The following is a 922746-nucleotide window of genomic DNA, read 5'->3' as shown; positions in this document are numbered from 1 at the left end:
CTGCTCACCTGGAAGCCGCTCACCGAGCTCGGCAGGCGCTCCTACGCCCTCTACCTGTGGCACTGGCCGGTCCTGGTCTGCTACCTGGAGGTCACCGGCAGGTCCCTGGCCACGCCGCTCGGCGGACTGGGGGTCCTCGGGGCGTCCCTGGTCCTGGCCTGGCTCACCCACCGGTTCGTGGAGGGCGGCCTGGACCGCCTCACCCGGCCCGCCGCCCGCCGCACCCCCGCGTGGTCGCTGGGGATCGCGGCCGCGCTGATCGTCCCGGTCCTGGCCGCCTCACTGCTGTGGACGGACCGTATCGACCGCGACCGCGCCCAGCGCGCCCAGGAACTGGCCGCCCCCGAGAGCTACCCGGGGGCCGGGGTGGTCGCGGACCCCACCACGGTCCTGGCCGACGTCCCGGTCCGGCCGGACCCGGCCGACGCCAGACAGGATCTGTCCTGGCACCACCAGGAGGGCTGCCACGTCACCCTCACCTCCTCGGAGCTGGTGGTCTGCGACTCCGGACCGGCCGACGCCGAGCACACGCTCGCCCTGGTCGGCGCCTCGCGGGTCGCCCACTGGTATCCGGCCGTGCGGGCCGCGGCCGACGCCCGGGGATGGCGCCTGGTCTCGTTCAGCAAGAGCGGCTGCCAGTTCAGCACCGACACCTCCCACCGCGACGGCGCGGTCTTCGACGAGTGCGAGGAGTGGAAGGCCGAGGCGATGGCCGAACTGGAGGAGCTAAGCCCGGACGCCGTCCTGACCTCCTCCACCCGCGCCACACTCAACGGCGAGCGGGTCCACGACGGCTTCCTCGACATGTGGGAGTGGCTGGACGGGCTGGGCGTCGAGGTGATCGGCCTGCGGGACCTGCCCCGGCTCACCTACCAGGGTGCCGAGTGCGTGGAGTCCGGGCCGGTCGACCGGTGCGTGTCCCCGGTCTCGGCCAGCCAGGAGGAGGTGGACCCCGCCACCAGGGTCGCGTTGCCGCCCAACGTCACCCTGATGGACCTCACCGACCAGGTGTGCCCCGACGGTTACTGCGACGCGGTGGTCGGCAACATCCTGGTGTTCTGGGACCACTCCCACGTCACCGCGACCTACGCGCGCACCCTCGCCCCGGCGATGGAGGAGGCCCTGGTCGAGGCCACCGGCTGGTGAACCCGGCCCGCGGCACGGGGGAATGGTTTCCGCGCGCGGACGGAAAAGTGTCCGGACGGGAAACCGCGGTGATGCGTCGGTGAACGCCGGGGGAATTGATTCCCGTTCGGGTTTCGATTTCCCCGGCGAACAACTCCGCGGGCACTTTGAGGAGTTAGTGTCGAAAGTGTCCGGGACTTTCTCGTAAAAACCCGGACCTCCCCCCTGATCCCGCTGCCACGCGACCCCCGTGGAGGTCCCCCTTGCGCACGCTCCGCCGCCGAGCCAAACCCCTCCTGGCGATCGGTGCCGTCCTCGGCCTGACCGTGCTCGCCCTCCCGGCCGTGCTCGGGGTCCTGGCCGTACTGAGCTGGGCGGAGGCCGTCATCGCCACCGCCGTGCTCCTGCTCGGCGGACTGGTCTGCGCCCTCGGCGCCGGACTGTGGACGCTTCGGCGCTCACTGCGGGCCCTGTCCGCCTCCGTCGACGGACACGGCCAGAGGGTCACCGAGGCGCTCGGCCGGGACCGCCTGGAGATCACCCGCTCCCTGGACGGGGTGGGCGAACGCCTGTCCCGGCTCCAGGACCACGCCCTGCCCCGGGCCAGCCGGGAGATCCAGCGGGCCGTCACCGTGCAGGGCCGCCACGACTACGAACAGCAGGTCGCCTGGGCCGAGCTGCGCGCGTACCTGGACGTCGCCCCCTTCATGCCGCCGCTGCGCGGCTGGGCCGCATCGCCGGACGTCCTGCGCCTGCTCGTACGGCTGATCGACCGCCACCGGCCCGAACTCGTCGTGGAGTGCGGCAGCGGCGCCTCCAGCGTGTGGATCGGCTACGCACTGCGCCGGGCGGGCACCGGCCGCCTGGTCGCGATCGAGCACGAGGAGCGCTACGTCGAGCTCAGCCGGGACCTGGTCGCCGCGCACGGACTCGACGACGTCGTCGAGGTCCGATACGCCCCGCTCACCGAGGTCAAGCCCGAGCTGGCCGGGGCCGAACCCGACGGCCCGGTCACGTCCCAGCCGCTCTGGTACGACCCCTCCCGGCTGACCGGCCTGGACCGCGTCGGCCTGCTGTTCGTGGACGGGCCACCCCAGGCCACCGGTGTCCAGGCCAGGTACCCGGCGGTCCCGGCACTGCTGCCGCACTGCACCGACGACGCCGTGGTCGTCCTGGACGACGCCGACCGGCCGGACGAGCGGGCCCTGGGGGACCGCTGGGTCGCCGAGTACCGCCTGCACCGCACCGAGGAACCGTCGGAGAAGGGCGCCCACGTGTTCACCCGCCAGGCTCCCTGACCCGCACCGCACCAGCCCTTCCCCGCCACCGCCCGGCAGCCCGCCCCCAGGCGCCGCCCGACCTCGAAGGCCACCCGATGATCACCACCGTCCTTCGGAACGCCCTGCGCGCTCGCGGCAAGGAACCGGCCGTGCTCTGCCACACCGGCACCGACACCCGGGCCGAGCTGGCCGGACTGCCCACCGCCCCGGGCGACGTGCTCCTGGACCTGGACGCCCGCCCCCACGGCGGGCCCGTCCTCGACGACGAACGCGTGGCCGGGCTGGTCGCGGTGGTCGCGGCCACCACCACCGACCTCAACCGCGTGCTCACCGCCGCCGTCCACCTGCCCCGGGCCGTGCACGTGGTGGTGGCGCTGATCGCCACCCCCGGCCACCAGGAGCCTCCGGTCCCGGCGGGCCCCGGCATGGGCCAGTGGCGCGACCTCCAGGAGCTCCGGGTCCGCCGGGTGGGCGGCCGGGGCTGGGTGTGCGAACTGTTCTTCCCCAACGCCATCGAGTCCGCCCCGGTCCTGGACGCGGTCCTGCACGGCACCCGGGGCCGCCGCCGGGGCCCGGCCGTCACGCCCCTGGCCGCCCTGAACGGTGCCGAGGCCGCCCTGTGGCGGCCCGGCGACACGGGCGCCCACGGGGTGCCCCAGGAGGGACCCGTTCCCCTGCGCCGGGTCACCCCGGTGGGCGACGTCGCCCTGCGCGTCCACGGTGCCACGGCCCCGCCCGCCTGGACCGACGCGACCGTGCCCGTCCTCGACCGGGCCACCACCGGCACCGACTCCTGGGAGGCGCTGACCGGACCGGACGGCCACGAACGGGCGGTCCGCTCCGCCCTCCTGGCCACCGACCGGCCCGGCGCCGACCCCGTCCAGCGGATCGCGCCCATCGACGAGACCACCGTCAACCCCACCGGCTTCAGCAAGGCCGAGAAGGGGCCCCTGGCCGACCTCACGCTGCGCGGCGGCCGCGCCGTCATCGCGGACGGCGGGAAGGACCTGGTCGCGGTCGCCCCGGACGGAACGGTCACGGACGTGGACCTGTCCCGCCTGCGCCACCTGCGCGGCGTGCGGGTGGACTGGTCCGGCCACAGGGGGCCGCACGCCGCCGTGCGCGCCGTCGCCTCCCTCGCCGCCGGTGGCGTCCCGCTGGTCAGCGGCCCGGTCCCCGCCTGGGCCGCCGGACTGGGCGCCCCGCTCACCGCACTGCTCGACACCGCGACCGAGGCCGACCTGTCCGACCGGCTGGCCCGCGAGGAGCACAGCGTCCGCCTGCGCCGCGCCGCCCTGTACACGCACGGCCTGCGCTCCCGCTGGCGCGCGCTCGCGGCCGAGGCCGGGGTCCCCGTGCCCCCGGCGCCCCGGGTCTCCGTCATCCTGTGCACCCGCCGCCCCGACATGGTGGGGTTCGCGCTCGCCCAGATCGCCCGTCAGCGCGGGGTGGAGACGGAGACCGTCCTCACCCTGCACGGCTTCCCCGCGTCGCTGCCCGAGGTGCGTTCCGCGATCGACGCGTACCGCTCCACCGGCCTGTCCCTGGTCGTCCACGAGGCGCCCGCCGACCGGATCTTCGGCGCCGTGCTCAACGACTCCGTCGCCCTGGCCTCCGGCGACCTCATCGCCAAGTGGGACGACGACGACTGGTACGGCCCCGAGCACCTGGCCGACCTGGTCCTGGCACGCACCTACTCCGGGGCGGAGCTGGTCGGCACCGGCCAGGACTTCGTCTTCCTCCAGGAGATCGACCTCATGGTCTGGCGCAGCCGGGAGTCGGAGACCGCCACCCGCTTCATCGCCGGGGGCACCATCCTCACCGACCGCGTGGTGCTGGAGGAGACCGGCGGATTCCGCCCGCTGCCCCGCGCCATCGACACCCAGCTGCTCATCGCCGTCACCCGGGGCGGTGGCCGCGTCCACCGCACCCACGGGCTGGGCTACGTGCTGCGCCGCACCGGCGGCGGACACACCTGGTCCGAGGACATGGCCTACTTCCTGCACAACTACGCCCGACAGTGGTCCGGCTGGCGGCCCAGCTCCCTCCTGGAGGGCGCACCCGCCCCGCTGGGGAGCGGCGCCGACGCCGGACGACCGGCCGGGACCACACAGCACACGGGGGGACACCCTTGACCAGTACCGAAGAACACACCGCCCCGGCCGTGAGCCCGGCCCCCGCGGGCCCTGTGGTCGTCCCCGGAGAGCCCCTGCCCCGGGGCACGGTGGACTTCGGCGGCCAGCCCCGGCTGCGCCGCAACGACTACGCCCCGCTGACCCCGCCGCCGCTGGGGGAGTGGACGCCGACGCTGTCGGTGAGCGTGGTGATCCCGGCGCACGGTCAGCCCGAGAAGCTGGCGCTGGTGCTGGCCTCGTTGGCGGGGCAGAGCTATCCGGGCCACCTCATGGAGGTGGTCGTGGTGGACGACGGTTCACCCGAGCCGCTCACCCTGCCCGAGGTGCGTCCCGAGAACACCCGTCTGATCACCTCGGCGCCCGGTGGTTGGGGTTCGGCGCACGCGGTCAACACGGGGGTCGCGGCGTCCTCGGGCCAGGTGATCCTGCGCCTGGACGCCGACATGCTCGTCTACCGCGAGCACGTGGAGTCCCAGATGCGCTGGCACCACCAGATCGACTACGGGGTCGCCCTCGGCCACAAGCTGTTCGTGGACTTCGACCCGGCCGCGATGACCCCGGAGCACGTCCGGGACGAGGTCGCCGCCGGACGCGCCGGGGAGCTCTTCGACGCGGAGAGCGCCGACCCGCACTGGGTCGAGCGGCTGATCAACAAGAACGACCGGCTGCGGACCGCCGGACGCCTGTCCTACAAGGTGTTCATCGGCGCCACCGGATCGCTGCACCGGAGCCTGTTCGACGCGGCGGGCGGCCTGGACGCCGCGCTCATCCTCGGCGGCGACACCGAGTTCGCCTACCGGGTGGCCCAGCGCGGCGCGGTGTTCGTCCCGGACCTGGACACCAGCAGCTGGCACCTGGGCCGCTCCCAGATGCAGACCCGGCGCGACGCGGGCACCCGCTACCGCATGCCGTACGTGTCCAACCGCGTCCCCGACTTCCACCTGCGCCGCAAGCAGCCCGAACGCCAGTGGGAGGTCCCGCTCGTCGACGTCGTGCTGGACGCCGAGGGCCACACCCTGGAGGAGGTCGACACCACCGCCAGGGCGCTGCTGTCCGGCACCACCCCGGACCTGCGCCTCTGGCTGGTGGGGCCCTGGGACTCGCTGGACGAGGGCCGCCGCTCCCCGCTCGACGAGGACGCCCTCGACCTGCGCCTGGTCCGGGAGACCTTCCGGGGCGACCCGCGCGTGCGGTTCGTCGCGACCGTCCCCGACCGCGACCCGTGCGTCACCTTCCGCCTCACCGTGGGCGCCGGAACGGTCCCGGCCGCCGACGCCCTGCGCGACCTGGTCAAGGAGATCGACAAGGACGGCGCCGGACTGCTCTGCGCCCCCCTGCCCGGCGCCACCCGGGGCGACGGGGTCCTGCGCCTGGAGCGGGCCTCCTCCTACGCCCGCGCCCTGCACCTGGAGCCGGAGGCGACCGGTACCGACCTGGACCGGGTGGTGGAGCGGACCCACGGGACGCACTGGATCCCCGGAGAGGGGTTCGTGGCCGACCCGGAGGCCGGTGACGCCCCCAAGGACAGACCCGAGGTGATCCGGAAGCGGCTGGACCGCGCCCTGGCCGAGGCCGACCGCCTCCGTGCCCGGGCCGAGCGCGCCGAACGCAAGCTGCGCTGGTTCACCCCCGGGCTGACCAGGAGGGTTCTGCGCAAGCTGGCCCGCTAGCGCGCCGCCGGGCGCGCCCCCGGGGTGGTTCTGTCCCCGTGACAGACACGCCGTGACGGTAAGTCACGATGTGTAACCGGAGTGGCTAGGGTGGGCGGCGTGACCGGTCAGGACCGGTTCGTGCCTTCACCCACTCCGAACCCCGGGGTCGCCCGATGATCCACTCAGTCCTACGCCAGGCCTTGCGCACACGCGGTGACGAACCGGCGGTCCTCTGCCACACCGGGGACCACGAGTCGACCCTGAGGGAACTCTCCGGGTTGCGGCTGCGCTCCGACGACCTCGTGGTCGATCTCGACGCCCACCCGCTCGGGGAACCGTTCGAGGTCGCCCGGGTGGGCGGGGAGGACCAGCCCGAGGCTGTCGGGCTCGTCGCCGTGGTCGCGGCCAGCCTCACCGACCTGCGCCGCAGCCTCATCACCGTCAACGCCCTGCCTCCCACCGTCCACCTCGTCGCGGTGGTCGCCGACACCCCGGGGCACCACGGTCCGCTCGTCCCGTGCCCGCCGGGCATCGACGAGTGGAACGACCTGCTGGAGATGCGCGTCCGCCGCCTGGGCAAACGCGGCTGGATCTGCGAGCTGTACTTCCCGAACTCCGTCGAGACCGGCCAGGCCCTCGACTGCGTCCTGCACGGGACCACCGGCGGGCGGCGCGGCCTCCGGCCCACACCCCTGGCGGGGGTGCACGGTGCGGCCGGGGCGCGGTGGCGGCCGGGCGACGTCGCCGCCACCGGGGTGAGCGCGACCGGCCCCGTTCCGCTGCGCCGGGTCTCGCCCGTGGTCGACCTCGTGGTCCGCACCTCGGACCGGGAACTCCCGCTGTGGGAGGACGCAGTCGTCCCGCACCTGGACCTCCCGCGCTCCGGGGTCGGGGTCGACGAACCCGACCCCGTCACCTCGCTGGCGCCCGTCGACGAGCAGAGCGTGAACCCCATCGGCTTCACCAAGAAGGCCGGCGGCCCCATGGGCGACCTGTCGGTCCGGGGCGGACGCACCGTCGTCCGCGAGGGGGAGAAGGTCGTGTTCGCCGTTCCCGGGGACGGCACACTCACCGACCTGGACATCGGTCGGGCCCGCTACCTGCGCGGGGTGCGCGTGGACTGGTCCGGGCACGCCAGGCCGGTCACCGTCGTCCGGGCGGTCGTCGCCCTGGCCGCCGGAGGGATTCCCGTGGTCAGCGGGCCGGTACCCGAGTGGGCGGCCGGACTCGGGCCGGAGCTCACCGCCGTGCTCACGGGTCTGGACGCCACGGCGCTGGCCGACCCCCTCAGCAGGGAGGAGCACAGCGTCCGGCTGCGCCGCGCCGCGCTGGGCACCCACGGCCAGCTGGCCCGATGGCGCGCCCTGTCCGAACGGGCGGGGGTCCCGGTGCCGCCGGAACCCCTGGTGTCGGTGATGCTGTGCACCCGGCGGCCGGAACTGGTGGGGTTCGCGCTGGCCCAGGTGGCCCGGCAGCGCGGGGTGCGGTTCGAGCTGGTCCTGGCCCTGCACGGGTTCTCCGCCGAGCGTCCCGAGGTCCGTTCGGCCGTCGCGGAGTTCGCGGCGACGGGCATTCCGATCACCGTGCACGAGGCACCGGCGGACCAGGTGTTCGGCGCGGTGCTCAACGACGCGGTGGACCGCACGTCCGGCAGCGTGATCGCCAAGTGGGACGACGACGACTGGTACGGCCCCGAACACCTCGCGGACATGCTCATGGCCCGCACCTACGCCTGCGCCGACCTGGTCGGCGTCACCCAGGACCTGGTGTACCTGGAGGAACTCGACCTCACGGTGTGGCGGAGCTACCAGACCGAGAAGCCGTCCCCGGACGTGGTGGGCAGCACGATCGTGGTCGACCGCTCCGTGCTGCGCGACGTCGGCGGGTTCCGCCCCCTGCCCCGGGCGATCGACAGCCAGCTGCTGCTGGCGGTCCGCCGGAACAGCGGGCGGATCTACCGGACCCACGGCCTCGGCTACCTGCTGCGGCGGGCCGGTCAGGGGCACACCTGGGGCGCCGACATGGGCTACTTCCTTCGCAGGAGCACCCGGCAGTGGTCCGGCTGGCGGCCGAGTTCCCTGCTGGAGGGCGAACCCGCCCCGCTGGGTCAGCCGGACCCGCGCCCCGCGCGGACTCTGCTCCGGACCACCGAGTACACGGGAGGACAGTCGTGACCAGTGCGGACAACGTCTCGGAACGTCAGTCGGGGGAACGCCCCGATACCCGGGTACGGGTGGGGATGGTCCCGGAACAGAGCCAGCCCCGGGGAGGGAAGCGCATGGTGCGGCAGACGGCGCCACAGGGCCAGCCCCTGGTGTTCCGCAACGACTACGCACGGCTGGAACCGCCCGACAACGGAGCCTGGACGCCGACGCTGTCGGTGAGCGTGGTGATCCCGGCGCACGGTCAGCCCGAGAAGCTGGCGCTGGTGCTGGCCTCGTTGGCGGGGCAGAGCTATCCGGCCCACCTCATGGAGGTGGTCGTGGTGGACGACGGCACGCCCGTGCCCCTCGCGCTGCCGCCCGTACGCCCGGAGAACACCCGCCTGATCACCTCCGACCCCGGTGGCTGGGGATCGGCGCACGCGGTCAACACCGGGGTCGCGGCCTCGACGGGGCAGGTGATCCTGCGCCTGGACGCCGACATGCTCGTCTACCGCGAGCACGTGGAGTCGCAGATGCGCTGGCACCACGTGGTGGACTACGCCGTGGTCATGGGCCACAAGATGTTCGTGGACTTCGACCCGGCCGCGATGACCCCGGAGCACGTCCGGGACGAGGTCGCCGCCGGACGCGCCGACGGCCTCTTCGACCTGGAGAGCGCCGACCCGCACTGGGTCGAGCGGTTCATCGACCGGCACGACCGGCTGCGCTCGGCCCACCACGAGGCCTTCAAGGTGTTCGTCGGTGCGACCGGTTCGCTGCACCGGAGCCTGTTCGACGCGGCGGGCGGCCTGGACCCGGCCATGATTCTGGGCGGTGACAGCGAGTTCGGCCACCGGGTGGCGCAGCGCGGCGCGGTGTTCGTCCCGGACCTGGAGACCAGCAGCTGGCACCTGGGCCGCTCCCAGATGCAGGAGAAGCGGGACGCCGGGACCCGTTACCGGATGCCGTACGTGTCCAACCGCGTCCCCGACTTCCACCTGCGCCGCAAGCAGCCCGAGCGCCAGTGGGAGGTGCCGCTGGTCGACGTCGTGCTGGACGTCTCGGGGCACGCCCTGGAGGAGGTCGACACCACCGCCAGGGCGCTGCTGGCCGGGACCACCCCGGACCTGCGCCTGTGGATGGTGGGCCCGTGGAGCGAGCTGCACGAGGAACGCCGCTCCCCGCTGGAGGAGGACGCCCTCGACCTGCGGCTGGCCCACGAGAGCTTCCGGGGCGACCCGCGCGTGCGGTTCGTCGAGAGCGAGCCGGGCACGGACCCGCGCGTGCCCTTCCGGCTGTACCTGGAGGCGGGGTCCGAACCCTTCCCCAAGGCCCTGGCGGAGATGGTCCACGCCTGCGACACCCACGCGGTGGGGCTGCTGTGCGCGCCCATGCCGGGCGCTCTCACGGCGGAGGAGGGGATGCTCCGCCTGGAGCGGACCGCCGCGTTCGCCCGCGCCCGCCACCTCGACCCCGAGGCGAGCGGCCGGGACCTGGACCGTCTGGTGGAGGAGGTCCACGGCATCCACTGGATGCCCGCGACGGACCTGGTCCACGCCACGGACCAGGAGGAGGCCCGGTTGGAGGCCCCGGCGGCCGCGCAGCCGGAGGAGGACACCGAGCGGGACGTGGCCCGGCTCCGCGCCGACCTGGAACAGGCCAGGGCCCGGAGCGACCGCATGCGCCGCAGGGCGGAGCGGGCCGAACGCAAGCTGCGCTGGTTCACCCCGGGGCTGGTCCGCCGTGCCCTGCGGCGCGTGGCCCGCTAGGGCGCCCGGTAGGCGGGGCGGGCTCAGCCGCCGAAGGAGGTGAGGGCTCCCCGGTCGTCGAACCGGGCGCCGGGGGCCCACGCGATCTCCCAGCGGTTGCCCTCCGGGTCCGCGACGTAGGCGGACCGCCCTCCCCAGGGCCGGTCCGTCGGTTCGGCCACGACCTCGGCGCCCGCCCGGACGGCGGAGGCGAACGCCCGGTCGACCTGGGCGCGCTCGTCCACGTTGCAGGCCAGGGTGAACCCGGACCATCCGGTCGGGGCGGGCAGCACGCCGTCGGAAGCCTCGGCGGCCAGTTCCGCCACGGGGAACAGGGACAGCAGGACACCGCCCACCAGGAACCCCGTCCACGCGTCGGAACCGGATGGCAACTCCTCCCAGCCCAGGGCCAGGTAGAACCGGCGCAGCTCCGGGAGGTCGCGGGCGCCGAGGGTGACCACGGTCAGGCGCGGCGGAAGGTCGTCCATACCGCGAGGGTACGTCGAGGGCCCCTACTAGGGAACCCAGAGGCCCAGGGCCTCCGCGACCAGGGCGGGGCGCTCCTGGCCCTCGATCTCCACGGTGTGCCCGGTGGAGACCAGGTAGCCCTTGGGGGTCCGCCGCACCTCCCCGAGCGTCACCGCGTCCCGCACGCGTGAGCCCACCGTGACCGGCTGGAGGAACCGCACCTTGTTGAGGCCGTAGTTGATGGACATCCGCGGCTTCTCGGTGAGGGCGAAAACGCTCTGGGAGAAGTACGCCAGCAGCGACAGCGACAGGTAGCCGTGCGCGATGGTGGCTCCGAAGGGACCCTCGGCGGCGCGCTCGGCGTCCTGGTGGATCCACTGGTGGTCGTCGGTCGCGTCAGCGAAGAGGTCGACGCGGTCCTGGGTGATGGTCAGCCAGTCGGTACGGCCCAGGTGTTCACCCTGGGCGGCGGCTACCTCATGGACGTCTGCGAATACGCGCACCGCGCCTCCACGTGCGTCGGGGTCCGGTGTCGGGGCCGGACACGGGGAGCGCCAGGATACCTAACGGTGTTCGGTTATGGGGCGGTGCCCGGCGCCCGATCCGAACGCGCGTCCAGCACCAGCGTCCTCGCGGTGTACCCGGACAGCGCCACCCGGTCCACGTCGTGCCCCAGACCGCTCTCGGCGAGCGGCACCGGAACCACGCCGTCGTGCGCGCGCACCGGGGGAGTCACCAGGTCACGGCCGCGCGAAGCGGAACTGGGCATCTCCACGGGCAGGGTCGCGCCGGACAGCGCGCCCAGCGCGACCGTCGCCGCACGGCCCACCCCGGTCACCGCCGAGGAACCGCACCACACCTCCCAGCCCGCGTCCACCGCCCGGTCCACCGCGCGCCGCGCCGCCGTCAACCCGCCCAGCCGGGCCGGGTCCACGTTCACCGCGCGCCCCGCCTCGGCCAGGACCGCCTCGCCCAGGTCCTCCACCGAGGACAGAGACCGGTACAGGGCCACGGGGGTGCGCAGCTCGGCCGTCAGACGCGCGTGCGCGCCCAGGTCACCGGGGGCGAACGGGTCCTCGATCGCCAGCAGCCCGAGCGTGTCCATCGACCGCAGCGCGTCCAGGTCGGCGGGGGACTCCGTGTAGCGCCCACCCGCGTCCACCTGGAGGACCAGGAAAGGGAAACTCGTCTGCGCGGCCCGGATCACGTCGGTGTCCCAGCCCGGTTCGACCTCCAGCCGGATCCGGCGGAACCCCGCCCCGACGCGCCGGTTCACCTCCGTGACCACCGACTCCAGGGTCACCTGCCGGGGCAGGGTCACCCCCGCAGTGAGGGCCGTGCGCTCCCCGCCCAGGGCGTGCGCCAGCGGCGTGGAGCGCTGACGGCTCCACAGGTCCCAGCAGGCGGTGTCCAGGGCCCCGGTCAGCGCCGGGTCCCAGGGCAGGTCCGCGAAGGCGTCGGCCACCTCGGTCGGGCGGCGCCAGGCGTGGTCCAGGAGGGCGGGCGCGAAGTCGCGCGCGAGCGCCTCCCACTGCTCCGGGCTGGCGCGGGACACCTCACCCCAGCCGCTCACCCGGCCGTCCGACACCCGGACCAGCACCGGAACGGAGCCATCGGAGCCTCGCCCGGCCAGGGACGGCCGCAGCCGCACCAGTTCGAGCTCGACGATCCGGGTCACCGTTACCGCTCCGGTGTGTGTCACTACAGTCCCCACCTCATGTGTTCGGGCCCCGGTCACGGGCCCCGCCGTCGGAGGGGCCACCCCTCGACGGTACCCCCGCCCGACCCACCCGACCACCCCGCGCGCAGGCGCGGATCCGACCGGTGACCCCAGGTCGAACGGGTGCGCCGGGCGCCGACACCGAGGAGGGGGCCGCCCGTACGGACGACCCCCTCCCCACACTTCCGCCGACGCGCGCCTAGGAGGCGAGCACCTCGGAGAGCTCGCGGTACTTCATCTCGTGCGCCTCGGCCACCGGGGCGTAGACCAGCTCACCCTCGAAGGTGTTGAGGCCCTCGGCCAGGGCGGGGTCCTCGCGCAGGGCCTGCTTCCACCCCTTCTCCGCCAGGGCCACCGTGTACTTCAGGGTGTCCTTGGTCAGGGCGTGGGTCGAGGTGTTCGGCACCGCTCCCGGCATGTTGGCCACGCAGTAGAACACGGTGTCGTGCACGGCGAAGGTCGGGTCGTCGTGCGTGGTGGGCCGGGAGTCCTCGAAGCAGCCGCCCTGGTCGATGGCGATGTCGACCAGCACCGCGCCCGGACGCATCCGGGACACCAGCTCGTTGGAGATGAGCTTGGGGGCCTTGGCGCCGGGCACCAGGACCGCGCCGATCACCATGTCGGACTCCAGGACGGACAGCTCCAGCTCGAAGGCGTTGGAGACCACCGTCTTGACCTGCCCCCGGTACAGCGAGTCCACGTGGCGCAGCTTGTGGACGTTCAGGTCCAGCACGGTCACGTTCGCGCCCATGCCCACCGCGATCTGGGTGGCGTTGAGCCCGGACACCCCGGCGCCGATCACGGTCACGTTGGCCGGGCGCACTCCCGGCACCCCGCCCATCAGCACGCCCCGGCCGCCGTTGGGGCGCTGGAGCGTCACCGAACCCACCTGCGGGGCGAGCCGACCGGCCACCTCGGACATGGGGGCCAGCAGCGGAAGCGAACCGTCGGGCAGCTGCACGGTCTCGTAGGCGATACCGGTGACCCCGCGCTCCAGCAGCGCGTCCGTGCACTCGCGGGAGGCGGCCAGGTGCAGGTAGGTGAACAGGGTCTGGCCCGCGCGCATGCGGTGGTACTCGGCCGGGACGGGCTCCTTGACCTTGAGGATCAGGTCGCCCGCGGCCCACACCTCGTCGGCGGTGGGCAGGATGGTGGCCCCCGCCGCGAGGTACTCCTCGTTGGTGATGGAGGAACCGAACCCGGCGTCGTGTTCGACGAAGACCTCATGACCCCGGCGGGTCAGTTCGTGGACACCCGCAGGGGTGATCGCCACCCGGTACTCGTGGTTCTTGATCTCGCGGGGCACGCCGATGCGCACGATTCCTCCAACTGGTATCGCCATTGATACCTCCCACTGTGACCTGCGAAGGCGCGTCCACGCTATCGCCAATGTGCATAGCCATCCGTTGCCATGTTGACAGGCTGTAAGCCGGATGTGTGTGGTGTGACACGGGTCTAGTGCTGATGTACTCCGGAGCGGGTCGGTCGCCCCGCCACCCACGTCCTGCGCACCCTCCCGGTGAGGCGCATCCCGGCGTAGGGGCTCGGGTCGGTCCGCGGCACCGCGAGGGTCGTCTGGTCGTCGAAGGCCACCAGGTCGGCCTCGTACCCCTCCTGGACCCGGCCCCGGCCGCCCAGCCCCAGCAGCTCCGCCGGGGCCGACGCGGTCCACCGGGCCAGGTCGGTCAGGGAACGGCCGCGTCTGCGGGCCGCCGTCCAGAGCGCGGACAGGCTCCACTCCAGGGTGAACAGCCCGATGGCGGGCAGGTGGCCCGAGCCGACGGTGCGGATCGGGGAGTCGGGTTCCAACAGGGAGCTCCACAGCGCCTTGCGGTTGGCGTCCGACCGCAACGGGGGACGGCAGGCGTGCGCGGGGGACTCCGGGCCGGGGAACTCCGAGGGAAGGCACAGGTAGTGCGGGCAGGTGTGCGCGGTCAGGCCGACCCCCACCGCGCCCGCGGCGGCCAGCAGGGCCGCGCACTCGGCCGCGGTGAAGGGGGCCACGTGGGTGCGCGCGCCCACCACGCGCGCCGCCGCGATCACCCGTTCCAGACCCCGCCGCTCCGCCCGGGGCGGACGCTGCTCCGCCGACACCGGCGGGGTGCCGAGTTCGTGGGCGTCCTCGGCGTGCATGACCAACAGACCGTTGAGGGTGGCGATCTCCGCCATGGCCTTGCGCAGCTGCGCGTCGCCCAGGGCGGCCATGTCCGGTGCGCCGCCGTCCGACAGCGACCCCTGGAAGGCCACCACCCCGCCCGCGTGCAGGTCCGCCAGATCCAACGGGCCGGTCCCCTGGGTGACCCCGCCCAGGAAGAGCACCGACACGTCGGCCCCCGCCGCCGCCCGCTGGTGCACCTGGAGGGAGTCGGCGCAGGTGATCGCGGGGCGCGCCGGAGCGGGGGAGACCACCACACAGGTGACGCCGCCGCGCAGGGCGGCGTCACTCACCCTCCGGTAGGAGTCGGGCAGTTCCTCCCCGGGGGCGTGCACCCCGGTGCCGAGGTCGATCGCGCCGGGCAACAGGGCGGTGCGGCCGAGCTCGACCACCTCGCGCGCCGACATCCTGGCCGAGTAGGGGCGGACCGCCTCGATACGGCCGTCCCGAATCCCCACACTGGCCGACCTGATCCCCTCGGGGACCACCGTCCGCATGGAACGGATGACTCTGTCGAACTCGGGCATCGCCCTCCCCCTTCGTACGCTTCTCTGCGTTCGTGGAACTGAGTGGCCGTGGAGGGGGCACGGCGACGAGGGGCGACGGGCACGAGGGGGCGGTCCGCGACCTCCTGTAGGGAGAACGAGCGTATCGCGAAGGCCCTCCGTCGAAGGGGGAAACGTCACTTCTGGTCCCCGTGGACACGCGCGGCGAAAGGGATTTCCGGCACAAGGGGGGTGGGCGAGCGGACCCAAGTCCGACACTGTGTAGTAAACGGACTAACCTTGGTCGAGGTGTCCCCCTCCGCGCCAGGTCCCCGCCGGAGTCCGACGGACGGCAGTGCGGTGGCCATCGCGGCCGAGGGCGCTGACCTGCAAGATGACCAACTCGACGACGGAGTGGCGCGTGGCTCCTCCCGCCCAGAACGACACATCCCCCAAGGAACTACAGGACCAGGCCCCCGGCACCGAGAACGCCCCCGTCTACGCCCTGATCGCCGTGCTGGTGTGCACGGTGGCCCTGGGCGCCACCCTCATCCTGGGCGGCGCGGTCTTCGCGCAGATCATCCCCGGCATGGAGCGGTTCGACTCCGGCGAGGTGGTCCGCTGGGGCATGCCCATCGCCAAGACGGTCATGGACACGGCCGCGGTGCTGACCATCGGCCTCATGCTCATGGCGGTCGTCCTGCTCGGCTCGGCGAAGGGCCAGCTGTCCGCCCAGGCCGTCGGCTACGTGCGCGCCGGCACCTGGACCGCCCTGGCGTGGGTTCTCGGGGCCGTGGGCACGCTCTACTTCCAGACCGCCGAGTTCCTCGGCAGGCGCGCGGGCCAGGTGACCATCGACGAGGTCAGCTCGTTCGCCGGGTCGGTGGGCTCGGGCGTCTCCCTGATGTTCGTCATCCTCATCACCACCGGCATCGCGCTGTTCGGGCGCACCATCACCACGGCCACCGGCGGCCTCTGGCTGCTGGTCGCGTCCCTGGCGGCGGTCACCCCGCCCGCGCTCACAGGCCACGCGGCCTCCTCGGGGGCGCACGAGCTCGCCGTCACCGGTCTGGCGCTGCACCTGATCTCGATCTGCGCCTGGGTCGGCGGGCTGGTCGTGGTCACGTACCACGCCATGCGCAGGGACGCCCAGGAACCGGCCGTCGCCGCCCACCGGTTCAGCCGGATGGCCCTGTGGGCCTACGTCGGGGTGGCGATCAGCGGTGCCGCGAGCGCCATGGCCCGCCTGTACTCCCTGGACGACCTGTTCGGCACCGACTACGGCCGGATCATCCTCGTCAAGATCGCGTTGTTCGTCGTGCTGGGCTTCCTCGGGAACGCCCACCGCACCCGGGTGCTGACCCGGATCGACGCCGCTCCCGGAGGGAAGGCGGGCTACTCGTTCCGCCGCCGGAGCTTCCTGCGCCTGGCCGGGGCGGAGGTCATGATCATGGCCGCCGTCATCGGTGTGTCCGTGGGTCTGGGCCGTACGCCTCCGCCGTCACCGCCGGTCGAGACCACCATCGACCCGGCCGCGGCGATCCTCGGCTTCGCCATCCCGCCCGCGATGAGCCTGGAGAACGTCCTCACCCTGTGGCGTCCGGACCTGTTCTTCATCATGTTCGTCGTGGTTGCCGGGTTCCTGTACCTCGGAGGCGTGCGACGCCTGGTCAAGCGCGGTGACAAGTGGCCCGTCGGCCGCACCGCCGCCTTCCTCCTGGGGTTGCTGACCATCGTCGCGGTGCAGCTCAGCGGGTTCGCGACCTACGCGATGATCATGTTCTCCATGCACATGATCCAGCACATGGTGCTGGCCATGGTCACCCCGATCCTCCTGGTGCTGGGGGCACCGGTCACCCTGGCGCTGCGCGCGCTGCGGCCCGCCGAGACCCGAGGCGACCGGGGGCCGCGTGAGTGGCTCAACGCGTTCCTGAACAGCCGCTTCTCCCAGATCGTGACGCATCCGGCCGTCGCTGGGCCGATCTTCGTGTTCAGCCCGTACGCGCTGTACTTCACCCCGCTGTTCCCGACCCTGATGAACGACCACCTCGGTCACCTGTTCATGGGCGTGCACTTCCTGGTCTCGGGCTTCCTCTTCTACTGGGTGATCGTCGGTATCGACCCGGCGCCCAGGAGGGTCCCGTTCCTGCTGCGCATCCTGCTCCTCCTCGTGGCGATGGGCTTCCACGCCTTCTTCGGCATCGCGATCATGGAGCAGGCCACCCCGATGGCCATGCAGTACTACGGGCAGTTCGACATCCCGTGGATGACCGACCAGGCCGCCGACCAGTACGCGGGCGGAGGCATCGCCTGGGCGCTGGGCGAGATCCCCACGGTCATGGTGATGCTGGCGCTGGTGGTGCAGTGGTCGCGTGACGACGAGCGCCAGGAGCGCCGCCGTGAGCGGCACAGCCGTCGCGGTGGTTCCGACGATGCTGACATGGACGACTACAACGCCTACCTGGCCGATCTCGACCGCCGCTCCCGCGCGGCGGCGGGTGGGGCTTCTGCGGGTGGGGGCGGTAAGGAGGTCCCCGCTGGTGAGGCAGCTGGTGAGGCGCCGGAAAGCACCGCCAAGGACTGATCAGCCGCAGGTGGAGCAGTAGGTGGAAAGGGGGCGTGCCCGACTGGGTACGTCCCCGTTCGTTCGGTCAACGGCCCCCGGTCCCAGCCGGTCATTCGGTATAGGAGACACGTTGTCCTGCTCGCTGCTTGTGAAGGTGCCGATTGCGGAACGGAGTAGTCGTGAGTGCCGGATGGGTGGTAGAAGAGCGGGGGAGCTCGTGAGTGGCGTGGGTGGAATGTCTGTTTCTCAACAACTTGCAGATTTGAGGACTTGCGGCTGACAAACGCGCAGGTCAAAGAGACTGCTCCCCGCGCACGCGGGGATGGACCCGCGCCCGTGTGCTCGGGCATCTCGACCGAGGCGCTGCTCCCCGCGCACGCGGGGATGGACCCGTGACGTCCCAGCCCCTGGCCCCGGCCTGCTCCTGCTCCCCGCGCACGCGGGGATGGACCCGACTACTACGCGCGCCTTCCGGCCGCGGCCCGCTGCTCCCCGCGCACGCGGGGATGGACCCGCGATTCTTCACGCGGGGCCCTATCACGTCGGCTGCTCCCCGCGCACGCGGGGATGGACCCGACGCCGGTCTCGGCGCGGGTTCCGATGGATCCTGCTCCCCGCGCACGCGGGGATGGACCCACGGCGCTCGCCCAGTAGTTCCTCGGCCGGACCTGCTCCCCGCGCACGCGGGGATGGACCCACCCACACGCGCCGCCTGCTCTCCTCTGCGGGCTGCTCCCCGCGCACGCGGGGATGGACCCATCCATGAGCGTCTGACGCTCACTACAGCCCCCTGCTCCCCGCGCACGCGGGGATGGACCCACCCACACGCGCCGCCTGCTCTCCTCTGCGGGCTGCTCCCCGCGCACGCGGGGATGGACCCGGTCAGCGGCCCTCTGGGCCTGCGACAAGAAACTGCTCCCTGCGCACGCGGGGATGGACCCCCAGCGCGAGCTGAGGCACGGCCCCCCATGGACTGCTCCCCGCGCACGTGGGGATGGACCCAGGTCCGGGCCCTGATCGAGCACGGGCTCCTCCTGCTCCCCGCCCACGCGGGGATGGACCCCATATCGGGAGCTCCAGCGGACGTGATCAACGCTGCTCCCCGCGCATGCGGGGATGGATCGGTGGTCAGGCCGACCGGTGTCCTGATCCGGCCACTGCTGTCGTCCTTCGGGTGAGGCAGAGGGGGTAGGGAGCAGACCACCGTCACATCGCAGAGGTCCCCATGCCGTTGATGCTGCTGATCGTGGCCGGATGTGCCCTCGCGTGCGCCTGGCCGCTGTGGATCCTGGTCGACTTCTACAACAAGATGATCAGTTCCTCCGAGGAGGAACTCCTGAAGGATCGCAACGACGTACTCGCGCTTGTGGCGGCGGCCGCCGCTGGTGGCAATGTGTCCATGGCCCTGCTCGTTTTCGCGCTCGGGCAGCCGGAGAGTGCGGGCGCGAAGGTCCTCCTGGTGCTGCTGACCGTGCAGGCGCTGGTCTGCGCCGCTTGTGTCTGGTGGACCGATGACTTGGACCAAGCTCGCCACTGGAGTCGCATCCGTGAGCTCCTGACGATCGCCAAGTGGACCGCCATCGCATCCGTGTTCCTGGCCTTGGTCGGAGCCATCGCCCATCCAGACGCTCAGGAGACGGTCGATGGCGTGGTCGACACGGTCGGCACGATTTTCGAGGGTCTGCTGATCCTGGGGGCCATAGTCGTGGCGATCATCGTGGGGGTTGGGTTCGGGGTTCTCATGAGCTGGGAGGACCCGGACACTCCTAAGCGTCCCAAGGGGATGAGTAAACAGGTGTGGAACCGGCAGCAGCGGCAGTGGCGTGAGTACAAGCGCAAACACGGCATCGACCGCAGCGGCGGGGCGGGCTACAGCGGTGACGGGGGTGATGGGGGCGATGGAGGTGGCGGTGGGGACTGAGCTCTGCCAGCAAGCTGACCTGGAGACCATCCGCTCTTCCTCTTGGCCCGTTCCTGTTGCTCCCCGCCCCGTGGGGATCGGGCCGGGCGACGGCCTCGTCGCCCGGCCCGTTTCCTCACCGGGTCAGGCCAGGATGCCGATGGCGTGGGTCAGGTTCCGCCCCACGGCCTCCAGGGTGGTGAGTCCCAGGAAGAGCGTGGAGCTGATGGCGGTGGCGGGCCATCCCCACCACCGGCGGGGTGCGCGGTGGCGCCCCCGGGGAAGGACGGGTTCCGATTCGGCCCGAGTGGCGGAAACGGCTTCCCGGGCCTCCCTGGCCCTCTGTTCACGCTGATGGCGAGCCACGAGCATCCAGTGCGGCACCGGGCCGTGTTCGAGCATGTGGGCCACCCGGGGGTTGCCCTGCATCTGGCGCAGTAGGCGTGCGTACCTGTCCTGGGGCGCCTCGACCCGCGGGGGCATCGGAGGCGCAGGTGATTCCGGTGGATTCGGGACGGCCCGCAGGGGACGGGCGGCGGTGTGAGGGAAACGGTGGCCTCGGGGAGCGGTCAGGACCGACCGCACGCCGGGGTCGAGTTCGTGACCGGTCACAGGGCACCCCCACCAGCGCAGGCACCGCCGCAGTTCAGCACGGGGAGGGTGAACTCGGCCCAGATGACGGTGCCCAGACCCGCGCAGAACGGGAAGTCCAGCACCGGCCGGAACCCCCACCGCGTGGCGAGATGGCCGAGCAGGAGGAGGCCCCGGCCGCGTTCGGCCTGATCCCACTCCTTCCGGGTACGCCTGCGCGGGACCTTCGGGGAGGAGTCCGAGGCAGCGTCGGTGCGGGTGCCGTCGTCGATGACCGAGATCCGGACGGTTCCCGGGCGAGGCGTGTCCAGGGTGCGAACCACCCTCCCCTCAGGGTCCTGCCCGGAACGGGAGTGGGCGCAGGCGTTGGCGAACATCTCGCTCACGCACAACACCATGCTCTCCCTCGCTTCGACCGGCAGGGTGGGCAGGCAGGCGAGGTCGGTGTCCAGGTCGGCGCGGACCTGGCGGGCCTGGGAGAGCTGACCCGGGTAGACGCGGCTCTGCCATCGGTGCTCGTTGTCGAACGGGCTGATCGTGCGGTCCGGGGCATGGGTGTGCGGCACAATGGCCATGTCGGCAATCTGCTTTCTCTGAAGTGATGGTTCGTTGTCGGCCTGCTCTGGGGGTGTTGTCGCACCCGCCAGAGCTTTTTCATGAGGTGACTTCAGTCAGTGACTCGAAGTCGGGGGTCGCTCGCGAGAACCCAGGTGGCGGCGGGGCACATGGATCTCGTGGGGAGCCGTGCCCTCCAGGGTCTCCGGAGCGGGCTCGTCACGCGTGCGGGATCGCTCCCGGCACTGGGTGACCGGTAGGGGTCGGGTGGTCGTGGACGGCCTGGTCGACCAACCCCATTGCTCGTTCCGCGTCTCCTTCCTCACGGACGATCCGTAGTGCTTCGCGGATGAGGGGGAGACGGTCCTTCAGGGTCTGGGACTGCCACTCAGCGAGCAGGGCCGGGGGCAGGTGGGCGGGGGCGGTCAGGGCGTCCTCGGCCACGGCCAGCAGGTCCCGGGTGTCGATGTCCAGCATCAGCGATCCGCCTCGTCCACGTCGGTGTAGATCCGGTTCCAGGGGTTGTGGGTGAGGTCGTAGGAGAGGTGGAACCAGACCTGTCGGAACCTGGGGTTGCCGTTGTCTCCCCACTGGTCCGCCAACGCGTTCACCAGTCCCAGGCCGATGCCCTGGCCGTTGCCCGGACCCGACTCAGGGTCGAGCGTGGCCAGGTCAGTCGCGGTGAACGGGCCTGGTTCAAGGGGGCTCCGGGTGCCCTGGTCCTGGCAGGTCAGTGTCATCCCGGTCGCGCCCCGGTCGACGGTGAGCGTGTAGGTGCTGCCGTGTTCACTCGACAGGGAGTGGGTGAGGGAGTTGTTGGCCAGTTCCGAGCCGAGCAGGGTGAACAGGAACCGGAAGTCGGTGGAGCGTTCGGCGGCGCTGGTGTCCAGGAATGCCCGGACCAGGGGCATGAGGCCGGGGAGTCCAGCGAAGGCGTACTTGCGCTTGCGGAAGGGCGGGCCCTCGGCGCGGGAGAAGTAGTGGGCGTGGAAGGGCTTGATGAAGCTCGCCAGGGGGACCGTCGCCTCGCGGTGGGCCAGATCGGGGGAGAACACGCTCACGCGGCCACCGCCAACCGCCGGTTTCCGGCGAGGACGACCCGCCGGATCCCCTGGGGAGCGGTGTCGATCGGCCTCCTCGGGAAGGGGATCACGGGTTCCCGAGATGCCTGAGGGGTGCTGTGTCGGATGTGGTCGTGAGTGTTCGTGGTGAAGGAGTGCACCTGGGTGCACGGATCTGCGGATGCTCGGGTGCGCCGCTCTGGTCGGGGCGACAAGAGGTCAGCATTCATGTTCGACCGGCTCTCCTGAAGGTTGTCGTGGGTTGATGGCGTGAGCTGAGGGCACGGGGCTTCGCGCCGGGTGTTCGGGCTTCGGTTCTGTTTCAGGGGGTGCTGCGAGGTAGAGGTGGCTCGTGTGTCAGCTGAGGTCGAGGACGGCCTCGACGGTGGTCTGCTGGATGCGGTGGCCGTCCCAGGTCCAGGAGGGGGTCCAGGACAGGGCGAGGTGGTTGAGGACTGCCAGGCCAGACGTGCTTGAGCCGTGGTGCAGCTGTGGGAACTGGAGGGAGTCCGGGTTCCGTGGCCCCTGGTCAGTGACGTAGAGGTGGGGGAGGAGCAGGCGGGTCTGGTCCAGGACGACGCGGACGGTTCCGCCGGGCAGGCCCGATCGGGAGTGCTGGTGTGCGTTGTTCACGAGAATGCGCGCGATGCGGGCCAGCCGGGTGCCCTGGACCGGCAGCATGTTCCGGCACCAGGAGGAGAGAGCTCGGTACTCACGGCATGGTCCGAGCAGGATGCCGTGGCGGGCGGGTTCGGAGAACAGGAGCGCACGGGGATATCGCCCGAAATGGACGATTGGAGCCCTGGGGTAATTCTGGATAGATCGCATATGTCTCACCTCGGGGGCTTCGGGGTGGGGCTCTAACTCCGGGTGGCCACTCTTGGCTTGGGCCGCCGGGGGTTTTGGGATTTCTGGACACCGATTGGCGTCTCGAACCCACCATGAAAGATCGAACACGCTCTGCGCTAGGGACATCACTGAGCGGTCACGATTACGTGAAGTGAGTGGATCTTGGTGAAGACTTCACGCAGAATTGGTGCACCGGGTAGACCTCACGGTGAATCAGGAGTCCAATGTCTCGCTCCCTCAAGCCCGAACTGGTAGAGCTTGGAAGTGTGCTAAAGAAGGTCCGCGCTAATGCCGACGTCAAGCAGAAGGACCTGGCCAGCGCCCTGAACGTCGTCCCCTCCACGCTTTCCTCGTGGGAGAAGGGAACGCGGGCTATGACCGAAACGATGGCTCGAAATATCGACCAAGCTCTTGAAAGCCCGGGTGTAGTGCACCGTGCGTGGAAGGGGGCACACGAAGCAGCAGGCGTTCCCTCGTGGTATCCAGAGGTAGAGCAGCTGGAACGGATGATGACTGAGCTTCGTGAGTACCAGAGCCAGATGATCCCGGGCCTGATCCAGACTGAGGACTATGCGCGTGCCGCGAACCGCGACACGTCTCCAGGTGTCAGTGCAGCGGAGCTGGCGGAGATGGTCAAGGCTCGCATGAGGCGACAGGTGATTCTGGGGAACAACCCGCCTCTGATCTACATGGTTCTTGAAGCAACTGCTGTGACCAGGGTGATTGGGGGCCGCCGAATCCTCTCCGAACAGCTCGCTCGTGTGCTGATGCTGATGGAGAAACGGGTAGTACGACTACAGGTGGTACCACCCAACCCGGGGACTCACCCGGGAGCAGCCGGGCCGTTCCGCGTATATTCCTTCTCGGATAAACCAATGGTGGCATCGGCTGAGTACCAGCAAGGTGAGTATCAGATGGATGACAGCCGCAAGGTCCAGGCCTGTCTGGCAGTGTTCAGCGCTGTCCAGGCTGAGGCCCTGTCCCCGGGGCAGTCCGCAGAGTTCATCAGGAAGGTCAAGGAAGAGCTTGATGAGTAGTACAGAGCAACCGCAGCGTGAGTGGTACAAGAGCAGCTACAGCGCGGCCAACGGGAGTTGTGTTGAGGTGGCGAACGGGAGAACCGTTCTCGTGCGGGACACCGAGAACCGGCCACTGGGGCATCTCGACACCCCATCGGCAGAGTGGACGGCCTTCCTGAAGGCCGCGATCTCCTAGCTGGGCACATAGGCCGGACCTCGCCAGGGTCCGCCCTTCCAGTGTCAGTGTCGGGACCATGGCTGGGAGAGATATGAGGCAGCATCACATGATGACTGATCAGTGGCACAAGTCGAGCTACAGCGACGGTGGCGGCGGCAACTGCGTAGAGGCTCGTGCCAGCGAGCAGGGCGCTGCGGTGCGCGACACCCAGAACCGCAACCTGGGTCACCTGGAGGCGCCTGCTCCTGAGTGGAAGGCGTTCGTGGAGGCTGTGCGCCTCTGAGGCGAAGTGAACCGGACCTCGCCAGGGATATTGGCGAGGTCCGGTTCGTGTTGTGCCTGTTCAGGCTACCTGTAGAGGAAGTGCAACTCCAGGACCAAAGGGCCTGAAAGTATCGTGCACAACAATCACCCCATCTACCTCATCGCCACGGTGCTCAATGGCCTAAGAACTCGCTCTTCCGCAAGTACCTGAAAGGGTGAGATTGTGGTCAAGGCGATCGAGAAGTCGCTGCTGGTCTACTGGGATCCGGGGAGCTCGCTCCCTGGATGCAACGCTGAACTTGATGAGGACGAAAGCGGAGGAATTCCGATGACGGGCTGGCGCAAGTCGACTTACAGCTCAGGTTCCCAGAACTGCGTAGAAGCCCGGGAGCACCAGGGTGGAGCTGCCGTGCGTGACACACAGAACATGGAACTCGGCCACCTCACCTTTGGTGCCGATGAGTGGTCTGCGCTCCTCGACACGGTGAGCGCCAACTAGAGCCCGCTCTCCGGCCACAACGCTAGACCTGCTGAGGAAGAAGGAGGAGGAATTCCGATGGTCGAGTGGCAAAAGTCGAGCTACAGCGCCAACGGTGCCAACTGCGTGGAGGCCCGTGCCACCGAGGAGGGTGCAGCGGTGCGCGACACACAGAACCGCAACCTGTGTCATCTCGAAGCGTCCGCTGCTGAGTGGAAGGCGTTCGTGGCGGCCGTACGTCTCTGATCGAAGTGACCTGGCCCAACCGACAGTGAGCAGTCGGGGTGGTGCCGATCCTGTGGGGCAGCCAGCACTCTGCGGCGTCAGTGATCGTAGGTACGTGACATCACCGGTCCACTGCTACCGGGCGGGCGGAGGACGGCGATCTGAGCCGAAGCGCGAGGTCACTCCGCACCTGTTCCGGACGCCCGTGAACGGCCCTGTTCGCCGGTTCGAGCTCAGGGCAACCTACTGGCCGGTCGGCGCCTGACTCACGGCGGCCGACGGCGTGTGGCCCTTTCCGTCAAACGCCGCTAGCGAACTGATGAAGCGCTCGGCCGCAGCGTCAACCTCGGAGGTCGGGCTCAGCAGCCTTTGCAGCAGCAGCCCTCGCAGGCATGCGGTCGCGATGATGCTCTGCTGCCTGGCATCGGTCTCCGTGGCTCCGTCGCGCAGCGCCGCCGCCTCCAGAAGACGCTCCAGGTGGTCGATGTCGACGACGAGCTCCTGGAAGGCTTCCCGCTCGTAGACCGCGAGCCCGACCAGGTGGAAGAAAGCGTGGGTCCGGTCCTCGTGCGCGGGGTCCGAGTAGAAGCTCCACACGGCTCGGCACAGGGCCACGAACCCGAGTTCGTCGCCGGTCGCGGCAATGACCAGGTTGTCGCGGCGGCGCGCCTCCAACAACACCGCACGCAGCAACCCCGGCCGCGACCCGAAGTGGTACGTCAGCAACGTGTGGTGCACACCGAGCCGTTCCGCCACCTGCCGCATCGACAAGTTCGGGCTGGGGCCGTTCTGGCCGAACTCGTCGAACAGCGCGTCCAGAAGACGCTGCTTCCCTTCCCCCACCGGCGCTCTCACGTTGCCTCCGTTGACAGTTTCACCACTGTTGAGTACGTTATCGCACATCCAATTCACCACTGTTGAGTTCGGCGGCACGGGGGCCCGCGACGGACGTCCGGAGACCGGCACGGGTGTCGTTCACCGGCGTCGACTCCGGGACCCTCGGTCCAGGCGAGACGGACGGCAGGATCCACGTCGGGACGCGGGCCGACAGGGCAGCCCGACGACAGGACCCGCCTCCACGGCCCCAGGGTGTTCGCTGAGCCAGACCTGGCCGCCCTCGTCATCAAGGGCGGCCGCATCATCAAGGGGGAGACTCGATGAGCGAGTTGTTGCACGGCTGCTTGCAGGACACGGAGTACCTGGAGGTCACCGCGAAGTCAGGACGCCGCTACGCCGTCTGGGTGACCACACCCCCCGGCTACGCGGACTCCACGGAACCCCTGCCGCTCATCTACGTGCTGGACGGCAACTGGACCGTCGGCCTGACCGCGCCCCTCATCGTCACCCAGTCGGACCCGTATCTGACCATCGCCCCGTACATCCAGGTCAGCATCGGGTACGCGGGTGAGGAGGCCGCGAACTGGGCGCAGATTCGCAACCGCGACCTCGTGCCGCCCGGGGAACCCGCCGGAGACGCCATGCTGGCCACCCTTGAGTCAGCTCGCGAGTCGGGTGCGATGACCCAGGAGGAGGTGGACGCCTACCTCGCCGAGCTCGCGGAATGCCGCGCCGACCTCTTCCTCGACTTCCTGACCGACGAACTCCACCCTCACCTGCGGTCGAAGCTGCGGGTCAGTGAGTCCGGGCACGGCCTCTTCGGATACTCCTACGGAGGTCTCTTCGCCCTCTACGCGTGGCTGCGCGACACGGGGCTCTTCACGAGCGTCGGTGCGGGCAGCCCGGGTGTGGCCAGCGCGGACAGCCAGATCTTCGCCCTCGTGGACGCCCTGCCGGAACTCGGTGAGGACGCGTCCGCTCCACGGCTGCACGTCACGCTGAACGAAGCCGAACTGCTGGGGGATGTTCCGTTCTACCGAGGGATGGCCCGTCACGTTCTCACGGCGTTGGAACAGCTGCACGCCAAGGGACGTTCGGAGCAGCTGTCGAAGGCGCTGTTGCAGGGGACGCACGTCACCGGGTTGCAACCGTCGTTCCTCAGCTATCTGAAGACCTCCCACAGCCGCTGATCGTCCGGGCCGCACGCGCACGCCCTCACGAGCGGGCCCAACGGCATTGTGCGGGCGGGCGTCAGGTGGGGGCTGGCGATCCGTTTTTCGTCCGGCGAGCACGGGAGGCTGATGTGTCCCGTACGGCAGATGAGATCAGGAGGTGGGGCGCACGAGGATGTCGTAGGTGTCGGTCGTGCGCTCCAGATTCACCCCGAGGTTGCGGGCCCAGACGTCGAGGTCTTCCTGGGCGGCCCGGCCGTCCCGGTCGTCATCGACCAGGATCTCCAGTTCCAGGAACACCCCGGCCTTCTCCACCTCGTCGACGCAGACGGAGACCTGCCCCGCGGTTCCGACACGGCGGGTCTTGGCGATGCGCACGCTGGGCACGTAGCCCAAGCTCATGAGAACGCCGTGCATCGCCTCTCGGTCACCGACGGTCGTCTCGTGCTCGATGCACTCCATGGCAGTGGCCATGGGCGTCTTGGTCGTGACGACGTGCTCTCCGTCCTGGGTGCGAAGCCGAGCGAACGTGAATCCCAGCTTGCCCTGTGAGGGGTCCCAGCCCTGGGGAGCGTACGCCAGGTCGTCCTGGTGAACGGGGTCGCTCACCCTCACACCGGCCTCCTTGAGCGCCACCAGTAGCGCCTCTAGGTCCCGTACCCGGTACTTCGTCTCGATCTCGCGCATCGGTGGGCCCCCGGTTTCACGCTGTCGTCGCTGCTCCCCGGAGGCTACCGACGTCTCGCCTCACACGGGGTGCATTCACGAATCCCATGTGTTCAGGCGAGGAGGTTCGCTCTCGGCTCGCTTCGCTCGACTAAAGCACCGGACAGGTGAAACCCAGAATCACCGGTCCATCCCCGCGTGCGCGGGGCTTACGTCAATGGCTACCGGGATCAGGGACGCGACCCAGGTCCATCCCCGCGTGCGCGGGGCTTACAGTTCACGACCTGCGGAAACGTGGGCCGTTATCTCCGCTTGACCTTTGCATTAATCCACCCCTGGGCCAAGGATGACAGATAGCGGGGCGCGGCATCAGGTGTCCTGGGTGTTGGTGATCGCGGTGCGGGCCACCTCAACCGCCACCTCGCACGCCGCGTCGGCGCTGACCTGCACGTAGAACGAGTGCTCATCGGAAACAGCCACGGTGAGGTTGCAGGATTCCGGGAACTCCGTGGTTACGCCCGGATAGCCCTCCACGCTGACGAACTCCTGGTCGTCGGCTTCAGAGAACGCAGCGGCAACGGTGTCCTCGACGGCGTCCTTCTTCTCATGAACCTCCACGCGGAGGTCCACGCTGGCATCAACCCGGTTCGTGTAGAAGCAGTTCGCGTCGGACTGGGGGCTGCCCTCGCCCTCCTGGTCCAGGATGCCGAGTTCGACGGCGGCGGCATCGGGGAGCAAAACACAGGGGTGCGTGTGGGTGGGGTCCAGCGCGGCCACCTCGAACTGCCGGATGGAGTCGCGCTCCTCCAGCTCCACCGCGCATCCACTGAGCAGAAGCGCCGCCACCACGGCGACCCGTGCACGCATACGCCGCTCCGTTCGCAGGGTGCCGGGACCCGGTGGGGCCCCGGCACGAAGCTACAGAGCGGCGTCTCGGAAGTGGCGCGTGTGGCCGGAAACGGTCAGACGACGAAGGCGGTCACGCCCGTGACCAGCAGACCCACGCCCAGGCAGATCACCAGCCCGCCGAGCAGCACCGAGGCCGACGGGCGCAGGTCACCCAGACCGGTGCGCCCGCTGACCATGGCCTGACGGCGCGCCAGGACGGGCAGGAGGGCGACGTTGACCGCGTACATCACGGCGGCCACCACGCTCGCGGAGGCGAAGCCCACCCAGAAACCACCGCCGCCGGACATCACGTTGAACGCGGCCAGCGACGGAAGCATCACCAGCAGCAGCACCGATGCGGCACCGAAGGCGGTGAGCAACCGGGGCGAGGACCCGCGCGCGCTCCCTGAGACCACGAGGAGAAGACCGATCAGGGCCGCCACCATGATGGCGCCCCCGATTCCGAACACGGCGATGTTGACCAGCGAATTCACGCTGGTCATTGTCGCACCGACCGGCAGCGGCCCCAACCCGGGGTGGGCTCAGCCGTGGTGCTCCAGTCTGGACCCGCCAGCGGCCTTCACGACACGGAGACGGGTCGTGACGCGTTGGCGGAGGTCCGCGACGTGGCTCACCACCCCGACGGCACGCCCGCCGTCACGAAGCCGGTCCAACACGTCCAGGACCTCCTCCAGGGTGTCCTCGTCCAGGGTCCCGAAGCCTTCATCCACGAAGAGGGTGTCGATCTCCGTCCCACCCGCCTCGGCGGTGGCCACGTCACCCAGGCCCAAGGCCAGGGCGAGGGAACTGAAGAAGGTCTCCCCGCCGGAGAGCGTCGCCGGGTCTCGCTCCACCCCCGTCCAGGCGTCCACCACACGCATACCCAGACCCCCGGCGGAACGGGCCCTGCCGTCGCCCGCCGCCTTGTCCACCGTGTAGCGCAGCTCGTAGCGGCCGTCCGACATGGTCAGCAACCGGTGGTTGGCCGCCTCCACCACCTGTTCCAGGCGGGCCGCCAGTACGTAGGCGGACAGCCGGACGCTGTCGGTGTTGTCCGGCGAGGTACCCGCCGCCAGGGTGCTCAGCCCCTGAGCCACCGCGTAGCGGCGCAGGACGGGCTCCGAACCGGACAGCTGTCCATCGAGTTCCGCCCGCAGGGTCGCCAGGCGGCGGGCCCGGTCGGAGAGCATCCCCTGCCAGGCCACCGCCCGGTCCGCGGCCCGGTCGGCGGTCTGCGCGGCCGACTCCAGGGCCGTGGGGTCCGGTGCCGGGGCGAGCTCGGCGGCGGCCAGCTCCGGGTCGGCCAGCCGGGCCTCGACCGCCGCCCACTGGTCGTCGAAGTCGCGCGCCCGGGACCTGAGGTCCGCGCGTCCGCGCTCGTCCAGGGCCGCCGCCACCACCTGGGCCTCGTCCTCGAAGCCCACCTCGGCCAGGGACCGCCCGGCCTCGGTGACGGCGGTGCGCAGCTCCTCGGCGGCCCGGCCACGCAGCTCGACGGCGTCGGCCGCGTCGCGCAGCACCTCGGCCTCGCCGCGCAGGCGGGCGATCCGCTCGGCCAGTCCGGCGTCCTCACCGCGTGCCCGGTCCAGCAACGCGGTCAACCGCTCGTGTTCTCTGGCGCCCTCCTCGCGGCGGGCGGCCAGTTCGCTCTCCTCGCGCACCAGCTCGCCCTCGCGCTGGCGGGCCCGCTCCAGGTCCGCCGTGGCCTGGGCCAGCTCCTCCTCCAGCCGGTGCAGCTCACGGGCGGCGGCGCGGGCGTCGGCCAGTTCCCGTTTGCGGGCGGTCACCTCCTCGGCGGCGGCCTCCACGGTGCGGCCCTCGGCCCGCTCGGCGGCGGCCGTGTGCCGCTCCCGCAGCGCCACCAGGGTGTTCTCCGCCTCGGTGCGCCGGGCGGCGGCGGTGTCCGCGGTCTGCTGGGCGGCCCGCTCCTCCTCGGCCGAGACCAGTCCCCGCGCGCTCGGTTCGGCGGGGGAGGGGTGCTCGGTGGACCCGCACACCGTGCAGGGCGTGCCGTCGGCCAGGTCGGCGGCGAGCTCGGCGGCCATGTGCGCGATCCGCCGCTCGCGCAGGTCCTGGGACCGGTCGCGGGCGGCCTGGGCGGTGTCCACCGCGCGCCGCCGCTCCTCCTCGGCCCGCTCCACCGCGTCACCCAGGCGCCGGTGCTCCTCGGCGGCCGTGCGGCGCCGTTCGGCCAGGTCGAGGGCGGCCTTCGCGGGGTCGGTGAGCCCGGACTGCTCCTGGGCCCGGCGCAGCTCCTCGGTGATCGTCCCGACCCGGGCGGGCAGCGCCGTCACCCGTTCGCGGGCCCGGACCGCCTCGGTGCGCACGGCGGCGATCCGCCGGTCGAGCCCGGCCAGGTCGCGCTGGAGGGAACGGCGGCGTTCGGCGTCCCCGCGCAGGTGGTCCAGGCGGGCGAGCTCGTCGTGGCGGGACCTCTCGGCGGCTCGCAGCGTGGCGGGAAGACCGGTGCTGAGGTCCGCGAGTTCGGCGGCGTCGACGTCCGTGATCCCGCTGACCAGGGCCAGGCGGTCGGTGACGGCCAGCTCGGCCTTGTCCAGTTCGGTGCGGCGGTGGTCGCGGGCGCGCAGCGACGGCAGCACCGCGTCGGCCCGCTCGGCGGCGGCCAGGCGAGTGTCGATCCCGGTCCGCCACTCGCGCCGTTCGGCCAGGTGGGCGCGGTGCTCCCGGGCGCCGGCCAGCCTTTCCTTGCGGGAGAGCAGCTCGCGACCGGCGACCAGGGCCTCCCTGGCCTCGTCCCGGGCCCGCGTGAATCCGGCGGTGACCGCCTCCGCGTCGCGGGCGGTGGCGGCCTGTACCGAGGCCAACTCGGCGGCCCAGGCGGTGAGCTCCTCCGGGTCCTGCGGGGCGGCGGACCCACCGACCTCCGCGATCCTTCCGGAGACCGCCCGCACCCGCTCGTCGGCGGCGCGCACCTCGCGCTCCAGCTTCCGGGCGTGCCCACCGAACCACTCCTCCACGTCCCGGAACACCCGGGTGTTGAAGATGCGCTCCAGGGACTTGCGCCGGTCGTCGGACTTGGCCCGCAGGAACCGGGCGAAGTCGCCCTGGGGCAGCATGACGATCTGGCAGAACTGGGTGATGGTGAGCCCGACCAGGTCGCCCACGAACTGCCCGGCCTCGTCCGGGCGGGTGGTCACGCCCTCCCAGCGGTCGCCCCGCCAGTCGAGGACGCGCACCTTCTGGTTCTCCGTGACGGTGCCGCTTCCGCGCTTCTTGGGCCGCTCCCACCGCGGGTTGCGCTCGATCCGCACGCGGCGACCCCGGACGGTGAACTCCAGAGTGACCTCCGGCCGGACCCCGGGCGCCGCGTGGTCGCTCCTGGGGGAGCGGTCCTTGCCGCGCGCACCGGGCACGTCGCCGTAGAGCGCGAAGCAGACCGCGTCCAGCACGGAGGTCTTGCCCGCGCCCGTGGGCCCGTGGATCAGGAACAGCCCGCCTCCGCCGAGCCGGTCGAAGTCGACCGTCTCGGTTCCGGCGAAGGGCCCGAAGGCGGTCATGGTGAGGGTGTGCAGCCGCATCTAGAGAGTCCCTTCCTGGACGCGGACCTCTTCGACCGCGCGGTCCACCAGCGCGCGTTCCTCCGGGGTCGCGGCACTGCCCCGGGCCCACTCGACGAAGTCCGCGACCACCTCGCGTTCGGGCCGGTCCGCGACGGCGACGGTGACCGGCCGCCGCTCCGCGTCCCCGTCGTCGGGGTCGAACTCCAGCATCAGGGTGTGCGGGAAGCGCTCTCGGAGCCGGTCCATGGGCTGGGCGGGGCGCCGGGGGTCGGTGAGGGTGACGTGGAGCCAGTGCCCGGTGTGGCGCTCCCACCGGTCATCGGTGAGCAGGTCGTCGAGGCGGCCCCTGACACGGGAGAGCGGCCGGGGGACCGGGGCGTCGGCGAACTCCGCCCCGGCGAAGCCGTCCGCGTCCAGGTCCACCAACCAGAACCCCTTGCGGTGGTGCTCCTCGGAGAAGGAGTAGGCCAGCGGACTGCCCGGGTAGCGCACCGACGGCGTGATGGTCTGGCGGCCGTGCAGGTGGCCCAGGGCCACGTAGTCCACACCGTCGTAGACCGAGGCGGGCACGTGCGAGGCGCCGCCCACGGAGATGTCGCGCTCGCTGTCGGAGGGCTCCCCGCCGGTGACGAAGGCGTGCGAGAGCACCACGGAGCGGGTGCCCGGACGCTGGGCGAGATCGGCCCTGACCAGGTCCATCGCGTGGCCGATCGCCGCAGGGTGACCGCGTCCGGGCAGGTCCCAGTGGTGGCGGGCGATCTCCGGCTCCAGGTAGGGGATGCCGTAGAAGGCCACCGGGCCGTGCTCGTCCTCGATCACCACGGGGGTGCCGATCCCGTCCAGGGAACTGCGCAGGTGTACCCCGGAGGCGTCGATCAGGTCGGTGGCGAAGGACATCCGCGCCATGGAGTCGTGGTTGCCGCTGATCAGCACCGCTCTGGCCCCGGTCTCCCGGATGCGGCCGAGGGCGCGGTCGAACAGGCGCACGGCGTCGACCGGCGGCAGGGCGCGGTCGTAGAGGTCACCGGCGACCACCACGACGTCGATCCGTTCCGCGTGGATGGTGTCGACGAGGTGGTCGAGGAAGGCGGCCTGGGCGTCGACGAGGTTCTCCCGGTGGAAGGAGCGACCCAGGTGCCAGTCCGAAGTGTGCAGCAGGCGCATGGAACTGGACATTACCCAAGATCACTCCCTCCCCGCCGGGAGAACCGTGTGGCCTGTGGACAACTCCGGCGGGGGAGCGGAGGGCTCAGAGCCTGCGGGCCAGCGTCAGGCCGTCTCCGATGGGGAGCAGGACCTGTTCGACGCGGTCGTCCGCGACGAGCCTGTCGTTGAAGTCACGGATGCCCTGGACGTGCGCGGCGGTCTGCTCGGGGTCCACCACCCGCCCGTGGGACAGGGTGTTGTCGGCCAACAGCAGCCCGCCGGGGCGCATGCGGGGGACCAGTTCCTCCCAGTAGTCCACGTAGCCGGTCTTGTCCGCGTCCAGGAAGGCCAGGTCGAACTGGGGTTCCCTCGGCAGTTCCCGCAGAGAGTCCAGCGCCGGACCGATCCGCAGGGTGATCTTCCGCGCGACCCCGGCCCGCTCCCAGTACCTTCTGGCCACCGACGTCCACTCCTCGCTGATGTCCAGCGCGAGCAGGGTGCCGTCCTCGGGCAGGCCCCGGGCGAAGCAGATAGAGGAGTACCCGGTGAAGGTGCCGATCTCCACCGCGTTCCGCGCCCCCGACAGCCGGGTGAGGAGGGTGGAGAAGACGCCCTGTTCGGGGCCGATCTGCATCCCCTGGGACTCGGGGAACAGCTCGGCGGTCTCCGCGGCCAGGTCCGACAGGACCGGGTCCACCGGCTGGCTGTGGGCGACGACGTAGGCGTGCAGTTCGGGGCTGATGCCCTCTGTGGTTCGAGTCACGCCCGCAACCCTAGAAGGCTCCGCCGCTCCGGCCAAGCGTCCCGCCCGCGTGCGAGCGCGGCGGGTGTCGGCCCGCCCGCGGCGGCCGCGACTAATGGTCGGGGAGCAGGGTGGGCCAGTCGAACAGGTACACCGAGCCGATGATGACGCCGATGGTGAGCAGCGGGGTGACCACCTTCTGCTCCACCGGGCCGTTGGTGACGAAGCCCTGGCCCTGGCCGATGCGCTTCTTCCAGAACGGCCAGAAGATCGGCACGCCCATCTTGGTGATCATGTCCCCGAAGAAGTGCAGGACGATGCCGAAGGCCACCGCCAGACCCAGCCACGTGTAGTTCACACCCACCGAGAACAGGGTGAGGGTGATCGCCGCCGTTCCCAACGCGTTGATGATCCCCGAGGCCGTCCGGTTCTTGTCCATGCCGAATCCCAGCCCCTGGAGAGCGATTCCGACCAGCAGGAACACGAAGATCTGCACGGCCAGTTCCGACCACAGGGCCAGTGCCTGGACCAGGACACCCATGAGGACCGCGAAGAAGAACGAGTGGGTGCCCATCCGGTGCCCGCCGAAGGCCCAGTTGAGGATGTCACTCAGGATCTCGGTGGCCTTGCCGTAGGTCTTGGTCACCGTCGCGCTCTTGTGGTCCACGTCCGGCAGCAGGGCCGCACCCGCGCACACCAGGGATCCGGCGATGATCTCACCGGGGCCCAGGTCGAAACTGAGTCCAAGGAATTCCGTGCCCTGGACCAGCGGTACGACCGCCATCCAGCCGACCACGCCACTGAGTGCGTGCGAGTGCCCCATCATGGCGGGAACCGTAGCGGAGTCTGCCAATCGCCGCGAATCAGAGACCGGTTTCGGACAGGGAACAAAAGCCACTTCATCCTCAGGAAACACGAACGCTCCTGACACAGGAGTCGAATGCGTTGCGATATCCCGCCTCACCTCGGAGATCGTTGACGCTCATCGCGCCAAGTTGGTAGACAACCAACAACCCCCAGGTGGCCATGCCACCAACCCCACGAAACCTGACAGGGGCCGTTATGAAAACCCACCATCCTCCCTCCGGCACCCTTCTCCGGCGGACGGCGGCGTCCGGCAGTGCGCTCCTTCTCCTCGGAAGTCTCACGGTGGCCCCCGCGGCCGCCGACGAGGCGAGCGGCAACACCCTCACCGTCGCCATCGCCCAGCAGGTGGACTCCTTCAACCCCTTCACCGCGCAGCTCGCGGTCACCACGAACATCCTCCGGCACGTCTACGACAGCCTCACCACCGTGGACCCCGAGACCGGAGAGCCCGCCCCCTCGCTCGCGGAGAGCTGGGAGACCTCCGACGACGGCCTCACCTGGACCTTCAACCTCCGTGACGACGCCCTCTTCAGCGACGGCGAACAGCTCACCGCCGACGACGTGGCGTGGACGTTCACCACGATGATGGAGAACGACGCCGCCGCCGTCGCCAACGGCAACTACGTCTCCGGGTTCGAGAGCGTCACGGCCGAGGACGACACGACCGTCGTCATCCAGCTGGACGAGCCGCAGGCCACCATGGAGTCCCTGCGCGTGCCGATCGTCCCCCGGCACGTCTGGGAGCCGATCATCGAGGAGGAGGGCGAGGCCTTCTCCGACTACACCGGCGACGACCTCCCCACCGTCGGCAGCGGCCCCTTCGTCCTCACCGAGCACGCGCGCGGCGAGCACATCCGCCTGGCGGCCAACCCCGACCACTGGCGGGGAGCACCCGGCTTCGACGAGCTGTACTTCCGCTACTACTCGGAGAAGGACGCCGCCGTCGAGGCGCTGCGCAGCGGCGAGGTCTCCTTCGTCTACGAGCTCACCGACGCCCAGATCACCTCCCTGGAGACGCTGGACAACGTCGCCGTCAACATCGCGGACGGCAAGCGGTTCCAGGCCTTCAGCATCAACCCCGGCGCCGTCACCCAGGACGGCGAGGAGTTCGGTGACGGGCACCCGGCGCTGAAGGACCGCACCCTGCGCCAGGCCATCGTCATGGGCATCGACAACGAGGAGATCGTCCAACAGGGCGCCAACGGCCAGGCCGTCGCGGCGGGCGGCTACGTCCCGCCCCGCTACACCGACTTCCACTGGGCGCCCGAGGGCGAGGAGGCCATCCTCGACTTCGACCCGGACGCCGCCAACGCGATGCTCGACGAGGCCGGGTACGAGCGGGGCGACGACGGCGTACGCGTCTCGCCCGACGGCGACCGGCTCGAACTGCGCATGCACGTCCACGCCGACCGGCCGGACAACGTCCAGGCCGGACAGGTCATCGACGAGCGACTCGCGGACCTCGGCATCGAGATCGACAACCAGACCGTCGACCCCGGCATCCTGAGCGACGCCCTCTACGACGCCGAGTACGACCTCATCTTCACCGGGTGGACGGTCAACCCGGACCCGGACTACGTGTTCAGCATCCACACCTGTGACGCGCTGCCCACCGAACCCGGCACCATGCAGGGCGACGCCTACTTCTGTGACGAGGAGTACGACGAGCTCTACGCCGCCCAACTGGGCGAGTACGACCGCGAGGCCCGCGCCGAGATCATCCATCAGCTCCAGGAGGTCCTGTACCGGGAGGCCGTGGTCAACGTCCTGACCTACCCGAACATCATGGAGGCCTACCGGACCGACCACGTCGCCAGCCTCCAGCTGGAGCCCGCCGAGGGCGGGAACATCTGGGGCCAGGACGGCTACTGGGCCTGGTGGTCGGCCGAGCCCGCCGAAGGCGCCGCAGGAGGCGGCTCCGGCGTGTCCACAGGGGCGCTCATCGGCATCGGCGCCGGCGTGCTGGTGCTGGTGGTCGCGGGTGCCTTCGTCTTCTTCCGTCGACGCTCCACCGTGGAGGACCGCGAGTGACCATGACGCCCACCGAGGCGGACGAACCGACCGGGGCGGGGACCACCGACGTCCCCGCCCCGGCGGGCCCCACGGGGTTCGGCCGCGTGGCCCCCGTGGCCACCTACGTCCTCGGCCGCCTGACCACAGCCGTGGTCTCCCTGTTCGCCGTGATCGTCGCCGGGTTCTTCCTCTTCCGGATCCTGCCGGGCGACCCCGTCCGAGCCATGACCGAGGGCCGCGAGGTCTCCGCCGAACAGCGTGAGGAGCTGCGCCGCCAGTTCGGCCTCGACCAGCCCCTCTGGCAGCAGTTCCTCGACTACGCCGCCGGACTGGTCCGGATGGACCTCGGGATCTCCTTCCAGTACCGGGAGCCGGTGGTCGACCTCATCCTCGAACGCCTGGGCCCGACGATCCTGCTCGCCGGGACCGGCACGGTCATCGCCGCGCTCCTCGGCCTGTTCCTCGGCGCCCGCGCCGGGTGGCGGCCGGGCGGACGCGGGGACCGGATCAACACGGCGGTGGCGCTGTTCTTCTGGTCGGTGCCCACGTTCTGGCTCGGCCTGCTGCTGATCGTGCTGCTCGCCTCGGGACGCGGGTTCATGCCCGGCCTGTTCCCGACCGGCGGCATGGTCTCGCCCGGAGTCAGCGGCCCGGTGGAGACCGCGCTGAGCACCGCCCGGCACATGGTGCTGCCGGTCCTGACCATGGTCGCGGTGATCTACGCGCAGTACCTCATGATCATGCGCTCCTCGCTGATGGACGAGAAGGGCGCCGACTACCTGGTCACCGCCCGCGCCAAGGGACTGCGCGACGCCCTGGTGCGCCGCAGGCACGCCGTGCCCAACGCACTGCTGCCGACCGTGACGCTCATCTTCCTCAACCTCGGGCAGGTCGTCTCCGGGGTCATCCTCGTGGAGACGGTCTTCTCCTGGCCCGGACTCGGCCAGCTCTTCTACTCCGGCCTGCGCGTACCCGACCTCGGCCTCGTCCAGGGGCTGTTCGTGGTGTTCGCGGCCTCGGTGATCCTCATGAACCTCCTGGCCGACCTGGTGTATCCGCTGCTCGACCCGAGGGTGCGCCCATGAACACACCCACCGGACCCGCGACGGCCGGACCGTCGGCGGACGGCACGCCGCCGGTCCCGACGCCCTCCCCGAGCGCGCTGGCCCGCAGACGCCGCCGCGAGGCCCTGGTCGGCTTCGCCCGTGAGTACGCGCGCAACCGGGCCGGGCTCCTCGGCCTGGGGCTGCTCCTCACCATCGGCGTGCTCGCCGTGACGGCCCCGCTGTTCATCGACCAGGCCCACCTGACCATCACCGGCGCCCCCGGCGAGTCCCACGAGCCGCCGAGCTGGCAGTTCCCCCTGGGAACCGACAACTTCGGCCGCTCGATCCTCGACCTGGTGATCTGGGGCGCGCGGGTCTCGCTGACGGTCGGCCTGCTGGCCACGTTCGTGTCGGTCACTCTCGGCACCCTGGTGGGCGTCACCGCCGGGCACTTCGGCTCGTCCGGCGGCGTCGGCGGCCGGATCGTGTCCACGGTGCTCATGCGGGTCACCGACTGGTTCCTGGTCCTGCCCACCCTGGTCCTGGCGGTGGCGCTGGCCGCCGTCCTGCCGCGCGGCACCGGCACCATCATCATCGCGATCGGCCTCACCGTCTGGCCGCCCACCGCACGCCTGGTGCGCGCGCAGACCCTGGCCGTGGAGGCACGCCCGTTCGTGGAGCGCGCCCGCGCCCTCGGCGGCGGCCACGCGCACGTGATGGGCTGGCACGTGCTGCCCAACGTCATGCCGGTGGTGCTCGCCCAGACCACGCTGCTGGTGGCCACCTCCATCATCGCGGAGTCCACCCTGGCCTTCCTCGGCATGGGCGACCCCACCACCATCTCCTGGGGCGGGATCCTGGAGGCGGCCCGCACCGCCGGAGCGATCAGCGCCGGTATCTGGTGGTACATCGTCCCGCCCGGCCTGGCCATCGCCGTGGTCGCGCTCTCCTTCACCCTGTGCGGACGCGCGGTCGAGTCCGTCATCAACCCACGGCTCAGGGGGCAGAGTTGACCAGCCTTCTCGACGTCAGCGACCTGCGCGTCACCTACTCCGGGAGCGGCGGCGACGTCCCCGCCGTGCGCGGCGTGAGCCTGTCCCTGGACCCCGGCGACACCCTCGGGGTGGCGGGGGAGTCCGGCAGCGGCAAGTCCACGGTGGCCCTCGCGCTGCTGCGCCTGCTGCCCGCGAGCGCGAAGGTCACCGGAAGCATCCTGCTGGAGGGCGAGGACGTCCTCCGGATGAAGTGGGGCCGCCTGCGCGCCGTGCGCTGGGTGGGCGCCTCGGTGGTCTTCCAGGGCGCCATGCACTCGCTCAACCCGGTGAAGCGGATCGGTGACCAGATCGCCGAACCGCTGCTCATCCACGAACTGGTCCGACCGGCCCGGGTGGACGCGCGCGTGGCCGAGCTCCTCGAACAGGTGGGACTGCCCGCCTCCCGTCGACGCGACTACCCCCACCAGCTGTCCGGCGGTCAGCGCCAGCGGGTGATGATCGCGATGGCGCTGGCCTGCGAGCCGCGCCTGATCATCGCGGACGAGGCGACCACCGCCCTGGACGTGATGATCCAGGCGCAGATCCTGGGACTGCTGGAACGGCTGGTGGACGAGACCGGGATCGGCATGCTGATGATCAGTCACGACCTGTCCGTCCTCGCGGCCACCTGTGACCGGGTCGCGGTGATGTACGCGGGGCGGATCGTCGAGCAGGGGCCCGCGCGCGAGGTCGTGCACGCCCCGGCGCACCCCTACGCGAGCGCGCTCAGCGCGGCCTTCCCGAAGATCGGTGACCCGGCCTCGCGCCTGGCACCCCGGGGTCTGCCCGGCGACCCGCCCGATCCGGCCGACCCGCCCTCGGGCTGTGTGTTCCGGCCGCGCTGTGCCGTGGCGGAGACGGTGTGCGCCTCCGTCGATCCTCCGCTGTGGCCGGTCCGTCCCGACCGCGACGGGCACGCGGACCGGCACGCCGCCTGCGTGCACGTGGGCACGGGGCCGGGCCTGGCGGACTGGGGCGGGGCCACGGGAGACGGCGACGCCGGCGGTTCCCACGACACGAGCGGTTCCCACGACACCGAGGAGACGAGCCGTTGAGCGCCGACACCGACTCACGACAGCCCGCCTCCCCTTCCGAACCGAAGGAGGACACCGGGCCGATCCTGCGCGCCGACGACGTGAGGGTGGCCTTCCCCGCCGGGGCCGCCCCGGGCGGCGGCCGGGGCACGGCCCGGGCCGTTGACGGCGTCAACCTCGACGTGGCGGCGGGGGAGATCGTCGCCCTCGTGGGGGAGTCCGGCTGCGGCAAGACCACCCTCGCCCGGGCCCTGCTCGGGCTGGAGCGGCCCACCGGCGGCCGGGTCCTGTTCGAGGGCGCGCCGCTGGGCTACCGCTCGCGTGACCTGCGCTCCTACCGGCGCCGGGTCCAGCTCGTTCAGCAGGACCCGATGGGATCGCTCAACCCCCGACGCACCGTCTACGAGTCCGTCGTTGAGGGGTTGCGCATCCACGAGGGCACGACCGCCGACGAGACCGAACGGGTCTCCCGGGCCCTGTCCCAGGCCGGGCTGCGTCCGCCCGAGCGGTTCTTCGCCCGCTACCCGCACGAGCTCTCCGGCGGCCAGCGCCAGCGCGTGGTGATCGCCGGGGCGCTGGTCCTGGACCCCGAGGTGCTGGTGGCCGACGAGCCGGTGGCGTCCCTGGACGCGTCGGTACGCGGCGAGATCCTGCGGCTGCTGCTGGAGCTGCGCGACGAACTGGGCCTGTCCGCGCTGGTGGCCACGCACGACCTCGGGCTGGCGTGGAACATCGCGGACCGGGTCGCCGTGATGTACCTCGGGCGCGTGGTGGAGCTCGGCACCGTGGAGGAGGTCCTGTCCGCTCCCGCCCACCCGTACACGCGGGCGCTGCTGTCGGTCCTGCCCGACTCCGGGGCGGAGGAGGGGCCCGTGGTGCTCTCCGGCGAGCCGCCGGACCCCAAGCAGGTGCCGACGGGCTGCCGGTTCCACCCGCGCTGCCCGGTGCTGGCCTCGGGCGAGGCCGAGCGGGCCGGGGTGGCCGACCTGTGCACCACGGTGGACCCGGCGGTCCTGGGCGGCGGCGCCGAGCGGCGGGTGGCCTGCCACTGGGCGGCCGAGGACGCGACCGGGCGCCTGCGGGCGGACGGTCCGCCCGGTCCCGTCACCGTGTAGGGGGTAGGGGAGCCCCGGCCGACGCCCGGTCACGGTACGCGCGGTTCCTGGTGACCGAGGAGCCGTGTGTACCCGCTGGTGCGGTTCGTGCCGTGCGTGGGCTGCCACCAGGGACAGGAGTGTCCCCGAGTGACCAGGGGGCCGTGAGTGCTACGCGTGGGTGCCGTGACGGTGCCAACCCGGTTCGTTGTTCACGCGGGGCCGCGTGTGTTCGCCACGTGAGTCCGGAGACCGGAGTGTGCGCGGGTGCCATGCGGATGAAGAGGAGGGCTTCCACACGGGTGACGGAGTCCGCGCGTGGTGCGCGGGTGCAGTGGCGGTGTCAGCTCGGTCCGTTGTCTCACGCGGGGCCGGGTGTGTCCGCCAGGAGCGGTCAGGAGAGTCGGGCACGCGCGGCTGCCAGGGGCCATGTACGCCCCCGCACGGGCCGTCCGGGGCGCGCGTGGTGCGCAGACGCCGTGAGGAGAAGGGCCGCTCGTGGCGCGCGGGTGCCGTTCGGACCACGGCCCCTCGATCGCGGACGCCCCTGAGATCCGTACCAGTTCTCCCCTGCCCCACGGCACCTCCGGGGCGGGGAGAACGGCGCTGGCCACGTGCCGGAACAGTCCCGGCACGGGTGTCGTTGGCACGGACATGTCGACCAACGAACACTCCGCACGGCCCGTCCCCCTGGCGGAACCGGGTCCGGCGCCAGCGCCCGAACCGGCCCTCACCGACCGCGACCTCTGGCACGGCGCCGACCTCGACCTGGACGCCTACCTGGCGCGCCTGGGCCTGTCCGGGGACCTGCCGCCGACCCTGGACACCCTCACCGCCGTGCACCGGGCCCACCTGGCGGCCATCCCCTTCGAGAACCTCCAGCTGCTCCTGGGGCGCCCCGTCCCGCTGGACGTCCCCGCGCTGACGGACAAGATGGTCCACCACCGGCGGGGTGGCTACTGCTACGAGCAGAACCTGCTCCTGGCCGCCGCCCTGGACCGTCTGGGGTTCAGCGTGACCGCCTTCGCCGCCCGGGTTCTGATGGGCGGCGACGGCCGCCCCCGGCCCTCCACGCACGCCCTCCTGCGGGTCCGGGTGGACGGTGAGCCCTGGTTGGCCGACGTCGGCTTCGGCGGCGGGGGCCTCGTGGAACCCCTCCGGTTCGCGGACGGGCAGCAGGTCTCGCAGGGCGGTTGGAACCTGCGGCTGGACCGGGTGTCGGAGATCGGTGACGAGGAGTGGCTGCTGCGCGGATTCGACGGTCGGCGCTGGCGGAACCTGTACTCCTTCGCCGCCGCGGGGGTGCTCCCGCAGGACTACGCGGTGTTCAGCCACTACCTCACGACCCACCCGCGGTCGCCCTTCCGCAACCGTCTGATGGTCGCGCGGACGGTCGGCGGGACCCGGTACGCGCTCAACGACACGACCCTGTCCGTCGTGCGGGTGGACGGCACCGGCGAGACACGGGAGTTGGCCCTGGGAGAGGTGGGAACAGTGTTGCGTGAGGTGTTCGACATCGCCCTTGACCAGGAGGAACGCCAGATCGTTGAAGGTCGGGTGAAGGGGTTCCTGGAGGTCTGAGTCGGGCCCGTGGGCTGTGATCGTCATCACGTTTGATGACGGCGTTGGGGAGGCTCCGTCGCGAACCCCGATGCCAGCGGGTGTGTCATCCACGCGGTGACGCACCCGCGGAACGGGCCCGCGCCGGTCGCCACGATTTGGGGTGATCGCACACGTTCGTGACCGTGAGTGTCGGGGCAGGACCTGTGGGGCGCGACCCAGAGGAGCTGCTCATGGCGCACATGACCACCGAAGACGTCCACGACTACATCAACGGTGTCTGTTTCAAGACCGGACCGCCCGGAAAGGTCGGGGCCGAGACCGAATGGCTCGTCACCGACCCCGAGCACCCCACCGCACCCGTCACCATCGACCGCCTCGCGGAGCTGCTGGAGGCCTGTGGCCCCCCGCCCGCGGGAAGCCGGATCACCTTCGAACCCGGCGGCCAGATCGAGCTCAGCTCGGCGGCCCTTCCCGGCCCGGCGCGCGCCCACGAGGCCCTCGCCCGGGACCTCGACCACATCCGCAAGACCCTCGCGGACGACGGACTGCACCTGGCCGAGACCGCACTCGACCCGGTACGGCCCCCCGTCCGCCAGCTCCGCCTGCCCCGCTACACGGCCATGGCGCGGTTCTTCGCCAACCGCCGCCAGCCCAGCGGACACACCATGATGTGCAGCACCGCGTCGCTCCAGGTGTGCCTGGACACCGGGGCCGACGCCGCCGACGCCGGAGCCCGCTGGGAACTCGCGCACCGGCTCGGACCCGTCCTGGTGGCGGCCTTCGCCAACTCCGCCGTGTGGCGCGGACGGCCCACCGGCTGGAAGTCCACCCGCTGGGCCATCTGGGCGGCCACCGACGGCACCCGCACCCGCCCGGCCCTGGAGTCCCACACCCACCCCGACCCCGCCACCGCGTGGGCCGAGTACGCCCTCGGCGCCAACCTCCTGGCCGTACCGGAGGTCCCCGGCGGGGGAGGGGAGTGGACGGCGGACCCCGGCATCACCCTGGCCGACTGGATCGACGGGCGCGGAGCCCGCCCCGTCACCCTGGCCGACCTGGAGTTCCACCTGTCCACGCTCTTCCCGCCCGTGCGCCCGCGCGGTTGGTGGGAACTGCGGATGATCGACGCCCTGCCGCTCGACTGGTGGCCGGTCCCGGTGGCGCTCGCCGCCGCGCTGTTCGACGAACCCCGCGCCCGCGCCGTCGCGGAGGAGGCTACCGAGCGCCTGTGCCGGGGCCGCTTCCCCGACCCCGCGCTGTGGCGGCGCTCGGCCAGCCTGGGACCGGCCGACCCCGAGATCGACGCCTGCGCGCGGATCTGCTTCGACGCCGCCGTGGAGGCGCTGCCGAGGATGGGCGCGGCCGGGCTCGCCCACCTGGTGGACGCCTACGCGGACCGGTACGTCCGGCGCGGCCGGTGCCCGGCCGACGGCGCTCTCGGGGCACTGGTGCCCGAACCGCGTACCGAGGCCGGGGCCCGGGAAAGCCACGGCGGCGTCCGCGCCGCGCGAGGGGGAGACACGCCATGAGTCGGGAACAGGACCGCGCCAAGGAGCGCATCGCCGCCGAACTGGACCGGAGCAGACGCCGCAGCAACGGGCTGACCCTGGACTCCCTGGACGAGGCGGACCTGCTCGCCCAACACTCCCCGCTGATGTCCCCGCTGGTGTGGGACCTGGCGCACATCGGCAACTACGAGGAGCAGTGGCTGCTGAGAGCCGCCGGGGGACGCCAGGCGCTGCGCCCCGACATCGACGGCCTGTACGACGCCTTCGAGAACCCCCGGGCCGACCGGGTCGCCCTGCCCCTGCTGCGGCCGGAGGAGGCCCGCCAGTACAACGACCGGGTACGCCGGGAGGTCCTGGACGCCCTCGACTCCGTCGACCTGGAGACGGTCCCCGCTCCCCGGAGCCCGGGGGAGCGGTCCCTGCTGGAGGCGGGGTTCGTGTTCCACATGGTGATCCAGCACGAGCACATGCACGACGAGACCATGCTCGCCACCCACCAGCTCCGCCGGGGCGCCCCCGTACTGCTGGAGGAGGAGAGCGGGACACCGCGGCCGAGCCCGCCCCCGGCCGAGGAGGTCCTGGTCCCCGCCGGGCCCTTCACCATGGGCACCGACGACGACCCCTGGTCCTACGACAACGAGCGCTCCGCCCACACCGTGGACCTGGACGCCTACTGGATCGACACCGACCCGGTCACCAACGGCGCCTACCTGCGGTTCGTCGCGGACGGCGGCTACCAGGACCCCCGCTGGTGGTCCGAGGAGGGATGGGAGTGGCGGCAGCGGCGCGACGCCGTGGCCCCGGCCTTCTGGACGCGGGACGGCGACGGCTGGGCCCGGCGCCGCTTCGGACGGGTCGAGGAGGTCCCGCCGGACCAGCCCGTCCAGCACGTGTCCTTCCACGAGGCCCAGGCGTACGCCCGCTGGGCGGGGAAACGCCTGCCCACCGAGGCCGAGTGGGAGAAGGCCGCCCGCTTCGACCCCGCCAGCGGACGCTCGCGGCGCTTCCCCTGGGGCGACGAGGAGCCCACCGGCGGCCACGCCAACCTCGGCCAGCGGGCGCTCGGCCCGCACCCCGTCGGCAGCCACCCGGAGGGGGTATCGCCCCTGGGGGTGCGGCACCTGATCGGTGACGTGTGGGAGTGGACCTCCACCACCTTCCACGGCTACCCCGGGTTCACCGCGTTCCCCTACCGCGAGTACTCGGAGGTCTTCTTCGACAGCGGGTACAAGGTCCTGCGCGGAGGATCCTGGGCCACCCACCCCACTGCGGTCCGTTCCACCTTCCGCAACTGGGACCACCCGATCCGGCGGCAGATCTTCAGCGGGTTCCGCTGCGCGCGCGACGCGGGCCGCGCCTGATGTGCCGACACCTCGCCTACCTGGGGCCGCCGCGTACGGTGCACGAACTGCTGTACGCGGCGCCCCACTCGCTGCACGTCCAGTCCTGGGCCCCGCGACAGCAGCGGTACGGGACGGTCAACGCCGACGGCTTCGGTGTCGGCTGGTACCCGGAGGGGGCCGAAACCCGACCGCTCCGCTACCGGCGGGCCATGCCGATCTGGGGTGACTCCTCCTTCGCGGACGCGGCCCGGTCCATCAGCTCCGGCTGCGTGGTCGCCGCGGTCCGCGACGCCACCGTCGGCTTCGGGTCGGAGGAGTCCGGGGCGCAGCCCTTCCGCGCCGACCGCCTGCTGTTCAGCCACAACGGGGCCGCCCGGGACGACCAGGCGCTCCTGGCCGGCCTGTCGGCGCCCTTCCCGGCAGACGCCCTGGACGCCCGCGCGCCGGTGGACTCCGCTCCGCTGTTCGCGCACGCCGTCCGGGCCTGGCGGGCTTCCCGGGACCTCGCCGAGGCGCTGGTCTCGGTGGTCCACCGAGCGAGGGAACTCTCCGAGGGGCGGTACAACCTGCTGGCCAGCGACGGCGAGGTGATCGTCGGGACCACGGCGGGGGACACCCTCTACACCCTGCGCCGAGAGGGCGCCTGGCTGGCCTCCGAGCCCTTCGACGACGGGCGCGGCTGGCGGCAGGTCCCGGAGAACTCCGTGGTCGTGGCCACCCGCGAGCGCACCGACATCCACCCGCTCGGCTGATCCCGGGGCGCGCCCCGCTGGTTTCACCCGCCCCGGGTACATCCGTAAGGGACACAGGAGGCACCATGTTCCGGATTGACCGCAACCTGACCGCTGACGAGCTCGACAAGGCGCTGCGCACCGACGTCGCGGAGGGCCTCACCGCGCGGCCCAAACAACTGCCGCCCAAGTGGTTCTACGACGAACGCGGCAGCGGGCTCTTCGAGGACATCACGCGGCTTCCGGAGTACTACCCGACCCGCGCCGAGCGCTCCATCCTGGAGACGCACGCCGACGACATCGCGGAGGCGGCCGGGGCGGTCGCCCTGATCGAGCTCGGATCCGGTTCCGGGGTCAAGACCCGGCTGCTCCTGGACGCCATGCGCCGCCAGGGCGACCTGACCCGGTTCGTGCCCGTGGACGTCAGCGGGGAGTTCCTCGCCGCCTCGGCGCGTCCGGTCGCGGACGACTACCCCGGCCTGGACGTACACGCCGTCGTCGGGGACTTCGAGCACCACCTGGGCCTGCTGCCGGTCAGCGAGAGCGGCCGCCAGCTCCTCGCGGTCCTGGGATCGACCATCGGCAACCAGGAACCCGGACCGCGCGCCTCCTTCCTGCGCGACATCCACGACGTGCTGCACCCGGGGGACTCCCTGCTGCTCGGCGCCGACCTGGTCAAGGACCCGGACCGCCTGGTGGCCGCCTACGACGATTCCCAGGGGGTGACCGCCGCCTTCAACCGCAACGTGCTCTCGGTGATCAACCAGCAGCTGGGCGGCGACTTCGACCCCACCGCCTTCGAGCACCTGGCGGTGTGGAACGCCCGGTGCGAGTGGATCGAGATGCGCCTGCGGGCCCGCTCCGACCAGCACGTGCGCGTCGCGGACCTCGACCTGGAGGTGGACTTCTCCGAGGGCGAGGAGATGCGCACGGAGATCTCCGCCAAGTTCCGCCGTGAAGGACTCTCCGCCGAACTCGACGCCGCGGGGTTCGACCTCACCCACTGGTGGACCGACGCCGAGGGGGACTTCGCGCTCACCCTGGCCACCGTGCGCTGAACGTCAGGCCGCCGCCACACCGATCAGCGTGCCGACCGTGTACGTCACCAGCATGGCGAACGACCCGCCGAGCACGCACCGCACCGCCGCCCGCACCGGCAGGGCGCCGCCCATCCGCGCGCTGACCGCCCCCAGCAGGCCCGTGGCCACCAGCACCGCGACCACCGTCACCGCCAGACGCCAGGAGTCGGGGCTCAGCAGCATGGCCGACAGCGGGATCATCGCGCCCAGCAGGAAGGAGAACATGCTCGCGAAGGCGGCCTGCCACGGATTGGCCCGGTAGCGGTTCAGACCCAGCTCCACCTCCACGTGGGCGCTGAGGGCGTCGTGTTCGGTGAGCTCCCTGGCGACCTCGCGGGACAGCTTCTCGCTGAGGCCGCGCTCCCGGTACATCCCGGCCAGCTCCTCCAGCTCACCCGCCGGGTCGTCGGAGAGCTCCCGCCGCTCCCTGGCGATCGCCGCCCTCTCGGTGTCCCGTTGCGTGCTCACCGAGACGTACTCGCCCGCCGCCATGGACAGCGCGCCCGCCAGGGTCCCGGCCACACCCGCGACCAGCAGGGTGTCCCGCTCGGGCGTGGCGCCCGCCACGCCCACCACGAGACCCGCCGTGGAGACGATGCCGTCGTTGGCGCCCAGGACCGCCGCCCGGAGCCCGTTCAACAGCGATCCCAGCCGCTTCTGCGAGTGCTCCGAGTTCGGTTCCATGGGGTCAGAGTGACACGTGTGACGCGCCCCGACCCGCCCCACCACGCCGAACTCCGCTACGCTCGTGCCGTGTTCAAGGTAGGAGTTTTCGGCGCCGATGGGCGCATGGGGTCAGAGGTCGTCAAGGCGGTTCAGGCCGCCGACGACATGGAACTCGTCGCGGGCGTGGACAGCGCCGCCGACCGTGATGCGGTGCTGGGGGCCGACTACGTCGTCGACTTCACGCACCCCGACGTGGTGATGGACAACCTCGCGTGGTTGATCGACCACGGGATCCACGCCGTCGTCGGGACGAGCGGTTTCGACGAGGCCCGTCTGGCGAAGGTGCGCGCCCTCCAGGAGGCCAAGCCCGGGGCGAAGGTGCTCATCGCGCCCAACTTCGGCATCGCCGCCGTCCTGATGATGCACTTCGCGAAGAAGGCCGCGCCCTACTTCGACTCCACGGAGATCATCGAGCTGCACCACCCGAACAAGGCCGACGCCCCCAGCGGTACGGCCTACCGGACCGCCGAGCTGGTGGCCGAGGCCCGCCGCGAGGCCGGGACCCAGCCGATGCCCGACGCCACCACCTCGGAGATCCCCGGTGCCCGTGGCGCCGACGTCGAGGGCGTCCGCGTGCACGCGCTGCGCATCCAGGGCCTGATCGCCCACCAGGAAGTGGTGTTCGGCATCGACGGTGAGACCCTGAAGATCCGCCACGACTCCATGAACCGCACCTCGTTCATGCCCGGTGTCCTTCTCGGCGTCCGCAGGACCGCTGATCTTCCCGAGCCCCTCACCCTGGGCCTGGAGCCGCTCCTCGGCCTGGACTAGCCATCTGAGACAACGAGGGGGACCGCCACCAGGCGGTCCCCCTTAGTCATGTCCCATCCCCGCAACGCGGGGAGCACGGATGCCGAGCGATCGTCGCCAGAGTGCGAAGGGGACCATCCCCGCGTGCGCGGGGAGCACGATCTCTGCGTAGGCGTGGTGCTGCCACCGGGGGGACCATCCCCGCGTGCGCGGGGAGCACAACTCCACACGTCTATCCAGCATCTGGGCGACGGGACCATCCCCGCGTGCGCGGGGAGCACTTCACCGCACGCCCGACCCTGGCCGACGGAATGGGACCATCCCCGCGTGCGCGGGGAGCACTGCTCGACGGCGAGCGCGTAGGCGGACGCGCCGGGACCATCCCCGCGTGTGCGGGGAGCACCACTCGACGATCCGGAGCCCGGGATGGACTTCGGGACCATCCCCGCGTGTGCGGGGAGCACACTTTTTCACCTGGGAACTTACCGGTGGCAGGGGTCCATTTTTCCAACTTCCCGAGAAATGGACATTTCCGGCTAGGCGCCTCGGCGGCAGGTGAGGAAGATCTGCACCTCGGGGTGGGCGCCCTCGGGGTTGTAGGAGACCACGCGCTCGTCCTCGATGATGAGCCCGGCCCGCTCCACGACCTCTCTCAGCTCGTCGCGAGGGTACCCGGACACCCGGATCTCGTTCCCCAGGAAGGAGATGGGTTGGTCGTCCAGGTCCGCCTCGACCATCGACAGGCACACCAGGCCGCCGGGGACCAGCGAGGCGCGTACGCGGCCCAGGGCCTGGGGGATGCGGTCCTTCGGCAGGCACAGCAGGGAGAAGAAGGCCACGATGGCGTCGTACGAGCACTCCACCGGGTCGAGGTCGACGATGTCGGCCTGACGGAACCTCGCCTCCGGGACGTTCTCGCGGGCGAGCGCGATCATCTGCTCGGAGATCTCGAAGCCGGTCACCTGGGCGCCCGAACTGACCAGCTGACGGGCGGTCGGCAGGCCGGTGCCCGAGCCGAGGTCGAGCACCTGTGCGTTCGGTGGCAGCAGGCTCAGCAGCCTGCGAACGCAGTCCTCCTGGCCTTCCTTGTTGGGAAAGGCCTCGTCGTAGCGTTCTCCGATCGTGTCGAACGCGTTCGCCTGGCGGGCGTTGCGTTCGGCCCAGGCCACCGGGTCGGGGGCGAGCTCGAGGGGATCGGTGGGGTGGTCGCTCGGCACGGTTCTCCAAGGGGGTACATAGGCGGGGCAGGCATCGTAACCGGAGCGGCGTCCGCGCTCAGGTCTGCCCAGGCAGGACGGCGTGTCCGTCCTCCAGGTAGACCAGACCGCCACCCTGGTCGTCCACCGACACGGCCGCCTCCAGGCGTCGGGCCGTCCCAGCGGGGAGGTAGTCGGTCAGCCGCGAGGGCGGGACCCATTCCCAGCCGGACAGTTCGTCCGCCTGCAGACGGAAGTCGGTGTGCGGGACCTCCACGCGGAACAGCCACTGGTTGGCGGCCGTGCGGGGCGGTCGGGGCGGCACCCAGTCGACGACGAGCGGGGCCAGCACACGCGCGGTCACCCCCAGCTCCTCGGCGATCTCCCGGCGGCAGGCGGCCACGGGGGACTCCTCGGCCTCCATGATCCCGCCGGGGATGCCCCAGGGCCGCTCGGGGTCGTACACGCGCCGTACCAGGAGCACGTCGCCAGCAGCCGAACGGATGAGTCCGCCCGCCGCACCCCGGGTCGCGGGCAGGTTCGCGAAGAAGTCGTCGTCGCTCTGATCCACCCGACGACCCTAACCCGCCTAGCCCAGGGCGAGCGCCACCGAGAACAGCACGCCGAAGGCCATCTGGAGTTTCCCGGTCTCACCCAGGCCCAGCACCAGGTCCCGGCCGACCTGCCCGCCGAGCACCCGGCGCAGCGGGGGCACCGCCAGAGGCGCGCACAACAGGACGAGCGGCACCCACCAGGACACCGTGGTCAGCACGAGGGCGACCAGGAAGGACGCCACGACCATGCCCGCGTAGAGGCGGCGGGTGCCGGTCTCGCCCAGACGGACGGCCAGGGTGATCTTGCCGGTCTCCCGGTCCGTGGGGATGTCGCGCAGGTTGTTGATCACCAGCACGGAGCAGGAGAGGAGACCCACCGGCACCGACGCCACCCAGGCCTGCCAGGGCAGCGACCCCATCTGCACGAACACCGTGCCCACCACGGCCACCACGCCGAAGAACACGAACACCGAGACCTCGCCCAGGCCCCGGTACCCGTACGGGGTGTTCCCGCCGGTGTAGTACCAGGCGGCGGCGATGGCGGCCGCGCCGATCAACAGGAGCCACCACGAACTGGTCGCCACCAGGACCAGCCCGATGACACCGGCGAACGCGAAACTCCCCAGCGCGGCGGCCAGCACCTGCTTCGGAGCCGCCAGCCCGCTCGCGGTCAGCCGCGTGGGCCCGGTGCGCTCCTCGGTGTCGGTGCCCTTGACCCCGTCGCTGTAGTCGTTGGCGAAGTTCACGCCCACCTGGAGCGCCATGGACACCACCAGGGCCAGCAGCGCCTTCCACCACACGAACCCGTCCAGGGAGAAGGCCAGCGCGGTACCGACCGCCACCGGGACGATCGAGTTCGGAAGCGTGCGGGGGCGCAGCCCCGAGACCCATTCACTGACCGTGGCCACGCGCCGGTCCTCCAGATTCGAGACGGTGGCGCGCCCTGGGGGCGCGCCGGACAACTACCCAACGGTAGTGCCTGGCCGACGCGCCGCCGAACTACTCGGACACGGCCGCGTGCAACCGCACCATCGGAAGCAGGCGACCCATGTCGATCTCCCGCCGGGCACCGTCCGCGCGCCACCCCGAGGCCTCGAAGAACGACCGCAGCGCGTTCTCCTCCTCCGGGACCCACACGTGCACCGTGCCGAACCCGCCCTCCACCAGGTGGTCCACGCACGCGTTCACCAGACGGCTGCCGTGCCCCTCCCGCACCCGCTCCGGGTCCACGTGCAGCGCGAACACCTCCGCGTCCTTGGCGGGCCACAGGTCCGGGTCCCCACCCGGGCCGAACGCCGCGAACCCGACGACCGTGCGCACCCCGCCGTCCTCGTCGGTGGCCACCACCAGCCGGTGCTTCGAGGTGGGCGGCGACTCCAACGCCGCCGTCCACTGCTCACGGAAGCTCTCACGGGCCTGGTCGCCCGAGAGCTCCGCCGCCACCTCCTCGGGCAACAGCTCCCCGTACACCGACCGCCACGACGCGACCTGGAGGTCCACCACCCTGTCCACGTCGGCGGCACGGGCGGGACGGACGAACTGCGCACTGGACACGAGGGGGCCTCTCGGTTGGTTCCGGAACCCGGCGGGCGCGGGTGTGCGACACGCCGGACGCGAAGATCACCCACGCCGGAGTTTCCGGACCTTGCACCGGCATGGGAACATCTACGTTGTGAGCCTCATTATCAGAGTTATCGCGAACGCGCTGGCCCTTTGGGCCGCTGTCCTCCTCGTCGACGGGATCGACGTCACGGCGCAGGACACCGCCGGTCAGATCGTCGTCTACCTCGTGGTCGGCGCGATCTTCGGTGTGGTCAACGCGGTCATCAAACCGATCGTCAAGACGGTCGGCTGCCTGTTCTACGCCCTCACCCTCGGGCTGATCGGGCTCGTGGTGAACGCGCTGCTGTTCATGCTCACCGAGTGGATCGCCGGGCTGTTCAACGTCCCGTTCCACGTGGACGGATTCTGGCCCGCCTTCTGGGGCGCCATCGTCGTCACCATCGTGAGCTGGGTCGTCAGCATGTTCCTGCCCGACGCCAAGGACGACTGAGACACGCCCGAACGACACCCGCGCGCCGTTCTCCGACCACGGTGACACCGGGCCCCGTCCGAGTGACGAGGGCCCGGTGCGGGTAGGTTCACACTTCCGGGCACCGGTCGAGCGCGTAGGCTCCAGGTGACCTGGTCGGTCACACCCGTGACGGTCCCTCACCTCAACCCACGAGGACGGGGACCGAACCGGACCCGCTCCCGCGCACTCACAGGTGCGAGGACACAACAGACTTTCCCGCTTCCGGTGGCCCGCGTTCACCGGTCGCGGCGACGGACGTTCAACGCCGTCTTCACCCGTTGCACGGAGGAAAGCACCCGGCTCGGGACACACACCCGTTTCACGCACATGGAGAGGAGGAAGGGCAACCCAGGGCCCCGACGCCTTCCGGCTGGGGCCCGAGAGCCTTTCACACACGATGGTGGAACCCAAGAACCGCCCGTTCGGCAAGATGCTGACCGCGATGGTCACCCCGATGCTCGAGGACGGGGAACTCGACTACGACGGCGCCGCCCGGCTCGCCACCTACCTGGTGGACGAGCAGCACAACGACGGACTGGTCATCAGCGGCACGACCGGCGAGTCGCCCACGACCAGCGACGACGAGAAGGACCGTCTGCTGCGCTCGGTGGTCGAGGCCGTCGGTGACCGCGCCCAGATCATCGCGGGGGTCGGCACCAACGACACCCGTCACAGCGTCAAGCTGGCCAGGGCCGCCGAGAAGGCGGGCGCGCACGGCCTGCTGGCCGTCACGCCCTACTACAACAAGCCCCCGCAGGAGGGGCTGATCCGGCACTTCACCGAGATCGCCGACACCACCGACCTGCCGGTCATGCTCTACGACATCCCGCACCGCACCGGGACGCCGATCGCCTCCGAGACCCTGGTCCGGCTGGCCGAGCACCCGCGCATCGTCGCCAACAAGGACGCCAAGGACAACGTCGGCGCCAGCTCCTGGGTCATGGAGCGCACCGACCTGGCCTACTACTGCGGCACGGACATCCTGAACCTGCCGCTGCTGTCGGTCGGCGCGGCCGGTTTCGTGAGCGTCGTCGGCCACATCGTCGGCAGCGACCTCAAGGACATGATCGACGCCTTCGAGGCGGGCGAGGTCGGCCAGGCGCTGGCCATCCACCGCCGCCTCACCCCGGTCTACACCGGCATGTTCCGCACCCAGGGCGTCATCACCACCAAGGCGATCCTGAACCTGTTCGGGCTGCCCTCCGGGCCGGTCCGCACTCCGCTCGCGGACGCGTCCTCGGAGCTCCAGGCCCTCCTGCGCGAGGACCTGGCCGCCGCCGGGGTCAAGGGCCCGATCGGGCTCGCCCCGCACCAGGCCGTGCCCGCCAGCGCCGTGCGCGTCGAACGTCTGACGGAGGGTTCCGTATGAGTCACCCGCACCCCGAACTCGGCCCGCCCCCGCCCCAGGGCAAGGGCGTCCTTCGCATCGTCCCGCTCGGCGGACTCGGTGAGATCGGCCGCAACATGACGGTCTTCGAGTACGGCGGCCGTCTGCTCATCGTCGACTGCGGCGTGCTCTTCCCGGAGGAGGAGCAGCCCGGCGTCGACCTGATCCTGCCGGACTTCGACTACATCCGGGACCGTCTCGACGACATCGAGGCGATCGTGCTCACCCACGGGCACGAGGACCACATCGGCGGCGTGCCGTTCCTGCTGCGCGAGCGGGCCGACATCCCGATCGTCGGTTCCAAGCTCACCCTGGCGCTGATCAGCGCCAAGCTCGGAGAGCACCGGATCAAGCCGGAGACCGTCCTGGTGGAGGAGGGGGAGCGCCACGACTTCGGCCCCTTCAACCTGGAGTTCTTCGCGGTCAACCACTCCATCCCGGACGCGCTCGCCGTGGGCATCCGCACGCCCGGCGGCACGGTACTGCACACGGGCGACTTCAAGATGGACCAGCTGCCGCTGGACAGCCGCCTCACCGACCTGGCCGGGTTCGCCCGCTTCGGTGACGAGGGTGTGGACATCCTGCTGTCGGACTCCACCAACGCCGAGCAGCCCGGGTTCGTGGTCAACGAGCGCAACCTGACCGAGGCCATCGACAAGGTGTTCCGGCAGGCGAAGAAGCGCATCGTCGTGGCCTGCTTCGCCTCGCACGTGCACCGCGTCCAGCAGGTCATCGACTCCGCGACCGCGCACGGCCGCAAGATCGCGTTCGTGGGCCGCTCCATGGTCCGCAACATGAACATCGCGCGCGACCTGGGCTACCTGAGCATCCCCGGCGACACCATCGTCGACGTCAAGCAGCTCGACAAGATGCCCGCCGACGAGGTCGTGCTGATCTGCACCGGCTCCCAGGGCGAGCCCATGGCGGCGCTGAGCCGCATGGCCAACCGGGACCACCAGATCCGCATCGAGGAGGGCGACACCATCCTGCTCGCCTCGTCGCTCATCCCGGGCAACGAGAACTCGGTCAACCGGGTCATCAACGGCCTGACCCGCTGGGGCGCCAAGGTCGTGCACAAGGGCAACGCGCTCGTGCACGTGTCCGGCCACGCCTCCGCGGGTGAGCTGCTGTACGTGCTCAACATGGTGCGTCCGCGCAACTTCATGCCGGTGCACGGCGAGTGGCGGCACATGCGCGCCCACGCCGACCTGGCCAAGCTCACGGGCGTGCCGAGCGACCGCATCGTCATCGCCGAGGACGGCGTGGTCGTGGACGTCCACAAGAACCGCGCCAAGATCGTCGGCGCGGTGCAGGCCGGGTACGTCTACGTGGACGGCTCCTCGGTCGGGGACGTCACCGACGCCGCCCTGAAGGACCGCCGCATCCTGGGCGAGGAGGGCTTCATCTCCGTCGTCGTCGCGGTGGACTCCAACTCCGGGAAGATCCTCGGTGACCCCGAGATCCACACCCGGGGCGCGGGCATGGGCGCCGAGGCCTACGACGACGTCATCGACAAGATCCAGGACGCCCTGGACAAGGCGGCCGCCGACGGCGTCAACGACCCGCACCAGCTGCGTCAGCTCATCCGCCGCAGCACGGGACGCTGGGTCAACGAGACCTACCGCCGACGTCCCATGATCATCCCCGTCCTGGTCGAGGTCTGACCGTAGGGGAAGCAGGGACACGGCCCGGGAACGTACGCGTTCCCGGGCCATATTTTCTTGGGCCTCCGCTTCGCTTCGGCCCGTGTTCGGGCGCCCGGAAGGCCAGGGATTCTTCATCCTCGTCTACGCCTGGCTCGTTCCTCGCTGGCGGCTTGACTCGTCTTGCTGAACCCTGGCGGCGCCCGAACGCAAGCACCCCCCCTGGTAGCCAAGGCCCCAGGCGGGACACGATTGGGGCTGGGGCGGAGCGGAAGTGTGGAAAGCCGGGACACGCCGTGCCCCCTGGATGCTTCGGGCTGGACGGCTTAGTAGGCTTCCCGCCGTGCCGGGTCGCTGTGCCCGCACCTCGGAATCGACCCCGTCCCCGGTGGAGGTGACCCCCGATGGCCACGCGTGCCTCCTCAGGTGGTGCTGGGCGCAAGAAGCCCGCCGCGCGCAAACCCGCGGCGAAGAAGCGCATGCCCGACGGGCCCATCGCCTACGTGGTCACCCTCTTCGGCCAGTTCCTCCTGGTGATGTGGAAGCTCGTCGCGCACACCGTGGGCGGGGCGGCCCGGGCGGTCGGCCGCAGTGCCCGCGGCCTCGACCCCGACCTGCGGCGCGACGGCGCCGGGTTGATCCTGCTGGCCCTGGGCATCCTGGTCGCCGCAGCGGTGTGGTGGCAGAGCGAGGGCCCCCTCCTGGAGGCCACCCGCTTCGTGGTGGTCGGCGGCGTCGGCACCTTCTCCCCGATCCTGCCGCTGCTCTTCCTGCCCATCGCGGTCAAGCTGATGCGCACCCCGAGCACCAGCAAGGAGGGTGACGCAGGACGGCTGTTCATCGGGGTCACCTCGATCATGCTCGGCCTGCTCGGGCTCATCCACATCGCCCACGGCATCCCGCAGCCCGCGGACGGCATCGAGGGGCTCCAGGAGGCGGGCGGTGTCGTCGGCTTCGTCGCCTCCGGCCCGCTCAGCGCCGTGGTCACCCCCTGGCTCACCGGCCTGCTGCTGGCCCTGATCCTGATCTTCGGCATCCTCGTGGTGACCGCCACCCCCATCCGCCGCATCCCGGACCGCCTCCAGACTCTGTTCGGCGCCCTCATGGAGCGCGACACCGGACCCGACTCCGGGATCGGCCTCCTCGGCGCGGACCCGGAGAAGCCCGCCAAGCCGCGCAAGCGCAGGCCGAAGGCGCGGACCTCCGAGGCCGAGACCGTCGCGGGGGACCACGAGCGCCCCTACGACAGCCCGGTCCTGCCCAGCGAACCCGAGTCGGGGTCGATCGCCCCCGCCCTCACCGACGAGGAGGAGGCGGAGGCCGCGGCGGCGAAGAAGCCCGCCCGCAAGAAGGCCAAGGCCCCGGTCCCCGACCCCACGCCGGCTCCGGTCACCACCGAGCAGCTCTCCATCCCCTCCCGTGTGGTCGAGGGCGACTACGAGCTGCCCGCGCCGACCATGCTCAAGCCGGGCACGCCGGTCAAGCCCCGCACACAGGCCAACGACGACGTCGTCGCGGCCCTGAGCGGGGTCATGGAGCAGTTCAAGATCGACGCCGAGGTCACCGGGTTCACCCGGGGACCGACGGTCACCCGGTACGAGATCGAGCTCGGCCCCGCGGTGAAGGTCGAGAAGGTCACCGCGCTCTCCAAGAACATCTCGCTCGCGGTCAAGAGCGCCGACGTGCGCATCCAGTCGCCCATCCCCGGCAAGTCCGCGATCGGGGTGGAGATCCCCAACACGGACAAGGACATAGTGAGTCTGGGCGACGTCCTGCGCTCCCCGGCGGCCACCTCGGACGACCACCCCATGCTGGTGGGCCTGGGCAAGGACGTCGAGGGCAGCAACGTCGTGGCCAACCTCGCCAAGATGCCGCACGTGCTGGTCGCCGGTGCCACCGGCGCCGGTAAGTCCACCTGCATCAACGGGCTCATCACCTCGTTGATGATGCGCGCCACCCCCGACGAGGTCCGCATGATCCTGGTCGACCCCAAGCGGGTCGAGCTGACCATGTACGAGGGCATCCCCCACCTGATCACGCCCATCATCACCAACCCGAAGAAGGCCGCCGAGGCCCTCCAGTGGGTGGTGGGGGAGATGGACCGGCGCTACGACGACCTCGCCGCCTCCGGGTACCGGCACGTCGACGACTTCAACGCCGCCGTGCGCACCGGGGAGCTCACGGCCCCGCTGGGCAGCGAACGCGTCTACGAGCCCTACCCCTACCTCCTGGTGATCGTCGACGAGCTGGCCGACCTCATGATGGTCGCCCCCCGCGACGTCGAGGACGCGGTCGTGCGCATCACCCAGCTGGCCCGTGCCGCGGGCATCCACCTGGTCCTGGCCACCCAGCGCCCCAGCGTCGACGTGGTCACCGGCCTGATCAAGGCCAACGTCCCCTCCCGGCTGGCCTTCGCGACCTCCAGCCTCGCCGACAGCCGCGTCATCCTCGACCAGCCCGGCGCGGAGAAGCTGGTCGGCAAGGGTGACTCGCTCTTCCTCCCGATGGGCGCGGGCAAGCCCATCCGCCTCCAGAACGCGTGGGTGGGGGAGAAGGAGATCCGGGGGATCGTCGACCACTGCAAGAAGCAGTCCGAGCCCAGCTACCGCGAGGACGTCGCGGTCGTCGACACCAAGAAGAAGGAGATCGACGAGGACATCGGCGACGACATGGACCTGCTGCTCCAGGCGGTCGAGCTGGTCGTCACCACCCAGTTCGGGTCCACGTCGATGCTTCAGCGCAAGCTCAGGGTCGGGTTCGCCAAGGCGGGCCGCCTGATGGACCTCATGGAGAGCCGCGACGTCGTCGGCCCCAGTGAGGGCTCCAAGGCACGCGACGTCCTCGTGCAGCCCGACGAACTCGCCGCCGTACTCACCGACATTCGGGGCGGATGAGACCGACACCACGTCCGTGACGCCCGATTTGGCGCGATCTTGAGCCCTTCATGGGGCGTGGTGACCTGCGTTGTCCGTGTCCTAGTAGCAGAGTGGGTAAACGTAGGCACAGACAGTCGCGGGGGGAGTGCGCATGGCGACGATCGGCCAGACCCTGTCCGCCGCACGGATCGCGGCGGGTTGCTCCTTGGAGAACCTGAGCACACGTACACGCATCCGTATGCAGGTCCTGAGAGGGATCGAGAACGAGGACTTCGTCCCCTGCGGAGGGGACTTCTACGCCCGCGGGCACATCCGGAGGATCTGCAAGCTCTTCGGGTTGGACCCCGCACCGTTGCTGGAGGAGTTCGACAGGGACCACGCCTCGCCTGAGAAGGCCACCTTCATCCCCCCACCCCGGCACCCGTCCGCGAAGCCGAAGGCGGCCAGGGTCGCCGCGGCCCAGGGCGGACGGGCCCACACCAGGACCACCGACGAACACGAGACGCCCCAGGGCGTACCCCGCAGCTTCGGGGACGAGGGAGCCGACCCGGAGCAGCGGGCCGAGAACTGGGGCCACTTCGAACGCAACCAGCGGCTGGCCCGGCCGCCGCAGCGCAACAGACCCCGGGGGGCCCAGTCGGCCGGGGCCAACGCCGGGGCCAACAGAGAGGCCGCCGTGCCGGGACCGCGTCGGCCCGGTCGGCACAGCAGACCGGAGAGCCCGCCGCCGGGCGCCCGGCCGGGCGCGGCCCGAGCCGCCGCGCCCCGCAGCGGGGTCAGCGGCACCAGCACCCGCCGCGCGGAGGCGTTCCGGCGGCACTGGCCCTGGGCCGTGGTCGGACTCATCCTGATCGCCGCCGTGTTCGTGGGCGTACGCACCTGGCAGGGCTGGGACGAGGGCAACCCCGTCCGGACCGCCTTCGAGTATGCGCGGGCGGGCGGCGAGCAGGGTTCCGACTCGGTGATGCTCCCGGAGGACGCGGCGGTGCCCGTCGAGCGCGCCGAGGCCGTGGAGGAGGACGCCGCCGAGGCGGAGCCGGTCGAGTTCACCGTCTCCTTCACCGCCAGCGACCGCAGCTGGATCGAGGTCAGTGAGGCCGACGGCGAGGCGATCTACACCGGGTTCCTCCTGGAGGGCGAGACCCAGGACTACACCACCAGGACGCCGCTGAAACTGTGGGTCGGCAACGCGGGCTCGATCGACGTGGCCGTTGACGGCGAGGACCACGGCCCCAGCGGCGAGATCGGAGAGGTCCGGGAGGTCACCATCGGGGCCGAGGGTCTGGAGGACTGACGGGCTCCCACGGCGCGGCACGGCACCACGTGCGACGAGGCCGGGGTACGGGCGGGTAGGTCATCCACGGTAGTGTGGGGGGCTGCGGGCGGCGACCATCGACGCCTTCGTGCGACAGCACGACCCGACCGGTACCCCGGCCTTCGGCCGCGCCGCGCCCGCTGCACCCGTAGCTCTCCCACACGCTTGGAAGCCATGTCATCGCGCCGTACTGTCTCACTCGTCACCCTGGGGTGTGCGCGTAACGAGGTCGACTCCGAAGAGCTCGCCGGACGCCTTGCCGCTGGCGGCTGGGACCTCGTCGACGACGACACCAAGGCCGACGTGACCGTCGTCAACACCTGCGGGTTCATCGACGCCGCCAAACAGGACTCCATCGAGACCCTTCTGGAGGCGGCCGAGGGCGGCGGAAAGGTCATCGCCGCCGGCTGCATGGCCGAGCGCTACGGCTCCGAGCTGGCCGACGCCCTCCCCGAGGCCAACGTCATCGGGTTCGACGACTACGCCACCATCACCGACCGTCTCGACGACGTCGTCGCCGGCCGCAAGCTGGCCCCGCACGATCCGCGCGACCGCCGGACCCTGCTGCCGATCAGCCCGGCCGAGCGCGACGCCTCCCAGGTCCACGTGCCCGGGCACGCCGCTTTCACCGACTCCGAGGGCGCCGAGGGCACCGAGCTGCCCTACCGTGCGGCCACCCCGCGCCGCCGCCTGACCGGCGGCCCCGTCGCCAACCTCAAGATCGCCTCCGGCTGTGACAGACGGTGCACCTTCTGCGCCATCCCCGCCTTCCGGGGCGCCTACATCTCCCGGCAGCCCGACGAGATCGTCCGCGAGGCCGAGTGGCTGGCCAGCGAGGGCGTGCGCGAGGTCTTCCTCGTCAGCGAGAACTCCACGTCCTACGGCAAGGACCTGGGCGACGTGCGCGCGCTCGAGAAGCTGCTGCCGCGCCTGGCCGCCGTCGAGGGCCTGGAGCGGGTCCGGGTGAGCTACCTCCAGCCCGCCGAGGTCCGCCCCGGGCTGGTGGACGTGCTCACCGACACCCCCGGCGTGGTGCCCTACTTCGACCTCTCCTTCCAGCACGCCAGCGGCCCGCTGCTGCGCCGCATGCGCCGTTTCGGTGACCGCGAGCGTTTCCTGGAGCTGCTGGAGACCGCCCGCAAGGGCGCCCCGGAGGCCGGTGCGCGCTCCAACTTCATCGTCGGCTTCCCCGGCGAGACGGAGGAGGAGTTCCAGGAGCTGGTGGCCTTCCTCAGCGAGGCCCGCCTGGACGCCATCGGCGTGTTCGGCTACTCCGACGAGGACGGCACCGAGGCCCTGACCCACGAGGGCAAGGTGTCCGAGGAGGTCGTCCAGGAGCGCGTGGACACCCTCAACCGCCTGGCCGAGGAGCTCATGGTCCAGCGGGCCGAGGAGCGGATCGGCACCGAGGTGACCGTCCTGGTGGAGACCGTCCTGGAGGACGGCGCCTACGAGGGCCGCGCCGAGCACCAGGCGCCCGAGGTCGACGGCAGCACCATCCTGTACGGCGAGGGCCTGGCCGTCGGTGACCTCGTGCGCGCCACCGTCATCCAGTCGATGGGGGCCGACCTCGTCGCTGAGCAGGACGGGGAAGCCGCCGACAGATGAGCACCAACGACCCCGCGGCCTCGTCCGCCCCCCAAGCTCCACTGTGGAACATCGCGAACATCCTCACGATGAGCCGCCTGGTCATGGTGCCGGTCTTCGTCTGGTTCATGTTCCTGGACGGGCTCGGCTGGCAGCTCGCCGCGTTCTCCGTCTTCGTGATCGCCGCCATCACGGACCGGGTGGACGGTGAGCTGGCCCGCCGCCGGAACCTGGTCACCGACTTCGGCAAGATCGCCGATCCCATCGCGGACAAGGCGCTGACCGGAGCCGCGCTGATCGTGCTCTCCGTCCAGGGCGACCTGTGGTGGTGGGTCACCATCGCGATCCTGCTCCGCGAGTGGGGGATCACCGCCCTGCGCTTCGCGGTGCTGCGCTACGGCGTCATGCCCGCCAGCAGCGGAGGCAAGCTCAAGACCGTCCTCCAGATCGTGGCGATCAGCATCTACCTGTTCCCGCTGGGGCTGCTGCCCTTCACCGGCGTGTTCACCTGGATCGCGCACGGGGTCATGGCGGCCGCCCTGGCCGTCACCCTCTGGACCGGCCTGACCTACGTGGCCGACGCCGTCCGCCTCGTCCGTGCCAAGGGCGCCGACGGCGGGAAGCAGTAGGGCCGTGGGCCAGGCGGGGGACACCCGGATCGGGGGAGAGGCGCTGGAGGCCGCGCAGGCCGCCCACCGCGCCCTCCTGGAGGTCGGGGCCACCGCCGCCACCGCCGAGTCCCTCACCGGCGGGCTCATCGGCGCCCACCTGACCGCCGTCCCCGGTGCCTCCGCCACCTACCGGGGCGGGGCCGTCACCTACGCCACGGACACCAAGTCCTCCGTCCTGGGCGTCCCCGAGGCGCTGCTGGCCGAGCACGGCGCCGTCCACCCCGACGTCGCCGCCCACATGGCGCGCGGGGCGCGCCGACTCACCGGAGCCGACTTCGGGGTCGCGGTCACGGGCGTGGCCGGGCCCGAACCGCAGGACGGACAGCCCGTCGGCACCGTCTACGCGGCGGTCGCGGGACCGGACTCACACACCCGGGTCGTCCGGTTCAGTTTCACCGGGGATCGTTCGGGTATCCGCCTTGACACGGTCACGGGTGCGCTGAGGCTCCTGGGGGCCGCCGTTCGCGGGGACGTGACGGGAAACACCCGGGCCTGATCCCTCCGGCTGGTCCACCTCCCCCCGGGGTGGGGGAACAAAACCACCCCCGGGTGCGGTTCCCCCTCCAGCGAACAGGACGGCAAGAGGTGCCCGAATCGGGCGTGGGGCAGGTACGGTGTTGTATATGAAGGTCGTTACCGGTGGGAGGGAGCGCGAATGATGGTCCTGCTTCGTCACCTACTTGGTGACGTGCTCAGGCGGCTGCGTCAGCGCCAGGGTCGCACCCTCCGCGAGGTGTCGGCCGATGCACGGGTCTCCCTCGGATACCTGTCCGAGGTCGAACGGGGACAGAAGGAAGCATCTTCCGAATTGCTCTCCTCGATCTGTGGGGCCCTCGGGGTCCCGCTCTCGCAGGTCCTCAGGGAGGTCTCCGACCAGCTGGCACTGGCCGAGCTCCAGGAGGCCGCACTGCTGGGCGACGCGGTCACGACCGACCCCGTTCCCGCGCAGGACCTCGGCATCGCGCCCGTTCCGGACCGTGTTCCCCAGGTCGCAGACATGGCCGGTGTGTGACACCCGGCCCCACCCGCACACGTCAGCGTGGACCGTACGAGTCCTCACTCAGGAAGCCGGTCACCCCTCGGGGTGACCGGCTTCCGGTGTTCTGGGCGGAGCCCCGGCGGGGCGTCCGTCAACGGTGGGTGTGGTTGACCCAGGACTCGGGGTCCTCTGCCAGCACACGCACCTGTTCGGGGAGTTCGTTGGTGACCAGGTGCTGGAGGTTGACCCCCTCCAGGATGGAGCGCTCGCTGGCGCGCAGGGCGATCCACACCTGTTGCAGGCTGCGGGCGGCCCCGTCGTAGTCGACGTGCTCGGGGCGTTCCCCGCGCACGTTGGCGAGCGGTCCGTCGACCGCTCGGATGATGTCGGCGAGGGAGATCTCCGCCGCTGGTCGGGCCAGCCAGTAACCACCGACGGGACCCCGTTGGCTGCGTACCAGACCGGCACGGCGTAGCTGGGTGAGGATGTTCTCTAGGAATTTTCCGGGGATGGCCTGCGCGCGTGCGAGCTGCTCGGCCGTCACCGGACCGTCGCTGGCGACAGCGAGCTCTGCGGCCGCGCGAAGCGCGTAGTCGACCCGGGCTGAAAGGCGCATGCTGTGATTATGCCGTGGTTAGAAGGGCGAATGGGGCACCGGGCGCCGACGAGTGTTGCCAGCGGCCGGGATGCTACACGCCAAGGGTACTTCTCCTACCGACTTTCGGGGACATGGGCGGCGTGCGCCCTCGTGTCGGAACCGGAGAACACCCTCGGCCCGGTCCCTGGTGGAGTGGTGGGGACCGGGCCGAGGCGGAGCGTACGGGGTGGGTACGCCCTGGGAGGGGTCGAGGGCGGGTGGCCTACCGTGCGGCCTCCAGCGCGCCCGTGGCGCCCAGGAGCTCCGCGGCGCTGAGTCCGTTGACGTGCGCGGCGCCGTAGGTGCTCACGTAGGCCCCGCAGGCGGGGCGCCAGATGGGCAGGCCCATCTCGACCACCACGGCCTTCGGGTAGGCGCTGAGCAGGGCGTTCACGAACGCCTGGGCGGTCGGGTACCGGTGCGCGTCGCGCACCACGACGACAAGGTCGCGGCCGGAGGCGGCGGCCAGCACGGCGGCGGGCTCGTCGGTCTCGGGGGAGACCCGCACGGTGTCGCTGAACCAGGGGCCCAGACCCCACGGCACGTCACCGACGGCCACCCCGGCGGGGGCGTCCACCTCGATCACGTACGGGTTCTCCAGCGGCGGGAGGTCCCCGTCCACGCGGACGGCGCGGCGGGCCCCGGTGAGGCCGACCTGCTCGGAGTCCTCCGTGGCGGAGCCGCCCTCGGCGGAGTCCTTGATCCACTGACGCAGCCGGGCGTTGCGGTCGGCCGCCTCCTCCAGGCGCTCCCCGGCCAGGCGGCCCTCACGGACGGCCTCGACCAGCGCCGTGCGGACCTGGGCGACCTGGTCCGCGTAGACGAACCGGCCCAGGCACAGCAGGTCGCACCCGGCCGCCACCGCGAGCACGCTGGCCTCGGGGATGCCGATCTCGCCGCTGACCCCGCGCATGTCCATGGCGTCGCTCACCACGACCCCGTCGAACCCGAGCTCGCCGCGCAGCAGGTCGTTGAGCACGGCCTGGTTGAGCGTGGCCGGGCCGTCGCCGCCGCCCAGACCGGGCAGCTCGATGTGCGCGGTCAGGATGGAGCGGACCCCGGCGTCGATGGCGGCCCGGAACGGCAGCAGCTCACGGCGGTGCAGCAGCTCGGCGTCGGCCTCGACACGGGGCAGGGTGTGGTGCGAGTCCTGGGAGGTGGCGCCGTGGCCGGGGAAGTGCTTGGCGCACGCGGCCACCCCGGCCTCCTGGAGACCGCGAACGGAGGCGGCGGCGTGGCGGGCGACCAGCTCGGGGTCGGCCCCGAAGGAACGGGTGCCGATCACCGGGTTGTCGTCCGCGACGTTGACGTCCACCGACGGGGCCAGGTCCAGGTTGAAGCCCAGACCGGAGAGCTGGTGGCCGAGCGCGCGCAGGGTGGCCCGGGTGAGTTCGGGGTCGTCCACCGCGCCCAGGGCGGCGTTGCCGGGGTAGTCACTGCCCCGGGCCTGGCCGATGCGGGTGACGTCGCCGCCCTCCTCGTCCAGGGAGATCAGCGGGGTGTCCGTGGCCTCGCACAGGCTCGCGTTGAGCGCGGTGACCTGCTCGGGGCTCTCCAGGTTGTTGTGGAAGAGACAGACGCCGGAGATCCCGTCCGCCAGCCCGTCCAAGATCCATCGGGGGGCCTGGAGGGACTCGAAGGGCACCAGCAGCGTGGCGTTGGCCAGACGCTCCAGTGTCGGGTCGTGCGGCATGACGAACTCCGTTCGGTGAGCAAGGGTGCCCAGGGGAGGGCAGACGCGTGGCGGGGATGAGGTGGTGTGGCGGCCGGTGGTGGCGGGCGGTCAGCCCTTGACGGCCCCCATGGTCAGGCCGGAGACCATGCGGCGCTGGACGAAGAGGAAGAAGAGCATCACCGGGATGGTCAGCAGGGTCGAGGCGGCCATGATCGGACCCCACTCCGTGCCGAAGCGGCCGAAGTAGTAGGAGAGGGTCAGCGGCAGCGTGTAGTTGTCCGTGCTCCGGCCCAGGAAGGTCAGGGCGACGATGAACTCGTTCCACGCCGTGATGAACGCGAAGATGCTGGCCGCCACCAGACCAGGGGCGACGAGCGGCATCAGGATGCGCCAGAAGATGGTCCAGCCGCTGGCACCGTCGATGGCCGCGGCCTCCTCCAGCTCCTTGGGGACGGCGGCGACGAAGCCGCGGAGCATCAGGATGGTGATCGGCAGCGACACGGCGGTGTAGACGATCAGCAGACCGGAGAGGTTGCCGAGTAGCTGCACCCCGGTGGCCTCCGAGAGCGACCGGAAGTTGATGAAGATCGAGATGATCATCGCTTCCATCGGCACCATCTGGATGACGATGAGCAGCATGATGAAGGCCGAGCGGAGCTTGAACCGGAACCTGGCGACGGCGACCGCCGCCAGCAGGGAGAACAGGGCTCCCATGGCCACGGCGCCGAGGGTGACCAGGAGGCTGTTGGCGAGGAAGGTCCCGAAGTTCACCCCCGGGATCAGCTGGCCGTTGATCACCCGGTCGAAGTGTTCGAGCGTGGGCGCCTGGGGGAACAGCCGCTGGTCCCGGGTGAAGATCTCCCCGGTCGGCTTGAAGGCCGTCGAGACCATCCAGTAGACGGGGAAGACCGAGAACAGGAAGACGGCGATCCCGGCCAGGTACAGGGGGAGTTCGCGCAGGCGGCGGAGCGGGCTGCGGCGGTGGACGCGTCGCGGGGTCCCGGTGCCGCCGGAACCACCCGACGCGGAGCCGCGGGCGGCGGCGGTCGAGGTTCGGGCGGTCTTGTCGACGGCGGTCATCGGGTCTCCCCCTGGCGGATCATGATGCGCAGGTAGTACGCGGTGACGGCGAGGATCATGACGGTCATGACCACCGCGATGGCGGAACCCATGCCGTAGTTGGCCGGGCTGGCGCTGAACCCCTGCTGGTAGATGTAGTAGGAGAGCAGGTAGACGTCCTTGTTCTGGAAGCTGTTCGCCAGGATGTACAGCTGGGTGAACACGCGCAGGTCCCAGATGATCTGGAGGACCAGCAGGAGCGCGAACAGCGGCCGCAGCATCGGGAAGGTGACGTTCCAGAACGACTTCCAGGCGTTGGCGCCGTCCATCCGGGCCGCCTCGTAGAGCTCGGACGGGATGCTCTTGAGTCCGGCGAGCACCGACACCGCGACGAACGGGAACGACTGCCAGACGATCACCATGACGAGGATGCTGAACAGCGACAGCGGTTCGAGGAACCAGTTGTACTGGAGCCATCCGTCACCGACGAGCCAGTCCGGCAGGCGGTCGAGGACGACGTTGACGAGGCCGCGCTCGGGCAGGAACAGCCACCGGAAGACCAGGGAGGCGCTCAGGGCCGGGGTCGACCAGGCCAGCATCATGCCGATGGCCACGAAGGTGGAGAACCACTTGGGCAGCTTGTGCAGCAGGATGCCGATCAGCGTCCCGAGCACCATGGTGATGCCGACCATGAGGACGCAGACGACGACCGTGTTGCGCAGGATCGACCAGAACGCGGGGTCGGTGAGCAGGCTCTGGTAGTGAGCGAAGTTGTTCCACTCCGGACCCGGCTGGTTGGGCATCAGGTTGCGGGTGGTGAAACTCGTGAACGAGTACCAGACCATCTGGACGATCGGCCAGAGCAGGACGACCGCCAGCAGGATCACCGACGGGATGATGAGCAGGTACGGGATCGGCTTGGGCCGCCTGGTTCGGGCGGGGGCCTGACCTACGGCGCCGTCCGGTTCGGCTGACGCTTTGTCGACGGTTCTCGGCATGGGCTTCTCAATCAGGGCGGGTTCGACCGGAAGGGGCGGGCGCGGGGTCCGCGCCCGCCCCTCACGGCTGTGCTCAGAAGGGACGGGCTCTTACTCGACCGGCTCGTTGAGGATGGTGGTCAGCTGCTCGTTGGCGCCTTCCATGACCTCTTCGGGGTCGCCGCCCCGCACGATGTCGAGCACGGCGCCGGGCAGGATCTTGTTGTCCAGGTCGGCGGCGTTCCAGCGCGGGGTGCTGGGGAAGAAGCGCGTGTTCTGCATGCTCGTGGCCGCGGCGGCGCGGGCGGGGTCGTTCTGGTACTCGTCCGCCTGGAGCAGCTCCGGGTAGGCCGGGAAGAAGCCCGCGACGTCGGCGTAGGCCTTGCCGCCCTCCTGGTCGCCCAGGATGCCGAGCAGGTCGAAGGCCTGGTCCGGGTACTCGGTGAGGCCGAAGACGGTCAGGGCCGAACCGCCGGCGAAGACCGGGGCCATACCCTCCGAGCCGGGGATCGGGGCGGAGGCGATGTTCTCCAGGACCTCCGGGTCCTCGGCCTGCTCCTCGATGGAGCCCAGGGCCCAGTTGCCGTCGATGTACATGCCGAGCTGGCTGTTGGCGATGTCGGCCAGCGCGACCAGCTCGGTCTCACCGACGTAGCTCTGCGGGGAGACGCCGTCCTCGGTGAGTCCGGCGTAGAACTCGACGGCCTCGACGGTCTCGGGGTCGGTGAGCCGACCGGTCCACTCCTCGCCGTCCTGGACGGCGATCTCGCTGCCGTTGCCCCAGATGAAGCTGGCGATACCGTTGGTGAAGTCGGTGGGCGCGGCGAAACCGGGGACGCCGTACTCCTCCTCGATCGCCTCGGAGACCTCGATCAGCTCGTCCCAGGTCGCGGGCGGCTCGTGGCCGATCTCCTGGAGCCAGTCGGCGCGGTAGTAGAGGGTGCGCACGCCGGAGAACCACGGGACGCCGTACTGGACGCCGTTGTAGGTGCCGTACTCCAGGGCCTCCTGGTCCATGTCGGCGGCGGGGGCCCACTCGCTGACGTGGTCACCGATGTCGAGCAGCGCGCCCTGGGACGCCCAGCTGGAGACCTGGTCGTTGCCGACCTCCAGGACGTCGGGAGCGTCACCGCCCGCGATGGCGTTGGTGATCGACTCCTGGGCGTCGCCCCACGGGATGAACTCGACGTTGACGGCGGTGTCCGGGTACTGCTCCTGGAAGCGGCTCTCCGCGTCGTCGAAGTACGCGACCAGGTTGTCCTGGGAGGTGCCCATGACCCACACGGTCAGGGAATCAGGAGTCTCGCCGGAAGAACTGTCGTCGCCACCGCCGCAGGCGGCCGCGAGCATCACCACGGCCGAGGCCAGAGCGATCTTGGGGAACCTCATGTGAACGTATCTCCCTTCGCACGTCACGCCGGGGCTCGGCGCCTGTGCTCGAAACGACCTGGGATCATGAACGGACCCGGGCGCCTCGACGTCTCTTATGGGGGTGTGCTGGGACAGCACTGGTTGTGACCGCCCCGCCGGCGCGGGTACCGGTGGCCCGAATACAGCCTCGGACCTGCCGGGACGTGACCTCCTGTGAGGTTGTCAGCTAAATTAACAGGAAACTTTCCTAATAAAAACAGGGTGAGGTGTCACGGTTATGTCTCAACGTCCGGGGACTCCCCGGCTGCTGCGCCAGCTCAACGATCGCGCGGCACTGGAACTCCTCTTGTCCGGCGGTCCGCTCACCAGGACCCAACTCGGCACGAGGACGGGCCTGTCCAAGGTGACGGCGTCCCAGCTCCTCTCCCGTCTGGAGGAACGCGACCTCGTCCGGGTCGTCGGCAGCCAGGCGGGGGGCAGGGGACCCAACGCGGCCCTCTACGCGGTCGTCCCGGAGAGCGCCTACGTGGCCGCGCTCGACGTCAGCGCGGGGCGGGTCACGGCCACCATCGCGGACATCACCGGCCGGGTCATCAGCGAGGTGACGGTCGACCCCAGCGCCTCCGACGACCCCGTCGCCCTGGTGCACACCGCCGTGATGCGCCTGGCCGAGACCGCCGAGGTCCCGCTGGACAAGGTCCGCGCCTGCGTGATCGGCACCCCCGGGGTGGTCGATCCGCGCACCGGTGACATCCGGTTCTCCTTCGACCTCATGTCCTGGCACGAGGGCGTCCTGGAGGCCCTGCGCAGCGACCTCAAGCGCTCGGTCATGCTGGAGAACGACGTCAACCTGGCCGCCCTGGCCGAGTACTCCGAGGGCGCGGCCGAGGGCGCGGACGAGTTCGTGCTCATCTGGCTCAGCGCGGCGGGCGGCGTCGGCATGTCCACGATGATCGACGGCCGTATCCTCCGGGGCCGCTCCGGCGGCGCGGGGGAGATCGGCTACCTGCCGGTGCCCGGTGCCCCGATGCCGGTCGACGTCGGCCTGTCCGGGAGCTACGACTCCCACCTGCAGGAGGGCAACCGGGACCTCCCGCACGGTTTCCAGGCGTTGGTCAAGGCCAAGCAGGTGGTCCAGCTCGCCGCCGAGCACGGCATCCCCGGCGACGACGTCACCGAGGTCGTGGCCACCGCCTCCGCCGGTGACAGCCCCGAGAGCGACGCCTTCCTCGACGCCTTCGCCGACCGCCTCGCCCGGGGCGTGGCGGCGGTCAGCGTCATCGTCGACCCGGGTCTGGTGGTCCTGGGCGGCGACGTCGCCAAGGCGGGCGGCCCCAAGCTCGCGGAGCGGGTCCAGGCGGCCACAGCGCGGATAGCACCCAACGTCACCGAGGTGGCCATGGGCACCGTCGAGGGCAGTCCGGTGGTGCGGGGCGCCCTGCTGCACGCCCTGGAACGCGCCCGGGACGAGGTCTTCTCCTCCACGGTCTGAAACCCCCGTCCCCCACCGCCTCCGCGCCCCGGCACCCTCACCCGCCGGGGCGCGCGGCCGTGGCCTTACGGCGGGGTCAGTCCCCGCCGGTGTCGGGGCCGAAGGAGTCGAGGACGGCCTGGAACTCGTCCTGGTGCGCGTCACGGAGGTCGGCCGGGAAGTTGAAGCTGATCCGGTAGGAGATCCCCCGGGCCTCGTCGGTGATCTCCCGTGTGAACATCCACCGCTCCGGGGACTCGCGCTCCTCGTGGCGGAACAGCACCTCGTAGACGGCGCTCTGGAGGCGGCCCTCCAGCTGCTCGGTCTCCAGCCGCTGCTGCCGGACGTCGCTGAATTCCTCGTCCTCCTGGAGCAGCTGCTCCATCCGCACCATGGCGCCCTCGGCGTCGCGGACCAGGAAGTCGTACTCGGTGGCGACGACCGTGACGGACCCGTCCCCGTCACCGGTGACCAGGTCGTACGAGGACAGCCGGGTGGCCGACTCGCCGCCGCCCTGGAGGTCCCCGTCGCGTACCGTCCAGTCCTCCGGCATGACCAGCCCCACCACGCCGTCGCTCAGGCGGACGTGCCCCTCGGGCGCGTCGTCGTCGGAGAGGGTCTCGGGGAGGGCGTCGGACGATCCCTCGGAGTCGGAGGGGGCACCGCTCGGCTCCGGAACCGGCCCCTCCTCGGTGAGCTGGGCCTCCGCCTCGCTCCAGTCCCCGTCGGCCAGCAGGCCGGGGAGGGTGAGCCCGCCCACCACCAGCAGGGCCGCGAGCGCGGCGGCGCCGATCCACAGCGGGACGCGGGAACGCCGGGGCCGGGACGCCGCAGCCGCGGGCGGCGGTACCGGGAACGCCTGAGCCGCCGAGGCGGCGGGAACGGGTGAGTCGAGCAGTTCCAGCGCCCGTTCCGGGAGCAGGCGCCGCCGGGGGTCGCGCACCAGCAGCCCGGCGACCACGGCGGCCACCGGCCCACGGGCGGGCACCGGGGGGACGGGCTGGGTGAGCACCGCCGTGAGGGTCCCTGTGAGCGTGTCCCGCTTGAACGGGGACTCCCCGGCCAGCGCCGCGAACAGGGTGGCGCCCAGGCTCCACAGGTCCGAGACCGCGCTCGTCTCGTCGTCCTCCAACCGCTCGGGAGCCGCGTAGGCGGCCGTGCCGAGGATGGTCCCGGTCCCGGTGAGCGCGGTGCCCTCGTGGTCGGGCAGGTTGGCGATCCCGAAGTCGGTCAGGACCGGTCGGGCGCCGTCCTCGCTCAGCATGATGTTGGCGGGCTTGACGTCGCGGTGGATCACCCCGGCCCGGTGGGCGGCCCACAGTGCGCCCAGCAGCGGACGTGCGATCCGCTCCACCTCGGCTTCGGACAGGGGCCCGGTACGCCGGAGCCGGTCCCGCAGCGACTCACCGTCCAGCAGCTCCATGACGATGAACGTGACGCCGCCCTCGTCCAGGACGTCGTGCACGGTCACCACCGAGGGGTGGGAGACCCGCGCCGCCGCCTGCGCCTCGCGCACCATCCGGGCCCGGGCGCGTTCGCGCTCACGCGGCGGCATGTCGTGGGGGAGGTGGACCTCCTTGACCGCGACCTCCCGGTTCAGCCCGGTGTCGTGGGCCCGCCACACCGTCCCCATGGCCCCGCTGCCCAGTTCACCGAGGAACGTGTAACGCCCGACCGACCCGCGCGGGGAGGCCTGGCTGAGGTCGGCGGTCGGGCCCGAGGGGTCGGAGGGATCGGTGGGGTGCATACCCCCATACTCTCAACACCGCGAAGCGGGACGAAAGCGAAGGCCGGGATTCGGGGCGGACCGCCCACCGTCAACCGCGCCCGAGCGGCCGCACCATCGCGATCCTGGGCCGGACGAGGATCCCCGCCTCCGCCTCGACCTCCCACTGCCGCTCCAGCTCGTGACCCCACCGTTCCCGCGGCAGCTCCTCGAAGCCCCGGCGCTCGTACCAGGGGCCGTTCCAGGGAAGGTCCCGGAAGGTGGTGAGGGTGACCCGGTCGTGCCCGTCCTCCTCGGCGCGGGAGCTGACGGCCTCCAGCAGCGCCCCGCCGATCCCGCGCCGCCCGTGCTCCGGGTGGACGGCGAGCTGTTCGAGGTGGACGGCGCCGTCCAGGGTGATCGTGGCGGCCAGACCGCACACGCCCCGGTCCGTGACGGCCACGAGGACCCGCTCCACGTGGTCGAGCATCTCCCGGGGGTCGTCCGGCGGGAGTTCCAGTCCGGCCTCGGCGAAGAGCGTGTCCGCGGCAAGGGACACCTCCACCAGCGCGTCGGCGTCCTCCGGCTCCATGGGACGGATCACGAGTGACAAGGCCACCTCCTGTGTACGAGTGCGTGCGGTCGAGGTGATCCTCGCGCACCACGGCGCGGCTCGGCCAGTGGTTTCACGGCCGCGCCGCGCTCAGCGGCGCAGGCGCAGCCCCTTCGGGGTGACGTGGAACCCGGCCGAGACCAGCGCGGTGTCCACGGGGGTCCCGAACACCTCCGCGCCGTCCGCGCGCTCCACCGTCAGCGACTCCACCTCGCCCGAGGCCACCAGCCCGGCCACCGCGCGCGCGGCCCGCTCCAGCAGCGCCGGGGTGGAGCCGAAGGTCAGCACCGACCGCCCTCCCCGGCCCACGAACAGGGTCAGGCGCCCGCCGTCCAGCACCACCAGCGCGCCCGCGACCCGCCCCGGACGGTGGGACGCCTCCACGCCCGCCGCGCCCGCGGGCCAGGACAGCGCCGCGCCGAACGGGTTGGCCGGATCCGTGGCGGCCAGCACCACGGGCGGAGTCGGGCCGCCGGGCTCCTCACCGGACAGCGCCCTCAGCCGGTCCACCGCCCCGGGCAGCGCGAACTGCGCCCCGCCCAACCCCTCCACGAAGTAGCCCCGGCGGACCCGCCCCGACTCCTCCATGGACCGCAGCACCCGGTACTCGTCCGACGAGATGCCCCGCCCCTGCTGCCCCTTGAGCAGGATCCCGTCGCGTTCGAGCCGTGCCTCCACCCGCGCCAGCGTGCGCCGGGTCGGGTCCGGATCGGGCACCGGCAGGGCCGACCAGCGGCCCGCCGCCGTGGGCGGACCGGACCGCGTGGGCATCACCGGGCGGCGCCGGGCGCGGGACGAGCCCCGGCGCGTGACGGGCCCCGCCCCGAGCACGGCGCGCAGCGGGGCCAGGGTGTCGTTGGTGACGCACCCCGCCCACACCAGCCGCCACACGGCCGCCACCAGGTCCGCGTCGGAGACCACCGCCCCGCCCAGGGCGCGGGCGACGCGGTCGGACACGTCCCGGAAGAACAGGGCACCGCCCTCCCGCAGCACCCCCAGGACGGTCTCGGCCAGGGAACCCTCCTCCGGCGGGACCGGATCGGGCAACAGCAGCGGAGCCTCGTCCGCCGGGGCCAGCGCCAGCCAGCCGTCCTCACCCGGCAGGGCCCCGGTCCCCGCCCACACGACCTCACCGGCCTGGGTGAGCGCGTCCAGGGACACGGGGGAGTAGCCCTCCACCCGGGCGGGCAGCACCGTCGACTCCAACGAGGAGGCGACCAGAGCGGTCCCGCGCAACGACTCCACCGCCTCGAACACCGCGTCGGGGCCGCGCAGCCGCGCGTCCGGGACGGCCCGCTGCCACAGCGGCACGAACCGGGCCAGCGCCCGGGGTTCGACCGGCTCGACCTCCCTGCGCAGCCGGGCGACCGAGCCGCGCCGCAGACGGCGCAGCACGTCGTCGTCGCACCACTCGGTACCGCTGCCGCCGGGCCGGAACCCGCCCCTGACCACCCGTCCGCGCCCCGCCAGCTCCCGCAGGGCACCCTCCACCGCGTCACGCCCCAGTCCCAGCCGCCGGGCCGCCTCCGCCGAGGTGAACGGCGCGTGCGTGCGCGCGTACCGCGACACCAGGTCGACCAGCGGCTCCTCCACCGGCTCCAGGAACACCTCCGGCACACCGGACGGGGGCTCCGCGCCCAGGGCGTCACGCAGCCGGGCCGTGTCCTCCACCGCGCACCACCGCTCGGCCCCGGCCACCCGCATCCGGACTACGCGGCCCGAACCCTCCAGCCCGGCCAGCCACTCCCGTCGCACACCCCGCTCGGCCGCCTCGGCGGTGGTCAGCGGACCCACCTCCCGCAGCAGGTCGGCGGCGCCCTCCAGGTCCCGCACCGGGGCGGCGGTCCGCTGCAACAGGGCGTCAGTGTGCTCCACCACCTCCGGGTCCAGCAGCTCCCGCAGGTCGGCGCTGCCCAACAGGTCCGCCAACAGCGACGGGTCCAGGGTGAGCGCCTGCGCGCGCAGCTCGGCGGCGGGGGCGTCCCCCTCGTACAGGAACGCCGCTGTGTACTCCATCAGCAGCGACCGGGCGAACGGCGAGGCCTGCGGGGTCTCCACCTCCACCACCCGCACCCGCCGCGCCCGCACGTCGGTGAGCACCTCGGCCAGCGCGGGCACGTCGAACACGTCCCGCAGGCACTCGCGCACCGTCTCCAACACGATCGGGAACGACCCGTACCGGCCCGCCACCGACAACAGGTGCTGGGCCCGCAACCGCTGCTGCCACAGCGGCATCCGCCGGTCCGGGCGCTGGCGGGGCAACAGCAGCGCCCGCGCCGCGCACTCACGGAACCGGGACGCGAACAGCGCCGACCCGGTGAGCTCGTCGGTGACCACGGCCTCCACGGTCTCGGGGTCCAACGACACCAGGTCGGTCAGCTCTCCCGCACGCAGGAGGCCGCCCGCCTCCACGTCCGGCAGCCGCAGCACGATCCCGTCGTCACCGTGCACCACCTGCGCGTCCGTCCCGAACCGCTCCCGTGCCCGACCGGCGATCGCCAGCGCCCACGGGGCGTGCACCCGGGCCCCCAGCGGCGAGTGCACCACCGCCCGCCAGTCGCCCACCTGGTCACGGAAGCGCTCGATCACCACCGTGCGGTCGTCGGGCACGCTCCCGGTCGCCTCCCGCTGGTCGGCCACGTACTCCACGAGGTTGTCCGCGGCCCAGTCGTCCAGCCCCGCGTCCGAGGCCAGCTCACGACCGGCCACCTGGTCGCGGTCGGCCAGCTCGCGGGTCATCGCGCCCACCGCCCGGCCCAGCTCCGCCGGACGGCCCAGGGCGTCCGCCTTCCAGAACGGCATCCGGCCCGGCCTGCCAGGGGCGGGGGAGACCATCACGCGGTCGGCGGTGATCGCCTCGATCCGCCACGAGGTCGAACCCAGCACGAACACGTCGCCCACCCGCGACTCGTACACCATCTCCTCGTCCAGCTCACCGACACGGGTCGGCGCCCTGCTCGACGACTCCGAGGCCAGGTGCACGCCGTACATGCCCCGGTCCGGGATGGTGCCGCCGCTGATCACCGCCAGCCGCTGGGCGCCGGGCCGGGCCCGCAGCACGTCCTCCTCGCGGTCCCACACCAGACGCGGTCGCAGCTCGGCGAACTCGTCCGAGGGGTAGCGGCCCGACAACATGTCCAGCACCGACTCCAGGACCGCGTTGCTCAGGCGGGCGAAGGGCGCCGCCCGGCGCACCAGCGCCGCCAGCCCGGACACCGTCCATTCGTCCATCGCCACCATCGCCACGACCTGCTGTGACAGCACGTCCAGGGGATCGCTGGGCATCTCCAGCCGTTCGATCCCGCCCGCGCGCATGCGCTCGGTCACCACGGTGGTCGCCAGCAGGTCGCCCCGGTACTGCGGCAGGAACACCCCGTGCGAGGTCTCACCCACCTGGTGCCCCGCGCGGCCGACCCGCTGGAGGCCGCTGGCCACCGACGGGGGAGCGGCCACCTGGACCACCAGGTCCACCGCGCCCATGTCCACCCCGAGTTCGAGGCTGGAGGTGGCCACCACGCACCGCAGCCGCCCCGCCTTGAGGTCGTCCTCGATGAGCTCCCGTTCGGCCTTGGACACGGACCCGTGGTGGGCGCGCGCGATCACCGGAGCGCCGCCCCGGCTCTGCTCGGACTGGCCGGTGACCTGGGCGGCGACCTCCTCGCCGGGCAGGCCGCCGTCGACGCGTTCGGCGTGGAGGTCGTTGAGCCGGGCGCACAGCTTCTCGGCGGTGCGGCGGCCGTTGGTGAACACGATGGTGGAGCGGTTGGCCTCGACCAGGTCCAGGACCCGGCGCTCCATGTGCGGCCACACCGAACCGCGGCTCATGGTGTTGCCCGCGCGCGGGTCCGGGGGAAGCCCCTCGGCGGTGGCGGGCGGGCTCCCGGGTTCGTCGAGGTCGGGGACGGACGCCTCCACCCGAAGGTCCATGCGCGGGGTGTCCGGCGGGGCCACGATCACGGCGCCCGCCTCGGCGGCACCCCCGCCGGTGCCGGTCAGGTAGGCGGCGACGGTCTCACGCGGGCGCACGGTGGCGGACAGGCCGATCCGCTGCGCCGGGCGGTCCAGCAGGGCGGACAGGCGTTCCAGACTCAGTGCCAGGTGGGCGCCGCGCTTGGTCCCGGCCAGGGCGTGCACCTCGTCCACGATGACGGTCTCCACCCCCGCCAGACCCTCGCGGGCCCGGGAGGTCAGGACCAGGAAGAGGGACTCGGGCGTGGTGATGAGGACGTCCGGCGGGTGGGTGGCCATCCGACGCCGCTCCTGGGCGGGGGTGTCGCCGGTGCGCACCCCCACGGTGACCGGGGACAGGGCCTCCCCGCCGCGCTCGGCGGCGGCCGCGATTCCGGCCAGCGGCTGGCGGAGGTTGCGCTCCACGTCCACGGCCAGCGCCTTGAGGGGCGACACGTACAGGACCCGGCAGCGCTTCGACCGGTCCGTCGGCACCGGGGCGTGGGTGAGCCGGTCCAGGGACCACAGGAAGGCCGACAGCGTCTTGCCCGACCCGGTCGGCGCCACCACCAGCGTGTCCCGGCCGGAGGCGATCGTCCGCCAGGCCTCGGTCTGGGCGGCCGTGGGACCGTTCGGGAAGGCCCCTTCGAACCAGGCCCGGGTCGCCGCTCCGAAGGGTGCCAGGGGGTCGGTCGCTCCGCTCATCGCACCAGTCTGCCCAAGGGGTCCGACAGATCGTCGGAGGACACCCGGGCGCGCGGACCGGGTGGAATCCGTCCTGTGGACGAGTCCCCGCGGCTCCCTCCGGTCACTCATACTGGGGCCGATGAGACTCACTGTTTTCTGGCACAACATGCACGCCCAGTTCGGCGAGGCCTACGCGGACAGCCTGGCCAAGGACTACGTCATCGAGAAGCTCGGTTCCCGCACGGTCAACCAGGCGCTGGCCGACGGGATCTCGGCCAAGGAGGTGTGGCGGGCCGTGTGTGACGCGTTCGACCTTCCCGCCTCCGTCCGCTGACCCGGCCTTCGCCAAGCCCGCGTAAAAACCCGGACGCCAGGGGTTCGTGCCGGATTTCGAACATGAGTTCGGGTAGTCTGGGTTCTCGACGGGCGGACGCCGAGCGTCGCGATTGTCGTACCGACCGCGTAGCGTCATGCGCATCATGAAGAAAAAGGCATCAACCCAACAGGGGAATCCCGTGGCATCTGGAGACCGAGACAAGGCTCTCGAAACAGCGCTCGCGCAGATCGAGCGGCAGTTCGGCAAGGGCTCCGTCATGCGCTTGGGGGACGACGACCGTCCGCCGATCGAGGCGATCCCCACCGGCGCCATCGCGCTGGACGTCGCCCTGGGTATCGGCGGCCTGCCCAAGGGCCGGGTCGTCGAGGTCTACGGCCCCGAGTCCAGCGGTAAGACCACCGTCGCCCTGCACGCGGTGGCCAGCGCCCAGAAGATGGGCGGCATCGCCGCCTTCGTCGACGCCGAGCACGCGCTCGACCCCGAGTACGCCAAGAAGATCGGCGTCGACACCGACAACCTCCTCCTCTCCCAGCCGGACACCGGTGAGCAGGCGCTGGAGATCGTCGACATGCTCATCCGCTCCGGCGCCGTCTCGATCATCGTGATCGACTCCGTGGCGGCCCTGGTGCCCCGCGCCGAGATCGAGGGCGAGATGGGCGACAGCCACGTCGGCCTCCAGGCCCGGCTCATGTCCCAGGCGCTGCGCAAGATCGCCGGTGCCCTGCACTCCACCGGCACCACCGCGATCTTCATCAACCAGCTCCGCGAGAAGGTCGGCGTCATGTTCGGCTCGCCGGAGACCACCACCGGTGGCAAGGCGCTGAAGTTCTACGCCTCGGTCCGCCTGGACGTGCGCCGCATCGAGACGCTCAAGGACGGCACCGACGCGGTCGGCAACCGCACCCGCGTCAAGGTCGTCAAGAACAAGGTCGCGCCGCCCTTCAAGCAGGCCGAGTTCGACATCCTCTACGGTGTCGGCGTCTCCCGCGAGGGCAGCCTCATCGACCTGGGCGTGGAGCACGCCATCGTGCGCAAGTCCGGCGCCTGGTACACCTACGACGGCACCCAGCTCGGGCAGGGCAAGGAGAACGCCCGCAACTTCCTGCGCGAGAACGTGGACGTGGCCAAGGAGATCGAGAAGAAGATCAAGGAGAAGCTGGGCATCCCCGGTCAGGGTGACGACAGCGCCTCCGGCCCCGCCGAGCCCAAGGCCGCCGACCCGGTCAAGGCCGAGGAGCCCAAGGCCCCCGCCAAGCGGGCCGCCGCCAAGACCACCAAGGCCGCCGCCCCGGATGCGTGAGGGGCGCCGGTCACCTGACCGCACCGGACCGGCCGAAGCCGATCCGGTGAGCGCCGACGAGGAGGCCGCTCCGGGTGGGCAGCCCGGAGCGGACCTCGAGAACAAGGCCAGGAACCTGGTCCTGAGGATGCTCACCCACTCCCCGCGCACCCGCGCCCAGCTGGAACGCTCCCTGCACCGCAGGGAGTACCCGGACGAGGTGGTGGAGCAGGTCCTCAACGGCCTCGACGAGGCCGGGCTGATCGACGACGCCGCCTTCGCCCAGGCCTGGGTCTCCTCCCGGCAGCACGGCAGACACCTGTCCCGCCGCGCCCTGACCCAGGAGCTGCGCACCCGGGGCGTGGAGGAGGAGACCGTCCGCGAGGCGGTCTCCGAGGTCAGCGACGAGGACGAGCAGGAGGCGGCCCGCGCCCTGGCCCGCAAGAGCCTGCGCGGAAGCCGCAGCAAGGACAAGGAGGCCCGGATCCGCCGCGCCCTGGGCGTCCTGGGCCGCAAGGGATACCCGGGAGGCCTGTCCTACCGCATCGTCCGCGAGGAGATGGAGCAGGAAGGCCTGGAGGCCGACCTGGACCACCCCGACTTCTAGCCTCCCGCCGCCCGGTTCGGGACGGTCGGCCCGAGTGGCGGGGCGAGCAGAGCGCCGGGAGCCTCGTGTTCCCCGCGCGCCTCGACCAACGGTGAACACGGTGCCGGAGCACGCGTGACGGTCATGTCGCCCCTGCGCGGATGGGTGACTCCGGGCGTGATTCGACCAGGTCGTTGGCTCCGCGTGTGTTCTGGACGGGCTGTTCGGGGCGAGGAGCCGGGCTGCCTTGAGTCATGCCTTCGGAGCCGATCCGATCACCCGTGGACACCACGGAGCCGGGGAGCGCCGGTCCGGGACCACCTCGACGATGCGCGTGTACGTGCGACCGGGTGAGATCCGGCCGGACGGGTGATCACGCGGTGCCGGGTCCGCTCTCGGGTCGCGCTGGTCCGCGCGGTGCGAGTGGAGGGACACCGGAGGACCGGGGCCTGGTCCGGAGCGGATTTCGGGTGCCGTGAGCCTTCGCGGGCGTTGGCCGGTTCGACCGCCCAGGCGACGCGGGGATCCGTGCGGATGCTAGCTTCCCTTCCCATGACGGAGCACCAGGACCAGACCAGGGCGGCCTATGACGGGGTCGTCGAGTTGTACGCGTCGATGTTCGCCGGTCGGCTGGAGACACAACCGTTCTCGCGGAACATGATCGGCACCTTCGCCGAGCTGGTGCGCGGGACGGGGAACCCACGCGCGGCCGACGTCGGCTGCGGCCCCGGACATCTGACGGCCATGCTGCACGACCTGGGGCTGGACGCCTTCGGCCTGGACCTCTCCCCGGCCATGGTCGAGCACGCACGGCGGGCGCACCCGTCCCTGCGGTTCGACGAGGCGCGGATGGAGGTCCTGCCGGTCGAGGACGGCGCGCTCGGCGGCGTGCTGGCCCACTACTCGATGATCCACACCCCGCCCGAGGAGCTGCCCGCGCTGCTGGCCGAGCAGGCGCGCGTACTGGCGCCCGGGGGTCTGCTGCTGGTCTCGTTCTTCGGCACGGACGGCCCGGAGACGATCCGCTTCGACCACAAGGTGGCGCCCGCCCACAGCTGGCCCGCGGATCGATTCGCCGAACTGCTGGCCGACGCCGGGTTCACCGTGTTCGCGCGGCTGCTCCACGATCCGGCCTCCGAACGGGGCTTCCTCGACGCCCACCTCCTCGCCCGCCTCGGTTAGACGGACCGTGCCCGGTTCCGGAGGGCGGGGTTCAGGAAGGTCCGTTCCCGCTCATCGAACAGGGCCCGGTCGGCGCCCGCACTCGGCCCTGGAAGGCGGGGCGAGTTCGATTCCGGTGCAGCGCGTCGAGCAGGACTCCAGCGCCGGGTCCGCCTCGGTGAGACGCCCGAACTCGGCCCTGGAGGGCGGAGCTGGGGAAGTCCCTGTTCCCGCTCATCGAACAGGGCCCGGTCGGCGCACAGGCGCTCTCCCCACAGGCGTCGGCTGCGGCGACTCCGTGCACCCCTTCGGCGGAGGGGTGACCTTTCCGGCGCCCTCTCCGTGCGGGCCCGAACTCCGACAGGGTGACGACCCGGCTCCGCGCGCGAGGGTCAGGTCGGTTCCGTGCCTTCCCGGACCACGGGCTCGCCGGTCACGGCGGTCACACCAGCCTCCGGGGTCACCTCCGGAAGCTGCTCCACCACCGGGAGGTCGTCCTCCGGTTCCTCGCGCGGCGCGGGGGGATCGGTGGTGAGTTCCAGCGGGGCCACGTCCGGCGTGAAACCGAACACCCCCGCGTAGAAGGCCAGCTCCGCCTCCAGGGTGCGGACACGCGCGGCCTCGGACCGGAAGCCGTGCGCCTCGCCCTCGAACTCCAGTAGCGCGTGCGGCACCTGGCGCCTGCTGAGCCCCGTGGCCATGCGGGTCGCCTGGTCGGGGGTGACCACCCTGTCCTCCAGTCCCTGGAAGAGCAGCACCGGGGCCTTGATCTCACCGATCCGGTTGATCGGTGACCGCTCCCGGTAGGTCTCCACGAAGCCCGGCAGGGTCCCGACCAGCGTGTCCGTGAAGCGTGACTCGAAGTCGTGGGTGGACTTGACCAGCCCCAGCAGGTCCGTGACGCCGAAGTACGACACCCCACAGGCGAAGGTGTCACCGGTCAGGGCGAGCAGCGCGGTGAGCCCGCCCGCGCTCGGCCCCCGGATCGCCAGGCGCTCGGGGTCGGCCAGCCCCTGCTCCACCAGGGCGCGGGCGGCGGCGGTGCAGTCCTCGACGTCCACCGCGCCCCACTCCTTGTGCAGGCGCTTGCGGTAGGAGCGCCCGTAGCCCGTGGAACCGCCGTAGTCCACGTCCACGACGCCGATCCCACGGCTGGTGAAGTAGGCCTTGACCAGGTCCAGCGAGCGCGAGGCCTGCCCGACCGGGCCGCCGTGCGCCCACACCACGTAGGGGGCCGGGCCGTCCGAGGAGACCCTGGGATTGGTGGGCGGGTACACGTTGGCGTGCACCGTCGCCCCGTAGCGGCCGGGCAGCGTCTCCTTGCGGGGGACGGGCAGGTACGCGGGGTCCACCGCCGTGTCGGTGCCCACGAGGACCTCCACGGTGCGGCGGTCCGGGTCCAGCCGCACCAGGCACCCGGCGGTGTCCGCCGAGGCGGCGATGGCCACCACGCTGGTCCCGTCGGAGTCCAGGTGCGACCACGCGGTCAGGTCGGTGCTGACCGGCTCCAGCTCCAGGGTGTCGGGGTCGTACACGCTCGGCCGCATCGCGGTGTCGCCGTGCAGGGTCACGATCCGTCCGTCGTCCAGCAGGCGGAAGCAGCGTTCGCCAAGGCGCCACGGCGGGGAGTGGAACTCCTCCTCCGCCGGGTACAGGGCGATGGCCTGGCCCTTCAGACCCGCCTGGTAGAGGTTCCAGAAGCCCGGCCAGTCCGAGGCCACGTACAGCGTGGAGTCGTCCGCCCAGACGGGGGCGAGCACGGACTCGTCCACCCCGCCCTTGAGCGTGTACTCCCCGAGCAGCCCGTTCTCGGTGATCTCGCCCACCCGCAGCTCGGTCCCGTCCCAGGGCATCCTCGGGTGGTTCCACCGCACGTAGGCCAGGTGGGTGCCGTCCGGGGAGAGCGTGGGGGAGGCGTAGAAGTGCGCGCCGGAGACCAGCTCGCGGATCGCGGACGGGTCGTGACCGCCCCGCCCCGAGAGCGGGACCGCCACGATGGAACGGCGCACGCCGCCGTCGACGTGCTGTTCCCGCACGCACAGCAGCTGCTTGCCGTCGGAGCCCAGCGCCGGGTCGGCGTAGCGCAGGGCCCCGGGCGACCCGGGCTCGGGGGTCAGCGGGACCGGATCCTTGGCCCCGCGTTCGAGCAGGTAGAGGCGCTGGTCCTCGGAGTTGGCGAAGACCACGCCCACCCGGGCGATGGCCTTGTCGTCGCGGCGGGGGACCGGCAGGTGGGAGCGGCCGCCGTACTCGTGCACCCTCGTGCCCACGCTCCACGGGGCGGGGAGCAGGTCGCGCACGGTGCCGTCCGCGTCCCGGCGCACGAGCGTGGTGCGCCCCTCCTCGTCCGGTCGGTACTCCTCCCACCAGACCTCCTCGCCCAGGACGGACGGGTACGCCATCTGGCGCACTCCTCGGGCGACGTCACCGGCACTGATGGGTGATGGCCAGGAGCCGTGGGGGCTCGACAGTTCAGACATGTCCCGCTCAGGATGGGTCGTGGGTGTGATCAGATGACATGTCGACCTTAGTGCTCCGTGGGCTTCGTGTGCAGTCCCGGTGGGGCCGCCTGTGGGCAGACGGGGTCGGCCGGAGGTCGGTGACGGCGGTGTGGACCCCCGGTGACGCCGCCGAACGGAGCCGGACACCGGTGCCACCCACGACGAAGGCCCCGTGGAACGCACTCGGGGTGCGTCCACGGGGCCTTCGCGGGTGTGGCCGGGGAGCTCGGTTACGAGCTCGAACCCCCGTCGCCGCCGGAGTCGGAGTCCCCGCTGGAACCGGAGTCCCCGTCAGGGTCGGAACCTCCGTCGTCCGAGGCGGGTTCGTTCCGCTCGGGACCCTCGTCGGTCTCGGTGGCGACCGAACCGGACGCCGCCGCCGCGCCACCGGACACCGGCGCGCCGCCGGGGGCGCCGGTCACGGCGGTGGGCGCGCCGCCCGCCGCCGTCGCCTTGGCGGAGGGCCTGCCCCGTCGGGCGTTGCGGCGCTCCAGCCAGATCGCGAACCGGCTGAGCGACAGGTTGATGATGATGTAGATGATCGCGCAGATGATCGCCGCGGGGATCACGTTGCTCTCCCGGGTGGCGACCAGCGTGAAACTGCGCAGGAGCTCCGGGAAGGCGATGATGTAACCCAGCGCGGAGTCCTTGAGCAGGACCACCAGCTGGGCCACGATCGCGGGCATCATCGAGGTGATGGCCTGCGGGATCAGGATGGTCCACATCGTCTGGGTCCGGCTCATACCGATGGACTGCGCTGCCTCGGCCTGACCCTTCGGCACGGCGAGGATGCCCGCGCGGAACACCTCGGCCAGCACCGAACCGTTGTACAGCGTCAGGCCCGTGACCACCGCGACCAGCGCGGTCACCTGGAAGGTGCCGGTCGGGATGTCGAAGAGCTGCCAGGCCACGATGGGCAGCGCCATCGTGAAGAAGATCAGCATCAGCAGCGGGATGCCGCGGAAGAACTCCACGACGGCCCCGGACGGGATGCGGATCCACCACCGCTCGGACAGCCGGCCGATACCGAAGACCAGGCCGAACAGCACCGCCAGCACCGACGCGGTCAGCGCCGCCGTCAGCGTGTTCTGGAGACCGGGGAGGACGTAGCCCGTCCACGTCTCCGGCCGCAGGAACGGTTCCCACTTCTCCGCGGCCCACTGCCCCGACGGGTTGACCGCCCAGGTCTGCGCCGAGAACAGGGGTGACTCGCGCTCGCTCAGGGTCCGGTTGAACCCCAGGTACAGCACGGCCAGCCCGACCAGCCCGAGGGCCACGGTGAAGATCGTGTAGAGGACGTTGCGCGCCTTGGCCTTGGGCCCAGGAGCGTCGAACAGAACGGCCTGCGCGCTCATCGGACCACCGCCACTCGCTTGGCGAGCCAGCCGAAGAAGTAACCCATCGGCAGGGTCAGGATCAGGAACCCGATCGCGAATCCGACGAAGGTCGGCAGGACCGGGGCGATGCCCTGGTCGAACATGAGCTTCATCTCCCGGGACGCCTCCTGGACGCCCAGCCCCGCGACGGAGGCGACGGTGGTGTTCTTGGTCAGCGCGATCAGCACGCTGCCCAGCGGACCGACGACGGTCCGCAGCGCCTGCGGGATGACGATCAGACGCAGGTTCTGGGTGAAGGTCAGGCCCAGGGAACGGGCCGCCTCGACCTGGCCCAGCGGGATGGTGTTGATACCGGCGCGCAGCGATTCGGACACGAAGCACGCGGTGTAGGCGGACAGTCCGATGACCGCCCACCAGAACACGTCCCAGGCCACGGTGTCGGCCAGGCTCAGCCCGAGGGCGCTGTTCAGGCCCAGTCCGCAGAAGAGCAGGACCAGAGTCAGGGGTGAGTTCCGGATGCCCTCGACGTAGGCGGTGGACAGACCGCGCAGCAGCGGGACGGGGGACACCCGCATCGCGGTGAGCAGGATGCCGAGGATGAACGAGAAGACGGCACTGAACAGGGTGAGCCGGACGGTCCATGAGAAACCGTCGACGACCCTGTCGATGTTGCTGAGAAAGGCTTCCATAGGTCCCAGCCGGTCAAGGCTCGGAAGGTGGGGCCGGGCGGTCCCGGCCCCACCTTCCGAACAAGGTCAGATGACGTTTTTAGGCGCAGGCCTCGAGCTCGGGGACGGACTCCTCGTAGGCGAAGTCGGTCGCGCCGAAGGCGTCCTCCAGGTACTCGACGGCCGAGCCGTCCTCCCACATCTTGGTGATGGCCGCGTTGATCTCCTCGCAGCGGTCCGTGGAGCCAGCGGGCAGGCCGACGCCGTACTTCTCCTCACCGAACGGGTTGTTCACCATCCGGAAGTCGTCCGGGTTCTGGGCGGCGAAGCCCGCGAGGATGGTGTTGTCGGTGGTGACGGCGTCGACGGTGCCGTTGCTGAGCAGCTCCAGGCACTCGGAGTAGTTGCCCGCCTCGCGCAGCTCGGCGTCGATCTCCATCTCCTCGGTGATGTTGTGCGCCGAGCGGGAGCCGGAGGCCGAGCACAGGATCTTGCCGCTGAGGTCCTCGGGGCTGTTGATGTCCGAGTTGTCGGCCTGAGTCAGGATGTCCTGCTTGGCGACGTAGTACGGGCCACCGAAGTCGACCACCTGGCGGCGCTCGTCGGTGATCGAGTAGGTCGCGAGGATCATGTCGACCGTGCCCTGCTGGAGGAAGGACTCACGGTTGGCGGAGGCCGCCTCGGTCCACTCGATCTGCTCCGGGGAGTAGCCGAGCTCACCCGCGATGTAGGTGGCGACGTCGACGTCGAAACCGGCGGGGGTGCCGCCCTCGCTCAGGCCCAGGCCCGGCTGGTCGTACTTGACACCGATGGTGATGGTGTCGCCGCCGCCGTCGCCGGAGCCGCCGTCACCCTCACCGCCGACCTCGGCGGTGCCACAGGCGGACAGGGCCAGGGCGAGGACGGCGGCGCCGCCCAGGATGGTGTTGAAACGACGTGCTCGCATGTGGGGTACCTCTTCCTTGAGCGTGCGAAGAACGCGAAGATCTGGGGGAGCCCGGGGCTCGGGGAACCTAGTGGGTCAGGATCTTCGACAGGAAGTCCTGGGCCCGCTCCGACTGGGGGTTGGTGAAGAACTCGTCGGGCGTGTTCTCCTCGACGATCTGGCCGTCGGCCATGAACACGACCCGGTTCGCGGCGCGTCGGGCGAAGCCCATCTCGTGCGTGACCACGACCATGGTCATGCCCTCGCTGGCGAGGTCGGTCATGACGTCGAGGACCTCCTGGACCATCTCGGGGTCCAGGGCGGAGGTCGGCTCGTCGAAGAGGATCACCTTCGGGTTCATCGCCAGGGCGCGGGCGATGGCCACGCGCTGCTGCTGCCCGCCGGAGAGCTGCGCGGGGTACTTGTGCGCCTGGTTGCCGATCCGTACACGGTCGAGGAGCTCCATGCCGCGGGCATCGGCGTCGGCCTTGGACTGGCGGAGCACCTTCATCGGGCCGAGCGTCACGTTCTGGAGCACGGTCTTGTGCGCGAACAGGTTGAACGACTGGAACACCATGCCGACGTCGCTGCGCAGCTTGGCCAGGCCTCGGCCCTCGGCGGGCAGGGGCTGGCCGTCCAGGGAGATGACACCGGAGTCGATCGTCTCGAGCCGGTTCATGGTGCGGCAGAGCGTCGACTTGCCGGACCCGGACGGGCCGATGACGACTACCACCTCGCCGGAGTTAACCGTCAGATCGATGTCGCGGAGCACGTGCAGGTCGCCGAAGTGCTTGTTGACGTTCTCCAGCACGACGAGAGGAGTTGAAGTCATGCATCGGAACCTAATGGGTCCAAGTTGCCGTGTCATCACGAAAACGCTGCTTGACCCAGGAGTAGCTGAGTTGTTACGGCGTGATTGGTAAAACCGTTATCGGTTTCGCTGTGTAAGAAGGCTTTTGTCGCGCGGAGTGTCGGAGTCGCTCTCCAGAGTTTCCGTCGGTCGCTCTCAGTGACGGAGTCGGAACTCCGGGCCTGCTCGCTGTTGGTGTCGTCCCTCCAGGTCACACGGGAGGTTCTGGCCCGGGGGTCGGGGCGGAGATTACTGGTGTGTTACGGAGCGTCCCTTTTCTCGGAAACAGACTTTCCGCCTTAAGGAGCTCTTCAGGAAGAGGGGCGGCGGCCCAGAGCTCGCCCCGGAAACCGTGCCCCCGGTAACCGGTCACCCGACCTGTCCATAACGGTCCCCGGCGGCCGAATCCGCTCCGGTTCCGGTGGCCGTCACCGGTGGGCCGGGCGGCTCCGCCCGGTGCCCCCGGGTCGGGCGCCGCGCGAGCGTCCTGGACGCCGCCGCGAAGCGGATAGCCTGGAACGGTGAGCCAGAGTCGTACCTACCAAGTGCGGACCTACGGCTGCCAGATGAACGTCCACGACTCCGAGCGCCTCTCCGGTCTGCTGGAGGACGCTGGGTACGATCGCGCAGCTGAGGACACCACCGCAGACATCGTCGTCTTCAACACCTGTGCGGTCCGTGAGAACGCGGACAACCGCCTCTACGGCAACCTCGGTCACCTGCGCCCGGTCAAGGACGCCAACCCCGGGATGCAGATCGCCGTGGGCGGCTGCCTCGCCCAGAAGGACCGCGGAGAGATCGTGCGCCGCGCCCCCTGGGTGGACGTGGTGTTCGGGACCCACAACATCGGCTCCCTGCCCACGCTGCTGGAGCGCGCCCGCGTCCAGCGCGAGGCGCAGGTCGAGATCGCGGAGGCGTTGGAGCACTTCCCGTCCACGCTGCCGAGCCGTCGCGAGTCCGCCTACGCGGCCTGGGTCTCGATCTCGGTCGGCTGCAACAACACCTGCACCTTCTGCATCGTGCCCGCGCTGCGCGGCAAGGAGAAGGACCGGCGCCCCGGTGACGTGCTCGCCGAGGTCCGAGCCCTGGTCGACGAGGGCGTCACCGAGGTGACGCTGCTCGGCCAGAACGTCAACGCCTACGGCAGCGAGTTCGGAGACCGGCAGGCCTTCTCCAAGCTGCTGCGCGCCTGCGGCGAGATCGAGGGGTTGGAGCGGGTCCGCTTCACCTCCCCGCACCCGCGCGACTTCACCGACGACGTCATCGAGGCCATGGCCGAGACGCCCAACGTGATGCCGCAGCTGCACATGCCGCTGCAGTCCGGATCCAGCAAGGTCCTCAAGGACATGCGCCGCTCCTACCGCCAGGAGCGTTTCCTCGGCATCGTGGAGAAGGTGCGCGCGGCGATGCCCCGCGCCGCCATCACCACGGACATCATCGTGGGCTTCCCCGGTGAGACCGAGGAGGACTTCGAGCAGACCCTGCACGTGGTCCGCGAGTCCCGGTTCGCGATGGCGTTCACCTTCCAGTACTCCAAGCGCCCCGGCACCCCGGCCGCCACCATGGACGGCCAGATCCCGCCGGAGGTCGTCAAGGAGCGCTACCAGCGGCTCGTCGAGCTCCAGGACCAGATCTCCTGGGAGGAGAACCAGAAGCTGGTCGGCCGCGAGGTCGAACTGATGGTCTCCGAGGGCGAGGGCAAGAAGGACGGCGAGCACCGTCGCCTCTCCGGCCGCGCCCCCGACAACCGCCTCGTGCACTTCGCCGTGGGCGACTCCGAGGAGCCCCGCCCGGGCGACATGGTCACCGTCGAGGTCACCTACGCCGCCCCGCACCACCTGGTCGCCGACTCCGGCATCGGGAACCTGCGCCGCACCCGCGCCGGTGACGCCTGGGACGCCCGCCAGGGCAGGCCGGTCCAGGTCACCAAGCCGGACGTGCTGCTGGGTATGCCGAAGATCGGTGTTCCGGACGAGCAGCCCGCCCCCGCCGGCGGCTGCTGCGACGCCTGATCCGCACGCCACCGAGGCCCCCGGCGCACACGCGCCGGGGGCCTCGTGCCGTTCGTACGCGGCTCACGCCCCCGCGGGCCGGAGCCGGATCGGCAGTTCCCTCAGTCGCAGCATCCCGGGGACGGCGTCGGGCACCGGCGGGCGGCCGGGCACCAGGGACAGCTCCGGGTAGGTGGTGAGCAGGGCGCCGAACGCGACCTCGCCCTCCTGGCGGGCCAGGGCCGCGCCCAGGCAGTAGTGCGCGCCGTGCCCGAAGGCCACGTGCGCCTCGCCGGGCCTGCCCTGGTGCCGGGTGACGTCGAACCGGTGCGGCTCGGGGTGGGTGGCCGGGTCGTGGTTGGCTCCGGCGACCAGCGCCACCGCCCGTTCTCCGGCGGCCACCGTCCCACGGGTGAGCCGGACCTCCTCCGTCGCGTACCGGGCCTTGACCGCGACCGCGGTCCCGCCGACGCGGAGCATCTCGTGAACGGCGGACGGCAGCAGCCCGGGGTCGGAGCCGAGCCGGGCGAGCTGGTCCGGGTGTTCCAGGAGCGCGCGGGTACCGTTGCCCAGCAGGTGCGCGGTGGTCTCGTGGCCCGCGATGACCAGGGTGAAGACCAGCGTCACCAGTTCGCTCTGGGAGAGTCGGCCGCCGCCCTCGTCCCGGGCCCGCACCAGCGCGTCGAGCAGGTCCTCGCGCGGGTGCTCCCGGCGTTCGCTGATCATCGCCTGGATGTGGTCGATCATCGCGCCGAGGGTCTCGTTCATCACCTCGGGCCGGGACGGGTCGAACTGGGTGAGCTGGTGGCTCCAGACGTGCCACTGGGCGCGGTCGGCCACCGGGACCCCCACCAGGTCGCAGATGACCGTGATGGGCAGCGGGTAGGCGAAGTGCTCGATCAGGTCGACCACACCGTCCTCGTCCGCGTGCCCGGGGAGCTCCGCGAGCAGGTCGGCGGCGATCCGTTCGACCCTCGGGCGCATCTCGTTGACGCGGCGCACGGTGAACGTGCGGGAGACGAGTTTGCGCAGGCGGGCGTGGTCGGAGCCGTCCTTGTCCAGCATCGACTCGGTCAGGTAGGTGACGAGGTCGCGGCGCAGGCCCTGGGCGACCAGGGCGTCCGAACGCCGGGTCTTCTCCAACCCCTCGGGCACGTTCTCAGGGTCGACGACGAACCGCCGGTCGCTGAGGATGGTGCGCACGTCGTCGTCGTCGACGAAGGCCCGACCCGGCTGGCCGTCGAGGAAGAGGACCGGCGCGGAACCGCCCGCGGCCCGGATCCGCTCGATCACCTCCAGCGGCCGTGCGGCGAACTCCTCGTCGCGCATGTTGACGGGTTCGGGGTCGCGGGAGTGGTCCGTGACGGGTGCGGCGGTAGGCATGTGCCCCTCCTGGGGTCTACGTGCTGCGTTTGACGCGCTTCTGTTCCTCGATCTCGCCGGTCAGGATCTGGTCGAGTCCGGAGAAGAGGGTGATGGTCCCCGCCTGCACCGCCCTCATGGCGGCCTCGGTCACGTCCTGTTCCAGGAGCAGGCGGATGCTGCGTGCGGCCAGGTCGGCCCGGGCGGTGCGGTCGGGGACGGGGTAGCCCTGCCGGGCGAGCAGGGGCTCGGAGAGCATGTGTCCGATGACCGTGGAGCTGTAGGCGTACAACTGCTGTTCGGTGGGGATCAGCGGGCTCAGGACCCCGTGCGCCTCCAGCAGGTCCCAGTACTCGCTCAGGGCCTTCTGGCGGGCCTCGGAGAGGTCCCTGACCAGCTTGGGGAAGGCACGGGAGAAGGAGTTGAGGTCCTCGTTGCCGTTGTTGTAGAGCGCGTGGATGACGGGGGAGTCGAACTGGAGGAGGTAGATGTGGCGCGCGATCTCGCTGGGTCGGGCGGCCTCCGGGTCCTCGCGCATACGGTCCAGCAGGCGGCCGACGATGTCGTGCTGGGCGCGCATCACGACGGTGAGGAAGAGCCGTTCCTTGGTGGGGAAGTGCAGGTAGACGGTCCCCTTGCCGACCCCCGCCCGGCGGGCGACGTCGTCGATGGTGGTCTTGCGGTGACCCCAGGACACCATCAGCTCCTCCGTGGCGTCGAGGATGCGGTCGGCCCGTAGCTCGCGTCCGGAGGCGGGTCGGTCCTGGGTGTTGTGGTCGGCGGACGGGGACACGTACGGCTCCTTCGGTGCGGGGGCCGCCGGTGAGGGCACTCACCAGCCTTGACGCGAAGACCATATCCAGACCTCCGTTCCCGGTCCGCATCCTTCTGACTCTGTGACTGGATTTCAAATCCGGTCACACAGTCAAAGCTAGGCCAGATCGCGTCGCGGGACAAGCCCCCGGGAGGGAAACCGGTGGCGCGCGCCGGAGGGGACGGGAAACCGGAGCGGACGGGAACGATAGCCTCGCCCTTGTGTTGATCGCCGCCGCCGTGTGCCCGCATCCGCCCGTGCTGTTCCCCGAGGTCGCCCGGGGGGCGGCGCCGGACCTCGACGCCCTGCGCGCGGCCTGCGACCGCGCCGTCGCCGGGCTGGTCCGCGCCGGGGCCGACCGCCTGCTCGTGGTGGGTCGGGGCCCGCGCGAGCACCTGTTCGGGCCCGAGGCGGGGGGAGACCTCGCCAGCTTCGGAGTCGCCCTGCGGGTGGGACCGGAACCCGCCGTCCTGGACCTGGCCGCCACGACCGGGCGCTGGTTGGCCGAACGCGGCGGCCTGACATCGGACGGCTACCTGGAGGTATCCTCCGGGACCACGCCGGAGCGCGCGGCGGAGCTCGGCGCGGAACTCGCCGGTTCGGCGGACCGGGTCGCGCTGCTGGTCATGGGGGACGGAAGCGCCCGCAGGACCGAGCACTCACCGGGGTACGTGGACGAACGGGCCGTCCCCCACGACGACGCCGTCGCCGAGGCCCTGGGCAAGGCGGACACCGCCCACCTGGCCGGGCTCGACCCCGAGCTGGCCCTCGAACTCATGGTGGCCGGACGCCCCGCCTGGCAGGTCCTGGCCGGGGCGGCCCCGGAGGGCGCCCTCAGCGGGGACCTCCTCGCCTACGAGGCGCCCTACGGCGTGGGGTACTTCGTGGCCGCCTGGGCGTGAGCCCGGACGGCGCTCAGCGCTGGGAGTTCGGCAGCAGCGTGGCGATGTCCACCAGGGCCTCGCCCGGCTCCTCGGTGCGCCCCGACAGCGCCGACTCCACCTGGGTCATCGCCCGCTCCAGCAGGTTCGGGGCGTCGTAGGGGAGCCAGTGCACCCGGGGGTCACGGCGGAACCACGACTCCTGGCGGCGGGCGAACCGGCGCGTGGCCTGGGCGGTCTGCTCCTTGGCCTCGGTCTCGGTGATCTCCCCGTCCAGCTGGGCGATCGCCTGCGCGTAGCCGAGCGCCTTGGACGCGGTGCGCCCCTCGCGCAGACCCTGCTTGTCGAGGCGGCGGACCTCCTCCAGCAGGCCCTGGTCCCACATGCGCTCGACCCGCAGGTCGATGCGCTCGTCGAGTTCGGGGCGCGGGGCGGTCAGCCCGAGCTGCACACACGGGTAGAAGGAGGTGTGGTCGGGCAGGTTCGCGGTGAACGGGCGCCCGGTCAGCTCGATGACCTCCAGCGCACGCACGATCCGCCGTCCGTTGCCGGGCAGGATGGTGCGGGCGGCCTCGGGGTCGGCCTCGGCCAGGCGGGCGTGCATCAGTCCGGGGCCGACGTCGGCCAGCTCGTTCTCCAGCCGGGCCCGCACGCGGGGATTGGTGCCCGGGAACTCCATGTGGTCCAGGACGGCGCGCACGTACAGCCCGGAACCGCCCACCAGGACGGGGATGACGTCGCGGTCGGCGCAGTCGTCCACCCGCTCGCGGGCGAGCGTCTGGTAGGTGGCGACATCGGCGGGTTCGTGCACGTCCCAGATGTCCAGCAGATGGTGCGGCACGCCCCGGCGCTCGTCCACGGGGAGCTTGGCGGTACCGATGTCCATGCCCCGGTAGAGCTGCATGGAGTCGGCGTTGATCACCTCGCCCCGACGCCCGGTGCGTTCCTCCAACCACTCCGCCAGATCGACGGCCAGGTCCGACTTGCCCACAGCGGTCGGGCCCACGACCGCGATCACCTTGATCATCCCCCCAGCGTAGCCACGTCCGGCCCGCTCCGGGGCCAGAGCGGGTGAGAGAACGGTGGGAGTTCGGTGGGACGGCGCTCCGTTCGATGACCTGGGTGCGCGCGTCTAGGATGGCCAGCATGCGATTCGCCAAGGGCCACGGAACCGAGAACGACTTCGTGATCCTCCCCGACCCGGACGGGGAGCTCCAGCTCACGGAGGAGACCGTACGTTCGCTGTGCGACCGACGGGCCGGAATCGGGGGTGACGGCGTCCTCCGGGTGGTGCGCACGAGCGCGCTGGGCGAGGCGCTCGCCCCGGCCGCCCGCACCGCCGAGCGGACCGAGTGGTTCATGGACTACCGCAACTCCGACGGCAGCGTCGCGGAGATGTGCGGCAACGGTGTGCGGGTCTTCGCCCACTACCTGCGGCACGCGGGACTCGTCACGGACGACCGGTTCGAGGTCGGCAGCCGCGACGGTGCCAAGGGCGTCGTGATCGAGTCCGACGGTGCCGTCACCGTGGACATGGGCCGGGTGGAGCGGCTGGGCACCTCCTCGGCCAAGCTCGCCCGACAGGTCGTGCACGGCGCCCGCATCTCCGTGGGCAACCCGCACCTGGCCTGCGAGGTCGACGCCCCGGTGGCCGGGATCGACCTGACCGAGCTTCCGGTGCTCGACACCGAGGCCTTCCCCGAGGGGGCCAACGTCGAGGTGTACTCCCAGGCGGGCCCCGGCGTGCTGGAGATGCGCGTGTACGAGCGCGGTTCCGGCGAGACCCGCTCGTGCGGCACCGGCATCGTGGCGGCGGCGGCCGCCGCCACCCCCGAGGGCGAGGACGCCACGTGGCGGGTCCGCGTTCCCGGCGGTGAGTGCACGGTCCACGTGGACGCCTCGGGCGCCCGCCTGACCGGCCCCGCCGTGATCGTCGCCGAGGGCGAGACCATCCTGCTCTGACGGGACCCGGCGGTTCAGCGCGGGGAGGAGAGCGCGTTCCGCGCCGCGACGTCGAAGGCGTCGTCGCAGGCGTCGCGGACGGTGTCGTCGTGCGTGGCGCCCTCGGGGCTGACGTGCGGGAATCCCCCGTCTCGTCTCCGGGACATCGGAGGAAAGGGACAGGCGGCGATCGGTGCTCTCCCCGCCGCCGCCCGGTCCCCGCACGGTTCACCCGCCTCCGTGTGCCCCCGTGAACCGGCCCGCGTCCAGGCCGCGCAGGGACGCGTCCAGGATCTGGGCGGTGTGGGTCACCGCCACCGACGAACCCGCGCGCTCCATGGCGGAGGCGATCTGGAGGGAGCAGCCGGGGTTGCCCGACACCAGCACCCGGGCCCCGGTGGAGGCCACGTCCGCGCCCTTGCGGTCGCCCAGCTCGCTCGCGGCCTCCGGCTTGAACAGGTTGTACACGCCCGCCGAACCGCAGCAGACCTCCTTGTTGGGCAGGTCCACCACCTCCAGCCCGGGGATCTGCCGAAGCAGCTCACGCGGCTGGCCCGTGACGCCCTGACCGTGGGACAGGTGACAGGCGTCGTGGTAGGCCACGCGGAGCGGGATCGGGTGGCGTTCGGCGCGCGGGCCCAGGGCCACCAGGTACTCGGTCAGGTCCACCACCTTCGACGAGACCGCCCGCGCCCGCCCCACCCACGCCGGTCCCGCCCCCGCCTCGTCCAGGGTCCGGTCGAAGTGCTTCATGCTGGACCCGCACCCGGCGGAGTTCACCACGATCCGCTCCACCTGGCGGGCCTCGAAGACCTCGATCAGGCCCTTCGCGAACTCCGCCGCCTCGCTGAGTCGCCCCGAGTGCCCCGACAGCGCCCCGCAGCACCCCTGGGCACGCGGGATCACCACCTCACAGCCCTCCAGGGCCAGCACCCGGGCCGTGGCCGTGTTGACCTCGGGGAAGAACGCGCCCTGCACGCAGCCCACGAGCATGCCCACCCGGGCGCGCCGCTCACCGACCGCCGGGACGAGTTCGGGCAGCGGGGGAGGGGGAGCCGACAGGGGCGGGGCGATCCGCTCCATGGTGGCCAGGGTCGGTGAGATCCGGTCCAGGAACCCGGACCTGCGGACCAACGCGGAGACCCCGCTCGCCTGGTAGGCGCGCAAGGGCCCGCGCAGCGCCCTGAGCCGCCCGCGGTGGGGGAAGAGCGAGAACACGGCCCCGCGCAGCGCCCGCTCGCCCGGGGTGCGCCGGTGCTCCTCCTCCACCCGGTACCGGGTGTGCTCGATGAGGGCGTCGTAGGCCACCCCGGAGGGGCACGAGGACACGCACGCCAGACAGCCCAGGCAGTTGTCGAAGTGCCCGACCGCCGTTCCGGTGAGCACGTCCTCCTCGTGCATCTGGCCCATGAGGTGGATGCGCCCGCGCGGGGAGTCCATCTCCTGGCCCCACAGGACGTTGGTGGGGCAGGTGGGCAGACAGAACCCGCAGTGCACGCAGTCGTTCAGCAGGTCACCGAAGAGCCGTTCTCGCTCGCCGGGACCACCACTGGCCGGATCGGTCGGTAGGTCGGTCACGCGGGCTCCCTGGGATCGAGGCGAACGGGTGGGGTCGGGTGGCTCAGATCCCCCCGGCGAACCGGCCGGGGGAGAGGCGGTGCCCGGGGTCGAGGGAGTCCTTCACCGCGCGCATCAGGCCCAGGCCCGGGACCTCGCCCCACGGGCTGATCCCGGCGGCGCGCACGTCCGGTTCGGAGCGCAGCAGGACCAGCGGGTGCTCGGTGGCCGAGCGCACGCCGTCGACCACCAGCCCGATCCTCTCCGGGTCGGTACCCGGGGGGAAGGAGACGACCAGGGACCCGGTGGACGCCGACCCGTGCGTGTGGGCGCCCGCGTCGACCGCGCCGGACACCTCCGACACCCACGCGGCGGCCGCGACGCTCTCCGCCGGCGGGGTCGTGACCAGGGCGAGGGTGCCCTCGGCGGGAAGCAGGCCCCAGCCGTCGGGCAGCTCCTCGGAGACGGTGGGCGGGCCGTCGGCACCGTACTCGGCCAGGGCCCGCACCGTCCGCTCCGCACGTGCCTCCAGCCCGGCCGGGGTGCCCTCCAACACCACGTCCAACCGCCCCGGCCCCTCGGCGGGCCAGTCCAGCTCCACGGCTGAGGGCACCACGGAGGTCGACCTCAGCGCGGCCAGGGCCTCCTCGGCCCGCGACCGGGAGGACACGCGCGCGCTCACGACCCGGAGGGACTCCGGGAGGGGGTGCAGGCGGAAGGCGACCGACGCGATCACGCCGAGCGTGCCGTACCCGCCGGTGTGCAGCTTGGCGAGGTCGTACCCGGCCACGTTCTTGACCACCCGGCCGCCGCTGCTGGCCACCACCCCGTCCGCGCGCACCACCGTCATCCCGATCACGAGGTCGCGCAGGGCACCGGAGAGCAGACGGCGCGGCCCGCTCACCCCCGTGGCCACCGCCCCGCCCACCGTGCCGCCGAGCCGGACCGGGTCGTAGGACAGCCGCTGTCCGGCGGAGGCGAGCGCGGCGTACAGCTCGGCCACCGGGGTGCCCGCGCCGACCTCCACCACCAGGTCACCGGCGATGTGGTCGATCCAGGAGAGCGCGGAGACGTCCACCACCAGGTCCAGGGAGCGGGGCGGCCCACCCCAGTCCAGGGCGGTGCCGCCACCACGCACGGTCACCGAGAGCGCGCTCCGGTGCGCCGCCGCCATCACCCCCGCGAGGGCGTCGGTGTCGGACGGCGCCGCCACGTACCGGGGCACGACCCCGCACACGGCGTCCTCAACGGTCGCCTCCCGCAGGTCACAGCCATCGACATCCAGGTTCACCCTCGGCCTCCCGGCCCTCGTCGTCTCCGCCGCGGCCCGGCGGCTCAGAACTGCTCGGCCTCTCCGGACTCCACCAGCGGGTGCACCCCGGTGCGCACCCCCGGCCTCTCACCGCACAGGCGCGGCGTGGGCAACAGCTTCTCCGGGTTGGCGATCCCGTCCGGGTCGAAGGCCCGCCGGAACAGGTCGAAGGTCTCCAGCGAGGCGTCGTCGAACATGCGGGGCATCTTGCACGCCTTGTCCACGCCCACCCCGTGCTCCCCGGTGATGGAGCCGCCGTGCTCGATGCACAGGTCCAGGATCGCGCCCGACACCCGCTCGGCGCGTTCGCCCGCGCCGGGCTCGGAGTCGTCGAACAGCACGAGCGGGTGCAGGTTGCCGTCGCCGGCGTGGAACACGTTGGCCACCCGGATCCCGGACTCCTCCGACAGCGCGGCGATCCGGCCCAGGACCTCGCCCAGGGCGGTGCGCGGCACCACCCCGTCCTGGACGATGTAGGCCGGGCTGATCCGGCCCACGGCGGCGAAGGCCGACTTGCGTCCCTTCCAGATGAGGGCGCGCTCCTCGGCACCGCTGGCCGCCCGGGTCTCGAAGGAACCGGCGTCCGCGCACAGGGCGGTGACCCGCTCCAGCTGGGCGTCGACCTCCTCGGCGGGGCCGTCCAGCTCCACCACCAGCACGGCGGCCGCGCCCTCGGGGTAGTCGCAGGCCACGGCGCGTTCGGCGGCCTCGATGGCCAGGGCGTCCATCATCTCGATGGCGGACGGCAGCACCCCGGCGGAGATGATCGCGCTCACCGCCTCGCCGCCCGCGTCCAGCGAGGTGAACGCCGACAGCAGGGTGACGGTCTTCTCGGGGGAGCGGGTCAGGGACACGGTGACGCGGGTGGCCACGCCCAGGGTGCCCTCCGAGCCGACGAACGCCCCGATGAGGTCGTAGCCGTGCGCGCCCGGTGCCTTGCCGCCGAGCTCGACGATCTCGCCCGCCGGGGTGACGATCTGGAGTCCGCGCACGTGGTTGACGGTGAACCCGTACTTGAGGCAGTGGGCGCCGCCGGAGTTCTCCGCGACGTTGCCGCCCACCGAGCACACCTGCTGGCTGGAGGGGTCGGGCGCGTAGTAGTAGCCGTGGGGGCTCGCGGCCCGGGTGATGTCGAGGTTGGCCACGCCCGGCTCGACCACCGCGCACTCGTTCTCGACGTCGATCTCGACGATGCGGCGCATCCGCGAGGTGACGAGGAGGACGCCCTCGGTGTGGGGGAGCGCGCCCGCCGACAGGCCGGTGCCCGCCCCGCGCGGGACGTAGGGGACGCGGTGCTCGGCGCAGAGGCGGATCACGGCGGCGACCTGCTCGGCGGTGGTCGGCATGACCACGACTCCGGGGGTGGCGCGGTGGTAGGTGAGGCCGTCGCTCTCGTAGACGCGCCGTTGGGAGGGGTCGGTGAGGACCCCGTCGTCACCGCAGATCTCGCGCAGCCGGGGGACCAGGGCGGTCAGCACCGTGGGCGTGTCGGGTGCGGACGTGGTCATGGGCGCCTCCCGGTTCCGTACGGAGAACACGGCTGGGGGTGGCGCTCTCCGACTGCGGCTCGCAAGGGGACCGTACGACCGTGCCCCCTGCGGAAGCAAGGGGCACGGTGGAAACGGCATTTCGTTGTGTGAAACCGGTGCTGGGCAGGTCCGTGAGGCGAACTCCGCGGACCGGCCCGATCCGTCCAGGTTGGCCGCGCTGGACGGGGGTCCGGTCCGCTACGGCATGCGCTCGTAGGCGGGCAGGGTCAGGAAGTCGACGTAGTCGTCGTCCAGCGCGACCTCGGTGAAGAGCTCGCTGGCCTGCTTGTACAGGTCCTCGTTGAAGCCGGTGCCGAGCGCCTCGCGGATGGCGGCCAGCTCCTCACCGATGATCTGCCTGACCAGCTCGGCGGTGACCTTCTCGCCGCCGTCCAGGGTGACGTCGTTGTGCAGCCACTGCCAGATCTGGGACCGGGAGATCTCGGCGGTGGCGGCGTCCTCCATGAGGTTGTGGATCGCCACCGCGCCGTTGCCGCCCATCCACGCCGCCAGGTACTGGAGGGCGACGTTGACGTTGCCGCGCAGCCCGGCGAGCGTCACGCCGCCCGGGGTCTGGTCCACGGCGAGCAGGTCGGCGGCGGACACCTCGACCTCGGGGCGCTGCTTGTCGATCTGGTTGGGACGGTCGCCCAGGACGCCGTCGAAGATCTCGCGGGCGATCGGGACCAGGTCGGGGTGGGCGACCCAGGAGCCGTCGAAGCCGTCGCCGGACTCACGGGACTTGTCGTCGCGGACCTTCGCGAACGCGTTCCGGTTGACCTCCTCGTCCCTGCGGGACGGGATGAAGGCGGCCATGCCGCCGATCGCGTGGGCGCCGCGCTTGTGGCAGGTACTGACCAGCAGCTCGGTGTAGGCGCGCATCATCGGGGCGGTCATGGTGACGGCGTTGCGCTCGGGCAGCAGGAACTTGCGGCCACGGGTGCGGTGGGTCTTGATGATGCTGAAGAGGTAGTCCCAGCGGCCCGCGTTGAGACCGGCGGAGTGCTCGCGCAGCTCGTAGAGGATCTCCTCCATCTCGAACGCGGCCGGGATGGTCTCGATCAGGCAGGTGGCGCGGATGGTGCCGCGGGGGATCTCCAGGCGCTCCTGGGCCAGCACGAAGATGTCGTTCCAGAGGCGGGCCTCCAGGTGGCTCTGCATCTTCGGCAGGTAGAAGTAGGGACCCTTGCCCTTGGCGATCTGGCGCCTGGCGCTGTGGAAGAAGTACAGCGCGAAGTCGACGATGCCGCCGCTGGCGCGCTGGCCGTCGACGAGGATGTGCTTCTCGTCCAGGTGCCAGCCGCGCGGGCGGACCACGATCGTGGCCAGCTCGGAGTCGTCCTTGAGGGCGTAGGTCTTGCCCTGCGGGGAGGTGAAGTCGATCTCGCGGTCCAGGGAGTCACGCAGGTTGAGCTGCCCCTGGATCATGTTCTCCCACAGCGGGGTGTTGGCGTCCTCGAAGTCGGCCAGCCACACCTTCGCGCCGGAGTTGAGCGCGTTGATGGTCATCTTGCGGTCCGTGGGCCCGGTGATCTCGACGCGGCGGTCGGTGATGCCGGGGGCGGGCGGAGCGACCTTCCAGCTGTCGTCCTCGCGGATGTGCCTGGTCTCGGGGAGGAAGTCGAGGTCCTCTCCGGCGGCGATCCGCTCCTCGCGGGTCCGGCGCGCGGCCAGCAGCTCCTGGCGGCGCGACTCGAAGGTGCGGTGCAGCTCGGCGACGAGGGCGAGGGCGTCCTCGGTGAGGATCTCGTCGAACCGATCGTTGAGGGGGCCGGTGATCTCGACCCCGTGCGTGGCGCCCATGGAAAACCTTCCGCAATACGAAACAAGCTTCTGGGATGTGGAAATGAAGCTACTATCTTGATGTCGAGCGGTCAACGTCACTCACGCGCTTGATCAGTGGAGTTCTTCCTGAAGGCGGAAGGATCTCGAAAGTTCCGACGAAAGATCCGCGCTTCTTGAGTATCCGATCTACTCCAAGAGTCTCACGCGCCCGCGCGGAGGAATGGCCTGTGTCACGTTCCCTGCGATAATTCGGATGCCCTGCCCGGGCGGAAGTGCGAGCATCGTGACCACGGGCCGTCGTACCCGCTCCGGGAAGAACCATGGCGGCACATGCGTTGACCCACCTGGAGGGATATGAATACAGCTGACACCCACGGAAGCGACCACGCGGGGCACGAGGCCCACGTCGGGGACGACTTCCGTGAGGAGAGCACCGTCGGCGGCCGAGCCGCTGGCGGTGACCACTACGAGGACCAGGGCCCCGCGCCCGACCAGGGTGAGATGGAGCTGGCCGAACGGCACGCGCTCCGCCGCGTCCAGGGGCTCTCCACCGAGCTCACCGACGTCACCGAGGTCGAGTACCGGAAGCTGCGCCTGGAACGGGTCGTGCTCATCGGCGTCTGGACCAGGGGGACCCAGACCGACGCCGACAACTCACTGACCGAGCTGGCCGCGCTCGCCGAGACGGCGGGCGCCCTCGTCCTCGAAGGACTCACCCAGCGCCGCTCCAAGCCCGACCCCGCGACCTACGTCGGCAAGGGCAAGGCCGCGGAACTGCGCGACATCGTCGAGGCCACCGGCGCCGACACCGTCATCTGCGACGGCGAGCTCACCCCGGGCCAGCTGCGCCAGCTGGAGGACGTCGTCAAGGTCAAGGTGGTCGACCGGACCGCCCTGATCCTCGACATCTTCGCCCAGCACGCCAGCAGCAGCGAGGGCAAGGCCCAGGTCGAACTCGCCCAGCTCAACTACCTGCTCCCGCGACTGCGCGGCTGGGGCGACTCCCTGTCCCGACAGGCGGGCGGCTCCGGCGGTGGCGGCGCGGGCGGCGGCGTCGGCCTGCGCGGTCCCGGTGAGACCAAGATCGAGACCGACCGGCGGCGCATCAACGACAAGATGGCGAAGCTGCGCCGTCAACTCGCCCACATGCGCACCGCGCGCGAGGTCAAGAAGGACGTCCGCCGCACCCGCGAGGTGCCCTCGGTGGCGATCGCCGGGTACACCAACGCGGGCAAGTCGAGCCTGCTCAACCGGCTCACCGGTGCGGGCGTGCTGGTGGAGAACGCGCTGTTCGCCACCCTGGACCCGACCGTCCGTCAGGCCCGCACGCCCGACGGTCGCGGCTTCACCCTGAGCGACACCGTCGGCTTCGTCCGGCACCTGCCGCACCAGCTGGTCGAGGCGTTCCGCTCCACCCTGGAGGAGGTGGCCGACTCCGACCTGATCCTGCACGTGGTCGACGGCTCCCACCCCGACCCGGAGCAGCAGATCAGCGCGGTCCGCGAGGTGTTCGCGGAGATCGAGGCCGTGGACGTGCCCGAGCTCATCGTGGTGAACAAGGTCGACGCCGCCGACCCGGACACGCTCAGGACGCTGCGCACCCGCTACCCCGACCTCGTCGAGGTGTCGGCGCGCACCGGAGAAGGGGTGTCCGATCTGGTCACCGCGCTGGCCGAGGCGCTGCCGGAGCTCGCCAAGGAGGTGCGCGCCCTGGTCCCGTACTCACGGGGCGACCTCATCGCCAGGGTGCACGAGGAAGGCCGCATCATCAGCGAGGAGCACACCGGAGACGGGACGGCGCTGCACGCCTTCGTCCCCGAGCTGCTCGCGGCCAAGCTCGACGAGTACACGCCCAGCAACGCCTGAGACCGGGCGTCGGGAACCGCACGGCCGGAACGTCCACGGGACGTTCCGGCCGCGTCGTGTCGAAACCACCGTGTTCCGGGAGCCGAGCCCGGGGCCCTCACGTTTCCCCTGAACCGCGCCGAGTCATCGCACCCGAGAGGGGAATACCAGTTCAGCAAGGGTCCGGGTGGTCTTCATCACTCTGCGGGCTTGCGAGTTTCGCTCGATAACGCTCGCATTCGTCCTCTCGGGGAGGTGTACACGGGCTCCGAGGATGGACTACGGTTTTGGAGCACTGGCCGGCAGTGATCGCTATCCCCCCGGGCCGATGCGAACCCCCACTGTCACGGCACCGCGAGGCGACTCCGGGTCGCCCACGGCCTGTCGGAATCGCATCCAGATACGAGGTCGCCATGCCCGCCCGTGCACGCCACGTCCCTGCTCCGCGCGTCCCGCGGCGGATCTGACCGGCGAGGGCGGACCACCCCATGACGGTAGTACTCCTCACCAACATCGGTCGGCTGTGGACCGGGATCGAGCTGCTCACCAAGGCCGCCATCCTGATGGACAACGACCGGATCGCCTGGGTCGGACACGCGGCGGAGCTCCCCCAGCGCATCCCCGGAGTGATGGAGGACCTCACCGAGGTCGACGAGGTCGTCAACATCGGCGGCGGACTCGTCACCCCCGGCCTGGTCGACGCCCACTGCCACCCCGTCTACGCGGGCGACCGCTACGCCGAGGTCAACATGTGGGCCAAGGGCGCCACCCGCGCGGACATCTTCGCCGCGGGCGGCGGGGTGTCCACCACCGTCACCATCACGCGGGGGACCGACCCCTGGACGCTGTGCAACGCGGTCCGGGAACGGCTCCGGCACTGGGTGCTCTCCGGCAGCACCACCGTGGAGGCCAAGACCGGCTACCACCTCACCCGGGACGGCGAGCTCGCCGACGTGCGCCTGCTGCGCTCCCTGGAGGAGGAACCCGGGATGCCCCGCCTGCACGTCACGTTCTTCCCCGCGCACGGGGTCCCGCCCGAGTTCTTCGGCCGCCCCAAGGAGTACGTGGCCACCGCCGCCTCCTGGCTCAGCGACGCGGCCATGGCCGGGGCCGACGGCGTGGACGTCTACTGCGACAACCAGCAGTTCACCACGGAGGACGCCCACATGCTCCTGGGCGTGGGTCAGTCCGTGGGCCTGCGCACCACCCTGCACGCCTGCTCGCGGCCCCGGCACGGCGCGGTCCGGATGGCCGCCGAACTGGGCTGCTCCTCGGTCGACCTCGTCCACGAGGCCGACGACGAGGACCTGCTCGCCCTGGCGTCCACACGTACGCCCGTGGTGGCCTGCCCGACCACCGCCCTGCACGAGCGCCGCACCCCGCCGGTGCGCGCCCTGCTCGACCACGGCGTCCCCGTGGGTCTGGGCACCGACCACAACCCGGGGCAGTCCGGCACCACGTCCATGCCGCTGGTCATCTCCCTGGCGGTGTCCATGTTCGAGATGACCGTCCAGGAGGCGCTCAACGCCGCCACGGCGGGCAGCGCGCACGCCCTGGGCCTCAACGACCGGGGCATGATCGCCCCGGGCATGCTGGCCGACCTGGTGCAGTGGGACGCCGACCACGAGGGTGCCTTCGCGTGGTCGATGGGCCTGCACACGCTGCGCGTGTGGCAGGGCGGCCGCACCATCCACTGAGAGCCACCCGGGTCCCCAGGGTTCGTGTTCGGGAGGTCTCCGGACACACCCAGGAAGCGGCGACCGGCGGTCTCCGAAGGCCACGGGGCCGGTTCGATCGTTCCTGGAGTGCGTGCTCGCGCCGTCTGCGGGGCCAGGAAGGGCGCAGCTTCCCGGGCCCTGCGAACCCGAGCTCGGGGCCTCGAGTTCCACCCGGGGTTGCGTGATGACCGGCGCCCCGAGATCCACTCGGTGGCTGCCCGGGCGCGGGCGATCTCCATGGTGCCCGGAAGGTCAAGCTCTCTGGGACTCCCGGGGCTCCGCAGGGGGGAGTCTTCGTCGAACCCAGATCGGCTCGCCACGCCGGCCCGCCGCGCTCAGGGCCCGGCGGGCACCGGTTCCGCTCAGCGGGTGCCCCGGGCGCGGGCGATCTCGATCACCGCGCGCTCCAGCGCGTACTCGGGATCGCGTCCGGCACCCTTGATCAGCGCGTCGGTCTCCGCGATCACCGCCATCGCGCGGGTCACCCCGGCGGCGCTCCACCCGCGCGCCTGCTGGCGCAGGGTGCGCAGCTTCCACGGCGGAACCTTGGCCCGCTTGGCCAGCTCCGCCTCGTTCACGCCGCGCGGAGGCTGGGCGGCCACCGCGATCCCGCGCACGGCACCCGCCAGGGCGCTGTTGATGAGCACCGGGGCGGTGCCCACGGCCAGGGACCAGCGCAGCTGCTCCAGGGCCTCGGGCAGACGCCCCTCCACGGCGCGGTCCGCGACGGTGAAACCGGAGGCCTCCGCCTTGCCGGAGTGGTACTTGGCCACCGCCGCCGCGTCCACCCTGCCCTCGGTGTCCGCGATCAGCTGGGTGCAGGCCGCGGCGATCTCGCGCAGCTCGGTGCCGACCGCGTCCACCAGCGCCTGGGCGGCGTCCCCGGTGATCTGCCGTCCGGCCGAGGAGAACTCGCTCTTGACGAAGGCCACCCGCTCGGGTCCCTTGGTGGGTCCCTTGCAGTCCACCCGCTGGGCCCCGGCCTTGACCGCCGCCTGGAGCAACGCCTTGCCCTTGGCGCCGCCCGCGTGGGTGAGCACCATGAACACGTCGTCGGCGGGGGCCCTGAGGTAGTCGGTGACGGTCGCCGCCAGGTCCTTGACCAGGTCCTGGGAGGAACGGAGTACCACCACCCGGCGGTCACCGAAGAGCGAGGGGGACGTGACCTCCACGAGGGTGGTCAGGCCGACCTGGGAGGGAACGAGGTCGTGGACGTCCACCTCGGGGTCCTCCTCGCGGGCCGAGGCGACGACGGAGGCCACGGCACGGTCGACGAGGAGCTCCTCGTCGCCGACGATGAGCGTGATGAGGGCGGGTGCAGGCATACAACGAGGATGCCACGCCCCACCGACCAACCGGTGCCCGATCACCGGTCCGCGCCACGGATCACCCTGGGCCTACGGATCGGGTCCCGGGCCACGGCTGGCCACCCGCACCGGCCCGCCCAGGACGGCCACGTCCCCGTCGAGGTCGGTACGGGCGTGCACCCGGGCCATCCCCTCCAGCACACCCACCGTGAACGGGGTCGGGTGGCCGTAGGAGTTCTCCCGTCCGGCGGAGGTGACCGCCACCGTCGCCTCCGTGGCGGCGAGGAAGGCCGGGACCTGGGTGTTCGCGCCGTGGTGCGGGGTGGTCAGCACCGTCACCGACAGCAGCTCCCGCTCCGGCTCGCGCAGCAGCGCGCTCTGGGCCTCCATCTCGATGTCCCCGGTGAGCAGCACCGACATGTGCGGCCCGTCGGCGCGCACGACCACGGAGGTGTCGTTCACCGATCCCACGAACCCGGCCTTCGGCCAGAGCACCCGCAGCAGCCACGGGCCCACCCGGAACCGCTGCCCCCGCTCGGCCTCGTTCAGCTCCACCCCCTCCTCGGCCAGCAGTCGGCCCGCCGCGCCCGCACCGAAACCCGGCGGGGCCAGCGCCGCCGGAACCCTCCGGTGCCGCAGCACACCGGGCGTGCCGTCGACGTGGTCGGCGTGGTCGTGGCTGAGGACCAGCAGCGGCACCGCGCGCACCCCCAACCGGTCCAGGCAGCCGTCCACCAGGTCCGGGTCGTCCCCGGTGTCGAAGACCACCGCCTCCCCTCGTCCCACGGACAGCACGAACGCGTCCCCCTGGCCCACGTCGCAGGCGACCACGGCCCAGCCCGGGGGCGGCCACCCTCCCGGCACACAGCGCGCGGCCAGCCCCAGGACCAGTACGGCGACCGCCACGGCGGCGAGTACGCGCCGGGTCAGACCTCGGGCCAGGAGGAGCACCACCAGCACCACGGCCAACAACAGGCCGCCCACCACGTCCGACCGCCAGGGCAGTGCGCCATAGGGGACCCGTGCGCCGGTCTCGGCCACGAAGGCGATCCAGGACACCCCCAGACCGGGCAGGGGCACCAGGAACGCGGCGGCCCCGGGCCACACCGAGGCCAGGGCGGTCAGCACCGAACCCGCCACGGTCACCACCGCCACCACGGGCGCGGCCAGCACGTTGGCCGGGACCGCCACCCAGGACACCTCTCCGGAGAGCAGCACCAACACCGGCGCGACCGCCACCTGGGCGGCCACCGCGACGGCGAAGGCCTCCGCCACCGGGCGCGGCCAGCGCTCGGACCAGGCCCGTGACCATCCGGGCACGAGCACCAGGATCCCCGCCGTGGCCAGAACCGACAGCGCGAACCCGTAGGACGAGGCCAGGCCGGGGGCCACGAACAGCACCCCCACCACGGTGACGCACAGGGCTCTCATCCCCGCGTGCGCCCGCCCGGTGGCCAAGGCCAGCAGACCCAGCGAACCCATGAACGCCGCCCGCACCACACTCGGCTCCGGTCGGCACACCAGGACGAACACCCAGATCATCAGGGCGCCACCCAACACCGAGCACCAGGTGGGAGCACGGACCCACCGCGCCACCCCCAGGACGAACCCTGTGAGGATCGCGAGGTTGGCACCGCTGACGGTCAGCAGATGGGTCATCCCGGTGGCCCGGAAGTCCTCGGCCGTGCGTTCCGGCAGCGCCGACACGTCACCGACGATCAGCGCCGGGAGCAGACCCCTCTCGGGCTGGGACAACCCCGCCGAGGCCTCGCGCAGACCGGCCCGGACCCCGTCGGCGAACTCCTGGAGCCGACCGGGCGCGCCGACCTCCTCCGGGGGACCCCGCACGAGCACCAGGGCGGCGGTCAGCTGGTCGTCGTCCGAGCCCAGGAAGGTGCCGCGCGCCTCGAAGGACTGCCCGGGGAGCAGGTCCTCCCACTCGGGCCCGGAGGCCAGTACCACCACCGGCGCGCGCGACACGCGCTCCACCCCGTCCACCCGGACCCACGCGGTGCGCGCCCGCACCACCCACTCGGCCCGGCCGGGACGCGGCAGCCCCGCCCTGGAACGGGGATCGGTGGAGACCACCGCGCGGAAGGCCGTCTCACCACCGTGTTCCACGGCGGCCGATGCGGCGCTGACGGCCGTCCGGTGCACGTGGACACCGGCCACCGCCGCCACCGTCGCGCCACAGGCCAACGTGGCGACCAGCGCCAACGCCGACGACTCCCACGCGGGATGGGTCACCAGGAGCGCCACCAGCGCGGCGCAACCCAGTACTCCAGCGAACGACCACGCCAACCACGGCGGGGCGGCCAGTGCGCCGAGGGCGGCCAACCAGGCGGCGACGGCGGGGAGGAGCAGCCTGAGGTCCGGTGGCCGGTCCAGACCGTGGGCGTCGGTCCCCAGCCAGCTGACCACGCCGCCTCACCCCACCGTCACGTGGGGTTCGAGAGTCCGGAACGTCTTCTCCGCGATGCCGTCGACACCCAGCAGGTCCTCGGTGGAGCCGAACCTGCCGCCGAGCGACTCCCGGTGCGCCAGGATCTGTTGGGCCTTCTTCTGTCCGATCCCGGGAAGCGTCTCCAACTCCGACTGCCCGGCGAGGTTGATGTCGACGAGGGGCCCGCCGCCCTCGGGTCCCTCACCCGATCCGCCGTCCGGTTGGGGGACCCCCACCAGGACACGCTCTCCGTCCGTCAACGGCCGGGCGAGGTTGACCAGGTCGAGGTCGGCCTCGGGCAGCGGACCGCCCGCCTCCTCCACCGCGTCGGCCACGCGTGATCCGCCAGGCATGGTGTACAGACCGGGCTCGACGACCTCACCGCCCACGTGCACCACCACGTCCCCGCCCGGTTCCCCGGCTGCCCCGTCACCTCCGGGCGCGGGCTCCTCGGACGCGTCCTGTCCGGCGGGGGAGGCCTGGCCCGCCAGCTCGGGCACGACCACCTCTTCGGGACGATCGCGCACGACCAGGAGGGCCCCGGCCACGGCGAGCAGTCCGAGCACCAGCAGGGCCACCACCGCACGCCGGGACAGCGACGAGCGGGAGCCCCAACTCTCGGCCACCCGCTCCAGGACCGAGTCGGGTGTCTCCGGGGTCAGCTCCGTGTACCCGGACGGCGGTCGGACCGCCGCGCCCCGTCGCTGCCGTCCGCCCGGGTCCTCGTCGGGGATGGATTCCGGCGTCCCCGCTGCCGCGACAGTCGTGTGTCCCCCGAGGCTCCTGTCGCGTTTGTCGGGATCGTTGATGCGAGGGGCGGGGCTGGGCCCGGTGACCGGGTCGTGGACGGAAGGTGTGACCCCACCGTGCTGCTGTCCTGCCGCGTTGTTCCGGACCTTCGGTGGATCCCCGGGACCCCGGCTCGTGTGGTCGTCCGCCGGGTCACCTTGGGGGCCTTCGTCGTGCCGCTCGGAGGCGCTGTTCCAGAGGGCTGAGGAGAACGCGCCGTTCGCGCCGGTGAGCTCACGGGCCCAGGGGGACGGGCCTCCCTCCGCATCCGTCGGGGGCGGGGCCTCCCGGGCAGACAGCGGGGGAGGGGGTTCGGCCACGGGGTTCGGCGTGATCCGGACGGTGGGCGCCGTCTCCGGGTCCAGAGGGTCCCCCGGCGGCCGCTCCGTCTCGCTCGGGGGCCCGGCGGTTCCGTTCCAGAGCGGGCCGGGTGGAGACAGGGAAGTCCAGTGCCCGCTGCGTCCCGAGGGCCGCTCCTCGGGGATGTAGGGGCTCTCGGCCCCGTCCACCGCGTAGGGAGGCCGGGGGAGCACCACCGCAGGGGCGGGATCGGAGAGGCTGCCTGAGGCGTGGTCGCGTGGGGGTTGGACGGCGGGGGAGGAGTCCAGCCCGAGGCCGCGGAGACGTTCCTCGGGGGCTGACAGGGGAGGTGTGCGCCGTGACCGGCGCGAAGCGGTCATGCATCCAACGCTAGGGACGCCGGATCGCCCTGTCATCGGCCGGTTTCCACCTGTGGATAACTCCCCGGCGCGGGGTCGGAGTTGTTTCCGGGCAGGCCTGTGCGGGCGGAGAAGGAGGCTCCCCCGATATCGAGCCAACCAGGATCCGCGCCCCGGCTCCAGGGGCACTGACGCAACCTGTGGACAACTCCCTCGCGGTTGGGTCTCACAAGGCCCCGAACCCGTGGGGCTCAGGAATGGGTACGGATCGGAGCGGTGACTGTCGGGTGGGTTCCCGGTGCCTCAGGTGGCGCTCGCCTGACAGGGGCGGGTCTCTCGTGACCGGGTACCAGTGCCTCAGGGGCGGTCGGCCGCCGGTCCGGGACACCCGGGCACGACGAAGGGCCCGGTCCTGGTGGACCGGGCCCTCGCGAAGCCTTGTGCCTTGAGCCCCTTAGGCGGACTGAAGGTCGTGCAGGCGCTTGGCGATCGCGCTCTTGCGGTTCGCGGCCTGGTTCTTGTGGATAACGCCCTTGCTGCTGGCCTTGTCCAGGGCGCGAGCGGCCTCGCGCTGCGCGACGACGGCCTGCTCGACGTTCCCGCCCTCGGCAGCTTCGCGGAACTTCCGAACGGCCGTCTTCAGGGAAGAGCGCACCGCCTGGTTGCGGACACGAGCCTTCTCGTTCTGCCGAATGCGCTTCTTCTGCGACTTGATGTTCGCCATGCGAAAACGTGCTCCAGTTACTGTGATCTTCGCGTCGGTCGAACAGGCGGCTCATCCCATGGGCAGCCGTTCCATGAGAGGCCTGCGTGGGCGCCGACGCAGGGTGTGTGTGAGTCCACAGGGCTCAAATTCGAACGTGGAAGTCCGAGACACGGACTTCTCAGTATGCCGTACCGGGCGGACCACTCGGAACCGTCACGGCTCGCCCACCGGGGACAGCCAGGCGGTCCGGTAGGCGGTCAGGTCGTCCTCGTCCGCCTCGTCCACCAGGTACAGGGACACACCCAGGGCCATGCTCTCCGGGACCTCCTCCACACGGGACATCCCCAGCCGGACGGCGGCCAGGGCCGTCAGCGCGGTCTCGTTCTCGGTGACCGGCCCCCACTGGTCGCTCTCGTAGGCGGGCACACCGAACCTCACGGTGACGTCCTCGCGGGTGCGCAGCGCCGTCACCGCCTCGGTCACCTGCCGCACCATGAATCCGCCGTACAGCCCCGCCGTGGGCATGTCCGCCCCCACCCCGGGCAGCACCACCTGGTCCGCGTGCTCCGTCACCCGGTCCAGGTACCCCTTCGACCAGTACTTCTCCTCGCCACCCGCGACGAAGGACGGCACCCTGCCGCCCGGAGCCAGCTCCACGTGGTGGGCCTGCACCGACAGCAGCGCGTCCTCGTCCAGTTCCTCGCGCACCATCTCCATGAGGGTGGGCAGGGACGGGTCGTTCACCGTCACCGGGCGGATCTCCAGGTGCACCCCGTCGAACCCGTCCGCGCCGACCTCCGCGACGGCTGGGGCCAGGGCCTCCCGGGCCGGGGCGTCGAACCGGTCCCGGATGAGCGAGGAGCCCGACTCCACGTGCCGCAGCCAGGCCAGCGCCTCCACCTCGGGGTGGTTCGCGTCCAGCCACGACAGCAGCGCCCCGGTGTCCGGCACCCGCTCCACGGCGCCCTCCGCGTCCACCTCACCGGCGTACACGTACAGCGTGCTCACCGCGCCGGTGCCCAGCAGCGTCTCCAGCGCCCCGGTGTCCTCCCACGAGCCCACCCACGCCGCGTCAGCATTCTGCGAGGCGGCCCACTCCTCGGGCGACCCCGAGTACTGGTAGGCCAGCAGCGCACCGGCGCCCACCACCACGACCAGGACCGCCGCCACACCCGCCAGCAACCGCTTCAGAAGCCACTTCACCCGTACGCCACCCGCTCTCGTCCGGCGCCCTCGTCCCCTGGGCACCCGCATCGCCCGTTTCCGGTCCCAGGTCGCATAATCTGGACCCAGGTCCCGCGCTCGCGCCCATACTGCCGTATCCTCACCGGCCGCTTCCGGTGAGGACGGTCTCGGCGCCGTGGGATGATGGACGATGCCGTGGCCGGATGGACATTCCACCGACGAGCCCGGCGGGGCGGCGCCACCCCAGGCGCACGACGACCCACACCCAACCCTGTGAACGGAGCACGGTGGCACAGCCGAACTGGACCGATCCCGCGCTGATCCGCAACTTCTGCATCATCGCGCACATCGACCATGGCAAGTCGACGCTGGCCGACCGGATGCTCCAGATCACCGGCGTCGTCGAGGACCGTCAGATGCGCGCCCAGTACCTGGACCGCATGGACATCGAGCGCGAGCGCGGCATCACGATCAAGTCGCAGGCCGTGCGCATCCCGTTCACCGCGCTGGACGACCGGACGTACACGCTCGACCTCATCGACACCCCCGGCCACGTGGACTTCACCTACGAGGTGTCGCGCTCCCTGGCCGCCTGTGAGGGCGCGGTCCTGCTGGTCGACGCCGCGCAGGGCATCGAGGCCCAGACCCTCGCCAACCTCTACATGGCGCTGGACAACGACCTCACCATCATCCCGGTCCTGAACAAGATCGACCTCCCCGCGGCGCAGCCCGAGAAGTACGCCGAGGAACTCGCCGGAATCATCGGCTGCGAGGCCTCCGACGTGCTCAAGGTCAGCGCGAAGACCGGTGAGGGCGTCGAGGACCTGCTCAACGAGATCGTCAACCAGATCCCGCCACCCGTCGGCCAGGCCGACGCCCCTGCCCGCGCGATGATCTTCGACTCGGTCTACGACACCTACCGCGGCGTGGTCACCTACGTGCGGGTCGTGGACGGTCACCTCAGCCCGCGCGAGCGCATCCAGATGATGTCCACCAAGGCCTCCCACGAGATCCTGGAGATCGGTGTCAGCTCGCCCGAGCCCACCAAGAGCCAGGGCCTGGGCGTGGGCGAGGTCGGCTACATCATCACCGGCGTGAAGGACGTGCGCCAGTCCAAGGTGGGTGACACCATCACCTCCCTGTCCAAGCCCGCCTCCGAGATGCTCGGCGGCTACCAGGAACCCAAGCCGATGGTGTTCTCGGGGCTGTACCCGATCGAGGGCACCGACTACCCGGTGCTGCGGGACGCCCTGGACAAGCTCCAGCTCAACGACGCGGCCCTGGCCTTCGAGCCGGAGACCTCCGCCGCCCTCGGCTTCGGCTTCCGCTGCGGCTTCCTGGGCCTGCTCCACCTGGAGATCACCCGGGCCCGGCTGGAGCGCGAGTTCAACCTCGACCTCATCTCCACCGCGCCCAACGTGATCTACCGCGTGGACATGGAGGACGGCGCCGAGCACGTGGTGACCAACCCCAGCGAGTTCCCCACGGGCAAGATCGACGGGATCTACGAGCCGATGGTCAAGGCCACGGTCCTGAGCCCCTCGGACTACATCGGTCAGATCATGGAGCTGTGCCAGGACCGCCGCGGCGAGCTCCAGGGCATGGACTACCTGTCCGAGGACCGCGTCGAGATGCGGTACACGCTGCCCATGGCGGAGATCGTCTTCGACTTCTTCGACGCCCTCAAGTCCCGCACCAAGGGGTACGCCTCCCTGGACTACGAGCCCATCGGAGAGCAGAAGGCCGACCTGGTCAAGGTCGACATCCTCCTCCAGGGCGAGCCGGTCGACGCGTTCTCCGCGATCGTCCACAAGGAGAAGTCGTACGCCTACGGCGTGGAGATGACCAAGAAGCTGCGCGAGCTCATCCCGAGGCAGCAGTTCGAGGTCCCGGTCCAGGCCGCCATCGGCGCCCGGGTCATCGCCCGTGAGAACATCCGCGCCATCCGCAAGGACGTGCTCTCCAAGTGCTACGGCGGCGACATCAGCCGTAAGCGCAAGCTGCTGGAGAAGCAGAAGGAGGGCAAGAAGCGGATGAAGATGGTCGGCCGGGTCGAGGTGCCCCAGGAGGCCTTCATCTCCGCGCTGTCCACCGACACCAGCGGCGCCGAGGACAAGAAGAAGAAGTAGTGGCCGGGCCCGCCGACCGGGCCGGTGCACAGTGAGAGGGGCGCTCCCACGCGGGGGCGCCCCTCTCGTCGTGTGCCGGGCGTTCGCTACCCCTTGACCGCCCCGGCGGTCAGGCCGTCGCTGATGTAGCGCTGGAGGAACCAGAACACGATCAGCGTGGGCAGGGACAGCATCACCGCGCCCACCGCGAACATCCCGAAGTTGGCGTTGCGCTGCGAGGCGACCAGTTGGTACAGCCCCAGGCCCAGCGTCTTGGCGTCGGTGTCCCGCAGGAACACGCTGGCCATCAGGAACTCGTTGATGGTGGAGACGAACACCAGCAGGGCGACGATCGCCAGCACCGGGGTCACCAGCGGCAGCATGATCCGGAAGAACACCTGCGCGTGGGTCGCGCCGTCGATCTGCGCCGACTCGTCCAGCTCCTTCGGCACCGTGTCGAAGAAGCCCTTCATCAGCCACGTGTTGATGCTCAGCGCACCGCCCAGGTACACCAGCAGCAGACCCCACCGGGTGTCGAAGCCGATCGCCGGGTAGAGCTCACCGATGTTGGAGAACATCAGGTAGATGGCCACGATCGCCAGGAACTGCGGGAACATCTGGATGACGAGCAGGCCGACCAGGCCCACCCTTCGCCCCCTGAACCGCATCCGGCTGAAGGTGTACGCCGCCAGCGCCGAGAACAGCACCGTCACCGCCGCGTTGGCGGTCGCGAAGAACAGCGAGTTCGCGTACCAGGTGGTGAACGGCGTGTTCCGGAACAGGTCCCGGGCGTTGTCCAGACTCGCCCCGGTCGGCCACAGCTGGGCACTGCTCAGTGTGCCGAGGGGGTTGAGCGCGGCCGAGACCACGAACAGCACGGGGAAGACCGCGAAGGCCACGACCACCACCATGACCGCGTGCCGCCACCCCAGCCGCCGGGCCCACAGCGCGAACCGGGTGGCGCCGCTCCGGGTGTGGGGCGCGCGCACCGCTTCGGGAACGCCGACCGTCATCGGTCCACCTCCTTGAGGGCCTTGCTCCGGCTCAGGCTGACCACGGAGATCACGGAGACGATGAGGAAGATCATCACCGACAGCGCCGCCGCGTACCCGTACTGGGCCGTGGCCTCGTTGAACGCCAGCCGGTAGGTGTAGGTGATGAGCAGGTCCGTGCCGCCCGCCGTCGGGTTGTCCGGCGAGAACGGACCGCCCCTGGTGATCAGCCACACCGCGTTGAAGTTGTTGAAGTTGAACGCGAACGTGGCGATGAGGATCGGGGTCATGGCGACCATCAGCAGCGGCAGGGTCACGTGCCGGAAGGCCTGCCAGGGGCCCGCGCCGTCGATCTGCGCCGCCTGCCCCAGCTCGCGCGGGATGGCCTGCAGCGCCCCGGTGGCCACGAGGAACATGTACGGGTAGCCCAGCCACACGTTGGCGAGGATGACGGCGGCCCTGGCGGTCCACACGTCGCCCAGCCAGTCGACCTGGAGCCCCAGCATCCGGTTGAACAGGCCGAAGTCGGTGTTGAACATGTCCCGCCACAGCAGGAACATGGCCAGCGAACTCATCGCGTAGGGCAGGATCACCAGCACTCGGTAGAGCACCTTGCCGCGCATCCTGGGCACGTGCAGGGTCAGGGCGATCGCCAGCCCCACCACGAACACCAGGCCGGTGACGGACGCCGCGAACACCAGGTTCCACAGCAGGATCCCGAAGAACGAGCTGGCGAAGGTCGGGTTGAGCAGGAAGCGGGCGAAGTTGTCGAGGCCCACGTTCACCTGCCAGCCCTGGGCCAGCCGCTGTCCGTTTTCGTTGTAGAAGGCGCCGCGTTCGTCGTCGGCCGTGTGGACCTCGCCGGTCTCGGTGTCGGTCACGCAGTCGCAGCCCTGGTCGTAGACCCGGACGGCGCTGCCCTCGAACGCGCTGGACAGCCCGCTGGAGCGGATGCCCGAACCGTCGCCGGTGGGGACCGCGAACTCCTGGAGCTCGTCGCTGCGCGCGTTCACCTCGGCGGGGGTGAGGATCGTGTACCCGAACGCGTCGGTGACCTTTCCCGCCGGGTCGACGTCGGCGCCGCCGAGGTCGGCCAGACCGTCCGCGGTGCCCACGTACGCGTGGCCCTCGCCGTCGGTGAGCAGGAAGGCCAGCTCACCGGTGCCGGGGTCGCCGGTGGTGGCGACCGTGAGCACGTACTCGGGGGAGTCGGGGTCCCGGGTGACCGAGAACGCCTCGATGGCGGCGACGGCCTGGGCCTTGTCGCCCCGGTGGCCGTCGCTGAGGTTGGTCACCGAGGTGCTCATCGTGTAGAGCACCGGCAGGATCTGGAAGGCCAGGAGGAACACCACACCCGGGACCAGGTACTTCGCCGGGACGGTGCGCTTGGACAGGTAGACGTGGTAGACCAGGCCGACCGCCGCGGCGACCAGGCCCATGCCCCACCAGTTGCCCGCCACGTACAGGGGCAGGACCGCCCACACGCCGAACGCGGTGAAGACGCTGAGCAGGGCGATCTTGACGAGTTGGCCGACGAGCGACCCGTTGGCGGCGAACCGACCCCCGGGCAGCGGGGGACGCGCGGGCGCCCCTGGGGAGGGGGCGCCCGCTCCGTCGCGGTTGGAAGCGGCCACCTCTACTGACCGATCTGCTCAGCGATGGTGTCGTGGGCGGCCTCCATGGCCTCACGGACGTCCCCGCCCGCGATGGCCTGGGCCTGCGCCTGACCCAGCGGGTCCCACGTCTCACCCATCTCGGGGATGGACGGCATCGGCATGCCGTCGGCGCCGGCCTCCGCGATCGCGGCGATGGCGGCGTCGTCGGCGGAGACGGACTCCAGGGCCTCGTTCTGCACCGGGGTGCGCGGGTCGGCCTCGTAGAGGCTGAGGATGAACTCGGTGGAGGTGACGTAGTTGGTCACGAACTCCTGGGCCAGGGCGCTGTTGGGGCTGCCCTCGGTGACGAAGAAGGCGTGGTAGCCGATGTAGGGGCTGGCCGGGTCCCCGCCCTCGAAGCCGGGGATGGCGCTGATCTCGAAGTCGATGCCCGCGTCGTTGGCGTCACCGACGTTCCATGGCCCGGCGATGAAGAAGGGGGCCTCCTCCTCGTAGAAGAGGTTGGCGTCGTTCTCGGTGTCGATGGAGCGGCGCAGCACGCCCTCGCCGTCCTCGCCGTACTCCGCGATCCTCTCCATGGCCGCGACGGACTCGTCCGATCCCACCCCCAGGTCCGCGGGGTCCCAGGTGCCGGTGTCGTCCTGCCCGAACAGGTACCCGCCCGCCGAGGTGAACAGGGCGTTCATCCGGAAGGGCTCGCCCTCCTGGCCGACGGCCATGGCCAGGACCTCGCTGGTGTCGCCCGCGTCCTTGAGCTCGGTGCCGACCTCGACGAGCTCCTCGAAGGTCTCGGGGGCGTCGGGGGCCAGCGCCGTGTTGCGCATCAGGAAGATGTTCTCCTGCGAGTACGGGACGCCGAAGAGCTGCCCGTCGAAGGAGAGCGCCTCGACGGCGGTCTCGTCCACACCCCCGGCCTGGTCGCCGGTGAGCTCGATCGGGGAGACCGCGCCGTTGCGGACGAGGTTGCCGGTCCAGTCGTGCGCGCCGATGAAGACGTCGGGGGCGTTGCCCGCCTGGTGGGCGTTGAGGAGGTCGCCCTGGATGTCGTCGAAGGCCAGCCCCTGGACGTCCACCTCGATGCCGTTGGCCTCCGCGAACTCGGCGGCCGCGCTCTGGATGGCGTCGGCCCGCTCGGGGTCGGACCAGATGACGAGGGTGCCCTCGGCGGCCCCGCCGTCGTCCCCTTCGGAACCGTCGCCGCTGCACGCGGTCGCCGTCAGGGCGATCGCGGCGATACCGGCGACCGCTGAAGCGCTGCGGGATCTCATGGTGTCTTCCTTCCGGGAGGACTGGAGGAGGTGGGGTGCACGCGGTTCACCGGCCGACCGGGTCCGTCGCGGGCGTGCGTGGTGATGTGACGTTAGCAATAACTTGCAGTCTTTGAAAGGCTTTGCAGAAGCCCTGGATAAAGATGTGGAAACACCCCGGAAACGGAAGGGGCGCCGCGTGCGGAGAGTCGCTTCGCGCTCGCCCTGGGTGGGGGCGTCGTCCCTCGGCCGACCGGGTCAGCCGTGCGACCTCGGCCATCGTCTCCGCTCGTCCCGGCCCGCCGGCCCGCAGGGGCGGGGTCGGCCACGGGGGCGGGAGACGGGAGCGGTCGGGGGTGCGGTACGCGGGTGGAAGGAAGAACCCGCGTGGGGGGCGGGTGCCGGACGGTGCGCGCACCGTCCGGCACCCCGGGCTCACGGCCCGATCAGACGCGCAGCCACGCCGAGGTCTCGGCGGCCAGGGTCAGCGTGCCCCCGGTCAGCAGGGCGCCGGGGCCGCTGGCCACCAGGAGCTCACCGGAGGCGGGCAGTTCGACCGCGTCACCGGTCAGGTTCACCGCCACCCGGACCCCGGGCTCACGCTCGAAGTACAGGACACCCTCGGGCGCCTCCAGCCAGCTCATCGAGCCGTCGCCCAGGGCCTCCAGCTCACGCCGCAGACGGAGGGCGGCGGTGTACAGCTCCAGGGTCGAACCCTGCACGCCGCGCTGACCGGCGCGGGTCAGCCCAGCCCACGCCTCGGGGACCGGCAGCCACGGGGTGCTGCCCTCGGGGCCGAACCCGAACGGGGCGGTGTCGCCCTCCCAGGGCAGGGGCACGCGACAGCCGTCGCGACCGCGCTCGGTGCGGCCCGAACGCTCCCAGGTGGGGTCCTGGAGGGACTCCTCCGGCAGGTCGGTGACCTCGGGAAGGCCCAGTTCCTCGCCCTGGTAGAGGTAGACCGAACCGGGCAGGCCCAGCATCAGCAGGGTGGCCGCGCGCGCACGCCGCAGGCCCTGCTCGCCACCGCCGAAGCGGGTCACGTGCCGGGTGACGTCGTGGTTGGACAGCACCCACGTGGTCGTCGCGCCCACGGCGCCGTTGGCGGCCAGGGAACCGTCGATCACCTCACGCAGGCGCGCGGCGTCCCACGGTGCGGTGAGGTACTCGAAGTTGAACGCCTGGTGCAGCTCGTCCGGGCGCAGGTAACGGGCCACTCGCTGGGCGTCCTCCACCCAGGCCTCCGCCACCAGCGTCCGGTCGCCCGGGTACCCGGCGGCGATGCGCGACCAGCGGCGGTAGATGTCGTGGACACCGTCCTGGTCGAAGTAGGGCAGAGAGGTGCTGCCGTCGAGCAGGTCGGCCTTGGCGTCCGGGTCGATGTCGGGCAGCGCCGGATCCTTGACCATGCCGTGCGCGACGTCGATCCGGAACCCGTCCACCCCGCGGTCCAGCCAGAAGCGCAGGACGTCGTCGAACTCGTCGTGCACCTCCTGGTTGCTCCAGTCGAAGTCGGGCTGCTCGGAGTCGAACAGGTGCAGGTACCACTGCTCGGGGGTGCCGTCGGCGGTCTTGAGGCGGGTCCAGGCCGGACCGCCGAAGATCGACTTCCAGTTGTTGGGCGGCTCCTCGCCGTCGGCGCCACGGCCCTCGCGGAAGACGTACCGGGAACGCGCGGCGCTGCCGGGTTCGGCGGCCACGGCCTCGCGGAACCAGCGGTGCGCTGAGGAGGAGTGGTTGGGGACCACGTCGATGATCATGCGGATGCCCAGCTCGTGGGCGGCCGACAGGAGGGCGTCGAAGTCCTCCAGGGTGCCGAACCGGGGGTCGACGTCGCGGTAGTCGGCGACGTCGTAGCCGCCGTCGGCCAGGGGTGAGACGTAGAAGGGGGTCAGCCAGATCGCGTCCACACCGAGCTCGGCCAGGTGGGGGAGTCGCTCGCGGATGCCGGTGAGGTCGCCTTCGCCGTCGCCGTTGGAGTCAGCGAAGCTGCGCACGTAGATCTGGTAGATGGCCGCCTCGCGCCACCAGTGCGACTGGTCCTTCATCTGTGGGGGTCCTTCCGGATCATGGCTGCAAGTTCTTGCGCAAGATTACCGTTTACTTTCGTCCTTGTGACGGCAATCTCGACTAGAGTTGCCCACATGGGTCCACGACTTGCCGACATCGCACGGCACGCAGGCGTCAGCGAGGCCACCGTCTCGCGGGTGCTCAACGACAAGCCCGGCGTCGGAAGTGACACACGCAAGGCCGTCCTCACCGCGCTCGACGTGCTCGGATACGAACGCCCCGCCCGGCTGCGCCAGCGCTCCGCCGGACTGGTCGGCATGGTCATCCCCGAGCTGGAGAACCCGGTCTTCCCGATGTTCGCCCAGGCGGCCGAGGGCGCCCTCGCCCAGCGCGGGTACACCCCGGTCCTGTGCACCCAGACCCCCGGCGGGATATCAGAGGACGAGTACGTGGAACTCCTCCTGGAGCGCAACGTCTCCGGCATCCTCTTCGTCTCCGGCAAGCACGCCGACACCACCGCCTCACACGAGCGCTACCAGGCCCTCGTCTCCCGGCGGCTGCCGATCGTGCTGGTCAACGGCTACACCGAGTCCATCCCGGCGGCCTTCATCTCCGCCGACGACCGCGAGGCCGGGCGCCTGGCCGTCAACCACCTGGTCGCCCTCGGCCACACCCGGATCGGCTTCACCAGCGGGCCCGAGCGCTACGTCCCGGTCCGCCGCAAGCTGGAGGGCTACCACCAGGCCCTGGCCGAGCACGGCCTGGACGGCGACGACCTCGTCCAGCTCTCACTCTTCGGCGTGGAGGGCGGCCACGCGGCCGCCGGACGCCTCATCGAACGCGGCGTCACCGCCATGGTCTGCGGCTCCGACATCATGGCCCTCGGCGCCATCCGCGCCGCCCGCCAGCACGGCCTGCGCGTCCCCCAGGACTTCTCCGTGGTCGGCTACGACGACTCCCAGCTCATCGCCTTCACCGACCCGCCGCTGACCACCGTGCGCCAGCCCGTCAACGCGATGGCCATGGCCGCGGTGCGGGCCCTGTGCGACGAGATCGCCGGCCACTCCGTCTCCCACGCCGAGTACGTCTTCGACCCCGAACTGGTCGTACGCGGCTCCACCGCGGCCGCCCCCGCCACGGTGCCCGGCCCGCCCGCGCCGCCGAGCCACCTGGACGTCCCCTCCACACTGAGCCGCGACCCCCAGGACGCCGCCCACGGGGTCTGACCCCGGGGTGTCAGGGCACGTCGTCCGGTCGGTGACACTGGAGTCATGCCATCCGTAGCCCTCGACGGCGAACCCGTGCCCCGGACCGGGGAGCTCCCCGAAGCCTCACTCAGCGAGCTCGGCGGACGCCCGCTCGGGTTCTACGTCCACGTGCCCTTCTGCGTCACCCGCTGCGGCTACTGCGACTTCAACACCTACACCGCCGACGAACTCGTCTCCCGGGACGGCACCGCCACGGCTTCCCGCGAGACCTACGCCGGGCAGGCGGCGGCCGAGGTCGCCCTCGCCGACCGGGTGCTGACCGGCGCACGGCCCCCGGTCAGCACCGTGTTCGTGGGCGGCGGCACACCCACCCTGCTCTCTCCCGAGGACCTCGGGCTCGTCCTCGGTGAGATCCGCGACCGTTTCGGGCTCACCCCCGACGCGGAGATCACCACCGAGGCCAACCCGGAGACGGTCGACCCCGACTACCTCGCCCGTCTCAGGGCGGCCGGGTTCACCCGTGTCTCCTTCGGTATGCAGAGCGCCCGCCCCCACGTGCTGCGCGTCCTGGAGCGCGGCCACACCCCCGGCCGCCCCGAACAGTGCGTGACCTGGGCGCGCGAGGCCGGGTTCGAGCACGTCAACCTCGACCTCATCTACGGCACACCGGGGGAGAGCGACGACGACTGGGCCGCCTCCCTGGAGGCCGCCATCGGCGCCGGGCCCGACCACGTCTCCGCCTACTCCCTGATCGTGGAGGACGGCACCCGGCTGGCCGCCCGCGTCCGCAGGGGTGAGCTCACCGAGCCCGACGACGACGCCATGGCCGACCGCTACCTCATGGCCGACGAGGCCCTGGCCAAGGCCGGGTACAGCCCCTACGAGGTGTCGAACTGGGCCCGCACCGTCGAGGGGCGCAGCGCGCACAACATGCTCTACTGGACCGGCGGTCACTGGTGGGGGGTCGGCCCCGGGGCTCACAGCCACGTGGGCGGTACCCGCTGGTGGAACGTCAAGCACCCGGCCGCCTACGCCGCCCGCCTGGCCGCCGGGGACAGCCCGGCCCAGGCCCGCGAGGTGCTCACCGAGGCCGAGCGCAGGTTCGAGCGCGTCCTGCTGGAACTGCGCGTGGACGGCGGCTGCTCGCTGGAACTGCTGGACAGCGCAGGTCTGGCCGCAGCGGAACGCCTGGTCGGTGAAGGGCTCCTGGACCCGCGAGCGCACTCCGAGGGGCGGGCCGCGCTGACCCGGCGGGGCCGCCTGCTCGCGGACGCCGTGGTCCGCGACCTCACCTGAGGCAGACACGAAGGAGGGGCCCGGCAGGAAGCCGGGCCCCTCCTTCACGTGTGGAACGTCGGGCTACTTCACCCAGGTGACGTCCATCGGGTAGCGGGCCCACTCGCCCCGGTCCACCGCCGACGCCGCGCGGAAACCGGAGACGATCGAGAAGATCACCAGGCCGATCAACGCGAGGAAACCGATCAGGATGAACGCCAGGATCCACGAGATGACGTAGCCGATCAGCATCACCAGCTGGAAGCTGAGCGCCCGGGCGGCCTGGTCCCGGACGTAGGGCGACTCGTCCTTCTTCGAGATGTAGACGATGAGCGGCAGGATCCAGCCGAGGAATCCGCCGCCGATGTGCGCGAGCTTCGCCGAGCTGCGCTCCTCCGGGGTCGGCACGTAGGCGCCGTAGCCCTGGGCGCCCGGCTGCTGGTAGCCGCCGTACTGACCGCCGTGGGGAGGCGGGTAACCACCGGGCTGGTGGTAGCCGCCCTGGGGGTAGCCGCCGGGATGCTGGTAGCCGCCCTGGGGCGGCGGCGGGTAGCCACCGCTCTGCGGACCGTTGTACGGGACGGGAGGACCACCGGGGACGCCACCCTGCTGCGGGTAACCGGGAGGGGGCGGGTAGCCCCCGGACTCACCCTGACCGTAGGGGTCGTGGGGGTTCGGGTTGTTCGGATAGGACATGGTGGTTCCTTGGTGTGTGGGCGCGGGTGACTACTTCAGGAGCCGGATGCTCACGGGGTAGCGGGACCAGGCTCCCCTGTTGGCTCCGGAGGCTCCCAGAACGCCGAAGACGATGGAGATGATCCACACGAGGGCGATGAGAAGGTAGCCGATCCAGGACAGGCTGGGGAAAAAGATACCCAAGCCGAAGAATGCCACGCCAGCGATGACGTACGGGATCAGCATAGTGATCTGGAAGTTCGCCGCTTCCGACGCGTGGTGGCGGACGAACGGTGACAGCTTGCGCTTGGCGAAGTAGATCGCCAACGGCGGGATCCAGCCGAGGAAGGCGATGACGAACCCGGACAGGTGCGCGAGCATCGAGACCAGGACGTCGTTGTCGCCACCGGCGGGCTGCTGAGCCGGGGGCTGGCCGTAGGCCTGCTGCGGCTGCTGGAACTGCTGCCCGTAGCTGGCCTGCGGCTGGAACTGCGGCTGCTGGGGCTGACCGTAGGACGGGGGCTGCTGGACGTAGCCGGGCTGACCGTGCACCTGCTCCTGGGGCTGTCCCCAGGCGGGCTGGGCGCCGCTGGTCTGCTGAGCCTCGGGGGGCTGGATCTGCGGTTGGCCGCCGGTGTGCTGCGCCCATCCCGGCTGCGCCTGTTCGGGGGCCTGACCCCATCCGGGCTGCTGGGGCGTGTGAGGCTGGCCACCGGGGACCTGCCCCCAACCGGTCTGCGCGCCGCTCTGCTGTGCCTGGACGTCCTGGGGCTGCTGGGGCGCGCCAGGTGCCTGCTCCTGGGGTTGTCCCCAGGCGGGCTGGGCCCCGCTGGCCTGCTGAGCCTCGGGGGGCTGAATCTGCGGTTGGCCGCCGGTGTGCTGTGCCCATCCCGGCTGCGCCTGCCCCTGGCCGTGGGGCTGACCCCATCCGGGCTGCTGCGGTGGGGCGGGCTGTGCCTGCTGCTGTGGTTGTCCCCAGGCGGACTGATCGCCGTACATCGGGACCTGGGCCTGGGGCTGGCCGTACGCCGGGGGCTGCTGAGGTTGGGCGGCCTGGGCCCCGGGCTGCCCCCATCCGGGCTGCTGAGGCGCCTGCGCGGGGGCCTGCTCCCACCCGGTCTGGGCGCCGCCGGTCTGCTGCGCTCCGTGGGGCTGCGCCTGCGGTTGGCCGCCGGTGTGCTGCGCCCATCCCGGCTGCGCCTGTTCGGGGGCCTGACCCCATCCGGGCTGCTGCGGGGCCTGGGGCTGGCCACCGGGGGCCTGACCCCAGCCGGGCTGGAACTGGGGCTGCTGGGGCGCGGCCGGTGTCTGCTCGTAGGCCTGTCCCCAGGCGGGCTGGGCGCCACTGGCCTGCTGCGCGTGGGGCTGACCGTGCGCCTCGGGCTGTCCCCATCCGGGCTGTGCCCCGCTGACCCGCACTGTCTCGGTGTCAGGACGCACCTGCGGCTGGCCGCCGGTCGTCCGCTCCCACCCGGGCTGGGCGCCGCTCTGCGGGTCGGGCTCCTGCGGCTGCTGCTGTCCCTGCGCGTCGTCCGGCGACGGACGGCTGGACGGGGTCTCGCTCATGCTCTTCCCTGACTCCGCTGTTGGGGGCGCTTGCTGTGCCCGAACGAGTCGGGCCGTACCGACGACCGCGGAGGGCCGGAGGCCGTGATGCCTGAAGGAAACGGAAAACGGGGTTCCGGGGGTCCCATCAGACCATGTGATCGGGACAATCCTAGTGTTACGGAGCGTGCGGGCCCGTGACGAAGTCGATGAGCTCCTCCACCCGCCCCAGCAGGGAGGGTTCGAGGTCACCGTAGCCACGGACCGAACCCAGGATGCGGCGCCAGGCCTCACCCGTCTCCATCCGCCAGCCCAGGGCGTCCACGACGCCCTCCTTCCAGGGCAGGCCCCGGGGGACCTCGGGCCAGGAGCCGATGCCCACCGCACCCGGACGCACGGCCTGCCACACGTCCACATAGGGATGACCGACCACGAGGACGTCCGCGCCCCGGACGCGCTCCGCGATCCGGCTCTCCTTGGACCCCGGCACCAGGTGGTCCACCAGGACCCCCAGCCGACGTCCCGGCCCCGGCGCGAACTCCGCCACCACCGAGGGAAGGTCGTCGACACCCTCCAGGAACTCGACGGCCACCCCCTCCACGCGCAGGTCGTGGCCCCACACCTTCTCGACCAGCTCGGCGTCGTGGGCGCCCTCCACGTAGATCCGGCTCTCCCGGGCCGTGCGCGCCCGCGCGTCGGTCACCGCGATCGAACCCGAGGCGCTGCGCAGGGGAGCCCTGGGTGCCGCCGCCGGACGCACCAGCGTCACCGGCTCACCGTCCACCAGGAACGCGGCCGGTCCCAGCTCGAACACCCTGCGGCGCCCGTCCCGGTCCTCCAGGGTCACGGCGGCCTTGTCCCAGGACACCACCGCCCCGCAGAAGGTCTCGTCGGCGTCCTCCACGACCAGGTCATGGCTGAGGGGTATCTCGCGTACCGCGCCCTTCCGGGGTCGTCGCCAGTCTCCCGCCAGAACGTCGCGGCCGTATCGGCCGGTTCCCTTGGTAACCACGGTGGTGCAGTCTACTGGTGACGGACCCGGGAAACCCGTTGGCGGTGGCGCACGTCGCCGCTCGGGTAGGGAAGAAGCACCCCCCGTCCCCGTGTTACCGCCTGCGGGTAGCCGTGTGGGTTTGCGGCCGGGCATAGAATTAGCACTGAGGACCTTGGAGTGCCAGGAGGTGGCGAGTTGCTGGATGAGCGCAAGCTCGCAGTCCTGCGTGCGGTCGTCGAGGACTTCGTCAACACCAACGAACCCGTGGGTTCGCGGGCGTTGGCGGACCGTCACCCCCTTGGTGTCTCCCCGGCGACCATTCGCAACGACATGGTCGCCCTGGAGGAGGACGGCTACATCGCCCAACCCCACACCAGTGCGGGACGGGTGCCCACCGACAAGGGGTACCGGCTCTTCGTCGACCGGCTCTCCTCCGTCAAGCCGCTCTCGGCGGCCGAACGGCGTGCCATCGAGTCGTTCCTCGGCGGTGCCGTGGACCTCGACGAGATCGTCGCCCGCACGGTGCGGCTGCTCGCGCAGCTCACCCGGCAGGTCGCGATCGTCCAGTACCCGTCGCTGACCCGCTCGTCGGTGCAGCACGTGGAACTGGTGCCGCTCGGCGGCCAGCGCATCATGATGGTCGTCATCACCGACACCGGACGGGTCGAACAGCGCGTCATCGACGGGCTGGGATCGGTCAGTGAGACCGTGGTGGACGACCTGCGCAGCATGCTCAACCGCGCCATCGCAGGCAGACACCTCGGCGACGTGCCGGACGCGGTGGAGGACCTGCCCGCCCAGGTCGCACCGGAGGACCGTCCCGTCGCGGTCGCGATCCTCTCCGTCCTGCTGGAGAGCCTCGTGGAACGTCACGAGGAGAAGATCGTGCTGGCTGGCACCGCCAACCTCGCCGCGGTCGACTTCGCGGCCAGCCTGCGCGACGTGCTTGAGGCACTGGAAGAGAACATGGTCCTCATACGACTCCTCGGTGAGGCCAAGGACCCCTCCATGCTGACGGTGCGCATCGGCGCGGAGAACTTCCACGAGGGCCTTCGATCCACTTCCATCGTGTCGGCTGACTACGGCGTGGGAAACCAGTCGCTGGCCAAGATCGGAGTGGTGGGCCCCACCCGTATGGACTACCCAGGGACGATGGGCGCCGTCCGTGCGGTGGCCCGGTATGTCGGACAGATTTTGGCAGGACAGTAACTCAGTGGCCAGAGACTATTACCAGGTTCTCGGGGTGCGTCGCGACGCGTCCAAGGACGAGATCAAGAAGGCGTACCGGCGGCTCGCGCGCGAGCTCCACCCGGACATCAACCCGGACCCCGCCACCCAGGAGCGCTTCAAGGAAGTGACCCAGGCCTACGAGGTCCTCTCCGACGAGAACAAGCGTCGGATGTTCGACATGGGTCAGGACCCCTTCGCCCCAGGTGGCGGCGGCGGTGCCGGAGGCTTCGGCAACGCGGGCGGGTTCGCCTTCGACGACATCATGAACGCCTTCTTCGGCGGTGGACAGCCCGGCGGCCGCGGCCCCCGGGAGCGGGTCCGGCGCGGGCGCAGCATCAAGATTCGTATCGAGCTCGACCTCGTCGAGACAGCGTTCGGGGTCAGCCGGGAGATCACCTTCCCGACCGCGATCCTGTGCGAGACGTGCCAGGGCGAGGGCACCGCGGCCGGTTCGCACCGGACCACCTGCGACATGTGCCACGGCCAGGGCGAGGTCTCCCAGGTCACGCGCTCCTTCCTCGGTCAGGTCATGACCTCGCGTCCCTGCCCGCAGTGCTCCGGCCAGGGTTCGGTCATCACCAACCCCTGCGGCGACTGCGCGGGCGAGGGCCGGGTCCGGGAGAAGGTCACCCGTACCGTCAAGATCCCCGCCGGTGTCGACGACGGCACCCGCATCCAGCTCGCCGGCGAGGGCGAGGTCGGCCCCAACGGCGGGCCGCGCGGTGACATCATCCTGGAGATCGTCCAGAAGCCGCACCCGACCTTCGAGCGTCGCGGCGACGACCTGCACTGCACCATCACCGTCCCCATGACGGCGGCGGCGCTGGGCGCCTCGTGCGCGTTCGACACCCTCGACGGCACCGAGAACATCGACCTGCGTCCGGGCACCAACTCGGGCCACGTCATCACCCTGCCGGGCAAGGGCGTCACCCACCTCGACGGCGGCGGCCGGGGAGACCTGCGCATCCGCGTCGACGTGGAGACCCCGAGCAAGCTCGACGAGGAGCAGGAGGCCCTGCTGCGCAAGTTCGCGGAGCTGCGCGGGGAGGACCAGAACCCGGGCCGCTTCAGCCCCGGCCACGGCGGGTTCTTCTCCAAGATCCGTGACGCCTTCGGAGCCAAGTGACCCCGCCGGTCTTCCTGGTCGAAACCGCGGCGCTGGCGGGTGACCGGATCCGTCTCGACGGTCCGGAGGGCCGCCACGCCGTGGCGGTGCGACGCGTCCGCGAGGGCGAGACCGTCGACCTGTCCGACGGTCTCGGCCTGCGTGCGCGCTGCGAGGTCGACGAGGTCGTCGGCAAGGACACGCTGGTCTGCCGTGTGGTGGAACGCCGGAGCGAACCCGAGCCGCGGCCCCGGATCACCGTGGTGCAGGCCCTGCCCAAACGGGACCGGGGCGAGCTCGCGGTCGAGATGATGACCGAGGCCGGGGTGGACGCCATCGTGCCCTGGTCGGCCGAGCGCTGCGTCACGCAGTGGAAGGGCGACCGGGGGGCCAAGGCCCTCGCCAAGTGGCGGGCGAGCGCCCGGGAGGCGGCCAAGCAGGCCCGCCGCGCCCGGACGCCCGAGGTCACCGAGCCGATGGACCGCAAGGGGGTGTCCGCCCTGCTGGCCGGGGCGGACCTCGCCGCGGTCCTGCACGAGGAGGGGGCGGGGCGGCTGTCCGAACTGCCCCTGCCGGAGGAGCCCCACGGTACGGGGATCGTGCTGGTGGTCGGCCCGGAGGGCGGGATCTCCGAGGCGGAACTGGCCGCCTTCGACGAGGCCGGGGCGGTCCGGGCCCTGCTGGGGCCCTCGGTCCTGCGCACCTCCACCGCCGGGGTGGCCGCGCTGTCGGTCCTCCAGGCCCGTACGGGACGCTGGTGAGCGGACACGGGCCGGTGCCGCGGCGCCGCTCCTGAAGAACACGACGAAGGGCCCGTGGGAGATCCCACGGGCCCTTCGTCACGTCCGTCCGAGTGCGGCCCGGGGTCAGCTCACGCTGGCCCCGTCCTCCTCACCGTTGTTCCCGGTGCCGTTGCCGGGCTCCTCGGTGCCCTCACCCGGTTCGGGGTCGCCACCGCTGCCGGGGCTGGTGGGTTCGTCGGTGGGCTCTTCCCTGGGTTCGTCGGTGGGGGCGCAGGTCTCCCTGACCTCCCGCTCGTCGTCCTTGCTCTTCTTGTCCTCTTCACGGGGGCCGTCGGTCGGGACCGGCGTGAGCTCCTCACCGGGCGGGCACGAGGCGGTGGCCTCGAACCCGTCGTCCTCGGAGGAGGAGGGCGAGCTGTCCGGGCTGGGGGAGCCCTCGGGGTCCTCGTCCGTCTCCTCCGCCGGTTTGCTGGTGCCGGTGGTGGAGTCCGTCGAGGGGCCGGGGGCCGCGACGCCGCCGCTCCCGTTGCTCTCGGCCTCGGGCGGGGTGCCCTCGCGGTCGGCCCCCGCCGGGACGATCTCCAGGACCTGTTCACGGACCTGGGGGCTCGACATGATCACCGAGGCGACGATGAGCACGGCCGCCGCCACCGCTGTCGCGGGACGCAGCCACGGCAGCCCGAACCACGCCGAGCCGCGCTGACGCTCGGTGCGCTCACGGATGAGGTTGAGTCCTTCGGCCGACGGGGTCACGTCGTCGGCCTCGGCGCGGAGTATCTGACGGAGCTGGTCCTCGAACTCCGTTTCGTTCCGATCGTTGGGGCTACTCATGACGTCTGCTCCAGTACAGAGCGAAGGGAGGAGATGCCACGCGAGGTGTGGCTCTTGACCGCGCCTCGGCTGATGCCCATGGCGTCCGCGATCTGTGCCTCAGACAGATCGCCGTAGTACCGGAGCACGATGGCCTCTCGCTGACGGGTGGGTAGCTTGCGCAGCGCGGTGATGACCGCCTCGCGTTCCAGCAGGTTCATGGCCCCGTGCTCGGCACTGGGTGCGTCGGGCAGGGCCTTCGGGGCGTGCTTCTCGACGACGGCCCTGTGGCGCAGCACCGACCTGGCCTTGTTCACCACCGCCTGGCGGAGGTAGGAGAGGGCCTTGTTCGGGTCCCTGAGGCGGCGCCAGGCGCCGTGCATGGCGACGAAGGCGTCCTGGACGACCTCCTCGGCGGTCGCGTGGTCCCTCACGAGCAGGGCGGCGAGCCGAACGAGCGGACGGTAGTGCTCCCGGTAGAGCTCCGTCACCGCGTGGTCAGCGTCCCACTCGACCGAGAGTGGCGCCGTGGCGGCTTTGGCCACCAAGGTTTCTGTCGTCACATCAGTTCGACGCACACCCTTGTCGCGGGGTTTACGAAAGGGCATACCTCTTCATTTCCAGTAGACGTGCGTTCCGATCCGAACACGTCGGACGTGGCCGAACGGCGGGCGTGCCCACAGCCTGACGCGCACGGGGACAAAGACTATCGCGCCCCGCTCGGTCGCCGGAGGGGATCGTGGATCGGAACGGTTGCGGAAAGGTTGAGGGTTCATCTCCTCGCGGTTCGTGTACCTGCGGTGTTCCACGCACCTGCGGCATCATGGGCACCGGACAATTCCGATGACCCGAGAAGCGGTGCCGCCACGAAGTGCGGGCCGCGTGACGGAAGGCGAGCGATGGTCGACCCCGACTGCCTCTTCTGCAAGATCGTGAAGGGCGAGGTCCCCGCGGACATCGTCCGCGAGGGGGAGCGCACGGTGGCGTTCCGCGACATCAACCCCCAGGCGCCAACCCACATCCTGGTCGTCCCCCGCGAACACCACGCCGACGCCGCCTCCGCGGCCGCCACCGACACCGGGCTGATGGACGCCCTGGTCCGGGAGGCCCACGAGGTGGCCAAGGCCGAGGACGTGGTGGAGTCCGGCTACCGGATGGTCTTCAACACCGGGGCCGGTGCCGGGCAGACCGTCTTCCACCTGCACGCCCACGTGCTCGGCGGACGCGGCCTGAACTGGCCCCCCGGATAGCGGACGAAATAACCCATCGAGCCCGCCGGGCCCCCGTTGGTAGACTCGGGGACGGGCCCCACCGGCCACTTCGGTTGTCCCACACACCCGTGGTGACCGTGCTCGACACCGTCGGACCCGGTGTGCGGCCCGTCCGCGAGGAGCCCCGGGCGACCGAAGCCCCGGGGCCGTGACCGAAGGGTAGGACAGCGGCCGCAAGGCCACACCATGGCCGAGTCAACTCACACGCACCAGGACCCGGAGACCCAGGTCAAGGTCGTGGTGCCGGACGAACACACGATGATCAGCCTGCTGGGCTCGGGGGACGAGCTCCTCCGCGCGCTGGAGCGGTCCTTCAAGAGCGACATCCACGTCCGCGGCAACGAGTTCACGATCAGCGGGACCCCCGAGGAGACGGCCGTGGTGGTCCGCCTCGTGGAGGAACTGATCGAGCTCGCCAAGAGCGGCACCCACGTCACCCCCGACACCATCGAGCGCATGATCCACATGCTGCGCTCGCCGGGCAAGGAACGCCCCGCGGACGTGCTGACCACCAACATCCTGTCGAACCGGGGCAAGACCATCCGCCCCAAGACGCTGAACCAGAAGCGCTACGTCGACATCATCGACGAGCGCACCGTGGTGTTCGGCATCGGCCCGGCGGGCACCGGCAAGACCTACCTGGCGATGGCCAAGGCGGTGAAGGCCCTCCAGGACAAGGAGGTCAACCGGATCATCCTGACCCGGCCCGCCGTCGAGGCCGGTGAGCGCCTGGGCTTCCTGCCCGGCACGCTCTACGACAAGATCGACCCCTACCTGCGTCCGCTCTACGACGCCCTGCACGACATGCTCGACCCGGACTCCATCCCCAAACTGATGGCCGCCGGAACCATCGAGGTCGCCCCCCTGGCGTACATGCGTGGCCGTACCCTTAATGACTCCTTCATCATCCTGGACGAGGCGCAGAACACCTCGCCCGAGCAGATGAAGATGTTCCTGACACGGCTCGGCTTCGGCTCCAAGATCGTGGTCACCGGTGACGTCACCCAGGTGGACCTGCCCGGCGGGCAGACCAGCGGGCTCCGGACGATCGAGAACATCCTGCGTGATATCGACGACATCGCCTTCTGTCGACTGACCAGTGAGGACGTCGTCCGGCACCGGCTGGTGGGCCAGATCGTCGACGCCTACGGCCGCTACGACGCCGCTCAGGGCGGACCGGGCGGCGGCGACCGGGGCCGATCGGGACCGCGCGGCGGACGCCGCCGGGGCGGCGACACCCCGAAGGACCGCGCTGACGGCGCCGAGGGCCCCGAAGACCGGGCAGACTGAGAAGAAGTACGTAGTGACACCGGCCGGTGGGCCCGCCTCGTGCGGGCCCACCGCTGTCGGTAGGGTGCCCTTCCCCGGGTACCGGGCGGAGCGACACCGCCCACCCACACCGAATCCAAGTGAGGCAGCCCCAACCGATGAGTATCGACGTCGCCAACGAGTCCGGCGTCAGCACCGTGGACGAGGAGCGACTCTCCCGTCTGGCCCGGCACGTGCTCGACGCCATGCGGGTGCACCCGTTGGCCGAGCTGTCGGTCGTGCTGGTGGACGAAGGACCCATGACCGACCTCCACGTGCGCTGGATGGACGAGCCCGGCCCCACCGACGTGCTCTCGTTCCCCATGGACGAGCTGCGCCCCGGCGGCCCCGGGCGCACCAGCGAGCCGGGTGTGCTCGGTGACGTGATCATCTGCCCGCAGGTGGCCGAGCGCCAGGGCGAGCAGGCCGGCCACGGGACCCGCGCCGAGATCGACCTGCTGTGCACGCACGGCATCCTGCACCTGCTCGGCTACGACCACGCCGAGCCCGAGGAGCACAAGGAGATGTTCGGTCTCCAGGGTGAGATCCTCGCCGCCTGGAACGAGCGCGAGGCCGCCGCCGAGGGGACGACCGAAGGGGACGAGAGCGCCCGATGAGCGCGTCGCTGGCCACGGGTGACCCCGTGGTGTGGGCGGTGGCCTTCGCGGTCGCCCTCCTCCTGACCGCAGTGGCCGGGTTCCTGGTGGCGGCGGAGGTCGCCGTCACCCGCGTGATCTCCATGGGCATGGAGGACTCCCACGCCGAGCGCTCCGCACGGGTGCGCGCCGCGTGGGAGCGGGTGCGCGTGAACCCCACCGCCCACCTGAACATGCTGCTCTTCCTGCGGGTGGTGTGCGAGGTCTGCGCCGTCCTCGCCGCCGCCGTGGGCATGCTCTTCCTGCTGGGCGCGGGCTGGCCCGCCCTGGCGCTCACCGCCGTGGCGATGGTCGTGGTGGAGTGCGTCCTGATCGCGGTCACCCCGCGCATCCTCGGCCGCCAGTTCGCCGGTCCGCTCGCCCGGGCCAGCGCCACGGTCGTCTACCCGCTCCAGGTGGTGCTGGGTCCGCTGGCCCGCCTGCTGGTGGGGGCGGGCCGCGCGCTCACCCCGCGCGGCAAGGGCGACCGGGACGGCCCCTTCAGCACCGAGGTGGAACTGCGCCAGCTCGTGGACCTGGCCGAGCAGGGGGAGGTGATCGACCCCGAGGAGCGCCAGATGATCCACTCGGTGTTCAAGCTGGACGACACCTCGGTGCGCGAGGTCATGGTGCCCCGGCCCGACATCGTGTTCACCGGCCGGGACGCCGACGCCGACGCGGTCCTCTCGCTCGCCATGGCCAGCGGCTACTCGCGTATCCCGGTCACGGGCGAGGACGAGGACGACGTGGTGGGCATCGTCTACCTCAAGGACCTGGTGGAACGGTTGCGTGACCGCTGGGCCGCGACCGCCGGGGGCGCGGACGACGTGCCGCTCACCGCTGGCGACGTGATGCGCGACGCCACCTTCGTGCCCGACACCAAGCCCATCGACGAGCTCCTGCGGGAGATGCAGAAGCGCCGCAACCACGTGGCGGTGGCGATCGACGAGTACGGCGGCACCGCCGGACTGGTCACGCTGGAGGACATCGTGGAGGAGATCGTCGGGGAGATCACCGACGAGTACGACCACGAGATCGCCCCGGTGGACCGGCTGGACGACGACCGTGTGCGGGTGACCGCGCGGCTGCCGCTGGGTGAGCTGGCCGAACTCTTCCCCGAGCGCGACCTGGAGGTCTCCGACGTGGAGACCGTGGGCGGCCTGGTGGCGTTCGTGCTGGGTCGCGTCCCGGCGGGCGGCGCCCAGGCAGAATACGCTGGACTCAGGCTCACCCTGGAGGGCAAGAGCAGCCGCCGCAACCGGATGACCACGGTGCTGGTGGAGCGTCTGCCCGCCGAGCGGGCCCAGGGCCTCGACCACGACGTAAGGAGCACGGACCAGTGACGGACACGACGGGACTCGGCCCCGAGGACACCAAGCTGATCACCCTCGCGCGGGCCTCCCGGGCACGGAACGCGGCGGCCGAGGGCGCCGCGGTGCGCGACGAGACGGGGCGCACGTACGTGGCCACCACGGTGGCGCTGCCCTCCCTGCGGTTGAGCGCGCTCCAGGCCGCCGTGGCCGCGGCCGCCTCCAGTGAGGCCGCCGCGTTGGAGGCCGCCGTGGTCGTCACCGAGGCCAAGGAGCTGACCGAGGCCGACCGCGCGGTGGCGGACGACCTGAAGACCCACCTGGTGGTGATCGCGGCCCCCGACGGGGTGCCCGCGAGCGTCACCCGGCGTTGAGAAGGACAGATGAACGACCTCGACCTTGAGAAGCTCCGCGTGCCGCTGGAGCCGCTCTCCTACCCGGAGGGCTTCCGGAGCGGTTTCGCCTGCTTCGTGGGCCGCCCCAACGTGGGCAAGTCCACCCTGATGAACGCGCTGGTCGGGCAGAAGGTGGCGATCACCAGCAACCGGCCGCAGACCACGCGGCGGACGGTGCGCGGGATCGTGCACCGGCCCGACGCGCAGCTGATCATCGTGGACACGCCCGGTCTGCACAAGCCCCGCACCCTCCTGGGGGAGCGGCTGGACTCGCTGGTGCGGTCCACGTTGGTCGAGGTGGACGTGATCGCGTTCTGTCTGCCCGCCAACGAGCCGATCGGGCGCGGTGACACCTACATCGCCAAGGAGCTCGCGGAGCAGACCAACACCCCGGTGGTGGCGCTCGTGACCAAGACCGACCTGGTGGACCGGGCGGCGGTCGGTGAGCACCTGATGGCCGTGAACGAGCTGGGTGACTGGGCCGACATCGTCCCGGTGTCCGCGCGCGGCGAGTTCCAGCTGGACACCGTCACGGACGTGCTCTGCTCGCACCTGCCGAAGGGGCCGCCGCTGTACCCGGACGGCGACCTCACCGACGAGCCGGACGAGATGCTGGTGGCGGAACTGGTCCGCGAGGCCGCCCTGGAGGGGGTCCGGGACGAGCTCCCGCACTCGATCGCGGTGGTCGTCGACGAGATGTACGAGCGGGAGAACACCAAGCCCGGCAAGGAGCTGGTGGACATCTACGCGTCGCTGTACGTGGAGCGGCCCAGCCAGAAGGCGATCGTGATCGGCTCCAAGGGCTCACGCCTGCGGGACGTGGGTTCGCGGGCCCGCAAGCAGATCGAGGGGCTGCTCGGGCAGCGGGTGTTCCTGGACCTGCGGGTACGGGTGGCCAAGGACTGGCAGCGCGACCCCAAGCAGCTGCGCAAGCTGGGCTTCGACCAGCAGACGTAGGTCGGAGCGGACGAGGGGGCGTGACCACATGTGGTCACGCCCCCTCGTCGTGTCCGCGACGGCGCTGGTCAGCTCTGGTTGTTGAGGTCGGTGGCCAGGACCCGGGCGCACCGCCGCACGATGGGGGCGGCGTGGTCCACGAAGTCCCAGCTCACGCGGGCCTCGGGGCCGGAGACCGACACGGCCATGCCGGAGGGGGCGTCCTTGACGGGTACCGCCACGCAGCGCACGCCCACCTCCTGTTCGCCGTCGTCGATGGCGTACCCGGTCTCGCGGATGCGCCGGAGTTCGGCGAGGAAGGCGTCGTGGTCGGTGATGGTGCGCTCGGTGGCGGCGGGCATCCCGGTGCGGCGGACGGTGGCCAGGGCCTCCTCGTCGCTGAGCTGGGACAGCAGGGCCTTGCCGACTCCGGCGGAGTGCGGCAGGACGCGGCGGCCGACCTCGGTGAACATGCGCATGGCGTGGGGTGAGGGGACCTGGGCGACGTAGATGACCTTGTCCCCGTCGAGCATCGCGAGGTTGGCGGTCTCTCCGAGGTCCTCCACGAGCTGGGCCAGGTGGGGGCGGGCCCAGGTACCGAGCATGCGGGCGGCCTTGTCACCGAGTCCGATCAGACGCGGGCCCAGGGCGTAGCGGCGGGAGGGGAGTTGGCGCACGTATCCGTTGCCGACGAGGGTGCGGATGATGCGGTGGATGGTCGGCAGGGGCAGTCCGGAGGAGTCGGCGAGCTGGCTCAGGGAGGCCTCGCCGCCCGCCTCCGCCATGATCTCCAACAGGGCGAAGGCGCGGTCGAGGGACTGCACGCCACCTGAGCGCCGGGCCGTCTCCTCTGGAGGGCGTGGCTGGTCCGTTTGGGGGATCTGTGAGGCTGACAAGGGTCGTGCTCCCATGCTGAGGGCCGCTGCGGTCACGCCCATCATTCTGCAATACGAAAGGAGGTTTTCGCTCTCTGTTGCGAAGGGGAAGCTTCGCGCCCCGGGGTGCGAGGGCGCCAGAACCCTTGTTCTTCCGAATCGCAGAAGTTATTATCCGCATATAGAAATTAGTGACCGGACTCTCATCGACCCCCGAGAGTCGGCACCGACGACGGAGGAGGACACGACACGTGGCGAGTGACAGCCTTGCTGGCCTGACCGACCTGGTCACCGAACTCGACACCCGGCTGGCCGAGGCCGACGCCCGACTGGACCGTGAGTACCCCGGGACCAGCGGCGGCCGCCAGCCCGTCCACAGCGTCTACGTTCCCGCCGACCGCATCCAGCCCGGCCTCGCCGCCGCCTGGGGCGAGGAGGCGATCGCCTCCCTCGACGAGTACGCGCCCAAGGCGGCCGACCTGGCCGAGATCACCGGCCTGAGCGAGGCCGCCGTGGCCGACGCGATCCCGCTGGTGCGCGCCAAGCTCGCCCGCGAGCCCATCGAGGACCTGCGCGCCGACTTCGAGGACGGCTACGGGGCGCCCGGCGACGAGACCGAGGACGCCCACGTCCTCGCCACCGCGAACGCGTTCGTCTCGGACCTCGAGCAGGGGACGGCCACCCCCTACTTCGGAATCCGGATGAAGGGCATGGAGGCCGCCGGGCGCCACCGCGGCGTCCGCACGCTCACCCTGTTCCTCCAGACCCTGTTGGAGGGACACGGCTCCCTCCCGGACAACCTCGTCCTCACCCTGCCCAAGATCACCTCGGTCGAGCAGGTCGAGGCGATGGTGTGGGTCAGCGAGCGGCTGGAGGAGCGCTTCGGCCTGCCCGCGGGACGCCTGCGGTTCGAGCTCCAGATCGAGACCCCCCAGTCCATCCTGCTCACCGACGGCACCGTCGCGGTCTCCCGCATGATCCAGGCGGGCCAGGGCCGGGTGACCGCCCTGCACTACGGCACCTACGACTACAGCGCGGCCTGCGGGATCACCGCCGCCCACCAGAGCCTGGCCCACCCCGCCGCCGACTACGCGAAGTCGGTCATGCAGGTCGCCGCCGCCGGAACCGGTGTGTGGCTCTCCGACGGCGGCAGCAACATCCTGCCCACGGGCACCCCCGAGGACGTGCGCTCCGCGTGGAACCTGCACGCCGGACTGGTTCGCCGCTCCCTGGAGCGCGGCTTCTACCAGGGCTGGGACCTGCACCCCAACCAGCTGCCCATCCGGTACCTGGCCACCTACGCCTTCTACCGTGAGGCCTTCGCGCCCGCCGCCGCCCGCCTCAAGGCCTACCTCGGCCAGGCCGGGGGCAACGTCATGGACGAACCCGCCACCGCCCAGGCGCTGGCCTCCGTGCTGGCCAGCGGCCTGCGCTGCGGCGCCCTGGAGGAGTCCGAGGTGGTCACCGCCGCCGGCGCGGACGCCGGTACCATCGTCGCCCTGGCCACCCGCCGTGTCGGACAGGAGCAGTGAGTTGACCGAACACGCACTCGTCGTACGCGCCCACCGCGCACTCACCCCCGAGGGTGAGCGCGCCGTCAGCGTGGTCGTCGACGACGGAAGGATCACCGAGGTCCTGGCCGGGGACGACGCCCCGGTCAGCGCCGCCCGCGAGATCCGCCTGGCCGAGGACGAGATTCTCCTGCCCGGCCTCGTGGACAGCCACGTGCACGTCAACGAGCCCGGACGCACCGAGTGGGAGGGCTTCGCCAGCGCCACCCGCGCCGCCGCCCTGGGCGGTGTGACCACCCTGGTGGACATGCCGCTCAACAGCGTGCCGCCCACCACCACGCTCGACGGCCTCAAGGCCAAGCGCGCGGTGGCCGAGGGCAAGCTCGCCGTGGACGTCGGTTTCTGGGGCGGGGCCGTCCCGGAGAACTCCGGCGCGGACACCACGGGCACCCTCTCCGACCTCTGGTCCGAGGGAGTGTTCGGGTTCAAGGCGTTCCTGTCGCCCTCGGGCGTGGACGAGTTCGGGCACCTGTCCCCGGAACAGCTGAACACCGCTGCCACGGCCATCAAGGCGTTCGGCGGCAGGTTGATCGTGCACGCGGAGGACCCGAAGGTGCTGGACTCGGCGCCCGCCGCGTCCGGGCGCGACTACGCGGACTTCCTGGCCTCCCGCCCCGACGAGGCCGAGAACGCCGCGATCGCCCTGGTGATCGACACGGCCCGCCGCACCGGGGTGCGGGCGCATATCCTGCACCTGTCCAGCGCCTCGGCCCTGCCGCTGATCGCGCAGGCCAAGGAGGAGGGCGTCCCCCTCACGGTGGAGAGCTGCCCGCACTACCTCACGCTGGCCGCCGAGGAGATCCCGGCCGGGGGGACCAGCTACAAGTGCTGCCCGCCGATCCGCGACGGCGCCAACCGCGACCTCCTCTGGCGCGCGCTCCAGGACGGTCTGATCGACTGCGTGGTCAGCGACCACTCTCCGAGCACCCCGGACCTGAAGGACCTGGACACCGGTGACTTCGGTACCGCCTGGGGAGGCGTCGCCGGGCTCCAGGTGGGTCTGTCCGCCATGTGGACCGAGGCCCGCGGCCGGGGCGTTCCGCTCGCGGAGGTCGTCCAGTGGATGTCCGCCCGGCCCGCCCGCGTGGCCGGTGTGTCCGGCAAGGGTTCCATCGCCCCGGGCATGGACGCCGACCTGGCGGTCTTCGCCCCCGACGAGCCCTTCCACGTGGAGGCGAGCTCCCTGGCCCACCGCAACCCGGTGAGCGCCTACGACGGAGCCGACCTCCACGGCCGTGTCCGCCGCACCCTCCTGCGCGGCGCCGAGGTCACCTCGGACAGCGTGACCGGCCGGATGATCACCCGGGACTGACCCGGTCCCGTCACGGGCGCCCCGCCACCCACGGGGCGCCCGTTCGCATACGCGGAGTCGTTGGCCAGGCCGTGGGCGTGCGCAACCCCGTCACGTGCCGTAACAAGCGGTACGGCCTCGACCCCCTGCACCCCTGGGGGACTCAGCCATGCGCCGTTGTGACCGGTACGGCGCCATTCCCCTCAGCCACGGGGGGCGTGGACGCGCAGGTACGCGCTTCGCGGGGTGGTGCGGGTTTGGAAGCTCCGCCATCCGCTGTAGTAACCAGCCAGGCACCACCCCCCTCAACCACCGGGGGGGGTGCGAACGTACAGGAGCGCAGCTTCCTCAGCCCCAGAGGGTTTGCTTGAACCTTCACCCCCGGTGGTTGAACGTGCACGGCGCCATTCCCCTCAGACACAGCGGGGTACAGAGGTGAGGGTGCGCGCTTTGCTGGGTGGTGCGGGTTGGCGGGAGTGCGGTGGGCGGCGCTCGGACGGCGGGGGTTTTCGCCAGTGGTGGGGACACGCATCTCTAGAACACATCGGTTGTCCTGGGGGGTGGCCCGTGTCCGTACTTGGCCTTGAACTACCAGTCGTGCCACTGTTCCGCTCATCCGCCAAGTGCGGTGCGGGCAGAGCACCATCCACCCACCCCGCCCTGAATAGACCGAGAAACCCCAAGGGGTACGGTGTAAGCGGTACCTGACTGCCTTTAGCTAACGGGAGAAGCGGGTTGGCCGTAGAGGATTACCGCCTCAGTAACCCCAGCCGTAGAACCCGCGCACCCGCAGCAACCACAGACCATAGAGCGGACAACGGCGCCCAGCCCCGTCCGGTTCTCCGGTGCAGGAGACACGTTGTCCCTCCCGCCGCTTAGGAAGCTGCTGATTGCGGAACGGAGTGGCCGTGAGCGTCGGGCGGGCGGTAGAAAGAGTGGGGGAGGTTGCGAGTGGCGTGGGTGAAATGTCTGTTTCTCAACAACTTGCAGTTTTGAGGCCTTGCGGCTGACAAACACGCAGGTCAAAGAGACTGCTCCCCGCGCACGCGGGGATGGACCCGCAATTCCCCTGTTCGGCGCTGTAGCTGCTTTCTGCTCCCCGCGCACGCGGGGATGGACCCATCACCCCGCGCGAGTGGGGAAAGCTGCGCGTCTGCTCCCCGCGCACGCGGGGATGGACCCGCTGCGTCCTGTAGATGAGTAAACATGTTGGCCTGCTCCCCGCGCACGCGGGGATGGACCCTCGATCACGTCGAATAGACGCGAGAGTAGCGCCTGCTCCCCGCGCACGCGGGGATGGACCCAGGCGACCGACCGGGGGGTGCACTACGGGGTCCTGCTCCCCGCGCACGCGGGGATGGACCCGTCGCCCAGATGCTGGATGGACGTGTGGAGTTCTGCTCCCCGCGCACGCGGGGATGGACCCGCTCTGACCTGCGGGTGTACCCACTGTTCCCACTGCTCCCCGCGCACGCGGGGATGGACCCTACCCCATCCTGATGAGGAGCCGCATCGAACCCTGCTCCCCGCGCACGCGGGGATGGACCCTCCCGCATGCCGATTCCATACCTGTGGGCGACCCACCAGCTGCTCCCCGCGCACGCGGGGATGGACCCACGAGCCGGGTCGTGAACGAGTGAAGGTCTTCCTGCTCCCCGCGCACGCGGGGATGGACCCTTGTACGTAGAGGGTTACCGCCGTGCGGAGGACTGCTCCCCGCGCACGCGGGGATGGACCCTCCAGCTGCCACACCCGGCCCGGGGTGGACTCCTGCTCCCCGCGCACGCGGGGATGGACCCGAAGCGATCGCGGAGTTGAAGCGCGCGTTCGGCTGCTCCCCGCGCACGCGGGGATGGACCCCGTCGCCCCAAGGACGTGCGAGAGGCCAAAGCCTGCTCCCCGCGCACGCGGGGATGGCCCCAGGGTCGGCCCGGTGATGTTGGGCATGGCCACCTGCTCCCCGCGCACGCGGGGATGGACCTCGGCGGCCGTGGGTGTCGGCTTGGTCTCTCGTCTGCTCCCCGCGCATGCGGGGATGGACCCGTGACCGAGGCGCCCGTCGAGGGCACGCTCGGCTGCTCCCCGCGCACGCGGGGATGGACTCGGAATTGCTGTCGGCCACCGCTACTTATCTCACGGGACATGCTCCAGAAGAACATGTCTCCAGCAAAAGCAAAACCCTAGATCCTGGGCGCAGTTGTCCGCTCTACGGTTGTGGTTGCTGTCCTGCAGCCTTTCTACGGCCAACCCGCTTCTCCCGTTAGCTAAAGGCAGTCAGGTACCGCTTACACCGTACCCCTTGGGGTTTCTCGGTCTATTCAGGGCGGGGTGGGTGGATGGTGCTCTGCCCGCACCGCACTTGGCGGATGAGCGGAACAGTGGCACGACTGGTAGTTCAAGGCCAAGTACGGACACGGGCCACCCCCCAGGACAACCGATGTGTTCTAGAGATGCGTGTCCCCACCACTGGCGAAAACCCCCGCCGTCCGAGCGCCGCCCACCGCACTCCCGCCAACCCGCACCACCCAGCAAAGCGCGCACCCTCACCTCTGTACCCCGCTGTGTCTGAGGGGAATGGCGCCGTGCACGTTCAACCACCGGGGGTGAAGGTTCAAGCAAACCCTCTGGGGCTGAGGAAGCTGCGCTCCTGTACGTTCGCACCCCCCCCGGTGGTTGAGGGGGGTGGTTGGTGGCATGCGGGTTACTACAGCGGATGGCTGGGGTTCCAGACCCCCTGTGGTTGAGGGGTCTGCGCTCCGGGCGTGTGGAAGGGCGGGCACGCTGACGCGTGCCCGCCCTGGTCTCTGTGTGGCGACTAGCCCCGGGTGGCTTCCCAGCGGGTGCGGAGGTCGGCGGAGCCGGTCTCGGTGAGGGAGCCGTACACGTTCAGGCGGGCCATGCCGCCGTCGGGGAACACGTCGGTGCGCACGTGGGTCGTGGTGACCGGGGCGTCCAGCACGAAGCGGTGGGCGCTGTCGGGCTGGAGCTTCGTGCGGCCGACGATCTCGAACCACTCGTCCGGGGTGTCCGAGTGCGTGTCGCGGCCCAGGATGGTCACCCACCCGGCCGAGTTGCCCTTGAGGTAGGCGGTGTCGAGCTCGATGGCGCGGACGGAGGCCTGGGCGGTGAGGCGGAAGCGCACCCAGTCGTTGCCGGTGTCGCGGCGGCGGCGGTTCTCCCAGCCGTCGTCCATCTTGTGCGAGCGGCCCGGCAGGATGATGTTCTCCGGCGAGGAGTAGAAGCGGTCCGACGCGTCCTCGACCGTGCCGCCGTTGACCAGCGCGGCCAGGTCGAAGCCGCCGAGGGCGGACAGCCAGGCCGGGTCGGCGACGGGCTCGCCGTACACGCGCAGGCGGGCGACACCGCCGTCGGGGAACTGCTTGAGGCGCAGGTGGGTCCAGCGGCGCTCGACGTCGATCCTGTAGCCGTTCTCGGCGTGGCCGTAGACCGGCGTGCGCGCCACGATCTCGGTCCAGTCGGCGGCCAGGAGCTCCTCGGTGGTGGGGGTCCCGTCGAGGTGCGTCACCTCGACGCTGATCTCCGTGGGGTGGTTGCCGCGGAAGTGCGCGGTGTCCACGACGATGCCGCGGATCACGCCGGGCAGAGCGAGACGGACCAGGGCCCAGTCGTGGTCGTCGGCGGTGGGGTGCGGCTGCTCGGCGCTCACACCACGGCGACGGCGGGTCTCCCACCCGTCCATGACCTTGCCCTTGTGCCCGAAGTGGTGCGGGTCGAACAGCGCGGGCTCGGTCCGCAGCATGTTCTCGCGGTGGGCGAAGAACTCGTCGTTGGCGGCGACGACACCGGCGCCCAGACGACGGTCGGCGAGGTCCACCAGCCCGGCGAAGTCCAGTTCGGTCTTCTTGAAGTCGGCGTAGGGGTCGCCGCCGGGGTACGGCTGGGCGTTGTAGGCACGGGGGTCGAAGGACGGGTCCTGGCTCACGTTGCTCCTGTCGGTCGGGGTCTTCCTTCAGACTCGCAGGAGAAACCGGTTAATTCCAGCGAAAGTTTTTGATCATTATGTTCGCTTTGGCTGAACATTGGTCAGGCGTGCTGCGGCGTCGGCCAGAGCCCCCAGGGCGAGGGCGATCTGGGGGCGTTCGCCGGAACCGGACCGCACGGCGGTGACGACGTGGCGGCGGGGCTGCTCCGAGTGGGGCACGCGCAGGGTGACCCCCGGTGCGTCGCGGGCGGCGGCCAGCCGGGGGATCAGCGCGATCCCCATCCCGGCGGCGACCATGTCGAGGATGGCCCGCCAGTCGGAGGCCACGTGCGCCTGCTCGGGCACGAACCCCGCCTGTGCGCAGGCCGAGAGGGTGATGTCCCGCCACGGTCCGGAGGCGCCGTAGATCCAGGGCTCCTCGGCGAGGTCCCTCATGCGCAGCGCCGGAGCGGTGGCCAGCCGGTGCTGTGCGGGCAGCGCCACGTCGAGGGGATCGGTCAGCAGCTCGGTGCGGTCGTAACGGCCGTCGTTACGGGTGGGGGCCTGGGCGGCCAGGGAGAGGCCGATGTCGATCTCCCCGGCGGAGAGGAGGTCGTAGACCTCCGCTGCCTCGGCCTGGTGCACCCGTGTGCGCAGCCCCGGGTGGTCGGCGCGCAGCGCGTTCAGGGCGGGGACCACCAGCCCGGGGATCGCGGTGGCGAAGGTGCCCACGCGCACCCGTCCGGCCTCGCCCCGGACGAACCCGTCCAGTTCGGCCTCGGCCCTTTCCAACTGGGCCAGCACCACGTCGGTGTGCCGCAGCAGCACGTGCGCGGCGTCGGTGAGGCGGACGCGGCGCCCGTGCGCCTCCAGGAGCGCCACCCCCACCTGCTGGGAGAGCGACGAGAGCTGCTGGGAGACGGCTGAGGGGGTCATGGACAGGGCCTCGGCGGTCGCCCGGACGGTGCCGAGCTCTTCGAGGGTGCGGAGTACGCGCAGCTTGCGCAGGTCCCAGTCGGTCACCCTCACAGGCATACCATTCACCGTCACTTAACAGAAGTGGGGCGGGCGCGTGGTCACGGCGCTCCGCCCCCGGGGAAAGGGACCCGGGTCAGGTCCGGTCGGCGTCCGAGCTCCGGTAGGTGGCGCCCGCCTGGTCCGTGTACTTGGCCTCACCGGGCCCCGCGCTGCCGATGTCGGCCCGGTCGATGTCGGCGGGGTCGGCGGAGGGGCCGCGGCCGATCACGTTGAAGCAGATGTTCAGCAGGATCGAGACGATGGCCGCGCCGATGATGCCCGAGTGGGCGATCAGCTCGACGGACTCCGGCAGGAACGCGTAGAAGGTCGGGTAGGCCAGCGGGATGATGGCCACGCCGATGGAGGCGGCGACCAGGATGAGGTTGAGGTTGTTGGTGAAGTCCACCTTGGCGAGCGTCTTGATGCCGCTGGCCGCGACGCTGCCGAACAGCACGAGGCCCGCGCCGCCCAGGACCGGGGTGGGGATGGCGGCCATGACCCCGCCGAGCACCGGGAACATGCCCAGGACCAGCAGGATGCCCGCGCCGGTGGCCACCACGTAGCGGCTGCGGATGCCGGTGAGGGCGAGCAGCCCGATGTTCTGCGCGAACGAGCTGGTGGGGGTGGCGCTGAAGATCGGACCGATGATCGAGCCGCTCACGTCGGCGCGCAGACCGGCCGAGATGCGCTTGGCGTCCACCTTGGAACCGGTGATCTCACCGACCGCGATGATGTGCGAGGCGCCCTCGGTCAGGACCACGAGCATGATGATGCACATGGTGATGATCGCGGCGACCTCGATCTGCGGGGCGCCGAAGTAGAACACCGAGGTGGGGTTGAAGACGATGTCGGCCTCGCCCACCCGGCTGAAGTCGGCCATGCCGAGCGGGACCGCCACGAGCGTGCCCACCACCAGGCCGAGCAGGATGGACAGACGGCCCCAGATCCCCGGGAACAGGCGGGAACCGACGAGGATGACGATCAGGGTCAGCGCTGCCAGGCCGAGGTTGGCCACGGGGGCGGCCGGGACCTCGGCGCCGTCCTCCATGACGCGCACGGAGCCGTCCATGATCCAGCGCGCGGCCACCGGCATCAGGCTGACACCGATCACCGTGATGATCGTGCCAGTGACGATCGGGGGGAAGAAGCGGATGAGCTGCCCGAAGAAGGGGGTCAGGAACAGCGCGAACACACCGGCGGCCATGGACGCGCCGAAGGCGATGGGGAGGTTCTCCCCGTCCTGGCCGGCCGCGAGGGCGGTGATCGCGCTGACGGGCACGAAGGAACAGGCCACCACGATCGGCATCTGCGCGCCGATCCGCTTGTGGCCGACGGTCTGCATGAGGGTGGCGATACCCGCCACCAGGAGCGCGCCGCTGACGAGGATTCCCATGGCGGCGGGGTCGTTCGCGAGCCCAGCGGCGGCGCCGATGACGAGGGCCGGTGCCACCGCACCGGCGTACATGGTGAGGATGTGCTGGAGCCCGTAGACGAGCATGAGCCGCACGGGCAGCTTCTCGTCCTCGGGGCGGGAGGGGGTAGTGGCGGTTGTTGTGGCCGAGTCCTTCGCGGACGGACTGTTCGACATGGCCAGTTTCCAGCCTTTGCGATCGGCGGTCACCGAGAGAGGGGGGTGACCGGGTTCTCCGGGGCGGGTGCCCGGTGGTGTCGCGCCGGCCTCGAACGCCCTGTTTTCGGGCATGACGAAGGCCGGTGTGGCCCTGGGGACGGGCAGGCGAGGAAGACCTCGGATGGGGAGGGTCCGGGGCCCGGCCGCACGCACGGGCCCCGGCGTTCAGGAAGCTCCGAAGAGCACCGGGGGCGACCCGGGGGAGCACGCGGCACGCCCCGGGGTCGTCACCGGACGGGGGTTAGATGAAGCCCGGGACGGCCTTCCAGGCGTCTCCGGCGTCGGGGGCGTCGTCGCGCTCGACCGTGGCCTCGATCTTGCCGTAGGGCCGGTCGGCGGCGAAGAAGACCTCGTTGGGGTTGTCCAGGCCGAACGCGGAGAGGTCCACCAGGAAGTGGTGGTTGTTCGGCATGGAGAAGCGGATCTCGGCGATCTCGGGGTGGGCCTCGAGGACGGCCGTGCCCATCGCGTACAGCGTCTGCTGGAGGGCGAGGCTGTGCGTCTCCGCGAAGAGCTCCAGGCAGAGGGCCCGGACGGAGTCGTAGGCCTTGTCGAAGTCGTGGTCGACGCCGACGTAGCGCCAGCGGGCCGTCACATCGGTGGCCAGGATGCGGTCGTTGGTCTCGGCGAGGGTCGTGTACCGGGTCCGGGGGTATCCGTGGAACTCCGAGCCGGTGGACTTGAGGACGGTCAGGCCCTCGAATCCGGAGACCACCCACTCCTTGTCGCCGTCCTTGTTGACGACGGTGGTGCGGGTCTCGGCGCCTCTGCGGGAGAACGCGTGGTCGTGCGGGCCCTTCGAGGTGGCGATCCGGTCCCAGGAGTACTCCTCGATCTCCTGGCGGGCGCCGTACACGTACTCGTGCTCGTCCACGAAGTGGCGGGCCAGCCGCAGGGCGAAGTCCTCGATCGCGCCGACGCCGCCCCACTCGCGGGCCTTGGCGTAGACGGTGTTCTTCTGTGTGTCCGTCGGCAGACACTTGGAGTTGTCGCCCACGGTGTGGACTTCCTCCAGGTCCCCGCGGAGCTGGGAGGTGACGTTGACGTCCTTGATCTGGTGGACGTCGGTGTCGCGCTGGACGTGGACGAGGCGGACCTCCGCCTTGCCGTACTGGTTGTCTCCGAGCCTGATGCCCATCAGGGTGAACTCCATCCGTGTGGATTCGGTTTCATCGCTTGCGCCGCGCGTCGTTCCCGCGTCGGTGCGCCGTGCGTATGAGGGAGGACCGCTGTGGTCATGCGGAAGGACCTGTCACGCACTCGAAGAGGTTGAGGGTGCTACGTGGTGGGTGCCGCCAGGCGGGGCTCCTTCGTCCGTGGGGAGGGGACCGGGAACGTGGTCTCGCGGGCGGGACGGCCCGGTCTACGAGCCCCGGTAGGTCGAGTAGGCGAACGGGCTCAGGAGCAGCGGCACGTGGTAGTGCTGGTCCTCCTCAGCGAGGTCGAACACGATGCTGACCTCGGGGTAGAAGCCCTTCTGGCCCGTCGCGGCGAAGTAGGCCCCGGTGTCGAAGACGACCCGGTAGTACCCGGCGGAGAGCTGGTCGGGTCCGAGGTCGGGCACGCGGCCGTCGCTGTTGGTGCGGCCCTCCGCGACGGTGGTCCACGAGGTGCGGCCCGGGTCGGCGGCGGCCTCCAGGCGCACCGGGACGTCGCGGGCGGGAGAGCCCAGGGCGGCGTCCAGGATGTGGGTGGTCACGTGGCTCATGCTGCCTCCAGGAGTTTGACCAGGCGGAGTCCGGAGATCCTGCGGAGCTCCTCACCGACCACGGTCAGCTCGGTCTCGGGGTCGTTGTCCAGCCGGGCGACCAGGTCCGCGAGGAGTTCGCGTCCGCTGCGGCCGCTGGCGCAGACGAGGTAGATCTGTCCGAATCTTCCCTCGTACTCACCCTGGGCGAACGTGAAGATCCGCTGGACCCTGGCGGAGGCGTCGTCGGTGTCGGCCGCGAACGCCGCCTGTTCCCCGCGGGACCAGGCCGACTCGGTGTCCTGTCCCTTGGCCTTCTCCCCGATCCGGGGGTGGCGGGCCAGCGCGGTGGCCACCTCCTCGGAGGTGATGCCGCGCGCGTGGGTGTCGGCCACCGAGAGCAGGCTCCGGCGGTCGGCGTAGGGCGCCTCGGACGCCACTGCCTCGACCCAGCGGTCCACGTTCAGGCACTGGGCGAGTTCGGTGCGCAGGTCCTGCGGAGGCAGGGCGTTCAGGCGCGCCAGACCCGGCTCGGGGGTGTCCCCCGACGGGGCCGGGGTGGTCTCGGGCATGTGTTCTCCCGTGGCTCGGCCGGTACCCGTCCTCACGCCGTGTGAGGCGCTGGGTCGTCGTACCGGCCTGGGCTTTCGTAGTGCAGATACCTGATTCCGTATTACGGATTGCAGGGACTCTAGTTGATGGCAGTGTGACCTTGTCAACACTCGCAAGGGGAGAAATCGGAAAAACAGTCGAATCTGTGGCCTGGTGCGAAGAAAACAGGAAGTTCCTGTTCCCTCGTGGGGCCTCCGGGGTGGGTGGGGTCGTGACCTCGGGGTTCGTCGGCGGCGGGGGAGGGGGTTCGCGCGGGCGGGGTTCGGGGGTTGGTCCGGCAGGGTGGTTGACAAGTGGCGGTGGTCCGGCCCACACTCAGATCATTCCTTAAAGTGAAAACTACTTTCCGCAATACGGAAGTGGATCTCGGAGGCAACGCATGAGCCACACGCTCGGGTACACGGTGAACTGCTCCCTGCTGTTCACCGAGCTCCCCGTCAACGAGCGCCCCCGGGCCGCACGCGACGCGGGCTTCCACGCCGTCGAGTTCTGGTGGCCCTTCGAGAGCGCCACCCCGGCGCAGGCGGAGATCGACGCCTTCGTCGCCGCCCTCGACGACGCGGACGTGCGTCTGAGCGGCCTCAACTTCTTCGCCGGGCAGCTCCCCGGCCCCGACCGCGGCGTCCTCTCCCACCCCTCCCGCACCGACGAGTTCCTCGCCAACGCCGAAGTGGTCGCCCAGATCGCGGAGCGCACCGGCACCACCGGTTTCAACGCCCTCTACGGCCTGCGCCAGGACGGCGTGGACCCGGCCGAGCAGGACCGCCTCGCCGTACGCAACGCGGTGGCCGCGGCCGACGCGGTGGCCAAGGTCGGCGGCACCGTCCTCGTCGAGCCCATCAGCGGCTCCGAGGACTACCCGCTCAAGACCGCCGCCGACGGCCTCGCCTTCGTCGCTAAGGTCAAGGAGGCCGGGGCCGAGAACGTCGCCCTCCTCGCGGACCTCTTCCACCTGGCCGTCAACGGCGAGGACGTCGCCGCGGTCGTCCGCGACCACGCGGCCGAGTTCGGGCACGTCCAGATCGCGGACGCCCCCGGACGCGGCGAGCCCGGCACCGGCGACCTGCCCATCGACGAACTCCTCTCCGCCGCCCAGGCGGGCGGCTACCGGGGGCTGGTCGGCCTGGAGTACAAGCCGACCGTGCCCAGTGCCGAGAGCTTCGGCTGGCGCGACTGACCCCCACCGGTCACGGCGGCCCTGACCGCCGCACCAGCCCACCGCACGAACAGCCACACCACAGCCTGAAAGGGGCCGTCATGGCCGCCAAGAAGATCGCCTTCATCGGCCTGGGCATCATGGGCCTGCCCATGGCCGTCAACCTCGTCCGCGCGGGCCACACCGTCACCGGCGTCAACCGCAGCAGCGCCAGGGTGGACGCCCTGGTCGCCGAGGGCGGCCTGCGCGGCGGAAGCGTCGCCGAGGCCGTCTCCGACGCCGACGCGGTCATCACGATGGTTCCGGACTCCCCGGACGTCGACCAGGTCCTGCGCGGTGAGGGCGGCGTCTACGACCACGCCAAGCCCGGCACCCTGGTCATCGACATGAGCACCATCCGCCCCGACGTCGCCCGCGAGCTCGCGGAGGCCGGCGCCGAACGCGGCCTGCGCGTCCTGGACGCCCCGGTCAGCGGCGGCGAGGCCGGTGCGATCGAGGCCAAGCTGTCCATCATGGTCGGCGGCGCCGCCGAGGACTTCGAGGCGGCGCGTCCCCTCTTCGACGTCCTGGGCACCACCCCGGTCCTGGTCGGCCCCAGCGGCTCCGGGCAGACCGTCAAGGCCGCCAACCAGCTCATCGTGGCGGGCAACATCCAGCTCCTCGCCGAGGCCCTCGTCTTCCTGGAGGCCCACGGCGTGGACACCGAGTCCGGCCTGGAGGTCCTGGGCGGCGGGCTCGCGGGCAGCACCGTGCTCCAGCGCAAGGGCCGGGGCATGCGCGAGCGCGACTTCGCTCCCGGCTTCCGGATCGCCCTGCACGACAAGGACATGCGCATCATCACCGACTCCGCGAGCGCCGCCGGTGTGGCGATCCCGCTGGGCTCCCAGGTGGCGCAGTACGTGGCCGCGCTCAAGAACCAGGGCCACGGCGGCCTCGACCACTCCGCCCTGCTCAAGATCGTCGAGCAGCTCTCCGGCCGCGACGGCGAGTAGGGCCCGGACCGCCCCCGGCGGTTCCGCGAACACGCGTCACCTCCGGACACGGAACTCCGTATGACCGGGGCTGTGCGCCGCCCCCGGGTGTTGGCCCACCCGGGAGGCAGGCGGTCGCACCGCCCCACCCCTGGCACTCACCCCCGGCGTCCGGGGCGTCCACCACCCCGGACGCCCCGGCACTCCAACCACCCCAGCACTGAAGGGTTCGCTCCCATGGCGAAAATGCCCGCGATGAACGCCGTCGTGGAGGTTCTCAAGGACGAGGGCGTCGACACCGCCTTCGGCTGCCCCGGCGCGGCGATCCTCCCCCTCTACAAGGCGATGGAGGAGGTGGGCGGCATCGAGCACCTGACCGTCCGCCACGAGGAGGGCGCCACCCACATGGCCGACGGCTGGTCGCGCACGACCGGCAGGGTCGGCGTGGCCATCGGCACCTCCGGCCCCGCCGGAACCAACATGATCACCGGCCTGTACACCGCCATCGCCGACTCCGTCCCGATCGTGTGCATCACCGGCCAGCAGCGCACCGACCTGCTGGACAAGGAGGGCTTCCAGGCGGTCGACATCGTCGAGATCGCCAAGCCCGTCACCAAGTGGGCCGTCCAGATCAAGGAGGCGGCCACCGCCCCGTGGATCTTCCGTGAGGCCTTCCGGATCGCGCAGGAGGGCCGCCCGGGCCCCGTGCTCGTCGACATCCCGGTGGACGTCGCCCAGGAGCTCATCGAGTACGACCCCGAGCTGGACGCCGCGCTCAAGATCAACACGGTCGAGCCGCACCTGCCCCGGGTCGAGCGCGCCCTGGACCTGCTGCTCGCGGCCGAGCGCCCGCTCATCCTCGCCGGTGGCGGCGTGATCCTGGCCGAGGCCTCCGACGACCTGCGCGCGCTGGCCGAACACCTCCAGGTCCCGGTCCAGGTCACCCTCATGGGCAAGGGCTCCTTCGACGAGGACTCGCCCCTGTACTCCGGCATGACCGGCGTGCAGACCTCCCAGCGCTACGGCAACGCCTCCTTCCTGGAGTCGGACCTGGTCCTGGCCGTGGGCGCGCGTTTCGCTGACCGCCACACCGGCCAGATCGACGTCTACCGGGGCGAGCGCACGTTCATCCACGTGGACATCGAGGCCACCCAGATCGGCCGTGTCTTCGAGCCCGACCTCGGCGTGGTCTCCGACGCCCGACTGTTCCTCCGGGAACTCCTGGCCGCGGCCAGGCGCCGTGACGCCAGGGCGAAGGTGGGCGCGTGGATCGAACGGGTCAACGAGCTCAAGTCGACCCTGACCCGCCGCGAGGACTTCGACACCGTCCCCGTGAAGGCGCCCCGCGTCTACAAGGAGATCAACGAGGTCTTCGACGAGGACACCTACTTCGTCACCGCCATCGGCCTCTACCAGATCTGGGGCGGCCAGCACCAGAAGGCGTACAAGCCGCGCCACTACCAGATCTGCGGTCAGGCGGGCCCGCTCGGCTGGGAGATCCCGGCGGCCATCGGCGTCAAGAAGGCCCTCAAGCACACCGAGCCGGACGCCGAGGTGGTCGGCATCGTCGGTGACTACGGCTTCCAGTACATGGTCGAGGAGCTCGCGGTCGCGGCCCAGTACAACGTGCCGTACGTGATCATCATGCTCAACAACGAGTACCTGGGCCTGATCCGCCAGGCGTCGATCCCGTTCGACATGAACTACCAGGTGGACATCCACTACGACGAGTACGGCACCGACAGCGTGAAGCTGATGGAGGCCTACGGCTGCTCCGGCCGCCGCGTCTGGGAGCCGGGGGAGATCCGGGAGTCCCTGGAGTGGGCCCGCAAGGAGGCGCAGTCCACCTCCCGCCCGGTGCTGGTGGAGATCATGATCGAGCGCGAGGCCAACACCCCGCACGGCCCGGCCATCGACGCAGTCAAGGAGTTCGAGCCGCTGCCCGGCGAGTAGCTCCGTGGTCCGGGTGCGACTGCACCCGGACCCCACAGACCGCCACGGGGTCGGACCTGCACCCCGACCCCGTGGCACGGGCCCCCTCCGCGACCGGCAGGAGGGGGCCCCACCGGCCCCGGGGGGTGGTGACGTTCTTCGCTGGCTCAGCGCCACCCCCCGGTTCCCCGTACCGGACCCGGGCACCGTCCCGGGGCCGGACACGGTCGAACCCCCTCGCACGTGCGGACCTTATCTCGGCACGTGCGAGGGGGCGTTCTGTTCGCCCGGGCCCCGACCGCGGGGTCAGGAGCAGTAGGCCTCCTCCTCGCCGATGATGCGGTACGGGCAGTCCGCGTAGTCGAGCAGGCGCAGCACGGCCTCCTCGTTGCGGGCGGTCTCGCGTTCGATCACCGAGGAGGGCGGGTAGAAGCCGCCGTCCTGGGGCGACTTCGGGTACATCTCGTACGTGTAGTTCACGATGCCCTGGTCGGCCCAGAGCCAGTCGTTGATGGAGCCGTCAGTGACGTAGAGGTCGCTGGACTGCTGGGGCGTGTAGCCGTTGGCCTCGGCCATGTACTCGCCCAGGGCGCGGTGGGTGTCGTACTCCTCGCGGTTCATGCCGTCGGTGACCTCGTCGTACGTGTATCCGTACGGCCACAGGATGAGCTCGCTGTAGGTGTGGAAGTCGATGGCGCTGGTGATCTGCTGTTCGCCGTCCACCACGCGTCCGCGCACGAAGTCCGCGACGGCCTGGACCTCGGGGGCCGACTCCGCGGAGTCACCTCGGTAGGTGATGCTGCTCGGGTCGCCGGACGAGCCGTTGCAGCAGCCCCAGTTGTGGGCCCAGTTGCGGTTCAGGTCGGTGCCGATCGCGGAGGAGCCCTCGTTGGGGGAGCGGTTCTTGCGCCAGTTCCGCCAGGTGTCGCCCGCCATGTCGTACTCGCTGCCGTCCGGGTTGACGTTCGGCAGGATCCAGATCTCCCGGCTGTCCACCAGCCCGGTCACCCGCTCGTCCTCGCCGTACCCGTCCGTGAGCAGGCGCATCAGGTAGATCGCCATCTCCACGGTCAGGTGCTCGCGGGCGTGCTGGGAGTGGGTGAACAGCACCTCGGGCTGGTCCTCGTCCACGGACACGTTGTCGCTGATCTTCACCGCGACGAGGTCCTGGCCCTCGTAGGACTGCCCGTACACCTCCTTGGCGGCGAGGTCGGGGTTGGCGGCGACGAGGTCGTCGATGATCTCCAGCAGCTCCGGGTAGGTCGTGTAGCCCGGATCGGGGTTGGCGAAGGCCTCGGGCAGCGCGTGGGGCTCGGCGGAGTAGCCGAGGTCGCTGAGCTCCGCCATGTCGTGCACCGAGCCGGTGACCAGGACGGAGTCCTCTCCGACGTGGTCGATGGCCACACCGGACGCGGCGATCCGGGACCGCTCCTCGGCGGTGCTCACACCGGTGATCTCGTACAGGTCGTAGGAGGGTTCGGCGGTCGCGCCGCCGGGGGTCAGCAGCCCGAGCAGGAGGGCGCTCGCGGCGACCGGGACCAGTGTTCTTCGGACGGGGGTGAGGGACACGATGCCTCCGTTGAGCGGGGGTGAGGCTTCGGATATGTGGCGATATTGGAGATCGGGGCGCCGTGGACTGTCAATGTGGCAGGCCCCGTGCCGCAGGGGTGCGGAATCGTCTGGTTTGACGGCATTGCCACGTGAAGCCCGCTTTTCCTGTCACCACTCACTCGCTCTCCGTGTCCGGATGTGGCCACGGCGGAACTCCGTTCCCCGACGGTGGGGGAGGGGGAGGAGTGAACGTGAGTCGTCCCGTGGCCAACGGGCCACGGGACGCGCTGCGGGTGGAGTGAGGAGAGCGGTCCGCTCCGACGGGAGAAGGGGCGGGTGCGTGCCCGGATCGGAGTCGCCGGTGGGCGGCGCGGTGGGCGGCGCGGTGGGCGGCGCGGGGGGTGTCCGCCGCACCGGTGCGCACACGTCGGTGTGCCGCCGGATGTCCCGGGCGGCCCGCCCTCGGCGTCCGGGTCAGGGACGGCGCGGTGGCGGGTCCGGGCCAGTCGTCCCAGCCCGGTGGGAACCGCCCCCGAACCGCTCCGTCACCTCCGCGCCGAGGCCCGGTTCCGTGGTGGCGACGACCACGGCGTCGGCCCCTTCCGTGGGCTGGCGGACGGAGGGCGGGGCGGGGGCCCCGGCCCCCGGGGCTTCGCGACCCGTGCGCAGGGTTCGAGCCTCCCCGGAGAGTTTCGGGAAAACGCGGACACGGGCGGGTCCCGGGGGTTAGGTTGTGGATGAGGCCGTGGGAACTCCCACGGCTCGATCGCGGCCGTGCCTTTCAGAGGCGTGGCCAGGCTGAACAGAGTTCTCGGTGTCCGCGTCGGAGACTCCTCGGTGGGCCGTGGGGGAGGGGTGAGGGGTGAGCCACGCAGGTGGTCCTCAGCCGCGTCGCACGCCGTCCGGCCAGATGACCTCGACCGGAAGACCCCGCAGACGGGCGGTCTCCACAGCGTCCCCGGTTCCGCCGTGGCCGTCGGCCGGTTGGCCGTCCCACACGGCGAAGAGCCGGTCCGCCTGGGAGATCAGGGTCTGGTTCGCGGCCTCGTACGCCGCCCGGCCCGCACTGCGGTGCGGCATGTAGCGGACCGAGTCGGCGCGGATGAGCAGCTCGTCGAAGGAGTCCCGCTCGTGCGGCTTGACCTTGTTCTCACGGTAGTCGGCCGACGGCAGGACGACCTCGACGCGACCGCCCACCTCCAGGACGGCCGAGGCGAAGAGCTGGTCCGCGCCGCGTGCCAGGCAGGAGATCCCGACCAGGTCCGCGTCCCGGTACGGGGCGAGCGCGTCGGCCAGAGCCCCCCTCACCACCTGGGCGCTGTTCCCTGTCAGGTTCGAATGTCCGGTGATTCCTATCCGTGTCACAGCATCCCTTTCATCTGCGGGGCAGTGGAAGCAGGGTAAAGGAGAGCTCCTCGCGGAGCTGCGCCACGTCCGGGTCCCGGTGCATGGCTGCGGCTTCGGAGTGCCAGTCCTCGAGCCTCCTGCGCACGCGCCCCGAGCCGATGGCGGAGCGGGAGCGCAGCACACTGCGAACGGCCGCCGCGGAGGCGGTGGGATCGCCGAGCACGAGATAGGTCCGGCCCAGCCCGACGTGGTCGAACGCGCGCCCTTTCTCCTGGGCCTCGGGCCGTGTCTCCAGGGCCCGCAGGATGTACTCCGCCGACAGCTCCGCGTAGCGTCGCCTCTCCGCGGGTTCGTGCTGACGACGGCCCAGGTCCCGGTAGCGGGCGCCGACCACCCCCGAGAGTTCGGCGTGGTCGAAGCTCCTCGCCCACAGGGGCAGGTCGTCCCCTCCCTGTTCGAACAGGTCCTCGGCCTGGTGGACGGAGCGGCGGAAGGCCTCGGCCCGGCCCATGTGCGCGTACGACCAGGCCTCCCGCGTGCGTAACAGTGACCGGGCGACGGGCGGCAGTCCGAGGGAGTCGGACTTGTCCAGGGCCAGTCGGATGATGTCGAGCGCGTCCTCAGGGCGGTGCAGGTCGAGCATCTGGCGTGCCATGTCGGCCAGGACGCCGATGCCGTAGGCCCGGTGCTCGGGTCCGGCCTGTTGCAGGGCCCGGAGCGAGATTCCGTAGTAGCGCTGCGCGGTGGCGTGGTCCCCGGAGTCGAAGGACATCGACGCCACGATCTTGGCGAGTTCGGCCATGACGGCGAAGAGCCTCGACTGGACCTGTGCCCCCTGAGGGTTCTCCACGAGTTCGGAGACCTCCGAGAGCTGCCCGATCACCGCCTTCCTCCGAGTCCCCATCCGCCACCGCTCGCTCCAGTGCCTCAGACAGACCGTGGCCGCCTCGATCCTTTCGAGTTCCAGTTCCCCGATCGAATTCCTTCCGTTCACCAGCCCTCCGGCGCGCGGCGCCAACCAGTGTTCGACCAGCTCCGTCAGGGCGGCGCCAGCGATCAATCCTCCGCCGACCGCGAAAGCGTCTCTGCGTTTCATGAGGTCCCTCAACGTGATCTCGGCGATGTCCCCCGCCGTTGTGGTGGAGGGAGAGAATTCGCCATGCCGTAGAGACAGTTCTGTCCCGGGATCCACATGATCATGCTTTTCCGGGCCATCGGCGAGTCCCAGAGCACGTCTGGCCTGGGTGGGCATCTCCAGGCCGTCCGCCACACGCAGCCACGTGTTGAGCGCGGTGACGGATCTGCGCCCGGACATGATCGCGCTCACGTGGGGTTGTGCCATGTCCACGGCGGATCCGATGACCTGTTGGCTCGCACCGGTGTGCTGCCGGAGAAGACCGAAGAGCCTCCCCGCGTCCCGTTCCGTGAGGGAGCGGCGGACGTCCAGGCGGCTCCAGAAAGGAAGTGGTGGCCTCAGTGGCGCGTGGGCCAGGTGTTTTGGCATTCATACCACCGGTGTATATCCGTTCGGGATTCCGCGAGGAAGGGTGATCGGGTTCCCATGTCCCTGTTCATCCTTACCCAGAACGAACGGCCGTGTAATGGACTCAAGACCCTGATTGGGTCCGGATCGCGGCGGATGGAGTCCGTCCACCTTGAAAACCGAGACACGGTGTCGAACGCGTCAGCGCATCAGCCCCTCGCGAGAAACGGCCCTCCACCTGTCAGGGCTGGTGAACGGGGGGCGTCCGTGACCTCCCACGGGAAGGACCTCGTCGGGCGGCTCCTGACGCGGGGCCGGTTACCGATGGAGTGGCAGCCCTCGTTCGAGTCGGTGCCACGTCACCTCTTCGTCCCCGAGCGGTTCGAGGACTCCGAGGGAGTACGGCTCGACCGGTACGAGGACGAGGACGGGTGGCTTCGTGGGGCCTACGCCGACTCCCAGATCCTGGAACCGCCGGGGCCGGGGGAGGAACTGACGCGGCGGGTCCGTGTCTCGGTGTGCTCCCCCTCACTGGCGGCCGAGGTCCTGGACGCCTCCCGGGCCACGCCGGGGATGCAGGTCCTGGAGATCGGCTCCGGAAGCGGCTACTGCGCCGGACTCCTCACGATGCGGCTGGGCGACGACAGCGTCACCACGGTGGAGTCCGGTTTCGCGCGATCCGAACACGTCCGGGTCCGTCTGGCCTCCGCCGGCCTCGAACCGCGGGTGGTCAGCGTCGACACGGCGGAGGGTTGGTCGGATCAGAGCCCCTGCGACCGGGTGCTGAGCTTCGCTCCGGTCGACCGGGTTCCCTACGGCTGGATACGCCGGTGCCAGCCCGGCGGACGGGTTCTCGTGCCCTGGGGGGACGCGTCCCGTCAGCTGGCCCTGGTCGACCTCCGTGTGGGCGGGGACGGCCTGGCGCGGGGCCGGTTCTCGCCGTTGCGGGGGAGCGGTGGCCAGCAGTGCGGGCTCGCTCTCTGGCGTCGTCTCTCACGGAGTCTGCGTCCCGAGGCGGACCGCGCCGTCCGCGGATCGGAGCTGGGCCGCGGCGACCTCCTCGACGACTCCGCCGTGTTCGCGGCGGGGATCCTTCTCCCCGGGGTGGGCTGGGCCGTGCGTCACGGAGCCGGCCGCTCCGTCTCCCTGTGCCTCGTGGACCCGGCCACGGGTTCCTGGGCGCTCCTGCGCACGCCGGCCGAACCAGGGGTCGGAAGGTCCGAGGTCCGTCAGAAGGGTCCCCGGTTCCTGGCCGACGAACTCGAACGGGTTCACGGTCTCTGGCGGGAGGCCGGTCGCCCGGCCCCGGACCGGTTCGGTCTGACGGTGACGCCCGACTGGCAGAGCGTGTGGATCGATGACGAGTCGTCGGTCCTGAGTGTTTCCCCATCATCCTGAGGAGTGAGCCGTGAACCGAACCCGCGTCCACCCGAACGAACCCCGCACCGAGCAGCGCTGGAAGTCCCGTTGGTATCCGGGTGACCCCCGCCGGATCGGCGCGGCCCGCGGCGACCTGGTGCAGGACCTCTCCCGCCTCCCCGGTGTGGGTGAGGAGGCCGTGGACGCCCTGCGCCTCTGCCTGAGCGAGATGTTCACCGGGGCCCTGACCCGGGCCTCCTGGGCCGGTCGGGGGGTCATCGTGTTCCGGAGCCTGTCCCTGCGCCGGAGAGGCCCCTCCCAGCGTGTCTTACGCCTGTCCGTCGGGGAGTGGGAGTCCGTCGACGCGGCACGGGTTCCACCGTTGTGGGGAAGCGTCGAGCAGGCGGAGGGAACCGGGCTCACGCTCATCGCGCACTTCGCCAGCCGGTGGGGAAGCAGGCGGATCGGCACCGAGGAGGAGTGGGCGTATCTCATGTGGGTCGAGTTCGACCTCGACGACCACTGACGCCGGGAGGATGTCCGTCGGCGGTACCGGCCCTGCGGTGGCTGGGCTTACCTGCCTGTCGGGGGCCTCGGGTGTTGGCCGCACCCTGGGTCCCGCCGACGGACTCCGTATGACCCCCCTAGCACTGAAGGGTTCGCCTCCAGGGTAACTGCTCGCGGCTGTATCTTGAAGTCGAGGTACCTGATTTCGAGGATCGGTCGATATCCATGGAAACCGGTCAGTGCGTCCCAGTTCAGGCGGGGCGTGTCCCACCATGTGGACGTCGGGTACCAGAATTCTTGCCCCGTCTGCTAGCGTGACGATCGTTATGCTGCGCGAGCTTCTCCTTCTTAGTGGCCGCGGCGGGGATCGTTAGAAGGTCGGCCCCTCGCCGCGGGACTTCGGCTTGCCGTGTCGACCACGACATCACGCGCCACACTTTTCCGAGGAGCCACACCGTTATGGTGCCGCAGCAGCAGACCAGCCCCATGCCGTTCCACCGCTACCAGCCGTTCCAGTCGGTGGACCTGCCCGACCGCACCTGGCCCGCCAAGAGCATCACCGAGGCGCCGCGCTGGCTGTCCACCGACCTGCGTGACGGCAACCAGGCGCTGATCGAGCCCATGGACGCCACCCGCAAGCACGAGATCTTCCAGCTGCTGGTCAAGATGGGCTACAAGGAGATCGAGGTCGGCTTCCCCTCTGCCAGCCAGACCGACTTCGACTTCGTCCGGTCGCTGATCGAGGACGACCTGATCCCCGACGACGTGCAGATCTCCGTCCTGACCCAGGCCCGCGAGGACCTGATCGAGCGCACCGTGCAGAGCCTGGTCGGCGCCAAGCGCTCCACCGTGCACCTGTACAACGCCACCGCTCCCACGTTCCGCCGCGTGGTCTTCCGGGTCGACCGCGAGGCCTGCAAGAACATCGCCGTCGAGGGCACCCGCCACGTGGTGCGCTACGCCGAGCAGTACCTGGGCGAGACCGAGTACTTCGGCTACCAGTACTCCCCGGAGATCTTCGTCGACACCGAGCTGGACTTCGCCCTGGAGGTCTGCGAGGCCGTCATGGACGTGTGGCGGCCCGGCCCCGGGCGCGAGATCATCCTGAACCTGCCCGCCACGGTGGAGCGCTCCACCCCCAACGTCTACGCCGACCAGATCGAGTGGATGAGCCGCAACCTGTCGCGGCGCGAGCACGTGGTCCTGTCCGTCCACCCGCACAACGACCGCGGTACCGGCGTGGCCTCCGCCGAACTGGCCGTCATGGCCGGGGCCGACCGCGTCGAGGGCTGCCTGTTCGGCCACGGCGAGCGCACCGGCAACGTCTGCCTGGTCACCCTGGGCATGAACCTGTTCAGCCAGGGCGTCGACCCGAAGATCGACTTCTCCGACATCGACGAGATCCGCCGCACGGTCGAGCACTGCACCCAGCTGCCGGTCGCGCCCCGTCACCCCTACGGCGGCGACCTGGTGTACACGGCCTTCTCCGGCTCCCACCAGGACGCCATCAAGAAGGGCTTCACCGACCTGGAGGCCCGCGCCGAGGAGGTCGGGAAGGCGGTCGAGGAGTACCCGTGGGACGTCCCGTACCTGCCCATCGACCCCAAGGACGTGGGCCGCAACTACGAGGCGGTCATCCGGGTCAACAGCCAGTCCGGCAAGGGCGGCGTCTCCTACATCATGCAGCGTGACCACTCTCTGGACCTGCCGCGCCGCCTGCAGATCGAGTTCTCACAGGTCATCCAGCAGTTCACCGACGCCGAGGGCGGCGAGTTCCCGGCCGACCGGATCTGGGACATCTTCTCGCAGACCTACCTGGCCGAGACCGGCCCGGTGGCGGTCCTGGCCCACCGCTCCAGCACCGCCGAGGACGGCACCTACTCGATCCACGCCGACGCCCGCGTCAACGGAGAGATCCGCGAGCTGAAGGGCACCGGCAACGGCCCCATCTCCGCGTTCGGGGACGCGCTGGCCGACGTGGACGTGAAGGTCCGGGTCATCGACTACGTCGAGCACTCCATGGGTGAGGACGGCAACGCCCGGGCCGCCGCCTACGTGGAGGCCGAGATCGACGGCCGGGTCGTGTGGGGCGTCGGTATCCACAGCAGCATCACCACGGCCTCGCTGAAGGCCATGTGCAGCGCCATCAGCCGCGCCTGATCCACCACCGCCGGCGCTCCAGGCACAGGGCGCCCGGCACCTCCCCGGCACTGGGAGAACGGGGCCCGCGACACGCGTCGCGGGCCCCGTTCCGCGTGAGAACGCCGTGGCGGCACCAAGGGCGGAATGCCATCGTTCCCCCATGTACCGAGAGATCATCCAGCGCGGCCTGCGCGTTCCGCCGCCGACGGGACACCCAGGGAGGGCGCTGCCCATGCGGTGGTGCCGCTGGTGTTCAGCCGTACGGAGGAGGGGTGGGTGGCGCGCTGGACGCACCTGTTCCTGCGGGGCGCGGACTTCGGCAACCGGGTGGAGGGCACGGCGGTGTCCGCGAGTGAACAGGCCCGTGCGGTGGTCGAGCGGCGTCACCTCACCGTAGGGGACCTCGTGGACACGGCGTCCTCTCCTCGCCCGGTGGGCACCGTTCCGGCTTCCTTCTTCTCCTCAAAGAATCAGCCGGAACACTCTCCCACCACACACGACGACGGCGGGCCGCGTCCCCACTGGGAACGCGGCCCGCCGTGTCGGTCGGCCGGGTCACTGGTAGCCGAACTTCTGGGTCCAGGCGTTGCCGGACTCACCGACCCCGATGGCCACCAGGTCGCAGTTGAGGATGTTGTCCCGGTGCCCGGGGCTGTTCATCCAGGCGTCCATGACCTGTTCGGCGCTGGTCTGACCCTTGGCGACGTTCTCCGCGCCCCAGGAGCCGTAGCCGTGCCGCTCCGCCCGGTCACCCGGACCCTCGCCCTCGGGGTTGTCGTGGGACATGTAGTCGCGGGCGTCCATGTCCTCGCTGTGCTCCTGCGCGGCGGAGGTCAGCTGGGAGTCCACACGCAGGGCACCGCATCCGTTGGCGGCCCGCTCGCTGTTGACCAGGGTCACCACGGCGGCGGTCCGGGGCCCTCCGGTGGACTGCCCACCGCCGCCGCTTCCGCCGCTGTTCCCGCCACCACCAGCGTTGCCCGAGCCGCCACCGCTTCCGCCGCTGCCGCCCCCGTCGTCGGGAGCCGACTCCTCGGCCTCCTCGGCGGAGGAGGAGGCGGTGACCGTGGAGGTCCGCGGACCGCCGTCCCCCTGGGGGTCGGCGGCGCTCGGCGTCGCTGTCGGCTCGTCGAAGAAGTCGTCCTCCGCGTCCGTGCCGGGGGCGTTGGCGTCGTCGCTCACCGCGCTCCCGACCCCGCCCGCGTCAGCGGCGGCCGTGCCGTCCGCCGGGTCCGCCGGGTCTCCGGCACCGGAGAGCACCAGTGCGCCGGCCAGGGTCAGCCCCACCGGGACCGCCACCATGGCGGCCACGACCGGCACCCTCCCGCGTCGTGCCTCGCGGTCCGGGCGCTGTTCGCGGGCGCTCGTCCTGCGTCTGCCTCGACGACCTCGCGCCATATCGGTCTGCCTTCCGGGTTGGGGAATTCTTCGGGCACCCACCTGGGGTTACGGTCACGGTCGTCAGTGCCGCAGGGGAAGGGCGGCGGGACCGAAACCGTCAGGCCCTAGCGCGTGAGAGTAGAGCAAATGCCGAGAAAAGGGAATCCAAACCGTAATAAACCAGTTCAGGGTCGTGCGCGTCGCGGGGCCCCGGGGAGGCGGAGGTGGTGGATCCGGTCCGGTCGGTGCCATCCGCGACAATGGGAGGGTGAGTCTCTACCGCGACGAGGGCGTCGTCCTGCGCAACCAGAAGCTGGGCGAGGCCGACCGCATCGTCACCCTCCTGACCCGGCGCACCGGTCTGGTCCGCGCCGTCGGCAAGGGCGTGCGCCGGACCAGGTCGCGCTTCGGCGCCCGACTGGAACCGTGCACCCACGTCGACCTCCAGCTGCACACCGGCCGGACCCTCGACGTCATCACCCAGGCCGAGACGGTGCGCTCCTACGGTGCCGCCGTGGTCTCCGACTACTCCCGCTACACCGCCGCCACCGCCATGCTGGAGACCGCCGAGAAGGTCGTGGCGGTGGAGAAGGACCCGGCCCTGCGCCAGTTCCTCCTGCTCATCGGCGCCCTGCGTACCCTGGGGGAGGGGAGCCACGACTCCCGTCTGGTCCTGGACGCCTACCTCCTGCGCTCCCTGGCCGTGGCCGGGTACGCGCCCGCCCTCACCGAGTGCGCCCGCTGCGGCAGCCGGGGGGAGCACCGTGCGTTCGCGGTGCACGCCGGGGGTATGGTCTGCTCGGTGTGCCGTCCCCACGGTTCCACGCATCCCGCGCCCGACACGCTCCGGCTGATGTCGGCGCTGCTCGGGGGCGACTGGGACAGCGCGGACGCCAGCGACGGCAGGCAGCGCTCCGAGTGCAGCGGGCTGGTCGCGGCCTACCTACAGTGGCACCTGGAAAACGGAATCCGATCACTGCGCCATGTGGAGCGTTCTTGAGTCTGTTCAGCTTCGACAACGGTAGGCGGCGCGAGCCGGACTACGCCCCGCCCGTCCCGCACCCCAGCGGGGCCCGGCCCCCGGAGGTACCGGCCGACCTGGTGCCACGGCACGTGGCCGTGGTCATGGACGGCAACGGTCGTTGGGCGAAGGAACGCGGTCTGGCGCGTACCGAGGGGCACAAGGCCGGTGAGTCCTCGCTCTTCGACGTGATCGAGGGCGCCTTGGAGATGGGCATCCCCAACCTCTCCGCCTACGCCTTCTCCACCGAGAACTGGAAGCGCTCGCCCGACGAGGTGCGGTTCCTCCTCGGCTTCAACCGCGACACCATCCGCAACCGCCGCGACGAGCTCCACGCCCGAGGTGTGCGCGTCAAGTGGGCCGGACGCCCCGGGATGCTCTGGAAGAGCGTCATCAAGGAGCTCAAGGACGCGGAGGAGATGACCCGGGACAACACCCGGCTCACCCTCCAGTTCTGCGTGAACTACGGCGGCCAGGCCGAGATCGTGGACGCCGCCCGCGAGCTGGCCCGCCAGGCCGCCGAGGGGCGGATCTCCCCGGAGAAGATCACCGAGGACACCCTCGCGCAGCACCTGTACGCCCCGGACGTGCCTCCGGTGGACCTGTTCGTGCGCTCCTCCGGCGAGCAGCGCCTGTCCAACTTCCTCCTGTGGCAGTCCGCCTACGCCGAGTTCGTCTTCCTGGAGACGCTCTGGCCCGACTTCGACCGCCGCGACCTGTGGCGGGCCTGCGAGATCTACGCGAGCCGGGACCGCCGGTACGGCGGTGCCGTGCCCAACCCGGTGACGGGGGAGGAGAAGTGATGGAGGAGACCGACGGCGCGCTGGTCAGGCCGGGGATGTCTCTCGTCTCGGTCGGTGACAGCTTCACCGAGGGGGTGGGCGACCCCTGTCCGGACGGCAGCGGTGTGTTCCGCGGCTGGGCGGACCGGCTGGCCGAGCACCTGGCCGACCACGTGGGCGAGATCGAGTACGCCAACCTGGCCGTGCGCGGCAAGCTCATCCGCCAGATCGTCACCGACCAGGTCCCGCCCACCCTGGAGATGGCGCCGGACCTGGTCACCCTGTGCGCGGGCGGCAATGACCTCCTGCGCCCCGCCGGTGACCCCGAGCGCCTGGCGAAGATCCTCGACCACACGGTGTCCCGCCTGCGCGCCCAGGGCAGCAGGGTGGTCCTGTTCACCGGTGTGAACGTCTCCTCCGGGTACATGCGCGGCACCATCGGGCTGTTCGCGCGCTACTACATGAACGTGCGCGCGATCGCGGACAGGTACGACTGCTTCCTGGTCGACCAGTGGTCCATGGACGTCCTCACCGACTCCCGCGCCTGGGACGAGGACCGGCTGCACATGTCGCCGGAGGGCCACCGCCGCCTGGCGCTGCGCGTGGCCGAGGTCCTGGGCGTGCCCACCGGGGAGCGCTGGGACGAGCCGTGGCCGGAGGCGGAGCCGGTCAGCTGGACCGACGCGCGCCGGGACGACCTGCACTGGGTCAAGGACTCCCTGGGGCCGTGGATCGGCCGCCGCCTCGCGGGGAAGTCCTCGGGGGACACGGTGACCGCCAAGCGTCCCGAGCTCACCCCGCTCACCAAGGACCGCTGACTCCTCCTCCGACACCGTTCCGGGCACACCGCGCATGGTGTGAGCTCTGCCCCAAAACGCGACGAAACCGCAACCTACTGTCGCGTAACCGTGGCTTCGAGTTGCATCATCGAACACCATGAGCGGTGTGCCGACCGGATCTCCCGGTGACCTGAAAAGCAAGGACATCCTGTCCTACGTCGCCCTCGGGGACAGCTTCACCGAGGGCATGAGCGACCCCTACCCGGACAGCGACAGCGTGCCCAACGGCCGCTACCGGGGCTGGGCCGACCGTGTGGCCGAACACCTCGCGGACCACGTGCCCGTCCGCTACGCCAACCTCGCCATCCGGGGGCGCCTCATCGCGCAGATCCGCGACGAGCAGGTGCCGCGCGCGGTCGAGATGAAGCCCGACCTGATCACCCTGTGCGCGGGCGGCAACGACATCATCCGCCCCGGCAGCGACCCGGACCAGGTCGTGGAGATCTTCGAGTCGATGGTGGCCGACCTGCGCGCCACCGGCGCCCGGGTGGTCATCTTCACCGGCTTCGACACCAACTGGCAGCCGGTCATGCGCCACCTGCGCGGCAAGATCGCCACCTACAACATGCACATGCGCGCCGTCGCCGACCGGTACGGGTGCGACGTCGTCGACGTGTGGAGCATGAAGGTGTTCTCCGAGGCCCAGTCCTGGAACTGGGACCGCCTCCACCTGTCCTCCGAGGGACACCGCAGGCTCGCCCTGCGGGTGTGCGAGGTCCTGGGCCTGCCGGTGGACTCCGACTGGAACGCGCCCTTCCCGCCGCTGGAGCCGCGCGACTGGCGTACGGCGCGCCAGGAGGACCTGCACTGGGCCCGCGAGTTCCTCGTGCCGTGGATCCACCGGCGCCTGACCGGCCGTTCCTCGGGTGACGGGGTCGACGCCAAGCGGCCCACGCTGGAACGCTGCGACCGGTCCCAGGACGGTCACTGACCCCGGGCCGCGCTGACGACGAGGCCCCCGCCGCACGTCGCGGCGGGGGCCTCTCCGCCACGTTCAGGAGGCTGTGACCAGGTCCTGTGCGGCGGCCATGTTCACCCGGCTCGGCTGGTCGTCGACCGGCCAGTTCGGGGTGGCGCCGCCCGCCGCGTGGATCGCGGTGCGGATGAGGTCCAGGGCCCGGCGCAGCACCCGCGGGGGGTCGCCCTCGTCCAGGACCAGGATCTCCACGGTGACGGTCCGCTCCAGGGCGTCGGTGCTCACGGTGGAGTCGGTGAAGTCGGGGTTGTGCCGCTCCAACTCGAGCAGCTCCCGCATCACGGTCTCCCCGTGCGCGTGGACCATCTCCGGGGTGCTCGCGGGGTCGGTGCCCAACCGGAACTGAAGGGACAACTGGGTGGCGGTCCGCACGCTCACATGTCCTCCTGCTGTTCGGGCGGGCACACTCGTCTCACGAAGCGTACGGTCTGGGTCCAGTAGTTCGGGTTGGAGGGCGACAGGTGGACCTGTCGCTGGTGGGCTCCGCAGGGGCACTTGATCGTGTAGTAGGTGGGCGGGTCCTCGATCCGCCACCCGAGCTCCGCGATCAGCCGGAGCGCCTCCTCACCCTCCTTCTTCGGATGCTTGGTCCAGTCGCCCAACGGCGTTCCTTCCCAGGTTCCCCCATGGTCCGGGGGTCTGTCGAGGGTGCTTCCCCGCCGGGGGTCAGGGGCGCGGGGTGGATCCGAACACCGGGTAGTGGTCCGAGTAGTCGTCGTAGGTGTAGGAACGGCCCCAGGAGCGTACAGTCCAGGGTTCGCTCTTCACCGCACGGGTCTCGTTGACGTAGGACGTCGGGGCGGCGCCGTTGCGGATCGGCAGGACGTGGTCCAGCTGCTGGGCGTCCCAGTCGGAGTAGTCGTGGGCGGCGATCGAGTTGCCCGAGGGGTCCCAGGAGGGCGCGTCCCCGGTGTAGGCGGGCGCCACGGCGTCCAGCCGCTCGACGGCCCGCTCCCACTCGGCGCCGCCGCCGACGATGTTCAGGTCGCCGGCGAGGTAGATCCGCTCGTCGTCGGGGACGGCCTTGGCGTCCAGCAGCGCGACGATCTGGTCGAGCTGGGCCTCCCGGACGCGCGCGTCCTCGCCGGACCCGCACGCGCCGTCCTCGGACTGCATGTGGGTGCCCACCACGTGCAGGCGGCCGTCGGGGGTGTCCAGCTCGACGTAGGCGAAGCCCTTGTTGGAGAACCAGTCGGCCCCGCAGGAGCGGGAGAAGACGTGCTGTTCGGCCCGGACGATCGGCCAGACGCTGTGCACGCTGACGCCGCCGTTGGTGGTGGTGCCGTTCCGGAAGCCGGAGGTGTGGTCCCACCCGGCCTTGGAGCGGCCCACGACGGGGGTGCCGTGCGGGTACTCCCCGGCCAGCCCCGCGCGGAGGCGGTCGGCGCTGGAGTTCTCGAAGAGCTCCTGGAGCACCACCACGTCCTGTCCGGAGAGGAGGCCGTCCTCGACGGTCAGGTCGGCGCGGACGTCCTGCCCCCAGTTGGGGTAGAGGGCCTTGGGCAGGAGGAAGGCGTTGTGGGTGACGATGCGGGGATCGGCCCGGTCCTCCTGGGCCGAGGCGGGGCTGACGGACAGGAGCGGGGAGATCAGCAGCGCGGTGAGCAGCGCGGCCGTGGTTCGTCTGTACACGAAGGCACAGCCTGGCCGAGTCATGACACGACACGGCTACCAGCCGGTAACCACCGGGTGGAGACCGCGTGCACTCTGCCGCTCCCCGAGCCTCCCGGCGCCTACGGGGCCCTCCGCCAGCGGGCCGACACGCGACGAGGGCCCCGCGCGATCGCGCGGGGCCCTCGGGCGTCGTCGGTCAGACCTGCTGTGCGCTGCCCTGTTGGGCCAGACGCAGCGAGCAGGCGCCGCAGGTACCGAACACCTCGACCGTGTGCGTCACGCCGGTGAAGCCGTGCTTGGCCCCCACCTCGGCGGCCCACCGCTCCACGGTGGGACCCTCGATCTCCACGGCGGTGGAGCAGGTACGGCACACCAGGTGGTGGTGGTGGCTCTCGGTGTCGCACGCACGGTAGACGGCCTCGCCGTCGTCGGTGCGCAGGACGTCGACCTCACCCGAGTCGCTCAGGGCCTGAAGGGCCCGGTACACGGTGGTCAGACCGATCTTGGAGCCGTCGGCTCGCAGGTCCGCGTACAGGTCCTGCGCGCTGCGGAAACCGGAGGACTCGGTCAGTGCCTGACGGACGGCCTCGCGACGTGTACTCATGGTGTCACCCTCCCCCGATCTGTCTGGGGCATCGTATCCGCCGGACCCTCCGCAACGGGATGCAGGGGTGCCGGTGTCCGCCGCTTGGTCACGCGGCGCAGGACCCCGCCGACCAACACGGCGAGGCAGAAGACGGCCAGGGCGAGCAGCACGATCGTGGCCCCCGGCGCGAGGTCGGAGTAGAAGGCCGTGGTCAGCCCGCCGAGCGAGGAGACCAGACCGATCAGCACCGCCAGACCCATCGTCACCCGGAAGCTGCGGCTCAGCTGCTGTGCGGCGGCGACCGGGACGATCATCAGCGCGCTCACCATGAGCACACCCACCACACGCATCGCGATCACCACTGTCAGCGCGGCGGTCACCGCCAGCAGGATGCTCAGGAAGCGCACCGGCAGCCCGTGGGCCCTGGCCACCTCCTCGTCCTGACACAGGACGAACAGCTCCCGGCCGAAGACGGCCAGCACCGCGACCACGCCCACCGCGAGCACGCCCACGATCCAGATGTCCTGCTCGCCCACGGTGCTGACCGAACCGAACAGGTACGAGGTGAGGGTGGCGTTGCTCGCCCCCGGCGTCATCCCGATGAGCAGCACACCGCCCGCGATGCCGCCGTAGAACAGCAGCGCCAGCGCCACGTCGCCGCTGGTGCGCGTGCGCACCCGGACCATCTCCATGAGGATGGCGCCCAGGGTGGCCACGACCGCGGCCGTGAGCACCGGTGATGTGCTCGTGAGCAGGCCCAGGGCCACCCCGGTCAGGGCGATGTGGCCGATGCCGTCGCCCAGCAGGGCGAGCCGCCGCTGGACCAGGAAGGTGCCGATGATCGGGGTGACCAGGCCGACCAGCACCGCGGCGAGCAGCGCGCGCCGCATGAACTCGTACTGGAGCAGCTCAGTCACGGCGGGGAACCTCCAGGCGGACCATCTCCGTCGGCGCGGTGGCGTGCGCGGAGCCGTGGTCGGGGTCGTTGGGGTCGGGGTGCGGATGCTGGTGCTCGTGCCCGGGGCGCGCGCACTCACCGGTGGCCTCGGGAGGCGGCCCGTCGTGCACGATCCGGCCGTGCTCCAGCACGACCGCGCGTTCGATGACCTCTTCCAGGGGGCCGAGCTCGTGCAGCACCAGGACCACGGTGCTGCCCTGGTCGCGCAGGCGGGCGATGGCCCGGGCCAGGGCGCGCTGGTTCTCCGCGTCCACTCCGGCCATGGGCTCGTCCATCACGAACGTGTCCGGGCGTCCGGCCAGCGCGCGGGCGATCAGCACCCGCTGCTGCTGGCCGCCCGAGAGCTCCCGCACGGCGTCCCCGGCGCGGTCGGACAGGTCCACGGCGGCGAGCGCGTCGTCGACGGCGGCGCGGTCGGCCCGCGTGGGCAGGGAGAGACGGCGGCGCCGGGCGACCTGCCCGGAGGCGACGATCTCGCGCACGGTGGCGGGCACGGCGCCCCCGGCGGTGAGCCGCTGGGGCACGTAGCCGATCCGCCGCCAGTCCCGGAACCGGCGCAGGGGAGTCCCGTGGAGGAGGATCCGGCCGGAGGTGAGGGGCACGATGCCGAGCATCGCGCGCATCAGCGTGGACTTGCCCGAACCGTTGGGTCCGAGAACGGCCATGGTCTGACCCACGGGGACGTCGAGGCTCACGCCGTCGAGGACGGTGACGCCGTCGTAGGCGGCGTGCGCGTCGACGGCCTGGAAGGCGGGCGGGGTGTCGGGGCCCGGGGCCCCGTCCTCCGTGAACTGGGCAGACACTGCTTCATTATCACGAAAACGAAAATGATTGTCAAAACTGGCAAGGGTGACGAGAGTCCCCCCGCCTCAGAAGCCCAGCATCCTCGCCACGGCCAACACCAGCACCACCACGATCATCAGGACCCGGGGCACCCGCTGCTGACGCTGGAGCGAGGGCCAGGTGAGGAAGGCCAACCACCCGAAGACCGCCGCCACCAACAGCAGACACGGTGCGCCCAGCCAGCCCGGGGCCATCAGCCCCGCGAGGAACAGTGCCCCCAACACCACCGGCGGAAGCCACCCCGGGCGCTGGTGCAGCCACACCAGGGGCACCGCGCTGCGCCGCTCCACCTCGCCGCGCAACCTTCCCGCGCCCGGGGTGAACAGGGAGTCACCCGGGGGGAGGGGCCGCCCGGAGGCGGGCCGCCGCTGTTCGTCCTCGTGCTCGGGAGAGGCCATCGCCGCCTGTTCCTCTTCGCTGTGTCCCGGTTCCCGCGACGTCCTCGCGACCCCGACCGGACGTCTCGGGGGCGGTCGGTGTGCGCACCGTGTCCCGGGGCCTGTGATAATCCTGGATCAGACCCTAGTGCAGGGCCCTGGCACAGCGCCGGGCACAGGCGCGGCGAACACCGCGCATCTCCCCTCGTACCCGCACCCCCGACTGTTCCGGGTTCGACACGAGACGGGTCGAACCGTCTACATTCAGTTACTGACCGTCTGTTCCATGCGGACCGTCCGCACCACGGTGCCCGCACGTCGTGTAGAGACGAACCCTCCGGAGGGTGTCAACTTCCGTGCCCGAACCCACAGTCATCGTGACGTTCGACGTCACCGAACCACACTTGCAGAACTGCCTCGACTCGCTGGCCCGTCAACGCGACGAGAGCCAGACCGGGGCGGCGGCGCGCGAGGGCGCCGCACGACCGGACGTCGAGGTCGTCCTCGCGCCGGTCCGAACCACCAACGGCGGCCCCGGGCCGACACCCGCCGACCCGGCGACCGCCGACCCGGACACGAACGGGGACGACGAGGCGGCCGCCTCCGGTACCTCCGACGAGTCCCTCCCGGAGGAGAACGACCAGGGGGACGAGGCCGTCGCGTCCGCGCGCGAGGACGGGCTGGCCACCGCCACCGCCTTCGCGGCGACACCTCCCGCCGGGCTGCGCGTCACCCTCCTGCCCGGAGAGCCGGCCCCGGACCACGCCGGGGCGCGCTCGCTGGGGGCCGCCGCCGCCACCGGCAGCCACCTGCTCTTCCTCACGGGCTCCGACGCGCTCACCGCCTACGCGCTCGCCCACCTGGCCCAGAGCGCCGCCGACACCCGCTCCGACCTGGTCATCGGCAACGTCCACCAGTTCAACGAGCTCGGAGCCGCGCCCTCCAAGGCCCACCGCAAGTTCGGCCGCCAACGGCTCGCGGAGGACCCCAGGTCGGTCCCCGGCCTGATCGCGGACGCCACCCTGGGCAACCGTCTCTGGCGTCGGGAGTTCTGGGACTCCCTGCCCGAGCACGACGTCGCCAAGGAGGACACCGACCTCGCCATCGGCCGGGCGACCCTGCTCGCCCAGGCCGTCGACGTCCTGCCCGCGCCCGTGCTGCTGATGCGCGAACGCGAGAAGGTCGGCACACCCCTGGAGAGCGCGGCCCTCACACGCCGCGTCACGGCCATGCGCGAACTCGGCGCGGACCTCACCACCGCGGACCGCGAGCTGTGGGACCGCATCCGCCTCCAGGGCGAACTCCACCGTCTCCTCCTGCGGCTCGACGACGCGGACCAGGAGGTCCGCGAGACCGTCCTCGACCTGCTCAACGCCTACCTCGACCACGTCCCGGACAGCCTCCTGCGCGGCCTCAACGTGCTGGACCGCCTCCTGTACCACCTGGTGCGCAAGCGGCGGCTGGACGACGTGCTGGAGGTCGCCACCTTCGCCAAGAGCGTCGAGATCAAGAAGGCCACGGTCGTCCGGCAGGGGCTCGGCTACTACGTCCGCTACCCCTTCTTCGACGTGAAGGACCCGGCCAAGGCGGTCCCCAAGGAGATCTACCGCCTCGAGGACGAGATCAAGGTCCGGCAGAAGACCGAGGACATCCACTGGGAGGACGGCCGCCTGCACGTCAGCGGCCGGATCGGCATCCGGAACCTGCGGGCCCGCAAACGCTGGCAGCAGCACGTGGTCGCCTTCGTGGTCAACACCGCCACCAAGCGCCGCGTCCGCGTCCCCGTACGGACCCGCCTGGCCGCCGAGTACCGGCTGCCCGACCTGCCCGACTCCGCCCGCCACGACTACGGCGGCTTCACGGTCGTCGTGGACCCGCGCCGCCTGCGCGGCTCCGGCGGCTGGGAGCCCGGTGAGTGGAAGATCGAGCTGGTGGTGTTCAACCGCAGCCTCGCCCGCCGCCGCATCGTCTCCAGCCCCGTTCCCGGACCGCCCGAGCGGCCCGGGTACCAGAGCGTCGGCGACGACGTCTGGGTGCGACCGCACTGGAACCGCGACCGGCACCTGGTCATCGCCGTCGAACCCGCGCGTGCCCAGGTCACCGAGCACCACTTCGACGTCCGCACCGCCGAACTCACCGTGGGCGGAGAACTGCTGTCCGCGCCCGCCGCCGAGGCCACCGAGCTCCGGCTGGTGCGGCGCCCCGGCACAGCACGGCTCAGCTACCCGGTCACCATCCAGAGCGGCCGCTTCGAGGCCAGGGTGCGGGCCGAGGAGCTCTTCGCCCGCAGTCTCAGCGAGTGCGGCGGCGTGATCCGGCAGGAGGAGTGGGACGCCCACCTGGTCACCCCCGACCAGCGCACCGTCCCCCTGGTCCTGCCCGACGAGGTCCGCACCACCGCCTACGACTCCGAGGGCGCGCAGCAGCAGCTCGCGGTGCAGCGCACCTTCACCGGACACCTCAAACTGCGTGCGGGTCGGGCCCACCCCTGGGTGGACCGCGCGGAGTGGCAGGAGCGCGTCCTGGTCCTCGGGGGCGAGTTCTCCCCGGCCAACGAGCTGAGCGTGGTGGCCAAGGCACGCGGCCGCGACGAGGAGCACGAGCTCACCGTGGAGCGGTCCGGGAACCGGTTCACCTCCCGGTTCGACCCCTCCCGCATCGCCACCCTGTCCGGCGAACTGTCCCTGTCCACCGGGTCCTACCAGCTGTGGGCGCGGGTCAGCGAGGAGTCCGCGGGAGAGGGCGACGAGTCCACCAGCGTGGACGTGGGCGTGGAGTTCACCGACTCGCTCATCCACGACCTGCCCATCGAGACCGAGAGCCCCGAACGCTCCTACACGCTCTCCTACCAGGGCCGCGGCATCCCGGTGCTCCAGGTCGGCACCGACCTGCACCCCGCCGAACGCGGCGCCTTCGCCCAGCGTGAGCTCCGTGAGACGTTCTACCCGGCCCAGCGCGCCGAACCGGTCACCGAGGGCATCCTCTTCGACACCTACACCGGGCGCCAGTACTCGGACAGCCCGCAGAGCCTCTACGCCGAGCTGCGCAAACGCGCCAAGTGGGCCGACTACCCGATGTCCTGGCTGGTCGCGGACGGACAGGTCCGCCTGCCCGACGACCTCACCCCGGTCCGGCACAAGGGCGAGGAGTACTTCCGGGAACTGGCCCGCAGCCGGTACCTGGTCAGCAACTCCCGGCAGCCCGCCTGGTTCCACCGCCACCCGGACCAGGTGGTCGTGCAGACCTGGCACGGATCCATGCTCAAGCGCATCGGCTTCGACGTGGAGAACATCCGGGGCAAGTCCCGCGACTACTTCGACAAGCTCGCGTGGGAGACCCGGCAGTGGGACTACCTGGTCTCCCCGAGCCCCTGGGCCACCCCGATCCTGCGCAGCGCCTTCCGCTTCGAGGGTGAGGTCCTGGAGACCGGATACCCGCGCAACGACATCTTCTTCTCACCGGAGCGCGAGGCCATCGCGGACCGCACCCGGCGCCTGCTCGGCCTGCCCGAGGGCAAGAAGGTGGTCCTCTACGCGCCCACCTGGCGGGACGACAAGTACTACACGCGCGGCAAGCACAAGCTGGACCTGCACCTGGACCTGCGCCGCATGTACGAGAAGCTCGGGGACGACCACGTGCTGCTGGTGCGCCGCCACCCCCGCGTGGTGGACAGCGTGCCGATCGTGGGGGAGGACTTCGTCTACGACGTGTCCCTGTACCCGGAGATCATGGAGCTCTTCCTGATCACCGACGTGCTGATCACGGACTACTCGTCGATGATGTTCGACTTCGCCAACACCGGCCGCCCGATGCTCTTCTTCACCTACGACCTGGAGAGCTACCGGGACAACCTGCGCGGGTTCTACTTCGACTTCGAGGAGACCGCGCCCGGACCGCTGCTGACCCGCTCCGACGACGTCATCGAGTCCCTGCTGGACATCGACGGGGTCGCCGAGCGCAGCGGCGCCTCCTACCGGTCGTTCGTGGACCAGTTCTGCCCCCTGGACGACGGGCACGCGTCCGCCAGGGTCGTGGACCGCGTCTTCGGCAAGGAGTAGCGAGCGGTGGGTGGGCCGCCTCCGAGCACCTTCGGGGCGGCCCACTCCCGTGTCTGCGCCACAATGGGCGGGTGATCGTCATCACCCGATACTCCGTGCCCGAGGCCGACACCGAGGCCTTCCGAACCGACGCCGACGCCGCCGTGGCGGTCCTGGCCCAGCGTCCGGGGTTCCGGTGCCACCGCATCGGCCGCGCCGCCGACGAACCCACGCTGTGGACCGTGGTCACCGAGTGGGACGGCGCCGGGTTCTACCGGCGGGCCCTGTCCGACTTCGACGTCAAGGTCACCGCCGTCCCGCTGCTCTCCCGGGCCATCGACGAACCCACCGCGTTCGAGATCCTCGGTCGCGGCGAGGGGCCGTCCTGACCCCCGGGGCCCTCCGCTCCGAGGGGAGCGGGCGGGCCCCGCACAAAGAGTGCTCGCCCGCCTCCGGATTGCTCTAGCCTGGTGGGAAGCGGTCTCCCGGAGCGCCACACCCGTGGCTCCGCGCGCGGACCGCCCCCCAACAGAACCGACGATGTATCGCGAACAGCGATCCACCGACCGCCAGCCGGATGGAGAGTCACCCCATGGCCGCCAAGTCAGAGGCAATGGACGCACTGGTCAACCTCGCCAAGCGCCGAGGTCTGGTCTACCCCTCCAGCGAGATCTACGGAGGTCTGCGCGCCGCCTGGGACTACGGCCCCCTGGGCGTGGAGCTGAAGAACAACGTCAAGCGCCAGTGGTGGCGTTCGATGGTGCAGGAGCGGGACGACATCGTCGGCCTCGACTCCAGCGTGATCCTGGCCCGTGAGGTCTGGGAGGCCTCCGGCCACGTGACGGCCTTCGTGGACCCGCTCACCGAGTGCCAGTCCTGCCACAAGCGCTTCCGGGCCGACCACCTCATCGAGGCCTACGAGGAGAAGCACGGCAAGGAGCCCGCCGAGGGCCTGGCCGCGATCGCCTGCCCCAACTGCGGCGCCAAGGCCTCCTTCACCGAGCCGCGCATGTTCAACGGTCTCCTGCGCACCTACCTGGGCCCGGTCCAGGACGAGAAGGGCCTGGCCTACCTGCGTCCGGAGACGGCGCAGGGCATCTTCATCAACTACAAGAACGTCGAGCAGAGCGCCCGCCGCAAGGTCCCCTTCGGCATCGGCCAGATCGGCAAGTCCTTCCGCAACGAGATCACTCCCGGAAACTTCATCTTCCGGACCCGTGAGTTCGAGCAGATGGAGATGGAGTTCTTCGTCAAGCCGGGCAGCGACGAGGAGTGGCACCAGTACTGGATCGACCAGCGCCACCAGTGGTACCTGGACCTGGGCATCGCCAAGGACAACCTGCGGCTGTACGAGCACCCCCAGGACAAGCTCTCCCACTACTCCAAGCGGACCGTGGACATCGAGTACCGGTTCAACTTCCAGGGCAGTGAGTGGGGCGAGCTGGAGGGCGTCGCCAACCGGACCGACTACGACCTCAAGACGCACGCCGAGGCCTCCGGTGTCGACCTGTCGTACTTCGACCAGGAGAACAACGAGCGCTACATCCCCTACGTGATCGAGCCCGCGGCCGGTGTCGACCGGGCGGTGCTCACGTTCATGCTGGACGCGTACAACGTCGACGAGGCGCCCAACGCCAAGGGCAAGCTGGAGAAGCGCGCCGTGATGCGTCTGGACCCGCGCCTGTCGCCGGTCAAGGCCGCCGTGCTGCCGCTCTCGCGCAACGCCGACCTCTCGCCCAAGGCCCGCGACCTCGCCGCCCTGCTGCGCAAGCGCTGGAACGTGGAGTTCGACGACGCCGGCGCGATCGGCCGCCGCTACCGCCGCCAGGACGAGATCGGTACCCCGTTCTGCGTGACGGTGGACTTCGACACCCTTGAGGACAACGCGGTGACCGTGCGCGAGCGCGACACCATGTCGCAGGAGCGCGTGTCCCTGGACCGCGTGGAGATGTACCTGCTGGAGCGCCTGCCCGGCTGCTAGCTCCGGAGCCCGCGACACCCGCGGCCGTCCCTCCCCGACCAGGGGAGGGGCGGCCGTTCGGCGTTCTCCGGGCTTCGGGTGGAACAGCAGAGACGGCCGGACCCGGGGGGATGTGGTTTCCGACCGTCTCTTCGGTGCCCCGGCCGCACACGGCCGGAGCACCGGCTCTCAACCTAACGTCAGCACCCGGGGCCGGTGGGGCGGTTTCGGCCCGGTTGTCCCATCGCGTGAGTAAATCGTGACGACCGGAAGCGGCCGGGTCGTCGTGCCCGCGACCATCATGCCTAGAACAGCTATGCCTAGAGCTGCTAGGGTACCTCGCGTCGGAACACCGAGGTACGAGGACACGCATGCACATAGACAAGGACCTGGTGGCCGCTTCGGCCACCCCGATGGTCCTGGGAATCCTGTCCGAGGGCGAGTCCTACGGCTACGCGATCGTCAAACGGGTCAACGAGCTCTCCGACGGGCGGATGAACTGGACGGACGGGATGCTGTACCCGCTGCTGCACCGGTTGGAGCGCAACGGCCTCGTCCGGGCGTCCTGGGGCAGGTCGGAGACGGGCAGACGCCGCAAGCACTACGCGATCACCGAAGCGGGGCTGGAGGCGCTGGCCGAGCGGCGCGAACAGTGGAGCGTGGTCGAGGAGGCGCTTCGGCGGGTCTGGTCGGCGGTGCCGCGCCCCGAGTACCCGGGTCCGGCTCCGGCGGGAGGGTTCGCGTGACGGGCGAGAACGCGCGCGGTGACGTGCTCGAGGAACAGATCGACCAGTGGCGCGGCTTCGTGACCCGCCGTCGGGCCATCTCCGCCCCGGACGTGGAGGAGATGGAGGACCACCTGCGCGAGCAGATCACCGAGCTGGAGTCGGGCGGTCTGGACAGCGAGGAGGCCTTCCTCGTCGCGGTCAAGCGCATGGGCGGCCTGGACGCGGTCTCGCGCGAGTTCGCGCGGGAACACTCCCACCGGCTCTGGAAGCAGCTGGTCCTGGTCCCCGACGCCGAGGAGGAGTCCGGTGCGTCGCGCTGGCGCGAGCTCGGGGTGACGCTGCTCTTCGCGCTCGGCGCGGGGGCGGCGGTCAAGCTGCTGGAGACCTCGGTCGAGGGCCTGCTGGTGACCCGCAACCTCCCCTTCGTGGTCCTGCCCTTCCTGGCGGGGTGGTTCGCCTGGAAGCGCCGTGCCCCCTGGCAGGTGGGCGCTCTGACGGCGGCCCTCGCGGCGGTTCCGGCCCTGGCGGTCAACCTCTACCCGTTCCAGGAGACCCCCGGCCCCTACCCGGTGCCCGGGATGACCTTCGTCCTCGCCCTGACGCACGCGCCGATCCTCCTGTGGCTGCTCGTGGGGGTGCTGCACACGGGCGGCCGGTGGCGCTCCCACGAGCGGCGGATGGACTTCGTGCGGTTCACCGGCGAGCTCGTGATGTACCTCGTGCTGATCGCCCTGGGCTCCCTGGTCCTGGTGGGCCTGACCGCCGCGGTGCTCGGCCTGGCCGAGGTCGACATCGGACCGTTCTTCGCCGACTGGCTCGTGCCGTTCGGCGTGCCGGGGTCCCTGCTGGTGGCCGCGTGGCTGGTGGAGGCCAAGAAGAGCGTGGTGGAGAACATCACGCCGGTCCTGACCAAGGTCTTCACCCCGTTGGCGCTGCTGATGCTGGTCGCCGACCTCGTGGCGATGCTGGTGAACGGACCCCTGGCCAGCGTCGACCGCGAGCTGCTGATCGTGATGGACGCGGTCCTCGTGCTGGTCCTGTTCCTCCTGCTCTACTCGATCTCGGCGCGCGACCCGCTGCTCCGGCCGGGGGCCTTCGACTGGCTCCAGCTGGCCCTGGTGGGCACGGCGCTGGCGGTGAACGCCGTCGCGCTGACGGCCATGCTCACCCGGATCGCGGAGTTCGGCTTCACCGCCAACAAGACGGCGGCGCTCGGCCTGAACCTCGTGCTGTTGGTGCACCTGGCGTGGTCGGCGTGGCTGCTGCTGGGCTTCGTGCGGGGCACGCGACCGTTCGCGGCCGTCGAGCGGTGGCAGACCGCCTACCTGCCGGTCTACGCGGTGTGGGCCGCCGTGGTGGTGCTGGTGTTCCCGCCGCTGTTCGCCTTCGCCTGACATCCGTCGGCGGCCGGGCCCCGTGGGGGACCGGCCGCCGACCGGGGGCGTCCGCGTCGGTCAGGTGGCCGTGTAGACGACGAACGAGACCGCGATGTAGTGGCAGACGAAGGCCGCGATGGTCAGCGAGTGGAAGATCTCGTGGAACCCGAACCACCGGGGCGCGGGGTCGGGCCGCTTGAGCCCGTAGACCACGGCGCCGACGCTGTAGAGCACGCCGCCGACGAGGATGAGGATCCAGGTGGCCGGGTGGGTGCCGTTGACCAGGTCCGGGATGAACAGCACCGCGACCCAGCCGATGGCCAGGTAGAGGGCGGTGGACAGCCAGCGCGGAGCGTTCAGCCACAGGAGCTTGAACGTGACCCCGGCGATCGCCCCGCCCCAGACCAGCGCGAGCATGGCCGTGCGCAGGGTGCCCTCCAGCACGAGCATGATGAACGGCGTGTAGGTGCCCGCGATGATCAGGTAGATGTTCGAGTGGTCCATGCGGCGCAGGACCTGCTGGGCGCGCGGTGACCAGCGGCCCACGTGGTAGATGGCCGAGGTGCTGAACAGCAGCACCGAGCTGAGCGCGTACACCGCGCTGGCCGCCATGGCGAGTGCGGTGGGGGAGAGTGCCACCAGGACGATGCCCGCCGCCAGGGCGAGCGGGGCGGTCCCCAGATGAAGCCATCCCCGGAGCCGGGGCTTGACCGCCTCCAGCAGGTCCCCGGCGGCCGCAGCGGCTCGCACGCTCCCTGTCTCCCGCGCCTTCGACACCGTTCGCACCCCTCAGATCCAGCGACCCCGCTCCATGGCGGGCCACACCGAGAAGCCTAACTTACGGATGCGTAGGTTACTTGATGGTAATGCTGTGTCGCGCGGCACAGTGCGCTCCCGGGGGAGGGGTGGGGTAGGGGATTGGTCGTGTTCCGGTTCCGGCCCGTTCGAGCCCGGTCGGCGCCGTGGGCCGGGTGTGGTCGAGCGGCCGTGACCAGCGAAGTCACGGTCGGAGTCGCCTCGGTGTACTCGTTCTCGCGGGTGGGGGACGTGTTCTGGTCCTGGACCATTGGTATAGACCTCTTTAACCTCCATGAACAGGCACTATGTCGAAACAGGGTGGTTCATGGAGGGGCGCTTGTGCGGACTGTGGATAGGGTCGCGCCCAACAGGGGCCGACCCCACGCCGAACGGCCGCGAGAGAACGAGGGAGCACCCCCGTGACCAAGTACGTCTACAAGTTCACCGAGGGCAACAAGGACCTGAAGGACCTGCTCGGCGGCAAGGGGGCCAACCTCGCCGAGATGACCAACATCGGTCTCCCGGTTCCCCCCGGTTTCACCATCACCACGCAGGCGTGCCGTCACTACCTGGAGAACGGTGCCCTTCCCGACGGGCTCGACGCCGAGATCGAGGCCGACCTCAAGGACCTGGAGAAGGCCATGGGGCGCCGCCTCGGCCAACCCGACGACCCCCTCCTGGTGAGCGTGCGGTCCGGAGCCCGCTTCTCCATGCCCGGCATGATGGAGACCGTCCTCAACATCGGCCTCAACGACGAGTCCGTGGTCGGCCTGGCCGCGCAGGGCGGCGACGAGCGCTTCGCCTGGGACTCCTACCGGCGCCTCATCCAGATGTTCGGCCGGACCGTCCAGGACATCGACGGCGACCTGTTCGAGGAGGCCATCGACGAGCTCAAGGCCGCCAAGGGAATCACCGACGACCTCGACCTGGACGCCGCCGACTTCCGCCAGCTGGTGGAACGGTTCAAGGAGATCGTCACCGAGCAGACCGGACGCCCCTTCCCGGCCGACCCCCGCGAACAGATGAACCTCGCGGTCAGGGCCGTCTTCGACTCCTGGAACGCCCCCCGCGCCGTGCTGTACCGCCGCCAGGAGCGCATCCCCGCCGACCTCGGCACCGCCGTCAACATCTGCTCCATGGTCTTCGGCAACCTCGGCATGGACTCCGGCACCGGCGTGGCCTTCACCCGCGACCCCGCCACCGGGCAGACCGGCGTCTACGGCGACTACCTCCAGAACGCCCAGGGCGAGGACGTGGTGGCGGGCATCCGCAACACCGTCCCCCTCACCGAGCTGGAGCGGATCGACCCCCGCAGCCACGAGGAACTCCTGGGGATCATGGACACCCTGGAGAACCACTACCGCGACCTGTGCGACATCGAGTTCACCATCGAGCGCGGCAGGCTGTGGATGCTCCAGACCCGCGTGGGCAAGCGCACAGCGGCGGCCGCCTTCCGCATCGCGGACCAGCTCGTGGACCAGGGCATGATCGGCCTGGACGAGGCGGTCCAGCGCGTCACCGGCGACCAGCTCGCCCAGCTGATGTTCCCCCGCTTCGACGACGAGGCCACGGCAGGGGAGGACGTCCACCACCTCGGGCGCGGCATGAACGCCTCACCCGGGGCCGCCGTCGGCAAGGCCGTCTTCGACTCCTACACCGCCGTGAAGTGGTCGCGCAGCGGGGAGAGGGTCATCCTCTGCCGCCGCGAGACCAACCCCGACGACCTCGAGGGCATGATCGCGGCCGAGGGCATCCTCACCAGCCGGGGAGGCAAGACCTCGCACGCCGCCGTGGTCGCCCGGGGGATGGGCAAGACCTGCGTGTGCGGGGCCGAGGAACTCGACGTCGACACCAAGAACCGGCGCATGACAGCCCCGGGCGGCGAGGTGGTCGAGGAGGGCGACGTCATCTCCATCGACGGCACCAGCGGCCGGGTCTACCTCGGTGAGGTACCGGTCGTCGACTCCCCGGTGGTCCGCTACTTCGAGGGGGAGATCGACCCCGCCTCCGACCAGGCCGACGACCTCGTGCGCTCCGTGCACCGCCTCATGCACTACGTCGACGCGGCCCGCCGCCTGTACGTGCGCGCCAACGCCGACACCCCCGAGGACGCCGCCCGCGCCCGCCGCATGGGCGCCCAGGGCATCGGCCTGTGCCGCACCGAGCACATGTTCCTCGGTGACCGCCGCCAGCTGGTCGAGCGCCTCATCCTGGCCGACACCCCCGACGAACAGCAGGACTCGCTGGACGCCCTGCTGCCCCTCCAGCGGGAGGACTTCGGGGGGATCCTGGAGGCCATGGACGGGCTGCCCGTCACGGTCCGCCTCCTCGACCCGCCGCTGCACGAGTTCCTGCCCGACATCACGGAACTCTCGGTGCGCGTGGCGGTGGCCGAGGCCCGGGGCGAGAGCCACGAGAACGACCTGCGCGTCCTCCAGGCCGTACACAGGCTCCACGAGCAGAACCCGATGCTGGGGCTGCGCGGGGTACGCCTCGGGCTGGTCGTCCCGGGGCTGTTCACCATGCAGGTGCGGGCCGTCGCCCAGGCCGCTGTGGACCGGATCAGGGCGGGCGGCAGCCCCCGGCCGGAGATCATGATCCCGCTGGTGGGCACGGTGCAGGAACTGGAGATCATCCGGGACGACGCGCTGCGGGTCCTGCGCGAGGTGGGGGAGGAGAACGGCATGGAGCTGGACTTCCCGGTCGGCACCATGATCGAACTGCCCCGCGCCGCGCTCACCGCGGGGCAGATCGCCGAGCACGCCGAGTTCTTCTCCTTCGGCACCAACGACCTCACCCAGACCGTGTGGGGCTTCTCCCGTGACGACGTGGAGGCCTCCTTCTTCTCCGCCTACCTGGAGAAGGGCGTCTTCGGGGTGTCGCCGTTCGAGTCCCTGGACGTGGACGGGGTGGGCCGCCTGGTCCGCATCGCAGCCGAGGAGGGACGCGCCGCGCGGCCCGGCATCAAGCTCGGTGTGTGCGGTGAGCACGGCGGCGACCCGGCCTCGGTGCACTTCTTCCACCAGGTGGGGCTGGACTACGTCTCGTGCTCCCCGTTCCGGGTGCCGGTGGCCCGTCTGGAGGCCGGGCGGGCCGCCGGGCGCGCCGTGTAGCGGCCCACCGAACGCCCGTGGCGGCGCCCGTGTGCCAAGGGCGCCGCCACGGGCGTTCCACGGGGTCGGGGACACTAGAATCGGGCGTCACGGCCGAGGTCGACGGAAAAGTCAACCGTGACCTTTTCGTGATATATTTTCGACGTCGGTACGCTCCCGAGCACGACGCCCCGATCCCCCTCCACTCAGTCGGGGCTCCGGGTATCCACCGGCCACCCGTTCCACGTCGGCTCCCCCTTCCCGGTGTCCCCGCTCACATGGGGAGACCACGAACCCGCGGTGGGTGCCGGGCGTCCCAGTGGGGGTACCGCGTCATGATCCAAACCAAGCGGAGGTGGGCCGGTGCGAACGGCGAGTGACGGTCGCGGCGACGAGCCGTGGGACGACCCGGCCACGGCCCCCGCTGACCACGAGGCCACACAGGTCTTCTCCCGGGACGGACTGGCCGGTGCCGTCCCGGCCGCCGAGAGCACCCGGCGGTTCACCCGACCCGAACCCGGACCCACCGGCCCGGACGAGAGCACCCAGGAGTTCGGCCGCGTCGACCCGGCCGACACCGGTGACCAGGGCGCCGCCTTCACACGCAGGTTCGTCCGCGACCGGCCCCCGGCGCGCCGTGGCCGGGACCTCCCCGTGTACCCGGACACCGCCGACGGCCACGGCCACGACGTCCCGGGGGGCGGGTACGAGGACCCCCTCGACCCGCCCTTCGAGGAACCGTACGAGGAGCCGCCCGCGCGTGAGCGCGGCGGCCGACGCACCCCGCCGCCCCGGGGCCCCCGCACCCACACGCCCAGGCGTCGCAGGCGCCGCCGTTTCCGCGTGCGCTGGATCCTCGCCCTCATCCTGGTCGCCGCGCTGGCGATCCCGCCCGGCACCTGGGGGTGGGTCTGGTACACCGCGCGCCAGGACGACCGCACGCCCTCCGACGCCATCGTGGTCCTGGGCGCCAGCCAGTACAACGGCGTGCCCTCGCCCGTCTTCGAGGCCCGACTGCGCCAGGCCCAGGTCCTGTTCCTGGACGGAGTGGCACCCCACATCGTCACGGTCGGCGGCAAACAGCCCGACGACGCCTTCACCGAGGCGGCGGCGGGCCGGAACTGGCTCATCGAGGTGGGCGTCCCGGCCGACCGGGTCACCGCGGTCGAGGAGGGCAGCGACACCCTCCAGAGCTTCCAGGCCATGGAGGGGGTCTTCGAGTCCAACGGCTGGGAGACCGCCATCCTGGTCTCCGACCCCTGGCACAGCCTGCGCACCAAGGTGATGGCCGCGGACCACGGCATCGAGGCGGGCACCTCGCCCGCGCGCTCCGGACCCGCCGTCATCGAGCGCCGTACCCAGCTCTGGTACATCACGAGGGAAACCGCCTCCCTCTGGTACTACTGGATCTTCAACGACAGCAGCGACATCCGTGTCAACGCGGCCTGACCAGGGCCAATGACATGATTCGTCGTTGCCGGGAAGTAGGCTCGGGGCCATGACGACCATCCCCGGAGAGACCGTGACCCCGGAGAGCGGCACCCACGGGTACACCGCACGCGACACCGAGCGCTACTCCCAGGAGTCACGTAAGAGCAGGCGACGCGGCCCCTTCGAGAGGGACCGCGCCCGTGTCCTGCACAGCTCCGCGCTGCGTCGGCTCTCCGCCAAGACCCAGGTCGTCCAGCCCGGGGTGAGCGACTTCCCGCGCACCCGGCTGACCCACTCCCTGGAGTGCGCCCAGATCGGCCGGGAACTCGGCCAGGCCCTGGGCTGCGACCCCGACCTCGTCGAGGCCGCCTGCCTCTCCCACGACCTCGGCCACCCTCCCTTCGGCCACAACGGGGAACGCGCCCTGGACGAGGCCGCCGCCGCGTGCGGCGGTTTCGAGGGCAACGCCCAGAGCCTGCGCCTGCTCATCCGCCTGGAGGGCAAGGTCATCGACCCCGACGGCCGCAGCGCCGGGCTCAACCTCACCCGCGCCACCCTGGACGCCACCGTCAAGTACCCCTGGAGACGCGGCGAGGGCGGCGACACCCACAAGTTCAACTGCTATCCCGATGACTCCGAGGCCTTCGCCTGGCTGCGCGAGGGAGCCCCCGTCGGACGCACCTGCTTCGAGGCGCAGGTCATGGACTGGGCCGACGACGTCGCCTACTCCGTGCACGACGTCGAGGACGCCCTGCACGCCGGGCTGGTCAGCATGGCCGCCCTGCGCGACCCCGTCCAGCGCGCCGAGGTCTGCCGGATCGCCGCCGCCTTCTACTGCGACGCCGAACCGGCCGAACTCGACGAGGTGCTCGGTGACCTGCTCGCCGAACCCGTCTGGCCCACCGAGTTCACCGGGGACCTCGCCTCCCTCGCCGCCCTCAAGAACCTCACCAGCGAACTCATCGGCCGGTTCTGCCGCGCCGCCGAGGGCGCCACCCGCCGCGCCCACGGCCCCGGTCGGCTCACCCGCTACCGTGCCGACCTCGTCCTGCCGCGCCGCGCCCTCCTGGAGTGCGCCCTGCTCAAGGCGGTGGCGGCGCACTTCGTCATGTCCCGCGAGGAGGCCCGGGCCTACCAGGCCGAGGAGCGCCGCACCATCACCGAACTGGTCGCCGCCCTGTGGGGGTCGCCCGGATCCCTGGACCCCCAGTTCCGCGCCGTTTACGAGAACGCCGCCGACGACACGGCGGCCCTGCGCGTGGTCGTGGACCAGGTCGCCTCCCTCACGGACACCTCCGCCACCGCCCTGCACACGCGCCTCGTCCGCTGACACGCCCCTCACCAGGGGCGGACGAATTCATCGCGTTCACCGGTCTTGACGCGCCCCACGGGAGCGCACACACTGCTCAGTGCGCCCGGCGCCCGCGTGGCGGGCGCCCAGGAGCGCACCGGTACGAGCGAGGGACCAGGGCATGCCCCCACGGCCTGGACGCGGCCCCGTCATGAACGACGTCGCCAGGCTGGCCGGTGTCTCGCACCAGACCGTCTCCCGCGTCCTCAACGCCCACCCCGGAGTGCTCCCCGAGACCGAGGCCCGCGTACGCGCGGCCATCTCCGAACTCGGCTACCGCCGCAACTCCTCCGCGCGCGCCCTGGTCACCCGCCGCTCCGCGCTGGTCGGCGTCCTCACCACCGTCCCCGACCACCCGGACACCGTCCGCGCGGTGGTCGGGATCGAACGCGCCCTGGGCGCCACCGGCCGCACCCTGCTGTACGCCGGAGCCGCGCCCGAGGACCTGTCGGCCGTGGCCGAACGCCTGCTGGAACACGCTCCCGAGGGCTGTGTGGCCCTCGTCCCCGGCCAGGAGGGGGAGCTGGCCGCCCTCCACCACCCGCCCCCGACCGTCGTGATCGACCCCGGTGGCACCCCGCACCACCCCCTGGCGGCGGTGGGGACCGACCACCTCGGCGGCGCCCGCGCCCTCACCCGCCATCTGCTCGGGCTCGGACACCGCACCGTGCACCACGTCGCGGACGGCTCACCGGGGCACGCGGCACGGACCAGGGGATGGCGCGCCGCCCTGGCGGAGGCCGGGGCACCGGTCCCCGTGCCCGAGCTCTCCGCCCGGACCGGCCCCGACGCCGGTCACGCCGCCGGACTCGCACTCGCGACCCGGCGCGCGGAGGGGGAGGAGGTCACCGCGGTGCTCGCCGCCGACGACCTCGTCGCCCTCGGCGTTCTGCGCGCCCTCGCGGAGTCCGGCCTGCGCGTTCCCGGGCAGGTCAGCGTCGCCGGGTTCGGTGACCGCCCGGAGGCGGCCCACCTCGTCCCCGCGTTGACCACCGCCACCGGCGACCCCGCCGAGGTGGGCGAGGCCGCCGTGGGTCTGCTCCTGGACCTGCTCGACGGTCGCGGAACCGCCGCGCCACTGCGGGTCCCGGCCCGCCTGCGCGTGCGCCACAGCACCGGACCGCCACCCCTGCGCCGACGCTGAAGCCCGGCGCCGGGCCCCGCGATGATCACCGTCACTCCGAACGGCCGGACCACCCGCGAACGGGTGACTTGGGAGACCCGCCCTGTGGACGGTGGTCGGAACGTCCCGGGGGAGAACTACCCTGAAAACCGTGGCAGGCCGGATCAAAGACGAAGACATCGCCCTCGTACGCGAGCGCACACCCATCGCTGACGTGATCGGTGAGTACCTCCAGCTGCGCAATGCCGGAGGTGGCTCGCTCAAGGGGCTCTGCCCCTTCCACGACGAGAAGTCCCCCTCCTTCAACGTCACCCCCGCCAAGAACCTCTTCTACTGTCTGGCGGGGGAGACCCGGGTGCTGACCCGGGACGGGGTCAGGCCCATCCGGGAGCTGGCCGGGGGCAGACACACGATCCTCACCAGGAGTGCCACCTGGGTGGAGGCTCCCTTCTACTCCTTCGGTGAGCAGCGGCTGATGCGGCTCACCCTCAGCAGGAACGGCCAGCACAAGGAGATCCACGCCACCCCCGAGCACCGGTGGTTCGTGCAGTCCGGCAAGGACCGGTCGGAGGTGCGTGAGGTCACCACCGAGGAACTGCGCCCCGAGCACCGGCTCGCCCACGTCTTCCCGCCGAACAAGGTCACCCGGACCACGCCCTCGCCGTTCGGTATCGCGCACGGGATCACCTTCGGTGACGGCACCCGCCACGGGCGCGGCAGCATGGCCCAACTGGACGTGGAGAAGGACCCCGCGCTGCTCAAGTGGTTCCCCAACAGTGAGACGTCGCAGAGCGGTCGCCAGATCCTTGTCCACCACCTGCCCGGGCACTTCAAGGACCTGCCGTCATTGGAGGAGTCCCACAGCTACCTCTACGGGTGGCTCGCCGGGTACCTTGCCGCCGACGGTCACGTCGCCAAGGACGGAACGGTCCTGCTCAACTGCGCGGACCGCTCCGTGCTGGAGCACGTCCGCGCGGTCGCGACCAGGCTCGGGATCGGCACCTACGGCATCACCGAGCAGGTACGCGAGGGATTTCCCGGCCGGGAGCCCTCCTCGATCTTCCGGGTGCACCTCGTCAACGAGGACCTGACCGAGGAGTTCCTCCTTCACGAGGAGCACCGTCTGCGCTTCACGAGTGCGGAGAAGAAGTTCGCCCGCAGGGGCTGGACCGTGCGCTCGGTGGAGGACACCGACCGGTTCGAGGAGGTCTTCTGCGCTGTTGTGGACAACGGTCACGCCTTCGTCCTGGAAGACAACATCCTCACCGGAAACTGCTTCGGTTGCGGGGAGGGCGGGGACGTCATCTCCTTCGTGCAGCGGATCGACAGCCTCAGCTTCGCGGAGGCGGTCGAGTCCCTGGCGCGACAGACCGGGATCGTCCTGCGGTACGAGGAGGGCGGGCGCAGCACCCCGCGCAGGGACGAGGGCAAGCGGCAGCGCATGCTGGACGCGCACCGGGCGGCGGCCCAGTTCTACTCCGAACAGCTCCTGTCACCCGGGGCGGTCGCCGCGCGGCGGTTCCTGGGGGAGCGCGGGTTCAACCGGGTGCACGCCGAGCAGTTCGGGCTGGGGTTCGCTCCCGGAGGCTGGCAGAACCTCACCGACCATTTGCGGCAGAAGGGGTTCACCGACGCCGAGATCATCGAGGGCGGCCTGGCCAGCCAGGGGCGGCGCGGGGCCTACGACCGGTTCCGCAACCGCCTGCTCTGGCCGGTACGGGAGGTGACCGGCGAGGTCGTCGGGTTCGGGGCGCGCAAGCTCGACCCCGAGGAGGACGGCCCCAAGTACCTCAACTCCCCGGAGAGCCCCATCTTCCACAAGGGGCGTCTCCTCTACGGCCTGGACCTCGCCAAGCGGGAGATCTCCCGGCAGGGCAAGGCGGTCATCGTCGAGGGCTACACCGACGTCATGGCCTGCCACGAGGCCGGTGTGACGACGGCGGTCGCCACCTGCGGCACCTCCTTCGGTGAGGACCACCTCAAGATCCTGCGCCGGATGCTGCACGGGCGGCCCAACCACGAGACCCGGGTCGTGTTCACCTTCGACGGCGACAAGGCCGGGCAGAAGGCGGCCGTGCGGGCCTTCGCGGAGGAGCACGGGTTCTCCTCCGAGACCTTCGTGGCCGTCCAGCCCGACGGGCTCGACCCCTGCGACCTGCGTCTCCAGAACGGACCCCAGGCGGTGGTCGACCTCGTGGAGGACGCCACCCCGCTGTACGAGTTCATGGTCCGCAAGACCTTCGAGAATTACGACCTGTCCACGGTGGAGGGCCGGATCGCCGCCCTGGACGCCGCCGCGCCGGTGGTGGCCAGCATCCGCAACGCGGGCACCCGGGAGGCCTACGCCAAGAACCTGGACCGCTGGCTCGGGTTCCTGGACGAGGCCTTCGTGGTGCGCCGCGTCCGCCAGCACATGCGCCAGGGCGGGGCCCGGCCCGCGCCCCGGGCGCCGGTGCCCACCCCCGACGCCCAGAGCGCCCCCTACGACCTGCGCGACCCGTCGGTGCAGCGGGAGCGGGAGGCCCTCAAGATCGCGGTCAAGCTCCCCAACCTGGCCCGGGGCTTCGACACCCTCACGGACGAGGACTTCACCGTTCCCCAGCACCGCGCGGTGCTCCAGCTCATCCGGCAGCAGGGCGGCATCGCCGCGGTGGGCGATCCCGAGACGTGGGCGCTGACTCTGCGGGACGCCGCTCCCAATGACGCACAACGCGATTTCGTCACGCGCCTGGGTGTAGAGGAGATCAAGTTCTATGGAGAACTCGACGAGCATTTCGCCCAGCAAATCCTGAGCACAATCAGGACTCATTCCATCAACCGGAGGGAGTCAAACCTCAAATCCGAGCTGCACCGGATTGACCAGGTCGCCCAGCCGGAGGAATACAACCGGGTCTTCGTCGAACTCATGCAGCTCGGCCAGCAGAAACGCGCTCTCCAGTAGTCGGTTCACAGCGGTATGTAGCACCGGGGTGACAATAGTAGTTCTCCTAATGCGGTAGGTGTCCGGGCACAATGAAGTGGTGCCTCCCACAGTTGTGACCAACGAAATTCCGCCCGTCCGCCAGGTCGTTCCGCTCCTCCCCGACTCCGGCCGGGGAACGGTGAGTCGTGGGGAGGTCGCGTCGGCGTTGGAACGCCTCGACGCGCCGCCCGACTCCCTGGACCAGACCATCAGCGAGCTCGCGCACGCCGGGGTCGACGTGGCCGAGCCGCCCGAGGAGGCGGTCCTGGTCACCGACCCGGGTCGCCGCTCCGGTTCGGACCTGGTCCGCATGTACCTGCGCGAGATCGGCCGGGTCCCGCTCCTGACCGCACAGGAGGAGGTGGACCTGGCCAAGGCCGTCGAGGCGGGCCTGTACGCGCAGCGCCACGAGCCGGCGCCGGGACACTGCGCGACCGACGAACTCGCCGTCCTGGTGGAGGAGGGCCGACGGGCCAAGCGGCGGCTGATCGAGTCCAACCTGCGCCTGGTCGTCTCCATCGCCAAGCGCTACATGGGGCGCGGGCTCCTGTTCCTGGACCTCATCCAGGAGGGCAACCTCGGCCTCATCCGGGCGGTGGAGAAGTTCGACTACGCCAAGGGCTTCAAGTTCTCCACCTACGCCACCTGGTGGATCCGCCAGGCCATCACCCGGGCCATCGCGGACCAGGCCCGCACCATCCGTATCCCGGTGCACATGGTCGAGACCATCAACAAACTCGTCCGGGTCCAGCACCAGCTGCACCAACAGCTGGGGCGCGAGCCCAGCGTCGCCGAGATCTCCGCCGCCGCCGGGTTCGTCGGAGAGCGCGTCCTGGAGATCCAGCGGATCGCCCGCGAACCCGTCTCCCTCCAGGCGCCCATCGGTGAGGAGGAGTCCGATTTCGGTGACTTCATCGAGGACTCCGACGCGGTCACGCCGGTCGAGGCGGCCGCGTTCACCCTGCTCCAGGAACAGCTGCGGGTCCTGCTGGGCGACCTCTCCGATCGCGAGAGGCGGATCATCCGGCTGCGCTTCGGTCTGGCCGACGGCCAGCCGCGCACCCTGGAGGAGGTCGGCCGCGAGTTCGGGGTCACCCGGGAGCGCATCCGCCAGATCGAGGCCAAGACCCTCGCCAAGCTCCGCCACCCCTCGCGCGCGGGCACCCTGAAGGACTTCCTGCACAGCGGCTGAGCCACCTTCAACGTCCGGGACCCACCGTGGGTTCCCCCGGACCGTGGAACGGCCTCATCTGGCCGACATGGGACGAACACCCGGCCCGCGCCCCTCCGTGCCCCTACGGTCGAGGTGTGAACGCCTCGCCGCCCCCGTCCGAGTCCCGGTCGCCCCTCGGACGGCGTCCGCTGCTGGTGCTGGGCGCGGCCGCCACCGCCGTCGTCCTGCTCGCGGGGGCCGCCGTCGTCCTCAGGAACCAACGCGAACCCGAGCGGATCGGGTACTTCGCGGACTGGAACGTGGCCAACCGGGGCTACACGGTCAACGAACTCCGCAGGAGCGGGGCCCCGGCCGACCTCACCCGGATCATGTGGGCCTTCGGCAGCATCGACGACGACGGCCTGTGCCACATCCCCGAGGGCCGCCACGACCAGCCCTGGGAGCTCTACCAACGGCGCTACGCGGCCGACGAGAGCGTGAACGGGCGGGCCGACGAGTACGAGCAGGAGCTCGCGGGCGGCCTCAACCAGCTGCGCCAGCTCCGGGGGGAGTACCAGGACCTGGGCGCCAGCCTGTCCCTGGGCGGCTGGAACTGGTCGGTGAACTTCTCCACCGCCGCGCGCACCGAGGAGTCCCGGGAGGCCTTCGTCGCCTCCTGCCTCGACCTGTGGCTGCGCGGGAACCTTCCGGTGCGCGGTGACGAGCCCCAGGGCGGCGAGGGCGTCGGCGCGGGTGTCTTCGACGGCATCGACCTGGACTGGGAGTGGCCGGGCGGGCAGGGCAACGCCGACAACGTGGTGCACGCCGACGACCCCGCCAACTTCACGCTGCTGGCCGCCGAGTTCCGTCGCCAGATGGACGCCCTCTCCCGGGAGACCGGGGAGGACTACGTGCTGTCCGCCTCCCTGCCCGGAGGGTCGGAGCACGCCGAGGTCTACGAACCCGAGCTGTTCGACCACGTCGACTTCGCCACGGTGCAGGGGTACGACTTCTCCGGTCCCTGGAGCGCGTACACCGCCCACCACTCCAACCTGTACACCCCCGACCACGACGAACAGGCCAACAGCGTGGACCAGGCGGTCCGGCGCTACCTGGACCTGGGCGCCGACCCCGGGCAGATCGTGATGGGCGTCCCGGCCTTCGGCCGCGGTTGGCAGGGGGTCCCGGCGCAGGACGACGGCCGCGGCCAGTTGGCCGAACGGGCGGCCGACGACGACTACGACGGCCCCACCCGCCCCTTCGACCAGCTGGAGGAGATGGACGGGCGCCGCTTCCTGGACGAGGAGTCCGGCGCCTACTGGGTCTACGACGGCGACGAGTGGTGGACCTACGACAACCCCGAGGTGATCGGGCTCAAGGGCGACTACGTCCGCGAGCACGGCCTCGCCGGGATGATGGTGTGGAACCTCGACATGGATCCCGACGGCACGCTGGTCCGCGCCATGCGCGAGTCCCTGGACTGAGCGCACCGCGCCGCGCGCCGAGGTTGCCACCCCACACCGCCCGCGCCACGCTGAGGGCATGGCCGATCCGCACAGCACCACCCCACACCCGGTCCTTCCCGCACTCCGCCGCGACCTGGAGGAGGGAGTCCGGGGCACCGTCGCCCTGGACGCGGGCACGCTCGCCCTCTACACCTCCGACGCCTCGAACTACCGGCGCGTCCCACTCGCCGTGGTCATCCCCGAGACCGTCGACGACTGCGTGGCCGCCGTCCGAGCGTGCGCCGCGCACCGGGTGCCGATCATCCCGCGCGGCGGCGGCACCTCCATCGCCGGGAACGCCATCGGCACCGGCGTGGTCATCGACACCTCACGCCACCTGCGCGGCATCCTCGACATCGACCCGGAAGCACGCACCGCCACGGTCCAGCCCGGGGTCATCCTCGACGACCTGCGCGCCGCCACCGCCGAACACGGGCTCACCTTCGCGCCGGACCCCTCCACCCACAGCCGCTGCACCATCGGCGGCATGATCGGCAACAACGCCTGCGGCTCCCACTCGGTGGCCTGGGGCACGACCGCCGACAACGTGGTCTCCCTCGACCTGCTGCTCTCCGACGGCACCCGGATCACCGTCGGCTCCGAGCACACCGAGGCGGAGTTCGAGGAACTGGCCGCCCGCCCCGGACGCGAGGGGGAGATCCACGCGGCGCTGGCCCGCCTCGTCGAGGCGCACCGCGCGGAGATGCGCACCGCCATGCCCGAGTTCCGGCGCCGCGTCTCCGGCTACGCCATCGACCGCCTGCTGCCGGAGAAGGGCCGCGACGTCGCCGCCTCCCTGGTGGGCACCGAGGGCACCTGCGCCCTGGTCGTGGGCGCCACCGTGCGCCTGGTCGAGTCGCCCCCGGCCCGCGCCCTGGCGGTCCTGGGCTACGACGACGCCCCCTCGGCCGCCGACGCCGTGCCCGGGCTGCTGGAGCACTCGCCCCTCACGGTCGAGGGCATCAACGACCGCATCGTGGCGGCCCTGGACCGCCACGGGTCGAAGTCACGGGTGCCGCTGCCGCTCGGCCACGCCTGGCTGCTGGTGGAGATCGCGGGCGCGACACCGGACGAGGCGGCCGCCGCCGCGCGGACGATGATCGACTCCCTGGGCGAGGGCACCCGCCCGCGCGACTCCGCCGTGGTCACCGACACCGCCCACCAGAAGGCGCTCTGGCGCATCCGCGAGGAGGGCGCCGGACTCACCTCGCGCACCCCCACCGGGGCCGAGGCGTGGTCGGGCTGGGAGGACGCCGCGGTCCCGCCGGAGAACCTCGGTGACTACCTGCGCGACTTCGAGGCACTGATGGCCCGCCACGACCGCTACGGGGTCGTCTACGGGCACTTCGGTGACGGCTGCCTGCACGTGCGCATCGACTTCGAGCTCACGCACGAGCGCGGACGCCGCGAGTACCGGGCCTTCATGGAGGAGGCCGCCGGGATCGTGGTGCGGCACGGGGGATCGCTCTCCGGCGAGCACGGTGACGGCCAGGCGCGCTCGGAGCTCCTCTCCCGCATGTACCCGAAGGGCCTCATCCGCGCCTTCGGTGAGTTCAAGCGGGCCTGGGACCCCGACAACCTGATGAACCCGGGCATCATCGTCGACCCGCTCCCACTGGACGCCGACATCCGGGTCGCCACCGACGTCCGCCCGGAACTTCCGCTGCTGTCCCAGACCACCCTGGCCTACGGGGAGGACGACGGGGACTTCGCCAAGGCGCTGCGCCGCTGCTCGGGGGTGGGCAAGTGCCGCCGCCAGAGCGGTCCGGGGGTGATGTGCCCCAGCTACCAGGTGACCCAGGAGGAGAAGCACTCCACGCGCGGCCGCGCCCACCTGCTGTTCGAGATGGCCAACGGCGAGGTGATCACGGACGGGTGGCGCTCGGAGGAGGTCCGGGAGTCCCTGGACCTGTGCCTGTCCTGCAAGGGGTGCCTGAGCGACTGCCCCGTCAACGTGGACATGGCCTCCTACAAGTCCGAGTTCCTGCACCAGCACTACAAGGGGCGGATCCGCCCGGCCGCGCACTACTCGATGGGCTGGCTGCCGGTCCTGGCCCGCCTGGCCTCCCTGGCCCCGATGGAGGCCAACCGGGCGGTCCGCCTGCCCGGGGTGTCCTCGCTGGCCAAGCGGATGGCCGGGGTGGCCGCCGAACGCGACCTCCCCGCCTTCGCCCCGACCACGTTCACCCGCGCCCACCGGCGCCGTCTCAACCGGGGCGAGGGCCGCGCGGGCGGTCCCAAGGTGGTGCTGTGGCCGGACACCTTCGGCAACCTGTTCAACCCGAACGTCCTGGTCTCGGCCGTCCGTGTGCTGGAGGACGCCGGGTTCTCCGTGGTGCTGCCCAAGGGGCAGGTCTGCTGCGGACTCACCTGGGTCTCCACCGGGCAGCTGGACGTGGCCCGGGCGGTGATGCGCCGCGCGGTGGCCGCCTTGGCGCCGCTGGTGTCCCAGGGGCTTCCCGTGGTCGGCCTGGAGCCGAGCTGCACCGCCGCGCTCAAGCACGACCTCGTGGAGCTGCTGCCGGGGGAGGAGAGCTCACGGGTCGCGGCCGCCGTGCACACCTTCGCCGGGTTCCTCAACGAGCACGCCCCGGAGTGGCGGCCGCCGCGCGTGGACGCCTCGGCTCTGGCGCAGGTGCACTGCCACCAGCACGCCGTGTCCGGGTTCGACGCGGACCGGGAGCTGATTGCCCGCGCCGGGATCGACGGCGAGGTGCTGGACTCGGGCTGCTGTGGTCTGGCGGGCGACTTCGGCTTCACCGAGGGGCACTACGAGGTGTCCTCGGCCATCGGTGAGCGCGAGCTCCTGCCCCGGGTGCGCGCGGCCGCGCCCGAGACCCTGGTGCTCGCGGACGGCTACAGCTGCCGCACCCAGATCGAGCAGGGGACCGGGCGCCGGGCCCTGCACCTGGCCGAGGCGCTCGCGCTGGGCCTGGACCGCGGGGACCGGGCCCAGCGCGACTGACGCGTACGGGTACGCGGTGGGCTCACACGCCCATCTGTTCGTGGAGGAGGGCCAGGGCCCGGGAGACGGCGTCGGTCAGGCGCGGGTCCTCGGGGTCCAGGTCCTCGCCCAGGTGCACCCGCCAGTCGATCTCACTGCCCAGGGGCGCGCGCCGGGCCACGAGCCGGAAACCGGTGGCGGACTCGGCGTTGGGGAAGGGGACGAAGCGGTTCACCAGGATGGTGGAGGTGACCCGTTCGGCGACGGTCTCGGCGATCCGCCGGTAGTCCACCGGGTCGCCGGTGAGTTCGGTGCGCAGCCGCACGGTGTGCTCGCCCACCCCCTCCTCGACGAACGTGAGCGTGTCCGGGCTCCACCGGGCCCGGTCGATGTCCTGCCAGGGCACGCTGCGCCCGTCGGGCAGGTACAGGGCCCGGGTGGTCGCCACCAGCACGGCGGCGGTCCCGGAGCCCTCGGCGGCGGGGGCGCTCCCCGCCGGGGCGGCGACCCGGGCCTGGGAGAGCACCCGCTCGCCGCGCTCCAGTCGGGAACGTATGTCCTCGGGGACGTTCTGGCCGAACAGTGCCATCCTCAGACGTCCCGGCCCTCGGCCCCGCCGCCGTTGGCGCCGGTCCCGGGGCGGGTGCCGTTGGACGGGCTGGTCTCCCACTCGACGAGTTCGATCTCCTCTTCGGTGGGTCGCGCCAGGAAGTCGCGCACGGAGGTGATGGGCATCTTGTCGACGGCCTTGTCGTAGACGGCGCGGCCCGCCCTGCTGGTCTGCGCGCCGACGACCCCGGCCACCTCCTGGACCAGGGGGCTGTCGGCCACCTTGCGTGCGGTGCGGGCGAGCTGCTCGTAGCGGGCCCGGCCCGCCTTGGCGCCCAGCACGTATCCGATGGCGAGTCCGGCGACGAACGTGATCCGGTAGCGCATGGGTTCCTCTTTACGGCCTTGGTGACGGTCGGCGTGGTCCGTGCCCCGACGTTACCCGGTCGTGCCGCGGGCCACACGGGCCGACACCGGTCACGAGCACTCCCGAAGCGCGCTAGTCTGTTCATGTCGACGAGGCCGCAGGCCCCGGAGGCACGCGATCCCGCGTAGCTCAATCGGCAGAGCAGCCGGCTGTTAACCGGCAGGTTACTGGTTCGAGTCCAGTCGCGGGAGCGTTGGAGGAAGGCCCATCGGAGGAGTCCGGTGGGCCTTCGTCGTGTGCGTCCCTCCGGCGTCGCGGAAGCTGCGCCGAGGTCCGGGAAAACGTCACGAGCACCCTTGCGGACGCGCTAGGATTGGTGCTGTCGCCAAGGCCGCAGGGCCTGGGGGAGACGCGATCCCGCGTAGCTCAATCGGCAGAGCAGCCGGCTGTTAACCGGCAGGTTACTGGTTCGAGTCCAGTCGCGGGAGCGTTGGAGGAAGGCCCATCGGAGGAGTCCGGTGGGCCTTCGTCGTGTGGGTGGACGCGGGCGACCCCCGCCCGCTGCCGGGCCCGTGGGCTCCAACGCGGGGACGAGGGTGGACCGTACTCAGACGCGTCCCACGCCGCCGATGATCAGTTGCCGGTTGCGGTGCGGCATCTGGTAGCTCCCCGGGATGGGGGGAGCGACCGGCAGGGTCCGCCACTTCTGGGCCTGGAGCAGGCCCGGAGGCACCGACTCCCAGCCGTCGAAGAGCGAGGCGACGTCGGCTTCGTCGCGCCAGTACCCGTGCCCGAGCTGCTCGGTGAACAGCTGCTGGAGCTGGTCGGCCCGGAGTGCGTCCTTGGGGTGGCGGACGGGGTCGGGGCGACAGTAGTGGCTGAGGACCATGTGGCTGCCGGGAGCCAGGGCATCGCGGAGCTCCGCGACGCCGCGAGCGGCCGCGTCGAGGTCGCCCAGGTGCGAGACCACCCCGGTGAGCAGGAGGCCGACCGGCCGGTCCAGGTCGAGGAGGCTCGTCTCCGGGTCGCGGAGGAGGCTCGGGACGTCCTCCAGCCCGCCGCGCACGGCGGTGGTGGTGCGGCCGTCGCGGATCAGGGCCAGGTGGTGGGCGAGCACCACGGGGTCGTGGCTGGCGTAGACGACCCGGGCGTCGGGGACGCTCTCGTGCGCGATCTCGTGCGGATCCCCCGGAGCGGGCATGCCCGCACCCACCTGGAGGAACTGACGGATGCCCAGATCGGCGGAGAGGTGACGCACCGCCCGCTGGAGGAAGGCGCGTTCCCCCAGGACGAGGTCGACGAACCCGGCCGCGGTGTTCTCGGCCTTCGCCGCCAGGTCCCGGTCCACCTGGAAGTGGTCCTTGCCCTTGAGGTGGAAGGAGTGGAGCCGGTGGATGTTGGCCCTGGCCAGGTTGACGGGCGGCGGGGGCTTGGCCCGGACGTGATTGTCCCCCGCCTGCCTCAGGAAGTCGGGGGAGGTGAAACGAGACATCGCCGTCCTCTTGTCTGAGGTGGGGAAGTGCGGTCGACTCCCAAGATTGGGATGACCCCTCGCGGGGTCGCGTCAAAGGATTCTATTCCGCGTTGGCGCGGTTGTTAACAGAGTCCACGATACAGGTGGTAAAAATCGTCGCCCGGGCTCGTCCTTGGAGGTGTGGACGTCACACGTTAAGACGGGCTTGCGTGAACTTGCGCTTATACACCTAATGTCCATTTTGCGAGGAATGGGGGTGGGGTCGTGTCTCCTTCGCCCCGGACACCCGCCGCGGAGGGAGCCGCATCCCCCTTCCCTCAGGCCTCACCGGGACCTCCGCCGCCGCCGTTCCGGCCCCCACGCGTCCGGCCGCTCCGCGTGGGTGGTGCCCGAAGGGCCCGGGTCATCGGTCCCGAACGGTTCGGGCGTGAAATCGGGCGGTGCCACTATTGGAAAGGCGGTGGACAATTTCCCTAACGCCCCCGCCTGCCTGCGAGAATCCACTGAAGCGCCGTTAGGTCATTCGTCGTCCCCAGTCGAGGGAAGCGTCGGGAAAGGGGGTGCTCGGGGAAGGGGGCGCGCATCCTCGGAGCCCGGCTCCCCGACCCCCGTTAACCTGGTGCCATGGACCGTCCCCACACCATCCTGAGCTGCGCGATGTCGATCGACGGACGCATCGACGACACCAGCCCCGAACGCCTCCGCCTGTCCAACGAGGCCGACTTCGCCGAGATCGACGAACTGCGCGCCGGGTGCGACGCCATCCTGGTCGGCGCGGGCACCCTGCGGGCCGACGACCCGCGCCTCCTCGTGCGCTCACCGGTCCTGAGGGAACGCCGACGCGCACAGGGGCGCACCGAGAACCTGCTCAAGGCCGTGGTCACCCGGAGCGGCGGCGTGGACCCCGGCGCACGCCTCTTCTCCACCGGGGACGCTGGCGCGGTCGTCTACACGGGCGGTGCCGGGGTGGCCACCGCCACCCGCCTCCTGGCCGGACGCCCCGACACCGATCCGCCCGCCGAGGTCGTAGACGCCGGTGAGCCGCCCACCGCCGAGGCGATCCTGGCCGACCTCGCGGCGCGCGGTGTCTCCCGCCTGCTGGTCGAGGGCGGCGGCCACATCCACACCCTCTTCCTCACGTCGGGGCTGGTCGACGAGCTCCGGCTCGCGGTCGCCCCGTTCCTGGTGGGGGAGGAGGACGCCCCGCGCTTCGTCATGCCGGGCGCCTACCCCTACACCCCCGGGTCGCCCATGCGCCTCGTGGAGGCCCGCGCCCTCGGAGAGATCGCGGTGCTCCGGTACGTCCTCGGCCCAGGGGAGCGGTGATGGAACGGAACGGGACCACGGGCGGACCGGCGCCGGAGGAGGGTGCGGCCGACGCGTTCTGGCTCGCGGAGACGGTGCGGCTGTCCCGCTCCTGCCCGCCCTCGACCACCGCCTACTCGGTGGGGGCCGTCGTGGTGGCCGAGGACGGTCTGGTCCTCGGTGCGGGGTACTCCCGCCGCGACGACCCGCACGACCACGCCGAGGAGGTCGCGCTGCGCGGGATCGACCCCGAGGACCCGCGCCTGGCCGGGGCGACCGTCTACTCGTCCCTGGAACCGTGCAGCTCCCGCGCCTCGCGGCCGCGCTCGTGCACGGAGCTCATCCTGGCCACACCCGTGCGACGGGTGGTCCTGGCCTGGCGCGAACCGGCGCTGTTCGTGGACTGCGACGGCGCCGAGCGGTTGGCCGCCGCGGGGGTCACCGTGGTCGAACGCCCCGACCTCGCGGAGGGCGTCCGCGAGGTCAACGCCCACCTGCTCGGCTGAGGGGGACCTCCCGCGCGGAGGTCCCCGCCCGTCTACAGCCGGTTCACGTCCGTCACGTGCACCACGGCTCGGCCCTCGGCGTTGGACGCGGCCAGGTCGACCTCGGCGCTGATGCCCCAGTCGTGGTCACCGGCCGGGTCCGCGAGGATCTGCCGCACCCGCCACATGTCGTCCTCCTCCTCGATGAGGAGCATCTTCGGGCCGCGCGCGTCCGGGCCCGTGCCGATCTGGTCGTGTTCGGCGTAGTACGCCTCCACGGCCTCGGCCCACTCCTCGCCGCTCCACTCGTCGTCCTCGGACAGCTTGCCGAGGTCGCCGTAGCGCCGACGGGAGGCCAGCTCCACGCGGCGGAACATCTCGTTGCGGACCAGGACCCGGAAGGCGCGGGCGTTGGAGGTGACCGGGCGGACCCTCTCCTCGGCCTCGGCGGTCTCGCCCTCGGCCTCCTCCTCGGGGTTGGTGAGCTGCTCCCACTCGTCCAGCAGGCTGGAGTCCACCTGGCGCACCAGCTCGCCCAGCCACTCGATGAGGTCCCGCAGCTCCTCGGTCTTGGAGTCGTCCGGCACCGTCTGGTTGAGGGCCTTGTAGGCGCTGGCCAGGTACCGCAGCACGAGACCCTCGGAGCGGGCCAGCTCGTAGTAGCCGACGTACTCCACGAAGTTCATCGCCCGCTCGTACATGTCGCGGGCCACGGTCTTGGGCCGCAGCGGGTGGTCGCCCACCCACGGGTGGCCGCGCCGGTAGACCTCGTACGCGTGGTCGAGGAGCTCCTCCAGCGGCTTGGGGTAGTCGATCTCCTCCAGCCGCTCCATGCGCTCGTCGTACTCGATGCCGTCCATCTTCATCTGCTGGACGGCCTCGCCCCGGGCCTTGTTGAGCTGGGCGCCGAGGATCTGACGCGGGTCGTCCAGCGTGGACTCCACCACGGTGAGGGCGTCCAGCGGGTACGTCGGGGACTCGGTGTCCAGCAGCTCCAGCGCGGCCAGGGCGAACGTGGACAGCGGCTGGTTGAGGGCGAAGTCGGCCTGGAGGTCCACGGTGAGCCGGGCCGTGCGGCCCTGGCCGTCCGGTTCGGGCAGGGCCTCGACGATCCCGCCGTCCAGCAGCGACCGGTAGATGGCGATCGCCTCACGGATGTGCCGCCGCTGCGACTTGCGGTCGTCGTGGTTCTCGGTGAGCAGGTGCTTCATGGCGGCGAAGCAGTTGCCCGGCCGCGCGATGACGCTCAGCAGCATCGCGTTACTCACCCGGAAGCGCGAGTTCAACGGCTCGGGGTCGGCGTCGATCAGCTTGCGGAAGGTGGCCTCGTCCCACGAGACGAACCCCTCGGGGGCCTTCTTGCGCACCACCTTGCGCCGCTTCTTGCTGTCGTCGCCCGCCTTGGCCAGCGCCTTCTCGTTCTCGATGACGTGCTCGGGGGCCTGGGCGACCACGTTGCCGACCGTGTCGAACCCCGCCCGCCCGGCGCGGCCGGCGATCTGGTGGAACTCTCGTGCGCGCAGCCTGCGCACGCGGACGCCGTCGTACTTGCTCAGGGCGGTGAACAGCACCGTGCGGATGGGCACGTTCACGCCCACCCCCAGGGTGTCGGTGCCGCAGATGACCTTGAGCAGCCCGGCCTGGGCCAGCCGCTCCACGAGGCGCCGGTACTTGGGCAGCATCCCCGCGTGGTGCACGCCGATGCCGTGCCGCACGTAGCGGGACAGGTTGCGGCCGAACTTGGTGGTGAAGCGGAAGTTGCCGATTTCGTCGGCGATCCGCGCCTTCTCCTCCTTGGTGCACATGTTGATGCTGGTCAACGACTGTGCGCGCTCGATCGCCTGCGCCTGGGTGAAGTGCACGATGTACACGGGCGCGTCCCCGTTGCCGAGGAGCTCCTCCAGGGTCTCGTGCAGGGGGGTGGTCCGGTAGTCGTAGTAGAGGGGGACGGGGCGCTCGGCTGAGGTGACCACGGCGGTCGACCGGCCCGTGCGCTTCTCCAGGTCCTCCTCGAACCGGCTGACGTCCCCGAGGGTGGCCGACATCAGCAGGAACTGCGCCTGGGGCATCTCCAGCAGGGGCACCTGCCAGGCCCAGCCCCGGTCGGGTTCGGCGTAGAAGTGGAACTCGTCCATCACGACGGTGTTGATGTCGGCGTCGCGGCCCTCGGCCAGGGCGATCTGGGCGAGGACCTCCGCCGTGCAGCACACGATGGGCGCGTCGGCGTTGACGCTGGCGTCACCGGTCATCATGCCGACGTTCTCGGTGCCGAAGATCTTGCACAGGTCGAAGAACTTCTCCGACACCAGCGCCTTGATGGGCGCGGTGTAGAACGCGCACTCGTTCCGTGCCAGGGCGGCGAAGAGCGCGCCCGTGGCGACCATGCTCTTGCCGGAGCCGGTGGGGGTGTTGAGGATGACGTTCGACCCGGAGACGACCTCGATAAGGGCCTCCTCCTGGTGCGGGTAGAGGGTGAGGCCCCGCTCCTCGGCCCACAAAGCGAACGCCTCGAAGAGGGAGTCGGGTTCTGGTTCGGCCGGAAGCACATCAATGAGACTCACGGTCTCTATACTGCCCGCTCCCCGACCCCCTTCGGGACACGGCGGGGTGTTCGTCCCCTCACCGGCGCCCGCAACACGGACGGGCACGTCCCCGAGGGGGAACGTGCCCGTCACCGTGGTACCGCTCCGAACCTAGACGAGGCCGAGCTGCTTGACGGTGTCGCGCTCCTCGACGAGCTCCTGCACCGAAGCGTCGATACGGCCGCGCGAGAACTCGTCGATCTCCAGGCCCTGGACGATCTCCCACTTGCCGTTCCTGGAGGTGACGGGGAACGAGGAGATGAGGCCCTCGGGGACGCCGTAGGAGCCGTCGGACGGGATGGCCGCCGAGGTCCAGTCGCCCTCGGGGGTGCCGTTCACCCAGTCGTACACGTGGTCGATGGCGGCGTTGGCGGCCGAGGCGGCCGAGGACGCGCCACGGGCCTCGATGATCGCGGCGCCGCGCTTGGCGACGGTCGGGATGAAGTCGTTCTCCAGCCAGGCCTGGTCACCGACGGCCTTGGCGGCGTTGGCGCCGTTGACCTCGGCGTTGAACAGGTCCGGGTACTGGGTGGCGGAGTGGTTGCCCCAGATCGTGAGCTTCTTGATGTCGTTGATCGACACGTCGAGCTTCTTGGCGAGCTGGGTCAGCGCGCGGTTGTGGTCCAGACGCGTCATCGCGGTGAAGCGCTCGGCCGGGACGTCCGGGGCGTGGCTCTGCGCGATGAGGGCGTTGGTGTTGGCCGGGTTGCCGACCACCAGGACGCGGATGTCGTCGGCGGCGCCGGCGTTGATGGCCTCGCCCTGGGGCTTGAAGATGCCGCCGTTGGCCTGGAGCAGGTCACCGCGCTCCATGCCCTTGCCACGCGGGCGGGCGCCGACCAGCAGGCCGACGTTGGCACCCTCGAACGCCTTGGTGGCGTCGTCGAAGATGTCGATGCCCTGGAGCAGCGGGAAGGCGCAGTCGTCGAGCTCCATCGCCGTGCCCTCGGCGGCCTTGACGGCCTGCGGGATCTCCAGCAGGCGCAGCTTCACCGGGGTGTCGGCGCCGAGCAGCTGGCCGGAGGCGATCCGGAACAGCAGTGCGTAGCCGATCTGACCGGCGGCGCCGGTGACGGTGACGTTGACGGGTGCGTTGGACATGCGTGAACTCTCCTGACGACGTTGTGCGACCCGCGATGTTACCAACGGGTTCGTGACGGCTCCGGTGCCGGGCCCAGGGGGTACGGCCAGGCGCGCGCCGCACCATCACACCCTAGACCGCCCCCCGGTGCCGCTCGCGACCAAGGTGCGCCCAAGCGCTTCGCGCGTCGTCACAGGTGCGGGCAAGCCTTGCGGAGCAACGGATTTCGGGCGAGGAAACGCCGGACGCATCCTGTTAGGATGACGTTTGCTGACGACGGAGGGCCGGTAGCTCAGTTGGTTAGAGCAGGGGACTCATAATCCCTGGGTCGCGGGTTCGAGTCCTGCCCGGCCTACCCCTTCCGAACATACGAAAAGCGCCGCCAGCCTGCACAGACAGGCCAGCGGCGCTTTCTTTCTCTTCCGGCCGTGTGCGGTCGGTTACGGCCCCGTCCCGGTGGCTCCGGGGAATGCGCGTTGAAGTTCCGCGCGCTCGAACCCGTCGAAACCGCCCTTCATGCGCGTGCGGGATTCCTCTTCACTCCCGCTCGTGATTCGGGCATAAAACCCAAGAAGGACATGAAGTCCGTGGCCAGCCCATTCCGCAGTCCGGTGTGGAGGGACACCACTGCTCCGGCTGGCGGACGCACCGACGCGGTGAGGTGTGCACCGTCCTGGTTCGCCCTAGAGAACCGCCCTCAAGTCCCGAAGCCCTTCAACCACCACAGGCCCGGCATCCTCGCCCACTGCTCCCGTTGGGCGGCGGAACGTTCCCGTGCACGCTGGTACCAGGCCTGGGCCTCCTCCTCCGGCAGGGGCGGCGGGTCGGGCAGGTAGGCCAGGTGGACGGTCTGGATCTGTTCCCGGGTCAGTGGACTGGACACCCCGGCCTGGGCCAGGCTCACGGCGGCGGCCACCAGTGCGTGGCCGCGCGGGTGGCCGCTCTCGGGGCCCTGTCACGTTCCCACTCCGCGACGCGGGTCCACCGGGGCGGCGACGGCCGGTCGCGACCGGCCGTCGCCTTCGCCCCGGACGAGGGTCAGTCGTCTCCGACCAGCCCCCGCACGAAGGCGCGGTGGTCGCGCAGGGTCACGCGCAGGGCCTCGGTGTCCCCGTCCGCGTCCTCCAGCGCGGTGCGCAGGGCCTCGCGGCGCGCCTCGATCTCCGCGATCACGGCGTCCGCCACCTCCGAGGCCAGGGTGTCCGCCGCGCGCACCGAACCCGGCGGGTCGTCCACGAACGCGCCCTGGGCCTCGTCCCAGCGTTCACGTACCTCGCCTGGGACCAGGCCACGGGGGTGCGGCCGCCAGCTCCGGGAGGGGTCGGGGGTCTTCCGGGGGCTGCCCTGCCGGGGCACTCTGACCTCGGCGGGCTCGGGGGTTTCCGACTGTTCCGTCGGAGCGGGGGGCTCCACGGGTCCGGGGTCGATCCGCTTCGCACCCGGACGGTGCCTGGGCCGTACTGGGCGATCCGCCATGTGTACCTCCCTCGTGTGCTTACTCCACCTGTGCGGTGCGGGTGGTCTCGGTGCCGAGCAGGGCCTCCACGAGGCCCCGGTAGGCGATCAGGGCCTCGCGCAGGTTCTCGGTGGCCGCCTGGTCGGCCTCCGCGAGGTGCCCGGCGGCCCCGGCGGCGCGGTACCGGGCGACCGCCCCGGGATGGTCCACGGACAGGTCCCGGGCCCGCCGCTCGAAGCTCGCGTCGTCGTGGACGCCGTCCTCCGCGACGGGACCGTCGGGGTATCCGAGGTCCCGCATGATGGTGTCGGTGAGTCTTCGGGCTCCCCGGACCGCTCCGACCGGGTCGTCGACGAACCCCTTCTGTACGTCGGTCCAGGCACGCGCGTAGTCCGAGCGTTCCTCCTCGGTGGGTGCGCGCAGATCCGTGCCCCGGCGCTGGCGCAGCCGTCCGGAGAGGTCCTGTTCGGCCCCCTCCCTGCCGCCGTACGCCTCCAGGGCCTGCTCGTACTCCGGGCCGAACCGCTCCCTGAGCCGCCGCGTGCGCAGGGCGGGGAGGACCGCCAGCCACGCGATGATCGCGGCTCCTCCGATGACGATGACCACGGCCGCGACGATGATGACGATCGTTCCGGTCTCCACGGGGGGTACCTCCTGACGAGCCTGTGCCCCCGGGTACCGGGCGCGAAACGCCACGTTCCGTGTTGGGGACGACTGGGGCCGCTCACGGCAGGTCCGGAACCCGATTGGTCCGATACGCCCTAGACTGGCCGCCGGTCGGAGGGGCACCGTGGCCCACGTCTCGGCAACCACCGCGCCGCGGGGACCGTCGAACACGTGTGGTGAACGGACGGAACCGGTGAGGAAGGCGTGCGGTGGACGGGGGGAGAACGGCGGTGTACGGCACGGACCGGCCCGCCACGGTCTGGGACCATGTCCTGAGGGTGGTCTCCGTCGGCACCGTGGCCGTCCTGCTGCTGGTCGCCTTCAACGCCAGCGTCTCCCGCGACGTCGCCATGCGGCCCGCCGAGGACCGTGACGAGTCCGGCGCGCTCCCGCTCTCCGAAGTCCTCGACGAGACCGGTGTCTCCCAGGACGGCACGGTGGGCTCCGCCGACCTCGACGGCGCGGGCAACAGCCTCTCCGCGCGCACCCTGGCGGCGGCGGGCTGGAACCCCGGGGAGGAGGTGGTCCTCCTGGACACGCCGCTCGAACTCCCCGCCTACGGCCCGGGCCGCCCCGACCACGTGACCGCCGACGGCCAGTCCGTGGCCCTGTCGGCCGAACCCGCCCGGTGGGACTCCCTCACCTTCCTGGCCACCGGCACCCGCACCGACGGCACCGGCGCCGACGTCCGGGGCGAGGGCCGCGTCGTCTACACGGACGGCACCACCCAGGACTTCCCGCTCTCCGTCCCCGACTGGGCGGCCGGTCCGGCCGGGGACTCCGCCCTGTCCCTGCCCTACGCCAACTCGGCCACGGGATTCGGGCAGGGCGCCATCGGGTCCGTCCGCCTCTACGCCCGCTCGGTACCGCTCGACCAGGGACGCGAGGTCGACCACGTCGTCCTGCCCACCGTCGCCGACGACGACGCCAGCCTGCACGTGTTCTCCCTGGGCGGGCGGGCCGCGCAGGCCTGGACCGGCACCTGGGCGCGGGCCGTCTCCGGGTACGCGTCGGTCGGCCCCTGGGAGGACCAGACGCTGCGGATGACCGTCCGCACGACCACCGGCGGACACCAGGCGCGCCTCCGGTTCGACAACACCTTCGCCTCCCGCCCGGTCGCTCTCGGGGCGGTCTCGGTCTCGTTGCGCGGCGAGGGCGCGGCCACCCATGGGGCGCCGGTCCCGCTGACCTTCGACGGGGCGCCCGGCGCGGTCATCCCCGCTGGGGGGAGACTGGTCACCGACCCCGTCGACATCCTCCTGCCACCGCAGACCGAACTCCTGGTCAGCGTCCACCTGCCCGAGCGGGTGACCGCCGCCCCCATCCACTACGCGTCGGTCGACACCAACTACACGAGCGTCCCCGGCAGCGGCGACCAGACCCTGGACCGCACGGGGGAACCCTTCACCGGCCTGGTGGAGCAGTGGCCCTTCCTCACGGGCGTCGAGGTGATGGACGGGCCCGGAGCTGTGGTGACCTACGGCGACTCCATCACCGACGGCCTGCGCTCCACCCGGGACGGACACGCGCGCTGGCCGGACGTGCTGAGCGCACGGCTGCACCGGAGTGAGGACCTGCCGAACCTGGGCGTTCTCAACCTCGGGGTGGCGGGCAACCGGATCACCTCGGACGGCTACCCGGGCGAGGGCGTGTCCACCTACGCCAGCGGTGTGAGCATGCTGCACCGGGCCCAGCGGGACGTGTTCGCGCAGAACGGAGTGGAGGCCCTGGTGCTCTTCGCCGGGATCAACGACCTGCGCTGGGGCGCCACCCCGGACGTGGTGGTCGCCGGGCTCGGACGGCTGGCCCTGACCGCCGAGGAGCACGGGGTGCGGGTGTTCGTGGCCACGCTCGCCCCGTGCGCGGGGGGTTCCCGGTGCACTCCGGAGGTGGAGCAGGCGCGCCAGCGGGTCAACGCGTACCTGCGCTCGGAGGCGGGGGACCCGGAATCGGTCTTCACCGGGGTGTGGGACTTCGACGCGGTGCTGCGGGACCCCGATGTCCCGGAGCGGATACGCCCGGAGTTCGACTCCGGCGACCACCTGCACCCCAACGACGCCGGGCTTCGGGCCGTCGCGGAGTCCGTGGACCTGTACGAGCTGGTCGGCGGCTGAGCCGACGCGGTCAGCGCGGACAGCGCAGATGGTGGTGGATCACCAGGTCCACGTACACGCCGCCGAGGTCGCTGAGGCTGAGCCCGGCCTCGGGGTCGTACCAGTGCAGGAGCGAGTCGAAGGTCTCCAGGACGCTGTCGGTGGCCCTGCCGGTGTCCCGTATCCGGAACTGGTCGGCGGTCACCCCGGCCACGATGATCTCGCGGACGTGCTCGCGGTAGGTCCGGTGCAGCGAGCTGATCTCCCGGTGCCGGACGGGGTGGATGGCGCGCAGGGTGGGCAGCAGTTCCTGGCTCAGTGCGATGGCGGAGCGGTGCCGCCAGCCGGAGTTCACGTGTCTGCGGACCAGGCTGGACATGCGTTCGGTGGGGGCGTTCCCGGGCGCGTCCGCGGCCAGCTGGCCGTTGACCCGCTCGCGGGTGGCGCGTAAGACCACCGCGTAGGAGAGGTCGAACCGGGTGGGGAAGGCACGCCTGAGGCACGCCGCGTCGGTGCGCGTCTCGGTGGCGATGAGCCGCGTCAGGTCGGACATGGCGATCCCGCGCGAACCGTGCTCGGCGAACAGCCGGGCCGCGCAGTCCAGGACGGGTGCCGTCGTGCGAAGTGCGTTCGGGGGGTGATCGGCCGTCATTCGTCGTTTCTCGTCGGTCGGTGTGCACCGCGGACGTCAGGGGGAGACAAGGATATCCGCGAACGGTCGACACACAGTGTGGAACGGAGGAATTGACCGGAGAAGATGTCATTCAGGGTGCGCGTGGTGTTGATGTTCCCGCCGTCACCGAGTGGGGGAGACGTCGTTCGTTCCCCCAGGTCGTCCCCTGGGACACGCGAATGGCGCACCGGATATTCCGGTGCCTTCCCGGAAGGGGACGGGAATTGTCGCCGTGCCGTTCCGTGCCGCGCGCACCATTGTTCACGGCGGCCCCGGTGCCGTTTCCTGGGCACGGCCCGAAGTCAGGGAAACGAGGTCGTCGACGCGATCGGTGGCGAGCGCGTCCACGCCCATTCCCATGAGTCGGGCCATCTCCGGGAACTCGTTCACGGTCCAGGCCACCACCCCGAAACCGTGCCGGTGGAGGTCGGCCACCCGCTCCCGGTCCACCAGGGAGAAGTGCATCCCCAGGAACGTCGGGCGCAGCGTGCGGGCCACCTCCTCCGGCGGCGGTCCGGGCTGTTCCCAGGCGAGCATCATCCGGGCGCCGGGGCTGCGGGCGCGCAGCGCCTGGAGCGTCTCCAACGGCCCGGTGAACAGCGCCAGGTCGCCGAACCCGTGTTCGCGCAGGACGGTGTCGGCGGCCAGCGCCGCCTGTGGAGAGGCCGCGTCGACCAGCAGCGGCGCGGTGTTCCCGCCGCCGAACTCCGCGATGACCTCCATGAGGGTGGGTATCCGGCGCTCCACGTCGTCCCTGGCGGAGGCGAGTTCGGCCAGAGTCAGGTCCGCGACCTGGCGCGGCGGGGAACCCGGGAGGGCCACGACACGTTCGTCCACCAGGACGGGATACCCGTCCGAGGTCAGGTGGACGTCGATCTTGACCAGGTCGGCTCCGGCACGCAGGGCCGAGCGCAGTGCCGGGAGCGTGTTCCCGGGGAATCGTGCGGTGTCTCCGCGTAGTGCGATGGACAACGTCATGGAGTCAAGAGTGGCAAAGACCCCGCGGTTACGTGGTGCAAACAGGAAAAACGCCCACCAAGGCGTCCCGGACCGCAGGCGGGGGGATCGCGCACGGGTCGTTCGCGCCCCGATTGCGAGCGGTCTCACGTCGTGGGGGCACGTCCTGGGTACGGCTACCTGGGAAACTTCGATAAGGGGTGTCGTATCCGAACGGCACCCGCAGGCCAGGCCCCCGAGTGTGAGGCGAACGATGATCCCGGACCAGCGGCGAGAGCACATCCTGAAGCTCCTCCAGGAGCGCCACGTGCTGAGTATCAACGAGCTCACGTCGATGCTGTCCGTGTCCCACATGACCGTGCGTCGCGACATCCAGGCCCTGGAGAACGACGGCAAGGTCCTGTCGGTCACCGGAGGCGTGCGGCTGGCGGCCCGGCTCAAGAGCGAACCCTCCTACCTGGCCAAGGCCCAGCTGGAGGTGCCCGCCAAGCGGGCGATCGCGCGCGCCGCCGCCGAGCTCGTACGCGAGAACTTCACCATCTACCTGGACGCGGGGACGACCACCCTCCAGATGGTGCCGCTGCTCACCGACAAGGTCGGGCTGACCGTCATCACCAGCGACTTCAACGTCGTCGGCCACCTGATGGAGTACCCCGGGATCGAACTGATCCACACCGGGGGCGTGGTGTCGCACTCCGACCACTCCTCCGTCGGACAGTTCACCGCCGACTTCCTGCGGCAGGTCAACGTGGACCTCGCGTTCATCGCGAGCAGCTCCTGGGACGCCGAGCGCGGCTCGACCACGCCCTCCGAGGCCAAGGTGATCGCCAAGCAGGAACTGCTGCGCATCGCCTCCAAGAGCGTCCTGGTGGTGGACAGCACCAAGTACGGGAAGTTCGGCACCTTCCGGGTGGCCCGCCTGGAGGAGTTCGACCTGATCGTCACCGACGACCGCCTGCCGCGTTCGGCGGTGGACGAGCTCGGTGAGCGCGACATCCGGCTCAAGACCGTCCCGAGCGAGTAGCGGCGCGCCCGGCCCCTCCGGGCCGGGCCGACTAGTCCTCGCCGGTGTCGGGGTCGGCGGGCACGAACAGGGCGAGCTCGGTGCCGTCGGGGTCCTGGAAGGCCAGGATGGACCCCTCCTCGGTGTGCGCGACCGGGGTGTGCTCCACGTCCATCCGGGTGAAGCGGTCCTCCCAGGCCTCCAGGACGCCGAGGTTGGCGGCGGCCAGCGTGAGGCGGCCCAGACCGCAGCGGCGGCTGTCGAAGCGTCCCTTGAAGTTGTCCCGTTGCTGGACGAGGGCGACGGTCAGCCCGTCTGGGAGGGGGAAGACGGTCGGGGGCGGCCCGTCGGTGTGCGCGGGGTGCTCCGGCCTCAGGCCCAGGACGGAGCGGTAGAAGCGCACGCTGACGTCGAGGTCGCGCACGGACAGGGTCACGCGGGCGATCCCGGCGATCGGAGGAGGCGGGGAGGCCTCGCGGCGGAGACTGGCGCGGGGGGACAGCGCCTTGAACAGATCGAGCACGATCGACAAGCCTACGCACACCTCGGGACCGCCGCCCGACGTCTTGACGCGCGCTTAACACCTTGCACGCTGGATACGGCGTCGTCGCAGGTCAGACCCCGGAACTGAGTCCCGTGTCCTTGGTCACGGGCGGTTCGGAGGCAGCTCCGTCCGGGGAGGCGGGACGCTCGTACCACCGGGCGCGCAGCACCAGCGTGGTCACCGCCAACGAGATCACCCCGCCCGCCGTGGCCAGCGCGAACGCGCCCTGGTGCCCGTAGGAGTCGGCGAGCGAGCCGGAGATCATCGAGCCCAGGGCCTGTCCCAGGATCAGGCTGCTCAGGATGATCGACATCGACTGCGAGAGGCGGCTGGGCGGGGCGGCGCGCTCGATCAGGCCGAACAGGCTCACCAGGTGCGGACCGATCGCGATGCCCAGGGCGAGGATGGTGACCGCGAGGGTCGCGGGACCGTGCTCCAGGTACAGCGGCAGGGTGAGCAGCGCGAGGCCGCCCGCCGCCACCCGGGTCCGCGCGGTCAGCGTGAAGCCCACCGGCAGCGAGGCCATCATCAGTCCCGCGAGGGCGCTGCTGGAGCCCATCACCGCGTACATCAGCCCGGACAGGTCGCCGTGCCCGGCGTTGTCCGCGAACGCCGTCACACCCGTCGACATCCCGCCGAAGAACAGCCCCTGGCAGAACATCGGCACGGCGAGCAGCAGCAGGGCGGGCCGGGTGATGCGCCCCTCGGCGCCGCGTACGGGTGCCGACCCGGGCGGGGCCGTGGGGTGCAGGGCGAAGACGGTGCCGAACACGCCGATCAGGACGGCCGCGCCGAGCACGCTCGCGGAGGGGGACAGGGTGAGGGTGAGGACACCGACCAGCGCCGGACCCAGGACGAACGAGGCCTCGTCCAGGACCCCCTCCACCGACATCACGGCGGACACCGAGCGCTCGCGCTCCAGCCCGCGGTCGGGGCCCTTGCGGATCAGCACCACCCAGCGGGTGCGGGCCATCGGCCCCACCTGGGGCATGCACAGACCGCCGACGGCCGCCAGCGCGACCAGCGCGGTCAGCGGGGCGTCCGCCGTGACGGCGGCCACCAGGGCACCGATGAGGGCGGCGTCCACGATCGCCATGACCAGGACGGGGACGCGCTGACCGTGGCGGTCCGCGAAGCGCGCGATGATCGGTCCGCCGATCGCCTCACCGAGCGCGAACGCCCCGGAGACCAGTCCGGCGGCGCCGACGCTGCCGGTGGTGCTGGTGACCAGGGTCAGGAGCCCGATCAGGGTCATGGACACGGGGAGCCGGGCCAGGAAGGTGGCGAGGAGCAGGGGCCAGCCCGCGATCCGGTGCATCCGTCGCAGGGTCTCCAGGGGTGACATTCAGCCTCGTTCTGTCTCGTGGTGCCGCGCCGTCGCCCTCGGCCGCAAACCATCCCATGATAGGTGGATCTCTCCAGGAGGAGGACGAACCCTGACTTTCGTGGGTGCCCCGAGACCGGTACCCCTGTGTAGGTTCACCAGCATGGACTTCGACCCGCGCCGGTTCCCGGCACCCGGACGGCCCACCCGGGGCGCCCTCGCGCGCGACCTCCTGCTGTGGCTCGGGACCTCTCTCGTCCTGCTGGCCGAGGCCTACGCCCTCACGGTCGCCGGGTACGAACCCGCCCTGCCCGTCCTGGTGCTGGTGGCCCTGGCGGGGGTGGTGGTCGTGCTCAGCCGCACCCACCCCCTGCTGGCCCCGTGCGTGGCCGTGTTCGTGTGCACGTGGTCCCAGGCCTTCACGGTCCTCCTGGTGTGCGCGGCCTACCTGGCCGGACGCCGGTCCGCACGGATCGGGCCCGCGGTGGCGCTCTTCGCGGGCCTCTGCCTGGCCATGGCGGTGCTCGTGCTCAACTACGTGGACGAGACCCCCGGACTGTGGGTCACCGCCGGGTCCACCCTGGTGTTCTGCACGGCACTGCCCTGGCTGGTGGGCGTCTACCGACGCCAGCACAGGGAACTGGGCCAGGCGGGCTGGGAGCACGCCCGTCAGCTGGAGCTCGAACAGCGGCTCACCGCCGACCGGGCCAGGCTGCGCGAACGCGCCCGGATCGCCCAGGACATGCACGATTCGCTGGGCCACGACCTCAGCCTGATCGCGCTGCGCGCCGGGGCCCTGGAGGTCGCGCCGGACCTGGCCGAGCACCACCGCGAGGAGGTCGCCCGGCTGCGCGCCGGCGCGGTGGAGGCCACCGCCGGACTGCGCGAGATCATCGGCGTCCTGCGCCCCGGCACCGGAGCCGGACCCGCCCCCACCGCCCCGGCCGGCGAGGACGTCCCGGCGCTGGTCGCACGGGCCCGTGACTCGGGGGTGGACGTCACCCTGGTCAGTGCGGGACCACTCGACGCGCTCCCGCCGATGGTGGACCGCGCCGTGCACCGGGTGGTGCAGGAGTCCCTGACCAACGCCACCAAGTACGCGCCCGGCGCCCCCGTCGAGGTGCGGCTGACCGCCGACGACACCCGGGTGGAGGCGTGCGTCACCAACCGCCCACCGGACGAGCCGGGCCAGGAACCGTGCTCCGGCGGCGGGCACGGCCTCACCGGGCTGGGGGAGCGGGTGCGGTTGGCACGCGGGGCGCTGACCACGGGTCCCCACGAGGGCGGCTGGCGGGTGCGCGCCATCCTTCCGCTGGACGGCGCCGAGGTGGTGGAGGGCGAGGTGATCGACCAGCTCCACAGGGCGGCCCGCAGACGCGTCCAGCCGTGGACCCTGGCCCTGGTGGCCGCCCCCGTGGCCGTGGTCGTCCTCGTGGTCGCCACGGTCTACTACGTCCTCGCCGAGAGCCTCGCGGACAGCACCCTCCCACCGGAGGAGTTCGCGGCGGTCTCCGTGGGCGCGCACCGCGAGGACCTTCCCCTCCCGGCCCAGCCGATGCGGATCACGGAGGCGCACCTGGCGGAGTTCGGTTCCGCCGACCCCGCCTGCGAGCAGTACCGAAGCTCGGCGGGGATGTTCGACGACGACGTGGACTTCTACCAGCTGTGCTTCGAGGACGGGGCGCTGGTGACCAAGGAGAGACTGACGAGATGAGCCGTGGGACGCCGCGACCGGGACCGGAGATGGGGAGACTGTGATCAGGGTGCTGCTCGCCGACGACGAGGCGATGATCCGCGCGGGTGTACGGGCGATCCTGCGGAGCGATCCGGGGATCGAGGTCGTCGCGGAGGCCGCCGACGGACGCCAGGCGGTGGAGCTGGTGCTCTCCCACCGCCCCGACGTCGTCCTCCTGGACATCCGCATGCCGCGCATGGACGGGCTCGCGGCCTGCGCCGAGATCCTGCGGGTGGCCCCCGGCACCAGGGTCGTCGTCCTGACGACCTTCGGGGAGGACGCCTACATCTCCCAGGCGCTCGGGGACGGCGCCAGCGGGTTCCTGCTCAAGGCGGGGGACCCCCGTGAGCTCATCGCCGGGGTGCACGCGGTCGCGGAAGGCGGCGCCTACCTGTCGCCTCGGGTGGCCCGGCAGGTGATCGAGCGGTTCGGCGGAGGCAGAGCGGCGAAGGAGGCCGCCGCGGCGGCACGCCTGGCCGACCTCACCGACCGCGAGAGGGAGGTGCTCGCCCTGGTCGGCGCGGGCCTGTCCAACGCCGACATCGCGGAACGCCTCTTCCTCGTGGAGGGCACGGTCAAGAGCTACGTGAGCGCCATCCTCAGCCGCCTGGGCATGCGGAACCGGGTCCAGGCGGCCGTCCTCGCCTACGAGGCCGGGCTGGTCGAGGACGCCGCGCGCTGACCTTTTGGGCCGGGGCCCCGGCGGGAAGACTGGTGGCATGAGCTCCGAGGACCGTTTCCACCCCCTGCGGCAGGAGGACGCCGTCCTCCTCGCCGCGTCCTGGCGCCAGCTCGCCGGTGAGGACTGCGAGGCGCGCGCCGTGGGGGACGAACTCCTCGGCCGCTGGAGCGAGGACCACCGCCGCTACCACACCCTCTCCCACCTGTGGAGCACGCTGCGGGCCGTGGACGTGCTCCAGGAGGAGGCCCGCGACGTTGACGCCGTGCGGTACGCGGTCTGGTTCCACGACGCCGTGTACGAGGGCAACCCCGGCCACGACGAGGACCAGAGCGAGGCCCTGGCGCACCGTCTGCTCGCGCTCCTGGGGAAGGACCCGGTGCTGATCTCCGAGGTGGTGCGGCTGGTGGGTGTCACCAGGGACCACCGGCCCGAGCCGGGGGACGCCAACGGCGCGGTGCTCTCCGACGCCGACCTGTCCACCCTGGCCGGGGCCCCGGAGAAGTACCTGGCCTACACCTCGGCGGTCCGCGCCGAGTACTGGCGCTACCCCGACCGGGTGTTCCGGGCCGGACGGCTGCGGGTCCTGCGTTCGCTGCTGGAGAGCCCGCACCTGTTCCACACGGAGTTCGGTCGGGCGCACTGGGAGCCCCGGGCCCGGTCCAACATGCTGGCCGAGGTGGACCGGCTCAGCCGCGAGCTCTCGGAGGAGCCTGCCCCGACCCGCCGCGCTTGGGGCGGCGCAGTCCCGCCGCCCGCAGACGGGTGACCAGTTCACGGCCGCTGACGAGCTCGGCCCCCAGCTCCAGAGCACGCGGGTGCAGGTGCTCGGGGACGTCGTAGTGGTCCCTCTCGAAGGCCCGTGCGGGGACCCCCAGCTCTCGCGCGAAGGAATGCAGTTCCTCGAAGGAGCTGTCGCTCACCAGGTGGGCGAAGCGCCACCCACGGGGGCCCGGCCAGACGGGGCTGTCGATCAGTACACTCACCGGTCAACCCTAGACGCGCGGCCCCGTGCTCTTCACGGCCTGTTCGCTGACCCCCGCCATCTGGCTTGCTGTCGACCGCGTCCGAGGGCCACGGAGGTGAGAACCGAGGAGAGCCCGTCATCGCAGGACGTTCACCGTGGGCCCCGCAAGCTCGGGGGAGGCCGACTCTCGTTAGTCCCCGCGCCGCTCCTCACCTGTGAGACCCGCGCACGCGGCTCTGGTCGCGCCGGGTCTCCTTCTCCGTGAGACCCGCTTCTCCGTGAGACCCGCGTACCCGGGGATGGGCCGGGGGTCCTCACCCACATCGCCCGGATCCACTCGTGAGCCCAGCGGTCGCGGGGATGGACGGCGTGGCAGCCGGACGGGCCCCGACGGACCTCGGTGAGCCCCGCACCTGCGGGGGAGGGCTGGCGGGTGCGGGGTTGGCCGTCAGCGGGTCTGGGGCGCGGTGACGGCGCGCCAGGGGACCGGGCTCGACAGGATCATGGTGCTGGAGGGACGGCCGTGCTCCGCGAGCTGGTCGATGACCTCCTCGAAGTGCTCCATGGAGCGCACCGCGATGAGCAGCACACAGCAGGCGTCGCCGGTGACCCGGTGCACCTGGAGGATCTCCGGCAGCTCCAGGGAGGACTGCTCGCGCAACAGGCAGTGGGCGCCGAAACACTCCATACGTACGAGCGCGGTGACCGGGAGACCGGCGGCGGCCGGGTCCACGTGGGCGTGGTAGCCGGTGATCACCCCCCGGTCGGTCAGACGGCGGACCCGGTCCGCGACGGCGGGCGCGGAGAGGTTCACCCGCCGGGACAGCTCGTTGAAGGACAGGCGCCCGTCCCGTTGGAGCTCGTCGAGGATGCGCTGGTCAACGCTGTCCAGTGGGGTTTCCAGTCGTGAGGCCATACTTCACGTTCCCAAGGCCGATGTCGGATTCCTGTTACGAATGCTAGGTCAGTGCCCGACTTGCGTGGTCGACGTCCCTTCCTTATCGGGGTCAATTGTTCGAGTATGTGAGTTCACGTACACGCAGGTTCGTGAGACCACCGCAGTCACGCAGTACACGAGGGGTACACCCGATGCTCTCCACCACGTCCGCCCAGCAGTGCCCCTACGCCCCGACTGGCGTCGGCGCGGCCGAGGCCCGCGCCACGAAGGCGGAGAGCAACGAAGGCAAGCCCACCCTGAGCTTCGACAGGAACACGCCCTACGCCGACTACCTGGGTGTGGACACCCTGCTCGGTCTCCAGAACCCGCGCACCAAGGAGCCCGCCGAGTCGGCCTTCATCATCGGCACCCAGGTGATGGAGCTCCTGTTCACCCTCGTCCAGGAGCGCTGGGAGGCGGCCCGGGACGCGCTGGAGGTGGACGATGTCCCCGGCGCCGTGGCCTGGCTGCGCAGCGCCTGCAACGCCCAGGACGTGCTCAACAGCACCTGGGGCCTGTTCGGGGACATGACGCCCACCCAGTTCAACCGGTTCCGGGACGCCTTCGGTGAGGCCTCCGGCTTCCAGTCCTACAGCTACCGCAAGCTGGAGTTCGTCCTCGGCCACAAGTCCGCCGCCATGATCCGCCCGCACAAGGCCATGACCGGTGTCGTCGACGACCTCACCGCCCTGATCGAGCGCCCCAGCCTGTACGACGCCGCGCTGCGCCTGCTGCACCGCCGGGGCCTGCCCGTACCGGACGCCCGCGCCGAGCGGGACTGGAGCGAGGACTACGAGCCCTCCCCCGAGGTCGAGGCCGCCTGGATCGAGGTCTACGCCGACGACCGCCCCGGGAACGACCTGTACCTGTTGGCCGAGGCGCTGGTGGACGTCGCGGAGCGGGTGACACGATGGCGTCAGCTCCACCTGGTCGCGGTCAAGCGCACGATGGGCGGCAAACCGGGCAGCGGCGGATCCAACGGTCTCAACTGGCTGGCCCGCAACGCCGAGAAGGACGTCTTCCCGGAACTGTGGTCCCTGCGCAGCACCATCTAGACCAGGACACCACGGCACTAGGAAGCAGGACCCGATGACGCCCATCTCCCGTGAGGAGTGCGCCGCCCTGGACGCGGCCGACCCCCTCGCCCCCCTCCGCGAGGAGTTCGTCCTCCCCGAAGGGGTGATCTACCTCGACGGCAACTCGCTGGGCGCCCTGCCGCGCTCCACCCCCGCCCGGGTCGCCGACATGATCGAGCGCGAGTGGGGCCAGAACCTCATCCGCAGCTGGAACGACGCGGGCTGGTGGGACAAGCCGCGCACCCTCGGCGCCAAGGTCGCCCCGCTGGTCGGGGCCGGTGCCGACGAGGTGGTCGTCGGTGACGGCACCTCCGCCAACCTCTTCAAGACCCTGGTCACGGCCCTGCGCCTGTCCGACCGCACGGTGGTGCTGGGGGAGTCGGGCAACTTCCCGACCGACCTGTACGTCACCGAGGGCGCGGTCGGTCTCGCCGGGGCCGAACAGCGCCGTGTGGACCCCGACGGCCCCGAATTGGCCGAGGCCCTGTCCCGTGGCGACGTGGCCGTCCTGCTGCTGAGCCACGTGGACTACCGCAGCGGGGTGCTGCGTGACATGGCCGGGATCACCCGCCTGGCGCACGAGCACGGCGCCCTCGTGATCTGGGACCTCTGCCACAGCGTGGGCGCGGTGCCCATCGACCTGTCCGGGAACGACGTGGACTTCGCGGTGGGGTGCACGTACAAGTACCTCAACGCGGGCCCCGGCGCCCCCGCGTTCCTGTACGCGGCCCGCCGCCACCACGCGGCCTCGGACCAGCCGCTCAGCGGATGGCACGGGCACGCCCGGCCCTTCGACTTCGCCCCCGACTACGAGCCGGCCACGGGAGTCTCGCGCTTCCTCAGCGGATCGCAGCCCCTGGTGGCGGACGCGGCCCTGGAGGCGGGGCTGGACGTGTGGGCCAAGGCCGACCTGTCCCGGGTCCGGGCCAAGAGCCTGGCCATGACCGACCTGTTCCTGGCCAGGGCCGCCTCGGTGGGGCTGGCCTCGATCACCCCGGCGGAGCACGACCGGCGCGGCAGCCAGGTCTCCCTCGTCCAGCCGGAGGAGGGCGCCGGGTACCCGATCGTGCAGGCGCTGATCGAGCGCGGTGTGATCGGGGACTTCCGGGCCCCCGACGTCATGCGCTTCGGCTTCACGCCGCTCTACCTGCGCCACGTGGACGTGTACGACGCCGCGACGGCACTGGTGGAGGTCGTGGAGTCCGGCGAGTGGCGGGCCGAACGGTTCAACCAGAGGTCACAGGTCACCTGACCGACACGTACTCCCCGGTGGGGCAACCTACCGGGGAGTTCTTTGTGTCCACGGGGCCTCGGGCGCCTTCCGGTGACCCTCCCCAGTGCCGGGATGGCCCGGTCTTTGCCATGGCGGAGATGCCACGCCGACTCCCCGGCGGTCCGCTTCTTCGTGACCTTTCGACGTGTCCGTGGCCCTTTGAGAGGGTTTGGTCCACCCCGTGCCGGTACTTTCTGGTTTATGACGACGGCCACTCATAGAGCCGTCCGAGACGCCCCCTTGGGCCCGGGATCCCCTGCGGTTAGGGCAATCCTGTGACCTGCGGGTTCTCCGAGAAGGACGTCGTTTCGTGTTCGTCGAAACACGCCCTGTCATTTTACCCGGAATCCTTCGGCACTTTGCCAAAGCCTGGGTTAGTGTCCTTCGTGACCGGTTCGTTATGGACCTTTAGCGATCCGGTGCCGAGCCCTTGACCGGCCTGCGAGCCGGAAGGGAAATCGAGACCTCTTCATCTCTCTCGGGAACGAGCAGCGCGAATCCACGCGCAGCTGTCCGGCGGAGCCGATCCGGCCCCCCGTTCCCACCCCGCCACTCGCCGCCAGCGACGCGGGGCGCGCCATGGCATGACACCAGTCCGGAACACGGACCCTTTCCGTCCGTGTGCCCCGACGCGCCATGGCCCGGTCTTCTCGGCTTCTGTCGTCAACCTGGCTATCACACATGAGCAACGACACTCCCATTCAGTACGGCGAAGTCACCGCGACCTATTTCTGGGACGACGGTTCCGGCATCAACGGAGACACCGGGATGCCCGCCGGAGGCGAGCCCATGCAGAAGGGGCTGTTCTCCAGCCCCAGCTGGCCGCTGGGCACCGAGGGATTCATCGTCCACGAGGGCGAGGAGTACGAGTTCTTCATCGGTGACCGTGGTCCCGGCGTTCCCTCTGAGAACTGCGACGTCCTCCTGGACATCGACGGCAAGACCTTCGCCGACATGATGGGCGAGAGCTTCGACGAGAACTCGCTCGTCGTCAGCGGCGGCAACGGTCACGCTGAGGTCGAGTACTTCATCACCAAGTGGGGCGACGGGAACGGCACCGAGGGTGCTCCCCACCCGTTCAACCAGTCCGGCAACAAGTGCGAGAACGCGGTCTCCGACATCCCCGCCAAGTACCTCCCCGAGGAGAAGGCGGAGAAGGAGGAGAAGAAGGACGAGGAGAAGAAGGAGGAGAAGAAGGAGGAGCCCAAGGACGCCTCCGACGAGACCTCCGAGGAGGAGCAGCAGGACGAGGCTCCCGCCGCCGCCGAGCAGGAGGACCAGGACCCCGGCGTCACCGCCGAGACCGCGGCCAACGACCTGTCCGGCTTCGGGCTGACGGGCGCCGAGGGTACTCCCTCCGCCGCCGGTCTGCTCACCCTGGCGATCATCCCCGCGATCCTCATCGCGATGTTCTTCGCCTGGACCCGCCGTCCGTCCGGTGCCCACGCCGGTGCCGAGGACGAGGGCGGCAAGGGTCTGATGGCTGAGAGCGACGGCCGCCACGGCATCGCCACGCTGTTCGACAAGCTGCTCGGACGCTAGCTCCGACACGACCACCCCCGGACCCACCCCGGTCATCCGTGACCACGGGAGTCCGACAGCCAGGTGTTCCTTCTGGCGGGGGGAAACAATGAGACTCCCGTAGGGCGCTGACCCTCGGAGAGTGGGTAGGCCAGGGGCCGCGATCGACGATCGCGGCCCCTGTGCTGTGCGCACCCCGTTGCCGAATATACCCCCAGTGGGTATGTTCGGGGCGCTGGCCGAGCCACGGCACGCACACGGACGGAGGGGGCGCCATGCCTGTCGACGGGTACGCGGAGTACGGCTACGAAGGGGTGCGCGAGGTCTTCCGGGAACTGGTGGACGACGGCCGGGAGACCGGAGCGGGGCTCTCGGTGTGGCGGGACGGCCGCGAGGTGGTCCGGCTGAGCGGTGGCTGGGTCGACACCGAACGCCGCCGCCCCTGGGGCCACGACACCCTGGTCCAGCCCTACTCGGTCTCCAAGCCCTTCGCCGCGCTGGCCGCCCTGGTCGCGACCGGTGGGGGAGTGCTCGACCTGGACACGCCCGTCGCCCGCCACTGGAAGGAGTACGGGGTCGCGGGCAAGGAACACACCACCCTGCGCCACGTGCTCACCCACAGCGCGGGGCTGCCCCGCTTTCCCCCGACCGCAGCGGCGTCGGACCCCCTCGACGACGCCGGGCTCCGGGCCGCCCTCGCGGACACGGAGCCCGAGTACGCCCCCGGCACCCGGATGGGTGAGCACGCGCTGACCCATGGACACCTGATCGACGGCGTCCTGCGCGCGGCGGCCGGGACCACCCTCGGCGCGGCCTTCAACGAGGTGGTCAGACCCGCCCTGGGGCTGGACGCGTGGTTCGGGGTGCCCGAACACGCGCTCGCCCGCGTCGCGGACATCGAGTACGCGCACCCGGACTGGCCCCGGGCCCAGCCCGCCGCCGACTGGCTCTCCGTCCCGGACGGGCCCCTGGACCCCGCCGTGGTCAACTCCGACGCCTGGCGCGGGTCCGTGTTCGGCGCGGTCAACCTGCACGCGAGCGCCACCGGTCTGGCCGGTTTCCTGGACGGGATCACGGACGGGGACGGTCCGCTGCGCGCGCTCCTCGGGCGCGAGGCACACGAGGAGTACCTCGCCCCCCAGGCCACCGGGTACGACGAGGTCTTCGGCACGGAGCTCACCTGGACCCTGGGGTTCCTGCGGGACGACGCCAAGATCGCCAAGGGCGGGATCGGGGGATCGGCCGTGTGGAGGTCCCTGTGCCACGGCCACTCCTGCGCCTACCTCACCCGGAGACTCGACGACCACTCCAGGGCGGCCGCGATCGCCGCTGCCCTGGGCGACGACCTCTCCGTGGCGCCCGTGCGCTCCGGCCGCCCCTGAACGGTCGGCGCCCTCCGAGCCCCGGAAGGCGGGACACCGCCCGGGGCCGTCCGGAGACGAGGGGAGGTGGGGCGGGCCTCCGGTCACCGTTGACGCGGAGGGCCCGCCCGTCCCGTGGACACGGCGGCGTGTGGGCCGCGTGCCCTCACCCGTGCCGGGACCCCCGGGACGGCACCCGAACCCGCGTCGTTCCGGCGGCGCCGTTGCCGCCCGCGGATGCGGAGCCCTCCCGTGTGTCCGGCGCGGTGGTCCCTAGGGGGCCGAACCCCGCGGGTACGCGGCGGTTCCGGCCCGCTGGCCGCAGCGGTGGCCGACGACCGCGGCGCGGTGGGGTCCGGTGGGAGCCGCGTGGTCGGGCCCGGAGAACGGGGGGAGCTCCTGACGTCGGCCGTGCCGGTCCACCGAGCACACCGGCCCCCGCGAGGACGGAGGAGGAACCGGACGAGGCCGATCATCGGTGCGCTTCATGTCTTGAATATGAGGCGAATCACCCCATATTGTCGATGCCTCCGGGGTGATGCTGGACGAACTGCTCGGTAGGACGCCCGTCATCGCACATCATCTAACGTGTCCACGACGCGGACGGTATGAGGTAAGACACATGGCCGTGCAGCTGGACGACACCGACCGCCGGATCATCGCGCTCCTGTGCGACGACGGCCGCATGTCGATCCGTGCCGTCGCAGAGAACGCGCACATCTCGCGGGCCAACGCCTACTCCCGTCTCGAACGCCTGCGCGACGAGGGCGTGATCAGGGGCTTCACCGCCGTCATCGACCCCGAGAAGTACGGCACCGCGCTGTCCGCCTACGTCTCCGTGCGGATCGAGCAGCACTCCTGGGAGAGGTTTCGCGGCTATCTGCGCGACATCCCCGAGGTCGACCACGCGGCACTGGTCTCCGGTGACGTCGACCTCCTGCTCCTCGTCAGGGTGGCCGACGCCGCCGCCCTGCGCACCTTCGTCCTGGAGCGGCTCCAGCGCCTGCCCGAGGTGAAGAGCACCCAGACCATGTTCATCCTGGACGAGCCCCACCTCCAGTAGGAGGAGGACCTCCGGTCGCGGTGAATAGGGTCCATTTCACCCAGGACCGGACCTTGTTCGGTCGGGGCCACTTGGAAGAATGGACCCATGCCCGAGTACCGCGTCATCGACGCCTTCACCGACCGGCCCCTCGCGGGTAACCCCGCCGCAGTCCTCGTGCTGGACGACGTCTACCCCGACGCCTGGGCGCAGGGGATCGCCGCCGAGTTCAACCTCTCGGAGACCGCCTTCGCGCGCCGGATCGAGGCCCCCGACGCCGACTTCGAGCTGCGCTGGTTCACCCCGGTCACCGAGATCGACCTGTGCGGACACGCCACCCTCGCCACCGCGCACGCCCTCACCGAACTCGGCGTGGAGGGACCGATCCGCTTCAGCACCCGCAGCGGCGTGCTCACCGTCCGGAACCGGGACGGCAAGCTCTGGATGGACTTCCCCGCCCGCCCCGCCACCGCCACCGAGGCCCCCGAGGGCCTGGCCGAGGCCCTGGGCGCCGAACCCCTGTGGACCGGGATCGGCGGCAACAACGACCTCCTCGTCGAGTTGGCCGACGCCGCCACCGTCCGTGCGCTGGACCCCGACCCCACCGCCATCCGGGCCCTGCCTGCCCGCATGGTGATCGCCACCGCCCCCGGTGACGGCGGATACGACACGGTCTCCCGGTGCTTCGCTCCGTCCATGGGCGTCCCCGAGGACCCGGTCACCGGAGCCGCCCACACCGTGATCGCGCCGTTCTGGGCCGAGCGGCTCGGCCGGACCGAGTTCCTGGCCCGCCAGGCCTCCAGGCGCGGTGGTGACCTGCACCTGCGCCTGGACGGCGACCGCGTGCTCATCGGGGGCGACGCCGTCACCGTCGCCACCGGCGACCTGAACCTGTAGAGGAGATCCCCATGGAGCAGTGGGCCACCAGGGAAGAGATCAACGCCGCGCGCGAGAGGCTCGAAGCCGGCCACCCCGGCTGGCGGCGCCCGGCGGCCTACGGGGTCGGCGTGCACCAGGACGGCCGGACGGTCTTCGGGCTGACCAACGTCGGCACGAGCCCCCTGCCCGCCGTCGTCCTGGCCATCGTGTGCGGACACACCTCGGGTACCGCCACCCACGAACTCACACCCGCGCGCCTCACAGCGGCCGCCGACGCCCTGGCTCCGGCGGCGGCGTGCACCGAGCTGCGGCACCCCAACCTGGTCGAGTGGCGACGGCTGCTCAAGGAGATCGAGGAGAGGGGCGGGCGGCCCGTGGCGGTGTTCGTCGGAGACCTGGCCGAGGACCCCGTGGACCCGCACGACCGGGCGTTCCGGGCGGCTATCGCCTGATACACACCACCGGGTGGGAAGCCGATCCCGTCGAATTCCCGGTTTTCCCCGTGCGGCCACCCCTGGTCCGGTAAGAATAGTTCCACGACACCCCCCACCCCCCTCCGTGGAGGTGTCGGGACGGCGGCCCGACCGGAGCACCCCTTGATTCCGGACGGGCCGCGTCCTCCCCGCCGATCGGTGCCGGTCCCCCTCCAGCCCGGTCGGCGTCCTCTGGCGGTCGGGCCGAGAACCCCGTACCCGGCTCGACCCCAGAGGCCGGGAGGCCTCAGGGGACGTCGACGCCGGGCGAGTCCAGCATCCGGGGGAACAGCGCCTCGATCTCCGCGAGACCCATCCGGTTGATCCGGTCCTTGGCCGCCTGGGCCCGGGCCGTCGTGGGCAGGTCACCGGAGAGCAGCCGGGGCAGCAGCAGCCGCCGGACCAGGAGCTCGCGCTCGGAGACCCCCTGCGGGCGGCGCACCACCGAGACGTTCACCCGGACCGCGTGTTCGTTCCCCGGCACGGCTCCCGGCCGGTCCGTCTCGACCGCCGCGTAGCGGAACCCGTGCGCGAGTTCGCACGGCCCGCACCCCACCGGCCCCCGGCTCGACGGGTATCCGCACTCCGCGCACACCAGTCGGTCCAGCGCCGCGTCCACCACCCGCCAGTCGTACCGGTCCGGTTCCCCGACGACCAGCGCGGCCACCTCGGGCCCGTCCTCCAGCCCCTCACGGAGGAGGAACGCCTCCCACTCCTCCTCCAGGACCGCGTCCACCAGCCCCCGGCACCGAGCACAGTCCGGAGCCCCGCTGTACTCGGGCCCGGGGCACTCCGGGCACGCCCTCAGGGCGTCCCCCACAGCAGGGCGCACGGGCCTCACCTCCGGGACCATTCAATCCGCCCGGGTCCCCGCGCCTCCACCCCTTTTCCGGGAGGGCCCCGGCTGTTCGCACTCCGGAGTCCGTCACCTGGGCGGTGTCACGAGGACCCGACCAGGGCGTGGATGTGGTCGGCGGCGTTCCTGGCGCCGTCGACGCCGGTCAGGCGGCTCTGGAGCTCCCCGGCACGGGAGCGCAGGCGGGGGTCGCGGAGCAGGGTCTCCAGGGCACGGCGGAGCCGTTCCCCCTGGGCCTGGTGGGGAGGGAGGCCCACGGCGTTGCCGAAGCGCACGCATTCGTCGACGTTCCAGCGCTGTTCCATCTGGAGGCCGATGCCGAGGAACGGTTTTCCCGAGGCCACGGCGGTCTGGACGGTGCCCTCGCCGCCGTGGATGACGGAGGCGTCGATGAGGTCCCCGAGCCGGTGGGCGGGGAGCAGGTCGAACACGTGCACGTGGGGGCCGAGGCGCTCGCGGTCGCCGGGCTCCAGGTAGCGGGCGACCGGGGCGATCACCGTGACGGGCAGGCGGGAGAGCTCGTGGAGGACCCGCAGGACGATGTCGCGGTGACCCGAGCTCCCCATCGCGCAGTAGACGACGCGTCGGTCGGCCCCACGGGCGGTGTCCGCCAGGTGCCGTACCTCCGGGGGCACCTCGTGGGGCAGCCGGGCGTAGACGGGTCCGACCCAGCGGTAGTGGGGCGGGAGCAGGTAGGGGCGCGGCTGGCCGGAGATCGAGGCGACCAGGTTGAGGTCGCCGTCCAGGGCCTCCACGGTACGGCGGGGGAGCCGCACCCCGTTCTCGCGGGCGACCTGGGAGAAGCCCCGGGGTTTGAGGGTGGTGTACCGGGCGGCCTCGCGCAGGAGGACGGCGGCGCCGGTGTTGACCATCCGGGACAGGCGGCCGTCCCCCTGGAGGAGCGGCACCGATCCGGTCTGGCGCAGGTGCGGCCACGAGTAGGCGAACGGTCTGACGTAGACCAGGGGGACTCCGCTGGCGCGCGCGGAGATCATCTGGCTGAGCGTGGTGCCGATGACCGTGGCGGACGGCCGGAGCACCTTGTTCAGGGCCAGTTCGCTCTGGACCCGGGCCCGGACCAGCTCCGTGGTGAAGGGGTGGCTCACGCCGCGTCCCTGGTCGAAGCGGACCAGCTGGTCGGCCTGTTCGTCGGTGAGCCCGGGGGAGAGCGGGTGGTACTCGAACCCCTCGTCCTCGATCAGCCGCGCGTACCGCTCGGAGTATCCGGCGAACACGCACTCGTGCCGGTCCCTGAGCTGCCGCGCGACCTCGATCGCCCGTGTCGTCTCAGCGAGGTTGAAGGTTTCCGGTGCGAACAGGACCGTGCTCATGGTGCGGACTCCTCGGGAGAGGGGGGCTCATCGCAACCTAGCGGCAGGGGGAGGCGCCGGGCAAAGGGCGGTCGGGGAGGGTGTCGTGCGTCACTTCGGCTTGCCACGGGAGTTCCCCGGAAAGAAACTGGGACGGGCGTCCCAATTGTTTGGGGCGCAACGAACCACGAGGGGACCACCATGCCCAATCCGTACGCCCGGATCTTCGCCGTGCCGGGGACGCGGGGCTTCACCGTCGCCGGGATCATCGGCCGCATGCCCGTGGCCATGACCAACGTCGGCGTCATCACCATGCTCGCCGCCACCCACGGCAGCTACGCGCTGGCCGGAGCCGTCGCCGCCACCTTCACCCTGTCCATGGCCCTCATCACCCCCCAGGTCTCCCGGCTGGCCGACCGTCACGGCCAGCGCCGCGTCCTGCCCCCGGCCGCCGCCGTCAGCGTGGCCTCCCTGCTGCTGATGCTGCTCTGCGTCCAGGTGGAGGCCCCGGTGTGGACGCTGTTCGCCTGCGCCGTGCCCAGCGGGGCCATGCCGAGCATGTCCGCGATGGCCCGTGCCCGCTGGACCGGGATCCACCGGGGCACGCCCCTGCTGCACACCGCCTACTCCTTCGAGTCAGTGGCCGACGAGCTCACCTTCATCACCGGCCCGGCGCTGTCCGTGGCCCTCAGCACCATGGTGTTCGCGCAGGCCGGACCCCTCGCGGCGGCCGCCTTCCTCGCCGTGGGCGTGAGCCTGTTCGTCGCCCAGCGCGGCACCGAACCGCCGGTCCGCGAACCGGAACCCGCCACGGAACGGGGGCCGCGCGGGCTCGGGGCGCGCGTCGTGGTGCTGGTGCTGGTCCTGGCCGCCGGTGGGGTGATCGTCGGTGCGGTCGACGTGGTGGCGGTGGCCTTCGCGGAGGACCTCGGCGTCCCCGGGGCGACCGGGATCGTGCTCTCCGCCTACGCCCTCGGCTCCGCGGTCTCCGGCCTGGCCTTCGGAGCCCTGAACCCGCCCTGGAGCGCCCACGCCACGCTGGTGCTGGCGGTGGCCGGAACCGCGCTCACCACGCTGCCCCTGCTCCTGGTCGGCGGGATCGCCGCGCTGGCCGTGTCGGTCTTCGCGGCGGGGGTCTTCTTCGCCCCGACCATGATCCTGGTGATGACCCTGATCGAACGCTCCGTCCCGCCCGCCCGCCTCACGGAGGGGATGACCTGGGCCCTGACCGGACTCACCGTGGGAACGGCGGTCGGAACCCTCACGGCCGGGCTCACCGTGGAGTCCTCCGGCACCACCGGCGGCTTCCTCGTGGCGGTGGTCGCGGGCCTGACCGCCCTGACCGTCACGGTCGCGGGCACGCCACTGCTGCGCGGAGCCGCCGCGACACGGCACGAGACGGAGGCTCCGCTACCCTCGGCGCAGGAACCGAGGAGGACACCTGAAACAGACGGACGGGCGCCGCGCCAAGGGTGAGCTGCGCCGGAAGGCCCTGATCGAAGCCACCCTGCGCGTGGTCGAACGCGACGGGGTGGCGGGGGTCAGCCACCGCACGGTCTCCCAGGAGGCCGGGTTGCCCACCTCCGCCACCACCTACTACTTCACCGGGTTGGGCGACCTCCTGACCGCGGCCCTGACCAGCGTGATGGACGAGGACTCCGAGCGCATGCGCCGCCTGTCCGGCGACGGGGACCGACGGCGCGAGCTCGCTGAGCTGATGGCCCGGGTCGCGGCCGAACCCGGTCACCTGCTGGCCGAGTACGAGCTCTTCCTCCTCGCCGCGCGCCGTCCGCACCTGCGCGGGTCCACGGACACCTGGCTCGCGGCCGTGCGGGCGTTCGCTGGCCGCTACACGGACGACCCGGTGCGGACGCGTGTGGTCTCCGCCGTGGTCGACGGGGTCCTGCTGCACTCCCTCCTGACGGAGGCCAAGCCGAGCGCGGACGAGTTCGAGGCGATCCTCACCGACGTGCTCCCCGACCCGCAGGACTGACCGCTGTCGGTGGACCGCGCGGACACGGTTGTCCACAGGGTCGGAGCGGGATTCGCACAGAAGTCCTAATCTGGCGGGGGCACCAGTACGTAGCGACACCGGGGGAGACGATGACGGAGCGGCGGGGGAACGGCGGCCAGGGGCGCCGGTACGGCGGTGGCGGCGGTGGTCGGGGCGGCTCCGGCCGCAGGCCCGAACCCGAACCCATCCGGGGGGTGCGCGACGAGGCGCGGCTGTCCCAGGAACTCCTCGGGATGCAGGGCGCCTCCTACGGCCGCTACAAGTCCCTCAAGGGCGACTGGGACTTCGGGGACTTCACTCTGACGGTGCAGCGGGTCCAGGCCGACCCCTTCGCCCCGCCCTCGCGCGTCCGCGTCCTTCGGCCCGACGCCGGTATCCCCGCGAGCGCCCACGCCGATCCGGTGCGCCGCCGGGCCACCGCCGACTACCTCGGACGGCGCGCCCGCCGACTGCTGCGGGGGTCGCTGCTGAAGATCGACACCGGGGGCCAGGAGGTCATCGCCCGCTCCTCGTGCCAGATCACCGAGGACGGCGCCCTCGACCTGCGGATCGGGGTGGACCTGCCCGGCCACGGCCGCCGGATCGACGGGCGCACCGCCGAACGCGAGCTGTGCCGCACCCTCCCGGCGCTGGTCGACGACCTCGACTGGGACGAGATCGACCACGCGGAGGCGGCGGCCTTCGCCGACACCGTGGCCGACGCCGTCGCCCTCAGGGCGAGCCTGGCCGACCGCGGTCTGGTCGCCTTCGTCGCGGACGGGGCGGTCCTGCCCCGGCGCAGCGGAGTGAGCGACGAACCCATGGCGGGGGAGGGCGTGGTGCCCTTCGCGGCCCCGGAGAGCCTGCGCGTGAGCGTGGACCTCCCGCACGCGGGCACGGTCACCGGCATGGGGGTGCCCGAGGGCATCACCCTGATCGTCGGCGGCGGTTTCCACGGCAAGTCCACCCTGCTGCACGCCCTGGAACGCGGCGTCTACGACCACGTGCCCGGCGACGGCCGCGAACTGGTCGTGACCCGGGGGGACGCGGTGAAGATCAGGGCGGAGGAGGGGCGCCGTGTGGAACGGGTGGACGTCAGCCCCTTCGTGCGCAACCTGCCGACCGGCGCCGACACCCGCGACTTCCGCACCGAGAACGCCTCGGGCTCCACCTCACAGGCGGCCAACATCTGCGAGGCGGTGGAGGCCGGGTCGCGCACCCTGCTGGTGGACGAGGACTCCACCGCCACCAACCTGATGATCCGCGACGAGCGCATGCAGGCCCTGGTCCACGGCGACCGGGAACCCCTGGTGCCCTTCGTGGACCTGGTCCGCCCCCTGCACCGCGAGCACCGGGTCTCCACCGTCCTGGTCATGGGTGGCAGCGGTGACTACTTCGACGTCGCCGACCAGGTGATCATGCTGGACGCCTACCACCCGCACGACGTCACCGAGCGGGCCCGGGCGCTGGCGCACGACCGCGCCGACGCCGAGTTCACCCTGCCCCGGGCCCGGGTGGTCGACCCCGGCTCGGTGGACGACGACACCGCCAAGGGACGGAGCCGGATCAAGCGCCGGGACATGGACGTACTGGTCTACGGGGAGAGCGACGTCGACGTGCGCTCGGTGGAGCAGTTCGTGGACCCCGGACAGATCACCGGCGCCGGTCTGGCCCTGCGCGCCCTGGTCAGGGGACGGCACCTGGACGGGAACCGGACCGTGGCCGAGGCCCTGGACTCCCTGGAGGAGGCGCTGGCCAAGGAGGGCGTGACCCTGCTCGGCGCCGACTTCGGCGGTGACTACGCCCTGCCGCGCAGGCACGAGACGGTCGCGGTCCTCAACCGGCTGCGGACCCTGAGAGTGCTCCGCCAGGGCTGACCGAGACCGTCAGGACGCGGATCGCGGGACCATCGGGACGGCGGCGCCCAGAGCGGTGTGGGCGTCGTCACCTCCGGGGTCGCGGGGTCCGGACCCACCCGCCCCGGGTCGGTATTGTGGAAAAGCAGGGCACAGCGACCCCGTCAGGGGCCACCGGAACCTTCCGGGCAGGCCGACACGGGTGTGTCGCGGCCCCTGCGAACCCGACCAGTTTTGGAGACGAGAACCCGGTGCGCGACCCCGCAGAACTGTACGAACTCCACCCCGGCTTCGACGACGTCACCGGGCTGGTGATGCTCGTCTGCCTGGACGGCTTCGTCGACGCCGGAAACGCTGGCAGCCAGTTGTCCGAGTCGCTGTTCGAGCGGTTCACCGCCGAGGAGGTCGCGACCTTCGACGTCGACCGCCTGGTGGACTATCGCCGCCGCAGGCCGCAGATGACCTTCGTCGAGAACACCTGGACCGACTACACGCCGCACAAGCTGGCCCTGTACCGGATGCACGACGCCGAGGGCCACCCCTTCCTCGTCCTGCACGGTCCCGAGCCGGACGGCGAGTGGGAGGCGTTCATCGCGGCCGTGACCGGCCTCGCGGAACGCTTCTCCGTCTCGCTCTCCATCAGCGTCAACGGCATTCCCATGGCGGTGCCGCACACCCGACCGGTGACGGTCACGCCGCACTCCACCCGCCCCGAGCTGATCGAGGGACACACCCCCTGGATCGGCCGGGTCGAGGTGCCCGCCAGCGTGTCCGCGCTGATGGAGTACCGCTTCGGGGAGAACGACCACGACTTCGTGGGCTACGCCATCCACGTGCCCAGCTACCTGGCCCAGTCCACCTACCCGCGGGCGGCCATCGCCGCCCTGGAGTACGTGGCCGGGGCCACCGGGCTCGCCCTGCCGAGCGAGGAGCTGGAGGAGGTCGCCGCCACCACGGACGTGGAGATCGCGGAGCAGGTCGCGGCGTCCGAGGAGGTCCAGCGCGTGGTCGCCAACCTGGAACGCCAGTACGACGACATCATGTCCTCGCGCGCGGAGGAGGGCGGCGGGCCGGTCCCGCTGTCCGACGACGGCGCGGGGCTGCCCACCGCCGACGAGCTCGGCGCGGAACTCGAACGCTTCCTCGCTGAACGCGAGGGAGACGGAAACGGATGACCGTGTTCTACCAGATCCTCTTCAGCTCGGTCCTGCGCCACATGGACGCGGAGACGGTGCACAAGCTGAGCTTCGCCGCGCTGCGCGGCGTCACGGCCGTCCCCGGTGTGGCCGAGACCATGGGCAGGGTCCTGGGCCCGCGCGAACCCGAGCTGACCGTGCACGCCTTCGGCCGCGAGTTCCCCGGCCCGCTCGGCATGGCCGCCGGGTTCGACAAGAACGCCGAGAGCCCGCGCGGTCTGGCCGCCCTGGGCTTCGGCTACGTCGAGGTGGGCACCGTGACCGCCCACCCGCAGCCCGGCAACCCCAAACCGCGCCTGTTCCGGCTGGTGGCCGACCGCGCCATCGTCAACCGCATGGGCTTCAACAACGAGGGTTCCGCGCTGGTCGCGGAGCGCCTGCACCACCAGCGCCGTGGCCCGCTGCTCGGGATCAACATCGGCAAGACCAAGGTCACGCCGGAGGCGGAGGCGCCCGCCGACTACGCGCTCAGCGCGCTGCGGCTGGCCCCCTACGCCGACTACATGGTCATCAACGTCAGCTCGCCCAACACGCCGGGGCTGCGCAACCTCCAGGGTGTCGAGCAGCTGCTGCCCCTGGTCAGCGCCGTCCGCGCGTCCCTGGCCGAGGCGGGCCGCCCCGAGCTGCCGCTCCTGGTGAAGATCGCCCCGGACCTGGCCGACGAGGACGTCGACGCCGTCGCGGACCTCGCGCTGGCCGAGGGCCTGGACGGGATCATCGCCACCAACACCACGATCTCCCGTTCCGGACTCGACACCTCCGACGAGGATGTCGAGGCGGCCGGAGCCGGGGGCCTGTCGGGCGCCCCGCTCAAGGAGCGCTCGCTGGAGGTCCTGCGCCGCCTGCGCTCCCGCGTGGGCGACCGGGTCACCCTGGTCGCGGTCGGTGGCATCGAGACCCCCGAGGACGCCTGGGCCCGCGTCCGCGCCGGCGCCACCCTGGTCCAGGGGTACACCGGGCTGATCTACGGCGGTCCGCTGTGGCCCCGCCGCATCCACCGGGGCCTGGCCCGCCTGGTCCGCGAGGCCGGGTACCGGTCCGTCCAGGAGGCCGTGGGGTCGGACGCCCCGGCTCCGGCGCTCACGGTGGTCCGGGAGACCCACGAGGCCAGCTGATCGACGCGCGGGCGGCCGGTGGGGGTTCCCACCGGCCGCCCGCGCGTGTACGCCCTACCAGTCGCCGTCCCAGTCGGGAGGGTAGACGTTGCCGGGTTCCGGGCCGCCGAGCGCCTGGCTGCTGGTGACGAACACGTAGTCCTCCGCGCGCAGCCGTTCGACGATCTCCGGGACCGCCGCGAGCGTGGCGGGCCGGGGGTCGTGCAGCAGCACCACCGCGCCCGGTTCGACCCCGTCGAGGACGGTCTCCACGATCTCGTCCCGGTCGTGCCCCTTCCAGTCCCCGCTGTCCACCGTCCACGCGACCTCCGCCATGTCCTGCGCGGTGATCTCCTCGTGCACGTCGTGGTTGGTGGCGCCGAACGGCGGCCGGAACTGCTCGACCGTGAACCCGGTCTGCCTGCGGACCATCGCGCTCACCGCGGCCGTCTGCGCGGCCAGGCGCCCGGGGTCCATCTTGTTCATGTGCTCGTGTTCGTCGCCGTGGCTGGCGATCTCGTGCCCCTCGGCGTAGGCGCGCCGCAGCACGCTTGGCCGGGTCAGGGTCGGGCCGCCGTTGAGGAAGAAGGAGGCCGTCACCCCCTCCTCCGCGAGGACGTCCAGCAGGTGCGGGGTGGCGTCCACCGGTCCGTCGTCGAAGGTCAGGGCCACGCACCTGGTCTCGCCGTCCTGGCAGTCCACCTCGGGGTCACCGGCGGTGACCACTCCGGGCGGGGGACCGTCCCCGGCGTCATCGGACCGGGCCGCGGGCAGGGCCAGGTCGGGTTCCGCCACCAGGGCGGCCTCCCGGGCGCGCTCACCCAGGTCCGACAGCAGCGGTGCGGCCCGCTCGTGCCCGACCACCACGGCCCTGCGACCGGGGGCGCTGTCGGGGACGTGGCCGTCGACGATCGGTGACAGGTGCCCGTCGTCGAACTCGACCACCAGGTCCCCCGACGCGTTGAACCCGATCGAGTCGTAGGTCCGCAGCACCGGGTGGAACGCGTCGGGGTCGACGTCCTCGTCGTCCGCCAGCTCCTCGCGCGCGATGGCGTTGAGCCGGACCAGCTCCTCCTGCCCGCGCAGCAGTTCGGTGGAGGAGGACACGGAGAGGTCGTGGGCGTCGTACCAGTACGTCGCGTAGCCCTCCCGCAGGCCGTGCATGTCCTCCTCGGTGCGGACCAGCCGGACCCCGAGGACCCCGTCCCCGGCGGCGACCAGCTCCCAGTCGACGTCCAGCCGCACGGGATCGCGGGTCCCGGCACGGAAGTCCCGCACCTCCTGGTCCACCCGCGCGGCAAGGCCCTCCGCGAAGGCGTCGGCGCCCTCGAACTCCGGGTAGGCGACGCTGACCTCCACGCCCTCGGGCTCGTGGGGGTGGCCGGTGAAGTCCCGGGCGTCGCCCCGCCACTCCCCGACACCGTCCCCGACCTCGTCGGCCAGCACGGTGAGCCGCTCGGGGTCGCCCTCGTCCACGCTCACCGCCCCGTTCCCGCACGCGGCGAGCGTGAGGGACAGCAGCACCAGGGCGGTCCCCGGCCGGAACGGCCGTGCCCGGACCGGGCCGGGTGGGGGAACGGTCCGGCCCGGCCCAACTCTCCTCGACGCCAAGACCCGACTCCCTCGTCCCTGGGGATGCTCCTCACGACTGCTGGGAGCAACATAGGGGACAACACCCCGGCCCCTCTGGCGGTGTCCACATGTGGACACCGCCAGAGGGGCCGGGGTGCGGGTGGGTCACTCCGAGTCGCTCGGAGCCTCCTCCGGGGCCTCCTCCTCGGGGACGCCGTCGACGTAGGTGCGGCCCGGCTCGGTGGTGCCGAGCAGCTGCGACACCGTGACCATCGAGTACCCGCGTTCGTCCAGTTCACGGATGATGTCGATCGACGCGTCGATGGTGGTGGGGTGGATGTCGTGCATCAGGATGATCGCGCCGTCGGACGCGCCGTCCAGCGCGCGATCGCGCACCACGTTCGCCTTGCGGTCCCGCCAGTCGTTGGTGTCCACGCTCCACAGGATCTGCGCCAGCCCGAGCTCCGCCGTCACCTCCGCGACCGTGTCGTCGGTGGCCCCGTACGGAGGCCGCATCAGGTCCATGGTGTATCCGGTCTCCCGGTACACCAGCGCCTGCGTCGCCTCCAGGTTCTCGCGGACACCGTCCGCCGAGAGCTCGGTCAGGTTGGGGTGGTCCAGAGTGTGGTTGGCCACCTCGTGCCCCTCGGCGTAGGTGCGCCGCACCACCCACGGGTGCTCCCTGACCGGGAGGCCGGTGACGAAGAAGGTGGCCTTGGCGTCGTGCGCGGCCAGGGCGTCCAGCAGCTCGGGGGTGCGCCCGCCGGGGCCGTCGTCGTAGGTGAGCGCCACGCACTTGGTGTCGGGCGCGGAGCAGTCGACCGAGTCGTCACGCGGGGCCAGCACGCCGGGCGCAGCCGAGGCCGAGCCGTCCTTGTCCGCCTCCGGGGCCTCGTCGATCGAGAAGGCGCGCACGCCCGTGGTCGCCGCCTCGCGCACCCGCAGGCCGAGGTCGGAGAGCAGCGACTCGGCCTCGTCCCGGGGCAGTACCGCGTGCACGCGGCCCGCACCGGCCGGGGCGACCTGGCCCTCGTCGAACTCCACCACGAGGTCACCGTCCGGGTTGAAGCCCACCGAGTCGTAGAGGGAACTGATCGGGTGCAGCGCCGAGGGAACGGCGTCCGTGCCGGACACCGCCTCGCGCACCCGCTCGTTCAGTTCGGCCAGCTCCTCCTGTCCGGCGAAGAGGTGGCTGGAGCCGTGGACCGCGCCCGTGCCGGTCTCGTACCAGTAGGTGCTGTGCCCCTCCCTGGTCTCCTCGGAGTCCGTCTCGGTGGTGGTCATCCGCACCCCCACGATCCCTTCGTCGGCGGCGGTCAGGCCCCACTCCCCGAGGAACGTGCGCGCCCCGGGGTTGGCCGCCTCGAAGGAGCGCGCCTGGGCGCCGAGGGTCCTCTCCAGGAAATCGGTCAGCGGTCCGGCGTTCGGAATGGACGGGTAGGTGACGGAGACGTCCGCCCCGCCCTCGTAGGCGAGAGTGATCTCCTCTGTTCCGGGGACCGCGTCGGGGGAGACCGTGGTCAGTTGGTCGGGTTCGCCGGTGGCCGGGGTCCGTGTCCCGTCACCGGATGACTGGTCGCCGTCGCCCGCCAAGGCACTGTCCTCCAACAGTCCGATCGGTCGGGACGCCGACAGCACCAGTCCCAGCAGGACGACCATCGCGATCGCGACCGTGAGGAGGGGCTGGTCGGGAGCCATGGTCTGCCGGTCTTGCTGCTTCACCTGGGGTTCTCCACGTTCATCGTCTGACGAACGTTCGTGGGGGAGGAGGGGGAGCGCTCCCCCACGTAACGCTGATTGTCGGTTGGGATGCCGCGAACCCGACGCGGGTTCACGCCGAGTGGGCGAGGACCACGCCGGGTGCATGGGCGGAGGGGGCGCTCCCTATACTTGCAGCCGTGGAAGGTACACGCTCCACCCTTGGTCACCCCGGAAGCCTTCCGGGGCGGGCGTTGCGTGTCGAAAGAGGGAACCCGGTGCGAGTCCGGGACTGCCCCGCAGCGGTGAGTGGGAACGAACGTCGTCATAAGCACTGGTGATCCGACCGGAAAAGTCGGAAACCGGGAAGCGGCGACCAGTAGGAGGGCCGGCGGTCACGCCGGAGCACGCCCACGAGTCCGAAGACCTGCCTCCGCCCGGCGGCGCACCCGTGCCGTCGGTGGTCCCGTGCCCCGAGGGAGGGCCGAGGGCGGAGACAGCCGTGCGCCGTCGGGCGCCTCCTCGGCGTGTCCGCGTCCTCGCTCGCCTCGTGGCCGGTACCCGGCTTTCGACGAGGGAGAGAAGCTCCATGCCCAGCACCCCGGCCGCCAGGCCGTCCGTGCGTTCCACCGTGCACGGCTATCCGCGCATCGGCCCCGACCGCGAACTCAAGCGCGCCAGCGAGTCCTACTGGAAGGGCGGCACCACCGCCGCCGAACTCGACGCCGTCGCCGCCGAACTCCGCCTGGGCGTCTACGCCCAGCTGCGGGAGGCGGGCGTGGACGACCTGCCGTCCAACACCTTCTCCTACTACGACCAGGTGCTGGACACGGCGGTCCTGTTCGACCTCGTGCCCTCCCGCTTCGCCTCCCCGGCCCAGGCCGGTGAACGGGACGAGCAGCTGCGCCGCTACTTCGCGCTCGCCCGGGGCGAGCAGGGCGCCCCGCCGCTGGAGATGACCAAGTGGTTCGACACCAACTACCACTACCTCGTCCCCGAGCTCTCCCCCAGCACCCGGCCGCGCCTGGTCGGTGACAAGCCCGTCACCGAGTTCCGTGAGGCCTCCGAGGCCGGGTTCCAGACCCGCCCCGTGCTGGTCGGCCCGCTGACCTTCCTCCTGCTGGCCAAGGCCGCCGACGACGCCCCCGAGGGTTGGGAGCCCATCGAGCTCCTCGACCAGCTCCTGGACGCCTACGCCCGGCTGCTGTCCGACCTCAGGGCCGCCGGCGCCACCGAGGTCCAGCTCGACGAGCCGATCCTGGCCACCGACGAGGGCCGCTCGGCCGTCGGCCACCTGGAGCGCGTCTACCAGCGCCTGGGTGCCCTCACCGACCGCCCCTCCCTCCTGGTCTCCACCTACTTCGGCTCCATCGGCGCCGCCGCCCTGCGCGTCCTCAAGGACTCCCCGGTGGAGGCGGTCGGCCTCGACCTGGTCACCGACGCCGAGGGCGTCGAGGACCTGGCCGCGGTCTCCGGCCTCGGCTCCACCCGCCTGGTTGCGGGCGTCGTCGACGGGCGCAACGTGTGGCGTACGGACCTGCCCGCCGCCGTGGCGGAGCTGGGCACCCTGCTCGCCCTCACCGACGAGCTCACCGTGAGCACCTCCTGCTCACTGCTGCACGTGCCGATCGACCTCGACGCCGAGACCTCGCTCGCTCCCGAGCTGCGCGCGGCCCTGGCCTTCGCCAAGCAGAAGGCGGGGGAGGTGGCCCTGCTCGGCCGCGTCCTCACCGAGGGCGAGGACGCCGACTTCGACGCTGCCGCCACCGGGAACCCGTCGTTCACCGACGCCCGGGTGCGCGCCCGCCTGGACGCGCTGGGTCAGGACGCCTACGAGCGCCCCGAGGACCGCGGCGCGCCCACCGACGTCACCCTCACCACGACCACCATCGGCTCCTTCCCGCAGACCCCCGAGCTGCGCCGCGCCCGCGCCGCGCACCGCAGGGGCGAGCTGGCCACGGAGGAGTACGAGCGCACTCTGCGTTCGGAGATCGACCGTGTCATCGCGCTCCAGGAGGAGATCGGCCTGGACGTCCTCGTCCACGGCGAGCCCGAGCGCAACGACATGGTCCAGTACTTCGCCGAGCAGCTGGAGGGCTACGCCACCACCGAACGCGGGTGGGTGCAGTCCTACGGTTCGCGCTGCGTGCGCCCGCCGATCCTGTTCGGTGACGTCTCGCGCCCCGAGCCGATGACGGTCGAGTGGATCACCTACGCCCAGTCGCGCACCGACAAGCCGGTCAAGGGCATGCTGACCGGTCCGGTCACCATGCTCGCGTGGTCCTTCGTCCGCACCGACCAGCCGCTCGGGGAGACCGCCCGCCAGGTGGGTCTGGCCCTGCGCGACGAGGTCGCGGACCTGGAGCGGGCGGGCATCCGCCACATCCAGGTGGACGAGGCGGCCCTGCGTGAGCTGCTGCCCCTGCGCGAGGAGCAGCGCCAGGCCTACCTGGACTGGGCGGTGAACTCCTTCCGCCTGGCCACGTCCGGGGTGGCGGCGAGTACCACCATCCACACGCACATGTGCTACTCGGAGTTCAACCAGATCGTCGGCGGCATCGAGGCGCTGGACGCCGACGTCACCAGCGTCGAGGCCGCCCGTTCGCGCATGGAGCTCGTCGAGGCCCTGGGCGCGCGCGGCTACAAGCGGGGCATCGGTCCGGGCGTGTACGACATCCACTCGCCCCGGGTGCCGTCGGTCGAGGAGATCGAGGCCTCCCTGCGGCTGGCGGCCACGCACGTGGACGCCGGGAACCTCTGGGTGAACCCGGACTGCGGTCTGAAGACCCGTGGTTACGCGGAGACCGAGCAGGCGCTGCGGAACATGGTCGAGGCGGCCCGCCGGGTCCGCGCCGACCTCCCGTAGCAGCGGGGGCCGGACACGAGGAAGGGGGCCGCGGCGATGCCGCGGCCCCCTTCGGTGTTCCCGGCCGCTACACGGCCCGCACGGGTCAGCCCCCGACGATGGCCAGCGCCTCGTTGGCGGCGTTGACCATGATGTCCTGGGTGTTGTCCGGCAGGGCGAGGTCCTCGTGGTCACCCTGGGTGGTGTCGAGGTAGTAGGTCACCGAGATGATCAGGTTGTCCTGGCGCATCAGCAGACTGGCCTCGGGAAGCTTCTCCCCGAGCAGGTCGGTCTTGGTGACGACCAGGTACGCCTCGCTGCCGAGGCCGTCCAGCTCCTCGTCGATCTCGATGTCGTCGGCGTCGTAGCGGTCCGACTCGGCGCCGCCGCGGATGCGGTCCAGCGTGTACTCGATGTCCTCGGCGGCGGCCTCCGGGGAGTCGCTGGCGCTGTAGGGGAGCTTGAAGCCCACCTCCAGCGAGCCGAAGCCCTCGGTGGAGCTGCTGTCGGGGAGGTCACCGAGGTTGGAGCAGCTCGACGTGTTGTCGGAGACGTACTTGCTGCCGCTGTCGCGGAGGACGAAGTCCGTCTGCACCTGGTCGGTGAAGGACTCGCAGGGCTCGGTGGGCAGGGCGTGGGGCGGGTCGCCGAGGGCGCCGTTCGAGGCGGGGGTCTCCTCCTCGGCGGGCTCCTCCTCCGCGGGCTCCTCTTCCACGACCTCGGAGGACTCGTCGGGGCCGGAGGCGATCTCGTCGCCGTCGTTGCCGTTGGTGACGAGCATGACGAACACGGCGATCACCAGGACGATGATGACCGCGCCGCCGCCGATGACCACCCAGAGCCCGGCCTTGCTGCCGCCGCCGCCCTGGGGCGGCGGGGCGGGCGGGTATCCGCCGGGTCCGCCGGGTCCGCCCGGGCCCGGGCCGTAGGGCGGCTGTCCGCCCGCGTACATGCCCTGGTCGGGTCCGGGCGCGCCCGGGTAGGGGCCCTGACCGTAGCCGGGCTGACCGCCGGTGGCGGCGTCACCGTAGGGGTGCCCCTGCGGCGGGCCGTAGGGCGGCTGTCCGCCGGTGCCGTCCCCGCCACCGTAAGGGTTCTGCGGTGGCTGGTTGTAAGGTCCGTTTTCGCTCATGGCTCCCCTCGCCCGGTGATGTGGTGACCGTGTTGTGTGAGGCGCGCGTTCGCGCCCGTGGGTTCTCACGAGTTCCCGTGGTGGCCACCGGCGGATCGCCGGGTGTGTGACAGCACGGGGAACCGTGGGGGAGGTGGGCCCGCCTCGGACGCCGTGACCGCGGGCGAGAGCGGACGGGCGAGGGCGGGAGTTCCCCGTGTTCGTGAGGAGGTCCCCGGTTCGAACGGGGCGCCGACCGCCGTGTGTGGAGCCAGCGGGTCGGTTCCCCGCCGGCCAGGGGTCGGGACGCCTTGCATCATAGCCCTGACCGGTGTCAACAGGGCAGGCCGGACCTGGGGTAGGAGGGTGAATCGTCACCGTTTCGTGCTTCTGACACACCAGTCCGTCATTTGCGTGACTTAATCGTGATGTCAGTGCATGGACAGGGTGGCGGGCATTCGGGTATCAGGACCGCCGGAATGAGGGCCCTTGGTCCCGTAAGGCGTGTGCGGAGACACCCCCTGTGACCTGCGTGACCGTTCCGGGAACCCGACCGGTGCGCGGGGCGCGGCGTGTGTGGCCGGTTGTGGCCAGGGAGAACACGGCTCGCAGCCGTGCCCCGGAGGGTCAGAACATCGAGATGTGCACGTGGTCGAAGTGGTTCTCGGTCATGTTGCCCCGGTCGGACATCGCCCGCCAGCCCTCGTCACCGCGCCGTACGTCCCAGATCTGCTGGCGGTAGATGACGTACATGATCCCCAGGTCGTCGGCGTTCTCCATGGCCCACTCCGAGATCTCCCAGCCCCGGTCGATCTCCTCCTGGCTGGGCATGCCGCCGTTCGGGTCCAGCATGAAGTCGCAGGCCCGGCCCTTGGGGTGCTCACCGACAACGAAACCGCCGTCGGGCCGGTAGCAGCCGACCCCGCCCACGTCGTCCCCGCGCCCGAACTTCTCGATCACCAGGTCACGCATCTGCTCCGTGCGCGGGGTGATGCTGTTGTGCGACTGCATGGGCTGGCTCGGGTGGTCCGCGATCAGGACGTGCACCTCCGACCGGCGGTCCTCCAGCTCGGTGAGGTCGTCCGAGGCCGCGTCCAGCCGCTCCTGCGCGTTCTCCTGGGCCACCTCGTCACGCGAGAGCGCCTGGTTCAGGTGGTCGATCTTCTCCTGGTTGGTGGTGGTCAGGTAGTCGATCACCACGGCACGGTCGATGACCTCGTCCGGCTCGGCCTCCACGAACAGCGACATGGACGGGTCGATCCCGCTGCTGGTGTAGGTGGCCACGGCCAGGGAGACCACCTGGTCGCGGGCGTCCCGCACCTCCTCGCGGGTGGCGTCGGCGCGGCCCTCGGCCCGTTCGGCCTCCTCCATCACCGCCTCCATGTCGCGCAGCTCGCCCTCGTACTCCTCAGTGAGGGTCTCGGCCCGGGACTTGAGGTCGCTCATGCTCTCCGGTTCCCGGGGCGGGGTCGGGGCGGCCGAGGCGGGCAGGGCGACCAGTGCCGTGGCGGAGAACAGGGAGAGGGAGAGCGCGGTCACCCGCGCACCACGGGACGGCACCAGCCGGGACAGCCCGGAACCCGCCGCGGCGGACAGCGCACGCGCGCCCTCCGCCAGGTCGGCCAGGGCCTCCCGCCGGGTGCGGGCCGGGGGGTCGGGCGCCCAGAAGTCGGCGTGCTCGCCGCCGGTGCGCCCTGGACGGCCGGACCCCACCGCACCACGCGGGTGCGCTGCGTCTGCGGTCTGCGCTGTGTCCTCGAAGTCCTCGAACTGCACGGTGTGGTCGCTCCTCGGGCCCACGCGCGGCCCCCTGCGGGCACGGGGCGCTGTGGGTGCGTCTGCTCGTCTTTCCCGGGCGGGCGCGGCGGCCGTGGGGCTGCGGCGGCCCTCGGTACTCACGGCGCGTGTGCGCCAATGAAGAGTCACGGGACGGTAATGAGTGTAGGCACTCACGAGGACCTTCGGGCGGGAGAGGAACGGACGTCACTCCAACAAAAGCCTCGATGTGTTGTAAATAACCACATTCAGGTCAAGTATTTTGCTGAACGGACCCGGTCAACCATGGTTGAGTTGGTGCCGTGAAGGCTCCTGAGCACGGCAAAGCGACCCCCGCCACCATGGCGGACACCACCCGGCGGTGCGTTCCGCTGCCCGGCGGCCGCTGTCGCATGCCCCGTTAGCCACCTCTGACACCGAGCCGCGCCCGGCGCCCCGCGCCGGAGCCACCTCCCCGGGGGCCGTCCTCCACGCTCCCCGTGACCGCCGGACGTACCGGCGCGTCGCCGCCGCCCGCCAGGTGAGCGCTTCGTACGCTCGGGTGTGGGCGTCAAACCCACGCTGAGTCCAGAGCCCTCCTGTGTCCGCGAGCGGTCTCCGGGACACCACCGCCAGACGTCGATGGGAAAACCGTGATTGACGCAGTGGGTCTACACAAGACCTACAGGTTGAAGAAACGCCAGGTGCACGCCCTGAACGGGGTGGACCTGCATGTCGAGTCCGGCGAGATCTTCGGGGTCGTGGGCCAGAGCGGTGCCGGGAAGAGCACCCTCCTGCGCTCGGTGAACCTGTTGGAGCGCCCCGACAGCGGCACCGTGCGCGTGGGGGAGGAGGAACTCACCTCCCTGCGCGGTGCCCGTCTGCGCGCGGCCCGGAGGGGGATCGGCATGGTGCACCAGCACTTCGCCCTGCTCTCCTCCCGCACGGTCGCGGGCAACGTCGGCTTCCCCCTGGAGGTCGCCGGGGTCTCCCGCACCAAGCGGGCCACCCGGGTGGGTGAGCTCCTGGAGCTGGTGGGCCTGGGCGACAAGGCGCGCGCCTACCCCTCCCAGCTCTCGGGCGGGCAGAAGCAGCGCGTGGGCATCGCCCGCGCCCTGGCCTCCGACCCCCACGTCCTGCTGAGCGACGAGGCCACCTCCGCCCTGGACCCGGCCACCACCGACTCGATCCTGTCCCTGCTGCGCCGCCTGCGCGACGAACTGGGCCTGACCATCCTGCTGATCACCCACGAGATGGACGTGATCAAGCGGATCTGCGACTCCGCCGCGATCATGGAGAACGGCGAGTTCCGCGAGTCCGGCCGCGTGCTGGACCTCATCGGCACCCCGGGATCCCTGCTGGCGCGCTCCCTCTTCCCCCTGCCGGACAACGGCGGGCCCGAGAGCGTGGTCATCACCTACCCGCGTTCCTTCGACGAGCCCTTCATGTCCGAACTCACCCGCCGCTTCGACGTGGACGTGAACATCCTCGGCGGCGGCGTGGAGCAGGTCGCCGGGCAGTCGGTGGGGCGCCTCAGCGTCGACATGCGCGGGGAGCGCCGCCGTGAGGCGCTCAACTACCTGTCCGAGCACGGCCTGCTGGTCGAGGAGGCCGGAAAGTGACCATCAACCCCTCCGACGTCCTCGTCCTCGCCCAGGAGGGCAACGCCCTCACCGCCATCGGGGACTTCATCGCGGCCTGGCCGGAGATGTGGCCCAGCCTGTGGCTCGGGACCCAGGACACCATCTACATGGTGGTGTGGGCGACCGTCTTCAGCGTCCTGGTCGGCCTCCCGCTGGGCGTGCTGCTGGTCGCCACCGACCGGGGCGGGCTCGTCCCGGCCCCGGCGGTGCGCGCCGTGCTCAGCGCGATCGTCAACGTCGGCCGTTCGCTGCCCTTCATCGTCCTCATGGTGGCGGTGCTGACGCTCACCCGCTTCCTGGTCGGCACGACGCTGGGCCCCACGGCCGCGATCGTCCCGCTGAGCATCGGCGCCATCCCGTTCTTCGCCCGCCTGGTGGAGACCTCCCTGCGTGAGGTCGACCGCGGGGTGATCGAGGCCGCGCACGCGATGGGCACCCGCAAGTCCACCATCGTGGGCAAGGTGATGCTGCCCGAGGCCATGCCCGGCCTGATCGCCGGTCTGGTGATGACCGTGGTCACGCTCATCTCGTACTCCGCGATGGCCGGTGCCATCGGCGGCGGCGGTCTGGGCGACCTCGCCATCCGCGAGGGCTACCAGCGCTTCAACGACCACTACCTGTGGGCCACCGTGATCCTGCTGATCGTCATCGTGCAGGTCGCGCAGAGTCTGGGCGACCTGCTCGTGCGCAGGCTGTCCCGGCGCTGAGACATCCGGCCCCGACCCCCCGACACACCCCTCGCCCCCCTCCAGAGTTGACCGGAACCGACGGCAAGGAGACAGCGATGACAGGGACGAACGTGCTTCGGGGGGTCGCCGCGGCGGGTGCCGCCGCGGTCCTCCTGGCGGGCTGCGGCAGCCCCAGCGAGCGGGCCGGCGACGACGGCGGCGGAGAGGAGGGCGTCGTGACCCTGCGGGTCGGCGCCACCCCGCTGCCGCACGCGGAGATCCTGGAGTTCGTCAACGACGAGCTGGCGGCCGACGCCGGCCTGGCCGTCGAGGTGGTCGAGTACACCGACTACAACCAGCCGAACGCGGCCCTGGCCGAGGGCGAGCTCGACGCGAACTACTACCAGACGTTCCCCTTCCTGGAGGAGTACCTGGCGGGGAACCCGGACACGGACCTGTCCTACGTCGCGGACGTGCACCTGGAGGCCTTCGGCCTGTACTCCGAGAGCCTCACGGACCTGGACGACCTCCCGGAGGGCGCGAGCATCGCGGTGCCCAACGACGCCTCGAACATGGACCGGGCCCTGCACCTGCTCGACGAGGAGGACGTGATCACCCTGGCCGAGGGCGCGAGCGGCCAGGTGTCGGAGTCCGACATCGAGGACAACCCGCTGAACGTCACCGTCACCCCGGTGGAGGCGGCCCAGCTGCCGCGCTCCCTCCAGGACGTGGACGCGGCCGTGGTGAACGGCAACTACGCCCTGGAGGCGAACCTCACCGAGACCGCCAACGCGCTGGCCTGGGAGGAGACCGAGGACAACCCGTACGCCAACGGCCTGGTGGTGCGCTCGGAGGACGTGGAGTCCGAGGACCTGGTCCGCCTCAACGACCTCCTGCACAGCCAGGAGGTGCGCGACTTCATGGAGGAGCGCTGGCAGGGGGTCGTGATCCCGCTCGGTCCCGGCACGGACTAGCCGGCCCGACGTTTCCGCTCTCCCGAGGGCCCGGTGGGACTCCCCACCGGGGCCCTCGCCCGTGCGGGACGGACGGTAACGGTTGAATCTCGGGGAGGCGTCACTCCGTTGACTCGCGTGAGGGTGTCTGCTTCGGTGAATGGGAGCGCTCCCAGTGAGGTCCACCCACCACGGAAGGTGCGTAACGAAGCAGTGAGCAACCCCAACGACTTCCCCGAAGGCTTCCTCTGGGGGGCGGCGACCGCCTCCTTCCAGATCGAGGGCGCCACCACCGCCGACGGTCGAGGCCGCAGCATCTGGGACACCTTCGCCGAGACCCCCGGCAAGGTCCTCAACGGGGACACCGGTGACCCCGCCGACGACCACTACCACCGCTACGCCGAGGACGTCGCCCTCATGCGGCGGCTCAACCTCGGCGCCTACCGCTTCTCCGTCGCCTGGCCGCGCGTCGTCCCCGACGGCACCGGTCCCGTCAACCAGGCCGGGATCGACTTCTACGACCGCCTGGTCGACAGCCTCCTGGAGGCGGGTGTCCAACCCTGGGCCACCCTCTACCACTGGGACCTGCCCCAGCCCCTGGAGGACGCCGGAGGCTGGCCCGCCCGGGACACCGCGTACCGCTTCGCCGACTACTCACGGGTCGTCGCGGAGGCACTCGGAGACCGGGTCACCCACTGGATGACCATCAACGAACCCTGGTGCGCCGCCTTCCTCGGCTACGAGAACGGCCACCACGCCCCCGGCCGCAGGGACCCCGCCGCCGCCCTGGCCGCCACCCACCACCTGCTGCTCGGCCACGGCCTGGCCGCCGAGGCCATCCGCTCCACCGGTCACCCCGCCAAGATCGGGCTGGCGCACAACCAGGCGGTCATCCGGCCGCACGGCGCCAACGCCGCCGACGCCCGGGCGGCGCGCCGCGCGGACGGGGTGCGCAACCGCATCTTCACCGACCCCCTGCTCAAGGGCGCCTACCCGGCCGACGTGGTGGCCGACCTCGTCGACGTCAGCGACTTCTCGTTCGTGCGCGACGGCGACCTGGAGACCATCTCCACGCCCCTGGACTTCCTCGGCGTCAACTACTACTCGCCCGAGTTCGTCGCCGGCTCGGCCAAGGGCATCGACCCCGCCCTGGTCAGCGGTGACGGCGACGCCTGGCTGGGCGCGGGCCCCGACGAGGTGCACGTCTCCCAGGGACTGCCCGTCACGCACATGGGCTGGGAGATCGACCCCACCGGCCTGTACGACGTGCTCCAACGGCTGGCGGGCGAGAGCGGCGGCATCGACCTGTACGTGACCGAGAACGGCTGCGCGTTCGAGGACACCGTCAGCGAGGACGGCGCCGTCCACGACCCCGACCGGACCGACTACTACGAGGGTCACCTCCGGGCCGCGAGGGAGGCCATCCACGCCGGGGTACCGTTGCGCGGTTACTTCGCCTGGTCACTTCTGGATAATTTCGAGTGGGCATGGGGATACTCCCGCCGGTTCGGGATCGTCCACGTGGACTACGAGACGCAGGAGCGCGTGGTCAAGGACACCGGACACTGGTACGCGGAGCTGGCCAGGACCGGACGGTTCCCCGAGCGGTAGACCACCGGTGGTGGACCGCGAGCGTTCGCGGGGAGCCCGTACGACGGGACCCCGCGAACGCTCGCGTGGTCGACCCGTGCCCGACCGCACACACAACCGCCGCCCGGGCGACCGGCGGCACGACGTCCAAGGAGCCCACAAGTGGCCAAGAGTGGCGGTCGGCAGCGGCCGACCCTGGAGATGGTGGCGGAACGGGCTGGGGTCGGCCGCGGCACCGTGTCCCGGGTGATCAACGGGTCGTCCCAGGTCAGTCCGAGGACCCGTGAGGCCGTGCACGCCGCGATCGCCGAGCTCGGGTACAGCCCCAACCAGGCGGCGCGGACCCTGGTCACGCGACGTACGGACACGATCGCGCTGGTCGTCTCCGAGGCGCGGGACCGCCTGTTCGCGGACCCCTTCTTCGCGGACATCATCCGGGGGGTGAGCTCGGTGCTGCACGAGCGGGACCTCCAGCTCATGCTCACCACCGCCCGGGGCGAGGCCGAGCACAAGCGCGTGGGCGAGTACCTCAGCGGCTCGCACGTGGACGGCGCCCTCCTGGTGTCGCTGCACCGGGACGACCCGCTCACCTCGCGCCTGGCCGAGTCCGGTGTGCCCGTGGTGCACGGCGGACGCCCCTACTCCGAGGCCCAGCCCGCGCCGTTCTGCGTCGACATCGACAACCTCGACGGAGCCCGGGTGGCCATCCGCCACCTGCTGGACGCCGGGTACTCCAGGATCGCCACCATCACCGGGCCGCAGGACATGAACGCCGGTGTGGAACGCCTGCGCGGCTACCGCGACAGCATGGCCGCGGCGGGCCGTGAGGTGGACGAGCGCCTGGTGGTCCAGGGCGACTTCAGCGTGGAGGGCGGAGCCGAGGCCATGGCCCGGCTGCTGGACCAGGGAGGCGAGCCCGACGCGGTCTTCGCCGCCTCCGACATGATGGCCGTCGGTGCCATCCGCGCGCTGCGCGAACGCGGCCTCAGCGTGCCCGAGGACGTCGCCCTCGTCGGTTTCGACGACACCCTCATGGCGCGGCACAGCGACCCGCCGCTGACCACCGTCCACCAGCCCACGGTCCAGATGGGCCAGGAGATGGCCCGGCTGCTCGTGGACGTGGCGATCCCGCGCACGGCGGAGGCCGAGACCATCCTGCTCGACACCCGGCTGGTGGTGCGCGACTCCGCCTGAGGGCTGGCGCGGCCCCGCTCACCGGCACGTTCACGCCCGTGGCCGCTGGACTCCCGTGTGCCGCCTGTGCGAGGCTGGTCGCGATTTCGCGGAGGACGGTGGGGGCACATGAAGTCGACGCGGGAACCGACCCACGCCAGGTGCGCGATCTCCGCGTGCGGTTGGTGCGACCGGAACGGCGACCTCTGCCGGTTCTGCGCCGGGACGGGGTGGTGGCGGCCGGAGCGGCCGCACCGGGAGGTCAACGGACTGGTCGTCTGGCACCGGGTGGAGGAGCCCTGCCGCGGGTGCGCCGGGACCGGCAAGGAACACGGGTCGACGGCCGCGTCCTGACCCGCGCCACGGGGGGTACGGCCCCCGCGCCAACGGGCGCCCCCAGCCCGACTTCAGCGAGCCCGACGGAGCTCGCGAACCGAACGTGGAGGAACTGTGCGCTGGGTCACCTACCTGTCACCGAGCGGTGGCGGTGCGCGCGTGGGCGCGCTGGACGACGGTGACGTGATGGGCAGCCCCGGGGGCCGGAGCCTCGGTGAGCTGCTGGAGGGCGGCGACGACGCCCTGGCGGTCGCGCACGAGCGGGCCGTGGACGGCGCGATCGAGATCATCGTCGAACCCGAGGCGCGCATGTGCGCCCCGGTCCGGCCCGCCGGTCCGGTGCCGGTGCGGGTGGGGGAGCGCGAGTACGCGATCGCCCCCGAACTGGTGCGGGGGGTCGACGACCCCGTGGCCCCCGAGGCCCGGTCCGCCCGGGTGGGCGTGGCCGCCCTGGCAGGGGGATCGGGGCACGCGAGCGCCTACACCCCGGCCTGCCTGTGGCTGGACGAGGCGGGCGAGCCCGTGGAGCTGATCCTCGGTCCCGTCCTGACCACCTCCGACGAGCTGTCCGGCGACGCCCTGGAGCTCAGCACCTCGGTGGACGACGAGGAGAACGGGCGCGGCCGGGTCGAGCCCCACCACGACTGGCTGGTGTCGGGGCCGGGAGGGGTCCGCGCGCTGCTGCCCGTCGCCACCACCGACCTGGAGGCGGACGACGAGCTCTTCGTGGACGCCGGTGAGCTGGGCACCTACGAGGTCAGGGTGGGTTCCCAGGTCTGAGCGGTCCGCTCGGGCCCCGGCTCAGGGGGTGTACTCCCAGTGCCAGGGCTCGAAGCCGCCCCGGGCCCACTCCGGGTTGTCCCATCCCCGCTCCGGCGCGTGGTCGAGCATCCACCGGTGCTCCGGGGACCCGAGCTCGTTCACGCCGCCGCACAGGTCCACGGCGACGCCGAGGCCGTGCGCGCTGGTGCCCGGCCTGGCCGCCATCCCGGGGAGCATCTCCTGGAAGAGTCGCACCTGCTCGTGGTACGGGCGGTAGGAATCGGTCACGCACATCGGGCGCCCGAACTCTGACCGGAAATCACCGTCGAGCTCGATGAACGCGGCGGCCGCATCGGCCCTCAGCCGCTCGCCCGGCTGCGGCAGCGGGCAGAGCAGCGTGTCCGGCACCCGCCCGTTCTCGACGTTCGCCGCGCCGTCCCCGGCGCAGCCGCCGAGGCCGTCCTCCACCGGGACCGCGTCGTCCCCTCCGGTGGCGCCCCATCCGGCGCCGCCGGTGCCTTCCACGGCCTCACGGGCCTCCGCCAGCGCCGCCTTGCGGCGCGCCTCCTCGTTCCCGGGGTCCCGGGTGTCGGCCAGGGCGTCCTCCAGCCGGGTCTGCTGCTCCAGGAGTTTCTCGGTCCGCCCCTCCTGAGCCTCGATGGCCTCCAGGGCCGTCTCGCGCGCGGTCTCCGCCGCCTCTGTGGCCTCGGCCTGCTCCTGTTCGGCGGTCTCCGCCGCCTCCGCCAGGGTGTCGGTGGCCACCTGGGAGGCCCGGGCGCGGGCGAGGTCGGCGGAGCGGTGCTCCCCGAACAACACGAGGTAGGAGCCGCGTTCGAGGGCGTGGGCGGGCCCCTCGGGGCTGGTCCAGGCCTGCATGAGGCTCAGGTCCGCGCCCTTGTAGGCGCTGGCGGCCTGACGGGCCGCGCCCAGCCGGGTGCCCTCGTGGCGCAGGTCGGCCGCCTCCGCGCGGGAGTCGGCGGCCTCGCGCTCACCGGTGAGCTCGTCCAGCCGCGCGCTCTCCTCCTCGTAGGCCCGGATCTTCTCGGTGGCGCCCTCCCGGAGGGCGGCGACCTCCGCGCGCGCCGTCGCGAGCTCCACACGCAGCCGGTCCAGTTCACCCGGGCCGGGGTCGGTGACGTCGGCGGCGCCGGGGGCGGCGCAGGTGAGGGAGAACAGCAGCGCCGTGCTCAGTGGGAGCAGTGTGTGGACCGAAAAGCGGCGAAGCGCGTGATTCTCCTGTGAACTGGGAGAAGTGCCGTGGGCGATGAATGGGTGACTCTGGGTGCTCGAACCTGGGCGCGACGAGGTGCGCATTTCCGCCTCCCCCTCAGGGCCTGCGTATACGTGACAGTCACGATGTCACGGAGCGGCGGCGCGGAAGTGGATGCTGGCGGTGTGTCCAAATAGTTACCTCAATGTCCGGCCGGTTTTCGGTCGCCCAGTCTGACCTGGGGGATTGGCCCTAATGCGGACAGGGTGGGGATTACGGCCACGGTTGGCGTCGGATGATCTTGCTTGATGGGCATCAATCGCCCGAAGCGAGCCCTTCTCGCCCATTGGTACGCTATGCACCGCACGCGCACCACGACAGTGTCGGTGCGCGGCGCCTCTCCTCCCAGGCGAGTCCGGCGGACAGTCTTCACATCTCCCCACATTCCCACTGCTTCCTGCTTCTGGTGGACCACTGTGGTCATGCCGACCTTCCGGTCTGGAGCGGTCCGATCCCTGGGTTCAACAGCCGTTCGAGGCGGTGACACGAAAGGTTGCGAGGGTCCGTGTCGACACGAGCGACGAAAAGCGGGGCCAGCGCTCAGAGCGAGGCAGCGCAGGCCGAAAACGCCGATGCCAAGCCCCGGCGCAGAGCCAACTGGTGGCGGCCACGTAACTGGCGGGTGCGCTCCCGACTGGTGGCCCTCATCGTCATCCCGACCGCCGTCGCGCTAGCGCTCGGCGGACTGCGGGTCTACGAGGCCTCGGTCTCCACCGTCACCCACGCGCACATCGAGGACCGCGCCCAGGTGGGCGTCCTCATCGTGGACCTGGCCAACCAGCTGGGCCGCGAGCGCACGGCCAGCGCCGTCTACATCTCCGACAACGCGGACCCGGACCGGCGATCCGCCGACCTCCGCCAGGAGATGGACACCGAGCGAGCCGCCACACTCGACCTCCAGAGCACCCTGAACGCCCGCCTGGACGACATGGGCACGATGGACGGCGACCTGGCGCAGACCCGACTCGCCGCGATGCGCAGCCAGCTCTCCACGCTGGAGTCGCTGCGCACCGAGGTCGACACCACCCGCATCACGGTCCTTCCCGTCGTGACCAAGTACCGGACCATCGCCCGGTCGCTCTCCGACTTCAACCAGACCATCGCGGACGAGACCAACGACACCGAGCTCCGTGAGGCCGTCCGCGCCCTCACCGCGCTGTCGAACGCCCGCGACCAGCTCTCCTACGAGACCGCGCTGATGGGCCACTCGCTGGCCCGCAACACGATGACCGGCGGCATCTCCGAGGCCATCGACTCCAGCCGGGCCCGCTACGAGAACGAGATCTCGAACTTCATCCAGGCGGCCTCGCCCCAGCAGCGCGCGGTCTTCGACGAGAACTTCACCGGCCTGGAGGTCAGCCAGGTCTCCACCATGCGTATGCGCGTCATGTACCGCGCCGACCGTGGCGACCCCCTGACCAACGTCACCCCCAACGACGGCCCCGAGGACTACGCGGCCATCGCGGACACGGCCCTGGAGCGCCTCCAGACCGTCGAGTCCAGCCTGGCCGAGGGCATCGCCGCCGACGCCAACGACCTGCGCGGCCAGGCCCTGGTCCGCACGATCATGGACCTCATCATCGTCGCGGGCGTGCTCCTGGCGGTCTTCATCCTGACCTCCCTCGTGGTCCGCTCCCTCGTGCGCCCGCTGCGCACCCTGGAGGACGGCGCCCGCCGCGTCGCGGAACGCGACCTGCCCGAGGCGATCAACCGGATGCAGGAGGCCGGTACGGCCCCCGAGTCCGTCAAGGTCACCCCCATCGAGGTGCACACCCACGACGAGATCGGTGAGGTGGCCCGCGCCTTCGACGACGTCCACCGCGTCGCCCTGACCCTGGCCTCCGACGAGGCCGGACTGCGCAGCAACGTCAACGCGATGTTCGTCAACCTGTCCCGCCGAAGCCAGACCCTGGTGGAGCGGCAGCTGCGCCTCATCGACGGTCTGGAGCAGTCCGAGCAGGACGCCGACCGCCTCTCCGACCTCTTCCAGCTGGACCACCTCGCCACGCGCATGCGGCGCAACAACGAGAACCTGCTGGTCCTGTCCGGTCAGGACAACACCCGCAAGTGGGCTCAGCCCGTCCCGCTGGTCGACGTCCTCCGAGGCGCCGTCTCCGAGGTCGAGCAGTACGAGCGCGTCAACGTGCGCGCCCCCTCCCACATCTCGGTGCTCGGCCGCCCGGTCAACGACGTCATCCACCTCGTCGCGGAGCTGGTGGAGAACGCCACCTCGTTCTCCCCGCACGACACCGAGGTGCTGGTCAGCGCCAAGATCATGGACAACGGATCCGTGCAGGTCGACGTGACCGACAGCGGCATCGGCATGGCCCCGGAGGACCTGGCGGCGGTCAACGCCCGCCTGGCCGCCCCGCCGGTCATCGACGTCGCGGTCTCGCGCCGCATGGGCCTGTTCGTGGTCTCGCGCCTGGCGCACCGCCACGGCATCCGCATGAGCCTCAAGGAGGCGCACGGCGGCGGCACCACCGCCAGCGTCGTCTTCCCGCCGGACCTGCTCATCACCCCGGTCGAGGGCCAGCACGCCCTGGGCGGGGCCGACAGCCGTCCCGAGCTGTCCGCCGGGGCCCCCGACACCTTCGCCGAGGCCGAGGCGGCCTTCGCCGCCAGCCCCGCCGCGGAGGAGCCGGGCGACCCCTGGAACAGCCAGGAGTCCGGCGACCTCGCGGGCGACCTGGGCGGCCTGCCCAAGCGCAAGCCCGTCGGCGGTCGGCCGGAGGAGCACCCGCCCAGCGGCCAGGACCTGTGGAACACCACCAGTACCGGCTCGGTCTGGGAGGCGCCCAACCGCGCCGAGGGCCTGTCGCCCAACAGCGGCCTGACCGACAACGCCAACCCGGTCGTGGACCCCTACGACGTGCCCGAGGAGGACGAGCCGAAGCAGGAGGGGCCCACCGGTCGCAGCCTGTTCGACCCGGCCCCCCGCAACAGCGCCGACACGGGTTCGTTCAGCGCCCCGGACACCGGCTCGTTCCGCCGGCCCACCGACACGGGCGCCTTCGGCCGCCCCGCCTCGGACACGGGCTCCTTCGGGCGGTCCGCCGAGCCCGAGAACCGGAGCACGGAGTCCTACGACGCCTTCGGCACCGGTACCCACCGGAGCGGGGCCTTCGACACCGGCTCCGGCAGGTCGGAGACCCCGGCGGCACCGGCGCGCGGCGAGGACAACACCGAGACCTTCCCGGCGATCTCCTCCTGGGACACCGGCGCCCAGCAGCCCGACCAGGCGCCGCCGCAGGCCCAGCAGCCCCAGCAGCCCGAACCCAACACCACGGGCAACTGGCGCGGCGGGGGCGACTCGCGGGAGGGCTACGGTTCCACGGCCTACCTGTCGCGCCGCTACGGTGGTGCCCAGGGCCCGAACAACACCGTCGTCCCGGCGGCGCCGTCCGGTGAGGACGCCGACTCGCTGCCGATCTTCGACGCGATCGAGTCCAACTGGTTCAAGCGCCGGACCGGCGGTCCCACCGTGGACACCACCGAGACCGGTCCGATCCAGCAGGTGCCTCCGGCGCCCAAGGACACGCCGGAGCCCCAGCGCACGCGCAGGGACACCGCCCAGCAGCAGCCCGCGGCCAACCCCCGCTCCGACCAGGAGTGGAACTCGGCGGCGGACCGCGGCTGGAAGGCCGCACGCACCGCGGCCGAGCCGCTCGCCGGTGGTCTGACCACCTCGGGCTTGCCAAAACGGGTTCCCAAGGCAAACCTTGTTCCTGGTACCGCACCCAAGCCGGAGAACTTCAAGCAGATGCCCACCCGAAGCGCGGACCGTGTCCGCAACCGCTTCTCGGGCTTCCAGAAGGGTGTCCGGGACGGTCGGAACCGGCTCGGCGACAGTTCGACAGAGGAGTGACCCAAGTGGCCAGTGGTGGGACGGGGTCCCTCACAGCCCCGGAAGCCGGATGCAATAGCATCTACCGAGCTTCTCGGACGCACCACACCCATCGCTTGACGAGAGCGGAACACCAGACTCCCGGTCACCCCCACGGGAGGGGCCGGGTGGTTCGCAAAGGCAGTGCTGTCACATGCCGTGCCGGCGGTAGCAGTGCCCACAGATCGACCGGCGAACTTGGACAGGAGATCAGATGAGTCGACAGGTGAATGAACTCAACTGGTTGATCACTGACTTTGCCGACCGGGTACCCGATGTCGCCCACGCGATCGTCGTCTCCTCTGACGGCCTTCCGTTGGCTTCGTCCGCGGGCTTCCCGGCCGACCGGGCCGACCAGCTGGCCGCAATCGCCTCTGGTCTGTCCAGCCTGACGCAGGGCGCGGCCCGGGTGTTCGAGGGTGGAGCGGTCGCCCAGACCGTCGTCGAGATGGAGCGGGGGCTGATGCTCATCATGGCCATCAGCGACGGCTCCTGTCTCGCCGTCCTCGCGGCGGCCGAGAGCGACCTGGGTCTGGTCGCGTACGAGATGACCCTGCTCGTCGAGCGGGCGGGGCGGGCGCTGACACCAACGGCGCGCACCTCGGGAATCCACTGATCCACCACCGACAGGAGGAAGTGGTGGCACCTCACAGTAGAGATGCCGGGAGCGCCTCGTGGTTCGGACAACAGCCGGGCCATCCCCCCACGGGAGGGATGCCGGCCGTTCCGGGCGGCGGAGATGTTCCTCGACCAATCCAACAACCGTATGACCAACGACCCGCGCCGGGCAGCGCCCCCAGTTCGCTGGTGCGCCCCTACGCGGTCACCAAGGGCCGTACCAAGCCGAAGTCTCAGCTTCCACTGGAGGCGCTGATCTCGGCCACCGCGGCGGCCCGGAACGAGTCAGGGACGCTGACGCCTGAATGGCAGGCGATCAGTGACCTGTGTCGGGAATGGCGATCCGTGGCGGAGATCTCCGCGCTGTTGCGGATGCCTCTCGGTGTGGCGCGGGTGCTTGTGGCGGACATGTCCGAGCAGGGACTGGTCCAGATCAGGTCTTCGCTCAACAACGACGCTCGCCCCAACACCAACCTGCTTGAAAGGGTGCTCAGTGGACTTCGCAAGCTCTAGCCCAGCCGAGGAAGGCGGTGCTGGGGGGAACGCGATGACGTCGGTCAAGATCGTCGTCGCCGGGGGCTTCGGTGTCGGGAAGACGACATTCGTTGGCTCCGTCTCCGAGATCGTGCCGCTGACGACCGAGGCGGTCATGACCAGCGCCAGCGTCGGGGTGGACGACCTCGCCAAGACGCCGGACAAGCAGACCACGACCGTCGCCATGGACTTCGGCCGTGTCTCCCTCGACTCCGACCTGATCCTGTACCTGTTCGGCACCCCCGGACAGCACCGGTTCTGGTTCATGTGGGACGACCTGGTCAAGGGTGCCATCGGCGCGGTCGTGCTGGTGGACACGCGCCGCCTGGCCGACTGCTTCCCCGCGATCGACTACTTCGAAGAGGCACGTCTGCCCTTCATCGTGGGCATCAACGGGTTCGACGGCTACTACCCCCACGCCGCGGACGAGGTCCGGGACGCGCTCACGCTCAGCCCGGAGATTCCCATCGTCCAGGTGGACGCCCGTGACAAGGCCTCCACCAAGACGACGCTCATCACCCTCGTCGAGCACGCGATCACGGTGGGGGACCCCGAGGGCGCCGCCGGGCAGCAGCCCACCTCCACCGGGGGCCAGAACTCCTGGCGCTGACCAGGACCTGCCCCGGGCCCGGGGTCCCGCACGGAGTACGGCCCGGTTCCCGCACGTCGGGAACCGGGCGTCCGTGTCCCCCCTGAACTGGCATCATGGCGGTATGACCTCCTCCTCCCAGCCTGACGCGGCCGAGATGACCCGACGCTTCCGAGACGTGGCCGAACGGGTGCTCGACGCCCTGTTGTCGGACGCGCCCGAGTGGGCACTGGACCTGGGGGACACCCGGGGAGCGCGTCGGCTGACCGACCACTCCGTCGAGGCCGACTCCCGCCGCGTCGGCGTCCTCACCGACGCCCTGGGTGCCCTGGACGAGATCGACGCGGACCTGCTCACCGCCGACGACCTGGTCGACCTGGAGATGCTCCGGACCAGGATCAGCGCCGACCTGTGGCACACCACCGAACTGCGCCCGCACACGTGGAACCCCCTGGTCCACTCCCCGGGCGAGGCCCTGCACGGCCTCCTCGAACGGGAGACCCTGCCCGCGGAGGAGCGCCTGGCGGCCCTGACCGCCCGCTGCGCCGCCCTGCCGGCCTACCTGGACACGGCGCGCGTCCGCCTGTCCGAAGGGCCCGGAATGCCCCGCGTGCACGTGGAGACCGCCCTGGGGCAGCTGGAGGGCGCCCGGACGATGCTCGACGAGGACGTCCCCGCCCTGGCCGCCCGGCACCCCGAACACGCCTCGGAGCTCGAACCCGCGCGCGCCGCCGCCCTGGCCGCGCTCGACGAGTACACCTCCTGGATGCGCGCCGAGCTGGAGTTCGCCACCGGGAACCCGCGTCTGGGCGCCCGGGCGTTCGCCGCCCAGCTCTGGTACACGCTCGACTCCGAACTCTCCCCGGAGGCGCTCCTGGTGCGCGCCGAGAGCGACCTCCTGGCCACGGAGGAGGCCCTGGCCGAGGCCGCCGCCGAGTACGCGGGCGAGCCGCGCCGTCCCGGTCAGGTGGCCGAGGTGCTCTCCGCCCTGGCCGACGGGTTCGAGATCGGCCCGGAGGGGGTCGTCCCGTCCTGCACGGACGCCCTCGCGCACCTCTACGCCCGGGTCCGGGAACTGGACCTCGCGACCGTCCACGACGACCCGGTCGAGGTCATCCCGATGCCGACCTCCCGACGGGGCGTGGCCGTGGCCTACTGCGACGCGCCCGGGGCGCTCGACCCCGACGCCTCCTCGCAGCCCACCTTCATCGCCGTGGCACCGCCGCCCGAGGAGTGGCCCGCCGAGCGCCGGGCGTCCTTCCTGCGCGAGTACAACGCGGGCATGCTGCGCAACCTGATGGTCCACGAGGCCCTGCCCGGGCACGCCCTCCAGCTCGCCCACGCCGGGCGCCACCGGGGCCACACCCGGGTGCGCTCGGCGCTGAGCAGCGGCACCTTCGTCGAGGGGTGGGCGGTGCACGCCGAGGGCGTCCTGGCCGCGCACGGGTGGTCCGGCGGCTCCGATCCCGCCACCCGCCGCGCCAACCTGGGGCTGCGTCTGGTCCAGCTCAAGATGCGGCTGCGGGCCGTCCTCAATGCCATCCTCGACGTGCGGGTGCACACCGGGGACCTCACCGAGTCCGAGGCCGTCGCCCTGCTGACCGAACGCGGTCACCAGGAGGAGGGCGAGGCCGTCGGCAAGTGGCGGCGCGCCCTGCTCACCAGCGCCCAGCTGTCCACCTACTACGTGGGCTACGCGGAGGTCTCCGACATCGCCCGCGACCTGGCGCTGGCGCGCCCCGACGAGCCGGTCGGCCGCCTGCACGACGCCATGCTGGCCCACGGCAACCCGTCCCCGCGCCACCTGCGCACCCTGCTCGGGCTCTGAGACCGAGGACCGTGGCGCGCCCCCGGGCGCGCCACGGTCCCGCCGCGCCACCCCCGGGGCGCCGGGTCCGGCGCTTCACCCACCGGGCGCTCCTATGCTGGACGCGCGGCACGAAGCGGTCAGGCGAGGGGAGCGGACGAGCCATGCGCGGTACCCACGACGAACCCGTGAGCGGTGCGGGCGCGCCTCCCGGCGCCGGAACCGGAACCCCGGACGGCCACGAACGGCTCTGGACACCCCACCGCATGGCCTACGTCAAGGGCGAGGGGAAGCCGACCGGACCCGGGTCCGACGACGGCTGCCCCTTCTGCCGCGCCCCCGGACTGCCGGACGAGGAGGGCCTGGTGGTCGCGCGCGGCCGGTCCGCCTTCGCGGTCCTCAACCTGTACCCGTACAACAGCGGTCACCTGCTGGTCTGCCCCTACCGGCACGTCTCCGAGTACACGGCGCTGGACGGGACGGAGACCGCCGAGGTCGCCGCGCTCACCCAGGCCGGGATCCGGGCGCTCACCGAGGCCTACGGCCCCGGGGGCTTCAACGTCGGCATGAACCTCGGTACCGTGGCCGGTGCCGGGATCGCCGCCCACCTCCACCAGCACGTCGTGCCCCGCTGGGGCGGCGACACCAACTTCATGCCCGTGATCGGACAGACCCGGGTCCTGCCCGAGATGCTGGAGCGGACCCGTTCCAGGCTGGCCGAGCTCTGGCCCCGGAAGTGAGGCCGGGACCACCCGAACCCCCCATCCCACCGACTCCCCGTGGTCGACGCCACCCCCAGTGGGTGCGGCTCCCACCCCGACGACCGTTCCCGCCCTACGATCACTAGAAGACATGCTGAGAATCCTTCGCCCCTTGACCTCCCGGGTCACCGCTCCGCTCGGCCGGAGCCTGGCCCGCATCGGCCTGACGCCCAACATCGTCACCATCGTCGGTGCCACCGGTGTCGTCGTCAGTGCCCTCTACTTCTATCCCCGAGGCCAGCTCTACGCGGGCTCGGTCGTCATCACCGTCTTCGCGCTCTTCGACATGCTCGACGGGGCGGTGGCCCGGGCCAAGGACAGCGCCAGCGCCTTCGGGGCCTTCCTCGACTCCAGCCTCGACCGTGTGGCCGACGCCGCGATCCTCGCCGGGCTCATGTGGTGGTTCGTGGGTGAGGGCGACGATCCCATGCTCGCCGGGCTCACCCTGTTCTGCCTGATCAGCGGCTTCATGGTCTCCTACATCAAGGCGCGGGCGGAGGGCCTGGGCGTCAACTGCGACGTCGGCGTGGCCGAACGCACCGAACGCCTGATCATCGTGCTCGTGGCGGTCGGCCTCAGCGAGCTCGGCGTGCCGTACATCCTCGCGGGCGGCCTTTGGCTGCTGGCCGTGATGAGCCTGCTCACCGTCCTCCAGCGCCTCGTCGAGACCCGCGCCCGCCTCAACGACCCCGGCTTCGTCGAGGACAAGGGCGAGGGCGACGGCGAGAAGACCAGCAACGGCGCCTGACCACACCCCCGAAGGGACCGAAGCACCAGAGGACGAGGAAGACGACGTGGACGAACGCATGGCCGACCTGGCCTACTCGGCGGGGTGGACCCTCGTCCGCCGCGCACCCGAGGCGGCGGGCCGGGCGGTGTTCCAGGGGCTGGCCGACCGGGCCTGGCGCACCCACAACGACGGCACCCGGGGGCTGGAGCGCAACCTGCGCAGGCCGGTCGGGCCGCACGCCACGGACGCGCAGCTCAGGGCGTTGTCCAAGGCGGGGATGCGCTCCTACATGCGCTACTACTACGAGATGTTCCGGCTGCCCGTCATGGACCGGGAGCACCTCCTCGCCCGCACCCGCCAGACCGGGATCGAGGTGCTGGAGGAGCACGTCCGGTCCGGGCGCGGCGTGGTGGCGGCACTGCCGCACATGGGCAACTGGGACCACGCCGGGGCGTGGATGGCCGCGCGCGGCACCCCGCTCACCACCGTGGCCCAGCGGCTGCGCCCCGAGAGCCTCTACCAGCGGTTCACCTCCTACCGGGAGTCCCTGGGGATGGAGGTCCTGCCACTGACCGGAGGCGCCGCCAACACCGTCGGGGTGCTCTCCCGCCGCCTGCGCGAGGGCGGTCTGGTGTGCCTGCTCGCGGACCGCGACGTCAACGGCACCGGGCTGGAGGTGGACCTCTTCGGTGAGAGGGCGCGCGTCCCCTCCGGGCCCGCCGCGCTCGCCCTGAACACCGGGGCCGCCCTCATGCCGGTCTCCCTCTGGTACGACGGCCCGTACTGGAACATCCGCGTCCACGACGAGGTCCCCGTCGCCACCGAGGGCTCCCGCACCCGGCGCGTCCACGACACCACCCAGGCGCTGGTCCGGGTCTTCGAGGGCGCCATCGCGGAGCACCCCGAGAACTGGCACATGCTCCAGGCCGTCTTCAGCGCCGACCACGACGCCGACCGCGTCCGCCGCCACGAGGCCGAGGCGGCGGTCGCGCCCGCACTGGAAGCGCGGCGGTGATCCGGGCGCTGACGCGGACCGGACCCCCGGACGACACGACCCCAGAGGAGGAAGGGAGCGGGATGCGCGTCGGGATCGTCTGCCCCTACGCCTGGGACGTGCCCGGCGGGGTGCAGCAGCACGTGGGCGACCTCGCGGAGGCGCTGGGCGCGATGGGCCACGAGGTCTCCGTCCTGGCGCCGCTCGGTGACCCCGACCACCCGATCCCGCCGTACCTGGTCCCGGCCGGACGCCCGGTCCCGGTGCCCTACAACGGTTCGGTGGCCCGCCTCAGTTTCGGGCCGCGCACGGCCGCGCGGGTCCGCCGGTGGATCACCGAGGGCCGCTTCGACCTGCTGCACATCCACGAACCCGCCGCGCCCAGCGTCTCCCTCCTGGCCTGCTGGGCGGCGGACGGACCCGTCGTGGCGACCTTCCACACCTCGAACCCGCGCTCACGCGCCATGGCCGCGAGCTCGGGCGCCCTCCGCTCGGCGCTGGAGAAGATCAACGCCCGCGTGGCCGTCTCCGAGGCGGCCCGGCGCACCCTGGTCGAACACGTGGGCGGAGACGCCGTGCTCATCCCCAACGGGGTGTCCGTGCGCCGCTTCGCGCAGGCCGAACCGCTGCCCGGCTGGCCGGGGCGGGGCGGCTCCATCGGGTTCCTGGGCCGACTCGACGAACCCCGCAAGGGCCTGGCCGTACTCCTGGAGGCCTTCTCCCGGATGGCCCCGCACCGCCCCGGGCTGCGGCTGCTCGTGGCCGGACCGGGGGAGGCCGACCTGTCCGGGGTCCCCGACTCCGTGCGTGAGCGCGTGGTGCTCCTCGGGCGGCTCGACGACGCCGACAAGGTCCGCGCCTACCACTCCACCGACGTCTTCTGCGCGCCCAACCTGGGCGGGGAGAGCTTCGGCATCGTCCTGACCGAGGCGATGGCGTCCGGGGCCGCGATCGTCGCCAGCGACATCCCCGCCTTCGCCGCCGTCCTGAACGGCGGCGCCGCGGGGGAGCTCTTCCGGGTCGGTGACCCCGACCACCTGGCCGAACGCGCCGGGGCCCTGCTCGACTCGCCCGAACGCCGGGCCGCGCTGTCGGAGGCCGCGCGCGGCGCGGTGCGCGCCTACGACTGGGCCACGGTCGCCGCCGACATCGCCCACGTGTACGAGACCGTCCTGTCGTGGGACGACCGGGGCCACCCCGGGGTACGGGCGGACGGCGGCCCCCGTGCCCCCGGCGCGGCGCGGCGCGGACACCCGAGGCCTCGGGGTGAGCGGCCCTGATCGAGGACGTTCGCTTCGTCACACTGGTCGCGTCGATCCTGCTCGTGCTGGTCCTGCTCGGCTTCTACCTGTCGTGGCGGGCCACCCGGCTCGACCGACTCCACCACCGGGTGGAGACCGCGCGCGCCGCCCTGGACGCCGCCCTGTTGCGCCGGGCCGCCGCCGTCCTGGACCTGGCGGCCGACCCCGGCCTGGAGCCGGGGGAGGCGCGGGAACTGGCCGCCGCCGCCAACAGCGCGCGCCGGGCCGGGGAGGGAGGGCGCGAACTCGCGGAGAGCCGACTCTCCCAGGCACTGCGCGCCGCCCTGGACCGTCCGCACGGCGGACCCGACCCGGAGCGGTTGGACGAGGTGACGGTGGCCGCGCGCGGCGTGTACCTGGCCCGGGTGTTCCACAACGACGCCGTGTCCGACACGCGTCGCGCGCGCCGCTCCCGACTGGTCCGGCTCCTGCGTCTGGCGGGCACCGCGGCGCTGCCCGACTACTTCGAGATGGACGACCGGCCGCCCCGGCGCTGAACCGGGGCCCGGTCCCCTCGTGCGGACGGGGTGGCCACACGTCACACACCGATACTCCAGCCTGGCCAAAGGCGGCGAATCGGGTGGAACTAGGATGGGACGTTGGTCGACCCGGTGCGCGCCACCGACGGTGCCCGCGTGTGCGCGTGCGGTCGTCGGGAGCGCCGCGCCGCGTCGCACCCAGGTCGTGCTCCCGGCCGCGCGGGCGTCCGGAGAGCGGGTCCTGGCCCCCAGTCAGCCGAACGAACGGGAGACCACCACCGTGGCCACCAACGCAGCGAACACCTCCGACAACGCCGTCGGTACCCAGCGCGTCAAGCGCGGCATGGCCGAGCAGCTCAAGAACGGCGTCATCATGGACGTCGTCACGCCCGAGCAGGCCAAGATCGCGGAGGACGCCGGTGCCGTCGCCGTCATGGCCCTGGAGCGGGTCCCCGCCGACATCCGCAAGGACGGCGGCGTCGCCCGGATGTCCGACCCCGACATGATCGACGGCATCGTCGAGGCGGTCTCCATCCCGGTCATGGCCAAGGTCCGGATCGGACACTTCGTCGAGGCGCAGGTCCTGGAGTCGCTCGGCGTCGACTTCATCGACGAGTCCGAGGTCCTCACCCCCGCCGACGAGGCGTACCACATCGACAAGTGGGCGTTCACCGTCCCCTTCGTCTGCGGCGCCACCAACCTCGGTGAGGCCCTGCGCCGGATCGCCGAGGGCGCGGCCATGATCCGCTCCAAGGGCGAGGCCGGTACCGGCAACGTCGTCGAGGCCACCCGCCACATGCGCTCCATCAACGGTGAGATCAAGCGCCTGGGCACCCTGGACGAGCCCGAGCTGTTCGGCGCCGCCAAGGAGCTGCGCGCCCCGTACGAGATCGTCAAGGAGGTGGCGCGCCTGGGCAAGCTGCCCGTCCCGCTGTTCTCCGCCGGCGGCGTGGCCACCCCCGCCGACGCCGCGCTCATGCGCCAGCTGGGGGCCCAGAGCGTGTTCGTCGGCTCGGGCATCTTCAAGTCCGGCGACCCCGCCAAGCGCGCCGACGCCATCGTGCAGGCCACCCTGCACTACGAGGACCCGGCCGTGATCGCCCGCGTCTCGCGCGGCCTGGGCGAGGCCATGGTCGGCATCAACCTGGACGAGCTCTCGGACTCCCAGCGCTACGCCGGTCGTGGCTGGTAGCCGGAGCCCCGACCGCCGAACCCACGACCGACGAGGCAGTACGTGACCGCCAACCCCACCATCGGTGTGCTCGCCCTCCAGGGCGACGTGGCCGAACACACGCACATGCTGCGGGACCTGGGCGCCCGCACCGCGCGGGTCCTGTCCGCCGACCAGCTCGACACCGTCGACGGCCTGGTGATCCCGGGCGGCGAGTCGACCACCATGTCCAAGCTCGCCGTCCGGTACGACCTGATGAAGCCGCTGCGCGCACGGGTCGCGGACGGTATGCCCGTCTACGGGACGTGCGCCGGGATGATCATGCTGGCCGACCGTGTTCTGGGGGGAACGGCGGACCAGGAGACCGTGGGCGGCATCGACATGACGGTGCGCCGCAACGCCTTCGGACGCCAGACGGAGTCCTTCGAGACCGGCGTGCGGATCGACGGGATCGGCGACGACCCCTTCGACGCCGTGTTCATCCGCGCGCCCTGGGTGGAGTCGGTCGGCCCGCGGGTGTCGGTCCTCGGTAGCGTCTCCGGCCCGAACGAGGCCGGTAGGATCGTCGCCGTACGACAGGGCGGCCTGATGGCGACGTCCTTCCATCCCGAACTCACCGGCGACACGCGTATCCACCGCCTCTTCGTCGACATCGTGAAAGGACTTGCATGAGCGGCCACTCCAAGTGGGCCACCACCAAGCACAAGAAAGCCGTCATCGATGCCAAGCGCGGCAAGCTGTTCGCCAAGCTGATCAAGAACATCGAGGTGGCCGCGCGTACCGGTGGTGGGGACCCCGAAGGGAACCCGACGCTCTACGACGCCATCCAGAAGGCGAAGAAGAACTCGGTGCCCGCCGACAACATCGAGCGCGCCCGCAAGCGCGGCTCCGGTGAGGAGGCCGGTGGCGCCGAGTGGCAGACCATCATGTACGAGGGGTACGCCCCCGGCGGCGTGGCTCTGCTCGTGGAGTGCCTGACGGACAACCGCAACCGCGCCGCCTCCGAGGTGCGCGTGGCGGTCACCCGTAACGGCGGCAACATGGCCGACGCCGGTTCGGTGTCGTACATGTTCAACCGCAAGGGCGTCGTGATCGTGCCCAAGGAGGGCACCACCGAGGACGACGTGACCATGGCGGTGCTGGAGGCCGGTGCCGAGGAGGTCGAGGACCTCGGAGAGGCCTTCGAGATCGTCTGCGAGGCCACCGACCTGGTCCCGGTCCGCACCGCGCTCCAGGAGGCGGGCATCGACTACGAGTCCGCCGACTCCAGCTTCCTGCCGACCATGGAGGTCCCGGTCGACGCCGAGGGCGCCAAGAAGGTCATGCGGGTCGTGGACGCGCTGGAGGACTCCGACGACGTCCAGAACGTCTTCACCAACGCCGACATCCCCGACGAGGTCATGGCCGAGCTCTGAGGCCCGGGCCCGCACGGGACCACGCGTCGACGCCCGTGGCCGCACCCCCGAAACGGGGGCGCGGCCACGGGCGTTCCCGTGTCCGGAAACGGAAGGGCGGGGGCGGTGTCCGATTGAGTACAGTACGTGGTACCGCGCACCACCCCCGACAGGGGCGCGGCGATTCCCCCGACAACCGGCGAAGGAACCCCCATGAGCCAACCCCCGGAGTACACCCCGGACCCCTCGCAGCAGCCCTACGGGCAGCAGCCTCCCCAGCAGCCCCAGTCCGGCGGCTACCCGGGCGGCCAGTACTACCAGCAGCCCGCGCAGCAGCCCGGTGCCTACGCCCAGCCCGTGCAGAAGACCCCGGGCTTCTTCGGCGCGCTCTTCGACTTCTCCTTCCAGGAGTTCATCACCTCCCGGATCATCAGGATCGTCTACATCCTGTGGCTGGTCCTGATCGCCTTCGGGTTCCTGGCGGGCCTGGTCAGCTCCATCTCGCTCATGGGTGACCAGGACTTCGGCGTCCTCGGCTTCTTCATGCTGATCGGGACCTTCATCGGTACGGCGGTCTCCGTGCTGGTCGCCCGGATCACCCTGGAACTGCTCATCGTGGTCTTCCGCATCAGCGAGGACCTCAGCGCCCTGCGCAAGCGCGGCGGCCTCTAGGGCGTCTCCCTGATCCGGTGGGTCGGCGGCTGAAGGCCGCCGACCCGGGGACGTCAGGGGAGGCGGCGCAGGACCTCGGCGGTGAACTCGTCGGTCCCCGCCTCGCCGCCCAGGTCGCGGGTGCGCACCCGGCCCTCGGCCAGGACGGCGCGCACCGCGTCCATCATCTGCCCTCCCGCCTCGGGACGGCCCAGGTGGTCCAGCATCATCGACGCCGACCACAGCGCCCCCAGCGGGTTGGCCACCCCCTGACCCGCGATGTCGGGCGCCGAGCCGTGCACCGGCTCGAACATCGACGGGTACTCGCGTTCGGGGTTGAGGTTGGCCGACGGGGCGATCCCGATCCCGCCGGCGACCGCCGCCGCGAGGTCGCTGAGGATGTCACCGAACAGGTTGGAGCCGACGATCACGTCGAACCTGGCCGGGTCCAGCACGACCTTGGCGGCCAGGGCGTCGATGTGCTCCTGGTCCCAGACCACGTCCGGGTGCAGCGCCGCCCGCTCCGCCACCAGCTCGTCCCAGAACGGCATGGTGTGCACGATCCCGTTGGACTTGGTGGCCGAGGTCAGCCGGCCGCCGCGGCGCTCCGCGAGGTCGAAGCCGTACTCCAGGACCCGCTCCACGCCCTTCCGGGTGAAGACCGACTCCTGCACGGCGCGCTCCCGGGGGGTGCCCCGGTCGAAGCGGCCGCCCTCACGGGAGTACTCGCCCTCGTTGTTCTCCCGCACCACCACGAAGTCCACCTCGCCGGGCAGCGCGCGCGTCACCGGGCTGGGCACGCCCTCCAGGACGGTGATCGGCCGCAGGTTGACGTACTGGTGGAACTCGCGGCGGATGGGGATGAGCAGGCCCCACAGGGACACGTGGTCGGGCACGCCCGGCCAGCCCACCGCTCCCAGGAGGATGGCGTCGTGGTGGCGGATCCGGTCCAGGCCGTCCTCGGGCATCATCGCGCCGGTGTGCGCGAACCGCTCGCAGGACCAGTCGAACTCGTCGTAGGTCAGGGCGAACCCGTGGTGGGCCGCGACCCGGTCCAGGACGGCGGTCGCGGGGGCGACGACCTCACCGCCGATGCCGTCTCCGGGGATCGTGGCGATGCGGTACTGCTTCATGGGGTCTCCATCGGATGAGGTGGGCGGTCGAGGGGCGGGGGAGGGGCAGGGAACCCGGGGTCAGGCCCGGGCGGTGTGCTCGCCCAGGAAGGCGCGCAGGGAGGCGGCGGTGGCCTCGGGCGCCTCCTCGGGCACGTAGTGGTCGCAGTCCAGGCCATGTCCGCGCAGGTCAGAGGCGTACTCGGACCATGCGCCGGGCACGTCGTAGTGGCGTCCGACGAAGCTGTGGTCGCCCCACAGGAGCAGGACGGGGCACTCCAGTCGGCGCCCCGCGTCCGCCCGGTCGTGTTCGAGGTCGACGGTGGCCGCGGCCCGGTAGTCCTCGCAGGACGCGTGGATGGCGGCGGGGTCGCCGAAGCAGCGCACGTACTCGTCCACGGCCTCGGGGTCGAACGCGGAACCGCCGTGGTGGCGGGCGTTCATACGGGTCCGGACCCAGAACCCGGGGTCCCGCCCGATGAGGTGTTCGGGGATGCCGTGGCCCGCCGTCAGGAAGAACCAGTGGTAGTAGCCCGTGGCGAAGTCCGCGTCGGCGTGCTCGAACGCGTACCGGGTGGGCACCACGTCCAGGGCGGCGAAGGCGGTGACCGACTCGGGGTGGTCGAGCGCCAGCCGGTGTCCGACCCGCGCCCCCCGGTCGTGTCCCACGACGGCGAAGCGGTCGAAGCCCAGCTCACGCATGAGGAGGTACTGGTCCCGGGCCATGGCCCGCTTGGAGTAGGTCAGGTGCCGGGGGTCGGAGGGCGGTTTGTCGCTGTCCCCGTAGCCGCGCAGGTCCGCCAGCACGACGCTGAAACCGTCGGCCAGGAGCGGGGCGACCCGGTGCCAGATCAGGTGGGTCTGGGGGTAGCCGTGCAGGAACAGGACGGGGGGTCCCTCTCCGGCCCGGCGGACGTTGAGGCGCAGCCCCTCGACCTCCACGTCGTGCCGGGTGAAACCGGGGAGAAGTCGGTCGTTCATGTCCTGATCACAGCAGCCCGGCACGGCGCCCGTCCAAGACCGGTTGTCGATAGCGCTGATAGGCACGGCCTATAGGATCGGACAGCGAAGGACGAACCGGGCGGAGGGGTGACGTGGACGTGCGTCAGCTGGAGTACTTCCTCGCCGTCGTCGACCACGGCGGGGTGAACCGCGCCGCGGCCGCCCTCCACCTGTCCCAGCCCTCCCTCTCCCAGGCGATCCGCACGCTGGAACGTGACCTGGGCAGCGACCTCTTCCACCGGATCGGCCGCCGCCTCGTGCTCAGCGACGCCGGACACGCGCTCGTTGAACCCGCCCGCGAGGCCGTGCGCGGACTCGACCTGGCCCGCTCGGCGGTGGAGGCGGTCCGGGGGCTGCGCCGGGGCCGCGTGGACGTGGCCGCCCTGCCCACCCAGTCCATCGAACCCCTCACCGGGCTGGTCGCGGGCTTCACCGAACGCCACCCCGAGGTGTCGGTGTCCATCCGGGGCGCCCTGACCAACCGGGACGCCGTCCAGATGGTCCGCACGGGTGCCTGCGAGCTCGGCGTGGTCGCCACCGACACCCCGCTCCGGGACACCGAGGTGCACGTCCACCCGCTGGTCCGGCAGGCCTTCGTCCTCCTCGCGCCCCGGGGCGGCCCGTTCTCCCCGGGTGCCCCGGTCCCCGTCGACGAGCTGACCGGGCACCGCCTGATCGTCGGCCACGAGGGCTCGGGCATGCGCCGGTTCGCCGACCGCCTGCTGGCCGAGGGCCTGGACGCCCACATCGCCGTGGAGAGCGAGCACCGGGTGTCGATCCTGCCGCTGGTCCTGGGCGGTGCGGGGCTGGCCGTGGTCACCGACGCCTGGCGCGGCCTCGCCGAGCAGGCCGGGGTGCTCGTCCTGGACCTGGTCCCCACCGACCACCTGCACGTGGCCCTGATCAGCCGCCGGGGCCCGCTCACCGCCGCCGCCCGGGCCTTCGTCGAGCACGCCGCCGCCCGGCCGTGAACCGGGCCGTTCAGCCGGTCATGTCCATCTCCGCGACGACCCTGGTCGGACGCACCCGCACCACCAGCTCACCGGCCACGCCGTTGCGGCGACCGTACTCCTCGGCCAGGTCCGCGCCCATGTACCGGGCGGCGATGGCGGTGGCCGTCCGGAGGAGCTCGCCGGGATCCTCGGACACCTCGGCCACGCCCTGGACCTGGACGAAGCCGTACGGGGGCTCCTCGCGGTCCACCACCAGCGTCAGCCGGGGGTCGCGCGCGAACGCGTGCCCCTTCGCACTGTTCCGGCCGGTGTTGAACACCAGGCCGTCCTCGTCGATGGTGAACCAGATCGGCGCGGCCAGCGGGCGGCCGTCGGAGGCCGTGTAGGCCACCTTGCCCGTGCGCGTGCCGTACAGCAGGAAGTCGCGGACCTCGGGATCAGTCAGGGAGCTCATGGCCCCAAGGTAGGACGCGATCCGCCGCGCCTCCGGTCCGACACGCTCACACCGCTGCGGGGAGACGCCGGGGCAGGGGCCCCACGCGTGGGGCCCGGCGCACCGGTACGTGGGCGTCGGCCCTGGTCGGGCCGGAGAACACCGCCTCCAGCGGCAGCCCCAGGGCGTCGGAGACCGCACCCGGCGCGTCCCCCGGCACCGGCTCCAGCACCGGGCGCGCGGCGCCCAGCAGACCGGTGAGCCGGGCCTGGCGGGCCAGGTCGGGGGAGGCCCCCGGCGCGATCCGCACCGGGCTCCCGTCCGCGAGCTCGTAGCCCACGCACCAGCGCAGGTCCCGCCCGAGCCGGGCGGGGGCGTCCGCGTGCGTGACCACCAGCGCGTCCACCCCCGCCGTGGCCTCCAGCGCGTACCGGAGCGCCACCAGGTCCAGGTGGCCCACCCGGAACCCGCCCTGCCACGGGTGCGCGAGGTTGTGCCGGTCGGCCAACCGCTCGGTGAGCCCGGCGTCCTCGGTCACCAGCGGCCCCGCCCCGTGGCGGGTCGCGAAGGTGCGCGTCACCCCGATCCGCCGGGCCCGCCCCGCCATCCCCGCCTCCGCCAGCAGCGCCAGCGGGTTCACGGCGGTGGTCGTGGACCAGGTGGTGTACGGGTGGAAGCCGTGCCACTCGTCCAGCAGCACGCCCTGCGCACCCTCGAAGACCACCGGTGTCCGGGCCAGCAGCCGGGGCAGGTACCGCTCGTCCACCAGCCGGACCCGCTCGGCGAAGGCACGGTAGGCGGCCAGGCACGCGTCCGGGTCGGGCCGGGGCTCCCGATCCGCGCCGCCGCCCCCGTCCTCCGCCTCGGACAGCACCGGCGCCAGCCGCTCCGCCAACCGGTCCAACTTGCGGCGGAGCACCGCCGGGGACGCGCAGTCACCCACGGTGGGCGCGTCCTCCGGGTGCTCCAGGGAGTAGGCCATCGTCTCGCCCACGCCCATCCCGCACGAACCGTGCCGGTCCCGGCCGCGGGCCCGCTCGCGGGCGCGGTTGGCGGCCGCGTGCCAGGGAGTGCTGATCAGCGCGCGCCGGTCCACCGTCACCAGGGAGAGCGGATCCGCCACCCCCAGGGAGGACAGGTGCTCCGCCTCGGCGGCCAACGCGAAGGGGTCCACCACCGCGAACCGGGACAGGTGTGTGGGCACCGGACGGCCCGGGGCGAGCGTGCCCGCCCCGAACTGCGCGAACGTGTGGTGCCGACCGTCCGGGGTCACCACGTTGTGCGCCGCCTGCGCGCCGCCGTTGGCCCGCACCACCGCGCCGTACCCGCCCCCCGAACACAGGAGGTCCACGGTCACGCCCTTGCCCGCGTCGCCGAACCCCAGGTCCACCACGATCGCGTGCTCGCCGGGTCCAGTCCGGTCGTTCACAGCCGGTCCACCCCCGCGCCGTCACCGGCCAGCCCCTCCAGGCCCGAGGAGGTGGCGACCGCTCCGCGCCCGCGAGCCAGCGGCCGCAGGGCCCGGCCCACCACGTCGGCCTGGTCCGATCCGGCGTCGGCCAGGTCCCGCAGCCCCTCCTCCAGATCGATGGCCTCCTCACCCAGGCCCACCGTGACCGCGATCGTCTCGCAGACCGCGTCGAGGTCGTCCAGCAGGACGAGGTTCTGGCCCAGGTGCCCCTCCCAGAACTCCCGGACCCGGTCGTCCCGGAAGTGGTGGCTGCCGGTCGGCATGAGGAAGTACACCTCGTACTTGCGCCGCAGCTCCTCCAGGATCGCCGGGAGGGTGACGTTCTCGTCGAGGTCGTCACCGATCACGTCCCGGACCTCCCGCGACTTGACCGCGCCGTAGGCCATCTCGTCGCCCACGATGAACAGGTAGCCGCGCCGCCCCCGCTTCTCCAGGCAGTCCAGGGCGGTGTGCCGGGCCATGAAGTACATCGCCAGCTCGTAGGACTCGGTCATCTGACCGCCGCCCCCGCCCTCCAACAGGATGTTGCCGAGGTCGTCCTCCAGCTCGTTGCCGGACTCGAACTGGCCGACCTGGAGCGGCACGCGGTCACAGGTGGCGTCACCGATCGCGCCGAACAGGATCTGCGGGTCCTCCACGTACCCCCGGCGCAGCAGCAGTCCGAACAGGTCGGGGAGCTTGGCCTGGAGGGCGCGGGGCACGCGCCCCATGGAGCCGGTGACGTCGAAGAGGACCGACACCGCCAGCGAGTTGGGGTGGGCGTCGGAGTCACGGCTCTCACGGACGCCCACGCCGTGCGGGTCGAGCGACGGGTGGGCCCGCCACTGGTCGCGCGGGGCGGTGGTGACGTCGTCGTGGTAGTCGAACCCGCTGCTGCCGGCCGAGGCCTGGTAGGCCCGTCGGGCGTGGTGGGCGTCGGTGGACCAGTTACTGCTTCCCATCGTGGTCTCCTTCTGTTCCTGTGTGGGGGTGGGTCGGGATCTGGGCGGGCATGGAGAAGGGGCGGAACCGGCGCGGGCCGAAGCACCGCTCCAGCGCCTCGTCGACCTCGTCGAGCAGGGCGAACGCGTCCCCGGGCCGCCGGTCGGGGGAGGTCAGCGTGCAACCGCGCGCCAGGGCCCGCAACGGTCCGGGCAGGCGGCCGCCGGTCACGAACTCCACGCACCGGGTGGCCATGTACACGTCGGTGGCGGGCACGGCCGGGCCGCGCCGGGTGACCTCGGGCGGATACGCCTCCTCGCGGTGCGGCACCATCGCGGGCACGTGCGGCGCGGTGCGCGCCTCGGCGAAGGTGACGGAGTAGCACCAGTCCACGAGGACGACACCGTGCGCCTCGGGGTGGACGAGGACGTGTTCGGGGACGACCGCGCCGTGCACGACCCCGGACCGGTGGGCGTTGCCCAGCGCGACCAGCAGGCGCCGCCACATCCACGCGGCGTCGCGCGGGTCGATCCCGTCCGGGTACGCCCGCCGCACCCCGGCCAGGCTGTGGAAGCCGGTCAGGAGGCCCAGGACGTTGCCGCGCCGCTCCACCCCGGTGGCCGCGTCGCGGTGGCGGACCGACTCCACCAGTTCCGGGACGAACGCGCGGTACGCCGCGGCACCGCGTTCCCTGATCCGGCGCAGCGCGGTGGCCTCGGCCAGGATCAGGTCGTTGTCGCGCGTGGCCCGGGGGAGTTTGAGTACCCCGTCCCGCCAAGGGCCGTCACGGTCGCCCTCCCGCCACCGGACCGGGTGGAGGTCGGCCACGTCGCCGCTGGCCAGAGCCCCGCCCCGGCTGACGTGGTAGGCGCGCTTCCGGGTCACCAGGGTGAGGTCGTCGAGTCCCAGGTCCCCTTCGGCGGCCAGCCGGTAGCGCCGCCAGGCCTCGGTGAGCCCGGAGAACCCGGCCGCGGCCTCGGCCGTACGGGTGGCGGGAGCGGTGTCCGGGTGGAGCAGCCGGGCCAGGCGCCGGTACGCGGCCGTGGCGGCCGGGGGGACCGCCCCGCCGTCGACGGGCAGGGGGCCGAACAGCGCGCCGGGGTCGGCCGCGAGGGCGAGGTCGCGCAGGGCGGAGTCGAATCCGTCATGGGGGTGTCGCTCCTGGTCCATCCTTCTCCCTTCCGAGGGTGTGGCCCGGCGAGTGTTCACCGGTCCGGGCTCACTGGGCGCCGCGCAGCAGCGGCGGGTGGAGGAGGGCCGCGCCGCCCGCCCGGTACAGCCGGGCACGGCGCCCGCCCCCCGCGCCCCCGCGCTCGGCCAGCTCCCCGGTGTCCTCCACGAACCCCGGGGTGGCCTGGATCTTGCGGTGGAAGTTGGCGGCGTGCAGGGTGCGCCCCCACACCGCCTCGTACACCCCGCGCAGCGCGGAGACGGTGAAGGTGGGGGGGAGGAAGGCGGCGGCCAGGGCGGTGTACTCCAGCTTGGAACGGGCGCGCTCGACCGCGTCACCGAGGACGCGCGCGTGGTCGAAGGCGAGGTCGTGCCGCTCCTGGGAACCGTCTCCGTGGCCGAGCGCGGTCCACGGCACCCAGGCCGCCTCGGCCGTGTCGCGGCCGGTGTGCGGGTCGGGCAGGTCGGGGGCGAGCACCATGTACGCCACCGAGACCACCCGCATGCGCGGGTCCCGGTCGATCGCGCCGTAGGTGCCGAGCTGTTCGAGGTGGAGCTCGGCGGGCAGCGGGGTCTTCTCCGTGAGCACGCGCAGGGCGGCGTCGGGCAGGTCGCGGTCGGCCGGGCCCCGCGGACCGTCCTCGGCCCGGACGAACCCGCCGGGCAGGGCCCACCGTCCGAGCTGGGGCTGTCGGGTGCGTCGGCCGAGCAGGACGTGGGGGAGGCCGTCGCGGATCGTCATCGCCACCACGTCCACGGTGACGGCGACGGGCGCGAAGGCGTGCGGGTCGTAGCCGTCGAGGTACCTGCGCTCGTCGGCCGCGTCGTAGCGGTCCGTCCCCGCGCCCGTCGGCTCGTCGATCCCCTCGGACACTGCTTCCCCCAAGTTGTTCTCATTCTGAGTTTTTCTCGATGTGAGTCGAACTTAGCACCGACCGGTCCGTCCGTCCACCCCCCGAGTCCACGGGCCGACACGCCGCCCGTGGCGGACGATCCCGTCGGAGCCCGCCGCTAGCATGGTGCGAACGGACGTTCGAGAACGGCGTCCGCGAGACGGTCGAACGAAGGAGCGGGTGGGGACGTGCGCGTGCTGGGGATCGACCCGGGGCTGACCCGCTGCGGGGTCGGGGCCGTGGAGGGCGCCATCGGCCGCCCCCTGCGCCTCCTGGCGGCCGACGCCATCCGCACCAGCCCCGACACCCCGCTCCCGCAGCGCCTGGTGGAGGTCGAGCGCGGCATCGAGGAGTGGCTGGACACCTACGAACCGGACGCCGTCGCCGTCGAACGCGTCTTCGCCCAGCACAACCTCAGCACCGTCATGGGCACCGCCCAGGCCAGCGGCATCGCCCTGGTCTGCGCCGCCCGGCGGGGCCTCCCCGTGGCCACCCACACCCCCAGCGAGGCCAAGGCCGCCATCACCGGCAGCGGCCGCGCCGACAAGAAACAGGTCGGCGGCATGGTGGCGCGTATCCTCGGACTCGACGGGCCGCCGAAACCGGCCGACGCCGCGGACGCCGTGGCCCTGGCCATCTGCCACATCTGGCGCGGCGGGGCCCAGGCCCGGGTCGCCCAGGCCCAACAGGACTTCGCCCGCAAGGTGGAACTGGCCCGCCGCACACGCGGCCGCTAGCCCCCGAGCGGCGATCGCCACAGGCAGCAGCACCCCCAGGAAGGAGACGGGCACCCCTCCCGGTGCCCCACACGAGATGATCGCGTTCCTCACCGGCCGGGTGGCCGCACGCGGCGCGGCCAGCGCCGTGATCGACGTCGGCGGGGTCGGCATGACCGTCCAGTGCACCCCCTCCGCACTCTCCCGACTCCACGTGGGGGAGGAGGGCACCGTCGCCACCAGCCTCGTAGTCCGCGAGGACTCCCTCACCCTCTTCGGGTTCGCCGACGACGACGAGCGGAACCTCTTCGAACAGGTGCAGACAGCCTCCGGCATCGGACCCCGCATCGCCCTGGCCATGCTCGCCGTGCACAGCCCCGACAGCCTCCGCCAGGCCGTGGCCACCGAGGACACCACGGCCCTGACCCGCGTGCCCGGCATCGGCAAGAAGGGCGCCCAGCGCATCGTCCTGGAACTGCGCGGCAAGCTCGACGCCCCGGTCATGACCGACGGCACCCTGCCGCCCGCCGACGGACCCCAGGGCATGGAACCCCACGGGGCCTGGCGCGGACAGGTCGTCTCCGGCCTGGTCAACCTCGGCTGGTCCAGCAAGGACGCCGAGGCCGCGGCCGCCGCCGTGGCCGCCGAGGCCGAGGACACCAACGACGTCACCGTGCTGCTGCGCAGCGCCCTGCGCAGGCTCAGCCGCGCCTAGCCCCCAACGGGAACCGGAGGGAGAACACCCGTGTACGAGCGTGACGCCGTCTCACCCGAGGCCGACGTCGAGGAACACCAGATCGAGGGTGCGCTGCGCCCGAGGAACCTGGACGAGTTCGTCGGCCAGCACCGGGTGCGCGAACAGCTCTCCCTGGTCCTGCACAGCGCCCAGCGCCGGGGCCGCGCCCCCGACCACATCCTCATGTCCGGCGGCCCGGGCCTGGGCAAGACCACCCTGGCCATGATCATCGCCGCCGAACTCGGCGCGCCCCTGCGCATCACCTCGGGCCCGGCCATCGAACGCTCCGGCGACCTGGCCGCAGTGCTCTCCACCCTCCAGGAGGGAGAGGTCCTCTTCCTCGACGAGATCCACCGCATGGCCCGCCCCGCGGAGGAGATGCTCTACGTCGCCATGGAGGACTACCGGGTGGACGTCGTGGTCGGCAAGGGGCCCGGCGCCACCGCCATCCCGCTCGACATCGCCCCGTTCACCCTGGTCGGGGCGACCACCCGCGCGGGCATGCTCCCGGCACCGCTGCGCGACCGCTTCGGCTTCACCGCGCACATGGACTTCTACGAGCCCGACGAGCTGGAACAGATCCTGCACCGCTCCGCCGGGCTCCTCGGCGCCCCGCTGGAGGGCGACGCGGCCCGCGAGATCGCCGGTCGCTCGCGCGGCACCCCCCGGATCGCCAACCGCCTGCTGCGCCGCGTACGCGACTACGCGGAGGTGCGCGGAGGCGGGCACCTCACCCTGGGCAACGCCCGGGCCGCCCTGGAGCTGTACGAGGTGGACGCCCTGGGGCTGGACCGCCTGGACCGGGCCATCCTGGACGTGCTCATGAACCGCTTCCGGGGCGGGCCGGTGGGGCTGTCCACGCTCGCCGTGTCCGTGGGCGAGGAGGCCGAGACGGTGGAGGTGGTCGCGGAGCCCTTCCTGGTCCGCTCCGGCTTCCTCGCCCGGACCCCGCGCGGCCGCGTGGCGACCCCGATGGCCTGGGCGCACATGGGGATCACCCCGCCGCCGGACGCCGCCTTCGGCGCCGCTGCCGACCCCGCCGCCAACGGCGCCGGGAGGGCCGGTCAGGGCACCCCGGCCCCCTGACCGGGGCGGGAGGCCTCCCCGCGGGTCCCCGCCGGGGCGCGTGGGGGCGCGTGCGCGAACCGGGTCCGAACCGTTAGCGCTCCGACCCCGGGCGGTGGGTCGCCGGTGACCGGCGCCACGTAAACTGTGTCGAACCAGCCACGACGGGGCAGCGTCCCCGTCCTGGCGTCGTCGGACACCGGCGGAACGAGTTGGCTCCCCCGAGCGTTGTAGGCATCGGGTACGACTCCGGCCGCCGTGGTCGGTCGGCCCGAGAAGGTGGTCGTCGCGGTGTCCGAACCGGCAGACGTCGGCCACACGAAACGTCAGGAAGGACGCCCCCGTGCAGGGCATTTACACTCTCGCCGACGCGGCCCAGCAGGAGGGCAGCATCTTCAGCATGATGCTCCCGTTCGTGCTGATCCTCCTGGTCTTCTGGCTCCTCTTCTGGCGCCCGAACCAGAAGCGCCGCCAGCAGGAGACGCAGATGCAGAGCTCCCTGGTCCCCGGCGTCGAGGTCATGACCAAGGCGGGCATCTTCGCCACCGTGGTGGAGATCCACGACCAGGACGTGCTGCTGGAGATCTCCCCGGGCACCCGTATCCGGATGCTCAAGGCCGGTGTCGGCGAGGTCATCACGCCCGCCGCCGACGACACCCCGGTCGAGGACCGTCCCGACTTCGGCGACGACGACAAGCCCAAGGGATAACACCGGGCCGGGCCGTGCCCCGGCTCGCCACAGACTTCGGTACCGGCCCCCTCCCGGGGCCGGTACCGCTGTGTCCCGGCCACCTCCGCCCGCAGTTCCGCCAGACCGGACCCACCACAGAAGGCCCCGCCACCCATGTCCCACGACACCGCGACCCCGGACGTCCCGGACGCCGCCGACCTCGACCTGATCAGGGCCCACGTCCGCGACGTCCCGGACTTCCCGCACCCGGGCATCCTGTTCAAGGACATCACGCCCCTGCTCAACCACCCGGAGGCGTTCGCCGTCGCGGTGCGGGCCCTGGCCGCGCCGTTCCTCGACAGCGGGATCGACCATGTCGTCGGGCTGGAGGCGCGCGGGTTCATCTTCGGCGCCCCCGTCGCCATGGCACTGGACGCGGGCTTCGTTCCGGCGCGCAAAGCCGGGAAACTGCCCTCGGAGACCATCGACCAGGCCTATGATCTGGAGTACGGCACCGCGACCGTCGAGATCCACGCCGACGCGATCACCCCGGGCGGCCGTGTGCTCATCGTCGACGACGTCCTCGCGACCGGCGGGACCGGCAGGGCCGCGGTGGACCTGGTCCGCAAGGCGGGTGGTACGGTCGTGGGATTCTCCGTCCTGATGGAGCTCTCCGCACTGCGGGGGCGGGAGAAGATGCCCGACGTGGAGCCGCGCACCCTCCTTTCGGTCTGAGGCCGACCTCGCCTGACTGTCGCCCCCCACGGGGGAATACCTCGACAGTTCGTCCTTGTTGACGTACTCCAGCACTCGGTGTGACGCACCTGGTGATCTGCGTCACCAGGCGTACCTACGAGTCGGTACCGGGGACACGAGGCGCCTGACCGCTCCCCGCGCAGGTGGGGAGTGGTCCCCACTAGACTGGCGGGCGAGGGGACCGCGGCGGCCGCGTCAACGACTGGCCCTGATGACACGCACGTGCACCGGAGGCGAGCCGGACGGCGACGTCGGCTCCACCGGGAGGAACCGCGGGAGGTAGGCATGCCAAGCGAAGTGGTCTCGACCGGGGCTGTGTCCGATCAGGGGTCGGGCGGGCAGACCCCCGAGACGCGGACGGCCGCCACCCCCCAGGAAGAAGCCACCACCACGCGGTCGGAGCGTGCGCAGGGCACCGACAGACCACAGAAGGACCGCCCGGAGGGCGCCGCGCGTGACGCGGCGCCCTCCGACGTCTCGGGGCCGGGTGCCCCGGGGGGTCAGGCGGCCACCACACCCTCCACCGTGCGAGTACGCCGAAGGCTCGCCCGACTCGGGGCCCAGCGGGGAGTGACGATGAACCCGGTGCTCGAACCACTGATCAAGACCGTGCGCGCCACCCATCCCAAGGTGGACGTGCGGCTGATCGAACGCGCCTACGAGGTCGCGGCCCACCATCATCGCCACCAGAAACGCAAGAGCGGCGACCCCTACATCACGCACCCCCTCGCCGTGGCCACCATCCTCGCGGAGCTCGGCATGCAGGAGGCCACCCTGGCCGCCGCCCTCCTGCACGACACCGTCGAGGACACCGACTACTCCCTCGACGAGCTGCGCGCCGACTTCGGTGACGAGATCGCGGAGCTGGTCGACGGAGTCACCAAGCTGGACAAGGTCAAGTACGGCGAGGCCACCCAGGCCGAGACGGTCCGCAAGATGGTCGTGGCGATGGCCCGCGACATCCGCGTGCTGGTCATCAAGCTGTGCGACCGCCTGCACAACATGCGCACCCTGCGCTACCTCCCGGCCCGGGCCAAGCGGGAGAAGAAGGCCCGCGAGACCCTGGAGATCTTCGCTCCGCTCGCCCACCGCCTGGGCATGAACACCATCAAGTGGGAGCTGGAGGACCTGGCCTTCGCCACCCTCTACCCCAAGCGCTTCGACGAGATCGCCCGCCTGGTCTCCGAGCGGGCCCCCCGCCGCGACGTGTACCTCCAGGAGGTCATCGAGGCGGTCTCGGCCGACCTGCGCGAGTCCAAGCTCAAGGCGACCGTGCGTGGCCGACCCAAGCACTACTACTCGATCTACCAGAAGATGATCGCCCGCAACGTGGGCTTCGACGAGATCTACGACCTCATCGCGGTGCGGGTCCTGGTGGACAGCGTCCGGGACTGCTACGCGGCCCTGGGCACGATCCACGCGCGGTGGAACCCGGTCCCCGGCCGGTTCAAGGACTACATCGCGATGCCGAAGTTCAACATGTACCAGTCGTTGCACACGACGGTCATCGGCCCCTCCGGCAACCCGGTCGAGCTCCAGATCCGCACCCGCGCGATGCACCGCCGCGCCGAGTACGGCATCGCCGCGCACTGGAAGTACAAGGAGGACCGCAACTCCTCCGGTGCCGAGGCCAAGCCCAAGGGCACCACCGACATGCAGTGGCTGCGCCAGCTCATCGACTGGCAGCAGGAGACCAAGGACCCGGGCGAGTTCCTGGAGTCGCTGCGCTTCGACCTGTCCGTGCAGGAGGTGTTCGTCTTCACCCCGGGCGGCGACGTCATCTCCCTGCCGCAGGGCGCCACGGCGGTCGACTTCGCGTACGCCGTGCACACCGAAGTCGGCCACCGCACCGTGGGCGCCCGGATCAACGGACGCCTGGTGCCGCTGGAGAACGAGCTGCACAACGGCGAGACCGTGGAGATCCTCACCTCCAAGGACCCCGACGCCGGGCCCAGCCGCGACTGGCTCAACTTCGTCAAGAGCGCGCGCGCCCGCAACAAGATCCGGCACTGGTTCACCAAGGAACGCCGCGAGGCCGCGATCGAGCAGGGCAAGGACGAGATCGCCAAGTACATGCGCAAGCAGGAGCTGCCGGTCAAGCGCCTGTTCAACGGGGAGGCCATCATCGCCCTCGCCCGCGACCTGCGCTATCCGGACGTCGACTCCCTGTACGCGGCCGTGGGCGAACGCCAGGTCAGCGCGCAGAGCGTGGTGGGCAAGCTCGTGGAGTCCATGGGCGGGCTGGACAGCCACGCGGAGGACCTCGCGGAGTCCTCACTGCCGACCAAGGTGGCGACCAGCCGCCAGCGCGCGGGCAACCCGGGCGTGGTCGTGGCCGGAGGCGACGCCGACGTGTGGGCGCGCCTGTCCAAGTGTTGTACGCCCGTGCCCGGTGACGAGATCGTGGGCTTCGTGACCCGGGGCAACGGGGTCTCGGTGCACCGCGCGGACTGCGTCAACGCCGCGAGCCTGGACCGCGAGCGCATGGTGGACGTCGAGTGGCGCCCCACCGAGGACTCGATGTTCCTGGTGGCGCTGCACGTGGAGGCCCTGGACCGCTCCCGTCTGCTGTCCGACATCACCCGGGTGCTCTCCGACCAGCACGTGAACATCCTGTCCGCGACGGTGCAGACCAGCCGGGACCGGGTGGCGCAGAGCCGCTTCACCTTCGAGATGGCCGACCCCACGCACCTGGGCAGCGTGCTGCGCGCGGTCCGCGGGGTCGACGGCGTCTACGACGTCTTCCGCGTCCGCAACTGACCCGCGGCCGCCCCGCGAGGGCGGTGCGGCCCGGAAAACCGGTGGAGCGGGGAGGTCCCGGGAGCTAACGTGCCTGGGACCACTCCGAGGGAAGGCAGCCCCCCATGCTCCACATCCGTCCGCTCCGCCCCGAAGACGGGCGTTCCCTGGAGGCGCTGGCCCAGCGCCTGTGGCCGACGGCCCCGCACCCGGGCGGGCTCGGCTGGCAGCTGGCCACCGAGGAGTTCACCGGTGGGAACGCGGCCGTGGCCGAACGGGACGGTGAGATCGCGGGCTGGGCCGTGATCGAAGGGCCCGACGCCCTGCGTGCGCTGGCCACCGTCTCGGCCGTGGGTGCCTCCCGCGATCCGGAGGCCGGGGCCGCGCTCCTGGACTGGGCTCTGACCCGAACCGGTGACGCCGCCGTGGAACTCCTGGCCTTCGAGGGGGACACCGTGCTCCGCGACCTCGCGGAGAAGGCCGGTTTCGCCCTCGGGAAGGACAACACCTTCGGTGAGTGGATGGGCCGCGCCGCCACCGAGGAGGAGATCCGCCTCCCCGACGGGTACCGGATCCGCCCCGTCCGTGAGGACGAGGAGGAGGCCCGCGTGGCGTGTCACCGCACCGCCTGGAAGCCCTCCGACCTCCCCTGGCCCGAGCGCGTGGGCACGGTGAACCCGGACCTGACCAGCCGGTTCAGCCGGGAACGGTACGACAGCACCCGCGCCGCGCTGCTGTACGACCGCGAACTCGACCTGGTGGTGGAGGCCCCCGACGGGTCGCTGGCCGCCTGCTGCGTCGTCTGGTGGGACCCGGAGAACCGCTGCTCGGAGATCGAACCCCTCGGCGTGGTCCCCGCGCACCGGCGCCGGGGCCTGGCCGTCGCGCTCGCCCTCACGGCGTGCGCCCTGACCGCGCGTCGGGGCGGCGACCGGGTGTACATCAACACCACACCGAACGAGGCCTACCCGACCCCGGCCATGACCTACGCGACCGTGGGCTACACAACGCTCGACCGGGGCACGGCCCTGCTGCGCCCCGCGCGCTGAGCCCCCACGGCGGAGCCCCGGCCACCCGCTTCGGGTGACCGGGGCTCCGTGCGCGGTACTACAGACGGATCGTCGTGGACCGCACGATCTGGAAGACCGGGTGCCGGTCGGCCTCGGCCTCGAACGCCTGCTCCGGGGCCTCCGGAGGAGCGTCGAAGTACGGGCCGACGACCGCGGACCGGGGGTTGTCCAGGTACTCCTTGAGTACCGGAGCCGCCTCGGCCGGGCCCAGCTCCCGCACGCTCACCAGCTCGATCCAGCCGCCCTGGCGCAGGGTCGCGAAACCGTCCTTGCGGATGTTGCGCACCCAGTCGACCTCCCCGTACGGGGAGACCAGGTACCGGCCGCTCTCACTGTCCAGGACACTGAGCGGGATGGTGCGCAGGAAACCGGAGGTGCGCCCACGCGTGGTGAGCAGGTGCAGCTCCGGCGGGCAGGCCCCGTACTTGACGAAGCCGCTGACGAAGGCGTTGGCGGTCCGCCGCAGTTTCGTCATCTCGAACCGCTTCGTCGGTTCGTTCACCATCTTCGGCAACTCCCTCGATCGGATGCTCCCATTGTGATGGTTTCCGGCGACCGATGGCACCCGTGGGCGCGCCCCCGGTCTAGCGGAACGCCGAGACGCCGGTCACGGACTGGCCGATGCTCAGCGCGTGGATCTCCTCCGTGCCCTCGTACGTGGCCACGGTCTCCAGGTTCACCATGTGCCGCATCACCGGGTACTCCAGGGTGATCCCGTTGGCGCCGTGGATGCCGCGCGCCGTCCGGGCCACCCTCTGGGCCGCCGCCACGTTCGCGAACTTGCCGAAGCTCACGTGGTTGTGGTGGCAGTTCCCCTCGTCCTTGAGGCGACCGATCCGCAGCGCCGTCATCGCGGCGTGGTTGACGTCCACGACCATGTCGGCCAGCTTGCGCTGGGTGAGCTGGAACCCGCCGATCGGCCTGCCGAACTGCTCCCGCGTCCTCGCGTAGTCCAGGGACGCCTCGTAGCAGGCGCGGGCGGCGCCGGCCACGCCCCACACGATCCCGTAGCGGGCCTCGTTCAGGCAGGAGAGCGGGGAGCCGAGACCCTTCGACCCGGGCATGACGGCGTCGGCGGGCAGCCGCACGTCCTCCAGGACCAGCTCGGAGGTGATCGAGGCGCGCAGCGACAGCTTCCTGTGGATCACGTTGGCGGAGAACCCGGGGGTGTCCGTGGGCACCACGAAGCCGCGGATGCCGTCCTCGGTGGCGGCCCACACCACGGCGACGTCCGCGACCGAGCCGTTGGTGATCCACATCTTGGTGCCGTTGAGGACCCAGTCCGACCCGTCGCGGCGGGCGCGCGTGCGCATGGAGCCGGGGTCGGAGCCGGAGTCGGGCTCGGTCAGCCCGAAGCAGCCGATCGCGTCACCGGCGGCCATCCTCGGCAGCCACTCGTTCTTGTGCTCCTCCGAGCCGAACTTGTGGATGGCGGCCATGGCCAGCGAGCCCTGCACGGACACGAAGCTCCGCAGCCCCGAGTCCACGGCCTCCAGCTCCCTACAGGCCAGGCCGTAGGCGACCGCGCTGGAGCCGCCGCAGCCGTACCCGTCCAGGTGCATGCCGAGCACGCCGAGGTCACCGAAGGCCTTGGCCAGACCGCGCGGGTCCGGGAGGGTTCCGGCCTCGAACCAGTCGGCCACGTTGGGCAGGAGCTCACGGGTGGAGAACTCGCGGACGGCGTCGCGGATGTCGCGCTCGGTGTCGGAGAGCTCGGCGTCCACCGCCAGGAAGTCGAGGGGGTCGGGGGCGGCGGCCCTGCGCTGGGAGTCGCTCATGGTGGGTGTCCCTTCGTGGTGCTTGCGTGTGCGGGGTCGGTGCCGGGGCGGGGCCCGGCTCAGCCGACGTCGGTCTGTTGGACGGCGCCACTGGTCAGGAGCGCCGCGATCCGCTCCGGGGTGAGGCCGAGCTCGGTCAGGACCTGTGCCGAGTGCTGTCCGAGCAGCGGCGGCGCGGTCATCGGCACGGGGGTGTGCTCCATGCGGAACCCCGCGCGGACCTGCTCCAACGGCCCGGCGGTGGGGTGCTCCACGGTGCGCAGGACGTCGTCGCCGTTGGCGTCCGCGGTGCGCAGGGCGTCCAGCACCCCGCGGACCCGGCCGGCCGGGACCCCGGCCTCGACCAGGACCCGCATCCAGTCCTCGGCGGGCCGCTCCCGCAGAGTCGCGGACAGCTCCGCGACCAGTTCCCCCCGGTGCGCCACCCGCTCCGGGTTGGTGGCGTACCGGGGGTCCGCGCCCAGGTCGGGGCGGTCGATCGCGGCGCACAGACGCTGGTAGAGGGCGTCGTTCCCGGCGGCGATCACCACCTCGGCGTCCTTGGTGGGGAACACCTGGTACGGCACGATGGTCGTGTGGGCGTTGCCCACGCGCGCCGGTTCGGCCCCGGTGACCAGCGCCTGCTGCGCGAGGTTGACCAGGCTGGACAGGGTGGAGTTGACCAGGGAGACGCTGATGTTCTCACCGCGCCCGGTCACCCGGGCCCGCATGAGCGCGCCGAGGATGCCCACGGCAGCGTTCAGGCCGGTCAGGACGTCGGTGAGCGCCACACCCACCTTGCTCGCCGGACCGTCGGCGGGACCGGTGGTGGCCATCAGCCCGCTCTCGGCCTGGACGACGATGTCGAACCCCGGGCGGGTGGCGGGTTCGTGTTCGGGGCCGAAGCCGCTCACGGAGCAGTACACGACGGCCGGATTGCGCGCGCTCACCTGCTCGTAGCCCAGTCCGAGCCGGTCGATCACCCCGGGCCGGAAGTTCTGGATCACCACGTCCGAGGTCGCGCACAGCTCCTGGACGGCGGCCAGCCCCTCGGGGTCCTTCAGGTCGACGGCCAGGCTGCGCTTGTTCCGGTTGACGGACAGGAAGTAGGCGGCCTCGCCGGGGGAGTGGTCCGCCCGGTGCTCCTCGGTGGGTTCGGCGTAGGGCGGGCCCCAGGACCGGGTGTCGTCACCCCGGCCGGGCTGCTCCACCTTCACCACCTCGGCGCCCATGTCAGCGAGCAGCATGGTGGCGTAGGGGCCCGCGAGCACCCGGGACAGGTCGGCGATCCGCACCCCGGCCAGCGGGAGCGGGGCTCCCGGACCGGGAGCGGGATCGGGTGGGGAACTGGTCTCACGCATGGGGGGTCACTCCTCGCCGTCGGACGGGCTCTCGGGGTCCACGGGGCCGCAGGGCAGCTGGTCGCCGTCCCGCAGCTGGTAGTAGGTCTCCAGGCAGCGGCGCAGCGCGGTGGTGAGCGCGGCGCCGGACTGGCCCGCGTAGCGCGTCTGGACCCGCTGGACGATCTCCGCGATGTCCTCGGTCACCGAGGCGCCCTCGACCAGGGCACGGAAGAAGTCCTTGGCCAGGTCGGTCAGGAGGGTGGTGTCCGCGGCCACGATCCGGCCGTCCGCGGAGTCCACCGCGAGCACGACACCGAGCCGCTGGTACTGGGAATGGCTCGCCACCGAGTCGGGAAGACGGGCGTAGCCGGAGATGAGCACGACCCTGGGGTCGCGGAGAAGCTGCTGAACACGGTCGTCGCCGTACAACGGAAAAGCACCTCTTGTCTGCGGGCACGCGAAAACTCCAACTCACTGGAGTCTCGCGTCTGAAGGGCGGCCGGGGGAAACCGGACACCCGCGACGTGAGGGCAGTTCTCGATCAGTATGGCCCAGCCGGGACGGTCGGTGTCAAGGGCGGGGGTGGTCCAGGGCACACGAGCACACGGATGCGCGCCACGGGAGCCCTGTGTTACATTTCCGCTCAGGTCACGAGTACCAGCGACAAGCCCCGGCTAGCTGGTCGGCAACCCTCCTTCCGCGGTGGGGTGCCCCGGGTGAGGACCAGGTCCCGACACGACCGTGTCAGACAAGCGCGGACCCCTGAGGCGCAGCCGTCATCGGCGTACCCCGTGGGTCCCACGACCCGCAGAAGAGGTGCCCCATGACCACTGTCATCCCGTTCGACTCCACGCGCTCCAGCCGTTCCGCCGCCCGGGACGCGGCCCGCGAGGCCGAGGCCCGTACCGAGTGCGCGATCGTCACCGCCGAGGGCGGGGTCCCCCTGGTCACCGGTGAGCGCGTCGACTATGCCAACTTCGACTACGCCGCCAGCGCCCCCTGCCTGACCAGCGTCGCGGACGCGCTCGCCGCCGCCCTGCCCTACTACGCCAGCGTCCACCGGGGCGCCGGGCACCACTCGCAGGTCAGCACCGACGCCTACGAGCGCGCCCGCCGGAGCGTCTCCCGGTTCCTGGGCGTGCGCACCGAGGCCGACGCGTACGGCTCCGCCGACGCCGTCGTGTTCGTGCGCGGCACGACCGACGCCGTCAACCTGCTGGCCCGCGCCGTTCCCGAGGGCTGCACCGTGGTGGTCTTCGAGTCCGAGCACCACGCGAGCCTCCTCCCGTGGGAGCACCCGGCCTCACGCGCCGGGAAGGTCGTCCGGCTGCCCCTGCCCGCGTCGCCCGAGACCGCCGTCACCGCCGCCCGGACCGCGCTCGCGGAGGCGCCCGAGGGGCCCCGGCTGCTGTGCGTCACCGCCGCCTCCAACGTCACCGGCGAGATCTGGCCGGTCGAGGAGCTGGTCGAGGCCGCCCACGCCGAGGGCGCCCGCGTGGTGGTGGACGCCGCCCAGTACGTGCCGCACCTGCCGTTCAGTCTCTCCGGGACCGGGGCCGACTACGTGGCGCTGTCCGGGCACAAGCTCTACGCCCCCTTCGGGTCCGGGGTGCTGGCGGGCCGCGCCGACTGGCTCGGCGACGCCGCCCCCTACCTCGCCGGCGGGGGAGCGACGCGCCGGGTGACCGAGCACGACGTCCAGTGGAACGACCTGCCCGCGCGGCACGAGGCGGGCAGCCCGAACGTGCTGGGCGCCGTGGCGCTGGCGGCGGCCTGCGACACCTTCACCACCGAGACGCTCTCGCTCCAGCACATCCGCGAGGCCGCCCTGCTGGAGCGCCTGCGCTCCGGGCTGGGCGAGATCGACGGCGTGCGCGAACTGTCCCTGTGGGACGCCGAACACGCGCGGGTGGGGATCGTGTCCTTCGTGGTCGACGGCCTGCCCGCCGACCTCCTGGCCGCCGCCCTCTCCGCCGAGTACGGGATCGGCGTGCGCGACGGCCTGTTCTGCGCCCACCCGCTCACCACCCACCTGCTGCCCGAGGGGCACGAGCAGGCCGTGCGGGCGAGCCTGGGCGTGGGGACCACCGAGGAGCACGTCGACCGTCTGGTCGGCGCGGTGGCGGACCTCGTGGCCCGTGGCCCGCGCTGGGAGTACGCCGACTGCGACGGCCGCCTCGCCCCGGTTCCGGACCCCCGCAACGTCCTCTGAGGCCCCCTTCTCGCCCGGAGTGTCCGGAATCGGAGTATTCGGGACCTCGGACTCATGGAACTTCACTACGCATGACCCCACATTCGACGCACTGGGTCACATTTCACGCGGGGGTGTGCCGGGGATCACGTTCCCAGGCGGTACTATCGGGCCCTGACGGTGGGGCGCGCCGTCGCCGGGCCCGACCGGTCCGTACCGACGCGGCGTCCCGCCTCCCGCGAGCGAACCGGCTGGGGGAGCGTGATCGTGACGGACGTACGAGGACCCAAGACAGGTCCCCTCACGGCCGTGTTCCGAGCGTCCGAACCCCCGCGCGTCCCCGAGCAGCCCTCACCGGTGGTCAGCCTCGGCTCGCGCACCCGCCCGCCGGACCCGGCCGAGGCCGAACGGGTCCGCGTGCACCAGGCCTTCCTGGGCCGCGTCGTCGACTACCTCTGCGCGGACGCCGGGATCCGCCAGTTCGTGGACTGGGGCTGTCCGGTGCCCGGCACCGCCGAGCGCGTCCGCCGGGCCAGCGCCGACGCCACCCTGGTGCACCTGGCGCCGACCGGGACGGCGGGGGTGCTGGCCGCCCCCGCGCGCAACGCGACCGTCCTGGCCGGGGACGGCTCCGGCGACTCCGGGACGGACGCCGTGCTCCGACGCCTCCACACCAGCGGGCTCGTCGACTTCGACGAGCCCGTCGCCGTACTGATGACCCGTCCCGGCACGGAGCAGGACCCGCCCGCCGGGCTCGACACCCTGCACGGCATGATGCGCGGCGGCGGATACGTCGCCCTCACGTCCACGGCTCCCCGCCCCACGGCGGAGCGGGCCTTCGCCCCCTTCCTCCCCGTCGAACCGGGGGTCGCCGACCTGACCTGGTGGCCCTACCCGGACGAGGACGTGTCCGCCCCGGGGTGTGGAACCCTGGGCGGACTGGGCCGCGTGCCCAGGCGAGGAAGGGGAGCGACGCGATGGCGCTGAACTGGAACGGTGAGATCCTGGCCCAGATGAGGTTCTACTGGGACTTCTCCCTGTGGCCCAGGCTGGAGGGGCTGACGGACGCCGAGTTCTACTGGGAGCCCGTCCCCGACTGCTGGACGGTGCGCCAGCTGCCCGACGGCCGCCACGCCCCGGACGGTGCCTATCCGGAACCCGTGCCGCCGCCGGTCACCACCATCGCCTGGCGGCTGGGACACATCGTGGTGGACGTGCTGGAGGCCAGGATCAACTGGCACTTCGGGGACCGGACCGCCAGCCGCGACAACATCGACTGGCCCTCCACCGCGGCCGAGGCCAGACAGCGGCTGCGCAGGGCCTACGTGACCTGGTCCGACCACGTCCAGGAACTCGACGACGACGACCTGGCCGAACCGGTGGGCGGCGCCGAGGCGGCTCAGTGGTCGGACTTCCCGCTGGTCGTGCTCATCCTGCACCTGAACCGCGAGTTCATCCACCACGGCGCCGAGGTCGCCCTCCTGCGCGACCTGTACCGGGCCCGCTTCGGGGAGAGCGCCGGTCCGTGGTCGGAACCGGTCGCCTAGAGCACGTGCGGCGGGTCCACCCGGACCTGCACGAGGTGTTCGTCCCGGCGCGCGCTGCGCGCCGAGGCGGCAGCCTTCAACGCGCGGGAGAGGTCACCGATCGCCCCGCGCGGCACACGCAACAGCGCCCGCTCGGTCACGTGGTCACCGTTCTCGCCGGTCTCGGAACCGACCGGCACCGGTCCCAGCAGTTCGGCGGACTCGGGCAGCCGGATCTGGTCCAGCAGCTCACGCACGTGCTCGGGGGCCCCGGTGATCGAGGCCATCGACACCGCCGGAGGGAAGCCCAGCCCGCGCCGCTCGGCCAGCTCCCGTTCGGCGAACCCGCCCGGGTCCCAGCGCACGAGCGACTGCACCACCGGAAGTGACGCGTCGGCCGAGACCACCACGGTGCCGCCCGGCCGCACGAGCGCGGCCGCGTTCAGCCAGCGGCGCAGCGCCTCCTCCGAGGCGCGCAGGTCCGCCCGGTTGAGCAGTGCCCAGCCGTCCAGGAGCACCGCGGCCGCGTACCCGCCCTCCGGGACGACCGGCTCCGCGCCGGGGGTGGAGACCACCAGCGACGGCCGGTTCGGCACCTCGGCCAGGACCTCGTCCCGTCCCGAGGTGCGCACGGTCAGGGACGGGAAGGCCCGGCCGAGCTCCTCGGCGGTCCGGCGGGCACCCACCACCACCGCCCGCATACGGGTCACCCCGCACTCGGAGCAGGCCCACTGCCCGGCCACCCGGCCGCACCACCCGCAGGAGGGCACGGCGTGCGCCTCGCGGATGGCCAGCGGCCCGTGACAGGCCCCGCAGCGGGCCGGTTCGCGGCATCCGGCGCAGGCCAGGGCGTTGAGATAGCCCCGACGCGGCACCTGGAACAGCACCGGGCCCTCCCGCGCCCCCTCCCGGGCCGCCTTGAGCGCCAGGCTCGGCAGCCGGGCGGAGCGCGCCGCCTCGTCCCGGGCCAGTTCGCGGTCGTCACCGGCGGGTTTGACCACCGGCGCCCGGCCGCGCAGGGTCGTCCGGTCGGAGACCAGCGGGAGCGCCCACCCGGACTCCACCAGCAGCTGGGCGTCGGTGGTGCGGGTGTGTCCGCCGAAGAGCGCTCCGGCACCCGACATGTGCGCGCGCATCGCGAGGACCGTGCGGGCGTGCGGATAGGGCGCGTGCGGGTCCACGTGCACGTCGTCCCCGTCGTCCCACAGCACCACCAGGCCCAGATCGCGCACGGGCGCCAGCAGGGCCAGGCGCGAGCCCACCACCACCCTGGTCCGCCCGTGCAGCACCGACAACCAGCGCCGATAGCGCGGGGTCGGGCCCAGGTCGGCGGGGAGCGCGGCGTGGCGTCCCTCGCCCAGGAGGCGCGTCAGAGCGGCGTCCACGGCCTGCACGTCACGGCTGTTGGGGACCACGATCACCGTGCCGCGACCGGCGTCCAGTGCGGCCCCGGCGGCCACCGCGATGGCGTCGGCCCACTCCGGGCCGGGCAGGGCGTTCCAGACAGCGCGGGCCGGACGCCCCTCACGCAGGGCCTCGACGAACGCCGGACCCTCCGGATAGTCCCGCCAGGGCCCCGGGTCCGCCGCCGTGTCGTCCCGCTCCGGGCCGGTCTCCTCCTCCGGCGGGGCCTCCCGCTCCACCTTGACCCTGCGCGGCGGTATGGCCAGCTTGGCCACCTCGTTGAGGGTGCCCGCGTACCGGTCCGCCACGGCCCGGGCCAGCTCCAGGATCTCCGGGGACAGGACCGGTTCCGAGGAGACGACCGAGTCCAGATAGGCGAGCCGCCCGGCGAAGTCCGACCGCTCCACCCGCTCCGCGAGCAGCCCCGCCAACAGGCGCCCGTTGAACATGACCTTCACCCGGCAGCCGGGCACCGCGTCGGCGTCCTGGTCGCTGGAGACCTGGTAGTCGAAGTAGCGGTCCAAGTGGGGGAGCGGTGTGTCCACGATGACGCGCGCCACCGGAAGGCTCGCGGCGGGCCTTCGCGGTTCGGGGCGGGACGCCTCCCTGGCCCTGGCCTTGGCCAGCGCCTTGGGGTCCAGCAGTTCCGACACGTCGAAGAGGCCGTCGTCGGGCTGGTCGGGCTGCTCAGTCATCACCCTTGGTTTACCAGAACCCGCCGACAACACCGCCTTTCCCGCTCGGGAGACCCCGCTGGTACTGGTAGAACAGTGATCCGTAGGCGCAGCGGAGGGGACCCGAACATGAAGCTTGTCTTTGCCGGAACGCCGGAGGTGGCGGTGCCCTCGCTCCGGGCGCTCATCGACTCCGAGCACGAGGTCGTGGCGGTGGTCACCCGACCCGACGCGCGCTCCGGCCGTGGGCGGAGGGTCTCCGCCAGCCCCGTCGCGGAACTCGCCGAGAGTGAGGGCATCGAGGTCCTCAAGCCCGCCAAGGCCGGGGACCCCGAGTTCCTGGCCCGCCTGTCGGAGATCGCCCCCGACTGCTGCCCGGTGGTGGCCTACGGGGCCCTGCTGCCGCAGTCCGCGCTGGACGTCCCCAAGCACGGCTGGGTGAACCTGCACTTCTCGCTGCTGCCCGCGTGGCGCGGCGCCGCCCCGGTCCAGCACGCCGTCCTGCACGGCGACGACGTCACCGGAGCCTCCACCTTCCGGATCGTCAAGGAGCTCGACGCCGGACCGGTCTACGGCACCCTCGCGGAGACGGTCCGCTCCACCGACACCAGCGGAGAACTGCTCGGGCGCCTCGCGGAGTCCGGCGCGGGACTCCTGCTCCGCACCGTCGACGGCATCGCCTCCGGGGAGCTCAGCCCGGTCCCGCAGCCGGACGCCGACGTGTCCTACGCGGGCAAGCTCACCACCCTGGACGCCGAACTCGACTTCACCGCGCCCGCCCAGCGCGTGGACCGGGTCGCCCGCGCCTGCACGCCCGCTCCCGGCGCCTGGACCACCTTCCGGGGCACGCGCCTCAAGCTCGGCGCGGTGCGGCCCGTCACCGACGCCGACCGGCCCGACCTCGACCCCGGCCAGCTGCACGCGGACAAGAAGCGCGTCATCGTCGGCACCAGCACCCACCCCGTGGAGCTCGGCCTGGTGCAGCCGCAGGGCAAGAAGGAGATGGCCGCCGTGGACTGGGCCCGTGGCGTGCGTCCCACCGACGACGACCGACTCGGCCGCTGAGCTGCCGTACTCTCGGATCTGGCGTGCGTGAGCGTGCGTCGGCACCCGTCCCCGGCTTGTTGAGGCAGAGCACACGTTGAGCGAGCAGTCCCGGTCCCGGAACCAGCGTCCCCGTAAGGGTGGAAAACCCAGGCAGGGCGGTGGCCACCGGACCGCTCCGCCCCAGCCCCGGGACCCGGCCCGCCGGGTCGCCTACGACGTGCTGCGCGCGGTGGAGCAGCGGGACGCCTACGCGAACCTGCTCCTGCCCGCCCAGCTCGGTGAGCGCGGCATCCACGGCCGGGACGCGGCGCTGGCCACCGAGCTCACCTACGGGACCCTGCGCCACCAGGGCACCTACGACGCGATCCTGGAGACCTGCGTCGACCGTTCGCTGGCCTCGGTGGACGCCGAGGTGCTGCCCCTGCTGCGGCTCGGCTCCCACCAGCTGCTGTCCACGAACATCCCGCCGCACGCCGCCGTCAGCGAGACCGTGGACCTGGCCCGCCGCGTGGTGGGCCAGCACCGGGGCAAGTTCGTGAACGCGATCCTGCGCAAGGTGAGCGCCCGCGACCTGGACGCGTGGATCGCGATCGTCGCCCCCGACCGCGAGCGCGACCCCAGCGGCTACCTGTCCGTCGTGCGGAGCCACCCGCGCTGGGTGGTCAAGGAGCTGGCGCGCGCCCTGGGGGAGCGGGCCAAGGACGGCCTGGAGCAGACCGAGAGGCTGCTGGTCGCGCACAACGACCGCCCGAGGGTCACCCTCGTGGCCAAGCCGGGCCGGGCCAAGGTCGCGGACCTGGAGGAGTCCGGGGCGCTGCCGGGCCGCTACTCGCCCTTCGCCGCCTACCTGCCCGAGGGGGATCCGGGGCTGATCCGCGAGGTCCGCCAGAACCGGGCCGCCGTCCAGGACGAGGCCAGCCAGCTGGTGGCCCTCGCGCTGACCCGGGTGGACGCCAAGGGCAGCGACGGCCTGTGGCTGGACATGTGCGCGGGTCCCGGCGGCAAGGCCGGTCTGCTGGCCAGCATCGCGGGCCAGGGTGAGGCCCGCCTGGTCGCCTCGGAGCTCCAGCCCGCCCGTGCGGGCCTGGTCGCCGACGCCGTGCGCCGCGCCCCCCGCGACGCGGGCCGCGCAGTCGTCGCCGACGGCACCCGGCCCGCCTGGAAGCCGGGCTCCTTCGACCGCGTGCTCGCCGACGTGCCGTGCACCGGCCTGGGCGCCCTGCGCCGCCGTCCGGAGTCCCGCTGGCGCCGGGGCCCGGAGAACGTCACCCAGCTCGCCCCGCTCCAGCACGACCTGCTCACCCGGGCGGTCGAGTCCGCGCGCCCCGGCGGCGTGGTCGCCTACGTGACCTGCTCGCCGCACCTGGACGAGACGGACGGGATCGTCCGGAAGGTGCTGGCCGAACGCGAGGACCTCGAACTCCTTCGCGCCCCGGACTACCTCGACGAGGTCCCCGACCTCGCCGCCGGGCCCGAGGGGAAGTACGTCCAGTTCTGGCCGCACGTCCACGGTACGGACGCCATGTTCCTCGCCCTCCTCCGCCGCAAGCCGGAGTAGCGGACCGACCGTACGCGCCCCTTGGGACGGTGTTCCCAGGGGGCGCGTTTCGGACATTCAGGAATCTACGCCGTAAAGGTGGCGGTCACGCCCCGCCGGTCGCGACGACCACGCAGATCATGCAGGAGTTCCCCGCCTCCCGCAGCAGGTACCGGTACGACTCGGCCCGGACCTCCTCGCCGCGCGCGTCCCGATAGGACCAGCGCACGTCCGTCCACACCAGCCTCCCGGTGAGCTCCTCCACCCTGCGGATCTCGGGGGAGGCGTCGACCATCCCCTGCTTCCGGTAGCTCTCGGCCGCTCCCGTGAAGGCAGCCCTGACGTCCTCGGGCGAGGCCACCGCGATGCTCTCGACGTCCCCCGCGACGTAGGCCGGATAGCTGTAGCGCGCCGCGATCCCGTCCAGGTCACCGGCGACCAGCTCCCGGCTGTAGGCCTCCAGGAAGTCCCGCAGCCCGTCCTCGTCCAGCATGTCTCCCCCTGACTCGGTGGTACCCCCGAGGCACACCTGCCCCGAACCGGCCCGGATACACTGCTGACGTGGCAATCCAGATCTCTCCCAGCATCCTCAGCGCCGACTTCGCGCACCTCGCCGACGAGGCCGCCCGCGTCCCCAACGCGGACTGGCTGCACGTCGACGTCATGGACGGACACTTCGTCCCCAACCTCACCCTGGGCCTGCCCATCGTGGAGTCCCTCCTCAAGGCGACGCCCACCCCGCTGGACTGCCATCTGATGATCGAGGACCCCGACCGCTGGGCCCCCGCGTACGCCGAGGCGGGCGCCGGAAGCGTCACCATCCACGCCAAGGCAGCCGACGCCCCCGTGCGGACCCTGCGCGAGATCCGCAGGCACGGCGCCCGCGCCGGGCTGGCGCTCAACCCCGCCGAGCCGGTCGACCCCTACGAGGACCTCATCGGTGAGATGGACATGCTCCTGCTCATGACCGTCGAACCGGGATTCGGCGGTCAGCGGTTCCTGGACCTGGTGCTGCCCAAGATCCGCCGCGCCCGTGAACTCCTGGACAACCGCGACGCCTCGGTCTGGCTCCAGGTCGACGGCGGCGTGAGCGACGAGACCATCGAGCGCGCCGCCGAGGCCGGAGCGGACGTGTTCGTGGCCGGATCCGCCGTCTACGGGGCCCAGGACCCGGACAGGGCCATCGAGTCCCTGCGCGCCCAGGCCCGCAAGGCCAGTGCGCTCGCCTGAACCCTCCGGTAACGATCGCGGCGCGCCGGACCCGGGGGCCTGGCCACCGCGGGCGGTCCGCCCTATGCTGCCCGCTGTAGTCGTCGATTTCGCTTGGTCGCGGCTCCGTCTTCCCCTCGGGGGAGCGGCGCGGCGGGAGCGCGTTGCCAGGCGCGGACCCGTGGAGTACGCGTGAACGCTTGGACCACCGAGCACCTGGCCGTGGACGCCCTCTGGGAGGCGGAGAGCGCGGCGATCCGCTGGTTGCAGGGGCTGGCCGGGTGGCTCGCCCCGCCCTTGGAGATCGTCACCTTCCTCGGCTCCCAGGCCGTGATCGTCGTCCTGCTGGTGACCGTCTTCTGGTGCGTCCACGCGAGCCTGGGCGCCCGGCTCTTCGTGGTGGTCATCGCCTCGGCGGTGGTCAACAACCTGCTCAAGTCGGTGCTCTACGGCTCCCGTCCCTACTGGTTCGACGCGCGGGTCACCGGATACTCCCAGCACGGCGGCTTCGGGATGCCCTCGGGGCACAGCCAGGCGGCGATGGTGACCTACGGCTATCTCGCGGCCAGGTCCGGCCGCCGGAGCCTGGTGTGGGCGGCGATCGCGGTGATCGCGCTGGTGGCCCTGTCCCGTGTGTTCCTGGGCGTGCACTATTTCAGTGACGTCGTGGTCGGTCTGGCGGTGGGCGGTGCCCTGCTGTGGCTGGTGCTGCGCTACGAGGACCGGGTCCTGGCCTGGTGGCTCTCCCTGGACACGGTGCGCTGGGTGTCGTGGCTGCTGGCCGTGTCGCTGGTGCCGTGCGCGGTGGCGACCGCCTGGCAGTTCGGCGTGCGGGGGGACTGGGTGGTGCCCACCGCCGAGTGGATCGGCGCGACACCCTCCGACCCCGCCGGACACACGCTGGCCGGGCTCTACACGACCTGCGGGGCGCTGCTCGGCGGGGTCCTGGGCTTCACCCTGCTGCACCGGCGCGGTTGGTACAGCGCCGCGGGCACGCTCACGGCACGCGCGGCGCGGTTCGCCCTCGGGATCTCCGTGGTCCTGCTCGTCCTGGTGGTGGAGCGGATCCTCTTCCGGGACCTGGCCGGGCTGCCGTCGGCCTTTGTGTCGTACGCGGTGTACGGCGCCGTGGCCCTCTGGGCGTCCTTCGGGGCGCCGGAGATGTTCGTGCGCGCGGGCCTGGCCACCCGACCCGAACGGCCCGCGGTCCCCGGTCGGGAATGACCCCCGTCACACCGGCTATGCGCCGCGTGGGGGAGGGGTTAGGATCGAGTCGTTAGACAACAGTCAAACGCGTGCTCCGGGGTCGGTGAAAGTCCGAACCGGCGGTGACAGTCCGCGACCCGGTCGATTCCATCGACCGGTTGAACCGGTGGAATTCCGGTACCGACGGTTAAAGTCCGGATGGGAGGCAGTGCGCGTTGGGGCGGGTCCGAGCCGTGCCGATCCTTGGTGACGGCTCCGTGTTCCGCTCCTGTCGTGGACCCGTTTTCCACACCCTTTTCCCCGGAGCCGTGCCAGGCGAAGGGATGTAGGGCGTGTTCACCGGAATCGTCGAGGAACTCGGCAAGGTCGTCTCCATCGAACCCGCCGGGAGCAGTGGTGAGGCGGTCCTGCTCACTCTGGACGGCCCCCTGGTCAGCTCCGACGCCGGTCTCGGCGACTCCATCGCGGTCAACGGCGTGTGCCTGACCGTCGTCGCGCTCGGCGAGGGCACCTTCACCGCCGACGTGATGAAGGAGTCCCTGGACCGCTCCTCTCTCGGCGCCCTCACCCCCGGCGCCCCCGTGAACCTCGAACGCGCCGCCCGCACCGACGGCCGCCTGGGCGGCCACATCGTGCAGGGCCACGTCGACGGCACCGCCACCCTCCTCTCCCGGAACCCCGGCGACAACTGGGACGTCCTGCGGTTCGGCCTGTCCCCGCAGCTCTCCCCGTACGTGGTCGAGAAGGGCTCCGTCACGGTGGACGGCACCAGCCTCACCGTGTCCGCCGTGAGCGCCCCCGGCGCCGAGGACGAGTTCTTCGAGGTCAGCCTCATCCCGGCCACCCTGGAGGCCACCACGCTGGGCGCCCTGGCGGTCGGCGCCACCGTGAACGTCGAGGTGGACGTCATCGCCAAGTACGTGGAGCGCATCACCGCCGTCTCGCGTGCCCGCGCGCAGGACGGCACCCGCGCCTAGCGCACCCCGCCACCACCCACCGGACCCACCCACGACGCACCTTCAGGAGCGGGCATGACCGTCACCGACACCACCCCGGCCGCCGACACCGGACAGGCCGTCGTCCTCGACCGCATCGAGGACGCCATCGCGGAGTTCGCCCAGGGCAGGGCCATCGTGGTGGTGGACGACGAGGACCGTGAGAACGAGGGCGACATCATCTTCGCCGCCGAGCTCGCCACCCCCGAGCTGCTGGCCTTCATGATCCGCTACACCTCCGGCGTGGTGTGCGTCCCCATGGAGGGGGAGGACCTGGACCGCCTCGACCTGCCGCTGATGACCGCGCGCAACGAGGAGAGCCTGCGCACCGCCTACACGGTGACGGTGGACGCGCGGGAGGGTGTCAGCACCGGCATCTCCGCCGCCGACCGCGCCCGCACCATCCGCCTGCTGGCCTCCGACGACAGCCGCCCCGTGGACTTCGTGCGCCCCGGCCACATCCTGCCGCTGCGCGCCCGTCCGGGCGGCGTCCTGGCCCGCCGCGGCCACACCGAGGCCTCCGTGGACTTCGCCCGTCTGGCCGGTCTGCGCCCCGCCGGTGTGCTTGCTGAGGTGGTCAACGACGACGGCACCATGGCCCGCCTGCCCCGGCTGCGCGAGTTCGCGGACGAGCACGGCCTGAAGCTGGTGTCGGTCGAGCAGCTGGCCGCCCACCGCGCCGCCCTCGGTGAGTCCCTCACCGAGGAGGAGGCCAACCCCGCCCTGGTCACGCGCATGGTGGAGACCCGTATGCCCAACCAGTACGGCGAGTGGCGCGCGGTCGGCTTCAAGGGCACGGCCGACGGCGCCGAGCACGTCGCCCTGGTCCTCGGTGACCTGTCCGACGGCGACGACGTCCTGGCCCGCCTGCACTCGGAGTGCCTCACCGGCGACGCCTTCGGCTCCCACCGCTGCGACTGCGGCGCCCAGCTGGACGCGGCCATGGCGGCCGTCGCGGAGGAGGGGCGCGGGGTCATCGTGTACATGGGCGGCCACGAGGGCCGGGGGATCGGCCTGCTGCACAAGCTGCGCGCCTACAGCCTCCAGGACGAGGGCGTGGACACCGTCGACGCGAACCTGCGTCTGGGCCTGCCCGCCGACGCGCGCGAGTTCGGCGCCGGCGCGCGCATCCTCACCGACCTGGGAGTGGCCTCGGTGCGGCTGCTGTCCAACAACCCGGCCAAGGCCGAGGGCCTGGAGCACCACGGGGTGCGGGTGAACGAGCGGGTGGCCATGCCGACCTTCGTCACCGACGACAACCTCTCCTACCTGCTGACCAAGCGCGACCGGATGGGCCACGACCTGGCCGGTGTCGCACAGTAGGACCACCCCCCCGGTACCACCATCACACCCATCCAGAAAGGCCGGTCATGAGCGGCACAGGACGTCCGGACGAACACCAGGTCGACGCGTCGGGGCTCTCGGTGGGCCTCGTCGTCACCCGCTGGAACGAGGCGATCGTCGAGCCCATGCTCGCCAACGCGCTCGCCGTGGTGAAGGCCTCGGGGGCCGCCGAGCCCGTCGTGGTGAGGGTCGCCGGGGCGGTGGAGATCCCGGTGGTGGCCCAGGAGCTGGCCCGCAGGCACGACGCGGTGATCGCCCTGGGCGCGGTCATCCGCGGCGGCACCCCGCACTTCGACTACGTGTGCCAGTCGGTCACCCACGGTCTGACCGAGGTGGCCCTGCGCGAGTCCACCCCCGTGGGCAACGGTGTGCTCACGTGTGACACCCTGGAACAGGCGCGTGACCGCGCCGGACTTCCGGGAAGCGTCGAGGACAAGGGCGCCGAGGCCGCGCAGGCCGCCCTGGACACGGCGGTCGCGCTGCGCGGACTGCGTCGCTGATCCCACCCTGCTGGTGCGCGCGACCGCGCCTGGCCGGACGGTGACCGGGTGAGTCACGCCTGAGCGCGTGGAGATGGAGCAGTTGGTGCGGACGAGGGAACTACCTGTGGACGAGGCGTCGAGCAAGGCGGCCCTGCCGAGGACCTGGCGGCCCCGCGCGGTGCGGCTGGTCGCCTACGGCCTGGGCCTGCTGATCGTGGCGACCATGGTCGTGCTGGCCGTGATCCTGCCCGCCGAGTGGCGGACGATGGACCGCTTCCTGGTCGTGGGGCTCGGGCTCGCTGTGGCCGCGGGGCTGCACATGCTGGGCCGTCCCCGGCTGATCGCCACGGAGCGGAACGTGGTGGTCGTCAACGGCATCCGCACGCACCACCTGGCCTGGCCGGAGGTCCTGGACATCCGGATGCCGGTGGGTGAGCCGTGGCCCTGCCTGGACCTGTCGGACGGCACGTCGCTGCCGGTGATGGGCATCCAGAGCACCGACGGAGAGTTCGCCCAGCGCGCCCTCGCGGAGTTCCGTTCGATGCTGGACCGGGGCGAGGGCCGGGAGCCCGACCCTGCGGAGGACCCGCGTTCGTAGACGAAACCGAATCGAGCCCCCGTTTCCTGGAGGAACGGGGGCTCTTCTGTGTTGCGTTGGGCACATAGGTTGGTATCAGGGCCCATGAGCGGACCGTCGCGGCCCGCCAGGGGATTCGTGGAAGAGGTGCCGCGTGCGTGATGTCCGAGCGAGCGTGTCCGAGCTGTACGCGTCGGGGGAGACCTTCGCGGTGGCCACGGTGATCGACACCTTCAAGAGCGCGCCGCGTGACGCGGGCGCCGCCATGCTGGTGAGCGCCTCCGGTGAGGTCACCGGAAGCGTGTCGGGCGGCTGCGTGGAGGGGGCCGTCTACGAGGAGGCCCTGGAGGCGATCCGCACGGGTGTGCCGGTGCGCCGCACCTACGGGGTCAACGACGACGACGCCTTCAGTGTGGGACTCACGTGCGGGGGGACCCTGCACGTGTTCGTCGAGCCGGTGAGCCGCGCGACCTACCCCCAGCTGGGCGCGGTGATCGGCGCCGTGGACGAGCACCAGCCGGTGGCGGTGGCCACCGTCGTGGCCGATCCCTCCGACGCCTCCCGGGTGGGTCGTCGCCGGATCGTGTGGCCCGGGCACGCCGAGGGTGACCTGGGCGGGGGCGGTGAGCGCCTGGCCGCGGCCCTGGACGACGACGTGCGCGGCATGCTGGCCCAGGGCAGCACGGGCCTGCTGCACTACGGCGTGGACGGCCAGCGGCGCGGTGACGAGCTGGAGGTGTTCGTCCAGTCGTTCGCCCCGGCTCCCCGCATGCTGGTGTTCGGCGCCATCGACTTCGCGGCGGCCGTGGCCGACCTCGGCTCCTACCTGGGCTACCGGGTGACGGTGTGCGACGCCCGCCCGGTGTTCGCCACGGCCAGGCGGTTCCCCACCGCCGAGGAGGTGGTGGTGAAGTGGCCGCACGTGTACCTGGACGAGGTCGCTGACGAGATCGACCAGCGCACGGCGATCTGCGTGCTCACCCACGACCCCAAGTTCGACGTCCCGGTGCTCAAGCGGGCGCTGTCCACCGAGGCCGGGTACATCGGTGCGATGGGTTCGCGGCGCACGCACGAGGACCGGTTGGAACGGCTCCGCGAGGCCGGTGTGGAGGAGGGGGCGCTGGCGCGCCTGCACTCGCCCATCGGTCTCGACCTGGGCGCGCGCACCCCGGAGGAGACGGCGGTGTCCATCGCCGCCGAGCTGGTGCGCAGCAGGTGGGGCGGCAGTGGCAGGGCCCTGAGCGAGACCCGTGGGCGGATCCACCGGGACACGCCCCCGGTACCCCTGGTTCCGGCCGGATTCGGCCACTCCAAGGGGTGATCCGAAACCGCCCCGATGCTGTAGTCCCAGCTCACGGTGGTGATCCCTGGGCGGGGGCCGGTGCGTCGCCCGCGACCTCGCCGAGGTGGCCCACCCGGGGACCGCGTCCGTGGCATCATCGCGTCATGGGTACGGGGGAGCGAGGGGACGGGCGTTCGGGCGCGGTCGCGGGACTGCTGCTGGCGGCGGGTGCGGGGAGCAGACTCGGCCGCCCCAAGGCCCTGGTCGAACTCGGGGGTGAACGCCTCGTCGACCGTGGCGCGCGCATCCTCTCCGAGGGCGGCTGCGCCCCGGTCCTGGTCGTGCTCGGCGCCGCCGACACCACCGTGTCCGGGGCGGTGACCGTGCACAATCCCGACTGGTCCACGGGGATGGGCTCCTCCGTCCGCGCCGGGATCGACGCGATGCCGGACACCGTCGACGCCCTTCTGGTCGCCCTCGCCGACCAGCCGCTGGTCACGTCCGAGGCGGTCCGGCGCCTGGTCGAGGCCCACACCCAGGGCGCCCGGGCGGCGGTGGCCACCTACCACGGCAATCCGCGCAACCCCGTGCTGCTGGGCCGCGAGCACTGGTCCACGGTGTACTCGATGGCCGAGCGGGACGTGGGCGCCCGCCCCTTCCTGCGGGCCTACTCCCACCTGGTCACGGCGGTGCCCTGCGACGACGTCGCCAGCCCCGAGGACATCGACACCGAGGAGGACCTGGTGAGGCTGACGGAGACACTCGGGGGAGTGTGAGCCGGGGCCGCGCGCCGATCAGTCCAGCGGCTCCGCGAGGATGCCGAAGGTGTGCTCCACGCTCTCGCCCGGAGCCAGGACGATCAGGTCCGTGCCGCTGTTGAGGGCGTCGGGCGGGCAGGTCATGGGCTCGGCGGCCAGGTGGGCCCGGTGGAGGTCGCCGCCAAGGGAGTCGGAGCTGAACAGCTGGAGCCAGCCGTAGCCCGGTCCCGCCCACAGACACACCCGGTGCTCGGGGCCGCTCAGCCGGACCCAGGCGCGTTCGTTCCGGTCGCGGTCGAGATCGGTGAAGGCCGTGTCCAGCTCCGTGGCGCCCGGGTTCCGGCCGGGCGGGCGCAGGTCGTACTCGGTCCCGGACACCGGAACCGGGGCGCCCACGGGCACCAGGTCGGCGTCGGCGGGCTGGCGGCTCCCGGCCGTGGCCTCCAGCCGCACCTCGTCCCGCTCGACCAGGTCCCGGAGGGGCGTGCCCAGCGTGAGGTAGGGGTGGAAGCCCAGTCCGTACGGGGCGTCGGAGTCCCCGGTGTTGCGCGCCCCGACGGTGACGGTGAGCCCGTGCCCGTCCGAGGCCCCGGAGGTCAGGCGGTAGGTGGCGGTCAGCTCCAGCGGGAACGGGTACCCGGGGGTGCCGGGGAAGTCCAGGCGCAGGGTCACGTCCTCCTCGGAACGCTCCTGCGTGGACCACACCGCCTCGCTGACCAGGCCGTGGATCGCGGATCCGGTCTCCGGGTCGTTGACGTCCAGCCGGTACTCCGTGCCCTGGAAGGTGTAGCGGGCCGAGGCGACCCGGTTGGGCCAGGGGGCCAGCAGCTGCCCCTGTGAGGCGATGGGGCCCGACTGGCGCGTGTACGGCCAGACGAGGTCGTGTCCCCGCCAGGAGAGCGCCTGCAACCCGGCTCCGGTCCGGTCGACGCGCGCCCGGTACTCACCGGCGCGCAGATCGAACACCTCAGCCACCCGTCCACCCCTCTCCCCGTGGTCCGGCACACCGCCGAACCGGGAGATCATAGCGTGTCCGACGCCTCACCCGCGGTGTCGGCCCGCGGTGCTCAGCCGAGCAGTCCGTCCAGGGGGATGAGCACACCGGAGCCCAGGGCCAGCAGTCCGGTGGAGAACAGGACCACGAGCATGAGCAGGGATCCCGCGACGGCCAGGCGGAAGGCGCCCAGTCGGCGGCGGGCCTTGAGCGTGGACTTCGCCGCGGTACGGCCCAGCACGATCAGTACCACCGACAGCAGGACCGGGAACCACCAGGCCGCGCCGATCCCGCCGGGCAGCAGACCGGTGAGCGCGGCGGCCCCGTCGGTCAGGGGGTTGTCACCGAACTCCAGCAGGCCCGTGTAGGCGTCGGTCACGAACGGGCTCTCGGGGAAGAAGCCCTCCCCGGGCCGCAGCGCCCGTCCCAGACCGTCCAGCAGACCCAGCAGCGCGGCCGGGTAGGCGAACCGGCGGCACCGGCCCGCCCTCATCGCGCGCTGGATCTGGCCCATCGTCCGGTCGACCCGCCGGGACGCCCGCTCCTGCTGACGCCGCTCCTTGGCGGTCACGGGCTCCTGCGGCCGGTGGGGGTCGCCGGGCAGCGCGGGGTTGTCGGGCCGGGTGGCGGCCACCGCGCGGCGCTGCCGGGCCGTGGCCACCTTCTCCTGTGCGCCCTCCCAGCGCGCCCGGGCGGAACCGGCCAGGGAGGCCCAGCGGTCCTGGCGGCGGGCGCGGCCGTCGGCGCGCTCGCGCTCGGCGATCGAGCCGCCGACCCGCGCGGCCTCCGGCAGCAGGAGGAGGGCCGCGAGCGTGGCGCTCCGGCTGGCCAGCTGGTCGCCGCCGTCGCGCAGCGCCGCCTTGCGCTGCTCGGACCACCACGGCGCGTTCGGCGCGGAGCTGCGCTGCTGGGGGTGCCAGGACTGTCGGCGCAGCAGGGACCGGTGCTGCGCGGCGGTCTCGGGTGAGAGCACCAGTTCCACGGCGCGTGCCCAGGTGGAGTCGATCTCGTGGGCGGCGGGGTGGCGGGGCGCGTCGGGGTTCCGGGTGGGCTCGGGGCGCGCGTCCACCACGCGTTCCAGGGTCTCGTTCACCCGCGCCATCAGCAGTGGGACCTCGTGCTGGACCCGCTCCAGCAGCGCGCAGCGTCCGGAGCCGCCCGAGCGGCACTCGGGGTGCGGGCACCAGTGCTGGGCGCCCAGGCCCACCACACCGGACTCCACGGCCTCGCGCACCACCGAGTGGCGGCTGGCGTCACCCGCCGCCAGGGCCAGGAGGCCGTCCGCGCTGATCTCGTGGCCCCGGAAGCGCGGCGGCATACCGGGCACGTAGCGGGCGGCCAGGGCGCTGATCGCCACGTGCGCGAGGTCGGGACGGGCCTCCAGACCGGTGAGATAGGCGCGGTCGAAGGTGTAGTCGTTGACCTCGCGGTCCAGCCAGGTACGGAGCTCGGGCCAGTGGCTGCGCAGCCACATCGCACCGGTGTCGGAGCGGTCCAGCAGGTCGAAGGCGAGACTGGGCGGGTCCTCGTGGGAGGTCCCGGCGAAGTTGATGGGGCGCCGACGGCTCGCGGTGCGGATCGGCGGGCGCTCACCGGCCAGCCACGCGGCGACCTCGTCGTGTCCCCACCGGGCGGAGGGGGCCAGGGTGAGCAGGCCCCGGGCGAGCAGGCGCCAGCGCTCGTCGGTGATGGCCGAGATGTCCACCTCGGTGTTGCGTGCGGTCAGCCAGTTGCCGCCGCGATCGGGGCGGCGGCCGGTGACGAGCTCGTGCACCATGACGCCCAGGGACCACCAGGCGGCGGGGGCCTCACGGCGCCCCTCCACCACCTCGGGGGAGGCGTAGGCCTCGGTGACGGCCTGGCCGCCGTAGACACGGCTCATGGTGGCGCGCACGGCACCGCCGAAGTCGGTGAGGGCGACCACCGGCGGGTCCAGAGAGCGGACCAGCAGGTTCTCGGGTTTGACGTCGGTGTGGTTGTGCTGGAGCTCGCTCTGCCAGTGGTGCAGGCAGTCGGAGACGGCGCGGACCACGGCGCGGGCGCCCTCGTCGTCCATGGGGGACTGGTTGATGACCTCGCGCAGGGTGCCGAGGGAGAAGGACTCCTGCGCCTCCCAGGCCAGGTCCTCGCCCCAGGAGCTGGCGGCGGTCCCGTAGCCCTGGATGGCGGGTGTGTGGGGGGAGGCGGTGCCCCGTGCGCGCAGCCGGTCCAGGAGTTCGCGGTTGATGTCGTGGCCGGGCCGGTACACCTTCAGCGCCAGTTGGCGCCCGGGGGAGTCGGTGGGTTCGGCGAGGTAGACGACGGCCTCGCCGCCCGCGCCGATGTGGTCCAGGACCTGGTAGCGGCGGCGGAGTTCGGCGGGCACGGCGTAGTCGAGGTCGCCCGCGGGGCCCACGACCACGCGGGAGACCAGACGCGCCATCCAGTCCAGGAGGGGGCCGAGGAGCACCCGCCACCACGGGGTGCGGTCTCCGGAGGGGCCGGGTGCGGCGCCGACGGGTCGGCTCGCGCCCGGACGCGCCGTGGGGGAGGAGACGGGCCGCTGGACCCGGGTGCCGTCTACGGCGGGGCCCGGGGCGGCGTCGCCGGGCAGGACGGTGGTGCGGTCCGCCCCGGACGGCGCGCCCGGCGGGACCACCCGGGTGGGTGCGTCGTCGGACGCGGGGGGCGGGCCCGGGTGCGCCGACCCCGGCTCGGGCGGAGGCGCGGCCCCCGGCCGGAACACGCGTGTGACCCAGCGCGTGGCGCCCACCGCCGGGTTGGTGCGCGTGGTGGGCGTCGTGGGGTCGATCCGCTGGGTGGGTGCGTTCTCGTCACCGGGGTCGGGCGTGACCATCGAGGCCGGAGCCATCCTTCGGATAGGTGGTCGTCTGCGTGTCCGGGGGATGCCGTGGCGGGGCGGACCCCTCCAGGTTAGGTCGTTCACGGGCCCGGTCCGGGTGGTGGAGCCCACCGCGTCGCGGACCTGTGAACGGTCTTCCCCCGTCACCTGGTGGGACTCCTCCGAGGCCGTTCGGGTTCCCCTTTTCGTGACCCTTCGTCACCGGACCACTCGGCGGTGTCCGGGGCGGGGTCGGATCAGTGCTGGCCGCGCGGGGTGATCCCCAGGGCGGCGCAGGCCTCCTGGTACATGCGGACGACCTCGACGCGGATCTGCGCGCGCTCGGTCAGCGGGGCGGCCCAGGGGATGCGCACGTCCTCCTCGGTGCCGTTCACGGTGACCGCGTAGTCTCCTCCGTCGCCGTCCAGCCCGGTCATGCGGGCGGCGGTGGCCTCGGGGCGGTCTCCCAGGGCACGGCAGATGATCAGGGTGTCCTCGGGGTGGTCGCCGTTCATGTGGGCGGTGACGGCGGTGACGACCTCGGGGGCGAAGGGCTGGGACGGCACGGTGGCTTCTCCTGGGGTCGGTGGTCGTTGCCGGACATACGAGACGGGGGAGGGTCCGCGGACCCTCCCCCGTCGACGATATCCGAGGCCTCACCGGGTTTCTGACGAGGTGACGTCAAAACCGGGGGCGGTGGTCACTCCCCTCGGGTGGCCACGCCCGGACACCGCCGTTCCCACCGGAGCCGGTGCGGCTCAGGCCTGGCGGGTGAACTCGGCGTCGATCTCGATGGAGATCTTGTCGCCGACGACCACGCCGCCGCCGTCCATCGGCATCTCGATGTCGACGCCGAACTTCTTGCGGCTGATGGTGGTGGAGGCGGCGAACCCGGCGCGGTCCAGGCCGTAGGGGTCGACGGTGGATCCGTTGAACTCCAGGGCCAGCTCGATCGGGTGGGTGTTCTTCTTGATGGTCAGGTCACCCTTGAGGACGAAGTCCTCGCCCCTGGCCTCCAGGCCGGTGGAGCGGAAGCTGAACTCGGGGTGGTTGTCGGCCTCGAAGAAGTCGTTGGACCGGATGTGGTTGTCGCGGTCGGTGTTGTCGGTGTTGATCGAGCTGGCCTCGATGGTGGCCTCGACCGAGGACTGGGTGGGGTCCTCGGGCACGGTCAGCGTGGCGTCGAAGCTCTCGAAGCGGCCACGGACCTTGCTCACCATCATGTGGCGGACGGAGAAGCCGACCACGCTGTGGGCGGCGTCGATCTTCCAGGTGCCGGGCTTGAGTTCCTGAGCGGCCATGGTGTCTCTCCCTGTGTTCGGGCGACCCGGGTTCTGGGCCGTCCCACTGTGCGGTTCGTTGTCTAGCAACAAAGTACCTTAGAAGTATCTTCCTGGGAAGTAGATTAGGTGTTCGTCCCCGAGGACGCAAGGGCCCTCGCCGTCCCGGGGCCGCGACCCGGGCCGGCGGGCTAGAATCAGGCCATGGAGAAGGCCTGGCTCGAAGCCGACGAACAGGACGTCTGGCGCGGGTTCCTGCGGATGAACGCCTGGATCTACGACGAACTCGAACACGACCTGCGCTCCCGGGACGGCCTCTCCCTCATCGAGTACGGGATCCTCGCCCACCTCTCCGAAGCCCCGGAACAGCGCATGCGGATGCGCGACCTGGCCGAGACCGTCATCGTCTCCAAGAGCCGCCTCTCCCACCAGATCGCCCGCCTCGAACGCGACGGCCACGTGCGGCGGGAGAGCTGCGAGGACGACCGGCGCGGACTGTGGGCGGTCCTCACCGACGATGGTGCCACCGCCCTCCGCGCGGCCGCGCCGGGCCACGCCACCAGAGTGCGCTCACTGATGTTCGACCGGCTCACCTCCGAGCAGGTCGTCCAGCTCAGGGGGATCGTCGACGCGCTCGACGGCGCGCGCCCCTGATCCACGGCGGCGGCGCGCCGCCGGAACAGGGGAGAGGTCACATGGTTCTGTCCGGGAAGCGACCCCGGAACGGACACACACCCCGGGTAGAGTCGGAGCCCGTGAGCAGACCATCGATCATCGGCGCCCAGAACTTCCGTGACGACGACGGCAGCGCCGACCCGGACGTCGAGGCGTGCCTGCGTGAGCACGCCGCGGGCCGGACCGGCGACCGGCAGGTCCTCGCCGCCCTCAGCGGCTCCCGGGTCCTCATCCCCGTGGTGTCCGTGGCCACCGAGACCGAGCAGGGCGTGGGCGGGCTCACCAAGGACAAGAACAGCGAGGTGGCCATCCCCATCATGACCGGCAAGGACGGTCGTCGCGGGGTCCTGGCCTTCACCTCCGTGGACGCCGTCCGGCGCTGGCGTCCGGACGCCCGACCGGTCCCCTTCACCACGCGGGACGCCTGCCAGGCCACCCTGGAGGAGAACGCCGACGCGCTGGTCATCGACGTGTCCGGGCCGGTTCCGCACACCATCCAGGGCCGCTTCCTCACCGTGCTCGCGGAGCAGGGGTCGGTACCCGAGCCCAAGGACGACCCTCAGGTCCTGTCGATCGTCTACCGGGTGACGCACGCCGAGTTCGGGATCGAACGCGTGCGCATCCACCCCTCCGAACGCGCGGACCTCGGCATCCGCCTCGAACTGGACGAGCGCGACGACGAGTCGCTGCGCAGGGTCGCGGAGCGGCTCAGCACCGAACTCCAGCACGTGCTGCCCGGCGGGGTCGAACTCAGCGCGGTCGTGCGGGCCCGGCGCGACGACGAGTGACCCCGGGGTTGTCCACAGGCAGCCGCACACCCTGTCGCCGGGCCCCGCCAGCAGGTAGTTTCCGAACATGCCCACCCCCCTGGCGCTCACGTCGTCCCCGCTTCCGTGGGCGGTCCTCGCGGCCGCCGTGCTCTTCGCCCTCGGCCTCGTGGTGGGCCGCACCGGCGGCCGACTGGTCCCCCTCTTCGGCCCGGGGCAGGTCGCTCACCAGGACGTTGTCACAGGTGGAATCGGAGAACGGGCAGGCGCGCCCGACACACCGACGGCACCCGCCACCGCGACGGTCGACCCCGAAGAGGCGTACGAAGGGCCGCCGCCGCCCCGCTGTCCGCACTGCCTGACCCGCCTCCGCTTCGCCCGGGGCCTGCCGGTCGTCGCCTCCCGCGCCTTCCGGCGGAGCGGCGCCTGCCCCCACTGCTCGGACCGGGTCCGCCCCGACCCGGCCGTCGTCGGCACCACGGCGCTGCTCTTCGCGCTGGTCGGCGCCCTCGCCCCCGCCCACCTGGCCCACTGGTCGCCCTTCGGCCTCCTCGCCCTGCTCTGGCTCGTCGCGCTCGGCGTCCCCCTCTCCGCCGTCGACCTGCGCGTCATGCGCCTGCCCGACGCCCTCGTCGCCCCCGCCTACCCCGTGGCCGCGCTCCTCCTGGCCGCCGCGGTCCTCCTCCCGCCCTTCGGCCCCGACCTCGAACGCGGCACCGGGGCCCTGGTCGGCATGGCGCTCATCACGGTTCTCTACTGGCTGCTGTGGCGGATCAGACCGGGCGGGCTCGGGTTCGGGGACGTCAAGCTCTCCGGGCTCACCGGCCTCTACGCGGGCTGGGCGGCCGGACCGGTGGGCGCTCTGGTCGCCGCCTTCTGGGCCTTCGCGGCCTTCTCCCTGCTGGGGGTGGTCCTGCTGCTCCTGCGCCGGATCACCCGGACCGAACCGCTCCCGCTCGGCCCGTTCATGCTCGCCGCCACCCTCGCGACCGTCCTGGCCGGTCACCCCCTGCTCCCCCAACCCTGAGCCCGGTGACCACGCCTCCACCCGATCCGTGGGAGGATCGTGGACATGTTGCGTTGGCTGACCGCGGGGGAGTCCCACGGACCTGCACTCGTCGCGATCCTGGAGGGCCTTCCGGCCGGTGTGTCCGTCACCTCTGACGACATCGCCGCCGCGCTGCTCCGACGTCGCGCCGGGTACGGTCGGGGCGCCCGGATGAAGTTCGAGAAGGACCAGGTCTCCGTCATCGGAGGCATCCGGCACGGCATCACCCAGGGTGGGCCGGTCGCGATCGAGGTCGGAAACACCGAGTGGCCCAAGTGGGAGAAGGTGATGTCGCCCGACCCGGTTCCCGCCGAGGAACTGGACGGCGTGGCGCGCAACGCGCCGCTCACCCGCCCCCGCCCCGGGCACGCCGACCTCGTGGGCATGCAGAAGTACGGGCACGAGGAGTCCCGCCCGATCCTGGAGCGCGCCAGCGCCCGCGAGACCGCGGCCCGGGTCGCGGTCGGTGAGGTCGCCCGGCAGTTCTGCCGCCAGGCGCTCGGGATCGAGATCCTCAGCCACGTGGTCTCCATGGGCCCCGTGGCCGTTCCCGAGGGCGCCCCCGAGCCGCGCCCCGAGGACCTCGCCGCCATCGACGAGGACCCGCTGCGCTGCTTCGACCCGGAGACCAGCGCCCGGATGGTCGAGGAGGTCGACGACACCAAGAAGTCCGGGGACACCCTGGGCGGCGTCGTCGAGGTGCTCGCCTACAACCTGCCGCCCGGCCTGGGCAGCCATGTGCACTGGGACCGCCGCCTGGACTCCCGCCTGGCCGGGGCCCTCATGGGCATCCAGGCCATCAAGGGCGTGGAGGTCGGAGACGGGTTCCGCACCGCCGCCCGCCGCGGCTCCGAGGCCCACGACGAGATCGAGCCCGGCACCGACGGCGTCCGCCGCCGGACCAACCGCGCCGGAGGGGTCGAGGGCGGCATGTCCACCGGCGACCCCCTGCGGGTGCGCGCCGCGATGAAGCCCATCGCCACGGTGCCCAAGGCGCTGGACACCATCGACACCGAGACCGGCGAGCCCACCAAGGCCCACCACCAGCGCAGCGACGTCACCGCGGTCCCCGCCGCCGGTGTCGTGGCCGAGGCCATGGTCGCCCTGGTCATCGCCGAGGCCGCCATCGAGAAGTTCGGCGGCGACTCGGTCCCCGAGACCGCCCGCAACCTCCGGGGCTACCTGGACTCGCTGACGATCCGCTAGCACGACCGCACTGGCCGCTGGCACCACCCCACTGGCCCGCCCTCCTCGGAGCGCGGGCCAGTTCGCTTCCATCCCCAGGAGTTCCCCCATGCGCCACCCTCGCCTCGCCACCGTCTGGTGGGACCTGTCCCAGTCCGACCAGACCATCGAGTCCCTGCGCGCGTACCTGAAGGAGACGTCCGTCGACGCCTTCGCGGAGGTGCCCGGTCTGCGCCTCAAAGCCTGGATCGCCGACCCCGAGACCAATCGGTGGGGAGCGGTCCTGCTGTGGGAGTCCGCCGCGGCCTCCGAAGGCCCGGTCCCCAGCCGCGCGCTTCAGCTCATCGGCTATCCGCCCACCGAGCAGCACGTCTTCGACGTGGAGGCCACCGTCGAGGGACGCTGCGAGGACACTCGGCTCAGTCACCGGGGCCTCGCCTTCGATCCGGAAGCGTCCTGACGGCCGATGGATCAGGGGCCTTGGCCGCCGTCGTGCCGGGTGCCTCCCCGCAGCTGGGGATAGGCGCCGAAAATACCGGTACTTTTGGTTGGGTAGAGCCTGCTCCCCGTGAACGCGGGGATGGGCCGTCAGGCGCGGCCCCGAGCAGGCGGTCAGAACGTTCCCCGTGAGTGCGGGGGTGACCCCCAGAGGTAGGCAGAGCGTGGCAAGAGCGATCGCGGTGCTCATCGGTTCGCCCGGTTCGGGCAAGTCCACCGTCGGTGAGGCCCTGGCCCGCCGACTGGACGCGGACCTGTTGTGCACCGACACCGAGATCGAGAGGCGTGCGGGCAAGCCCATCAGCGACATCTTCGTCCAGGACGGCGAGGAGCACTTCCGCGCCCTGGAGCGCGAGGTCGTCGCGGAGGGTCTGCGCTCCTGGGAGGGGGTCGTCGCGGTCGGCGGCGGCGCCGTCCTCAACGAGGACACCCGGAAGGAACTCGCGGACCACCACGTGGTCTACCTCCAGGTGGAGTTCGGCGAGGCCGCCAAGCGCGTCGGTATGGACGTCGCCCGCCCGCTGCTGTCCGGGAACCCCCGCACCCAGCTGCGCAAGCTCCTCAACGAACGGCTCCCGGTCTACGAGGGCCTCGCCTCGGTGACCGTGCCCACCACCGAGTACCACCCCGAGGAGATCGTGGACGCGATCGTCGACTCCCTCCCCACCGGAAAGGCCGCCCAGTGACCGTGACCCGGCTCGGTGTGGGGGAGCCCACCGGACGCTACGACGTGGTGGTCGGCAGCGGCGTCCTCTCCGAACTGCCCTCCCTGGTCGGCGGCGCCGCGCAGGTGGCCGTCATCCACCCCGAGGGCCTGGGCGAGATCGCCCGCCCCGTGGCCGGGGTCCTGGAGGAGGCCGGATACACCGTCCGGCCCATGCCGGTGCCCGACGGCGAGGCCGCCAAGACCGCCGCGGTCGCCACCGGGCTGTGGTCGCGGCTGGGCTCGTTCAACTTCACCCGCACCGACGCGGTGGTGGGCCTGGGCGGCGGGGCCGCCACCGACCTCGCCGGGTTCGTCGCGGCCACCTGGCTGCGCGGGGTGCGTTCGGTCCTGGTGCCCACCACCCTGCTGGGCATGGTGGACGCCGCCGTGGGCGGCAAGACCGGCATCAACACCCCCGAGGGCAAGAACCTCGTGGGCGCCTTCCACCCCCCGGCCGGGGTGCTGTGCGACCTCGCCACCCTGCCGAGCCTGCCCCGGGCGGACTACGTCGGCGGGCTGGCCGAGATCATCAAGGCCGGGTTCATCGACGACCCCGTCATCCTCGACCTGGTCGAGGACGACCCCGAGGGCGCCACCCTCCCGGAGGGTCGGCACACGCGCGAACTCATCGAGCGCGCCATCCGGGTCAAGGCCGACGTCGTCTCGGGCGACCTCAAGGAGAGCGGCCGCCGCGAGATCCTCAACTACGGCCACACCCTCGCGCACGCCGTCGAGCGCGCCGAGAACTACACCTTCCGGCACGGTTACGCGGTCTCCATCGGCATGGTCTTCGTCGCCGAACTCGCCCGCCTGGACGGGCGGATCGACGAGGACCTGGTGCGTCGGCACCGCACCGTGCTCACCTCGGTGGGGCTGCCCGTCAGCTACACCGCCGAGGCCTGGCCGGAGCTGCGCGCCACCATGGCCGTGGACAAGAAGGCCCGCGGATCCACACTGCGATTCGTGGTCCTGGACGGTCTGGCCAGGACCGCGATCCTGAGCGGACCCGCCCCCGAGCTGCTGGACGAGGCCTATCAGGCGGTCGTGAGCGGTTCCTGAGTCCCCGGGAGCCACTAGACTGATCGAAGGCGAGGAGTGCCCGGGAGCCGGTCGGCACGGCCATCGGCGGCCACGGGAACCACGCCTCGCCCCACTGACCACCGACCGGACCAGCGAGTCCGGTCTCCGACGTGTCACACCCCTGGGAGAGACGACCGAAGTGGCCACGACGAACGACATCAAGAACGGCACGACCCTGCGGCTCGACGGCGGCGTCCTCTGGAACGTCCTGGAGTTCCAGCACGTCAAGCCGGGCAAGGGCGGCGCGTTCGTCCGCACCAAGCTCAAGAACGTCCTCACGGGCAAGATCGTCGACAAGACCTTCAACGCCGGCTCCAAGATCGAGTTCGCGAGCGTCGACCGCCGTGACATGGAGTACCTGTACCACGACGGTGACTCCTTCATCTTCATGGACACCCAGACCTACGACCAGATCCCGGTGGGCGACGCCGTGGTCGGGGACGCCAAGGGCTTCCTCCTGGAGAACACCAAGGTCACGGTGGCCACCAACGAGGGCAACCCGCTCTACATCGAGATGCCCGCCGCGGTCGAGCTCGAGATCTCCGAGACCGACCCGGGCGTCCAGGGCGACCGCTCCACCGGCGGGACCAAGCCCGCCAAGGTCCAGACCGGCGCCACCATCCAGGTGCCCCTGTTCGTCACCACCGGTGAGCGCGTCAAGGTCGACACCCGCACGGGCGACTACCTCGGGCGTGTCAACTGATGAGTGGTGCACGGCGCAAGGCCCGTCGGCGCGCGGTGGAGGTCCTCTACGAGGCCGAGGTGCGCTCCACCTCGGTGGAAGACGTCATCAAGCGTCGCCGGGCCCAGCCCGAACCGCCGATCAACGAGTTCACCGAGCTGCTGGCCCGCTCCGTCGACGAGCGGCGCGAGCGGATCGACTCGCTCCTCGACGAGTACGCCATCGGGTGGACCCTGGAGCGCATGCCGGTCGTCGACCGCAACATCCTCCGGATGGGCGCCTACGAACTCCTGTGGGCCGAGGACATCCCCGACGGCGTCGCGATCGCGGAGGCCGTCGGTGTCGCCAAGGAGCTCTCCACCGACGAGTCGCCCAACTTCATCAGCGGACTTCTGTCTAGGCTGATGGAGAACAAGTCGACGCTCTCGCTCTGAGACCTCGCGCCGAGGCCGGGCACTAGCTGATTGAGGGAACGCAGGTGACTGACAGGAGCGGCACGCCCGTGACCGGTTTCGGTACGGGGACCGGCCCCGTGCGGGCGGCCAACGCGGCCCGGACCGCCGTGGTGTGGGACGCCCTCTCACGGCTGCTGGACCGTCTCTTCGACGGTGAGCCCCTGGAGATCGTCGACGCGGGCGGTGGCACCGGCGGCGCCGCCGTCCCGCTCGCGGAGCTCGGTCACCGCGTGACCGTCGTCGAACCCAGCCCCGACTCCCTGGCCGCCCTGGAGCGCCGCGCCGCCGAGAGCGGTGTCATGGTGCGCGGCGTCCAGGGGGAGACCCAGGACCTGGCCTCGCTCTTCCCGGCCGCCAGCGCGGACCTCGTGCTGGTGCACAACGTGCTGGAGTACGTCGACGACCCCGCCGCCGCACTGGCCGACGTCGCCGGGGTCACCCGCCCCGGCGGCGCGGTCAGCCTCCTGGTCACCAACGCCGTGGCCGGTGCCCTGCACAGGGTCCTGGCCGGGCACATCACCGAGGCCCGGCACCTGCTGGAGGACCCGGACGGCCGTTGGGGCGAGGCCGACCCCATGCCCCGCCGCTTCACCCGTCAGCAGCTCCTCGACCTGGTCGGCCACTCCGGCCTGACCGGGGAGAGCGTGCGCGGGGTGCGTGTGTTCGCGGACATCCTGCCCGGACAGGCCTGGGAGGGTGACGCCCAGGCCGGGCAGCACCTGGTGGAGCTGGAGCGGGCCGCCGCCGACCACCCGGAGCTGATCGGCGTCGCCACGCAGCTGCACGCCGTCGCCCTCAAGCCCTAGGGTCGGGGCGGGACGCTGCGGACAGGGCATAACCTGGCCTTATGAGCCGACGTCAACTGGAGCGCGGTGCCGCTCTGCGGGGTGTGGTCACCCCTGAGGGGATCGCCCCCCTGCGGTCGGACTTCCCCTTGGACGGCTCCGGTCCGGACGACGACTGCAACATCCTGCACCTGGACATGGACGCGTTCTTCGCGAGCGTGGAGCAGCTGCGCCACCCCGAGGCGCGCGGCCGTCCGGTGATCGTGGGCGGCACCGGTCCGCGCAGCGTGGTCTCCTCCGCCGACTACATCGCCCGCCGCCACGGCGTGCACTCCGCGATGCCCATGGCCCAGGCGATGCGGCTGTGTCCGGAGGCCCTGGTCTACCCGCCGGACGGGGCCGCCTACCGGCAGGCCTCCGAGGCGGTCATGGACATCCTGGGTTCGGTGACGCCCCTGGTGCAGCCGCTGTCGTTGGACGAGGCCTTCCTGGACGTCTCCGGGGCCCGCCGCCGTCTCGGCGGTCCGGTGCGCATCGCCGCGATGATCCGCGAACGCGTCCGCCGTGAGCAGCGGCTCACCTGTTCGGTCGGGGTGGCCGCCACCCGTTTCGTGGCCAAGCTCGGTTCCACCCACTGCAAGCCCGACGGTCTGCTGCTGGTGCCCACGCGGGAGGTGCACGGCTTCCTGGACCCCCTGCCGATCGGCGCCCTGCCCGGGGTGGGGGACAAGACCGAGCGCACACTCGTCCGGCTGGGCCTGCGCACGGTGGGCGCCCTGTCCCGGTCCGATCCCGACCTGCTGCGCATGGAACTCGGGGAGAAGGCCGGTGCCCGCCTGACCGCGCTGTCCCGGGGCGAGGACCCCAGCGCGGTCGTCCCGGACACCCCGGACAAGAGCGTCGGCGCGGAGGAGACCTTCGCCGAGGACGTGGACGACCCCGGCCTGATCGACCGCGAGCTGCTGCGGCTGTCGGAGAAGGTGGCGCACCGTCTGCGCGTCTCGGGACAGGTGGGGCGCACGGTGAGCGTGAAGCTGCGCCGGGCCGACTTCTCCACGATCACCAGGGCGCGGACCCTCTCCGAGAGCACGGACGTGGCCCGGGAGATCAGCGCGGTGGCGCGTGCGCTCTACGCGGCGTCGGGGTTGAAGGGCACCCCGCTGCGTCTGGTGGGGGTCCGACTGGAGGGTGTCGCCCCGGTGGAGCAGGCGCACCACCAACTCGCCTTGGGGGAGGAGGACTCGGGTTGGCGGGACGTTGAACGGGTTATGGACCGGGTGAAGGCCCGTTTCGGTCCAGGCGCGATACAGTCGGCAGTATTGGCCAAGCGTGACGAAAACGACGTATGATGCGGCAACTTCCGGGGGCCTCTGAGCGTTCTCAGAGTACAACCGGAGTAAGGGTTAGAAGAGAGGCATGGAAGCCGGTGTTTCCGATACAGGGCGAGGGTATCGTGGCCGTAGTGGGTCAGGTACACACGCAGCTTTTCTTTCCACTAGGCGCTAGTGCACCGTATTCTGGGCATACCACTGACCAAGAGACTGTTCATCAGTACCCGTCACCCCAACCGGGGACTGCCGTAGGGAGGCACCGTGCCGCTCTCTGAACACGAGCAGCGCATGCTCGACCAGATCGAGCAGGCGCTGTATGCCGAGGACCCGAAGTTCGCGAACACTGTTCGGCAGACGAACCCCGGAGTCCATTACAAGCGCTGGATCATCAAGGCCGTCATCGGCTTCGTACTCGGTATGGTGTTGCTCCTCCTGGGGCTGCTGCTGAGTAGTCCGGACTCGTCGCTGGCGGTTCCGGTCACCATCAGCGTCCTCGGGTTCATCTTCATGCTGGCCTCCTTCCTGCTGGGCGCCAACGCCTGGCGCAAGGCCGCCGGGGGCGGTGCGGAGGCGATGTTGGCCGAGGCCGAGACGGAGACCAAACACAAGCGCAGGGGCGCCAAGCGTCCTGGGATGATGAACCGCTTCGAGGAGCGGTGGCGCCGTCGCCAGGAGGGCGAGGAGTAACAGCCCGCTCGGGACGGACACCGGTCCTCCCAGGTGACGGATGCCCAGAACGCTCGCCCGTTCGCAACGGTGGGGCCCGCACACGCCAGTCGTGTGTGGGCCCCACCGTTTTCCGTGCGCCCCGCCCGAGCGGAGGCGCGTGCTCCGCGCCCCGCGCCGCCCCCGACCCGGGAGGGTCAGGCGGGGGCGGGGACGGCGTCAGCGGCGGTCCGGGGACGGTGCCACGGGGCGAGGGAGCGCGGCAGCAGGAGCGCCCGACAGCGGTCACCACGGGTGGCGGCGGCCTTCGCCCCCGTCCGTGCCGTGGCGAGGTCGGCGGTGATCCGGTCGCCGTCCGTGTGCTGGGCGTCCCCCGGTTCCGGGGCGTAGCGCGCGGACTCCTCCGCCAGGGCCAGCCGCCACACGGCGGCGTGGGCCTCTGAGGGCAGCAGCGTCCCGTCGGGGCGGACGGCGCCCAGCCGGGCGGCGGTCGCCCGGGGGCTCTCGGTGAGCGTCCACTCCACACCCAGGTCGAGGCAGGTGTCCCGCAGCTCGCGCCACGCGGTGTGCGCGGCCGCGGTCCCGCCCGCGGCCACCGCGGCCCGACGCGACCAGCGGATCACGGACCGGACCAGGGCGGGGCCTGCCAGCAGCAGGAGCCCGCCGAGCAGGCCCGCGGCCACCGGCCACCACGGGGCCGCGCCGGAACCCGCGCCGCCCTCCCCAGTGCCCGCGGCGGAGTCGGCGGACTCCTCCTCGTCTTCCTCGGGGGTCGGGCTCGCGGCCTCGGAGGGGCTGGCGGAGGGCTCGTCCTCGGGGCTCTGGGTGGGCTCGGGGGAGTCCGAGGGGCTGGGTTCGGGATCGGGGCGGGGCTCCGGCACCGCGTCGCCCCCGGCGTACTCGGGGACCGTGGCCGTGCCCTGCCCCTGGGTGGAGGCGGGGGTGGGTTCGAAACGCACCCACCCGGAACCCTCGAAGTACAGCTCCGGCCAGGCGTGCGCGTCACCGACCGACACCGACCAGCGGCCGTCGCCGCCCTGCTGCCCGGCCGTGTAACCCACCGCGACCCGGGCGGGGATGTCCGCCTGGCGGGCCATGACCGCCATCGCCCCCGCGAACTGCTCGCAGTAGCCGATCCGGTCCTCAAGGAGGAAGTGGGAGAGCGGGTCGGCGCCGTTCGGGACGGAGGGCGGGCTGAGGTCGTAGGTGAAGTCGCCGCTGGTGAAGAAGTCCTGGAGCGCGACGGCCCGCCCGTAAGCGGAGTCGGCGTCCCCGGTCACGGAGTCGGTGAGCTCCTGGACACGGCCGTCGACGCCGTTCGGGAGGTCGAGGTGGTCGTCGGACAGGGAGCTCGGTGGCCCGGCGTCGGCCAGGTCCTGGGCCTCGGGGCTGTTCTCGGCGGACTCCACGGTGAAGTCGAACCCGGTCGGCGGGGTGTCGGTGGTGAACACCATCAGGGTGTCGGGGTCCACGTACCAGTCACCGGTCACGTCCACCGAGCGCGCGGGGTAGGGCAGAGGCAGGAACTCCGTGCCGGGCGCGTCCGAGTCCATCACCACCCGCGTGGTGACCGAGGCGGAGGAGTCACCGCTGCGTCCCGGGGGCGGCGGGAGGGGGTCCTCCAGGGCGGAGTCGCGGCCGGTGTACACCGGTGACATCGTCCAGTTCTCGCCGCTGAACTCGTCCAGAACGTAGGTGCGCAGGTAGTCGGGCGCCTCGGCGTCGCTGCGGTAGGTCAGCACCGCGCGGTTGGAGGAGGCGGCCAGGTCGCGGCGGAGCGAGACCAGGGGGTGGGTGGTGGTCACGCTGCCGCCGGCGCCGAACTCGACGCCGTCCGCCATCGTGTGGACGGCGTCGGTGCGCAGGGACGGCACCATCAACGGCAGGGACAGGGCCAGGAGGATCGCGACGGAGGCGGCGGCCACCACGGTGCCCAGCTGCGCGGCGCCCGCCGCGAAGCGGCTCCCCGGGGTGTGCCCGTCCGGCACCCGGACCCCCCACTCACGCCCCCGGACCCACATGTCCGTGGCCAGCAGAGCGACGTAGCCCGCCGCGCAGACGGCGGCCTGCACCCAGGTCAGCCCGGCGCCGTCCACGGCCAACGGCACCACGATCAGCGCCAGTACCAGCCCGCCGACCATCCCCGGGCAGCGGGCGGTCACCGCGAGGAAGTCCGCCGTCATCATGAACACCAGGAACGTCAGCGCGATGATCAGCTGGAGCCCGGCGGTGGTCGGGATCGGGGGAGCGCTGGTGTTGATGCTGTTGACGCCCTGCTCGAACAGCACCCACGTCCGCTCGAAGGTGGCCGAGGTCGGCACGACACCGAGGAACCCGGTGCCGGGGGTGAGGATCGGGGTGAACAGCAGCGCCGCCACCAGCAGCTGGAGGAACGGCACCGGGAACGAGGTGCGGCCGCTCAGGCGGTACACGGCGGACACCAGGGACACCGCGACCATGAGGACGACGGCGGGCCCCCACCAGCCGTCGCCGCGGATGAGTCCGCCGAGCAGCGGCAGCGCGGCCAGCATCGAGACGAGGGCGGCCAGGGGCATCAGTGCGTTCGTCAGTCTCAACGGGAACCCTCCCAGGAAACACGGGCGCCGGCCGGGGCCGGGGGTGACCCACCGGTGACGGCCCGCCCCCACAGCGGTGGGAGCTCGGCGGCCTCACCGACCTGGACCACACTCCAGCCGTTGGCGGTCAGCAGTTCGGCGGTGCGCCGCGTGTGTTCGGTGTCGGTCCACGCCGCCCCCGTGCACAGGACCGCGACGTGCAGTCCGGACCCGCGCACCCGGGACAGGGCCGAGGCGTCCTCGGGCGACACCGCGCCCAGGACCGCCACCACCAGGCTGGACGAGGAACCCCGCGCACCCTCCAGAGTGCTGATCCCTCCGTACAGGCCGTCCGCCTCGGAGGCCTCCACGGTCGCCAGACCGTCCAGCACGCCGGACGTGTGGGCGGTGTGCAGCTGGCCCCGCTCGGTGTGCAGACGCAGTTCGTGCCCGCTGTCCAGCAGGTTCACCGCAACGGAGGCGGCGACGCTGACCGCCGTCTCCAACGAGTTCCAGGCGCCCTCACCCGCGTGTGCCCCGAACCTGGTGTCCAGGAGCAGGGTGCTGTGCTCGCGCCAGTGCTGTTCGTCCCGGCGCACCATGAGCTCACCGTGCTTGGCCGTGGAACGCCAGTGCACCCGGCGCATCTCGTCGCCGTGGCGGTACTCGCGCGGGATGGGGTCCCGCTCCCCGGCACCCGTCACCGAACGGCGCGGGGAGTTCTCGCCCTGGGAACCGTCGGAGGCGCCGAGGGTGGGGAGCGGGACCACGGGCGGGGTCACCAGCAGGGGGGAGGGGGCACCGACCTGACGGGTCACCCGGACACAGCCCAGCGGATCCACCACGCTCACCTTCAGCGGACCGACCGGATACCGGCCGCGGACCGCCGGACGCACCAGGTAGGTGACGTCGCGGACCGCCCGCGCGGCCAGGAACCCCACCGTGTAGCGGGGTTCGTACCCGAGCCGGACCGGCAGGGTGTCCTCGATCCGCACCCAGATCACCGGCCAGGTGGGGGAGGAGTTGCCGATCCGCACCAGGACCCGGGTGTCGGTACCGGCGGAGATCCGGCTCGGCTGCAGCGCTCGGCTCTGCACCACCCGTCCCGTCGCGCCCAGAATCGTCAGCGCCGAGATCGGGGGCACCAGGAGCAGGAAGAGACCCACCCCCGCGAGCTCCCGCTGGCCGATGACGAAACCGCACACGAGCGCGACGACACCGGAGAACAACATCAGACCACCGCGTGCGGTGAGGGTACGTTGCGGGCGCATGGTCCGTCTCTAGTGGTTCCGAGGGGAGGAGGGTCAGCGGGGGCCGGGCACGGGCAGCCGGGAGACCAGCTTGGCGACGATCTGCTCGGCGCTGAGCCTCTCCATCTGCGCCTCGGGGCCGGGCAGCAGCCGGTGGGCGAGGACCGGGACGGCCAGGGCCTGCACGTCGTCGGGGACGACGTAGTGGCGGCCCTCCAGGGCGGCGTGCGCCCGCGCGGCGCGGACCAGGTGCAGGGTGGCCCGGGGCGAGGCGCCCAGCTTGAGCTCGGGGGCGGTCCGGGTGGAGTTGACCAGGTCCACGACGTAGCGGCGCATGCCCGGAGCCATGTGCACGTTGTGCACGTGGTCCACCAGGGAGCGGATCTCCGCGGCGTTGGTGACCGGGGCCAGCTGGTCCAGCGGCGAACCGGCGCTGTGGCTGTCGATCATGTCGAGCTCGGCCTGGGGGGAGGGGTAGCCCACCGAGACGCGGGCCATGAAGCGGTCCCGCTGCGCCTCGGGGAGAGCGTAGGTGCCCTCCATGTCGGCAGGGTTCTGCGTGGCCACGACCATGAACGGCCGCTCCAGGGCGCGGGTCTGGCCGTCCACGCTGACCTGGCGCTCCTCCATGCACTCCAGGAGGGCCGACTGCGTCTTGGGTGAGGCGCGGTTGATCTCGTCACCGAGCACGATGTTGGCGAAGACCGGGCCCGGGTTGAACTCGAACTCGTTGCGGTCCTGGTGGTAGACGCTCACCCCGGTGATGTCGCTCGGGAGCAGGTCCGGGGTGAACTGGACGCGCTGCACCGAGCAGTCCACGGCGCGGCCCAGGGCCTTGGCCATCATCGTCTTGCCCACACCGGGGACGTCCTCGACGAGGAGGTGGCCCTCCGCGAGCAGGACGGTCAGCGCGATGCGCAGCACGTCGGGTTTGCCCTCGATGACCGTCTCGATCGCGCCGCGGACGCGTCCGGCGACGGCGACAACGGCACCGACGTCTCCTCGGACGCCGCCCCCGTGACCGTCATGCTGTGTGCCGAGTGACACGAGAACCCTCTCGCTCGGTGTGCCTGCGTGTTTCGCTCCGAGGCTAGGGCCAATCAGATCCCTTGCAAACCAAAATGCCGGAATCGGTCGCCGAACCGCCGCCCCGGCGACGGGGGAGGGGTGCGACGCACGCGGGCGTCACGGTGCCCCTCTCGGCCACCGCTCCGAACTCAACTTTCTGACCTGCGCATTTGTCGATTCTTCAGCGTCCGAATGCGGATTGAAGCTGTTGACGGTGGGGAAGAGTGGAGTAAGGTGGAGCACCGTGGAGAGGGTGAATTCTCCGCATAGGGGTGAGGGGGTGAGTGTGTGTTCCTCGGCACCCACACACCTCGCCTCGACCAGAAGGGACGGCTGTTCCTTCCCGCGAAGTACCGCGACGAACTGTCGGGGGGTCTGGTGATCACGAAGGGCCAGGAGCGCTGCCTCTACGTCTTTCCGGCGGACGAGTTCCGCCGCGTCACCGACGCCCTGCGCTCCGCACCGGTCACCGCCAAGGCGGTCCGCGACTACAGCCGCGTCCTCTTCGCCAGCGCGTCCGACGAGTCCTGCGACAAGCAGGGCAGGGTCACGATCCCGTCGAAGCTGCGCGTCTACGCGGGCCTGGACCGCGAGTGCGTCGTCATCGGGGCCAACACACGCCTGGAGATCTGGGACGCCGCGGCGTGGTCGGAGTACGAGACCGAGCAGGAGCAGGCGTTCTCGCAACTCTCAGAGGAGGTGCTGCCCGGGGTGCTGTGACGGCGGGGCGGGCGCTGGAACGCCCCGAACCACCAGCACGCAGTCCATGCAACGCCGGGACCGGGGGCGGTCTCCGGAGACGGTCACACGAGCTGGCGCGACTTCCCCGGTGCCAGGTCGTGAGCGTTCGTCCGCTGAAAGGTGGACAATAGCGGCCGTGTCCGGAGGCCCTCCGGTTACTTCGGAGGGGCCACGCGAAGGACACCGTGAAGCGCACCCGGTGCGCGGCACGGACCCAGGGGGAGATCGCGACAGCGTGGAGGAACAGCAGCGCATGGGGGACAACCGGCAGCACGAGCGGCCCGACGGGGACGGCTCGGCGCACCAAGGGGCCACGCAGGACGACATCGCCGCCCGTGTCCAGGCGGCGAGAGCGGGAATCGACCCGCTGCACGTACCGGTCATGCTCGACCGGATCGTGGAACTGCTCGCACCGGCGCTCAGCAGGCCCGGGGCGGTGTTCGTCGACGGCACCCTCGGACTGGGCGGCCACTCCGAGGCCCTGCTCAAGGCCTGCCCCACCATGCGACTGGTCGGTGTGGACCGGGACACCACCGCCCTGGAGCGCAGCGCCAAGCGCCTCGCGCCCTACGCGGACCGGACCCACTTCGTCCACGCCGTCTACTCCGACATCCCGCGCGCCCTCGACGAGGCCGGGGCGGAGCACGCCGACGCGGTCCTGCTCGACCTCGGCGTCTCCTCGCCGCAGCTGGACGAGACCGAACGCGGGTTCGCCTACGCCCACGACGCGCCCCTCGACATGCGCATGGACGGCACCCAGGCGCTCACCGCCGCCGAGGTCGTCAACGACTACCCCGTCGCCGAACTCACCCGGGTCCTGCGCACCTACGGCGAGGAGCGCTTCGCCTCCCGCGTCGCCAGGGCGATCGAACGCCGCCGCGCCCAGGGCCGCATCGACTCCACCCGGGAACTGGCCGAACTGGTGCGCGAGGCCATCCCCGCCGCCACCCGCCGCACCGGCGGTCACCCCGCCAAGCGCACCTTCCAGGGCCTGCGCATCGAGGTCAACGCCGAGCTCTCCATCCTCAAGGAGACCCTGCCCGCCGCGATCTCCCGCCTGGACGTCGGTGGCCGCATCGCGGTGCTGTCCTACCACTCGCTGGAGGACCGGATGACCAAGAGGGCCCTCGCCGCCCTGGCCACCGACACCACGCCCGCCGACCTTCCGGTCCCCCTCCCGGACCGCCAACCGGAACTCCGACTCCTCACCAGGGGCTCGGAACTCCCCACGGACGAAGAGAACGAACGCAACCCGCGCGCACAGTCGGCACGCCTCCGGGCGGCCGAACGCGTGCGCTGGCCGTCGCGGCAGTAGGGAGACCAGAGATGGGCACGAAGACGGACACACGCCGCACCACCAAGGGGCGGGCGACGACCACGAGGCGTACCGGGGCCACCAAACGCCCCACGGCGCCCAAGCGTCCAGCGCGTCCCGCGGCGACCACACGCACCACCCGCCAAGGCGGTACCGGCCCCGCGCCGAAGATCCCCTTCGTCCTGCTCATCCTGTGCCTGCTCGGCGGCGCACTGGTGTCGCTGCTGGTGCTCCGCAGCGTCGTCGCCCAGGAGGCGTACACCATCACCAGTCTCCAGTCGGAGAACCGGGAGATGTCCTACGTGGAACAGGAGCTGGAGAAGTCGGTGGCCCACATGGAGACCTCCGAGCGGATCGCGAACGAGGCCGAGGACATGGGGATGGAGCAGGGGGACGCTCCGCTCTTCCTCGACCTCGACAGCGGTGAGATCAGCGGTGACAACGGTACGGACACCGGGAACGCTGGGAGCGGAGAGTGAGCAACCCCCGGGACCGCCGCCCCCGTGACCCCCGAGGACCCGGAGCGGCGGGACGCTCCGGGTCCCGGCCCAGCAAGCGTCCCCAACGCGAACCCCGGCGCCCCGCCAGCGGGGCCCGCGCGAGCTCCGGATCGAAGCGTGGAGGGTCCGCTCGCGAGGTGAGGAGGGGCGGTGACCGGGCGCGGCGCAGGAGCCCGGCCCCGCCGCCCCCGCCGCCGCTCCTGCGGCGCACCTTCCAGCCGGGTGATCCGAACAAGAGGATCAAAATCGGCGGGGCGATCATCGTGGTGATCCTCATGCTGTTCGCCGGGCGGCTCACCCAGATCCAGGGGGTGGACGCCGAGCGCTACGCCGAGGCCGCCGCCAACCTGCGGCTCCAGACCATCGACATCCCCACCCTGCGCGGGCAGATCACCGACGCCGGGGGGAACCCCTTCGCGCTGTCCGCCGAGGTCCGCACCGTCTTCGTCGACCCCGAAGAGGTCGAGGCGGAGGAGCGCGACCAGCTCGTGGACGAACTGGTCACCCGCTTCGACCTGGAGCAGGAGGAGGTCGAGGCCAAGGTCGACGCCGCCCCCAGCCGCTACCAGGTGGTGGCCGACAAGGTGTCGCCGGGGGACTGGCAGGAGATGCGCGACCTCGGCCTGTCCGGGGTGGGCGCCGAGGTGGCCTACGAACGCGTCTACCCGGACGAGACCGGCGCCGCCGACCTGGTCGGGTTCGTCGGCTCGGAGGGGCACGGCCTCGAAGGGCTGGAGGGCTACCTGGACTCGACGCTCGCCGGTGAGGCCGGCAAGCGGCAGGTCGAGGTGGGCAACGACGGAACGCAGATCCCCATGGCGGGCGGTCTGGTGCGTGAGCCCGAGCCCGGGCAGGACGTGCGCCTGACCCTGGACCGCGACCTCCAGTGGTTCGTCCAGCAGGCGCTGGCGGAACGCGTGGAGGAGTTGGACGCCGAGGGCGGAAGCGCCATCGTCACCAACACCGACCAGGAGATCCTCGCGATGGCGGACTACCCGTCCTACTCGCAGAACGACATCGCGGCCACCGGTCCGGAGGAGTGGTCCAACGGAGCCGTGGCCGAGACCTTCGAGCCGGGCAGTACCAACAAGGTGATCACGGTCGCCGCCGCGCTGGAGGAGGAGCTGACCACACCGGAGACGGTGTACACGGTGCCGTACACCCTCCAGTACTACGACCAGACCTTCCGCAACTCCACGAACAACGGCACCCAGCGGCTGACCGTCAACGGCATCATGGCGCAGTCCAGCAACGTGGGCACCATCAAGATCGCGGACCAGGTCAAGGCCGGGGTGCTGCACTCCTACATGAAGGACTTCGGTCTGGGACAGCCCACCGGTCTTGCCCTGCCGGGTGAGGAGTCGGGGGTGCTCACCGAGCCCGACGACTGGTGGGGGACCCAGCTGCCGTCGGTGTCCATCGGGCACGGCCTGTCGGTGAACGCCGCCCAGATGGCCTCCGTCTACGCGACCATCGCCAACGACGGGGTCCGCGTGGAGCCCCGGCTCATCGCCGGGACCGTCGACACGGACGGGGAGTTCACCCCCTCCGAGGAGCCCGAGAAGACCAGGGTGGTCAGCAAGGAGACCGCCGACCGGCTCGCCCTGATGCTCGAGGCCGTCACCGGCGACGAGGGCACCGCGCCCCAGGCCCGCATCGAGGGGTACCGCGTCGCGGGCAAGACCGGTACCGCCAACCGGATCAACCCGGAGACCGGCGGTTACGACGGCGGCGGCTACACGGCGACGTTCGCGGGCTTCGCCCCCGCCGACGACCCCGAGCTCGTCGTCCAAGTGGTTCTGCACAACCCGAAGGAGACCTACTACGGCGGCGAGGCCGCGGGACCGGTGTTCAACGACATCATGTCCTTCGCCCTCAAGACCATGAAGGTCCCTCCGACGGACACCGAGCCCCCGGCCATCCGACTCTTCGAGGACGAAGAGGACCGCTGACCCACGGGCGGGAGCCGCCACCCGGCGGCTCCCGCCCGATCTGGAGGATGCGGCCGGGGCCATCCCCGCGTGCGCGGGGAGCAGGACGTCGACGGGCCCGAGCGGCGCAAGACCGCGGGGCCATCCCCGCGTGCGCGGGGAGCAGACTTTTTCACCTGGGAACTTACCGGTGGCAAGTGCTCATTTTTCCAACTTGTCGAGAAACAGACAAAACCGACATCCACCTTCGTTTGTTGCTGTCACTGGTGAGCCTACGGCGAGAGTGACCTCCATGCCCGCGTTGACCGGGTTCATGGGCTGGCCTCCTCTCCCGAGGTGTGGATGGGTGGATAGCCCGCGAAAGCCATCCGACATTGACCAGCCGCGACACGAAGGACGATCCGGGCAGAGGGACTAAGAACCGGCAGGGAGGGAGTCCACGAGGGACCGGATGGCGCGGACGTGTTCGGGGCCGGTGCGGCAGCAGCCTCCCACGAGCGCGGCGCCGTCGGTGATCCACCGGGCGGCGGCGCGGCCGAAGTCCTCGGGGTCGGTGGTCCCGGTCCACCGCTGGGCCCCGGCGTCCCAGAACTCACCGGAGTTCGGGTAGGCGACCCCGGGCAGGCCGGTGCTGGCGACCTCGCGGAGGAGGGAGGACACGTCGCCGGGCGGCACACAGTTCACGCCCACGGCCAGCAGGCGGTCGTGGAGCGGGGCGAGCTCGGCCGCGACCCGGCGGAGGGGAGTGCCGTCGCTGATGTGCTCGGCGTCGGCACAGGAGAAGCTGAACCACGCGCGGACGTGGGGGGTCCCCTCCAGGAGGCGGGCGAGGGCCCGTGCCTCGGGGAGGGAGGGCAGGGTCTCGCAGGCCATCAGGTCGGCGCCGCTGTCGGTGAGGATCCGCCAGCGTTCGCGGTGCCACTGGTAGAGCTGGTCCTCGGTGAGACCGTAGGCGCCGGTGTACTCGGAGCCGTCCGCGAGAGTGGCGCCGTAGGGGCCCACACTGGCGGCCACGAGGCCTCGGCCGAAGGCGTCGCGCTCGGTGCGGGCGAGTTCCACCGAGCGGGAGAGAAGGCCCTGGGCGTCGGCGCGGGAGTGGCCGCGCCGGGTGAGGGCGGCGACGCTGGCCTGGTAGCTGGCGGTGATGGCGACGTCCGCGCCAGCCTGGAAGTACTCCCGATGGACCCGGGCGACGAGTTCGGGCTCCTCCGCGAGGAGACGGGCGGACCACAGGCCCCCGCCGAGGTCGCGGCCGTGGGCCTCCAGGCTCGTGGCCAGGCCTCCGTCCAGTACGAGTGGGCGTGTCATGGTGGCACCTCCTTCGGGTGAAGTATCGCCCCCGGGCAGCGTGGAAATTACCGAGAGGTCCCCCGCAGCCGTTAACCTCCACACGTGCCACCGGTAATGCGACCTGAACACGCCAAACTCCGTCCACTGTCCGCCCTCGCAGCGCTGCTGGGGTCGGACGCCACACTCCTGCGCCCCGACCTCGGCGCGGACCGTCCAGCGGACATGCCCGAACGGGAGATCCATGTCCGCGGTATCACCCACGACTCGCGCAGGGTGCGGCAGGGCGACCTGTACGCCGCCCTGCCGGGGACCCGCGCGCACGGCGCCGACTTCTCCAAGCAGGTGGCCGTGGCCGAGGCCGCGGCGATCCTGACCGACGCCGCGGGCGCCGACCGCGCCGCCGAGTCCGGCCTGCCCGTGCTGGTCGTGCCGGACGCGCGCGCCGCGCTGGGAACGGTCGCGGCCTGGGTCTACGACGACCCGGCCCAGGACCTGCTCCTGGTCGGTACCACGGGGACCAGTGGCAAGACCACGGTCACCTACCTGATCGAGTCCGGCATGCGCCACGCCGGGATGAGCACGGGCCTGGTCGGCACCGTGGAGATGCGTGTGGGCGACGAACGCGTCGCCTCCTCGCTGACCACGCCGGAGGCCACGGACCTGCACGGTCTGTTCGCGGTCATGCGCGAGCACGGGACGACCGCCGCCGCCATGGAGGTCTCCAGCCACGCCCTGGCCCTGGGCCGCGTGGGCGGGACCCGCTACGACGTGGCGATCTTCACGAACCTGTCCCAGGACCACCTGGACTTCCACTCGGACCTGCGCGACTACTTCGACACCAAGGCGCGCCTGTTCTCGCCCGAGTACTGCGACATCGCCGTGGTCAACGCCGACGACCGGTTCGGCCGCGCGCTGGTGGACATGGTCCAGGGGCGCGGCGCGGTCCCGGTGACCACCTTCGCGGTGGAGGGCGCCTCGGACGCGGGCCCGGAGAACGCCATGGCGGCGGACTGGACGGCGGTGGACGTCGTCCTCGGCGCCACCGGCAGCACCTTCCGCATCGTGGGCCCCGGCGGCATGGAGGCCCGTGCCTCGGTGGCGCTGCCCGGTCCGTTCAACGTCTCCAACGCCATGGCGGCCGTCGTGGGCCTGGTCGAGGCCGGGATCCCGTTGGAGACGGCGATCGCCGGCGTGGCCGCCGCTCCCGGTGTGCCGGGCCGCATGGAGCCGGTCGAGGTGCGCGGCTCGTCGGGGTCGCAGGACTTCGCGGCCCTGGTGGACTACTCGCACAAGCCCGGCGCCATCGAGGCCGTGCTCAGCGCCCTGAGGGAGACCACCGACGGCCAGGTCACCATGGTGGTCGGCTGCGGCGGCGACCGGGACCGGGCCAAGCGTCCGCTGATGGGCGAGGCCGCCGCGCGCCTGGCCGACCAGCTGATCATCACCAACGACAACCCGCGCACCGAGGACCCGGTCTCCATCGCCTCCGCGATGCTGGACGGCGTCGCCAAGGTCCCCGAGGACCAGCGGGCGCGGGTCACCGTGGAGTTCGACCGCGCCGAGGCGATCGGCCTGGGCGTGCACCGGACCGGCCCCGGCGACGTCGTGGTGGTCGCGGGCAAGGGCCACGAGACCGGCCAGTACGTCAAGGGCGAGGTCCTGCCCTTCGACGACCGCGAGGTCCTGCGGGGCGCCATCGAGGACGCCCTGCGCACCCGGGCCAGCGAGCGGCTGGGCAACGCCCTCCAGAACGTCCACCGGGTGCCCGACGAGGGCTGACGCCACGACACACCCGAGGCGCGCCGAAACTTGGTGCCGACCTCTTTCCGGGACGCGGTCCCAGACCGCGTCCCGGTGGTGTGCCCCTCCGTGACGTGCACGAATCACACGCGCGGTGCGTGTCGACGGTCACGAAGTGGAGCATATTGCTCCGCACAGGGCCCTGCCGGGACCCCAGACACCCCAACATGTTCTAAGGTAGGTCCGGCAATCGCAGCCCGACACGTGCCGCCCACCCAGGCGCCCTCGGCCCGGCACCAGCCGGAGTCCGTGGCCCGGCGCGGCACCGCGCGCACGGTATCCGCGGTGCCATCCCCTGACCCGATCCCGAGGCCGGGTGGCCAATGCCCCTGGGGCGCCGTGGGCCGGGCCTGACATGAGGAGTGGATTTGATCGCGCTCACGCTCGATCGGATCGCTGAGATCACCCAAACCGCCATCGGCGGATCAGCGCGCCCCGACGCCGTCGTCGACGGCCCCGTCGTCATCGACTCCCGACAGGTGGCGCCAGGAGCGCTCTTCGTCGCCCTGAGCGGCGAGCGGGTCGACGGACACGACTTCGCCGCGTCCGCCGTGGCGGCCGGAGCCGTCGCGGTCCTGGCCTCGCGCCCGGTCGACGCCCCCCACCTGCTGGTGGACGGCGGCGACGACGAGGTCGTGACGGCCCTGGCCCGACTCGCCCGGCACGTGGCCATCGAACTCAGCGACCCCGCGCGCGGAACGGCCACCACGGAGGTCGTGGGGGTCACCGGCTCCTCCGGAAAGACCACCACCAAGGACCTCATCGCCCAGGTCGTCGGAGAACTGGGCCCCACCGTCGCCCCCGCGGGCTCGTTCAACAACGAGATCGGCCACCCGCTCACGGTGCTCCGCGCGGACACCGACACCAGGAACCTCGTGCTGGAGGTCGCCGCACGCGGGATCGGGCACATCGCCCACCTGTGCCGCGTCGCCCCGCCCCGGATCGGTGTCGTCCTCAACGTCGGCAGCGCCCACATGGGCGAGTTCGGCGGCCGCGACGCCATCGCCAAGGCCAAGGGCGAACTCGTGGAGTCCCTGCCGCCCGGCGGCGAACGGCGCGGTGAGGGCGGCGTGGCCGTCCTCAACGCCGACGACCCGCTCGTGCGCGCCATGCACTCCCGCACCGAGGCCCGCGTGGTGCTCTACGGCACCGCGGAGGACGCCCAGGTGCGCGCCACGGACATCGCCATCGGTACCGACGGCGCCCCGTCCTTCACCCTGAACCTGCGCGGCCGCACGGCCCCGGTCCGGTTGGGACTGGTCGGCGCCCACCAGGTCAGCAACGCGCTGGCCGCCGCGGCCGTCGCCGACGACCTCGGGATGGACATCGAAGACATCGCCGCCGCCCTGGGCGCGGCGACCCCGGTCAGCCGCTGGCGCATGGAGGTCACCGAACACCACGGTGTCACCCTCGTCAACGACGCCTACAACGCCAACCCCGAGTCGATGCGGGCGGCGCTGACCACCCTGGGCGCGCTCGCCCGGGACAGCCGGTCCATCGCGGTGCTCGCCCACATGGCCGAGCTCGGTGACGACGGCGGGGCCGAGCACGAGAACGTGGGTGAGCTCGCCGCCGAGACCGGGGTGGCCCACCTGGTCGTGGTCGGAGCGGCGGCCGAGGGGATCGCAGTCGGCGCCGAACGCGCCGCCCAGCAGGGGCGGTGGCGCGGTGAGAGCATCCGGGTTCCCGACGCGGAGGCGGCAGCCGACGCGGTGCGCGAACGGATGCGCACAGGAGACGTTGTCATTGTGAAGGGATCGCGCGTGGCTGCGCTCGAAAGGGTCATCGACCTCATCACCAAGGGTGATGTCCAGTGATCGGCATCACCATAGCGGCGGGGCTCTCGCTGATCATCTCCATGGTGCTGATGCCGCCGCTCATCAAGCTCCTGTACCGGTTCAAGTTCGGCCAGGAGGTCCGCGACGACGGACCCGAGGGCCACAAGACCAAGCAGGGCACGCCCACCATGGGCGGCATCGTGATCATCCTCGGCGCGGTGGTGGGCTACTTCGGCTCCCACCTGCTCCTCTGGGCGATCCAGCCGGCCGCCTCCGGGCCCACGGCCTCCGGCCTGCTCGTGATGTTCCTGTTCGTCGGCATGGGCTGTGTCGGCTTCCTGGACGACTTCATCAAGATCTACAAGCGCCGCAGCCTCGGTCTGCGCAGCGGCGCCAAGATGGTCGGCCAGGCCGTCATCGGCGTCGGCTTCGCCTACGGCGTCACCCAGTTCCCCAACGGCTACGGCTACACCCCCGCCGCCCCCCAGCTGTCGTTCCTCCGCGACTTCGGACCGCCGCTGATGATCGGCGTGTTCGTGATCTGGGCGCTGTTCCTCATCGTGGGCTTCTCCAACGCGGTGAACCTCACCGACGGCCTGGACGGTCTGGCCACCGGCGCGACCATCCTGTCGCTGGCCGCGTACGTCATCATCGGCAACTGGCAGCTGCGTCAGTCCTGCGTGGAGGCGCTCACCTCCAGCTGCTACACGGTCCGCGACCCCCTGGACCTGGCCGTGGTGGCCTCCGCCGTGCTCGGCTCGTGCATCGGCTTCCTGTGGTTCAACGCCCCGCCCGCCAAGATCTTCATGGGCGACACCGGGTCGCTGGCCCTGGGCGGCCTCATCGTGGGTCTGGCCATCACCACCCGCACGCAGCTCCTGCTGCTGCTCATCGGCGGCCTGTTCGTCATCATCACCATGTCCGTGATGATCCAGATCACCTCGTTCCGCCTCACCGGCAAACGGGTGTTCCGCATGGCGCCGCTCCAGCACCACTTCGAACTGAAGGGCTGGGCGGAGACCACCATCGTCATCCGGTTCTGGATCATCCAGGGCCTGTTCATGGCGATCGCCATCGGGCTCTTCTACCTGGAATGGATGCCAAGCTAGAGGCATGCCGCACCTCCATCCTTCCGACCCGTCCCGCACCGCCGCCCCCGCAGGGGGAGACGACCCCCTCGCGGGCGCTCGGGTCTGCGTCGCCGGTCTGGGTGTCTCCGGGCCCCCCGTCGCCAGGGCCCTCCTGGCCCGGGGTGCCCGGGTGGTCGTCGTCGACGGCCGCGACGACGACACCACCCGCCCTGTGGCCGCCGCACTGACCGAGGCCGGTGCCGAGGTCGTCCTGGGCGACACCCCGCTGCCCGAGGACTGCGACCTCGTGGTCACCTCGCCCGGCTGGCGTCCCGACTCCCCGCTCCTGCTCCGCGCCGCCGAGGCCGGAGTGGAGGTCATCGGGGACGTGGAGCTGGCCTGGCGGCTCAAGCCCGCCGACCAGGTGTGGCTCGCCATCACCGGCACCAACGGCAAGACCACCACCGTGCGCATGCTGGAGTCCATCCTGCGCGCGGACGGCCGCGACGCGCTCGCGGTGGGCAACGTCGGCACCCCGATCGTGGACGCGGTGCTGCCCGACGCCGACGGCCACGTGCACGACGTCCTCGCGGTGGAGCTGTCCAGCTTCCAGCTGCACTGGTCGAACAGCGTCCGCCCCCACGCCGCCACCGTCCTCAACGTCGCCCCCGACCACCTGGACTGGCACGGCGGACTGGAGCCCTACGCACGCGCCAAGGGCAGGGTGTTCGCCCGGGGCACGATCCGCGTGGTCAACACCGCCGACGCGTGGTCGGTCCGGCTGGCCGAGGAGGAGGGCGACCCGCACACCCCGGTGGTGGGCCTGCGCCTGGACACACCGCGCGCCGGTGAGCTCGGCGTGGTCGAGGACCTGCTGGTGGACCGCGCCTTCGTGGACGAGCCGAGCAGCGCCGAGGAGCTCGCCACCCTGGGCGACGTACGGCCGGCCGCGCCGCACAACGTCGCCAACGCCCTGGCCGCCGCGGCCCTGGCCCGTTCGCTGGGGGTCGCGCCCGCCTCGGTCCGGGCGGGGCTGACCGCCTTCGTGCCCGAACCCCACCGCATCGCGCACGTGGCCTCGGTCGCGGGCGTGGACTACGTGGACGACTCCAAGGCCACCAACCCGCACGCCGCCGCCGCGTCGCTGAACTCCTACGACTCGGTGGTGTGGATCGCGGGCGGCCTGCTCAAGGGGGCCGAGGTGGGCGGACTCGTCGCCGGGGCCGCCGCCCGTCTGCGCGGCGCGGTGCTGATCGGCGCCGACCGCGAGCGGATCCGCGAGGCCCTGGCCGAACACGCCCCGGAGGTCCCGGTGGTGGAGGTGGAGGGCCCCGAGCCCGACGCGCCCGCCGGGCACACGGTGATGGACGCGGTGGTCGCCCGGGCCGCCGCCCTGGCCGAGGAGGGCGACACGGTGCTGCTGGCCCCGGCCGCCGCCTCCATGGACATGTTCACCAACTACCCGGAGCGGGGCCGCTTCTTCGCCGAGGCCGTCCACCGCCTGTCCTGAGCGGCACCGGACACGGGCCGGGCGGAACGGCGGCCCGAAGCTGGCGCTGAGTCACCGGAGGCCACCCCTGCGTCATTTCGGACGTGCGGGTGGCCTCCTGTGTGTCGCGTGGCACCCCGCGCAGCGCCAAAGATGGCCAACACGCGGGAAATGTCCACGGTTCCCGACCCGCCGGTACGCAAGTATTGAGGCGCGAATCGTGCGGAGGGTGTGGATGGCGGCGACGACAACGGTTCCCGGGGTGTCCCGCACCCGGGAGCGCACGGCGGCCGGTGGCCGCGAACGGGGCGTCTGGCGTGAGTGGGCCCGGTCCCTGGACCGACCCCTCACCTCCTACTACCTGATCCTCAGTACCGCGGTGATGCTCATCTCCCTGGGCCTCGTCATGGTGCTGTCCTCGACGATGGTCAACTCCATCACCGAGACCGGCTCGGCCTTCTCCGTGGTCCAGCGCCAGATGGTGTCGGCCATGATCGGCCTGCCGCTCATGGTGATCGCCTCCCAGCTGCCCCTGTGGGTCTTCCGCATGGTCGGCTACCCGGCGATGATCCTGTCCGTGGCGCTGCTGCTGCTCACCGCGTTCCAGGGCACCGAGGTCAACGGCGCCATGCGGTGGCTGGAGATCGGCGGCCTGGTCATCCAGCCCTCCGAACCGGCCAAGCTCGCCTTCGCCCTGTGGGGCGCCAACATCCTGGCCCGCAAGGAGGAGCTGAAGGACCTCACCGAGTGGCGGCACCTGCTGATCCCGCTGGTGCCGGGCTGTGGTCTCCTCGTGCTCCTCGTGCTCCTGGGCTCGGACCTGTCCACGTCGCTGGTGCTGCTGCTCATCTTCCTGAGCCTGCTCTGGGTGGTGGGCGCGCCCGCGCGGCTCTTCGTGGTCATGTTCGGCCTGGTCCTGGGCCTGGCCGCGATCGTCATCGCGATCGAGCCCTTCCGCATGACCCGTATCGCCGTGTTCCTCGACCCCGAGTCGGACCCGAGCGGTTCCGGATTCCAGTCCCTGCACGGCCTGTACGCCCTGGGCACCGGGGGGCTCTTCGGGGTCGGTATCGGCGCCAGCCGTGAGAAGTGGGGTTTCCTGCCCTTCGCCGAGTCCGACTTCATCTTCGCCATCATCGGTGAGGAGTTCGGGCTCCTCGGCTCTCTGCTGGTCCTCGGCCTGTTCGGCATGCTGGGCTACGCCGGTCTGCGGGTGGCCTTCCGGGTGAAGGACCCGTTCTCCCGGCTCGCCGCCTTCGCCATCGTGACCTGGATCATCGGCCAGTCCATGATCAACATCGCGGCCGTCATCGGCCTGGTCCCCGTGACCGGCATCCCGCTGCCCCTCGTCTCCTACGGCGGCTCCGCGCTCATCCCGACGATGATCTCGCTCGGGGTGCTGCTCGCCATCGCCCGGAACGAGCCCGAGGCCCAGAAGGCCCTGGCCGCCCGGGGTCCCACTCGGGTCCAAAGGGCTCTAAGCTGGCTTGGCCTGGAGAACATCGTCGCTTCCGTCCGTAATCAGAGCGGTTCGACGCCCTCCAAGCGCACCACAGCGTCGCGCACCCCGCGCAAGTCGGGTGAGCGCGGCGCCAGGACTGGTGCCAAGACCACGGCCAAGAACAACAGCGGACCGGTCCCGGCGGGTGACCGGCCAAGGAGGAATCGGCGACGATGAGGGTAGCCCTCGCCGGAGGCGGCACGGCCGGGCATATCGAGCCCGCACTCTCCCTAGCGGACGCGCTGCGGCGCGTGGAACCCAACACGGAGATCCTCTGCCTGGGAACGGAGCGGGGTCTGGAGACCCGGCTGGTTCCCATGCGCGGCTACGAACTGGGCCTGATCCCGGCGGTTCCCCTGCCGCGCAGGCTCACCCCGCAACTGCTCACGGTCCCCGGCAAGCTGGCCGGTGCCCTCAGCGCGGCGGGTGAACAACTGGACAAGCTCCAGGCCGACGTCCTCGTCGGCTTCGGCGGCTACGTGGCCACCCCCGGCTACCTGGCGGCACGGCGCCGACGCATCCCCATCGTGGTGCACGAGGCCAACCCGCTCCCGGGCCTGGCCAACCGGCTCGGCGCGCGGCTCACCCCGCACGTGTTCACCGGACACCCGCACACCCAGATCCGCAACGGCCGGTTCATCGGTATCCCGCTGCGCCAGCAGATCACCTCGCTGGACCGGCTGGCCATGGGCGACAAGGCCCGCGCCTACTTCGGCCTCCGCCCCGACCTCCCCACCCTGCTGATCTTCGGCGGCTCCCAGGGCGCCCAGCGCATCAACGAGACCGCCTTCCAGGCCGCCGCGGCCTTCCGCCAGGCGGGCGTGCAGGTCCTGCACGTGGTCGGCCCCAAGAACGCCGACGAGCCCCGGGACCTCACCCAGGACGGCATCCCCTACGTCGCCGTCCCCTACGTGGACCGCATGGACATGGCCTACGCCGCCGCCGACGTGGCGATGTGCCGGTCCGGTGCCATGACCTGCGCCGAACTCACCGCCGTGGGCCTGCCCGGCGCCTTCGTGCCACTGGCCATCGGCAACGGTGAGCAGGCCCTGAACGCGGAACCGATCGTCCAGGCGGGCGGCGGCCTGATGGTCGACAACGCCGACGTCTCGGTCGAGTGGATCACCGGCCAGCTCATCCCGCTGCTCACCGACACCGACCGCGTCGTGGCCATGTCGGAGGCGGCCGCCCGGATGGGTCGCCGCGACGCCGACACCGAACTGGCCCGGGAGGTCCTCGCGATCGCCCGCGGCGACAAGCCCACCCCTGAGATGCAACTGTCCGACGACGACGGCGAAGACGCCTTCTACGACGACGGGAAGGACGCGCGATGAGCCTGGTCACACCGACCGACCCGGTCCCCGTCGACGAACTCGGCCGCACCCACTTCATCGGCCTGGGCGGGGCCGGCATGTCCGGCATCGCCCGCGTGCTGCTCCAGTCCGGGGTCGAGGTCTCGGGCAGCGACGCCCGTGACAGCGAGACCCTGCGCGAACTCGAGCAGATGGGCGCCCAGGTCTTCGTGGGCCACGCCGCCGAGAACCTGGGCAAGGCCGAGACGCTGGTGGTCTCCTCCGCCATCCGCGAGGACAACCCCGAACTCGCGGAGGCGCGCGCCCGAGGCATCCGCGTCCTGCCCCGGGCCGCAGCCCTGGGCGCCCTCCTGCTGGGCCGCGAGGGGATCGCGGTCTCGGGCACCCACGGCAAGACCACCACCACCTCCATGGTCACCGTGGTCCTCCAGCACCTGGGCGTCGACCCGGGGTACGTCATCGGCGGCAAGCTGGTCACCACCGGTCTGGGCGCGGACGCAGGTGTCGGAGAGGTCATCGCGGTGGAGGCGGACGAGAGCGACGGGTCCTTCCTGATGCTCTCGCCCAAGGTCGCCGTGGTCACCAACGTCGAGGCCGACCACCTGGACAACTACAGCGGCATCGACGAGATCCACGCGAACTTCGCGAACTTCGTCGACCGGGTGGAGCGCACCCTCATCGTCGGGATCGACGACCCGGGCGCCCGCACCGTCGCGGAGCTCGCCCGTGAGCGCGGCAAGAGGGTGCTCACCTACGGAGAGGCCGAGGACGCGGACTACCGGATCACCCGTATCCGCGCACGCGGCTTCACCACGGAGTTCACGCTCACCACCGCGGACGGCGAGCCGATCGACGGCACCCTGGCCGTCCCCGGGCGCCACAACGTCCTGAACGCGGCCGCGTCCGTGGCCGTGGCCGACGAGCTCGGCCACGACCTGGAGGTCGCGGTCGAGGGGATCGCGGACTTCGCGGGCGCCGCCCGCCGCTTCGAGCTCAAGGGCGAGGGCGACGGCGTGGGCGTCTACGACAGCTACGCCCACCACCCCACCGAGATCGACGCGGACCTGCGCGCCACGCGCGCCGCACTGCGCTCCTTCTCCGAGGACTCCGACGAGGAGATCCCCGAGGGCCGGGTCGTGGCCCTGTTCCAGCCGCACCTGTACAGCCGGACCCGGATCTTCGCGGAGGAGTTCGCCGCCGCCCTGAGCCTGGCCGACGAGGTCGTGGTGATGGAGGTCTACGCCGCCCGCGAGGACCCCGAGCCCGGGGTGACGGGGGAGCTCATCACCTCGAAGGTGTCCCACGACGGCGTCCGGTACGTGCCGGACCGCGCGGACGCCGTGCGCACGGTGGCCGCGCTGGCCCGCCCCGGGGACATCGTCCTCACCATGGGCGCCGGTGACGTCACCGAGCTGGGGCCGCTGATCGTGGAGGAGCTGGCGCGGAACGCCGAAGGTACCGAAACCAGCTAGAGGAGCACACACGTGGCCGCTGACCGCAACAGGGCGAAGACCACGGAACAGGACGAGGCGGGGCCCGAGGCCGCCGTCCGCAAGGGGTCGGACCCCTGGAAGGTCGCCTTCGCGGTCCTGCTCGTCGTGTCGCTGGTCTGCGTGGTCACGTGGGTGCTGCTCGGCTCCCGTCTGCTGGTGGTGCGCGACGTCGCGGTCACCGGTCTGGACCGGGTGCCGAAGGAGGAGGTGGTCGCGGCCGTGTCCGTCGAGACGGGCACACCCCTGATCCGGGTGGACCTGGATCAGGGCCGCGACCGCGCCGAGGGCCTCGACCTGGTCGAGTCCGCCGAGGTGAGCCGGGGCTGGCCCGCCACCCTCAGGGTGGAGGTGGTCGAGCGCCGTCCCCTGCTCGCCCTCCGGGTGGGGGAGGAGTACCGGCTCGTGGACGGCGACGGCGTACGGATCGAGGACTCCGCCACACGGCCTGGCACACACCCGCTGGTCCGGGTCACGGGGGAGATCGAGGGCAACACGGCGGTCCGGGCCGCCGCCGAGATCGTCGAGGAGGCCCCGGACTCCCTCATCGCGCAGATACAGCTGATCGACGCCACCGACACCGACGACATCACCATCGAACTCGGTGACGGCTCGGTCGTGGAGTGGGGTGACTCGCACGACACCGCCGGGAAGAGCGCGGTGCTGCGCGTGCTGATGCGCGAGCACCCGCCCGAGACGGGGCGTGTCTACGACGTCGGAACCCCCGATCTCGCCATCGTCCGGTGAAGCGGGCCCCAAGGAACGGGATGCTCGTAGAGGAGTCGGGTCAAGAGCCGCGAGTGGGGACAAGGGGTGCGAGTGGGAGCTCGACGCCGCGAACCGAATCCCTCGTGAGGACATTCCAGACGCGACGCGCCGAGTGCGCACTTCGCTTCCTCGCGTTATACGCCGTTAGGCTGAAGTCGTCACCGGTTGCCCGCACCCGACGGTCCGCTTACTGTCGGGAAGCACAACCAACGTCAACAACGCAGTAAGACACGCTTTCAGGGGTACACGGGAACCGTTCGAGAACGGTCTTCGGTGGCCCCGGGTCCCCCACACACGGTCGCCTCCGGGCGCTGTGCGCGGGTACCCGAAACGCACACTGTAGAACCGGATGCCGGACCGCCGGCGCACCCGTTGGCCCCAGGGCCAGCGGACGCGGAGACGGAACGGCGTAAGCGAGCGGAAAGGCCCCTCGTCGTGGCAGCACCGCAGAACTACCTCGCGGTCATCAAAGTCGTCGGTATCGGCGGCGGCGGTGTCAACGCCGTCAACCGAATGATCGAAGAGGGGCTCAAGGGCGTCGAGTTCATCGCGATCAATACCGATGCCCAAGCGCTGCTGATGAGCGACGCGGACGTCAAGCTCGACGTCGGCCGTGAGCTCACCCGTGGCCTTGGCGCAGGCGCCAACCCCGATGTCGGCCGCAAGGCCGCCGAGGACCACCGCGAGGAGATCGAGGAGGTCCTCAAGGGGGCCGACATGGTCTTCGTCACGGCTGGTGAGGGCGGTGGCACCGGCACGGGGGGAGCCCCGGTCGTCGCCAACATCGCCCGCTCCCTCGGGGCGCTCACCATCGGTGTGGTCACCCGCCCCTTCGGTTTCGAGGGCAAGCGGCGGGCGACCCAGGCCGAGTCGGGGATAGCGATGCTCCGTGAGGAGGTCGACACCCTCATCGTCATCCCGAACGACCGACTGCTGTCCATCTCGGACCGCCAGGTCAGCGTCCTGGACGCCTTCAAGGCGGCCGACCAGGTCCTGCTCTCCGGTGTCCAGGGCATCACCGACCTGATCACCACGCCGGGCCTGATCAACCTGGACTTCGCCGACGTCAAGTCGGTCATGTCCGGGGCCGGATCGGCGCTGATGGGGATCGGATCAGCGAGAGGCGACGACAGGGCCGTGGCAGCGGCCGAACTGGCGATCTCCTCACCACTGCTGGAAGCGAGCATCGACGGCGCCCACGGTGTGCTGCTGTCCATCCAGGGCGGCTCCGACCTCGGACTGTTCGAGATCAACGAGGCGGCACAGCTGGTCGCCAACTCGGCGGCGCCCGAGGCCAACATCATCTTCGGCGCCGTCATCGACGACGCCCTGGGTGACGAGGTCCGCGTCACCGTGATCGCGGCGGGATTCGACGAGCCCGAGGTGTCCGGCCCCGCCACGCGGGAGCGCCAGCAGGTGGACCCTCCTGAGGCCGTCGCCCCCACGGCAGGCATCACGTCCGGCAGGGAGGAGTCGTCCGCGAAGGCGACGCCCCCCGGCGCGGACGCGAGCGGGGCGCCGGCCACCAGCATGCCGTGGATCGCTCCGTCCCGCCCGGCCCAGCCGGTGCAGGAGGCTCCCCGGCCCGCCATGCCGCCGGTCCAGCCCGTCGTGACCCCGGAACCGGTCCGGCCCGAGCCCCAGCAGGCCCCGGCCGAGCCGGTCCAGGGCAACGGGCACCCGGCCCCGCACGGCGAGTCCGCGCCGGTCGAGCAGGAGCCGGTGCAGGCGGTCCAGGCTGAGGAGACCGTCGTCCCGGAGCCCGAGGCCGCCGAGCCGGAGGAGCAGGCGAACCACATCCACGCGGTCTCGGAGGCCTCCGAGCGCCGCAGCGAGGTTCCCACGCCCCGTCGCCGGGTCATCTTCGACGACCCCGACGACCTGGACGTCCCGGAGTTCCTCAAGTAGTCCCGCACCACCCCGGTACCATCGACGTGTCAGCGGCCCCGACCGATCTGCGGCGGGGCCGTCGCCGCCCTCGGTGGGGCGCGGCGGAGGACGGCGGGGGCGAACCGCCCGCCGTCACTCCTCCGTCCACGGGGCAGAGGGAAGGACCACGTCGGACCGATGGGCAACGTCATCGACCTGGGGCACGGTGTCCGTGCCGCCGTCACCGAACGCAAGGGCGGCGTGAGTCGGCCGCCGTTCGACTCGCTCAACCTCGGGCTGGGGACCGGTGACACCCGGGAGGCGGTCACCGCCAACCGCCGACGCGCCGCCGAGGAGTTCGGGTTCGACGTCGACCGCGTCGTCTGGATGAACCAGGTGCACAGCGCCGACGTGCTCGTGGCGACCGAACCCGGCGGGGTCGGTACCTGCGACGGCGTGGTCACCACCCGGTCGGACCTGGTCCTGGCCTCGATGGCCGCCGACTGCCTGCCGGTGCTCGCCGCCGACGCCCGCGCCGGGGTGCTGGGGGCGGCCCACTCGGGCCGTCTGGGCACCGCGAACGGGGTCGCCGCCAACCTGGTCGACACGATGGCCGCCCAGGGCGCCACCCCCGCGCACACCACCGTCTTCCTCGGCCCCGCCATCTGCGGCAGCTGCTACGAGGTCCCGCCCGAGCTCCAGGCCCAGACCGCCGCGCTCACCCCCGAGGCCGCCTCCACGACACGCCAGGGCACCACGGGCGTGGACATGGTCGCCGCCGTCACCGCCCAGCTGCGCCGGGCGGGCGTCACCGACATCGTCACCGACGGCCGCTGCACCCTGGAGAGCCCCGAACTCTTCTCCCATCGGGGCGACGCGCCCACCGGCCGGTTCGCCTCCTTCCTCTGGCGCACCTGACCTCCGACCCGCCCGACCGGGCCGCTCCTCGCGGCCGGTTCCGGTCACGCGCCGCCCCACCGACACCAGAAGGAACGAACGACCGTGTCACAGACCGACCCCGAGCGCACCGAGCAGATCCGCGCCAACCTCACGGCCGCGCGGGCCAGGATCGAGGCGGCCTGCCACAGGGCCGACCGCGACCCCTCGGAGGTGTCGCTGATCGGCGTGACCAAGACCTATCCCGCCAGTGATGTGCGCATTCTCGCCTCGCTCGGTGTCAACGACGTGGGGGAGAACCGCGACCAGGAGGCGGCCCCGAAGGCGGCGGACACCGCCGACCTCGGCCTGACCTGGCACTTCGTCGGCCAGCTCCAGACCAACAAGGCGCGTTCCGTGGCCTCCTACGCCGACGTGGTGCACTCGGTGGACCGGGCGAAGCTGGCCAGGGCCCTGGGGGACCGGGCCGCGGCCGCCGAACGGCGCCTGACCTGTCTGGTCCAGGTCAACCTGGACGCCGACTCCCAGGCGGGGGTGATCGGCCCGCGCGGAGGTGTGGACCCCGCCGACGCGCCGACGCTCGCGGAGAGTATCGACGAGCACGAGGCGCTCACTCTCGGAGGGGTCATGGCGGTGGCGCCGCTCGGGGGCGACCCCGACGCGGCCTTCGCGGTCCTCGACGAGGTGGCGGGGCGGATTCGGGATCGCTACCCTCAGGCAACGGTGGTCTCCGCGGGGATGAGCGGGGACCTGGAGGCCGCGATCGCAAGAGGCGCGACACACCTGCGACTCGGCACGGCGTTGCTTGGCGCTCGGGGACCGATCGTGGGGTAATGTCCCCACATAGACCTTGGGGCCCGTCTGTGGCGTTCGCCCGAATGGACGAACACCCCGTTGAGGCGGGGCGCAGGGGCCGGAAACGACGGAGGAGTCGGCTGCGGTGAGAACGCCGCGGGGACGACGGAGGACATGAGATGGCCGGCGCGATGCGCAAGATGGCGGTCTACCTCGGCCTCGTGGAGGACGACCGTTACGATCACCGCTATGCGGACGAATATGATGAGTTCGACGATTTCGACGAGGGCGTGGAGGAGCAGCGTGACCGCGACGCCGACACTCCGCGAGGCGAGGAAACACGAGGCGACGCTGTGACGGACACCGGCGACTACCTGGGAACGGGTGAACGGCGCGGTGGAACGACCACGACAGCCTCAACCGCCGACCTCGCTCGGATCACCACGCTCCATCCACGCACCTACAACGAGGCGCGTACGATCGGAGAGCACTTCCGGGAAGGTACACCGGTGATCATGAACCTGACCGAGATGGTCGACAGCGACGCCAAGCGTCTGGTCGACTTCGCGGCTGGTCTGATCTTCGGTCTCCATGGCAGTATCGAACGCGTGACCAACAAGGTGTTCCTGCTGTCCCCGGCCAACGTCGAGGTGACCGCCGAAGACAAGGCGCGGATCGCCGAGCGAGGGTTCTTCAATCAGAGCTAGATCATCACATTTGTCCAGAGATTGGGTCGGGGAACGACCGTGAGTATGGTCCTGTACGTGCTGCTGCTTCTGCTTCAGCTGTTTGTCTTCGTGCTGATAGCGCGGGTGGTGTTGGAGATGGTGATGTCCTTCTCCAGGACCTGGCGGCCTACCGGCTTCGTGCTCGTGCTCGCTGAGATCGTGTACACGATCACCGACCCGCCACTGAGGTTCCTACGCAGGTTCATCAAGCCGATCCGGCTGGGAAGCGTCGCACTCGACCTGAGTGTGCTGATTCTCTTCTTCGCCGTGATCATCCTTCAGAGCATTCTGAGGGGCATGATGGCAAGCTTCGCGTAGGGGAACGCGGGCGGAAAAGACGCCCCGGATTCCGATATGTGGTCTTGGTCATGATCTGGATTGCCGTAAGGTCACGATCAGGTAGCGTCCCTACGGACAGACTCCAAGCGCGCCAAGGAGACGAACATGCCGCTGACACCCGCTGATGTGCGGAACAAGCAGTTCAGTACCACCCGGCTCCGGCCGGGGTACGACGAAGAAGAGGTCGACGCCTTTCTCGACGAGGTCGAGTCCGAGCTGGACCGACTCATCCAGGAGAACGAGGAACTGCGCGGCAAGCTGGCCGAGTGCCTGAGGGGCAAGGTCCCCAACGCCGGTATGCAGGACTTCCAGCAGCAGGAGCAGGCCCCTGAGGCCCCGCAGCAGATGGAGCAGATGCGCCCGGAGCCCGTCCAGGCGCAGCAGCCCGTCGAGCCGCAGCCCCAGCCGCCCGCGCCGCAGCCGCAGATGGGCATGACCGGCGCCAACCTGGCCATGGGTGGCGAGGAGAACATGGACACGGCCGCCCGCGTCCTGGCCCTCGCCCAGCAGACCGCCGACCAGGCGATCTCCGACGCCCGCCGTGAGGCGGACGAGACCCTCGGCCGCGCCCGCCACGAGTCCGAGGACATCCTCGGCAAGGCGCGCCGCCAGGCCGACCAGATCATCGGTGAGGCCCGGGCCCGCTCCGAGAACCTCGACCGTGACGCGCAGGAGCGCCACCGTCAGGTCATGGGCAGCCTGGTCCAGCAGCGCGAGGAGCTGGAGCACAAGGTCAACGTGCTCAAGGACTTCGAGCGCGAGTACCGCAGCCGCCTGAAGGACTACTTCGAGCGTCAGCTGCGTGAGCTCAACGAGGAGGGCAAGTCCATCGAGCCCAACCCGAACACCACGGGTGGGTTCCAGACGATGGCCCCCCAGTCCGGTGGGACCCCCGCGCTCCAGCAGCACGGCCCCGGCGGTAACCCGTTCGGTCAGCCCGAGCCCGCCCAGCACGGTGGTTTCCACCCGGGCGAGGCCCCGCACGAGCGTCGCTGACCTGTCAGCGGCTGCGGCTCCGAACAACTGAAAACTCCGGCTCCACACGTGTAAAGGCCCTGGTCGACCCGTGATCCTTAGCCTCCTCGCCACCGTGGCGGTACTGGCGGCCCTTGTCGTCATCGCGGCAGCCCTGGCACTCGCTGAGCCCACCCTGGTGTACATCGCCCTGGGACTCGGCGGGTTGAGCGTCCTCCTGTTGTTGGGCGCTCTGGTCCAGGGACGACGGTTCGGCGGGAGCGGATCGGACACGGCACGGACGGACGGTTTGGGGAAGTCGTCCGTCCCCGTGGTGGCCGCCTCGACAGCGGTCGGCACGGTACCGGGCACACAGTGGGAACCGGAGCACTCCGGGCGCGTACCCGCACCGGCTCAGCAGCCGGTGCGGGAATCCGCCGTTACGGAGCCCCCCGTGTCCCCGGGGCACGAGGTCGACGCGTCGCGTGTGACGTCGGCCGAGGAGAACGAAGAGGAAGCGGAGTTCGAGGTTCCCCGCTGGCAGACCCCCACCATGGGGAGCTGGCCGGATCCGGCTGTCGGGCCGGACGCCGCGCCGAAGCCGGAAGAGGACTCCGAGAGGGCCGAGACCGTCCCCGAACCCGACGGCTCGGACGAACCCCCGCAGGAGGGGGAGACCCCCGCGAGGGAGGCACTCCACGAGGACGCGCCGGTCCCGACCGAGGTCGAGGCGGCGCCGGAGCCCGTGGTCGCCGAGGAGCACCCCCGTGAGGCCGTGGCCGAGGCCGAGCCCGCCACGGAGCCCGAGAGGGAGGCGGTCGAGGAGACCGCCGTCAACGAGACTTCCGCCGGGGAGGCCGCGTCGCCTCCCGTGAGCGATGACGACGCACGGGCGGAGGAGCAGGTCCGGGAGGACCGGGCCCCCGTCGAGGACGAGGAAGCGGCCGTCGCCTACGCCGCCCTCCTCGACACGCGGGACGAGTACGTCGAGCCCGACCCGAACACACCGGTCGACGAGACCGACGCGACGCCGGAGAGACCCCACGAGGACGGGGCCGAGCCCGTTCACGAGGAGTCCGACGAGGTCCGAGCCGAGGCGGCGGACGCCCCCGAGGAGTCCACCGCGGTTCCGGGCACCTCCGACGAGGCCGAGCCGGTCCACGCGGAGTCCGAGGAGGACCTCCCCGAGATCTCGCACGAGACCGACGCCGAGGCGGCGGACGCCCCCGAGGAGTCCACAGTGGTTCCGGGCACCTCCGACGAGGCCGAGGACGCCCCGGCAGCGGACACCCGGGTCGACGAGTCCGACACGGAGCCCGCGGCCCTCCACGAGGACGGGGCCGAGCCCGTCGGGGAGGGATCCGATGAGGACACCCGCGCCGAGGAGCCCGAGAAGGCCGCTGCCGCCGAGCCCACCGAGGTCTCCGAACAGGCACAGGACCGGGCCGAAGGCTCCGAGGCCGCCAGGGAACGGGACTCCTCCTACAGCGCCTGACCCCCGGAACACGTAAGGGCCCCGCTCGGTGAGCGGGGCCCTTCGTCGTCCCTGGGACGTGACGGGTCAGGCGCGGCGGAAGGCGAAGACCACGTCGAACTCGTCCGACTCCGCCGAGTGCGGGGCGTCCTCGGACACACCGGCCACGAAGGCGTCGGCGAGCACCTCACCGGCGATCAGCGACCCGTGCTCGGTGAGCGCCTGCCGGATCGACTCGTCATCCGTCGTCCACCACACGTGGATGCGGTCCGAGACGTCCAGACCGCTGTTCTTGCGGGCCTCCTGGAGCATCCGGACCATCTCGCGGGCCAGACCGGCACGGCGCAGCTCCGGGGTCAGCTCCAGGTCCAGGGCCACGGTCTCACCGCCCTCGGAGGCCACCGCCCAGCCCTCACGGGGCTGCTCGGTCACCAGCACCTCGTCGGCGCTGACCTCGACCGGCTCGTCCTCGACCCGCACCTGCGCCCAACCGCTGTCGCGGACCTGAGCGACCAGGGCGGCCGGGTCGGCGGCCTGGATGGCCTTGGCCACCAGCGGCGTGCGCTTGGCGAACCGCTTGCCCAGAGCGCGGAAGTTCGGCTTGACCACGTAGTCCACGAGGTCGCCGCCGACCGACGACAGCGCGTCCAGTCCGGCCACGTTGAGCTCCTCGGCGACCTGGGCGCGCAGCTGCTCCGGCAGGTCCGCGAAGCCCGGGGCGCCCACCAGGGCGCGGGCCAGCGGCTGGCGGGTGCGCATCGCGGAGTCGACCCGCGCGGAACGGCCCAGCTCCACCAGACGGCGGGTGAGCGCCATGTTCCTGGACAGCTCGGGGTCGATCAGGTCCTCGTTCACCTGCGGCCAGGAGGCCAGGTGGACGGACTCGGCGGCCTCCGGGCGGCGCAGCGCCGACCACACGTGGTCGGTCAGGAACGGGACGATCGGCGCCATCAGCAGGGTGACGGTCTCCAGGGCCTCGAACAGCGTCGCGAACGCGGACGCGCCCTCCGGGGTGTCGGCCCCGCCCCAGAACCGGCGGCGGGAGCGGCGCACGTACCAGTTGGAGACGTCGTCCACGAAGGCGGTCAGGCGGCGCCCGGCCCCGGTCGTGTCGAACTCCTCCATCGCCCTGGTGACGTCCCGGACGACCTCGTTCAGCTCGGACAGCAGCCAGCGGTCCAGCACCGGGCGGTCCTGCGGTGCGGGAGCGTCCGCCAGCTTCGAGTGGTCCCAGCCCTCACCGGCGTTGGCGTACAGGGTGAGGAACGACGTGGTGCTGTAGTAGGTCAGCAGCACCTTCCGGACGATCTCCTCCAGGGCGGCGTGGCCGACCCGCCGGGCGGTCCACGGCGAGCCGCTGGCCAGCATGAACCAGCGCAGGGCGTCGGCGCCGTGCCGGTCCATGACCGCGATGGGCTCCATGACGTTGCCCAGGTGCTTGCTCATCTTGCGGCCGTCCTCGGCCAGGATGTGGCCGAGCACCACCACGTTCTCGAACGAGTTGCGGCCGAACACCAGGGTGCTCACCGCGAGCAGGGAGTAGAACCAGCCGCGGGTCTGGTCGATCGCCTCGGAGATGTACTGCGCGGGGAAGTTCTCCTCGAACGTCTCCTTGTTCTGGTGCGGTGCGCCCCACTGGGCGAACGGCATGGAACCGGAGTCGAACCAGGCGTCGATGACCTCGGGCACGCGGCGGGCGACCCGCTCCTCCTCGGGCAGGGACGGGTCCGCGTCGGGGTCGGGGATGACGACGTCGTCGACGTAGGGGCGGTGCGGGTCCAGGTTGGACAGGTCCTGGCCGCTGAGCTCGCTCAGCTCCTCCAGGGATCCCACGCAGATCTGGCGGCCGTCGGGGAACTCCCAGATCGGCAGCGGGGTGCCCCAGTAGCGGTTGCGGGACAGCGCCCAGTCGACGTTGCCGCGCAGCCACTCCCCGAAGCGGCCCTCCTTGACGTTCTCCGGCACCCAGTTGGTGCGGTCGTTCTGCGCGAGGAGTTCGTCCTTGACGGCGGTCGTGCGGATGTACCAGGACGGGACCGCGTAGTAGAGCAACGCGGTGTGGCAGCGCCAGCAGTGCGGGTAGGAGTGCTCGTAGTTCAGGTGGCGGAAGAGCAGGCCGCGGTCCTTGAGGTCCCGGACCAGCGTCTTGTCGGCCTCCTTGAAGAACACCCCGCCCACGAGGGGGAGGTCGGCCTCGAAGGTGCCGTCCGGGCGGACCGGGTTGACCACGGGCAGGCCGTAGGAGCGGCACACCAGCATGTCGTCGGCGCCGAAGGCGGGGGACTGGTGGACCAGACCGGTGCCGTCCTCGACGGTGACGTAGTCCGCGAGCACCACGTAGTGCGCGGGCTCGTCGAAGGGAACGAGGTCGAAGGGGCGCTGGTAGGTCCACCGCTCCATCTCGTCGCCCTCGAAGCTCTCACCGGTGAGCTCCCAGCCCTCTCCGAGGACCTTCTCGAACAGCGGTTCCGCGACCACGAGCCGCTCGTCGCCGTTGGTGGCCACCACGTACCGGACGTCCGGGTGCACGGCCACGGCGGTGTTGGACACCAGGGTCCACGGGGTCGTGGTCCACACCAGCAGCGAGGTGGGGTGCTCGGGGGCGGCCAGCGGTCCCGAGGTGATGGGGAAGCGCACGTACACCGACGGGTCGGTGACGGTCTCGTAGCCCTGGGCCAGCTCGTGGTCGGAGAGCGTCGTGCCGCAGCGGGGGCAGTAGGGGCTGATCCGGTAGTCGCGGACCAGCAGTTCCCGGTCCCAGATCTGCTTGAGCGCCCACCAGACGGACTCCACGTACTGCGGGTCCATGGTGCGGTAGGCGTCGTCCATGTTGACCCAGTAGCCCATGCGCTCGGTCATGGACGTGAACGCGTCCACGTTGCGCAGGACGGACTCGCGGCAGCGCTGGTTGAACTCGGCGATGCCGAAGGCCTCGATGTCCTTCTTGCCGCTCAGGCCGAGTTCCTTCTCCACGGCGACCTCGACCGGCAGGCCGTGGCAGTCCCAGCCGGCCTTGCGGTCCACGTGGTAGCCGCGCATGGTGCGGAAGCGGGGGAAGACGTCCTTGAAGGCGCGGGCCTCGACGTGGTGCACGCCGGGCTGGCCGTTCGCGGTGGGCGGGCCCTCGTAGAACACCCAGTTCTCGTTGCCGCGCGTCTGGTCGAGCGAGCGCTGGAAGACGTTCTCCTTCGACCAGCGGCCGAGGATCTCGCGCTCCGTCGCGGGCAGGTCGATCTGAGCGGGCAGCTGGGGCAGCGCGCGGGATTCGGGCCGGGGGTCGTCGGTCACCGTCGTACCTTTCTCCATCAGGGGTGTTCCTGACGGAGGGACGAGGCGGAGCCCCGCGGTACCACCCTCCTTGGAGCCGCGTCCGAGTCCGCTGGGCGGGTCGGTGGCGGGTCCCACTTCGTTGGGTTCGTGCCGGTTCTACTGGGGTGCGCGCGGTCGCGCGGCCCGTTCTTCCGGCGGCTCCGGGGTGATCTTCGCGCTGGTCGTTGCCCCCGGGCTCACACCGTCCCCGGGTCGCTTGGCCGGTCCAGCCCCCTCTAGGCTGTGTCCGTCCGGTCGGGGCCAGCGTTACTCGTCCCCATCGACACGACTTCAGGATAACGCAGTGCGGCCAGGCGCGCCGCGCTTTAGGTGGGGGTGCGGCCATGGCGGAGCGGACACGGGGCGCGGTCCTGGTGACCCTGCCCGACCGCGACGACGCGGAGGAGCTCGCGGAGCAGCTGCTGGAGCAGGGCTACGAGCCGTGCAGGGTGTACCGGGACATGCTCGCGGGGGAGGACGACGCCGAGGACGTCGACTGGGTGATCGAGGTGCTGACCGGACCGCACGGCGGCTCGGCGGTCTTCGACGAACCCCACCTGCTGCTGCTCGCCGAGGACTACGGCGGGTTCGCCGTGGCCGAGTGAGTAGCGCCCGCCTCCGGCACCGCACCGCCGGGATCGTTGCCATGGGCGGGTGGATTGCCTAGGCTCACGGCACCACTCACGGCCGCCCCGAAGGGGGAGACCCCCAGTTCAGCGGGGGTGCGGGGGTCGTGGGGCACGCGGAGGGGGAGTGCGATGAAGGCCACCGAGGCGGCGGCGCTGCCGGTGCGACCGGGCGAGGAGCCCTGGACGTCGGCGGAGCTCGCGCAGGTCCGGAAGCAGCTGGAGGGCGAGATCGCGGCCCAGCGGGAGGAACTGCGGGACAGCGAGAGGGAACTCGCGGAGCGGCTCACCGACCCGGTCGAGGGCGCGGGGGACGACCCCGCGGACGCCGGGGCCAAGACCTTCCAGCGCGAACACGATCTGGCGTTGGCCTACAATACTCGTGACCTGCTCGCCAAGAGCGAGCGGGCGATCGAACGGATGGACGCGGGGACCTACGGGGTCTGTGAGTCATGCGGCCAGGCCATCGGGAAGGCACGTCTACAGGCCTTCCCGCGCGCCACCCTGTGCGTCACCTGCAAACAGCGCGAGGAGCGTCGCTGACTGAGGTAGAGCCCTCCGGGGACAGCAACATGACCACGACCGACAACACCGCTGCCCGGCCGCGCAGGTACGTACTCCTGTTGTCGGTCGCGCTGATCGCGATCGTCGCCGACTTCCTCACCAAGGAGTGGGTGCTGGCCGCCTTCTCCCCGGGTGAGCGCCTCGACGTCGTCGGCAGCTTCGTCCAGTTCACCCTGGTCTACAACACCGGCGCCGCGTTCTCGCTCGGCACCGGCTACACCTGGGTGTTCACCGCCATCGCCACCGTCGTGGTCCTCGCGATCGCCTGGATCGGCTGGCGCGTGCGCAGCCTGTGGTGGGGTGCGACGCTCGGCCTGATGATGGGCGGCGCCGCCGGGAACCTGGTCGACCGCTACTTCCGGGGCGAGACGCCCGGGACCGGCGCGGTCGTCGACTTCATCAGCGTCGGGACCTTCCCGGTCTTCAACCTGGCCGACTCCTGCGTGGTGGTCGGGGCCTGCCTGGTGGTGGCGCTCACGTTCAAGGGGCTCAACCTGGACGGGACGAGGGCCGAGGACGAGGAGACCGGTCCCGACGAGGGTTCCGCGAAGGACAACGAGGACAACGACGAAGGGAAGGGCGCATGAGCGACACCCGGAGCCTGCCCGTCCCTGACGGGCTCGAGGGCGACCGGCTCGACGCCGCCATCGCGCGGATGTTCGGGCTCTCCCGGACCCGTGCCGCCGAGATCATCGGGGACGGCGGGGTCCTCCTCGACGGCGCCGAGGCGGCCAAGTCCGACCGGGTGAGCGCCGGTGCCTGGCTGGAGGTCACCCTCCCGCCGCCGCCCACCGCCCCGGTGCCCCGGGCGGAGGCGGTCCCCGGCATGCGGATCGTGCACGAGGACGCCGACATCATCGTGGTGGACAAGCCGGTCGGCGTGGTCGCGCACCCCACGGTCGGCTGGACCGGCCCCAGCGTGCTGGAGGGCCTGCTGGCCTCAGGTGTGCAGCTGGCCACCAGCGGCGCCGCCGAGCGCCAGGGCATCGTGCACCGCCTGGACGCCAACACCACCGGTCTGATGGTCGTCGCCAAGAGCGAGACCGCCTACAGCGTGCTCAAGCGGGCGTTCAAGGAGCGCACCGTGGACAAGCGGTACCACACGCTGGTCCAGGGCCACCCGGACCCGCTGCGCGGCACCGTCGACGCCCCGATCGACCGCCACCCGGCCGGTGACGGCCGCTGGGCCGTGGTCGCGGGCGGGCGCCCCTCGGTGACGCACTACGACACCCAGGAGGCCTTCCGGGCCGCCAGTCTGTTGGAGATCAGGCTGGAGACGGGCCGCACCCACCAGATCCGGGTGCACATGTCCGCGCTGCGCCACCCGTGCGTGGGCGACCACCTGTACGGAGCCGACCCGACCCTCGCCGAGCGGCTGGGGGTCAGGAGGCAGTGGCTGCACGCGGTGCGTCTGGGCTTCGACCACCCCACCGAGCACCGCCCGGTGGAGTTCTCCAGCCCCTACCCCGATGACCTGCGCGCCGCCGTGGAGCTGCTCCGCGAGGACTAGGCCCACCCGGACCACTCCCTCCTCAGACCCTTCCGCCGTCCTGCCCCACCGGGGCCGGGCGGCGGACGTGCAGGACCCGCTGGCAGAGCGCCGCGCCCAGGATGATCACGAGGGCTCCCACGGGCTGGTTCCAGGTCAGGGTCTCACCGAGCAGGACCACTCCGGCGGTGACGGCGACCACCGGGACCACGTACGTGACGGTGGTGGCCACGGTCGCGCCCGCGGCGCGGACGATCGCGTAGTTGAGGATGTAGGCGAACCCGGTGCCGAACACCCCCAGGGCGGTCACGGCGAGCGCGGCCCGCCAGGTGAGTTCGGTGGGGAGCCCGGTGAACAGTGGGGCCAGCACCAGCAGGGGCAGGGTGCCGAGCAGCATCTGGAGGGAGCTCAGCTCCAGCGCCGTGTGCGGGCTTCCGGCCACGAACCGGCGCAGGTAGGGGGTGCCGATCCCGTAGCAGACGGTGGCGCCCACGACCAGGAGCATGCCGAGCAGGGCGTCGTCGTCGGAGGCGTTGACCTGTCCCAGGGAGTTCCAGACGCCGAAGACCGTGAGGACCCCGAGGAAGCCGATGCCCAGGCCGAGGAGGCGGGTCCGGTCGGGTCTCTCGTCGGTGAGGATCACCATGGCGAACACCACGCCGAAGAGCGGGGTGGCGGCGTTGACGATCCCCATCAGGGCGGACGGGATGAGCTGGGCCGCGTAGCCGAACAGGGTGAACGGGACGGTGTTCAGCAACAGGGCGGCCACGAACACGTGTCCCCAGAGCCGGGGCGAGGAGGGGAGCCGTCCACGGGTCAGGAACAGGAGGGTGAGCAGGGCCAGGGCTCCGGTGGCCATGCGGCCCAGGGCGAGCTGGAGCGGGGCGAGGACCTCCGCGCCGACCCGGATCAGGACGAAGCTCATGCCCCAGATGAGCGCGAGCAGCACGAACTTGGCGCGCCAGCTCAGGAGTGGGGCGCGGTGCGGTGCGACGACCGACGGGGCGGACGCGACGGCGCCGGGAAGAGTGGACATGGGATGTTTCTATCTGTGCACGATCCCTTAGGTCTACTTCGTATCTCTAAACCCATGCCTTAGCGTTGCTTACATGCTCAGTGTCGACCGGCTCCGGGTCCTGCACGCGATCGCCGCCCACGGATCCCTCAGCGCGGCCTCCCAGGCCCTGCACGTCACCAACTCCGCCGTCTCCCAGCAGCTGACCAAACTCGAACGCGAGGTCGGCCAGCCCCTGGTCGAACGCAACGGGCGGGGAGTGCGCCTCACGGACGCCGCCGAACTCCTGGTGGAGCACACCTCCCGCATCCTGTCCCTGGTCCACCGCGCCGAGGCTGACCTGGAGGCCCACCGGGGCGAGGTCACCGGTCACCTGCGCCTGTCCGCCACCCCCACGGCGGTGCGCGGCCTGCTGCCCGCCGCCCTGCCCGCCCTGCGTGAGGCACACCCGGGGCTGAGGGTGGAACTGCACGAGGACGAACCCCAGGAGAGCGTCCCGGCCATGGCGCGCGGCGACGCCGACCTGGCCCTGGTCGTGGACTGGATGGGCGCGCCCCTGCAACTGCCCCAGGGGATGACGCGCACCTCCCTCATGGAGGACGTCGGTGACATCGCGCTGCCCTCGGACCACCCCCTGGCCCACCGGGAGATCCTGGAGCTCGACGAGATCCTGGACCTGCCGTGGATCAGCTGGACCAAGGGGTCCATCTGCGACGACTGGCTGCACGACATCATCCGTGGGCGCGGGGCCGAGCCCCACGTCATCCACTCCGTGGAGGAGCACCAGACCAAGCTGGCCCTGATCGCGGCCGGGATCGGTGCCGCCGTCATGCCCCGCCTGGGGCGGGGGCCCGTGCCCGAGGGGGTGACGGTGGTCCCGGTACAGCCCGCGATGGTCCGCCAGGTCTACGTGTTCTGGCGCACCGACGCCTCCCGGCGCCCGGCCATCCGCGCCGTGGTCCGGGCCCTGCGCGAGGCGGCCGCCGCCTACGCGGAGTGAACCGGTGGGGCGGCCCCGGAGGCCGCCCCACCGCTCAGGCGTCTCCGAGCAGGTCCGTCATGGTGGCGGTCGGGCTGATCACCTCCGGGTCGGTGCGCACGTCCACCAGGGTGGGCAGATCCGCGCCCACCGCCTCGGACAGGGCCTTCTCCAACTCCTCACGGGTGTGCACGGTGGCGCCCCGGGCACCCAGCGCGCGGGCGTACCCGGCCAGGTCGAGGGGGCCGCTGATCTCCGTCCCCGCGATCCTGCCCAGTTCACGGGCCTGGTGCATGGCGATCGTGCCGTAGAGCCCGTTCTGGAACACCACCACCGTGATCGCCGCACCGTGGCGCACCGCCGTCTCCAGCTCCTGCCCGGTCATCAGGGCGCCGCCGTCCCCGGCCACCGCCACCACCGTCCGCTCGGGTGCGGCGAGCTTGGCGGCCACGGCGGCGGGCACCGCGTAGCCCATGGCGCCGCTGGTCGGCGCCAGCTGGGTGTCCGCGTGCCGGTACCACCAGCCCCGGTGCAGGAAGGAGGCGAAGTTGCCCGCGTCGTTGGTGATCAGGGCGTCCTCGGGCAGGGCCTCGCGCATGCCCGCGATCACCGACCACGGGTGCATGCGCGGGCCGCGGTGCCGCTCGGCCTCGGGCGGGACGGTGGCGCTCTCGACCCAGAGCCGGCGTGCCGCGCTCCAGTCCCGGTAGGGCACCTTGACCGGCGCCCCGGCCAGGGCGCGCAGCGCCTCACCGGAGTCGGCCACCGCGCCGAGCCACACGTCCTTGGTCGCGCCCACCTGCGCCGGGTCGATGTCGATCTGGGCCACCCTGGTACGCCCGTCCGACTCGGGCAGACGGTACCCCTGGGTGGTGGTCTCGCTCATCCGGCAACCCACCACCAGGACCGCGTCGGCGTCCGCGAGGGCGCCCAGCACCGCGCTGGGGGCGCCCAGACCCAGGTGCCCGAGGTGGAGCGGGTGGTCGTTGGGGAAGACGTCCTGGCGGCGCCAGGCGGCGTACACCCCGGCGCTGTACCGCTCGGCCACGCGCACGAGGTCCTCCCGCGCGGCCCGTGCCCCGCCGCCCGCGATGATCACCGGGCGCACGGCCCTGGCCAGCCAGGCGGCCAGCCGGTCCCGGTCGCCCTCGCTCAGGGGCGGCCGGGGGACGAGCGGGGCGTGCGGGGCGGGCGGTGCACCGACCCGTTGACCGAACAGGTCACCGGGGACGGCGATGGCCACCGGTCCCGGCCGCCCGGTGGTGGCGATCCGGACCGCCCGCGCGGTCACCTCCGCCAGCCGGTCCGCCCGGTGCACGGTGGTGGACCACTTGGTGATGGGCGCGTAGAAGGCGGTCAGGTCCACCTCCTGGAAGGCCTCCCGTCCCAGGTGCTCGGTCTCGGCCTGGCCCAGGAAGACGATCATCGGGGTGGAGTCCTGCATGGCGGTGTGCACGCCCACCGCCAGGTTGGCCGCGCCGGGGCCCCGGGTGGCGGCGGCCACGGCGGGGACACCGGTGAGCTTGGCCTCGGCCTCGGCCATGAAGGCGGCGCCGCCCTCGTGCCGGGTGGAGACCAGGGCCATCTCCGGGTGCTGGTCGATGGCGTCGGCCAGTTCGAGGAAGCTCTCACCGGGAACGGTGTAGCACCGTCTGATCCCGGCGGCGGCCAGGACCGACACCGTCGCGTGCGCGGCGGTGTCGGTGGGGGGCTGGGGCCGTGGTGCGGCAGGGGCCATGGAGGCGGGTCCTTCCATCGTCGCAAGGTCCACTCAGCGCGCCCCGGGGCCGGGGTGTGCCCCGGAACACATGCGGCTGACTCTGGCAGGCGGCCCAGAGCCGGTCAAGGCCGGGAGCCGTGGCCTGTGGACAACTCCGCCCGAGCCGCCCCAACCCGCCCCTACACCCCGAGGGCCCGCAGCGCGGCGGTGGTACCGGCGGCGGCCACGACCACCAACAGGAACGGCGCGCGCAGCACCAGGGCGAGCACGGCGGCCCCCACCCCGGCCATGCGGGCGGTGTCCCAGTGCAGCGCCTGGCCGTCGCCCAGGGCCTGCACGGCGATCAGCGCGGCCAGCAGGGCGAGGGGCACGGCCATGGCGAAGCGGCGCAGCCACGGGTCGTCCAGCAGGCGGCGCGGGGCCGCCAACCCGGCGTACTTGAGCAGGTAGCACCCGGCGGCGGTGGCGACCAGCGCGATCCACAGGGTCATGGACGCACCTCCTGGGAACCCGTGCCCTCGGCGGACGTCCCCTGTTCCGCGTGGTCCTCAGGCCCGTGCGACCGGTCGTCGCCGCCCACGAACACCAGCAGGGCGGCGGAGGCCGCCAGCAGCACCGGCACCCCCGGCGGGAGGAACGGGGTCGTGGCCAGCGCCAGCCCCGCGCCCAGCCCCGCGATCAGCCAGGTGCGCGGACCGCCCTCGCGCAGGCGGGGCCACAGCAGCCCGAGGAAGACGGCCGGTCCCACGGCGTCCAGGCCGAACGCGTCGATGTTGTCCACGCGGTCCGTGGCCAGCGCGCCCACCAGGGTCGTGGTCACCCAGAACCCGCCCAGGACCAGGTAGGTCGTCATGAACGCCGTGCGGGCGGACTCGCGGTCCGGTTGGACCAGCGTCACCGCCGTGGTCTCGTCGATCACCCCGTGCGCGGCCAGCGCCCGCCGCGCGCCCCGGTACCCCAGGACGTCGGCCAGCCGCAGCCCGTACAGGGTGTTGCGGGCCCCCAGCAGGAGGGCGCCCAACGCTCCGGCGACGAGGCTGCCGCCGCCCGCGATCACCCCGACCAGGGCGAACTGGGAGGCGCCGGTGAACATGAACAGGCTGAGGAACACCGCCTGGGCGGGGGACAGCCCGGCGGCGACGGCCGCGGTGCCGAAGGCCAGACCGGCGGCGCCGACGGCGACACCGATCCCGAGGCTGTCCCGCACCGCTGGCGAACGGAGTACGGAGAAGGTCTTCACGTTCGCCCACGCTAGGCGGGCCCCGGCCCGGAGTCTTGAACGTTCTTGCGCGCCTCCGGGAGGGTCAGTCGCGCAGGGCGCGCTGGTAGGCGACCGGCGGGACGCCCAGGTGTCGGCGGAAGTGCCGGGTGAGGTGCGACTGGTCGGCGAAGCCCACCAGCGCGGCCACCTCGCCCGCCCTCCAGCCCTGGAGGAGCAGGGCCCGCGCCCGGTCCACCCGCAGCTGGTTCAGGTAGGCGTGCGGGGGCAGCCCGTAGGCGGCCCGGAAGGCCCTGGCCAGGGTGAACGGTCCGATCCCCACCTGCGCGGCCAGCTCCTCCAGCGTCGGCGGGTCCACGAGGCGCCCGGTCAGCAGCTCCCGGGCCAGCGCCACCTCGGGCCGGGCGGTGTGCGCTCCGGCCCCGGCCCCGCGTTCACGTCCGTGCGAGCGCAGCAGCATCGCGATGCCCTCGCGGGCCAGCGATGACGCGGTGAGCCGCTCCCCCCGCTCGGCGGCCATGTGCGCGCCCACCAGCACGCGCGAGACCTCCGGGGCGTGGATACCGGAGTGGGTGAATCCCGGGGTTCCACGCATCCCCAGTTCCCGCCCGATGTCCTCCACCACCTCGGGTGCGGGGTAGAACACCCGGTAGCCCCATCCCTCGGGAACCCCGGCGTGCCCGGTGTGCACCTCGTCCGGAGCCACCACGGCGAGCCCTCCCGGTCCCACGCGGGAGCTACCGCCCGCGTGGGAGTACTCCTCGATCCCGGCGGTGATCATGCCGATGGTGTAGGTGGAGTGGGTGTGCCGGGTGAAGGCCGTGGTGACGAAACGCGCGGTGAGCAGTTCGGTGTCGGGCAGCCCGGAGAAACGCCAGTACCGAGCGCGCTCCACGCGCGGGTCCTCGACCGTGGGGTGAACGTCGCTGGGCAGTTCCATATGTCCAGGTTAGAGCGGGTCGGGTGTGGTCGCCGGTGGCAGGGCGGGGGACCGGCCCCGCACGGGTCACGGCGGGTCCGCCGGAGTGCGTGGTGTCGGCGCGCGGATAGTCTGCGCCCATGAGCAAGCCACAGATCCGCCGGGCCGAGGGCGCGCGCGACCGCGCTGCCGTCTTCGTGATCCGGGGAGCCGTCTTCGTCGCCGAACAGCAGGTCCCCATCGAGGAGGAGTGGGACGACCGCGACTCCACCGCCTCCTTCCTCCTCGCCCTCGTGGACGGAAACCCCGTGGGCACGGTCCGACTCGTGGACCAGGGGGACGGTTCCGGCCTCCTGGGCCGGATGGCCGTCCTGCCCGCCGGGCGGGGGAAGGGGACCGGCGCCGCGCTGGTGCGCGCCGCGGAGGACCTGGCCCGTGAGTCGGGGCTCGAACGGGTGGAACTGCACGCGCAGACGCACGCGCTGGGCTTCTACGAGCGGCTGGGCTACTCCGCCCACGGCGAGGAGTTCATGGACGCCGGGATTCCGCACCTGCACATGGAGCACAAGCTCGGCTGACCGGGCCTGACGGGGCGCGCTCCCGGTCCGGTGTGACAGGGAGCGCACACCCTCGGACCACCCCGTCCGGGTACTACCGAGTAGGATTCGGTTTTGGTGTCGGCCCCGCCGACGTGCCGAGCACGTCGCCGCCGACGAGCACGAACACCGATCCGACGAGGAACACATGACGGTCAACACGCAGACGGCCACCGAGAGCCCCGACGACCCGCGAGCCTACGGACTCCCGCTCGTCGACGCCCACGCGCTCCCCGCCGAACTGCGCACGTTGGTCTCCCGCGTCCACGACCTCGTCGACGCCGTCGCCAACACCGAGGTCGACTCCGACACCCTCGCCGAGACCGCCGCCGTGGTCGAGGGCCTCACCGACCGCCTCAACGTCGCCCGCCGCGAGATCGGCACCATGGTCAGACGTGAACTGGGCGACGGCACCACCGTGATCGGCACCATCACCAACATCGTCGAGGGCGAGACCAACCCGGCGGCCCCGAGGCTCTTCCTCGACCGCACCGAGGAAGGCCTGCGCGCCGAGGTCACCCTCAACACCGTCTACCAGGGCCCTCCCGGCCTGGTCCACGGCGGCTGGATCGCCGCCATGCTCGACCAGGCCGTCGGCAGCGTCTCCTCGGTCGAGACCAGCCCGGGGCTGACCGCGCGGCTGGAGATCGACTACCGCCGCCCCACGCCGCTGTTCACCCCCCTGGAGATCACCTCCTGGGTGGAGCGGGTCGAGGGCCGCAAGGTCTTCGTGGCCGGCCGGATCCGCGCCCACGGAGAGGTCACCGCCGAGGCCAGCGGCCTCATGATCCAGGTCGAGGTCCCCGAGTGAGCCGCGGCGCCCCCTCGGCGTGTAGTAGCATCACGACCGTGACCCACCGCTATTTCGTGTTTAGCCAGCCGACGCACCCGTCGGCCGCTCGCACGTAGGCGGAAACGGGAACGTCGGCAACAGAGCACTCGGGCACCGGCCCGGTGCTCTTTCGTCTTTTCGGGCGGCCGACGTCCCAGTCCCACTTCCCCGACGGGTCGTACGGCCGCGCCGCCTCCGCGAACGCATCCACACCCGAGAGGGACCTCCGTGCACGACCGCCACAGCGAACCCGCGCCCCCCGCCGAGCAGATCCTGCGCCTGCGCGGCCGGATCGACCAGATGGACGCCGAGCTCGCCGCGCTCCTCGAACGCCGCGCCCTGGTCGCCGCCCAGGTCCAGCGCCTCAAACCGGTCGGATACTTCGCCGGACGCGACATGGACCGCGAGCGCCGCCTCGTCGAGCGCATGGCCGAACACGCCCCCCGGCTGGGCGCGGACCGCCTCGCCGAGATCATGGACAGCGTGATCAGTGCCGGTCTGGCCGCCGCCCAGGAGGAGGCGGTCCGCACCGGAGGCCCCGGCGACGCCTGACGGACGACGAGGTGGCGGCGGGCCCGGCCCGCCGCCGTTCCGCTACGGCCGCAGCAGGTCGACCCACACCAGACGGTGGTCGGAGCTGGGGAACGGGTAGTCGCCGGTCAGCCGGAACAGCGGGTCGTCCAGGGTCGGCCAGAACACGCCCGAACCCCGCGCGGGCAGCGACCGCGACGGCAGGACGTAGTCCACCCGCAGGTTGCCCGGGCCGGGCACGTCGTTGAAGTCGGCGCTGTCCTGCTCCGGGTCGCCCTCGTGGTCCTCGTTCGCGCCGCCCTGCCGCTGTGCCGCGCCGCGCCCGCCCTGGCTGGAGGGGCGCACGTCCACGACGTGCCGGTGCTCCAGCAGCTGGGCGACGGCGTCGGGGTGCCCGTCGCCGTCGTTGGGGTCGGCGTTGAGGTCGCCCGCGATCACGAACGGGGAGCCCGGCGCGAGCCCGCCCCGCACACCCTGGTCGTCGTAGACGTACGAGCTCCCGCGCGGGGTCACGTAGTCGGCCCAGAACCGGATCTCGTCGTGGTTGCGTGCCACGTTGCGCTTCTCCGGACCGTCGAAGGACGGCGGCGTCGGGTGGCTGGCCAACAGGTGCACCGGGCGGCCGCGCCCCGTGTCGATCGGGACGTCCCAGTGGCTCTTGGAGGACAGCCGCAGCACCTCCAGGGCCTCCTCCGAGTAGTACGGCTCACCGGTCTCCGGGTCGGTGGGCAGCAACGCGTCCGGCATGTCCGCCCAGCGGAAGTCCTGGAAGGTGCGCACCTCGTCCGTGACGATCGGGTACTTCGAGTACACGACCATCCCGTACTGACCCGGGAAGAGGCCGTAGCCGAAGGCGTCCTCGGCGTACTCGGGGCTGCCCGGCTCGGTCACCGCCCGGCCGTCTCCGTTGAGGTCCACACCCGAGGACACGCCCGTGTTGACCGGGGCGGTGTACACGTACGGGTACTCGATCGGCTCGGCGCCGGACTGGCCCACGGACAGGTAGTTGTCCTGGAAGAGCCGGGGCCCCGCGCCCTCCTCGTCGTAGTCGAACTCGTTGACCAGCAGCACGTCGGGACGCACGTGCTGGATGATCTCGGCCACGTTGCGCGCCTGTTCGCTGTCGGGGGTGGCCAGCTCCTCGACGAGGGCGCCCTGCTCGCCCCGTTCCAGAGCGGTGTTGAAGGTCGCGAAGCGCACCTCGTGCGCTCCGGGCGGGGACGGGACCGACGGTGACTCGGCCGCCGACGAGGGCAGGGCGGTCAGCGCCGACGCGGCCAGCACCAGCGTGGCGGTGGAGGCGATCCGGCGGGGCGTGGTGGTCACGGAAGGGGATCCTCTCGGCGGGGGAGGGGGGTCGACCGCCGGAGGCTAACAGGCCCGCGTGTCCGAACGGTGTACCAGCACCGTCCGAACGGCGGCCGGATCCACCTGGGGCCCGCACCAGCCCTTTCGCCGCTCCTCTGACGGACCCGCCCGGACCCGGGTCAGGAGGGGCGGAGGCGTCGGCCGCTGTCCACAGGCGTCCGCGAAAGTCGTGGGGAAGTCGTAGGCTCAGGGGACACCACCCGTCCGTCTACCCGCCTGGGGGCACCCGCGTCATGGCCGACTCCTTCGCACACCTGCACGTCCACACCGAGTACTCGATGCTCGACGGGGCGGCGAAGCTGAAGCCCCTCTTCAAGGAGGCCGCGCGGCTGGAGATGCCAGCCGTGGCCATGACCGACCACGGCAACATGTTCGGGGCCTACGAGTTCTACCAACAGTCCAAGGGATCGGGCGTCAAGCCGATCATCGGGATCGAGGCCTACGTCGCACCCGAGTCGCGCTTCCACAAGAAGCGGGTCTTCTGGGGGCGTTCCAACACCTCGGACGACGCCTCGGCCGAGGGCGGCAAGGACATCTCCGGTGGCGGCCGGTACCTGCACATGACCATGCTCGCGCGGAACGCGCAGGGATTGCGCAACCTCTTCCGGATGTCGTCCCTGGCCTCAGCCGAGGGCTACTACATGAAGCCCCGCATGGACCTCGAACTCATGCAGCAGTACAACGAGGGCATCATCGTCTCAACCGGCTGCCCCTCCGGTGGTGTGCAGACACGGCTGAGGCTGGGGCAGGAGAAGGAGGCGATCGAATACGCGGCCGGGCTCCAGGACATCTTCGGCAAGGAGAACGTCTTCCTGGAGCTGATGGACCACGGCGTACCGATCGAGAAGGAGGTCCGGGACGGCCTGCTCAAGGTCGGTCGTGAGCTGAGCATCCCGCCGCTGGTCACCAACGACTCGCACTACGTCTACGAGTCCCAGTCCTCGGCGCACGACGCACTGCTTGCGGTGGGCGTGGGCAAGAACCTGGACGACCCGACCAGGTTCCGGTTCAACGGTTCGGGCTACTACCTGAAGACCGCCGATGAGATGCGCGGTCTGCTTAACTTCGACGAGTGGGCGCAGGGGTGCAAGAACACCCTGCTCATCGCGGAGCGGGTCGAGGCTGGTGCCTACGATGAGGTCTTCGCCCACCGCGACCTCATGCCGGAGTTCCCCATCCCAGAAGGGGAGACCCAGGCCTCATGGTTGGCCAAGGAGGTCGAACGGCTGCTCCCGACCCGCTATCCGGACGGCGCGGGCGACGACGTTCGCCGCCGGGTGGAGTTCGAACTCGGCATCATCAACGAGATGGGCTTCCCCGCCTACTTCCTTGTGGTCTCCGACATCTGCCAGCACGCCCGCAAGAACGGGATCGCCCTGGGCCCAGGCCGTGGGTCGGCGGCGGGCTCGATGATCGCCTACGTCCTGGGAATCACCGACCTGGACCCGCTGGAGCACGGTCTGCTGTTCGAGCGGTTCCTCAACCCCGAGCGTGTGACGATGCCCGATGTCGACCTGGACTTCGACGAGCGTCGGCGCGGCGAGATGATCGATTACGTCACCCATTTGTACGGCGAGGAGCGAGTCGCGCAGATCCTCACCTTCGGCACCATCAAGGCCAAGGCTGCGGTGAAGGACTCCACCCGGATCCTGGGCATGCCCTACTCGGTGGGCGACCAGATCACCAAGGCCTTCCCCGCAGCGGTCGGCGGCAAGGAGATCGCGCTCGACGCGGTGTTCAACACCGAGAACGAGCGCTACAGCGAGACCACCGAGCTGCGCGGCCTGGTGGACAACGACCCGCAGGTCGCCAAGGTCATGGAGACCGCGCGCGGGATCGAGGGCCTGACCCGGGGCACCGGTGTGCACGCGGCGGGAGTCATCCTGTCCAAGGAGCCCCTGCTCGACGTGATCCCGCTGCACAAGCGCGACTCCGACGGCGCCATCATCACCGGCTTTCCCTACCCTCAGTGCGAGGACATGGGCCTGCTCAAGATGGACTTCCTGGGCCTTCGCAACCTCACGATCATGGACGACGCGGTCAAGAGCATCAAGGAGGCCGAGGGGACCGACATCGATCTCGCCCAGCTTCCGCTCGACGACCGGAAGACCTACCAGCTGCTCTCCCGGGGCGACACCCTGGGCGTCTTCCAGCTGGACGGCGGCGCGATGCGCAACCTCCTCAAGCGCATGGAACCGAAGAAGTTCGGTGACATCGCGGCCGTCCTCTCCCTGTACCGGCCGGGCCCGATGGCCGCGAACGCGCACAACGACTACGCGGACCGTTCGAACGGGCGCCAGGAGATCACCCCGATCCACCCGGACCTCAAGGACGCCCTGGAGCCGATCCTGGGGGAGACCTTCCATCTGCTCGTGTACCAAGAGCAGATCATGGCCATCGCGCAGCAGCTGGCCGGGTACACGCTGGGCGGCGCCGACCTGATGCGTCGCGCCATGGGCAAGAAGAAGAAGGAGGCCCTGGAAGAGGAGGAGGCCAAGTTCTTCCCCGGGGCGAAGAAGCGCGGCTTCTCCCAGGAGGCCATCCAGGCCCTCTGGGACGTCATGCTTCCCTTCGCGGGCTACGCCTTCAACAAGTCCCACGCCGCCGGGTACGCGCTGGTCTCCTACTGGACCGCCTACCTCAAGGCGAACTACCCGGCCGCGTACATGGCCGCGCTGTTGACATCCGTCAGTGACGACAAGGACAAGATGGCGGTGTACCTGGCCGAGTGTCGGGCCCAGGGCATCAAGGTGCTCCCGCCGGACGTCAACGAGTCGGGTCTGCGCTTCACCCCGGTCGGCAAGGACATCCGCTTCGGTATGGGCGCGGTGCGCAACGTGGGCGCGAACGTGGTGAACTCGATTGTCAAGACCCGCACGGAGAAGGGCAAGTACTCGTCCTTCACGGACTTCCTCTCCAAGATCGAGCTGGCGGCGTGCAACAAGCGCGTGATCGAGTCATTGGTCAAGGCGGGCGGTTTCGACTCGCTGGGTCAGCCCCGGCGTGAGCTGTACCGGCACCACGAGGTGGCGGTGGACGGGATGATCAGCTCCAAGAAGCAGGAGGCGCACGGCCAGTTCGACCTGTTCGGCGGCGGTGACGACGACGGCGACTCCACGCCGATCGGGTTGAACATCCAGTGGGGCGAGGAGGAGTGGGACCGCAAGACCAAGCTGGCCTTCGAGCGGGAGATGCTGGGTCTGTACGTGTCCAGCCACCCCCTCGCTGGGGCCGAGCGGGTGCTGGCGCGTTCGCGCGACACCTCGATCGCGCAGATCGTCGCCGGTGAGTTGGCGCGCGAGCGCGGTGAGGTGCGGATCTCCGGGTTGATCTCCAAGGTGGACAAGCGCACCAACAAGGCGGGCAACCAGTGGGCCATCGCCACGGTGGAGGACCTGGACGCCAGCATGGAGGTGCTGTTCTTCCCCAAGACGTATCCGCTGTACGTGGAGGCGCTGCTGGAGGACACGGCGGTCACGGTCAAGGGGCGGCTCAACGACCGGGACGGCACCTGGTCGATGTTCGCCTCCGAGATGTCCATCCTCGACATCTCCCACGTCACCGAGGGCGAACCGCCCGTCCTGCTCACCGTTGCCGAGGACCGGCTGAACTCCGAGCTCGTCGACGACCTGCGACAGGTGCTGAGCACGCACAAGGGGGACACCCCCGTGCGGATCCGGGTGGACAACCCGGTGCGCTCCCGGATCTACGCGGTGGACCGTTACTCGGTGCGGATCTCCCCGGAGTTCAACGGTGAGATGAAGAGCCTGTTGGGGGCGTACTCGGTCGACTACTGACCGGTCAGCGACCTCCAGGGATCCCCGTGTGCGACACCGCACACGGGGATCCTTCTGTCTGCGCCCTTGCCATGATCGAGTTAGCGATATATCTTTGAGCTATCGGATCACGGAATGACAGTCGTGAACGATCAGGATGACTCGACAGCAAGGAGACGACATGACCGCGATGGCACTTCCCGGCCCCTGGCCCTGGGGCGGACGCACCGAACGTCCCCGACTCCCCTGGGCCTGGGGCCCCACTGACAGCCCCCGCGCACACCACGACCCGCGACAGGCGCACGACGAGCACCGGGGTCCGCGACGGGACGGGTTCGGCCACCCGCCGCCCCCGCCCGGGCCGCCCGGGTCGCCGCCCCCGCCGTGGGGAGGGGCCCCGGGCGGGCCCTTCGGCCCCGGAGGCCCGGGAGCACCGTTCGGTCCGGGCTTCCCCTTCGGGGGCGGACACGGACCCCGCCGAGGAGGCACCCGGGCACGGCGCGGCGACGTCCGCACCGGAATCCTCATGCTGCTGGCGGAGGAACCGCGCAGCGGATACGAGATCATCCGCGAGGGCCGCGAACGCAGCGGCGGGGTCTGGCGCCCCAGCCCCGGCTCCGTCTACCCCATGCTCCAACAGCTGGAGGACGAGGGCCTGGTCGCGCAGATCGAGGGGGAGGGGCGCCGTCGCCCCTACCAGCTCACCGACGAGGGCATCGCCTACCTGGAGGAGAACGGTGCCGACCTCACCCCGCCCTGGGAGGCGGGGGCGGACGCCCACGCCGACGCCAGGTCCCGCTACGAGGAGATCGGCGCGCTGGCCTACCAGCTCTCGGCCGCCGCGTCCCAGGTCGCCCAGGCGGGGACCCCGGAGCAGCTGGAGCGCGCCAAGCGTCTGCTGGCCGAGACCCGGCGGGGTCTCTACCTGATCCTCGCCGACGAGGACGCCGACACCACCGAGGACGGCGACGAGGACTGATCCGCGCGTGACCCGGGCCCGGGACGGTACGCACCGTCCCGGGCCCGAACACGCCGGAGGGCTAGTGGCCCGTGGCGCCGTCGGCCAGCTCGCGGAGGACGTCCAGGTGCCCGTTGTGCCGGGCGGTCTCCTCGATCATGTGCAGGACCACCCAGCGCAGGGTCACCCGCCCGCGTTCCCTGAGCACGCGGCGGGCGGAGTTGCCGAGCTCCAGGTGGGAGGTGACCTCCCGGGAACGCCCGCACTGGTCGGCGTACTCGGAGAGGAGCTCCTCCAGGGGCCGTTCCGCCCCCACCCTGAACTCGGCGTCCGGGTCCTCGGCCGAGTACGGCGCCCGGTCGGGTTGGTTGAGCATCACCACGTCGAACCAGTACGCCTCCACCCAGCGCAGGTGGGAGACGATCCCGCCGATGGTGGTCATCGGTGAGCTCGGGACCGGTGCGGACGCGGAGAGGCCGGCGGCCAGGTCGGCGCACTTGCGGTGCACCGTCGCCCGTTGCCAGTCCAGCGAGGCCAGGAGCATCGTGCGCTCGTCGGCGGCTGTGGGAGCATCGACACGCTCGGGGAGGCTCGGGAGGCTGCTCTTGTCACTCATGGCGGTATTCTCCTTCGGGCCATGTCCGGTATCCACTGGTTTTCGGTGGGGCCGGGTGGCGATGATGAGGAGCGGTTGATGGCGGAACAGAGCGGTGGCGCGCCGGTACGCGGCCTGGTCACGGGCGCGGCCTTCCTCGGGGGTGTCGCCCTGCTGGGCGCCCTCCTGGCGCCGTTGTGGTGGTGGCTCGCCCCACGGCCCGAAGTGGTGGTCCTGCCGGACGGCGGGGTCTTCACCGGCGCCTCCGAGGTGGTCTTCGCGGGGGAGGGCTACTACGTCGTCATCACCGCGCTGGCCGGGCTCGTCACCGGCTACGTCACCTACATGGTCCAGTTCTCGCTGGCCCGGCGCCGGTTCCAGGACCTGCGGATGGCCGGGCTCGTCGGAGGCACGCTCGGTGCGGCGGCCGCGTCCCTGCTGGTCTGGCGGATCGGTGTCGCCCTGGACGCCCCCGCCCGGGAGGCCGTGCTGGCCACCGACCCCGGCGGCACCGTGGTCGCGGCCCTCCAGCTCCAGGCCGTCGCGTTCCTGGTCGTGTGGCCCTTCGTGCACGTCCTCCAGTACGGGCTGCTGGACGCCTTCAGCCTGATGCGCGGCGACCAGCCGGGCGTTCCCGAACCCGTTCGGACCCGGATCCCGGCCGAGGACGCCGTCCCCCTGACCGGTGGCCCCCACCCGGGGGGAGCGGGGACCGCCGGAACCGGCTGACGGTCTCCTCCGGGCTCCGCGCGGCGCTCACAGGGTCTGGACCGAGTCCCCGTACATGCCGTCGAGCAGGTCCCGGTACCGCTCCTCCACCGCTCTGCGGCGCATCTTCAGGCTCGGCGTGATCTCGCCCTGTTCCACCGTGAGCTCGTTCGGCAGGATGGCGAAGTCCTTGACGGACTCGTGCCGGGGCAGACCGCGGTTGAGCTCGTCGATGGCCTCCTGGAGCATCGCCCGCACCCTGGGTTCCCTGGTCAGACCGAGGTAGTTCAGCGCGCCCAGACCGTTGGCCTCGGCCCAGACCTCGATCGCCTCGGCGTCCAGGGTCACCAGGGCCACGCAGTAGGGGCGACGGTCGCCGTGCACCACCAGGTTGCCCACGTAGGGGCACAGGGACTTGAACCGGCTCTCGATGCTCTGCGGGGCCACGTACTTGCCGCCCGAGGTCTTGATCAGTTCCTTCTTGCGGTCGGTGATCCGCAGGCGGCCGTTCTCCAGGGCGCCGATGTCACCGGTGGCGAACCAGCCGGCCTCGTCGAGGACCTCCTGGGTGGCGCCGGACAGGTTGTGGTAGCCGCGCATCACGCTTCCACCGCGCAGCAGGACCTCGCCGTCCTCCGCGATCCGCACCTCCGTCCCGGGCAGGGGCAGGCCCACCGAGCCGAACCGCACGTCACCCGGCCGGGTGAGGAAGGCGCCCGCCGAGGTCTCGGTCAGTCCGTAGCCCTCCAGGATGGTGATCCCCGCGCCGTAGAAGAACCGCCCGATCTCGGGGGCCAGCGGCGCGCTGCCGGACACGAAGAACTTCAGCCGGTCACCGAAACGGGCACGCAGCCTGGCGAACACCAGGCGGTCGGCCACCCTGTAGCGGGCGGCGAGCAGCCCTCCGGGCTCCCGGCCCTCCTCCCGCAGACGGGCCACCTGGTCGCCCACGCCGACGGCCCACCTGAAGATCCGGTACTTGGCCGCACCGCCCTCCTTGGCCTGCATGACGACCCGGTTGAACACCTTCTCGAAGATGCGCGGGGCGGCGGCCATGAAGGTGGGCCGCACGACGGCGAGGTTGTCGACGATCCGTTCCACACGGCCGTCGACGGCGGTCGTGAACCCCAGGCGCAACTGGGCGACCTGCATGACCTTGCCGAAGCTGTGCGCGAGCGGCAGCCACAGGTACTGGACGTCGTCGGCGTCGAGCATCTCCCAGCCCTGGGCGCGCATCTCGTCGCCCATGACCCGCAGCGCCTCGGCCTCGTAGAGCCAGTTGGCGTGGTCGAGGCGCACGCCCTTGGGGCGGCCGGTGGTACCGGAGGTGTAGATCAGCGTCGCCAGGTGGTCGGACCGGACGGCGGAGACCAGTTCGTCGAAGAGTTCGGGCCGCTCGGCGTGCACGCCGGCCCCGACCTCCTCCAGCTGGGACAGGCTCATCACCCAGTCGTCGTCGCCCCCGGCCGCCCCCTCGAAGGCGATGACCCGCGACAGCCCGGGCATGGCGCCGCGCTGCTCCACCAGTTTGGCGACCTGCTCGTCGTTCTCGGCGAAGGCCACCATGCTGCCGGAGTCGGACACGATGAACGCGCAGTCGGGCGGCCCGGAGGAGGGGTAGATCGTGGTGGAGGCGCCGCCCGCGCACAGGATCGCGAGGTCGGCCAGGACCCACTCGACGCGGGTGCTCGACGCGATCGCGCACCGGGCCTGGGAGGTCAGGCCCAGGGAGTGCAGGCCCAACGCCAGGGCGCGGACGCGGTCACGGGTCTGGTTCCAGGTCAGGGACTCCCACTTCTCGCTGCCACCGGTGGGGGAGGGGATCGGATAGGTGAACGCCTCCCGGTCGCCGGATTCGGCGACGCGGGAGACGAACATGTCGGGAACGGACCGATAGGGGGATGAAGTGTTGCCCATGTCACAAAGCTACCCCTGGGTAGGGGGTCGGGCAACACTCCGTGCGCGAATGTGTGCGGGTCCACGGACCCCTGTGACCCAGCGGATTCCGGGTCCGGACACGGGACCACGGGACCTCGTCACCGGGTCGGTGGCGCCCCCGGAACCCGGGGCCGCTCAGTCCGTCCCGATGGGGGCGAGGGACGCCTCGGTCAGGGCGATGAGGTCCTTGGGGGTCAGCTCCATCTGGAGGCCCCGCCGTCCGGCCGAGACGTACACCGAACGCAGCTCCGTCACCGAGGAGTCGATCACCGTCCGCAGCCGTTTGCGCTGCCCCAACGGGCTGATGCCGCCGCGCACGTACCCGGTGATCTTCTCCGCCCGGGCCGGGTCGGCCATCGCCGCCCGTTTGCCACCGACCGCCGCGGCCAGTGCCTTCAGGTCCAGCGACGCGCTCACCGGCACCACTCCGACGGTGAACACTCCGTCCACCTCGGCCACCAGCGTCTTGAACACCTGCTCGTGCGGCACCCCGATCGCGTCGGCGGCGTCCGCGCCGTAGGAGTGGCCCTCGCCCCCGTCCACCTCATAGGGGTGCAACGTGTAGGTGGTCTTGGTCCTGCTGGCGGCCACGGTCGCGGGCGTGGATCTTCCACTCATGGGTCACCTGGGCCTTCCACTTCGTACTTCCGACCTCAGGGCAGGCTACTCCTCCGTAGGCGGGGCGCCGCACCAGGTGAGCCGGGTGTCCCCGGTCGGGCCCCGGCGTCCCGGGGACGGCTCCCTAGTTGAAGGAGACCCCGTTGTCGAGGAAGGGGCCCGCGGGGAGGTTGGGCAGGTCGGGCGCGGCCACGATCCGGTTCTCCCTGCGCAGGAAGCGCGCGGCCACCGCCAGCCGGGTCGCCGCGTCCTCGGCCTCCAGCAGACGCTGCTTCTCCGCGGAGTCCAGCACCACCGAGATCGCCACGGAGTACGACAGCGCGATCGGGTCGCGCGGCAGGTCACCCGAGGTCTCCGACGCCATCCCGATCTCCGCGAGCCGTCTCTCGTACACCTCGTACAGGTCCCGCACCCGGTCGGCGTGCTCCTGGACGTCGGGGCCCAGGGGTTCGGGGAGCAGGGAGACCGCCGCCGTGGAGTAGTCGTCGGTGGAGGAGGTGTCGACGTCCGACAGGTCCGTGATGGCGAACCGCGTGCCGCCCTCGATCACCAGGTCGTACCGGCCGTCCTCGTAGGTGCGCACGTCGCGCACCACGGCCGTGCACCCGGTCGCGCTCACCAGGGGGAGGGAGGCCGGCGCGCCGGGTCCGGAGGTGTTGGGCACCCCGGTGTCCGCGCCTGCCGATCCCTGCCCGGACTCACCGGCCACCTCGTGGCCCAGCTCGATCCACACGACGCCGAAGCGGGCGGGACCGTGGTCCCGGCCGCCCGTCTCGCCCCCGGCCAGGGACGGACCGAGCAGCTCCGAGACCAGTCGACGGTACCTCTTCTCGAACACGTGGAGAGGGATCGTCATACCGGGGAACAGCACGGTGTTCAGCGGGAAGATCGGCAGCGCCTCTGGCATGGTCCCAGTATGCCCCCGCCGGGGCGCGGACGCGGGCGCCCCGCCCGGGGTGCTCCGGGCGGGGCGGGTGCGCGGGCGGCGCCGGGGGCGCGGCCGGTCAGGAGACCGCGGGGCCCGCGGTGCCCGGAGCGCCCTGGCTGCCGTTGTCCTCGCTCGGCATGTCGCGGGCGACGAAGGTCTCCACGTCGAACAGGTTGCCGTTGGCGCGGTCCACGACGTTCAGGAGGGTCGACATCGTGGCGACCTCCTCCACCTGCTCCTGGATGAACCACTGGAGGAACTGCTCTCCGGTGTAGTCGTCCTCGTCGCGGGCGACCCTGGCCAGACGCTGGAAGTTGTCGGTCACCTCACGCTCCTGGCGCAGAGCCAGGGCGACCAGGTCGCGGGCCACGGCGAAATCGGTCTCGATCTCGTCCACGCCGGGAAGGGCGAAGGTGACGTCGTTGTCGAGCAGGTACCGCACGATCATCATCGCGTGGTCGCGCTCCTCCAGGGACTGCTCGTAGAAGACCCTGGCCAGCTGGGGCAGGTCCTGGTCGTCGAACCAGGCGGCGATCGCCACGTACTGGTGCGAGGCGGTGAACTCGTGCCGCACCTGGTCGATGAGGAGACGGTGGAACTTGGAATGGCTGCTATCGCCGGTCTTGTTCGAAGTCATGCCACCACGATAACCCATTCAAAAGCGTTTTACGAAACCCCTTCGAGTGGTGTCCCAATGAATTAGGCAAGCCTTTCTTCCGCCAAATTAGGTAAGGTGTCCCAAACTTAGGTGACGCTTATTCGCGCGTACTCGGAGTGGTGGGGGCGCGGGGGCCGGGGAGCGGGGTTCGCGCCGGTCGCGCGGGTGTGGTGTCCATCATCCGGACTCCGCCACCCACGGATTGGGCCGAGCCCCCTAGACTGGGACCGTGATCAGTCGAATCGACCTCCGAGGCTCCCAGGACGACCCGCGCGACGCCCTTCCGCGCGCCGAAATCGATGTGGCGGACGCCACCGAGCGCGTGCGGCCGCTCTGCGAGGACGTCCGCCATCGCGGGACCGAGGCACTGGTCGAACTCACCGAACGCTTCGACGGCGTGCGGCTCACCGACGTCCGCGTCCCCAAGGACGCCATCGACGCCGCCCTGGTCGACCTCGACCCCGCCGTGCGCGCCGCGCTGGAGGAGTCCATCCGCCGCGCCCGCAAGGTGCACCGCGCGCAGCGCCGCCAGGACCACACCACCCAGGTCGTCCCCGGCGGCACCGTCACCGAGAAGTGGATCCCGGTCAACCGCGTCGGCCTCTACGTGCCGGGCGGCCGCGCCGTCTACCCGTCCAGCGTCATCATGAACGTCGTCCCCGCCCAGGAGGCCGGCGTGTCCTCCCTCGCGGTGACCTCGCCGCCGCAGAAGGACTTCGGCGGGCTGCCCCACCCGACCATCCTCGCCGCCTGCGCGCTGCTCGGCGTCGACGAGGTGTACGCGGTCGGAGGCGCCCAGGCCGTCGCGATGTTCGCCTACGGCACCGACGACTGCGAGCGCGCCGACATGGTCACCGGACCCGGCAACATCTGGGTCGCCGCCGCCAAGCGCCTCCTCAAGGGCGTCATCGGCATCGACGCCGAGGCCGGGCCCACCGAGATCGCGATCCTCGCCGACTCCACCGCCAACCCCGACTACGTCGCGGCCGACCTCATCAGCCAGGCCGAGCACGACGTCGTCGCCGCCTCCGTGCTGGTGACCCCGGACGAGGCCCTGGCCGAGGCGGTCACCGAACGCCTCGCCGCGCGCGTCGCCACCACCAAGCACGGCGAACGCGTCCGCGAGGCCCTGTCCGGCCCGCAGTCCGGCATCGTCCTGGTGGACGACCTCGAACAGGGGCTGGCCGTCGTCGACGCCTACGCGGCCGAACACCTGCAGATCATGACCGCCGACGCCCCGGCCCGGGCGGCGCGCGTGCGCAACGCCGGAGCCATCTTCGTCGGTGACCACTCCCCGGTCTCCCTCGGTGACTACGCCGCGGGCTCCAACCACGTGCTGCCCACCGGCGGCTGCGCCTGCCACAGCGGCGGCCTGAGCGTGCAGACCTTCCTGCGCGGGGTGCACGTCGTCGAGTACGACCGCGACGCGCTGGCCGACGTCGCCCATCACGTCATCACCCTGTCCCAGGCCGAGGACCTGCCCGCGCACGGCGAGGCCGTGGCCGCGCGCACCGAGGAGGGGAACACGCCCTGACCCGGGGGTGTTCCAGCAGTTCCGGGGAGGTGCCGGGGGTGACCGCCCCCGGCGGCGCCCGAACAACGGCCGAAGCGAACCGGAGGCCGTCAGACGCCCGCCCCGGCGGGGCGACCGGACACGGGGACCCGTGTGACCACGGCGGTCACAGCGGCCCCGGTGGCCCGTCCCGCCATAACCGACCACGAGTGTGAACCCAGTGAGCTTCACCCTGAACGACCTGCCGCTCCGCGACGACCTGCGCGGACACGCGCCCTACGGCGCACCCCAGCTGGACGTGCCGGTGGTCCTCAACACCAACGAGAACCCCCACGCGCCCTCCCCGCGTCTGGCGAAGGCCCTGGCCGAGGCGGTGGCGGACACCGCGCTGGGGCTCAACAGGTATCCCGACCGGGACGCGGTCCGCCTGCGCGAGGGACTGGCCGCCTACCTCGGCCACGGCCTGACCGCCGCCAACATCTGGGCGGCCAACGGCTCCAACGAGGTCCTCCAACAGCTGCTCCAGGCCTTCGGCGGCCCCGGGCGCACGGCGATGGGCTTCGAGCCCTCCTACTCCATGCACCCGATCATCTCCCGGGGGACCGGGACGAACTGGGTGCCGGTCCCGCGCGACGCCGACTTCCGGATCGACATGGACGCGGCCCTGGCCGCCATCGAGGAGCACCAGCCCAGCGTCGTCTTCCTCACCTCGCCCAACAACCCCACCGGTACCGCCCTGGAGATCGTCGACATCGAGCGCGTCGTCCGGGCCGCCCCCGGTGTCGTGGTCGTCGACGAGGCCTACGCCGAGTTCCGCCGCGAGGACACGCCCAGCGCCCTGTCCCTGCTGCCGGACCACCCCCGGGTGATCGTCTCGCGCACCATGTCCAAGGCCTTCGCCCTGGCCGGGGCGCGCGTGGGCTACCTCGCGGCGCACCCCGCCGTGGTGGACGCCCTCCAGCTGGTCCGCCTGCCCTACCACCTGTCCGCCGTCACCCAGACGGTGGCCGTCACCGCCCTGGAGCACGCCGAGGAGCTCCTCGGCGCCGTCGCGGACCTGCGCGCCGAACGCGACGCCCTCGTCGTCTGGCTCCGGGAACAGGGGTTCTCCGTGGCCGACTCCGACGCGAACTTCGTCCTGTTCGGTGAGTTCGAGGACCGGAACCGGGTCTGGCGGGACCTGCTCGACCAGGACGTCCTCATCCGAGAGACCGGCCCCGACGGCTGGCTGCGCGTCACCGTCGGCACCAGCGAGGAGATGGCCGCCTTCCGCGCGGCACTCCTGAAGGTCACCGGCCGGTAGCCGCGCCGGGCCCGCCCGGCACCACCGCACCGCACCACCACCACAGCACCACCAAGGATCAGGCACCATGAGCCGCATCGGGCGCGTCGAACGCGCAACCAAGGAAACCAAGGTCATGGTCGAGGTCGACCTGGACGGCACCGGCGTCGCCGACGTCTCCACCGGGGTCGGCTTCTTCGACCACATGCTCGACCAGCTCGCCAAGCACGGGCTCTTCGATCTCACCGTGCGCACCGAGGGCGACCTGCACATCGACTCGCACCACACCATGGAGGACACCGCCCTCGCCCTGGGCGCCGCCTTCAGCGAGGCCCTCGGTGACCGCGCGGGCATCCGCCGCTTCGCCGACGCCAAGGTGCCCCTCGACGAGGCCCTGGCCGAGGTCACCGTCGACGTCTCCGGCCGTCCCTACCTCGTGCACACCGAGCCCGAGGGCATGGCGCCGATCATCGGCCGCGACTACGACACGACCATGACCCGCCACATCTTCGAGTCGTTCGTGGCCCAGGCCCGTGTGGCCCTGCACGTCCACGTGCCCTACGGCCGCAACGCCCACCACATCGTGGAGGCGCAGTTCAAGGCGTTCGCCCGCGCGCTGCGCACGGCCACCGAGAACGACCCGCGCGTGGACTGGGTGCCCTCCACCAAGGGCGTCCTGTAGATGGACACCGACCTCTGGGGCCTGTTCCTGCTCGTCCTGGGCGGCTTCCTCGCCGGCGGCGTGTACGCGCTGTGGGGGAGGAACCGCCTCATCGCCGGAGCCCTGGCCGGATGCGTCGCCCTCGCCGTGGTCTCCGGCGTGCTACGGCTGGGCTACTTCTAGTCAGCCCGCTCCCAGGGCCGCTCACCTCACCAACGGAAGGGCACACACTCGAATGTCACGTGTGGTCGTCTTCGACTACGGGTCGGGCAACCTCCGCTCGGCCCAGCGCGCCATGGAGCGCACCGGTGCCGACGTCACCGTCACCTCCGACCCGCACGCCGCGCTCGACGCGGACGGGCTGGTCGTTCCCGGGGTGGGTGCCTTCAGCGCCTGCATGGCCAGCCTCAGGGCGGCCGGGGGAGACCGGATCATCGGTCGCCGCGTGGCCGGGGGCCGCCCCGTCCTGGGGATCTGCGTGGGCATGCAGGTCCTCTTCGACCGGGGCGTCGAACAGGCCGACGTCCACGCCGAGGACCGCGCCACCGAGGGCTGCGGCGAGTGGCCGGGCACGGTCGAACGCCTCAGGGCGCCCGTCGTCCCCCATATGGGCTGGAACACCGTCACCCCGCCCGAGGACACGCGCCTGTTCGCGGGCGTGGGCCCCGAGGAGCGCTTCTACTTCGTGCACTCCTACGCGGTCCGCCGCTGGGAGTTCGTCAGCCACAGCGACCGCATCCGCGGTCCCGGGGTGACCTGGTCCGAACACGGCGAGCCCTTCGTGGCGGCCGTGGAGAACGGTCCGCTCAGCGCGACCCAGTTCCACCCGGAGAAGTCCGGTGACGCCGGAGCCCGCGTCCTGGCCAACTGGGTCGGCACACTGTGACCGCCGTGTCTCCTTGGGCCCCCGCTTCGCTCCGGCCCGGGTTCGGCGCCTTCGCAGAGGGATGTGGGTCAAGGCAACACGGCATCGTCGTCCACGCCTGACGCTCGTTCCTCGCCAGCGGCTTGACCCGTCTTGCACTGTGTTGCTTGAACCCGGACTCTCCGGCGCCGAACAGAACACCCCCCTGCCCAGCGCAACCCACATGACCCCGAACCGAACCGAGCACGAGAAGGCACCATGACCGGCGAACACACCCCGTCGACCCCCGTACTCGAACTGCTGCCCGCCGTGGACGTGTCGGGCGGGCAGGCCGTCCAGCTCGTCCAGGGCAGGGCCGGCTCCGGCGGCCAGTACGGCGACCCCTTCGAGGCCGCCCGCGCCTGGCGTGACGCCGGGGCCGAGTGGATCCACCTGGTGGACCTGGACGCGGCCTTCGGCCGGGGCCACAACCGCGACCTGCTGCGCGACATCGTCGACCGCCTGGACGTGAAGGTCGAGATGTCCGGCGGCATCCGCGACGACGAGTCCCTGACCGCCGCCCTGGCCACGGGCTGCACGCGCGTGAACATCGGCACCGCCGCCCTGGAGAACCCGGAGTGGTGCGCCCGGATCATCGGGGAACACGGCGACCGGATCGCGATCGGCCTGGACGTGCGCGGCACGACCCTCGCCGCCCGGGGCTGGACCCGCGACGGCGGCGACCTGCTGCAGACCCTCGAACGCCTGGAGTCCGAGGGCTGCGCCCGTTACGTGGTCACCGACGTCAACAAGGACGGCACCCTCAAGGGCCCCAACCTGGACCTGCTGCGCACCGTGTGCGAGCGCACCGACAAGCCGGTGGTCGCCAGCGGCGGCGTGTCCAGCCTCGCCGACCTGGAGGCGATCTCCTCCCTGGTCCCGCTGGGAGTGGAGGGCGCCATCATGGGCACCGCCCTGTACGAGGGCGCCTTCACCCTGGAGGACGCCCTGACCACGGTGCGGGGTGCGGATCGGTGAGCCTGGCCATCCGAGTCATCCCGTGCCTGGACGTCGACGCCGGGCGCGTGGTCAAGGGCGTCAACTTCGAGAACCTGCGCGACGCCGGTGACCCGGTGGAGCTCGCGGGCACCTACGACGCCGGGGGCGCGGACGAGCTGACCTTCCTGGACGTCACCGCCTCCAGCGGCAACCGCGAGACCACCTTCGACGTGGTGCGCCGCACCGCCGACCAGGTGTTCATCCCGCTCACCGTCGGGGGAGGGGTCCGCACCACCGAGGACGTGGACCGGCTGCTGCGCGCCGGTGCCGACAAGGTGGGGGTGAACACCGCCGCGATCGCCCGTCCGGAGCTGATCGGGGAGATCGCCGAGCGGTTCGGCCGCCAGGTCCTGGTGCTCTCCGCCGACGTGCGCCGGGTGCGTGAGGGCGGCCGTCCCACACCCAGCGGGTTCGAGGTCACCACGCACGGCGGCCGGGAGAGCGCGGGTCTCGACGCGCTGGAGTGGTGCGAGCGCGCCGCCGAGCTGGGCGCCGGGGAGATCCTGCTCAACTCCATGGACGCCGACGGCACCCGGGCCGGGTTCGACCTGGAGCTGATCCGCGCGGTGCGCGCGAGGGTGGACGTCCCGCTGATCGCCTCGGGCGGTGCGGGCGCGGTGGAGCACTTCGTCCCGGCGGTGGCGGCGGGCGCGGACGCGGTGCTGGCCGCGACCGTCTTCCACTTCGGGGAGTTCACCATCTCCGACGTCAAGCGGAGCCTGCGTGAGGCCGGATATCCGGTCCGGTAGGAGGAAAGCGGTCACGACACGCCGCCATGACTGACAGCAGGCCCCGAGCGAACTCGCTCGGGGCCTGTGACCTGCACAACCATGTCAATGATTACTGTCAGTAATCAAAGCGTGTCATGGCGTTGACCAAGCTGTGATCCGTGTGAGCATGAGCGCGTCTTACCAGCCACGACAGGGAGATAGTCGCCCATCATGTCCAAGCACGTCTTCACCGGCCTTGCTCGCCGGTTCGCCTCCCTCGCCACCGCCGGAGCCATCGCGATCGGCGGAATGGCCCTCATGGCGCCGACCGCCGCGGCCGACGACTTCGAGCGCACTCCGGACGAGGTCATCCAGCTGATCCAGGCCCAGGTCTGGCCGAACTACTCGCTCCAGAACCCCGGCCCCAGCGTCGACATCCTGGCCGCGCAGTACTTCCTGAACCACCTCGGCTACATCACCGACAACCCGAGCGAGACGTTCACGCGTGGGTTCGACCGCACGCTCCGCGACTTCGAGAACCGTGAGGGCATCGACGTCAACGGCGTCCTGGAGTCGCAGAGCTGGATCAAGATCCGGAACGAGCTGTTCCCGAGCCAGGCCGACGGCTTCCAGCGCGACGACCGCGGCTACGGCGTCCGCGCCGTGCAGGTGCTGCTCAACGAGAAGGACAACGCCGGGCTGACCGTCAACGGCCACTACAACTCCGCCACGGAGCGGGCCGTCCGCAACTTCCAGCGCAAGAAGTGCATCGGCGTCGACGGCGTCTACGGCTGGCTGACCTACAAGGCCAGCATCACCGGGGTCGACAGCTGCTCCAACAGGGCTCAGGCCCCGGGCGAGGAGGCCGCCGAGCAGGCTCCGGCCGAGGGCGCCGCCGAGCAGGCTCCCGCGGAGCAGGCCCCGAGCGAGGAAGCCGCTGAGCAGGCTCCCACGGAGCAGGTGCGTCCGGCCGGTCAGGGCCGTCCCGCGGAGCAGGTGCGTCCCGCCGGTCAGGGCCGTCCTGCCGAGCAGGCCCCGGCCCAGGACGCTCCCGTGGAGGAGGGCGACCAGGCCCGTGAGCTGGAGGCGGTGCGCGGCTCCTAGCCCGCACCCGCACCACCTGACGTAACGAAGGTCGGGTCCGGAACGCCACCCGCGGCGTACCGGGCCCGACGCGTGTGTACGCCCCGGGACCTCCGGGAAGTTCCCGTTGTACGGAATAGCACGGATGTGTCCCGCGCTGAAACAATCCGGTGGCGGCTGTCGGTGCCGCTGGATAGGTTGGCCCAAACACGCGACCCGTGCCCGTCGGCATGCCCGGGAACGGACGGAACGCGGGCCGGGCGGTCGGAGCGAGCCGGTCAAGAAGAGGAAGCGGGGGCGTATGGCGCAGGGCACCACGACGGCGAACCAGGCGACACGGGAGGCGGACCCGCCCGGCGAACCCACCGCCGAGAGCGCCGACACCACCAGCCCCGACCAGGCCACCGACCCCCACAAGGGCGTCTTCGCCCGGGGGATGCGCGTGCTGGGCGTCGCCGCCCGCACCGAACCGTGGATCTTCCTCGCCGCCGTCGCCGGGGCCATGCTGCACGCGGGTGTGTCCGTGGGCTCCGCCTCCGTGCTGGGACACCTCACCGACAACACCATCCTCCCCGCCTTCTCCGCCGGGGAGACCACGGCGGCCGCGCTCGTCGCCGCCGCAGCCCTGCTCATGGCGGTCGGACTCGGCAAGGCCGTGGGGCTCGCCCTGCGCCGCCTGCTCGCCGGGCTCATGCAGTACCGCATGCAGGCCCGCTACCGCCGCGCCGTCGCCCGCAAGTACCTCGAACTCCCGCTCTCCTGGCACCACCGCCACCCCACCGGCCAGCTCCTGTCCAACGCCAACGCCGACGTCGAAGCCGCCTGGCAGCCCCTCGCACCACTCCCCATGGCAGTCGGCAGCGTGTTCATGCTGGTCATCGCCTCCGTCGCGATGATCGTCACCGACCCGGTCCTCGCCCTGGTCGCCTTCGTGGTCTTCCCGATCCTGGCCGCCGCCAACGTCGTCTTCCAGCGCCGCGTCTCCCCGATGGCCTCCCGGGCCCAGGCCCTGCGCGCCGAGGTCAGCGGGGTCGCCCACGAGTCCTTCGACGGCGCCCTCGTCGTCAAGACCCTCGGCCGCGAGGACACCGAGACCGAACGCTTCACCCGGTCCGCCCACCGCCTGCGCGACGCCCTCATCCAGGTCGGCCGCATGCGCTCCATCTTCGACCCCTTCACCGAGGCCCTGCCCAACTTCGGTGTGCTCGCCGTGCTCCTCCTCGGTATGTGGCGCCTGTCCACCGGCGCCATCGAACCCGGCGAGCTCGTCCAGATCGCCTTCCTCTTCACGCTCCTCGCCCTGCCCATCCGCTCCTTCGGATGGATCCTCGGTGACCTGCCCCGCAGCGTCGTCGGCTGGGACCGCGTCCAGTCCGTGCTCAACTCCGACGGCGCCATGGAACACGGCGACCAGACCCTGGAGACCACCGAGCGCGGCCTCGCGCTCAGCGTCCGCGACGTCACCTTCTCCTACGCGGACGCCTACGAAGCCGACACCGACGCCGACGGCGGGGGCCGCGACCTCCTGGACCACACCGTCACCGGGGCCCGCACCACCGTGCTCAACGGCGTCGACCTCGACATCGCCCCCGGGCGCACCGTCGCCCTCGTCGGGCCCACCGGGTCGGGCAAGTCCACCCTCACCACCGTCCTCATGCGCCTGGTCGACCCCGAGTCCGGCGCCGTCCGCTACGACGGCGTCGACGTGCGCGACCTCGCCCGGGGCCAGATCCCGCGCCACGCGGCCCTCGTGCCCCAGGGCACCTTCGTGTTCGAGGACTCCGTCCGCGACAACGTCTCCCTGGGCGCGGCCGGTGTCGACGACGAACAGATCTGGGCCGCGCTCCGTCTGGCACGCGCCGACGGGTTCATCGCGGAACTCGACGGCGGCCTCGACGCCCGCCTCGGGGAGAAGGGCACCACGCTGTCCGGCGGCCAGCGCCAGCGCCTCGCCCTGGCCCGCGCCATCGTCCGCCGCCCCCGCCTGCTGATCATGGACGACGCCACCTCGGCCGTGGACCCGCAGGTCGAGGCGCAGATCCTGGCCGGACTCCGTGAACGCGACGACGCCGCCACCGTGGTCGTCGTGGCCTACCGCAGGGCCACCATCGAGCTCGCGGACGAGGTCCTCTACATGGAGGGAGGCCGCGTCCTGGCGCGCGGCACCCACTCCGAGCTTCTGGTGACCTCCAGCGGTTACAACAGGCTCGTCACCGCCTACGAGCGCGCCTCGGCCGAGAACGAGAGCGAGCGCGCCCCCATACCGGAGGAGCCCGGACCCGCGGAACCGCACCTGCCCACCGGAGGACACGCCACCGACGCCGCCGAGGAGACCAGCCGATGAGCGCACCGACCCAGCCCCGTACCGACGACAGGTCGGAACAGGCGGAGGCGGGGGCGGGGCGCCCCGAACGCGACCCCGTCCTCTCCCTGCACCGGAACCAGGACTCCGCGCTCGGCACCATCCGGCGCGGCCTCCAGCTGTCCCCTGAGTTCGCCCGGGGTCTGTGGCTCACACTGCTCTTCGCCCTGGTCGCCACCGCGGGCAAGGTGATCGTCCCCGTCGCCGTCCAGCAGATCATCGACAACGGGCTCACCGGGGAGGGCGGCCCCGACCTCGGCTTCGTGACCCGTATGGTGACGGTCTGCGCCGGGCTGCTCGTGGTCACCATGTTCTGCTCGTACCTGATGAACCTGCGCCTGTACCGGGCCACCGAGTCCGGGCTGGCCACCCTGCGCCGCAAGGCCTTCCGCCACGTCCACGACCTGTCCGTGCTCACCCAGAACAGCGAGCGCAAGGGCGCCCTGGTCTCCCGGGTCACCGGCGACGTCGACCAGATCAGCACCTTCATGCAGTGGGGCGGTCTGCTCCTGCTGGTCAGCGTCGGCCAGCTCCTGGTCGCCACCACCCTCATGGCGGTCTACTCCTGGCAGCTGACCCTCGTGGTGTGGATCTGCTTCCTGCCGCTGCTGTTCGGGGTCCGCTGGCTCCAGAAGCTGCTGTCCAAGGCCTACCTCACGGTCCGCGAGCGCACCGGCGACATGCTCGGCGCCATCGGCGAGACCGTGATGGGCGCCGCCGTCATCCGCGCCCACGGAACCGAGGAGCGCACCGCCGGACGCATCGACACCACGGTGCTGGCCACCCGGCACGCCCAGGTCAGGGCGCAGCGGCTGTCCATGGCCGTCTCGCCCTTCGCGGAGATCATCGCCGCCCTCGGCAACGTCGCCGTGGTCCTGGTCGGCGTCTGGCTGGGCGTCGGGGGAGACCTCACCGCGGGTCAGCTCATCGCCTTCCTCTTCCTCATGACGCTGTTCATCCAGCCCATGATGATGGCCACGGAGATCTTCAACGAGGCCCAGAACGCCATCGCGGGCTGGCGGCGCGTCCTCGGGGTGCTGGACACGGTCCCCGACATCGCGGACCCCGGCGAGGCCGGGCGCGTGCTGCCGCGCGGGCCGGTCCGGGTCGGGTTCGACCGGGTCACCTACTCCTACCCCGAGGGCCCCGTCGTCCTGGACGACGTGGACGTCGAGATCACCCCGGGCACCAGGGTCGCGGTCGTCGGAGAGACCGGGTCCGGGAAGACCACCTTCGTCAAGCTCCTCACCCGCCTCATGGACCCCGCGTCCGGCACCGTCCGCCTGGACGGGGCGGACCTGCGCGAGGTCTCCTTCTCCTCACTGCGGAGCCGCGTCGTCATGGTCCCCCAGGAGGGGTTCCTGTTCGACAGCTCCCTGGGCGACAACATCCGCTTCGCCCGCCCCGAGAGCACCGACGCCGAGCTGGAGGCGGCCATCACCGAGCTCGGCCTGGCGGACTGGCTGGGCAGCCTCGCGCACGGCCTGGACACCCCGGTGGGCCAACGCGGGGAGTCCCTGTCAGCGGGGGAGCGCCAGCTCGTGGCCCTTGTGCGCGCCTACATCGCGGACCCGGACCTCCTCGTCCTGGACGAGGCCACCTCGGCTGTGGACCCGCACACCGAGGTCCGCATCCAGCGGGCCCTGGACCGGCTGACCCGGGGCCGCACGTCCGTCGCCATCGCCCACCGCCTGTCCACGGCCGAGGCCGCCGACCGGGTCCTGGTGTTCGACGGCGGCCGCATCGTCCAGAGCGGATCCCACGACGAACTGGTGGACCGGCCCGGCGTGTACGCGGACCTCTACGCCTCCTGGGTCCGCTCCTCCGCCTGACGCTCCCGACCCCTCCACCAGTGGGCCGCCAGCAGCTCCGCGACCAGCGGTTCGGTCAGCAGGCTCACGTCGGGGTCGCCGTCACCCGGGTAGCGCACGCTCAGCGCCACCCCCGGAACGCGCTCGCGTCCGGGGGTGGCTCCCACCGCCACGAACGAACCGCGCAGCTGCCCGAGGTGCTCCGCGAAACGCTGGTCGTAGGCGGAACCCGCGAACAGCAGGGCCCGGTAGTCCGACACCGCCGCCAGGTACCGGTCCGAGTGCGACCACTCACCGGTCTCCGCGGCGTGCGCCACCCGGATCGGCCCCCTGCGCAGCACCCGGACCCCCTGCTCGGCGGAGGCCAACCGCTCGGCGGGGGCCACCAGCCGCACCCCGTCGGGGGAGTCCAGGACCCGCGCCGCCTCGGGCACCCACTCCGGAGCGCCCTCCAACAGCACCCGCGAAGCGTTGGCGACCCGCTGGAGCAGCCCCGGGAAGTTGGCGCTGCCGCCCGTCGCCGGCGCCCCCAGCCGGTGCCCCAGCAACAGCAGCAACGCCAGGGCGTGCTGGTAGGCGCGGCACCCCAGCCCGGACCGCTCCTCGCCCGCCCGCAGCGGCACCAGCAGGTCCGCGTACCGACCCACCACCGCGTCCTCGTCCGGCGCCAGCACGATCACCGGTGAACGCCCCACGTACCGGTCGAGCGCCGAGTGCAGCTCCCGCTGGCCGTCGCCCAGACTCACCGCCACCACGAGCGTCTCCGGCCCGGCGGGCGGCTCCTCGACCGAGGAGGAGAAGTCGGCGTGCGCGGCCACGCCCCCGCGCCGCAGCCGCGCCGCCGCCACCTCGCACGCGCGCCGCGCCGGACCCAGCGCGAGGAACCGCACCGACCCGGGTTCGTCCCCCAACAGCGCGGGCAGCGCGGCGTAGGGGTCCCAGCGAGGGAAGCGCTGGGCGAGCTCGGTCAACGCGGCGGGTTTCCCCGCCAGGTCGGCGGACAGGTGCTCGGCGGTCACGGGAGCTCCCAAGCTGGCAGAACCGTCGGAACGGCGACGTCACGGACGCACGCACTCTAATCCCCCCACCCGCGCCCGGGGGGATCGAGGGGAGTGACCGGCGTCAACCCGCACCCGGTGGGCAGAGCGCGGACGGCGGCCATAACCTGGAGGCATGAGCGCCACCAACCTCGATCCGGACATCGCCGCACGCCTGAAGCGCACCGCGGACGGCCTGGTCCCCGCCGTCGTGCAGCAGCACGACACCGGGGAGGTCCTCATGCTGGCCTGGATGGACGACGAGGCCCTGCACCGCACCCTCACCACCCGCGACGCCACCTACTGGTCGCGCAGCCGGGGCGAGTACTGGGTCAAGGGCGCCACCTCCGGAAACACCCAGCGCGTGGTCTCCGTCGCACTCGACTGCGACGGCGACACCCTCCTGGTCCGCGTCGACCAGACCGGAGCCGCCTGCCACACCGGGGACCGCACCTGCTTCGACGCCGGGCAGCTGCTGTGACCCGCGCCACCGCCCGCGCCCGGCGCGAGTACGGCGTGGCCACGCTCGCCCTGGCCGCCGGGGCCGCGCTCATGCTGGCCGCCTCCGGGCGCGTGTGGGTCACCGGCGAGCTCGCCTCGCCCGGACCGGTCGCCGCCGTCCCCGTGGACCTCACCGGAGGTGACCTCACCGGGGCCCTGCGCGGCCTGGGCTGGGCCGGGCTCGCCGGGATCGTGGGCCTGTACGCGGCCCGCTCCTGGGCCCGTCGCGTCGTGGCGCTGCTCATCGCGGCCTGCGGTGTGTTCGCACTCACCTCCCTGTGGTCGGCCACCCGCCCCGGCGTCCTGGCCGACGCCGTCACCCGGCTGGCCTCCGACACCGGGGGCGCCGCGCAGAGCGCCGGAGCGCCGGAGATCCACGCCCTCGGCCCCGTGATGGGCGCGGCCGGGGCGGTCCTGCTGGTCCTGAGCGGCCTGGTCTCGGTAGCGCGTGCCCCTGCCTGGCCCGGCATGGGAAACCGGTACGATCGGGACGCCGCACCGCGTCCGCGCCAGGCGGAGACACCAGCCGACCTGTGGAAATCGCTGGACGCCGGTGACGACCCCACTCTTGGCGCCCCGGAGTCCGGCGGGTCCGCCGGAACCGAACCGGCGGCCCGCACCGAAGCCGGTGGCGACACCGAACCCGCACCGCTGGCCGAGTCGCCAGCCCAACCCAAGGAGAGCCCCTGATGGCCGACGCCCACCACGAAGAGCACGACGACCACGGCAACACCGTGTCCGCCTGGTTCCTCACCGTCTCCTGGATCGTCGCCTGGACCGTGGCCGCCGTCGCCATCATCTTCGGCGGCGCCCTGATCACCTGGACCGTCATCGCCCTGGTCGCCAGCATCGCCCTGGCCGCCGTCGCCGGTGTCATGAAGAAGGTCGGCCTGGGCCGCAAGGAGCCCCGCCCGGTCCCGCCGACGCGCGAGGAGTGGGAGGCCGGCCGCGAGGCCGCCGTCACCGCTCAGTAGTCCCCTCCGTCCGGAGCGTCCGTGGCCCACCGCGCGTGGGCCACGGAAATGGACGGGTGCCTCCGGGGCGGGTACATTCACCTCACCGGCTCCGCCGCCGACCCGCAGGTCGAGCGGGTTCCGGTCTCCCCCTCGCCCCTCGGCCGACACATGTCCGGAAGGACACCACCCATGAGTTACGGTCCTCCGCCCCCGGGCGATCCCTCGGGCTACGACCAGTCCACCGGCGGCTACGGTCCGCCGGTCCCGCAGTACGGCCAGCCGCAGGGGCACTACGGTCCGCCCGTGCCGCCCTACGGCGTGCCCGGACCCTACGGGGCGCAGCCGCCCGCGTCCGACCCGCCCAAGAACTACCTGGTCTTCAACATCCTGGGTATCTTCGGGTGTCTCGGCATGACGAGCATCATCGGCATCATCGGCCTGATCTTCGCGCTCCAGGTCAGCAGCAAGTGGCACATCGGTGACTACGTCGGTGCGGAGTCCGCGGCCAACACCGCGAAGATCCTCGGCATCATCGGCCTCTGCTGCTTCGTGGTCACGGCGCTCTTCTTCCTCTTCTACCTGCTGATGTTCCTCGGCTTCGGTGTCTCCGCGCTCATGATGTGACCCGGGTGCGCGGACGCGGCCGCCGGTAGGGTGGGCACGTGCAGCACGACGACGAACCCGCCCGCCGGTCGGCCCCCGCCCCGTCCCTCCCGGACGTGCCCGCGGCCCCGGCCGGGGAGGGCGCCCCGGGCAGGGTCTCCCGTCTCGTCCAGCGGATCCACCCCGCGACCTGGCCGGTCTCCCTGGGGCTGCTCGGGCTGTCCGGGCTCGTCCTCCTCCACCTGGTGGACCCCAATGAACCGGGCAACTACCCCACCTGCCCCTGGCTGCTCCTCACCGGCACGTTCTGCCCCGGCTGCGGAACCATGCGCGCCGTCGCCCTCCTCACCCACCTGGACGTCGTCGGCGCCCTCGGCATGAACCCGCTCCTGGTGCTGCTCCTGCCCTACCTCGCCCTCACCTACGCGGCCTGGCTGATCGGCACCCTGCGCCCGCGCGCGAGACCGCCCCTACCGGCCCCCACCTGGTTCGTCTGGACGCTCCTCGTCGCCTTCGTGGTCTTCTGGATCGCCCGCAACCTCCCGTGGTTCTCCTTCCTCGCCCCAGGCACCCCGCTTCTGCCGACCTGGTGAGGCCGGGCCCGCCCCGATGGGGCGGGTTCCTGCCCCATCGCACGGATTCCTCCGGCGTGGTGACCCGGGGGCGGCGGCCCCACGGCCGCCGAGGGTGGATACGATGACCAGCACACGGTGTGACGGCCCCGAGCCCGCACCCGATCGGACCGGCCGCGTCCGCCTCCGGACCGGCCACCGCGAACCGCAACCATGGACGAGGGAGCTAGAACCTGTGAGCGTGCTCGACGAGATCCTCGACGGAGTACGCGCTGACCTGGCGCAGCGACAGGCGGAACTGCCCCTGGACCGCCTCAAGGCCCAAGCCGAGTCGGTGCCCGTCCCCAAGGACGCCGAGGCCGCCCTGCGCCGCCCGGGCGTCCACGTCATCGCGGAGGTCAAGCGGGCCAGCCCCTCCAAGGGCCCGCTCGCCTCCATCACGGACCCCGCCTCGCTGGCCCGCGACTACGAGGCCGGCGGCGCCAGCTGGATCAGCGTGCTCACCGAGGGGCGCCGGTTCAACGGCAGCCTGGACGACCTGCGCACCGTGCACGCCGCCGTCGATACCCCTCTGCTGCGCAAGGACTTCGTCGTCAGCTCCTACCAGCTGTGGGAGGCCCGCGTCTTCGGCGCCTCCGCGATCCTCCTCATCGTCGCCGCCCTGCCCCAGGACGCCCTGGTCTCCCTCGTCGAACGCGCCCGCTCGCTGGGCCTGACCCCGCTGGTCGAGGTCCACGACGAGGAGGAGGTCGCCCGCGCCCTGGACGCCGGAGCGACCGTCATCGGCGTCAACGCGCGCAACCTCAAGACCCTGGAGGTCGACCGGGACACCTTCGCCCGGCTCGCCCCCCTCATCCCGGCCGACCGCGTCAGAATCGCGGAGTCCGGCATCCGGGGCCCGCACGACCTGCTGGCCTACGCCGGTGCCGGAGCGGGAGCCGTCCTCGTGGGCGAGAGCCTCGTCCGGGGACGGAACCCGCGCGAGGCCGTCGCCGACCTGGTGACCGCCGGTGCCCACCCCGCGCTGCGCGACCGGAACTGACGGGACGAACACGATGGGACCGACGAAGGCGTACACGGAGCCCGCGCGGCACACGCCCGCGCGCACGCTCCGGCGCCGATGGCGATGGCTCTAGGGAGCCCGTAGGCACGTCCCACGGGTTCCCGTCGCCGCGTCGACCCGAACCAACCCGCGCCGCCCGAGCCAGGCGGCGCACGGCCGGTCGGCGCGCGGCTCCCGTGGCGCGACGCCCCGGGCCGACCCGCGCGCTCGGCCTCCTCTTCCCAGGAGAACTTCCCATGAGCCACGCCCAACCGGTACCCGACGAGCGCGGGCACTACGGCCGCTTCGGCGGCCGGTTCGCCCCCGAAGCCCTCATCGCGGCCCTCGACGAGGTCGAGGCCGAGTGGGCCAGGGCCAAGGACGACCCCGCCTTCCACGCCGAGTTCGACGAACTCCTCAAGAGCTACGCGGGCCGCCCCAGCCTCCTCACCGAGGCCCGCAACTTCTCCGAGCACGCGGGCGGCGCGCGCGTCCTGCTCAAGCGCGAGGACCTCAACCACACCGGCTCGCACAAGATCAACAACGTGCTGGGCCAGGCGCTGCTCACCAAGCGCATGGGCAAGACCCGCGTGATCGCGGAGACCGGCGCGGGACAGCACGGCGTGGCCACCGCCACCGCCTGCGCCCTCATGGGCCTGGACTGCGTCATCTACATGGGGGAGGAGGACACCAGGCGGCAGGCGCTCAACGTCGCCCGCATGCGCATGCTGGGCGCCGAGGTCGTCCCGGTCACCATCGGCAGCCGCACCCTCAAGGACGCGATCAACGAGACCTTCCGCGACTGGGTGGCCAACGTCGACCACACCCACTACCTCTTCGGCACCGCCGCCGGTCCACACCCCTTCCCCAAGCTCGTCCGCGACCTGCACTTCACCGTGGGCGCCGAGGCCCGCCAGCAGGTCCTCGACCTCACCGGCAGGCTCCCCGACGCCGTCGCCGCCTGCGTCGGCGGCGGCTCCAACGCCATCGCGATCTTCGCGGCCTTCATCCCCGACGAGAGCGTGGCCCTCTACGGGTTCGAGGCCGGGGGAGCGGGTGCCGACACCGACGAGACCGCCGCCTCCATCACCGCGGGCAGCCACGGCGTCTTCCACGGAGCGCGTACCTTCGTCCTCCAGGACGAGTTCGGGCAGACCCTGCCCAGCCACTCCATCTCCGCCGGGCTCGACTACCCGGCGGTGGGCCCCGAACACGCCTACCTGGCGGACACCGGCCGGGCGACCTACGAGCCCGTCACCGACACCGAGGCCATGGAGGCCTTCCGGCTGCTCTGCCGCACCGAGGGCATCATCCCCGCGATCGAGAGCGCCCACGCCCTGGCCGGGGCGATCCGGCTCGGCCGGCGCCTCGGGCCCGAAGCCGTGATCCTGGTGAACCTCTCCGGGCGCGGCGACAAGGACGTCAACACCGCGGCCGCCTACTTCGGCCTCGTCGACTCGGAGGGACAGGCCTGATGCCCGCGACCACACTCCAGAACAGGCTCGCCCAGGCCCGAGAGGCCGACCGCGCCGCGCTCATCGGCTACATGCCCGCCGGGTTCCCCGACGTCGAGTCCTCGATCCGGGTCATCGAGGCCATGGTCGAGGGCGGGTGCGACGTCGTCGAGGTCGGCCTGCCCTACTCCGACCCCATGATGGACGGACCCACCATCCAGCGGGCCGCCGACCGGGCGCTGGCCTCGGGCACCACCACCGACGACGTCTTCCGCGTCGTGGAGGCGACCGCCGCCACCGGCGCCGCCGCCCTGGTCATGTCGTACTGGAACCCGATCGAGCGCTACGGCGTCGAGCGCTTCGCCACCGAACTCGCCAACGCGGGCGGGGCCGGGGTCATCACCCCCGACCTCATCCCCGAGGAGGCCGAGGAGTGGTACGCCGCCTCCGAGAAGGCCGGGCTCGACCGGATCTTCCTGGTGGCCCCTTCCTCCACGGACCGGCGCCTCGCACTCACCACCGGCGCGTGCAGCGGGTTCGTCTACGCGGCCTCGCTCATGGGCGTCACCGGCACCCGCGCCCAGGTGGCCGACACCGCCGAGACCCTGGTGCGCCGCACCCGTGAGGTCACCCGCGAGTCCGGGCTGCCGATCTGCGTGGGGCTGGGGATCTCCACGGCCGCGCAGGCCGCCGAGGTCGCCGGCTACGCCGACGGCGTCATCGTGGGCGCCGGGTTCTGCCAGCGCGTCCTGGACGCCCCGGACCTGGAGACCGGACTCGTCGCCGTCCGTTCCTTCGCGGAGGAGCTCGCCGCCGGAGTGCGCTCCCGCTAGTCCCTCGGAAGGGCCGACCGGCCACGCGTCAGGAACCCCACGGTGGGTCGCGCCGACACGGCGCGGCCCACCGTTCCCGTGTCCGCGCCCTCAGCCTCCGAGCAGGTCAAGCGCAGGGTTAAGAGGGTGAGAATCGGGTGAGAGGGGACGCCCGATCCCCGCGAACCGGTCACCCGCAAGGTCTCCGGGTGGTGTGATGGCGGGGTCCCGGAAGCGCGGCCCCCGCCGCACTCCCCGGTTCCGATGCCCCGTGCCACCAACTCACTACACACAGTAGGCTTTGTTCCAACACGAAGAGCGACAAGGCACGCACCCAGTGCCATGAGCGCGGACGACCGACCCCCACTCCCGAAGGCCTCGCAGATGACGGACACCCACGACGACGCCCCCACCACCCAGCCCGCCGGGCGCTGGGAGACCGTCCAACCCTGGCTCACCCTCGCCTGCCGGGTCGGCCTCGCCGCCGTCCTCATCACCGCGGCCGTCACCAAGTTCCCGCCCGCCCTCTCCGTCCAGGCGGTCGAGGCCTACGACCTCTTCCCCGCCGAGATCGCGGAACTCATCGGTTACCTCCTGCCGCTCTTCGAGCTCGCCCTCGCCCTGCTCCTCCTCGCGGGCCTGGCCACCCGGCAGGTCGGCGCCGTCGGCGCCCTCCTCATGGTCGTCTTCATCGCCGGGATCCTCTCCGCCATGGCCCGCGGCCTCAACATCGACTGCGGCTGCTTCGGCGGCGGCGGACAGGTCGACCCCGGCGAGACCACCTACGGGCTCTCCATCGCACGCGACGTCGCCTTCGCGGCCATGGGCGCCTTCATCGCGCTCTGGCCCCGGTCCCCCTTCGCCCTTGACCGCGCGCTCGGCCTCTTCCGCTAGTCCCGGAGAACCGGTGCCCCCGGCACCCCGAACGCGACGGTCGACCACCTCCAGAAAGCCAGAAACAGAGGAACACCATGGGGAGTGAAGCGCGCAAGCGCTCCCGCGAGAAGCTCAGGGAACAGCGGGAGAAGGAGAAGCGGGCCGCCAAACGCAACCGGACCCTCATCGTCGTCGGCGCCGCCGCGGCCGTGGTCCTGCTCGTCGTCGGGATCGGCTACGCCGTCCTCACCTCCGAACGCAGCGAGGGCTACGAGGGCCCGCTGGCCGACCAGACCCTCCAGGAGGACGGCAGCGTCGTGATGGCCGAGCCGGACGCCTCCGCTCCCGTCGTCGAGGTCTACGCCGACTACCAGTGCCCCGCCTGCCGCCAGTTCGAGCACTTCGGCGGCGACGTCCTCAAGGAACAGGCCGCCGCGGGCGCCGCCATCGTCCACTACCGGCCCGTGAGTATCTTCGCCCAGCAGCCCGTCCCCATCAGCTCGAACTCACTGCGCGCCGGTGCCGCCGCCCGCGCCTCCGCCGACTACGGCGTCTTCGTCGAGTACAACGACACCCTGTTCGAGAATCAGCCCACCGAGGGCAAGGAGGGCTTCAACGTCGACGAGCTCAAGCAGTGGTTCCGCGACACCGGGGCCTCCGACGAGGACGCCCAGGCCTTCGACGACCGCGTCGACGCTGAGGCCGAGGTCGTCAAGGAGTTCACCGAGGAGTACCTGCCCGCCCTCACCGCCGACGCCACCGAGCAGATCGGCCAGGAGAACATCGGGACCATGGTCCTGTCCGACCTCATCAGCTGGGGAGAGGGCAACGGACACGACGCGTCCTTCCTGGAGGGCACCTACACGGGCGAGATCATCGACGCCACAGGGAAGGCCTACACTCGCTACAGCGGAGCCAACGAGTTCCGCGCCACGCCTTCCGTCTACATCAACGGCGAGTTGCTCGACGGCAACACCGCCATGAGCACCAGGGGCCTGGCCGACGCGATCGCCGCCGCGGGCGACGGCGAGGTCAGCACCGAGCCCAGGGATGCCGACGGCGGGGGTGACGCGGAGGAGAACCCCTGATCACCACCCCCGCACGCGGGGCGAACCCGAGAGCAGAGCAGTGACATTGTCGTCGACAGCTTCCGAGGGCGCGGCCGAGGTCGGCCGCGCCCTCGCGGCCATTCCCAGCCCCGAGATCAACTCGATCCCCATCGGGCCGTTCCAGATCCACTTCTACGCCCTGTGCATCCTGGCCGGGGTCATCGTCGCGGTCTACTGGAGCGAGCGCCGCTGGAAGGCGATGGGCGGTGAGCCCGGCACCATCATGGACATGGCCGTCTGGGCCGTGATCCTGGGTCTGGTCGGCGGTCGCCTCTACCACGTCATCAGTGACGCCCACCTGTACTTCGGGCCGGACCGCGAGGCCATCCGCGCCCTGTACGTGTGGGAGGGCGGCCTGGGCATCTGGGGCGCCATCCCGCTCGGCGCCGTCGGCGTGTGGCTGGTCGCCCGCAAACGCGGGCTGTCCATGTCCAAGCTCTCCTTCGCGATCGCCCCCACCCTCCCCCTGGCGCAGGCCATCGGCCGCTGGGGCAACTACTTCAACCAGGAGCTCTTCGGGCGCCCCACCGACCTGCCCTGGGCCCTGGAGATCTACCCCACACCCGAGGGCCACATGCGGGCGGGCATGGAGGTCGGCGTCACCACCTACCACCCGACCTTCCTCTACGAGTCCCTGTGGTGCCTGGTCCTCGCGGTCCTGCTGGCCTACCTCGGCCGCCGCTTCGAGGGCTCCCTCCAGGGCGGACGCCTCTTCGCCGTCTACGTCATGGGTTACTGCGTCGGCCGCTTCTGGATCGAGTACCTGCGCGTCGACCCGGCCAACGACTTCTTCGGCCTGCGCCTGAACAACTGGACCTCCATCGCGGTGTTCCTCGGCGCCCTCGCCTACTTCGTCTGGGCCGGCCGCCGCCTCGACTCCTTCTCCGCCTCCGTCGTCCCCCACGGGCAGGACGCCGGGACCCAGGTGTTCGGAGACACATCCTCCGACGAGAAGGCCGACGAAGGCACCGTCTACAGCGCCGTCGACGGCGACGACTCGGTGTTCGACCAGGCCACGGGCTCATCCGAGGGGGCCGGGACGGAATACCACCCGAGCCCTGAGCGATCTAGTAGCGAGGGCTCGGCGGAGGACGGCGCCGACGGCGCGGAAGGCAACTCCGGGTCGAAGCCCGAGTAGAGCGGGACATTCCGAAAACCGGCGCACCGGCCCGTGGCCGAGCGCGCCGTACGACGAAGCCCGCACCAGTCGAGCAGACCACGGGTTGACGATTGAGAAAGACCGTGAGCAGAGCCGATTCCGGTCACGGACGCAGACGTCGGCGCGGCGGGTCACGTCGCGCCGACAGCGCCCACACCGAAGAGCACGTCGACGACTACGGCCCCGAGGACGGGTACGAGGAGCAGTACGACCCGGAGGAGGACTTCTCCGCCGAGTACGGCCACACCCAGCCCCGCCCTGACGCCGAGTACGACGACCACGAGGACGACCCGGACACCGGGTACGAGGACGACCACGAGGGCGAGGAGGGCTCGGAGCAGGAGGCCGGGCGTTCCGCCGGCCGCAAGGGCCGCCGCAAGGACAGGAAGGGCGTGGGACGCGTCTCCGCCTTCTCCGCGTCCGCGATCAAGAAGGTGTCGGTCCTGGGCGACCGGCCCAACCAGATCGTCTACACCCTCGCTGAACAGAGCAAGCGCAAGCGCGGCACCGCCGTGCTCGGAGTGCTCCTGGGCGCCTTCAGTATCGCCCTGGTCGCACTCCTGGGCCTGCTGACCTACCAGCTCGTCACCGGGACCGGCGGCAACACCGACCGGGGTGAGGAGAGCATCGTCGCGCCGCCCGAGGGGCACAGCACCATCACTCCGGAGCTGTACCTGTTCGAGCCGGACCGGCCCGAGGTGTTCGGCGCCATCGCGAACCGCCCCGACGACGTCGAGCCCATGACCGACGAGTCCGTCTTCGGACCGGTCGAGGAACTCGACATGGCCGGGATGAAGCTGGAGCTCCAGGAGTCCGAGGTCACCGACTCCTGCACCTCGCTGGTGTGGGGCGAGGAGCTCGGTCAGAGCCTCCTGGACGCCAACTGCCTCAACGCGGCCTCCGGGGTGTACACCGACTCCAAGGACGACTACGTCGCCCAGGTGACCCTGTTCGACCTCTCCGACACCGAGGGCGCGGCCGAGGTGGCGGCCGCCATGGACCCGACCAACGTCGAGACCGGGGCCGGCTTCCTGCTGTCCCGTGAGATCGACGGCGTCGAGGGCCTCCAGGAGGGCTACAGCCAGGCCACGACCCAGGTGATGGGCCACTACCTGGCCGTCTACTGGGTCGCGCGCACCGACGGTTCCCTGCCCGGGGACGACTCGGGTCTGGCCACCGCCAGCGTGGTCTCGCAGAGCGCCTTCAGCTTCGTCTACGACGAGGTCGTCGCGCACAAGCCGGAGGAGGAGGGCGAGTAGGAGCCGGTCTGTCCGGCCCCGTCGGACGCCCCGATAGGATCTCGGACAGATCGACCCGCCCGCCGGGGTGTGTTCCCCTGATTTCAGGGAACACGGCCCCGGGGTCGACACCAGGCGGGAGGCGTCCCCCCGCCGTTCCCGAGCGCAGCCGGGCCGGTCACGTCACGTGACCGGCCCGCATCCACGGAAAGGTCCTTTGGGTGTCCCCTTCTGAACCGTCGACGCCTGGCAGGCCGGGCCGCCGGAGGAAAGACAGCGAGCCAGCCGAACTCCCCGCCCAGGCGGACCGGAGCCGGTCCGAGAACCGCGAGGGCGGACGCCGCAAGGGCGGAGGCCGACGCAAGAAGGAGGCCCGCCGCTTCGGCGGGATGCTGACTATCCTGGTCGGCGTGCTGGTCGTGGCGCTCATCGCCCTGGGCACGGTGCTCTTCTTCCAGTTCTCCGGAGACGGCGGGGAGGAGCAGGCCGCCCAGGAGACCCGACCGGCCCTGTACAAGGTCCAGGACTCCCAGGACAGCAACATGAACGCGGTGCTGTCCTCCCGGGAGAAGGACACCCGGCCGCTCAACGAGGGCGAGCTCTTCGAGCGCCACAACTCCGAGATCTCCGGTCAGAGCCTGGACTTCACCCTGCGCGACTCGGACCTGACCGAGGACTGCTCGGCGGCGGTCTGGGGCGACCAGGTGCGGCAGGCGCTCTCCGACGCGGACTGCACGCAGGCGGGCCGCGCCACCTACATGTCCGAGGACGACGTCTTCGGTGTGGTCGCGGTGTTCAACCTCGCCGACATCGAGGGCAGCCGTGCCGTGGCCGAGGCCATGGAACTGCCCGAGGCCGAGGAGGACGAGCAGCCCGTCGACCCCGGCTTCGTGCTCTCCCCGTCCGGTGAGGACCCCCTCGACCGCCTCGGGAGCGGCTACAGCGCCGCCGACGCCATCATCACCGGCCACTACCTGGTGGTGATCTGGGTCCAGCCCACCGACTCCGAGTCGGTCGACGAGCGGGTCAGCCTGGTCACCCCGCTGGTGACCCTGGCCAACTTCCGCAACCCGTTCTTCCGCCGGATCGGTGAGCTCGGCGGCGAGGAGACCGCGCCCGGAGCCGGTGAGGGCACGGGAACCGAGGACGGCACCGGGGACGGAACCGGTACGGGTGAGGGCGCCGTGGAGGGCACCGACCAGGAACTGGTCGAGGACCCGCCCCCGGCCGACGGCACGGTCGAGACGCCGACGCAGCCCGGCCAGTAGCGGCGCCACCCCCCAGAACACACGGGCGGGGCCCGGTGGGAACGACCTCCCACCGGGCCCCGCCCGCGTTCGTGGACCGGACCGGCTCAGTCCGCGCCGTCGGCCCGGCTCGGGTCCGCCCCCGCCTCGTCGACCCGGGAGACCAGGTCCGAGGCCACCGCGCGCAGCTCCGCGAACCGGTGTTCGGGCAGGTCCAGCAGGGTGTGCCCGGCCACCCAGCCCGGGACCGCGGCCACCGCGTGCCGGGCCGTGCGCTTGTTGATGGGTCGTCCCCGCTGGGCCGCCGCCTCCACCAGGCCCGTGCGCAGCGTCGCCGTCAGCGTCCCGTGGGACCTGCCCTGGACGTGGGCCAGCAGACGGTCGGCGCCCGCGCCGGGCGCGGCGCGGGTGCACCGGATCGCGGTGAGGTCCGCGGCGCCCACGCCCCGCAGGAACCGGACCCGGAACGCGGGCTCCACCAGGGCACGGAACCCCTTCTGGCCCGCCTCGTCACGCACCCAGCGCGAGGACGAGGGCACCAGCACGAAGGTGTCGTCGGCGGTGGCCGCCAGCGCCACACGGGGCGCCAACCGCTCCCAACCGCCGGTGAGGTTGACCACGGCCCGGGGGCCGACGGCGGTGGGGGAGTCCATCCACGTGGACAGGCGCACCCGGGGGTCCCCGGCCACCTCACGCGGCCAGTCCCCGACCAGCGAGGGAGCCTCCGCCGTGTCGCCGTCCTCGGCGCCGTCACGCGCGGGGACGGAGCCGGTCAGCTCCGCGACCCGCTCCAGCACGGCGGTGGCCCGCTCCGCGTCCAGACCGCCGCGCGCCTCCTTGGCGTTGACCCCCTGGCTGTACACCCGAGAGGAGTCACCGCCGGGGGAGGGCAGGGTGCGCGCGAGCGGACGCAGCACGTACAGGTCGCTGGCCGCACCGATGGACTCCGCGCCCAGGTAGCGGTTGAAGTCCGGCCACACCGCCTCCAGGAGCAGCCCCGAGCGCACCATGCGCGCCTGGGTCGCCGCCGCCAGCTTGGGCGTGGTCTCGCTGGCGCCGTAGGCCACCAGCACACGCCCCCGCCGGGGGTCGGCCAGCCCCTCCACCCCGCGCCGCACGAACAGGTCCACCCCGTCGGGGGTGTACGGCGGATCGGTGAAGACCAGGTCGGCGCCCTCCCGCAGCGACGCGGGCAGCCCCAGCCGCAGGTCGGCGGTGTGGGTGCGCACCGGCAGGCCCAACCGCGCGGCCACCGCGTCGATGTGGGCCAGCACCCGCTCGTCCAGGTCCACCACCAGGACCCGTGCCTCCGGCCGCACTAGGGCCACCGCCAGGGACGTGAGGTCGTGGTCGCCCACGCACAGGAGCGTGCGATGGCGCAGGTCGAACCGGGTGGCCAGGAACAGGGCCCGGCGCAGCGCGGTCTCGGCGGTCGCGGACACGTGGTCCAGGTCCAGGTCGGAGGCGGGCCCCTCGGCCACCGCCCGCGCCAGTTCCTCGGCGGCCCGGGAATGGGCGGGGAGCAGGTGGGCCACCGGGTCGGCCAGCGTGGGCCCGGCCGCGCCGGTGTACGGGACGGGGCTCGACAGACGGCGCCGGTCGCCCCCGGGCTCGCGCTCCACTTCCCCCGCGGTCTCCAGGGCCCTGAAGAGGGACGCCACCACGGCGTGCGCCACACCGCTGGCGCGCACGAGGTCGTTGGCGCTCCACCAACGGCCGTCGGAGAGCAGCTCCAGGACCATCCTGGGCCGGGCCGCGTCGGGCCCGTGCTCGCGCAGGAAGTCCTCCGCCGCCTCGGGGAGGGACGGGTGGTCGTCGCGCCGAGGGGCCGCGTGGGTCTCCGGCACCGGGGTGCCGGGCACGCGGGCGGCCTCGGGGGAGTCGGCTCCGGGATCGACCGGGCCGGGGGAAGTCGGGTGTCCTGCCATTCCGTGATCCTCCCACGTCGAGGACGCCCCGGAGGTGCCACGGCCGGGGCCGCCCGCCTCGGATGAGGGGGATGTCACTCCCCGGTGTGATCCGTCCTCCCTTGGGAGAGGTGTCGGCCCCGGGGTATCGTGGGAAAGCGGTGGTCAGGCGCGGTCTCACGCCCGGTGAAGATCCGACCGGCGAACGGTCCTCCATCCCCTTTGGGAGGTTTAGCGGATTTCCCTCGTGGAACAACCCGCAAGGCCAGCTCTCATCGGACCCCGGTCCGAGAGGGACCCGCGCCCCTCCGCAGGGAGCGGGCACACCACGGGCCACGGCGCACCGCGGCGCCACCTGGTCTAGACCTCCGATTCGCATCGGGGCCGGACCAGCCTGTATAAGAGAACCTGCCCGACAACGGGACGCCCACCGACACCGGCGACACGAGGACGTGTACGCGACACGGTGACACGGACCGGGCGACCCACGGTCGGGACCCGCCCCCGGGCGGACACAACAGCATCACGCACGCAGCAGGGCCAACGTCGTCCCGATGCGCTTTTCACGAAGCCGACGAGAGACGACTGGAGGGCAGATGCCCGCTGGAAACGTGCGGCGTTCGTCCGTCCGAACGAACGCAGAAGCCACACCCCAGGGCCTGTACGACCCCGCCTTCGAGCACGACGCCTGCGGAGTGGGCTTCGTCGCCGACCTCACCGGTCGCCAGAGCCACGACATCGTCAGCAAGGCCCTGACCGTCCTGCGCAACCTCGACCACCGGGGCGCCTCCGGAGCCGACCCCGACGACGGCGACGGCGCGGGCATCCTCACCCAGATCCCGCACGCCCTCTACACCGAGGTCTGCGACTTCGCCCTCCCCGCCGCGGGCGCCTACGCCACCGGCATCGGCTTCCTCCCCTCCGACGCCGCCGAGCGCGCCGCCGCCGTGGAGACCATCAACGCCATCGTCGCCGACGAGGGCCTCACCCTCCTCGGCTGGCGCGAGGTCCCCTTCGAGCCCCAGTACAGCGGCCCGGCCGCCCGCGAGGCCATGCCCTACTTCGGGCAGCTCTTCCTCACCGGCACCCCCGGCACCGCCACCGACGGCCTCACCGGCATCGACCTCGAACGCCACGCGTACTGCGTCCGCAAGCGCGCGGAGCACGAGGCCGACGTCTACTTTCCGAGCCTGTCCCCGCGCACCATCGCGTACAAGGGCATGCTCACCACCCCGCAGCTGGAGCCGTTCTTCCCGGACCTGTCCGACCGGCGCTACGCCTCCGGCCTGGCCCTGGTGCACTCCCGGTTCTCCACCAACACCTTCCCGTCCTGGCCGCTCGCCCACCCGTTCCGCTACGTGGCCCACAACGGCGAGATCAACACGGTCAAGGGCAACCGGAACATGATGCGGTCCCGGGAGGCCAAGCTCGCCACCGAGCTCATCCCCGGCGACCTGTCCCGCGTCTTCCCGATCGTCGACCCCGACGACTCCGACACCGCCTCCTTCGACGACGCCCTCGAACTGCTCCACCTGGGCGGGCGCTCGCTGCCGCACGCGGTCCTCATGATGATCCCGGAGCCCTGGGAGAACCACACCGAGATGGACCCGGCCGTCCGGGCCTTCTACGAGTACCACTCCACCCTCATGGAGCCCTGGGACGGCCCCGCCTCGGTGTCCTTCACCGACGGCACCGTCGTCGGCTCCGTCCTGGACCGCAACGGCCTGCGCCCCGGCCGCTACTGGGTCACCGAGGACGGCCTCGTCGTCCTCGCCTCCGAGGCCGGCGTCCTCGACATCGACCCCGCCACCGTCGTGCGCAAGGGACGCCTCCAGCCCGGCCGCATCTTCGTCGTCGACACCGCCCAGGGGCGGATCATCGAGGACGAGGAGATCAAGGCCGAACTCGCCGCCGAACACCCCTACCAGGAGTGGATCGACTCCGGCGTCCTGCGCCTCGCCGACCTCCCCGCCGCCGAACCCACCCCGGTCACCGAACTCAACCTCGCCCAGCAGGTGTTCGGCTACACCGAGGAGGAACTGCGGATCATCCTCACCCCGATGGCCCGCACCGGCGCCGAACCCATCGGCTCCATGGGCACCGACACCCCGGTGGCCGCGCTGTCCGCGCGCTCGCGCCAGCTCTTCGACTACTTCTCGCAGAACTTCGCGCAGGTCACCAACCCGCCGCTGGACGCTATCCGCGAGGAGATGGTCACCAGCCTCTCCACGCTCCTCGGCGCCGAGGGCAACCTCCTCCAGGCGTCCCCGGGCGACACCCAGCGCCTCGTCCTGCCGACCCCGGTCGTCGACCAGGCCCAGCTCGCCGCCATCGTCGCCGCCGGGCGCGACAACCCCGCGCTGCGCACCTTCACCGTCGACGGCACCTACCCCGTCGACGGCGGCGGCCGGTCCCTGTCCGCCCGACTGGACGAGATCAACGCCGAGGTCTCCGAGGCCATCGACGGCGGCGCGCACATCCTCGTGCTCAGCGACCGCCGCGCCGACGCCGCACGCGCGCCCATCCCGTCGCTGCTGCTCACCGGCTCCGTCCACCACCACCTCGTCCGCGAGAAGACCCGCACCGAGGTCGGCCTCCTCGTCGAGGCCGCCGACGTCCGCGAGTGCCACCACGTGGCCCTCCTCGTCGGCTACGGCGCCTCCGCCGTCAACCCGTACCTGGCCCTGGAGACCGTCCGGGACCTGGTCGAACGCGGCACCCTCGGCGGCGTCGACGACGCCGACACGGCCGTCCGCAACACCGTCAAGGCGTTCGGCAAGGGCGTCCTCAAGGTCATGTCGAAGATCGGCGTGTCCACGGTCAGCTCCTACACCGGCGCCCAGATCTTCGAGGCGCTCGGCCTGGGCCAGGAGGTCATCGACCGCTGCTTCACCGGCACCACCTCCCGCCTGGGCGGCGTCGGCTTCGACGTCCTCGCGGAGGAGGTCGCGCTCCGGCACCGCCGCGCCCACACCGCCAACCCCAACGCCCACCGGCGCCTGGAGGTCGGCGGCGAGTACCAGTGGCGGCGCGAGGGTGAGCCCCACCTGTTCGACCCCGAGACCGTCTTCCGGCTCCAGCACTCCACGCGCAGCCGCAAGTACGAGATCTTCAAGGAGTACACGAACAGGGTCGACGACCAGTCCGCCCGGCTCATGACCCTCCGCGGCCTCTTCCGCCTCAAGGAGGGCGTGCGCGAACCCGTCTCCATCGACGAGGTCGAGCCCGTCTCGGAGATCGTCAGGCGCTTCTCCACCGGCGCCATGTCCTACGGCTCCATCTCCGCCGAGGCGCACGAGACCCTCGCCATCGCCATGAACCGCCTCGGCGGCAAGTCCAACACCGGAGAGGGCGGCGAGGACCCGGCCCGCTTCACCCCGGACGCCAACGGGGACCTGCGCCGCAGCGCCATCAAGCAGGTCGCCTCCGGCCGCTTCGGCGTCACCTCGCACTACCTCAGCAACGCCGACGACATCCAGATCAAGATGGCGCAGGGCGCCAAGCCCGGCGAGGGCGGCCAGCTGCCCGGCCACAAGGTCTACCCGTGGGTCGCCAACACCCGCCACTCCACGCCCGGCGTCGGCCTCATCTCGCCGCCGCCCCACCACGACATCTACTCCATCGAGGACCTCGCCCAGCTCATCCACGACCTCAAGAACGCGAACCCGTCCGCGCGGGTCCACGTCAAGCTGGTCTCCGAAGCGGGCGTCGGCACCGTCGCCACCGGCGTGTCCAAGGCCCACGCCGACGTCGTCCTCATCTCCGGCCACGACGGGGGCACCGGCGCCTCGCCGCTCACCTCCCTCAAGCACGCGGGCACCCCCTGGGAGCTCGGCCTCGCCGAGACCCAGCAGACCCTGCTGCTGAACGGCCTGCGCGACCGCATCGTCGTCCAGGCCGACGGCCAGATGAAGACCGGACGCGACGTCGTCGTCGCCGCCCTGCTCGGCGCCGAGGAGTACGGTTTCGCCACCGCGCCCCTCGTCGTCTCCGGCTGCGTCATGATGCGCGTCTGCCACCTCGACACCTGCCCCGTGGGCGTGGCCACCCAGAACCCCGCCCTGCGCGAGCGGTTCTCGGGCAAGGCCGAGTACGTCGTCAACTTCTTCGAGTTCATCGCCCAGGAGGTCCGCGAGTACCTGGCCCAGCTCGGCTTCCGCAGCCTCGACGAGGCCATCGGCTCCGTCGACCTGCTCGACACCGTCGAGGCCGTCGACCACTGGAAGGCCCAGGGCCTGGACCTCTCCCCGATCCTGCACGAGGTCGAGCCTATCGCCGGAGACCACCGCGCCCGGCGGCGCACCCAGGACCACGGCCTGGACAAGGCGCTCGACAACACCCTCATCCAGCTCAGCGAGGGAGCGCTCGACTTCGGCCAGCCGGTCCGCCTCGAACTGCCCGTGCGCAACGTCAACCGGACCGTGGGCACCATGCTCGGGCACGAGGTCACCAAGCGCTACGGCGCCGACGGCCTGCCCGACGGCACCATCGACGTGTCCTTCACCGGATCCGCCGGACAGTCCTTCGGCGCCTTCGTGCCCCGGGGCGTCACCCTGCGGCTGTCCGGTGACGCCAACGACTACGTCGGCAAGGGCCTGTCCGGCGGCCGCGTCATCGTCCGCCCCGCGGCGACCTCCACCCTGGCCGCCGAGGAACACATCATCGCCGGGAACGTCATCGGCTACGGCGCCACCTCCGGGGAGATCCTCCTCCGAGGCGTCGTCGGTGAACGCTTCTGCGTCCGCAACTCCGGCGCCCTCGCGGTCGTCGAGGGCATCGGTGACCACGGCTGCGAGTACATGACCGGCGGGCGCGCCGTCATCCTCGGCCGTACCGGACGCAACTTCGCGGCGGGCATGTCCGGCGGTATCGCCTACGTCCTCGACCTGGACACCGAACGCGTCAACCCCGAGATGGTCGAGATCGAGGACCTCACCGGCGAGGACCGCGAGTTCCTCACCGGCGTCCTCACCCGCCACCACGCCGAGACCGGCTCCACCGTCGCCGAACGCCTCCTGGCCGAGGGGACCAAGGGGCTCGACCGCGTCGCCAAGGTCATGCCGCGCGACTTCAAGCGCGTCCTGCTCGCCCAGGCCGAGGCCGAACGCGAGGGGCGCGACGTCGACGAGGCCGTCATGGCCTCCGCGCAGTCCTGAAGTCAGCACACGAGAGGAGGAGGAACCATGGCTGACCCCAAGGGTTTCCTGAAGATCACCGAGCGCGAGCTCCCCGGGCACCGCCCCGTCGACGTCCGCATCCAGGACTGGCGCGAGGTCCAGGAGGACCTCGACCGCGGCACCGTCACCAAGCAGGCCTCGCGCTGCATGGACTGCGGCATCCCGTTCTGCCACAACGGGTGCCCCCTCGGGAACCTCATCCCCGAGTGGAACCACCTCGTGTACACGCACGACTGGGCCGAGGCCATCGAACGGCTCCACGCCACCAACAACTTCCCCGAGTTCACCGGCCGCCTGTGCCCCGCGCCCTGCGAGTCCGCCTGCGTGCTCGGCATCAACCAGCCCGCCGTCACCATCAAGAACGTCGAGGTCTCCATCATCGACCGCGCGTGGGAGGAGGGCTGGGTCAAGCCCCTGCCCCCCACCCACCGCACCGGCCGCACCGTCGCCGTCGTCGGCTCCGGCCCCGCCGGGCTGGCCGCCGCACAGCAGCTCACCCGCGCCGGACACGACGTCACCGTCTACGAGCGCGCCGACCGCGTCGGCGGCCTGCTCCGCTACGGCATCCCCGAGTTCAAGATGGAGAAGCGGCACATCGACCGCCGCCTCGCCCAGATGACCGCCGAGGGCACCGCCTTCCGCACCGGCGTCAACGTCGGCGTCGACGTCACCGTCGACCAGCTCAGGGCCGACCACGACGCCGTCGTCCTCACCGGCGGAGCCACCCAGTGGCGCGACCTCCCCGCCACCGGCCGTGAACTCAACGGCATCCACCAGGCCATGGAGTACCTGCCCCTGGCCAACCGGGTGCAGGAGGGCGACCTCGACCGCGCCCCCATCCACGCCGAGGGCAAGCACGTCGTCGTCATCGGCGGCGGCGACACCGGCGCCGACTGCGTCGGCACCGCCCACCGGCAGGGGGCCGCCTCGGTCACCCAGCTGGAGATCATGCCCAAGCCCCCCGCCACGCGCCCCGACCACCAGCCCTGGCCCACCATGCCGATGCTGTACAAGGTCACCAGCGCCCACGAGGAGGGCGGTCGGCGGATCTACTCCGTCAACACCCTGGAGTTCGTCGGGGACGAGGACGGCAACGTCCGCGCCCTGAGGCTGGTCGAGGTCAAGCGCGGCCCCAACGGCTTCGAACCGGTCGAGGGCACCGAGCGGGAGATCCCCGCCGACCTCGTCACCCTCGCCATGGGCTTCGTCGGCCCCGAGAAGGAGGGCCTGCTCGACCAGCTCGGCGTCGAACTCGACGGGCGGGGCAACGTGGTCCGCGACAGCGACTACCGCACCACCGTCGACGGCGTCTTCTGCGCCGGGGACATGGGCCGCGGCCAGTCGCTCATCGTCTGGGCCATCGCGGAGGGCCGCTCCGCCGCGGCCGGGGTGGACCGCCACCTGACGCAGGACACCGTCCTGCCGGTGGCCATCCCGCCCACCGAGCGCCCGCTCGTGTAGGAGACGACACCACCCGGGCGCGGGGGCCTGTCCCCGCGCCCGGCACGCGCCCTACGATCGACCCATGGTGTACCGCGTCATCGGTGAGGGCGCCATGGTCCTGCACCTGCTCTTCCTCGCCTACGTCGCGCTCGGCGGCTTCCCGGCCTGGCGCTGGCCCCGCATGTTCTGGCCCCACCTGGCCTGCGCCCTCTACGGCCTCGGCGTCACCGTCATCGGCTGGCCGTGCCCCCTCACCCACCTGGAGGACTGGGGCCGCCGGAACGCCGGACTGGCCGGGCTCCCACCCGAGGGCTTCATCGAGCACTACCTCACCGGCGTCGTCTACCCCGCCGAACACCTCCTCACGGCCCAACTCCTCGTGGCCCTGAGCGTCGCCCTGTCCTGGGCCGGAGCCCTTTACCTCCACCTCCAACGCAAGCGACCCGAGAACGCCGCGTAAAGATCGCGAATGGATCAGGGCCGGGCTGTTCTCCCCGTCCGGACACGGTCGTACCGTCGAATCATGACCGTTGTGACCTGGGATTCGTACCGCGCAGCAGAACACTTCACCATGCGCAGCGCCCGGCTCGTCGACCGGCACCGCTTCGCCTACCTCTTCCAGAGCGGACCAGCCGAACCCGTCCGCGCCACACTCTCCGCCTACCGCAACCTCGACGGAGGCTACGGCAACGGCCTCGACCCCGACCTGCGGGGCCACGCCAGCCAGCCCGTGGCCACCGAGATCGCCCTGCGCTACCTCGACGAACTCGGCCCAGTCCCCGCACAGATCGGTGTCGGCGTGTGCCGGTACCTCGCCACCATCAGCAACGACGACGGCGGGCTGCCGATCTCGCTCCCCAGCGCCCGCTACACCGAATCCGCGCCCTGGTACCGCCACAACGACGACTTCCGCAGCCGACTCGACGTCACCTCGATGATCACCGGGCTCCTGCACAAGAACAACATCACCCACCCCTGGCGCGACCTCGCCACGGCCTACTGCTGGAAGCACATCGACGCCCTCAAGTGGACCAACCCGCACGAGGCCATCGGACTCTGCTGCTTCCTCCAGCACGTCCCGGACCGTCCCCGCGCCGTCGTCGCGATGAACCACCTCGCCCACATGATCCGCGCCGTCATCGACGTCCACCCGCGCGCCACCGGACACGTCCACACGCCGCTGGACCTCGCCTCCCACCCGGGCCACATCGCCCGGCCGCTCTTCACCGACCAGGAGATCGAACGCAACCTCCAGGCCTTCGAGGACCAACAGCGCCCCGACGGGGGCTGGGACGCCTGCTGGGACGACTGGGACACCGTCGCCACCCTCGAACGCGAGGGCATGCGCACCATCCAGCGGCTCCGCATCCTGCGGGCCTACGGCCACGTGCAGCCCGACCTGCCCCGCCCCCGCCACTCCGCCTGAGGATTCCGAGGGACGGCGCCGGGGGAGCGCCGACCAGGGGAGGGGCGGCGGTCAGGGCCACCGGACCGCCGCCCGCGGCGACGAGCGGGCCACACGAGGCACCGGCGCCGCTCAGCCCAACGCCAGGAAGGTCACCCCGGCCGCCTCCAACACCGCCCGGTCCACCTCGGAACCCGACCGCCCGGTCACCGCGCGCACCGCCACCAGCGAGGCACCCTCCGCGCCCACCCCGTCCGGCAGCACCCGCGCCAGCTCCTCCCGGGCCACCGACCCGAACAGCACCTCACGGACCACGTCCAACGCGGCCCCCGCCGTCCACAGCTCCCGGCCCAGCGCGTCCGCCAGGTCCACCCCGTGCAGCACCAACTCCACCACACGGGTCACCAGGTAGTCCGTCAACAGCATCGGGTCCCCGTGCCGCGTCACGATCCGCCGCGTCTCCGGTTCACCCGCCAACCGGTCCGCCAACGCGCCCCAGGTCCCGCGCAGCACCCGACCAGGCTCGGCCGCGTCCGCGCGCCGGGCCGCCCGCTCCACGGCGCCCTCCACCCGCGCCGAGTTCACCGCCGGAGAGAACCGCACCTCCGGCACGTAGTACCCCGCCGCCGACACCAGCGGAGCCGACACGCCCGGCGCGTCCCCGTCCAGGGCCACCGTCACCTGGCGCAACGAACCCACCGTGTGCACCGACAGCGCCGCCACGTCCCACGGCGCACACCGTGTGGGCAACACCACCTCGGGCTCCGACAGGCCCAGCAGAACCCCCTCCAGAACCTCGACCTCCGCACGCAGAGCGGACACCACCACAGCACGATCGAACACGGAAACCCCTTCACCGGACGCCGAACGCGGCCACGCGGCCACGACCCCCATCCCACACCGGTCACGCAGGGTCACCGCGTTCGCCCCAGCTCCACCTCAGATACGTGCATTCGCAACCTGGTTTAGACCACTCCATCCCCCAGACGCTCTAAAGTGATAGACGTGACACGTCGAGCAAAAATCGTTGCGACCCTTGGCCCCGCCACCTCGAGCCCGGAGACCCTCCGGCGCCTCGTCGACGCGGGCCTCGACGTCGCCCGTCTGAACCTCAGCCACGGAACCCACGACGACCACCGCGCGAGCCTCGCCAACCTCAGGCAGGCCGCGGCGGACGCCAACCGAGCAGTGGGGGTCCTCGCGGACCTCCAAGGACCCAAGATCCGCGTGGGAACCTTCCCCGACGGACCCGTCGAACTCGCCGCCGGAGACGAGTTCACCATCACCATCGAAGACGTGCCCGGCGACCGCCAGCGCGTCTCCACCACCTACAAGGGGCTCCCCGGCGACGTCCGCCCCGGCGACCGCGTCCTCATCGACGACGGCCGTGTCGTGCTGGAGTGCACCAAGACCACCAGCACCGACATCCAGACCCGCGTCATCTTCGGCGGCACCGTCTCCAACCACAAGGGGCTCAACCTCCCCGGAGTCGCCGTCAGCGTGCCCGCCCTCACCGACAAGGACGAGGCCGACCTGCGCTGGGCCCTCGCCCAGGGCGTCGACATGGTGGCCCTCTCCTTCGTCCGCAGCCCCGCGGACGCCGAGGAGTGCCACCGCATCATGGACGAGGAGGGCGTCACCGTCCCCCTCATCGCCAAGATCGAGAAGCCCCAGGCGGTCGAGCGCCTCCAGGACATCATCGAGGTCTTCGACGGCGTCATGGTCGCCCGCGGCGACCTCGGCGTCGAACTGCCCCTCGAGAACGTCCCGATGGTGCAGAAGCGCGCCATCGAACGCTGCCGCGACAAGGCCAAGCCGGTCATCGTCGCCACGCAGATGCTCGAGTCCATGATCAGCGCGCCCCGCCCCACCCGGGCCGAGGCCTCCGACGTCGCCAACGCCGTCCTCGACGGCGCCGACGCCGTCATGCTCTCCGGCGAGACCAGCGTCGGCCAGTACCCCATCGAGACCGTCGAGACCATGGCGCGCATCGTCAGCGCCGCCGAGCAGGAGTCCCTGCGCGCCTCGCACATCCTCAACCGGGTGCCGGAGACCACCGGCGGGGCCATCGCCCGCGCCGCCGCGGAGATCGGCGCCACCGTCGGCGCCAAGGCCCTGGTCGCCTTCACCATGTCCGGTGAGACCGCCCGGCGCCTGGCCCGCTACCGTTCACCCATCCCGCTCATGGCCTTCACCACCGAGGCCGAGACCCGGGGCACGCTTTCCCTGACCTGGGGCACCGAGTGCAACCTGGTCCCGTGGGTCGACAACACCGACGACATGGTCCGCCAGGTCGAGACCGAACTCCTCCAGATCGGCGACTACCACAAGGGTGACAAGGTCGTCATCGTCGCTGGTAGCCCGCCCGGAACCACCGGTTCCACCAACTCCCTGCGTGTCCACCGACTCGGCGACGCCGTCGCCCTCGGTGCCGGCTGAACCAGCTGACGCGTGAACGGGCGCCCCGGACGGGCGCCACCTGACGGGCCGCATCAGGTCCGGCCCGGGGGAAGGCGTACTGAGCCGCGCCGACCTCTCCGGGCCGACCGGTGCGGCCGATGTCGTGTCAGGGGAGGGGACCACGAGGAGCGCGGGGGAGCGCGGGACGATCCCCGCTACTCCTGGTTGGAGGAGACCCCGCCCTCGAACGTCACCCGGTCCAACGGCATGTCCCACGGCAGCAGGTTCCAGGGGCTCCTCGGGTCCTCGTCCAACAGACCCAGCGCCACCCACACGCGGTCGGCGTCCGGCCGGTCGGACTCCGCGGGGGCACCGTCCACACCCTTGTCGGGCCAGAGCAGGTACCCGGCGTGGAAGGCCGTGCACAACTGCCCCCACGACGAGTAGCGGCGCTGGAGGTCGGAGGCCACCCGCCGCAGCAGCGTCTGCGTCTCCACCGGGCTCAGCCAGTCAAGGGTCGCCCCACCGCACACCAGCCGGATGACGTGCACCGACTTCCACCACTGGTAGGCGCCGATGATCACCGTCTCGTCGCCCTCGGCCACACCCGTGACCGCACGCAACCGGGCCACCTGCTCCGGGGACAGTTCCACCGTCTCGCCGGTGTCCAGACCGCCCTGGTCCAGGGGCAGCCGCGACCGGGCCGTACCCGTGCGCAGGTCCACCGCCAGGTCCAGGCTCGGCCCCTGGTGCAGACCGGCCAACAGGGTGTCCACCGCGGCCAGCAGCGACTCACGGTCCACCACCGACCACTGGCGCTCCAGCATCCGCCGGTAGCGGCGGCGCAGACTCGGCCGCGCCACCACGTCCCAGGGCTCGGCCAGCGCCACCCGGAAGGGGGCCGCCGCCGCGGCGGCCCACCGCTCGGTGCTCAACGGGGCGTCGGGGGACTTGGTGCGGATCGTGGGCGACTCACGCGACCCCACCACCAGCTCGGCGAAGGAACCCGCCGCCAGGACCGCCAGCGGCAGGAACGACCAGCCGGGCAGGTCCACCGCGACGAGCAGGACCGCCAGCAGGGCCACCGGGGTCCACAACCACGGCTGCCGACGCCGGGAACCCCAGGCCACCACGACCCAGGCCCCGATCACCAGCGCGCCGATCACCCCGGCCACCGCGGTCAACAACCGTCGCCCCTCTCTCGCTGCGAGCCCCTTCCGACAGGGCTTTCCGCCATCCAGGATCAGGGACGCGACGGCTTCCAGGCGACCGAACCCACGGGTTGTGCTCAGGTTGTGGCCGTGATGTGACCGGTTCAGCCAGCTTGTAGCTACATAAAATGACAAAAGGCCTATTTAGGGTCGAATGGGTCGGGTAGTTACAGAGGTTCTGGCCAGTCTGTCCCGACCCGGCCAGAACCCCCGCGACAACCGCCGAAAACCCCTAGCCCAGGGCCTCCACGACCACCTCGGTCGCCTCCGCGACCAACGCGTCGTCATATTCCGCGTCCTCGACGTCACGGCTCGACAGCACGGCCAGCACGATCGGGTCGCCCTCGCCCCCCTCCGGCCACAGCACCGCGATGTCGTTGCGCGTCCCGTGACCGCCACCACCGGTCTTGTCGCCCACGACCCAGCCCTCCGGCACACCCGCACGGATCAGATCGTCACCCGTCGTGTTCCGCACCAGCAGATCCACCAGCACCTCACGGCGGTCCTCCGGCAGAACCTCACCCAGGGTGAACGCCTCCAGGGTCCCCGCCAGGGCCTCCGGGGTGCTGGTGTCGCGCTCGTCACCCGGAACGGCCTCGTTGAGCTCCGGCTCCCACCGCACCGGGTTGGTCACCTCGTCGCCGGTCAACTCCTTCAGCGCGGCACCGAACCCCTCCGGGCCGCCGATCTCCTCCAACAACAGGTTCGCCGCCGCGTTGTCGCTGAACCGCACCGTCGCGTCGCACAGCTCCAACAACGACATCCCCGACTCCAGGTTCTCCTCCACCACCGGCGAGTGCGGCACCAGCACGCTCTCGTCGAAGGTCACCACCCGCTCCATCTCCTCCAACGAGTTCTCCGACAACACCACCCCCGCCAACAACGCCTTGAACGTCGAGGCGAACGCGAACCGCTCACCCTCCTGGAACGCCACCTCCTCGCCCGAACCCGTGTCCAACGCGTACACACCCAACCGGGCGTCGAACTCCTCCTCCAGGGCCTCGAACTCCGCCGCGAAGTCCACCGTCACCGAGGCCGACTCCGCGGGGACCCCCGCATCCCCACCGCCCTCGGCCGCGCCACACCCCACCACGGGCACCAACGCCACCGACGCAACGAAACCGCGCCACCACACACCGCGCACAGCAAAGCTCACGAAAGCCCCCAAAAGAACAGGAATCAGAAGAGAGGCGAGCCAGAACCGGCCCGCCCCCGCAGTCTCACCAACCACCACCCATGCTGTCCAAGACACAAACAGCCACACCCATGCTCTTTCGACATAACCTCAGACCATGGACCTCGTCGGAGCCTGCACCGCCTTCATCCACGTCAGCGACCGAGGCAGCTTCACCCTCGGAGCCGCCGCCGCGCGCATCCCCCAACCCGTCGCCAGCCGCCGCATCGCCGCCCTCGAACGACACCTCGGGGCCGCCCTCTTCGACCGCACCACACGACGCGCCACCCTCACCCAGTTCGGCCACACCGTCCTGCCCACCGCACGGCGCCTCGTCGACCTCGCCCACACCCTCGAACACGACGCGGCCCAGGCCCGCCGCACACCCCTGCGCCTCGCCGTCCCCACCACCTGCACCACCCACGACCTCGCCCACCTCACCGCCCAGGCCCGCCACCACGACCTCCACCTCGACCCCCACCCCGCACCACCCGCCCAACGCGAGGAACTCCTCCACACCCGACAGGTCCGCACCGCCATCACCGCCGTCCCACCCGACCGCGCGCACTGGACCGTCCCCCTCGGCCTCGCCACCCACCACCCGCCCCACGCCAACACCCACTACCTCGAAACCCTCCGCCCCCACCGCGACGACACCACCCCGCCCCGCCGCCTCTGGATCCAGCCCGAGGACGACACCCCCCACATCCGCGACCCGCTCACCCACACCGGCGACACCATCGGCCTCCAACCCACCCAGATCACCCGCGCCACCACCCTCACCACCGCCACCGCCGAAGTCCTCACCACCGACGACCTCCTCCTCTGCTCACCCCGCCAGGCGGACGACCTCAACCTCCACTGGCGCCCCATCGGAGAGATCCGACCCACCCGCTGCTACACCGCCACCGGAGAACAGTCCGAGACCCTCCGCACACACCTCCACCCACACATCGCCCAATGCCTCGGAGCCACCCCGTGATCACCCAACGACTCCAGACCGAACTCGAACAGGCCGGACTCCAGGCCTCCCTCCTCGTCCGCGACCTCAACACCGGCCACGAGATCGGCATCGAACCCGACACCGAGTACGCCACCGCCTCCCTCGTCAAGATCCCCCTCGCCCTGGCCACCCTCGAACGCCTCCAGCAGGGCGAACTCGACGGCACCACCCCCGTCCGCGTCGAACCCGGCGGCCCCACCACCGGACCCATCGGCCTCGGCCGCTTCCGCCACCCCGCCACCGTCGCGGTCGACGACCTCATCTACCTCGCCATGTGCCTCAGCGACAACGTCGCCGCCGACACCCTCTTCGACCTCACCCCGCCCACCCGGGTCACGAAGACCCTCCGCGCCCACGGCGTCCACGGCATCACCGTCCGCCACCGCGTCCGCGACCTCAACGAGACGCCCGCCGAACGCCTCGCCCCCGACGAGACCCACCTCGCCCACACCCTCGCCATCCAGGCGGCCAGCGCCGGACGCGGACACCGCATCCCCCAACTCGACGTCACCCGTGCCAACTCCGGTTCCGCCCGCGCCCACGTCGACCTCCTCCAGGCCCTGTGGAAACCCACCACCATCCACCCGGACACCGCCGCCCGCCTGCGCTCCCTCATGGCCGACAACGTCATCCGCCACCGCCTCGCCCCCGAGTTCAGCACCGACGCCAGCACCTGGTCCTCCAAGACCGGCAGCGTCCTCAACCACCGCCACGAGGTCGGCGTCGTCGAACACAAGGGCGGCGAGGCCTACGCCATCGCCGCCCTCACCGCCTCCTCCGTCCCGGCCCGCCACCAACCCGCCGCCGAAGCCCTCATCGGACGCGCCGCACGCACCCTCCGCGACCACCTCCGCGCCACCTGACCAGACCCGAAACTGACGTGCCGTAGAAACACAACAGACCAGCTCAGACGTAGCGTTGAGGCATGCTCACACAGATCGCCATCCACTCCGTGACCGTGCTCGACCAGGACGAGGCCCTCGACTTCTACGTCGGCAAACTCGGCTTCGAGGTCGGAGACGACGTCGACATGGGGTTCATGCGGTGGCTCACCATCACCCTGCCCGCCGACCCGGACCGCCACATCCTCCTGGAGGTGCCCTCCCAGGACGAGAACGGCGCCAAGGTCCGCGAACTCCTCACCCAGGGCGCCCTCGGCGTCGCCGCCATCATCAACACCGACGACTGCCGGGCCACCTACGACACCCTGCGCGCACGCGGGGTCGAGTTCACCGAGGAACCGACCGAGCAGCCCTACGGCATCGACTGCGCCCTGCGCGACCCCTTCGGCAACCACCTCCGCATCACCCAGCCCACACCGATGCAGGAGATCACCGAGGAGGATCTCAGGCGCTGGCGGGGCGAGGAGTAGGCCACACCCGCCCGCGCCCACCGCGCGGGCGTCTCAGTACTTGGGCCCCACGAACGCGTCCATCCGCGCCACCGCGTCCCGCTGTGACACCGACACCACGTGCTTGTCGCGGCGGCTTCCGTTGCCCTTGATGGTGTGGACCCTCCAGGGGACGCCCAGCAGGTCCAGGGCGTCGGTGAACAGCCCGGTGATGTCGGCGGAGACGTTGGTGAAGTGGTAGCGCGGGTACTCGTAGTGCTTCACTCCACCGTCGGGCAGGGGCCTTCTGATCCGGTTGAGCACCCGGCTGCCGTCGGAGTGCACCAGCCCCCGCACGAACTCCTCGGGATGCTCCTCGACAATGGTCCGCTGCCAGGGCTCCAGGGCGATGGTGCGGTCGTGCTTCTTGCCCGGCCCGTGCTGGGGGAACAGGCACGGCCAGTGCTTCCAGTTGCTGTGCACTTCCGTGCAGCCCGTGGAGGGGACACGGGAGACCTTGTGGTCGGGACGGATGGCAGCCATGCTCCCTGCGCAGAGCTCGATGAGACCCGGCCAGGTGTCCGAGCACATCACCCGTAGCCGCCAGACCTTCTTCGCGGGATCTCCTGCCGGGGTGAGGCACCCGTCCCCGAGGTAGAGGCCCAGCAGGTAGCCGTACGCGTCTGGCCGCCTGGGCGAGCCGGGTATCGGCTCGCAGCGAGGGCAGAGATCAGTGTCGGTGTACCTGTCCACGAGGGAACGATCGAGTGTCCACGCCCGCAGGGTGGAACGGTTGATTCCCATCCGACGGCCGACCTCCGCGTAGGAGATCCCGGAGTCAATGAGGGAGACGGCCTCGCGCCTGACATGCGGTGAGTACATACGGTGCATGTTCGCTCACGCTTCGGACATTTTCGGGCGCAGGGCGTCCGCCAACAGAAAAGCCACCCGCGAGGGTGGCTACTGGTGCCCCGAGTGGGATTCGAACCCACACTTTATGGTGTTTGAGACCATTGGCTCTGCCTGTTGGCCTATCGGGGCCTTTGGGTTGTTGGTTCTGCTTGTCCGGTTTGCCTGTTCGGCGTCCCGGGGGCATCGCTCCGTCAACGGTGGAGTCACGATTGACGCGCATTGCCGGGGCCAACGGTCAGCATACTAGCGGATCTCGGTAACCTCGTGTACGTGACGAGGACGCAGAGCCGTGTGGTGATCGCGGAAGACGAGGCCCTGATTCGCCTGGATCTCAAGGAGATGCTCGAAGAGGACGGTTACGCCGTCGTCGGGGAGGCGGGCGATGGTGAGGCCGCCATCCGGCTTGCCCAGGAGCTCAAACCCGACCTGGTGATCACCGACATCAAGATGCCGGTGCTCGACGGCCTCTCGGCCGCCGAGCGGATCGCCGGGGAGCGCATCGCCCCGGTCGTGATCCTGACCGCCTTCTCCCAGCGGGAGCTGGTGGAGCGGGCCCGCGAGGCCGGAGCGATGGCCTACCTGGTCAAGCCGTTCAGCAAGTCGGACCTGGTTCCGGCGATCGAGATGGCCACCTCGCGCTACGCCGAGCTGGCCGCGCTGGAGGCCGAGGTCAGCAGCCTCCAGGATCGCCTGGAGACCCGCAAGCTCGTGGAGCAGGCGAAGGGTCTGCTCCAGACCCGCCACGGGATGAGTGAGCCCGAGGCGTTCCGCTGGATCCAGAAGAACTCCATGGACCGTCGGCTGACCATGCGCAAGGTCGCTGAGACGGTCGTCGAGACGCTCGGGGGACAGTCCTCCTAACGGACCGACCCCCGCCGCGCTGAACCGGGGCCGCACCCGACCGGGTGCGGCCCCTTCCTGTGTCCAGGGGGCACCGGGCCCGGGAAAGCCTACAGATCGGCAGGTTGCGGCTCCGGAACGTGGACATGTGTTCAGCGTCAACGCGTATCTCGTACCAGTTTGATCTCGCTTGCGCACAATGGGGTGACGGTTGGGTCACGTGGCTTAAGCGGCACTGAATGACCGGCATAAATCGGGCTAAACTCACCGCACCGAACAGCTAAAGGACAGCGGCCCCCGAATGCCTCCCATCCGGGTGCCGTCAACCTCAGATGCGCAAGGAGCGCGCGTGCGCACACGCCTCGTGACCGTGTTGCTCGCCCTGATCACCGCATTCCTGGTGATCCCCGGGGCAGCGGCGACGGCAGACGAACAGGGCGGTGAGTCGCTGCACGGTCAGATCGGTCAGCCGGACGACCGGGACCAGGGTGTCGAGGGCATCCTGATCACGGTCTTCCAGGGTGATGACGAGATCGATGCGGTGGAAACCGACTCTGATGGAATGTGGGAAGTGGAGTTGCCCGGACCGGGTGACTACCGCCTAGTGGTGGACCAGGAGTCCGTCCCCAGCGAGTTCGCCGTACGCGAGACGAGCCTCATCGTCGAGGGTGAGGCCGAGGTCGAGGTCGAACCGAACCAGCAGCGGCTGCTCCTCATCGGGTTGGAACTCCCCGGCGGACCGGCGGACCAGGACGAGAGCTCCCCCTCTCCGGACGCCGAGGCGACCGAGGACGCGGAGGAGGACACGGCCTCCGAGGACGAGGCGGTCGCGGTCGAGGGCGTCAGCGGCGGGTTCGGTGAGCGCTTCGCGCAGCTCACCGCGGCCGGTCTGCTGTTCGGCCTGGTCATCGCGATCTCCGCGATCGGCCTCTCCCTGATCTTCGGTACGACGCAGGTCATCAACTTCTCGCACGGTGACATGGTCACCTTCGGCGCGATGATGGCCCTGCTGTTCAGTACCGGCGCCGCGGGACTGGGCAACTCCCTGCTGGTGATCTTCGCCGGTCTGGGTGCCGCCGTCCTGGTGGGCGCCTTCCTGGAGGACCGGTTCAACCGGACGACGCTGATCATCCTCCAGTGGTCCTCCGTCATCGGCGGTATCGCGCTGGCGACGCTCATGGGCCTGTTCGGTCTCGACCCCGGCTGGCAGGTGCCACTGTGGGTGGCGGCCGGTATCGCGGTGGTCATGGGCGGTGTGCTGGGCAGCACCATGGAGCGCTACCTGTGGCGCCCGCTGCGCAGGCGCAACGTCGCCCTGATCCAGATGTTCATCGTCTCCATCGGTCTGGCCCTGGTGCTGCGGCACGTGCTGCTGGTGCTCTTCGGCGCCAACCGGCAGCGGTACGCCGGGTACCAGGTGCAGGAGCTGGTGCACATCGGCCCGATCTCGATGCCCCCGCGCGACCTGGTGATCATGGGTGTCGCGGTCGTGGTCCTGGTGCTGGTGGCCTGCATGCTCCAGTTCACCCGCATCGGCAAGGCGATGCGCGCGGTCTCGGACAACCGGGACCTGGCGGAGTCGTCGGGTATCGACGTGGACCGGGTGACGCTGTACGTGTGGTTCCTCGGCGGCGGTCTGGCGTCCCTGGGCGGCGTGCTCTTCGGCCTCAACCAGGTCGTGGACTACGAGATGGGCTTCCGTCTGCTGCTGCTCATGTTCGCCGCGGTGATCCTGGGCGGTCTGGGCACGGCCTACGGCGCGATGGTCGGCGGTGTCGCCGTGGGTCTGGTGGCGATGCTGTCCACCCTGTGGTTCCCCGCACAGCTCATGCAAGCGTGGGCTCTGGCCCTGATGATCCTCATGCTGCTGATCAGGCCCCAGGGTCTGCTCGGTCGGCGCGAGCGGGTCGGCTAGGAGAGGTAGACGATGGATATTTTCTTGATCCTCGCCGAGTCCGCCCGATCCGCGGTGGGACCGGTGGCCGCGATCTACGCGCTGGCCGCGATCGGCCTGAACATGCACTTCGGCTACGCCGGGCTGCTGAACTTCGGCCAGGTCGGCTTCATGCTGGTGGGCGCCTACGGCGTGGGTATCAGCGTCGCGGTGTTCGAGTTGCCGTTGCTGGTCGGGTTCCTGGTGGGCCTGGCCTGTGCGGTGGTGCTGGCGCTGTTGCTGGGTGTTCCGACGCTCCGGTTGCGGGCGGACTACCTGTCGATCACGACGATCGCCGCGGCCGAGGTGCTGCGGTTGGTGTACCGAGCGGGCTTCGCGGAGCCGCTGACCAACGGTGTGTACGGGTTGCAGAACCTGTCGACGGAGTTCCGTGAGTGGAACCTGGCGCTGGGGCTGTTCGACCCGGCCGAACGCTACGGGATCGGTTCGTTCTCGTTCAGCGGCAGCCACATGTGGCTGATGACGGTCACGTGGGGTCTGGTGGCGCTCATGGCGGCGCTGACCTGGGTGCTGATCCACAGCCCGTGGGGGCGTGTGGTGAAGGGCATCCGCGAGGACGAGGACGCGGTGCGCAGCCTCGGCAAGAACGTGTTCGCGTACAAGATGCAGGCGCTGGTCCTGGGCGGCCTGATCGGTTCGCTGGCCGGTTGCATGATGGCGGTGCACCAGGGCGCGATCGCGCCGGACCAGTTCAAGCCGCAGGTGACGTTCTTCCTGTGGGTGATCCTGCTGTTGGGCGGTGCGGGCCGTGTGCTCGGTCCGATCGTGGGTTCGATGGTGTTCTGGTTCCTGATGAACTTCACGGACAAGTTGCTGCGTGGCCTGGGCAGTGAGGGTTACCTCCCGTTCCTGTCGGGTCCGGACTTCGGTGCGATCCAGCTGGCGTTCGTCGGTGTGTTGCTGGTGCTGCTGATCGTCTTCCGGCCGCAGGGTCTGATCGGTGACCGCAAGGAGATGTTGATCAATGTCAAGTGACGAGGTGATCGGCTCCGAGGCGGGTGCCGAGGTCGACCGGATGGCCGGGGCGGTCCCGGAGCCGGGTTCGGCCAAGCAGGACCCGATCCTGGTGGCGGACGGGGTGAAGCGTTCGTTCGGTGGTCTGACCGCCGTGGACGTGGAGCACCTGGAGGTGCAGCGGGGGACGATCACGGCGCTGATCGGTCCGAACGGCGCGGGCAAGTCCACGCTGTTCAACCTGTTGACGGGGTTCGACCGGGTCGACGGCGGTGAGTGGTCGTTCGAGGGTCGTGGGATCAACGGCCGTCGCGGTCACCAGGTGGCGCGGGCCGGGATGGTGCGGACCTTCCAGCTGACCAAGGCGCTCACGCGGATGACGGTGCTCGACAACATGTTGTTGGGCGCTCCCGGTCAGACGGGTGAGCGGATGGCGGGTGCGTTCCTGCGTCCGGTGTGGGGCCGTCAGGAGAAGGCCAACACCGCGAGGGCGTTGGAGTTGTTGGAGCGGTTCAAGCTGATCGACAAGCGCCGGGACATGGCGGGCGCGTTGTCGGGCGGTCAGCGCAAGCTGCTGGAGATGGCGCGCGCGCTGATGACCGATCCGAGCATGATCATGCTGGACGAGCCGATGGCGGGTGTGAACCCGGCGTTGGTGCAGTCGCTCCTGCACCACATCACGTCGTTGCGTGACGAGGGCAAGACGGTCCTGTTCGTGGAGCACGACATGGACGTGATCATGGGGATCAGTGACTGGATCGTGGTGTTGGCGCAGGGTCAGGTGATCGCGGAGGGCCGTCCTTCGGACATCCGGTCCAACCAGCAGGTGATCGACGCCTACCTGGGTGCCCAGGACGTGGAGGGCGAGGACCAGGGGAGTGGCGATGAGTGAGGGGAACGACGGGATCCGTCCGGAGCCGGAGGAGGTTCCGGCCGTGGCCGAGGAGGCCGCCGCCGTGCAGGAGCACCGTGAGGAGGTCCTGGAGCAGGCGCGGGCGGAGGCTCTGGAGGTGGGTGGTCCGGACGACTACCTGCTGTTGGCCAGGGACCTGGTCGCCGGCTACGTGCCCGGGGTGAACATCCTGAACGGGTGCACGCTGACCCTCACCGAGGGTGAGGTGGTGGCGATCATCGGGCCGAACGGTGCGGGCAAGTCGACGCTGATCAAGACGATCTTCGGGTTGATCCCGGTGCGTGAGGGCGGTCTGACGCTGCGGGGTTCGAGTATCGCGGGGTTGGCGGCGCACTCGTTGGTGGAGCGGGGCGTGGGTTACGTCCCGCAGACGCGCAACGTGTTCCCGTCGCTGACGATCGAGGAGAACCTCCAGATGGGGGCGTTCCTGCGGCCGAAGTCGTTCTCGGAGCGGTTCGAGGTGGTGGCGGGGCTGTTCCCGCTGCTGGCGGACCGGCGCCGGGCGAAGGCGGGTTCGCTGTCGGGCGGTCAGCGGCAGATGGTGGCCATGGGTCGGGCGCTGATGATGGACCCGTCGGTGCTGTTGTTGGACGAGCCGACCGCCGGGTTGTCCCCGATCTACCAGGAGGAGGTCTTCCAGCGGGTGAAGGAGGTCAACGCCGCGGGGGTCTCGGTGATCATGGTGGAGCAGAACGCGCGGAGGTGCCTCCAGATCTGTGACCGGGGGTACGTGTTGGACCAGGGCCGGAACGCGTACACGGGTTCGGGCCGGGACCTGCTGAACGATCCGAACGTGATCGAGCTGTACCTGGGGACGCTCGCGAAGGGCTGATCCGGGCGTGTGTGGGGGGCGGGACCCGTCGTGGGTCCCGCCCCCTCGTCGTGTTCCGGGTCCGGTGCGGGGTCAGTCGTTGGTGAACTCGACGTACTCCAGGATCTCGTAGCCGTTCTCACCGAAGTGGAAGACCTCGAAGGTGGCGGAGGTGGGGTCGCCGTTGTCGTCGAGGTCGATCTTGCCGCTCATGCCCTGGTAGTCGATGGGTTGACCGTCGTCGAGGAGGTCGCGGCACTGCTCGAAGGTGGTGCACTCGGTGCCGTCGGGGCGGGTGACCTCGCCGACGTGGTCGACGTACTGGGCGGGGTCGGTGGAGCCCGCGGACTCGGCGGCGAGGGCGATGGCGGTGACGCAGTCGAAGATGTGCGGTGCGAACTGGAAGGCGTCGAGTTCGGGGTCGAAGGCGCGTAGGTCCTCGTTGAACCGCGGGTTGTTGGCGCTGGGTGCGACGCCGGTGGTGCCGGTGACCGCGTCGGTGGAGGCGGCGCCGATGGTCGCCTCCAGGTCGGGGTCGTTGAGGCCGTCGGTGAGGTAGAACTGGCTCTCGGTGCCGCTCTCGATGAGGGCGGCCATGAGCTGGGTGCCCTCCTGGAAGGAGATGAGGGCGACGGCGTCGGCTCCGGAGGTGGCGGCGGTGCTGACGACGGCGCCGAAGTTGGTGGCGTCGGGGTCGTAGGTCTCGGCGAGGACGACGTTGGCGCCGAGGGCGTTGAGTTCGGCCTCGACGGCGTTGAGGTAGCCGTTGCCGTAGTCGTCGGCTCGGGCGATGACGGCGACGTCGAGGTGGCCGTCGTCGACGATGCGCTGGGCGAGGACGGGTCCGGCGAGGAGGTCGCTGGGGGCGGTGCGGAAGAAGTATCCGTTGTCGTCGACGCGGGTGAGGTCGGGGGCGGTGCTGGAGCCGGAGCACTGGGCGATCCCGGCGCCGGTGATGGTGGCGTAGCTGGCCTGGGTCATGACGGAGGCGGCGGCGCCGATGACGGCGTTGACGTCGGCGGAGACGAGGTCGTTGGCGGCCTGTTGGGCCTGTGCGGCGTCTCCGGCCTCGTCGGCCACGACGGGTGGCGGGACCTGGGCGCCGAGGATGCCGCCGGCGGAGTTGATCTCGTCGATGGCGTACTCGACGGCGGCGGTCTGGGGGCGGCCGAGGAAGCTGAGGCTGCCGGTCTGGGGGTAGAGGAGTCCGAAGGTGAACGCGGTGTCGTCCTCGGTGTCGTCACCGAGGTCGAGGGTGTCGCCGCAGCCGGTGAGCGTGAGGCTGAGGGCGAGGGCGGCCGCTGGGAGGGCGAGGGACCGGTGGGTGGGCATGGCGTGGTCGTCCGTTCGAGTGGCGTGTGGTGTGGTGCCGTGCGGCCGCCCGGTCCGTGTACGACGAGGCACGGCGCGCGGGGTGGCGGCCGTGCCGGGGTCTCGCGGTGGTCGTGTCCAGACGGGTCCGGGGGTGCGGGGCTGGTGCCCCGCACCCCCGGACGGTTCGCTCGGTGTGTGGAGGATGGTGCCCCTCACTCACGGACGCTGTGGTCCGTGGTGGGGGACGGGGTCATCCGTCGTCACTCGTTGACGGAGTACTCCTCGAAGCCGAGGGTCTCGTAGCCCTCGTCACCGAAGTGGAAGACCTCGAAGGTGGCGGAGGTGGGGTCGCCGTTGTCGTCGAAGTCGATGTTGCCGCTGGTGCCCTGGAAGTCGATCTCCTCGCCGTCGTTGAGGAGGTCGCGGCACTCCTCGAAGCTGCCGCACTCGGTGCCGTCGGGGCGGCTGATCTCCGGGAGGTGCTCGACGTAGTCGGCGGGGGAGACGGATCCGGCGGACTCGGCGGCCAGGGCGATCGCGGTGACGCAGTCGAAGACCTGGGGGGCGAACTGGAAGACGTCGAGTTCGGAGTCGAAGGCGCGCAGACCCTCGTTGAACTCGGGGTTGTCCGCGCCGGGGGCGACACCGGTGACGCCGGTGACGACGTCGGGGTCGTCGGCGTTGACGGTGGTGCCGAGCTCGGGGTCGTTGAGGCCGTCGGTGATGTAGAGCTGGTCGCCCTCGATGCCGGACTCGATGAGTTCGGCGATGACCTGGGCGCCCTCCTGGAAGGAGATCAGGGCGACGGCGTCGGGCTCGGCTCCGGAGACGGCGTTGACGACGGAGTCGAAGTTGGTGGCGTCGGGGTCGTAGTTCTCGGTCGCGACGACGTTCGCTCCGAGGGCTTCGAGCTCGGCCTCCACGGCGCTGCGGTAGCCGTCGCCGTAGTCGTCGGCGCGGGCGACGACGGCGATGTCGAAGGCGCCGTCGTCCACCATCTGGCGGGCCAGGACCGGACCCGAGAGGAGGTCGCTGGGGGCGGTGCGGAAGAAGTAGCCGTTGTCGTCGATCTCGCTGAGGTCGGGGGCGGTGTTGGAGCCGGAGCACTGGACGATGCTGGCGGCGGTGACGGTGTCGTAGCTGGCCTGCGTCATCGCGGAGGCCGCGGCGCCGATGACGGCGTTGACGTCGGCGGAGACGAGGTCGTTGGCGGCCTGGTTGGCCTGGGCGGCGTCTCCGGCCTCGTCGGCCTCGACGATGGCGGGGACGTCGGTGCCGAGGATGCCGCCGGCCGCGTTGATCTCCTCGATGGCGTACTGGGCGGCGGTGATCTGGGGCGGGCCGAGGAAGGCGAGGCTGCCGGTCTGCGGGTAGAGGATGCCGAAGGTGAACTCCTCGCCGGAGCCGTCGCCTCCGTCCGCGCTGCCGCCGTCTCCGTTGCCACACGCGGTGAGCCCAAGAACGAGGGCCGCGGTTGCGGCAGTGAGGCTCAGGAACTTCTTGCTTGCCATGTTCGTGGTCACTCCGTTCAACCGGCTGGTCTGCGCAGCCGTGCCGATAGCGCTTATGCGTCCTGTTGCCCGTTATGTGTGGCATGACTTAATCAGGAGCGTTAGCGGAGCTTAATCCGGTATCGGGTTCCGGTGGAAGCTGCGGGGAGCGGTTGCGTCTCAGTCGCCTTCTGCTCGTTATGACTCTGTAGCCGTGTGGCGGGGCGTGACTGGACGGACGCCGGGTGTGGTGGGGGTTGGGGTGGCCGGTTGTCGCGGCGCGGGGGTGCGGGGGTGTCGGTTCGTCCAGCGTTCGCGCCCGGGCGGAGGCGTTAGGCGGGCTTCACTCCAGGCGGAGGCGCACCTAAAGGGCGGGGCGGGGTGCCGGGGCGCCCCGCCCCGGACCGCTACTGGGGGGCGTCGCGCAGCATGCAGGTGAGGCGGGAGGTGCAGACCTTGTGGCCCTGGTCGTCGGTGATGGTGATGTCCCAGGTGGCGAGGGTGCGGCCCAGGTGGACCGGGGTGGCCACCCCGGTGACGTGTCCCTCGGTGGCCGAGCGGTGGTGGGTCGCGTTGATCTCGATGCCCACGGCGACGCGCCCGAACCCCTGGGCGTGGACGGTGGAGCCGATGGACCCCAGGGTCTCCGCGAGCACGCACGAGGCGCCGCCGTGCAGCAGCCCGAAGGGCTGGCGGTTGCCCTCGACCGGCATGCGGCCCACGACGCGCTCGGCGGAGGCCTCGGTGATCTCGATGCCCATCCTGTCGACCAGGCCGTCGGAGAGCGCCCCGGAGTCCAGGAGTTCGCGCATTCCCTCGGCGTCAGTGGTCATGGTGTTGCCTTCCGATCCGGTCAGGTGGCCCCGTAACCGGTCGAACCGACCGGTGCGGGGAGGTGTTCCCGTGGTGATGGCCGCGGGGTGTCCGTAGCGCATCCTAGGATTCGTTCTGTGGTGACCAAGCGAGAGACCCCTGAACAGACATCCCAGGCCGACGGCGGGCGCGCCCGGCTGCTCCTCCTGGACGGCCACTCGATGGCCTTCCGCGCGTTCTTCGCGCTCCCCGTGGAGAAGTTCGGTACCAGCACCGGGCAGTCCACGAACGCGGTGTACGGCTTCGCCTCCATGCTGGTGAAGCTGCTGCGCGACGAGGAGCCCACGCACGTCGCGGTGGCGTGGGACCTGTCCGGCCCCACCTTCAGGGACGAGGAGTACGACGGCTACAAGGGCGGCCGGTCGGAGACCCCTCCGGAGTTCCCCTCCCAGGTTCCGCTGACCCAGGACCTGATGCGGCTGATCGGTGTCGCCAACCTGTCGGCGCCCGGCTTCGAGGCCGACGACGTGATCGCCACGCTCGCGCACCAGGGCGGTGAGGCGGGCATGGAGGTGCTGATCGCCTCCGGTGACCGGGACGCCTTCCAGCTGGTGACCGAGGACTGCACGGTGCTGTACCCGGGCAAGAGCCTGTCCGACATGCGCCGGATGGACCCGGAGGCGGTGGAGGACAAGTACGGGGTCACCCCGGAGCGGTACCGCGACCTCGCCGCCCTGGTGGGGGAGAAGGCCGACAACCTCCCCGGGGTCCCCGGGGTGGGCCCCAAGACCGCCGCCAAGTGGATCACCAAGTTCGGTTCCCTGGAGGAACTGGTGGCCCGGGCGGACGAGGTCCCGGGCAAGGCCGGGCAGAACTTCCGCGACCACCTGGACGACGTGCTCCGCAACCAGCGGCTCAACAAGCTGGTCACCGACGTGGAGCTGGACACCGGGGTGCGGGAGCTGGGCCTGGGCGAGGCCGACCGCGCGGGGGTCGACGCGCTCTTCGACAACCTGGAGTTCGCCTCCAACCTGCGCGAGCGCCTGTACGCGGTGATCCGCGCGGGTGAGAGCGAGGAGCCCACGGAGGACGGAGGGGCCGTCGAGGGCTTCACCGTGGACGTGACGGTGGCGGCCACCGGCGGGGTGGCGGCCTGGATCACCGAGCACGCCTCCGCCGAGGCGCTCACGGAGCGGGCCCCGGCGGGGCTGGCGATCGACGGCGCCTGGGGCGCGGGGACCGGGCGGGTGGACGCGCTCGCCGTCACCGTTCCGAGCGGGGCCTCGCTGTTCGTGGACCCCGCGGTGCTGGACGCCGACGACACCGAGGCTCTGGCGGCCTTCCTGGCCGACGCCGGACGGCCCAAGGCCGTGCACGAGTACAAGGGCGCACTGCTCGCGCTGGGCGCGCACGGCTGGGACCTGAACGGGGTGATCAGCGACACCGCGCTGGCGGCCTACCTGGCGCAGCCGGGGCAGCGCCGGTTCGACCTCGCGGACCTGTGCCGCAAGTACCTGGGCCGGGAGCTGGAGGAGGACACCGACGGCGCCCAGATGACCCTGGACCTGGGGGAGGAGGGCGGCAGCGGACGCGGGCACGGCCTCGCCGTGCGGGCCGCCGCCACCCGGGACCTGGCGGGTGTGCTCGCCGCGGAGCTGGACAAGAGGGGCGGCACCCACCTGCTGGCCGAGGTGGAGCTGCCGCTGGTGGACGTGCTGGCGCGGTTGGAGCGCGCCGGGATCGCCGCGGACCGCGAGTACCTGGAGGGTCTCCAGGGGGAGTTCGCCTCGGCGGCGCGCGGCGCGGTGGAGCGGGCGCACGAGATCGTGGGCCGGGAGTTCAACCTGGGTTCGCCCAAGCAGTTGCAGCAGGTGCTGTTCGAGGACCTGGAGCTGCCCCGGACCAAGAAGATCAAGACGGGCTACACGACCGACGCGGACGCGCTGGCGTGGCTGGCGGAGCGGACCGAGAACGAGCTGCCGGGCGTGCTGCTGCACCACCGGGACCAGACGAAGCTGCGTACGACGGTCGAGGGCCTGATCAAGACGGTCGCCGACGACGGGCGCATCCACACCACGTTCAACCAGACGGTGGCCGCGACGGGGCGGCTGAGCTCCACGGAGCCCAACCTCCAGAACATCCCGGTGCGCACGGACGTGGGTCGGCGGATCCGGCGCGCGTTCGTGGTCGGTGAGGGCTACGAGGAACTGCTCACGGCGGACTACAGCCAGATCGAGCTGCGCATCATGGCGCACCTGTCGGGCGAACAGGCGCTGATCGACGCGTTCAACAGCGGGTACGACTTCCACGCGCACATGGCGGCCCAGGTCTTCGACATCGGGGTGGAGGAGGTCGACGGCGAGGCGCGGTCCAGGATCAAGGCGATGAGCTACGGACTGGCGTACGGGCTGAGCGCCTACGGCCTGTCCCAGCAGCTGGGGATCACCCCGGACGAGGCGAAGAGGCTGATGGAGGACTACTTCGCCAGCTTCGGCGGGGTGCGCGACTACCTGAACCGGGTCGTGGACGAGGCCCGCAAGGTGGGGTACACGGAGACGATCCTGGGGCGCCGCCGCTACCTGCCCGACCTGACGAGCGACAACCGTCAGCGGCGTGAGATGGCGGAGCGGATGGCGTTGAACGCGCCGATCCAGGGTTCGGCCGCCGACATCATCAAGGTGGCGATGCTCCAGGTGGACGCGGCGCTCACCGAGGGCGGGTTCCGCTCCCGGGTGCTCCTCCAGGTGCACGACGAGCTCGTGGTGGAGGTCGCCCCGGGAGAGCGCGAGGCGGTCGAAAACCTCGTGACGCACGAGATGGGCTCCGCCTATGCTCTGCGTGTTCCGCTGGGCGTCTCGGTCGGCAGCGGGCAGAACTGGCACGACGCCGCGCACTAGGGCGCGGCGCTGAACTCGGAGGTGGGGACGGTGGCGGGGCAGGAAGAGACCACGGGTGGTCTGGCCGTGGGGCCCGTGACCGTCCCCGCCGACGCGTTGACGTGGCGGTTCTCGCGGTCCTCGGGGCCGGGCGGGCAGCACGTGAACACGTCGGACACCCGGGTGTCGCTGTCGTTGGACGTGGCGTCCTGCCGGGCGCTGGGAGCGACGCGTCGGGCCCGTGCCCTGGAACGGCTGTCGGGGCGCCTGGTGGACGGGGTGCTGACGGTGTCGGCGCAGACGCACCGTTCGCAGGTGCGCAACCGGGTCGAGGCGAGGGAGCGGCTGGCGGCGATCCTCGCGGAGGCGATCGCGCCCCCGCCGCCGGAGCGGCGCGGCACGCGGCCGAGCCGGGCGTCCAAGCGGCGTCGGCTGGAGGCCAAGCGTCGGCGGAGTGACGTGAAGAAGTCGCGTTCGCGGCCTCCGATGGACTGACGGACGTCCGGAGAAGCACGTGATTCGGACTTTTTTCCGGACGTCCCGCCCCCGCCCCGCCGGAGTGGCGCGCGGGGCGCGTCAGCCCCTGGCAGACATGGCCGGGGGCCTAGTTGATCTTCCCCACCCGGCTCGGGTAAATTGCGGCCACGACAGCCTTGTACGGTGCCCTCTCCCCGGATTCCGATTGACCTGCGCGCTCTCGTCTCATATTCTGGCGTCAGCGTTGTGGGTTCGTGCGGGCGTCCGCTGTCTCCGGTAGGGGGCAGGAGGGTTGCACCGCTTCGGTCTCCACTCTGGACCGGCGGCTGGCGGTCACGGACGGCTCGTTCCGTACATGTGACCTTCGCTTCTTACTTCTGGACTGCGGATCGACGGGCTCGAACCTGCGGCGTGCCCATTTCCTGTTCCTGTCCGTATCCGGAGTCCACCCACAAATGACGAGCAGCACCGAGGCCACCTCGACACCCCAGGTAGCGGTCAACGACATCGGGTCCGAGGAAGCCTTCCTCGCGGCGATCGACGAGACCATCAAGTACTTCAACGACGGTGACATCGTCGAGGGCACCATCGTGAAGGTCGATCGAGACGAGGTCTTGCTCGACATCGGCTACAAGACCGAGGGTGTCATCCCCTCTCGGGAACTGTCGATCAAGCACGACGTCGACCCCGGTGAGGTCGTTGCCGTCGGCGACCAGGTCGAAGCCCTCGTTCTCCAGAAGGAGGACAAGGAAGGCCGTCTGATCCTGTCCAAGAAGCGCGCTCAGTACGAGCGGGCCTGGGGCACGATCGAGAAGATCAAGGAAGAGGACGGCGTCGTCACCGGCACCGTCATCGAGGTCGTCAAGGGTGGTCTCATCCTCGACATCGGCCTCCGCGGCTTCCTTCCGGCGTCCCTGGTCGAGATGCGTCGCGTCCGCGACCTTCAGCCCTACGTCGGCCGCGAGCTCGAGGCGAAGATCATCGAGCTGGACAAGAACCGCAACAACGTGGTCCTGTCCCGTCGCGCCTGGCTGGAGCAGACCCAGTCCGAGGTCCGTCAGACGTTCCTCAACACCCTCCAGAAGGGCCAGATCCGCAAGGGCGTCGTCTCCTCGATCGTCAACTTCGGTGCCTTCGTGGACCTGGGTGGCGTCGACGGCCTGGTGCACGTCTCCGAGCTGTCCTGGAAGCACATCGACCACCCGAGCGAGGTTGTCGAGGTCGGCCAGGAGGTCACCGTCGAGGTTCTCGACGTGGACATGGAGCGCGAGCGCGTCTCCCTGTCGCTCAAGGCGACCCAGGAAGACCCGTGGCAGCAGTTCGCCCGGACCCACCAGATCGGTCAGGTCGTTCCCGGCAAGGTCACCAAGCTCGTCCCGTTCGGTGCGTTCGTGCGCGTCGAGGAGGGCATCGAGGGCCTGGTCCACATCTCCGAGCTGGCCGAGCGCCACGTCGAGGTGCCGGAGCAGGTCGTCCAGGTCGGCACCGAGATCTTCGTCAAGATCATCGACATCGACCTCGACCGCCGTCGCATCAGCCTCTCGCTGAAGCAGGCCAACGAGAGCGTCTCGCCCGACCAGGTGGACTTCGACCCCACCCTGTACGGCATGGCCGCCGACTACGACGAGCAGGGCAACTACAAGTACCCCGAGGGCTTCGACGCGGACAGCGGCGAGTGGCTCGAGGGCTTCGAGGCCCAGCGCGACGAGTGGGAGCGCAGCTACGCCGAGGCGCAGGCCCGCTTCGAGGCTCACCGCAAGCAGGTCGAGGAGGCGCGTGCGGCCGAGGCCGACGCCGCCAACGCCCCTGCTCCGGAGGAGGACGAGGAGGACTACACCGGTGGTGCGCAGAGCGCCGGCGGTTCGTCGTCCAGCTCGGACTCCACCAGCGGCGCGCTCGCCTCTGACGAGGCTCTGGCCGCCCTCCGCGAGAAGCTCGCGGGCGGCGAGGCCTGAGGGTCTCCTCGCCGGGCTCCGGCCCGAGTGACGGTTTAGCGAAGGGCCGTCCCCACCCAGGTGGGGGCGGCCCTTCCTCGTGTCAGCGGGCCGGACCGCGGGTGGCGGCGGTGGCCCGCAGCAGGTCACGCACCAGGTCGAGGTCGACCGCCCCGGGGTTGCGGAAGCGCAGGCACCCCTTGCCCATGTCCTGGCCCGCGAGCCGGTCGGCGAGGGCGGCGGTGACGTCCTCGCGCATCAGGTAGACGGAGACGTACCGCTTCTGGCGGGCGAAACCCACCTCCAGGACCCCGTCCCTGCGGTAGCCGGGCATCCCGTACGCCATCACCTCCTCGAACCCCGGGAGTTCGGCCCGGCACAGGTCCCGGAGGCGGCTCAGCACGGCCCGGTCGGGTTCGGGAAGTTCCGCCAGATAGGCGTCCACATCGACTGCGTTGCTGCTCACCATGGGTCAAGGCTACGTACCGGGGGCTAGGGTTGCCTGGTACCCGCCGCGGGCGGGGACCAGTTGAGGAGGCGACGTGTTCGACATCCACCCGGCCACCCCCGACGACGCCGGTGAGATCTTCACCCTGCAACGTGCCGCCTACGTGGACGAGGCCCAGGCCTACGGGGACCCGTTCATCCTGCCGCTCACCGAAGGGCTGACCCGGATCGAGAAGCTGCTCTCCGACGCCGACGCCGTGGTGCTCAAGGCCGTGGTCGGGCACCGGCTGGTCGGGGCGGTCCGGGCCGGGATCACCGAGACCACCGGGGTGGTGGGCCGTCTGGTGGTCGCACCGGACATGCGTCGGAGGGGGATCGCCGGGGCGCTGCTGGTCCGGGTCGAGGACGACCTGCGCGAGCGCAGGCCCGAACTGACGGCGCTCACCCTGTTCACGGGGGCGCAGAGCCCGAAGAACCAGCGCCTGTACCGCACCCTCGGGTACGCGGAGACCCACCGTGAGCGGGTCGCGGAGCACCTGGTGATGGTGCACATGCGCAAGGAACTGGACCGGGTGGGGGCGGGGTCGGCGTGACGCCTCCCGGCCGCGCCCCCTAGGGTGTGGCCCATGCTGAAAGTGGGCCTCACCGGCGGTATCGGTTCGGGCAAGAGCGCGGTCGCGTCCGCGCTGTCCTCCTACGGCGCCGTGGTGATCGACGCCGACGCCATCGCCCGTGAGGTGGTCGCGCCCGGGACGCCGGGGCTGGCCGAGGTGGTCACCGCGTTCGGAGAGCGGGTGCTCGCCGCCGACGGAAGCCTGGACCGGCCCGCGCTGGGCGAGATCGTCTTCGCTGACGAGGACCGCCTGGCCAGCCTCAACGCCATCGTCCACCCCCGGGTGGCCGAGCGCAGCGGACGGCTGATGGCGGAGGCCGAGGCCTCCGGCGCCAGGGTGGTGGTCTACGACGTGCCCCTCCTGGTGGAGAACGGGCTGGAGTCCCTCTACGACGTGGTGGTCGTGGTGGACACCCCCGACGACCTCCGGGTCGAGCGGGTCTCACGGGACCGGGGCATGCCCCCCGAGCAGGTGCGGGCCCGGATCGCCGCCCAGGCCGACCGGGCGACCCGCCTCGCCGCCGCCGACCTGGTGGTGGACAACTCCGGAACCCGTGAGGACCTCGACGCCCGTGTGGCGGAGCTGTGGGGCGAACTCCTGGAGCGCGCCGCCTAGGAACCCCGCGACCCCGCACCACCCCTCGGCGGCGCTCCGTGCCCTCTCCGGGGCCCTGGGTGTCCACGAAGCGCCCCGCGGAAGCGTGTGGCGGACCGTGTACGCACCGGTGACGACGATCCGGCCTGGGCCCGTTGGGGAGCTTTCCGGGACGTCGGGATGTCGTGGGCGGTCTGTAGCGTTGGGGGTAGGGACACGTGGGCGAGGGAGCGGCCCGACGTTCGTAGGGGAGAAGAGGGCAAGTGCGACCGGTCAGTGACATCAAGCGCAGCGAGGCACCCTTCGAGGTCGTCTCGGAGATGACCCCGGCGGGGGACCAGCCCCGGGCGATCGAGCAGATCACCAAGAGGGTGCGGGAGGGCGACCAGCACACGGTGCTGCTGGGCGCGACCGGTACGGGCAAGACGGCCACTGTGGCGTGGACGGTGGAACAGCTCCAGCGCCCCACGCTGGTGATGCAGCCCAACAAGACCCTGGCGGCGCAGTTCGCCAACGAGTTGCGGCAGATGCTGCCGAACAACGCCGTCGAGTACTTCGTCTCCTACTACGACTACTACCAGCCCGAGGCCTACGTCCCGCAGAGCGACACCTACATCGAGAAGGACTCCTCGATCAACGACGAGGTGGAGCGGCTGCGGCACTCCGCGACCAACTCCCTGCTCACCCGGCGGGACACGATCGTGGTGGCGTCCGTGTCGTGCATCTACGGTCTGGGCACCCCGCAGGAGTACGTGGACCGCATGGCCCAGCTCGCGGTCGGCATGGAGGTCGACCGCGACGACCTGCTGCGCCGACTGGTGGAGATGCAGTACACGCGCAACGACGTGGCGTTCACGCGGGGGACGTTCCGGGTGCGCGGGGACACCATCGAGATCATCCCGGTCTACGAGGAGCTGGCGATCCGCATCGAGATGTTCGGTGACGAGATCGAGCGGCTGCTCACGCTGCACCCCCTGACCGGCGAGGTGCTGGGGGAGAGCGAGGAGATGTTCATCTTCCCGGCCTCCCACTACGTGGCCGGTGAGGAGCGCACCGAACGGGCGATCGGCACGATCGAGGCGGAGCTGGGCGAGCGGCTGGCCGAGCTGGAGGGCCAGGGCAAGCTGCTGGAGGCACAGCGGCTGCGGATGCGCACCACCCACGACCTGGAGATGATGCGCCAGCTCGGCACCTGCTCGGGGATCGAGAACTACTCGCGGCACTTCGACGGCCGTGACCCGGGCAGCGCTCCCAACACGCTGCTGGACTACTTCCCCGAGGACTTCCTCCTGGTCCTGGACGAGTCGCACGTGACGGTCCCGCAGATCGGCGCCATGTACGAGGGCGACGCGGCGCGCAAGCGCACCCTGGTCGACCACGGCTTCCGGCTGCCGTCGGCCATGGACAACCGGCCGCTGAAGTGGGAGGAGTTCACGAAGCGGATCGGGCAGTCGGTCTACCTGTCTGCCACGCCGGGCAAGTACGAGCTGCGCCAGTCCGGCGGGGACGTGGTCGAGCAGGTCATCCGCCCGACCGGGCTGGTCGACCCCCAGGTGGTGGTCAAGCCGACCGACGGGCAGATCGACGACCTGGTGCACGAGATCCGCGAGCGGGCGGAGCGCTCCGAGCGGGTCCTGGTGACCACGCTGACCAAGAAGATGGCCGAGGACCTCACGGACTACTTCGCGGAGCTGGGCATCCGGGTGCGGTACCTGCACAGCGAGGTGGACACGCTGCGCCGGGTGGAGCTCCTGCGTGAGCTGCGGGTGGGTGAGTTCGACGTCCTGGTCGGCATCAACCTGCTGCGTGAGGGCCTGGACCTGCCGGAGGTGTCGTTGGTGGCGATCCTGGACGCGGACAAGGAGGGCTTCCTGCGTTCGGAGACCTCGCTGATCCAGACGATCGGCCGCGCGGCGCGCAACGTGGACGGCCAGGTGCACATGTACGCGGACAACGTCACGGACTCCATGCGGGCGGCGATCGACGAGACCACGCGGCGCCGGGACAAGCAGCTGGCGTACAACGCGGAGCACGGGATCGACCCGACGCCGCTGCGCAAGCAGATCGCGGACATCCTGGACACCCTGAACCGCGAGGACGTGGACACCGAGGAGCTCATGTCGACCGGCTACCGCCAGGGCGCCCAGACGTCCAGGGCCCCGGTGCCCGCGCTGGGCGAGCGCGCGGACGTGGCGAACATGCCGCGCGCGGAGCTGGCCGGGCTGATCGACCAGTTGAGCACGCAGATGCACCAGGCGGCGACCGACCTCCAGTTCGAGCTCGCGGCCCGGCTGCGGGACGAGATCGGTGAGCTGAAGCGGGAGCTCCGGGGGATGGACGCGGCCGGGTTGAAGTGACCCCGGCGGGTGCCGGTAGGGTGCCGTTCAGGCCCCGTGGTGCGGGGGTTCCGAGCGCGGAATCCCCACGGTGAGCACGGTTCCCGTCTCGAATCGGGCACGATCCCAGTACGGTTGGGTCGCATAGTTACCTTCACGTGACATATTCTTGTGCTTTGCGTAAGTCGAATGTCGCTTTTGCCTTTTTCGGGTGTGGGGGAGTTCATGGTCAGTCGGGTTCTGGGCGTCGCGGGTGCCGCGGTGCTGACGGGTCTCCTGGTGGCCGGGTGCGGGATCGACCGGGGCGGTGAGGACCCGGAGGAGATCGCGCCCACCCCCGACCTCGGGCAGGGGCCGGAGGAGGAGCCGGTGGACGGTGTCTCCAACGACGAGGTGATCGTGGTGGTCGACGACGGAGTCGAGGTGCACGAGGACTGCGCCAACCGCGAGGTCGTGGTCAAGGCCGACGACGCCGTCGTGATACTGGACGGCGACTGCGGACTGGTCCGCGCCACCGGGCGCAACTCCGTCGTCGAGGTGGGCACCGCCGAGAAGATCGTCCTCGTGGGCGTGGACAACCAGGTCTCCTTCGCCTCCGGGGACCCCGAGGTGATCAACCACGGGCGCAACACCACCGTCAGCGAGGGCGGCACCGCCAGCCCCGAGCCCGAGTAGGACCCCGAGGTGGAGGGCCTCCCCGCCCTCACGGCGCGAACCCCCGTCCGTTACCGTGGTGCCCGTTCGCGCACCGTGTCAGCGTGCCCGAGGCCTCTGCCGGTGGCGGCGACCGGAGACGGAAGGGCCCGTGTTCTCCGGCTTCCGTTCACCCGTACCGCTTCGAGGAGGTACGGTCGATCCTGTCCCGACACGTCGGGTGGTTCGGACGACGTTCCGGTGCCCCCTGCGGGTGCCGAGACACGACCGCACCCGTCAGTCCGGTCGGGGCACGCTCTTGACGAATGGAGGGGTGGGGCGGGTGAGTGGTTATGTCGCTCGGGTGCGGCATGATGAGTCGCCTGGCGGCGACATCGGACTCGATCCGCTGGTGCACTCCGCTGCCCAGCGCTGGGCGGAGTCGGACCCCCTGCTGCCCGAACCCGTGGGGTTCGCGGCCAACTCCTACCCCCTGCTGACCGTCAGCGACGAGGACGGCCGCACCGTCGCCGCGGGCAGCATGCACTACACCTGGTACCAGCCGGGCGAGGTGGGCCGCATCTGGGGCGTGCCCGACCAGCACTGGCTCACCCCCATCGTCGGCGGACCCGAACCCGCCCGCGCCCTGGACTCCCTGCTGACCAGCTGGCGCGACCAGATCGAGGACCTGCCCACGGGCACCGGCTCGGAGTCGGCCGCCCTGGTGAGCTGGCCCGCGCGCGACGTCGCCGGGATCATCCCGCTGCAACGCCACGGCCTCCAGCCCTACACCGTGCTCGCCGCCCGCCAGCGCCGCCGTGGCGTGCCGCCCTCGCTGCCCCCGCGCGACGTCGCCATCCGGCTGGCCGACATCAGCGACCTGACCCAGGTGGTGGGTCTGCTCATGGAGGAGCACCGCTACGAGCAGCACTTCGGCGGGGTGTTCCTCCAGCCCGACACCGCCGAGCAGACCCGCAAGGTCGCGGCGCGGGCGCTCAACCGTTCGCGTTCGTGGATCTGGTTGGCCGAGCGCCGGGGCCGGGCCGTGGGGCTGCTGTGGGTGTCGCCGCCCGAACGCTCCCGCTGGGCGAAGTCCCTGGTGCGGGCGCGCCCGATCGCGCACATCGGGTACGGGGTGGTCTCGGCCGCCGAGCGCGGCCGCGGGATCGGCACCGCCCTGGTGAGCCAGGCGCACCAGGCGCTGGACAGCCACGGTGTGGGGGTGTCGGTGCTCAACTACGCCGCCATGAACCCGCTCTCCGGGCCGTTCTGGCACCGGATGGGCTACCGCCCGGTGTGGACGACCTGGGAGGTCCGTCCCGCTCTCGCCCTGCGCTGACCCGGGTACGCGCCTCCGAACGACCGCCGCCCCGGTGACGGAGTTCACCTCGCGGGCTGGCTAGCCTGGGCGCGCAAGCGCAGTGTGGCGTGGAGAGGTGGAGCCGATGAGCGCGGACGACCGCGGACCCGAGGGTGCCGAGCACGTGGAGATCGTGGAGGTGGGGCCGCGTGACGGCCTCCAGAACGAGTCCACCGTGCTGTCGGTCGAGGACCGGGTGGAGCTGATCGACCGGGCCGTGGCCGCCGGGGTACGGCGGATCGAGGCGGTCAGCTTCGTCCATCCCAGGCGGGTGCCGCAGATGGCCGGGGCCGAGGAGGTCATGGCCGGGGTCACACGGGTGCCCGGGGTGTCCTTCATCGGTCTGGCGCTCAACCGGCGCGGCCTGGACCGGGCGTTGGAGGCCGGGGTGTCCGAGGTCAACGTGGCGGTTCCGGCCACGGACGGGTTCAGCACCCGCAACCAGGGCAGCACCGTCGACGCGATGCTGGACTCCCTGGTGGAGATGGACCGGGCGCTGGAGGGCACGGGGGTGCCGTTGAGCGTCACGGTCTCCACTGCCTTCGGGTGCCCCTTCGACGGAGAGGTCGCGCCGGAGCGGGTGGTGGAGGTGGTCCGCCGGATCGCGGACACCGGGGCCGTGGAGATCGCGCTGGCCGACACGATCGGCGTGGGCGTCCCCGCCCAGGTGCGCGACCTGCTGCGTCGCACCGCCGAGGTGGCGGGCGGGCGGACCCTGCGCTGTCATTTCCACAACACCCGCAACACCGGCTACGCGAACGCCCTGGCCGCGGTGGAGGAGGGGGTCCGGGTCCTGGACTCCAGCCTGGGCGGCTTCGGCGGGTGCCCGTTCGCCCCCGCCGCCACGGGCAACATCGGCACCGAGGACCTGCTGTACATGCTGCACCGCAGCGGCCTGCGCACCGGGGTGAGCCTGTCCGGAGCGGCCGCGCTGGGTGACTGGATGGGGGAGCGGCTCGGTAAGCGGCCGCCCGCCTACCTCGGGCGCGCGGGGGGCTTCCCCGCCTGACCGCGGCCCCGTCGTCCGCCCGTGTCCGAGTCCCGCCTGTCGGGTGCGCGGCGGTGTTGCCTTCGCCACCCGGCGGGCGACGGGCCGCGCCGGAGTCCCCTGCCACCAGGGGTTCGCGGTAACCGTGCAGGTGGGGATGGGGAACACCGGGGGTCGAGTGGACGTTCCCAGGTGTGGGCGAACGAGGGGCCTGTTATTCTGGTGCCCCGTGGAGTCCGACGCGCTGGAACGGCATCGCCGCCGCTCGGATCCGGACCGCCGCACGGCCGCCCAGCTCGCCCGAGCCAGCCGTAGCCACTCAAACCACGGGAGCAACACTTTGGCATTCGCCGCGAGTACCAAGCACCTTTTCGTTACTGGCGGCGTCGCCTCCAGTCTTGGCAAGGGCCTGACCGCCTCCAGCCTGGGACGACTCCTGAAGTCGCGTGGGCTTCGGGTCACCATGCAGAAGCTGGACCCCTACCTCAACGTCGATCCCGGAACGATGAACCCGTTCCAGCACGGTGAGGTCTTCGTGACCGACGACGGCGCCGAGACCGACCTGGACGTCGGCCACTACGAGCGCTTCCTCGACGTCGAGCTCTCCGCCTCGGCCAACGTCACCACCGGGCAGATCTACTCCAGCGTCATCGCCAAGGAGCGCCAGGGCGCCTACCTCGGTGACACCGTGCAGGTCATCCCGCACATCACCAACGAGATCAAGTCGCGCATCTACGCGATGGACGCGCCCGACGTCGACATCGTCATCACCGAGATCGGCGGCACCGTCGGCGACATCGAGTCGCAGCCCTTCCTCGAGGCCGTCCGCCAGATCCGGCACGAGATCGGCCGGGAGAACTGCTTCTTCCTGCACGTCTCCCTCATCCCCTTCCTCGGCCCGTCCGGCGAGATGAAGACCAAGCCCACCCAGCACTCGGTCGCCGCCCTGCGCAGCATCGGCATCCAGCCCGACGCCATCGTGTGCCGCTCCGACCGGCCCATCACGCAGAGCCTGAAGTCCAAGATCAGCCTCATGTGCGACGTGGACGAGGCGGGCGTGGTCTCCACCCCCGACGCCCCCTCCATCTACGACATCCCCAAGGTCCTGCACCGCGAGGGCCTGGACGCCTACGTCGTCCGCCGTCTCGGCATGCCCTTCCGCGACGTCGACTGGACCGAGTGGGACGAGCTGCTGCGCCGCGTGCACCAGCCCGACCACGAGGTCACCATCGCCATGGTCGGCAAGTACATCGACCTGCCCGACGCCTACCTCTCGGTCAGCGAGGCCCTGCGCGCCGGCGGATTCGCCACCGACACGCGGGTGAACATCCGTTGGGTGGCCAGCGACAACTGCGCCAGCCCCTCCGGCGCGGCCGCCGAGCTCGACGGCGCGGACGGCATCCTCATCCCGGGCGGCTTCGGCGTGCGCGGCATCGAGGGCAAGCTCGGCGCGATCCGCTACGCCCGTGAGAAGGGCGTGCCGCTGCTCGGCATCTGCCTGGGTCTCCAGGGCATGGTCATCGAGTACGCGCGCAACGTGCTCGGCCTCGAGGGCGCCAACAGCCTGGAGTTCGACGACAAGGCGATCGACCCGGTCATCGCGACCATGGCCGACCAGGAGGACGTCGTCGCGGGCGACCGCGACATGGGCGGCACGATGCGGCTGGGCCTGTACCCGGCGGACCTGGGCGAGGGCACCCTGGCCCGCGACCTGTACGACGGCGCCGAGCAGGTCTCCGAGCGCCACCGCCACCGGTTCGAGGTCAACAACGCCTACCGGCCCAAGCTGGAGGAGGCGGGTCTGGTGTTCTCCGGCCTCTCCCCGGATGGCAAGCTGGTGGAGTACGTGGAACTGCCCCGGGACGTGCACCCGTTCTTCATCGCGACGCAGGCGCACCCGGAGCTGCGCTCCCGCCCGACCAACGCGAACCCGCTCTTCCGGGGCCTGATCTCCGCCTCGCTGGAGCACAAGGTCTCCTAGCGGCGACGACCAGGCGGGTGGGGCCCGAGCCTGAGAGGGGCCGCATGGCCAACCACACCCGCCCGGTCGAGGACGAGACGACGGGGGCGTTCGCGAAGGTGGCGGACGCCCCCGAGTCGTGGCCGGTGGAGCGGTCCGAGGAGCGGTACCGGGGCGCCAAGTGCTCGATGCGCACGGACTGGGTGGAGATGCCCGGCGCCCACGGTCAGGGCCGGACGGTGGCGGCCCGCGACTACATGGACCACCCGGGCGCCTCCGCGATCGTCGCCCTCGACGACCGGGGGCGGGTGCTCCTGCAACGCCAGTACCGGCACCCCACCCTGCACACGCTCTGGGAACTGCCCGCCGGTCTGATCGACGGTGACGGTGAGGGGCCGCTGGCCACCGCCCGCCGTGAGCTGGTGGAGGAGGCCTCGCTGCGCGCCGCCACCTGGCACAGACTCCCCGACTTCTACCCCAGCACGGGTTTCTCCAACGAGCGCATCCACGTCTTCCTCGCCCGCGACCTCACCGAGGTGCCGGAGGAGGAGATCGACTTCGTGCGCGAACACGAGGAGACCGACCTGGCCAGCGCGTGGCTGCCGCTGCCGGAGGCGGTGCGCGCCGTGATGGAGGGCCGACTGCACAACGGGGCGACGGTCATCGGGATCCTCGCCGCCCACACCGCGTCCCAGGACGGGTTCGCCTCCCTGCTCGCGGCCTCGGACGACTGAGCCGCGGGTGGGAACGGACGCAGTGGAGGAGGGACCGGGCCGGTCCGAGCTCGATGAGGGCCCCCTGGGCCGGGTCCGCGCCGCCTTCCTGGACCACCTGAGCGCCGAGCGGGCCCTGGCTGACAACACCCTGCTGGCCTACCGCCGTGACCTGTGGCGCTACGTCGAGTACCTGGACGGACAGGGTGTCACCGACCTCGCCGGGGCGACCCCCGGGCACGTCGGCGCGTTCCTGGCGGCCCTGCGCGACGGCGACGACGCCCACGCCCCGTTGAGCGCCTCCTCCGCCGGGCGGACGCTGGCCGCCGTGCGGGGGCTGCACCGGTTCGCGGTGCGTGAGGGGTGGGCCGGCACCGACCCGGCTGTCGAGGTCGCGCCGCCGTCGCCGCCCATGCGCCTGCCCAAGGCCGTGCCCCTGGACCAGGTGGAACGGTTGCTGGACGCGGCCGGTCCGGTGGCGGCTCCGGCCTCCGACGCGCGGGCCGACCTCCTGGCCCAGCGCGACCGCGCCCTGTTGGAGGTGCTGTACGGCACGGGTGCGCGGGTGTCGGAGGCGGTGGGTCTGGACGTGGACGACGTCGCGGAGGCGGTGGACGCGAACGGGTCGGTCGGCCTCGTGCGGTTTCGGGGCAAGGGCGGGAAGGAACGCCTGGTGCCGCTGGGTTCGTACGCGCGACGTGCCCTGTCCGGTTACCTGACGCTGGTGCGGCCGGTTCTGGCCGCTTCCGGTCGGGGCGGCCCGGCGCTGTTCCTGAACACGCGGGGTGGTCGGCTGACCCGGCAGGGCGGGTGGGTGCTGCTGTCGGCGGTGGCGGAGCGGGCCGGGGTCGAGGGTGTGTCGCCGCACACCCTGAGGCACTCCTTCGCGACCCACCTGATCGACGGCGGCGCGGACATCCGTGTGGTGCAGGAGCTGCTGGGGCACAGTTCGGTCACCACCACGCAGGTGTACACCCTGGTGACCGTGGAGCGGCTGCGTGAGGTGTACGCCTCCAGCCACCCGAGGGCGCGGCGCGGGCCGGAACCGGGGGGCCGGGGGTGAGGCGCGGGCGCCGCTCGCGGGGGAGGCCGCAGGCGTTCGGGACGAGTCCGACGTGTGTCGTGTGTACCCTTCTCCTACGAGAGAAATGGGTACGAGCGTGCGGTTCCTCCCGGTTGCAGAGGGTGGGGAATCCTGGTCGGATCATGTTGAAGTGCGCCGTGTCGTCGTTCTAGAGTCGCCGCACAGAGGTACGTTGCTGTCGACATATTGAGTTTCCGACGGCGGCCAGTCGTGGGAGACGTCAAGAGTCCCATCGGGCCGTGGCCGGTCCGTAGGGGAGGTCAAGGGTTGTGAACTGGTCGGAGAACGGCGAGGCGGCGAACACCGCACCCGTCGGCGAGGAGGGCTTCGCCGATCCGGTGAGCAACCCGTGGGGGACGACACGCAACACGGGGGCGGATCTGCACACCAAGAGACCCGTGCGTACATATCCGGAGCCAGCACCGCTCGACGAACACGGTCCGGCACGGATTGTAGCACTCTGTAACCAGAAGGGTGGGGTCGGTAAGACCACCACCACCATCAACCTCGGTGCCGCCATCGCGGAGTTCGGCAGGCGGGTACTGCTGGTCGACTTCGACCCGCAGGGCGCGCTGTCGGTGGGCCTGGGCCGACTGGACCCGCGCGAGCTGGACCTGACCGTCTACAACCTGCTCATGCAGCGTGACGTGACGGTCGAGGACGTCCTGCTCAAGACGGACATCGACGGTCTGGACCTCATTCCGAGCAACATCGACCTGTCGGCCGCCGAGGTGCAGCTGGTCGGGGAGGTGGCCCGTGAGCAGATGCTGGGACGCGCGCTGCGCCCGGTCATCAACGACTACGACGTCATCCTCATCGACTGCCAGCCGTCGCTGGGCCTGCTGACCGTCAACGCGCTGACCGCGGCGGACGGGGTCATCGTGCCGCTGGAGTGCGAGTTCTTCGCGCTGCGCGGTGTGGCCCTGCTGATGGACACCATCCAGAAGGTGCAGGAGCGCCTGAACGAGGACCTCGTCATCGACGGCTTCCTCGGCACCATGTACGACCCGCGCACCCTGCACGCCCGCGAGGTGCTGTCCACGATCGTGGACGGCTTCGGCGACAAGGTGTACGGCACGGTCATCAACCGCACCGTGCGCTTCCCGGACGCCACCGTGGCGGGCGAGCCCATCACCAGGTTCGACTCGTCCTCGGCCGGGGCCAACGCCTACCGGTCGCTGGCCAAGGAGGTGCTGGCGAGGTGGCCTCTCAGCGGTCACGACGTGTGACGCTACCCGGGGCGGACGAGCTGTTCTTCCGCCCCTCCGGTCCCGAAGAGGAACCGGTCGAGACCGAACGCCAGTACCAGGTACCGGAACAGGATCGACAGAGCACCACCGAGGCCTCGTCGGAGCGGCCCGCGCGCAAGTCGAACGGCAGGGGGCGGAGCAAGGTACGCCGCGCTCCGAAGCCGAGCGGGCGCCAACGCCACGACGAGAAGATCACCGTCTACGTCTCCGGGCCGGAGCTGCTGGCCCTGGAGCAGACCCGGCTCTCGCTGCGCGCGGAGCACGGGTTGTCGGCCGACCGCGGCCGCCTCGTGCGCGAGGCCGTCGCCGTGCTGCTCGCCGACTTCGAGGAGCACGGTTCCAGCAGCATGCTGGTACGCCGGCTGACCGAGGACTGACGTCTCCGGGCCGACCGCCGGGGGAGCGGACGGAGAGTCCGGGGACCGGGAGGTGAGGGTGTCACCGGCGGGTCCCAGCCGGTGACACCCTTGTGTCATGAGCGAGAAGACGTGGACCCGTCATGGTGACTGACCAGGAGGGCGCGCCGCCGGGGGCGGAGGGCGCCGACGAGGTCGACGAGAACGCCTTCCAGGTGCACCTGGACAACTTCGAGGGCCCCTTCGACCTGCTCCTCGGGCTGATCTCCAAGCACAAGCTGGACATCACCGAGGTGTCGCTGTCGAAGGTCACCGACGAGTTCATCGCGCACATCCGCAGGTTCGGCGACGACTGGGACCTGGACCAGGCCAGCAACTTCCTGCTGGTCGCGGCCACCCTGCTCGACCTCAAGGCCGCACGTCTGCTGCCGCGCGGCGACGTGGAGGACGAGGCGGACCTGGCGCTGCTGGAGGCGCGCGACCTGCTGTTCGCCCGGCTGCTCCAGTACCGTGCCTACAAGGAGGTCGCCTCCTTCATGCGCGAACGCCTGGCCACGCAGGGCCGCAGGTACGCGCGGGCGGTGCCGCTGGAGGAACGGTTCGCGGGGATGCGCCCGGACGTGCTGTTCAGGCTCGGCCCGGAGGAGTTCGCGGCCCTGGCGGGGCTGGTGTTCACGCCGAGGGAGCCGCCGAGCGTCTCGGTCACCCACATCCACCTGACCAAGACCTCCGTCAAGGAGCAGGGTGAGCTGATGGTGGCCGAACTCCGTGAGCACGGCCAGCTGACGTTCGCCCAGCTGACGGCCGAGTGCGACGGTACCTTCGAGGTCGTCGCCCGGTTCCTGGCCCTGCTGGAGCTCTACCGGGCCGCGAACGTGGGCTTCGACCAGCCCGTTCCGCTGGGGGAGCTGACCGTGACCTGGACCGGCGGCGACGAGGACGTCGAGCTGGAGTCCGACTACGACGACGCGGCACCGACCGCCGAGACGACACCGGGGGAGCAGTGATGACCGCAGAGCACACCGCCGAGGCGGAGGACCTCTCCGCACCCCCGGGCCTGCGCCGCGACCTGGAGGCGGTGCTGATGGTGGTCGACCAGCCGGTGTCCGAGTACGACCTGGCCCGTGCCATGGACGTACCGTTGGAGCTGGTGACCCGCACCCTGGAGGAGCTCTCCCGGGAATACACCGAACAGGGGCGTGGTTTCGACCTACGGGCGGTGGCCGAGGGGTGGCGTGTGTACACGCGCCCCGAGTGCGCCGACATCGTCGAGCACTTCCTCAGGGAGGGGCAGGAGGTGCGGCTCACGCAGGCCGCACTGGAGACGATGGCCGTCGTCGCCTACCGCCAGCCGGTCTCACGTGGCAGGGTCTCCGCCGTGCGCGGGGTCAACTGCGACGGGGTTATGCGTACCCTCGTACTGAGGGGCCTGATCGAAGAGGCCGGACACGATTCCGAGTCCGGTGCGCTGCTGTATCGGACCACTTCCTATTTCCTGGAACGGCTGGGCCTGCGTGGCCTGGACGAGCTGCCTGATCTGGCGCCGTTCCTCCCCGACGACATCGAAGGTCTTGACGACACCGGTGAGCACACCTAACAGAGAACGTTCCCGTGGTGAGCGGGACGGACACGCCCCGCGCGGTGAGCGCGGCGACTATGACAACCGCGGCGGCCGAGGCCCCCGCGACGACCGAGGCGGGAACGACCGCCGTGGCGGCGGACGCTACGACCGGGACGACCGTCCCCGTCGTGATGACAACCGTGGCGGCTACCAGGGCCGGGACGACCGTCCCCGCCGTGACGACAGCCGTGGCGGCTACCAGGGCCGGGACGACCGTCCCCGTCGCGAAGACAGCCGTGGCGGCTACCAGGGCCGGGACGACCGTCCCCGCCGTGACGACAGCCGTGGCGGCTACCAGGGTCGCGACGACCGTGGTGGTCGCTCCTACGACCGTCGCGACGACAACCGTGGCGGTCGCTTCGACCGCGACGACCGGCGCGGCGGCAACCAGAACCGCGACGACCGCGGGGGTCGCTCCTACGACCGCCGTGACGACAGCCGTGGTGGTTACCAGGGTCGCGACGACCGACGTGGTGGGTACCAGGGTCGCGACGACCGTGGTGGTCGCTCCTTCGACCGCCGTGACGACAGCCGCGGTGGCCGTCCGCAGGGTCGGGACGACCGTCCCCGCCGTGACGAGCGCGGACGCGACGACAACCGTGGCGGTCGCTTCGACCGCGACGACCGACGTGGTGGCTACCAGGGTCGCGACGACCGTGGGGGCCGTTCCTTCGACCGTCGTGACGACAACCGTGGTGGCCGTCCGCAGGGTCGGGACGACCGTCCCCGCCGTGACGACCGCAACCGTGACGACCGGCGCGGTGGTTTCCAGAACCGTGGCGACAGCCGTGGCGGCCGTTTCGACCGGGACGACCGTCCCCGTCGCGACGACCGCAACCGCGACGATCGCAACCGTGACGACCGGCGCGGTGGCTACCAGGGCGCCCGTGACGACAAGCGCGGCGGCTTCCGCGAGGAGCGTCCCCGCCGTGACGCCCAGGGGCGCCGCCTCCAGGGCCGTGACGACAAGCGCGGCGGCTACCAGCGCCGTGACGACAACCGCGGCGGCCGTCCCCAGGGCCGTGACGACCGGGCACGCCGTGACCCGGACCAGCGTCCGGCCCGCCGCGACCACGAGCCCGTCCGTGACGTCAAGAGCGAGAGCCAGCTCTCCAAGGCGGCGCGCGAGCGTCTCCAGGCCCTGCGCGCGGACTTCAACCCGCGCGACGAGGACCGCCACGAGGGTGACTCCCGTGACACCTACACGGACGTCCCCGACGGCATCCGGCTCCAGAAGGCGCTGGCCGCGGCCGGTGTCGCCAGTCGTCGGGCCAGCGAGGAGATGATCGCGGCCGGTCGGGTCAGCGTCGACGGCCAGATCGTCAAGCGCTTCGGCGCCCGGGTCGACCCCGAGGCCTCGGAGATCCGTGTCGACGGCATGCGCGTGGTCACCGCCCCGGACAAGCTGTACTTCGCGCTGAACAAGCCGCGCGGCGTGGTCAGCACCATGTGGGACCCGGAGGGTCGCCCGACCCTGGCCGACTACGCCGGCCAGACCGACGAGCGCATCTTCCACGTGGGTCGGCTGGACACCGAGACCGAGGGTCTCATCCTGCTGACCAACGACGGTGACCTGGCCAACCGCCTCACGCACCCGCGTTACAAGGTCGTCAAGACCTACATCGCGAAGGTGCCGGGCCCGGTTCCGCACCGCGTGGTGCGCGAGATCCAGAAGGGTGTGGAGCTGGAGGACGGACCGGTCCAGGTCGACTCCTTCCGCGTGGTCGACAACGACGACACCCAGGCCATGGTGGAGATCCGTCTGCACGAGGGGCGCAAGCACATCGTGCGTCGCCTCATGGAGGCGGTGGGCCACCCGGTCGCGGACCTGGCCCGCACCCAGGTCGGTCCGATCGACCTCAACACCCTGCGTCTGGGCACCATGCGCGCGCTCAGCTCGCGTGAGGTCGGCGAACTCTACAAGGCCGCCGGTCTCTGACCCGGAGGTCTGTCGATACAGTTGACGGCGGTCGCGCCCCACTCGGGGAGCGGCCGCCGTCTCCTGTCTTCCCCGGGCGACGGCACCACCGACGAGGACGAAAGCGGGATCGAACGTGGCGGTACGGGCCATTCGCGGTGCGGTGCAGGTCGACGCGGACGAACGCGAGCAGGTGCTGGAGGCCACGACCGAACTGGTCTCCGAGGTGATGCGGCGCAACGGGCTCACCACCGACGACGTGATCAGCGTGCTGTTCACGGCCACTCCGGATCTGACCAGTGAGTTCCCCGCGCTGGCGGCGCGGGGTGTCGGTTTCACGGACGTCCCGCTGATGTGCGCGTCCGAGATCGACGTCCCCGGCGCCCTGCCGCGCGTGGTGCGGCTGATGGCCCATGTGGAGACCGACCTCCCGCGCGCCGAGGTCCAGCACGTCTACCTGCGCGGCGCCCAGGCACTGCGCCTGGACATCGCCCAGTAGCCGACCGCGGCGTCATCGCCGCCCGTCCGGGCCCCTCGCCGCGATCACGGCGGGAGGCCAGGTCAGGAGGTCGTACCCTGGGACCGTGCCCGCGACAGGCGTGGGCACGGTGACTCGGGGGAGTGCTGTGGGCGAGGAAGCGGCCGGGACGGGCCGGACGGAGCCGCGTCGGGTCACGGTGGTCGGGACCGGACTGATCGGAACGTCGATCGCCCTGGCCCTGCGCGCCCGCGACGTGGACGTCACGCTCAGCGACCCCGACCCCGCCTCCCTCCGCCTGGCCTGTGACCTCGGCGCCGGGCGCCCGCTGACGGAGGCCGGGGACGGTTCCCCTGTGGACGTCGCGGTGATCGCCGCTCCGCCCGCCGTGGTCCCGGAGGTGCTGCGCGACGTCCAGCAGCGCAAACTGGCCCAGGTGTACACCGACGCGGCCAGTGTGAAGACGAGTGTGCTGGAGGGCGCCGAGCGGCTCGGCTGCGACATGGCGACCTTCGTGCCCGGCCACCCCATGGGCGGCCGTGAGAAGCACGGTCCCGGCGCCGCCCGCGCCGACCTGTTCCTCGGCCGGTCCTGGGCGCTCTGCCCCACCCCGGAGGCCGACCACGGTTCCGTCGAGGCGGTGGCCGGTCTGGCCCGCATGTGCGGCGCGGACCCGCTGGTGCTGGACGCCCGCGCGCACGACCGCGCGGTGGCCCTGGTCTCGCACACCCCGCACGTGGCCGCCGCCGCGGTGGCCGCCCGGCTGCTCTCCGGTGACGGGGACGCGCTGACCCTGGCGGGTCAGGGGGTGCGCGACGTCACGCGGATCGCCGGAGGGGACCCGGTGATGTGGGAGGAGATCCTCACCCACAACGCGGGTCCGGTCGCGGAGGTGCTGCACGGGGTCGCCCGGGACCTGACCGCCGCCGCCGACGCCCTGCGGTCCTGGAGCGGTACCGGGCACGGAGCCACCTCCCGGGACGGCCTGGAACCCGTTCGCGACCTGTTGGCGCGCGGGCGTTCGGGGCAGGCCCGGATCCCCGGCAAGCACGGGACCGTCCGCCGCCCGGAGTACACCGTGATCCCCGTGGTCATCCCGGACGCACCCGGTGCCCTGGGCCGCCTGTTCGCGGCCGCCGCCACCGTCGGAGTGAACATCGAGGACGTGCGGATCGAGCACAGCCCCGGCCTGCCGCTGGGCGTGGCCGAGCTGTACGTGCTCCCGGAGGCCGTGGACACGTTGGCCGGCGAGCTGTCGGCCGACGGCTGGTCGGTGCACCCCGGCCTGTGACCCCGCCCCCGGGCACATGGTGCCGGGCGTGTCGGCGCGAAGGTAGGCTGAGGCGTCGGCGACAGCAGACGCCGACGCAGGCACAGTGATCTCGGGAGTCAGCAGCAGTGAGTGCGCAGGGCAAGGGCATCGTCATCGCCATCGACGGTCCCTCCGGGTCGGGCAAGTCGAGCACGGCCAGGGGTGTCGCCAAGGCGCGGGAGCTGCGCTACCTCGACACCGGAGCCATGTACCGGGCCCTGACCTGGTGGATGCTGGACAACGGCGTGGACGTCGAGGACGCCGCCGCGGTGGCCGCCAACGTCGAGCGCCCGGTCATCTCGATGGGCACCGACCCGTCCGCCCCCTCCGTGACGGTGGACGGTCGTGACGTGGCCGCCGAGATCCGCAGCAAGGAGGTCACCACCAGCGTCAGCGCCGTCTCGGCCGTGCCCGAGGCCCGTGAGCTGCTGGTGCGGACCCAGCGCGAGGTCATCGAGACCGCCCGCGTGGAGAGCGCCGGTATCGTGGTGGAGGGCCGTGACATCACGACGGTCGTCGCCCCCGACGCTCCCGTCAAGCTGTTCCTGACCGCCAGCGCCGAGGCGCGCGCGCAGCGGCGCAGCAAGGAGGTCCGGACCGTCGACGTCGCGGCGACCCAGGCCGACCTGGCCCGCCGGGACAAGCTCGACTCCAGCCGGGCCCACTCGCCGCTGACGCAGACCGCCGACGCCACCGAGCTCGACACCACCGGCCTCAGCCTCGACGAGGTCGTCGCCCTGGTCGTCAAGCTGGCCGACGAGGCCCGCGACAGCTAGCGCGGACCCGCCGGAGACGGCGGGAGGCCGGGGAGAGACCGGCCACACCACCCCCGTCAGGGGGAACACACGAACATCCACGGGGGTTGCCCCCCGTGGCAGGACACGGGCGCCCGCAGCGGCGCCCGTGGGTGATTCACGTGGCGATCGCGTCGAATCCTTCGACATCCTCGCGGCACGCATCCTGGGCGCGTGAGGACCTGGAACCGGGAGTACGAGTACATGAGTGAGTTCGACGTGTCCGACGTGGGCGAGGGGCCCGAGGGCGAGGAGGCGGCACTGCCCGTCGTCGCCGTGGTCGGCCGACCCAACGTCGGCAAGTCAAGCCTGGTCAACCGGATCATCGGCCGCCGTGAGGCGGTCGTGGAGGACGTCCCGGGCGTGACCCGTGACCGGGTGGCCTACGACGCCGAGTGGCAGAACCACCGCTTCACGCTGGTGGACACCGGCGGCTGGGAGACCAGCGTCAGCGGGCTGGCCGCGATGGTCGCCCGGCAGGCCGAGTACGCCGCGCAGACCGCCGACGTCATCCTGTTCGTGGTCGACGCGACCGTGGGCATCACCGACGCCGACGCCGCCGTGACGCGGGTCCTGCGCGCCACCAAGAAGCCCGTGGTGCTGGCCGCCAACAAGGTGGACGGCGGGCAGCAGGAGGCCGACGCGCTCGACCTGTGGAACCTGGGTGTGGGCCAGCCGTTCCCGATCAGCGCCCTGCACGGTCGCGGTACCGGCGACATGCTGGACGCCATCGTGGAGGCCTTCCCCGAGACCCCCGTGGGCGACGCCGAGGACGACGAGGACGGTCCGTCCCGCATCGCCCTGCTGGGCCGCCCGAACGTGGGCAAGTCCAGCCTGCTCAACCGGCTCGCCGGTGAGGACCGCGTGGTCGTGGACTCGGTCGCGGGTACCACCCGTGACGCCGTCGACGAGCTGATCGAGCTGGGCGGCCAGACCTGGAAGTTCATCGACACCGCCGGCATCCGCCGCCGGTTCCGTGCGCTCCAGGGCGCCGACTACTACGCGACGATGCGCACCGGCAGCGCTCTGGAGCGGGCCGAGGTGGCCGTGGTGCTGATGGACGTCAGCGAGCCGCTGGCCGAGCAGGACATCCGGGTCGTGGAACAGGTCGTGGAGGCCGGTCGCGGTCTGGTCCTGGCGTTCAACAAGTGGGACATCCTCGACGAGGAGCGCCGCACGTACCTGGAGAAGGAGATCGACCGCCAGCTGGCGCGGGTCTCCTGGGCCCCCCGGGTGAACATCTCCGCGATGACCGGCCGCCACATGGAGCGTCTGGTTCCGGCGATCGAGACCAGCCTGGCCGGGTGGAACCAGCGCATCTCCACGGGTCAGCTCAACAACTGGCTCAAGGAGCTGGTGGCGGCCACCCCGCCGCCGGTGCGCGGCGGCAAGCAGCCCAAGATCCTGTTCGCGACGCAGGCCGGTGCGCGTCCGCCGCACTTCATCCTGTTCACGACCGGTTTCCTCGAGGAGAACTACCGCCGGTTCATCGAGCGCCGTCTGCGCGAGGACTTCGGTTTCGAGGGGACCCCGGTGCACATCAGTATGCGTATCCGGGAGAAGAAGAACGGGACCCCGGGCCGCGCCTCCAAGGGCAGTGTGCGTCCGGACCGCAAGCCGCGCGGCGGCGGTCGCCGCTGACGGCGGCCCCGGCCACCGCAGGGTTCGAGAAAACACGATGAGGGGGCGTTCCGTACGGGACGCCCCCTCATCGTGCGTGCCTATGGGGCGGGGGACGGGTCCCGCCGGTCCGGCTCGGAGACGGCCCCGGGGCGGACCGGGCCGACCAGGCGGCGGAGCAGCCGCTCCGCCGGGCCCCGATGGCCCCGGCGGCGCATGAGGTCGGCGGCGACCAACGACACCAGCCAGGTCAGGGCGGCCACGCCCAGGGACGCGGCGAGCCCCGTGCGGTCCTGCAGGCCGAGGGCGACCGGTGAGAAGACCGCCACGAACACCACGCTCTGGACCAGGTAGAAGGTCATCGAGCGCTGTCCCAGGGCGGCCACGGCGGTGGTGACCGGTCCCTGGGAGCGGGCGGCCCGGAGGGACACCAGCGCGATGGCCCCGACCAGGCCGAAGCCACCGAAGTAGCCGGTGAGCGGCTGGAGGAGCGCGGTACCCCACACCGAGGCCGTCGAGGCGGGTGTCCACAGCCCGGTCTGGGCGAGGATCGACGGCAGGGCCCCCAGGGCGGAGACCGCCGTGGTCACCACCACGGCCCGGACCAGGAACGCGCGGTGGCTCCCGGGGTCGTCCAGCAGCCCGCGTCGGGCCGCCCACATCCCCGCGATCACACCGGGGACCACCAGGACCGTTCCGACCACGAGCCCGAACGGCGCGGCGGGCAGCCGCTGGACGTACTGGGCGGCGAGGTCGGCTCCGACGGGAGTGGCCAGCGTCCCCACATCGAAGGTGGTCACCCCTCGCCCCAGGGCGAGGAGCATCGGTACTGCGGAAAGCAGTGTGCCGGGGAGCAGGCTGAGGGCGCCGAGCCGCAGCAGGGTGCGGTCACGCGCCCTGAGCAGACCCACGAGCAGCAGTGACGCGAGGCCGTAGGCGGCCAGGATGTCGATGGGCACCAGCAGCAGGTGGACCAGGCCGAAGACCATCAGCCACAGGCCCCGGCGGCGCAGCATGGCGCGGACGTCGGCGGGCTCGTCACCGCGCCCGGTCCTCTGGTTCAGCGTCTGCACGAGGGCGTAGCCGAAGAGGAAGGCGAACATGGGGCGGGCGGTGTTGTTGACGAACAGGTCGTGGAAGGCGAGCGAGAGTCCGTTGGCCAGCGCCGGTCCGTGGTCGACGGCGAGGACGAACAGCGGGGCGTGGGCGAAGGCGATGGCCAGCAGCATGGTGCCCCTGGCCAGGTCGGGGGCGAGCGCTCGCGACGCGGTTGGGGTCACGGCTCCTCCTCAGTCGGGTACGGCATACATGTTAGTACATGTAAATCATGCAGAACATGTCAAGGTGTCATCGTTGGGGCGTGCATGATCCGCTTGATACGCTGTGTGAAACGTGCGCAGAAGGTGGTGGCCAGGTGGCCGAAAAGGCGGACGGCGCGCCCTACGGGCCCGGCGGCCGGGGTTTCTACGGTGCGGTGACGGTCAGCGAACGCGGCCAGATCTCGTTGCCCGCTAAGGCCCGCCGCGACCTCGGGATCTCCCCCGGGGACAAGCTCCTCGTCCTGGGCGACCCCCAGCAGGGTCTGGCCCTCATGACGGTCGACCGGCTCATGGGCAACCTGGAGGCCTCCTCCCTCCTGATGTCCGCGATCCAGGACCAGGTGGACGACGACGGGGACGCCGCGGCCGGTTCCGGTTCAGACTCCTAGACACACGACGGAGGGGGCGTTCCGTACGGAACGCCCCCTCCGTCGTGTGCGCGGACAGTCCGCTCAGGTGTCCGTCGGCAGACGGCGGACGTTGCTGCCCCGGATGCCCGAACCGGACTCGCCGCTCCGCCTCGGGTAGGGCAGGTGCCCGGAGGAACCCGGGCCGGGTTCGGGCACCGGGATGGCCGGGGCGCCGGGCAGCGGCTTCCCCGCGCTCTCCTTCATCCGCCACACCACGACCAGACCGATGACGCTGGCCCCCATCACCAGCCAGGCGGGGGAGTACGGGTTCCCCGTGGCCTGCACCAGCGACTCGGAGATCAGCGGGGTGGTACCGCCGAACAGCGCCACCGAGACGTTGAAGCTGATGGCCAGGGCGCCGTAGCGGACCTTGGTCGGGAAGAAAGCCGGGAGCGATGCGGGGCCCGCGCCGGAGAAGTGCACCAGGGTGACGGCCAGGACCAGCACACCCAGGGCCGCCGTCCACGCGTTGCCCTGTTGCAGGAGCCAGAAGGCGGGCAGGGACAGCACGAGCCCGAAGACGCACCCGGACATCAGGACCGGCTTGCGGCCCACCCGGTCGCTCATGAATCCGAACAGGGTCACGCTGGCCAGCATGAACACCATGGCGCCCAGGGTCACCACCAGGGCCAGGGTCGAACCGTACCCCAGCACCGCCTCCAGGTACGTGGGCATGTACGCGGTCACCATGTAGTTGTTGACGTTGAACACCATGACCAGGCCGATGCAGAGCACGATGGCGTGCCACTGGCCCACGATCGTCTCCTTGAGCTGGCCCTTGCGGCGCTCGCCCTCCTCGTCCTTGGCGAAACCGTCGGTGTTCTCGTTGTAGACCGGGGTCTCCTCCAGCTTCACTCGCAGGTAGAGACCGATGGCGCCCAGCGGCAGCGCGAGCAGGAACGGGATGCGCCATCCCCAGGCCTGCATGGTGTCGGGGCCCAGCAGCAGGGTCATCACGGTGACGATGGCCGCGCCGCCCACGTAGCCGCTGACGGTGCCGAACTCCAGCCACGACGAGAGGAACCCCCGTCGCTTGTCGGGGGCGTACTCCGCGATGAACGTCGTGGCGCCGCCGTACTCACCGCCCGTGGAGAAGCCCTGGAGCATACGGGCGAGCAGGAGCAGGATCGGCGCGGCGATGCCGATGGTCGCGGCGGACGGGATGAGGCCGATCGAGAAGGTGCTGACCGCCATGAGCAGCATGGTGGCGGCCAGGACGCGCTTGCGGCCGATCCGGTCGCCGAGCGGGCCGAAGAACACGCCGCCGAGCGGACGGACGAGGAAGGCCGCCGCGAAGGTGGTGAAGGTGGCGATGAGCTGTACCCCGCCGGACTGCGACGGGTAGAAGACCAGGCCGATCGTCACGGCGAGGTAGCTGTAGACACCGAAGTCGTACCACTCGGTCGCGTTGCCGATCGCGGCCGCGACGACGGCCTTGCGGGTGGTCCCGCGCTCCGTCTTCAGGGTCGGCTGGGCCGGTTGTTCGCTCACGTCTCCCCCTCGGTGAAATCACCTGAAGTACATAGATAAACACTTGGGGTGGTGAAAGCGTGGGAGGCGTACCTGTCGGCCGACGGTAGCGTGGCACCATGCGCAAAGTGCTGGTCAGCGCCTGTCTGATGGGGCGCAGGGTCCGTTACGACGGTAGGGCCAAACCGGTGGGGGACGACACGGTCACCCGCTGGCGGGAGGAGGGGCGCCTGGTCGTGCACTGCCCGGAGGTCGCCGGGGGACTCCCGGTCCCCAGGCCGCCCGCCGAGATCGAGCCCGGCGCGGACGCCGCCGACGTGCTCGCCGGCCGGGCCCGTATCCGCACCCCGGAGGGCGCGGACGTGACCGAGTACTTCGTCGCGGGTGCGCGGGCGGCCCTGTCCTTCGCACGTGCGCACGGAGTGGCGGTGGCACTGCTCAAGGAGTCCAGCCCCTCGTGTGGGACGCGCGAGGTGTACGACGGGGCCTTCGAGGGGCGCAGGGTGTCCGGTGAGGGCGTGACCGCGTACCTGCTCCGTGAGAACGGGGTGGCGGTGTTCAACGAGGACCAGGTCGCGCGGGCGGCCGAGCACCTGCGCGACCTGGAGGCCTGAGGGCCACGGGGAACCCCCCGTGGCCCCCTCGGGTCAGTCCTTGACCACCGCGTAGCGCAGACAGGCGAAGGCCCCCACCGGCTTGACCTCCAGCGGGCGCAGCTGGACCCGTCCGTCCAGCAGGGGCGCGCCGCCGCCCAGGCTCACCGGGGCCACGGACACCGACACCTCGTCCAACAGGCCCAGCCGGGCGAGGTTCGCGGCGATCCGTCCACCGCCGACCACCCACACGTCATGGCCGTCCGCGACCCGCACCATCTCGGCGTGCAGGTCCCGCAGCTCCTGGTCGGTGTCTGCGCTGGTGAAACGCAGGTCGCCCTCGATCCGGGGGAGCTCCCGGTGGGTGAGCACCCAGGTGGGCGCCTCGTACGGCCAGGGCTTGTGCCCCTCGTACTCCTGGATCCACTCGTAGGTGGTCGCCCCCATGACGATCGCCCCGGCGTTCCTGATGAACTCGGCGGTCTCGTCGATCGCCTCTCCCTCCTGTGCGCCCTCCACGGCGAACAGCCAGTCCAGAGAGTTGTCCTGGTCGGCGATGAACCCGTCCAGACTCGTGGCGGTCTCGTACACGGTCCTCATGCTGTGTCTCCCCGTTTCCTTGATTCGTAGCGTTCCGGCAACCACTCCAGGGGGTCGCCCTGGTCGACCTCCACCCCCGCCTCGCGCAGCATGTGCCGGACGTTCAGCCTGCGGTACGCGGAGTAGGTGAGCACGTGCGCCACCACCCCGCCGAGGAGGAAGCTCTCCGGCGGGTCGCACAGGGCGTCGATCAGCCGGTCGCCCCAGGCGTCCCGCCGACCGATGTCGGTGACCGCGGCGATCCACCGCGCCCCCGCCTCCGCGTGCCTGACCCGCAGTGACTCCGGGTCGTCGGCGCCGTGTTCGGGTGTGTCCGCGCCCGCGATGGAGGCGAGCCACGACTCCTTGGTGCCCACCAGGTGGCCCAGGGTCGCGGCGATGGAACCCTCGGGTCCGTCCCAGGACAGGACGGTCCGGGTGTCCCGGACCCGGCGGTACTCCTCCTCGGGCAGATCGGCGGCGAGCCGGATCAGCCGGTCGGTGTCGTCCACGTCGTGGTGGGTCTGGAGCGCTGTCACGTCCATGCTGGGGCGGTTCCTCGGGTTCTCCTCCACCCACAGGTGGAGCGGTGGGTGGAAGTGGACGCCGTTCGGTGCGGGCAGCCAGCGGCCGCTGCCCGCCGTGGTGGCGCTCGGAGGATGGCCGAACGCCCGTGCGAAGGCGCGGGTGAACCCCTCCACGGAGGAGTACCCGGCCTCGAAGGCGGCGTCGGTGACGCTGCAGCCCTGACCGATCCGCCAGGCGGCCCGTTCCATCAGGACCCTCCGGCGCAGAGCCACCGGTGACTCACCGGTGTCCCGGGTCAGCTGGCGGCTGAAGTGGAACGGTGAGGCGTGCGCCTGCCCGGCCATCTCGCTCAGCCGGGTGTTGTCCTCGTCCAGGACCGCGTCGAGCAGTTCCCGCAGGCGGTCCCGTCCGGTGGTGGGTTCGGTCATGTGACCAGTATGTTCCGGGGGCCCTCGTCTCCGCTTGACCGTTCTTGCGCAGTGTCCGCCCGCGCCCTGGGCGTCGACGGCGGCGTCGCGGCCGGGGCGACGCGCTCCTCGTCGAACCGGCGCGGTCGCCTGGGCCGGCCGCCCACCGGAGCCCCGAGGGGGCACGCATCGTGGTGCGAACCCCCCGGGAGATGCGATAGAGTCTTCCCCGTTGGCGACGCCGGAGACGGCGCCGCCCAGCGGCCGGGACGTAGCGCAGTTTGGTAGCGCACTTGACTGGGGGTCAAGGGGTCGTGGGTTCAAATCCCGCCGTCCCGACAAAGGAAAGCCCTGGTGAGACAGGAAGTTCTCACCAGGGCTTCGTCATGTCCGGGGGGCGTTCCCAGGCGGGGGTCGTGGTGGGCGTTCACACCTTCGGGGGGCGGAGCGTGATCGCGGCGATGACGGCCCCGGTGAGGGCGGTCGCGGCGCCGATGGCGAACCCGAGGCTCCACCCGGCGGTGGCCGCGGCCGTCGCCGACTCTCCCTCGGACACGAGCCGAGCCGTCCTGGTGGCGCTGGCCGTGGTGAGGACCGCGAGGCCGATGGCCCCACCGAGCTGCTGACCGGCGTTGAACAGGGCCGACGCGATCCCGCTGTCCGAGGGGTCAGCGGAGGAGACCGCCGCCGTGGTCAGCGGTACGAACGCCAGGCCCAGCCCGAACCCGGCCAGCACGACGCCGGGGAGGACGGTGTCCGCGTAGCCCGCGTCGGGCCCGACCCGGGTGAGCACCGCGAGCCCGGCGGCCACGAGCAGCGAGCCCGTGACGGCGAGCCGGTCGGGTCGGACGGCGGCCAGTGGTCCTCCCGCCAACCGTGCCGCGATCGCGATCGCGACGGTCATCGGCAGGAACGCCAGGCCGACACTGACGGGGCCGTACTCGAGGGCGGTGGCGAGGAAGAGGCTGAGGAAGAAGAACAGCGCGTAGATGGCGACCCCGAAGATCAGCCCGATCACGTCGGCTCCCCAGACGCCGCGGATCCGCATCAGGCGCGGGGGCACGAGCGGGTGGGCGCCGCGCGCCTGGAGCACGCCGAAGGCCACGAGGAGGACCAGCGCCGCCCCGAGCGCCCCGAGTGTGCCAGGTGACGTCCATCCGGCCTCGGTGGAGCGGACCAGGCCGTAGACCAGGGCGATCAGGCCGCCCGTCACGGTGACGGCGCCCGCCACGTCCATCCCCTCGCCGCGCTCGCCCCGTCCGGCGGGCAGCACGGCGACGGCCAGCGCGACCGCGGCGGCCGCGACCGGGACGTTGATCCAGAACACCCAGGGCCAGGAGAGGGCCTGTGTCAGCACGCCGCCGAGGATCAGGCCGAGCGCCGTGCCCCCCGCGGTCACGCCCGCCCACACGCCCAGCGCCATCGTTCGTTCGCGACCGACGGGAAAGACCGCCATCAGCAGGGCCAGTGCCGCCGGAGCCATCACCGCGGCGCCGACACCCTGCGCGGCGCGGGCCGCCACCAGCACCACCGACGTCTCCGCCCATCCGCCCAGGAGCGACGCGACGGCGAAGACCAGCGAACCGACGACGAACATCCGTCGGCGTCCGAAACGGTCGGCCAGGCGGCCACCGAGCACCAGGAGTCCGCCGAATGCCAGTGTGTAGGCGGTGATCACCCACTGGAGGTCGTGTGCCGCGAACCCCAGGTCGTCGCGGATCGCCGCCAGCGCGACGTTCACGATCGTCGCGTCGACCACGATCAGCAGCTGACTGACGGCCAGCACCGTCAGGGCCCACCACCGCCGCCGCCCCGACCCGCGCCGCTTCTCCCGGCGTGGTGCCGGGCTTGTGTCACTCATCATCGTCTTCCTCTCGTTCACTCAACGAACGTAGAGCGAAAGTTCATTTCGGTCAATGCGTGTAGAGTGAAACCCATGGCGGAGGCAGACTCGGCGCGGTTGTCGCGCGCGGAACGGCGGAAGCGCACCGAAGCGGCGGTCCTCGCGGCCGCGCGGAGGCAGTTCGCCGAACACGGATTCGAGCGCACGACGATCCGGAGCATCGCCACTGACGCGGGCGTCGATCCCGCACTGGTGATGCAGCTCTACGGCAACAAGGAGCAGCTCTTCGGAGCCGCCGCCAAGGTGGGCTTCGATCCGCCGGGCGCCGTGGAGACGCCCGACGACCTGGCGAAGGCGGCGGCGTCGCACCTGTTCGCGGGCTTCGAGGACCCCGATCGCCGGGCGGGCTCGGAGGCCCTGTTGCGCAGCTCCCTGACACACCCCCTGGCGGGGCGGATCCTGCGTGACGAGGTCGTGGCGCCGGCCCAGGCCGCGGTCGCGGACCTGATGGGCGGCGACGACGCCGAACTGCGCGCGGCCGTGCTGAACGCCTGCACCCTCGGGGTCGCCATCTCCCGGTACCTGCTGAAGGTGCCGGCTATCGCCGGTGTCGACCAGGCCGAGATCGAGCGTGTGCTCGAACCGGCGTTGCGGGCCCTCATCGAGACGCCGCCGACTCCCGACGGCACCTGACGGGCGCGCACACCCGAGGGTGGCTCTGGTGGAGGGTGTCCAGCTGCTCTGGGGTCAGTCCGGACGCGTGTCCTCAGCGGGCGGCGGCGTCGAGGTGGGTGACGTAGGCGTTCATGGCGTGGTCGCTCAGGGCGTCGGCCCCGGGGGAGAAGAGGTCGGCCGTGTGCCCCTTCACCGAGTCCGCCAGGCCGCCCAGGACGGACATCGGCGTCTCGCGCACCCGTCCGTCGGCGTCGATGTGCGGGACCTCGGAGATATGGCGGTGGGGCGGCTCGGGCGGGACCTGGGCGGTGACGTCGTTGCGCGCGGCGTGGCCCGGGAGCGCGCGTGCGACAGCTCGTGGCCCTTGGTGGCGTGGTCGAGGGTGATCGTGGTCATCCCGGAACTCCCGAACGCGTCGATGTCGTCACTATCGGTTGCACCCTTGCTTCGTTCCAAGGAGTCGGGATGCGCGGGTTCGGGCGGTGAACATGAAAATCGATGGTCGGCGTCCCTCTCCGACGCTAGGGTTCCGGGGGTTCGACGCTTCCCATTGGAGACCCTTCTTGAACAGTGCAGTCACCCTCATCCGTTCCGCCGCCCTCTCCGACGCCGCCGAGTACGCCTACGCGGCGACCGTGCCGTCGGGGGTGCGCCTGATCTTCCCCGCAGGATCGTGCCCGCTCAACGAGGACGGCTCCACCGCCGCGGTGGGCGACTACGCGGGGCAGGCGGCCGTGTGCGTGGCCAACCTGCGGACCGCCCTGGCCGAGGCGGGTGCCGAGCTCACGGACGTGGTCAACACCCGGGTGCTCGTCGCCTCCACCTCCCAGGACGACCTGGTCGCCGCCTGGGAGGTGGTCCGGGACGCCTTCGGGGAGCACGACGTGCCCAGCACGCTCATGGGCGTCACCGTCCTGGGCTACGACGACCAGCTCGTGGAGATCGAGGCCGTGGCCGCCGTGCGCGAGTGATCAGTCCTCGTCGGGGACCCGGCGCAGGACGTCGCCGGGCTGGCAGTCCAGTACGCGGCAGATCGCGTCCAGGGTGGTGAACCGCACCGCCTTGGCGCGGCCGTTCTTCAGGACGGCCACGTTGGCGGGGGTGATCCCGACGGCCTCCGCGAACTCCCCGACCGACATGCCGCTCCGGGCGAGCTGGACGTCGAGGTCGACGATGATCGCCATCAGACCACCCCGGCCATCTCGGTCTGGAGGTGGGTCGCCTTGCGCAGGAGGCCGCGCATCAGGACGACCAGCATGGCGAACGCGGCGCCCACGGCGGTGGCCAGGGAGGCGGCGCCGAGTGCGGCGACCGCCTCCATGGCGCCGTTGGCGAACGGCATGTCGGTCACGACCAGGTGCGCCGCGACCCCGGCGGAGAGCAGCGTCGCCACGAGGCTGGCGCCGATGATGACGTCCACCCACAGGAAGGCGCCGGGGTCGAAGAGCGCGTCGCGGCGCAGCATGCCGAGCAGCTTCCATGTGGCGACCAGCGCGACCTGGACGCAGGCGACGCCGAGGATGCCCAGGACCGTGTACGGAACGACGATCCTCTCGTACGACGGGAAGTAGGCGGCCTCGTCCGCGATGGCCCCGGGGATGACGACGATCTGCCCGAAGAGGCCGACCAGGACGGCCACGAGGATCGCGGCGCGCAGGATGAGGGTGAGGTAGCGGTGCATAGATCGATTATCGATAGATAGCTATCGATAGTCAATAGGCCCCGCTTGCTCTCAGAGGGTGAGCATCACCTTGGTGGCCCGGCGCTCGTCCATGGCCCGGTACGCCTCCGCCGCCTCCTCGATCGGGAGGGTGAGGTCGAAGACCGCCCCGGGGTCGATCTGGTCCGTCATGATCAGCTCGACCAGGTCGGGCAGGAACCGCCGCACCGGGGCGGGGCCGCCGAGCAGGCTCACGGTGGAGAAGAACAGGTCCATGCCGTCGAGTTCGACCCCGTGGGCCACTCCGACGTAGCCGACGTGCCCGCCCGGCCGCGTGGAGTGGATGGCCTGCTCCATGGACTCCTGGGTGCCGACCGCCTCGACCGTCGAGTGGGCCCCCAGGCCGCCGGTGAGCTCCCGCACCCTCTCGGCCCCCGCCCGGCCCCGCTCCTCCACGATGTCGGTGGCGCCGAACCGCCGGGCCAGCGCCTGGCGGTCGGCGTGGCGCGACACCGCGATGATCCGCTCCGCGCCGAGGCGGCTCGCGGCCAGGACCGCCGACAGGCCGACGGCGCCGTCACCCACCACCGCGACGCTGCGGCCCGGTCCCGCCTCGGCCGCGACCGCGCCGAACCAGCCGGTGCCCAGCACGTCGGAGGCGGCCAGCAGGCCGCGGGTCTGTTCCGGAGTGGGTTCCCCCGGCACCCTGACCAGGGTGCCGTCGGCCAGCGGAACGCGGGCGTAGTCCGCCTGGGTGCCGATGGAGCCCATCATCACCTGGTGGACGCAGCGCGATTGGAAGCCCGCCTGGCAGATCTCGCAGGTGTTGTCGGAGGCCACGAACGAACCGACGACGAAGTCGCCCACCCGGATGTCCCGCACCGCGGGCCCGACCTGCTCCACCACGCCGATGTACTCGTGGCCCATGCGGGTGGGCCCGTCTTGCTGTTCGACGCCTCGGTAGGGCCACAGGTCCGATCCGCAGACGCATGCGGCGGTGACCCGGATGACGGCGTCGGTCGGCTCGATGATCGCCGGTTCCCGGACTTCCTCGACCCGGACGTCGCCGGGTCCGTGCATCACTACGGCTCGCATGGCCACTCCCATCGTTGACTCTCTGTTCTGCCCACTAGAGCACCACGATTCACGTCAGGGAGGGAGTCCCGCCTGGTGGGGGTACCACGAGGGACCCCCAGGCCAGGCGGGGGCCGGGGCGCTACTCCCGTTCGGCGGCGCAGCAGGCGGAGGCCTCGCCCGTGACGGTGGCGGGCGCGGCGCCCCTCTGGTCGCTGTCGCCCTTGACCACGTACACCTCCCACGGTTCCCGGCCGGGCCCGTGGACCCACACCTTGTCCTGGACGGCGTAGCAGCACGAGGTGTCGTTCTCCTCGAAGGTCGCCAGGCCCGAGGCCCGGAAGCGGCCGGTGGCCGCGTCGACCTGCGCGCTCTCCTCCACCTCGACACCCAGGTGGTCCAGACGGGTCTCCTGGCCGGGCTCTCCCTCGATGAGGACCAGCTTGAGCGGGGGCTCGGCCACGGCGAAGTTGGCGTAGCCGGGGCGGCGCTTGGCGGGTTCGACGCCGAAGAGGGTCGAGTAGAAGGTCACCGACGCGTCGAGGTCGGCGACGTTGAGGGCCAGCTGGATGCGGGACATGGTGTCCTCTCGGGTTGTATTGATGCTTGTCTATGCAAGGCGCGTCCACTCTTGCCTTCTGTATCGAAGTTTGTCAACATAGGCGCATGTCGAATCAAGAGGAGGGCGCCCCCGGCCGGGGCGGCGCCGACTGCTGTCCCAGGTTGTTGCAGTCCCCGTTGGAGGACGGAGAGTCGGTCGAGCTCGCCCGGGTCTTCAAGGCCCTGGGTGACCCGGTGCGGCTGCGGCTGTTGTCGATGATCGCCACGTCACGCGGTGACGAGGTGTGCGTCTGCGATCTGACGCCCGCCTTCGACCTCTCGCAGCCGACCATCTCCCACCACCTCAGACTGCTCCGTGAGGCCGGACTCATCTCGTCCGAGCGGCGCGGCACCTGGGTTTACTACCGGTTGATCCCCGCGACGACCGACCGCCTGGCCTCGGTCCTGAGTCGGGCCGGACTCCCCGAGGGGGCCGACGCGTGAGCGCCCCCGCGCGTGAGGACGCCGCTCCGGGCGTGGTCGGACGCCTCTCGTCCCTGGACCGCTTCCTGACGGTGTGGATCCTGGCGGCCATGGTCGCCGGTCTGGCGCTGGGCCGCCTGGTGCCCGGCCTGGGCGAGGCGCTGTCCGGAGCGGGTGTGGCCGGGGTGTCCCTGCCGATCGCACTGGGGCTGCTGGTGATGCTGTTCCCACCGCTGGCCAAGGTCCGCTACGACCGGTTGGGATCGGTCACCGGTGACCGGCGGCTGCTGGTCACCTCCCTGGCGGTGAACTGGCTGGTCGGCCCGGCGCTCATGTTCGCCCTTGCCTGGCTGTTCCTGCCGGACCTGCCGGAGTACCGCACCGGACTGATCATCGTGGGCCTGGCGAGGTGCATCGCCATGGTGATCGTCTGGAACGACCTCGCGTGCGGTGACCGCGAGGCCGCCGCCGTCCTCGTGGCCATCAACTCCGTGTTCCAGGTGGTGGCGTTCGGCGCGCTCGGCTGGTTCTACCTGTCGGTCCTGCCCGGGTGGCTGGGGCTGGAACAGGCCTCCCTCGACGTGTCGTTCGTCGACATCTCCGTCTCCGTCCTGGTCTTCCTCGGGATTCCCCTCCTGGCCGGATACCTGACGCGGCGCCTCGGGGAGCGGGCGCGCGGACGGGAGTGGTACGAGACCCGCCTGCTGCCCCGGTTGGGGCCGTGGGGCCTGTACGGGCTGTTGTTCACCATCGTGATGCTCTTCGCCCTCCAGGGAGAGGCGATCACCTCGCGGCCCTGGGACGTGGCGCGCATCGCGCTGCCGCTGCTGGTCTACTTCGTGGTCATGTGGGCGGGCACGCTCGCCCTGGGACGGGCCCTGGGCATGGCGTACCCGCGTTCGGTCACGCTCGCCTTCACGGCGGCGGGCAACAACTTCGAGTTGGCGATCGCGGTGGCCATCGCCTCCTTCGGCGCCACCTCGGGCCAGGCTCTGGCCGGAGTGGTTGGCCCGTTGATCGAGGTGCCGGTGCTCATCGCCCTCGTGTACGTGGCCCTGGCCGCGCGACGCTGGTTCCCGGGAGAACTCCCCGCCGAGGCGAAGGGGGACGACGGTGGCTGAGTCGACGGACGAGATCCCGCGGGTGCTGTTCGTCTGCGTGCACAACGCGGGACGGTCCCAGATGGCGGCGGCGTTCCTGGACCGCCTGGGCGCCGGACGGGTACGGGTGCTCTCGGCCGGTTCCGTTCCCGCCGAGCAGGTCAACCCGGCGGTGGTGGAAGCCATGGCGGAGGTCGGCGTCGACATCGCCGCGAACACCCCGAAGGTCCTCACCGAGGACGCGGTCCGCGCCTCGGACGTGGTGATCACGATGGGTTGCGGCGACGCCTGCCCGTTCTTCCCCGGTAGGCGCTACCTGGACTGGGACCTGCCCGACCCGGCGGGGCGGGGCGTGGAGGCCGTGCGGCCGATCCGGGACAGGATCCGGAGACTCGTCGAGGACCTGCTGGAGGAGTTGTTCCCCGGCTGACCCCGGCGAGGGTGGCGCACGCCACTGACGTCCCCACCGCGCGCCCCGGCATGAACCGGGGCGCGCGGTTGTTCCCGGCTGTTGGCGGACGAACGTGAGGAGCGGTCGTGGAGGGTGTTCGGGGCGCGACGCCGCCCGGTGCGGCGGACGTGGTGGTCATCGGTGCGGGCCAGGCCGGGCTCTCGGTCGCCTGGCACCTGCGCAGGCTCGGGCTCGAACCCGGGACGGGGTTCGTGGTCCTGGACCGCGGACCCGACGCCGGCGGGGCGTGGCAGTTCCGCTGGGAGTCGCTGCGGCTGGACGACGCGCACAAGGTCGACGACCTGCCCGGGATGCGCGAGATGGGCCTGAGCTTCGCCACCGCCGACGCCTCCCGCCCCGCGCGGGACGTGGTGCGCGACTACTACGAACGCTACGAGCGGTGGTTCGGGCTGGACGTGGCGCGGCCGGTCCGGGTCACCTCGGTGCGCGAGGACGGAACCGGCCTCCTGGTCACCACGGACAAGGGTGACGTCGCGGGGCGTGTGGTGGTCAACGCCAGCGGCACCTGGGCACGGCCCTTCCGTCCCTACTTCGCCGGGGCCGCGGACTTCCGAGGCGTGCAGGTCTCCACGCCCGGGTACCGGGCGGCCGAGGACTTCGCCGGGGCGCGGGTCCTGGTGGTGGGCGGCGGCACCTCGGCGGTGGGGTTCCTGCGTGAACTGGAGGGGGTCGCCGCGAGCACGGTCTGGGCCACCCGCCGACCGGTCGAGTTCGTCGTCGACCCCGAGGGCGGGGTCCGTGCGGTGCGGAGGGCGGACGAGGCGGCCCGAGCGGGGCTGCCCCTGCCCAGCATCATCAGCGGCACCGGCCTGCCCGCCACCCCCGGGAACCTCGCCGCGCGGGACCGGGGGCTCCTCGTGTCCCGGCCCATGTTCACCGCGATCGAGCCCGACGGGGTCCGCTGGCCCGACGGCACCTTCGAGCCCGTGGACGCCATCGTCTGGGCCACCGGGTTCCGCTCCGAACTCACCCACCTGGCACCCCTGCGTCTGCGCGAACCCGGGGGAGGGGTGCGGGTCGAGAACGGCCGCGCCGTCCACGAGCCGCGCCTGTTCCTCGCCGGGTTCGGCCCGCAGGCCAGCACGATCGGGGCGAACCGGGCCGGGCGCGCCATCGCCCGCCGGGTCGTGGCGGAGCTGCGCGACGACTCCTGAGGAGGCGGCGAAAGGGCCTGTGGACAACCGGTCCGGCGGGCGGTCCGGGAGTTAGTGTCGGTTCCGGACCCAGTTGATGCACAGCGTCGGAGGTAGCCGGTATGAGGGCCAACAAGCTTCCCACCGAGGAGATCGAACGGGACCCGGCGGCCTTCGCCGACCGGGTCACCGCCGACGCCCGCTTCGGGCGCGCGGCCGAGGCGGGGCGCTACCGGCTGGTCGTCAACCGGGCCTGCCCGTGGGCCCACCGCGTGGTGATGACCCGGCGGCTCATGGGACTGGAGGGGGCCGTCTCCCTGGCCGTCACCGACCCGGTCCAGGAGATCATCGAGGGGGATCCGCACTGGGTGTTCACCGAGCGCACCGGCAGTCCCGGAGACCGAGACCCGGTGCTGGGCATCCACGCCCTGCGCGAGGCCTACCTCGCCCGTGACCGCGCCTACGAGGGCGGCGTGAGCGTGCCCGGCCTGGTCGACGTGCCCAGCGGACACCTGGTGTCCAACGACTACGACCAGATCAGCGTGGACATGGCCACCGAGTGGGGCGACCTGGCCCGGGAGGGCGCTCCGGAGCTGTACCCCGAGGCCCTGCGCGCGGAGATCGACGCGGTCAGCGCCGAGGTCTACCGTGACCTCAACAACGGCGTCTACCGGTCCGGGTTCGCCCCCGACCAGCGGCGCTACGACCGGGCGGTCTCCGCCGTCTTCGCCCGGCTGGACGCCCTGGAGAACCGCCTCACCGACCGCCGGTACCTGGTGGGCGACCACGTCACCCTGGCCGACCTGCGGCTGTGGGCCACCCTGGTGCGGTTCGACGCGGTCTACCACGGCCACTTCAAGTGCAACCGGCGCAAGCTCACGGAGTACCCGGCGCTGTGGGCGTACGCGCGGGACCTGTTCCAGACCCCGGGCTTTGGGGACACCACCGAGTTCGAGCACATCAGGGTCCACTACTACCGCGTGCACACGGCCCTCAACCCGTCCGGTGTGGTGGCGATCGGCCCGGACCCCCGCGCCTGGCTCACCCCGCACGGCAGGGAGGTCCTCGGCGGCGGCCCCTTCGGCAGGGGTACGGCGCCCGGCCCGGTGCCCGCGTCCGAACGGGTCCCGCTACTGGAGGCCCAGGACCGTGCGGCCGGGGGGACCTGGGACGCCCCGGTGGGCTGACCACCGACGGGCTCCGGCCTCAGCGGAGGACGGTGTGTTCGCGCAGGAGGCGGACGGCCTCGGTGACGGCGGGCCGCCGGGAGGTGCCCTCCCGCCACAGGGCGGACACCCCGCGCACCGGTACGGGCTCCAGCGGCTTGACCACCAGGGAGTCGGGCACGGCGCCCCGCCCCAGGCGGGGGACCAGGGCGATGCCCAGCCCGACCTCCACCAGAGCGAGCTGGGTCTGGAACTCGGCCACGAAGTGGGCGATGTCGGGCTCGCCGCGCACCGGGCGCAGCGTGCGGGTCAGCCAGTCGTGGCAGACGGTTCCGGGCGGCTGACAGATCCAGCGTTCCGAGGCCACGTCCCGGCGGCTCAGCACGGGGAGTTCGACGAGGGGGTGGTCGCGGGGAAGGACGACGTCGCACCGGTCCTCACCGAGCGCGGTGCGGGCCACCCCCTCGGGGACGGTCATCGGCGCGATGTCCCAGTCGTGCACGACGGCGAGGTCCACGGTTCCCTGCGCGACCATGTGCGGGGACGTGTGCGGGTCCTCCTCGACGACGCGCAGGTCGAGGTCGGGGTACCTCCGGGCCAGTTCGGCCAGGGGGCGGGGGAGCAGGCCCCGGGCGGCGGTGGCGAAGGCGGCCACGGTGAGGCGGCCCGAGGGTTGGCCGCGCCGTTCCTCGAGGGTGACCTCGGCGGTTTCCATGAGGGCGAGCATCCGGGCCGCGGTGTCCACGAGCATTCCGGCGGCGTCGGTGAGCACCACACCGCGCCCCTGACGTTCCAGGAGAGGGGTGCCGGTCTCACGTTCGAGCTTGGTGACCTGCTGGGAGACGGCGGAGGGGGTGTAGCCCAGCGCCTTGGCGGCGGCGCTGACCGAGCCGTGGACGTGGACGGCGTGCAACGCCCGGAGCCGAGACAGGTCGAGCACGGGGGCTCCTCACGGATCATCGTTAAGCAATGGTGAAACCAATCTAGTAGAAGGTTTCGCTGGTGCTAAAGCGTGGTCGGCGCCATGATCGGAGGCATGCGTCCCACCCACTCCCTGCTCGCCGTGCTGGTCGCCGCCGTGTGGGGGCTCAACTTCGTGGTGATCGAGGTCGGCCTCGACCACTTCCCGCCGCTGCTGTTCTCCGCCCTGCGGTTCGTCGTGGCCGCCCTCCCCGCGATCTTCTTCGTACGCCGCCCCGCTGTCGCGTTCGGCTGGGTCGTCCTCGTGGGCCTGGTGCTGGGAGTGGCCAAGTTCGGGCTGCTCTTCACCGGCATGGACCTCGGGATGCCCGCCGGACTGAGCTCGTTGGTCCTCCAGGTGCAGGCGGTGTTCACGGCGCTCTTCGCGGTGCTCTTCCTCCGGGAGGATCTGCGCCCGGTCCGCTACCTCGGCATGGCCGTCGCCCTGGTGGGGATCGGCCTCGCCGCCCACGACCACGGCGGATCGGGTCCGCTGACCGCGTTCCTGCTGGTCGTGGCGGCTGCCGCGTTCTGGGGGCTGTCCAACGTGATCACCCGGAGGGCGGCCCCGCCGGACGCGCTGAGCTGGATGGTCTGGGTCAGCGTGGTGCCGCCGCTACCGCTCTTCGCGCTGTCGATGCTGCTGGAGGGCCCCGAGGCCGGGCTGGCCGCCGTCCGGGAACTGGACCTGGCCGGGGCGGGGGCCATCCTCTACGTGGCCTGGGCGGCCACGGTGTTCGGCTTCGGCGCGTGGGGCTACCTGCTGCGGCGGAACGAGGCCTCGGCCGTCGCGCCGTACTCACTCCTGGTCCCGGTGTTCGGGATGGCCTCGGCGGCGGTGTTCCTCGGGGAGGCGGTCCGGCCGCTGAGCCTGGTGGCGGCCGGGCTCCTCGTGGGCGGCGTGGCGCTCACGGCCCTGGGCGGCCGGTCCGGGAGGGCGAAGGCGGTGGACGCGGGTTCCCCGCACTCGTCGGGGAACCCGGGGAACCCGCACAGGACCTAGCGCCCCGGGTGGTGGGCGGCGACCAGGAGTTCCACGTTGCGGTCCAGCGGCTCGCCGTAGTTGGCCGGGTCCGCGTACAGGTCGTTCACGGACAGCTCCCGGTACAGCGAGGCCAGCCCGTCCGCCGAGAAGTCGCCGTGGTCGACCTGGTACGGGCTGTCCGCCTCCAGGAGCGTGGTGAACAGCGACATCGTGCCGTCCGCGTTGTCCACGATCTCGATGCTGCGGGCCATCTGCGGGTGGTCGATGTGCGAGGCGGTGTTGATCTCCCAGAACCCGCGCTCGGGCGTGCCGGAGGTGTGGGCCCGCACCTTGTTGTAGTGGGTGTGCCCGTTCACCCAGGCCAGCACGTTGGGGTACCGCTTGAGCATGCGCACCAGGATGTCACCGATGTAGCGGATCTCGGCCGGGCGGCGCCGGTCCGGAAGGGGGTTGGTCATGGTGTCGCTGGTGTGGTGGCTGAACAGGACGAACAGCTCGTCACCGACCTGCTGGGTGCGGCGACGACCGAGCAGGTCGTAGTAGACCGAACTGGAGGCGCGCAGGGTCCGCTCCAGCCAGTCGTACTGCGTCTTGCCGATGGAGCCGTTGGCCAGGCCGGCGAGCGTGGTCGTGTCCATGCTGATCCCGGTGATGCCCTCGGCGATCCGGAAGCTGTAGAAGCAGTTCACCCCGTCAGCGTTGTCCTCGGTGAACCCGTGCCCGACCGGCCCGGGGCCGGTGTTGGCCTCCGCCAGGTGGGCGGCGACGAAGCCCGCCGTGTCGAAGGGTGTCCGCCGCTCGTCCGGGGTGACGGTGGAGGTCAGCGCGGCGGTGGTCACCGCGTCGGGGTCGGGGTGCTCGACCTCGTCGGGGACCGCTCCGAGCTGGTCCTCGTCGGTCATGGCCTCGGCCATCTCCGCCGTCACCCGGTCGTCCGCGAACATCAGCTTGCGGTCACCCACGTAGACGTCACCGAGGGTGCCCGCCGGAAGGGTGCCCGCAGGGGTGTTGTCGTGGTTGCCCACGGTGCAGTACCAGGGGACGTCCAGGCCGGGGCTGCTGAACTCGGCCGTGGCGGCGGCCAGGAACCCGGGCAGGTGGGGGAACCCGCCCCGTGACTTGTACCGGTCGCTCCGCTCACTCTCGGGCTGCCAGTACAGCTCGGAGCCGCAGTTCTGCACTCCCTCGAACCGGTGGGGGTCGCCGGTGTCGGGGGTGAGCGAGCCGCCGTTGAGGATCGACATCAGCCATTCGAGCTCGATCTGCTCGTGGTTGTCGGTGTTGTCGCCGGTGGTCATCATGAAGTCGAAGGGGCGTCCGGTCACCGGACCGTTCCTGAGCGAGTTCACCCGGGCGACCAGCGCCGACGCCCCGACCATGGCGAGCGCCTCCTGGGGGCGGTGGGCGCTGGAGCCGAGGATCGGGTGCGTGTACTCGAACCGTACGGGGCTCTGCACGTCGAGGATGTGCAGGTCCGTGAACTGGACGAAGGCGCTCAGGGGTACGCGGCGCTCGTCACGGCCCGACTGCGCGGGGACCAGGTCCTCTCGGACGTGCAGCGGCCAGCCCGGACCGGCGGTGAGGAGACGGTAGCCGTCTCCGACGGGGGAGGCGACCTCGGCGAAGGTGGTGCCCTCGGGGTTGGCGACCCGGTCGAGGGTCTCCCGGACGAGCCGGTCGTGGGTCGCGGCGGAGACGGGGAGGGCGGGCAGACCGAGGGCGAACCCCAGTCCTGCGGAGGCGGTGAGGAAACCGCGCCGGTTGAGGGAGGCCATGGTGGCGGCGTCCTTTCGGCCCTGCGGGGGCCTGAGGGGAGAGCGGGGCGCCGTCATTAAAGGCCGAAGTCAGTGCTGGCGGCAACGGGTGCACGGCCACGGGTACCGGACCCGGTCCGGTGGGTTTCGGGGGCCGGTGGGTACGATCATCGGTTCGGTCCCTTCCGCTTACGGGAGCGCGGGAGGGTGATCACCGAGAGTGATCACCCGTCGTCCGCCCGCGCGTCATCGGCGCGTGGCGGGCCGTTCCCCTGGGCTGTGGTGAGCCGTCACAAAGATGAGTACTTCTCATGTTTGGCCGGATGCGGTCAATCTGGGTGCGCTTCCGGCGGTGGGACTCGACGCACCCGGGCCGTTCCACCGACCTCCTCCTCCCAGAGGTTGCTGGTCCCACGGCCCGTCCCGGGACACGGCCTCGTTCGCGACCTCGCTCCCGCCACCCGAGAGGTTCAGCCGTGATCCTTCGCTCGCTAGGGTGGCCGGGGGCGGAGCCTTCCGATGGATCGCGGGCCCCTCCGCGACGGTCGTCGAGATTGCCGCCGTCGCCCACCCGGCCGGTGACGACGACTGACGGGTCACCGCGCCCTTCCTCGTGGACGGCGGGATCCGGCGCCCACGTCACCGCGCTCCAGCCGTCCGAACCCGTACCCGGAACCACAGGAGGTCGCCCATGCCACCCGTCGTCGGGATCACCGCCTACGCGGAGCGTGCCCGCTGGGGACCGGCCTGGGACCTGCCCGCGACGCTGCTGCCGCAGTACTACACGGATTCCGTGGCGGCGAGCGGCGCGGTCCCGCTGCTGCTCCCCCCGGTGGCCGGGATCGCCGGGGCGTTGGACCGGCTGGACGGCCTGCTGCTGGCCGGGGGCGGCGACATCGACCCCGACCGGTACGGCGCACCGACCGGCGAGCACACCGACGGAGTCCGGGTGGGCCGGGACGCCGCCGAGGTGGACCTGCTCTCCGGGGCGCTCGCCCGGGGCCTGCCCGTCCTCGGCGTGTGCCGGGGCATGCAGCTGCTCAACGTCGGCCGGGGCGGGACCCTCCACCAGCACCTGCCCGACCTCGTGGGGCACTCCGGACACTGTCAGCGGGTCGGCGTCTTCGACACCCACCCGGTCACCGTCGCCGAGCACTCCCGCACCGCGCGGGTTCTGGGGCGCACCCTGCTGGACGTGCCCACCTACCACCACCAGGCCGTGGCGGACCTGGGCCGGAACGTGTCCGCCACCGCCTGGGCCGAGGACGGAACGGTCGAGGCTCTGGAGTACACGGACGTGTCCGACGTGCTCGGCGTCCAGTGGCACCCGGAGATGGGGGCCGACCCCAGCCTGTTCGACTGGCTGACCGAACGCGCCGCTGAGCGCTGAGCACCCTCTCCGACCTGCGGGGGATGAACCCGTCGGTCCGCGCTGGCACACTTTGCTGGCGCCCGTGGGCCGGGACGACGGGTCCCGGCCAGGGCCGGAAACGAACGGGGAGACCATGGAGAGGACCACGTGGACGGGGCGGACCCGGGGGGTGCGGCCGTGAGCTGGCCAGCGCAGGACGGGGGACGGAACGGAGGGCACCCGCCCCAAGGGCACCCGGGCCAGTACGGGCAGCCGCAGCAGCCGTACCCCCAGCAGCCGCACCCACGGCAGCCGCAGGCTCCGTACGGGCAGCCATATCAGGGACACCCTCCGCAGCACTTCGAGCAGCAGCAACCCCGGTTTCACCACCCCCACGGACACCAGGGGCACGCCCAGCAGCAGGGCCACCAGCAGCACGTCCCGGTGGAGGGCCTGCCCCACGGATGGACGCGCGCACCGGGATGGGCGCTGCCGGGCGAGCCCGGAACCCTCACGGCGCGACCCGAGGGCGACGCGGGCACCTACCTGCGCTACCTGGTGGCGTTCAGCCCGCTCCTGGGCGTGTTCTTCCTCGTCGTCCTGGTCCTGTCGTCCATCTTCTTCGAGACGGCCAACCCGGGGAGCGGGGTGACCGGCGGCATCGTCGTCGGCGCCCTCGCCGCGCTCTGCCTGGCCGTCCTCCCCGTCGTCAAGACCCGGCGCATGCTCAACGGCACCGTCGTGGTGATCTCCCCGGCGGGTGTGGAGCTGCGCGACCACATCGGCTTCGAGGTGCGCCTGCGCTGGCGGGACGCCACGCAGGTCGGCAAGACCGTCGACCGCGTCGCCGCGGGTCCGGGCGTCGACGTCGGCGGCCAACAGGTGCAGGTCAAGGATCTGGAGTCCCGTGGCCTGGTGGGCTGGGGCGAACGCGTCATCCCCGACCAGGCCGCGCGCATGCGCACCGTCCTGGCCTCCCAGCCCCGCCACCCCGGGACCGGCGCCGAGTTGGTGGCCGTCTCCTTCCAGGCCGCCGGGTCCAGCGGGTGGGACAACCCGCTGGTCACCGAGGCCCGCCGCCACCGCCCCGACCTCTTCGGCTAGCGGTCGGTCAGCGACCCGGAACCCCGCCGGAGGACTGCGGGCGCCCCGGGCAGCCGCGACACCGGCGTCGCTGCTACTTTTTCGTGTCGTTGCGGGCTCTCGGGGCCTCAGACCACGAACGGGGCGGTGCGGGTTGGCGGGCGAACGGCGCATGGAGGGCGTCCTGGCGTGGACCGGGGCGGGAGTGGTCGCGGGGGCGCTGGCCCTGGCCGCGGTGACCCTGGCCCTGCACCCGGCGGGCCGGGACACGGGGTTGTTCGCGACCACCGGCTGGGGCTGGTTCTGGGCCTGTCTGATCGGTGCGTTCGCCCTGATGGTCTGCGTCCGCTGGCGCCGCCCGCCGTTCGACGAGGATCCGAACGCGGAGGGCGGCTGGGACCACGTGATCCTGGTGGGTGCCGGAGCGGTCGTCGTGTGCCTCGTCGCGGCCAACGGCGTGTTCCTGGGCGCTGACGCCTCCGGGCCGACCACCCTGACGCCGAGCGGGTTCCGCACCGGCCTGGTGGTCTGCGCGGTGGCGCTCGGCCTGCTGCTCCTGCTCACCTCCGTTCGGCGCCCCGCCGCCCCCCGTGTCCGTTCCCTGACCGCTCTCGGCGCGGGCGCGCTCACCGTGGTCCTGATCGGGGTTCTCACACCGGTGTTCGTCGGGCCGGGTGACGGGACCGGGGCCCGGCACACCGTCGCTGAGGAACGGCCCGACACGGCCCCGGTCCCGGACCGGGTGCGCGGGACGGGGTGGACCTGGCGTCCGGACCACGACGCCGAGATCGATCGGATCGCGGCTGGGGCCCACGGCCCCCTGGTGGTGCTCGGGGACGGTGTGGTGTCCCTGGACGGCACCGACGGCGCGGAGGTGTGGTCGTACCGGCGCCCCTCCGGTGACGCCGACGACGAGGACATCTCGCTGTGGGTCGGCTACGACCGCGCGTATCTCACGTACACGCCGGTGACGGGAGACGACACCGAGGCGGCCCCCGTCACGGAGGCGTTCGACCTGGTCACCGGGGAACGGAAGGCCGAGTACGCCATGCCCCTGGAGGGGGGCGACACCGGTCGCCTCCTGGGGTGGTCGGATGGTGTCCGCGTCCACCAGGACTGGCGGGCCCAGAGGAGGGCCGACCGGGCCCCGGGCCTGAGCGCCTGGGACGCGGTGACCGGTGAGGAACTGTGGCACCGGACGCTGGGGTCGGACGGGGACCAGTTCTGTGACGGCGGCCGACCCCGGGTGCGCCGGGACACGGTCGACTACGCGGTCGTCTGTGTGAGCGGGGACGTCGACGCCGAGGGAGGGGCGGAGATCCGTGAACTCGTCTGGCGCGGCGAGGTCCCCACGGAGTTCCGCGTGGTCTCCGTGGACCTGAGGACCGGCGAGGAGTCGTGGAGCCACGAGCGCGAGGACTGGGGGGACGTCTTCGTCCCCAGCCGATCCTGGACGGCGCGGAGGACCGGCGATTCGGGGAGGGCGATGGTCGTGGAGTCGTCGTTGGGTGCGCGGGGCCTGTTGTTGGACCTGGACTCCGGTGAGGTGCTCCTGGACTTCGCGAACGGAGCCCTGGAACAGGACGACGCCCTCTCTCCTGAGCGCGTGGTCGCGGCGGACCCCGGGGGCGTGGACGTGCTCGTCACCCGGGCCGACCAGGGGGCCGAGATCCATCGTGTCGACGCCTCGGGGGAGCGCACCGTGGTGGTCGGGGCGGGCGGGTTCCTCAAGGACGTCTTCGTCGAGGACCACGTGGCCCTGGCGGACCAGGTGCTGTTCACGGACGGAGGGCAGGACGTCGAGGGACGTGAGCCGGTCAGCGTCCTGGCCGTCTCATCGGGGGAGCGGCTGGGCACGGGGCTGGACAACAGGATCTTCCTCGGCGCTCCGGGGGAGGTACGGCAGCTCGCGGGGGTCTACGGGGCGGTCGTGGCCCTGGTGGACGAGCACGAGGGCGGCACGCGAGTGGAGGGGCTGGTTCCGTGACGCGTCGGATCCGAGTGGAGGGGCTGTGGGCGCCGCTCGCGTGGGCGGGAACCGGATCCGCCCTCGCCGGAGGTCTGCTGCTGGTCGTTCTGCTGGCGGCGGGTCCGGCGGAGTGGGCCCGGCCGGGCCCACTGCACCGGGCTCTGGGAGGCGCCGTGCTCCTGCTCGGCGCGGCCTGGGCCCTGGGCGGACGCTCACGGCGCTCCGCGAAGGACGACCCGCTCTCCGGGCCCGGTGAGGGGTCGGGTCCGGTGCGGGCGGTCGCCACACTGGTGTTCGGACTGGCCCTCGCGCTGGCCCTGCGTGAGGCGCCGGGCTCCCGGGAGGGGCGGGAGCCTCCCGTCCCCGACGTCCTGACCGACGTCGGCTGGCTCTCCCACCTGTGGTTCCTCTCGGCCGTGGCTCTGGTGGCGGGTGCCGCCGCGCTCGCGGTGACCGGCCGCCCCGAGCCTCCGGCCCCGGGCCGCCCCGAGCCTCCGGCCCCGGGCCGCCCCCGGAGCGCGGCCCCGCTGGCCGCGCTCGCACCGTTCGTCGCCCTGGCGGTGTTCGCCGTTCCCACGGTCCTCGACCGAGACCGGCTGACGCACACACTCGCCGCTCCGCTCGCGGAGGCGGAGGAGCCGGTCGCCGGGACCGAGGTGACCTGGGTGTGGGAACACCCGCAGGAGGGCGCGGTCGACGTGGAGGCCACCGCCACCGGGGTGCTGGTGCTCGGTGACGGCGGCGTGTGGGCGCTGGACAGCGGTGACGGCACCGAACGCTGGAACTTCCGGCCGGTGGGTGAGGTCCTGTGGTCGGGCGTCTCCCCGGACACGGGGCGCGTCGGGGTGCTGTACCGGGACGACAGCGGGACCGACCGGGGGCGGGCCCTGACGATCCTGGAGACCGACACCGGCGGGCTGGTCGGACACCATGGCGTCCCCGACCCCGTGGAGCGCGTGTCGCTCACCAACGCCACGTTCGTCCAGACGGGGGCGGACGGCGCGTTCACCCTCCGGGACCACGAGTCGGGGGAGGAGCAGCCGCACGCGGGCACCCCGGACGGATGCGTTCCAGTGGGGGCGCCGGTGGTCGCGGGTACCAGGATCCTGGTCCCGGACACCTGCGAGGAGGCCGGTCCGCACTGGGGAGAGAACCCGGTCCGCGTCCTGGGTGCGCGCGGTGACTGGTACGAGCGCGCCGAGCTCCCCGGTCCCGTGGAGGAACTGGCGTCGGCCCCGGACGGCTGGGCGGTGGTGGCCCACCACGGTGGCGACGAGCCCGGTGCGCTGGCCCTCCGAGGGAGGGACGGCGCGCTGATCGCCTCGGACCTGAGCGAGGACGGCACGGCGCGGGTGGACCCCGTCGACGGTGAGCGGCTGCTGTTCACCGAGTCCGGTGAGGGCGCCCGACGGGTGGAGTACCGCCTCGAACGGCCGGTGGTGGTCCCGCCGGGCGAGGGAGACCCGACCACCGAACCCGTGGCGTCCCTGGTGTTCGAGTTCGCGGACGGGCTCTCACCCGAGGAGGCCGAGCGGGCCCTGGACCCGGACGCCGTCGCGGCGGGGCCCGACCTGTTCGCCGCCGTCCACGGCGTCGAGCGCACGACGGTCGACGGCGGATCCCCGGGGCTCCACCTGCTGGTCGGCACGTGGGGTTCGGAGGGCACGGCGGTCCGGCTCGACACCGCGGCCGAGGGACTGGCTCCGGACGGATCGGCCTTCGGTGTGGCCCTGGCCCCGGGGGCGGTCGTGGTGTCCGGGCTCGCGGTGGGGGAGCGGGCCCACGTCGTCGGCGTGGGCCCCGGACCCCGGGACTGACTGGTTCGAGCGCCCTCCCACATGCGGTAAAGTTTCACCTGTTGGCGGGGCGGAGACGCACCGCCCAGCGGCCGGGACGTAGCGCAGTTTGGTAGCGCACTTGACTGGGGGTCAAGGGGTCGTGGGTTCAAATCCCGCCGTCCCGACTGGCGAAGGGCGTTCACTCAGGTGGACGCCCTTCTTCGTGTCTGGGAGCGGCCGGTGTGGGCGGCCACCAGCTCGGGCGTCCACTGGACGTACTCGACGGCGATGCCGTCGGCATGGCGGGCGTACGCGAAACGGCCGGTCGGACCGGTCGTCGGCGGGATCGTGACGACGGCTCCGGCCGCGGTCAGCTCCGCCAGGAGGGCGTCAAGGTCGGACACGACGACGGTGGCGCTCGCGTGGGCGTGGCGCTCGCGCTCCTCGGCGGGACCGGCGATCACCAGGAAGTCACCGATCGCCGCCAGTTCCACGGACTCGAAGGCCATGCGCAGGTGCGGTCGTTCTCCGGTGATCCGCTCCAGGAGGGGAAGGGCCGCCTCGGCGTCGTCGCTCCACACACGGGCGTAGGTCCTCAGGACGGTCATGGCGCTCCCTCTGCTCGGGCGTTCCCGATGGTCGTTCGCGGACGACGCTAGGGCAGTAGGGTGACGCGCGGAAGTACGCACCTTCTGTTGACTGGGGCACCGTATGGAAAGCGAACAGGTCGGCGGTTCGGTCGACCAGGGGGATGTGACACGCGCCAACTCGCTCGCGCGCAGTGTCTTCTCCGACATCGCGGACAAGTGGTCCCTGTTGGTCGTGAACGTGCTGGGCGACCGCACTCTGCGCTTCACCGAGCTGCACCGGTCGATCGAGGGCGTCAGCCACAAGATGCTGACCCAGACCCTGCGACGCCTGGAGCGGAACGGGTTGGTCGAGCGGACGGTCCACCCGGTCGTCCCGCCCCAGGTCGACTACCGGCTGACGGAGGCCGGGCGGGACCTCAGGGACACCGTCAACGGCCTGTGCGGGTGGGCGCGCCGCCACCTCGACGTGATCGAGGAGGCCCGTCGGCTCCACGGGTGAAGCGGAGGGGCGGACGCCTCGTGCGCCGCGCCCGCCCCCGGGCGCCCTGGGGAACCGGCGTTCAGCGCTGGCCCTGGCCGAGGTAGCGGCCCAGAACCTCGCTGCGGGTCGGATGTGCGGCGGCGTGGATCTCCCGGCCTGCGGCGGTGATCGCGATGGAGACGGCCCGACGGTCGGAGCCCTGCATGCGGCGGACCACCAGACCGCGTTTGTCGAGGCGGGCGACGCTACGGGACAGTCCGCTCTGGCTCAGGTACATGCGGTCGCTGAGGTCGCGCATAGGGACCTCGGCACCGCCGGACTCGGCGAGGACGTCGAGGAGGATGTCGAGGACCTCGAAGTCGGTGATGCCGATGTCGTGCCGCGCCACGAGCTCGCGGTCGATCGCGCACGAGGTCTCGTAGTAGTCCTTCAGGAGTCCGTGCCACTGGTTGATCAGGTCGGCCTCGGGAGGGGGGTCGATGCCAGCGTCGCCACCCGCACGCGTGATTTCGATGGCCTGATCCATACACAGAAGCTAGCACGGCCACCGGATGTACCACCATGCATTAGATGCTTGCGCATTAAATGCGTGTGCATGTAAGTTCGTGCATCGTGAGTACCGAAGCCGCACCCCCCAGTCCCGAAACCACACCCCACCCGCCGGGCTCTCCGTCCTCGGAGGACGAACGGCGCTGGACCCCTCGGCTGGTGATCCTGCTCGTCATCCTCAGCCTCGCCCTCTTCCTCGACATCCTGGACGCGTCGATGGTCGCCATCGCGCTTCCCTCCATCGGGGCCGAACTGGGCATGGAGACAGCCCAGCTCCAGTGGATCGTCACCGGTTACGTCCTCGGTTTCGGTGGCCTTCTGCTGCTGGGCGGGCGCGCCGGTGACCTGCTGGGACGTCGCAACGTCTTCCTCGTCTCCATGGCGGTCTTCGCCCTGGCCTCCCTGGTCGGCACGATCGCCGTCGACCCGAACCTGCTGATCGCCACCCGGTTCATCAAGGGGATCGCGGCGGCCTTCAGCGCTCCGGCGGCGCTGTCGATCATCGTCACCACCTTCGCGGAGGGAAAGCAGCGCAACCAGGCGGTGTCGATCTACACCGTGTTCGGTGCCTTCGGCTTCTCCTCCGGGATGATCTTCGGAGGGCTCCTCACCAGCCTGGGATGGCGCTGGACCTTCTTCTTCCCCGTGCCGATCGCACTCGCGGCGGTCGTCATCGGCTTCTTCCTCATCCCGCGCGTCCGCTCCACCGTCAGGAGCGGGTTCGACATCCCCGGCGCGGTCACCCTCGCCGCGGCCATGCTGCTGCTCGTCCACACCGTGGTGACGGCGCCCGAGAACGGCTGGGCCCACCCGATCACGCTGCTGTCGTTCGCCGGGGCCGCCCTGCTGTTCGCGGCCTTCGTCGTCATCGAGCAGAGGGTGCGCAACCCGCTGGTCCGGCTGGGGATCCTGCGCAACGGCGCGCTGCTGCGCGCCAACGTCGGCATGCTGACCCTGATCGGCTCCTTCGCCACGTTCCAGTTCCTGCTCACGCTCTACCTCCAGCAGGCGGTCGGGCAGTCCCCGATCCAGGTCGCCATGGCCCTGCTGCCGGTCGGTGTGCTGGTCGCGCTGAGCGTGTTCGTCGCCGGACGGATCATCGGCCGCTTCGGCACCGAAACGCTCATCACCGTGGGCCTGATGGCTCTGGCCGTCGGATACCTCCTCTTCCTCAGGATCGACACCGATCCCTCCTACCTGACCATGCTGCTGCCCACCACGCTGCTGCTGGGAGTCGGCTTCGCGCTGGCCTTCCCCTCGGTCAACGTGCAGGCCACGGCCGGAGTGGCCCCGGAGGAGCAGGGGCTCGCCGCCGGACTGGTGCAGACCTCCGGCCAGCTCGGCGCGGCGATCTTCCTGGCGATCACGACGGCGCTGATCGCCGTCGACCACGCCACCGGAGAGGGAGCCGCGCAGGTCAGCGCCGACCAGATGCTGAGCCAGTTCCAGCCCGGTCTCCACGTGGTCGTCGGAGTCGGTCTGGGCGGCGTCCTGCTCACCCTCGTCCCGAGGCTGCTCTCGCGGCGCAAGATCAAGGAGGGGGCATGAAGCGGTGCCCTTCTCGGCCTGGTGACCCTTGGCCACGCGCGATACCGTGAGCCGGTGCCTTCACCGATACCTCCCCCCTTCTCCGACTTCACTGACATCGACGCCTTCACACGGATCCCCAGGATCTCCGCGGTGGCCGCGGGGCCCGACAGTCAGGTGGTCGCCTCCCTCGACGATGTCGACGAACACGGGTCGAAACGCAGGTCGGCGCTGTGGGCACTCGATCCGGAGGGAGCGCGGCCAGCCCGGAGGCTGACGTTCTCCGCGGACGGGGAGGACGCGCCGAGGTTCGCTCCGGACGGGTCGCTGCTGTTCACCTCCCGTCGCCTGGACGACGGGTCCGCTGAGGGCACGGCGGCCGTCTGGCGCCTGCCCGCACAGGGCGAGGCGAACGTCGTCGCCCGGCTCCCCGGCGGGCTGAGCCTCTCCGGTGTCGCGAAGGACGGCTCGATCCTCGCGAAGACGAGTGTGCTCGCGGGGGCCAGCCTGGAAGACGACGCCGAACGTCGTCAGGCCCGGAAGGACGCCAAACGGAGCACCATCTGGCACACCGGCATGCCGATCCGCCGCTGGGACCACGAGCTGGGGGACGCCAGCCCCCGACTGGTGCTCGTCGCCCCTGACGGTGAGATCGGCGATCTGACCGAAGACGCCGGCACCCTGGCGCTGTCGGGTGCGTCAGCGGACCTGTCGTCGGACGGTCGGACCGTCGCGACGACCTGGACCGAACGGGTCAGGGGCGGGCAGACCCGGACCAGCGTCGTTCTGATCGACACCGAGAGCCGTGAGCGGACCACCGCGTTGGCCGCCGACGACGACCAGGAGTACGGCTCACCGCTCTTCTCTCCCGACGGCGCCCATCTCGCGGTCACGCGGATCACGATCTCCACGCCCGCCGACACCGGTTACGGCTACCTGGAGATCCACCCGCTGTCGGGCGGGAAGCCGGTGAGCGTCGACCTCGGGGACCTCACGGTCAACGAGTACGTGTGGAGCCATGACGGAACCCTGCTGGTCTCCGGTGACCTGCACTCCTCCGGGGCCGTGCTCGCCGTCGACCCGCGTACCGCGGAGGTACGGACCCTCGCGGACACCGGTGTGTTCACCTCTCTGGCCCCCGCGCCGGACGGCTCCCTGTACGCGCTGCGTTCCGACGTCGGCACACCGCCACGCCCGGTGCGGCTGGCCCCCGGTGAGTGGGCCGAACTCCCGGCTCCGGGTCGGGTCGACGGGTTGCCGGGAAGCCTGGAACGGGTGTGGACCGACGTCGACGGTGTACGGGTCGGCGGATGGCTGTGCCTGCCCCACCATGCCTCCGAGGGCGACCCGGCCCCGGTGATGCTGTGGATCCATGGCGGCCCGCACAGCTCCTTCAACGCCTGGTCCTGGCGGTGGTGTCCGTGGCTGGCCGTCGCCCGGGGCTACGCCGTGCTGATGCCTGACCCCGCCATGTCCACCGGCTACGGGAACGCGGGCCTGAACCGGGGTTGGCCCAGGCTCCCGGACGTGGTCTACGGAGAGTGTGCAGCGCTCCTGGACGAGGTGCTGGTGCGTCCGGAACTGGACGGTTCGCGCACCGCGCTGCTCGGTGCGTCCTTCGGTGGTTTCATGGTCAGCTGGATCGCGGGGCACACCGACCGCTTCTCGGCGGTCGTCACCCATGCCGGGTCGTGGGCCATGGGCCAGCAGCACCGGACCACCGACGCGGCCGCGAAGAAGATGCGTGTACACGGCCACGAGGAGGAGCAGCCCGGGTGGTACCGCGACAACTCCCCGCACCGGAGCGCGTCGCGTGTGGTCACGCCGGTGCTGATCACCCACGGGAACCGGGACTACAGGGTGCCGATCAGCGAGGCCCTGCGGATGTGGTGGGACCTGGTCTCGGCCTGGGACGGCCCTCCCGAGACCATGCCGCACCGGTTCCTGCAACTGACCGGCGAGAACCACTGGGTGCTCACGCCCTCCAACAGCCGTGTGTGGAACGAGACCGTCCTGGCCTTCTGCGACCAGCACCTCCTCGGTGCCGACCCGATCCCCGAGACCCTGCCGTGGTGACGACTCCACGGTCACAGTGAGGCGAACATCTGAGAGGACGGGACATCTTGTCGAACAGATCAACCGTAGGAAACGGGGGCGCGCCGCCATGGCGGCCCGGACCCCGTGTCGCCGCGTCGGTACTCCTCATGGCCCCCGCCCTGGCGCTCGCGGCCCCCGCGCACGCCGAGCGGGCGGACGGCTGCGTGGCTGAGGAGGGCGCGACCGTCGAGGAGGCACGGGTCGAGCAGGAGGTCCCGCAGGAGATCCTCCGCCGGTCCGGTTTCGACACCGCCGTGGACCGTTTCGAAGAGGAGCTGTGCGGGGCGACCGACCTGGACGGTGCGGGTGCGATCGTCCAGAGCCACGGGGACGCGCTCTGGAGGGACGCGGTGGAGCGCGTCCAGGCCCCCGGGGAGGTCGAGGGGGACCTGAGTGCCGAGGACGACCGGCCGCTCTACTGGGCGAGGCTCGCCATGACCTCCGCGCTCAACCGTTGGGACCCCGGCTTCGCGCTGAGCGGGGCGGAGCGCGCCGAACTCGTGGCCGAACTGGAACGGCGCTCCCGGGGCCAGAACGGCGAGGACTTCGCCGAGGTCCCCGGGGAGCCCGACGTCAGCCATGTGGTCGTCACCGGGTTCGACCCGTTCCTCCTCGACGACGACATCCGCCAGGCCAACCCCTCCGGTGCGGCGGCCCTGGCCCTCGACGGCGCGGTGCTGGAGACCGCCGACGGCGTCGCGGTGGTCAAGGCGATGCTCTACCCGGTGCGCTGGCGGGACTTCACCGACGGCATGGTCGAGCAGTCCCTCCTGCCCTTCCACACCGGTGACCAGACCGCCGACGCGATCATCACGGTCAGCCAGGGCTCGCCGGGACGGTTCGACCTCGAAGCCCACAACGGCGCCTGGCGCGGTGGGTTCGAGGACAACGAGGTGCTCGGCACGCCCGGGATCATCCCCGTTCCCGAGGGCGTCCCCACCGTCACCCCCCAACCCCAGTGGTCCGACTCCTCCCTGGACCGCACCGCCATCGCAGAGGAGACCACCGGGGCACCCTTCCCCGTGGTCGACAACACCCAGGTGACCGAGATCCCGGCGGGCGAGACCACACCGGTGGTGCGTCCGGACGGACCCACCCCGGGTTCCGAGGCGCGGTCCGGCGGCGGAGGGAACTACCTCTCCAACGAGATCGCGTACCGCAACACCCTGCTGCGGGACGCCACCGAAAGGGATGTCCCCGCAGGTCACGTCCACACCCCGGTGCTGAACCTCGGTCCCGGTGGAAACATCACCGATCCGGCCTTCGAGGAGGAGCGCGCGGCGATCGTCCAGCAGGTCGAGGACATCGTCGCGGCCTCGATCCGCTAGCGGCTGGATCGCCCTCCGGACCCGCCCGCGTGCGGCGGGCCCGGAGGGGCGCCCACTCCCGTCCGGACTCAGACGACGACCTCCTGGCAGACCTCGATGAAGGCCTGGGTCCGCCGGATCGGCGCGCGGTCGGTGAGCTGGACGATCTCGATCCCGAGCCCCTCGGGTTCGACGTCCAGCTCCCGGGTGGCGTACGGCAGGTCCTCGTAGCTGCGTTCCAGCACGGTGCGCTGGGTGAGCAGCGCGTTGCCCAGGCCGCGGGCTACCAGGGCCCGGACCATCTCGAAGCTGGTCGTGCGGAAGCGTACGTTCGGGGTGAGTCCGGCCCGGGTGAACAGGCCCAGGAAGTACTCTCCGCCGGGCGGCAGGTCGAACAGGATCAGCGGTTCGGCCGCCAGGTCGGCCAGGCCCGGCCGCTCCTTCGCGCTCACCGCCCCGCCCACGGGGGCGAGGACGTACGGGGGGTCCGACCGCAGCGGGAGCGCCGTCACCCCGGTCGTGGCGCGTACCGAGGCCAGCTTGTAGTCGTAGGTGATGGCCAGGTCGATCCGCGTGTTGAGCAGGTCGTCCAACAGCCTCTCGTGCGCGGCCTCGACGAAGGAGAGCTGGACGTGGGGGTGGCGGCGGGAGAACTCCGCGATCACCCTCGGCAGCAGGATCGGCGCGATCGTGGCGTAGCAGCCGATGGTGAGCGTGCCCTCGATCTGCTCCCGTTCCTGTCGGGCGGACTCCCGGAACTGGTCGAGCCCGGCCAGCACGTTGTCGGCGGCGGCGATCGCCCGCTGCCCCGACGTGGTGAGCCGCATCCCCTTCTGCGACCGCACGAACAGGGTGATGCCCAGGGTCGACTCCAGCTCGGCCAGGGCGGTCGAGACCGCCGACTGCGAGACGAAGAGATCCCGCGCGGCGGCGGTCACCGAACCGCGACGCGCGACGGCCGTCAGGTACTCCAGTTGTCGCAGGCTCACGTCCGACATGCCCGTCCCACTCCCGGTTATCAGTTTTTCTGATGGTGAAGTTCAGATCTATGTGTTGTACAGATCGTACTCCGCGCCCCGATACTCGTGACCCAGGCCACAGGCAGGGCGTCCCCCGGGCCCGTCCGTGCCTTGAGAACCGTCCCCAGGAGGCGAGATGACCGGTGCGACCCCGGATTCAGTGGACCGGAAGGACCTGCGGCGCAGCGTCTTCGCCGGAGCGGTGGGCGTCTTCGTCCACTGGTTCGACTGGGCCGTCTACGCGTATCTGGCCACCACGATGGCCAAGGTCTTCTTCCCCGAGCAGGACGGCACGACCGGACTGCTCTCGGTGTTCGCGGTCTTCGCCGTGGCGTTCTTCGTCCGCCCGCTCGGCTCGGTGCTGTTCGGCCACCTCGGAGACCGCTTCGGACGCAAGACCACCCTCTCGATCGTCATCATCTCGATGGCGGCGGGCACGCTCATGCTCGGGCTGCTGCCCACCTACGACTCCGTCGGCGTCCTCGCGCCGATCCTGCTCGTGGTCGCCCGCGTCATCCAGGGACTCGCGGCGGGCGGGGAGTTCGGCAGCGCCGCCGCCTTCCTCGCGGAGTTCTCGCCGCCCAAGCGGCGCGGCTTCGGGTGCTCGTGGATCGAGTTCGGCTCGGTCGGCGGCTTCCTGTGCGCGTCGTTCGCGGTGTGGGCGCTCCACGCGGCCTTCCCGGCCGAGGTCGTCCTCGACTGGGCCTGGCGGATCCCCTTCCTGCTGACGGTGCCCATGGCGGCGGTCGGCCTCTACATCCGCCTGAAGATCGAGGACACGCCCGAGTACCGCGCGCTGGAGGACATGAACAACGTCCCGAGCCAGCCGGTCGTGGAGGTGTTCCGCTCCAACGGGAAGCAGTTCCTCCAGACCGTGGGCATCGAGACCTTCATGAACTCGACCTTCTACATCGTCCTCGTGTACCTGATCACCTACCAGGAGGAGATCGTGGGGGTCCCGGCCGACCGGGCGGCCCTGCTCTCCGCCGCGGCCTCGGTGGTCGCCATGGGCGTGATCCCGCTGTCGGGCATGATCTCCGACCGGGTGGGCCGCAAGCCGGTGCTGTACACCGCCGCTGGCGCGATGATCATCGGCGCGGTGCCCCTCTTCCTGCTGATGCAGGCGAACACGTCGTGGGCGGCCTTCCTCGCCACCTTCGGGCTGGCGGTGATCCTGGCGATCATCCTCGGCACGCACGCGTCGACCGTGGCGGAGCTCTTCCCGACCCGGACCCGGCAGAGCGGACTGTCCATGGCCTACAGCGTGGCGGGCGCCTTCTTCGCGGGAACCCTGCCGTACCTGATGACCTGGCTGATCTCGCTCACGGGCAGCTCCATGGTCCCCGGCTTCACGATGATCGTGATCGGCGTCATCGGCGCCGTCACCCTGCGGACCATGCCCGAGACCAGGGGCTCCGACCTTCTGCACGAGAGCGACCGCGCGCGGGTCTGACCCGTTCCCGGCCCCGTGCCCGGGGCTCGCGCCGACGAGCCCCCCCCGTACCTCGCAACCGTCCATGGGAGTGGAGAGCAGTATGTCCGTTGAGGAGATCGAAGCCGTCGTCGTCGGAGGGGGGCAGGCCGGGATCGCGATGAGCGAGCACCTGCGCGACCGCCGGATTCCGCACGTCGTCCTCGAACGGCACCGCGTCGCGGAGCGCTGGCGTTCGGAGCGGTGGGACTCGCTGGTCACCAACGGGCCCGTCTGGCACGACCGGTTCCCCGGCATGGAGTTCGACGGCCTCGGCCCCGAGGACTTCGCCACGAAGGAACAGGTGGCGGACTACCTCACCGCCTACGCGGAGATGATCGGCGCCCCGCTGCGCTGCGGGGTCGAGGTGACCTCGGTGCGCAGGCACGAGGGCCGCCGGGGCTTTCGCGTGGAGACCTCCGGCGGCGACTACGACGCGCGTTACGTCGTGGCCGCCACCGGACCGTTCCAGCGCCCGGTGATCCCGGACATCGTCCCCGAGGGGCAGGTCCCGGCGCAGATCCACTCCAGCGGTTACCGCAACCCCGCGCAGCTGCCCGAGGGCGGCGTCCTCGTGGTCGGGGCCGGGTCGTCGGGAGTTCAGATCGCGGACGAACTCCGCGCCTCCGGACGCTCGGTGTACCTCTCCGTCGGTCCGCACGACCGTCCCCCGCGCCGGTACCGGGGACACGACTTCGTCTGGTGGCTGGGCGTGCTCGGCAAGTGGGAGGCCTCGACCCCGCCCCAGGGCGCCGAGCACGTGACGATCGCGGTCAGCGGCGCGCACGGAGGCCACACCGTGGACTTCCGTGCCCTGGCGGAGCGGGGCGTCACCCTCGTCGGCCGGACCGAGGCCCACGACGGCGGCACCGTCCGCTTCGCCCCCGACCTGCGCGACAACATCGCCGGTGGCGACGCCAACTACCTGTCGCTGCTGGACGAGGCCGACGCCTACGTCGCCCGCAACGGCCTCGACCTGCCGGAGGAGCCGGAGGCCAGGGTCCTGGGGGACCTCCCGGCCTCGGTGACCGACCCCGTCCGCGAACTCGACCTCGCCGCCGCCGGGGTCACCTCGGTCGTGTGGGCCACCGGCTTCACCGCCGACTACGGCTGGCTGCCCGCGAACGCCTGCGACGAACACGGCAGGCCCCGGCACCAGCGAGGGGTCTCCGGCGAGCCCGGCGTCTACTTCGTGGGGCTGCCCTGGCAGTCGCGCCGGGGATCGAGCTTCCTCTGGGGCGCCTGGCACGACGCGAGCTACGTGGCCGACCAGATCTCCATCCAGAGGGGATACATGGAACACAACGACGCCCACCCGCGCCTGACCCACGTCCAGAGGTGAGAGCACCCATGACCACGCACACCCGCATCCGCAAGTTCAACACCAGGGACACCTACCCCGAGCAGAACCTCGACAACGACCTCTGCCAGGCCGTCGTCGCCGGGGGAGTCGTCTACCTGCGCGGCCAGATCGGCCAGGACCTGGACACCCGCGAGTCCGTGGGCGTCGGCGACGTCCGCGCGCAGACCGAGAAGGCCATGGCCAACATCGACCTCCTCCTGCGTGAGGCGGGCAGCGGCCTCCGGGACATCGTCAAGGTGACGGTCTACCTCGTCGACCCGCGCTACCGAGAGGACGTGTACCGGGAGATGGGGCGCTGGCTCAAGGGCGTCCACCCCGTCTCCACCGGGATCGTCGTCCAGGCGCTGGCCCGGCCGGAGTGGCTGGTGGAGATCGACGCCACCGCCGTGATCTCGGGAGGCCGGGAGTGACCTTCTCCATCGCGGCACACCAGGACGGCAGGTTCGGCGTCGCGGCGGTGTCCTCCTCACCGGCGGTCGCGGCGCGCGTCGTCCACCTGCGGGACTCCGTCGGCGCCGTCGCGTCGCAGAACATCACCGACCCCCGGCTGGGCGCGGCCCTGCTGGACCGGTTGGAGGCGGGAAGAGGCCCCGAGGCGGCCCTGGAGGAGGTCGTCGGGAACACGCCGAACGCCGACTTCCGCCAGCTCACCGTGGTGGACGCCTCGGGTGCGGCGGCGACCTTCAGCGGCGGCCTCACCCTCGGCGTGCACGGTGCGGCCACCGGGCCGCACTGCGCCGCCGCCGGGAACATGCTCTCCCGCGCGGACCTCCCCGCGATCATGTGCGAGACCTTCGCCTCCGCCGGGGGAGAGCTGGAGGAGCGTCTGCTCACCGCGCTCTCGGCCGCCCTGGCCGCGGGCGGCGAGGCCGGTCCGGTGTACTCGGCGGGGCTGTCCACCGTCTCCGGCCACGGCTGGCGCGACACGGACCTCCGGGTGGACTGGCAGGAGGAGCCGGTCCAGGCGCTGGGCCGACTGCTCGACGTCTGGCTGCCCCAGCGCGACGACTACGTCCAGCGCGGCCTGGACCCGGCCGCCTCACCCGGATACGGGGTGCCCGGCGATGACCGCTGAGACGCACCGCCCGCCCGATGTCTCCGATCAGCTCGCGCGGCTGATCGCCTACTCCGAGGCGCTGCACGCGCACCCGGAGACCGCCTGGCGGGAACACCGCGCCGCCGCGTGGACGGCCGAACTGCTCGACGAGTTCGGCTTCGAGGTGACCCCCTCCTACCTCGGCTTCCCCACGGCGGTACACGCCTCCTACGGATCGGGAAGCCGCCGGGTCGGGCTGGTCGTGGAGTACGACGCGCTGCCCGGCCTCGGCCACGCGTGCGGGCACAACCTCATCGCCGCGATGTCGGCGGGCGCCGCGATCGCCCTCCGGCCGTGGGCGGACCAGCTCGACCTCACGGTCGAGGTGGTCGGCGCCCCGGCCGAGGAGGGTGGCGGGGGCAAGGTCGAGCTGCTGGACGCGGGCGCCTTCCACGGACTGGACCTGGCGCTCATGGCCCATCCGGGGCCGGTGGACGCGCCCCGGGCCGAGCCGTACGCGGTCGCCCACGACCACGTCCGGTTCACGGGGCGGACCGCCCACGCCGCCGCCTACCCGCACGAGGGCCGTAACGCCAACGACGCGTTCGTCATCTCCCAGGTCGCCCTGGGGCTGCTGCGGCAGCAGCTGCCGCCCGCCACCCGGGTCCACGGCATCCAGACGGTCGGTGGCGAGGCGCCCAACGCCATCCCCGGTGTCACGGAGGGCCGCTGGTACACCCGGGCCCGGACCCTGGCCGAGCTGGAGCCGCTGCGGGCACGGGTGGAGCGGTGCTTCGAGGCGGGGGCGCTGGCGACCGACACCGAGCTGGAGTTCACGTCCGAGTCCCAGCCCTACTCCGAGTTCCGCACGGACGAACGCGCCCTGGAGATCTACACGCGCCACGCCCTGGCGATCGGCCGCAGGTTCGACGCTCCGGTGGAACACCAGACGATGAACCGCGCCTCGACCGACATGGGCAACGTCTCCCAGCACGTGCCCGCCATCCACCCCTACATCGGCCTGGACTGCTTCCCGGTCAGCAACCACCAGCCGGAGTTCGCCGCCGTGTGCGTGGGGGAGGCCGCCAACCGGGTCATCGGGGACGGCGCCACGCTGCTCGCGCGGACCGCCCACGAGTACTTCTCCTAGACACGGGCCGCCCCGGCGCGGGGCGGACCGTCAGTAGCGGGCCACCCCGGGCTTCCACAGGGTGGCCCGCTCCACCACGTACACCTCCAGGTTGCCGACGCTCGCGCCGCACGCGCCGTGCCGCTCGGTGGCGACCAGGGCCGAGGCGATCAGCTCCGCGCGGTGCCGTTCCTCGGGCTCGGTGTCGCCCACCGGGATCACCTGGCGCACGTGGTGGCAGCGCGACCGGCCGTCGCCGTGCACCAGGCCCACCACGTACGTGCGCTTCCAGCGACGCAGGGCGGCCTGGCGCGGGATCTCGTACAGGTAGCGGCAGCGCACCCGGACGCCGCCGGGCAGGTCGGCCTCGGCCTGGTAGGTGATCGACCACCAGTTCTCGGCCACGGGCACGACCGTCGCGCGCATGGCGCGCGCCCACGCCTCCAGGGTCGACCGGTCCTCGACCACGATGACGGCGGCGTCGCTCACGACGCCCCCTCGCACTGGTCGGGGATCTGACATGGGGTCACTCTAGGTATCCAGGTGGGTTCGAAGGGTACAGTTTGTGCCCCTCGTGTCGGGGCCGTGCGCTCCGCTCATCCCAGCAGCCCGATCCGTTCGGCCAGGCCCCCCGCCCCGTCGCGGCGCCGGGGATCGCGCGACTCCAGTTCCTCCAACACCATGCGGCGGGCGAACCCGTTGTACCGGACGGTCTCCGGAGCCGCCGCGTGCGCCGCCGCCAATACCCGCAGAGCCTCGTCCCGCTGCCCGGCCAGGTGGTGGGCGCGGGCCTGCTCGATCCGGTGCCGGGCCCCGCGCGGCCGCGACGGGATCGCCTCCGCCGGGGCCCGACCCGCCTGGCGGACCGCCTCGTGCCCGCTGCGCAGCTCCACCGCCACGGTCACCGCGTGCGCCGCGATCACCGGCCGGGAGAACGAGGTCATCGGGTGGTAGTAGGAGGCGGGCAGCCGCTCGGCGGCCTTCCGGGCGGTGTCCCAGTGCCGCCAGGCCGTCCCCGCCTGTCCGCGCCGCGCCGCCGTGTACCCCGCCTCGAACCGCAGCGCGCCCCACACCGCGAGCACGTCACGGTCGCCGTCGGGCAGGTGGCGCACCAGGTGGCGGCTGGCGTCCTCGGTCACCGCGTCCGCCGCCTCCCAGTCACCCGCGTCCCGGTGCGCCTGCGCCAGCAGCCAGGCCGCCACACCCAGGGCGTGCGGGTCCTCCGCCTCCTGGGCGGCGACCATGCCGCGTTCGGCCACCCGCCACAGGAGGCTCTGCGCGGGCTGGTAAGCGATGAAGAACTGCGCCAGCGAGCACACCTCCGACAGCACCGACCGCGCCGCGCGCCGGGCGGTGGCGTCCTCGGCCCGCCGGACCGCCCGCTGGGCGTCCTCGAAGAGCGCGGGGAGCAGCCGCCCCACCACGTCGCGGTGGTGGGGCGCCGAGTGCCGGGCCCGCCAGGCCGCCGCCAGCCGGGCGCGCAGCCGCTCCACGGTGGGAGCGGGCCGGTCGTCGCCCAGCGTCAGGGCGTTGACCGACGCGCGGACACGCGGCAGCAGTGTGTGCCCCGGTCCGGTGAACAGCTCCACGGGTACGGACTGCTCTCCGGTGAGTTCGGCCAGGTCGCGGATGCGCAGCGCCTCCACCAGGCGCAGCAGGATCGGGAGTTTGGGGGTGCCCAGCCGCCCGGTCTCCACGGCCTTGACCCACGACGCCGAACGACCCACGAGACCACCCAGCACCTCCCTGGTCAGGCCTCTCCTGGTGCGGTTCAGCTTGAGACGGGTACCGAAGGGGATCTCGACCTCGTACGGGTCCGGGGTGCCGTCCACGGGCATCGGGTCGTCCTTCCCTGGGGGAGTCGCGGAGACCAGGCTACGAGCCGGTTCCCGACCCCAGGGCGGAAACCGGGCCACCTCCCCCGGTCGGGCCCCGTCCACCGCGTATGGCCCGGTCGGGCCCCCTCCGAACTGGGACGACGCCGCTCAGTTGCGTGTGCTGACGGAGGGAAGGGGAGCCACCTGGGGTCCGCCGGGGCTGCGCAGACGCTCGAAGACGAGGTCGAAGGTGAACCCCGCGGTGAACCCCACCGGCACCACGAAGAACAGCAGGCGCCGAGCGTCCAGCTCCACCAGCAGCTCCGGGACGGTCAGCAGCTGGGCCGCCACGTACAGCAGGACCGAGACCGCCCCAGCGCCGAGTCCGCGCGCGCAGGCGCGCAGCGCGGAGGGGGTCCGACCGAACGAGTCCCTGATCAGCGCACCCGACACGGCCGCGCACATCGGACCGGCCAACAACAGGGACAGACTGGTCGGGTCGGTCGGCCCGGGGCCTCCGGCCAGCACGATCGACGCCAGCGCGGCCAGCAGCAGCAGGATCGCGGAGACCAACCCGGCCGACTCACGCCAGCGACCCCACCGCCGGGCCCGCTCCTCGCGGCGGCGGCTCTCGGCCCGACGCTCCATCTGGCGGCGCAGCACCTCCGCCATCCGTCGGGCCGATCCGGACGACCACGACTCGCCCAGGGCGCGCACGTCCTCGCGGTCCACGTGGTCACCGGATCCGTCCAGGTACACCCACACCTGCCGTGCCGCCCCGCCGAACACCGCCAGCGGCACCACGGGGACGCCGTGGGCCAGCGCGACGACCCCGGTGACCCGGGTGGACCGACCGCCCCCGGCCAGTACGATCCCGTCCACCTCGAACAGCGTCCGGTAGTACGGCACCTCCCACTCCGCGCCGGTGTCGCGGACCGTGGTCACACGCACCCGCGACCCCTCGGGCAGGTCGGGCGCGTAGTCCTGGTGCCGGGGCGGATGGGCGATGATCTGGGAGTCGGGCGCGGAGGCCGCCGCGTACCCGCGCGCGACCAGCGTCTCGACGTAGTGCTCGTCGTCGGCGAAGACCACGAGGTCGTACCCGGCCAGGGCCAGTTCACGGCCGAGCTCGTGGCAGGCCTCGCGCACCTGGTCGGTGGCGCTCAGGGGCGGTTCGTACTCGCGGGAGGCGTCGACGCTGCCGACCACGGCGATCCGCGGCCGTCTCGCTGGGGCTGGTGCCTGCTTCACGGGGCCTCCGTCACGGTGCGGGGAGGGTCGGTCGGGTGGTCCTCCACGGAGGGCCGGTCCTGGGGGAGGAGGGCGCGCAGCGCCGTCGCCGCGTCGGGGTCACCGGCGGTCTCGGAGACGGCCCGGGCGAGCCAGGCGAGGGCGTGGGAGTCGGGGTGCTGGGCCCGCAGGTGGGACACGAGGCGGTCGTGGCGCTCGGCGGCGGGAACGGTGACCCGCCAGTACAGGGGGTTGAGGGCCCGGTCCCGGCGGAGCTCCCCGAGCCTGCGCAGGAACGCCGCCCAACAGGCGGGATCGTCCAACGCGGGGACCGTGAGCAGCACACGGACGGCCCGCTCACCGACCGACCCGCGCGGGTCCTGATCCTCGGGCCCGTCGGGCCCCTCGGGCGGAGCGGCCTCCTCCAGACAGGGAGGAGGTCCGTCCGGGTCTCCTCCCGCCCTCCGGGCCACCGCGTCCCAGGCGGGGACCGCCTCCCGGGCGACGGCCTCGGGCAGGGGCGGAAGCGCGGCGGCCGAGGAGCGGGCCACCAGCGCGCCGATCCGGTAACACAGGGCCCGGTAGGCGGCCGGGTCCGTGAGCATCAGCTCCAGGACCCCGGCGTCCGCGTGCCCGGGGACGCCCACCCAGTCCAGCCGCTGGCGCTCCCGCACCACGCGGGGGAGCGGTCCGCTGAGTGGCTGCCACACCAGCGGCAGGATGTGGTGGGGCGGGGCGCCGTCGTTCCGGAAACGTCGGATCCGCTCCTCCACGATCCACCACTCCCGGGCGCACCAGGCGCTGTTGAGGTGGGTCTCGCTCAGCAGGACCACCAGGGTGCGGGTGGTGGCGCAGTGCCGGAGCAGTTCGGAGCGCCAGCCGCCGCCCGGTTCCAGGGTCGGCCCGGTCGCGCCGAAGGCGTGGTCGTCGGTGTGCAGCCGGACCATGCCCTCCAGGTCCGCGTGGAAGCGCAGCACGTGTTCCCGGTCGGCCCTGCGACCGCCGTAGCTCGTGAAGAAGGCGCTGGTCCCGCCCGCCCCGGTGCCCTCCGTCCCGGCCGTCTCCACCCCCGTCACCTCCACTCGGACCCCCTGCTCCCCGCCGGTCCCGTCCCGTCACCGGTGTCCGCGCTCAGATCTCCGGCACCTCCAGGTCGATGTGTCCGCGTTCGCTGACCGAGTCGCCCATGTGCCGGGCGGTGCTGTTCAGGTAGTTGGCGTAGGCGAGCTCGTAGTGCGGGTGCTGGGTGCCGCACACCTGGTGGAGTTCCTCCTGGGTGCGCACGTCCAACGCCACGGCCTCGCTGATCTCCCCCTTGGCCACCAGGGCGTTGGCCAGGTTGACCGCCGCGCCGAGCGACAGGGGGTGCACCTCGCCCACCTGGGGGTCGGCGCGCAGCCCCTCGTGCGCCCGCCGGGCCTGGGTCTCCGCCTCCTGGACGTACCCGGTGCGGCAGGCGTAGGCGGCCAGGTTGGCCCTGGCCACGAGGGTGAAGGGGTGGTCCGGACCGAACACGCCCGTGTAGCCGTCGACGCACGTACGGGCCTGGCGGAGCGCCAGGTCGTAGCGGTCGGCGGCGGCCAGGCAGGCCGCCACTTCCAGGGCCATCGCGAGGCTGCGGGGGTGCTCGTCCCCGTACTCGCCCCGGTGCTGTTCGTGCGTGCGGCGGATCCGCTCCAGCGCCTGCTCGGGGTCGCCCACCAGCCGTTCGTTCACCGCCAGTTCCTTGCGGGCGTGCAGTGTGTGGGAGGACAGCTCACCGATGGTGCGGCGCAGCATCTGCGCGGCCTGGTGGATCTGCCGGTGCGCCATCACGTACTCGCCCGTGCGGCGACGGTAGGTCGCGGTCGCCGAGGACAGGATCCAGGTGTAGGGGTGACGGTGGCCCAGGATCTCCCTGGTGACCCGGTGCGCCCCCTCACCGACACGCAGGGCCTGCGCGTAGTCCCCGGCCGCCGACAGCGACAGCGCCAGGTTGTGCTCGGCCAGCAGGGTGTGCTGGTGGTGGGGACCGCGACCGGCCAGGTAGGCGGAGTAGGTCTCCCGGTCGTGTTCGAGGGCTGACGCGAACCGGCCCAGCGCCCGCAGGTCCGCGCCCATGCCCCGCCGCGTGAGCAGCGTGAACGGGTGCCGCTCGCCCAGGACCTCCCGCTGGAGTTCGAGGGTCCGTCCGTTCAGCCGCCCCGCCTCGCGGTGTTCGCCGCGCGAGCGGTGGACGTTGGCCAGCTGGGTGGCCAGGTGCAGACGGAGCCGGTCGCGCTCACCGAAGGCGTCGGTCCAGGCCCGCAGCAGCGGTGTGCCCAGCTCCAGCGCCGCCTCCAGCTCGCCCTTGCGGTGGTGGTAGCGCACCTGGTTGACCAGCCAACGGCGTACCTCGTCGTCCCCGCTCACGCTGGCCTCGGAGGGCACGATCTGCCAGCGCAGGTTCTGGTACCGGTGGTCGTGGCGGGGGTCGTCCGCCTCCTCGTCGTGCGGCGCGTAGGAGGCCAGCACCTGCCGCACGGACTCGCGGACCCCGGCGCGCTCCTCGGCGGGGATGCGGTCCCGGACCACCTCCTGCACCGCGGGGTGCACCGAGAACATCTTCAGCTGCCGGTCGAAGTCCATCAACAGGACCCGGGTGAGCTGGAAGTGGACGTGGTTGAAGTTGACCCGTCCGGTCCGGTACTGCGGGTCGGCCTCGGTGTACTCGCTGACGGCGCGCGGCGAACGGAGCAGGTCCTCGGGAACGCCGTCGGGTGACAGGTGCGCGGCCAACCGGATCAGGCACAGGCTCGCCGGGTGGTACTGCTCCAGTTCGTCCAGGGCGAGGGAGCTGCTCAGCCGCTCCTCGAAGGAGCCCGCGCCCCGGACCACCGAGGGTTCGCGTTCGTCGAGCAGCCGCGTGTACTCCGCGACCGCCTCGGCGGGGCCGTCCAGCCGCTGTCCGGAGTTCAGCCACTCCAGGGCGCGGTGCAGCTGGGCGGGCAGGTGCCCGAGTCGCCGTGAGAGGGCCAGCGCCGTCTCCGCGTCGATCTCCGGGAGGCGGTCCCGGAAGAGTTCCACCACCTCTCCCTCGCTGAACGGCCCCACCTGGAGGCAGCGCCGGTGACCGTAGGCCTCCCAGTCCCGGTGGTAGGAGGTGATGATGACGTGTCCGTGGTCGTGGGGGATCAGCGCGTCCAGCCCGCCGGGCGGCCCCGCGTTGTCGTAGACCAGCAGCCACCGGTTGAGCGGTCGGCCCGTCCGGAGGGCGGACAGCACGGGGTCGGCCTCGGGGGAGCGGTGATTCGGGAAGCGTTCGGCCAGGGTCGCCGCCAGTTCCTCCAGGGACGACTCGACCTTCTCCGGGCGGTCCGCCGAGATCCACCAGATGAGGTCGTAGTCGCTGCGGAAGCGCCGGACGAACTCGCGGACGATCTCCGACTTCCCGCTGCCCTGCATCCCCACCAGCACCACCGGGGGCTTGTCCTCCATCCCCTGTCCGAGGAGGTCGCGCAGGCGCTCCAGGAACCCCTCGCGGCCGCTGAAGTTCTGGTTGCCGTGCGGGGCGTTGCTGATCAGCTCCGGGTTGGGCGCCCCCGGGTAGCTGGGCCCCTGCCCGGGTCCGCGCGAACGGTGGCTGGGGAACCTCGGGTCGAACCGGGCCAGCAGGGCGCCGCGGGCGTCCTCCTCCTCCCGGATGCGCAGGTTGATCCACTCGGCGTCCGGGAAGCCGTCCGGCGGGGCGCCCTCGTCGATCGTCACCCCCAGCACCCGGTGCGCGCCGTTGCCGCCCTGCGGCGGCGCGGTCTCCAGCAGACGGTGCAGCAGCCCGAACGCGGTGGACCCGTGCAGGTGGGCCGAGACCAGCACCATGATGATCCCCTGCCCGCCGGTGTCGGGCAGCGGCGCGCCGTCCGTCCGGGGCCGCACCACCCGGATGCCGACCCATTCCAGCTGGGGCTGGACCCAGTCCGCCCACGAACGGTCCCGGGAGTCGGCCAGCAGGATCACCGAGGCGACCGCGCCGTGCCTGATCTGCTCGAAGACCAGCTTGACCTGCTCGCTCTGCTCCTGTGTGAGGTGGCGCCCCCGGGGGACCGCGCCGCCGGTGAGGATGGAGGTCAGCCTCTCGTAGGCGTGGAACAGGGAGCTGGGCATCCAGGTGCGTTCGAGGAAGGCCGCCAGGGTGAGCCGTTCCGCGATCCGCGCCTTGTAGGGGATCTCGGCACGCCCCCAGTACTGCCACGGGTCGTCCTGGGAGGCCTCGACCCAGGACGCGAACGTCTCGTACGCCCGGTCCCGGAGCTCGTCCAGGTTGGGGAGCTCCAGGTCCACGCGGGTCAGGATCGGTCGGACCGGCACGTGCGGGGCCTCGGCGCGCAGCGCGGCGGCGATGCGGGCCGACTTGTGGATGGCGGTGGTGTTGAGGGTCAGGCAGAGGGCGACCTGGTCGGCCAGGACCGCCGCGCAGCGCCGCCCCAGGAGCCCGTTGCCGGGGGCGGTGTCGACCAGGACGTGGTCGTAGCCGCTGTCCAGCAGCGCGGACCGGAGTTCGCGCAGGAAACGCGTGGAGAGGTCGCCCCGGGCGAACCCGGAACCGTGGATGGTGTCCAGCTGGGTGAGACGGGCGGCGTGGTGGGAGCCGGGTCCGAGGTAGCCGATCTCGCCCTCCGGTACACCGGGGATGACCGGCCACCGGCTCAGGTGCTCGACCTGGTCGCTGAGGTCGGCGCCGCGCGCGCACACCTCGGCGGGGTCGGCCCCCGGGGCGTGGCAGCCCTCGATGACGCCGGTGATCATGTCGACCAGCCCCTGGGGGCGTCCGCCGCGGAGCCCGAACAGCGGGGAGAAGTACTCGCGCAGCTCGGGGGAGTGCAGGTTGAAGTCGACGAGCAGGACACTCCGACCGGTGCTGGCGATGTTCCAGGCCACGTTGGCCAGGGACGTGGTGCAGCTGCTTCCCGACAGGGGCGAATGGAACACGAGTATCTGTGCGGCGGAGTTCGTGTCCCCGATTTCTTTGCTGGTCAACGCGGCTCCGGGGGGATGGAGTTTCCTTTTCTCGTTCCTTCCCGCAGGCCCGTGCGTCCCGTGCGCACGGGCTTTCGGCTTGGGAGAGGGGATGTTCCCACTTTTCACGGGAAGGAACCCCGGGAAACCTGGGTGGGTGGAGCGGGAAAACGGCAGTCGTGAATTCAGGGGCCGTTGTTGCCGTTGTTGCTGAGGTCGGCCTGAAGAAGAACCGGCGACACGGCGAAGCCCCCGGGGCGGTCCTCACCGCGCCGGGGGCTCACGAGAACCCGCCGCCTCAGACCCGGTACTCCAGGGCCCGGTCCTCGGCGGTGGCCACCATCTGTTCCTGGCGTTCGCGGACGGCGGGTCGCTCCGGGGCCGCCACCCGGCCCAGCTCCCGGTGCCGACCGTGCCGACTGGCCAGGGCCACCGCCGCGGACCGGCGCATACCGAGTTCCTCGCCCTGTTCGGCCAGGGAGCGGCGGACCCGGCGGCGGTGGGCGTGCCGCGCCACGAAGTACACGGCCACCGCGCTCAGGAACACCACCAGCGTCTTGACCAGCACACCGAGGAGGCCGACCAGTACCGGGGCGTCGAAGAACCAGTGGACGCCCATCGCCAACAGGAACAGGAGCAGGGCCCCCGTGGCCCGGCCCGCTCCGGGACGCCAGGCCGAGGCGGCCAGCAGCCCGACCGCAGTGCCCGCGATCGCGGACATCGCCCAGTGCGAACCCAGGCCGGTCAGGCCGACCCGCAGGAACAGCGTCTGGAGTACCGAGGTGACCCCGTCCGTGGCCCCCTGCATCATGATCGAGTTGAGCGCGTAGGTGAAGTCCTCCGCGATCTGGAAGCCCAACCCCACCAGTGCCCCCATGACGAAGCCGTCGACGGGGCCGCGCACCACGCGCGGCGCCATCACGGCGATCAGCACCACCCCGATGGTCTTGACCAGCTCCTCGTTGAGCGGTGCGGTCAGCGACGCGCCCCACGCCGAACCGAAGTCGACGCCGCCCATCCGGGACCACGCCGACATCAGCTGGGAGTTCGAGAACAGCGCCAGGCCGATCGCCCCGGTCAGGCCCCAGACCAGGGCCACGAGCGAGAACGTGGCGCTCGGTGCCCGGACCGGGCGGATCCGGCGCAGGATCCAGAAGCCGATCACACCGGACACGGCCAGCACGACGGCGGAGGCCAGCGTTTCCGTGGGGAAGACCCGTATCGCCCCGAAGAAGCTGGTCAGGGTGTAGACGAACCCACCCAGGCAGACCACGGCCACGGCCACCGTGGCGACCAGGGCGGAGACGCGCTGCGGACCGGGCGGCTCCGGGGGCGGCGGGGTCGGGCGCTCGGCTCCCACCTGCTCCTGGCCGGAGCTCCGGGGCGTGGGGACCTGGCCGCTCACGGTCGACGGAACGTCGGGTTCGGGTCGTGCGTGGCTCATGGTGTCCCTCCCGTGTCCTGATCGAACCGGATCGACTGGACTATCCGTTCGGCCTCGACGATGTCGGCCGCGCTGGCCTCGGCGCCGATGGCCTGGGTCTCCACGGCGAAGCCGCCGTTCGGGGAGGGGAACACCGTCGCGACCCCGGTGTGCTCCTGCATGTGCAGGTCTCCCGTGAGGCCCTCCGCGCCGCCCTCGGAGGTGGTCGGCTCCGGTTCTCCGAGGGTGGCCGAGGCGTCTCCGACCCTGACCGTCTCGCGCATGCCGTCCCAGAGCTCCTGGGAGTCGGCGTCCGCGTTCGGTTCCACCACGCTCACCTGGAGGTTGACCGGCCCCTTCGCGAAGAGGAACTGCTGGTCGCTGGTGCTGGAGCCGGTGTTGAGCTCCCAGCCCTCGTCGAAGGTGAGCGAGGCCCTGTAGCCCTCGCTCGATCCGAGGGTCATGGCCTGCCCCGGGGGTACCGCCTCGGACGCGGGCAGCGCCGCGTTCACCAGCGCCCATCCGCCCGTCAGCACCACGACCACCGCGGCCGACACCCCCAGTGGGACCCAGTTGCTCCGTGGACCCCGCGCCCTGGCGTGGCGTAGTTCCACGCGCTCGTTCACCATCGTGCCCCCGTCCGCCGCGTTCGTTCGTCCTGGGGACAGCGAAACACCCGCAAAGGTGTCGAACAGTGAAAAGTGGGACACTTGGCGCGATTTTGCGCTGATTTCACCGACAGCGGGAGTGGGGGCGGTCCGATGCCCCGGACCACCACGCACGCCGTGAGGACGATGTGGCCGAAAGTGGCCCCACTTTCCGGCACGCACCCCCTTGGCGAATCAGCCCTCCCGTGATGGGATGCCACCTTCAGCGTGACACCCACCGACGGAAGAGCACGGGCGACCGATGCCGAAGCAGAGCAAAGACCAACTCACCACGGACCGTTCCTCCCTGGTCCACCGGATCCGCTACGCGCTTCGGAACCCGGGCCGGATAGCGCCCTACGTGCTGCGGTCCGCGCGGGACCTGCGTCTGCGCCTCACCCATCGGGATCACGTCTCCTACTACCGTGCGGTGATGGCCTCCGACGCCGCCCGCGACCCCAAGGCGGCGGTCGGCAGCCGCAACGAGGAGCGCTGGCTCGCGCTGGGCCAGATGCAGTTCGACTACCTCGTCGAGCACGGCCTCAAGCCCAGCCACCGGATGCTGGACATCGGCTGCGGCAACCTGCGGGCCGGGTGGCGGTTCATCGACCACCTGGACACCGGCGGCTACTACGGCATCGACATCTCCCCGGACATCCTGATCGCGGGCAAGAAGGTCCTGGCCGAACGCGGACTCCAGCACAAGCTGCCGCACCTGACCCTCACCCAGGACCTCACCTTCGACTTCCTCCCCGACGACTCCTTCGACGTCGTCCACGCCCACAGCGTGTTCTCGCACTCGCCCGTCGAGGTCATCGACGAGTGCCTGAGCCACGTGGGCCGCGTACTCGCCCCGGGCGGGTTCTTCGACTTCACCTTCGACCGCACGGAGGGCACCGAGCACCACGTGCTGCGCGAGGACTTCTACTACCGCACGGAGACGCTCGTCGCCCTAGCGGAGAGGCACGGCCTGCGCGCCCGCTTCATGGAGGACTGGGAGGAGCGCCCGCACGGGCAGTCGAAGATCCGGGTCACCGTGCCCGAGTGAGTGCCCGACGCTCCGCCGAACGACTCCTCCCACCCTCGGTCCGCGCCTGAAGGAGGAGGAACGGCCGAGCCATCGCGGTACGGGGGGCGGAGGAACGCCACCCGGCCTGGATCGCGGCCCGGCGTGGCGCCCTGCTCTCCGACGACCCCGAGCCGCGCGCCTTCACCGTGCCCGGGTGGCGGGGACGACCAACGGTTGGAGCGGGTCGTGCGGCACTTCACCGCCGTGGAGGACGCCGAACGCAAACCGGGGCCCGGTCACCCGGGCCCTGGGCCATGCGGGCGTTGACTCCTTCCTCCCGGTCGCTTCTCGCGGCGCCACGTCGTGGGCCCGCACTGATCGGACGAGAGGCCTTCCTGGCGGCCATGCGTGAACTCCACGCGCACAGCGCCGTCCACGCCGCCAGACCGGGACCGCAGGGGCGGGCCACGGCCCGCCGCGCGTTGACAGAGCCCTGAGCGGCCCCGCTGAGTCGGGGCTGGTCATCCGCCTCGCAGAGGCTGCCTGATTCGCCTGATTCCCAGGGGGCCCGTGTGACACGGGCCCCCTTCTGTCTGCATTCACTATCTACGGCTGGTTTGGCTTAATTGTCGTAAGTATTATGAATTCTCATAACAGAACAATAAAGCGCGGGATATTCCTTGAGGATGGGTTTTTCCGGTGCAAGGATCGGTCGTGTCCTCGACGCGGGAGAAAGGGAACTTTTGCCCAATCACGATCGTGAGTTTCGGCTGCTCGAACTGGTCCTGCACTGTGCCTCGTGGCCGAAGCCGCGAGATTTCGACCTGAATCACTCGATCATCCACGTCCACGGCCCGGTCAACACCGGAAAGTCGACCTTGGTGGACGCGATCGCCTTCGCGCTCGGCCAGAGTGTCAGGTGGAAACTGGCGGCTGAGCGCGAACTCACCCAGGTGGAACTCACGCTGCGGATCCAGGGGAACCCAGTGACCCTGCGGCGCGCCACCCGGCGTCCGGGTACGGTCGACCTGCTCGACGCCGAGGGGAGGCTGGAACGCACCATTCCGGTGGTTCGACGTGCCGGGGACGAGAGGCTCACCCTGTCCGAGGAACTCCTCGCATGGAGTGGACTCCGGGACATCCTGGCCCCCGAACAGGCGCGGAGTCTGGGGCAGAAGGGGTTCACCTTCGGCCAGGTCTGGCCCTACCTCTGTCGCTCCCAGGGGGCCATGGACCAGCACGTCGTCATGTCCTCCAACACGGTGCGCAGAGAACTCTTCGAACTCCTGCTGGGCCTGAGCGAACCGGTCAAGCAGGTGCTCCAGGCACGGATGAAGGAGAGCAGGAAACACCGAGACCAGCGTCAACGCGAACTGTCCGCGATCAGGGAGCACTTCGAGAACGTCGACGCACCCCTCCCGGGAGAGGCGCGACGACTCACGGAGGAGGCGCGCGCCCAGATCGCCGCGGTCAACGCCGAACTCGAACCACTGCGCGCCCGTGAGGCCGAGGTGCTGCGCGGGGCCGCATCGCTCCGTCTGCTCGTGGAGGAGACCCACGCCCGCTATGTCAGGGCCACGGTCGAGCACCGCGAGGCCTGTTCCGACGTGCGGAAGCTGATGGACCGTCTCGCTGATCTGAACCGTGGGGCCCACCCGCCAGGGACGGGCTCCTGCCCCGCCTGTCAGCAGGGGCTCGACAGGGTGGTCCCCGACGGCCACTGTCACCTGTGTCTCCAGGCGGCGGAATCGGCTCGGAAGTCGGCCGGAGCACACGCTCCCCGAGCGGAGCTCGAACGCGTGCGCGGTGCCCTGTCCCGAGCGGAGGAGCGGGCCGCGTCCGCGTCCGCGACCGTCGACGCGGCTGTCGCACGCGCCCAGGAGGCCGAGGCGGAACTCTCACGCCACGACGGCGCGGAACTGGTACCGCTGCGTGGGAAGATCGCGGAACTCGTTCGGGCCCAGGCGGGCCTGGAGGAACGGTTGGTCTCGCTCGGTCAGCTCCAGGCCCACTACGTTCGTTGGCAGGAACTGGAGTCCGACATCCTGACGGCCAGGGGTGAGATCGAGGAGCTCCAGGACGAGTTGGACGGTGTGGACCAACGGGTGGCCGAGAACCGCTCGGGGCTGAGCGACCTCGACGAGGAGTTCCTGGCCACCATCGAAGGATTCGCTCCTCCCTGGTTCGCGGGCCGGGCCCATGTGGACCGAAAGACCTACTTGCCGGTGGTCGACGGGCAGGGCTTCTCCGATCTCGGCGGGGGCACCGTCGCGGCGGTGAACGCCGCCTACAGCCTCGCGCTGCTCGCCTACGGTTCCGTGGCGCACGCGTCCTCGCTGCCACAGCTGCTCATCCTCGACTCACCCACCAAGAACATCGGTGGGAACGAGGTGGACAAGGAGTTCACCGACCGGATCCTCTCGGCCGTGGTCAAACTCGTGGACATCCTGAGGACGGGAGAGGAACTGGGCCGGGCCACTCCGCAGGTCATCATCCTGGACAACGACGGGCCCGAGGTGGATGGGATGCACAGGGTCCCCCTGAGCAGGGAGGAACCCCTCCTGCCCGGGATCACGCACGAGGACACCGGGGAGAACCCCGACGCCGCCTAACGGAACGTGCGCCCGCTCCCGGGACCCGTGTGACACGGGCCCCGGGAGTCCGCGGTCTAGCCGAGGCGGCGGATGTCGCCTCTGACGCGGTAGAAGCCGCCGCTGCCGGAGGTGAGCACCTCGCTCACGACGTAGCGGGCGCCGGCACGCCGGATGTCCTTGGGGAACTGCACCCGAAGGGTCGGGTCGAAGCCCTCGGAGACCACACGGATCCGCAGGCGGCCGCCGTCGTCCACGCACTCGACGATGATCCCGTCGTCGTCCACGAGCTCGCTGGAGCGCACCGTCTCCAGCTCGGTGGCGGGGGTGACCGCGTCCCAGGAGGGGGCCTTGACGCTGACCGGCTCCGGGACGGTGCCGCGCTCGGCCGCCAGGATCGCCTCCTCGGAGGCGTCGACGCAGGCCAGCGAGCCGTCGGTGGTGACGATGTACAGGCGGTCCTGGTGGAACTGCATCGAGTAGGCCGAACCGCATCCGGTGGCCAGCTTCCACAGACGGCGTCCGTCCCTGGAGAAGCAGTAGACCGAGGAGTGGTTGTCACCCGCGAACACGTAGCGGCCGTCCGGGGAGGCCGCGCAGGAGAAGACCGCCCCGTCGCAGCGGTAGGTGGAGCGGTGCACCCCCTCCTTGCTGATGCGGTCCACGGAGTTGTGTGCCGTGGCGGCGAAGACCTCGTCGCCCTCCTGCCAGCCGAACAGCACCGCGCCGCTGGTCGGCACCGTCCAGCGCTCGTCCCCGGTGCCCGCGTCGTACATCGTGACGCCCCGGGAGTGCCCGTGGTAGACGCCCGCCTCGTCGTGGCGGACCATCCACGCGGAGTTTCCCGAGCTGCGCCGGGACCACTGGAACTCGTCCTCGTGGTCGATCACGGTGATCCGTCCGGCGACGTCGGAGACGCCGAGCACCCCGTCGTGGATGTCCAGCCAGAAGATGTCCACGTCCTCGGAGATCTCGTACGCCACGTGCGGGATCTTCGCGCCCAGGTCGTAGACCTTGCCGTCGTCGCACCCCGCGTAGATCCAGAAGTCGTCGGCCACGATGCACTTGACACCGTCCGGGAGCCCGTAGCGGGCGGTGACGGTGCCCTGGTGGGACAGGGTGTACACGTCTCCGCGCTCGTTGCCGACCCAGCAGCGCTCGTCGTCCACGAAGATGCCGAAGGCGGGGCTGCCCGAGCGGAACCGCCACAGCACCGGGGCCAGGTTGGCGGTCGACCGCTGGCTGACGATCGTCCGCCTGGTCACCGCACGCCGCTTGCGCACCCCGACCACGGCGGGCTCGTAGCCCTTGCGCCGTTTCTCCGCGATCTTCCGCGCCGCCGTGGCCTCGGCCTTGGCGACGGTGGGGTGGCTCGCGGTGCGCGACTGACCGCTCTCCCCGATCCGCCCGTACCGGATGGTGACGTCGGTGCCGTTGATGGAGACCTCGTAGAACTTGTGTGCGCCGCCGCCCTCTTCCGAGAGCTCCAGGTAGGTGGTGCTGGTCATGGCAGGCCCTTCGACGATCGGATTCCGGGCACGCCGGGGGAGGGGTGCCGGGCAGGGGAGAGGGAGTCGGTCTCCCGAGGGAGGCCGTGTCGACTGGTTCCGAATCTATCGGCGGGCACCGACAATCCGGGTCAGAGGGTGGTGGGCATCGGTCCGCCGTTCCACTCCACGGCGTCGGACAGGGCCCGGGCCAGGTCCATCGGCACGCCGGCGAGGTCGGCCTGGGCGCGGTGCAGGTTCATGACGATCCGCTCCGCGTCCGCCCACGCGCCGAACTCACCGAGGTCGATGCCGCGCGCGCTCTCCAAGGGGGTGCGACCCTCCCGGAGGGCCTTCCCGGCGGTTTCGAGGACGAACCGGTAGTACCGCTCGTGCACGGTCAGTACGCCGTCGAGTTCGGCGCCGGTCAGCACCGGGCCGTGGCCGGGTACCACGTGGTCCGGGGCGAAGGAGCGGACCCACTCCAGGGAGCGCAGCGCGCCGTCGAGCGACCCCATGAGCAGCAGCGGGGTCAGCCCGTGGAAGATCAGGTCCCCGGCGAACAACACCTTTTCCCGTGGGAGCCAGGCCACGACGTCACCGACGGTGTGCGCGGTGTACCCCGGGTGGTGGAGGTCGACGCGGCGACCGCCCAGGTGCAGGGTGAGTTCGCGGTCGAAGGTGACGGAGGGCAGTCTCCGGGTGACGTCGCCCCAGACGGGGAGGGGTTCCCAGACCGGTGGGGGGTTCTCGAACAGCGGGTCGGTGTCGAGCGCCTCGCGCATGCCGGTCTGGCCGATCAGCACGGTGGAGTCGGGCAGCAGGCTGTTGCCGTAGGTGTGGTCGCCGTGCTGGTGGGTGTTGACCGCCCACCGGACCGGGGCGCCCTCCGTGACGGACGCGAGCGCGCCCAGGAACCGCCGGGTCCGGGTTGCGGTGGCACAGGTGTCCACCACGAGGACTCCGTCGTCTCCGGACACGGCGCCCGCGTTGTTCACCCACCAGGTGCCGTCGGGCTGCACCCACGCGTACACGCCGTCGACGACCTCGCTGAGCGCCCCGGCCTCCGGGCCGGTCCGTGCGGTCTCTGCCATGGTGATCCCCTTGTCAGACGGCGGTTCGGGGGTGTTTCCCCGACGGGCAGCGTATTCGTTGGCCCGGGGCGGGAGCCCACTCCACTGGAGTCCGCCAGCCGGTGGGGAAAGGATCTCCCGGTGCCCTGACCGGGTCCGCCTTCCGAGAATCCAGCTTGTGGATATCCGGACTTCGGCCAGCGCCGGGTGCTAGCGTCCCGAACATGGACACCCCTCGACACCTCACGGTCCTCCGCGAGAGCGGCACCCTCATCGCTGACGCCGCCGAGGACCGCCCGCACGCGCACGTACCCACCTGCCCCGAGTGGAACGTCCTGGACCTGGTCTGGCACGTCGGCGAGACCCACCACTTCTGGAGGTCCATCGCCTCCGGGGAGATCAGGGACCCCGACGACGGGTACGTGCAGCCGGAGCGCCCCGACGACGAGGAACTGCTGGGCTGGTACCGGGAGGGGCTGGCCGAGACCCTGACCGTGCTCACCGCGCTGGACCCCGAGGTACCACGCTGGACCTGGTCCCCGCAGAAGGACGGGGCGTTCATTCTCAGACGCATGGCCCAGGAGACCGCCGTGCACGCCTGGGACGCGCTCAACGCCGTCGGCGGCCCGGCGGCGCTGCCCGCCGACGTCGCCGCGGACGGCGTGGACGAGTTCCTCGCCTTCTTCCTCGGTCTGGCCGAGATGCTGGACCTGCCCCGCGAACCGGTCGGACCGATCGGCGCGGTGCTGCTGACCGCCACCGATGTCGGCCGCTCCTGGTCGGTGGACCACACCGGCCAGCACTGGCGGGTCAGCCACGGCGTGAACCGCGCCAACACCGAGGTGGAGGGCACCGCCTCCGACCTGTTGCTCACCCTGTGGAGACGGACCGGTCCCGAGTCACTGAGGATCACCGGCGACGCGCAGGCCTTCACACGGTTCCTCAGGGTCGCGGAGACCGAGTGACCGACCGGCGTCGCACGCCCGTCCGGTCACACGAGCGCCCGGGGGCGGTGACACCCCCGGGAAAACACCGTGCGCCATCCGTGGGCGGGCTGTTAGCGTCGCTGCCATGTTGGACAGGCCCGTGGACTTCGACGACCACCAGATCAAGGACGCGCTGGCGGACTGGGGTATCCACCCCGAGGTGCTGACACACGTGCCGCTGGGTTTCGGTGACCACCACTGGAGCGCCACCGACACCTCCGGGCGGCGCTGGTTCCTCACCCTGGCGGACCTCGAACACAAACCCTTCCTCGGCGGCGAGCCCGACACCGCCCTGCGCAACCTGCGCCGGGCCATGGACACCGCCGCCGAGCTCCACGACGCGCACGGGCTCGGCTTCGTCGTGGCCCCGCTCCGCTCCACCGGGGGAACCACCGCCCGGCGGATCGGTGACCGCTACGCGCTCAGCGTCTTCCCGCACACGGAGGGCGACCCGGGTGACTTCGGACAGGAGCTCACGCCCGAACAGCGGGCCCAGGTCCTGGACACCCTCGCCCGGCTGCACGGACGCACCCCGCCCACCGGCATCCGGTCCACCCCGCCGACCCTGGACGGGGCCGAACGACTGGCGGAGCTCACCGAGGACCCTGGGAAGATCGGTGACCACGGACCCTTCGCGGAGCCGACCGCCGAGCTGCTCGCCGCGCACGGCGCCGCGCTGCGGGCCCGCCTGGACGAGTTCGGCCGCCGCGCCGCGCGGGCCGACGCCTCACGTGCGGTCACCACCCACGGCGAACCGCACCCGGGCAACCTGCTGTGGCGCCGTTCGGGCCCGCTCCTCGTGGACTGGGACACCGTGGGTCTGGCCGTTCCCGAACGCGACCTGTGGCTGGTCACCGACGACCCCGACGAACTCGCCCGCTACGCCGAGGCCACCGGGCACCGGCCCGACCCCGCGCTCCTGTCCCTGTACGGGTTGCGCTGGGACCTCCAGGACGTCGTGGAGTTCGTCGACTGGTTCGCGGCCCCGCACCGTCGGGGCACCGACACCGAACAGGCCTGGCGGGACCTGGGAGCCATCCTGCGCCGCCTGGCCCACTGAGCCCGGTGGGCCGTGGGGCCCGGTGGGACCGTGCTCAGCCGTTGAGCAGCGGCACGAACACGCGCAGTGCCGCCGGGCGCTTGCGGAAGACCACCTCGGCCGACCCCTCCACGACCTCGCCGTCCACGGCCAGGAGACGGGGCTCGTCCGGGATCGACAGGGTGAGCGACTCGGTCAGCCGCTCGGTGTAGCCCGCCCCGGACACCGCCCGCGCGAACAGCACGTCCGCCAGGGCGCGCAACCGGGGGAAGGGCGAACGCGCGCACAGCACCCGCACGTCCAACCGCCCGTCGTCCAGGTGCTCCCGCAGGCCCGGCACCCGGGCGTGCGTCCGGTACCGGCAGTTGCCCACGAACGCCCACCACACCTTCGCCGGGCGCCCGTCCACCAGAGCCGGAGTGGGCTGGACCTCCCGCAGGTCGCGCCAGAGGGCCAGGGCGAACGCGGGCCACTTGCCGATCCGGTCCGCCCAGCGGTCACGCCGCTCCACCATGCGCGGGTACGACCCGAACGACGACGTGTTCAGGAAGACGCGCCCGTCCACCTCGCCCACGTCCACCCGGGCCAGCCGGGCACCGGAGTAGGCGCGCAGGGCGATCTCCACCGAGGTCAGCCCCAGGGTGCGGGCGAAGTTGTTCAGGGTGCCGTCCGGCAGCACCAGGAGCGGACGGTCGTGGGCGAGGGCCGCCGTGGCTCCGGCGTTGACGGTCCCGTCACCGCCCGCCACCGCGAGCACCGAGCAGTCGCGGGCCGCCTCGTCCATCACCGAGGCGACGTCGTCGTCGGCGGAGAGCGGAACGATCCGGGCCCGGGGCAGTTGGCGGGCCACCCGGGTCGTGGTGTCCGCGGTGGTCAGGGTGGGCACCCCGGTGTCACCGCCGCGCGGGTTGACCACCACGGTCACCCCGGCGCCCTCTTGGTCCACCTCCGCCTCCCCCACGGGGGTGGTGCTCGCCCCGAAGACGAGTTCGGGACGCGGTGGCAGGAGCGTGCGGGAGAGCAGGGCGGAGGCGGCGCCGATCGCGACCCCGCCGAGCACGTCGCCCGGGTAGTGGACCCCGCTGTGCACGCGGGAGAAGCCCACGGCACCCGCCATCGCGGACACCAGGAGGGACAGCGGCAGCGGTGCGTCGGACACGACGCCGCCCGCGTAGCCCACCGCGGCGGCGGTGTGCCCGGAGGGGAAGGAGGAACTGAGGTAGGAACGATAGGGAACCCGGGCGGCGGGAACCGCCGAGCTGTCCGGGCGGGGACGGCGCACCAGGTACTTGACCGCGGTGGCGCCGACGTTGGCGATCCCGGCCGCGACGATCGCCCGCAGCGCGGTGCGGCGCAGACGCGGGCCGCCGGTGACGGCGAGCGTGGCCGAGACCAGGACCCACGGCGCCATGTTGTCGGTGCTCTGGACGAACTTCGGCGTGTAGCCGTCCAGGTGGGGGGTCCCCACCCGGGTCACCCGGTCGTAGACGCGCTGGTCGAGGCGTTGGAGTCGAGGGAGCAGTCTCATGGGCCCCAGCCTGGTGGTCATCGGATGAGTTGTCCATAAGGCGCGCTTCGCCCGTGACGGGGCCGGAGCGGGACGGTGCCCGGGGGTGACGACTGGGGAAGGGCCGTCGCCCCCGGGCGCACGGCAGGCGGTTCGCGCACCGCCGGAACTCCCGTGGTCCCGTTCTGAGGCTAGCCTGTCCCGCTCGGCTTGGGGTGGGATCCCCGTCACTGTCCGGGGTCGCCCCTGGATGGCCGGTTCCGGCCCTGTGGAGGACGTTTCGGAGGGGGTGCGGGAGAGTAGGTCTTCGGACGTCCCCCTTTGAGGAAAGGCGCCCATGTCCACCACTGAGACCCCCGACCAGATCCACGTCGTGGTCCTGCACTCCGAGCAGCCGCTCACCGTCGACCTCTCCGAACTCCACCCCGACCGCCGGGTCACCGTGCTCACCGACGGCGCCCCGGGCGCGGTCAGTGAGGGGGTCGAACCCCCGGACGTCGTGTCCATGCCGCGTTCGGAGTGGGCCGACCAGCTCGCCCGGTGGGCGCGGGGCGGCGAGGTGGACGTGGTGAGCAGGGACGAGTCCTGCCAGGACGTGTGCGCCGAACTCCGCGCGGGGCTGGGGCTGGACCCCCGTCCCGCCGCCCCCGCCGACCACTGATCCCACGTCCTCGCAGGCCCCCGGCCCCTTCGTGAGGGCCCTTCCACCGCTGCTAGGTTGTCGTTCGCGCGACGGACCGTCGGTGTCCGGGCACACGAAGCGGCCGACCGCGGGGGGCGGGTGAACGGTGGACGAGCAGGGTGGCGACGCGCGCCCGCGACGGCCCCGGCGCGGTTCCGGCACCCGGACCACCGTCGTCGCGGCCGCCTCCGGTGCCGTGGCCGTGGCGCTCCTCGCGGGGCTGGTCTGGGCGCTCACACCTCCGCGCCTGATCCACACGGTCGCCTCGGGCGACCCCGGTGAACCACTGGCGGTCCCCTCCGGCGTCGACGGAGTGGGATGGACCTGGTCGCCCCCGTCGGGTGTGCGGGTGGAGAGCGTGGCGGCCGGTCCCCGCGGGCCGATCCTGGTGCTGTCGGACGGGGTCGTCGCCCTCGACGGCGCGAGCGGGGAGGAGGTGTGGACCTACCGTGAGCCGCACGGCTGGGACGCGGAGGCACTGCTCTTCGAGGACGTCGTCCTCCTGACCCGGGACCTCGGGGTGGCCACCGTGACGGCCACCCCGCTGGACCCCGCGACCGGCGAGGCCGTCGGTGGTGAACGCCGCCTGGAGGGACTGGTGGGGTACGCGCCGTCGACCACTCTCCACGAGTACCGCGACGGCGCCGGGACCAGGGGAGTCCAGGCACGGGAGTTCGACGGCACGGCGACCGGCAGCGGCGGGGCGCGGTGGACCTTCGTCCCGCGGGGGGAGGGCCTGTTCTGCGAGCTCCAACGCGTCCTGTGGCCGACGACCGACCCGGACACCGGAGACGGACGGGTCGTGGTCGCCCACACCTGCGCGGACGCACGCGAGTACGAGGAGCGGACGCTCCAGCCAGCACTGCCCGGCGAATCCGGCGACGGCTCCGACGACATCCTCGCCCACGGGGGATCCCTGGACACGGCGGTCGCCACCGTCGCCGCCCTCGACCTCACCAGCGGTGAGGAGGTGTGGCGGTACGAGTACCCGGTCCGCCGCTCGTGGGGCCGCTTCGACCTGGACCTCGCGGACGGGACGGTGCACTCCGAAGGCGGGGCGCCCGCCCTCCGGTTCCGGGCTGACTCCGAGCTGCACCTGCTCGACCCGCGTACCGGAGAACCCCTCGGCCACCCCGAGGAGGCGCGCGACGCCCGCGGGCGGTTCGGGCCCAGGGTGGACCGGGTCCTCCGGGCGGACACCGCTGGCACGGTCATCGCCGTGGAGGGCCGCTACCCCGGGAGCGGGGAGCCCCTGGAGGTCCTCACCACCGACCCCGAGGGCGGGGTGACCGCCCGTGTGACGGTCGACCCGGACGGTCCGGTACCCGAACCCCTCGACCTCGCGGTCGTCCTCGACGACACCCTCCTGATCCCCTACACGGATCGGGAGAACGGTGAACGCGGTGTGCACTCCCTCGCGCTGGCCGCCGGCGACCTCGGTGGGGAGCGCGTGGAGATCGGTTCACCCGCGAACGACGTACCCGGGGAGCACCGGCTGGTCGCCGTCCCCGGCGCCGTGGTCTCCTACGGCACCGGCGCGGCCGACGTCCACGGCCTGGTGCCCTGACCTCCGTCCATCCTCCAGAGAACAGCGGTGAGAAGAACCCGTGAGTACCACCTCCACGACGCAGGACTCCGCCCACGCGGGCGCCGCACCAGACCAGGGAAACCGGACCGAGCGCCTGCGGGAGGTGGTGGGCTGGGCCGGGTTCGGGCTGCTCCTCGGTACCGTTCCGGCCGCCTTCCTCGTCCTGCGGCGGTTGGAGGGCAGCGGCTTCGGCCCGGAGCTGCTGGTCCCGGCGGAGGGGCGCGGCGTCTGGCAGATTCCGGTCCTGACCGCCGTCGTGGTGGCCGTCAGCCTCCTCCGCCGGGACCGTCGGGAACCGAACCCGGACCCGGAGGGGCCGGTCACCCCCGGATTCCCCTTCCTCCTCGGATCCGCGCTGGTGGTCCTGCTGCTCGTCCTCTGGACGCACCTGCCCCGGGCCTCGTTCGTGTTGACAGCGGGGCTCTTCGACACGGGCTACGGTGTCCGGCCGGGGGAGGTGGCCCTCTGGGGGATCGGTCTTCCGCCGCTGCTCGGCCTCGTCCTGCTGTTGGTCTCACACCGCTGGCCGCGGACCCGCACGCGAACCCCGCGTTGGTGGCTGACGCCGCTCGCGGTCGGCGCGTCGCTGGCGCTGCTCGCCGACCCCGCGGTGCGGGCGCTGTCCGAGCACGTCCCCACCCGGCACTCCGTCCTGGACGGGTCCCCGGCGGACCCCGCCCCCTACCCCGCCTCCGTCGAACGGCTGGGCTGGGAGTGGCGGCCACCGGAGGGGACCGCGGTGGCCGACGTCGAACGCGGCCCGCTCGGTCCCGTCGTCGCGACCACGGACGGCGTGTTCGGTCTGGACGGTGCCACCGGTGCGGAACTGTGGAGCTACCGGCGCCCGCGCGGCGACGTCCTCGTCACCCTGCATCCGGGCGCCGACCGCGCCCAGGTGATCCTCCGCTCGCGGGAGTCGTTGGGCAGGGGGAGCCCGGCCGAGGACCCGTTGCGAGGCGGCGACGTGGTGCTCCTGGACACGGCCACGGGAGGAGTCGTCGACGCGTTCGAGACCGACACCGTCGATTCTCGGAACGCGCACGACCACTCCCTGCCCGGGCTCCGGTTGTCGATCCGCGACGACTACGACGGTGTCGGCCTCGGTGTCCGCGCGGAGGAGGGCACCGACCACCTGTGGTGGTTCACGCTGGAGGACGAACCGGGAGCGGTCGAGGACGGCATGGTCTGCGGGACCGACGAACTCCGGTTGCGCTCCGACACGTGGGGGGAGAACCTCCTGGTCCAGGGTGACCAGCTGTTGCTCTCCTACCGCTGCGCCGACCCCGCCGACTTCGAGCACGAACGGGAGGCGAGGGAGCACCTCGACCGCGACAACGACCGGTTCGTCTCCCACCTGCTCGCCCTGGACCTGTACACCGGCGAGGAGAACTGGCGCCGTACCTGGGACGCCTCCGACGGAGCGACGTCCTCGTGGGTGGCGCTGAGCGACGGCGGCCCGGTCCTGAACCCCGGCGCGGCGCCGGCCGTGGTGGTGTGGAGCCTGCTGGACGAGGTGCACGTGGTCCTGGACGCCGAGGACGGGTCGGACGCCTTGGTGGCCGCACCTGACTCCTGGTCGTCGTCGGTCGTGCACGCGGACACCGGTGGTGCGGTGACGTCCATGTCAGAGCGGGAGACGGACGACCAGGGAGAGAAACGGGGTGACACCGTCACCGTCCTCGAACGCCTGGACGCCTCCGGTTCGATCACCGGGGTGGTCCGCGTCCCCTCCCCTGACCTGACCGGAGGACACTCCGACGCCCCGAGCGGTTCCCCGGTGGCCCCCACGGGCGGGGTGGCCCTGCCCTTCGTCGGGGTGGAGGGGGTACTGAACCGGGGAGACCTCTCCCTGACGACCGCCCCCTTCCAGGGCTCCGCCCCGGGGCCGGGCGAACCGACCGCGGGTGTCGCCTCGTTGGTCGGCGGGGAGGAGCGCTGGAGGTACCAGCTCAAGTGGGAGGCGAGCTGGCCCCAGGCGGAGGTGGTCCCCGGCGCGGTGGTCTCCTACCTGAGAGAGGAGGGCTCCGGCGTGTACGGCTGGCAGCCCTGACCGACCGCGCAGGCGCCCTCTCGCATTCCGTGAATCTTTTTTTCCCAACTACCACCAATCCGCTCCCCGACCTGCTCCGAATCACTGGTGTCAGCCAGACACCTGATTCGCGAGAGGACGCATGAGCACACACCACACCGGGCGTCGCAGGGTCGCGGTCATCGGTAGCGGCGTCTCCGGACTGACGGCCGCGTACATCCTCGGCCGACACGACGACGTCACCCTGTTCGAGGCCGACGACCGTCCCGGGGGCCACGCGCACACCCACCGCGTCCCCGGGGCGGACGGCGGAGAACTGGCCGTGGACTCCGGCTTCATCGTGCACAACCGCCGCACGTACCCCCACCTCCTGCGGCTCTTCGACGAACTCGGCGTGACCACCCGGCCCACCGAGATGAGCCTGTCGGTCAGCTGCGAGGGCTGCGGTCTGGAGTACGCGGGCGCACGGGGGGTGCGCGCGCTGTGGCCCAGCGGGTCCCGGCGCGGCGCCGACCACGTCCGCATGCTCCTCGACATCCCGCGTTTCCACCGGGCGGCCCGACGCCTGGTCTCCGTGGCCCGCAGGGTCGATCCCGGGGGCACGGTGGTCGGCCCCACCCTGGGGGAGTTCGCGGACCGCCACCGCTTCTCCCCCTTCTTCACCGCGCACTTCCTCCTGCCGCTGGTGTCGGCGGTCTGGTCCTGCCCGGCCGGGACCGCCCTGGACTACCCGGCGCGCCACCTGTTCGGCTTCCTGGAGCACCACGGCATGCTCGGCGTCTGGGGGTCCCCGCGCTGGCGCACGGTGGAGGGCGGCTCCCACACCTACGTGGAACGCGTGCTGGCGGGCCTGCACTCCGTCCGCCTCGGCACGCCCGTCCGCGCCCTCTCCCGTGACGAGGACGGGGTGCGGCTGAGCACCGGCGCCGAGGTGCTGGAGTTCGACGCCGCCGTGGTCGCCACCCACGCCGACCAGGCCCTGGCGCTCCTCGACCGCCCCTCCGCGGACGAACGGGAGATCCTGGGCAGCTTCACCTACACACGCAACCGCACCGTGCTGCACACGGACACCTCGGTCCTGCCCTCGGACCGGGACACCTGGGCCTCCTGGAACCACCGACTGGACTCCTGCGACCCGGGCGGCTCGCCGGTACGGGTCAGCTACCACATGAACCGGCTCCAGGGCCTGCCCGAAGGCACCGACTACGTGGTCACGCTCAACGCCGGTGACGGCCTGAAACCCGACCGGGTGGTGGCGGCCATGGACTACTCCCACCCCGTCTTCACCCCGGAGTCGGTGGCGGCGCAGCGCAGGCTCCGTTCCCTCGACACCCCCGTCCTCGCCTTCGCCGGGGCCCACCACGGCTGGGGCTTCCACGAGGACGGCTGCCGCTCCGGGGTCGAGGCGGCCGCCGCCCTGGGGAGGCGGTGGTGATCCCCGCCCTGTACGAGGCCACGGTGCGGCACGCCCGTGCCGAGCCCGTCCGGTACGCCTTCGCGCACCGCACGTACTACTGGCTGATCGACCTCGACGCCCCGCCGCGCCTCCCGTGGCCTCTGCGAGCCCTGGCCGGGTTCCACCCCGCCGACCACGGTGACGGGCGGGCCGCCACCCTGCGCGCCGACATCATCCTCCACCTGCGCGAACACGGGATCGACCTGAACGGCGGCCCGGTGTTCATGCTCGCGCACGCCCGGGTGTTCGGCCACGTCTTCAACCCGCTGACCGTCTACTGGTGCCACGACCCCGACGGTTCGCCTCGCGCGGTGGTCGCGGAGGTGCACAACACCTACGGCGACCGCCACCGCTACCTCCTCCACCCGGACCGGCGGGGGCGGGCCACCGTCCCCAAGGCCCTGTTCGTGTCCCCGTTCAACGAGGTCGACGGCGAGTACCGGCTCAGCCTGCCCGAACCAGGCGAACGGCTCGCGCTCACCGTCGCCCTCCACCGTGAGGGACGCCCTCCCTTCACGGCGTCCGTGCGCGGCCGCCGCCGCCCCGCGACCCTCGCCCGGCTGCTCCGCATGTCCGTACGCCACCCGCTGGCGCCGCTGGTCAACGCGGCCCGCATCAGGGTCCACGGCCTCCGGCTCCACCTGCGCGGCCTCCCGTTCCGGGAACGCCCCGAGCCCGACCGCCCGCGTACCGGGGAGCGCGGACCGCGGGCACGAGCCCCCGGCAGCGTCCGCCCCAGTCCCGGCCGTCCCCAACCACGAGGAACACGACCATGACCGCGACCAGCCCCCACCCGCCCGGTGCCGTCGACCCGCACCGCTGGCCCGACGTCGCCAGGGTCCCGAGCGGCCCGCTGCGCACCGCCGTGGCCCGCCTGCTCTCCGCCCGCGCCGTCCCGGCGGCGGGGATCCGCGCACACGTCGGCCACACGGCACCGCCCGCCGAGCTCACCGACGGGGACGCCCCCGTCCTGTGGCTCCGCGACCCCGACGCCTTCCACGCCCGCCTGGCCCACGACGGCCTCATCGGGTTCGGGGAGTCGTACATGGCGGGGGAGTGGGACTCACCCGACCCCGTCGCCGTACTCACCCGCTTCGCCGAGCACTACGAGGAACTGGTTCCCAGACCGCTCCAGCCGCTGCGCCACCTCACCCTGCCGCGCCGCCCCGCCTCGGACCGCAACACCCGTGCCGGGGCCCGTCGGCACATCAGCCACCACTACGACCTGTCCAACGAGCTCTTCGCCCTCTTCCTCGACCGCACCATGACCTACTCGTCTGCGCTGTTCACCGACGACGACCCGCGTGACACGGACGGCCTGGCCCGCGCCCAGGCACGCAAGACCGACCGGCTCCTGGACGCCGCGGGGGTCGGGGACGGCACCCGGCTGCTGGAGATCGGCACCGGCTGGGGTGAACTGGCCGTGCGCGCCGCCCGCAGGGGCGCCCACGTCACCTCCCTCACCCTCTCCACCGAACAGCGCGACCACGCCCGTGAGCGCGTGGCCGCCGAGGGTCTCTCCGACCGGGTCTCCGTCGAGCTGTGCGACTACCGGGACGCCACCGGCACCCACGACGCGTTGGTCAGCTGCGAGATGGTCGAGGCGGTCGGTGAACGCTACTGGCCCGACTACTTCACCGCGCTGGACCGGCTGGTCCGGCCGGGCGGACGGGTCGCCCTCCAGACCATCACCATGGACCACCGCCTGATGCGGGCCTCCCGGGGCTCCTACACCTGGATGCACAAGTACGTGTTCCCCGGCGGACTCATCCCCTCGGTCACCGCCGTCCGCGAACAGCTCGCCGCCCGGACCGGACTGCGGATCACCGACCGCCTCGCCTTCGGCCGGGACTACGCCGACACCCTGCGCGTGTGGCGCGAGACCTTCGCCGGAGCGGCGGAACAGGTGCGTTCGCTCGGCTTCGACGACACCTTCCGCCGTATGTGGACCTTCTACCTCTCCTACTGCGAGGCCGGGTTCCGATCCGGGCTCATCGACGTCGAACAGATCGCCATGGAGCGTGCCGCATGACGACCACCCACCCGCGCCCCCGGGGCGTCGCCCACCTGCTCGGCCCCCTGGTCGCCGCCTTCCTCAACGGGGTCCTCCCGGTCCGGCTCCGCGCCTGGGACGGCAGCGAGACCGGGCCGGTCGACGCCCCGCGCGTCACCGTCCGCGACCGTGACGCCCTGCGGCGCGTCCTGGCCCGCCCCGGCGAACTCGGGCTGTCCCGGGCCTACGTCACCGGTGGCATCGAGGTCGAAGGGGACCTCACCGACGCGCTGCGCCGGGTCTGGGCGTCGGTCGGGACCCACGGCACCTCGGTCCCCGGTCCGCGCACCTGGGCGAGGATCGCCCGCACCGCCGTGGTCCTGGGCGTGGTCGGACCGCCGCCGCCCCCTCCGGCCTCCGAAGCGCGTATCGGGGGACGGCGCCACTCCCGGGAACGCGACGCCGCTGCGATCTCCCACCACTACGACGCGGGCAACGACCTCTACGAACTGCTGCTCGACGAGACCATGGCCTACTCGTGCGCGCTCTGGGACGACGACGAGCCCGGGCAGACCCTGGCCGACGCCCAGCGCGCCAAGCTCGACCTGGTCTGCGACACCCTCCGACTGCACAAGGGGGACCGGCTGCTCGACGTCGGATGCGGGTGGGGATCGCTCGCCCTGCACGCGGCCCGGTGGTACGGGGCGCACGTCTCGGCGCTCACCCTGTCCGCACGACAGCGGGACCACGTGCTCGCACGCGCGGAGGAGGAAGGGCTCGAACAGCTGGTGGACGTGCGCCTGATGGACTACCGCGACGTCGCCCCCGACACCTTCGGGCCCGGTGGCTTCGACGCGGTCGCCTCCGTGGAGATGGGCGAGCACGTGGGCCGCGACGGCTACGCGCCGTTCACCCGGCAGCTCCACGACCTGCTGCGTCCCGGCGGATCGCTGCTGGTCCAGCAGATGTCCCGGCGCGGCCCCCACCCCGGCGGCGGCCCCTTCATCGAGCGCTACGTCGCGCCCGACATGCACATGCGCCCGCTCGGTGAGACCGTCGGCCTCCTGGAGGACGCGGGATTCGAGGTGCGCGGCGTCCGGGCGATGCGGGAGCACTACGTGCGCACCGCCCGAGCCTGGTCGGACGTGCTGGAGCGCCGGATCGACGAACTGGTCGCCCTCGCCGGTCCGGAGGCGGCCCGGATGTGGCGGCTCTACCTGGCCGGAGGGTCACTCGCCTTCGAGGAGGGGCGCATGGGCGTGGACCAGATCCTGGCGGTCCGACCGGACCCGGTCACCCGAGGAGGGGCCGGGTCCGAACCGGGCACCGAGGCGGTGACGCCCCGATGAGCGTCCTCGCCGCCGTCCTGCTCAACCTCGCCGTCGCCGCGGTCGTGGTGGGCGCGGTCATGCTCACCACCTTCGCGGTCGCGGTCCGGGTGGGCCGCCACGGCGTCGTGGACGTCGCCTGGGGGCTCGGCTTCGTCGGGGTGGCGGTGTCCACCGCCGCGGTCGCCACCGCCACCGGGACCGGCGACCCCGCCCGGACCTGGTTGCTGGCCGCCCTCACCTCGGTGTGGGGCGTGCGCCTGGCCGTCCACATCGGGCTGCGCGGCCGCGGCAAGGGCGAGGACCCCCGGTACGAACGGTTCCTCTCCAACGCCCCGGGGAGCCGGAACCTGTACGCCCTGCGGGTGGTGTACCTGCTCCAGGGCTCGATACTCCTCCTGGTCTCACTCCCGTTGCAGGTCGCCGCCCACACCGCCGGCCCCCTCGGCTGGCTGGCGTTCCTGGGCGTGCTGGTCTGGCTCACCGGGTTCGTGTTCGAGTCCGTCGGTGACGCCCAGCTCGCCCGGTTCAGGGCCGACCCCGCCAACCGGGGCCGGATCATGGACCGGGGACTGTGGGCCTGGACCCGGCACCCGAACTACTTCGGAGACGCCGTCGTGTGGTGGGGCCTGTTCCTGGTCGCCGCCGGGTCCTGGTGGGTCCTGCTCACCCTGCCCGCGCCTCTGCTGATGACCTACCTGCTCACCCGGGGCTCGGGGCAGCGACTGCTCGACGAGCACATGTCCGCCCGGCCCGGCTGGTCGGAGTACGCCGCCCGGACGAGCTCCTTCGTCCCCCTGCCCCCGAAGAGGGCGGCCGCCCGGGAGTGAGCCCGGACCCGCCCGAACGGTCTCGCGCGGGAACGAGGAACCCCCGGCCGGAAGGTGTGGAGTGGCCCCGGCCGGGGGCGGTTCGGGCGGCGGACGGGGTCAGGCGGCCCCGTCCGGTCGAGGGACCTCACTGATCCGCATCACCACGGCCTTGGGCTCGGTGAAGAACTCGCGGCTGTGGGCGCCGCCCTCGCGGCCCAGCCCGGAGCGGCCCGCCCCGCCGAAGGGCGCGCGCAGGTCGCGGACGAAGAAGCAGTTCACCCACACCGTGCCCACCCGCAGCGAAGCGGCCACGCGGTGGGCGCGGGACAGGTCCTCGGTGAACAGCATGGCGTTGAGGCCGTAGGGGGTGTCGTTGACCTCCGCCACCACCTCGTCCTCGGTGTCGAAGGGAGTGACCGTCACGAGGGGGCCGAAGATCTCCTCGTTGCGGTGCGGGGCCTCCTTCGGCAGGCCGGTGATCACGGTGGGCCGCACGAACAGCCCCGGCCCGGCCGAGCCGGTTGCCACGGTGCCACCCCACTCCGTCACGGAGTCGAGGTAGCCCGACACCTTGCGGTGGTGCGCCTCGGAGGACAGCGGCCCGAGCAGCGTGTCCGGGTCCTTCGGGTCACCGGGCACCAGCTGGTCGGCGGCCTCGCACAGACGGCGGGTGAACTCCCCGGCCACGGACCGGTGCACGTACAGGCGTGACCCGGCCAGGCACACCTGACCGGCGTTGGTGAAGGCCGCGCGCACCGCCCACTCCACGGCCTGGTCGAGGTCGGCGTCGGCGAACACCACGTTCGCCCCCTTGCCGCCCAGCTCCAGGCTGACCGGGGTCAGGTGTGTGGCGGCCGCGCGCGCCACGGCGGTCCCGGTGGCGCTCTCCCCGGTGAAGGTGATCCGGTCCACCCGGGCGTGGGCGGTCAGCGCCGCCCCCACCGATTCCGGGCCGTGGCCGTGCACCACGTTGAGCACCCCGGGCGGCATCCCGGCCGCCAACGCCAGCCGGGCCAGGAGCGTGACCGACGCGGGGGAGTCCTCCGCCGGTTTCAGCACGACCGTGTTGCCCCAGGCCAGTGCGGGAGCGATCTTCCAGCTCGCCAGCATCAGCGGGAAGTTCCACGGGGCGATGGCCACCACCACACCGGCCGGTTCGTAGCGGGTGTAGGCGTGGTGACCGGTGTCGGAGGGGTACAGCTCGGCGGGGGTGAGGGCGGCGTGGTCCGCGAAGAAGCGGAGGTTCTCGGCAGTGCGCGGAACGTCCTTGGCCATGCTCTGCGCCACGGGTTTGCCCATGTCGCGGGTGTCGGCCAGGGCCAGGTCCCCCCGGTTCTCCAGCACGAGGTCGGCCAGCCGGTGCAGGATCGCCCGCCGCTCGGAACGGCTCATCCTCGGCCACGGTCCGGAGTCGAAGGCCCGGCGGGCGGCGGCCACGGCCAGGTCCGCCTCGGCCCCGCCGCCCAGAGGGAAACGCGCCCAGGGGCGCCCCGTGTAGGGATCGACGCTGTCGAAGGCGGGCCCGTCCCCGGCGGTGAGCTCCTCCCCGTCGATGACGTGCCCGAACTCCTCGACGTCCGGCTGTGCCCCGGCCATGTCAGTTCCCCTCAGGGGCGCGGCCGGTACCAACGGCGTCGGCGGTGCGGCCGGTGGCGGGACGGTCCAGCCCCCGCTGCTCGGCCAGGGTGGTGCCCCCGGCCGACCACAGGGCGGGCGGCACCTCGCGGACGATGACGCGGATGCTCTGGGCGGGCGCGTCCAGGCTGGTCTCGACCGCCGCGTGCACGGACCGCATGAGCTCGCGCAGCCGCGCGGGGTCCCGGCCCTCGGTGAGGGTCACTTCGATCAGGGGCAAGGGAACTCTCCTGTGGGGGTGCGGGCCCGGCGGGGGCGGCGCCAGCGGAGGCGCCCCCGCCGGGGGAGGGGAATCAGTCCTGGAGGGTCAGCTCGGACATCTCGATGGGCTCGTGCAGGACCCCGGTGGCCAGCAGCAGGTCGTTCCAGCGGCCCAGCTCGTCCACGTCCACCGAACCCCCGGTCCACACCGGGAGCTCCATGGCCTCGGCCTGCTCCTCGGTGGTCTCGGAGTAGGTCTGCACGATCTCGGCGGCGATCGCGGGGTCCTCCGCGAGCATCCCGTTGGCGCGCTCGATCGCCCGGGTGAAGCCCTCGACGGTGGTCGGGTTGGCCGCCACGAACTCGTCGGCCATCCCGATCCCCGAGACCGGGATGGCCTCCGCGATCCCGGTGTAGGAGGAGAACACCTTGCGGGCGCCGTCCTTCTCGGCGCCGCTGCGGAACGGCTCCACCAGCCAGACCGCGTCCACGGCCTCCTGTTCGAGGGCGGGCACCATGTCGGGGAAGGGGTACTCCACGAACTCGATCCCTGCGGTCTCCACCCCCTGCTCCTCCAACGACGCGGCGATGCTCACGTCACCGATGTTGTTCAGGGTGTTGACCGCGATGGTCCGTCCCGCGAGGTCCGCGGGGGACTCGATGGGGGAGTCGTCGTTGACGTAGATCCCCGCGGTCTCCTCGGTGCCGCGCACCCCCTCCGCGACGATGGTGACGCCGATGTACTGGCTCTCGGCCAGGAAGAAGGACGGGTAGCTCGCGAAGGCCGCCTGGAGGTCGTCGGAGACCATCGCCGGTACGGCGGCCGCACCGCCCTGCACGGGCTGGGCGGACACACTGAGGCCCTCCTCGTCGAAGAAGCCCTCCTCGATGGCGATGAACACGGAGGCGTGGTCGATGATGGGCGTGATGCCCACGACCAGCGTGGTGGCCTCGTCGGTGGGGCCGTCGTCGGCCTCGGAGGATCCGGAGCAGGCGGTGGCGGCGAGGACGAGGGCCACACCGGCGCAGGCGAAGGTCCAGCGCCCGCTGGTCGACGGATTGTCGGTCATAATCATCATGATGGATTAGCGCCTAGGGGGTGGGCGGGGCACGGTCAGGGGGCCGTGATCCCGGCAGGTGGCTCGGTCAGTGGTTGCTGGGCTGGCTGTGGATCGGTTCCGGCGTCCGCTCGGAGGAGGGGCGCCGGATCAGGCGTGCGACCTCGCCGCGCAGGGCGACGAACTCCCGCAGTTCCTTGGTGTCGATCTGGTCCCTCGGCTGGGGGAGCGGCACGTCGATGGTGGTGACGACGGTGGTGGGCGGGCCCGAGAGCACGACCACCCGGTCAGCGAGGTAGACGCTCTCGTCGATGTCGTGCGTGACGAAGACGATGGTCATGTCGTAGCGTTCCCGAACCCGCAGGACCAGGTCCTCCAGGTCCTCGCGCGTCTGTGCGTCGATGGAGGCGAAGGGCTCGTCCATCAGCAGGACCCCGGGCTGGTAGGCCAGCGCCCGCGCGATGGCCACCCGCTGCTGCATGCCACCGGAGAGCTGGCTGGGGTACCTGTCGGCGTGGCCCTCCAGGCCCACGGCGGCCAGTGACTCCGCCACCCGGCGCTGGGCCTCGGGACGGCCCAGGCGCAGGTGGCGCAGGGGGAAGCGGACGTTGCCCGCCACCGTCTGCCACGGGTACAGGGACCGGGCGTAGTCCTGGAAGACCATCGCCAGTCCCTCGGGCACCCCGTCCACGGGCCGCCCCTGGAAGGAGACCTCACCGCCGGTGGGGCGCTGGAGCCCGGAGAGGATGCGCAGCAGCGTGGTCTTGCCGCAGCCGGAGGGGCCCACCACGGAGACCAGCTCACCCTCGGCGACCGAGAAGCTGATGTCCGCGAGCGCGGTGTGCGCCGTGGCACCACTGCCGTAGGTGTGCGTCAGACCGCTGACGTCGAGCATGGGTGTGGTCCTCATGGTCGGGGCCTTCATTGGCCCGCGGGTTCGGAACTGGTGCGGTTGGCGATCCGGTGCCAGGCCAGCAGCCGGTGCTCCACCAGGGTCAGGGCGAGGTTGAGCAGGTAGCCGAGGACGCCCAGGAGAGCGATCCCCGCCCACATGTCGAGGACCTGGAAGCCGCGCTGGGCCTGGACGATGTGGTAGCCGATCCCGCCCGTCGCGGCGACCATCTCGGAGATCACCATCAGGATCAGGCCGAGCGCGAGGGCGGTGCGCACGCCCGCGAGGACCTTCTGGGCGGCACCCGGCAGGACGATGCGGGTCAGGCGCCGGTGCAGCGGCACTCCGAACACGCGGGCGGTGGCGTGCTTGAGGGGGTCGATGGAGCGCACCCCCTCGATGGTGTTGATGAGGATCGGCCAGGACGCGCCGAAGGCGATCAGCAGTACCCGCATCAGGTCGTCGCGGCCGAACAGCACCAGGAACAGCGGGATGAGCGCGGGCGGCGGCAGGGCCCGGGCGAACTGGATGACGGGGTCGACGTAGTCTCCGACGCGCCGGTTGAGGGCGATCGCCACCCCCAACGCGACCGCGGTGACGGTGGCCAGGGCCAGGCCCGCGAGCATGCGCGCCAGACTCGGCAGGACGTCGTCGCGCATGCTGTCGGTCAGCCAGGCCTCGGTCGAGGGCAGCCACAGCTCACCGGCACGGGCCAGGAACTCCGAGGGCGGGGGGAAGAACGGCGAGCGCGCGTTCTGCGCCGCCAGTTCCCAGACCAGCAACAGCCCGGCCAGGACGGCCCAGCGCAGCAGGAACGATCCCAGGGTGCGCCCGGCGCGACCGGCCCTGCCGGGGTGCGCCCGCCCCGGGGAACCCCGGCCGGGGGGCACGGGCGCGGGTCGCACCACGCCGGGACCCCGTGTGTCCGAGGGCGGCTCCACCGTCGGGAACGTCTTCACGTCTGTTCCTCCATGAGGCGCTTCCAGCGGAAGAGCCGCTGTTCGACGGAGCGCAGGAGTCCGTTCACGGCCAGCCCCAGGAGCCCGGCCACGATCGTCCCCGCGTAGACCATGTCGGTGTTGGCGCCGCCCGAGCTCATCCTCAGGATCCAGCTGCCCAGGCCCTCGGCGGCACCGGCGAGCAGTTCGGCGCTGACGGTGACGATCAGCGCGATCGCGGCGGAGATGCGCACCCCGGCGGCGACGAAGGGTGCGGTGGACGGCAGGACCACGCGCGCCAGGACCGCGAGCCGGGGCACCCCGAACACCCGGGCCGACTCCCGGGCCAGGGGTTCCACGGCCCGCACCCCGTACAGGGTGTTGAACAGGATCGGCCACAGCGCCGCGTAGGTCACCAGGGCCACCTTCATCTCGGCGCCCTGGCCGAACACGAGGATGGCGACCGGGATGAGCGCCACGGAGGGGATCGGGCGGAGGAACTCCACCACCACCGAGGAGGCGCGTTCGACCCAGCGCAGGGAACCCAGGAGCAGCCCCAGGCCGACCCCGGCGAGCGCCGCGAGACCGAGGCCGGTGAGGGCGGCGGTCAGTGTGGCGGCGACCTCGGCCAGGAAGGCCGGATCGGCCAGCAGCCGGGCCGTGTTGGCCAGGACCACCGAGACCGGCGGCAGGGCGGCGGAGTCCACACCCCAGCGGGCCACGGCCTCAGCGAGGCACAGCGCGACGACGACGCCGACGAGACCTCGGCGTAGGGTGCCGAAGGTCGACGCGCGCGGACTGTGGCCCAGGCGACCACGCCGCGTGAGGATGTTCAGGGGGGTCACGTCGGAACGCTCCTGGGGGATGACGGAATGCAATCACTCTATTGATTATGGTTAATATGTCAACGTGCGTCCCCCGAACTCCACGAAGCCCGCCCCGTCGGCCCTCCCGTCCGGTTCAGCCCGGCGGCGTACGGGTGCTGCTGCGCGGCGGAGTGTGCTCGTCGGCCGCCCGTCTGGCCCGCCGCGCGTCACCCGAGGCGATGGCGTCCACCAGGTCGCGGTGCAGCTGGAGGTTGGCCTCGAAGCCCGCCTCGAAGCCGGGGTCCGCCGCGATCTCGCGCACCGACTCGCGCGCGGTGTCGAGCAGCGAGACGTACAGGGTGCGCAACAGCTGGTTGGAGGAGATCCTCGCGATCTCCTCGTGCAGCTCCCAGTTGCGCGCCAGGTAGCCCGCCGGGTCGTCCCTGAGGTCCGCCATCAGCGCCACGATCTCCCGCAGCCGCCTGATCTGCTCCTGGCCCGCCTCCCGCGCCGCGTGTTCGGCGATGGTGGCCTCCAGAGCCTCACGGACCTCCAGGCTGTTGGCGACCGACAGCGCGTCGTCACCCAGCCCCAGGATGAGGTGACTCAGCCGGATGTGCGCACTCGGGGAACTGACGAAGATGCCCCCGCGCGGACCGGGACGGGCCTCCACCAGACCACGCGTCTCCAGGAGTCGGACCACCTCGTTGAAGGTGCCGACCGAGACCTCGAACCGCTGGCGCAACTCCTCCTTGGTGCCGAGGCGGTCACCCGGGCTGACCTGCTTGTTCATGATGATGTCGCTGATGTGGCGCACCACGCCCTCAGCCTTGGACACGCGTTCGGGCAGGGGGCCGCCGATGGTGGGCCAGCCGCTGAAACGATTCGCCATAATGATCATAACTATAGGACCCTCCGGCGAACCGCGCAGGTGAGGGGCCTGATCCCAGCCCCCTCAGGCGGTTCGGCGGCCTCCGCTGCTCCTCGCGGATCCCCTGACGGCACCCTCGTTCCCCCTCTCTCCGGCGCCTCCGCGCGCACCCCCCGATCCGCCCCCTCAGGAGACCCCGTGGACCCCACGACGACCGAAGCACTGATCGCGGCCGGGGCCGCCCTCGCCCGGCACGGCCTGGTCGACGCCTTCGGCCACGTGTCGACCCGCACCCGCGACGGAGGCTGGGCCATGACCCGGGGCGTTCCCCTCGGCGCGCTCACCCCCGACGACGTCCGGCCCTTCGACCCCACCGCCGACACCCTCGCGCCGTCCCTGCCCAAGGAGGGGTGGATCCACCGTGCCGTCCTCCGTGCCCGCCCCGACGTCGGGGCGGTCTGCCGGGCCCAGCCGCCCACCGCGACCGCGCTGGCCTCGGCGGGGGTCCCCGTCGTCCCGCTGCACGGACAGGGCGCCTTCCTGGGCCCGGAGGTCCCGGTGCACGAGGACCCCCGGCTGGTCCGCGACCCCGACCACGCCGAACGGCTCGCCCACGACCTGGGCCGGGGCCCGGCGGTCCTGATGCGCGGGAACGGGGCCGTCACGGTCGGCGACTCGGTCGCTGAGGCGGTCGCGCTCATGTGGGTACTGGAACGCTCGGCCGTCATGAACGCCACGGCCTCGGCCGCCGGAACCCCCCGCCCCCTGGCCGACGACGAACAGCGGGCCTGGCGCGAGGTGGCGCCGGAACTCTGCCTGCGCGTCTGGCTGTACCTCGCCAACGAGGAAACCCCCCAAAGGAGATCCACCAGCACATGATCGAACTCAAGGACATCGCCTACGTGCGCTCCGGCGCCGCCGACCTGCGCGCCGCCGTCGACTTCGCCACCGACGTCGTCGGTATGGAACTGGTCCAGGAACAGGACGGGATCGCCTACCTGCGGGTGGACCACCGCCACCACTGCCTGGCCTTCGTCGAGGGCGAGTCCGGGGTGATCAGCTCCGGGTTCACCGTCGCGGACCTCGACGCCCTGGCGTCCGCGGAGACCGAACTCGAGTCCGCCGGGCTGCCCGTCCGGCGCGGCAGCAAGGAGGGCGCGCGCTCCCGGAGGGTCCACGACTACCTGACCTTCGAGGACCCCTTCGGCAACAGGATCGACCTGGTCGTCGGTCAGACCCACCTGACCACCCCGGTCGCCTTCTCGCGCCCCGCCGGGATCACCGAGTTCGGGCACATCTGCTTCGACGCCCCCGACATCTACGAGGCCGGACGCTTCTGGACCACCCGGTTCAACGCGAAGGTCTCGGACTGGGTGAGCGACGTCGCCTGCCTGATGCGCATCGACCCGGTGCACCACAAACTCGCCGTGTTCCACGGTGAGCGGCCGGGGCTCTGCCACATCAACTTCCAGGTGGAGTCGATCGACGACGTCATGCGCTCCTGGAACTTCCTCAAGAGCAAGGGCGTGGAGATCGAGCAGGGGCCGGGCCGCCACCCCCAGTCCACCGCGATCTTCCTGTACTTCAAGGGACCGGAGGGCCTCACCTACGAGTACTCCTTCGGCGTGCGGCGCATCCCCGAGGACGAGGACTGGCAGCCCCGCTGGTTCGACCTCAACGAGCCCGGCGCCATCGACATGTGGCTCGGTGAGAACAAGCGGGTGAGCACCCAGTACCAGGTGTCGTCGGACAGCGTCCCGCTGTCCGACTGACCCCCGCCCGGCCGAACGGGGGAGAGGGGCGGCCGTGTCCCGCCCCTCCCCGTCCGTCCGGCCCCGGACTCAGACCGACGGGATCTGGCCGCCGTCGACGCGGACGACCGAACCGTTGACGTAGGCGGCCTGCCTGCTGGCCAGGAACGCCGCCACCGCGCCGTACTCCTCCGGGTCGCCGTAGCGGCCCGCGGGGACCGTCGCCCGGCCCTTGGCCTGGGTCTCCTCCAGCGACAGCCCCTCACGCTCGGCGCGGGCGCGGTCCAGCGACTCCACCCGCGGGGTGGCGATCCGGCCCGGGACGATGACGTTGGCGGTCACCCCGTCGGCGGCCACCTCGCTCGCGACCGTCTTGGACCAGGAGTGCAGTGATGCGCGCAGGGTGTTGGACACCCCCAGGTTCGGGATGGGCGCGATCGGCCCGCCCGACGTGCTGGTGATGATCCGGCCCCAGCCGCGCTCGCGCATCCCGCCGACGACCGCGTCGGTCAGCCTGATGACCGGCAGCACCATCGCCGCGTACATGTCCTCCCACAGCGCCGGGTCCTGGCCCAGGGCGGGGGTGGGCGGCGGGCCACCGGTGTTGTTGACCAGGATGTCCACCGGGCCCAGCTCCTCGACCACACGGGCCACGACCTCGCCCGCGCGCCCGTGCTCGGCCAGGTCCCAGACGACGCCGACCGCGTCCACCCCGTGGGCGCGGCACGCCTCGACCGTCGAGTCCAGACGCTCCTCGTCGCGTCCGGTCACGGCGACCCGGACCCCCTCGGCGGCCAGCGCGACGGCCATCGCGCGGCCCAGCCCGGAGCTGGCCGCGGTCACGAGCGCGACCTTGCCAGCGATTCCCAGATCCATTGTTCTCCTCAGACTTCCGACGATTGCTGACGGCATCTTGGCAGCAAGGGGGAGACGTGGGACACGCGGGGGCCTGGTCAGCGGGGATCCCGGGGAGCGGTGGCCGTGCCCGGCCCCGGTAACCTCGACACCGAGGTCCCGCCCCCCGGGTGGGGTCGTACGCGCCGGACCCCCTTCCTGAAGGACGCCCTCCCATGAGTGAGCCGCAGGTCATCGAGGTCCCCGACGCCCTGGCGGCGTCCCACGGGAGTGGTGAGGGGGAACGGGCCTGGATCGCGCGCCTGCCCGCACAGGTGAGGGACCTGCTCGATCTCTGGGACCTGGAACGCGACGGGAGCGTGGTCTCCGGGCAGGCCGCACTCGTGGTGCCGGTGCGACGCGCGGACGGCTCCCGCGCGGTGCTCAGGGTCCAGATGCCACGCCAGGAGACGACCGCCGCACTGATCGGCCTGCGGATGTGGAACGGCGACGGCGTCGTGCGGCTGCTCGACCACGCCCCGGAGAGCGGCGCCCTGCTGCTGGAACGCCTGGACGGGTCACGCTCCCTGGCCTCCGTCGAGGACGACGACGAAGCCGTGGCCACCCTGGCCGGGCTGATGGCCCGGCTGCACTCCGCCCGTGCGCCCGAGGGTCTGCCCGGCCTCGGTGACGTCGTGCGGGACCTGCTGGTGTCCGTGCCCGACGCGCTTTCCGCCCTGTCCGAGCCCGACCGGTGGCGGGTGCGCGGCTGGGCGGCGGTCGTCACCGAACTGGTCGACGAGCCCGGGGACCGGATGCTGCACTGGGACCTGCACTACGACAACGTGCTCGCCGCCGAGCGGGAGCCGTGGTTGGCCATCGACCCCGAACCCCTCGTCGGTGACCCGGGGTTCGACCTGTGGCCCGCGCTCGACACCGGCTGGGAGAGGTTCCACACCGACGACGTGCCCCGGGTGGTGCGGCGCCGGTTCGACCTCCTGACCGAGGCGCTCGGGCTGGACCGCGAGCGCGCGGTCGGCTGGACCCTGGCCCGCCTGCTCCAGAACACCCTGTGGGACGTCGAGGACGGTCGGACCAGCATCGACACCTCCCAGGCCGTCGTGGCGGAGGCGCTGTCCCGCCACTGAGTCCGGTCATCCCGGGGAGCGGGCCGCGCCGGTGGAGTGACCCACCGGGGCGACCGGCCGTTTCGCCACTCCCGACTGATCCGCTCGCGGTGGGCGGCCAGGCGGGAGGGCACCTCGTCGACACCTTGGGAACGGCACCCGGCGCCGGTGCTCCATCGGGCCGCGGCAACCGCGCGAAGGCCGCCCGGCACCACACCGCGAACGGGTGGTCCGGACGGCCCGACCACGAACCCCGCGCCCCGGTTCGGCACCGGGACGCGACGGGACCTCAGCTCTCGTTGGGCACCACGACCGCGCGCCCGTCGATCTCGCCCGCCTCCAGCCTCCGGTACGCCTCCAGGGCGTCCTCCAGGGAGAACAGCTCGACGTCCGGGCGGATCTGCCCCGCCCTGTACATGTCCACCACCTCCCACAGCTCCGCCACGGAGCCCCAGTAGGTGTTGGTCAGGTACGACTCGTACGGGTTGGTGAAGAACGAGAACTCGTGGGTGCCGCCCCCGATGCCCACGATGCTCACCCGGCCGCCCTGGGCCACGGACGCCGCGGCCGCCGCCACGGTCGGCCCCGCGCCCACGAAGTCGAAGACCGCGTCCACGCCCCGGCCCCCGGTGAGCTCCCGGACCCGCTCCACCTGGCCCTCCCCGGCCTCGACCGTGATCGCTCCGTTGGCCTCCGCGCGGGCGCGCGCCCTCTCCTTGACGTCCGTGGCGATCACCGTCGCCCCGGTCAGCGCGCGCAGGATCTGGACGCCGATCTGCCCCAGCCCGCCCAGGCCGATCACCAGTGCGGTCCGGCCTCCGCCGCCCAGGTGCGGAAGGGCGGCCCTGATCGCGTGGTACGGAGTCAGCCCGGCGTCGGCCAGCGGAGCCGCTGCCACCGGGTCGGCGTCGCCCAACGGGATGAGGTGGCGCTCGGGAACGGTCATGTACTCGGCCATCCCGCCGTCGCGGCCCAGCCCGACCGCCAGATAGGGCATGGTCGCCGCGTTCTCGCAGTAGGTCTCCAACCCCGCGGCGCACTTGCGGCAGTGCTGGCAGCCGATCGGCCCGTACACCATGTAGGAGCCGCCCACCTGGACGCGGTCGCTCACCCCGCTCCCGACGGACTCCACCCAGCCGGCGTTCTCGTGCCCCAGGACGAACGGCGGCTTCTGCGCGCCCGGCTGCCCCTCCTTGAACAGGCGGTACACGCTGATGTCGGAGTGGCACGCGCCCGCCCCCGCGACGCGGAGGAGGACCTCCCCGGGGCCTGGTTCCGGCACGGGGACCTCCGTGAGTGAGGGGAACTCCCCATAGTTCTCGAACACCACTGCGCGCATGTGCGGTCTCCCCCCGCGTGAGGCGCGGTGCCCGTACGGGGGCACCGAGGACGGGACACGCTCGGTGCCCCGGCAGTCCCCGCGAAGCTAACACCGGGCTGATTCCCCCGTCACCCAAGGGGCGTGCACGGAACCGTCCGCATTGTTTGACCCCGATCCACCGATCCCGTCGATGAGTTCCGGGAACGACGCTGGTCAGTACGGGTGAAGACACCGCGACCTCCAAGGAGGACACCATGTTCGACAGCACGAGGGCCTTCGGGTCCTTCGCGGTCCCCGACGCCGAGACGGCCCGCGCCTTCTACCGCGACACCCTCGGCCTCACCGTCAGGGACGTCCCCGGCATGGAGGAGTACGGCCTGCTGGAGATCGACCTGGGCAACGACCGCAGCATCCTCGTCTACCCGAAACCCGACCACCGGCCCGCCGTGTTCACCGTCCTCAACCTGACCGTGGACGACATCGACGCCGCCGTGGACGGGCTGGTCGACCGTGGGATCACTCTGCTCCGGTACGACGACTTCGACCAGGACGAGAAGGGGGTGGTCCGTGGCGGACGCCCCCTCGTCGCCTGGTTCACCGACCCGGCCGGGAACGTCATCGGCCTCATCCAGGAGTAGGCCGAGCACGGCGCACCCACGGGGGAGGGCGTCCGGGTACCATCACCCGGATGCCCTCCCCCCGTGTGGACAGCGTCGGCCAACACCCCGGCTTCCGCCGTCTGTCACGCGGCCCTGGGCCCCGCACCGCTACTCGACCGGTGCGTACCGGTCGATGGCGGCGAGCTCCTCGGTGGAGAACTCCAGGTTGCCGACGGCGGCCACGTTGTCCTCCAACTGCGCCACACTGCTCGCGCCCACCACCGCGGAGGTCACCCGACCGCCGCGCAGCACCCACGCCAGCGCCATCTGCGCCAGGGTCTGTCCGCGCCGGTCCGCGATCTCGCTCAGCCCTCTGACCCGGTCGAGCACCGTGTCGGTGATGCCGTCCTCACTCAGGAACGGGCTGGCGCCCGCGGCCCGCGAACCTTCCGGCACCCCGTTCAGGTACCGGTCGGTCAGCAGCCCCTGGGCCAGCGGCGAGTACGCGATCGACCCGGCGCCCACCTCGTCCAGCACGTCCAGCAGCCCGTTCTCGACCCACCGGTTGAACATCGAGTACGAGGGCTGGTGGATCAGCAGCGGTGTACCCATCTCGCGCAGGAGGTGCGCGGCCTCCAGGGTCTGCTCGGGGGAGTAGTTGGAGACCCCGGCGTACAGTGCCTTGCCCTGCCGCACCGCCGTGTCCAACGCGCCCATGGTCTCCTCCAGGGGTGTGTCCGGGTCGGGACGGTGCGAGTAGAAGACGTCCACGTGGTCCAGACCCATGCGCTCCAGGCTCTGATCCAGACTGGCCAGCAGTCCCTTACGAGACCCCCACTCGCCGTACGGCCCCGGCCACATCAGGTGCCCGGCCTTGGTGGACACGACGAACTCGTGCCGGTACCGCCGCAGGTCCGAGGCGACCACGCGGCCGAAGTTCTCCTCGGCAGCCCCGGGCGGAGGACCGTAGTTGTTGGCCAGGTCGAAGTGGACGACCCCCAGGTCGAAGGCGCGCAACAGGATGTCGCGCTGCGTCTCCAGCCCGCGTTCTCCGCCGAAGTTGTGCCACAGGCCCAGGGACAGGGCCGGCAGGCGCAGACCGCTACGGCCACAGCGTCGGTAGGGCATGGTGTCGTAGCGCGTGGGTGCGGCGACGTAGGTCATGGTGGCCCCTCGTGGCTGGTGGGAAAGGGTGGCTGGGCCCACATTCTGGCACGTGCGTCACGCCCGGGACCGTTGTCCACAGGGCCTCTTCCCGTGAAGACCACCCTCCCCGCGCGCTGTTTCCGCCCGGCGGTCCAACGCGTCACCCCGCGCCGATGAGTTCCCCGCGCCCGAACGGTCCGTACATGTGAACGAATCAGATCGTTCGACCCCTGACCGAGGAACGGACCCCCATGAACCCGACACCATCGCTCCGCCGGACGGCGGAACCACGGGCCACCAGACGTGAGTGGCTCGGGCTCGGTGTGCTCGCCCTGCCCACACTGCTGCTGTCCCTGGACATGAGCGTGCTGTACCTCGCACTTCCACACCTGGCCGCCGACCTGCGGCCCACCGGCGCGCAGACCCTGTGGATCATGGACGTGTACGGGTTCATGATCGCCGGGTTCCTCATCACCATGGGCACCCTCGGAGACCGGATCGGGCGCCGCCGACTCCTGATGATCGGAGCCGCCGCCTTCGGGCTGGCCTCCGTGGCGGCCGCCTTCTCCAGCAGCGCCGAGACGCTCATCGCCACCCGCACCCTCATGGGGGTGGCCGGGGCCACGCTCATGCCCTCCACCCTGGCCCTGATCAGCAACATGTTCCGCGACCCCGCACAGCGCGCGGTGGCGATCTCGGTATGGACCAGCTGCTTCATGGGCGGGACCGCCATCGGACCACTGGTGGGCGGCCTGTTCCTCCAGTGGTTCTGGTGGGGGTCGGTCTTCCTCCTCGGCGTCCCGGTGATGCTCCTGCTCCTGGTCTGCGCACCCCTGCTCCTGCCCGAGTACCGTGACCCCGGCGCAGGCCGACTGGACCTGTTCAGCGTCACCCTGTCCCTGGCCGCGATCCTGCCGGTGGTCTACGGGCTGAAGACCGCCGCCGAGGGCGGTTCCGGCCCCGTCTCCCTGATGGCCGTGCTGTTCGGCGCGGCGACGGGGACGTGGTTCGTGCGCAGGCAGCTGCGCCTGCCCGACCCGCTCCTGGACCTCAGCCTGTTCCGGTCGCGCTCCTTCAGCGCGGCGCTGGGGGTCATGCTGGTCGGCGCGGTCGCGATGGGCGGCATGTTCCTCCTACTCAGCCAGTACCTCCAACTGGTCGCCGGGAACTCCCCGCTGGCCGCCGGTCTCTGGTTGCTCCCCCCGACCCTGGCGATGATCGTCGTCACCATGTTCTGCGCACCCCTGGCCCAGCGGTTCGGCAGGGGCACGGTGATCGGCGGCGGCATGTTCGTCAGCGCCCTCGGCTTCCTGGTGCTGGTGTTCGTCCCCGTCGACGGCGGTAGCGTCCCGGTGGTCCTCGGCCTGCTGCTCACCTCCGTGGGGGTGGGGCCGGGCGCGGCCCTGATCGCGGACATCGTGGTGGGAACCGCGCCCCGGGAGAAGGCCGGTTCGGCGGCGGCCATGTCCGAGACCAGTGGCGAGTTCGGCATCGCGATCGGTGTGGCGGTGCTGGGCAGCCTGGCCGCCGCCGTCTACCGAACCCGGGTGGAGGTCCCCGAGGGCGTCGCGGACCCGGGCGCGGTCGAGGTCGCACGTCAGACCCTCGCGGGGGCCGCCAGCGTCGCCGGGGACCTGCCCGCTCAGCAGGGGGCGGTGCTGCTGGAGTCCGCTCGGGAGGCCTTCACCACGGGCGTCAACATCACCGCCGTGTTCGGTCTGGTCGCGATGGCGTTGTTCGGGGCGTTGGCCCTGTGGCTGCTGCGCGGCGCGGGGGAGCCCGCCCCGTCTCCAGCGGTGCCGGAGAAAGTCGATCCGAGGTCCGAGGCGACCGATGACTCTCCGGGCGGGGACGGGTCGGTACGGGTGAGGGAACACGACGACACCATCGGGAGGACACCATGAAGCGCCCCAACCTCGACAGCATGCTGCTCGCCAGCACCGATCCGGACCGCCTGCGCGACTGGTACGCCGCCGTCCTGGACCCCGTCAGCAACGACGACATGGACGGCTACCGGGTGCTCCGGTTCGGCACGTTCCACATGCTGATCGACCAGCGTGACGACGTCGGCGCCGAGGCGGCCGACCCCACCCGGATGATCCTCAACTTCGACGTCGGTGACGCCCGCGCCGTCGCCGCGCTCATGGACGAGCGGGGCACCGAGTGGGTGGCGCCGCTGGAGGACCGTGACGGGAGCCTGTTCGCCACCGCCAAGGACCCGGACGGCAACTACGTGCAGATCATCCAGATGAGCGAGGAGGCCCTCGCCGCCATGGAACGCGGTGACCTCGGTGGCTAGGTCCGATCCCGGGCGGACCGTCCCGGTTCGCCCGGAGCCGAGGTACAGAACTTCACCTGCTTGATTGGCGAGGAGGCCGGGGCGTTCACGCCCGGGAGGAATTGGTCTTGCCTGCTGGATCATGAGCGCGAAGGGCGGTGTGTGGCGGGTTTCGGGGGAGTTTGTGGTTCCCAGCTGAAGGCCGAGTTCGATCTCTCGGCGCAGCCCGCGGTCCGGGTGATCGGCAAGGTCGCTGACGCCTACACCACCCGTGCCGTGAACCTTCGGGCCGCGAACCTTCGGGCCGGGAACCTGGGCCGGAAGGGATCACCCACCCGCAAACGGGTGGAGGCCACCCCGATCAGCTTCCGCCCGGACGCCGCCCAACCCTTCGACGATCGGTGTGTGTCCTGGCAGATGGACGCCCGCACGGTCTCGATCTGGACCACCCAGGGGCGGTTGAAGAACCTTCCTTTCACCAGCTCCCCGGACCGGCTCAAACTTCTGGCCGAGTACCGCCGGGGTGAGAGTGACCTGATCTGCCACGGCGGGGCCTGGTTCCTCGCCGCAGTGTGCGAGGTGCCCGAAGAGCCCTTGAACGAAGAACCGGAGGGGTTCGTCCGGGTGGATCTGGGGATCGTGGAGATCGCCACCACCTCCACTGGAGCAACATGCCGGACGGCAGCTGAACCGGTACCGGCGCTGCCAGATGTGGCTTCGCGCCACACTCCAGGCCAAGGGCACCAAGAGCGCCCTACGGGTGCTCAAACGCCAGCGCCGCAAGGAGTCCCGGCGGGCGCGGGATGTGAACCACCGGATTTCGAAGAGCATCGTGGACCAGGCCGAACGCACCGGCCACGGGATCGCCCTGGAGGACCTTCGGGGCATCCGTGGCCGGGTACGGCAGGCCAGGAAACAACGCGCCACGCTGCATGCGTGGAGTTTCGCGCAACTGCGCGACTTCATCACATACAAGGCGCGCAGGGCGGGGGTGCCGGTCGTGGTCGTGGACCCGGCCTACACCTCCCAGACCTGCTCGGAGTGCGCCCACACGTGCAGAGGCAACCGGCCCTCGCGGGCCCGGTTCGTCTGTCGGGGTTGTGGTGTGGTGCTGCACGCCGATGTCAATGCTTCACGCAATCTCGCCCGCCGGGGTGAGGCGGTGTGGACCGCGGGGCGGCAGTCAACCGTCCCTGTGCCCTCCACCTGAGGAGAGTGCTGGACGCGGGAGGTCGGATCCACCTGCCAGGTGGGTGCCTACCTGCAAGCCCATGGATTCAGCCACGGGCAGTTGGCAAAGGAACTACATGGAGCCGTGCGTTCTGTCGTAGGTGGGGCGTAGCGTGACGTCCGTGGCCGAACACACGACTGACCAGGACTTCGAGCGGCTCGTCTCTCCCTACCGACGGGAGCTGTACGCGCACTGTTACCGCATGCTCGGTTCGGCGCACGACGCCGAGGACCTGGTCCAGGAGACGTACCTGCGCGCCTGGAAGGGCTACGACCGCTTCGAGGGCCGCTCCAGCCTGCGTACCTGGCTGCACCGGATCGCGACCACGGCCTGCCTCACGGCGTTGGACAGACGCGGCCGCCGCCCCCTCCCCACCGGACTCGGCGGCCCCACGGACACCCCCGAGGCCGCGCTCGCGGAACACGGCGACGTGCCCTGGCTCGAACCGATGCCGGACGTCCTCGGCGGCCCCGACGACACCACCGATCCGGGCGCGGTGGTGGCCGCGCGTGAGAGCGTGCGGCTCGCCCTGATCGCGGCGCTCCAGTACCTCCCGCCCCGCCAGCGCGGCGTGCTGCTCCTCCGCGACGTGCTCCGCTTCAGCGCGGCGGAGGTCGCCCGGACCCTGGACATCTCCGTCCCGGCGGTGAACAGTCTCCTGCAACGGGCCCGCGCCCAGCTGGGGCGGATCACCCCAGACGAGGACACCGTCCCCGAGCCCCGTTCCGACCAGCGCGAGACCCTCGACCGCTACGTGGCCGCCTTCGAGACCTACGACATCGGTGCGCTCACTGACCTCTTCACCGCCGAGGCGTCCTTCGAGATGCCTCCGTTCGCCACCTGGGTGCGCGGTGCGGAGAACATCGGGCGGCTCATCGACGCGCACTGCCCGGCCAAGGGGCCCGGGGACCTGGCCCTGGTGCCGACCTCGGCCAACGGGCAGCCCGCGTTCGGCATGTACCTCAGAGGGGAGGACGGCTCGTACCGCGCGTTCGGCATCCACGCCCTGACCCTGGTCGAGGAGGGGATCGGCCACTGCGCGGTCTTCTTCGACACCGCGCTGTTCCGCCTCTTCGGCCTGCCCGCCCTTCACGGTCCCGCGAGCTCGTAGCCGGCCGCCTCCACGGCGGCGCGGACCTCGTCGGCCTCCAGTTCGCGGTCACTGCCGACGGTCACCCGGTCCAGTTCGACCTCCACGGTGACCGAGAGGACGCCCTCGACCCGCTCCAGCTCCTCGGACACCCAGCCCGCGCAGTGCGCGCAGGCCATGCCGAGCACGGTGTAGGTTCGTTCGATCATGCCGGGACCCCGTCCTTCTCCATGCGGGTGAGCGAGTGGGACTCGCGCAGGCGGCCGTCGGGTGTGAACCTGCCGAAGAAGTACACGTCGATCGAGAAGGACTTCCCCCTCATGGTCACGTGCATGGTGTAGCGGGCGGTGAGCAGGTCCCCGTCACTCGTGGCATCGTGCACGTCCATCCTGGACGTGGGCTTGTTCCTGCGAATGGGGCCCAGGTGCGTGATGAGCCTGCTCCGGTCCATGCGGTGGCCGTCGTTGATCTGTTCCATGTCCGGGGTGTGGAACCGGTCGACGATCGTCGCGAGATCCTCCTCCGTATCGGTGACCGCGCCCCCGAAGTCATCCAGGAAACCGACGATGAACCGCCCGGGGTCGCCTGCGAAGGTGTCCACTGTTCCTCCCTGAGTCCATAACTCTGACTCGATGTAAGATATGCCACCCGTTCAATTCTGACAAGGTGTAAGAGATGTCCCCAGCTCCGAACCGTCGGGCCGACGCGCAGCGCAGCCGGGCCGCGATCCTCGACGCCGCGATCCGCCTCCTCAACGACCAGCCCGAGGCCAGGATGGACACCATCGCGGCCGAGGCCGGGGTCACCCGTCAGACCGTGTACGCCCACTTCCCCTCACGGGCCCAGCTCCGGTCGGCGGCGCTCGACCGGATCACCGAGGAGGCCGTGGCCGCGATGGACGCCGCCGACCTCGATGCCGGGCCCGCCGCCGACGCCCTGCTGCGCCTGGTGGACGCCGCCGCCCGGACCGTCGGCAGGTACCCCCACCTGGTGCTCTGGTCCGACGCCCGGACAGACACCTCCGAGGAGGTCCGGCACGCCCCGGTCGTCGAGCGGCTCAGGAGGGTGATCCACCGGGGACAGCTCGCCGGAGAGTTCGACGACACGCTTCCCACCGACTGGCTGGTCTCGGTCGTCATCGCGGTCGGTCACGTCGAGGCCGAAACCGAGGAGGAGACCCACCGGGCGCGGCACACCACGCTCCTCCGTGTCCTCGGCCACCAAGGGCCCGTGTGACCAGGGGCCCAGTCCGATTCGTCCCGCCCACTGGCACAAAGGGCTCCCGAACGCGACTACCGTGCTGATGGGCCGTGTCAGTGCGCGGCCCTCCTTCTGACCATTTCTCCCACCCGCGGCAGCGGGCAGCCAGATGGGAAACGTGTGAACAGCACCCATGACCGATCGCCCCGGAACCTGCGCCTCATCGTGACCGGAGGGGGTACGGGAGGCCACACCTACCCCGCACTGACCGCGGTCAACGCTCTGCGGGCCCGCCTGGAGTCGACCGGCAACTCCCTCGAGGTGCTGTGGGTGGGCGCGGCGGACAGCCTCGAGCAGCGCGTGGCCACCAGCAACGGCATCGCCTTCGAGTCGGTGGCCACCGGCAAGATCCGCCGGTCCAAGAACCCGATCAAGATGGTCTCCCCGGCCAACGTCAAGGACATGACCAACGTCCCCCGAGGCGTGGCGCAGGCCCGGTCGCTGGTGTCCGACTTCGCGCCCGACGTGGTCCTGGCCACCGGCGGATACGTCGCCGTGCCCGTCGGCCTGGCCGCGCGCATGTGCCGTCGTCCCCTCGTGGTGCACGAGCAGACCGTCCGCCTCGGCCTGGCCAACAAGGTCCTCGCCCGGGCCGGCGCGCAGATCGCCGTGTCCGCGCAGTCCTCCGTGGCGCTGCTGCCCGAGGGTTCCCAGGACACCGCCGTGGTGACGGGTAACCCCGTGCGCCCCGAGGTCCTCACCGGCCAGCCGGAACTCGCGGCCAAGGGCCTGGGCTTCGCCGGGTACGACCCCGAGCTGCCCACCGTCTACGTGACCGGCGGCGCCCAGGGTTCGGCGCAGATCAACACCAACGTCAGCGACATCCTCCCGTGGCTCCTCACCAGGGCCAATGTCGTTCACCAGTGCGGTGCGAACAACGTCGACGCCCTCCGTGAGAGCGCCCGGGCTCTGGACCCGGCCCTCGCCCGGCGGTACCACCTGACCGCCTTCGTCGGCCCGGAACTCCCCGACGTCCTGGCCCTCGCCGACGTGGTGATCTCCCGCAGCGGAGCCGGAACCATCGCCGAACTCACCGCCCTCGGCAAGGCCGCGGTGTTCATCCCGCTGGCCTCCTCGGCGGGGAACGAGCAGGCGCACAACGCCCGCCACCTCCAGGAGTCCGGCGCCGCCGTGGCCCTCCTCGGTGAGGTCAACCCGGCCAACCTCCAGGCCGCCGTCGAGCCGTTGCTCGCGGACCCGGCCACCCGGGAGGCCATCGCCTCCCAGGCCCGTTCCAAGGGCATGCCCGACGCCGCCGAACGCCTCGTCGACGTCCTCCTCACCGCCGCCAACTGAGCCATTTCCTGAAACATGTCTCCATTCATGCAGAAGAATCACGTTCGTCCATGGAAATCACCAGTGTCCAACTTTCGAGAAGTTGGAAAAGCGACCCCTTGCCACTGGTAAGTTCCCTGTTCAAGAAGTCTGCTCCCCGCGCACGCGGGGATGGACCCGCCACCGCCACCGGCATCCAGTGGCTCGCGATCTGCTCCCCGCGCACGCGGGGATGGACCCCGCCTGGACGTCATCGCCTGGACCAAGCCGGACTGCTCCCCGCGCACGCGGGGATGGACCCTGTTGAGCGCGTCCAAATGCAGGACGGTAAGACTGCTCCCCGCGCACGCGGGGATGGGAACGGCCTGCTTGACTGGGGCGGTCAAGGTAGGGGGAAGTTGTGGGCGGTCGGGTTTGGTGGGTGGCGGGTCTCTCCCTGCTGCTCGCGGGGTGTGGTGCTGAGGTCCTACCGGAGGGCGGGGTCGACTATCAGTTGGGCGGTGCCTACCCGCCGCCGGACGGGGTGACCACGGTGGTGCGTGACTCCACGGCGGAGCCGGAGCCGGGAATCTATTCGGTCTGTTACGTCAACGGCTTCCAGACGCAGCCCGGGGAACTGGACTTCTGGCTCGGAACCGATCTGTTGCTGCTGGACGAGGGCGGGGAACCGGTCGCGGATCCGGGATGGCCCGACGAGATGATCCTGGACACCTCGACGGAGGAGAAGCGGGGGCGGATCGCGGAGATCCTGGGGGAGACCATCGACCGCTGCTCTGAGGCGGGGTTCGACGCCGTCGAGTTCGACAACCTGGACTCCTACCTGCGGTCGAACGGGGCGCTGACCGTGGACGACAACCTGGCGCTGGCCGAGGAGATCGTCGGGTTGGCACACGAGGGCGGGCTCGACGCCGGGCAGAAGAACGCGGCCGAGGTGGCCCAGCAGGGCAGGGACGAGGCCGGATTCGACTTCGCGGTCGCCGAGTCCTGTGCGGCGTGGGCGGAGTGCCCCGCCTACACGGACGTCTACGGGAGCGACGTGATCGCCGTCGAATACCCCGGGGACCTGGACGACGCCGGGACCAACTTCGACGTGGAGTGCGAGAATCCCGACGTGCCGTCCAGGTTCGTGCTGCGGGACCTCGACCTGGTCGAGCCCGGGGACCCCGAGTACGTGTACGCGGAGTGCTAGCCGAAGGCGGCGGCTTCCAGGCTCAGCCCGATCAGTGGTCGGCCACGGAGTCTGTCCCGGGGGTGGTCGTAGGCCGTCACCCTGGGAGCTGAAGTTTGGTTGAGGTCAAGACAAGGAGGGTTGGATGAGTTTCCCCGGCACGCTGGACCACCTCGTGTACGCGGTGCCCGACCTCGAGGAGGCGGTCACCGACTTCGCCCGGTGGAGCGGGGTGACGCCCGCCCGCGGCGGCTCGCACCCGGTGGGGTCGGCCAACGCCCTGGTGGCGCTGACCGTGGACGGTCGGCGCGCGCCCTACTACCTGGAGATCGTCGGCCCCGATCCCGAGCAGGTGGGGCCGGTGCGTGTCTTCGGGCTGGCCGACCTGGACCGTCCCCACCTGGCGACCTTCGCGGTGCGCGTCGACGGTGACCTGGAGACCGTCGTCGATCGGGCCCGAGCGGTGGGCCACGATCCCGGTGACGTGGATCCGTGGTCCCGGACCACTCCGGACGGGACCGTGCTGCGGTGGCTTCTGGCCAAACGGGAGCCCGACGAGTATCCGGCGCCGGTGCCGTTCCTCATCGACTGGGGGCGGACCCCGCAGCCCGGTCTGGGAGACCTGCCCTCGCTCGAACTGCTGGCCCTGCGCGCGGAGCACCCCGATCCCGAGTCGCTGGCGCCCGCCTTGGAGGCGTTGGGTGTCGACCTCGACCTCCGCCGGGGGCCGCGGCCCCTGTTGGAGGCGGACCTGCGCGGTCCGCGAGGTCTTCTCGTCCTGCGCTGACCAACGGGGGAACCCGGATTCCCCCATCTCTTCCCAGCCGTCGTTTTCGACCCACTCATGTCGGGTACCGCAGCACCCACATCCCCCCGCCGTAACCGACGAACAGGGGAGCACATGCCGCAGGCCCAGCACACGCCCGCTGACCGGGAGGGCGCACGGTGAGCGGCTGGAAGGTACCCCTCGCGCTGGCCGGACTCCGGTGGGTGTGGTCCCGCCGCGAGCGGGCGCCCGAGCCCGAGCCCGGGAACCACGGGGAACTCCTCCTCTGGGGCGCGGCCGGGGCCGCTCTCGGGGTCGGCGCCTCGGCGCTGTCCGAACGCCGTCGATCCGGGCTGATGAACGGCAAGGTCGTGCTGATCACCGGCGGCTCCCGGGGACTCGGCCTCCAGCTGGCCCGCGAGTTCGGCGCCAGCGGGGCCTCCGTGGTGATCTGCGCGCGCGGCCAGGAGGGCCTGGACCGCGCGGTGGCCGAGCTCTCCGGCAGGGGAGTGCGGGCGCACGGCGTGGTCTGCGACGTCACCGACGCGGACGCGGTCGAGGATCTGCTCGACGAGGCCGAACGGCACTTCGGCCGTCTGGACGCGGTGGTCAACTCGGCCGGGATCATGCGGGTGGGCCCTCAGGAGACCCTGACGGAGGACCACTTCCGGCAGGCCATGGACGTCATGTTCTGGGGCCCGTTCCACCTGTCCCGAGCGGCGGTGGACCGCCTGCGTCGCACCCGGGGCACCATCGTCAACATCACCTCGATCGGCGCCTACCTGTCCGTGCCGCACCTGCTGCCCTACTCCACCGCCAAGCACGCCTGGGCCGCGCTGTCCGAGGGCATGGCGGCGGAGACCGCCGGCAGCGGCGTGCGGGTGACCACCGTGGTGCCCGGGCTGATGCGCACCGGCTCCCACCGGGGCGTGGTCTTCACCGGGGACCCCGAACGCGAGTACGCGTGGTTCGCGCTGGCCGCCGGGCTGCCCCTGGTGAGCGTGAGCGCCGAACACGCGGCCCGGCGCATCGTGCGCGCCACGGCCGGGCGCCGGGGCTTCCTCGTGATCTCCCCCATGGCCCGGGCGGGGATGGCGGTGCACGGTGTCGCGCCCGGACTCACCCAGGGGGCGATGCGGCTGGTCGGCCGACTGCTGCCCGACGCGCCCCGGCACGTGGAGGAGCGCCCCGGCTCCGAGGCGGGTCAGAGCAGGCTGGGACGCCTGGTCGGCGCCGTCACCGTGCTCAACGAGCGGGCGGGCCGCCGCATGAACCAGCGCTCCCGAGTCGAACGGATCTCCCAACGGAACGAGGAGGACACCCCATGAGTGAGAACTCCGCCCCGACACAGCGGCAACCCGACCCCATGCCGCCGGACCCCTTCCCTCCGGCGCCGATGCCGCCCGAGCCCGTGCCGCCGGAGCCGAGCCCGACCCCGGTCCCCGAACCGGGCCCCATGCCGATTCCCGAGCCGCCCGGACCCGAGCCCCAGCCCGAACCCGCCTGAGCGGCGGCTCCGGGGCGTGCCCGACCGGGTACTCCCCGGAGCAGGTGATCACCATGGGTCACCACTCTTGACGTCTGAGCGACCGGAGCCTAGCTTCTTCAGATAACACTCCTTCCGGATCCGGACCGCGTGAACCCCCTCGCGCGGCGCCGGTCCGTACCCCGCTGGAGGTCCTCCATGGCGCGTCACCGCTCCACCCCCCGCAGACACCCCTTCAGGACCCTCGGGATCACCGCTCTGGGAGCGCTCCTGATGGGCGCCGCCCTGTTCCCGGGCGGCTCCACGGACGAGGTCGCCCCCGTCTCCGACGAGACCGCGCTCAGCGCGGTCGACGAGCACGGGCAGCTCCGGGTGTGCGGCCTCAAGCTCTGCGACGAGAGCGGCCAGCCGATCCAACTCACCGGTATGAGCTCGCACGGGCTCCAGTGGTACGACCAGTGTCTGACGGACGCCTCGCTCGACGCCCTGGCCCAGGACTGGCGGGCCGACGTCCTGCGGGTGTCCATGTACATCCAGGAGGGCGGATACGAGACCGACCCGCGCGGCTTCACCGACCGGGTGCACGAGCTCATCGAGGAGGGCACCGCGCGCGGCCTCTACGTGATCGTCGACTGGCACATGCTCACGCCCGGCGACCCGAACCACAACACGGACCGCGCGAAGGAGTTCTTCGCCGAGATCGCCGCCGAGCACGCCGACAAGGACAACGTCCTCTACGAGATCGCCAACGAACCCAACGGGGTCTCCTGGAACTCGGTGAAGGGCTACTCCGAGGAGGTCATCCCGGTGATCCGGGCGCAGGACCCCGAGGCGGTCGTGCTGGTGGGCACCCGCGCCTGGTCCTCACTGGGCGTCTCGGAGGGCTCGGACCACTCCGAGATCGTGGACAACCCGGTGGACGCCGACAACATCATGTACGTCTACCACTTCTACGCCGCCTCGCACAGCGGCGGGCACTTCGACGTCTTCCGTGAGGCCGCCCAGGAGCTGCCCCTGTTCGTGACCGAGTTCGGCACCCAGGAGCACACCGGTGACGGTCCCAACGACTTCGCCGCCGCCCAGGCCTACCTCGACTTCATGGCCGAAGAGCAGATCAGCTGGGTGAACTGGAACTTCTCGGACGACTTCCGCTCCGGCGCGGTCTTCGAGACCGGCACCTGCGACGCGGGCGGGCCGTTCACCGGCACCGACTCGCTGAAGCCCGCGGGGGAGTGGATCCGCGACCAGATCCGCACCAGCGGACTGTCCGCCTGACCGGCCCGGGTCCCGGGGGGAGCCCCCGGGACCCGGTGCGTCAGCTCGGCGGAACGGTGGACACGCTCAGCTGGTCCTCACCGTCCACGTCGACCACCACCTGGTCGCCGGGGAGCACCTGGCGGTCCAGCACCATGCGGGAGAGCCGGTTGCCCACGTTGCGCTGGATGGTCCTGGCCAGGGGGCGTGCGCCGAACTCCGGCTGGTAGCCGCGTCGGGACAGCCAGTCGATGGCCTCGTCGGTGAAGCGCACCTGGATGTCCTGGGCGCGCAGCCGCTCCTCGGTCCCCTCCAGCATCAGCGTCGTGATCTGCCTGATCTCGTCCTCGCCCAGCTGCTTGAAGACGATGATCTCGTCCACCCGGTTCAGGAACTCCGGGCGGAACTCCTCCTTCAGACGGCGCATCACCCGGCGCTCGGTGTCGGGGTCCATCTGCCCGTCCGAGGTGAAGCCCATCGGGCCGCCGCCGGTGATGGCCTCCGAGCCCAGGTTGCTCGTCATGATGACCACCGTGTTCCGGAAGTCCACGGTCCGGCCCTGTCCGTCGGTGAGCCGACCGTCGTCCAGGAGCTGCAACAGGAGGTTGAACACGTCCGGGTGGGCCTTCTCGATCTCGTCGAGCAGCAGCACCGAGTACGGGTGGCGGCGGACCGCCTCGGTCAGCTGCCCCGCCTCCTCGTAGCCCACGAACCCGGGCGGCGCCCCCGTGAGCCTGCTGGTGGTGTGCCGTTCCTGGAACTCGCTCATGTCGATCCGGACCATGGCCTCCTCGGCCCCGAACAGCGCCTCCGCCAGGGCCCGTGCCAGTTCCGTCTTCCCCACGCCGGTCGGCCCCAGGAACAGGAAGCTGCCCACGGGCCGGTCCGGGTCGCCGAGCCCGGCGCGGTTGCGGCGGATCGCCTCCGAGACGGCGGTGACCGCCTCGTTCTGGCCGACCACGCGGTCGTGCAGCACCTCCTCCAGGTTGACCAGCCGCTCCCGCTCCTCCTGGGTCAGCTGGGCCACCGGGATGCCAGTGCTACGTGAGACCACCTCGGCGATGTCGGCCGGGCTCACCTCGGGCACCGCCGAACCGGTGCCGCGCGCCTGGTGCACCTCGCTCTTGGACGCGTTGATCTCGTCGCGCAGCGCCGAGGCCCGCTCGTAGTCCTCGTCCTGCACCGCCCGGTCCTTGCGTTCCTCCAGCTCCTTGAGCTTGCGTTCCAGGTCGCGCAGGGCCGAGCTGGAGGTCTTCAGACGCAGCCGGACCCTGGCTCCGGCCTGGTCGACGAGGTCGATGGCCTTGTCGGGCAGGAACCGGTCGGTGACGTAGCGGTCGGAGAGCTCCGCCGCCGCCACGAGGCTGTCGTCGCTGAACCTCACCTGGTGGTGCGCCTCGTAACGGTCCCGGAGGCCGCGCAGGATCTCGACGGTGTCCTGGACGGACGGCTCGGGCACCTGGATCGGCTGGAACCGGCGTTCCAGGGCCGCGTCCTTCTCTATGTTCTTGCGGTACTCGTCGACGGTGGTCGCGCCGATGATGTGCAGTTCCCCCCGGGCCAGCGCGGGCTTGAGCATGTTCCCGGCGCTGGTCGACCCCTCGGAGGCACCCGCCCCGACCAGGGTGTGGATCTCGTCGATGAAGATCAGCAGCTCGTCCGAACGCGCGCGGATCTCGTCCACGATGGCGTTGAGCCGTTCCTCGAAGTCGCCCCGGTACCGGGTGCCCGCGACGATGCCGGACAGGTCGAGCTGGACCAGTCGACGGCCGCGCAGGGTCTCGGGGACGTCGTCGTCGAAGATGCGCTGGGCGATGCCCTCCACGATGGCGGTTTTGCCCACGCCCGGGTCACCGATGAGCACCGGGTTGTTCTTGCGCCGTCGTGCCAGCACCTCGATGCACTGTTCGACCTCGTCCTCACGGCCGATCACCGGGTCCAGGCGCCCCTCCCGGGCGAGCGCGGTCATGTCGGTGCCGAACTCGTCCAGTTGCGGGGTGTCGGAGGGCGCGGTCTCGCCCTGTTCGCTCGGCGGCACCGCCCCGGCGGCCTTCTGAAGCGCCTGCGGGGTGATCCCGGAGTCGCGCAGGAGTTGGCCGACCGGTGCGCCGGGGTTGACCGCCAGCGCGAACAGCAGGTGTTCGGGCGTGATGCTGGTGCTGCCGGTGGCGCGGGCGATCTGGAGGGAGTCGAGGAAGGCGCGCTTGGCGGCGGGCGTGAGCCGGGGGGAGCCACCGCGCGCCGCCCGGGGCGTCTGGGCGACGGCCTGGTCGACCACGTCCCCCAGCGGGGCCAGGTCCGTGTCGGTGCGGCCCAGCAGTTCACGGATCGGCGGGTAGCGCAGGAGCGACCACAGCAGGTGGACGGAGTCGACGTCGGCCCCGCCGCTCTCCAGGGTGCGGCGGACCGCCGAGTCGGCCACCCTCTGCGCCTCGGGGTCCATCAGTTTGGAGAGGTCGACGCGGCGGACGGGCCCCCGTGACCCGCTGAGGAACCGCGCGAGGAACTCGTCGAAGGAGCCCGGGTCGTCACCCGGGCCGTCGGGAAGGTCGGTGCTCATGTCGTGTCGTCCCCCGTGGTGTTGACGGACGGGCGGTGCGGTGGCCCGTCGGAGTCGCACAATCACCCTAAGTGAAACCACCTGAATCGGGCGGTACCACCCGCGCATGGGGAGGGTTCGGCTGATCCCTGGCCAGGGTCGGCGGGGGAGTGCTAGCCTCGAAACGATTCCCTACTTTTCCAGTCGGCTTTATGCGTAAAGGGGCGTTCGTTGAGCACCGACACCACCCGGATCCGGACCTGGTCCTTCGAGACCCAGCAGATCCACGCCGGGGCCGAGCCCGACCCCGCGACCCTCGCGCGGGCCACCCCGATCTACCAGACCACCTCGTACGTCTTCCGGGACAGCCAGCACGGCGCGGACCTGTTCAGCCTGGCCGAGCCCGGCAACATCTACACCCGCATCGGCAACCCCACCCAGGACGTCCTCGAACAGCGCGTCGCCGCCCTGGAGGGCGGTGTGGGGGCGGTCGCCTTCGCCTCCGGTTCGGCCGCCGTCACCGCGGCGCTGCTCAACCTGGTCGGCGCGGGTGACCACCTGGTCGCCAGCTCGCTGCTGTACGGCGGCACCTACAACCTCCTCCACCACACGCTGCCCAAACTCGGCGTCCAGGTGTCCTTCGTCGAGGACCAGGACGACCCCGACTCGTGGCGCGCCGCCACCCGCCCCGAGACCAAGCTCTACTTCGCGGAGACCCTCGCCAACCCCGGCGGCAACGTCCTGGACGTGCGCGCGGTGGCCGACACCGCCCACGAGACCGGCGTCCCGCTGATCGTCGACAACACCGTGCCCACCCCCTACCTGCTGCGTCCCATCGACTTTGGCGCCGACATCGTCGTGCACTCCGCCACCAAGTACCTCGGCGGGCACGGCACCACCGTCGCCGGGGCGGTCGTGGACGCGGGCAGCTTCGACTTCGGCGCGCACGGGGACCGCTTCCCCGGATTCGTGGAGCCCGACCCCAGCTACCACGGGCTCAGGTACTGGGACGCGCTCGGCCCCGGCGCCTACGCCGCCAAGCTCCGTGTCCAGCTGCTGCGCGACACCGGCGCCGCCATCGCCCCGCTCAACTCCTTCCTCGTGTTGCAGGGAGTGGAGACCCTCTCACTGCGGATCGACCGCCACGTCAGCAACACCCAGGCGCTGGCCGAGTGGCTGGAGGGGCGGGACGAGGTCGAACGCGTCCACTACGCGGGCCTGCCCTCCAGCCCCTTCCACACCCTGGCCCGGAAGTACCTGCCCCGGGGTGCGGGGGCGGTCCTGTCCTTCGAGCTGCGCGGGGGAGTGGACGCCGGAAGGGCCTTCGTCGACGGCACCGAACTGTTCAGCCAGCTCGTCAACATCGGTGACGTGCGCAGCCTCATCGTGCACCCGGCCAGCACCACCCACAGCCAGCTCGCCCCCGAGGAACAGGCCACCGCGGGGGTCACGCCCGGGCTGGTCCGGCTGGCGGTGGGCCTGGAACACGTCGACGACCTGCGCGCGGATCTCGAACTCGGCTTCCGCGCCGCCAAGGCGCACCAGTGACCGGTCGTCCGCGACCGGCGGGTCCGGCCGCGACCCGGCCGGCCCGGGGCGGCTGGCGTGAGGGCGACCCGGTCGGACGGCGCCGCTGGGTCCGGCTGGACCGACCCCTGGAGCTGGAGTCGGGGGAGCACCTGCCCGGGGTGCGCCTGGCCTACCAGACCTGGGGGCGCCTCAACCCCGAGGGCACCAACGCGGTGCTGGTCCTGCACGCCCTCACCGGCGACGCCCACCTGGCCGGACCGCCCGGCCCCGGCCAGCCCAGCCCCGGCTGGTGGGAGGGGATCGTCGGTCCCGGACGGGCGCTGGACACCGACCGCTACCTGGTGGTGGCCCCCAACGTCCTGGGCGGCTGCCAGGGCAGCACCGGTCCGTCCTCGGACGCCCCCGACGGTCGGCCGTGGGGGAGCCGGTTCCCCCGGATCACCCTGCGCGACACCGTCCGCGCCGAGGAGGCGCTCGCGGACGCGCTGGGCGTGGACGCGTGGGCGGCCGTGCTCGGCGGATCCATGGGCGGGATGCGCGCCCTGGAGTGGGCGATCACCCTCCCAGGGCGGGTCCGCCGGGCCCTGGTCCTGGCCTGCCCCGCGGCCACCACGGCCTGGCAGATCGCCTGGGCCGCCCCGCAGCTGCACGCCGTACGAGCGGACCCGGACTGGTTCGGCGGCGACTACCACTCCACCGGCCGCGCGCCGGTGGACGGCCTCGGGGTCGCGCGCCGGATCGCCCACGTCACCTATCGCGGGGCGGGCGAGTTCGACGCGCGCTTCGGCCGGTCCGCGCAGCGGGGCGAGGACCCCGGCTCCGAGGGGCGGTACGCGGTGGAGTCCTACCTCGACCACCAGGCGTGGAAGCTGGCCCGCCGCTTCGACCCGGCCAGCTACGTACTGCTCACCGAGGCGATGAACGGGCACGACGTCGGACGCGGCCGTGGCGGGGTCGCTGCCGCGCTGGCCGCGATGCCGGAGCGGACGATCGTGGCGGGGGTCGACAGCGACCACCTGTATCCGCTCTCGCAGCAGCGGGAGATCGCCCGCCACCTGCCCCGGCCCGGTCAGGTACGGGTGATCGGGTCGGCGCACGGCCACGACGGCTTCCTCGTCGAGACCGAGCAGGTCGCCGCGCTGGTCGGGGAACTGCTCTCCGACACCGGGTGAGCGGCGCGGGCCGAGACCCGCACGCCTGCCCCGGGCCGAAGGGCTCAGGCCGAGGCCGCGTCCAGGAGCGCCGACTCCTCGGCGGTCAGACGCAGGTCCGCCAGGGCCAGCAACCCCTCCAACTGCCCCAGGTCACGCGCGCTGGAGAGCACCCGGCCAGGTCTGGATAGGCTGCCGGTGCCCCCGGCAGTGACGCACCCGTGAGGTGGACCCGAGGGCGCTGCACATCATGGTGCGCAAGGAGGGCGTGTGCCACCTGGGTGCCGGTCGGCTGACACAGGCCGAGCCGCTCATCCTCCGGGCCCTGGGTCTGCTCTCCGAGGACGACCACCAGAACCGGGCCCGCGCGCACAAGGCCCTGGCCGACCTGCGGGTCCGCCAGGGGCGGATCGACGAGGCACTGGAGGAGTACGAGGAAGCGGTCGCTTCGCACCGCCACCTCGGAGACCAGCGCCGGGTCGGAGACGTGTACGTGGCGCGCGCGGACGCCGTCGAGGACCGCGACCCGGCGGCCGCCCGCGCGGAACTGGGCCGAGCCCTGGAAGCGTACGAGAGCGCCGAGGCCGTTCGGGAGGCCGCCGAGGTCCGGGAGCGGATCGGCGCCTGACCCCCCCCGGGGTCACTCACCTTCCCGGTGGACGGTGAAGGTGAGCCGCTGCTCGCCCAGGAACACCGCGAGGTCCCGCTCGGGTGCCCGTCCCCCGACCCACAGGTGCCAGTAGGCGGAGGCCGCCGCGGTGGGGTCGGCCCCGTGCCGGGGGGAGTCCGCCACGAGGCGTACCCGCGCCCCGTCGCGGTCGACGACCAGGCAGTCGGGGCCGTCCGCCGCCACCGCCAGGTGGGCGCGCGGGTGATCGGCCAGCCGAACCCGCAGCCGTTCCCAGGAGACGGCCCCCCGGGGGCCCTCCGACCCGGGACCGCACAGGAGGAGGCAGGCCGCCTCGGACCAACGCGCCTGGGTCTCGTCCGCGTGGGCGGCCAGGTGGGGCCGGTCCAGCGGCAGCCTCCCGGCGTCGACGGCCTCCGCGGGGAGTCGGCGGACCCGGAGTCCGTCCTCCTCCTCGAGGACCGTGCACCACAGCGGCGTGGTGTCCGCGGCGTCGGGCCAGCCGCGTCGGTAGGGGATCGGCGGGTCCGGCGGCAGGACGCGCAGGGGCTGCTCGGGCTCGGACAGGTTCAGGAGCCGGTAGAAGGTCGCACGCAGGATCTGCCCCGACCGGCCGGGTACGGAGTTGAGCAGGTCGGTGTGGGCGGAGAACCGGTCGGGCTTGTGCCCGGCGGCGTCGGCCAGCAACTGGGGCAGCAGAGGCCGGTCCGCGCGCAGCCGGGTGGCGTCCCTGCCGAACGCGGCGATGGGGGAGCCGTCGGCCATCTCGTGGTGGGGGAAGGCGGCCAGCATGGTGTGGGTGCCCTGGGCGGCGCCGTAGAAGGTGACCGAACCGTGGTCACCGATCACGTGGTCGGCGGCGACCAGTGCCGCCTGCCAGCCCTGCCGGGGAGGCAGGACGCGGAGCCCGGCGCGTTCGGCCGTGGCCAGCCAGGACCGTACCTGCCAGGTTCCGTGTCCGTGCCAGACGTTGGGGTGCAGGGCGAGGGCCACGCGGTACTCGTCCACCGGGAGTTCGGTGAGGAGGGTGCCGAGGAAGCCGGGCCAGGCGCCCAGGAGGGAGGTGGGCCCCCAGGTGGAACTGACCAGGACCAGCCTGCGCGCGCCCGTCTCCAGGTGGTCGCGGTAGCGTTCGCGCCAGGGCAGCCCGGCCAGGATGCGGTCGTGGGTGGGGTCTCCGGCGACGACCGCGGAGCCGACCGCCTCGGGGCAGGCGGCGCGGAGCCGGTCGAGCTGCTCGGTGTGGGAGAGCACGAGGGCCTCGGGGACCAGCTCCCCGTCCCGCAGCAGGGTGGGGGCGGCCAGACCGAACACGGCGTCGGTTTCCGGGGAGTCCGTCACGTCACGGTTTCCGGTTTCCGGTTTCCGGTTTCCGGTTTCCGGTTTCCGGTTTCCGGTTTCCGGTTTCCGGTTTCATTAGTTTATTGTATCCGGCACCATGGGAGAAGACGACCAATGGGGCCTTGATCAGGTGCAGGTCGTCGCCGTAGCTCGCGGCGATCGCGAGATCGAATTCCTCCTCCACCGCCTGTTCCCACGGGGCGACGACGGCGCCGATGTCACCGAGGAATTCGGTGACGCCCTCGCGGAAATTGGACGTGCGCGCGCGGGTGAAGACGATCTGGATTCGGGGATCGGATTCGAGTAGCGGAAGAATGTCGAGCAGGCGCGTGAGGGTGGTGACGGTGTGCGCCACGACCAGCACGCGGCGGCAGTCGGGCGCCGTCGACCAGCCGGGGGCCGATCCGATGGGTACCCTCAGCCGCTCCTCGACCGACATGTGCTCTCCCGCTACTCGTGTCCGTTCTGCCCGGCCCGCGACGGGACAGAGTACCGAATCCCCGCCTCCTTGTCGGGGGCCGGTCAGACCCCGTGGGTGGCGCGGCGGTGCTCCGCGTAGCGCTCACGGACCCGTCGGCCCACGTCGGGCTCGTGGCTGGACTCCTCATCCGGGGCGCCCAGGGGCCACACCGGGGGTTCGGCGGTTCCGGCGAGGGTCCAGGCGGCCTGGCGGGCCGCACCGATGGCCACGTACTCGGCCGCGGGCGGCACCACGATGGGAGCGCCCAGCACGAGCGGTGCCACGGCCCGTACGGCCGCCGACCGGGCGCCCCCGCCGACGAGCAGGACGCGCTCGACCGGGACCCCGCTCGCGGTCATCGCGGCCAGGCCGTCGGCCAGTCCGCAGAGCATGCCCTCGACGGCGGCGCGCGCGATGTTCTCCGGACGCATGTTGTCCCGTGTCAGCCCGTGCAGTGAGCCGGTGGCGTGCGGCAGTTCCGGGGTGCGCTCCCCGTCCAGGTAGGGCAGCAGGACCACCCCGCCCGCCCCCGGTTCGGCGTTCAGGGCGAGGGCGTCCAGTCCGGCCAGGCCGGTGCCGAGCATCGCGGCGGTGGCGCTCAGTACCCGCGCCGCGTTCAGGGTGCAGGCCAGCGGAAGGAACCCGCCGGTGGCGTCGGCGAACCCGCACACGGTGCCGGTGGGGTCGTGGGCGGGCCGGTCGTGCGCCGCGAACACGGTTCCGCTGGTGCCGAGGGAGACCACGGCGTCACCCGGCCGCAGCCCCAGACCCAGCGCGGTCCCCATGTTGTCGCCGGTGCCGGGGGCGATGACGGCGCCCTCGGGCGTGTGGCCCACCGGCTCCGAGGGGGCCGCCACCCGGGGCAGGTCGAGTTCGCGGCCGAAGGCGCGGACCAGCAGGTCGGTGCGGTAGGCGTCCTCGGACGGCGACCAGTACCCGGTACCCGAGGCGTCGCCCCGGTCGGTGGTCGGCGCGGTACGGGCGCCGCCCAGCCGCCAGGTCAACCAGTCGTGGGGGAGCATCACCCCGCGCACCCGGGCGGCGTTGTCCGGTTCGTTTCGGGCGAGCCAGCGGAGCTTGGTGACGGTCAGGCTGGCCACGGGCACGTTGCTCACCGCGTCCGCCCAGGCCCCGGGGCCGCCGAGCTCCTCGACCAGGTCGCGCGCGGCGCCGGCGGAGCGGGCGTCGTTCCACAGCAGTGCGGGCCGCACGACCCGGCCGTCCTCGTCGACCACCACCATGCCGTGCTGTTGACCGGCCACGGACACGGCCGCGACGCCGTCGAGCAGCCCGGAGGAGGCGGTGGTCAGCGCCGTCCACCAGTGCGCGGGATCGGTCTCGGTTCCGTCGGGGTGCGGCGCGCGGCCCTCGCGCACCACCTTGCCGGTGGTGGCGTCGCAGACCACGATCTTGCAGGACTGGGTCGAACTGTCGATTCCGGCAACCAGCGTCATGTGTGCTCCGTGTGAGTGAGGGGTCGAAGCGGTCGTGGAGGTCAGGTCATGGCTGACTCGAGGAGGATGTGCGCGGTCGTGGTGTCGGTGACCAGTGAGGAGATCACCCCGGTCTTGAGGGTGGAGTGGATGGCCTGGGCCTTGCCCGAGCCCCCGGCCACGGCGATGACCTCGGGGACCGCGCGGAGCTGGTCCAGGGTGATGGCGATGACGCGTGAGGTCAGCTCGGGTGCGATGGGGGAGCCGTGCACGTCCACGGTGCGTGCGCACACCTCCGCCTGGACCCCCTCGCGTTCGAGGGAGGCGCCCTCGGCGGGGGAGAGGGCGTCGCGGACCAGGGAGAGCGTGGGGGACCACGAACCGATGGCGACCACGGCCTTGTCGAGTTCGCCGTAGCGCTGCATGGCGTCGGCCACCTGGGGTTGGCTGCGCAACGCCTCCGCCGTACCGGGGTCGGACACGACCAGAGGCGCGTAGACGGGGAAGGCCGGGCCGCGCGCGAGGCTGGCCACCCGCCGCACGAGTTCCACCGAGTTCTCCTCCACGCCTCCGGGCAGCACGCCGGTGAGCTGCACGACCGTGCACCGGGGCAGGTCGCCCAGGGCGAGGGTCATCGCGTTGAGGGTACGGGAGCAGGCCAGCCCGAGGGTGTCGCCCTCCTCGAGGATCTCGGTGAGGTACTCGGCGGCGATGCGCCCGAGGCTGCGGTGCAGGGCCTCGCCCTCCCCGGCGTGGGCGACCACCACCGCCTGCTTGAGGCCGTAGGCGGTGCTCAGCCGCTGGGAGAGGTCGGTGTCCACCTCGGTGGGCTCCGCGATCTCGATGCGGACGATCCCGACGTCGCGGGCCTCCTCGAGGATGCGTGCGACCTTGAACCGGCTGATGCCGAAGTCCTCCGCGATGCGGATCTTGGAGTCGCCCGCCAGGTAGTACCTGCGGGCGACCGCGGTGGCGCGGATCAGTTCCGCGGGTCGGAACGCGTGCTTCATCTACGCCCTCCAGTGGTGTCGCTCAAATGAGCGGAGTATCGCCCATTATTGCACCACGGGTTGACCGGTGACACCCGTCACAACTTAAATAAGGCCCGGGCCGCTCATGTGTTATCCAGAACGCTCATATGAGCGGCCGGTGCTCGGAGGAGGCCGCACGGGATCCCCCTCGCGTGGTCCCGCGGTCCTCGCCTGCCTACCCCCAGGAGGAAGTCATGATCACGAACGCACCGCGAGGCGTGCCGCTGGTGGCGGCGGCCACCGGGCTGGCCCTGGTCGCCACCGGCTGCTCGGGGGCCGGGGGCGCCGGGGCGGACGGCGACCGGATCGTCACCGTCGCCACGGTCTCCAACCCGCAGATGGAGGACATCGAGGCGCTCGCGTCGGAGTTCAACGACGCGCATCCCGACATCACGGTCGAGTTCGTGGTCCTGCCCGAGAACCAGCTCCGCGACCGCGTGACCCAGGACATCGCCACCCAGGGCGGCCAGTACGACGTCGTCACCATCGGGACCTACGAGGTGCCGATCTGGGCCGAGAACCAGTGGATCCTCAGCCTCGACGAGTACGCCGCCGACCCCGGCTACGAGATCGACGACATCATCCCCACCGTCCGCTCCGCCCTCTCCCACGAGGACCAGATGTACGGGGCCCCCTTCTACGGGGAGTCCTCCTTCCTCATGTACCGGGAGGACCTCTTCGAGGAGGCGGGCCTGGACATGCCGGACCGGCCCACCTGGGAGGAGGTCGCCGGGTTCGCGGCCGAACTGGACGACCCGGACGCCGGCACCGCCGGGATCTGCCTGCGCGGGGTCCCGGGCTGGGGCGAACTCCTGGCGCCGCTCAACTCCGTGATCCTCACCTACGGCGGCCAGTGGTACGACGAGGACTGGAACGCCCACCTCGACTCGCCCGAGGTGGAGGAGGCCGTCCAGACGTACGTGGACCTCGTCCGCGACCACGGACAGTCGGGCGCCCCCAACGCGGGCTTCACCGAGTGCCTCACGACCATGGCCCAGGGCGACGCCGCCATGTTCTACGACTCCACCGTCGCGGCGGGCAACCTGGAGGACCCGGACTCCAGCAGCGTCGTCGGTGACATCGGCTACGTCGCCGCGCCGACCATGGAGACCGACCACGCGGGCTGGCTGTGGGCCTGGGCCCTGTCGATCCCCTCCACCTCCACCGACCCCGAGGCCGCGTGGGAGTTCGTCTCCTGGGCCACGTCGAAGGAGTACCACCAGCTCGTCGGTGAGGAACTGGGCTGGGAGCGCGTCCCGCCCGGCTCCCGGATCTCGACCTACGACATCCCCGAGTACCAGGAGGCCGCCGAGGCCTTCGCCGGACCCACCTACGACGCCATCGACAACGTCGACGTGGAGCAGCCCGGAGTGCACCCGCAGCCCTGGACCGGGGTCCAGTACGTGTCCATCCCCGAGTTCCAGGACCTGGGGACCCTCGTCTCCCAGGAGATCTCCGCGGCCATCGCGGGACAGCAGACCGTGGAGGAGGCCCTGGCCAAGTCGCAGGAGTACGCGGACCAGACCGCCGAGTCCGGCGGCTACCGCGACTGAGAACCGCCGGTGCCGGGCGCCGAACCCGGCACCGGCACCGGAGCCCTCCCCACCCCGACCCCCGCAAGGAAGGCCATGAGCGCTCAGACCCCGCCGGACACGGCGCGGCGCGGGCCCCGGACCCGGGACCTGACCCGGACGGAGCGATGGATCCGGCGCGGCCCGCTGCTGCCGGGACTGCTGTTCGTCATCGCGATGACCCAGATCCCGTTCCTGTTCACCGTCTACTACAGCTTCCAGAGCAGCAACCTGCTGCGCCCCGACTCGGACTCCTTCGCGGGGTTCGCCAACTACGGCAGCGTCCTGGGCGACCCGCTCTTCCACAACGCCGTCGCCAACACCGTCCTGCTGACCGTCGGCGCGGTTCTGGCCTCCCTGGTCCTCGGGCTGGGGCTGGCCCTCCTGCTGGACCGCGCCTTCCTCGGCCGGGGGATCGTCCGGACCCTGATGATCACGCCGTTCCTGGTCATGCCGGTCGCCGCCGCGCTGCTGTGGAAGACCTCGATGTACCACCCGGTGTACGGCCTGCTCAACTGGGTGCTCTCGCCGTTCGGAGTCCAGGCGGACTGGGTCAACGACTTCCCGCTGCTGTCCATCGTCATGGTGCTGACCTGGCAGTGGACCCCGTTCATGATGCTCATCATGCTCGCCGGGCTCCAGAGCCAGTCACCCGAGGTGCTGGAGGCCGCGCGGGTGGACGGCGCCGGACCCCTCGCGGTCTTCCGCCGGATCACCTTCCCGCACCTGCGCCGCTTCGTGGAGCTGGCGATCCTGCTCGGCACGATCTACATCGTCCAGACCTTCGACGCGATCTACATGATCACCCAGGGCGGGCCGGGCCAGTCGACCACCAACCTGCCCTACTTCATCTACCTTCAGGCCTTCCGCTCCTTCGACGTGGGGGAGGCGGCCGCCGCCGGAGTGATCGTGGTCGTCGCGACCCTGGTCGTCGCCATGTTCGCCCTGCGCGTGGTCTCCAGCCTGTTCGAGGAGGAGTCGTGACCCCCGTGACCGCACCTCCGGCCGCCCCGTCCGTGGTGACCTCGCCCCGGGGCGGTTCGGCCCGGCGCAGGCGTCGGCGCCGACCCGTACGCCCCCTGCCGGGCATCCTCGCGTGGGCGCTGGGACTGCTGTTCTTCTTCCCCGTGCTGTGGATGTTCCTCACCGGTTTCAAGCAGGAGTCCCAGGCCTCCACCAACCCGCCCACCTTCTTCTTCCAGCCGACCCTGGACCAGTACTCGGCGGTGATCGGGCGCGACTTCGTCCCCTACCTGCTGAACTCCCTCCAGGCGTCGGTGCTGTCCACCATCCTCGCCATCGTCCTGGGGCTGCCCGCCGCCTACGCGCTCTCCCTGGTGCGCGTCCCCGCGTGGCGCGACTCGCTGTTCTTCTTCCTGTCCACCAAGCTCCTGCCGCCGGTGGCCATGATCCTGCCGCTGTACGTCATCGCCAGGAACCTCGGCGCGCTGGACGACGCCCGCACCCTCACCCTCGTGTACACGGCCATGAACCTGCCGATCGCGATCTGGATGATCCGGTCGTTCCTCGTCGAGCTGCCCAAGGAGGTCCTCGAGGCCGCCCGGATGGACGGAGCGCGCCGACTCACGGAGATGCGGCGCGTCATCCTGCCGATGATCGCCCCCGGTCTGGCCGCCACAGCCCTGATCTGCTTCATCTTCGCCTGGAACGAGTTCTTCTTCGCGGTCAACCTGACCGCGTCCCAGGCCTCCACCGTCCCGGTCTTCCTCGTCGGCTTCATCAGCGGCGAGGGCCTGTACTGGGCCCGACTCTCGGCCGCCTCCACCATGGCGGCCCTGCCCGTGATCCTCGCCGGATGGGCCGCCCAACGGTGGCTGGTCCGCGGCCTTTCCCTAGGAGCCGTGAAGTAATGCGCGCACTCGTCGTCAGCGAACCCGGTCACTACTCCGTCCAGCAGGTGGACGACCCCAAGCCCGGCCCCGGGGACGTGGTCGTCGCCCCGGCCGCCGTGGGCATCTGCGGAACCGACCTGCACATCATCGACGGGGAGTTCGCCCCCACCCCCTACCCGATCGTCCCCGGACACGAGTTCGCCGGAACCGTGGTCGCGGTCGGCTCGGAGGTCACCGACGTGGCCGTCGACGACCGGGTCGCGGTGGACCCCTCCCTGTTCTGCGGGGAGTGCGCCAAGTGCCTGGTGGGCCGGGGCAACCTGTGCGCGCGGTGGAACGCGGTGGGCGTGACCCGGCCCGGAGCCAGCGCCGAGTTCGTCCCGGTGCCCGCGTCCTCCTGCTACCGCATCCCCGACTCCATGCCCTTCGAGCACGCCGCGCTCATCGAACCCCTCTCCTGCGCGGTACACGGGTTCGACCTGCTGCCCGGCCGGGTGGGCGAGCACTACCTGGTCTACGGAGCGGGGACCATGGGGCTTCTCATGGCGCAGCTCGCCGCCTCGGCCGGGGCCGCCAGCGTGTCCGTGGTCGACCCCAACACCGACCGCCTCGCGGTGGCCGCCTCCCTGGCGGCGGACGCGGTCGCCGTCGGCGCCGACGAGCTGGACCGCTCCGACTGGGAGGTGGTCATCGACTGCACCGGTGTGGTCCCGGCGATCGAGGACGGCCTGACCCGGGTGGCCCGGGGCGGCACCTTCCAGGTGTTCGGCGTGGCCCCGGCCGAGGCCACCGCGACCTTCTCGCCCTTCCGGATCTACAACGACGAGATCACCGTGGTCGGCTCCATGGCGGTCCTGCACAGCTACGGGCGGGCCGTGGACATCATGGCCAAGGGGGTCGTGGACGCCGACACCATGGTCACCGACTCCTTCGCCCTCGACGACTACGGTCTCGCCGTCGAGGCCTTCCGCGCCGGTCGCGGCCGCAAGCTCCAGGTCAACCCGCAGCTGTAGAGGAGTGATGCCACGTGGCATCGGTCAGTTTCGAGAAGGCCACCCACTTCTACCCGGGCTCGGACGCGCCCGCCGTGGACGAGCTGAGCCTGGAGATCGAGGACGGGGAGTTCCTGGTCCTGGTCGGTCCGTCCGGCTGCGGGAAGTCCACCTCACTGCGCATGCTCGCCGGGTTGGAGGAGGTGGACCACGGGACCATCCGGATCGGGGACACCGACGTCACCGACCTCAGCCCCATGGACCGCGACATCGCGATGGTCTTCCAGTCCTACGCGCTCTACCCGCACATGACCGTCGGGCAGAACATGGGCTTCGCCCTGGAGATGGCCAGGGTCGGCAAGGAGGAACGGGCGCGCCGGGTGGCCGAGGCCGCCGAGCTGCTGGACCTGACCCCGCTGCTCGACCGCAGACCCAAGGCGCTCTCGGGCGGCCAGCGCCAGCGTGTGGCGATGGGCCGCGCGATCGTGCGGGAGCCCCGGGTCTTCCTGATGGACGAGCCGCTGTCCAACCTGGACGCCAAGCTCCGGGTGTCCACCCGCACCCAGATCGCCGAACTCCAGCGCAGGCTGGGCGTCACGACCGTCTACGTCACCCATGACCAGGTCGAGGCCATGACCATGGGCGACCGGGTCGCGGTGCTCAAGGACGGGCTGCTCCAGCAGTGCGACACCCCGCTCGGGCTGTACGAGCGCCCGGCCAACGCCTTCGTCGCCGGTTTCATGGGTTCACCCGCGATGAACCTGCGGGAGTTCCCCGTCACGGGCGAGGCGGTCCGGGTCGGCGGTCACGACCTCCCGCTGGGCGCCGGGCAGCGGGCGCGTCTGGCCCGGGAGGGCGCGGACTCGGTCCTGTTGGGGTTCCGTCCCGAGGCGGTGGACCTGGTGGGTGACACCGACGGCTTCCCGATGGAGATCGGACTGGTCGAGAACCTGGGCGCGGACTGCTACCTGTACGGGGGGATCCCCGGACATCCGGCCGACGGCGACCTGGTGGTCCGGGTGGCCCCGGACCGCGCCCCGACCAGCGGTCAGGTCGTCCACCTGCGGGTCCGGCCCGGGCAGGTGCACGTCTTCTCACCGGGGACGGGGGAGCGCCTGGACGAGTGACCTGGACCATGGCCGCGACGGACACTTCTCCCTTGCCCTGGTAAAGACGCGTCAATAAACTTGAGCGCAGACAACTCAAGGACGAGGGGAAGTGGTCCGATGCGCGTCACGGATGTCTTCGCGGGTACCGGCGAGCGGATCGACGAGCACCTGTGGGCCCAGTTCGAGGCCGAGCCCGTGGCCCGTGTGGACAGCGGCCGCCGTGGCGGAGACCTCGTGGTCGAGGTCGAACTCGCCCCGGGCGTCGATCCCCGAGGGGTGCGGGTCCGCCACGAGGGCGGCACCCTCGTCCTCGTGCGGAGCGCGGACCGCGCACCCCTGTACCGCGTGCCCCTGGACGCCCCGGTCGGTCGTGCCTCCCTGCGCCGCATGCCGCGCGGGCTCACCGTCACCGCGCCCCTCACCGGTCCCGCGCCCGCGGCCGTCCGGCCCGGGCTGAGCCCCGTCTCCCGCCCCACCCGGGCGCGGGCCGCCCTGGCCGGTCTCGCCGCCCGGATCCGGGCCCTGTTCAGCCGCTGACCCGCCTTCCTCCGTTCCCACCCGCGCCCCCGGATCCGACACGTCGGGGAGAGCCCGGGCGCGCGGACCGCACGACGAAAGGGCGCCCCGAACCGTTCGGGGACGCCCCTCTTCCCGGGCGAGGGGAAGTCTCGTGGAGCCGTGCCTACTCCGACGGGGCCACCGTGGCGAACCCGCCCCGGTGGTAGAGGAGCGGCGGTCGCGGGTCCTCCAGGACCAGGGTGTGGGTCACCTCGCCGACGACCAGCCAGTGGTCACCGATCAGCCGGGTGTCGAAACGCGTGCAGACCAGGTGCGCCACCGCCCCGTCCAGCAGCGGCACCCCGTCCGGTCCCGGACGCCAGGCCGTGGGCGGGGCGAACCGGTCGACGTCCCGGCTCGCGAACCGCACCGCGACGTCCGTCTGCTCCTCGCTGAGCAGCTGCACCCCGAACTCGCCCGCGCGGCGCAGCGTCGGCCAGGTGGTGGACGTGTCGGCCACGTAGAAGGAGACGAGCGGGGGTTCCAGACTCACACTGGTGAAGGACGTGGCGGTCAGCCCCACCGGCCTTCCCCCGACGTTCGCGGTGATGACGACGACACCGGCCGGGTGGTGGCGCATCGTCGCGCGGAACCGGTCGGCCTCGGCCCGTCTCCGGGACGGGGACGAGGTCTCGGTGACACTCATCGGACTCTCCCTTCTGGGCGGCGGTCAGACGGCGGTGGTCCTGGACCGGACGGCGGCGCGCAGGGCCGGGGCGGCTCCGTGGGCCCACGGCTCCAGCACCGCGTCCAGCCGCGGGGCGTGGTCCTCGTCGGCGGGCACGGTGTCCTGGAGCAGGGCCAGCCCCGAGGTGGGCACCGTGGCCCCGAGCTCCAGGAGCAGCGGGCGCAGGTGCACGTCCACGGCCAGGGTGTGCGCGGGGGAGGCCATCACCAAAACGGGGACGGCCGTCACGCCCGCCAGGCCGCCGGACGGCAGCAGGTCCAGGAAGACCTTCAGCAGCCCGGTGTAGGTCGCCTTGTAGGTGGGGCTGGCCACCACCAGCAGGTCGGATCCGCTCACCCGTTCCAACGCCGACCGCACGTCCAGGGTGGGGCCGGGGGTGAGCAGCAGGGGCGACAGGTCCGCCAGTTCCAGGACCTCCTGCTCCGGAGGCAGCCCGGTGGCGCGTGCGGCGTGGTGCGCCACGGCCCGGGCGGCGGTGGCGGTGCGGGAACCCCGGTGCGGGTTCCCGACGAGGACGGTCGTGGTCATGACGGCTCCGGAACGGAAGGAGGGGCGGACTCAGGTGGTGGCGGGCTCCGCCACCGCGAAGGGGACGAGGGTGGGGGCGTCGGTGGCCTCGTCCCCGTCGGGATGCCGCCACAGGCCGCGTTCCCGAAGCAGGGGCAGCACGCCCTCACCGAACCAGTACGCCTCCTCCAGGTGCGGGTAGCCCGACAGCACGAACTCGCTGACGCCCACCCGGTGGTACTCCTCGATCAGGTCCGCGACCTGTTCGTGGCTGCCGACCATCGCCGTACCCGCTCCGCCGCGCGCCAGACCCACACCGGCCCAGAGATGGGGGTGGATCTCCAGGTCGTCGGCGCGGCCGCCGTGCAGCTCCAACATGCGCCGCTGCCCCTCGGACTCGCTCCGGCGCAGACCGCTCTGCACCTGGGCGACGGTCTCGGGGGAGATCCCGTCGAGCAGACGTCGGGCCTGCGCCCACGCCTCCTCCTCGGTGTCGCGGCTGATCACGTGCAGTCGGATCCCGTACTCCAGGGTCCGGCCCCGTTCGGCGGCCAGTGCGGTGACCCGGCCGATCTTCTCCTCGACGGCGGCCGGGGGTTCACCCCAGGTCAGGTAGGTGTCCACGTGGGAGGCGGCGACCTCCAGGGCGGCGGGTGAGGAGCCGCCGAAGTACACGGGTGGGCGTGGGTCGGGCGTCCGCTGGAGCACGGCCCCCTCCACGGTGACGTGCTCGCCCCGGTGGTCCACGGTCCGGCCGCGCCACAGGGCGTCCACCACGCCCAGGAACTCCGCGGTGCGCCGGTACCGGGCGTCCTTGTCGAGGAAGTCGCCGTGCTGGCGCTGCTCGGCGGACTCACCGCCGGTCACCACGTTCAGCAACAGGCGCCCCCCGCTGAGCCGCTGGTAGGTGCTGGCCATCTGCGCGGCCAGGGTGGGGGAGAGCAGGCCCGGGCGGAAGGCCACCAGGAACTTGAGCCGCCTCGTGCCCCCGACCAGCATCGCCGTGGTCAGCCAGGCGTCCTCGCACCACGAACCGGTGGGGGTGAGGACGCCCTCGAACCCCAGCTGTTCGGCGGCCTGGGCGATCTGGCCGAGGTACTCCAGGGAGGGTTCGCGCGTCCGCCAGGCGGAGGAGGACACGACGTCCGCGCCGTGGCCTCCGCCGACGACGCCTCTGCTGTCTCCCTGCGTGGGCAGGAACCAGTGGAAGGTCAGGGGCATGAGGGTGTCAGTCCTTGCTCTCGTGGTGCTAGATCTGTCCGTGCCGGGGAGGACGGCGACGGTTGAGGGAGTACTCCCCGACGTGCTGGACCTTCCAGCGCACCGGGTCGTGGACGGTGTGGGTGCGGGCGTCGCGCCAGTGGCGGTGCAGGTTGGCCTCGTCCGCCGTGGCGCGGGTGCCCGCCGCCTCGAACAGGGCGGAGGAGACCTCCACGGCGGCCCGGCCGCCGACGACCTTGGCGGCGGCCACCGCGATGGAGGCCTCTGCGGTGGCGTCCTCCGCGTCGGAGGCGCCCTCGGCCAGGAGCGCGTCGGCCGCCTCCACGCGGTCGGCGGCGGTGCCGAGCAGGGCCTCGGCGGAGCGGACCTGGATCTCCAGCTCACCGAAGCCCTGCACCAGCAGGAGGTCCTCGCTGGCGTCGTCCACGCCGCTCTCGAACCAGGGGCGGCTCTTGGTGCGCACGAATTCCGAGGTCTCCTCCAGCGCCCCGCGCGCGGCGCCGACGTCGATGGCGGCGTGCAGGAGCTGGGCGAGGGCGCCGTAGGTGGTGGGGCCCTCGAAGGTCCGGTACTGCTCCAGGAGGAGCTCGGGGGAGACCGTCACCCCGGCCAGGTGCACGGTCCCGCTGGCGGTGGTGCGCTGGCCCATGCCCGCCCAGTCGTCCTCGATCCGGACCCCGGGGTGGTCGGCGGGGACGAACGCCAGGTGCGGACGGGGCCCGTCCGGGGTGGCGGCGGGGGCGACCACGGCGAGCCAGTCGGCGAACAGCGACCCGGTGGCGTAGTACTTCGTGCCGTCGATCCGGTACGCCTCCCCGTCGCGTTCGATCCGGGTGGCGTGGGTGTGCGCGTTCCTGCCGGAGCGCTCGGCCTGCGCGTTGCTGACCAGGGCGCCCGCGAGGACGTCGGAGTACACGCGGCGCCGGGCCTCGGAGCCGCCGCGCAGGCGCAGGGCGTTGAGGAACGCGAAGTGCGGCTGGAGGATCTGGGCCAGGCTCAGGTCGGCGGTGCCGAGCAGGCGCAGGACCTCCGCGACGGTGGTGGCGCCCACGGCCGCCCCGCCGAGGTCGCGGGGGACGGTCACCCCCAGCAGGCCGGAGCGGGAGACCGCGCGGACCACGTCGTGGGGCAGACGGCGTTCCCTGTCGCGGGCGGAGGCCTCGCGCGCGACCAGGGGGACGAGGGAACGGGCCACGCGGACGGCTTCGGCGGCGGAGGACAGTACGGGAACCGGCGCGGCGTCGGGGGACGTGCCGGGGGTGGGCCCGGTGATGGTCTCGGACAAGGGGAACCTCCTGAGCTGGGGCGCGACCGACACGCCCGGTAATCCTGAATGCCTACTGGAATTACCCGGAATCAAAGCACGGGTGGGGCGGGTCGGTCGTGAGGCGCCGATCGTCGGTGTGGCGCGGCGGTTCCCGGGGGTGTCCGGGCCGAGGGTTCGGGCGGCTCCGCGCATGGCAGCCCCCTCGGCCCGGAACGTGGACCGGCCTCGCGCTCGTGATGTCCGTCCGGCGGGGTGGCCCGGGCGGCGCGAGGGTTCGGCGGGTCCGTGCCGACCGGCTCCGCGATCCGGTCGGCGTGGTGTCCACTGTGGTCTCCGGAACCCGATTTTGTCAACCAATAAAGTAGGGATTCAAGGAAGTGGGAGGTCACGGCGGTTGATGGTGGAGTATCGCGTGGTGCTGGTGGGGTGGATGTGGCGCGCGGCGACACGCCACTACCGACTAAACCTGTAGGGAATATGGTTTACTGGCGGGCATGGCAGTCAGCGCATCACCACACCTCCGGCCCTGGTGGCGACCGCTCACCTTCGACGAACGCTGTCAGTGACCCCGTCCAGCACGACCACTGACACCGCCCGGAGAGAAGCAAGAAGCCCATGACCGTCGACGACGCCGCCGGACGCACCGCAGCACCCACCCCGCTCACCCTGGACCGCCTGTCCGAGCTGACCGCGAAGGTCGCGGACGAGGTCCGCCAGGGAATCCACGAGATCCGCTTCGACGCCGAGAACCGTTGGTCCGTCCGGCTCCACGCCGACGACTACACCGACGTCTGGCTCATCTCCTGGACCCCCGACCAGTCCACCCGGCTGCACGACCACGCGGGCTCCCTCGGCGCCCTGACCGTCGTCACCGGTGAGCTGGTCGAGCACTACTGGGACGGAGAGCTGCGCGAACGCGTCCTCGCGGAACACGGGGGCGGCCGCTTCCCCCTCGGCCACGTGCACGACGTCATCAACACCTCGGACCGTCCGTCCGTGAGCGTGCACGCCTACTCGCCGCCGCTGACCGCCATGCACTACTACGAGGTCACCGGGGACGACGCGCTGCGCCGTACCGGCAGCATCCTCACCACCGATCCCGAGCCCGACGTCCCCACGCTGGAGTCGGTGCCCTCGGCTGAGGGGGTGGGCCGGTGAGCCTCATCGAGCGCGTCCTCAACAGCAAGCGTGCCCACCTGGAGCGGCTCACCCCGGCCGAGGCGCTGCGCGCCCAGCGCGAGGGCGCGCTCCTGGTCGACACCCGGCCGGTCGTCAACCGCGCGTCGGAGGGGGAGATCCCCGGCGCCCTGGTGATCGACCGCAACGTCCTGGAGTGGCGGCTCGACCCCACCAGTCCGGACCGGGTGCCCGAGGCCGACGCGCCGGACCGGCACGTCGTGCTGTTCTGCAACGAGGGCTACGCTTCCAGCCTGGCCGCCGCCCAGCTTCAGGAGCTGGGGCTGGCGCGCGCCACCGACCTGGTCGGTGGTTTCCGGGCCTGGCGCGCGGCCGGACTGCCCGTGACCGAACCCGTGCGGGAGTCCGCTCCCGTCTCCTGACCCGTCCGCGGGCGGCCCCGACCCCGCCGCCAGTGTCCGGTGTCGCCGCATGTGTCTTATCCATACTAAACAAGTCGGTTTGATGATGAAGGGTCGCCGGCCCCGCGACCCTCCGCCGTGCCCCACCGCTCCGTCCCCCGACCCAGGGCGCCCCGGGCGCCCGGAGGAGAAGCGTCATGAGTGAAACACCCTCCACACCGTCACCCACCACCCCCGCGCGGACCGGTCTCAGGATCAGCGAGGACTGGGCCGCCACCCTCACGGGTCTCGTGCTGCTCGGCCTGTGCCTGCTCGGCGTGATCCCCGAGGGGCTGATCCCGTGAGCACCGGAACCCCCGATCCCCACGGCCCCGCCGACGTCCCGGAGGAGGGCCCGGCGGAGGCGGCCACCTCCACCGCCGCCGAGGTCCCCGCTCCGGAGGCCTCCCGCGCCGACACGCCACCGCCCTCCTCCCGGGGCTGGACCGCGCTCGGTCTGCTCGTCGTGCTGGCGCTGGCCGCCGCCACCAGGTTCCTGGAGTCCTGGGTCCCCGAGGCCGCCGAGGGCACCGCGCTGTCCGGGTTCGCCAGCGCGGTCGAGTACCCCGTCTACGCGATCCTCCTCGGCCTGGCCGGGAACCTGGTCCTCTCCCTGACCGGACTCCTCGACCGCCTCTCCCCGGCGTTCCGGACCGAGTTCCTCATCAAGACCGGTCTGGTGCTCCTGGGCTCCACGGTCCTGTTCGACGTCATCATCCGCGCCGCCGGACCGGCCGTCCTCCAGGCCCTGGTGCTGGTCACCTCCGTGTTCCTGTTCACCTGGTGGCTCGGCGGCAGGCTCGGGCTCGACGACCGCCTGCGCGCCCTGCTGGCCTCGTCGGTGTCCATCTGCGGAGTCAGCGCCGCCATCGCGGCGGCCGGAGCCGTGCAGGCCAGGAAGGAGCAGCTGGCCTACACGGCGAGCCTGGTCATCCTCTTCGCCGTGCCCTCGATCTTCCTGCTTCCCTGGCTGGTCCAGGTGATCGGGCTCAGTGACGCCCAGGCGGGCGCGTGGATCGGCGGCAACATCGACACCACCGCCGCCGTCGCGGCCTCGGGGGCGATCGTGGGCGAGGACGCGCTCCAGATCGCCTCCATCGTCAAGGCCACCCAGAACGTCCTGATGGGCGTGGTCGCGGTCCTGCTCACGGCCTACTTCGCCTTCCGCGTGGCCCCCACGGAGGGGAGGGACAACGAGGGACGCCCCGGGGTGCGCACCCTCTGGGACCGCTTCCCCAAGTTCGTGCTGGGCTTCCTGGTCGCCTCGGTGGTGGCCACGCTGTGGGCCAACAACGCGGCGGAGGACGCCCAGGCGGGGCTGGACACCGCCAAGGCGCTGCGGGACTGGTTCCTCATCGCGGCCTTCACCAGTATCGGCCTGGAGTTCCGGCTCGGCTCCCTGCGCGAGGCGGGGTGGCGTCCGATCGGCGTCTTCGGCGCCGCCACCGCGTTCAACCTGCTGGTCGGACTGTTGCTGGCGATGCTGCTGTTCCGGGGCTTCTCCTTCTGACCCGGACGGACGAGGGGCGCGGCACCACACGGTGCCGCGCCCCTCGTCGTGCGCGTGGGATCGGAGCGGGCCGCCGCGCCTCAGGGGACTCCGCCCGGCGGTCCGACCGGTCAGTCCCTCCGCACGGGGACCGACGTCGAGGGGCCGTGGTAGATGTATCCGACCTTGCGCACCGTGGCGATGCGGCCCCCGGCCCGGCCGAGCTTGCGGCGGAGGCGGTGGATGTGCACGTCGATGGTGCGTGAGTGGAGTTCGCGGCTGGAACCCCAGACCCGTTCCATGAGCTCGCCCCGGGTGACCGCGCGGCCGGGAGAGGCGGTCAGGCACTCCAGGAGCTCGTACTCCTGGAAGGTCAGCTCGACCTCGGTGCCCTGGGACCACACGCGGCGGGAGTCCCGGTCCAGGAGCAGGTCGCCGCCGACCTCCGGCACGGGGCGGACCCCGGGGTGCGGTTCGTCCACGACGACCCCGTACACCAGCATGTACCGGCCGCTCTCGGGGAGGGGGAGCACGCCGAGGAGGGAGTGCTCGCCTTCCGTGGCCTCCGGGGTGGGGGAGGCCGCGGGTACGGACACGGCGGTCAGGGCCGGGTGGCTCCGCGTCGAGGTGGTGCGGGCGTCGGCTCGGGGAGGTGCGGTGTGTGCGCTGAGCATGTACCCATCATGCTTCCGGTTTCCTTCAAAAGCTACCTGATTAGTGGGTAATCTTTCCCGCTGTGGGGAAGGCCACGATTGGTGTCGGGCAAAACGGAGTTTTCCTACCAAGAAGGTGGTCTAGTCTCTGGTATCAGCGCGCCCGGGTCCCACGAGGACACCGGGCCGTCCCGGTGCCGGTCCCGCCGTCGCCGGACGCCCCCCGCGATCCTCCGTCCCACGACCACGAAGGAGTGCACCATGCGCACGACCTCGACCCTCATCGGCGCGGCCGCCCTGGCTCTGACCCTCGCCGCCTGCGGTTCCCCCAGCGAGCAGGCCTCCGGGTCCGCCGACGCCGAGGCCGGGGAGGGGCCGCTCCGGGTCGGAGTCAGCCCGGTGCCGCACGGTGACATCCTCGCCTTCATCGACGAGAACCTCGCGGAGGAGGCCGGGCTGGAGCTGGAGATCGAGGAGATCGCCGACTACAACACGCCCAACGCCGGGCTCGTCAACGGTGACCTGGACGCCAACTACTTCCAGCACCGTTCGTTCCTGAACGAGTGGGTGGAGAACGGCCCCGACGCGGAACTAACCTACGTCACGGACGTCCACATCGAGCGGCTGGGGCTCTACTCCGAGACCTACGAGGGCGCGGACGACCTGCCCACCGGTGCCAAGATCGCGGTCCCCAACGACCCGGCCAACCTCTACCGCGCGTTGACGATCCTGGAGACCGAGGGTCTGATCACCGTGGACCCCGACGCCGGTGAGACCGCCACCGAGAAGGACGTCGTCGACAACCCGAACGACCTCGTCATCACGCCGCTGGAGGCAGCGCAGCTGCCGCGCTCCATCGCCGACGTCGACGCGGCGGTCATCAACGGCAACTACGCCATCGAGGCCGGGGTCACCGAGGACGCCAACGTCCTGGCCTGGGAGCCCGAGGGCGACGACTACGTCGAGAAGTACGCCAACGGCCTGGTCGCCCTGGAGGAGAACGCCGACGACGAGCGCGTCCAGCTGCTGGCCGAGCTGCTGCACGACGAGCGGGTCCTGGAGTACGTCCAGGAGACCTGGCAGGGCGTGGTGCTGCCGGTCGACGCCGACGGCTCCGTCGCGGAGTAGCGTCCCCACGGGCCCGCGGGTCCGTCGCGCCCCTGGCGCCCTTCCCTCCCCTCGGGGCGGTGGAGCCTTCCGGCTCCGCCGCCCCTTTCGTGTTCCCTGGCGAGCACTGGGATGATGACTCTCCGTAGTCAGGACGGGTAAAGTGTCCTGAGTCACAGGAAACCTCCGCGCCTCCTGTTCCACAAAACCTACTTATTAAGTAGAGTTTGGCCCGTTCGCCCCTCTGATCACCCGAAAAGGACCCTCATGAGCCTGCGCAAGACCGTGCTTTCGGCCGCCGCCACGGTACTGGCGATCGGGATGGTCGCGACCGCCTGCGGCGGGTCGGCCGACGGTGGCGGGGGCGGGGACGCCGACACCCTGACCCTCGGCTACTTCCCGAACATCACCCACGCGCCCGCCCTGGTCGGCGTGGAGAACGGCACCTTCGACGACGCCCTGGGCGACGTCGAGCTGGACACCCAGACCTTCAACGCGGGCCCGGACGCCATCAACGCGCTGTTCGCCGGGGAGGTCGACGCCACCTTCATCGGACCCAACCCGGCCATCAACGGGTGGTCCCAGTCCGACGGCACGGCCCTGCGCGTCATCGCGGGTTCCACCTCGCGCGGTGCGGGGCTCGTGGTCCGTCCCGGGATCGACTCCGTGGACGACCTGCCCGGCACCACGCTGTCCACGCCGCAACTGGCCAACACCCAGGACGTGGCGCTGCGCTGGTTCGCCCAGGAGCAGGGTTGGGACGTCGACACCGAGGGCGGCGGCGACCTCTCGATCATCCCGCAGGACAACTCGGACATCATCAACGCCTTCGAGCTCGGGGAGATCGACGGCGCCTGGGTACCCGAGCCGCACCTGAGCCGCCTGCTGGTGGAGCTCGGCGGGGAACTGCTGGTGGACGAGACGGACCTCTGGGAGGAGACCGGTGGCGAGTTCGTCACCACGCACCTGATCGTCAGCGCCGAGTTCCTGGAGGCCCACCCCGACGTGGTGGAGGACCTGCTGCGCGGCCACATCGAGACCGTCGACTGGATCAACGACAATTCCGAGGAGGCGCAGGCGGCCGCCATCGCCCACCTGGAGTCGGTCTCCGGCAGCGGGCCCAGCCCCGAGGTGGTCGCCTCGGCCTTCGAGAACACGGTCTTCACCGTGGACCCGATCGCCCCCTCGCTCCGGGGCGGTGCGGAACACGCCGAGGGCGTGGGCCTGCTCGAGCCGGTCGATCTGGAGGGCATCTACGCCCTGGACCCGCTCAACAAGCTCCTCTCCGAGGGCGGCGGCGAGGCGGTCGCGGGGCTGTAGCGGCCCCCCTTGGAGCGGGGGTGGCGGAGTCGGACGGGGGCCGCCACCCCGGCTCGCGCCACCCCGGTGCTTTCACAAAACCTACTTATTAAGTAGAGTTTTCCCCGTCCCTCCGCAGACGCCCCGACAAGGACCCTGAGATGCGCGTTTCCCCGACCCCGCTGAGAACCACCGCGGCCGCCCTGGCCCTGGGGCTGGTCGCCACCGGGTGCGGGGGCGAGGGGGGAGGTGGCTCCGCCGCCACCCTGACCCTCGGCTACTTCCCGAACATCACCCACGCGCCCGCGCTCGTGGGCGTGGAACGGGGCATCCTCGACGAGGCCCTGGGCGACGTCGAGTTCGCCACCCAGACCTTCCACAACGGGCCCGACGCCGTCAACGCGGTCTTCTCCGGAGAGATCGACGCCGCCTTCCTCGGTCCCAACCCCGCCGTCAACGGCTGGTCGCAGTCCGAGGGCGAGGCCCTGCACGTCATCGCGGGGGCCGCCACCCAGGGCACCGGCCTGGTGGTCCGCGACGACATCGAGACCATCGACGACCTGCCCGGACACACCTTCTCCACACCGATGCTCGGCGGCACCCAGGACGTGGCGCTGCGCTGGTTCGCCCAGGAACAGGGCTGGGAGGTCGACACCGCGGGCGGTGGCGACCTCTCGATCATCCCGCAGGACAACCCCGACACCGTGGACGCGTTCCGGCTCGGGGAGATCGACGGCGCCTGGATCCCCGAACCCCACCTGAGCCGGGTCCTGGCCGAGGACGACGCCCACCTGCTCATCGACGAACCCGAGCTGTGGGAGGAGACCGACGGCCAGTACGTGACCACCCTCCTCGTCGTCAGCGCCGAGTTCCTGGAGAACGACCCCGGAGCCGTGGCCGACCTGCTGCGCGGCCACGTCGCTTCGGTCGACTGGATCAACGACAACCCGGAGGAGGCGGCCGAGACCTCCCGCGCCCACCTGGAGGCCCTCACCGGCGGTGAACTCGATCCCGGGCTCACCACCGCGGCCTTCGAGAACGTCACGTTCACCGTGGACCCGGTCGCGCCGTCGCTCCTGGTCCAGGCGGAGCAGGCCGAGGCCATCGGACTGCTGGACCCCGTCGACCTCAACGGAATCTACGCCCTCGACCCGCTGAACGACGTCCTGGCCGAGGCCGGACACGCGCGGGTCGCCGGGCTGGAAGGGTAAGGGCACCATGACCGCCATCACCGAACCCCGGACGACCGGGACGAACGCCGTGGAGATCGACGCCATCTCCAAGGTCTTTGGCCGGGGCAGGGGCGCCGTGACCGCCATCGACGGCATGTCGATCAGCGTCGGCGCCGGGGAGTTCCTGTCCATCGTCGGCGCCTCGGGCTGCGGCAAGAGCACCCTGCTGTCACTGGTCGCGGGACTGGAGGAGCCCACCACCGGGGCCGTGGACGTCGGGGACCACCGCGTGGCCATGATGTTCCAGGAGGCCGCGTTGTTCCCGTGGCTCACCGTGGGGGCCAACATCGAGGTCCCCATGAAGGTGAACCGGGTCCCCAGGGCCGAGCGCCGCAGGCGCGCCATGGAACTCCTGGACCTGGTCCGTCTGACCGGCTTCGAGCGCAAGCGCCCCCACGAGCTCTCCGGCGGCATGCGCCAGCGCGTGGCCCTGGCCCGCGCCCTGGCACAGGACGCCGACGTCCTGCTCATGGACGAGCCGTTCGGCGCGCTCGACGCCATGACCCGCGACATCCTCCACGACGAGCTGGAACGGATCTGGCGGGAGAAGTCGCTGACCGTCCTGTTCGTCACCCACAACGTGCGGGAGGCCGTGCGCCTGGGGGACCGGGTCGTGCTCCTGTCCAGCCGCCCGGGCCGCGTCATCGAGGAGTTCACGGTGGACGGCGAACGCCCCCGCCGGATCGACTCCGTGCCCATCGCGGAGCAGGCCGCCGCCATCACCGACCGACTGCGTGAGGAGGTCTCGCGCCATGCCTGAGACCGACGTGCGGGACCGCCAGGTCCAGGGGCTCGACGCCCTCGAACTCCAGCCGCGACGCGGCGTCGACGAACGCGGCGCCGGGGAGGTCGCCCGCGGGATCTGGGCCGCCACCTGGCCCAAACTGGCCGCCGTGGTCATCGTGCTCGCCGCCTGGCAGGCGGTCGTGTGGTCCGGGTGGCGCACGGAGTTCGTGTTCCCCGGCCCGGACCGGGTGCTGCCCACGCTGTTCAACGAGGTGACCAGCCCCGAGTTCTGGACCGCCGTCCAGGTCACCATGCGCCGCGCCTTCGTCGGGTTCGCGCTGGCCCTGGCCGTGGGCGTGGTCGTCGGACTGGCGGTGTCGCAGTTCAAACCGCTGCGGGCGGCGATCGGCTCACTGATCACCGGGCTCCAGACCATGCCGTCGATCGTGTGGTTCCCGTTCGCGATGCTGCTGTACGGCATCAGCGAGTCCGCGATCATGTTCGTGATCATCCTGGGCGCCGCACCCTCGATCGCGGGCGGCCTGACCTCGGGCATCGACTACGTGTCCCCGTCGCTGCTGCGGGCGGGCAAGGTCATGGGCCTGCGCGGGGTCCAGCGCTACACGCTGCTGGTCGTCCCGGCCGCGCTGCCGATGTTCGTGACCGGCCTCAAACAGGGCTGGGCGTTCGCCTGGCGTTCGCTGATGGCCGGCGAACTGCTGGTCATCATCAACCAGCAGAACTCGATCGGCTGGGCGCTGAGCCAGGCCCGCCAGCTCAACGACGCCGAACGGCTGCTCAGCTACATCATCATCGTGCTGGTCATCGGCATCATGATCGACGTCTTCTTCAGCTGGGCGGACCGCTCCCTGCGCCGCCGCTGGGGTATCACGCAGTAGCCCGAGGACCCGGGGAGGGGAAGGGGCGGGGCCGGGCGTTCGCGAGAGCGCGCGGCCCCACCGCGTTCGGGGCCGGGACCCACCGGTCAGGCCAGCAGGCCGAGCAGGTAGGCGACGCCGGTGAGCGACACCAGACCGCCGAGCAGGAACCGCAGCGGACGCTCTCCCATACGACGTCCGAGCCCGACGCCCACCAGGGCCCCCAGCGCGCCGCCCACCCCCAGCGCGAGGCCCACCCCCCAGTCCGGGGCGGCCGGGGCCGCGCCGAAACCGATCCGGTCGAAGGCGGCGTAGGCGCTCAGTCCCACCGCCGAGGTGACCAGGGTGGTGGTCAGCCCCACCAGGGCCGCGCGGGAGGTGTGCCAGCCGCCCACCGTGATCAGCAGCGGGGCCAGGAGCGATCCTCCGCCGATCCCCACGGCGGCGCCGAGGAGCGCGGCACCTCCGGCCGCGAGGGCGAGCGGGGCACCGCCCGCGCGGTCCCGCCCCACCGCTGGTTCGGGACGGGTGCGCGCCCTGGTGACCAGCAGGCGGGCGCCCATGCCGAGCATGAGCACCGCGAGCAGGCCCCGGAACAGCGCCGGGTCCGACAGCCACGTCACGCGGACGGCCGCCCCGGCGACCGCGCACGGGATCGCCGCCCCGGCGGCGACCAGAGCCCCGGTGCCGTGGCCGCGTACGGAGCGCGCCAGACGGCTCAGCCCGAGCGGGGTGGCGACGACGTTGTAGAGCAGGTTGGTGGCGCTGACCGCGGGGCCGTACAGGCCCAGCACGCTGAGCTGGACGGGCAGGAGGAGCACGGCCCCGGACACGCCCACCGGCGTGGTGGCGGCGGCGACGGCGAATCCGGCCAGGACGGCGAGGAACAGGGTCACCCGAAAACCCTACTGCATCAGTAGGAAAAAGGGCGGTCGTCCTCAGGTCATCCGTACACCGCGTGGTACAGCTCCACGATCTCCTCGGCCCCGGGCACCCGGGGGTTGTTGTCGGGCGACCCCGAGGCGAGCGCCTGCTCCGCCATGAGCGGGGCCAGCTCCCACCAGCGCTCGGCCCCGATCCCGTACTCGCGCGGGGTCGGCACCTCCAGCTCCTGGTTGAGCAGGCGCAGCTCCCACACCAGGGCCCCCGTGGCCTCACCGGTGGTGCTGTCCGGGGCGGCCAACCCCATCGCGCGGGCGCAGTCGGCGTAGCGCTCGGGCGCGGAGGTCACCGAGAACTCCGTGACGGCGGGCAGGAGCATGGCGTTGGAGAGCCCGTGCGCCACGCCGAAGTGCGCGCCGACCGGCCGACTCATCCCGTGCACCAGGGCGACGCTGGAGTTGGAGAAGGCCATCCCCGCCTGGGTGGCGCCCACCATCACCGCCTCGCGCGCGGTCCGGTCGTCCGGGTCGGAGTACACGGTCCGCAGGTGGGTGAAGATCGTGCGCATCGCCTCGCGAGCGAACCCGTCCGAGACCGGGTTGGCCCTGGCGCTCACGTACGCCTCGATCGCGTGGGTCAGGGCGTCCACCCCGGTGTCGGCGGTCAGCCGTCGGGGCATGCCCAGCGTGAGCTCGAAGTCCACCAGCGCGGCTCGTGGCAGCATCGCCAACCCCGCGCAGAGCATCTTCTCGCCGGTCTCCGCGTCGGTGATGATGCTGTAGCGCGTGCACTCCGAGCCGCTGCCCGCCGTGGTCGGCACCGCCACCACGGGCAGGGCGGGGGCGTCGGTGACCACCGGCGCCCGGTAGTCGCGCATCCGCCCGCCGTGCGCGCCCACCAGGGCCACGGCCTTGGCGGTGTCGATGGGGCTGCCGCCGCCCACCGCGACCAGGGAGTCGAAGGCGCCCTCCTCCAGCGCCCGCACCCCCTCCTCCACCACGGCGGTCGTGGGGTCGGGGACGGTGTCGGCGAACACTCCGGGGGAGGCGCCCGCGCCCTCCAGGTCGGCCAGGAGCCGCCGGAAGAACGGCTGTCGCGCGATGAAGGGGTCGGTCACCAGGAGCGGTCGGGACAGGCCGAGGGAGTCCAGGGTCCCGGCCAGTTCGGCCGAGGCCCCCGCACCCACGCGGATGATCTGGGGCAGGACGATGGAAGCGGACACTCGGGGTACCTCCGGGGGCGGGAGTACGGGCACGGTCGGACACCCCCGGGTGCCGGGGGCCGTGACGCCCGGTACCTACCCCGCTCTCCGATTCGACTCCTCCCGGACCGTACCGATTTCGTACCGCCTCCGTGACGCACCGTCCCGGCACGGGCGGAGGGCCGGGCACGGAGCCCGGCCCTCCGGCACGGTCCTACGGCGGGCGGATCCGGTCAGGCGTGCACGAGTGGAGTGTCCACCAGGTGCTCGGCCACGAACCAGGCCTCCAGTTCGTTGGTGCGGATCACGTCCGACACCAGGACGTCGTTGGTGCCGTCGTCGCCCAGTTCCTGCACGCGCGCGGCGGCGTCGTGGGCGTCCTCCAGGATCGACTCGTGCGCCTCCAGGAGCCGGGAGAGCATCGCCGGAACCTCCTCCACGCCGTTCGGCGGGCGGGGGATGCTGGTCAGCTCCGCGACGTGCCTCGGGTCGCCCACGGCCACCCCGCCCAGGGTCTGGACGCGCTCCGCGACGGTGTCGATCAGCTCCGTCAGCTCCCCGGCGTGCTTGTCCATCAGCAGGTGCAGCTGGTAGAACGTGTGACCGCGCATGAGCCAGTGGTGCTTCTTGTACATGTCGTGCAGGATGCGGAGATCGCACAACACCTGGTTGAGCCGCTGACACGAGTACATGCGCGCGTCGTAGGACAGACCGACCGGCAGCTGACGGACCGTCCCGAACTTCTGGATCTCCTCACCCCTCTGGTGGAGCCACGGCTGGCTGTTGCGCGGCTTGGGTGTCTGGCTCGAACTCTGGTCGGCGGTGGTCACTGCGGGTTCCCCCTCCGGGTCGGTGCACTGCGTGGAGCAGGAGGCTCCGCCAGCCAGTCTTGGTCACGGACCGTTGTCGGGAGAGAAAACGAACGCCATGTGGTGGCAAGGATTCAGGCGACCCTCCGGTCGAAGGTGACGGGCAGCTCGAACAGACCGTGCATGATCATGCTCGGCCACCACCGCAGCTCGCTCTCGTCCACGGCCAGGCGCAGGCCCGGGAGGCCTTCCAGGACGGCGGTGACGGCCACCCGGGCCTCCACCCGGGCCAGCCGCGCCCCCACACAGAAGTGCGCGCCGTGCCCGAAGGACAGGTGCGAGGCCGCACGCCGGGGATCGAAGACGTCCGGGTCCTCGTACCGACGCGGGTCGCGCCCGGCCGCCAGCAGCGACACCAGGACCGGTTCCCCCGCCTCCAGGCGGACCCCGCCCACCGTCGTGGGCTCAGCGGGGAAGCGCCAGGTCGCGTTCTGGAGGGGGCTCTCCAGTCGCAGCGACTCCTCGATCGCCGGTCCCACCAGCTCGGGGTCCTCGCGCAGCCGCGCCAGTTCCCCGGGGTCGCGCAGGAGGATCAGCAGCATGTTGCCGATCAGCGCGACCGTCGTCTCGTGCCCCGCCACCAGCAGCAGGAACGCCGTCGAGGTCACCTCGTCGCGGGTGAGCTCGCCGGCGCGGTGGGCCTCCACCAGGTCGCCCAGGAGGTCGTCGGAGGGCGCGCGCAGCCGGGCCTCCACCAGCCCGCCCAGGTAGGCGTCGAACCAGTCCGTGGCCGCGCCGATCGCCTCGTACTCGTCCGGGGAGGAGGAGTCGATCACCGCCGCCTGGCGGTGGAACTCGGGCCGGTCCGCCTCCGGCACCCCGAGGATGTCGCAGATGATCGCGATGGGCAGCGGGTAGGCCAGGTCACGCACCAGGTCCGGTGCGGCCTCCTTCCCCAACGCGGCCACGAGCTCCCCGGCGATCCGTTCGGCGCTCTCCTCCAGTGCCCGGACCCGGCGCGGGCTGAACGCCGCGCCGGTCACCCTCCGAAGCCGGGAGTGGTCGGGCGCGTCCACGTTGACCATGCTGCGCACCAGGCTGGGCCGGTGGTCGAAGGGCAGCCCCAGACCGGCGCGGTACCAGGTCCCGTCGGCGCGCCGGGGGTCCTTGAGCATGGCGGGGTCGGCCAGCACCGAACGGGCGTCGCCGTACCGGGTCACCAGCCACGCCCAGGCGCCGCCGGGGAGGTCGACGCGGTGGACGGGATCGTGCTCGCGCAGCCACCGGTAGGCCGAGTGGGGGTCCGCCTCGAACTCGGGTCCGTGCAGGGCGGGGGGTGTGTGGGTCATCGCCGGTCTCTCCTTGGGGGTACGGTTCGCCCGGTTCCTACCCACCTGGGGACGGCGGTGTCGCGGGGGCCGTTCAGGGCGACACGGCGCAGGCCGTCTCCAGGACGAACCTCGGCCAGGGGCGGTGCGGGTCGTGGCCGGTGAGTTCCCGGACCCGTCGCAGCCGGTACCGCAGGGTCTGGGCGTGGACGTGCAGCGACTCCGCCGCCGTGGTCGCCGCGCCGGTACGGAAGTAGGCGCGCAGCGTGTCCAGCAGGTGCCGGTTGTCGTGGGCCAGCAGCGGTCCCAGGACCACCCGGCGCACGGTCGTCGGCGCGACCCCGCCCCCGTTGAGCAGCGCGAGCACGTACGCGTCGGAGTCCCGCAGCAGGCCGTCCGCGCCGAAGGCGTGCGGAGGAGCGGTCTCCACGGCCCCGTCCGCCAGCCGGTACGCGGCGGACAGGTCGGCCAGCCCGCGCGGTTCCAGGGCACAGCCCCGCCACCCCCGTGCCACGAGCGCCTCCGTGAGTCGTCCGGCGTCCTCGGGAGCGGCCAGGACGACCACCCGTCCCGACCGGGTGGTCACCAGGGGGTCCGCTCCGTCAGGGGACGCCTCCGCCACCAGTTCCAGACCCACGGCCACCGTGACGTCGTCCGCGCGCACGGGTTCGGTGACCACCAGCACCGCCGGGTCGGGCGGTGCGATGCCCAGGGTGCGGGCCCGGTCCCGGATGGCGCCCTGGGAGGCCTGGCGGCCGATCAGCAGGTCGTCGAGGAGCGCGCGCCGGGCGCGTTCACGGTCCGCGTCCAGCCGTTCGGCGGCCTCGGCGTGGCCGGTCTCCAGGCTCTCGGAGATCTGGTCGAGGGAGGCCAACCACAGTTCGCTCAGAGCGAACACGTCGGCGGCGTCGAGCCTGTCGCCCGCCTGAGCGCGCAGCAACCGCACGGCGGCGGCCGAACCGACCCGGTGCGCCCGGACCACGGCGCCGATCGAACGTCCGTCGGCGGCCCGTGCCCGGCCGATCCCACGGAGCCGCTCCACGTCCTCCGGGGGCAGGCGGCGTTCCCCGCGCACCCACAGCTCCAGGGACCGGGTGACCAGCCAGCCGGTGATCGCCCGGACCTCCCCGAGCTGGGAGCCGTGCAGCGCCCGGTAGGCGGGCACCTCCGCGTAGACCTCGGAGACGATCCGCTCCACCAGTCCGGCCCGGTCGCGCTCCAGCTCCGCGCTGACCCGCATGCGCTCCGTACGCCCCATGCGCCTCCTCCGTCCCACGCCGTCGGTCCCCGGCGTCTCCCTCGGGAGCGCCGTCGCGCCCACACGGGGCGGGCAGCCTATCGCCCCCTCCCGCACCCGGCCGAGACCGGCCATCCGGGTAAAAACCGTGCACATGTGCGGCGCAGCCTCAGAGGCCGACCTCTGCTGACATGGCAGTATGCGCACACAGGCCCGGGAGAGAGCACGTGTCCAACACCGAGCGCCGGCGTGCCGGGCGCGCCGGGCACACCGGTCGGCCGGTGGAACGGCAGAGCCGGACGGGGAAGACGGGGGATGAGGACGATGACGGTTCCCGGCATCGCGCTGAACAACGGGCTGCAAATGCCGCAGCTGGGTTTCGGCGTGTGGCAGGTGCCCGACGACGCCGTGGGCGAGGCGGTCTCACACGCCCTCGCGGCGGGTTACCGCAGTATCGACACCGCCGCCGCGTACGGCAACGAGGAGGGGGTGGGCGAGGCGCTGCGCAGTTCGGGGCTCCAGCGGGAGGACGTGTTCGTCACCACCAAGCTCGCCAACGCCGACCAGGGCTACGACGCCGCACTGCGCGCCTTCGACGCCAGCCTGGAGCGGCTCGGCCTGGACGTGGTGGACCTCTACCTCATCCACTGGCCACTGCCCGAACGCGACCTCTACGTGCCCACCTGGAAGGCGTTGGAGCGCCTGTACGCGGAGGGCCGGGCCCGTGCGATCGGCGTCTGCAACTTCAAACGCCCGCACCTGGAGCGGGTCATGAAGGAGGGCGGGATCGCTCCCATGGTCAACCAGATCGAACTGCACCCGCTGCTCTCGCAGGAGAAGACGCGGGCCTTCGACTCCGACCACAACATCGCCACGGAGGCCTGGAGCCCGCTGGGGCAGGGCGAACTCCTCCGCCACCCGCTGATCACCGAGATCGCCGAGGAGATCGAACGTACGCCCGCGCAGGTGCTGCTGCGGTGGCACGTCCAGCTGGGCAACGTGGTCATCCCGAAGTCAGTGACGCCCGAGCGCATCCGCGCCAACTTCGAGATCTTCGACTTCGAGCTCTCGGAGGAGGACATGGCCCGGATCAACGGCCTCGACGAGGGCCACCGGTTCGGACCCGACCCGGACACCTTCGACGGGGAGTGAGCCGCGCGGCCGACCACTGACCGGGGGCGGCGCGGCTCGCGGTGCCTAGCGGAGCTCGCGGAGCCTGCGGGCACCGGCCAGGGTGGCGTCGATGCCGTCGCGGCGCACACGGGCGACGTACACGCCACCGCCGACGAAGATCGCGAGGAAGAGCCCGACCACAGCGGTCAGGGCCAGGACGGACAGCACGGAAGAGATCATGCGGTCATGGTAGCCGCATGTCGGACGACGCTCTCACCGGGGGAGTCCCGGGTGCGCGCCGAGCGAGACGGAGGGTCCGCCGATGGACCAGACACCGCACGAGATCATCAACCCGCTCTCCCTTCCCGACCCCGTGGGCTACGCACACGCCCTCGTGGTGACCCCGGGCCGCACCGTGTACGTGGGCGGAGAGGCCTCCCTGCGCTCCGACGGGGCACTGGCCGGCGACTCGCTGGTCCAGCAGTTCGACCACGCGCTCGCCAACCTGGTGGAGGCGCTGCGGACGGCGGGGGCCGAACCCGCCCACGTGGTGAGCATGCGCGTCTACACCACCTCTGTCGGTGTCTACCGGGTCAACCTCAAGACGCTTGGCTCGGTCTACCGGCGCCACATGGGCCGCTACTACCCGCCGATGGCCGTCCTGGGAGTCACCGAACTCCTGAAGGAGGGGGCCCAGGTCGAACTGGAGTGCGTGGCCGTGATCCCGGACGCGCGTGACGACGCCGAGCTGGACGCGGAGAGGCCCCGCGGTCTCGTGGAGGAGGTCGACGACCCGTTCGTGGACGATCCCGGAACCGACGAGCCCGAGGAACCCGAGGAGGCGCGGGCCTGAGCCGCGCCGGGCCGCGCCCCGACCCCGACGGTCGGGGGCGCGCCCGCTCGGTCACCGTTCCGGGGACCGCACCAGGAGCACCGCGACCACGCACACGCCCATCCCGGCCAGTGCGCCCGCGCCCACCGGGTCCCCGAACATCAGCCAGGTCCACACCAGCGTGGTCGGCGGTGTCAGGTAAAGCAGCGCCGAGACCCGCGCCACGCTGGTCCGGGCCAGGTTGACCCAGTACAGCCCGTAGCCGCCCAGCGTGGACAGCAGGACCACCCACGCCACCGCGGCCCAGAACCCCGGCGCGGCCGGTGGGGCCAGGGTCCCCGTCGCGGCGGCCAGACCGGTGAACAGGACCGCGCTCACCGCGCACTGCACGGCCAGGGCCTCCACCAGGCTCCCTCCGGGACGTGCCCGCCGCTCCACCAGGGTGGCGGCCACCAACGAGAGCATGGCGCCGAACGGGAGCGCGTACGCCCACCAGGGGGCGGATCCGGTCCGGAGCAGGTCCGCGCCGACCACCATCCCCACACCCGCCAGGCCCACCAGAAGCCCCAGGACCTGGCGTCCGCGCACCCGCTCCCCGAGCAGGGGAACGGCGAGCGCGGTGGCGACCATCGGCTGGAGAGCGGCGACCAGCGCGCTGGTCCCGGCGGCCACCCCCGCCTCGGCGGCCGCCACCACCCCGTACAGGTACCCGGCCTGGGCCAGTGCCCCGAGCACCGCGTGCAGGGCCAGGTCGCGGCCGCTCATCCGGGTCCCCCGCCACAGGCACCAGGCCACCAGCAGCCCGCCGACGATGAGGAACCTCCAGGCCAGCAGGGTGGTGGCCGGGGCCTGCCGGGTGCCCAGCTCGGCCCCGACGAACCCCGAACTCCACATCACCACCAGTCCCGCGGCCAACAGGAACGGGAGGAGGGAACGGGTGGTGGTCGGGCGAGTCCGTGTGCGCGAAGTGATGACGTCCATGGCGCGAGGTAAACACACCGGTCGGTATACTCACAATGTAGTCACCGACCCCGGGAGGAAACGATGACCGGCATCACCGAGGCACCCCGGCTCACCCCCGCCGCGCGCCGCGTACTGGAGGTGGCCACCGAGCTCTTCTACACCCAGGGGATCAACACCGTGGGCATGGAGTTGGTCGCGGAGCGAGCCGGGGTCACCAAGAAGACCATCTACGACCGGTTCGGCTCCAAACAGCGGCTGGTCGTCGCCTACCTGCGCGCCCGGGACACCCGCTGGCGCGACTTCCTCGACACCCACCAGGACCCGGACGCCTCACCCCGTGCCCGAATCGGGGCGACCTTCGAGGCCCTGGACGCGTGGATGCGGCAGGAGAACCAGCGCGGCTGCGCCATGGTCAACGCCTACGCCGAACTCTCCGACCCCGAGCACCCCGGTCGAGCCGTGGCCGAGGAGCAGAAGAGGTGGCTGCGCGACCTGTACACCGACCTCGCCCGGGAGTGCGGGGCGACCGCTCCCGAAGAGCTGGGCGGCGTCCTGGCGATGCTGCACGAGGGAGCCGTCGTCGCGCGCAACGTCACCGGGGACCCCGACGCCGCCCTGACGGCCCGCGCGGCCGCCGACACCCTGCTCACCGCCCACGGGGTCCCCGGCGAGACGGTCTAGAGGTACCCCAGCCGGGAGAGTTCGTGGCGGGCCACCTCGTGCACGTCACCGTGGTCCCTGCGGGTCAACCTCTCCCGCCACGCGCCCACGCCCCACGAGTGGTCGGTCAGCAGTTCGCTGGCCGAAACCCGGGCGCCGGTGAACTCCAGGAGGCGTTCGGCGGTCTCGACCTCCTGACCGTGCACGTCCTCGTAGCGCAGGGTCATCAGCTGCTCGGGGCCGATCTCCTTGCGCAGCCGCGCGGACATGCGCACCGCGCCCCGCCAGCGCATCGCGCACTTGGTCGCCACCGACCCGTCGGTGAAGTCGCCCAGGTCCGACTCCTCCTCCAGGCCGAAGAAGTGGTTGGGGAACTCGTGGTCCAGCTTCATGAAGCTGGGCTTGAGCCAGGCCAGCGACCGCTCGTCCTCCATCATGTCCGCCACCACGTCGCGGCCGTCGCGGATGATCTGGACGAAGCGCGCGTCGGGGAACGCGGTGTGCAGGGCGCTGGCCGAGTACAGGAGGTCCGGGCTGGCGTCGCCGTAACGGCGCGCCGCGGCGCTGTGCTCGCAGGGTTCGGCGGAGGCGTTGGCGGGCACCCGGGCGCCGGGCCCGGGGCACCTGGGGCAGGTCAGGGGGGTGAGATGCCAGATCTCGGCGTAGGCCTCGCGCAGCAGGGTGGCGGTGCCCGACACCTTCTCCTGAGCCAGGGAGGGGCGTCTGGCCACGGCGTAGACGGCGTTGAGCACGCCCGGGGAGCCGGCACCCAGATGGAAGCCGGGCGCGCGGGCCAGGGCGCGGGCGATCACCGGAACCCCGGAGTGGGGCGCGCCGAGCACGAACACCGGGCGCTCGACCTTGGTCCCGTTGACCACGAGGATGTAGGAGGGCTGCTTCATGATTGTGTCGTATTTTTGCACCCTTTGCCCTTCTCGTGTGCATCGGTCGGGGCCTGGTGGCACCCGCCCCACACGTTCCCCGAGGTTAAGGGCAGGATCAGTCCGGAAAGCGCCGTGCTGGGCCAAGACCGGGGAAAGCCGTGCAAAGACGTTGTAAGAATGGGGTATGGCCTCGATGACCGACGACACCACGCCGTTCGCTGACCCCGAGGGGTTCGAACACGCGGCGGACCTGCTCGCCTCCGCGCGACGCATCACCGTCCTGACCGGCGCCGGAGTGTCCACCGACTCCGGCATCCCGGACTTCCGCGGTCCCCAGGGGCTGTGGACCACCGATCCGGACGCCGAGGCGATGTCGGACATCGACAGCTACATGGGCGACGTGGACGTACGCCGTCGCACCTGGCTGGCCCGCCGCTCCCACCAGGTGTGGAAGGCCGAACCCAACGCGGCCCACCTCGCCCTGGCCGACCTGGCCGCCGCCGGTCGCCTCCACGCGCTGGTCACCCAGAACATCGACGGCCTGCACCAGCGCGCCGGAGTGCCCGAGGACGAGGTCATCGAGGTCCACGGGACGATGCTCCGGGTCATGTGCATGACCTGCGGGCTGCGCACACCCAGTCCGGAGGTGCTCGGCCGCCTGGACGAGGAGTCCGACCCCCGGTGTCCGGTGTGCGGCGGCATCCAGAAGACGGACACCATCTCCTTCGGCCAGCGCCTGGACCCCGAGGTCATCGAACGCGCCGCCCAGGCGGCCCGCGAGTGCGAGGTGTTCGTGGCGATCGGTACCTCGCTCACGGTCCACCCGGTGGCCGGGCTGTGCGACGTCGCCATGATGGGGCGGGCCGCGCTGGTCGTGGTCAACGCCGAGCCCACCCCGTACGACGACTACGCCAGCGCGGTCCTGCACGACCCCATCGGTGACGTCCTTCCGTCCCTGGTCAGGCGGGCCCTGGCGGTCTAGGGGGCGGGTTCCCCCGTTCCGAGTACGCCCCGTCGAGCAGCGGTTTGACGTCCATGACGCTGTTCTCCGAGCCCTGGAGGTGGGCGTCCGGACCGAAGGTCTCGTCGGACGGCCCGGACCCGCCGTCAAGAGTCCCGAGCACACGCCGCAGCTGCTCGACGAGCGACGGCGGCAGGTCCGGGGCGAGTTGGTCGAGGACCGCTCGGGTCTCACCGTCGCGGGGGTGGACGCGCCCGAGGTCGATCGTCCTCCACAGGCCGACCGCCAGCTCGTCTCGCAGACCGAGCCGGTAGTCCTCGCCCGCCAGCGGACTCCTGAGGTCCTCGACCGCCTGCCTGAGGGTCGACAGTGTGGACGCGCTCATCGAGGGATCCGTCAGAACCCTTCGGTAGGCGTCCAGTCTGCGCTGGGGCAGCTCCGTGACCGGGGACAGCCGCAGCAGGAGGAGCTCGTGGGCGAGTGACCACAGGTCGTCGGAGCGCGTGTCGCCCGTCCACGCCCCCAGGTGGGACACGTGCTGTTCGATGAAGGGGAAGAGGTCGATGGTCAGTCTGGCGGCGGTGCCGTTGATGCGCAGCGCGATGGAACGCAGCAGCTGACCGGCGGGACCGGTGTGTGACACCAGGTGCGAGTGGTGGTCGATCGCCGGGGTGTGGCCCCGCGTGGAGCGGGTGAGTTCCGGCAGGTCGAACCTGATGCTCTCACCGACGTCCACGGGGGATCCGCTCTCCAACTCCACGCAGGAGCGCCCGTCCCGGTGGTGCCGCATCCTCAACGTGTCCAGGACGGTGAACCAGTCGGCCGAGGGCAGGGCACGCCACAGAGCCGCCGCCGAACGCCACTGGTGCAGGGCGGGAGCCTCCCCGTCGTGGTCGGGGAAGAGCTCACGGACGTCCACCGGCCCCTCCCGTGCGAGCAGGAGCAGGGACAGCAGGTTCACCGTGTAGTACGCCTGCCTGACGGTCAGCGGTAGGCGTCGGGGCTGGTAGGCGGAGTGCAGGTGATCAGCGGACGGGTAGGGAGCCCGTCGGAAGAGTTCGACGAGCAGCTCACCGTAGTGTGCGCGGCGTTCCTCGCTCCCGGAGACGTCCTCCGTGATCAGCTCCCTGAGGAAGTCGGTGGTCCGTTCCCGGTCCGCGTAGCAGGCGAAGGACGACGTCGCGTACAGGAGGCCGTCACCGGGCGGCTCGCTCCAGGGATCGTCCTCCCGATTGCGCGCGTGGTGGTCGACCAGGGTTCTGAGAGTCCTGGAGACCAGACGGGCCACCAGGTACTCCCCGAACGTGCCGTGCAGGAACTCGTACGCGCTGAGCGGGGTCTGGTCCCGCCCGCTGACTCTGGCCTGGGACACGTGCACGAAGAAGAAGCGGCCCAGCAACAGGTCGGCGGCCCGGACGGGGAAGCCGGAGTGGGACTCCTGTTGGGGGCCGTCCAGCCTGAGCGTCCTGAGGTCGTCGCCCACCTCCTCGGAGCCCACCGTCTGCCTCTGGCGGGTGAACATCGCCAGCGCCGTGGCCTCCAGACGGCGCAGCTCGCCCTGGACCTCCCGCCTCAGGTCCCTCTCACTGAGCGCGTCGCGGTGTTTGCGCACCTGGCGCCGGACGAAGGTGGTCAACAACCGTTCGTACAGCTGCCCGAGGGACATCGACCTCGGTGACCGCCGCAGGTCGTTGTCCTGCGCGTCGTAGACCAGCAGTAGCAACAGCAGCAGGGGCTGCTGGCTCAGCTCCGGATAGTGCATCAGGCGGTCCAGGTCCAACGGGCGCAGCCCGGGGGAGCGGAACCGTTCCCGGTTCGCCCGGTTCCAGGCCTCCAGTACCCGTCCGATCCGCTCCCGGCCGAACGGTTCGAGCCGGATCACCGTGCTGCGTTCGGGAAACCGGACCCGGCTGGCACTGAGCGTGCGGCTGGTGACGATCACCGCCACGGGCTGTCCCATGACCTCCTGGTGGGTCTGGAAGTCCCGGATCTGTTCCAGGTAGTTGTGCCGCTCCACACCGGCGGCCTGGAGGAGTTCGTCGAACCCGTCCAGGATGACCACCGGCAGGGCTCCCTGGGCCTCGGCCAGCAGCTTCGTCCAGCTGACCCGTTGGAGGAGGTCGAGTTCGAGCCCCTCCTCGATCTGGGTGTGGACGGCCGCGTCCGCGCTGACCGAGCGCAGCTCCACACGGATCGCCAGGAAGTCCTCCTCCGGCAGCCGCGCGGCCAACACCTCGGTGAGCTTGGACTTGCCCGCGCCCGGTTCGCCCAGCAGCACGGTCGGGTACCGCGTCGTGTCCGGGTGTGTGAGGCGGACGGCCAGGAACTGTTGCAGATCCGGGAGGAGCTCGCGTGTCTTCCACCATTCCCTGACCGAGGGGGTGTCGCCCTGGGCCACCCGGGCCACCCGTGCGCTCGGCGGCACGTAGCAGTCGCTCAGGGCGGGGATGACCATCCCGGAGGGCAGGTCCTCCGGGAGCACGTCGTCCACGGGGAGTACCGGCCTGCGCAGCAGTGCCTGGTACTTGCGGGAGAGGCGGATCCGCAGATCGCCCACCGACCTGCCCGAGGAAATCCGGGACAGCCGCTCGTGCAGCTCGGCGAAGGCGTCGCCCACCTGCCTGACCTCGTGCCGCGTCCTCTGGTGCTCACGCAGGTTCGCCCACATGCCGAACTCGGGGGCCTCGGCGCACAGCTTCAGGTAGTGGGCCCGATAGGCCGCGAGCGCCCGCCGCGGAAGGCTCTCGCACAGCGCCGCCTCCAACCTGCCGCCCCGCCCGGTGTCGACTCCGGCCCGTTCGGTGGCCTCCAGTCCCCTGGTCAACTGGTGCAGTCCGAGCGCGCTGTTCGCGAAGACCCGCTCCGCCCGTTCGAAGAGATCCTCCCGCCCCCACAGGAAGTCCTCCGCCGGGGCGTGGACCTCCTCCGACCTCAGGGCGCGCTCCAGGATCAGGGCCTGTTCCTCCGGGCTCACCTCCAGCTCGGTGGCGCGCAGGCGCAGCCCGGCGTCGGCCAGGCACGCGTCCAGGGGTTCGAAGAAGGAGACGATCAGCAGGATCCGGTGAGCCGCCTCGATCCGCTGCGTCCGGGAGTACCTGTCGGTGCCCCGGAGTTTGGCGCCCAGGTCGGCCAGGGCCCTGTGACCCTGGCCGACCACGAACGACCGCAGCCCGAATAGGCCGGGTACCCCGACCGCGTCCAGTCCCTCCTCGGTCATCTTCTCCGCGAGGTTCCACAAGGTGCTGTCGTTCCCGCTGAGCTCTTTCAGGGCGCTGGCGTAGGTGACCGGCTTAGCCATCGAGGGGGTGGCCTCTCCATATCCGCTGGGGGAGGAAGCGTGACTCGGACATCACGCTACGTGTGATGGGAGGGGCGCGGAAGGGGTTCAGCCCACCTGTGGACGACTCCGCGCCACCCCGGGACTCCGGTCGCCGGACCCGGCCACCGGGCCGAGGCTCCGGGGACCCCGGTCCGTGTCCGGTTCAGGGGCCGGCCGAGCCCCCGGGCACGGTCGGGTGGGTCTCCCCGGTGGCGGCCTGCGCGACGGGTACGGAGGCCGTGGCGCCCTGTCCGAGCACGGGTCCGTTCGCCTGGCTGCCGAGCAGCAACAGCAGTTCCCGCCTGAGCCGCTGGAAGGAGTCCCACACCTCCGGGGGAGTGGTCTCGCTCCGACGCATCGCGCGGAGTGCCTCCTGCACCATTCGGGACAGCGCGAGATGGGGGTCCGCGCCCAGCCGGTCCGGCCAGGACCGCAGGTCCTCCACGGCCTGCCTCAGAACGGTGAGCACCACCTGGTCCGGTGCGCCGCGGAAGATGAGACGGGAGTAGCTGTTCAGGCGGTCGGTGACCATGGCCTCCGGGATCTGGTCGATCGGTTCCAGGCGCAGCCGCAGGACCTCGTGGGTCTCGACCCAGGACTTGTGGTCTCCGCTGGTGTACCAGGTGCCCAGGTCGTCGGAGACGTAGCGCAGGTACGGAGTCAGCAGCAGGGCCATGCGAGAGGCCGTCCCGTTGGCGCGCATCGCCGTGGACCGGAGCAGTCGGGAGACCACCGTCGAGTACGGCACCTCCACCTCGTAGGGGTTGAGGGTCGCGGGGTCGCCCGGGGAGTCCGCGCGGAGCTCGAAGCCGACGCACTCACCGACGTTCACGGGTTCACCGCGGTCGCGGCTGAGCGCGCTGAAGGGCTGTTCGCCCCTCCAGTACCCCAGGTGGCGCATCCGCATGAAGTCGATGATCCCGAACCACTGGGTGGCGGACAGGGCGCGCCAGAGGGAGACCGTCCGCCGCCAGGCGTGCCAGGGGTCGTCCGTGTCCGGATAGAGGCTCTCCAGGGGCACCGGCTCCTCGCTGACCAGGATCAGGAGGGTGATCAGGTTCGCGGTGTAGCGGGCCTCCCGCGAAGTGACGGGTATCCGCAGGGGTTCGTACCCGGAGAACGAGCGGTTGGCCGCGGGGAAGGGCGCCTCCCGGAAGAGCTCCAGGACCAGGTCCCGGAACTCCTCCCGCAGGTCGGGTTCCTCCTCCAGCCGCCGGGCCAGCAGCTCGTCCAGGAAGGTCACCACCCGGTCGCGGCCCGCGTACGCCGCGAAGGAGGCCAGGGCGTACAGCTCGCCGTCGTCCAGCTGCAGGGCCCGGCTCCGACGGCGGGACACCCGGGCGCGGTCCTCGACCAGTTCCGTCAGGGCCGCGACCACCATGCGGGCCACCAGGTACTCGCCGAAGGTGGCGTGCAGGAACTCGAAGGCGCTGCTGGTGCCGTCCGTGGTCCTGGACCGCGCCTCGTGGACGAAGAAGAACCGTCCCAGCACCTGGTGGGCGGGGGCGATCTGGCCGTGTAGGTCGGCGTCGGCGGGGTTCTCCGCCGCCTCGGGCATGAGGACGGCCAGGTCCGCGTCCAGCTCCTCCGCGCGCACGCTCTGGCGCCCCCGGGCGAACATCGCCATCGCGGCCACCTCCAGCCGCCGCAGCTCGTCCTCGATCGCCCGGTCGAGGTCACGGCCGCCCAGGTGGGCCCGGTGCTTGTCGACCTCGCGCCGGGCGAACATGGTGAGCAGCCGCTCGTACAGCTCACCGTGGGAGAGGCTGTCCGAGGCGTTGAGCAGGGCGTTGCCGTGGGCGTCGTAGATGAGCAGCATGATCAGGAGCAGGGGCTGCTCGGCCAGGTCGCGGTAGCGGAGCACCGCCTCCGGGGTGAGCGGCCTCAGCTTCGTGGACCCGAAAACGCGGGTGTTGGCGCGGGTCCACACGCCGAGCATCTGCTCGATCTGGGTGTCGTCGAAGGCCTCCAGACGGATGACCGTGGTCAGCGGGGGGAACCGGGTCCGGTCCGCCACCAGGGTCCGGCTGGTCACGATCACGACCACCGGCTGCCCCAGCGCCTCCTGGCGCTGCTGGAACTCCTGGACCCGCTCCAGGTAGTCAGAGCGGTCCACTCCCGTCGCCTGGAGGAGTTCGTCGAAGCCGTCCAGGATGACGACCGGCAGCGCGCCGTCAGCGTCGTCGGCCAGTTCCCGCCAGGACACGCTGGTGTGCAGGTCGGCCCGCAGCCCCTCCTCGATCTGGACGTGCAGGGGCGCGTTGGGGCTGACGGCGCGCAGCTCCACGCGGATGGGGAGGAAGTCCTCCGGCGGCAGCTGGGCGGCGAGCATCTCGGTGAACTTGGACTTGCCGGCGCCGGGGTGGCCGAGGATCACCGTGGGGTACTCGGTGGCCCTGGGGTGCGTGATCAGGGAGGCGACGATCGTCTGGAGGTCGTCCTGGACGGGAAACTCCCGCCACCATTCGTCACTGGCCGCGTTGTGGGTCTCGCGTGCCATGGTGACCCGTCCGCGCGGCGGGATGTAGGCCGTGCGGAGCGAGGGGAGCACGAGCCCGGCCGGGGCGTCGTCGGAGCGCAGTACCGGCCGGTTGAGCACCGCCTGGTAGGAGGCGGTGAGCTCCTGCCTCCTCCGGGTGACCGGACGCGAGGAGCTGATGCGGGCCAGTTGTTCGTGCAGGTCGGACAGGCCGGTGCCGATCTCCTGCCGGGTCCGTTCGTGCTCCCCGACATGCAGCCACATACCGAACTCGGGGATGTCTGCTCCCAAATGTCGGATGTTCTCGTCCAGACGTCCGGGAGCCACCTGGGCCATGGCGCTCCTGAATTTTCTCATCAGGTGGTGTTCCCAGGTGATTCCATGCCGTTCGGCGACCGCGAGAGCACAGAAGAAGTCAGTGAGGTGCGCGGCCACACCCTTCATGTACTCAGCCGTCACCGTGCCGTGTTCCCTGCGATGGCCGGAGTGCGTAATGGGAAAGGACAAGCCGGGGCCGGGGAGTTCGACAAGGCGATCACGCAACAACGCGAACTGTTCGTCCGAGGTGATCTCCAGATCGTCCAGCCCGAAGGGCATCCCGACCCGTGTGAACACCTCGTCGGCGGCCTCGAAGACGGACGTGACCACCAGGATCTGGTGGGCGGCCTGGATCTTCTCGGACCGGGACAGGCGGCTCTCGTTCCGGAGCCTGCCGCCCAGGCCCTCCAGCAGCTGGCGGCCCTTGCTCACCAGGGCGCCGCGCATCCCGAACAGGTCGGGGACACCCACCAGGCCCAGGCCGCCGTCGGCCACCTTCTCCGCGAGGTCCAGGGCCTCCGAGTCGCCACTGCCGAGGATCTTGAGCGCGTCACTGTAGGTGAGCCGTCTGGCCATCGGTCGGGTGCCTCTTCCACGTCCGGGGGTGTCTGGGGCGGGAACGCGATCGGACCCGACACCGGGGGTGGCGTCGAGTCCGCACGTCAGAAGGGTTTCGCGAGTATGGGGTTGTGCGTTGCCCGGGCGTCCGCGGGGGAGCGGACGCTCACGGGCGGTGAGACGCCCTAGGGCAGCTGCCAGTTCACCGGATCGGCGCCCTGTTCCCGGAGCAGCTCGTTGGTCCTGCTGAACGGCCTGGAACCGAAGAAGCCGTTGCGGGCCGAGAGCGGGCTCGGGTGCGCGGACTCCACGCACGGGACGCCCGGCATCATCGGTCGGAGGTTGCGGGCGTCGCGGCCCCACAGGATCGACACGAGCGGCTTGCCGCGCTCGGCCAGGGCGCGGATGGCCTGCTCGGTGACGGCCTCCCAGCCCTTGCCCCGATGGGATCCGGCGTTGCCCGGGGCCACCGTCAGGACCCTGTTGAGCAGCAGGACGCCCTGCTCCGTCCACGGCGTGAGGTCACCGTTGGAGGGCATCGGAGTGCCCAGGTCCTCGCCCATCTCCTTGTAGATGTTGCGCAGGCTCGCGGGAAGACGGACCTCCGGCGCCACCGAGAAGCTCAGCCCGACGGCGTTCCCGGGGGTGGGGTAGGGGTCCTGCCCCACGATCAGCACGCGCACGTCGTCGAAGGGCTGTTGGAACGCACGTAGGACGTGGTCCCCGGCGGGCAGGTAGGTGCGGCCCCCGGCGACCTCCTGGCGGAGGAAGTCGCCCATAGCGGCGATCTGCGGGGCGACGGGCTCCAGCGCCTTCGCCCAACCGCTGTCCATGATCTCGTGCAGGTCCTTGTTCGACATGGCCAGAACACTAGCGGCAGCCACGGACATCCAGACCCGTTTCGGTCCCCGCGGCCGTCACACCCGCGTCACGGCTCCTGGCGCGCGCGGGTCAGGCGCGGACGCGCTCCCGCCATCGGTCCAGGTGGGAGCGGACGGCCCGGGTCCGGGAGGACTCCTCGCCGTGCAGTCGGGCGTGGTGGACCACCAGTGCCTCGTAGCGGCGGACGGCCTCCGCCGCGCGGCCGGAGTGCCCCAGGTAGGCGGCCTGGTAGTGGCGGGCGCGCAGGGTCAGGGAGTCGTCCTCACCGCGCGTTCGGGCCAGGTCCGGGACCAGCGCGGACAGCTCCCGCACCGCGCCCTCCGGATCCCCGGACTCACCGAGCTCGAAGGCGAGGTGCAACCGTGTGGTCTGCACCCGCTCCGCGTCCGCTCCGTGCGCCGACACCAGGTCCGGGACCAGACCGGCGTGGGCCCGGGCGGCCAGGGCGTGGTCACCGGCGCGGCCCGCGTTGGTGGCCAGGTAGTAGCGGGCCGCGAGGGTCTCGGGGTGGCGGGCCCCGTACGTCCGGAGCAGGTCGGGGAGGAGAGCTCGGAACCCGCGCACCGCGCGCGCGTGGTCCCCGCCCTTGCCCGTCGCGTAGGCCTCCCGGCGCCGGGCGCGCAGGGTGTCGGGGTGGTCGGGGCCGAGCACGGCGCCCAGAGCGGGCAGCAGACCGCGCAGGTCCTCGGCGGCCGCTCCGAACTCGCCCGCCTCCGCCCGCGCGCGGGCGGCCTCCACCAGCTCGCGCAGGCGGGCGGGGGAGAGGTCCGGCCCGGGCGGCACCGCGGCCTCGGTGTACACGAGAGTCGGCGTCGCAGGGGTGGGTGCGGACCGGCGCGGCGGCGGAAGGAAGGCCGACAACCGTTCCCCGACCTCCTCCGCGTTCGCGGGCCGCTCCTCGGGACGCTTCGCCAACATCGCCGTGACCAGCTGTGACAGTCCCACGGGGACCTCCGGGCGCAGCGTCGCCACCGAGCGCGGAGGATCGGTGAGGTGCATCCGCAGCACCGTCAGCGGGTTGGGGTCGTGGAACGGCGGGCGCCCCGTCAGCAGCTGGAACAGGATCGCTCCCAGCGAGTACAGGTCGCTCGGCCGGTCGACGCGGTCGCCGCGCACCTGCTCCGGCGACATGTAGAGGGGTGTCCCCACGACCTGGCCGGTCCGGGTGATGCGGTCGTTGCGGGTCGCCTCGGTGAACGCCGCGATCCCGAAGTCCAGCACCTTCAGGGTGCCGTTCCCGGTGCCCCGCTCGACCACCATCAGGTTGCCGGGCTTGACGTCGCGGTGCACGATCCCGGCGGCGTGCGCCGCGCCCAGCCCGGACGCCGCCTGGGAGACCAGGTCGACGGCGCGCCCCAGCGGCGCGGGCCCGCCCTCCCGGAGCACGGCGGTCAGGGATCGCCCGGTGACCAGTTCCATCACCGCGAACACCGAGCCCGTGTCGGCGTCCTGTCCGAAGTCGTACAGGATGACCACGTTGGGGTGGCCCGCCAGACGCGCGGTGAGCCGGGCCTCGCGGCGGAACCGCGCCACGGCCTCGGACGAGTCCGCCCTCCCGGGCCGGATCAGCTTGACCGCGACCGGGCGGTCCAGCAGTTCGTCGACGGCTCGCCATACCTCGCCCATCCCGCCCTCGCCCAGGAGGGAGAGGAGCCGGTACCGCCCGCTCAGGACCCTGTCCTCCGCCACCGGCACCCTCACCTTCGGACTGTGTTCGACGGTCGCCCCAACGGCCGTCGGCCCCGGTCTCGGGGCGGTACGGGGCATGGGGGTACAGCCGTTGAGGCTACTGTGTTGCCTGTGCCGACGGCACCCTGAACCCCTGATCCCCCTGTGTGGAAAGAGTGTCAGAGCCGTGAGCCTGAATCTCTACGTCGGTCCGGACGCGCAGCCGGACAAGTACCGTCTGGTCCGTCTCGTGGGACGCGGTGGCGAGGCCACCCTCTACCTGGCGGAGGTGAGCCTGGCCGGGCAGACCGAACCCGTCGTGGTGAAGGTCCTCAACTCCGACGTCACCTCCAACGACGAGCAGTTCGCCGAACTCAGCGCCAAGTGGGGCGAGCAGGCCGAACTCCTCCGCTTCATCAACCGGCTCGGGGTCGTGGGGGTCCGGGAGCACTTCGAGGGCGCCCCCGAGCACCCCGCCGACGGGGCGGCCGGGAACGGCGACGAGCGCGCCCTCTACCTGGTCATGAACTACGTCGAGGGACTGGACCTGCGCGACTGGCGGGCGGAGAACGTGGTGGAGGGGCCCCGCGGTCGGCGCGAGGTACTGCGGTGCCTGGAGCAGATCGCCCAGGTGCTGGACGTCCTCCACTCGGGTCGCGCCACCCCGTCGAAGCGCGTGGTGGTGCACGGCGACCTCTCGCCCGGCAACATCATGATCAGCGTCGAGGGTCAGGCCACCCTGGTGGACTTCGGGCTGAGCCGGATCGCCGCGCGGCACATGACCGCGCGCCCCTGGTTCACTCCCGGGTACGCGGCCCCGGAGATCTTCAACGGCGAGTACTCGCCCGCGACGGACCGGTACGCCTTCGGCGCGATCGCGTACTTCGCCCTGACCGGCGAGGACCCGCCGCCCGCACCGGAGCAGCTGCGCGAGAGGCTCGGCGCGCTGCCGGTGCTGGCCGAGGCGGGAGAGGCGCGGCGCGAGTTCGTCCTGCGCATGTTCTCGGTCGAGCCCTCCGAACGCCCCGAGGCCTCGGAGTGGGTGCGCGCCCTGCGCTCGCTGGCGACCTCCTCGGTGCCCTGGACCGCCCCGGCCTCCGAACCCGCGGGCTTCGGAGGTCCGGGAGACGCCCTCGGCGCGGCCAGCCCGGTGAGTCCGGACTCCGGGGACGGGGTGACCGGAGGCTCGGCCCCGCCGGAGGGCGCGCGCTTCGCGGGTCCGCCACCGGTCAGCACCCCCGCCGACGGTGCGACCGGCGGTGACACCGGCACGGCGCCCGGCACCGACGGCCCCCCACAGGAGCCCAGGCGTCCCGTCGGCGGTATGCGGGGCGTTCCCACGGCCCAGCCCCCGGCCGCGCGGATCCCGTCCCAGCCCGGCGCCCCGCAGGGCGACCCCCCGACGGCGGCCGCCCCGTCCGGAGGGAGCGTCCCCGGTCCCCGCCGTCCCCCGGTCGGACCGCCGCCCCCGAACCCCGCCGGGCCGCCTCGGCCACGCGGTGCGATGGACGGCGGCCCCGCCCCGTACGGCGTCGCGGCGCACAGCGGACCGATGACGAACCACCCGGGCCAGGCGCCCGGTCCGCACCCCAGCGGTCCGGTGTACGGCGGACCGCGGGCGACCGGCGCCTTCGCGGCCCCGCCCCGGCCGCCCGCCTCCGAGAAGCCGAAGCGCGGGTCCCGCAGGCCCGTGGTGGTGGGGTTGGCGATCCTCGCGGTCGTGTTCACGACTCTCGGTGCCGGAGGTACCTACGTGGTCATGGACCGGGTCGTCCCGCTGTTCTCCGAATCGAACGGCACCAACCTCGCGGAGGTGGCCTCCGAACCCTCGGACGACCCCGAACCCTCCGAGCCCGTCACCGACGACGTCCCCGTGGACGCCGACAAGGAGACCGGCGTCCCCGAACCCTCCGGGACCCCGTCCCCGGACGCGGACGGTCCCTACTCCCTCTCCCAGCTGAACTGGGTGGACTCGGAGGACGCCTGGGAGTGGGGGCGCGCCGAGATGGACGGCGAGGTCCACAACAACGCGTTGGTCACCGAGGCGGGTTGCAGCGTCTGCGACCACTGGGTCGAGTACAACCTCAGCCGGTCCTGGGGGACGTTCGACGCCACGGTCGGACTGGACGACAACTCCAGGTCGGGGAAGAACATGACCTTCACGGTCTACGCGGACGGTGAGCGGGTGGCCACCGAGACGGTGACCCTGGGTGAGACCGTCGACATCGAGGCCGATGTCAGCGGAGCCCTGCGTCTGCGTCTCGAGGTGGAGTCCGACGACACGGACCTGGTCGCGGTGTGGGCCGCTCCCACGCTGGTCGGGGACTGACCCGGCGCCCCGGGTACCGGTCGCCGGACACACCCGGTGGGAGTGTTCTCCCACGGGCGCGATGGTTCGTGTGCTGCCGGATCGTTCGGCCCGCTCCTCGGACGGCTCCGCCCCGTCACGAGAACAGGCCGACCAGCAAGGACGTGAGAACGAACAGGACCGTGACGAGCAGGACCACACGCAGGACCGCCGCCGAGACGCTCAGGGCGCGGTCGACCGCGCGGAAGCGGTGGTTCAGGGTCCGGATCCGGTCCCGCTCCTCTTCCAGGTGCCGCTCCAGGTCCTCCCGCTGCTTCCCGGCGAGCCGTTCCGCCTCGTCGTAGGACCTCCGCAACTCGTCCAGGTGTTCCCTGGCCTGCTCAGGACCGACGGCGGCCCTGAGCTGTTCAGGGTGATCGCTGCTGGGCATGTACCCGTAGATGCGGCTCTCGCAGTTCCGGACCGCTACCAGGCGCTTCCGGAAGGATTCACGGTCGATCTCCAGGCCCCGTTCCTTCCGCTCCCGAACGAGTCCGGTGACGACCAGGTCGTCGGTCGCGTGCACGGACCTCCTGCGGGCGTCGCCGTGAACCCAGCTCAGTGCCAGGAGGGCCGGTACGGAAAGCGCGATCAGAAGTGTGCTCCAGATGGCGTCGGACACGGCTAGTAACCCATTCCCATTTCCTGGCTTCTCTGTCGCGGAACCGATGTCTGAGCCCGCGAAGCCAGCTCGACGAGTCGTTCACCCGGCGATGTGACCACGGATCCCCGAGCGCCTTCGTCAGTGTGCTTCGGGGGGACCGTGCCCTCCCGGGGGGCTGTCTCCTGGGGCGAGACCGGATGCGTCGGTGTTCCCTGCCTCCGGGGAGCCGGGCCGTCCTGTGCCGAACCCTGCGGCTCCTTCCCGGCTCGCTCGGGTCGGTAGGCTTCGATGATCTCGGCGAGTGCCTCCTGGTACAGCTCCTCAGGAGACCTGCTCTTCTGGAGAAGCTCCTGCGGAGTGCTGGTGGTGATGTCCTCCAGTTCGCTCCTCCTTTCGTTGACGACGGTCGTCATCCTTTCGATGGCGGACCTGACGTTGTGTGACTTCGCGATGTACGCGTTGTCCTGTTCGATGGCCAGGCGTGCCATCCGCTCCTGGGACTCGGTCAGCCCCGAGAGGTCGACGATCTCGAAGGTCCCGTCGGTCCGACTCCGGACGTTTCCGGCCTCGACGAGTTTCGCGTAGTTCTCCGTGATCCTCGCCAGCTGGAAATCGATCCTTTTCCTGGACTCCTCCAGGGCCTCGGGAAGAGGCTCCGCCCGGTCGGCGAGCCTTTCCGCGCGGTTCTTCTTCTCCTGGGTGAGGGAGTCCCTGATCTCCTCGATCTCGATGAGGAGCTCGGTTGTTTCGTCGAGGGATCTCTCAGCTCTTCTCTTTTCCGCGGATCGGTGTTCTCCGTCCTCCCTCATACGCTGTCGGATCTTCTCTTGGATGACCGTGCGGATCGCGGCGGTGGCCAGCGCGACCATGACCCCCACGATGGCTGTCGGCAGAGCGACGACGGCGGGCTCCTCTGTTCGGTGGTCGGCGTGCGCGATGGGTCCGTACTAGTGGGACGAGCCGCTGTCGAGGTGCGGGACCGCGGCGGCCTCGGAGCTCTCCCTGACCTGCAGGAGGTTCTTGGTGACGTAGTCCGTGCCGAGGCGATCTCCTTCTCTCGCCACTTCCCGGACCGCGCTCTCGAGCGCCCCGACTCTTCCTCCGAGGAATCCCTCCGCGCCGGCGATCTCACCACGGGTTCTCTGGATTCCGTCCAGGTCCTGTTCGAGGCGGTTCATGTAGTCCATGTCGGGAACGAGGACGGCGGACCCGGCTCTCGCTCTGTGGAGTGTGTGGGCGAAGGTCACCGCCGCAGATGCCGCCAGGATCAGCAACAGGATGACCGAAGGGGTCGGCACGTCATCTTTCCCATTCTCGCGTCGATTCGATACCGGTGGGCTTCGGCTTCGTCCGGGGGAGGGTGTTCCCGGGCCTCCTGTGGCCCTTGCCCGCTGGTGTGGCCGGTTCCGTCCCGGGTGATTCCTGTTGTCCTGCCCCGGACTGGCGCCCTCGTGCCTCTGCGGCGACGTCGAAGATCTCCTGGACCGCCTGCGAGTTCGAGGCGAGCCTGGATTCGGAGAACTTCTCGATCCGTTTCGCCAGGGTCTCCATGTCGTCGAGTTCCGCCTTCCTGCTGCCGAAGCTCTGGTCCTCCTCCTTCCTCACGGCCCTGAGCTTGAAGACGACGTCACTCAGTTTGTCCTTGATGCTCTTCCTGGGGCCGTCGAGAGCCACTCTCCGGGTCTCCAGTTGTCTCTGCTTGCCCTTCTCGGACTCCTTCCCTAGAAGACTGGCCGTGATGGTGGCCGCCGCCGTGACGGCGACGGCGGATATGCGCGCTGCGGTGAGCCAATTCTGTGCCACGGGTGCCTTCTCATGCTGTGCGGTGAGCGGCTTCGTTCCGAAGGCCGGACTTCTGGCTGGGGGAGGGGACACCAACAGGTTTTTTACCAGGGTTTCGCAGCGGGAGGCGACACCCTGTATGGCCGCTTTCGGTCATCCGCTTGACGCACGGGAACGCCCCCGCGCTCGGGCGCGGGGGCGGGGGCGTTCCGGGGTGGTGCCTAGTCGGCGCGCCAGCCGCCCTGGCGGTCCGCGAGGTTGAGCGCCGTGGTCACCAGGGGCACGTGGCTGAAGGCCTGCGGGAAGTTCCCCACCTGGCGGCCGCCCCTCGGGTCCCACTCCTCAGCGAGCAGGCCAACGTCGTTGCGCAGGGACAGCAGCCGCTCGAACAGTTCCCGGGCCTCGTTCTGGCGGCCGATGGACAGCAGGGCGTTGGCCATCCAGAAGCTGCACGCCAGGAAGGCGCCCTCGTCGCCGGGGAGCTGGTCGGCGGAGTTCTCCAGGTCGGTGCGGTAGCGGAGCACGAACCCGTCCACCATCAGGTCCTCGCGGATCGCCTCGATGGTGCCGACCACGCGGGGGTCGTCGTAGGGGAGGAAGCCGACCTCGGGGATGAGCAGCAGGGCCGCGTCCAGCTCCTTGCTGCCGTAGTACTGGGTGAAGGTGTTGCGCTGGGGGTCGTAGCCGTACTCGCACACCTCCGCGTGGATGGTGTCGCGCAGCGCCCGCCACCGTTCGATGGGCCCCTCGGTGCCGAACTCCTCGATGCTGCGCACCGCCCGGTCGGCCGCCACCCAGGCCATCACCTTCGAGTGGACGAAGTGCTGCCGGGGGCCGCGCACCTCCCACAGGCCCTCGTCGGGCTCGTCCCAGCACCACTCCAGGTAGTTGACCAGGGAGCGCTGGAGACCCCACAGGTGCTCACCGCCCTGGATACCCGAGCGTCGGGCCAGGTGCAGCACGTCCATGACCTCGCCGTACACGTCCAGCTGGTACTGGCCCACGGCGGCGTTGCCGATCCGGACCGGGCTGGAGGACTCGTATCCCGGAAGCCACTCGGCCTCCCACTCGGTGAGGCGGCGTTCGCCCCGGATGCCGTACATGATCTGCATCAGCTGAGGTTCACCCGCGACGGCACGGGCCAGCCACTCGCGCCATGCCATGGCCTCGTCCGTGTACCCCGAGCGGATCAGCGCCTCCAGGGTGATGGTGGCGTCGCGCAGCCAGCAGTACCGGTAGTCCCAGTTGCGGACCCCGCCGATCTCCTCGGGGAGGGAGGTGGTGGGCGCGGCCACGATCCCGCCGGTGGGGCGGTAGGTCAGGCCCTTCAGCGTGATGAGGGAGCGCACCACGGCCTCGCGGTAGGGGCCGTCGTAGGTGCACTGGTCCACCCACTTCTCCCAGAAGCGCTCGGTGCGGGAGAGGGCCTTCTCCGCGTCCAGGTGGTCGGACTCCTCCACCTGGGAGGGGTGCCAGGTCATCACGAACGGCACGCGCTGCCCGGCCGTGACGTCGAAGGTGGTGTCGTGGGTGAAGTTGTGGCCCTTGAGGGCCACGGGGGCGCTGAGCCAGATCGCGTCCGGACCGGCGATGGCGACCAGCTCGGTTCCGGCACGGTGCATCCACGGGACGACGTGCCCGTAGTCGAAACGGATGCGCATGGTGGTGCTCATGCGGACGGTACCGCTCAGCCCCTCCACGATCCGCACGATGTGCGGGGCGCCGCCCCGGGGCGGCATGAAGTCGATGACCCGGACGGACCCGGTGTCGGTGTCCCACTCCTGTTCCAGGATGAGGGTCTCGCCCCGGTAGTGCCTCCGTTCCGCCTTCTCCGACCCGTCGGCCGGACGCAGGGTCCAGTGCCCGTTCTGTTCGTCGCCCAGGATCGCGGAGAAGCAGGCCGAGGAGTCGAAGTCGGGAAGGCACGCCCAGTCGATGGACCCGTCCCGCCCGACCAGCGCGGCGGTCTGCATGTCGCCGATCATTGCGTAGTCTTCAATCCAGCCGGGCACGCGGCTCACCCCCAACACGTCGTCTTCGTCTGTGCGGTGGCGCGAGCCGCCCCGTCGCCACGGGGGTGTCGCGTCCGCGCGCACGCCCGTGTGCGCCCCCTCGTCGGGGACCCGTCGCCCGACCCTCCTGGCCGGGGCGCCGTTCCGGTCATGTCTCCCCCCGGACCGCCCGCAGCTGCCTCGTACCCGGTTATGTGCCCAGGCGCGGGCAGGCGAAAAGGCCGGATGTGGAAAGGACCCGTCCCGCACCGGTCACCGCGGTCCCCATCTTCCATGCTCCACGGGGGCCTGGCTACGGGTGGATGCACGTGCATCCGGGCGTGCGGGAAGTATGTCGCGGTATGGGTGGCTTCCGCCGGGGAGAAGTTATGACGCGGTGATCAACGGGAGGTGACGGGTCGGCTAACGGCCCGACAGAGTGGGGCTTTCCGGCGTTTCCTCCGGCATCCGCAGCATCGGGAGGAACACCTGGGCCAGGGGGCCGATCGTCACCATGAACACCACGGTCCCCACGCCGACGGTTCCACCGAGCAGGAACCCGGACAGCGCCACGGTCACCTCGATGAGGGTGCGGGCCCGCCGGATCGACAACCCGCGCGCGGCCAGTCCCGTCATCAGGCCGTCACGGGGCCCGGGTCCCAGTCCCACGCCGATGTAGAGGCCGGTGGCGACCGCGCACACCAGGACCCCGGACGCCAGGAGGAGGATCCTGACGGCCAGTGCCTCGGGCACGGGCAGCAGCCAGAGGGACAGGTCCACGGACGCGCCGACCACCACCACGTTACTCAGGGTGCCGAGTCCCGCCCTCTGGCGCAGCGGGATCCACAGCAGGATCAGGAGGGCGCCGACGATGACGCTCCAGGTGCCGATCGACAGGCCGGTCTGGAGCGACAGCCCCTGGTGCAGCACGTCCCAGGGCATGGCGCCGAGGTCGGAGCGGATGAGCAGGGCGCCGCTCAATCCGTACATGGAGAGGCCGAGGTAGAGCTGGGTGAGGCGGCGCAGTCGCGGGCGCGGCAGGACCGGGGTGATCAGAACGCGTCGGACCAGGGCCGACACGGGGCTCAGGGGTCGTTCGGGCAAGGCCGGCCTCCACTTTCACGCGTACCGGTGAAGAGATACATGGGGTGGTTGGATGACCGTCCGCAGAGGGGGCCACATCGGTATCGTGGCCCAGGTGGTGCTCGGATTGAAGAGCCAATCCTGGCAACTGGCCCGATTTCTCCCCCGGTGAGGTGAATCCCATGGCGAGGCAGCGCACCGACCACCCCGGAACCGGTGGCGGCACACGGCGGATCAACGGTCGGCTGCTCGCCCGGCTGATCGGTGAGGCCCCGGTCGAACGCCCCTTCTACCTCGCGATCGCCCGTGCCGTGAGCGGGCTGGTCCTGGACGGACGGGTCCCCACGCACACCCGGCTGCCCGCCGAGCGCGACCTCGCCTCCGCGCTGGGGGTCAGTCGCAACACCGTCACCGCCGCCTACGCCTGGCTCCGGGACAACAGCTTCCTCGACAGCCGACAGGGCGCGGGCAGCTGGACCGTCCTGCCGGACTCGGGAACCCGGGGTCCGGCGCCCTTCGTCCCCGCCGCCGAACAGATCGACCTCGGCGTGGCCGCGCCCCCGGCGGTCGACGGACTGCGCGCCGCCTCCTTCCACGCCTCCGAACAGCTCGCGGCCCACGTGGGCGGGATCGGCTACTACCCCTACGGCCTCCCCGAGCTGCGGCACGCCATCGCCCGGCGGTACGTGGAGCGCGGGCTGCCCACCACGCCCGAGCAGATCTTCGTCACCAGCGGCGCCCAGCAGGGCGTCACCCTGGCGATGGAACTGCTGGTCAACGAGGGGGACGAGGTCCTGCTGGAATCGCCCACCTACCCGCACGGCCTGGACGCGGCCCGCCGCAACGGCGCCCGCGTCCGCACCACCGGGGTGACCCCGCAGGGCTGGGACATGGAGTACCTGGTGGACGCCTTCCGCCAGCGCCGACCCTCGGTGGCGTACATGATCCCCGACTTCCACAACCCGACCGGCGCGCTCATGGACGACGACGAACGCCGGGTCCTGGTCCGGGAGGCCCGCCGCGCGGGCAGCCACCTGATCATCGACGAGTCCGGGGCGGAACTGGCCATCGACTCCGGCGACCTGCCCGCCCCGGTGGCCGCGTACGACACCGACGGGCGCGTGCTGACGGTGGGTTCGGTGGCGAAGCTGTTCTGGGGCGGGCTGCGGGTGGGCTGGGTGCGCGCGACCCCGCCCATGGTCACCCGGATCATGGCGATCCGTCAGCGCGTGGACCTGGCCGGGTCGGTGCACGACCAGCTCACCGCGACCCACCTGCTGTCCGACGTGCTGCGTATCCGGGCCGAGCGCAGCCGCCAGCTGCGCCGTAACCGGGACGCGCTGCTGTCCGCGCTGCGGGAGCGCCTGCCGGACTGGCGGCCCAGCGTGCCCGGCGGCGGTCTGGTGCTGTGGGCCGCGATGCCCCAGCCGGTCGCGACGGCGCTGTCGGAGGCCGCGATCCGGCACGGCGTCCACCCGGCGGCCGGGCCGGTGTTCGGCGTGGACGGCACCCTGGAGCGGTACCTGCGCCTGGCCTACACCCGACCGCCGGACGTGCTGGTGGACGCGGTGGAGCGGCTGACGGCGGCCTACGCCGAGACCCTCGCCCACCCCTCGCAGCCACGCGGCCAGTTGTACGTCTGAGTTCCCGGACCGGACACCGGGGCTCGCGCCGTCCGGTCAGACGGCGAAGCGCCGCGCGAAGCGGACCACCTCGTCGATGACCTCGTCGCGGTTGGTCTCGTTGAACACCTCGTGCCGGGCGCCGGGGAACACGCGCACGGTGACGTCCTCTCCCGCCACCGCCTCGATGCCCACCCTGGTGTCGGAGAGCGGCACCAGTCGGTCCTCGTGGCCGTGCACCCACAGCAGGGGGAGCGAGCCGAGGCTGCCCGCGTCGTTGCCCCGCCTCAACTCGGTGAGCAGGGCGTTCACGGTGGCGCGTTTGAACGGGCCGTGCCAGACCAGTTCGTCGGCCACGTAGGCCGCGCCGACGGCGGGGTCGCGCGAGAGCGTGGCCGGGTCGATGGGGGCGTCCGGGATCACCTCGGCGGCGGCGATCTCCTCCAGGGCGGTCCAGCGTCCCAGGACCGGGCCGGTCAGCGCCAGGGCCTGCACCGCCCCCGGGTTCACCTGGGCGTAGCGGGTGGCGATCAGGCCGCCCATGGAGTGGCCGACCATCACGAGGGGGAGGCTGCGGTAGGCGGTGCGGGCCTGGGTGACGACGCGGTGGACGTCCTCGACCACACCCGCGTAGTCCTCGATCAGCGCTCTCTCCCCGGAGGAGCCGCCGTGGCCCCGGTGGTCGGCCCCGTAGACCACCGCTCCGGCGGCGCACAGGTCCCTGGCGACCTGGTCGTAGCGGCCGAGGTGTTCGCCGTAGCCGTGCACGAGCACGGCGAGCCAGGTCGGTTCGCCCTCGGTCGGGGCCCAGGCCCGTGCCGCCAGCTTCCCGGAACCGTCGGGTCCTCCGGCCAGCCCCCACTCACGTGTGCTGATCACCGTGTCCTGCCTCCTCGTTGCCGCGGCCGTCTGCGACGATCGGGTGGTCGCCGCCCGGAGTGGTCACCCTAGAACATCCCGCGGGCGGCGCCGGGGCCCGCGGCGGGGGCCGTGGTCGCGGCGCGCGTTTGGGGTATCGGTCGGAGACGGCGGTGTGATCTCGTGCGAGTTGACGAAATATGCCAAATGGTGCGATCGCGACGACTTGCCGTGAAACTGGATCTTCTACGCTTAAGAGCGGGTATCCCTCTCCTGGGTGTACCCCCGTGCTTTTCCCGACAGCCAATCCAGACTGGAGAGGAGGATGACGCTCGTGCTGGCTGACTCCTATGGCCGCGTGGCGACGGACCTGCGTGTGTCGCTCACCGATCGGTGCAACCTCAGGTGTACCTACTGCATGCCGCCGGAGGGACTGGAGTGGCTTCCCAAACCCGAGCTGCTCACGGACGACGAACTCCTCCGCCTGATCCGTATCGGCGTCACCCGCCTCGGGATCGACGAGGTCCGCTTCACCGGCGGTGAACCCCTGCTGCGACGCGGCCTGGTGAACATCGTCGCGGGCACCACCGCCCTCGACCCCCGCCCGCAGACCGCGCTGACCACCAACGGGATCGGGCTCGCCCGGACCGCGCCCGCCCTGGCCGAGGCCGGGCTGGACCGGGTCAACGTCTCCCTCGACACCCTCGACCCCGTCGTCTTCGAGAAACTGGCCCGGCGCCGCCGCCTGCCCGACGTCCTGGACGGGATGGCCGCCGCCGCGAGCGCCGGACTCACCCCGGTCAAGGTCAACGCCGTGCTCATGCGCGACGCCAACGACCACGAGGCCGCCGACCTTCTCCGCTTCTGCGTGGAGCACGGCTACGAGCTGCGCTTCATCGAACAGATGCCCCTGGACGCCCAGCACGGCTGGCGCCGGGACACCATGATCACCGCCGACGAGATCCTGGCGCGGCTGGAGACCGAGTTCGACCTCGACCCGGCCGACGCCGACACCCGGGGCAGCGCCCCCGCAGAGCTCTTCCGCCTGCGCGGCCAGAGCTTCCCCAACGGCGAACCGGCCACGGTCGGCGTGATCGGTTCGGTCACCCGCCCGTTCTGCGGTGCCTGCGACCGGGTCCGGCTCACCGCCGACGGGCAGATCCGCAACTGCCTCTTCGCCCGCGAGGAGTCCGACCTGCGCACACCGTTGCGCGAGGGCGCCACCGACGACGAGATCGCCGACCGCTGGCGTGCCGCCGTCGCCTCCAAGCTGCCCGGCCACGGCATCAACGACCCGAGCTTCCTCCAGCCCGCCCGCCCGATGTCCGCCATCGGCGGCTGATCCGAACCGGCCACCGAGGGGACCTACCGGGATAAACCGGTTGCCGTCCTCCCGCCGCTCTGGCTTGATGTTCCGGGGCACCGACACCGCAGAACGGCGGTGCCCCGGGGCGGGAACGAGAGAACGGGAGGTGCCCCCATGCCCTACACCGAAGTCCCCGGCGACCTGGTACCGATCCGCATGTGGGCCGACCCCGCGCAGGTCGAGTCCGCCGCCATGGACCAGCTCCGCAACGTGACGCGCATGCCCTGGACGCACGGCCTGGCCGTCATGCCCGACGTCCACTACGGCAAGGGCGCCACGGTCGGTTCCGTGATCGCGATGCGCGACGCCGTCAGCCCGGCGGCCGTGGGCGTCGACATCGGCTGCGGCATGACCGCCGTGCGCACCGGCCTGACCGCCGAGCGCCTTCCCGACGACCTCGGGGCCCTGCGCTCGGCCCTGGAGGCCGCCATCCCGGTCGGCTTCCACGCCCATGACGAACCCGTCGACCCCGCGCGGGTCCCCGGGCTCGGCGGTTCCGGGTGGGACCGCTTCTGGGACGGTTTCGACGGGCTCGCCTCCGCCGTGCACCCCCGGAACGAACGCGCCCGGCGCCAGATGGGAACCCTCGGCGGCGGCAACCACTTCCTGGAGGTGTGCCTCGACGACGACGGCGCCGTCTGGATGGTCCTGCACTCGGGCTCGCGCAACATCGGCAAGGAACTGGCCGACCACCACATCACCCAGGCGCAGGCCCTTCCGCACAACCAGGACCTGCCCGACCGCGACCTCTCCGTGTTCGTGACCGGAACCCCCGAGATGGACGCCTACCGGCGCGACCTGTTCTGGGCGCAGGACTACGCCCGCCGCAACCGGGACGTCATGATGGCCCTCGCCTGCCAGGTCCTGGCCGAACGCGTCCCCGGTACCACGTTCGAGCAGCGGATCTCCTGCCACCACAACTACGTGGCGGAGGAGACCTACGACGGCGTGGACGTGCTCGTCACCCGCAAGGGGGCGATTCGTGCTGGTTCGGGTGAGTTTGGTGTGATTCCAGGCAGCATGGCCACCGGGACGTACATCGTGAAGGGCCTCGGCAACCCCGCCTCCTTCAACTCCGCCTCGCACGGCGCCGGACGCCGCATGAGCCGGAACAAGGCCCGCAAGACCTTCACCCGGGCCGACCTCGTCGAGCAGACCCAGGGCGTGGAGTGCCGCAAGGACCTCGGCGTCGTGGACGAGATCCCCGCCGCCTACAAGGACCTGGAGTCGGTGATCGAGGCCCAGACCGACCTGGTCGAGGTGGTCGCCCACCTGCGCCAGGTGGTGTGCGTCAAGGGGTGAGCCCCCGCCCTCCCGGCGGCCGCCGCGTGCGGCATGCTGGGAGGGTGACCGAGAACCTCGACGCGGTGGTGCTGGCCGGGGGAGCGGCGACCCGTATGGGCGGCGCCGACAAGCCCGGCCTCACCGTCGCCGGACGCACCCTGCTGGAACACGTGGTGGGCGCCGTGCGCGCCCACGCACCGCACGCCGACGTGACCGTGGTGGGGCCCGAACGCGACCGCCCCCGGGCCCGCTACGTCCGTGAGGACCCGCCCGGCGCGGGCCCCGTCCCCGCCCTGCGCACCGGCCTGGCCCGGGTGCGCGCCGCCCGGGTGGCGCTGCTCGCGGCCGACCTGCCCCACCTGGCCCCGAGTCACCTCGCCGCCCTGTGCGCCGCGCTCGGTGGCGGGGGCACGGGGGAGGCCCGCGGGGCGGTGTTCGTGGACGCCACCGGCCGCGAACAGTGGCTCACCGGGGTCTGGGACACCGCCGCGCTGCGCACCGCCCTCGACGACTACACGGGGCGCTCGCTCCACCGGCTGCTCGGCCCCCTCGACCCCGTGCGGGTGCCGCTCACCGACGCCCCGGAGGAGTTCGACGTGGACACCCCCGAGGCCCTGGAACGCGCCCGCGCCGTCTGGACCCCCAGGGATCCGGAGCCGAGCTGACCGGCCCCGCCGCACCGGAGGGAGCGGACCCGGACGCACCACGTGGCCTGCGGGGCTTGCCCGGCTCGGGGAGCTGGGCCATCATGGCCGTCATGACGATCAGGAAGGGCGGAATCCGCCCGGGCCGTTGAGCCCCACCGCGCCGACGTACGGGTCGGCCGCCGAAATCCTCGCCTCCCTTGAGGGCCTGAGCCCCCACGCGCGCACGCGCGCGCTGGCCCGCCACGCCCGACTCCGCGCCGCCACACCGCGACTGGCCCCGCTCCTGCACGGCCTGTCCGAGCTCGGCCACCACCGCGACGCCCTGCACGTCGCGATCGTGGCCAAGCACCTCGACACCGTCGCCCGGTACCTGGGCGGACCCGACACCGAACTGCGCGGAGCCGCCCTGCGCGCCGTCCGCACCCTCCCCCTCCCGGACCCGGTGGTCCTGACAGCCCTCGACGACGCCCCCGGCGGACTGCGCCGCGCCCTGTACCGCGCCCTTTTCCAGGGCCGCCGTACGGAGCTCTCCGACTCCCTGCTGGACCGGGTCCGGGCCCGGTCCGGCGACGCCGAGGCGGCCGCCCTGCTGCCCGCCTGCTCCCGCGACACGGTACGGCGCCGTCTGCCCGGCCTCGTCCACGCCCTGCGCTCCTGGCGCCGACTGGCCCGCCGCCACCCGGACACCCTCGCCGACCACATCGCCGACCGCTTCGGCGCCATGGACGCCGACCGGTCCACCCATCACCGCTGGAACCGCGCCCTCACGGCCCTGGACCCCGTACGCCCCGCCCGGGTGGCGCAGATCGTCGGTCCCGACCGGCTGAACGGCTACCCGCACGCGCTTCGGGTCTCCGCCCCCGACCGCCTCAGTGCACCCCACCCGGAGGTCTCCCGGGGCCGGGTCGGACGCGAACTGAGCCGGGGGACGCGCACCCGCCCGGCCACCGCCCGGTGCGTCCTCCGGTCCCTGCCCGCGAAGGAGGCCGCCGTCCTCCTGGACCGGGCGGTGGCCCGGTGGGACCGTTCCCGCACCCCCGAGGCCCTGCTGCCCTACCTGGGACTGCTGCCCCGCGACCGGGCGGCGGAACTGGCCCGCGAGGCCCTGACCGAACTGGCGGTCTTCCAACGGGTCAACAGCCGAACCCTCGTCCCCGACCAGGATCTCGACGCCATCGCGCACCTGCCCTACGCCGAGGCCTCCGTGCGGCTGGAGGAGGCCGCCTCCTGCGGCGACCCCGAGCGCAGGGCCCGGGGACTGTCCCGACTCGTCGAGGCCACGGCCCGCACCGGTGACCCGACACTGCTGGCCCGGATCCTGGCGGAGCGGGTCGAACGCCACGGCGCCGACCGCGACCCCGTCCGCCGCGCCCTCCTGCTCGCCCTGTCTGAGGTCGGCCCCCGCCTGCTCGTGTCGTGCCTGCCGTCCCTGCACCGCCTGACGGAGGACACGGTGCGGGCCCGCGACACCTCGGCCGCCACCCGCGACGTCCTGCGGCACCTGGCCTCCCGTCTCCTGCGCCACTCAGGTACCCGCGACCACGAACCCGCCGTGCTCTGGGGGACCGGCGTCTACCGGAGACTGGTCGAACGGTTCGGCGCCGACGGGCTGGGCGACCCCGACCGGCCCCGGCACAACGCCCCCTGGTGGGCGGTGCGGCGCCGCCGGACCCCGCCCTGGTGGGTCACCGAGGAACACGGCGCGCACCGGCACGGGCCCGAACCCCGCCTGCACCAGGTCCTGCCGCCCGGAGCGGAGGACCTCCTCCTCGAACAGCTGGGCGGCTTCCTGGCCGGGGCCGGTCGCCGGGGCGACCACGGGCCCGCCGTCGCGCTGGCCGCCGAACTCGGCCACCGGGGACGCCGTGCGACCGCGCTCGACGGCCACCTGCGTGCCGCCGTGCTGGCCGACCCCGGCTCCGCCACCGCCGCCCGCGCCGCGGCCCTGTACCTGACCGGCCCCGACCGGGACCGGCGGGCGCTGCGCCTGTTCGAGGAGGACCCCGCCACCGCGCGCCTCCCGCGTGTGTGGGAGCTCCTGACCCGCCGACACCCCGCGTCGGTGGCCCTGCGGGCCCTGGAGTCCGCCGCGCCCGCTCCGGGCGGAGGCGATCACGGCACCGCCGTGTGGGTGCCCCGCGTCAGCCGTGCGCTGCTCCTGGAATGGCCGACCGCCCCGCGTGACGGGCTGCGCGCACACCTGCTCGCCGTCGCCGGGGAACCGGCCCTGGCCGCCGCCGACCGTGAGGCGGCCCTGCGGTCGCTCAGCGCCCTCCCTGGCGCACACCGGCACCTGACCGTCTTCCTGGACGACGGCGAGGTCGTGCTCCGCGAGGCGGCCATGTCCGCGCTCGGCCGCTCCGACCAGCCCGAGCTCGCGCTGGAACTGCTGGCCGCGCACTCCGACGGTCCCCGCTCGCGGGCGGCCGGACCGGCCCTGTCCCGCTGTGCGGAGCGGGCACGCCCGTCCGCCCTCGGACCGCTCCTGTCCCGCCTGTTGGAGGGGCCCGGGAAGGTGACCGTGCGCCGGACCGCCGCGCGGCTGCTGGCCCGGCACCGACCGCCCGGAGCGGTGGCGGCCCTGGTCCGCGTTCTGCGCCGACCGGACGAACACCGCGACGTGCTCGCCGCCGTGGCGGCGGCCCTGCTGGTCCTCGCGGATCTGCCGGGGGCCCTCCACGCGCTGGCCCAGCGGGTCCCGGACTTCATCGAGGAGGAGATCCAGGTGGCCCTGTTGGGGGTGGACCCCGAGCGGCTGTCCCCGGGCCTGAGGCGAACGGCGGCCGACACCCTCGCCGCCCTGCCCCCGCCCCGCCGCACGCACTGGCGGATGAACGGCTGGTGGGGGCGGTGGACGGCATGGGGGTCGGAGACGGTGGACGACGTCGTGGCGGCCGTCTGCGATCCCGACCAGCCGTTCGAGCGCGCGCTGGCCACGCTCCGACAGGTCCTCGCCCGAGGCAGGGGGCATGACCGGCTCGCCGGGGCGCTCGAACGCCTCCTGGGCCAGCTGCCCGCCCCCGGGCAGCTGGCCCAGGACGCGGGGACGGGTGCCCTCGAACGCGTCAGGGACGCGCACCGGAGGGCGCGCGAGGTGGTGGGCCTCCTGCGGTCCGCCCTCCTCTCCGCTCCGTCAGGGGACACGGTGGTGCGAGACCAGGCCGACCGCGCCGTGGACCTGCTCACCGCGCGCCCCGAACTCGTCGGGCTCGCGCTCCGCCTGCTCGACGCCGAACTGGTGCGTGCCGTCAGAACGGCCGAGGACACCCACGAGTCGGAACCGCTGGTGGACTGTCTGCTCCGGACGGCGCGACTGCTCGCCACGCGCCCCGGGCACGACGGGCACCGGTGGATCTCCGTGGTCCGTCCGGTGTGCGACCGGTCCGGAGATCCGCGCGTCGGAGAGGAGACCGCGGCCCGGGTGGCGCGCCGTCTCCTGGAGGAGGCCGAGGCGGACGGAGGTCGGGTCGGTCAGGGGGCGGGTCTGCTCGGGCTGACCCTGGTCCAGAACGCACTGAGCGGCGGCGCCTGGGCCCGGCCCTGGCCCGAGCTGCTGGCCGTCGCGGGGAGCTGCCGTCACGAGGAGGTCCGTCTGAGGGCCTGGGGCACCGCCGTGGAGTGACGGTTCAGGGGCGGGCGCCGGGCCCGTCCCCACCGTCCTGACCAGCGTCGCCGTCCAGGAACTCGGCCATCGGAACCGTCTCACGCAGGAACCCGCGCAGGCCGAGGAAGTTGGCGAGGTAGTCGCGGTGCTCGTCGCAGGCCACCCACACCTTGCGGCGGTCGGGGGTGTGCAGCTTGGGGTTGTTCCACACGAGCGCCCAGTCGGCGGGGGCGCGGCAGCCCCTGCGCGAGCAGTGTGTGTCCGGTGCGGTATTACCCAATGCTGGTCCCCAGGCGACAAAGCGGATTCGGCGGTCAAGCCCCGGCCACGGCCGGGTATTCCCGCCGACCGGGTGCGGACAAAAGGCGACGCCGGGTGGTTACGGGGGCAAACCACCCGGCGTCGCGCGATGTTTCGACGGGGGCTCGAAACATCGTCCCGCGCTTCGACGGGGGATCGAAGCGCTAGACCCAATGTACACCGACGCCCCCCGGGGTACGTCAAGAGTGAGTTACGACGTTGTCTCGGGACAGTCCCGCCAGGGCGGGTCCTAAGTCCCAGGTCAGGTCTTACCTGACACTTCACCCGCCGTTCCGGGCCCATTCCCTGGTCGGAACCGCTGTCCCGCTGGCCAAGGGCGCCCCAACCGGGACCAAAGGCCGCAGAAACAATCAGCAAAGTCCACCGATCCGTTCTCCGGAAAGGTTCAGGGAGTAAATCAGGGGGCCCGTGTGGCCGGTGGGGATTGAGGGCAGGCAGGGAGCGGGGCCGGGTTCGCGAGGCCCCAGCCACCGACTACACAGGGGGTCACCCATGACCGGCCACACCTACCGCGTCACGGAAATCGTCGGAACCTCTCCCGAGGGCGTCGACCAGGCGATCCGCAACGGCATCCAGCGGGCCTCGGCCACGCTGCGCGGGCTCGACTGGTTCGAGGTCACCGAGGTCCGGGGCCACATCGAGGACGGCGACGTCGCCCACTTCCAGGTGGGCCTCAAGGTCGGTTTCCGGTTGGACGACTGACCTCCCCCGACGGCTCCGGACCGGCGACACCGTCCGTGCGTGGCGAGGGGCCGGGGCCGTGGGGGTTCGGTCCCGGCCCCTCGCTCAGGAATCGTCGTCGTCCGGCGCCGGACCGCGCAGCACGTCCACGTGCACGTGGTCCAGGTGCCGCAGGATCTCGTTGTCCGGGTCGGCCTCGTAGTGGCGCCAGCCCATCGACGGGTACCGGGTGCTCCAGATCTTGTCGTCGAAGATGATCACGTCGATCTGGTAGTCGGGCGCGTGCGCGATCAGCCAGTGCGCCAGCAGCCACCCCTCGCGGCGGTTGTCCTCGTTGACCGGACGGTAGAAGACGTCGAGCGCCCGGCCCTCGTAGTGGGCGGAGTCCTCGCCGTGGCCGGTGTCGTACCCGCCGGCCACGAACCCGCCGATCTCGGTGTCGGCGAAGTCGTTCTCGATCCCCTTCTTGAGGGTCTTGGCGCGCGGGGTCAGCCCGGAGCCCAGCTCCTCCTCGAACTCGACCTCCTCGCCCGAGTAGCGGCAGCTCATCGAGGGTCCGGCGTCGTCCTCGGGCCCGTTGACCAGGGCGTCCATCACCTCGTCGGGGATGTCCTCCACGTCGGGCCGCGAGATGGGCGCGTCCTCACCCTGGGCGATCACGGCGGCCGCGGTGCTGGCCCGCTTGGCCTCGTCGCGGTCGAGCCTGACCTGCTCCTCACCGGTCCACACCGAGCAGTCCGGCCCCCACGGCGTCGACGTGGGGAAGCTCCGGTTCTGGTTGGCCACCACCCACTGGGTGCCCAGCACGGCGATCACGGCCAGGACGGCCAGGGCCGCCACGGACAGGACCAGTCCGTGCCATCGTCGGTGGACCCGGGAGGCCCCGGGAATCCTGTGGGTCATGCACTCCGCCCCTCCACGCCGGAGACGGGGCGGCCGTGCCGCCGTCGACGTCCCGGGCGCCCGTCACTGTCCGGCTCCCTCGCACACTCCTCCGTCTATGGGACACAACGGGAACAACTCTCATTCCCGGCAGTGACACGGATCAAGCGCGGGCGGCCGTGCCGGATGCGGGGGACGCGTCGGTCACCACACCGACCACAGGACCATCACACCGCCCAGGAGCAGGGTCAACGCCCAGATCCGGTCCATGGTCACGCCCTTCCAGCGCAGCGCGTGCACGCCGAGGAAGTCGTGGGCGATCAGCGCGGCCACCCCCGCCGCGCCGAGCATGGCCAGCGAGTGCACCCCGGTCGCGGCGAGCCCGAGCAGGGTGGCGTCCCACAGGCTCCACGCCCCCTCGGCGGCCACCGACGCTCCCGCGGTCGCCTCGGCGGCGGCCTCGGGGCCGGTCCCGCCTCCGGCGGCCCCGTGTCCCGCGTGGGCGCCGCCCTCCGCGTGCGTGTGGTCGAGCTGCCCCGAGAGCACCGGCATGACCATGAGGCCGGCCCCGTGCGCCGAGGACATCAGGAAGGACCAGGCGGTCAGCTGCCACAGCGACAGGCGCACGTCCCGCCAGTGGAAGTGCTGGCGCGACAGCAGGATCACCATTCCCACCAGTACGATCAGCCCCCCGCCCAGGACGGGGAAGAGGACCGACGCGGTGGCCGACCCCGTGACGGTGATCGCCACCGCCGCGACGGCGACGCTGACCGCGTGCCCCACGGCGATCGCGGGCAGGGCCGCCAGCACCTGACGGCGTCCGCCCTCCTGGAGGCCCCTGCTGACGGCGAGCAACCACCCCATGCCGGGGTGTAGCCCGTGGAAGGCGCCCAAAGCGACGAGAGTCCAGAGCTGAGCTGTGGTCACCGCGCCAGGTTCACACGCCCGCAGGGGGCGGACAACGGTCCGTGGCCAACTGTCCGACACCGGTCACCCTGCGTCGCCGGGGTTTGCCGGAACCCCCCAGGGGCATCGGTCCAGGGCGAAGGGCAGGTCACCGCCGCGTCGCCCAGGGCACGAACGAGCGCGGCCGCCCCGACGGGGTCGGGGCGGCCGCGGACTCCGGCACCGAGGGGTTCGGCGGACCGAACCGGTGCCTCAGGGGCAGATCGAACCGAGGTCGGTGGCCTCCGAACCGACCTGGCGGCCCGGGTCGGCGGGGGAGGGCTCGTCCAGACCGGTGTAGCGCTGCCACTCGGTCCGCTCGTCGTCCTCCCACTCCTCCCACTCCTCCGGGGTCGGGTTCTCGACGTCCTCGGGACCGTCACCGTCCGGGGAGGCGGAGGGGTCGACCGGCGGCGCCTCGTCCCCGCGCTCCTCGCTGGCCCCGATCGCCTCCGCGACCAGCTCCTTGATCTCGTCCCAGTCCGGGTTGCCGGTGGACACCTGCGGCGGGGACAGCTGGAGCGCGCTCATGTCACCGTGGTCGGTGAGCTCGTCGGCCAGCTCGATGAAGGCGGGCACCTTCGACTGCGGGATGTCGGTGGTGAGCGTCCGCTTGGTGGCCCCGGCCAACCGCCGGTAACTCGTCAGGATCGTGGTCGGGTCGACCTGTTCCGCGACGTACTTGACCAGGCACCCCTGGCGGCCCATCCGCCCGTAGTCGTCGGAGCCGATCCGGGACCGCCCGTACCAGAGCGCCTCGTGGCCGTCGAGGCGGCGCACCCCGGGCTCCAGCACCCCGCCGTGCACCCCGTACGGGATGGGCTCCTCGATCCGCACCCGCACGCCGCCCACGGCGTCGATCAGGTCGCGGAAGCCCATCATGTCGACCATCGTGTAGTACTCGACCTCCAGGCCGAGGTTGTACCCGATCACCTTCTTCAGGGTGTCCGCCGCGGGGTCCTGGGCGATCGGGTTGAGGGCCAGTTCGTCGGGCTCCTCGGCGATCGTCTGGTACACGTCGTTGAGCAGCAGGTCGAAGCCGTACGGCTCGGGGTAGCGCTCCGCGAGGGCGCTGTCCTCGGGGAAGTGCACGTTCTCCAGGTTGCGGGGCAGCCCCACCAGGACCGAGTCGCCGGTCTCGGTGTCGATGCTCGCCACCATCATGGTGTCGGTGCGCACGCCGTACCGGTTGTCGGCGGAGTCCGCGCCGATCAGCAGCACGTTGACGCGGTCCGCGCCGTACCAGGGGTCGGCCGCGTCGTGCGGGGGCAGGTCGTCGCGCTCGGGGGCGTCGAAGACCTCGGCCAGCGTCTCGTAGGCGGTGTAGCCGCCGTGGAGCGCCCAGGCGGCGGGCGCGCCGACGGTCAGGCACAGCAGCAGGACCACGACCCCGCCGAGGAGGCGATGGCCGAACCGGGCGCCCTCGGGGCGGGTGATGGTCCACGAGTGCACGATCACGGTCAACCACAGCACCACGACCACGAACACGGCGCCCATCAGGCCCAGCAGCCAGCGGTCCTGCACGGCCATCCCGGCCAGCACGGTCATCGCGCCGGACTCGTGGGTGCCGATCCGGAACAGCCAGAAGACCAGGGCGGCGATCCCCGCCAGGTAGGCGCCGAGGAGCACGGTCCCGGCGAACCGGCGCCTCATGCGCAGGTGCGCCACACCGGGGAGGGGAAGCGACGCGGCGGTCCACAGCAGCGCCCTTCCCGTGCTCAGGCGCGTGGGCGCCTTGTCCCGCCGCTCGTCCTCCGCTGCCACCAGCGTTTCCTCTCAAGCCGCGGGGCGATCAGGGCCGCCCCGTCCTCTACTCCTGATTGTTCGCGCCACGGTCTCCGTGGGCGGTCACTTTCTGTGCTTATGCCCTTTCCCAGGTGTGCGCGGGGGCTCGGCCCGTCGGTCGTCCCGCGCGGTGTGCCGTGGGCGCCCGCGGCGGGCGTCACGCGGACCCGTGTGATCAGTGTGGCGCTTTGTCGGGGTTGTGTGCACAGTGGCCACCTCATAAGGGGTGTTCTATACAAGTCTGTTATGTGGTCGAGAGTTGCCTGATGGGGCATTGGACGGCGCTGTCCGGCCGGTCAAAGGGGTGAATCAACCGATTTCTTTGGCGATCAGTAGTGAAGCGGCTCCACAACTGCGATGATCTGGCCGGAGGAGGGGGCGTCGTCCGGGGGTAAGGGCGGCGTCATGGGAACGAAAGGCAACCATCGTGCTCGATGCGGTTGACGCCGCGCTCATGCGGGCGTTGCAGGGGGACGGCAGAGCGACGTTCCAGGCCCTGGCGGACGGGGTGGGCCTGTCCAGGACGGCGGTCCGCGCCAGAGTCCGCCAGTTGGTGCAGTCGGGGGCGATCAGGATCGTCGGCGTGCTGCACGCCGGGGTCGTGGGTATGGAGGTCCTCGGTCACGTGTCGTTCCGGGTCAGCGGACCGGTCGGTCCGATGCTCGAGGCGCTGGGGGAACGCGAGGCCGTGACCTTCGCCGCGCAGGCCGCCGGGAGGTTCCCGGCCGTCGCGCAGGTCAGGGTCGCCGACGACGCGGCCCTGACCAAGGAGCTCACCGAACTGCGCTCACTGCCGGGTGTGGAGGGCGCGGAGGTCTTCCGCGCCAACGCCGTGTACAAGGACGCCCACAGCAGTGTGCGTGAACTCCGCGACATCGAGTTGGACGCGCTGGACTGGCGTCTGGTTCGGAGGCTGCTGAAGGACGGTCGGGCCTCGTACGCCGACCTGGCCCGGCAGGTGGGGCTGTCGCAGGCGGCGGCCCGGTCCCGGGTGGTGCGCCTGCTCAACTCGGGCGTGGTGCACGTGACCGCGCTGGTGGAACCGTCGGCGGTGGGCGCCAACGAACAGCTCGGCTTCGGACTCCGTTGCCGGGGTGACGCGGACGCGCTGGGCACGGCCATGGCGAACATGGGGCGGATCTCGTTCCTGGCCAGCGGCTTCGGTCGTTACGACGTGGTCGGGACGCTCACGGCGCCGGACCGTTTCCAACTGGTGGAGGCGCTGGAGCGGATCCGGGGCACGGCCGGGGTCGCGCACGTGGAGACCTGGGACCACCTCCAGGTCCGCAAGGAGCGCCGGGGCGGTGAGCGCTCGCTCGGCTGGGGCCCCGGCTGATCCCGGGCGGAACGTGAGGGCCGGTTCACGGCGCGGGGCACGGGTCCCGGGTCGTGAGCGGGTGGGGCGGGTGGTCGTCCGCCCCACCCGTACCCGAGGATGGAGTCATGGTGACGGACGGTCCAAAGACGCCGGAGACAGCAGCCAAGCGCGAACCGGGCACACTGCGGTTGCGCGGGCGGACCTTCGCGGGTCGGCGCTTCGCGGTGATGGGGGTGATCAACCGGACCCCCGACTCGTTCTACGACAGGGGCGCCACCTACGCCCTGGAGGCCGCGCTGGCCTCCGCCGACCACGCCGTGGCGGCCGGGGTGGACGTGATCGACGTCGGCGGGGTCAAGGCGGGGTACGGCGCGCACGTGGACGAGGCGGAGGAGGTCCGCCGCACCGTGCCGTTCGTCCGCGAGCTCCGGGACCGCCACCCCGACGTGGTGATCTCGGTGGACACCTGGCGGGCCGGGGTGGGCCGGGCCTGCGCCGAGGCCGGGGCGGACATGATCAACGACACCTGGGCAGGGGCCGACCCGGACCTCGCCCGGGTCGCGGCGGAGTTCGGCACCGGCCTGGTGTGCAGCCACAGCGGGGGGCTGGCCCCGCGCACCGACCCCCACCGCGTGCGCTACGACGACGTGGTCGCGGACGTGGTGTCCGGGGTGTGCGAGCTGGCCGAACGCGCGGTGTCGGTGGGCGTGCGTCCGGACGGGGTGATGATCGACCCCACGCACGACTTCGGCAAGAACACCTACCACTCCCTCGAACTCACCCGCCGTCTCGGTGAACTGGCGGCCACCGGATGGCCGGTGCTGGTGGCGGTCTCCAACAAGGACTTCGTGGGGGAGACCCTCAGCGCCGGGCTGACCGAGCGCGGTGACGGGACCCTGGCGACGTTGGCGGTGTCCGCCCGCGAGGGGGCCCGGGTCTTCCGGGTCCACGACGTCGCGGCCGCACGCGCCGCCCTGGACGCGGTGGCGTCGGTGGTCTGACGCGGCGCCGGTCACCCTGCCTGGGAGGGGCCACCGCGGGTGGCCGGACGGACACGGTCCCGGCCCAGATGTAACCATCGGTAGCATTTTTACGTGTTTCGGGCTCGCATGCCTTGCGTCACGTTTAAGTTACCCGCGAGTATAGAAGGGGTCGGTCCGAACCGACCGCACCGGGCGCGGGTGTAATGGAGGCTGACGTGGCGCTTGCGAAGACGTTGACGGCTGTGGGGACGGTGGCCCTGGCCCGCTGTGGGGGGCGTCCCTTCGGGACCCACCTCTTCTCCGTCTGGCCGGGGGCGGCGTTCGCCGCGAGCGCCTTCCCCGTCCGCTGCGCACCGGGGGACAACCTCGCGCTGCACGTCGCGATCGCCCAGGCCCCGCCGGGCTCCGCCCTGGTGGTGGACGTCTCCGGAGAGTCCGAGTACGGCTACGTGGACGAGATCCTCGCCGTGGCCGCCCGCACCCGGGGCGTGGCCGGGATCGTCCTGGACGGCTGCGTGCGCGACATCGCCGCGATCGCCCGCTGTGAGCTGCCGGTCTTCGGTGCCGGGGTGGCGGTCCGCGAGGCCGGGCACGACGCGGGCGGCTCCGTGGGCCAGCAGGTGTTCATGGACGCGAGCGGCCCCGCCCCGCTGCCGGTCCGGCGCGGCGACTGGATCGTGGCCGACGACGACGGTGTCGTCTGCCTGCCGCGCGGCCAGGTGAGCACCATCATCGCCGAGACCATGGACAGCGTCTCCCGGGACCGGGAACTCATCGACGCCGTCTGCGCGGGGGAGAGCACCCTCGACCTCCTGGACCTGGACCCGTCCAGGGTGACCGGTTGGGAGGGGGCCGCCGACCGGGGGACCCGGCGCGGCCGTCCGAGGTCGATAGGGTCGCGGCGCGACGGTCGCGGGGTGCCGGAGGGGCACTCCCGTCCGAGGCTGGGCCCGCGCTCGGCGGTGGGCGACGTCTACGGCGGCGACTGAGTCCGCGCCGCCCCGGCGGGATCCACGGCGCGGGCCCGGAACCAGCACTGGCTCCGGGCCCGCACACGCGTTCGTCCCCGGCGCTCAGTCCTCGGTGAGCGAGAGGAGCTCGTCGAGGTAACAGGTGGCCTCGCGGGCGGCACGGACGGGGTCCGCCTCCCGGACGGCCTCGGTGAGGCCGCTGTGGTCGATCCCCTCGGTGGCGGAGGAGGGGCGGTCGGAGGCCTCGGCGCTCTGCTCGTAGGCGGTGTGCGCGATGCTGGCGTAGACGACCTGGGCGATGTCGTCGTACAGGTCGATCAGCAGGGTGTTGTGCGTGGCGTTGACCACCGCGCGGTGGAAGGTGAAGTCGGCCTCCACGAAGGCGCCCATGTCCTTGGTCCGCCAGGCCTCCTCGCGCAGGGCCATGGCGCGGTCGATGTCGGCCATGTCCTCCTTGCTGTGGCGCATGGCGGCCAGGCGCGCGGCCTCCACCTCCAGGGCGCGGCGCACCTCCAGGTTCTCCCGCAGCCGGGAGCGTTCGAGGCGGCGGCGCAGGGCCCCGCCGAGCTCACTGGAGGCGCGGACGAAGGTCCCCGCGCCCTGGCGGATCTCCAGCAGACCCGCGTGGGCCAGGGCTCTGACCGCCTCGCGGACGGTGTTGCGGCCGACCTCCAGTTGTTCGGACAGTTCGGACTCGGTGGGGATGCGATCACCGACGCCCCACTCACCGGAGTCGATCTGGGCTCGTAGCTGACTGATGACCTGGTCGACGAGACCGGTCCGGCGTGTCGACGCGAGGGGCACGCTCATACCTCCTAGGGGCGGGTCGCCGGATGACAGGCCCAGCGCACGGGTAGGGAACGGTTAAGGACGGAGCCTAGACCAGTTGGGCGCAGGAATAGGCCCTGAACGTCAATGCGTTATCCTCATGAAGTACATAGGGTCATCCTACGAATTTGTGAGCCACGTCCTATGAGCGTCACCCCCACGCGCGAGAACGCCGCGCAGGGCACCCCTCCTTCCGGCACCGACCAGCACCGAGCCGCGTCCCGCGCGGCTCTCCTGCTGATCGCCGTCGCGATCGCCCTCGCCGCGCTCAACCTGCGCACCGCGATCACCAGCGTGGGGCCCGTCCTCGGCGAGGTCACCCAGGGACTGGGCATGACCGCCGTGGGCGCCGGTGTCCTCACGACGCTCCCCGTCCTGTGCTTCGCGGTCTTCGGCGGGCTCACCCCACTGCTCAGCCGCCGTCTCGGCTCCCACCGCCTGCTCGTCCTCGCCCTGACCGCCGTCACCCTCGGCCTCGTCACGCGGGCCATGGCCCCCGAACCCTGGCTCTTCCTCGCCCTGAGCGTCGTGGCGCTCTCCGGCGGAGCCGTCGGCAACGTCATCCTCCCGGCCCTGGTGAAGCAGCACTTCCCGCACCGCGTGGGCCTGATGACCACCGTGTACACCACCGGTCTGGCCGTGGGCACCGCGATCGCGGCCGCTGCCACCGTCCCCCTGGAACAGGCCACGGGTGACTGGCGGATCGCCCTCGGCGCCTACGCCCTCTTCGGGCTCGTCGCGGCCCTGCCGTGGCTGCTGGCCCTGCGCCACGAACCCGCCCCCGGCGACGCCCGCGAGGCCCTCAGCGTCCGACAGGTACTCGGCACCGGGATCGGCTGGCAGTCCGTCCTGTACTTCGGCACCCAGTCCTCGATCGCCTACATCATGTTCGGCTGGTTCGCGCAGATGCTCCGCGACCAGGGCCTGGACGCCCAGTCCGCCGGGGTGATGCTCGCCTACCTCACCGCCCTGGGCATCCCGATGTCGCTGATCATGCCCTCGATCATCGTCCGTGTGCGCGACCAGCGCCCCTTCGTGCTGCTCTTCGTCACCGCGTACCTGATCGGCTTCGCCGGGATGTGGGTGTCCCCGCTCAACGGCACCTGGGTGTGGACGACCTTCGTCGGGATCGGCCTGGGCAGCTTCGTCATGGCGCTGACCATCTTCGCCGTACGCACCCGCACCGCCGAGGGCACCGCGGCCATGTCCGCCTCCAGCCAGAGTCTCGGCTACCTGCTCGGCGGAGCCGGGCCGTTCCTGTTCGGGCTCCTGCACGAGGTGAGCGGCGGCTGGCACGCCCCGATGGCGATGGTCATCGGTCTGGTGCTCCTCAACCTCGTCGTGGGCCTCCTGCTCGGCCGTCCCCGCTATCTGGAGGACGCCATCGCCGCCCGGGCGGCGGCGCGCCGGTCCTGAGCCCCCCGCCGGGTCAGACCGGCAGCCAGTCGATGCGGCCGATGAGGTACACGGCGCCCACGAACGCCACGACGTCGATCACCGTGTGGGCCACCACCAACGGCATCACCCGTCCGTAGCGCAGGTAGAACCAGCCGAACACCAGCCCCATGACCAGGTTGCCGAAGAACATCCCCACACCCTGGTACAGGTGGTAGAAGGCGCGCAGGACCGAACTGGCCAGCACCGCCTTCCACGGCGCCCACCCCATCTGTCCCAGCCGGTGCAGCAGGTAGCCCACCACGATCACCTCCTCCAGGACGCCGTTCTTCAGCGCCTGGAGCACCAGGACCGGGGTGTCCCACCAGTTGCCGTCCAGCGTGCTGGGCACGATGGTGCGGGTGAGCCCGAGCTGCCAGGAGACCAGGTACACGACGAGCCCGCCGGTGCCGATCAGCGCGGCCAGGGCCAGCCCGCTCCAGGTGTCGAACACCGGTCGGCGCAGGTCGAAGCCGACGGTGCGCGCGGACTCGCCGCCCCGGTGCAGCAGGTACACCACCAGCGCGACGGGGGCGAAGGCGAAGACCACCGAGTACAGCTGGAAGGACAGGTCCAGCCACGGCCGGTCCTCGGCGCGCGAGCGGATGAGGTTGGCGGTCTGGTCGGCCATCGACTCGGGCGAGGTGAGCACGCCCAGGAACGAGATGACCGCCGACACGGCGGCGGCGCCCAGCGACAGGGCGAGGACGCACAGCACCTCCCAGCGCATCAGGGAGCGGCTGGCGAGCTGGTGCTGGACGGTGGTTCCCGCGCGCGTCCCCTCGGCGGGCCCGGCGGAGCCGGTGGGGGAGGGGCGGGGAGCGCGCGGGTTCGGGTCGGTTCTGTCGGTCACGCGTCGAATCTACGCGCTGTCGACGGAGAGGTGAGCGACCTACTCGTCGTCGCCCTCGTCACCGTCCTCGTCGCCGTCACCCCCGCCTTCACCGTCGCCGCCCTCGTCATCGCCGCCGATGGCGTCGTCGATGCCCTGCTCGATGTTCTCCTCGACCTCCTGCTCGATCCCGTCCTTGACCTCCTGCTCGAGGTCGTCGGTGTTCTCGCAGGCGGCCGCGCCGAAGACGGCGACGGCGGCGATCGCGCCGGCCGCCACCACCCGTCGGGTCGTGGAGAGGGTCACTCTGCTGATGTCGTCGAGTTTCACGTCGGCTCCGTGTGCTTGGCGAAAGGGTGCTCGGGGCGGTCGGTCGGAACGTCCCGAGGCCGTGGGGGCGGGCTCGACGGTTCCGTCACCCGTTGCTTGGAGCCACCGTATACGCGCACCGCTCCCACGCGGGCGGGCGCGGGGGTTTCGGACACACGAAGGCCGCCGACCATGCGCGAGTGACACGGACCGCGCATGGCCGACGGCCAGGGGGAGGCCGTCCCGCCCCGCCCCAGCCACGAAAGCGGGGAGGGACGGCCTCAGGGAACGAAGACCAGGGTCAGTGAGCCGCTGAGAACTGGTCTTCTTCGGTGGAGCCGGTGAGAGCCGTGGTGCTGGCCTCGGGGGAGATGGTCGTGCTGATCGCGTCGAAGTAGCCGGTGCCGACCTCGCGCTGGTGGCGGGTGGCGGTGTAACCGTCGGCCTCGGACGCGAACTCGGCCTCCTGGAGCTCGACGTACGACGTCATGCCGTTCTGGGCGTAGCCCTTGGCCAGGTTGAACATCGAGTGGTTGAGCGAGTGGAAGCCCGCCAGGGTGATGAACTGGAACTTGTAGCCCATGTGGCCGAGCTCGCGCTGGAACTTCGCGATGGTCGCGTCGTCGAGGTGACGCTTCCAGTTGAAGGACGGCGAGCAGTTGTAGGCCAGCATCTGGTCCGGGTACTCGGCCTTGATGCGCTCGGCGAAGTCGCGGGCGACCTCCAGGTCCGGGGTCGCGGTCTCCATCCAGAGCAGGTCGGAGTGCGGGGCGTAGGCGAGGCCGCGGGCCACGCAGGCCTCGACGCCGTTGCGGAAGCGGTAGAAGCCCTCGGCGGTGCGCTCACCGGTGGTGAAGGCCTGGTCGCGCTCGTCGATGTCGCTGGTGATCAGGGTCGCGGCCTGGGCGTCGGTCCGCGCGATGACCAGGGAGGGGACACCGGCGACGTCCGCGGCGAGGCGGGCGGCGTTCAGGGTCTTGACGTGCTGGCTGGTCGGGATGAGGACCTTCCCGCCCAGGTGGCCGCACTTCTTCTCGGAGGCGAGCTGGTCCTCCCAGTGGACACCGGCCGCGCCCGAGGCGATCATGCCCTTCATGAGCTCGTAGGCGTTGAGGACGCCGCCGAAGCCGGCCTCGGCGTCGGCCACGATCGGGGCCAGCCACTCGGGGGCGGTGTCGTCACCCTCGGACCAGGTGATCTGGTCGGCGCGCAGGAGCGCGTTGTTGATGCGGCGGACGACGGCCGGGACCGAGTTGGCCGGGTAGAGGCTCTGGTCCGGGTAGGTGCTGCCGGAGAGGTTGGCGTCGGCCGCGACCTGCCACCCGGAGAGGTAGATGGCCTTGAGGCCGGCGCGGACCTGCTGGACCGCCTGGTTGCCGGTGAGCGCGCCCAGGCTGTTGACGTAGTCCTCGGTGTGGAGCAGGTCCCACAGGCGCTCGGCGCCGCGCCGGGCCAGGGTGTGCTCCTCGGTGACCGAACCGCGCAGCTTGACGACGTCGTCGGCGGAGTAGGTGCGCTCGATACCGGCCCACCGGGGGTTGGTCTCCCAGTCGCGCTGGAGTGCGGCGCTGGCTTCCTGACGTCGAGCGCTGGTGCTCATGTTCGTTCCCGCCTTACGTGTAGTCCCCAAGGTCTTCGCGCCGGTCGAGAGTCCTCCCAAGGGCCAGGGGGTGAGCCCCTGAGCGGTAAGTTCCCCGCCGGTAACTATGATTCTTGGGCAAGATCCAAGGGTTTTCCACTCGAAATCGGGTGAAGATCGTTGTTTCTTTCCGTAAGATGAAGCCATGGCGTACTTTGGTGCTGAAGAAATACCGTCTTTGACAGGTGACCTGGATCTCGTCACGTTTGGCCAGAGGCTCCGACATCTGCGCAAGGCGCGCGGGATGACCCTGTCCGACCTGGGGGAGCGCGTCGGGCGGGCGCCCTCGCAGCTCTCCCTGCTGGAGAACGGGAAACGTGAGCCGAAGCTCTCCCTGCTCACGTCCCTGGCCTCCGCCCTCGACGTGTCCGTCGAGGAACTCCTGTCGAAGCAGCCCCCGAGCCGCCGCGCGCAGCTGGAGATCGCGGTGGAGGAGGCCCAGCGCGACTCCCTGTACCAGGGCCTCAACCTCCCGCACCTGAAGGTGGGCAAGCGGGTCCCCAACGACGTCCTCGAACACATCGTCGGGCTCTACGACGAGCTCAAGAGGCGCAACGCCAAGCCGACCGCCACCCCCGAGGAGGCGCGCCGGGCCAACGCCGACCTGCGCCGCCAGATGCGGGAGCGGGGCAACTACTTCGAGACCATCGAGGCCGCGGCCGCCGACACCCTCTCGGCGGTCAACTACACGGCCGGGCCCCTCTCCCAGGGGCAGATCCTCGCGATCGCCACCCACCACGGGTTCTCCCTGAGGTACGTCCAGGACCTCCCCCGCTCGGTGCGCTCCCTGACCGACCACGTCAACCGGCGCATCTACCTCAAGCGCGAGACCACGCTGGGCATGCACAGCCCGCGCACGATCCTCCTCCAGACGCTCGGCCACGTGATCCTCGGCCACAACCAGCCCCGCGACTTCGGTGACTTCCTCCGCCAGCGCGTGGAGGCCAACTACTTCGCCGCCGCCGTCCTCATCCCCGAGACCACGGCGGTCACCTACCTCCAGGAGGCGAAGAAGGCGCGCGACCTGTCCGTGGAGGACCTGCGGGACGTCTACTCCGTCTCCTACGAGATGGCGGCGCACCGGTTCACCAACCTGGCCCACCGCCACCTGGACCTGGTCTGCCACTTCATCCGCAACGACGAGACCGGCATCATCTACAAGGCCTACGAGAACGACGGCCTGGTCTTCCCCACCGACGACAGCGGTGCCATCGAGGGTCAGCGCATGTGCCGCCAGTGGTCGGGCCGCCAGGTGTTCCAGTCACCCGACCGGTACTCGATCTACTACCAGTACACGGACAAGCCCAACGGCACCCACTGGTGCGTCGCCCACGTGGACCCCAGCCGCGAGCGCAACTTCGCCATCACCCTGGGCGTGCCCTACAAGGAGTCCCGCTGGTTCCGAGGACGCGAGACCACCAACCGCACCAAGTCCAACTGCCCCAACGGCGAGTGCTGCGTGCGTCCGCCCGCCCAGCTCGCCAGCCGCTGGGAGGGCAACGTGTGGCCCTCGGCCCGCGCCCACTCCCACGTCCTGTCGGCCCTGCCGTCGGGCACCTTCCCCGGCGTGGACGAGCACGACGTCTACACCTTCCTGGAGGGCCACAGCCAGGACTGAGCCCCGGACCCTCCACCGGTACCCGTGTGAGGGGGCCGACGCGTACGGCGTCGGTCCCCGCACGGTCTCTTCGCCCCGTACCCGGAACCGCTCAGGCGCGCAGGTCCCGCAGCGCCTCCGGGGTGAGGTCGGCCAACGACGGGTAGCCGTCGACCGCCATGAGCAGGTCCGCCTCGGCCAGCAGGGACCGCAGCACGTGCACGATCCCGTCCGCCCCGCCCAGGGCCAGCCCGTAGACGTAGGGGCGGCCGACCGCCACCGCCGTGGCCCCCAGCGCCAGGGCCTTGACCGCGTCGCTGCCGGACCGCACCCCGGAGTCGAAGACCACCGGCAGGTCCGTGGCGGCGGCCACGTCCGGCAGGCACTCCAGGGCCGGGATGCCGCCGTTGGCCTGTCGGCCGCCGTGGTTGGAGACGTAGACGGCGTCCACGCCCCCGTCCGCGGCCCGCCGGGCGTCGTCGGGGTGGCACACGCCCTTCACGATCAGCGGCAGGTCGGTCAGGGACCGCAACCACGGCAGGTCGTCCCAGGTCAAGGGGTTGCCGAAGACACCGGCCCAGTGCGCCACCACGGCGTCGCGCGGGGCGTCCGCGCCCACCCGCTCCTGGAAGACGGGGTCGGACGTGTAGTTGGCCAGGCAGTGGCCGCGCAGCATCGGCATGTTCGCGGTGGCCAGGTCACGCGGGCGCCAGCCGGTGACCCAGGTGTCCAGGGTGACGACGATCCCCGCGAACCCGGCCGCCTCGGCGCGGCGGACCAGGCTGGCCGCCAGCTCGCGGTCGGTCGGCGTGTACAGCTGGAAGAACCCGGGAGTGTCACCGAACCGCGCGGCGACCTCCTCCATCGGGTCCTGGGACAGGGTGGAGGCGATCATCGGGACCCCGGTGCGCGCCGCGGCCTCCGCCGTGGCCAGGTCCCCGTGCCCGTCCTGGGAACAGAGGCCGACCACCCCGACCGGGGCCATCATGAGCGGCGAGGGCAGGCGGATCCCGCACAGTTCGACGCTGGTGTCGCGCTCCTTGGCGCCCACGAACATGCGGGGGTACAGGCCCCACCTCCGGAACGCGGCGGTGTTGGCGTCCTGGGTGTGCTCGTCGCCCGCGCCGCCCGCCACGTAGGACCACACCCACGGTGGGAGCGCCTCGGCCGCCCTGCGCTCCAGTTCGGCGAAGGCCACGGGGTGGGAGGGAACGACACCGGTGAGGCCGTTGAGGTAGATCTCCAGCTGGTAGTCGCCGTAGTGCGAAGCCATGGTCGCCTCCGGAAGGGGGTGGGGTGGGACCCGCATCATTCAGACGGGCACGCGCGCGTGTCAAGTGCCGCGGGGGACGGGAGAGCACCGTGGAATGACGGGTCCCACCCACCCTTAGCTGGGTGTTGGTCTCCCGATGAGCTGGTGCGGGGTAGGGGGCGGGCGTGGAACCGATGCTTGCGAGCGCCGTCGATCATTTCCCCACGGGTGAGAGCCTGCTCTACGAGCCGAAGTGGGACGGCTTCCGGTGCCTGGCCGAGACCGGGCCCGTGCGCATGGACAGCAGGCAGGGGAGGTCGCTGTCACAGCGCTTCCCCGAGATCGTGGAGGCCCTGGACAGCCAGCTCCCCGAGGGCATCCTGCTGGACGGGGAGATCATCCGGTGGGCGGACGACGGGCGGCTGGACTTCGGGGCCCTGCTGAGGCGGAACGGTGCCTCGGTCCGCCACGCCCGCGCCCTGGCGCGCACCGACCCGTGCCACCTCGTGGTGTTCGACCTGCTGAGGGCCGGTGGCCGGGACCTCACGCACCGGGCGCTCTCCCACCGGCGCGGGGAACTGGAACGTCTCATGGAGCTGGTCGAGCAGCCCTCGCCGCTCACGCTCGGCTGGCAGACCGACAACCCGGAGGTCGCCATGCAGTGGTGGGACGAGATGCCCGCCGTGGGAGTGGAGGGCGTGATGATCAAGGACGCGCGCCGCTCCTACCGTCCGGGCCGCAGGGACTGGCGCAAGTGGAAGCACCGCGTCACCACCGAGGCGATCGTGGGCGGGATCGTCGGGCACGCGCGGGCCCCCCGCGCGCTCATCCTGGGCCGCGTGGACTCCGCGACCGGCGAGCTGCGGGTGGCGGGGCGGACCTCGGACCTCTCCCCGGACGAGTCCGAGGAGGTCGCGGGGCACGTGGTCAAGACCGACGACCACCCCTGGCCCCGGCTCCTCGCCGCGACATGGGGCGGGGACGCCTCCCGCCAGACCTACACACGGGTCGTACCGGACCTGGTGGTGGAGGTGTGCCCGGACTCGGCCGAGGTGTCCGGCCGGTGGCGGCACGTCGTCCAGTTCCTCCGCGCGCGCACCGACCTGGTGCCCGAGGACGTGCCCCGGGACCTGGACACGGAGTAGTCAGCCGGCGTCCGCGACCGCGTCGGCCAGTTCGTCCCTGGTCATGCGTGAACGACCGGGGATGTCGAGCTTCCTGGCCTGCTCCATGAGCTCGCCCTTGGTGGGCCGGTGGTCTTCGGAGGAGCGCGGCGCCGGAGCGCGGCCGCGGCGTCCGGACTTCGCGGCCCGCTTCTCGCGCCTCTGCTTCAACGACGCGCGGAGAGCGTCGTCGAGCGCGATGACCTTGCCCTCGCCCTTCTCCTCGGGCTCCCTGCCCTCGTAGCTGACGGTGCCGCCCCGCGCCTTCGTGGCGATCAGGTCCTCCAGCCGCCGCTCGTACTCGTCGGAGTACTGTGAGGGCTCCCAGTCGGCGGTCATCGCGTCGATCAGCTGGGAGGCGAGCTTGAGCTCTCCCTGGTCGACCTCGCCCGTCGGAGGGCGCATGACGTCCTCGGGGTCGCGGATCTCGTCCGGCCAGTAGAGGGTGCTCGCCGTCAGGACGCCCTGCTGCGGAGCGATCAGGGCCAGGTGCTGCCGGTTGCGCATGACCAGCGTTCCGAGACCCGCCCGGCCGGACTCCTCCAGCGCGGCCAGGAGCAACCGGTACGGCTTCGACGAACTCTTGTCCGGTCCCAGGTAGTAGGTGGACGAGAACCACAGCGGATCGACGTCCTCGGCGGAGATGAACCCGGTGATCTCCAGCGTCCTGCTCCGCCCGGGCTGGATCTGCTCCAGGTCCGCGGGTTCCAGGAGCACGTAGGAGTCGGAGTCGTCGACCTCGGCTCCCTTGACGATGTCCTCGTTGGCCACGCGTTCGCCGGTGTCCTCGTTGACCCGCTGGTAACGCACGCGCGCGTTGGTGCCGCGCACGAACTGGTGGACGGTCGGTCCGTGCCTCTCGCGTGCGGAGTACATGCGCACGCCGACCGACACCAGTCCGAAGCTGATCGTTCCGGTCCACACGGTTCCAGGCACTGCTCACACCCCCTCCCTCCAGTGTGGGAGCGGGGCGGCAAACACCGGACAGGTGTGTGTCAGGACTCTTCCCCGTTCCGCGTGGGAGCGCGTCGTTGTGCCTGTCCAGACTGACTGTTACCGTTGGTAGCACTTCATGGTCGCCCCTCCGTCCCCCGGAGGATCCAACAAAGGACGCAATCGCATGAGTGAGGCCACCGCTCCCGCCTTCAGCCTGGAACTGAGCGAGGACGTTCGCGACGTCCGGGACTGGGCCCACGGGTTCGCCGCCGACGTCATCCGCCCCGCCGCCGCCGAGTGGGACGAGCGGGAGGAGACCCCCTGGCCGATCATCCAGGAGGCCGCCAAGATCGGCCTGTACTCGCTGGACTTCTTCGCCAACCAGTGGTTGGAGCCCACCGGACTCGGTATCCCCGTCGCCTTCGAGGAGCTGTACTGGGGTGACCCGGGTATCGCCCTGGCGATCACTGGAACCGGTCTGGCCGCCGTCTCCGTCGCCTCCAACGGCACCCAGGAACAGCTCTTCGAATGGGTGCCGCAGATGTTCGGTAGCGCCGACGACGTCAAACTCGGCGCCTTCTGTTCCTCCGAGCCCGACGCGGGTTCGGACGTCTCCGCCATCCGCACCCACGCGGTCTACGACCAGGCCAAGGACGAGTGGGTGATCAACGGCGTCAAGACCTGGGCCACCAACGGCGGCATCGCCCACGTCCACGTCGTCGTGGCCTCCGTGGAACCCGAGCTGGGCTCGCGCGGGCAGGCGTCCTTCGTCATCCCGCCGAACACCCCCGGCCTGTCCCAGGGCCAGAAGTTCGCCAAGCACGGCATCCGCGCCTCACACACCGCCGAGGTCGTCCTGGACGACGTGCGCGTCCCCGGCTCCTGCCTCCTGGGCGGCAAGGAGAAACTGGACGAGCGGATCGCCCGCGCCAGGGAGGGCAGGCGCTCCAAGGGCCAGGCCGCCATGAAGACCTTCGAGGCCTCCCGTCCGAGCGTCGGTGTCATGGCGGTGGGCTGCGCGCGGGCGGCGTACGAGTACGCGCGGGACTACTCCGTCCAGCGCGAGCAGTTCGGCAGGCCGATCGGGGACAACCAGGGCGTGGCCTTCCTCCTGGCCGACATGGCCACCCGGATCGACGCCGCCCGGTTGCTGGTGTGGCGAGCCGCCTGGATGGCGCGCAACGGCAAGGACTTCACCAACGCCGAGGGCTCCATGAGCAAGCTCTACGCCTCCGAGACCGCCACCTACGTCACCCAGAACTCCCTGCGCATCCTCGGCGGCAACGGCTACACCCGGGACTACCCCGTGGAACGCTGGCACCGCGACGCCTCCATCTTCACCATCTTCGAGGGCGCCAGCGAGATCCAGAAACTCATCATCGGCCGCACCATCACCGGCCTGCCGATCCGTTAGGAACGGCGGCGGCCGGACGTCCCGGGCCGGCGGGCCTGGCGGGCGCGGGGTGAGGACACCCCGCGCCCGCGCACCGCCTACTCGGGGAAGTGGCAGGCCACCGGGTGCCCCGCCCCCCGGTCCACCAGCTCCGGCACCTCCTCGGCGCACAGGTCCCGTGCCTTCCAACAGCGGGTGCGGAACCGGCAGCCGCTGGGCGGGTCCACCGGGCTCGGCACGTCGCCCGTGAGGACGATCCGCTCCCGTACCCGCTCCGTACGCGGGTCGGCCCAGGGCGCCGCCGACAGCAGGGCGATCGTGTACGGGTGCGAGGCCCGGTCGTAGACGTCCTCACGGGTGCCGGTCTCCACCACCCCGCCCAGGTACATCACCGCCACCCGGTCCGAGATGTGCCGCACCACCGACAGGTCGTGCGCGATGAACACGTACGACAACCCCAGCCGCTCCTGGAGCTCCGCCAGCAGGTTCACCACTCCGGCCTGCACCGAGACGTCCAGCGCGGAGACGGGCTCGTCGAGCACCAGGAGGCTGGGTTCCAGCGCCAGGGCCCGGGCGATTCCCACCCTCTGCCGCTGGCCTCCGGAGAACTCGTGCGGGTAGCGGTTCCCGTGCTCGGGGCTCAGACCCACCATCCGCAGGAGCTCGGCCACCCGCTCGGGGCCGCCGTCACTCCAGCGGCGGTGCACCTTCAACGGTTCCGCGATGATGTCGTTCACCGGGAGTCGGGGGTTGAGCGAGGCGTAGGGGTCCTGGAAGACCATGCCCACCTCGCGCCTGACCCGCTGCATCCTCGCCGGGGACATCGTGGTGAGCTCCTCCCCCCGGAAGCGCACCGACCCCGCGGTGGGCGCGACCAGTTGGAGGATGGCCCGGCCCGTTGTGGACTTCCCGCAGCCGGACTCCCCGACCACGCCGAGGGTCTCCCGCTCGGCCAGTCGCAGACTGACCCCGTTGACCGCGTGGACCTGGCCGATCACGCGGCGCAGGAACCCGGAGCCGTGCACGGGGAAGCGCACCTCCAGATCCCGGACCTCGAGCAGTGGGGCGTCGGGGGCGCCCAGGGCGCCGCGTTCCCCTGCGACGGTCGTCATCGTTCCGTCCCCCCGTCACGGAAGAAGGCCGTCGGGTCCGCCACGTCCACCAGCCGGTCACCGTGGTGACAGGAGGCCAGGTGCCCGCTGTCGGGCCCGTCCACCCTGACCAGCGCGGGCTCGGCCGACCGGCACGTGGCGTCGGCCAGCGGACAGCGCGGGGAGAACGGACAGCCCGGGGGCAGGCGGATCAGGGACGGCGGGGTGCCGCGGATCGGCCGGAGGCGTTCGCCGCGCACCGAGGTCATGGACGGTGTCGAGCCCAGCAGCCCCGCCGTGTACGGCATCCGGGTCCGGTAGAACACCTCGTCGGTGTCCCCGATCTCCACCGGTCGGCCCGCGTACATGACCAGGACCCGGTGGGCCAGACCCGCCACCACCCCCAGGTCGTGCGTGATCAGCAGGATCGCGGCGTTGACGGTGTCCTTGACCTCCAGCAGCTTCTCCAGGATCTGGGCCTGGACGGTGACGTCCAGCGCCGTGGTCGGTTCGTCGGCGATGATCACGTCGGGGTCGTTGATGATCGCCATGGCGATCATGACCCGCTGGCGCATGCCCCCGGAGAACTCGTGCGGGTAACTGCGCAGACGTTGCGCGGCCTGGGGGATGCCCACCAGGTCGAGCATCTCCCGGGCGCGTTCGAGCGCCTGCCTGGGCGGCACCAGCGCGTGCGCCAGGACCGCCTCGGCCAGCTGGTCCCCGACGGTGTGCACCGGGTTGAGCGCGGTCATGGGGTCCTGGAAGACCATCGAGATCCGTCGGCCGCGCAGGGAGCGCAGCTCCTTCCGGCGCATCGCCAGCAGGTCCCGTCCCCGGTAGAGCACACGGCCGGTGACGCGCGCGCTTCGGGGGAGCAGGCCCAGCAGCGCCATGGAGGAGACCGACTTCCCCGAGCCGGACTCCCCGACGATGGACAGGACCTCGCGCTCGCGCAGCGTGTACGAGACGTCGCGCACGGCCCTGACCACGCCGTCGTCGGTGGGGAACTCCACGCTGAGGTTCTCCACCCGCAGCACCTCGTGTTCGGTGGGCTCGCGCGCGTCGGCCAGGGTGCGCGCGGTGTGGACCTCACCGGCGGCGTCGGTGAGCGGGGCGTCGAGAGCCGGGTCCGCGGCGGCGCCCGGCGGTGGCATGGGGGGTGTCCGGGTCATCAGTCACGCACCCTGTTCTGTCGTGGGTCGAAGGCGTCGCGCAGGCCGTCTCCGATGAAGTTGACGGAGAGCGCGATGAGGATGATGAAGAGGCCGGGCCAGTAGAACAGCCAGGGGCGGGTGCCCATCGCGCTCCGGTAGTCGGTGATCAGACGGCCCAGGGAGGTGTCCGGCGGTTGCACGCCCATGCCCAGGAAGGACAGGGCGGACTCCAGCAGGACCGCCGCCGCGATCGCGAGCGTCACGCTGACGATGATCACGCCCACCGTGTTCGGCAGGATGTGCTTGAAGATGATGCGGCTCGAGGAGGTGCCCACCGAGCGGGCCGCCTCCACGAACTCCTTCTCCCGCAGGGACAGCACCGAACCGCGCACCAGGCGGGCGGTCTGGGTCCAGGTCACCAGCCCCAGGACGACGCCCAGATAGAGGATCCCCGCCTGACCGGCGATCTTCGCGGCCGCGGCGGCGATGGCCAGGAGCGGGATCGCGATGAGGACGTCGGTGACCCGCATCAGCACCGTCTCGGTCCAGCCCCGGAAGTAGCCCGCGCAGGCGCCGACGACCGTCCCCACGACGGTGGCCACGACCCCGACGAGGAAGGCCACGGTGAGGGAGACCTGGGTGCCGCGCATGGTGAGCGCGAAGTAGTCCTTGCCGACGTTGTCCTGCCCGAAGGGGTGTTCACCCAGGGACAGGCCCGCCCCGCCGAGGAACCCCGGCACGAGGCTGAGCGTGGGGTCGCCCCCGTCGGTGAGGGGGCCGGTCGCTGAGGGGGACTTGTCCCACCAGCCCGGGACGGGACCGAACCCGATCGAGCTGAAGGACAGCAGGACCACCCCGGCCAGCAGCACCATGCCGAGCAGGGCGGCGCGGTGACGGAGGAAGCGGGAGCGGACCAGCTGCCACTGGGTGCGGGCCGCGATGTCCAGGCCCTGGGCGGCGTCGGAGTCCGGGTGTCCGGGCCCCGGCGGACCGTCCTCGGGGTGCGGTGGCGGAGCGTCGTGGTGCGTCGTCATCGAGTGTCTCCCTCGGTCATGACAGCCGGATCCGGGGGTCGAGATAGGCGTAGGTGATGTCGGCGACCATGTTGAACAGGACGATCGCGCCGCCCGCCACCACGAAGAACGCCATGACGGGTGCCGGGTCGGCCTCGTTGAGCCCGGTGAGCAGCAGGTGCCCCATCGCGCGCCAGCCGAAGACCGTCTCCGTGACCACCGCCCCGCCGATCACGGTCCCGAAGTCGTAGGCGGCCAGGGTCGTGATGGGGATGAGCCCGTTGCGGAAGGCGTGCCGGGTCATCACCGTGCGTTCGGGCAGGCCCTTGGCCCGCGCCGTGCGCACGTAGTCCTGGTTCATCACCTCCAGCATGCTGGCGCGGCTGTAGCGGGTGTAGGTCGCCAGGGAGACCAGGATCAGGGCCAGGGTGGGCAGCGCCAGGTGGCCCGCCGAGTCCAGTGACAGCTCCCAGAACGTTCCCTGGTAGTTGGGGGTGCGGGCGCCCACCGTGGAGATCGGGCGGCCCTGCATGGAGGCGCTGTAGGAGGCGAAGGAGCGCAGCATCCGGTCGACGAAGATGACGCCGCCGGTGAACAGGCCCGTCCACAGCGCCGTCGCGACGGCCTCGCGCCGGTACAGCACACCGCCGATCCCGTGGCCGAGCGCCACGCACACGACCACGGTGGCCAGGGCCAGGCCGCCGATGACGGCCAGGTCGGGGTCGGCCAGGACCGGCGACAGCGCGAAGTACAGGAACGTGCCCAACGCCGCCGACGCCAACGCGGCGTACATCGGCCGGTTCGGACGCGGCCCCGAGATCAGCACGCTGAAACCGACGGCGGCGCCGAAGGCGCTGACCGCCACCACCACCGGGCCCAGCCCGGGGTCGGTGAACCACTGGGTCACCGAGACGAACGTGAGGATTCCCGCCGTGGCGGCCGAGGCTCCGGCGAAGGCGATGATCCGGGTACGGCGGTCGCCCACGACCAAGGAGCTCCAGGCCAGCCCGGCGAGCAGGGACACCACGGCGATGACCGGGGGAGGGATGACCGGTTGCGCCAGCCAGTCGTTGAACTCGATGGCTCCGTACTGCTTGAGCAGCACCCCGACCCAGAAGATGGGCAGGGAGAAGGCGACGAAGGCGCCGAAGGTCACCGAGTGGTCGAACCCGCTGTACTGGCGCAGCGCGGACACGACACCGATGGCGATGCCGATGATGATGGCGAGGAGGGTGGCGGCCACCACCAGCTGCATCGTGGCCGAGACGGCGTCGGTGAGCAGGACGTTGACGTCCTGACCCTGCCGGTTCACTCCGAAGTCACCGGTGAGGGCGCCAACGAGCCAGAGGAAGTAACGGGAGTAGACGGGGAGGTCGAGGCGCATCCGCTCGATCCGCTCCGCCATGGCGGCCTCGCGGGCGTTCTCCGGTAGTTCCCGGAGGTCGGCGAGCGGGTCACCGGTGTTGGTCGCGAGGACGAACATCACGAAGGTCGCGGCGAAGAGCACGAAGACCGAGACGACGAGTCTTCGCGCGATGAAGACGAGCACGGGTGCTGACTCCTGGAGGCTGGGGGACGTTCGCGCGCGGGTGGCGGGTCGGCCCTTCCGGCCAGGGGCCGGGGCCGTGCCGTCCGGGTGGGTCCGGACGGCACGGGTGTCCGCGCGCGTTGGGTGCGGTGCGGCCTACTGGACCGACCAGTCCCACACGTTCCAGACGATGTCGGTCTGCGCCGGGTTGGGGACGACGTTCTCCACGTTGTCGCTCCACGCGGCGGTGCCGGGGTGGCTGAACAGCGGGATCGTCACCAGGTCGTCCCAGAGGATCGTCTCGATCTCGTTGATGATCTCCAACTGGGCGTCCGGGTCGGCCTCCTGGAGGACGTCGGCCAGCAGACCGTCCAGTTCGTCGTTGGCGTAGCAGCCGTTGTTGTTGCCCTTGGCCTCGCCGGTGCACTCGTCGGGCGAGCGGAAGGTGGAGTTCCAGCTGCTCACCTCGGCGGAGCCGGACCAGGCGTACATGGCCACGTCATAGGTGTTCTGCGACAGCCCGCCGTCGGTGTCGAAGAAGGTGTCCTCGCCGTTGATCTGGACGTCGAACCCGGCCTGGTCACAGGAGTCCTTGATCAGTTCCGCGGTCTGCTGGCGGCGGGGGTTGCCACCGATGAAGCCGAGCCGCACCTCCTGGCCGACCATGTCGAGCTCTTCGAGCAGTTCCCGCGAGCGGTCGAGGTCCACCTCGCCCCACTGGTCGCCGCCGCTGGCCGCGACGGCCTCCGCGTAGCCCGGGTCGAAGGGGGCGATGTTGCGCACGTCCATGGTCTCGGCCTCGGGCTGGACCGGCTTGATGAGGTTGTCCACGATCAACTGGCGGGGCACGCACTGCGCGAAGGCCTCGCGCAGGTCGTACTCCTCGAAGGGGCTGGAGTCGAAGTTGAAGTCGAGGTGCTCGTAGATGTACTCGTCGTAGACCTGGACCTCGACGCCCTCCAGGGCCTCGACCTGGTTGATCAGATCGACCGTGGGCTGGGGCCGCATGATGTTGATCTCGCGGTTCTCCAGGGCCTGGGTCTGCTCGTCGGAGGCGATCCAGCGCACGACGATGTTGGAGGTGGCCGGAGCCGCACCCCACCAGCTCTCGTTCGGCTCCAGGGTCAGCGACTGCCCGGCCTCGTAACCGGCGAGCTGGTAGGGGCCGGAGGAGGGGGTGAGGGAGGAGTCCGGCAGGGCGCCGCTGACGGTCCAGCCCTCGTTGAAGAACTCGACTGACCCGGCGAGGGCGTCGTGATCCTCGTCGCGGATGGCCTCCACGAGTTCCTCGACGGTGAGCCCGCCCTGTTCCGCGACCACGTGGGCGGGCATGAGCGTGTTGTTGCCGTTGCCCGGGCCGTTGCTGGACCAGTCGGAGAAGGGGACCTCGTACTCCAGCGCGAAGTCCTTGTCACCGATCTCGCAGTCGGGCATCACCGTGTCCTCGACACCCGCCGTGCCGTTGGAGGAGAACTCGAAGCGTCCGCTCTGCTGCGCCCACCAGAGCAGCGCGTCGGAGCAGTCGATGACCTCCCCGTCGGACCACACGGCATCCGGGTGGATCGAGTACTCGACGACCTGCGGATCCTCGGAGACCTGTTCGTAGGTCCCGAAGTCGGTGTTGGCGGTGACCGCGCCGCCCTCACCGAAGTACCAGAAGCCGCTGGTCAGCTGGTGGTTGACGATCGCGTTCTTGCTGGAGTTGGCCCCGGCCGTGGTGTTGTTGAAGCTGTCGTACTCCTGGTCCCACGCCAGGGTGATCGTGGAGGAGTCGGAGGAGGCGGCGCCGCCTCCTCCGTCCGACGTCGAGCACGCGGAGAGCGCGAGCGCTCCCGCCGCGACCACGGCCGTGGCCTTGGTGATGTTCCCGGTGATTCTCACGCAGTGGTTCCTCTGCCGTTGGGGGATGAATCCAGGATCGAAGTAGAACGGATTCTGGGCAGCGGGTGGACGCGTGGCAATAGTCCGCGACCGGCTGTTATCCAGCTGAGGCACATTTGGCCCCAAAGCTAGCCAAAAATGGAACTTAAGGGAGGAAATCGGGCTGAGATTGATCCCCTGACCCGCTGATCATCCCTGCCATATTCAGGGCTCCGACCTGCCATGTCATGGAAAAGGCCCATGGCCATCTCATCCCATGAAGGGACTCGACGCTCCGGTGGGCGGCGTCCTCCATTCCCTCGTGTTCCGAGGTGCGTGTGTGCTCAGCGCGGGAAAGGGTGCGAAGGAAAGGGGCCTCCGCGTTTCCTGTGCATTGGCCCCGGGGTATGCCCTTTCACGGAGTGCGAGACCCGTTTCCCCTCCGGGCACTCGCGTCCTCACCACGGGACCCCGGGCGGCTCCGCGCCCGCCGGGGCGGGACCTTCCGCCCACGCCACCCCCGTTACCCTGTGGCCCATGACACCAGGCAACGGCGCCCCCACCCTCACCATCCCGGCGGCCTTCAACGGCCCCGACGGCTCCGGCAACGGCGGCTACAGCGCGGGCCTGCTCGCCGCGCGACTGACCGCTCCGGGCGGCCCGGCCGTCCAGGTCACGCTGCGCAACCCGCCGCCGCTGGACCGCCCGTTGACGGTGGAGGGCTCCCCGGAGGAGGGCCTGCGCCTGGTCGACCCCACGGCAGAGGACCGAGCCCGCCTGGTGGCCGAGGCCGTGACCGCCGACCCCCTCGACCCCGGACTGATCCCCGGCGGACCGGTCGGTGCCGCCGAGGCCGAGGAGGCCCGGAAGCGGTACGGCGGGTGGGACGCGCACCCCTTCCCCCGCTGCTACAGCTGCGGCCCCGAACGCGCCGAGGGTGACGGCCTGCGCCTGTTCGCGGGACGGGTCCGCCCGGGGGAGGGGCCCGACGGGGTCGGCAACACCGTCGCCTGCACCTGGGAGGTCCGCCCGGAGGTGGACGGCGGCGACGGCACGGCCGCCCTCGCCCAGGTCTGGGCGGCGCTGGACTGCCCCGGCGGCTGGTCCAGCGACGTCTCCGGCCGCCCCATCGTCCTCGGCCGGTTCACCGTCCAGGTCCTGGCGCTCCCGCCGGTCGGCTCCACCCAGGTCGTCATGGGCCACCTGGAGTCCGTCGACGGCCGCAAGGTCCACACCGGCAGCACCCTCCACGACGGAGAGGGCCGCCTGTTCGCCCTGGCCCGCGCGACCTGGATCGCGATCCGGACCTGAGGGGCGCGCCGGGACCGCCGAGCTCCGCCCTCCAGTACGGTGAACCCTTGTGGCCTTCGAAAACTCACAGCAGACCGCGCCCGACGACGACACCCCCGCGCCGGCGCCCCGGCGGGGACGGAGCGGGCGCGGCCGCGACCCCGAGCGGCGGCGGGCCATCCTGGACGCCGCCGACCGGGTGATCCAGCGTGACGGCCCCGACGCCTCCATGCTCGCCATCGCCACCGAGGCGGGGATCAGCAAACCCATCCTCTACCGGCACTTCGGTGACAAGGGCGGCCTCTACCAGGCGCTGGCCCGGCGCCACGTGGACCCGCTCATCGAGGCCATCCGCTCCGAGCTGTACCAGCACACCGACTTCGACGTGCGCGCACGGGCCACGGTCGGCGCCTACCTGTCGATGATCTCGCAGAACCTCAACCTCTACCGGTTCCTGATGGACCGGGCCACCTCGGAGGACGTGCGTACCCGCAGCGACCTCGGGCTGATGGTGCGCCGCCTGGGCGAGGAGCTCGCGGACCTGCTGATCACCGAGGGACGGATCAGCGGCCGTCTGAGGGCCCAGATCGCCGCGCACGCCGTCGTGGGCATGGTCCAGGCGGCGGGGGAGTGGTGGCTCGAACACCCCGAGGTGAGCGAGCGGGAGATCATCGACGACCTCACCGACGCCGTGGTCGGCGCCATCCGGGGCAGCGGCGGCTGACCCCCGGGGGGATCGCCGCCTCGGACTTGACCTGGAGTGCGGTCCAGGTCGCATGCTTACGGGATGACGGACTACCACACCCCCGGCGAGGTGGCCGAGCGCTTCGGGGTCACGCTCGACACCCTGCGGTACTACGAGAGGGCGGGCCTGCTCCGGAGGGTGGACCGCGCCCCCAACGGCCACCGCCGCTACCGCACCGACGACGTCGAACTTCTGGACATGCTCCGCTGCCTGCGCGAGACCGACATGCCCATCGCTCAGCTGCGCGACTTCGCCGAGCTGGTCCGCGACGGCGACCACACGGTCCCCGACCGCCTCGAGGTGTTGCAGGGCCACCAGCGGCTCCTCGACACCCGTGTCGCGGAGCTGCGGGCACGCCAGATCACCATCCAGCACAAGATCGACCACTACCTGGGCGTACTCTCCGACGGCGCCCCGGAGGCGGCCTCCCCGGAGAACGCCTGACCCGGCCCGGTTGCCCCCGCTGATCACAGAACCGACAAAGCTCGTATATGCCCGCATAACTCCGCTTTCGCGGTTTCCTGACGCTTCGGGCGGATACCTTCCCTAGGAAGGCGCTCGGCGGGGCCGAGCGCACCGGAGATCCGCGAACCACGGGGAGGGGCTCAGTTGCCCGAGAGCACGACGGCGTTGGAAGCGGACTCCGGTGCCTACCACCAGATCCACTTCGCCTGGGCCGAACCCACCCTCCTCGGCCGCGTCGGACCGGGGCCGTCGGCCACCTCCCTCCCCGACCGGGACCAGCCCGTACTGCGCTCCTGGCGCGACCGCCTCATCCCCGCACTCACCGCCGACTACCGGTCGGCGCTGCCCGGCACCGACCCGGCCGCCTACCCGGAGACCCTCTGGGCCCACCACTACCCCGACGGACAGAGCGCCCTCGTGTACCGGTGGCCCGGCGACGTCCGCGAGGCCCACGCCTGGGCGATCGTCGGGCCCACCCGCGGTCTGGACTTCCCCCGGGTCCTCGCCCTGCACGAGAACCCCAACACCCGGCCCGCCGCGAGCAGGCCCCCCAAACCGGGCTGGGCCGCGATGCGGACCCTGCCCGCCCCCGAGCCCTGGGAACTCACCGCCGCCCCCGGCGCCCTGCGCACCCGCGACCGGCGCGCCGCCGAGACCCGGATCGAGGGCGAGCCCATCCTCGTCGGGGCCGTGGCCCACGCGCTCGCGCACCCCGACCGCCCCCTCCGCCTGACCCTCGACCCGGACCGCGCCGACCTGTGGCAGGCCACCCAGCTGCGCTTCCTGTGGGGCATGCACCGCGTGCTGCACGACGTTCTCACCCCGCGTGCCGCCCTGCCCGCGGCCGGATGGAGCTGGTCCTTCTCCACCTACGAGCCGGTCCCGGACCCGGAGGACGGCCCCCACCTGGCCTTCGCTCCACCCGCCGCAGCGGGATCGCCCTTCCTCTCACCGGTCCCGGAGGAGCACCTCAGAATCGCGGAGGGCCTGGTCACCGTCCTGAGGGAGGAGGGCGGCGACGCCTTGGCCGATCACCTCAGGGAGCGGGGCGTACCGGAGGCCGCCACCTTCGGTGAGCGCCGCGACCTCCTCCGCGACTGGCTGGATCCCGCCCCTCGCCCCGCGCCGCAGGAGGAGCCCGACCAGCCCGCCACGGCGGGGATCCCCGAGGGCGGACCGGTCGCGGAGCAGGTCAGCACCCCGCCCCCCGCTCCCTCGCCGCCGACCTGGATCGACCCCACCCCCGCCCCGTTGGCGGACGAACCGGTGCCCGACCCCACCCCCGCCCCGTTGGCGGACGAACCGGTGCCCGATCCCGAGGACGACCTGGAGGAGGCCCCCGACCCCTTCGCCGACGACGACTCCCAGGACACCGCCGAGCAGGAGACCTGGGCCGGAGGCAGGCGGGGGCCCACCTTCCTGGGGGTGGCACGGCGCCAACCCGCCCCTGAACCGGAGCACGACCCCCTCTCGATCTTCGGGCGACCCGCACGCCCCGCGTCCTCGGAGGACACGAGCACCGAACCCGAGCCATCCGGGTTCCGGGACGAGGCCCCACGGGCCCCGGTGGCCGACGAGGGGCCCCGCGAGACCTGGACCATCTCCGCCTCCGCCGACCGTCCCGAGCCAAAGGCCCCGGAGGACGCCCCGCCCCTCGCCGTCCGCCCCCTCGAAGAGGAACCCGTCGACTACGCGGCCGAGACCGAGCCCGAGACCGACGAGAACTTCGACGACCCCGACGACAACTGGCCCACCCAGTACGCCGACCTGCCCCTCGCGCGCCTGGAGCGGTGGCACTCCAAACGCGGGCCCGAGGGCGCCCACGTCGACGTCGTCGACGCCCGCGCCGCCGTGAGGGCCGAACGCGCCGAACTCCAGCGGGTCCGCGACGAGCGCGACCGCTACCACACCGAGGTCCAGGACCTCCGCCGGGAGATCGCCCGCCTGGACCAGTCCTGGATCGACGCGGAACCCTTCTCCGAGACCCCGGAACGGAACCGGCGCTGGCCGCTGGTCCTGCTCGTCTCGGCCCTCGCCGTGACCGCCCTCGTGATCGGCCTGGAGGTCGGCTCCGGCACCCAGCTGGGAGTCCTCGACCTCCTGGGCCGCGTCACCCCGTGGGGCTGACTGCCCGTGTGACGGGCAGCACCCACCGGACACGCTCTAACCTGGAAGGATGACCGACACTTCCCCGGCCCCCACGGCGGTCCCGCAACCGCTGTGGGACGCGATCCGCGACCTGGACCTGCCCAAGCGACACCTCAGGGACCTCACCGCCCACCCCGAGGAGGCCGGTGAGATCCTCCTCGAAGCGGTGGACGTCCTGCGCGGACGGGACGAACGCGCGGCGCGCGCACTCGCCCAGGCGTTGCGTGAGCACGCGCCGAAGGCCGGGCACCGCCAGTTCGCGACCAACCAGATCGTCACGATGCTCCGTGCCGAGGGCCGGACCGACGAGGCCGACGCCCTGCTCGACGAACTCATGGACTCCGGTCCGGACCGCGGCGTGGCCGTGCTCCTGGCCGAGGACCTGGCGTCGCGAGGCGACTACGCCAAGGCCCTGCACTGCTACAACGTCGTCTGCCGGGGCATGCTCGCCCAGCCCCCGGAGACCGTGGCCGAGCTCAACCGGCTCGGCCTGATGCCGCTGCTCGGTCGCGCCCGCATGCGCGAGGCGCTCGGCATGGCCCCGGACGCCCACGACCTGGCCACCCGCTCCACCGACGCCTACCTGCCGCCGCTGGACGCCCGCACCGACCTCGGGGGCGCGCCGAACCGGTCCGTCGACACCACCCCGCGGCCCGGCCGCAACGATCCCTGTTCCTGCGGTTCGGGCCGCAAGTTCAAGAAGTGCTGCGATTCGCCCCTGGCCCGCTGAATCGATGCGAACCGGACACCGCTTTCGGGAGTCACATCCCGCGTCGGTGCGCGCTCGGCGCACCGGGAGAAGAGGTGGCGGTTCGTGTTCGGAATCCTGCGGCCCTGTCGGCACACGTTGTCCGAGGACCTGGCTCGGGAGTGGATGTCCCACATGTGCGGGCTGTGCCTCGCCCTGAGGGACGACCACGGCCAGGCCTCCAGGGTCGCCACCAACTACGACGGCCTGGTCGTGTCGGTACTGACCGCCGCCCAGTCCCGTGACCAGGCAGGAACCCGTGCGGCCGGCCGCTGCCTCCTGCGCGGCATGCGCGGTGCCGACGTGGCCGACGGGTCCGGCGCCCACCTGGCCGCGGCGGTCTCCCTGATGCTCGCGTCGGCCAAGATCAGCGACCACATCGAGGACGGCGACGGAGCCTACGCCCGCCCCGGAGTGCGCGCCGTGGCCGGTCGCGTGGCCACCCGATGGCGGAACGGAGCCCAACGCACCGGAAGCGGACTCGGCTTCGAGGGCACCGCCCTGGCCACGGTGGTCGACCGCCAGCGCGAGGCCGAGCTCTCCGCCACCGAGGGCACCGACGTCCTCACCGTCACCCGGCCGACCGAGGAGGCCACCGGAGAGGCCTTCGCGCACACCGCCGCCCTGGCGGGGATCCCGGGGAACGCCGCCCCGCTCCAGGAGGCGGGACGCCTCTTCGGTCGGGTGGCGCACCTGTTGGACGCGGTCGAGGACCGCGAGGAGGACCTCGCCAACGGTTCATGGAACCCGCTCACCGCCACCGGCACCCCGGTCGGCCGCGCGCGGGAACTCTGCGACGACGCCGTCCTCGGTGTGGACCTGGCCCTGAGGGAAGCCGAGTTCACCGACGACCGCCTGGTCCGCGTGCTCCTCGTCCAGGAACTCAACCGCGCCGTCGCCCGTACCTTCGCCCACGGCGGCCACCCCGGCCACGGTCAGCACCCCGGCCAGGGCCCGTACCCGGGCCACGGTCCGCACCCTGGTCATGTCGGGCATCCGGGTCACCCGGGCCACGGTGCGCACTCGGGCCACGGCGGACACAGCGGCCATCCCGGTCATGGCGGCCACGTCGACTACCCCGGCGACGGCGGCCAGCCCCACGACCCCGGCCACGGCGGGCACTCCGGTCACGGCGGGAAGGGCTCGAAGCGCTCCGGCAAGGGCGGCTGCTGCGGCGCCTGCTCCTGCGACACCCCCGGGTTCCGGGAACCGCAGCGCGGCCGGGGCCTCCTCGCAGGCTGCGCCGCGGCGCTGTTCATGTGCTGCACGTGCCAGTTCTGCTGCCGCGACCCCCACCCCGGCCCGTGGTCGGGCGAACCCCGGGACTCCTGGTGCGAGGCCTGCGCCTGCGTGTCCGACACCTGCGGCACCTGCTGCCAGGCGTGCAACTGCTGTAGTAACTGTTCCTGCTGTGAGGGGTGCGACTGCAACTGTGGCTGACCCGGTCCCGGGACGGCTTCACGGAACCCGTCCCGGTGTCCGTCAGTGGTCGCAGCTCCGGCACCGCCGGGTGGCCGCGCGCTTGGTGTTGCCCCCGGTGGCGCGGAGCGGCGAGGTCTCACTGATCCGCTGCCACAGCCCCGGGTCCGGGTAGTTGATCCAGCCCCACAACGGGGCCCTGACGTCCGAGCCGGACTGGTGGGAGCAGCCCAGCCGGTGGGCCACTCCCCGAAGGGAGATGAGGATGGCGTCGCCGGACGGGTACGGTCTCACGGTCGAGAACGGCGTCCCGGTCCCACAGCTACCGATGTAGTCCCGTGGCAGCGCACAGGCGCAGCCCTCCCCGACAGGGAGCTCACAGAAATCGCAGCGCTTCATTCTCTTACAGTGCACCCACGTGGTGACGATCCGGCAACTTTCGGTGCCCAACCCGCCACCAGTTCCAAGAACCTCGCCCCGAAGTCCTCCCGCAACCCCTGTCTTCCTGATCCGCAGGCCCTCTTCCACGACGGCCGAGCGCCACCGTCGGGTGCCTAGCCGATGCCACTGGCGGTTGTCGCGCTCGACGCATTCGGCCCCACCTTCGTTCGACAACGCCTGTACCAGCGTGCAGAGATCCGCGGTTGCTCGAACGAGGGCCATCAGCCTGCAGGAGGCTTGAGTTCGGGCGGTGAGCTTGCGGTGACGGGGTGCACTCGGATGGCTTCAGGGCCAGTGCCGAGCGCGGAAGCGTCTCGGCAGCGCACGCTAACCGTCAGGGTTGAGAGTCCTCAGGAGGTCGACGAAACCGTTCAGCCTGTCGATCTGATCCGAAGTCAGGGGATCTGGGCTGAAGTGCATCGTTTCGTTGCGGATGGCTGTCACGGCCTTCAACATGTCAAGGAACATACTGTGGTCCACCGTCCACCCGAGTTTGTTCCACTCCTTTTCCTCCTTGAGCAGGTGCCAGTAGCTTCCCAAGGTCAGGTCGGCGGCCGACTTCACCTTGTTCGGATTCTTGTTGGTGGCGGCGCAGATCTCTTCCGCATCGAAGCACTCGTCAATGCACTGACGCAGACGTCTCTCAGCTTCTTCAATGAGGACGAAAGGTCGAGCCAGATCACCGAACTGGAGGGTGAGGTCGGCGGCAGTGATGATGCCGGACATGCTCTTCTTGTCACTGCTGCGCACAAGCACGAAGCCGTGTTCGAAGATATGGGAGATCTGGTTCAACAGCAGGTCATCGTGCTCGACGATCGGAACGGATTTCGTGACCTGATCCACGATAGTGGGCTCCGAACCGCCCATACGCGCCTTGCCAAGCGATTCCCAACTGATAACGCCGTGACAGAGATTGTCCTCTGAGATCACTGCCAGTTGAGAGAAGTTGCGGGTGATCATATGAGTGATGGCAGTAGGAACCGGGTCCCCTGGCAGAACCGAAACTACCGGACGGTTGGCGGCTTCCAGGTCACCTACGCGCAACGTGATCGAGCTGACTTCGGGGGTGTTGTCCTCAGTTGCGACTTCGGTGACCTGCTCGGATGAGGTCTCGTCCGCTGTGGGTTCCTCGCCGACAGGAACGATCGCGATGGTGTTGTCGATCCACCCCTCTGTGAAAGGGGGATCTGTGGTCAAGCCCTGGGCATCGAGGTCCTTCTCGATCTGTGCCTCTGTGGCCGGGGTGCGGCGAGCCACGTCCCAGTACTCCAGGAACTTTCGGATCGTCAGCTGGATGGGCTTGTCATGCCCTCGTTCGAGCGCCTGAGTCAACAGCTCGGCGTGGCCTTTGGCGGAGTGCCACTCTTCCTGCTCCACGGTGTTGGGTGCGCCCGGATCCTTACCCTTCTCGGCCAGAACCGCGACACGTGCGGCGGCGTCGAATCGAGTCAACCCGCACACGGTCAGCAGTGAGCCCATACTGTCACGAAGGTCCTGCTGAATGTCCGACCTACGAATGTCCGTGCGGAGCCATTCAACGGGACGGGTGTGGCGAACTCCTTCGGGAGCTTCCATGCGGAACTGGTATTCGTCGACCACGCGTCCGATCGCGACCTTGGGCGAGGACTTGGAGGACGTCTTGAGGGGAAGTACGACGTGGTCCCCCACCTGGAGGATGCGGGCGAAACGCCACAGCTGTCCGGTCCAGTTGGACACACTTCGTTTGCCAGCCTCTGGATAGGCGGCACGTACTCGGCGCCGTAGCTCTTCCTTGTTGCGGCATTCACCGATGTCTCCGATGTTCCGCCAGCCGACGATGATCAAGCCCTGGTCCAGGCACATCTTCTCGCGCTCGCCGTGTCGGCCACCTCGCACCAGCCATGCGGCTGGACCTGCCTCAATCATGTGTTCGTGCTTCCTTTGCCAGACGAGAAGACCAGAGTGTTGCCCGGGTAATGACAGGATGTGGGCTTCTGTCATGATGCCCGTCGGTAGGGGTCAGAGCAAAGCCTTCCCGGAAGGTCCACGACCGCAGGCCGGTCACGATTCCCGCTCCATCCGAACCGAGCCGCAACCTGTGAAGGGATTGCAGAGCCCCATCCTGGGATTCCTGGAGGCCGAGAACACGATGGTCCACGTGTTCGAGAGCTTGGTTGAGGGAAGGGAGACGTTCCGATCGGCTCGCTGAACTGTACGACCATGCGGCCAGCCGGTACGAGGCTGCGCCGCCCAGTCTCCGGTGCCGGAGGAGTCGGGCGTGCGTTCACCCCCTGTCGATGTGCGCTGCCGCACCACTTCCTTGAGCAAGTCACGGGCACGGGTCGCTGGTCGGTGGCTCAAGGGCCTAGGAACGCTGTTCCGCCGCCTTTCCAATGCGCAGCGACTGGATCTGTTCCCCCGTTGCGGTCAGCCTCCAGAAGACCCAGCCGTTGCGCGAGGTACTCACCCTGTTCTCGCGGGGAAGCAGCGAGTTGGCCCGTTCCACTACCGCGCCGGCTGCAGGGCTGGGATCGTCGAACACCTGGCCGTCCCACGGCGGCGAGACGATACCGAGCATGTGCGTCGCCGGGTCGAACCACCCCTCGACACGCTGTTTCTTGTAGTTGGCGTACACGGGGACCTTCACGCCCTCTTTCGCGGACCCCAGGGACGCCTCCTCCACGGACAGTCTGGTCAGGAGCCGGGCGATGATCTCGCCCTTACTGCATCCCTCCCAGTGAGCGAGAAGCGCGAGTTGGTGATCCGCATCCTGTGACACCTCGACGTGGGGCATACGCCCACGATTCCAGAGCTCGATCGTCCACGTGAACCGTTCTGGCGTGTCACTTGAGGGCCCCTCCCTCCCACGGGTGTGCCCACAGTGGCCGCATGTGGCCAGAGTTCCGAAAGGGACTTTGGTCCCGGATCAGTGTGCAGGTCAGCGGCGATAGCCTGGGTCCGCAGACCGTGTGCTCCCTCGACTCACGCGCGGCTCCCGAGGTATTGGCAGGTCCCCCAGTGCAGTCACTCACCCCCGCAGACCCCCGTATGCTCGGCGGGATCGAAATCCTGGGCAGGCTCGGTAGGGGCGGCATGGGCGTGGTCTACGCGGGGCGTACCGATGACGACTCGCTGGTTGCGGTCAAGACCCTGCATGTCGGGGGCCTCGAACAGAGTGATCTGCGGGAGCGGTTCGACCGCGAGTCCACGGCCCTGGGCATGGTGCAGGGGCCGGGTGTGGCCGCGCTCGTGGATTCCGGACAGGACGCCGACGAGATCCCCTGGCTCGCCCTGGAGTATGTTCCGGGTCTTGACCTGGCCACCTACCTCAAGCGGCACGATCCCCTGGACGAGGTGACCGGAACGGCGCTGGGCCTCGTGCTGGCGAACGCGCTCACGGACATTCACACCGCTGGCCTGCTCCACCGCGACCTCAAGCCCGCCAATGTCATGCTCGGCCCCGACGGCCCCAAAGTGGTCGACTTCGGGCTGGTCGCCATCGGCGGCGCTGGAGGCGACCTGACGCACACCAACATGCGTCTGGGTACCCCTCGCTTCATGGCACCGGAACAGTTCACCGCCCCGACGTCGGTGGGCGCCGGGGCAGACGTGTACGCCCTTGGCGCGCTGCTGGTCTTCGCCACCTCTGGTCAGTACCTGTACGAGGGTGCCACCCCGGAAGCCCTGGGCTTCGCTGCGGCCAACCCGGTCATCGAGCCGAACCTGTCCGGGGTCCCCATCGGGCTTACCCCACTGGTCACCGAGCTCCTGGCGTTCAAGTCGGAGGATCGGCCGAGTCTGGCGGACGTGCGTGCGCAGCTCACCGAACAGCTCGCCGCCGCGCACCTGTCACCCGCGGCTGCTCGGGCACGTCTCGCGGAGCGGACGTACGTCCCGGGCACGGGTCTCACCGACGAGGTTCCGCCAGCCAAGCGGCACGCCCCCGTCACCCGAGTGGAGACGGTCGACCCCTCCCGCACGGTCGGGCCCTGGGCAGGGAAGCGGGGCAGCCTCGCGGCACGTACGGCTGAGCGGTTGCGCAAGGCCTATGCCCGTCCCGCCGCCTGACAGTTCGCCGCTGCCCGAAACCCAGTGCTTCCGGGACCCGGGGCTTCGTCACCGACTGATGGACACCTGATAACAAGGCGCTCCCGATTCCCGCGTATGCGGCGGGTGGGACAACCGGGACCACCCTTGGCGCGTGACCTCTCAGGGATCCACGTGCCACAACCAACCCAGGTCGGATCGCAGGGCGATCCGGATATCTCGATTCGCAGCGGACAGTGAGGGTCGTTCAGTGACCGAAGGCGCAGACGCGACGCAGACGAGCCCGTTCGCCCCCGGGGCTCGGGTGGAGGTACGTGACGCGGAGTGGATGGTGCGCACCTGCACCCCGGCCGCCTCGGCGGTGGACGGGCACATGGTCAGGGCCGTCGGGGTCTCGGAGTTCGTCCGCGGTGAGGATGCGGTGTTCTTCACCGGGATCGAGGAGGTCACCGCCCTGGACCCCGAGCGGACCAGGCTGGTGCACGACGATTCTTCGGGCTACGCGCACAGCCGCCTCTACCTGGAGTCGGTGTTGCGCCGTACGCCGTTGCCCCAGTCCGAGCGACGCCTGGCGATGCCGGACAAGTTCCTCCTCAAGGACCTCGTCTATCAGCGCCGCCCTGCCGAACTCGCGCTCCGGGAACTGCGCCCGCGCGTGCTCATCGCCGACGTGGTGGGCCTGGGCAAGACCCTGGAGATCGGCCTGATCCTCGCGGAGCTTATCCGCCGCGGCCGGGGCGAGCGTATCCTCGTCGTCACCCCGCAGCAGGTCCTGGAGCAGTTCCAGCAGGAACTGTGGACCCGCTTCGCCATCCCGCTGGTCCGCCTGGACTCGGTGGGCCTGGAACGCGTCCAGCGCGACATCCCCGCGGGCCGCAACCCCTTCCTGTACTTCAAGCGCGCGATCATCTCCGTGGACACCCTCAAGAATCAGGGCAAGTACGGCCAGCACCTGCGCAGCATGCACTGGGACGCGGTGGTGATCGACGAATCGCACAACCTCATCAACGAGGGCAACCTCCGCAACCAGCTCGCCCGGCTTTTGGCGGCCCAGACCGACGCCCTGCTGCTGGCCTCCGCCACTCCGCACAACGGAAACTCCGAGTCCTTCGCCGAGCTGATTCGCCTGCTCGACCCGGCCGCCATCGCCGACCCGAAGGACTACTCCGCCAAGGACATCGAGCACCTCTACATCCGCCGCACCAAGGTGCATCCCGAGGTGCGCGCGGAGATGGGCGACGACTGGCCCGAGCGGGGCCCCTCGGTGTCGGTGCGGGTACCTGCCACCCCCGCCGAGGAGAAGGTCTTCGCCGAACTCACCCAGGTGTGGCTGGCGGGCGAGGAACGCGAGGGCGGACCCGTGGTCCGCAAGGAACGCCGCCTGTTCCCATACACCCTGCTCAAGGCTTTCCTGTCCTCGCACGTCGCCCTGGCCACCACGGTCGAGAACCGGCTGAAGACCATCACCAGCGGCAAGGGTGCGCTCAAGGACGGCGAGGACGAGCGCGAACACCAGGCCCTGCTCAACCTTCGTGACCTGGCAGGGGAAATCGGCGACGCCGACTCCGCCAAGCTCAAGGGCCTGGTGGAGGAGCTCAAGGAAATCGGGGTCGGCGCGAAGAGTCCCACCCGGGCCGTGGTCTTCTCCGAGTCCGTGCCCACCCTGGAGTGGTTGAACGAGACCCTGCCCAAGGCACTCGGGCTCAAGCCCGAGCAGGTGGCGCTCATGCACGGCGGCCTCTCCGACACTGAGCAGCAGCGCATCATCAGCAACTTCGCCCTGGAGACCAGCAAGGTCCGCGTCCTGGTCACCGGTGACGTCGCCTCCGAGGGCGTCAACCTGCACCGCCAGTGCCACCACATCGTGCACTACGACCTGCCGTGGTCGCTGATCCGTATCGAACAGCGCAACGGCCGCATCGACCGCTTCGGGCAGAAACACCGCCCCCAGTTCCGAGCCCTCGTCCTCACCTCCGCCGTCGAGGGCGCCAAGGACGACACCAGCGTCTCCGAGAGGCTGCTCGACCGAGAGGAGAAGGCCCACCGGGCCATGGGCACCGCCGAAACGGTCACCGGCCTGTTCAACGCGAAGAAGGAGGAGGACCGGCTCATCCAGGACCTCCTCAAGGGCCGCACCGTGGACGAGTCCCTGGACGCCGCGCACCAACAGCAGGAAGAGGGCCCGGCCTGGGCCGGAGACGTGCTCTTCGGCGATGTGGGCGTACCGGAGGGGGAGGCCGCGCCTGAGCGGGCACCCGAACCGCAGCTCTTCGGCTCCACAGAGGAGTTCGTCCGCGCCGCGCTGAGCACGGTCGCCGGCGAGGTCTCCGTCGACGAGGACGAACGCATCCTCGCCTTCGAACCGCCTCGGGACCTGGCCCACCGCCTCAGCGCACTGCCCGTCGACTACCTGCGCGAGCTCAAGGTCAAGGAGCGGCTGCGCGTCACCTTCGACCGCGAGCACGCCCAGAAACGGCTCGACGAGGCCCGCGCCACCAAGACCACCTGGCCGGACACCAGCTACGTCAGTGACCTGCACCCGCTGGTGGAGTGGCTGGTGGACAAGGTCCAGGTCCAGACCCACCGCAACGAGGCCCCTGTGATTCGCGGAGACGTCGACGCCCCGGTCTTCCTGGTCCAGGGGACCTATTCCAACGAGCTGGGCCAGCCCACGGTGGTGGAGTGGATGGCCGTCACCGGCCTGCCCGGCGAGCCCCGGGTGGAGGACATGTTCGAGGCCGTCCGGCGGGCGGGGGTGGGCACCGGCATGGTCAACACCGGCCAGCTCGGGGACCTGACTGGTCTTCAGGAGCTGGTCCCGGCGGCGGTCCGCGCGGCCCGGGCCCACCTGGAGGAGCGCAGCGCCGAGTACGACGCCCGTATCAAGGAGGACCTGGCCCGTCCCCAGCAACGGCTCGAGCAGTGGCAACAGCTCAGCCTCCAGGGTCTGGGTGAGGACCTGCGCGGCCAGCGGAAGAAGGAACGGGTGCACGACACCTACACCGAACAGCAGCGCCTGATGCGCAGGATGAGCACCGCGGGCGAACCGCTGCTGCGCGTCCTCGCCGTGGTGAAGGGGGAGAACTGATGGGTTACGACTCGCTGGCCAACCGGGGAGAGTACTTCTCCGCCCACTACCTGGCCGAGGTACTGCCCAAGCAGCTCAAGGGCAAGGACGGCCCCTTCAAGGGCTGGACCGAGCTGGAGCAACAGGAGAACGCCCGGGCCCGGGACGAGAAGAGGAGCCCCGAACCCGTCACCCCGCGCCTGGGCCTGCGCCAGCTCAAGGCGCGGTACTTCAAGGTCCGCCCGGCACTGGCCGACCACGTCGAACAGGTGCGTGAGGGTACCGAGCCCAGCGAGGCCGAGGTCGAGGCCCACCACAGTCTTCTGCGCGCCCTGCACCGCGACGTGCTCACCGCGCTCGGCTTCAGCCCCAAGGACGAGCCGCTGGAGCCGCCCTTCTCCCATGGCGACAACCTGGTCCCGGTGCGGCTGGCACTGTACGAGGGCACCGTCGCCGCCGTCGAGTGCGGTTGGGCCCCCGACCCCGACGCCGCTCTGGACGAGAACGGCGCGGGCTGGCTCATCGATCCCGTGGAATTGGGCGGCCGCGAGCAGATCACCCTCGGCACCAAACTGGTCTCCTGGTTGTTCGCCCGGGACGAGAACCTGCGCTACGTGCTGATCCTGTCCGGGGGCGTGGTGGTCCTCGCCGACCGCTCGGTGTGGGGCGAAGGCCGCTACCTCGCGGCCAGCCTGGACACCGCGCTCGGACGCAACGACACCGATGAACTCGGCACCATCGGCGCGCTCTTCGGCGCCCAGGCGCTCCTGCCCTCGGAGGAGGGCGGCAACGAACCCATCGCGACGCTCGTCGACGCCTCCCGCCAGCACGCCGTGGGTGTGTCAAAGGAGCTGCGGGAAGGGCTGCGGGACTCGGTCGAGATCATCGCCAACGAGGTCCTGGCCCGGCTACGGGATCAGGATGTGGACCCCGAGCGGATCGACACCAAGTCGAACCGCACCTTCGCTGACGAACTGGCCCGCCAGTCTCTGAGGTACCTGTACCGGATCCTCTTCCTGCTGTACGCGGAGGCCCGACCCGAGCTGGGTGTGGTACCCGCCGATGACGAGGCCTATGTCCAGGGCTACAGCATGACGCGGCTCGGCGACCTGGTCGTCAACGACCTGGTGGGCGAGGAGGCCCGGCGCAGCACACACCTGTACCAGTCGTTGGACCTGCTGTTCCGCATGGTCAACGAGGGCCATAACCCGCGCGGGCGCCAGCTCTCCGATGAGGAAGCGGCGGGGCTCTCGGAGGGGGACGGGCTTCGCTTCGAGCCGCTCAAGGCCGACCTGTTCGACCCCGAGCGCACCCGGTTGATCGGTGCCCGGCTGCCGCACCCGGACGACGACCCGGACGAGCCGGGCGTGCGGATGCTGGACACCCGGCTGCGCAACGAAGCGCTGTACAAGGTGCTGCGCAAGCTGATGATCTCGCGCGGGAGCCGTAAAGGCCGGGGCGGGTTCATCTCCTACGCGCAGCTCGGCATCAACCAGCTGGGCGCGGTGTACGAGGGGCTGATGTCCTACACCGGGTTCATCGCTCAGGAGGAGTTGTACGAGGCAGCCAGGAACGGTGACTCGTCGGGTGGCTCGTGGATGATTCCGGCGTCCAAGGTCGACGACTACGGCGACGACGTGTGGGTGCGCGTCAAGGACGAGAACGGCAAGTCCGGCAAGGACCGCCCGATCGTGGTCTACAAGCCTGGGTCGTTCGTGTACCGCCTGGCCGGGCGCGACCGGGAGACCAGCGCGTCCTACTACACACCGGAGTCGCTGACTCAGTTGACCGTCCAGCTCACCCTGCGGGAACGGCTCGACCAGAACGGCGAGACGACTCCTGCGAGGGAGCTGCTGGAGTGGACCATCTGCGAGCCTGCTCTGGGTTCGGGCGCCTTCCTTAACGAGGCGATCAATCAGGTAGCCACTGAGTACCTCAAGCGGGCTCAGAAGGAGTGCGGGGAAGAGCTGGACCCTGAGCGCTACGCGGTGGAGCTGCAGAAGGTCAAGGCCTACATCGCCCTGCACCGGGCGTACGGGGTGGACCTCAACGGGACGGCCGTGGAGCTGGCTGAGGTCTCACTCTGGTTGAACGTGATGTACCCGGGTTTGCAGGCGCCGTGGTTCGGCCTGCACCTGAGGCGCGGAAATTCGCTGATCGGAGCCGGAAGGAGGTTGTACGACCCCGAGACAGTGAAGAAGGGCGAGTGGCTCAAGTCAGCGCCGGAGGACCAGCCGTTCCGGGATGGAGACATCAAGGCCGGATACATCCACCACTTCCTACTGCCCGCCCAGGGTTGGGGGAGTGTTGCTTCAGAGAAGGAAGCGAAGAACCTCGCTCCGGAGGACACCGCCAAGCTGAACGTTTGGCGCAAGGCGATGCGCAAGAGGCCGAAGACGACGGGGAAGAATTCCCAGTTCCGGCGCTTGCAGGCCCTGTCGAAGCGGGCGGAGTTCTTGTGGGGCTTGGTGATCCGGCGCCTGGAACTGTCCGAGCGCGAGATCAGCCGGAGCATTGATGTCTATGGCGCGGATTGGATCGATCAGCCCGAGGAGGTCATGCCGCGTGAGGAAGTGCTCGCCAACCTGACCGAGAAGGGCACCCCGTACTGGCGTCTCAAGACTCTGATGGATGCCTGGTGCGCGCTGTGGTTCTGGCCAGTACAGAAGGCCGGGCTGCTGGATGGCAGCGACGAGGTGTATGAGCGCCTTGGAAACACCCTGGAGCTGAGCAGCGCCGGAGGAGACGGATCTCTCTTCGGTGAAGCCCGAGAGAGCTTGCCACTGTCCGAGGTAGAGAACTGGCTCAAGTTCGCTGAGGCGCTCCTGGGTTGCCACGACATCCCGAGCGATTCTCTCTTCGGTGAGATTCAGAGCCTCTCCGAACTCGATGACGCTGAAGACTCACTTCCTGGCCTCATGGGCATGAAGGATGAGTTCCGCTTGGGTGAGAAATTCCCCTGGTTGCGCGATGTGGAGATTCTCGCTAATCGCCACGGGTTCTTTCACTGGGAACTCCAGTTCGCTCACCTTTTTAATAGTCGGGGTGGTTTTGATATCCAGGTTGGTAACCCTCCGTGGGTCCGACCAAACTGGGACGAGGATGCTGTCCTTGCCGAGTTTGATTCCTGGTTTAAGTTGGTTGAAAAGGTTCCCGCCGAAGATAAGCGAGCGCGAAAAGTTGATACTTTGGAGGTGCCTGAGGCACGAGAAAAGTTCCTTGAGGAAATGGCTGGAGTATCTGGAAATAGCGATTTTCTGGCCAGTGTTGCAACCTTTATGATTCTGTCTGGAACGCGTCCAGATCTATACCGAGCGTTTATGTGCAGAACGTGGTCTAACCTTGGGTTGCGCGGGTCTGCAGGGTTGATTCATCCAGATTCGCATTTTTCAGGGGTCAGAGAGGGCCGACTTCGGGCTGAAGCTTACCAGCGTCTCTGCTTTCATGCTCATTTTCATAACAGGGCCCTAATTTTCCCTGAAGTCCATGCAAATACTGAATTTGGGATACATATTTATGGAGATCTGGGGGAGGTTGATTTTTGGAATTCGAGTTGGTTGTTTAGTGTGGAAACGCTGGAGCTTTCGATTCGAGGGGAATCTTCGGAGGAGCTTCCCGGAATCAAGCATCAAGGAAGCTGGGATTTGCGTCCACATGCCGATCGTCTTGTTCGCGTGAATCGGGACCTCCTGGTCGAATGGGGGGCGCTTGCGGGGGGTGTGAAGGAGGGGGCGGCTCAAGCTCAGATGCTTTATCCGGTGACGAAAGCGGAGGCTGGAGTGGTGCGTGCATTTTCAAAGTATCCTTTTAAGGTAAAGGATGAGCGTCCATTCATTACAATTGGCATGGATGAGGCGAAGTCGAGGAAAAATGGACTGATAGAGTGGGGGACCGTTGTTCCTGAGTCGCTTGATTCAGTTATCCTACAGGGTCCTCATGTTTCCCATGCGAACCCATTTTTCAAGCAGCCAAATATTCCTTGTAAAACCAATCGCGACTGGTCTTCGCTGAATCTTGTTGATCTTCCTTCCGACGTAGTTGTTTCGACCAATTACAAGAGGTCCAGTGATGCAGTATCCTTTTCGCTCGCTCAAGCTGATTGGGATGGTCGCCCTAGTACTGATTACTATAGAGTTGCCTGGCGGGCCATGATTCCCTTTGATACTGAAAGGAGCCTTCATGCCGCATTGATTCCGCCCGGCCCCTCTCATGTTAATTTGGTGCATACTCTTTCATTTTCTAATGTCCGGTTAGTCGTTTTGAATTCTGGATTCTGGGCGTCGCTGCCGTTGGATTACCTGCTGCGAATTTCTGGGCGTTCGGATGTTCATCAAACTGAAGCCCGAAAAATGCCCGCCCCAAATCTGGGACATCCACTGGAGGTGTCCTTGATTGTGCGTTCGATGCGTCTTAATTGTCTCAGTCGTTCCTATGTGAAACTTTGGGATGGTATTTATGAGGAATCTTGGCCTCGTGAAGGGTGGGCTTTGAAGTGGCCCGGACTTTGTGGGTTGGGTGATGTGGAAAGTGAATGGAATGAATCCTCTCCTCTGCGTACCGAGTATGAGCGACGTGCTGCTCTTGTTGAAATTGACGCGCTAGTTGCTGTCTGGTTGGGGATTGATGTAGATGAACTGATTGCCGTCTATAAATCTCGCTATCCAATTTTGCGAGATTATGAGGCGGATGTATTTTTCGACGCCAAGGGCCGCAAGATCGCCAAGAATCACAACACCTACGGCTACGGGCAAACAAAGGAAGACTTCCTCCGGCTTCAGAAGTACCTGGAGACCAGTACCCCCACCGACCTCCCCGACGGCTACTCCGCCCCCTTCTACAAGGCCGACCGCGAGCGCGAGTACCGCGAGGCCCACGCGCACTTCACTGAAATCGTTGAGCGCGCCAAGCGTGACGGCACCTGGGACGGGGAGGTCTGACCATGCAGCCCACACTCGCCGCCGCAGAGGTAAAGCGGAACATCACCCAGTACCTCTCCACCACCTTCGCGCTTGCTGACGAACCGGTCCGGGAGAGCCTCGAAGCCTTCTTCACCGACCCTGTTCAGGGCATCTTCCGGGGGCCCTACCTTCGGGTCCGCACGCCCTTCCGCTCCTCGGACGACTCCTGGCAGAACCATCTCGAATGGCACCCGCCCGGCTTCAGCCCCTTCCTCCACCAGGCCCGGGCCTGGGAACGCCTTTCCACGTTGGACAGCCCTGCCGCGCCCACCCTCATCACCACGGGCACCGGTTCCGGTAAGACCGAGTCCTTCCTGATTCCCCTCCTGGACCACTGCCGTCGTGAGCGCGCCGCTGGGAACAACGGCATCAAGGCCGTTTTGCTCTACCCGATGAACGCGCTCGCCACCGACCAGGCACAGCGGCTCAACGAACTCCTGCTCGACCCCGCCCTGTCCCAGGTCACCGCAGGTCTCTACATCGGCGACACCCCGGAGACCGGATACCAGCGGGTGAGTACGGCCCGAGCCCAGATCCGCCGCCAGCGCCCCGACATCCTCATCACCAACTACAAGATGCTCGACCTGCTCCTCCAGCGCGAGCAGGACCTTTCGCTCTGGAAGGACTCCTCCCTCACTTATGTCGTGGTCGACGAGTTCCACACCTACGACGGCGCCCAGGGCACTGACGTCGCCATGTTGCTCCGCCGTCTGGCCGCCGCCACCGGAAACTCCCGTCCGGGCCGTCCGCTCGGTGACATCTGCCCGGTGGCCACCAGCGCCACCCTCGGACAGGACGGGCCCGACAGCCTGGCAACCCCCGGCCCCTCCGGTGCCCGCGTCACTCCGGGAGCCCCTGCCGCCAAGGACCACGACCCCACCGATCGCATTCGGGAGGTGGCCTCCACCGTCTTCGGTACCGAGTTCGGTCCGGACTCCGTCGTCGGTGAGGACCGCCTGGCCATCAACGAGTTCATGGGCAAGATCGAGTACGAGTACCCGGTGCCCGACCCGGTCTACGTCGCGCAGATCAAGGACCCGCACTCCGACCCCACCGCGATGGGGCGGATCATGGCCGAGTTCACCGGCCGCGACGATCTCACCCCGCCTGAACTCGGTGAGGTCCTGCGCAAGCACATCCTCACCAAGGCCGTGCTCAGCATCCTCGACGGCACGGTCGCGCCGCTCACCGCCGTCCTGGAAGAGCTCCCCGAACGGGGCGCCTACGCCTGGGGTATCGCGCTGAGGAGCGCCCCCGAACACGCGGCCGAGGCCCTGGCCCGCTACATCGCCCTGCTTTCGATCGCCCGCCACCCCGACACTCCAACAGGGGAGCCGGACCGCCCCCTGGTGACCATCGAGACCCACCTGTGGGTCCGCTCGGTCTCCCGGCTTCTGCGCGCGGTCGCTGACAAGCCCTCCTTCGCCTGGCACGGCGAAACTCCGCCTGCCCTCGGCTCGGAGACCACCACCTCCGACCTGGGTCGGGTCAGTCTGCCCGCCGTGTACTGCCGTCACTGCGGCCGCTCGGGCTGGGCGGCGCTCTCCCAGGAGTCCGCCCCCGCCGACCTGTTGACCGACCCGGACAAGGTGTACCGGGGTGCGATCGCCAGCAAGAAGTTCGTCCGGTCCCTCATCCGCGCCAGCCGCGCCGAGGCCGCGCAGAACCCCGCCGCCACCCTGGTGCTGCGCTCCGCCGGAAACCACGTGCGTCCGGTTGACCCCGCCACCGACCTCGCCAAACACGAGGCCGGTCAGCTCGACGGCGTGTTCGTGCTCGCCGATATCTCGCACACCAAGGAGTCCTTCAGGGCCGCCGAGAACGACCGCTGCCCGGCCTGCGCCGCCGACCAGGGCACCCGGTTCCTCGGTTCGGGTCTGGCCGCGCTCGCCTCGGTCTCTGTCACCGAACTCTTCACCGGCGGCCAGCTCGCCCACGACGGCCAGACCCCCAAGACGCTGATGTTCAGCGACTCGGTGCAGGACGCCGCCCACCGGGCCGGGTTCGTCTCCAACCGCTCCTACACCTTCTCCGCCCGTGCCCTGCTCGCCTCCCGGCTGCGCGAACACCACGAGGAGACCGGCGGCGCACCGCTGGACCTCAACGACCTCATCGCCGACACCGTCGCTCGCGCCGAGGATCCCGCCTACCTGGCCTGTGTGGTCCCCCCGGACATGCACGACCTGCCCGGCATGGACCGCCTCCTGGCAGGGGAGAGCGCCGGCGGCGCCCGTGAGTGGGCCCTGGTGGGGGAGCGGTTGGCCTTCACCTCCGTTCTGGAGTTCGGGCTGCGCTCCCGGCAGGGCCGCACTCTCGAACTCACCCGGACCGCCGTCGCCCAGGTCCGACTGGACGAACCCGACCGGATCGCCGCCCTCGCCGCCGACCTGCTCCAGCACAGCGGAGATCAGATCGAGGGCCGCCGCCCCTCTCCGGCAGTCTTCCGCGGCTACGTGCGCGGGCTCCTCGAACGCCTGCGCACCCGGGGCGGGATCAGCCACGAGTGGCTCGACCCCTGGATCAGGAACGTCGGGGCCAAGCGCTTCGGCACCATCTGGGGCAAACGCCCCGACGGCATGCCCGCCTTCCCCCGAGGGCTGCCCGCCCCGCGCTTCCTCACCGACGACCGCAAGGAACGCAGCGAGTTCGACTCGGTCACCGGTCGCGGAACCTGGTACCAGGACTGGACCACGCGCTGTCTGGGTCTCCCGCCGGAGGCCGCGCCCCGCTATCTGCGGCGTCTCCTGGAGCTCCTCCACGAGGAGGGCGTGCTCACCCGCACCGCGACCGACGCGGGTGTCAACGTCTACGGTCTCACTCCCGGACACGTCCAGGTCCGGCTCCTGGACGACGAACAGGTGGTCAACGGCGGACTTCGCTGCCACGTGTGCAACTGGCGCCAGAGCGCCCACCCCGCCCATCTGGACGACTGGGACGCTGTGGCCTGCCCCCGCTACCGGTGCACCGGCCACCTCGCCGTGGACGAGGACCGCCGGTTCCGCCAGGATTACTACCGGCGCCTCTACCGGGAGGCCGAGCCCTTCCGGATCACCACCGCCGAACACACCGGCCAGCTCACCCGCGCCCAGCGCGAACGGGTCGAGGAGTCGTTCAAACGCGGAAGCCGCTACACCGACCCCAACGTCCTCTCCGCCACCCCCACCCTGGAACTGGGCATCGACATCGGTGCCCTGTCCGCCGTGGTCCTGGGCTCCCTGCCCACCGGTCCGGCCAACTACGTGCAGCGCGCCGGTCGCGCCGGACGCCGTTCGGGCAACGCCTTCCTGCTGACCCTGGTCGGCCGCCGCGCCCGCGAGCGCTACTACCTGGAGGAGCCGCTCGACATGATCGCGGGGGAGATCGCCCCGCCCGGCAGCTTCCCCTCCGCGGTGGAGATCCTGCGCCGCCAGTACGCCGCGCACCTGCTCGACCTCGCCGCCCGCGGCGACCTGCCCGGGGTTCCGGCGCTGCCCGGCCGTGCCGCCGACCTCTTCGGCGACCTCGGCTGGCTTTCGGGCTTCACCGAGAGTGCCCTCGCGCACGGTGACCGCCTCGTCTCCGGCTTCCTCGACCTGTTCACCGGGGCCGGGCAGGACGTGGACGACGTCGCCGCGGGCCAGCTGCGCCACTACGCCACCGTCGGCCTCAAGGAGACCGTCACCCGGGCCGAGGAGGTCTGGGCGGCCCGCCTGGCCGACCTGCGCGAGCGGGTGGAGACCGTCGGCCGCTCCATCGACGCCCTCATCGAGTCCGACCCCGAGCAGAAGCGCCGCAAACGCGCACTCCAGGCCGAACGCAACGCCGTGCGCAGGCGCATCGGGGAGATCGGCCGCACAAGTGCCCACGGCGCTCTGGTCGACCTCGGTGTGCTGCCCAACTACTCCCTCGTGGACAGCGCCACCGAGCTGGAGGCCACCCTCACCTGGGAGGAGCGCGACGCCGACGGCGACTCCAGGTTCCACAGCGAGGTCCGCGAGTACAAGCGCCCCACCGCCCGGGCCCTCACCGAGCTTGCCCCCGGCAACCACTACTACGTGCGCGGCTACCGGCACACCGTCGACGGCCTCGACATCGGCTCGATGCACCGGCCCGCCTGGCGGGACTGGCGGGTCTGCCCCGCCTGCGGATACGTGCGCACCCACGACGCTGCCACGGACACCTCGCCCTGCCCCCGCTGTTCCAGCGCGGTCATCGCGGACCGGGGCAGCCTGTACCGGGTCCTGGAACCCACCCGGGTGTACGCGCGGGACCGCCGGGACGACGCCCTCATCCGGGACGAGCACGACGAGCGCCAGCGCGTTTTCTACGAGACCGCCACCGCCGTGGACATTCCCGAGGAGGCCATCGCCCCCGGCGCCTGGCGCCACACCGGGCGGGTGTTCGGCGTGGAGTTCACCCGGGAGGCGGTCATCCGCCGGTTCAACCTCGGCGCTTTGCGGATGAACCGGCCCGCCACCGTCACCTTCGCCGGGAACGAGGTCACCCCCACCCCGTTCCAGGTCTGCCGGGGCTGTGGCGGTGCCACCCTCGACGAACCCGTCAACGCCGTGAGCAACGTCCTCGGCAGCTCCTACGACTCCGGCCGCAGCTACCACCGGCCCTGGTGCCCGCAGCGTCGAGGCGACCAGGTGGAGCACGAGAAGATCGTGCTCGCCCACTCACTGCGCACCGAGGCCCTGCGCATCCTGCTGCCGGTGGCCACCGTGCACACCGCCGAGCGCATCATCAGCTTCAAGGCCGCGCTCATGGCGGGGTTCGCCCGCGTCTACGGTGGGGCCCTGGACCACCTGACCGCCACTGTCGCCGCCATGCCCGACCACGAGACCGGCCACCAGCGCCGCTACCTGGTCATCCACGACACCCTGCCCGGCGGCAGCGGCTACCTGAACCCCCGCTCCGGGGCTGAGGGCATCCGTGAGATCCTCACCGCCGCCCACGAAGTCGTAGCGCACTGCCGCTGCCAGGCCGACGAGGGCCGGGCCGCCTGCCACCGCTGCCTGCTCGCTCACGTCAGCGACCACGAGTTCCCAGACGCCGACCGGGCCCTGGCCGAGGAGATGCTCACGGATCTGCTGGAGGGCTGGGCGACCGACAGTGTCGCCCGCACCGACGACATCTCCCTGTGGGACCAGGTCGAGAGCGAACTGGAAGCCCGCTTCCTCCAGGCCCTCCAGCTCTGGGCCAAGACCCCTGACTCCGGCCGTTCGTTCGAACTGGGCGGCAAGGTCAACGGCCGACGCAGCGCGGTCCTGCGCCTCATCGGTGGAGACGAGAAGGTCATCGGTTGGGAGGTGCTGTTCCAGAACAGCATCAAGGGAACCCGGCCCGACGTGGTCTTCCGCCGTCTGGACACCACCCGCCAGCAGGTCGCCCTCTACCTGGACGGCTACTCCTACCACGCCTCGGAGCAGTACAACCGGATCGCCGACGACGCCGACAAACGCGCCCGGCTGCGCGCCCACGGCATCACCGTCTTCCAGCTCAACTGGGACGACCTCGACCACCTGGACGGCAAGAAGGTCCCGCACCCCGCCTGGTTGCCCTACGGACCCAACGGACGCATGCAGGTCCAACAGGCCTACGGGCAGCAGGGAGGGGATCCCAAGGAGCTCGACGCGACGGTCTGGAACAGCCCCGCCGAGACCCTGTTCGCCTACCTCGGCGATCCCGAGCCGACGCGCTGGGCCCAGCGGTCCCAGGCGGCGGTCACCGGGATCATGCGCACCGCCGGGGCCGAGAAGACCGGTGGCGGGGCCGTTGAACTCGCACCGCACATCACCTCCGCCCTGCGCGGCGACCAGCTGCCCGGTCCGGTCGGAGGAACGGGCTGCGTCCTGATCCGCGGCGCCGACGACGCCGGGTGCCGCTTGGTACTCGTCGCCAACCAGGCCGAGCGCACGGTCAGCGCGTTCACCGTGCTCGACGACAGCGAGGAGACCGTGGCGGAAGGCGGCGACGACCACAAACGCCGTTGGAAGGCCTGGCTGTACTGGGGCAACCTGGTCCAGTTCCTCACGCACGAAGGCGGTGACGGCGGCCAGTTCGCGCTCAGCGCGCTGAAGACGCTGGACGTGTCCGTGCTGTCCGCGGTGGGAGGTGACGGCCTCGACAGCACCCTGGCGCTGGAGGCGATGGACCCGTTCGAGGTGACGGAACTCTTCGGGGATACCCTCACCAGCACTCGGGTGCTGACCAGTGACCTCGAACGAGGGCTGGTCACCCTGCTCGACACCACGGTCGCCGAGGAGACCTCCTCCGGACCGGAGCACCCCGGACACAGCCTGGACGTCACCGTCGACCCCGCGTGGGTTCAGGTGTGGGAGCTGATGGACCCGGACGAGCCCGGGCTGGAGACCCTGGCCGGTGAGCTCCAGCGGCGCGGTACCCCCGCACCCGAGGTCGGCTACGAACTGGGGACGGGCATGTGGCCCGCCGAACTCGCCTGGCCCGACCACAAGGTGGCCGTCGTGCTCTCCTCCGAGCTCATCGGCAACGCCGAGGACAAGGCCAGGGGTGAGACCGCCTACATCGAGGCGGGTTGGCACGTTCGGGAGGCCGACCAGTGGGAGGTGTCCGAACTGGTGCGGATACTGACCACGGGCGCAGCGAGCATCGACGACGGGCACCACGCCGTCGGCGATGACGACACGACGATCGCGAAGGGATGAGCATGCAGGACAAGGCCACACTGCGGCTACTGGACAAGGCCGACAAGGAGATCCGCAAGCTCCCCCGCAACGTCAAGGGGGCCCTGTACGACTTCCAGTACAAGTTCCGGGAGAACCCCGCCAACCCCACGAACGGGTTCAAGCAGCTCAAGGGTGAGCGGCTGTTCGCCGCGCGGGTGGGGGAGTACCGCGCGATCCTCTTCCATGTCGGCAACCAGGACTACATCCTCGTCGCCCTGCGCCCGCGCGGGCAGGTGTACGAGCACCTGGAGCGGTACCGCTTCGACATCAACCAGGTGACCGGTGCCCTGGAGATCTTCGATGTGGTGGCTTCCGAGGAGGCGACCAGAACCGAGCCCGCCATCCCGGATCCCGCAGCCGCGACGGCCGAAGGGGATCCGCTTTCCGCCGAGCCGACGCCCGTCGAAGCCGGACCCGAGCCTGCCCGTCCCCTCCTTGCCGACTACACCGAGGACCAGCTGCGCGAGCTCGGTGTGGCAGACGGTCTGGTCTCCCTCGCCCTGACCATCACCACCGAGAGCAGGCTCCTCGGGCTGGTCGAGTTCGCACCCAAACACACCGAGGAAGTCCTCCTCGCCCTCGCTGACGGGCGCGGCTTCGACGAGGTCATGGAAGAGGTCACTCGGCCGGTCGCCGCCGCCGAACCCGTCGACACCACGGACTACGACACCGCCTTCTCCCGCCCGGCCACCCGGGTCACCACCGCCGACACCGATCTCCAGCAGGTCCTCGAGGACGACTTCGCGGCGTGGAAGGTGTTCCTGCACCCCACCCAGCGCAAGCTCGTCACCCGCGGGTACAAGGGGCCAGCCCGGGTCAGCGGCGGTCCCGGTACCGGCAAGACCATCGTCGCCCTGCACCGGGTGAAGTACCTGGTGGACCGGCTGGGCCCCGGCTACACCAAGCCCGTTCTGCTCACCACCTTCAACAAGAACCTCGCCGCGGACCTGCGCCGCCGCCTGCTCGACCTCGGCGGGCAACAGCTCCTGGACCGGGTCGACGTCGTCAACATCGACCAGCTCGCCTCCCGCATCGTCAGCGAGAGCGGCCAGGGCCGCCAACGCCGCCGCACCATCAACGACCAGCAGGCCGCGCGCGAATGGCGGGACATGCTCACCGAACTCGGTGAGAGCACCTGGGACGCGGACTTCCTCAACGCCGAGTGGAGCCAGGTCATCCTCGGCCAGAGCGTGCGCACCCGTGGCGAGTACTACCGCGCGCGCAGAGCCGGACGCGGGCAGCGAGTGAGCCGCGCCCAACGGGCCGAGATCTGGCAGCTGGTGGAGCGGTTCACCATGCGCCTGGAGGAACGGGGAGTCTGGACCTTCCGCCAGGTCGCCGAGGCGGCTGCCAGGGTGGAGGGCGACCGCGCCGCCAAGATCGCCGCCAACCGCGAGCGCGAAGCCAACGCCGGCGGGCAGATGATCCACCACCAGGACCAGTCCTTCGCCAGCCTGCGGTTCCGCTACGAGCACGTGGTCGTGGACGAGGCACAGGACCTCAACCCGGCCCACTGGACGCTGCTGCGTTCCATGGTGGACCACACCGACAACGACATCTTCCTGGTCGGGGACACCCACCAGCGGATCTACGGCAATCAGGTGTCCCTGGGCAGCCTCGGCATCAACATCGTCGGCCGTTCCGCGCGTCTGACCCTCAGTTACCGCACCACACGTGAGATTCTCGGCTCCGCCCTGGGCCTGCTGGGTGAGGAGACCTGGGACGACCTCGACGAGGGCACCGACACCCTCCGAGGCTACCGCTCGGTCCTGCGTGGTCCCCGCCCGTTCTTCCACGGATCCGGCACCTGGGAGGCCGAGATCGATGCTCTGGTCGCCCGGATCGGAGCGATCAGGGAACAGGCCCAGGCCGAGGGGAAGTTCGCGTCCGTCGCAGTGGCGGTTCCCATGAGGGACATGGTCGGCGAGGTTGAGCGCGAGCTCGTCCGCGCCGGTATCAGCGCCGCCACCCTGGGTCCCGAAGGGCCTCCCCCCGGCCACGAGGAGTCCGTCCACGTGGGCACACTGCACCGGTACAAGGGGCTGGAGTACCAGCACATGATCGTCGCCGGTGTTTCCGACGCCCTGGTGCCCAACGCCAACGTGGATCGCCACAAGGACAGCGACCCGGCCCGGTACCGCCGCGAACTCCAGATGGCCCGTTCGCTGCTGTTCGTCGCCGCCACCCGCGCCAGGGACTCTTTGGTGCTCTCCTGGCACGGCGAGCCCAGCCGTTTCCTGCCCAAGCAGACGGAGAAGGCCGCGCAGGAGACGCAGGTCGAGCAGACGCCTGTCCCCGAGGAGGGGTTCGAGGACGACGGCCTCTTCAAGCCCCCGAACGCCCTGCTGTAGGCGGCCTGCTGGAGAACGTCCGGCCCCGGTTCCCGAATAGGGGGCCAGGGCCGGAGCGCTGTTCGGATGAGTGTCCTAACGCCGCTTCACCAGCACGTCCATGCCATCAGGGACGATGACCTCCGTCGTCGAGGGAGGCCGGACCGTCATGGTGGTCGAGGGAGTGTCCGTTTCCCTGGAGGGAGTCCTGCCGGGACCTGAATCGGTTCTGGTCGCAGAGGTAGTTTTCTGAAGTTCTTCGATCGACATGCACTTCAGCGCGACCCCCTCGCCCTGCCTCCACGTGACGGGGGATTCTGCTCCGACCAGGTGAGCCCACCCGGTCGACGGCACTCCGATCCACCGGATGCGATGCGGATCGTAGCTGGTCAGCCAGTTCACACCGTGCTCATCAACTTCGAAAGCCGCCAGGAGGTGTCCTTTGCGATAGGCCAGGACCAGGGCGACGTCGTCTGGCTCGAACGCGAGGAGGGACCGGGAATTGGAATTGTAGGGGTTCCAGTCGCCGAGCGTGACCTCGGCTTCCGTGAGGTTGCCCTGTTCCACCGAGGGCCAGGTGCGGTTGACGTTGACGAAAACGACAGTCTGGCGTGGGCGTTGTGCAGGGGGCGTGGTCATCGGAGCTCCTCGCGTTCGGGCTCCCTCACCTGGAAGCCGACGCGATCGAGCGTAGTATTTGGGAGCGGCACTTTCTGGGTGAACGGGAGCCGTGTGGCCACACACGCGCACCGTGCGGTCCAAGGGGCGCCATGGGATCCTGGTCCGGATATGAGTACTGAACCCGGAAGCCTCAGTACCTACCTGCTGATCCTCAGCGAACGCGAGGCCGTGGCCTGGGTGTTGGCCCACGAACGGATGGCCTTCCCTGCCACTCGGCGTGCGGAGGTGGATCGGCTCGCGTAGGTCCGAGAATCCGTCGCCATTGAACCGGTGTCTCCGCATGAGTGCCGTGGCTGGAGCGGGTTCATCGGATTCCCCGTTCAGCGCGGCCGGGACTGATAGCCGGGAGTCAGCCCGAGCGTGTGAATACCACGCCGCTCGACCGTAATCCGTGGACCAACATCCATGTACTGGTTAGCGTCCTGCTCGCCCATACCTGAGCCGGACCCGCGGAGCCGTGAAGTCAACGGACAACGGTGCTAGGTGTACTGACCACAGAGGTTAGGAACAGCCCGGCAGCGATTTGACAACAAGAGAGGGCCTCCAACATAGGTGTGGATTGTCTAGATCAACACCTGAAGTAAGTCAGGAGGCCCTCCGGGGCCCACATTACCCATGCCAACGCCCTTCTCATACCCGCCGGGCGCCTCGGGTTGCCCGCTGCGTGGTCTCGTCGACCGATGGCCGCTGCGCAGGGCCGCAGAACGCTTCCAGGCCAGTGTGAGCACCACCAAACGCTGGGCCGACCGCTACCGCACCCACGGCCCGGCGGGCATGGTCGACGCTTCCAGCCGCCCCCACCAGAGCCCTCGAGGTACCCTCACCCGCCGCGAGCGACGCGTCATCAAACTCCGTGTCACCAAGCGGTGGGGACCCGCCCGGATCGGCGGCCACCTGGGTATGTGCGCCTCGACTGTGCATCGGATCCTGACCCGCTACCGCATGCCCCGCCTGTCCCACCTGGACCGGGCCACCGGGCGTGTGGTGCGCCGCTACGAACGTGAGCGGCCCGGCGAGTTGGTGCACGTGGACATCAAGAAGCTCGGCAACATCCCCGATGGGGGCGCTCCCAAGGCCGCAAGAACCGGTCCGGGGCCGGTTACGCCTACCTGCACAACGCCGTGGACGACCACTCCCGGCTGGCCTACACCGAGATCCTGGCCGACGAGAGGAAGGAGACCGCCCTCGCCTTCTTCGAACGCGCCCGCACCCACTTCGCCTCGGTCGGCATCACCGTGGAGCGGGTACTGACCGACAACGGGTCCTGCTACAGATCCCACGCCTGGCGTGATCTGCTCCGTGACCAGGGCATCAAGCACAAACGCACCCGCCCCTACCGGCCCGAGACCAACGGCAAGGTCGAGCGGTTCAACCGCACCCTGGTCGACGAATGGGCCTACGCCCGCCCCTGCACCAGCGAGACCGAGAAGGGGGAGGCGTTCCCGGGATGGCTGCACGAGTACAATCACCACCGGTTCCCCACCGCGATCAGCGGCCCTCCCGCCTCCCGCGTACCTAACCTCTGTGGTCAGTACAGCTAGGGCGCTTCTCCGCTGCCAGCAGGCTCTTCTGACGGTTCGTGGTCATCGAAGAGTTCCATGTCGACATCGCCGAGCCTCCAGTGCTCGGAGAGCGAGTCCAGACGTTCCTGGCCGGCCGGGTGCCCCTCCTGGATCGCGGCGTGGTAGAAGTGCTCAGGCCCACCACCGATTCCCCGATACAGGTCACCGGCCTCGATGAGTACGCTGACCCCAGCAGTGGCGAGAGCTCGTTCGTACCATTTCCGGGAGGCGGTCGCCTGGCCTCGCATGGTCAGGTCGGATGACAGGAGCACCATGCCCAGGGGATCTCCTCTCTTCGCGGCTTCCCGCCAATAGCGTTCCCCTTCGTCTTCCTCGCCCATTCCTTCGTACAGGGTTCCCAGGTGAGAGAGCGCCTTGACGAACCCCTTAGCGGCGGACTGGAGGAACCAGGTCTCGGCTTCGTCGAACCTCTCGGTCTCGTGGAGGACTTTGCCGAGTTCGAAAGCGATCTCCGGTATGTCGAGGGAAACCATGGCTTCGCGGAGTAGGCGTTCAGCGACACGGTATTGGCGAGAGCCTGACAGGAAGGTGCCGAGCATCATCTTGCTGACGGGGTCGCCTTCTTTGGCGGCGTAACGGAGGACGATGAGGGCAGACCTTGTGTCGCCTTCATTCAAGGCGTTCAACGCGACACTTGACGGGTCCTTGGTGTTGGCCGCGGCGATAAGCCGGAGCTCAACGGGGATAGCAACCGCACGGGTGCTTTCGAACAGGAGTTCCGTTGGTTGCCAGCCTCTGCCCTCGAGGTGAAACAGGAGACCACCGCCCTCCGGGTACGGTTGAGCCGCCCACTCGAGCTCTGCCGTGTACGAGATCCCCGCGGGGATCTCGACGCCGGACCGGAGAAAGAAGTGGGACTCGAGTAGCAGCGCATCACTGACGTGAGGCAAGCCCGCGCGAACGAGCGCGGCCGCGGTCGCGGCGATGTGCTTCCCCAGTCTGTGCTCTGCCTGAGCCCGGGTAAGAGCGCTGTCCGGTGCGGGGAGCGGAGTGCCGTCTTCCATCTCGGGGAGGTCACTGTCCTCACCGAAAAAGGCATCCCAGACATCAGTCTCCTCGCTCGGCCGCTCCAAACGAGTTCGGGGAACAGAGCCGTGCACAGGAAGCGATGGCGCTGCCGCGTTCCGTCCAGAGGGTAGAGGAAGTGTGGTCACCCTCATCAGAAGTTCCTGTGCGCTTGGCCTGGCCGCGGGGTCCTTGGCCAGACAGTCTCTGACGATGCCCAGGAAGGGTTCCTCGAGGCCGTCGAGAACGGGTTCACCCTCAACCAACTGGCGCATCCACGCGGCGACCGAGCTTACGGGGAACGCCTGTCGGCCGGTCGCGGCGAACACGAGCACGGTCCCCCAAGCGAAGACATCGACAGCGGGGGTGAGAGGCACGTTGTTCAACTGCTCCGGCGCCATATAGCCAGGTGTGCCGATCTGCCCGCTCGGGAGCACAGACGCGGACTCGAGAATTCTGGAGATGCCGAAGTCGATGACCCTGGGGCCGTCCGCCGCCAACATGATGTTGTCCGGTTTGAGGTCCCGGTGCAGCACACCGGCCGAGTGGATCGCGGTGAGAGCGGTGGCCGTGGTGACAGCGAGCCGGTGGAGGTCAACCCCTCGTCTGGGACCGTCGTTCAGAACAGCGTCACTCAGGGACGGACCTCTGATGTACTCCGTCGCGATCCAGGGGACCGGGCCGTGCGGATCAGCGTCCAGCACCGGAGCGATGCAGAAGGAACTGACTCGTTGGATCTGTTCAAGCTCCTGTTCGAAACGTGTCCGCGCTGCCGCGTCCCCTGTCAGCTGAGAGTGCAGGATCTTGACCGCTGCGCATTCACCATCTCCCTTCTCACCGAGGTACACCTCGCCGAACCCGCCTTTACCCAACTGCCTGAGCAGGCGGTAGCCTCCGACGCTCGGTGGAGGCCAGGCGGGGGAGTTCGACACGATGTGCCTTTCCGGGTCAGGATCGCGGACGTGCACGATAAGCCGTGTGGGGTTTGTTTATTGATGCCCTGGAGGGATTGCCTGCCCTTCGCCGGGCGGGGGATCACCTTGTCCCGAAGGCATCCGAGGTACTGGAGGCAGGTGACGGCCACAGATCCCGGCCGGTCAGGTGAGGCAGGAGCCCTGACAGCAGGCCGGAGCCCGGCTGGTCGGGCAAGAGCGTCCGCAACCCGGAAAGAGCCCATCCCCGGAGCGCTTCAGCTGTTGCCGTGTCGAGTTTGAAGTGCCGGATGCCTATGAAGCGGTCAGGATTGGCCGCGTCCACGGCATCATCGGCGGGTCGCACGATGAACTCGGCACAGACATGGCCCCGCCGGGCCATGGCCAGCAGTTGGCAGAGCTCCTGTGCGTGCCGGGGGTAGAACCAGAAACTGGCGGTGGCTCCGACTGACGCCAGCACCGGTGCGTCGATGCTGAGGATCAGCGGAGCCTCGTCGGTCTCGGGATACTTGACCACGAGGGGGTGGGTGCCCCACTCCAGGACCCTTCGAGCGGCCTCCACTTGGTTCGGTTCCTCGAGAACGACCGACAACCAGGGGAGCGTCCCCCAAGAGCTCGGTCCGGTCTCGTCCTGGACGAAGCGTGTGCTCTGGGAAATGTGTGTGGTGTACACGTTGAGGCAGTCGTCCTCGAACACCTGGTCCGTATTGCGGTCCATCAACAGGGTGCGCTCGTAGTCGGATAGGAGGTTGACAGCCGCGAACGAGGTGTCCCTCGTGCGGATGAAGGCGTCACGGAGGCTGGTCCAAACGGAGTGCTCCAGTGGTGGAAGCCCAGTCAGTTCGGAGGCCTCTTCTTGTGCCGCCAAGGCGAACTGCGCTCGCTCCATCGCTTCGCCCAGCGAGTACAGGTGCCCGATCTCAGCAGTGGCCCAGGCGAACGACTCCTCCCATCGGGCAACCTCGAGATCTGCAACCGGGTGGGCGAGATACTTCTGTGCGTGATCATCGACGGCCTTGTTACCCGTGATCAGGCGGATGGGGCTTCCCTGGATGTTGTCGAAGGGGCGAGCACTCAGACAGGTCCAGGCTTGGAGTGTCTTCTCGTCCCGCACCCCCCAACAACCGATGAGCTCATGCCGGAGGCGTTCCCGGTTGACGATCGCGCCGCGCTGGGAAGCCCAGTACTGCAGGAGACAGTCGGCCACTCCCTCCGGGTTCCAAGCGTGAATGCCCAGCTCCCAAGGCCGTGGATGGCCCCACACCGTCTGCGATTCGAACCGGCTCCGGACAAGGCGCACCAGAGAATTCCGAATTTTGCCTCCCGGGGCGGGTGCCACGAACACCTCACGCGATCCCAACCATGCCGCGACGTCGGCGTCGGACTCACCGGAAACCAGTCGTTGGAGCACACGGGTGACGAGGGTGGCACGAAGGAGGTCCAGATCGCCCAGGTCGTTCCGGAACTTCTCCGACACCAGTACGGGATGCCCTTCCAGTCCCTCAAGGATCACGGTACTCACCTGTGCGAACCATGCCGCACGGAGTTGGGCCAACGGGGCCGCCGCATTCGTGCTCATGGGACCTTTCCAGAGGGGAGGATAGGAGTAAACCAGAACGGCTCACGGTCCTGGTACCTGATACCGGTATGGCAGGCATCGTCTGAGCGGCCAGTGACGGGAACCCGCTCTGAGAGATGGGCGCCTGGGGGCGGCCCGCCAACCGGGCTTTACCAACGGTTTGGCTGACTGGCGTGTGGCCGCTGACCGCCCTCGATTCGGACTCGTTCGTTATCCGGAGGCACGGGCCGCGCCGGAGTGGGCCCAGGCACTGGACCGGAACGAGTTGTGAGCCCTGGTGGAGGAGCCCTGGGGTTCGACCGCAAGACCGTCCGCCGCTATACGCATGCCCCGACCCTGGAGGACTTGCCCGTCGGCGTCGGCCGCTGGGGCACTCCCAACCAGCTCTACCTGGCCTGCCTGCACCAACGGTGGAATGAGGGGTGCACGGACGTGGTTCGGCTGTGCGTGGAGATCCGCGAGCGGGGATTCAAGGATCCGAATGGTTTGGTGATTGTCCGAAAGCGGTCACACCCGAGTCGGTTCGGGAGAACGCGGGTTCTCTAATGTGACCAGGTGTGAGTAACTCAGAACCCCCTCGTGACTACGCGTCCTGGATCAGGGACTTCGACAACCTTGTGGGCCGGGTGTTCGCCCTGGGCTCGGAGGCGGTGGCCGACGAGATCGCCGCCCGGATGCCCGAGAGCGCCGAACCCGGGACCCCGCTCGGGCAGTTGAGGTCGCTGCTGCTGAACCGTGCCCGCCTGCTCGTGCGGCCCTGGGACCGGGCCGAGGCGGCCTGCACCCTGCACGAGATCGTCAGGCATCGGCCCGAGGTACTGGAGTGGCTGACCCGCGTGGAGCGGGCACTGCCTCCGGTGCGGTTGGCGCTGCGCGGGCCGGATCCGACACCGGACGATCCCCGCCTCGTGCGGACACTGACCGGCCACCGCGCCCCGGTGTGTGCGGTGACCTGGTCTCCCGACGGCGAGCGTCTGGCCACGGTCGGCGCCTACGACGCCTCCGTGCGGATTTGGCATCGCGATGGCTGGCGGGAGGAACATCGGATCGACATCGAGGGGGCCGCGCTGGACGACGGCCAGTGGAGCCCCGACGGTCGGTGGCTCGCGGTGCTGGGCAGAAGCAACCGGTTCCCCGACATCGGTGAGTGCGACCCGGATGACATCCACGGTTGGGAGTCTCGCGTCGAGCACGTGAGCATGGTTCTGGTGTTCGATACCGGTACCTGGCAGGAGGTCGCCGCGACCCCCACCGCACCGCGACCGAACCACGGGGACCATCCGGTCTTCAGCTGGTCGCCCGACTCACGCACCATCGCCATCGGGGAGAACAGCAGCGTACGCCTGTGGGAGTTCGGGGCAGTGGAGGAAACACCTCGGACCGAGCCCCTGCCCGGCTCGGAAGTCGGCCCCCTGCCCGCCGGGGCGAAAAGGGTCGAGGAGATTCACTGGCGCCCTGACGGAGTTCTGGGAGCCCGGGTCTGGACGGAGCGACCGGCAACTGAAGGACACAGGCCGCCGGTATTCGTACACGTGGACGTGGCCTGGCCGGATCCGCTTTCGGCTCCCGATCACTGGACTCTGGGTGAGGACGTCGAACCAGGGGACGGGTACCAGGAGCCCCGCATTAAAGCCGTGGCCTGGTCACCCGACAGGAGCAGGCGGGCCGTGCTGCGCTCACGCAATCGGGGGTGGTCGGACCTCGTCCTGTGGGACACCCGCGAGACGGATGAACCCGCGGAGTTCGCCCGCATCGACATCGCCCCGGAGGAAACGACCGCGCTGGCCTGGTCGCCCAGAGGAGACCTCCTGGCCACCGGCGGGGAGAGTGGTGCACGCCTGTGGCGGCCGGAAGCGGGGGAGAGCCTTCCCCACGGCTTCGACATGTCGGTCAGAAGGCCGGTGTGGAGCCCGGACGGCGCTCAGGTGGCCGTGCATGCCTGGGAGGGGAACGACGAGTGGTTCGTGTTTGACATCCGGGACCCGGCGCACCCCACCGCGGTGGGGGAGGAGTGCCCCTTCCCCCGACGGGACCCGGAGGAAGAGCGGGAGCGGATCAGCGAGGCACGGATGGAGGGCCGGGGCTTCGACAAGTACACGAGCTATTACGGACACTACGCTCCTGACGCGGTCAGCTCTGACGGTGAGTTGTACGCCACGACCGGGGGTCGCGCCATCTTCCTCCTGGACCTGGTCAAAGGGCGCAACCGAAAGATGGCGGAGGACGAGAGCTGGGCCCGGTGGGGAGAGCTCGCGTTCTCCCCGAACGCGGACCACGTGGTCAGTTCGCAGCAGGGCTCGGCCGCCGTCGAGGGAAACGATGACTGGGTGAAGGAGGTGGTGTTGACCGTGTGGGAGGTTTCCACCGGCCGGATACTGGCCCGCGAGCGCATCCGGGGAGACCTCGCTGAGAAGGGCCGCCTGCACGACTTCCCCGTAGGGCTCGCCGTGAGCCGGACCCACCTGGCCTGGTGCGGCGGACACGGCACGATCGCGCTGCACGACCTCGAGACCCTCCGACCCCTGAGCCGGACCAGGCTCGGCGAGGAGACGCGATCGGTTTCCTTCTCCCCGGACGGTTCCACCCTCGTCGCGATGGGCCACTACGGGGTACGCGTCGCCAGCGTGGTGGGTGCGGATACGTGAGTTCCCGCTTGCATTGCTGAACAGAGTGGTGGGGGTTCCTCGCGCTACGAGGGGCTCTCCTCGGTCCACGCTCTGAGGCGTTCTCGCCCCACCTCACTGCCTTCGCGAACCGCGGCTCGATAGAAGTCTTCCGCTTCCGGTGCCCCCAGAGAACGGTAGAAGTCTCCTGTTTCGACGAAGGCTCGGACTCCGTGAGCCTCCAACACACGCTGGTACCACAGGCGCGCTTCTTCGGGAAAACCGCACAGACTTCGGTCGAAAGACCACAGGACCATGCCCATGGGGTCGCTCTCTTCGGCCGATTTCAGCAGCCAACCTCTGGCTTGCTCCTCTTCCCGTTGCTGTTGATAGAGCACAGCTAGTTGCCCCATCGCCCTGGTCGAACCGGCGTGGGCGGCTTTCCGGTACCAGTGCTCAGCCTCGTCGTCCCTTTCCGTTCTGTGCAGGAGGGTGCCGAGGTCGAGCATGTGCGCCGGCATACCGGTCTCGGCGACCAAGGAACGCAGGAGGGGCTCGGCGCGTCGATGATCCTCGGCGTTCAGGGCGATGAGCGCCAACAACCCCTTCGAGGCAAGGTCGCCCTGTTCGGAGGCCTGAGTGAGGATGGACAGGGCGATGTCGAACTGGTTCTCGGTGATGGCGTTCATCGCGATCTCGGCGACTGCTCCCTCGCCGGTGGTGTGGTTCGCGGCCGCGAACCACAACTCGCGTGGAACAGGCTCGGTGGCCTGGGCCAGGAGGCTTTCGGTGGGGCGCCAGTCCTTGCCCAGCGCGCTGAGTAGCAGTCCTCCTCCTGCCGGGGCGGGTTGATAAGCCCAGTCGAGTTCTTCGACGAACGAGGAGTCCTCGGACAGGCTCACGCCGCGAAGATGCACGGAGTGCGTGTCGGAGAGCAGAGTGGTGGGAACCTCGGACAACCCGGCCCGCACCAGGTCGGTGACGGTGCGGGCCAGCGCGTACGCCAGGGGGTGTTCCGTGGGCGGTCGGGTGACCGGAACAGTGGGCGGTGCTTCGGAGGGCTGCGTGGGAACCGGACCGTACAACCACACCTGGGGCAGGCCGACCTGGCCTGCTGACTGGTGGTTGGTGGGGGCCGCCTGCCCTACTGGTGGGGGGCGGGCCCGGTCGAGGTCAGTCGGAGCGTGGGCGGGACATCCTGTCCCCTGGTGGGTGAAGCCTCCGCGGCTGAAGTGTCGTACCACCCCGCCGAATGAGTTTCCACCAGCCGGTCCATGAGGTCCCTGGCGATGGGCCGTTGGGCTGGGTCCCTGTGTAGGCAGTCCAGCACGATTTTGAGCAGCGGTTCCCTGGTAGCGCCGGTCTCCGGGCTTCCGTGCAGAACCTGTTCCCGCCACGCTTCTCCGTTCCCCGCGGAGAACGGAGAGCGCCCCGTCGCCGCGAACACCATGACACAACCCCAGGCGAAGACGTCCACCGCTGTGCTGAGCGGCGCATTTTGCAACTGCTCGGGGGCCGCGTATCCCCTCGTGCCCAGAAGACCGCTGGGCGTCACAGACGTCGCCTCCAGGAAACGGGAGATCCCGAAGTCGATGACGCGAGGTCCCTCGGGTGGAAGCAGGATGTTGGCGGGTTTGAAGTCGCGGTGAATCACCCCGCGGCTGTGGATCACGGCCAGAGCATGGGATGTGCGTGAAGCCAGTCGGTACAGGTCCGCTCCGGAGCGCGGCCCCTCCGTCCGTACCGCTTTCTGCAGGGTTGGGCCATCGACGAACTCGGTGGCGATCCAGGGCACCGGGCCATCCGCATCCGCTGCGATGATCCCCACGACGTCGGGACCTTGGACATGCTGTAGCTGGGCGATCTCGCCTCGGAAACGCCTTCGCACCTCAAGGTCCTCCACCAGGTCCCAATGGAGGAGCTTGACCGCGGCGCGCTGCCCGCTCTTGTGCTGGCCGAGGTACACGGAGCCGAAGCCTCCCCGCCCCAACCAACGGACGAAGTGGTAGCCGCCGACCGGGGGAGGGGACCATTGATCGCTGACAGACACCGAAGGCCTTTCCAGGGCTGGGCCGGGGAGTCGGATTTCCGTGTCAGAGCCTACTGGCCTCGTGAGTAGTGAACGGAGTCAGGTTGAACAGAAGTGGCACCGGCATCAGGACCAGGGGTCCAGGTGGGTCGGTCGGCGCAGAAGCTCCGCCAGGGGCCCGTGACCCGGACGGATGAAGCTCAGCAGTTGATCGTTGGACATCGGCCCCTCGGGCAGGAGGCGCCGAAGACGGGAGAGAGTCCACGGGAGGACCTTGTCCACGGTGTCCTCATCCAAGGGCAGGTTGTAGGTACCGATGGGGAAGGCCTCGTCGTGCTCCAGTTCCTCGTTCCAGCGGAGTTCGACAAACTCGAGGCAGAAGCTCCGGCGCTGGATGATGAGCAGAAGCCGACACAGGTCGTGGGCCTCACGGGGGGAGAACGTGAAACCCGCATCGACACCGGCGTCGTTCAGGGGGCGCATGTCGAGGAAAAGCCGCGGGGAGGCGGACGCCCCCGCGGGAAGCGAGAACCCGACCTTGAGGACACGATGCCCCAGAACCTTCCGCGCGGCTGCGACCTGCTCCTCCCCTCGGACCACGATCGATCCCCAGGGAACCTTCCCCCACATCCCCACAGCGGTCCGTTCGGGATCCTCCCGGGTGTTCTCCACATTCTGAGCGATGTATACGGTGGCGCAAGCTTCCGTGAAAAGGCGGTCTTCATCGCGATCGCCCAGCAGAAACACCTCGTGCGCGGTCAGGGCGCTGAGAGTGCGGCGATGATGTTGTTCCTGTTCCGCCATGAGCTCGCGCACCCGCCGGGAAGGGATGATCAGGTTCTCAGGGAACCCGTCCGTCTTCATGCTGAGGTCGAGGAAGATCCGGGCTTCCCTGAGCTGTCGGATCTGGCGTCCGAACTTGACCAGATACGTCTGACGGCTGTAATCCCAGGTGAGGGATTCAGCCCACTGCCTGGAGCTTCTGCGGGCCAAGGTCGAATGCAGGCAGGCCCTGCCGAGCCCGGCGACCTTGCGTTCCTCCCCGTCGAAGACGTCGAAATTCTCCACGTGGTCATCGAACGGCCCGAGGGGGCGCTCCAACCAGGCATCGATGAGTTCGGGGATTTCGATCCCCAGGCCCCAACAGCCGACCAGCTCCCGCCGGAGCCTTTCCCGAGGAACAACGGCGGCTCGTTGCGAGGTCCAGTACTCGGTCAGGGCATCGGACACCCTGCGCGGATCCCAAAGGCCCGTCCCGCCCATACTCATGTTCACGAGACTCCACAGGGTGTGGTTCTCCCAGCGCCGGTGGATCTCTTGAACCAGGGAGGAGAGTTCCTCCATGGGGACCGGGGAAGCGAAGACCTCCAGAGGGTGAAGCCACTTCGTGATGGAGTCCGGTGCCTCACCGTTGAGATGCCTCTCGGCGATGAGTGCCACCAGAACGGCCCGTGTGATGTCGATGTCGCCGAGGTCCGCTCGGTATTGGTGGGCGGCGAGCGCGGGGTGCTCGCCTGCCCCCTTCAACACTGTCGAGCTCAACTCCGAGAACCAGCCTGAACGTTCGGTGTCGAAGTACTGTTCCATGGTTCCTTTCCGTAGGAGTGTCGGGTGAAGTACAGCAGATCCAGAGGCTTCTGCCGAACCCGGAAGGCGAATCCGGAGCCGTCGTGTGGTCCAGAAGCGAGCAGGAACAGAGATGTCCCCCTAACGGAGGACAAGTCATCTGTCTGAGACCTGCGGGGGCGCCTGTTGTTGGTGGATGCCAGAAGTTTTTCCTTTTTAGTGGTTTTGCGGAGTTGGATGGACCGAACTACGTGAAAGGATAAAAAGTGGACGCCGGGCTAGGAAAATCCGAGCGTTAAGGGAAAAATGGTTCCGATGTCCCTGAACCCTGACGTTGCACGTCTGGTGACGGATGCCTCAAAACGCTGGCGGGCCGTCCCGCGACGACACGGACCCACGCAACATCCTGCTCGTTGCCGAAGTGGCCTACACCGTCAACGTGAACGGGATGGGGCGGGTAACCAGGATCGTTGAGATGTTCACTCCCTGAAGCCCGGTGGCAGCCCCCAGGTGAGCCCGGTGAAGGGAACCGGTTACGACGGTTTGCGGGTGTGCGGCTGACGAGTCACTCCCGGCGCAGGGCTGAGGCACCCCTGACCTCCTCGACGAGGGATCTCGCCGCCGGGTCGTCGAACCCTTCCAACAGCTCCAATGCCTCGGTCCAGTGCTCTCGGGCCCGCTCGGCCTCGCCCAGTGCTGCCACGGTGAGCGCCAGCCGGTGCAGGCATGCCGCCAGACGCCAGTGGTCGCCGCACCCCCGGTAGCCGGACGCCTCCTGGCGGAGGAAACGCGCCGACTCCTCCCGCAGTCCCAGCGCCGCGTACACCTCGCCCACACTCTCGAAGCACTCCGCCTCGCGTCGCCGGTCGGCGATCCTGCGGTGCAGGGCCGCCGAGTGGTGGAAGCACGCCAGGCCTCCTCCTGGTCGGCCAGCTCGGCCCGGACCCGACCCAGCTGCAACAGGGCGTAGGCCTCCTCGGTGAGGTCGCCGGGGTCGCGGGCCACCTCCAGAGCCTCTTCGAGACAGCTCAGGGCCCGGGGTTGGTCGCCCAGTCGCTGCCAGGCCATGCCCAGGCAGGCCAGCGTCGCGAACTCGGTGATCCGGTCGCAGGTCTCCCGTTGGATGGCCACGGCCCATTCGGCGAGGTTGATCGCCTCGCCCGGTTCGTTGAGCTCCAGGAGCACAGCGGCGAGGTTTCCGAGAGCGATCCCCTCCCAGAGCCGTTCCCCGAGGTCCCGTGCCAGGCGCAGACTCTGCTGGAAGTGTTCGCGGGCCGCATCGAGCCGATGGGTGCGCAGGCGCACCAGCCCGACGGAGTTCAGCGACATTGCCACGCCGTAGCCGTCGTTCAGTGAGCGGGGCAGGTCCAGGGCCCGCAGCTGGAAGGTCTTATAAGTCGGGTCCGAGTTTTCGCGCGACAGCAGGTGAGAACTGGTGAACCCGATGGCGGCCGTTGAGATCCTTAGTATGGTCGTCTACCTATGTCCGGATGGCGTGGTCGCTGTCGCCGCTGCGGGAGTCCTTTCTCGCCCCCGACGGCCCATCGACCGGCGACGGTGGTCAGCGGAATCCCTGGGATGCGGTTGCGGATGACGAGCCGCCGGTCCGTGAGCCCTGGGCCGCCCGATAGGGCGAAGCGGCGGGGCCGAAACCGGCCGCGCTGACGGGGATCTTTCCGCCGAAAGGAGACGGAACCGCGGCAACGGTCACCGCATTGCTCCTTTGGTGGATCTCCGACGTCCGAGCCTGGGTAACCACGACCCATGACCACGACACAGACCGAGCAGAGCACGGAACCCGTCACGACCCGGATCGTCGACTACTACGACGGTCGCAAACGGGCCTGGGTGAAGGAAGCCGTGCGCCTGTTGCACGCGGACGCCACGCGCTCGGCGGACACGCACGTCTTCCGATTCCCGCTTCCAGTGGAGTGGGGCATCGACCTCTACGTCAAGGACGAGTCGGTGCATCCCTCCGGGAGCCTCAAGCACCGCATGGCGCGTGCGCTGTACTTGCACGCCCTGTGCACTGGCTGGATCGAGGCCGACACGCACGTGTTCGAGGCCTCCAGCGGGTCCACGGCGGTCTCCGAGGCCTATTTCGCCCAGCTTCTGGGGCTGAAGTTCACGGCTGTGGTGCCCAAGAACACCAGCGTGGAGAAGGTGGAGCTCATCAAGGCCTACGGGGGCGAAGTGAAGAACCCCGGACCCGACGGCGACATCGAGAAGGAAGCCGCACGGCTGGTCAAGGAGACCCCGAAGGGGCACTTCATGGACCAGTTCACCTACGCGGAGCGCGCCTACGACTACCGGGACGACCACAACGTCGCGGCGACCGTCTTCCAGCAGATCTCTGAGGAGCGCCACCCCGACCCCAAGTGGTTCGTGGTGGGAGCGGGCACCGGCGGCACCGGTGCGACCATCGGCCGACACATCCGCTTCAGTCGTCGCGACGCCCGTGTGTGCGTCGTGGACCCGCAGAACTCCGCGTTCTTCCCCAACTGGGTGGCCAACCAGGGCCACCCCAAGAGCCAGTGGCCGGAGGACCCCTCGACGTGGATCAAGGGGAGCCCGTCGCACATCGAGGGGATCGGGCGCCCTACGGTCGAGCCCTCGTTCCTGCCCGCCGTCGTCGACCGGATGATCTCAGTGCCCGACGCCGCCTCGATTGCCGCCATGCGGCTGCTCCTGTCCCGCCTGCGCCACCGCGCGGGCCCCTCCACCGGGACCAACCTGTGGGGAGCACTGCGGATTGTCGCGGAGATGCTGTCCGACGGTGAGCAGGGCAGCGTGGTCATGCTCATGTGTGACCAGGGTGAGCGGTACATGAAGAGCTACTACGACGACACATGGGTCGAGCAGACGCTCAAGCTGGATCTCGTGCCCTACACGAGGGCGCTGGAGGACTTCCTCGCGACCGGTCGCTGGAACGAGCCGGTGGTCGCCGCCGTGCCCGCCGCGAGGGATGCCTGAGCGAAATCAGCGCACGAGGCTTCGCGAAGCGAGCTCCAGGCGGGCCCCTGCGGTGTCGCGGGGGCCCGCCCGGGGTTTGCTGTCCGAGCTTCATCGGCGCAGCGAGAGGCAGCCTGGTTGTCGCGAGCGGGGAATGATCCAAAAATCACGACCTAGCTCCGCGAGTGTCAGGGTGACTTGAGACGGTCGGAGCTATCGCGCCGCATGGCCGGTTCCGGGCAGTGGTCGAAAGTCCCTGACGAACGACGTATCCGGCTGGTAAATCTGCGTGGCGGAGTGTCAGCGGGTCGTGACGGAGCGGCCCCTTGCCGGGGAATCGGGAGAACGCGCGCGTGGAGCCGAGCGAGCTTGTGGCCAGGATCGTCTTTGAAGAGGACGTGACAGAGGAAGAGGCGGAGCAGCACACCCGGGACCTGGTTCTCCTGTTGGAGGACCTGGACGTCGACGAGGTGGGTGTGCCAGAGGGCGATGCGGGGGCGGGAACCAGGTCAGCCGATCCTGCTTGGCTCGCGGGGGCGGTGGTGGTGGCCGGTGCGATCCTCAAACCGGTGCTCTCCGCTCTGGTGGAGCTCCTGGGGAAGTGGATCGAACAGAGCGGTCAGCGGTCGGTGACGGTGGAGCTCGGCGACGCCAAGGTCACCGTGAAGGGTCGCGTGGCCACGAAGGACGTCGAGTCCTATGTGCGGGCCCTCAACGAGGGGCGCAAGCTCCAGGGGACCGGTGACTGATGCGTCGGACAGCGATCCTCATCGGGGTCAACCGCTACGACGACCTGGCCCCGCTCGACTCACCGCACGAGGACGTCAACGCCATCGAACGGGTCCTGAAGGCCAACGGGCACTACAACCGGGTCCAGCCCCTGCTGGATCCCACCCGAAACGAGGCCATGGAGGCCCTGGAGACGGCGCTGTCGGAGGGCAAGCCCGACGACCTCCTCCTCGTCTCCTTCTCCGGGCACGGGGTCAAGGACAAGCGGGGACGGCTGCACCTGGCCCTTCGGGACACGCGCCGCAAGCGCCTGGAAACGACGGCGCTGTCCGCGGAGGTCCTCAAGCGGTTGCTGGAGGACTCCCGGATGCGCAGCAAGGTGCTGTTGCTGGACTGCTGCCACGGAGGGGCGTTCGCCGACGGTTTCGCGACCCGGTCCGGTGGTGGGGAGGAGGCCGAGCCCCTGGATCTGGAACGCCAGCTCAGCGATGGAGCCGGGACCTACGTGATCGCGGCCTCGGGCGCCCTGGAACTGGCTCGGGAGGGTGACAACAGCGCGGGTGTGCGTCCGTCCCCGTTCAGTGCCTCCGTGGTGCGCGGGCTGGCAGGGGCGGCCACCGACTCCAACGGCGACGGGTGGATCGACGCGGTCGACCTCTACCAGCACGTCCACCGCGAGGTCGACCACGTGGAGGGCCAACGCGTCACGGTCTCCTCCCTGGGGGTGCGCGGTTCCCTGGTGCTGGCCCGGCACACGGGGTCGGCGACCGCCGCCGACCTGCCGAAGGCCCAGGCCGGTACAGGGAAGGAGGGTAGTGCGGAGGAACGCGTCGAAGCTCCCGCCGGGGAGGCGGGCCGGGGCGAGCACCGTGCTGGCGGTGTGTGGGGCTGGGGCCCCTACCTCGACTACCTGCGCGACTGCCTGGTGAAGCAGAGCGTGTTGCAGCAGCTGCCGGACGCGAGCGGACGGGACGCGGCGGTCTGCGACATGGGCTCGGAGGTGCTCCTGAGCAGGGCGGAGGACCGGTGGCGACTGACCGGCCGGGCCGAGGGCCTGGCCCGGGAGGCGGTCGACGAGGGCCGCTCCCTGCGTTACGGCTATCCGGCGGTGCTCTTCGACCCGGTGCGGTCCGAGCGCGGCCGTGGCCGTAGGGCCAAACTCGCCCCGCTGTTCGTGATGGACGTGGAGGTCGAGGAGGAGGACGGTGAGCACTTCCTGGTTCCGGTCGGCGAGCCGGAGCTCAACCGGGAACTGCTGGTCTCGGCAGCCGACCTCGATGAGGGGGACATCGAGGAACTGGTCACCTGGTTCGAGGCCGACTGGGACGGCGGTGGGGTCTCGGGCCTGGCGGACAAGGCGCGCACGGTCTGCGTCAAGCTGGACCTGACCAGGGTCGACGATCTGGTCGCCGGGGAACTGCGCTCGTCGTGGGACGTGCGGCACGGTGCCCGCAGGGGGGCACAGAACGCCGCCGTCCTCTACCGGGGGGACCCCGCCGCGACGGCCGTCAAACAGTTGCTCGGCGATCTGGACCGGAGGAGTGGAGGGATCCGCCTCGAGAAGATCGACGGGACCGCGCTCGCGACCCTGTCCGGTGCCCCGCCGACCACCGGTGGTGCGAGGCCGGTGCTGCCCGTCGTGACCGGTCGCAGCAACACCGCGCAGGAGGAGATCCTCGCCTCCGCCATGAGCCAGGTGCTGACCGTGGCCACCGGCGCTCCCGGAACCGGTAAGAGCGAACTCATCACCTCCGTGGTCACCACGGCCATCGCTGCCGGGCAGTCGGTCCTGGTCGCCTCCACCAACAACACGGCCGTGGACGAGGTGGTCACGAGGGTCAACAAGCTCGGCCCGGACGTGGATCTGATGGTGCGCACCGGGAAGCAGGAGCATCGTGCACGTGAATCCGAAAAGCTCAACGCCCTGTTGGCCGCCGAGTGGGGCGCGGCGGACACGGCCACCGCGCACGCGCGTCTGGCGGTCCACCAGAGGGGGTTGGACGCGGGACGTGACGAGCTGGCGGAGGCGGAGCGGACGGAGCGGCGGTTGGCGCTGCTGGCCGAGGCACGGAACCGGCTGCGGCGCGGCCTGCCGACGGCGGTCGCCGCGTCCGCTTTCGAGAGGCCGCAGGACCGGGGCCGCTGGACCCGCAGGGTGGAGGCGTCCCTGGAGTCACGTTGGACGGGCTGGTGGCACCGGTGGTTGACGCGTCGGGGGCTCGGCGTCTCGGGGACGGACCAGGAACTGTCCAGCATCCTGGCGTACCTGACCACGGAGAACGAGTGGTGGGAGCTGCGCGAGCGGTCGGAGCGGGGACCGGGCCCAGAGCAGACGGCGGACAGGATGCGTGGCCTGCGCGAGGAGCGGCGCGAAGCCAGCACCGAGTACCTGCTGGGTCGGGTCGCGGACTCGCTGCGCCGGGGGAGGACCGTCGTCGAGGGGCGTCTACGCAACCTCGCCTCCGGGCAGAACGGGTGGAAGGGCATGAAGGCGTTGGTGCGCACCGTGCCCGCGTGGGCCACCACGTCCCGGTCGGTGCGCGGGGTCTTCCCACCCGAACCCGGGCTGTTCGACCTGGTGGTGATCGACGAGGCCAGTCAGTGCACGGTCGCGGACCTGGTGCCGCTGCTCTACCGGTCGCGTCGGGCCCTGGTGATCGGCGATCCCTACCAGCTGCAACCGGTCAACCCCATGACCGCGCAGGACGACCGTCGTATCCTCTCCGTCCACGGGCTGCCCGCAGGGGAGACCGAGGAGCGGTCTCTCTCCTTTGGCGGCTCCTCTGCCTACCACGCGGCAGCGTCCGCGCTGGTCGCGGGCGGTGGCGAGGTCCTGTGGCTCGACGAGCACTACCGCTGCCACCCCGACATCGTCGCGCCGGTGAACCGCCGTTTCTACGGCGAGCGTCTGGCGGTGCGCACCAACAGCGCGGCTCTCGCCGCTCCGGGCGACCCCGCCGTGCAGTGGATCGACGTGCGTGGTGCCTGCGAACGTCCCGGAGGACGCTCCTGCCTCAACCGGGAGGAGGCGGAGTCGGTGCTCGACCTGCTCCGTAAGCTGTGGCGGTCCCTGCCCCCGGAGGCGAGCATCGGAGTGGTCTCGCCGTTCGCCCCGCAGGTTCGTCTCATCGAGGACAAGCTCGGGGACGCTGCCACCGACCGCATCCGCGTGGGCACGGCGCACCGGTTCCAGGGTGGAGAGCGTGACGTCGTCGTCATCTCACCCGCGGCGGCCGCCGGTGTGCACCGGAGCAGCGGGAACTGGGCGCGCCAGCAGCAGAACCTGTGGAACGTGGCGGTCACCCGCGCCCGCTCGCGCTTGTACGTGGTCGGCGACCGCGAGTACTGGGCCGACCAGGGCGGGCTGTTGGGCGACCTCGCGGCACAGGAGGAGGTCTCGGGCGTCGGTGCGCTCGACGAGGCCGGCAGCCTGCTGTTCGAGGCGCTGACCGTGCGCGGAAGCAGCCCGAGGGTCGGCCACCGTGTCGAGGGGTACTCCTGTGACCTCCTGGTGCCGGGGGAGCACACGGATACGGCGGTGATCGTCGATCGTGCCGGGGTCGCATCCACCGCCGCTCCTGCTCCGGGACGGACACTCCAGCGCGTCCTGGACCGGACGGCCCTGTTCGAGGGGGTCTCCGGCGCACGCACGGTACGCGTACCCGCCTGGCGATGCCTCGCCGAACCCGAGACGGTGGCGGGCGAGCTCATCGGTGGTTGAGCCGGGCCGAGCTCCTGGAACGTCTGGCCATCCATCCGCCCCGCAGGGCGAAGGTGACGGTCAGCGCGGGTTGGGAGCGCCGTTCCAGTAGTGGCCGCAGACCCCGCCCACCTCCTCGGAGAGCGTGGTGGTGAGGTCGGGGTCCCAGCCCTGCTCCATGAGCCAGGCGCGGACGTCGTCGCGTTCCTCGCGGACGCGCCGGTAGGCGTCCCGAACCCTCGAATACCGCTCCTTGCGCTCAGGGCGTTTGCGCCTGAGGTCGCGGCGGGCCTTGGTGATCCTGCGCCCGTAGTACTCCTCGATTACCGCGGCTGCGTTGAGGTGGCTGAGGAAACCGTCCTCCTGCCAGTCGGACAGTTCCCTGGCGCGGAGTTCCTCCAGTTCCTTACCGGTGCCGCCTGGATCGCCGCCGGAGGCGCGCGCGGCGCGTGCCACGCCCTGGGTGTTCTCCAGGCGGCCGGTGAGGAACTCCTCGATGGCGGCCAGTGCGGTGGATTGCGTGGCCTGTCCGTCCGACGCCATGGTCGCCTCCGGTCTCGGTCCTGTTCGGTACGGGTGATGAGCTACGCGTCACCCTCGAACAGGTTCGCACGCGGGCGGTGCCGAGTGGTCGGCGAGACGGGCCACGGAGTCGGACGGCCGGTGGTCAACTCCCCGTGTTGAGCGACCAGATGGAGAAGTTGAGCGCGGTCGCGAACGCCACCCAGGCCCAGTAGGGCACCAGCAGGGCCGCGGCCCAACGGGACACGCGCGCGAACAGGAGCATGGTCACCGCTAGGGCGACCAACAGCAGCACGATGTCCACCAGGGCGGTTCCCCGGAGTCCGGCGGTGAAGAACAGCGGCGACCACGCCGCGTTCAGGAGCAACTGGGCGGCGAACAGGGACAGTTCCGTGCGGGCTCCCTGCCAGCCTCGCTGGCGCCAGACCAGCCAGCCGGACACGGCGATCATCGCGTACAGCACTGTCCACACCGGGCCGAACAGCCAGGACGGTGGTGCCCACGACGGTTGTTGGAGAGCCGCGTAGTCCCCGGCCGTTCCGGGATTGGAGAGCACCCCCACCAGCGCGGCCGCGGTCACGGCGGCGGCGAACACCAGGGCCGCGAGGAGTGCGGACGCGGTCGACGGGGTGATTCTGGGCGTGGCGGTGGTCATGGCTTCCCTTCGAGCGCAGGAGCGCTGGCTTGTGGTCGGCTGGCGCACTGAGGTGGCGGCGCCGACATCATTGGCTCATTGCTCGTATACCGAGTAACTCGTTTTCCAAACGTTTATCTGTCAGAGAGTACGTGTCCCTGAGCGCAGCGTCCCGCCTCTGTGCCTCCCACTCCCAGGGCGGAGTCGGCCACATACTGTCCCCGTGGGCGATGCGGTCGTCGAGGGAGAGCCCGCGGGAGTGGAGGACTCCACCGCTCGTCGGCGTGTGGGTGGAGCCCTCCTCGCGCGTTTCCCCGCGTGATGGGTGCGATCACCGTCGGGTACGCCCTCGTCATGGGCGTCGGCCTGCCCACCGACGCCGACCGCTGCGCCGCGTTCGCGGTCGCGGGAGGGTTCGGTGTGCTGTGCGCGCTGAGCGCCGTCGGAGCGCGTCGCCCGCAGCGGTCCGGCCGCGAAGCCATGTTGAGCGCGTCCCAACACGACACCGAAGGAACTGGTGCATATGACCCAGGACAGGCCTCTGTGGTTGTTCGGTGACCAGCTCGGCGGGCACTTCCACGGCACCCACCGGAACCGGGGCCGACCGATCCTGTTGATCGAGTCCGAGCTGGCCCTGCGGCGGCGGCCGTACCACCGGCAGAAGCTGCACGTGGTCCTGGCGGCCATGCGGCGGTTGGCGCAGGACCTGGGGGACCGGGTCACCTACGTCCGGGCGGCGACCTACCGGGAGGGGCTGCGCCGGTTCGGTCGGACGGTTGACGTGCACGAACCCGGGTCGCACGCGGCGTCGGCGCTGGTCGAACGCCTTCGGGACGAGGGGCTGGTCGGCGAGGTCCTGCCCACTCCGGGGTTCGTGTTGGGGAAGGCCGAGTTCGCCGAGTGGGCGCAGGGCCGGTCGGGGTTCCGGATGGAGGACTTCTACCGGGACCAGCGCCGCAGGTTCGGGGTCCTGCTGGAACCGGACGGCGGCCCCGTGGGTGGCGGGTGGAACTTCGACAGGCACAACCGAGAGGGGCCGCCCGAAGCCGCGACGCTGGGGGTGCCCGCGCCGTGGCGCCCCCGGGAGAACTCCATCGACCGGGGGGTCCGGCGGGACCTGGACGCGTTGTGCGGCGAGACCGGGAGCAGGGTGGTGGGCGGGGACGGTCCCCGCCTGTTCGCGGTGGGCCGCGCCGAGGCGGGGCGGGCGCTGCGCCGGTTCCTCGACGAGCGGTTGCCGACGTTCGGCGCGTACCAGGACGCCATGTTGGAGGACGACTGGAGCATGTCGCACTCGCTCCTTTCCGTCCCGCTCAACCTGGGACTGTTGGATCCGCTCAGGGTCGTCGGGGCCGCCGAGCGCCGGTACCGGGAGGGCGCCGCGCCGCTGGCGTCGGCCGAGGGGTTCGTTCGGCAGGTGCTGGGGTGGCGGGAGTGGACCTGGCACCTGTACTGGCACCTGGGCCCGGACTACCTGCGGTCGAACCACTTCGGGGCGACGACGGAGCTGCCCGGGTGGTGGCGCGCACTCGACTCCGAGGGGACCGAGGCCCGGTGCCTGAGCCGGACCATGGCGGGGGTGCGCGAGCGGGGCTACGCCCACCACATCGAGCGGCTCATGGTGCTGGGCAGTCACGCCCTCCAGCGGGGGTACCGGCCCGACCAGTTGAGCGCGTGGTTCGCCACCTCGTTCGTGGACGGCTTCCCCTGGGTGATGGCCACCAACGTCATCGGGATGAGCCAGTACGCCGACGGCGGGCAGGTGGCCACCAAGCCCTACACCTCCGGTGGGGCCTACATCCGTCGCATGAGTGACCACTGCGACTCGTGCCGGTTCGACCCCGGGGTGCGGGTGGGACCCCGGGCCTGCCCGTTCACCGCCGGGTACTGGGCGTGGATGAGCCGCAACGAGGAGGCGCTCGCCGGCAACCACCGGATGGCGCGACCCCTCGCGACGATGCGGCGGCTGCCGGATCTGGAGGCACTCGTCGAACAGGAGCGGCAACGGGAGTAGCCGTGGGTGATTTGGGCCTTTGGGGTGGTTTCTTCGGTGACCGAAAAGGGGCGAGTTCGGTGGTCTTGGATCCCCGAATGAACCCGGCCTTGGTCCGATTTTTGATCATTTCTGGGTTGCTTGGGTGATTATGTCCGCGTGTTGTGGGTGCTGGGCAGCGGGAGGGGTCGGGGTCTCATTGATGCTGATCATGTGGGGTGCTTCGCTGATCGGGGTGGGCGATCTGTGGCGAAGATCCCGATTTGGGAATCGGAGATTTGCGGGTTGCTCTTCTTGTGTCTGAAAATGGGATTCCTGTGATTTCGCGGTGGTGTTTCTCGTAAGGTGGGCCGCGGTTTGTGGGGGACGGTTCGGGAGCGGTCGTATTGCGCCCGTCCCGGTGGTTTCCGTCCCCTTCGCCCTCTCAGTCCGTGCACGGCGGCTCCGCCGTCGAGCACGGGTACACGCGACCACGATGAAGAGAGACACCTCCGATGTCGATCGACTCAGCCCCCGAGGTTCGGACCAGCGATCAGCAGAGCCTGGCGACCGCGGCCGCGCGGAACCTGGCGACCACCACCAAGTCCGCTCCGCAGATGCAGGGGAAGAGCTCCCGCTGGCTGCTCAAGACGCTCCCCTGGGTGCAGACCGACGGCGGCGCCTACCGGGTGAACCGCCGACTGACCTACACCATCGGCGACGGCCGGATCGACTTCGAGCAGACCGGCTCCGAGGTGCGCGTGATCCCGCGCGAGCTCGGGGAGCTGGCCGTGCTGCGCGGCTACGACGACATCGAGGTCCTGGAGGCCCTGGCCGGGCGCTTCACCCAGCGGGAGTTCGAGCCGGGTGAGGTCCTCGCGCAGGAGGGCACCCCCGCCGACCGGCTGTTCCTCCTGGCACACGGCCGTGTCCACAAGACCAGCGAGGGCGCCTACGGGGAGACCAACCGCCTCGGTGTGCTCGTGGACGGCGACAACGTCGGTGAGCGGTACCTCCTGGACACCGACCCCGTCTGGGGGTTCACCGTCAAGGCGGCCACCGCGGGCACCCTCCTGGAGCTCCCGCGCCGGGAGTTCATCGCCCTCCTGGACGACTCACCCAGCCTCCAGGCCCAGGTCCAGGCGTTCCTGTCGGTCCCCGGACGCAGCCAGAACAAGTACGGCGAGGCCGAGATCGCCCTCTCCTCCGGGCACTCCGGTGAGGTCGAGATCCCCGGCACCTTCGTCGACTACGAGCTCAGGCCCCGTGAGTACGAGCTGAGCGTCGCCCAGACCGTGCTGCGCGTGCACACCCGGGTGGCCGACCTCTACAACAAGCCGATGAACCAGACCGAGCAGCAGCTGCGGCTGACCATCGAGGCGCTGCGCGAGCGCCAGGAGCACGAGCTGGTCAACAACCGCGAGTTCGGACTGCTGCACAACGCGGACTTCCGCCAGCGCATCCAGACCCACTCGGGCCCGCCCACCCCGGACGACCTCGACGACCTGGTGAGCATGCGCCGCAACACCCAGTTCATGTTCGCGCACCCCCGGGCCATCGCGGCCTTCGGCAAGGAGTGCAACAAGCTGGGCCTCAACATCGGCACCGTCGAGGTCGGCGGCCACCACCTGCCCGCGTGGCGCGGGGTGCCGATCCTGCCGTGCGGCAAGATCCCGATCTCCGAGCACCAGACCTCCTCGATCATCGCCGTGCGTACGGGCGAGGACAACGAGGGCGTCATCGGCCTGCACCAGACCGGCCTGCCCGACGAGGTCGAGCCCGGCCTCAACGCCCGGTTCATGGGCATCGACGACAGGGCGCTCATCTCCTACCTGGTGAGCACCTACTACTCCGCCGCCGTGCTCGTCCCGGACGCCCTGGGCGTCCTGGAGAACGTCGAGGTCCGCCCCCGTGCCTGAACGATCCACACCGTCAGGGAAGGAGGCCTGAGTGTCACTGCTGTCCCGGATGTCCTCGACCAGCGCCGGGCACTCGACGGCGGAGCTGGTGCGCTCGCTGCTGCGCGACCCCCAACGCCCGGGCAAGGCCGACCTGTTCGCGGCCCCGGCGAGGTCCGCGGGCGGGCTGAGCCTGCCCGGCGGACCCACCGGCCTGGGGACCTCTGCCGCCAGGATCCTGCTGCCCGACCGGCCGCCCGTGTCCGAGCCGAGGGGCGCACGGACCGTCACCCTGGTCCCGCCCGCGCCCGTGGGCCCCGGACTCCCGAAGGACGACGGCGGCTCACCGGTCCCGGTCCTGTACTGCCCTCCCGCGGTCCGGGACGACCCGGCGCTGGGGGAGGAGGTCAACGACCGGCTGGTCGAGTGGGCCGAGGAGGTCGGGGTGTACCCCGGTCAGCTGGACCGGGTGCGCGCGTGCGACTTCGGCCGCCTCATCATGCTCGCCCACCCCGAGTCCGACGACCCCGAACGGCTGCTGGCCGCGGCCAAGTGCGCGCTGTCCGAGTGGTCGGTGGACGACCACTACATGGACGGTGAGGTGGAGGAGGCCCGGCCCGAACTGCTCGGGCAACGGCTGGCGATCGCCCACTCGGTGATCGACCAGGCGCACCTGCCGCTGCGGTACGCCCCGCAGTTGGAGGAGGTCGTCCAGGCCGACCCGGTGATGGTGGCGCTGCGCGCCGCCCTCGACAACCTGTCCGACCACGCGTCGTCCGCGCAGGTCCGCCGGTTGCGGCACGAGCTGGCCATCATGTTCGTGGCCTACAACCAGGAGGCGGTCTGGGCGGCGACCCACCAGCGGCCCCCGGTCTGGGAGTTCCTCATGCACCGGCACGAGAACAGCTTCGTGCCCTGCATGGTGCTCATCGACGCGGTCGCCGGTTACGAGCTGTCCCAGGGCGAGTTCTCCGACCCCCGGGTGCGGAGGGTCTTCACCCTGGCGGGGTCGGCGAGCGTGATCGTGAACGACCTCTACTCGATGGGCAAGGAGGACCCCTCCGACTTCAGCGTGCCGAGGCTGATCGCCACCGAGGAGAACTGTTCGGAGCGCGAGGCCATCGAGCGCACCGTCCTGCTCCACGACGAGATCATGCACACCTACGAGGCGGAGGCGGCCGCGCTCGCCCTCTCCGGATCACCGGAACTGCGCCGCTTCCTCGCCGGAGTGTGGGCCTGGCTCGGGGGAAGCCGGGAGTGGCACGCCCGGACCGCGCGCTACCACGGCGCCGCCGCCAGCTGACCCCACCGCATCCGAGACCCCTCCGAGCGGGGGCGCGTGCCCCCGCTCAGGTTCGGTGTGCCCCGCGAACGCGGTGCGCCCCCGAACACAACACGTCATCCATGACAAGGAGCAACACGATGACCACCACCATGCCCTCTCACAACCCGGTGCGGAACCAGGGCCCGGTACTGCGGACCGCCTACCAGCAATCCGTGGCGGACTACTGGAACGCGGAGAAGGACCCCGTGAACATCCGCCTGGGTGAGGTCGACGGTCTCTTCCACCACCACTACGGGATCGGCGACTACGACCCCTCCGTGCTGGAGGGCCCCGAGGAGACACGCGAACAGCGGATCATCGAGGAGATGCACCGCCTGGAGACCGCGCAGGCGGACGTGCTCCTGGACCACCTCGGTGACATCACTCCGGACGACCGCATCCAGGACACCGGCTCCGGCCGCGGCGGCACCAGCTTCATGGCCAACGCCCGGTTCGGCTGCCACGTGGACGGCGTGAGCATCTCCGAGCAGCAGGTGGAGTTCGCCAACGCCCAGGCCCGGGAGCGGGGCGTGGACGACAAGGTGCGCTTCCACTTCCGCAACATGCTGGACACCGGCTTCGAGTCGGGCTCGATGCGGGCCAGCTGGAACAACGAGTCCACCATGTACGTGGACCTGTTCGAGCTCTTCAGCGAGCACTCCCGCCTGCTGGAGTACGGCGGCCGCTACGTCACCATCACCGGCTGCTACAACGACGTGACCGGCGGCCGGTCCAAGGCGGTCAGCCGGATCGACGAGCACTACACGTGCAACATCCACCCCCGGAGCGAGTACTTCCGGGCGATGTCCGCCAACAACCTGGTGCCGATCAACGTCGTGGACCTCACCGCCGCGACCATCCCGTACTGGGAGCTGCGGGCGCAGTCCCAGGTCGCGACCGGGGTCGAGGACCCCTTCCTGACCGCGTACAAGGAGGGCAGCTTCCACTACCTGCTCATCGCGGCCGACAAGGTCTGACCCTCCCTCCCGCACACGGCCCGGTGTCCGGGGCGCCCCTCCCTCAGGGGCCGCCCCGGCCCGGGCCGTCACTCGCGGCACACCACACCACCGTCGAACACGAAGGGCGCTCATGACCACCGACACCCATGCCGGGTCCGTGAACGAGACCGTGCGGGACGAGCCCCGGCCGATCATGCTCGAACTGGTCGACGAGGACGGGAACACCACGGGCACCGCCGAGAAGCTGTCCGCGCACCAGGCCCCGGGACAGCTGCACCGGGCGTTCTCGGTCTTCCTGCTGGACGAGCGGGGCCGACTCATGCTCCAGCGCCGCGCCCTGTCCAAGTACCACTCGCCGGGCCTGTGGTCCAACACCTGCTGCGGCCACCCGGAACCCGGTGAGCTCCCCTTCGTGGCGGCGTCCCGGCGCACGGGAGAGGAGCTGGGGGTGGCGCCGGCGCTCATGCGCGCGGCCGGAACGGTGAGCTACCACCACACGGACCCGGTCTCCGGGCTCGTGGAACGCGAGTACAACCACCTGTTCGTCGGGGTGGTCCGCGGCCGGACCCGGCCCGACCCCGAGGAGGTGGCCGAGACGTCCCTCGTGGACGCCGCCGGGCTGGAGCGGCTGCGCGCGGCCGCCGAGTTCTCGGTGTGGTTCCCCACGGTCCTCGACGCCGTGCGGCCCTCCCTGCGTGAGCTGGGACCCGAGGCCGGCTGGTGAGCCGAAGGCCGGGGCGGCGGGTGCGACCCACCGCCCCGGCCAGGGCGTTCGGACCCGGACCGGTGCCGGGATTCAGACGTCGCAGTTCTTGCAGCGGCTGGTGGCGACCCGGTCGGTGTTGCCGTGGGTGGCCCGCAGAGGCGAGCTCTCACTGATCCGGCGCCACACGGAGGGATCGGCGTCGAGGACCCATCCCCACCGTGGGGCGCTGACCCCGCTCGGGTACTGGTGCTGGCAGCCCGGAAGGTGGGCCCTTCCGCTGCTGTGGATGTGGATCTCGCTCACGGGGGTCGCCTCGCCGCGACGACGGTCGGTTCCGAGAGCGCAGGCGCAACCGCCGTCCAGGGGGAGTTCGCAGAAATCACAGCGTTTCATCGCACCATCATGCCGAGAGGGTGAACTGTGCGGAAGCCCCCTTCCGCCATCGCGCCGAACACGTCCGGGCCGTGTGGACCAGCGTCCACACGGCCCGGATCGTCGGGGGTCAGCAGCGGGCGTTGATGGTGCCCTGGATGGAGGACTTCTCGGCGCTGGTCACGGACAGGCCGTAGCGGTGCTTCACGTTGACCCAGGCCTTGACGTAGTCGCAGTGGATCGCGGTGCGCGGCGGCATCCAGGCGGAGGGGTCCCGGTCGCCCTTGGAACGGTTGCTGCTGGCGGAGACCGCCCACAGCTGGGGAGCGGAGACGTCGTTGGCGAAGGCGCGCCGCTGGTTGGCGGACCAGTTGTTGGCGCCCGACCGCCAGGCGTCGTGGAGCGGCACCATGTGGTCGATGTCGAACGAGGACGCGTTGTCGGTCCACACCCCGTCGTACTCGCTGGACCACCGGCCGGACGTCGGCTGGCAGTTGCCGTCCACCTGGACGGTGTGGCCGTCGCGGCGCAGGACGGTCTCGCGCGCGTCGCAGGGGCTGGTGATGACCACCCAGTGCGGGAAGAGGCTGCGGTCGTAGCCCGCACCGTTGTTCTTGGCGCGGACGGTCAGGCCGTTGAGCTGCGACTGCGCCGCCGAGGTGGAGGGGATACCGGGCGGCAGGACGTGGTGGGCCAGGGCCGGGGTGGCCCAGCCGAGGACCGCGACGAGAACGGCGGCGGTGAGGGCGGACAGGGCGCCGACCACCGTCCGGCGTGCGCGGGTGAGGGGGAACGTACGGGGGATCGCGGGCAACGCTGCTCCTTGGGGGAGGAGGGAGTCGGTCGAACCCTCACACCATGGTGTGTCGCGGCCGGTATGACCAGACCCCTCCGCGTGAAATCCGTGCCGTGTTTCGGTGGCGGCACGGTGACGGGGCCGACGGGCGCCCTGTCCCCGACGATCGATCCCACCCGCGTGCGGCGCCCACCCGGCCACGCCGGGGGTGACCGCTCCGTCAGGGGAGGACAGCCCGGTGTGGTCGCTGTGAGTGGGGTCACGGACACCCACGGTCCCACCAGTCACACCTGTAACTTCCGTCACCTGATCGTTTCTTACCGGGGTCGCGGTAAACGATGCCTTTCACGTGGGTGAACCATGCCTAACCTGTGGGTGTCCCCACGGGACCACCATCCCGATTTCCCCGAAAGGCCTGATCCGTGATCTCTCAGCGCAGCGCGGCCGCACTTGGACTGGTGGGCGGTACGGCACTCCTCCTGTCCGGCTGCGGCTCCCCTCAGGGCGGCGGAGCCTCCTCGGAGCCGGTGACCGGAGGCGAGCTCGTGGTCGCCTCACTGCCCGCCGTCATCGATCCGCACGCCACCACCTCGCGTTCCAACTGGATGGTCGCCGCCTCGGTGTGTGAGGGCCTGTTCGCCAACGCGGCCGACACCTCGATCCAGGACGGCCTCGTGGACTCCTACGAGTACGACGTCGACGCGGGCGTGTACACGCTTCGCCTGAGGGAGGGCGTCCCGTTCCACGAGGGCGGCCAGCTCACCGCCGCCGACGTCGTGGCCTCGCTCGACCGCTACGCCGACTCCGACCCGGGTGAGCTCTTCAACAGCCTGGTGGAGGAGGTCGCCGAGACCGACGACCTCACGGTCACGATCACCACCGTCAACCCCACGGGCGCGATCCCCGCCCTGCTCTCCACGCCCGACACCGGCGCCTACGTGATGTCGGCGTCCTCGCTGGAGGCCGCCGGGGACGACGAGCTGTCCTCACTGGACTGCACCGGCCCCTACCGCCTCGACGAGTTCACGGTGGACCGCCAGGCCACGGCCTCCCGGTTCGACGAGTACGCCCCGCGCGACGAGGACCCGGACGGCGCGGCGGGGGCGAAGACCGCCCACGCCGACAGTCTGAAGTTCGTCCCGTTCAACGAGTCGAACACGCTCAACCAGCTGCGCACGGCCGAGGTGAACGTCGCCCCGCAGTTCCTCGGCGTCGACCAGCTGGACGTCTACGAGGCAGACCCCTCGCTCCAGGCGGTGCTGAGCGAGGACTCCGAGTTCTCCATCATGCAGTTCAACCTGCGGTCCGAGCTGATGGGCGACGTGCTCATGCGCCGCGCCGTGCTCAACGCGCTGGACTTCGCGGAGATCGAGACCCAGTACCTCGGCGGAACCGACTACTTCACCGAGGACTCCAGCTTCTTCCCGCCCGGTTCGCCCTGGTACTCCGACGCCGGATCCGAGGCCTACACGGACCGTTCCGCCGAGGAGGCCGAGCGCCTGCTCGACGAGGCCGGGTACGACGGCACCCCGGTGCGCGTGCTCTACCGCCCCTCCAACGACAACTACGGCCCCATCGTCCAGCAGCAGCTGGAGGCGGTCGGCCTCAACGTCGACCTCCAGGCGATGGACGCCGCCACCTTCGGCTCCACGCGGACCGAGGAGGACACCTGGGAGGTGTTCCTCGGCGGGGGCGCGGCCTACTCCGACCCGCTGACCGTGGTCTTCCTCAACGACGACTTCCCCGGCTGGTGGGCCACCGAGGAGAAGGCCGAGCTCATGGCCGCCGTCACCGAGGGAGAGGACACCGAGAGCCGCAAGCCCGCCTGGGACGAACTCCAGGAACTCATCTGGGACGACGTCCCGTTCATCCGCTTCGGCCACGAACCCCGTCTCGCGGTGACCTCCGCCGACGTCGGCGGTTTCGAGGCCACGCAGGGGACCGTCCGGGGCTTCTACAACATCTGGATCGACCAGTAGGACCCCGCCGCCCGGCGGCCCGCCGTACGGCCGCCGGGCCCGGAACCCACCGCGCACGAAAGACTCCTCATGAGAACCACCCTGCGGTCCCTCTCCAGGGACCCGAGCGCGATGACGGGCGCCGCGATCGTCGCGGTCATCACGCTGCTGGCACTCCTCGCCCCCGTCCTGGGCGGCGACCCCGACCTGCTCCGACCGAGCGAGCGACTCCAGGCCCCCGGAACCGGTGGCCCCCTGGGCACCGACGAGCAGGGCCGCGACATGTGGACGGTGCTGCTCCACGGAGCCCGCACCTCGCTCGGCATCGCCGCAGCCTGCACGGTGCTCGCCATCGTCGCCGGGTTCCTCACCGGCGTCGTCTGCGGCTACTTCCGCTGGGTGGACGCGGTCGTCATGCGCGTCATCGACGGGCTGATGTCGTTCCCCAACATCATCCTGGTCATGAGCCTGGTCGGCGTTCTGGGCCGGGGAGTGGGGCCGGTCCTGTTCGGCCTCACCGTGGTCCTGGTACCGCCGATCGCCCGGGTGGTCCGCGCGGCCGCGCTCACCGCGCGCTCCGCGCCCATGGTGGAGTCCGCCCGCGCGCTGGGGGCCCGTGACTCCTGGATCCTGTTCCGCTACGTGGCACCCGAGTCCGTCTCGGTGCTCATCGTCCAGGCGACCATGGGCTTCGCAGCCACGGTGCTGTCCATCGCGGCCCTGAGCTTCCTCGGTATCGGACTGCCGCCGGACGTGCCCAGCTGGGGCGCGAGCCTGTCCGCCGCGCAGCAGTACGCGGCGGTGGCCTGGTGGATCGGGGTGTTCCCCGGTGCGGCGATCCTGCTGACCGTCCTCGGGCTCATCCTCCTCGGAGACGGGCTGCGCGACGCCATGGACCCGCGGGCCCGGCGCCTGGCCGAGCTGGCGCGCTCCTCGAAGTCCTCGGCCCGGTCCTCGCGGCGGGCCCGGACCACCGTCCGCTCCGACGAGAAGGACGGGTGACCCGTGCTCTCCTACGTGTTCAAACGCCTGTTGGCGCTCATCCCGACCGTCGCCGTGCCGATGGTGCTGCTCTTCGTCCTGCTGCGGCTCACCCCGGGCGACCCGGCCGCCGTCATCCTCGGTGAGAACGCCACGGCGACCGAGATCGCGGAACTACGCACCGAGCTGGGCCTGGACGCCCCGATGTGGCAGCAGTTCCTCGACTGGCTCGCCCGGATGGCGCGGTTCGACTTCGGGGAGTCCATCTTCCTGCACGCTCCCGTGGCCGAACTGGTTCTGTCCGCGGCGCTCGTGACCGGCCAGCTGGCCCTGATCTCCATGCTCCTCGCGCTGCTCATCGGCCCCGCGCTCGGCGCCGTCGCCGGAGCCACGAGGTCGAGGGCCCTGGACCGGACCATGGTGGTCGGGTCGGCGGTGGGCGTGGCCATGCCCACCTTCTGGCTGGCCATCCTGATGGTCATGCTCTTCGGGGTGACCCTCCAGTGGCTCCCGGTCGCGGGGTTCACCCCGATCACCGAGGACCCCGTCCAGTACGTGCGCCACATGGCGCTGCCGTGCCTGGCGCTGGGCACCCTGGAGGCGGCCACGCTCTTCCGGTACTCGCGCAACGGCGTGCTCGACGCCAAGCACCAGCCCTTCGTGGCCACGGCCCGGGCCCAGGGCCTGCCCGAGCGCACCATCACCCGCTCCTACGTCTTCCCGGCCGCGCTCGCGCCCCTGGTCACCGTGGTCGGGCTCTCCCTCGCCTCGATGCTCGGCGGAGCGGTCGTGACCGAGAACGTCTTCTCTCTGCCCGGGCTGGGCAAGCTGCTGCTCACCGCCGTCGAACGGCGCGACTACCCGCTCATCGAGGGCTGCATCTTCTTCATCGCGGTGGCCTTCGTCCTCGTCAACCTGCTGGTCGACGTGGTCGCCGCCACACTCGACCCCCGGATCAGGCTGGAGGCCAAGGAGTGACCACGAACTCCACCGACGACATCCTGCTGGACGTGCGCGGACTCGACGTCGACGTCCTGACCCCGGAGGGCCCGCGCCGCGTGGTGCACTCCCTCGACCTCACCCTCCGTGGTCGGGGCACCCTGGGCATCGTGGGCGAGTCCGGCTCGGGCAAGTCCATGACCGCCACCGCCGTCATGGGCATCCTCCCCGAGACGGCGCGCGCCTCCGGGCAGGTGCTCTACCGGGGCCGCGACCTGCTGTCCCTGCCCGACCGCGAACGGCGCGCCATGGCCGGACGGGAGATGGGCTTCGTGTTCCAGGAGCCCATGAGCGCCCTGCACCCCACCAAGACCATCGGCGGGCAGATGGCGGCGCCCCTGCGCCTGCACCTGGGACTGACCCGGCGCCAGGCCCGGGCGCGCAGCGCCGAACTCCTGGACCTGGTCGGGATCCCGCCCTCCCGGGGCGTCCTGGACGCCTACGTGCACCAGCTCTCGGGCGGCATGCGCCAGCGCGTCATGATCGCCATGAGCATCTCCTGCGAGCCCGCCCTGCTCATCGCGGACGAACCCACGACCGCGCTCGACGCCACCATCCAGAAACAGATCCTCGACCTCCTGGCCGACCTGCGAGAGGAACTCGGGCTGTCCGTGCTGCTCATCAGCCACGACCTGGGACTGGTCTCCCGGTACACGGACGACGTCGTGGTCATGCTCGACGGTCACGCCATGGAGTCGGGCCCCACCGACCAGGTGGTGTCCGCACCGGAGTCCGGCTACACCCGCGGCCTGCTGGAGGCCTCACCCCGGCTCGGGCACAGCCCGGACCGCCTCCCCGTCATCGACAAGAGCCGATTCACCAAGGCGGTGCAGTGATGAGCACGACCGACGGCGCCGCGGGAGCCGAACCCGTCCTGCGCATGGAGCACGTGACCAAGAGGTTCCGCCTCGGCGGGGTCCTGCGCCGCACCGCGCACGTGGCGGTCCGGGACGCCTCCCTGGAACTGGGCCGCGACGAGGTCCTGGGCCTGGTCGGCGAGTCCGGTTCGGGCAAGTCCACCCTGGGCCGCATGGCCATCGGACTGATCCGGCCCACCTCGGGCTCGGTGACGGTGCTGGGCCGGGACATCCTGTCCATGCGCCGCTCCGAACTGCGGACCTACCGCCGCCGCATGCAGATGGTCTTCCAGGACTCGTCCAACTCCCTCAACCCGCGCATGACCCTGCGCGAGCTGCTGGAGGAGCCCTACCGGGTCCAGGGGCTGCACACCCCCGCCGAGCGGGAGGGTCGGGCCCTGGCGCTCGCCGACGAGGTCGGGCTGGCCCGGTCCTGGATGGGGCGCCTGCCCCACGAGTTCTCCGGTGGCCAGCGCCAGCGCGTGTCCATCGCCCGCGCCCTGGCCCTGGAACCCGAACTGATCGTCGCCGACGAGCCGGTCTCGGCACTGGACGTGTCCGTGCAGGCCAAGGTCCTCAACCTGCTCAAGGACATCCGCCGGGCGCGTGGCCTCTCCCTGCTCTTCGTCAGCCACGACATGGCCGTCGTGGACTTCATGTGTGACCGCGTCGCCGTCCTGAACGGCGGCCGGGTCGTCGAGTCCGGGCCCACGTCCCAGGTGCTCCGCGCCCCCGAGGACGACTACACACGCACTCTGATCGAGGCCGTGCCCCGACTCTGACCGCACGTTCCCGCCCGTCCCGCCCCCTTCCGCTCTGGAAGAAGGAGAACATGACCACCCGACACGCGCAGGCGAAGCATGCCCTCATCCGGGGACCCGTCCCCGAGACCGAGGGGAACCGGGCCGTGGTGCTCGAACCCTACGGGGTCGACCGCATCCCCACCTACGACTACGTCCAGGAGGAGTACCTCGTCTCCGGCACGGCCACCGACGACCCCTACAGCACCCGCGTCCTCATCCGACGTCCCGCGGACATGTCGCTGTACACGGGGCGGGCGCTGGCCGAGGTGAGCCACATCTGGGGCGGGAACTCGGTGTGGCGGGCCTTCAACCGCCAGATCATGCGCGGGGGCTTCATCTGGGTGGGCATCGACTCCCAGGCCCCGTCCGCGCTCGACCTCATCAAGGGGGTCGACCAGCGCCGGTACGCGGAGATGACCTTCTCCTCCGGGGAGCTGGCCAAGGACTTCGCGGGCAGTATCCCCTTCACGGAGAACCCCACGCCGGAGGTGCTGGCCCGCGAGTACGACGAGTTCAAGGAACGGTGGTGGCGGGCCACGCCGCAGTCGTTCGAGATCATCGCCCAGGTGGCCAACGCCCTGAGGGAGGGCCTGCCCGGCCTGCCCGAAGCCGCCGTGCGCACCCTGCTGTTCGCGGGGATCTCCCAGACCGGCGGTGTCGTGCGCAGGTTCGTGGAGCGCCACCACGCCGTCCTGCGACGCCCGGACGGAGGACCCGTCTTCGACGGGTACATGCCCTGTGCGTCGGGAGGGCCCGCGCTGCCGGACGTGGACGTGCCCGTCATGGAGGTCCTGGGGGAGGCCGAGTTCCAGTCCGTGCGCTGGGCGTGCGGGGTCTCGGGCCAGGTACGGGGGCTCACGCACCGCAGGCCGGACTCGCCGTTCTTCCGGCTGTACGAGGTGGCCGGGATGGCGCACCGGGAGACCCGGCACATGAGTGACCGGGACCGCGAGCGGCTCCGGGACTGCCCGCTCCCCGAGGGTGCCCGGTGGTCCACCTTCCCCAACTCCCACGTGTACAACGCCCTGCTGGAGTCGCTGTCCGCGTGGGCACGGGGCGAGGCGACACCCCCGGCCTCCCGCCTCCTGGAGACGGAGGGCGACACCGACACCGTGCTCAGGGACGGGATCGGCAACGCCAGGGGCGGGCTCCGCACCACCCACACCGACGCGCCGCTCTCCACCCTGGTGGCAGCCACCCCGATGGGTCGACCCTCCTGGTACCACGGCAGTGAGACCCCGCTCGCTCCCGAACGGCTCGTGGAGCGCTACGGGGACGCGGACGGCTACCGTCGCGAGCACTCACGGGCCCTGGACCGCATGCTGGCCGACGGCTTCGTCCGGCCGGAGGACGCCGAGCAGCTGCGGCTGGAGGCGGAACTGGTCGACTTCTGACCGGTGCGGATCCCGTTCGGCGCGTGTGCGGGCCGGGGCCCGGGGAGGGGGTGGGACACCGGGCCCGGTGTCCCACCCCCGGGCCTCACTGCACGAGCCGGGTGAGGAACTGGTGTCCCAGTGAGTAGACGGTGCCGAGTCTGATGCGGTGGCGCACCAGCCTGCCGTCGCGCACGGACTCCAGCAGCCCGGCCTCGCGCAGGCGTCGCAGGTGTCGGGAGACCTGGGGTTCGGTCATCCCGACCCGCGCCGCCAGCTCGCCGGTGGTGCAGTGCTCGTTGACCAGGTGTCGGCACAGCACCAGGCGGGCGGGGTCCGAGAGCACGGCCATGCGCCGCTGCAACTCCTTGAGGGGGACGTCGATGGTGCCCATCTCGGTGATTGGGAACTGCACCACGATGGGCAGGTTCGCGCGGGGCTGCGCCTCCTCGAACTTCACCACCAGGTGGGGGCGGGTGAACAGGCTGGGCACCAGGACCAGATCGCGTCCCGCACAGGAGACGAAGGCGTTCTGGAGCTTGTCGTAGGCCACCTGCGCGGTCTGCGGCAGGTAGTGGCCGCCCGGTGTGAGGGAGGCCAGCACGACCCCGAGCCGGTCCTGGGAGAAGCGCCCCCGCACCTCGTGTCCGGCCGTGGCGAGCTGGGGCAGGGTCGCCTCCCAGCGGGCACGGAAGAACGTGTCGTGGCAGTGCTGGAGCAGGTCGGACAGGTTCTGGCGGAAGGCCGCACGGTCCGCCAGGAAGAGCTCGCCCAGCTCCTCGCGCTCCTCGCTCTTGGCTCGGCAGACCTCCAGGAACTCCGCACGGTGGTCGTGGGGGTCACGCAGGCCGTAGTAGCGCTCCCAGCTCCCGCTCGCGATGGTCTCCGCCACCATGGAGTCGAACACCGGCGCGGGCATGGCGTTCATCAGGGCCAGCTCGTCCTGGAACGTCGCGGGGTGGCTGGTGTCCAGGGGCAGCAGCGCGCGCAGTCGGAACCTGGCCCACAGGGGCGCGAAGGTGCGCAGGCGCCGCTCGGTGGCCCGGTCCACCCCGGACCGCACGGCGCGGATGTCCCGGCTCGCCCCCGGGTGGTGGCCCGGTTCGGCGACGCTGTGCAGGAACGCCATCAGTTCGGCGAGCGGCGAGGGCCGCACCACCACACGTGAGGCGTCGGTGCTGACCAGGTCGAACACGATGGGCATGCCCAGATCCTAGTGACCCCCGGGACCCGACCCGCCGTGCGCCCCTCGGCGCGGGAACCCCGAGGGATCGGGAGGCTCAGCTCTCGGCGCGCAGGCGGTCGAGTTCGGTGCGCAGCTCGGCGGCGAGGGCCACGGCGCGGTCGAGCCCGCCGTGCGGGGCGGGCTCCCCGGACGGGACGGCCGACGGAGCCGGGCCAGCGGCCAGCGACGGACCCGGCGCGATCCGCACCTGGTCGGTGGCGCCGTCCGCCTCGATGTCGAAGACGACGCGGTCGGAACGGTGCCAGCTCTCGAACCACTCCAGGGGCAGGCCGTCCTGGTCGAAGGTGCCGCCCTCCAGGAGCAGGAGCGGGACCCCGTCCGGGACCCCCAGCTCACGCGCGATGCGCGGGTCGGCCGGGACGGCGCGGATCTGTCTGCGGCCACTGCTGGGCACCGCCCCGAAGCGGACCTCCATGAGCCGGTGCAGGGAGGCGTTGGCCAGCATGGCCGAGTCCAGTTCCGCGAAGCGGTCCGCCGGGAGCCAGGTGCGCACGTAGGACAGGGCCTCGTCGTCCACCGACCGGACGCGCTCCAGCCGCAGCAGCTCCTCGGTCACCAGGTGGTGGACGGCGGAGGGCGGGCCGGTGCGGGTCCGTTCCAGGGAGAGCACGGCGGTGCGCAGGCTCAGCCCCTCGGCGGAGAACTGGTCGAAGAGCCCGGTCACCCGCTGCACGAGCCGGTGGTGTTCGGTGGGGACCGCGGCGACCGGAGCCCGCCCCCGGGTCCGGCGGACCGATCCCTCGTCCTCCAGGGTGGCCAGGGCCTGGCGGACCACACTCCGGGAGACACCGAAGCGCTCACGCAGGGCGGCCTCGCTGGGCAGGGCGTCACCGGGCGGGATCGAGCGGTCGCGGATCTCCGCGCGCAGGGCGTCGGCCACCTGGGCGTGCAGGGGCCGGGAGTCGGAGCGGTCGACAGGCATGGCCGTCATTCTAGGGCGTGTGGCGCGGGAGCCACGGAGCGCCGGAGCATCTCCGGCCGCGTCCGACGGGCCGCCGGACGCGGCGCGCCCCCGTCCCCCTCCGGTTCCGGGGGACGGGGGCGCGCCGTGGTGCGTCCGCCCGGTCAGGAGGCGGTGGCCTTCCACACGTGTCCCCAGCCGGGAGCGAGCTCGGCGGCCCGGCGCAGGGCCAGGACCAGACTGGCCTCGCGGGCGATGCCCTGGCCCGCGATGTCGAACGCGGTGCCGTGGTCCACCGACACCCGCACCACCGGAAGCCCGGCGGTGATGTTCACGCCGTCGTCGCCGTAGACGGCCTTGAAGGGCGCGTGGCCCTGGTCGTGGTAGCAGACCGCGACCAGCTTCCACTTGCCCCGGACGGCCGCCGGGATGAGCGCGTCGGCGGGGATCGGCCCGTGGGCGTTGATCCCCTCGGCGCGGGCGCGTTCGATGGCCGGGGCGAGCACGTCGGCGTCCTCGTCGCCGAACAGGCGGTTCTCCCCGGCGTGCGGGTTGAGCCCGGCCACGCCGATGGGCTCGTCCGCCTCACCCTGGGCGCGGGCGAAGGCGCTCATCAGCCGCAGGACCTCCAGGGTGCGTTCCTGGGTGACGTCCTCGATGGCGCGGCGCAGGGAGACGTGCGTGGTCAGGTGGAAGAAGGACAGCTCACCCGCGGACAGCACGAGGCTGTAGTCGCTGACGCCGAACTCGTGCGCGAGCAGCTCGGTGTGGCCCGGCCACTGGTGCCCGCCCAGGTGCATGGCGGCCTTGTTCAGCGGGGGAGTGACGATCCCGTCGACCAGGCCCCGCTTGGCGAGGTCCACTGCCTCGATCACGAAGCGGGCCGCTCCGTCGCCCGCCTCCGCGCTCAGTTCGCCGTAGGGCACGTGGCCGAGCGAGGGGCCGGTCTGCACGACGTCGATCACACCGGGTGCGTCGGCCGCGTCGGCGGGTGAGCCGATCGGGTTGACAGCCGACGCGTCCCCGCCCACGGCGGTGACGGCCCTGCGCAGGGCGTCCGCGTCACCGACGACGACGGGCCGGGACAGTTCACGGACCTCCGGGTGGTGGAGGAGCGCCTTGGCGGTGATCTCCGGACCGATACCCGCGACGTCGCCGAGGGTGACCGCGAGGGTGGGGCGGCTCATGTGCTGCTGCCTTTCGTGTTGCGGACCGCGTCAGCGGCCTCGATGAGGGCGGTGGGGGAGCCGAAGCCCCCGGCCTTGGTGACGATGGCCAGCCCCTCGCGGGGGCCGCCCGCCAGGGTGCCCAGCGGGATGCCCGGGGCGACCTCGCCGGTCAGGGCGATGGCCCTGGCCCGGAGGGACGCGGTGAGGGCGCGGGCCCCGTCGCCACCGGTGACGACGAACCCGGACAGCGGGTACCGCTCGGCCACGCGCGCGGCCAGCTCCCCGAAGCGCCGGGCGACCAGGGCGGGGTCGAGCCCGCTGGTGCGGTCGTCGGGGGCCACGAGGGCGGTGTGCGGGTGGGAGGGGTCGAAGGTCTCCAGGACCCGGTCGGACCACTCCCGCCAGGCGGTGTCGTCGGCCAGCGCGTGGGCGTCGGGCTGCTCCACCCGTGTCCACTCGTCCGCCAGGAGCTCCGCGACCTGTCCGCGCGCGGCCTGGTGGAGGGAGGTCACCACCACCAGGGCCGGGCCGGGCTCCAGGACCGGGCGCCAGGTCTCCGCCAGCCGTGTGGCGAGGCCGGCCGAACCCACGGGGACGGCGCGGTCACCCAGGAACGTGACGGCGGCGGCGACCCGGGCCAGGTCGGCGTCGGTCTCCGCGTCGACGACGGCCACGGGCGCGGCGTCGCGGAGCAGGGCGGCGTTCCGCTCGGGGTCGTCACCGGTCAGCCGGACGTACCGGGCGTCCAACAGCTCGGCGATCCGGCTCTCGGTCACCGGGGAGACCGGGTCGTCCCCGACGGCGGTCCGGTGGACCTCGACCCCGTCCACCAGGAGGACCCCGTCGCGGACGACGCGGCCGTTGGCGGGGAAGGCCGGGCAGACCACGGCGACGGTTCCGGGCGGGGAGACAGACAGGACCCCGTCGATCTCCGCGCGGATGGGGCCGCGCAGGGTCGAGTCCACCTTCTTGTAGACCAGGTCCGCGCCCGCGTCGCGGAGCCCGCGCACGGCCTCGGCGGCCGCGGAGGCGGCCCGCTCCGGCGGCAGGGCGCGGGAGTCGGTGGTCACGGCGACCACGTCGGAGGTGGACTCCGCGGTGCCCAGCTGGAGTTCGGTGCTCCAGCCGGCGCGTACGAACTGGACGGCGGTGTCACCCGCGCCGGTGAGGTCGTCCGCGACCACGGCCACGCGTGGTGTGCGTGTGTGGGTCATGACCGTGTCTCCTCGGGGTCGGTGTGGTCGGTGGCCGTGGTGGCGGCCTCCTGCCGTTCCGCGATCTCCTGGCGCTCGGCCTCGGCGGGCGAGGCACCGGCCCGGCGCAGCACCCAGGTGGTCACCAGCGGCGCGAGCAGGGCGGTGACCAGGACGCTCGCGGCGACCTGGGTGGTGGCGGTCCCGGCGTAGGAGAGGAAGGACGGGTCGGCGGCGGCGATGATGGCCGGGGTGGCGACGGCGTTGCCCGACGCGGTGCCCGCGGCGAAGCCGATCCCCGACTCCTTGCCGCGCCGCAGGAGGAAGCGGTAGCCGAGGTAGACGAGTCCGCCGGTGACGAAGGTGATCGCCACGCCGAGGAGGATCCCGGACAGGCCGCCCCTGGCCACGTCCGCCAAGTTGATGCCGGTACCCAGGGCGAAGGCGAAGAACGGGATGACGATCGCGGGCACCGGGGTGAGGAGCTCACGCCACTGCGAGTCGATGTTCCCGACGAGGACGCCGAGCAGGAACGGGATGATCGCGGCGAGCAGGGTGAGGACGGGGATCTGGCCGATCCCGGAGGCGCCGATGAACAGCAGGGCGAAGAAGGGACCGTCGTTGACGGCGCCCGCGATGTAGGCGCCCCGGTCCTTCGTCCGTCCGTACTGTCCGGTCAGGGCGAGCCAGAGGCCGCCGTTGGCGTTGGTCGCCGCCGCGAGCATCGCCATGATGGAGATGCCCAGGACGCCCTCGGGGCCGGTGACCATCGCCAGGGCGATGATGAGCAGGCCCGGGATGACGCTCTTCCCGAGGAGGACGACACCGGTGGTGGCCAGCACCGGACCGCTGGTGCGGAGGGTGACCTGGGTGCCCGTGGCGAAGATGAGCAGGGCGATCAGCGGCATGGCGCTGTCCTTGAACAGCGCGGTGGTGAAGCTGCCGATGTCCAGGGCCGCCGGAGCGAAGGTTCCCAGGACCGATCCGAGGACGAGGGGGATGAGCATGGCCCCGCCGGGGACCTTGTTCATCCATTTGAGGAGGGGTACCAGCGACCCCTGGCTGTCACGCATAAGAGTCCGTTCACATGGGACCGGGATCGTGGACCGACGTCACACACGGCACCGGTACACGCGTTGTCCGTACAGATTGTACGTACAATTTCGCGAGAGTCCACCGAACAGGCACAGAACTTCACAACACGGATGACCAGGGCGTCCCCGTCGGGGCCGTTCCTAGCCGCGTGTCCGGGACCTCGGCATGGGCGGGATCGGGCGGTCGATCCGCGCGTTCCTGCCCGCCTGGCGGGGCGCGCGGCCGTCCCGGACGCACTCCAGGACCTCCTTGACCGCATACCGCCCCGCGACCTCGAAGCTCCAGCGGTTGGAGTCGATATCGCTCCACAGCGCGTCGCGGAGCACGATCCGCGTCGCGTAGGCGGACCTGCCCCCGCCGCGGAGCTCCAGGCTCGTACGGACGCCCTCCCCGAAGGCGCGCCTGAACTCCTCAGGGAGGGGCTCGTCGGGGCGGGGGCAGGTCGCGGGCAGATCGTCGACGAACTCGAAGTCCGCTCCGCTGCGCGCGGGTTCGGCGTCCAGCCACACCAGGGCGAAGTAGCCGGGGCACGCGGTCTGCATGACGTTGCGGACGAACACTCCGGTGACGGTCCGGGGGAGTGGGGGGAGAGGAGGCAGGGGGTTCGGGGTGAGGGGCATGGTCCCTTTCTAGCCCCCGGCCTGCTGCGGATCGTGATCCAAATGTGGTGTCCCGGGGCGTTGGAGGGTTGCGGGTCCGTCGGAGAGACCTGACCGGTGCCCGCCGGAGACCCCGGGGAGCCTCCGGCGGGCACCGCCTCACCCCAGGCGCCCGAGGAGTTCCGGCAGGTCGCCCTCGTGCGCGACGGTCAGGCGCCTGGTCGCGCGGGTCACCGCCACGTACAGGTCGTTCGCGCCGCGCGGCTGGGCCAGCAGTTCCTCGGGGCGCACCACGATCACCGAGTCGAACTCCAGCCCCTTGGACTCCGTCGCGGTCAGCACCACCACGGCGTCCCCGGGCGCGTCGCGCCCGCCCGGGTCCGCACCGGGCAGCGCGCCCGCCACCTCGGTCAGGGAGGCGTCGGAGGTGATGACCGCGATCCGGCCCTCACCGACGGCCTCCCGCTCCCCGGTGACCAGCGCGGACAGCTCGCGCAGGTCCCCGATTCGGACGGCGAGGGGGGCGTCGCCGTCCTCGCGCACGGACTCGGGAACCTCCTGGTCGGGCGCGGCCGCACGCAGCACGTCGGCGGCGACGGCCATGATCGGCGCCGGGGTCCGGTAGTTGACCCTCAGGTGCTCCACGTGCACCTTACCCGGGGCGTACGGTTCCAGGGCGGCCTCCCAGGAACCGGTCCCCGCCGCGCTGCCGGTCTGGGCGACGTCCCCGACGACGGTCAGGGACCGGGTCGGCACCCGGCGCATCACCGTGCGCCAGGCCATCGCGGACAGCTCCTGGGCCTCGTCCACGATCACGTGCCCGTAGGCCCAGTCGCGGTCCGCGATGGCCCGGTCGGCGGTGCTCAGGTCCGGGCCGGTGTCATGGTGGCGGTCCGCGAGCAGGTGCGCGTCCAGCCCCTCCCTCGGATCCTCCGTCAGCCCGGTGAGGTCCAGGACCCCCTGCGCGTACCGGACCTCCGCCTCCCGCTCGGCGTCCCGCCGCCGCTGACGGGCCCGCAGGTGGCTGTCGTCCCGGCCGAGGAGGTCGGCGGCCTCGTCCAGGAGCGGGACGTCCTCGACGGTCCAGGGTGCCCCCGACGGGCGGGCCAGCCGTGCGGCGTCCGCGACACCGGCCCCCGTTCCCACCCTGAGCAGGGCCTCGCCGTCGGCGTACAGGTCGCGGAGCAGCCGCTCCGGGGTGAGGTCGGGCCACAGGGCGTCCAGGGCGTGCTGGACGGGTTCCTCCTGCCAGAGCCGTGCTCCCACGTGCGGGAGGTCCTCGTCGGAGACCGGGCGCCCGAGCCGCTGGGACTCGACCCGCGCGAGCTCGCCGAGCAGCGTGTTCACCAGGTACTTGCGCGCGGTGTTGTGGGGCAGCCGCAGGTTCCGGGTGGTCTCCAGGACGTGTGCGCACACGTCACCGGGCACGACGAGGGTCCCCGCGTCGGTCTCCACGCGCAGGTCCGCCTCTCCGAAGGCGCGCAGGGGCGATCGCTGTCGGTCCCGGACGGCGGCGCCCACGAGGTCGACCATGCGCGGGGACCCCTTGAGGGTCGCGACGGCGTGGGGGTCGCGGGCGGAGGCCTCCACACCCGGGAACAGCTCACCGACCGTGCGCATCACCACGTCGGTCTCCCCGAGGGAGGGCAGGACGTCTCCCACATAGCGCAGGAACGCCGGGTTGGGCCCCACCACCAGGACGCCCCGGCGCTCCAGGACCCGCCGGTGCGTGTAGAGGAGGTAGGCGGCGCGGTGGAGCGCCGCGACGGTCTTGCCGGTGCCCGGACCGCCCTGGACGACCAGGACTCCGGCCAGACGCGCGCGGATGACCCGGTCCTGTTCGGCCTGGATGGTGGAGACGATGTCGGCCATCCGTCCCGTGCGGCCCCGCTGGAGGGAGGCGAGCAGGGCCGCCTCACCGACCAGTTGGCGGCGGTCGCCCTCGGTGAGGCCGTCGACGTCGAACACCTCGTCGTCCAGACCGACGACCCTCCTGCCACGCACCCTGAGGTGGCGCCGCCGGGTGACCCCCTCCGGGGCGCTGGGCGTGGCCGCGTAGAAGGGGCGGGCGGCGGGGGCCCGCCAGTCCACGAGGATGGTGTCGTACTCGGCGTCGCGCAGCCCGATCCGCCCCACGTAGCGTGCCTCGGTGTCCCCGGGGCCGTGGGAGACGTCGATCCGGCCGAAGCACAGCCCCTCCTCGACCGAACCGAGCTGGGCCCGGCGGCGGGCGTGCTCGTAGGAACGCGTCTCGCGCTCCACGATGGCGGCGTACCCGGCGCGTTCCTGGAGGTGGGCGTCGGCCAGCCGCCGCCCGGTCTGGGCGCGCAGGGCGTCGAGGCGTTCGTACATGGCGCTGACACGGATCTGCTCGACCGTGATCGCGGCCTTCTCGGGGGAGGGGGTCGAGCGGTCGGATTGACAGGAGTCCATCTGGTGGCTATCCTTGCGATTAGGAAGTTCTGTGATGGCTATTTTTGTGGGACGTGGATCCCGAAGCTTAGCAGAGCTCCCACTCGTGTGTGTCGGGCCGTGCTCGGTCAGCGCGCCGAACCCTCTCCCGGAACCGGGCGGGGGTTTTTCGTTTTCGGGCCCCTTCTCCGTCTCGCACCCGCTACACTCGGCCCATGCGAACCAGTCCGACCCACCAGGGACAGTGGTGGCGCCGCTCCTAGGCGGCGCACCGACAGTTCGCGTTCCACGAACACCGCAGCGACCGCCCCGTACCGGCGGTCGTTTGTCGTTTCCCGACGGCCCCGGACGGCGATGACCACCGACCGCAGAGCGCCAAAGGACCGGCCGTGAACCCCAGCGACGCACAGACCACCACGTACCGCACCCCGAGCGGCGTGACCGTCCACCGCACCGTCACCCCGTGTGACCCCGAGATCCTGACCGAACTCGTCGCCTCCGTGGAACACCGCCGGGGCGGGGTCCTCTCCTCCGGAATGGAGTACCCGGGCCGCTACGACCGGTGGCACCTGGGGTACGTGGACCCCTGCCTGGAGATCAGCACCCGGGGCCGCCGGGTCACCGCCACCGCCCTCAACGACCGGGGCCGGGTCCTGCTCCCCGTCCTGGCCGACGCGCTCGACACCGTGCCCGGGGCCGCCGACCGCGCACAGGGCCCGGACCACGTCGCCGTCACGGTTCCCGAGCCCGACCCGGACGCCTTCTTCACCGAGGAGGAGCGCAGCCGCCGCCCGAGCGTGTTCACCGCCCTGCGCGCCGTTGTCGCCGCCCTGCGCAGCCCCGAGGACTCCAACCTGGGCCTGTACGGCGCCTTCGGCTACGACCTCGCCTTCCAGTTCGAGCCGGTTGAGCGGCACATCGACCGGGACCCCTCCGACCGCGACCTGGTCCTGCACCTGCCCGACGCGATCGTGGTCCGCGACCGCAAGCGCGAGACGTGCGTGCGTCACACCTACGAGTTCACCGTGCCCGCCACGGAGACCCGCGCCGAGGCCACCACCGAGGGGCTGCCCCGCGAGACCGGCCCCACCCCGCCCGTGGTCGCCGCCGAGGTCCCGCCCGGCCCCCAGCCCGGTTCCTACGCCGAGGTGGTCGCCGAGGCCAAGAAGCGGTTCCGCCGGGGCGACCTGTTCGAGGTGGTCCCCGGCCACCGCACCTACGCCCGCTGCACGTCCCCGGCCCGCTTCTACGAACTGCTGCGCGGGCGCAACCCCGCGCCCTACGAGTTCTTCTTCAACCTGGGCGAGGGGGAGTACCTCGTCGGCGCCTCCCCAGAGATGTTCGTGCGGGTCACCGGCGAGCCCGGCACCGGCCAGCGGGTGGAGACCTGCCCGATCTCCGGGACCATCCGCCGGGGCGAGGACGCGCTGGGCGACGCCGAGAACATCCAGGAGCTGCTCTCCTCGGTCAAGGAGAAGTCCGAGCTGACCATGTGCACCGACGTGGACCGCAACGACAAGTCGCGCGTGTGCGAGCCGGGCAGCGTCAAGGTGATCGGCCGCCGCCAGATCGAGATGTACTCCCGTCTGATCCACACCGTCGACCACATCGAGGGCACCCTGCGTCGGGACTTCGACGCCCTGGACGCCTTCCTCACCCACATGTGGGCGGTCACCGTCACCGGGGCGCCCAAGACCTGGGCGATGCGGTTCATCGAGCAGCACGAGACCAGCCCCCGCCGCTGGTACGGCGGCGCGGTCGGGGTGGTCAACTTCGACGGCTCCATGAACACGGGCCTCACCCTGCGCACCGCGCACATCCGTGACGGGGTGGCGGCCGTGCGCGTGGGCGCGACCCTCCTCTACGACTCCGACCCCGAGGCCGAGGAGAAGGAGACCTTCCTCAAGGCCCGCGCGCTCCTGGAGACGCTGGCCCTGGGCGAGGAGGCCGCCGACGAGACCGCCCCGGCCGTCAGCGCGCCCGCCCCGCAGCCCGGCGCGGGTATGCGGGTACTGCTTGTGGACCACGAGGACTCCTTCGTCAACACCCTCGCTGACTACGTGCGCCGCCACGGAGCCGAGGTCACCACCGTCCGTTACGGGTTCGAGCCCGAGCTCCTCGACCGGATCGCGCCGGACCTGGTGGTCCTCTCACCCGGTCCGGGCCTGCCGGTGGACTTCGCGATGTCGGACCTGCTCGACGCCCTGGCCGCCCGCGGCCTGCCGGTGTTCGGGGTGTGCCTGGGGCTCCAGGGGATGGTCGAGCACGCCGGGGGAGAGCTGCGCACCCTGGACGAGCCGGTGCACGGAAAGCCCGGCCGCGTCCGGGTGTCCGGCGGCCGGCTGCTGTCCGGCCTGGGTGAGGACGGCGCCTTCCCCGCCGCGCGCTACCACTCCACCTACAGCACCCCGGACCTGGTGAAGAACTTCGAGGTCACCGCCGTGCTGGACGGCGACGCCGGTGAGGAGCCCGTGGTCATGGCGATCGAGGACCCGGCGGCGCGCTGGTACGCGGTGCAGTTCCACCCGGAGTCGATCCTCACCGCCAGTGTCGGTGAGGGCATCGTGGCCCGTGTCCTGGAACTCGCCCGGCGCTGAGCCTACGACCTGCGTCACAGTGGCCGCCGCTCACCTGGGGCGACGGCGTGTGAAGGAAACGAACCCGAGGGGTGAAGTTTGATCGGATCGTGACCGGACAGGGGTTGCGTATGGGTACTTTGCTGACTGTCCTAGGAATCATCCTCATTGTCTCCGGTGTCCTGGGGGTGCTGCGCGGGCAGCTCCTCTGGGGCATCATCGCCATCGTCGTCGGACTCTTCGTCGCCCCGGGCTACTTCTACGGCCTGTGACCGTCCGGAGCGGCGGGGATGCCCCGACCAGGGGCCTCCGCTCCCGGGCCGACCACGGCGAAGCAACGGGACGTGTACCCTCGGGGGAGGTCAATCGGCCCCGCCCCACACACGCTCCCGTGCTCCGGAAACCCCTGGTCGCGGCCATGACGCGTGCCCTGGGCGGGGGAGTTGCTAGGAGAGGGTGCCGTGAAGAAGGTCGAGCCCCAGGTCCGCCTGGTTGCACGTCCGCAGGTGGACTACGACGCGATCACCGACTACCTCAAGGAGGTCGGGGGCGAGGCGTGGTTGGAGCGGTTCGACCGGGGTGAGCTGGACGCCCACCTCAACGACCCCCAGAACCTCGCGGAGTTCGCGGGGCGCCTGTGCTACCGCTCGTGGGAGCCGGGCCTGAACCCGAACGTCACGCGGGTGCGCAAGGACCAGGACGCCTACCTGGGCAACATCCTGGCGAGTCTGCACGGTTCGGTGCTGGAGCACGTCAGCTTCAGCTTCGTGCTGCACAACGTCTCGCGGGTGCTCACCCACGAGCTCATCCGCCACCGCCCCGGTGTGGCCGTCTCGCAGGAGTCCCTGCGGTTCGTGCGCCTGACCGACCTCCCGTTCTGGTTCCCCGAGTGGGCCGAGGACGACCCCGAGCTGATGGAGCGCGCCACGGCGATGCTCCAGCAGATGGAGGAGTTCCAGTTCTGGATGGCGGAGCACTTCGGCCTGGACGACGAGGGCGTGAAGTTCGCGGAGAAGAAGCACAAGACCTCCTTCATGCGCCGCTTCGCCCCCGAGGGCGTGGCGACCGGCCTGGTGTGGACCGCCAACGTGCGCACGCTGCGGCACACCCTGGAGGCCCGCACCGCCCCCGGAGCGGAGGAGGAGATCCGCCTCCTGTTCAACCTCATCGGGGAGACCCTGAAGGAGGAGGCCCCCGCGCTCTTCGGTGACTACACCGTCGAGGACGGCGTGTGGGTGCCCCAGCACCGCAAGGTCTGATCCGTCCGGAGCGCCCGCACCCGAACCGGGTGCGGGCGCTTCCTCGTTCCCGGGCCGCGCCGGACGTCAAGAGGCGTGTCATGGGCCGTCATGTGGGGTTCACGGTAGTCCTCCCAGGCCAAGTGGGGTTTTATGGCCGACACTTCCTTGTTCAGGGAGTGGCCGCAGAGCCTTTGCGAGCTCCTGTCGGGGGTACGGGCCCGGCGAGTACGGGGCGCACGTCCCGTTCCGTGAACCAGGAGGTGTGCTCCGTGACAGGAGAACTCGTACCAGAGAACCTCGTCGGCCACCGCGTGCTGGACGCCGAGGGTAACCAGGTGGGCAAGATCAACCAGGTGTTCCTCGACGACGACACCGGGGAACCGAGCTGGGTCTCGGTCCCACACCGGGCTGTTCGGCATGCGGGAGACCCTCGTTCCGCTCCAGGGGGCGCGTCCCGTGGAGGAGGACATCCAGGTCCCCTATGACAAGACGGTCGTCAAGGACGCCCCGCAGGTCGACGCCGAGCGACACATCACGCCGGAGGACGAGGCGCTCGTGCGCGACTACTTCGCGCGACAGGGCGGGTTCCCCCGGCAGGCCCAAGGGGAGGTCGACACCAGGACCGCGGACCCGGACGCCGGGACGGCGGTCCGGAACTCCGGGACCACGGACACGGGCGTGCCTGCGGGGCCCGGCAGCCACGGTGACTTCACGGACCGGCGCGAGGGGCGGGGGGACGAACCGCAGGCCGGCGACCCGTTGGACCGCTACCACGGCGAGGAGCGCCTCGGCGGGTCCCGCGCGGGCGACACCGATGACCTCTCCGTCCTGCGCCACGAGGAGCGGGTGGACATCGGGGTCGAGCGCCGCGAGGGCGGGCAGGCGCGGATGCGCAGGCACGTCGAGACCGAGCGCTTCGAGGAGACCGTCCCGCTGCACCACGAGGAGCTGGAGGTCGAGCGGCGACCCATCACCGACCCGTCCCAGGTCATGGACCCGGGGCACATGGAGGAGGACGAGCGCACCTTCACCCTGTACGAGGAGCGCGCGGTGGTTTCCAAGGAGGAGGTACCGGTCGAGGAGGTCCACGTCCGCAAGCGGGACGTCACCCGTGAGGAGCACATCGAGGGCGAACTCCGCAAGGAGCGCATCGACTTCGAGGACGAGGACGGGCTCCCTCCACGGGGCCCCGACGACGCTCCCTGACCCGACACGTCGTTCACGCGACCTCCGAGTGGCCCCTCGACCGAGGGGCCACTTGCCTGGGGCGGGTTCCTCGGTATTTTTGGTATACCGCTACCAGGAAGGCTGTCATGACCGAGCAGAAGCCCCCCACGATCTTCCGCGACGTTCGCCCCATGGGCGGCGACACCGTCGACCTGGTGGTGGTCGACGGGGTGGTGGCCGAAAGCGCCCCCGAGGGTGCGGTCGAGGTGGTCGACTGCGGCGGGCGGATCGCCCTGCCCACGCTGGTCGACGCGCACATCCACCCGGACAAGACCTCCTGGGGCGAGCCCTGGCAGTCACGCCGCCCCGCGAAGGGGATCGCCGAACTGGGTGAACAGGACGCCGAGTTCTTCCGGACCTGCCCCAGCCCCGTGGCCGACCGCGCCGAACGCCTCATGGGCCACGCCGTCACCCGCGGCACCCGGGCGATGCGCGCGCACGCCGACATCGCCCCCGCCTACGGGCTGGACGGGCTCCACGGCGTGCGGGAGGCCGCCCGACGCCTGGCGCACGCACTGGACGTGCGGATCGTCGCCTTCCCCCAGCACGGGGTCCGGCGCGCTCCCGGCACCGACGCCCTGCTGGCGGAGGCGCTGCGCACCGGCGCGGCCGATCTGGTCGGCGGGATCGACCCCGAGGGCTTCGACGGCGACCTGGACGGCCAACTGGACCTCGTCTTCGGCCTCGCGGACCAGTACCGGGCGGGGGTCGACATCCACCTGCACGACAGCGGCTCCGTGGGTTCGCGCACCATGTGGGCGATCATCGAACGCACCCGGGCCCTGGACATGGGCGGCCACGTCACGGTCAGCCACGCCTTCGGAGTGACCCCGGCGGCCGAGGACTTCGAGGCCGTGGCGGCCGGTCTCGGGGAGGCCGGGATCGCGCTCACCACCGTGGCCCCGGACCCCTCCCGTGTGCTCCCGGTGGCGCGGCTGCGCGAACACGGCGTGCGGGTCGGCGTGGGATCGGACGGAGTCCGTGACTCCTGGAGCCCGTTCGGGGACGCCGACATGCTGCACCGCGCCCACCTGCTGGCCAGGGCGCTGCGGGCACGGCTCGACGACCAGCTCTCGGACGCCTTCCTCACGGCGGCGCACGACGGAGCGGCCCTGGCGGGCCTGCCGCGCGCCGACTTCACGGTGGGTGCGCCCGCCGACTTCCTGCTGGTGGACGGCGAGTGCCTGCCGCAGGTCGTGGTGGACCTGCCCCGGCCCCACACCGTCGTCCGCGCGGGCCGGGTCGTCGCCCGCGAGGGCGGACTCCTCTGACCGCCTCCCGGAGCGGAAGAAATCTGAAAGCATTGCGCACTAGGTTTCCTGACTGACGGACGCCGGGGCGGCGGTGGTGACACCATGAGCCCAGGTGCGGACGTGGACCCGGGCGCTGCCACCCGGGTACCCGGAGTGGTCAGGACGGGACCACTCGTTCGTTCGGGCCGGTCAGGACGGGACGGGCCCGTGTACGTGGGGGCGGCGGTGAGTAGGAAGAGCGCTGACCGCCGCCCCGCCTGCCCTCGTTTCGTCCCCACCCCGGGTTAGGGTCGTGGCCCACGCCCGGACCGACCGGGCGGAGACAGGAGACCGGATGAGTGCGGCGGAGAACGGGCGGGTCGACCGGGCGGAGCGGACCATCGGGGCGCCGCCGTCCGAGGTCTACGGCGCGCTGACCGACGGCGCCGCCCTCCAGGCCTGGCTGCCCCCGGCGGGCATGTCCGGGCGGATCGAGGACTTCGACCCCCGGCCCGGCGGCGGGTTCCGGATGGAGCTCACCTACCGGGAGGCCGACTCCGGGCACGGCAAGACCTCGGAGACCACCGACGTCACCGACGTGCGGTTCGACGAACTCGTGCCCGACGAGCGGATCGTGCAGTTCGTCGACTTCAACTCGGACGACCCCGCCTTCCTGGGGACCATGGTCATGACCTGGCGGCTGGAGCCGGTCCCCCAGGGCACCCGGGTGACGATCGAGGCGACCGACGTGCCCCCGGGCATCCGGCCCGAGGACCACGAGGTCGGCCTCACCTCGTCACTGGCCCACCTGGCCGCGCACGTCGAACCCTGACCGGTCCAGGCGTTCGCGCAGCCAGTCCGGAGTGTGCTCGGGTGAGCGCGGGTGGTACGCCTGGTCCAGGGCGAAGCTGAAGTCCGAGGGATCGACGTCGAAGGTCGTAGGCGCGCTCCTCGTCGTCCCCGAGTTCCTCCTCCGCGCCCTCTGGGGTCGGGGGAGTGGGTACACCTCCGTGTGTATCGGACGCGGCCGACAACCGAGGCGGGTCCCGGTCCGCGCCGGGGTCCCCAGGTGTGTCCTTCCCTGGTCGGGACAGACCGGGCGCTTAGGGTCACACTTGTCGGCCGCCGACACGGAGGGGGAACGCCATGAGCGAGGACGTGGGCGCGGAGATCACCGAGGAGGAGGTCTCCGGCGAGGAGCACGAGCAGGGGGAGGCCCCCCGTGCGGAGCCCGAGCCGCGTGGACGCGAGGCCGAGCCCGGGCGCGGCCACACCATCGTCGTGGGTGCCGGGATGGCCGGGCTGGCCGCCGCCGACCGCCTCGCGGAGCACGGCGAACGCGTCACCGTGGTCGAGGCCAGGGACCGCACCGGCGGCCGCATCCACTCGGTGCGCGACTGGGAGGGCTCGACCCTGGACGTGGGGGCCTCCTGGATGCGCGGTGAGGAGAACAACCCGCTGTCCCGGCTGGTGGAGGAGGTGGGCGCGCGCACCGCCGTGTTCAACCGCTCCACCGAGACCGCCTACGACCCCAAGGGCCGCAGGCTCCTGTTCGACCGGCACCGCCGCAACCTGGAGGACGTCAACCTCCTCCACGAGCACATGTACTGGGCGACGGTCGGCGCGAGCCCGGAGGAGTCGATGGAGGAGGGCATCAACCACGCCCTCTACGACGTCAACCTCGTGCGCTCCCGGGCCAGGGACGCCGCCGAGATCGTCCACCGGGTCGCGGAGGCCGACCACGGAGCCGACGCCGAACAGGTCGCCTTCGCGGCGGTCGCCTCGCGGCACGAGTTCAGCGGCGACGACGTGGTCTTCCCGGACGGAATGAGCCAGCTCACCGACCACCTCGCCCGGGGGCTGGACGTCCGCCTGGAGCACGTGGTCCTGGGAATCACCCATGACGACCAGGGGGTCGGAGTGCGGGTGGACACCCCGGACGGTGAGGAGACACTGACCGCGGACCGGGTCCTGGTCACCCTGCCCCTCGGCGTCCTCCAGTCGGGACAGGTCGACTTCTCACCGGACCTGCCCGAGGACAAGCGGGACGCCCTGGCTCGCCTGGGCAACGGCCGTCTGGAGAAGCTGTTCCTGCGCTTCGACGACGTCTTCTGGGGTGACGCCGAGGTCCTGGTCCACCTGGGCACCGAGGAGGGCACCTGGTTCCACTGGTACGCCGGACAGAACGTCCTGGGGCAGCCCATCCTGGTCAGCCGCAACGGCGGCAACGCGGCCAGGTTCCTCGCCGGGATGGAGGACGGGGACGTGGTCGAGCACGCCATGGCCTCCCTGCGCGGCATGTTCAAGAAGGCCCCGGACCCGGTGGACCACCACGTCACGCACTGGATGGACGACCCCTTCGCGCGCGGCGGGTTCTCGTTCACCGCCGTCGGCGCGGGCGACGGGGACCGCGTGGCCCTGGGCGACCCGGTCGGGGACCGCCTCTTCTTCGCGGGGGAGGCCACCGAGATCGAGCACTCCGCCACGGTGCACGGCGCCCTGCTGTCCGGACGGCGGGAGGCCGACCGTATCCTCGGCGGCTGACCCACCGCCGGAGCGTGCGTCCCCGCAGGTCGCACCCGGGTCCCGGGTCAAGTCCGTACACGGTACGATCAGCGTGCGGACGTCCGTCCGGGCTCCGGGATCCGGCGGGGTGCGTGGTGGCGGGAACGACGGTCCCGCCCGTTATCGTTGGCGGTATGGGGCGATCCGCGGAAGAAGGCAGACACGAAGCGGGGGGCAGCGTGGCCAGCCCGGTGGTCAGTGACCGCATCTGGACGGTTCCCAACCTGTTGAGCATGCTCCGGTTGTTGGGCGTGCCGTTGTTCCTGTGGCTCGTCCTGGTACCCCAGGCGGACTGGTGGGCGCTGCTCGTGCTCGCCCTGGCCGGGCTCAGCGACTGGCTGGACGGCAAGATCGCCCGGGCCTGGAACCAGGCCACCAAACTGGGCCAGATCCTCGACCCGCTCGCGGACCGCCTGTACATCTTCGCGGCCCTGCTCGGCCTGGTCCTGCGCGGCATCATCCCGTGGTGGCTGATGGGCATCCTCGTGCTGCGGGACGTCCTCATCCTCGGCGCGCTGCCGCTGCTGCGCCACTTCGGCTACGGGCCGCTGCCGGTCAACTTCGCGGGAAAGGCCGCCACCCTCTGCCTGCTGTACTCGTTCCCGCTGCTGTTCCTCGCCGGGTACGCGTCCATCGTCGGAGATGTGGCACGGATTATAGGTTGGGCCTTCGCGCTGTGGGGAACGGCTCTGTACTGGTGGGCCGGACTGCTCTACGCCGTCCAGGGACTGCGTCTGATCGACCAGTCCCGCCGCGACGAACGCGATGATCTCACGGGTTCCCCCAGGGGTTCCCGGGACAGCGACCCCGCACGCGGCGACGGCGTGGACCGACCCGATCCGTCCGCTCCGGCGACCGCTGACGGCGCACCCGGCGCGGAACCCGAGGGCTCGGACGGACCGGGCCTGCCGGACCAGGGCCGGACGCCCTGATCCACCGAGCGAACCGGCGGACCGGCTCACCAGAGTCCTGTCGGATCGAAAGGGAAGTGTCGTCTCCGCAATGAGAACATGTCCCACCGCGCGCGACCGTGCGCGTTCCGAGAAACCGTCCTTCGCCGCGTCTCCCGACCGCACCGCCGTTCGGGGGTGCGCGCGATGACCGCACCCGATTCCGCGCCCGTCCCCCCGGGTGAGGCCGCGGCACCCCCCATGAAGGCCGTCGTGATGGCGGGCGGCGAGGGCACGCGCCTGCGCCCGATGACCGCCAACCAGCCCAAACCGCTCCTTCCGGTGGTCAACCGCCCCATCATGGAGCACGTGCTGCGCCTGCTGCGCAAGCACGGGTTCACCGAGACCGTGGTCACCGTCCAGTTCCTGGCCACGCTCATCCGCAACTACTTCGGTGACGGCGAGGAGCTCGGTATGAAGCTCCACTACGTCGCGGAGGAGGTTCCACTCGGCACCGCCGGGAGCGTCAAGAACGCCGAGGAGCACCTGCGCGGCGAACCGTTCATCGTCATCTCCGGTGACGCGCTCACCGACATCGACCTCACCGACATGGTCCGCTTCCACAAGGAGCGCGGCGCCAAGGTCACCATCGCCCTCAAGCGGGTGCCCAACCCGCTGGAGTTCGGCATCATCATCGTGGACGACCAGGGTCGCATCCAGCGCTTCCTGGAGAAGCCCACCTGGGGCCAGGTCTTCTCCGACACCGTCAACACCGGCATCTACATCATGGAACCGGAGGTGCTCGACCGCGTCGCCGCGGGTGAGGTGGTCGACTGGTCCGGCGACGTCTTCCCCGAACTGCTGGAGGAGGGCGCGCCCCTGTACGGGTACGTGGCCGACGGCTACTGGGAGGACGTGGGCACCCACGAGAGCTACCTCAGCGCCCAGGCGGACGTGCTCTCGGGCAAGGTCGACGTCGAGATCGACGGCTTCGAGGTCTCGCCGGGGGTGTGGGTCGGCGAGGGAGCCGAGGTGGACACCAGCGCGGTGCTCAAGGGCCCGCTCTACATCGGTGACTACGCCAAGGTCGAGGCCGGGGCGGAGCTGCGCGAGTTCACGGTGGTCGGCAGCAACACGGTGGTGCGGGCCGAGGCCTTCTGCCACCGCACCGTGCTGCACGACAACGTCTTCATCGGGCGGGGCGCCAACCTGCGCGGGACGGTGATCGGCAAGAACACCGACGTGATGGCGGCCGCCCGGATCGAGGAGGGCGCGATCGTCGGTGAGGACTGCGTCATCGAGTCCGAGGCGTACGTGAGCAACGACGTCAAGGTGTACCCGTTCAAGACCATCGAGGCCGGTGCGGTGGTCAGCACCAACGTCATCTGGGAGTCGCGCGGGCAGCGCTCGCTGTTCGGCCCCCGGGGCGTGTCCGGCCTGATCAACGTCGAGATCACCCCGGAGCTCGCGGTACGGCTGGCCAACGCCTACGCCACCACGCTCAAGAAGGGCGCGATCGTCACGACGTCGCGTGACGTCTCACGGGCGGCGCGCACGCTCAAGCGCGCGATCATCAGCGCGCTCACGGCCGCCGCGATCGAGGTCCGGGACCTGGAGGTGGTCCCGCTGCCCGTGGCGCGCTTCCACACCTCGCAGAGCGGCATCAGCGGCGGCATCACCGTGCGCACCAGCCCCGGTGACCCCGAGTCGGTGGACATCATCTTCCTGGACGGACAGGGCGCCGACCTGTCGCCGGGGGCCCAGCGCAAGCTCGACCGGGTCTTCTCCCGGGCCGAGTACCGCCGCGCCTTCCCGGGGGAGATCGGTGAGCTGTCCTTCCCCTCCCGCAACGTGGAGAACTACTCCCACGAACTGCTGCGGTCCGTGGACACCTCCGGTGTGGCCGAGGCCGAGCTCAAGGTCGTGGTCGACTGCGCGGGCGGCACGGGTTCGCTGATCCTGCCCTCCCTGCTGGGCCGGATCGGCGTGGACGTGCTCACGGTCAACAACCGGCTGGACGAGGCCTCGCCCACCGACACGGTCGCGAAGAAGATGCGGGACCTGGAGCGGCTGGGCGAGCTGGTCGCCAACTCCGGTGCCGACTTCGGCGTGCGCTTCGACCCGGTGGCCGAGCGGCTGTACATCGTGGACGAGAACGGCGAGCTGGTGGACGGCGACCGCGCGCTCCTGGTGGTCCTGGACCTGGTCGCCGCCGAACGCGGCGGCGGGCGGGTGGCGCTGCCGGTCACCACGACCCGCGTGGCGGAGAAGGTGGCGCGCTCGCACGGGGCCGAGGTGCTCTGGACGGCCACCGCCACGGACGAGCTGACCAAGGCGGTGCTCTCGGAGGGAGCGGAGATCGTCTTCGCCGGGGACGGCCGGGGCGGTTTCATCGTCCCCGAGTTCAGCCCGACCAGTGACGCGATCGCCGCCTTCGTACGCCTGCTCGGTCTGGTGGCGCGGACCCGGCGCTCGCTCGGCCAGATCGACCGTGCGATCCCCCAGGCGCACCTCCTGCGCCGTTCGGTGCCCACCCCGTGGGCGGTCAAGGGGAGCGTGATGCGCGCGGTCGTGGAGGCCGCCGGAGAGCGCGAGCTGGACACCACGGACGGGGTGCGGGTGATCGAACCCGACGGCAGCTGGGCGCTGGTCCTGCCGGACACGGCGGAGGCCGTCACCCATCTTTGGGCGGAAGGTCCTGATTCGGACACGGTGCAGCGTCTGCTCGACGAGTGGGCCGCCGTGGTGGAACGGGCCGAGAGCTAGCGGCCCGGCCCCGCAGGCCGGGGCGTGTGGGCGCGGGCGGAGCGTGACGCCCGCGCCCACGGTCCGTGCCCGGGTCACGCCCCGGGGTGTTCGCGCCCCGTGGCGGGGTCGGGGATAAAGTGGACGAAGGCGCAGGTCGAGGCCGGGGCCGGAAGTTCGTGGAAATCCACCCGGCGCGGCGGAGAACCAAACGCCCGGGCCGGGCATCTGCTCCAGAACAGGTGTTGGTCTCCCACGAGGCCTGTCACCGGTCGCGGCGGCGTCCCGGACGCCGACGGGACCGGACCCCGCCAAGCGGGCGCCCCGGCGGGGTGTTCGCGGCGGGCCGAGGGGGAGCGAGACCCTGTCTGGACAGGGATATGGTTTAAAGTCGAGTGTTCCCTGAAGCACCGTGTCACCACCCGCCACGGAATCCCGGCAACGGCGGACATCCAACGGGGGTGACAAGGAGTCCTACTTGGGGGATGAGACCTAGCGACCGACCGTGTGAGACGACCGCTGCCGCGACCGTGGACAGCGGACCGACTCACCGTGTTCCGGACGGTGGACGGGCCCCGTTGCCCGCCCGGCGCCCGGAACACGCCACCGATCAGCCGAATCAAGCACCGCCCCGTGCGGTAGGAGGCCGAGCCGACCTATGTCGAGCGTTTACTGCACGCAGTGCGGTCACGCCGTTGCGGATGATGCCCGTTTCTGCTCCCACTGTGGAACACCGGTCCGCAGGGCCGAACAGCAGAGCCCACGGCCCAACGCCGGCGGCGACTCCGCGGGAGATGTCACGTCGACCATCTCCATCTCCGGTATACAGGCGCTGGAGGAGGAGGAACAGGGCGATGAACTCGGCGGCGACGACCCCGCCAGCACCGACGCGCTTCCACCCGGAACCGCCTTGCTGGTGGTGCGACGGGGCCCCAACGCCGGGAGTCGTTTCCTCCTGGACAGCGACGTGACCACCGCTGGCCGACACCCCAACAGCGACATCTTCCTCGACGACGTCACCGTGTCCCGACGCCACGTGGAGTTCTTCCGCCGCGGCAACGGCTTCGGGGTTCGTGACGTCGGCAGCCTCAACGGCACCTACGTCAACCGCGAACCGGTGGACGAGGCCGAGCTGGGCGGCGGGGACGAGATCCAGATCGGCAAGTTCCGGATGGTCCTGCTGACCAAGCCGCGCCGATGACGGTGCGCTGACCACGGTCGACGGGGGCGGGTGTGCCGAGGAGGTTTGCGGCCCCCCGCCTCCGGAGAGCTTTGTAACGAAGGGTGCCGATTTTCGCCCTCGGGTCCTGGTCCGACGGGGGAGCAGGGACGAGCGCCCATCCGGCATGACGACTCGTGGGACGGAGCCGCTGTGAAACACATGGAGGTCGTCGGCGTCCGGGTTGAGATGCCCTCGAACCAACCGATTGTCCTGCTCAAGGAATCCGAGGGGGACCGCTACCTGCCGATCTGGATCGGTGGGGTGGAGGCCTCCGCGATCGCGCTCGCCCAGCAGGGTGTCTCGCCCGCGCGCCCGCTCACCCACGACCTGTTCCGTGACGTCCTCGACGCGTTGGACACGGGGCTGGAGACGGTGAACATCACCGGTCTGAGTGACGGCATCTTCTACGCCGAGCTGGTCTTCAGCAACGGTGTGGAGGTCAGTGCGCGCCCCTCGGACTCCATCGCCCTGGCCTTACGGACCGGTACCCCGATCTACGCCCACGAGGACGTGATCGAGGAGGCCGGCATGCCGATCCCGGACGAGCAGGAGGACCAGGTCGAGGCGTTTCGGGAGTTTCTGGACAACATTTCGCCGGAGGATTTCGGCCAACGAGGTACCTGAACGGTCGGGGCTCGCCCTCCGCGGGCCCCGATATGTTTTTCGCGGCCGTGACCTGCGGGTTCACGGGTCGCACCGGTGATAGATTAGGTGAACGGAGTGGTCGTGGAAGGCGCAGCCGAAAACCGCTCGGCGGGTTTCGGCCCGGCGGGGGCCGGTACCGCGACTCCTTTGGTGTGCGCACTTGGCGACGCGCCGCGCGCCTTCGTTGACGCTGCCCTGCGGTCGTCCTACCGTCAGTGCTGTGAAACCCACGGCGCGCCCGTTCCCTGAGTGGACTCCCCTGTCGATGCCGCCGTGGGACGAGAAGCCGGAGGTCGGCGTGGCGGTAGCGAGCGGCAAGCGGGATCACCATGACAGGCGGTCCGCGCTGCGGCTAGCGGGGCAGCAGGGCCTACTGTGCGAAGAGGACGTGATGGCGCTGCCTACGGACGTCGGGTATCGGGGCCCAGCGGCGTGTACGGCCGCCGGGATCACCTATCGACAGCTGGACTACTGGGCCAGGACCGGCCTGGTGGCTCCCAGCGTGCGCACGGGCGCCCAGAACGCTCCCCTGTACAGCCTCCCCGACATCCTGATGCTGAAGGTGGCCAAGCGGCTTCTGGACACCGGGATATCGCTCCAGCAGATCCGCACGGCCGTCGACCACCTGCGCGGCCGCCCCGCCGCCGAACTGTCGCGCATCACCCTCATGAGCGACGGCGTCAGCGTCTACGAGTGCACCTCGCCCGACGAGGTCGTCGACCTCATGCAGCGGGGGCAGGGGATGTTCGGCCTGGCGTTGGCCAACGTCTCCCGTGAACTGGAGGAGGCGCTCGGCGTGGTCCCGGCCGAGGAGAGAGCCGATCTGCCCGCGGCGGCCCCCCAGGTCGTGGACGAGCTGGCCATGCGGCGCCGGGAGCGGCGGACCGGCTGAACCCGGTACCCGCGCCGGTGCGACGTCCACGGTGAAAGGTGTGCCCTGACTCGGTGTCAGGGGGTCAGATCGAGTACGGTCGTAGTCACAACGGGGATGAAAACCGACATTCGCCCTGCTTGTGCACACATACAGAGCGTCAGCAGGCCGCTGATACCGCGCGGGAGAGACCTCGGGCAACGGGGCGCCGACGGGGCAATACTCCCCAGTAACCTCTCAGGCACCATGGACCGCGCGGAGTAGGCCGCTCTGAAGCCTGGGCGCGGTCGTGCCCGGTGACAGAGGGGGAGACCGTGAGGAACACCGCCGACCCGATCGGCCCTGTCACCAGGAGGTCTCCGTGCCTGACCCGTCGAACGTCCCCACCCCGGGCGCCCCCGCCCGGGTGTTCGCGGACCGCCACATCGGACCCGCCCCCGCCGAGACCGCCGAGATGCTCAAGACGGTCGGCTACGGCTCCACCGCCGAGCTCATGAACGCGGCCGTGCCCGCGTCCATCCTCAGCGCCCCCGGCCAGAGCGCCGCGCTCGACCTGCCCGAGGCGATCGGTGAGGCCGAGGCCCTGGCCGAACTGCGCGACCTGGCCTCGCGCAACAGGCCCACCACCCCGATGATCGGCCGCGGCTACTACGGCACGCTGACGCCCCCGGTCATCCTGCGCAACATCATGGAGAACCCGGCCTGGTACACGGCCTACACGCCCTACCAGCCCGAGATCTCCCAGGGCCGACTCGAGGCCCTCATCAACTTCCAGACCATGGTCTCCGACCTCACGGGTCTGCCCATCACCGGCGCCTCCCTGCTGGACGAGGCCACCGCCGCCGCCGAGGCCATGACCCTGGCCCGCCGCGTCAGCAAGGTCAAGGGCGACGTCTTCGTGGTCGACTCCGACGTCTTCCCGCAGACCCTCCAGGTGCTGCGCACCCGCGCCGAACCCCTGGGCATCGAGGTCGTCGTCGCCGACCTCACCCAGGGCCTGCCCGAGGGCGACGTCTACGGAGTCCTGGTCCAGTACCCGGCCTCCAGCGGAGCGGTGCGCGACCCCGGCGCCGTCATCGCGGAGGCCCACGAGCGCGGTGCCCTGGCCGTGGTCGCGGCCGACATCCTCGCGTTGACCCTGCTGCGCAGCCCCGGCGACCTCGGCGCGGACATCGCGGTGGGCTCCACCCAGCGCTTCGGCGTCCCGCTCGGCTTCGGCGGCCCGCACGCCGGATACATGTCGGTGGGGGAGAAGCTCCGCCGCCAGCTGCCCGGCCGCCTGGTCGGCGTCTCCGTGGACGACGCGGGCAAGCCCGCCTACCGTCTGGCGCTCCAGACCCGCGAGCAGCACATCCGCCGCGAGAAGGCCACCAGCAACATCTGCACCGCCCAGGTGCTCCTGGCCATCATGGCCGGGATGTACGCCGTCTACCACGGCCCCGACGGGCTGCGCGCGATCGCCCGCCAGGTCCACACCCGTACGGCGGCCCTGGCCGACACGCTGACCCAGCGCGGATTCGAGGTGCTCCACGGGGCCTACTTCGACACCCTGCGCGTGCGCGTGCCCAGCGCCGACCGCGTGGTCGAGCGCGCGCTGGAGGCCGGGATCAACCTGCTGGGCGTCGACCAGGGCACGGTCGGCCTGAGCGTGGACGAGACCACCACCGTGGCCGACCTGGAGAAGGTTCTGGCCGCCTTCGGGGAGGCCGACCGGGGTGCCGAGCGCGGCCCGGTGTCCGTGGACGGCGACGCCGACCGCCTGCCCGCCGACCTCGCGCGCGGCGTCGACTACCTCACGCACCAGGTGTTCAACACCCACCGCAGCGAGACGTCCCTGCTGCGCTACATGCGCCGCCTGTCCGACCGCGACCTCGCGCTGGACCGCACGATGATCCCGCTGGGCTCCTGCACCATGAAGCTCAACGCCACCGCCGAGATGGAGTCCATCACCTGGCCGGAGTTCGCGGGCCTGCACCCGTTCGCCCCGCTCGACCAGGCGGCCGGGAGCGTGTCGCTCATCCGCGACCTGGAGGGGTGGCTGGCCGAGGTCACCGGCTACGACGCCGTCTCCCTCCAGCCCAACGCCGGTTCCCAGGGGGAGCTCGCCGGTCTGCTGGCCATCCGCGGCTACCACCGCTCGCGCGGCGACGACCACCGCGACGTCTGCCTCATCCCCAGCTCCGCGCACGGCACCAACGCGGCCAGCGCGGTCATGGCGGGCATGCGGGTGGCCGTGGTGGCCTGCGCCGACGACGGGAACGTCGACCTGGACGACCTGCGCGCCAAGATCGCCAAGCACGGCGCGGAGCTGGCGGCCATCATGGTCACCTACCCCTCCACCGCCGGCGTGTACGAGGACACCATCACCGAGGTCTGCCGAGTGGTCCACGAGGCCGGCGGCCAGGTCTACGTGGACGGCGCGAACCTGAACGCCCTGGTCGGCTGGGCCAAGCCGGGCGAGTTCGGCGCGGACGTCAGCCACCTCAACCTGCACAAGACCTTCTGCATCCCGCACGGTGGCGGCGGTCCGGGCGTGGGCCCGGTCGCGGTCCGCTCGCACCTGGCGGGCTTCCTGCCGAACCACCCGGGCCAGCCCGAGGCGGGTCCGCACACCGGCGTCGGCCCGGTCTCCGCCGCGCCGTTCGGCTCGGCGGGCATCCTGCCGATCTCCTGGGCCTACGTGCGGATGATGGGCGGCGACGGCCTGCGCTCCGCCACCGAGACCGCCGTGCTCTCCGCCAACTACGTGGCCAAGCGCCTGGAGCCGTACTACCCGGTGCTCTACACCGGCGCCAACGGTCTGGTCGCGCACGAGTGCATCATCGACATCCGCCCGCTCCAGAAGGCCAGCGGCATCAGCAACGAGGACGTCGCCAAGCGCCTGATGGACTACGGCTTCCACGCGCCGACCATGTCCTTCCCGGTCAACGGCACGCTCATGGTGGAGCCCACCGAGAGCGAGAACCTCGCGGAGCTGGAGCGGTTCATCCAGGCGATGATCTCCATCCGGGGTGAGATCGACCGCGTGGCCAGCGGCGAGTGGGACGCCGAGGACAACCCGCTGCGCGGCGCCCCGCACACCGCCGAGGCGGTCACCGCCGACGAGTGGAACCGCGCCTACACCCGCGCGGAGGCCGCGTACCCGCTGCCGTCGCTGCGCCAGGACAAGTACTGGCCGCCGGTCGGCCGGATCGACCAGGCCTACGGTGACCGCAACCTGGTCTGCTCCTGCCCGCCGCCGGAGGCCTTCGAGCTGTAGGCACCGGAGCCGGGACACGCGTGTCCCGCGAACGTGCGAGGGGCGCCCACCCGTGAGGGGGCGCCCCTTCCGCGTCCCGCGAGGCGGTCGGGAGCACCGGCGGAGCCGCAGACCGCGCCGACACCCGACCCACGGGCCCGCGACGGCCGGGGGAGGGCGCGTTAGAGTTTGCACAGCCGCGGAACCGCCGATGCCGGACGCGGCCACGCCTGCGGCCCGCGCTCCCCGTCGCGCGGGCCCGACACCCCCATGGAAAGCGGAACGAATGACCACGACGTCCGGACCTCCCGCACGCTCTGGCCCCGCCGACCCCTCAGACCCCGGACCCCGGGCCACGGACCCCGACGACGCCGAGGACGCCTCCGCGCCGACGCCGGAGGGCGCCCCGGACCTGTGTGACCAGGCCCAGGACCTCGCCGAGAACGGGCACCTCAAGCGGGCCGCCAAGCTGTACCAGCGGGCCGTCGCGGCCAATCCCCCGCCCCGCGTGCAGGCGAGGGCCCTGCTCGGCCTGGCCGTGGTGCAGGACCAGCGCGGCGACCCGGCCGCCTCCCGGGAGGCGGCGCGCCGCGCCCTCTCCACCGGCGACACCCGGTACGCCCCGCGCGCCGCCTACCATCTGGCGCTCTCCCTGGAGCAGGAGGGCGCGCACGGCGAGGCCGTCCGGATCTGGCACCGCCTGCTCGATCTCGGCGGCCCCGCGTACGCCGCCGTGGCCCACTACGGACTGGCACGCGAGGCGGAGCTGCGCGGCGAGGAGGACGAGGCCGAGGAACACTGGGAGACGGCTCTGGAGCTGCCGCCCGGAGACGCCGCGATCAGCCGCCTGCACGCCGCCACCGTGGTGGAGGCCGCGCGCGACCTGGCCGGTCGGCTCCTGGAACGGGGGCGGCCGGACGCCGCCGCCGTCGCGGTCGAACGCGGTCTGAGCGTGGGCGACGACCCCGGGCTGCGGATGCTGCGCGCCGCCACGTACCTGGAGAGGGCGATCGCGGACGTGGGCTCCGTGGTGGACACCGGACCGGCCGACGGGGACGCGGGTTCCCGCCCGGAACCGCGCACCTCCGGCGCCGCGGTGGAGCTGCTCGCCGGGCTGCTCTCCCTCAAGGGGGAGTCGGACGCGGCCGAACAGGTCTGGCGGGCCGGCCTGGACAGCCGTGACCGGAACACCGCCGACGCCGTACGGGGACGTCTGCGGAGCCCCTTCGCCCACCCGCCGCAGGACGGCGGGGAACAGCCCGAGCCGTGGTGGGAGGTCTACCTGGAGGAGGCCGTGGCCACCTCCAGCGCTCCCGCGCTGGCGGGGGAGCTGTTCGCGGTCGTCACACAGATGCACGCACTGCTGGCCGTCCCGGTCGTCGAGGGCGAGTCCCGGCCGGCGGCCCTGCGCGCGGCCATGGAGACGGCTCTGCGCACGCCGAGTGAACTGGTGTGGGGGAGCTCCGTGCACGCCGACTTCAGACGTCGGCTCAGCGCGGCGATGGGTGAGGACGTCCTGCCGGAGCAGTGGCCGGACGGAGGCTGAGCGAGGGGCCCGGGACCGGCCCCGGGGACGGCGCTTTCGGGTGCGCTCGGGGTCAGGCGGCGACCCGGGGACGGTGCGGGGCCACGACCGCGCCGTCGGGGAGGAGCTCACCGGTGTCGTCGAAGAGGACAACGCCGTTGCAGAGCAGGCTCCATCCCTGTTCCGGGTGGCTGGAGACGACCCGGGCGGCCTCGCGGTCGGTGTCCTCGAAGGAAGGGCAGGCGGGTGAATGGCTGCACATGTCAGAGCCTTTCGTCGGGGTGCTCCTCGTTGAGCTGAGGCCAACATTAGTGGCTGACATCACATGATGTTGTCGGTTTAGGTCGACAACGTTCGTCGGCGTGTCTTGTTGACCTTCGCCAAGTGAGACACGCCACACGCCCGACGGGTTCTGTCCGAGGGCCCCTTTTCCCGTCCGGGTCGGCCGCACCGGCCGCCGAGGGCCGGTGCGGCCCCGCTCAGTAACCGCCTCTGGTGCGGCGCGCCGCGGGACGGCCGCGCATCCCCGCCCCCGCCAGACCGCCGCGCTGGAACGCCCGCACCAGCTCACCGCCGAGGTTGACCCCGGCGCCCAGCGCCAGCGCCACCATGACCGCCTCAGCGATGCTCAGCAGCCCCGAGACGGCCGTTCCCTGCGTGATCTCGATCAGACCCCGGTACAGGATGCTTCCGGGCAGCAGCGGCGCGATGGAGGGGATCAGGTAGGGCAGCACCGGCCGCTGCGTGCGCCGGGCCAGCCAGTGCCCGACCACGCCCACCGCCATCGCGCCCACGATCGTCCCGACCACCGGCGGCACCTCCAGGAGCAGGCGCAGACCCGCGTAGATCAGCCAGATCATCACGCCCAGGGCGCCGATCGTGGGCAGCATGCGCGGGGGCACCGCCAGGGAGATCGCGAAGGCCATGGCGATACCGGCCGCGCCGATCAGGACCGGCGCGTCCATGGCGGTCCCCGCCGAGGGCAGGTTCTCCAGGTCCAGGTCGATGCCCAGACGGGTGGCGGTGTAGGCCACCGAGACCACACCCGCCACGATCGCGCCCAGGATGAAGAAGGTCTCCAGCAGCCGCGCGGCCGCCGACACGTAACTGCCGCTGATCCCGTCCTGGAGGCTGGAGACCAGCGGACGGCCCGGCAGCAGGGCCATGATGTTACCGGTGATGATCGCGCCCGCCTGGAGGCCCAGGTCCAGCTCGGTGCTCACCCACAGCAGACCCACGCCGATGGAGGAGGCCACCACGGCCGCCGCCGACATCTGGTAGAACTCCGCGACCCCCCGGTTGGCCAGGAACACCGAGGTGCGGTCGCCCAGCACCGTGGCGAGGAAGGCGACGGTGGCCACGATCAGGCCACCACCCACCATCAGGCTCGCGCTGGAGGCGATCAGGCCGAAGCCCACCGCGATCAGCCAGTTGGGGTAGGGCATCCGGGCCCGGCGGATCTGCTCCAGGCGGGCGCTGGCGTCCTCCAGCTCCAGCAGCCCGAGCGCCGCCTGCTGGACCAGTGTGTGCAACTCGTTGACGCGGAAGTAGTCGAGGGTACGTCGACGCACCACCCGTTCCCCGGTGACCGGGTGGCTGTCGCCGCCGGGGTGGGTGGACAGGGAGATCGTGGTGAAGGTGACCGACACCTCCGAGCGGGGCAGGTCGAAGGCGACCGACAGGCTCAGCATGGCCTCGCTGACCGCCTCGGTGCCCTCCCCGCTGGCCAGCATCAGTTCGCCCACACGCAGGACGAGGTTGATCACCCGGGCGTCAGGGAGGCTGACGTCCTCGCCGTCCTCCAGGCTGTCCGGGGTCAGCTCGCGTTCGTGCTCGGCGCGCCAGTCGCGCATCCGGCTGAGCATGAACTCCTCGCTCGGCGGCCCCGAGCGATCCCGCTTGCTTGGCATGGCTGTACTCCGTTTCCTCCCCGTCGCCCGCACCCCAGATGATCTGCGTACTGCCTCGGCAACCCCAAGGGGGACGCCGCGCCCGTGTGCGCGGTTCGCCCTCCGGCCGCGGCGGCGGCGGTGAGTTCGGTCACCGGATCATCCTGTCAAGGGGCGTGCTTCGTCATGGTGGGCGACGCGCCGGGTCTCGGGCGCTCGCGGGGCTCGGTGACGGTGTTCAGGACGGAGGACCCGGGGCACGCGGGTCGCGTGCCCCGTCCTGTTCCGTGTGCTGTCCGGGGCGGACCAGGCCGCTCTCGTACGCGTGCACGACGGCCTGCACGCGGTCGCGCAGGCCGAGCTTGGTGAGGATGCTTCCCACATGGGACTTGACGGTGGTCTCCCCGACCACCAGGTGCGCGGCGATCTCCCCGTTGGACCACCCCCGCGCGATGAGTCGGAACACCTCGCGTTCGCGGGCGGTGAGGGAGTCCCGCTCGGGTTCGGGTTCGGGCTCGTGGCTCGGCAGGAGGGGCGCGAAGCGGTCCAGGAGGCGGTGCAGGACGGTGGGGGAGACCACGGAGGCGCCCCGGGCGACCACCTCGACCGCCGAGACGAGTTCGGCGGGAGGCGCGTCCTTGAGGAGGAAACCGGAGGCGCCCGCGCGCAGCACCCCGACGACGTACTCGTCGAGGTCGAACGTGGTCAGGGCGAGGACGTGCACCCGGTGGCCGAGCGGGCGGGCCCACTCGACGATCCGCCGGGTGGCCTCGATGCCGTCCACGCCGGGCATGCGGACGTCCATGAGGACGACGTCGGGGAGCAGGCTCCGGGCCGAGCGCACGGCCTCGCGGCCGTCCGAGGCCTCACCGACGACGGACAGGTGGGGGGACGACTCCAGGATCATGCGGAAGCCGGCGCGGACGAGCGGTTGGTCGTCGGCGAGCAGGACGGAGACGGATACGGAGTCGGACACGGCCCGATTCTCCCCCAAGTCGGCGGTCATCGGGGCCGTAAACGCCGTGACCCACCCGTGATCTGGGTCGGAGTTGCGTCACACTACCCGTGTGCGGGAGACCTACACCACCGATCTACCCGCGTCCGGGGTCGTCGGCGGAGCGCCTCAGGCGGTCGGCAGCGGCGGCGGGGTGCCGCCGAACTCCGGGCACAGGGCCTGGTGCTCGCACCAGCCGCACAGCTTGCTGCGCCTGGGCTCCCAGGTCCCCGCGCGCCCGGCCGCCTCGATCCGCGCCCAGATGTCACCGATCTCCGCCTCCGCCGCCAGGAGCTCCTCCTCCGTGGGGTCGTACCAGCGCACCGAACCGTCGCCCAGGTAGACGAGCTGGAGACGGGCGGGAACCACGCCCAGGTCGCGCCAGATCATCACCGCGTAGAAGAAGATCTGGAACTTGGCCTTGTCCTCGAACCGGGGGTGCGGCGACTTGCCGGTCTTGTAGTCGACCACGCGCATCCGCCCGTTGGGAGCCACGTCGAGCCGGTCCACGTAGCCGCGCAACCTCAGGCCGGTGGGGAGCGCGACCTCCAGGCGCATCTCACGCTCGCGCGGCTCCAGGCGCTCGGGGTCCTCCAGGTCGAAGTAGCGCCTGACCAGGGCCCGGGCCGAGTCCAACCAGTCGGCGAGCCCCTCCTCGCCGGGGAAGAGGTGTTCCGCGACCTCGGGTTTGCCGTCCCGGATCCGGGCCCACTGCGGCTCGACCAGGCTCTCCGCCGTGCGCGGCGTGCGGGCGTCGGAGGGCAGCTCGTACAGGCGCTCCAGACAGGCGTGTACCAGGGTGCCCCGCAGGGCGGCGGCGCTGGGCGCCTCGGGGAGGCGGTCGATGGTACGGAACCGGAACAGCAGCGGGCACTGGAGGAAGTCCGAGGCCCGGGAGGGCGAGAGGGCGGTCGGAAGCGGCGCGGTGGTCATACACCGAGCCTATGAGAGGAGCGCACCCGCCGGGAGCGGGCGGAGCCACCGTGAACCGACCGGGAGGGCTCAGCTCCCACCTGCCGGGGACCCCGGCGGAACAGGGCCTAGTGTGGAGCCGTGAGCAGAGGCAGTGACCAGTCCCGACCCCGTCCCGACGACACTGAACGGAAGAAGCCCGGGTTACTGCTGGGCCGCCCCTTCGGGGTCCCGGTCTACGTCACCTCGTCGTGGTGGATCGTCGCCGTCCTGATCACCCTCGTCTACGGAGGGATCGTCCAGGCGCGCCTGGCCCTGGGCCCCTCCGCCTACCTGCTGGCCTTCGTCTTCGCGGTCCTGCTCTACGCCTCGGTGCTCGTGCACGAACTGGCGCACTCGCTCGTGGCCCGCTGGTACGGACTGCCGGTGCGCCGCATCGTCCTCTACGTGCTGGGCGGGGTCTCGGAGATCGACCGGGAGGCGCCCACACCGGGCCGTGAGTTCTGGATCGCCTTCTCCGGACCGCTGCTGTCACTCGTGCTGGCGGCGGTCGCGTTCGTGCTCGCGCTCTTCACGGACCCCTTCAGCGTGCCCGGGGAACTGCTCTTCCAGCTGTGGATCGCGAACCTCCTCGTGGGTGTGTTCAACCTGCTGCCGGGGCTTCCGCTGGACGGCGGTCGCCTGCTGCGCGCCGGGGTGTGGAAGATAACGGGCCGCCCCCACACGGGCAGCGTCGTGGCCGCCTGGGGCGGCCGGGTCCTCGCCCTCGTCGTCGTGGCGCTGCCGTTCCTGTTCGCGTGGAGCGCGGGGAGCACCCCGGGACCGTGGGCGATCGTGTGGGGCCTGGTCCTGGCCGGTTTCATGTGGATGGGGGCCACGGAGGCGCTCAACAACGCGCGCGTCCGGGCCCGGGTGCCGGGGTTGAGGGCGCGCGCGCTGACCCGCCGCGCCGTGGCCGTCCCGGCCGACCTCCCGTTGGCCCAGGCCGACGTCCGCGCCCGGGAGGCCGGTGCGGAGGCGGTCGTGGTCACCGACAGCGCCGGAACGCCGATGTCCGTGGTGCACCCGGCGGCGGCCGAGGCGATCACCGACGCGCGCCGGGCCTGGGTCCCGGTGTCGGACGTGGCGCGGGCGCTGACGGAGCACTCGACCGTCTCCGCCGACCTGGAGGGCGAGGAGCTGTTGACGGAGCTCACCCGGCAGCCGCTGCCCGAGTACCTGGTCCTGGAGGCCGACGGCTCGATCCTGGGAGTGCTGCGGGCCTCGGACGTCAACGCCGTGATCACCGGACGGGCCGGAGGCCGTTAGTCGGGAGCGCCGCCAGCGCGGACCCGGCACGGGTTCAGCGGCGGGCACCCTCGGGCCACAGGACCGTGACGGGGCGCTCCACCCGGTGCGCGTAGGCCACCACGTCGGCGGTACCGCCGGGGCCCCGGGCGGGTTCCCCGTCCCAGACCGCGACCAGCTGGTCGCACCGCTCGACGAGGAGGCGTCCCGCCGCCATGTGGGCGCGGGGGTCGGACTCTTCGTGCGGCAGCGTGTGGACCAGGACGGCCTGTCCCAGGAGGCGGTCGTACACCGGGTGGTGCTCGTCCGGGAGCGCCTCCCGGTAACCGGTCGCGGGGACGATGGCCTCCAGCGGGGCACCGGTGGCCACCACGGCCTCGGCGAAGACGACGTCGGCGCCGTCCGCGAGACAGGACAGGCCCACCATCTCGCATCCGTACGGTTCCAGGTGAGCCCTGACCAGACCGGCGACGGCGCCGCTCACGTCAGGGGCCAGGTTGCGGTGTCCGGTGATCCCGATGCGAATCACATGACCTCCCTGCTGCTCGGCTCCCCGACCTTCTACCCACTCAGGGGGATACCGGTAACCAGTGAGGAAAGCCTGTCGTCGAGGTCCTCGACGCAGTGCGCGCGGGGGCCCTGGTAGCGCCTGCGGAAGGAACGGACCCGGCCCACCACGCGCTCGGAGTCGAAGCGCACGCCGGTGGTCAGGGCCTCCTGGGCGAGCCGGAAGGCCTCGTCCACGTCACCGGCCTCCGCGTGGGCGGAGGCCAGCTCCACCTTGAGCAGCGCCGACTGCTTGACGTTGCGCGGGGCCGGGGCGACGGCCTCCGCGAAGGCGGCCCGGGCGTCGTGCGGGCTGCGCAGCCGGACCCCCACCAGGGCGCGGTATCCGGCGACCTTGGCCTGGTCGAAGGCGAACACCCACGGCCAGGGCGGCTGGGCGTTGTCCGGGCTGTCCACCTCGCGCTCGGCGCGCCGGATGGAGCGGGCGGCGGAGACGCGGTCGCCCAGTCCGGCGTGGGCGAGCGCGCCGATACAGGCGAGCCAGGCGCGCGCGGTGGGGTGGGCGGCGGGGCCGAGCACGTGCTCGGCCTCCTGGACCAGCCCGAGGCCCAGTTCGGGGTCCTCCGCGACGTCGATCTCGAAGGCGGCCAGGGAGCCGAGCATGTAGACGTCCAGGAGACGCATCCCGGCCTGGCGGGCCCGGACCACGGCGGTGCGGTAGTGCATGCGCGCCGACCCCATGTCCCCGAGGTCGGCGCTGAGCCACGCGGCGAAGCCGGAGGCCTCGCTCGCGGCCGCGCTGAGCTCCGTGTGGAAGGTGGTCCCGCGCGCGTTCCCGAGCATCTGTTCGGCCAGGTGCACGTGCGCGACGGCCCCGGGCAGCAGGTGGCGCGCCGGGGAGGTGGCGTCCATGCGGCGCTGGCCGCCGGTGATGGAGCGCAGCGCGGGGGCGGTGGTCTCGTTGATGCCGTGGTATCCCTCGTACCCGTCCGCGGGGCGCACGCCCGCGAGGGCGGAGGGGCCGGTGGTGACGCTCCGCCCGGGGTCCCGGCGTCTGGAGGGGTTGCGACCCGCACCGGCGAGCTCCTCACGCGCGCCCCGGCCCAGCCCCCGCGTCCCCACGTCGTCCGGTTCCCGCGTGCCGTCCAGCACGCCGGACCCCCGCTCCGCGCCCGGGCCCTCCGTACTCCCCGCGCCGCCGAACCGCAGCAGGTGGAGCGGGATGTCCAACCGCCGGGCGAGGTCGTGGACCTGACTGACGGTGAGGGACTGCTGCCCGTTGACGACCCGGGAGACCCAGCTCTGTGAATAGGTCAGCGCCTGGGCCAGTTCCCCCTGGGACCACCCGCGGGCCGAGCGCACGCCCTCGATGACCGTCGGCATGTCGCAGGTGGCCAGGGCTGCGGCCATCCGCGGGCGGGTCCACAGGTCCTGGGGCAGTTCACCGTCTCGTTGGGGCATGCAGCTTAGGTTAGGGATTCCGTGAGCGCTTGGTGGCTATGTGTGAAAAAGAAAGTGTGATGCGTGATCCGCATACGGGTGCCCGTCCCTGCTCAGAGTGGTGCAGAGTTGGTGTGGTCGTTGGTCCGGCGTACGACGTGTCGCGCCGGGCCCGTGAGGAATGCAGGGAGGCCGCGTGACCGTTGAGACACCACCGGCGGGGAGTCCGAGCCTGGCCGGGAGTGGACGCGAGCATCGTGGCACCCCGCCCATGGGCGTGTTCGGCGCCCAGGCCCCCGCCGAGGCCGTGTGCCGGGTGGACCTGGCCACCCTCGCTCTGCGGGGCATGGCCGCCGAACTCCGTGCGCGCGGGGTCGAGGCGCGTGAGGACGGGGTGTCCGGCGTGGTGGACGCCGGCCCGGCCGCCCGCCCGCAGCGCGCCCTCCTGCGCCCCCACCGGGGCGACCTCTGGTGGTGGATGCGCTGGCCCCGCCAGGACGGACTCCCCTCGGGGCTGCACGGGGTCCCGCTCACCCCGGTCGACCGCACCTCCGACGCGGCACGCAGGATCGTCGGCGCCCTGACCACCTCGGCGGAGGGCGGCTGACGGACGCGTCCGGATGCGGCCGCAGCCTCGTCCGGACCCCAGAGCGGGCTGTGCGCGCGCACGGTCCCGGGTGTCGGAACGGTGTCTGGGGTGTGCCCGCGCCCCAGTCTCCCTCTGCGCGGGCCCCAGACCCGTTCGGCACCCGAAGCGGTACCGCCCCCGCCGGTCACTCCTTCTGACCGGTGGTCCCGACGAGGGTCGCGGTGTCCACCCCCGAGGGGCCCCGGCCCTGCCCCGGGACCGGGGCCCCTCACCCCCCGACGGTCCGCCGCGGAGGACCCCTAGACCTCCGCGGCGGACAGGGCCGCGCCGACGATCCCGGCCGTGTTGCGCAGCTCGGCGGGCACGATCGGCGTGCGGATGTGCAGGTGGTGGAGGAACTTGTCGGCCTTGCGGCTCACTCCGCCGCCGACCACGATCAGGTCCGGCCACACCAGGTCCTCGATGGTGCGGTAGTAGCGCTGGAGCCGGTGCCTGGCCCAGTCGTGGTAGGAGAGACCCTCGCGTTCCTTGGCGCCCGAGGAGGCGCGCGACTCGGCGTCGTGGCCGTCGATCTCCAGGTGGCCGAACTCGGTGTTGGGGACCAGTCGGCCGTCCACGACCAGCGCGGTGCCGATCCCCGTACCCAGGGTGGTGAGCAGGACGGTGCCGTCCACGTTCCGGGCCGCGCCGTAGCGGTTCTCCGCCAGGGCGGCGGCGTCGGCGTCGTTGAGCACCCGCACCGGTCGGCCCGCGGCCTCGGAGAACAGGGCGCTGGCGTCGGTGTCCACCCAGCTCTTGTCCAGGTTCGCGGAGGTACGCACGATCCCGCCCTGGACCACCCCGGGGAAGGTGACGCCCAGGGGAAGGCCCTCGGTCTCGGGGAAGTGCGCGGCGATCTCGGCCACGATCTCGGCGACGGCGGCCGGCTTCGCCGGGTCGGGGGTGTGGATCTTCAGGCGGTCCCGCAGGAACTCACCCGAGCCCAGGTCGACCGGTGCGCCCTTGATCCCGCTGCCACCGATGTCGATTCCCAGGCCCGTGGTCTGCTGTGACATGGGTCGTGTCTCCCGAGGTCCTCGTGTTCCGGATGGGCGTGGTGCTGGTCCACACGCCTGATACTGCCCAACGGGCGGGCCTTTCGCACGCCCGCCCGGTCCCGGCCGGCGGGCCCGACGGTTCGTCGCGGTGCCCGGAGGCCGATACGCTGGGCGACTGCCCTGACCAAACGCGACGTGGGAAGACGAGAGCGACGTTGACCGGTATCCATGGCCGCCGCGGCCCCTTCACCGACGGCGACACCGTGCAGTTGACCGACCCGAAGGGTCGCATGCACACCATCACACTGCGCGAGGGCGGGACCTTCCACTCGCACAAGGGCAAGGTCGAGCACGACGACCTCATCGGTGAGCCCGACGGCAGCGTGGTGCGCTCCAACACCGGCACGGCCTACGTGGCGCTGCGCCCCCTGCTCATCGACTACACGCTCTCCATGAAGCGCGGCGCGACCATCGTGTACCCCAAGGACGCGGCCCAGGTCATGGTCGAGGCCGACATCTTCCCGGGTGCCCGGGTGGTGGAGGCCGGCGCCGGTTCCGGCGCCATGTCCAACTGGCTGCTGCGCGCGGTCGGGGAGCAGGGCATGGTCCACTCCTACGAGCGCCGCGAGGACTTCGCGAAGATCGCCCGCAAGAACGTCGAGAACTTCTACGGGGGTCCGCACCCGGCCTGGAAGCTCACCGTGGGCGACCTGGTCGAGGAGCTCGACGAGACCGACGTGGACCGGGTCTTCCTCGACATGCTCGCCCCCTGGGAGTGCCTGGACGCGGTCGCCGGGGCGCTGATCCCCGGCGGGCTGGTGTGCTGCTACGTGGCCACGACCACCCAGCTCTCGCGCGTGGTGGAGGAGCTGCGCGGGGACGACCGCTTCTACGAGCCGCGCTCCTGGGAGACCATGCTGCGCACCTGGCACGTCGAGGGCCTGGCGGTGCGTCCGGACCACCGGATGATCGGCCACACGGGCTTCCTCGTGGTCGCGCGGCGACTGGCCGACGGTGTGGAGGCCCCCGAGCGCCGTCGCCGCCCGGCCAAGGGCGCCTACAGCAAGGACTACGAGGCCGCCAAGGCGGCGGCCGACGCCGGTGCGAAGGCGGCCGCTCCCGCGTCCGCCGCGACGGCCGACACCGAGCCCGCGAAGGTGACCGAGGGCGGCGAGTAGCACCCGCGCCGCGCCCGACCGTGAAGGGGCCCTCCGGAGACGATCCGGACGGGCCCCTTCCGCGTGTTCGAGGGCGACCGGAAAGGGCCGCGCCCGGCGGCACGCGGGTGTCGCGCTGTCGGGAAGGTGCTTGCCCCAGCCCCGCCACGGAGGTTACTTTCTCATTACGTCGGGCCCTTCGCTACCACCGTGACCTGGTCTTACGCAAGATCCCATAATGAGGTGCACGACACTCGTGCGGGGTTACAGGTTAGGAAATGGGCATGGGTAGGTAGGTTCCCGAGTAGTTCCTACAGGGAGGTGGCGGACGTGGCCGAACGCGAGGACGAGCGTCAGGGCGATCGGGACCGTGAAGTCGCTGAGCTCACGGCCCAGGTGGCCTACATGGAGAAGGAACTCAGCGTGGTCCGGCGCAAACTCGCCGACTCACCCCGACATGTGCGTCTGCTCGAGGAGCGGCTGCGGGAGGCCCAGGCCAGCCTCGCGGGCGCCAACGGGCAGAACGAACGGCTCGTCTCCACGTTGAAGGAGGCGCGCGAACAGATCGTCGCGCTCAAGGAGGAGGTCGACCGGCTCTCTCAGCCGCCCTCGGGCTTCGGCGTCTACCTCGGCTCTCGCGAGGACGACACCGTCGAGATCTTCACCAACGGCCGCAAGATGCGGGTCAACGTCAGTCCCTCCGTGGACCTGGACCACCTGCGTCCGGGCCAGGAGGTCATGCTCAACGAGGCGTTCAACGTCGTCGAGGTGGAGTCGTTCGAGACCGTCGGCGAGGTCGTCATGCTCAAGGAGCTCCTTGAGGACGGCGAGCGCGCGCTGGTCATCTCGCACCACGACGACGAGAAGATCGTCCGCCTGGCGGAGCCGCTGCGGGACGAGCCGATCCGGCCGGGCGACTCCCTCCTGCTGGAGCCCCGTTCCGGGTACGTGTACGAGCGGATCCCCAAGTCGGAGGTGGAGGAGCTCATCCTCGAGGAGGTCCCCGACATCTCCTACACCGACATCGGCGGCCTGACCGGGCAGATCGAGATGATCCGCGACGCGGTCGAGCTGCCCTTCCTCCACAAGGACCTCTTCCGCGAGCACCAGCTCACCCCGCCCAAGGGCGTGCTGCTCTACGGCCCGCCCGGCTGCGGCAAGACGCTGATCGCCAAGGCGGTCGCCAACTCGCTGGCCAAGCGGGTCGCGGAGCGCACCGGCAAGGACGTCGGCAAGAGCTTCTTCCTCAACATCAAGGGCCCGGAGCTGCTCAACAAGTACGTGGGTGAGACCGAGCGGCACATCCGCCTGGTCTTCCAGCGCGCTCGGGAGAAGGCCTCCGAGGGAACCCCCGTCATCGTCTTCTTCGACGAGATGGACTCGATCTTCCGCGTCCGCGGCTCCGGTGTCTCCTCCGACGTGGAGAACACCATCGTCCCGCAGATGCTCAGCGAGATCGACGGCGTGGAGGGGCTGGAGAACGTCATCGTGATCGGCGCCTCCAACCGTGAGGACATGATCGACCCGGCGATCCTGCGGCCGGGCCGCCTGGACGTCAAGATCAAGGTCGAGCGGCCCGACGCCGAGGGCGCGCGGGACATCTTCGGCAAGTACGTCACCGAGGACCTGCCGCTGCACGAGGACGACCTGGTCGAACACGGCGGGTCGGCCAGGGCCACGGTGGACGCCATGATCCAGCGGGTCGTGGAGCGGATGTACACCGAGGGCGAGGAGAACCGCTTCCTGGAGGTCACCTACGCCAACGGTGACAAGGAGGTCCTGTACTTCAAGGACTTCAACTCCGGCGCGATGATCGAGAACATCGTCTCGCGGGCCAAGAAGATGGCCATCAAGGACTTCATCGACCAGCAGTCCAAGGGCCTGCGGGTCTCCCACCTGCTCCAGGCCTGCGTCGACGAGTTCAGTGAGAACGAGGACCTGCCCAACACCACCAACCCGGACGACTGGGCGCGGATCTCGGGCAAGAAGGGCGAGCGCATCGTCTACATCCGGACGCTCGTGACCGGGAAGAAGGGGGCCGACTCCGGTCGGTCCATCGACACCGTCGCCAACACCGGCCAGTACCTGTAGGAATACTCCGGAGCGGGGCCCGCGTGCGATTCGCGGGTCCCGCTCCGCCGTTGGTACGGGATTGCCGAGCCACAATGGGGTCGGAGTCGGGAACTCCCGGACCGGATCCGGTTTGCTTTTCTGAGAATCCAGGTCGAACCGCCCTGAACTGGGACGACACGCCCATGGAAGCCCGGTGGAAACGCCCGGGAAGACGGCGCTTAGGCCACAATTGGCGCGGAAGCGTTCAAGACAGGTCCGTGGCGGATAACCTCTCATCATGAGTGTGCGGCGGATTATGGGTATCGAGACCGAATACGGGATCTCCGTGCCGGGAAACCCCGGAGCCAACGCGATGGTCACCTCCACCCAGGTGGTCAACGCCTACCTGGCCGCCTCGGCGGCACGGGCCAGGAGGGCACGCTGGGACTTCGAGGAGGAGAACCCGCTGCGCGACGCCCGCGGGTTCGACCTGGCGCGCGAGGTCGCCGACCCCACCCAGCTGACCGACGAGGACCTGGGCCTGGCCAACGTCATCCTCACCAACGGCGCGCGGTTGTACGTGGACCACGCGCACCCCGAGTACTCGGCGCCGGAGGTCACCAACCCCCGTGACGCGGTGCTGTGGGACAAGGCGGGGGAGCGGGTGATGGCCGACGCGGCCGCCCGCGCCGGTGCCACCCCGGGCATCGAACCGATCCAGCTGTACAAGAACAACACCGACAACAAGGGCGCCTCGTACGGGTGCCACGAGAACTACCTGATGAACCGGTCGACGCCCTTCGGGGACATCGTCCGGCACCTCATCCCGTTCTTCGTCTCACGGCAGGTGATCTGCGGGGCGGGCAAGGTCGGCATCGGGTCGGACGGCCAGAGCAGCGGCTTCCAGATCTCCCAGCGGGCGGACTTCTTCGAGGTCGAGGTGGGGCTGGAGACCACCCTGAAGCGTCCCATCATCAACACGCGGGACGAACCGCACGCCGATCCGGACCAGTACCGGCGCCTGCACGTCATCATCGGTGACGCCAACATGAGCGAGATCTCCACCTACCTCAAGTTGGGGACCACCGCGCTGGTGCTGTCGATGATCGAGGACGGCTTCCTCAGCGCGGACCTGTCCCTGGAGACCCCGGTGGCCGACCTGCGGGAGGTCTCCCACGACCCGGGGCTGACCCACCGGGTCCGGCTGCGGGACGGGCGCCGGATGACCGCCCTGGAGCTCCAGGGCGAGTACCTGGACCAGGCGCGCAAGTACGTGGAGGACCGCTTCGGCACCGACGTGGACCCCGACACCGCCGACGTCCTCGACCGCTGGGAGTCGGTCCTGTCCCGGTTGGCCGTCGATCCGATGGACCTGGCCACCGAACTGGACTGGGTCGCCAAGCTCAAGGTCCTGGAGGGCTACCGGTCCCGGGACGGGCTGGAGTGGTCCCACCCCCGGCTGCAACTGGTGGACCTCCAGTACTCCGACGTGCGCGAGGACAAGGGCATCTACAACCGCCTGGCCGCGCGCGGACGGATGCGGCGCCTGGTGGACGAGGCGGCGGTGGCCCGCGCCGTCACCGAGCCGCCGGAGGACACCCGCGCCTACTTCCGGGGCCGGTGCCTGGCCAAGTACGCCGACGAGGTCGCCGCGGCCTCCTGGGACTCGGTCATCTTCGACGTGCCCGGCTACGACTCCCTCCAGCGCGTGCCCACCCTGGAGCCGCGCCGGGGCACGAAGGAGCACGTGGGCGGTCTCCTGGAGGCCTCCGCCACCGCCGCCGACCTGCTAGCGGTCCTGGCGGGCAACCGGAGGAGCTGACCAGCGGTTCCCCGGGTGTCCCTCCGGCACCCGGGGAACCGGCCCGGCCGTCCGCTCCGGGGAGCGGGCGTCAGTCGTGCCAGGTGCCGTCCGCGCAGCGCATCGGCCGTAGGCTCAGCGCCGTCCAGAGTTCCAGACGGGTCCGTGAGTCGGCCAGGTCGCGGCCGAGCACCCGTTCGGCCGTGCGCAGCCGGGCCCGCAGCGTGTTGCGGTGCACCCCCAGCTCCCGCGCCGTCTCCTCCACGTGCGCGCTGCTGTCCAGGTAGTGGCGCAGGGTGTGCGCCAGTTCGGTGCCGTTGCGCGCGTCGTGTTCCACGACGGACCCCAGTACGGCCTCGGTGAACGCCCGTGACCCGCTCTCGGGCACCGACGACCGCAGCAGCGCCCAGGCGTCGGCCTCGTCCACGTGCCGGTACCCCTGGGTGGAGACGGCGCCGCGCGCCCGGGCCACCGCCGACGCGAGTTCACCCGGGCCGCGCGCCCGGCAGGCCCCCGCCGCCGACACCCCGTCGAGCAGGGCGAGCAGCCGCTCGCCCGCGTAGGGACGGCCCGTGTCGGGCAGAACCGCCACCAGCTCCTCACCCAGACGGCAGAGCCCGCTCGACCCGGCCGCCTCCGTGTCGCCCAGTACGTCGACCAGGGCGTCGGCGGCGTCGTCCAGTGCGCCCGGGGCGGGAGACCGGAAGCAGACGACCTCCCAGGGCGGGGGCGGCAGGGTCAACGGCACCCCCACCGCCTGGCCCAGTGCGGCGGCGCGCAACAGCGGCGCGCGCTCCCGGAACATCGCCCGGCGCGCGTCCCGCGAGTGCAGCAGGTGCACGGCCAGCAGGGACGCGGCGTGGTTGGCGAGCACCCGGACGTTGGGGGAGGGCTCCGCGCAGCGCAGTGCCACCCAGCCGAGGGTGCGTCCGGTCGTGCCCAGGGTCTGTAGGAGGATCGACGCCCCGTCGTCGGCCAGCACCCGCATACCCGGAGTGGGCGCGGCGCCCAGCACCTCGGCGCGCACCTGGGAGTGCCAGCCCGGTTCGAGCTCGGGAACCGCCTGGCTCGTCATCGCGTTGCGGTCGAGCAGCAGGCACTCCCCGGAGGTGGCCGACACCAGTTCGCGCATCACCCCGGTCGGCCCCGAACGCAGGGCGGCGCGCGCCATCGCGTCCTGGGCGGCCAGCACCCGGCCCTGTTCACGGGAGCGCTCCGCCGCGTAGTGGTCGGCGACGGTCTCCACGACGGCGACGAACGACGTCTCGCCCTCGACCCGCAGGACGGGGAAGCCCAGCCGGTCGCCCTCGTCCAGGACCTCGGGCGGGATCTCGTTCAGCCAGATGTCGATGGCGAACGCCAGGCCCGCGCACCCCGCCCCGTGGAGCCGCCGTACGTAGGCCCGGTGCCCCGCCGCGTCGCCGCCCAGTCCGAGGCCGGCGGTCAGCACGAGTTCGCCGCCGCGCAGCCAGCGCACCGGGTCGGGCAGCTCGGTCACGTGCGCCCAGCGGACCACGCGGTCCAGCCCGGCGAACCCGGCGGAGGCGCTGACCTCCAGGTGCGGTGACGCGGTGATGTCGCGGACGGTGATGCTCACGGGCCCCTCCCGCCGTGCTCCGGCTGTGCGACCTGCACATTTGTCACGGTACAACCTGTGCGGACCATCCCGTCGCCGGTGGCGGTGGAGTGTCTACGGTCACAACAACACGCCGGATCACATCGGTCGTGGTCGCCGACGACCACGCCACGCGCCATCGGAGTTCCCATGTCAGAGCGGACCGCCCCCACGTCACCGCACCCCGCACGTGCGGCTGTGGCGGCCTTCGTCGGCACCACCATCGAGTGGTTCGACTTCTACATCTACGCCACCGCGGCGAGCCTGGTCTTCGCGACCCTGTTCTTCCCGGCCGACATCGACCCCATGGTGGGGCTGATGGCCTCCTTCGCCACCTTCTCGGTGGGCTTCTTCGCCCGCCCGCTCGGCGGCCTGCTGTTCGGCCACTACGGCGACCGGCTCGGCCGTAAGTCGGCGCTGGTCATCACCCTGCTCATGATGGGCGTGGCCACGTTCAGCGTGGGCCTGCTGCCCACCTACGAGCAGGTCGGGTTCGTCGCCCCGCTGCTGCTGGTGGTGCTCCGCTTCGTTCAGGGCATCGCCGTCGGAGGCGAGTGGGGCGGCGCGGTGCTCATGGCCGTGGAGCACGCCCCGGAGAACCGCAAGACCTTCTACGGTGCCTTCGCCCAGCTCGGCAACCCGGCCGGGGCGCTGCTGGCGACGGGTTCCTTCGGTCTGATCGCCGCCTGGGACACCGAGATCCTCTACGACTGGGGATGGCGCCTGCCGTTCCTGGCCTCGGTCCTGCTCGTGGCCGTCGGCATGGTCATCCGCTTCAAGGTGGAGGAGTCCCCGGTCTTCGACGCCGTGCAGGACGACCAGCCCCGGGGGCTCCCGCTCGGCTACGCCCTGCGCACCTCCTGGCGCACCCTCCTGCTGGGCGTGGGGGTGCTGCCGGTGGCCGTGGGCGGCTACTACATCGTCACCACGTTCCTCCAGGCCTACGGGGTCACCGAGGTCGGGATCAGCGAACAGGTCATCCTCACCGGTCTGACCATCGCGGCCTTCGTGGAGCTGGTGGTCACCCTCGGGGTGTCCTGGCTGGGCGACCGCTACGGAACCGTCCGGGTCGTCACCATCGGCCTGGTGGGTGTGGGCGTGCTGGCCCTGCCGCAGTTCCTGATCCTGGAGACCGGCAGCACCCTGCTCATCGTCCTCATGCTCTGCGTGATGCGCGTCGCCATGGCCACCGTCTACGGCCCCATCGCCCGGGTGCTCGCCCAGATGTACCCGCCCCAGGCCCGCTACACCAGCATCTCCATCGCCTACCAGACGGCGGGCGCGATCTTCGGCGGCCTGGCGCCGCTGGCCTGCACCGCCCTGTTCGCCGCCACCGGCAGCATCCTGTCCGTGGTCGGGCTCCTGGTCGGCATGGTGCTGCTGAGCGTGGTCTGCCTGTCCCGCGCGCCCCGCTACCGGGACTCCGAACTGATCACCTCCGCCTGACCCGGCGCCCCCCCGCTCCGACACCGCTCCGGTACCGCCGCCCCGCGTGGCGGCGGTACCACCCACTCCCGAGGAGGACCCACCCGTGACCGGTCTGCTCATCCACAACGCCCGCGTCCTGACGATGGACGACACCAACCCCACCGCGCCCGCCGTCGCCGTCCGTGAGGGCCGGGTCCGTCTGGTGGGCGGCGTCGAGGCGGCCCGTGCCGCCGCCGGACCCGGAGCCGTGGAGGTGGACGCGGGCGGCCGCACCGTCCTGCCCGGTTTCATCGACCCGCACAACCACCTGCTCTCCACCGCCGAGTCCCTGGCTGCGGTGGACGCGCGCTACCCCCGGGTGGGCAGCGCCGCCGACCTGGTCGCCGCGATCGCGGCCGAGGCCGAGCGCACCCCGTCGGGCCAGTGGATCCGTGCCTTCTCCATGGACGACGCCAAGTACCCGGGCGGTCGGCCCACCCGCCGCCACCTGGACGAGGCGACGACCGAGCACCCGGTGATCGTCTACCACGTCTCCGGCCACCAGGCCGTGGTCAACTCCGCCGCGCTGGCCTGGAGCGGGATCGGTGAGGACGTGCCCGACCCGGCCGGGGGCTCCTTCGTCCGCGACGAGGGCGGGCGGCTGACCGGGATGGTCACGGACGCGGCGATGGAACTCCTGCTGCCGCTGGCCGTGGACATCGGCTGCCACGGCCCCAACTTCCACACCGCGCTGCCCACCGAGCACCTGCTCGGCTGGCTGTCCGACGCGGCCGCGCCGTACCTGTCGGCGGGCGTGACCACGGTGTGCGACCCGCAGGTCTCCGCCCGCGAGCTGCGGGTGTACCGGGCGGCGCGCGCCGCGGGCACCCTGCCCCTGCGCACCTTCGGCATGCCGCTCTCGCACCAGCTCGACTCCCTGACGCAGGCGGGCCTCGCGAGCCCGTTCGGTGACGACTGGCTGCGCCTGACCGGGATGAAGTTCTACTCGGACGGCACCCTCCTGGGCGGCACCGCGAAGTTCAGCGTGCCCTACGGCGAGCGGGGTCAGTTCCCCGGCAGCCTCTACCACCACCCCGACCAGCTGGTGGACCTGGTGACGCGGGCGGCCCAGGAGGGGTGGCAGGTCGCGATCCACACCCAGGGCGACGCCGCGATGGAGCACACGCTGGACGCCATCGCCTCGGCGGCCCGGGTGTCGGGACCCGACCCGCGCCCCCGGATCGAACACTGCGGCTACCCGACGGTGGAGCAGGCCAAGCGCTTCACCGAGTACGGGGTCATCCCGGTCAACCAGCCCAACTTCCTGTACGACAGCGGCGGCGACTTCCTGCGTCGCCTGGGGGACCGCGCGCACCGGCTCCAGCCGATGCGTGAGGAGATCGACCTGGGGCTGCGCCCGGTGCTGTCCAGCGACTCCTTCGTCTCCAGCCTGCGCCCGATGGACACCGTGGCCAACGCCGTGTGCCGCACCACCCGGGAGGGGGCCGACATCGGGCGGGAGCAGGGCGTCACCCTGCACGAGGCGCTGCGCGCCCACACCCTGGACGCCGCGCACGCGCTGGGAGTCGAGGACCGTCTGGGGGCGCTGCGCCCGGGCTACCTGGCCGACCTGGTCGTCCTCGACGCCGACGTGGAGTCCCTGCCGCAGGACCGGCTGCGCGAGGTGAACGCCTGGCTGACCGTGCTGGACGGCGAGGTCGTCCACCGGGCCGCCTGAGCCGGGCGCGGACGCGAGCGTCCCCGCCCGCTGGACGCGGACGGGGACGCCTGGTGCCTGTGGTCAGCGGGCCGGAGACCCGCCGGTGACCACCGGGGTCAGGTCCTCAGACGGACGCCCCAGGAGTTCACCATGGGGGTGACCTCCTGGTAGAAGGTGGTCCCGCCGGTGCGGCAGTTGCCGGAACCGCCGGAGGTCACGCCCTGGGCCTGGGTGCCGGAGATGTAGGAGCCGCCGGAGTCGCCGGGCTCGGCGCACACGGTGGTCCGGGTCATGTTGGTGACGGTGCCCTCGGGGTAGCTCACCGACTGGCCGCGGGCCTGGATGGTGCCGCAGTGCCAACCGGTGGTGGAGCCGGAGCGGCAGACGGAGGAGCCGATGGGCGCCTGGTTGTGACCGGCGACGGTGGCGTACCCGCCGGTGTTGTAGCGGCTGACCAGGTTGGTCAGCGTGAAGTTGGAGGTACCGCGAACGAAGGCGGCGTCGTTGCCCGGGAAGACGGACTGCTCGAAGACGCCCCGGCCGTTGCCGATGGTCACCTGGGTGCCCACGCGGCCGCAGTGGCCGGCGGTGACGAACCCGGGCTGACCGGCGGCGTTGGTGGCCGCGAAGCCGACCGAACAGCGGCCGCCCATGGTGTAGGCCAGGCCACCGATGATGTCGGCGTAGAGCTCGGGCTGCGCACTGGTGGTCACCTCGACGGCCGAGGCGTCCACACCGGCGTCCGCGAGCAGACCGCTGACGTCGGCTCCGGAACCCTCCAGGACCTCCAGGACGACGGTGTCACCCGCGACGTCCGGGTACCAGCCGACCACGCCGGGAACGGCGTCGGCGGCGTTGAGCTCCTGGACGATCTCGTCGAGGCCGTCGATGCCGTAGGAGACCAGTTCGGTCCCGGCGCCGGTGGCCTCCACGGCCTCGACCGCGGCGGCGTCGGTGACCAGGACGGTCAGTTCCAGGCTCTCGGTGTCGAAGACGGAGCCGCCGTAGGCGTCCCCGGCGGCCTCGGCCGCGGCCTCGTCGACCTCGAAGGCGGTGTCCTGGGCGGCCAGCAGCTCGTCGGCCTCGGACGGGGTCAGGTCGAGGTCGCGCTGGAGCGCTTCCTGCATGGAGACCGCGTCGGCCTCCGGGGTGGGTGACTGGGGAAGCGCACCGGTGGCCGCGAGGGCGCCCGGGGTGCCGGACAGCACCAGGCCGAAGGCCAGGGCTCCCGTACCTATGGCGGAGACAACGGGGGAGGGTCGCATGGGGGTCCCTACTCTCCTGGGGGGATCAACGGGGGATCGGAGCCGAATTCCTTCGGCCCCTGTCGTTCACCGAGACATTCGGTAAACAACGCCTAACCATAGGTGCACGTTTTGGTGAGGGAAAGACCGCCAGAACGGTGCAGCATTCAGGGCTCGGTGGGGTCACCCGATGATGGGTCGCATGGCGGTCGCAGAACGTGGCGACGCGAGCGGCCACCTTGCGGTTGTCGGAGTCGGTGCGCTACCGACCGAATCCGTTCCCCTGTCACAAGGGGGGCATTCTGGCCACATGCGGACACCGGTACCGCGTACCAAACGTGTCCGGGCGGACACACAGGTGTAACACCAGTGGTCACGGCTTCGCCAGCGTCCCCCTGGATGTGCGCAGTGCGTCCCTCTGTTCGATGTGTGGCACACGGGTCGTGGAGCGGAACGGCGACCGGGTGTGAGCGCCCATCGGAGGGTGTAGGGGTGCGAGCGGTGACACAGCGAACGCCCCCGCCCGCCGAACGGCGGACGGGGGCGCGGTCGCGCGGGAACCACACGGTCCCCGAACGGCCCTAGCTCGTGACGAGGCTGAGGTTCCAGGTGCTCAGCGCCGGGCCGACCTCCTGGTAGTACGTCGTACCACCGGAGGTGCAGTTGCCGGAGCCGCCCGAGGTCATGCCCTGGGCCTGGTCGTCGGAGATGAACGAACCGCCGGAGTCGCCGGGCTCGGCGCACACGTTGGTCCGGGTCATGTCGTTGACGGTGCCCTCCGGGTAGCTCACCGACTGGCCTCGGGCCTCGATGGTGCCGCAGTGCCAGCCCGTGGTGGAACCGGAGCGGCACACGGCCGCGCCGACCGGGGCCTGGGTGGAGCCGCCGACGGACTGGGTGCCGCCGGAGCTGTACATGTTGACCAGGTTGGTGACGGTCCAGTTGGACGTGGACCGGACGAAGGCGGCGTCGTTGCCCGGGAAGATCGACTCCTCGAACACCCCGGAGCCGCTGCCGTCCTCGCTGTCGGCGGAGGTGCCGACGGTGCCGCAGTGGCCGGCCGTCACGAATCCGTCGTTGCCCGCGCTGTCGGTGGCCGCGAAGCCCACCGAGCAGCGTCCGCCGCCCATGTAGTAGGCGTCGCCGCCGACGATGTCGGCGTACAGCTCGGGCGACTCGTCGGTCTCCTCCACCTGGACGGCGGAGGAGTCCACGCCAGCGGCCTCGATGAAGCCCTGGGCGTCGGACGCGTCGGTGGCCTCGACGACCACCGTGTCGCTGGCGAGGTCGGGGTACCAGCCGACGACACCCGGCTGGGCGCCGACCGCGTCGAGCTCGTCCATGATCGCCGCCAGGCCGTCGGTGCCGTGGGAGACCACCGAGGTCTCGGCGCCGGCGGCCTCGACGTCCGACGCCGGGCCGCCGTCCGTGAGCAGGACGGTCAGTTCCAGGGTGTCGGTGTCGAACACGGAGCCCGCGTAGGCGTCGCCGGCGGCCTCGGCCGCCGCCGTCTCGATCCCGAGGGCCTCCTTCTGGGCTTCGAGCAGGTCGTCGGCCTCGAACGGGGTGAGGCCGAAGTCCCTCTCAAGCGCTTCCTGCATGGTGGTCGCCTCGCCCTGGGGCGAGGGCTCGGCGGGGGCGGTCACGGCGGAGGCGCCGGGAGCGACCGAGAGCGCGAGCCCGAAGGCCAGCGCTCCCGTGCCGATCGCGGAGATGACGGGGGAGGGTCGCATTGATCCCTACTCTCCTTGGGGAATGGACGGGGGTTCGGGGGCGCGGCTCTCCTGAGGGGGAGACCCGGTCCCCGCGTGAGTTTCCGGCCGAACCGGGGAACTCGTTCGTTCACCGAGACAGTCGGTAAACGAATCCAAACCATAAGTGAACAGCTTGGGCAGCGAAAGCCCATGAAATGGATAATTCACTCAGGTGACGAGAGGATCATCCGATCACCGGGTTCGAGAAGGGGCGTCACTCTGGGTCGCGAGGCGCCTGACCTCCCGTTTTGGTGACTGGCTGTACGCGGATCACAAACTCGCCAGTAGGGCAAGGGGTGTTGTGTGGCCGGATGCGGACACTGGAACCGCGTGCCAACGGTGAGGGTGGGGCTACGTAGACGTACACGGCATGGTCAGAACGTCGCGGAGGGTGAAGATCAAGTTCGATCAGAGAACGAGTGTGCGCATGGCGCCCAAAGGGTGCGGGGGAGTGCCGCGACGTAGTGTCACGAAGGGGAGCGGAGCCGCGCGGCCGCCCTCCGGGGAGGACACGCCCGGGGCGGAGCCGGAGCTCGTGCCCGCGCCGCGTGCGGCCCGGCGGGACGATCCGAGGTAACTAGCGAGTATCGGGCCTGTGGAAGACGGTTGAGGCGGGGACCGTTGGGCCAAGATAAGGGCGAGGGCCCCGAACGGGAGGTAACGACAGATGGCGAATGACAACGGCGGCCAGAAGCACTCCTCGCGGCGTGAAGAGGAGGTCGAGGAGACCGAGGCGGCACCCGAGGCCCGGGAGCGCGACGAACAGCTGGACGAGGACGTCGACGACATCCTGGACGAGATCGACGACGTGCTGGAGAGCAACGCCGAGGACTTCGTGCGCCAGTTCGTGCAGAAGGGCGGTCAGTGACCGACGGGTTCGCTGACAGCGCACCCGGCCGTCACCGGCCCCCGGGGCGTACGGGACTAGGGTCGGTCCCACCGGCCGGTACCACCCCCGGCCCGTAAGGGAACGACAGACAGAGGGACGACAGGCGCCCCACCCGCCCCCGAGACGGGGTGGGGCGCGAGCGGAGGGAGTCGCGTGTTCGAAGGTTTCGAGGGCGGACGGATGTCGGCCGCATTCATGAGTGCGGGGACCTCGTCCTTCACCGAGTTTCTTCGGGAGGTCAAGCCCGAGCTGCTGCCCGGCCACCACGTGGGCTCGGCGGGCGGCTCCGGCACGGCGGAGCACCTCACCCCGGACGCGACGACCATCGTCGCGCTGACCTTCCCCGGCGGCGTCCTGCTCGCCGGGGACCGGCGGGCCACCCAGGGCAACGTCATCGCCAACCGCGACATGGACAAGCTCTACCGGACGGACGAGTTCTCCGCGGTGGCCATCGCCGGATCCGCCGGGATCGGCATCGAGCTCGCCAAGCTCTACCAGGTGGAGCTCGAACACTACGAGAAGCTGGAGGGGCGCTCCCTCTCCCTGGAGGGCAAGGCGAACAAGCTCGCCCAGATGGTGCGCGGCAACCTCGGCATGGCCATGCAGGGCTTCGTCGTCGTCCCCCTGCTGGTCGGGTTCGACGAGAACACCCGACAGGGCCGGGTGTTCAGCTACGACGCCGTGGGCGGCCGCTACGAGGAACAGCGCTACTACTCGGTCGGCTCCGGCTCGGTCTACGCCAAGGGCTCCATCAAGAAGCTCTACCGTGACGACCTGGACGAGACCACGGCGATCAGGGTCGCGCTGGAGTCGCTCTACGACGCCGCCGACGACGACTCCGCCACCGGCGGCCCCGACCTGCACCGCAGGATCTTCCCCCTCGTCGACGTCATCACCGAGGACGGGCACCGCAGGATCGGAGCCGACGAGGTGGCCCGCCTGGCGACCGAGGTCGTCGAAGGGCGCGCCGCCGACCCCGACGGCCCCAAGGCACGCCTGAGCTGAGGCGACCCGAGCCTCCACACCAGACCTCTCCCGACTAGGTAAGGAACGATCCGCGGTGTCGATGCCGTTCTACGTCGCCCCCGAACAGCAGATGAAGGACAAGGCGGACTACGCGCGCAAGGGCATCGCGCGCGGCCGCAGCGCCGTCGTCCTACAGTACGAGGGCGGAATCCTGCTGGTGGCGGACAACATGTCCCGCACACTGCACAAGATCAGTGAGCTCTACGACCGCATCGGCTTCGCCGCGGTCGGCCGCTACCCCGAGTTCGAGAACCTGCGCCTGATGGGCGTGCGCTTCGCGGACGTACGCGGGTACCAGTTCGACCGCCGCGACGTCAGCGGGCGTCAGCTCGCCAACATCTACGCCCAGACCCTGGGCACCGTCTTCAGTGAGAGCCTCAAGCCCTGGGAGGTCGAGATCGTGGTCGCCGAGGTCGGTGACACGGCTGCCGAGGACGAGATCTACCGCATCACCTTCGACGGCTCCATCGTCGACGAGCAGGGCTTCGTCGCGGTGGGCGGCTCCTCGGAGCACGTCTCGAGCCAGCTCAAGGACCGCTTCGCCGCCGACGCGCCGCTCAGCGCGGCGCTGAACGCCGCCACCCACGCCCTCGCCCACGAGAACGGCGAGGAGCGCGAACTGGAGGCCGGCAACCTGGAGGTCGCCGTCCTGGAGCGCTCCAGGGAGCACCGCAAGTTCCGCCGCATCCACGGCGACCGCCTGACCGCCCTCATCGAGGAGGGCAAGCGGGGCACCGCCGGGGACGAGGCCGACGAGTGATCTGACAGCACAACGGTGCGGCGCCACCCGGGCGCCGCACCGGCCGGGCTGGTGTGGACGACGCGGCCCCGTCGTCCACGCCACGGTGACGGAAGTTGGTGAGGCCGCGTGGAACGACGGATCTTCGGGCTGGAGAACGAGTACGGGGTCACGTGCACCTTCCGGGGGCAGCGCCGCCTGTCGCCGGACGAGGTCGCCCGGTACCTCTTCCGGAGGGTGGTCTCCTGGGGGCGCAGCAGCAACGTGTTCCTGCGCAACGGGGCCCGCCTGTACCTGGACGTGGGCAGCCACCCCGAGTACGCCACCCCCGAGTGCGACAGCCTCGTGGACCTGGTGGCCCACGACAAGGCCGGTGAGCGCATCCTGGAGGGGTTGCAGGTCGACGCCGAGCAGCGCCTCCACGAGGAGGGCATCGCCGGGGACATCTACCTCTTCAAGAACAACACCGACTCCGCCGGCAACTCCTACGGCTGCCACGAGAACTACCTCGTCGGCCGCCACGGGGAGTTCGGCCGCCTGGCCGACGTGCTCATCCCCTTCCTGGTCACCCGGCAGATCATCTGCGGGGCGGGCAAGGTGCTCCAGACGCCCAGGGGGGCGCTCTTCTGCGTCAGCCAGCGCGCCGAGCACATCTGGGAGGGCGTCTCCTCCGCGACCACCCGCTCCCGCCCCATCATCAACACCCGCGACGAACCCCACGCGGACGCCGAGCGGTTCCGCCGCCTGCACGTGATCGTGGGCGACTCCAACATGAGCGAGACCACCACCCTGCTCAAGCTGGGCTCCACCGACCTCGTGCTGCGGATGATCGAGGCCGGGGTGGTCATGCGCGACTACACCTTGGAGAACCCGATCAGGGCGATCCGCGAGGTCAGCCACGACATGACCGGCCGCCGCAAGGTGCGCCTGGCCAACGGCCGCGAGGCCAGTGCCCTGGAGATCCAGCGCGAGTACCTGGAGAAGGTGCAGGGCTACGTGGACCGGCACGGGACCGACGCGGTGGGTAAGCGCGTCCTGGACCTCTGGCAGCGCACCCTGGAGGCGGTGGAGACCCAGAACCTGGAGACGGTCCAGCGCGAGATCGACTGGGTGGCCAAGTACATGCTGCTGGAGCGCTACCGGGAGAAGCACGACCTCACGCTGTCCTCCCCCCGGGTGGCCCAGCTCGACCTCACCTACCACGACATCCACCGCGACCGCGGTCTGTTCTACTTGATGCAGAAGCGCGGCCAGATGGACCGCGTGGTGGGGGACCTGAAGATCTTCGAGTCCAAGTCGGTGCCGCCGCAGACCACGCGGGCCCGGCTGCGCGGGGAGTTCATCCGGCGGGCCCAGGAACAGCGGCGCGACTTCACCGTGGACTGGGTGCACCTCAAGCTCAACGACCAGGCGCAGCGGACCGTGCTGTGCAAGGACCCCTTCAAGTCGGTCGACGAACGCGTGGAGAAGCTGATCGCCGGGATGTGACCGGCGCTTTCGCACGGCCCCGGGGACCGGCCGAAGACGGCCACTCCGGGGCCCTCGTCCGCGCTCCCACCAGCCTCTTCGCTTTCGGAGACCGCTCGGGCCGGTTTCCCCTCGGCCGAAAACCGGATCGGGAGGCCTCCAGGGGCTGGCCACACTCCGACTGTTCGGTAGTGTGACCCTGTCCTGAGCCGGAAATCAGAGGTTGTGACCCATGCACCGACGTGCTGCCGCCCTCGCGGTGCCACTGACCGCCATCGCCTTGGCGGTCTCCAGCTGCTCATCGCTCCCGGAGGACTGGCGCACCCCCGCCTTCCTCAGCATGAACGACGACACGCTCGACTCCCGGTTGCCCCAGGTCACCGGTGATGTCGGCGAGGAGCCCGAGATCACCTTCCCCGACATCGAGCCTCCCGACGAGGAGATCTCCGGTGTCGTGAGCAAGGGCGCGGGTGAGGACGCCCTGGTCGGCGCGGACGACCTGGTCATCGCCAACGTCGTGCAGTACCAGTGGACCGCTCCCGGAGAGGGCGAGCCGGTCGAGGGGCAGTCCAGCTACGAGAACGGCGCTCCGGACCTGATCCGCATGGACCAGATGCCCGAGTACATCACCGAGACGCTGGTCAGCCAGCCCATCGGCAGCCGCGCGGTCTACGTCTTCCCGCCGCTGACCGAGGAGGAGAAGACCCAGGCCGAGTCCATGGGCCAGCCCGCCCCCGAGGGCGCCAGCGTCCTCGTGATCGACATGGTCGACCGGTTCAGCAAGGGCGCGGTCGTGCCCGGCGAGCAGACCGACGACGGCGGCGGCGACCTTCCGACGGTGACGCAGGAGGGACACAGCCAGCCCCGGATCGAGGTCCCCGACTCCGACGCCCCCGACGAACTCGAGGTCACCCCGCTCATCGAGGGCGAGGGCGCCGAGGTCGAGGAGGGCCAGCAGGTCATCGTCCAGTACACGGGCGTGCGCTGGGAGGCCGACGAGAACGGCGAGCACGAGGTCTTCGACTCCTCGTGGAACCAGGGCGGGGTCCCCTTCGACACCACCATCGGCGCCGGTGCGGTCATCAAGGGCTGGGACGAGGGCATCGTCGGCCAGAAGGTCGGCAGCCGCCTCATGCTGGTCGTCCCCGGTGACCTGGCGTACGGGAACACCGAGGAGGAGGCCATGGGCGCTCCCGCCGGTCCCCTGGTGTTCGTGGTCGACGTGCTGGGCGCCTACGACAACCCGCCGCCGCCCGAGGAGCCCGCGGAGGGCGCGGAGGGCGCCGGGGGCGACGAGGTCGCCGAAGACCCGGAGGAGACCGAGGAGTAGCCGCCTCCCTCCGAACGAACGCGCACCGCCGCCCCCGCGAGCCCAGAGCCCGCGGGGGCGGCGGTGCGTTCGCGTCCGGGGCCCGTCCCCGGCCGTGGACGCACCGGAACCGGGCGGGAGCGGTGACGTGGCGGTGACACGCAGAACGGTGCCCGGCTGCCGGGGAGGCGCGGTCAGCGTGCGTAGAGTCGGCTACCCAAGGTGAGCAGCGGCGAGGGGGAGCCATGTCGGACCAGCGGCGGTACTGCTACGTGTCGGGTCTGCGCCTGGGCGTCCCGGCCCTGGAGGAGCTCTGCGCCCAGGGGAGCCCGCCGAGCCTGGTGGTCTCCTACCCCGCCGAACTCGCGCACCGTTCCGGCTACACGGACTTCGAGGAGGTCACCCGTCGGCACGGCCTGCCCCACCTGCGGGCGGCCGACATCAACACCGACGAGGTGCGCGACGCCCTCGTCGCCCACCGGATCGACCTGATGGTGGTCGCGGGCTGGTCACAGCTGGTCCACGAGGACGTCCTGGCCGCACTGCCCCTGGGCGGTGTGGGCCTGCACCCGTCCCCGCTCCCGGTCGGCCGGGGCCGCGCCCCCATTCCCTGGACGATCCTGCGCGACATGCGCTCCAGCGCCGTCACCCTCTTCCACCTGACACGGGAGGCCTTCTCCGGTGACGTCGTCGACCGGATCTGGTTCGACGTGGCCGAGGACGTGACCGCGTCCGGCCTGTACGAGCGGACCGGGCACCTCCAGTCCGAACTGCTCGTGCGCAACCTCGACGCCCTCCTGGAGGGAAGCGCGCCCCGGCGACCACAGAGCGGGCACGGCTCGGAGTGGCCCCGGCGCCGCCCCAGCGACGGCCACCTCGATCTCGCGGCGGCCGGACGGGACGTGGACCGGATGGTGCGCGCCCTGGCCGACCCCTACCCCGGCGCCTTCGCGATGTTCGGCGGCGCCCGGATCACCCTGTGCGGCGGACGTGTCCGCGACGGGGTCGCGGGCGGCGACCCGGGGCAGATCGTCTCCGCTGGCCCTGGCCGCGAATGGGGTGTGACCTGTGGTGACGGCAGCGTGTTCGTGCCGGAGTCGCTCCGGGTGGACGAGGGAGTGCGCGCCGAACCGACCTCCCTGGCCATGTTCCGGCCCGGTCGCTACTTCGACGTACCCTCCGACCACATGATGGCCGCGACCCGTCGCACGCCGATCCCCGGATCCGAGCGTCCCTACCTGGGCGCCCAGTACGGAGGGGACCACGACTCCGACCTACGGGTCGGTCCGGACGAACGGCGCGACCTCAACCCCCGATGAGTGTGGCGGCGTGGCGCCCGGCGGCCGCCGCGCTGAGGAAGGCCGACCGGTCCTCGTCCAGCCCGCGCCCCATGGTGGACACCTTCACGGGAAGCGCACGCACCTCGTCCTCCAGGCCGTTCACCGACACCTCCACCAGCGTGTGGCGCTCTCCCAACGGCCAGGCCTGGTCGCGGACGCGCTCGCCGAAGAACCCCGGCAGTCGGGGCACCACCACGTCCGCGGGGGCCAGGGCCACCCGCCCGTAGGCCGTCAGACTGTGGTGTGACACCCCCCGGTGCCGTTCACGGGTGTCGGCCTCGCTGACCCTCAGGCTGGCCACCGGGCGGCCGCCGAGGACGGCGGCGGCGTTGACCGCCTCACCGCAGGAGACACCGGAGAACCCCCACGGGGTACCGGTCCCCAGGTTGCCCGGTCCCTGGCAGACGACCGCGATCTCCGCGTCCAGCACGTGCCGGGCGGCCAGCAGACCCGAGTGCACGGTGACCGCCTCCAGGTCGCCGCCGAAGGCCTGACCGGTGGTCACACACCCCCGGAGCATGCCGTCCTCCCTCAACGCCCCCACGATCCGCGAGAACGCGGCGGGCAGCGCGCCGCCGTCGAGCATCACGTTGACCACCCGGGTCCCCGGACGCTCGATCCGCACCCCGGCCAGGACCGCGGGCAGCGAGGAGTGCAGGTCGGCCACGACCACGGGCATCCCGTCGATCCCCACGGCCTCGCGCAGCACCTCGTGGTGAGGCGCCCCCTGTTCGTCCGCGCCCAGTACGGTCGCCTGGAGCGGCGTGTAGCGGGCCTTCACCAGGTGCCCGGGGCCCTCGCGGTCGGCGGGCAGGCGGTCGGGCACCGCCACCACCATGGCGTATCCGCCGGTGCCCAGACCCAGGTCCAGGGCGCCGGTGTTGAGAAGGACCGCGTCACCCACGTCGGGGGTGCCCACCAGGTCCGTGTAGGCCAGGGCGGTGCAGGTCGTGGTCTGATCCGGCCCGTCCCCACTGACGGGCACCGAGACCGCGCACACACGGACTCCGGGCCAGGAGGGCAGGATCTGAAGGACTTCACCGCGGCGCCACCGGATCATGCTGGGCACGGTACCGTCGGACCTGAACCGAAGGTGGGAGGACGCGCCCTCGCGGCCCCGCCCGGTCCACCACAGCGGGCAACACAGCGGGCTAGAGGAGTGCGGACGATGTCGCGCAGGAAGACCGAACGGCAACTGAACCTGGTCATCTGCCTGTTGTCCACGCGGCGCCACCTGACCGCCCAGGAGATCAGGGCGACGGTGCAGGGCTACGCCGAGGCCGACACCGAGTCGGCGTTCAAGCGCATGTTCGAGCGGGACAAGCGGGAGCTGCGCGACAGCGGTATCCCCATCCAGGTCGGTACCGGTGACGCCTTCAGCGGCGAGGAGGGCTACCGGATCTCCCGTTCGGACTACGAGCTGCCCGAGATCGAGCTCCTGCCCGACGAGGCGGTCGTGCTGGGTCTGGCCGCCCGCGCCTGGCGCCACGCCTCCCTGGGCGAGGCCGCCGCCAACGCCCTCTTCAAGCTCCGCTCGGCCGGGGTCCCGGTGGACACCGAGGCCGCCCCCGGTCTGACCCCCGCCATGCGCACCGACGAACCCGCGTTCGGCCCCGTGTGGCAGGCGGTCCGGGACCGCCGTCCCATCTCCTTCGACTACCGCAAGCCCGGCGAGAGCGCCGCCCAGCGGCGCGAGGTCGAGCCGTGGGGCATCGTCAACCTGCGCGGGCACTGGTACGTGGTCGGCCACGACCGGCTGCGCGACGCCCGACGGGTGTTCCGTCTCGGGCGGATGCGGGGCGGGGTCACCGTCGTCCGGACCGGCCCTGACGTGGTGGTCCCCGAGGGGGTGGACCTGCGTTCGGTGGTCTCACAGCAGAGCGCCGTGCCCGAGCGCACCGCGACCCTGCGGGTGCGCACCGAGGCCGCCCACGACCTGCGCCGCCTCGCGCTCCGCGTGGTTCCGGGGGAGCGGGACAGCACCGGGGACGGCTGGGACACGCTCACCCTGCCCTACACCAGCACCACGGGGCTGGTGCGTCAGGTGGCCTCGCACGGTTCGCGCGCGGTGGTGGTGGAGCCCGAGCAGGTCCGCTCCGCGATGGCCGACCACCTGGCCGGGGTGGTGGAGGGCACCGCCGTGGCCGAGGAGACCGACCCCGCCGAGGGGTGGGAGGGCGCGGACGCCCCGGCGCGCGGCCCCCGCTCCGCCGACCAGCTGCGCCGTCTCCTCATGCTGGTCCCGTACGCCCTCGGCCGCGACGTGCGCGTGCCCGAGGTCGCGCGGCACTTCGGACTCAGTGAGAAGCAGGTGGTCTCCGACCTCAGCCTGCTGTGGATGTGCGGCCTGCCCGGGTACACCCCCGGTGACCTGATCGACGTCGACCTGGACGCGGCCCGCGAGACCGGCGAGATCATCATCGCCAACGCCGACACCCTGGCCCAGCCGCTGCGGCTGACCGCGGACGAGGCGGCCAGCCTGGTGGTGGGCCTGTCCCTGCTGGAGGCGCTGCCCGAGGCCCAGGGGATCGAGGGCGGTGCGCTCAGGCGGGTGGGCGAGAAGCTGCGCACCGCCGCCGGTTCGGCCGTGGGCGACCTGGCCGACGCGGTGCAGGTGCGGGTCGAGGTGGACGAGCAGGTGGCCCGGACCCAGCGGCGCTGCGCGGACGCCCTCAACAGCGGCCAGCGCCTGCACCTGCGGTACCTGTCGGGCTACCTGGACCAGGTGACCGAGCGCGACGTCGACCCCATGGGCCTGGTGGTCCAGGACGGCCAGACCTTCCTGGAGGGCTACTGCCACCTGCGCGAGGCCGTGCGGCTGTTCCGCCTGGACCGGGTCCTGGAGCTGACCGTGCTGCCCTTCGCCGCACAGGTGCCCGAGGGCGTGGCCCGCCGCGACCTGTCCGCCGGGGTGCTCCAGCGCTCCGAGCGCGACGCCCTGGTGACGCTGTCCCTGGAGCCCTCCGCGCGCTGGGTCACCGAGGACTACGTCTGCGAGTCGGTGACCGAACTGCCCGGCGGCGAGGCCCGGGCGACCCTGCGCACCCCGGCGCCCGCGTGGGTGTCCCGGCTGGCGCTGTCCCTGGGACGGGAGGGGCGTGTGGTGTCTCCGGTGGCGCTGGCCAAGGACGTCAGGGCCGAGGCCGAGCGTGCCCTGGGGCACTACCGCACCGCTCCGAACCGCGCCGAATTGGTCGAGACCACTTCGTCTCCGGAGTGACGCGCACCTGTTCACCGGGGGGTGGGGTGTAGGTCATCGCGGAAGGGATATGGTGAAGCCGTGATCGCCTTCGCTGTCCTCTGCGGCGTGTTCTGCGCAGGAGTGCTCGTCGTCGGCGCCCTCGGGACGAGGGTGCGCCGCGCGGCCTCCGCGCTGTCCGAAGGGGTGACACGAGCGGCGGGCGGGTACCAGGCGAGCAGCGCTGACCTGCGTGAGCGCGTCCGCCGTGGCGGTGCTGGGACATGACGGCCCCGCGGACGAACGCGCGTACCATCAGAGGCGCTTGGTCGCGCCCCACAGAGAGGTAGAACCATGGGACCGTTCAACGGACCTACCATCGCCATCCTGGTGATCCTGGCCATCCTGCTGTTCGGAGCCAAGAAGCTTCCGGACCTGGCCCGTTCCCTGGGGCGCAGCGCTCGCATCCTCAAGGCCGAGAGCAAGGGCCTGGTCGACGACGAGAACAACGAGTCCGAGGACCAGCAGGCCCAGCAGGCCCAGCAGAACCAGCAGGCGCAGGCACAGCAGCAGGCCCCGCAGAACCCGGCGCCGCAGCAGAACCAGCAGCCGCAGCAGCAGGGCTACCCGCAGCTTCCCCCCGGTCAGCGCATCGTCAACGAGTCCGGTGAGCCGACCAACCAGACCTACAACAACTAGAACGTTCCGGTGGACCGGCGTGGTACCGGAAGGTGCCGCGCCGGTCGGCTGTCGTCAGCGGGGAGCGTCCGCACTCGGAGCGGGCCCAAGGAGAAGAGAGTGACCGCAAGATGAGGTCCCGAAGCCGATCGGCCAACCCGGACGCCCGGATGCCGCTCATGGACCACCTGCGCGAGCTGCGCAACAGGCTGGCCAAGGTGCTGCTCATCCTGTGCCTGGGAGCCGTGGTCGGCTTCGTCTTCTACAACCGGATCTGGGACTTCCTCACCCAGCCCTACTGCTCACTGCCCGCGTCCCAGGTGGTCGACGGCGGCGGCTGCTCCCTGATCGTCACCGGCCCCTTCGACGCCTTCTTCGTCGCCTTCAAGGTCTGGATCTTCGTCGGCGCCCTGGTCACGGCCCCGCTCTGGCTCTACCAGCTGTGGGCCTTCGTGGCCCCGGCCCTGCACAGCGGCGAGAAGAAGTACGCGTACATCTTCGCCCCGCTGGCCGGGATCCTCTTCGTCTCCGGCGCGGCCCTGGCCTACTCGATCACCGCGCTCGCCCTCCAGATGCTCTTCGGGTTCCTGCCCGAGGACGCCGACCCGTACCTGACCATCGGTGAGTACCTCAGCTACATGCTCATCATGATGAGCATGTTCGGTCTGGGCTTCGTCATGCCGCTGCTGGTGGTCCTGCTCAACATCGTCGGCATCGTCACCCACGAGGCCATCGCCAAGTGGCGCCGGGTCATCATCTTCTCCGCCTTCCTGGTCGCCGCCGTCATCACCCCGGCCGAGCCGATCTCCATGCTGGCCCTGGCCGTCCCCCTCGTGATCCTCTTCGAGATCGCCGAGGTGTTCTGCTTCTTCAACGACCGCCGCAAGAAGCGCCGCGACCCCACCAGCGATCTGGACGACGACCAGATCTCCGAGCTCGACGACCAGCCCTCGGAGCTGGACCACACGCCCGCCCCGCTGGAGGAGACCGACTCCGACGGCGGCTCCGGCAAGCGATCCTGAGCCGCCGCGCGACGCGCTAGGGTTCGGCTGGGGAGGCCCCGGACGCCCGCCGGGCCGGCACGGCCGTCCGGCCGGTCCGCCCCCTCGCAACGCTGGGACACCAAGGAGAGCCCCCTCCCGTGTGGGCTCCCGGACTAGGAAGTGCTGATGAGCGAGCAGACAGAGGCCAAGAGGGAACTGCCGCCCGAGGCCATGGGCAACGAGAAGTGGCACGACACCACGCACGCGGTGTGGTTGCGGTCCTCGCTGTCCAAGGAGGAGTCCGAGGCGGTCGTGGAGGTCGCGGAGTTCGACGACGGCTTCCGCGCGGTGCGCGACGGCAAGTCCCCGGAGAAGGGCACCCTGTTCTTCACCCCCGCCGAGTGGGAGGCCTTCGTCCTGGGCGCGCGTGACGGTGAGTTCGACATCCCGGAGGAGTACCTCACCGAGGAGGAGGCCGCGATCCAGCGCGGCGAGACCGAGGTCGAGGCGACCTGGGTTCCCTCCCCGCTGAACACGCCGGAGGCGATGGAGGAGTACCATCGCCGCCAACGTGAGGAAACCGAGCGGGAGTCCACGACCGAGGACGACTGATCGGGCCACCCGCACCCGGGCGCGCGGGTGTACGGGCTCCTCACCTGACCCCGTACACCCTTTCGTTCCCCTTTGTGGGTAGGTAAGGACCGGCATATGTCCCCTCATATCGCCCTTCTGGTCAACCCGGCCTCCGGCCGTCGCCGCGCCGCCGTCATCGCCGTGCGGCTGAAGGAGGCCCTGCGCGCCCAGGGCGCGCGCGTGCACGTCTACACCGGCCGATCGGCCGCCGACAGCCGCAGGCTGGCCAGGTTGGCCGCCGCGGACCGCCCCGACGCCCTGGTCGCGGTGGGCGGCGACGGCCTGGTACACCAGGTTCTTCAGGGAGTGGTCGGCACCGGGGTGCCCCTCGCGGTCATCCCGGCGGGCAGCGGCAACGACGTGGCCCGCGCCTTCGGAGTCCCCAAGGGGTCGGCCGACAGGATCGCGGAGGCGATCCTGGCCGGGCGTACCCGGGCCAGCGACGTGGTCCGTCTGACCACCGCCGACGGCCGCCAGCGGTACTACATGAGCGTTCTGGCCTGCGGCTTCGACGCCCGGGTCAACGAGCGCGTGAACAACTTCCGGTTCGGGATGGGCCGGTTCGGCTACCTCGTCGGACTCGCCGCCGAGCTCCGCTCCTTCAAGCCCATCGACTTCGAGATCGACGTCGACGACGAGCGGATCCGCGAACCCGGCATGCTCGTGGCGGTCGGCAACACCAGCGCCTACGGCGGCGGCATGCACGTGTGCGCCGAGGCCGTCCCCGACGACGGCCTGCTCGACGTGGTCTTCGTGAAGAAGGGGCCGCTCGGCCGTTTCCTGCGCCTGTTCCCCCGGGTCTTCGCCGGGACCCACCTGGGACTGGAGGAGGTGGTGTTCAGGCGGGGGCGCACCGTCACCATCCGGGGAGAGGCCGGGACCGCCTTCGCGGACGGGGAGCCCACGGGCGCTCCGACGCTGGTGTGCGAGGTGGTGCCGAAGTCGGTCGAGATGCTGGAGCTGACCTCATAGGCTGGGAATCCTATGAGTAGTCACTCCGAGCGTTACGCCGCCTTCCGCAGGCGCCAGAGCGCCTCCAGCGCCGCGATCGAGGCCTTCCAGGGGCTCTACGGGTTCGAGTTCGACCCCTTCCAGATCAGGGCCTGCAAGGCCCTGGAAAGCGGACACGGGGTGCTGGTCGCCGCGCCGACCGGTTCCGGCAAGACCGTGGTCGGTGAGTTCGCCGTGCACCAGGCCCTCAACGAGGGCACCAAGTGCTTCTACACCACGCCGATCAAGGCCCTGTCCAACCAGAAGTACAACGACCTGGTCCGGCGCTACGGCGCCGACCAGGTCGGGCTGCTCACCGGTGACAACAGCGTCAACGGTGAGGCGCCCGTGGTCGTCATGACCACCGAGGTGCTGCGCAACATGCTGTACGAGGGTTCGTCCACCCTGGGCGGGCTGGCCTACGTGGTCATGGACGAGGTGCACTACCTCGCCGACCGGTTCCGGGGCGCGGTCTGGGAGGAGGTGATCATCCACCTCCCCGAGTCGGTGCGGATGGTCGCCCTCTCCGCGACCGTCAGCAACGCCGAGGAGTTCGGTGAGTGGCTCCAGCAGGTGCGCGGCGACACCACGGTGATCGTCGACGAGAAGCGTCCCGTCCCGCTGTGGCAGCACGTGATGGTGGGCAAGCGGATCCACGACCTGTTCGTCGACGAACAGCCGGAGGAGACCGGCGGCGAGGACGACGAGGAGGGCGGCGGCCGGAGCAGGCGCAAACGGGAGCGGCGCCGCTCCCAGCACCAGCGCCCGCGCGAGATCCAGGTGGGCGGGCGCAAGCTGCTCATCAACCCCTACCTGACCCGCACGGCGGAGGACGACTCCCGCACCACCCAGCTGGCCAACCGGCGCCGCCACCCGCAGACCCGGGCCCGGGGCAACGTGCGCCCGCGGACCCGCTTCGCCCCGCCCTCCCGGCCGATGATCATCGAGGAACTGGACGCCGAGGGCCTGCTCCCGGCGATCACCTTCATCTTCAGCCGGGCCGGGTGCGACGACGCCGTCCGCCAGTGCGTGGCCTCCGGTCTGGTGCTCACCACACCGGACGAGGCCGCCCACATCCGCGAGTACGCGGAGTCGCGCTGCGCGGACATCCCGCGTGCGGACCTGACGGTGCTCGGCTTCGACTCCTGGCTGCGCGCCCTGGAGGCGGGTATCTCCGCGCACCACGCGGGGATGCTGCCCACCTTCAAGGAGATCGTCGAGCACCTGTTCTCGAAGGGGCTGATCCGGGCGGTCTTCGCCACCGAGACGCTGGCCCTGGGCATCAACATGCCCGCCCGCACGGTGGTGATCGAGAAGCTCGACAAGTGGAACGGGGAGACCCACGCCTCGCTCACCCCCGGCGAGTACACGCAGCTCACCGGGCGTGCGGGCAGGCGCGGAATCGACGTCGAGGGGCACGCGGTCGTCGTGTGGCAGGCCGGGACCGACCCCGAGTCGGTGGCCAGCCTGGCGGGCACCCGCACCTACCCCCTCAACTCCAGCTTCCAGCCCTCGTACAACATGGCGGTGAACCTGGTCGGCCAGGTCGGCCGCCAGCGCAGTCGGAACATGCTGGAGGCGTCCTTCGCCCAGTTCCAGGCCGACCGCGCCGTGGTGGGCCTGGTCAAGCAGCTGCGCAAGCACGAGGAGGCCCTGGAGGGCTACGCCAGCGCCGCCGAGTGCCACCTCGGTGACTTCATGGAGTACGCCGGTCTGCGGCGGGCCCTCAGCGACCGCGAGTCGGTGCTGGCCAGGAACCGGTCGGTCCAGCGCCGCGACGAGGCGCTGGAGAGCCTGGAGCGGCTGCGGCCGGGCGACATCATCCGCATCCCGGCCGGGCGCTACTCGGGCCACGCGGTGGTCCTGGACCCGGGGCTGCGCCACGACCTGCCCGCACCCCTGGTGCTCACCGTCGACAAGCAGGTCAAGCGGGTCAACTCCAGCGACTTCCCGGTGCCGGTGCACCCCTCGGGGCGCATGCGCATCCCCAAGTCGTTCTCCGCGCGCTCGCCGCGTTCGCGCCAGGACCTCGCCTCGACCCTGCGCAACAAGCTGAAGGAGCGGGGCACCGACCCGTCCTTCGAGCGGGGCGGGCGCCGGGGCGCCCAGGAGGACGCCGAGGTCCAGCGGCTGCGCACCGAGCTCAAGGAGCACCCGTGCCACGGCTGCTCCGATCGCGAGGACCACGCCCGCTGGGCCGAGCGGTACTTCCGTCTCCAGAAGGAGACCGACGCGCTGCGCCGCCGCGTGGAGGGGCGCTCGCACGTCATCTCCCGCACCTTCGACCGGGTGTGCGGTGTGCTGGAGGACCTGGAGTACCTCTCGGGCGACGACGTCTCCGAGGACGGCGGCAAGCTGGCCAAGATCTACTCCGAACTCGACCTGCTGGTCGCGGAGTGCCTGCGCCGGGGCGTGTGGGAGGACCTGAACCCCGTGGAGCTGGCGGCCTGTGCCGCCGCACTGGTCTACGAGGCGCGCCGCAACGACGACGCCTACCCGAGGCTGCCCGAGGGCAGGGTCGAGGAGGCGCTGACCGAGATGAACCGGCTGTGGGGCGAGCTCAACGAGGTCGAGGCGCGCCACCGCGTGTCGTTCCTGCGCCAGCCCGACCTCGGCTTCGTGTGGACCGCGCACCGCTGGGCGCGCGGCGACCGGCTCGACGCGATCCTGCGGCAGTCCGACATGACCGCGGGCGACTTCGTGCGCACCGCGAAGATGCTCGTGGACATGCTCAGCCAGATCGCCGGGGCCGCCGCCGACCCGCACGTGCGCGGCAAGGCCCGCAAGGCGGCCGACCTCGTCCGGCGCGGCGTGGTGGCCTACTCCTCCTTCAACTAGGCGTGAGGGCGCCCCGGTGGTCGAACCGGGTCATACGGGGCGCCATCATGGGATACGCACGGGACCCCTCCGGGGGCCTGTAGTCCGCGACACATCCTGAAACGAGGCTTCGTCCATGCTGCGCACCCTCATGAACGGCAAGATCCACCGCGCGACGGTCACCCAGGCCGACCTGCACTACGTGGGGTCGGTCACCATCGACGCCGACCTGATGGACGCCGCCGACATCGTCGACGGCGAGCAGGTCCACATCGTCGACATCGACAACGGCGCCCGCCTGGTCACCTACGCCCTGGTGGGTGAGCGGGGGAGCGGGGTCATCGGGATCAACGGCGCCGCCGCGCGCCTGGTGAGCCCCGGGGACCTGGTCATCATCATCGGTTACGCCCAGGTGGACGAGCGGGAACGGGCCGACCACGTCCAGCACGTCGTGCACGTGGACGGGGAGAACCGCGTCGTCGCGCTCGGCAACGACCCGGCCGAGCCGGTCCCGGGCAGCGACCTCGTCGCCGGTCGCTGACCGGACCCGCGCCATGCGACGCCCGTGCCCCGGCACGGGCGTCCGTGTTCGCGGAAACCCCCCGAAATGGCCGGTTCCGGCCTGATCGGACATCCGGGTCCCGGGTATGTCCACAGGCGCCATGGACGAACGGGACGAGGAACGGCGCCGGGTCGCCGAACACATCGAGTGGCAGAAGCAGGGCGCCTGGGTCGTCCTGTGGGGCCCCTACACCCGGCGGTTCTGGGCGTTCGCGCGCTGGCCGGTGATCCCGGTCGGCGGGGTGGTGGTGCACGCCGACGACCCCGACCTGCTGTACGCGGAGATGCGCTACGTCGAGCGCGAGCACGACTTCCTGCGGTGGCGCTACGGGCGGGGCTGACGGGGCGGACCCGGCCTGGTCCGAAAAGGTGCGGAGGACTACGATTCATCCGTTGGCCGGATGAATCGGAGCACCCACCTCGTGTCCACAGAAACCAGCCGGGACGGGGACCCCCTCTCCGAAGCGGCTCGGGCCCGCCTGCAACGGCGTACCGTCCTCGTCCTCATGCTCGCCCAGGTCGTCGGCAGCGTCGGCATGGGCGCCATGCTCGCCGTGGGCGCGCTCATCGCCCTCGACCTGAGCGGGTCGGACGCGTGGTCGGGGATGGCCACCACGATGATCACCCTGGGCGCGGCCGCGTTCGCCCTGCCCCTGGCCTCGCTGGCCGCGCGCAGCGGGCGCCGTCCCGGCCTCTCCCTGGGCTGGCTCTTCGGTGCGCTGGGCGGAACAGTGGTCATCACCGCCACGCTCCTGGACCTCTTCGCGCTCTTCCTGTTCGGCATGCTCCTGGTCGGCGCGGGGACCGCGACCAACCTCCAGGCCCGGCACGCCGCCGCGGACCTGGCCACCGAACGCACCCGCGGCCGCGACCTGTCCGTGGTGGTGTGGGCGACGACCGTGGGTTCGGTGGTGGGTCCCAACCTCATCGGCCCGACCGGCGGACTGGCCGTCCTCCTGGGCCTGCCCGACCTGCTGGGTCCGGTGCTGCTCACCACGGTCGGGTTCCTCGGCGGCGCGGTGCTGATCGCGTTCCTGCTGCGGCCCGACCCGCTGCTGACGGCGACCGCCGAGGCCGCCCGGATCGACGCGGACCAGGGCCGGGCACCGAGGGGCGGGGTCGGGCTGACCGACGCCCTGCGGGCGATCGGCCGGACCCCGTCGGCCCTGCTGGCCGTGGTGGGGGTCGTCGCCAGCCACACCACGATGGTCTCGGTCATGACGATGACACCGGTGCACCTGACACACCACGGTGCCGAACTCACCGTCATCGGACTGACCATCTCCCTGCACATCGCCGGGATGTACGGGCTCTCCCCACTGGTGGGCTGGCTGGCGGACCGCTTCGGGCGCACACCCGTGCTCCTCACCGGGCAGGTGATCCTGCTGGCGGCCGCCGCCGTCGCCGGAACCGCCGGGCACAGTGAGGCGCTGGTGACCACCGGGCTGGTCCTGCTCGGCCTCGGCTGGTCCTTCGGGCTGGTCTCGGCCAGCGCGCTGCTGGCCGAGTCGCTGCCCGCCGAGGTCCGACCCCGAGCGCAGGGGTTCAGCGACCTCGCCATGAACCTGGGGGCCGCCTCGGCGGCCGCGCTGTCCGGCGTGGTCCTGGCGACGGTGGGCTTCGGGGGTCTGAACCTGTTCGCCGCCCTGTTCACGGTCCCGGTGTTCGTGCTCGCCCTCCGCGCCCGGGGCAAACACTTCCCGACCTTTACCGGAAACGCCCGCTGAGCTCCGCTCCGCCCCTCCTGGGCGCGGTTACGGTGCGGTTCTGAGGTGCCCGCCGCTCTCGGCGGGACGCGCCACTGGACGAAGGGGTGTTCTGGGTGAGTGATCGGGAGCCCGAGGAGGGAGCCGGTGAGCGGCCGGACCAGGATCCGGTCAACCACCACCCGCCGGAGGAGTGGCGGCCGGGCGACCCCGGCGATCCGATCGAGGGCGGCCCGCAGCCGCCCGGGGAGCCCCGGCACGACCCTCCGCCGGGAGGGGCGCACCAGCACGGCACTCCGCCGATGGGGCAGCCGTCCTACGCGCCTCCTCCCGGGGGCCCGTACCCGGGAGGGGCGCTCCACGGTGGTCCGCCGCCGGGCGGTGTGCCCCCGGGCGACCAGCCTCCGGGTGGTCCGCCCCCCGGGGACGCGTGGTCGGGCGGCCAGCCCTCATGGCAGCCGCCCCCGGGCTCCCAGCCCCCGTGGCAGCAGCCCTCGGGCGCCCAGCCCTCGTGGCAACGGCCCCCGAACGGGCAGCCCTCGTGGCAGCAGCCCCCCGGTGGTCCGCCGCCCGGGCCCCCGCAGGGCGGGGGACCCTCCTACGGGCCGCCGCCGGGCGAGCCCGGACCGTACGGGGGCGGCCCCGGGCAACCGGACCCGGGTGAGTACTCCCAGGGGCCCAGCGGCCCGGGGAGCGCGGGATACGAGCACGCGGGCTACGCCCCGGGATACGGCGGCTACCCGAGCGAGCCGGTCAACTACGGCGCCCAGGGCGGCCACGGCCACCCCGGCGGATACGGTCCCCCGGGGCAGGGCGGCTACGGCCCGCCGCCGTCGAAGCCGACTCCGTGGGGCAGGATCATCGGGATCGGCTGCGGAGTCCTGCTCCTGCTGCTCCTGGCTCTGGGCGGCTGCGCGGCGGTCGCGCTGGTCCTGGCGGACCAGAGCTCGCCCAGTGGCAGCGGCGATCCGGGCGTCGAACAGACCGAGGAGGCGCCGGGAGAGGACGTGCCCTCCGAGGCGGAGCTGACCGCCACCTCGACCGAGTTCGAGCCCAGCTCCCTCTACGTCGAGGGCGAGTTCACCAGCGTCGAGGTGACCGTCACCAACACCGGTACGGACGCCCTGGACGTCAACCCGCTCTACTTCGTCGTGGTGGACGCCGAGGGGGAGGAGCACAGTCCGGGAGACGCGATCGCGATGGACGCCAACGAGCTCGGTGTGCAGACCCTGGACCCGGGGCAGACCGCCGACGGCGCGATCACCGTCCCCGGTGAGATCGAGGCGGAGCGGGTGCTCTTCGAGCCGTACTTCACCGGCCCGGTGGAGGTCCCGGTGACCTGAGTGACGGGGCCGCCCACGGGCTCGGGACGAGGTCCTGTCAGGGGGCGAGCGCGGGGTCGCGCAGCCACTCCGACAGGGCCTCCCTGCGTTCGCTGTCGCACTTGAGCGGGCAGGTGGTGCAGTAGCCGTGCTCGGGGTCGGCCTTGTAGTCGAAGCAGCAGGTGCCCCGGACCGCCCAGGTGCCCCGGGGGTGGTCGGGGGCGAACGGGAACAGCCGCGGCCGCCTACGGGTGACGGCACCCGCCTCGACCACCGCTTCACCGAGCCGGGTGGCCAGTTCCCAGGCCTGCTCGGCGTCACGGCCCAGGTAGCGGGCCGGGTTGAGCATGTAGAAGTGCAGGGTGTCCAGGACCCAGCCCCACAGGGTGCGCTTGCCGGCGCGTGAGTGTGCGTGCAGGGCCTCGACCAGGGGCTCGACGGTGGCGAACAACGCCTCCGCGACCAGGCGCAGCTGCTCGTCCTCGTCGCGGGCGACCACGGTGTCGGGGTGGTCGGCGGCGGGGTCGTCGGGCAGGACCACGGTGCGGAGGTCGGTCACGGTGGGCGTGTCGAACCTGCTCCGGACCGTGTCCCAGGGCAGGTACAGGGTGTCCGGGGTGAGCAGCGGTCCGCGTCCGGTGAGGTACAGGCAGGCGGCGACCAGGAAGATCGGCTCGCGCAGGGTGACCCGTAGGAAGTTGGTCGCGGCGGGGAGGCGGTGGCCGGGGCCGTGCTCGGTCCGGAGCTTGTCGAACAGCACGGGGAGCCAGTCGTGTCCGGTCATCGAGGTGACGCTGTGGAACTGGACGCGGTCCACCGGACGGCCGTGGAGCCGGTCGGCGTCGGTGAGCTCGGGCAGCGGCGCGAACTTCAGCCGCGCGCTGACGCCCTGGAAGACGTCGAGCGGATCTGGAGTCACCTGGCAACCCTTCGTCGCGGAGCGGAACGGACAGGTCCGGGGGCGTGCGACAGCCGCGTCCGGACGGGTCGTGTTCACGTGCGCCTATGAAGTGAGGCTACCCTAACCATCGCGGCGGTGGCAATGCGTCAGCCTGGACGTTTGCCGAATCGTGGAGCCCTCGTGCCCTGGGGTGCGGGGGTGACGTACGGGTCCGTCGGCCGCCGTCCGACGGACCCGCGTGGTCAGTGGCTCAGGGCACGGAAGCGGCGCAGCGCCAGCGGGACGCAGACGGCCACCATCAGCGCGGGCACGCCCAGCGCCAGGAGCAGCGCGTTCTGCGCGGGCCAGGCGTCCGAGGGCAGTACTTCGTTTCCGAACAGCTCACGAGTGGCGCTGACCACGGCCGACAGCGGGTTCCACTCCGCGATCGGAGCCAGCCAGGACGGCATCGCGGTCGACGGCAGGAAGCTCGTGGACAGCATGGTGAGCGGGAAGGCCAGCGGGTAGACCAGCATGCTCGCCGCGTCGGGGTTGGTCGCGTGCAGGCCGATCAGGACCCCGAGCCACACCAGAGCGAACCGGAAGAGCAGGAGCAGCCCCACGGCGGCCAGCGCGCCGCCGACACCGTCCTCGAAGCGCCAGCCGATCAGGGCGCCGCAGCCGAGCAGCAGCACGACCTCCAGCACGGCGCGCACCATGTCGGTGAGCGTGCGCGCGCCCAGGATCGCCATCGGCGCCATGGGCATGGAGCGGAACCGGCTCATGACGTCGCGCGCGGTGTCGCGGGCGATCCCGGCCGAGGTCCCGGCGACGCCGTACAGCATGACCATGGCCAGCATGGCGGGCACCAGGAAGGTGCGGTAGTCCCGTGCCCCCGTCCCGGACATGACGTCACCGAACACGTACCCGAACAGCAGCACCATCAGCAGCGGCATGCTGATCGCGATCACCAGCTCGAAGGGGTCGCGGACCATGTGGCGCAGGTTGCGGTGGCTCAGGACCAGGACGTCGGTCCAGGCCCGGCCCCGGCGTTCGCGGGCCGGGTGGGACACGGGCGGCGTGCCCCGGTCGTGCCGGGCGGTCGGGGGAGTGGTGGTCGCGGTCATCGGGTGGCCTCCTCCGTGTTGGTCCCGGTGCCGGTCAGGCCCAGGAAGACCTCGTCGAGGCTGGGACGGCGCACCCCGATGTCGGTGATCCTCAGTCCGGAGCCGTCCAGGGCGCGTACGGCGCCGGTCAGCGCGGCCATCCGGTCCTCGGCCGACACGCTCACCCGCCGTTCGGCGGAGTGCACGCGTGCGGGGGCGGTCAGGGCCGTGCCGAGCAGCTCCGCGACGGCGGACAGGTCCGCCGGGTCGTGCACGAGCACGTCCAGGCGGTCGCCGCCCGCCTGGGACTTGAGGGTGTCCGGGGTGCCCTCCGCGATCACCCGGCCGTGGTCGATGACGGCGACGCGGTCAGCGAGCTGGTCGGCCTCCTCCAGGTACTGCGTGGTGAGCAGCACGGTGGCCCCTCCGCGGACGAGGTCGCGGACGGCCTCCCACACCTGGATCCGGCTGCGCGGGTCGAGCCCGGTCGTGGGTTCGTCGAGGAACAGGACACGGGGCTCCTGGATGAGGCTGACCGCCAGGTCGAGGCGGCGGCGCATCCCGCCGGAGTAGCCGCTGGCGGGGCGGTCGGCGGCGTCGACGAGGTCGAACCGCTCCAGGAGCTCCCGGGCGCGCTCGCGTGCGCCGGTCCGGTCGAACCCGTACAGACGGGAGAACATCACGAGGTTCTCGCGGGCGGTCAGGATCTCGTCGACGGAGGCGTACTGGCCGGTCAGGCCGATGACGGAGCGGACCATCTCCGGTGCGGTGAGCACGTCGTGGCCGCCGACCGAGGCCGTGCCGGAGTCGGGTCGCAGGAGGGTGGACAGGACGCGCACGGCGGTGGTCTTGCCCGCCCCGTTGGGTCCGAGCAGGCCGAGGACGGTGCCGGGGGCGACGGTGAGGTCGAGCCCGTCCAGGGCCCGGGTGTCGCCGTAGCGCTTGTGGAGTCCCCTGGCCCTGACGGCCGGGGGAGACGACGGTTCCATGACTGTGTGCCTCATAAACTGTGTACGTACTAAACTGATTAGTTTAAGTAGTACACAGTTTTAGGATGGGAGTCAACCAAGGCGGCGGACCGGAGCGGCGGTCCCCGCGCGGCGGTACCGACGACTGGTGGGGTATGACGAGCGAAGAACGGCCGACGACGGGAACCACCCGGGAGATCGAGCTCCTGTGGGGCCAGCGGGAGACCGCCCGGCGCGGACCCAAGCCCAGGCTCAGCCGCACGGCGATCGTCGAGGCCGCGATGGCGGTGGCCGACGCCGAGGGACTGGACGCCGTCTCCATGCAGCGCGTGGCCAGGGAGCTCGGCTACACGACGATGTCGCTGTACCGGCACCTGGACAGCAAGGAGGACCTGCTCGTCCTCATGCAGGACGCCGCCCTGTCCCAGCGCCCCGCCGGGCCCCGCGACGACGGTGACTGGCGGGCCGGGACCGAGGAGTGGTGCCACCGGGCGCTCGACCAGTGGAGGAGGCACCCCTGGTCCGCCTACATCCCCCAGTCCGGCCCCCCGAGCGGCCCCAACGGACTCCGCTGGATGGAGGCCGGGCTCCGCGAGGTCTCCGCCTCCGGGCTCGGAGCCGCCGAGTCACTCCAGGTCCTCCTGCTGCTCTCGTACGCGCTCAGGGACCTGATCCGCATGGAGGAGGACCTGGCGCGGGCCGCACGGGCACGCGGCGGCTCCGTGGAGGACGACGAACAGGGGTGGGTCCGGGGGCTGCGGGGGGTCATCGACCCCGAGGAGTTCCCGACGATCCTGTGGACCCTGGACCAGGGCACGTTCGACGAGGCCCCGGCCGGATTCGCCGAGGAGAGCGGTCTCCTGGGCGGCCTGGGCTTCGCCGTCCAGCGCATCCTCGACGGCGTCGACGCGTACGTGCGCACCGAGGGCCGGGCCGAGGCAGGGGGCTGAGGACCGCCCGGGGCCGGGGAGCGGGGCGGGTCCGTCCGCCCCCCGCCCGTTCAGCGCACCAGCACCAGGTGGTGGCGGGCCAGCGCGGACACCACCCGCACGCACGTGGGCGCGTCCACGCCCGCGCGCTCGGCCAGTGCCGCCACGGACAGCTCCCGGTGCTCGGCCAGCGCCTCCAGCACCGGTTCCGCCACGACGGGAAGCCGGTACCGCTTCCCCGCGACGGTGACCACGACCCGGGCGTCCCCGCCCTCGCCCTCCCGCACCACGGGGGGAGGCAGGATCGGGACGAACTCCACCCGCGCGTGCTCCGGGGGAGCGCCGTCCTCCACCGGCCAGGGCAGGGAGAACGACGTGCGCCGGGGGAAACGCGCGTCCCGCTCGGCCAGGAAGGTGTCCAGGTCCAGGCGCTCGGCCAGCTCCGTGATCCGCTCGACCAACTCGTGCCGGTGCTTGCGGCGCGAGTCGGGGTCGGCGAACCGGGGCAGGTCCCGACGGAACGCCTCCTCCTCGAACAGTCCGCGCACCAGCGCGTCCGCCCAGTCCACCCCGGTCGCGCGGGTGAAACCGAAGGTGAGGTGCATACTCACCTCACCGGTGCCGGTCACCGTGTGCCACCAACCGCGCGGCACGTGGATCACCTGACCGGGGCGCAGCACGCCCTCCCACACCAGGTGCAGCTCGCCGTCCGCGTCCCGGGGCGGGGTGTGCGCGTGGTCGGTGTCGTTCCTCATCGGGTACGGGCGCGAACCCGGCCCGTGCACCTGCCAGTGCTTCGTCCCCTCCACCTGCACGATCACCGTGTCGTGGTCGTCCCAGTGGGTGTCGAACCCCCGGGACTCACCCCAGATCAGGTACAGGTTGGTCTGCGCGCGCTCCCGGGTCAGCCGCATGAGGTCGTCGGCGGCCGCGCCGATCGGCGGGTGCATCCGGTCGATGCCGTCCAGCACCAGGCTCGCCCCGGCGCGCAGCTCCCGGTACAGCGACTCGGGGCGCACGATCCGGCGTTCGGTCCGCGAGACCCGGGCCCGGTCCGTGTAGCGGTCCAACGGGACCGGTGAACCGTCCTTGTGCAGGCGCAGACGAGGCGGCTCCGGGGCGCTCTCGGCCAGCAGGCCGTTGAGGTCGTCGAAGGTCAGGAGCGAGCGCACGGCGTCCGCGCCCAGGTCGGCGAAGACGAACTCCTCCGACAGTCGGGTGGTGAGTGCGTCGCGGCCCACGACGTCGCACAGGGTTCGGGTGAACAGGCTGCCGGGATCGGTCACGGCTGTCCCCTTTCCAGGAGGGTCGGACGTTACGGTTCTGCGGGCGCGCGGATCGTGGTGGCGGGGGGACCCGCCCGGCCCGCGCCGGAGCGGCACGGACCGGGCGGGCACCGATCAGATGAAGTCCGAACTGGAGTCGGTGCCGTCGTTGTCGCCGCCCGCGGTGGTGTCGCGGGAGGTCACCTCCGCCAGATCCTCGACCTCAACCTCGATGGGGTCCATACCGCACCTCGCTTTCTGTGTGCCGTCGATCCTCTTGGTCAGGGCCGGACCGGGTGCCGTCAGCGCCCGGTGAGCCCCGTTCGGTGGGCCGCGAACGCGTGCGCGTCGGCGGCCAGTCCCACGGCCCTGCTCACCGCGCGCGGGCCGTGCCCGACGTCGTGTTCGTAGCGCAGCAGGGCGGCCGGGCGGTCCCCGTCCCCTCCCGCCGCCAGCAGCGCCGCGCACATCTTGCGCGGGTGGGCGGCGTCGGTCCGGGTGTCGCCGTCGAACCCGGTGAGCAGGACGCTGGGATGCCGCAGGCCGGGTGTGCGCAGGGCGGTGTCCAAAGCGCGGTGGTAGGGGGAGTACGACACCAGTGCGGCGAAGTCGTCGGGGTCGGCCGCGGTGCCGAACTCCCGTGTCCACATGCGGCCCAGCCCCAGCCGCTCGAACCGCACCATGTCCGCGAGGGGGGCCGAGGCGATCACCGCCGAGCACAGGTCCGGGCGGGCGGTGGCGGCGGCCAGCACCAGCAGCCCCCCGGCCGAACCGCCGGACAGGCACAGTTCGGCGCGCGTGCACCACCCGGAGGACACCAGCGTGTCGGCGGCTGCGATCAGGTCGCGCACCGCGCGCGTCTTGTGGCGGCCCGAACCCTCCAGGTGCCACCGGCGCCCGGCGTCACCCCCGCCCCGGACGTGGGCCACGGCGTAGCGGCCGCCGGAGAGCAGCCAGGCGAGCACGGTCGCGCTGAACCCGAACTGGCGCGGACGTCCGAAACCCCCGTACGCGTGTAGGAGGGTGGGGCCCGGCCCGGAGCCACCGGAGGCGTCGAAGACCGTGACCGGCACCCGGGTGCCGTCGAAGGACCGACACCACTCCACGGTGCGGACCACGGAGGGGGCGGCCCCGGTACCGGGGCGCGCGCCGGTGGCCGCGTCGGGGTTCGCGGGGACGGGCCAGGGCACGGGTGTCCGGTGCCCTGGGGCCAGGCGCAGGACCCTCTGCTGGGTGGCCACGTCGGCGTAGGCGAGGAAGACCGTGCCGTCCGGCATGGCCACCGGGCCGGAGGCCATGCCCTCACCCGGCAGCTCCACCGTGTGGGAGCGGACGCCGGTGACGGCGTCGTGCACGGCGGCCTCGCTGATGCCCAACCGGGTGCGGACCACCAGCAGCGCCGCGCCCTCGGGCGAGCGGTGCGGGCAGAACGCGTCCAGGGTCGCGCCGGGGTCCTCGGGGACCACCTCCCGCCAGTGCTCGGGTGAGAGCCGGTCGCCGGGGGCTCCCGGGTCCACCGCGCACACGCGGCGGCGCGGCGCGTCCAGTGTGGTGCGCAGGTACAGCAGACCGTCGGGACCCGCCCCCACCTCGGTCTCCGCCTCGTGGTCGACCTGGAGCGGTCGGAACTCCGGCTGCTCCGGCGGACGCGCGGCCAGGTCGGCCAGCCACAGGTCGGTGCGGTGACCGGTGCCGTGGCTCTCCGTGACCAGCAGCCAGCGGTCGTCCAGGACCCGCACGCCGGGTACGGTGCCCGGCCCGGTACAGGGGTACACGAGCGTCTCGGCGCCGTCCACGACCCGGCGCAGCCACACGCCGCGCACGCCCCGGACGCCGTCGCGACGCACGTAGTAGAAGGACCGCCGTTCGCCGGGCAGCCAGGCCACGTGCGAGTACCGTACTCCGGACACCGTCGGGCCGACCGTCGCTCCGGTGTCCGTCCGGACCACGCGCAGGCCACCGCGTTCCACCCCGCCCGAGGAGGTCTGGACGGCGACCAGTCGGCCGTCCGGGCTCGGTTCCCAGGAGTCCAGGGTGGTCCGCCCCGTGGGGTCGTCCGCGCAGGGGTCGTGGACGGTCAGCGGATCCGCGTCCGGGGCCCCGGCGGCGGTGTCTCCGGGGTCCCGGGGCCACACCACGAGGCGCGGGTGTTCGCTCCCCGCCCGGCGTACCGTGCAGAACAGCGTGCCGGAGCGGTGGACCGGCGGCGACCACAGGTCGGTCGCGACCAGCGCCCGGATGCGTTCGGCCAGGTGTGCGCGCAGGGGCCAGGTGGCCGCCTCCCGCTCGTACTCCCGACCGCGCTCCGCCAGCCAGCGGAGGGTCGCGGGGGAGTCGGAGGTCTCCAGCCATCGGTAGGGGTCGGGGACGGGGTGGCCGTGCAGCGTGTCGACGACCGACACGGGGTCGGCGGCCGGGGCGGTTCCGGGGCGGTTACGCACCATCACATGGTTCAAGCGGCCCGACACGACGGTCAAGGAAGAGATACCTGGCCCCGAGGGACGCGACTGTGTCGGTGAGGGAAGGTTTGTGGGCGGTGCCAGCCACGACCGCCGGGATGGTCGGTGGGGAACCGGGTAGGTCTCCGACGAGGGGCGGACCGAGCCTCGGGAGTTCCAGGAGTGAGGGAGGGACCCGTGGAGAACACCGTCCGGCACCCCCGGGAGCCGCGCCGGTCGCTGGTGGCGGCGGCGTGCTTCGGGGCGGCGGTCCTGGCCACGGCTCTGGTCGGCGGCGCCGCCGCGGCACAGTCCGGCGCTATCTACGCTCGCCTCGACCTGCCGGTGTGGGCACCGCCCGCCTGGCTGTTCGGTCCGGTGTGGACCGTCCTGTACGTGCTCATCGCGGTCGCGGGCTGGCTGGTGTGGCGGGCGGCCGGAACCCGGGGCGCCGCCGTCTTCCTGGGCGTCTACGTCCTCCAGCTGCTCCTGAACGCGGCCTGGACGCCGCTGTTCTTCGGCGCCGGGCTCCAGGGCCTCGCGCTGGCGGACATCCTGCTGCTGGCCGTCGCGGTGGCGGCGACGCTGTTCCTGGCCCGTCCGCACAGCAGGTCGGCGGTGGTGCTCCTGGTCCCCTACCTGGTGTGGGTCGCCTTCGCCGCCGCGCTCAACGCCGCCATCTGGGCGGCCAACTGACCCAGACGACCACGGGGGAGACGGGGACGGGCGGCGCCCCGGGGGATGGGGCGCCGCCCGTGTGTCCGGTCCGGGGAGGTGTGGACCGGACCGGGGGGCGGATCAGACGTTGTCGGGGTGGCCGATCGCCAGGCCGCTCTCCTGGTCGAAGAAGTGCAGCTGGCTGACGTCCACCGCCAGGCTGATGGTGCTGCCCGGGCGCACGCTGCTGCGCGGGCTCACACGGGCGGTGAACTGCGAGCGGTTGTCGCCCAGCGGCAGGGCGGCCTCGGCGCTCTCCTCGTCGTCACCGGCGGCGTCCTTCGCCAGGGCTGCCGCGTCCTCGTGGCGCACGGGCGGGGCGTCGATGCCGAAGATCACGTTGATCTCGGTGCCCAGCTCCTCGGTCACGTCGGCGGTGACCTCGATGCGCGGGTCGCCGTTGCCGTCGAACTCGGCGTCGCTGAAGTCCGAGGGGCGGATGCCCAGGATCACCGAACGGCCCACGTACTCGCTCAGGTGCGGGCGCTCCTTGAGGACCGAGGCCGGGACGGGGAGCGCGTGCTCGGCGAACTTCAGGACCGCGCCGTCACCGTCGCGGGAGATCTCGGCGTCGACGAAGTTCATCGCCGGGGAACCGATGAACCCGGCCACGAACAGGTTGACGGGGGCGTCGAACAGGCGCTTGGGGGTGTCGACCTGCTGGAGTCGGCCGTCCCGCAGCACCGCGACCCGGTCACCGAGGGTCATCGCCTCGATCTGGTCGTGGGTGACGTAGACGGTGGTGACGCCCAGGCGCTCGTGGAGCTGGTTCAGGGAGGCGCGCATCTGCACGCGGAGCTTCGCGTCGAGGTTGGACAGCGGCTCGTCCATGAGGAAGGCCTGCGGCTCGCGCACGATGGCGCGGCCCATCGCCACACGCTGGCGCTGACCACCGGAGAGCGCGCCCGGCTTGCGCTTGAGGTAGGGCTCCAGACCGAGCATGTCGGCGGCCTCACCCACGCGCCGGGCGATCTCCGCCTTGGGGACCTTGCGCAGCTTCAGACCGAAGGCGAGGTTCTGCTCGACGGTCATGTGGGGGTAGAGCGCGTAGTTCTGGAAGACCATCGCGATGTCGCGGTCCTTCGGCGGACGGTCGTTGACGATCTCGTCCCCGATCACCAGCGTGCCCGCCGAGATCTCCTCCAGGCCCGCGATCATGCGCAGCGCGGTGGACTTGCCGCAGCCGGAGGGGCCGACGAGCACCATGAACTCGCCGTCGTTGATCCGGAGGTTGAGGTCGTCGACGGCCTTGACGTCGCCGCCGTAGATCTTGTCGACGCCCTCAAGGACGATCTCCGCCATGGCTGTCAGCTCCCGCGTTGGCTCGGTGGTGTGGCGTATCCGATGGTGGGGAACCGCGGGGCCGTGGACCCCTCAGATGCCCCTTCACCGGGCCCGATGTTCGAAGTTGATCGAAACAGGTCGGTTTCTTGATCACATCAGACATGATCGCGATCAAAATGTCCAGAGCGGATTTGATTTCGATCCGATTGCGGTCACGCGCAAACCACCCTTGGCCAGCTGGCGTGTGCGGCTCAGGTGCGTTAGCCTGGCGCACGGTTCATCACGCTCTCCCCTCCCAGCACTTGGGCCGGTAGCCACGACACGGCGCCCGGGTTGAGACAAGGGGTCGGGGAGTCTGGGTAACCTAACGACCAGTCCAGCACTGGACGGACCGGTTGTGCGGCCCCCACTCGTCCGATTGGACGCTGCATCACGCGCCAGGTGCAGCTGGGATCGGGTGAGGGGCGGAGTACCGCGACCGGGCGGGGGGTTGGACCCGGAAAAGGCCCGAACATCCAGTAGACAACGGTCTTCCGAGCTCGCCGCCGACGGGACGGAGCCGGTCCGAAGGGTGGCTCGGGCCTTTTCCGCGTCCCCCCAATATGCTGACCGCCAGGACCCTCAGAATCCAGCGGAAAGCGAGCATCCCACGTGGTTGCCGAGCAGAAGGGGCCGGAGGCAGCTCCGAACCCCGAAAGACCCTCGCCGAGCATCACGGCGCCGGAGTCCGAGGCGCGGGCCACGACGTGGTCCCCCCTGGCCCCGGGGCACCGCTGGGGACGCCTCGACCTCCTCCTGAGGACCCTGGCCGCAGTGGGTGCGGGCCTGGCCCAGCTCTTCGCGCTCCCGCCGTACGGCCTCTGGTGGCTGGGCCCGGTCAGCGCCGCACTCCTCCTCCTCTCCGTGTGCGGGACCCGCGTGCGCCGCGCCGCCTGGCTGGGCGCCCTGTCCGGCGCCACGCTCATGGTGCCGCTGGTCCACTGGCAGGGCATCTTCGGCGTCGACGTGTGGCTGGGCATCGCCGCGGCCGAGAGCGCCTACTTCCTTCCCATGGCCATGGGCCTGTCACTGGTGGCGAGACTGCCCTACTGGCCCGTGTGGACCGCCGCCCTGTGGGTGGCCCAGGAGGCCGTACGCGCCCGCTGGCCGCTCGGGGGCTTCCCCTGGGGCAAGCTCGCCTTCGCGCAGCCGGACACGCCCTTCGTGGGGTACGCGGCCCTGGGGTCCTCCCCGCTCGTCTCCTTCGCCGTCGCCCTGACCGGCGCCATGCTGGTGTGGACCCTGCTGCGCGCCGTGACGGCCCGAGGCCGCGCGCGTGTGCTCCTCCCGGCCCTCGGCCTGGCCGCCAGCGCCGCGATCGTCCTGGGCGGTCTCGTGGCCCCCGCGATCAGCCGTCCCACCCCGGTGGAGACCGTCACGGTCGGCATGGTCCAGGGCAACGTGCCCAACGTCGGTGAGATCTCCATCCTCGGAGAGCGCGCCCAGGTGCTCCAGAACCACGCCGACGGCGTAGCGGAACTGGCCGAGTCGGTCCGGGCGGGCGAGTACCCCCAACCCGACCTCGTGCTCCTGCCGGAGAACGCCAGCGACATCGACCCCTTCCGGGACCCCGAGGCGGCGCGGACCATCGACGAGGCCGCCCAGGAGGTGGACGCGCCCCTCCTCTGGGGGCTCAGCCGGTTCAACGACGACGGCACGCGCTCTGTGCAGAGCCTGGTGTGGGACCCCGAGACCGGCCCGGGCGACGCCTACGACAAGCGCTACCTGGTCCCGTTCGGCGAGTACGTCCCCTACCGCGACTTCTTCACCCGGTTCGTCTCCCGTCTGGGCCAGGTCAGCTCCGACGCCGTCCCGGGCACCGAACCAGGGGCCCTGGACATCGGCGGCACCACGCTGGCCGTGGGCATCTGCTTCGACGTGGCCTTCGACCCGCCGGTGCGCGAGTCCGTGGCGGCGGGCGGGGGGATCATCGTGATCCCCACCAACAACGCCAACTACAACTTCACCGGGCAGTCGCACCAGCAGCTGGCCATCACCCAGCTGCGCGCCGTCGAGCACGGACGCCCGGCCGTGGTGGTCTCCACCAGCGGGGTCAGCGCCGTCGTCGAGCCGGACGGCGGGATCGCCTACGAGTCGCCCGAAGCGGTGCGCGACGTCAACGTCGCGGAGCTCACCGCCATGGAGGGCACCACGGTGGCCACCCGGCTGGGCGCGGTCCCGGAGGCCCTGATGGCCGCGCTCGGCCTGGCCGCGGTGGTCGCCTCGGTCGTCGTCTCCCGCAGGTCCCGGACCTGAACCCGCCCACCGGCCGGGGGAGCGGTCCCCGTCGCGGGGGTCGGAACCGGGACGTCCGCCGCGGGTGGGAGTTCCCGGACCGGGAACCATTCACGTCACGGGTACGTTTTCCCCGTCAAGGGGAGAACCCGACTCCGGTCCACGACACTGAGGATGATTCGCGATGCCGCTGCTGATGGTGCTGGCGCTGATGGCACTGCCCTTCCTTGAGGTGGGCCTGATGATCTGGGTCGGCGGACAGATCGGCGTGCCGTGGACGCTGGCCGCGCTGGTCTCGCTGATGATCCTCGGCGTGGCCGTGCTGCGGCACACGGGCCGGGCCTTCCGCGAGGTCGTCCAGGAGGCCGACGAGGCCATGCGCACCGGGGAGCAGCCCCGCAAGGGCCTGCTCGACCCGTTGATGCTCATGGCCGGCGGCATCCTGCTGGTCATCCCGGGGTTCCTCACCGCCGCCGTCGGTCTGCTGCTGGCCACCCCGGTCACGCGGCCCGCCCTGCGGTGGGCGTTCGCCGGTTGGGCGGCCCGCCGGATGAGGAAGATGCAGGAACGCGTGAACGAGGAGTTCTCCGCGCGTGGCGCCACCATCCCGAACCAGGCCCCCTTCGGCCCCGGCGGACCCGCCGGTTCCGGTGGGCCCGCGAACCCGTTCGGCACCGCTCCCGGAGGCTCGCGGGGCGCGGAGACCGGGGACCGGTCCACCCCCAACCGGGGCCGCGTCATCCAGGGCCAGTTCGAACCCGAGGACGACGACCGGAACTGAGACCCCGGTCACCCGCGTTCGGACCCGGGTTCCGGCCCGGACTGGGAGACCGACACGTAGGCACCCACGATGCGGGCGATCACCGTGGTCAGGAACAGGGTCCCCGCCACCGCCTCGCCGGTGGCCAGCGAGCGCGCCCACGGGGTGACCGGCACGAGGTCGCCGTAGCCGAGCGTGACCAGGGTGACGAAGCTCAGATAGGTGAGGTCCTGCCAGTCCACCGGTGTCCCCGGGGCGAGGGAGTCCTCGAAGCCACCGGGCCACAGGGCCTCCACGATGCCGAACAGCGCCGCGAACACTCCGCCCAGCAGCAGGTAGGCGCAGATCGCCGCCAGGATCAGCTGCGGGCCCTGCTCACGCTGGTGCCGCCGCCGGTAGGTGAACACGAACGCGAGCAGCTTCAGGATCAGGTAGCCCTGGAACAGCACGACGGCGCAGAACAGCCCGAGACGCGCGGTGGGGACCTCGGGGTGCAGGGCCGACCAGAACCCGGACACCAGGAAGACCACGGAGAGCACGGCCACGGGGACCAGGCGTCGGCCCTCGGGCAGGACAACGCGCACGCCCAGGAAGACCACCGCCGGATACAGCAGGGTGTACAGCATCTCCCACAGCTGTCCGCGCAGCGTCAGCGGATACGCGAAGTGCAGCAGCGCCGATGCGGCCAGGAACGCCGCCAGGGGGTGTGAGAGCCCCGGTCGACCACGCATACCGGCCCCTTCCCGTACGCTACCGCTCGCCGGGAGGCTAGCCCGGCCGCGGGCGGGACCGTGTGAGGCGCGGGAGGTGTTTGCCCGACCTTGGAGCGCCGTCGACACGCGTTAGACCAGCGGGCTGCGAGCATCCTCAGGGAGTGGGGCCACCAGGGTCCGCACGAGCCGGAGGAGCACCATGAGCGTGAGCATCCCCGAGCCGGTCGCGTCGTTCGTCGACCGGGTCAACGACCACGACGAGCGGGGCTTCCTGGACGCCTTCACCCCGGACGGGGTGGTGGACGACTGGGGACGGGAGTTCCGGGGGCGCGAGGCCATCAAGGGGTGGAGCGACGTGGAGTTCATCGGGGCCCGCGGCGTGCTGGACGTGCGCTCGGCCGAAACCACCCCGGACGGGGTCACGGTGGTCGGTGACTGGAGGTCGCGGCACGCCAACGGGCTGAGTTCCTTCGCCTTCCGCGTCGAGGGGGACCGGATCGCCCGGATGACCATCAGGGAGGGCTGATCCGTTCCGGCGCAGCACGGGGGTCGACCGGACGACGGGACGCGTGGCCCACCAGCACTGATCGTTTCGATCACGTTCGATCACGCGGTGGGTGCGAGTCCGGGTTCAGCGCTCCGCGACGCGTCCGTGGAGGCGCGCGTGCAGACCGCGCACCTCCACGCTGAGGGACCCCACCGGACCCTCCACCGGGATACCGGGAGCCACCTCGTTCACGGACAGCGCCCGCACCGGACCGGCCGGGACACCCCACTCCGCCAGCCAGGAGCCCAACTGCTCCGCCGAACTCGCGTACACGATGCGCCCCAGCCCCACCCAGGCGTGGGCGGCGGAGCACATCGGGCAGTGCTCACCCGAGGTGTAGACGGTGGCCTCGGCGCGCTCGGCGGGGGGCAGGTGCCCGGCGGCCCAGCGGGCGATCGCGAACTCCGGGTGCTGGGTGGAGTCGCCCCCGGCCACGTGGTTGTGGTCCTCGAACAGCACCGCGCCGTCCGCGCCCACCAGCACCGAACCGAACGGCTCGTCACCCCGGTCCAGAGCCGCCTCGGCCAGGTCCACCGCGCGACGCAGGTGACGCAGGTCGGTCTCGTCCACCATCATGGGCTCCTTCGCTCCGGGTTCGGCGCCACCGTACCGCGCGCCGGGAAAACCCCTGGTCGCCTCCGGGGCGCGTGGCTACGCTGCGACCCATGGAGATCAGGATCCGGCCCTACGAACCCGGCGACCGCGACACGGTGGTCGGCCTCGCCCTGCGTGCCTGGGAGCCCGGCTACGCAGCGCTGGAACGGACCCTGGGCCCGAGGTTGCACCGGCGGCTCCACGGGGACTGGCGCCGGACGCACGCCCGCGACGTCCGGGAGGACCTGGACTCGGCGGAGGCGGACGCGTGGGTGGCCGTCACCGACCGCGTGGCCGGGTTCGTCACCGTCCGGCTCGACCGGGAGGGCGGCACCGGACTGGTCCACCTGCTGGGGGTCGACCCCCAGCAGCAGGGGCGGGGCACCGGCACGGCGCTCACGGAGTTCGCCGTGGAGCGCATCCGGGAGGAGGGCATGGCGGTGGCCGTGATCAGGACCGGCGGCGACGACGCCCACGCCCCGGCACGCGCCGTCTACGAGAAGGCCGGGTTCGTGGCCTCACCGGTGGTGCACTACTACCGGAGTCTGTGACCCGGGAGTCCCCCGATCACCGTGGACGACGGGCTCACCGCCGGAGGGCCGTGCGGCGCCCCGCGCGCAGACCGTTGGCGATCACCACCACCTCGGCCAGTTCGTGTACCAGGACCACCGCCGCCAGTCCCAGGACACCGAACAGCGCCAGTGGCACCAGACCGACGATGATCGCCAGTGACAGCCCGACGCTCTGCCACATGATGGTCCGGCAGCGGCGGGCGTGGGCCAGGACCGCCGGGAGGTGGTGCAGGTCCTCACCCATCAGGGCGACGTCCGCGGTCTCCACGGCCACGTCGGCGCCCATCGCGCCCATGGCCACGCCCAGGTCGGCGCAGGCCAGGGCCGGGGCGTCGTTGACCCCGTCACCGACCATGGCCACGGGGCCCCCGGCGCGCAGCTCACCGACCACCCGGGCCTTGTCCTCGGGCAGCAGCCCGGCGTGCACCTCCTCGGGGGCGATCCCGACCTCGACGGCCAGCGCCCGGGCCGTGACGGGGTGGTCACCGGTCAGCACGGCCACGCGGTGCCCGGAACGGCGCAGTTCCGCGACCACCTCGGCGGCCTCGGGGCGGGGTTCGTCGCGGACCGCGAGCGCGCCCGCCACGTCGCCGTCCACCTCCACCAGGACCACGGTGGCCCCGGCCTCCAGCAGCCGCTCGACCTCGCCCCGGACGGGCCCCGGGGAGACCCAGCCGGGACGGCCCAGACGTACCTCCGCGCCCTCCACCCGGCCGGTCAGCCCGTGGCCGGGTACCGCGAGGACGTCCTCGGCCGGAGGGGGTGAGGGGTGGGCGGCCAGCACCGCTCGGGCGAGCGGGTGTTCGCTGCGCGCCTCCAGCGCCGAGGCCAGGGCCAGGACGCGCTCCCGGGCGCGCCCGGGAGCGGGCACCACCTCCATGACGGCGGGCGCGTTCCGGGTGAGGGTCCCGGTCTTGTCCAGGGCGACCACCCGGACGCCGCCCATCGCCTCCAGCGCCGCGCCGCCCTTGACCAGTGCGCCCTGACGTGAGGCCGCGCCGACGGCGGCCACCACGGTCACCGGAACGGAGATCGCCAGCGCGCAGGGAGAGGCTGCCACCAGCACGACCAGCGCCCGTTCGATCCAGGTCAGGGGGTCGCCCAGGAGCGATCCGACCGCCGCCACCAGCGCGGCCGCGACCATCACCCCGGGAACCAGGGGGCGGGCGACCCGGTCGGCCAACCGTTGGCCCTGACCCTTGCGGGCCTGCTCGGCCTCCACGACGCGCACCACGCGAGCCAGGGAGTTGTCCTCGGCCCCGGCGGTCACCGTGACCTCCAGCGGACCGGTGCCGTTGACCGAGCCCGCGTACACGGCCTCGCCCGGCCCCACCTCCACGGGCACGGACTCCCCGGTGATGGCCGAGGTGTCCAGGCTGGTGTGCCCGACGGCGATGACGCCGTCGGTGGCCAACCGTTCGCCCGGTCGCAGCACGAGGGTCTGCCCGGGGCGGAGCCGGTCGGGGGAGACGGTGTGCTCGACCCCGTCGCGCAGCACGGTCGCCCGCGCGGGCACCAGGTCCAGCAGGGCGCGCAGGCCGCGCCGGGTGCGCGCGACGGCGTACCCCTCCAGCCCTTCGGCGACGGTGAAGAGCACGGCCAGCATCGCCGCCTCACCGACCTCGCCCAAAGCCACGGCACCGGCGGCGGCCAGGGTCATCAGGGTGCCCACGCCGATCCGGTCCCGGAACGGGCCCGGACCTGACAGGCGGCGCACGGTGGAGGGGACGAAGGTCCAGGCCGCGACCGCGAGGGCGGCGGACTTCAGCAGGAGGGAAAGGGACTCGGGGGCGCCCCACCATCCCGCCGCGTACCCGGCGAGCAGCAGGGGCGCGGCGACGGCGGCGAAGCGGATCTCGGTGACCTGCCCGAGCCGGGTGGGCTCCGCCGGGTCGGTGGACCGCGCGGGCGGGGCGTCGCCGCAGCAGGTGTCGCTCACCGGACGCCGTCGGTTCCGTAGGTGGGGCACAGGGCGACCGCGTTCCCGGTCGCCGCGAGGAGGGTCTCGGCCGCCGCGAGCAGGGTGATCAGTTCGGGGCGGCTGAGCGAGTAGAAGACCTGGCGCCCCTGGGGGCGCCCCTCGACCAGGCCGCAGTCGCGCAGGCACGACACGTGCTTGGAGACCGTGGACTGGGCCAGGCCCAGCTGGTCCACGAGGTCGGTCACACGTGCCTCACCCTGCGCCAGGCGACGCACGATCGCCAGCCGGGTCCCGTCGGAGAGACTGTGGAAGAGGGCCTCGGCCGCGTCCAGTCCGGAGTCCGCGCAGGCCCCCTCCACACCTTCATTCATCGTCATGCAACGATCATATTCAGTTTTGGCGATGAATCAACACCGGGTCAGGCGCGCTGGGCCACCGTTCTCGAAGCGGCCAGCGTCTGGGAGATCTTCGCCGCCAACCTCGCTGAGGGCACGTCCGTGTGGGGACGCCAGGCGAGCGCGTCGGAGTCGCCGCCCCGCGCGGGCACCGTCGCGGCCGTCGCCCGGTACAGGTACAGGAAGTCGAAGTGCACGTGCTCCGGCTCTCCCCGGTCCTCGTCCTCCGGGACACCGCGGACGTCCAGGTCCAGCGGGAGCGCGTGCGTGTCCGACCCCGTCCGGGCCGACTCGACCTGGTCCGGGGACAGACCGGTCGCCTCCGTCAGACGGCTCAGCGACGCCTCGTCCAGGGCGCCGTCCCCGTCGGTCAGGTGGCCGCCCGGCAGGAGCCAGGGGCCCCGGTCGCCCTCGCGGACCATCAGCACCCGCCAACACGGGTCGAGCACCACGGCCCCCGCGGTCACGTGCCCCCGGAACTCCTTGGGCGAGGAGAGCTCGTGCCCACCGTCCAGGGCCCGCACCAGGGGGTCGGCCGCGTCGACTTCCTTGGGGAAGCGCTCCAGATAGCCGTCCAGCACGGCGCGGATGTGCGTGTTCGGGATGCTCAATGTGGCTCCTGTCGATCCAGACACGTGGCGCCCCCAGGATCCCGGCTCGGCACCGGCCGTGAACAGTTCCCACGCTGGTCGGCCCCGAGGTGGTACCCGAACCCGCTAGGCGTCCGCCCGGGCCGTCATCCGGTCGTCCACGAGCCGGATCACCGTGATCACCACGATCGCCACCCCCGCCACGGCCAGTCCGGTCAGGACCTTGGTCGGGTCGCTCACGTCGAGGTCGAAGAACCAACGGCCCCACGGCGTCACCATGGCCAGGGTCAGGAGGCCCACCATGGACCCGACCATCGCCACCTTCCACCACACGTACGGTTTGGCCACCAACAGGAGCACCCACAGGGTCGTCGCGCACAGCGTGATGACCACCGCCGTGCGGTCCGCCGGGTCCGGGACCGTGCGCCCGCCGAGCACCAGCAGGTAGGTCGTCACCGCGGCCAGACCCGCCACCATCCCCGAGGGGATCGCCAGCCGCAGCGTGCGCAGGACGAACCCCGGCCGGGCGATGTCGGTGTTGGGCGCCAGGGCCAGGAAGAACGACGGGATGCCGAAGGTGACCGCGTTGATCAGCGTGGCGTGCCGGGGGAAGAACGGGTACGCGACCGCCAGCAGGCCCACGATGATCGCCAGCGTCATCGTGTACACGGTCTTGGTGAGGAACAGGCTGGCCACCCGCTCGATGTTGCCGATCACCCGGCGGCCCTCGGCCACCACCCGGGGCAGCACCGCGAAGCGGTTGTCCAACAGGACCAGCTGCGCGACCGACCGCGAGGCCGGGCTGCCCGAGCCCATCGCCACGCCGATGTCGGCCTCCTTCAGGGCGAGCACGTCGTTGACGCCGTCACCCGTCATCGCCACCGTGTGGCCCCCGTCGCGGAGCCCGCGCACCATGTCGCGCTTGCGCTCGGGGGTCACCCGGCCGAACGCCGAGTGGCGCTCGACGTCCCGCGCCAACTCCTCGGGCCCCCGGGGCAGATCCCGCGCGTCCACCGGGCGGTCCGCGCCGGGCAGGCCCAGCTCACGACCGACCGCTCCCACCGAGGCGGCGTGGTCGCCGGAGACGATCTTGACGTCCACCCCCTGGTGCGCGAAGTAGTCCAGGGTCGGCCCGGCGTCCTCACGCACCCGCTGGTCCAGCACCACCAGGGACACCGGCTCCACCGTCCCCGGGGCGAACTCGTCGTCCACCCGGACCGAGGCCCGCGCCAGCAACAGCACCCGCAGGCCCTGGGCACCCAGACGGGCGGCCTCCTCGGCGGCGGGGGAGCTGGGGTCGGCCAGGACGTCGGCGGCGCCGATCACCCAGTGCCCCTCACCCGCGGGAGTCAGCAGGCTCGCGCCGCTCCACTTGCGCGCGGAGGAGAAGGGCGCCAGCGCGGTCACGGTCCAGTCCGGGGCCTCATGCCCGCCGGCCGCGCACCCCTCGGCGATCGCGGCCATGCTCGGGTTCGGGTCCGGGTCGCTCGCGGCCAGCGCGGCCAGCACAGGGGTCGGGGAGTCCGCGCCACCCAGGTCACGGATCTCGGCCAGCCTCATACCGACCTCGGTCAGCGTGCCGGTCTTGTCCGTGCACACCACGTCCACCCGCGCCAGGCCCTCGATCGCGGGCAGTTCCTGCACGAGGCAGTGGTGGCGTCCCAGGCGGATCACCCCCACCGCGAACGCGATGCTGGTCAGGAGGATGAGCCCCTCGGGGATCATCGACACCAGAGCCGCCACCATGCCGCGCAGGGCGTCCGCCAGCGGCCCCGAGATCCCCCCGGACACCGGCTGGTCCAACGCGACCTGCCCGTTCATGAACAGCTGGCTGTAGACGAGCAGCGCACCGATCGGGAACAGGGCGTAGGTGATCCAGGTGAGGATCGTGTTGATCCCCGACCTGAGCTCCGACCGCACCAGCGAGAACCGGCTCGCCTCCTCGGCCAGCCGCGCCGCGTACGCGTGCCGTCCCACCTTCGTCGCCCGGAAACGCCCGGCCCCGGCCACCACGAAGCTGCCCGACATCACCGTGTCACCGGCCTGCTTGAGCACCGGGTCGGCCTCGCCCGTCAGCAGCGACTCGTCGACCTCCAGCCCTCCGGCCCAGGTCACGACGCCGTCGACCACCACCTGGTCACCGACCCCGACCTCCAGGACCTCGTCCAGGACGATCTCCTGGGTCGCGACCCGCACCGTGGAGCCGTCGCGCACCACCCGGGGACGCGCGGCGTTGACGATCGCGAGCCGGTCCAGGGTGCGCTTGGCGCGCAGCTCCTGGACGATCCCGATCAGCGTGTTGATCACGATGACCATCGCGAACAACCCGTCCTGGACCGGTCCGATGACGGCGATGATCGAGAAGAGCACCGCGATCATCGCGTTGATGCGGGTGAAGACGTTCCCCCGGATGATCTGTCCGACGCTGCGACTCGCCCGGACGGGGACGTCGTTGGTCCGCCCGCCCGCGACACGTTCGGCGACCTCCTCCCGCGACAACCCCCGCTCCGGGGGCGGCCCCAGGAGTACGGACCGGGCCGACACGGGCTCGGTCGGGATCGGGCCCCGCTGGGACCGGTCGGTTTCTTCGGACACGGAGGACTCCTGGCTGGGAGGGCGAAGGGGACGGGAGCGGTGAAACCCCCGCTCACGGGCCCCGGCGTCAACGCACACAAGACTAGGGAGCCCCCAGAGTAGAAGTGCACGCCCCGGCGGCGCCGTAGGGCCCGCGTGACTCTTCACCCTGGGGCCAGCACCACCCTGACCAGGGATCGTGTCCCCGGCGGGCGCCCATGGGGGTTCGCGTCGTAGAGTCCTTGGCAAGGGACCCGAACGCGTGGGAGACAACGAGATGTGCACGGTGATCGTCGGTTTCGATCCGGACGCCAGGACACCGCTGGTCGTCACCGCGCTCAGGGACGAGATGCGCTCACGCCCCTGGGCCTGGCCCGCGCCGCACTGGCCCGACCTGCCGAACCTGGTCGGCGGCCGCGACCAGCTCGCCGGAGGGACCTGGCTCGCCGTGGACCCCCAGAAGCGACGGATGGCAGCCCTGCTCAACGGGTGGCCGTGGGACGGCACGATGCCGTGGGAGGGCACCTACCCCGCCAGCCGGGGCGACCTGCCGCTCAAGGCGTTGACCACCCAGAACCGCGACCCCCTCGCGGGTGAGGACCCCACCCGCTACGCGCCCTTCCACCTGCTCGACGCCGACGCGCACAGCGCGACCCTGTACAGCTGGGACGGGCGGTGTCTGGACATCCGTTCCCTTCCCCGGGGCGTGACCACACTGGTCAACACGGGCCTGGACCCCGCCGACCCCCGGGCCGCCCGGCACACTCCGGAGTTCGCCCGGACCCGCCCGGACCCGGACCTGGCGAAGGTCGACACTCCGGAGGGGATCTGGGGGGAGTGGCCCGCCCTCATCGGCAGGGCGGCACACGAGCGGCCCCGCTCGGCGGGCACCACCCCCGGGGGCGACCCCACGGGCCTGATCGCCCACGCGGACCTGGGCGAAGGCCGGGTGTGGGCCACCGGTTCCGTCACCCTCATCGCCCTGGACCGCGACACGGTGCGCTACGCCTTCACCGACACCCCCGCCGCCCCCGAACCCTGGAAGATGATCGACCTCTAGGGGCAGGGGCCCGGGCCGACACGGGGTGAGGCCCCGCTCTGGGAGCGGGGCCTCACGCGTGGAGCCGTGTGTCAGGCCGTCAGGAGGAACGCCAGGACCGCGAGGAGCGTCACCGAGACGAAGGCGGTCAGGGCGATGAGGGCGTTGGAGCGGAAGCGCTCCGCGTCACCGGGGGCGAAGGGGCCGGGATCGGTCGGGTTCATGGCGTCATTCTGCCGTGCGCCCGGTCGCTCTAGGGAGTGTTTTTGGATGCTTTCGCCGGTGGCGGCGGAGCCGCCATCGATGCGAGCGGCCGTCGCCCCTACTGTGCGCTGCTACGCAAGCTCCGCAGCCTCGCACAGCGGGGGCCCGGCAATCTCTCGCAAGCCGTGGAGCGAAGCTGCCCCTACTGTGCGCTGCTACGCAAGCTCCGCAGTGTCGCACAGCGGGGGCCCGCCCGGGTTTGGCTGTCCGAGCTTCATCGGCGCAGCGAGAGGCAGCCTGGTGGTCGCGAGCGCGGAATGATCCAAAAAACACGACCTAGTCCAGCGAGTACACGCGGACGTAGTCCACGCGCATCTCCTGGGGGAGCTGGGTCGTTCCGTCCGGGTAGCCGGGCCAGTCACCGCCCACCGCCACGTTGAGGATCATGAAGAACGGCTGGTCGAACACCCACGGGTTCCCCCGGGTGTCCGCGGCCGTGTAGGTCTGGTAGGCGATCCCGTTCACCGACCAGGTGATCGACCCCGGCCTCCAGTCCACCGCGAACGTGTGGAAGGTGTCCGCGAACGACCAGCCCTGCGGGTGCATGTAGGAACCGGTGAGCGGGCTGCCGCCGAAGTAGCCCGGGCCGTGGAGACTGCCGTGCACCAGGTGGGGTTCGCGGCCGATGTTCTCCATGATGTCGATCTCGCCCGAGTCCGGCCACGGTGTGTTCGGGAAGTTCGAGCCCAGCATCCAGAAGGCGGGCCAGATGCCCTGCCCGCGCGGGATCTGGATGCGGGCCTCCACCCGACCGTACTGGGGCTGCACCTTGTTCTGGGTGGTCATCCGGGCCGAGGTGTAGCTGCCGTCCGCCTCCTGGCGGGCCGTGATGACGAGGTGGCCGTTACCGTCCAGGGCCGAGTTGGCCCGGCTGGACGTGTAGTTCTGGAGCTCGTTGTTGCCCCAGCCGTGGTCACCGGTCTCGTGGTTCCAGTTCGCGGGGTTGGGGGCGCCTCCGGCGGGTCCGTCGAACTCGTCGGACCACACGAGTGTGGCCCGCATGTCGGACTCGGCGGTGGTGGCGGTGGCGGTGGCGGGGGAGAGCAGGGCCGCGGCGGTGATGACCGCCATGAACAGGGCGCGGTGCATGGGCTACTCCGGGGGGAAACGCCACAGGGTGCACCCAGTGTGGTCGCCCTGTGACCATTGGTGTTGAAAAGTTACTTTACGTTTAGTAACCCGGATGTACAAGCGGGGTTTTCTCGGAAGTTTTCCGAAAGCGCGTCATAGGCGCCGTGGTGGACCGTCTACCCCAGGAAAGAGTTCGACGATCCACCGAGGAATCCACCATGCTGAGCGCCCACGCCGTCCCCGCGCCCCTGTTCGACCCCGCCGACCTGGTGGGGCAGTGGGTCCGGGTGAAGGAGGACGGCACCGTCGGGCTGCTGACGTCCGCCGACCACACCGGTTGGACCCTCCGCACGCCGACCGGGACGGTCTCGGCGCGGGGGCGCCTGGCCGCCGAGCCGGTCACCCGCCGGGCCGAGGCCGGGCCGGTCCGCCGCCGCCTGCGCGCCGTCATGGACGACCCGGCCTTCCCGGGCGCCGACGACCTGGACCTCCTCGACCTCCAGCTGGCCGCCCACCCGTGATCACCGGTGCGTCGTGCGCCTTCGGCCGACCCCGGTCTGACCAGGGCGGACGGCGAGGCCGAGGGCACACCGCCGCGTGAGCCACGACCTAAGGAATGCGTAAACCCCCTGCGTGATCGCGGCGTCTCTCTGAGAGACGGCGCACTCGCCGTCGGACACGCGTGGAACGCACGCGTACACAGCAGGGGGCACCACCATGGGCCGAAACGGCAACCTCATCGAATCCGGAGCGTACTGGCTGCTCTACGTCGTCTCCTTCAGCGGCGCCCTCCTGCACTGGCGTCTGGGCAACGAACTCCTGGCGGCGATCTGCGCCGTGACCGCGGTGTTCAGCGTCCTGCTCATCGGACGGGTCCGGATCTTCGCCGCCCCTCAGGAGCGGTGACTATTCCCGCCGCACCTGGGGGGATCATCACCTTCCACGCCACCCGCTATCTGTGCGTTTGTCGCGTGCACGTGCGGATAGGCTTCCCGGTATGCGTTCATGGTCTGCGCCTGACATCGTCCCCCTGCCGGGTTCCGGCGGCCCTCTCCGTATCCACGACACCGCCACCGGACGGATAAGGACGACCGCGCCGGGATCCACCGCGGGTATGTACGCCTGCGGCATCACCCCCTACGACGCCGCCCATCTGGGGCACGCCTTCACCTACCTGACCTTCGATCTGGTCAACCGGGTGTGGCGGGACGCCGGGCACGACGTCAACTACGTCCAGAACACCACCGACATCGACGACCCCCTCCTGGAGCGGGCCGAGGCCACCGGCGTCGACTGGCGCGACCTCGCCCACCGGGAGATCGACGTCTTCCGTGACGACATGGCCGCCCTGTCGATCATCCCGCCCACGTCGTACGTGGGCGTCGTGGAGTCCGTCGACCTCATCAGCGACCTCGCCGTCCGTATCCGCGAGAGCGGCGCCGCCTACGAGGTGGACGGCGACCTCTACTTCTCGGTCGAGGCCGCGTCGAAGTTCGGTGAGATCAGCAACCTCAGCCGCGAGGAGATGCTCGGCCTCTTCGGCCAGCGGGGCGGCGACCCCGAGCGCGCGGACAAGAAGGACCCCCTCGACTGGCTGCTGTGGCGCGCCGAGCGCCCCGGCGAGCCCGCCTGGGACAGTCCCCTCGGTCGCGGCCGCCCCGGCTGGCACATCGAGTGCAGCGCCATCGCCCTGGACCGGCTCGGCCCCTCGTTCGACATCAACGGCGGCGGCAGCGACCTCATCTTCCCCCACCACGAGATGGGCGCGGCCGAGACCCGCTGTGCCACCGGTCAGCCCAACGCCCACAACCACCTGCACGTGGGCATGGTCGGTCTGAACGGCGAGAAGATGTCCAAGTCGCTGGGCAACCTGGTCTTCGTGTCCAAGCTGCGCGAGGAGGGGGTGGACCCGGCTGTCATCCGGCTGGCCATGCTCTCCCACCACTACCGCGCGCCGTGGGAGTGGACCGACGCCGAGCTGCCCGCCGCCACCGAGCGCGCCGAGCGCTGGCGCGCGGCGGTGGCCCTGGGCGCGGGCCCGGACGCGGCCCCGGTACTGGCCGCCGTGCGCGCCGCGCTCGCCGAGGACCTGGACTCCCCGTCCGCGCTCTCGGCGGTGGACGCCTGGGCGAGCGCCGCGCTGACCGAGGGCGGCCCCGACACCTCGGCCCCCGGCCTGGTGCGCACCACCGTGGACACCCTGCTGGGTGTCCGGCTCTAGGTATCCCCACACCTCCGTGCCCGTTCCCGTCCGGTTCGTCAGGGACGGGCACGGAGCCCGGTCTCAGGCCCTGGGCTGGGGTATCCCCGGCCCGGTGGGGGCGGTGAAGTCGGGGAAGCGGACGGTCTCCGCGTCGGGGAGCAGCCGCACCACGGGGACCCCGTTCACGGGGTCGGCCCCGATCCGCTCGAAGTCGTCGAGTCCGTCGGCCACGTCGTGGCCGAGTCCCCGCATCAGCTCGGTCGCCGCGACCGGGTGCTCCTGCGCGTAGTGGGCGAGCACCTGACCGGACTCCCGTGCGGGGAGCGGTTCGGCCACACCCCGCCGACGCCGGTTGCCGATCTGGAACAGCACGCGGGGTTCCGCGCGGACGTTGCGGAACCACTGGGACCGGTCCCCGTACCCGGACGCCACGAGCACGGCCCCCGTGTCGTCGTTGCGGCCCAGCACCTCCAGCACCGCCTGCCGTGCCTCGCCCGTGGAACGCCCCCGGTGGGTGAGCAGGACGAAGCGCCCGCCCAGGAGCGGTCCCAGGCCCAGCCGGTAGATCCAGATCGGAGCGCGGTACAGTGCGCGCCCGAGCGGGTCGCGCGGGGGTTGGGCGAACGTCATCGAGGCCTCCTGAGCTGGGTTCCAGCGCCCGAGTGTAGTGAGCCGCGCGGGGCGGAGGCCGGGACGCCACGCCAACGGTCGGTGCCCGCTGCCATGATGCGGCCATGGACACCAGAGCTGAGATCCTCCACTCGACCGACTGGTCGAGGACCTTCCACGCCTATGGTCCGGCCACCGACGCACCGGAGTTCCTCGCCGGGCTGCTGTCCGAGAAGGAGGAGGTCCGGGAGCAGGCGCTGGGCTACCTGAACAGTGCCATCCTGCACCAGGGGACCGTCTACCCGGCCACCCCGCCCGCCGCTCTGTTCGTCGCCGGTCTGCTGACGGACCCGGTGTCCGACCTGCCGGTGGGGGACCCGTTCGCCGCGGGCTCCCCCGCCGAACCGCTGCGCCTGCACCTGCTCGGATTCCTGGCCGACACGGCCCGCGCGGTCGCGGAGCTGTCCGCCGACCGCTCGCTCTCCGACCTGGACGGGGCGGCCGACCCGGGGGAGCGGCGGGGCGAGCTCGACGCCCTCCTGTCCGGGATGGCCGACGGCGACGCGGAGGGCGACGAGGAGATCTGGGAGGACCCGCTCCTGGACTCGGTGTTCCAGGCGGCCCTGCGTGACCTGCGTCGAGCCGCGCCGGCGCTGCTCGGGGCGGTGCGGCCGCTGCTCACGCACGCGGACGGCCGGGTCCGCCAGCGGGCGGTGACGACCAGCGGCGCCCTGAGCCGACTGGTCGACGCGCCGGTGGACCTGTCGGGCGCCGCGGACCTCGCGGAGAACCGGGACGAGGGGGCGGCGATCGTCCTGGCCCTGGTGGAGGGTGGCCGGGACACTTCCGCCTTCCTCACCCACCCCGACCAGGCGATACGCGCCTGCGCGGCCCTGTCGGAGGGGCTGGCGGGTGACTCCGTGGCACTCGGGGAGCTCCGCGCGGCCCTCGTCGACCCGGCCGCCGCCGACGCCTGGTTCCAGGACCGCCCCGGATACTTCTCCGGTCAGGTCCGGTTCGCGCTGGTCGCCGCCCTGGTGAGCCGTTCCGGGCCCGAGGACGCCGCCGACCTGCTGCCCGTGTTCCGCGCGTTGGCGGCGATGGCCGGTCCGTTCACGTGCGAGGCCGACCTGCGCGGTCTGCTCCGCCTCGCCCTCGGGATCGAGGAGGGGGCCACCGCGTCCGGGGTCGGGAACCCCACCGGGCTCCAGCGCGCCTACCTCGGCGCGGTGGTCGACAACGACCGACTCTGGGGCACGGGTGCCGCGAATCCGGCCCTCGTCCTCCGGAGCCTCGGCCTCCCCACGGACCGCGAGGCCCTGGCGGCCCTGGCCGCCACCCCCTGATGATCGGGGTCCGCATGGGGCACCGATGGGTGACTTGTTCGCCAGTGTCTGGTTCGGTGGTGACGGTGGTGACCACCTGTGGCCACGACATCGCGGAATCGCCACCAACGCGGAGTGGGGCGTGATGGGATGGCGCCCATGACCACGACCACGACCAGTACCCCCACCCGGCCCAGCGCCGCCGCGGAGCTCATCGCTGACTTCGTCTCGACCGGCGGCCGCCTCACCGACCGCGCCGACCTGGCCCGGTTCCTGAGGGAGCACCGACTCGTCACCGAGGGCGCCATCCCCATCACCCTGGCCGACCTCGACGAGGCCATCACGCTGCGCGACGGTATCCGCGCCCTGCTCGACCAGGAGAACGCCCCGGACCCCGAGGCCCTCGGCCGCGCCCAGAAGGTCCTGGACGGGCTGCGCGTCACCGTGCGGCTGGAGCCCGCCGAGCAGGCCGAGTCCCCGCTGGCCCCCGCCGTCGTCGACGAGGTCCGCCGTGGCCTGGCCCGCGTCGCCGGGGCGTGGGCCGCGGTCCTCGCCACGGGCGAGTGGCGCCGCCTGCGCCTGTGAACCCGGCCGCCCCGACCGCTCACGGGCGGGGCGGCCCCTCCGGGCTCAGCCGAACAGCGAGGCCAGCGGACCCCTGCGCGGCCGCTCGGCCAGACGCCGCTCCAGGAAGGCCTCCCACTGGGTGGTTACGTCCTCCAGCCCGTAGTCGGCGGCGGAGGCGAGCGCCTCGGCGCCCATGCGGTGGCGCTCCTCCCGGTCCGACACCAGGCGGTTGAGCGCGGCACCCAGGGCCTCGGTGTCCTGCGGCGGCACCAGCAGGCCGTTGCGGCCGTCGTCGATGATCTCCCTGGGACCGTGCGGGCAGTCGAAGCTCACCACGGGCACCCCCACGGAGAAGGCCTCGATGATGGTCATCCCGAACCCCTCCACGCGCGAGCTGACCGCCAGCAGTGAGGCCTTGGACAGCTCACCGAGCATGTCGGTGGTCCGGCCCATGAGGCCCACGTTGTCCTCCAGGCCGAGGCGCCGCACCGTCTCGCGCAGTTCCTCGTCCCGGTCCCCGCCGCCGTGGATGTGCAGCCGCCACTCCGGGTGCTCCGCCACCACGTGCGAGAACGCCTCCACCAGCAGCGGGTACTGCTTGACCGGGGAGAACCGCCCGGCGGCCGCGATGATCGGCGCCTCCAGGGTGGACCGGGGCGGTTCACCCGGCTCCAGCGCGTTGGGCAGCGCGGTCAGCCAGGCGTCACTGGAACGGAGCAGCTCCTGGTAGGCGGTCCGGTCGGACTCGGTGAGTACGCTCAGGCCGCCGAGCTGCGGGTACACCTTGCTGATCGCCTTGCGCACCTTGGGGTTGTGCTCGCCCAGGTTGAGGTGTTCCTGACCGATGGTCAGGACGCGCGGCGGCGCCCACTCCGCAAGGAGGAGGTTGATCCCGGGGCGGGTCCCGATCACCACGTCGGCCTTGGTGGTGCGCAGGTAGCGGCGCAGACCGGTGACCGCCTCCGGCGTGAAGTTCTTGTTCCGGCGCCGTTCGGGCTCCGGAATGATCTGTTCGGCCTTCCGATACCAATGATCCAGGACCCGTTGTCGGGGGAGTCTGACCCGCGACTCGTCGGTCTCGTCGCTCAGAGGAACGAGGTCGACGTTCGCGTCGGGTGTGAAGAACGGCTTGCGCCGCTTGCGGACCAGACTGACGATCTCCACCTCGTGGCGCGCCGACAGCCCCCGTGCCAGGTTGTGCACGGTCCTGACCGTGCCACCCATGGCGTAGCCGTTGGCGATGACGAATGCGATCCTCACAAGTTGCCCCAGACCCCACCCCGCGCGGTCGGGACGGGCACTTGTCCCAGGCCTCGGAGGATGGCGCCCCGCGCGGTCCCGAGGTGCGCGTACCCCCGTACCGCGCGCTTCGGGAACCTGGCCCAGTTCCCCCGATCCGCGAGCCATTGTCCGCAAGGTATCCATAATGGCCTAAAGATGAGGTAACAGAAAACCGGGACCTCAGTCCCGGTCAGCGGAGGTTCCCGGCCTTCTCAGCCGTCGTCGCGGCGGCGAAGGTAGCGCTCGAACTCCTGGGCGATGGCGTCTCCCGTCGCCTCGGGGAGGTCCACCGTGTCCTTGGCCTCCTCCAGCCCGCGCACGTAGGAGGCGATGTCCTCGTCCTCGGCGGTGAGATCGTTCACCCCGGCCTCCCAGGACACGGACTCCTCGGGCAGGTCGCCCAGGGGGACCTCGGCCTCCACGAAGTCCTGGACCCAGCCCAGGAGCGCCAGGGTCGCCTTCGGGCAGGGCGGCTGCGCCACGTAGTGCGGGATGGCCGCCCACAGCGACACCGTCTCCACGCCCACGGCACTGAACGCCTCGTGCACGGCCCCCACGATCCCGGTCGGACCGGAGTAGGTGGCCGCCTCCAGCCCGAACCTGGCGCCCAGCTCCACCGGGGAGCACATCCCCGTGACCGGGATGGGGCGGGTGTGCGGGGCGTCGGCCAGCAGCGAGCCCAGGACCACGGCGCGCCGGACCCCCAGCTCACGGGCGATGGCCAGCAGGTCCGCCGTGTAGGAGCGCCAGCGCATGTTCGGTTCGGGACCGCTGACCAGGACGACGTCGCGGCGCGCCCCCGGGGGGCGGACCACCCGCACACGGGTGGTGGGCCACTCCATCTCGGTGAGCTTGCCCTCGGTCACCGTCATCCTCGGCCGTGTGACCTGGAAGTCGTAGTAGTCGTCCGGGGCCAGAGCGCACAGCTCGGTGGCGTTCCAGTGCTCGGACAGGTGCGCCACCGCGAGGCTCGCGGCCTCACCGGCGTCGTTCCATCCCTCGAACGCCGCCACCATGACAGGCTCGACGAGCTCGCGGTCGAGCGGGATCATGGGCGGCCCCTTCCTGAAGACGGACCACACCACCCTATGGGGTGCCGAGCCGAGCGAGAAACCGTCGACGGAGACCGTCAACGTTGGCCTCGGGCGCAACTTTGGGACGCCTGTCTCACGTGGCGAAACGCCCATGAGGTACCCTCGCGACCAGCGACTGACCGGGACACCGCTGTCCCCGGACGCCGAACCCGCACCGCCCCGCGTCGCGGGTCGACCCGGCACCGCAGGTCCCCGTGCCAAGCATCACCGGGATCGAGCTGGGTCCCCGCGGTGCCCCGAGACTAGAGTTGTTGAACATGAGAGATCGACGGACGTTCCGTGAAGCACTGTCCCAGCGAGTGATCGTGGCGGACGGGGCGATGGGCACCATGTTGCAGGCGCACGATCTCGACCTCGACCAGTTCGAGGGCCACGAGGGCCTCAACGACATCCTCAACCTCACCCGCCCCGACATCGTGCGGGACACCCACGCCGCCTTCTTCGAGGTCGGCTCCGACTGCGTGGAGACCAACACCTTCTCCGCGAACTACGGCGGCCTCTACGAGTACGGCATCGAGGACCGCACCTACGAGATCGCGGAGGCCGGGGCGCGCATCGCCCGCGAGACCGCCGACGCCTACGCCACTCCCGACCAGCCCCGCTACGTCCTGGGCTCGGTGGGACCCGGAACCCGGCTGCCCACCCTGGGCCACGCGCCCTACACGTTCCTGCGCGACTACTACGAGCGGACCGCGCACGGGCTGATCGACGGTGGCTCCGACGCCATCCTCATCGAGACCTGCCAGGACCTGCTCCAGGTCAAGGCCGCCGTGGTCGGCGCCAAGCGCGCCCGCGCGTCCCTGGGCCGGGACGTGCCGATCATTGCCCAGGTCAGCATCGAGACCAACGGCACCATGCTCATGGGCTCGGAGATCGGTGCCGCCCTGACCTCCCTGGCCCCGCTCGACATCGACGTGATCGGCCTCAACTGCTCCACCGGGCCCGCCGAGATGAGCGAGCACCTGCGCTACCTGTCGCACCACTCGCCCATCCCGATCTCCGTCATGCCCAACGCGGGCCTGCCCGAGCTGGGCCCCCACGGCGCGGTCTACAACCTCTCCCCGGGGGAGCTGGCCGACGCCCACGACACCTTCACCTCCGAGTTCGGGCTCAGCCTCGTCGGCGGTTGCTGCGGCACCACCCCCGAGCACCTGCGCCAGGTCGTCGAACGGGTCCAGGGCCGGGGCCTGAAGAACCGCAAACCGCTGGTCGAGGCCGCGGCGTCCTCCCTCTACCAGAGCGTCCCCTTCCGCCAGGACTCCAGCTACCTGGCGGTCGGTGAGCGCACCAACGCCAACGGCTCCAGGAAGTTCCGCGAGGCCATGCTGGCCGAGGACTGGGACGCCTGCGTGGAGATCGCCCGCGACCAGATCCGCGACGGCGCGCACGTGCTCGACCTCAACATCGACTACGTGGGCCGCGACGGCGTGCGCGACATGCGCGAACTCGCCTCGCGCCTGGCGACCGCCTCCACCCTGCCGCTCATGCTCGACTCCACCGAGCCCCCCGTCCTGGAGGCCGGGCTGGAGGCGCTCGGCGGTCGCGCCGTGGTCAACTCGGTCAACTACGAGGACGGCGACGGGCCCGACTCCCGGTTCACCCGCATCATGCGCCTGGTCCAGGAGCACGGCGCTGCCGTGGTCGGCCTGTGCATCGACGAGGAGGGTCAGGCCCGCACCGCCGAGTGGAAGATCCGGGTGGCCAGCCGCCTGATCGACGAGATCACCGGCGACTGGGGGCTGAGGACCGGCGACATCGTCATCGACTGCCTCACCTTCCCCATCACCACGGGGCAGGAGGAGACCCGCCGCGACGGCATCGAGACCCTGAACGCCATCCGCGAGCTCAAGTCCCGCTACCCGGAGGTGCAGACCACCCTCGGTCTGTCCAACCTGTCCTTCGGCGTCAACCCGGCCGCGCGGATCGTGCTCAACTCCGTGTTCCTGCACGAGGCCGTCCAGGCGGGCCTGGACTCGGCCATCGTGCACGCCTCCAAGATCGTTCCGATCAACCAGATCCCCGAGGATCAGCGCAAGGTGGCGCTCGACCTCGTCTACGACCGGCGCGAGGGCGACTACGACCCCCTGTCGGAGTTCATCGACATGTTCCAGGGGGTCGACGCGAAGGCGATGAAGGCCTCCCGCGCCGAGGAACTGGCCGCCCTCCCGCTGTGGGAGCGCCTGGAGCGCCGGATCATCGACGGAGAGCTCACCGGCATCGAGGCCGACCTCGACGAGGCCCTGACCGAGCGCCCCGCGCTGATCATCGTCAACGACACCCTCCTGGAGGGGATGAAGACGGTCGGTGAGCTGTTCGGCTCCGGCCAGATGCAGCTGCCCTTCGTCCTCAAGTCCGCCGAGGTCATGAAGAAGGCGGTCGCCTACCTCGAACCGCACATGGAGAAGAGCGACGACGACGGCAAGGGCCGCATCGTGCTCGCCACCGTCAAGGGCGACGTCCACGACATCGGCAAGAACCTCGTGGACATCATCCTGTCCAACAACGGCTACGAGGTGGTCAACCTCGGCATCAAGCAGCCGGTGTCGGCGATCCTGGAGGCGGCCGAGGAGCGGCGGGCCGACGTGATCGGCATGTCAGGTCTCCTGGTCAAGTCCACGGTGATCATGAAGGAGAACCTGGAGGAGATGAACTCCCGGGGCCTCTCCGAGCGGTTCCCCGTGCTCCTGGGCGGTGCCGCGCTCACCCGCTCCTACGTGGAGCAGGACCTGGCCGAGATGTTCGGCGGCGAGGTGCGCTACGCCAAGGACGCCTTCGAGGGCCTGCGCCTGATGGACACCTTCATGGCCGTCAAGCGCGGCGAGGAGGGAGCCAAGCTCCCCGAACTGCGCCAGCGCCGGGTCAGGCGCGGGGCCACCCTCAAGGTGACCGAGCCCGAGGAGATGCCCGCCCGCAGCGACGTCTCCACCACCAACCGGGTACCCACCCCGCCGTTCTGGGGCGACCGGATCAGCAAGGGCATCCCGCTGGCCGACTACGCCGCCTTCCTCGACGAACGCGCCACGTTCATGGGGCAGTGGGGGCTCAAGGCCTCCCGTGGCGGCAACGGTCCCACCTACGAGGAGCTGGTGGAGACCGAGGGCCGTCCGCGCATGCGGATGTGGCTGGACCGCATCCAGACCGAGGGCCTGCTGGAGGCCGCGGTCGTGCACGGCCACTACCCCTGTTACAGCGAGGGTGACGACCTGGTCGTGCTGGACGACGACGGAGCCACCGAACGCACCCGCTTCACGTTCCCGCGCCAGCGCAGGGACCGGCACCTGTGCCTGTCCGACTTCTTCCGGCCCAAGGAGTCGGGGGAGCTGGACGTGGTCTCCTTCCAGGTCGTGACCGTGGGGGCCGCGATCAGCCGGGCCACCGCCGAGCTGTTCGAGAAGAACGCCTACCGCGACTACCTGGAGCTGCACGGGCTGTCGGTGCAGCTCACCGAAGCCCTGGCCGAGTACTGGCACACCCGGGTCCGCGCCGAGCTGGGCTTCGCGGGGGAGGACCCCGCCGAGCTGGACGCCTTCTTCAAGCTCGGGTACCGGGGCGCCCGCTTCTCGCTGGGGTACGGCGCCTGCCCGGACCTGGAGGACCGCGCCAAGATCGTCCGGCTGCTGGAGCCCGAACGGGTGGGGGTGTCGTTGTCCGAGGAGTTCCAGCTCGTTCCGGAACAGGCCACCGACGCGATCGTCATCCATCACCCGGAGGCGACATACTTCAACGTCTGACCCGCTGAGGTGTGGGCCCCGCCGACGAAGGACCACGGCGGGGCCCTCCCCATGGGTCAGCACCACCGGCCACCCACCACGCCACGAGTCGAGATGAGCGAATTGAGCACAGTGAGTTCCGAAGTGACCGAGACCGCCGCCCCGGTGGAACGCCGTCTCCAGGCCGTCCTGCTGGACATGGACGGCACCCTCATCGAGAGCGAGCACCTGTGGGGTGAGGCCGAGGCCGAGCTGGTCGCCGAACTGGGCGGCGAGTGGACCGAGGTCGACCACGCGGCCAACGTGGGCAACGCCGCCGAGCCGGTGGGCCGTTACATCATCGAGCTGACCGGGGCCGACCACCTCACCCCGCGCCAGGTGGCGGACCTGCTCTACGACCGCTTCCGCGCCAAGCTGGAGGGCGGGGCCGAGCTGCGCCCCGGCGCCAAGGAACTGGTGACCATGCTGGCCGAGGCCGGGGTCCCGGCGGTCCTGGTGACCTCCACCGAACGCACCCTGATCGAGACGGCCATCGGCGGCATCGGCCTGGAGAGCTTCGCGGACTCGGTCGCCGGTGACGAGGTGGACGCGAACAAGCCCCACCCCGACCCGTACCTGAGGGCCGCGCGCCGCCTCGGCGTGGACCCCGCGCGCTGCGTCGCGGTGGAGGACTCGGTGGTGGGGGTGGCCTCCGCCGCCGACGCCGGGTGCGTCACCGTCGCGATCCCCAACCACGTGGAGATCGAGCCCCGTGACGGCGTGGTCTTCCGGGACAGCCTGGTCGGCGTCGACCTGGAGTGGCTGGAGTCGCTGGTCTCCGGCGCCTGAGCGCGGACCGCCGGTCCTCCTCGTTCCCGTTGTCCCACGCGTCATCCGCCCCGCACGCGCCCGGTCCCTTGGTGACCTGCCCGCGGGTGGGTAGCGTGGGGCGGGGGAGCGGGCCGCACGGCCCCCGACCGCCGTCTCCGGCCGGGCGCGCCCGGGGTGTTCGGCGGACACACGCCCTAGGGGATCGGCCGGATGTGCGTTCGGACGCGGGATGGGAGACTGGTCGCATGCCTGAGACTTTGAGTGAGAACGTCGGTATGGGGCTGGGGGCGGCCCTGACGGCGGTCGGTTTCGTCATCTCCTACTTCGTGTGGCGGAGGAAGGGCGCGGCCTACGGCCTGCGCGGCGTCGCCTGGTCGCTGTTGCCCGTGATCGCGGGCCTCCTGCTGCTGATGGACGTGGTGTTGCAGTTCGTCCTCGGCGTGCTGGGCATCCTGCTGACGATGGCCTTCAAACTCCAGTCGTGGGTCGGCCTCGGCCTCGCCGTGCTGATGGTGGTCCTGTACGTGGTATCGGGGTTCATGAAGTCCAGGGGCATCGGGGTCAGGCCCGGTGCGCGTCCCGAGGACAAGGCGCGGGCCAGGACGGAGGACGGGGGAGCCCCCGCGGCCGGGGCCGCGCCGACACCCGCGGGCCAGGTCAACGCCCCGAAGCAGACCAAGGCGCCCGCCGCCGACGACGACTTCGACGACATCGAGGCGCTGCTGCGCAAGCGCGGCATCGAGTAGCCGACACCTTCTCCGACGACGAGGGCGGTCCCGCGAATGCGGGGCCGCCCTCGTCCGCGCTCGGGGTGCGGCACCGGGGGTTGTGGCGCGGAGCGCACCCCTGAGTGGCCTGCTTCACGTTGAGGAATCTAGCGGGTACTCACAGTTTCATAGCACTTGCCATAGAACCTATGGATCGGGATGGTTCGCGCGGTTTTGACCGTATCGTTGGCGGGGGCGCGTTCCGGTCTTGTGCCAGCTCAGCCCTGGTCGTCCGATGAATACGTGCTTTGCGTGGTTTGTGGGCTTTAGTCGTCATGTGGGTTGTTTGTTAGCGTTTGTTACGTTTTGGCTACACAGGCAGACTTTGGACGACATGCACTCAAAGGGCGAGTAAATTGGTCGCTGTGTAACATCCCGGGCGGAAAGGTCCGTGATTGTGCCCAACCTCTCAACGGTCGGGCACGTCGCGTGCCAGTACCGACGAGACGGGCCACCCTCTCGCCCCGTCGGTCCAACGCCCACGCCAGCCAGAGTCGAGAACCGGCAGGCCCCACCGTGAGACCCGGAAGGGTCACCCCCCAAGTGGCTCACGCGTGGGATCAGTCCCCTCGGCCAGAAGCGTATGAGTGGAGAGTGGTGGCCTGATGAGCGCGCCCTCGCATGCCCCTGAGTCGGCCGAGCCGGTCGACTCGGAACCCGGCGCGACGGCCTCGGGTCGCAGCGACGCCGACAATCGGTCCCTGAGGCAGATCGCCTGGCAACGACTGCGCCGCGACAAGGTCGCCATGGTCTCCGGCCTGGTCGTGGTCCTGCTCATCCTGGCCGCGATCTTCGCGCCCTTCCTGGTCAAGCTGTTCGGGCACCCGCCCACCCAGTTCCACCAGGACCTGATCGACCCGAGCCGTCGCGTCCCCTACCTCGACCCCGAGAACCCGGACGCGGGCATCGACCGCTGGGGCGGCATCAGCTCCGACCACCTGCTGGGCGTCGAGCCCACGACCGGTCGCGACCTGTTCAGCCGCATCCTCTACGGTGCCCAGATCTCCCTGCTGGTCGCGTTCCTGGCCACGCTGGTCTGTGTCGCCCTGGGCACCCTGCTCGGCATCATCGCCGGCTACATGGGCGGCTGGGTCGACACCCTCATCAGCCGCGCCATGGACATCTTCCTGGCCTTCCCGCTGATGCTGTTCGCGATCGCCCTCGTCGGCGTCATCCCCGACGGCGTCCTCGGCCTGACCGGCAACGGGCTGAGAATCGGCGTCATCGTCTTCATCATCGGGTTCTTCAACTGGCCCTACATCGCCCGCATCGTCCGCGGACAGACACTCGCCCTGCGCGAGCGCGAGTTCGTCGAGGCGGCCAAGAGCCTCGGCGCCAGCAACCGGCACATCCTCCTCAAGGAGATCCTGCCGAACCTGGTCACGCCGATCATCGTCTACTCCACGCTCCTGATCCCCACGAACATCCTGTTCGAGGCGGCCCTGAGCTTCCTTGGCGTCGGCATCAACCCGCCCACGCCGAGCTGGGGCAAGATGCTCTCCGAAGCGGTGCCCTTCTACCAGACGGCGCCCTACTTCATCATCTTCCCCGGTCTGGCCATCTTCATCACCGTCCTGGCGTTCAACCTCTTCGGTGACGGCCTGCGCGACGCCTTCGATCCCCGGACCTCGGACTGACCCGAGCCCGCGCGGGGAGGCCCGTCTCCCGCCCCGCACGGACAGCGGTCAACCCATCGTCCGACCATCCCCACACCAGGTTCAGAGAGGTACTTCCTTGATGAAGCGCACCCTCGGATTCGTCGCGCTCGGCGCGGCGGCGTCCCTCTTCCTGTCCGCCTGCGGCGGCGCCGCCACCGGCGGCGGCTCCGACTCGGCCGGCAGCTTCGACCTCGGCTCCACCGAGGTCGTCAACGCCTCGGACAAGGCCGGAGGCACGCTCAAGTACGCGCTCGCCGCGGACTTCGACTCCACCGACCCGGGCAACACGTACTACGCGTTCAACTGGAACTTCTCCCGTTACTACGCCCGTACGCTCCTCGCCTTCAACCCCGAGCCGGGCGACAAGGCCACGGACCTGATCCCCGACATGGCGGCGGACCTGCCGGAGCCGAACGACGACTTCACCGAGTGGACCGTCAAGATCCAGGAGGGCCTCAAGTACGAGGACGGTACTGAGATCACGGCCCAGGACATCAAGTACGGCATCGCCCGCTCCAACTTCAACGGCGGCGTGTTCACCGAGGGCCCGCAGTACTTCAAGGCCCACCTGGACCAGGACGACCACAACGTCTACGACAACGGTGACGACCCGCTCGCGGGCTTCGACTCCATCGAGACCCCGGACGACCACACCCTGGTCTTCCACCTCAAGGACTCGTTCGCCGAGTTCCCGAACGTGCTGACCCAGCCGCAGACCGCCCCGGTGCCGATCGAGGCCGACCGCGAGGCCCTGTACCAGGAGAAGGTCGTCTCCTCCGGTCCGTACAAGTTCGACGGCCAGTACGAGCCCGGCGTCAAGCTCAACCTGGAGCGCAACGAGCACTGGGACGGCGACACCGACCCCGTCCGTCAGGCCCTGCCCGACCGCATCGAGGTCGAGATCGGCGTCTCCCAGGACGAGATCGACGAGCGCCTGCTCAGCGGTGAGCTCGACGTGGACCTCGCCGGCACCGGCGTGGGCCCGGCGATGAACGCCCGCCTGCTCGACGACGAGGCCGCCCAGGGCAACCTGGACAACCCGTACTCCGGCGCCCTGCGCTACGTGAACATCCACCTCCCGATCATCGAGGACGTGGCCTGCCGCCAGGCGATCATGTACGCCGCCGACCGCGACAGCATGTGGCGCGCCTGGGGCGGCGCGACCGGTGGCGACCGCGCCACCAGCCTGCTCCCCCCGGCCATCCCGGGCTCCGACGTCGAGTCGGACCTGTACCCGTCCGAGGACCACAAGGGTGACCTGGACAAGGCCCAGGAGAAGCTCGACGAGTGCGGCGAGTCGGACGGCTTCAAGACCAACATCGCGGTCCGCACCGAGCGCGAGAAGGACGTCCAGACCGCCGAGGCGCTCCAGCAGTCGCTCTCCCGCGTCGGCATCGACGTCGAGATCAAGTCGTTCCCGTCCGGGGACTTCTTCGGTCAGTACGCCGGTTCGCAGGACTACGTCCGTGAGAACAACATCGGCCTGAGCGTCTCGGGCTGGGGCCCGGACTGGCCGAGCGGCTACGGCTTCGCCTCCAAGATCACGCACGGCGACGCGATCATGGAGACCGGTAACTTCAACACCTCCGAGCTCGACGACCCCGAGATCAACGGTCTCTGGGACGACGCCCTCAAGACCGAGGACCCGGAGGAGCGCGCCGAGCTCTACTCCAAGATCGACACCCTCGTGATGGAGAACGCCGCCATTCTGCCGGTGGTCTTCGACAAGACGCTGATCTACCGCTCCGACGAGCTGACCAACGCCTACTACCACCCCGCGTACATGATGTACGACTTCATGGCGCTGGGCGTCGACCGGGGCTAGGTCCCGAACTACCAGCCTGAACTAGTACGAGAAGGCAGGTGAAAGCGGCGGGGAGCCCGAGGCGATCCCTCGGGTGTCCCCGCCGCCGACCGCGATGCTGAATTATGTTCTCCGCCGCCTTGGTGCGGGTCTCTTGCTTCTCGCCGTCGTCACGGCGGTGACCTTCTGGATCTTCTACGTCCTCCCCAGGTGGGCGGGCGTCACCCCGCACGGCATGGCGGCGATGTACGTGGGCAAGGCGCCCACTCCGGAGGCGCTCGACGCCACCGTGGAGCGCCTTGGCCTCGACCAGCCCGTCGCGGTCCAGTTCATCGACTTCATCCGCACGCTGCTGTTCGGCCAGGAGTTCACCTTCGGCCGTGAGACGGTCGAGTGCGCGGCCCCGTGCCTCGGCTACTCCTTCACCACGAACTCGCCGGTGCTGCCGCAGCTCCTGGACCGGCTCCCCGTCACCCTGTCCCTCGGCCTCGGTGCCGCGGTGATCTGGGTCGTCGGCGGTGTGGCCGTCGGTGTGCTCTCCGCTGTCAAGAAGGGCAGCATCTTCGACCGCCTGGCCATGGGCGTCGCCCTCATCGGCGTCTCCCTGCCCATCTACTTCACCGGTCTGCTCGCCCTCGCCTTCCTGGTGCACGAGTGGGGCCTGTTCCCGGTCTCGCGCTACGTGCCGTTCACCGAGAACCCGGTGGCCTGGTTCCAGGTCATGTTCCTTCCCTGGGTGACGCTGGCGTTCCTGCACGCCGCCCAGTACGCGCGGCAGACGCGCGCGGGCATGCTGGAGACCCTCAACGAGGACTACATCCGCACCGCCCGGGCCAAGGGCCTGAGCGAGCGCAAGGTGATCTTCAAGCACGCCCTGCGTCCCACCCTGACTCCCATCGTCACCATCCTGGGTCTGGACATCGGCATGGTCCTGGGCGGCGCGATCCTCACCGAGACGGTGTTCTCCCTCAACGGTGTGGGTGCCTACGCGATCACCTCGATCGTGGCCAAGGACCTGCCCGTCGTCCTGGGCGTCACGCTCATGGGCGCGGTGTTCATCGTCGTCTGCAACCTGATCGTCGACCTCCTCTACCCGGTCGTCGACCCCCGGGTGCGCATCGCCGGGTAGGGCGCGCCGCACACGCCCCAGCGCGCCGAGCGCTGACTCCAGACCAGCTCTACTGAAGGAAATGTGACATGGCCTCGACCGGACCGGCATCGGCTGCCTCTGACGCAGTCGTGCGCGTGGATGACCTGCGGGTGACCTTCCCGACGATGGACGGCGACGTCCACGCGGTGAAGGGTCTCTCCTTCGAGGTGCCCGCCGGTGGCGCGCTGGGCATCGTGGGTGAGTCGGGTTCCGGCAAGAGCGTGACCTCGCTGGCGCTGATGGGCCTGCACCGGGGCAGCCGCGCCCGGATCACCGGGGCCATCGAGGTGGCCGGGCAGGACGTGGTGACCGCGAGCGACAAGAAGCTGCGCTCCATGCGCGGCAACGACATCGCGATGGTCTTCCAGGACCCGATGCAGTCGCTGCACCCGCAGTACACGATCGGCAACCAGCTGGTCGAGGCCTACCTGGTGCACCACCCCAAGGCGGGCAAGGCGGCCGCGCGGCAGCGCGCGGTGGAGGCGCTGGAGCGGGTCGGTATCCCCGAGCCCGCCAAGCGGATCAACTCCTACCCGCACGAGTTCTCCGGCGGTATGCGCCAGCGCGTGGTCATCGCGATGGGTCTGATGTGCGACCCGAAGGTGCTGCTCGCGGACGAGCCGACCACCGCGTTGGACGTCACCGTGCAGGCGCGCATCCTCGACCTGCTGGACGAGCTGCGCCGCGACCTCAACATGGCGCTGATCCTGGTCTCCCACGACCTCGCCGTCGTCGCCGGTTCCGTGGACGAGGTGGTGGTCATGCGGCACGGCCAGGCCGTGGAGCGCGGTGACGTGCGCCGGGTGCTGTCGGCCCCCGAGCACCCCTACACGCAGGCGCTGCTGGCCGCCGTGCCGCGGGTGGAGATGTCGCGGGCCGAGCGCCGCGCCCAGGACCGCGCCGACCGCGTGGAGCGGGAGAAGCGCGAGGGCACCGTCACCGAACCGGGTGGCTTCGAGGCCTTCGTCCCGGCCTCGACCGAGGGCGAGCCGCTGCTCCGGGTGCAGGACGTGGCCCAGCGCTTCAAGGTGCGCGGTGGCATGTGGGGCAAGGCGACCGACTTCTGGGCGGTCAAGGGCGTCAGCTTCGACCTGTACAAGGGTGAGACCCTCGGCGTCGTGGGGGAGTCCGGTTCCGGGAAGAGCACGCTCTCCAGGATGGTCATGCGGCTGCTGGAGCCCACCGAGGGCACGGTGGAGTTCGAGGGCCGGGACATCACGCACATGTCCGAGCGGGGACTGCGTCCGCTCCGCCGTGACGTGCAGATGGTGTTCCAGAACCCCTACTCCTCGCTGAACCCGCGTCTGACCATCGGTGAGAGCATCGGTACCGCGCTGCGGGTCCAGGGAGAGCGGGACGGCAGGAAGATCCGTTCCCAGGTCCAGGAGCTGCTGGAGCGGGTGGGCCTGGAGCCCAACCACTACAACCGGTTCCCGCACGCGTTCTCCGGCGGTCAGCGCCAGCGCATCGCCATCGCCCGTGCGCTGATCCTCAAGCCCAAGCTCATCATCTGCGACGAGCCGGTCTCGGCGCTGGACGTGTCCACCCAGGACCAGGTGCTGCGCCTGCTCTCGGAACTCCAGGACGACTTCGGCCTCACCTACATCTTCGTCGCCCACGACCTGGCCGTCGTGCGCCAGGTCAGCGACCGCGTCGCGGTCATGCGCAAGGGCGAGATCGTCGAGATGGGTGACAGCGACTCCGTCTACGAGAACCCGCAGAGCGACTACACCAGGCAGCTGCTCACCGCCGCCCCCGTTCTGGACCCCGACGAGGCCCGCGACCTGCGGGCGGAGCGCGTCGCCAGGCGCGCGGCCGACGCCGCGGCCTGACCGCTGCCGCTGTGACGGGGCCCCGGCCGCTGGAGGACAGTGGCCGGGGCCCCGTGTTCTAGGAGGGCTTGCGGAGTTCGGTGACGCAGTCGCGGTACTTGTCGACGGTGTACCGGCCGTCCGGGCCCCACGAGGTGCGCTGTCCGGTGACCTCCAGCCCCGCCTCCCGGGCCCAGCGGGCGAAGGCCTCGGGTGAGACGTCCGAGCGGTTGCCGTCGTCGCGCCACCGGCGCTGGCTCAGCCACCGTTGGGCGATCCTGCCGGGGCGGCCCGCGCGGCGGTTCACCGGGGCCAGCCGCAGAGACCAGTCGGGCTTGCCCGCGTGATGGATCACCGCGGTCGCCCCCGGTTCCATGACCCGGGCGGCCTCCCCGAGATAGCCGACGATCACGTCCGGCTCCAGGTGGACGAAGACGTCGAAGGACCACACGAACGCCACGGACGCGTCCGGAACCGGCTCCATCGAGTACCCGGGGGTGTGGTGGACGTTCAGGCCGTCGCGGTCGGCGAACCGCTCACGGCAACGGTCCAGACAGCTCTCGTTGACGTCCACGATCCAGACACCGGAGGACCGCTCCAGGAGGTGCTCGGTCCAGCGGCCGTGTCCCGGGCCGACCTCCAGGGCGGTGCCCCGGGACGCCCCCGGGACGAGCAGTTCTTCGACCAGTCCGGCCTTCCACTCCTCGTAGGGCTGGCCGCAGTACGCCGCCATGTGGGCCCATTCGTCTCCGTCCCGCTCCCACGAGTGCGTGCCGCCCCAGGTCCGGCGATTCCAGTCAACGGTGGGCATTTCTCTTTTCCTCCTGGGGGTGGCCTGCGTTCGTGCTGGTGAATCGACTCGAATCCTATCTTCGCGCCAGGTGACCGCCCCTTTGGGAAGGAGAGGTCATTCTTTGTTCGGGTTTATGATGCTTTCCTGGAACCGGTCCGCCGAGGCTTTTCGTGTGCGGGAGAATGCGCTGACCGTGTACCGGGCAGGAAGCCCGGATGGGCGCACTGGTGTTGGTCAGGCACGGACAGACCGAGTGGAGCAGGGTGGGTCGGCACACCGGCCGCACCGACCTGCCACTGACCGAGGAGGGCGAGCGGCAGGCGCGGTCGGTGCGTCCGATGCTGGCGGACCGGCGGTTCGCGCTCGTGCTCACGAGCCCCCTCGGCCGGGCCGTGCGCACCGCCGAACTCGCCGGACTCGGCGGCGCCGAGACCCACTCCGATCTCGTGGAGTGGGACTACGGGGCCTACGAGGGGATCACCACCCGCGAGATCCACCGGGAGCGGCCCGACTGGAACCTGTGGACCGACGGGGTGCCCTCGGGCGCCGAGGGGTTCCCCGGAGAGAACCCGGAACAGGTGGGGGCGCGGGCCGACCGCGTGCTCGACCACCTCTCCCGCGCGCTGGAACGAGGCGACGTGGCCCTGGTGGCCCACAGTCACCTCCTGCGCGTACTCACCGCCAGGAGGTTGGGACTGCCGCCTTCGGGCGGAGCGCTGTTCCGACTCGACACCGGTTCGGTCAGCACACTCGGAACGGAACACGGGCGCCCCGTGCTGACCTCCTGGAACCGTTCCTGGGAACCATCGGATTGATCACCGGAAAAGGATCGGGCGCGAGGAAAAGGTGATTTCGGGTTTTATGCGCACCGGTGTTCTGGGTACGGTTCCCGTGGATGGACATCGAAGCGCGAACAGGAAACGTACTCCCGATCCCTCGTCCACGCCCCGCTCCCGATGACGGACCCCCGCCCCGCTCGCTCCCGCCCCCCGACCCTCGCCACCCCAACCACCCCGGGCCGTAGGGAGTGTTCGTCGGACACACGCCCCCGCCCGGCCGGTCGCCCGTGTCGGACCCTCTCCCGGCGCGGACGCCCGCCGCCGGGTCCGCGCAGGTCCCGGATAGCCGCCACAATGGAGGGATGTCGAAGCGCGCCCCACGTCACCAGCCGTCCCCGACCGCCGACCGCCCCTGTCCCTGCGGCAGGACGAGGACGTACGGCCAGTGCTGCGGAAGACTGCACGACGGTTCCACCGCGGCGGCCACCGCCGAGGACCTGATGCGCTCGCGGTACAGCGCCTTCGCCGTCGGTGACGAGGCCTACCTGCTCCGATCCTGGCACCCGGACACCCGCCCGGCCGACGTCGGACTGGATCCGGCCACCGAGTGGGTCCGGCTGGAGATCCTCTCCACCGGGGAGGGCACCCCCTTCCACAACGAGGGGACGGTCGAGTTCCGCGCCCACTACCGGGAGGGCGGACAGACCGCGCGGCTGCACGAGCGGAGCCGGTTCCTGCGCCACGGGGGCGCGTGGGTCTACGTCGACGCCCTGTAGGGCCCGTGTTCCGGGCCCGTGACCGGGCGGACACGGGGCGTCGGTGCGAGACGGTAGGAAGGAACCGCGCACACCTCCCGACCGAGCGGAGCCCGACATGTCGTCCCACACCCCCGAAGCCACCGGCGCCCCCGACCCGGAGCGCCAGGCCCGCACACTCGAGTCCGTCGCCCGAAGCCTGGCCGCGATCATGCCGGAGGACTGGCGGACCGCCACGTACGAGTTCTGGCAGGTGGGGGGATATCCCCACGAGGACGTGACCGCGACCTCCGCCGACGGCACGGTCCTGGAACTCCCCGCTCCCACCGAGGCAAGGGAGGGAGCCCTGGCCCTGAAGGACCTCCTCCACCAGGAGGGGAAGGGCACCTGGCTCTCCATGACCGTCTCGCTGGAGGCCCCGGGGAGGTTCCGGGCCGAGTACAACCACGACACCGAACTCGACATCCCCGCCGACGTCGCGCCCGTGGCCTACCTCCAGGAACTGCGCCGCTACCCGCGCGGTGAGGAGACGCTCCCGCGGTGGTGGGCCGCGCAGCTGGAGCGGACCCGGCCGGAGGAGCTCGACCGGCTGTACGCGGACTTCGGCACCGACCTCGTCGCCGCCTACGCGGAGGCGGGGCTGACAGGGCGGTACGCGCCGCCCACCAGCACGAGCCTGGACGTGCCCGGGATCGGCCCGCTCCAGGACAGCGACCTGCGCGAGACCTTCGAACGTGCGGCGGTCAGCTCCGCCGAGGCCCGGCCGCGGATCGCCGCCAGGGTCGTGGAGCACCTGGTGGACAGCGCCCGCGATCAGGGCTTCCTGGGTGCTCTGACCGCCGAGGGCGGCGTGGTGGTGGCCGCGCTCCGGGACGCCTTCCGGGAGGTCGGGGCGCAGGCCTCCTTCCAGGGACTGAACACCCTGGTCGTCCAGCTCCCCGACGGGCCGAGCATCAGCACCGACATCGGATCGTTCCGCTCCGGAGTGGAGGGTTCCACCCCCGAGCAGATCGACCAGCACGCCTCCGCGTTCGCCCGCGCCGCGGTCGAACAGTTCGCCCGGGCCGCACGGAACAACCAGGCGGTCAGCTCCCCGTCCTCGGGCCGACTGCGGGTTCGGCTCTACCACGCCACCGCCTTCCCCGAGGGGGTGCTGGAGCAGTTGGTGGCGCGGGAGATCGCGCCGGGTCTGTGGCAGACGGTGGTCATCGACAGTCCGGAGTCACTCCAGCCGCTGTCGCGCGTGACCCACGAGGAGTCCGGGCGCCACGAGGGAGAGGTCTTCACCGAGGCGGTCGCCAGTGCTCTGGAGGAGCCCGTGGAGGTGAGCGAACACGAGCTGAGCGGGGCGCGGATCGTGCACCTCGGCGCCCGGCACCCCTACGTGGCGGCCCAGGCGCACGCGTTGGACCGGTTCGTGGGTGAGGCGCCGCACGGCCTCCTGGTGGCGTTCCCCGTACCCGAGGTGATCCTCGCCCACCCGCTCGGCCAAGGGCACCCGATCGCGGGGATGGACCACCTGGGGCAGCTCGCCCAGCGGTTCGTCGACGACGCGGAGAAGCCGATCAGCCCGCAGCTGTACTGGTGGCACCCGGGGTCACGGGGCCGCGCACAGGGAGATCCGCTCGACCTGCGTCCGGTCGGGATGGACCTCGACCACGAGAGCAGGTCGGTGACCCTGCACACCTCCGACGAGGAGTTCGCGCCGCTCATCGACTCTCTGGTGCGTCAGGGCTGAGGTGGGGCCCGGCGGTCAGCGCTGGTCGCGCAGGCGCCGGGCCAGGTCGCCCGCCCGGGCGGCGGTGTCCGGGTCGGGGTGGTGACGGGCCAGCGCGTCCAGGACGGGGAGGGTGTCCGGGTGGGCTCGCAGCCGGACCGGATCGGGGTCCTCCAGCACGGTCCGCTCCACGTCCGGGGCGCCCCGTGCGGAAAGGAACTCCGGGAGGTCCGCGTTGTCGGGGGTCATCGCCGCCGCGATCACGTCGATCACCACCCACGGCCCGTGCTCACCCAGGAGCCGGTCGATACCGCGCTGGGTGAGCATCCCCGAGGAGAGCAGTACCACCGCCGCCATGCTCGCCACGGCGGGGCGCGGTGAGTACAGCAGGGAACGCAGCTCGGGCTCCAGGTCGGAACTGGTGGTGTTGAGGACCTGGGTGCCCACCCAGCGGCGCAGGGCCACACCGGGGCCGGAGACGACCTCGCTGATCTGCCGCAGCGCCTCGGCGGGGCCGCGCCGGTCCACCCACGGCCCCGCCTCGGCCAGCCGCTCCTCGACCGGCAGCACGGAGAGCGCGTCGAGGAAGCGCGCCGCGCCGGCCTCCGCGAGGGTGTCCACCAGCGGGGCGTGGATGCCCACCTCCAGCAGGAGCCGACGGACCCCGTAACGCCCCAGCGCGGTCAGTTCGACGGTGCAGTGACCGTGGCCGTCCGGCCCCGAGGCGTGGGTGGGGCGGTGGTCCAGGGCGACCGCCCCGGTGTCGGAGAGCTGCCACAGGACGTGCAACAACAGGTCGGTGGCTCTGGACGGGGGCGGCGCCGGGGACAGCAGCGCCTCGCGTGCCAGCGTGTCCAGGTCCGGGCGGGCGCCGTCCGGGGCCTCGTAGAGGTGGCGCAGCACTCCGGGGAGCAGGTCGGGGCCGGTGGTGCCGGGGACGGGCGGGTCCGTGGGCGCGAGGTCGCCCCGGGCGTGCTCGATGGTGTGCTCGAACTCCTGGAACCACCAGCCCAGGACCTGTTCGGGGTCGCGGACCCGGTGTTCGAGCCCCGGGGCGGGGCGGGCCCGCGCGTCGTCGATCTCCACCAGACCGAGGCGCAGGGCGGCGGACCAGGGGACGACGAAGTGGGCGACCTCGGCCACCGAGTGGAGGCCGCCCAGCCAGGTGGCGCGTTCGGTGACGAGGCTGGGGAGGTCGGGCGGCCAGAGCGCGAACCGGGTGATGGCGGTCCGGGCGTCGTCGATGCCGGGCACTCCGTGCCGTGTCACCGGGGTGCCCGGGGCGCTCCACCGGGCCAGGCTGAGGGCGTCGCACAGCAGTGGGGAGTCCAGCGCCAATCGGGCGAGTGCGTCGTAGGGGAGCAGTGACACGGGCCTTGCGGCGAGGGGTGGGTGCTCCGGGTTCGACGGGTCATGAGAGGGCATGTCCGCTCCCGGTTTCTCTTCGGGTGTTCGTCTGCGGACCTTGGTCCGGGGGGAGTGTTCCGCAGGTCTTCGTGAACCCCTCTTGTACCGCCCCGGCGAGGGGCGGCGGGGCGGTTTCGCGCAGATCGGTACGAACCCGGGAGCCGGTCGTCCACAGAACGGCGTTCGGGTCCGGTGTCGAGGACACGGGATGTCTAGGCTGGGGGGATGGACCGTCGCGCGGCGCTGGAGTCGCATGTCCGATCGATGACCGACGAACGGGTCGCGGACCTCCTCGCCACCCTGGCGGAGGGGGTGGTGCGGTACGCCCGGGCCACTCCGCAGACCCTCCTCCACCTGCTACCGATCCTGGCCTACCGCCCGCGGGCCTTCGAGCGGCTGACACTCGCCCACCACCAGGTGCTCTACGCGGCGGTCGGCGCGGTGGAGGACCGCGAACGCCTGGGCGCCTCCCCGGGAGGCGGGGGGTCGGCCCGGGAGAGTGTGCCGGGCCCGGTGGACCACGAGACGCTGCTGGCGAGGGTGGACGCCGACCGCCCCGGCCTGGCACGGGTCCGCGCGGAGGAGACCGTCACCGACCTCGTGGGCCTGGCGCTGCTGTGGCCGGACGGCCGGGGCGGCTACCACCTCCCCGACGACGCCTTCGAGCAGTTCGGCCTGCCGCGTGTGCCGCCCCCGGTCCGGGCCGGACTGGGCGAGCTCGACCTGGCCGGGGTCCGCCGGATCGCCCTGACCCTGGGCCTGGACCCCACCGAGGGCCGGGGCACCCTGACCGGCGGGATCGAGGCGGTCCTGGGCGCACCGGAACGCGTGCTGGAGCTCTGCCGCGCCGCGCGGCACGACGTCGCCCACCTTCTGCTCGGCCACGCCTTCCTCGGGACGGAGGCGCGGGCCTTCCTCACCAGGCCCGGGGGAGAGCCGCTCCACGTCCCGGCGGAGGGGACCGGCGACCCGGACCTGGACTGGATGTTCGAGCACGGTCTGCTGCTGCCCCCGGACCACCCCGGTGACGGGCTCGTGATGCCGAAGGAGGTGGCGGTGGCGGTCCGGGGCGCCCACCCCTGGCCGTTCGAGCCCGCGCCGCAGCCGGTGGTGGGGGTTCCGGTGGACCAGGTGACGCCCGGTGGCGCCACCGACGTGGCCGAGGGCGCACGACGCGCCCTCGCGACCCTGGCGGGAGCGGACGCGCGGCTCCTGGACGCGGTCACCGATCGCCCGCCCAGGCTGCGCGGGGACGGCCTGCTCATGAAGCAGGAGAGACGGCGCCTCACCCGGATCGCCGGAGGCGACGAGGACCTGGCCAGGCTCTGGTTGGAGTCCGGTGCGGTCCTGGGACTCCTCACCGTTCACCTGGGCCGGGTCGTGCCGTCCGATCAGGCGGGGGCCTGGCGGGGCCTCGACACGGAGACCCGACTCGCCGCGCTGGCGGAGGCCTGGGCGGGAACGGAGGACGCCGCGCTGTGGTGGCCGACGCCGGAGGGCGCGGCCCTCTCCCGGGTGCGGTCCGGTCGGGCCCGGACGCGCTGGGCCCTGGCCTGCGCGCTCAACGACCTCCCCTGGGGGACCAGCACCGGGGTGGTGGGCGAGCGGCTGCTGGCCGAACGGGCCGAGGGGCGGGAACCCCGTACGGGGGCGCGGTGGCTGGTCTCGGCGGTCACCTGGCACCAGCCGTCGGTGGAGGCCGCACCCGACACGGCGGGCCGGGTGCTGCGTGCGCTGCGTGAGGCGGAGGTGCTGGGGGCGGTCTTCGGCGGTGCGACCACCGAGGTGGGCCGGGCGCTGTCCCGGCACTGCCGGGGCCGGTGGGAGGCCTGGCCGCACGGGGGTCCGGGGACGGTGGCGGCGGTCCGCCAGGGGCTGGGGGGAGGTCCGTCAGGGTTCGGACCTGCGGATACGGGAGGGTGTGGTCTGGTCGGACCGGAGGAGAGGCGGCACCGGGAGTTGCGCGAGGCGGCCCGGGAGCTCTTCGGGGCGGGGTGGTACGGAAGGGACGCGGGCACGGAGGGAGCATGATCATCCTCACCGAGATCACGGGTGGTGACCGTGTGTGGAGTCCGGGCGCATCGGGTAGGGCGCGGCGGCCCCGGCGTGGGGTGGACGGGAGGTTGACGGTGCGTGAACGGGCCAACCACGGTGTTTTCCGAGTTCCCCCCGTTTCCTGTAGGGAATGGAGCGTTCCGGGCCGAAGATTACTGCCTGGTAACAGTGCTGGTCCAGCTGGTTGAGGGCTGTCTCGGAGCCTTCGTGACCGTGTGTAGGATTCCCTCTGCGTTCGCGTAATTCGGGTCACTTTCGTTCGCGATCCACCACCCAGCCACAGCCCCCGTGCGTCCGTGTGCCCTCTTACGGGTTCCGTGCGCTCTGAGGCACGTCTGTTGTGCCCCCGCACGCCCCACGGGACCGTACTGAGAGGTAGATATGTCCCCTAACACCGTAGGTCTGGCACTGCTCCTTCTGGGGGTGCTGCTTCTGCTCTCCAAGCTCGTCCGCGTCCGGTGGAAGCTGACCCAGAAGCTGTACCTGCCGAGCTCGATCATCGGCGGCGGTATCGCGCTGCTGCTCGGCCCCGACCTCTTCGGCCGGGCCATGGGGCTGCTGGCCGACCAGGGCATCGCCGTCGGGTTCGCGGAGCGCGCGGCCGAGGGCGGTCTCTTCGGCGTCGACATCATGTCCGTGTGGTCCTCGCTGCCCGGTCTCCTCATCTCGGTGGTCTTCGCCAGTCTCTTCCTGGGCAAACGCATGCCGAAGATGCGTGAGGCGATCGACCTGGCCGGACCGAACCTGTCCTTCGGCATCACCGTGGCCAGCGGTCAGTACGTCATCGGTCTGCTGCTCGCCCTGCTGGTCCTGGCTCCGTTCTTCGGCGTCCCGGTGATCTCGGGCGCGCTGATCGAGATCGGCTTCCTCGGCGGGCACGGCACCGCGGCGGGCCTGGGCGACACCTTCCAGCAGGTCGGCTGGGCCGAGGGCCAGGACCTGGCGCTGGGCATGGCCACCGTGGGACTGCTCTCCGGCGTCATCATCGGCATCATCCTGATCAACTGGGGTGCCCGCCGCGGCAAGACCAGCGTGATCAGCTCCGACAGCAAGGGGACCGACCGCGAGCAGGCCGGCCTGGTCGAGCGCGAGAAGCGCACCCCCGGTTCGATGATGACGGTCCACCCCTCGTCCATGGACCCGCTGACCCTGCACTTCGGCCTGGTGGCCCTCGCGGTGATCATCGGCCAGCTCATCCTGTCCGCCCTCCAGTGGGTCGAGCAGGCCGTGTGGGCCGACAGCATCGAGATCATGGCCTACGTGCCGCTGTTCCCGCTGGCGATGATCGGCGGCATCATCGTGCAGCTGTTCATCGACCGGTTCGACCGCAACGACATCGTCGACGAGCAGTCCGTGGAGCGCATCCAGGGCCTGTCGCTGGACGTGCTGGTCATCGCCGCCATGGCCACCCTGTCGCTCCAGGCCATCGCCGACAACATCGCCGCGTTCGCGATCCTGTCCGTCGCGGGTGTCCTCTGGTGCCTGTTCGCCTTCCTGTTCCTCGCGCCGAGGATCATGCCGAACTACTGGTTCGAGCGCGGCATCGGTGAGTTCGGCCAGTCCCTGGGCGTCACCGCCACCGGCATGGTGCTCATGCGCGTGGTCGACCCCGAGGCGAGGACGCCCGCCTACCCGGCGTTCGGTTACAAGCAGCTGGTGTTCGAGCCGTTCTTCGGCGGCGGTCTGGTCACCGCGGCCGCGATCCCGCTGATCGTCAGTCCGCTGGTGGGTCCCTGGGGATTCCTGGCCATCATGGCCGCGACGATGGTCGCCTCGCTCTTCTTCGGCCTGGTCGTCCTGCGGCGCAGGCGCCGCAAGGAGGAGCAGCGGGCGGAACAGGGCCAGGAGCGGGTCCCGGTCCCGTAGGACCGGATCAGGGTCCCTCGGTCCGGGGCGGGGCGTGGGCCGAGGCGGCCCGCGCCCTGGCCGCGATCGACGGGTCCGGGTGGTGCTGCCCCAGCAGCCGCAGGACCGAACGCGTGTCCGGGTGCTCGGGCCGCCAGAGCCGGGCGACGTCGTTGAGCAGGAAGCGGTCGATGCCCTCGGCCGCCTCGGAGACCAGGAACGACTTCAGTCCGGTCTCGCCCAGACAGGTGGCCGCCGCGAACATGTCGATGGCGGTCCAGTGGCCGAACTGGGCGGTCAGCCTCGCCCGCTCCGGCTCGGAGAGCATGCGTGAGGCGAGCAGGACCACCGAGGCCAGACCGGCCAGGGTCGGGTCGTCGCTGCGGAGCAGGGCGTACAGCTGGGGCTCCACCCGAGAGCTGATGGTGCCCAGCGCCATGGTGGCGTTCCACCGGCGCAGGGCCAGCCCGGGCCCGGAGGAGACGGCGACGATCTCCCGTAGCGCCTGTTCGGGGGAGCGGGCATCCAGCCACGCGGTGAGGGCGACGAGCTGGCCGTCGGGGGAGAAGTCGGCCAGGGCGTCCAGGAACTCGTCCGCGTCGAGCCGGATGAACTCCTCGGTCAGGGGAGCGGACTGCTCCTGGGCCAGGAGGATCTGTCGGATCCCGAACCGGCCGAGGTCGGTGAGCTGCACCCAGGACGGCGCCGCGCGGGGTGCGTGCGCTCCGGCGCCTTCGGAGCGGGGGACGTGCCATCCCAGGGAGATCGCTCCGGTGTCGCTGAGCCGCCACAGCGCCCGGGTCAGCCGGACCGTGTTCCAGGCGGGGCAGCGGGCCGGAAGGTAGTGGGCCTCACGGGCGGGCAGGAGCTCCTGGGTGACCAGGCGCAGGGGCACGCGCGCGCCGTTGGGGGACTCGTACAGGCGCGCCAGCGTGGTGTGGGGTTCGAGCCCGGCGATGCCGCGCAGGGCCTGTTCGACGCACGAGTGGAAGGCCAGGGTCCACCACCGCAGCACCCTGCCGGGGGAGGCGAGCCAGCGCTCCAGTTCCGGGGTGGGGCGGGCCTGGCCGGTCTCACACTCGATCATGCCCAGGTGCTGGGCGGTGCGCCAGGCCTCCAGGAACTCCTCGGCCTGGGTCGCTGAGGTGATCCCCTCGGCCCAGGCCGCGCGCCGCTCCGGGTCCCGGCCCAGGGCGCGCGGCCACAGCCCGAACCTCTCGACCGCCGCACGCACGTCGTCCGGGTCCGGCATGCCGTCCACGTCCACGGGGGTGACCGGCCCGCACCAGCGGGCGAGGTCGACGGCGGAGCGCAACAGGGGGCTGGACAGGGCTCTGTGGGCGAGCGCCTCGGTGGGGATGAGGGACACCGGACGGGCCGCGAACCGGCGCCGTGACGGCGCCTCCGGATGGTGGGATGACATCTGTGCCCCCGACTTCTCCTTGCTCTGAGTTTCTCTCACTTTTACAGCGGGAGCGGGGGCTGTGGAGTGGTTTCGAGGACATCGTGGGCAGAGCGCAGCCGAAAGGGGTTCCCGGGTGGGGGACAAACCGGGAAGGCTGGCAGAAAAACCCGGTCTCGGGTTCCGTTAACGACCTGTCCGAGATTGCACGCACTGGAATTCCGGAAACCACAGCGTGGATTCGTGGTTCAACGCAGGTGGGAGGCGCCGTTGACGTCCAGGACCGTCCCCGAGGACCAGACCGCCTCGGGTGAGGCCAGGTAGCGCACGGCCGAGGCGATCTCCTCCGGCGCGGCCACCCGGCCGAACGGGCTCTGCGCCCGGACCCCGTCCGTGAGGCGCGAGGAGACCCGTTCGGTCTCCACGAACCCGGGGGCCACCGAGGCCACCGTGATGCCGTGCGGTGCCAGGGCGACCGCGAGCGACTGGCCGAGCGCGTGCAGCGCGGCCTTGCTGGCGCCGTACGCGGGGTGGTCCGGCTCGCCCTTGAAAGCACCGCGTGAACCGACGTTGACGATGTGCCCGCCGTGGCCCCGGTCGATCATGTGCCGCGCGACCAGGAAGGAGAGGTCGGCGGCCCCGAACACGTTGACGTCCACGGTGGTGCGCCAGACCCGCCGCCACTCCTCGAAGGAGGTGTCCGCGACCGGGTGCGGGAGGTTGACGGCGGCGTTGTTGACCAGCACGTCCACACCGCCCAGGAGCTCGACCGCCTCCTCGACCAGTGCCGCCGCGGCCTCGGTGTCGCGCAGGTCGGCCCCGACCAGCACGTGCCCCTCCCCGGGCAGCCCCGCCAGGGTGGCCTCGGCCTCCTCGCGTCGCGACCCGTAGTGCACAGCGACCCTGTCACCGCCCTCAGCGAAGGCGGTCGCCACCGCCCTCCCGATCCCCCTGGCGGCACCGGTGACCAGCACGTTGCGACTCATGAGGTGACCCTTCGACGGCGGTACGGCGTCCCGAGGCTACCGTTCCGGCACCCAGGACCTCCCACCCGCCCCGCCTCGGGGACCCGTCCCGCAGAACCAGACGCCCACCGGCCGCTTCTCAGCGTCGACGGGTGCGGGCGGAGTCCGTGCCCGGTGAGGAAGGGTGGCGTACCGAGGTGGAGGAGCGGTGGAACGTGACGACCGGACTGGGTGACGGGGACGCCCCGCGTGTACGGCTCGACGAGGGCCGGGGGAGTGGGGTCCCGTCCGCGGTGACGACCGCGGTGGCACGGGCCCGGCCCGTGGCCGGCCGTCCGGACGTGTTCGCCCTGGAGCCCGGACTGCCGGGCACGACGGTGTCCGCGCTGGTCTCGGGCGGGCTGGCCGGGTACGACAAGGGAACCTCGGGATGGTGCCTCACCCTGGCCGGAACGCACCTGCGTTCGGCCCTGGTCCCGGACGTACCCGGGCACCACGTCGACCCCCGGGGTGTCAGTGTCCACCCGGAGCTCAGCCGGGACGATCGCGACCGTCTGGTGGCGGCCCTGGCTCGGGAGAGCGGTGGGGAGGGAGCCGACCACGGCGTCGCGGCACGCGATCCGGATCCGCGCTCCGGCGTCGAGTCCACCGGAGCCCTGGTGATCCTGCTGGTCGCGCTGATGGGCGTACTGTCCTTGACACTGCTGTTCGCCCCGGAGGTGTTCGGCCCCCTGTCGGTGGCCGCCGGTCTCGCGGGGGCGGGCGCCGTCCACGCCCACCTGCGCGGGCGCGCCTCCCGGGCCCGGGAGGAGGCGGAGAGGGCGCCTGACGCGGTCGAGGAGCTCCAGGGGCGTTTCGTCACCGGCGACATGTTGGACGCCCCGGCCCGCTGGATGCTCGGCCGGGCCCAGCGGGCGGTGGACGCCGTCCTCGACTCGGCGCCGCACCAGCGTGGTCTGTTGTTGGACGAGGTGCGCAACCGTGTCGTGCTCGCCGACGTGGAGTGGGGCGTCGCTCAGAGTCTGCTCCGGCAGTCCCGCACCCGCCAACGGATCGATACCACGCCCGTGACCGGTCAACGCAGCGGGGAGGCGGCCCGTCGGGCGCGTGCCGCGCTCCAGACGGACGTCACCGACGTGGAACGACGGGTCCGCACCCTGGAGGACTACGCCAGCCGGGTCCACGCGGCCGAACTGGAGGAGCAGGACCGCCGCAGCGCGGCCGAGCTCGACGCGATCGCTGACAGCACCGTCGAGGCCGGGGCGGCCCATCCGCACCAGGAGGAGTCCCTCTCCCATCTGGTCCGAGCCCAGGCCCTGGCCCTGCGCCTGGCCGCCCTCAGCGACGACACCGACCACTCCGCACCTCACCACCCCTGACCTTCGCGCCGGGCGAGTGCCCCGGGGGCCGTCAGCAGGACCAGACGCTCCCCGAACGCTTCGGTCGCTGGTCAGGGGCCCGCTCCGACCGTGCTGAACCGGGCGCGGCGGGCGGCCCTCGCGGCGTCCGGGCCCAGGGCCCCGAGGGCGATGGCGGTCAGCACGCCGTCGGTCGCCGGATGGCCCGAGCGCCACATCAGCCGTGTGACCGTCTCCGGGTCGCGCCAGACCGGGGCGTCGGCGGGCAGCGGCGCGCCCAGCTCCACCCGCAGTGCGTAGGTGTCCAGCAGGACCACCACCAGCTGCTCCAACCGCACCCGGCCGGGCTCGTTGCGGGCGTGCGCGACCCACCCTCCCAGCACGGGGTGTTCGCGGTAGCCCTCGAACACCCCGCGCAGTTCCTCCTCCATCCCGTCGAAGAGCCGGAAGACGTCCAGTCGCTGGCGCCAGGAACCGAGCTCGGCGCAGACCTCCAGGAGTGCGCGGGCGCCGCTCCGTGGCCCGCGCTCGGCCAGCCAGGCACGCCCCAGGACCTCGGCGTCCACCGGTCGGCCCTCCCAGAGCTGGAGCAGCAGCTCCCGGGCGTCCATGGACGTGGTCGGCGGGTAGCCGGGCAGGGTGATCCCCCAGCGGCGCCACCGATGGACCATGGCCTGGTCCCCCAGGGGGCTGATCCTCAGCCCGCCGTCGCCCGGCGCCTCGACCGCGCCGACACGGACCAGGGCGCCCACCGCCGCGGCGACCCTTTCCTCGAGGGTCGGCGGCCGCGCCCCGGACGGTGCCGCGTCCCTCGGCCCCGGGACGGAGTGCCCCGGGGCGGGCCACGGGGCGAGCGCCTCCACCAGGTCGGAGACGGTCCACACCCCTCCGGAGGTGAACAGCTCCCCGAGTGTCCGGGAACCGAGCCCGCCGTGCTCCGCCAGCATCGCGGGCAGGGCCCGGACCCAGGCGAGGACGACCCGGGTGTCGTCGTCCCAGTCCCGCGTGCCCCCGCCGGGGCGGACCTCGGTGTAGGTGGTCCGCAGGAACCCGGCGCGCAGGGCGACCTCGAACAGCCGGGCCACGTCCGACCGGGCCAGCCCCAGGTGCGCCGAGGCCTCGGCCACGGTGTGGTCGGTGAGCGCCTCCTCCTCCGTGGCGGTGCTGAGGGGCAGGCCCTCGTCCGCCCACGCGGCCAGGCGCAGCGCCCGTTCCAGGTCGGGGCAGGCCCGGGCGGCGGGGGCCGAGAGCGCGGCCGGGGCGAGGTGCACCCGGGGGAGGTCCTCGGGCTCCCAGAGACGCCCCCACCACGGTGCGCCGTCCTCGGTCACCGACCAGGGGGCCTGGTCCCGGGGGAGGGGCTGGACGTCCTCGACCGCCGCGCGCAGGGCGCGGGGGCTCTCCTCCGGGCCCAGCAGGTTCCGCTCCACGAGATGGTCACACCAGGTGAGCCAGGTGGCGCGGAAGTCCTCGGGCAGGGCTCCGCCGGCGGACAGGGTGAGCATGACCCGGGTGACGTCGTCGCGGTCCCAGTCCCCCGGGTCGGATCGGACATGGCCGTGGACGGTGAGGAGCCGGGTGAGGAAACACGGGTCGACACGACGGGACCCGCGGGCCCAGTCGAGACAGGAACGGACGGCGGCGTCGACGGAGGGGAAAACGGTCATGGCGTCCTCGCTTCTCTCCCGGGGGCGGGGTGGCCGCGCCCCCGCACCACCGAAGGTGACGCGGCCACGTGTCCATCATCGGAGAATCCGGGGTTCTTCGCTGAGGGCCTGTGGACAACCGCGGACGAACGTCGGGAAACCCGTGGGAACGGTCTCGTCGTGCTGGTTGAATGCGCGCATGCTGATCCGAACCGCGCTGCCCTCCGAACGGGAGGCCGTCGGCGCCCTCCGTGTCCTGGCCTACGACCACGAGGGGCTCCTGGCCGCGAGTCCCGTGTACGCCCGCACCCTGCGGGAACTGGGATGGGAGGACGGGGACGAGGTCCTGGTGGCCGAGGCGGAGGGCCGCGTGGTGGGCACGGTCGTGTTCGTCCCCTGGGGGCCGCGCTGTGAGATCGCCCGGGGTCCCGACGAGGCCGAGGTCCGCGCCCTCGCGGTGGACCCCTCCGCGCGGCGGATCGGGGTGGGCGCCGCCCTCGTACGCGCGCTCGTGGACCGGGCGCGCGCGGAGGGGGTGTCCCGTCTGGTGCTCTGCACCCGGACGGTGATGACCGGGGCACAGCGCCTGTACGCGTCCCACGGCTTCGTCCGCCTGCCCGAACGCGACTGGACCCCCGTCCCGGGAGTCGACCTCCTCGCCTACGACCTGGTGGTCAAGGACTGACGCCGCTCCCTACCGCGCCAGGGCGGCGGCGTCCCCCAGAGGGCAGGCCCCGAGGTGGGCCAGCACGGTCTCGGCCGAGGGGTCGGCGGACACGGCGAGGACGAAGGACTCGGGGTCGTCGTCGACCGCGGGCAGACCGGCGTCCACCAGGTCACGAGCGGCCTCCTTCGGCGGCCGGTCCGCGAGCCAGCGGTCCAGCAGGACCTCCACGTCCACCGGCCGGACCCCCGCCAACAGCTCCAGGAGCCCCGTCGCGTCCAGCTCGCCCACGGGCGGTACGACCGGCACCCGTACGCCGGACTCGCCCAGGTGCCGGGCCGCGCAGTGGTCGCCCAGCCCGGAGGTCCGGTAGCGCTCCGGACCGACCCTCTCCACGGCGCCGAGGTCGGCCAGGACCCCGAGCGCCCGCCGGACGTACTGTTCGGGCTCCTCAGAGCCGGGCAGGGCACCGGGACCGCAGGAGTCGACCAGCTCGGCGGGGGCGCGCGCCCTCCCGGACAGGAAGAGTTCGGCCAGCAGCAGGAACGGAGCGGGACCGGGGAGCGCGGCCATGGTGGTCAGGGCGTCCGCCCACGCGTCGGCGGCCGCGCCGGGCCGCTCCTCGGCCCAGGCGGTCGCCGCCGGGCCGGGCAGGACGTGCAGGTAGGTCGTGCGCACCAGCGCCGCCGAGCGCGCCACCGAGAACAGGAACCGCACCTCGGCCGGAGTGCTGTCCAGGTCACGGGCGGCCCGGGCGGTCTCCTGCGCGCAGAGGTCGTCGTGGTCCGTGCCGGGGCGCAGCAGTCTCCTCGGCGCCACCCAGGCGGCCAGCAGGGCCGCCCGGTGCAGGGTCGGACAGGCGGAGGCCCGTGCGTCCAGCCCGGCCCGGGACCCCGGCACGTAGGGCAGCAGCGGTGCCGGTTCGGCGCCCTCCACACAACCCAGCCGGGCCAGCAGCGGGGTGGCGGCGTCGTCCACGGGGTCGTGCCCGGAGATCCGGGTGGGGCCCGGGGTCAGCCCGATCCGCTCGATCGCGGCGCGCAGGCGGCGCGGACTCTCCGCCGACGTCAGCCCTCCGGAGGAGACCAGGTGGTCGCACCAGGCCAACCAGCTGTCCCGGAGGCTGTCCGGCAGGGTGCTCCGGTCGCACAGGAGGGTGGCGACGTCGTGGACGTCGTCGACGGTCCAGTCGCCGGGCTCGTGCGCCCCTGCGTCGCGGTGGACGCTGAGGAGGAGGACCAGGTCCTTCTCCTCCAGCGAGGGCGGGGGATCGGCTGCGCTGGCCCAGTCGAGGCAGGCGGAGACGGCGGTCAGGAGTCTCTCAGTCATGAGGTGGTCACCGAACGTTATGCGGATGGCCGAACTGCATCAGGGTAACCCCCGGCAGGTGCTCCCGCATGGGAAAACGTCGAAAACGAGCCCGTTCGCCGCCGTGTCCGAGTGCCAAATGGAGGCGTTTTTCCCTGGGGTTGCTGGGGGAGTGGTGAAGCGGGGGGAGAAACGGCGGGTAAAAGCGGCGGAATCATAACGGGTGCTCGTATCGGCGGGTTTCACCGTGCTCTCTCCGCTAATGGCCAATCACCGTTTCGATGGCCGGAATCGGTCACTTTCTCAGTGCCTGCGGTGTTTGGGGGCCGTGGGTCGGGAAGAATCGCCGGAGGCGGCGGGAGGGAGTCTGCCCCGGGCGAGCGAGGTCCGGGCCAGGGCGCCCGTACCGCGGGGTGGGGGTGGACTGTCCGCACGCGAGGTTTGTGGATACCCACGGGGAGTACACAGAACGACAAATGCGATAATCCAACTGGGTTACGCACTTTCCGTCATCCCAGGAGGTCGCCCGCGTGGCACGGAGTACCGACCCGGAAAGACGCCCTGAATGGCCCGATGGCATGGATGTCGACGAGCTCCTCGGTCAGGGGTGGCGGCCCACGCCCTTTCGCGAGTTCATCCTCAAGATCCACAGCCGCTGCAATCTGGCCTGCGACTACTGCTACATGTACGAGATGGCCGACCAGAGCTGGCGGTCACAACCCCGCCGCATGGCCCGGCCCACCGTGGACCGGGTCGCCGAACGCATCGCGGAGCACGCCCGCGCCCACGGACGCGAACGGGTGGACGTCGTCCTCCACGGCGGCGAACCGCTCCTGGTCGGCCTCGACCACCTGAGGCACACCGTCCAGTCCCTGCGCAAGGCCTGCGAGCCCGACGTCCACGTGGCGCTGCGCATGCAGACCAACGGCGTGCTGATCGACTCCCACTTCCTCGACCTGTTCGAGGAACTCGGCATCCGGGTGGGGGTGAGCATCGACGGAGCCGAGGCCGACCACGACCGCCACCGCACCCGCGCCAACGGGCGGGGCACCCACGCCGAGGTGCGCGCGGGCATCGAACGGCTCAACGACCGCGACGGCCGCCTGCTGGCGGGGCTGCTCACCACCATCGACCTGGAGTCGGACCCGGTCGCGACCTTCGAGCACCTGCTGGAGTACGACCCGCCGAGCGTCGACTTCCTCCTGCCGCACGGCAACTGGGACGAGCCGCCGCCCGGCTGGTCGCCCACCGAACCGCGCTACGGCGCCTGGCTCGTGTCCGTGTTCGACCGCTGGTACCACTCGTCCGAGCGCGAGACCAACATCCGCATGTTCAACGAGATCATCCGACTCGTCCTGGGCAGCCCCTCGCGCACGGAGAGCGTCGGACTCTCCCCCGCCGCACTCGTGGTGGTGGAGACCGACGGCAGCGTCGAACAGGTCGACAGCCTCAAGTCCGCCTTCGAGGGCGCCGCGAGCACACCCCTGCACACCTTCACCCACAGCTTCGACGACGCCCTCTACCTGCCCGCCGTGGCCGCCCGCCAGATCGGGGCCCGCGCGCTCAGCGCCACGTGCGCCGACTGCCCGCTGTCCCGGGTCTGCGGCGGCGGCCTCTACCCGCACCGCTACCGCGAGGGCAGCGGCTTCCTCAACCCGTCCGTGTACTGCGCGGACCTGTTCCACCTGATCACCCACATCCACCAGACCGTGGCCGCGGACGTGGCCCGCATCAGGAAAGGGCTCTGAATGTCAGATCCGGTTCCGGAACCGGTGTTCGAGGCGCTGGCCCGCGGCGGCGGAGGAGACGGGGCCACGGCCCACCTGCGCGCCGCCCAGTTCGGCAAGCACCTCCTGCTGTTGCGCCGCGTCGTGGACGCGGCGCGGGCGGCGCGGCACCCCGACGCCGACCGCGCCCGGGACGCCTACGACCTGCTGGCGCGCGCCCAGGAGCACGCGCCCGAGCGGGTCGCGACGGTCCTGCGCCACCCCACCGTGGGGGTGTGGGCGCGGCGGACGGTGCTGGCCCTGGCCGGACACCGGCCCGAACGGCCCCGGGTGACCGGACTGGCGTCGGTCGCGGCCGTCGCCGCCCTGCGCGGCCGGATCGACGGCCGCCTGGAGGTGCCCCTGGACGGCCCCACCGCCCCGCTGCCGTCACTGGGCCGGGCCGTCGTCGACACCGGCGGCGGACGGGCCCTGTTCGAGACCACCGGAGGCCGGGCCTCGCTGCGCACCGGACACGGGCCGGAGGTGGTCGTCCCCGAGGACCCCTACGAGGACGCGCCCGGCTGGCACGCCCTGCGCCGACTGTCCGCCGAGCACCGGGGCCGACGCCTCACGCTGCTCCTGGACGACCTGGACCCCGACCGCCTGCCCGGAGCCGACCTCGTCGCCCACCGGATCGGCGCCGCCGAACTCGCCCACTGGCGCCGCACCCTGGAGGGGGCCTGGCGGCTGCTGGTCGACGACCACTGGACGGTGGCCGCCGAGACCGCCGACACCGTGCTCACCCTGACCCCCATCACCTCACCGGGCGGGCGTGCCCACACCAGCGCCACCGCCCGGCACGCCTACGGCAACCTCGGGCTGTCCACCCCGCCCGGACCGACCCTGCTGGCCCTCACCTTCGCCCACGAGGTGCAGCACGCCAAGCTCACCGCCCTGCTCGACCTGGTGGACCTCACCCTGCCCGAGGACGGCAGCCGCTACTACGCGCCCTGGCGTCCCGACCCCCGTCCCGCCTCGGGGCTGTTCCAGGGGGTGTACGCCCACCTGGGAGTGGCCGGGTTCTGGCGCAGGCACCGGCACACCGTCACCGGGCGGGAGGCCGCCCGGGCCCACGCGGACTTCGCGCACTGGCGGCGCTCCACGGCGGACGCCGCCGGCGCCCTGGCCGACTCGGGCAGGCTCACCGCGGAGGGCAAGCGGTTCCTGGCCGCCACCGACCGCACCCTGCGGGCGTGGCTGGCCGAACCGGTCCCCGCCCCGGCGGAGGAGGCCGCCGAGGCCGCCGCCCGCACCCACCGGGAGCGCTGGTACGCACGCCACGGTTGAGCCGGGCGGCGGCCCGGGCACGGACACCGACCCGCCCACGGGGGGTCAGAGCAGCGGGGGGTCGAAGTCCGCGACCAGTCGGCGGCCCTCGCCAGCGGCACCGGTGTAGGAGTGCTCACGGCCGAGGGAGCGCAGGTAACCGGTGAAGGTGTGCTCGGCCAGCTCGTCGGCGTCCTCCGTCTCGTGCTCGGCGCGCAGGTCCAGCACCAGGTTGGAGGCGCAGGCCAGCGTGCTCGGGTGCTCCTCGCCCAGCAGGGCCCGGTAGCGGCGCAGCGTGCCCCGCCCCAGCCGCGTGGCATTCTTGGCCTCGCCCAGCGCGGCCAGGTCGCTGGCCAGGTTGGTCGCGGCCGCCAGGGTGTAGTGGTGGTTGCGGCCGAGCCTGGCCTCCAGCGCGTTGAGCGCCGACTCGTTCATCGAACGCGAGCGCGCCGGGTCGCCCATCAGCCGGTACAGCAGCGCCACGTTGCTCGTGCAGCCGTGCTTGTACGGGTGGTCGGCCCCGTAGGCCTGGGCGTAGCGCATGTCGGTGTCCTCGGCCAGTTCCAGGGCCCCGGCCAGCTCGCCGGTCATCCGCCACAGGTTGGCCAGGCACATCGCCGCGGCCAGGGTGTCCGGGTGGTTGATCCCGCGCAGGCGCAGATAGCGCGAGTGCGCGTCCTGGCCGAGTTCGAGTGCCTCGTCCAGCTCACCCGAGAGCCGCCGGGCGATCGCCAGGTCCACCTGGGCGCGCAGGGTGCGGGGGTCCTCCACACCCAGCTGCTCCCGGCCGTAGGCGAGTGCGTCCTCACCCAGGTCGCAGGCCTCGGTGTAGTCACCGGACAGCCGCACCACCTGGGCCAGCCCGGACCAGAACGCCAGCAGCGTCGGTGAGCCCCCTGCCGGTCCGCTGCGCTTGAACAGCATGTAGGCGCGCTCGTGCTTGCTCTGCGCACCAGCGAAGTCACTGGTGAGGGCGTGGTCCAGGGCCAGGTTGTACAGGGCGCGCAGAGTGGCGGTGTTGTTGGGGCCGAAGGCCTCCTGGTACTGGCGCAGCACCTCCTCGTCGTGCTCGCGGGCCTGCCAGAAGTCGCCGCGGGCACGGTAGTCCGCGCCCAGGCCGGAGAGCACGGAGAGGGTCTCCGGGTGGGCGTGGCCCAGCGTGCGGCGCATCTTCGGGAGGATCGCCAGGTTGAGGTCGTGCGAGGCGATGTACCTGCCCAGGTCCCGGAGCCGGTTGGCGTACTTGGCCTGGGCCTCCAGGACGAAGGAGTCCTCCTCGCCGGAGTCGGCCGTCCACTTCTCGATGAAGTTCCGGGCGTACCGGCTGGCGGTCTCGTAGTTGCCGGAGACGTAGAGGAAGTTCAGCATGTTCAGCGCGAAGCGCCGCACCTCGGGCCGGTCCGACTCCGCGACCCCGGCCGGGCGCATGTGGGAGAGCAGTTCGAGGTAGCGCGCCTGGGCCGACGCGTCCGTGAAGCTGTTCGGCGCCGCCGCGCTCAGGAGGGACCACACCTCGACCCGGATCGACTCCTGGGTGGCCTCGTCCAGCTCCTCGCGCAGCAGCGCCTGGATCAGCCGGTGCACCTGGATGGTGCGGTTGGCCTGGTCGAGCCGGACCAGGGCGTAGCGGCCCAGCTGTCCGATGGCCTTGCTCAACCGGATCGGGTCGGCCATCAGCTCCGCCATCTCGGGGCGGATCGGGCCCTCGTCCACCGGGAAGAAGAGGTCGCGGGGGATGGGCTCCGGGCCGAAGAAGGCGCAGCAGCGCAGCAGCTCCATCGCCTCGGGCAGGTTCTCCTTGAGCTTCTCCACGGACAGCTGCCACGCGGCGGTCATCGGCTTGGGGTACTCCGGCGGCTTGCCCTCGCGCAGCAGCGGGCCGGTGCGCTCGGACAGCAGGCGCAGGTACTCCTGGGTGGACATGCCGGTCTCGGACTGGAGGGCTCCGGCCTGCTCCAGCGCCAGGGGGAGGTACCCCAGGGCCTCGGACAGCTCGACGGCCTCCTCGGTGGTGATCCCGCGCGGGATGCGCTTCTTGAGGAACTCCACGCTCTCGTGCTCGCTGAACACGTTGACCGGCACCGTCTCCGCGACGCCCTCCCACCGGTGGTTGCGGGTGGTGATCAGGACGTGCCCGGGCCCCTGCGGGATGACCTCGGTGAGCTCCTCCGGCTCGTCGGCGTTGTCGAAGATGAGCAGCCAGCGCGCGTACGGCTCGCCCTTGCGCAGGGCCTCCAGCACCGCGTCGGCGGCGTCCTCGACGCCGGTCACCCCCGGTCCGGGCAGGCCCAGGTGCGGTGCGAGGTGGGCCAGCGCGGAGTCCACAAGGCCGGGCTGGTCGGCCATGACCCACCAGACCAGGTCGTACTCGCTCCGGTACCGGTGGGCGTACTCCACGGCCATGAGGGTCTTGCCGACCCCGCCGTACCCCTGGAGCGTGTGGGGGACCACCGGGTCCGAGGGGTGGGGGACCACGGCGGTGACCTGGTTGAGCAGTCCGGCACGGAGCGCGCTGATCTGTTCGTCGCGGCCGGTGAAGTTCTTGTGACGCGGCGGAACGCGCCCCCACACTTCCGGGAATCTGTTTCCGCCGTGCCCTTCCGGGAAACGGTTCTTGTTCTGGCCCTGGGGGGTCCCTTTGGAAGCGGTCACGCGTTGTCCTCCGGTTTCACATAGGCCCCACCAGGAATTCTTTTCCCCATCAACGTGAGAAGCCCCGGTGTTGTGTCGTGTCGGTACTTGTTGCCTGAGGGATTCGTCAACCTCATCAGAGTAGGCGAAGAGGTTAGGGAAGGACAGGTGTGTGGTAGTAACTTCTGGACGGCGAATCGAAAACGCCGGGGCGAATGGGCGGGCCCCACCGACCGTTCGCGGTTGGCCGCGGAACGGCGGCCGCTACGACGCGGAGGCGAACACATGGGAGAACACGGGTTCACCGGCGGAACGGCGCTGGTGGACGTGGGTGAACTGTCGTTGCGCGACCTGGAGGGTATCGGCGGTTCGGCGATAGCCGAGGCGCTGCGTACGGTGCTCGACCCCGGAGAAGCGGGCGCCGAGGTCGTGGCCGGGTTCGTCAACGACCCCGAGTAGGACCGTTCGGTGGCGACACGTCGTCGGTGCGGCGAAAAGGACACAGGAATGTCACCGGGGCTCGAAACCGTGCCCTGACCCGTGACACCATGGACAGCGCTCCTCACACAGGTGCTGTCTCCATTCTCGCTGGCCGGGAGCTGCTTCATGACACGAGCCGCCATCGTCCACGCGCACGGACCGTTCGTCGGGGCGCGGCCCTTCCGTGCCCAGGACCGGCGACACTTTCTCGGCCGCCGTTCCGAGACCGAGGAACTGGTGCGTTCCTGGGGCCGCCACCGGCTCACCGTCCTCCACGGGGACAACGGGGTGGGGAAGACCTCCCTGGTCGGAGCCGGTGCGCTGCCCGCGCTCACCGATCGGGGAAGCACCGTCCTCCCCCTGGGCGAGCTCCGCTTCGACCCGGGCTTCCCCGCCGCGATACTCCCCGGTCAGAACCCCTACAGCCGGGCGCTGCTGGCGTTGTGGAGCCCCTCGGACTTCCCCACGCACGGGCCGGGCACCTCGATCACCGACTACCTGCGCACCCACGAGAGCACCGACCGGCAGGGCCTGCCCCGGCCGGTCTTCGCCGTCCTGGACCAGACCGAACTCCTGCTGCGGCGTTCGGCCGCGCCCGAGCCCGTGCGCAGGGACTTCCTCGACGAACTGTTCACCGCCGTGGAGCACCGCCCCGACCTGCACCTGCTGCTGACCGTGCGCACGCAGCACCTCGACGAACTCCGGCGCCTGGTGGAGAAGCGGGAGGTCGACCACGCCGAGGTGGGGCTGGCGCCGTTCGCCCCGGGCACCGCCGCCGAGGTGGTGACGCGCTCCCTGACCCTGGCCGGTTCGCGTACCGCCGCCCGGGACTCCGGCCGACTCGTCGAGCAGGCCCGCGCCGCGCGCGAGGAGGGGAGCCGCGCCGGTGCCCGCGGCGACACCGTCGAGCCCGCCCTCCTCCAGGTCCTGGGACAGGCGCTCTGGGAGGAGGCCAGCGGGTCCGGAAACGCCCTGGTGCCGGACTCCGACGCCGAGGTCGACCGCGTCCTCACCGCGTACCTGTCGGGGGTTCTGGCCCGGGTGGCACACGAGCACCTGGTGTCCCCGGAGGTCCCGCACGCCTGGCTGCGCGCGGTGGCCGAGGCCGGGCCCCGGGGCGTGGGCCGTCCCGCCTGTGAGGATCCGGACGGCGAGCTCACCCCCGGGGTGGTCCACGCCCTGGAGGACCGCCACCTGGTCACCGCGAACCGGGACGGTTCCGCCTACCTGTTACGCCATCCGAGGCTGGCGCGCCCCCTGGCGGCGCTGTCCCCGTTCCCCCGAACGCCCGACGACCAGGGCGAGCCGAGCCCCCTGGACGCCGCCCGCGTCGCCCACACCCGAGGGGAGACGGCCCTGGCGGCCGAGCAGGCGCGTCGGGGCCTGAGCTCGCGACCGGCGCCGGGACCGAGGGAGCGCGCGCTGCTCACGGCGCTCCTGGGCGACCTCGCTTTCGAGCGCGGCGACCACCGTGCGGCGGCCGGACACTACGCGGACGCCGCACGGCAACGGGAGGCGGTCGGTGACGGGGCGGCGGTCTCGCGCCTGCTGGTGGCCGAGGCGCGCAACCGCCTGATGCTCGGAGAGCGGTCGGCGGGCCTCACGGGCCTGGCGGCGGCCGAGGGGCGCGTGCACGCCGACCCCAGCCTGCGCACCGGGATCGGGCAGGTGCTCTGGCTCGCGGGGCAGGGGAGTTCCGCCCTGGACGTCCTGGAGGGCGCCATGGTGGGCGGCGGCGGGATCACCGAGGCGCGGCGCACGCGCGGTGAGATCCGGGCCGAACAGCGGGGCGTCGCCAAGGGAGGAACGAGTTGAGCCTGTTCGACTCCACCGTGCTGGTCGCCCTGATCACCGGTGTCATCACCGCCGTCAGCACCCTGGGGGCCACGGCCCTGTCGGGGCACCGGGCCGCCCAGGTCGAGCGGTGGCGCGCCGAGCACGCCCTGGAGCGGGAGCGGGAGCTGCGCGACCACGAGAGGGGGCTGGCCCGGGAGCGGGAGGTGCGCACCCGGTTGGAGGAGGTGCGCGGCAGCGTGCTGCGGCTCGACATCGGCATGCGCAGCATCGCGCAGATCCGCCTGCACGGTCCGTCCCGGCAGGGCGGCGACGACCTGTCCGAACTCGTGCGCCAGGCCCGGACGGACATCTTCGAGGCGGTGATCGCGGTGGAGCGTATGCGCGACGTCCTCTCACCGGACGGCCAGGACCGGGTCGACGCCCTCCGCGACGCGGTGGACGAGGCCCTCAACCACGTCCAGGCGCGTACCGACCGGAGCGCTGAGCAGGTGCACCGGGATTTGGCCTCGGGTCTTCGGGCTCTGGCCGAGGCGGTTCCGGCGGAGTGGGTGCTGGAGGCGGTGGCCCCCGTCGTACGGTCCGGGGGCGCGGCCGGTTCCTTCGCGGTGCCGTTCGAGGATGACCCGAGCGCAGAACAAGAGCCAGGGTGAACGCGAGGGTGAGCGTTCCGACGGCGGCGCACACGAGAAGGACGGTGCCGTGCACGCCGAGTGACTCCAGCGCGTAGCCGCCGCACAGCATGCCCACGGGCAGGGCGCCGCCGCTGAGGAAGCGCACGGTGCCGGTGAGGCGCCCCAGGTACTCGGGGGGGACGTGGGTGGTGTGGTACGTGGCCACGGTGACGTTCATGTGCGCGCCGACGAACCCGATGCCGCCCCAGACCACGGGCAGCGCCGCCAGGAGCCAGGTCGGCCCGGCCCGCTCGGCCACGACCAGTAGCAGGGTCAGGGCCAGCCACGCCCACAGGCAGAGCACCACCATCCGGGTGGGGGTGAGCCTGCGGACCAGGACCGGGGCGAGCAGGGCGCCGAGCAGCCCCCCGGCGCCGGTGGCGGCGAGCACCACGCCCAGCAGGAAGGCGGACAGCTCCTCGTCGGTGGCGGTCATCATGATGATCAGCCAGACCGACTGGAACAGCGCGTTGGTGATGGTGCACACGAGCAGCGACCGGAGCAGGAAGCGGTCCGAGCGCAGCAGCAGGAACCCCCCGGCCAGATCCCGGACGACACCGTGCCGGGGGCCGGAGCGCCGCGACGCGGTCCTGGTCCGGGGCAGCAGCCAGGCCGCCCACAGCCCCAGGGCGGAGACGACGGTGTCGAAGAGCGCGGGCAGCCCGTGCGCCACCCCGTACAGGGCGCCGCCGAGGGGGCGGCCGATCATCTGGGTGGCGTCGGTGCGGGCCTCGTTCTTGGCGGCAGCGCCGGCCAGCTCGTCCCGGGGCACGAGCAGGGGCACCGCCGCCGCCCCCGCCGTGGCGTGCAGTGTGCCGCACACGCCGTGCAGGGCCGAGGCGACGGCGAGCAGGACGACGGGCGCGTCGAACACCAGGACCGGGCCGACGAACAGGACGACGCAGGCGACACGGGTGGCCAGGCCGACGACCATGACGGTGCGCGGGTCGTGGCGGTCCACCACGAGGCCGACGGGTATGTGCAGGACGGTGCGGGGCACCATCCCGGCCGCGGCGATCCAACCGGCCAGGACGGGAGACCCGGTGTGGAACAGGGCCAGGAGGGGGACGGCCAGACCGAAGGTCATGGTCCCGAGGCTGGCCAGCGCCACACTGCTCCACAGCAACGCGAAATGGCGTCGCCAACGTCCGGTGTCTCGAGTCGGAAAGGTCTCCCCAACACGGGGTTCCGTTGTTGACATCGTTCTCAATGCAGATGGAAAACGTGGGTGCCGAAAAACCCCGCAAGGTGCACCGGGGTGACAAATCCGAATGCGGCAGGCCCTGTGGTGTAGGGCGTGTGCTGACCCGATCGGCGTGGTCCACGCGGTTCTGAAGGTCCCGGGTCATGCTATCCGGAAAAGCGCGTCCCTTAGGCCTGTTGGTGTTCAACATGAGTGTCTGGGTCGCAAGTGTCAACAGGGGAAAGGGTGATTGGACGTTTTATACCGTTTTCTCCGATTGACCTCAACTCTGGTTGAGGGCGCACACTGCTCGGGAACCCGAGCCGAGGAGTACCGTGCCCCACCCCGAGCCCTTCCTGCCCGCCCCCGCACACCTGCGCCCGCGCCTGGCCGACGACCGCAACGTCTGGCTGTGCACACTGCGCGCCGACGGATCGCCCCACGTGGTCCCGGTGTGGTTCGTCCACCTCCGGGAGCGCTGGTGGATCGGGGTGTCCACCGCCTCCGTCAAGGCCCGCAACGCCCTACGCGACCCGAGGGTGTCCCTCGCCCTGGAGGACGGGGACGCCCCCGTGGTCGTCCAGGGGCGGGCCGTCCTCCACGACCACTTCCCGGAGGACGTGCTGGCGGCCTTCCGCGACCGCTACGACTGGGACCCGCGCACGCCCTACGGCGGGGACCCGCGCCGCTCCCTCCTGGAGGTGGGCGTCACCCGGTGGCTCATGGCCGGAACCGCCCCCGAGACCACCCCGACCCCCGGCTAGCCGGTCTCCAGCCGGGCCACCCGGTGGGCCTCGGTCGGATCGGGGCACTCCCAACGCCGGACCAGCCGTTCCACCGCCGCTGGCGGCACCGGTGCGGACCTGCGGCCCATCCGCTCGCGCAGCACCCGGGGCGGCGCCTCCAGCGCCACGATCTCCACCCGGGCCCGGTAGTCCGCGGCCAGGGACACCGACCTCCCGCGCAGGTCGCGCGAGACGTTGGTGGCGTTCCAGACGAACGACCGGCCGGCGCGCAGGTGCTCGCGGGCGCGCTCGGTGGCGGCCGCGGCCACCGGACGCTGGTCGGCGGTGGGCCGCACGCCCAGTTCCGCGCGGAGCGCGTCCAGGCTCACCACCGGCACGTCCGGGCGGTTCGCCCTGATCCAGTGGTCCTTGCCCGCGCCGGGCAGGCCGGACATCACCGTCACGGTCAGCCGCGTGTCGTCGTGGGCGGCGTAGTCCGGGTCGCGGTCGGGTCTGCGGAAGAACCAGAACCGCGCGTGGTCGGACGGGAAGGCGCGCGGTACGTCCAGGCAGCGCTGCTCGGCGCAGTACTCGGCGTACAGCCCGACGTTCTCCAGGACCTCCGAGGCGTCTCCGCAGTGGCGTCCGAGGATGTCGGCGGTGGCCAACAGCACCAGGTCGTCGTTGCGGGCCAGCAGGCTGGCGCGGAACGCGATCCGGCGCAGGTCCGGGCGTTCCAGGGCCCAGAAGGGCACCTGGTGGTGGCGGACCAGCGCCGCGACGTGCTCACGCCACTCGACCGGTGCCCCGGCCTCCCAGAGGATCCGGCGTGCCAGCAGGTCACCGCCTCGCGAGTGCCCGTGGGCGGTCACCCGGCCGTCCTCGTCGCGCCGGGTGCACAGGGGCTTGGCCACGTCGTGCAGGAGCACCGCCGCGAAGAGCCGGACCCGTTCCCCGACGGGCCGGGCGCGCCACTCGGGCAGATCCGCGAGGGCCTCGCACGCCATGCGGGTGTGCACCTCCACGTCCCCCTCGGCGTGGTGGACCGGGTCCTGCTCGACCCCGGCGAGGTCCCGCACCCACGTGAAGGCCTCGCGTACCCGGCCCCAGTCCAGGTCCCAGTGCGGCGGCGCGGGGCAGAGCTCATCGAACGGCCGCATACAGCACCTCCGGGTCGGCCAGGGCGTTGGCGATCAGCGGCCGGTCGAGCCAGTGCGTGCCCGCGTCCAGGATCGCGGAGGTGAACTCCGACCGCACCCACTTGTACCGGTCGACCGTGTGGTCGCCCTCCTCGACCTTGACGTACAACCCCTCCATGAGGTCGGAGCCGTCCGTCTCCGCCAGGGCCCGTTCCGGGTCGGCGCCACCGGCCCTGGCGGCGTCGGCCAGGGCGCCGCGCCACGCGGGGGTCCGGCACGTGGAGGCCCCCACCAGCGAGGTCAGTTCCCCGAGTGAGGCCAGGGGGCCCTCGTGCAGCACCGGAACCGACACGACGGGCGTACCGGCCAGGAGCGCGCGTCTTCGTGGAGTGGACAGGAACGTCCCGTCGCGGGTGTCCAGCACGTCGAACTCGCAGAAGTAGTGCGGCAGCGCGTCGTAGAAGACGGTGTGCCGCGCGTACAGCCACTCGCCGTAGAGCACGTACCGGTCGCCCAACCGGGGCCACAGCACGGGCGCCACCGCCGCCGCCCAGGCCTTGAACGGGGCGAACTGCCGTTCCCGGGGGCCGCCGGTCAGGTAGTGGCCGCGGCTCTGGAGCCGCAGCCGACCGTCAAGCCCGAAGCTGATCCCGGCGTTGGCGCCGTCCAGCTTCTCCTCCACGACCAGGTGCCGTCCGGCCAGGTGCGCGAACGGCTCGGCCGACAGGTCGTGGTCACCGTGTTGGAGCCGCGACCCGCGGATGTGCCGGGTGCGGGGGTACTTGCGAAGCATGTGACGGTTGTACACACCGGACGGACTCCGGGGCCAGCGGTTTTCCCGCCCGAGCGCTCAGGCCAGCCTGGTGCGGCTGCCCAGGGAGGCGGCGTCGGCGGCGGCGCGCCCCTCGTACCAGCCCTCGGCGCTGGAGGGGCCCCGGACCCGGGAGGAGGTCAGCGCGCCGAAGGCCTCGTCCACGGCGGCCTCCACGGCCTTCTCCCGGGCGGCGAACACCGGGACGAGGTCGGTGCCGGTCTCGGCGGTGACGGCCTCCTCGGCGGCGCGCGCCGACTCGGACAGCCGCTCGCCCACCCGCACCGCGAACGCGGACATGAACGACGCCCGGAAGTCCTTGCGCGCCCCGCGCCCGGACCGGTCCCGCCTCGCGCCGCTCACCCGCATCGCGGCCTCGGCCTGGACCAGCAGCGACGTGTACAGCAGGTCCACCGCCTCGACGTCGCCGGGGAACCCCATCACCGTGCTCAGCCCCAGCTCGCGGTGCCAGACGGCGCGGCAGTGGTTGGCCTCCGCGACCTCGTTGAGCAGCACGGCCCGGTGCTCGTCGTAGGGGGAGTCCACCGGGAGCCTGCGGGCCGAGGCGGCCTCGGGCTCCTCGGGGTCCTGCGCCACCAGGGCGAGGTCGATGCTGTGCCGCGCCATCATCTCCTGGGCCCGCGCGGTCAGCGCCTCCGCCTCCTGCGGGAACTCGGTGGACTCGGCCTTGGCCAGCAGCGCGCGCACGCGCTGGAGCCGTCCCCGGTCCACCGGAGCCGAGGTGTTCACGCCCGGCCGGAAGGTTCCCGGCGGCGGGCCCAGCCGACGCATCGGCGGCAGCACGCGCAACACGGCCAGGAGCCGGAGCACCACCTCGACCGCCTCGAACCTCAGCAGGCCGTGCTCGGCGCCCAACCGGGTCAGGTGCTGGTCACCCGATGCCGGGGCGGTCGCACCCAGGGCACGCACCTGCTCGGTCCAGCGGGGGTCCACCGTGGCGGCGGAGTGGCGTTCGAGATCGGCGGTGACGGCCTCCGCGCACACGGCCGCGGCCAGCGGCCCGGACTCGCGGGACACGTGCCGGACCGTCTCCGTGGGCTGCCAGCCGCGCGCCCAGGCGTCGGCGACCGCGAAGAGGAGGGTGTCGAGGAGCGCGCGGCCCGCCGCACCCGCCCACGCCGGGTCCTCGGCGTCGGCCAGCCGGGCCGACGCGAGGTCGACCCCACCGCCCTCCTGCCCGCGCACGAGCGCCTCGACGGCGCCGGTGACCACCTCCACGGGTGTGTCCGTGGGCCCTGGCCCGGCCCACTCGTCCCCGGCCCACGCGTCGCCGCGTCTGCGGCCCTTCCTGCCCACGGTGGCACTCCCCGTTCGAGAGACTGTCGGGCCCTGCGGCCGTTGCGGCCCCCTTCGGGCCGACTGGCCATCCTACCGGCCTGCGGCTTCGACGGCGGGGTGGGGGATCACACCCCCCGCGCCCTCCGGTTTCCCGCAGGACGTCCGGAGGGGGCGCCCCATGGCGGCGCGGAACCCGGCTGCCTAGCGTCGGTGCCATGCCCATGACAACGACCCTGACCCGCACGGTCGCCTCGACCGCCCTGCTGTTCGCCGTCGCCGTTCCGGCCCCCGCCGGCGCCTCGACCGCGAGCACCGCGGCCGCCACCGCCGAGGCCGTCGACGCGGTCGTGCGCGACCACATGGAGGCCACCGGCGCCCCCGGGGTGGCCGTGGCCGTCACCCACGGTACGGAGACCGTGCGCGCCCGGGGGTACGGCCGTACCGCCACGGGCGACCCGGTGACCGCGCACACCCCCATGGCGATCGCGTCGGCCAGCAAGGCCTTCACCGCGCTGGCGGTCGTGCAGCTGGTCGAGGACGGCGAGATCGGACTCGACGACCCGGTCCGCGCGCACCTTCCCGAGTTCGACCCGGACGACCCCCGCGCGGACGCGGTCACCGTGCGCCAGCTGCTGGACAACACCTCGGGGATGAGCGGCGCGGGGTTCGACGAGTTCGGCCGGGGACGCGTGCCCGACCTGAGGACCGCGGTCGCGGGCATGGACGGGGTGCGGTTCGCGGCGGACCCCGGGACGCGGTACTCGTACCACAACCCGAACTTCCAGGTGGCGGCCCGTCTCGTGGAGGTGGTCAGCGGGCGGTCGTTCGCGGACCGGCTGCACGAGCGGGTCCTGGACCCCCTCGGCATGACCGACAGCACGACCGTCGCCACGGACCTGGACCTGCCCTCCTCCGCGCGCGGCCACCTCATGTTCCTCCGGCGGGGACTCCCGGCCACGGAGGTCCCCTCCTTCGGTGCGGGCTCCGGGGGCGTGCTCAGCACCGCCGACGACATGGCCTCCTGGCTGATCGCCCAGAACAACGGCGGGGCGTCCGCCGACGGCACCCGGATCGCCACTCCGGAGGGCGTCGCCCTCACGCACACGCCCTCACCGGCCACCGGCGGCACCTACGGGCTGGGCTGGTCCGTGGGGACGACACCCTCGGGGGCGCCCCGGATCGAACACGGCGGAGAGCTGTTCACCGCCACCGCCCACCAGGTGCTGCTGCCCGAGTCCGGCCACGGAATCGCCGTCATGGTGAACACCGCCGGGATGGACGCGCACGCCGCCGTGCTCACCGAGGCGCTGGTGGCCCTGATCGAGGAGGGCGGTCCGGAACCGGCGTCGGGTACGCGCGCACCGGTGGTCGACTCGGCCACGCTGGCCCTGGCCGGGGTCGCGGTGTGGCTCGGGGCCCGGGGTGTGCGGCGGTCCGGGACCTGGGCGGCGCGCCGGGCCGGTGCGTCCGGCTGGCGCACCGCGTCGCGCCTGGTCCCGCTGGCCGTGCCCGTGGTGCTCTTCGCGGTGCTGGACCACGCGCTGGGCGTGCTGTACCGGAGCCAGGACCTCACCTGGGGCATCCTCTGGCGCCTGTTCCCCGGCCCCGTCGCCCTGCTCGGCCTCGTGGCCCTGGTGTGCGTCGCGGTCGCGGCGGCACGGCTCGTCCGTCTCCGGCGCGGCCGGTCCGATTCCTCCACCCCTGTCCGGTGAAGGGTGCCGGTGCCCGACGGCGAAAGACGCCCCTTTCCTCCTGGAAGCACCTCGGAAACATCGGCGCCCTAGCGTCGTCCCCACGGCAGCCACCGAGGAGTCTCCATGCGTCAGGGAACCGGGTCCACGGGCGACGACGCGGTCCCGGACGGAGCGGCGGAGGCTCCGCGCTGCCCCCGCACGGGAGAGGCCGCCCCCTCCCTCCACTGGAGCCCGACACCCGGTGCGGAACCTCCCTGGGACCGGCTGCGGTCCCGGCACGGAGGCCTGGTCCCCGTGGAGGTCGCACCCGGCGTCCCCGGCTGGCTCCTGCTCGGCTACAAGGAGAACCTCCGGGTCCTGCGCGACCAGAACCACTTCTCCGCCGACCCCCGCCCCTGGGGAGCCGACGGTGCGCTGCCGATCCGAGGCGCGGCGCTCGCACGCGACGGCGACGAACACCAGCGCCTGCGCCTCCCGATCGTGGACGCGCTGGCCTCCGTGGGCACCCAACGGCTGGTCCCGGTGGTGCAGCGCGCCGCCGTGCGGCTGATCGGCCGGGTCGGGGCGAAGGGCGCGGCCGACCTCGTCGGGCAGTACGCCCTACCCCTGCCCGCACTCGTCCTCAACGAACTCCTCGGACTCCCCGACTCCTACGGGCACCTGCTCGCCGACCTCACCGCCCGCCTGCGCGGCGACGACGCGCGGCGGGCGGCGACGGCGGCACCGGCCGTGCGCGCCTACTTCCGGGGGCTGGTCGCCCGCAAGCGCGCCGAACCCGGGAGTGACGTCACCTCCGTGATCCTGGAGCACCCGCACGGACTGACCGACGACGAGGCGGCCGAGGCACTGCGCCTGCTCTGGGCGACGGGGCTCGAACCCACCACCCACCTCATCGGCAACGCGCTCCGCCTGCTGGTCGGGGACCCCGGAGTGTGGACCGCCTACCTCGGCGGGACGCTCACCCCGGAGGACTTCCTCGACTACGTCATGTGGACCGACCCCCCGGTCAGCGTGCTCGCGGGGCGCTACGCCACGACGGACCTCCGGATCTCGGGGGCCCTGGTCCGGCGGGGGCAACCGCTGCTCTTCGGGTTCGGCGCCGCGCACACGGACCCCTCCGTCTCCGGAGGCACCGGCGCCGCAGTGGACCTGCTGGTCGGGAACCGCGCCCATCTGTCCTGGGGTGCCGGAGCCCACCGCTGCCCGGCCGCGTCGTTCACCCAGGAGTTGGTGCGCACCGCCATCGACACGGCGCTGGACCGGATGAGGGGCATGGTCTCGGCGGTCGGACCCGACGGACCGCGACGACGCGCGTCCCCCGGCGGGCCGGAGGAGCTGCCCGTGCGGTTCGTCCCGACCGGGGAGCCCGAGCCGTCCGCGGAGCCCGAACCCGAGGCGAGGCGCGGAGCCCGGCGCCGGAAGCGCCGCCCCGTCGGCCGGGGCGCCCGCTACCAGGCGCCCTTCGCTGAGAAACCGCACGATCCCGACCCCCTCGAACAGCTCCTGGAGCGCTGGAGCCCCCGGAGCTGAACCCCGGGGGCCGGTGCGATCGGGAGCTCAGTCCCCTTCGGGGTCCACCACGACCAGCTCGGGGTGGACGCCCTCCGGGTCGTCCAGGAGGGGCTGGTCACCGCCGCGCAGGTGGTGGTCGAAGTAGGCGCCGGCGTACGTCCGCACGAGGTCCACCCCGTGCGCCACCGGGAGGGCGCCGAACTGCGCACGCCACTGCTCCGGGGTCATCGTGTCCCGCAGCCCGAGCTGTTCCATGAGCACGCCCCGGTCCAGCGCGGTGGAGTGCCCGGAGTCGGTGACCCGGATCCACTGGCGCCAGCCCGTCAGGCCCGCCCAGCGCTCGTCCCAGCCCTCCCAGGCCTGTCCCTGGCCGTTGGCGAGCAGCGCGAGCGGCTTGTCGATCTCCCCTTCCAGCTGCGCGGGGTAGTAGGGACCGTCCAGGTTGAGTCCGGCGTCCACGCGCTCCTCGGTGACCAACGTCTGGGCGGTGGCCGCCCCGCCCCAGGAGTGGCCCACCATCCCGGTCCGGTCGGTCGCGACCAGCCCGGACCATCGCCAGGCCTCGCCGCCCTCCAACTCGTCCAGGAGGAAGGAGACGTCGTCGGCCCGGTTCACCGCGCCGTCCTCCCACCGTTCGGTCGCGCAGGCGCCGCACCGATCCACGAGTCCGTCGGGGAACTCCACCGGGGCCGCCTCGTGGCGGTGGTCGATCCCGGCCACCGCGAATCCTCGGCTGGCCAGGTCCTCACCGAGCGAGGACATCCAGGTCCGGGACACCCCGGCTCCGGGGGAGAGCACCACGAGGGGCAGGCCCTCGTCGGTACGGACCGGCGGCGCGTCCGCCACGGAGTGGGTGCGCACCCGGGTCAGGGTGTCCGGAGGCAGGTGGTCGAACCCGCTCTGCGCGAGGATCGCCTCGGACTCGGCCCCGGTCAGGTAGGGGGCGGGACGCCCGGCGTCGGTGCGGGCCGGGTACCAGAGCGTCACCATGATCTCCCGGTCACCGCCGAACCACGGGTCCTCGCGGTCGGTGTCCACCAGGTGCAGATCGGTGGTGCCCACGGGGGCGGGGCCGGTGGGTGCGGGCAGGGCGGGGGTGGGCGGGCGGTCCCGTTCGGTCGCGGCGGAGGCCGGACCGGCGGCGAGGGCTCCGCCCACGGCCAGGGCACAGGCCAGGGCCAGGGGCGCGGACCGCCGCCGAGCGGTCCCTGTCGGGGGAGCGGGAACGCGGGTGGAGGAAGTGGAGGGGCGGGGCATCGGGGAACCTTCCCGTCGTGGTCGGTCTGCCATCCCCTGAACACTAGGAAGCGCGGTCCGACGGCACGAGGGTGCACGCCAGCGACTCCGCTGGGGGCGGGCCCGCGGTCCCACGGTGGGGCGGGCACGACCCCGTGCCTCCCCACCGGGGTGGGCCCGCGACCCCGCCGCCTCAGTCGGCGGGCTCCACCAGCAGCACCTCCAGGGTGCGGGGACCGTGCACGCCCTCCACCCGGTTGAGCTCGATGTCGCTGGTGGCCGAGGGGCCGCTGATCCACGTGAGCGGCCGCGCCGGGTCCAGGAGCCGGACGGCGCCCGGCACCCCGTCCACCACCTGGTCGGCCCGGACCACGCACAGGTGGTAGTCGGGGACCAGGGTGACGGCCCGGCGGCCCTGGTCGGGCCCGCCGTCCAGCACGATGGTGCCGGTCTCCGCGACCGCCACCGCGCACCCGGTCACCACGCCGTCGCAGGCGTCGAGGTCGGCCACGGACAGCGGCTCCCCGGGGGAGTCGGTGAGCCGACGCGCCGTCACGTCCGAGAACCACTCCGGCGGTGCGCCCGAGGGGACCGCCACCCGGGTCGCGCCGCGCCGCTCCAGCGCGGCGGCGATCGCCTCGGGCAGGGCGCCCTCCGGGACCCTCTCCACCAGGGCCCGGTAGTCCAGCAACCGGTCCACCAGCACCTCCAGGGCGTCCCCCTCGAAGTGGTGGTCCGCGTACCCGTCTCCGGGGGGCCGCGCCACCGGTTCCTCGGCGGGTACGTCCGACAGCGCCGCCCGGACCCGGGCCAGGACGCGTTCACGGGAGCCCCGGCCCCCGGCGTCGCCACCGCGCGCGTTCCCGGCGCCGTTCATCGCCGCCCCCTCTGCTTCCACCACTGCCGGAAGGACTCCCCGGGCACGTCCGGCACGTCCCGGGTGTCGGTCCACTTCCCCGCCGTGCCCGGCAGGTGCCGGGGCAGGTCCCCGCCCACCAGCCCCGCGGCACGCTGCACCGCGTCCAACGCCCGGGCCGAACCGAACACCGCCTCGGCCCCGGCCATGACGGCCTTCTCACCGAGGTGCCCCGGGCCCTCCGCGACCTGTTCACGCAGGTGCACCAGGACCTCCGGGATGTCGATGGCCACCGGGCAGACGTCGTAGCACGCCCCGCACAGCGACGACGCGTACGGCAGCGCCCGGTCCACCTCCGAGGACATCCCGCGCAGCTGCGGGGTGAGGATCGCGCCGATCGGCCCCGGGTAGACCGATCCGTAGGCGTGACCGCCGGTGCGCTCGTAGACGGGACAGATGTTCAGGCAGGCCGAGCACCGGATGCAGCGCAGCGCCTGCCGCCCCACGGTGTCGGCGAGCACGTCGGTGCGTCCGTTGTCCAGCAGCACCAGGTGGAAGTCCTGCGGCCCGTCGCCCGGGGTCACCCCCGTCCAGGTGGAGGTGTAGGGGTTCATCCGTTCCCCGGTGGAGGACCGGGGCAGCAGCTGCATGAACACCTCGAGGTCGGACCACGTGGGCACGACCTTCTCGATCCCCACCACGGAGATCAGCGTCTCCGGCAGGGTCAGACACATCCGCCCGTTGCCCTCGGACTCCAGCACCACGAGCGTCCCGGAGTCGGCCACGGCGAAGTTGGCCCCCGAGACCGCCACCCTGGCGCGCAGGAACAGCTCCCGCAGGTGCACGCGGGCGGCCTCGGCCAGTGCGCGGGGGTCGTCGGTGAGCCCGGGCGGCGCGGGCACCCCCCACTCCGCCATCCGGTCGAGGAAGATCTCCCGGATCTGGGAACGGGCCAGGTGGATGGCGGGCACCAGGATGTGCGAGGGGAGGTCCTCACCCAGTTGCACGATCAGCTCGGCCAGGTCGGTCTCGTAGGCCGTGATCCCGGCCGCCTCCAGCGCCCCGTTGAGCTCGATCTCCTGGGTGGCCATGGACTTCACCTTGACCACCTCGGTCTCACCCGTCCGACGCACCAGCCGGGTGACGATCTCGTTGGCCTCGGCCGCGTCGGCGGCCCAGTGGACCGTGCCGCCCGCCCGGTGGACCGCCTCCTCCAGCCGTTCCAGATGGTGGTCCAGGTGGCGCAGGGTGTGGGTCTTGATCCGCTCGCCCTCGGCGCGCAGCCGCCACCAGTCCTCACCCAGCTCACCGACGACCGCGTCGCGCTTGCCCCGGATGGTGTGGGTGGCCTCGTGCAGGTTGTGCCTGGTACGGGAGTCTCCGACCGCCGAACGGGCGGCCTCGGGAAAGGGCGGAAGGCCCAGGAACGTGGCGCTCATGCCTGTGCGTACTCCTTCTCGGTACTGGCCAGGATCTCCGCGATGTGCGCGATCCGGACACCGGAACGCTGACGGGACAGGGTGCCGCCGATGTGCATCAGACAGGAGTTGTCGACCGCGCACAGGACCTCGGCGCCGTTCCCGGCCACGTGACGGGCCTTGTCGAACCCCATGGCGGCGGAGACGTCGCCGTTCTTGACCGAGAACGTGCCGCCGAACCCGCAGCACTCGGCGGCGCCGGGCAGTTCGAGCAGTTCCAGGCCGCGCACGGCGCGCAGCAGCCGGTACGGGCGGTCGCCCAGGCCGAGGAAGCGCAGCCCGTGGCAGGTGGGGTGGTAGACCACCCGGTGCGGGAAGTAGGCGCCCACGTCGGTCACCCCGAGCACGTCCACGAGGAACTCGGTGAGGTCGTACACGCGGGGGCCCAGGTCGGCCATCCTGCGGGAGAGTCTGCTGCCCGCCGCGCCGAGGCGGGGGTAGTTGTCGCGGACCATCGCCGCGCACGAGGCCGAGGGGACCACCACGGCGTCGGCGCCGCCGAAGGTCCGGGCGAAGCGCACCGCGAGCCGGGCGGCGGGGCGCCGGTACCCGGTGTTGTAGTGCATCTGACCGCAGCAGGTCTGGTCCTCGGGGAAGACCACCTCGTGGCCCAGCCGCTCCAGGAGTCGCACCACCGCGCGACCGGTGTCGGGGAAGAGCGTGTCGTTGACACAGGTGACGAACAGCGCGACGCGCATGGGCCTCCTTCGCGCCCCGGCCCGGTGGGAGGAGCGTCCGGTCCGACGGACGACAACCGAGGCAAGTGGTCCGACCACTTTTGCACAGCCGTACGAGACGGATCAAGAACCCCTTGACAGTCCGACCATCGGGATTCGTCCGTGCCTCGCGGGCTTCCAGATCGCGCCATGTGGTCCGACCAATGTGCGAGACCACGCGGCGACGAGCGCGGACTCCGAGTAGAATCTCCGTGTTCGTGAGGGAGACGGGGGAGTGGCGTGGTCGAGGACGTACGGACCCCGGTGGCCCAGCGTGCGGTCGAGCGGATCAAGGCGATGATCGCCGACGGCGAGGTGGGCCCGGGGGAGCGGCTGCCCACCGAACGGGAGCTCTCCGCCCGGCTGGGCGTCTCCCGGGGCTCGGTGCGCGAGGCGATCAGCGCCCTCACCACGCTGGGCGTGCTGGCGGTCCGCCACGGCGCGGGCGTCTACGTCACCGCGCTGCGCCCCGCCGACCTGCTGGAGGCCTTCTCCGTCCTGGCCGAGGTCTCACGCGACGAGACCCTGCTGGAGGTCCTCCAGGTCCGCCGCATGATCGAACCCGCCGCCACCGCGATCGCCGCCGCCCGGGCCACCCCCGAGGACCTGGCCCGGATCGGTGACCTCCTCGACCGCATGGAGGCCGACGCCGACCGCGCGCCCGCCGACGATCTCGACTTCCACCGGGCCGTCGTGGCCTGCGCGGAGAACGCCACGCTCTCCGCCGTCCACGCCGGGCTGTCCTCGCGCACCTTCAACGAACGGGTCTGGGCCGGGCTCGGTCGTGAAGGGCTCACCGACACCCTCTTCCAGGACCACAGACGCATCCACGAGGCGCTGCTCGCCCGCGATCCGGAGGCGGCCCGGGCGGCCGCCGCCGCGCACGTGCTGCGGGTGGAGCGCTGGCTCAGCCTTCGAGCCGACGGTTGACCCGGTCGGCGTACTGCTCGGCCCGGAGCACCCGGGACAGGCTCTCGCGTCCGGGTGCCGGAGGCGGGTCCCCCTCAGGTTCCGACTCCCCGTCCGGAACCTCCCGGCCGACTTCGGCGTCTATACCGAGTGCCTCGTGGTCCTCGATCTCCTCTATGCGGTAGTCCTCGGGGTGGTCCTCCAGGTACTCCGCCACGGCGGAGTCCTGGTCCGGGGCGCCCACGTCCATCTCGGCGTCCACGTCGTCGATGTTCGTGGCGTCCCCGTCGAACTCGGCGGATTCCGTCATCGGCGGCCCCCTCGCCTCGGTTTCCCTGTCTTCGATGATGCCTGGTCGCGGCGGGAGACGCCAGTAGGGGACGTACCGAGAGGGACGAGGACGAAACGGGGCGCCCCCGTCGACGGTAGGCTTTTGCGCCGTCGTCCGAAGACAGAGACGGAGTTTTCCTCCCAGTGACCACGCGTGAACGCGTCCGTGCCCTCGTCGAGGCCCCCTGGTTCCAGGCCAGCGTCATAACCCTCATCCTGATCAACGCCGTGATCCTCGGTTTCGAGACGTCGAAGCGGATGATGGACAACCACGGTGACCTCCTCACGAGCGTCGACCGGGTGATCCTGACCCTGTTCGTCGTCGAGATGGGGCTGCGGATGTTCGCCCATCGCCGGGACTTCTTCCGGGACCCCTGGAGCTGGTTCGACATGGTGATCATCGGGATCGCCCTGCTCCCGGCCTCCGGTCCGTTCGCGGTGCTGAGGGTGCTGAGGGTCCTGCGCGTCCTGCGCCTGCTGTCGGTGATCCCGTCTCTGCGCCACGTGGTGACCGGACTGTTCCGCGCGATGCCCGGCATGGCCTCGATCATGGTCCTGGTGGTCCTGCTGCTGTACGTCTCGGCGGTGATGGCCACCCGCCTCTTCTCCACCGACGCCCCGCAGCACTTCGGGGACCTGGGGACCTCGCTGTTCACCCTCTTCCAGATCTTCACCGCCGACGGCTGGAGCAACATCGCGTCGGAGGTGATGAAGCACCAGCCCTATGCCTGGGTCTTCTTCGTCGTCTTCGTCATGGTGTCCACGCTGATCGCCCTGAACCTGTTCATCGCGGTCGCGGTCGAGGCGCTGGACAAGGCCGGGCACGAGGAGCAGTACGGCAGGCCCGGCCCGGGCGGCGCCCCGGGCTCCAAGGGGAGCGGCGGCCCCGACGAGGACCCCGGAGACTCCCCGGACGGCGGCGCCGACCGTTCGCCGGACGAGGGGCAGCGGCAGATCCTCGACGAGCTGCGGGCGCTGCGCGCCGAGGTGGCCTCGCTGCGCGACGAGCGCGAGCTGCTCCGGAGCGAGCGCGAGCGCATCTAGCCCGACGGTCCCGAGGGGCCCCGGCCCGTCCCCGCTGGTGCGGGGCTCGGGCCGGGGCGGGTGTGAACCGTGTTCGCGGGCGCTCTGACGTGCGTGGAAGGGCCCGTGGTTGGCGGCTTTCGTGGGAGGGTAGGGGGACAGCCGCACGCGGTGTCCCGGAAGGCCGCCGCAAGCCGACCATGGACGACGAGGAGCGACCGGATGTCTGCGAGTACACCCCTTCCTCGGACCGAGGACGTCGGGGGCGACGTACCCGTCCCCCTGGACCGTCGGGAGGAGTGGACCGCGCTGGCCGAGCACCGCGAGCGCTTCGGCGACACCCACCTGCGGACCCTCTTCGCGGAGGACTCCGGGCGGGTCGACCGGTTCACGTTCGACGTCGGGAACCTCCACGCGGACCTGTCCAAGAACCTCCTCACGCGGGAGACCCTGGACCTGCTCACGGACCTCGCGAAGGCCACCGGCGTCGCCGCCCTGCGCGACGCCATGTTCCGCGGCGACCACATCAACCTCACCGAGGACCGCGCCGTGCTGCACCCCGCGTTGCGCGCGCCGCGTGACGCGGTGTTCCGGGAGGACGGGCGCGACGTGGTGCCCGAGGTGCACGGGGTCCTGGAGCGCATGGCGGCCTTCGCCGACCGTGTGCGCTCCCGGTCGTGGCTGGGCCACACGGGCAAGGCGGTGACCCGGGTGGTCAACATCGGCATCGGCGGCTCCGACCTGGGTCCGGCCATGGCCTATGAGGCGCTGCGTCCGTACACGGACCGGGGACTGGGGTTCCGCTTCGTCTCCAACGTGGACGGCACGGACCTGCACGAGGCGCTGATCGACGCCGATCCCGAGCGCACCCTGTTCGTGGTCGCCTCGAAGACCTTCACCACCCTGGAGACGGTCACCAACGCCACCGCGGCCCGGGACTGGCTCCTGGCCGGGCTGGGGGCGGACTCCGACGCGATCGCCCGGCACTTCGTGGCGGTCTCGACCAACGCGGAGGAGGTCGCGCGCTTCGGGATCGACACCGCGAACATGTTCGAGTTCTGGGACTGGGTGGGCGGCCGCTACTCCTACGACTCCGCGATCGGCCTCTCCCTCATGGTGGCCCTGGGGCCGGAGCGGTTCCGTGAGATGCTCGCCGGGTTCCACTCGATGGACACGCACTTCCGCCAGGCGCCCCCCGAGCGCAACCTGCCGTTCCTGCTGGGCCTGCTCGGGGTCTGGTACGGCGGGTTCTTCGGCGCCCAGAGCCACGCGGTGCTGCCCTACAGCCACCACATGTCGAAGTTCACCGCCTACCTCCAGCAGTTGGACATGGAGTCCAACGGCAAGTCGGTCCAGCGCGACGGCCGCCCGGTCCGCTGGCAGACCGGTCCGGTGGTGTGGGGGACACCCGGGACCAACGGGCAGCACGCCTACTTCCAGCTGCTGCACCAGGGCACCCGGTTCGTGCCCGCCGACCTGCTCGGCTTCGCGCGTCCCGCCCCGGACCTGCCCGAGGGGCTGGTGCCCCAGCACGACCTGCTGATGGCCAACCTGTTCGCGCAGGGACAGGCGCTGGCGTTCGGGCGCACGTCGGACGAGGTCGCCGAGGAGGGGGTGCCCGCGGACCTCGTCCCGCACCGCACCTTCCCCGGCAACCGGCCGACCACGACGATCCTGGCGGACCGGCTCGACCCGTCGGTGCTGGGCCAGCTGGTCGCCCTCTACGAGCACAAGGTGTTCGTCCAGGGCGCGGTGTGGAACATCAACTCCTTCGACCAGTGGGGCGTGCAGCTGGGCAAGGTCCTGGCGAAGAGGGTGCAGCCCGCCCTGACCGAGGGTGTCGGGGTGCGCGGTCTGGACGCCTCCACCGAGGCACTGGTGCGGCGCTACCGGGGCCTGCGCGGGCGCGACCCCGCGTAGCGGGACGGCCGCTCCCCGGGAACCCGGTGTCCGCCGGAGTCCCGGGGACGGCTACTCCTCGGGGGTCCCGTCCTCGGGGGTCCCGGGGCCGACCGCCAGCAGCGAGGGACCGCGCCCGGCCTCGATGTGCGCGGCCATGGTCAGTCGCGCGAGCCGGGCGTTGCCGGTGCTGACCGCCGCGTAGATCTCGTGGTGCGCCTGGAACTCCAGGTGGGGATCGCGGAAGGCCGTCAGGGCGAACAGCCAGCGGGAGCGGGAGAGGATCGGTGCCATGAGCTCGGACAGCAGTTCGTGACCGGCGGCCTCCACCACCTGCGCGTGGAAGTCCGCGTTGGCGGTCATGATGTGGTCCAGTGAGCCCGTCTCGGTGGCCTCGGCGGTCGCCTCCATCGCGGCCGCCAGACCGGCGTGCACGTGCCCCTCGGAGTACTGCTGGGCCGCCCGCTCGGCGGCGAAGGGTTCGAGCCTGATCCGCAGGTCGAAGAGCTCGTCCACCCCCGAGGGGGACATGGTCCGCACGGTCGCGCCCTTGTGGGCGCTGGTCATGATGAAGCCGTCGTGCCTGAGGTTGCGCAGCGCCTCGCGCACCGGGAGCCGGGACACGCCCAGCTCCTCCGAGAGCTCGCGTTCGCGCAGCCGTGCCCCCGGTGCGTACCGGCCGGAGATGATCCCCTCACGGATGGCGACCTCGGCCGCCTCTGTCAGAGGGGCCGACCCGCCTGATGTCCGTGTCATGAGACCCGTTCCCGCCGTGTGCGCCTGGTTCACCCCCGGCCGGAAGCGGCGTCCCGGGGCTCGGAACCGCGAACCGGGAACGTCGGGGGGAAGAGGGCCCCGACCGGGCGGTGGAGGCCGTCCCGCTCACTGTAGCCGCGCCGGAGTTCCTCGAACACCTCCTGCGCCTGGTTCCTGAGCTCGTCCAGGTCCACCCCGTCGATCCGCCCGTCCCGCACCACGGGCCGCCCGGCCACGAAGGTGTGGGTGGCGTTGCGGGCGGTGCCGTTGAGTACCAGGGTTCGCAGGGGGTCCTCCACGACGCCGTCGCGGAAGTCGTCCAGGGAGAACGCGGTCATGTCGGCGCTCGCGCCGGCCTCCAGACGCCCGAGGTCGGGGCGCTTGAGCGCGGCGGCGCCGCCCAGGGTCGCCGCCTCCATGTAACCGCTCAGGCTGACGGCGCCGTGGCCGTGGAGCAGGCGCGAGGCGTGGAGGCCCACGTCCATGCCGCGCACGAGGTCGGGCGGGAAGGAGTCGGTGCCGAGCGCCATCGTGACCCCGGCGTCCAGGAAGTCGTTGAAGGTCTCCAGCATGTCCCCGTACCGGAAGGTGGTCAGGGGGCAGTGGATCACGCTGACGCCTGCGGTGGCCAGACGGGTGAGGTCGACGCCGTTCGGGCCGGTCAGCTTCGGGTTCCGGTCGGTCCACAGGGCGTGGGGGATGAGCAGCCGGTCGTTGAGGAGGCCGGTCCGCTCGATCAGGTCCAGCGGGGTGAGGCCGTGGCGCTCGATGATCACCTGGCGCTCCCACGGCTGCTGGAGGGAGTGCAGGCGCACGAGGAGGCCGCGCTCGGTGGCCTCCCGCGCCGTGCGCTCCAACAGTTCGGGGGTGAGCGTCTCGATACGGCAGGGGAGGAGGACCGGCAGGACTAGGTCGTCGTCGCGCTCGGAGAGCTCGTCCGCGAAGCGCAGGGCCTCGTCCAGGCCCGACTCGCCGCGTACGGGGTTCTCGACGAAGGTGCGCTCACCGTCGGCGACGGCGCCCACCGCGGACCGGTACGAGGGGCCCAGGTAGCCGCGCAGGCCCCACGCGCGGGTCAGGTCCGCCAGGTGGCGCAGCTCGTCCGCGGACTCGTTCCACTCCAGGTGGATCTCCGAGGCGATCGGCATGTAGGTGGTGACGCCGTGCAGGGCGAGCTGCGCGAGCCCGAACCGGCGCAGGGTGTCGCGCTGTTCGGGGGTGAGCACGTCGCGGGGGCGGTCGCGCCAGTGCTCGACGGAACCGACCAGGGAGCGGGCGTGCTCCGGGTCGTGGTGGGCGTCGAGGATGAGGTGGTCGATGTCCACCAGGGCGTCCAGGTCGATCAGACCGGGGGTGAGGATCGTGTCGCCCAGGTCCAGGACGGGCGCGGTCGATTCCGGCGTTCCGGTGCCCACCTCGGTGACGACGCCGTCGGAGTGGGCGACGTAGCCGTCCCTCAGCCAGACGTGGGAACCCTCGGAATGCGCCAGCACGTAACGTGCTCTGATTACCTGATCCATGAAACTTGTATACCACGCACTTTTGGGGGCGGGATCGGCGTGTTCGTAAGGCGTACCGAAATTGGGTCGATAACGCTCTTGACAGCGGTTTTGCCGTAACCATAAGCTCCTCGAAAATTCAGCGGCTCACTGATTGGTATCCCAGATGAGGGCAAGAAGGCAGCAAGCGGAGACGCACGGAGACGTGTCGAACCGCGGTTCGGTCGGTCGCGGTGACTGGGTTACCGCCATCGGTGTGAGCGTGCTGATCAGTGTCGTGGCCGTACTGGTCGGAGAACACAAGTTCCGGGTCGGGCCCGCCGCGATCGTGCTGTTTCCCCTGGTCTGGGTGGTGCTGATGGGCGCCGTCGTCGGCCTCCAGCGGTGGCGGCCGCTGCGCGGCGGCACCCGGTCCGCGGGCGAGGCCCTGATCCCGGTCGGCATGGTCCTCTTCCTCGCGCTGCTCGGCACCGGCATCGGCCCGTCGATCGGCATGGTCGAACAGGTCGGACCGGCACTGCTCATGCAGGAGGTGGGCCAGCTCTTCGGCACGATCATCCTCGCGCTGCCCATCGCGGTCCTGCTCGGCATGGGACGCGCGGCGATCGGCGCCACCTGGGCGATCGACCGGGAGTCCTACCTCGCCTACGCCATCGACCGGTTCGGGACCTCCTCGCCCGAGTACCGGGGCGTGTTCGGCGTCTGGATCATCGGTTCGATGTTCGGCGCCGTCTTCATCTCCCTGATCACCGGTGTCCTGGGCGGCACCGGCCTGTACAACCCGCTCTCGCTGGCCCTGGCGCTCGGCGTCGGCTCCACGTCGATGATGCTCGGCGGGGTGGGCGCCCTGGCACTGCTCTACCCCGACCAGGCCGCCGAGATCGCCGCCCTGGCCGCCCTGTCCAACCTGGTCACCAACATCGTCGGCTTCTACGCGGGCGTGTTCATCGGCCTGCCCGCCGCGCGCCGCCTCTACGGTTTCTGGTGCCGCGTCTTCCGCCGCCCCGCCCCGGAGATCGAGGAGGCGAAGCTGGTCGCCCGCGGGCAGATCCCCGAGGGCGACGCCTCCGTGCGGTCGAAGGAGGCCGCGGACGGCGAGTCGACCCTGGTCGAGCGTCCGCGCGATCCGGACATCCCCCGGGGCTGGCGTCCGGGCGTCGCGGGCTACGTCTTCGCCGGTGCGGCGGGGCTGCTGCTCAACTGGCTGGGCACCGGCGCGTTCCACCCGCGTGACGTCGCGGGCATCGTGGTGCTGCTGGCGATGACCGGGATCGCCATCCTCCTGTCCCGCAAGGTGAAGGCCATCCCGGCCACGGTGTGGGTCCTGGCGATCGCCACGATCGTGACGACGCCGGTCTCGCCGGTCGCCGGGGTGATCGCGGACCTCGTGCAGAACCTGAACGTGCTGCTGATCGGCCTGCCGCAGCTGGCCCTCGTCGGCATGACGATGGGCCGGGACCGCGAGGCGTTCTCACAGCTGAGCTGGAAGATCGTCGTCGCGGCCGTGCTGACCTTCACCACCACCATCGTCGCCTCCGCCACGCTGGCCGAGCTGTTCATCCACCTCTGATCCCCGAACCGAGCGGACACCGAAGGGAACCCCGCATGCCGCGCGTCACCAACGCCGTCCTGCCCGGCCGGGAAGAGCCGGTCACCATCGTCACCGAGGGCGGACGGATCACCGCGATCGAGGAGTCTCCCGGCGTGGGAGCCCCGGGCGACGACGACATCGACGCGGCGGGCCGGACCGTCCTGCCCGGACTGGTCAACGCCCACGCCCACATCGACAAGACCCTCCACGGTGGCCCGTGGGTCTCCGCCCCGCAGGTGGAGACGGTGGCCGAACGCGTCGCGCACGAGCGGCGCCACCGGGACACCCACGGCCTGCCCTCGCGGGAGTACGTCTCGTCGCTGGTGGAGACGATGGTCGCGGCGGGCACCACGCACCTGCGCACGCACACGGACGTCGACCCCGGTGTCGGCCTCCGGGGGATCACCGCCGTCGCGGAGGTCGCCGACCGCTACCAGGGCGTGATCGACATCCAGCAGGTGGCCTTCCCCCAGGGCGGGCTCATCACCAACCCGGGCACGCTCCCCCTCCTGCGCGACGCCGTGGAGGCCGGGGCCTCGGTGATCGGCGGACTCGACCCCGCCGGGTTCGACGACGCCCCCAACGCCCACCTGGAGGCCGTCTTCGACCTCGCCGCCTCCACGGGCACCGGTATCGACATCCACCTGCACGACGGCGGGTCGCTCGGCGCCTGGGAGATGGGCCTGATCGCCCGCATGACCCGGGAGTACGACCTGGGCGGCCGTGTGGCGGTCTCCCACGCCTTCGGGATCGCGCACCCGCCGACCCAGGCGGGCCTACTCGAACGGTTCGCCGAGGCGGGCGTGGCCCTGGTGAACGCGGCGGTGTACGACGCGCCGGTGCCACCGCTGAGGGCCTGCGCGGAACACGGCGTGCTCCTGGCCGGCGGCACCGACGGCATCAACGATCTGTGGGGGCCCTTCGGGGACGGAGACATGCTGCGCCGGGCCATGCTCATCGCCTACCGCAACTCCAGCCGCTGCGACGACGAGCTGCTGCTCGCACTGGACACCGTGACGACCAACGCCGCCCGCGTGCTCGGGATCGAGGACCACGGTCTGCACGTGGGCGGACCCGCCGACTTCGTGGTCGTCGACGCCCGGTCGGCGGCCGAGGCGGTCGCCAAGGTGCCGGGGCGGGACCTCGTGATCAGGTCCGGAACCGTCGTCGCCCGTGACGGTGTCCTCGTCGGCGCGGAAGGTGGAAACGCCCCACTCCGCTAGTGCAAACTCTGCGTAGTCAAGTAGCCACACATTGACACCAATGTGTGGCTACACGCAGAGACAGCGGGAGGCAGGGGTAGATGACCGCGCCGATGGACGTGCCTGAGTCGTCCCAGCACGCCGAGCCAGAGGCGGTCGTCGCGGGGGCCAGGAACGCCGCCAGCCGTTCCCTGCGCCAGATCGCCTGGCAGAGCTTCCGCATGGACAGGGTCGGCATGACCGGCGGGATCGTGGTCGTCCTGCTCATCCTCGTCGCGATCTGCGCGCCCCTGCTCACCGCCTGGTTCGGCCACCCGCCCAACCAGTTCAACCAGGGCCTGGTCGACCCGCTCACCGGCGGGGTCCTGCGCGACCCGGACGACCCCGCCCAGGGCCTCGACCCCTGGGGCGGGATCAGCGCCCAGCACCTCCTGGGCGTGGAACCGGTCAACGGCCGCGACCTGTTCAGCCGCATCGTCTACGGAGCCCGCACCTCACTCCTGGTCGCCACCGTCGCCACCGTGGTGTGCGTGGTCATCGGCACCGTCCTGGGCATCCTCGCCGGGTACTTCGGCGGCTGGGTGGACGTCGTCATCAGCCGCACCATGGACATCTTCCTCGCCTTCCCGCTGCTGCTCTTCGCCATCGCCCTGGTCGGCGTCATCCCCGACGGCGCCTTCGGCCTGTCCGGCAACAACCTGCGCATCGGCGTCCTGGTGTTCATCATCGGCTTCTTCAACTGGCCCTACATCGGCCGGATCGTGCGCGGACAGACCCTCACCCTCAAGGAACGCGAGTTCGTCGAGGCCGCGCGCAGCCTCGGAGCGGGCAGCACCCACATCGTCTTCCGCGAGATCCTGCCCAACCTGGTCACGCCGATCCTCGTCTACTCCACCCTGCTCATCCCCACGAACATCCTCTTCGAGGCGGCCCTGAGCTTCCTGGGCGTGGGCATCAACCCGCCCATGGCCACCTGGGGCGGCATGTTGGAGAACGCCCTGCGCTTCTACACCACCTCGCCGCACTTCGTGATCATCCCGGGTCTGGCCATCTTCGTCACCGTCCTCGCCTTCAACCTCTTCGGGGACGGACTGCGCGACGCCTTCGACCCGCGCTCCTCCGACTGACGTCCACGGGGCCGCCGGCCCCAGAGTCCAGCCGAGACCCCTCGGCCGGGGCCGTGCGCCGCACGGCCCCACCAGCGAACCGACCAGGAGGCCCAGGTGACCACCCATCACTCCACGCGCCAGCAACCGCCCCGGCGCGGCGCGTTCCGACGAGCCGCCGCACCCGTGGCCGTGGGCACCGCCATGGCGGTGCTCCTGGCCGCCTGCGGGGGAGACGGGGGCGGAGGCGGCGGGCAGTCCGACGCCGAGTTCAACGAGGGCGAGACCACCATCGTCAACCCCTCCGACCAGAGCGGCGGAACCCTGCGCTACGCCATCTCCTCCGACTTCGACTCACCCGACCCGGGCAACACCTACTACGCGTTCAGCTGGAACTTCTCCCGCTACTACGCGCGCACGCTGCTCACCTACACCGAGGCGCCCGGGGAGGAGGGCATCCAACTCCAGCCCGACCTGGCCGAGGCGATGCCCGAGGGCAACGAGGACTCCACCGAGTGGACCGTGCGCATCAAACCGGGCCTGAAGTACGAGGACGGCTCGGAGATCACCGCCGAGGACGTCAAGTACGCCATCGCGCGCAGCAACTTCGGAGACCAGGCGCTGCCCAACGGCCCCAAGTACTTCCAGGGGCTGCTGGCCGACAGCGACGACTACGAGGGCCCCTACGCGGACGAGGGCGACCCGCTGGCCGGGTTCGACGGGATCGAGACCCCGGACGACCACACCCTGGTCTTCCACCTCAAGGAGAGCTTCTCCGAGTTCCCCTACGTGCTCCTCCAGCCGCAGACCGCGCCGGTGCCCGCCGACGCCGACCGGGGCGAGCAGTACCAGAGCCACGTGCTCTCCTCCGGGCCCTACAAGTTCGACGGGGACTACCGGCCGGGCGTCTCCCTGAACCTGGAGCGCAACGACCAGTGGGACGCCTCCACCGACCCCACCCGCAAGGCGCTGCCGGACCGCGTCGAGGTGGAGCTGGGCGTCGACCAGAACGAGATCGACCAGCGGCTGGTCAACGGCGAGCTGGACGTGGACCTCGCCGGGGCCGGTGTCGGCCCGGCGATGAAGGGCACCGTCATCACCGACGAGGGCCAGCGCCACAACGTCGACAACCCGCAGACCAACACCCTGCGCTACGTCAACATCAACACCGTCATGGAACCGCTGGACAACCTGGCCTGCCGCCAGGCGATCATGTACGCGGCCGACCGGGACGCCCTCCAGCGCGCCTGGGGCGGCGACACCGGCGGTGACGTCGCCACCCAGATCATGCCCGGAGCGCTGCCCGGCGCCGACCCGAGCTTCGACCCCTACCCGTCCGAGGGGAACAAGGGCGACCTGGACAAGGCCCGGCAGAAGCTGGAGGAGTGCGGCCAGCCGGACGGCTTCTCCACCGCCATCGGCGCCCGCGCCGACCGGCCCTCGGACGTCAGCACCGCCGAGGCGCTCCAGCAGGCCCTGGCCCGGGTGGGCATCGACACGGAGATCAAGCAGTACCCGTCCGACACCTACACCAACACCCAGGCGGGCTCGCCGTCCTTCGTGGCCGACAACGACCTCGGGCTGACCGTGTACGGCTGGGCGCCGGACTGGGCCAGCGGCTACGGGTTCATGAGCAAGATCCTGGACGGCGACGCCATCCAGCAGGCCGGAAACTCGAACATCTCCGAGATCGACGACCCGCAGATCAACGACTGGTTCGACGAGGTCGTCGCGGTCTCCGACCCGGACGAGCGCGCGGAGATCTACACGAGGATCGACGAGCGGGCGATGGAGCAGGCCCCGATCCTGCCCGCCGTGTTCGAGCGGACGGTGCTCTACCGTCCCTCGAACCTGACCAACGTGTACTACCACGCGGGTTACTCGATGTACGACTACATGTCCCTGGGCACCGGCAACAACTAGGGAACAGCAGGCAGAACGCCGTCCGGCGTGGGGCAGTGACCGGCCTCTACCCCCTTTGGGGGCAGATGAGGGGCAAAATCCTCGGTCACTGCCCCGTTTCGAGTTCCAGATCGACCTTCTGGAGAAGCTGGTGCAGCAGCGGCACCAAGGACCTGTCCGAAAGGCGCTTGCGAGCCGCCAGGGACTCCCACCACAGCTCTTCCAAGTCCTCCTTCAACCTGCGACGAGAGCGAGCCGCCGTGTGCGTGTACAGGCCCGCGATGGAGTTGTCGAGGTGGCCCATGCTCTACTGGCGCGTCACCGTCCCCAGTTGCCCGCCGCCCTCGTAGCTGAGTCGAGCCCCCGTGATCTGCCCGCTGGAGTCGCACACGGGGCGGTCGAACTCCAGGCTCTCAGGCCCCGTGGGGGCGGTGACGATGAGAGAGAGCCGGTGTTCGTCGAGGGCGTCCGTGTAGGACCCGGTGGCCGCGTCGGCCAGCTGCTTTCCGTCTGACAGCTTCATGGTGTGGGTGGCGGTTCCCTTGTCGAAGACGACCGTGTGCGCGACGTGTTCACCGTCTCCGGTGCTCAGGGTGCCGGTGTAGGTGGCCTGGTCCTGGGAACCGGTCCAGCTGTGCAGGGTGGTGCCGCACTCAGAGGCCTGGGCGTGGCGGGTGGTGTCCTGGGTCGCGGCTGCGGCGGCCGGTGCGGTGGTGGCGAGCAGGGCGCCCAGGGTCAGGGCGGGCACGATCAGGTACGGGGTGCGCATGACACTCGCTATCACTCTAGGAAAAGGAATCACTACTTAGCGTAGTGTCTCGGGTGGTGTTCGCACCCCGGAACGCAAAACCCCAGGACGAGAACCCCGACAACCAGGCCACCAGGTTGGGGGCGACTCGCGGAACTCCGACCCGATTTGCGGGCCACACCCCGCCAACACCGCAGCCCGCACGGTTTCCGCCCGGGGGGCGTGGGGCACGCCTGAGCTTGTCAAGAGACATCTTCACCGCACGAGGAGACCGATGCGCCGCATCATCGCCGTTTTCGCCCTGACAGCCGCTGTCCTGGGCACGGCCGCCATGCCCGCCAGCGCCAACGACTGCCCGTACCCCGAGGGCACGCTCCTCGCCTCGATGTACTGCCCCCGCCACTAGGGACACACAGCACTCGCCGTCCGACCCGGGGTTGAGTCGGGGCATCCTGCCTCGGTCGACGCTGCCCAACCACTGAGAACCGCTTGTAGGCCCCCACTGGTTCGGTGGCCTGGTCCCACATGGGGCATCTTCGGGTCCAGGGGCGGGCCGCTCCAATCGGCCACCCCTGGTGGGCTCGTGACCTGAGATGAGCGGGCGTGAACATCGAACGTCCCCACCCAGCACACCGGGTGGGGACGTTGGTGGTGTGCGTGACGGTCCAGCCAGAGCGCGCGACCCGAGCCGGGTCATCAGAACCCGCATCCACCTGGAGATCGGGAGGTCCACGTGATCTCCGCGTTCACCATGGTCAGGAAGACCCCCTCCGACCTGCACCGCTGGACGGAGGGGCACCACCACATCGAGCCCGCCTCAGACGGCGCGCCGATGCATGTCTTCGCCCGGACGTCTGAAGGCGGCCCGGTCCACGGCCCGGACGCACAACTCTCGGAGAGCTACGAGATCCAGGTGGCGCTGAAGGCGGTCGCGTTGCAGACGCACGTGGCCTTGGACTTCGACAGCGGGAGCATGTCCGTCGAACTGGGCTACGCGATGCCGTTCCGCCCCACCGTCCATCTGGCCAGCGCCAAGGGAGGTTTCCGCGACGGGATCACCTCTCGGCTTGGGCGGGAACGTCCAGGGGCAGGTTTCCCTCTCCCTCCCGAACGACTGGCTGAAGATGGGCTTCGACGGGTCGGTCCTGGGGGAGAAGGCGGTGTTCGACCTCAAGTTGGTGCCCATCCGGTTCTGAACCACCTGTCTGGCACCCTGAGGGGTGGACGGGCCAGGTCACGGAAGGGGCAACGAATGAACCTTCGTTGCCCCTTCATCGCGGTGTCCGGAGCGCCTGTCCTTAGGGCAGCTGGTCCAGGAACCAGGTGGACAGCTCCTCGGTGACCAGGGTGTGCATCTCGCTCTGTGAGGAGAGTTTGACGTCGTGGAAGGGGGTCTCCTCCAGCTCCTCGTCGCTGATCGGCGTGTGGAGGTCGTCGTGGGTGGTCGGCTCACGCAGGGAGATGGCGCTGACGGCCGGGACGAAGCAGTGCTCGCGGACCGGGTTCTCGACCTTGAAGCCCAGCCAGGACGGCAGACCGTTCAGCGCGTCGGCGAGAATCCCGAAACCGGGCAGGGTGCCACCGGGTGCGCCGTCGATGTCGGGCAGTTCGCTGGTGCGGATCTCACGGCTGGGCAGGGTGACCACCCGGAGCTTGGCGGCCAGTTGGTTGTCGCCCTCGGCCTGGGTGCGCAACTCGGTGCCGGTGACGGCCAGCCCCTTCCCGATCACCGCCTCGACCCCAGGCTCCACACCATTACCGGCACCGGAGTCGGGACCGTTGGCCAGGGCGATCAGTCGGGTCTCCCGGGACCTGGGCCAGTTACCGACCTCCTCCAGCGCCCGCAGGAACTCCAGGCGCCGCTCACTGGTGGCGGGCTTGTCCTGCCAGCTCGCGATGTGCTGGCTCAGCAGCTCCTGGGCGGCCGGGCTGTTGATCTGGTCGGAGAAGCGGGGGTCGAGCTTCCTGGTGTAGTGCGCGAACGCCTGGAGGGAGACGGGGATCCAGGCGCCGTTGTGCGGGCTGTCGTAGGAGAAGTAGAGCTGCGCCTGGTGCTCGATGCCCACCGTCTCCATCTTGGCGAGGGCGTACCGGGTGACCAGACCGCCCATGCTGAAACCGCCGACGGTCAGCGGGTGGTCGCCCGCGCGGCGGTCGATCGCCTCGATGACGGCGGCGATCACCGTCTCGGCGTTCTGCAGGATCGACGCGCTGCGCTCGTGGTAGCCGACCAGGACGACGTCGCGGCCCCGGCGGCGGGTCTCGCTCAGCAGCGGGTACGGACCGTACTCCAGGTTCTGCCAGGTGAAGGCGAGGTCGCTGGGGCCGACGCTGAAGCCGTCCGCCATCAGGACCGGGCGGGTGAGCTGGCTGTTGCCCTCGCCGCGGTAGACCCAGGCGGTGCCGTGGGGCAGGTCCCAGACCTCGTCGGGCATGGGCGGAATGCGCTCGGCGGTGCGCGGTCCGGGCGCCAGGACGATCGGGGACGCGGCTTGGAGGGCTTCGGCGGCCTGTTCTTCGGTGGTGCTCACGGGCGTTCCTTGGCTCTGGGCGGGCGCCTTCCGCCCGCCTCCGTCGCGGCCATCCTTGTCCTCCGTACGCCGGATGGTGGGGGAAACGGGCCATCAGCGGCCGATGACCGCCGCAGGGCGTGCGGTTGGCGGTGGTACGGGCGGTTCCGGGAGCCACGCCAGCGGGGGATCCGGCCGACCGCAGAGCCCCCTTGCGGCCAGACCAGGGTCAACAGGACGGGCACAGCCCCGCCGACACCCTCGGGGTCGGCCCGCACCAGGGCGACCCGGGCGCGACCGGTGCGGGCACGACTCCTGGAGCGCTCCTACTCCGCAGCAGCCTCCGCCTCCGCAGCGACCTCCGACAGGGTCCGGTGCGGATCCTTCGAGCGGGCCTGCTGAGGAACCTTCGGCGCCCCCTCGGGGGCGTGCGGTCCGGTCAGCTGGTCGGGCGCAGGCACCTGCGCTGTCACGGTTCCGGCGCTGGTGGCGCGGATCAGCCCCTCGGCCCGGGGGTCCTGCTCGTCCTGCGAGGGTGAGGTCTGCACGTGGCCGCCGCTGTCCACGACGGCGTAGCGCATCCCGGCGTTGAAGGCGACCACGTTGCGCTCGTCGTCGGAGCAGAAGGTGTGGTCGGTGTCGTTGCGCACCGCGTAGACCGCGTGCTTCTCGGAGTACATCGCGGTGACCAGACCGGCGCCGGCGTTGCCGCCGACCTCGACCTCCTCCTGGTGCATGTCGGTGGTGGAGGAGGACTGCTCGTAGCCCATGGACTGGGTGATGGAGGCGCTGATCTTGGAGCCGCCGATGCCCTCCACCTGGATCCCGGTCTCGTAGCCCACCGTCACGCTGGTGCTCTGGCTGTAGGTTTCTGTCTGGGTCTTGGAGACTCCCCAGGCGACCTTCTTCCTGATGTCGCCTCCCTGGGTGGAGCCGCGCAGGTCCAAAGTGGCCACCAGCGAGTAGGAGCGGCGTCGGCGCAGGGTGTAGGTGGGTGAGTTCCGCAGGATCCAGTCCAGCGACTTGCCGCGGTCCTTGACCGCCACGCACGGCACGATCACCTCCCGGTCGATGACCGGGCTCTGCTCGGAGGGGACGTTGTTGGGATCGGTGATCCTGGGCCGAGCCAGGTCGCCGCCCTTGACCACGGGCAGGGGCAGGTTGAGGACGAACACCTCCCCCGGTTCCTCACCGGATTCCAGGGTCAGGAACCTGTAGTAGGAGTGCCAGGTGGTCTCGGGGGCGACCATCACGGTGTTCTTCTCGATCATCGTCTTGGGCCGGTCCGTCTGCATGTAACCGATCAGGGCGCTGTCAGTGCTGTAGCCCTTCTCCCCCGGAACGACGTAGTTGACGCCGTTGATGGTCTCCTTGACGCAGGCGGTGGTTCCCGCGCCGTAGTACCCGTCCGGGGTCAGGCTGGCTGACGGGTCGTCCGAGAGCGCCCGGTAGCCGGGGGGTGGCTGAAGCCGCCAGCTGGTGGCGTTGCCCATCTTGATCTCGCGCCTGCCTTCGGCCGCGACCACCGCCTTGCTCTCGGGGTTCGTGGATTTGAGCCACATCATCAGGCCGTCGAGCTTGTACAGGCCGGTGGAGGCGAAGTAGTCGGGGCTGGGCGGGTGCTTCTCGTTGGTGCTGAAGACCAGGGTCAGTTCCCCGAAGACGCAGGGCTTGGAGTAGGTCATGGGCCTCTTCCCGTGCGGGTGGGAGCGGGGGCTCCCACGGTCCGATGGCGGTCGACCGTCGGGGGGAACCGCGTGCACGGGACGGTCACTTCCCATGCTGTCCGCGTTGCGGCGGCGCGACGACCCTGAGTGAACGATCGTGCGGCTCGGCGGTGACCAAGCGGCCCGAAATGCGGACAGAGTTCCATCGAAACGTGAGAGCCGATACCTGTGTTCAGGTCCCGCCGAACCCCGCCAGCTCTCCTGGCCGGTGACCTGGTTGCCCAGGGGTAGTTCCGTGAGATGGCGGTCCCGGTACGACCGGTCACGATCGGCTCCTGGTTGGTCAGGTCAGCGCGCGCCGGGGCCCACCCCCGTGAGAACGGGATTCCGTCCGCGCCGTCGGCGTGGCACGGTGTCCGGAGAGCGAGTGCGCGGGAGGAGGTGGCCGCCATGGGCGTCTTGGCCCAGCCGTCCGCCCGGAGGGACCGGGACCACGGACGGCGGGTTCCGGGAGGAACGAGATGTCCCGCACGGACAGGACCAAACCACTGTGGGTGCGCCAGCGCGAGCACGGCCCCGTCCCCGAGCACGACCACACCGAAGGCCCGTGCGACCTGCCTTCGGAACCGACCCGTGAACGCTCCGGGACCCGCTGCCGGTGGGAGCCTCCCGGCGCGGTGGTGATGCGCCGGGGCTGCTGCTCGGGATGCAACAAGCGCGGCTGCACCGCCGAATGGCGGGCCCACACGAGGGCCGCCAACCGCAGGCGGCGCCACGAGGACCGGCGCCGGGCGCGCGCGTGGCGCGGGTCCGTCGACCGCTGAGCCGCCCGTGACGACACCGGGGCGGGTCGCCCGTCAGCTCGGGCGGCCCGCCCCATCCCCGCGCCGAACGGATCGTCAGCCCGTTCGCCGTCGGCGTCCCCGTGTACACGCCGACTTCGTGGCGTGATCGTCTGATTGCCATGGGTTACGGTTTGGCTTCGGGGTGGAATCGCCTCCACCCCGAACCCGGGCCCCTCGGCCCTGTCCCCTGACGAGAGAAGGCACGCGCCTTGCTGACCTACATCCTGCGCCGCCTGGGCGCCGGACTGCTGCTCCTGGCCGTGGTCACCATGGTCACCTTCGCCATCTTCTACGTGGTGCCCAGGTGGGCGGGGCGTACCACCGAGCAGCTGGCCACGATGTACGTCGGCCGGGCCCCCACCCCCGAGGCGATCCAGGCGACCATCGAACGCCTGGGTCTCGACCAGCCGATCGCGGTCCAGTTCTGGGAGTTCGTCCGGGGCATCTTCTTCGGCGCCCAGTACCAGTTCGGCCGGGACACCATCGAGTGCGCCGCCCCCTGCTTCGGCTACTCGTTCCAGACCTACCAGGAGGTGTTCCCCGAGATCATCTCCCGCCTCCCGGTGACCGCCTCGCTGGCCCTCGGCGCGGGTGTCATCTGGCTGGTGGGCGGCGTCGCCGTCGGCGTGATCTCGGCGGTGTGGAAGGGCAGCCTCTTCGACCGCCTCGCCATGGGCGTCGCGCTGGCCGGGGTCTCCCTGCCGATCTTCTTCACCGGTCTGCTCGCCCTGGCCTTCCTGGTCCACGCCTGGGGCCTGTTCGCCACCCCGCGCTACGTTCCCCTCACCGAGGACCCCTTCGCCTGGGCCCAGGGCATGCTGCTGCCGTGGCTGACCCTGGCGTTCCTGCACGCGGCCATGTACGCGCGGCAGACCCGTGCGGGCATGCTGGAGACCCTCAACGAGGACTACATCCGCACGGCCCGGGCCAAGGGCCTGAGCGAGCGCAAGGTCGTGCTCAAGCACGCGCTGCGGCCGACCCTCACCCCCATCGTCACCATCTTCGGCCTGGACCTGGGGCTGGTCCTGGGCGGCGCCGTCCTGACCGAACAGGTCTTCTCCCTGAACGGGATCGGCCGGTACGCGGTCCAGGCCATCACCCAGAGCGACCTCCCGGTCATCCTCGGCGTGACCCTGTTCGGCGCCTTCTTCATCGTCATCTGCAACCTGTTGGTCGACCTGGTCTACCCGCTCATCGACCCGCGCGTGCGCATCCACAACTGAGAGAGGCCTTCCGATGACCGAAACCCCTTCAGGGTCCCCGGCCGGTTCCTCCGCCGCCCCGGTCGTGCGCGTGGACGACCTGCACGTCACCTTCCCGACCCTGGACGGCGACGTCCACGCGGTGAAGGGTCTCTCCTTCGAGGTGCCCGCCGGTGGCGCGCTCGGGATCGTGGGTGAGTCGGGTTCCGGCAAGAGCGTGACCTCGCTGGCGCTGATGGGCCTGCACCGGGGCAGCCGGGCGCGGATCACCGGCGGGATCGAGGTCGTGGGCACCGACGTGGTCACCGCCACCGACGGGAAACTGCGCTCCATGCGGGGCAACGACATCGCGATGGTCTTCCAGGACCCGATGCAGTCGCTGCACCCGCAGTACACGATCGGCAACCAGCTGGTCGAGGCGCTGCGCGTGCACCGGCCGCAGGTGTCCCGGGCCCAGGCCCGCACCAGGGCGATCGAGTCCCTGGAGAAGGTCGGCATCCCCGAGCCCGCCCAACGGATCAACTCCTACCCGCACGAGTTCTCCGGCGGCATGCGCCAGCGCGTGCTGATCGCCATGGGACTCATGTGCGACCCGAAGGTGCTGCTCGCGGACGAGCCGACCACCGCCTTGGACGTCACCGTGCAGGCCCAGATCCTCGACCTGCTGGACGAGCTGCGCCGCGAACTCGACATGGCGCTGATCCTGGTCTCGCACGACCTCGCCGTGGTCGCGGGATCCGTGGACGAGGTCGTGGTGATGCGCGAGGGCGGAGCGGTGGAGCGCGGCTCCGTGCGGGGTGTCCTCGCGGAGCCCGAGCACCCCTACACGCAGGCGCTGCTGGCCGCCGTGCCGCGCGTGGAGGTCTCGCGGGCCGAGCGTCGGGCCCGGGACCGCGCCGAACGGGCGGAGCGGTCGCGGCGGGAACAGCGCCGGGCCTCCGGGAGCACCGACGCCGAGGCGGCGGAACCGGCCCCCTTCTCCGCCTTCGGGCCCGCCGCGACGGAGGAGCGGGGCGCCCCGCTCCTGCGCGTCCGCGACGTCTCACAGAGTTTCAAGGTACGGGGCGGACTGTGGGGCCGCGCCACGGACTTCTGGGCGGTCAAGGGCGTCAGTTTCGACCTGCACAAGGGCGAGACCCTCGGCGTCGTGGGGGAGTCCGGTTCCGGGAAGAGCACCCTGTCCAGGATGGTCATGCGGCTGCTGGAGCCCACCGAGGGCACGGTGGAGTTCGAGGGGCAGGACATCACCCACCTGCCGGAACGGCGGCTGCGTCCGCTCCGCCGTGACGTGCAGATGGTGTTCCAGAACCCCTACTCCTCGCTGAACCCGCGCCTGACCATCGGTGAGAGCATCGGCACGGCCCTGCGCGTCCAGGGAGAGCGAAACTCCCGGAAGATCCGCTCGCAGGTCCAGGAACTGCTCGAACGGGTCGGTCTCGAACCCGGTCACTACAACCGGTTCCCGCACGCGTTCTCCGGCGGCCAGCGCCAGCGCATCGCCATCGCCCGTGCGCTGATCCTCAAACCGAGGCTGATCGTGTGCGACGAACCCGTGTCCGCGCTGGACGTGTCCACCCAGGACCAGGTGCTGCGCCTGCTCTCGGAACTCCAGGACGACTTCGGCCTCACCTACATCTTCGTCGCCCACGACCTGGCCGTCGTGCGCCAGGTCAGCGACCGCGTCGCCGTCATGCGCAAGGGCGAGATCGTCGAGATGGGTGACAGTGACACCATCTACGAGAGCCCGCAGAGCGACTACACCAGGCAGCTGCTCACCGCCGCCCCCGTTCTGGACCCCGACGAGGCCCGCGAACTGCGCAGCGAACGGGTGCGGCTGCGGGGGAACTGACCGCTCAGCCGGAGAGGCCCGTGAGCAGGGCGCGCAGACCGAACCGGAACCCGGCCAGGGCCTCGGCCGCGTCGGCGGCGTCCTCACGGTCCTCGTGCCGGACCTGGTGGGCGACAGCGCCCAGGCAGTAGGCGTTCAGCGCGTCGCAGGCCCGCGGCACGTCGTCCTCGGAGAGCCCCGCCTCGGTGAGGGCGGTGTGGAGCAGCGCTCGCGTGTCCTCCTCACCCACGGTGTGCGGGGCGCGGTGCATGAGCAGTGACAGCGCCCCGGAGTAGGTGAGCAGCCGTTCCCGGTAGGCCTCGGCCCAGAGGGTGAGGCGCCGGTCCCAGGGGAGGCCGTCCGCCCCGGCGACCTCGACGGGGTTGGTGCCGGTCGCCTCCTCACCCTCCGCGCCGTCGGCGTCCCCGGGCGGCCCCTGGCCCTCCGTCAGCCCGCTGACCACCCGCGCCGTGGTGACGTACGCGGCGATCGCGTTGAACAGCTGTTCCTTGCCCTTGGGGAAGTGGTGGTAGATCGCCATCGCCTCCACGTCCAGGGCGTCGCCCAGACGGCGCATGGACAGCCCGCCCAGGCCCCGGCCGGCGATGATGTGGAGCGCCTCGACGATGATGCGCTCGCGGCTCAGTCCCGCGTAGTTCCTGCTCACTCTGGTGCCTTTCGGGGGACGTGGGGGTCGACGGAGTCAAGCTGGCAGGTCGGCCACCGCGACGCCACCACCGACGCACGGTCCGGCTCGCCCGATGATCTTCGTCACCCATAGAGTTGCCTCGACACGGCTGACGGTACTCCCCACGGAGAGCGGACATGGGACTTGGCAAGCAGGACAGGACGAAGGCGCGCGAGGACCTCGCCCACGACCAGGAGCGGGCCGAGCGGCTCCCCGAGCTCCTGAGGTCGGTGGCCGAGGCGGAGCGCGCCCTGGACGCGGCGCGTGAGCAGGACGCCCCGGTCGAGGAGGTCCACGACCGCGGCGTGCGGTTCGACACCGCCCTCACCGAGGCCATGCGCGCCGCCTACGCGCAGGAGCGCGTGCTGGTCGGGGTCAGGGGCTACACGGACCGCATCCGGCGCCGCAAGCGCCTGGCCCGGCCCGAGATCAAGCAGGCCACGCAGGTCGCGGAGCATCTGCTCACGGTCCGGGAGGCGCACCGGCTGCACGGTATCCAGTGGGTGCCCCGGCCGGTCGCCTGACCCGGAGTCGGCGCCGGCGGCCCCACGGCTCACCCCCGTGGGGCCGCCTCGTTCGGGCCCCGACCTCCCAGGACCGGGGAGGATCTGACCCAGGGTGACCAGTGGGACGAACTGTGCGCGGAGCGTGACCCAGCGAGGTTGGTGGAGGGTCGCGAGTGGGCATAGGTTGGACGAACGCCCGGTCCGTGCCGGGTGAGTGGTCGGCGATTCACGTGGGGAGCGCATCAGGACATGGCGGATTTCATCCGCATTGATCCAACGTCGAAGGTTCCGCCCTACGAACAGATCAGAGCTCTCGTCGCGATCGCGGCGGCCAACGGTGAACTTCCCGTCGGCTACCGGCTGCCCACCGTCCGTGCGCTGGCCGGTGAGCTCTCCGTCGCGGTGAACACCGTCGCCCGCGCCTACCGGGAACTCGAACAGGCCGGGGTCGTGGAGACCCGGGGCCGCTCGGGGACCTTCGTGGCCGCCGCCGGGGACGACCAGCGCGCCGAGGCCCTGGCCGCCGCAAGGGTCTACGCCGAGGTCATCACCCGGGTCGGGCTGGAGCGCGAGGAGGCCGTCGAGATCCTGCGCGCCGCCCTGGAGGGGGCACCGGGCGTCAGTCACTGACGACGCACGGGGGACCCGTGGGGTTCCCTCCTCCGCGTGTGGTGACCGCAATCGGACCGAACCCCTCCGGAACCCCCTGAACTGGGGCGTTCAGCGATACTGTCGTGGTGCGCCGCCCTCCCCCGGCGGCGGTGAACGACAACCCCCAAGGAGGCGCCCGATGAGCAGGAGATCCGGCGGCGGACGGTCATCATCAGGCGGACGTTCGGGCGGAGGCCGCTCCGGCGGTGGCCGTTCGGGCGGAGGCCGCTCCGGAGGGAGCCGTTCCGGAGGCGGCAGCTCGCGCGGAGGCGCCTCGCGCCGCGGTGGCGGCTTCAACTCGCGCGGCAGCGGTGGAGGGGCCGGCCGCTCCGGTGGCGGCTTCAACTCCGGTGGTGCCGCGCGCCCCGGCGGCGGGTTCCAGTCGCGTTCGGGCTCCCCGCGATCCCGAAGGTCCTCGCGTGCCTCGCGGCCGAGCCGACACACCCACGTCGTGGGCTCCGCGCACAGCGACCGTCCCCGGAACCGCTGGCACTACGGCCGGAACCGCCACTACTACAGCGACGGCCCCGGGTTCGCTCCACGAGGTGGAGGCCTGGGCGCTGTGCTGGGATGCCTGGGAGCCGTCGTCGGCCTCCTGGTCGTCCTCGTGGTGGTCATCGCGCTGCTGATCTGACCCCGCCCCGCGACCACGTGACCCCCGGCAGAACCCCCGAATCCCCCGAGAAGGAAACGAGCAGTACCGTGTCCCACCCCCCGATCCTCACCCGTGCCCTGTCCCTGACCGCAGCCCTGGCCGTTCCCCTGGCGCTGACCGCCTGTTCGGGGAACCGGGCCGAGATCGACGCCGCGTGCGCCGAGATCCAGAGCAACATCTCCGCCGTCGAACTGGCGGCCGAGAGCATCGGGGCCGACGTCCTCGTCGACGGGATCCCGTTCCAGGACGAGCACTACGCGGTGCTGGACACCCACGTGCTGGACGTCGAACGCCTGGAGAACGCGGCTCGCGGAGACCTCCGGGAGGACGCCACCGAGCGCGCCGACGCCGTCAACGCCGTCCTGGAGGAACTGGACTTCGGCGACGCCCCGGGCAACGGACTGGCCGACGCCCTGGACTGGACCGCCGAGACGCACGACATGATCCTCGCGGCCTGCGGTTTCTAGGCGCGGCCGCACCACGGAGCCGAGACACGGAGACGGGGGCCGGGACCGGAGCGGTCCGCCCCCGTCCCACGCGCCCGATCGGACGCCCTCGAACGCGTGAGGCGTTCCCAGCCGGGCGGCGTGCTCAGCGACGCAGGCCCAGGACCGCGACCAGGTAGAAGGCGATCAGGCCCGCCCACACCATGAAGACGGAGACGGCGCTCCCGACGAGCGCCGCGACGATGCCCGTGACGGGGATGCTGACTCCCAGGCACACCAGCGCCAGGACCATGCGCACCGTGTTGGAGGAGACGCCGACACGGGCGTCGTCGGCTCCGGCCCGGCGCGCCACGTGGTACCTGACGCGCTCCTCGATGGTGTCGTCCACACGCTCGACCAGGGAGGCCGCGACCGCCTCGTCGTACTCGGGGCCCAGCTCACGGCTGGCGCGCAGCGCGGCGGCGATCTCGTCCTGGTGGCGCCGGGGGTTGTCGGTCATCCGCCCATCGTCCCACCGGGCGGGTACGCCGACCGCTCCCGTCCCCGGATACCAGGGGAAGTTCGGGGTTGTCCCTGAGCCCGCACGCCGAAGGGGCCGTTCTCCCGAGGGGGGAACGGCCCCGTGTGTCACCGAGGTGCGGTCAGCTGGCGAAGTCCAGCAGCTGCTGGGCCCGGCTCGGGTGGCGCAGCTTGGACAGCGACTGCTTCTCCAGCTGCCGGATGCGCTCACGCGTGAGCCCCAGGTGCTTGCCGATCTCGTCGAGGGTGCGCGGCCTGCCGTCCATCAGGCCGAAGCGCAGCGACATGATCGTCGCCTCGCGCGGCTCCAGGTCCGACAGGGCGTTGCGCAGCTGGTCGGCCATGAGCTGGCGGTCGACCACCTCGGAGGCCTCCGAGGCGTCCACGTCCTCGATGAGGTCACCGATGCGGGTCTCGCCGTCCTCACCGATGGTGGAGTCGAGGCTGATCGGCTGGCGGGTGACCCGCAGCAGCTCCTCGATCTGGGCCGGGGTCTTGTCCAGCTCCAGGCCCAGCTCCTCGGGGGTGGGCTCGCGGCCCAGCGCCTGGTGCATGTCGCGCTCCAGGCGGCTCACCTTGCTGAGCAGCTCCAGGACGTGCACGGGCAGGCGGATGGTGCGGGCGGAGTCCGCGAACCCGCGCTGGATGGCCTGGCGGATCCACCACATGGCGTAGGTGGAGAACTTGAAGCCCTTGGTGTAGTCGAACTTCTCCACGGCGCGGATGAGGCCGAGGTTGCCCTCCTGCACCACGTCCAGCAGGGACATGCCGCGGTCGCTGTACTTCTTGGCCACGGAGACGACCAGGCGGAGGTTGGCCTCCAGCATGTGGGACTTGGCCTTGCGGCCGTCCTCGGCCACCCACTCCAGCTCGTCGCGCTCGGCGTCGGCCATGGGCACGGACGCGTCGACCTCGCCGTGCAGTCCGAGCCGGTACTCGGCGTAGAGTCCGGCCTCGACCCGCTTGGCCAGGTCCACCTCCTGCTCGGCGGTGAGCAGCTGACGCCGCCCGATCGCCTTGAGGTAGGTGTGGACCGAGTCGCCCATGGCGGGTGACTGGTCGTCGAGGTCGGCCTCGCCGGTCTCCGGGTCGGTGGTGTTCTGGTTGGTCTCGGTCTTCTTGGTGCGCCGCGTGGTGCGGGCCTTCCTCCGGGTGGAGGGGCCCTTGCGCGAGGCGGCCTTGCCGGTCGCGGCCTTGGGTGCCTCGTCGGTGTCGGGTACCGTCGCGATGAGAGTGTTTTCCAGCACGTCGTCCTCGGCGTCAGGGTCGGCCACCATCGCGGAGTCCTCGCCCCCGTTGGCGAGCCGGACCCCGTTCTCGGTGAGTTCACGCAGGATGGAGCGGCCGTCACTGGAGGTGACTCCGGCCGCGGAGAAAGCGGTACGTAGTTCTGAGAGGGACAGGTGTCCCTGGGCGCGCCCCTGGGTGATCAGGTCGGTCAGAGCCTCGTGGGCGGCACGGCCCTCGGTCGGAGCGTTGCCGTCGGGGACTTCGGCCTCGGGGCCGGAAGCGTCTAGGGCAGTGCTCGTCATGTGGGCACCTCCCTCCCTTCCAGGACGTGTGGCACGCGGCGGAGGGTTCCCGCCGACTGGTCGCGCCAATATGTCCAACGTGTCGGCGAGTCAAATGTTCCCTGTCTCGATTGGATATCGAACAGGGTGGTATGGATCACTGTCCCATGAGTGGCGGAGGACCGACCCATGCGGGTAATGGCGCCCGCTCGGTCCGAGTGCGAGAACCGCCGCGCGACAGGCGTTCCGGGCGCGGGGGAGGACGCAGGGGAGCGGACGTTGGGGTCGATGGCTGCCGCCAACCGCGGACCTCCTTGGAAGAGGGGCCGAAGAGACCGGATACTCAGGTAGACGCCAGGGAGCTTTCGGAAGTTCCCCGCCAACCGGACAACGTCTCCCGGGCCAGGGTCCCACGTGTACGGACCACACCGGTAAACGCGCCCTCGGCCCCCGGTGGGGCGGTGTTCCGGCTCCGACCAGCGGGGGCGGGAGGAATCCGCGCACCGGGTGATCCGGGGCGGCGGATCGGGTGGGGGACGGCCCTCGACCGGTCAGGGGGCGGGGCGGCGCAGGGTGACGAGGTCGGGCTTGCCGGAGGCGAGCATCGGCAGCGCGGAGCGCAGGTCCAGCTCCCGGGGGGCGGCGTAGGAGGGCAGCCGCTCCCGGACCCATCCCCGCAGCTGTTCCAGCGTGGGCGGGTCGTCGGGGTCGGCGGGCACCACGACGGCGCTCACCCGCTCGCCCCACTCGGGGTCCGGGCGGCCCACGACCACCGACTCCGCGATCTCGGGGCGGGCGGCCAGGATGGCGTTCACCTGGCCGGGCACCACCTTGTGACCGCCGGTGTTGACCACCTCGTCCATGCGGCCCAACACGTGCAGACGTCCCCCGGCGTCCAGGCTCCCCAGGTCGTTGGTACGCAGCCACGGGGCCCCGGCGTCGTCGCGGGCCATCCCGGCCCCGTCCCGGGCCATCCCGGCCCCGTCCCGGGCCCACCCCCGCTCCTCCGAACCCGGCGGCATCCGGTACCCGGTGAGCAGGGTCGGCCCGCCCAGCACGATCCGGCCGGGTTCACCGGGCTCGGCGCCGGAGATCCGGACCTCGACCCCGTCCAGCGGCACGCCGTCGTACACGCACCCGCCGCACGTCTCGCTCATGCCGTAGGTGGTCACCACCCGACCGCCCGCGGCGCGGGCCGCGTCCAGGAGGGAGGGCTCGGCCGCCGCGCCGCCGAGCAGGATCGTGCCGAACGCCGACAGGTCGGCCCCGGCCGCCAGCAGTCGACGCAGCTGGGTGGGGACCAGCGACACGTGCGGACGCAGTTCGCGCGCCAGCTCCGCGACCGCGTCGGTGTCGAACGGGGCGTGCACCACCTCGCCCCCGGTGACCAGGGCGCGGATCATCACCTGGATGCCGGAGATGTGCCCGGCGGGGAGCACGCACAGCCAGCGGTCGCCCGGTGCGGCGCCGATCCGGGCGACGGAGGCGCGGGCCGAGGCGCGCAGGGCGGTCGCGGACAGCTCCACGCCCTTGGGCTCACCCGTCGAACCCGAGGTGGTGACCACCAGCGCCGCGTCCGGGCCCACGGGGGTGCCGTCGGGCAGGTCGGCCACGCCGTCGGGGGTGCGCAGCGACGAGGGCCGCATGGCGGTCAGCAGCGCCTCGGCACGCGGAGCGGGGGTGCCGTCGGGGATGGGCAGCAGCGCGGGTCCGGTCCCGTCCAACGCCCGCGCGAGCAGCTCGTGCATGTGGGCGGGGGTCAGACCGCGTACCGCCTGGAGGACGCGTTCGTCCTCGCGGCCGGGGACCTGGGACCGGGGTTCGCTTGCTTGTGCCACGGTGCTCCAGCGTACGCCCGACCGGGAGAGGGGGCGTCCGGCGGGGCCGGGCGCCGGGTGCGTGCCTGCCCGTCCCGGCTCGCCTGGCACAATGCGTAGGGTTGACGTCTGGGCGCGACGGCCACCCCGGCCGCGCCCACACCGTCCCCATCCCCGTGAGGAGAAGCAGAAGCCGTGAGCAGCGTGATCGACTGGCAGCGGTCGGGCGAGTATTCCGACATCATCTACGAGACCGCGGAGGGCATCGCCAAGATCACGATCAACCGCCCCGAGCGGCACAACGCGTTCCGCCCCCAGACGCTCTTCGAGCTCCAGACGGCGTTCGGCATCGCCCGGGACGACTCCAGCGTCGGCGTGATCATCTTCACCGGCGCCGGTGACCAGGCGTTCTGCTCCGGCGGCGACCAGAAGATCCGTGGCGACGACGGCTACATCGGCGACGACGCCGTGGCCCAGCAGGGCATCGGCCGCCTCAACGTGCTCGACCTCCAGGTGCAGATCCGCCGCCTGCCCAAGCCCGTGATCTGCATGGTCGCCGGGTGGTCCATCGGCGGCGGCAACGTCCTCCAGGTCTGCTGCGACCTCACCATCGCCGCCGACAACGCCAAGTTCGGCCAGACCGGCCCCAAGGTCGGCTCCTTCGACGGCGGCTACGGCGCCTGGCTGCTCGCGGAGACCGTCGGTCTGAAGAAGGCCCGCGAGATCTGGTACCTGTGCCGCCAGTACAGCGCCCAGGAGGCGCTGGACATGGGCATGGTCAACACCGTCGTGCCGCTGGCGGACCTGGAGAAGGAGACCGTCTCCTGGGCCCGCGAGATGCTGGACAAGTCCCCGCTGGCGCTGCGCATGCTCAAGGGCGCCATCAACGCCGTGAGCGACGGCGCCGCCGGGATGCAGCAGTTCGCCGGTGACGCCACGATGCTCTACTACATGAGCGAAGAGGCCCAGGAGGGTCGGGACGCCTTCAAGGAGAAGCGCCGTCCGGAGTTCGACAAGTTCCCGCGTCGCCCGTGACCGGCGCCTCGGAGCCTGCCCCGGCGGTGACCGCCGCCGGGGGGCGGGCCTTCGCCATCGGCCTGCGCAACCGCTTCCGGGGCATCACGGTCCGTGAGGGAATGCTGGTGCGCGGCCCCGCCGGGTGGGGCGAGTTCTCGCCCTTCGCGGAGTACGGGCCGCGCGAGGCCTCCCGCTGGTGGGCCGCCTGCCATGAGGCGGCCCACCGCGGCTGGCCGGAGCCCGTGCGCGACCGGGTCGCCGTCAACGTGACCGTGCCCGCCGTGGACCCCGAACGCGCCGCCGCGATCGTTTCGGCGGGCGGTTGCGCCACGGCCAAGGTCAAGGTCGCGGAGAAGGGCCAGGACTGGCGCGAGGACGTGGCCAGGGTCGAGGCGGTCCGCTCCGCGATCGGCCCCACCGGCCGGGTGCGGGTGGACGCCAACGGTGCCTGGGACGTGGACACCGCCGTGCGGATGACCCGCGAGCTGGACCGGTTCGACCTGGAGTACGTGGAGCAGCCCTCCGCGACCCTGGACGAGCTGGCGGCCGTCCGCCGCCGGGTCGACGTGCCGGTGGCCGCCGACGAGTCCGTCCGCCGTGCGGAGGACCCGCTTCGCGTGCGCGCCTCCGAGGCGGCGGACATCGTCGTCCTCAAGGTGCAGCCCCTAGGCGGCGTCCGCGCCGCGCTGAGGGTGGCGGAGGCCTGTGGGCTTCCGGTGGTGGTGTCCAGCGCCGTGGAGACGTCGGTGGGCCTGGCCGCGGGGGTGGCCCTGGCCGCCTGCCTGCCCGAGCTCCCCTACGCCTGCGGGCTGGCGACCATGCAGATGCTGAACGCCGACGTCACCGCCGAGCCGCTGCTGCCCGTGGACGGGTTCCTCCCGGTCCGTCCGGCCGTGGTGGACGAGGCGGCGCTGGCGGCGGTCGAGATCGATCCGGGTGCCTGGCGCGCACGGGCCGAGGCCGCCGAGGCGGCGGGACGGACCCCCTCCGACCCGTCCTGACCACCGACGGGGCGCGGTGACCGGTGTCCCGGGTGACGTGCGTCCGACGCCTGTGGGCAGGAGATCACAGCCGGTTTCGCTCGCCCTTCGGAACCGAACGGGGTTCACTGGAAGGTCCGGGCCCGTTCGACCGGGTCGCACCGCACGGGGATACTGGTACATACCTTGACGAACGAAAGACTCTGATGAATCCGTCTACCGCCCTGGCTCGGGTCCTCGTCGACGAACTGGCCCGCTGCGGGATGGTCGAGGCCGTCGTCGCTCCCGGATCGCGCTCGACGCCCTTGGCGCTGGCCCTGGTCGCCCACCCCGGCATCCGGGTCCACGTGCGTGTGGACGAGCGTTCGGCCTCCTTCCTCGCCCTCGGCCTGGCCCGCGCGTCACGCCGCCCGGTGGCGGTGGTGTGCACCTCCGGCACCGCGGCAGCCAACTTCCACCCGGCGGTGCTGGAGGCGGACGAGAGCGGGGTCCCGCTGCTCGTGCTCACCGCGGACCGGCCCCCGGAGCTGCGCGGCACCGGCGCCAACCAGACGGTGGACCAGATCGGCCTGTACGGCGGTGCCGTGCGCATGTTCGCGGAGGTCGGCACCCCCGACCCGGCCCCGGGCATGGTGGCCTACTGGCGCTCCCTGTCCTGTCGGGCCTGGGCGTCGGCGACCGGAGGCCGCCCCGGCCCCGTCCACCTCAACGTGGCCTTCCGCGACCCGCTCACCCCGGACGAGCCCTCCGCCGCCCCGACCTGGACGGCGCCCCTGGACGGCCGCCCGGACGGCCGCCCGTGGATCTCGCGTCCCGGCCCGTTCACCGAACCCGCGCCGCTGGTCCTGCCGGACGTGGAGCGCGGCGTGATCGTGTGCGGGGACGGCGACTACGACCCCGTTCCCTTCCTGGCCCTGTCCGAGGTGACCGGCTGGCCCCTGCTGGCCGAACCCACCTCCAACGCGCGCCGGGCGGGCGCGGTCTCCACCTACCGGCAGCTGCTGGCCTCGCCGGGGTTCTCCGAGGAGCACACCCCCGAGCTGGTCGTGAGCGTGGGGCGGCCCAACCTGTCCCGCCAGGTCCTGGCGTTCCTGCGCCGCGCCGACCGCCACGTGGTGGTCACGGCCGGATCGCTGGGCGACCCGGCGGCGAGCCTGGCCGACGACTTCTCCGACCCCGCGCGCACCGCCACCGACGTGGTCGCGGCCGTGGCCCCGCCCGCCGGCCTGGACTGGGCGCACCCGCGCCGCACCGAATGGTCGCGCTCGTGGGAGCGCGCCGAGGCGGTCGCCCGCGAGGCCGTCGACGGGGTGCTGGACGCGGAGGAGACCCTGTCCGAGCCGCGCCTGGCCCGCGACCTCGTCTCGCAGCTGTCCGCGGGTTCGCTGCTGTTCGCCGGTGCGAGCATGCCCATCCGGGATCTCGACGCCACCATGGGCGCCCGCTGCGGGGTGCGCCTGGTCGGCAACCGTGGTGTGAGCGGGATCGACGGGACGGTGTCCACGGCGATCGGCGCGGCCCTGGCCCACCAGAAGGAGGGCGAGGGCCAGGCCTACGCCCTGCTGGGCGACCTCGCGATGCTGCACGACCAGAACGGCCTGATCATCGGCCCGGGCGAGCCCCGCCCCGACCTCGTGGTCATCGTCGTCAACAACGACGGCGGCGGCATCTTCTCGGGCCTGGAACAGGCGGGCCACCCCGACTTCGAGCGGGTGTTCGGCACCCCGCACGGCGTCTCCATGGAGCGGGTGGCGGCCGTGGCGGACCTGCCGTACACCCGGGTGGAGTGGGCCACCGACCTGCCCAAGGCCCTCCTCGGAGAGGGTCTGCGGATGGTGGAGGTCCGCACGACCAGAGCGGGCAGCGCGGCCCTGCGGCGTCGTATCCAGGACGCCGTGGACCACGCACTCGGCGCCCTGTCCTAGCGGGAGCGGCGCGCGAAGGGGGAGGCACGGAGCACCGTGCCTCCCCCTCCGTGTGACGGGTCAGCGGTCCAGGATGTTCGTCAGGTCGAACTCCAACTTCAGCGGAACGGAGGTCCTGAGGGACTTCCGGTGGATGGTCGGCCTGCCGTAGTCGCCCGACGGGCTGGCGGGGTCCTTCTCGTACTCGTAGACCACCGCGTCGTTCCCGTCCTGCTCGACGCGCCAGTAGAAGCGCACACCGGCCCGCGCGTAGAGCTCGGGCTTGCGTTCACGGTCCCGTACCTCCGACTCCTTGGAGACCACCTCGACCGCCAGCTCCACCGCCTCCGGCGGGAACCAGGTCTGTTCCAGTTTCTGGAACGCGTCCGTACGGACCAGCATCAGGTCCGGCTCCGGCCGCTGCCGTTCGGAGAGTCTGATGGTGAACTCCCTCGCGACCCGCAGCCCCGCGGACACGTTGACCTTGAGTGCGTCTCCGAGGAGTTCGAGGACGAGCATGTGGAACAGCTTCTGGGGGCTCACCAGTACCAGGTTTCCGTCGATGAGTTCGGTGTGCGGCGGAAGATCCGGGATACGGTCGAGGTCGTCAGCGGTGAAGCCGTCCTGCGGCGGCATGGGGAGGACCACGGTGTCCTCGAACTCTGGCGCTTGTTGCTCGGCCACTGTCGGAGCGGACATGTGACTGCCTTCGGTCGTCGGATCGTTCTTGTCGCTCACCGTAGCCATCCCCGCTGTCCCTGGTGTCGCTTTTCGCGATTGTTCCTACCCAGAGCATGCACCAGAACCCGGGGTCGCCGGTCGACCACGGGTCCGAGGACACGCCCGAGTCCCCCCGGGGGGCGGTGTCGAGGTCGGCGCGCGTCGTGACGGGTTCCGCGGGGTTCGACGGTCATACTGTCGGGACCGTCACGAGGGAGGGCGCGATGCGCGACGTGGTCTATTCGATGGGTGTGTCGTTGGACGGCTACATCGTCGGGCCGGACGGCTCCTTCGACTGGTCGGTACCGGACGAGGAGGTCTTCGCCCTCGCCACCGACGAGGTGCGCCGGGTCGGCGTCTACCTGCTGGGACGACGCCTCTACGAGACGATGGCCTACTGGGAGACCGTCGACCAGAACCCGGCACACGACCACTCGACGGTCGAGTTCGCCGAGATCTGGCGGGCGCTCCCGAAGGTGGTGTTCTCCTCCACGCTGTCCGAGGTACGGGGCAACACCCGTCTGGCGTCCGTCGGTCCGGCGGAGGAGATCGCACGGCTGAGGGCCGGTCCGGGGGAGGGCGACATCGCCGTCGGCGGCGCGACCCTGGCAGCCCAGGTGGCCGATCTGGGCCTGATCGACGAGTTCCGGCTCCGGGTGTACCCGGTGCTGGTGGGCGGCGGCATCCCGTTCTTTCCCCGGGGCGAGCGCCGGAGGGATCTCCGGCTCGTCGAGTCCCGCACCGTCGGTGGGGGGATCGTCTACCTCCGCTACCGCGTGGCACGCTGACCGCGTGAGCGGAGGGACCGACGCCCCGCCGGATCGGTCCGGCGGGGCGCCCGTGCCTAGCCGCGCTCGAAGTGGCGGCGGCGTTCGAGGTCGGTGACGGTGGCGGAGAAGGCCGCGAGTTCGGCGCGGCCCGCCGCCGCCTGGTTGCGCACCACCTCAGGGCCGAAGCAGGACCGGGCGATCTCGCTGTCCTCCCAGGCCAGGACGGCCTCCTCCAGGGAGGCGGGCAGGCGGGCGGCGCCGCTGGCTGAGGCGTCCCCCCGCGTGGGTTCGGGCAGGGGCAGTGCCTGGTCGATCCCGTACAGGCCCGCCGCGACGATGCCCGCCACGGTCAGGTGGGGGTTGGCGTCCCCGCCCGGCACCCGGAACTCGATCCGCGCGGACTCGCCCGATCCGATCACCCGCACCGGGCAGGTGCGGTTGTCCAGACCCCAGGTGACGGTGTTCGGCGCGTAGGCCTGCGGTGACAGGCGCTTGTACGAGTTGACGTTGGGCGCGTACAGCAGGGCGAAGTCGCGGGCGCAGGCCAGCTGCCCGGCCACGAAGTGCTCCATGTGCTTGGACATCCCGTACCGGCCCGCGCCGTCGTCGGCGAAGACCGGGTGACCGGTCCCGTCGCGCAGCGACAGGTGCACGTGGCAGGAGTTGCCCTCGCCGCCGTCGTACTTGGCCATGAAGGTCAGCGCGACCCCGGCCTGCGTCGCCAGCGCCCGGGCCCCCGCCTTGTACACGACGTGGTTGTCGCAGGTGCGCAGGGCGTCGTCGTAGCGGAAGACGATCTCGTACTGGCCGGGGTGGCACTCGCCCCGGGCCGACTCCACGGTCATCCCGGTGCGCTCCATGGCGGTGCGGATGCGCCGCATGAGCGGGTCGATCTCGGTGACCTCGGGCACCGCGTAGTCGGAGTTGAACCGGGTGGCGGTGGTCAGGTTCCGGTAGTCGGCCTCGAAGGCCTCCTGGTAGGAGTCGCGGAACACCAGGAACTCCAGCTCCGTCCCGGCCAGGGCGTGCCAGCCGCGCTCGGAGAGGCGGTCCAGCTGGGTGCGCAGCACCTGCCGGGGCGCCACCGGAACCGGGGTGCCCTCGGCGTCGCGGGCGTCCCCGAGGACCAGGGCCGTGCCCGGGTCCCAGGGCAGGTAGCGCAGGGTGCCGGGGTCGGGCAGCACGGAGAGGTCGCCGAGCCCTCCGTCCCAGGGGTCGACGGCGTAGCCGGGGCGCGCCTCCATCTCGACGTCCGTGGCGAGCAGGTACTGGCAGGCGTCGAAGCCGGTCTCCAGGGTCCGGGAGAGGAAGTCCCGGGGGTTGATCCGGCTGCCCTGCACCCGGCCCTGGAGGTCGGGCAGGGCCACGATCACGTCGGTGATCGCGCCCGACTCCACGTCGGCGCGCAGGCGGTCGAGGGGCACCGGGAAGGGCGGCGGCGGTGGGGAGGGCGGCAGGGTCTCGGTCAGGGGCGGCAGTCCGCCGCCGACGAGCGGGTTCACCGGGCCTCCCCGGTGCTGGTCCCGGGGGCTCGGTACAGCGGGTTGGGAACGGGCGGCGCGTCCAGGTGGAACTCCGCGTCGCGTTCGGCCCGGTCGTGGTAGCCGTCGCCCAGCAGGCGCTCCCGGTTCAGGCACACGCGCTCGTACTCGGGCGCGAGCAGGTCGAACATCGCGAAGCGCGCGGCCAGCTCGGGGAACTCCTCCTGGTAGCGGGTGACCTCCGCGCGCACCAGGTCCCAGAACCGCTCCTCCGGCACGTCCAGGTGCTCCTGGACCAGTGGCGCGAGGTAGCGGAAGTGGCCGACGAACAGGGACTTCGCGACCGAGGAGGTGAGCTCCCGGGCGTCGAAGCGCATGAGCACGCCCAGGGTCTCCCCGGGCAGGTCCGCGTACTCGGGCAGGTCGGTGTCCAGGAGCTTCATGTCGTCCACGAAGTCCTTGACCGCGAGCCGGACCGGGCGGTCGTGCCCGTCGTGGACCACGATCGCGTTCTCCCCGTGCGGGTTGAAGGCCAGCCCGTACCGGTAGAGCAGGTGCAGGATCGGCGGCAGGAGGGCCGCGAAGAGCGCGCGCAGCCACTCCTCGGCTCCCAGGCCGGAGCGCTCCACGAGTTCGGTGACGAGGGCCCGCCCCTCGCCGTCCACGTGCAACAGCGCGGCCAGGGTACGGGCGCGCTCACCCGGGTCGAGCCGTTCGGTGACCGGTTCGCGCCACAGGGCGCCCAACAGCTGGCGGTGCCGGTAGGGGGCGTCGGGGATCTCCTCCAGCACGGGGTGGCGCACGGCCACCGCCGCGACCTCGCCGGGCAGCACCACGCGGCAGCGCTCGGAGAGGAAGGGGTCGCGGTCGCGCAGGGCGTGCACCCACCCGGTGCTGGCGGGCGCGGCCCGGCACAGCTCGGTGGGGATGCCCCGGTAGACCATCGTGTTGAGGATGGCCAGCGACAGCTTGACGTTGAGCCGGTCGGGACGGCCCAGGTTGGTGAAGGTGCGGATGGACTGCTGCGGCAGGTAGTCGTCGTCCGCCTCACCCAGCGGCACGACGAGGCGGTGGGCGATCTCGGCGGCGAACAGCGGCACGACCACCTCGTCCCACTGCCAGGGGTGGACCGGAAGCCACACGAACTCCGTCGCGGCGGACCCGGAGCCCCGCAGGGCCCGCTCCAGGCGGTCGGTGAACGCGGAGGTCAGCTCGGGCCCCAGCTCACGCGCGCGCAGGGCCTCCTGGTCCAGGCCCGGGACACCGTGGTGCTCGGCCAGGGAGCGGTGCACGGCGATCCAGGGCATCCGCGCGGGCCGCCGGGCCTCGGGAGGGAACAGGGCGCGGTCCCGAGCGGAGAAGCCGACCCGGCCCTTGTTGGCGAAGATCCACGGGTGTCCGGTCTGGTGCCCCTCCAGTTCGGCGTGGGGGAGCTCGGCCAGCGCGGCGCTGGTGGTGCGGGAGGAGGCCAGGCGGGCGTCCCCGCTGAGGGTGGCGGTGAGCTCCCCGACGGTGAACGCCTCCACGGCCGGGTCGACGATCCCGGCCGCGCCGAGGTCGCGCAGGAGGGTGAAGGGCCCTGCGGCGGTCCGTGTGCCGTCGGCGGCCTCGCGCTCGGCGGTGCCGGGACGGACCCGCCAGCCGTCCATGGTGGTGCGCCGCCCCTCGAACACGTAGGCGGCGCCGGGGTGCACGCGGGCCCGCCACCGAGCAGGGCCCTCGGGTTCGGGGCGCAGGGCGTACTCGAAGCAGAGTTCCGCGAGCATCTTGGCGGCCAGGCGGTCGCTGGCGCGGTCCCAGTGTTCGGCGGTGAGCTCAGGGGGGACCGGAAGCGGGTCCGGGGAGGCGGCCGGGTCCCGGGGCCGGGCCGGAGCCTGGGCACGGGTCGGGTTCTGGGTGGGCATAGGCGGGTTCTCCGGGCTGGTGGTGGTCACGGCTGGGCGAGGGGGTTGTCGACCAGCCCGTGCATGACGTCGAACTCGGCGTCGCGTTCGGCGCGCTCGTGGAAGCCGCCGCCCATCAGCTGTTCGCGGTTGAGGGCGACCCGGCCGACCCTGGGCGCGAGGAGGTCGAACATCGCGAAGCGGTCGGCCAGTTCGGGGAAGCGCTCCTGGTAGGCGAGGACCTGCTCGCGGGCGAGCCGCCACAGCTGTTCCCCGGGTACGCCCAGCTGGCGTTCGACGATGTCGGCGAGGAACCGCAGGTGGCCGGCGCAGATCGCGGACAGCACCGAATGGGCCAGCTCCTCGGGCTTCCACCGGTGCAGGTCCGAGCGCACGTGGGCGGGGATCTCGGCGTACTCGGGCAGGTCGAAGGGGAGGAGTTCGACGTCGGAGCCGAAGTCCTTCAGGGCGACGCGTACGGGGGTCTCGGCGCTGTCGAAGACCAGCACGACGTTCTCGCCGTGCGGGGTGAACGAGGCCCCGTAGCGGTGCAGGTAGTGCAGGACCGGTGGGAACAGCGCTCCCAGGAACCGCTCCAGCCACACCTGCGGCTCCAGCCCCGAGCGCTCGACCAGCTCGGTCACCAGCGCCCGCCCGTCGGAGCCCTCCAGGAGCAGACAGGCCATGGTGCGGGCCCGCTCCCCGGGGGCGAGGTGGCCGTGGATCGGCTCGCGCCAGATCGTGCCCAGGAGTTCGTGGAAGCGGTAGGGCGCTTGCGGCATCTGATCGAACACGGGGTGGGGGACGGTCACTGAGGCGCGCTCCGCGAGCATGATCACCCCGGTCTCGGTGAAGTACGGGTCGCGCTCGGCGAGCGAGCGCAACCAGGTGCTGGTGTGCGGGGCGCACCCGGTCTGGGTCCCCGAGAGTCCGCGCCACACCAGGGTGTTGCGGATCATCAGCGGCACCTTGACGTTGAGGCGGTCGGGCCGGTCCAGGTTCATCAGGGTGCGGATGGACTGGAAGGGGCGGTAGCGGTCCCGGCTCAGGCCGAGCCGCACCACCCGGCCGAGGGCGATCTCGGAGGCGAACAGCGGGGCGACCACCTCGTCCCACTGGAAGGGGTGGACCGGCATCCAGAGGAAGGCGTCCGGGTCGCCGCCGCGCGCCCGCACGGCCGCCGCGAACCCGGAGCGCTGGTCCTCGTCGAGTTCGCGTGCGAGCAGGCCGTGCCGTTCGGTGTCGGCCATGGACTGGAAGCCCCCGAGGTCGGGGTGGACCGCGATCCACACGAGGTGGAACGCGCCCCGGGCCTCGGGGGTGTAGCGGGCGGCGTCGGCCGCGGAGAACCCCAGGCGGCCCTTGTTGACGAAGATGCAGGGGTGGCCGGTCTGGTGTCCCTCCAGGTCCTCGTACGGGAGGTCCGCGAGATCGGCGGCGCCGAGGGCGGAGGAGATCAGCCGGGCGTCGGCCGCGTGCGTGGCCAGGAGGTCGCGGACCACCTCGGCCAGGGAGTCGCCGGGCAGGCCCACGGTGGCCTGCGCGTCGGTGACGAACAGGGAGGGGTCCCAGGCGGGCTCCTCGCCCTCCCGGGTGCGTCGGACCAGCGAGTCGGGGTCGACGTGCCAGGAACCGAACCCGCCCCGGCGCGCGGTGAAGCCGTAGGAGACGCCGCCGTCCACGGCCAGTGTCCAGGAGGGGGAGGATCCGGGGACGGTGTTGGACGCGGCCTCGGGAACCACCATCTCCTCGTAGGCCATCTCACTGACCATGTGGGCGAGCAGGCGCCGCCCGGCCCGGCGCCAGGTCTCGGCGTCGGTGGTGGCGGGGTCCGAGGGATCGGTGGTGGCGGGTGCGGTCTGGGTCAAGGGGTTCCCTTCCGTCCGGTGGTCGGTCGGTGTGGTGGACTGGCTGGTCACCGGCGCTCCTCGCCCGGCACGCCGAAGGTCTGGTAGGCAGTGCGCTCGGGGAGCCGGTACACGGTGCGTCCGGTGAGGCTGTTGAGGATGGTGGCGGCCCTCCAGGCACCCAGCCCCAGGTCCGGGGAGCCGACGCCGTGGGTGTGCAGCTCGGCGTTCTGCACGTGAACGGGGGCGGACAGCGCGGGGTCGGTCTCCAGTCGGTGGTCGGGGCCGACCACGTGGCGCCCCCGCGCGTCCGTGCGCAGGAACTTGGCCACGGGCGCGAGGAATGCGGGTGCCCGCTGGACGTACCCCGAGGCGGCCACCACGGCGTCGGTGCGCACGGTGAACGCGCGCCCCTGCTCACGGTGGCGGAAGCGCAGTTCGTAGCCGTCCCCCTCGGCGCGGGCGCCGACGAGCTCGCACTGGGCCGCCAGGGACGCGCCGACCTCGCCGCCGCCGATGCCGCGCTCGTAGAGCACGTCGTGGATCTCCGCGATGGTGTCGGCGCTGACGCCCTTGTAGAGCTGCCACTGCTCGGGCACCAGACGGTCCCGTACCGGCTCCGGCAGGGCGTGGAAGTAGGCCGTGTAGTCGGGGGTGAAGTGCTCCAGGCCGAGCTTGGAGTACTCCATGGGGGCGAAGGCGGGCGAGCGGGTCAGCCAGCGCACCCGGGTGTCGCGGTGGTCGGGGGAGCGCAGCAGGTCGAGGAAGACCTCGGCGCCCGACTGTCCGGAGCCGATCACGGTCACGTCGCCCGCCCCGGCCAGCGCGGCCGTGTGGTCGAGGTAGTCGGCGGCGTGCAGGACGCGTGCGCCCTCCAGCTCGCGCAGGGGTTCGGGCAGCACCGGGGCGGTGCCGATCCCGAGCACCAGGGCGCGTCCGCGCACGGCCTCACGGGATCCGTCGGCCCGGGTGTACTCGACGGTGAACACGTCGTCCTCCGCGCGCACCGCGGTGACCTCGGCGTCGAAACGGCAGGAGTCCAGGCTGCGGGCCACCCACCGGCAGTAGTCGTCGTACTCGCGCCTGGGCACGTGGAAGTGCTCGGCGAAGTAGAAGGGGAACAGGCGGTCGTGTTCGCGCAGGTAGGAAAGGAACGACCACCGGCTGGTCGGGTCCACCATGCTCACCAGGTCCGCGAGGAAGGGCACCTGGAGGCGGGCCCCCTCCAGCAGGAGCCCGGGGTGCCAGGAGAAGTCCGGGCGGGCCTCCAGGAAGCGCGCGGACAGCCCGGGGACCGCGTCGGAGAGGGCGGCCAGGGCGAGGTTGAACGGGCCGAGACCGACCCCCACGAGGTCGTGGACGCGGGGGCCGTCGTGCGGGTGGGTCAACGGGACTCCTCGGGGACGGTCCGCTCGTCGGCGCCCGCCTTGGCCACCTCGTCGAGCAGCGCGGCGGTGTCGTCGGCGGTCGTGTCGGGGTTGAGCAGGGTGAGCTTGAGCCACACCCGTCCGCGCACGGCCGTGCGGCCGACCACGGCGCGGCCCCGTTCGAGCAGGTGGCGGCGCAGGCGCGCGTTGACGGTGTCCGAGTGCTCTCCGGCGCGGTAGCGGAAGACCACCGTGGTGAGGCTGGGCGTGGCCAGGAGTTCGAACTCGGGACGGGCCGTGACCAGGGCGGCGGTCTCCAGGGCGAGGTCGTGGCAGGCCTCGACGAGTCGGCCGAGCCCGTCGGTGCCCAGGGCGCGCAGGGTGACAGCGATCTTGAGGACGTCCGCCCTGCGGGTGGTGCGCAGCGAGTACCCGAGCAGGCTCGGGTAGCCCGCCTCCTCGTCGTCGGCGGGGTTGAGGTAGTCCACCGAACGTGACAGGGGCGCGAACAGGGCGCGCTCGCGGGTGAGGAGCACTCCGGCGGCCACCGGCTGCCAGCCGAGCTTGTGCAGGTCCAGGCTGACCGAGTCGGCGTTCGCGATCCCGGTGAGCAGGGCGCGCAGACGCGGGGAGAACAGTGCGCCGCCACCGTAGGCGGCGTCCACGTGCAGCCACACGCCGGACTCCCGGCAGACACGGGAGACCGCGTCGAGCGGGTCGACGCCGCCCAGGTCGGTGGTGCCGGCGGTGGCGACCACGGCCACGGCCGTGTCGCCGTCCGCGCGGACGCGTTCGAGGGCGGCGCGCAGTGCCTCGGGCCGCATGCGGTGCCGTTCGTCCACCTCGACGGTGACCACGGAGTCCTCGCCCAGCCCGAGGAGGGCGGCGGAGCGCTGCACGGAGAAGTGCGCCACCTCCCCGCACAGCACACGGGGCCGGGCCGTCCCGGAGGTCCCGGTCAGCCCGTGGCGGCCCGCTCCGGGCAGGGCGTGGTCACGGGCGAGGAGCAGGGCGGTCAGGTTGGACTCGGTGCCGCCGGAGGTGATCACGCCACCGGCGCCGGACCCGTCGTAGCCGACCAGTCCGGCCAGCTCGGCCACCACCTCGGTCTCCAGGGCGGTGGCGGCGGGTGCCTGGTCCCAGGAGTCCATGGACTGGTTGAGGATCGAGGCGACGGTGTCGGCGGCGACCGCGACGGCCAGGGGCGGGCAGTGCAGGTGCGCCGCGCAGTGGGGGTGCGCGGGGTCGGCGGAGCCGAGGGCCAGGGCGTGGGTGAGGCGTTCCAGCACGGCCTCGGCGGAGACGTCGGGTTCGGGGAGGAGGGGGCCCAGCGCCGCGCGGACCCGCTCGGCCACCTCGGCGGGGCCGTGCGCGGGCAGCGGGCCGCCTCGGAGGGAGGAGCCGCTGGCCAGTGACTCGGCGGCCCTGCCCACGAGGGCGGCGACCGTGGCGGGCCCGCCGGGGGCCCCGGCCAGCCGTGCGGCGAGGAGGGGAACGGGCGGGTCAGTCTCGCTGTCACCGGAGGTGCTCATGGTCAGAGTCGTGTCACTCTGTGTGATGGGCATGGGTGTCGGGCTCCTGTGGGTCCGGGTGCGGAACGCGCGGGGCGGGTGGGGGTGCGGCGGCCGTTCCGGGGTGCTGCCGTGCCGGACGGTTCGGAGGAGGAGCCGCGGTGTCGGGCGCGCGCCATCGGTGGACGGTGCGGGCCGGGTCGAGTGGGGTGGGGTCGGAGCGCGTTCCCGGTCAGGGGCGCAGGGGCAGGACCAGACCGTGGTGCCTGCGCCATCCCGGGTGCGGGGCGACATCGCCCACGTGCCGCCAGTCGTTGGCGAGGAAGAGTTCCAGGGCGCGGGTGTTGCCCTCGGCCACCAGTGCGGCGGCCCGCTCCTCCCGGCGGCCTCCCATCAGCAGGGTCAGGGCCCGGCGGGCCACACCTCGGCCGCGGAACCGGTCGTGGACCAGGACCTCGCACAGGGCGAGGGTACGGCCGGGGTGCTCCCGGGCGGTCTCCTCGGCGTCGACGCCGGGCCGGGGCTCGAACCCGTCCCACCAGCCGGTGGTGGCGGGGAGGGTGTACCCGTAGGCGAATCCGGCCAGCTCGCCGTCGACCCGGCAGGCCGTGAGGCGGAAGCCCGGCCGGGAGGCGCTGAACGCGAGGCGTTCCCCGAAGGTGGGGTCCCGGTGGTCGGGCAGGTGCAGTGAGGCGGCGTAGACCGTCTCGTAGGCCTCGACCCAGGGTTGCGGGTCGGCCTGGACGTCGTGGCCCCGGAGGTTCTCCAGGTGCCACTGGACGTCCGGTGCTGGTTCGGCCGTGGGAGCGGGTGTCACGGGCATCGGGGGCGTTCCTTCGTCGGGTCCTCGGGGTGCCGCGGGGGAGTGAGGTGTGTCGCCGGAGCGACTGTGGTGTTGCGGTTACGTGATGTGGCCGGGTTCAATTAGGGCAGGCTAACCTAATCAAGTCAATGCCCGGATGGAGTGCTCAAGTTCACGTTTGCGGGCGGGTCCGGCGGGTGTCGACGGTCCGCCTCGGAGCCCCCGGATGCGCCAGGAACGCGGGCATCGCGAACTCGTGGCCGTAGGCGCCCGCGTTGGGGAAGACCAGCACGTCACCCGCGCGCAGCGCACCCACGCGCACGTCCCTGGCCAGCACGTCCTCCGGCGTGCACAGCTCGCCCGAGACCGTCACCGAGACCCCCTCCACACCGGGGCGCGGCAGGTCCCGGGGCCAGTCCCCGCCCTCCACGACCGCGAAGTTGTGCCTGATCTCCCAGGAGGTGGGCAGCTGGAACTGGTTGATGCCGCCGCGCACCACCGCGAAGTGCTCGCCGTAGGCCGACTTCACGTCGGTCACCCGCGCCGCGTACCAGCCGGTCGGCGCCGCGATCCATCGGCCGGGCTCGAACACCACCTCCACACCCGGGTCGGGCAGCGCGGCCAGGGCGGCGCCCAAAGCGGTGAGGTCGAACTCGCCGTCACCCTCCTCGAAGGGAACGCCGAGCCCGCCGCCCACGTCCACCACGCGCAGGTCCACGCCGTGCCGCCTGGCCGTCTCCGCCGCCCACTCCAGGCACCAGAGCACGTAGGCGGCGTGTGCCACGGCGTCGGTGTTGCCGCTCACCGCGTGGACGTGGAACCCCACCAGGTCCAGCTCGGGCAGGGACATAGCGGCCGCCACCGCCTCCGGTACACGGGGCTCCGGCAGCCCGAAGGGGCTCGGCGCCCCGCCCATCACCAGGGACCCGCTCACCGGTACCCGCTCGGGGTTCACGCGCAGGGTGACCGGGAGCACGACGTCCGCCGCCCGGGCAGCGGCGGCGGCCCGGCGCAGCTCCAGTTCACTCTCGACGTTGACCACCACGTCGGCGCCCCGCTCGGCCCGCAGCCGGGCCAGACCCGACAGCATCTCCGGGGTCTTGCCCGGACCGCTCACCGCGATCCGCTCGCCGGGCTCGGCGCCCCCGCCGACTCCTTCGCGCCGGTCACGTTCGCGCAGTGCCGCCAGCGCCGTGCGGGCCTCGCTCAACGACGCCGCCTCGAAGCCGTCCACGGCCTCGGACAGGTGGGAGAGCACCGGGGCGAACCCGTTGGACTTGACCGCGAAGTACACCCGGGCCCACTCCGGCAGGGCCGCGCGCAGGGTCCGCACCCGGTCGGCGGCCAGAGCGGGGTCGTAGACGTACCCGGAACCGGGGGAGTCGGCCAGTTCCAGGGCGGCCACGCGGACCGCCTCCGGGAGGGCGTCGGGGGACAGGGCGGGGGTGTGCTCGAAGGAGCGGGGCGGTTCCATGGTGGTGCCCTTTCGGCGTGTCAGGGTCCGCGCACGGAGCGTGCGCGGGTCAGGGCAGGGAAAGGGGGCCCGGAGCCCGGGCCCCACGGGGGATGGTCAGTGCCGCGGGTCGACGTCGAAGACCTCGGCCACGTCGTCGAGGACCGCGTGCGCGGAGATCAGGCCCACGCCGGACATCCAGTAGTCGTCGTCCACGTCGGTCTTCTCGCCCTCCAGCTGGTCCCAGAGGGGGTTGGTGACGTAGTCGTCCTTGGACTCGTCCACCTCGCCCGCGCCGTCGTCGTAGGTGGCCACCAGGATCCGGTCGGCCTCCAGGTCGAGCAGGCGCTCGGGGCTGTGATAGGTCGCGATCTCCTCGGAGTCGGTCTCGGTGTGCTCGCTGGCGGGCAGACCCAGGTCGTCCAGGATCACCCCGATGTAGGAGTTGCGCGTGTACAGCCGCACGCCCTCGGCGTCCCCGGCGAAGCGGACCACGGACACCGTGGGAGCCCCTCCGTCGTGGGCCTCGGTGATCTCCTCACCGATGGCGGCCGCGCGGTCCTCGAACTCGGTGATCAGGCGCTCGGCCTCCTCGGCCTGGCCCATGGCCTCACCGGTCAGACGCAGGTTGTCCTTCCAGGAGACCCCGGTGTCCTCGGACATGACGGTGGGAGCGACCTCGGTGAGCTGGTCGTAGGCGTCGCCGTGGCGGACCTCGGCGGACAGGATCAGGTCGGGCCGGGTCTGCGCGACCAACTCGGGGCTCATCTCCCAGAGCAGGCCGACCGACTCGGCCCCGTCCGCCCCGCCGGTGTTCCAGTCGCTCTCGACCAGGTACTCGGGCAGCCCGTCCTGGTTCTCCGCGATCTGGGTGTAGCCCACCACGTTCCCGCCCAGGGCGAGGGTGGCGTCCACGTACGTGGAGTCCAGTGGCAGTACCCGCTCCGGGGCGGCGGGGATCTCGGTGGAGCCCAGGGCGTGGTCGACCGTGAGCGGGAATCCCTCGGCGGTCCCGCCGTCACCGGAGCCGTCACCTCCGTCGGCGTCCTCTCCGGGACCGGCCGCGCCGCAGGCGGTGAGCAGTGCCAGTGAGGAGACCGCCGCCAGAGCGGCCATCCCCGAGCGGCGGGGGAGGAGGTGGTGGTTCATGGTGGGGGCTCCCGGAGGGGTGTGGGCGGTCCCGGCGCCGCTCCGTCGAGGTTGCGCGACGAGCTGCCAGAACTTGACGAACGGTCGGACGGGGTGACTCTCTGGTGTGAACCGTGGCAAACTTAGATCATCCAAGTGTGGCTAGGCAAACCTAACTTAGGTCTGCCTGGCCTTTTGTCTGAGGGGAGACCGGGTGAGCCGGAGCACAGGCCCGACCCAGGAAGCGGACGGAGCACCACGCCCCCGGGAGTCGGCGCGCTCCGCCGTCGACGCCCGGAGATCACGCCGCCTGGCCGGTCTGGGACTGCTCACCCTGCTGCTCGCCGCCGCCCTCGCCGCCAGTGTGCTCGTGGGCGCCCGCACCCTCGACCCCGTCACCGTCTGGCAGGCCCTGACCACCGGTGCGGGGCCCGAGGCCGACACGATCGTCAACGAGATCCGCCTGCCCCGCACCGTGCTCGGCCTCCTGGCCGGAATCAGCCTCGGCCTGGGCGGCGCCCTCATGCAGGGCCACACCCGCAACCCCCTGGGCGACCCCAGCATCCTCGGGGTGACCTTCGGCGCCGCCCTCGCCGTCGTGGCGGGCATCCACTTCTTCGGCGTCACCGCCCTGCACACCCAGGCCTGGTTCGCCTTCGCCGGGGCGGGCGCCGCCGTGGTCCTGGTGTACGCGGTGGCCTCGGTCCCCGGGCGCGGGCCCACCCCCGTCACCCTGGCGCTCGCCGGGACCGCCATCAGCTGGATGGCCTACTCGGTCGCCTCCGGGCTGGTCCTGCTCGACCAGTCCACCATGGAGAACTTCCGGTTCTGGCGGGTCGGCTCCCTCTCCGGCCGCGACCCGTCGATCATCCCCCAGATGATCCCCGTCGTCCTCGTCGGCGCCGTGCTCGCCCTGGCCAACGCCCGCGCCCTGAACGCCCTGGCCCTGGGCGAGGACACCGCCCGCGCCCTGGGGTTCCGGGTCGGCCGGGCCCGCCTCGTCGGCCTGGCCGCCATCACCCTCCTGACCGGAATCACCGTCGCGGCCTGCGGGCCCATCGCCTTCGTCGGGCTCATCGTCCCGCACCTGGCGCGGGGGATCGTCGGAGCCGACTACCGGTGGCTGATCCCCTACTCGGCCCTCATGGGCGCGGTCCTCCTGCTCTCCGCCGACATCCTCGGCCGGTTCCTCGCCCCGCCGGGCGAACTCCAGGTCGGGGTGGTCCTCGCCCTGGTCGGCGCCCCCTTCTTCATCCACGTCGTCCGCCGCCGGAGGTTGTTCGCCCTGTGACCGCCACCCTCGACTCCCCGCCCCCGCGCGATCCCCTGGCGCGCCGGGCCCGGGCGATCAGCCTCGGCCCGGTCGCGATCCCGCTCCGCCCGCGCCTGGTCGCCGTCGCGGCGCTCACCTCTGTGGTGGCCCTGGCCCTGACCGGGCTCAACCTCTCCGTCGGGGACGTCTTCGTCGCCCCGGGCCAGGTGTGGGCCAACGTCGTCGGCACCAGCTATGACGAGTACTTCACCATCTGGCGCGTGCGGATGCCGCGCGTGGTGGTCGGTCTGCTCGCGGGCGCCGCGCTGGCCGCCGCCGGTGCCATCACCCAGGCGATCATGCGCAACCCGCTGGCCAGCCCCGACCTGCTCGGGGTCACCCACGGTGCCAGCGCGGGCGTGGTCGCGGTGATGGCCTTCGGCGGCAGCTACGGGATCGTCAGCGGCCCGCTCGCCCAGATCGGGGTCCCCGCGCTCGCGCTGATCGGAGGACTGGCGGCCGGAGCTCTCTGCTACGGGCTGGCCTGGCGCGGCGGTATCGACGGCTTCCGCCTCCTCCTGGTGGGCGTGGGCGTGTCCACCGTCCTGATGAACGTCACCCTCTGGATGCTCACCCTCGGAGAGGTCAACGACAGCGGCCGGGCCATGGTCTGGATCGCGGGCAGCCTGTCCATGCGCACCTGGGCCCACGCCCTTCCGGTGGCGGTCGCCCTCGCCGTCCTGCTGCCGCTGGCCCTGGTCGGTGCGCGCACACTCGACGCCCTCTCCTTCGACGACGACGTCACCCGGGGCCTCGGCGTGCGCGTGGAGGCCGCCCGCACCGGCATGCTCGTCCTGGCCGTGCTGCTCGCGGCGTTCGGCACCTCGGCGGCCGGACCCATCCTCTTCGTGTCGCTGGCCGCCCCGCAGATCGCCCTCAGACTGGGCCGCTCGCCACGCCCTCCCGTCCTGCTCTCGGCCCTGGTCGGGGCCGCCCTGGTGGCCGGTGCCGACCTGGTGGCCCGTAACCTCTTCGGCACCGTCCAGCTCCCGGTCGGCATCGTCACCGGCTGCCTGGGCGCCCTCTACCTCGTGTACCTGCTCGTCCGCGGCAACCGAAAGGTCCAGGCGTGACCACCGAACAGACCCACCCGAGCCCGCTCCCGGACACGGCTCCGGCCACGGTCGAGGCGTCCCGGGCCCGGCTGAGCGCCCGCGGCCTCACCCTGGCCTACGACGAACGCACCATCGTCGACGGCCTGGACGCCGACATCGTCGAGGGCACCGTCACCTGCGTCATCGGACCCAACGGGTGCGGGAAGTCCACCATGCTGCGGGCCCTGGGCCGCCTCATGCGCCCGCGCGCCGGTGTGGTGGAGCTCGACGGCCGGGACATCCACCGGGTGCCCACGCGGGAGGTGGCGCGGGTGCTGGGGGTCCTGCCGCAGCAACCGACCGCCCCCGACGGCCTCACCGTCGCGGACCTGGTCGCGCGCGGCCGCCACCCGTCCCAGACGTGGTACCGGCAGTGGTCGGGCGACGACCACCGGGCGGTGTCCGCAGCCCTGGAGCGGACCGGCCTGCTGGAGCTGGCGGACACCCCGCTCCAGGAGCTGTCCGGCGGCCAGCGCCAGCGGGCGTGGATCTCGATGGTCCTGGCCCAGGGCACGGACCTGCTGCTGTTGGACGAGCCCACCACGTTCCTGGACCTGGTCCACCAGGTGGACGTCCTGGACCTCGTCCGCGACCTGCACCGGCAGGGCGGGAGCACCATCGTGATGGTCCTGCACGACCTCAACCTCGCCGCCCGCTACGCGGACACCCTCATCACCATGCGCGACGGCAGGGTGGTGGCCAGCGGTACGCCCGCCGAGGTGCTCACCCCGGAACTGCTGCGCGAGGCCTTCGACCTGGAGGCCGTCGTCACCGAGGATCCGGTCTCCGGAGGTCCGCTCGTGGTCCCCGTGGGCCGCGCCGGACACTGACTCCGGGGAGACCTCCGTGACACAAGTGGCATGACACATGTGGTCAGACCGGTAGAAGACACCCACGCCCCCGGGCGAGGCATCTGGACGAGATGGAGCGGGTAGGCGAGGATCACCACAAGTGGTCCGACGGTGCGTGTTCGTACGACTTTGCAGGGTGATGCCCCCGGGCGTGCCTGGGGAGTTGTCGATGCGTTCACCCGGGTTTCACCATCGCGTGTGAAAACTCGGCCAAGGTCGTGAGCGACCAGGCAGGACCTCCTGCACGATCGCTGTCGCGCCCCTGAGCGGAGCCCCGCAGCCCGACGGGGCGCGTGAGCGGTCACGATCCCCGAGGAGAACGTGTGACCCCATCCGCGCCCCGCCGCCGACTCCTGCCCCTGCTAGGAGTCGGAGGAGGCCGTTCCCCCAAGACCTGCGAGTACCGGTGCGGGAACGCCTGCTTCCACCCCGCTCCCAACAAGAGCGACAACGCGTACTTCGGTGACATCTTCCAGGGTGTGCTCTCCCGGCGCACCGCGCTCAGGGGGGCGGCGGTCGGCGCCGGAGCCGGCGCCCTCGGCCTGGCCGCCCTGAGCCCGGCCACGGCGGACAGAGGCCCCAACCGCCCGCACCCTTCGCCCCGCCCCACCTTCAAGAGCGTCCAACCGAACAACCTCGACGCGGTCACCGTCCCCGAGGGCTACGACCACCACGTGATCGTGCGCTGGGGCGACCCCGTCCTGCCCGACGCCCCCGAGTTCGACTTCGACGACCAGACCGCCGAGGCCCAGGCGAAGCAGTTCGGCTACAACTGCGACTACGTCGGCTTCCTTCCGCTGGACGACGACAGCGGCCTGCTGTGGGTCAACCACGAGTACACCAACGAGGAACTGATGTTCCGCGGGTACTCCGACGGGGCGGACGCCGACCCCGAGTGGATCCGCGTGGCGATGGCCGCGCACGGCGGTTCCGTGGTGGAACTGGACCGGGTGGACGACACGGGCCAGTGGGTGCTCGCCGACGGTGACCGTCCCTTCAACCGGCGCGTCCACCTCGGCACGGAGTTCCGGCTCACCGGCCCCGCCGCCGGGGACGAACTGCTGCGTACGGAGGCCGACCCCGAGGGCACACGGGTCATGGGCATGCTCAACAACTGCGCGGGCGGTACCACCCCCTGGGGCACCATCCTCAGCGGTGAGGAGAACTACAACCAGTACTTCGTCTCCGCTCCCGACACCGCGCCCTACGCCCGCTACGGGTTCTCCACCAGCCGCGGCGGCCGTCGCTGGGACCGCGTGGACGAGCGCTTCGACCTCTCCAAGCACCCCAACGAGGCGCACCGCTTCGGCTACATCGTGGAGATCGACCCGCACGACCCCGACTCCACCCCGGCCAAGCGCACCATGCTGGGCCGCTTCAAGCACGAGGGCGCCAACGTCAACCTGACCGAGGACGGCCGTGTCGCCGCGTACATGGGTGACGACGAGCGCTTCGACTACATCTACAAGTTCGTCAGCGCCAAGAAGTACGTCGAGGGCTCCCGTAGGCACAACATGACGCTGCTGGACTCCGGCACGCTCTACGTGGCCCGCCTGGAGGGCAACAGCCCCTCCGAGGAGATCGACGGCACCGGCGCGCTGCCCTCCGACGGCGAGTTCGACGGCACCGGCGAGTGGATTCCGCTGTGCACCGACACCGAGAGCTTCGTGGAGGGCTTCTCCGTGGCGGAGGTGCTGATCCACACCCGCCTGGCCGCCGACCGGGTCGGCCCCACCAAGATGGACCGCCCCGAGGACTTCGAGCCCAGCCCGGTGACCGGCAAGGTCTACTGCGCACTGACCAACAACAGCGCCCGAGAGCCCGGCCAGGCCGACGAGCCCAACCCGCGCGGCCCCAACAAGTTCGGGCACGTCCTGGAGATCATCGAGGACGGTTCGGACTCCGCGGCCACCACGTTCACCTGGATCGTGCCGATCGTCTGCGGTGACCCCGAGGACGAGTCCACCTACTTCGCCGGGTTCGACAAGTCCAAGGTCATGCCGATCTCGGCGCCCGACAACGTGGCCTTCGACAAGCACGGCAACCTGTGGATCTCCACCGACGGCCAGCCGGGGACCCTGGGCATCAACGACGCCCTGCACGTGGTCCCGGTCGAGGGCCGCTTCCGCGGTGAACTGCGGACCTTCGCCACCGTCCCGGTCGAGGCCGAGACCTGCGGCCCGCTGATCACCGAGGACCAGAAGACCGTCTTCCTCGCGCCGCAGCACCCGGGCGAGAACGGCTCGGTCGAGCAGCCGACCAGCGTCTGGCCGGACGGGGACTTCCCCCGCCCGTCCGTGGTGTGCGCCTGGCACAAGGGCGGCCGCGACATCGGCAGCTGATCACCGCACCCAGCGGGTGCGACCGGGCCGCGTCGGCCCGGAGCGGACCACCGGCCCCGGTTCCCTCCGTCGTGGGGGAGGAACCGGGGCCGGTTCCTCGTGACGCTGTCTCAGAGGACCCGTTCGAAGCACAGTGAGCCGGGCGCGTCGGCGTAGGCGCCGAAGGCGGCGATGGGGCCGTAACCCGCCTTCGTGTAGAAGCGCACGGCGTCCGGCTGGCGGTCGCCGGTCTCCAGGCGCAGGGACGTCCATCCCCGCTCACGGGCCCAGTCCTCCAGGGTGCGCAGCAGCGCCCCGGCCACGCCCGAGCCCCGGTTCTCCGGCCGCACGAACATGCGCTTGACCTCGCCGAGCCCGTCGCCCAGGTCCCGCAGGCCGCCGCAGCCCACGGCGGTGCCGTCGTCGTCGCGCACCAGCGCGAACACCGCGATGTCGTCGGCGGAGGGCGGGGTGCCCGGTTCGGAGTCCGGGGTGGCGTAGCGGGCGGCGATCTCCCGCCGCTGGCCGAGGCGGAGGGCGACGGCGTCGGGATCGTCCCAGGGGACCAGTGTGACGTTCATACCGCGAGCCTGCCCCGCGCGTGTTTCCGCCGTGTGAAGCGCTGGCCGTGCCCTCTCACCTGGTGGGGGCCGGGTCCTCAGGCCTCGGGGTCGGTCAGGGCCTCGCGCATCACCCGGAACTTCGACTCGGCCTCGGCCACCTCCGAGGCCGGGTCCGAACCGGCCACGATCCCACCGCCCGCGTACAGGCGGGCGTGGGCGCCGTCCACGTGGGCGCAGCGCAGCGCGATGCCCCACTCGGAGTTGCCCGCGCCGTCCAACCAGCCCACCGGCCCGGCGTACCCGCCCCGGTCCATGCCCTCCACCTCCGCGATGAGGCGCATCGCCGTCGCGGTGGGGGTGCCGCCCACGGCCGCCGTGGGGTGCAGGGCCGCCACCGCGTCCAGGGCGGACACCCCGGCGGAGAGGCGGGCGTGGGCGCGGGTGGCCAGGTGCTGCACGTTGGCGAGCTTGAGCAGGTGCGGCCAGGCGGGGACCACCAGCTCCTCGGAGAGCGGTTCCAGGGCGGTGCGCAGGGAGTCCACGGCCAGCCCGTGCTCCTCGACGTCCTTGGCGGAGGTCAGCATCTCCTGGCCCAGGCGGTGGTCGTCCTCGGCGTCCACGCCCCGGGGGCGGGTCCCGGCCAGGACCAGGGAGGTGAGCTGGTCGCCCTCACGGCGCAGCAGGAGCTCGGGGGTGGCGCCGACCATGCCGCCGACGGAGAAGGTGAAGCAGGCGGGGAAGCGGACGCGCAGCCTCTCCAACAGCACGCGCACGTCGACGGGGGCGTCGGCGTCGGCGAAGGAGTCCCGGGCCAGCACGGCCTTCTCCAGCTGGCCGGCGCGGATGCGCTCGACCGTTCCGGCCACCGCGTCCATCCACTCCTCGCGGGTCAGCGACCCGGGGCGCCACCGCACGGGGCCCACGGGGCGCGGCACGGAGTTGGGCCTCAGCAGTTCCTCGGGATGGGTGCCGCGCTCGTCGGTGACGGTGGTCAACCAGGTGCGTCCGCCGCGACGGCCCACGACCACGCGCGGCACGATCAGCGTCGAACCGGCCGAGGTGGGCGCGAACGTGAACGTGCCGAAGGTGACCAGTCCCGTGCCGGGCAGGTCCACCTCGTCCTCGACCTCGGCCCGCTCCAGCAGGGCGTCGAACCAGCGTGCCGCCCCGTCGAACCGGGTGGTGTCGGTGGGCGCGGTGCCCTCCGGCAGCGGGGCGCACTCCCACCGGGCGGCCTCGCCCCAGCCCACGATGCCGTCGTCGCCGGTCAGCCAGGCGAGCGGCACTCCGGCGGGAAGACGCCGGACCAGACTGCTGTCGGCGCGGTCACGCAGGGCGACGGTGCGGACGAACAGCTTCCTGGCGTCGGGGTTCGGATGGCTCGGCTTCTGGGGGTGCGGCACGGCGTTCACGGGACTCGATTCTAGGACCTGGCCTGGGACGTTGTGTCCTGGGTCGGCCCCGTCAGGGCGTTTCGTCGCGCGCCCGCACCCTGGAGCGAACCCGGCCGCGGGGGAGAACTTTGCCCGGACGGGGGTGTGGCCAGCCGGGAGGCGCCTCCACGGCGGTGCTTCGTTGACCTGGCAAAAGATTCCCGTTGAGCACCGTGTGCGACGTTATCCACACAATGGCCGAATCGTGTCCGAAAATTGACATCTTGCTCTACTGTGGTTCGCGGCGTGGCGCCGAGCGGACGGCGACACGCGGACCTCCCGAAGGAGATCTGTTGTTGATGCGTTCGAAGGCACGGGACGTGGGTACGCCGCGCGCCGGAGTGCGATGGGCGGCGGCCGCCGCGGCGGCCACGGTGCTGTTGGCGGGGTGCTCCGCGCAGGAGAGCGGCCCCGAGGCGGGGGCCGAGGCCGCCGTCCCCGGTGGCGAGGGCATCGCCGCGCCCGCCCAGTGCGGGACCGACGGCGACAAGCGTCAGATGCGCGGCGCCTGGCTCACCACCGTCCGCAACATCGACTGGCCGTCCGAGCCGGGCCTGTCCGCCGACGAGCAGAAGGCCGAACTCGACGAGTGGCTCGACGAGTCCGTCGACATGGGCCTCAACGCCGTGTTCCTGCACGCCCGGCCCACCGCCGACGCCGTGTACGACTCCGAGCTGGAGCCGTGGGCCCGCTACCTCACCGGCGAGCAGGGCGGCGACCCGGGCTACGACCCGCTGGAGTACGCGGTGGAGGAGGCGCACAAGCGCGGCCTGGAGCTGCACGCCTGGTTCAACCCGTACCGGGTCGGACTCCAGGACCCCGACGTCGAGAACCTCACCGAGGACCACCCCGTCAAGCAGAACCCCGACTGGCTGGTGGACTTCGGCAAGGAGGCCTACGTGGACCCGGGCAACCCCGAGGTCCGCGAGTGGGTCACCTCCGTCATCATGGACGTCGTCGAGCGCTACGACGTCGACGGCATGCACTTCGACGACTTCTTCTACCCGTACCCGCAGGAGGGCGCGACCTTCGACGACGACGCCACCTGGGAGGAGTACGGGGGAGACTTCGACGACCGGGGCGACTGGCGGCGCGACAACGTCAACCAGCTCATGCGTGACGTGCACGGTCAGATCCAGGAGACCAAGCCGTGGGTGAGCTTCGGCGTCTCCCCGTTCGGCATCTGGCGCAACGACAGCACCGACCCGACCGGTTCGCCCAGCTCGGGCCTGCAGTCCTACGACGCGCAGTACGCGGACACCCGCACCTGGATCCAGGAGGGGACCGTGGACTACGTCGCGCCCCAGCTGTACTGGGAGCGGGGCTTCTCCACCGCCGACTACGAGGCCATGACCGACTGGTGGGCCGACGAGGTCGAGGGCACCGACGTGGACCTCTACGTGGGTCAGGGCGCCTACCGGCTGGGGGAGAGCGGCTGGACCGACGACGACGCGCTGAGCACCCAGCTCGACTACTCGGGTGGGCTCGACGGTGTCGCCGGTGACATCTACTTCTCCATCAAGAGCATGCGCGACAACCCGGACGCGGTGGACCACCTGAAGGAGACCCACTACGGCCAACCCGCGCTGCCCCCGGTGATCGAGTCCCCCGAGGACGACGGCCCCCGGGTCGGCGCTCCCACCGAGGTCTCGGCCGAGGCCGGTGACGGTGGGGTCGAGGTGGAGTGGCAGGCCATCGACGACGCCCGCTTCTACGCGGTCTACCGTCTGCCCGCCGAAGCGGCCCAGGCCCTGGAGTCCGGTGACGACGAGGCCTACTGCGCCGCGCTCGCCCCGGAGAACCTGGTCGGCATGACCGGTGAGCCCGAGCTGACCGACACCGCCCCGCTGGACGACGGCGCGGGGTACGTGGTCACCGCGCTGGACGACTACCGGGCCGAGGGGCCGGTCAGCGAGATCGCCGACGTGCGCGGCTGACGCCCGACCCGGAAGGACCGACGGGCCCGCTCCCCACACGGGGGCGGGCCCGTTCTCGTGTGTCGTGGGTCCACGGCCCGACCCCGCCCGCCTCCCATGGGGCACGTCTGGCACATTCGCCAAATTTCGTACTCCAAAGTTATGATTTGCTAGGTCGAAGTACGTAAACCCCTCGTAAGTGCGAGTAGTAGGTTCTTCCCATGCCGACCTTCCAGATCAGCGAGGCCGCCGACCTGCTCGGCGTCAGCGCCGACACCGTGCGCCGATGGGTGGACTCCGGCCGCCTGGCCGCCACCCGCGACGCCTCCGGCCGACGCCACCTGGACGGCGCCGAACTCGCCGCGTTCATGCGGGCCGGGGCCGAGGAGGACCCGGGCCGCCGTGTCTCCTCCGCGCGCAACCGGTTCCGCGGTCTGGTCACCCACGTGCTCCGTGACCAGGTCATGGCCAGCGTCGAGATCCAGGCCGGACCGCACCGGGTGGTCTCCCTGATGAGCCGCGAGGCCGCCGACGAGCTCGGCCTGGAGGTCGGGAGCGCCGCGACGGCCGTCGTCAAGTCCACCAACGTCATCGTCGAGACCACCGGAGAACAACATGCGTGACAGCTTCCCCCACGGCACCGGACACCGCCCCCGGGTGGTCGGGCTCGCCGCCGTCGCGGCCCTCAGCGTCGGGCTGACCGCCTGTGGCACCGGGGGCACCGCCTCCGGCGACGGAGCCGACACCTCCGGGGACTCCCTCTCCGGGGAGCTCACCGTCTTCGCCGCCGCCTCCCTCACCGACGTCTTCACCGAGATCGCCGACGACTTCCGGGAACAGCATCCCGGCGTCGAGGTCACCTTCAACTTCGCGGGCAGCAGCGAGCTGGCCCAGCAGATCAACTCCGGGGCGCCCGCCGACGTGTTCGCGGCCGCCAACACCGCCACCATGGAACAGGTGGTGGAGGGCGAGGGACTGGACCCCGACTGGGCGGCCGAGCACGGCGAGGACGGACGGGTCTTCGTCACCAACACCCTGCGTATCGCCGTGCCACCGGACAACCCCGCCGGGATCGGGACCCTGGCCGACCTCGCGGACGACGGAGTGCAGGTGGCCTTCTGCGCCGAGGAGGTGCCCTGCGGGGCCGCGACCACGGCCGCACTGGACGCCTCCGGCCTGGATGTCACCCCGGTCACCTACGAGGAGGACGTCCGCGCCGTCCTCACCAAGGTCGAACTGGGTGAGGTGGACGCGGGTCTGGTCTACTCCACGGACGTCATCTCCGCCGGGGACCGGGTCGAGGGGCTGGAGTTCCCCGAGGCCGAGGAGGCCGTGAACGACTACCCGATCGGCGTGCTCTCGAGCTCCGCCGACCCCGCGCTCGCGACCGCGTGGGTCGAGGCGGTCACCTCCGACGAGGGCGCCGCAGTCCTCCGGGACGCGGGGTTCGGCACACCGTGACCGCCGAGACGCCCGGCCGTCCCGGGCCCGCTCCGCGCGGACGGACCCGGCGCCCGAGGCCAGGGCGGACCCCCTGGATCCTGGTCGTCCCGGCCGTCGCGGGCGTGCTCTTCCTCGTCCTGCCCTTCGCCGGGATGCTGGTCCGCGCGCCCTGGCCCACCATGGGCGCCCGCGTCACCGACCCCACCGTCCTCGCGGCCCTGTGGCTGTCGCTGTCCACCGCCACGGTGGCCACCGTCGTCTCCCTCCTGCTCGGCGTCCCCCTGGCGTGGCTGCTGGCCCGCACCGAGTTCCCCGGACGCCGGTTCGTCCGGGCCCTGGTGACCGTGCCCCTGGTGATCCCGCCCGTGGTGGGCGGCGTGGCCCTGCTGCTGGTCCTGGGGCGCAACGGCCTGGTGGGCCGGTACCTGGACGCCTGGTTCGGGCTCACCCTGCCGTTCACGCCCGCCGCCGTCGTCATCGCGCAGGTCTTCGTGGCCATGCCCTTCCTCGTGATCAGCGTGGAGGGGGCGCTGCGCGGCGCTGACCGGCGCTATGAGGAGGCCGCCGCCACGCTGGGCGCCAACCGCGTCACCGTCTTCACCCGTGTCACCCTGCCGATGGTCCTCCCCGGCATCGGTGCGGGGGCCGTGCTCTGCTGGGCGCGCGCCCTCGGTGAGTTCGGCGCGACCATCACCTTCGCCGGGAACTTCCCCGGCACCACCCAGACCATGCCGCTGGCCGTGTACATGGCCATGCAGCGCGACCCCGAGGCCGCCATCGTGCTCAGCCTGGTGCTGCTCCTGGTGTCCCTGGTGGTCCTGGCCACCCTGCGCGAAAGGTGGGTGAACGCCTCGTGAGGCCCACCGCCCCGACCCCCGCCGACGGACTCGACGCCGAGCTGCGCCTGACGCGCGGCGACTTCACCCTGGACGTGGCCCTGACCGCCCAGCCGGGGGAGATCGTCGCCCTGCTCGGCCCCAACGGGGCGGGCAAGTCGTCCGCCCTGCGCGCCCTGGCCGGGCTGGTCCCGCTCTCCGGGGGGCACGTACGCGTGGACGGCGCCGACGAGACCGCCACCGCCGTCGAGCACCGGCCCATCGGCATGGTCTTCCAGGACTACCTCCTCTTCGAGCACCTGAGCGCGCTGGACAACGTCGCCTTCGGACCGCGCTGCCAGGGGGCGGGCAGGGCCGAGGCGCGGTCCCGCGCCGCCGAACTGCTGGACCACATGGACCTGGCCGACCACGCCCACGCGCGGCCCCGGCAGCTGTCCGGCGGCCAGGCGCAGCGGGTGGCGCTGGCCCGCGCCCTCGCGGTCCGGCCGCGACTGCTCCTGCTGGACGAACCGATGGCGGCCCTGGACGCCAGCACCCGGATCGACGTCCGGGCCAGGCTGCGCCACCTGCTGGAGGACTTCGACGGCGTGACGGTCCTGGTCACCCACGATCCACTGGACGCCATGGTGCTGGCCGACCGTATCGCCGTGATCGAGTCCGGCCGGGTCGTGCAGAGGGGCGAACCGGCAGAGGTGGCCCGGCGCCCGCGTACCTCCTACGTGGCCCGCCTGGTGGGGCTCAACCTCTTCCGGGGGCGCGGCGAGGGGGAGACCGTGACCCTGGAGACCGCGCCGGGCGAGGACGGCGTCGCCCGGGTGGCGGTGCGCGAACCGCACGAGGGCCCCGCCCTGGTGGCCTTCCCGCCGCGCGCGGTGGCGCTGTACCCGGAACATCCCCACGGCAGCACGCGCAACGTCTGGAGGCTGGCGGTGGAGGGGATCGAACGCTTCGGTGACCAGGTCCGCGTGCACCTGACGGGGCCGCTGCCCCTGGCGGCGGACATCACCCCCGCCGCCCTGGCCGAGCTGGGACTGTCCCGGGGGGACACCGTCTGGGCGGGGGTCAAGGCCACCGAGGTGGAGTGCTATCCGGACTGAGCGGGCCGCCCTGGCACGGAACCCGGTTCTCACATCATGGAACAAACTGCCCCATCTGTCCTCAAGTGTGAAAAAGCGGTACGAAAATACGGTGGACCCTTGGATATCCGGACCCCACCCGGGGGAGACTCAGGGACATCCGGTGACGACAGTCCTTCCCTCAGTGGCCGAGGAGGGTTCCATGTCCCTGCGAGAGCACGAACGACGCATCCTCGCGGAAATAGAGAAACAACTCAGCGAGGAGGCTCCGGCACTGGCCGGACGCCTGGAGGCCTTCGGGAGCGATGATCCCGACGCCCCCATCGACCCCGGTCTGCGAAGTTGGCGGCCCTGGGTCGCCTGCGGACTGATCGCCGCGGTCACCGCCGGGCTGCTGGTCCTGCTGTTCGTGCTCACGCCGAGCGCCCCGCAGCCGGACGTACCACGCCCCGCCGAGACCTCACAGGGCACCGAACCGGCACCGGAGGGCGGCACGGCGGACCGCGTCCCCGCGCCCGCCGACTGACCCACCGCGCCACACCACGACGAAGGCCCCGCCCGGAGAAGCTCCGAGCGGGGCCACGCGCGCGCCCGACTACAGCGCGTTGGTGAACTTGGCGGCCAGCGGACCGGCGACCGACCCGCCGCCACCGCCACCCTCGACCACGAGGGCGAAGGCCACGTCGCCCTTGTAACCGACCATCCACGCGTGGGTGGGCAGTTCGTCGTCCTCGTCGGCGTCGTCGGCGGTCCCGAACTCGGCGGAGCCGGTCTTGCCGAACACGTCCCCCTGGAAGCCGGCGTCCTTGGCCGTGCCGTCCGTGATCACCTCGCGCATCATCGGGCGCAGGGCCTCGGCGTTGCCGATGGTCTGCGGCTCGCGCAGGTCGTCCCGAGCGGGCTCGGTGACCAGCACCGGCTGACGCCACGAGCCGTCCGCGATGGCGGCGGGCACCGTCGCCATGTGCAGCGGCGAGGTGAGGATCTGACCCTGGCCGATGCCCTGGGCGCCCATCATGGTGGTGCTGTCCACGGCCGGGAAGCTCGGCTCCTGGGTGCTCACACCGATGTCCAGCGGGGCGTTCATCCCGAACTGCTCGGCACTGGCCTGGAGGGTCTCCGGGCTCAGGATCTGGCCGATCTCGTGCACCAGGGCGGTGTTGCAGGAGGTCGCGAACGCCTCCGACACCGACTGCTGGCCGTACTCGCCACCGCCCGCGTTGCGGAAAGGCCAGCCGCCCAGCTCGTACTCCTCCGGGCAGTCCATGGTGGCGTCCACCGACAGACCGTTGTCCAGGAGGGCGCTGTAGGTGACGATCTTGAAGGACGAACCCGGCGGGTACTGGCCCTCGAAGGCGCGGTTGAAACCGCCGGGCACGTTCACCGCGGCCAGGACCTCCCCGGTGGACGGGCGGACCGCCACCAGACCGGCGGGGTCGTCGGCGTCGATGATCGCGTTGGCGGCCGCGTTCTGGACGCCCAGGTCGAAGCTGGTGGTGATGGACTCGCCGTCGGAGCCGTCCAGGGAGGCGACGGTGTTCTCCTCGGTCACCTCCGGAGCCTCGCCGCCCTCGATCTCTGCGGCGTCCACCATCACGATGGTCGTGGCGGCCTCACCGGCCAGCCGCTCCTCGTAGGTGCGCTGGAGCCCGGTCTTGCCGACGGTGTCACCGACGTTGTACGCCGGTCCCAACCGCTCGACGTCCTCCTCGTCGGCCTCACCCAGCTCGCCCACGATCATCTGGATCGAACCGGAGACGTCCGGGGCGTCCAGACGGGTGCCGTCGGCGGCCAGGACCTGTCCGCGCTCGCCCCACACCGCTGTGCGGGTGAGGATCTGGCCCTCACCGAGCCCGGGATAGGCGACCTCGGGGGAGAACTCGACCAGCCACTCGCCGTCCTGCCGGACCAGCGGGAGTTCGCCCTCCCAGCCGAAGTCACTGGCGTTGGTCAGCGACAGCGTGACCTCGTAGGCGGCACTGCCGGTGCCGCCGTCCGTGGTGGGGGCGGCGACCTCGACGTCGACGCCGTTCACACCCAGGCCGGAGTCGATCCCGCCGAGGATCGCCTCGGCGTCGTCTCCGGTGGTGACGGCGGCGAGACGGGCGAAGTCCTGCTCCTCCCAGGCGGCCTCGAACTCGGCCGTGGCCTCCTCGGGCTGCGGCAGCGTGTAGACGTACCAACCGGCTCCCGCGCCGACCAGGGCCAGCACGACCACGGTCGCGACCACGCCGATGACGAGCCCGCGCCGGGACTTCCGGGGCGGCGGACCCGGGTCGTAGTCGTCGTAGTCGTCGTCGGGACCACCGGGTCCCCGTGGGCCCTCGGGGCCGCCGGGTCCGCCCGGCGCACCGGCGCCGCCGTAGAGGTACTCGTAGCCCTCACCGTGACCGTCCCGCTCCTGTGCCCCGGACCCGTCGTGCGGCTCGGGAGCGGACCCCGGGTAGGGGGTGTCGCCCTGGTAGGCGGGCTGACCCGCGTACGGGGTCTCCCAGGGCTCGGGGGAGGCCCCGACGCTCTCGTGGCCCTGGGCCGTCTGGGCCCAGCCGTCCTGGGGCGCGTGCCCGGGGGTGTCCCTGGGCGCGGATGCGACCGGAGTGCCCCACGGTTCGTAGGGCTCCTCCTCGGAAGCGTGCGCGTTCTCACGCGAACCCGGAGGCGGGACCGGCGTGCCCCAGCTGCCCGAGTGCGCCTGCGGCCCGGAGGGGGCGTCCCAGCCGTACTGCGGGGACGGCGATTCCGAGGGCGTGCCCCAGCCGTCCGCCGCAGCCTGCGGTTCGGGGGTGGAGCCCCAGTTCGGTTCGGAGGCGTGCGAGGAGGTGCCCCAGGTGTCGGCCGGGGTCTGTGGGCCGGACGGGGTGTTCCATCCGTCGCGTGGGGTCTGCGGTTCGGGGGTCGCTCCCCAGCTCTCAGTTGAGGAAGGTGTGGAACCCCAGGTGTCGGCCGGGGTCTGTGGGCCGGACGGGGTGTTCCATCCGTCGCGTGGGGTCTGCGGTTCGGGGGTCGCTCCCCAGCTCTCAGTTGAGGAAGGTGTGGAACCCCAGGTGTCGGCCGGGGTCTGTGGGCCGGACGGGGTGTTCCACCCGTCACGAGCGGCCTGCGGATCCGGGGTCGCTCCCCAGCCCTCGGTCGAGGAAGGTGTGGAACCCCAGTCGTCGGCCAAGGGCTGTGAGGTCTGCGGGTCGGGAGTGGATCCCCAGCTGGGCTCGGAAGCCCGCGAGGGAGAGCCCCAGCTGTCCGCCGCGTCCTCGGTCGAGGTTCCTGGTGTGACGGGGGCGCCCCACGGCTCCTGGGACTCGGCCGGACCGGCCCAGCTCCCAGAGGAGGTCTGGGATCCCGTGGTGGCGTCCCAGCCGTCTCGGGAGGAGGACGGGGCGGGCGTGCCCCAACTGTCGGAAGGGGCCTCGGAGGTGGCGGGTGAGTCCCAGTCCTCCGACGGAGCCTGGGGGTCGGGGGTCGAACCCCAGCTTGAGGACGGAGGCGCGACAGGGGTGCCCCACGGCTCGTAGGGCTCTTCGGCGGCGGGCGCCGAGTCCGGCTCGGACGCCTGGTGCGAACCCCGGTACGGGGTGCCCCAGGGCTCGTCCGCCCCGTCGTGACCGTCGGAGGGCGGCGCGGACTCGCCACCGCCGTACTGACCGGCGCCGGTGCCCCAGGGCTCCTCGGACACGCTCGGCTCCGACACCGGCGGGTCCGCCGGGCGCGGGTGCTCGAACCCGAAGTTCCCGGTGTCCGAGGGGCGGGCAGCTGAGGGCCGTTCCGGGATGCGGTAGGGGTTCTCCGGGCGCGACCGACGCGCCTCTGTACCGTCCGAGTCCTCGGGCGGCCCGGAGGAATCCGGCTGCCGGGGGGACCGTTCGTCCACGCCTGACCGTCCTTCGTTACGTTTTCCTGGAGATACCACGATGCCCCGCTCCCACCTCGGTGGGAACGGGGCACGAGGATGAGGTCGGCATGGCGGTCGCCTCTCGGCGCGGGGCACAACGGGGCTCCTGGCCGTCCGATCAGCCCACCCGCGAGGGGCGGGTGCCGGACACGGTATTCCGCGAAGGCAATAGTTGAGGCCCGGGGGACACTTGCTACCACACCGACCAACAGTGACTCTAACCCATAGGTCCGAGGAGTTGTTCCGCGAACCCTGGGAGAGCTCCATGCGCAATCTCACGGTGCCACACGGCGCGGATCGGGTAAAGACGAAGGGCCGGTCCCGCAAAGGGGTACGGGACCGGCCGGGAAGCTCACACGCGGCTACGCCTGGCGTGCGACGCTGGTCTGTTCCTCACGGGTGAGCAGCTTGAGGCGCTTGCGGCCGCGCTCGGCGCCCAGCTCCTCCTCGCGGGCCTCGATGCGCTTCCAGCCCTCCCAGGTGGTGTACTCGACACCGCGCTCGGCGAGCAGGGTCCGGAAGGCCACCGGGTCGGGCTCGGCGGCGGGGGTGAAGGCCTCGCGGTCGGCCACGAGGTTGGTCACGGTCTCCAGGGCGTCACCCTTGGTGTGGCCGATGAGGCCGACCGGGCCGCGCTTGATCCACCCGGTGGCGTACACGCCGTCCACGTGCTTCTCGTCCAGGTCCAGGACCCGGCCCCCGGAGTTGGGGACGACCCCCCGGTCCTCGTCGAAGGGCAGGTCGGTCAGGGGCGAGCCCAGGTAACCGATGGCCCGGTAGACGGCCTGGACCTCGGTGTCCACGTACTCGCCGGTGCCCTTGACGCTGCCGTCGCCGGTCAGCTCCATGCGCTCGGTGCGGATACCGCTGACCCGGTCGTCGCCGAGGATCTCCACGGGCGAGTGCAGGAAGTGCAGGTGCAGGCGGCGCTCGGCCCCGCGCTCGTCCCGGATCGCCCAGTTCTGGAGGACCTTGACGTTGGTCTTGACCTGGTTGGACTCCTCGCAGGCCTGGAGGCTGCCCTCGTCCATGTCGAAGTCCTCGGCGTACACCAGGACCTCGACGCCGGGCTGCTTGTCCAGCTCGCGCAGCTCCATCGGGGTGGCCTTGCACTGGGCGATGCCCCGGCGCGCGAACACGTGCACGTCGGTGATCCGCTTGGCGCGCAGACCCTCGTACACGTTGTCGGTGATGTCGGTGGACAGCAGGTCGTCGGCGTCCTTGGCCAGGATGCGCGCGACGTCCACGGCCACGTTGCCCGCGCCGATCACGGCCACGCTGGTGCCGTCGACGTGCCAGGACGGGGCGACGTCCGGGTGGGAGTCGTACCAGAAGACGAAGTCGGCGGCGCCGTGGCTGCCGGGCAGGTCCACGCCGGGGATGTCCAGGGGGCGGTCGCGGTCGCTGCCGGTGGCGAAGACGACCGCGTCGTAGTGGCGGCGCAGGTCCTCCAGCTTGAGGTCCACGCCGTACTCGACGTTGCCGTAGAAGGTGACCTCCGGCTTGTCGAGGATCTTGTGCAGGGCACCCTGGATCTGCTTGATCCGGGGGTGGTCCGGGGCCACGCCGTAGCGGACCAGGCCGTAGGGGGACGGCAGCTTGTCGAGGATGTCGATGCTGACGGACGTGCCGCACGAGGACAGGGTCTCGTCCTTGGTGAGCAGGTCCGCGGCGTAGATTCCCGCGGGGCCCGCACCAACGATTCCCACTCGCAGTGGTCGCGTCATCGCACAGCTCCAAGTCTTCGCGCCAGGGTCGGACGCCATAGGTAAGGCTTGCCTAATCTATCCGATGTCACCACCGGAAAAACCTACTATAGGGGTAGGGAATTCTTCTCTCCCCGCCGGGGAGTGGGAAGGCTCCGGATCGCCGCCCCGTGGCCGCGATCCAGGCGAGAGGCCGTGTGCGACCTCGCTGAAAGGGGCCTTCAGTCTGGGGTCAACGCCTCATCAAGGGGGATTCAGCCCCGTGGGGACTGTGGGGAAAGTCACTGCTGTTCCAGCTCCGCCTTGACTGAGGCAGCGTACCGGGAGATTCGCTCCTGGCCGGACAGCTTGGCGATCGCGCCCATGATCGCGTCGGTCGACTCCCGGCGCGCCTTCGCCCGGTCCGCCTGTCCCTCCCAGGGTGACAGGTCCACCGGCGCCCCGAAACGCACACCGACCCGGTTGAACGACGGAAGCCTGCGGCCGGGGGGAAGGATGCGCTCGGTGCCGGTGAGCGCGACCGGGACCACCGGCGCCCCCGTGCTCAACGCCAGCCAGGCCAGGCCGGTCTGCCCCTTGTACAGGCGGCCGTCGGGGGAGCGGGAGCCCTCGGGGAAGATGCCGAACACCTCGCCGCCGTTGATGACCTCCACGCTGTTGTTCATCGCCTCCTGGGAGCTCTGCCCGGGGCGGCGGTCCACCGAGACCGGACCCAGCGCCCTGAGGGCGCGGGAGAACAGTCTCCGGAAGAACGTGCTCTCGTCGAAGAGCTCCTTCTTCGCGATGAACCGCACCTGCCGGGGGCAGGCCAGGCCGAGGAAGAGGGGGTCGATGTTCGACAGGTGGTTCGCGGCCAGGATCACCGGACCGTGTTCCGGGACCAGGTGCGCGCCCTCCACCTCCTGGGGCCACACCACACGGGTGACGGGTGCGACGACGGCCTTGGCCGCTCCGTACGGTGACACAGGTAGCCCCTTCTCGGTGGGTCGCGGAAATCGCGTGGGAGGCGCGGTGTGCGGGGACGAGAGGGGTCGGTCGCCCGCGACCGCGCCACCAGAGCCTATCCGGGTTCGCGACGGGCCGACGGGGCGAGGTCCGCCGAAGTCGGTGCCGCTGACCACTGCCGTGACCTGGGACACGCGCGCTAGGCTGATGGTCTAGACCTCTGATCCAGGTCGGAGGTCCCCTCCGGACGCGAACGAGGAAGACAGCCATGGCGAAACTGGTCGACGTCAGCCACCAGATCACCGACGGGATGAGCACCTGTCCCGGCCTGCCGCAGCCGGCGATCGAGGAGAGCACCACCGTCGCGGGCGCCGTCCCCGGGCACGGTGACAGCAGCGGCCGCGTCAGCATGGTGGGGGCCACCGGCACCCACGTCGAGATCCCCGCCCACCGCTACCGGGACGGGGCCGACCCCGCCGACCTCGACCTGGAACGTGTGGCCGACCTCCCCGGAGTGGTGGTCACCGCCACCGAGGGCCGTCAGATCGGCCCCGAGGCCTTCGCCGGGCTCGACCTGCGCGGGCGGGCCGTCCTGGTCCGCACCGGCTGGGACCGGCACTGGCGCACCGAGGCGTACGGTTCGTTCGACCACCCGCACCTGACCGAGACCGCCGCCAAGTCCCTGGTGGAGTCCGGCGCCACCCTGGTCGGCATCGACTCGGTCAGTGTCGACGACACCGCTCCCTCCACCGAGGGCTCCCGCCCGGTACAGGCCGCGCTGCTGGCGGCGGGCGTTCCGATCGTCACCCACCTGTGCCTCCTCGACCGGCTGCCGGAGGAGGGCTTCCGGTTCCACGCGGTTCCCGCCAAGGTCAGGGGGATGGCCGCGTTCCCGGTGCGGGCCTTCGCGGTGGTTGCCCAGGGCGGCTAGAGGTCGGCGTCGACGTCCTTCTGGGCCCGGCGCCGCTCGCGCTGGGCCCGTCGCTCCGCCTCCTGCTGGGCGGAGCGCTCGTCCTGGGCGACGGCGCTGGTCATGGAGTTGGCCAGCGCCCGCAGCTCCATGTTGATCCTCGGATAGGCGGGCAGGCGCGGCAGGGCCCCCAACCTCGGGGTGCGGCGCTCCTCCATCGCGGAGATGAGCTCGTGGAAGGCCAGGTCCACCCGCTGGAGGGTGATGGTGCCCGCCGTCTCCGGACTGCGGTCCTGCGACAGCGCCGCCAGAGCCAGGTATCCGATCCGCTGGGTGGCCACCACCACCGGCCACAGCGGGCGCGTGGAGGAGGCGCGGGGGACGTCGCCGATCGCGCTGTCGTAGACACCGCGCAGGCTGACCAGGGCGGACCGCATGTCACGGCGCAGACGGTAGCGGCGCTCCTCGGTGATCTCCACGTCCTGGTCCAGCACCGCCATCATGCACTGGCGGGTGCTCGCCAGGACGTTCGCGATCGCCTGGGGCAGGCGGGTCGCGGAGGCCCGCCGCCACAGCAGCAGCGCGCCCGCCATGCCGAAGGCGGACCCGACCAGGGTGTCGATGATCCTGGAGCCCGCGAGCTCGGCCACCGGGTAGGGGTTGGCGGTGTACGACAGCATCAGCGCCATCGGCGTCAGCAGCACCGAGCCGTAGAAGAAGTTGCGGCCCACCACCAGCTGGGTGGCTCCCTGGAGCAGCCCGGCCAGGAGGATCACCGCGACCAGGGGCAGGTCGAGGGTGAGCAGCGCGACGCCGCCGAGCACACCCAGCAGGGTGCCCAGCGAGCGCTGGACCGAGCGGTTCATGGTCAGCACCACGTTGCCGCCCTGGAGGACCGCCGTGGTGGTCAGGGCCACCCAGTAGTAGTGGTCCAGGCCCATCGAGAGCCCGAACGCGCCCGCGATGGTCACCGTCAGCCACATGCGCAGCGCGGTCGGGCGGATCAGGGAGTCGCCGCTGAGACTGGAGCGCAGCGAGCTCCACAGCGCCGGGTAGCGGTCGTCGTGGAGGTCGGCGGTGCGCCTGTCGTCCTCCTCCTCGTCCGAACCGCGCCGCGCCGACTGGGCCGCGCGCGACAGCAGGTTGTACAGGCGCGCCTCCAGGGAACGGGGGCGCATGCCCCGGCGCAGGTCGTCCAGGGAGTCCGGATCGGGGGCGCTGGCCGGGTCCGCGACGGCCAGGGCCATCTGGTCGGCGAACTCCGCCGCCTGTTCGGGCAGCGGAGCGGGCCGGGCCATGCACACCTGGGTCGCGGCCAGGTGGATGTCGGAGACCCAGCGCAGCAGTGCCCGCAGGCGCGCGGCCTCGGACGTGGTGCGGTAGCCGCGCGTCTGGCCGAGCAGCACGATGCGCCACGCCTCCGCGAGCGCCACGGACGCCGCGTGCTGGGCGTGGTCGAGCTCGGGGGTGCCCACCGCGCGCAGCAGGGTGGCCAGCTCCCGGTAGGCCGCGGCCACCGCCCTGTACTCGGGGTGGCGGGCCCGCAGCGGGGCGCCGGACATCGACACGGTCCACCCGACGGCGGCGCCCAGGGCGGCGACCAACGCGTGCAGGGGAACCTCGGCCAGACCGCCGGGAGCGATCGTGGAGATGGTGGCGACCAGCACGAAGAACATCGTCCCGGGCTTGTCGACCCGCCAGGCGGCGCACACCCAGGTGGCGATCCCGGCGGTCAGCCCGATGGAGGCCACCGCCGCCCACGGGGAGAGTGAGGCGGCCAGGGAGTTGACGGTCACCGCCGCGACGAACCCCAGCCCCACCAGGGCCAGAGCGGCGGCGCGGTAGGCGTAGGGGGTCTTCTTCTCGTACAGGACGGTCATGGAGCCCAGGGCGGCGAGCGTGCCGATCTGCGGTCCGAAGATCAGCGCGGCCAGGGCGAAGGACACGGTCATCGCGACGGCCGCCTGGAGTGCGGTGGTCCAGGCCCAGGGCCCGGCCTCCAGGCCGAAGATCGCCCTGAGGTCGACGCGGGGTCGCGGGCGCTCACCCACCGTGACACGCTCCGGGGCCTTGGCGGACTCGTCCCCGCCGAGGTTCAGCGGGCCGGTCTCGCCAGTGGTTCCCAGATCTCGCACGTGGCCATCCTAAGCCGAAATACCGTGACGAAAGGGCACGTAGGCCGCAGATGTGCCCTATCAGGCACTCTGGGCCGTGGTCTCCCTGACGTCTCTGAGCTCGGTCTCCGCCCGCTCGGCGCGCTCCTGGGCGCGGTCGCGCGCCTCCTCGGCCACGGACAGACGCGCGGCCGCCGCCTCCCTGGCCTCGGTGAGGGTGAGTTCGGCGTTGCGGCGCTGGGTGTCCAGCTCGGTGGTGAGGCGTTCCAACTCCGCGGTGAGGCGGGCACGCTCGGCCCCGGCGGCCGCCCGGTCGGACTCCAGTCTCTGGTGGGCGCGCTCCAGCTCGGTGCCGAACCGGGCGCGCTCGGTCTCCAGGGCCCCCGCGTTCCGCGCGGCCTGTTCCTCGGCGTGCTCGGCCCGGGCCAGCGCCCCGCGCTCGGCCAGCTCGGCCTCGTCCCGGCGGCGGGACTGCTCGGCCAGGTCGGCGCGCAGGCGCTCGGCCTCCACCTGGACCCGTTCCAGGCGCTCGGCTGATGCGGCCCGCTCCCGCAGGAGTTCGGTGCGGGCCCGTTCCGTGGTCTCGGTGATCCGGCGTTCGGCGGCGGCCAGACCGGCGTTGGCCTCGGCCACGGCGGCGTCGCGTTCGGCGGCGGCGGTACGGGCCAGCTCGGCCTGGCGTTCACCTTCGGTCTCGGCGGTGTCCCTGCGGTGCAGGGCCTCCTCGGCCATGCGCTCGGCGTCCTGGGTGGCGGTCACGGCGGCGGCGGTGGTCTCCTCCGCCGAGCGGCGGGCGGCCTCGGCCTCACGGCGGCGGTTCTCCGCCTCCAAACGGGCGGAGTCGGCCTCCGACACCTGGCGGGCGGCGGCCAGTCGGGCCGCCTCCACCTGCGCCTCGGCGGCGGCCGGGTCGGACATCGTCGCGAAGGCCTCGGTCGCGGAGTCGAGGGTGGCGCTGAGCTGTTCGGCCTGGACGGCGAACCGGGTGAGGAGGTCGTCCGCGCGCAGCCGGGCGGCGGTGACGGGCTCCGCGCCCTGGGCGGGCGCCGTTGTGGCCGTCTTCTCGTCCGGTTCGGCGCGGGCCGCCTCCTCGGCGTTCTCGGCCTCCTGAGCCAGCCGCTGCCGTTCCTTCCATGCCCGCCAGCGGGTGTGTTCGGGCAGGTCGCAGTATTGCGGGGGGCGTCCGGGGGAGGAGCCCCGGGGAACCGGGCGGGTACAGCCGGGAAAGATGCAGGTGCTGGAGTCGGAGGAGGCCACGGGCCCGAGCGTAGCGGTTCGCCGCCCGCCCACGCCGGGGTGTGTCGCGGGGTGTCGCCGGACGGGCGCGGACCCGAGCTCGTCCGGGCACGGAGAAGCCCCCGCGCGGGACGTGGGTATGACCGCGCGGGGGCTGGTTCGTGGGGCCGCCGCCGCCCTGTCCGCCGACGGCGGGTGGGGGAGGGGCCGTGTGCCGCTAGTCGTGGGCGCCGAAGCCGTCCACGCGGCAGACCATCGTGGTGACGAAGGGGCGGAACCCCTCCTGCTCCAGGAAGCTGATGTCCTCGGAGGCCGTGGCCAGCGCGGAGAACTCGACGTCACGGATGCCCATGGAGGCGAGCTGGCGGCGGACCTCCTCCAGGAGCTTGGAGCCCACCCCGGTGCCGGTGTAGTCGGGGTCGATGGCGAAGGTCTGCACGACGGCGACGCGCTCGCCCCGGTCCCAGCTGCCCTGCGCGTTCTCGCGGACGGTGACCATCGCATACCCGGCCAGGTCCCCGTCGTGCTCCGCGAGGATCGCCATGGTGTCCGGGTCACGGAGCCAGGCCACGTACTGGGCGCGGCGGCGGCGCCAGGACTCGTCCAGGCTCACCGAGCTGATGATGTCCTCGAGGTGCGGGGCGGTCATCGTGTGCTGCTGGTGCAGGGCGCCCCACAGGTCCGCGAGCTCCTCCACCTCGTGCGCGCCGAGGTAGCGGAAGCCGAGAACGCCGACGTTCGTCGAACCAGGTTTGGTCATCAGCGAAGTTTGCATGTTCTTCTCACCCGTTCCACCAGCATGGGGTGCGGTTCCCCGGGAGTCGCGCTCTGCGCCTCCTTGGTTGAGCTGTGGGTCTGACTGTACGTGCCGGTATCAACCGGAACAGGTGCGACACGGGAGAAAAGGAAGCATGACGTCTCTGTGGAGAAAAAATAGCGAATCTTTCTTCTGGAGGTCACCATGGCCGGTGAAGGCGACATCGGTGGACGATGTGTAAGGAATCACCATCAAACGCTGATTAATCAGACCGGAACACCATCGAAACCTGTTCGTTCTGTCCTAAATTGGGACGCATGATCGACGTTCGGCGGTTGCAGCTCCTTCAGGCCCTTGACCACCACCGCACGGTGGCCGCCACCGCGGAGGCCCTCAACGTCACGCCGTCGGCGGTCTCCCAGCAGCTCGCCGCACTGGCCAAGGAGGCCGGCGTGCCCCTCGTCGAACGCCAGGGCCGCCGCTTCCTGCTCACCGGCGCAGCCCGGGTCCTGCTCAAGCGCGCGCACGTGATCTTCGCGGAGATGGAGCGTGCCGCCGCCGACCTGGCCGAGTACACCGACGGCGACCGGGGGGTCGTGCGGGTCGGCTCCTTCTCCACCGGCATCAGCGACCTCGTCGCCCCCGCCCTGGCCCGTCTGCGCACCAGCCACCCCGGCTGGACCTTCGAGGTCGTCCAGGCCGAACCGGAGGAGAGCGCCGAGATGGTGCGCTCCGGCCGCCTGGACGTGGCCGTCACCATGTCCACCAGCCATCTGCCCGCTGCCGGAGACCCGGACTTCCGCAGCGACCCGGTCATGGTCGAGCTCTTCGACGCGATCCTGCCCTACCAGCACCCCCTGGCCACCCGGACCAGCCTGCACCTGGCCGAGGACCTGGCCGGTGAGGACTGGATCATGTCCGGACCGGGCACCGCGTGGAACTCCTGTGTGACCGCTGCCGCCAACCAGGCCGGCTTCCAGCCGCGGGTCGTGCACACGGTCGACGACTTCAGCGCCGTCTTCTCCATGGTCCAGGCGGGTCTCGGCGTCGCCCTCATGCCGAGGCTGGCGTGGACGGGGCTCAACCACCCGCAGATCGTCGTACGCGGGGTACGCGAGACCGCGCGCCGCCACATCGTCGTCCTGTCCCGGGCCGGGTCCACCCCCGAACCTCTGCTCACCGCCGTCCGCGAGGCCGCCAGCAAGGTCCCGGTCCCCTCGGTCGGCCCCTTCGCCATCGCGGGCTGACCCGGGAGGCCGCGCCCCCGTGCCCCGGGTGCTCGGGTCCGGGAGTCGGACCGCCTCCGGAGTTCAGAAGGGGAGCGGCGGGACCTCGTCGAGCACATCCTCCGCCGCCTGGTGCAGGTAGGAGGCGACCACGCGGATCGGGCGCCAGGCCCAACCCCCGGTGCGCCCGGCCAGGTACACCTGGCGGAAGCCACCCAGTTCCCCGAGGGGGGCGTGCGCGACCCCGCGCCGGGTGGAGGTCGAGAGCCGGGGCACCACGCCCACGCCCGCGCCGGTGGCGACCAGTTCCTCGAACAGCTCCAGGGTGTCCACGCGGTGCCGGATCCTCGGGGTGAACCCGGCGTCGGCGCACATCCGCTGGAGGAGGGCCTCCTCGTCGCCCCGGAAGGGGCTGGCGATCCACGAGGCGTCGGAGAGCTCGCGCAGACGGCGACGGGTCAGCGTTCGGCTGTCCGCCCCCTGGGAGGGCTGGGAGAGCAGGAGCGCCTCCGTTCCCACCGGATACACCGTCAGCGTGCCCGGGAATTCCCGGGGGAGAAGACTGTACTGGTAGACCACCCCCAGATCCGCCCCTCCGTCCTGGAGCAGATCCAGCGCCTGGTCCGACTCGTACTCGGTCAGGCGGATGTCGATCCCGGGGTGGTCGCGCCGCAGACGGCGGACGGCAGGGAGCACGATCGGCGCCGCGGACGTGTACATCACCAGGTCGACACGGCCGACGGGGTCGGTGTCGCCGTCGAACTCCGCTTGGGCCGCCTCCACCCGGGCGAGGATGTCCACGGCGTGCTCCGCGAGCCGACGTCCGGCCGGGGTGAGCCGCACCCGCCGTCCGTCGGGGACGAGGAGGGGAACCCCGGCCTCCTTCTCCAGGACGGCGAAGTGTTTCGAGACGGCCGACGTGCTCATGCCTGTGACCTCGGACACAGCCGCCATCGTCCCGAGTCGCTCCAGTTCGACGAGCAGTCGGAGTCGGGTGAAGTCCATCAACCAAAACTACATGGTTCGTCAACCATCAGTCCGTGGACAGAAACGAACGCCATGGGTCCAATGGTCGGGTGATCCGCTCCTTCCTCTCCTCGCCCCGCCGTGCCCGGATTCAGGTCCCGGCGCCGTTCATGCTGCTCGTCGCCATGTTCACGCTGCACACGGGCAGCGCCCTGGCCGTGACCGCCTTCGATCAGGCGAGTCCGGCGACGGTCACCTGGCTCCGGCTGACGTGGGCGGCGCTCCTCCTCCTGATGCTCGGCGGCCCCTCCCTGTGGCGTGCCGTGCGCGCCGCGACCCCGCGTGAGCTGGGCGCGGTGGTGATCCTGGGCACAGCGAGCGCGGGGATGATGCTGTTCTACTCCGAGGCGACGGCGCGGATCGAGCTCGGCACCGCCACCTCCATCGAGTTCCTCGGGACCCTCGTGGTCGCCGTCGCGGCCATGCGCCGCCGCCGGGAGCTCGTGTGGATTGTCGCGGCGGTGGTGGGCGTGGTCTGCCTGACCCGCCCCTGGCAGGGCGATCTCGACCTCGCGGGCATCGGATTCGCGCTGGCCGGGGCGGTCTGCGTGGTCGGCTACATCGTGCTCACCCAGCGGGTCGGGGCCGGGTTCGGCGCCGTTCACGGCCTGGCCCTCGCGATGACCGTGGGCGCGCTGGTGACCGCGCCGCTGGGTGCCCCGGCGGCCCTCGCCGAGCCCGACCTCGAACTCGTGATGTTCACGCTGCTCATCGCGCTGCTCTTCCCGATGGTGCCGTTCCTGCTGGAGATGATCGCCCTCCAGCGGATGAGCCGCACCGCCTACAGCACCTTCTCCAGCCTCGAACCCGCCGTGGCGCTGGTGATGGGCATGGTCATCATCGGTCAGGCGCCGGTGGCCGTGCAGCTGGTCGGGATGGCCCTGGTGGTGGTCGCGGGGGTGGGCGCCGCCCGAGGGGACCGGGGGTCCGGGCCCGCCGTCCCCCGGAGGGAGACCGTGCGGAGGCGTCGTGTCCGCACGGACGCCACCTCCACCGACCCGGAACCCCGGACGGCCGCGGCCGACGCGCCACGCGAGGCCGCACCGCTTCCGGAGATCGCCGAGGCGGTGCGGGACCTCGCGGTTCCGGCCGACACCTCACGGGATCGCCGGCCCCAACGGGCCGCCTGAGCCCGGTCCTCCGCCGCGTGCCCCCGAGAGGGCGGACGCGGCGCGGCGGGGGACCGCCACCGTGCCGACCCGCCACCACCGGGTGAGCGGGTCGTCGATTGCGACTTTCGTTCCAGTGGTGACACCATTGGAACGAAAAGAGACCGACACCGAACGGGGACGACGATGGGCACCAACGGGTACCGGACGGTCCGGAGCCTGGCCACCGCCGCGACGATCGCCGGAGTGGGCGCGGGCCTGGGTGCGGGGGCCGTCTGGCTGTGGCGCAACCAGGCCGAGGTCGCCACCCGGCGTCCGATCAACGAGTGGACGTTCACCCACATGGACGCCCTGATGCCCACCCGGGCCGTGCCCCGGTCCGGGCGCCCGAGGCCGCTCCCGCGCGCCCCGCGACCGCTGCCGGTGGTCTACGAACACCGGGGCCGCCAGCGCACCCTGGGGGAGCTGCACGAGGCCACCCACACGACCGGCTTCGCCGTCGTGCACCGCGGGGTCCTGGTCCACGAGACCTACCCCGGGCGCTTCGCCGCCCCCGACACCCGCTTCCAGCTGTTCTCCCTGACCAAGTCCGTCACCTCCGTTCTGGTCGGCATGGCCCTGGCCCGAGGCGATCTCGGATCCCTGGACGAACGGGTCTCGGACCACCGGCCGGACCTGGGGGGCACCGCCTACGCCGACGCGACCGTCGAGGACCTGCTCCGCATGAGCAGCGGCGCCGGAGACGAACGGCTGGAGGACTACCCCGACCCCTCGGCCACCATCAACGACTTCGAACGGGCCGTCACCGGCGGCGGCTCCCTCCTGGCCGTGCTCAGGGGAGTCCCCGCCACGGTGGCGCCGGGCACCCGCTTCAACTACTCCACCCTGGACACCCAGGTGCTGGGCTGGGTCCTCGAATCCGCCGTGGGCATGCCCCTCGCCGCGTACGCGGCCGAGCTGTGGGAGCGGATCGGCGCGCAGGACGACGCCTACTACTTCCTCACCAGGGAGCGCCCGCGCACCGCCCTGGGCGGCGGATCGTTCAACGCCACGGTGCGCGACCTGGCCAAGGTCGGCCTGCTCATGTCCCGGGGCGGTGTGCTGGACGGCGAACGCCTCCTGCCCGAGGGCTGGACCGAGCGGGCGCGCGGGGCGGGGGTGCCCCACCTGGAGGTGGGCGCCCTCGGATCCACCGCGACGCCGCACTACGGCTACTCGGACCTGTGGTGGACCCTCGGAGGCGAGCGGCGGGCCCACACCGGCCTGGGCATCCACGGCCAGTTCCTGTGGGTCGACCCCGAGGCGGACGTGGTCGTGGTCAAGACCAGCGCCTGGCCCACCGCCGACGACGCCGACCGGGACGCCGAGACCGTCGCGGCCCTGCGCGCGGTCGTGGCCCACCTGGAGCGGGGATGACGGGCGCCGGGGGCGCACGGCGGGGGCGGCCCCCCTCGACCGGCCTGACCTCGGCCACCATCCTGGACACGGCGCGGGCCGTCGTCGAGGAGGACGGTCCGGACGCCCTGACCCTGCGCAGGCTCGGCCGGGACCTGGGGTCCAACCACACGGCGGTGCTGCGGCACTTCTCCGGCAAGGACGACATCCTCGTCGGCCTGGCCGAGCGCCTGATCGAGGAGGCGCTGCGGGACTTCGTCGCCTCCGACAGCTGGCGGGAGACCCTCGCCGACCTCGCCCGACGGATCCGGCGGGCCTGCCTGGCCCACCCGAGGGTGGCGCGGCTGGTGTCCACCCGGGTCACCCGTGGACCGGCCGAGCTGCGCGGAGCCGACGCCGTGGTCGGGGCGCTCCTGCGGGCCGGGTTCACGGACCGGGAGGCCGCCGGCTACTACCGCGCCCTCGTGGACACGGCCTTCGCCATGAGCTCCTACGAGGCCGGGTTCCGGGCGCTGGCCCCGGAGCAGCAGGAGGCGGACCGGTCGGCCTGGCGGCGTTCGTACCTCACGGCGTCCGCGTCGGAGCACCCCCACCTGGCGGCGGTGGCCCCCGTGCTCCCGGAGGTGGACGACCTCGACCAGTTCGAGGTGACGGTGGGGCTCCTCCTGGACGCCCTGGAGCTGCGAGTGGAGCGTGCCCCGGGCGACCGGTGACGGGACCGGGGCGCGAGCCGAGGAGGGAGCGGTGTCCGCGGGCACGGGCAGGCCCGGGGGTGGCTCAGCCCTCCTCGGGCAGGCGCAGCTCCACACCGGCGGAGATGTCGCGCAACGCCTGGACGTGCTGGTCGAAGGCCTCTCTCCCCTCGGGGGTGAGGAGGAGGGAGGTCCGTGTCCGGCGTCCGACCCGGAACTTGGTCACCCCGACGTACCCGGCCTGCTCCAGGGTCGCGATCTGCTTGGACAGGACGGAGTCGCTGACCTCCACGGTGTCCCGCAGGACCCGGAACTCGATCTGGCTCGCCGAGGCCAGGGCCGCGACGATCGAGAAGCGGACGGGGGAGTGGATGACCTCGTCCAGTCTGCTGCGGGGGTGGTTCACCGAACTCTCCCGCTGCGGCGCAGGACGATGAGGCCCGTCACGGTCGTGGGGACGGCGCTGAGCACGGCCAGGGGCACCCACCACAGGAGCTCGCCCCGGAAGAGGACCGAACCCGGCACCATGGCGACGACGTAGACCAGGCTCCACCCCGCCATGCCCCAATTGTGCAGCTTGGTGTGGTCGAGCGGCTTCACGGGCTGGCGGAGGCTGTAGACGATCAGCACCACGAGGGCCACCAGGAAGAAGGCCAGGCCCGCCATGGCCCCGCCCACGGTGCCGGTGATCCCGACGGCCAGCAGCAGGACCGTGCTCGTCAGGCCGAACGCGACGCCGTAGAGCGTGTACCAGCGACCCATCGGGCGGACCTTCGCGTCCAGTAACCGGGCCTGTTCCAGAGCGTCGTAGGCGTCCTCGCGGCGCATGCGCTTCCCTTCGATCGGTGTCATGTTTCGAGCATGGCACTCACTTTCCACAATGGCAAGTGTTTTCCTGTTGGTTCTCCGGGCGCGGGGTGGCGACGGCGGCCACCGTGGGCATGACACGCGCCACCCCGCCGCACCGCGCCTCAGTGCGCGCGGCCGTCTCCCCATGCACTAACTTGGTCCGAATCATGGCGGCCAAATCTGACCTCGAACTCCTGCGCGCCCACGAACCAGTGCTCATGTGCACCAAGGGGGAGCTCTTCTTCCCCACCGACGTGGACGCCTACGTACGCAGTTGCAGTCTCTGGATCGAGGAGCCCGGCGGACGTGAGAGCGTCATCGTCCCCGCCGGCGAACTCACCCTCGACCGGCTCTCCCAGGCCGAGGAGGAGTGGCCGGGCCGCCACAAGCACCTCCGCTTCGTCCAGGAGGAGACGCTGCGCGAGGAGGCCCGGCGCTTCAAGGGCATCGCCCGCTCGGTCATCCCCAAGAGCGGCCGCCTGGCCGCCGTGGGCGTGCTCGGCCGCGTCCTCGACATCCTGATGAAGCTCTCCCTGCTCATCCGGGGGGCCGTCCCCGGCGGCGTCACCTTCGCGGCGGTCACCCGCTACCGCGAGCGCGTGGACAACGGCGGCGCCACCTACTACGGCCGCGTCACCCGCGAGGGCGGCTACATCGTCCTCCAGTACTGGTTCTTCTACGCCATGAACGACTGGCGCACCATCTACGGCGGGGTCAACGACCACGAGGCCGACTGGGAGCGCGTCACCGTCTACGTGGTGGAGAACCCCGACGGCACCACCCGGCCCGTGTGGGTCGGCGCCTCCTCGCACGAGTACCACGGCGACGACCTGCGCCGCTCCTGGGCCGACCCCGACCTGCACCGGGACGGCGTCCACCCGGTCATCTACGTCGGCGCGGGCTCGCACTCCCACCAGATGCTCCCCGGCGACTACCTCATCCAGGTGGACCCCGCCTTCCTGCGCGGACTCGTGAGCGGTTGGCGCAGGTTCACCCAGCGGCTGTTCCGCGCCGACGCCGCCATCAACCGGCACGGCATCGGCGTGCCCTTCGTCGACTACGCGCGCGGCGACGGGGAACGGCTCGGCCCCGGCGGCGACCGCGAGTGGAACGCCGTCCTGATCGACGAGGACACCCCCTGGGTGCACGGCTTCCGTGGCCTGTGGGGACGTGACACCCGTGACTTCTTCGAAGGCGAGCGGGCCCCCAGCGGTCCCCGGTACGAGCGCGACGGCACCATCCGCCGCTCCTGGGCCGACCCGCTGGCGTGGGTCGGGCTCCAGAAGGTCGCGCCCACCGAGAGCGCCGCCCGCTCCGAACTCCGCTCCCACGTGCGCGGCCTGGAAACGCGCCTGCGCGGCCTCGACGGCGACGTCGTCAGCCGACGCGACCGCCTCCGCCAGCTCGACTCGGCCCGCATGGCCCTGGAGCGGGAGGCGGCCTCCCGCCCCCGCGCCCGCGAGTACGCCCAGCGGATCGAGGGTCTGGAGAAGGAGCTCGCGGAGGTCTACGAGAAGCGGGCCCTGCTCGCGGACGAGCGTGACACCCTCCTGCGCTCCCTGGACAGCGACGCCCCGCTGGTGCCGTCACCGACCGGGCACCTCAGGGCGCCCCACATGCCCTACGCCTCCGGCGAGCAGCGCGCCAACCGCTTCCTGCACCTGTGGGTCGCGCTGAGCACACCGCTGCTGCTCATCTCGCTGGCGCTGACGCTGTTCCTGCTCCACGGACAGATGACGCTCTGGGCCATGCTCGGCGTGGTCCTGGCCTTCGCCGCGATCGACTCCGTCGCCCGCCGCAAGTTCGTCCAGTACGTCACGGGGATCGCGATCGCGGCGGTGGTGGTCGGACTGGTCGTCGGGGTGGTGGCCGCCTTCATCGCGGACTGGCGCATCGCCATCACCGTCCCGATCGTCCTCATCGTGGTCGTCCTGCTGGTGGTCAACATCCGCGACCTCATGCGCCGCTGACCCTCCCCGCAGGGTCCCGGGCGGTGCCGACGCCGCCCGGGGCCCGTTCCGGGCGGGCGTCGCGGCGTCCGTGCATGATGGACCCATGGACGATGCGCTGTTCGGACCACCCACCGTTCCCGTCGCACCGGGAGCGGTCCACCTGCCCGGCTGGCTCACCCCGGACGCCCAGGCCGACCTGGTCCGGCGATGCAGGGAGTGGGCCCGGGGCCCGGCCGGAACCCGCCGCCACACCATGCCGCGAGGCGGGGTCATGAGCGTGTCCATGACCTCACTCGGCTGGCAGTGGGTCCCGTACTCCTATTCCCGGACCCTGCCCGACGGCACACCCGTCCAGCCCTTCCCCGACCTGCTCGGAGACCTGGCCCGGCGCGGCGTCGAAGCCGCCTACGGAGCCCCGTACGAAGGCGATCCCTACGACGTCGCCCTGGTCAACTTCTACGACGCCGACGCGCGCATGGGCATGCACCAGGACCGCGACGAACGGTCCCCGGCCCCGGTGGTCTCGCTCAGCCTCGGTGACTCCTGTGTCTTCCGGTTCGGCAACACCGAGACCCGCACCCGCCCCTACACCGACGTCGAACTCCGCAGCGGTGACCTGTTCGTCTTCGGCGGGCCCTCCCGGCTGGCCTACCACGGGGTCCCCCGCACCCGTCCGGGCACCGCCGACCCCGCCCTCGGGCTGAACGGCAGGCTCAACATCACCCTCCGCGCCTCCGGCCTGGGCGACTGACTCCGGGACGGATCCCGGCGGGGGCGCCCCGGCGTGTCGGGACGCGCTCCGCCCGCCCGCCGCGTCAGGATCGGGCAGGTCAGGCCAGGCAGGGAAGGGCAGACCATGACCGAATCCGCGCCCGAACGCACCATGGCGCTGGGGCGGAAGGAGGCCGCGCTCCCCGCCGACGCGCCGCCCGGTGAGTGCCGGATCATCCTGTACCGGTCCGGTGAGCGCCAGCACGAGGCGGCCACCCTCGCGGAGGCGCACGCGTCGGTGCGCGCCGACCCCTCGCTGGGGGCCTGGGTCAGCCTGACCGAACCCAACCGGGAACAGCTGCTGGAGGCGGCCCGCGAGTTCGACCTGCCCCGGCTGGCGGTGGAGGACGCCATCGTCGCCCACCAGAGGCCCAAGGCCGAGACCTACGGTGACGTGTTCTTCCTGGTGCTCCGGCCAGCCACGTACGACGAGCGCCTGGAGACGATCAAGGTCGGGGAGGTGCACGTCTTCGGCACCCGCGACGTGGTCATCACCGTCCGCCACGACCCCTCGGTGGACTTCGAGCAGATCCGTTCCCGGCTGGAGTCCAACCCCCACATGATGGGCCACGGAGCCCTCGGGGTGATCTACGCCGTCCTGGACCGGGTCGTGGACGACTACGCGCCGGTCGTCGCCGCCCTCCAGGAGGACATCGACGAGGTGGAGAGCGCCGTCTTCGCGGGGGCCAGGGACGCCTCCCAGCGCACCTACCGGCTGGCCCGGCAGATCATCCTGTTGCAACGGGCGGTCGACCCGCTCGGCCAGGTCCTGGCGGAGATCATGGAACCCCTGGACAGCCCCGAGCGGTTCGGCCCCAACATGCCCCGGCCGGGCCAGCACCACAAGGGAGAGCTGCGCGAACACCTCCGTGACGTGGCCGACCACGTGGCGGCCGCCCGTGACCACGTCGAGGGGTTCCGCCAGCTGTTGAGCAACATCATGACCGTGGAGAGCAACCTGGTCGACCGGGCCCAGAACGAGGCGATGAAGAAGGTGTCGTCCTGGGGCGGGATCCTGGTCGTCCCGACGCTCATCGCGTCGGTCTTCGGGATGAACATCGCGCCCCAGCCCGGCTTCCACTGGGTGTTCAACTGGCCGCTCGTCCTGGCGTTCATGTTCCTCTCGTCGCTGCTCCTCTACTTCCTCTTCCGCCGCAACGACTGGCTGTGACGTCGGCTCAGGGACTGAGCAGGGAGCGGACCGACTCCAGGTCGCGCCGGGCCGTCACCGCGTGCTCCTCGGCCTCCGCCCGGGTCCGGCGCCACTCGTCGACCGCCGCGTCGACCTGCTGGTCCAGCCTGCGGCTCTGGTGCCGGAACGCGGTCTCGGCGTCGACCTTCTCCCGATGGGACACGAGGAAGGCGTAACCGGCGGCGACGGCGCCGACCAGGGTCAGCGCCCACAGGAAGCCGTTGGACGTGAGCAGGGACAGCAACAACAGGACACCGGTGGTGACCGAGGCGCCCCAGAAGAACCTCCGGTGCCCGCCGTCAGGGGCGGTGCGCCGGCGCAGCCGCTGACGCGCGCCCTCGACCTGCTGGCGGTCGGCCCCGGAGGGTGTGACGCGGACCGGGACCCCGTGCAGTCGCACCTCCGTCGTCTCGGAGAGCTCGTCGCCGGCCCGGTCGGCCAGCTCCTCGGCGGTGTCCAGGACGGCTGAGCGCAGGAGGACCAGCGAGAACGTGCGTCGGTGCGGGGGCGCGTCCTCCCGGGTCAGGTCCCGCTGGAGGAGCGAGCCCACGGTACCGACCTCGTCGCCCCAGGTCGGGAGGGTGCCCTTATGGCCGCTGTTCTCGATCACCGCGCGCAGGCGGCTGGCCTCGGCCAACAGGGGTGCCTCCTCCGGGCTGCCCTCCTCCACGAGCAGTCTCAGGGAGTCCTGGAGGAAGTCGGAACTGGCCTGGTCCGGACTGAGCACGTCGGGGGTGGCGTCCTCACCTCCCGGAGCGGTGATCCGCGCGATCCGCTCGCGCAGGCGGGCCAGTGTCGAGGCGGCCTCGCGCCGTGGCGCGGCGGCGGTGCTCCCGCCTCGGGGATCTCGGGCACCACGGCCCTTGGCGGGAGGGGTGGCTGCGGCCCACTCACCCACCAGCGGGATCCGGACCTCCTCGGCCGACCAGCCGCGCAGCGTGGACAGCAGCAGGTGCTCGCGGGCGTCGTCCCCGAAGGAGCCGTCGGCGGTGAGGATCCACAGCGCGCGCTGGCCCCGGGTCACCTCGGAGCCGGGGTCGGGCAGCAGGGGCAGGAGGTCCGCGGACACGCCCTCGCCGAGGGTGCGGGCGTGCCCGGCGCGGGTGAGCGCACCGGCCAGCGCCGCGAAGGTGCGGGCCCGCTCGGGGTCGACGGCCGCGGCCTCGTCGAAGTGCGGACGGGCACGGGCGAGGTCGTCGCGCAGCAGGGAGTGCAGGCCGCGCGCGGCCGGGACGAGCCAGTACCCGGGGACGTCGTCGAGGTCCAGGCTGGGCAGGGGGGTCCCGTCCAGCATCTGGAGGGTGCGGTGGCGGGCCATGGCGGCGGCGTCGAACATCGCCAGGGTGGCGCGGACGTCGCTGAGCTCGATGAAGGCGTCCAGGGTGGCCGACACCCGGTCCAGCCGCTGTTCCAGAGTGCCCCTGACCCGCCCCAGTTCGGATCGCATGCGGCTGCGCTCGCGGTCCATCCGCGAGTAGGCGATGTTCAGGTCCTCCTTGAGCTCGCGGATCCTCCTGTCCTGGGAGCCGTCCCTGGACAGGAAGATCTGTGAGTAGTCGGTGTAGCTCATGCCGTCCCTTTCCCTGCGCGTCGGCGGTCGCCGGGGCGCACCCTGGATTGTGACGGGTCCGGATCCGTTCTGGTTCGGGGGTTGCCACGGGCCGGTTCACCCGACAGGCTGGGAGCGCTCCCAAAACGAAGGGTCCCCATGCTCGCACCGCGACTCCCCGCCCACCTGCTGTTCGGTACCGCCACCGCCGCCTACCAGGTCGAGGGCGCTGCCACCGAGGACGGGCGCGGACCGTCCATCTGGGACACCTACTGCCGCACACCCGGACGGGTGGCCCGCGGGGAGACCGGCGACGTGGCCTGCGACCACTACCACCGCTACGCCGAGGACGTCGCCCTCATCGCCGGACTCGGCGTCGACCTGTACCGGTTCTCCGTCTCCTGGCCCCGTGTCCAACCCGACGGCCGGGGCGGCCCCAACGCCCGGGGCCTGGCCTTCTACGACCGCCTCGTCGACTCCCTCCTCGACGCGGGCGTGGAACCGGCCCTCACCCTCTACCACTGGGACCTTCCCCAGGCCCTGGAGGACGAGGGCGGGTGGCGGGTCCGCGACACCGCCCACCGCTTCTCCGAGTACGCGAGGATCGTCGCCGACCACCTGGGTGACCGGGTCAACCGCTGGATCACCCTCAACGAACCCTTCTGCAGCGCCTTCGTGGGACACGCGGTCGGCCGCCACGCCCCCGGCACCCGGGAGGGCGTCGGCGCCCTGGCCGCCGCCCACCACCTGCTCCTCGCCCACGGCCTGGCCGTGGGCGAGCTCCGGGCCGCAGGGGCGGGGGAGGTCGGCATCACGCTCAACCCCGACCACCTGGTGCCCGCGACCGGGTCCGAGGAGGATCGGGCCGCCGTCGAACGCGTCCGCACCCTCCACAACCGGACCTGGTTCGACCCGCTCTTCACCGGCGCCTACCCGGACAACGAGCGCGAGGTCTGGGGGCCGCTGGCCGACGCGCCCCACCGGAGGGAGGGCGACCTGGAGACCATCGGCCGACCCCTGGACTTCCTCGGCGTCAACTTCTACCGGCCGCTCATGTTCCGCGACGCCCCGCACACGGAACCGGACCCGGCACTGCGCACCGCGGTGGACGTCCGGGCCGAACAGGTGGAGTTCCCCGGGCCGTGGCGGCGCACCACCATGGGATGGCCCGTGGTGCCGGACAGCTTCGAGGAGCTGCTCGTGGACCTGGACCGCCGCTACCCGGGGCTCCCGCCCCTTCTCATCACGGAGAACGGTGCGGCCGAGCCGGACCGGCCCGACCGCGAGGGCCGGGTCCACGACGCGGACCGCGTCGCCTACCTGCGCGACCACCTGGCCGCTCTGGGGCGCGCGATCGAGGCCGGGGTGGACGTCCGGGGCTACTTCGTGTGGTCGCTGCTGGACAACTTCGAGTGGGCCTACGGGTACGAGCGCAGGTTCGGCCTGGTGCGCGTGGACTACGAGACCCTGGAGCGCCACCCCAAGGACAGCTACCACTGGTACCGAGAGCACGTGGCCGCGCACCGGGCCCGCAGGGGATAGGGGGACCGCGACCCACAGGGTTCCCTGGTGGACCAACGGCGTGTTGGCATACGTTCCGATCTGGGGCAAGCTGGAGGGCGTTGGCACACGAGGGCCGTGGGGGCTCATGACGGACGGATCTCACATGACGGCGCCGCAGGACGCGAGTTCGGGGACCAGCGGGAGCCTCCGGGCCGCGCAGCGCATGCTCCAGTTGCAGAACAGCCTGGTGGAGCTGCTGCGGACCAAGCCCTTCAGCCAGATCACCTACAAGGAGATCACCGAGGGCGTCGACATCGACCGGTCCACCGTCTACCGGTACTACAACCACAAGAACCAGGTGCTCCAGGCCGCCGTGGACGTGCGCCTGACGGCCTTCGCCTCCCAGGTGGACCTCACCTTCG

784 protein-coding genes, 6 tRNA genes, 5 pseudogenes, 3 CRISPR repeat arrays and 4 riboswitches (2 of these 802 cut by a window edge) are annotated in these 922746 nt (G+C 71.4%); of the genes and pseudogenes, 473 read left to right on the top strand and 322 right to left on the bottom strand.

Going from position 1 to position 922746, the window contains the following annotated elements; all coding sequences use genetic code 11:
- The 6 genes from AC0VYM_RS21770 to AC0VYM_RS21745 all read left to right on the top strand — a co-directional run.
- Positions 1-1146: the 3' portion of an acyltransferase family protein gene (locus AC0VYM_RS21770; RefSeq protein WP_475455039.1), read on the top strand. 921 nt of this gene lie to the left of the window's left edge; the window shows 1146 of its 2067 coding nt (coding positions 922-2067); its start codon lies off the left edge, out of view; the stop codon is at positions 1144-1146.
- A gap of 242 nt (positions 1147-1388) precedes the next feature.
- Positions 1389-2423, top strand: a complete 1035-nt coding sequence (locus AC0VYM_RS21765) for a class I SAM-dependent methyltransferase (RefSeq protein ID WP_475455037.1) — start codon at positions 1389-1391, stop codon at positions 2421-2423.
- Positions 2424-2500: 77 nt separating this feature from the next.
- The gene (locus tag AC0VYM_RS21760) at positions 2501-4540 is read left to right on the top strand and encodes a glycosyltransferase family 2 protein (RefSeq protein WP_475455035.1); all 2040 of its coding nucleotides are present in this window, start codon (positions 2501-2503) and stop codon (positions 4538-4540) included.
- Positions 4537-6210: a glycosyltransferase family 2 protein gene (locus tag AC0VYM_RS21755; protein ID WP_475455033.1), complete on the top strand. Its 1674-nt coding sequence runs from the start codon at positions 4537-4539 to the stop codon at positions 6208-6210. Before AC0VYM_RS21760 ends, AC0VYM_RS21755 begins: the two co-directional genes overlap by 4 nt.
- Positions 6211-6365: 155 nt before the next feature.
- Positions 6366-8366, top strand: a complete 2001-nt coding sequence (locus tag AC0VYM_RS21750) for a glycosyltransferase family 2 protein (protein WP_475455031.1) — start codon at positions 6366-6368, stop codon at positions 8364-8366.
- A gap of 104 nt (positions 8367-8470) precedes the next feature.
- The gene (locus AC0VYM_RS21745) at positions 8471-10105 is read left to right on the top strand and encodes a glycosyltransferase family 2 protein (RefSeq protein ID WP_475455029.1); all 1635 of its coding nucleotides are present in this window, start codon (positions 8471-8473) and stop codon (positions 10103-10105) included.
- A gap of 23 nt (positions 10106-10128) precedes the next feature.
- On the opposite strand, the gene AC0VYM_RS21740 is transcribed toward AC0VYM_RS21745, so the two are convergent.
- The 5 genes from AC0VYM_RS21740 to AC0VYM_RS21720 all read right to left on the bottom strand — a co-directional run bounded on the left by AC0VYM_RS21740 (position 10129) and on the right by AC0VYM_RS21720 (position 14954).
- On the bottom strand, positions 10129-10572 hold the full coding sequence (locus AC0VYM_RS21740) for a VOC family protein (protein WP_475455027.1): 444 nt from the start codon (positions 10570-10572) through the stop codon (positions 10129-10131).
- A 27-nt stretch (positions 10573-10599) separates the two neighbouring features.
- Positions 10600-11055: a MaoC family dehydratase gene (locus tag AC0VYM_RS21735; protein ID WP_475455025.1), complete on the bottom strand. Its 456-nt coding sequence runs from the start codon at positions 11053-11055 to the stop codon at positions 10600-10602.
- A 74-nt stretch (positions 11056-11129) separates the two neighbouring features.
- Entirely contained in the window at positions 11130-12254 is a 1125-nt protein-coding gene (locus AC0VYM_RS21730) for an enolase C-terminal domain-like protein (protein ID WP_475455024.1), read from the bottom strand.
- A 217-nt stretch (positions 12255-12471) separates the two neighbouring features.
- Complete coding sequence (gene ald / locus AC0VYM_RS21725; protein WP_475463158.1) at positions 12472-13590, bottom strand: alanine dehydrogenase; 1119 nt, start codon at positions 13588-13590, stop codon at positions 12472-12474.
- 137 nt (positions 13591-13727) lie between these two features.
- Positions 13728-14954, bottom strand: coding sequence for a dihydroorotase (locus tag AC0VYM_RS21720; RefSeq protein WP_475455022.1), 1227 nt, complete (start codon positions 14952-14954; stop codon positions 13728-13730).
- A 379-nt stretch (positions 14955-15333) separates the two neighbouring features.
- On the opposite strand from AC0VYM_RS21720, the gene AC0VYM_RS21715 reads away from it, so the two are divergent.
- Together AC0VYM_RS21715 and AC0VYM_RS21710 are read left to right on the top strand one after the other, a co-directional pair.
- Complete coding sequence (locus tag AC0VYM_RS21715; protein ID WP_475455020.1) at positions 15334-17496, top strand: bifunctional copper resistance protein CopD/cytochrome c oxidase assembly protein; 2163 nt, start codon at positions 15334-15336, stop codon at positions 17494-17496.
- A 283-nt stretch (positions 17497-17779) separates the two neighbouring features.
- A CRISPR array of direct repeats spans positions 17780-18602; the repeat unit is 29 nt; unit sequence CTGCTCCCCGCGCACGCGGGGATGGACCC.
- 110 nt (positions 18603-18712) lie between these two features.
- On the top strand, positions 18713-19399 hold the full coding sequence (locus AC0VYM_RS21710) for a hypothetical protein (RefSeq protein WP_475455018.1): 687 nt from the start codon (positions 18713-18715) through the stop codon (positions 19397-19399).
- Between the two features lie 123 nt (positions 19400-19522).
- Here the strand turns inward: AC0VYM_RS21710 and AC0VYM_RS21705 are convergent, their stop codons facing one another.
- The 5 genes from AC0VYM_RS21705 to AC0VYM_RS21685 all read right to left on the bottom strand — a co-directional run bounded on the left by AC0VYM_RS21705 (position 19523) and on the right by AC0VYM_RS21685 (position 22266).
- Positions 19523-19807 (bottom strand): hypothetical protein, encoded by a 285-nt coding sequence (locus AC0VYM_RS21705; protein ID WP_475455016.1) that lies wholly within the window; start codon positions 19805-19807, stop codon positions 19523-19525.
- A 179-nt stretch (positions 19808-19986) separates the two neighbouring features.
- Positions 19987-20544, bottom strand: coding sequence for an ATP-binding protein (locus AC0VYM_RS21700; RefSeq protein WP_475455014.1), 558 nt, complete (start codon positions 20542-20544; stop codon positions 19987-19989).
- Positions 20545-20743: 199 nt separating this feature from the next.
- Positions 20744-21001, bottom strand: coding sequence for a hypothetical protein (locus AC0VYM_RS21695; RefSeq protein WP_475455012.1), 258 nt, complete (start codon positions 20999-21001; stop codon positions 20744-20746).
- A complete protein-coding gene (locus AC0VYM_RS21690; protein WP_475455010.1) occupies positions 21001-21585 on the bottom strand; it encodes an ATP-binding protein in 585 nt (194 codons plus the stop codon). The genes AC0VYM_RS21695 and AC0VYM_RS21690 overlap by 1 nt, the downstream gene beginning before the upstream one ends.
- Before the next feature lie 357 nt (positions 21586-21942).
- Positions 21943-22266, bottom strand: coding sequence for an ATP-binding protein (locus AC0VYM_RS21685; RefSeq protein ID WP_475455008.1), 324 nt, complete (start codon positions 22264-22266; stop codon positions 21943-21945).
- A 392-nt stretch (positions 22267-22658) separates the two neighbouring features.
- On the opposite strand from AC0VYM_RS21685, the gene AC0VYM_RS21680 reads away from it, so the two are divergent.
- From AC0VYM_RS21680 to AC0VYM_RS21660, 5 genes are all read left to right on the top strand, one after another.
- Entirely contained in the window at positions 22659-23471 is an 813-nt protein-coding gene (locus AC0VYM_RS21680; RefSeq protein WP_475455006.1) for a helix-turn-helix domain-containing protein, read from the top strand.
- Positions 23353-23649: a DUF397 domain-containing protein gene (locus tag AC0VYM_RS21675; protein WP_475455004.1), complete on the top strand. Its 297-nt coding sequence runs from the start codon at positions 23353-23355 to the stop codon at positions 23647-23649. The genes AC0VYM_RS21680 and AC0VYM_RS21675 overlap by 119 nt, the downstream gene beginning before the upstream one ends.
- Before the next feature lie 88 nt (positions 23650-23737).
- Positions 23738-23914: a DUF397 domain-containing protein gene (locus tag AC0VYM_RS21670; protein ID WP_475455002.1), complete on the top strand. Its 177-nt coding sequence runs from the start codon at positions 23738-23740 to the stop codon at positions 23912-23914.
- Between the two features lie 204 nt (positions 23915-24118).
- Positions 24119-24394, top strand: coding sequence for a DUF397 domain-containing protein (locus AC0VYM_RS21665; RefSeq protein WP_475455000.1), 276 nt, complete (start codon positions 24119-24121; stop codon positions 24392-24394).
- Between the two features lie 57 nt (positions 24395-24451).
- Positions 24452-24619: a DUF397 domain-containing protein gene (locus tag AC0VYM_RS21660; RefSeq protein ID WP_475454998.1), complete on the top strand. Its 168-nt coding sequence runs from the start codon at positions 24452-24454 to the stop codon at positions 24617-24619.
- Positions 24620-24841: 222 nt separating this feature from the next.
- Here the strand turns inward: AC0VYM_RS21660 and AC0VYM_RS21655 are convergent, their stop codons facing one another.
- Positions 24842-25453, bottom strand: coding sequence for a TetR/AcrR family transcriptional regulator (locus AC0VYM_RS21655; RefSeq protein WP_475454996.1), 612 nt, complete (start codon positions 25451-25453; stop codon positions 24842-24844).
- Between the two features lie 302 nt (positions 25454-25755).
- Between AC0VYM_RS21655 and AC0VYM_RS21650 the strand changes: the two genes are divergently transcribed.
- Positions 25756-26625, top strand: coding sequence for an alpha/beta hydrolase (locus tag AC0VYM_RS21650; RefSeq protein ID WP_475454994.1), 870 nt, complete (start codon positions 25756-25758; stop codon positions 26623-26625).
- Between the two features lie 135 nt (positions 26626-26760).
- Here the strand turns inward: AC0VYM_RS21650 and AC0VYM_RS21645 are convergent, their stop codons facing one another.
- From AC0VYM_RS21645 to AC0VYM_RS21615, 7 genes are all read right to left on the bottom strand, one after another.
- Positions 26761-27294 carry a class IV adenylate cyclase gene (locus AC0VYM_RS21645; protein WP_475454992.1) on the bottom strand — a complete coding sequence of 178 codons (534 nt, stop codon included), beginning with the start codon at positions 27292-27294 and terminating at the stop codon, positions 26761-26763.
- 348 nt (positions 27295-27642) lie between these two features.
- On the bottom strand, positions 27643-28140 hold the full coding sequence (locus tag AC0VYM_RS21640; RefSeq protein ID WP_475454990.1) for a DUF3558 family protein: 498 nt from the start codon (positions 28138-28140) through the stop codon (positions 27643-27645).
- 95 nt (positions 28141-28235) lie between these two features.
- On the bottom strand, positions 28236-28664 hold the full coding sequence (locus AC0VYM_RS21635; RefSeq protein ID WP_475454988.1) for a hypothetical protein: 429 nt from the start codon (positions 28662-28664) through the stop codon (positions 28236-28238).
- Between the two features lie 39 nt (positions 28665-28703).
- On the bottom strand, positions 28704-31700 hold the full coding sequence (locus tag AC0VYM_RS21630; RefSeq protein ID WP_475454986.1) for an AAA family ATPase: 2997 nt from the start codon (positions 31698-31700) through the stop codon (positions 28704-28706).
- Positions 31701-32858 (bottom strand): exonuclease SbcCD subunit D, encoded by a 1158-nt coding sequence (locus tag AC0VYM_RS21625; protein WP_475454984.1) that lies wholly within the window; start codon positions 32856-32858, stop codon positions 31701-31703. It abuts the gene before it with no gap.
- Positions 32859-32931: 73 nt separating this feature from the next.
- Entirely contained in the window at positions 32932-33591 is a 660-nt protein-coding gene (locus tag AC0VYM_RS21620; RefSeq protein ID WP_475454982.1) for an O-methyltransferase, read from the bottom strand.
- 91 nt (positions 33592-33682) lie between these two features.
- Positions 33683-34396 (bottom strand): metal-dependent hydrolase, encoded by a 714-nt coding sequence (locus tag AC0VYM_RS21615; protein WP_475454980.1) that lies wholly within the window; start codon positions 34394-34396, stop codon positions 33683-33685.
- 236 nt (positions 34397-34632) lie between these two features.
- On the opposite strand from AC0VYM_RS21615, the gene AC0VYM_RS21610 reads away from it, so the two are divergent.
- The 10 genes from AC0VYM_RS21610 (at position 34633) to egtD (ending at position 46861) form a co-directional block, all read left to right on the top strand.
- The gene (locus AC0VYM_RS21610) at positions 34633-36468 is read left to right on the top strand and encodes an ABC transporter substrate-binding protein (RefSeq protein WP_475454978.1); all 1836 of its coding nucleotides are present in this window, start codon (positions 34633-34635) and stop codon (positions 36466-36468) included.
- Positions 36465-37535: an ABC transporter permease gene (locus tag AC0VYM_RS21605; RefSeq protein ID WP_475454976.1), complete on the top strand. Its 1071-nt coding sequence runs from the start codon at positions 36465-36467 to the stop codon at positions 37533-37535. The genes AC0VYM_RS21610 and AC0VYM_RS21605 overlap by 4 nt, the downstream gene beginning before the upstream one ends.
- A complete protein-coding gene (locus AC0VYM_RS21600) occupies positions 37532-38509 on the top strand; it encodes an ABC transporter permease (RefSeq protein WP_475454974.1) in 978 nt (325 codons plus the stop codon). Before AC0VYM_RS21605 ends, AC0VYM_RS21600 begins: the two co-directional genes overlap by 4 nt.
- On the top strand, positions 38506-39585 hold the full coding sequence (locus tag AC0VYM_RS21595) for an ABC transporter ATP-binding protein (protein ID WP_475454972.1): 1080 nt from the start codon (positions 38506-38508) through the stop codon (positions 39583-39585). Before AC0VYM_RS21600 ends, AC0VYM_RS21595 begins: the two co-directional genes overlap by 4 nt.
- Positions 39582-40679, top strand: a complete 1098-nt coding sequence (locus AC0VYM_RS21590; RefSeq protein ID WP_475454970.1) for an ABC transporter ATP-binding protein — start codon at positions 39582-39584, stop codon at positions 40677-40679. Before AC0VYM_RS21595 ends, AC0VYM_RS21590 begins: the two co-directional genes overlap by 4 nt.
- A gap of 633 nt (positions 40680-41312) precedes the next feature.
- Positions 41313-42239: an arylamine N-acetyltransferase family protein gene (locus AC0VYM_RS21585; protein ID WP_475454968.1), complete on the top strand. Its 927-nt coding sequence runs from the start codon at positions 41313-41315 to the stop codon at positions 42237-42239.
- 212 nt (positions 42240-42451) lie between these two features.
- Complete coding sequence (egtA, locus tag AC0VYM_RS21580) at positions 42452-43750, top strand: ergothioneine biosynthesis glutamate--cysteine ligase EgtA (RefSeq protein WP_475454966.1); 1299 nt, start codon at positions 42452-42454, stop codon at positions 43748-43750.
- Complete coding sequence (gene egtB / locus AC0VYM_RS21575) at positions 43747-45090, top strand: ergothioneine biosynthesis protein EgtB (RefSeq protein ID WP_475454964.1); 1344 nt, start codon at positions 43747-43749, stop codon at positions 45088-45090. Before egtA ends, egtB begins: the two co-directional genes overlap by 4 nt.
- Positions 45090-45824, top strand: coding sequence for an ergothioneine biosynthesis protein EgtC (egtC, locus tag AC0VYM_RS21570; protein WP_475454962.1), 735 nt, complete (start codon positions 45090-45092; stop codon positions 45822-45824). Before egtB ends, egtC begins: the two co-directional genes overlap by 1 nt.
- A gap of 65 nt (positions 45825-45889) precedes the next feature.
- Positions 45890-46861 (top strand): L-histidine N(alpha)-methyltransferase, encoded by a 972-nt coding sequence (gene egtD / locus AC0VYM_RS21565; protein WP_475454960.1) that lies wholly within the window; start codon positions 45890-45892, stop codon positions 46859-46861.
- A 3-nt stretch (positions 46862-46864) separates the two neighbouring features.
- Here egtD and AC0VYM_RS21560 read toward each other — a convergent pair whose 3' ends face one another.
- Positions 46865-47566, bottom strand: coding sequence for a VIT1/CCC1 transporter family protein (locus AC0VYM_RS21560; RefSeq protein ID WP_475454958.1), 702 nt, complete (start codon positions 47564-47566; stop codon positions 46865-46867).
- A gap of 69 nt (positions 47567-47635) precedes the next feature.
- Between AC0VYM_RS21560 and dapB the strand changes: the two genes are divergently transcribed.
- Entirely contained in the window at positions 47636-48379 is a 744-nt protein-coding gene (dapB, locus tag AC0VYM_RS21555; protein WP_475454956.1) for a 4-hydroxy-tetrahydrodipicolinate reductase, read from the top strand.
- A 109-nt stretch (positions 48380-48488) separates the two neighbouring features.
- Positions 48489-48822: direct repeats of the CRISPR family, unit length 29 nt; unit sequence GGGACCATCCCCGCGTGCGCGGGGAGCAC.
- A gap of 72 nt (positions 48823-48894) precedes the next feature.
- On the opposite strand, the gene AC0VYM_RS21550 is transcribed toward dapB, so the two are convergent.
- The 4 genes from AC0VYM_RS21550 to AC0VYM_RS21535 form a co-directional block, all read right to left on the bottom strand.
- The gene (locus tag AC0VYM_RS21550) at positions 48895-49575 is read right to left on the bottom strand and encodes a class I SAM-dependent DNA methyltransferase (RefSeq protein ID WP_475454954.1); all 681 of its coding nucleotides are present in this window, start codon (positions 49573-49575) and stop codon (positions 48895-48897) included.
- A gap of 58 nt (positions 49576-49633) precedes the next feature.
- Positions 49634-50125 carry an NUDIX domain-containing protein gene (locus AC0VYM_RS21545; protein ID WP_475454952.1) on the bottom strand — a complete coding sequence of 164 codons (492 nt, stop codon included), beginning with the start codon at positions 50123-50125 and terminating at the stop codon, positions 49634-49636.
- Positions 50126-50143: 18 nt separating this feature from the next.
- Positions 50144-51016 (bottom strand): 1,4-dihydroxy-2-naphthoate polyprenyltransferase, encoded by an 873-nt coding sequence (locus AC0VYM_RS21540; RefSeq protein ID WP_475454950.1) that lies wholly within the window; start codon positions 51014-51016, stop codon positions 50144-50146.
- A gap of 91 nt (positions 51017-51107) precedes the next feature.
- On the bottom strand, positions 51108-51662 hold the full coding sequence (locus tag AC0VYM_RS21535; RefSeq protein ID WP_475454948.1) for an N-acetyltransferase family protein: 555 nt from the start codon (positions 51660-51662) through the stop codon (positions 51108-51110).
- 118 nt (positions 51663-51780) lie between these two features.
- On the opposite strand from AC0VYM_RS21535, the gene AC0VYM_RS21530 reads away from it, so the two are divergent.
- From AC0VYM_RS21530 to AC0VYM_RS21490, 9 genes are all read left to right on the top strand, one after another.
- Positions 51781-52161, top strand: a complete 381-nt coding sequence (locus AC0VYM_RS21530) for a phage holin family protein (RefSeq protein WP_475454946.1) — start codon at positions 51781-51783, stop codon at positions 52159-52161.
- A gap of 418 nt (positions 52162-52579) precedes the next feature.
- Positions 52580-53551 (top strand): 4-hydroxy-tetrahydrodipicolinate synthase, encoded by a 972-nt coding sequence (dapA, locus tag AC0VYM_RS21525; protein ID WP_475454944.1) that lies wholly within the window; start codon positions 52580-52582, stop codon positions 53549-53551.
- Positions 53548-55233 carry a ribonuclease J gene (locus AC0VYM_RS21520; RefSeq protein ID WP_475454942.1) on the top strand — a complete coding sequence of 562 codons (1686 nt, stop codon included), beginning with the start codon at positions 53548-53550 and terminating at the stop codon, positions 55231-55233. Before dapA ends, AC0VYM_RS21520 begins: the two co-directional genes overlap by 4 nt.
- A gap of 383 nt (positions 55234-55616) precedes the next feature.
- The gene (locus AC0VYM_RS21515) at positions 55617-58106 is read left to right on the top strand and encodes a DNA translocase FtsK (RefSeq protein WP_475454940.1); all 2490 of its coding nucleotides are present in this window, start codon (positions 55617-55619) and stop codon (positions 58104-58106) included.
- A 133-nt stretch (positions 58107-58239) separates the two neighbouring features.
- Positions 58240-59382: a helix-turn-helix domain-containing protein gene (locus AC0VYM_RS21510; RefSeq protein WP_475454938.1), complete on the top strand. Its 1143-nt coding sequence runs from the start codon at positions 58240-58242 to the stop codon at positions 59380-59382.
- A 195-nt stretch (positions 59383-59577) separates the two neighbouring features.
- The gene (gene rimO / locus AC0VYM_RS21505; protein WP_475454936.1) at positions 59578-61011 is read left to right on the top strand and encodes a 30S ribosomal protein S12 methylthiotransferase RimO; all 1434 of its coding nucleotides are present in this window, start codon (positions 59578-59580) and stop codon (positions 61009-61011) included.
- Positions 61008-61619 (top strand): CDP-diacylglycerol--glycerol-3-phosphate 3-phosphatidyltransferase, encoded by a 612-nt coding sequence (gene pgsA, locus AC0VYM_RS21500; protein ID WP_475454934.1) that lies wholly within the window; start codon positions 61008-61010, stop codon positions 61617-61619. The genes rimO and pgsA (AC0VYM_RS21500) overlap by 4 nt, the downstream gene beginning before the upstream one ends.
- A gap of 4 nt (positions 61620-61623) precedes the next feature.
- On the top strand, positions 61624-62157 hold the full coding sequence (locus AC0VYM_RS21495; RefSeq protein ID WP_475454932.1) for a CinA family protein: 534 nt from the start codon (positions 61624-61626) through the stop codon (positions 62155-62157).
- Positions 62158-62316: 159 nt separating this feature from the next.
- The gene (locus tag AC0VYM_RS21490; protein ID WP_378737065.1) at positions 62317-62673 is read left to right on the top strand and encodes a helix-turn-helix domain-containing protein; all 357 of its coding nucleotides are present in this window, start codon (positions 62317-62319) and stop codon (positions 62671-62673) included.
- Positions 62674-62791: 118 nt separating this feature from the next.
- Here AC0VYM_RS21490 and AC0VYM_RS21485 read toward each other — a convergent pair whose 3' ends face one another.
- The 5 genes from AC0VYM_RS21485 to AC0VYM_RS21465 all read right to left on the bottom strand — a co-directional run bounded on the left by AC0VYM_RS21485 (position 62792) and on the right by AC0VYM_RS21465 (position 68377).
- Positions 62792-63256: an RrF2 family transcriptional regulator gene (locus tag AC0VYM_RS21485; RefSeq protein ID WP_026129576.1), complete on the bottom strand. Its 465-nt coding sequence runs from the start codon at positions 63254-63256 to the stop codon at positions 62792-62794.
- Between the two features lie 244 nt (positions 63257-63500).
- On the bottom strand, positions 63501-64970 hold the full coding sequence (locus AC0VYM_RS21480) for a glycoside hydrolase family 3 protein (protein WP_475454929.1): 1470 nt from the start codon (positions 64968-64970) through the stop codon (positions 63501-63503).
- Between the two features lie 90 nt (positions 64971-65060).
- A complete protein-coding gene (locus AC0VYM_RS21475) occupies positions 65061-66032 on the bottom strand; it encodes a carbohydrate ABC transporter permease (protein WP_475454927.1) in 972 nt (323 codons plus the stop codon).
- The gene (locus AC0VYM_RS21470; protein ID WP_475454925.1) at positions 66029-67009 is read right to left on the bottom strand and encodes a carbohydrate ABC transporter permease; all 981 of its coding nucleotides are present in this window, start codon (positions 67007-67009) and stop codon (positions 66029-66031) included. The genes AC0VYM_RS21475 and AC0VYM_RS21470 overlap by 4 nt, the downstream gene beginning before the upstream one ends.
- A 90-nt stretch (positions 67010-67099) precedes the next feature.
- On the bottom strand, positions 67100-68377 hold the full coding sequence (locus AC0VYM_RS21465; RefSeq protein ID WP_475454923.1) for an extracellular solute-binding protein: 1278 nt from the start codon (positions 68375-68377) through the stop codon (positions 67100-67102).
- Between the two features lie 259 nt (positions 68378-68636).
- On the opposite strand from AC0VYM_RS21465, the gene AC0VYM_RS21460 reads away from it, so the two are divergent.
- Entirely contained in the window at positions 68637-69851 is a 1215-nt protein-coding gene (locus AC0VYM_RS21460; protein ID WP_475454921.1) for an ROK family transcriptional regulator, read from the top strand.
- A gap of 76 nt (positions 69852-69927) precedes the next feature.
- On the opposite strand, the gene AC0VYM_RS21455 is transcribed toward AC0VYM_RS21460, so the two are convergent.
- From AC0VYM_RS21455 to AC0VYM_RS21445, 3 genes are all read right to left on the bottom strand, one after another.
- Entirely contained in the window at positions 69928-71577 is a 1650-nt protein-coding gene (locus AC0VYM_RS21455) for a serine/threonine-protein kinase (protein WP_475454920.1), read from the bottom strand.
- Positions 71578-71647: 70 nt separating this feature from the next.
- Positions 71648-72127, bottom strand: a complete 480-nt coding sequence (locus tag AC0VYM_RS21450) for a GNAT family N-acetyltransferase (protein WP_475463157.1) — start codon at positions 72125-72127, stop codon at positions 71648-71650.
- A 111-nt stretch (positions 72128-72238) separates the two neighbouring features.
- Positions 72239-76801, bottom strand: coding sequence for an ATP-dependent helicase (locus AC0VYM_RS21445; protein WP_475454918.1), 4563 nt, complete (start codon positions 76799-76801; stop codon positions 72239-72241).
- 121 nt (positions 76802-76922) lie between these two features.
- Here AC0VYM_RS21445 and AC0VYM_RS21440 point away from each other — a divergent pair, with 121 nt between their 5' ends.
- From AC0VYM_RS21440 to AC0VYM_RS21425, 4 genes are all read left to right on the top strand, one after another.
- Positions 76923-77117 carry a DUF3046 domain-containing protein gene (locus AC0VYM_RS21440; protein ID WP_378737050.1) on the top strand — a complete coding sequence of 65 codons (195 nt, stop codon included), beginning with the start codon at positions 76923-76925 and terminating at the stop codon, positions 77115-77117.
- Positions 77118-77298: 181 nt separating this feature from the next.
- On the top strand, positions 77299-78420 hold the full coding sequence (gene recA / locus AC0VYM_RS21435) for a recombinase RecA (protein WP_475454916.1): 1122 nt from the start codon (positions 77299-77301) through the stop codon (positions 78418-78420).
- Entirely contained in the window at positions 78413-79006 is a 594-nt protein-coding gene (locus tag AC0VYM_RS21430; RefSeq protein WP_475454914.1) for a regulatory protein RecX, read from the top strand. Before recA ends, AC0VYM_RS21430 begins: the two co-directional genes overlap by 8 nt.
- A 531-nt stretch (positions 79007-79537) precedes the next feature.
- A complete protein-coding gene (locus AC0VYM_RS21425; RefSeq protein ID WP_475454912.1) occupies positions 79538-80167 on the top strand; it encodes a class I SAM-dependent methyltransferase in 630 nt (209 codons plus the stop codon).
- A 371-nt stretch (positions 80168-80538) separates the two neighbouring features.
- Here AC0VYM_RS21425 and AC0VYM_RS21420 read toward each other — a convergent pair whose 3' ends face one another.
- From AC0VYM_RS21420 to AC0VYM_RS21400, 5 genes are all read right to left on the bottom strand, one after another.
- The gene (locus AC0VYM_RS21420; RefSeq protein WP_475454910.1) at positions 80539-82548 is read right to left on the bottom strand and encodes a S9 family peptidase; all 2010 of its coding nucleotides are present in this window, start codon (positions 82546-82548) and stop codon (positions 80539-80541) included.
- A gap of 329 nt (positions 82549-82877) precedes the next feature.
- Positions 82878-84002, bottom strand: a complete 1125-nt coding sequence (locus tag AC0VYM_RS21415; protein WP_475454908.1) for an amino acid ABC transporter permease — start codon at positions 84000-84002, stop codon at positions 82878-82880.
- Entirely contained in the window at positions 83999-84673 is a 675-nt protein-coding gene (locus AC0VYM_RS21410; RefSeq protein ID WP_475454906.1) for an amino acid ABC transporter permease, read from the bottom strand. The genes AC0VYM_RS21415 and AC0VYM_RS21410 overlap by 4 nt, the downstream gene beginning before the upstream one ends.
- Positions 84674-84752: 79 nt before the next feature.
- Positions 84753-85598 (bottom strand): glutamate ABC transporter substrate-binding protein, encoded by an 846-nt coding sequence (locus AC0VYM_RS21405; RefSeq protein WP_475454904.1) that lies wholly within the window; start codon positions 85596-85598, stop codon positions 84753-84755.
- A 67-nt stretch (positions 85599-85665) separates the two neighbouring features.
- Positions 85666-86409, bottom strand: coding sequence for an amino acid ABC transporter ATP-binding protein (locus AC0VYM_RS21400; RefSeq protein WP_475454902.1), 744 nt, complete (start codon positions 86407-86409; stop codon positions 85666-85668).
- Positions 86410-86972: 563 nt separating this feature from the next.
- Between AC0VYM_RS21400 and miaB the strand changes: the two genes are divergently transcribed.
- Positions 86973-88439: a tRNA (N6-isopentenyl adenosine(37)-C2)-methylthiotransferase MiaB gene (miaB, locus tag AC0VYM_RS21395; protein ID WP_475463155.1), complete on the top strand. Its 1467-nt coding sequence runs from the start codon at positions 86973-86975 to the stop codon at positions 88437-88439.
- A 63-nt stretch (positions 88440-88502) separates the two neighbouring features.
- Here the strand turns inward: miaB and AC0VYM_RS21390 are convergent, their stop codons facing one another.
- Both AC0VYM_RS21390 and AC0VYM_RS21385 read right to left on the bottom strand, forming a co-directional pair.
- Positions 88503-89801 (bottom strand): cytochrome P450 family protein, encoded by a 1299-nt coding sequence (locus AC0VYM_RS21390; protein WP_475454900.1) that lies wholly within the window; start codon positions 89799-89801, stop codon positions 88503-88505.
- Positions 89802-89817: 16 nt separating this feature from the next.
- On the bottom strand, positions 89818-90573 hold the full coding sequence (locus AC0VYM_RS21385; protein ID WP_475454898.1) for a TetR/AcrR family transcriptional regulator: 756 nt from the start codon (positions 90571-90573) through the stop codon (positions 89818-89820).
- 242 nt (positions 90574-90815) lie between these two features.
- On the opposite strand from AC0VYM_RS21385, the gene AC0VYM_RS21380 reads away from it, so the two are divergent.
- Positions 90816-91496, top strand: a complete 681-nt coding sequence (locus AC0VYM_RS21380) for a class III extradiol dioxygenase subunit B-like domain-containing protein (RefSeq protein WP_475454897.1) — start codon at positions 90816-90818, stop codon at positions 91494-91496.
- Positions 91497-91509: 13 nt separating this feature from the next.
- Here AC0VYM_RS21380 and miaA read toward each other — a convergent pair whose 3' ends face one another.
- Positions 91510-92502: a tRNA (adenosine(37)-N6)-dimethylallyltransferase MiaA gene (gene miaA, locus AC0VYM_RS21375; RefSeq protein ID WP_475454895.1), complete on the bottom strand. Its 993-nt coding sequence runs from the start codon at positions 92500-92502 to the stop codon at positions 91510-91512.
- A gap of 119 nt (positions 92503-92621) precedes the next feature.
- Here miaA and dapF point away from each other — a divergent pair, with 119 nt between their 5' ends.
- Entirely contained in the window at positions 92622-93437 is an 816-nt protein-coding gene (gene dapF, locus AC0VYM_RS21370) for a diaminopimelate epimerase (protein WP_475454893.1), read from the top strand.
- 14 nt (positions 93438-93451) lie between these two features.
- Here dapF and AC0VYM_RS21365 read toward each other — a convergent pair whose 3' ends face one another.
- The 5 genes from AC0VYM_RS21365 to aceB form a co-directional block, all read right to left on the bottom strand.
- Positions 93452-93583: a hypothetical protein gene (locus AC0VYM_RS21365; RefSeq protein ID WP_475454891.1), complete on the bottom strand. Its 132-nt coding sequence runs from the start codon at positions 93581-93583 to the stop codon at positions 93452-93454.
- 61 nt (positions 93584-93644) lie between these two features.
- Positions 93645-94994, bottom strand: coding sequence for a (Fe-S)-binding protein (locus tag AC0VYM_RS21360; protein WP_475454889.1), 1350 nt, complete (start codon positions 94992-94994; stop codon positions 93645-93647).
- Between the two features lie 43 nt (positions 94995-95037).
- The gene (locus tag AC0VYM_RS21355) at positions 95038-96264 is read right to left on the bottom strand and encodes an FAD-binding oxidoreductase (RefSeq protein WP_475454887.1); all 1227 of its coding nucleotides are present in this window, start codon (positions 96262-96264) and stop codon (positions 95038-95040) included.
- 44 nt (positions 96265-96308) lie between these two features.
- On the bottom strand, positions 96309-97793 hold the full coding sequence (locus AC0VYM_RS21350) for an FAD-linked oxidase C-terminal domain-containing protein (protein ID WP_475454885.1): 1485 nt from the start codon (positions 97791-97793) through the stop codon (positions 96309-96311).
- Positions 97794-98012: 219 nt separating this feature from the next.
- On the bottom strand, positions 98013-99617 hold the full coding sequence (gene aceB / locus AC0VYM_RS21345; RefSeq protein WP_475454883.1) for a malate synthase A: 1605 nt from the start codon (positions 99615-99617) through the stop codon (positions 98013-98015).
- 336 nt (positions 99618-99953) lie between these two features.
- Here aceB and hflX point away from each other — a divergent pair, with 336 nt between their 5' ends.
- A complete protein-coding gene (gene hflX / locus AC0VYM_RS21340; protein WP_475454881.1) occupies positions 99954-101465 on the top strand; it encodes a GTPase HflX in 1512 nt (503 codons plus the stop codon).
- 467 nt (positions 101466-101932) lie between these two features.
- Entirely contained in the window at positions 101933-103141 is a 1209-nt protein-coding gene (locus AC0VYM_RS21335; RefSeq protein ID WP_475454879.1) for an amidohydrolase family protein, read from the top strand.
- Between the two features lie 383 nt (positions 103142-103524).
- Here AC0VYM_RS21335 and holA read toward each other — a convergent pair whose 3' ends face one another.
- The 5 genes from holA to AC0VYM_RS21310 all read right to left on the bottom strand — a co-directional run bounded on the left by holA (position 103525) and on the right by AC0VYM_RS21310 (position 110269).
- Positions 103525-104487, bottom strand: a complete 963-nt coding sequence (gene holA / locus AC0VYM_RS21330) for a DNA polymerase III subunit delta (protein ID WP_475454878.1) — start codon at positions 104485-104487, stop codon at positions 103525-103527.
- Between the two features lie 72 nt (positions 104488-104559).
- Positions 104560-106890, bottom strand: coding sequence for a ComEC/Rec2 family competence protein (locus AC0VYM_RS21325; protein ID WP_475454876.1), 2331 nt, complete (start codon positions 106888-106890; stop codon positions 104560-104562).
- A 6-nt stretch (positions 106891-106896) separates the two neighbouring features.
- The gene (locus tag AC0VYM_RS21320) at positions 106897-108381 is read right to left on the bottom strand and encodes a helix-hairpin-helix domain-containing protein (RefSeq protein WP_475454874.1); all 1485 of its coding nucleotides are present in this window, start codon (positions 108379-108381) and stop codon (positions 106897-106899) included.
- Between the two features lie 433 nt (positions 108382-108814).
- A complete protein-coding gene (gene rpsT / locus AC0VYM_RS21315; protein WP_475454872.1) occupies positions 108815-109084 on the bottom strand; it encodes a 30S ribosomal protein S20 in 270 nt (89 codons plus the stop codon).
- A 195-nt stretch (positions 109085-109279) separates the two neighbouring features.
- On the bottom strand, positions 109280-110269 hold the full coding sequence (locus AC0VYM_RS21310) for a hypothetical protein (protein WP_475454870.1): 990 nt from the start codon (positions 110267-110269) through the stop codon (positions 109280-109282).
- 269 nt (positions 110270-110538) lie between these two features.
- Here AC0VYM_RS21310 and lepA point away from each other — a divergent pair, with 269 nt between their 5' ends.
- Positions 110539-112380 carry a translation elongation factor 4 gene (gene lepA, locus AC0VYM_RS21305; RefSeq protein WP_475454868.1) on the top strand — a complete coding sequence of 614 codons (1842 nt, stop codon included), beginning with the start codon at positions 110539-110541 and terminating at the stop codon, positions 112378-112380.
- Between the two features lie 86 nt (positions 112381-112466).
- Here lepA and AC0VYM_RS21300 read toward each other — a convergent pair whose 3' ends face one another.
- The 4 genes from AC0VYM_RS21300 to AC0VYM_RS21285 all read right to left on the bottom strand — a co-directional run bounded on the left by AC0VYM_RS21300 (position 112467) and on the right by AC0VYM_RS21285 (position 118262).
- Positions 112467-113372: a sugar ABC transporter permease gene (locus tag AC0VYM_RS21300; RefSeq protein WP_475454867.1), complete on the bottom strand. Its 906-nt coding sequence runs from the start codon at positions 113370-113372 to the stop codon at positions 112467-112469.
- Entirely contained in the window at positions 113369-114985 is a 1617-nt protein-coding gene (locus tag AC0VYM_RS21295) for an ABC transporter permease subunit (protein ID WP_475454865.1), read from the bottom strand. The genes AC0VYM_RS21300 and AC0VYM_RS21295 overlap by 4 nt, the downstream gene beginning before the upstream one ends.
- Before the next feature lie 2 nt (positions 114986-114987).
- Positions 114988-116235: a sugar ABC transporter substrate-binding protein gene (locus AC0VYM_RS21290; protein WP_475454863.1), complete on the bottom strand. Its 1248-nt coding sequence runs from the start codon at positions 116233-116235 to the stop codon at positions 114988-114990.
- 425 nt (positions 116236-116660) lie between these two features.
- On the bottom strand, positions 116661-118262 hold the full coding sequence (locus AC0VYM_RS21285; RefSeq protein ID WP_475454861.1) for a glycoside hydrolase family 13 protein: 1602 nt from the start codon (positions 118260-118262) through the stop codon (positions 116661-116663).
- Positions 118263-118358: 96 nt separating this feature from the next.
- Between AC0VYM_RS21285 and AC0VYM_RS21280 the strand changes: the two genes are divergently transcribed.
- The gene (locus AC0VYM_RS21280) at positions 118359-119450 is read left to right on the top strand and encodes a LacI family DNA-binding transcriptional regulator (protein WP_475454859.1); all 1092 of its coding nucleotides are present in this window, start codon (positions 118359-118361) and stop codon (positions 119448-119450) included.
- A 45-nt stretch (positions 119451-119495) separates the two neighbouring features.
- Positions 119496-120728: a radical SAM family heme chaperone HemW gene (gene hemW / locus AC0VYM_RS21275; RefSeq protein ID WP_475454858.1), complete on the top strand. Its 1233-nt coding sequence runs from the start codon at positions 119496-119498 to the stop codon at positions 120726-120728.
- A 63-nt stretch (positions 120729-120791) separates the two neighbouring features.
- Here hemW and AC0VYM_RS21270 read toward each other — a convergent pair whose 3' ends face one another.
- Together AC0VYM_RS21270 and AC0VYM_RS21265 are read right to left on the bottom strand one after the other, a co-directional pair.
- Positions 120792-121403 (bottom strand): DUF4870 domain-containing protein, encoded by a 612-nt coding sequence (locus AC0VYM_RS21270; RefSeq protein WP_475454856.1) that lies wholly within the window; start codon positions 121401-121403, stop codon positions 120792-120794.
- A gap of 30 nt (positions 121404-121433) precedes the next feature.
- Positions 121434-121763 carry a DUF4870 domain-containing protein gene (locus AC0VYM_RS21265; protein WP_475454854.1) on the bottom strand — a complete coding sequence of 110 codons (330 nt, stop codon included), beginning with the start codon at positions 121761-121763 and terminating at the stop codon, positions 121434-121436.
- Here AC0VYM_RS21265 and AC0VYM_RS21260 point away from each other — a divergent pair.
- Complete coding sequence (locus AC0VYM_RS21260; RefSeq protein WP_475454852.1) at positions 121752-122960, top strand: hypothetical protein; 1209 nt, start codon at positions 121752-121754, stop codon at positions 122958-122960. The two genes, AC0VYM_RS21265 and AC0VYM_RS21260, sit on opposite strands and share 12 nt — an antisense overlap.
- Before the next feature lie 145 nt (positions 122961-123105).
- Here AC0VYM_RS21260 and AC0VYM_RS21255 read toward each other — a convergent pair whose 3' ends face one another.
- Positions 123106-123939, bottom strand: coding sequence for a DUF3097 domain-containing protein (locus AC0VYM_RS21255; RefSeq protein ID WP_475454850.1), 834 nt, complete (start codon positions 123937-123939; stop codon positions 123106-123108).
- A 177-nt stretch (positions 123940-124116) separates the two neighbouring features.
- Between AC0VYM_RS21255 and hrcA the strand changes: the two genes are divergently transcribed.
- From hrcA to AC0VYM_RS21240, 3 genes are read left to right on the top strand one after another with little or no spacing between them, the layout of a single operon-like run.
- Positions 124117-125130, top strand: coding sequence for a heat-inducible transcriptional repressor HrcA (gene hrcA / locus AC0VYM_RS21250; protein ID WP_475454848.1), 1014 nt, complete (start codon positions 124117-124119; stop codon positions 125128-125130).
- Positions 125131-125134: 4 nt separating this feature from the next.
- Complete coding sequence (gene dnaJ / locus AC0VYM_RS21245; RefSeq protein WP_475454846.1) at positions 125135-126277, top strand: molecular chaperone DnaJ; 1143 nt, start codon at positions 125135-125137, stop codon at positions 126275-126277.
- Positions 126274-127017, top strand: coding sequence for a 16S rRNA (uracil(1498)-N(3))-methyltransferase (locus AC0VYM_RS21240; protein WP_475454845.1), 744 nt, complete (start codon positions 126274-126276; stop codon positions 127015-127017). The genes dnaJ and AC0VYM_RS21240 overlap by 4 nt, the downstream gene beginning before the upstream one ends.
- 105 nt (positions 127018-127122) lie before the next feature.
- Here the strand turns inward: AC0VYM_RS21240 and AC0VYM_RS21235 are convergent, their stop codons facing one another.
- Together AC0VYM_RS21235 and AC0VYM_RS21230 are read right to left on the bottom strand one after the other, a co-directional pair.
- Positions 127123-127830 carry a hypothetical protein gene (locus AC0VYM_RS21235; RefSeq protein ID WP_475454843.1) on the bottom strand — a complete coding sequence of 236 codons (708 nt, stop codon included), beginning with the start codon at positions 127828-127830 and terminating at the stop codon, positions 127123-127125.
- Positions 127827-128417 carry a SigE family RNA polymerase sigma factor gene (locus AC0VYM_RS21230; RefSeq protein ID WP_475454841.1) on the bottom strand — a complete coding sequence of 197 codons (591 nt, stop codon included), beginning with the start codon at positions 128415-128417 and terminating at the stop codon, positions 127827-127829. The genes AC0VYM_RS21235 and AC0VYM_RS21230 overlap by 4 nt, the downstream gene beginning before the upstream one ends.
- A gap of 291 nt (positions 128418-128708) precedes the next feature.
- Here AC0VYM_RS21230 and AC0VYM_RS21225 point away from each other — a divergent pair, with 291 nt between their 5' ends.
- From AC0VYM_RS21225 to era, 6 genes are all read left to right on the top strand, one after another.
- Positions 128709-129059 (top strand): histidine triad nucleotide-binding protein, encoded by a 351-nt coding sequence (locus tag AC0VYM_RS21225; protein ID WP_475454839.1) that lies wholly within the window; start codon positions 128709-128711, stop codon positions 129057-129059.
- A gap of 207 nt (positions 129060-129266) precedes the next feature.
- Positions 129267-130370 carry a PhoH family protein gene (locus AC0VYM_RS21220; protein ID WP_475454837.1) on the top strand — a complete coding sequence of 368 codons (1104 nt, stop codon included), beginning with the start codon at positions 129267-129269 and terminating at the stop codon, positions 130368-130370.
- Between the two features lie 137 nt (positions 130371-130507).
- Complete coding sequence (gene ybeY / locus AC0VYM_RS21215; RefSeq protein WP_475454835.1) at positions 130508-131005, top strand: rRNA maturation RNase YbeY; 498 nt, start codon at positions 130508-130510, stop codon at positions 131003-131005.
- Positions 131002-132366: a hemolysin family protein gene (locus tag AC0VYM_RS21210; protein ID WP_475454833.1), complete on the top strand. Its 1365-nt coding sequence runs from the start codon at positions 131002-131004 to the stop codon at positions 132364-132366. Before ybeY ends, AC0VYM_RS21210 begins: the two co-directional genes overlap by 4 nt.
- Positions 132363-132707 (top strand): cytidine deaminase, encoded by a 345-nt coding sequence (locus tag AC0VYM_RS21205; RefSeq protein WP_475454831.1) that lies wholly within the window; start codon positions 132363-132365, stop codon positions 132705-132707. The genes AC0VYM_RS21210 and AC0VYM_RS21205 overlap by 4 nt, the downstream gene beginning before the upstream one ends.
- Positions 132708-132716: 9 nt before the next feature.
- Positions 132717-133685, top strand: coding sequence for a GTPase Era (gene era, locus AC0VYM_RS21200; protein ID WP_475454829.1), 969 nt, complete (start codon positions 132717-132719; stop codon positions 133683-133685).
- Between the two features lie 68 nt (positions 133686-133753).
- Here era and AC0VYM_RS21195 read toward each other — a convergent pair whose 3' ends face one another.
- On the bottom strand, positions 133754-134488 hold the full coding sequence (locus tag AC0VYM_RS21195; RefSeq protein WP_475454827.1) for an IclR family transcriptional regulator: 735 nt from the start codon (positions 134486-134488) through the stop codon (positions 133754-133756).
- 302 nt (positions 134489-134790) lie between these two features.
- On the opposite strand from AC0VYM_RS21195, the gene AC0VYM_RS21190 reads away from it, so the two are divergent.
- Together AC0VYM_RS21190 and allB are read left to right on the top strand one after the other, a co-directional pair.
- Positions 134791-136071 carry a DUF6986 family protein gene (locus tag AC0VYM_RS21190; protein ID WP_475454825.1) on the top strand — a complete coding sequence of 427 codons (1281 nt, stop codon included), beginning with the start codon at positions 134791-134793 and terminating at the stop codon, positions 136069-136071.
- A 1-nt stretch (position 136072) separates the two neighbouring features.
- Complete coding sequence (allB, locus tag AC0VYM_RS21185; protein ID WP_475454823.1) at positions 136073-137422, top strand: allantoinase AllB; 1350 nt, start codon at positions 136073-136075, stop codon at positions 137420-137422.
- 1010 nt (positions 137423-138432) lie between these two features.
- Positions 138433-139505: a CRISPR direct-repeat array (repeat unit 29 nt; unit sequence CTGCTCCCCGCGCACGCGGGGATGGACCC).
- A 711-nt stretch (positions 139506-140216) separates the two neighbouring features.
- Here allB and alc read toward each other — a convergent pair.
- The 6 genes from alc to uraD form a co-directional block, all read right to left on the bottom strand.
- A complete protein-coding gene (gene alc, locus AC0VYM_RS21180) occupies positions 140217-141344 on the bottom strand; it encodes an allantoicase (RefSeq protein ID WP_475454821.1) in 1128 nt (375 codons plus the stop codon).
- Between the two features lie 75 nt (positions 141345-141419).
- Complete coding sequence (locus AC0VYM_RS21175) at positions 141420-142358, bottom strand: LysR family transcriptional regulator (RefSeq protein ID WP_475454819.1); 939 nt, start codon at positions 142356-142358, stop codon at positions 141420-141422.
- A 76-nt stretch (positions 142359-142434) separates the two neighbouring features.
- Positions 142435-143928 (bottom strand): nucleobase:cation symporter-2 family protein, encoded by a 1494-nt coding sequence (locus AC0VYM_RS21170; protein ID WP_475454817.1) that lies wholly within the window; start codon positions 143926-143928, stop codon positions 142435-142437.
- A 283-nt stretch (positions 143929-144211) separates the two neighbouring features.
- Entirely contained in the window at positions 144212-145108 is an 897-nt protein-coding gene (pucL, locus tag AC0VYM_RS21165) for a factor-independent urate hydroxylase (protein WP_475463153.1), read from the bottom strand.
- Positions 145109-145333: 225 nt separating this feature from the next.
- The gene (gene uraH / locus AC0VYM_RS21160; protein WP_475454815.1) at positions 145334-145678 is read right to left on the bottom strand and encodes a hydroxyisourate hydrolase; all 345 of its coding nucleotides are present in this window, start codon (positions 145676-145678) and stop codon (positions 145334-145336) included.
- Positions 145675-146229, bottom strand: a complete 555-nt coding sequence (uraD, locus tag AC0VYM_RS21155; RefSeq protein ID WP_475454813.1) for a 2-oxo-4-hydroxy-4-carboxy-5-ureidoimidazoline decarboxylase — start codon at positions 146227-146229, stop codon at positions 145675-145677. Before uraD ends, uraH begins: the two co-directional genes overlap by 4 nt.
- Before the next feature lie 419 nt (positions 146230-146648).
- Here uraD and AC0VYM_RS21150 point away from each other — a divergent pair, with 419 nt between their 5' ends.
- From AC0VYM_RS21150 to gcl, 3 genes are all read left to right on the top strand, one after another.
- A complete protein-coding gene (locus AC0VYM_RS21150) occupies positions 146649-147446 on the top strand; it encodes a hydroxypyruvate isomerase family protein (RefSeq protein WP_475454811.1) in 798 nt (265 codons plus the stop codon).
- Between the two features lie 80 nt (positions 147447-147526).
- Entirely contained in the window at positions 147527-148417 is an 891-nt protein-coding gene (locus AC0VYM_RS21145; protein WP_475454809.1) for a 2-hydroxy-3-oxopropionate reductase, read from the top strand.
- Positions 148418-148633: 216 nt separating this feature from the next.
- On the top strand, positions 148634-150349 hold the full coding sequence (gene gcl, locus AC0VYM_RS21140; RefSeq protein WP_475454807.1) for a glyoxylate carboligase: 1716 nt from the start codon (positions 148634-148636) through the stop codon (positions 150347-150349).
- A gap of 285 nt (positions 150350-150634) precedes the next feature.
- On the opposite strand, the gene AC0VYM_RS21135 is transcribed toward gcl, so the two are convergent.
- The 4 genes and pseudogenes from AC0VYM_RS21135 to AC0VYM_RS21120 all read right to left on the bottom strand — a co-directional run.
- The gene (locus AC0VYM_RS21135; RefSeq protein ID WP_475454805.1) at positions 150635-151897 is read right to left on the bottom strand and encodes a M14 family metallopeptidase; all 1263 of its coding nucleotides are present in this window, start codon (positions 151895-151897) and stop codon (positions 150635-150637) included.
- Between the two features lie 864 nt (positions 151898-152761).
- Entirely contained in the window at positions 152762-153244 is a 483-nt protein-coding gene (locus tag AC0VYM_RS21130) for a hypothetical protein (protein ID WP_049571361.1), read from the bottom strand.
- Positions 153245-153254: 10 nt separating this feature from the next.
- Complete coding sequence (locus tag AC0VYM_RS21125; protein ID WP_475463151.1) at positions 153255-154322, bottom strand: hypothetical protein; 1068 nt, start codon at positions 154320-154322, stop codon at positions 153255-153257.
- 141 nt (positions 154323-154463) lie between these two features.
- Positions 154464-154730 (bottom strand): annotated as a pseudogene (locus tag AC0VYM_RS21120) (helix-turn-helix domain-containing protein); the annotation flags it as partial.
- A 246-nt stretch (positions 154731-154976) separates the two neighbouring features.
- Between AC0VYM_RS21120 and AC0VYM_RS21115 the strand changes: the two are divergent.
- The 3 genes from AC0VYM_RS21115 to leuA all read left to right on the top strand — a co-directional run bounded on the left by AC0VYM_RS21115 (position 154977) and on the right by leuA (position 158735).
- A complete protein-coding gene (locus tag AC0VYM_RS21115; protein ID WP_475454803.1) occupies positions 154977-156107 on the top strand; it encodes a methyltransferase domain-containing protein in 1131 nt (376 codons plus the stop codon).
- Between the two features lie 10 nt (positions 156108-156117).
- Entirely contained in the window at positions 156118-156594 is a 477-nt protein-coding gene (locus AC0VYM_RS21110) for an ATP-binding protein (protein ID WP_475454801.1), read from the top strand.
- A gap of 440 nt (positions 156595-157034) precedes the next feature.
- Entirely contained in the window at positions 157035-158735 is a 1701-nt protein-coding gene (leuA, locus tag AC0VYM_RS21105; RefSeq protein ID WP_475454799.1) for a 2-isopropylmalate synthase, read from the top strand.
- A 537-nt stretch (positions 158736-159272) separates the two neighbouring features.
- On the opposite strand, the gene AC0VYM_RS21100 is transcribed toward leuA, so the two are convergent.
- On the bottom strand, positions 159273-160028 hold the full coding sequence (locus AC0VYM_RS21100; RefSeq protein WP_475454797.1) for a CAP domain-containing protein: 756 nt from the start codon (positions 160026-160028) through the stop codon (positions 159273-159275).
- A gap of 337 nt (positions 160029-160365) precedes the next feature.
- Here AC0VYM_RS21100 and recO point away from each other — a divergent pair, with 337 nt between their 5' ends.
- The 4 genes from recO (at position 160366) to AC0VYM_RS21080 (ending at position 163670) form a co-directional block, all read left to right on the top strand.
- The gene (gene recO, locus AC0VYM_RS21095) at positions 160366-161097 is read left to right on the top strand and encodes a DNA repair protein RecO (protein ID WP_475454795.1); all 732 of its coding nucleotides are present in this window, start codon (positions 160366-160368) and stop codon (positions 161095-161097) included.
- A complete protein-coding gene (locus tag AC0VYM_RS21090; protein WP_475454793.1) occupies positions 161094-161921 on the top strand; it encodes an isoprenyl transferase in 828 nt (275 codons plus the stop codon). Before recO ends, AC0VYM_RS21090 begins: the two co-directional genes overlap by 4 nt.
- Positions 161921-162718, top strand: coding sequence for an SGNH/GDSL hydrolase family protein (locus AC0VYM_RS21085; RefSeq protein WP_475454791.1), 798 nt, complete (start codon positions 161921-161923; stop codon positions 162716-162718). The genes AC0VYM_RS21090 and AC0VYM_RS21085 overlap by 1 nt, the downstream gene beginning before the upstream one ends.
- A gap of 118 nt (positions 162719-162836) precedes the next feature.
- Entirely contained in the window at positions 162837-163670 is an 834-nt protein-coding gene (locus tag AC0VYM_RS21080; RefSeq protein WP_475454789.1) for an SGNH/GDSL hydrolase family protein, read from the top strand.
- A gap of 63 nt (positions 163671-163733) precedes the next feature.
- Here the strand turns inward: AC0VYM_RS21080 and AC0VYM_RS21075 are convergent, their stop codons facing one another.
- The 7 genes from AC0VYM_RS21075 to AC0VYM_RS21045 all read right to left on the bottom strand — a co-directional run bounded on the left by AC0VYM_RS21075 (position 163734) and on the right by AC0VYM_RS21045 (position 168114).
- The gene (locus tag AC0VYM_RS21075; RefSeq protein WP_475454787.1) at positions 163734-164093 is read right to left on the bottom strand and encodes a hypothetical protein; all 360 of its coding nucleotides are present in this window, start codon (positions 164091-164093) and stop codon (positions 163734-163736) included.
- The gene (locus AC0VYM_RS21070) at positions 164090-164317 is read right to left on the bottom strand and encodes a hypothetical protein (RefSeq protein ID WP_475454785.1); all 228 of its coding nucleotides are present in this window, start codon (positions 164315-164317) and stop codon (positions 164090-164092) included. The genes AC0VYM_RS21075 and AC0VYM_RS21070 overlap by 4 nt, the downstream gene beginning before the upstream one ends.
- Positions 164318-164381: 64 nt before the next feature.
- Entirely contained in the window at positions 164382-165347 is a 966-nt protein-coding gene (gene sph / locus AC0VYM_RS21065; RefSeq protein ID WP_475454783.1) for a sphingomyelin phosphodiesterase, read from the bottom strand.
- Between the two features lie 178 nt (positions 165348-165525).
- Positions 165526-165933, bottom strand: a complete 408-nt coding sequence (locus AC0VYM_RS21060) for a Fur family transcriptional regulator (protein ID WP_475454781.1) — start codon at positions 165931-165933, stop codon at positions 165526-165528.
- On the bottom strand, positions 165930-166832 hold the full coding sequence (locus AC0VYM_RS21055; RefSeq protein WP_475454779.1) for a metal ABC transporter permease: 903 nt from the start codon (positions 166830-166832) through the stop codon (positions 165930-165932). The genes AC0VYM_RS21060 and AC0VYM_RS21055 overlap by 4 nt, the downstream gene beginning before the upstream one ends.
- Complete coding sequence (locus AC0VYM_RS21050; RefSeq protein WP_475454777.1) at positions 166825-167676, bottom strand: metal ABC transporter ATP-binding protein; 852 nt, start codon at positions 167674-167676, stop codon at positions 166825-166827. Before AC0VYM_RS21050 ends, AC0VYM_RS21055 begins: the two co-directional genes overlap by 8 nt.
- 66 nt (positions 167677-167742) lie before the next feature.
- Entirely contained in the window at positions 167743-168114 is a 372-nt protein-coding gene (locus AC0VYM_RS21045) for a DUF6703 family protein (protein WP_475454775.1), read from the bottom strand.
- Between the two features lie 335 nt (positions 168115-168449).
- Here AC0VYM_RS21045 and AC0VYM_RS21040 point away from each other — a divergent pair, with 335 nt between their 5' ends.
- From AC0VYM_RS21040 to AC0VYM_RS21020, 5 genes are all read left to right on the top strand, one after another.
- Positions 168450-172151: a bifunctional glycosyltransferase/CDP-glycerol:glycerophosphate glycerophosphotransferase gene (locus tag AC0VYM_RS21040; RefSeq protein ID WP_475454773.1), complete on the top strand. Its 3702-nt coding sequence runs from the start codon at positions 168450-168452 to the stop codon at positions 172149-172151.
- Positions 172152-172222: 71 nt separating this feature from the next.
- The gene (locus AC0VYM_RS21035; protein WP_475454771.1) at positions 172223-172519 is read left to right on the top strand and encodes an antibiotic biosynthesis monooxygenase; all 297 of its coding nucleotides are present in this window, start codon (positions 172223-172225) and stop codon (positions 172517-172519) included.
- Between the two features lie 203 nt (positions 172520-172722).
- Complete coding sequence (locus tag AC0VYM_RS21030) at positions 172723-174111, top strand: glycine--tRNA ligase (protein WP_475454769.1); 1389 nt, start codon at positions 172723-172725, stop codon at positions 174109-174111.
- 350 nt (positions 174112-174461) lie between these two features.
- Complete coding sequence (locus AC0VYM_RS21025; RefSeq protein ID WP_475454767.1) at positions 174462-174836, top strand: PadR family transcriptional regulator; 375 nt, start codon at positions 174462-174464, stop codon at positions 174834-174836.
- Complete coding sequence (locus tag AC0VYM_RS21020; RefSeq protein ID WP_475454765.1) at positions 174833-176212, top strand: permease prefix domain 1-containing protein; 1380 nt, start codon at positions 174833-174835, stop codon at positions 176210-176212. Before AC0VYM_RS21025 ends, AC0VYM_RS21020 begins: the two co-directional genes overlap by 4 nt.
- Positions 176213-176272: 60 nt before the next feature.
- On the opposite strand, the gene trhA is transcribed toward AC0VYM_RS21020, so the two are convergent.
- Positions 176273-176944 carry a PAQR family membrane homeostasis protein TrhA gene (trhA, locus tag AC0VYM_RS21015; protein ID WP_475454763.1) on the bottom strand — a complete coding sequence of 224 codons (672 nt, stop codon included), beginning with the start codon at positions 176942-176944 and terminating at the stop codon, positions 176273-176275.
- Positions 176945-177411: 467 nt separating this feature from the next.
- Here trhA and ppdK point away from each other — a divergent pair, with 467 nt between their 5' ends.
- From ppdK to AC0VYM_RS20975, 8 genes are all read left to right on the top strand, one after another.
- Positions 177412-180105, top strand: coding sequence for a pyruvate, phosphate dikinase (gene ppdK / locus AC0VYM_RS21010; protein ID WP_475454761.1), 2694 nt, complete (start codon positions 177412-177414; stop codon positions 180103-180105).
- A 342-nt stretch (positions 180106-180447) separates the two neighbouring features.
- Positions 180448-181533, top strand: coding sequence for a YdcF family protein (locus AC0VYM_RS21005; protein WP_475454759.1), 1086 nt, complete (start codon positions 180448-180450; stop codon positions 181531-181533).
- Positions 181534-181582: 49 nt separating this feature from the next.
- A complete protein-coding gene (locus tag AC0VYM_RS21000; RefSeq protein ID WP_475454757.1) occupies positions 181583-182845 on the top strand; it encodes a deoxyguanosinetriphosphate triphosphohydrolase in 1263 nt (420 codons plus the stop codon).
- Between the two features lie 142 nt (positions 182846-182987).
- Positions 182988-184010 (top strand): LacI family DNA-binding transcriptional regulator, encoded by a 1023-nt coding sequence (locus AC0VYM_RS20995; RefSeq protein WP_475454755.1) that lies wholly within the window; start codon positions 182988-182990, stop codon positions 184008-184010.
- Positions 184011-184140: 130 nt separating this feature from the next.
- Positions 184141-186930, top strand: a complete 2790-nt coding sequence (gene dnaG / locus AC0VYM_RS20990; protein ID WP_475454753.1) for a DNA primase — start codon at positions 184141-184143, stop codon at positions 186928-186930.
- A 79-nt stretch (positions 186931-187009) separates the two neighbouring features.
- Complete coding sequence (rpoD, locus tag AC0VYM_RS20985; RefSeq protein ID WP_475454751.1) at positions 187010-188143, top strand: RNA polymerase sigma factor RpoD; 1134 nt, start codon at positions 187010-187012, stop codon at positions 188141-188143.
- A 116-nt stretch (positions 188144-188259) separates the two neighbouring features.
- On the top strand, positions 188260-189588 hold the full coding sequence (locus tag AC0VYM_RS20980) for a glycoside hydrolase family 18 protein (RefSeq protein ID WP_475454749.1): 1329 nt from the start codon (positions 188260-188262) through the stop codon (positions 189586-189588).
- A 58-nt stretch (positions 189589-189646) separates the two neighbouring features.
- Positions 189647-192574, top strand: a complete 2928-nt coding sequence (locus AC0VYM_RS20975) for an FAD-binding and (Fe-S)-binding domain-containing protein (protein ID WP_475454747.1) — start codon at positions 189647-189649, stop codon at positions 192572-192574.
- A gap of 22 nt (positions 192575-192596) precedes the next feature.
- Here AC0VYM_RS20975 and AC0VYM_RS20970 read toward each other — a convergent pair whose 3' ends face one another.
- Both AC0VYM_RS20970 and AC0VYM_RS20965 read right to left on the bottom strand, forming a co-directional pair.
- On the bottom strand, positions 192597-193142 hold the full coding sequence (locus AC0VYM_RS20970; protein ID WP_475454745.1) for a hypothetical protein: 546 nt from the start codon (positions 193140-193142) through the stop codon (positions 192597-192599).
- Positions 193143-193144: 2 nt separating this feature from the next.
- Positions 193145-193489, bottom strand: a complete 345-nt coding sequence (locus AC0VYM_RS20965) for a hypothetical protein (protein WP_475454743.1) — start codon at positions 193487-193489, stop codon at positions 193145-193147.
- 158 nt (positions 193490-193647) lie between these two features.
- On the opposite strand from AC0VYM_RS20965, the gene AC0VYM_RS20960 reads away from it, so the two are divergent.
- Positions 193648-193720 (top strand) — tRNA-Asn (locus AC0VYM_RS20960).
- 164 nt (positions 193721-193884) lie between these two features.
- Positions 193885-193957: transfer RNA gene (locus AC0VYM_RS20955), tRNA-Asn, on the top strand.
- A 119-nt stretch (positions 193958-194076) separates the two neighbouring features.
- Here the strand turns inward: AC0VYM_RS20955 and AC0VYM_RS20950 are convergent.
- Positions 194077-194961 (bottom strand): SAM-dependent methyltransferase, encoded by an 885-nt coding sequence (locus AC0VYM_RS20950; RefSeq protein ID WP_475454742.1) that lies wholly within the window; start codon positions 194959-194961, stop codon positions 194077-194079.
- A gap of 606 nt (positions 194962-195567) precedes the next feature.
- Here AC0VYM_RS20950 and AC0VYM_RS20945 point away from each other — a divergent pair.
- The gene (locus AC0VYM_RS20945) at positions 195568-196269 is read left to right on the top strand and encodes a RibD family protein (RefSeq protein WP_475454741.1); all 702 of its coding nucleotides are present in this window, start codon (positions 195568-195570) and stop codon (positions 196267-196269) included.
- Positions 196269-196754, top strand: a complete 486-nt coding sequence (locus AC0VYM_RS20940) for a cytidine/deoxycytidylate deaminase family protein (RefSeq protein ID WP_475454739.1) — start codon at positions 196269-196271, stop codon at positions 196752-196754. Before AC0VYM_RS20945 ends, AC0VYM_RS20940 begins: the two co-directional genes overlap by 1 nt.
- A 32-nt stretch (positions 196755-196786) precedes the next feature.
- Here the strand turns inward: AC0VYM_RS20940 and AC0VYM_RS20935 are convergent, their stop codons facing one another.
- Together AC0VYM_RS20935 and AC0VYM_RS20930 are read right to left on the bottom strand one after the other, a co-directional pair.
- The gene (locus AC0VYM_RS20935; protein WP_475463150.1) at positions 196787-199279 is read right to left on the bottom strand and encodes a DEAD/DEAH box helicase; all 2493 of its coding nucleotides are present in this window, start codon (positions 199277-199279) and stop codon (positions 196787-196789) included.
- A 147-nt stretch (positions 199280-199426) separates the two neighbouring features.
- Entirely contained in the window at positions 199427-200416 is a 990-nt protein-coding gene (locus tag AC0VYM_RS20930; RefSeq protein ID WP_475454737.1) for a malate dehydrogenase, read from the bottom strand.
- Between the two features lie 261 nt (positions 200417-200677).
- Here AC0VYM_RS20930 and AC0VYM_RS20925 point away from each other — a divergent pair.
- Positions 200678-200751: transfer RNA gene (locus AC0VYM_RS20925), tRNA-Ile, on the top strand.
- A gap of 342 nt (positions 200752-201093) precedes the next feature.
- Here AC0VYM_RS20925 and AC0VYM_RS20920 read toward each other — a convergent pair.
- The 3 genes from AC0VYM_RS20920 to AC0VYM_RS20910 all read right to left on the bottom strand — a co-directional run bounded on the left by AC0VYM_RS20920 (position 201094) and on the right by AC0VYM_RS20910 (position 202494).
- Positions 201094-201312: a hypothetical protein gene (locus AC0VYM_RS20920; protein ID WP_475454735.1), complete on the bottom strand. Its 219-nt coding sequence runs from the start codon at positions 201310-201312 to the stop codon at positions 201094-201096.
- A gap of 122 nt (positions 201313-201434) precedes the next feature.
- The gene (locus AC0VYM_RS20915; protein WP_475454733.1) at positions 201435-201872 is read right to left on the bottom strand and encodes a hypothetical protein; all 438 of its coding nucleotides are present in this window, start codon (positions 201870-201872) and stop codon (positions 201435-201437) included.
- Positions 201873-201891: 19 nt separating this feature from the next.
- Positions 201892-202494, bottom strand: a complete 603-nt coding sequence (locus AC0VYM_RS20910; RefSeq protein ID WP_475454731.1) for a hypothetical protein — start codon at positions 202492-202494, stop codon at positions 201892-201894.
- Between the two features lie 254 nt (positions 202495-202748).
- On the opposite strand from AC0VYM_RS20910, the gene AC0VYM_RS20905 reads away from it, so the two are divergent.
- Positions 202749-204632 carry a GDSL-type esterase/lipase family protein gene (locus AC0VYM_RS20905; protein ID WP_475454730.1) on the top strand — a complete coding sequence of 628 codons (1884 nt, stop codon included), beginning with the start codon at positions 202749-202751 and terminating at the stop codon, positions 204630-204632.
- A 10-nt stretch (positions 204633-204642) separates the two neighbouring features.
- Here the strand turns inward: AC0VYM_RS20905 and AC0VYM_RS20900 are convergent, their stop codons facing one another.
- Both AC0VYM_RS20900 and AC0VYM_RS20895 read right to left on the bottom strand, forming a co-directional pair.
- Entirely contained in the window at positions 204643-205263 is a 621-nt protein-coding gene (locus tag AC0VYM_RS20900; protein WP_475454728.1) for a TetR-type transcription factor C-terminal domain-containing protein, read from the bottom strand.
- Positions 205264-205545: 282 nt separating this feature from the next.
- On the bottom strand, positions 205546-206262 hold the full coding sequence (locus AC0VYM_RS20895; protein ID WP_475454726.1) for a glycerophosphodiester phosphodiesterase: 717 nt from the start codon (positions 206260-206262) through the stop codon (positions 205546-205548).
- Positions 206263-206494: 232 nt separating this feature from the next.
- Between AC0VYM_RS20895 and AC0VYM_RS20890 the strand changes: the two genes are divergently transcribed.
- Positions 206495-207265 (top strand): DeoR/GlpR family DNA-binding transcription regulator, encoded by a 771-nt coding sequence (locus AC0VYM_RS20890; protein WP_352387749.1) that lies wholly within the window; start codon positions 206495-206497, stop codon positions 207263-207265.
- Between the two features lie 31 nt (positions 207266-207296).
- On the opposite strand, the gene AC0VYM_RS20885 is transcribed toward AC0VYM_RS20890, so the two are convergent.
- Positions 207297-207776 (bottom strand): VOC family protein, encoded by a 480-nt coding sequence (locus AC0VYM_RS20885; protein ID WP_475454724.1) that lies wholly within the window; start codon positions 207774-207776, stop codon positions 207297-207299.
- Positions 207777-207858: 82 nt separating this feature from the next.
- The gene (locus tag AC0VYM_RS20880; RefSeq protein WP_475454722.1) at positions 207859-209133 is read right to left on the bottom strand and encodes an MFS transporter; all 1275 of its coding nucleotides are present in this window, start codon (positions 209131-209133) and stop codon (positions 207859-207861) included.
- 142 nt (positions 209134-209275) lie between these two features.
- Between AC0VYM_RS20880 and AC0VYM_RS20875 the strand changes: the two genes are divergently transcribed.
- Genes AC0VYM_RS20875 through AC0VYM_RS20865 form a run of 3 tightly spaced genes read left to right on the top strand, consistent with a single transcriptional unit; the run spans position 209276 to position 212295 of the window.
- A complete protein-coding gene (locus AC0VYM_RS20875; protein WP_475454720.1) occupies positions 209276-210826 on the top strand; it encodes a sensor histidine kinase in 1551 nt (516 codons plus the stop codon).
- A gap of 40 nt (positions 210827-210866) precedes the next feature.
- Entirely contained in the window at positions 210867-211529 is a 663-nt protein-coding gene (locus AC0VYM_RS20870; RefSeq protein ID WP_475454718.1) for a response regulator transcription factor, read from the top strand.
- 37 nt (positions 211530-211566) lie between these two features.
- Positions 211567-212295: an HD domain-containing protein gene (locus tag AC0VYM_RS20865; RefSeq protein WP_475454716.1), complete on the top strand. Its 729-nt coding sequence runs from the start codon at positions 211567-211569 to the stop codon at positions 212293-212295.
- Here AC0VYM_RS20865 and AC0VYM_RS20860 read toward each other — a convergent pair.
- Positions 212216-212512: a DUF4031 domain-containing protein gene (locus tag AC0VYM_RS20860; RefSeq protein ID WP_475454714.1), complete on the bottom strand. Its 297-nt coding sequence runs from the start codon at positions 212510-212512 to the stop codon at positions 212216-212218. The genes AC0VYM_RS20865 and AC0VYM_RS20860 overlap by 80 nt on opposite strands.
- Before the next feature lie 429 nt (positions 212513-212941).
- Positions 212942-213409, bottom strand: a complete 468-nt coding sequence (locus tag AC0VYM_RS20855; RefSeq protein ID WP_475454712.1) for an Lrp/AsnC family transcriptional regulator — start codon at positions 213407-213409, stop codon at positions 212942-212944.
- A gap of 173 nt (positions 213410-213582) precedes the next feature.
- Here AC0VYM_RS20855 and AC0VYM_RS20850 point away from each other — a divergent pair, with 173 nt between their 5' ends.
- The 7 genes from AC0VYM_RS20850 (at position 213583) to AC0VYM_RS20820 (ending at position 221034) form a co-directional block, all read left to right on the top strand.
- The gene (locus tag AC0VYM_RS20850) at positions 213583-214485 is read left to right on the top strand and encodes a tryptophan 2,3-dioxygenase (RefSeq protein ID WP_475454710.1); all 903 of its coding nucleotides are present in this window, start codon (positions 213583-213585) and stop codon (positions 214483-214485) included.
- Positions 214486-214519: 34 nt separating this feature from the next.
- Positions 214520-215758, top strand: a complete 1239-nt coding sequence (gene kynU, locus AC0VYM_RS20845; protein WP_475454708.1) for a kynureninase — start codon at positions 214520-214522, stop codon at positions 215756-215758.
- Between the two features lie 702 nt (positions 215759-216460).
- Positions 216461-217321, top strand: a complete 861-nt coding sequence (locus AC0VYM_RS20840) for a hypothetical protein (protein ID WP_475454706.1) — start codon at positions 216461-216463, stop codon at positions 217319-217321.
- 254 nt (positions 217322-217575) lie between these two features.
- Positions 217576-218682, top strand: a complete 1107-nt coding sequence (locus AC0VYM_RS20835; RefSeq protein ID WP_475454704.1) for a serine hydrolase domain-containing protein — start codon at positions 217576-217578, stop codon at positions 218680-218682.
- Positions 218683-219283: 601 nt separating this feature from the next.
- On the top strand, positions 219284-219724 hold the full coding sequence (locus tag AC0VYM_RS20830) for an Lrp/AsnC family transcriptional regulator (RefSeq protein ID WP_378741206.1): 441 nt from the start codon (positions 219284-219286) through the stop codon (positions 219722-219724).
- Positions 219725-219811: 87 nt separating this feature from the next.
- Positions 219812-220600: a PhzF family phenazine biosynthesis protein gene (locus tag AC0VYM_RS20825; RefSeq protein ID WP_475454702.1), complete on the top strand. Its 789-nt coding sequence runs from the start codon at positions 219812-219814 to the stop codon at positions 220598-220600.
- Positions 220601-220611: 11 nt separating this feature from the next.
- Entirely contained in the window at positions 220612-221034 is a 423-nt protein-coding gene (locus AC0VYM_RS20820) for a hypothetical protein (RefSeq protein ID WP_475454700.1), read from the top strand.
- A 268-nt stretch (positions 221035-221302) separates the two neighbouring features.
- Here the strand turns inward: AC0VYM_RS20820 and AC0VYM_RS20815 are convergent, their stop codons facing one another.
- Together AC0VYM_RS20815 and AC0VYM_RS20810 are read right to left on the bottom strand one after the other, a co-directional pair.
- Complete coding sequence (locus tag AC0VYM_RS20815) at positions 221303-221887, bottom strand: hypothetical protein (RefSeq protein WP_475454697.1); 585 nt, start codon at positions 221885-221887, stop codon at positions 221303-221305.
- Positions 221888-221994: 107 nt separating this feature from the next.
- Positions 221995-223242 carry a nucleotide disphospho-sugar-binding domain-containing protein gene (locus AC0VYM_RS20810; RefSeq protein WP_475454696.1) on the bottom strand — a complete coding sequence of 416 codons (1248 nt, stop codon included), beginning with the start codon at positions 223240-223242 and terminating at the stop codon, positions 221995-221997.
- Positions 223243-223422: 180 nt separating this feature from the next.
- Between AC0VYM_RS20810 and AC0VYM_RS20805 the strand changes: the two genes are divergently transcribed.
- The 5 genes from AC0VYM_RS20805 (at position 223423) to AC0VYM_RS20785 (ending at position 229381) form a co-directional block, all read left to right on the top strand.
- Positions 223423-224697 (top strand): MFS transporter, encoded by a 1275-nt coding sequence (locus tag AC0VYM_RS20805; RefSeq protein WP_475454694.1) that lies wholly within the window; start codon positions 223423-223425, stop codon positions 224695-224697.
- Between the two features lie 37 nt (positions 224698-224734).
- Positions 224735-225214 carry a TetR/AcrR family transcriptional regulator gene (locus tag AC0VYM_RS20800; protein ID WP_475454692.1) on the top strand — a complete coding sequence of 160 codons (480 nt, stop codon included), beginning with the start codon at positions 224735-224737 and terminating at the stop codon, positions 225212-225214.
- A gap of 110 nt (positions 225215-225324) precedes the next feature.
- Positions 225325-227091: an ABC-ATPase domain-containing protein gene (locus AC0VYM_RS20795; RefSeq protein WP_475454690.1), complete on the top strand. Its 1767-nt coding sequence runs from the start codon at positions 225325-225327 to the stop codon at positions 227089-227091.
- A gap of 230 nt (positions 227092-227321) precedes the next feature.
- Complete coding sequence (locus AC0VYM_RS20790) at positions 227322-228245, top strand: proteasome assembly chaperone family protein (protein ID WP_475454688.1); 924 nt, start codon at positions 227322-227324, stop codon at positions 228243-228245.
- Complete coding sequence (locus tag AC0VYM_RS20785) at positions 228242-229381, top strand: quinone-dependent dihydroorotate dehydrogenase (RefSeq protein ID WP_475454686.1); 1140 nt, start codon at positions 228242-228244, stop codon at positions 229379-229381. The genes AC0VYM_RS20790 and AC0VYM_RS20785 overlap by 4 nt, the downstream gene beginning before the upstream one ends.
- A gap of 54 nt (positions 229382-229435) precedes the next feature.
- Here the strand turns inward: AC0VYM_RS20785 and AC0VYM_RS20780 are convergent, their stop codons facing one another.
- Both AC0VYM_RS20780 and AC0VYM_RS20775 read right to left on the bottom strand, forming a co-directional pair.
- On the bottom strand, positions 229436-230884 hold the full coding sequence (locus tag AC0VYM_RS20780; protein ID WP_475454684.1) for a polysaccharide deacetylase family protein: 1449 nt from the start codon (positions 230882-230884) through the stop codon (positions 229436-229438).
- A 213-nt stretch (positions 230885-231097) separates the two neighbouring features.
- On the bottom strand, positions 231098-232630 hold the full coding sequence (locus AC0VYM_RS20775; RefSeq protein WP_475463148.1) for a polysaccharide deacetylase family protein: 1533 nt from the start codon (positions 232628-232630) through the stop codon (positions 231098-231100).
- 206 nt (positions 232631-232836) lie between these two features.
- Positions 232837-233062: riboswitch (cobalamin riboswitch) on the top strand.
- A gap of 157 nt (positions 233063-233219) precedes the next feature.
- Here AC0VYM_RS20775 and metE point away from each other — a divergent pair.
- Positions 233220-235496: a 5-methyltetrahydropteroyltriglutamate--homocysteine S-methyltransferase gene (gene metE / locus AC0VYM_RS20770; protein ID WP_475454682.1), complete on the top strand. Its 2277-nt coding sequence runs from the start codon at positions 233220-233222 to the stop codon at positions 235494-235496.
- A gap of 85 nt (positions 235497-235581) precedes the next feature.
- On the opposite strand, the gene AC0VYM_RS20765 is transcribed toward metE, so the two are convergent.
- On the bottom strand, positions 235582-236607 hold the full coding sequence (locus tag AC0VYM_RS20765) for a DUF3558 domain-containing protein (RefSeq protein WP_475454680.1): 1026 nt from the start codon (positions 236605-236607) through the stop codon (positions 235582-235584).
- Positions 236608-237213: 606 nt separating this feature from the next.
- Positions 237214-238299, bottom strand: coding sequence for a coiled-coil domain-containing protein (locus AC0VYM_RS20760; protein ID WP_475463146.1), 1086 nt, complete (start codon positions 238297-238299; stop codon positions 237214-237216).
- Between the two features lie 707 nt (positions 238300-239006).
- Between AC0VYM_RS20760 and AC0VYM_RS20755 the strand changes: the two genes are divergently transcribed.
- From AC0VYM_RS20755 to AC0VYM_RS20725, 7 genes are all read left to right on the top strand, one after another.
- On the top strand, positions 239007-239963 hold the full coding sequence (locus AC0VYM_RS20755; RefSeq protein WP_475463144.1) for a methionine ABC transporter ATP-binding protein: 957 nt from the start codon (positions 239007-239009) through the stop codon (positions 239961-239963).
- Positions 239960-240691, top strand: coding sequence for a methionine ABC transporter permease (locus tag AC0VYM_RS20750; protein ID WP_475454678.1), 732 nt, complete (start codon positions 239960-239962; stop codon positions 240689-240691). Before AC0VYM_RS20755 ends, AC0VYM_RS20750 begins: the two co-directional genes overlap by 4 nt.
- A 77-nt stretch (positions 240692-240768) precedes the next feature.
- Entirely contained in the window at positions 240769-241626 is an 858-nt protein-coding gene (locus AC0VYM_RS20745; protein ID WP_475454676.1) for a MetQ/NlpA family ABC transporter substrate-binding protein, read from the top strand.
- A 192-nt stretch (positions 241627-241818) separates the two neighbouring features.
- Positions 241819-243216: a GH1 family beta-glucosidase gene (locus tag AC0VYM_RS20740; RefSeq protein ID WP_475454674.1), complete on the top strand. Its 1398-nt coding sequence runs from the start codon at positions 241819-241821 to the stop codon at positions 243214-243216.
- A 141-nt stretch (positions 243217-243357) separates the two neighbouring features.
- Positions 243358-244389, top strand: coding sequence for a LacI family DNA-binding transcriptional regulator (locus tag AC0VYM_RS20735; RefSeq protein ID WP_475454672.1), 1032 nt, complete (start codon positions 243358-243360; stop codon positions 244387-244389).
- A 108-nt stretch (positions 244390-244497) separates the two neighbouring features.
- Entirely contained in the window at positions 244498-244722 is a 225-nt protein-coding gene (locus tag AC0VYM_RS20730) for a hypothetical protein (RefSeq protein WP_475454670.1), read from the top strand.
- Positions 244723-244818: 96 nt separating this feature from the next.
- Positions 244819-245484 (top strand): hypothetical protein, encoded by a 666-nt coding sequence (locus AC0VYM_RS20725; protein ID WP_475454668.1) that lies wholly within the window; start codon positions 244819-244821, stop codon positions 245482-245484.
- Positions 245485-245505: 21 nt separating this feature from the next.
- Here AC0VYM_RS20725 and AC0VYM_RS20720 read toward each other — a convergent pair whose 3' ends face one another.
- Positions 245506-246564, bottom strand: a complete 1059-nt coding sequence (locus tag AC0VYM_RS20720; RefSeq protein ID WP_475454666.1) for a D-alanyl-D-alanine carboxypeptidase family protein — start codon at positions 246562-246564, stop codon at positions 245506-245508.
- 794 nt (positions 246565-247358) lie between these two features.
- Here AC0VYM_RS20720 and AC0VYM_RS20715 point away from each other — a divergent pair.
- From AC0VYM_RS20715 to AC0VYM_RS20650, 14 genes are all read left to right on the top strand, one after another.
- Positions 247359-250604 carry a sensor histidine kinase gene (locus tag AC0VYM_RS20715; RefSeq protein WP_475454664.1) on the top strand — a complete coding sequence of 1082 codons (3246 nt, stop codon included), beginning with the start codon at positions 247359-247361 and terminating at the stop codon, positions 250602-250604.
- A gap of 232 nt (positions 250605-250836) precedes the next feature.
- Positions 250837-251238, top strand: a complete 402-nt coding sequence (locus AC0VYM_RS20710) for a roadblock/LC7 domain-containing protein (protein WP_014909276.1) — start codon at positions 250837-250839, stop codon at positions 251236-251238.
- 98 nt (positions 251239-251336) lie between these two features.
- On the top strand, positions 251337-251753 hold the full coding sequence (locus tag AC0VYM_RS20705) for a DUF742 domain-containing protein (RefSeq protein WP_225942487.1): 417 nt from the start codon (positions 251337-251339) through the stop codon (positions 251751-251753).
- 34 nt (positions 251754-251787) lie between these two features.
- Positions 251788-252384: a GTP-binding protein gene (locus tag AC0VYM_RS20700; RefSeq protein ID WP_378741247.1), complete on the top strand. Its 597-nt coding sequence runs from the start codon at positions 251788-251790 to the stop codon at positions 252382-252384.
- Positions 252385-252520: 136 nt separating this feature from the next.
- Positions 252521-254191 carry a DUF885 domain-containing protein gene (locus tag AC0VYM_RS20695; RefSeq protein ID WP_475463142.1) on the top strand — a complete coding sequence of 557 codons (1671 nt, stop codon included), beginning with the start codon at positions 252521-252523 and terminating at the stop codon, positions 254189-254191.
- 143 nt (positions 254192-254334) lie between these two features.
- Positions 254335-254910, top strand: a complete 576-nt coding sequence (locus AC0VYM_RS20690; protein WP_475454661.1) for an HIT family protein — start codon at positions 254335-254337, stop codon at positions 254908-254910.
- A gap of 133 nt (positions 254911-255043) precedes the next feature.
- Complete coding sequence (gene pgsA, locus AC0VYM_RS20685; RefSeq protein WP_475463141.1) at positions 255044-255679, top strand: phosphatidylinositol phosphate synthase; 636 nt, start codon at positions 255044-255046, stop codon at positions 255677-255679.
- Positions 255680-255725: 46 nt separating this feature from the next.
- Entirely contained in the window at positions 255726-256676 is a 951-nt protein-coding gene (locus AC0VYM_RS20680) for a phosphatidylinositol mannoside acyltransferase (protein WP_475454659.1), read from the top strand.
- A gap of 62 nt (positions 256677-256738) precedes the next feature.
- Entirely contained in the window at positions 256739-257935 is a 1197-nt protein-coding gene (locus tag AC0VYM_RS20675) for a glycosyltransferase family 4 protein (protein ID WP_475454657.1), read from the top strand.
- Between the two features lie 44 nt (positions 257936-257979).
- Complete coding sequence (locus AC0VYM_RS20670) at positions 257980-258453, top strand: hypothetical protein (protein WP_475454655.1); 474 nt, start codon at positions 257980-257982, stop codon at positions 258451-258453.
- Positions 258454-258715: 262 nt separating this feature from the next.
- Complete coding sequence (gene pdxS, locus AC0VYM_RS20665) at positions 258716-259627, top strand: pyridoxal 5'-phosphate synthase lyase subunit PdxS (RefSeq protein WP_475454653.1); 912 nt, start codon at positions 258716-258718, stop codon at positions 259625-259627.
- A 42-nt stretch (positions 259628-259669) separates the two neighbouring features.
- A complete protein-coding gene (pdxT, locus tag AC0VYM_RS20660) occupies positions 259670-260278 on the top strand; it encodes a pyridoxal 5'-phosphate synthase glutaminase subunit PdxT (protein WP_475454651.1) in 609 nt (202 codons plus the stop codon).
- Entirely contained in the window at positions 260275-261021 is a 747-nt protein-coding gene (locus AC0VYM_RS20655; RefSeq protein ID WP_378741264.1) for a YebC/PmpR family DNA-binding transcriptional regulator, read from the top strand. Before pdxT ends, AC0VYM_RS20655 begins: the two co-directional genes overlap by 4 nt.
- 192 nt (positions 261022-261213) lie before the next feature.
- Positions 261214-261672 carry a DUF4282 domain-containing protein gene (locus AC0VYM_RS20650; RefSeq protein WP_475454649.1) on the top strand — a complete coding sequence of 153 codons (459 nt, stop codon included), beginning with the start codon at positions 261214-261216 and terminating at the stop codon, positions 261670-261672.
- 53 nt (positions 261673-261725) lie between these two features.
- Here the strand turns inward: AC0VYM_RS20650 and AC0VYM_RS20645 are convergent, their stop codons facing one another.
- On the bottom strand, positions 261726-262784 hold the full coding sequence (locus tag AC0VYM_RS20645; protein WP_475454647.1) for a tartrate dehydrogenase: 1059 nt from the start codon (positions 262782-262784) through the stop codon (positions 261726-261728).
- A 60-nt stretch (positions 262785-262844) separates the two neighbouring features.
- The gene (locus tag AC0VYM_RS20640; protein ID WP_475454645.1) at positions 262845-263744 is read right to left on the bottom strand and encodes an alpha/beta fold hydrolase; all 900 of its coding nucleotides are present in this window, start codon (positions 263742-263744) and stop codon (positions 262845-262847) included.
- 113 nt (positions 263745-263857) lie between these two features.
- Here AC0VYM_RS20640 and AC0VYM_RS20635 point away from each other — a divergent pair, with 113 nt between their 5' ends.
- Positions 263858-264736, top strand: coding sequence for a LysR family transcriptional regulator (locus AC0VYM_RS20635; RefSeq protein ID WP_475454643.1), 879 nt, complete (start codon positions 263858-263860; stop codon positions 264734-264736).
- A gap of 10 nt (positions 264737-264746) precedes the next feature.
- Here AC0VYM_RS20635 and AC0VYM_RS20630 read toward each other — a convergent pair whose 3' ends face one another.
- The 5 genes from AC0VYM_RS20630 to AC0VYM_RS20610 are packed head-to-tail and all read right to left on the bottom strand — an operon-like array spanning position 264747 to position 269587.
- Positions 264747-265172: a PPOX class F420-dependent oxidoreductase gene (locus AC0VYM_RS20630; RefSeq protein WP_475454641.1), complete on the bottom strand. Its 426-nt coding sequence runs from the start codon at positions 265170-265172 to the stop codon at positions 264747-264749.
- A 46-nt stretch (positions 265173-265218) separates the two neighbouring features.
- The gene (locus tag AC0VYM_RS20625) at positions 265219-266580 is read right to left on the bottom strand and encodes an adenylosuccinate synthetase (protein WP_475454639.1); all 1362 of its coding nucleotides are present in this window, start codon (positions 266578-266580) and stop codon (positions 265219-265221) included.
- Positions 266577-267563: a hypothetical protein gene (locus AC0VYM_RS20620; protein WP_475454637.1), complete on the bottom strand. Its 987-nt coding sequence runs from the start codon at positions 267561-267563 to the stop codon at positions 266577-266579. Before AC0VYM_RS20620 ends, AC0VYM_RS20625 begins: the two co-directional genes overlap by 4 nt.
- On the bottom strand, positions 267550-268713 hold the full coding sequence (locus AC0VYM_RS20615) for a molecular chaperone DnaJ (RefSeq protein ID WP_475454635.1): 1164 nt from the start codon (positions 268711-268713) through the stop codon (positions 267550-267552). Before AC0VYM_RS20615 ends, AC0VYM_RS20620 begins: the two co-directional genes overlap by 14 nt.
- 49 nt (positions 268714-268762) lie before the next feature.
- Positions 268763-269587, bottom strand: coding sequence for an NUDIX hydrolase (locus tag AC0VYM_RS20610; protein ID WP_475463139.1), 825 nt, complete (start codon positions 269585-269587; stop codon positions 268763-268765).
- 207 nt (positions 269588-269794) lie between these two features.
- Here AC0VYM_RS20610 and ruvC point away from each other — a divergent pair, with 207 nt between their 5' ends.
- From ruvC to AC0VYM_RS20575, 7 genes are all read left to right on the top strand, one after another.
- Complete coding sequence (gene ruvC, locus AC0VYM_RS20605; RefSeq protein ID WP_431870338.1) at positions 269795-270343, top strand: crossover junction endodeoxyribonuclease RuvC; 549 nt, start codon at positions 269795-269797, stop codon at positions 270341-270343.
- A 76-nt stretch (positions 270344-270419) separates the two neighbouring features.
- On the top strand, positions 270420-271037 hold the full coding sequence (gene ruvA, locus AC0VYM_RS20600; RefSeq protein WP_475454632.1) for a Holliday junction branch migration protein RuvA: 618 nt from the start codon (positions 270420-270422) through the stop codon (positions 271035-271037).
- 30 nt (positions 271038-271067) lie between these two features.
- Complete coding sequence (gene ruvB / locus AC0VYM_RS20595; RefSeq protein ID WP_475454630.1) at positions 271068-272144, top strand: Holliday junction branch migration DNA helicase RuvB; 1077 nt, start codon at positions 271068-271070, stop codon at positions 272142-272144.
- A gap of 322 nt (positions 272145-272466) precedes the next feature.
- Positions 272467-272832 carry a preprotein translocase subunit YajC gene (gene yajC / locus AC0VYM_RS20590; protein WP_017546174.1) on the top strand — a complete coding sequence of 122 codons (366 nt, stop codon included), beginning with the start codon at positions 272467-272469 and terminating at the stop codon, positions 272830-272832.
- A gap of 135 nt (positions 272833-272967) precedes the next feature.
- Positions 272968-273528, top strand: a complete 561-nt coding sequence (locus AC0VYM_RS20585) for an adenine phosphoribosyltransferase (protein WP_475454628.1) — start codon at positions 272968-272970, stop codon at positions 273526-273528.
- A 597-nt stretch (positions 273529-274125) separates the two neighbouring features.
- Entirely contained in the window at positions 274126-276309 is a 2184-nt protein-coding gene (locus AC0VYM_RS20580; protein WP_475454626.1) for a RelA/SpoT family protein, read from the top strand.
- A gap of 104 nt (positions 276310-276413) precedes the next feature.
- Positions 276414-277337: a GNAT family N-acetyltransferase gene (locus AC0VYM_RS20575; protein ID WP_475454624.1), complete on the top strand. Its 924-nt coding sequence runs from the start codon at positions 276414-276416 to the stop codon at positions 277335-277337.
- 58 nt (positions 277338-277395) lie between these two features.
- Here AC0VYM_RS20575 and AC0VYM_RS20570 read toward each other — a convergent pair whose 3' ends face one another.
- From AC0VYM_RS20570 to AC0VYM_RS20555, 4 genes are all read right to left on the bottom strand, one after another.
- Positions 277396-277863, bottom strand: coding sequence for a nitroreductase/quinone reductase family protein (locus AC0VYM_RS20570; protein ID WP_378741296.1), 468 nt, complete (start codon positions 277861-277863; stop codon positions 277396-277398).
- A 79-nt stretch (positions 277864-277942) separates the two neighbouring features.
- Positions 277943-279136: an acyl-CoA dehydrogenase family protein gene (locus AC0VYM_RS20565; RefSeq protein WP_475454622.1), complete on the bottom strand. Its 1194-nt coding sequence runs from the start codon at positions 279134-279136 to the stop codon at positions 277943-277945.
- 59 nt (positions 279137-279195) lie between these two features.
- Positions 279196-280476: a CaiB/BaiF CoA transferase family protein gene (locus tag AC0VYM_RS20560; RefSeq protein ID WP_475454620.1), complete on the bottom strand. Its 1281-nt coding sequence runs from the start codon at positions 280474-280476 to the stop codon at positions 279196-279198.
- A 6-nt stretch (positions 280477-280482) separates the two neighbouring features.
- Positions 280483-280887, bottom strand: coding sequence for a DUF3870 domain-containing protein (locus AC0VYM_RS20555; protein ID WP_475454618.1), 405 nt, complete (start codon positions 280885-280887; stop codon positions 280483-280485).
- A 217-nt stretch (positions 280888-281104) separates the two neighbouring features.
- Positions 281105-281219, top strand: a riboswitch (SAM riboswitch).
- Between the two features lie 62 nt (positions 281220-281281).
- Between AC0VYM_RS20555 and AC0VYM_RS20550 the strand changes: the two genes are divergently transcribed.
- The 3 genes from AC0VYM_RS20550 (at position 281282) to AC0VYM_RS20540 (ending at position 284196) form a co-directional block, all read left to right on the top strand.
- Positions 281282-282670, top strand: coding sequence for an aminotransferase class V-fold PLP-dependent enzyme (locus tag AC0VYM_RS20550; RefSeq protein ID WP_475454616.1), 1389 nt, complete (start codon positions 281282-281284; stop codon positions 282668-282670).
- A gap of 246 nt (positions 282671-282916) precedes the next feature.
- Positions 282917-283636 carry an SAM-dependent methyltransferase gene (locus AC0VYM_RS20545; protein ID WP_475454614.1) on the top strand — a complete coding sequence of 240 codons (720 nt, stop codon included), beginning with the start codon at positions 282917-282919 and terminating at the stop codon, positions 283634-283636.
- The gene (locus AC0VYM_RS20540; protein ID WP_475454613.1) at positions 283627-284196 is read left to right on the top strand and encodes a DinB family protein; all 570 of its coding nucleotides are present in this window, start codon (positions 283627-283629) and stop codon (positions 284194-284196) included. Before AC0VYM_RS20545 ends, AC0VYM_RS20540 begins: the two co-directional genes overlap by 10 nt.
- Here AC0VYM_RS20540 and AC0VYM_RS20535 read toward each other — a convergent pair.
- A complete protein-coding gene (locus AC0VYM_RS20535; RefSeq protein WP_475454611.1) occupies positions 284193-286274 on the bottom strand; it encodes a primosomal protein N' in 2082 nt (693 codons plus the stop codon). The genes AC0VYM_RS20540 and AC0VYM_RS20535 overlap by 4 nt on opposite strands.
- 108 nt (positions 286275-286382) lie before the next feature.
- Between AC0VYM_RS20535 and fmt the strand changes: the two genes are divergently transcribed.
- Positions 286383-287318 carry a methionyl-tRNA formyltransferase gene (gene fmt, locus AC0VYM_RS20530; RefSeq protein ID WP_475454609.1) on the top strand — a complete coding sequence of 312 codons (936 nt, stop codon included), beginning with the start codon at positions 286383-286385 and terminating at the stop codon, positions 287316-287318.
- 76 nt (positions 287319-287394) lie between these two features.
- Positions 287395-288858, top strand: a complete 1464-nt coding sequence (locus tag AC0VYM_RS20525; protein ID WP_475454607.1) for an RsmB/NOP family class I SAM-dependent RNA methyltransferase — start codon at positions 287395-287397, stop codon at positions 288856-288858.
- Between the two features lie 85 nt (positions 288859-288943).
- On the opposite strand, the gene AC0VYM_RS20520 is transcribed toward AC0VYM_RS20525, so the two are convergent.
- On the bottom strand, positions 288944-289330 hold the full coding sequence (locus AC0VYM_RS20520) for a DUF6841 family protein (RefSeq protein ID WP_475454605.1): 387 nt from the start codon (positions 289328-289330) through the stop codon (positions 288944-288946).
- A gap of 68 nt (positions 289331-289398) precedes the next feature.
- On the opposite strand from AC0VYM_RS20520, the gene rpe reads away from it, so the two are divergent.
- The 8 genes from rpe to AC0VYM_RS20480 all read left to right on the top strand — a co-directional run bounded on the left by rpe (position 289399) and on the right by AC0VYM_RS20480 (position 296708).
- Positions 289399-290067 (top strand): ribulose-phosphate 3-epimerase, encoded by a 669-nt coding sequence (rpe, locus tag AC0VYM_RS20515; RefSeq protein ID WP_475454603.1) that lies wholly within the window; start codon positions 289399-289401, stop codon positions 290065-290067.
- Between the two features lie 171 nt (positions 290068-290238).
- Positions 290239-291270: a phosphatase PAP2 family protein gene (locus tag AC0VYM_RS20510; protein ID WP_475454601.1), complete on the top strand. Its 1032-nt coding sequence runs from the start codon at positions 290239-290241 to the stop codon at positions 291268-291270.
- A gap of 67 nt (positions 291271-291337) precedes the next feature.
- Positions 291338-291468: riboswitch (FMN riboswitch) on the top strand.
- 116 nt (positions 291469-291584) lie between these two features.
- On the top strand, positions 291585-292229 hold the full coding sequence (locus AC0VYM_RS20505) for a riboflavin synthase (protein ID WP_475454599.1): 645 nt from the start codon (positions 291585-291587) through the stop codon (positions 292227-292229).
- Positions 292230-292283: 54 nt separating this feature from the next.
- Complete coding sequence (locus AC0VYM_RS20500; protein WP_475454597.1) at positions 292284-293570, top strand: bifunctional 3,4-dihydroxy-2-butanone-4-phosphate synthase/GTP cyclohydrolase II; 1287 nt, start codon at positions 292284-292286, stop codon at positions 293568-293570.
- Between the two features lie 47 nt (positions 293571-293617).
- On the top strand, positions 293618-294091 hold the full coding sequence (gene ribH / locus AC0VYM_RS20495; RefSeq protein WP_475454595.1) for a 6,7-dimethyl-8-ribityllumazine synthase: 474 nt from the start codon (positions 293618-293620) through the stop codon (positions 294089-294091).
- A 106-nt stretch (positions 294092-294197) separates the two neighbouring features.
- Positions 294198-294671: a PH domain-containing protein gene (locus AC0VYM_RS20490; RefSeq protein ID WP_475454593.1), complete on the top strand. Its 474-nt coding sequence runs from the start codon at positions 294198-294200 to the stop codon at positions 294669-294671.
- Between the two features lie 133 nt (positions 294672-294804).
- Positions 294805-295971: an XdhC family protein gene (locus tag AC0VYM_RS20485; RefSeq protein ID WP_475454591.1), complete on the top strand. Its 1167-nt coding sequence runs from the start codon at positions 294805-294807 to the stop codon at positions 295969-295971.
- Between the two features lie 125 nt (positions 295972-296096).
- On the top strand, positions 296097-296708 hold the full coding sequence (locus AC0VYM_RS20480; protein ID WP_475454589.1) for a nucleotidyltransferase family protein: 612 nt from the start codon (positions 296097-296099) through the stop codon (positions 296706-296708).
- Between the two features lie 18 nt (positions 296709-296726).
- Here the strand turns inward: AC0VYM_RS20480 and AC0VYM_RS20475 are convergent, their stop codons facing one another.
- The 4 genes from AC0VYM_RS20475 to AC0VYM_RS20460 all read right to left on the bottom strand — a co-directional run bounded on the left by AC0VYM_RS20475 (position 296727) and on the right by AC0VYM_RS20460 (position 301806).
- Entirely contained in the window at positions 296727-297716 is a 990-nt protein-coding gene (locus AC0VYM_RS20475; RefSeq protein WP_475454587.1) for an aldose 1-epimerase family protein, read from the bottom strand.
- Between the two features lie 41 nt (positions 297717-297757).
- Positions 297758-300520, bottom strand: coding sequence for a protein kinase domain-containing protein (locus AC0VYM_RS20470; protein ID WP_475454585.1), 2763 nt, complete (start codon positions 300518-300520; stop codon positions 297758-297760).
- A 242-nt stretch (positions 300521-300762) separates the two neighbouring features.
- The gene (locus AC0VYM_RS20465) at positions 300763-301071 is read right to left on the bottom strand and encodes a DUF2470 domain-containing protein (RefSeq protein WP_475454583.1); all 309 of its coding nucleotides are present in this window, start codon (positions 301069-301071) and stop codon (positions 300763-300765) included.
- Between the two features lie 192 nt (positions 301072-301263).
- Entirely contained in the window at positions 301264-301806 is a 543-nt protein-coding gene (locus tag AC0VYM_RS20460; protein WP_475454581.1) for a YceI family protein, read from the bottom strand.
- A gap of 183 nt (positions 301807-301989) precedes the next feature.
- On the opposite strand from AC0VYM_RS20460, the gene AC0VYM_RS20455 reads away from it, so the two are divergent.
- From AC0VYM_RS20455 to AC0VYM_RS20400, 12 genes are all read left to right on the top strand, one after another.
- A complete protein-coding gene (locus tag AC0VYM_RS20455; protein WP_475454579.1) occupies positions 301990-302439 on the top strand; it encodes a MarR family winged helix-turn-helix transcriptional regulator in 450 nt (149 codons plus the stop codon).
- A gap of 101 nt (positions 302440-302540) precedes the next feature.
- On the top strand, positions 302541-303248 hold the full coding sequence (locus AC0VYM_RS20450) for an SseB family protein (RefSeq protein ID WP_475454577.1): 708 nt from the start codon (positions 302541-302543) through the stop codon (positions 303246-303248).
- Between the two features lie 67 nt (positions 303249-303315).
- On the top strand, positions 303316-304254 hold the full coding sequence (locus AC0VYM_RS20445) for a prepilin peptidase (protein ID WP_475454575.1): 939 nt from the start codon (positions 303316-303318) through the stop codon (positions 304252-304254).
- A 45-nt stretch (positions 304255-304299) separates the two neighbouring features.
- Positions 304300-305481, top strand: coding sequence for a chorismate synthase (aroC, locus tag AC0VYM_RS20440; protein ID WP_475454573.1), 1182 nt, complete (start codon positions 304300-304302; stop codon positions 305479-305481).
- Positions 305482-305569: 88 nt separating this feature from the next.
- Complete coding sequence (locus AC0VYM_RS20435; protein WP_475454571.1) at positions 305570-305920, top strand: hypothetical protein; 351 nt, start codon at positions 305570-305572, stop codon at positions 305918-305920.
- A gap of 220 nt (positions 305921-306140) precedes the next feature.
- Positions 306141-306644, top strand: coding sequence for a shikimate kinase (locus tag AC0VYM_RS20430; RefSeq protein WP_475463138.1), 504 nt, complete (start codon positions 306141-306143; stop codon positions 306642-306644).
- On the top strand, positions 306641-307723 hold the full coding sequence (gene aroB / locus AC0VYM_RS20425; protein WP_475454570.1) for a 3-dehydroquinate synthase: 1083 nt from the start codon (positions 306641-306643) through the stop codon (positions 307721-307723). Before AC0VYM_RS20430 ends, aroB begins: the two co-directional genes overlap by 4 nt.
- A 160-nt stretch (positions 307724-307883) precedes the next feature.
- Positions 307884-308447, top strand: a complete 564-nt coding sequence (efp, locus tag AC0VYM_RS20420) for an elongation factor P (protein ID WP_378741354.1) — start codon at positions 307884-307886, stop codon at positions 308445-308447.
- Positions 308447-308860: a transcription antitermination factor NusB gene (gene nusB, locus AC0VYM_RS20415; RefSeq protein WP_475454567.1), complete on the top strand. Its 414-nt coding sequence runs from the start codon at positions 308447-308449 to the stop codon at positions 308858-308860. The genes efp and nusB overlap by 1 nt, the downstream gene beginning before the upstream one ends.
- A 44-nt stretch (positions 308861-308904) precedes the next feature.
- The gene (locus AC0VYM_RS20410; RefSeq protein ID WP_475454565.1) at positions 308905-309687 is read left to right on the top strand and encodes a methyltransferase domain-containing protein; all 783 of its coding nucleotides are present in this window, start codon (positions 308905-308907) and stop codon (positions 309685-309687) included.
- A gap of 41 nt (positions 309688-309728) precedes the next feature.
- The gene (gene dinB / locus AC0VYM_RS20405) at positions 309729-311015 is read left to right on the top strand and encodes a DNA polymerase IV (RefSeq protein ID WP_475454563.1); all 1287 of its coding nucleotides are present in this window, start codon (positions 309729-309731) and stop codon (positions 311013-311015) included.
- A gap of 243 nt (positions 311016-311258) precedes the next feature.
- Complete coding sequence (locus tag AC0VYM_RS20400) at positions 311259-311684, top strand: DUF3040 domain-containing protein (protein WP_475454561.1); 426 nt, start codon at positions 311259-311261, stop codon at positions 311682-311684.
- A 176-nt stretch (positions 311685-311860) separates the two neighbouring features.
- On the opposite strand, the gene AC0VYM_RS20395 is transcribed toward AC0VYM_RS20400, so the two are convergent.
- The 3 genes from AC0VYM_RS20395 to AC0VYM_RS20385 are packed head-to-tail and all read right to left on the bottom strand — an operon-like array spanning position 311861 to position 316515.
- Positions 311861-314218, bottom strand: coding sequence for a transglutaminase TgpA family protein (locus AC0VYM_RS20395; RefSeq protein ID WP_475463137.1), 2358 nt, complete (start codon positions 314216-314218; stop codon positions 311861-311863).
- A gap of 17 nt (positions 314219-314235) precedes the next feature.
- On the bottom strand, positions 314236-315489 hold the full coding sequence (locus AC0VYM_RS20390) for a DUF58 domain-containing protein (protein ID WP_475454559.1): 1254 nt from the start codon (positions 315487-315489) through the stop codon (positions 314236-314238).
- 33 nt (positions 315490-315522) lie between these two features.
- Positions 315523-316515, bottom strand: coding sequence for an AAA family ATPase (locus AC0VYM_RS20385; protein ID WP_475454557.1), 993 nt, complete (start codon positions 316513-316515; stop codon positions 315523-315525).
- A gap of 309 nt (positions 316516-316824) precedes the next feature.
- Here AC0VYM_RS20385 and mraZ point away from each other — a divergent pair, with 309 nt between their 5' ends.
- The 4 genes from mraZ (at position 316825) to AC0VYM_RS20365 (ending at position 321044) form a co-directional block, all read left to right on the top strand.
- Positions 316825-317256, top strand: coding sequence for a division/cell wall cluster transcriptional repressor MraZ (gene mraZ, locus AC0VYM_RS20380; RefSeq protein WP_475454555.1), 432 nt, complete (start codon positions 316825-316827; stop codon positions 317254-317256).
- Positions 317257-317530: 274 nt separating this feature from the next.
- A complete protein-coding gene (gene rsmH / locus AC0VYM_RS20375) occupies positions 317531-318592 on the top strand; it encodes a 16S rRNA (cytosine(1402)-N(4))-methyltransferase RsmH (RefSeq protein ID WP_475463135.1) in 1062 nt (353 codons plus the stop codon).
- Positions 318593-318603: 11 nt separating this feature from the next.
- Positions 318604-319071 (top strand): cell division protein FtsL, encoded by a 468-nt coding sequence (gene ftsL / locus AC0VYM_RS20370; protein WP_475454553.1) that lies wholly within the window; start codon positions 318604-318606, stop codon positions 319069-319071.
- Entirely contained in the window at positions 319068-321044 is a 1977-nt protein-coding gene (locus AC0VYM_RS20365; RefSeq protein WP_475454551.1) for a peptidoglycan D,D-transpeptidase FtsI family protein, read from the top strand. Before ftsL ends, AC0VYM_RS20365 begins: the two co-directional genes overlap by 4 nt.
- A 393-nt stretch (positions 321045-321437) precedes the next feature.
- Here AC0VYM_RS20365 and mmuM read toward each other — a convergent pair whose 3' ends face one another.
- Complete coding sequence (mmuM, locus tag AC0VYM_RS20360; RefSeq protein ID WP_475454549.1) at positions 321438-322331, bottom strand: homocysteine S-methyltransferase; 894 nt, start codon at positions 322329-322331, stop codon at positions 321438-321440.
- A gap of 96 nt (positions 322332-322427) precedes the next feature.
- On the opposite strand from mmuM, the gene AC0VYM_RS20355 reads away from it, so the two are divergent.
- From AC0VYM_RS20355 to AC0VYM_RS20285, 15 genes are all read left to right on the top strand, one after another.
- Positions 322428-324092: a UDP-N-acetylmuramoyl-L-alanyl-D-glutamate--2,6-diaminopimelate ligase gene (locus AC0VYM_RS20355; RefSeq protein ID WP_475454547.1), complete on the top strand. Its 1665-nt coding sequence runs from the start codon at positions 322428-322430 to the stop codon at positions 324090-324092.
- A 389-nt stretch (positions 324093-324481) separates the two neighbouring features.
- A complete protein-coding gene (locus AC0VYM_RS20350; RefSeq protein ID WP_475454545.1) occupies positions 324482-325930 on the top strand; it encodes a UDP-N-acetylmuramoyl-tripeptide--D-alanyl-D-alanine ligase in 1449 nt (482 codons plus the stop codon).
- Positions 325927-327000, top strand: a complete 1074-nt coding sequence (gene mraY / locus AC0VYM_RS20345) for a phospho-N-acetylmuramoyl-pentapeptide-transferase (protein ID WP_017544493.1) — start codon at positions 325927-325929, stop codon at positions 326998-327000. Before AC0VYM_RS20350 ends, mraY begins: the two co-directional genes overlap by 4 nt.
- A gap of 4 nt (positions 327001-327004) precedes the next feature.
- Complete coding sequence (murD, locus tag AC0VYM_RS20340; protein WP_475454543.1) at positions 327005-328471, top strand: UDP-N-acetylmuramoyl-L-alanine--D-glutamate ligase; 1467 nt, start codon at positions 327005-327007, stop codon at positions 328469-328471.
- A 214-nt stretch (positions 328472-328685) separates the two neighbouring features.
- A complete protein-coding gene (ftsW, locus tag AC0VYM_RS20335) occupies positions 328686-330128 on the top strand; it encodes a putative lipid II flippase FtsW (protein WP_475454541.1) in 1443 nt (480 codons plus the stop codon).
- Positions 330125-331285, top strand: coding sequence for an undecaprenyldiphospho-muramoylpentapeptide beta-N-acetylglucosaminyltransferase (murG, locus tag AC0VYM_RS20330; RefSeq protein ID WP_475454539.1), 1161 nt, complete (start codon positions 330125-330127; stop codon positions 331283-331285). Before ftsW ends, murG begins: the two co-directional genes overlap by 4 nt.
- A complete protein-coding gene (murC, locus tag AC0VYM_RS20325) occupies positions 331282-332736 on the top strand; it encodes a UDP-N-acetylmuramate--L-alanine ligase (protein ID WP_475454537.1) in 1455 nt (484 codons plus the stop codon). Before murG ends, murC begins: the two co-directional genes overlap by 4 nt.
- A gap of 12 nt (positions 332737-332748) precedes the next feature.
- Positions 332749-333501, top strand: a complete 753-nt coding sequence (locus AC0VYM_RS20320) for a cell division protein FtsQ/DivIB (protein ID WP_475454535.1) — start codon at positions 332749-332751, stop codon at positions 333499-333501.
- 456 nt (positions 333502-333957) lie between these two features.
- The gene (gene ftsZ / locus AC0VYM_RS20315) at positions 333958-335430 is read left to right on the top strand and encodes a cell division protein FtsZ (protein WP_475454533.1); all 1473 of its coding nucleotides are present in this window, start codon (positions 333958-333960) and stop codon (positions 335428-335430) included.
- Between the two features lie 159 nt (positions 335431-335589).
- Positions 335590-336309, top strand: a complete 720-nt coding sequence (gene pgeF / locus AC0VYM_RS20310) for a peptidoglycan editing factor PgeF (protein WP_475454531.1) — start codon at positions 335590-335592, stop codon at positions 336307-336309.
- Positions 336310-336393: 84 nt separating this feature from the next.
- Positions 336394-337122, top strand: a complete 729-nt coding sequence (locus AC0VYM_RS20305) for a YggS family pyridoxal phosphate-dependent enzyme (protein ID WP_475454529.1) — start codon at positions 336394-336396, stop codon at positions 337120-337122.
- Positions 337123-337262: 140 nt separating this feature from the next.
- Positions 337263-337790, top strand: a complete 528-nt coding sequence (locus AC0VYM_RS20300; protein ID WP_017544502.1) for a cell division protein SepF — start codon at positions 337263-337265, stop codon at positions 337788-337790.
- A 39-nt stretch (positions 337791-337829) separates the two neighbouring features.
- On the top strand, positions 337830-338129 hold the full coding sequence (locus AC0VYM_RS20295; RefSeq protein WP_378741403.1) for a YggT family protein: 300 nt from the start codon (positions 337830-337832) through the stop codon (positions 338127-338129).
- 126 nt (positions 338130-338255) lie between these two features.
- Positions 338256-339146: a DivIVA domain-containing protein gene (locus AC0VYM_RS20290; RefSeq protein WP_475454526.1), complete on the top strand. Its 891-nt coding sequence runs from the start codon at positions 338256-338258 to the stop codon at positions 339144-339146.
- Between the two features lie 70 nt (positions 339147-339216).
- Positions 339217-340599, top strand: a complete 1383-nt coding sequence (locus AC0VYM_RS20285; protein ID WP_475454524.1) for a hypothetical protein — start codon at positions 339217-339219, stop codon at positions 340597-340599.
- Positions 340600-340665: 66 nt separating this feature from the next.
- Here AC0VYM_RS20285 and ileS read toward each other — a convergent pair whose 3' ends face one another.
- Positions 340666-343866 carry an isoleucine--tRNA ligase gene (gene ileS / locus AC0VYM_RS20280; RefSeq protein ID WP_475463133.1) on the bottom strand — a complete coding sequence of 1067 codons (3201 nt, stop codon included), beginning with the start codon at positions 343864-343866 and terminating at the stop codon, positions 340666-340668.
- Between the two features lie 365 nt (positions 343867-344231).
- Between ileS and AC0VYM_RS20275 the strand changes: the two genes are divergently transcribed.
- From AC0VYM_RS20275 to AC0VYM_RS20260, 4 genes are all read left to right on the top strand, one after another.
- Positions 344232-344492 carry a divalent-cation tolerance protein CutA gene (locus AC0VYM_RS20275; protein ID WP_378741409.1) on the top strand — a complete coding sequence of 87 codons (261 nt, stop codon included), beginning with the start codon at positions 344232-344234 and terminating at the stop codon, positions 344490-344492.
- Between the two features lie 153 nt (positions 344493-344645).
- The gene (locus AC0VYM_RS20270; RefSeq protein ID WP_475454522.1) at positions 344646-345056 is read left to right on the top strand and encodes a TraR/DksA family transcriptional regulator; all 411 of its coding nucleotides are present in this window, start codon (positions 344646-344648) and stop codon (positions 345054-345056) included.
- Between the two features lie 29 nt (positions 345057-345085).
- Positions 345086-345664, top strand: coding sequence for a signal peptidase II (gene lspA, locus AC0VYM_RS20265; RefSeq protein ID WP_475454520.1), 579 nt, complete (start codon positions 345086-345088; stop codon positions 345662-345664).
- The gene (locus AC0VYM_RS20260) at positions 345661-346587 is read left to right on the top strand and encodes an RluA family pseudouridine synthase (RefSeq protein WP_475454518.1); all 927 of its coding nucleotides are present in this window, start codon (positions 345661-345663) and stop codon (positions 346585-346587) included. Before lspA ends, AC0VYM_RS20260 begins: the two co-directional genes overlap by 4 nt.
- A 22-nt stretch (positions 346588-346609) precedes the next feature.
- Here AC0VYM_RS20260 and AC0VYM_RS20255 read toward each other — a convergent pair whose 3' ends face one another.
- On the bottom strand, positions 346610-347602 hold the full coding sequence (locus tag AC0VYM_RS20255) for a DMT family transporter (protein WP_475454516.1): 993 nt from the start codon (positions 347600-347602) through the stop codon (positions 346610-346612).
- 73 nt (positions 347603-347675) lie between these two features.
- Between AC0VYM_RS20255 and AC0VYM_RS20250 the strand changes: the two genes are divergently transcribed.
- A complete protein-coding gene (locus tag AC0VYM_RS20250) occupies positions 347676-348581 on the top strand; it encodes a LysR family transcriptional regulator (protein ID WP_475454514.1) in 906 nt (301 codons plus the stop codon).
- Positions 348582-348615: 34 nt separating this feature from the next.
- Here AC0VYM_RS20250 and AC0VYM_RS20245 read toward each other — a convergent pair whose 3' ends face one another.
- From AC0VYM_RS20245 to AC0VYM_RS20230, 4 genes are all read right to left on the bottom strand, one after another.
- Complete coding sequence (locus tag AC0VYM_RS20245) at positions 348616-350298, bottom strand: thiamine pyrophosphate-dependent enzyme (protein WP_475454512.1); 1683 nt, start codon at positions 350296-350298, stop codon at positions 348616-348618.
- Positions 350299-350459: 161 nt separating this feature from the next.
- On the bottom strand, positions 350460-350771 hold the full coding sequence (locus AC0VYM_RS20240) for an AzlD domain-containing protein (RefSeq protein ID WP_475454510.1): 312 nt from the start codon (positions 350769-350771) through the stop codon (positions 350460-350462).
- Entirely contained in the window at positions 350768-351520 is a 753-nt protein-coding gene (locus AC0VYM_RS20235) for an AzlC family ABC transporter permease (RefSeq protein WP_475454508.1), read from the bottom strand. Before AC0VYM_RS20235 ends, AC0VYM_RS20240 begins: the two co-directional genes overlap by 4 nt.
- A 64-nt stretch (positions 351521-351584) precedes the next feature.
- Positions 351585-352439, bottom strand: a complete 855-nt coding sequence (locus tag AC0VYM_RS20230) for a helix-turn-helix domain-containing protein (protein ID WP_475454506.1) — start codon at positions 352437-352439, stop codon at positions 351585-351587.
- Positions 352440-352558: 119 nt separating this feature from the next.
- Between AC0VYM_RS20230 and AC0VYM_RS20225 the strand changes: the two genes are divergently transcribed.
- The 3 genes from AC0VYM_RS20225 (at position 352559) to AC0VYM_RS20215 (ending at position 354398) form a co-directional block, all read left to right on the top strand.
- Positions 352559-352996 (top strand): GNAT family N-acetyltransferase, encoded by a 438-nt coding sequence (locus AC0VYM_RS20225; protein ID WP_475454504.1) that lies wholly within the window; start codon positions 352559-352561, stop codon positions 352994-352996.
- Between the two features lie 166 nt (positions 352997-353162).
- The gene (locus AC0VYM_RS20220; RefSeq protein ID WP_475454502.1) at positions 353163-353825 is read left to right on the top strand and encodes a PaaI family thioesterase; all 663 of its coding nucleotides are present in this window, start codon (positions 353163-353165) and stop codon (positions 353823-353825) included.
- A gap of 249 nt (positions 353826-354074) precedes the next feature.
- Positions 354075-354398, top strand: a complete 324-nt coding sequence (locus AC0VYM_RS20215; protein ID WP_475454500.1) for a chorismate mutase — start codon at positions 354075-354077, stop codon at positions 354396-354398.
- 42 nt (positions 354399-354440) lie between these two features.
- Here AC0VYM_RS20215 and AC0VYM_RS20210 read toward each other — a convergent pair whose 3' ends face one another.
- Entirely contained in the window at positions 354441-355703 is a 1263-nt protein-coding gene (locus tag AC0VYM_RS20210; protein WP_475454498.1) for an endonuclease/exonuclease/phosphatase family protein, read from the bottom strand.
- Positions 355704-355978: 275 nt separating this feature from the next.
- Here AC0VYM_RS20210 and dnaE point away from each other — a divergent pair, with 275 nt between their 5' ends.
- Together dnaE and AC0VYM_RS20200 are read left to right on the top strand one after the other, a co-directional pair.
- Entirely contained in the window at positions 355979-359542 is a 3564-nt protein-coding gene (gene dnaE, locus AC0VYM_RS20205) for a DNA polymerase III subunit alpha (protein ID WP_475454496.1), read from the top strand.
- 160 nt (positions 359543-359702) lie between these two features.
- Positions 359703-360500 carry a PadR family transcriptional regulator gene (locus AC0VYM_RS20200; RefSeq protein ID WP_475454495.1) on the top strand — a complete coding sequence of 266 codons (798 nt, stop codon included), beginning with the start codon at positions 359703-359705 and terminating at the stop codon, positions 360498-360500.
- A gap of 61 nt (positions 360501-360561) precedes the next feature.
- Here AC0VYM_RS20200 and AC0VYM_RS20195 read toward each other — a convergent pair whose 3' ends face one another.
- Complete coding sequence (locus AC0VYM_RS20195) at positions 360562-361095, bottom strand: DinB family protein (protein ID WP_475454493.1); 534 nt, start codon at positions 361093-361095, stop codon at positions 360562-360564.
- A 78-nt stretch (positions 361096-361173) separates the two neighbouring features.
- Between AC0VYM_RS20195 and AC0VYM_RS20190 the strand changes: the two genes are divergently transcribed.
- Positions 361174-361803 carry a hypothetical protein gene (locus tag AC0VYM_RS20190; protein WP_475454491.1) on the top strand — a complete coding sequence of 210 codons (630 nt, stop codon included), beginning with the start codon at positions 361174-361176 and terminating at the stop codon, positions 361801-361803.
- Positions 361804-361830: 27 nt separating this feature from the next.
- Here AC0VYM_RS20190 and AC0VYM_RS20185 read toward each other — a convergent pair whose 3' ends face one another.
- The 4 genes from AC0VYM_RS20185 to AC0VYM_RS20170 all read right to left on the bottom strand — a co-directional run bounded on the left by AC0VYM_RS20185 (position 361831) and on the right by AC0VYM_RS20170 (position 365903).
- Positions 361831-363699 carry an AMP-dependent synthetase/ligase gene (locus tag AC0VYM_RS20185; protein ID WP_475454489.1) on the bottom strand — a complete coding sequence of 623 codons (1869 nt, stop codon included), beginning with the start codon at positions 363697-363699 and terminating at the stop codon, positions 361831-361833.
- Positions 363700-363855: 156 nt separating this feature from the next.
- Positions 363856-364311 carry a Cys-tRNA(Pro) deacylase gene (gene ybaK, locus AC0VYM_RS20180; RefSeq protein WP_475463131.1) on the bottom strand — a complete coding sequence of 152 codons (456 nt, stop codon included), beginning with the start codon at positions 364309-364311 and terminating at the stop codon, positions 363856-363858.
- A gap of 151 nt (positions 364312-364462) precedes the next feature.
- Complete coding sequence (locus tag AC0VYM_RS20175; protein ID WP_475454487.1) at positions 364463-365245, bottom strand: LON peptidase substrate-binding domain-containing protein; 783 nt, start codon at positions 365243-365245, stop codon at positions 364463-364465.
- A gap of 97 nt (positions 365246-365342) precedes the next feature.
- Positions 365343-365903, bottom strand: a complete 561-nt coding sequence (locus AC0VYM_RS20170) for a ferritin (RefSeq protein WP_475454486.1) — start codon at positions 365901-365903, stop codon at positions 365343-365345.
- Positions 365904-366153: 250 nt separating this feature from the next.
- Here AC0VYM_RS20170 and hisD point away from each other — a divergent pair, with 250 nt between their 5' ends.
- The 10 genes from hisD (at position 366154) to AC0VYM_RS20120 (ending at position 377270) form a co-directional block, all read left to right on the top strand.
- Positions 366154-367458, top strand: coding sequence for a histidinol dehydrogenase (gene hisD, locus AC0VYM_RS20165; protein ID WP_475454484.1), 1305 nt, complete (start codon positions 366154-366156; stop codon positions 367456-367458).
- Between the two features lie 199 nt (positions 367459-367657).
- Positions 367658-368740 carry a histidinol-phosphate transaminase gene (locus tag AC0VYM_RS20160; protein ID WP_475454482.1) on the top strand — a complete coding sequence of 361 codons (1083 nt, stop codon included), beginning with the start codon at positions 367658-367660 and terminating at the stop codon, positions 368738-368740.
- A gap of 67 nt (positions 368741-368807) precedes the next feature.
- On the top strand, positions 368808-369401 hold the full coding sequence (gene hisB, locus AC0VYM_RS20155; RefSeq protein ID WP_475454480.1) for an imidazoleglycerol-phosphate dehydratase HisB: 594 nt from the start codon (positions 368808-368810) through the stop codon (positions 369399-369401).
- The gene (locus AC0VYM_RS20150) at positions 369402-369563 is read left to right on the top strand and encodes a hypothetical protein (protein ID WP_475454478.1); all 162 of its coding nucleotides are present in this window, start codon (positions 369402-369404) and stop codon (positions 369561-369563) included.
- Positions 369564-369615: 52 nt separating this feature from the next.
- The gene (gene hisH / locus AC0VYM_RS20145; RefSeq protein WP_475454476.1) at positions 369616-370266 is read left to right on the top strand and encodes an imidazole glycerol phosphate synthase subunit HisH; all 651 of its coding nucleotides are present in this window, start codon (positions 369616-369618) and stop codon (positions 370264-370266) included.
- A 237-nt stretch (positions 370267-370503) separates the two neighbouring features.
- A complete protein-coding gene (gene priA / locus AC0VYM_RS20140) occupies positions 370504-371262 on the top strand; it encodes a bifunctional 1-(5-phosphoribosyl)-5-((5-phosphoribosylamino)methylideneamino)imidazole-4-carboxamide isomerase/phosphoribosylanthranilate isomerase PriA (RefSeq protein WP_475454474.1) in 759 nt (252 codons plus the stop codon).
- Positions 371259-372032, top strand: a complete 774-nt coding sequence (gene hisF, locus AC0VYM_RS20135; RefSeq protein WP_475454472.1) for an imidazole glycerol phosphate synthase subunit HisF — start codon at positions 371259-371261, stop codon at positions 372030-372032. Before priA ends, hisF begins: the two co-directional genes overlap by 4 nt.
- A gap of 192 nt (positions 372033-372224) precedes the next feature.
- Positions 372225-373097, top strand: coding sequence for a peptidoglycan-binding domain-containing protein (locus AC0VYM_RS20130; RefSeq protein ID WP_475454470.1), 873 nt, complete (start codon positions 372225-372227; stop codon positions 373095-373097).
- Positions 373098-373377: 280 nt separating this feature from the next.
- Positions 373378-375420 carry an ABC transporter ATP-binding protein gene (locus AC0VYM_RS20125; protein ID WP_475454468.1) on the top strand — a complete coding sequence of 681 codons (2043 nt, stop codon included), beginning with the start codon at positions 373378-373380 and terminating at the stop codon, positions 375418-375420.
- The gene (locus tag AC0VYM_RS20120) at positions 375417-377270 is read left to right on the top strand and encodes an ABC transporter ATP-binding protein (protein ID WP_475454466.1); all 1854 of its coding nucleotides are present in this window, start codon (positions 375417-375419) and stop codon (positions 377268-377270) included. The genes AC0VYM_RS20125 and AC0VYM_RS20120 overlap by 4 nt, the downstream gene beginning before the upstream one ends.
- Here AC0VYM_RS20120 and AC0VYM_RS20115 read toward each other — a convergent pair.
- A complete protein-coding gene (locus AC0VYM_RS20115) occupies positions 377240-378268 on the bottom strand; it encodes a sugar isomerase (RefSeq protein ID WP_475454464.1) in 1029 nt (342 codons plus the stop codon). The genes AC0VYM_RS20120 and AC0VYM_RS20115 overlap by 31 nt on opposite strands.
- Positions 378269-378422: 154 nt before the next feature.
- Here AC0VYM_RS20115 and hisI point away from each other — a divergent pair, with 154 nt between their 5' ends.
- From hisI to AC0VYM_RS20050, 13 genes are all read left to right on the top strand, one after another.
- Positions 378423-378767, top strand: coding sequence for a phosphoribosyl-AMP cyclohydrolase (gene hisI, locus AC0VYM_RS20110; protein ID WP_475454462.1), 345 nt, complete (start codon positions 378423-378425; stop codon positions 378765-378767).
- Positions 378764-379477, top strand: coding sequence for a Trp biosynthesis-associated membrane protein (locus AC0VYM_RS20105; RefSeq protein WP_475454460.1), 714 nt, complete (start codon positions 378764-378766; stop codon positions 379475-379477). Before hisI ends, AC0VYM_RS20105 begins: the two co-directional genes overlap by 4 nt.
- Positions 379477-379761 (top strand): HGxxPAAW family protein, encoded by a 285-nt coding sequence (locus tag AC0VYM_RS20100; RefSeq protein WP_475454458.1) that lies wholly within the window; start codon positions 379477-379479, stop codon positions 379759-379761. Before AC0VYM_RS20105 ends, AC0VYM_RS20100 begins: the two co-directional genes overlap by 1 nt.
- Positions 379762-379932: 171 nt before the next feature.
- On the top strand, positions 379933-380367 hold the full coding sequence (locus tag AC0VYM_RS20095) for a CD225/dispanin family protein (protein ID WP_475454456.1): 435 nt from the start codon (positions 379933-379935) through the stop codon (positions 380365-380367).
- Positions 380368-380405: 38 nt separating this feature from the next.
- Positions 380406-380939, top strand: a complete 534-nt coding sequence (locus AC0VYM_RS20090; RefSeq protein ID WP_475454454.1) for a DUF2752 domain-containing protein — start codon at positions 380406-380408, stop codon at positions 380937-380939.
- Between the two features lie 214 nt (positions 380940-381153).
- Entirely contained in the window at positions 381154-381960 is an 807-nt protein-coding gene (trpC, locus tag AC0VYM_RS20085; RefSeq protein WP_475454452.1) for an indole-3-glycerol phosphate synthase TrpC, read from the top strand.
- A gap of 257 nt (positions 381961-382217) precedes the next feature.
- Entirely contained in the window at positions 382218-383435 is a 1218-nt protein-coding gene (gene trpB / locus AC0VYM_RS20080) for a tryptophan synthase subunit beta (protein ID WP_475454450.1), read from the top strand.
- Positions 383435-384247, top strand: coding sequence for a tryptophan synthase subunit alpha (trpA, locus tag AC0VYM_RS20075; RefSeq protein WP_475454448.1), 813 nt, complete (start codon positions 383435-383437; stop codon positions 384245-384247). The genes trpB and trpA overlap by 1 nt, the downstream gene beginning before the upstream one ends.
- A 363-nt stretch (positions 384248-384610) precedes the next feature.
- Positions 384611-385120 carry a MauE/DoxX family redox-associated membrane protein gene (locus AC0VYM_RS20070; protein ID WP_475454446.1) on the top strand — a complete coding sequence of 170 codons (510 nt, stop codon included), beginning with the start codon at positions 384611-384613 and terminating at the stop codon, positions 385118-385120.
- 77 nt (positions 385121-385197) lie between these two features.
- A complete protein-coding gene (locus AC0VYM_RS20065; protein ID WP_475454444.1) occupies positions 385198-386190 on the top strand; it encodes a DsbA family protein in 993 nt (330 codons plus the stop codon).
- Between the two features lie 46 nt (positions 386191-386236).
- Positions 386237-387349 carry a prolipoprotein diacylglyceryl transferase gene (gene lgt / locus AC0VYM_RS20060; RefSeq protein WP_475454442.1) on the top strand — a complete coding sequence of 371 codons (1113 nt, stop codon included), beginning with the start codon at positions 386237-386239 and terminating at the stop codon, positions 387347-387349.
- A gap of 104 nt (positions 387350-387453) precedes the next feature.
- Positions 387454-388629, top strand: a complete 1176-nt coding sequence (locus tag AC0VYM_RS20055; RefSeq protein WP_475454440.1) for a hypothetical protein — start codon at positions 387454-387456, stop codon at positions 388627-388629.
- Positions 388630-388997: 368 nt separating this feature from the next.
- Positions 388998-389876: a hypothetical protein gene (locus tag AC0VYM_RS20050; protein ID WP_475463129.1), complete on the top strand. Its 879-nt coding sequence runs from the start codon at positions 388998-389000 to the stop codon at positions 389874-389876.
- Between the two features lie 86 nt (positions 389877-389962).
- Here the strand turns inward: AC0VYM_RS20050 and AC0VYM_RS20045 are convergent, their stop codons facing one another.
- On the bottom strand, positions 389963-391783 hold the full coding sequence (locus AC0VYM_RS20045; protein WP_475454438.1) for a bis-aminopropyl spermidine synthase family protein: 1821 nt from the start codon (positions 391781-391783) through the stop codon (positions 389963-389965).
- 575 nt (positions 391784-392358) lie between these two features.
- Here AC0VYM_RS20045 and gltB point away from each other — a divergent pair.
- From gltB to AC0VYM_RS20025, 4 genes are all read left to right on the top strand, one after another.
- Complete coding sequence (gene gltB, locus AC0VYM_RS20040) at positions 392359-396918, top strand: glutamate synthase large subunit (protein WP_475454436.1); 4560 nt, start codon at positions 392359-392361, stop codon at positions 396916-396918.
- A gap of 27 nt (positions 396919-396945) precedes the next feature.
- Positions 396946-398400: a glutamate synthase subunit beta gene (locus AC0VYM_RS20035; RefSeq protein ID WP_475454434.1), complete on the top strand. Its 1455-nt coding sequence runs from the start codon at positions 396946-396948 to the stop codon at positions 398398-398400.
- A gap of 64 nt (positions 398401-398464) precedes the next feature.
- Entirely contained in the window at positions 398465-398842 is a 378-nt protein-coding gene (locus tag AC0VYM_RS20030; RefSeq protein WP_475454432.1) for a DUF2784 domain-containing protein, read from the top strand.
- 72 nt (positions 398843-398914) lie between these two features.
- Positions 398915-399808, top strand: coding sequence for a prenyltransferase (locus AC0VYM_RS20025; protein ID WP_475463127.1), 894 nt, complete (start codon positions 398915-398917; stop codon positions 399806-399808).
- A gap of 111 nt (positions 399809-399919) precedes the next feature.
- On the opposite strand, the gene AC0VYM_RS20020 is transcribed toward AC0VYM_RS20025, so the two are convergent.
- On the bottom strand, positions 399920-400630 hold the full coding sequence (locus AC0VYM_RS20020) for a maleylpyruvate isomerase N-terminal domain-containing protein (RefSeq protein WP_475454430.1): 711 nt from the start codon (positions 400628-400630) through the stop codon (positions 399920-399922).
- Between the two features lie 162 nt (positions 400631-400792).
- Between AC0VYM_RS20020 and pyk the strand changes: the two genes are divergently transcribed.
- Positions 400793-402226: a pyruvate kinase gene (gene pyk / locus AC0VYM_RS20015; RefSeq protein ID WP_475454428.1), complete on the top strand. Its 1434-nt coding sequence runs from the start codon at positions 400793-400795 to the stop codon at positions 402224-402226.
- Between the two features lie 176 nt (positions 402227-402402).
- On the opposite strand, the gene AC0VYM_RS20010 is transcribed toward pyk, so the two are convergent.
- Both AC0VYM_RS20010 and bla read right to left on the bottom strand, forming a co-directional pair.
- Positions 402403-403374: a DUF1266 domain-containing protein gene (locus tag AC0VYM_RS20010; RefSeq protein ID WP_475454426.1), complete on the bottom strand. Its 972-nt coding sequence runs from the start codon at positions 403372-403374 to the stop codon at positions 402403-402405.
- A 256-nt stretch (positions 403375-403630) separates the two neighbouring features.
- Positions 403631-404554, bottom strand: a complete 924-nt coding sequence (bla, locus tag AC0VYM_RS20005; RefSeq protein ID WP_475454424.1) for a class A beta-lactamase — start codon at positions 404552-404554, stop codon at positions 403631-403633.
- 136 nt (positions 404555-404690) lie between these two features.
- Here bla and AC0VYM_RS20000 point away from each other — a divergent pair, with 136 nt between their 5' ends.
- The 3 genes from AC0VYM_RS20000 to AC0VYM_RS19990 all read left to right on the top strand — a co-directional run bounded on the left by AC0VYM_RS20000 (position 404691) and on the right by AC0VYM_RS19990 (position 406947).
- Positions 404691-405554: a LysR family transcriptional regulator gene (locus AC0VYM_RS20000; protein WP_475454422.1), complete on the top strand. Its 864-nt coding sequence runs from the start codon at positions 404691-404693 to the stop codon at positions 405552-405554.
- The gene (locus AC0VYM_RS19995) at positions 405551-406438 is read left to right on the top strand and encodes a serine hydrolase (protein WP_475454420.1); all 888 of its coding nucleotides are present in this window, start codon (positions 405551-405553) and stop codon (positions 406436-406438) included. Before AC0VYM_RS20000 ends, AC0VYM_RS19995 begins: the two co-directional genes overlap by 4 nt.
- 62 nt (positions 406439-406500) lie before the next feature.
- Positions 406501-406947 carry a VOC family protein gene (locus tag AC0VYM_RS19990; RefSeq protein ID WP_475454418.1) on the top strand — a complete coding sequence of 149 codons (447 nt, stop codon included), beginning with the start codon at positions 406501-406503 and terminating at the stop codon, positions 406945-406947.
- 33 nt (positions 406948-406980) lie between these two features.
- Here the strand turns inward: AC0VYM_RS19990 and AC0VYM_RS19985 are convergent, their stop codons facing one another.
- Both AC0VYM_RS19985 and AC0VYM_RS19980 read right to left on the bottom strand, forming a co-directional pair.
- Positions 406981-407787 (bottom strand): transposase, encoded by an 807-nt coding sequence (locus tag AC0VYM_RS19985; protein ID WP_475454416.1) that lies wholly within the window; start codon positions 407785-407787, stop codon positions 406981-406983.
- A gap of 82 nt (positions 407788-407869) precedes the next feature.
- Positions 407870-407946 (bottom strand) — tRNA-Leu (locus tag AC0VYM_RS19980).
- 162 nt (positions 407947-408108) lie between these two features.
- Between AC0VYM_RS19980 and AC0VYM_RS19975 the strand changes: the two genes are divergently transcribed.
- The 5 genes from AC0VYM_RS19975 to AC0VYM_RS19955 all read left to right on the top strand — a co-directional run bounded on the left by AC0VYM_RS19975 (position 408109) and on the right by AC0VYM_RS19955 (position 413310).
- Positions 408109-408678 carry an ANTAR domain-containing response regulator gene (locus tag AC0VYM_RS19975; RefSeq protein ID WP_475463126.1) on the top strand — a complete coding sequence of 190 codons (570 nt, stop codon included), beginning with the start codon at positions 408109-408111 and terminating at the stop codon, positions 408676-408678.
- Positions 408679-409006: 328 nt separating this feature from the next.
- On the top strand, positions 409007-410572 hold the full coding sequence (locus AC0VYM_RS19970; protein WP_475454414.1) for a branched-chain amino acid ABC transporter permease: 1566 nt from the start codon (positions 409007-409009) through the stop codon (positions 410570-410572).
- A gap of 12 nt (positions 410573-410584) precedes the next feature.
- The gene (locus AC0VYM_RS19965; RefSeq protein ID WP_475454412.1) at positions 410585-411586 is read left to right on the top strand and encodes a branched-chain amino acid ABC transporter permease; all 1002 of its coding nucleotides are present in this window, start codon (positions 410585-410587) and stop codon (positions 411584-411586) included.
- A complete protein-coding gene (locus AC0VYM_RS19960) occupies positions 411576-412457 on the top strand; it encodes an ABC transporter ATP-binding protein (protein WP_475454410.1) in 882 nt (293 codons plus the stop codon). Before AC0VYM_RS19965 ends, AC0VYM_RS19960 begins: the two co-directional genes overlap by 11 nt.
- Positions 412450-413310 carry an ABC transporter ATP-binding protein gene (locus AC0VYM_RS19955; protein ID WP_378741548.1) on the top strand — a complete coding sequence of 287 codons (861 nt, stop codon included), beginning with the start codon at positions 412450-412452 and terminating at the stop codon, positions 413308-413310. The genes AC0VYM_RS19960 and AC0VYM_RS19955 overlap by 8 nt, the downstream gene beginning before the upstream one ends.
- A gap of 72 nt (positions 413311-413382) precedes the next feature.
- On the opposite strand, the gene AC0VYM_RS19950 is transcribed toward AC0VYM_RS19955, so the two are convergent.
- The 3 genes from AC0VYM_RS19950 to AC0VYM_RS19940 all read right to left on the bottom strand — a co-directional run bounded on the left by AC0VYM_RS19950 (position 413383) and on the right by AC0VYM_RS19940 (position 416926).
- Positions 413383-414621 carry an ABC transporter substrate-binding protein gene (locus AC0VYM_RS19950; protein ID WP_475454407.1) on the bottom strand — a complete coding sequence of 413 codons (1239 nt, stop codon included), beginning with the start codon at positions 414619-414621 and terminating at the stop codon, positions 413383-413385.
- A 242-nt stretch (positions 414622-414863) separates the two neighbouring features.
- Positions 414864-416114, bottom strand: a complete 1251-nt coding sequence (locus AC0VYM_RS19945; protein ID WP_475454405.1) for an ABC transporter substrate-binding protein — start codon at positions 416112-416114, stop codon at positions 414864-414866.
- 386 nt (positions 416115-416500) lie between these two features.
- Positions 416501-416926 (bottom strand): PaaI family thioesterase, encoded by a 426-nt coding sequence (locus AC0VYM_RS19940; protein ID WP_475454403.1) that lies wholly within the window; start codon positions 416924-416926, stop codon positions 416501-416503.
- 117 nt (positions 416927-417043) lie between these two features.
- On the opposite strand from AC0VYM_RS19940, the gene polA reads away from it, so the two are divergent.
- The 3 genes from polA to rpsA all read left to right on the top strand — a co-directional run bounded on the left by polA (position 417044) and on the right by rpsA (position 422214).
- Positions 417044-419803 (top strand): DNA polymerase I, encoded by a 2760-nt coding sequence (gene polA / locus AC0VYM_RS19935; RefSeq protein WP_475454401.1) that lies wholly within the window; start codon positions 417044-417046, stop codon positions 419801-419803.
- A gap of 30 nt (positions 419804-419833) precedes the next feature.
- Complete coding sequence (gene arfB, locus AC0VYM_RS19930; protein ID WP_475454399.1) at positions 419834-420277, top strand: alternative ribosome rescue aminoacyl-tRNA hydrolase ArfB; 444 nt, start codon at positions 419834-419836, stop codon at positions 420275-420277.
- A gap of 437 nt (positions 420278-420714) precedes the next feature.
- Positions 420715-422214: a 30S ribosomal protein S1 gene (gene rpsA / locus AC0VYM_RS19925; protein WP_475454397.1), complete on the top strand. Its 1500-nt coding sequence runs from the start codon at positions 420715-420717 to the stop codon at positions 422212-422214.
- An 82-nt stretch (positions 422215-422296) separates the two neighbouring features.
- Here rpsA and AC0VYM_RS19920 read toward each other — a convergent pair whose 3' ends face one another.
- Positions 422297-422662: an iron chaperone gene (locus AC0VYM_RS19920; protein ID WP_475454395.1), complete on the bottom strand. Its 366-nt coding sequence runs from the start codon at positions 422660-422662 to the stop codon at positions 422297-422299.
- A 73-nt stretch (positions 422663-422735) separates the two neighbouring features.
- On the opposite strand from AC0VYM_RS19920, the gene AC0VYM_RS19915 reads away from it, so the two are divergent.
- The 18 genes from AC0VYM_RS19915 to der all read left to right on the top strand — a co-directional run bounded on the left by AC0VYM_RS19915 (position 422736) and on the right by der (position 442292).
- Positions 422736-423233: a GNAT family N-acetyltransferase gene (locus AC0VYM_RS19915; RefSeq protein WP_475454393.1), complete on the top strand. Its 498-nt coding sequence runs from the start codon at positions 422736-422738 to the stop codon at positions 423231-423233.
- A gap of 33 nt (positions 423234-423266) precedes the next feature.
- The gene (coaE, locus tag AC0VYM_RS19910) at positions 423267-423869 is read left to right on the top strand and encodes a dephospho-CoA kinase (protein WP_475454391.1); all 603 of its coding nucleotides are present in this window, start codon (positions 423267-423269) and stop codon (positions 423867-423869) included.
- A 242-nt stretch (positions 423870-424111) separates the two neighbouring features.
- Positions 424112-426205, top strand: coding sequence for an excinuclease ABC subunit UvrB (uvrB, locus tag AC0VYM_RS19905; protein ID WP_475454389.1), 2094 nt, complete (start codon positions 424112-424114; stop codon positions 426203-426205).
- A gap of 204 nt (positions 426206-426409) precedes the next feature.
- Positions 426410-426859, top strand: a complete 450-nt coding sequence (locus AC0VYM_RS19900) for a DUF3060 domain-containing protein (protein ID WP_475454387.1) — start codon at positions 426410-426412, stop codon at positions 426857-426859.
- Between the two features lie 301 nt (positions 426860-427160).
- Positions 427161-428156 carry a GNAT family N-acetyltransferase gene (locus tag AC0VYM_RS19895; protein ID WP_475454385.1) on the top strand — a complete coding sequence of 332 codons (996 nt, stop codon included), beginning with the start codon at positions 427161-427163 and terminating at the stop codon, positions 428154-428156.
- A 106-nt stretch (positions 428157-428262) separates the two neighbouring features.
- Entirely contained in the window at positions 428263-429186 is a 924-nt protein-coding gene (locus tag AC0VYM_RS19890) for a hydroxymethylglutaryl-CoA lyase (protein ID WP_475454383.1), read from the top strand.
- Between the two features lie 319 nt (positions 429187-429505).
- Positions 429506-431146 carry a CTP synthase gene (locus AC0VYM_RS19885; protein WP_475454381.1) on the top strand — a complete coding sequence of 547 codons (1641 nt, stop codon included), beginning with the start codon at positions 429506-429508 and terminating at the stop codon, positions 431144-431146.
- Positions 431147-431190: 44 nt separating this feature from the next.
- Entirely contained in the window at positions 431191-431859 is a 669-nt protein-coding gene (locus AC0VYM_RS19880; protein ID WP_475454379.1) for an NUDIX domain-containing protein, read from the top strand.
- A gap of 22 nt (positions 431860-431881) precedes the next feature.
- Complete coding sequence (locus AC0VYM_RS19875) at positions 431882-432901, top strand: site-specific tyrosine recombinase XerD (RefSeq protein ID WP_475463125.1); 1020 nt, start codon at positions 431882-431884, stop codon at positions 432899-432901.
- 290 nt (positions 432902-433191) lie between these two features.
- Positions 433192-434151, top strand: a complete 960-nt coding sequence (locus AC0VYM_RS19870; RefSeq protein ID WP_475454377.1) for a ParA family protein — start codon at positions 433192-433194, stop codon at positions 434149-434151.
- Positions 434148-434549, top strand: a complete 402-nt coding sequence (locus AC0VYM_RS19865) for a hypothetical protein (RefSeq protein WP_475454375.1) — start codon at positions 434148-434150, stop codon at positions 434547-434549. The genes AC0VYM_RS19870 and AC0VYM_RS19865 overlap by 4 nt, the downstream gene beginning before the upstream one ends.
- Before the next feature lie 122 nt (positions 434550-434671).
- On the top strand, positions 434672-435535 hold the full coding sequence (locus tag AC0VYM_RS19860; protein ID WP_475454373.1) for a segregation and condensation protein A: 864 nt from the start codon (positions 434672-434674) through the stop codon (positions 435533-435535).
- Complete coding sequence (scpB, locus tag AC0VYM_RS19855) at positions 435535-436125, top strand: SMC-Scp complex subunit ScpB (RefSeq protein WP_475454371.1); 591 nt, start codon at positions 435535-435537, stop codon at positions 436123-436125. The genes AC0VYM_RS19860 and scpB overlap by 1 nt, the downstream gene beginning before the upstream one ends.
- Positions 436112-438088 (top strand): pseudouridine synthase, encoded by a 1977-nt coding sequence (locus AC0VYM_RS19850; protein ID WP_475454369.1) that lies wholly within the window; start codon positions 436112-436114, stop codon positions 438086-438088. Before scpB ends, AC0VYM_RS19850 begins: the two co-directional genes overlap by 14 nt.
- 115 nt (positions 438089-438203) lie before the next feature.
- Positions 438204-438566, top strand: coding sequence for a chorismate mutase (gene aroH, locus AC0VYM_RS19845; protein WP_475454367.1), 363 nt, complete (start codon positions 438204-438206; stop codon positions 438564-438566).
- Positions 438567-438693: 127 nt separating this feature from the next.
- Positions 438694-439836 carry a prephenate dehydrogenase gene (locus AC0VYM_RS19840; RefSeq protein ID WP_475454365.1) on the top strand — a complete coding sequence of 381 codons (1143 nt, stop codon included), beginning with the start codon at positions 438694-438696 and terminating at the stop codon, positions 439834-439836.
- A 107-nt stretch (positions 439837-439943) separates the two neighbouring features.
- Complete coding sequence (cmk, locus tag AC0VYM_RS19835) at positions 439944-440633, top strand: (d)CMP kinase (RefSeq protein ID WP_475454363.1); 690 nt, start codon at positions 439944-439946, stop codon at positions 440631-440633.
- A 222-nt stretch (positions 440634-440855) separates the two neighbouring features.
- Complete coding sequence (gene der, locus AC0VYM_RS19830; protein ID WP_475463123.1) at positions 440856-442292, top strand: ribosome biogenesis GTPase Der; 1437 nt, start codon at positions 440856-440858, stop codon at positions 442290-442292.
- A gap of 80 nt (positions 442293-442372) precedes the next feature.
- Here the strand turns inward: der and AC0VYM_RS19825 are convergent, their stop codons facing one another.
- Positions 442373-443551, bottom strand: coding sequence for a DUF418 domain-containing protein (locus AC0VYM_RS19825; RefSeq protein ID WP_475454361.1), 1179 nt, complete (start codon positions 443549-443551; stop codon positions 442373-442375).
- Positions 443552-443685: 134 nt separating this feature from the next.
- Between AC0VYM_RS19825 and AC0VYM_RS19820 the strand changes: the two genes are divergently transcribed.
- Positions 443686-443979 (top strand): AbrB/MazE/SpoVT family DNA-binding domain-containing protein, encoded by a 294-nt coding sequence (locus tag AC0VYM_RS19820; RefSeq protein WP_475454359.1) that lies wholly within the window; start codon positions 443686-443688, stop codon positions 443977-443979.
- Positions 443980-444042: 63 nt separating this feature from the next.
- On the opposite strand, the gene AC0VYM_RS19815 is transcribed toward AC0VYM_RS19820, so the two are convergent.
- Positions 444043-445491 carry an MFS transporter gene (locus tag AC0VYM_RS19815; protein ID WP_475454357.1) on the bottom strand — a complete coding sequence of 483 codons (1449 nt, stop codon included), beginning with the start codon at positions 445489-445491 and terminating at the stop codon, positions 444043-444045.
- Positions 445492-445589: 98 nt separating this feature from the next.
- On the opposite strand from AC0VYM_RS19815, the gene AC0VYM_RS19810 reads away from it, so the two are divergent.
- On the top strand, positions 445590-446084 hold the full coding sequence (locus tag AC0VYM_RS19810; protein ID WP_475454355.1) for a 2-thiouracil desulfurase family protein: 495 nt from the start codon (positions 445590-445592) through the stop codon (positions 446082-446084).
- A 33-nt stretch (positions 446085-446117) separates the two neighbouring features.
- Here AC0VYM_RS19810 and AC0VYM_RS19805 read toward each other — a convergent pair whose 3' ends face one another.
- The gene (locus AC0VYM_RS19805; protein WP_475454353.1) at positions 446118-446663 is read right to left on the bottom strand and encodes a dihydrofolate reductase family protein; all 546 of its coding nucleotides are present in this window, start codon (positions 446661-446663) and stop codon (positions 446118-446120) included.
- Positions 446660-447598, bottom strand: coding sequence for a helix-turn-helix domain-containing protein (locus AC0VYM_RS19800; protein ID WP_475454351.1), 939 nt, complete (start codon positions 447596-447598; stop codon positions 446660-446662). Before AC0VYM_RS19800 ends, AC0VYM_RS19805 begins: the two co-directional genes overlap by 4 nt.
- Before the next feature lie 244 nt (positions 447599-447842).
- On the opposite strand from AC0VYM_RS19800, the gene AC0VYM_RS19795 reads away from it, so the two are divergent.
- A tRNA-Pro gene (locus tag AC0VYM_RS19795) sits at positions 447843-447916 on the top strand.
- A gap of 88 nt (positions 447917-448004) precedes the next feature.
- Here the strand turns inward: AC0VYM_RS19795 and AC0VYM_RS19790 are convergent.
- Positions 448005-449438, bottom strand: coding sequence for an MFS transporter (locus tag AC0VYM_RS19790; protein ID WP_475454349.1), 1434 nt, complete (start codon positions 449436-449438; stop codon positions 448005-448007).
- A gap of 75 nt (positions 449439-449513) precedes the next feature.
- On the opposite strand from AC0VYM_RS19790, the gene AC0VYM_RS19785 reads away from it, so the two are divergent.
- Positions 449514-450113: a TetR/AcrR family transcriptional regulator gene (locus AC0VYM_RS19785; protein ID WP_475454347.1), complete on the top strand. Its 600-nt coding sequence runs from the start codon at positions 449514-449516 to the stop codon at positions 450111-450113.
- A gap of 73 nt (positions 450114-450186) precedes the next feature.
- On the opposite strand, the gene AC0VYM_RS19780 is transcribed toward AC0VYM_RS19785, so the two are convergent.
- On the bottom strand, positions 450187-450333 hold the full coding sequence (locus AC0VYM_RS19780) for a hypothetical protein (protein WP_475454345.1): 147 nt from the start codon (positions 450331-450333) through the stop codon (positions 450187-450189).
- A gap of 325 nt (positions 450334-450658) precedes the next feature.
- Between AC0VYM_RS19780 and AC0VYM_RS19775 the strand changes: the two genes are divergently transcribed.
- A complete protein-coding gene (locus AC0VYM_RS19775; RefSeq protein WP_049567886.1) occupies positions 450659-451066 on the top strand; it encodes a RidA family protein in 408 nt (135 codons plus the stop codon).
- Here AC0VYM_RS19775 and AC0VYM_RS19770 read toward each other — a convergent pair whose 3' ends face one another.
- From AC0VYM_RS19770 to AC0VYM_RS19755, 4 genes are all read right to left on the bottom strand, one after another.
- The gene (locus AC0VYM_RS19770; protein ID WP_475454343.1) at positions 451067-451279 is read right to left on the bottom strand and encodes a helix-turn-helix domain-containing protein; all 213 of its coding nucleotides are present in this window, start codon (positions 451277-451279) and stop codon (positions 451067-451069) included. It abuts the gene before it with no gap.
- On the bottom strand, positions 451279-451776 hold the full coding sequence (locus AC0VYM_RS19765; protein ID WP_475454341.1) for a DUF2975 domain-containing protein: 498 nt from the start codon (positions 451774-451776) through the stop codon (positions 451279-451281). Before AC0VYM_RS19765 ends, AC0VYM_RS19770 begins: the two co-directional genes overlap by 1 nt.
- Before the next feature lie 51 nt (positions 451777-451827).
- Entirely contained in the window at positions 451828-452850 is a 1023-nt protein-coding gene (locus tag AC0VYM_RS19760; protein ID WP_475454339.1) for a zinc-dependent alcohol dehydrogenase family protein, read from the bottom strand.
- A gap of 121 nt (positions 452851-452971) precedes the next feature.
- Positions 452972-453409, bottom strand: a complete 438-nt coding sequence (locus AC0VYM_RS19755; RefSeq protein WP_475454338.1) for an ArsI/CadI family heavy metal resistance metalloenzyme — start codon at positions 453407-453409, stop codon at positions 452972-452974.
- A gap of 86 nt (positions 453410-453495) precedes the next feature.
- On the opposite strand from AC0VYM_RS19755, the gene AC0VYM_RS19750 reads away from it, so the two are divergent.
- From AC0VYM_RS19750 to AC0VYM_RS19730, 5 genes are all read left to right on the top strand, one after another.
- Entirely contained in the window at positions 453496-453873 is a 378-nt protein-coding gene (locus AC0VYM_RS19750; protein ID WP_475454336.1) for an ArsR/SmtB family transcription factor, read from the top strand.
- Positions 453870-454973, top strand: coding sequence for an ACR3 family arsenite efflux transporter (gene arsB, locus AC0VYM_RS19745; protein WP_475454334.1), 1104 nt, complete (start codon positions 453870-453872; stop codon positions 454971-454973). Before AC0VYM_RS19750 ends, arsB begins: the two co-directional genes overlap by 4 nt.
- Positions 454966-455382: an arsenate reductase ArsC gene (locus AC0VYM_RS19740; RefSeq protein ID WP_475454332.1), complete on the top strand. Its 417-nt coding sequence runs from the start codon at positions 454966-454968 to the stop codon at positions 455380-455382. The genes arsB and AC0VYM_RS19740 overlap by 8 nt, the downstream gene beginning before the upstream one ends.
- Positions 455383-455489: 107 nt before the next feature.
- The gene (locus AC0VYM_RS19735; RefSeq protein WP_475454330.1) at positions 455490-456578 is read left to right on the top strand and encodes an NAD(P)-binding domain-containing protein; all 1089 of its coding nucleotides are present in this window, start codon (positions 455490-455492) and stop codon (positions 456576-456578) included.
- 101 nt (positions 456579-456679) lie between these two features.
- Positions 456680-457744 (top strand): glutathione S-transferase family protein, encoded by a 1065-nt coding sequence (locus tag AC0VYM_RS19730; protein WP_475454328.1) that lies wholly within the window; start codon positions 456680-456682, stop codon positions 457742-457744.
- A gap of 19 nt (positions 457745-457763) precedes the next feature.
- Here AC0VYM_RS19730 and AC0VYM_RS19725 read toward each other — a convergent pair whose 3' ends face one another.
- Entirely contained in the window at positions 457764-458663 is a 900-nt protein-coding gene (locus AC0VYM_RS19725; protein WP_475454326.1) for a LysR family transcriptional regulator, read from the bottom strand.
- A gap of 96 nt (positions 458664-458759) precedes the next feature.
- On the opposite strand from AC0VYM_RS19725, the gene AC0VYM_RS19720 reads away from it, so the two are divergent.
- Positions 458760-459686, top strand: a complete 927-nt coding sequence (locus AC0VYM_RS19720) for an EamA family transporter (RefSeq protein ID WP_475454324.1) — start codon at positions 458760-458762, stop codon at positions 459684-459686.
- Here the strand turns inward: AC0VYM_RS19720 and AC0VYM_RS19715 are convergent.
- Positions 459683-461443, bottom strand: coding sequence for a TIGR03767 family metallophosphoesterase (locus tag AC0VYM_RS19715; protein WP_475454322.1), 1761 nt, complete (start codon positions 461441-461443; stop codon positions 459683-459685). The two genes, AC0VYM_RS19720 and AC0VYM_RS19715, sit on opposite strands and share 4 nt — an antisense overlap.
- A 670-nt stretch (positions 461444-462113) precedes the next feature.
- Here AC0VYM_RS19715 and AC0VYM_RS19710 point away from each other — a divergent pair.
- The 5 genes from AC0VYM_RS19710 to AC0VYM_RS19690 all read left to right on the top strand — a co-directional run bounded on the left by AC0VYM_RS19710 (position 462114) and on the right by AC0VYM_RS19690 (position 467788).
- Positions 462114-462812: a gamma-glutamyl-gamma-aminobutyrate hydrolase family protein gene (locus AC0VYM_RS19710; protein WP_475454320.1), complete on the top strand. Its 699-nt coding sequence runs from the start codon at positions 462114-462116 to the stop codon at positions 462810-462812.
- A 405-nt stretch (positions 462813-463217) separates the two neighbouring features.
- Positions 463218-463877, top strand: a complete 660-nt coding sequence (locus AC0VYM_RS19705; RefSeq protein ID WP_475454318.1) for a hypothetical protein — start codon at positions 463218-463220, stop codon at positions 463875-463877.
- Between the two features lie 133 nt (positions 463878-464010).
- Positions 464011-465843 (top strand): hypothetical protein, encoded by a 1833-nt coding sequence (locus AC0VYM_RS19700; protein WP_475454316.1) that lies wholly within the window; start codon positions 464011-464013, stop codon positions 465841-465843.
- On the top strand, positions 465840-467642 hold the full coding sequence (locus AC0VYM_RS19695; RefSeq protein WP_475463306.1) for a hypothetical protein: 1803 nt from the start codon (positions 465840-465842) through the stop codon (positions 467640-467642). The genes AC0VYM_RS19700 and AC0VYM_RS19695 overlap by 4 nt, the downstream gene beginning before the upstream one ends.
- A 72-nt stretch (positions 467643-467714) precedes the next feature.
- Positions 467715-467788, top strand: a tRNA-Pro gene (locus AC0VYM_RS19690).
- A gap of 18 nt (positions 467789-467806) precedes the next feature.
- On the opposite strand, the gene AC0VYM_RS19685 is transcribed toward AC0VYM_RS19690, so the two are convergent.
- Positions 467807-468211 (bottom strand): VOC family protein, encoded by a 405-nt coding sequence (locus tag AC0VYM_RS19685; protein WP_475454314.1) that lies wholly within the window; start codon positions 468209-468211, stop codon positions 467807-467809.
- A gap of 103 nt (positions 468212-468314) precedes the next feature.
- Between AC0VYM_RS19685 and AC0VYM_RS19680 the strand changes: the two genes are divergently transcribed.
- Positions 468315-468692, top strand: coding sequence for a winged helix-turn-helix transcriptional regulator (locus AC0VYM_RS19680; protein WP_475454312.1), 378 nt, complete (start codon positions 468315-468317; stop codon positions 468690-468692).
- A 61-nt stretch (positions 468693-468753) separates the two neighbouring features.
- Here AC0VYM_RS19680 and AC0VYM_RS19675 read toward each other — a convergent pair whose 3' ends face one another.
- Positions 468754-469200 carry a MarR family winged helix-turn-helix transcriptional regulator gene (locus tag AC0VYM_RS19675; protein WP_475454310.1) on the bottom strand — a complete coding sequence of 149 codons (447 nt, stop codon included), beginning with the start codon at positions 469198-469200 and terminating at the stop codon, positions 468754-468756.
- An 86-nt stretch (positions 469201-469286) separates the two neighbouring features.
- Here AC0VYM_RS19675 and AC0VYM_RS19670 point away from each other — a divergent pair, with 86 nt between their 5' ends.
- From AC0VYM_RS19670 to AC0VYM_RS19660, 3 genes are all read left to right on the top strand, one after another.
- On the top strand, positions 469287-470771 hold the full coding sequence (locus AC0VYM_RS19670; protein ID WP_475454308.1) for an MFS transporter: 1485 nt from the start codon (positions 469287-469289) through the stop codon (positions 470769-470771).
- A 54-nt stretch (positions 470772-470825) separates the two neighbouring features.
- Positions 470826-472826, top strand: coding sequence for a S9 family peptidase (locus AC0VYM_RS19665; protein ID WP_475454306.1), 2001 nt, complete (start codon positions 470826-470828; stop codon positions 472824-472826).
- Positions 472827-472954: 128 nt separating this feature from the next.
- Positions 472955-474175, top strand: a complete 1221-nt coding sequence (locus AC0VYM_RS19660; protein ID WP_475454304.1) for a pyroglutamyl peptidase — start codon at positions 472955-472957, stop codon at positions 474173-474175.
- Positions 474176-474243: 68 nt separating this feature from the next.
- Here the strand turns inward: AC0VYM_RS19660 and AC0VYM_RS19655 are convergent, their stop codons facing one another.
- On the bottom strand, positions 474244-475152 hold the full coding sequence (locus AC0VYM_RS19655; protein ID WP_475454302.1) for a LysR substrate-binding domain-containing protein: 909 nt from the start codon (positions 475150-475152) through the stop codon (positions 474244-474246).
- Positions 475153-475309: 157 nt separating this feature from the next.
- Here AC0VYM_RS19655 and AC0VYM_RS19650 point away from each other — a divergent pair, with 157 nt between their 5' ends.
- The 5 genes from AC0VYM_RS19650 (at position 475310) to AC0VYM_RS19630 (ending at position 480193) form a co-directional block, all read left to right on the top strand.
- A complete protein-coding gene (locus AC0VYM_RS19650; protein WP_475454300.1) occupies positions 475310-476626 on the top strand; it encodes an MFS transporter in 1317 nt (438 codons plus the stop codon).
- Positions 476627-476708: 82 nt separating this feature from the next.
- Complete coding sequence (locus AC0VYM_RS19645; RefSeq protein ID WP_475454298.1) at positions 476709-477986, top strand: flavin-containing monooxygenase; 1278 nt, start codon at positions 476709-476711, stop codon at positions 477984-477986.
- Between the two features lie 8 nt (positions 477987-477994).
- On the top strand, positions 477995-478417 hold the full coding sequence (locus tag AC0VYM_RS19640) for a RidA family protein (RefSeq protein WP_475454296.1): 423 nt from the start codon (positions 477995-477997) through the stop codon (positions 478415-478417).
- On the top strand, positions 478414-479082 hold the full coding sequence (locus AC0VYM_RS19635; RefSeq protein ID WP_475454294.1) for a DUF1028 domain-containing protein: 669 nt from the start codon (positions 478414-478416) through the stop codon (positions 479080-479082). Before AC0VYM_RS19640 ends, AC0VYM_RS19635 begins: the two co-directional genes overlap by 4 nt.
- Complete coding sequence (locus AC0VYM_RS19630) at positions 479072-480193, top strand: M20 family metallopeptidase (protein ID WP_475454292.1); 1122 nt, start codon at positions 479072-479074, stop codon at positions 480191-480193. The genes AC0VYM_RS19635 and AC0VYM_RS19630 overlap by 11 nt, the downstream gene beginning before the upstream one ends.
- 30 nt (positions 480194-480223) lie before the next feature.
- On the opposite strand, the gene AC0VYM_RS19625 is transcribed toward AC0VYM_RS19630, so the two are convergent.
- The 7 genes from AC0VYM_RS19625 to AC0VYM_RS19595 form a co-directional block, all read right to left on the bottom strand.
- Positions 480224-480661: a hypothetical protein gene (locus tag AC0VYM_RS19625; RefSeq protein WP_475454290.1), complete on the bottom strand. Its 438-nt coding sequence runs from the start codon at positions 480659-480661 to the stop codon at positions 480224-480226.
- Positions 480662-480768: 107 nt separating this feature from the next.
- Positions 480769-482010 (bottom strand): helix-turn-helix domain-containing protein, encoded by a 1242-nt coding sequence (locus AC0VYM_RS19620; RefSeq protein WP_475454288.1) that lies wholly within the window; start codon positions 482008-482010, stop codon positions 480769-480771.
- A gap of 147 nt (positions 482011-482157) precedes the next feature.
- On the bottom strand, positions 482158-483240 hold the full coding sequence (locus tag AC0VYM_RS19615) for an LOG family protein (RefSeq protein WP_475454286.1): 1083 nt from the start codon (positions 483238-483240) through the stop codon (positions 482158-482160).
- Positions 483237-484301, bottom strand: a complete 1065-nt coding sequence (locus tag AC0VYM_RS19610) for a TIR domain-containing protein (protein ID WP_475454284.1) — start codon at positions 484299-484301, stop codon at positions 483237-483239. The genes AC0VYM_RS19615 and AC0VYM_RS19610 overlap by 4 nt, the downstream gene beginning before the upstream one ends.
- 49 nt (positions 484302-484350) lie before the next feature.
- Positions 484351-488214 (bottom strand): FxSxx-COOH system tetratricopeptide repeat protein, encoded by a 3864-nt coding sequence (gene fxsT / locus AC0VYM_RS19605; RefSeq protein WP_475454282.1) that lies wholly within the window; start codon positions 488212-488214, stop codon positions 484351-484353.
- A gap of 277 nt (positions 488215-488491) precedes the next feature.
- Complete coding sequence (locus tag AC0VYM_RS19600) at positions 488492-489637, bottom strand: PrsW family intramembrane metalloprotease (RefSeq protein WP_475454280.1); 1146 nt, start codon at positions 489635-489637, stop codon at positions 488492-488494.
- A complete protein-coding gene (locus AC0VYM_RS19595) occupies positions 489634-490245 on the bottom strand; it encodes a hypothetical protein (RefSeq protein WP_475454278.1) in 612 nt (203 codons plus the stop codon). Before AC0VYM_RS19595 ends, AC0VYM_RS19600 begins: the two co-directional genes overlap by 4 nt.
- A gap of 280 nt (positions 490246-490525) precedes the next feature.
- On the opposite strand from AC0VYM_RS19595, the gene AC0VYM_RS19590 reads away from it, so the two are divergent.
- Together AC0VYM_RS19590 and AC0VYM_RS19585 are read left to right on the top strand one after the other, a co-directional pair.
- Positions 490526-491311, top strand: a complete 786-nt coding sequence (locus tag AC0VYM_RS19590; RefSeq protein ID WP_475454276.1) for a class I SAM-dependent methyltransferase — start codon at positions 490526-490528, stop codon at positions 491309-491311.
- A gap of 704 nt (positions 491312-492015) precedes the next feature.
- The gene (locus AC0VYM_RS19585; RefSeq protein WP_475454274.1) at positions 492016-493884 is read left to right on the top strand and encodes a hypothetical protein; all 1869 of its coding nucleotides are present in this window, start codon (positions 492016-492018) and stop codon (positions 493882-493884) included.
- A gap of 56 nt (positions 493885-493940) precedes the next feature.
- Here the strand turns inward: AC0VYM_RS19585 and AC0VYM_RS19580 are convergent, their stop codons facing one another.
- Both AC0VYM_RS19580 and AC0VYM_RS19575 read right to left on the bottom strand, forming a co-directional pair.
- On the bottom strand, positions 493941-495371 hold the full coding sequence (locus AC0VYM_RS19580) for a WGR domain-containing protein (RefSeq protein WP_475454272.1): 1431 nt from the start codon (positions 495369-495371) through the stop codon (positions 493941-493943).
- 131 nt (positions 495372-495502) lie between these two features.
- The gene (locus AC0VYM_RS19575) at positions 495503-496444 is read right to left on the bottom strand and encodes an MBL fold metallo-hydrolase (RefSeq protein WP_475454270.1); all 942 of its coding nucleotides are present in this window, start codon (positions 496442-496444) and stop codon (positions 495503-495505) included.
- Between the two features lie 203 nt (positions 496445-496647).
- On the opposite strand from AC0VYM_RS19575, the gene AC0VYM_RS19570 reads away from it, so the two are divergent.
- A complete protein-coding gene (locus AC0VYM_RS19570; protein ID WP_475454268.1) occupies positions 496648-497388 on the top strand; it encodes a maleylpyruvate isomerase family mycothiol-dependent enzyme in 741 nt (246 codons plus the stop codon).
- Positions 497389-497494: 106 nt separating this feature from the next.
- Entirely contained in the window at positions 497495-498469 is a 975-nt protein-coding gene (locus AC0VYM_RS19565; protein WP_475454266.1) for a phosphotransferase, read from the top strand.
- Between the two features lie 34 nt (positions 498470-498503).
- Here AC0VYM_RS19565 and AC0VYM_RS19560 read toward each other — a convergent pair whose 3' ends face one another.
- Positions 498504-499976, bottom strand: coding sequence for a bifunctional phosphatase PAP2/diacylglycerol kinase family protein (locus tag AC0VYM_RS19560; protein ID WP_475454264.1), 1473 nt, complete (start codon positions 499974-499976; stop codon positions 498504-498506).
- A gap of 316 nt (positions 499977-500292) precedes the next feature.
- Here AC0VYM_RS19560 and AC0VYM_RS19555 point away from each other — a divergent pair, with 316 nt between their 5' ends.
- The 8 genes from AC0VYM_RS19555 to AC0VYM_RS19520 all read left to right on the top strand — a co-directional run bounded on the left by AC0VYM_RS19555 (position 500293) and on the right by AC0VYM_RS19520 (position 509861).
- The gene (locus AC0VYM_RS19555; RefSeq protein WP_475454262.1) at positions 500293-500616 is read left to right on the top strand and encodes a hypothetical protein; all 324 of its coding nucleotides are present in this window, start codon (positions 500293-500295) and stop codon (positions 500614-500616) included.
- A 127-nt stretch (positions 500617-500743) separates the two neighbouring features.
- On the top strand, positions 500744-502204 hold the full coding sequence (locus AC0VYM_RS19550; RefSeq protein WP_475454260.1) for a hypothetical protein: 1461 nt from the start codon (positions 500744-500746) through the stop codon (positions 502202-502204).
- Between the two features lie 40 nt (positions 502205-502244).
- Positions 502245-504275, top strand: a complete 2031-nt coding sequence (locus AC0VYM_RS19545; protein ID WP_475454258.1) for a hypothetical protein — start codon at positions 502245-502247, stop codon at positions 504273-504275.
- A gap of 121 nt (positions 504276-504396) precedes the next feature.
- The gene (locus tag AC0VYM_RS19540; protein WP_475454256.1) at positions 504397-505689 is read left to right on the top strand and encodes an NAD(P)/FAD-dependent oxidoreductase; all 1293 of its coding nucleotides are present in this window, start codon (positions 504397-504399) and stop codon (positions 505687-505689) included.
- A complete protein-coding gene (locus AC0VYM_RS19535; RefSeq protein WP_475454254.1) occupies positions 505683-506486 on the top strand; it encodes a DUF1365 domain-containing protein in 804 nt (267 codons plus the stop codon). Before AC0VYM_RS19540 ends, AC0VYM_RS19535 begins: the two co-directional genes overlap by 7 nt.
- The gene (locus AC0VYM_RS19530) at positions 506483-507742 is read left to right on the top strand and encodes a class I SAM-dependent methyltransferase (RefSeq protein WP_475454252.1); all 1260 of its coding nucleotides are present in this window, start codon (positions 506483-506485) and stop codon (positions 507740-507742) included. The genes AC0VYM_RS19535 and AC0VYM_RS19530 overlap by 4 nt, the downstream gene beginning before the upstream one ends.
- On the top strand, positions 507739-509052 hold the full coding sequence (locus AC0VYM_RS19525; protein WP_475454250.1) for a class I SAM-dependent methyltransferase: 1314 nt from the start codon (positions 507739-507741) through the stop codon (positions 509050-509052). The genes AC0VYM_RS19530 and AC0VYM_RS19525 overlap by 4 nt, the downstream gene beginning before the upstream one ends.
- Positions 509049-509861, top strand: a complete 813-nt coding sequence (locus AC0VYM_RS19520) for a DUF1295 domain-containing protein (protein ID WP_475454248.1) — start codon at positions 509049-509051, stop codon at positions 509859-509861. Before AC0VYM_RS19525 ends, AC0VYM_RS19520 begins: the two co-directional genes overlap by 4 nt.
- Positions 509862-509960: 99 nt before the next feature.
- Here the strand turns inward: AC0VYM_RS19520 and AC0VYM_RS19515 are convergent, their stop codons facing one another.
- From AC0VYM_RS19515 to AC0VYM_RS19485, 7 genes are all read right to left on the bottom strand, one after another.
- A complete protein-coding gene (locus tag AC0VYM_RS19515; RefSeq protein WP_475454246.1) occupies positions 509961-511439 on the bottom strand; it encodes an aldehyde dehydrogenase in 1479 nt (492 codons plus the stop codon).
- 1 nt (position 511440) lies between these two features.
- Positions 511441-511698, bottom strand: coding sequence for a tautomerase family protein (locus AC0VYM_RS19510; RefSeq protein WP_475454244.1), 258 nt, complete (start codon positions 511696-511698; stop codon positions 511441-511443).
- 73 nt (positions 511699-511771) lie between these two features.
- Positions 511772-512749: an ABC transporter substrate-binding protein gene (locus AC0VYM_RS19505; protein WP_475454242.1), complete on the bottom strand. Its 978-nt coding sequence runs from the start codon at positions 512747-512749 to the stop codon at positions 511772-511774.
- A gap of 76 nt (positions 512750-512825) precedes the next feature.
- Positions 512826-513647 carry an ABC transporter ATP-binding protein gene (locus AC0VYM_RS19500; RefSeq protein WP_475454240.1) on the bottom strand — a complete coding sequence of 274 codons (822 nt, stop codon included), beginning with the start codon at positions 513645-513647 and terminating at the stop codon, positions 512826-512828.
- Positions 513648-513658: 11 nt separating this feature from the next.
- The gene (locus AC0VYM_RS19495) at positions 513659-514588 is read right to left on the bottom strand and encodes an ABC transporter permease (protein ID WP_475454238.1); all 930 of its coding nucleotides are present in this window, start codon (positions 514586-514588) and stop codon (positions 513659-513661) included.
- Positions 514585-515412 carry an ABC transporter permease gene (locus AC0VYM_RS19490; RefSeq protein WP_475454237.1) on the bottom strand — a complete coding sequence of 276 codons (828 nt, stop codon included), beginning with the start codon at positions 515410-515412 and terminating at the stop codon, positions 514585-514587. Before AC0VYM_RS19490 ends, AC0VYM_RS19495 begins: the two co-directional genes overlap by 4 nt.
- 115 nt (positions 515413-515527) lie before the next feature.
- Positions 515528-516265: a FadR/GntR family transcriptional regulator gene (locus tag AC0VYM_RS19485; protein ID WP_475454235.1), complete on the bottom strand. Its 738-nt coding sequence runs from the start codon at positions 516263-516265 to the stop codon at positions 515528-515530.
- Between the two features lie 177 nt (positions 516266-516442).
- On the opposite strand from AC0VYM_RS19485, the gene AC0VYM_RS19480 reads away from it, so the two are divergent.
- A complete protein-coding gene (locus AC0VYM_RS19480; RefSeq protein ID WP_475454233.1) occupies positions 516443-517123 on the top strand; it encodes a class II aldolase/adducin family protein in 681 nt (226 codons plus the stop codon).
- Positions 517120-518016, top strand: a complete 897-nt coding sequence (locus AC0VYM_RS19475; RefSeq protein ID WP_475454231.1) for a VOC family protein — start codon at positions 517120-517122, stop codon at positions 518014-518016. Before AC0VYM_RS19480 ends, AC0VYM_RS19475 begins: the two co-directional genes overlap by 4 nt.
- A gap of 69 nt (positions 518017-518085) precedes the next feature.
- On the opposite strand, the gene AC0VYM_RS19470 is transcribed toward AC0VYM_RS19475, so the two are convergent.
- Entirely contained in the window at positions 518086-518871 is a 786-nt protein-coding gene (locus tag AC0VYM_RS19470) for an SDR family oxidoreductase (RefSeq protein WP_475454229.1), read from the bottom strand.
- A gap of 194 nt (positions 518872-519065) precedes the next feature.
- Between AC0VYM_RS19470 and AC0VYM_RS19465 the strand changes: the two genes are divergently transcribed.
- Positions 519066-519977, top strand: coding sequence for an aminoglycoside phosphotransferase family protein (locus AC0VYM_RS19465; protein ID WP_475454227.1), 912 nt, complete (start codon positions 519066-519068; stop codon positions 519975-519977).
- A 268-nt stretch (positions 519978-520245) separates the two neighbouring features.
- On the opposite strand, the gene AC0VYM_RS19460 is transcribed toward AC0VYM_RS19465, so the two are convergent.
- Positions 520246-521295 carry an NAD(P)-dependent alcohol dehydrogenase gene (locus AC0VYM_RS19460; RefSeq protein ID WP_475454225.1) on the bottom strand — a complete coding sequence of 350 codons (1050 nt, stop codon included), beginning with the start codon at positions 521293-521295 and terminating at the stop codon, positions 520246-520248.
- A 236-nt stretch (positions 521296-521531) separates the two neighbouring features.
- Here AC0VYM_RS19460 and AC0VYM_RS19455 point away from each other — a divergent pair, with 236 nt between their 5' ends.
- Positions 521532-521915, top strand: a complete 384-nt coding sequence (locus AC0VYM_RS19455; protein ID WP_475454223.1) for a VOC family protein — start codon at positions 521532-521534, stop codon at positions 521913-521915.
- Positions 521916-522044: 129 nt separating this feature from the next.
- Here AC0VYM_RS19455 and mgrA read toward each other — a convergent pair whose 3' ends face one another.
- Positions 522045-523040 (bottom strand): L-glyceraldehyde 3-phosphate reductase, encoded by a 996-nt coding sequence (gene mgrA / locus AC0VYM_RS19450; protein WP_475454221.1) that lies wholly within the window; start codon positions 523038-523040, stop codon positions 522045-522047.
- Between the two features lie 233 nt (positions 523041-523273).
- Between mgrA and AC0VYM_RS19445 the strand changes: the two genes are divergently transcribed.
- From AC0VYM_RS19445 to AC0VYM_RS19430, 4 genes and pseudogenes are all read left to right on the top strand, one after another.
- Positions 523274-524926 (top strand): MFS transporter, encoded by a 1653-nt coding sequence (locus AC0VYM_RS19445; RefSeq protein ID WP_475454219.1) that lies wholly within the window; start codon positions 523274-523276, stop codon positions 524924-524926.
- Positions 524923-525321 carry a VOC family protein gene (locus AC0VYM_RS19440; protein WP_475454217.1) on the top strand — a complete coding sequence of 133 codons (399 nt, stop codon included), beginning with the start codon at positions 524923-524925 and terminating at the stop codon, positions 525319-525321. Before AC0VYM_RS19445 ends, AC0VYM_RS19440 begins: the two co-directional genes overlap by 4 nt.
- 171 nt (positions 525322-525492) lie before the next feature.
- Positions 525493-526510, top strand: a pseudogene (locus AC0VYM_RS19435) (RNA-guided endonuclease InsQ/TnpB family protein); the annotation flags it as partial.
- Between the two features lie 133 nt (positions 526511-526643).
- Entirely contained in the window at positions 526644-527642 is a 999-nt protein-coding gene (locus tag AC0VYM_RS19430) for a sigma-70 family RNA polymerase sigma factor (protein ID WP_475454215.1), read from the top strand.
- Here AC0VYM_RS19430 and AC0VYM_RS19425 read toward each other — a convergent pair.
- Both AC0VYM_RS19425 and AC0VYM_RS19420 read right to left on the bottom strand, forming a co-directional pair.
- Positions 527621-527830 (bottom strand): heavy-metal-associated domain-containing protein, encoded by a 210-nt coding sequence (locus AC0VYM_RS19425; RefSeq protein WP_475454213.1) that lies wholly within the window; start codon positions 527828-527830, stop codon positions 527621-527623. The two genes, AC0VYM_RS19430 and AC0VYM_RS19425, sit on opposite strands and share 22 nt — an antisense overlap.
- Positions 527827-528222 (bottom strand): nuclear transport factor 2 family protein, encoded by a 396-nt coding sequence (locus AC0VYM_RS19420; protein ID WP_475454211.1) that lies wholly within the window; start codon positions 528220-528222, stop codon positions 527827-527829. Before AC0VYM_RS19420 ends, AC0VYM_RS19425 begins: the two co-directional genes overlap by 4 nt.
- A gap of 74 nt (positions 528223-528296) precedes the next feature.
- Here AC0VYM_RS19420 and AC0VYM_RS19415 point away from each other — a divergent pair, with 74 nt between their 5' ends.
- From AC0VYM_RS19415 to AC0VYM_RS19385, 7 genes are all read left to right on the top strand, one after another.
- Positions 528297-528857 (top strand): TetR/AcrR family transcriptional regulator, encoded by a 561-nt coding sequence (locus AC0VYM_RS19415; protein WP_475454209.1) that lies wholly within the window; start codon positions 528297-528299, stop codon positions 528855-528857.
- A 144-nt stretch (positions 528858-529001) separates the two neighbouring features.
- Entirely contained in the window at positions 529002-530177 is a 1176-nt protein-coding gene (locus AC0VYM_RS19410) for a UDP-N-acetylglucosamine--N-acetylmuramyl-(pentapeptide) pyrophosphoryl-undecaprenol N-acetylglucosamine transferase (RefSeq protein WP_475454207.1), read from the top strand.
- A gap of 400 nt (positions 530178-530577) precedes the next feature.
- Positions 530578-531345, top strand: coding sequence for an endo alpha-1,4 polygalactosaminidase (locus AC0VYM_RS19405; RefSeq protein ID WP_475454205.1), 768 nt, complete (start codon positions 530578-530580; stop codon positions 531343-531345).
- A 124-nt stretch (positions 531346-531469) separates the two neighbouring features.
- The gene (locus tag AC0VYM_RS19400) at positions 531470-532111 is read left to right on the top strand and encodes a VOC family protein (RefSeq protein ID WP_475454202.1); all 642 of its coding nucleotides are present in this window, start codon (positions 531470-531472) and stop codon (positions 532109-532111) included.
- Between the two features lie 158 nt (positions 532112-532269).
- On the top strand, positions 532270-533418 hold the full coding sequence (locus AC0VYM_RS19395; RefSeq protein ID WP_475454200.1) for an SDR family NAD(P)-dependent oxidoreductase: 1149 nt from the start codon (positions 532270-532272) through the stop codon (positions 533416-533418).
- Positions 533415-533597 (top strand): hypothetical protein, encoded by a 183-nt coding sequence (locus AC0VYM_RS19390; protein ID WP_475454198.1) that lies wholly within the window; start codon positions 533415-533417, stop codon positions 533595-533597. The genes AC0VYM_RS19395 and AC0VYM_RS19390 overlap by 4 nt, the downstream gene beginning before the upstream one ends.
- Positions 533598-533774: 177 nt before the next feature.
- Complete coding sequence (locus tag AC0VYM_RS19385; RefSeq protein ID WP_475454196.1) at positions 533775-534851, top strand: glycoside hydrolase family 5 protein; 1077 nt, start codon at positions 533775-533777, stop codon at positions 534849-534851.
- Between the two features lie 40 nt (positions 534852-534891).
- Here the strand turns inward: AC0VYM_RS19385 and AC0VYM_RS19380 are convergent, their stop codons facing one another.
- Positions 534892-537390, bottom strand: a complete 2499-nt coding sequence (locus tag AC0VYM_RS19380) for an ATP-dependent Clp protease ATP-binding subunit (RefSeq protein WP_475454194.1) — start codon at positions 537388-537390, stop codon at positions 534892-534894.
- A gap of 210 nt (positions 537391-537600) precedes the next feature.
- On the opposite strand from AC0VYM_RS19380, the gene AC0VYM_RS19375 reads away from it, so the two are divergent.
- From AC0VYM_RS19375 to AC0VYM_RS19365, 3 genes are all read left to right on the top strand, one after another.
- Entirely contained in the window at positions 537601-538917 is a 1317-nt protein-coding gene (locus AC0VYM_RS19375) for a bifunctional o-acetylhomoserine/o-acetylserine sulfhydrylase (RefSeq protein WP_475454192.1), read from the top strand.
- The gene (gene metX / locus AC0VYM_RS19370; RefSeq protein WP_475454190.1) at positions 538914-540071 is read left to right on the top strand and encodes a homoserine O-acetyltransferase MetX; all 1158 of its coding nucleotides are present in this window, start codon (positions 538914-538916) and stop codon (positions 540069-540071) included. Before AC0VYM_RS19375 ends, metX begins: the two co-directional genes overlap by 4 nt.
- A 205-nt stretch (positions 540072-540276) precedes the next feature.
- Entirely contained in the window at positions 540277-540678 is a 402-nt protein-coding gene (locus tag AC0VYM_RS19365) for a tetratricopeptide repeat protein (RefSeq protein WP_475454188.1), read from the top strand.
- A 12-nt stretch (positions 540679-540690) separates the two neighbouring features.
- Here AC0VYM_RS19365 and AC0VYM_RS19360 read toward each other — a convergent pair whose 3' ends face one another.
- From AC0VYM_RS19360 to AC0VYM_RS19345, 4 genes are all read right to left on the bottom strand, one after another.
- Positions 540691-542019 (bottom strand): hypothetical protein, encoded by a 1329-nt coding sequence (locus tag AC0VYM_RS19360; protein WP_475454186.1) that lies wholly within the window; start codon positions 542017-542019, stop codon positions 540691-540693.
- A gap of 1 nt (position 542020) precedes the next feature.
- Positions 542021-542458: a hypothetical protein gene (locus AC0VYM_RS19355; protein WP_475454184.1), complete on the bottom strand. Its 438-nt coding sequence runs from the start codon at positions 542456-542458 to the stop codon at positions 542021-542023.
- A gap of 83 nt (positions 542459-542541) precedes the next feature.
- Entirely contained in the window at positions 542542-543933 is a 1392-nt protein-coding gene (gene xylB / locus AC0VYM_RS19350; RefSeq protein WP_475454182.1) for a xylulokinase, read from the bottom strand.
- Between the two features lie 41 nt (positions 543934-543974).
- Positions 543975-544922, bottom strand: coding sequence for a sugar-binding transcriptional regulator (locus AC0VYM_RS19345; RefSeq protein WP_475454180.1), 948 nt, complete (start codon positions 544920-544922; stop codon positions 543975-543977).
- Positions 544923-545137: 215 nt separating this feature from the next.
- Between AC0VYM_RS19345 and AC0VYM_RS19340 the strand changes: the two genes are divergently transcribed.
- From AC0VYM_RS19340 to AC0VYM_RS19315, 6 genes are all read left to right on the top strand, one after another.
- Positions 545138-546496 carry an ABC transporter substrate-binding protein gene (locus tag AC0VYM_RS19340; protein ID WP_475454178.1) on the top strand — a complete coding sequence of 453 codons (1359 nt, stop codon included), beginning with the start codon at positions 545138-545140 and terminating at the stop codon, positions 546494-546496.
- 75 nt (positions 546497-546571) lie between these two features.
- Positions 546572-547498 (top strand): carbohydrate ABC transporter permease, encoded by a 927-nt coding sequence (locus AC0VYM_RS19335; RefSeq protein ID WP_475454176.1) that lies wholly within the window; start codon positions 546572-546574, stop codon positions 547496-547498.
- Positions 547495-548385 (top strand): carbohydrate ABC transporter permease, encoded by an 891-nt coding sequence (locus AC0VYM_RS19330; RefSeq protein ID WP_475454174.1) that lies wholly within the window; start codon positions 547495-547497, stop codon positions 548383-548385. The genes AC0VYM_RS19335 and AC0VYM_RS19330 overlap by 4 nt, the downstream gene beginning before the upstream one ends.
- A complete protein-coding gene (locus tag AC0VYM_RS19325) occupies positions 548385-549380 on the top strand; it encodes a zinc-dependent alcohol dehydrogenase family protein (protein ID WP_475454172.1) in 996 nt (331 codons plus the stop codon). Before AC0VYM_RS19330 ends, AC0VYM_RS19325 begins: the two co-directional genes overlap by 1 nt.
- A gap of 14 nt (positions 549381-549394) precedes the next feature.
- Positions 549395-550486: an ABC transporter ATP-binding protein gene (locus AC0VYM_RS19320; RefSeq protein ID WP_475454170.1), complete on the top strand. Its 1092-nt coding sequence runs from the start codon at positions 549395-549397 to the stop codon at positions 550484-550486.
- A gap of 99 nt (positions 550487-550585) precedes the next feature.
- The gene (locus tag AC0VYM_RS19315) at positions 550586-551005 is read left to right on the top strand and encodes a hypothetical protein (RefSeq protein WP_475454168.1); all 420 of its coding nucleotides are present in this window, start codon (positions 550586-550588) and stop codon (positions 551003-551005) included.
- 145 nt (positions 551006-551150) lie between these two features.
- Here AC0VYM_RS19315 and AC0VYM_RS19310 read toward each other — a convergent pair whose 3' ends face one another.
- Genes AC0VYM_RS19310 through AC0VYM_RS19295 form a run of 4 tightly spaced genes read right to left on the bottom strand, consistent with a single transcriptional unit; the run spans position 551151 to position 554727 of the window.
- Positions 551151-551672, bottom strand: a complete 522-nt coding sequence (locus tag AC0VYM_RS19310; protein ID WP_475454166.1) for a flavin reductase family protein — start codon at positions 551670-551672, stop codon at positions 551151-551153.
- Between the two features lie 24 nt (positions 551673-551696).
- Positions 551697-552242 carry an NAD(P)H-dependent oxidoreductase gene (locus tag AC0VYM_RS19305; protein WP_475454164.1) on the bottom strand — a complete coding sequence of 182 codons (546 nt, stop codon included), beginning with the start codon at positions 552240-552242 and terminating at the stop codon, positions 551697-551699.
- Positions 552243-552272: 30 nt separating this feature from the next.
- On the bottom strand, positions 552273-553442 hold the full coding sequence (locus AC0VYM_RS19300) for an LLM class flavin-dependent oxidoreductase (protein WP_475454162.1): 1170 nt from the start codon (positions 553440-553442) through the stop codon (positions 552273-552275).
- Positions 553443-553470: 28 nt separating this feature from the next.
- Positions 553471-554727, bottom strand: coding sequence for an SfnB family sulfur acquisition oxidoreductase (locus AC0VYM_RS19295; RefSeq protein WP_475454160.1), 1257 nt, complete (start codon positions 554725-554727; stop codon positions 553471-553473).
- 597 nt (positions 554728-555324) lie between these two features.
- Here AC0VYM_RS19295 and AC0VYM_RS19290 point away from each other — a divergent pair.
- From AC0VYM_RS19290 to AC0VYM_RS19275, 4 genes are all read left to right on the top strand, one after another.
- Positions 555325-555867, top strand: a complete 543-nt coding sequence (locus AC0VYM_RS19290) for a cysteine dioxygenase (protein WP_475454158.1) — start codon at positions 555325-555327, stop codon at positions 555865-555867.
- The gene (locus AC0VYM_RS19285; protein ID WP_475454156.1) at positions 555864-556268 is read left to right on the top strand and encodes a rhodanese-like domain-containing protein; all 405 of its coding nucleotides are present in this window, start codon (positions 555864-555866) and stop codon (positions 556266-556268) included. The genes AC0VYM_RS19290 and AC0VYM_RS19285 overlap by 4 nt, the downstream gene beginning before the upstream one ends.
- A gap of 176 nt (positions 556269-556444) precedes the next feature.
- Entirely contained in the window at positions 556445-556591 is a 147-nt protein-coding gene (locus AC0VYM_RS19280; protein WP_475454154.1) for a hypothetical protein, read from the top strand.
- On the top strand, positions 556588-557796 hold the full coding sequence (locus tag AC0VYM_RS19275; RefSeq protein ID WP_475454152.1) for a YeiH family protein: 1209 nt from the start codon (positions 556588-556590) through the stop codon (positions 557794-557796). Before AC0VYM_RS19280 ends, AC0VYM_RS19275 begins: the two co-directional genes overlap by 4 nt.
- A 110-nt stretch (positions 557797-557906) precedes the next feature.
- Here the strand turns inward: AC0VYM_RS19275 and AC0VYM_RS19270 are convergent, their stop codons facing one another.
- The gene (locus tag AC0VYM_RS19270) at positions 557907-558449 is read right to left on the bottom strand and encodes a winged helix-turn-helix domain-containing protein (protein WP_475454150.1); all 543 of its coding nucleotides are present in this window, start codon (positions 558447-558449) and stop codon (positions 557907-557909) included.
- A 240-nt stretch (positions 558450-558689) separates the two neighbouring features.
- Between AC0VYM_RS19270 and AC0VYM_RS19265 the strand changes: the two genes are divergently transcribed.
- From AC0VYM_RS19265 to AC0VYM_RS19245, 5 genes are all read left to right on the top strand, one after another.
- Positions 558690-559556, top strand: coding sequence for a MetQ/NlpA family ABC transporter substrate-binding protein (locus tag AC0VYM_RS19265; RefSeq protein ID WP_475454148.1), 867 nt, complete (start codon positions 558690-558692; stop codon positions 559554-559556).
- A 246-nt stretch (positions 559557-559802) separates the two neighbouring features.
- Positions 559803-560855 carry an ABC transporter substrate-binding protein gene (locus AC0VYM_RS19260; protein WP_475454146.1) on the top strand — a complete coding sequence of 351 codons (1053 nt, stop codon included), beginning with the start codon at positions 559803-559805 and terminating at the stop codon, positions 560853-560855.
- 140 nt (positions 560856-560995) lie between these two features.
- Entirely contained in the window at positions 560996-562045 is a 1050-nt protein-coding gene (locus tag AC0VYM_RS19255; protein ID WP_475454144.1) for an ABC transporter substrate-binding protein, read from the top strand.
- A gap of 7 nt (positions 562046-562052) precedes the next feature.
- Positions 562053-562826, top strand: a complete 774-nt coding sequence (locus tag AC0VYM_RS19250) for an ABC transporter ATP-binding protein (protein WP_475454142.1) — start codon at positions 562053-562055, stop codon at positions 562824-562826.
- Positions 562819-563691 carry an ABC transporter permease gene (locus tag AC0VYM_RS19245; RefSeq protein ID WP_475454140.1) on the top strand — a complete coding sequence of 291 codons (873 nt, stop codon included), beginning with the start codon at positions 562819-562821 and terminating at the stop codon, positions 563689-563691. The genes AC0VYM_RS19250 and AC0VYM_RS19245 overlap by 8 nt, the downstream gene beginning before the upstream one ends.
- Before the next feature lie 86 nt (positions 563692-563777).
- Here AC0VYM_RS19245 and AC0VYM_RS19240 read toward each other — a convergent pair whose 3' ends face one another.
- The 5 genes from AC0VYM_RS19240 to AC0VYM_RS19220 form a co-directional block, all read right to left on the bottom strand.
- Positions 563778-564566: a sulfite exporter TauE/SafE family protein gene (locus AC0VYM_RS19240; protein ID WP_475454138.1), complete on the bottom strand. Its 789-nt coding sequence runs from the start codon at positions 564564-564566 to the stop codon at positions 563778-563780.
- 47 nt (positions 564567-564613) lie between these two features.
- A complete protein-coding gene (locus AC0VYM_RS19235) occupies positions 564614-565774 on the bottom strand; it encodes an iron-containing alcohol dehydrogenase (protein WP_475454136.1) in 1161 nt (386 codons plus the stop codon).
- Between the two features lie 212 nt (positions 565775-565986).
- A complete protein-coding gene (locus AC0VYM_RS19230) occupies positions 565987-566583 on the bottom strand; it encodes a Dps family protein (protein WP_475454134.1) in 597 nt (198 codons plus the stop codon).
- A 113-nt stretch (positions 566584-566696) separates the two neighbouring features.
- Positions 566697-567911: a cytochrome P450 family protein gene (locus tag AC0VYM_RS19225; protein WP_475454132.1), complete on the bottom strand. Its 1215-nt coding sequence runs from the start codon at positions 567909-567911 to the stop codon at positions 566697-566699.
- 73 nt (positions 567912-567984) lie between these two features.
- Entirely contained in the window at positions 567985-569148 is a 1164-nt protein-coding gene (locus tag AC0VYM_RS19220) for a PucR family transcriptional regulator (RefSeq protein WP_475454130.1), read from the bottom strand.
- Between the two features lie 303 nt (positions 569149-569451).
- Here AC0VYM_RS19220 and AC0VYM_RS19215 point away from each other — a divergent pair, with 303 nt between their 5' ends.
- Positions 569452-570279 (top strand): aldo/keto reductase, encoded by an 828-nt coding sequence (locus AC0VYM_RS19215; RefSeq protein WP_475463122.1) that lies wholly within the window; start codon positions 569452-569454, stop codon positions 570277-570279.
- A 45-nt stretch (positions 570280-570324) separates the two neighbouring features.
- Here the strand turns inward: AC0VYM_RS19215 and AC0VYM_RS19210 are convergent, their stop codons facing one another.
- Positions 570325-570480, bottom strand: coding sequence for a hypothetical protein (locus tag AC0VYM_RS19210; protein WP_352388736.1), 156 nt, complete (start codon positions 570478-570480; stop codon positions 570325-570327).
- Positions 570481-570562: 82 nt separating this feature from the next.
- On the opposite strand from AC0VYM_RS19210, the gene AC0VYM_RS19205 reads away from it, so the two are divergent.
- A complete protein-coding gene (locus AC0VYM_RS19205; RefSeq protein WP_475454128.1) occupies positions 570563-571093 on the top strand; it encodes a RidA family protein in 531 nt (176 codons plus the stop codon).
- A 51-nt stretch (positions 571094-571144) separates the two neighbouring features.
- Here AC0VYM_RS19205 and AC0VYM_RS19200 read toward each other — a convergent pair whose 3' ends face one another.
- Entirely contained in the window at positions 571145-572053 is a 909-nt protein-coding gene (locus tag AC0VYM_RS19200) for a DMT family transporter (RefSeq protein ID WP_475454126.1), read from the bottom strand.
- Positions 572054-572116: 63 nt separating this feature from the next.
- On the opposite strand from AC0VYM_RS19200, the gene AC0VYM_RS19195 reads away from it, so the two are divergent.
- Positions 572117-572716: a TetR/AcrR family transcriptional regulator gene (locus AC0VYM_RS19195; protein WP_475454124.1), complete on the top strand. Its 600-nt coding sequence runs from the start codon at positions 572117-572119 to the stop codon at positions 572714-572716.
- Here the strand turns inward: AC0VYM_RS19195 and AC0VYM_RS19190 are convergent.
- On the bottom strand, positions 572713-573597 hold the full coding sequence (locus tag AC0VYM_RS19190; protein ID WP_475454122.1) for a sulfotransferase family protein: 885 nt from the start codon (positions 573595-573597) through the stop codon (positions 572713-572715). The two genes, AC0VYM_RS19195 and AC0VYM_RS19190, sit on opposite strands and share 4 nt — an antisense overlap.
- A gap of 166 nt (positions 573598-573763) precedes the next feature.
- Between AC0VYM_RS19190 and AC0VYM_RS19185 the strand changes: the two genes are divergently transcribed.
- Positions 573764-574561 carry an SIR2 family NAD-dependent protein deacylase gene (locus AC0VYM_RS19185; protein WP_475454120.1) on the top strand — a complete coding sequence of 266 codons (798 nt, stop codon included), beginning with the start codon at positions 573764-573766 and terminating at the stop codon, positions 574559-574561.
- Here the strand turns inward: AC0VYM_RS19185 and AC0VYM_RS19180 are convergent.
- The 4 genes from AC0VYM_RS19180 to AC0VYM_RS19165 form a co-directional block, all read right to left on the bottom strand.
- Positions 574539-577838 (bottom strand): NACHT domain-containing protein, encoded by a 3300-nt coding sequence (locus AC0VYM_RS19180; RefSeq protein ID WP_475454118.1) that lies wholly within the window; start codon positions 577836-577838, stop codon positions 574539-574541. The genes AC0VYM_RS19185 and AC0VYM_RS19180 overlap by 23 nt on opposite strands.
- Before the next feature lie 184 nt (positions 577839-578022).
- Positions 578023-581232, bottom strand: a complete 3210-nt coding sequence (locus AC0VYM_RS19175; protein WP_475454116.1) for an NACHT domain-containing protein — start codon at positions 581230-581232, stop codon at positions 578023-578025.
- Positions 581233-581399: 167 nt separating this feature from the next.
- Positions 581400-582074, bottom strand: coding sequence for a uracil-DNA glycosylase (locus tag AC0VYM_RS19170; RefSeq protein ID WP_475454114.1), 675 nt, complete (start codon positions 582072-582074; stop codon positions 581400-581402).
- Positions 582075-582165: 91 nt separating this feature from the next.
- Positions 582166-583785, bottom strand: coding sequence for a serine/threonine-protein kinase (locus AC0VYM_RS19165; protein ID WP_475454112.1), 1620 nt, complete (start codon positions 583783-583785; stop codon positions 582166-582168).
- A 166-nt stretch (positions 583786-583951) separates the two neighbouring features.
- Here AC0VYM_RS19165 and AC0VYM_RS19160 point away from each other — a divergent pair, with 166 nt between their 5' ends.
- Positions 583952-586093 carry a protein kinase domain-containing protein gene (locus AC0VYM_RS19160; RefSeq protein ID WP_475454110.1) on the top strand — a complete coding sequence of 714 codons (2142 nt, stop codon included), beginning with the start codon at positions 583952-583954 and terminating at the stop codon, positions 586091-586093.
- A 115-nt stretch (positions 586094-586208) separates the two neighbouring features.
- Here the strand turns inward: AC0VYM_RS19160 and AC0VYM_RS19155 are convergent, their stop codons facing one another.
- From AC0VYM_RS19155 to yczE, 6 genes are all read right to left on the bottom strand, one after another.
- Complete coding sequence (locus tag AC0VYM_RS19155; RefSeq protein ID WP_475454108.1) at positions 586209-586733, bottom strand: hypothetical protein; 525 nt, start codon at positions 586731-586733, stop codon at positions 586209-586211.
- 2 nt (positions 586734-586735) lie between these two features.
- A complete protein-coding gene (locus tag AC0VYM_RS19150; RefSeq protein ID WP_475454106.1) occupies positions 586736-587584 on the bottom strand; it encodes a hypothetical protein in 849 nt (282 codons plus the stop codon).
- A 78-nt stretch (positions 587585-587662) separates the two neighbouring features.
- Positions 587663-587989, bottom strand: coding sequence for a hypothetical protein (locus tag AC0VYM_RS19145; RefSeq protein WP_475454104.1), 327 nt, complete (start codon positions 587987-587989; stop codon positions 587663-587665).
- Positions 587990-588014: 25 nt separating this feature from the next.
- A complete protein-coding gene (locus tag AC0VYM_RS19140; RefSeq protein ID WP_475454102.1) occupies positions 588015-588518 on the bottom strand; it encodes a hypothetical protein in 504 nt (167 codons plus the stop codon).
- A 200-nt stretch (positions 588519-588718) separates the two neighbouring features.
- Positions 588719-590524: a glycoside hydrolase family 15 protein gene (locus AC0VYM_RS19135; protein ID WP_475463121.1), complete on the bottom strand. Its 1806-nt coding sequence runs from the start codon at positions 590522-590524 to the stop codon at positions 588719-588721.
- 387 nt (positions 590525-590911) lie between these two features.
- Positions 590912-591592, bottom strand: a complete 681-nt coding sequence (gene yczE / locus AC0VYM_RS19130; protein ID WP_475454100.1) for a membrane protein YczE — start codon at positions 591590-591592, stop codon at positions 590912-590914.
- 161 nt (positions 591593-591753) lie between these two features.
- Between yczE and yczR the strand changes: the two genes are divergently transcribed.
- Complete coding sequence (gene yczR / locus AC0VYM_RS19125; protein ID WP_475454098.1) at positions 591754-593214, top strand: MocR-like transcription factor YczR; 1461 nt, start codon at positions 591754-591756, stop codon at positions 593212-593214.
- A gap of 36 nt (positions 593215-593250) precedes the next feature.
- Here yczR and AC0VYM_RS19120 read toward each other — a convergent pair whose 3' ends face one another.
- Positions 593251-594072: a lysophospholipase gene (locus tag AC0VYM_RS19120; protein ID WP_475454096.1), complete on the bottom strand. Its 822-nt coding sequence runs from the start codon at positions 594070-594072 to the stop codon at positions 593251-593253.
- 313 nt (positions 594073-594385) lie between these two features.
- Between AC0VYM_RS19120 and moaA the strand changes: the two genes are divergently transcribed.
- From moaA to AC0VYM_RS19100, 4 genes are all read left to right on the top strand, one after another.
- Entirely contained in the window at positions 594386-595393 is a 1008-nt protein-coding gene (gene moaA, locus AC0VYM_RS19115; RefSeq protein ID WP_475463119.1) for a GTP 3',8-cyclase MoaA, read from the top strand.
- Between the two features lie 138 nt (positions 595394-595531).
- Positions 595532-596719, top strand: coding sequence for an RtcB family protein (locus AC0VYM_RS19110; RefSeq protein WP_475454094.1), 1188 nt, complete (start codon positions 595532-595534; stop codon positions 596717-596719).
- A 44-nt stretch (positions 596720-596763) separates the two neighbouring features.
- Positions 596764-597366 (top strand): molybdenum cofactor guanylyltransferase, encoded by a 603-nt coding sequence (mobA, locus tag AC0VYM_RS19105; RefSeq protein ID WP_475454092.1) that lies wholly within the window; start codon positions 596764-596766, stop codon positions 597364-597366.
- Positions 597367-597493: 127 nt separating this feature from the next.
- Positions 597494-600970, top strand: a complete 3477-nt coding sequence (locus AC0VYM_RS19100; RefSeq protein ID WP_475454090.1) for a hypothetical protein — start codon at positions 597494-597496, stop codon at positions 600968-600970.
- A gap of 4 nt (positions 600971-600974) precedes the next feature.
- Here AC0VYM_RS19100 and AC0VYM_RS19095 read toward each other — a convergent pair whose 3' ends face one another.
- The gene (locus tag AC0VYM_RS19095) at positions 600975-601232 is read right to left on the bottom strand and encodes a hypothetical protein (protein ID WP_475454088.1); all 258 of its coding nucleotides are present in this window, start codon (positions 601230-601232) and stop codon (positions 600975-600977) included.
- A 533-nt stretch (positions 601233-601765) separates the two neighbouring features.
- Between AC0VYM_RS19095 and AC0VYM_RS19090 the strand changes: the two genes are divergently transcribed.
- Positions 601766-601975, top strand: coding sequence for a dodecin (locus AC0VYM_RS19090; RefSeq protein WP_475454086.1), 210 nt, complete (start codon positions 601766-601768; stop codon positions 601973-601975).
- Positions 601976-602059: 84 nt separating this feature from the next.
- On the opposite strand, the gene AC0VYM_RS19085 is transcribed toward AC0VYM_RS19090, so the two are convergent.
- The 3 genes from AC0VYM_RS19085 to AC0VYM_RS19075 all read right to left on the bottom strand — a co-directional run bounded on the left by AC0VYM_RS19085 (position 602060) and on the right by AC0VYM_RS19075 (position 605545).
- Positions 602060-602857 carry a VldE C-terminal domain-containing protein gene (locus AC0VYM_RS19085; protein ID WP_475454084.1) on the bottom strand — a complete coding sequence of 266 codons (798 nt, stop codon included), beginning with the start codon at positions 602855-602857 and terminating at the stop codon, positions 602060-602062.
- Positions 602858-603040: 183 nt separating this feature from the next.
- Positions 603041-603763 carry a cell wall anchor protein gene (locus AC0VYM_RS19080; protein ID WP_475454082.1) on the bottom strand — a complete coding sequence of 241 codons (723 nt, stop codon included), beginning with the start codon at positions 603761-603763 and terminating at the stop codon, positions 603041-603043.
- A 231-nt stretch (positions 603764-603994) separates the two neighbouring features.
- Positions 603995-605545, bottom strand: coding sequence for an LCP family protein (locus AC0VYM_RS19075; protein ID WP_475454080.1), 1551 nt, complete (start codon positions 605543-605545; stop codon positions 603995-603997).
- Positions 605546-605993: 448 nt separating this feature from the next.
- On the opposite strand from AC0VYM_RS19075, the gene AC0VYM_RS19070 reads away from it, so the two are divergent.
- The 3 genes from AC0VYM_RS19070 to AC0VYM_RS19060 all read left to right on the top strand — a co-directional run bounded on the left by AC0VYM_RS19070 (position 605994) and on the right by AC0VYM_RS19060 (position 608856).
- Complete coding sequence (locus tag AC0VYM_RS19070; RefSeq protein ID WP_475454078.1) at positions 605994-606902, top strand: Lrp/AsnC family transcriptional regulator; 909 nt, start codon at positions 605994-605996, stop codon at positions 606900-606902.
- Between the two features lie 107 nt (positions 606903-607009).
- Entirely contained in the window at positions 607010-607885 is an 876-nt protein-coding gene (gene folP, locus AC0VYM_RS19065; protein ID WP_475454077.1) for a dihydropteroate synthase, read from the top strand.
- Positions 607886-608109: 224 nt separating this feature from the next.
- Complete coding sequence (locus tag AC0VYM_RS19060) at positions 608110-608856, top strand: RraA family protein (protein ID WP_475463117.1); 747 nt, start codon at positions 608110-608112, stop codon at positions 608854-608856.
- Positions 608857-608940: 84 nt separating this feature from the next.
- Here AC0VYM_RS19060 and AC0VYM_RS19055 read toward each other — a convergent pair whose 3' ends face one another.
- Positions 608941-609642 carry a FadR/GntR family transcriptional regulator gene (locus tag AC0VYM_RS19055; RefSeq protein WP_475463115.1) on the bottom strand — a complete coding sequence of 234 codons (702 nt, stop codon included), beginning with the start codon at positions 609640-609642 and terminating at the stop codon, positions 608941-608943.
- A 168-nt stretch (positions 609643-609810) separates the two neighbouring features.
- Between AC0VYM_RS19055 and AC0VYM_RS19050 the strand changes: the two genes are divergently transcribed.
- Positions 609811-611082, top strand: coding sequence for a CynX/NimT family MFS transporter (locus AC0VYM_RS19050; protein ID WP_475454075.1), 1272 nt, complete (start codon positions 609811-609813; stop codon positions 611080-611082).
- A 13-nt stretch (positions 611083-611095) separates the two neighbouring features.
- Here AC0VYM_RS19050 and AC0VYM_RS19045 read toward each other — a convergent pair whose 3' ends face one another.
- The 3 genes from AC0VYM_RS19045 to aceA form a co-directional block, all read right to left on the bottom strand.
- Positions 611096-611953 carry a CPBP family intramembrane glutamic endopeptidase gene (locus AC0VYM_RS19045; protein ID WP_475454073.1) on the bottom strand — a complete coding sequence of 286 codons (858 nt, stop codon included), beginning with the start codon at positions 611951-611953 and terminating at the stop codon, positions 611096-611098.
- 39 nt (positions 611954-611992) lie between these two features.
- On the bottom strand, positions 611993-612262 hold the full coding sequence (locus AC0VYM_RS19040) for a hypothetical protein (RefSeq protein WP_475454071.1): 270 nt from the start codon (positions 612260-612262) through the stop codon (positions 611993-611995).
- 280 nt (positions 612263-612542) lie between these two features.
- Positions 612543-613841, bottom strand: coding sequence for an isocitrate lyase (gene aceA / locus AC0VYM_RS19035; RefSeq protein ID WP_475454069.1), 1299 nt, complete (start codon positions 613839-613841; stop codon positions 612543-612545).
- 217 nt (positions 613842-614058) lie between these two features.
- On the opposite strand from aceA, the gene AC0VYM_RS19030 reads away from it, so the two are divergent.
- Positions 614059-615498, top strand: coding sequence for a helix-turn-helix domain-containing protein (locus AC0VYM_RS19030; protein ID WP_475454067.1), 1440 nt, complete (start codon positions 614059-614061; stop codon positions 615496-615498).
- A gap of 91 nt (positions 615499-615589) precedes the next feature.
- Here the strand turns inward: AC0VYM_RS19030 and AC0VYM_RS19025 are convergent, their stop codons facing one another.
- Complete coding sequence (locus tag AC0VYM_RS19025; RefSeq protein ID WP_475454065.1) at positions 615590-616750, bottom strand: alpha-hydroxy-acid oxidizing protein; 1161 nt, start codon at positions 616748-616750, stop codon at positions 615590-615592.
- 173 nt (positions 616751-616923) lie between these two features.
- Here AC0VYM_RS19025 and AC0VYM_RS19020 point away from each other — a divergent pair, with 173 nt between their 5' ends.
- The gene (locus AC0VYM_RS19020; RefSeq protein WP_475463114.1) at positions 616924-617874 is read left to right on the top strand and encodes an ATP-dependent DNA ligase; all 951 of its coding nucleotides are present in this window, start codon (positions 616924-616926) and stop codon (positions 617872-617874) included.
- On the opposite strand, the gene ku is transcribed toward AC0VYM_RS19020, so the two are convergent.
- Positions 617875-618828, bottom strand: coding sequence for a non-homologous end joining protein Ku (ku, locus tag AC0VYM_RS19015; RefSeq protein WP_475454063.1), 954 nt, complete (start codon positions 618826-618828; stop codon positions 617875-617877).
- Positions 618829-619012: 184 nt separating this feature from the next.
- Between ku and AC0VYM_RS19010 the strand changes: the two genes are divergently transcribed.
- The gene (locus AC0VYM_RS19010; RefSeq protein WP_475454061.1) at positions 619013-620242 is read left to right on the top strand and encodes an acyl-CoA dehydrogenase family protein; all 1230 of its coding nucleotides are present in this window, start codon (positions 619013-619015) and stop codon (positions 620240-620242) included.
- Between the two features lie 77 nt (positions 620243-620319).
- On the opposite strand, the gene AC0VYM_RS19005 is transcribed toward AC0VYM_RS19010, so the two are convergent.
- The 5 genes from AC0VYM_RS19005 to AC0VYM_RS18985 form a co-directional block, all read right to left on the bottom strand.
- Entirely contained in the window at positions 620320-621333 is a 1014-nt protein-coding gene (locus AC0VYM_RS19005) for an ABC transporter ATP-binding protein (RefSeq protein ID WP_475454059.1), read from the bottom strand.
- The gene (locus AC0VYM_RS19000) at positions 621330-622484 is read right to left on the bottom strand and encodes an ABC transporter ATP-binding protein (protein WP_475454057.1); all 1155 of its coding nucleotides are present in this window, start codon (positions 622482-622484) and stop codon (positions 621330-621332) included. Before AC0VYM_RS19000 ends, AC0VYM_RS19005 begins: the two co-directional genes overlap by 4 nt.
- Positions 622484-623500, bottom strand: coding sequence for an ABC transporter permease (locus AC0VYM_RS18995; protein WP_475454055.1), 1017 nt, complete (start codon positions 623498-623500; stop codon positions 622484-622486). Before AC0VYM_RS18995 ends, AC0VYM_RS19000 begins: the two co-directional genes overlap by 1 nt.
- A gap of 16 nt (positions 623501-623516) precedes the next feature.
- Complete coding sequence (locus AC0VYM_RS18990; protein ID WP_475454053.1) at positions 623517-625028, bottom strand: ABC transporter permease; 1512 nt, start codon at positions 625026-625028, stop codon at positions 623517-623519.
- Between the two features lie 135 nt (positions 625029-625163).
- Positions 625164-626888 (bottom strand): ABC transporter family substrate-binding protein, encoded by a 1725-nt coding sequence (locus tag AC0VYM_RS18985; protein ID WP_475454051.1) that lies wholly within the window; start codon positions 626886-626888, stop codon positions 625164-625166.
- A gap of 516 nt (positions 626889-627404) precedes the next feature.
- On the opposite strand from AC0VYM_RS18985, the gene AC0VYM_RS18980 reads away from it, so the two are divergent.
- The 6 genes from AC0VYM_RS18980 (at position 627405) to AC0VYM_RS18955 (ending at position 633703) form a co-directional block, all read left to right on the top strand.
- Positions 627405-628178: a hypothetical protein gene (locus AC0VYM_RS18980; protein ID WP_475454049.1), complete on the top strand. Its 774-nt coding sequence runs from the start codon at positions 627405-627407 to the stop codon at positions 628176-628178.
- A 49-nt stretch (positions 628179-628227) separates the two neighbouring features.
- On the top strand, positions 628228-628881 hold the full coding sequence (locus AC0VYM_RS18975) for a TetR/AcrR family transcriptional regulator (protein WP_475454047.1): 654 nt from the start codon (positions 628228-628230) through the stop codon (positions 628879-628881).
- A gap of 63 nt (positions 628882-628944) precedes the next feature.
- Positions 628945-629346, top strand: a complete 402-nt coding sequence (locus tag AC0VYM_RS18970; RefSeq protein WP_475454045.1) for a MerR family transcriptional regulator — start codon at positions 628945-628947, stop codon at positions 629344-629346.
- A 165-nt stretch (positions 629347-629511) separates the two neighbouring features.
- Complete coding sequence (locus tag AC0VYM_RS18965) at positions 629512-631494, top strand: hypothetical protein (protein ID WP_475454043.1); 1983 nt, start codon at positions 629512-629514, stop codon at positions 631492-631494.
- Positions 631495-631543: 49 nt separating this feature from the next.
- Positions 631544-632245, top strand: coding sequence for an SEC-C metal-binding domain-containing protein (locus tag AC0VYM_RS18960; RefSeq protein ID WP_475454041.1), 702 nt, complete (start codon positions 631544-631546; stop codon positions 632243-632245).
- A gap of 84 nt (positions 632246-632329) precedes the next feature.
- The gene (locus AC0VYM_RS18955) at positions 632330-633703 is read left to right on the top strand and encodes a DUF5685 family protein (protein WP_475454039.1); all 1374 of its coding nucleotides are present in this window, start codon (positions 632330-632332) and stop codon (positions 633701-633703) included.
- A 42-nt stretch (positions 633704-633745) separates the two neighbouring features.
- Here the strand turns inward: AC0VYM_RS18955 and AC0VYM_RS18950 are convergent, their stop codons facing one another.
- The 3 genes from AC0VYM_RS18950 to AC0VYM_RS18940 all read right to left on the bottom strand — a co-directional run bounded on the left by AC0VYM_RS18950 (position 633746) and on the right by AC0VYM_RS18940 (position 636896).
- Complete coding sequence (locus tag AC0VYM_RS18950; RefSeq protein ID WP_475454037.1) at positions 633746-633976, bottom strand: hypothetical protein; 231 nt, start codon at positions 633974-633976, stop codon at positions 633746-633748.
- Positions 633977-634450: 474 nt separating this feature from the next.
- Positions 634451-636028, bottom strand: a complete 1578-nt coding sequence (locus AC0VYM_RS18945) for a CBS domain-containing protein (protein WP_475454035.1) — start codon at positions 636026-636028, stop codon at positions 634451-634453.
- A gap of 439 nt (positions 636029-636467) precedes the next feature.
- Complete coding sequence (locus AC0VYM_RS18940; RefSeq protein WP_475454033.1) at positions 636468-636896, bottom strand: hypothetical protein; 429 nt, start codon at positions 636894-636896, stop codon at positions 636468-636470.
- A 224-nt stretch (positions 636897-637120) separates the two neighbouring features.
- On the opposite strand from AC0VYM_RS18940, the gene AC0VYM_RS18935 reads away from it, so the two are divergent.
- From AC0VYM_RS18935 to AC0VYM_RS18915, 5 genes are all read left to right on the top strand, one after another.
- Complete coding sequence (locus AC0VYM_RS18935; protein WP_475454031.1) at positions 637121-638170, top strand: serine/threonine-protein kinase; 1050 nt, start codon at positions 637121-637123, stop codon at positions 638168-638170.
- 229 nt (positions 638171-638399) lie between these two features.
- A complete protein-coding gene (locus AC0VYM_RS18930) occupies positions 638400-641237 on the top strand; it encodes a DEAD/DEAH box helicase (protein ID WP_475454029.1) in 2838 nt (945 codons plus the stop codon).
- Positions 641237-646153, top strand: coding sequence for a DNA methyltransferase family protein (locus AC0VYM_RS18925; RefSeq protein ID WP_475454027.1), 4917 nt, complete (start codon positions 641237-641239; stop codon positions 646151-646153). The genes AC0VYM_RS18930 and AC0VYM_RS18925 overlap by 1 nt, the downstream gene beginning before the upstream one ends.
- A 2-nt stretch (positions 646154-646155) precedes the next feature.
- Positions 646156-652842, top strand: coding sequence for a DEAD/DEAH box helicase (locus AC0VYM_RS18920; protein ID WP_475454025.1), 6687 nt, complete (start codon positions 646156-646158; stop codon positions 652840-652842).
- Positions 652839-655214, top strand: a complete 2376-nt coding sequence (locus AC0VYM_RS18915) for a UvrD-helicase domain-containing protein (protein ID WP_475454023.1) — start codon at positions 652839-652841, stop codon at positions 655212-655214. The genes AC0VYM_RS18920 and AC0VYM_RS18915 overlap by 4 nt, the downstream gene beginning before the upstream one ends.
- A gap of 75 nt (positions 655215-655289) precedes the next feature.
- On the opposite strand, the gene AC0VYM_RS18910 is transcribed toward AC0VYM_RS18915, so the two are convergent.
- Positions 655290-655832 carry a hypothetical protein gene (locus tag AC0VYM_RS18910; protein ID WP_475454021.1) on the bottom strand — a complete coding sequence of 181 codons (543 nt, stop codon included), beginning with the start codon at positions 655830-655832 and terminating at the stop codon, positions 655290-655292.
- 150 nt (positions 655833-655982) lie between these two features.
- Here AC0VYM_RS18910 and AC0VYM_RS18905 point away from each other — a divergent pair, with 150 nt between their 5' ends.
- Positions 655983-656117: a hypothetical protein gene (locus tag AC0VYM_RS18905; RefSeq protein WP_475454019.1), complete on the top strand. Its 135-nt coding sequence runs from the start codon at positions 655983-655985 to the stop codon at positions 656115-656117.
- A 365-nt stretch (positions 656118-656482) separates the two neighbouring features.
- Positions 656483-657415 (top strand): annotated as a pseudogene (locus tag AC0VYM_RS18900) (IS481 family transposase).
- On the opposite strand, the gene AC0VYM_RS18895 reads toward AC0VYM_RS18900, so the two are convergent.
- Positions 657412-659394, bottom strand: a complete 1983-nt coding sequence (locus AC0VYM_RS18895) for a protein kinase domain-containing protein (RefSeq protein WP_475454017.1) — start codon at positions 659392-659394, stop codon at positions 657412-657414. The pseudogene AC0VYM_RS18900 and the gene AC0VYM_RS18895 overlap by 4 nt on opposite strands.
- A gap of 103 nt (positions 659395-659497) precedes the next feature.
- The gene (locus tag AC0VYM_RS18890; RefSeq protein ID WP_475454015.1) at positions 659498-660916 is read right to left on the bottom strand and encodes a hypothetical protein; all 1419 of its coding nucleotides are present in this window, start codon (positions 660914-660916) and stop codon (positions 659498-659500) included.
- Positions 660917-661530: 614 nt separating this feature from the next.
- Here AC0VYM_RS18890 and AC0VYM_RS18885 point away from each other — a divergent pair.
- Positions 661531-663618 carry a WD40 repeat domain-containing protein gene (locus tag AC0VYM_RS18885; RefSeq protein ID WP_475454013.1) on the top strand — a complete coding sequence of 696 codons (2088 nt, stop codon included), beginning with the start codon at positions 661531-661533 and terminating at the stop codon, positions 663616-663618.
- Between the two features lie 44 nt (positions 663619-663662).
- On the opposite strand, the gene AC0VYM_RS18880 is transcribed toward AC0VYM_RS18885, so the two are convergent.
- The 5 genes and pseudogenes from AC0VYM_RS18880 to AC0VYM_RS18860 form a co-directional block, all read right to left on the bottom strand.
- Entirely contained in the window at positions 663663-664478 is an 816-nt protein-coding gene (locus AC0VYM_RS18880; RefSeq protein WP_475454011.1) for a tetratricopeptide repeat protein, read from the bottom strand.
- 242 nt (positions 664479-664720) lie between these two features.
- Positions 664721-665626 (bottom strand): serine/threonine-protein kinase, encoded by a 906-nt coding sequence (locus AC0VYM_RS18875; RefSeq protein WP_475454009.1) that lies wholly within the window; start codon positions 665624-665626, stop codon positions 664721-664723.
- 105 nt (positions 665627-665731) lie between these two features.
- On the bottom strand, positions 665732-667192 hold the full coding sequence (locus AC0VYM_RS18870) for a hypothetical protein (protein ID WP_475454007.1): 1461 nt from the start codon (positions 667190-667192) through the stop codon (positions 665732-665734).
- A 544-nt stretch (positions 667193-667736) separates the two neighbouring features.
- Positions 667737-667997: a hypothetical protein gene (locus AC0VYM_RS18865; RefSeq protein ID WP_475463304.1), complete on the bottom strand. Its 261-nt coding sequence runs from the start codon at positions 667995-667997 to the stop codon at positions 667737-667739.
- A gap of 182 nt (positions 667998-668179) precedes the next feature.
- Positions 668180-668500 (bottom strand): annotated as a pseudogene (locus AC0VYM_RS18860) (tetratricopeptide repeat protein); the annotation flags it as partial.
- A gap of 435 nt (positions 668501-668935) precedes the next feature.
- Here AC0VYM_RS18860 and AC0VYM_RS18855 point away from each other — a divergent pair.
- The 3 genes from AC0VYM_RS18855 to AC0VYM_RS18845 all read left to right on the top strand — a co-directional run bounded on the left by AC0VYM_RS18855 (position 668936) and on the right by AC0VYM_RS18845 (position 674573).
- Positions 668936-670144, top strand: a complete 1209-nt coding sequence (locus AC0VYM_RS18855; RefSeq protein ID WP_475454005.1) for a PLP-dependent cysteine synthase family protein — start codon at positions 668936-668938, stop codon at positions 670142-670144.
- Positions 670145-670521: 377 nt separating this feature from the next.
- Positions 670522-670872 (top strand): hypothetical protein, encoded by a 351-nt coding sequence (locus AC0VYM_RS18850; protein ID WP_475454003.1) that lies wholly within the window; start codon positions 670522-670524, stop codon positions 670870-670872.
- Complete coding sequence (locus tag AC0VYM_RS18845) at positions 670872-674573, top strand: caspase, EACC1-associated type (protein WP_475454001.1); 3702 nt, start codon at positions 670872-670874, stop codon at positions 674571-674573. The genes AC0VYM_RS18850 and AC0VYM_RS18845 overlap by 1 nt, the downstream gene beginning before the upstream one ends.
- Positions 674574-674633: 60 nt before the next feature.
- Here AC0VYM_RS18845 and AC0VYM_RS18840 read toward each other — a convergent pair whose 3' ends face one another.
- Both AC0VYM_RS18840 and AC0VYM_RS18835 read right to left on the bottom strand, forming a co-directional pair.
- Complete coding sequence (locus AC0VYM_RS18840; protein ID WP_475453999.1) at positions 674634-675095, bottom strand: hypothetical protein; 462 nt, start codon at positions 675093-675095, stop codon at positions 674634-674636.
- Positions 675096-675219: 124 nt separating this feature from the next.
- Positions 675220-675729 (bottom strand): TspO/MBR family protein, encoded by a 510-nt coding sequence (locus tag AC0VYM_RS18835; protein WP_475453996.1) that lies wholly within the window; start codon positions 675727-675729, stop codon positions 675220-675222.
- A 502-nt stretch (positions 675730-676231) separates the two neighbouring features.
- Here AC0VYM_RS18835 and AC0VYM_RS18830 point away from each other — a divergent pair.
- The 5 genes from AC0VYM_RS18830 (at position 676232) to idi (ending at position 682585) form a co-directional block, all read left to right on the top strand.
- Entirely contained in the window at positions 676232-677722 is a 1491-nt protein-coding gene (locus AC0VYM_RS18830) for a cryptochrome/photolyase family protein (protein WP_475453995.1), read from the top strand.
- A 473-nt stretch (positions 677723-678195) separates the two neighbouring features.
- Positions 678196-679599 carry a family 2B encapsulin nanocompartment shell protein gene (locus AC0VYM_RS18825; protein ID WP_475453992.1) on the top strand — a complete coding sequence of 468 codons (1404 nt, stop codon included), beginning with the start codon at positions 678196-678198 and terminating at the stop codon, positions 679597-679599.
- 31 nt (positions 679600-679630) lie between these two features.
- Entirely contained in the window at positions 679631-680881 is a 1251-nt protein-coding gene (locus AC0VYM_RS18820; protein ID WP_475453990.1) for a family 2 encapsulin nanocompartment cargo protein terpene cyclase, read from the top strand.
- Positions 680882-681000: 119 nt separating this feature from the next.
- Positions 681001-681879: a geranyl diphosphate 2-C-methyltransferase gene (locus AC0VYM_RS18815; RefSeq protein ID WP_475453988.1), complete on the top strand. Its 879-nt coding sequence runs from the start codon at positions 681001-681003 to the stop codon at positions 681877-681879.
- A gap of 112 nt (positions 681880-681991) precedes the next feature.
- Positions 681992-682585, top strand: coding sequence for an isopentenyl-diphosphate Delta-isomerase (gene idi, locus AC0VYM_RS18810; RefSeq protein WP_475453986.1), 594 nt, complete (start codon positions 681992-681994; stop codon positions 682583-682585).
- 72 nt (positions 682586-682657) lie between these two features.
- Here idi and AC0VYM_RS18805 read toward each other — a convergent pair whose 3' ends face one another.
- Together AC0VYM_RS18805 and AC0VYM_RS18800 are read right to left on the bottom strand one after the other, a co-directional pair.
- Positions 682658-682960, bottom strand: coding sequence for a hypothetical protein (locus AC0VYM_RS18805; RefSeq protein WP_475453984.1), 303 nt, complete (start codon positions 682958-682960; stop codon positions 682658-682660).
- Positions 682961-683069: 109 nt separating this feature from the next.
- The gene (locus AC0VYM_RS18800) at positions 683070-683753 is read right to left on the bottom strand and encodes an HNH endonuclease family protein (protein ID WP_475453982.1); all 684 of its coding nucleotides are present in this window, start codon (positions 683751-683753) and stop codon (positions 683070-683072) included.
- Positions 683754-684157: 404 nt separating this feature from the next.
- On the opposite strand from AC0VYM_RS18800, the gene AC0VYM_RS18795 reads away from it, so the two are divergent.
- The 6 genes from AC0VYM_RS18795 (at position 684158) to AC0VYM_RS18770 (ending at position 690727) form a co-directional block, all read left to right on the top strand.
- Positions 684158-685714 (top strand): ABC transporter substrate-binding protein, encoded by a 1557-nt coding sequence (locus AC0VYM_RS18795; protein WP_475453980.1) that lies wholly within the window; start codon positions 684158-684160, stop codon positions 685712-685714.
- Between the two features lie 69 nt (positions 685715-685783).
- On the top strand, positions 685784-686695 hold the full coding sequence (locus tag AC0VYM_RS18790; protein ID WP_475453978.1) for an ABC transporter permease: 912 nt from the start codon (positions 685784-685786) through the stop codon (positions 686693-686695).
- Between the two features lie 3 nt (positions 686696-686698).
- Entirely contained in the window at positions 686699-687652 is a 954-nt protein-coding gene (locus AC0VYM_RS18785) for an ABC transporter permease (protein WP_475453976.1), read from the top strand.
- Positions 687649-688509, top strand: coding sequence for an ABC transporter ATP-binding protein (locus tag AC0VYM_RS18780; RefSeq protein ID WP_475453974.1), 861 nt, complete (start codon positions 687649-687651; stop codon positions 688507-688509). The genes AC0VYM_RS18785 and AC0VYM_RS18780 overlap by 4 nt, the downstream gene beginning before the upstream one ends.
- Positions 688509-689312, top strand: a complete 804-nt coding sequence (locus AC0VYM_RS18775) for an ATP-binding cassette domain-containing protein (protein ID WP_475453972.1) — start codon at positions 688509-688511, stop codon at positions 689310-689312. Before AC0VYM_RS18780 ends, AC0VYM_RS18775 begins: the two co-directional genes overlap by 1 nt.
- A gap of 50 nt (positions 689313-689362) precedes the next feature.
- Positions 689363-690727: an alpha/beta hydrolase domain-containing protein gene (locus AC0VYM_RS18770; protein WP_475453970.1), complete on the top strand. Its 1365-nt coding sequence runs from the start codon at positions 689363-689365 to the stop codon at positions 690725-690727.
- 85 nt (positions 690728-690812) lie between these two features.
- On the opposite strand, the gene AC0VYM_RS18765 is transcribed toward AC0VYM_RS18770, so the two are convergent.
- From AC0VYM_RS18765 to AC0VYM_RS18735, 7 genes are all read right to left on the bottom strand, one after another.
- Complete coding sequence (locus AC0VYM_RS18765; protein ID WP_475453967.1) at positions 690813-691910, bottom strand: ArsR/SmtB family transcription factor; 1098 nt, start codon at positions 691908-691910, stop codon at positions 690813-690815.
- Between the two features lie 76 nt (positions 691911-691986).
- Positions 691987-692883: a GntR family transcriptional regulator gene (locus AC0VYM_RS18760; protein ID WP_475453965.1), complete on the bottom strand. Its 897-nt coding sequence runs from the start codon at positions 692881-692883 to the stop codon at positions 691987-691989.
- 134 nt (positions 692884-693017) lie between these two features.
- Entirely contained in the window at positions 693018-694040 is a 1023-nt protein-coding gene (gene pdxA / locus AC0VYM_RS18755) for a 4-hydroxythreonine-4-phosphate dehydrogenase PdxA (protein ID WP_475453963.1), read from the bottom strand.
- The gene (locus tag AC0VYM_RS18750; RefSeq protein WP_475453961.1) at positions 694037-695236 is read right to left on the bottom strand and encodes a four-carbon acid sugar kinase family protein; all 1200 of its coding nucleotides are present in this window, start codon (positions 695234-695236) and stop codon (positions 694037-694039) included. The genes pdxA and AC0VYM_RS18750 overlap by 4 nt, the downstream gene beginning before the upstream one ends.
- Positions 695233-696288, bottom strand: a complete 1056-nt coding sequence (locus AC0VYM_RS18745; RefSeq protein WP_475453959.1) for a 2-keto-3-deoxygluconate permease — start codon at positions 696286-696288, stop codon at positions 695233-695235. Before AC0VYM_RS18745 ends, AC0VYM_RS18750 begins: the two co-directional genes overlap by 4 nt.
- 162 nt (positions 696289-696450) lie before the next feature.
- Positions 696451-696930 (bottom strand): hypothetical protein, encoded by a 480-nt coding sequence (locus AC0VYM_RS18740; protein ID WP_475453957.1) that lies wholly within the window; start codon positions 696928-696930, stop codon positions 696451-696453.
- A 138-nt stretch (positions 696931-697068) separates the two neighbouring features.
- Positions 697069-699342, bottom strand: coding sequence for a HelD family protein (locus AC0VYM_RS18735; RefSeq protein ID WP_475453955.1), 2274 nt, complete (start codon positions 699340-699342; stop codon positions 697069-697071).
- A gap of 368 nt (positions 699343-699710) precedes the next feature.
- Here AC0VYM_RS18735 and AC0VYM_RS18730 point away from each other — a divergent pair, with 368 nt between their 5' ends.
- From AC0VYM_RS18730 to AC0VYM_RS18705, 6 genes and pseudogenes are all read left to right on the top strand, one after another.
- On the top strand, positions 699711-701918 hold the full coding sequence (locus tag AC0VYM_RS18730) for an anthranilate synthase component I (protein WP_475453953.1): 2208 nt from the start codon (positions 699711-699713) through the stop codon (positions 701916-701918).
- A 110-nt stretch (positions 701919-702028) separates the two neighbouring features.
- On the top strand, positions 702029-702169 hold the full coding sequence (locus AC0VYM_RS18725; RefSeq protein WP_475453951.1) for a GPGG-motif small membrane protein: 141 nt from the start codon (positions 702029-702031) through the stop codon (positions 702167-702169).
- A 189-nt stretch (positions 702170-702358) separates the two neighbouring features.
- Positions 702359-703156: an FAD-dependent thymidylate synthase gene (thyX, locus tag AC0VYM_RS18720; RefSeq protein ID WP_475453949.1), complete on the top strand. Its 798-nt coding sequence runs from the start codon at positions 702359-702361 to the stop codon at positions 703154-703156.
- Positions 703157-703407: 251 nt separating this feature from the next.
- Positions 703408-704344: pseudogene (locus AC0VYM_RS18715) on the top strand (PRC and DUF2382 domain-containing protein).
- A gap of 107 nt (positions 704345-704451) precedes the next feature.
- Complete coding sequence (locus AC0VYM_RS18710; RefSeq protein ID WP_475453947.1) at positions 704452-705636, top strand: amidohydrolase; 1185 nt, start codon at positions 704452-704454, stop codon at positions 705634-705636.
- A gap of 316 nt (positions 705637-705952) precedes the next feature.
- Positions 705953-706429, top strand: coding sequence for an SRPBCC family protein (locus tag AC0VYM_RS18705; RefSeq protein WP_475453945.1), 477 nt, complete (start codon positions 705953-705955; stop codon positions 706427-706429).
- Here the strand turns inward: AC0VYM_RS18705 and AC0VYM_RS18700 are convergent.
- Complete coding sequence (locus AC0VYM_RS18700; protein WP_475453943.1) at positions 706394-706603, bottom strand: hypothetical protein; 210 nt, start codon at positions 706601-706603, stop codon at positions 706394-706396. The two genes, AC0VYM_RS18705 and AC0VYM_RS18700, sit on opposite strands and share 36 nt — an antisense overlap.
- A gap of 140 nt (positions 706604-706743) precedes the next feature.
- Here AC0VYM_RS18700 and AC0VYM_RS18695 point away from each other — a divergent pair, with 140 nt between their 5' ends.
- From AC0VYM_RS18695 to AC0VYM_RS18660, 8 genes are all read left to right on the top strand, one after another.
- Positions 706744-708141, top strand: coding sequence for a flavin monoamine oxidase family protein (locus AC0VYM_RS18695; RefSeq protein WP_475453941.1), 1398 nt, complete (start codon positions 706744-706746; stop codon positions 708139-708141).
- A 200-nt stretch (positions 708142-708341) separates the two neighbouring features.
- Entirely contained in the window at positions 708342-709094 is a 753-nt protein-coding gene (gene clsA, locus AC0VYM_RS18690) for a cardiolipin synthase ClsA (RefSeq protein WP_475463112.1), read from the top strand.
- Positions 709095-709313: 219 nt separating this feature from the next.
- Entirely contained in the window at positions 709314-711818 is a 2505-nt protein-coding gene (locus tag AC0VYM_RS18685; RefSeq protein WP_475463111.1) for a sugar phosphate nucleotidyltransferase, read from the top strand.
- Positions 711819-712455: 637 nt separating this feature from the next.
- Positions 712456-712998 (top strand): FHA domain-containing protein, encoded by a 543-nt coding sequence (locus AC0VYM_RS18680; RefSeq protein ID WP_049566369.1) that lies wholly within the window; start codon positions 712456-712458, stop codon positions 712996-712998.
- A gap of 171 nt (positions 712999-713169) precedes the next feature.
- On the top strand, positions 713170-713643 hold the full coding sequence (locus AC0VYM_RS18675) for a bifunctional nuclease family protein (protein WP_378743599.1): 474 nt from the start codon (positions 713170-713172) through the stop codon (positions 713641-713643).
- Positions 713644-714055: 412 nt separating this feature from the next.
- Positions 714056-714556 (top strand): MerR family transcriptional regulator, encoded by a 501-nt coding sequence (locus AC0VYM_RS18670; RefSeq protein ID WP_475453938.1) that lies wholly within the window; start codon positions 714056-714058, stop codon positions 714554-714556.
- A 151-nt stretch (positions 714557-714707) separates the two neighbouring features.
- Positions 714708-714799, top strand: a riboswitch (glycine riboswitch).
- A gap of 97 nt (positions 714800-714896) precedes the next feature.
- Complete coding sequence (gene gcvP, locus AC0VYM_RS18665; protein WP_475453936.1) at positions 714897-717794, top strand: aminomethyl-transferring glycine dehydrogenase; 2898 nt, start codon at positions 714897-714899, stop codon at positions 717792-717794.
- Positions 717795-718059: 265 nt separating this feature from the next.
- On the top strand, positions 718060-719319 hold the full coding sequence (locus tag AC0VYM_RS18660) for a tetratricopeptide repeat protein (protein ID WP_475453934.1): 1260 nt from the start codon (positions 718060-718062) through the stop codon (positions 719317-719319).
- 52 nt (positions 719320-719371) lie between these two features.
- Here the strand turns inward: AC0VYM_RS18660 and AC0VYM_RS18655 are convergent, their stop codons facing one another.
- The 4 genes from AC0VYM_RS18655 to AC0VYM_RS18640 form a co-directional block, all read right to left on the bottom strand.
- Positions 719372-719560, bottom strand: coding sequence for a DUF5999 family protein (locus AC0VYM_RS18655; RefSeq protein ID WP_017544800.1), 189 nt, complete (start codon positions 719558-719560; stop codon positions 719372-719374).
- A 217-nt stretch (positions 719561-719777) separates the two neighbouring features.
- Entirely contained in the window at positions 719778-721208 is a 1431-nt protein-coding gene (locus tag AC0VYM_RS18650) for a threonine/serine exporter family protein (protein ID WP_475453932.1), read from the bottom strand.
- Between the two features lie 217 nt (positions 721209-721425).
- On the bottom strand, positions 721426-722193 hold the full coding sequence (locus tag AC0VYM_RS18645) for a response regulator (RefSeq protein WP_475453930.1): 768 nt from the start codon (positions 722191-722193) through the stop codon (positions 721426-721428).
- 117 nt (positions 722194-722310) lie between these two features.
- The gene (locus tag AC0VYM_RS18640) at positions 722311-723114 is read right to left on the bottom strand and encodes a RecB family exonuclease (protein ID WP_475453927.1); all 804 of its coding nucleotides are present in this window, start codon (positions 723112-723114) and stop codon (positions 722311-722313) included.
- Between the two features lie 120 nt (positions 723115-723234).
- On the opposite strand from AC0VYM_RS18640, the gene AC0VYM_RS18635 reads away from it, so the two are divergent.
- Complete coding sequence (locus AC0VYM_RS18635) at positions 723235-724401, top strand: site-2 protease family protein (protein ID WP_475453925.1); 1167 nt, start codon at positions 723235-723237, stop codon at positions 724399-724401.
- Between the two features lie 34 nt (positions 724402-724435).
- Here the strand turns inward: AC0VYM_RS18635 and AC0VYM_RS18630 are convergent, their stop codons facing one another.
- Both AC0VYM_RS18630 and AC0VYM_RS18625 read right to left on the bottom strand, forming a co-directional pair.
- Entirely contained in the window at positions 724436-724909 is a 474-nt protein-coding gene (locus AC0VYM_RS18630; protein ID WP_475453923.1) for a hypothetical protein, read from the bottom strand.
- 32 nt (positions 724910-724941) lie between these two features.
- Complete coding sequence (locus AC0VYM_RS18625) at positions 724942-726297, bottom strand: helix-turn-helix domain-containing protein (RefSeq protein ID WP_475463109.1); 1356 nt, start codon at positions 726295-726297, stop codon at positions 724942-724944.
- 226 nt (positions 726298-726523) lie between these two features.
- Between AC0VYM_RS18625 and AC0VYM_RS18620 the strand changes: the two genes are divergently transcribed.
- Positions 726524-726934, top strand: a complete 411-nt coding sequence (locus tag AC0VYM_RS18620; RefSeq protein WP_475453921.1) for a hypothetical protein — start codon at positions 726524-726526, stop codon at positions 726932-726934.
- A 281-nt stretch (positions 726935-727215) separates the two neighbouring features.
- Here AC0VYM_RS18620 and ppgK read toward each other — a convergent pair whose 3' ends face one another.
- The gene (gene ppgK / locus AC0VYM_RS18615) at positions 727216-727971 is read right to left on the bottom strand and encodes a polyphosphate--glucose phosphotransferase (protein WP_475453919.1); all 756 of its coding nucleotides are present in this window, start codon (positions 727969-727971) and stop codon (positions 727216-727218) included.
- Positions 727972-728168: 197 nt separating this feature from the next.
- Between ppgK and AC0VYM_RS18610 the strand changes: the two genes are divergently transcribed.
- The 3 genes from AC0VYM_RS18610 to dop all read left to right on the top strand — a co-directional run bounded on the left by AC0VYM_RS18610 (position 728169) and on the right by dop (position 732984).
- Positions 728169-729131, top strand: coding sequence for a tRNA (adenine-N1)-methyltransferase (locus AC0VYM_RS18610; RefSeq protein WP_475453917.1), 963 nt, complete (start codon positions 728169-728171; stop codon positions 729129-729131).
- 300 nt (positions 729132-729431) lie between these two features.
- On the top strand, positions 729432-731201 hold the full coding sequence (arc, locus tag AC0VYM_RS18605; protein WP_475453915.1) for a proteasome ATPase: 1770 nt from the start codon (positions 729432-729434) through the stop codon (positions 731199-731201).
- Between the two features lie 259 nt (positions 731202-731460).
- On the top strand, positions 731461-732984 hold the full coding sequence (gene dop, locus AC0VYM_RS18600) for a depupylase/deamidase Dop (protein WP_475453913.1): 1524 nt from the start codon (positions 731461-731463) through the stop codon (positions 732982-732984).
- 70 nt (positions 732985-733054) lie between these two features.
- Here the strand turns inward: dop and AC0VYM_RS18595 are convergent, their stop codons facing one another.
- Positions 733055-734560 (bottom strand): PucR family transcriptional regulator, encoded by a 1506-nt coding sequence (locus tag AC0VYM_RS18595; RefSeq protein ID WP_475453911.1) that lies wholly within the window; start codon positions 734558-734560, stop codon positions 733055-733057.
- 168 nt (positions 734561-734728) lie between these two features.
- Between AC0VYM_RS18595 and AC0VYM_RS18590 the strand changes: the two genes are divergently transcribed.
- Together AC0VYM_RS18590 and AC0VYM_RS18585 are read left to right on the top strand one after the other, a co-directional pair.
- Positions 734729-736024, top strand: coding sequence for an MFS transporter (locus tag AC0VYM_RS18590; protein ID WP_475453909.1), 1296 nt, complete (start codon positions 734729-734731; stop codon positions 736022-736024).
- Between the two features lie 85 nt (positions 736025-736109).
- Positions 736110-737723, top strand: coding sequence for an amidohydrolase (locus AC0VYM_RS18585; protein ID WP_475453907.1), 1614 nt, complete (start codon positions 736110-736112; stop codon positions 737721-737723).
- Positions 737724-737821: 98 nt separating this feature from the next.
- On the opposite strand, the gene AC0VYM_RS18580 is transcribed toward AC0VYM_RS18585, so the two are convergent.
- Together AC0VYM_RS18580 and AC0VYM_RS18575 are read right to left on the bottom strand one after the other, a co-directional pair.
- Positions 737822-738970, bottom strand: a complete 1149-nt coding sequence (locus AC0VYM_RS18580; RefSeq protein ID WP_475453905.1) for a S1 family peptidase — start codon at positions 738968-738970, stop codon at positions 737822-737824.
- Positions 738971-739530: 560 nt separating this feature from the next.
- A complete protein-coding gene (locus AC0VYM_RS18575) occupies positions 739531-740682 on the bottom strand; it encodes a S1 family peptidase (RefSeq protein WP_475453903.1) in 1152 nt (383 codons plus the stop codon).
- Positions 740683-741370: 688 nt separating this feature from the next.
- On the opposite strand from AC0VYM_RS18575, the gene AC0VYM_RS18570 reads away from it, so the two are divergent.
- The 6 genes from AC0VYM_RS18570 to AC0VYM_RS18545 all read left to right on the top strand — a co-directional run bounded on the left by AC0VYM_RS18570 (position 741371) and on the right by AC0VYM_RS18545 (position 747452).
- Entirely contained in the window at positions 741371-741571 is a 201-nt protein-coding gene (locus AC0VYM_RS18570) for a ubiquitin-like protein Pup (RefSeq protein WP_475453901.1), read from the top strand.
- Positions 741572-741745: 174 nt separating this feature from the next.
- Positions 741746-742597, top strand: coding sequence for a proteasome subunit beta (gene prcB / locus AC0VYM_RS18565; RefSeq protein WP_475453899.1), 852 nt, complete (start codon positions 741746-741748; stop codon positions 742595-742597).
- A 55-nt stretch (positions 742598-742652) separates the two neighbouring features.
- A complete protein-coding gene (gene prcA, locus AC0VYM_RS18560; protein ID WP_475453897.1) occupies positions 742653-743378 on the top strand; it encodes a proteasome subunit alpha in 726 nt (241 codons plus the stop codon).
- A 108-nt stretch (positions 743379-743486) separates the two neighbouring features.
- Positions 743487-744845, top strand: a complete 1359-nt coding sequence (pafA, locus tag AC0VYM_RS18555) for a Pup--protein ligase (protein WP_475453894.1) — start codon at positions 743487-743489, stop codon at positions 744843-744845.
- Between the two features lie 211 nt (positions 744846-745056).
- Entirely contained in the window at positions 745057-746154 is a 1098-nt protein-coding gene (locus AC0VYM_RS18550; protein WP_475453892.1) for an FKBP-type peptidyl-prolyl cis-trans isomerase, read from the top strand.
- A gap of 224 nt (positions 746155-746378) precedes the next feature.
- Positions 746379-747452: a methionyl-tRNA formyltransferase gene (locus tag AC0VYM_RS18545; RefSeq protein WP_475453889.1), complete on the top strand. Its 1074-nt coding sequence runs from the start codon at positions 746379-746381 to the stop codon at positions 747450-747452.
- Here the strand turns inward: AC0VYM_RS18545 and AC0VYM_RS18540 are convergent.
- On the bottom strand, positions 747439-748533 hold the full coding sequence (locus tag AC0VYM_RS18540) for a DUF3866 family protein (protein ID WP_475453887.1): 1095 nt from the start codon (positions 748531-748533) through the stop codon (positions 747439-747441). The genes AC0VYM_RS18545 and AC0VYM_RS18540 overlap by 14 nt on opposite strands.
- A gap of 108 nt (positions 748534-748641) precedes the next feature.
- Between AC0VYM_RS18540 and AC0VYM_RS18535 the strand changes: the two genes are divergently transcribed.
- The 11 genes from AC0VYM_RS18535 (at position 748642) to AC0VYM_RS18485 (ending at position 760362) form a co-directional block, all read left to right on the top strand.
- The gene (locus AC0VYM_RS18535) at positions 748642-750693 is read left to right on the top strand and encodes a helix-turn-helix transcriptional regulator (protein WP_475453884.1); all 2052 of its coding nucleotides are present in this window, start codon (positions 748642-748644) and stop codon (positions 750691-750693) included.
- 60 nt (positions 750694-750753) lie between these two features.
- Positions 750754-750939 carry a hypothetical protein gene (locus AC0VYM_RS18530; RefSeq protein ID WP_475453881.1) on the top strand — a complete coding sequence of 62 codons (186 nt, stop codon included), beginning with the start codon at positions 750754-750756 and terminating at the stop codon, positions 750937-750939.
- A 66-nt stretch (positions 750940-751005) separates the two neighbouring features.
- Positions 751006-751350 carry a Sec-independent protein translocase subunit TatA gene (gene tatA / locus AC0VYM_RS18525; RefSeq protein ID WP_475453878.1) on the top strand — a complete coding sequence of 115 codons (345 nt, stop codon included), beginning with the start codon at positions 751006-751008 and terminating at the stop codon, positions 751348-751350.
- A gap of 149 nt (positions 751351-751499) precedes the next feature.
- Complete coding sequence (gene tatC / locus AC0VYM_RS18520) at positions 751500-752351, top strand: twin-arginine translocase subunit TatC (RefSeq protein ID WP_475463107.1); 852 nt, start codon at positions 751500-751502, stop codon at positions 752349-752351.
- Between the two features lie 147 nt (positions 752352-752498).
- Positions 752499-752924: a DUF397 domain-containing protein gene (locus AC0VYM_RS18515; RefSeq protein ID WP_475453875.1), complete on the top strand. Its 426-nt coding sequence runs from the start codon at positions 752499-752501 to the stop codon at positions 752922-752924.
- A gap of 96 nt (positions 752925-753020) precedes the next feature.
- Positions 753021-753917 (top strand): diacylglycerol/lipid kinase family protein, encoded by an 897-nt coding sequence (locus AC0VYM_RS18510; protein ID WP_475453873.1) that lies wholly within the window; start codon positions 753021-753023, stop codon positions 753915-753917.
- A 12-nt stretch (positions 753918-753929) separates the two neighbouring features.
- Entirely contained in the window at positions 753930-756773 is a 2844-nt protein-coding gene (locus tag AC0VYM_RS18505; RefSeq protein WP_475453870.1) for a DEAD/DEAH box helicase, read from the top strand.
- Positions 756774-756888: 115 nt separating this feature from the next.
- Positions 756889-757293: an aspartate 1-decarboxylase gene (gene panD / locus AC0VYM_RS18500; RefSeq protein ID WP_475453867.1), complete on the top strand. Its 405-nt coding sequence runs from the start codon at positions 756889-756891 to the stop codon at positions 757291-757293.
- Between the two features lie 121 nt (positions 757294-757414).
- Entirely contained in the window at positions 757415-757654 is a 240-nt protein-coding gene (locus tag AC0VYM_RS18495; RefSeq protein ID WP_378744094.1) for a hypothetical protein, read from the top strand.
- Positions 757655-757735: 81 nt separating this feature from the next.
- On the top strand, positions 757736-759040 hold the full coding sequence (locus AC0VYM_RS18490; RefSeq protein WP_475453864.1) for an MFS transporter: 1305 nt from the start codon (positions 757736-757738) through the stop codon (positions 759038-759040).
- Between the two features lie 95 nt (positions 759041-759135).
- Positions 759136-760362 (top strand): DUF4352 domain-containing protein, encoded by a 1227-nt coding sequence (locus AC0VYM_RS18485; RefSeq protein ID WP_475453861.1) that lies wholly within the window; start codon positions 759136-759138, stop codon positions 760360-760362.
- Positions 760363-760399: 37 nt separating this feature from the next.
- On the opposite strand, the gene AC0VYM_RS18480 is transcribed toward AC0VYM_RS18485, so the two are convergent.
- From AC0VYM_RS18480 to AC0VYM_RS18470, 3 genes are all read right to left on the bottom strand, one after another.
- Positions 760400-761260, bottom strand: coding sequence for a (2Fe-2S)-binding protein (locus tag AC0VYM_RS18480; protein ID WP_475453858.1), 861 nt, complete (start codon positions 761258-761260; stop codon positions 760400-760402).
- 224 nt (positions 761261-761484) lie between these two features.
- The gene (locus tag AC0VYM_RS18475; protein WP_475453856.1) at positions 761485-762348 is read right to left on the bottom strand and encodes an ABC transporter permease; all 864 of its coding nucleotides are present in this window, start codon (positions 762346-762348) and stop codon (positions 761485-761487) included.
- On the bottom strand, positions 762345-763316 hold the full coding sequence (locus AC0VYM_RS18470; protein WP_475453853.1) for an ATP-binding cassette domain-containing protein: 972 nt from the start codon (positions 763314-763316) through the stop codon (positions 762345-762347). Before AC0VYM_RS18470 ends, AC0VYM_RS18475 begins: the two co-directional genes overlap by 4 nt.
- 134 nt (positions 763317-763450) lie before the next feature.
- Here AC0VYM_RS18470 and AC0VYM_RS18465 point away from each other — a divergent pair, with 134 nt between their 5' ends.
- On the top strand, positions 763451-764245 hold the full coding sequence (locus tag AC0VYM_RS18465; RefSeq protein ID WP_475463106.1) for a TetR/AcrR family transcriptional regulator: 795 nt from the start codon (positions 763451-763453) through the stop codon (positions 764243-764245).
- A gap of 50 nt (positions 764246-764295) precedes the next feature.
- Here the strand turns inward: AC0VYM_RS18465 and AC0VYM_RS18460 are convergent, their stop codons facing one another.
- A complete protein-coding gene (locus AC0VYM_RS18460; protein ID WP_475453850.1) occupies positions 764296-765510 on the bottom strand; it encodes a cupin domain-containing protein in 1215 nt (404 codons plus the stop codon).
- Between the two features lie 281 nt (positions 765511-765791).
- A complete protein-coding gene (locus AC0VYM_RS18455) occupies positions 765792-767933 on the bottom strand; it encodes a prolyl oligopeptidase family serine peptidase (protein ID WP_475453847.1) in 2142 nt (713 codons plus the stop codon).
- A gap of 192 nt (positions 767934-768125) precedes the next feature.
- On the opposite strand from AC0VYM_RS18455, the gene AC0VYM_RS18450 reads away from it, so the two are divergent.
- A complete protein-coding gene (locus AC0VYM_RS18450) occupies positions 768126-768623 on the top strand; it encodes a TspO/MBR family protein (RefSeq protein WP_475453845.1) in 498 nt (165 codons plus the stop codon).
- Between the two features lie 102 nt (positions 768624-768725).
- On the opposite strand, the gene AC0VYM_RS18445 is transcribed toward AC0VYM_RS18450, so the two are convergent.
- Entirely contained in the window at positions 768726-769946 is a 1221-nt protein-coding gene (locus AC0VYM_RS18445; RefSeq protein WP_475453842.1) for an ABC transporter ATP-binding protein, read from the bottom strand.
- Between the two features lie 633 nt (positions 769947-770579).
- Between AC0VYM_RS18445 and lnt the strand changes: the two genes are divergently transcribed.
- Positions 770580-772223 (top strand): apolipoprotein N-acyltransferase, encoded by a 1644-nt coding sequence (gene lnt / locus AC0VYM_RS18440; RefSeq protein WP_475453839.1) that lies wholly within the window; start codon positions 770580-770582, stop codon positions 772221-772223.
- A gap of 163 nt (positions 772224-772386) precedes the next feature.
- Entirely contained in the window at positions 772387-772983 is a 597-nt protein-coding gene (locus AC0VYM_RS18435; RefSeq protein ID WP_475453837.1) for an FxsA family protein, read from the top strand.
- Positions 772984-772991: 8 nt separating this feature from the next.
- On the opposite strand, the gene AC0VYM_RS18430 is transcribed toward AC0VYM_RS18435, so the two are convergent.
- Entirely contained in the window at positions 772992-773693 is a 702-nt protein-coding gene (locus AC0VYM_RS18430; protein ID WP_475453835.1) for a potassium channel family protein, read from the bottom strand.
- A gap of 181 nt (positions 773694-773874) precedes the next feature.
- Here AC0VYM_RS18430 and AC0VYM_RS18425 point away from each other — a divergent pair, with 181 nt between their 5' ends.
- Entirely contained in the window at positions 773875-774201 is a 327-nt protein-coding gene (locus AC0VYM_RS18425) for a nuclear transport factor 2 family protein (RefSeq protein ID WP_475453832.1), read from the top strand.
- Positions 774202-774306: 105 nt separating this feature from the next.
- Here the strand turns inward: AC0VYM_RS18425 and AC0VYM_RS18420 are convergent, their stop codons facing one another.
- Positions 774307-774795: a nucleoside deaminase gene (locus tag AC0VYM_RS18420; RefSeq protein ID WP_475453829.1), complete on the bottom strand. Its 489-nt coding sequence runs from the start codon at positions 774793-774795 to the stop codon at positions 774307-774309.
- Between the two features lie 92 nt (positions 774796-774887).
- On the opposite strand from AC0VYM_RS18420, the gene AC0VYM_RS18415 reads away from it, so the two are divergent.
- Positions 774888-775367 carry a GNAT family N-acetyltransferase gene (locus tag AC0VYM_RS18415; RefSeq protein ID WP_475453826.1) on the top strand — a complete coding sequence of 160 codons (480 nt, stop codon included), beginning with the start codon at positions 774888-774890 and terminating at the stop codon, positions 775365-775367.
- A gap of 34 nt (positions 775368-775401) precedes the next feature.
- Here AC0VYM_RS18415 and AC0VYM_RS18410 read toward each other — a convergent pair whose 3' ends face one another.
- From AC0VYM_RS18410 to AC0VYM_RS18395, 4 genes are all read right to left on the bottom strand, one after another.
- Positions 775402-777327 carry a heavy metal translocating P-type ATPase gene (locus tag AC0VYM_RS18410; protein WP_475453823.1) on the bottom strand — a complete coding sequence of 642 codons (1926 nt, stop codon included), beginning with the start codon at positions 777325-777327 and terminating at the stop codon, positions 775402-775404.
- Complete coding sequence (locus AC0VYM_RS18405; RefSeq protein WP_475453820.1) at positions 777324-777686, bottom strand: ArsR/SmtB family transcription factor; 363 nt, start codon at positions 777684-777686, stop codon at positions 777324-777326. Before AC0VYM_RS18405 ends, AC0VYM_RS18410 begins: the two co-directional genes overlap by 4 nt.
- A gap of 41 nt (positions 777687-777727) precedes the next feature.
- Positions 777728-778315 carry an NUDIX domain-containing protein gene (locus AC0VYM_RS18400; RefSeq protein WP_475453818.1) on the bottom strand — a complete coding sequence of 196 codons (588 nt, stop codon included), beginning with the start codon at positions 778313-778315 and terminating at the stop codon, positions 777728-777730.
- A gap of 105 nt (positions 778316-778420) precedes the next feature.
- Positions 778421-780838 (bottom strand): HAD-IC family P-type ATPase, encoded by a 2418-nt coding sequence (locus tag AC0VYM_RS18395; RefSeq protein ID WP_475463104.1) that lies wholly within the window; start codon positions 780836-780838, stop codon positions 778421-778423.
- A gap of 307 nt (positions 780839-781145) precedes the next feature.
- Between AC0VYM_RS18395 and AC0VYM_RS18390 the strand changes: the two genes are divergently transcribed.
- Positions 781146-781928: an NRDE family protein gene (locus tag AC0VYM_RS18390; protein WP_475463102.1), complete on the top strand. Its 783-nt coding sequence runs from the start codon at positions 781146-781148 to the stop codon at positions 781926-781928.
- A gap of 71 nt (positions 781929-781999) precedes the next feature.
- Here AC0VYM_RS18390 and AC0VYM_RS18385 read toward each other — a convergent pair whose 3' ends face one another.
- Complete coding sequence (locus AC0VYM_RS18385; protein ID WP_475453816.1) at positions 782000-782131, bottom strand: hypothetical protein; 132 nt, start codon at positions 782129-782131, stop codon at positions 782000-782002.
- 316 nt (positions 782132-782447) lie between these two features.
- Positions 782448-783260 (bottom strand): glycoside hydrolase family 16 protein, encoded by an 813-nt coding sequence (locus tag AC0VYM_RS18380; protein WP_475453813.1) that lies wholly within the window; start codon positions 783258-783260, stop codon positions 782448-782450.
- Positions 783261-783460: 200 nt separating this feature from the next.
- Here AC0VYM_RS18380 and AC0VYM_RS18375 point away from each other — a divergent pair, with 200 nt between their 5' ends.
- The 3 genes from AC0VYM_RS18375 (at position 783461) to mshC (ending at position 785463) form a co-directional block, all read left to right on the top strand.
- A complete protein-coding gene (locus tag AC0VYM_RS18375; RefSeq protein WP_475453811.1) occupies positions 783461-783763 on the top strand; it encodes a hypothetical protein in 303 nt (100 codons plus the stop codon).
- Between the two features lie 196 nt (positions 783764-783959).
- A complete protein-coding gene (locus AC0VYM_RS18370; protein WP_475453808.1) occupies positions 783960-784148 on the top strand; it encodes a hypothetical protein in 189 nt (62 codons plus the stop codon).
- A gap of 91 nt (positions 784149-784239) precedes the next feature.
- Positions 784240-785463 carry a cysteine--1-D-myo-inosityl 2-amino-2-deoxy-alpha-D-glucopyranoside ligase gene (mshC, locus tag AC0VYM_RS18365; RefSeq protein ID WP_475453806.1) on the top strand — a complete coding sequence of 408 codons (1224 nt, stop codon included), beginning with the start codon at positions 784240-784242 and terminating at the stop codon, positions 785461-785463.
- A 63-nt stretch (positions 785464-785526) separates the two neighbouring features.
- Here the strand turns inward: mshC and AC0VYM_RS18360 are convergent, their stop codons facing one another.
- Entirely contained in the window at positions 785527-786075 is a 549-nt protein-coding gene (locus AC0VYM_RS18360) for a nitroreductase family deazaflavin-dependent oxidoreductase (protein ID WP_475453803.1), read from the bottom strand.
- A 104-nt stretch (positions 786076-786179) separates the two neighbouring features.
- Between AC0VYM_RS18360 and AC0VYM_RS18355 the strand changes: the two genes are divergently transcribed.
- Positions 786180-787400: a hypothetical protein gene (locus AC0VYM_RS18355; RefSeq protein WP_475453800.1), complete on the top strand. Its 1221-nt coding sequence runs from the start codon at positions 786180-786182 to the stop codon at positions 787398-787400.
- A gap of 138 nt (positions 787401-787538) precedes the next feature.
- Positions 787539-787964, top strand: a complete 426-nt coding sequence (locus AC0VYM_RS18350) for an ABATE domain-containing protein (protein ID WP_475453798.1) — start codon at positions 787539-787541, stop codon at positions 787962-787964.
- A gap of 45 nt (positions 787965-788009) precedes the next feature.
- Here AC0VYM_RS18350 and AC0VYM_RS18345 read toward each other — a convergent pair whose 3' ends face one another.
- Positions 788010-789206, bottom strand: coding sequence for a glycosyltransferase family 4 protein (locus AC0VYM_RS18345; protein WP_475453795.1), 1197 nt, complete (start codon positions 789204-789206; stop codon positions 788010-788012).
- A 233-nt stretch (positions 789207-789439) separates the two neighbouring features.
- The gene (locus tag AC0VYM_RS18340) at positions 789440-790279 is read right to left on the bottom strand and encodes a PAC2 family protein (RefSeq protein WP_475453792.1); all 840 of its coding nucleotides are present in this window, start codon (positions 790277-790279) and stop codon (positions 789440-789442) included.
- Positions 790280-790578: 299 nt separating this feature from the next.
- Between AC0VYM_RS18340 and metH the strand changes: the two genes are divergently transcribed.
- The 7 genes from metH to AC0VYM_RS18305 all read left to right on the top strand — a co-directional run bounded on the left by metH (position 790579) and on the right by AC0VYM_RS18305 (position 802052).
- Positions 790579-794052: a methionine synthase gene (gene metH, locus AC0VYM_RS18335; protein ID WP_475453790.1), complete on the top strand. Its 3474-nt coding sequence runs from the start codon at positions 790579-790581 to the stop codon at positions 794050-794052.
- Positions 794053-794145: 93 nt separating this feature from the next.
- Positions 794146-794859 (top strand): HAD family hydrolase, encoded by a 714-nt coding sequence (locus tag AC0VYM_RS18330; RefSeq protein ID WP_475453787.1) that lies wholly within the window; start codon positions 794146-794148, stop codon positions 794857-794859.
- Positions 794860-795086: 227 nt separating this feature from the next.
- Entirely contained in the window at positions 795087-795587 is a 501-nt protein-coding gene (locus AC0VYM_RS18325; protein WP_475453785.1) for a cellulose synthase, read from the top strand.
- Positions 795588-796213: 626 nt separating this feature from the next.
- On the top strand, positions 796214-797245 hold the full coding sequence (locus AC0VYM_RS18320) for an ABC transporter permease (protein WP_475453782.1): 1032 nt from the start codon (positions 796214-796216) through the stop codon (positions 797243-797245).
- A 97-nt stretch (positions 797246-797342) separates the two neighbouring features.
- The gene (locus AC0VYM_RS18315) at positions 797343-799091 is read left to right on the top strand and encodes an ABC transporter substrate-binding protein (RefSeq protein WP_475453780.1); all 1749 of its coding nucleotides are present in this window, start codon (positions 797343-797345) and stop codon (positions 799089-799091) included.
- 94 nt (positions 799092-799185) lie between these two features.
- On the top strand, positions 799186-800199 hold the full coding sequence (locus tag AC0VYM_RS18310) for an ABC transporter permease (RefSeq protein ID WP_475453777.1): 1014 nt from the start codon (positions 799186-799188) through the stop codon (positions 800197-800199).
- Between the two features lie 68 nt (positions 800200-800267).
- Positions 800268-802052: an ABC transporter ATP-binding protein gene (locus AC0VYM_RS18305; RefSeq protein ID WP_475453774.1), complete on the top strand. Its 1785-nt coding sequence runs from the start codon at positions 800268-800270 to the stop codon at positions 802050-802052.
- 58 nt (positions 802053-802110) lie between these two features.
- On the opposite strand, the gene AC0VYM_RS18300 is transcribed toward AC0VYM_RS18305, so the two are convergent.
- Complete coding sequence (locus AC0VYM_RS18300; protein WP_475453771.1) at positions 802111-802842, bottom strand: class I SAM-dependent methyltransferase; 732 nt, start codon at positions 802840-802842, stop codon at positions 802111-802113.
- Positions 802843-803039: 197 nt separating this feature from the next.
- On the opposite strand from AC0VYM_RS18300, the gene AC0VYM_RS18295 reads away from it, so the two are divergent.
- The 3 genes from AC0VYM_RS18295 (at position 803040) to AC0VYM_RS18285 (ending at position 806096) form a co-directional block, all read left to right on the top strand.
- Positions 803040-803639, top strand: a complete 600-nt coding sequence (locus AC0VYM_RS18295; RefSeq protein ID WP_475453768.1) for a histidine phosphatase family protein — start codon at positions 803040-803042, stop codon at positions 803637-803639.
- A 326-nt stretch (positions 803640-803965) separates the two neighbouring features.
- Positions 803966-804379: a YchJ family protein gene (locus AC0VYM_RS18290; RefSeq protein WP_475453765.1), complete on the top strand. Its 414-nt coding sequence runs from the start codon at positions 803966-803968 to the stop codon at positions 804377-804379.
- A 97-nt stretch (positions 804380-804476) separates the two neighbouring features.
- Positions 804477-806096, top strand: a complete 1620-nt coding sequence (locus tag AC0VYM_RS18285) for a hypothetical protein (RefSeq protein WP_475453762.1) — start codon at positions 804477-804479, stop codon at positions 806094-806096.
- Between the two features lie 15 nt (positions 806097-806111).
- Here the strand turns inward: AC0VYM_RS18285 and AC0VYM_RS18280 are convergent, their stop codons facing one another.
- On the bottom strand, positions 806112-807446 hold the full coding sequence (locus AC0VYM_RS18280; RefSeq protein WP_475453759.1) for a hypothetical protein: 1335 nt from the start codon (positions 807444-807446) through the stop codon (positions 806112-806114).
- 261 nt (positions 807447-807707) lie between these two features.
- On the opposite strand from AC0VYM_RS18280, the gene AC0VYM_RS18275 reads away from it, so the two are divergent.
- Both AC0VYM_RS18275 and AC0VYM_RS18270 read left to right on the top strand, forming a co-directional pair.
- Entirely contained in the window at positions 807708-809513 is a 1806-nt protein-coding gene (locus AC0VYM_RS18275; protein ID WP_475453757.1) for a hypothetical protein, read from the top strand.
- A gap of 405 nt (positions 809514-809918) precedes the next feature.
- A complete protein-coding gene (locus AC0VYM_RS18270) occupies positions 809919-811403 on the top strand; it encodes a sodium/glutamate symporter (RefSeq protein WP_475453754.1) in 1485 nt (494 codons plus the stop codon).
- A gap of 7 nt (positions 811404-811410) precedes the next feature.
- Here AC0VYM_RS18270 and AC0VYM_RS18265 read toward each other — a convergent pair whose 3' ends face one another.
- Together AC0VYM_RS18265 and AC0VYM_RS18260 are read right to left on the bottom strand one after the other, a co-directional pair.
- The gene (locus tag AC0VYM_RS18265; RefSeq protein ID WP_475453751.1) at positions 811411-812805 is read right to left on the bottom strand and encodes a hypothetical protein; all 1395 of its coding nucleotides are present in this window, start codon (positions 812803-812805) and stop codon (positions 811411-811413) included.
- A gap of 227 nt (positions 812806-813032) precedes the next feature.
- The gene (locus AC0VYM_RS18260; protein WP_475453748.1) at positions 813033-813770 is read right to left on the bottom strand and encodes an SDR family NAD(P)-dependent oxidoreductase; all 738 of its coding nucleotides are present in this window, start codon (positions 813768-813770) and stop codon (positions 813033-813035) included.
- A 194-nt stretch (positions 813771-813964) separates the two neighbouring features.
- On the opposite strand from AC0VYM_RS18260, the gene AC0VYM_RS18255 reads away from it, so the two are divergent.
- Positions 813965-815128: a hypothetical protein gene (locus AC0VYM_RS18255; RefSeq protein ID WP_475453746.1), complete on the top strand. Its 1164-nt coding sequence runs from the start codon at positions 813965-813967 to the stop codon at positions 815126-815128.
- 71 nt (positions 815129-815199) lie between these two features.
- Here the strand turns inward: AC0VYM_RS18255 and AC0VYM_RS18250 are convergent, their stop codons facing one another.
- Positions 815200-816774 (bottom strand): hypothetical protein, encoded by a 1575-nt coding sequence (locus tag AC0VYM_RS18250; RefSeq protein ID WP_475453743.1) that lies wholly within the window; start codon positions 816772-816774, stop codon positions 815200-815202.
- Positions 816775-816952: 178 nt separating this feature from the next.
- On the opposite strand from AC0VYM_RS18250, the gene AC0VYM_RS18245 reads away from it, so the two are divergent.
- Positions 816953-817438: a GNAT family N-acetyltransferase gene (locus AC0VYM_RS18245; protein ID WP_475453740.1), complete on the top strand. Its 486-nt coding sequence runs from the start codon at positions 816953-816955 to the stop codon at positions 817436-817438.
- Positions 817439-817447: 9 nt separating this feature from the next.
- Here the strand turns inward: AC0VYM_RS18245 and AC0VYM_RS18240 are convergent, their stop codons facing one another.
- A complete protein-coding gene (locus AC0VYM_RS18240; RefSeq protein WP_475453738.1) occupies positions 817448-818746 on the bottom strand; it encodes a hypothetical protein in 1299 nt (432 codons plus the stop codon).
- A 557-nt stretch (positions 818747-819303) separates the two neighbouring features.
- Between AC0VYM_RS18240 and AC0VYM_RS18235 the strand changes: the two genes are divergently transcribed.
- Together AC0VYM_RS18235 and AC0VYM_RS18230 are read left to right on the top strand one after the other, a co-directional pair.
- Positions 819304-820473 carry an FxsB family cyclophane-forming radical SAM/SPASM peptide maturase gene (locus AC0VYM_RS18235; protein ID WP_475453736.1) on the top strand — a complete coding sequence of 390 codons (1170 nt, stop codon included), beginning with the start codon at positions 819304-819306 and terminating at the stop codon, positions 820471-820473.
- The gene (locus AC0VYM_RS18230) at positions 820474-821781 is read left to right on the top strand and encodes an HEXXH motif domain-containing protein (protein WP_475453734.1); all 1308 of its coding nucleotides are present in this window, start codon (positions 820474-820476) and stop codon (positions 821779-821781) included. It abuts the gene before it with no gap.
- A gap of 45 nt (positions 821782-821826) precedes the next feature.
- On the opposite strand, the gene fxsT (AC0VYM_RS18225) is transcribed toward AC0VYM_RS18230, so the two are convergent.
- Complete coding sequence (gene fxsT / locus AC0VYM_RS18225) at positions 821827-824412, bottom strand: FxSxx-COOH system tetratricopeptide repeat protein (protein ID WP_475453732.1); 2586 nt, start codon at positions 824410-824412, stop codon at positions 821827-821829.
- A 264-nt stretch (positions 824413-824676) separates the two neighbouring features.
- Between fxsT (AC0VYM_RS18225) and fxsA the strand changes: the two genes are divergently transcribed.
- Positions 824677-824850: an FxSxx-COOH cyclophane-containing RiPP peptide gene (gene fxsA, locus AC0VYM_RS18220; RefSeq protein WP_378736865.1), complete on the top strand. Its 174-nt coding sequence runs from the start codon at positions 824677-824679 to the stop codon at positions 824848-824850.
- A gap of 147 nt (positions 824851-824997) precedes the next feature.
- Positions 824998-826686: an nSTAND1 domain-containing NTPase gene (locus AC0VYM_RS18215; protein ID WP_475453729.1), complete on the top strand. Its 1689-nt coding sequence runs from the start codon at positions 824998-825000 to the stop codon at positions 826684-826686.
- Between the two features lie 429 nt (positions 826687-827115).
- Here AC0VYM_RS18215 and AC0VYM_RS18210 read toward each other — a convergent pair whose 3' ends face one another.
- The gene (locus AC0VYM_RS18210; RefSeq protein ID WP_475453727.1) at positions 827116-828450 is read right to left on the bottom strand and encodes an MFS transporter; all 1335 of its coding nucleotides are present in this window, start codon (positions 828448-828450) and stop codon (positions 827116-827118) included.
- Between the two features lie 407 nt (positions 828451-828857).
- Between AC0VYM_RS18210 and AC0VYM_RS18205 the strand changes: the two genes are divergently transcribed.
- Positions 828858-829286, top strand: a complete 429-nt coding sequence (locus AC0VYM_RS18205; protein WP_475453725.1) for a pyridoxamine 5'-phosphate oxidase family protein — start codon at positions 828858-828860, stop codon at positions 829284-829286.
- Here AC0VYM_RS18205 and AC0VYM_RS18200 read toward each other — a convergent pair.
- From AC0VYM_RS18200 to AC0VYM_RS18190, 3 genes are read right to left on the bottom strand one after another with little or no spacing between them, the layout of a single operon-like run.
- Positions 829283-830407 (bottom strand): AAA family ATPase, encoded by a 1125-nt coding sequence (locus AC0VYM_RS18200; protein WP_475453723.1) that lies wholly within the window; start codon positions 830405-830407, stop codon positions 829283-829285. The two genes, AC0VYM_RS18205 and AC0VYM_RS18200, sit on opposite strands and share 4 nt — an antisense overlap.
- Entirely contained in the window at positions 830391-831179 is a 789-nt protein-coding gene (locus tag AC0VYM_RS18195) for an RNA ligase family protein (RefSeq protein WP_475453721.1), read from the bottom strand. The genes AC0VYM_RS18200 and AC0VYM_RS18195 overlap by 17 nt, the downstream gene beginning before the upstream one ends.
- Positions 831180-831236: 57 nt before the next feature.
- On the bottom strand, positions 831237-832514 hold the full coding sequence (locus tag AC0VYM_RS18190; protein ID WP_475453719.1) for a DUF2786 domain-containing protein: 1278 nt from the start codon (positions 832512-832514) through the stop codon (positions 831237-831239).
- Between the two features lie 197 nt (positions 832515-832711).
- On the opposite strand from AC0VYM_RS18190, the gene AC0VYM_RS18185 reads away from it, so the two are divergent.
- Both AC0VYM_RS18185 and AC0VYM_RS18180 read left to right on the top strand, forming a co-directional pair.
- Positions 832712-834208, top strand: a complete 1497-nt coding sequence (locus AC0VYM_RS18185) for a serine hydrolase domain-containing protein (RefSeq protein WP_475453717.1) — start codon at positions 832712-832714, stop codon at positions 834206-834208.
- A gap of 105 nt (positions 834209-834313) precedes the next feature.
- A complete protein-coding gene (locus tag AC0VYM_RS18180) occupies positions 834314-835720 on the top strand; it encodes a cytochrome P450 family protein (RefSeq protein WP_475453715.1) in 1407 nt (468 codons plus the stop codon).
- A 27-nt stretch (positions 835721-835747) separates the two neighbouring features.
- On the opposite strand, the gene AC0VYM_RS18175 is transcribed toward AC0VYM_RS18180, so the two are convergent.
- From AC0VYM_RS18175 to AC0VYM_RS18160, 4 genes are all read right to left on the bottom strand, one after another.
- Positions 835748-836959 (bottom strand): alpha/beta hydrolase family protein, encoded by a 1212-nt coding sequence (locus AC0VYM_RS18175; protein ID WP_475453713.1) that lies wholly within the window; start codon positions 836957-836959, stop codon positions 835748-835750.
- Positions 836960-837131: 172 nt separating this feature from the next.
- The gene (locus AC0VYM_RS18170; RefSeq protein WP_475463100.1) at positions 837132-837815 is read right to left on the bottom strand and encodes a LutC/YkgG family protein; all 684 of its coding nucleotides are present in this window, start codon (positions 837813-837815) and stop codon (positions 837132-837134) included.
- Entirely contained in the window at positions 837812-839233 is a 1422-nt protein-coding gene (locus AC0VYM_RS18165) for a lactate utilization protein B (RefSeq protein WP_475453711.1), read from the bottom strand. Before AC0VYM_RS18165 ends, AC0VYM_RS18170 begins: the two co-directional genes overlap by 4 nt.
- Complete coding sequence (locus AC0VYM_RS18160) at positions 839230-839970, bottom strand: (Fe-S)-binding protein (protein WP_475453709.1); 741 nt, start codon at positions 839968-839970, stop codon at positions 839230-839232. The genes AC0VYM_RS18165 and AC0VYM_RS18160 overlap by 4 nt, the downstream gene beginning before the upstream one ends.
- 258 nt (positions 839971-840228) lie before the next feature.
- Between AC0VYM_RS18160 and AC0VYM_RS18155 the strand changes: the two genes are divergently transcribed.
- Positions 840229-840918, top strand: a complete 690-nt coding sequence (locus AC0VYM_RS18155; RefSeq protein WP_475453707.1) for a FadR/GntR family transcriptional regulator — start codon at positions 840229-840231, stop codon at positions 840916-840918.
- On the opposite strand, the gene AC0VYM_RS18150 is transcribed toward AC0VYM_RS18155, so the two are convergent.
- Positions 840896-841207 (bottom strand): hypothetical protein, encoded by a 312-nt coding sequence (locus AC0VYM_RS18150; RefSeq protein ID WP_475453705.1) that lies wholly within the window; start codon positions 841205-841207, stop codon positions 840896-840898. The two genes, AC0VYM_RS18155 and AC0VYM_RS18150, sit on opposite strands and share 23 nt — an antisense overlap.
- 164 nt (positions 841208-841371) lie before the next feature.
- Between AC0VYM_RS18150 and AC0VYM_RS18145 the strand changes: the two genes are divergently transcribed.
- Entirely contained in the window at positions 841372-842271 is a 900-nt protein-coding gene (locus AC0VYM_RS18145) for an ion transporter (RefSeq protein ID WP_475453703.1), read from the top strand.
- 201 nt (positions 842272-842472) lie between these two features.
- A complete protein-coding gene (gene pgi / locus AC0VYM_RS18140) occupies positions 842473-844170 on the top strand; it encodes a glucose-6-phosphate isomerase (protein WP_475453701.1) in 1698 nt (565 codons plus the stop codon).
- Between the two features lie 51 nt (positions 844171-844221).
- On the opposite strand, the gene AC0VYM_RS18135 is transcribed toward pgi, so the two are convergent.
- Both AC0VYM_RS18135 and AC0VYM_RS18130 read right to left on the bottom strand, forming a co-directional pair.
- Positions 844222-844905, bottom strand: coding sequence for a GntR family transcriptional regulator (locus AC0VYM_RS18135; RefSeq protein WP_475453699.1), 684 nt, complete (start codon positions 844903-844905; stop codon positions 844222-844224).
- Between the two features lie 29 nt (positions 844906-844934).
- Positions 844935-846425 carry a chlorohydrolase family protein gene (locus AC0VYM_RS18130; protein ID WP_475453697.1) on the bottom strand — a complete coding sequence of 497 codons (1491 nt, stop codon included), beginning with the start codon at positions 846423-846425 and terminating at the stop codon, positions 844935-844937.
- 235 nt (positions 846426-846660) lie between these two features.
- Between AC0VYM_RS18130 and AC0VYM_RS18125 the strand changes: the two genes are divergently transcribed.
- The 4 genes from AC0VYM_RS18125 to AC0VYM_RS18110 all read left to right on the top strand — a co-directional run bounded on the left by AC0VYM_RS18125 (position 846661) and on the right by AC0VYM_RS18110 (position 852226).
- Entirely contained in the window at positions 846661-847974 is a 1314-nt protein-coding gene (locus tag AC0VYM_RS18125; RefSeq protein ID WP_475453695.1) for a DUF3100 domain-containing protein, read from the top strand.
- Between the two features lie 35 nt (positions 847975-848009).
- Entirely contained in the window at positions 848010-849218 is a 1209-nt protein-coding gene (locus AC0VYM_RS18120; RefSeq protein ID WP_475453693.1) for an amidohydrolase, read from the top strand.
- 80 nt (positions 849219-849298) lie between these two features.
- On the top strand, positions 849299-850324 hold the full coding sequence (locus AC0VYM_RS18115; protein WP_475453691.1) for an ABC transporter permease: 1026 nt from the start codon (positions 849299-849301) through the stop codon (positions 850322-850324).
- A gap of 96 nt (positions 850325-850420) precedes the next feature.
- Positions 850421-852226, top strand: coding sequence for an ABC transporter substrate-binding protein (locus tag AC0VYM_RS18110; RefSeq protein ID WP_475453689.1), 1806 nt, complete (start codon positions 850421-850423; stop codon positions 852224-852226).
- A gap of 85 nt (positions 852227-852311) precedes the next feature.
- On the opposite strand, the gene AC0VYM_RS18105 is transcribed toward AC0VYM_RS18110, so the two are convergent.
- Positions 852312-852509: a hypothetical protein gene (locus AC0VYM_RS18105; protein ID WP_475453687.1), complete on the bottom strand. Its 198-nt coding sequence runs from the start codon at positions 852507-852509 to the stop codon at positions 852312-852314.
- 3 nt (positions 852510-852512) lie between these two features.
- Positions 852513-852974 (bottom strand): hypothetical protein, encoded by a 462-nt coding sequence (locus AC0VYM_RS18100; protein WP_475453685.1) that lies wholly within the window; start codon positions 852972-852974, stop codon positions 852513-852515.
- Between the two features lie 253 nt (positions 852975-853227).
- Between AC0VYM_RS18100 and AC0VYM_RS18095 the strand changes: the two genes are divergently transcribed.
- Together AC0VYM_RS18095 and AC0VYM_RS18090 are read left to right on the top strand one after the other, a co-directional pair.
- The gene (locus tag AC0VYM_RS18095; protein WP_475453683.1) at positions 853228-853359 is read left to right on the top strand and encodes a hypothetical protein; all 132 of its coding nucleotides are present in this window, start codon (positions 853228-853230) and stop codon (positions 853357-853359) included.
- A 661-nt stretch (positions 853360-854020) separates the two neighbouring features.
- Entirely contained in the window at positions 854021-854149 is a 129-nt protein-coding gene (locus AC0VYM_RS18090; protein ID WP_475453681.1) for a hypothetical protein, read from the top strand.
- 102 nt (positions 854150-854251) lie between these two features.
- Here AC0VYM_RS18090 and AC0VYM_RS18085 read toward each other — a convergent pair whose 3' ends face one another.
- Together AC0VYM_RS18085 and AC0VYM_RS18080 are read right to left on the bottom strand one after the other, a co-directional pair.
- On the bottom strand, positions 854252-855484 hold the full coding sequence (locus tag AC0VYM_RS18085) for a lipase family alpha/beta hydrolase (protein WP_475453679.1): 1233 nt from the start codon (positions 855482-855484) through the stop codon (positions 854252-854254).
- Between the two features lie 305 nt (positions 855485-855789).
- Positions 855790-857148 carry a hypothetical protein gene (locus AC0VYM_RS18080; RefSeq protein WP_475453677.1) on the bottom strand — a complete coding sequence of 453 codons (1359 nt, stop codon included), beginning with the start codon at positions 857146-857148 and terminating at the stop codon, positions 855790-855792.
- A gap of 503 nt (positions 857149-857651) precedes the next feature.
- Here AC0VYM_RS18080 and AC0VYM_RS18075 point away from each other — a divergent pair.
- The 3 genes from AC0VYM_RS18075 (at position 857652) to AC0VYM_RS18065 (ending at position 861026) form a co-directional block, all read left to right on the top strand.
- Positions 857652-857954 carry a hypothetical protein gene (locus AC0VYM_RS18075; RefSeq protein ID WP_475453675.1) on the top strand — a complete coding sequence of 101 codons (303 nt, stop codon included), beginning with the start codon at positions 857652-857654 and terminating at the stop codon, positions 857952-857954.
- A 230-nt stretch (positions 857955-858184) separates the two neighbouring features.
- Positions 858185-859198, top strand: coding sequence for an ABC transporter permease (locus AC0VYM_RS18070; RefSeq protein WP_475453673.1), 1014 nt, complete (start codon positions 858185-858187; stop codon positions 859196-859198).
- A 13-nt stretch (positions 859199-859211) separates the two neighbouring features.
- Positions 859212-861026, top strand: coding sequence for an ABC transporter ATP-binding protein (locus tag AC0VYM_RS18065; RefSeq protein WP_475453671.1), 1815 nt, complete (start codon positions 859212-859214; stop codon positions 861024-861026).
- A gap of 4 nt (positions 861027-861030) precedes the next feature.
- Here AC0VYM_RS18065 and AC0VYM_RS18060 read toward each other — a convergent pair whose 3' ends face one another.
- Positions 861031-861672 (bottom strand): TetR/AcrR family transcriptional regulator, encoded by a 642-nt coding sequence (locus tag AC0VYM_RS18060; protein WP_475453669.1) that lies wholly within the window; start codon positions 861670-861672, stop codon positions 861031-861033.
- A 158-nt stretch (positions 861673-861830) separates the two neighbouring features.
- Between AC0VYM_RS18060 and AC0VYM_RS18055 the strand changes: the two genes are divergently transcribed.
- The 4 genes from AC0VYM_RS18055 to AC0VYM_RS18040 all read left to right on the top strand — a co-directional run bounded on the left by AC0VYM_RS18055 (position 861831) and on the right by AC0VYM_RS18040 (position 863972).
- A complete protein-coding gene (locus AC0VYM_RS18055) occupies positions 861831-862217 on the top strand; it encodes a hypothetical protein (protein WP_475453667.1) in 387 nt (128 codons plus the stop codon).
- Between the two features lie 231 nt (positions 862218-862448).
- Positions 862449-862829, top strand: a complete 381-nt coding sequence (locus AC0VYM_RS18050) for a GntR family transcriptional regulator (RefSeq protein WP_475453665.1) — start codon at positions 862449-862451, stop codon at positions 862827-862829.
- Between the two features lie 472 nt (positions 862830-863301).
- Entirely contained in the window at positions 863302-863484 is a 183-nt protein-coding gene (locus AC0VYM_RS18045) for a hypothetical protein (RefSeq protein ID WP_475453663.1), read from the top strand.
- 68 nt (positions 863485-863552) lie between these two features.
- The gene (locus tag AC0VYM_RS18040; protein WP_475453661.1) at positions 863553-863972 is read left to right on the top strand and encodes a hypothetical protein; all 420 of its coding nucleotides are present in this window, start codon (positions 863553-863555) and stop codon (positions 863970-863972) included.
- Between the two features lie 124 nt (positions 863973-864096).
- Here the strand turns inward: AC0VYM_RS18040 and AC0VYM_RS18035 are convergent, their stop codons facing one another.
- The 3 genes from AC0VYM_RS18035 to AC0VYM_RS18025 form a co-directional block, all read right to left on the bottom strand.
- Positions 864097-864450 (bottom strand): hypothetical protein, encoded by a 354-nt coding sequence (locus AC0VYM_RS18035; RefSeq protein ID WP_475453659.1) that lies wholly within the window; start codon positions 864448-864450, stop codon positions 864097-864099.
- A gap of 142 nt (positions 864451-864592) precedes the next feature.
- Positions 864593-866002: an RNA polymerase sigma factor gene (locus AC0VYM_RS18030; RefSeq protein ID WP_475453657.1), complete on the bottom strand. Its 1410-nt coding sequence runs from the start codon at positions 866000-866002 to the stop codon at positions 864593-864595.
- Positions 866003-866532: 530 nt separating this feature from the next.
- The gene (locus tag AC0VYM_RS18025) at positions 866533-867729 is read right to left on the bottom strand and encodes an AMP-binding protein (RefSeq protein WP_475463098.1); all 1197 of its coding nucleotides are present in this window, start codon (positions 867727-867729) and stop codon (positions 866533-866535) included.
- 264 nt (positions 867730-867993) lie between these two features.
- Here AC0VYM_RS18025 and menB point away from each other — a divergent pair, with 264 nt between their 5' ends.
- The 3 genes from menB (at position 867994) to menD (ending at position 871720) form a co-directional block, all read left to right on the top strand.
- A complete protein-coding gene (gene menB / locus AC0VYM_RS18020) occupies positions 867994-868833 on the top strand; it encodes a 1,4-dihydroxy-2-naphthoyl-CoA synthase (protein WP_475453655.1) in 840 nt (279 codons plus the stop codon).
- Positions 868830-869816, top strand: coding sequence for an o-succinylbenzoate synthase (locus AC0VYM_RS18015; protein WP_475453653.1), 987 nt, complete (start codon positions 868830-868832; stop codon positions 869814-869816). The genes menB and AC0VYM_RS18015 overlap by 4 nt, the downstream gene beginning before the upstream one ends.
- Positions 869817-870001: 185 nt before the next feature.
- A complete protein-coding gene (gene menD / locus AC0VYM_RS18010; protein ID WP_475453651.1) occupies positions 870002-871720 on the top strand; it encodes a 2-succinyl-5-enolpyruvyl-6-hydroxy-3-cyclohexene-1-carboxylic-acid synthase in 1719 nt (572 codons plus the stop codon).
- 60 nt (positions 871721-871780) lie between these two features.
- Here menD and AC0VYM_RS18005 read toward each other — a convergent pair whose 3' ends face one another.
- Positions 871781-872398: a Uma2 family endonuclease gene (locus tag AC0VYM_RS18005; protein ID WP_049579036.1), complete on the bottom strand. Its 618-nt coding sequence runs from the start codon at positions 872396-872398 to the stop codon at positions 871781-871783.
- A gap of 245 nt (positions 872399-872643) precedes the next feature.
- Here AC0VYM_RS18005 and AC0VYM_RS18000 point away from each other — a divergent pair, with 245 nt between their 5' ends.
- Positions 872644-873207, top strand: a complete 564-nt coding sequence (locus AC0VYM_RS18000) for a dihydrofolate reductase family protein (RefSeq protein WP_475453649.1) — start codon at positions 872644-872646, stop codon at positions 873205-873207.
- 56 nt (positions 873208-873263) lie between these two features.
- Here AC0VYM_RS18000 and AC0VYM_RS17995 read toward each other — a convergent pair whose 3' ends face one another.
- The 8 genes from AC0VYM_RS17995 to AC0VYM_RS17960 all read right to left on the bottom strand — a co-directional run bounded on the left by AC0VYM_RS17995 (position 873264) and on the right by AC0VYM_RS17960 (position 884682).
- Complete coding sequence (locus AC0VYM_RS17995) at positions 873264-874691, bottom strand: glutamine synthetase family protein (protein ID WP_475453647.1); 1428 nt, start codon at positions 874689-874691, stop codon at positions 873264-873266.
- Positions 874688-876574, bottom strand: a complete 1887-nt coding sequence (locus tag AC0VYM_RS17990) for an IucA/IucC family protein (protein ID WP_475453645.1) — start codon at positions 876572-876574, stop codon at positions 874688-874690. Before AC0VYM_RS17990 ends, AC0VYM_RS17995 begins: the two co-directional genes overlap by 4 nt.
- A 26-nt stretch (positions 876575-876600) precedes the next feature.
- Complete coding sequence (locus AC0VYM_RS17985; protein ID WP_475453643.1) at positions 876601-878421, bottom strand: IucA/IucC family protein; 1821 nt, start codon at positions 878419-878421, stop codon at positions 876601-876603.
- Positions 878422-878468: 47 nt separating this feature from the next.
- Positions 878469-879788, bottom strand: a complete 1320-nt coding sequence (locus tag AC0VYM_RS17980; RefSeq protein WP_475453642.1) for a lysine N(6)-hydroxylase/L-ornithine N(5)-oxygenase family protein — start codon at positions 879786-879788, stop codon at positions 878469-878471.
- Positions 879785-881332 (bottom strand): pyridoxal phosphate-dependent decarboxylase family protein, encoded by a 1548-nt coding sequence (locus AC0VYM_RS17975; protein ID WP_475453641.1) that lies wholly within the window; start codon positions 881330-881332, stop codon positions 879785-879787. Before AC0VYM_RS17975 ends, AC0VYM_RS17980 begins: the two co-directional genes overlap by 4 nt.
- Before the next feature lie 178 nt (positions 881333-881510).
- A complete protein-coding gene (locus tag AC0VYM_RS17970; protein ID WP_475453639.1) occupies positions 881511-882101 on the bottom strand; it encodes a GNAT family N-acetyltransferase in 591 nt (196 codons plus the stop codon).
- Between the two features lie 151 nt (positions 882102-882252).
- Complete coding sequence (locus AC0VYM_RS17965) at positions 882253-883554, bottom strand: alanine racemase (protein ID WP_475453637.1); 1302 nt, start codon at positions 883552-883554, stop codon at positions 882253-882255.
- A 96-nt stretch (positions 883555-883650) separates the two neighbouring features.
- The gene (locus AC0VYM_RS17960; RefSeq protein WP_475453635.1) at positions 883651-884682 is read right to left on the bottom strand and encodes an ABC transporter substrate-binding protein; all 1032 of its coding nucleotides are present in this window, start codon (positions 884680-884682) and stop codon (positions 883651-883653) included.
- Positions 884683-884875: 193 nt separating this feature from the next.
- Between AC0VYM_RS17960 and AC0VYM_RS17955 the strand changes: the two genes are divergently transcribed.
- The 4 genes from AC0VYM_RS17955 (at position 884876) to AC0VYM_RS17940 (ending at position 890260) form a co-directional block, all read left to right on the top strand.
- Positions 884876-885952 carry a FecCD family ABC transporter permease gene (locus tag AC0VYM_RS17955; protein WP_475453633.1) on the top strand — a complete coding sequence of 359 codons (1077 nt, stop codon included), beginning with the start codon at positions 884876-884878 and terminating at the stop codon, positions 885950-885952.
- The gene (locus AC0VYM_RS17950; RefSeq protein ID WP_475453630.1) at positions 885949-887046 is read left to right on the top strand and encodes a FecCD family ABC transporter permease; all 1098 of its coding nucleotides are present in this window, start codon (positions 885949-885951) and stop codon (positions 887044-887046) included. Before AC0VYM_RS17955 ends, AC0VYM_RS17950 begins: the two co-directional genes overlap by 4 nt.
- Complete coding sequence (locus tag AC0VYM_RS17945) at positions 887043-887897, top strand: ABC transporter ATP-binding protein (RefSeq protein WP_475453628.1); 855 nt, start codon at positions 887043-887045, stop codon at positions 887895-887897. The genes AC0VYM_RS17950 and AC0VYM_RS17945 overlap by 4 nt, the downstream gene beginning before the upstream one ends.
- A 344-nt stretch (positions 887898-888241) precedes the next feature.
- Positions 888242-890260: a PhoX family protein gene (locus AC0VYM_RS17940; RefSeq protein WP_475453627.1), complete on the top strand. Its 2019-nt coding sequence runs from the start codon at positions 888242-888244 to the stop codon at positions 890258-890260.
- Positions 890261-890370: 110 nt separating this feature from the next.
- On the opposite strand, the gene AC0VYM_RS17935 is transcribed toward AC0VYM_RS17940, so the two are convergent.
- Together AC0VYM_RS17935 and AC0VYM_RS17930 are read right to left on the bottom strand one after the other, a co-directional pair.
- Positions 890371-890820 carry a GNAT family N-acetyltransferase gene (locus tag AC0VYM_RS17935; protein WP_475453624.1) on the bottom strand — a complete coding sequence of 150 codons (450 nt, stop codon included), beginning with the start codon at positions 890818-890820 and terminating at the stop codon, positions 890371-890373.
- 77 nt (positions 890821-890897) lie between these two features.
- The gene (locus AC0VYM_RS17930) at positions 890898-892214 is read right to left on the bottom strand and encodes an isochorismate synthase (RefSeq protein WP_475453622.1); all 1317 of its coding nucleotides are present in this window, start codon (positions 892212-892214) and stop codon (positions 890898-890900) included.
- A gap of 320 nt (positions 892215-892534) precedes the next feature.
- Here AC0VYM_RS17930 and AC0VYM_RS17925 point away from each other — a divergent pair, with 320 nt between their 5' ends.
- The 6 genes from AC0VYM_RS17925 to AC0VYM_RS17900 all read left to right on the top strand — a co-directional run bounded on the left by AC0VYM_RS17925 (position 892535) and on the right by AC0VYM_RS17900 (position 898032).
- A complete protein-coding gene (locus tag AC0VYM_RS17925) occupies positions 892535-894172 on the top strand; it encodes a glycoside hydrolase family 10-like protein (RefSeq protein ID WP_475453620.1) in 1638 nt (545 codons plus the stop codon).
- 200 nt (positions 894173-894372) lie between these two features.
- Positions 894373-894774 carry a TOBE domain-containing protein gene (locus AC0VYM_RS17920; protein WP_475453618.1) on the top strand — a complete coding sequence of 134 codons (402 nt, stop codon included), beginning with the start codon at positions 894373-894375 and terminating at the stop codon, positions 894772-894774.
- Positions 894767-895612 carry a molybdate ABC transporter substrate-binding protein gene (gene modA, locus AC0VYM_RS17915; RefSeq protein ID WP_475453616.1) on the top strand — a complete coding sequence of 282 codons (846 nt, stop codon included), beginning with the start codon at positions 894767-894769 and terminating at the stop codon, positions 895610-895612. The genes AC0VYM_RS17920 and modA overlap by 8 nt, the downstream gene beginning before the upstream one ends.
- Entirely contained in the window at positions 895609-896451 is an 843-nt protein-coding gene (locus tag AC0VYM_RS17910) for an ABC transporter permease (protein WP_475453613.1), read from the top strand. The genes modA and AC0VYM_RS17910 overlap by 4 nt, the downstream gene beginning before the upstream one ends.
- Positions 896448-897527: an ABC transporter ATP-binding protein gene (locus AC0VYM_RS17905; RefSeq protein ID WP_475453611.1), complete on the top strand. Its 1080-nt coding sequence runs from the start codon at positions 896448-896450 to the stop codon at positions 897525-897527. The genes AC0VYM_RS17910 and AC0VYM_RS17905 overlap by 4 nt, the downstream gene beginning before the upstream one ends.
- A 181-nt stretch (positions 897528-897708) precedes the next feature.
- A complete protein-coding gene (locus AC0VYM_RS17900) occupies positions 897709-898032 on the top strand; it encodes a DUF3040 domain-containing protein (protein WP_475453609.1) in 324 nt (107 codons plus the stop codon).
- Between the two features lie 69 nt (positions 898033-898101).
- On the opposite strand, the gene AC0VYM_RS17895 is transcribed toward AC0VYM_RS17900, so the two are convergent.
- The 3 genes from AC0VYM_RS17895 to AC0VYM_RS17885 form a co-directional block, all read right to left on the bottom strand.
- Entirely contained in the window at positions 898102-901371 is a 3270-nt protein-coding gene (locus tag AC0VYM_RS17895; protein ID WP_475453608.1) for a penicillin-binding transpeptidase domain-containing protein, read from the bottom strand.
- 383 nt (positions 901372-901754) lie between these two features.
- Positions 901755-903101, bottom strand: coding sequence for an FAD-dependent oxidoreductase (locus tag AC0VYM_RS17890; RefSeq protein WP_475463096.1), 1347 nt, complete (start codon positions 903099-903101; stop codon positions 901755-901757).
- 278 nt (positions 903102-903379) lie between these two features.
- A complete protein-coding gene (locus tag AC0VYM_RS17885) occupies positions 903380-904063 on the bottom strand; it encodes a lysophospholipid acyltransferase family protein (protein ID WP_475453605.1) in 684 nt (227 codons plus the stop codon).
- Positions 904064-904311: 248 nt separating this feature from the next.
- On the opposite strand from AC0VYM_RS17885, the gene AC0VYM_RS17880 reads away from it, so the two are divergent.
- Entirely contained in the window at positions 904312-904974 is a 663-nt protein-coding gene (locus AC0VYM_RS17880) for a cyclase family protein (protein WP_475453603.1), read from the top strand.
- On the opposite strand, the gene AC0VYM_RS17875 is transcribed toward AC0VYM_RS17880, so the two are convergent.
- From AC0VYM_RS17875 to AC0VYM_RS17865, 3 genes are all read right to left on the bottom strand, one after another.
- On the bottom strand, positions 904971-907052 hold the full coding sequence (locus AC0VYM_RS17875; RefSeq protein WP_475463094.1) for an FUSC family protein: 2082 nt from the start codon (positions 907050-907052) through the stop codon (positions 904971-904973). The two genes, AC0VYM_RS17880 and AC0VYM_RS17875, sit on opposite strands and share 4 nt — an antisense overlap.
- A gap of 96 nt (positions 907053-907148) precedes the next feature.
- Complete coding sequence (locus AC0VYM_RS17870; protein WP_475453601.1) at positions 907149-908324, bottom strand: hypothetical protein; 1176 nt, start codon at positions 908322-908324, stop codon at positions 907149-907151.
- Positions 908325-908520: 196 nt separating this feature from the next.
- The gene (locus AC0VYM_RS17865; RefSeq protein WP_475453599.1) at positions 908521-909063 is read right to left on the bottom strand and encodes a GNAT family N-acetyltransferase; all 543 of its coding nucleotides are present in this window, start codon (positions 909061-909063) and stop codon (positions 908521-908523) included.
- A gap of 314 nt (positions 909064-909377) precedes the next feature.
- On the opposite strand from AC0VYM_RS17865, the gene AC0VYM_RS17860 reads away from it, so the two are divergent.
- Positions 909378-910307 (top strand): LysR family transcriptional regulator, encoded by a 930-nt coding sequence (locus AC0VYM_RS17860; RefSeq protein WP_475453597.1) that lies wholly within the window; start codon positions 909378-909380, stop codon positions 910305-910307.
- A gap of 63 nt (positions 910308-910370) precedes the next feature.
- On the opposite strand, the gene AC0VYM_RS17855 is transcribed toward AC0VYM_RS17860, so the two are convergent.
- Complete coding sequence (locus AC0VYM_RS17855; RefSeq protein ID WP_475453595.1) at positions 910371-911291, bottom strand: LysR family transcriptional regulator; 921 nt, start codon at positions 911289-911291, stop codon at positions 910371-910373.
- A 71-nt stretch (positions 911292-911362) separates the two neighbouring features.
- Between AC0VYM_RS17855 and AC0VYM_RS17850 the strand changes: the two genes are divergently transcribed.
- The 3 genes from AC0VYM_RS17850 to AC0VYM_RS17840 all read left to right on the top strand — a co-directional run bounded on the left by AC0VYM_RS17850 (position 911363) and on the right by AC0VYM_RS17840 (position 914529).
- A complete protein-coding gene (locus AC0VYM_RS17850; RefSeq protein ID WP_475453593.1) occupies positions 911363-912442 on the top strand; it encodes an EamA family transporter in 1080 nt (359 codons plus the stop codon).
- A 165-nt stretch (positions 912443-912607) separates the two neighbouring features.
- Positions 912608-913837 carry a serine hydrolase domain-containing protein gene (locus AC0VYM_RS17845; protein WP_475453591.1) on the top strand — a complete coding sequence of 410 codons (1230 nt, stop codon included), beginning with the start codon at positions 912608-912610 and terminating at the stop codon, positions 913835-913837.
- The gene (locus AC0VYM_RS17840) at positions 913834-914529 is read left to right on the top strand and encodes a TetR/AcrR family transcriptional regulator (protein WP_475453589.1); all 696 of its coding nucleotides are present in this window, start codon (positions 913834-913836) and stop codon (positions 914527-914529) included. Before AC0VYM_RS17845 ends, AC0VYM_RS17840 begins: the two co-directional genes overlap by 4 nt.
- Before the next feature lie 64 nt (positions 914530-914593).
- Here AC0VYM_RS17840 and AC0VYM_RS17835 read toward each other — a convergent pair whose 3' ends face one another.
- Positions 914594-914914: a winged helix-turn-helix domain-containing protein gene (locus AC0VYM_RS17835; protein ID WP_475453587.1), complete on the bottom strand. Its 321-nt coding sequence runs from the start codon at positions 914912-914914 to the stop codon at positions 914594-914596.
- Positions 914911-915360: a hypothetical protein gene (locus tag AC0VYM_RS17830; RefSeq protein ID WP_475453585.1), complete on the bottom strand. Its 450-nt coding sequence runs from the start codon at positions 915358-915360 to the stop codon at positions 914911-914913. Before AC0VYM_RS17830 ends, AC0VYM_RS17835 begins: the two co-directional genes overlap by 4 nt.
- Positions 915361-915524: 164 nt before the next feature.
- On the opposite strand from AC0VYM_RS17830, the gene AC0VYM_RS17825 reads away from it, so the two are divergent.
- The 3 genes from AC0VYM_RS17825 (at position 915525) to AC0VYM_RS17815 (ending at position 919251) form a co-directional block, all read left to right on the top strand.
- A complete protein-coding gene (locus tag AC0VYM_RS17825) occupies positions 915525-917327 on the top strand; it encodes a hypothetical protein (protein WP_475453583.1) in 1803 nt (600 codons plus the stop codon).
- Positions 917328-917412: 85 nt separating this feature from the next.
- The gene (locus tag AC0VYM_RS17820; RefSeq protein WP_475453581.1) at positions 917413-918060 is read left to right on the top strand and encodes an alpha-ketoglutarate-dependent dioxygenase AlkB family protein; all 648 of its coding nucleotides are present in this window, start codon (positions 917413-917415) and stop codon (positions 918058-918060) included.
- A gap of 105 nt (positions 918061-918165) precedes the next feature.
- On the top strand, positions 918166-919251 hold the full coding sequence (locus AC0VYM_RS17815) for a magnesium and cobalt transport protein CorA (RefSeq protein WP_475453578.1): 1086 nt from the start codon (positions 918166-918168) through the stop codon (positions 919249-919251).
- A 7-nt stretch (positions 919252-919258) separates the two neighbouring features.
- Here AC0VYM_RS17815 and AC0VYM_RS17810 read toward each other — a convergent pair whose 3' ends face one another.
- Entirely contained in the window at positions 919259-920842 is a 1584-nt protein-coding gene (locus AC0VYM_RS17810) for a hypothetical protein (protein WP_475453576.1), read from the bottom strand.
- Between the two features lie 138 nt (positions 920843-920980).
- On the opposite strand from AC0VYM_RS17810, the gene AC0VYM_RS17805 reads away from it, so the two are divergent.
- Positions 920981-922363, top strand: coding sequence for a GH1 family beta-glucosidase (locus AC0VYM_RS17805; RefSeq protein ID WP_475453574.1), 1383 nt, complete (start codon positions 920981-920983; stop codon positions 922361-922363).
- Positions 922364-922547: 184 nt separating this feature from the next.
- Positions 922548-922746: the start of a TetR/AcrR family transcriptional regulator gene (locus tag AC0VYM_RS17800; protein ID WP_475463093.1), read on the top strand. It continues 368 nt past the right edge of the window; the window shows 199 of its 567 coding nt (coding positions 1-199); the start codon lies at positions 922548-922550; its stop codon lies off the right edge, out of view.

The sequence above is a fragment of the Nocardiopsis sp. iso_237 genome (assembly GCF_056173345.1).
This window is presented reverse-complemented; position numbering and strand designations above follow the sequence as displayed.

Bases quoted from the DNA above. Each gene is read 5' to 3' on its own strand.
- AC0VYM_RS17970 (WP_475453639.1), bottom strand. From the start codon at position 882,101: ATGCCCGTGACACCCGCTCCCACGGCCGAACCAGCACCGGACGTCCAG.
- AC0VYM_RS19185 (WP_475454120.1), top strand. From the start codon at position 573,764: ATGGCCTCGATGACCGACGACACCACGCCGTTCGCTGACCCCGAGGGG.
- AC0VYM_RS19315 (WP_475454168.1), top strand. From the start codon at position 550,586: ATGCGCGTCACGGATGTCTTCGCGGGTACCGGCGAGCGGATCGACGAG.
- AC0VYM_RS19415 (WP_475454209.1), top strand. From the start codon at position 528,297: ATGTCCCCAGCTCCGAACCGTCGGGCCGACGCGCAGCGCAGCCGGGCC.
- AC0VYM_RS19565 (WP_475454266.1), top strand. From the start codon at position 497,495: ATGTTGGACAGGCCCGTGGACTTCGACGACCACCAGATCAAGGACGCG.
- AC0VYM_RS21430 (WP_475454914.1), top strand. From the start codon at position 78,413: ATGCGTGAGGGGCGCCGGTCACCTGACCGCACCGGACCGGCCGAAGCC.
- AC0VYM_RS21270 (WP_475454856.1), bottom strand. From the start codon at position 121,403: ATGTCCTATCCGAACAACCCGAACCCCCACGACCCCTACGGTCAGGGT.
- AC0VYM_RS19810 (WP_475454355.1), top strand. From the start codon at position 445,590: ATGCGCAAAGTGCTGGTCAGCGCCTGTCTGATGGGGCGCAGGGTCCGT.
- AC0VYM_RS21745 (WP_475455029.1), top strand. From the start codon at position 8,471: ATGGTGCGGCAGACGGCGCCACAGGGCCAGCCCCTGGTGTTCCGCAAC.
- AC0VYM_RS21695 (WP_475455012.1), bottom strand. From the start codon at position 21,001: ATGCTGGACATCGACACCCGGGACCTGCTGGCCGTGGCCGAGGACGCC.
- AC0VYM_RS20550 (WP_475454616.1), top strand. From the start codon at position 281,282: ATGACCACTGTCATCCCGTTCGACTCCACGCGCTCCAGCCGTTCCGCC.
- AC0VYM_RS19090 (WP_475454086.1), top strand. From the start codon at position 601,766: ATGACCGGCCACACCTACCGCGTCACGGAAATCGTCGGAACCTCTCCC.
- dapF (WP_475454893.1), top strand. From the start codon at position 92,622: ATGCGATTCGCCAAGGGCCACGGAACCGAGAACGACTTCGTGATCCTC.
- AC0VYM_RS18035 (WP_475453659.1), bottom strand. From the start codon at position 864,450: ATGACCGACAACCCCCGGCGCCACCAGGACGAGATCGCCGCCGCGCTG.
- AC0VYM_RS20820 (WP_475454700.1), top strand. From the start codon at position 220,612: ATGGAGCAGTGGGCCACCAGGGAAGAGATCAACGCCGCGCGCGAGAGG.
- AC0VYM_RS18185 (WP_475453717.1), top strand. From the start codon at position 832,712: ATGCCCATGACAACGACCCTGACCCGCACGGTCGCCTCGACCGCCCTG.
- AC0VYM_RS21650 (WP_475454994.1), top strand. From the start codon at position 25,756: ATGAGCGAGTTGTTGCACGGCTGCTTGCAGGACACGGAGTACCTGGAG.
- dnaE (WP_475454496.1), top strand. From the start codon at position 355,979: ATGGCCGACTCCTTCGCACACCTGCACGTCCACACCGAGTACTCGATG.
- AC0VYM_RS18200 (WP_475453723.1), bottom strand. From the start codon at position 830,407: ATGCGGCCGTTCGATGAGCTCTGCCCCGCGCCGCCGCACTGGGACCTG.
- AC0VYM_RS19000 (WP_475454057.1), bottom strand. From the start codon at position 622,484: ATGACCCGGACACCCCCCATGCCACCGCCGGGCGCCGCCGCGGACCCG.
- gcl (WP_475454807.1), top strand. From the start codon at position 148,634: ATGGCGAAAATGCCCGCGATGAACGCCGTCGTGGAGGTTCTCAAGGAC.
- AC0VYM_RS20395 (WP_475463137.1), bottom strand. From the start codon at position 314,218: ATGCCCCTGGCCGCCCTCGTCTCGATGCTGGCCGCGCTGCCGCTGCTC.
- AC0VYM_RS17820 (WP_475453581.1), top strand. From the start codon at position 917,413: ATGGACGATGCGCTGTTCGGACCACCCACCGTTCCCGTCGCACCGGGA.
- AC0VYM_RS20565 (WP_475454622.1), bottom strand. From the start codon at position 279,136: ATGAGCGACTCCCAGCGCAGGGCCGCCGCCCCCGACCCCCTCGACTTC.
- AC0VYM_RS18775 (WP_475453972.1), top strand. From the start codon at position 688,509: ATGAGCACGACCGACGGCGCCGCGGGAGCCGAACCCGTCCTGCGCATG.
- AC0VYM_RS19785 (WP_475454347.1), top strand. From the start codon at position 449,514: ATGGCGGAGGCAGACTCGGCGCGGTTGTCGCGCGCGGAACGGCGGAAG.
- AC0VYM_RS18270 (WP_475453754.1), top strand. From the start codon at position 809,919: ATGTCCCCTAACACCGTAGGTCTGGCACTGCTCCTTCTGGGGGTGCTG.
- AC0VYM_RS18120 (WP_475453693.1), top strand. From the start codon at position 848,010: ATGCCGCGCGTCACCAACGCCGTCCTGCCCGGCCGGGAAGAGCCGGTC.
- AC0VYM_RS19575 (WP_475454270.1), bottom strand. From the start codon at position 496,444: ATGGCAGAGACCGCACGGACCGGCCCGGAGGCCGGGGCGCTCAGCGAG.
- pucL (WP_475463153.1), bottom strand. From the start codon at position 145,108: ATGGGCATCAGGCTCGGAGACAACCAGTACGGCAAGGCGGAGGTCCGC.
- AC0VYM_RS21405 (WP_475454904.1), bottom strand. From the start codon at position 85,598: ATGCGAGCACGTCGTTTCAACACCATCCTGGGCGGCGCCGCCGTCCTC.
- murD (WP_475454543.1), top strand. From the start codon at position 327,005: ATGCCGCACCTCCATCCTTCCGACCCGTCCCGCACCGCCGCCCCCGCA.
- AC0VYM_RS19175 (WP_475454116.1), bottom strand. From the start codon at position 581,232: ATGGCCAGACGGCTCACCTACAGTGACGCGCTCAAGATCCTCGGCAGT.
- AC0VYM_RS18175 (WP_475453713.1), bottom strand. From the start codon at position 836,959: ATGCCCCGCCCCTCCACTTCCTCCACCCGCGTTCCCGCTCCCCCGACA.
- AC0VYM_RS18745 (WP_475453959.1), bottom strand. From the start codon at position 696,288: ATGCGTGACAGCCAGGGGTCGCTGGTACCCCTCCTCAAATGGATGAAC.
- AC0VYM_RS18845 (WP_475454001.1), top strand. From the start codon at position 670,872: ATGCGTCGGACAGCGATCCTCATCGGGGTCAACCGCTACGACGACCTG.
- murC (WP_475454537.1), top strand. From the start codon at position 331,282: ATGAGCCTGGTCACACCGACCGACCCGGTCCCCGTCGACGAACTCGGC.
- AC0VYM_RS20125 (WP_475454468.1), top strand. From the start codon at position 373,378: ATGGCGCAGGGCACCACGACGGCGAACCAGGCGACACGGGAGGCGGAC.
- AC0VYM_RS18160 (WP_475453709.1), bottom strand. From the start codon at position 839,970: ATGCGCGTCGCGCTGTTCGTCACCTGTGTCAACGACACGCTCTTCCCC.
- AC0VYM_RS18750 (WP_475453961.1), bottom strand. From the start codon at position 695,236: ATGACCCACACACGCACACCACGCGTGGCCGTGGTCGCGGACGACCTC.
- AC0VYM_RS18240 (WP_475453738.1), bottom strand. From the start codon at position 818,746: ATGACTGAGAGACTCCTGACCGCCGTCTCCGCCTGCCTCGACTGGGCC.
- AC0VYM_RS21420 (WP_475454910.1), bottom strand. From the start codon at position 82,548: ATGGCGTACCCGTCCGTCCTGGGCGAGGAGGTCTGGTGGGAGGAGTAC.
- AC0VYM_RS21210 (WP_475454833.1), top strand. From the start codon at position 131,002: ATGAGCGCGTCGCTGGCCACGGGTGACCCCGTGGTGTGGGCGGTGGCC.
- AC0VYM_RS21450 (WP_475463157.1), bottom strand. From the start codon at position 72,127: ATGGAGCCGGAGGACGCCGACGCGCTGGTGGAGGTGTCCCTTGCCGCG.
- AC0VYM_RS18170 (WP_475463100.1), bottom strand. From the start codon at position 837,815: ATGAACGGCGCCGGGAACGCGCGCGGTGGCGACGCCGGGGGCCGGGGC.
- AC0VYM_RS18405 (WP_475453820.1), bottom strand. From the start codon at position 777,686: ATGACGATGAATGAAGGTGTGGAGGGGGCCTGCGCGGACTCCGGACTG.
- AC0VYM_RS21685 (WP_475455008.1), bottom strand. From the start codon at position 22,266: ATGCTGCCGGTCCAGGGCACCCGGCTGGCCCGCATCGCGCGCATTCTC.
- AC0VYM_RS20220 (WP_475454502.1), top strand. From the start codon at position 353,163: ATGACGGTCAACACGCAGACGGCCACCGAGAGCCCCGACGACCCGCGA.
- AC0VYM_RS20195 (WP_475454493.1), bottom strand. From the start codon at position 361,095: ATGAGTGACAAGAGCAGCCTCCCGAGCCTCCCCGAGCGTGTCGATGCT.
- AC0VYM_RS19580 (WP_475454272.1), bottom strand. From the start codon at position 495,371: ATGACCAGCACCACCTACCTGGAGCTCTCGGAAGAGGGCGGCGGCGCA.
- AC0VYM_RS19020 (WP_475463114.1), top strand. From the start codon at position 616,924: ATGCTTGCGAGCGCCGTCGATCATTTCCCCACGGGTGAGAGCCTGCTC.
- AC0VYM_RS18625 (WP_475463109.1), bottom strand. From the start codon at position 726,297: ATGGCCGCAGCCCTGGCCACCTGCGACATGCCGACGGTCATCGAGGGC.
- pgi (WP_475453701.1), top strand. From the start codon at position 842,473: ATGTCTGCGAGTACACCCCTTCCTCGGACCGAGGACGTCGGGGGCGAC.
- AC0VYM_RS21740 (WP_475455027.1), bottom strand. From the start codon at position 10,572: ATGGACGACCTTCCGCCGCGCCTGACCGTGGTCACCCTCGGCGCCCGC.
- pgsA (WP_475454934.1), top strand. From the start codon at position 61,008: ATGAGCACCAACGACCCCGCGGCCTCGTCCGCCCCCCAAGCTCCACTG.
- AC0VYM_RS20640 (WP_475454645.1), bottom strand. From the start codon at position 263,744: ATGAACGACCGACTTCTCCCCGGTTTCACCCGGCACGACGTGGAGGTC.
- AC0VYM_RS18455 (WP_475453847.1), bottom strand. From the start codon at position 767,933: ATGGTGCGTAACCGCCCCGGAACCGCCCCGGCCGCCGACCCCGTGTCG.
- AC0VYM_RS18770 (WP_475453970.1), top strand. From the start codon at position 689,363: ATGACCACCCGACACGCGCAGGCGAAGCATGCCCTCATCCGGGGACCC.
- coaE (WP_475454391.1), top strand. From the start codon at position 423,267: ATGCTGAAAGTGGGCCTCACCGGCGGTATCGGTTCGGGCAAGAGCGCG.
- AC0VYM_RS19570 (WP_475454268.1), top strand. From the start codon at position 496,648: ATGGACACCCCTCGACACCTCACGGTCCTCCGCGAGAGCGGCACCCTC.
- AC0VYM_RS20470 (WP_475454585.1), bottom strand. From the start codon at position 300,520: ATGGTCACGCCCGACCCCGGTGACGAGAACGCACCCACCCAGCGGATC.
- pgeF (WP_475454531.1), top strand. From the start codon at position 335,590: ATGGGCAACGTCATCGACCTGGGGCACGGTGTCCGTGCCGCCGTCACC.
- AC0VYM_RS20890 (WP_352387749.1), top strand. From the start codon at position 206,495: ATGATCCCGGACCAGCGGCGAGAGCACATCCTGAAGCTCCTCCAGGAG.
- AC0VYM_RS21675 (WP_475455004.1), top strand. From the start codon at position 23,353: ATGACAGCCGCAAGGTCCAGGCCTGTCTGGCAGTGTTCAGCGCTGTCC.
- AC0VYM_RS21400 (WP_475454902.1), bottom strand. From the start codon at position 86,409: ATGACTTCAACTCCTCTCGTCGTGCTGGAGAACGTCAACAAGCACTTC.
- AC0VYM_RS19940 (WP_475454403.1), bottom strand. From the start codon at position 416,926: ATGACCACTGACGCCGAGGGAATGCGCGAACTCCTGGACTCCGGGGCG.
- AC0VYM_RS19455 (WP_475454223.1), top strand. From the start codon at position 521,532: ATGTTCGACAGCACGAGGGCCTTCGGGTCCTTCGCGGTCCCCGACGCC.
- AC0VYM_RS20840 (WP_475454706.1), top strand. From the start codon at position 216,461: ATGAGCAACGACACTCCCATTCAGTACGGCGAAGTCACCGCGACCTAT.
- AC0VYM_RS18645 (WP_475453930.1), bottom strand. From the start codon at position 722,193: ATGACCGCCGACTTGGGGGAGAATCGGGCCGTGTCCGACTCCGTATCC.
- AC0VYM_RS21280 (WP_475454859.1), top strand. From the start codon at position 118,359: ATGGGTCCACGACTTGCCGACATCGCACGGCACGCAGGCGTCAGCGAG.
- AC0VYM_RS18960 (WP_475454041.1), top strand. From the start codon at position 631,544: ATGACCGACACTTCCCCGGCCCCCACGGCGGTCCCGCAACCGCTGTGG.
- AC0VYM_RS20355 (WP_475454547.1), top strand. From the start codon at position 322,428: ATGCGACCTGAACACGCCAAACTCCGTCCACTGTCCGCCCTCGCAGCG.
- AC0VYM_RS21365 (WP_475454891.1), bottom strand. From the start codon at position 93,583: ATGTCCCGGAGACGAGACGGGGGATTCCCGCACGTCAGCCCCGAGGGC.
- AC0VYM_RS18135 (WP_475453699.1), bottom strand. From the start codon at position 844,905: ATGACACGGACATCAGGCGGGTCGGCCCCTCTGACAGAGGCGGCCGAG.
- AC0VYM_RS19860 (WP_475454373.1), top strand. From the start codon at position 434,672: ATGGTGACTGACCAGGAGGGCGCGCCGCCGGGGGCGGAGGGCGCCGAC.
- AC0VYM_RS17845 (WP_475453591.1), top strand. From the start codon at position 912,608: ATGGGCACCAACGGGTACCGGACGGTCCGGAGCCTGGCCACCGCCGCG.
- AC0VYM_RS18425 (WP_475453832.1), top strand. From the start codon at position 773,875: ATGAGCGTGAGCATCCCCGAGCCGGTCGCGTCGTTCGTCGACCGGGTC.
- AC0VYM_RS21300 (WP_475454867.1), bottom strand. From the start codon at position 113,372: ATGACGGTCGGCGTTCCCGAAGCGGTGCGCGCGCCCCACACCCGGAGC.
- AC0VYM_RS18695 (WP_475453941.1), top strand. From the start codon at position 706,744: ATGAGCGAGGACGTGGGCGCGGAGATCACCGAGGAGGAGGTCTCCGGC.
- AC0VYM_RS21445 (WP_475454918.1), bottom strand. From the start codon at position 76,801: ATGAGCGGAGCGACCGACCCCCTGGCACCCTTCGGAGCGGCGACCCGG.
- AC0VYM_RS18360 (WP_475453803.1), bottom strand. From the start codon at position 786,075: ATGACGTTCGCCCAACCCCCGCGCGACCCGCTCGGGCGCGCACTGTAC.
- AC0VYM_RS20695 (WP_475463142.1), top strand. From the start codon at position 252,521: ATGACCCGACGCTTCCGAGACGTGGCCGAACGGGTGCTCGACGCCCTG.
- AC0VYM_RS20900 (WP_475454728.1), bottom strand. From the start codon at position 205,263: ATGACGGCCGATCACCCCCCGAACGCACTTCGCACGACGGCACCCGTC.
- AC0VYM_RS19660 (WP_475454304.1), top strand. From the start codon at position 472,955: ATGGCCCCCGCCCTGGCGCTCGCGGCCCCCGCGCACGCCGAGCGGGCG.
- der (WP_475463123.1), top strand. From the start codon at position 440,856: ATGAGTGAGTTCGACGTGTCCGACGTGGGCGAGGGGCCCGAGGGCGAG.
- AC0VYM_RS21045 (WP_475454775.1), bottom strand. From the start codon at position 168,114: ATGGCCTCTCCCGAGCACGAGGACGAACAGCGGCGGCCCGCCTCCGGG.
- AC0VYM_RS20445 (WP_475454575.1), top strand. From the start codon at position 303,316: ATGCCCACCCCCCTGGCGCTCACGTCGTCCCCGCTTCCGTGGGCGGTC.
- AC0VYM_RS17960 (WP_475453635.1), bottom strand. From the start codon at position 884,682: ATGAACCACCACCTCCTCCCCCGCCGCTCGGGGATGGCCGCTCTGGCG.
- AC0VYM_RS19250 (WP_475454142.1), top strand. From the start codon at position 562,053: ATGACCGCCATCACCGAACCCCGGACGACCGGGACGAACGCCGTGGAG.
- hemW (WP_475454858.1), top strand. From the start codon at position 119,496: ATGCCATCCGTAGCCCTCGACGGCGAACCCGTGCCCCGGACCGGGGAG.
- AC0VYM_RS18545 (WP_475453889.1), top strand. From the start codon at position 746,379: ATGTCGGACCAGCGGCGGTACTGCTACGTGTCGGGTCTGCGCCTGGGC.
- AC0VYM_RS20655 (WP_378741264.1), top strand. From the start codon at position 260,275: ATGAGCGGCCACTCCAAGTGGGCCACCACCAAGCACAAGAAAGCCGTC.
- metH (WP_475453790.1), top strand. From the start codon at position 790,579: ATGAGAGATCGACGGACGTTCCGTGAAGCACTGTCCCAGCGAGTGATC.
- AC0VYM_RS17920 (WP_475453618.1), top strand. From the start codon at position 894,373: ATGCCGACCTTCCAGATCAGCGAGGCCGCCGACCTGCTCGGCGTCAGC.
- AC0VYM_RS20435 (WP_475454571.1), top strand. From the start codon at position 305,570: ATGCGCCACCCTCGCCTCGCCACCGTCTGGTGGGACCTGTCCCAGTCC.
- AC0VYM_RS18735 (WP_475453955.1), bottom strand. From the start codon at position 699,342: ATGGACTCCTGTCAATCCGACCGCTCGACCCCCTCCCCCGAGAAGGCC.
- AC0VYM_RS18340 (WP_475453792.1), bottom strand. From the start codon at position 790,279: ATGATCCCGCTCGACCGCGAGCTCGTCGAGCCTGTCATGGTGGCGGCG.
- AC0VYM_RS20250 (WP_475454514.1), top strand. From the start codon at position 347,676: ATGCTCAGTGTCGACCGGCTCCGGGTCCTGCACGCGATCGCCGCCCAC.
- AC0VYM_RS18165 (WP_475453711.1), bottom strand. From the start codon at position 839,233: ATGAGCGCCACGTTCCTGGGCCTTCCGCCCTTTCCCGAGGCCGCCCGT.
- AC0VYM_RS21390 (WP_475454900.1), bottom strand. From the start codon at position 89,801: ATGCCTACCGCCGCACCCGTCACGGACCACTCCCGCGACCCCGAACCC.
- AC0VYM_RS18445 (WP_475453842.1), bottom strand. From the start codon at position 769,946: ATGGCGGAGATCGTCCTTGAGGGCGTCGACAAGATCTACGGCGGCGAC.
- AC0VYM_RS18295 (WP_475453768.1), top strand. From the start codon at position 803,040: ATGGGCGCACTGGTGTTGGTCAGGCACGGACAGACCGAGTGGAGCAGG.
- AC0VYM_RS18275 (WP_475453757.1), top strand. From the start codon at position 807,708: ATGGACCGTCGCGCGGCGCTGGAGTCGCATGTCCGATCGATGACCGAC.
- AC0VYM_RS20045 (WP_475454438.1), bottom strand. From the start codon at position 391,783: ATGGCAGGACACCCGACTTCCCCCGGCCCGGTCGATCCCGGAGCCGAC.
- AC0VYM_RS20850 (WP_475454710.1), top strand. From the start codon at position 213,583: ATGCTCTCCACCACGTCCGCCCAGCAGTGCCCCTACGCCCCGACTGGC.
- gltB (WP_475454436.1), top strand. From the start codon at position 392,359: ATGCCCGCTGGAAACGTGCGGCGTTCGTCCGTCCGAACGAACGCAGAA.
- tatA (WP_475453878.1), top strand. From the start codon at position 751,006: ATGGGACCGTTCAACGGACCTACCATCGCCATCCTGGTGATCCTGGCC.
- AC0VYM_RS19540 (WP_475454256.1), top strand. From the start codon at position 504,397: ATGAGCACACACCACACCGGGCGTCGCAGGGTCGCGGTCATCGGTAGC.
- AC0VYM_RS18915 (WP_475454023.1), top strand. From the start codon at position 652,839: ATGAGCATGCAGGACAAGGCCACACTGCGGCTACTGGACAAGGCCGAC.
- AC0VYM_RS18000 (WP_475453649.1), top strand. From the start codon at position 872,644: ATGCGCGACGTGGTCTATTCGATGGGTGTGTCGTTGGACGGCTACATC.
- AC0VYM_RS18670 (WP_475453938.1), top strand. From the start codon at position 714,056: ATGGCGCTGCCTACGGACGTCGGGTATCGGGGCCCAGCGGCGTGTACG.
- AC0VYM_RS19210 (WP_352388736.1), bottom strand. From the start codon at position 570,480: ATGATCTCTTCCGTGCTGTCCGTCCTGGCCCTGACCGCTGTGGTCGGG.
- AC0VYM_RS18025 (WP_475463098.1), bottom strand. From the start codon at position 867,729: ATGCACGAGCTGCTCGCGCGGGCGTTGGACGGGACCGGACCCGCGCTG.
- AC0VYM_RS18905 (WP_475454019.1), top strand. From the start codon at position 655,983: ATGAGTACTGAACCCGGAAGCCTCAGTACCTACCTGCTGATCCTCAGC.
- AC0VYM_RS17815 (WP_475453578.1), top strand. From the start codon at position 918,166: ATGACCGAATCCGCGCCCGAACGCACCATGGCGCTGGGGCGGAAGGAG.
- AC0VYM_RS18680 (WP_049566369.1), top strand. From the start codon at position 712,456: ATGTCGAGCGTTTACTGCACGCAGTGCGGTCACGCCGTTGCGGATGAT.
- AC0VYM_RS20745 (WP_475454676.1), top strand. From the start codon at position 240,769: ATGACAGGGACGAACGTGCTTCGGGGGGTCGCCGCGGCGGGTGCCGCC.
- AC0VYM_RS19425 (WP_475454213.1), bottom strand. From the start codon at position 527,830: ATGATCGAACGAACCTACACCGTGCTCGGCATGGCCTGCGCGCACTGC.
- AC0VYM_RS18870 (WP_475454007.1), bottom strand. From the start codon at position 667,192: ATGGAACAGTACTTCGACACCGAACGTTCAGGCTGGTTCTCGGAGTTG.
- AC0VYM_RS20895 (WP_475454726.1), bottom strand. From the start codon at position 206,262: ATGACGTTGTCCATCGCACTACGCGGAGACACCGCACGATTCCCCGGG.
- AC0VYM_RS18660 (WP_475453934.1), top strand. From the start codon at position 718,060: ATGACCACGACGTCCGGACCTCCCGCACGCTCTGGCCCCGCCGACCCC.
- modA (WP_475453616.1), top strand. From the start codon at position 894,767: ATGCGTGACAGCTTCCCCCACGGCACCGGACACCGCCCCCGGGTGGTC.
- AC0VYM_RS20260 (WP_475454518.1), top strand. From the start codon at position 345,661: ATGAGCGACACCCGGAGCCTGCCCGTCCCTGACGGGCTCGAGGGCGAC.
- AC0VYM_RS19525 (WP_475454250.1), top strand. From the start codon at position 507,739: ATGACGACCACCCACCCGCGCCCCCGGGGCGTCGCCCACCTGCTCGGC.
- AC0VYM_RS21640 (WP_475454990.1), bottom strand. From the start codon at position 28,140: ATGCGTGCACGGGTCGCCGTGGTGGCGGCGCTTCTGCTCAGTGGATGC.
- AC0VYM_RS21610 (WP_475454978.1), top strand. From the start codon at position 34,633: ATGAAAACCCACCATCCTCCCTCCGGCACCCTTCTCCGGCGGACGGCG.
- leuA (WP_475454799.1), top strand. From the start codon at position 157,035: ATGGTGCCGCAGCAGCAGACCAGCCCCATGCCGTTCCACCGCTACCAG.
- AC0VYM_RS20930 (WP_475454737.1), bottom strand. From the start codon at position 200,416: ATGTCCAACGCACCCGTCAACGTCACCGTCACCGGCGCCGCCGGTCAG.
- ribH (WP_475454595.1), top strand. From the start codon at position 293,618: ATGAGCGGCACAGGACGTCCGGACGAACACCAGGTCGACGCGTCGGGG.
- pdxA (WP_475453963.1), bottom strand. From the start codon at position 694,040: ATGAGCCGCCCCACCCTCGCGGTCACCCTCGGCGACGTCGCGGGTATC.
- AC0VYM_RS18245 (WP_475453740.1), top strand. From the start codon at position 816,953: ATGCTGATCCGAACCGCGCTGCCCTCCGAACGGGAGGCCGTCGGCGCC.
- AC0VYM_RS18535 (WP_475453884.1), top strand. From the start codon at position 748,642: ATGTCGCGCAGGAAGACCGAACGGCAACTGAACCTGGTCATCTGCCTG.
- AC0VYM_RS21290 (WP_475454863.1), bottom strand. From the start codon at position 116,235: ATGAGATCCCGCAGCGCTTCAGCGGTCGCCGGTATCGCCGCGATCGCC.
- hisI (WP_475454462.1), top strand. From the start codon at position 378,423: ATGAGCGCCACCAACCTCGATCCGGACATCGCCGCACGCCTGAAGCGC.
- AC0VYM_RS21425 (WP_475454912.1), top strand. From the start codon at position 79,538: ATGACGGAGCACCAGGACCAGACCAGGGCGGCCTATGACGGGGTCGTC.
- AC0VYM_RS19515 (WP_475454246.1), bottom strand. From the start codon at position 511,439: ATGGCCGGGGCACAGCCGGACGTCGAGGAGTTCGGGCACGTCATCGAC.
- AC0VYM_RS20615 (WP_475454635.1), bottom strand. From the start codon at position 268,713: ATGGACCAGGAGCGACACCCCCATGACGGATTCGACTCCGCCCTGCGC.
- AC0VYM_RS19355 (WP_475454184.1), bottom strand. From the start codon at position 542,458: ATGTCGGTCGAGGAGCGGCTGAGGGTACCCATCGGATCGGCCCCCGGC.
- AC0VYM_RS20690 (WP_475454661.1), top strand. From the start codon at position 254,335: ATGCGCGGTACCCACGACGAACCCGTGAGCGGTGCGGGCGCGCCTCCC.
- AC0VYM_RS19290 (WP_475454158.1), top strand. From the start codon at position 555,325: ATGACCGTCGACGACGCCGCCGGACGCACCGCAGCACCCACCCCGCTC.
- AC0VYM_RS18505 (WP_475453870.1), top strand. From the start codon at position 753,930: ATGAGTAGTCACTCCGAGCGTTACGCCGCCTTCCGCAGGCGCCAGAGC.
- AC0VYM_RS19460 (WP_475454225.1), bottom strand. From the start codon at position 521,295: ATGCGCGCAGTGGTGTTCGAGAACTATGGGGAGTTCCCCTCACTCACG.
- AC0VYM_RS19590 (WP_475454276.1), top strand. From the start codon at position 490,526: ATGCCGAAGCAGAGCAAAGACCAACTCACCACGGACCGTTCCTCCCTG.
- AC0VYM_RS19730 (WP_475454328.1), top strand. From the start codon at position 456,680: ATGAGGGCCAACAAGCTTCCCACCGAGGAGATCGAACGGGACCCGGCG.
- AC0VYM_RS18065 (WP_475453671.1), top strand. From the start codon at position 859,212: ATGACCGAAACCCCTTCAGGGTCCCCGGCCGGTTCCTCCGCCGCCCCG.
- AC0VYM_RS21410 (WP_475454906.1), bottom strand. From the start codon at position 84,673: ATGGAAGCCTTTCTCAGCAACATCGACAGGGTCGTCGACGGTTTCTCA.
- AC0VYM_RS18230 (WP_475453734.1), top strand. From the start codon at position 820,474: ATGTCAGATCCGGTTCCGGAACCGGTGTTCGAGGCGCTGGCCCGCGGC.
- mshC (WP_475453806.1), top strand. From the start codon at position 784,240: ATGCGTTCATGGTCTGCGCCTGACATCGTCCCCCTGCCGGGTTCCGGC.
- AC0VYM_RS19215 (WP_475463122.1), top strand. From the start codon at position 569,452: ATGACGGTTCCCGGCATCGCGCTGAACAACGGGCTGCAAATGCCGCAG.
- AC0VYM_RS18765 (WP_475453967.1), bottom strand. From the start codon at position 691,910: ATGCCCATCGTGTTCGACCTGGTCAGCACCGACGCCTCACGTGTGGTG.
- AC0VYM_RS19345 (WP_475454180.1), bottom strand. From the start codon at position 544,922: ATGAAGCACGCGTTCCGACCCGCGGAACTGATCCGCGCCACCGCGGTC.
- AC0VYM_RS19555 (WP_475454262.1), top strand. From the start codon at position 500,293: ATGTCCACCACTGAGACCCCCGACCAGATCCACGTCGTGGTCCTGCAC.
- AC0VYM_RS19620 (WP_475454288.1), bottom strand. From the start codon at position 482,010: ATGCCCGTGGACGGCACCCCGGACCCGTACGAGGTCGAGATCCCCTTC.
- AC0VYM_RS20995 (WP_475454755.1), top strand. From the start codon at position 182,988: ATGCCCCCACGGCCTGGACGCGGCCCCGTCATGAACGACGTCGCCAGG.
- AC0VYM_RS20170 (WP_475454486.1), bottom strand. From the start codon at position 365,903: ATGACTTCGAACAAGACCGGCGATAGCAGCCATTCCAAGTTCCACCGT.
- AC0VYM_RS17805 (WP_475453574.1), top strand. From the start codon at position 920,981: ATGCTCGCACCGCGACTCCCCGCCCACCTGCTGTTCGGTACCGCCACC.
- AC0VYM_RS19560 (WP_475454264.1), bottom strand. From the start codon at position 499,976: ATGAGACTGCTCCCTCGACTCCAACGCCTCGACCAGCGCGTCTACGAC.
- AC0VYM_RS20500 (WP_475454597.1), top strand. From the start codon at position 292,284: ATGACCGTCACCGACACCACCCCGGCCGCCGACACCGGACAGGCCGTC.
- AC0VYM_RS19305 (WP_475454164.1), bottom strand. From the start codon at position 552,242: ATGACCACGACCGTCCTCGTCGGGAACCCGCACCGGGGTTCCCGCACC.
- AC0VYM_RS18320 (WP_475453782.1), top strand. From the start codon at position 796,214: ATGAGCGCGCCCTCGCATGCCCCTGAGTCGGCCGAGCCGGTCGACTCG.
- AC0VYM_RS21710 (WP_475455018.1), top strand. From the start codon at position 18,713: ATGCTGCTGATCGTGGCCGGATGTGCCCTCGCGTGCGCCTGGCCGCTG.
- AC0VYM_RS21520 (WP_475454942.1), top strand. From the start codon at position 53,548: ATGAGTCACCCGCACCCCGAACTCGGCCCGCCCCCGCCCCAGGGCAAG.
- AC0VYM_RS19010 (WP_475454061.1), top strand. From the start codon at position 619,013: ATGAGTGAGGCCACCGCTCCCGCCTTCAGCCTGGAACTGAGCGAGGAC.
- AC0VYM_RS20675 (WP_475454657.1), top strand. From the start codon at position 256,739: ATGCGCGTCGGGATCGTCTGCCCCTACGCCTGGGACGTGCCCGGCGGG.
- AC0VYM_RS19445 (WP_475454219.1), top strand. From the start codon at position 523,274: ATGAACCCGACACCATCGCTCCGCCGGACGGCGGAACCACGGGCCACC.
- AC0VYM_RS19310 (WP_475454166.1), bottom strand. From the start codon at position 551,672: ATGAGTGTCACCGAGACCTCGTCCCCGTCCCGGAGACGGGCCGAGGCC.
- ftsL (WP_475454553.1), top strand. From the start codon at position 318,604: ATGGGCACGAAGACGGACACACGCCGCACCACCAAGGGGCGGGCGACG.
- hisB (WP_475454480.1), top strand. From the start codon at position 368,808: ATGAGCCGCATCGGGCGCGTCGAACGCGCAACCAAGGAAACCAAGGTC.
- AC0VYM_RS21170 (WP_475454817.1), bottom strand. From the start codon at position 143,928: ATGTCGAACAGTCCGTCCGCGAAGGACTCGGCCACAACAACCGCCACT.
- AC0VYM_RS21230 (WP_475454841.1), bottom strand. From the start codon at position 128,417: ATGCCCTTTCGTAAACCCCGCGACAAGGGTGTGCGTCGAACTGATGTG.
- AC0VYM_RS18970 (WP_475454045.1), top strand. From the start codon at position 628,945: ATGACGGACTACCACACCCCCGGCGAGGTGGCCGAGCGCTTCGGGGTC.
- AC0VYM_RS20200 (WP_475454495.1), top strand. From the start codon at position 359,703: ATGACCGCGATGGCACTTCCCGGCCCCTGGCCCTGGGGCGGACGCACC.
- holA (WP_475454878.1), bottom strand. From the start codon at position 104,487: ATGCCTGCACCCGCCCTCATCACGCTCATCGTCGGCGACGAGGAGCTC.
- AC0VYM_RS21585 (WP_475454968.1), top strand. From the start codon at position 41,313: ATGTCGACCAACGAACACTCCGCACGGCCCGTCCCCCTGGCGGAACCG.
- egtB (WP_475454964.1), top strand. From the start codon at position 43,747: ATGAGTCGGGAACAGGACCGCGCCAAGGAGCGCATCGCCGCCGAACTG.
- AC0VYM_RS20560 (WP_475454620.1), bottom strand. From the start codon at position 280,476: ATGCGTGAGACCAGTTCCCCACCCGATCCCGCTCCCGGTCCGGGAGCC.
- AC0VYM_RS19205 (WP_475454128.1), top strand. From the start codon at position 570,563: ATGGACCAGACACCGCACGAGATCATCAACCCGCTCTCCCTTCCCGAC.
- AC0VYM_RS20570 (WP_378741296.1), bottom strand. From the start codon at position 277,863: ATGGTGAACGAACCGACGAAGCGGTTCGAGATGACGAAACTGCGGCGG.
- AC0VYM_RS17990 (WP_475453645.1), bottom strand. From the start codon at position 876,574: ATGCCCACCCAGAACCCGACCCGTGCCCAGGCTCCGGCCCGGCCCCGG.
- AC0VYM_RS19150 (WP_475454106.1), bottom strand. From the start codon at position 587,584: ATGGTCGCGCTGGCCACCGCCGCGATCCGCACGGTCATCCAAGAGAAG.
- AC0VYM_RS18370 (WP_475453808.1), top strand. From the start codon at position 783,960: ATGGGCCGAAACGGCAACCTCATCGAATCCGGAGCGTACTGGCTGCTC.
- AC0VYM_RS20855 (WP_475454712.1), bottom strand. From the start codon at position 213,409: ATGGCCTCACGACTGGAAACCCCACTGGACAGCGTTGACCAGCGCATC.
- yczR (WP_475454098.1), top strand. From the start codon at position 591,754: ATGGCGAGGCAGCGCACCGACCACCCCGGAACCGGTGGCGGCACACGG.
- AC0VYM_RS17880 (WP_475453603.1), top strand. From the start codon at position 904,312: ATGGCGAAACTGGTCGACGTCAGCCACCAGATCACCGACGGGATGAGC.
- uraD (WP_475454813.1), bottom strand. From the start codon at position 146,229: ATGCCCGAGACCACCCCGGCCCCGTCGGGGGACACCCCCGAGCCGGGT.
- xylB (WP_475454182.1), bottom strand. From the start codon at position 543,933: ATGACGCTGGTTGCCGGAATCGACAGTTCGACCCAGTCCTGCAAGATC.
- AC0VYM_RS20050 (WP_475463129.1), top strand. From the start codon at position 388,998: ATGCTGACTATCCTGGTCGGCGTGCTGGTCGTGGCGCTCATCGCCCTG.
- AC0VYM_RS19680 (WP_475454312.1), top strand. From the start codon at position 468,315: ATGGAAAGCGAACAGGTCGGCGGTTCGGTCGACCAGGGGGATGTGACA.
- AC0VYM_RS20255 (WP_475454516.1), bottom strand. From the start codon at position 347,602: ATGTCCACTCTTCCCGGCGCCGTCGCGTCCGCCCCGTCGGTCGTCGCA.
- ruvA (WP_475454632.1), top strand. From the start codon at position 270,420: ATGATCGCGTTCCTCACCGGCCGGGTGGCCGCACGCGGCGCGGCCAGC.
- AC0VYM_RS20245 (WP_475454512.1), bottom strand. From the start codon at position 350,298: ATGGCCCCTGCCGCACCACGGCCCCAGCCCCCCACCGACACCGCCGCG.
- AC0VYM_RS19335 (WP_475454176.1), top strand. From the start codon at position 546,572: ATGAGCGCTCAGACCCCGCCGGACACGGCGCGGCGCGGGCCCCGGACC.
- AC0VYM_RS20030 (WP_475454432.1), top strand. From the start codon at position 398,465: ATGGTGTACCGCGTCATCGGTGAGGGCGCCATGGTCCTGCACCTGCTC.
- AC0VYM_RS18095 (WP_475453683.1), top strand. From the start codon at position 853,228: ATGCGCCGCATCATCGCCGTTTTCGCCCTGACAGCCGCTGTCCTGGGC.
- AC0VYM_RS18995 (WP_475454055.1), bottom strand. From the start codon at position 623,500: ATGACGACGCACCACGACGCTCCGCCACCGCACCCCGAGGACGGTCCG.
- AC0VYM_RS20865 (WP_475454716.1), top strand. From the start codon at position 211,567: ATGAGCTCCGAGGACCGTTTCCACCCCCTGCGGCAGGAGGACGCCGTC.
- AC0VYM_RS20460 (WP_475454581.1), bottom strand. From the start codon at position 301,806: ATGGCCGCTCAGGAACTCAAGCCCGGCACCTGGAAGATCGACGCCGCC.
- AC0VYM_RS20540 (WP_475454613.1), top strand. From the start codon at position 283,627: ATGGCGCTGAACTGGAACGGTGAGATCCTGGCCCAGATGAGGTTCTAC.
- AC0VYM_RS18790 (WP_475453978.1), top strand. From the start codon at position 685,784: ATGAGAACCACCCTGCGGTCCCTCTCCAGGGACCCGAGCGCGATGACG.
- AC0VYM_RS18115 (WP_475453691.1), top strand. From the start codon at position 849,299: ATGACCGCGCCGATGGACGTGCCTGAGTCGTCCCAGCACGCCGAGCCA.
- AC0VYM_RS20950 (WP_475454742.1), bottom strand. From the start codon at position 194,961: ATGTCTCGTTTCACCTCCCCCGACTTCCTGAGGCAGGCGGGGGACAAT.
- AC0VYM_RS19720 (WP_475454324.1), top strand. From the start codon at position 458,760: ATGCGTCCCACCCACTCCCTGCTCGCCGTGCTGGTCGCCGCCGTGTGG.
- AC0VYM_RS19085 (WP_475454084.1), bottom strand. From the start codon at position 602,857: ATGACCCACAGGATTCCCGGGGCCTCCCGGGTCCACCGACGATGGCAC.
- AC0VYM_RS17825 (WP_475453583.1), top strand. From the start codon at position 915,525: ATGGCGGCCAAATCTGACCTCGAACTCCTGCGCGCCCACGAACCAGTG.
- AC0VYM_RS19805 (WP_475454353.1), bottom strand. From the start codon at position 446,663: ATGAGGACCGTGTACGAGACCGCCACGAGTCTGGACGGGTTCATCGCC.
- AC0VYM_RS18435 (WP_475453837.1), top strand. From the start codon at position 772,387: ATGCCGCTGCTGATGGTGCTGGCGCTGATGGCACTGCCCTTCCTTGAG.
- AC0VYM_RS20095 (WP_475454456.1), top strand. From the start codon at position 379,933: ATGAGTTACGGTCCTCCGCCCCCGGGCGATCCCTCGGGCTACGACCAG.
- AC0VYM_RS20455 (WP_475454579.1), top strand. From the start codon at position 301,990: ATGGAGAAGGCCTGGCTCGAAGCCGACGAACAGGACGTCTGGCGCGGG.
- miaA (WP_475454895.1), bottom strand. From the start codon at position 92,502: ATGATCAAGGTGATCGCGGTCGTGGGCCCGACCGCTGTGGGCAAGTCG.
- rpsT (WP_475454872.1), bottom strand. From the start codon at position 109,084: ATGGCGAACATCAAGTCGCAGAAGAAGCGCATTCGGCAGAACGAGAAG.
- kynU (WP_475454708.1), top strand. From the start codon at position 214,520: ATGACGCCCATCTCCCGTGAGGAGTGCGCCGCCCTGGACGCGGCCGAC.
- dapA (WP_475454944.1), top strand. From the start codon at position 52,580: ATGGTGGAACCCAAGAACCGCCCGTTCGGCAAGATGCTGACCGCGATG.
- AC0VYM_RS18655 (WP_017544800.1), bottom strand. From the start codon at position 719,560: ATGTGCAGCCATTCACCCGCCTGCCCTTCCTTCGAGGACACCGACCGC.
- AC0VYM_RS21335 (WP_475454879.1), top strand. From the start codon at position 101,933: ATGACGGTAGTACTCCTCACCAACATCGGTCGGCTGTGGACCGGGATC.
- ftsW (WP_475454541.1), top strand. From the start codon at position 328,686: ATGGCGGCGACGACAACGGTTCCCGGGGTGTCCCGCACCCGGGAGCGC.
- AC0VYM_RS21285 (WP_475454861.1), bottom strand. From the start codon at position 118,262: ATGAAGGACCAGTCGCACTGGTGGCGCGAGGCGGCCATCTACCAGATC.
- AC0VYM_RS18725 (WP_475453951.1), top strand. From the start codon at position 702,029: ATGGGTACTTTGCTGACTGTCCTAGGAATCATCCTCATTGTCTCCGGT.
- AC0VYM_RS19170 (WP_475454114.1), bottom strand. From the start codon at position 582,074: ATGTCGAACAAGGACCTGCACGAGATCATGGACAGCGGTTGGGCGAAG.
- panD (WP_475453867.1), top strand. From the start codon at position 756,889: ATGCTGCGCACCCTCATGAACGGCAAGATCCACCGCGCGACGGTCACC.
- AC0VYM_RS19270 (WP_475454150.1), bottom strand. From the start codon at position 558,449: ATGCTCAGCGCACACACCGCACCTCCCCGAGCCGACGCCCGCACCACC.
- AC0VYM_RS20270 (WP_475454522.1), top strand. From the start codon at position 344,646: ATGAAGGCCACCGAGGCGGCGGCGCTGCCGGTGCGACCGGGCGAGGAG.
- AC0VYM_RS18510 (WP_475453873.1), top strand. From the start codon at position 753,021: ATGTCCCCTCATATCGCCCTTCTGGTCAACCCGGCCTCCGGCCGTCGC.
- AC0VYM_RS21510 (WP_475454938.1), top strand. From the start codon at position 58,240: ATGGCGACGATCGGCCAGACCCTGTCCGCCGCACGGATCGCGGCGGGT.
- AC0VYM_RS19300 (WP_475454162.1), bottom strand. From the start codon at position 553,442: ATGCCCCTGACCTTCCACTGGTTCCTGCCCACGCAGGGAGACAGCAGA.
- AC0VYM_RS21440 (WP_378737050.1), top strand. From the start codon at position 76,923: ATGAGACTCACTGTTTTCTGGCACAACATGCACGCCCAGTTCGGCGAG.
- AC0VYM_RS20535 (WP_475454611.1), bottom strand. From the start codon at position 286,274: ATGACTGAGCAGCCCGACCAGCCCGACGACGGCCTCTTCGACGTGTCG.
- AC0VYM_RS18150 (WP_475453705.1), bottom strand. From the start codon at position 841,207: ATGACGGAATCCGCCGAGTTCGACGGGGACGCCACGAACATCGACGAC.
- AC0VYM_RS19955 (WP_378741548.1), top strand. From the start codon at position 412,450: ATGAGTGAGGGGAACGACGGGATCCGTCCGGAGCCGGAGGAGGTTCCG.
- ppgK (WP_475453919.1), bottom strand. From the start codon at position 727,971: ATGTCACAGCAGACCACGGGCCTGGGAATCGACATCGGTGGCAGCGGG.
- AC0VYM_RS19520 (WP_475454248.1), top strand. From the start codon at position 509,049: ATGAGCGTCCTCGCCGCCGTCCTGCTCAACCTCGCCGTCGCCGCGGTC.
- AC0VYM_RS18515 (WP_475453875.1), top strand. From the start codon at position 752,499: ATGAGCGAGCAGACAGAGGCCAAGAGGGAACTGCCGCCCGAGGCCATG.
- trpA (WP_475454448.1), top strand. From the start codon at position 383,435: ATGCCCGCGACCACACTCCAGAACAGGCTCGCCCAGGCCCGAGAGGCC.
- idi (WP_475453986.1), top strand. From the start codon at position 681,992: ATGACCACCGACACCCATGCCGGGTCCGTGAACGAGACCGTGCGGGAC.
- AC0VYM_RS18030 (WP_475453657.1), bottom strand. From the start codon at position 866,002: ATGACGAGCACTGCCCTAGACGCTTCCGGCCCCGAGGCCGAAGTCCCC.
- AC0VYM_RS17965 (WP_475453637.1), bottom strand. From the start codon at position 883,554: ATGGAACCGCCCCGCTCCTTCGAGCACACCCCCGCCCTGTCCCCCGAC.
- AC0VYM_RS21235 (WP_475454843.1), bottom strand. From the start codon at position 127,830: ATGAGTAGCCCCAACGATCGGAACGAAACGGAGTTCGAGGACCAGCTC.
- AC0VYM_RS20190 (WP_475454491.1), top strand. From the start codon at position 361,174: ATGGCGGAACAGAGCGGTGGCGCGCCGGTACGCGGCCTGGTCACGGGC.
- AC0VYM_RS19050 (WP_475454075.1), top strand. From the start codon at position 609,811: ATGAGCGTCACCCCCACGCGCGAGAACGCCGCGCAGGGCACCCCTCCT.
- AC0VYM_RS20100 (WP_475454458.1), top strand. From the start codon at position 379,477: ATGGCCGACGCCCACCACGAAGAGCACGACGACCACGGCAACACCGTG.
- AC0VYM_RS21560 (WP_475454958.1), bottom strand. From the start codon at position 47,566: ATGGAACCGAACTCGGAGCACTCGCAGAAGCGGCTGGGATCGCTGTTG.
- AC0VYM_RS19440 (WP_475454217.1), top strand. From the start codon at position 524,923: ATGAAGCGCCCCAACCTCGACAGCATGCTGCTCGCCAGCACCGATCCG.
- dop (WP_475453913.1), top strand. From the start codon at position 731,461: ATGAGTGTGCGGCGGATTATGGGTATCGAGACCGAATACGGGATCTCC.
- AC0VYM_RS20580 (WP_475454626.1), top strand. From the start codon at position 274,126: ATGAACCCGGTGCTCGAACCACTGATCAAGACCGTGCGCGCCACCCAT.
- AC0VYM_RS18805 (WP_475453984.1), bottom strand. From the start codon at position 682,960: ATGAAACGCTGTGATTTCTGCGAACTCCCCCTGGACGGCGGTTGCGCC.
- AC0VYM_RS21220 (WP_475454837.1), top strand. From the start codon at position 129,267: ATGGCCGAGTCAACTCACACGCACCAGGACCCGGAGACCCAGGTCAAG.
- AC0VYM_RS18055 (WP_475453667.1), top strand. From the start codon at position 861,831: ATGGGACTTGGCAAGCAGGACAGGACGAAGGCGCGCGAGGACCTCGCC.
- AC0VYM_RS17975 (WP_475453641.1), bottom strand. From the start codon at position 881,332: ATGCCCATCACACAGAGTGACACGACTCTGACCATGAGCACCTCCGGT.
- AC0VYM_RS21625 (WP_475454984.1), bottom strand. From the start codon at position 32,858: ATGTCCAGTTCCATGCGCCTGCTGCACACTTCGGACTGGCACCTGGGT.
- AC0VYM_RS19225 (WP_475454132.1), bottom strand. From the start codon at position 567,911: ATGACCCACACACCCCCCGCCCTGCACGGACCCGAGTTCGAGGCGGAC.
- AC0VYM_RS19750 (WP_475454336.1), top strand. From the start codon at position 453,496: ATGTCGAATCAAGAGGAGGGCGCCCCCGGCCGGGGCGGCGCCGACTGC.
- AC0VYM_RS19965 (WP_475454412.1), top strand. From the start codon at position 410,585: ATGGATATTTTCTTGATCCTCGCCGAGTCCGCCCGATCCGCGGTGGGA.
- egtD (WP_475454960.1), top strand. From the start codon at position 45,890: ATGTTCCGGATTGACCGCAACCTGACCGCTGACGAGCTCGACAAGGCG.
- AC0VYM_RS18180 (WP_475453715.1), top strand. From the start codon at position 834,314: ATGCGTCAGGGAACCGGGTCCACGGGCGACGACGCGGTCCCGGACGGA.
- AC0VYM_RS20475 (WP_475454587.1), bottom strand. From the start codon at position 297,716: ATGATCTCCCGGTTCGGCGGTGTGCCGGACCACGGGGAGAGGGGTGGA.
- AC0VYM_RS18825 (WP_475453992.1), top strand. From the start codon at position 678,196: ATGTCGATCGACTCAGCCCCCGAGGTTCGGACCAGCGATCAGCAGAGC.
- AC0VYM_RS21670 (WP_475455002.1), top strand. From the start codon at position 23,738: ATGATGACTGATCAGTGGCACAAGTCGAGCTACAGCGACGGTGGCGGC.
- aceB (WP_475454883.1), bottom strand. From the start codon at position 99,617: ATGGGCGCCACGCACGGGGTCGAGATCACCGGCCCCCTCAACGATCGG.
- mmuM (WP_475454549.1), bottom strand. From the start codon at position 322,331: ATGACACGCCCACTCGTACTGGACGGAGGCCTGGCCACGAGCCTGGAG.
- AC0VYM_RS18705 (WP_475453945.1), top strand. From the start codon at position 705,953: ATGAGTGCGGCGGAGAACGGGCGGGTCGACCGGGCGGAGCGGACCATC.
- AC0VYM_RS21085 (WP_475454791.1), top strand. From the start codon at position 161,921: ATGGAGGAGACCGACGGCGCGCTGGTCAGGCCGGGGATGTCTCTCGTC.
- AC0VYM_RS20645 (WP_475454647.1), bottom strand. From the start codon at position 262,784: ATGAAGCAGTACCGCATCGCCACGATCCCCGGAGACGGCATCGGCGGT.
- aroC (WP_475454573.1), top strand. From the start codon at position 304,300: ATGTTGCGTTGGCTGACCGCGGGGGAGTCCCACGGACCTGCACTCGTC.
- AC0VYM_RS21615 (WP_475454980.1), bottom strand. From the start codon at position 34,396: ATGATGGGGCACTCGCACGCACTCAGTGGCGTGGTCGGCTGGATGGCG.
- AC0VYM_RS20480 (WP_475454589.1), top strand. From the start codon at position 296,097: ATGGGTACGGGGGAGCGAGGGGACGGGCGTTCGGGCGCGGTCGCGGGA.
- AC0VYM_RS18925 (WP_475454027.1), top strand. From the start codon at position 641,237: ATGGGTTACGACTCGCTGGCCAACCGGGGAGAGTACTTCTCCGCCCAC.
- AC0VYM_RS18300 (WP_475453771.1), bottom strand. From the start codon at position 802,842: ATGCCCACCGTTGACTGGAATCGCCGGACCTGGGGCGGCACGCACTCG.
- AC0VYM_RS21320 (WP_475454874.1), bottom strand. From the start codon at position 108,381: ATGACCGCTTCGCGCCGGTCACGGCGCACACCTCCCCTGTCAGCCCCC.
- AC0VYM_RS20975 (WP_475454747.1), top strand. From the start codon at position 189,647: ATGGCCGATCCGCACAGCACCACCCCACACCCGGTCCTTCCCGCACTC.
- AC0VYM_RS19025 (WP_475454065.1), bottom strand. From the start codon at position 616,750: ATGGCTTCGCACTACGGCGACTACCAGCTGGAGATCTACCTCAACGGC.
- AC0VYM_RS18415 (WP_475453826.1), top strand. From the start codon at position 774,888: ATGGAGATCAGGATCCGGCCCTACGAACCCGGCGACCGCGACACGGTG.
- rsmH (WP_475463135.1), top strand. From the start codon at position 317,531: ATGGGGGACAACCGGCAGCACGAGCGGCCCGACGGGGACGGCTCGGCG.
- AC0VYM_RS19385 (WP_475454196.1), top strand. From the start codon at position 533,775: ATGGCGCGTCACCGCTCCACCCCCCGCAGACACCCCTTCAGGACCCTC.
- AC0VYM_RS19265 (WP_475454148.1), top strand. From the start codon at position 558,690: ATGCGCACGACCTCGACCCTCATCGGCGCGGCCGCCCTGGCTCTGACC.
- AC0VYM_RS21600 (WP_475454974.1), top strand. From the start codon at position 37,532: ATGAACACACCCACCGGACCCGCGACGGCCGGACCGTCGGCGGACGGC.
- egtC (WP_475454962.1), top strand. From the start codon at position 45,090: ATGTGCCGACACCTCGCCTACCTGGGGCCGCCGCGTACGGTGCACGAA.
- AC0VYM_RS19195 (WP_475454124.1), top strand. From the start codon at position 572,117: ATGACCGGCATCACCGAGGCACCCCGGCTCACCCCCGCCGCGCGCCGC.
- AC0VYM_RS20000 (WP_475454422.1), top strand. From the start codon at position 404,691: ATGGACCTCGTCGGAGCCTGCACCGCCTTCATCCACGTCAGCGACCGA.
- AC0VYM_RS20795 (WP_475454690.1), top strand. From the start codon at position 225,325: ATGACGGAGCGGCGGGGGAACGGCGGCCAGGGGCGCCGGTACGGCGGT.
- AC0VYM_RS17830 (WP_475453585.1), bottom strand. From the start codon at position 915,360: ATGACACCGATCGAAGGGAAGCGCATGCGCCGCGAGGACGCCTACGAC.
- trpB (WP_475454450.1), top strand. From the start codon at position 382,218: ATGAGCCACGCCCAACCGGTACCCGACGAGCGCGGGCACTACGGCCGC.
- AC0VYM_RS19755 (WP_475454338.1), bottom strand. From the start codon at position 453,409: ATGTCCCGCATCCAGCTGGCCCTCAACGTCGCCGACCTCGACGCGTCG.
- AC0VYM_RS20390 (WP_475454559.1), bottom strand. From the start codon at position 315,489: ATGCGCCCGCAACGTACCCTCACCGCACGCGGTGGTCTGATGTTGTTC.
- AC0VYM_RS20130 (WP_475454470.1), top strand. From the start codon at position 372,225: ATGTCCAAGCACGTCTTCACCGGCCTTGCTCGCCGGTTCGCCTCCCTC.
- AC0VYM_RS21265 (WP_475454854.1), bottom strand. From the start codon at position 121,763: ATGCTCGCGCACCTGTCCGGGTTCGTCATCGCCTTCCTCGGCTGGATC.
- AC0VYM_RS18840 (WP_475453999.1), bottom strand. From the start codon at position 675,095: ATGGCGTCGGACGGACAGGCCACGCAATCCACCGCACTGGCCGCCATC.
- AC0VYM_RS20825 (WP_475454702.1), top strand. From the start codon at position 219,812: ATGCCCGAGTACCGCGTCATCGACGCCTTCACCGACCGGCCCCTCGCG.
- AC0VYM_RS21700 (WP_475455014.1), bottom strand. From the start codon at position 20,544: ATGGCCATTGTGCCGCACACCCATGCCCCGGACCGCACGATCAGCCCG.
- AC0VYM_RS19505 (WP_475454242.1), bottom strand. From the start codon at position 512,749: ATGACCGACAATCCGTCGACCAGCGGGCGCTGGACCTTCGCCTGCGCC.
- AC0VYM_RS20300 (WP_017544502.1), top strand. From the start codon at position 337,263: ATGGCCGGCGCGATGCGCAAGATGGCGGTCTACCTCGGCCTCGTGGAG.
- AC0VYM_RS20730 (WP_475454670.1), top strand. From the start codon at position 244,498: ATGAAGTCGACGCGGGAACCGACCCACGCCAGGTGCGCGATCTCCGCG.
- AC0VYM_RS18740 (WP_475453957.1), bottom strand. From the start codon at position 696,930: ATGCCCCTCACCCCGAACCCCCTGCCTCCTCTCCCCCCACTCCCCCGG.
- AC0VYM_RS18105 (WP_475453687.1), bottom strand. From the start codon at position 852,509: ATGGGCCACCTCGACAACTCCATCGCGGGCCTGTACACGCACACGGCG.
- AC0VYM_RS17900 (WP_475453609.1), top strand. From the start codon at position 897,709: ATGTCCCTGCGAGAGCACGAACGACGCATCCTCGCGGAAATAGAGAAA.
- AC0VYM_RS19470 (WP_475454229.1), bottom strand. From the start codon at position 518,871: ATGGATCTGGGAATCGCTGGCAAGGTCGCGCTCGTGACCGCGGCCAGC.
- AC0VYM_RS19485 (WP_475454235.1), bottom strand. From the start codon at position 516,265: ATGGCGAATCGTTTCAGCGGCTGGCCCACCATCGGCGGCCCCCTGCCC.
- AC0VYM_RS21080 (WP_475454789.1), top strand. From the start codon at position 162,837: ATGAGCGGTGTGCCGACCGGATCTCCCGGTGACCTGAAAAGCAAGGAC.
- AC0VYM_RS18350 (WP_475453798.1), top strand. From the start codon at position 787,539: ATGACCACGACCACGACCAGTACCCCCACCCGGCCCAGCGCCGCCGCG.
- AC0VYM_RS19200 (WP_475454126.1), bottom strand. From the start codon at position 572,053: ATGGACGTCATCACTTCGCGCACACGGACTCGCCCGACCACCACCCGT.
- AC0VYM_RS18080 (WP_475453677.1), bottom strand. From the start codon at position 857,148: ATGACCTACTCCAAGCCCTGCGTCTTCGGGGAACTGACCCTGGTCTTC.
- AC0VYM_RS21645 (WP_475454992.1), bottom strand. From the start codon at position 27,294: ATGCGCGAGATCGAGACGAAGTACCGGGTACGGGACCTAGAGGCGCTA.
- AC0VYM_RS21350 (WP_475454885.1), bottom strand. From the start codon at position 97,793: ATGACCACGTCCGCACCCGACACGCCCACGGTGCTGACCGCCCTGGTC.
- AC0VYM_RS20630 (WP_475454641.1), bottom strand. From the start codon at position 265,172: ATGAGCTCCCTGACTGATCCCGAGGTCCGCGACTTCCTGCTGTACGGC.
- AC0VYM_RS20880 (WP_475454722.1), bottom strand. From the start codon at position 209,133: ATGTCACCCCTGGAGACCCTGCGACGGATGCACCGGATCGCGGGCTGG.
- AC0VYM_RS21680 (WP_475455006.1), top strand. From the start codon at position 22,659: ATGTCTCGCTCCCTCAAGCCCGAACTGGTAGAGCTTGGAAGTGTGCTA.
- rimO (WP_475454936.1), top strand. From the start codon at position 59,578: ATGTCATCGCGCCGTACTGTCTCACTCGTCACCCTGGGGTGTGCGCGT.
- folP (WP_475454077.1), top strand. From the start codon at position 607,010: ATGGTGACGGACGGTCCAAAGACGCCGGAGACAGCAGCCAAGCGCGAA.
- AC0VYM_RS20620 (WP_475454637.1), bottom strand. From the start codon at position 267,563: ATGGGAAGCAGTAACTGGTCCACCGACGCCCACCACGCCCGACGGGCC.
- AC0VYM_RS20875 (WP_475454720.1), top strand. From the start codon at position 209,276: ATGGACTTCGACCCGCGCCGGTTCCCGGCACCCGGACGGCCCACCCGG.
- AC0VYM_RS19675 (WP_475454310.1), bottom strand. From the start codon at position 469,200: ATGGATCAGGCCATCGAAATCACGCGTGCGGGTGGCGACGCTGGCATC.
- AC0VYM_RS18390 (WP_475463102.1), top strand. From the start codon at position 781,146: ATGTGCACGGTGATCGTCGGTTTCGATCCGGACGCCAGGACACCGCTG.
- priA (WP_475454474.1), top strand. From the start codon at position 370,504: ATGACCGGCGAACACACCCCGTCGACCCCCGTACTCGAACTGCTGCCC.
- AC0VYM_RS20965 (WP_475454743.1), bottom strand. From the start codon at position 193,489: ATGCGCTACCGGATCACGTTCGTCGCCGGACTCGCCATCGGATACGTG.
- AC0VYM_RS19110 (WP_475454094.1), top strand. From the start codon at position 595,532: ATGCCCTACACCGAAGTCCCCGGCGACCTGGTACCGATCCGCATGTGG.
- AC0VYM_RS18195 (WP_475453721.1), bottom strand. From the start codon at position 831,179: ATGCTTCGCAAGTACCCCCGCACCCGGCACATCCGCGGGTCGCGGCTC.
- uraH (WP_475454815.1), bottom strand. From the start codon at position 145,678: ATGAGCCACGTGACCACCCACATCCTGGACGCCGCCCTGGGCTCTCCC.
- AC0VYM_RS18940 (WP_475454033.1), bottom strand. From the start codon at position 636,896: ATGCCCCACGTCGAGGTGTCACAGGATGCGGATCACCAACTCGCGCTT.
- AC0VYM_RS18050 (WP_475453665.1), top strand. From the start codon at position 862,449: ATGGCGGATTTCATCCGCATTGATCCAACGTCGAAGGTTCCGCCCTAC.
- AC0VYM_RS18130 (WP_475453697.1), bottom strand. From the start codon at position 846,425: ATGGATCAGGTAATCAGAGCACGTTACGTGCTGGCGCATTCCGAGGGT.
- AC0VYM_RS18590 (WP_475453909.1), top strand. From the start codon at position 734,729: ATGTCAGAGCGGACCGCCCCCACGTCACCGCACCCCGCACGTGCGGCT.
- AC0VYM_RS20805 (WP_475454694.1), top strand. From the start codon at position 223,423: ATGCCCAATCCGTACGCCCGGATCTTCGCCGTGCCGGGGACGCGGGGC.
- AC0VYM_RS18575 (WP_475453903.1), bottom strand. From the start codon at position 740,682: ATGCGACCCTCCCCCGTCATCTCCGCGATCGGCACGGGAGCGCTGGCC.
- AC0VYM_RS20775 (WP_475463148.1), bottom strand. From the start codon at position 232,630: ATGGCTCCCGACCAGCCCCTCCTCACGGTCGCGATCGCGATGGTCGTC.
- AC0VYM_RS18835 (WP_475453996.1), bottom strand. From the start codon at position 675,729: ATGACCACCGCCACGCCCAGAATCACCCCGTCGACCGCGTCCGCACTC.
- AC0VYM_RS18910 (WP_475454021.1), bottom strand. From the start codon at position 655,832: ATGACCACGCCCCCTGCACAACGCCCACGCCAGACTGTCGTTTTCGTC.
- AC0VYM_RS21000 (WP_475454757.1), top strand. From the start codon at position 181,583: ATGACGACCATCCCCGGAGAGACCGTGACCCCGGAGAGCGGCACCCAC.
- AC0VYM_RS19530 (WP_475454252.1), top strand. From the start codon at position 506,483: ATGACCGCGACCAGCCCCCACCCGCCCGGTGCCGTCGACCCGCACCGC.
- AC0VYM_RS21060 (WP_475454781.1), bottom strand. From the start codon at position 165,933: ATGAGTACACGTCGCGAGGCCGTCCGTCAGGCACTGACCGAGTCCTCC.
- AC0VYM_RS19920 (WP_475454395.1), bottom strand. From the start codon at position 422,662: ATGGTGAGCAGCAACGCAGTCGATGTGGACGCCTATCTGGCGGAACTT.
- AC0VYM_RS21150 (WP_475454811.1), top strand. From the start codon at position 146,649: ATGAGCCACACGCTCGGGTACACGGTGAACTGCTCCCTGCTGTTCACC.
- AC0VYM_RS18075 (WP_475453675.1), top strand. From the start codon at position 857,652: ATGTCCCGCACGGACAGGACCAAACCACTGTGGGTGCGCCAGCGCGAG.
- AC0VYM_RS19255 (WP_475454144.1), top strand. From the start codon at position 560,996: ATGCGCGTTTCCCCGACCCCGCTGAGAACCACCGCGGCCGCCCTGGCC.
- AC0VYM_RS17925 (WP_475453620.1), top strand. From the start codon at position 892,535: ATGCGTTCGAAGGCACGGGACGTGGGTACGCCGCGCGCCGGAGTGCGA.
- hisH (WP_475454476.1), top strand. From the start codon at position 369,616: ATGTCACGTGTGGTCGTCTTCGACTACGGGTCGGGCAACCTCCGCTCG.
- AC0VYM_RS21485 (WP_026129576.1), bottom strand. From the start codon at position 63,256: ATGCGCCTTTCAGCCCGGGTCGACTACGCGCTTCGCGCGGCCGCAGAG.
- AC0VYM_RS17935 (WP_475453624.1), bottom strand. From the start codon at position 890,820: ATGAACGTCACACTGGTCCCCTGGGACGATCCCGACGCCGTCGCCCTC.
- era (WP_475454829.1), top strand. From the start codon at position 132,717: ATGAACGACCTCGACCTTGAGAAGCTCCGCGTGCCGCTGGAGCCGCTC.
- AC0VYM_RS20705 (WP_225942487.1), top strand. From the start codon at position 251,337: ATGCCGGCCGTTCCGGGCGGCGGAGATGTTCCTCGACCAATCCAACAA.
- AC0VYM_RS20810 (WP_475454696.1), bottom strand. From the start codon at position 223,242: ATGAGCACGGTCCTGTTCGCACCGGAAACCTTCAACCTCGCTGAGACG.
- rpsA (WP_475454397.1), top strand. From the start codon at position 420,715: ATGACGAGCAGCACCGAGGCCACCTCGACACCCCAGGTAGCGGTCAAC.
- AC0VYM_RS21515 (WP_475454940.1), top strand. From the start codon at position 55,617: ATGGCCACGCGTGCCTCCTCAGGTGGTGCTGGGCGCAAGAAGCCCGCC.
- AC0VYM_RS21025 (WP_475454767.1), top strand. From the start codon at position 174,462: ATGCACATAGACAAGGACCTGGTGGCCGCTTCGGCCACCCCGATGGTC.
- AC0VYM_RS20225 (WP_475454504.1), top strand. From the start codon at position 352,559: ATGAGCAAGCCACAGATCCGCCGGGCCGAGGGCGCGCGCGACCGCGCT.
- AC0VYM_RS21125 (WP_475463151.1), bottom strand. From the start codon at position 154,322: ATGAAACGCAGAGACGCTTTCGCGGTCGGCGGAGGATTGATCGCTGGC.
- AC0VYM_RS19640 (WP_475454296.1), top strand. From the start codon at position 477,995: ATGACCACGCACACCCGCATCCGCAAGTTCAACACCAGGGACACCTAC.
- AC0VYM_RS19380 (WP_475454194.1), bottom strand. From the start codon at position 537,390: ATGAGCACCGACCTTCCCGACGGCCCGGGTGACGACCCGGGCTCCTTC.
- AC0VYM_RS18325 (WP_475453785.1), top strand. From the start codon at position 795,087: ATGCCTGAGACTTTGAGTGAGAACGTCGGTATGGGGCTGGGGGCGGCC.
- hflX (WP_475454881.1), top strand. From the start codon at position 99,954: ATGAATACAGCTGACACCCACGGAAGCGACCACGCGGGGCACGAGGCC.
- AC0VYM_RS18640 (WP_475453927.1), bottom strand. From the start codon at position 723,114: ATGACCACCGCGCCGCTTCCGACCGCCCTCTCGCCCTCCCGGGCCTCG.
- AC0VYM_RS20520 (WP_475454605.1), bottom strand. From the start codon at position 289,330: ATGCTGGACGAGGACGGGCTGCGGGACTTCCTGGAGGCCTACAGCCGG.
- AC0VYM_RS19770 (WP_475454343.1), bottom strand. From the start codon at position 451,279: ATGGCGATCATCGTCGACCTCGACGTCCAGCTCGCCCGGAGCGGCATG.
- scpB (WP_475454371.1), top strand. From the start codon at position 435,535: ATGACCGCAGAGCACACCGCCGAGGCGGAGGACCTCTCCGCACCCCCG.
- AC0VYM_RS19340 (WP_475454178.1), top strand. From the start codon at position 545,138: ATGATCACGAACGCACCGCGAGGCGTGCCGCTGGTGGCGGCGGCCACC.
- AC0VYM_RS18650 (WP_475453932.1), bottom strand. From the start codon at position 721,208: ATGCCAAGCAAGCGGGATCGCTCGGGGCCGCCGAGCGAGGAGTTCATG.
- AC0VYM_RS20035 (WP_475454434.1), top strand. From the start codon at position 396,946: ATGGCTGACCCCAAGGGTTTCCTGAAGATCACCGAGCGCGAGCTCCCC.
- AC0VYM_RS21145 (WP_475454809.1), top strand. From the start codon at position 147,527: ATGGCCGCCAAGAAGATCGCCTTCATCGGCCTGGGCATCATGGGCCTG.
- AC0VYM_RS18385 (WP_475453816.1), bottom strand. From the start codon at position 782,131: ATGAACCCGACCGATCCCGGCCCCTTCGCCCCCGGTGACGCGGAGCGC.
- fxsA (WP_378736865.1), top strand. From the start codon at position 824,677: ATGGGAGAACACGGGTTCACCGGCGGAACGGCGCTGGTGGACGTGGGT.
- AC0VYM_RS18580 (WP_475453905.1), bottom strand. From the start codon at position 738,970: ATGCGACCCTCCCCCGTTGTCTCCGCCATAGGTACGGGAGCCCTGGCC.
- AC0VYM_RS19600 (WP_475454280.1), bottom strand. From the start codon at position 489,637: ATGAGCCACGCACGACCCGAACCCGACGTTCCGTCGACCGTGAGCGGC.
- AC0VYM_RS17810 (WP_475453576.1), bottom strand. From the start codon at position 920,842: ATGAGCTACACCGACTACTCACAGATCTTCCTGTCCAGGGACGGCTCC.
- AC0VYM_RS20970 (WP_475454745.1), bottom strand. From the start codon at position 193,142: ATGGCACTGTTCGGCCAGAACGTCCCCGAGGACATACGTTCCCGACTG.
- AC0VYM_RS19990 (WP_475454418.1), top strand. From the start codon at position 406,501: ATGCTCACACAGATCGCCATCCACTCCGTGACCGTGCTCGACCAGGAC.
- AC0VYM_RS20835 (WP_475454704.1), top strand. From the start codon at position 217,576: ATGCCTGTCGACGGGTACGCGGAGTACGGCTACGAAGGGGTGCGCGAG.
- AC0VYM_RS19280 (WP_475454154.1), top strand. From the start codon at position 556,445: ATGAGTGAAACACCCTCCACACCGTCACCCACCACCCCCGCGCGGACC.
- AC0VYM_RS19180 (WP_475454118.1), bottom strand. From the start codon at position 577,838: ATGGCTAAGCCGGTCACCTACGCCAGCGCCCTGAAAGAGCTCAGCGGG.
- AC0VYM_RS19005 (WP_475454059.1), bottom strand. From the start codon at position 621,333: ATGACGACCGTCGCAGGGGAACGCGGCGCCCTGGGCGCCCCCGACGCC.
- AC0VYM_RS21705 (WP_475455016.1), bottom strand. From the start codon at position 19,807: ATGCAGGGCAACCCCCGGGTGGCCCACATGCTCGAACACGGCCCGGTG.
- AC0VYM_RS20765 (WP_475454680.1), bottom strand. From the start codon at position 236,607: ATGAGCGAAAACGGACCTTACAACCAGCCACCGCAGAACCCTTACGGT.
- AC0VYM_RS17860 (WP_475453597.1), top strand. From the start codon at position 909,378: ATGATCGACGTTCGGCGGTTGCAGCTCCTTCAGGCCCTTGACCACCAC.
- AC0VYM_RS21175 (WP_475454819.1), bottom strand. From the start codon at position 142,358: ATGCCTGTGAGGGTGACCGACTGGGACCTGCGCAAGCTGCGCGTACTC.
- AC0VYM_RS19715 (WP_475454322.1), bottom strand. From the start codon at position 461,443: ATGGCCTCCCTCAACCGGCGCGGTTTCCTCACCGCCTCCGCAGGACTG.
- AC0VYM_RS19220 (WP_475454130.1), bottom strand. From the start codon at position 569,148: ATGGGGCGTACGGAGCGCATGCGGGTCAGCGCGGAGCTGGAGCGCGAC.
- egtA (WP_475454966.1), top strand. From the start codon at position 42,452: ATGGCGCACATGACCACCGAAGACGTCCACGACTACATCAACGGTGTC.
- tatC (WP_475463107.1), top strand. From the start codon at position 751,500: ATGCCGCTCATGGACCACCTGCGCGAGCTGCGCAACAGGCTGGCCAAG.
- AC0VYM_RS18380 (WP_475453813.1), bottom strand. From the start codon at position 783,260: ATGCACCGCGCCCTGTTCATGGCGGTCATCACCGCCGCGGCCCTGCTC.
- AC0VYM_RS17840 (WP_475453589.1), top strand. From the start codon at position 913,834: ATGACGGGCGCCGGGGGCGCACGGCGGGGGCGGCCCCCCTCGACCGGC.
- AC0VYM_RS20830 (WP_378741206.1), top strand. From the start codon at position 219,284: ATGGCCGTGCAGCTGGACGACACCGACCGCCGGATCATCGCGCTCCTG.
- AC0VYM_RS19655 (WP_475454302.1), bottom strand. From the start codon at position 475,152: ATGTCGGACGTGAGCCTGCGACAACTGGAGTACCTGACGGCCGTCGCG.
- AC0VYM_RS18540 (WP_475453887.1), bottom strand. From the start codon at position 748,533: ATGATCCGGTGGCGCCGCGGTGAAGTCCTTCAGATCCTGCCCTCCTGG.
- AC0VYM_RS21760 (WP_475455035.1), top strand. From the start codon at position 2,501: ATGATCACCACCGTCCTTCGGAACGCCCTGCGCGCTCGCGGCAAGGAA.
- AC0VYM_RS20290 (WP_475454526.1), top strand. From the start codon at position 338,256: ATGCCGCTGACACCCGCTGATGTGCGGAACAAGCAGTTCAGTACCACC.
- AC0VYM_RS18830 (WP_475453995.1), top strand. From the start codon at position 676,232: ATGACCCAGGACAGGCCTCTGTGGTTGTTCGGTGACCAGCTCGGCGGG.
- AC0VYM_RS18855 (WP_475454005.1), top strand. From the start codon at position 668,936: ATGACCACGACACAGACCGAGCAGAGCACGGAACCCGTCACGACCCGG.
- AC0VYM_RS20700 (WP_378741247.1), top strand. From the start codon at position 251,788: ATGACGTCGGTCAAGATCGTCGTCGCCGGGGGCTTCGGTGTCGGGAAG.
- AC0VYM_RS20785 (WP_475454686.1), top strand. From the start codon at position 228,242: ATGACCGTGTTCTACCAGATCCTCTTCAGCTCGGTCCTGCGCCACATG.
- AC0VYM_RS18355 (WP_475453800.1), top strand. From the start codon at position 786,180: ATGGACACCAGAGCTGAGATCCTCCACTCGACCGACTGGTCGAGGACC.
- AC0VYM_RS19630 (WP_475454292.1), top strand. From the start codon at position 479,072: ATGACCGCTGAGACGCACCGCCCGCCCGATGTCTCCGATCAGCTCGCG.
- AC0VYM_RS21660 (WP_475454998.1), top strand. From the start codon at position 24,452: ATGGTCGAGTGGCAAAAGTCGAGCTACAGCGCCAACGGTGCCAACTGC.
- AC0VYM_RS18250 (WP_475453743.1), bottom strand. From the start codon at position 816,774: ATGACCGTTTTCCCCTCCGTCGACGCCGCCGTCCGTTCCTGTCTCGAC.
- menD (WP_475453651.1), top strand. From the start codon at position 870,002: ATGAATCCGTCTACCGCCCTGGCTCGGGTCCTCGTCGACGAACTGGCC.
- ybeY (WP_475454835.1), top strand. From the start codon at position 130,508: ATGAGTATCGACGTCGCCAACGAGTCCGGCGTCAGCACCGTGGACGAG.
- AC0VYM_RS18920 (WP_475454025.1), top strand. From the start codon at position 646,156: ATGCAGCCCACACTCGCCGCCGCAGAGGTAAAGCGGAACATCACCCAG.
- mgrA (WP_475454221.1), bottom strand. From the start codon at position 523,040: ATGACCTACGTCGCCGCACCCACGCGCTACGACACCATGCCCTACCGA.
- AC0VYM_RS18290 (WP_475453765.1), top strand. From the start codon at position 803,966: ATGTCGAAGCGCGCCCCACGTCACCAGCCGTCCCCGACCGCCGACCGC.
- AC0VYM_RS18215 (WP_475453729.1), top strand. From the start codon at position 824,998: ATGACACGAGCCGCCATCGTCCACGCGCACGGACCGTTCGTCGGGGCG.
- AC0VYM_RS21030 (WP_475454769.1), top strand. From the start codon at position 172,723: ATGGCCGCCAAGTCAGAGGCAATGGACGCACTGGTCAACCTCGCCAAG.
- AC0VYM_RS20940 (WP_475454739.1), top strand. From the start codon at position 196,269: ATGGAACGGAACGGGACCACGGGCGGACCGGCGCCGGAGGAGGGTGCG.
- AC0VYM_RS18420 (WP_475453829.1), bottom strand. From the start codon at position 774,795: ATGGTGGACGAGACCGACCTGCGTCACCTGCGTCGCGCGGTGGACCTG.
- AC0VYM_RS20070 (WP_475454446.1), top strand. From the start codon at position 384,611: ATGACGGACACCCACGACGACGCCCCCACCACCCAGCCCGCCGGGCGC.
- AC0VYM_RS19390 (WP_475454198.1), top strand. From the start codon at position 533,415: ATGAGTGAGAACTCCGCCCCGACACAGCGGCAACCCGACCCCATGCCG.
- AC0VYM_RS19790 (WP_475454349.1), bottom strand. From the start codon at position 449,438: ATGAGTGACACAAGCCCGGCACCACGCCGGGAGAAGCGGCGCGGGTCG.
- AC0VYM_RS18710 (WP_475453947.1), top strand. From the start codon at position 704,452: ATGACCGAGCAGAAGCCCCCCACGATCTTCCGCGACGTTCGCCCCATG.
- AC0VYM_RS18260 (WP_475453748.1), bottom strand. From the start codon at position 813,770: ATGAGTCGCAACGTGCTGGTCACCGGTGCCGCCAGGGGGATCGGGAGG.
- AC0VYM_RS19190 (WP_475454122.1), bottom strand. From the start codon at position 573,597: ATGAAGCAGCCCTCCTACATCCTCGTGGTCAACGGGACCAAGGTCGAG.
- AC0VYM_RS19245 (WP_475454140.1), top strand. From the start codon at position 562,819: ATGCCTGAGACCGACGTGCGGGACCGCCAGGTCCAGGGGCTCGACGCC.
- metE (WP_475454682.1), top strand. From the start codon at position 233,220: ATGCCCAGCACCCCGGCCGCCAGGCCGTCCGTGCGTTCCACCGTGCAC.
- AC0VYM_RS21750 (WP_475455031.1), top strand. From the start codon at position 6,366: ATGATCCACTCAGTCCTACGCCAGGCCTTGCGCACACGCGGTGACGAA.
- AC0VYM_RS18235 (WP_475453736.1), top strand. From the start codon at position 819,304: ATGGATGTCGACGAGCTCCTCGGTCAGGGGTGGCGGCCCACGCCCTTT.
- AC0VYM_RS19685 (WP_475454314.1), bottom strand. From the start codon at position 468,211: ATGACCGTCCTGAGGACCTACGCCCGTGTGTGGAGCGACGACGCCGAG.
- AC0VYM_RS20575 (WP_475454624.1), top strand. From the start codon at position 276,414: ATGCTCCACATCCGTCCGCTCCGCCCCGAAGACGGGCGTTCCCTGGAG.
- dinB (WP_475454563.1), top strand. From the start codon at position 309,729: ATGAGCCGACGTCAACTGGAGCGCGGTGCCGCTCTGCGGGGTGTGGTC.
- AC0VYM_RS18310 (WP_475453777.1), top strand. From the start codon at position 799,186: ATGCTGAATTATGTTCTCCGCCGCCTTGGTGCGGGTCTCTTGCTTCTC.
- AC0VYM_RS19945 (WP_475454405.1), bottom strand. From the start codon at position 416,114: ATGGCAAGCAAGAAGTTCCTGAGCCTCACTGCCGCAACCGCGGCCCTC.
- AC0VYM_RS21455 (WP_475454920.1), bottom strand. From the start codon at position 71,577: ATGCACCCCACCGATCCCTCCGACCCCTCGGGCCCGACCGCCGACCTC.
- AC0VYM_RS18285 (WP_475453762.1), top strand. From the start codon at position 804,477: ATGTCGTCCCACACCCCCGAAGCCACCGGCGCCCCCGACCCGGAGCGC.
- AC0VYM_RS18570 (WP_475453901.1), top strand. From the start codon at position 741,371: ATGGCGAATGACAACGGCGGCCAGAAGCACTCCTCGCGGCGTGAAGAG.
- AC0VYM_RS19400 (WP_475454202.1), top strand. From the start codon at position 531,470: ATGAGTTTCCCCGGCACGCTGGACCACCTCGTGTACGCGGTGCCCGAC.
- AC0VYM_RS19760 (WP_475454339.1), bottom strand. From the start codon at position 452,850: ATGCGAGCCGTAGTGATGCACGGACCCGGCGACGTCCGGGTCGAGGAA.
- AC0VYM_RS20065 (WP_475454444.1), top strand. From the start codon at position 385,198: ATGGGGAGTGAAGCGCGCAAGCGCTCCCGCGAGAAGCTCAGGGAACAG.
- AC0VYM_RS18005 (WP_049579036.1), bottom strand. From the start codon at position 872,398: ATGTCCGCTCCGACAGTGGCCGAGCAACAAGCGCCAGAGTTCGAGGAC.
- fmt (WP_475454609.1), top strand. From the start codon at position 286,383: ATGAAGCTTGTCTTTGCCGGAACGCCGGAGGTGGCGGTGCCCTCGCTC.
- AC0VYM_RS21415 (WP_475454908.1), bottom strand. From the start codon at position 84,002: ATGAGCGCGCAGGCCGTTCTGTTCGACGCTCCTGGGCCCAAGGCCAAG.
- AC0VYM_RS21490 (WP_378737065.1), top strand. From the start codon at position 62,317: ATGATGGTCCTGCTTCGTCACCTACTTGGTGACGTGCTCAGGCGGCTG.
- AC0VYM_RS20120 (WP_475454466.1), top strand. From the start codon at position 375,417: ATGAGCGCACCGACCCAGCCCCGTACCGACGACAGGTCGGAACAGGCG.
- AC0VYM_RS21475 (WP_475454927.1), bottom strand. From the start codon at position 66,032: ATGACCGCCGTCGACAAGACCGCCCGAACCTCGACCGCCGCCGCCCGC.
- murG (WP_475454539.1), top strand. From the start codon at position 330,125: ATGAGGGTAGCCCTCGCCGGAGGCGGCACGGCCGGGCATATCGAGCCC.
- AC0VYM_RS21465 (WP_475454923.1), bottom strand. From the start codon at position 68,377: ATGAGGTTCCCCAAGATCGCTCTGGCCTCGGCCGTGGTGATGCTCGCG.
- AC0VYM_RS19710 (WP_475454320.1), top strand. From the start codon at position 462,114: ATGCCACCCGTCGTCGGGATCACCGCCTACGCGGAGCGTGCCCGCTGG.
- AC0VYM_RS20230 (WP_475454506.1), bottom strand. From the start codon at position 352,439: ATGGAACTGCCCAGCGACGTTCACCCCACGGTCGAGGACCCGCGCGTG.
- AC0VYM_RS21480 (WP_475454929.1), bottom strand. From the start codon at position 64,970: ATGCCGCACGACCCGACACTGGAGCGTCTGGCCAACGCCACGCTGCTG.
- AC0VYM_RS18465 (WP_475463106.1), top strand. From the start codon at position 763,451: ATGACGAGCGAAGAACGGCCGACGACGGGAACCACCCGGGAGATCGAG.
- AC0VYM_RS19595 (WP_475454278.1), bottom strand. From the start codon at position 490,245: ATGGTGAACGAGCGCGTGGAACTACGCCACGCCAGGGCGCGGGGTCCA.
- AC0VYM_RS20915 (WP_475454733.1), bottom strand. From the start codon at position 201,872: ATGGCGGATCGCCCAGTACGGCCCAGGCACCGTCCGGGTGCGAAGCGG.
- AC0VYM_RS19325 (WP_475454172.1), top strand. From the start codon at position 548,385: ATGCGCGCACTCGTCGTCAGCGAACCCGGTCACTACTCCGTCCAGCAG.
- AC0VYM_RS18550 (WP_475453892.1), top strand. From the start codon at position 745,057: ATGCACCGACGTGCTGCCGCCCTCGCGGTGCCACTGACCGCCATCGCC.
- AC0VYM_RS19950 (WP_475454407.1), bottom strand. From the start codon at position 414,621: ATGCCCACCCACCGGTCCCTCGCCCTCCCAGCGGCCGCCCTCGCCCTC.
- AC0VYM_RS20240 (WP_475454510.1), bottom strand. From the start codon at position 350,771: ATGACCCTGTGGATCGCGCTGGTCGCCACCGCCGCCGGGTGCTACCTG.
- AC0VYM_RS18475 (WP_475453856.1), bottom strand. From the start codon at position 762,348: ATGACCGCGACCACCACTCCCCCGACCGCCCGGCACGACCGGGGCACG.
- AC0VYM_RS20275 (WP_378741409.1), top strand. From the start codon at position 344,232: ATGGCGGAGCGGACACGGGGCGCGGTCCTGGTGACCCTGCCCGACCGC.
- AC0VYM_RS18495 (WP_378744094.1), top strand. From the start codon at position 757,415: ATGGACGAACGGGACGAGGAACGGCGCCGGGTCGCCGAACACATCGAG.
- AC0VYM_RS21635 (WP_475454988.1), bottom strand. From the start codon at position 28,664: ATGACCAGCGTGAATTCGCTGGTCAACATCGCCGTGTTCGGAATCGGG.
- AC0VYM_RS19475 (WP_475454231.1), top strand. From the start codon at position 517,120: ATGATCGAACTCAAGGACATCGCCTACGTGCGCTCCGGCGCCGCCGAC.
- AC0VYM_RS19985 (WP_475454416.1), bottom strand. From the start codon at position 407,787: ATGTACTCACCGCATGTCAGGCGCGAGGCCGTCTCCCTCATTGACTCC.
- AC0VYM_RS19960 (WP_475454410.1), top strand. From the start codon at position 411,576: ATGTCAAGTGACGAGGTGATCGGCTCCGAGGCGGGTGCCGAGGTCGAC.
- AC0VYM_RS17855 (WP_475453595.1), bottom strand. From the start codon at position 911,291: ATGGACTTCACCCGACTCCGACTGCTCGTCGAACTGGAGCGACTCGGG.
- AC0VYM_RS20945 (WP_475454741.1), top strand. From the start codon at position 195,568: ATGGACCGTCCCCACACCATCCTGAGCTGCGCGATGTCGATCGACGGA.
- AC0VYM_RS18760 (WP_475453965.1), bottom strand. From the start codon at position 692,883: ATGACGGCCATGCCTGTCGACCGCTCCGACTCCCGGCCCCTGCACGCC.
- AC0VYM_RS20175 (WP_475454487.1), bottom strand. From the start codon at position 365,245: ATGCCAGAGGCGCTGCCGATCTTCCCGCTGAACACCGTGCTGTTCCCC.
- AC0VYM_RS18265 (WP_475453751.1), bottom strand. From the start codon at position 812,805: ATGTCATCCCACCATCCGGAGGCGCCGTCACGGCGCCGGTTCGCGGCC.
- AC0VYM_RS20150 (WP_475454478.1), top strand. From the start codon at position 369,402: ATGGACACCGACCTCTGGGGCCTGTTCCTGCTCGTCCTGGGCGGCTTC.
- AC0VYM_RS18100 (WP_475453685.1), bottom strand. From the start codon at position 852,974: ATGCGCACCCCGTACCTGATCGTGCCCGCCCTGACCCTGGGCGCCCTG.
- AC0VYM_RS21470 (WP_475454925.1), bottom strand. From the start codon at position 67,009: ATGCCGAGAACCGTCGACAAAGCGTCAGCCGAACCGGACGGCGCCGTA.
- AC0VYM_RS20185 (WP_475454489.1), bottom strand. From the start codon at position 363,699: ATGGGCAACACTTCATCCCCCTATCGGTCCGTTCCCGACATGTTCGTC.
- lspA (WP_475454520.1), top strand. From the start codon at position 345,086: ATGACCACGACCGACAACACCGCTGCCCGGCCGCGCAGGTACGTACTC.
- AC0VYM_RS20585 (WP_475454628.1), top strand. From the start codon at position 272,968: ATGTCCCACGACACCGCGACCCCGGACGTCCCGGACGCCGCCGACCTC.
- AC0VYM_RS19650 (WP_475454300.1), top strand. From the start codon at position 475,310: ATGACCGGTGCGACCCCGGATTCAGTGGACCGGAAGGACCTGCGGCGC.
- AC0VYM_RS20710 (WP_014909276.1), top strand. From the start codon at position 250,837: ATGAGTCGACAGGTGAATGAACTCAACTGGTTGATCACTGACTTTGCC.
- AC0VYM_RS19900 (WP_475454387.1), top strand. From the start codon at position 426,410: ATGGTCAGTCGGGTTCTGGGCGTCGCGGGTGCCGCGGTGCTGACGGGT.
- nusB (WP_475454567.1), top strand. From the start codon at position 308,447: ATGAGTGGTGCACGGCGCAAGGCCCGTCGGCGCGCGGTGGAGGTCCTC.
- AC0VYM_RS18980 (WP_475454049.1), top strand. From the start codon at position 627,405: ATGACACCAGGCAACGGCGCCCCCACCCTCACCATCCCGGCGGCCTTC.
- AC0VYM_RS18945 (WP_475454035.1), bottom strand. From the start codon at position 636,028: ATGATTGAGGCAGGTCCAGCCGCATGGCTGGTGCGAGGTGGCCGACAC.
- AC0VYM_RS19500 (WP_475454240.1), bottom strand. From the start codon at position 513,647: ATGAGGACCACACCCATGCTCGACGTCAGCGGTCTGACGCACACCTAC.
- AC0VYM_RS18430 (WP_475453835.1), bottom strand. From the start codon at position 773,693: ATGCGTGGTCGACCGGGGCTCTCACACCCCCTGGCGGCGTTCCTGGCC.
- AC0VYM_RS18305 (WP_475453774.1), top strand. From the start codon at position 800,268: ATGGCCTCGACCGGACCGGCATCGGCTGCCTCTGACGCAGTCGTGCGC.
- AC0VYM_RS19645 (WP_475454298.1), top strand. From the start codon at position 476,709: ATGTCCGTTGAGGAGATCGAAGCCGTCGTCGTCGGAGGGGGGCAGGCC.
- AC0VYM_RS17865 (WP_475453599.1), bottom strand. From the start codon at position 909,063: ATGACCAAACCTGGTTCGACGAACGTCGGCGTTCTCGGCTTCCGCTAC.
- AC0VYM_RS19880 (WP_475454379.1), top strand. From the start codon at position 431,191: ATGGCCAACCACACCCGCCCGGTCGAGGACGAGACGACGGGGGCGTTC.
- AC0VYM_RS19260 (WP_475454146.1), top strand. From the start codon at position 559,803: ATGAGCCTGCGCAAGACCGTGCTTTCGGCCGCCGCCACGGTACTGGCG.
- AC0VYM_RS20650 (WP_475454649.1), top strand. From the start codon at position 261,214: ATGAGCCAACCCCCGGAGTACACCCCGGACCCCTCGCAGCAGCCCTAC.
- AC0VYM_RS18330 (WP_475453787.1), top strand. From the start codon at position 794,146: ATGAGCGAATTGAGCACAGTGAGTTCCGAAGTGACCGAGACCGCCGCC.
- AC0VYM_RS18470 (WP_475453853.1), bottom strand. From the start codon at position 763,316: ATGGAACCGTCGTCTCCCCCGGCCGTCAGGGCCAGGGGACTCCACAAG.
- AC0VYM_RS19800 (WP_475454351.1), bottom strand. From the start codon at position 447,598: ATGACCGAACCCACCACCGGACGGGACCGCCTGCGGGAACTGCTCGAC.
- AC0VYM_RS19890 (WP_475454383.1), top strand. From the start codon at position 428,263: ATGAGCGCGGACGACCGCGGACCCGAGGGTGCCGAGCACGTGGAGATC.
- AC0VYM_RS18375 (WP_475453811.1), top strand. From the start codon at position 783,461: ATGCTGAGCGCCCACGCCGTCCCCGCGCCCCTGTTCGACCCCGCCGAC.
- AC0VYM_RS21225 (WP_475454839.1), top strand. From the start codon at position 128,709: ATGGTCGACCCCGACTGCCTCTTCTGCAAGATCGTGAAGGGCGAGGTC.
- AC0VYM_RS21720 (WP_475455022.1), bottom strand. From the start codon at position 14,954: ATGCCCGAGTTCGACAGAGTCATCCGTTCCATGCGGACGGTGGTCCCC.
- AC0VYM_RS18685 (WP_475463111.1), top strand. From the start codon at position 709,314: ATGAAGGCCGTCGTGATGGCGGGCGGCGAGGGCACGCGCCTGCGCCCG.
- AC0VYM_RS21630 (WP_475454986.1), bottom strand. From the start codon at position 31,700: ATGCGGCTGCACACCCTCACCATGACCGCCTTCGGGCCCTTCGCCGGA.
- AC0VYM_RS18815 (WP_475453988.1), top strand. From the start codon at position 681,001: ATGACCACCACCATGCCCTCTCACAACCCGGTGCGGAACCAGGGCCCG.
- AC0VYM_RS19765 (WP_475454341.1), bottom strand. From the start codon at position 451,776: ATGCACCGCTACCTCACCCTCATCCTGCGCGCCGCGATCCTCGTGGCC.
- AC0VYM_RS19465 (WP_475454227.1), top strand. From the start codon at position 519,066: ATGAGTGAGCCGCAGGTCATCGAGGTCCCCGACGCCCTGGCGGCGTCC.
- AC0VYM_RS21460 (WP_475454921.1), top strand. From the start codon at position 68,637: ATGTCTCAACGTCCGGGGACTCCCCGGCTGCTGCGCCAGCTCAACGAT.
- aceA (WP_475454069.1), bottom strand. From the start codon at position 613,841: ATGAGCACCAGCGCTCGACGTCAGGAAGCCAGCGCCGCACTCCAGCGC.